This is a genomic window from Methylophilus sp. Leaf408 (assembly GCF_916856905.1).
In the GTDB taxonomy this organism is placed as follows: Bacteria; Pseudomonadota; Gammaproteobacteria; order Burkholderiales; family Methylophilaceae; genus Methylophilus.
Window position 1 is genome coordinate 863032 of sequence record NZ_CAKASK010000001.1, and the last position, 922746, is coordinate 1785777.

The 922746-nt window shown below is 48.2% G+C and carries 896 protein-coding genes, 14 tRNA genes, 1 other RNA gene, 2 pseudogenes and 2 riboswitches (1 of these 915 only partly in view); of the genes and pseudogenes, 359 read left to right on the forward strand and 554 right to left on the reverse strand.

Annotation, left to right across the window (positions count from 1 at the left end; genetic code table 11):
• The 4 genes in view from LPA26_RS03820 to LPA26_RS03835 are tightly spaced (at most 18 nt apart) and all read right to left on the reverse strand, a layout consistent with a single transcriptional unit that may run on beyond the window.
• Window positions 1-521, reverse strand: partial view of a hypothetical protein gene (locus tag LPA26_RS03820; RefSeq protein ID WP_229007399.1) — the 5' portion only. The gene continues 130 nt to the left of window position 1, outside the view; only the first 521 of its 651 coding nucleotides appear in the window; it begins with the start codon at window positions 519-521; the stop codon falls past the left edge of the window.
• Window positions 522-539: 18 nt separating this feature from the next.
• The gene (pabB, locus tag LPA26_RS03825) at window positions 540-1967 is read right to left on the reverse strand and encodes an aminodeoxychorismate synthase component I (RefSeq protein WP_229007400.1); all 1428 of its coding nucleotides are present in this window, start codon (window positions 1965-1967) and stop codon (window positions 540-542) included.
• Window positions 1958-3010 (reverse strand): hydantoinase/oxoprolinase family protein, encoded by a 1053-nt coding sequence (locus tag LPA26_RS03830; RefSeq protein ID WP_229007401.1) that lies wholly within the window; start codon window positions 3008-3010, stop codon window positions 1958-1960. Before LPA26_RS03830 ends, pabB begins: the two co-directional genes overlap by 10 nt.
• Complete coding sequence (locus tag LPA26_RS03835; RefSeq protein ID WP_229007402.1) at window positions 3007-4110, reverse strand: ATP-grasp domain-containing protein; 1104 nt, start codon at window positions 4108-4110, stop codon at window positions 3007-3009. The genes LPA26_RS03830 and LPA26_RS03835 overlap by 4 nt, the downstream gene beginning before the upstream one ends.
• Between LPA26_RS03835 and LPA26_RS03840 the strand changes: the two genes are divergently transcribed.
• Window positions 4105-4809 carry a HisA/HisF-related TIM barrel protein gene (locus LPA26_RS03840; RefSeq protein ID WP_229007403.1) on the forward strand — a complete coding sequence of 235 codons (705 nt, stop codon included), beginning with the start codon at window positions 4105-4107 and terminating at the stop codon, window positions 4807-4809. The two genes, LPA26_RS03835 and LPA26_RS03840, sit on opposite strands and share 6 nt — an antisense overlap.
• A gap of 41 nt (window positions 4810-4850) precedes the next feature.
• Here LPA26_RS03840 and hxlB read toward each other — a convergent pair whose 3' ends face one another.
• The 3 genes from hxlB to tal form a co-directional block, all read right to left on the reverse strand.
• Window positions 4851-5387, reverse strand: coding sequence for a 6-phospho-3-hexuloisomerase (hxlB, locus tag LPA26_RS03845; RefSeq protein WP_229007404.1), 537 nt, complete (start codon window positions 5385-5387; stop codon window positions 4851-4853).
• Between the two features lie 106 nt (window positions 5388-5493).
• The gene (gene hxlA, locus LPA26_RS03850) at window positions 5494-6126 is read right to left on the reverse strand and encodes a 3-hexulose-6-phosphate synthase (protein WP_055825124.1); all 633 of its coding nucleotides are present in this window, start codon (window positions 6124-6126) and stop codon (window positions 5494-5496) included.
• A gap of 179 nt (window positions 6127-6305) precedes the next feature.
• Window positions 6306-7259, reverse strand: a complete 954-nt coding sequence (tal, locus tag LPA26_RS03855) for a transaldolase (RefSeq protein ID WP_055825127.1) — start codon at window positions 7257-7259, stop codon at window positions 6306-6308.
• A 272-nt stretch (window positions 7260-7531) separates the two neighbouring features.
• On the opposite strand from tal, the gene LPA26_RS03860 reads away from it, so the two are divergent.
• Together LPA26_RS03860 and LPA26_RS03865 are read left to right on the forward strand one after the other, a co-directional pair.
• Window positions 7532-8683, forward strand: a complete 1152-nt coding sequence (locus LPA26_RS03860) for an aromatic ring-hydroxylating dioxygenase subunit alpha (RefSeq protein ID WP_229007405.1) — start codon at window positions 7532-7534, stop codon at window positions 8681-8683.
• A 9-nt stretch (window positions 8684-8692) separates the two neighbouring features.
• Window positions 8693-9592 carry a DMT family transporter gene (locus tag LPA26_RS03865; RefSeq protein WP_255658932.1) on the forward strand — a complete coding sequence of 300 codons (900 nt, stop codon included), beginning with the start codon at window positions 8693-8695 and terminating at the stop codon, window positions 9590-9592.
• On the opposite strand, the gene LPA26_RS03870 is transcribed toward LPA26_RS03865, so the two are convergent.
• From LPA26_RS03870 to typA, 4 genes are all read right to left on the reverse strand, one after another.
• Window positions 9589-10209 (reverse strand): response regulator transcription factor, encoded by a 621-nt coding sequence (locus tag LPA26_RS03870; RefSeq protein ID WP_055827174.1) that lies wholly within the window; start codon window positions 10207-10209, stop codon window positions 9589-9591. The two genes, LPA26_RS03865 and LPA26_RS03870, sit on opposite strands and share 4 nt — an antisense overlap.
• A gap of 32 nt (window positions 10210-10241) precedes the next feature.
• Entirely contained in the window at window positions 10242-11543 is a 1302-nt protein-coding gene (locus tag LPA26_RS03875; protein ID WP_055825136.1) for an ATP-binding protein, read from the reverse strand.
• A 114-nt stretch (window positions 11544-11657) separates the two neighbouring features.
• A complete protein-coding gene (locus LPA26_RS03880) occupies window positions 11658-12470 on the reverse strand; it encodes a polyphosphate kinase 2 family protein (protein ID WP_055825139.1) in 813 nt (270 codons plus the stop codon).
• A gap of 182 nt (window positions 12471-12652) precedes the next feature.
• Window positions 12653-14458 carry a translational GTPase TypA gene (typA, locus tag LPA26_RS03885; protein WP_055825142.1) on the reverse strand — a complete coding sequence of 602 codons (1806 nt, stop codon included), beginning with the start codon at window positions 14456-14458 and terminating at the stop codon, window positions 12653-12655.
• Window positions 14459-14858: 400 nt separating this feature from the next.
• Here typA and LPA26_RS03890 point away from each other — a divergent pair, with 400 nt between their 5' ends.
• Both LPA26_RS03890 and LPA26_RS03895 read left to right on the forward strand, forming a co-directional pair.
• Window positions 14859-16502, forward strand: coding sequence for a DEAD/DEAH box helicase (locus LPA26_RS03890; RefSeq protein WP_055866580.1), 1644 nt, complete (start codon window positions 14859-14861; stop codon window positions 16500-16502).
• An 8-nt stretch (window positions 16503-16510) separates the two neighbouring features.
• Complete coding sequence (locus LPA26_RS03895; protein WP_229007406.1) at window positions 16511-18052, forward strand: DEAD/DEAH box helicase; 1542 nt, start codon at window positions 16511-16513, stop codon at window positions 18050-18052.
• Between the two features lie 53 nt (window positions 18053-18105).
• On the opposite strand, the gene LPA26_RS03900 is transcribed toward LPA26_RS03895, so the two are convergent.
• The 7 genes from LPA26_RS03900 to dnaE form a co-directional block, all read right to left on the reverse strand.
• Entirely contained in the window at window positions 18106-18534 is a 429-nt protein-coding gene (locus LPA26_RS03900) for a group II truncated hemoglobin (protein WP_229007407.1), read from the reverse strand.
• Between the two features lie 5 nt (window positions 18535-18539).
• Window positions 18540-19736: a formate-dependent phosphoribosylglycinamide formyltransferase gene (gene purT / locus LPA26_RS03905; protein ID WP_055866589.1), complete on the reverse strand. Its 1197-nt coding sequence runs from the start codon at window positions 19734-19736 to the stop codon at window positions 18540-18542.
• A 192-nt stretch (window positions 19737-19928) separates the two neighbouring features.
• Window positions 19929-21344, reverse strand: coding sequence for a sigma-54 dependent transcriptional regulator (locus LPA26_RS03910; RefSeq protein ID WP_055825154.1), 1416 nt, complete (start codon window positions 21342-21344; stop codon window positions 19929-19931).
• Between the two features lie 23 nt (window positions 21345-21367).
• Window positions 21368-23842: a TonB-dependent receptor gene (locus LPA26_RS03915; protein WP_229007408.1), complete on the reverse strand. Its 2475-nt coding sequence runs from the start codon at window positions 23840-23842 to the stop codon at window positions 21368-21370.
• Window positions 23843-24045: 203 nt separating this feature from the next.
• On the reverse strand, window positions 24046-25512 hold the full coding sequence (tilS, locus tag LPA26_RS03920; RefSeq protein WP_229007409.1) for a tRNA lysidine(34) synthetase TilS: 1467 nt from the start codon (window positions 25510-25512) through the stop codon (window positions 24046-24048).
• Between the two features lie 2 nt (window positions 25513-25514).
• Window positions 25515-26510: an acetyl-CoA carboxylase carboxyltransferase subunit alpha gene (locus LPA26_RS03925; RefSeq protein ID WP_055825162.1), complete on the reverse strand. Its 996-nt coding sequence runs from the start codon at window positions 26508-26510 to the stop codon at window positions 25515-25517.
• A gap of 23 nt (window positions 26511-26533) precedes the next feature.
• On the reverse strand, window positions 26534-30013 hold the full coding sequence (dnaE, locus tag LPA26_RS03930) for a DNA polymerase III subunit alpha (protein WP_229007410.1): 3480 nt from the start codon (window positions 30011-30013) through the stop codon (window positions 26534-26536).
• A gap of 184 nt (window positions 30014-30197) precedes the next feature.
• Between dnaE and tpx (LPA26_RS03935) the strand changes: the two genes are divergently transcribed.
• Both tpx (LPA26_RS03935) and tpx (LPA26_RS03940) read left to right on the forward strand, forming a co-directional pair.
• The gene (tpx, locus tag LPA26_RS03935) at window positions 30198-30704 is read left to right on the forward strand and encodes a thiol peroxidase (RefSeq protein WP_229007411.1); all 507 of its coding nucleotides are present in this window, start codon (window positions 30198-30200) and stop codon (window positions 30702-30704) included.
• An 86-nt stretch (window positions 30705-30790) separates the two neighbouring features.
• Window positions 30791-31291 carry a thiol peroxidase gene (tpx, locus tag LPA26_RS03940; protein WP_055825171.1) on the forward strand — a complete coding sequence of 167 codons (501 nt, stop codon included), beginning with the start codon at window positions 30791-30793 and terminating at the stop codon, window positions 31289-31291.
• Between the two features lie 119 nt (window positions 31292-31410).
• Here tpx (LPA26_RS03940) and fabF read toward each other — a convergent pair whose 3' ends face one another.
• The 8 genes from fabF to LPA26_RS03980 all read right to left on the reverse strand — a co-directional run bounded on the left by fabF (window position 31411) and on the right by LPA26_RS03980 (window position 37950).
• The gene (gene fabF, locus LPA26_RS03945; protein WP_229007412.1) at window positions 31411-32643 is read right to left on the reverse strand and encodes a beta-ketoacyl-ACP synthase II; all 1233 of its coding nucleotides are present in this window, start codon (window positions 32641-32643) and stop codon (window positions 31411-31413) included.
• 51 nt (window positions 32644-32694) lie between these two features.
• Window positions 32695-32931 carry an acyl carrier protein gene (acpP, locus tag LPA26_RS03950; RefSeq protein WP_055825178.1) on the reverse strand — a complete coding sequence of 79 codons (237 nt, stop codon included), beginning with the start codon at window positions 32929-32931 and terminating at the stop codon, window positions 32695-32697.
• 118 nt (window positions 32932-33049) lie between these two features.
• Window positions 33050-33790, reverse strand: coding sequence for a 3-oxoacyl-ACP reductase FabG (fabG, locus tag LPA26_RS03955; protein WP_055825180.1), 741 nt, complete (start codon window positions 33788-33790; stop codon window positions 33050-33052).
• Between the two features lie 28 nt (window positions 33791-33818).
• Window positions 33819-34742 (reverse strand): ACP S-malonyltransferase, encoded by a 924-nt coding sequence (fabD, locus tag LPA26_RS03960; RefSeq protein ID WP_229007413.1) that lies wholly within the window; start codon window positions 34740-34742, stop codon window positions 33819-33821.
• Between the two features lie 82 nt (window positions 34743-34824).
• Window positions 34825-35766, reverse strand: coding sequence for a beta-ketoacyl-ACP synthase III (locus LPA26_RS03965; RefSeq protein WP_305080460.1), 942 nt, complete (start codon window positions 35764-35766; stop codon window positions 34825-34827).
• Between the two features lie 58 nt (window positions 35767-35824).
• Window positions 35825-36877 carry a phosphate acyltransferase PlsX gene (gene plsX, locus LPA26_RS03970; protein WP_229007414.1) on the reverse strand — a complete coding sequence of 351 codons (1053 nt, stop codon included), beginning with the start codon at window positions 36875-36877 and terminating at the stop codon, window positions 35825-35827.
• Between the two features lie 220 nt (window positions 36878-37097).
• A complete protein-coding gene (rpmF, locus tag LPA26_RS03975; RefSeq protein ID WP_018985326.1) occupies window positions 37098-37277 on the reverse strand; it encodes a 50S ribosomal protein L32 in 180 nt (59 codons plus the stop codon).
• 160 nt (window positions 37278-37437) lie between these two features.
• Window positions 37438-37950, reverse strand: coding sequence for a DUF177 domain-containing protein (locus LPA26_RS03980; RefSeq protein WP_229007415.1), 513 nt, complete (start codon window positions 37948-37950; stop codon window positions 37438-37440).
• Window positions 37951-38274: 324 nt separating this feature from the next.
• Here LPA26_RS03980 and LPA26_RS03985 point away from each other — a divergent pair, with 324 nt between their 5' ends.
• The 5 genes from LPA26_RS03985 to LPA26_RS04005 all read left to right on the forward strand — a co-directional run bounded on the left by LPA26_RS03985 (window position 38275) and on the right by LPA26_RS04005 (window position 44620).
• A complete protein-coding gene (locus tag LPA26_RS03985) occupies window positions 38275-39693 on the forward strand; it encodes an acetyl-CoA carboxylase biotin carboxylase subunit (RefSeq protein ID WP_055825188.1) in 1419 nt (472 codons plus the stop codon).
• Window positions 39694-39727: 34 nt separating this feature from the next.
• On the forward strand, window positions 39728-41578 hold the full coding sequence (gene oadA / locus LPA26_RS03990) for a sodium-extruding oxaloacetate decarboxylase subunit alpha (RefSeq protein ID WP_229007416.1): 1851 nt from the start codon (window positions 39728-39730) through the stop codon (window positions 41576-41578).
• A gap of 73 nt (window positions 41579-41651) precedes the next feature.
• Window positions 41652-42251: a Maf family nucleotide pyrophosphatase gene (locus LPA26_RS03995; RefSeq protein WP_229007417.1), complete on the forward strand. Its 600-nt coding sequence runs from the start codon at window positions 41652-41654 to the stop codon at window positions 42249-42251.
• Window positions 42252-42352: 101 nt separating this feature from the next.
• A complete protein-coding gene (locus LPA26_RS04000; protein ID WP_229007418.1) occupies window positions 42353-43780 on the forward strand; it encodes a DUF4139 domain-containing protein in 1428 nt (475 codons plus the stop codon).
• A 126-nt stretch (window positions 43781-43906) separates the two neighbouring features.
• On the forward strand, window positions 43907-44620 hold the full coding sequence (locus tag LPA26_RS04005) for an SAM-dependent methyltransferase (protein ID WP_229007419.1): 714 nt from the start codon (window positions 43907-43909) through the stop codon (window positions 44618-44620).
• Between the two features lie 4 nt (window positions 44621-44624).
• Here the strand turns inward: LPA26_RS04005 and LPA26_RS04010 are convergent, their stop codons facing one another.
• Entirely contained in the window at window positions 44625-45065 is a 441-nt protein-coding gene (locus LPA26_RS04010) for a helix-turn-helix domain-containing protein (RefSeq protein WP_229007420.1), read from the reverse strand.
• A 218-nt stretch (window positions 45066-45283) separates the two neighbouring features.
• Here LPA26_RS04010 and LPA26_RS04015 point away from each other — a divergent pair, with 218 nt between their 5' ends.
• Window positions 45284-45700 (forward strand): ester cyclase, encoded by a 417-nt coding sequence (locus tag LPA26_RS04015; protein WP_229007421.1) that lies wholly within the window; start codon window positions 45284-45286, stop codon window positions 45698-45700.
• Window positions 45701-45783: 83 nt separating this feature from the next.
• Here LPA26_RS04015 and LPA26_RS04020 read toward each other — a convergent pair whose 3' ends face one another.
• The 3 genes from LPA26_RS04020 to LPA26_RS04030 form a co-directional block, all read right to left on the reverse strand.
• Window positions 45784-46548, reverse strand: a complete 765-nt coding sequence (locus LPA26_RS04020) for a bifunctional 2-polyprenyl-6-hydroxyphenol methylase/3-demethylubiquinol 3-O-methyltransferase UbiG (protein ID WP_229007422.1) — start codon at window positions 46546-46548, stop codon at window positions 45784-45786.
• 237 nt (window positions 46549-46785) lie between these two features.
• Window positions 46786-47022, reverse strand: coding sequence for a PEP-CTERM sorting domain-containing protein (locus tag LPA26_RS04025; RefSeq protein WP_370634313.1), 237 nt, complete (start codon window positions 47020-47022; stop codon window positions 46786-46788).
• Window positions 46970-47347 (reverse strand): hypothetical protein, encoded by a 378-nt coding sequence (locus tag LPA26_RS04030; RefSeq protein ID WP_229007424.1) that lies wholly within the window; start codon window positions 47345-47347, stop codon window positions 46970-46972. The genes LPA26_RS04025 and LPA26_RS04030 overlap by 53 nt, the downstream gene beginning before the upstream one ends.
• 100 nt (window positions 47348-47447) lie before the next feature.
• Between LPA26_RS04030 and LPA26_RS04035 the strand changes: the two genes are divergently transcribed.
• The gene (locus LPA26_RS04035; RefSeq protein ID WP_229007425.1) at window positions 47448-47732 is read left to right on the forward strand and encodes a hypothetical protein; all 285 of its coding nucleotides are present in this window, start codon (window positions 47448-47450) and stop codon (window positions 47730-47732) included.
• Window positions 47690-47917 (forward strand): helix-turn-helix domain-containing protein, encoded by a 228-nt coding sequence (locus tag LPA26_RS14340; RefSeq protein WP_370634314.1) that lies wholly within the window; start codon window positions 47690-47692, stop codon window positions 47915-47917. The genes LPA26_RS04035 and LPA26_RS14340 overlap by 43 nt, the downstream gene beginning before the upstream one ends.
• Before the next feature lie 154 nt (window positions 47918-48071).
• Here the strand turns inward: LPA26_RS14340 and LPA26_RS04040 are convergent, their stop codons facing one another.
• The 4 genes from LPA26_RS04040 to mutL form a co-directional block, all read right to left on the reverse strand.
• Entirely contained in the window at window positions 48072-48500 is a 429-nt protein-coding gene (locus LPA26_RS04040; RefSeq protein WP_229007426.1) for a hypothetical protein, read from the reverse strand.
• Window positions 48490-49365: a hypothetical protein gene (locus tag LPA26_RS04045; RefSeq protein WP_229007427.1), complete on the reverse strand. Its 876-nt coding sequence runs from the start codon at window positions 49363-49365 to the stop codon at window positions 48490-48492. The genes LPA26_RS04040 and LPA26_RS04045 overlap by 11 nt, the downstream gene beginning before the upstream one ends.
• 173 nt (window positions 49366-49538) lie before the next feature.
• Window positions 49539-50474: a 5'-nucleotidase gene (locus LPA26_RS04050; protein WP_229007428.1), complete on the reverse strand. Its 936-nt coding sequence runs from the start codon at window positions 50472-50474 to the stop codon at window positions 49539-49541.
• Between the two features lie 37 nt (window positions 50475-50511).
• Window positions 50512-52395: a DNA mismatch repair endonuclease MutL gene (gene mutL / locus LPA26_RS04055; protein ID WP_229007429.1), complete on the reverse strand. Its 1884-nt coding sequence runs from the start codon at window positions 52393-52395 to the stop codon at window positions 50512-50514.
• 35 nt (window positions 52396-52430) lie between these two features.
• Between mutL and LPA26_RS04060 the strand changes: the two genes are divergently transcribed.
• The gene (locus tag LPA26_RS04060; RefSeq protein WP_229007430.1) at window positions 52431-53954 is read left to right on the forward strand and encodes a helicase-related protein; all 1524 of its coding nucleotides are present in this window, start codon (window positions 52431-52433) and stop codon (window positions 53952-53954) included.
• 160 nt (window positions 53955-54114) lie between these two features.
• On the opposite strand, the gene LPA26_RS04065 is transcribed toward LPA26_RS04060, so the two are convergent.
• Both LPA26_RS04065 and tsaE read right to left on the reverse strand, forming a co-directional pair.
• Window positions 54115-55452 (reverse strand): N-acetylmuramoyl-L-alanine amidase, encoded by a 1338-nt coding sequence (locus LPA26_RS04065; protein ID WP_229007431.1) that lies wholly within the window; start codon window positions 55450-55452, stop codon window positions 54115-54117.
• Window positions 55443-55901 (reverse strand): tRNA (adenosine(37)-N6)-threonylcarbamoyltransferase complex ATPase subunit type 1 TsaE, encoded by a 459-nt coding sequence (gene tsaE / locus LPA26_RS04070; protein ID WP_055825215.1) that lies wholly within the window; start codon window positions 55899-55901, stop codon window positions 55443-55445. Before tsaE ends, LPA26_RS04065 begins: the two co-directional genes overlap by 10 nt.
• Here tsaE and queG point away from each other — a divergent pair.
• A complete protein-coding gene (queG, locus tag LPA26_RS04075) occupies window positions 55900-57000 on the forward strand; it encodes a tRNA epoxyqueuosine(34) reductase QueG (RefSeq protein ID WP_229007432.1) in 1101 nt (366 codons plus the stop codon). The genes tsaE and queG overlap by 2 nt on opposite strands.
• A gap of 90 nt (window positions 57001-57090) precedes the next feature.
• On the opposite strand, the gene LPA26_RS04080 is transcribed toward queG, so the two are convergent.
• From LPA26_RS04080 to glgC, 4 genes are all read right to left on the reverse strand, one after another.
• Window positions 57091-58029 carry an ROK family protein gene (locus LPA26_RS04080; protein WP_229007433.1) on the reverse strand — a complete coding sequence of 313 codons (939 nt, stop codon included), beginning with the start codon at window positions 58027-58029 and terminating at the stop codon, window positions 57091-57093.
• Complete coding sequence (gene malQ, locus LPA26_RS04085; RefSeq protein ID WP_055866668.1) at window positions 58022-59479, reverse strand: 4-alpha-glucanotransferase; 1458 nt, start codon at window positions 59477-59479, stop codon at window positions 58022-58024. Before malQ ends, LPA26_RS04080 begins: the two co-directional genes overlap by 8 nt.
• Before the next feature lie 80 nt (window positions 59480-59559).
• A complete protein-coding gene (locus LPA26_RS04090; RefSeq protein WP_055825227.1) occupies window positions 59560-61269 on the reverse strand; it encodes a glycoside hydrolase family 57 protein in 1710 nt (569 codons plus the stop codon).
• Between the two features lie 39 nt (window positions 61270-61308).
• Complete coding sequence (gene glgC, locus LPA26_RS04095) at window positions 61309-62631, reverse strand: glucose-1-phosphate adenylyltransferase (protein ID WP_055825230.1); 1323 nt, start codon at window positions 62629-62631, stop codon at window positions 61309-61311.
• Window positions 62632-62842: 211 nt separating this feature from the next.
• Between glgC and glgB the strand changes: the two genes are divergently transcribed.
• Window positions 62843-65059, forward strand: coding sequence for a 1,4-alpha-glucan branching protein GlgB (gene glgB, locus LPA26_RS04100; RefSeq protein ID WP_229007434.1), 2217 nt, complete (start codon window positions 62843-62845; stop codon window positions 65057-65059).
• Window positions 65060-65182: 123 nt separating this feature from the next.
• Window positions 65183-66835: a glucose-6-phosphate isomerase gene (gene pgi / locus LPA26_RS04105; RefSeq protein WP_229007435.1), complete on the forward strand. Its 1653-nt coding sequence runs from the start codon at window positions 65183-65185 to the stop codon at window positions 66833-66835.
• Window positions 66836-66892: 57 nt separating this feature from the next.
• Here pgi and LPA26_RS04110 read toward each other — a convergent pair whose 3' ends face one another.
• From LPA26_RS04110 to LPA26_RS04120, 3 genes are all read right to left on the reverse strand, one after another.
• Complete coding sequence (locus LPA26_RS04110) at window positions 66893-67537, reverse strand: response regulator transcription factor (protein ID WP_229007436.1); 645 nt, start codon at window positions 67535-67537, stop codon at window positions 66893-66895.
• A 65-nt stretch (window positions 67538-67602) separates the two neighbouring features.
• Window positions 67603-68721, reverse strand: a complete 1119-nt coding sequence (locus LPA26_RS04115) for a sensor histidine kinase (protein ID WP_229007437.1) — start codon at window positions 68719-68721, stop codon at window positions 67603-67605.
• A 121-nt stretch (window positions 68722-68842) separates the two neighbouring features.
• Window positions 68843-70645 carry a GGDEF domain-containing protein gene (locus LPA26_RS04120; RefSeq protein WP_229007438.1) on the reverse strand — a complete coding sequence of 601 codons (1803 nt, stop codon included), beginning with the start codon at window positions 70643-70645 and terminating at the stop codon, window positions 68843-68845.
• 204 nt (window positions 70646-70849) lie between these two features.
• Between LPA26_RS04120 and ffs the strand changes: the two genes are divergently transcribed.
• From ffs to LPA26_RS04145, 5 genes are all read left to right on the forward strand, one after another.
• An RNA gene (gene ffs, locus LPA26_RS04125) (signal recognition particle sRNA small type) lies at window positions 70850-70946 on the forward strand.
• Between the two features lie 130 nt (window positions 70947-71076).
• The gene (dnaX, locus tag LPA26_RS04130) at window positions 71077-72831 is read left to right on the forward strand and encodes a DNA polymerase III subunit gamma/tau (RefSeq protein ID WP_229007439.1); all 1755 of its coding nucleotides are present in this window, start codon (window positions 71077-71079) and stop codon (window positions 72829-72831) included.
• A gap of 24 nt (window positions 72832-72855) precedes the next feature.
• A complete protein-coding gene (locus LPA26_RS04135; protein ID WP_055825253.1) occupies window positions 72856-73164 on the forward strand; it encodes a YbaB/EbfC family nucleoid-associated protein in 309 nt (102 codons plus the stop codon).
• Window positions 73165-73179: 15 nt separating this feature from the next.
• Window positions 73180-73779: a recombination mediator RecR gene (gene recR / locus LPA26_RS04140; RefSeq protein ID WP_229007440.1), complete on the forward strand. Its 600-nt coding sequence runs from the start codon at window positions 73180-73182 to the stop codon at window positions 73777-73779.
• Between the two features lie 201 nt (window positions 73780-73980).
• Entirely contained in the window at window positions 73981-74466 is a 486-nt protein-coding gene (locus tag LPA26_RS04145; RefSeq protein ID WP_229007441.1) for a hypothetical protein, read from the forward strand.
• 109 nt (window positions 74467-74575) lie between these two features.
• Here LPA26_RS04145 and LPA26_RS04150 read toward each other — a convergent pair whose 3' ends face one another.
• Window positions 74576-74773: a CsbD family protein gene (locus LPA26_RS04150; RefSeq protein WP_055866684.1), complete on the reverse strand. Its 198-nt coding sequence runs from the start codon at window positions 74771-74773 to the stop codon at window positions 74576-74578.
• Between the two features lie 378 nt (window positions 74774-75151).
• Between LPA26_RS04150 and LPA26_RS04155 the strand changes: the two genes are divergently transcribed.
• Entirely contained in the window at window positions 75152-77533 is a 2382-nt protein-coding gene (locus tag LPA26_RS04155; protein ID WP_055825262.1) for an EAL domain-containing protein, read from the forward strand.
• A gap of 30 nt (window positions 77534-77563) precedes the next feature.
• Here LPA26_RS04155 and LPA26_RS04160 read toward each other — a convergent pair whose 3' ends face one another.
• From LPA26_RS04160 to gltX, 16 genes are all read right to left on the reverse strand, one after another.
• A complete protein-coding gene (locus tag LPA26_RS04160; RefSeq protein ID WP_055825265.1) occupies window positions 77564-78208 on the reverse strand; it encodes an HAD family hydrolase in 645 nt (214 codons plus the stop codon).
• Window positions 78208-78906 carry a bifunctional 2-polyprenyl-6-hydroxyphenol methylase/3-demethylubiquinol 3-O-methyltransferase UbiG gene (gene ubiG, locus LPA26_RS04165; RefSeq protein ID WP_229007442.1) on the reverse strand — a complete coding sequence of 233 codons (699 nt, stop codon included), beginning with the start codon at window positions 78904-78906 and terminating at the stop codon, window positions 78208-78210. Before ubiG ends, LPA26_RS04160 begins: the two co-directional genes overlap by 1 nt.
• 21 nt (window positions 78907-78927) lie before the next feature.
• Window positions 78928-80265 carry a TRZ/ATZ family hydrolase gene (locus LPA26_RS04170; RefSeq protein WP_229007443.1) on the reverse strand — a complete coding sequence of 446 codons (1338 nt, stop codon included), beginning with the start codon at window positions 80263-80265 and terminating at the stop codon, window positions 78928-78930.
• A 102-nt stretch (window positions 80266-80367) separates the two neighbouring features.
• Window positions 80368-81465: an OmpA family protein gene (locus tag LPA26_RS04175; RefSeq protein ID WP_229007444.1), complete on the reverse strand. Its 1098-nt coding sequence runs from the start codon at window positions 81463-81465 to the stop codon at window positions 80368-80370.
• 117 nt (window positions 81466-81582) lie between these two features.
• Window positions 81583-82317: a (5-formylfuran-3-yl)methyl phosphate synthase gene (locus LPA26_RS04180; RefSeq protein WP_229007445.1), complete on the reverse strand. Its 735-nt coding sequence runs from the start codon at window positions 82315-82317 to the stop codon at window positions 81583-81585.
• Window positions 82317-82889: a DUF447 domain-containing protein gene (locus LPA26_RS04185; RefSeq protein WP_229007446.1), complete on the reverse strand. Its 573-nt coding sequence runs from the start codon at window positions 82887-82889 to the stop codon at window positions 82317-82319. Before LPA26_RS04185 ends, LPA26_RS04180 begins: the two co-directional genes overlap by 1 nt.
• A 3-nt stretch (window positions 82890-82892) precedes the next feature.
• On the reverse strand, window positions 82893-84329 hold the full coding sequence (locus LPA26_RS04190) for a DUF6513 domain-containing protein (protein ID WP_229007447.1): 1437 nt from the start codon (window positions 84327-84329) through the stop codon (window positions 82893-82895).
• Between the two features lie 5 nt (window positions 84330-84334).
• The gene (locus LPA26_RS04195) at window positions 84335-84922 is read right to left on the reverse strand and encodes a flavoprotein (RefSeq protein ID WP_229007448.1); all 588 of its coding nucleotides are present in this window, start codon (window positions 84920-84922) and stop codon (window positions 84335-84337) included.
• Window positions 84923-84938: 16 nt separating this feature from the next.
• Window positions 84939-86273 carry an adenylosuccinate synthase gene (locus LPA26_RS04200; RefSeq protein WP_055825285.1) on the reverse strand — a complete coding sequence of 445 codons (1335 nt, stop codon included), beginning with the start codon at window positions 86271-86273 and terminating at the stop codon, window positions 84939-84941.
• A gap of 54 nt (window positions 86274-86327) precedes the next feature.
• Window positions 86328-87482, reverse strand: a complete 1155-nt coding sequence (locus LPA26_RS04205; RefSeq protein ID WP_229007449.1) for an ATP phosphoribosyltransferase regulatory subunit — start codon at window positions 87480-87482, stop codon at window positions 86328-86330.
• Between the two features lie 129 nt (window positions 87483-87611).
• Entirely contained in the window at window positions 87612-87791 is a 180-nt protein-coding gene (locus LPA26_RS04210; protein WP_229007450.1) for a DUF2065 domain-containing protein, read from the reverse strand.
• Window positions 87792-87815: 24 nt separating this feature from the next.
• Window positions 87816-88685, reverse strand: a complete 870-nt coding sequence (gene hflC / locus LPA26_RS04215) for a protease modulator HflC (RefSeq protein WP_055866709.1) — start codon at window positions 88683-88685, stop codon at window positions 87816-87818.
• A gap of 22 nt (window positions 88686-88707) precedes the next feature.
• Entirely contained in the window at window positions 88708-89898 is a 1191-nt protein-coding gene (hflK, locus tag LPA26_RS04220) for an FtsH protease activity modulator HflK (RefSeq protein ID WP_229007451.1), read from the reverse strand.
• Between the two features lie 26 nt (window positions 89899-89924).
• Window positions 89925-91052 (reverse strand): GTPase HflX, encoded by a 1128-nt coding sequence (gene hflX, locus LPA26_RS04225; RefSeq protein ID WP_229007452.1) that lies wholly within the window; start codon window positions 91050-91052, stop codon window positions 89925-89927.
• A gap of 3 nt (window positions 91053-91055) precedes the next feature.
• Window positions 91056-91298 carry an RNA chaperone Hfq gene (hfq, locus tag LPA26_RS04230; protein ID WP_055825305.1) on the reverse strand — a complete coding sequence of 81 codons (243 nt, stop codon included), beginning with the start codon at window positions 91296-91298 and terminating at the stop codon, window positions 91056-91058.
• A 113-nt stretch (window positions 91299-91411) separates the two neighbouring features.
• Window positions 91412-92818, reverse strand: coding sequence for a glutamate--tRNA ligase (gltX, locus tag LPA26_RS04235; RefSeq protein WP_229007453.1), 1407 nt, complete (start codon window positions 92816-92818; stop codon window positions 91412-91414).
• Between the two features lie 116 nt (window positions 92819-92934).
• On the opposite strand from gltX, the gene LPA26_RS04240 reads away from it, so the two are divergent.
• Window positions 92935-93276 (forward strand): hypothetical protein, encoded by a 342-nt coding sequence (locus LPA26_RS04240; RefSeq protein WP_229007454.1) that lies wholly within the window; start codon window positions 92935-92937, stop codon window positions 93274-93276.
• 114 nt (window positions 93277-93390) lie between these two features.
• Here LPA26_RS04240 and rimO read toward each other — a convergent pair whose 3' ends face one another.
• The 6 genes from rimO to rluD form a co-directional block, all read right to left on the reverse strand.
• Entirely contained in the window at window positions 93391-94725 is a 1335-nt protein-coding gene (gene rimO, locus LPA26_RS04245) for a 30S ribosomal protein S12 methylthiotransferase RimO (RefSeq protein WP_229007455.1), read from the reverse strand.
• Between the two features lie 12 nt (window positions 94726-94737).
• Complete coding sequence (locus LPA26_RS04250) at window positions 94738-95670, reverse strand: ZIP family metal transporter (protein ID WP_055825314.1); 933 nt, start codon at window positions 95668-95670, stop codon at window positions 94738-94740.
• A gap of 91 nt (window positions 95671-95761) precedes the next feature.
• A complete protein-coding gene (locus tag LPA26_RS04255; protein ID WP_055866726.1) occupies window positions 95762-96181 on the reverse strand; it encodes a hypothetical protein in 420 nt (139 codons plus the stop codon).
• 4 nt (window positions 96182-96185) lie between these two features.
• Window positions 96186-96839, reverse strand: a complete 654-nt coding sequence (locus LPA26_RS04260) for an HAD family hydrolase (RefSeq protein WP_055825320.1) — start codon at window positions 96837-96839, stop codon at window positions 96186-96188.
• 75 nt (window positions 96840-96914) lie between these two features.
• A complete protein-coding gene (pgeF, locus tag LPA26_RS04265; RefSeq protein WP_229007456.1) occupies window positions 96915-97646 on the reverse strand; it encodes a peptidoglycan editing factor PgeF in 732 nt (243 codons plus the stop codon).
• Window positions 97636-98766: a 23S rRNA pseudouridine(1911/1915/1917) synthase RluD gene (gene rluD / locus LPA26_RS04270; protein WP_055866731.1), complete on the reverse strand. Its 1131-nt coding sequence runs from the start codon at window positions 98764-98766 to the stop codon at window positions 97636-97638. Before rluD ends, pgeF begins: the two co-directional genes overlap by 11 nt.
• A gap of 47 nt (window positions 98767-98813) precedes the next feature.
• Here rluD and LPA26_RS04275 point away from each other — a divergent pair, with 47 nt between their 5' ends.
• Window positions 98814-99650, forward strand: a complete 837-nt coding sequence (locus LPA26_RS04275) for an outer membrane protein assembly factor BamD (RefSeq protein ID WP_055825328.1) — start codon at window positions 98814-98816, stop codon at window positions 99648-99650.
• 69 nt (window positions 99651-99719) lie between these two features.
• On the opposite strand, the gene LPA26_RS04280 is transcribed toward LPA26_RS04275, so the two are convergent.
• The 12 genes and pseudogenes from LPA26_RS04280 to LPA26_RS04330 form a co-directional block, all read right to left on the reverse strand.
• Window positions 99720-100127 carry a hypothetical protein gene (locus LPA26_RS04280; RefSeq protein WP_229007457.1) on the reverse strand — a complete coding sequence of 136 codons (408 nt, stop codon included), beginning with the start codon at window positions 100125-100127 and terminating at the stop codon, window positions 99720-99722.
• 48 nt (window positions 100128-100175) lie between these two features.
• Window positions 100176-100502: a YnfA family protein gene (locus LPA26_RS04285; protein WP_229007458.1), complete on the reverse strand. Its 327-nt coding sequence runs from the start codon at window positions 100500-100502 to the stop codon at window positions 100176-100178.
• Between the two features lie 3 nt (window positions 100503-100505).
• Window positions 100506-100946, reverse strand: coding sequence for a thioesterase family protein (locus LPA26_RS04290; RefSeq protein WP_229007459.1), 441 nt, complete (start codon window positions 100944-100946; stop codon window positions 100506-100508).
• Window positions 100947-100951: 5 nt separating this feature from the next.
• Window positions 100952-102154, reverse strand: coding sequence for a PQQ-dependent sugar dehydrogenase (locus LPA26_RS04295; RefSeq protein ID WP_229007460.1), 1203 nt, complete (start codon window positions 102152-102154; stop codon window positions 100952-100954).
• 192 nt (window positions 102155-102346) lie between these two features.
• On the reverse strand, window positions 102347-102571 hold the full coding sequence (locus LPA26_RS04300; RefSeq protein ID WP_055866742.1) for a hypothetical protein: 225 nt from the start codon (window positions 102569-102571) through the stop codon (window positions 102347-102349).
• A 133-nt stretch (window positions 102572-102704) separates the two neighbouring features.
• Window positions 102705-103136: an EamA family transporter gene (locus LPA26_RS04305; protein WP_229007461.1), complete on the reverse strand. Its 432-nt coding sequence runs from the start codon at window positions 103134-103136 to the stop codon at window positions 102705-102707.
• Between the two features lie 14 nt (window positions 103137-103150).
• Entirely contained in the window at window positions 103151-103519 is a 369-nt protein-coding gene (locus LPA26_RS04310) for a VOC family protein (protein ID WP_229007462.1), read from the reverse strand.
• Window positions 103520-103573: 54 nt separating this feature from the next.
• Window positions 103574-103702 (reverse strand): hypothetical protein, encoded by a 129-nt coding sequence (locus LPA26_RS14280; protein ID WP_255658951.1) that lies wholly within the window; start codon window positions 103700-103702, stop codon window positions 103574-103576.
• A 14-nt stretch (window positions 103703-103716) separates the two neighbouring features.
• Window positions 103717-103935, reverse strand: coding sequence for a hypothetical protein (locus LPA26_RS04315; RefSeq protein ID WP_229007463.1), 219 nt, complete (start codon window positions 103933-103935; stop codon window positions 103717-103719).
• 18 nt (window positions 103936-103953) lie between these two features.
• Entirely contained in the window at window positions 103954-104376 is a 423-nt protein-coding gene (locus LPA26_RS04320) for a VOC family protein (RefSeq protein WP_229007464.1), read from the reverse strand.
• A gap of 7 nt (window positions 104377-104383) precedes the next feature.
• A complete protein-coding gene (locus LPA26_RS04325; RefSeq protein ID WP_229007465.1) occupies window positions 104384-104719 on the reverse strand; it encodes a hypothetical protein in 336 nt (111 codons plus the stop codon).
• Window positions 104720-104877: 158 nt separating this feature from the next.
• Window positions 104878-105355: pseudogene (locus tag LPA26_RS04330) on the reverse strand (VOC family protein).
• Window positions 105356-105562: 207 nt separating this feature from the next.
• Between LPA26_RS04330 and LPA26_RS04335 the strand changes: the two are divergent.
• Window positions 105563-106546 (forward strand): integron integrase, encoded by a 984-nt coding sequence (locus tag LPA26_RS04335; protein ID WP_229007466.1) that lies wholly within the window; start codon window positions 105563-105565, stop codon window positions 106544-106546.
• A gap of 38 nt (window positions 106547-106584) precedes the next feature.
• Here LPA26_RS04335 and LPA26_RS04340 read toward each other — a convergent pair whose 3' ends face one another.
• The 6 genes from LPA26_RS04340 to LPA26_RS04365 all read right to left on the reverse strand — a co-directional run bounded on the left by LPA26_RS04340 (window position 106585) and on the right by LPA26_RS04365 (window position 114450).
• Entirely contained in the window at window positions 106585-108771 is a 2187-nt protein-coding gene (locus LPA26_RS04340; protein ID WP_229007467.1) for a bifunctional diguanylate cyclase/phosphodiesterase, read from the reverse strand.
• Window positions 108772-108932: 161 nt separating this feature from the next.
• The gene (locus LPA26_RS04345; protein WP_055866765.1) at window positions 108933-109853 is read right to left on the reverse strand and encodes a rhodanese-related sulfurtransferase; all 921 of its coding nucleotides are present in this window, start codon (window positions 109851-109853) and stop codon (window positions 108933-108935) included.
• Window positions 109854-109980: 127 nt separating this feature from the next.
• Window positions 109981-110649, reverse strand: a complete 669-nt coding sequence (locus tag LPA26_RS04350; RefSeq protein WP_229007468.1) for a formylmethanofuran dehydrogenase subunit C — start codon at window positions 110647-110649, stop codon at window positions 109981-109983.
• Window positions 110646-111569 carry a formylmethanofuran--tetrahydromethanopterin N-formyltransferase gene (gene fhcD / locus LPA26_RS04355; protein WP_055825372.1) on the reverse strand — a complete coding sequence of 308 codons (924 nt, stop codon included), beginning with the start codon at window positions 111567-111569 and terminating at the stop codon, window positions 110646-110648. The genes LPA26_RS04350 and fhcD overlap by 4 nt, the downstream gene beginning before the upstream one ends.
• The gene (locus LPA26_RS04360; protein WP_229007469.1) at window positions 111569-113236 is read right to left on the reverse strand and encodes a formylmethanofuran dehydrogenase subunit A; all 1668 of its coding nucleotides are present in this window, start codon (window positions 113234-113236) and stop codon (window positions 111569-111571) included. The genes fhcD and LPA26_RS04360 overlap by 1 nt, the downstream gene beginning before the upstream one ends.
• Window positions 113233-114450 (reverse strand): formylmethanofuran dehydrogenase, encoded by a 1218-nt coding sequence (locus LPA26_RS04365; RefSeq protein ID WP_229007470.1) that lies wholly within the window; start codon window positions 114448-114450, stop codon window positions 113233-113235. The genes LPA26_RS04360 and LPA26_RS04365 overlap by 4 nt, the downstream gene beginning before the upstream one ends.
• Before the next feature lie 258 nt (window positions 114451-114708).
• Here LPA26_RS04365 and ndk point away from each other — a divergent pair, with 258 nt between their 5' ends.
• From ndk to der, 11 genes are all read left to right on the forward strand, one after another.
• The gene (ndk, locus tag LPA26_RS04370) at window positions 114709-115113 is read left to right on the forward strand and encodes a nucleoside-diphosphate kinase (RefSeq protein ID WP_055825381.1); all 405 of its coding nucleotides are present in this window, start codon (window positions 114709-114711) and stop codon (window positions 115111-115113) included.
• A 168-nt stretch (window positions 115114-115281) separates the two neighbouring features.
• Window positions 115282-116430 (forward strand): 23S rRNA (adenine(2503)-C(2))-methyltransferase RlmN, encoded by a 1149-nt coding sequence (rlmN, locus tag LPA26_RS04375; protein WP_055825384.1) that lies wholly within the window; start codon window positions 115282-115284, stop codon window positions 116428-116430.
• 3 nt (window positions 116431-116433) lie between these two features.
• Complete coding sequence (gene pilW / locus LPA26_RS04380; RefSeq protein WP_229007471.1) at window positions 116434-117231, forward strand: type IV pilus biogenesis/stability protein PilW; 798 nt, start codon at window positions 116434-116436, stop codon at window positions 117229-117231.
• Window positions 117232-118443 carry a RodZ domain-containing protein gene (locus tag LPA26_RS04385; protein ID WP_229007472.1) on the forward strand — a complete coding sequence of 404 codons (1212 nt, stop codon included), beginning with the start codon at window positions 117232-117234 and terminating at the stop codon, window positions 118441-118443.
• Between the two features lie 2 nt (window positions 118444-118445).
• Complete coding sequence (gene ispG / locus LPA26_RS04390) at window positions 118446-119732, forward strand: flavodoxin-dependent (E)-4-hydroxy-3-methylbut-2-enyl-diphosphate synthase (RefSeq protein ID WP_082487944.1); 1287 nt, start codon at window positions 118446-118448, stop codon at window positions 119730-119732.
• Between the two features lie 21 nt (window positions 119733-119753).
• Window positions 119754-121013, forward strand: a complete 1260-nt coding sequence (gene hisS, locus LPA26_RS04395) for a histidine--tRNA ligase (protein WP_229007473.1) — start codon at window positions 119754-119756, stop codon at window positions 121011-121013.
• A 106-nt stretch (window positions 121014-121119) separates the two neighbouring features.
• Window positions 121120-121944, forward strand: a complete 825-nt coding sequence (locus LPA26_RS04400; protein ID WP_229007474.1) for an ABC transporter ATP-binding protein — start codon at window positions 121120-121122, stop codon at window positions 121942-121944.
• A gap of 10 nt (window positions 121945-121954) precedes the next feature.
• On the forward strand, window positions 121955-122764 hold the full coding sequence (locus LPA26_RS04405; protein ID WP_229007475.1) for an ATP-binding cassette domain-containing protein: 810 nt from the start codon (window positions 121955-121957) through the stop codon (window positions 122762-122764).
• 33 nt (window positions 122765-122797) lie between these two features.
• Window positions 122798-123436: a tetratricopeptide repeat protein gene (locus LPA26_RS04410; RefSeq protein ID WP_229007476.1), complete on the forward strand. Its 639-nt coding sequence runs from the start codon at window positions 122798-122800 to the stop codon at window positions 123434-123436.
• Between the two features lie 34 nt (window positions 123437-123470).
• Entirely contained in the window at window positions 123471-124658 is a 1188-nt protein-coding gene (gene bamB / locus LPA26_RS04415) for an outer membrane protein assembly factor BamB (protein ID WP_229007477.1), read from the forward strand.
• Window positions 124658-126091 carry a ribosome biogenesis GTPase Der gene (gene der, locus LPA26_RS04420; protein WP_055825400.1) on the forward strand — a complete coding sequence of 478 codons (1434 nt, stop codon included), beginning with the start codon at window positions 124658-124660 and terminating at the stop codon, window positions 126089-126091. Before bamB ends, der begins: the two co-directional genes overlap by 1 nt.
• Window positions 126092-126169: 78 nt before the next feature.
• On the opposite strand, the gene LPA26_RS04425 is transcribed toward der, so the two are convergent.
• The 4 genes from LPA26_RS04425 to LPA26_RS04440 form a co-directional block, all read right to left on the reverse strand.
• Window positions 126170-127150 carry a S49 family peptidase gene (locus LPA26_RS04425; RefSeq protein WP_229007478.1) on the reverse strand — a complete coding sequence of 327 codons (981 nt, stop codon included), beginning with the start codon at window positions 127148-127150 and terminating at the stop codon, window positions 126170-126172.
• Between the two features lie 100 nt (window positions 127151-127250).
• Window positions 127251-127601, reverse strand: a complete 351-nt coding sequence (locus LPA26_RS04430) for a Rieske 2Fe-2S domain-containing protein (protein WP_229007479.1) — start codon at window positions 127599-127601, stop codon at window positions 127251-127253.
• Window positions 127598-128251: an HAD family hydrolase gene (locus LPA26_RS04435; protein WP_229007480.1), complete on the reverse strand. Its 654-nt coding sequence runs from the start codon at window positions 128249-128251 to the stop codon at window positions 127598-127600. The genes LPA26_RS04430 and LPA26_RS04435 overlap by 4 nt, the downstream gene beginning before the upstream one ends.
• A 32-nt stretch (window positions 128252-128283) precedes the next feature.
• Window positions 128284-129405, reverse strand: a complete 1122-nt coding sequence (locus tag LPA26_RS04440; RefSeq protein ID WP_229007481.1) for a pseudouridine synthase — start codon at window positions 129403-129405, stop codon at window positions 128284-128286.
• A gap of 587 nt (window positions 129406-129992) precedes the next feature.
• Here LPA26_RS04440 and LPA26_RS04445 point away from each other — a divergent pair.
• Complete coding sequence (locus tag LPA26_RS04445; RefSeq protein WP_229007482.1) at window positions 129993-132731, forward strand: Rne/Rng family ribonuclease; 2739 nt, start codon at window positions 129993-129995, stop codon at window positions 132729-132731.
• A gap of 95 nt (window positions 132732-132826) precedes the next feature.
• Here LPA26_RS04445 and crcB read toward each other — a convergent pair whose 3' ends face one another.
• Window positions 132827-133198: a fluoride efflux transporter CrcB gene (gene crcB / locus LPA26_RS04450; protein ID WP_055825417.1), complete on the reverse strand. Its 372-nt coding sequence runs from the start codon at window positions 133196-133198 to the stop codon at window positions 132827-132829.
• A 95-nt stretch (window positions 133199-133293) separates the two neighbouring features.
• Between crcB and glgA the strand changes: the two genes are divergently transcribed.
• Window positions 133294-134742, forward strand: a complete 1449-nt coding sequence (gene glgA / locus LPA26_RS04455) for a glycogen synthase GlgA (protein ID WP_229007483.1) — start codon at window positions 133294-133296, stop codon at window positions 134740-134742.
• A 134-nt stretch (window positions 134743-134876) separates the two neighbouring features.
• Here glgA and orn read toward each other — a convergent pair whose 3' ends face one another.
• Window positions 134877-135443 (reverse strand): oligoribonuclease, encoded by a 567-nt coding sequence (gene orn, locus LPA26_RS04460; protein ID WP_055825424.1) that lies wholly within the window; start codon window positions 135441-135443, stop codon window positions 134877-134879.
• A 117-nt stretch (window positions 135444-135560) separates the two neighbouring features.
• Here orn and LPA26_RS04465 point away from each other — a divergent pair, with 117 nt between their 5' ends.
• Genes LPA26_RS04465 through rsgA form a run of 3 tightly spaced genes read left to right on the forward strand, consistent with a single transcriptional unit; the run spans window position 135561 to window position 137981 of the window.
• On the forward strand, window positions 135561-136808 hold the full coding sequence (locus LPA26_RS04465) for a M48 family metallopeptidase (protein WP_229007484.1): 1248 nt from the start codon (window positions 135561-135563) through the stop codon (window positions 136806-136808).
• Window positions 136805-137104, forward strand: a complete 300-nt coding sequence (locus tag LPA26_RS04470) for a cytochrome c (protein ID WP_229007485.1) — start codon at window positions 136805-136807, stop codon at window positions 137102-137104. Before LPA26_RS04465 ends, LPA26_RS04470 begins: the two co-directional genes overlap by 4 nt.
• 1 nt (window position 137105) lies before the next feature.
• Window positions 137106-137981: a ribosome small subunit-dependent GTPase A gene (gene rsgA, locus LPA26_RS04475; protein ID WP_229007486.1), complete on the forward strand. Its 876-nt coding sequence runs from the start codon at window positions 137106-137108 to the stop codon at window positions 137979-137981.
• 167 nt (window positions 137982-138148) lie between these two features.
• Here rsgA and LPA26_RS04480 read toward each other — a convergent pair whose 3' ends face one another.
• Window positions 138149-140020, reverse strand: coding sequence for a PQQ-binding-like beta-propeller repeat protein (locus tag LPA26_RS04480; protein ID WP_229007487.1), 1872 nt, complete (start codon window positions 140018-140020; stop codon window positions 138149-138151).
• Window positions 140021-140382: 362 nt separating this feature from the next.
• Here LPA26_RS04480 and LPA26_RS04485 point away from each other — a divergent pair, with 362 nt between their 5' ends.
• Window positions 140383-141513, forward strand: a complete 1131-nt coding sequence (locus LPA26_RS04485) for a GntR family transcriptional regulator (RefSeq protein WP_229007488.1) — start codon at window positions 140383-140385, stop codon at window positions 141511-141513.
• Between the two features lie 307 nt (window positions 141514-141820).
• On the opposite strand, the gene LPA26_RS04490 is transcribed toward LPA26_RS04485, so the two are convergent.
• The 5 genes from LPA26_RS04490 to LPA26_RS04510 form a co-directional block, all read right to left on the reverse strand.
• On the reverse strand, window positions 141821-142345 hold the full coding sequence (locus LPA26_RS04490) for a PepSY domain-containing protein (protein ID WP_055825440.1): 525 nt from the start codon (window positions 142343-142345) through the stop codon (window positions 141821-141823).
• A gap of 175 nt (window positions 142346-142520) precedes the next feature.
• Window positions 142521-143315, reverse strand: coding sequence for a thymidylate synthase (locus tag LPA26_RS04495; protein WP_055866844.1), 795 nt, complete (start codon window positions 143313-143315; stop codon window positions 142521-142523).
• 26 nt (window positions 143316-143341) lie between these two features.
• Window positions 143342-144775 (reverse strand): threonine synthase, encoded by a 1434-nt coding sequence (gene thrC / locus LPA26_RS04500; RefSeq protein WP_229007489.1) that lies wholly within the window; start codon window positions 144773-144775, stop codon window positions 143342-143344.
• A 44-nt stretch (window positions 144776-144819) separates the two neighbouring features.
• Window positions 144820-146151 carry a homoserine dehydrogenase gene (locus tag LPA26_RS04505; protein WP_055866848.1) on the reverse strand — a complete coding sequence of 444 codons (1332 nt, stop codon included), beginning with the start codon at window positions 146149-146151 and terminating at the stop codon, window positions 144820-144822.
• Window positions 146152-146211: 60 nt separating this feature from the next.
• Window positions 146212-147438: a pyridoxal phosphate-dependent aminotransferase gene (locus LPA26_RS04510; RefSeq protein ID WP_229007490.1), complete on the reverse strand. Its 1227-nt coding sequence runs from the start codon at window positions 147436-147438 to the stop codon at window positions 146212-146214.
• A gap of 172 nt (window positions 147439-147610) precedes the next feature.
• Between LPA26_RS04510 and LPA26_RS04515 the strand changes: the two genes are divergently transcribed.
• Window positions 147611-148000 carry an Mth938-like domain-containing protein gene (locus tag LPA26_RS04515; protein WP_229007491.1) on the forward strand — a complete coding sequence of 130 codons (390 nt, stop codon included), beginning with the start codon at window positions 147611-147613 and terminating at the stop codon, window positions 147998-148000.
• On the opposite strand, the gene LPA26_RS04520 is transcribed toward LPA26_RS04515, so the two are convergent.
• A complete protein-coding gene (locus LPA26_RS04520; protein WP_229007492.1) occupies window positions 148001-148549 on the reverse strand; it encodes a DUF1439 domain-containing protein in 549 nt (182 codons plus the stop codon).
• A gap of 79 nt (window positions 148550-148628) precedes the next feature.
• Here LPA26_RS04520 and LPA26_RS04525 point away from each other — a divergent pair, with 79 nt between their 5' ends.
• Window positions 148629-149159 (forward strand): prepilin-type N-terminal cleavage/methylation domain-containing protein, encoded by a 531-nt coding sequence (locus tag LPA26_RS04525; protein ID WP_229007493.1) that lies wholly within the window; start codon window positions 148629-148631, stop codon window positions 149157-149159.
• Between the two features lie 121 nt (window positions 149160-149280).
• On the opposite strand, the gene fabB is transcribed toward LPA26_RS04525, so the two are convergent.
• Together fabB and fabA are read right to left on the reverse strand one after the other, a co-directional pair.
• The gene (gene fabB / locus LPA26_RS04530) at window positions 149281-150504 is read right to left on the reverse strand and encodes a beta-ketoacyl-ACP synthase I (protein WP_055866851.1); all 1224 of its coding nucleotides are present in this window, start codon (window positions 150502-150504) and stop codon (window positions 149281-149283) included.
• 172 nt (window positions 150505-150676) lie between these two features.
• Window positions 150677-151192 (reverse strand): 3-hydroxyacyl-[acyl-carrier-protein] dehydratase FabA, encoded by a 516-nt coding sequence (fabA, locus tag LPA26_RS04535; protein ID WP_055825461.1) that lies wholly within the window; start codon window positions 151190-151192, stop codon window positions 150677-150679.
• Between the two features lie 264 nt (window positions 151193-151456).
• On the opposite strand from fabA, the gene LPA26_RS04540 reads away from it, so the two are divergent.
• From LPA26_RS04540 to LPA26_RS04570, 7 genes are all read left to right on the forward strand, one after another.
• On the forward strand, window positions 151457-152473 hold the full coding sequence (locus LPA26_RS04540) for a MoxR family ATPase (RefSeq protein ID WP_055866856.1): 1017 nt from the start codon (window positions 151457-151459) through the stop codon (window positions 152471-152473).
• Window positions 152474-152494: 21 nt separating this feature from the next.
• Window positions 152495-153352 carry a DUF58 domain-containing protein gene (locus LPA26_RS04545; RefSeq protein ID WP_055825468.1) on the forward strand — a complete coding sequence of 286 codons (858 nt, stop codon included), beginning with the start codon at window positions 152495-152497 and terminating at the stop codon, window positions 153350-153352.
• Window positions 153353-153364: 12 nt separating this feature from the next.
• Window positions 153365-154366, forward strand: coding sequence for a hypothetical protein (locus tag LPA26_RS04550; protein ID WP_229007494.1), 1002 nt, complete (start codon window positions 153365-153367; stop codon window positions 154364-154366).
• Window positions 154367-154370: 4 nt separating this feature from the next.
• On the forward strand, window positions 154371-155357 hold the full coding sequence (locus tag LPA26_RS04555; RefSeq protein ID WP_055866863.1) for a VWA domain-containing protein: 987 nt from the start codon (window positions 154371-154373) through the stop codon (window positions 155355-155357).
• Window positions 155342-155881, forward strand: coding sequence for a hypothetical protein (locus LPA26_RS04560; RefSeq protein WP_055825477.1), 540 nt, complete (start codon window positions 155342-155344; stop codon window positions 155879-155881). Before LPA26_RS04555 ends, LPA26_RS04560 begins: the two co-directional genes overlap by 16 nt.
• A gap of 44 nt (window positions 155882-155925) precedes the next feature.
• Window positions 155926-156954: a vWA domain-containing protein gene (locus tag LPA26_RS04565; RefSeq protein WP_055825480.1), complete on the forward strand. Its 1029-nt coding sequence runs from the start codon at window positions 155926-155928 to the stop codon at window positions 156952-156954.
• A 69-nt stretch (window positions 156955-157023) separates the two neighbouring features.
• The gene (locus LPA26_RS04570; RefSeq protein ID WP_229007495.1) at window positions 157024-158058 is read left to right on the forward strand and encodes a VWA domain-containing protein; all 1035 of its coding nucleotides are present in this window, start codon (window positions 157024-157026) and stop codon (window positions 158056-158058) included.
• A gap of 1 nt (window position 158059) precedes the next feature.
• On the opposite strand, the gene LPA26_RS04575 is transcribed toward LPA26_RS04570, so the two are convergent.
• The gene (locus tag LPA26_RS04575) at window positions 158060-158566 is read right to left on the reverse strand and encodes a hypothetical protein (RefSeq protein WP_229007496.1); all 507 of its coding nucleotides are present in this window, start codon (window positions 158564-158566) and stop codon (window positions 158060-158062) included.
• 56 nt (window positions 158567-158622) lie between these two features.
• Here LPA26_RS04575 and LPA26_RS04580 point away from each other — a divergent pair, with 56 nt between their 5' ends.
• Complete coding sequence (locus tag LPA26_RS04580; RefSeq protein ID WP_229007497.1) at window positions 158623-159627, forward strand: folate-binding protein YgfZ; 1005 nt, start codon at window positions 158623-158625, stop codon at window positions 159625-159627.
• 62 nt (window positions 159628-159689) lie between these two features.
• On the opposite strand, the gene ftsB is transcribed toward LPA26_RS04580, so the two are convergent.
• The 4 genes from ftsB to LPA26_RS04600 form a co-directional block, all read right to left on the reverse strand.
• The gene (gene ftsB / locus LPA26_RS04585; protein WP_229007498.1) at window positions 159690-160070 is read right to left on the reverse strand and encodes a cell division protein FtsB; all 381 of its coding nucleotides are present in this window, start codon (window positions 160068-160070) and stop codon (window positions 159690-159692) included.
• A gap of 28 nt (window positions 160071-160098) precedes the next feature.
• Window positions 160099-161385, reverse strand: coding sequence for a phosphopyruvate hydratase (gene eno, locus LPA26_RS04590; protein WP_055825491.1), 1287 nt, complete (start codon window positions 161383-161385; stop codon window positions 160099-160101).
• An 81-nt stretch (window positions 161386-161466) separates the two neighbouring features.
• A complete protein-coding gene (gene kdsA / locus LPA26_RS04595; RefSeq protein WP_055825494.1) occupies window positions 161467-162306 on the reverse strand; it encodes a 3-deoxy-8-phosphooctulonate synthase in 840 nt (279 codons plus the stop codon).
• A 20-nt stretch (window positions 162307-162326) separates the two neighbouring features.
• Window positions 162327-163958, reverse strand: coding sequence for a CTP synthase (locus tag LPA26_RS04600; RefSeq protein ID WP_055825496.1), 1632 nt, complete (start codon window positions 163956-163958; stop codon window positions 162327-162329).
• 131 nt (window positions 163959-164089) lie between these two features.
• On the opposite strand from LPA26_RS04600, the gene LPA26_RS04605 reads away from it, so the two are divergent.
• Window positions 164090-164929 carry an NAD(P)H-hydrate dehydratase gene (locus LPA26_RS04605; RefSeq protein ID WP_229007499.1) on the forward strand — a complete coding sequence of 280 codons (840 nt, stop codon included), beginning with the start codon at window positions 164090-164092 and terminating at the stop codon, window positions 164927-164929.
• Window positions 164930-164957: 28 nt separating this feature from the next.
• Here LPA26_RS04605 and smpB read toward each other — a convergent pair whose 3' ends face one another.
• Window positions 164958-165449, reverse strand: a complete 492-nt coding sequence (smpB, locus tag LPA26_RS04610; RefSeq protein ID WP_255352312.1) for an SsrA-binding protein SmpB — start codon at window positions 165447-165449, stop codon at window positions 164958-164960.
• Window positions 165450-165496: 47 nt separating this feature from the next.
• Between smpB and LPA26_RS04615 the strand changes: the two genes are divergently transcribed.
• Both LPA26_RS04615 and LPA26_RS04620 read left to right on the forward strand, forming a co-directional pair.
• On the forward strand, window positions 165497-165931 hold the full coding sequence (locus LPA26_RS04615; RefSeq protein ID WP_055866876.1) for a type II toxin-antitoxin system RatA family toxin: 435 nt from the start codon (window positions 165497-165499) through the stop codon (window positions 165929-165931).
• Between the two features lie 6 nt (window positions 165932-165937).
• On the forward strand, window positions 165938-166312 hold the full coding sequence (locus LPA26_RS04620) for an RnfH family protein (RefSeq protein ID WP_229007500.1): 375 nt from the start codon (window positions 165938-165940) through the stop codon (window positions 166310-166312).
• Window positions 166313-166329: 17 nt separating this feature from the next.
• On the opposite strand, the gene LPA26_RS04625 is transcribed toward LPA26_RS04620, so the two are convergent.
• Window positions 166330-166806, reverse strand: coding sequence for a DUF4124 domain-containing protein (locus tag LPA26_RS04625; protein WP_229007501.1), 477 nt, complete (start codon window positions 166804-166806; stop codon window positions 166330-166332).
• 179 nt (window positions 166807-166985) lie between these two features.
• On the opposite strand from LPA26_RS04625, the gene guaB reads away from it, so the two are divergent.
• The 11 genes from guaB (at window position 166986) to LPA26_RS04680 (ending at window position 179206) form a co-directional block, all read left to right on the forward strand.
• A complete protein-coding gene (gene guaB / locus LPA26_RS04630) occupies window positions 166986-168446 on the forward strand; it encodes an IMP dehydrogenase (protein ID WP_229007502.1) in 1461 nt (486 codons plus the stop codon).
• 117 nt (window positions 168447-168563) lie between these two features.
• A complete protein-coding gene (gene guaA / locus LPA26_RS04635; protein WP_229007503.1) occupies window positions 168564-170171 on the forward strand; it encodes a glutamine-hydrolyzing GMP synthase in 1608 nt (535 codons plus the stop codon).
• Window positions 170172-170215: 44 nt separating this feature from the next.
• Window positions 170216-171235, forward strand: coding sequence for a tryptophan--tRNA ligase (gene trpS, locus LPA26_RS04640; RefSeq protein ID WP_229007504.1), 1020 nt, complete (start codon window positions 170216-170218; stop codon window positions 171233-171235).
• A gap of 25 nt (window positions 171236-171260) precedes the next feature.
• Complete coding sequence (locus LPA26_RS04645) at window positions 171261-171758, forward strand: GreA/GreB family elongation factor (RefSeq protein ID WP_229007505.1); 498 nt, start codon at window positions 171261-171263, stop codon at window positions 171756-171758.
• 7 nt (window positions 171759-171765) lie between these two features.
• Window positions 171766-172371 carry a nitroreductase family protein gene (locus LPA26_RS04650; protein WP_229007506.1) on the forward strand — a complete coding sequence of 202 codons (606 nt, stop codon included), beginning with the start codon at window positions 171766-171768 and terminating at the stop codon, window positions 172369-172371.
• A gap of 72 nt (window positions 172372-172443) precedes the next feature.
• Entirely contained in the window at window positions 172444-174039 is a 1596-nt protein-coding gene (locus tag LPA26_RS04655) for an ABC-F family ATPase (RefSeq protein WP_055825526.1), read from the forward strand.
• Between the two features lie 231 nt (window positions 174040-174270).
• On the forward strand, window positions 174271-174765 hold the full coding sequence (locus LPA26_RS04660) for a Spy/CpxP family protein refolding chaperone (protein ID WP_229007507.1): 495 nt from the start codon (window positions 174271-174273) through the stop codon (window positions 174763-174765).
• 81 nt (window positions 174766-174846) lie between these two features.
• Window positions 174847-175608, forward strand: a complete 762-nt coding sequence (locus LPA26_RS04665; RefSeq protein ID WP_229007508.1) for a response regulator — start codon at window positions 174847-174849, stop codon at window positions 175606-175608.
• Window positions 175609-175622: 14 nt separating this feature from the next.
• Window positions 175623-177005, forward strand: coding sequence for an ATP-binding protein (locus LPA26_RS04670; RefSeq protein WP_229007509.1), 1383 nt, complete (start codon window positions 175623-175625; stop codon window positions 177003-177005).
• A gap of 84 nt (window positions 177006-177089) precedes the next feature.
• Window positions 177090-177180: transfer RNA gene (locus tag LPA26_RS04675), tRNA-Ser, on the forward strand.
• Between the two features lie 568 nt (window positions 177181-177748).
• Entirely contained in the window at window positions 177749-179206 is a 1458-nt protein-coding gene (locus LPA26_RS04680) for an acetamidase/formamidase family protein (RefSeq protein WP_229007510.1), read from the forward strand.
• A 132-nt stretch (window positions 179207-179338) separates the two neighbouring features.
• Here the strand turns inward: LPA26_RS04680 and LPA26_RS04685 are convergent, their stop codons facing one another.
• From LPA26_RS04685 to uvrB, 4 genes are all read right to left on the reverse strand, one after another.
• On the reverse strand, window positions 179339-179884 hold the full coding sequence (locus tag LPA26_RS04685; RefSeq protein WP_055825535.1) for a hypoxanthine-guanine phosphoribosyltransferase: 546 nt from the start codon (window positions 179882-179884) through the stop codon (window positions 179339-179341).
• 13 nt (window positions 179885-179897) lie between these two features.
• Entirely contained in the window at window positions 179898-180767 is an 870-nt protein-coding gene (galU, locus tag LPA26_RS04690; protein ID WP_229007511.1) for a UTP--glucose-1-phosphate uridylyltransferase GalU, read from the reverse strand.
• An 80-nt stretch (window positions 180768-180847) separates the two neighbouring features.
• Complete coding sequence (locus tag LPA26_RS04695) at window positions 180848-181144, reverse strand: SemiSWEET transporter (protein WP_229007512.1); 297 nt, start codon at window positions 181142-181144, stop codon at window positions 180848-180850.
• Entirely contained in the window at window positions 181141-183174 is a 2034-nt protein-coding gene (uvrB, locus tag LPA26_RS04700) for an excinuclease ABC subunit UvrB (protein WP_055825542.1), read from the reverse strand. The genes LPA26_RS04695 and uvrB overlap by 4 nt, the downstream gene beginning before the upstream one ends.
• A 156-nt stretch (window positions 183175-183330) precedes the next feature.
• On the opposite strand from uvrB, the gene LPA26_RS04705 reads away from it, so the two are divergent.
• The gene (locus LPA26_RS04705; RefSeq protein WP_229007513.1) at window positions 183331-184350 is read left to right on the forward strand and encodes a trypsin-like peptidase domain-containing protein; all 1020 of its coding nucleotides are present in this window, start codon (window positions 183331-183333) and stop codon (window positions 184348-184350) included.
• Window positions 184351-184518: 168 nt separating this feature from the next.
• Entirely contained in the window at window positions 184519-185733 is a 1215-nt protein-coding gene (locus LPA26_RS04710) for a pyridoxal phosphate-dependent aminotransferase (protein ID WP_229007514.1), read from the forward strand.
• A gap of 63 nt (window positions 185734-185796) precedes the next feature.
• Here LPA26_RS04710 and LPA26_RS04715 read toward each other — a convergent pair whose 3' ends face one another.
• Complete coding sequence (locus LPA26_RS04715) at window positions 185797-186375, reverse strand: hypothetical protein (RefSeq protein ID WP_229007515.1); 579 nt, start codon at window positions 186373-186375, stop codon at window positions 185797-185799.
• Between the two features lie 229 nt (window positions 186376-186604).
• On the opposite strand from LPA26_RS04715, the gene LPA26_RS04720 reads away from it, so the two are divergent.
• Window positions 186605-186680 (forward strand) — tRNA-Asn (locus tag LPA26_RS04720).
• Window positions 186681-186748: 68 nt separating this feature from the next.
• Here LPA26_RS04720 and LPA26_RS04725 read toward each other — a convergent pair.
• The 3 genes from LPA26_RS04725 to LPA26_RS04735 all read right to left on the reverse strand — a co-directional run bounded on the left by LPA26_RS04725 (window position 186749) and on the right by LPA26_RS04735 (window position 190935).
• On the reverse strand, window positions 186749-188182 hold the full coding sequence (locus LPA26_RS04725) for a PLP-dependent aminotransferase family protein (protein ID WP_229007516.1): 1434 nt from the start codon (window positions 188180-188182) through the stop codon (window positions 186749-186751).
• Window positions 188183-188294: 112 nt separating this feature from the next.
• On the reverse strand, window positions 188295-188627 hold the full coding sequence (locus LPA26_RS04730; protein WP_229007517.1) for a hypothetical protein: 333 nt from the start codon (window positions 188625-188627) through the stop codon (window positions 188295-188297).
• Window positions 188617-190935, reverse strand: coding sequence for an FdhF/YdeP family oxidoreductase (locus LPA26_RS04735; protein ID WP_229007518.1), 2319 nt, complete (start codon window positions 190933-190935; stop codon window positions 188617-188619). Before LPA26_RS04735 ends, LPA26_RS04730 begins: the two co-directional genes overlap by 11 nt.
• 347 nt (window positions 190936-191282) lie before the next feature.
• On the opposite strand from LPA26_RS04735, the gene LPA26_RS04740 reads away from it, so the two are divergent.
• From LPA26_RS04740 to LPA26_RS04810, 15 genes are all read left to right on the forward strand, one after another.
• Window positions 191283-192746 carry a cytochrome ubiquinol oxidase subunit I gene (locus LPA26_RS04740; protein ID WP_229007519.1) on the forward strand — a complete coding sequence of 488 codons (1464 nt, stop codon included), beginning with the start codon at window positions 191283-191285 and terminating at the stop codon, window positions 192744-192746.
• On the forward strand, window positions 192747-193760 hold the full coding sequence (gene cydB / locus LPA26_RS04745) for a cytochrome d ubiquinol oxidase subunit II (protein WP_229007520.1): 1014 nt from the start codon (window positions 192747-192749) through the stop codon (window positions 193758-193760).
• A 12-nt stretch (window positions 193761-193772) separates the two neighbouring features.
• Window positions 193773-193913, forward strand: coding sequence for a DUF2474 family protein (locus LPA26_RS04750; RefSeq protein WP_229007521.1), 141 nt, complete (start codon window positions 193773-193775; stop codon window positions 193911-193913).
• A 190-nt stretch (window positions 193914-194103) separates the two neighbouring features.
• Complete coding sequence (locus LPA26_RS04755) at window positions 194104-195387, forward strand: PqiA/YebS family transporter subunit (RefSeq protein WP_229007522.1); 1284 nt, start codon at window positions 194104-194106, stop codon at window positions 195385-195387.
• Window positions 195371-197134 (forward strand): intermembrane transport protein PqiB, encoded by a 1764-nt coding sequence (pqiB, locus tag LPA26_RS04760; protein WP_082487953.1) that lies wholly within the window; start codon window positions 195371-195373, stop codon window positions 197132-197134. Before LPA26_RS04755 ends, pqiB begins: the two co-directional genes overlap by 17 nt.
• A gap of 13 nt (window positions 197135-197147) precedes the next feature.
• Complete coding sequence (locus LPA26_RS04765) at window positions 197148-197750, forward strand: membrane integrity-associated transporter subunit PqiC (RefSeq protein ID WP_229007523.1); 603 nt, start codon at window positions 197148-197150, stop codon at window positions 197748-197750.
• 107 nt (window positions 197751-197857) lie between these two features.
• The gene (locus LPA26_RS04770) at window positions 197858-198106 is read left to right on the forward strand and encodes a hypothetical protein (RefSeq protein WP_229007524.1); all 249 of its coding nucleotides are present in this window, start codon (window positions 197858-197860) and stop codon (window positions 198104-198106) included.
• Between the two features lie 262 nt (window positions 198107-198368).
• Entirely contained in the window at window positions 198369-199913 is a 1545-nt protein-coding gene (locus LPA26_RS04775; RefSeq protein ID WP_229007525.1) for a GGDEF domain-containing protein, read from the forward strand.
• A 214-nt stretch (window positions 199914-200127) separates the two neighbouring features.
• Entirely contained in the window at window positions 200128-201357 is a 1230-nt protein-coding gene (locus LPA26_RS04780; protein ID WP_055867124.1) for a cation:proton antiporter, read from the forward strand.
• A 250-nt stretch (window positions 201358-201607) separates the two neighbouring features.
• The gene (locus LPA26_RS04785) at window positions 201608-203092 is read left to right on the forward strand and encodes a diguanylate cyclase (protein ID WP_229007526.1); all 1485 of its coding nucleotides are present in this window, start codon (window positions 201608-201610) and stop codon (window positions 203090-203092) included.
• A 207-nt stretch (window positions 203093-203299) separates the two neighbouring features.
• A riboswitch (yybP-ykoY riboswitch) is annotated at window positions 203300-203407 on the forward strand.
• Window positions 203408-203471: 64 nt separating this feature from the next.
• Window positions 203472-204047 (forward strand): manganese efflux pump MntP, encoded by a 576-nt coding sequence (mntP, locus tag LPA26_RS04790; RefSeq protein WP_229007527.1) that lies wholly within the window; start codon window positions 203472-203474, stop codon window positions 204045-204047.
• 110 nt (window positions 204048-204157) lie between these two features.
• Complete coding sequence (locus LPA26_RS04795) at window positions 204158-205459, forward strand: SIR2 family protein (protein WP_229007528.1); 1302 nt, start codon at window positions 204158-204160, stop codon at window positions 205457-205459.
• Entirely contained in the window at window positions 205456-207216 is a 1761-nt protein-coding gene (locus LPA26_RS04800) for an ATP-binding protein (RefSeq protein WP_229007529.1), read from the forward strand. The genes LPA26_RS04795 and LPA26_RS04800 overlap by 4 nt, the downstream gene beginning before the upstream one ends.
• A gap of 159 nt (window positions 207217-207375) precedes the next feature.
• A complete protein-coding gene (locus tag LPA26_RS04805; RefSeq protein ID WP_229007530.1) occupies window positions 207376-208413 on the forward strand; it encodes a GTP-binding protein in 1038 nt (345 codons plus the stop codon).
• Between the two features lie 112 nt (window positions 208414-208525).
• Complete coding sequence (locus LPA26_RS04810; protein WP_055825577.1) at window positions 208526-209065, forward strand: TIGR00645 family protein; 540 nt, start codon at window positions 208526-208528, stop codon at window positions 209063-209065.
• Window positions 209066-209347: 282 nt separating this feature from the next.
• Here the strand turns inward: LPA26_RS04810 and LPA26_RS04815 are convergent, their stop codons facing one another.
• Entirely contained in the window at window positions 209348-210055 is a 708-nt protein-coding gene (locus LPA26_RS04815) for a PEP-CTERM sorting domain-containing protein (RefSeq protein ID WP_229007531.1), read from the reverse strand.
• Between the two features lie 249 nt (window positions 210056-210304).
• On the reverse strand, window positions 210305-210787 hold the full coding sequence (locus LPA26_RS04820; RefSeq protein WP_229007532.1) for an FxDxF family PEP-CTERM protein: 483 nt from the start codon (window positions 210785-210787) through the stop codon (window positions 210305-210307).
• Window positions 210788-211233: 446 nt separating this feature from the next.
• On the opposite strand from LPA26_RS04820, the gene LPA26_RS04825 reads away from it, so the two are divergent.
• Entirely contained in the window at window positions 211234-211623 is a 390-nt protein-coding gene (locus LPA26_RS04825; RefSeq protein WP_055825584.1) for a DUF6232 family protein, read from the forward strand.
• A gap of 58 nt (window positions 211624-211681) precedes the next feature.
• Here LPA26_RS04825 and ppk2 read toward each other — a convergent pair whose 3' ends face one another.
• A complete protein-coding gene (gene ppk2 / locus LPA26_RS04830) occupies window positions 211682-212632 on the reverse strand; it encodes a polyphosphate kinase 2 (protein WP_055867138.1) in 951 nt (316 codons plus the stop codon).
• 173 nt (window positions 212633-212805) lie between these two features.
• Here ppk2 and LPA26_RS04835 point away from each other — a divergent pair, with 173 nt between their 5' ends.
• Window positions 212806-214434 (forward strand): inorganic phosphate transporter, encoded by a 1629-nt coding sequence (locus tag LPA26_RS04835; RefSeq protein ID WP_229007533.1) that lies wholly within the window; start codon window positions 212806-212808, stop codon window positions 214432-214434.
• 105 nt (window positions 214435-214539) lie between these two features.
• Here the strand turns inward: LPA26_RS04835 and LPA26_RS04840 are convergent, their stop codons facing one another.
• The 3 genes from LPA26_RS04840 to LPA26_RS04850 all read right to left on the reverse strand — a co-directional run bounded on the left by LPA26_RS04840 (window position 214540) and on the right by LPA26_RS04850 (window position 216445).
• Complete coding sequence (locus tag LPA26_RS04840; RefSeq protein WP_229007534.1) at window positions 214540-215085, reverse strand: cysteine hydrolase family protein; 546 nt, start codon at window positions 215083-215085, stop codon at window positions 214540-214542.
• A 71-nt stretch (window positions 215086-215156) separates the two neighbouring features.
• Window positions 215157-215933, reverse strand: coding sequence for a hypothetical protein (locus LPA26_RS04845; RefSeq protein ID WP_229007535.1), 777 nt, complete (start codon window positions 215931-215933; stop codon window positions 215157-215159).
• A gap of 179 nt (window positions 215934-216112) precedes the next feature.
• The gene (locus LPA26_RS04850) at window positions 216113-216445 is read right to left on the reverse strand and encodes a hypothetical protein (protein WP_055825596.1); all 333 of its coding nucleotides are present in this window, start codon (window positions 216443-216445) and stop codon (window positions 216113-216115) included.
• Between the two features lie 418 nt (window positions 216446-216863).
• Between LPA26_RS04850 and LPA26_RS04855 the strand changes: the two genes are divergently transcribed.
• Both LPA26_RS04855 and LPA26_RS14315 read left to right on the forward strand, forming a co-directional pair.
• A complete protein-coding gene (locus LPA26_RS04855; protein ID WP_229007536.1) occupies window positions 216864-219422 on the forward strand; it encodes a methyl-accepting chemotaxis protein in 2559 nt (852 codons plus the stop codon).
• A gap of 379 nt (window positions 219423-219801) precedes the next feature.
• A complete protein-coding gene (locus tag LPA26_RS14315) occupies window positions 219802-222291 on the forward strand; it encodes a methyl-accepting chemotaxis protein (protein WP_305080466.1) in 2490 nt (829 codons plus the stop codon).
• Window positions 222292-222383: 92 nt separating this feature from the next.
• On the opposite strand, the gene LPA26_RS04870 is transcribed toward LPA26_RS14315, so the two are convergent.
• From LPA26_RS04870 to hemN, 9 genes are all read right to left on the reverse strand, one after another.
• Window positions 222384-224264: a potassium transporter Kup gene (locus LPA26_RS04870; protein ID WP_229007537.1), complete on the reverse strand. Its 1881-nt coding sequence runs from the start codon at window positions 224262-224264 to the stop codon at window positions 222384-222386.
• A 105-nt stretch (window positions 224265-224369) separates the two neighbouring features.
• Window positions 224370-225047: a winged helix-turn-helix domain-containing protein gene (locus LPA26_RS04875; protein ID WP_055825608.1), complete on the reverse strand. Its 678-nt coding sequence runs from the start codon at window positions 225045-225047 to the stop codon at window positions 224370-224372.
• Window positions 225044-226531 carry a DUF4118 domain-containing protein gene (locus LPA26_RS04880; protein ID WP_229007538.1) on the reverse strand — a complete coding sequence of 496 codons (1488 nt, stop codon included), beginning with the start codon at window positions 226529-226531 and terminating at the stop codon, window positions 225044-225046. Before LPA26_RS04880 ends, LPA26_RS04875 begins: the two co-directional genes overlap by 4 nt.
• An 83-nt stretch (window positions 226532-226614) precedes the next feature.
• Entirely contained in the window at window positions 226615-227532 is a 918-nt protein-coding gene (locus LPA26_RS04885) for a hypothetical protein (protein WP_229007539.1), read from the reverse strand.
• A gap of 40 nt (window positions 227533-227572) precedes the next feature.
• Window positions 227573-231565, reverse strand: a complete 3993-nt coding sequence (gene hrpA / locus LPA26_RS04890) for an ATP-dependent RNA helicase HrpA (protein ID WP_229008329.1) — start codon at window positions 231563-231565, stop codon at window positions 227573-227575.
• A 930-nt stretch (window positions 231566-232495) separates the two neighbouring features.
• Complete coding sequence (locus LPA26_RS04895; protein ID WP_229007540.1) at window positions 232496-232915, reverse strand: hypothetical protein; 420 nt, start codon at window positions 232913-232915, stop codon at window positions 232496-232498.
• Window positions 232916-232930: 15 nt separating this feature from the next.
• Window positions 232931-233767 carry a DNA ligase gene (locus LPA26_RS04900; RefSeq protein ID WP_255658971.1) on the reverse strand — a complete coding sequence of 279 codons (837 nt, stop codon included), beginning with the start codon at window positions 233765-233767 and terminating at the stop codon, window positions 232931-232933.
• Between the two features lie 116 nt (window positions 233768-233883).
• Window positions 233884-234588: a sulfite exporter TauE/SafE family protein gene (locus LPA26_RS04905; RefSeq protein ID WP_229007542.1), complete on the reverse strand. Its 705-nt coding sequence runs from the start codon at window positions 234586-234588 to the stop codon at window positions 233884-233886.
• Window positions 234589-234597: 9 nt separating this feature from the next.
• Window positions 234598-235983, reverse strand: a complete 1386-nt coding sequence (gene hemN, locus LPA26_RS04910; RefSeq protein WP_229007543.1) for an oxygen-independent coproporphyrinogen III oxidase — start codon at window positions 235981-235983, stop codon at window positions 234598-234600.
• Window positions 235984-236222: 239 nt separating this feature from the next.
• Here hemN and fnr point away from each other — a divergent pair, with 239 nt between their 5' ends.
• Complete coding sequence (gene fnr, locus LPA26_RS04915; protein ID WP_055825632.1) at window positions 236223-236987, forward strand: fumarate/nitrate reduction transcriptional regulator Fnr; 765 nt, start codon at window positions 236223-236225, stop codon at window positions 236985-236987.
• 163 nt (window positions 236988-237150) lie between these two features.
• On the opposite strand, the gene LPA26_RS04920 is transcribed toward fnr, so the two are convergent.
• The 10 genes from LPA26_RS04920 to LPA26_RS04965 form a co-directional block, all read right to left on the reverse strand.
• Complete coding sequence (locus LPA26_RS04920; RefSeq protein ID WP_055825635.1) at window positions 237151-237399, reverse strand: FixH family protein; 249 nt, start codon at window positions 237397-237399, stop codon at window positions 237151-237153.
• 69 nt (window positions 237400-237468) lie between these two features.
• Window positions 237469-238914, reverse strand: coding sequence for a cytochrome c oxidase accessory protein CcoG (gene ccoG, locus LPA26_RS04925; RefSeq protein WP_055825638.1), 1446 nt, complete (start codon window positions 238912-238914; stop codon window positions 237469-237471).
• Between the two features lie 15 nt (window positions 238915-238929).
• Window positions 238930-239826, reverse strand: a complete 897-nt coding sequence (gene ccoP, locus LPA26_RS04930; RefSeq protein WP_055825641.1) for a cytochrome-c oxidase, cbb3-type subunit III — start codon at window positions 239824-239826, stop codon at window positions 238930-238932.
• A 30-nt stretch (window positions 239827-239856) separates the two neighbouring features.
• A complete protein-coding gene (locus LPA26_RS04935; protein WP_055825643.1) occupies window positions 239857-239997 on the reverse strand; it encodes a CcoQ/FixQ family Cbb3-type cytochrome c oxidase assembly chaperone in 141 nt (46 codons plus the stop codon).
• Between the two features lie 11 nt (window positions 239998-240008).
• Window positions 240009-240635: a cytochrome-c oxidase, cbb3-type subunit II gene (gene ccoO, locus LPA26_RS04940; RefSeq protein ID WP_055825648.1), complete on the reverse strand. Its 627-nt coding sequence runs from the start codon at window positions 240633-240635 to the stop codon at window positions 240009-240011.
• A 10-nt stretch (window positions 240636-240645) separates the two neighbouring features.
• Complete coding sequence (gene ccoN, locus LPA26_RS04945) at window positions 240646-242082, reverse strand: cytochrome-c oxidase, cbb3-type subunit I (RefSeq protein WP_055825652.1); 1437 nt, start codon at window positions 242080-242082, stop codon at window positions 240646-240648.
• A gap of 103 nt (window positions 242083-242185) precedes the next feature.
• Window positions 242186-242323, reverse strand: coding sequence for a cbb3-type cytochrome oxidase assembly protein CcoS (gene ccoS, locus LPA26_RS04950; protein ID WP_055825655.1), 138 nt, complete (start codon window positions 242321-242323; stop codon window positions 242186-242188).
• A gap of 4 nt (window positions 242324-242327) precedes the next feature.
• Window positions 242328-244619: a cation-translocating P-type ATPase gene (locus tag LPA26_RS04955; RefSeq protein ID WP_229007544.1), complete on the reverse strand. Its 2292-nt coding sequence runs from the start codon at window positions 244617-244619 to the stop codon at window positions 242328-242330.
• Window positions 244620-244832: 213 nt separating this feature from the next.
• Window positions 244833-246893: a methionine--tRNA ligase gene (gene metG, locus LPA26_RS04960; RefSeq protein WP_229007545.1), complete on the reverse strand. Its 2061-nt coding sequence runs from the start codon at window positions 246891-246893 to the stop codon at window positions 244833-244835.
• A 232-nt stretch (window positions 246894-247125) separates the two neighbouring features.
• Complete coding sequence (locus LPA26_RS04965; protein WP_229007546.1) at window positions 247126-247584, reverse strand: fasciclin domain-containing protein; 459 nt, start codon at window positions 247582-247584, stop codon at window positions 247126-247128.
• A gap of 260 nt (window positions 247585-247844) precedes the next feature.
• Here LPA26_RS04965 and apbC point away from each other — a divergent pair, with 260 nt between their 5' ends.
• Both apbC and LPA26_RS04975 read left to right on the forward strand, forming a co-directional pair.
• Window positions 247845-248933, forward strand: coding sequence for an iron-sulfur cluster carrier protein ApbC (apbC, locus tag LPA26_RS04970; RefSeq protein WP_055825664.1), 1089 nt, complete (start codon window positions 247845-247847; stop codon window positions 248931-248933).
• A gap of 11 nt (window positions 248934-248944) precedes the next feature.
• Window positions 248945-249502, forward strand: coding sequence for a DUF1003 domain-containing protein (locus LPA26_RS04975; protein WP_055867195.1), 558 nt, complete (start codon window positions 248945-248947; stop codon window positions 249500-249502).
• Window positions 249503-249571: 69 nt separating this feature from the next.
• On the opposite strand, the gene pgl is transcribed toward LPA26_RS04975, so the two are convergent.
• The gene (gene pgl, locus LPA26_RS04980) at window positions 249572-250258 is read right to left on the reverse strand and encodes a 6-phosphogluconolactonase (RefSeq protein WP_229007547.1); all 687 of its coding nucleotides are present in this window, start codon (window positions 250256-250258) and stop codon (window positions 249572-249574) included.
• Between the two features lie 231 nt (window positions 250259-250489).
• On the opposite strand from pgl, the gene gnd reads away from it, so the two are divergent.
• From gnd to LPA26_RS05000, 4 genes are all read left to right on the forward strand, one after another.
• Entirely contained in the window at window positions 250490-251395 is a 906-nt protein-coding gene (gene gnd, locus LPA26_RS04985; protein ID WP_055825673.1) for a phosphogluconate dehydrogenase (NAD(+)-dependent, decarboxylating), read from the forward strand.
• Window positions 251396-251503: 108 nt separating this feature from the next.
• On the forward strand, window positions 251504-252979 hold the full coding sequence (gene zwf, locus LPA26_RS04990; RefSeq protein WP_055825676.1) for a glucose-6-phosphate dehydrogenase: 1476 nt from the start codon (window positions 251504-251506) through the stop codon (window positions 252977-252979).
• Between the two features lie 182 nt (window positions 252980-253161).
• Window positions 253162-253731: a dCTP deaminase gene (gene dcd, locus LPA26_RS04995; protein WP_055825679.1), complete on the forward strand. Its 570-nt coding sequence runs from the start codon at window positions 253162-253164 to the stop codon at window positions 253729-253731.
• Between the two features lie 110 nt (window positions 253732-253841).
• The gene (locus tag LPA26_RS05000; RefSeq protein WP_055825685.1) at window positions 253842-256088 is read left to right on the forward strand and encodes an arginine/lysine/ornithine decarboxylase; all 2247 of its coding nucleotides are present in this window, start codon (window positions 253842-253844) and stop codon (window positions 256086-256088) included.
• Between the two features lie 208 nt (window positions 256089-256296).
• Here the strand turns inward: LPA26_RS05000 and LPA26_RS05005 are convergent, their stop codons facing one another.
• Window positions 256297-256782 (reverse strand): dihydrofolate reductase, encoded by a 486-nt coding sequence (locus LPA26_RS05005; protein WP_229007548.1) that lies wholly within the window; start codon window positions 256780-256782, stop codon window positions 256297-256299.
• A gap of 10 nt (window positions 256783-256792) precedes the next feature.
• Window positions 256793-257332, reverse strand: a complete 540-nt coding sequence (locus LPA26_RS05010) for a peroxiredoxin (protein WP_229008330.1) — start codon at window positions 257330-257332, stop codon at window positions 256793-256795.
• A gap of 274 nt (window positions 257333-257606) precedes the next feature.
• On the opposite strand from LPA26_RS05010, the gene LPA26_RS05015 reads away from it, so the two are divergent.
• Window positions 257607-259442, forward strand: coding sequence for a tetratricopeptide repeat protein (locus LPA26_RS05015; protein WP_229007549.1), 1836 nt, complete (start codon window positions 257607-257609; stop codon window positions 259440-259442).
• Here LPA26_RS05015 and LPA26_RS05020 read toward each other — a convergent pair whose 3' ends face one another.
• Window positions 259443-260279 (reverse strand): HDOD domain-containing protein, encoded by an 837-nt coding sequence (locus tag LPA26_RS05020; RefSeq protein ID WP_229007550.1) that lies wholly within the window; start codon window positions 260277-260279, stop codon window positions 259443-259445.
• Between the two features lie 232 nt (window positions 260280-260511).
• Between LPA26_RS05020 and map the strand changes: the two genes are divergently transcribed.
• From map to LPA26_RS05040, 4 genes are all read left to right on the forward strand, one after another.
• A complete protein-coding gene (map, locus tag LPA26_RS05025) occupies window positions 260512-261306 on the forward strand; it encodes a type I methionyl aminopeptidase (protein WP_055825702.1) in 795 nt (264 codons plus the stop codon).
• A gap of 15 nt (window positions 261307-261321) precedes the next feature.
• Window positions 261322-263898 (forward strand): [protein-PII] uridylyltransferase, encoded by a 2577-nt coding sequence (locus LPA26_RS05030; RefSeq protein WP_229007551.1) that lies wholly within the window; start codon window positions 261322-261324, stop codon window positions 263896-263898.
• A gap of 287 nt (window positions 263899-264185) precedes the next feature.
• On the forward strand, window positions 264186-264668 hold the full coding sequence (locus LPA26_RS05035) for an acyloxyacyl hydrolase (protein ID WP_229007552.1): 483 nt from the start codon (window positions 264186-264188) through the stop codon (window positions 264666-264668).
• 110 nt (window positions 264669-264778) lie between these two features.
• Window positions 264779-265654, forward strand: a complete 876-nt coding sequence (locus tag LPA26_RS05040; RefSeq protein ID WP_229007553.1) for a hypothetical protein — start codon at window positions 264779-264781, stop codon at window positions 265652-265654.
• 27 nt (window positions 265655-265681) lie between these two features.
• Here LPA26_RS05040 and pnuC read toward each other — a convergent pair whose 3' ends face one another.
• The 7 genes from pnuC to LPA26_RS05075 form a co-directional block, all read right to left on the reverse strand.
• Window positions 265682-266290, reverse strand: coding sequence for a nicotinamide riboside transporter PnuC (pnuC, locus tag LPA26_RS05045; protein ID WP_229007554.1), 609 nt, complete (start codon window positions 266288-266290; stop codon window positions 265682-265684).
• A gap of 49 nt (window positions 266291-266339) precedes the next feature.
• Complete coding sequence (locus tag LPA26_RS05050) at window positions 266340-266600, reverse strand: YkoF family thiamine/hydroxymethylpyrimidine-binding protein (protein WP_229007555.1); 261 nt, start codon at window positions 266598-266600, stop codon at window positions 266340-266342.
• Window positions 266601-266649: 49 nt separating this feature from the next.
• On the reverse strand, window positions 266650-268764 hold the full coding sequence (locus LPA26_RS05055) for a TonB-dependent receptor (RefSeq protein ID WP_229007556.1): 2115 nt from the start codon (window positions 268762-268764) through the stop codon (window positions 266650-266652).
• Between the two features lie 96 nt (window positions 268765-268860).
• A riboswitch (TPP riboswitch) is annotated at window positions 268861-268964 on the reverse strand.
• A 174-nt stretch (window positions 268965-269138) separates the two neighbouring features.
• Window positions 269139-269414, reverse strand: a complete 276-nt coding sequence (locus LPA26_RS05060) for a cupin domain-containing protein (protein WP_055825723.1) — start codon at window positions 269412-269414, stop codon at window positions 269139-269141.
• Between the two features lie 76 nt (window positions 269415-269490).
• Window positions 269491-269580 (reverse strand) — tRNA-Ser (locus tag LPA26_RS05065).
• A 24-nt stretch (window positions 269581-269604) separates the two neighbouring features.
• Window positions 269605-270138: a peptide deformylase gene (def, locus tag LPA26_RS05070; RefSeq protein ID WP_229007557.1), complete on the reverse strand. Its 534-nt coding sequence runs from the start codon at window positions 270136-270138 to the stop codon at window positions 269605-269607.
• 33 nt (window positions 270139-270171) lie between these two features.
• A complete protein-coding gene (locus tag LPA26_RS05075) occupies window positions 270172-270927 on the reverse strand; it encodes an S-methyl-5'-thioinosine phosphorylase (protein WP_229007558.1) in 756 nt (251 codons plus the stop codon).
• A gap of 75 nt (window positions 270928-271002) precedes the next feature.
• On the opposite strand from LPA26_RS05075, the gene hpnC reads away from it, so the two are divergent.
• The 3 genes from hpnC to hpnE are packed head-to-tail and all read left to right on the forward strand — an operon-like array spanning window position 271003 to window position 274019.
• Complete coding sequence (gene hpnC, locus LPA26_RS05080; RefSeq protein WP_229007559.1) at window positions 271003-271872, forward strand: squalene synthase HpnC; 870 nt, start codon at window positions 271003-271005, stop codon at window positions 271870-271872.
• Window positions 271869-272705, forward strand: coding sequence for a presqualene diphosphate synthase HpnD (gene hpnD / locus LPA26_RS05085; protein ID WP_229007560.1), 837 nt, complete (start codon window positions 271869-271871; stop codon window positions 272703-272705). Before hpnC ends, hpnD begins: the two co-directional genes overlap by 4 nt.
• Before the next feature lie 9 nt (window positions 272706-272714).
• Window positions 272715-274019 carry a hydroxysqualene dehydroxylase HpnE gene (hpnE, locus tag LPA26_RS05090; RefSeq protein WP_229007561.1) on the forward strand — a complete coding sequence of 435 codons (1305 nt, stop codon included), beginning with the start codon at window positions 272715-272717 and terminating at the stop codon, window positions 274017-274019.
• A gap of 22 nt (window positions 274020-274041) precedes the next feature.
• Here the strand turns inward: hpnE and LPA26_RS05095 are convergent, their stop codons facing one another.
• The 9 genes from LPA26_RS05095 to LPA26_RS05135 form a co-directional block, all read right to left on the reverse strand.
• On the reverse strand, window positions 274042-274326 hold the full coding sequence (locus tag LPA26_RS05095) for a hypothetical protein (protein WP_229007562.1): 285 nt from the start codon (window positions 274324-274326) through the stop codon (window positions 274042-274044).
• A gap of 501 nt (window positions 274327-274827) precedes the next feature.
• Window positions 274828-276183: a DNA repair protein RadA gene (radA, locus tag LPA26_RS05100; RefSeq protein ID WP_229007563.1), complete on the reverse strand. Its 1356-nt coding sequence runs from the start codon at window positions 276181-276183 to the stop codon at window positions 274828-274830.
• A gap of 123 nt (window positions 276184-276306) precedes the next feature.
• Window positions 276307-277374 (reverse strand): alanine racemase, encoded by a 1068-nt coding sequence (gene alr / locus LPA26_RS05105; RefSeq protein ID WP_229007564.1) that lies wholly within the window; start codon window positions 277372-277374, stop codon window positions 276307-276309.
• A gap of 17 nt (window positions 277375-277391) precedes the next feature.
• The gene (dnaB, locus tag LPA26_RS05110) at window positions 277392-278774 is read right to left on the reverse strand and encodes a replicative DNA helicase (protein ID WP_055825751.1); all 1383 of its coding nucleotides are present in this window, start codon (window positions 278772-278774) and stop codon (window positions 277392-277394) included.
• A 159-nt stretch (window positions 278775-278933) separates the two neighbouring features.
• On the reverse strand, window positions 278934-279383 hold the full coding sequence (gene rplI, locus LPA26_RS05115; protein WP_229007565.1) for a 50S ribosomal protein L9: 450 nt from the start codon (window positions 279381-279383) through the stop codon (window positions 278934-278936).
• A gap of 21 nt (window positions 279384-279404) precedes the next feature.
• On the reverse strand, window positions 279405-279638 hold the full coding sequence (gene rpsR, locus LPA26_RS05120; RefSeq protein ID WP_055825757.1) for a 30S ribosomal protein S18: 234 nt from the start codon (window positions 279636-279638) through the stop codon (window positions 279405-279407).
• The gene (gene priB, locus LPA26_RS05125; RefSeq protein ID WP_055825761.1) at window positions 279639-279947 is read right to left on the reverse strand and encodes a primosomal replication protein N; all 309 of its coding nucleotides are present in this window, start codon (window positions 279945-279947) and stop codon (window positions 279639-279641) included.
• Between the two features lie 6 nt (window positions 279948-279953).
• Window positions 279954-280328 (reverse strand): 30S ribosomal protein S6, encoded by a 375-nt coding sequence (rpsF, locus tag LPA26_RS05130; protein WP_055825765.1) that lies wholly within the window; start codon window positions 280326-280328, stop codon window positions 279954-279956.
• Window positions 280329-280563: 235 nt separating this feature from the next.
• Window positions 280564-280896 (reverse strand): hypothetical protein, encoded by a 333-nt coding sequence (locus LPA26_RS05135; RefSeq protein WP_055825768.1) that lies wholly within the window; start codon window positions 280894-280896, stop codon window positions 280564-280566.
• 224 nt (window positions 280897-281120) lie between these two features.
• Here LPA26_RS05135 and epsA point away from each other — a divergent pair, with 224 nt between their 5' ends.
• Window positions 281121-281900: an XrtB/PEP-CTERM-associated transcriptional regulator EpsA gene (epsA, locus tag LPA26_RS05140; RefSeq protein WP_055825772.1), complete on the forward strand. Its 780-nt coding sequence runs from the start codon at window positions 281121-281123 to the stop codon at window positions 281898-281900.
• Window positions 281901-281916: 16 nt separating this feature from the next.
• On the opposite strand, the gene LPA26_RS05145 is transcribed toward epsA, so the two are convergent.
• From LPA26_RS05145 to LPA26_RS05180, 8 genes are all read right to left on the reverse strand, one after another.
• Window positions 281917-282354, reverse strand: coding sequence for an RNA-binding S4 domain-containing protein (locus LPA26_RS05145; protein WP_229007567.1), 438 nt, complete (start codon window positions 282352-282354; stop codon window positions 281917-281919).
• Between the two features lie 8 nt (window positions 282355-282362).
• Window positions 282363-284528 (reverse strand): Lon protease family protein, encoded by a 2166-nt coding sequence (locus LPA26_RS05150; RefSeq protein WP_229007568.1) that lies wholly within the window; start codon window positions 284526-284528, stop codon window positions 282363-282365.
• On the reverse strand, window positions 284525-285016 hold the full coding sequence (locus LPA26_RS05155; protein ID WP_229007569.1) for a molybdenum cofactor biosynthesis protein MoaE: 492 nt from the start codon (window positions 285014-285016) through the stop codon (window positions 284525-284527). The genes LPA26_RS05150 and LPA26_RS05155 overlap by 4 nt, the downstream gene beginning before the upstream one ends.
• Before the next feature lie 2 nt (window positions 285017-285018).
• A complete protein-coding gene (gene moaD / locus LPA26_RS05160; RefSeq protein ID WP_055867262.1) occupies window positions 285019-285276 on the reverse strand; it encodes a molybdopterin converting factor subunit 1 in 258 nt (85 codons plus the stop codon).
• Window positions 285273-286649 (reverse strand): DNA recombination protein RmuC, encoded by a 1377-nt coding sequence (locus LPA26_RS05165; protein WP_229008331.1) that lies wholly within the window; start codon window positions 286647-286649, stop codon window positions 285273-285275. Before LPA26_RS05165 ends, moaD begins: the two co-directional genes overlap by 4 nt.
• A gap of 127 nt (window positions 286650-286776) precedes the next feature.
• Window positions 286777-287523 (reverse strand): hypothetical protein, encoded by a 747-nt coding sequence (locus tag LPA26_RS05170; RefSeq protein ID WP_229007570.1) that lies wholly within the window; start codon window positions 287521-287523, stop codon window positions 286777-286779.
• A gap of 221 nt (window positions 287524-287744) precedes the next feature.
• Window positions 287745-289286 (reverse strand): alkaline phosphatase, encoded by a 1542-nt coding sequence (locus tag LPA26_RS05175; RefSeq protein ID WP_229007571.1) that lies wholly within the window; start codon window positions 289284-289286, stop codon window positions 287745-287747.
• Window positions 289287-289322: 36 nt separating this feature from the next.
• Window positions 289323-290069: a PEP-CTERM sorting domain-containing protein gene (locus LPA26_RS05180; protein ID WP_229007572.1), complete on the reverse strand. Its 747-nt coding sequence runs from the start codon at window positions 290067-290069 to the stop codon at window positions 289323-289325.
• Window positions 290070-290513: 444 nt separating this feature from the next.
• Between LPA26_RS05180 and LPA26_RS05185 the strand changes: the two genes are divergently transcribed.
• From LPA26_RS05185 to LPA26_RS05195, 3 genes are read left to right on the forward strand one after another with little or no spacing between them, the layout of a single operon-like run.
• Entirely contained in the window at window positions 290514-292220 is a 1707-nt protein-coding gene (locus tag LPA26_RS05185) for a CHASE2 domain-containing protein (RefSeq protein WP_229007573.1), read from the forward strand.
• Window positions 292221-292231: 11 nt separating this feature from the next.
• A complete protein-coding gene (locus LPA26_RS05190; RefSeq protein WP_229007574.1) occupies window positions 292232-292726 on the forward strand; it encodes an SH3 domain-containing protein in 495 nt (164 codons plus the stop codon).
• A complete protein-coding gene (locus LPA26_RS05195) occupies window positions 292723-293637 on the forward strand; it encodes a M48 family metalloprotease (protein ID WP_229007575.1) in 915 nt (304 codons plus the stop codon). Before LPA26_RS05190 ends, LPA26_RS05195 begins: the two co-directional genes overlap by 4 nt.
• A gap of 63 nt (window positions 293638-293700) precedes the next feature.
• On the opposite strand, the gene LPA26_RS05200 is transcribed toward LPA26_RS05195, so the two are convergent.
• From LPA26_RS05200 to LPA26_RS05225, 6 genes are all read right to left on the reverse strand, one after another.
• Window positions 293701-294705, reverse strand: a complete 1005-nt coding sequence (locus LPA26_RS05200; protein ID WP_055825798.1) for an AI-2E family transporter — start codon at window positions 294703-294705, stop codon at window positions 293701-293703.
• Window positions 294706-294734: 29 nt separating this feature from the next.
• A complete protein-coding gene (locus LPA26_RS05205) occupies window positions 294735-295292 on the reverse strand; it encodes a YigZ family protein (RefSeq protein WP_229007576.1) in 558 nt (185 codons plus the stop codon).
• Window positions 295293-295302: 10 nt separating this feature from the next.
• Window positions 295303-296952 carry a formate--tetrahydrofolate ligase gene (locus LPA26_RS05210; RefSeq protein ID WP_229007577.1) on the reverse strand — a complete coding sequence of 550 codons (1650 nt, stop codon included), beginning with the start codon at window positions 296950-296952 and terminating at the stop codon, window positions 295303-295305.
• Between the two features lie 39 nt (window positions 296953-296991).
• Window positions 296992-298488, reverse strand: a complete 1497-nt coding sequence (locus LPA26_RS05215; RefSeq protein ID WP_229007578.1) for a helicase HerA-like domain-containing protein — start codon at window positions 298486-298488, stop codon at window positions 296992-296994.
• 95 nt (window positions 298489-298583) lie between these two features.
• Window positions 298584-299048: a DUF302 domain-containing protein gene (locus LPA26_RS05220; RefSeq protein ID WP_229007579.1), complete on the reverse strand. Its 465-nt coding sequence runs from the start codon at window positions 299046-299048 to the stop codon at window positions 298584-298586.
• Window positions 299049-299228: 180 nt separating this feature from the next.
• Complete coding sequence (locus tag LPA26_RS05225; protein WP_055825815.1) at window positions 299229-300155, reverse strand: CysB family HTH-type transcriptional regulator; 927 nt, start codon at window positions 300153-300155, stop codon at window positions 299229-299231.
• Between the two features lie 106 nt (window positions 300156-300261).
• Here LPA26_RS05225 and LPA26_RS05230 point away from each other — a divergent pair, with 106 nt between their 5' ends.
• The 7 genes from LPA26_RS05230 (at window position 300262) to fdxA (ending at window position 306902) form a co-directional block, all read left to right on the forward strand.
• Window positions 300262-301032: a sulfite exporter TauE/SafE family protein gene (locus LPA26_RS05230; protein ID WP_229007580.1), complete on the forward strand. Its 771-nt coding sequence runs from the start codon at window positions 300262-300264 to the stop codon at window positions 301030-301032.
• Window positions 301033-301071: 39 nt separating this feature from the next.
• Window positions 301072-302748, forward strand: coding sequence for a nitrite/sulfite reductase (locus tag LPA26_RS05235; protein WP_229007581.1), 1677 nt, complete (start codon window positions 301072-301074; stop codon window positions 302746-302748).
• Window positions 302741-303358, forward strand: a complete 618-nt coding sequence (locus LPA26_RS05240; protein WP_229007582.1) for a DUF934 domain-containing protein — start codon at window positions 302741-302743, stop codon at window positions 303356-303358. The genes LPA26_RS05235 and LPA26_RS05240 overlap by 8 nt, the downstream gene beginning before the upstream one ends.
• On the forward strand, window positions 303355-304113 hold the full coding sequence (locus tag LPA26_RS05245; RefSeq protein ID WP_229007583.1) for a phosphoadenylyl-sulfate reductase: 759 nt from the start codon (window positions 303355-303357) through the stop codon (window positions 304111-304113). The genes LPA26_RS05240 and LPA26_RS05245 overlap by 4 nt, the downstream gene beginning before the upstream one ends.
• A gap of 76 nt (window positions 304114-304189) precedes the next feature.
• A complete protein-coding gene (gene cysD / locus LPA26_RS05250) occupies window positions 304190-305119 on the forward strand; it encodes a sulfate adenylyltransferase subunit CysD (RefSeq protein ID WP_229007584.1) in 930 nt (309 codons plus the stop codon).
• A 78-nt stretch (window positions 305120-305197) separates the two neighbouring features.
• A complete protein-coding gene (gene cysN, locus LPA26_RS05255) occupies window positions 305198-306472 on the forward strand; it encodes a sulfate adenylyltransferase subunit CysN (protein ID WP_229007585.1) in 1275 nt (424 codons plus the stop codon).
• 106 nt (window positions 306473-306578) lie between these two features.
• On the forward strand, window positions 306579-306902 hold the full coding sequence (gene fdxA, locus LPA26_RS05260; RefSeq protein WP_055825835.1) for a ferredoxin FdxA: 324 nt from the start codon (window positions 306579-306581) through the stop codon (window positions 306900-306902).
• 63 nt (window positions 306903-306965) lie between these two features.
• Here fdxA and rnhB read toward each other — a convergent pair whose 3' ends face one another.
• From rnhB to rpsB, 15 genes are all read right to left on the reverse strand, one after another.
• Window positions 306966-307583, reverse strand: a complete 618-nt coding sequence (rnhB, locus tag LPA26_RS05265; protein WP_229007586.1) for a ribonuclease HII — start codon at window positions 307581-307583, stop codon at window positions 306966-306968.
• The gene (gene lpxB, locus LPA26_RS05270; protein ID WP_229007587.1) at window positions 307580-308749 is read right to left on the reverse strand and encodes a lipid-A-disaccharide synthase; all 1170 of its coding nucleotides are present in this window, start codon (window positions 308747-308749) and stop codon (window positions 307580-307582) included. Before lpxB ends, rnhB begins: the two co-directional genes overlap by 4 nt.
• Window positions 308750-308761: 12 nt before the next feature.
• Window positions 308762-309541 (reverse strand): acyl-ACP--UDP-N-acetylglucosamine O-acyltransferase, encoded by a 780-nt coding sequence (gene lpxA, locus LPA26_RS05275; protein ID WP_055825844.1) that lies wholly within the window; start codon window positions 309539-309541, stop codon window positions 308762-308764.
• A 43-nt stretch (window positions 309542-309584) separates the two neighbouring features.
• Window positions 309585-310049, reverse strand: a complete 465-nt coding sequence (fabZ, locus tag LPA26_RS05280; protein ID WP_055825847.1) for a 3-hydroxyacyl-ACP dehydratase FabZ — start codon at window positions 310047-310049, stop codon at window positions 309585-309587.
• Window positions 310050-310057: 8 nt separating this feature from the next.
• A complete protein-coding gene (gene lpxD, locus LPA26_RS05285) occupies window positions 310058-311116 on the reverse strand; it encodes a UDP-3-O-(3-hydroxymyristoyl)glucosamine N-acyltransferase (RefSeq protein ID WP_055825849.1) in 1059 nt (352 codons plus the stop codon).
• A gap of 40 nt (window positions 311117-311156) precedes the next feature.
• A complete protein-coding gene (locus LPA26_RS05290) occupies window positions 311157-311654 on the reverse strand; it encodes an OmpH family outer membrane protein (protein ID WP_055825851.1) in 498 nt (165 codons plus the stop codon).
• 52 nt (window positions 311655-311706) lie between these two features.
• Window positions 311707-314028, reverse strand: a complete 2322-nt coding sequence (bamA, locus tag LPA26_RS05295; protein WP_055825852.1) for an outer membrane protein assembly factor BamA — start codon at window positions 314026-314028, stop codon at window positions 311707-311709.
• Between the two features lie 11 nt (window positions 314029-314039).
• Window positions 314040-315416 carry an RIP metalloprotease RseP gene (rseP, locus tag LPA26_RS05300; RefSeq protein ID WP_055867318.1) on the reverse strand — a complete coding sequence of 459 codons (1377 nt, stop codon included), beginning with the start codon at window positions 315414-315416 and terminating at the stop codon, window positions 314040-314042.
• Window positions 315413-316621 carry a 1-deoxy-D-xylulose-5-phosphate reductoisomerase gene (gene ispC, locus LPA26_RS05305; protein WP_229007588.1) on the reverse strand — a complete coding sequence of 403 codons (1209 nt, stop codon included), beginning with the start codon at window positions 316619-316621 and terminating at the stop codon, window positions 315413-315415. Before ispC ends, rseP begins: the two co-directional genes overlap by 4 nt.
• A 9-nt stretch (window positions 316622-316630) precedes the next feature.
• On the reverse strand, window positions 316631-317458 hold the full coding sequence (locus LPA26_RS05310; protein WP_229007589.1) for a phosphatidate cytidylyltransferase: 828 nt from the start codon (window positions 317456-317458) through the stop codon (window positions 316631-316633).
• A 13-nt stretch (window positions 317459-317471) separates the two neighbouring features.
• A complete protein-coding gene (gene uppS, locus LPA26_RS05315; protein WP_055867327.1) occupies window positions 317472-318236 on the reverse strand; it encodes a polyprenyl diphosphate synthase in 765 nt (254 codons plus the stop codon).
• Window positions 318237-318261: 25 nt separating this feature from the next.
• Window positions 318262-318819 carry a ribosome recycling factor gene (gene frr / locus LPA26_RS05320; RefSeq protein ID WP_229007590.1) on the reverse strand — a complete coding sequence of 186 codons (558 nt, stop codon included), beginning with the start codon at window positions 318817-318819 and terminating at the stop codon, window positions 318262-318264.
• Between the two features lie 42 nt (window positions 318820-318861).
• Complete coding sequence (gene pyrH / locus LPA26_RS05325; protein ID WP_229007591.1) at window positions 318862-319578, reverse strand: UMP kinase; 717 nt, start codon at window positions 319576-319578, stop codon at window positions 318862-318864.
• 132 nt (window positions 319579-319710) lie between these two features.
• Window positions 319711-320586: a translation elongation factor Ts gene (tsf, locus tag LPA26_RS05330; RefSeq protein ID WP_055825873.1), complete on the reverse strand. Its 876-nt coding sequence runs from the start codon at window positions 320584-320586 to the stop codon at window positions 319711-319713.
• 142 nt (window positions 320587-320728) lie between these two features.
• Window positions 320729-321484 (reverse strand): 30S ribosomal protein S2, encoded by a 756-nt coding sequence (gene rpsB, locus LPA26_RS05335; protein WP_055825876.1) that lies wholly within the window; start codon window positions 321482-321484, stop codon window positions 320729-320731.
• A 393-nt stretch (window positions 321485-321877) separates the two neighbouring features.
• On the opposite strand from rpsB, the gene dhaL reads away from it, so the two are divergent.
• Together dhaL and dhaK are read left to right on the forward strand one after the other, a co-directional pair.
• A complete protein-coding gene (gene dhaL, locus LPA26_RS05340) occupies window positions 321878-322507 on the forward strand; it encodes a dihydroxyacetone kinase subunit DhaL (RefSeq protein WP_229007592.1) in 630 nt (209 codons plus the stop codon).
• Window positions 322508-322589: 82 nt separating this feature from the next.
• On the forward strand, window positions 322590-323588 hold the full coding sequence (gene dhaK, locus LPA26_RS05345; RefSeq protein WP_229007593.1) for a dihydroxyacetone kinase subunit DhaK: 999 nt from the start codon (window positions 322590-322592) through the stop codon (window positions 323586-323588).
• Window positions 323589-323610: 22 nt separating this feature from the next.
• Here dhaK and glnE read toward each other — a convergent pair whose 3' ends face one another.
• Window positions 323611-326370 (reverse strand): bifunctional [glutamate--ammonia ligase]-adenylyl-L-tyrosine phosphorylase/[glutamate--ammonia-ligase] adenylyltransferase, encoded by a 2760-nt coding sequence (gene glnE / locus LPA26_RS05350; protein WP_229007594.1) that lies wholly within the window; start codon window positions 326368-326370, stop codon window positions 323611-323613.
• A 155-nt stretch (window positions 326371-326525) separates the two neighbouring features.
• Here glnE and acs point away from each other — a divergent pair, with 155 nt between their 5' ends.
• The 4 genes from acs (at window position 326526) to LPA26_RS05370 (ending at window position 331181) form a co-directional block, all read left to right on the forward strand.
• Window positions 326526-328502, forward strand: coding sequence for an acetate--CoA ligase (gene acs, locus LPA26_RS05355; RefSeq protein ID WP_229007595.1), 1977 nt, complete (start codon window positions 326526-326528; stop codon window positions 328500-328502).
• A 151-nt stretch (window positions 328503-328653) separates the two neighbouring features.
• Entirely contained in the window at window positions 328654-330228 is a 1575-nt protein-coding gene (locus LPA26_RS05360; RefSeq protein ID WP_055825887.1) for a peptide chain release factor 3, read from the forward strand.
• Between the two features lie 28 nt (window positions 330229-330256).
• Window positions 330257-330721 (forward strand): hypothetical protein, encoded by a 465-nt coding sequence (locus LPA26_RS05365; protein WP_229007596.1) that lies wholly within the window; start codon window positions 330257-330259, stop codon window positions 330719-330721.
• 79 nt (window positions 330722-330800) lie between these two features.
• On the forward strand, window positions 330801-331181 hold the full coding sequence (locus LPA26_RS05370) for a YchJ family protein (RefSeq protein ID WP_055825891.1): 381 nt from the start codon (window positions 330801-330803) through the stop codon (window positions 331179-331181).
• Window positions 331182-331242: 61 nt separating this feature from the next.
• Here LPA26_RS05370 and prfB read toward each other — a convergent pair.
• Window positions 331243-332347, reverse strand: a protein-coding gene (gene prfB / locus LPA26_RS05375) for a peptide chain release factor 2 (RefSeq protein ID WP_229007597.1) whose coding sequence is annotated in 2 segments (ribosomal slippage) — window positions 331243-332265 and window positions 332267-332347 — 1104 coding nt in all. Because the reading frame shifts where the segments join, the coding sequence is not laid out codon by codon here.
• 168 nt (window positions 332348-332515) lie between these two features.
• Between prfB and LPA26_RS05380 the strand changes: the two genes are divergently transcribed.
• The 6 genes from LPA26_RS05380 (at window position 332516) to pstB (ending at window position 338166) form a co-directional block, all read left to right on the forward strand.
• Window positions 332516-333172 (forward strand): DUF47 domain-containing protein, encoded by a 657-nt coding sequence (locus LPA26_RS05380; RefSeq protein ID WP_055825894.1) that lies wholly within the window; start codon window positions 332516-332518, stop codon window positions 333170-333172.
• A gap of 9 nt (window positions 333173-333181) precedes the next feature.
• A complete protein-coding gene (locus tag LPA26_RS05385) occupies window positions 333182-334183 on the forward strand; it encodes an inorganic phosphate transporter (RefSeq protein ID WP_055825896.1) in 1002 nt (333 codons plus the stop codon).
• Window positions 334184-334303: 120 nt separating this feature from the next.
• A complete protein-coding gene (locus LPA26_RS05390) occupies window positions 334304-335296 on the forward strand; it encodes a PstS family phosphate ABC transporter substrate-binding protein (RefSeq protein WP_229007598.1) in 993 nt (330 codons plus the stop codon).
• Between the two features lie 109 nt (window positions 335297-335405).
• Window positions 335406-336332: a phosphate ABC transporter permease subunit PstC gene (gene pstC / locus LPA26_RS05395; protein WP_229008332.1), complete on the forward strand. Its 927-nt coding sequence runs from the start codon at window positions 335406-335408 to the stop codon at window positions 336330-336332.
• Between the two features lie 90 nt (window positions 336333-336422).
• Window positions 336423-337361, forward strand: coding sequence for a phosphate ABC transporter permease PstA (pstA, locus tag LPA26_RS05400; RefSeq protein ID WP_055825901.1), 939 nt, complete (start codon window positions 336423-336425; stop codon window positions 337359-337361).
• A gap of 25 nt (window positions 337362-337386) precedes the next feature.
• Window positions 337387-338166 (forward strand): phosphate ABC transporter ATP-binding protein PstB, encoded by a 780-nt coding sequence (gene pstB, locus LPA26_RS05405; RefSeq protein WP_055825903.1) that lies wholly within the window; start codon window positions 337387-337389, stop codon window positions 338164-338166.
• A gap of 109 nt (window positions 338167-338275) precedes the next feature.
• Here the strand turns inward: pstB and LPA26_RS05410 are convergent, their stop codons facing one another.
• Window positions 338276-338599 (reverse strand): DUF1330 domain-containing protein, encoded by a 324-nt coding sequence (locus tag LPA26_RS05410; RefSeq protein ID WP_055825905.1) that lies wholly within the window; start codon window positions 338597-338599, stop codon window positions 338276-338278.
• A 291-nt stretch (window positions 338600-338890) separates the two neighbouring features.
• Window positions 338891-340090: a glycosyltransferase gene (locus LPA26_RS05415; protein ID WP_229007599.1), complete on the reverse strand. Its 1200-nt coding sequence runs from the start codon at window positions 340088-340090 to the stop codon at window positions 338891-338893.
• 144 nt (window positions 340091-340234) lie between these two features.
• Here LPA26_RS05415 and LPA26_RS05420 point away from each other — a divergent pair, with 144 nt between their 5' ends.
• Together LPA26_RS05420 and LPA26_RS05425 are read left to right on the forward strand one after the other, a co-directional pair.
• Window positions 340235-341098: a zinc dependent phospholipase C family protein gene (locus LPA26_RS05420; protein WP_229007600.1), complete on the forward strand. Its 864-nt coding sequence runs from the start codon at window positions 340235-340237 to the stop codon at window positions 341096-341098.
• Between the two features lie 129 nt (window positions 341099-341227).
• The gene (locus LPA26_RS05425; protein ID WP_229007601.1) at window positions 341228-342385 is read left to right on the forward strand and encodes a metallophosphoesterase; all 1158 of its coding nucleotides are present in this window, start codon (window positions 341228-341230) and stop codon (window positions 342383-342385) included.
• Between the two features lie 35 nt (window positions 342386-342420).
• Here LPA26_RS05425 and LPA26_RS05430 read toward each other — a convergent pair whose 3' ends face one another.
• Genes LPA26_RS05430 through LPA26_RS05455 form a run of 6 tightly spaced genes read right to left on the reverse strand, consistent with a single transcriptional unit; the run spans window position 342421 to window position 347684 of the window.
• A complete protein-coding gene (locus LPA26_RS05430; protein ID WP_229007602.1) occupies window positions 342421-343374 on the reverse strand; it encodes a VWA domain-containing protein in 954 nt (317 codons plus the stop codon).
• The gene (locus LPA26_RS05435; RefSeq protein ID WP_229007603.1) at window positions 343374-343910 is read right to left on the reverse strand and encodes a hypothetical protein; all 537 of its coding nucleotides are present in this window, start codon (window positions 343908-343910) and stop codon (window positions 343374-343376) included. The genes LPA26_RS05430 and LPA26_RS05435 overlap by 1 nt, the downstream gene beginning before the upstream one ends.
• A complete protein-coding gene (locus LPA26_RS05440; protein WP_229007604.1) occupies window positions 343910-344875 on the reverse strand; it encodes a VWA domain-containing protein in 966 nt (321 codons plus the stop codon). The genes LPA26_RS05435 and LPA26_RS05440 overlap by 1 nt, the downstream gene beginning before the upstream one ends.
• Entirely contained in the window at window positions 344875-345771 is an 897-nt protein-coding gene (locus tag LPA26_RS05445; protein ID WP_229007605.1) for a hypothetical protein, read from the reverse strand. Before LPA26_RS05445 ends, LPA26_RS05440 begins: the two co-directional genes overlap by 1 nt.
• A gap of 9 nt (window positions 345772-345780) precedes the next feature.
• Entirely contained in the window at window positions 345781-346641 is an 861-nt protein-coding gene (locus LPA26_RS05450) for a DUF58 domain-containing protein (protein WP_229007606.1), read from the reverse strand.
• The gene (locus tag LPA26_RS05455; protein ID WP_229007607.1) at window positions 346638-347684 is read right to left on the reverse strand and encodes a MoxR family ATPase; all 1047 of its coding nucleotides are present in this window, start codon (window positions 347682-347684) and stop codon (window positions 346638-346640) included. Before LPA26_RS05455 ends, LPA26_RS05450 begins: the two co-directional genes overlap by 4 nt.
• A gap of 202 nt (window positions 347685-347886) precedes the next feature.
• Here LPA26_RS05455 and LPA26_RS05460 point away from each other — a divergent pair, with 202 nt between their 5' ends.
• From LPA26_RS05460 to LPA26_RS05475, 4 genes are all read left to right on the forward strand, one after another.
• Window positions 347887-348630, forward strand: coding sequence for a hypothetical protein (locus LPA26_RS05460; RefSeq protein ID WP_229007608.1), 744 nt, complete (start codon window positions 347887-347889; stop codon window positions 348628-348630).
• A gap of 54 nt (window positions 348631-348684) precedes the next feature.
• Window positions 348685-349239 carry a TetR/AcrR family transcriptional regulator gene (locus LPA26_RS05465; protein WP_229008333.1) on the forward strand — a complete coding sequence of 185 codons (555 nt, stop codon included), beginning with the start codon at window positions 348685-348687 and terminating at the stop codon, window positions 349237-349239.
• A 349-nt stretch (window positions 349240-349588) separates the two neighbouring features.
• Window positions 349589-350332, forward strand: a complete 744-nt coding sequence (locus tag LPA26_RS05470) for an SDR family oxidoreductase (protein ID WP_229007609.1) — start codon at window positions 349589-349591, stop codon at window positions 350330-350332.
• Window positions 350326-350574, forward strand: coding sequence for a DUF2798 domain-containing protein (locus tag LPA26_RS05475; RefSeq protein WP_055825928.1), 249 nt, complete (start codon window positions 350326-350328; stop codon window positions 350572-350574). The genes LPA26_RS05470 and LPA26_RS05475 overlap by 7 nt, the downstream gene beginning before the upstream one ends.
• 92 nt (window positions 350575-350666) lie before the next feature.
• Here LPA26_RS05475 and infA read toward each other — a convergent pair whose 3' ends face one another.
• The 3 genes from infA to LPA26_RS05490 form a co-directional block, all read right to left on the reverse strand.
• On the reverse strand, window positions 350667-350903 hold the full coding sequence (gene infA / locus LPA26_RS05480; protein ID WP_055825931.1) for a translation initiation factor IF-1: 237 nt from the start codon (window positions 350901-350903) through the stop codon (window positions 350667-350669).
• Between the two features lie 88 nt (window positions 350904-350991).
• A complete protein-coding gene (locus tag LPA26_RS05485; protein ID WP_018985697.1) occupies window positions 350992-351198 on the reverse strand; it encodes a cold-shock protein in 207 nt (68 codons plus the stop codon).
• Between the two features lie 282 nt (window positions 351199-351480).
• A complete protein-coding gene (locus LPA26_RS05490) occupies window positions 351481-352881 on the reverse strand; it encodes a PLP-dependent aminotransferase family protein (protein ID WP_229007610.1) in 1401 nt (466 codons plus the stop codon).
• A 341-nt stretch (window positions 352882-353222) separates the two neighbouring features.
• Here LPA26_RS05490 and LPA26_RS05495 point away from each other — a divergent pair, with 341 nt between their 5' ends.
• Entirely contained in the window at window positions 353223-353864 is a 642-nt protein-coding gene (locus tag LPA26_RS05495) for an FMN-binding negative transcriptional regulator (RefSeq protein WP_229007611.1), read from the forward strand.
• Window positions 353865-353905: 41 nt separating this feature from the next.
• Here the strand turns inward: LPA26_RS05495 and LPA26_RS05500 are convergent, their stop codons facing one another.
• The 23 genes from LPA26_RS05500 to LPA26_RS05610 form a co-directional block, all read right to left on the reverse strand.
• Complete coding sequence (locus LPA26_RS05500) at window positions 353906-354439, reverse strand: phosphatase PAP2 family protein (protein WP_229007612.1); 534 nt, start codon at window positions 354437-354439, stop codon at window positions 353906-353908.
• A gap of 136 nt (window positions 354440-354575) precedes the next feature.
• The gene (locus LPA26_RS05505; protein WP_055825939.1) at window positions 354576-354857 is read right to left on the reverse strand and encodes a DUF2818 family protein; all 282 of its coding nucleotides are present in this window, start codon (window positions 354855-354857) and stop codon (window positions 354576-354578) included.
• A 7-nt stretch (window positions 354858-354864) separates the two neighbouring features.
• On the reverse strand, window positions 354865-356310 hold the full coding sequence (gene nuoN, locus LPA26_RS05510) for an NADH-quinone oxidoreductase subunit NuoN (RefSeq protein ID WP_229007613.1): 1446 nt from the start codon (window positions 356308-356310) through the stop codon (window positions 354865-354867).
• Window positions 356311-356326: 16 nt separating this feature from the next.
• Complete coding sequence (locus LPA26_RS05515) at window positions 356327-357835, reverse strand: NADH-quinone oxidoreductase subunit M (protein WP_055825946.1); 1509 nt, start codon at window positions 357833-357835, stop codon at window positions 356327-356329.
• Window positions 357835-359940 (reverse strand): NADH-quinone oxidoreductase subunit L, encoded by a 2106-nt coding sequence (gene nuoL, locus LPA26_RS05520; RefSeq protein ID WP_229007614.1) that lies wholly within the window; start codon window positions 359938-359940, stop codon window positions 357835-357837. Before nuoL ends, LPA26_RS05515 begins: the two co-directional genes overlap by 1 nt.
• Before the next feature lie 4 nt (window positions 359941-359944).
• On the reverse strand, window positions 359945-360250 hold the full coding sequence (nuoK, locus tag LPA26_RS05525; protein WP_055825950.1) for an NADH-quinone oxidoreductase subunit NuoK: 306 nt from the start codon (window positions 360248-360250) through the stop codon (window positions 359945-359947).
• 2 nt (window positions 360251-360252) lie between these two features.
• Window positions 360253-360882: an NADH-quinone oxidoreductase subunit J gene (locus LPA26_RS05530; RefSeq protein WP_055825952.1), complete on the reverse strand. Its 630-nt coding sequence runs from the start codon at window positions 360880-360882 to the stop codon at window positions 360253-360255.
• A 17-nt stretch (window positions 360883-360899) separates the two neighbouring features.
• Window positions 360900-361391 (reverse strand): NADH-quinone oxidoreductase subunit NuoI, encoded by a 492-nt coding sequence (nuoI, locus tag LPA26_RS05535; RefSeq protein ID WP_055867415.1) that lies wholly within the window; start codon window positions 361389-361391, stop codon window positions 360900-360902.
• Window positions 361392-361426: 35 nt separating this feature from the next.
• A complete protein-coding gene (nuoH, locus tag LPA26_RS05540; RefSeq protein ID WP_055825957.1) occupies window positions 361427-362455 on the reverse strand; it encodes an NADH-quinone oxidoreductase subunit NuoH in 1029 nt (342 codons plus the stop codon).
• A gap of 1 nt (window position 362456) precedes the next feature.
• On the reverse strand, window positions 362457-364889 hold the full coding sequence (gene nuoG, locus LPA26_RS05545; protein ID WP_055867420.1) for an NADH-quinone oxidoreductase subunit NuoG: 2433 nt from the start codon (window positions 364887-364889) through the stop codon (window positions 362457-362459).
• 50 nt (window positions 364890-364939) lie between these two features.
• On the reverse strand, window positions 364940-366274 hold the full coding sequence (gene nuoF, locus LPA26_RS05550) for an NADH-quinone oxidoreductase subunit NuoF (protein WP_229007615.1): 1335 nt from the start codon (window positions 366272-366274) through the stop codon (window positions 364940-364942).
• Between the two features lie 11 nt (window positions 366275-366285).
• Window positions 366286-366765, reverse strand: a complete 480-nt coding sequence (nuoE, locus tag LPA26_RS05555; RefSeq protein ID WP_229007616.1) for an NADH-quinone oxidoreductase subunit NuoE — start codon at window positions 366763-366765, stop codon at window positions 366286-366288.
• A 78-nt stretch (window positions 366766-366843) separates the two neighbouring features.
• Window positions 366844-368097, reverse strand: coding sequence for an NADH-quinone oxidoreductase subunit D (locus LPA26_RS05560; protein WP_229007617.1), 1254 nt, complete (start codon window positions 368095-368097; stop codon window positions 366844-366846).
• Window positions 368098-368123: 26 nt separating this feature from the next.
• Entirely contained in the window at window positions 368124-368720 is a 597-nt protein-coding gene (locus LPA26_RS05565; protein WP_055825967.1) for an NADH-quinone oxidoreductase subunit C, read from the reverse strand.
• Between the two features lie 43 nt (window positions 368721-368763).
• Window positions 368764-369243, reverse strand: coding sequence for an NADH-quinone oxidoreductase subunit B family protein (locus LPA26_RS05570; protein ID WP_055825969.1), 480 nt, complete (start codon window positions 369241-369243; stop codon window positions 368764-368766).
• A 15-nt stretch (window positions 369244-369258) separates the two neighbouring features.
• Entirely contained in the window at window positions 369259-369588 is a 330-nt protein-coding gene (locus LPA26_RS05575; protein WP_055827261.1) for an NADH-quinone oxidoreductase subunit A, read from the reverse strand.
• A 174-nt stretch (window positions 369589-369762) separates the two neighbouring features.
• Window positions 369763-369847 (reverse strand) — tRNA-Leu (locus LPA26_RS05580).
• Between the two features lie 6 nt (window positions 369848-369853).
• Window positions 369854-370198 (reverse strand): preprotein translocase subunit SecG, encoded by a 345-nt coding sequence (gene secG, locus LPA26_RS05585; protein ID WP_055825971.1) that lies wholly within the window; start codon window positions 370196-370198, stop codon window positions 369854-369856.
• A 65-nt stretch (window positions 370199-370263) separates the two neighbouring features.
• Window positions 370264-371046 (reverse strand): triose-phosphate isomerase, encoded by a 783-nt coding sequence (gene tpiA, locus LPA26_RS05590; RefSeq protein ID WP_229007618.1) that lies wholly within the window; start codon window positions 371044-371046, stop codon window positions 370264-370266.
• Window positions 371047-371180: 134 nt separating this feature from the next.
• On the reverse strand, window positions 371181-372260 hold the full coding sequence (locus LPA26_RS05595) for an alkene reductase (protein WP_229007619.1): 1080 nt from the start codon (window positions 372258-372260) through the stop codon (window positions 371181-371183).
• 91 nt (window positions 372261-372351) lie between these two features.
• A complete protein-coding gene (locus LPA26_RS05600) occupies window positions 372352-372924 on the reverse strand; it encodes a YceI family protein (RefSeq protein ID WP_055825977.1) in 573 nt (190 codons plus the stop codon).
• A gap of 25 nt (window positions 372925-372949) precedes the next feature.
• A complete protein-coding gene (locus tag LPA26_RS05605; protein WP_055825979.1) occupies window positions 372950-373522 on the reverse strand; it encodes a flavodoxin family protein in 573 nt (190 codons plus the stop codon).
• A 39-nt stretch (window positions 373523-373561) separates the two neighbouring features.
• A complete protein-coding gene (locus LPA26_RS05610; protein WP_055825981.1) occupies window positions 373562-374272 on the reverse strand; it encodes a pirin family protein in 711 nt (236 codons plus the stop codon).
• Between the two features lie 105 nt (window positions 374273-374377).
• Between LPA26_RS05610 and LPA26_RS05615 the strand changes: the two genes are divergently transcribed.
• From LPA26_RS05615 to tadA, 3 genes are read left to right on the forward strand one after another with little or no spacing between them, the layout of a single operon-like run.
• Window positions 374378-375295 carry a LysR family transcriptional regulator gene (locus tag LPA26_RS05615; RefSeq protein WP_229007620.1) on the forward strand — a complete coding sequence of 306 codons (918 nt, stop codon included), beginning with the start codon at window positions 374378-374380 and terminating at the stop codon, window positions 375293-375295.
• 36 nt (window positions 375296-375331) lie between these two features.
• Window positions 375332-375787, forward strand: a complete 456-nt coding sequence (locus LPA26_RS05620; protein ID WP_055825985.1) for a phosphate-starvation-inducible PsiE family protein — start codon at window positions 375332-375334, stop codon at window positions 375785-375787.
• A 5-nt stretch (window positions 375788-375792) separates the two neighbouring features.
• On the forward strand, window positions 375793-376257 hold the full coding sequence (gene tadA / locus LPA26_RS05625; RefSeq protein WP_229007621.1) for a tRNA adenosine(34) deaminase TadA: 465 nt from the start codon (window positions 375793-375795) through the stop codon (window positions 376255-376257).
• Between the two features lie 83 nt (window positions 376258-376340).
• Here the strand turns inward: tadA and LPA26_RS05630 are convergent, their stop codons facing one another.
• From LPA26_RS05630 to LPA26_RS05685, 12 genes and pseudogenes are all read right to left on the reverse strand, one after another.
• On the reverse strand, window positions 376341-377141 hold the full coding sequence (locus tag LPA26_RS05630) for a PEP-CTERM sorting domain-containing protein (protein ID WP_229007622.1): 801 nt from the start codon (window positions 377139-377141) through the stop codon (window positions 376341-376343).
• An 89-nt stretch (window positions 377142-377230) separates the two neighbouring features.
• Window positions 377231-378097, reverse strand: coding sequence for a PEP-CTERM sorting domain-containing protein (locus LPA26_RS05635; protein WP_229007623.1), 867 nt, complete (start codon window positions 378095-378097; stop codon window positions 377231-377233).
• 81 nt (window positions 378098-378178) lie between these two features.
• The gene (locus tag LPA26_RS05640) at window positions 378179-379606 is read right to left on the reverse strand and encodes a PEP-CTERM sorting domain-containing protein (RefSeq protein ID WP_229007624.1); all 1428 of its coding nucleotides are present in this window, start codon (window positions 379604-379606) and stop codon (window positions 378179-378181) included.
• Window positions 379607-379776: 170 nt separating this feature from the next.
• On the reverse strand, window positions 379777-382449 hold the full coding sequence (locus LPA26_RS05645) for a TonB-dependent receptor (RefSeq protein ID WP_229007625.1): 2673 nt from the start codon (window positions 382447-382449) through the stop codon (window positions 379777-379779).
• A 232-nt stretch (window positions 382450-382681) separates the two neighbouring features.
• Window positions 382682-383368 (reverse strand): Bax inhibitor-1 family protein, encoded by a 687-nt coding sequence (locus LPA26_RS05650; protein ID WP_055825994.1) that lies wholly within the window; start codon window positions 383366-383368, stop codon window positions 382682-382684.
• 125 nt (window positions 383369-383493) lie between these two features.
• On the reverse strand, window positions 383494-384393 hold the full coding sequence (gene lpxO, locus LPA26_RS05655) for a lipid A hydroxylase LpxO (protein ID WP_229007626.1): 900 nt from the start codon (window positions 384391-384393) through the stop codon (window positions 383494-383496).
• 83 nt (window positions 384394-384476) lie between these two features.
• The gene (gene nagZ / locus LPA26_RS05660) at window positions 384477-385523 is read right to left on the reverse strand and encodes a beta-N-acetylhexosaminidase (RefSeq protein ID WP_229007627.1); all 1047 of its coding nucleotides are present in this window, start codon (window positions 385521-385523) and stop codon (window positions 384477-384479) included.
• 48 nt (window positions 385524-385571) lie between these two features.
• Window positions 385572-386699 (reverse strand): class I SAM-dependent methyltransferase, encoded by a 1128-nt coding sequence (locus LPA26_RS05665; protein ID WP_229007628.1) that lies wholly within the window; start codon window positions 386697-386699, stop codon window positions 385572-385574.
• 47 nt (window positions 386700-386746) lie between these two features.
• A complete protein-coding gene (locus tag LPA26_RS05670; protein WP_055867468.1) occupies window positions 386747-387439 on the reverse strand; it encodes a queuosine precursor transporter in 693 nt (230 codons plus the stop codon).
• Window positions 387436-388233 carry an ABC transporter permease gene (locus LPA26_RS05675; protein WP_055867470.1) on the reverse strand — a complete coding sequence of 266 codons (798 nt, stop codon included), beginning with the start codon at window positions 388231-388233 and terminating at the stop codon, window positions 387436-387438. Before LPA26_RS05675 ends, LPA26_RS05670 begins: the two co-directional genes overlap by 4 nt.
• On the reverse strand, window positions 388230-389141 hold the full coding sequence (gene nikB, locus LPA26_RS05680) for a nickel ABC transporter permease (protein WP_229007629.1): 912 nt from the start codon (window positions 389139-389141) through the stop codon (window positions 388230-388232). Before nikB ends, LPA26_RS05675 begins: the two co-directional genes overlap by 4 nt.
• Window positions 389142-389238: 97 nt before the next feature.
• Window positions 389239-389715: pseudogene (locus LPA26_RS05685) on the reverse strand (L,D-transpeptidase family protein); the annotation flags it as partial.
• A 124-nt stretch (window positions 389716-389839) separates the two neighbouring features.
• On the opposite strand from LPA26_RS05685, the gene LPA26_RS05690 reads away from it, so the two are divergent.
• On the forward strand, window positions 389840-390529 hold the full coding sequence (locus tag LPA26_RS05690; protein WP_229007630.1) for a VIT family protein: 690 nt from the start codon (window positions 389840-389842) through the stop codon (window positions 390527-390529).
• Here the strand turns inward: LPA26_RS05690 and LPA26_RS05695 are convergent, their stop codons facing one another.
• Window positions 390530-391984: an ABC transporter substrate-binding protein gene (locus LPA26_RS05695; RefSeq protein ID WP_229007631.1), complete on the reverse strand. Its 1455-nt coding sequence runs from the start codon at window positions 391982-391984 to the stop codon at window positions 390530-390532. It abuts the gene before it with no gap.
• A 29-nt stretch (window positions 391985-392013) separates the two neighbouring features.
• Complete coding sequence (gene rlmD / locus LPA26_RS05700; RefSeq protein WP_055826010.1) at window positions 392014-393372, reverse strand: 23S rRNA (uracil(1939)-C(5))-methyltransferase RlmD; 1359 nt, start codon at window positions 393370-393372, stop codon at window positions 392014-392016.
• 65 nt (window positions 393373-393437) lie between these two features.
• Between rlmD and LPA26_RS05705 the strand changes: the two genes are divergently transcribed.
• Window positions 393438-393944, forward strand: a complete 507-nt coding sequence (locus tag LPA26_RS05705; protein WP_229007632.1) for a hypothetical protein — start codon at window positions 393438-393440, stop codon at window positions 393942-393944.
• 18 nt (window positions 393945-393962) lie between these two features.
• Here the strand turns inward: LPA26_RS05705 and LPA26_RS05710 are convergent, their stop codons facing one another.
• The 6 genes from LPA26_RS05710 to cysM all read right to left on the reverse strand — a co-directional run bounded on the left by LPA26_RS05710 (window position 393963) and on the right by cysM (window position 399307).
• Window positions 393963-394751: a 3'-5' exonuclease gene (locus LPA26_RS05710; RefSeq protein WP_229007633.1), complete on the reverse strand. Its 789-nt coding sequence runs from the start codon at window positions 394749-394751 to the stop codon at window positions 393963-393965.
• A gap of 182 nt (window positions 394752-394933) precedes the next feature.
• Window positions 394934-395413, reverse strand: coding sequence for a hypothetical protein (locus LPA26_RS05715; RefSeq protein WP_055827264.1), 480 nt, complete (start codon window positions 395411-395413; stop codon window positions 394934-394936).
• Between the two features lie 200 nt (window positions 395414-395613).
• Window positions 395614-396000 carry a YdbL family protein gene (locus LPA26_RS05720; RefSeq protein ID WP_055827267.1) on the reverse strand — a complete coding sequence of 129 codons (387 nt, stop codon included), beginning with the start codon at window positions 395998-396000 and terminating at the stop codon, window positions 395614-395616.
• Window positions 396001-396092: 92 nt separating this feature from the next.
• On the reverse strand, window positions 396093-396377 hold the full coding sequence (locus LPA26_RS05725) for a hypothetical protein (RefSeq protein ID WP_370634328.1): 285 nt from the start codon (window positions 396375-396377) through the stop codon (window positions 396093-396095).
• 48 nt (window positions 396378-396425) lie between these two features.
• Window positions 396426-398390 carry a hypothetical protein gene (locus tag LPA26_RS05730; protein ID WP_229007634.1) on the reverse strand — a complete coding sequence of 655 codons (1965 nt, stop codon included), beginning with the start codon at window positions 398388-398390 and terminating at the stop codon, window positions 396426-396428.
• A 23-nt stretch (window positions 398391-398413) separates the two neighbouring features.
• A complete protein-coding gene (cysM, locus tag LPA26_RS05735) occupies window positions 398414-399307 on the reverse strand; it encodes a cysteine synthase CysM (RefSeq protein ID WP_229007635.1) in 894 nt (297 codons plus the stop codon).
• A gap of 194 nt (window positions 399308-399501) precedes the next feature.
• Here cysM and LPA26_RS05740 point away from each other — a divergent pair, with 194 nt between their 5' ends.
• On the forward strand, window positions 399502-400662 hold the full coding sequence (locus LPA26_RS05740) for a diguanylate cyclase (RefSeq protein ID WP_055826019.1): 1161 nt from the start codon (window positions 399502-399504) through the stop codon (window positions 400660-400662).
• A gap of 48 nt (window positions 400663-400710) precedes the next feature.
• Window positions 400711-401718: a hypothetical protein gene (locus tag LPA26_RS05745; RefSeq protein WP_229007636.1), complete on the forward strand. Its 1008-nt coding sequence runs from the start codon at window positions 400711-400713 to the stop codon at window positions 401716-401718.
• A 50-nt stretch (window positions 401719-401768) separates the two neighbouring features.
• On the opposite strand, the gene LPA26_RS05750 is transcribed toward LPA26_RS05745, so the two are convergent.
• Window positions 401769-402272 carry a disulfide bond formation protein B gene (locus LPA26_RS05750; RefSeq protein WP_229007637.1) on the reverse strand — a complete coding sequence of 168 codons (504 nt, stop codon included), beginning with the start codon at window positions 402270-402272 and terminating at the stop codon, window positions 401769-401771.
• A 98-nt stretch (window positions 402273-402370) separates the two neighbouring features.
• Window positions 402371-403318 (reverse strand): lytic transglycosylase domain-containing protein, encoded by a 948-nt coding sequence (locus LPA26_RS05755; RefSeq protein WP_229007638.1) that lies wholly within the window; start codon window positions 403316-403318, stop codon window positions 402371-402373.
• A 330-nt stretch (window positions 403319-403648) separates the two neighbouring features.
• On the opposite strand from LPA26_RS05755, the gene xseA reads away from it, so the two are divergent.
• The 8 genes from xseA to prmB all read left to right on the forward strand — a co-directional run bounded on the left by xseA (window position 403649) and on the right by prmB (window position 413559).
• Window positions 403649-404875, forward strand: coding sequence for an exodeoxyribonuclease VII large subunit (gene xseA / locus LPA26_RS05760; protein WP_229007639.1), 1227 nt, complete (start codon window positions 403649-403651; stop codon window positions 404873-404875).
• A gap of 126 nt (window positions 404876-405001) precedes the next feature.
• Window positions 405002-406885 (forward strand): potassium transporter Kup, encoded by a 1884-nt coding sequence (locus tag LPA26_RS05765; protein WP_055826027.1) that lies wholly within the window; start codon window positions 405002-405004, stop codon window positions 406883-406885.
• A 94-nt stretch (window positions 406886-406979) separates the two neighbouring features.
• Entirely contained in the window at window positions 406980-407807 is an 828-nt protein-coding gene (locus LPA26_RS05770) for a M48 family metallopeptidase (protein WP_369814153.1), read from the forward strand.
• Between the two features lie 104 nt (window positions 407808-407911).
• Window positions 407912-408739 (forward strand): 2,3,4,5-tetrahydropyridine-2,6-dicarboxylate N-succinyltransferase, encoded by an 828-nt coding sequence (gene dapD / locus LPA26_RS05775; protein ID WP_055826029.1) that lies wholly within the window; start codon window positions 407912-407914, stop codon window positions 408737-408739.
• Between the two features lie 243 nt (window positions 408740-408982).
• The gene (locus LPA26_RS05780) at window positions 408983-411055 is read left to right on the forward strand and encodes an EAL domain-containing protein (RefSeq protein ID WP_229007640.1); all 2073 of its coding nucleotides are present in this window, start codon (window positions 408983-408985) and stop codon (window positions 411053-411055) included.
• Between the two features lie 89 nt (window positions 411056-411144).
• Window positions 411145-411498 (forward strand): ArsC family reductase, encoded by a 354-nt coding sequence (locus LPA26_RS05785; RefSeq protein ID WP_229007641.1) that lies wholly within the window; start codon window positions 411145-411147, stop codon window positions 411496-411498.
• Between the two features lie 5 nt (window positions 411499-411503).
• Entirely contained in the window at window positions 411504-412643 is a 1140-nt protein-coding gene (dapE, locus tag LPA26_RS05790; protein WP_229007642.1) for a succinyl-diaminopimelate desuccinylase, read from the forward strand.
• A gap of 13 nt (window positions 412644-412656) precedes the next feature.
• Entirely contained in the window at window positions 412657-413559 is a 903-nt protein-coding gene (gene prmB, locus LPA26_RS05795) for a 50S ribosomal protein L3 N(5)-glutamine methyltransferase (protein ID WP_229007643.1), read from the forward strand.
• Between the two features lie 107 nt (window positions 413560-413666).
• Here the strand turns inward: prmB and rluB are convergent, their stop codons facing one another.
• From rluB to LPA26_RS05810, 3 genes are all read right to left on the reverse strand, one after another.
• On the reverse strand, window positions 413667-414776 hold the full coding sequence (gene rluB, locus LPA26_RS05800) for a 23S rRNA pseudouridine(2605) synthase RluB (RefSeq protein ID WP_229007644.1): 1110 nt from the start codon (window positions 414774-414776) through the stop codon (window positions 413667-413669).
• Between the two features lie 157 nt (window positions 414777-414933).
• Entirely contained in the window at window positions 414934-416619 is a 1686-nt protein-coding gene (gene recJ / locus LPA26_RS05805) for a single-stranded-DNA-specific exonuclease RecJ (RefSeq protein ID WP_229007645.1), read from the reverse strand.
• A gap of 26 nt (window positions 416620-416645) precedes the next feature.
• Window positions 416646-417653 (reverse strand): hypothetical protein, encoded by a 1008-nt coding sequence (locus LPA26_RS05810; RefSeq protein ID WP_229007646.1) that lies wholly within the window; start codon window positions 417651-417653, stop codon window positions 416646-416648.
• A gap of 202 nt (window positions 417654-417855) precedes the next feature.
• Here LPA26_RS05810 and LPA26_RS05815 point away from each other — a divergent pair, with 202 nt between their 5' ends.
• Window positions 417856-419952, forward strand: coding sequence for a bifunctional diguanylate cyclase/phosphodiesterase (locus LPA26_RS05815; protein WP_229007647.1), 2097 nt, complete (start codon window positions 417856-417858; stop codon window positions 419950-419952).
• A 56-nt stretch (window positions 419953-420008) separates the two neighbouring features.
• On the opposite strand, the gene LPA26_RS05820 is transcribed toward LPA26_RS05815, so the two are convergent.
• The 10 genes from LPA26_RS05820 to LPA26_RS05865 form a co-directional block, all read right to left on the reverse strand.
• The gene (locus LPA26_RS05820) at window positions 420009-420191 is read right to left on the reverse strand and encodes a hypothetical protein (protein WP_229007648.1); all 183 of its coding nucleotides are present in this window, start codon (window positions 420189-420191) and stop codon (window positions 420009-420011) included.
• Window positions 420191-420403, reverse strand: coding sequence for a hypothetical protein (locus LPA26_RS05825; protein WP_229007649.1), 213 nt, complete (start codon window positions 420401-420403; stop codon window positions 420191-420193). The genes LPA26_RS05820 and LPA26_RS05825 overlap by 1 nt, the downstream gene beginning before the upstream one ends.
• 425 nt (window positions 420404-420828) lie before the next feature.
• Window positions 420829-421470, reverse strand: a complete 642-nt coding sequence (locus LPA26_RS05830; RefSeq protein WP_229007650.1) for a Crp/Fnr family transcriptional regulator — start codon at window positions 421468-421470, stop codon at window positions 420829-420831.
• Between the two features lie 272 nt (window positions 421471-421742).
• Window positions 421743-422492: a Crp/Fnr family transcriptional regulator gene (locus LPA26_RS05835; protein ID WP_055826050.1), complete on the reverse strand. Its 750-nt coding sequence runs from the start codon at window positions 422490-422492 to the stop codon at window positions 421743-421745.
• Window positions 422493-422775: 283 nt separating this feature from the next.
• A complete protein-coding gene (locus tag LPA26_RS05840; RefSeq protein WP_229007651.1) occupies window positions 422776-423429 on the reverse strand; it encodes a PEP-CTERM sorting domain-containing protein in 654 nt (217 codons plus the stop codon).
• Between the two features lie 537 nt (window positions 423430-423966).
• On the reverse strand, window positions 423967-425097 hold the full coding sequence (locus LPA26_RS05845; protein ID WP_229007652.1) for a beta-glucosidase: 1131 nt from the start codon (window positions 425095-425097) through the stop codon (window positions 423967-423969).
• A gap of 1 nt (window position 425098) precedes the next feature.
• Window positions 425099-426250, reverse strand: coding sequence for a UDP-galactopyranose mutase (glf, locus tag LPA26_RS05850; protein WP_229007653.1), 1152 nt, complete (start codon window positions 426248-426250; stop codon window positions 425099-425101).
• Complete coding sequence (locus LPA26_RS05855) at window positions 426250-427503, reverse strand: glycosyltransferase family 1 protein (protein WP_229007654.1); 1254 nt, start codon at window positions 427501-427503, stop codon at window positions 426250-426252. Before LPA26_RS05855 ends, glf begins: the two co-directional genes overlap by 1 nt.
• A gap of 415 nt (window positions 427504-427918) precedes the next feature.
• Window positions 427919-430315 carry a catalase gene (locus tag LPA26_RS05860; protein ID WP_229007655.1) on the reverse strand — a complete coding sequence of 799 codons (2397 nt, stop codon included), beginning with the start codon at window positions 430313-430315 and terminating at the stop codon, window positions 427919-427921.
• Window positions 430316-430472: 157 nt separating this feature from the next.
• Window positions 430473-430910, reverse strand: a complete 438-nt coding sequence (locus LPA26_RS05865; RefSeq protein ID WP_229007656.1) for a hypothetical protein — start codon at window positions 430908-430910, stop codon at window positions 430473-430475.
• A 310-nt stretch (window positions 430911-431220) separates the two neighbouring features.
• On the opposite strand from LPA26_RS05865, the gene LPA26_RS05870 reads away from it, so the two are divergent.
• The gene (locus LPA26_RS05870) at window positions 431221-431631 is read left to right on the forward strand and encodes a hypothetical protein (protein ID WP_229007657.1); all 411 of its coding nucleotides are present in this window, start codon (window positions 431221-431223) and stop codon (window positions 431629-431631) included.
• A 271-nt stretch (window positions 431632-431902) separates the two neighbouring features.
• Here LPA26_RS05870 and LPA26_RS05875 read toward each other — a convergent pair whose 3' ends face one another.
• The 18 genes from LPA26_RS05875 to LPA26_RS05955 form a co-directional block, all read right to left on the reverse strand.
• Window positions 431903-432193, reverse strand: coding sequence for a hypothetical protein (locus LPA26_RS05875; RefSeq protein ID WP_229007658.1), 291 nt, complete (start codon window positions 432191-432193; stop codon window positions 431903-431905).
• 69 nt (window positions 432194-432262) lie between these two features.
• Window positions 432263-432487 carry a DUF4224 domain-containing protein gene (locus tag LPA26_RS14345; protein WP_370634329.1) on the reverse strand — a complete coding sequence of 75 codons (225 nt, stop codon included), beginning with the start codon at window positions 432485-432487 and terminating at the stop codon, window positions 432263-432265.
• 78 nt (window positions 432488-432565) lie between these two features.
• On the reverse strand, window positions 432566-433669 hold the full coding sequence (locus tag LPA26_RS05880; protein WP_229007659.1) for a tyrosine-type recombinase/integrase: 1104 nt from the start codon (window positions 433667-433669) through the stop codon (window positions 432566-432568).
• Window positions 433666-433785 (reverse strand): Arm DNA-binding domain-containing protein, encoded by a 120-nt coding sequence (locus LPA26_RS05885; protein WP_229007660.1) that lies wholly within the window; start codon window positions 433783-433785, stop codon window positions 433666-433668. The genes LPA26_RS05880 and LPA26_RS05885 overlap by 4 nt, the downstream gene beginning before the upstream one ends.
• Before the next feature lie 165 nt (window positions 433786-433950).
• Window positions 433951-434027 (reverse strand) — tRNA-Pro (locus tag LPA26_RS05890).
• A gap of 105 nt (window positions 434028-434132) precedes the next feature.
• Window positions 434133-434555, reverse strand: coding sequence for a MerR family transcriptional regulator (locus LPA26_RS05895; RefSeq protein ID WP_229007661.1), 423 nt, complete (start codon window positions 434553-434555; stop codon window positions 434133-434135).
• Between the two features lie 14 nt (window positions 434556-434569).
• Entirely contained in the window at window positions 434570-434884 is a 315-nt protein-coding gene (locus tag LPA26_RS05900) for an integration host factor subunit alpha (RefSeq protein ID WP_229007662.1), read from the reverse strand.
• 90 nt (window positions 434885-434974) lie between these two features.
• Window positions 434975-437323: a phenylalanine--tRNA ligase subunit beta gene (gene pheT / locus LPA26_RS05905; protein ID WP_229007663.1), complete on the reverse strand. Its 2349-nt coding sequence runs from the start codon at window positions 437321-437323 to the stop codon at window positions 434975-434977.
• 45 nt (window positions 437324-437368) lie between these two features.
• Entirely contained in the window at window positions 437369-438370 is a 1002-nt protein-coding gene (gene pheS, locus LPA26_RS05910; protein ID WP_229007664.1) for a phenylalanine--tRNA ligase subunit alpha, read from the reverse strand.
• A gap of 82 nt (window positions 438371-438452) precedes the next feature.
• Window positions 438453-438812 carry a 50S ribosomal protein L20 gene (gene rplT / locus LPA26_RS05915; RefSeq protein WP_055826068.1) on the reverse strand — a complete coding sequence of 120 codons (360 nt, stop codon included), beginning with the start codon at window positions 438810-438812 and terminating at the stop codon, window positions 438453-438455.
• Window positions 438813-438822: 10 nt separating this feature from the next.
• On the reverse strand, window positions 438823-439020 hold the full coding sequence (rpmI, locus tag LPA26_RS05920; RefSeq protein WP_019881750.1) for a 50S ribosomal protein L35: 198 nt from the start codon (window positions 439018-439020) through the stop codon (window positions 438823-438825).
• Window positions 439021-439121: 101 nt separating this feature from the next.
• Window positions 439122-439700, reverse strand: coding sequence for a translation initiation factor IF-3 (gene infC / locus LPA26_RS05925; RefSeq protein WP_200936971.1), 579 nt, complete (start codon window positions 439698-439700; stop codon window positions 439122-439124).
• 47 nt (window positions 439701-439747) lie between these two features.
• Window positions 439748-441670, reverse strand: coding sequence for a threonine--tRNA ligase (thrS, locus tag LPA26_RS05930; protein WP_229007665.1), 1923 nt, complete (start codon window positions 441668-441670; stop codon window positions 439748-439750).
• A gap of 210 nt (window positions 441671-441880) precedes the next feature.
• Window positions 441881-441957: transfer RNA gene (locus LPA26_RS05935), tRNA-Val, on the reverse strand.
• 252 nt (window positions 441958-442209) lie between these two features.
• A complete protein-coding gene (locus tag LPA26_RS05940) occupies window positions 442210-443394 on the reverse strand; it encodes a lytic murein transglycosylase (RefSeq protein ID WP_229007666.1) in 1185 nt (394 codons plus the stop codon).
• A 40-nt stretch (window positions 443395-443434) separates the two neighbouring features.
• Window positions 443435-444265 carry an NAD-dependent epimerase/dehydratase family protein gene (locus LPA26_RS05945; RefSeq protein WP_229007667.1) on the reverse strand — a complete coding sequence of 277 codons (831 nt, stop codon included), beginning with the start codon at window positions 444263-444265 and terminating at the stop codon, window positions 443435-443437.
• Between the two features lie 11 nt (window positions 444266-444276).
• Window positions 444277-444894, reverse strand: a complete 618-nt coding sequence (locus LPA26_RS05950; protein WP_055868400.1) for an NUDIX domain-containing protein — start codon at window positions 444892-444894, stop codon at window positions 444277-444279.
• A 29-nt stretch (window positions 444895-444923) separates the two neighbouring features.
• A complete protein-coding gene (locus LPA26_RS05955; RefSeq protein WP_229007668.1) occupies window positions 444924-445769 on the reverse strand; it encodes a neutral zinc metallopeptidase in 846 nt (281 codons plus the stop codon).
• 92 nt (window positions 445770-445861) lie between these two features.
• Between LPA26_RS05955 and LPA26_RS05960 the strand changes: the two genes are divergently transcribed.
• The 7 genes from LPA26_RS05960 to LPA26_RS05990 are packed head-to-tail and all read left to right on the forward strand — an operon-like array spanning window position 445862 to window position 451488.
• Window positions 445862-446455, forward strand: a complete 594-nt coding sequence (locus LPA26_RS05960; protein ID WP_229007669.1) for a riboflavin synthase — start codon at window positions 445862-445864, stop codon at window positions 446453-446455.
• Entirely contained in the window at window positions 446455-447564 is a 1110-nt protein-coding gene (gene ribBA / locus LPA26_RS05965) for a bifunctional 3,4-dihydroxy-2-butanone-4-phosphate synthase/GTP cyclohydrolase II (protein ID WP_055826084.1), read from the forward strand. The genes LPA26_RS05960 and ribBA overlap by 1 nt, the downstream gene beginning before the upstream one ends.
• Entirely contained in the window at window positions 447561-448166 is a 606-nt protein-coding gene (locus tag LPA26_RS05970) for a YqgE/AlgH family protein (protein ID WP_229007670.1), read from the forward strand. The genes ribBA and LPA26_RS05970 overlap by 4 nt, the downstream gene beginning before the upstream one ends.
• Window positions 448159-448659, forward strand: coding sequence for a Holliday junction resolvase RuvX (gene ruvX / locus LPA26_RS05975; protein ID WP_055826087.1), 501 nt, complete (start codon window positions 448159-448161; stop codon window positions 448657-448659). Before LPA26_RS05970 ends, ruvX begins: the two co-directional genes overlap by 8 nt.
• A gap of 12 nt (window positions 448660-448671) precedes the next feature.
• Complete coding sequence (gene pyrR, locus LPA26_RS05980; RefSeq protein WP_055826089.1) at window positions 448672-449235, forward strand: bifunctional pyr operon transcriptional regulator/uracil phosphoribosyltransferase PyrR; 564 nt, start codon at window positions 448672-448674, stop codon at window positions 449233-449235.
• 1 nt (window position 449236) lies between these two features.
• Complete coding sequence (locus tag LPA26_RS05985; RefSeq protein ID WP_229007671.1) at window positions 449237-450193, forward strand: aspartate carbamoyltransferase catalytic subunit; 957 nt, start codon at window positions 449237-449239, stop codon at window positions 450191-450193.
• Window positions 450190-451488 (forward strand): dihydroorotase, encoded by a 1299-nt coding sequence (locus tag LPA26_RS05990; protein WP_229007672.1) that lies wholly within the window; start codon window positions 450190-450192, stop codon window positions 451486-451488. The genes LPA26_RS05985 and LPA26_RS05990 overlap by 4 nt, the downstream gene beginning before the upstream one ends.
• Before the next feature lie 100 nt (window positions 451489-451588).
• Here LPA26_RS05990 and LPA26_RS05995 read toward each other — a convergent pair whose 3' ends face one another.
• Together LPA26_RS05995 and LPA26_RS06000 are read right to left on the reverse strand one after the other, a co-directional pair.
• Complete coding sequence (locus tag LPA26_RS05995) at window positions 451589-452749, reverse strand: PilT/PilU family type 4a pilus ATPase (protein WP_055826095.1); 1161 nt, start codon at window positions 452747-452749, stop codon at window positions 451589-451591.
• An 8-nt stretch (window positions 452750-452757) separates the two neighbouring features.
• A complete protein-coding gene (locus tag LPA26_RS06000) occupies window positions 452758-453801 on the reverse strand; it encodes a type IV pilus twitching motility protein PilT (RefSeq protein ID WP_055826097.1) in 1044 nt (347 codons plus the stop codon).
• Between the two features lie 63 nt (window positions 453802-453864).
• On the opposite strand from LPA26_RS06000, the gene LPA26_RS06005 reads away from it, so the two are divergent.
• Genes LPA26_RS06005 through LPA26_RS06015 form a run of 3 tightly spaced genes read left to right on the forward strand, consistent with a single transcriptional unit; the run spans window position 453865 to window position 455983 of the window.
• Entirely contained in the window at window positions 453865-454599 is a 735-nt protein-coding gene (locus LPA26_RS06005) for a YggS family pyridoxal phosphate-dependent enzyme (protein WP_229007673.1), read from the forward strand.
• Between the two features lie 2 nt (window positions 454600-454601).
• A complete protein-coding gene (gene proC, locus LPA26_RS06010) occupies window positions 454602-455432 on the forward strand; it encodes a pyrroline-5-carboxylate reductase (RefSeq protein WP_229007674.1) in 831 nt (276 codons plus the stop codon).
• A 2-nt stretch (window positions 455433-455434) separates the two neighbouring features.
• The gene (locus LPA26_RS06015; protein WP_055867588.1) at window positions 455435-455983 is read left to right on the forward strand and encodes a YggT family protein; all 549 of its coding nucleotides are present in this window, start codon (window positions 455435-455437) and stop codon (window positions 455981-455983) included.
• A 49-nt stretch (window positions 455984-456032) separates the two neighbouring features.
• Here LPA26_RS06015 and rng read toward each other — a convergent pair whose 3' ends face one another.
• Both rng and LPA26_RS06025 read right to left on the reverse strand, forming a co-directional pair.
• On the reverse strand, window positions 456033-457499 hold the full coding sequence (rng, locus tag LPA26_RS06020) for a ribonuclease G (protein ID WP_229008335.1): 1467 nt from the start codon (window positions 457497-457499) through the stop codon (window positions 456033-456035).
• A 49-nt stretch (window positions 457500-457548) separates the two neighbouring features.
• Window positions 457549-458115 (reverse strand): nucleoside triphosphate pyrophosphatase, encoded by a 567-nt coding sequence (locus tag LPA26_RS06025; RefSeq protein ID WP_229007675.1) that lies wholly within the window; start codon window positions 458113-458115, stop codon window positions 457549-457551.
• 175 nt (window positions 458116-458290) lie between these two features.
• Between LPA26_RS06025 and LPA26_RS06030 the strand changes: the two genes are divergently transcribed.
• From LPA26_RS06030 to LPA26_RS06055, 6 genes are all read left to right on the forward strand, one after another.
• Window positions 458291-459151, forward strand: coding sequence for an ATP-binding protein (locus tag LPA26_RS06030; RefSeq protein ID WP_229007676.1), 861 nt, complete (start codon window positions 458291-458293; stop codon window positions 459149-459151).
• A 2-nt stretch (window positions 459152-459153) separates the two neighbouring features.
• Window positions 459154-460107, forward strand: coding sequence for a Nudix family hydrolase (locus tag LPA26_RS06035; RefSeq protein WP_229007677.1), 954 nt, complete (start codon window positions 459154-459156; stop codon window positions 460105-460107).
• 64 nt (window positions 460108-460171) lie between these two features.
• Window positions 460172-460549, forward strand: coding sequence for a septal ring lytic transglycosylase RlpA family protein (locus tag LPA26_RS06040; RefSeq protein WP_229007678.1), 378 nt, complete (start codon window positions 460172-460174; stop codon window positions 460547-460549).
• A 338-nt stretch (window positions 460550-460887) separates the two neighbouring features.
• Window positions 460888-461316 carry a hypothetical protein gene (locus LPA26_RS06045; protein WP_229007679.1) on the forward strand — a complete coding sequence of 143 codons (429 nt, stop codon included), beginning with the start codon at window positions 460888-460890 and terminating at the stop codon, window positions 461314-461316.
• Between the two features lie 178 nt (window positions 461317-461494).
• Window positions 461495-461845: a hypothetical protein gene (locus tag LPA26_RS06050; RefSeq protein ID WP_229007680.1), complete on the forward strand. Its 351-nt coding sequence runs from the start codon at window positions 461495-461497 to the stop codon at window positions 461843-461845.
• A gap of 39 nt (window positions 461846-461884) precedes the next feature.
• On the forward strand, window positions 461885-462109 hold the full coding sequence (locus tag LPA26_RS06055; RefSeq protein ID WP_055826119.1) for a VF530 family DNA-binding protein: 225 nt from the start codon (window positions 461885-461887) through the stop codon (window positions 462107-462109).
• 16 nt (window positions 462110-462125) lie between these two features.
• Here LPA26_RS06055 and LPA26_RS06060 read toward each other — a convergent pair whose 3' ends face one another.
• The 5 genes from LPA26_RS06060 to LPA26_RS06080 all read right to left on the reverse strand — a co-directional run bounded on the left by LPA26_RS06060 (window position 462126) and on the right by LPA26_RS06080 (window position 466112).
• Window positions 462126-462926 carry an alpha/beta hydrolase gene (locus LPA26_RS06060; RefSeq protein ID WP_229007681.1) on the reverse strand — a complete coding sequence of 267 codons (801 nt, stop codon included), beginning with the start codon at window positions 462924-462926 and terminating at the stop codon, window positions 462126-462128.
• 653 nt (window positions 462927-463579) lie between these two features.
• Window positions 463580-463768, reverse strand: a complete 189-nt coding sequence (locus tag LPA26_RS06065) for a DNA gyrase inhibitor YacG (protein ID WP_229007682.1) — start codon at window positions 463766-463768, stop codon at window positions 463580-463582.
• Window positions 463768-464541: a cell division protein ZapD gene (gene zapD, locus LPA26_RS06070; RefSeq protein WP_055826127.1), complete on the reverse strand. Its 774-nt coding sequence runs from the start codon at window positions 464539-464541 to the stop codon at window positions 463768-463770. Before zapD ends, LPA26_RS06065 begins: the two co-directional genes overlap by 1 nt.
• A gap of 69 nt (window positions 464542-464610) precedes the next feature.
• On the reverse strand, window positions 464611-465213 hold the full coding sequence (gene coaE, locus LPA26_RS06075) for a dephospho-CoA kinase (RefSeq protein WP_229007683.1): 603 nt from the start codon (window positions 465211-465213) through the stop codon (window positions 464611-464613).
• Between the two features lie 26 nt (window positions 465214-465239).
• Complete coding sequence (locus LPA26_RS06080) at window positions 465240-466112, reverse strand: A24 family peptidase (RefSeq protein WP_305080473.1); 873 nt, start codon at window positions 466110-466112, stop codon at window positions 465240-465242.
• Between the two features lie 211 nt (window positions 466113-466323).
• Here LPA26_RS06080 and LPA26_RS06085 point away from each other — a divergent pair, with 211 nt between their 5' ends.
• Window positions 466324-466722: a hypothetical protein gene (locus LPA26_RS06085; RefSeq protein WP_055867620.1), complete on the forward strand. Its 399-nt coding sequence runs from the start codon at window positions 466324-466326 to the stop codon at window positions 466720-466722.
• A gap of 44 nt (window positions 466723-466766) precedes the next feature.
• Here LPA26_RS06085 and LPA26_RS06090 read toward each other — a convergent pair whose 3' ends face one another.
• From LPA26_RS06090 to recA, 7 genes are all read right to left on the reverse strand, one after another.
• A complete protein-coding gene (locus LPA26_RS06090) occupies window positions 466767-467699 on the reverse strand; it encodes a polyprenyl synthetase family protein (RefSeq protein ID WP_229008337.1) in 933 nt (310 codons plus the stop codon).
• A 307-nt stretch (window positions 467700-468006) separates the two neighbouring features.
• Window positions 468007-468083: transfer RNA gene (locus LPA26_RS06095), tRNA-Arg, on the reverse strand.
• 58 nt (window positions 468084-468141) lie between these two features.
• Window positions 468142-468235: transfer RNA gene (locus tag LPA26_RS06100), tRNA-Ser, on the reverse strand.
• A gap of 118 nt (window positions 468236-468353) precedes the next feature.
• Complete coding sequence (locus LPA26_RS06105) at window positions 468354-469583, reverse strand: aspartate kinase (RefSeq protein WP_055826136.1); 1230 nt, start codon at window positions 469581-469583, stop codon at window positions 468354-468356.
• A gap of 25 nt (window positions 469584-469608) precedes the next feature.
• Window positions 469609-472260 (reverse strand): alanine--tRNA ligase, encoded by a 2652-nt coding sequence (gene alaS, locus LPA26_RS06110; protein WP_229007684.1) that lies wholly within the window; start codon window positions 472258-472260, stop codon window positions 469609-469611.
• A complete protein-coding gene (gene recX, locus LPA26_RS06115; RefSeq protein WP_229007685.1) occupies window positions 472235-472708 on the reverse strand; it encodes a recombination regulator RecX in 474 nt (157 codons plus the stop codon). Before recX ends, alaS begins: the two co-directional genes overlap by 26 nt.
• A 5-nt stretch (window positions 472709-472713) precedes the next feature.
• Window positions 472714-473742: a recombinase RecA gene (gene recA, locus LPA26_RS06120; protein WP_055826141.1), complete on the reverse strand. Its 1029-nt coding sequence runs from the start codon at window positions 473740-473742 to the stop codon at window positions 472714-472716.
• A 201-nt stretch (window positions 473743-473943) separates the two neighbouring features.
• Here recA and LPA26_RS06125 point away from each other — a divergent pair, with 201 nt between their 5' ends.
• Window positions 473944-474288, forward strand: coding sequence for a hypothetical protein (locus tag LPA26_RS06125; protein ID WP_055826143.1), 345 nt, complete (start codon window positions 473944-473946; stop codon window positions 474286-474288).
• A gap of 5 nt (window positions 474289-474293) precedes the next feature.
• Here the strand turns inward: LPA26_RS06125 and LPA26_RS06130 are convergent, their stop codons facing one another.
• Genes LPA26_RS06130 through mog form a run of 5 tightly spaced genes read right to left on the reverse strand, consistent with a single transcriptional unit; the run spans window position 474294 to window position 477206 of the window.
• Window positions 474294-474797, reverse strand: coding sequence for a CinA family protein (locus LPA26_RS06130; protein ID WP_229007686.1), 504 nt, complete (start codon window positions 474795-474797; stop codon window positions 474294-474296).
• Entirely contained in the window at window positions 474797-475303 is a 507-nt protein-coding gene (locus tag LPA26_RS06135) for a phosphatidylglycerophosphatase A (RefSeq protein WP_229008338.1), read from the reverse strand. The genes LPA26_RS06130 and LPA26_RS06135 overlap by 1 nt, the downstream gene beginning before the upstream one ends.
• Entirely contained in the window at window positions 475287-476246 is a 960-nt protein-coding gene (thiL, locus tag LPA26_RS06140; RefSeq protein ID WP_229007687.1) for a thiamine-phosphate kinase, read from the reverse strand. Before thiL ends, LPA26_RS06135 begins: the two co-directional genes overlap by 17 nt.
• Window positions 476239-476598 carry a hypothetical protein gene (locus LPA26_RS06145; RefSeq protein WP_229007688.1) on the reverse strand — a complete coding sequence of 120 codons (360 nt, stop codon included), beginning with the start codon at window positions 476596-476598 and terminating at the stop codon, window positions 476239-476241. The genes thiL and LPA26_RS06145 overlap by 8 nt, the downstream gene beginning before the upstream one ends.
• Window positions 476595-477206: a molybdopterin adenylyltransferase gene (gene mog / locus LPA26_RS06150; RefSeq protein WP_229007689.1), complete on the reverse strand. Its 612-nt coding sequence runs from the start codon at window positions 477204-477206 to the stop codon at window positions 476595-476597. Before mog ends, LPA26_RS06145 begins: the two co-directional genes overlap by 4 nt.
• 121 nt (window positions 477207-477327) lie before the next feature.
• On the opposite strand from mog, the gene LPA26_RS06155 reads away from it, so the two are divergent.
• Together LPA26_RS06155 and LPA26_RS06160 are read left to right on the forward strand one after the other, a co-directional pair.
• On the forward strand, window positions 477328-478128 hold the full coding sequence (locus LPA26_RS06155; RefSeq protein WP_229007690.1) for a PDZ domain-containing protein: 801 nt from the start codon (window positions 477328-477330) through the stop codon (window positions 478126-478128).
• Between the two features lie 48 nt (window positions 478129-478176).
• Window positions 478177-480177 carry a site-specific recombinase gene (locus LPA26_RS06160; protein ID WP_229007691.1) on the forward strand — a complete coding sequence of 667 codons (2001 nt, stop codon included), beginning with the start codon at window positions 478177-478179 and terminating at the stop codon, window positions 480175-480177.
• A 64-nt stretch (window positions 480178-480241) separates the two neighbouring features.
• Here LPA26_RS06160 and LPA26_RS06165 read toward each other — a convergent pair whose 3' ends face one another.
• Window positions 480242-480478: a sulfurtransferase TusA family protein gene (locus LPA26_RS06165; RefSeq protein WP_088178513.1), complete on the reverse strand. Its 237-nt coding sequence runs from the start codon at window positions 480476-480478 to the stop codon at window positions 480242-480244.
• Between the two features lie 158 nt (window positions 480479-480636).
• On the reverse strand, window positions 480637-481149 hold the full coding sequence (gene yjgA, locus LPA26_RS06170) for a ribosome biogenesis factor YjgA (protein WP_229007692.1): 513 nt from the start codon (window positions 481147-481149) through the stop codon (window positions 480637-480639).
• Between the two features lie 107 nt (window positions 481150-481256).
• Here yjgA and pmbA point away from each other — a divergent pair, with 107 nt between their 5' ends.
• Window positions 481257-482579, forward strand: a complete 1323-nt coding sequence (gene pmbA, locus LPA26_RS06175; RefSeq protein WP_229007693.1) for a metalloprotease PmbA — start codon at window positions 481257-481259, stop codon at window positions 482577-482579.
• A 94-nt stretch (window positions 482580-482673) separates the two neighbouring features.
• Here the strand turns inward: pmbA and LPA26_RS06180 are convergent, their stop codons facing one another.
• The 6 genes from LPA26_RS06180 to panC all read right to left on the reverse strand — a co-directional run bounded on the left by LPA26_RS06180 (window position 482674) and on the right by panC (window position 487750).
• Window positions 482674-483750: a VacJ family lipoprotein gene (locus LPA26_RS06180; RefSeq protein WP_229007694.1), complete on the reverse strand. Its 1077-nt coding sequence runs from the start codon at window positions 483748-483750 to the stop codon at window positions 482674-482676.
• Between the two features lie 221 nt (window positions 483751-483971).
• Window positions 483972-485402 carry a deoxyribodipyrimidine photo-lyase gene (locus LPA26_RS06185; RefSeq protein WP_229007695.1) on the reverse strand — a complete coding sequence of 477 codons (1431 nt, stop codon included), beginning with the start codon at window positions 485400-485402 and terminating at the stop codon, window positions 483972-483974.
• A gap of 2 nt (window positions 485403-485404) precedes the next feature.
• The gene (rlmH, locus tag LPA26_RS06190; RefSeq protein WP_229007696.1) at window positions 485405-485872 is read right to left on the reverse strand and encodes a 23S rRNA (pseudouridine(1915)-N(3))-methyltransferase RlmH; all 468 of its coding nucleotides are present in this window, start codon (window positions 485870-485872) and stop codon (window positions 485405-485407) included.
• Between the two features lie 151 nt (window positions 485873-486023).
• On the reverse strand, window positions 486024-486395 hold the full coding sequence (gene rsfS, locus LPA26_RS06195; RefSeq protein WP_229007697.1) for a ribosome silencing factor: 372 nt from the start codon (window positions 486393-486395) through the stop codon (window positions 486024-486026).
• A 17-nt stretch (window positions 486396-486412) separates the two neighbouring features.
• Complete coding sequence (gene panD / locus LPA26_RS06200; protein ID WP_229007698.1) at window positions 486413-486793, reverse strand: aspartate 1-decarboxylase; 381 nt, start codon at window positions 486791-486793, stop codon at window positions 486413-486415.
• 102 nt (window positions 486794-486895) lie between these two features.
• Window positions 486896-487750, reverse strand: a complete 855-nt coding sequence (gene panC, locus LPA26_RS06205) for a pantoate--beta-alanine ligase (RefSeq protein ID WP_229007699.1) — start codon at window positions 487748-487750, stop codon at window positions 486896-486898.
• Window positions 487751-487905: 155 nt separating this feature from the next.
• Here panC and mscL point away from each other — a divergent pair, with 155 nt between their 5' ends.
• Window positions 487906-488322 carry a large conductance mechanosensitive channel protein MscL gene (gene mscL, locus LPA26_RS06210; RefSeq protein WP_229007700.1) on the forward strand — a complete coding sequence of 139 codons (417 nt, stop codon included), beginning with the start codon at window positions 487906-487908 and terminating at the stop codon, window positions 488320-488322.
• A 63-nt stretch (window positions 488323-488385) separates the two neighbouring features.
• Here the strand turns inward: mscL and LPA26_RS06215 are convergent, their stop codons facing one another.
• Together LPA26_RS06215 and LPA26_RS06220 are read right to left on the reverse strand one after the other, a co-directional pair.
• On the reverse strand, window positions 488386-488769 hold the full coding sequence (locus LPA26_RS06215; RefSeq protein ID WP_229007701.1) for a hypothetical protein: 384 nt from the start codon (window positions 488767-488769) through the stop codon (window positions 488386-488388).
• Between the two features lie 77 nt (window positions 488770-488846).
• On the reverse strand, window positions 488847-489707 hold the full coding sequence (locus LPA26_RS06220) for an HlyC/CorC family transporter (protein WP_229007702.1): 861 nt from the start codon (window positions 489705-489707) through the stop codon (window positions 488847-488849).
• Window positions 489708-489866: 159 nt separating this feature from the next.
• Between LPA26_RS06220 and LPA26_RS06225 the strand changes: the two genes are divergently transcribed.
• On the forward strand, window positions 489867-493556 hold the full coding sequence (locus tag LPA26_RS06225) for a DUF748 domain-containing protein (RefSeq protein WP_229007703.1): 3690 nt from the start codon (window positions 489867-489869) through the stop codon (window positions 493554-493556).
• A 56-nt stretch (window positions 493557-493612) separates the two neighbouring features.
• On the opposite strand, the gene LPA26_RS06230 is transcribed toward LPA26_RS06225, so the two are convergent.
• The 3 genes from LPA26_RS06230 to LPA26_RS06240 are packed head-to-tail and all read right to left on the reverse strand — an operon-like array spanning window position 493613 to window position 495750.
• Window positions 493613-494251 carry a site-2 protease family protein gene (locus LPA26_RS06230; RefSeq protein WP_229007704.1) on the reverse strand — a complete coding sequence of 213 codons (639 nt, stop codon included), beginning with the start codon at window positions 494249-494251 and terminating at the stop codon, window positions 493613-493615.
• Between the two features lie 30 nt (window positions 494252-494281).
• Window positions 494282-494893, reverse strand: a complete 612-nt coding sequence (locus LPA26_RS06235) for an L-threonylcarbamoyladenylate synthase (protein WP_229007705.1) — start codon at window positions 494891-494893, stop codon at window positions 494282-494284.
• A 5-nt stretch (window positions 494894-494898) separates the two neighbouring features.
• Window positions 494899-495750, reverse strand: a complete 852-nt coding sequence (locus tag LPA26_RS06240) for a 3',5'-nucleoside bisphosphate phosphatase (RefSeq protein ID WP_229007706.1) — start codon at window positions 495748-495750, stop codon at window positions 494899-494901.
• A 143-nt stretch (window positions 495751-495893) separates the two neighbouring features.
• On the opposite strand from LPA26_RS06240, the gene LPA26_RS06245 reads away from it, so the two are divergent.
• The 13 genes from LPA26_RS06245 (at window position 495894) to LPA26_RS06305 (ending at window position 509371) form a co-directional block, all read left to right on the forward strand.
• The gene (locus LPA26_RS06245; RefSeq protein WP_055826184.1) at window positions 495894-496436 is read left to right on the forward strand and encodes a septation protein A; all 543 of its coding nucleotides are present in this window, start codon (window positions 495894-495896) and stop codon (window positions 496434-496436) included.
• A gap of 21 nt (window positions 496437-496457) precedes the next feature.
• Window positions 496458-496757 carry a YciI family protein gene (locus tag LPA26_RS06250; protein ID WP_229007707.1) on the forward strand — a complete coding sequence of 100 codons (300 nt, stop codon included), beginning with the start codon at window positions 496458-496460 and terminating at the stop codon, window positions 496755-496757.
• On the forward strand, window positions 496757-497020 hold the full coding sequence (locus tag LPA26_RS06255; protein WP_055826188.1) for a BolA family transcriptional regulator: 264 nt from the start codon (window positions 496757-496759) through the stop codon (window positions 497018-497020). The genes LPA26_RS06250 and LPA26_RS06255 overlap by 1 nt, the downstream gene beginning before the upstream one ends.
• Before the next feature lie 50 nt (window positions 497021-497070).
• Window positions 497071-497886 carry a peptidylprolyl isomerase gene (locus tag LPA26_RS06260; protein WP_229007708.1) on the forward strand — a complete coding sequence of 272 codons (816 nt, stop codon included), beginning with the start codon at window positions 497071-497073 and terminating at the stop codon, window positions 497884-497886.
• Between the two features lie 156 nt (window positions 497887-498042).
• Window positions 498043-498288 (forward strand): FeoA family protein, encoded by a 246-nt coding sequence (locus tag LPA26_RS06265; RefSeq protein ID WP_055826191.1) that lies wholly within the window; start codon window positions 498043-498045, stop codon window positions 498286-498288.
• Window positions 498285-500075 carry a ferrous iron transport protein B gene (gene feoB / locus LPA26_RS06270; protein WP_229007709.1) on the forward strand — a complete coding sequence of 597 codons (1791 nt, stop codon included), beginning with the start codon at window positions 498285-498287 and terminating at the stop codon, window positions 500073-500075. The genes LPA26_RS06265 and feoB overlap by 4 nt, the downstream gene beginning before the upstream one ends.
• Before the next feature lie 158 nt (window positions 500076-500233).
• Window positions 500234-504142 (forward strand): phosphoribosylformylglycinamidine synthase, encoded by a 3909-nt coding sequence (purL, locus tag LPA26_RS06275; protein WP_229007710.1) that lies wholly within the window; start codon window positions 500234-500236, stop codon window positions 504140-504142.
• 56 nt (window positions 504143-504198) lie between these two features.
• Window positions 504199-504684 carry an ankyrin repeat domain-containing protein gene (locus LPA26_RS06280; RefSeq protein ID WP_055827301.1) on the forward strand — a complete coding sequence of 162 codons (486 nt, stop codon included), beginning with the start codon at window positions 504199-504201 and terminating at the stop codon, window positions 504682-504684.
• Between the two features lie 197 nt (window positions 504685-504881).
• Window positions 504882-505259 (forward strand): c-type cytochrome, encoded by a 378-nt coding sequence (locus LPA26_RS06285; protein WP_229007711.1) that lies wholly within the window; start codon window positions 504882-504884, stop codon window positions 505257-505259.
• A gap of 5 nt (window positions 505260-505264) precedes the next feature.
• Window positions 505265-506554 (forward strand): FCSD flavin-binding domain-containing protein, encoded by a 1290-nt coding sequence (locus LPA26_RS06290; RefSeq protein ID WP_370634330.1) that lies wholly within the window; start codon window positions 505265-505267, stop codon window positions 506552-506554.
• A gap of 29 nt (window positions 506555-506583) precedes the next feature.
• Window positions 506584-507825, forward strand: a complete 1242-nt coding sequence (locus LPA26_RS06295) for a sorbosone dehydrogenase family protein (protein ID WP_229007713.1) — start codon at window positions 506584-506586, stop codon at window positions 507823-507825.
• A gap of 80 nt (window positions 507826-507905) precedes the next feature.
• Window positions 507906-508487: a hypothetical protein gene (locus tag LPA26_RS06300; RefSeq protein ID WP_229007714.1), complete on the forward strand. Its 582-nt coding sequence runs from the start codon at window positions 507906-507908 to the stop codon at window positions 508485-508487.
• Between the two features lie 8 nt (window positions 508488-508495).
• Entirely contained in the window at window positions 508496-509371 is an 876-nt protein-coding gene (locus LPA26_RS06305) for an SMP-30/gluconolactonase/LRE family protein (RefSeq protein WP_229007715.1), read from the forward strand.
• A gap of 124 nt (window positions 509372-509495) precedes the next feature.
• Here LPA26_RS06305 and LPA26_RS06310 read toward each other — a convergent pair whose 3' ends face one another.
• A complete protein-coding gene (locus tag LPA26_RS06310) occupies window positions 509496-509681 on the reverse strand; it encodes a hypothetical protein (RefSeq protein ID WP_055826208.1) in 186 nt (61 codons plus the stop codon).
• Window positions 509682-509856: 175 nt separating this feature from the next.
• Between LPA26_RS06310 and LPA26_RS06315 the strand changes: the two genes are divergently transcribed.
• The 4 genes from LPA26_RS06315 (at window position 509857) to LPA26_RS06330 (ending at window position 513761) form a co-directional block, all read left to right on the forward strand.
• Entirely contained in the window at window positions 509857-510534 is a 678-nt protein-coding gene (locus LPA26_RS06315; protein ID WP_055826210.1) for a response regulator transcription factor, read from the forward strand.
• Entirely contained in the window at window positions 510531-511976 is a 1446-nt protein-coding gene (locus tag LPA26_RS06320; protein ID WP_229007716.1) for a sensor histidine kinase, read from the forward strand. The genes LPA26_RS06315 and LPA26_RS06320 overlap by 4 nt, the downstream gene beginning before the upstream one ends.
• Window positions 511927-512733 carry a ferritin-like domain-containing protein gene (locus LPA26_RS06325; protein WP_370634331.1) on the forward strand — a complete coding sequence of 269 codons (807 nt, stop codon included), beginning with the start codon at window positions 511927-511929 and terminating at the stop codon, window positions 512731-512733. Before LPA26_RS06320 ends, LPA26_RS06325 begins: the two co-directional genes overlap by 50 nt.
• A gap of 284 nt (window positions 512734-513017) precedes the next feature.
• Window positions 513018-513761 (forward strand): EAL domain-containing protein, encoded by a 744-nt coding sequence (locus LPA26_RS06330; protein WP_229007718.1) that lies wholly within the window; start codon window positions 513018-513020, stop codon window positions 513759-513761.
• A 29-nt stretch (window positions 513762-513790) separates the two neighbouring features.
• On the opposite strand, the gene chrA is transcribed toward LPA26_RS06330, so the two are convergent.
• Together chrA and serB are read right to left on the reverse strand one after the other, a co-directional pair.
• The gene (gene chrA, locus LPA26_RS06335; RefSeq protein ID WP_229007719.1) at window positions 513791-515137 is read right to left on the reverse strand and encodes a chromate efflux transporter; all 1347 of its coding nucleotides are present in this window, start codon (window positions 515135-515137) and stop codon (window positions 513791-513793) included.
• 64 nt (window positions 515138-515201) lie between these two features.
• The gene (gene serB / locus LPA26_RS06340; protein ID WP_229007720.1) at window positions 515202-516041 is read right to left on the reverse strand and encodes a phosphoserine phosphatase SerB; all 840 of its coding nucleotides are present in this window, start codon (window positions 516039-516041) and stop codon (window positions 515202-515204) included.
• Window positions 516042-516204: 163 nt separating this feature from the next.
• On the opposite strand from serB, the gene LPA26_RS06345 reads away from it, so the two are divergent.
• The 8 genes from LPA26_RS06345 (at window position 516205) to LPA26_RS06380 (ending at window position 523322) form a co-directional block, all read left to right on the forward strand.
• A complete protein-coding gene (locus LPA26_RS06345; RefSeq protein ID WP_055826221.1) occupies window positions 516205-516975 on the forward strand; it encodes a hypothetical protein in 771 nt (256 codons plus the stop codon).
• 135 nt (window positions 516976-517110) lie between these two features.
• Window positions 517111-518280 (forward strand): ADP-forming succinate--CoA ligase subunit beta, encoded by a 1170-nt coding sequence (sucC, locus tag LPA26_RS06350; protein ID WP_229007721.1) that lies wholly within the window; start codon window positions 517111-517113, stop codon window positions 518278-518280.
• 2 nt (window positions 518281-518282) lie between these two features.
• On the forward strand, window positions 518283-519164 hold the full coding sequence (gene sucD / locus LPA26_RS06355; RefSeq protein WP_055826224.1) for a succinate--CoA ligase subunit alpha: 882 nt from the start codon (window positions 518283-518285) through the stop codon (window positions 519162-519164).
• A 165-nt stretch (window positions 519165-519329) separates the two neighbouring features.
• Window positions 519330-520235, forward strand: a complete 906-nt coding sequence (locus LPA26_RS06360) for an ankyrin repeat domain-containing protein (RefSeq protein ID WP_082504804.1) — start codon at window positions 519330-519332, stop codon at window positions 520233-520235.
• An 11-nt stretch (window positions 520236-520246) separates the two neighbouring features.
• Entirely contained in the window at window positions 520247-521848 is a 1602-nt protein-coding gene (locus LPA26_RS06365; RefSeq protein ID WP_229007723.1) for an NAD+ synthase, read from the forward strand.
• A 97-nt stretch (window positions 521849-521945) separates the two neighbouring features.
• A complete protein-coding gene (locus LPA26_RS06370) occupies window positions 521946-522284 on the forward strand; it encodes a P-II family nitrogen regulator (protein ID WP_055826229.1) in 339 nt (112 codons plus the stop codon).
• A gap of 69 nt (window positions 522285-522353) precedes the next feature.
• Entirely contained in the window at window positions 522354-522698 is a 345-nt protein-coding gene (locus tag LPA26_RS06375; protein WP_055826230.1) for a DMT family protein, read from the forward strand.
• A gap of 132 nt (window positions 522699-522830) precedes the next feature.
• Complete coding sequence (locus LPA26_RS06380; RefSeq protein ID WP_229007724.1) at window positions 522831-523322, forward strand: FxDxF family PEP-CTERM protein; 492 nt, start codon at window positions 522831-522833, stop codon at window positions 523320-523322.
• Window positions 523323-523406: 84 nt separating this feature from the next.
• Here the strand turns inward: LPA26_RS06380 and kdsB are convergent, their stop codons facing one another.
• From kdsB to LPA26_RS06425, 9 genes are all read right to left on the reverse strand, one after another.
• Window positions 523407-524150, reverse strand: coding sequence for a 3-deoxy-manno-octulosonate cytidylyltransferase (kdsB, locus tag LPA26_RS06385; RefSeq protein ID WP_229007725.1), 744 nt, complete (start codon window positions 524148-524150; stop codon window positions 523407-523409).
• A 9-nt stretch (window positions 524151-524159) separates the two neighbouring features.
• On the reverse strand, window positions 524160-524342 hold the full coding sequence (locus LPA26_RS06390) for a Trm112 family protein (protein ID WP_055826237.1): 183 nt from the start codon (window positions 524340-524342) through the stop codon (window positions 524160-524162).
• Window position 524343: 1 nt separating this feature from the next.
• Window positions 524344-525357 carry a tetraacyldisaccharide 4'-kinase gene (gene lpxK / locus LPA26_RS06395; RefSeq protein WP_229007726.1) on the reverse strand — a complete coding sequence of 338 codons (1014 nt, stop codon included), beginning with the start codon at window positions 525355-525357 and terminating at the stop codon, window positions 524344-524346.
• Window positions 525357-527111, reverse strand: a complete 1755-nt coding sequence (msbA, locus tag LPA26_RS06400) for a lipid A export permease/ATP-binding protein MsbA (RefSeq protein WP_229007727.1) — start codon at window positions 527109-527111, stop codon at window positions 525357-525359. Before msbA ends, lpxK begins: the two co-directional genes overlap by 1 nt.
• An 86-nt stretch (window positions 527112-527197) precedes the next feature.
• A complete protein-coding gene (locus LPA26_RS06405) occupies window positions 527198-527626 on the reverse strand; it encodes a biopolymer transporter ExbD (RefSeq protein ID WP_055826243.1) in 429 nt (142 codons plus the stop codon).
• 36 nt (window positions 527627-527662) lie between these two features.
• Window positions 527663-528268 (reverse strand): MotA/TolQ/ExbB proton channel family protein, encoded by a 606-nt coding sequence (locus LPA26_RS06410; protein ID WP_055867744.1) that lies wholly within the window; start codon window positions 528266-528268, stop codon window positions 527663-527665.
• An 84-nt stretch (window positions 528269-528352) separates the two neighbouring features.
• A complete protein-coding gene (locus LPA26_RS06415) occupies window positions 528353-530761 on the reverse strand; it encodes a DNA internalization-related competence protein ComEC/Rec2 (protein ID WP_229007728.1) in 2409 nt (802 codons plus the stop codon).
• Window positions 530762-530769: 8 nt separating this feature from the next.
• Window positions 530770-531477 carry an ABC transporter ATP-binding protein gene (locus LPA26_RS06420; RefSeq protein ID WP_229007729.1) on the reverse strand — a complete coding sequence of 236 codons (708 nt, stop codon included), beginning with the start codon at window positions 531475-531477 and terminating at the stop codon, window positions 530770-530772.
• Window positions 531470-532777 carry a lipoprotein-releasing ABC transporter permease subunit gene (locus tag LPA26_RS06425; protein ID WP_229007730.1) on the reverse strand — a complete coding sequence of 436 codons (1308 nt, stop codon included), beginning with the start codon at window positions 532775-532777 and terminating at the stop codon, window positions 531470-531472. The genes LPA26_RS06420 and LPA26_RS06425 overlap by 8 nt, the downstream gene beginning before the upstream one ends.
• 252 nt (window positions 532778-533029) lie before the next feature.
• Between LPA26_RS06425 and LPA26_RS06430 the strand changes: the two genes are divergently transcribed.
• Window positions 533030-533233: a CsbD family protein gene (locus tag LPA26_RS06430; protein WP_055826253.1), complete on the forward strand. Its 204-nt coding sequence runs from the start codon at window positions 533030-533032 to the stop codon at window positions 533231-533233.
• Between the two features lie 74 nt (window positions 533234-533307).
• Here LPA26_RS06430 and ppc read toward each other — a convergent pair whose 3' ends face one another.
• Entirely contained in the window at window positions 533308-536097 is a 2790-nt protein-coding gene (ppc, locus tag LPA26_RS06435; RefSeq protein WP_229007731.1) for a phosphoenolpyruvate carboxylase, read from the reverse strand.
• A 242-nt stretch (window positions 536098-536339) separates the two neighbouring features.
• Between ppc and LPA26_RS06440 the strand changes: the two genes are divergently transcribed.
• Window positions 536340-536564: a hypothetical protein gene (locus tag LPA26_RS06440; RefSeq protein WP_229007732.1), complete on the forward strand. Its 225-nt coding sequence runs from the start codon at window positions 536340-536342 to the stop codon at window positions 536562-536564.
• Between the two features lie 15 nt (window positions 536565-536579).
• Here LPA26_RS06440 and LPA26_RS06445 read toward each other — a convergent pair whose 3' ends face one another.
• From LPA26_RS06445 to rsmD, 5 genes are read right to left on the reverse strand one after another with little or no spacing between them, the layout of a single operon-like run.
• Complete coding sequence (locus LPA26_RS06445; protein ID WP_055867755.1) at window positions 536580-536840, reverse strand: hypothetical protein; 261 nt, start codon at window positions 536838-536840, stop codon at window positions 536580-536582.
• Window positions 536833-537240, reverse strand: coding sequence for a lactoylglutathione lyase (gene gloA / locus LPA26_RS06450; protein ID WP_055826258.1), 408 nt, complete (start codon window positions 537238-537240; stop codon window positions 536833-536835). The genes LPA26_RS06445 and gloA overlap by 8 nt, the downstream gene beginning before the upstream one ends.
• A gap of 39 nt (window positions 537241-537279) precedes the next feature.
• On the reverse strand, window positions 537280-537528 hold the full coding sequence (locus LPA26_RS06455) for a YfhL family 4Fe-4S dicluster ferredoxin (RefSeq protein WP_055826260.1): 249 nt from the start codon (window positions 537526-537528) through the stop codon (window positions 537280-537282).
• A 7-nt stretch (window positions 537529-537535) separates the two neighbouring features.
• Window positions 537536-538021 carry a pantetheine-phosphate adenylyltransferase gene (gene coaD, locus LPA26_RS06460; RefSeq protein WP_055826263.1) on the reverse strand — a complete coding sequence of 162 codons (486 nt, stop codon included), beginning with the start codon at window positions 538019-538021 and terminating at the stop codon, window positions 537536-537538.
• 31 nt (window positions 538022-538052) lie between these two features.
• Window positions 538053-538613, reverse strand: a complete 561-nt coding sequence (rsmD, locus tag LPA26_RS06465; RefSeq protein ID WP_055826264.1) for a 16S rRNA (guanine(966)-N(2))-methyltransferase RsmD — start codon at window positions 538611-538613, stop codon at window positions 538053-538055.
• Between the two features lie 123 nt (window positions 538614-538736).
• Between rsmD and LPA26_RS06470 the strand changes: the two genes are divergently transcribed.
• The gene (locus LPA26_RS06470; RefSeq protein WP_055827312.1) at window positions 538737-538943 is read left to right on the forward strand and encodes a PLDc N-terminal domain-containing protein; all 207 of its coding nucleotides are present in this window, start codon (window positions 538737-538739) and stop codon (window positions 538941-538943) included.
• A gap of 59 nt (window positions 538944-539002) precedes the next feature.
• Here the strand turns inward: LPA26_RS06470 and LPA26_RS06475 are convergent, their stop codons facing one another.
• Together LPA26_RS06475 and LPA26_RS06480 are read right to left on the reverse strand one after the other, a co-directional pair.
• Window positions 539003-540313 (reverse strand): pitrilysin family protein, encoded by a 1311-nt coding sequence (locus tag LPA26_RS06475; protein WP_229007733.1) that lies wholly within the window; start codon window positions 540311-540313, stop codon window positions 539003-539005.
• Window positions 540314-540375: 62 nt separating this feature from the next.
• On the reverse strand, window positions 540376-541767 hold the full coding sequence (locus tag LPA26_RS06480) for a M16 family metallopeptidase (protein ID WP_370634333.1): 1392 nt from the start codon (window positions 541765-541767) through the stop codon (window positions 540376-540378).
• Window positions 541768-541943: 176 nt separating this feature from the next.
• Here LPA26_RS06480 and ftsY point away from each other — a divergent pair, with 176 nt between their 5' ends.
• The 3 genes from ftsY (at window position 541944) to ftsX (ending at window position 544553) form a co-directional block, all read left to right on the forward strand.
• Window positions 541944-542927: a signal recognition particle-docking protein FtsY gene (ftsY, locus tag LPA26_RS06485; RefSeq protein ID WP_229007734.1), complete on the forward strand. Its 984-nt coding sequence runs from the start codon at window positions 541944-541946 to the stop codon at window positions 542925-542927.
• A 61-nt stretch (window positions 542928-542988) separates the two neighbouring features.
• Window positions 542989-543666 (forward strand): cell division ATP-binding protein FtsE, encoded by a 678-nt coding sequence (ftsE, locus tag LPA26_RS06490; protein WP_055826274.1) that lies wholly within the window; start codon window positions 542989-542991, stop codon window positions 543664-543666.
• Window positions 543663-544553, forward strand: coding sequence for a permease-like cell division protein FtsX (ftsX, locus tag LPA26_RS06495; protein WP_229007735.1), 891 nt, complete (start codon window positions 543663-543665; stop codon window positions 544551-544553). Before ftsE ends, ftsX begins: the two co-directional genes overlap by 4 nt.
• Before the next feature lie 999 nt (window positions 544554-545552).
• On the opposite strand, the gene LPA26_RS06500 is transcribed toward ftsX, so the two are convergent.
• Together LPA26_RS06500 and LPA26_RS06505 are read right to left on the reverse strand one after the other, a co-directional pair.
• Complete coding sequence (locus LPA26_RS06500) at window positions 545553-547199, reverse strand: electron transfer flavoprotein-ubiquinone oxidoreductase (RefSeq protein WP_229007736.1); 1647 nt, start codon at window positions 547197-547199, stop codon at window positions 545553-545555.
• Between the two features lie 28 nt (window positions 547200-547227).
• A complete protein-coding gene (locus tag LPA26_RS06505; protein ID WP_055826279.1) occupies window positions 547228-548166 on the reverse strand; it encodes a LysR family transcriptional regulator in 939 nt (312 codons plus the stop codon).
• A gap of 150 nt (window positions 548167-548316) precedes the next feature.
• On the opposite strand from LPA26_RS06505, the gene LPA26_RS06510 reads away from it, so the two are divergent.
• The 4 genes from LPA26_RS06510 to LPA26_RS06525 are packed head-to-tail and all read left to right on the forward strand — an operon-like array spanning window position 548317 to window position 551352.
• Window positions 548317-549069, forward strand: a complete 753-nt coding sequence (locus tag LPA26_RS06510) for an electron transfer flavoprotein subunit beta/FixA family protein (protein WP_229007737.1) — start codon at window positions 548317-548319, stop codon at window positions 549067-549069.
• Window positions 549066-549995 (forward strand): electron transfer flavoprotein subunit alpha/FixB family protein, encoded by a 930-nt coding sequence (locus LPA26_RS06515; RefSeq protein WP_229007738.1) that lies wholly within the window; start codon window positions 549066-549068, stop codon window positions 549993-549995. The genes LPA26_RS06510 and LPA26_RS06515 overlap by 4 nt, the downstream gene beginning before the upstream one ends.
• A 50-nt stretch (window positions 549996-550045) precedes the next feature.
• Entirely contained in the window at window positions 550046-550828 is a 783-nt protein-coding gene (locus LPA26_RS06520) for a ferredoxin--NADP reductase (RefSeq protein ID WP_055826285.1), read from the forward strand.
• 56 nt (window positions 550829-550884) lie between these two features.
• On the forward strand, window positions 550885-551352 hold the full coding sequence (locus LPA26_RS06525; RefSeq protein WP_229007739.1) for a GNAT family N-acetyltransferase: 468 nt from the start codon (window positions 550885-550887) through the stop codon (window positions 551350-551352).
• Between the two features lie 23 nt (window positions 551353-551375).
• Here LPA26_RS06525 and LPA26_RS06530 read toward each other — a convergent pair whose 3' ends face one another.
• Window positions 551376-552794 (reverse strand): MFS transporter, encoded by a 1419-nt coding sequence (locus LPA26_RS06530; protein WP_055826290.1) that lies wholly within the window; start codon window positions 552792-552794, stop codon window positions 551376-551378.
• Between the two features lie 177 nt (window positions 552795-552971).
• The gene (locus tag LPA26_RS06535) at window positions 552972-553763 is read right to left on the reverse strand and encodes an SDR family NAD(P)-dependent oxidoreductase (protein ID WP_229007740.1); all 792 of its coding nucleotides are present in this window, start codon (window positions 553761-553763) and stop codon (window positions 552972-552974) included.
• Between the two features lie 436 nt (window positions 553764-554199).
• On the opposite strand from LPA26_RS06535, the gene LPA26_RS06540 reads away from it, so the two are divergent.
• The 4 genes from LPA26_RS06540 to LPA26_RS06555 all read left to right on the forward strand — a co-directional run bounded on the left by LPA26_RS06540 (window position 554200) and on the right by LPA26_RS06555 (window position 559729).
• Window positions 554200-554616 (forward strand): DUF6152 family protein, encoded by a 417-nt coding sequence (locus LPA26_RS06540; RefSeq protein WP_229007741.1) that lies wholly within the window; start codon window positions 554200-554202, stop codon window positions 554614-554616.
• A 42-nt stretch (window positions 554617-554658) separates the two neighbouring features.
• Window positions 554659-555462, forward strand: coding sequence for a hypothetical protein (locus tag LPA26_RS06545; RefSeq protein ID WP_229007742.1), 804 nt, complete (start codon window positions 554659-554661; stop codon window positions 555460-555462).
• 56 nt (window positions 555463-555518) lie between these two features.
• Window positions 555519-556541 carry a hypothetical protein gene (locus LPA26_RS06550; RefSeq protein WP_229007743.1) on the forward strand — a complete coding sequence of 341 codons (1023 nt, stop codon included), beginning with the start codon at window positions 555519-555521 and terminating at the stop codon, window positions 556539-556541.
• A gap of 311 nt (window positions 556542-556852) precedes the next feature.
• Entirely contained in the window at window positions 556853-559729 is a 2877-nt protein-coding gene (locus LPA26_RS06555; RefSeq protein ID WP_229007744.1) for a TonB-dependent receptor, read from the forward strand.
• A 70-nt stretch (window positions 559730-559799) separates the two neighbouring features.
• Here the strand turns inward: LPA26_RS06555 and LPA26_RS06560 are convergent, their stop codons facing one another.
• From LPA26_RS06560 to LPA26_RS06660, 21 genes are all read right to left on the reverse strand, one after another.
• On the reverse strand, window positions 559800-560171 hold the full coding sequence (locus LPA26_RS06560) for a hypothetical protein (RefSeq protein WP_229007745.1): 372 nt from the start codon (window positions 560169-560171) through the stop codon (window positions 559800-559802).
• Window positions 560171-561625 (reverse strand): DUF1501 domain-containing protein, encoded by a 1455-nt coding sequence (locus LPA26_RS06565; protein WP_229007746.1) that lies wholly within the window; start codon window positions 561623-561625, stop codon window positions 560171-560173. Before LPA26_RS06565 ends, LPA26_RS06560 begins: the two co-directional genes overlap by 1 nt.
• Window positions 561626-561685: 60 nt before the next feature.
• Window positions 561686-564001, reverse strand: a complete 2316-nt coding sequence (locus LPA26_RS06570) for a DUF1549 and DUF1553 domain-containing protein (protein ID WP_229007747.1) — start codon at window positions 563999-564001, stop codon at window positions 561686-561688.
• Window positions 564002-564403: 402 nt separating this feature from the next.
• On the reverse strand, window positions 564404-565336 hold the full coding sequence (locus tag LPA26_RS06575; protein WP_055826302.1) for a response regulator: 933 nt from the start codon (window positions 565334-565336) through the stop codon (window positions 564404-564406).
• The gene (locus LPA26_RS06580) at window positions 565333-568767 is read right to left on the reverse strand and encodes an ATP-binding protein (RefSeq protein ID WP_229007748.1); all 3435 of its coding nucleotides are present in this window, start codon (window positions 568765-568767) and stop codon (window positions 565333-565335) included. The genes LPA26_RS06575 and LPA26_RS06580 overlap by 4 nt, the downstream gene beginning before the upstream one ends.
• 217 nt (window positions 568768-568984) lie before the next feature.
• Complete coding sequence (locus LPA26_RS06585; protein WP_229007749.1) at window positions 568985-569548, reverse strand: HupE/UreJ family protein; 564 nt, start codon at window positions 569546-569548, stop codon at window positions 568985-568987.
• Window positions 569549-569707: 159 nt separating this feature from the next.
• Window positions 569708-570361, reverse strand: coding sequence for an urease accessory protein UreG (gene ureG / locus LPA26_RS06590; protein WP_229007750.1), 654 nt, complete (start codon window positions 570359-570361; stop codon window positions 569708-569710).
• Complete coding sequence (locus tag LPA26_RS06595) at window positions 570358-571041, reverse strand: urease accessory protein UreF (RefSeq protein WP_055867815.1); 684 nt, start codon at window positions 571039-571041, stop codon at window positions 570358-570360. Before LPA26_RS06595 ends, ureG begins: the two co-directional genes overlap by 4 nt.
• Window positions 571034-571522, reverse strand: a complete 489-nt coding sequence (ureE, locus tag LPA26_RS06600) for an urease accessory protein UreE (protein ID WP_229007751.1) — start codon at window positions 571520-571522, stop codon at window positions 571034-571036. The genes LPA26_RS06595 and ureE overlap by 8 nt, the downstream gene beginning before the upstream one ends.
• A gap of 2 nt (window positions 571523-571524) precedes the next feature.
• Window positions 571525-573228 (reverse strand): urease subunit alpha, encoded by a 1704-nt coding sequence (gene ureC, locus LPA26_RS06605; RefSeq protein ID WP_229007752.1) that lies wholly within the window; start codon window positions 573226-573228, stop codon window positions 571525-571527.
• A 37-nt stretch (window positions 573229-573265) separates the two neighbouring features.
• Complete coding sequence (locus LPA26_RS06610; protein ID WP_055826316.1) at window positions 573266-573574, reverse strand: urease subunit beta; 309 nt, start codon at window positions 573572-573574, stop codon at window positions 573266-573268.
• A gap of 164 nt (window positions 573575-573738) precedes the next feature.
• On the reverse strand, window positions 573739-574041 hold the full coding sequence (ureA, locus tag LPA26_RS06615; RefSeq protein WP_055826318.1) for an urease subunit gamma: 303 nt from the start codon (window positions 574039-574041) through the stop codon (window positions 573739-573741).
• A 64-nt stretch (window positions 574042-574105) separates the two neighbouring features.
• Entirely contained in the window at window positions 574106-574975 is an 870-nt protein-coding gene (locus tag LPA26_RS06620; RefSeq protein WP_229007753.1) for an urease accessory protein UreD, read from the reverse strand.
• Between the two features lie 125 nt (window positions 574976-575100).
• The gene (gene urtE / locus LPA26_RS06625) at window positions 575101-575790 is read right to left on the reverse strand and encodes an urea ABC transporter ATP-binding subunit UrtE (RefSeq protein ID WP_055826322.1); all 690 of its coding nucleotides are present in this window, start codon (window positions 575788-575790) and stop codon (window positions 575101-575103) included.
• Window positions 575791-575816: 26 nt separating this feature from the next.
• Window positions 575817-576560 (reverse strand): urea ABC transporter ATP-binding protein UrtD, encoded by a 744-nt coding sequence (gene urtD / locus LPA26_RS06630; protein WP_055826325.1) that lies wholly within the window; start codon window positions 576558-576560, stop codon window positions 575817-575819.
• Complete coding sequence (urtC, locus tag LPA26_RS06635; protein ID WP_055867832.1) at window positions 576557-577840, reverse strand: urea ABC transporter permease subunit UrtC; 1284 nt, start codon at window positions 577838-577840, stop codon at window positions 576557-576559. Before urtC ends, urtD begins: the two co-directional genes overlap by 4 nt.
• Before the next feature lie 115 nt (window positions 577841-577955).
• Window positions 577956-578873 carry an urea ABC transporter permease subunit UrtB gene (gene urtB, locus LPA26_RS06640; RefSeq protein WP_229007754.1) on the reverse strand — a complete coding sequence of 306 codons (918 nt, stop codon included), beginning with the start codon at window positions 578871-578873 and terminating at the stop codon, window positions 577956-577958.
• Between the two features lie 108 nt (window positions 578874-578981).
• On the reverse strand, window positions 578982-580220 hold the full coding sequence (gene urtA / locus LPA26_RS06645) for an urea ABC transporter substrate-binding protein (RefSeq protein ID WP_229007755.1): 1239 nt from the start codon (window positions 580218-580220) through the stop codon (window positions 578982-578984).
• Window positions 580221-580361: 141 nt separating this feature from the next.
• Window positions 580362-580700, reverse strand: a complete 339-nt coding sequence (locus tag LPA26_RS06650) for an FmdB family zinc ribbon protein (protein WP_055826332.1) — start codon at window positions 580698-580700, stop codon at window positions 580362-580364.
• A 53-nt stretch (window positions 580701-580753) separates the two neighbouring features.
• Entirely contained in the window at window positions 580754-581977 is a 1224-nt protein-coding gene (gene fmdA, locus LPA26_RS06655; RefSeq protein WP_229007756.1) for a formamidase, read from the reverse strand.
• A gap of 40 nt (window positions 581978-582017) precedes the next feature.
• Window positions 582018-583208 carry a porin gene (locus LPA26_RS06660; protein ID WP_229007757.1) on the reverse strand — a complete coding sequence of 397 codons (1191 nt, stop codon included), beginning with the start codon at window positions 583206-583208 and terminating at the stop codon, window positions 582018-582020.
• Between the two features lie 162 nt (window positions 583209-583370).
• On the opposite strand from LPA26_RS06660, the gene LPA26_RS06665 reads away from it, so the two are divergent.
• The gene (locus LPA26_RS06665) at window positions 583371-584006 is read left to right on the forward strand and encodes a hypothetical protein (protein ID WP_229007758.1); all 636 of its coding nucleotides are present in this window, start codon (window positions 583371-583373) and stop codon (window positions 584004-584006) included.
• A 163-nt stretch (window positions 584007-584169) separates the two neighbouring features.
• Here LPA26_RS06665 and LPA26_RS06670 read toward each other — a convergent pair whose 3' ends face one another.
• Together LPA26_RS06670 and LPA26_RS06675 are read right to left on the reverse strand one after the other, a co-directional pair.
• Entirely contained in the window at window positions 584170-585078 is a 909-nt protein-coding gene (locus LPA26_RS06670) for a hypothetical protein (protein WP_229007759.1), read from the reverse strand.
• A 40-nt stretch (window positions 585079-585118) separates the two neighbouring features.
• Window positions 585119-585847 (reverse strand): hypothetical protein, encoded by a 729-nt coding sequence (locus LPA26_RS06675; protein WP_229007760.1) that lies wholly within the window; start codon window positions 585845-585847, stop codon window positions 585119-585121.
• Window positions 585848-586211: 364 nt separating this feature from the next.
• Here LPA26_RS06675 and LPA26_RS06680 point away from each other — a divergent pair, with 364 nt between their 5' ends.
• Entirely contained in the window at window positions 586212-586700 is a 489-nt protein-coding gene (locus LPA26_RS06680; RefSeq protein ID WP_229007761.1) for a hypothetical protein, read from the forward strand.
• Between the two features lie 164 nt (window positions 586701-586864).
• On the opposite strand, the gene LPA26_RS06685 is transcribed toward LPA26_RS06680, so the two are convergent.
• Window positions 586865-588349: an Atrophin-1 multi-domain protein gene (locus tag LPA26_RS06685; protein ID WP_200936961.1), complete on the reverse strand. Its 1485-nt coding sequence runs from the start codon at window positions 588347-588349 to the stop codon at window positions 586865-586867.
• A 1346-nt stretch (window positions 588350-589695) separates the two neighbouring features.
• On the opposite strand from LPA26_RS06685, the gene LPA26_RS06690 reads away from it, so the two are divergent.
• On the forward strand, window positions 589696-590034 hold the full coding sequence (locus LPA26_RS06690; protein ID WP_370634334.1) for a DUF2171 domain-containing protein: 339 nt from the start codon (window positions 589696-589698) through the stop codon (window positions 590032-590034).
• A 139-nt stretch (window positions 590035-590173) separates the two neighbouring features.
• On the opposite strand, the gene LPA26_RS06695 is transcribed toward LPA26_RS06690, so the two are convergent.
• The 5 genes from LPA26_RS06695 to LPA26_RS06715 form a co-directional block, all read right to left on the reverse strand.
• Window positions 590174-590761 (reverse strand): tetratricopeptide repeat protein, encoded by a 588-nt coding sequence (locus LPA26_RS06695; protein WP_370634336.1) that lies wholly within the window; start codon window positions 590759-590761, stop codon window positions 590174-590176.
• Between the two features lie 78 nt (window positions 590762-590839).
• Window positions 590840-591631 (reverse strand): SDR family oxidoreductase, encoded by a 792-nt coding sequence (locus LPA26_RS06700; RefSeq protein WP_229007763.1) that lies wholly within the window; start codon window positions 591629-591631, stop codon window positions 590840-590842.
• 1 nt (window position 591632) lies between these two features.
• Window positions 591633-592298: a TenA family transcriptional regulator gene (locus LPA26_RS06705; protein ID WP_229007764.1), complete on the reverse strand. Its 666-nt coding sequence runs from the start codon at window positions 592296-592298 to the stop codon at window positions 591633-591635.
• Window positions 592295-593788, reverse strand: a complete 1494-nt coding sequence (locus LPA26_RS06710; protein ID WP_255659048.1) for an AMP-binding protein — start codon at window positions 593786-593788, stop codon at window positions 592295-592297. Before LPA26_RS06710 ends, LPA26_RS06705 begins: the two co-directional genes overlap by 4 nt.
• Window positions 593789-593792: 4 nt before the next feature.
• Window positions 593793-594434: a thermostable hemolysin gene (locus tag LPA26_RS06715; RefSeq protein WP_055826347.1), complete on the reverse strand. Its 642-nt coding sequence runs from the start codon at window positions 594432-594434 to the stop codon at window positions 593793-593795.
• Window positions 594435-594967: 533 nt separating this feature from the next.
• Here LPA26_RS06715 and rpoH point away from each other — a divergent pair.
• Entirely contained in the window at window positions 594968-595822 is an 855-nt protein-coding gene (gene rpoH, locus LPA26_RS06720; RefSeq protein ID WP_200934437.1) for an RNA polymerase sigma factor RpoH, read from the forward strand.
• A gap of 69 nt (window positions 595823-595891) precedes the next feature.
• Here the strand turns inward: rpoH and LPA26_RS06725 are convergent, their stop codons facing one another.
• Window positions 595892-597847 (reverse strand): dynamin family protein, encoded by a 1956-nt coding sequence (locus tag LPA26_RS06725; RefSeq protein WP_229007767.1) that lies wholly within the window; start codon window positions 597845-597847, stop codon window positions 595892-595894.
• A 235-nt stretch (window positions 597848-598082) separates the two neighbouring features.
• Between LPA26_RS06725 and LPA26_RS06730 the strand changes: the two genes are divergently transcribed.
• The 6 genes from LPA26_RS06730 to LPA26_RS06755 all read left to right on the forward strand — a co-directional run bounded on the left by LPA26_RS06730 (window position 598083) and on the right by LPA26_RS06755 (window position 604609).
• Complete coding sequence (locus tag LPA26_RS06730) at window positions 598083-598460, forward strand: gamma-butyrobetaine hydroxylase-like domain-containing protein (protein WP_229007768.1); 378 nt, start codon at window positions 598083-598085, stop codon at window positions 598458-598460.
• Window position 598461: 1 nt separating this feature from the next.
• Window positions 598462-599229 carry a bifunctional demethylmenaquinone methyltransferase/2-methoxy-6-polyprenyl-1,4-benzoquinol methylase UbiE gene (gene ubiE / locus LPA26_RS06735; RefSeq protein WP_229007769.1) on the forward strand — a complete coding sequence of 256 codons (768 nt, stop codon included), beginning with the start codon at window positions 598462-598464 and terminating at the stop codon, window positions 599227-599229.
• Window positions 599230-599233: 4 nt separating this feature from the next.
• Entirely contained in the window at window positions 599234-599827 is a 594-nt protein-coding gene (locus LPA26_RS06740) for an SCP2 domain-containing protein (RefSeq protein WP_229007770.1), read from the forward strand.
• A gap of 2 nt (window positions 599828-599829) precedes the next feature.
• On the forward strand, window positions 599830-601377 hold the full coding sequence (ubiB, locus tag LPA26_RS06745) for a ubiquinone biosynthesis regulatory protein kinase UbiB (protein ID WP_229007771.1): 1548 nt from the start codon (window positions 599830-599832) through the stop codon (window positions 601375-601377).
• 135 nt (window positions 601378-601512) lie between these two features.
• Entirely contained in the window at window positions 601513-602982 is a 1470-nt protein-coding gene (locus LPA26_RS06750) for a sodium:solute symporter family protein (protein ID WP_229007772.1), read from the forward strand.
• A 163-nt stretch (window positions 602983-603145) separates the two neighbouring features.
• Window positions 603146-604609: a sensor domain-containing diguanylate cyclase gene (locus LPA26_RS06755; protein ID WP_229007773.1), complete on the forward strand. Its 1464-nt coding sequence runs from the start codon at window positions 603146-603148 to the stop codon at window positions 604607-604609.
• Between the two features lie 40 nt (window positions 604610-604649).
• Here the strand turns inward: LPA26_RS06755 and mutM are convergent, their stop codons facing one another.
• Genes mutM through LPA26_RS06780 form a run of 5 tightly spaced genes read right to left on the reverse strand, consistent with a single transcriptional unit; the run spans window position 604650 to window position 609620 of the window.
• A complete protein-coding gene (gene mutM, locus LPA26_RS06760) occupies window positions 604650-605504 on the reverse strand; it encodes a bifunctional DNA-formamidopyrimidine glycosylase/DNA-(apurinic or apyrimidinic site) lyase (protein WP_229007774.1) in 855 nt (284 codons plus the stop codon).
• A gap of 3 nt (window positions 605505-605507) precedes the next feature.
• Window positions 605508-606416, reverse strand: a complete 909-nt coding sequence (locus tag LPA26_RS06765) for a DUF4340 domain-containing protein (protein WP_229007775.1) — start codon at window positions 606414-606416, stop codon at window positions 605508-605510.
• Window positions 606417-606468: 52 nt separating this feature from the next.
• Window positions 606469-607854: a GldG family protein gene (locus tag LPA26_RS06770; RefSeq protein ID WP_055867898.1), complete on the reverse strand. Its 1386-nt coding sequence runs from the start codon at window positions 607852-607854 to the stop codon at window positions 606469-606471.
• Between the two features lie 30 nt (window positions 607855-607884).
• Window positions 607885-608628 (reverse strand): ABC transporter permease, encoded by a 744-nt coding sequence (locus LPA26_RS06775; RefSeq protein ID WP_055826367.1) that lies wholly within the window; start codon window positions 608626-608628, stop codon window positions 607885-607887.
• A gap of 38 nt (window positions 608629-608666) precedes the next feature.
• A complete protein-coding gene (locus tag LPA26_RS06780) occupies window positions 608667-609620 on the reverse strand; it encodes an ATP-binding cassette domain-containing protein (protein WP_055826368.1) in 954 nt (317 codons plus the stop codon).
• A gap of 293 nt (window positions 609621-609913) precedes the next feature.
• Between LPA26_RS06780 and LPA26_RS06785 the strand changes: the two genes are divergently transcribed.
• From LPA26_RS06785 to pth, 8 genes are all read left to right on the forward strand, one after another.
• Window positions 609914-611620, forward strand: coding sequence for a tetratricopeptide repeat protein (locus tag LPA26_RS06785; RefSeq protein WP_229007776.1), 1707 nt, complete (start codon window positions 609914-609916; stop codon window positions 611618-611620).
• A gap of 74 nt (window positions 611621-611694) precedes the next feature.
• Window positions 611695-612255: a lipoprotein insertase outer membrane protein LolB gene (gene lolB / locus LPA26_RS06790; RefSeq protein WP_229007777.1), complete on the forward strand. Its 561-nt coding sequence runs from the start codon at window positions 611695-611697 to the stop codon at window positions 612253-612255.
• Between the two features lie 93 nt (window positions 612256-612348).
• On the forward strand, window positions 612349-613788 hold the full coding sequence (locus tag LPA26_RS06795) for a carbonic anhydrase (protein ID WP_229007778.1): 1440 nt from the start codon (window positions 612349-612351) through the stop codon (window positions 613786-613788).
• Between the two features lie 81 nt (window positions 613789-613869).
• Window positions 613870-614745, forward strand: a complete 876-nt coding sequence (gene ispE / locus LPA26_RS06800; protein ID WP_229007779.1) for a 4-(cytidine 5'-diphospho)-2-C-methyl-D-erythritol kinase — start codon at window positions 613870-613872, stop codon at window positions 614743-614745.
• A 36-nt stretch (window positions 614746-614781) separates the two neighbouring features.
• Window positions 614782-614858: transfer RNA gene (locus tag LPA26_RS06805), tRNA-Gln, on the forward strand.
• Window positions 614859-614983: 125 nt separating this feature from the next.
• On the forward strand, window positions 614984-615919 hold the full coding sequence (locus LPA26_RS06810; protein WP_055867909.1) for a ribose-phosphate pyrophosphokinase: 936 nt from the start codon (window positions 614984-614986) through the stop codon (window positions 615917-615919).
• A gap of 118 nt (window positions 615920-616037) precedes the next feature.
• Complete coding sequence (locus tag LPA26_RS06815) at window positions 616038-616658, forward strand: 50S ribosomal protein L25/general stress protein Ctc (RefSeq protein WP_055826376.1); 621 nt, start codon at window positions 616038-616040, stop codon at window positions 616656-616658.
• Window positions 616659-616823: 165 nt separating this feature from the next.
• Window positions 616824-617396, forward strand: coding sequence for an aminoacyl-tRNA hydrolase (pth, locus tag LPA26_RS06820; protein WP_229007780.1), 573 nt, complete (start codon window positions 616824-616826; stop codon window positions 617394-617396).
• A 43-nt stretch (window positions 617397-617439) separates the two neighbouring features.
• On the opposite strand, the gene LPA26_RS06825 is transcribed toward pth, so the two are convergent.
• Window positions 617440-620202 (reverse strand): EAL domain-containing protein, encoded by a 2763-nt coding sequence (locus LPA26_RS06825; protein WP_229007781.1) that lies wholly within the window; start codon window positions 620200-620202, stop codon window positions 617440-617442.
• Between the two features lie 214 nt (window positions 620203-620416).
• Between LPA26_RS06825 and ychF the strand changes: the two genes are divergently transcribed.
• The 14 genes from ychF to LPA26_RS06895 all read left to right on the forward strand — a co-directional run bounded on the left by ychF (window position 620417) and on the right by LPA26_RS06895 (window position 630116).
• Window positions 620417-621502, forward strand: a complete 1086-nt coding sequence (gene ychF, locus LPA26_RS06830) for a redox-regulated ATPase YchF (RefSeq protein WP_055826381.1) — start codon at window positions 620417-620419, stop codon at window positions 621500-621502.
• A gap of 81 nt (window positions 621503-621583) precedes the next feature.
• Window positions 621584-621660: transfer RNA gene (locus LPA26_RS06835), tRNA-Met, on the forward strand.
• Between the two features lie 182 nt (window positions 621661-621842).
• Entirely contained in the window at window positions 621843-622127 is a 285-nt protein-coding gene (locus tag LPA26_RS06840) for a hypothetical protein (RefSeq protein WP_229007782.1), read from the forward strand.
• A 95-nt stretch (window positions 622128-622222) separates the two neighbouring features.
• A complete protein-coding gene (locus LPA26_RS06845) occupies window positions 622223-624472 on the forward strand; it encodes an ATP-dependent DNA helicase (protein WP_229007783.1) in 2250 nt (749 codons plus the stop codon).
• 94 nt (window positions 624473-624566) lie between these two features.
• On the forward strand, window positions 624567-624857 hold the full coding sequence (locus tag LPA26_RS06850) for a hypothetical protein (protein WP_055826407.1): 291 nt from the start codon (window positions 624567-624569) through the stop codon (window positions 624855-624857).
• Window positions 624858-625028: 171 nt separating this feature from the next.
• The gene (locus LPA26_RS06855; protein WP_055867959.1) at window positions 625029-625535 is read left to right on the forward strand and encodes a hypothetical protein; all 507 of its coding nucleotides are present in this window, start codon (window positions 625029-625031) and stop codon (window positions 625533-625535) included.
• Between the two features lie 178 nt (window positions 625536-625713).
• On the forward strand, window positions 625714-626052 hold the full coding sequence (locus tag LPA26_RS06860; RefSeq protein ID WP_229007784.1) for a helix-turn-helix transcriptional regulator: 339 nt from the start codon (window positions 625714-625716) through the stop codon (window positions 626050-626052).
• On the forward strand, window positions 626049-626516 hold the full coding sequence (locus LPA26_RS06865) for an ArsI/CadI family heavy metal resistance metalloenzyme (RefSeq protein WP_229007785.1): 468 nt from the start codon (window positions 626049-626051) through the stop codon (window positions 626514-626516). Before LPA26_RS06860 ends, LPA26_RS06865 begins: the two co-directional genes overlap by 4 nt.
• Window positions 626503-627546, forward strand: a complete 1044-nt coding sequence (gene arsB, locus LPA26_RS06870) for an ACR3 family arsenite efflux transporter (RefSeq protein ID WP_229007786.1) — start codon at window positions 626503-626505, stop codon at window positions 627544-627546. Before LPA26_RS06865 ends, arsB begins: the two co-directional genes overlap by 14 nt.
• A 16-nt stretch (window positions 627547-627562) precedes the next feature.
• A complete protein-coding gene (locus LPA26_RS06875) occupies window positions 627563-628039 on the forward strand; it encodes an arsenate reductase ArsC (protein ID WP_229007787.1) in 477 nt (158 codons plus the stop codon).
• Between the two features lie 90 nt (window positions 628040-628129).
• Complete coding sequence (locus tag LPA26_RS06880) at window positions 628130-628564, forward strand: heme-binding protein (protein ID WP_055826420.1); 435 nt, start codon at window positions 628130-628132, stop codon at window positions 628562-628564.
• A 16-nt stretch (window positions 628565-628580) separates the two neighbouring features.
• Window positions 628581-628653: transfer RNA gene (locus tag LPA26_RS06885), tRNA-Met, on the forward strand.
• Window positions 628654-628751: 98 nt separating this feature from the next.
• A complete protein-coding gene (locus tag LPA26_RS06890) occupies window positions 628752-629276 on the forward strand; it encodes a hypothetical protein (RefSeq protein ID WP_229007788.1) in 525 nt (174 codons plus the stop codon).
• Between the two features lie 246 nt (window positions 629277-629522).
• Window positions 629523-630116 carry a hypothetical protein gene (locus tag LPA26_RS06895; RefSeq protein ID WP_229007789.1) on the forward strand — a complete coding sequence of 198 codons (594 nt, stop codon included), beginning with the start codon at window positions 629523-629525 and terminating at the stop codon, window positions 630114-630116.
• An 87-nt stretch (window positions 630117-630203) separates the two neighbouring features.
• Here the strand turns inward: LPA26_RS06895 and LPA26_RS06900 are convergent, their stop codons facing one another.
• On the reverse strand, window positions 630204-631100 hold the full coding sequence (locus tag LPA26_RS06900; protein WP_229007790.1) for a LysR family transcriptional regulator: 897 nt from the start codon (window positions 631098-631100) through the stop codon (window positions 630204-630206).
• Between the two features lie 92 nt (window positions 631101-631192).
• Here LPA26_RS06900 and LPA26_RS06905 point away from each other — a divergent pair, with 92 nt between their 5' ends.
• Window positions 631193-632206 carry an MBL fold metallo-hydrolase gene (locus LPA26_RS06905; RefSeq protein WP_229007791.1) on the forward strand — a complete coding sequence of 338 codons (1014 nt, stop codon included), beginning with the start codon at window positions 631193-631195 and terminating at the stop codon, window positions 632204-632206.
• Window positions 632207-632352: 146 nt separating this feature from the next.
• Here LPA26_RS06905 and LPA26_RS06910 read toward each other — a convergent pair whose 3' ends face one another.
• The 3 genes from LPA26_RS06910 to LPA26_RS06920 all read right to left on the reverse strand — a co-directional run bounded on the left by LPA26_RS06910 (window position 632353) and on the right by LPA26_RS06920 (window position 634132).
• Window positions 632353-632661, reverse strand: coding sequence for a hypothetical protein (locus LPA26_RS06910; protein ID WP_229007792.1), 309 nt, complete (start codon window positions 632659-632661; stop codon window positions 632353-632355).
• A 32-nt stretch (window positions 632662-632693) separates the two neighbouring features.
• Window positions 632694-633221: an RNA polymerase sigma factor gene (locus tag LPA26_RS06915; RefSeq protein WP_229007793.1), complete on the reverse strand. Its 528-nt coding sequence runs from the start codon at window positions 633219-633221 to the stop codon at window positions 632694-632696.
• Window positions 633222-633322: 101 nt separating this feature from the next.
• The gene (locus LPA26_RS06920; RefSeq protein ID WP_229007794.1) at window positions 633323-634132 is read right to left on the reverse strand and encodes an AraC family transcriptional regulator; all 810 of its coding nucleotides are present in this window, start codon (window positions 634130-634132) and stop codon (window positions 633323-633325) included.
• A 103-nt stretch (window positions 634133-634235) separates the two neighbouring features.
• Between LPA26_RS06920 and LPA26_RS06925 the strand changes: the two genes are divergently transcribed.
• A complete protein-coding gene (locus tag LPA26_RS06925; protein ID WP_229007795.1) occupies window positions 634236-634769 on the forward strand; it encodes a carboxymuconolactone decarboxylase family protein in 534 nt (177 codons plus the stop codon).
• 76 nt (window positions 634770-634845) lie between these two features.
• On the opposite strand, the gene LPA26_RS06930 is transcribed toward LPA26_RS06925, so the two are convergent.
• From LPA26_RS06930 to LPA26_RS06940, 3 genes are read right to left on the reverse strand one after another with little or no spacing between them, the layout of a single operon-like run.
• A complete protein-coding gene (locus LPA26_RS06930) occupies window positions 634846-635595 on the reverse strand; it encodes an alpha/beta fold hydrolase (protein ID WP_229007796.1) in 750 nt (249 codons plus the stop codon).
• 37 nt (window positions 635596-635632) lie between these two features.
• Entirely contained in the window at window positions 635633-636568 is a 936-nt protein-coding gene (locus LPA26_RS06935) for a Kiwa anti-phage protein KwaB-like domain-containing protein (protein ID WP_229007797.1), read from the reverse strand.
• A complete protein-coding gene (locus LPA26_RS06940; protein ID WP_229007798.1) occupies window positions 636565-637137 on the reverse strand; it encodes a hypothetical protein in 573 nt (190 codons plus the stop codon). The genes LPA26_RS06935 and LPA26_RS06940 overlap by 4 nt, the downstream gene beginning before the upstream one ends.
• Before the next feature lie 186 nt (window positions 637138-637323).
• Here LPA26_RS06940 and LPA26_RS06945 point away from each other — a divergent pair, with 186 nt between their 5' ends.
• From LPA26_RS06945 to LPA26_RS06955, 3 genes are all read left to right on the forward strand, one after another.
• A complete protein-coding gene (locus LPA26_RS06945; RefSeq protein ID WP_055868003.1) occupies window positions 637324-637632 on the forward strand; it encodes a BON domain-containing protein in 309 nt (102 codons plus the stop codon).
• Between the two features lie 269 nt (window positions 637633-637901).
• Window positions 637902-638513 carry a DUF4255 domain-containing protein gene (locus LPA26_RS06950; RefSeq protein WP_229007799.1) on the forward strand — a complete coding sequence of 204 codons (612 nt, stop codon included), beginning with the start codon at window positions 637902-637904 and terminating at the stop codon, window positions 638511-638513.
• Between the two features lie 3 nt (window positions 638514-638516).
• The gene (locus LPA26_RS06955; RefSeq protein ID WP_229007800.1) at window positions 638517-640001 is read left to right on the forward strand and encodes a phage tail sheath C-terminal domain-containing protein; all 1485 of its coding nucleotides are present in this window, start codon (window positions 638517-638519) and stop codon (window positions 639999-640001) included.
• Between the two features lie 67 nt (window positions 640002-640068).
• Here the strand turns inward: LPA26_RS06955 and LPA26_RS06960 are convergent, their stop codons facing one another.
• From LPA26_RS06960 to LPA26_RS06990, 7 genes are all read right to left on the reverse strand, one after another.
• Entirely contained in the window at window positions 640069-640407 is a 339-nt protein-coding gene (locus tag LPA26_RS06960; protein WP_055868011.1) for a four-helix bundle copper-binding protein, read from the reverse strand.
• Between the two features lie 106 nt (window positions 640408-640513).
• Window positions 640514-640819, reverse strand: coding sequence for a hypothetical protein (locus LPA26_RS06965; protein ID WP_229007801.1), 306 nt, complete (start codon window positions 640817-640819; stop codon window positions 640514-640516).
• Between the two features lie 123 nt (window positions 640820-640942).
• Window positions 640943-641476, reverse strand: coding sequence for a cytochrome c (locus tag LPA26_RS06970; RefSeq protein ID WP_055868014.1), 534 nt, complete (start codon window positions 641474-641476; stop codon window positions 640943-640945).
• A gap of 256 nt (window positions 641477-641732) precedes the next feature.
• Window positions 641733-641900, reverse strand: coding sequence for a hypothetical protein (locus LPA26_RS06975; protein ID WP_156376450.1), 168 nt, complete (start codon window positions 641898-641900; stop codon window positions 641733-641735).
• A gap of 234 nt (window positions 641901-642134) precedes the next feature.
• The gene (locus LPA26_RS06980; RefSeq protein WP_229007802.1) at window positions 642135-642569 is read right to left on the reverse strand and encodes a hypothetical protein; all 435 of its coding nucleotides are present in this window, start codon (window positions 642567-642569) and stop codon (window positions 642135-642137) included.
• A gap of 205 nt (window positions 642570-642774) precedes the next feature.
• Entirely contained in the window at window positions 642775-643638 is an 864-nt protein-coding gene (locus LPA26_RS06985) for an SDR family oxidoreductase (protein ID WP_055868018.1), read from the reverse strand.
• A 137-nt stretch (window positions 643639-643775) separates the two neighbouring features.
• Complete coding sequence (locus LPA26_RS06990; protein ID WP_229007803.1) at window positions 643776-644099, reverse strand: hypothetical protein; 324 nt, start codon at window positions 644097-644099, stop codon at window positions 643776-643778.
• 444 nt (window positions 644100-644543) lie between these two features.
• Between LPA26_RS06990 and LPA26_RS06995 the strand changes: the two genes are divergently transcribed.
• The 5 genes from LPA26_RS06995 to LPA26_RS07015 all read left to right on the forward strand — a co-directional run bounded on the left by LPA26_RS06995 (window position 644544) and on the right by LPA26_RS07015 (window position 649372).
• Window positions 644544-644747, forward strand: coding sequence for a hypothetical protein (locus LPA26_RS06995; RefSeq protein WP_229007804.1), 204 nt, complete (start codon window positions 644544-644546; stop codon window positions 644745-644747).
• Between the two features lie 35 nt (window positions 644748-644782).
• A complete protein-coding gene (locus tag LPA26_RS07000; protein WP_229007805.1) occupies window positions 644783-646129 on the forward strand; it encodes a cyclopropane-fatty-acyl-phospholipid synthase family protein in 1347 nt (448 codons plus the stop codon).
• 38 nt (window positions 646130-646167) lie between these two features.
• Window positions 646168-647499 (forward strand): sorbosone dehydrogenase family protein, encoded by a 1332-nt coding sequence (locus LPA26_RS07005; protein WP_229007806.1) that lies wholly within the window; start codon window positions 646168-646170, stop codon window positions 647497-647499.
• Between the two features lie 72 nt (window positions 647500-647571).
• Window positions 647572-648675 carry a DNA topoisomerase IB gene (locus LPA26_RS07010; protein WP_229007807.1) on the forward strand — a complete coding sequence of 368 codons (1104 nt, stop codon included), beginning with the start codon at window positions 647572-647574 and terminating at the stop codon, window positions 648673-648675.
• A 79-nt stretch (window positions 648676-648754) separates the two neighbouring features.
• Window positions 648755-649372 (forward strand): response regulator transcription factor, encoded by a 618-nt coding sequence (locus tag LPA26_RS07015; protein ID WP_055826491.1) that lies wholly within the window; start codon window positions 648755-648757, stop codon window positions 649370-649372.
• 93 nt (window positions 649373-649465) lie between these two features.
• On the opposite strand, the gene LPA26_RS07020 is transcribed toward LPA26_RS07015, so the two are convergent.
• Window positions 649466-650068, reverse strand: a complete 603-nt coding sequence (locus tag LPA26_RS07020; protein WP_055868027.1) for a Yip1 family protein — start codon at window positions 650066-650068, stop codon at window positions 649466-649468.
• A gap of 403 nt (window positions 650069-650471) precedes the next feature.
• On the opposite strand from LPA26_RS07020, the gene LPA26_RS07025 reads away from it, so the two are divergent.
• On the forward strand, window positions 650472-650936 hold the full coding sequence (locus LPA26_RS07025; protein WP_229007808.1) for a PA2169 family four-helix-bundle protein: 465 nt from the start codon (window positions 650472-650474) through the stop codon (window positions 650934-650936).
• A gap of 65 nt (window positions 650937-651001) precedes the next feature.
• Here LPA26_RS07025 and LPA26_RS07030 read toward each other — a convergent pair whose 3' ends face one another.
• Window positions 651002-651244, reverse strand: a complete 243-nt coding sequence (locus LPA26_RS07030) for a DUF2171 domain-containing protein (protein WP_055826501.1) — start codon at window positions 651242-651244, stop codon at window positions 651002-651004.
• A 310-nt stretch (window positions 651245-651554) separates the two neighbouring features.
• Here LPA26_RS07030 and LPA26_RS07035 point away from each other — a divergent pair, with 310 nt between their 5' ends.
• Window positions 651555-651752, forward strand: a complete 198-nt coding sequence (locus tag LPA26_RS07035) for a hypothetical protein (RefSeq protein ID WP_055826504.1) — start codon at window positions 651555-651557, stop codon at window positions 651750-651752.
• A gap of 66 nt (window positions 651753-651818) precedes the next feature.
• Window positions 651819-652313: a pyridoxamine 5'-phosphate oxidase family protein gene (locus LPA26_RS07040; RefSeq protein WP_055826508.1), complete on the forward strand. Its 495-nt coding sequence runs from the start codon at window positions 651819-651821 to the stop codon at window positions 652311-652313.
• Between the two features lie 74 nt (window positions 652314-652387).
• On the opposite strand, the gene pqqA is transcribed toward LPA26_RS07040, so the two are convergent.
• From pqqA to LPA26_RS07065, 5 genes are all read right to left on the reverse strand, one after another.
• Window positions 652388-652459, reverse strand: coding sequence for a pyrroloquinoline quinone precursor peptide PqqA (gene pqqA, locus LPA26_RS14285; RefSeq protein WP_081624291.1), 72 nt, complete (start codon window positions 652457-652459; stop codon window positions 652388-652390).
• 114 nt (window positions 652460-652573) lie between these two features.
• Window positions 652574-653728: a Na+/H+ antiporter NhaA gene (gene nhaA, locus LPA26_RS07050; RefSeq protein ID WP_229007809.1), complete on the reverse strand. Its 1155-nt coding sequence runs from the start codon at window positions 653726-653728 to the stop codon at window positions 652574-652576.
• Window positions 653729-653785: 57 nt separating this feature from the next.
• Window positions 653786-654871 (reverse strand): phospholipase A, encoded by a 1086-nt coding sequence (locus tag LPA26_RS07055; protein ID WP_055826516.1) that lies wholly within the window; start codon window positions 654869-654871, stop codon window positions 653786-653788.
• A 67-nt stretch (window positions 654872-654938) separates the two neighbouring features.
• Window positions 654939-655997 carry an aldo/keto reductase gene (locus LPA26_RS07060; RefSeq protein ID WP_229007810.1) on the reverse strand — a complete coding sequence of 353 codons (1059 nt, stop codon included), beginning with the start codon at window positions 655995-655997 and terminating at the stop codon, window positions 654939-654941.
• Window positions 655997-656569, reverse strand: a complete 573-nt coding sequence (locus LPA26_RS07065) for a hypothetical protein (protein WP_229007811.1) — start codon at window positions 656567-656569, stop codon at window positions 655997-655999. Before LPA26_RS07065 ends, LPA26_RS07060 begins: the two co-directional genes overlap by 1 nt.
• Window positions 656570-656844: 275 nt before the next feature.
• On the opposite strand from LPA26_RS07065, the gene LPA26_RS07070 reads away from it, so the two are divergent.
• From LPA26_RS07070 to LPA26_RS07080, 3 genes are all read left to right on the forward strand, one after another.
• Window positions 656845-657309, forward strand: coding sequence for a hypothetical protein (locus LPA26_RS07070; RefSeq protein ID WP_229007812.1), 465 nt, complete (start codon window positions 656845-656847; stop codon window positions 657307-657309).
• Window positions 657310-657313: 4 nt separating this feature from the next.
• On the forward strand, window positions 657314-657871 hold the full coding sequence (locus LPA26_RS07075) for a YMGG-like glycine zipper-containing protein (RefSeq protein ID WP_229007813.1): 558 nt from the start codon (window positions 657314-657316) through the stop codon (window positions 657869-657871).
• A gap of 212 nt (window positions 657872-658083) precedes the next feature.
• Window positions 658084-658941 (forward strand): DUF6279 family lipoprotein, encoded by an 858-nt coding sequence (locus LPA26_RS07080; RefSeq protein WP_229007814.1) that lies wholly within the window; start codon window positions 658084-658086, stop codon window positions 658939-658941.
• A 65-nt stretch (window positions 658942-659006) separates the two neighbouring features.
• Here LPA26_RS07080 and LPA26_RS07085 read toward each other — a convergent pair whose 3' ends face one another.
• A complete protein-coding gene (locus LPA26_RS07085) occupies window positions 659007-659765 on the reverse strand; it encodes an SDR family NAD(P)-dependent oxidoreductase (protein ID WP_229007815.1) in 759 nt (252 codons plus the stop codon).
• A gap of 153 nt (window positions 659766-659918) precedes the next feature.
• Between LPA26_RS07085 and LPA26_RS07090 the strand changes: the two genes are divergently transcribed.
• Window positions 659919-660815 (forward strand): LysR family transcriptional regulator, encoded by an 897-nt coding sequence (locus LPA26_RS07090; protein ID WP_229007816.1) that lies wholly within the window; start codon window positions 659919-659921, stop codon window positions 660813-660815.
• Here the strand turns inward: LPA26_RS07090 and ada are convergent.
• On the reverse strand, window positions 660812-661882 hold the full coding sequence (ada, locus tag LPA26_RS07095; RefSeq protein ID WP_229007817.1) for a bifunctional DNA-binding transcriptional regulator/O6-methylguanine-DNA methyltransferase Ada: 1071 nt from the start codon (window positions 661880-661882) through the stop codon (window positions 660812-660814). The genes LPA26_RS07090 and ada overlap by 4 nt on opposite strands.
• 110 nt (window positions 661883-661992) lie before the next feature.
• On the reverse strand, window positions 661993-662916 hold the full coding sequence (locus LPA26_RS07100; RefSeq protein WP_229007818.1) for a LysR family transcriptional regulator: 924 nt from the start codon (window positions 662914-662916) through the stop codon (window positions 661993-661995).
• A 115-nt stretch (window positions 662917-663031) separates the two neighbouring features.
• Between LPA26_RS07100 and LPA26_RS07105 the strand changes: the two genes are divergently transcribed.
• Window positions 663032-663283, forward strand: coding sequence for a DUF2798 domain-containing protein (locus LPA26_RS07105; RefSeq protein ID WP_229007819.1), 252 nt, complete (start codon window positions 663032-663034; stop codon window positions 663281-663283).
• 63 nt (window positions 663284-663346) lie between these two features.
• Here LPA26_RS07105 and LPA26_RS07110 read toward each other — a convergent pair whose 3' ends face one another.
• Window positions 663347-664000 (reverse strand): nucleoside-diphosphate sugar epimerase, encoded by a 654-nt coding sequence (locus LPA26_RS07110; protein WP_229007820.1) that lies wholly within the window; start codon window positions 663998-664000, stop codon window positions 663347-663349.
• Between the two features lie 143 nt (window positions 664001-664143).
• Between LPA26_RS07110 and LPA26_RS07115 the strand changes: the two genes are divergently transcribed.
• Both LPA26_RS07115 and LPA26_RS07120 read left to right on the forward strand, forming a co-directional pair.
• Window positions 664144-665277 (forward strand): MFS transporter, encoded by a 1134-nt coding sequence (locus LPA26_RS07115; protein WP_255659053.1) that lies wholly within the window; start codon window positions 664144-664146, stop codon window positions 665275-665277.
• Window positions 665278-665581: 304 nt separating this feature from the next.
• Window positions 665582-666679 (forward strand): porin, encoded by a 1098-nt coding sequence (locus LPA26_RS07120; RefSeq protein WP_229007822.1) that lies wholly within the window; start codon window positions 665582-665584, stop codon window positions 666677-666679.
• A 1288-nt stretch (window positions 666680-667967) separates the two neighbouring features.
• On the opposite strand, the gene LPA26_RS07125 is transcribed toward LPA26_RS07120, so the two are convergent.
• The 8 genes from LPA26_RS07125 to msuE all read right to left on the reverse strand — a co-directional run bounded on the left by LPA26_RS07125 (window position 667968) and on the right by msuE (window position 676186).
• Window positions 667968-668741 (reverse strand): ABC transporter ATP-binding protein, encoded by a 774-nt coding sequence (locus LPA26_RS07125; protein ID WP_055826558.1) that lies wholly within the window; start codon window positions 668739-668741, stop codon window positions 667968-667970.
• Window positions 668742-669018: 277 nt separating this feature from the next.
• Window positions 669019-670365, reverse strand: a complete 1347-nt coding sequence (locus LPA26_RS07130; protein ID WP_229007823.1) for an ABC transporter substrate-binding protein — start codon at window positions 670363-670365, stop codon at window positions 669019-669021.
• A gap of 128 nt (window positions 670366-670493) precedes the next feature.
• Window positions 670494-671561 (reverse strand): branched-chain amino acid ABC transporter permease, encoded by a 1068-nt coding sequence (locus tag LPA26_RS07135; protein WP_229007824.1) that lies wholly within the window; start codon window positions 671559-671561, stop codon window positions 670494-670496.
• 11 nt (window positions 671562-671572) lie between these two features.
• On the reverse strand, window positions 671573-672454 hold the full coding sequence (locus LPA26_RS07140) for a branched-chain amino acid ABC transporter permease (protein ID WP_055826566.1): 882 nt from the start codon (window positions 672452-672454) through the stop codon (window positions 671573-671575).
• Window positions 672455-672487: 33 nt separating this feature from the next.
• Entirely contained in the window at window positions 672488-673264 is a 777-nt protein-coding gene (locus LPA26_RS07145) for an ABC transporter ATP-binding protein (RefSeq protein ID WP_229007825.1), read from the reverse strand.
• Window positions 673265-673277: 13 nt separating this feature from the next.
• Complete coding sequence (locus LPA26_RS07150) at window positions 673278-674441, reverse strand: AMP-binding protein (RefSeq protein ID WP_229007826.1); 1164 nt, start codon at window positions 674439-674441, stop codon at window positions 673278-673280.
• 24 nt (window positions 674442-674465) lie between these two features.
• Window positions 674466-675554: a dimethylsulfone monooxygenase SfnG gene (gene sfnG / locus LPA26_RS07155; RefSeq protein WP_229007827.1), complete on the reverse strand. Its 1089-nt coding sequence runs from the start codon at window positions 675552-675554 to the stop codon at window positions 674466-674468.
• A 59-nt stretch (window positions 675555-675613) separates the two neighbouring features.
• A complete protein-coding gene (msuE, locus tag LPA26_RS07160) occupies window positions 675614-676186 on the reverse strand; it encodes an FMN reductase (RefSeq protein ID WP_229007828.1) in 573 nt (190 codons plus the stop codon).
• Between the two features lie 453 nt (window positions 676187-676639).
• Here msuE and LPA26_RS07165 point away from each other — a divergent pair, with 453 nt between their 5' ends.
• Entirely contained in the window at window positions 676640-677893 is a 1254-nt protein-coding gene (locus LPA26_RS07165) for an SfnB family sulfur acquisition oxidoreductase (RefSeq protein ID WP_229007829.1), read from the forward strand.
• A 178-nt stretch (window positions 677894-678071) separates the two neighbouring features.
• Here the strand turns inward: LPA26_RS07165 and LPA26_RS07170 are convergent, their stop codons facing one another.
• The 8 genes from LPA26_RS07170 to ssuD form a co-directional block, all read right to left on the reverse strand.
• On the reverse strand, window positions 678072-678854 hold the full coding sequence (locus tag LPA26_RS07170; protein WP_229007830.1) for a hypothetical protein: 783 nt from the start codon (window positions 678852-678854) through the stop codon (window positions 678072-678074).
• Window positions 678855-678909: 55 nt separating this feature from the next.
• Window positions 678910-679476 (reverse strand): hypothetical protein, encoded by a 567-nt coding sequence (locus tag LPA26_RS07175; protein ID WP_229007831.1) that lies wholly within the window; start codon window positions 679474-679476, stop codon window positions 678910-678912.
• 78 nt (window positions 679477-679554) lie between these two features.
• Window positions 679555-679845, reverse strand: coding sequence for a hypothetical protein (locus LPA26_RS07180; protein ID WP_229007832.1), 291 nt, complete (start codon window positions 679843-679845; stop codon window positions 679555-679557).
• Between the two features lie 12 nt (window positions 679846-679857).
• Window positions 679858-680316: a hypothetical protein gene (locus LPA26_RS07185; protein WP_229007833.1), complete on the reverse strand. Its 459-nt coding sequence runs from the start codon at window positions 680314-680316 to the stop codon at window positions 679858-679860.
• A gap of 246 nt (window positions 680317-680562) precedes the next feature.
• Window positions 680563-681273, reverse strand: a complete 711-nt coding sequence (gene ribB, locus LPA26_RS07190; protein ID WP_229007834.1) for a 3,4-dihydroxy-2-butanone-4-phosphate synthase — start codon at window positions 681271-681273, stop codon at window positions 680563-680565.
• A gap of 13 nt (window positions 681274-681286) precedes the next feature.
• A complete protein-coding gene (locus LPA26_RS07195) occupies window positions 681287-682147 on the reverse strand; it encodes an amidohydrolase family protein (RefSeq protein ID WP_229007835.1) in 861 nt (286 codons plus the stop codon).
• Between the two features lie 21 nt (window positions 682148-682168).
• On the reverse strand, window positions 682169-683434 hold the full coding sequence (locus LPA26_RS07200; protein WP_229007836.1) for an acyl-CoA dehydrogenase family protein: 1266 nt from the start codon (window positions 683432-683434) through the stop codon (window positions 682169-682171).
• 9 nt (window positions 683435-683443) lie between these two features.
• Complete coding sequence (ssuD, locus tag LPA26_RS07205) at window positions 683444-684577, reverse strand: FMNH2-dependent alkanesulfonate monooxygenase (protein WP_229007837.1); 1134 nt, start codon at window positions 684575-684577, stop codon at window positions 683444-683446.
• Window positions 684578-684958: 381 nt separating this feature from the next.
• On the opposite strand from ssuD, the gene LPA26_RS07210 reads away from it, so the two are divergent.
• Genes LPA26_RS07210 through ribA form a run of 3 tightly spaced genes read left to right on the forward strand, consistent with a single transcriptional unit; the run spans window position 684959 to window position 687919 of the window.
• On the forward strand, window positions 684959-686167 hold the full coding sequence (locus LPA26_RS07210) for an acyl-CoA dehydrogenase family protein (RefSeq protein WP_229007838.1): 1209 nt from the start codon (window positions 684959-684961) through the stop codon (window positions 686165-686167).
• Window positions 686168-686172: 5 nt separating this feature from the next.
• Entirely contained in the window at window positions 686173-687285 is a 1113-nt protein-coding gene (locus LPA26_RS07215) for a sigma-54-dependent Fis family transcriptional regulator (protein WP_229007839.1), read from the forward strand.
• Window positions 687272-687919 (forward strand): GTP cyclohydrolase II, encoded by a 648-nt coding sequence (gene ribA / locus LPA26_RS07220; RefSeq protein WP_229007840.1) that lies wholly within the window; start codon window positions 687272-687274, stop codon window positions 687917-687919. The genes LPA26_RS07215 and ribA overlap by 14 nt, the downstream gene beginning before the upstream one ends.
• A 283-nt stretch (window positions 687920-688202) precedes the next feature.
• Here the strand turns inward: ribA and LPA26_RS07225 are convergent, their stop codons facing one another.
• From LPA26_RS07225 to paoA, 3 genes are read right to left on the reverse strand one after another with little or no spacing between them, the layout of a single operon-like run.
• Window positions 688203-690473, reverse strand: a complete 2271-nt coding sequence (locus LPA26_RS07225) for a xanthine dehydrogenase family protein molybdopterin-binding subunit (protein ID WP_229007841.1) — start codon at window positions 690471-690473, stop codon at window positions 688203-688205.
• A 2-nt stretch (window positions 690474-690475) separates the two neighbouring features.
• Entirely contained in the window at window positions 690476-691426 is a 951-nt protein-coding gene (locus LPA26_RS07230) for a xanthine dehydrogenase family protein subunit M (RefSeq protein ID WP_229007842.1), read from the reverse strand.
• Window positions 691423-692070: an aldehyde dehydrogenase iron-sulfur subunit PaoA gene (gene paoA / locus LPA26_RS07235; RefSeq protein ID WP_229007843.1), complete on the reverse strand. Its 648-nt coding sequence runs from the start codon at window positions 692068-692070 to the stop codon at window positions 691423-691425. Before paoA ends, LPA26_RS07230 begins: the two co-directional genes overlap by 4 nt.
• 410 nt (window positions 692071-692480) lie before the next feature.
• On the opposite strand from paoA, the gene LPA26_RS07240 reads away from it, so the two are divergent.
• The 3 genes from LPA26_RS07240 (at window position 692481) to LPA26_RS07250 (ending at window position 695364) form a co-directional block, all read left to right on the forward strand.
• Entirely contained in the window at window positions 692481-692768 is a 288-nt protein-coding gene (locus LPA26_RS07240; RefSeq protein ID WP_055826602.1) for a co-chaperone GroES, read from the forward strand.
• Between the two features lie 114 nt (window positions 692769-692882).
• Complete coding sequence (gene groL, locus LPA26_RS07245; protein ID WP_055826605.1) at window positions 692883-694520, forward strand: chaperonin GroEL; 1638 nt, start codon at window positions 692883-692885, stop codon at window positions 694518-694520.
• A 229-nt stretch (window positions 694521-694749) separates the two neighbouring features.
• Window positions 694750-695364 (forward strand): FKBP-type peptidyl-prolyl cis-trans isomerase, encoded by a 615-nt coding sequence (locus LPA26_RS07250; protein ID WP_055826609.1) that lies wholly within the window; start codon window positions 694750-694752, stop codon window positions 695362-695364.
• Window positions 695365-695457: 93 nt separating this feature from the next.
• Here the strand turns inward: LPA26_RS07250 and LPA26_RS07255 are convergent, their stop codons facing one another.
• The 5 genes from LPA26_RS07255 to LPA26_RS07275 form a co-directional block, all read right to left on the reverse strand.
• A complete protein-coding gene (locus LPA26_RS07255) occupies window positions 695458-696393 on the reverse strand; it encodes an SdiA-regulated domain-containing protein (RefSeq protein ID WP_229007844.1) in 936 nt (311 codons plus the stop codon).
• A 208-nt stretch (window positions 696394-696601) separates the two neighbouring features.
• Window positions 696602-697594, reverse strand: a complete 993-nt coding sequence (locus LPA26_RS07260) for an NAD(P)H-dependent glycerol-3-phosphate dehydrogenase (RefSeq protein WP_229007845.1) — start codon at window positions 697592-697594, stop codon at window positions 696602-696604.
• Between the two features lie 69 nt (window positions 697595-697663).
• Window positions 697664-698140, reverse strand: a complete 477-nt coding sequence (gene secB / locus LPA26_RS07265) for a protein-export chaperone SecB (protein ID WP_055826615.1) — start codon at window positions 698138-698140, stop codon at window positions 697664-697666.
• Between the two features lie 105 nt (window positions 698141-698245).
• Window positions 698246-698503, reverse strand: a complete 258-nt coding sequence (grxC, locus tag LPA26_RS07270) for a glutaredoxin 3 (RefSeq protein ID WP_055826622.1) — start codon at window positions 698501-698503, stop codon at window positions 698246-698248.
• A gap of 50 nt (window positions 698504-698553) precedes the next feature.
• Window positions 698554-698964: a rhodanese-like domain-containing protein gene (locus LPA26_RS07275; protein ID WP_055826624.1), complete on the reverse strand. Its 411-nt coding sequence runs from the start codon at window positions 698962-698964 to the stop codon at window positions 698554-698556.
• 135 nt (window positions 698965-699099) lie between these two features.
• Here LPA26_RS07275 and gpmI point away from each other — a divergent pair, with 135 nt between their 5' ends.
• Both gpmI and LPA26_RS07285 read left to right on the forward strand, forming a co-directional pair.
• The gene (gene gpmI / locus LPA26_RS07280; RefSeq protein ID WP_055826627.1) at window positions 699100-700650 is read left to right on the forward strand and encodes a 2,3-bisphosphoglycerate-independent phosphoglycerate mutase; all 1551 of its coding nucleotides are present in this window, start codon (window positions 699100-699102) and stop codon (window positions 700648-700650) included.
• Window positions 700651-700738: 88 nt separating this feature from the next.
• On the forward strand, window positions 700739-702052 hold the full coding sequence (locus tag LPA26_RS07285) for a murein hydrolase activator EnvC (RefSeq protein ID WP_229007846.1): 1314 nt from the start codon (window positions 700739-700741) through the stop codon (window positions 702050-702052).
• 275 nt (window positions 702053-702327) lie between these two features.
• On the opposite strand, the gene LPA26_RS07290 is transcribed toward LPA26_RS07285, so the two are convergent.
• The 5 genes from LPA26_RS07290 to LPA26_RS07310 all read right to left on the reverse strand — a co-directional run bounded on the left by LPA26_RS07290 (window position 702328) and on the right by LPA26_RS07310 (window position 707722).
• Window positions 702328-702627, reverse strand: coding sequence for a hypothetical protein (locus LPA26_RS07290; protein WP_055826632.1), 300 nt, complete (start codon window positions 702625-702627; stop codon window positions 702328-702330).
• A gap of 57 nt (window positions 702628-702684) precedes the next feature.
• Window positions 702685-703104 (reverse strand): secondary thiamine-phosphate synthase enzyme YjbQ, encoded by a 420-nt coding sequence (locus tag LPA26_RS07295; protein WP_229007847.1) that lies wholly within the window; start codon window positions 703102-703104, stop codon window positions 702685-702687.
• Window positions 703105-703202: 98 nt separating this feature from the next.
• On the reverse strand, window positions 703203-703733 hold the full coding sequence (locus LPA26_RS07300; RefSeq protein WP_229007848.1) for a hypothetical protein: 531 nt from the start codon (window positions 703731-703733) through the stop codon (window positions 703203-703205).
• Window positions 703734-703818: 85 nt separating this feature from the next.
• On the reverse strand, window positions 703819-706401 hold the full coding sequence (clpB, locus tag LPA26_RS07305) for an ATP-dependent chaperone ClpB (RefSeq protein ID WP_229008342.1): 2583 nt from the start codon (window positions 706399-706401) through the stop codon (window positions 703819-703821).
• Between the two features lie 130 nt (window positions 706402-706531).
• The gene (locus LPA26_RS07310) at window positions 706532-707722 is read right to left on the reverse strand and encodes a sialidase family protein (RefSeq protein WP_229007849.1); all 1191 of its coding nucleotides are present in this window, start codon (window positions 707720-707722) and stop codon (window positions 706532-706534) included.
• Window positions 707723-707860: 138 nt separating this feature from the next.
• Here LPA26_RS07310 and LPA26_RS07315 point away from each other — a divergent pair, with 138 nt between their 5' ends.
• Complete coding sequence (locus LPA26_RS07315) at window positions 707861-710806, forward strand: EAL domain-containing protein (protein ID WP_229007850.1); 2946 nt, start codon at window positions 707861-707863, stop codon at window positions 710804-710806.
• The gene (locus LPA26_RS07320) at window positions 710799-712079 is read left to right on the forward strand and encodes an HD domain-containing phosphohydrolase (protein WP_229007851.1); all 1281 of its coding nucleotides are present in this window, start codon (window positions 710799-710801) and stop codon (window positions 712077-712079) included. The genes LPA26_RS07315 and LPA26_RS07320 overlap by 8 nt, the downstream gene beginning before the upstream one ends.
• An 83-nt stretch (window positions 712080-712162) precedes the next feature.
• On the opposite strand, the gene LPA26_RS07325 is transcribed toward LPA26_RS07320, so the two are convergent.
• From LPA26_RS07325 to LPA26_RS07345, 5 genes are all read right to left on the reverse strand, one after another.
• Window positions 712163-712636 carry a copper chaperone PCu(A)C gene (locus LPA26_RS07325; protein WP_229007852.1) on the reverse strand — a complete coding sequence of 158 codons (474 nt, stop codon included), beginning with the start codon at window positions 712634-712636 and terminating at the stop codon, window positions 712163-712165.
• Window positions 712633-713979, reverse strand: a complete 1347-nt coding sequence (locus tag LPA26_RS07330) for a PepSY domain-containing protein (protein WP_229007853.1) — start codon at window positions 713977-713979, stop codon at window positions 712633-712635. The genes LPA26_RS07325 and LPA26_RS07330 overlap by 4 nt, the downstream gene beginning before the upstream one ends.
• Window positions 713980-714054: 75 nt before the next feature.
• On the reverse strand, window positions 714055-716121 hold the full coding sequence (locus LPA26_RS07335; RefSeq protein ID WP_229007854.1) for a TonB-dependent receptor: 2067 nt from the start codon (window positions 716119-716121) through the stop codon (window positions 714055-714057).
• A gap of 71 nt (window positions 716122-716192) precedes the next feature.
• Window positions 716193-716441: a helix-turn-helix transcriptional regulator gene (locus tag LPA26_RS07340; protein ID WP_055826655.1), complete on the reverse strand. Its 249-nt coding sequence runs from the start codon at window positions 716439-716441 to the stop codon at window positions 716193-716195.
• A 66-nt stretch (window positions 716442-716507) separates the two neighbouring features.
• Window positions 716508-716906: a DUF2946 family protein gene (locus tag LPA26_RS07345; protein WP_229007855.1), complete on the reverse strand. Its 399-nt coding sequence runs from the start codon at window positions 716904-716906 to the stop codon at window positions 716508-716510.
• Between the two features lie 98 nt (window positions 716907-717004).
• On the opposite strand from LPA26_RS07345, the gene LPA26_RS07350 reads away from it, so the two are divergent.
• Together LPA26_RS07350 and LPA26_RS07355 are read left to right on the forward strand one after the other, a co-directional pair.
• Complete coding sequence (locus LPA26_RS07350; protein WP_229007856.1) at window positions 717005-717895, forward strand: DUF808 domain-containing protein; 891 nt, start codon at window positions 717005-717007, stop codon at window positions 717893-717895.
• A gap of 46 nt (window positions 717896-717941) precedes the next feature.
• Window positions 717942-720248 carry a bifunctional diguanylate cyclase/phosphodiesterase gene (locus tag LPA26_RS07355; protein WP_229007857.1) on the forward strand — a complete coding sequence of 769 codons (2307 nt, stop codon included), beginning with the start codon at window positions 717942-717944 and terminating at the stop codon, window positions 720246-720248.
• 3 nt (window positions 720249-720251) lie between these two features.
• Here LPA26_RS07355 and LPA26_RS07360 read toward each other — a convergent pair whose 3' ends face one another.
• From LPA26_RS07360 to murJ, 5 genes are all read right to left on the reverse strand, one after another.
• Entirely contained in the window at window positions 720252-720566 is a 315-nt protein-coding gene (locus tag LPA26_RS07360; RefSeq protein WP_229007858.1) for a DUF1905 domain-containing protein, read from the reverse strand.
• Between the two features lie 44 nt (window positions 720567-720610).
• Window positions 720611-721084: a signal peptidase II gene (gene lspA / locus LPA26_RS07365; protein ID WP_229008343.1), complete on the reverse strand. Its 474-nt coding sequence runs from the start codon at window positions 721082-721084 to the stop codon at window positions 720611-720613.
• Window positions 721085-721091: 7 nt separating this feature from the next.
• Window positions 721092-723950, reverse strand: a complete 2859-nt coding sequence (gene ileS / locus LPA26_RS07370; RefSeq protein ID WP_229007859.1) for an isoleucine--tRNA ligase — start codon at window positions 723948-723950, stop codon at window positions 721092-721094.
• A gap of 63 nt (window positions 723951-724013) precedes the next feature.
• Window positions 724014-724916, reverse strand: coding sequence for a bifunctional riboflavin kinase/FAD synthetase (locus LPA26_RS07375; RefSeq protein WP_229007860.1), 903 nt, complete (start codon window positions 724914-724916; stop codon window positions 724014-724016).
• Complete coding sequence (gene murJ / locus LPA26_RS07380) at window positions 724916-726460, reverse strand: murein biosynthesis integral membrane protein MurJ (protein ID WP_229007861.1); 1545 nt, start codon at window positions 726458-726460, stop codon at window positions 724916-724918. Before murJ ends, LPA26_RS07375 begins: the two co-directional genes overlap by 1 nt.
• Window positions 726461-726701: 241 nt before the next feature.
• Here murJ and rpsT point away from each other — a divergent pair, with 241 nt between their 5' ends.
• On the forward strand, window positions 726702-727103 hold the full coding sequence (rpsT, locus tag LPA26_RS07385; protein ID WP_082487973.1) for a 30S ribosomal protein S20: 402 nt from the start codon (window positions 726702-726704) through the stop codon (window positions 727101-727103).
• A gap of 437 nt (window positions 727104-727540) precedes the next feature.
• Here rpsT and LPA26_RS07390 read toward each other — a convergent pair whose 3' ends face one another.
• The 7 genes from LPA26_RS07390 to LPA26_RS07420 form a co-directional block, all read right to left on the reverse strand.
• Entirely contained in the window at window positions 727541-728734 is a 1194-nt protein-coding gene (locus tag LPA26_RS07390) for a 5-(carboxyamino)imidazole ribonucleotide synthase (protein WP_229007862.1), read from the reverse strand.
• Between the two features lie 92 nt (window positions 728735-728826).
• Complete coding sequence (gene purE / locus LPA26_RS07395) at window positions 728827-729321, reverse strand: 5-(carboxyamino)imidazole ribonucleotide mutase (RefSeq protein ID WP_229007863.1); 495 nt, start codon at window positions 729319-729321, stop codon at window positions 728827-728829.
• 89 nt (window positions 729322-729410) lie between these two features.
• Complete coding sequence (proB, locus tag LPA26_RS07400; protein WP_229007864.1) at window positions 729411-730532, reverse strand: glutamate 5-kinase; 1122 nt, start codon at window positions 730530-730532, stop codon at window positions 729411-729413.
• A 23-nt stretch (window positions 730533-730555) separates the two neighbouring features.
• A complete protein-coding gene (gene obgE, locus LPA26_RS07405; RefSeq protein WP_229007865.1) occupies window positions 730556-731632 on the reverse strand; it encodes a GTPase ObgE in 1077 nt (358 codons plus the stop codon).
• Between the two features lie 218 nt (window positions 731633-731850).
• A complete protein-coding gene (gene rpmA, locus LPA26_RS07410) occupies window positions 731851-732108 on the reverse strand; it encodes a 50S ribosomal protein L27 (protein ID WP_055826688.1) in 258 nt (85 codons plus the stop codon).
• Window positions 732109-732138: 30 nt separating this feature from the next.
• The gene (gene rplU / locus LPA26_RS07415) at window positions 732139-732450 is read right to left on the reverse strand and encodes a 50S ribosomal protein L21 (protein ID WP_055826691.1); all 312 of its coding nucleotides are present in this window, start codon (window positions 732448-732450) and stop codon (window positions 732139-732141) included.
• Window positions 732451-732565: 115 nt separating this feature from the next.
• Entirely contained in the window at window positions 732566-732913 is a 348-nt protein-coding gene (locus LPA26_RS07420; protein WP_229007866.1) for a hypothetical protein, read from the reverse strand.
• A 121-nt stretch (window positions 732914-733034) separates the two neighbouring features.
• Here LPA26_RS07420 and LPA26_RS07425 point away from each other — a divergent pair, with 121 nt between their 5' ends.
• Window positions 733035-734459 carry a PLP-dependent aminotransferase family protein gene (locus tag LPA26_RS07425; protein WP_229008344.1) on the forward strand — a complete coding sequence of 475 codons (1425 nt, stop codon included), beginning with the start codon at window positions 733035-733037 and terminating at the stop codon, window positions 734457-734459.
• A gap of 88 nt (window positions 734460-734547) precedes the next feature.
• Window positions 734548-735960 (forward strand): cytochrome c oxidase accessory protein CcoG, encoded by a 1413-nt coding sequence (ccoG, locus tag LPA26_RS07430; protein WP_229007867.1) that lies wholly within the window; start codon window positions 734548-734550, stop codon window positions 735958-735960.
• A 38-nt stretch (window positions 735961-735998) separates the two neighbouring features.
• On the opposite strand, the gene LPA26_RS07435 is transcribed toward ccoG (LPA26_RS07430), so the two are convergent.
• Window positions 735999-737390, reverse strand: coding sequence for an exonuclease domain-containing protein (locus tag LPA26_RS07435; protein WP_229007868.1), 1392 nt, complete (start codon window positions 737388-737390; stop codon window positions 735999-736001).
• A gap of 273 nt (window positions 737391-737663) precedes the next feature.
• Here LPA26_RS07435 and LPA26_RS07440 point away from each other — a divergent pair, with 273 nt between their 5' ends.
• Window positions 737664-738101, forward strand: a complete 438-nt coding sequence (locus LPA26_RS07440) for a MarR family winged helix-turn-helix transcriptional regulator (protein WP_055826701.1) — start codon at window positions 737664-737666, stop codon at window positions 738099-738101.
• A 71-nt stretch (window positions 738102-738172) separates the two neighbouring features.
• Here LPA26_RS07440 and LPA26_RS07445 read toward each other — a convergent pair whose 3' ends face one another.
• From LPA26_RS07445 to LPA26_RS07465, 5 genes are all read right to left on the reverse strand, one after another.
• A complete protein-coding gene (locus LPA26_RS07445; protein ID WP_055826703.1) occupies window positions 738173-738412 on the reverse strand; it encodes a hypothetical protein in 240 nt (79 codons plus the stop codon).
• Between the two features lie 29 nt (window positions 738413-738441).
• A complete protein-coding gene (locus LPA26_RS07450) occupies window positions 738442-738726 on the reverse strand; it encodes a hypothetical protein (protein WP_229007869.1) in 285 nt (94 codons plus the stop codon).
• A 10-nt stretch (window positions 738727-738736) separates the two neighbouring features.
• The gene (locus tag LPA26_RS07455; RefSeq protein ID WP_055826707.1) at window positions 738737-738946 is read right to left on the reverse strand and encodes a hypothetical protein; all 210 of its coding nucleotides are present in this window, start codon (window positions 738944-738946) and stop codon (window positions 738737-738739) included.
• 169 nt (window positions 738947-739115) lie between these two features.
• On the reverse strand, window positions 739116-741368 hold the full coding sequence (locus tag LPA26_RS07460) for a bifunctional diguanylate cyclase/phosphodiesterase (protein ID WP_229007870.1): 2253 nt from the start codon (window positions 741366-741368) through the stop codon (window positions 739116-739118).
• Window positions 741369-741679: 311 nt separating this feature from the next.
• Entirely contained in the window at window positions 741680-742825 is a 1146-nt protein-coding gene (locus LPA26_RS07465; RefSeq protein ID WP_229007871.1) for a diguanylate cyclase, read from the reverse strand.
• 199 nt (window positions 742826-743024) lie between these two features.
• Between LPA26_RS07465 and LPA26_RS07470 the strand changes: the two genes are divergently transcribed.
• The 3 genes from LPA26_RS07470 to LPA26_RS07480 all read left to right on the forward strand — a co-directional run bounded on the left by LPA26_RS07470 (window position 743025) and on the right by LPA26_RS07480 (window position 746943).
• Window positions 743025-744053 carry an LLM class flavin-dependent oxidoreductase gene (locus LPA26_RS07470; RefSeq protein ID WP_229008345.1) on the forward strand — a complete coding sequence of 343 codons (1029 nt, stop codon included), beginning with the start codon at window positions 743025-743027 and terminating at the stop codon, window positions 744051-744053.
• A gap of 374 nt (window positions 744054-744427) precedes the next feature.
• Window positions 744428-746077, forward strand: a complete 1650-nt coding sequence (locus LPA26_RS07475; RefSeq protein WP_229007872.1) for a histidine kinase famiy protein — start codon at window positions 744428-744430, stop codon at window positions 746075-746077.
• A 347-nt stretch (window positions 746078-746424) separates the two neighbouring features.
• On the forward strand, window positions 746425-746943 hold the full coding sequence (locus tag LPA26_RS07480) for a hypothetical protein (RefSeq protein ID WP_200934427.1): 519 nt from the start codon (window positions 746425-746427) through the stop codon (window positions 746941-746943).
• Window positions 746944-747085: 142 nt separating this feature from the next.
• On the opposite strand, the gene LPA26_RS07485 is transcribed toward LPA26_RS07480, so the two are convergent.
• The 9 genes from LPA26_RS07485 to LPA26_RS07525 form a co-directional block, all read right to left on the reverse strand.
• Window positions 747086-747385 (reverse strand): hypothetical protein, encoded by a 300-nt coding sequence (locus LPA26_RS07485; protein WP_229007873.1) that lies wholly within the window; start codon window positions 747383-747385, stop codon window positions 747086-747088.
• Window positions 747386-747574: 189 nt separating this feature from the next.
• Window positions 747575-747916: a PilZ domain-containing protein gene (locus LPA26_RS07490; protein WP_229007874.1), complete on the reverse strand. Its 342-nt coding sequence runs from the start codon at window positions 747914-747916 to the stop codon at window positions 747575-747577.
• 219 nt (window positions 747917-748135) lie between these two features.
• Window positions 748136-748813, reverse strand: coding sequence for an alternative oxidase (locus LPA26_RS07495; protein WP_229007875.1), 678 nt, complete (start codon window positions 748811-748813; stop codon window positions 748136-748138).
• A gap of 210 nt (window positions 748814-749023) precedes the next feature.
• Window positions 749024-750121, reverse strand: coding sequence for a catalase family protein (locus tag LPA26_RS07500; RefSeq protein ID WP_229007876.1), 1098 nt, complete (start codon window positions 750119-750121; stop codon window positions 749024-749026).
• Between the two features lie 67 nt (window positions 750122-750188).
• A complete protein-coding gene (locus LPA26_RS07505; protein ID WP_229007877.1) occupies window positions 750189-750476 on the reverse strand; it encodes a hypothetical protein in 288 nt (95 codons plus the stop codon).
• Window positions 750477-750639: 163 nt separating this feature from the next.
• Window positions 750640-750876, reverse strand: a complete 237-nt coding sequence (locus tag LPA26_RS07510; protein WP_055826725.1) for a hypothetical protein — start codon at window positions 750874-750876, stop codon at window positions 750640-750642.
• 45 nt (window positions 750877-750921) lie between these two features.
• Window positions 750922-751161 carry a hypothetical protein gene (locus LPA26_RS07515; RefSeq protein WP_229007878.1) on the reverse strand — a complete coding sequence of 80 codons (240 nt, stop codon included), beginning with the start codon at window positions 751159-751161 and terminating at the stop codon, window positions 750922-750924.
• A 279-nt stretch (window positions 751162-751440) separates the two neighbouring features.
• A complete protein-coding gene (locus tag LPA26_RS07520) occupies window positions 751441-752601 on the reverse strand; it encodes a mechanosensitive ion channel protein MscS (RefSeq protein WP_229007879.1) in 1161 nt (386 codons plus the stop codon).
• A 204-nt stretch (window positions 752602-752805) separates the two neighbouring features.
• A complete protein-coding gene (locus tag LPA26_RS07525; RefSeq protein WP_229007880.1) occupies window positions 752806-754932 on the reverse strand; it encodes a molybdopterin-dependent oxidoreductase in 2127 nt (708 codons plus the stop codon).
• Between the two features lie 403 nt (window positions 754933-755335).
• Between LPA26_RS07525 and LPA26_RS07530 the strand changes: the two genes are divergently transcribed.
• Window positions 755336-755767: a lysozyme inhibitor LprI family protein gene (locus LPA26_RS07530; RefSeq protein ID WP_229007881.1), complete on the forward strand. Its 432-nt coding sequence runs from the start codon at window positions 755336-755338 to the stop codon at window positions 755765-755767.
• A gap of 184 nt (window positions 755768-755951) precedes the next feature.
• Here LPA26_RS07530 and LPA26_RS07535 read toward each other — a convergent pair whose 3' ends face one another.
• From LPA26_RS07535 to LPA26_RS07545, 3 genes are read right to left on the reverse strand one after another with little or no spacing between them, the layout of a single operon-like run.
• The gene (locus tag LPA26_RS07535) at window positions 755952-757001 is read right to left on the reverse strand and encodes an aldo/keto reductase (RefSeq protein ID WP_229007882.1); all 1050 of its coding nucleotides are present in this window, start codon (window positions 756999-757001) and stop codon (window positions 755952-755954) included.
• Between the two features lie 21 nt (window positions 757002-757022).
• Complete coding sequence (locus LPA26_RS07540; RefSeq protein WP_229007883.1) at window positions 757023-757595, reverse strand: TetR/AcrR family transcriptional regulator; 573 nt, start codon at window positions 757593-757595, stop codon at window positions 757023-757025.
• Between the two features lie 48 nt (window positions 757596-757643).
• The gene (locus LPA26_RS07545; RefSeq protein ID WP_229007884.1) at window positions 757644-758147 is read right to left on the reverse strand and encodes a heme-binding protein; all 504 of its coding nucleotides are present in this window, start codon (window positions 758145-758147) and stop codon (window positions 757644-757646) included.
• Window positions 758148-758532: 385 nt separating this feature from the next.
• Here LPA26_RS07545 and LPA26_RS07550 point away from each other — a divergent pair, with 385 nt between their 5' ends.
• The 3 genes from LPA26_RS07550 (at window position 758533) to xth (ending at window position 763658) form a co-directional block, all read left to right on the forward strand.
• A complete protein-coding gene (locus LPA26_RS07550; protein ID WP_055826744.1) occupies window positions 758533-760047 on the forward strand; it encodes an ATPase domain-containing protein in 1515 nt (504 codons plus the stop codon).
• A 4-nt stretch (window positions 760048-760051) separates the two neighbouring features.
• Entirely contained in the window at window positions 760052-762505 is a 2454-nt protein-coding gene (locus tag LPA26_RS07555; protein ID WP_229007885.1) for a PAS domain-containing sensor histidine kinase, read from the forward strand.
• A gap of 361 nt (window positions 762506-762866) precedes the next feature.
• Window positions 762867-763658, forward strand: coding sequence for an exodeoxyribonuclease III (gene xth / locus LPA26_RS07560; protein ID WP_229007886.1), 792 nt, complete (start codon window positions 762867-762869; stop codon window positions 763656-763658).
• Window positions 763659-763698: 40 nt separating this feature from the next.
• Here the strand turns inward: xth and cheY are convergent, their stop codons facing one another.
• The gene (cheY, locus tag LPA26_RS07565) at window positions 763699-764091 is read right to left on the reverse strand and encodes a chemotaxis response regulator CheY (RefSeq protein ID WP_055826752.1); all 393 of its coding nucleotides are present in this window, start codon (window positions 764089-764091) and stop codon (window positions 763699-763701) included.
• 612 nt (window positions 764092-764703) lie between these two features.
• On the opposite strand from cheY, the gene LPA26_RS07570 reads away from it, so the two are divergent.
• From LPA26_RS07570 to LPA26_RS14290, 5 genes are read left to right on the forward strand one after another with little or no spacing between them, the layout of a single operon-like run.
• Window positions 764704-766665: a TonB-dependent siderophore receptor gene (locus tag LPA26_RS07570; RefSeq protein ID WP_229007887.1), complete on the forward strand. Its 1962-nt coding sequence runs from the start codon at window positions 764704-764706 to the stop codon at window positions 766663-766665.
• On the forward strand, window positions 766656-767171 hold the full coding sequence (locus tag LPA26_RS07575) for a YfiR family protein (protein ID WP_055826760.1): 516 nt from the start codon (window positions 766656-766658) through the stop codon (window positions 767169-767171). Before LPA26_RS07570 ends, LPA26_RS07575 begins: the two co-directional genes overlap by 10 nt.
• Window positions 767171-769291, forward strand: coding sequence for a bifunctional diguanylate cyclase/phosphodiesterase (locus LPA26_RS07580; protein WP_229007888.1), 2121 nt, complete (start codon window positions 767171-767173; stop codon window positions 769289-769291). The genes LPA26_RS07575 and LPA26_RS07580 overlap by 1 nt, the downstream gene beginning before the upstream one ends.
• 56 nt (window positions 769292-769347) lie before the next feature.
• Complete coding sequence (locus LPA26_RS07585) at window positions 769348-769611, forward strand: GyrI-like domain-containing protein (protein WP_255659196.1); 264 nt, start codon at window positions 769348-769350, stop codon at window positions 769609-769611.
• Complete coding sequence (locus tag LPA26_RS14290) at window positions 769568-769720, forward strand: GyrI-like domain-containing protein (RefSeq protein WP_255659056.1); 153 nt, start codon at window positions 769568-769570, stop codon at window positions 769718-769720. The genes LPA26_RS07585 and LPA26_RS14290 overlap by 44 nt, the downstream gene beginning before the upstream one ends.
• 617 nt (window positions 769721-770337) lie before the next feature.
• Here the strand turns inward: LPA26_RS14290 and LPA26_RS07590 are convergent.
• From LPA26_RS07590 to LPA26_RS07600, 3 genes are all read right to left on the reverse strand, one after another.
• Window positions 770338-770814: a hypothetical protein gene (locus LPA26_RS07590; protein WP_229007889.1), complete on the reverse strand. Its 477-nt coding sequence runs from the start codon at window positions 770812-770814 to the stop codon at window positions 770338-770340.
• Between the two features lie 78 nt (window positions 770815-770892).
• Window positions 770893-771363: a hypothetical protein gene (locus LPA26_RS07595; protein WP_229007890.1), complete on the reverse strand. Its 471-nt coding sequence runs from the start codon at window positions 771361-771363 to the stop codon at window positions 770893-770895.
• Window positions 771364-771436: 73 nt separating this feature from the next.
• A complete protein-coding gene (locus LPA26_RS07600) occupies window positions 771437-772084 on the reverse strand; it encodes a hypothetical protein (RefSeq protein WP_229007891.1) in 648 nt (215 codons plus the stop codon).
• A 131-nt stretch (window positions 772085-772215) separates the two neighbouring features.
• On the opposite strand from LPA26_RS07600, the gene LPA26_RS07605 reads away from it, so the two are divergent.
• Window positions 772216-772518, forward strand: coding sequence for a helix-turn-helix domain-containing protein (locus LPA26_RS07605; RefSeq protein ID WP_229007892.1), 303 nt, complete (start codon window positions 772216-772218; stop codon window positions 772516-772518).
• 550 nt (window positions 772519-773068) lie between these two features.
• On the opposite strand, the gene LPA26_RS07610 is transcribed toward LPA26_RS07605, so the two are convergent.
• The 5 genes from LPA26_RS07610 to LPA26_RS07630 form a co-directional block, all read right to left on the reverse strand.
• A complete protein-coding gene (locus tag LPA26_RS07610) occupies window positions 773069-773977 on the reverse strand; it encodes a hypothetical protein (RefSeq protein WP_229007893.1) in 909 nt (302 codons plus the stop codon).
• A gap of 125 nt (window positions 773978-774102) precedes the next feature.
• A tRNA-Ile gene (locus tag LPA26_RS07615) sits at window positions 774103-774187 on the reverse strand.
• A gap of 98 nt (window positions 774188-774285) precedes the next feature.
• Complete coding sequence (locus LPA26_RS07620; protein ID WP_229007894.1) at window positions 774286-774528, reverse strand: (2Fe-2S) ferredoxin domain-containing protein; 243 nt, start codon at window positions 774526-774528, stop codon at window positions 774286-774288.
• A 33-nt stretch (window positions 774529-774561) separates the two neighbouring features.
• Entirely contained in the window at window positions 774562-775221 is a 660-nt protein-coding gene (locus LPA26_RS07625) for an HAD family phosphatase (protein WP_229007895.1), read from the reverse strand.
• Window positions 775222-775318: 97 nt separating this feature from the next.
• Complete coding sequence (locus LPA26_RS07630; protein WP_229007896.1) at window positions 775319-776332, reverse strand: NAD(P)-dependent alcohol dehydrogenase; 1014 nt, start codon at window positions 776330-776332, stop codon at window positions 775319-775321.
• A 104-nt stretch (window positions 776333-776436) separates the two neighbouring features.
• On the opposite strand from LPA26_RS07630, the gene LPA26_RS07635 reads away from it, so the two are divergent.
• The 3 genes from LPA26_RS07635 (at window position 776437) to LPA26_RS14350 (ending at window position 778369) form a co-directional block, all read left to right on the forward strand.
• Window positions 776437-777354: a LysR family transcriptional regulator gene (locus LPA26_RS07635; protein WP_229007897.1), complete on the forward strand. Its 918-nt coding sequence runs from the start codon at window positions 776437-776439 to the stop codon at window positions 777352-777354.
• Window positions 777355-777500: 146 nt separating this feature from the next.
• Window positions 777501-777908 carry a hypothetical protein gene (locus LPA26_RS07640; protein ID WP_229007898.1) on the forward strand — a complete coding sequence of 136 codons (408 nt, stop codon included), beginning with the start codon at window positions 777501-777503 and terminating at the stop codon, window positions 777906-777908.
• A gap of 89 nt (window positions 777909-777997) precedes the next feature.
• Window positions 777998-778369, forward strand: a complete 372-nt coding sequence (locus tag LPA26_RS14350) for a YbaN family protein (RefSeq protein WP_370634341.1) — start codon at window positions 777998-778000, stop codon at window positions 778367-778369.
• A gap of 1825 nt (window positions 778370-780194) precedes the next feature.
• On the opposite strand, the gene LPA26_RS07645 is transcribed toward LPA26_RS14350, so the two are convergent.
• Window positions 780195-780554 (reverse strand): hypothetical protein, encoded by a 360-nt coding sequence (locus LPA26_RS07645; protein ID WP_229007899.1) that lies wholly within the window; start codon window positions 780552-780554, stop codon window positions 780195-780197.
• A gap of 324 nt (window positions 780555-780878) precedes the next feature.
• Between LPA26_RS07645 and LPA26_RS07650 the strand changes: the two genes are divergently transcribed.
• Window positions 780879-781397 (forward strand): hypothetical protein, encoded by a 519-nt coding sequence (locus LPA26_RS07650; protein ID WP_229007900.1) that lies wholly within the window; start codon window positions 780879-780881, stop codon window positions 781395-781397.
• 107 nt (window positions 781398-781504) lie between these two features.
• Here the strand turns inward: LPA26_RS07650 and LPA26_RS07655 are convergent.
• Both LPA26_RS07655 and ffh read right to left on the reverse strand, forming a co-directional pair.
• A tRNA-Lys gene (locus tag LPA26_RS07655) sits at window positions 781505-781580 on the reverse strand.
• 138 nt (window positions 781581-781718) lie between these two features.
• Window positions 781719-783080 (reverse strand): signal recognition particle protein, encoded by a 1362-nt coding sequence (gene ffh, locus LPA26_RS07660; protein ID WP_229007901.1) that lies wholly within the window; start codon window positions 783078-783080, stop codon window positions 781719-781721.
• 81 nt (window positions 783081-783161) lie between these two features.
• Between ffh and LPA26_RS07665 the strand changes: the two genes are divergently transcribed.
• On the forward strand, window positions 783162-783995 hold the full coding sequence (locus LPA26_RS07665) for an inner membrane protein YpjD (protein WP_229007902.1): 834 nt from the start codon (window positions 783162-783164) through the stop codon (window positions 783993-783995).
• Window positions 783996-784180: 185 nt separating this feature from the next.
• On the forward strand, window positions 784181-785290 hold the full coding sequence (locus LPA26_RS07670) for a porin (RefSeq protein ID WP_229007903.1): 1110 nt from the start codon (window positions 784181-784183) through the stop codon (window positions 785288-785290).
• A gap of 52 nt (window positions 785291-785342) precedes the next feature.
• Here LPA26_RS07670 and LPA26_RS07675 read toward each other — a convergent pair whose 3' ends face one another.
• From LPA26_RS07675 to pssA, 4 genes are all read right to left on the reverse strand, one after another.
• Window positions 785343-786011, reverse strand: coding sequence for an HAD family phosphatase (locus tag LPA26_RS07675; RefSeq protein WP_055826773.1), 669 nt, complete (start codon window positions 786009-786011; stop codon window positions 785343-785345).
• Between the two features lie 24 nt (window positions 786012-786035).
• The gene (gene yedA / locus LPA26_RS07680; RefSeq protein ID WP_229007904.1) at window positions 786036-786929 is read right to left on the reverse strand and encodes a drug/metabolite exporter YedA; all 894 of its coding nucleotides are present in this window, start codon (window positions 786927-786929) and stop codon (window positions 786036-786038) included.
• 212 nt (window positions 786930-787141) lie between these two features.
• A complete protein-coding gene (locus LPA26_RS07685) occupies window positions 787142-788677 on the reverse strand; it encodes a 2-isopropylmalate synthase (protein ID WP_055872272.1) in 1536 nt (511 codons plus the stop codon).
• Between the two features lie 149 nt (window positions 788678-788826).
• Complete coding sequence (pssA, locus tag LPA26_RS07690) at window positions 788827-789615, reverse strand: CDP-diacylglycerol--serine O-phosphatidyltransferase (RefSeq protein WP_055826782.1); 789 nt, start codon at window positions 789613-789615, stop codon at window positions 788827-788829.
• A 155-nt stretch (window positions 789616-789770) separates the two neighbouring features.
• Between pssA and LPA26_RS07695 the strand changes: the two genes are divergently transcribed.
• On the forward strand, window positions 789771-790994 hold the full coding sequence (locus LPA26_RS07695) for a tRNA guanosine transglycosylase (RefSeq protein ID WP_229007905.1): 1224 nt from the start codon (window positions 789771-789773) through the stop codon (window positions 790992-790994).
• A gap of 276 nt (window positions 790995-791270) precedes the next feature.
• On the opposite strand, the gene LPA26_RS07700 is transcribed toward LPA26_RS07695, so the two are convergent.
• A complete protein-coding gene (locus LPA26_RS07700; RefSeq protein ID WP_229007906.1) occupies window positions 791271-791411 on the reverse strand; it encodes a hypothetical protein in 141 nt (46 codons plus the stop codon).
• A gap of 61 nt (window positions 791412-791472) precedes the next feature.
• Between LPA26_RS07700 and yajC the strand changes: the two genes are divergently transcribed.
• The 11 genes from yajC to LPA26_RS07755 all read left to right on the forward strand — a co-directional run bounded on the left by yajC (window position 791473) and on the right by LPA26_RS07755 (window position 805624).
• Window positions 791473-791787 carry a preprotein translocase subunit YajC gene (yajC, locus tag LPA26_RS07705; protein WP_229007907.1) on the forward strand — a complete coding sequence of 105 codons (315 nt, stop codon included), beginning with the start codon at window positions 791473-791475 and terminating at the stop codon, window positions 791785-791787.
• Window positions 791788-791833: 46 nt separating this feature from the next.
• On the forward strand, window positions 791834-793663 hold the full coding sequence (secD, locus tag LPA26_RS07710) for a protein translocase subunit SecD (protein ID WP_229007908.1): 1830 nt from the start codon (window positions 791834-791836) through the stop codon (window positions 793661-793663).
• Between the two features lie 47 nt (window positions 793664-793710).
• Entirely contained in the window at window positions 793711-794655 is a 945-nt protein-coding gene (gene secF / locus LPA26_RS07715; RefSeq protein ID WP_055826793.1) for a protein translocase subunit SecF, read from the forward strand.
• Between the two features lie 160 nt (window positions 794656-794815).
• Window positions 794816-796084, forward strand: a complete 1269-nt coding sequence (locus LPA26_RS07720) for an HlyC/CorC family transporter (protein ID WP_055826796.1) — start codon at window positions 794816-794818, stop codon at window positions 796082-796084.
• 99 nt (window positions 796085-796183) lie between these two features.
• Complete coding sequence (clpS, locus tag LPA26_RS07725; RefSeq protein ID WP_055826799.1) at window positions 796184-796495, forward strand: ATP-dependent Clp protease adapter ClpS; 312 nt, start codon at window positions 796184-796186, stop codon at window positions 796493-796495.
• Window positions 796496-796811: 316 nt separating this feature from the next.
• The gene (gene clpA / locus LPA26_RS07730) at window positions 796812-799067 is read left to right on the forward strand and encodes an ATP-dependent Clp protease ATP-binding subunit ClpA (protein WP_055826803.1); all 2256 of its coding nucleotides are present in this window, start codon (window positions 796812-796814) and stop codon (window positions 799065-799067) included.
• A gap of 231 nt (window positions 799068-799298) precedes the next feature.
• The gene (locus LPA26_RS07735) at window positions 799299-799634 is read left to right on the forward strand and encodes a hypothetical protein (protein WP_055872267.1); all 336 of its coding nucleotides are present in this window, start codon (window positions 799299-799301) and stop codon (window positions 799632-799634) included.
• 102 nt (window positions 799635-799736) lie between these two features.
• Window positions 799737-800987: a TolC family protein gene (locus LPA26_RS07740; protein ID WP_229007909.1), complete on the forward strand. Its 1251-nt coding sequence runs from the start codon at window positions 799737-799739 to the stop codon at window positions 800985-800987.
• A gap of 10 nt (window positions 800988-800997) precedes the next feature.
• Window positions 800998-802149 carry an efflux RND transporter periplasmic adaptor subunit gene (locus LPA26_RS07745; RefSeq protein ID WP_229007910.1) on the forward strand — a complete coding sequence of 384 codons (1152 nt, stop codon included), beginning with the start codon at window positions 800998-801000 and terminating at the stop codon, window positions 802147-802149.
• 3 nt (window positions 802150-802152) lie between these two features.
• Window positions 802153-805254 carry an efflux RND transporter permease subunit gene (locus LPA26_RS07750; RefSeq protein ID WP_055826812.1) on the forward strand — a complete coding sequence of 1034 codons (3102 nt, stop codon included), beginning with the start codon at window positions 802153-802155 and terminating at the stop codon, window positions 805252-805254.
• A 37-nt stretch (window positions 805255-805291) separates the two neighbouring features.
• The gene (locus LPA26_RS07755) at window positions 805292-805624 is read left to right on the forward strand and encodes a P-II family nitrogen regulator (RefSeq protein ID WP_055826814.1); all 333 of its coding nucleotides are present in this window, start codon (window positions 805292-805294) and stop codon (window positions 805622-805624) included.
• Window positions 805625-805689: 65 nt separating this feature from the next.
• On the opposite strand, the gene LPA26_RS07760 is transcribed toward LPA26_RS07755, so the two are convergent.
• The 3 genes from LPA26_RS07760 to dapA are packed head-to-tail and all read right to left on the reverse strand — an operon-like array spanning window position 805690 to window position 808619.
• Complete coding sequence (locus LPA26_RS07760; protein WP_229007911.1) at window positions 805690-806457, reverse strand: MBL fold metallo-hydrolase; 768 nt, start codon at window positions 806455-806457, stop codon at window positions 805690-805692.
• Window positions 806458-806468: 11 nt separating this feature from the next.
• Entirely contained in the window at window positions 806469-807725 is a 1257-nt protein-coding gene (gene bamC / locus LPA26_RS07765; RefSeq protein ID WP_229007912.1) for an outer membrane protein assembly factor BamC, read from the reverse strand.
• A gap of 18 nt (window positions 807726-807743) precedes the next feature.
• Entirely contained in the window at window positions 807744-808619 is an 876-nt protein-coding gene (gene dapA / locus LPA26_RS07770) for a 4-hydroxy-tetrahydrodipicolinate synthase (protein WP_229007913.1), read from the reverse strand.
• A 292-nt stretch (window positions 808620-808911) separates the two neighbouring features.
• Between dapA and rsxB the strand changes: the two genes are divergently transcribed.
• The 4 genes from rsxB to LPA26_RS07790 all read left to right on the forward strand — a co-directional run bounded on the left by rsxB (window position 808912) and on the right by LPA26_RS07790 (window position 811732).
• Entirely contained in the window at window positions 808912-809613 is a 702-nt protein-coding gene (gene rsxB / locus LPA26_RS07775) for an electron transport complex subunit RsxB (RefSeq protein ID WP_370634366.1), read from the forward strand.
• 41 nt (window positions 809614-809654) lie between these two features.
• The gene (gene nth / locus LPA26_RS07780; RefSeq protein ID WP_229007915.1) at window positions 809655-810314 is read left to right on the forward strand and encodes an endonuclease III; all 660 of its coding nucleotides are present in this window, start codon (window positions 809655-809657) and stop codon (window positions 810312-810314) included.
• 2 nt (window positions 810315-810316) lie between these two features.
• Window positions 810317-810766, forward strand: a complete 450-nt coding sequence (locus LPA26_RS07785) for a DUF1841 family protein (RefSeq protein WP_055826819.1) — start codon at window positions 810317-810319, stop codon at window positions 810764-810766.
• 498 nt (window positions 810767-811264) lie between these two features.
• A complete protein-coding gene (locus tag LPA26_RS07790) occupies window positions 811265-811732 on the forward strand; it encodes a MarR family winged helix-turn-helix transcriptional regulator (protein WP_055872261.1) in 468 nt (155 codons plus the stop codon).
• A gap of 87 nt (window positions 811733-811819) precedes the next feature.
• Here LPA26_RS07790 and LPA26_RS07795 read toward each other — a convergent pair whose 3' ends face one another.
• The 3 genes from LPA26_RS07795 to LPA26_RS07805 form a co-directional block, all read right to left on the reverse strand.
• Window positions 811820-812008: a DUF1289 domain-containing protein gene (locus tag LPA26_RS07795; protein ID WP_229007916.1), complete on the reverse strand. Its 189-nt coding sequence runs from the start codon at window positions 812006-812008 to the stop codon at window positions 811820-811822.
• 39 nt (window positions 812009-812047) lie between these two features.
• Window positions 812048-814786: a preprotein translocase subunit SecA gene (secA, locus tag LPA26_RS07800; RefSeq protein ID WP_229007917.1), complete on the reverse strand. Its 2739-nt coding sequence runs from the start codon at window positions 814784-814786 to the stop codon at window positions 812048-812050.
• 106 nt (window positions 814787-814892) lie between these two features.
• On the reverse strand, window positions 814893-815795 hold the full coding sequence (locus LPA26_RS07805; protein WP_055826827.1) for a M23 family metallopeptidase: 903 nt from the start codon (window positions 815793-815795) through the stop codon (window positions 814893-814895).
• Window positions 815796-815909: 114 nt separating this feature from the next.
• Between LPA26_RS07805 and LPA26_RS07810 the strand changes: the two genes are divergently transcribed.
• On the forward strand, window positions 815910-816356 hold the full coding sequence (locus tag LPA26_RS07810) for a DciA family protein (protein ID WP_229007918.1): 447 nt from the start codon (window positions 815910-815912) through the stop codon (window positions 816354-816356).
• Between the two features lie 237 nt (window positions 816357-816593).
• Complete coding sequence (locus tag LPA26_RS07815; protein ID WP_229007919.1) at window positions 816594-818624, forward strand: sodium-translocating pyrophosphatase; 2031 nt, start codon at window positions 816594-816596, stop codon at window positions 818622-818624.
• A gap of 71 nt (window positions 818625-818695) precedes the next feature.
• Here LPA26_RS07815 and ppa read toward each other — a convergent pair whose 3' ends face one another.
• The 4 genes from ppa to gap (LPA26_RS07835) form a co-directional block, all read right to left on the reverse strand.
• The gene (gene ppa / locus LPA26_RS07820) at window positions 818696-819244 is read right to left on the reverse strand and encodes an inorganic diphosphatase (RefSeq protein ID WP_055826835.1); all 549 of its coding nucleotides are present in this window, start codon (window positions 819242-819244) and stop codon (window positions 818696-818698) included.
• Between the two features lie 70 nt (window positions 819245-819314).
• Window positions 819315-819611, reverse strand: coding sequence for a YkvA family protein (locus LPA26_RS07825; RefSeq protein WP_229007920.1), 297 nt, complete (start codon window positions 819609-819611; stop codon window positions 819315-819317).
• Between the two features lie 12 nt (window positions 819612-819623).
• Entirely contained in the window at window positions 819624-820523 is a 900-nt protein-coding gene (locus tag LPA26_RS07830) for a phosphoribosylaminoimidazolesuccinocarboxamide synthase (RefSeq protein ID WP_229007921.1), read from the reverse strand.
• Window positions 820524-820626: 103 nt separating this feature from the next.
• On the reverse strand, window positions 820627-821685 hold the full coding sequence (gap, locus tag LPA26_RS07835; RefSeq protein WP_229007922.1) for a type I glyceraldehyde-3-phosphate dehydrogenase: 1059 nt from the start codon (window positions 821683-821685) through the stop codon (window positions 820627-820629).
• A gap of 151 nt (window positions 821686-821836) precedes the next feature.
• Between gap (LPA26_RS07835) and LPA26_RS07840 the strand changes: the two genes are divergently transcribed.
• Entirely contained in the window at window positions 821837-822826 is a 990-nt protein-coding gene (locus LPA26_RS07840) for a GGDEF domain-containing protein (RefSeq protein ID WP_229007923.1), read from the forward strand.
• Between the two features lie 32 nt (window positions 822827-822858).
• On the opposite strand, the gene LPA26_RS07845 is transcribed toward LPA26_RS07840, so the two are convergent.
• On the reverse strand, window positions 822859-824052 hold the full coding sequence (locus LPA26_RS07845) for a phosphoglycerate kinase (protein WP_055826851.1): 1194 nt from the start codon (window positions 824050-824052) through the stop codon (window positions 822859-822861).
• 94 nt (window positions 824053-824146) lie between these two features.
• Window positions 824147-825148: a type I glyceraldehyde-3-phosphate dehydrogenase gene (gene gap, locus LPA26_RS07850; protein WP_229007924.1), complete on the reverse strand. Its 1002-nt coding sequence runs from the start codon at window positions 825146-825148 to the stop codon at window positions 824147-824149.
• A gap of 206 nt (window positions 825149-825354) precedes the next feature.
• Between gap (LPA26_RS07850) and msrA the strand changes: the two genes are divergently transcribed.
• Complete coding sequence (gene msrA / locus LPA26_RS07855) at window positions 825355-825864, forward strand: peptide-methionine (S)-S-oxide reductase MsrA (protein WP_229007925.1); 510 nt, start codon at window positions 825355-825357, stop codon at window positions 825862-825864.
• 14 nt (window positions 825865-825878) lie between these two features.
• Here the strand turns inward: msrA and LPA26_RS07860 are convergent, their stop codons facing one another.
• Window positions 825879-826421, reverse strand: a complete 543-nt coding sequence (locus LPA26_RS07860; protein ID WP_229007926.1) for an RNA pyrophosphohydrolase — start codon at window positions 826419-826421, stop codon at window positions 825879-825881.
• Between the two features lie 141 nt (window positions 826422-826562).
• On the reverse strand, window positions 826563-827282 hold the full coding sequence (locus LPA26_RS07865; protein ID WP_229007927.1) for a hypothetical protein: 720 nt from the start codon (window positions 827280-827282) through the stop codon (window positions 826563-826565).
• 246 nt (window positions 827283-827528) lie between these two features.
• Between LPA26_RS07865 and LPA26_RS07870 the strand changes: the two genes are divergently transcribed.
• The 9 genes from LPA26_RS07870 to folE2 all read left to right on the forward strand — a co-directional run bounded on the left by LPA26_RS07870 (window position 827529) and on the right by folE2 (window position 835186).
• On the forward strand, window positions 827529-828500 hold the full coding sequence (locus LPA26_RS07870; protein WP_229007928.1) for a YncE family protein: 972 nt from the start codon (window positions 827529-827531) through the stop codon (window positions 828498-828500).
• Window positions 828501-828662: 162 nt separating this feature from the next.
• The gene (locus LPA26_RS07875; protein ID WP_055826870.1) at window positions 828663-829208 is read left to right on the forward strand and encodes an SRPBCC family protein; all 546 of its coding nucleotides are present in this window, start codon (window positions 828663-828665) and stop codon (window positions 829206-829208) included.
• A gap of 452 nt (window positions 829209-829660) precedes the next feature.
• The gene (locus LPA26_RS14320) at window positions 829661-830005 is read left to right on the forward strand and encodes a prepilin-type N-terminal cleavage/methylation domain-containing protein (protein WP_305080478.1); all 345 of its coding nucleotides are present in this window, start codon (window positions 829661-829663) and stop codon (window positions 830003-830005) included.
• Window positions 830006-830093: 88 nt separating this feature from the next.
• The gene (locus LPA26_RS14325) at window positions 830094-830468 is read left to right on the forward strand and encodes a prepilin-type N-terminal cleavage/methylation domain-containing protein (RefSeq protein ID WP_305080479.1); all 375 of its coding nucleotides are present in this window, start codon (window positions 830094-830096) and stop codon (window positions 830466-830468) included.
• 118 nt (window positions 830469-830586) lie between these two features.
• Window positions 830587-831240 carry an alpha/beta hydrolase gene (locus LPA26_RS07890; protein WP_229007929.1) on the forward strand — a complete coding sequence of 218 codons (654 nt, stop codon included), beginning with the start codon at window positions 830587-830589 and terminating at the stop codon, window positions 831238-831240.
• A gap of 82 nt (window positions 831241-831322) precedes the next feature.
• Window positions 831323-831568: an exodeoxyribonuclease VII small subunit gene (xseB, locus tag LPA26_RS07895; RefSeq protein WP_229007930.1), complete on the forward strand. Its 246-nt coding sequence runs from the start codon at window positions 831323-831325 to the stop codon at window positions 831566-831568.
• 24 nt (window positions 831569-831592) lie between these two features.
• Entirely contained in the window at window positions 831593-832483 is an 891-nt protein-coding gene (locus tag LPA26_RS07900) for a polyprenyl synthetase family protein (RefSeq protein ID WP_229007931.1), read from the forward strand.
• Window positions 832484-832485: 2 nt separating this feature from the next.
• Window positions 832486-834330, forward strand: a complete 1845-nt coding sequence (gene dxs, locus LPA26_RS07905; RefSeq protein WP_229007932.1) for a 1-deoxy-D-xylulose-5-phosphate synthase — start codon at window positions 832486-832488, stop codon at window positions 834328-834330.
• Between the two features lie 49 nt (window positions 834331-834379).
• Entirely contained in the window at window positions 834380-835186 is an 807-nt protein-coding gene (gene folE2 / locus LPA26_RS07910; RefSeq protein WP_055872241.1) for a GTP cyclohydrolase FolE2, read from the forward strand.
• 58 nt (window positions 835187-835244) lie between these two features.
• Here folE2 and LPA26_RS07915 read toward each other — a convergent pair whose 3' ends face one another.
• Both LPA26_RS07915 and aroC read right to left on the reverse strand, forming a co-directional pair.
• Complete coding sequence (locus LPA26_RS07915) at window positions 835245-836417, reverse strand: MFS transporter (protein ID WP_229007933.1); 1173 nt, start codon at window positions 836415-836417, stop codon at window positions 835245-835247.
• An 86-nt stretch (window positions 836418-836503) separates the two neighbouring features.
• On the reverse strand, window positions 836504-837595 hold the full coding sequence (aroC, locus tag LPA26_RS07920; RefSeq protein ID WP_229007934.1) for a chorismate synthase: 1092 nt from the start codon (window positions 837593-837595) through the stop codon (window positions 836504-836506).
• A 140-nt stretch (window positions 837596-837735) separates the two neighbouring features.
• On the opposite strand from aroC, the gene corA reads away from it, so the two are divergent.
• Entirely contained in the window at window positions 837736-838827 is a 1092-nt protein-coding gene (gene corA, locus LPA26_RS07925; protein WP_229007935.1) for a magnesium/cobalt transporter CorA, read from the forward strand.
• 9 nt (window positions 838828-838836) lie between these two features.
• On the opposite strand, the gene LPA26_RS07930 is transcribed toward corA, so the two are convergent.
• The 5 genes from LPA26_RS07930 to waaC form a co-directional block, all read right to left on the reverse strand.
• A complete protein-coding gene (locus LPA26_RS07930) occupies window positions 838837-839619 on the reverse strand; it encodes a ParA family protein (RefSeq protein ID WP_229007936.1) in 783 nt (260 codons plus the stop codon).
• Window positions 839620-840074: 455 nt separating this feature from the next.
• Entirely contained in the window at window positions 840075-841208 is a 1134-nt protein-coding gene (dnaJ, locus tag LPA26_RS07935; RefSeq protein WP_055826900.1) for a molecular chaperone DnaJ, read from the reverse strand.
• A gap of 126 nt (window positions 841209-841334) precedes the next feature.
• Window positions 841335-843257 carry a molecular chaperone DnaK gene (gene dnaK / locus LPA26_RS07940; protein ID WP_055826902.1) on the reverse strand — a complete coding sequence of 641 codons (1923 nt, stop codon included), beginning with the start codon at window positions 843255-843257 and terminating at the stop codon, window positions 841335-841337.
• Between the two features lie 126 nt (window positions 843258-843383).
• Window positions 843384-843914 (reverse strand): nucleotide exchange factor GrpE, encoded by a 531-nt coding sequence (grpE, locus tag LPA26_RS07945; RefSeq protein ID WP_055826905.1) that lies wholly within the window; start codon window positions 843912-843914, stop codon window positions 843384-843386.
• A 145-nt stretch (window positions 843915-844059) separates the two neighbouring features.
• Window positions 844060-845055, reverse strand: a complete 996-nt coding sequence (waaC, locus tag LPA26_RS07950; RefSeq protein ID WP_229007937.1) for a lipopolysaccharide heptosyltransferase I — start codon at window positions 845053-845055, stop codon at window positions 844060-844062.
• Between the two features lie 29 nt (window positions 845056-845084).
• On the opposite strand from waaC, the gene LPA26_RS07955 reads away from it, so the two are divergent.
• Together LPA26_RS07955 and rfaP are read left to right on the forward strand one after the other, a co-directional pair.
• Complete coding sequence (locus LPA26_RS07955) at window positions 845085-846233, forward strand: glycosyltransferase family 4 protein (protein WP_229007938.1); 1149 nt, start codon at window positions 845085-845087, stop codon at window positions 846231-846233.
• Window positions 846234-846318: 85 nt separating this feature from the next.
• Window positions 846319-847065: a lipopolysaccharide core heptose(I) kinase RfaP gene (rfaP, locus tag LPA26_RS07960; RefSeq protein ID WP_229007939.1), complete on the forward strand. Its 747-nt coding sequence runs from the start codon at window positions 846319-846321 to the stop codon at window positions 847063-847065.
• A gap of 65 nt (window positions 847066-847130) precedes the next feature.
• Here rfaP and LPA26_RS07965 read toward each other — a convergent pair whose 3' ends face one another.
• The 6 genes from LPA26_RS07965 to bioB are packed head-to-tail and all read right to left on the reverse strand — an operon-like array spanning window position 847131 to window position 852734.
• Window positions 847131-848180: a rhomboid family intramembrane serine protease gene (locus LPA26_RS07965; protein WP_370634367.1), complete on the reverse strand. Its 1050-nt coding sequence runs from the start codon at window positions 848178-848180 to the stop codon at window positions 847131-847133.
• 18 nt (window positions 848181-848198) lie between these two features.
• Entirely contained in the window at window positions 848199-848849 is a 651-nt protein-coding gene (bioD, locus tag LPA26_RS07970; protein WP_229007941.1) for a dethiobiotin synthase, read from the reverse strand.
• Window positions 848850-848852: 3 nt separating this feature from the next.
• Window positions 848853-849725: a malonyl-ACP O-methyltransferase BioC gene (bioC, locus tag LPA26_RS07975; RefSeq protein ID WP_229007942.1), complete on the reverse strand. Its 873-nt coding sequence runs from the start codon at window positions 849723-849725 to the stop codon at window positions 848853-848855.
• Window positions 849726-850520 (reverse strand): pimeloyl-ACP methyl ester esterase BioH, encoded by a 795-nt coding sequence (gene bioH / locus LPA26_RS07980; RefSeq protein ID WP_229007943.1) that lies wholly within the window; start codon window positions 850518-850520, stop codon window positions 849726-849728.
• Window positions 850517-851692 (reverse strand): 8-amino-7-oxononanoate synthase, encoded by a 1176-nt coding sequence (bioF, locus tag LPA26_RS07985; protein WP_055826925.1) that lies wholly within the window; start codon window positions 851690-851692, stop codon window positions 850517-850519. The genes bioH and bioF overlap by 4 nt, the downstream gene beginning before the upstream one ends.
• A gap of 7 nt (window positions 851693-851699) precedes the next feature.
• Complete coding sequence (gene bioB / locus LPA26_RS07990) at window positions 851700-852734, reverse strand: biotin synthase BioB (protein ID WP_229007944.1); 1035 nt, start codon at window positions 852732-852734, stop codon at window positions 851700-851702.
• Window positions 852735-852889: 155 nt separating this feature from the next.
• Here bioB and LPA26_RS07995 point away from each other — a divergent pair, with 155 nt between their 5' ends.
• Window positions 852890-853585: a ComF family protein gene (locus LPA26_RS07995; RefSeq protein WP_229007945.1), complete on the forward strand. Its 696-nt coding sequence runs from the start codon at window positions 852890-852892 to the stop codon at window positions 853583-853585.
• Window positions 853586-853627: 42 nt separating this feature from the next.
• On the opposite strand, the gene LPA26_RS08000 is transcribed toward LPA26_RS07995, so the two are convergent.
• The 15 genes from LPA26_RS08000 to LPA26_RS08070 form a co-directional block, all read right to left on the reverse strand.
• The gene (locus LPA26_RS08000; RefSeq protein WP_229007946.1) at window positions 853628-854884 is read right to left on the reverse strand and encodes a M48 family metallopeptidase; all 1257 of its coding nucleotides are present in this window, start codon (window positions 854882-854884) and stop codon (window positions 853628-853630) included.
• A 21-nt stretch (window positions 854885-854905) separates the two neighbouring features.
• Window positions 854906-855796 carry an ExeA family protein gene (locus tag LPA26_RS08005; protein ID WP_229007947.1) on the reverse strand — a complete coding sequence of 297 codons (891 nt, stop codon included), beginning with the start codon at window positions 855794-855796 and terminating at the stop codon, window positions 854906-854908.
• Between the two features lie 9 nt (window positions 855797-855805).
• Window positions 855806-857557, reverse strand: coding sequence for a secretin N-terminal domain-containing protein (locus tag LPA26_RS08010; protein ID WP_229007948.1), 1752 nt, complete (start codon window positions 857555-857557; stop codon window positions 855806-855808).
• Window positions 857558-857620: 63 nt separating this feature from the next.
• Window positions 857621-858010, reverse strand: coding sequence for a hypothetical protein (locus tag LPA26_RS08015; protein WP_229007949.1), 390 nt, complete (start codon window positions 858008-858010; stop codon window positions 857621-857623).
• A 1-nt stretch (window position 858011) separates the two neighbouring features.
• The gene (gene gspM / locus LPA26_RS08020) at window positions 858012-858731 is read right to left on the reverse strand and encodes a type II secretion system protein GspM (protein ID WP_229007950.1); all 720 of its coding nucleotides are present in this window, start codon (window positions 858729-858731) and stop codon (window positions 858012-858014) included.
• A gap of 14 nt (window positions 858732-858745) precedes the next feature.
• Window positions 858746-859615 carry a PilN domain-containing protein gene (locus LPA26_RS08025; protein WP_229007951.1) on the reverse strand — a complete coding sequence of 290 codons (870 nt, stop codon included), beginning with the start codon at window positions 859613-859615 and terminating at the stop codon, window positions 858746-858748.
• The gene (gene pilM, locus LPA26_RS08030) at window positions 859612-860550 is read right to left on the reverse strand and encodes a type IV pilus biogenesis protein PilM (RefSeq protein ID WP_055826946.1); all 939 of its coding nucleotides are present in this window, start codon (window positions 860548-860550) and stop codon (window positions 859612-859614) included. The genes LPA26_RS08025 and pilM overlap by 4 nt, the downstream gene beginning before the upstream one ends.
• Window positions 860551-860829: 279 nt before the next feature.
• The gene (locus tag LPA26_RS08035; protein ID WP_229007952.1) at window positions 860830-863880 is read right to left on the reverse strand and encodes a DUF6701 domain-containing protein; all 3051 of its coding nucleotides are present in this window, start codon (window positions 863878-863880) and stop codon (window positions 860830-860832) included.
• Window positions 863881-863893: 13 nt separating this feature from the next.
• A complete protein-coding gene (locus tag LPA26_RS08040; RefSeq protein ID WP_055826949.1) occupies window positions 863894-864337 on the reverse strand; it encodes a hypothetical protein in 444 nt (147 codons plus the stop codon).
• Window positions 864334-865113: a type II secretion system protein J gene (locus tag LPA26_RS08045; RefSeq protein WP_370634346.1), complete on the reverse strand. Its 780-nt coding sequence runs from the start codon at window positions 865111-865113 to the stop codon at window positions 864334-864336. The genes LPA26_RS08040 and LPA26_RS08045 overlap by 4 nt, the downstream gene beginning before the upstream one ends.
• Window positions 865097-865711, reverse strand: coding sequence for a prepilin-type N-terminal cleavage/methylation domain-containing protein (locus LPA26_RS08050; protein WP_055826955.1), 615 nt, complete (start codon window positions 865709-865711; stop codon window positions 865097-865099). The genes LPA26_RS08045 and LPA26_RS08050 overlap by 17 nt, the downstream gene beginning before the upstream one ends.
• A 24-nt stretch (window positions 865712-865735) precedes the next feature.
• Window positions 865736-866221 (reverse strand): Tfp pilus assembly protein FimT/FimU, encoded by a 486-nt coding sequence (locus tag LPA26_RS08055; RefSeq protein ID WP_055826959.1) that lies wholly within the window; start codon window positions 866219-866221, stop codon window positions 865736-865738.
• Window positions 866222-866228: 7 nt separating this feature from the next.
• Window positions 866229-866684, reverse strand: coding sequence for a prepilin-type N-terminal cleavage/methylation domain-containing protein (locus LPA26_RS14330; RefSeq protein WP_055826962.1), 456 nt, complete (start codon window positions 866682-866684; stop codon window positions 866229-866231).
• 196 nt (window positions 866685-866880) lie between these two features.
• A complete protein-coding gene (locus LPA26_RS08065) occupies window positions 866881-868095 on the reverse strand; it encodes a type II secretion system F family protein (RefSeq protein WP_229007955.1) in 1215 nt (404 codons plus the stop codon).
• A 5-nt stretch (window positions 868096-868100) separates the two neighbouring features.
• Complete coding sequence (locus tag LPA26_RS08070; protein ID WP_200937021.1) at window positions 868101-869807, reverse strand: GspE/PulE family protein; 1707 nt, start codon at window positions 869805-869807, stop codon at window positions 868101-868103.
• Between the two features lie 85 nt (window positions 869808-869892).
• Here LPA26_RS08070 and trmL point away from each other — a divergent pair, with 85 nt between their 5' ends.
• Together trmL and LPA26_RS08080 are read left to right on the forward strand one after the other, a co-directional pair.
• Window positions 869893-870357 carry a tRNA (uridine(34)/cytosine(34)/5-carboxymethylaminomethyluridine(34)-2'-O)-methyltransferase TrmL gene (gene trmL, locus LPA26_RS08075; RefSeq protein ID WP_229007956.1) on the forward strand — a complete coding sequence of 155 codons (465 nt, stop codon included), beginning with the start codon at window positions 869893-869895 and terminating at the stop codon, window positions 870355-870357.
• Between the two features lie 249 nt (window positions 870358-870606).
• The gene (locus LPA26_RS08080) at window positions 870607-872775 is read left to right on the forward strand and encodes a UvrD-helicase domain-containing protein (RefSeq protein WP_229007957.1); all 2169 of its coding nucleotides are present in this window, start codon (window positions 870607-870609) and stop codon (window positions 872773-872775) included.
• Between the two features lie 98 nt (window positions 872776-872873).
• On the opposite strand, the gene LPA26_RS08085 is transcribed toward LPA26_RS08080, so the two are convergent.
• The 4 genes from LPA26_RS08085 to LPA26_RS08100 all read right to left on the reverse strand — a co-directional run bounded on the left by LPA26_RS08085 (window position 872874) and on the right by LPA26_RS08100 (window position 875884).
• Window positions 872874-873665, reverse strand: a complete 792-nt coding sequence (locus LPA26_RS08085; protein ID WP_055826975.1) for a BPSS1780 family membrane protein — start codon at window positions 873663-873665, stop codon at window positions 872874-872876.
• A gap of 21 nt (window positions 873666-873686) precedes the next feature.
• On the reverse strand, window positions 873687-874613 hold the full coding sequence (locus LPA26_RS08090) for a homoserine kinase (RefSeq protein WP_055826979.1): 927 nt from the start codon (window positions 874611-874613) through the stop codon (window positions 873687-873689).
• A gap of 46 nt (window positions 874614-874659) precedes the next feature.
• On the reverse strand, window positions 874660-875001 hold the full coding sequence (locus LPA26_RS08095; RefSeq protein ID WP_055826982.1) for a DUF2782 domain-containing protein: 342 nt from the start codon (window positions 874999-875001) through the stop codon (window positions 874660-874662).
• A gap of 157 nt (window positions 875002-875158) precedes the next feature.
• On the reverse strand, window positions 875159-875884 hold the full coding sequence (locus LPA26_RS08100) for a TIGR00730 family Rossman fold protein (RefSeq protein WP_055826985.1): 726 nt from the start codon (window positions 875882-875884) through the stop codon (window positions 875159-875161).
• Between the two features lie 276 nt (window positions 875885-876160).
• Here LPA26_RS08100 and polA point away from each other — a divergent pair, with 276 nt between their 5' ends.
• The 5 genes from polA to LPA26_RS08125 all read left to right on the forward strand — a co-directional run bounded on the left by polA (window position 876161) and on the right by LPA26_RS08125 (window position 880812).
• Entirely contained in the window at window positions 876161-878920 is a 2760-nt protein-coding gene (polA, locus tag LPA26_RS08105; RefSeq protein WP_229007958.1) for a DNA polymerase I, read from the forward strand.
• 56 nt (window positions 878921-878976) lie between these two features.
• Window positions 878977-879195 carry a hypothetical protein gene (locus tag LPA26_RS08110; RefSeq protein WP_055826990.1) on the forward strand — a complete coding sequence of 73 codons (219 nt, stop codon included), beginning with the start codon at window positions 878977-878979 and terminating at the stop codon, window positions 879193-879195.
• A 189-nt stretch (window positions 879196-879384) separates the two neighbouring features.
• Window positions 879385-879624 carry a GlsB/YeaQ/YmgE family stress response membrane protein gene (locus LPA26_RS08115; RefSeq protein WP_055826995.1) on the forward strand — a complete coding sequence of 80 codons (240 nt, stop codon included), beginning with the start codon at window positions 879385-879387 and terminating at the stop codon, window positions 879622-879624.
• A gap of 167 nt (window positions 879625-879791) precedes the next feature.
• Window positions 879792-880532, forward strand: a complete 741-nt coding sequence (locus tag LPA26_RS08120) for a molybdopterin-binding protein (RefSeq protein WP_229007959.1) — start codon at window positions 879792-879794, stop codon at window positions 880530-880532.
• 4 nt (window positions 880533-880536) lie between these two features.
• Window positions 880537-880812, forward strand: a complete 276-nt coding sequence (locus LPA26_RS08125) for a YkgJ family cysteine cluster protein (RefSeq protein ID WP_229008346.1) — start codon at window positions 880537-880539, stop codon at window positions 880810-880812.
• Here the strand turns inward: LPA26_RS08125 and lgt are convergent.
• From lgt to LPA26_RS08150, 5 genes are all read right to left on the reverse strand, one after another.
• A complete protein-coding gene (lgt, locus tag LPA26_RS08130) occupies window positions 880809-881600 on the reverse strand; it encodes a prolipoprotein diacylglyceryl transferase (RefSeq protein WP_229007960.1) in 792 nt (263 codons plus the stop codon). The two genes, LPA26_RS08125 and lgt, sit on opposite strands and share 4 nt — an antisense overlap.
• A gap of 50 nt (window positions 881601-881650) precedes the next feature.
• The gene (locus tag LPA26_RS08135; RefSeq protein WP_229007961.1) at window positions 881651-882949 is read right to left on the reverse strand and encodes an MFS transporter; all 1299 of its coding nucleotides are present in this window, start codon (window positions 882947-882949) and stop codon (window positions 881651-881653) included.
• 104 nt (window positions 882950-883053) lie between these two features.
• The gene (locus LPA26_RS08140; protein WP_229007962.1) at window positions 883054-884517 is read right to left on the reverse strand and encodes an efflux transporter outer membrane subunit; all 1464 of its coding nucleotides are present in this window, start codon (window positions 884515-884517) and stop codon (window positions 883054-883056) included.
• Window positions 884514-887648 (reverse strand): efflux RND transporter permease subunit, encoded by a 3135-nt coding sequence (locus LPA26_RS08145; protein ID WP_055827008.1) that lies wholly within the window; start codon window positions 887646-887648, stop codon window positions 884514-884516. The genes LPA26_RS08140 and LPA26_RS08145 overlap by 4 nt, the downstream gene beginning before the upstream one ends.
• 93 nt (window positions 887649-887741) lie before the next feature.
• Window positions 887742-888929 carry an efflux RND transporter periplasmic adaptor subunit gene (locus LPA26_RS08150; protein WP_055872209.1) on the reverse strand — a complete coding sequence of 396 codons (1188 nt, stop codon included), beginning with the start codon at window positions 888927-888929 and terminating at the stop codon, window positions 887742-887744.
• A 187-nt stretch (window positions 888930-889116) separates the two neighbouring features.
• Between LPA26_RS08150 and LPA26_RS08155 the strand changes: the two genes are divergently transcribed.
• The 8 genes from LPA26_RS08155 to LPA26_RS08190 all read left to right on the forward strand — a co-directional run bounded on the left by LPA26_RS08155 (window position 889117) and on the right by LPA26_RS08190 (window position 897951).
• Complete coding sequence (locus LPA26_RS08155) at window positions 889117-889743, forward strand: TetR family transcriptional regulator (RefSeq protein ID WP_055827013.1); 627 nt, start codon at window positions 889117-889119, stop codon at window positions 889741-889743.
• Between the two features lie 90 nt (window positions 889744-889833).
• A complete protein-coding gene (gene dusB, locus LPA26_RS08160) occupies window positions 889834-890865 on the forward strand; it encodes a tRNA dihydrouridine synthase DusB (protein WP_055872208.1) in 1032 nt (343 codons plus the stop codon).
• Window positions 890865-891101 carry a helix-turn-helix domain-containing protein gene (locus LPA26_RS08165; RefSeq protein ID WP_055827018.1) on the forward strand — a complete coding sequence of 79 codons (237 nt, stop codon included), beginning with the start codon at window positions 890865-890867 and terminating at the stop codon, window positions 891099-891101. The genes dusB and LPA26_RS08165 overlap by 1 nt, the downstream gene beginning before the upstream one ends.
• 71 nt (window positions 891102-891172) lie before the next feature.
• Complete coding sequence (purH, locus tag LPA26_RS08170) at window positions 891173-892777, forward strand: bifunctional phosphoribosylaminoimidazolecarboxamide formyltransferase/IMP cyclohydrolase (protein WP_229007963.1); 1605 nt, start codon at window positions 891173-891175, stop codon at window positions 892775-892777.
• Between the two features lie 117 nt (window positions 892778-892894).
• Window positions 892895-894166 carry a phosphoribosylamine--glycine ligase gene (gene purD / locus LPA26_RS08175; protein ID WP_229007964.1) on the forward strand — a complete coding sequence of 424 codons (1272 nt, stop codon included), beginning with the start codon at window positions 892895-892897 and terminating at the stop codon, window positions 894164-894166.
• Between the two features lie 3 nt (window positions 894167-894169).
• Window positions 894170-895084, forward strand: a complete 915-nt coding sequence (gene hemF, locus LPA26_RS08180; protein WP_229007965.1) for an oxygen-dependent coproporphyrinogen oxidase — start codon at window positions 894170-894172, stop codon at window positions 895082-895084.
• Window positions 895085-895086: 2 nt separating this feature from the next.
• Window positions 895087-896391, forward strand: a complete 1305-nt coding sequence (locus LPA26_RS08185) for a M18 family aminopeptidase (RefSeq protein ID WP_229007966.1) — start codon at window positions 895087-895089, stop codon at window positions 896389-896391.
• Between the two features lie 162 nt (window positions 896392-896553).
• The gene (locus LPA26_RS08190; RefSeq protein ID WP_229007967.1) at window positions 896554-897951 is read left to right on the forward strand and encodes an amino acid permease; all 1398 of its coding nucleotides are present in this window, start codon (window positions 896554-896556) and stop codon (window positions 897949-897951) included.
• Window positions 897952-898029: 78 nt separating this feature from the next.
• Here LPA26_RS08190 and LPA26_RS08195 read toward each other — a convergent pair whose 3' ends face one another.
• From LPA26_RS08195 to LPA26_RS08215, 5 genes are all read right to left on the reverse strand, one after another.
• Entirely contained in the window at window positions 898030-898353 is a 324-nt protein-coding gene (locus LPA26_RS08195; protein ID WP_055827416.1) for a c-type cytochrome, read from the reverse strand.
• 206 nt (window positions 898354-898559) lie between these two features.
• The gene (locus tag LPA26_RS08200; RefSeq protein WP_055827035.1) at window positions 898560-899495 is read right to left on the reverse strand and encodes a D-hexose-6-phosphate mutarotase; all 936 of its coding nucleotides are present in this window, start codon (window positions 899493-899495) and stop codon (window positions 898560-898562) included.
• Complete coding sequence (gene ilvD, locus LPA26_RS08205) at window positions 899492-901351, reverse strand: dihydroxy-acid dehydratase (protein ID WP_229007968.1); 1860 nt, start codon at window positions 901349-901351, stop codon at window positions 899492-899494. Before ilvD ends, LPA26_RS08200 begins: the two co-directional genes overlap by 4 nt.
• Before the next feature lie 260 nt (window positions 901352-901611).
• Window positions 901612-901791, reverse strand: a complete 180-nt coding sequence (locus LPA26_RS08210; protein WP_055827041.1) for a YbdD/YjiX family protein — start codon at window positions 901789-901791, stop codon at window positions 901612-901614.
• Between the two features lie 27 nt (window positions 901792-901818).
• Window positions 901819-903882 carry a carbon starvation CstA family protein gene (locus LPA26_RS08215; protein WP_229007969.1) on the reverse strand — a complete coding sequence of 688 codons (2064 nt, stop codon included), beginning with the start codon at window positions 903880-903882 and terminating at the stop codon, window positions 901819-901821.
• Window positions 903883-904133: 251 nt separating this feature from the next.
• Between LPA26_RS08215 and LPA26_RS08220 the strand changes: the two genes are divergently transcribed.
• Both LPA26_RS08220 and LPA26_RS08225 read left to right on the forward strand, forming a co-directional pair.
• Window positions 904134-904367, forward strand: a complete 234-nt coding sequence (locus LPA26_RS08220) for an ANTAR domain-containing protein (protein ID WP_055827046.1) — start codon at window positions 904134-904136, stop codon at window positions 904365-904367.
• Between the two features lie 163 nt (window positions 904368-904530).
• Window positions 904531-904606, forward strand: a tRNA-Val gene (locus LPA26_RS08225).
• 28 nt (window positions 904607-904634) lie between these two features.
• Here LPA26_RS08225 and radC read toward each other — a convergent pair.
• Both radC and LPA26_RS08235 read right to left on the reverse strand, forming a co-directional pair.
• Entirely contained in the window at window positions 904635-905309 is a 675-nt protein-coding gene (gene radC, locus LPA26_RS08230) for a DNA repair protein RadC (RefSeq protein WP_229007970.1), read from the reverse strand.
• Between the two features lie 19 nt (window positions 905310-905328).
• Complete coding sequence (locus LPA26_RS08235; protein WP_229007971.1) at window positions 905329-906096, reverse strand: hypothetical protein; 768 nt, start codon at window positions 906094-906096, stop codon at window positions 905329-905331.
• A 97-nt stretch (window positions 906097-906193) separates the two neighbouring features.
• On the opposite strand from LPA26_RS08235, the gene coaBC reads away from it, so the two are divergent.
• The 5 genes from coaBC (at window position 906194) to rpmG (ending at window position 910747) form a co-directional block, all read left to right on the forward strand.
• On the forward strand, window positions 906194-907399 hold the full coding sequence (gene coaBC / locus LPA26_RS08240; RefSeq protein WP_229007972.1) for a bifunctional phosphopantothenoylcysteine decarboxylase/phosphopantothenate--cysteine ligase CoaBC: 1206 nt from the start codon (window positions 906194-906196) through the stop codon (window positions 907397-907399).
• A gap of 109 nt (window positions 907400-907508) precedes the next feature.
• Window positions 907509-909656: a TonB-dependent receptor gene (locus tag LPA26_RS08245; RefSeq protein WP_229007973.1), complete on the forward strand. Its 2148-nt coding sequence runs from the start codon at window positions 907509-907511 to the stop codon at window positions 909654-909656.
• Window positions 909657-909774: 118 nt separating this feature from the next.
• On the forward strand, window positions 909775-910227 hold the full coding sequence (dut, locus tag LPA26_RS08250; protein ID WP_229007974.1) for a dUTP diphosphatase: 453 nt from the start codon (window positions 909775-909777) through the stop codon (window positions 910225-910227).
• Between the two features lie 95 nt (window positions 910228-910322).
• Window positions 910323-910559 carry a 50S ribosomal protein L28 gene (gene rpmB, locus LPA26_RS08255; RefSeq protein WP_055827066.1) on the forward strand — a complete coding sequence of 79 codons (237 nt, stop codon included), beginning with the start codon at window positions 910323-910325 and terminating at the stop codon, window positions 910557-910559.
• A 32-nt stretch (window positions 910560-910591) separates the two neighbouring features.
• Window positions 910592-910747 carry a 50S ribosomal protein L33 gene (gene rpmG, locus LPA26_RS08260; RefSeq protein ID WP_011478679.1) on the forward strand — a complete coding sequence of 52 codons (156 nt, stop codon included), beginning with the start codon at window positions 910592-910594 and terminating at the stop codon, window positions 910745-910747.
• An 80-nt stretch (window positions 910748-910827) separates the two neighbouring features.
• On the opposite strand, the gene LPA26_RS08265 is transcribed toward rpmG, so the two are convergent.
• Together LPA26_RS08265 and mgtE are read right to left on the reverse strand one after the other, a co-directional pair.
• Window positions 910828-912129, reverse strand: a complete 1302-nt coding sequence (locus LPA26_RS08265; protein WP_229007975.1) for a mechanosensitive ion channel family protein — start codon at window positions 912127-912129, stop codon at window positions 910828-910830.
• Between the two features lie 10 nt (window positions 912130-912139).
• The gene (gene mgtE, locus LPA26_RS08270) at window positions 912140-913597 is read right to left on the reverse strand and encodes a magnesium transporter (protein ID WP_055827072.1); all 1458 of its coding nucleotides are present in this window, start codon (window positions 913595-913597) and stop codon (window positions 912140-912142) included.
• 78 nt (window positions 913598-913675) lie between these two features.
• Between mgtE and LPA26_RS08275 the strand changes: the two genes are divergently transcribed.
• Window positions 913676-913903, forward strand: a complete 228-nt coding sequence (locus LPA26_RS08275; RefSeq protein WP_055872195.1) for a glutaredoxin family protein — start codon at window positions 913676-913678, stop codon at window positions 913901-913903.
• A gap of 120 nt (window positions 913904-914023) precedes the next feature.
• On the opposite strand, the gene rplQ is transcribed toward LPA26_RS08275, so the two are convergent.
• The 17 genes from rplQ to rplN all read right to left on the reverse strand — a co-directional run bounded on the left by rplQ (window position 914024) and on the right by rplN (window position 922717).
• Window positions 914024-914413, reverse strand: coding sequence for a 50S ribosomal protein L17 (rplQ, locus tag LPA26_RS08280; protein ID WP_229007976.1), 390 nt, complete (start codon window positions 914411-914413; stop codon window positions 914024-914026).
• 32 nt (window positions 914414-914445) lie between these two features.
• Window positions 914446-915432, reverse strand: coding sequence for a DNA-directed RNA polymerase subunit alpha (gene rpoA, locus LPA26_RS08285; RefSeq protein WP_055827085.1), 987 nt, complete (start codon window positions 915430-915432; stop codon window positions 914446-914448).
• A 56-nt stretch (window positions 915433-915488) separates the two neighbouring features.
• Window positions 915489-916118, reverse strand: a complete 630-nt coding sequence (rpsD, locus tag LPA26_RS08290; RefSeq protein WP_055827088.1) for a 30S ribosomal protein S4 — start codon at window positions 916116-916118, stop codon at window positions 915489-915491.
• Between the two features lie 48 nt (window positions 916119-916166).
• Window positions 916167-916556, reverse strand: coding sequence for a 30S ribosomal protein S11 (gene rpsK / locus LPA26_RS08295; protein WP_018986256.1), 390 nt, complete (start codon window positions 916554-916556; stop codon window positions 916167-916169).
• A 39-nt stretch (window positions 916557-916595) separates the two neighbouring features.
• Window positions 916596-916958 carry a 30S ribosomal protein S13 gene (gene rpsM, locus LPA26_RS08300; protein WP_055872193.1) on the reverse strand — a complete coding sequence of 121 codons (363 nt, stop codon included), beginning with the start codon at window positions 916956-916958 and terminating at the stop codon, window positions 916596-916598.
• A gap of 110 nt (window positions 916959-917068) precedes the next feature.
• Entirely contained in the window at window positions 917069-917182 is a 114-nt protein-coding gene (gene rpmJ, locus LPA26_RS08305; protein ID WP_081620790.1) for a 50S ribosomal protein L36, read from the reverse strand.
• Between the two features lie 107 nt (window positions 917183-917289).
• Window positions 917290-918603 (reverse strand): preprotein translocase subunit SecY, encoded by a 1314-nt coding sequence (secY, locus tag LPA26_RS08310; RefSeq protein WP_055827094.1) that lies wholly within the window; start codon window positions 918601-918603, stop codon window positions 917290-917292.
• Between the two features lie 24 nt (window positions 918604-918627).
• On the reverse strand, window positions 918628-919065 hold the full coding sequence (gene rplO, locus LPA26_RS08315) for a 50S ribosomal protein L15 (RefSeq protein ID WP_055827096.1): 438 nt from the start codon (window positions 919063-919065) through the stop codon (window positions 918628-918630).
• The gene (gene rpmD / locus LPA26_RS08320) at window positions 919065-919262 is read right to left on the reverse strand and encodes a 50S ribosomal protein L30 (RefSeq protein ID WP_055827098.1); all 198 of its coding nucleotides are present in this window, start codon (window positions 919260-919262) and stop codon (window positions 919065-919067) included. Before rpmD ends, rplO begins: the two co-directional genes overlap by 1 nt.
• Window positions 919263-919264: 2 nt before the next feature.
• Window positions 919265-919771: a 30S ribosomal protein S5 gene (gene rpsE, locus LPA26_RS08325; protein WP_055827101.1), complete on the reverse strand. Its 507-nt coding sequence runs from the start codon at window positions 919769-919771 to the stop codon at window positions 919265-919267.
• Window positions 919772-919785: 14 nt separating this feature from the next.
• A complete protein-coding gene (rplR, locus tag LPA26_RS08330; protein ID WP_055827104.1) occupies window positions 919786-920139 on the reverse strand; it encodes a 50S ribosomal protein L18 in 354 nt (117 codons plus the stop codon).
• Window positions 920140-920200: 61 nt separating this feature from the next.
• Window positions 920201-920734, reverse strand: a complete 534-nt coding sequence (rplF, locus tag LPA26_RS08335) for a 50S ribosomal protein L6 (protein WP_055827109.1) — start codon at window positions 920732-920734, stop codon at window positions 920201-920203.
• Window positions 920735-920746: 12 nt separating this feature from the next.
• Window positions 920747-921142, reverse strand: coding sequence for a 30S ribosomal protein S8 (gene rpsH / locus LPA26_RS08340; RefSeq protein WP_055827112.1), 396 nt, complete (start codon window positions 921140-921142; stop codon window positions 920747-920749).
• Window positions 921143-921156: 14 nt separating this feature from the next.
• Window positions 921157-921462: a 30S ribosomal protein S14 gene (rpsN, locus tag LPA26_RS08345; RefSeq protein ID WP_055827115.1), complete on the reverse strand. Its 306-nt coding sequence runs from the start codon at window positions 921460-921462 to the stop codon at window positions 921157-921159.
• A gap of 3 nt (window positions 921463-921465) precedes the next feature.
• The gene (rplE, locus tag LPA26_RS08350) at window positions 921466-922005 is read right to left on the reverse strand and encodes a 50S ribosomal protein L5 (RefSeq protein ID WP_055827118.1); all 540 of its coding nucleotides are present in this window, start codon (window positions 922003-922005) and stop codon (window positions 921466-921468) included.
• 8 nt (window positions 922006-922013) lie between these two features.
• A complete protein-coding gene (gene rplX / locus LPA26_RS08355; protein WP_055827121.1) occupies window positions 922014-922331 on the reverse strand; it encodes a 50S ribosomal protein L24 in 318 nt (105 codons plus the stop codon).
• A gap of 17 nt (window positions 922332-922348) precedes the next feature.
• Window positions 922349-922717 carry a 50S ribosomal protein L14 gene (gene rplN, locus LPA26_RS08360; RefSeq protein WP_019881229.1) on the reverse strand — a complete coding sequence of 123 codons (369 nt, stop codon included), beginning with the start codon at window positions 922715-922717 and terminating at the stop codon, window positions 922349-922351.
• Window positions 922718-922746 lie beyond the last annotated feature (29 nt).

Sequence of the window (922746 nt, forward strand, 5' to 3'; positions counted from 1 at the left end):
ATGCCCATGGCTTGCAAATCAGCCAGCGCAAAAGAAGTTTCTGGCTGCTGCACCCTGTCATCGGATTTAACCAGCAGTAAATGGCTGGCTTCAAGCTGGCAGGCCAGCCAGGCAGCCAAGCTGTCAGAAGTCGTTTCCCAGTTTTCCGGTAACGCTGTGTCACCCCATAGTTCCGGATTCAATGCCATTTCGCTAGGCAACCAGACCAGTCCCCGATGCTGCCAGCCGCGCTCAGCAATTTCAAGTGGATTTCTAGCCAAAGCAAGTTTAGGCAGCATGGCCACCAGACTGCGGGCCATTTGGTCCATGGCATAAATAGCCAGCGCATGCGCATGCAAGTCACTGATATGGCCATCGGCCAGCTCGGCACGTATTTGCTGAAATTGACGCACCGCATCGGCATACACACCGCCGCCCGGCACAATAATGATTTTCCCATCGCCCCAACGGACAACCAGCTCCAGCCATTTGAGCAGACTGTCATGGTGTGTCACGCTTCCTCCAAGCTTGATCACCCACATGATGTTTTCCCGAAAAAATTAAGAATGCGTTTTAAATTGCGCCACCAGTTTAAGAAACTGCGAAGCTTTATCCAGTGTTTCCTGGTATTCCTTATCGCAATCAGAGTCAGCAACGACCCCACCACCGGCATAAAACGTCATGGTCTGGTTGCAGATAACCGCTGTGCGTATTGATATATTGGTGTCCATACTACCATCAAATCCAACATAACCGATGCTGCCACAATAAATGCCGCGCCGGTGCGGTTCCAGCTCTTCTATAATTTCCATCGCCCGCAATTTGGGGGCGCCGGTAATGGAACCACCAGGGAAACAGCCGCGTAGCAAATCCATTGCATGATAGCCACTGGCAAGCACACCGCGCACAATGCTGACTAGATGATGCACATTGGTAAAACGCTGCAAGCGAAACAGAGCATCCACCTTGACCGAGCCAATTTCGCATACCTTGCCGATATCATTGCGCAATAAATCGACAATCATCAGGTTCTCGGCTCTGTCCTTGATACTGCCAGCCAGCGACTCCGCTTCCTGCTTATCCATTGCTGCATCTGCATGCCGGGGCCGCGTGCCTTTAATCGGGCGTGTTTCCACTTTATTATCAGTCACTTGCAAAAAACGCTCCGGCGACATGGAAAGCACTTCAAACGGCATCCCCTGCCCGTCATCCACCTGCAAATAAGCCATAAACGGTGCTTTGCTCAATTGGCGGAACTGGTCATACGCTTGCCACGCATCGCCTTGCACTTTGACAGCTAGCCGTTGTGCCAGGTTAATCTGGTAGCAATCTCCCGCCAGAATATAGTCTTTTACTTTCCGGAAAGCTTTTGCATAAGCAGGCTTGTCCATATTATGCGCAATGTCGGCCACTACGCTGAATGCCTTTTTATCAGGCTGTTCTTTTGGCTGCAATAGGCTAAGCTGCAATGCATGGAGTGAGTCAGGCGTGTTATAGCGAGCATGTGAAACCAGCTGGCAACAGCGTTTATGATGATCCACTACAATCGCCCAGTCATATATGCCGACCAGCAACTCAGGCAATGGCATATCGTGTGCGGCCAGTTCAGGCATAGGTTCGATGCTGCGCCCCAGGTCATAAGAAAAATAACCTAGCGCGCCACCGGCAAAAGGTACATCGGTCACCCGGTCAACCTTGTGTGGTGCCAAGAAACGCTTGATGACTGCAAAGGGATCTTCTTCATACTGTTGTAGTGCATGTTTAACATGCACCTCTGTGAACGGGCGACGATGAATAATTTTGGCAACCGGTTCAGCAACCACGATATCAAATCTGGCGCCGAGGCTGATCTCTTCATCGACTGAAAACTGCTTTTCAACGGCATCAACACGCCCACTTTCCAGCAACATGGGCCACAGCAAATGTCTGACCTGTGTCAGCCAATAAGCACCTTCGTGATAAGGTAATTCCAGCTGAATCAATGCCATGCCTGCCATAACCTCGCAACGGCATACGCCGGAAAACACACTTCTGCGTCGTTCTTTAATTGAGGATCATCAGCCAATATTGATGCCGATGCCGGTTTGTAAATCATGCCTAAGCGATGCGCAATCTCAGGCAACAAGAAACTGCCTGCTCCTAGCCCTGTTAAGGTTTGCGGTTGCATGGCTGACTTTTTTGTACAAGATTGAATCGCATTGACCAGTATGTTCAATTGTTTATCCCTGAATGCTTGCGCCAGCGAGCGCCAATGGATTGTATCGCCATCTTCCAGGTCATGACCTACCATGCGTGCCAGGCGCCGCGTGCTAGCATCCAAAGAGCGATCCTGACCATCTGCTGTATCCGCCAGATCATGCTTAGAAGGTAATTCTTGCAGCACGCGGTAAACATCGGCAGTGGTAGCAAAATACTCGGCGGCAATATGACGCACCTGTTGCTGCCACTCGATATAAGGTCCTAATGCCATCAAAGGGGTACGGACCACACCAGTGTAGAGCAAACCCTGGCTGGCCATGCGTTCGGCGTCTGTCCAGCCATTAGTCAGCACCTGCTGTGCATTGCAAACCGTAATATCGCAGGTGGTACTACCGATATCTACAATCAGCATACTTAAATCTGCATATGTTTCTGCGAGGCATTGCGCTGAAGCATGCCAGTTCATAGAGGCGATACCAGATTCCTTGCCATCAACTAAAGCAACAAACGCAGATTTATCAGCTTGTGAAGCCATATAGAACATGGCTTGGGGCAAGTATTTTTTCACAGTGTCTGCAATAGCGCGTACGCCTTGCGCACGGTTCTCAAATAAATCCACCAGTTCGCCAGTCATGGTCACCACATGCATGGATTGATTTGGTTCCAAAGACCATAAATCCAGCACTTTTTGCAATGAATCTTCGAGCCGGTCCAGACCTTTCCATAAAGCACACGCCTGCTGAGATACCCGCAAGACGCGCCCTTGCGCATCCAGCATCACCGCTTTCACATGCGCGCCGCCTATATCCCAACCAATAACCACATTACTCATACAGTAAAACTTTCATTCGACACAGCCTTGGACTCTGTATCAAACTCCACTTCAACAGACGGAAGTTCCAGCGAAACCGACGATTGCGCTACACACTCTGACAGCCTGTTATGTAAAACCGCATCCAGTATGCATTTGGCTGGATTCTCAGTAACTAACTTGGAGAGTTCAATATAGGGAGTTGTCAATCGAGGATTAATCTCAACCAAGGTTAACGCATTGTTATCAGTCAATATCATGTCCGCACCCCAATAACCAATCAATCCCGGAATAGCTTTTTTAATGCGTTCAGCCAGCGCTTGCATCAAAGGTAAATACTGCGCTGCCTGATTCACACCCGCACCCTCAAAGCTGAATTTTCCCTGGTTAATAGTGATCCTTTGCTGATGACCTGCAATTACTTTTACCTGGTCCTTGGTTGATAAAACAGACATGCTTAAAGCTTGACCTGCGATATAAGGTTGTAAAAGTAATTTATCATAAGGTAATGAAGAATTATTTTTTATTTTGTTATTAAATTCAGTGACTTCTGAATCATTGTTAAAGTGAAAAGTATGTTCGCAACCAGCCCCATCATCGGGTTTAATTACCCAGCCAGCCATGGTATTTTCATACCAGGTCAGGGATTGTAATGGTATTGACTCTTTTAAGTAGCGACCAGGAATAACTGAAATCCCTGACTGATCGCAAATGTCGGTCATTAACGATTTGGAAGTTGTTTTCCGGATGGCATCTGCGCTACACCCAATCCAGCATTTTCCTGCCTCTTGCACCAACTGATACATGCGTTCAAGGATGCCATCCGTCTCTGGCGCGATTACCCAGCAGGCATCTACATCGTTGGTAGTCAATTGTTTACGCCAGAGTGCAAAAATATCATCTGCAGGCTGTATAGCCACGCTAGATACGCTGACTGGAGGCATCACCCTGACATCATGGCTGGTGATACAATTCACATCCAGCTCAGATAAGTCAGCCAGCAGAGAGTCGCGCATCAGCAGACCTTCCTGTAGCAGGCTGGCTGGCATTGATTCAGATGCCAGGCCACCGGCACTGACATACTCACAAACCCAGATGTTCAAACGAGATTTATTTTGCATATTATTCCCGTCATCGATTTGATGCATGGCCTGGTAGTACAAGCCATTCAGGGGCAACGCCAATCTTACCGTCCCATACAATCAAAATTGACAGACAGTCACGCCCTGCTCGATGTCGTGAATGCTATTTTACAAGTTTATCCATTTGACTGTGTGTATATTGCCGATTTAAATGCCATTACCGGTGATACCACATTGCCAAACCATAGAGACTACATTGCCGAAGCCATGCAGGTATTCCCACAGATTCATTGGTGGGTGGATGCCGGCTTTAAAAGCACTGCAAACCTTGTACCTTGGCTAAATAACGCTATCAGGCCGGTACTCGCTAGTGAATCTCTATCGGATATTCACACTTATGAAAAGCTGCGTGAAATGGCAGAAAACAGCGTGCTGTCACTGGATTACTTCCAGGATGGTTTTCATGGTCCGGAGATACTTGAAAAAGATCACTCATATTGGTCGCAACCGACTATTGTGATGAGCTTGCCAAAAGTCGGTGCCAATCAGGGCCCGGATCTGGAAAAACTAAACGCAATCAAACAGGCTACGCATACAGCGTTATATGCGGCAGGTGGTGTGAGAAATATGCACGATATCTACGCGCTGGAAAGCACTGGTGCGGAGGGAGTACTGATCGCCAGCGCCTTGCACCAGAAAAAAATCACGGCGGTAGACTTTAAAGGGTTAGGTCAATAAAAAACCGGCCAAGGCCGGTTTTTTTACTGCGGGAATAAGCTTTATTCCAGGTTTGCGTGCAATGAGCGCATACCTTCTTCAGTCAGGCCTTTAGCGTGAATCAACTCGGAGATTGCGCCTTCCAGGAATACCAGGGTAGACAATTCAAATTGACCGCCCATAGGCATACCTTTAACCAATGGGAAGCTGTCGTCCTGACCGATTTGAACAACCAGGTCAGCTACATCTGCCATGGCAGAAGATTTCTTCATGGAAATAACCACTAGTTTAGCGCCAACTTCTTTCGCTTTTTTCACGAATGGCAACAGGGTTGCAGTACCGCCAGAACCTGAAACCAGAATCAGCAGGTCGCCTTTTTTGATGGCAGGAGTCACTACTTCGCCAATCATGAAAACGCTGTAGCCAGAATGCACCAAACGCATTGCAAAGAAACGTGAGACCAACAGCGAGCGACCTGCGCCACCGATAAATGTTGAGCCTGCTTCTTCAACTAATTTGAGTAATTCAGCCGCTTTTGACTTGTCAGTCACGTCTAAAATACGTTTTAAATTGTCCAAAATAAACTGTTGATGATCCATGTTTTTGTCCTGTTGTAGTCAAAATATCAAATAAAAAAACCCGACACATTGCTGAGTCGGGTTTTTATAATCGCTGATCAATAATTACTTATTGATAGTTAAAAAATTAACCGTGAGCGATAGCAGTGATTTCAGCAGCAGAAGCAGCTGGATCAGCAGCGCCGTAGATAGCAGCACCAGCAACGATGATAGTCGCGCCAGCGTCACGTACTTGAGCAGCTGTAGCAGCTTTAACGCCACCAGCAACAGAGATGTCAACACCCAGGTTCAAACCTGCGATCGCTGCCAAATCAGCGAAAGGAGTTTGACCAGCAGCTTGTTGGTCCAAACCAGTGTGGATACCGATGATGTGAGCACCAGCAGCAACAACTTCTTTAGTTGTAGCAACTTTGTCTTCAACGCTGATCAGGTCAACTTGAGCTTTTTTGCCGTATTTGTTAGCAGCTTTGATTACGCCTTTGATTGTACCGATGTCAGATACGCCCAAAACTACGCAGATGTCAGCACCAGCTTTGTAGAATGGCTCAGATTCGTACTCACCAGCATCCATAGTTTTCAAGTCAACCAGGATTTTGTTGTTTGGGAATTTAGCGCGCAGAGTTTCCAGCAATTTGATACCGTTGTGCTTGATGCATGGTGTACCGATTTCCAGAATGTCAACGTGCGGAGCAACTTTTTCTGCCAAAGCGATAGTTGCGTCAAAATCCAATGAGTCTAATGCCATTTGAGTTAATGCCATGTTTTTCTCCAAATATTTAAAGTTTCTAAATGCTATTTCTAGCGTACTACCAATTCAAGCTGGTCGCTAATAGTAAGCCGGCAGCCAAAATAAGTCAATGTTACAGGCCAATTTATGCCTGAGTGTAAAAATCAAAAACGGGCAGGTCCTGCCCGTTTTCTTATGTTCTCACACAGATATTACAGTTTTGCGGCTAATGCTGTTTCCAGTTTGTTCTGGTCAGCTACGAAACCACGGATACCTTCAGCCAGCTTCTCGGTCGCCATTGGGTCCTGGTTCAGTTCAAAACGGAACTGTTCCTCTGTCAATTTTGCAGGAGCTTCTTTGGTTTTGCCGCCATCTTTCAGTACTTGTACCAATGTACCTTCAGTTGCTGCCAGATCTTGCAACAGGTTAGGGGAAACAGTCAGGCGGTCACAACCGGCCAATGCAATCAGCTCGCCGGTATTACGGAAAGAAGCACCCATTACTACTGTTTTGTAACCATGTTCTTTGTAGTACTGGTAGATAGCACGTACAGAAACCACACCTGGGTCAGTTTCCTGTGTGTACTCGGTACCTGGATTTTTCGCTTTGTACCAGTCAAGGATACGGCCAACGAATGGGGAAATCAGGAATACGCCAGCTTCAGCACAAGCACGTGCCTGGCCAAAACCGAACAACAATGTCAGGTTACACTGAATGCCTTCTTTTTCCAGTTGCTCACCGGCTTTGATGCCTTCCCAGGTAGAAGCCAGTTTGATCAGTACGCGATCTTTGGAAATGCCTGAATCTTCGTACAGTTTGATCAGTTTGCGGCCTTTGGCAATCATCGCATCAATGTTGAAAGACAAACGTGCATCTACTTCAGTAGAAATACGGCCTGGAACCACTTTAGTGATTTCAGCGCCAATCAACACAGCCAGTTTGTCAGCTGCATTTTCAATTTGTTGTTCCTTTGAACCACCTTGTGCTTTTGCATAGGCAATTGCTGTCTCGATCAGAGGTGCGTATTCAGGAATCTGACTCGCTTTCAATACCAGTGACGGGTTGGTAGTTGCGTCTACCGGTTTAACGCTTTTAATCGCTTCAACATCACCTGTGTCAGCCACAATAGTGGTGATTGCTTTCAACTGATCTAATAAATTTGCCATTCGCTTGCTCCTAAAATGCAATTATCGTTACGTATAGTTATACATAGAAACCTCTAATATTATAACTGAATTTAATTGAGATAGTTAAGGGCTGTTACAATAACTGCTTATGTACGGGTTGTTAAAAACAGGCACATTGATCACCGCTGCCATTCATTAATATCAATAAATGAATTCGGATAACCGTAGTCATTACTCCGGTCTCGGCTTTTCATCCAGCCCCTTTTCGGGCACAATTATTGTTTTTTGCAAGTGTTCATTCAGTTTGGAATATGGGTTCTGTCACCTCTTTAAATAAAGAACAAAACAAGACTCGCTTCGCACAATTACCTGTTGACTGGTATCTCAATCCGGAAATTTATGCATTAGAGCAAGCACACTTGTTCTCGCTACATCCTCAATACATCGGTCACGCATGCATGACACCAAAAGCGGGTGATTACCGTACGCTGGATTGGATGCATAATGCGATGGCGCTGGTAAATAACCAGGGCGAGCAGCAATTGGTTAGCAATATCTGCCGTCACCGCCAGGCAGTCATGCTGTCCGGCCAGGGAAACACCCAGCATATCGTATGCCCGCTCCATCGCTGGACTTATGACTTGAATGGCCAGCTAATTGGTGCCCCCCACTTCGAGAAAAATCCTTGTTTGCATCTGGAGAACCAACCACTGAGTGACTGGCAAGGTTTGTTATTTAAAGCCACCCAGCCCGCAACTAAAAGCAAATCATTACAGATTGCTGACACGCTTAAACAATTAGGCTGCAAGCAGGACTTTGATTTCACTGGCTACTACTTTGACCAGGCGGTCGTTGATCACTATGACTTCAACTGGAAAACCTTTATTGAAGTTTATCTTGAAGATTATCATGTAGGTCCGTTCCACCCCGGCCTGAATCAATTCGTTGATTGCGGTGAGCTGAACTGGGAGTTTGGCGAACACTACAGCGTACAAACCGTCGGTTACAAACCATTGCCGGATTATAGTTTGTCTCCGACTTACAAAGCCTGGCAACAAGCAGTTACCGATTACCAGTCAGGTAAAAATCCGAAATATGGTGCGATCTGGTTTGTACTTTATCCCTTCCTGATGATCGAGTGGTACCCCAATGTACTAGTAGTGTCGCATATCATCCCGACCGGCGTCGACTCATGTAAAAACGTAGTTGAATTTTATTATCCGGAAGATATTGCTTTCTTTGAGCGGGAATATATAAAAGCGCAACAAGCTGCCTATTTCGAAACTGCAATCGAAGACAACGAAATCTGCCAACGCATGCACGATGGCCGCAAAGCGCTTTACCTGACCGGAAAAGATGAGCGCGGTCCTTATCAACACCCGATGGAAACGGGCTTGGAACATTTTCATCACTGGTATCGCAAGCAAATAGAACCGCACCTACCTGCGCAAGCAGTACGCTAGATTCACATTTTGCCAACCTTTTCACACCCCAGACATTGGAAATTAGGCAGCCTCTGGATGCTGGTCGCCGGATTAGGCTTTGCCATCATGGGCGCATTTGTAAAAACCGGTGCCGAACGCTTCAGCAGTACAGAGTTAGTGTTTTACCGGTCTATATTTGGCTTTATTACGATTGCCTGCATGGTTTACTGGCAAGGTAAACCGCTGAAAAGTCCTATGCTGCGCAAGCAAATGAGCCGCGCTTTGATTGGCTTTACTGCCCTGCTGCTGTTTTTTTATGCGATCGCGCATTTGCCGCTGGCAACGGCCATTACCCTTAACTACACCTCTCCCATGTTTCTGGCATTATTTTCACCGTGGTTGCTTAACGCAGAGCAACCCTTGTCACGCTGGCAGCAAAACACGTTGAATTTTTGTGTGATTAGCGGATTTGTCGGTGTGACATTGTTGCTGCAACCAAGATGGGAACCTGACCTTTGGCTAACTGCTGGTGTAGGCTTGCTGTCCGGAATAGGTGCTGCCCTGGCATATGTGCACGTCAAACAATTGGGCGTCAGTGGTGAACCGGATTGGCGCACGGTGTTTTATTTCACGCTGGTGTGTAGTGTTGCCAGTGGTGCTCTGATGTTGAATACCGAGATCACGACTTTACACTGGCAGGATTTACCTTTGTTACTTGGGTTAGGCATCTCGGCAACTATCAGCCAGCTCGCACTAACACGGGCTTACCGTACAGGCCATACATTGACTGTGGCAAGCCTGGCCTACAGCACAGTGGTATTCGCGACCTTGATCGGCGTGTTCTGGTGGGGCGAGCATTTATCCTGGCTTGAATATGCCGGTATGCTGCTGATTATGCTGAGCGGGGTTATCAGCTCCCGCGCCAGTAGCCCCAGACCATCAGCTTAAGGCTCAAGCAGGCCACAGCGCATGGCAATCAGCGCAATTTCTGCCGAATTCTGTGCGTTCAGTTTCTGCTTGATGTTGTATAAATGCGTCCCCACCGTGCGCGGACTCAGAAATAATGTTTCCGCAATTTCATTAGTGGATTTACCGCGCGCCAGCGACATAAACACCTCAAACTCACGTTCACTCAATACATCGACCGGGTTCTGTTCACCTGACAATTGCTGAATTGCCATCTGTTGTGCCACGCTGGCTTCAATATACTTTTTACCATTAGCTACACTGCGGATCGCTTTAATCAACTCTTCCGCCGCACTGCGTTTGGTGACATAGCCCATCGCGCCTGCATTTAGCACGCGTTTGGGATGTACCGAATCCTCATGCGCTGACAACACCAGAATACGCGCATGATTGTCCTTGGCAAGAATACGCTCAATCGCTTCCATGCCGCCAATACCGGGCATTGTGATGTCCATCACCACCACTTGCGGATGATGTTCAACATAGGCACGAATGGCCGCTTCACCACTTTCGGCCTCGGCAATGACCTTGATATCCTGATCGGATTCAAGCAGCATTTTGAAACCCATCCTCACAACTGCATGGTCATCTACCAGCATCACGCTAATCATACTTAGTCTTCCCTTTTATTTTAGGCCGATTGTATAGGCAATCGGATTTCTAGTGCAGTTCCAGCACCGGCTTCTGTTTCGGAAACGATTTTAAACTGGCCATGCAAGGCTTGTACACGCTCACGCATGCCTAGCAGGCCAAAATGGCGGGTTTGGTCGATGGCTTCTAGCGGCATACCGACGCCATCATCATTAATCGTCAGTAGCAGGTCATCTTCACTGGAAACGATGTGCACATTGATCGACTGGGCGTGCGCATGCTTAATTGCATTGTTAACCGCTTCTTGTACTATCCGGTAAATATTGATATTCACATTTTCGCCCATAGGCTGGAATCGACCAGAAACATGTAACTGGATATTTAACCCCGCATGCTGCGCCTGGTAGCCAGCCACCATATCGCGCAAAGTTTCTATCAGCCCCATGTTATCCATCGCCGCAGGGCGCAACTGGCGGATGATATTGTGCATGCCGTCGTAGATGTGATTGGCGGCTGCTACTATGGTTTGCGCGCTGGCAGCGATATCCGGGGTTTTATCCTTGGTTTTGTTTACAATGGCCACCGCAAAGGTCTTAATTGCCGTTACGTACTGGCCCAATTCATCGTGCAGTTCACGGGCTAAACTGCGTCGCTCATCTTCAATATGCTGCTGAATCAGTTGTGTCAGTTGACGGTTCTGTTCCAATTGCCGCTCGGCATCCAGAGAAACCGCCATTTGATTCAGGCTGGCGCCTATACGATCAAACTCTGGCAGTGAAAAGCGTGGCAATCTGGTGGTCAAATCCCCCTGCTCTATCTGGTTGATGCCGCGCAAAATATGATGTACCGGGCGCAAAGCATGACTTAACAAACCGTAAACGAGCAAATTTAGCAGCACAAAAAAACCGGTACCCATGACAATCAGTTGCAGAAAACCTGACCAAGCTTCACGAATCGAACCTTCAGCACTTGAAGTGATAATCAGGATGCCATAGCGCACACGTCGTGTAACCGTTTCTACTTTGGGTGAAACCAGCTTCACAAACCATTGCGGCGGATCAATTTCGGTTTTAAAGGTAGAGTCAGGGGAAATATACAGCGGCGTATTTGAATAATCGTAGAGCTCGATCCGGCTGCTGCGCACATAGCCCAAAGACTTAAGAAAGTCCTGCAGCACGTAATGGGTGGGACCCAGGCTGGGGTTCATGGCAGAGCTGACAATGACGGTATCCAGTAATTGCACTGTTACACGCATGGCCGCTTCGACACGTTCGCGTATGCTGTCTCGCGTATCCCGCACCAATACCACACCGGCAGCCACCAAAAAGGCCAATGAGAGCATAGTTACCAAGAGATTTAATCGAAAACGTAAACTCATTTTTAAGCTAGCTAGTATTTGGCGCTATTTAACCGTGATTAGCTGATTTGGGACAGCGTAAAATCATTAAATCCGACCTCAGTCTTCAATCACTAACTTATTCCACTCCTTGGGTTTTTCAGGATAAGCCAGGGGCAAATCTTCCAGCGCCTGCAACAAAATCCGCGATATCAACAAATTGCGGTTGGTTTTTGAATCTGCCGGAATGACATACCATGGTGCATGTTCGGTAGATGTTTCCTGCAGCGCGATCTCATAGGCTTTCATATATTTATCCCATAACGCCCGCTCATTAAGATCGTTGGGATTAAATTTCCAGCCTTTGGTCGGATCATCCAGCCGCTCCTGCAAACGCTCTTTTTGCTCTTCTTTGGAAATATGAAGGAAACACTTAATGATGGTTGTGCCTGTTTCGGTCAACATGCGCTCGAAATCATTGATCTGCTGATAGCGACGTTTGGCTTCCGCGTCATTAATCCAGTCATGCACTTTGACGATCAACACATCTTCATAGTGGCTACGGTTAAAAATCACCAACTCGCCTTTACGTGGCACTTGCGCATGCACACGCCACAAATAGTCATGCGCCAGCTCGTCCTCACTAGGCCCTTTGAAACTGGCCAGTCGTATGCCTAACGGGTCGCAGGCACTAAATACCTGCTTGACTGTGCCATCCTTGCCACTGGTGTCCATGCCTTGAAGAATGAGTAACACCTTATGCTCACCTTGCGCATGCAGAATATCCTGCCGCTCGTTAATGGCTTCAGTCAGCTGCATTAATATCGCTGCATCTTCGGCTTTGTCGCCTGACCTGGCGGATTTATCGTCCGCTTTAATCTGTTTAAGGGAGAATTTTTTAGGGTTAACGCGATAGCTGCTTAATTTATCCATGCAATATATACCAACTCATTATCAGAAAAATAACAAAGAGTGTATCGCAGTTTATTCAGCCAGGCATGTCTTCAGGCAAAAGAACCCCTGTCTAGACAAAACTAAGGCTGACTATTAAATACTTCATCAGCTAGAACCAGCAATAAAAAAAGCCGGCATAGCCGGCAATTTTATTTAAAGTATTACTTGGAGGACCGTTTACGCTCATGCTCAAGCAAGAAGCGCTTGCGCAGGCGAATGGTTTTAGGTGTGATTTCGACCAACTCGTCGTCATCAATAAATTCCACAGCACTTTCCAGGCTGATAGAGATAGGCGGTACCAAACGCACAGCTTCATCAGTACCGGAGGCACGTACGTTGGTCAACTGCTTGCCTTTGATCGGGTTAACCACCAGGTCATTATCACGGCTATGGATACCGATAATCATGCCTTCGTATAATCTGTCGCCTGGGCTGGAGAACATTTTGCCGCGGTCTTGCAGTTTCCATAAAGCGTAAGCCACCGCTTCGCCTTGTTCAGCAGAGATCAGCACGCCATTACGGCGGCCTGGCATATCTGCTTTCAATGGCGCATATTCGTCAAAAATGTGTGCCATCAAACCGGTACCACGGGTCAGTGTTAAAAACTCACCCTGGAAGCCAATCAGGCCACGGGCTGGAATGCGGTATTCCAGGCGTGTACGGCCATTACCGTCAGACTCCATATTGCTCATTTCACCACGGCGACGACCCAATTCCTCCATCACCGCACCCTGGTGCTCGTCTTCCAGATCGACGGTAAGTATCTCGTATGGCTCACATTTTTCACCATTGATTTCCCGGAAAACTACGCGTGGTTTACCCACTGCAATTTCAAAACCTTCGCGGCGCATGTTTTCCAGCAAAATAGTCAGGTGCAACTCGCCACGACCAGATACGCGGAACACATCGGTGTCTTCAGTATCTTCAACACGCAAAGCCACGTTAACCAGCAATTCTTTGGTTAAACGGTCACGGATCTGGCGGGAAGTAATGAATTTACCTTCAGTACCTGCCAATGGTGAAGTGTTTACCATAAAGTCCATGGTCAGTGTTGGTTCATCTACGCCAAGATGCGGTAAACCTACTGGCTTGTCACGGTCACAGATGGTGAAGCCGATACCGATTTCTTCGATACCTGAAATAATCACGATGTCACCTGCCTCAGCTTCGTCAACCGGCACGCGCTCGAGGCCTTTAAAGCCAAGCACCTGGTTAATACGGCCTTGTGCTACTTGTTCATCTTCACGCATCACTGCTACAACCTGACCTGGTTTGATCCGGCCATTAGTCACACGGCCAACGCCCAAGCGACCAGTATATGTAGAGTAATCCAATGCTGAAATCTGCAACTGCAATGGCGCATTGCTATCACCTTTAGGGGCTTCAACATGGCTTAAAATCGTTTCAAACAAGGCACGCATATTGTCTGAAGGTACCTTCATGTCCAGCGTTGCAAAGCCGTTTAAAGCAGAAGCGTAAACCACCGGGAAATCCAGTTGCTCATCGGTAGCACCCAGGTTTGCAAACAAATCAAACGTATGGTTGATCACCCAGTCAGGGCGCGCGCTTGGGCGGTCAACTTTGTTGATGACTACAATTGGCTTTAATCCCAGCGCCAATGCTTTTTTTGTTACAAAACGTGTTTGCGGCATTGGGCCATCAACAGCATCCACTAATAATAAAACGCCATCCACCATACCCAATACACGCTCTACCTCACCACCAAAGTCAGCATGGCCCGGTGTGTCGACGATATTAATATGTGTGCCTTCATAAGTTAAGGCTGTATTTTTTGCCAGAATAGTAATGCCACGTTCTTTTTCCAGATCGTTACTATCCATCACACGTTCAGTCACTGCCTGGTGTGAGGCAAAAGTACCTGACTGTTGAAGTAACTTATCAACCATGGTGGTTTTACCGTGGTCAACGTGGGCGATAATTGCGATATTTCTAAGGTTGCGTGCCATGTGAACTGCCATCTGTTTTGGAAAGGGCGCGATTTTAGCATAAATCACGTTAAATATTTGACTTTTAAAATAAAATGGCTATACTGCGCTCAACTTAAAACGCACTGGGTTGAAATTAACGCCCGACTGTTTTAAATTCATCGCCCTGACCCATCGATAACTCGTGAAATTTTGAGGCTATCATCTTTAGAAGTTGTTTTCATGACAACCTCTTCTTTTATCGGTTAGTGGCTATGCCTAGCGCCGGTAAAAGCGATTCATCTCCATATTTGCTTTGGCTTACTTTAATGATTTAGCACACGACTTTTCTTTGTGCTGACATTGGTTAGCTTTGCTTTTTTGCTTTGCTTTAATTTGCTTTACTTGCGCCCTTTTTAATTGTTTATGAAAGGGACATTCCTTGTCTTTTGCAGATTTAAATCTAGACCCATCCATTTTGCGTGCATTGACCGATGCAGGCTATGAGAATCCAACACCTATCCAGGCTCAATCTATTCCTGAAGCCTTGCAAGGCCGTGACATTATGGCCTCCGCCCAAACCGGTACCGGTAAAACAGCAGCTTTTACATTGCCAGCATTAAATTTATTAGCAACCCAGCACCCGGTTCGCAGCCGTGGTCCACGCATTCTGGTATTAACTCCTACCCGCGAATTAGCTGCGCAAGTAAACGAAGCAGCCCGTAAATACGGTAAATTCCTGCGCGCACGTTGCGTCAGTATCGTCGGTGGCATGCCTTACCCATTGCAAAACAAATTGCTGTCACAACCATTAGATATTCTTGTGGCAACGCCTGGCCGTTTTATTGACCACCTTGAGCGTGGCCGTATTGACTTGAGCCGTTTGCAAATGCTGGTACTGGACGAAGCAGACCGTATGCTGGACATGGGTTTTATGCCTGATGTTGAGAAAATTTGTGCCGCTTTGCCAGCTGAGCGTCAAACTTTGCTGTTCTCTGCCACCCTAGATGGTATTAAGGATATAGGCAAACGCTTCCTGAACAATCCACTGACGATTCAAGTGGCTGGTCAAAGAGAACAACATGCCAATATCGAGCAGCGTCTGCATTTTGTAGATGACATGAACCACAAAAACAAACTGCTGGAGCATTTGCTGATTGCTCCAGATGTCAACCAGGCGATTATTTTCACCAGCACCAAACGTCATGCTGATTTACTGGCGGAAGACTTGTATGCAGCTGGTCACAGCACCGCGGCATTGCATGGTGATATGACACAAGGTGCACGTAACCGTACCCTCACTAAACTGCGTCATGGCGATGTCAAAGTACTGGTCGCCACCGACGTAGCAGCGCGTGGTATTGATGTGCATGGCATTACACACGTCATTAACTATGACCTGCCAAAATTCGCTGAAGATTACGTACACCGCATTGGTCGTACCGGCCGTGCCAACAACTCCGGCATTGCGATTTCTTTTGCTTCTAACACTGATCGTCACCTGTTGCGTAAAATTGAGCAATACACTGGTCATAAATTCCAGCCAGCAGTCATTGCCGGTTTCGAGCCTAAACGCGCTATCCGCATGGATGATGGTGGTGGTGAAAAACGCGGTAATGGCGGTAAACGTCCTGGTAGCAGCAATGGTCGACCGCAAAACAAAGGTGGCTTTCGTGGTAACAGCCGTGATGGCGGTGGACGCGAAAACCGCGAATTCCGTGGCAATCGTGAAAACAGCTCTTTTGGTGACCGTGTGATGCGTGATGGCCAGCCAAGCAAACCACGTGAGCCACGTGCAACTACCGGCGTAAGCGAACCACGTCATGCTGAACAAAGAACAGACCGCGAAGTAAATGGCAACAGCAAAAGCTATACCAAAGACACTGACTTTCAGTTCGCCCGTGCATTGACCGAAGAGTTTGGTCAACGCCGCCCACGTTCTACTTCGGGCAGCCCATCAGCAAAGCCGCAAGAGCGCTTCGGCAATCCTAACGGTGGCAATCGTGGTGCAAACAAACCACGCACTGGTGGTAGCAAGCCATTTGGTGAAGCTGGTGGTATCAAACGTCCTCGTTCATTTGCATAAGCAGACATATGTCAGAGCAAAATACTGTAGATTTGAGTGCACCTTCAGATGCTCCGCCATCCCTAGATTTTAGGTCTTTGGGTTTGGCCGAGCCGTTGTTAAAAGCCATTGAAGAATCAGGCTACACAACGCCAACGCCAATCCAGGCCCAGGCTATTCCTTTAGCGCTTGAGCGCAAAGACTTGATGGCAGGTGCACAAACTGGCACAGGGAAAACGGCAGCATTTTCGTTACCGATTTTGCATACATTGCTTCCTCATGCGAGTACCAGCACCTCCCCGGCAAAACATCCGATCCGGGCACTGGTGCTGGCACCTACGCGTGAGCTGGCAATCCAGGTGTATGACAACATTAAAACTTACGCCAAACATACCTCCTTGCGTAGCCTGGTGGTATACGGCGGTGTAGATATCAAGACACAGACACCGATACTCAAAACCGGTGTCGAAATTCTGGTCGCTACGCCTGGTCGCCTGCTTGACCACGTTGAGCAAAAAACACTGTCGTTAAGCCAGGTGCAATTTCTGGTGCTGGATGAAGCCGACCGTATGCTGGATATGGGCTTTATGCCTGACCTCAAGCGTATATTGGCGTTACTCCCAAAACAGCGCCAGAACCTGATGTTCTCAGCCACGTTTTCGGATGAGATTAAAAGATTGGCCGATGCCTTCTTGAACCAGCCAACATTGATCGAAGTGGCACGCAGCAATGCCACCAATGACAATGTGGAGCAAAAAGCCTTTCTGGTGAACACAGATAAAAAAGAACGTTTCCTGGTGCAGCTACTGAAACAATATGCCAGCCAGCAAGTGATTATTTTTACCAAGACCAAATTGTCTGCCAGCAAACTGGCTCGTGCTTTGGAACGCGCTGAAGTTCCTTGTAGCGCGATTCACGGTGATAAGTCGCAGAAAGAACGTATTGAAGCACTGGATGCATTCAAGGCAGGTAGTATTCATGCCCTGGTAGCCACCGATGTAGCTGCGCGTGGCCTGGATATCAGTGACTTACCATTGGTAATCAATTACGAAATTTCTACTTCACCTGAAGACTATGTGCACAGAATTGGCCGGACAGGCCGCGCTGGAGCCAAAGGTATCGCTATCTCGTTGATAGATGAGGAAGAAACCAAGTACTTTGATGACATTGAAAAGCTGATTAAAAAACAGATTCCGAAAGAGAAAGCGGTAACCAGCACGCCTGATTACAAGTCTAGTCAATCATCGAGTCCACGTACACCTGGTTCACGCGCAACTGGCCAACGATCATCTAAAGCCAAAACAGCTGATGACGCCTGGTTTTACCAGCCTTATGAATCGACTGGTTTTGTTGAATCTACCAAACCAACGGTGGCGCCAACTACCAAACCATCATCAGCCAAACGTAAAGTGGTTGCTGCGCTATTAGGTGGCTTTGGTTTCAAGGCAACGCCAAAAGCTAAAGCACGCCCTGCCGAAAATAAACGGCAGAATACAAGCAAAGCCCGCCAGAAAGAGGGCTTAGAGCAACTGGCATCCCCAGAAGTAGAAGTCGAAAGCTCGCAATCATAATAAAAAGCCCCGTTTCAACGGGGCTTTTTATGTATTTTTAAAACAGTTGGACTTTAACCTTCGCGATTCCGCATAAAGTCAGCCACTCCATATAACTGATTAGCCATATGCCGGATAAGGCTCTCCTCAAACTGGCATTGGTGCATGGCCTTTATCATGCAATACATCCATTGGTCACGTTCGGATTCACCAATCGTGAACGGCATATGACGGGCGCGCAAGCGCGGATGACCATATCGCTCAATATAAAGCTGGGGTCCCCCGGTCCAGCCCATAAAAAACATGAATAACTTTTCACGGGTTTCGGTCAGATCCTGCGGATGCAGGGAAAGTAAACCTGATGCTTTGGGATCGGCTTCCATGATGTCATAGAAAGTCTCGACCAGCAGCCGAATATTCTCTGTGCCCTTCTCCGCACCGCCCAGCCACTCATACAAAGATTGCTTTGCTGAATTTGACTCTTGAATCTCAGTGAATGCCATGTTTATTAGCCAGCTACTTTTGGTGTGACAAGTGCTGCTGCCTGTTTGGCATGTTCACGCGCTAATTCAGTATTCTCTGCGGTAGCCAATGCCACGCCCATGCGACGTCGGATAAAAGATTCTGGCTTGCCAAATAAACGAATTTCGCTATTAGCCACTGACATTGCTGCTTCCAGCCCATGAAACTCAAGAATGCTAGCATCTGCGCCACCATAAATCACGGCACTGGCGCCAGCTTCCCGTTGTGCGACATCGACCGGCAGGCCGAGGATTGCTCTTGCATGCAGCTCAAACTCATTCAAACGCTGGGTGCACATGGTGACCATGCCGGTATCATGCGGGCGCGGGCTAACTTCAGAAAACCATACCTGCTCGCCTTTGACAAATAGCTCAACCCCAAACAAACCCTGGCCACCCAAAGCATCGGTGACTTTCCTCGCAACTTCCTGCGCGTTTTCCAGCGCCTTAGGATGCATGGCTTGTGGTTGCCAGCTTTCGACGTAATCACCCTGCTTCTGCACATGCCCGATTGGGGCACAGAAATAGGTTTTAACCTGACCTGCTACATCTTTTGCACGCACAGTAAGCAAGGTAATTTCATAATCGAAATCAATCTGGCCTTCTACAATCACCACCCCTTGGTTGACACGGCCGCCGCTGGCAGCATATTCCCAAGCAGTTTTGACTTCACTGGCCTGGGTAATGCGCGATTGACCCTTACCAGAAGAAGACATGGTAGGTTTGATAAAACAAGGATAACCAATACCTGCATCAATAGCCGCCTGCAACTCTGCCTCGGAACGCGCGAACGCATACGGAGAAGTTGGCAAACCTAATTCTTCAGCGGCCAGGCGACGGATGCCTTCGCGGTTCATGGTCAGTTGTACTGCGCGTACTGTTGGTACGACGGTCACACCAGAAGCTTCAATTTCTGCCAGCGCGTCTGTATTCAATGCTTCAATCTCGGGCACGATAAAATGTGGTTTTACTTTATTGACAAGCGCTTTTAACGCGTCTGCATCTGTCATATCAATCGTATAAGCATGATGCGCCACCTGATGACCAGGCGCATGCTCATAACGATCTACAGCGATCACTTCTACCCCTAAACGCTGCAAGGCAATCACGACCTCTTTACCCAGCTCGCCGCTGCCTAACAGCATGACTTTGGTCGCGTTTGCGCTTAATGGGGTCCCGATCATTGTTGCACTCCGATATAAAAGTGCAATTCTACCATGTGCGATTTATATGAAAGCTTATCGGCATTGATTTAGCGCAAAAGCCACGTGGTATTTTAAAAGATGTTAAATAAAAAAAGACCTCGCTTTCGCAAGGTCTTAAAACTGTAGTGACTTTGGATAAAGTCTTAAAATTTAAGAAGGTCTAGCAATGCATCAAACAGAAATCCCGTGCTTATCCATACGGTAACGCATAGTCATACGGGTGATGCCCAATATACGGGCAGCTTTGGAGACATTATTGCGCGCTTGCTCCAGTGCATTTAACAACATGGCTTTTTCAGCATCGTCCAGCGTTAACTGTGCTTCATTGCTAGCTGATGGGCTCACTGATTGATGACCGATCTGGGGAAGTCCCAAATCATGCTCCGAAATTACCGGTTGCGTGCACATCAGAACTGCACGGCTGATCTGGTGGCGCATTTCACGTACATTCCCTGGCCAGCGGTATTGCTGAATGGCAATTAATGCGGTCGAACTAAACTCATGGTAAGGCAATGCATAGCGTTTTTCGGTCATTTGTCTGAAATAGTTGGCTAGCAGCATCACGTCCTGGCCCCGGTCTCGTAACGGCGGCATCTGCATGGTGATCACATTCAGCCGGTAGTAAAGGTCTGAACGGAAACGGCCTTCGTTAGACATCTGGTATAAATCGCGATTGGTCGCTGCGATAATACGTGCATGTACCGGCCGCTCTTTGTTTGAACCAAGACGGCGAACCATGCGCCTTTCAAGTACATTAAGCAGCTTGGCCTGTAAGCCTAGTGGCAACTCACCGATTTCATCCAGAAACAAGGTGCCATCTTCGGCAGATTCAATCAGGCCCGGGCGGGAAGTCACCGCATTGGTAAATGCGCCCTTTTCATTACCGAACAACTCGCTTTCAATCAGCTCTGCCGGTAATGAAGCGCAATCCACGTGCACGAAAGGTTTGTCATGGTTCACGCAACTCGCATGCAGATAACGCGCCACCACATCTTTACCAGTGCCGGTTTCACCAGTGATTAACACGGTCGGTTGCACGGCATCGCTTAGAGAGCTCAATTGGGCAATGCGTGTGATTTGCTGGCGCACGCTTTGCATAGCAGCACTCTCGCCAATCAGCTGCACTGATTCATTGGCAATCGTGTCACGTTGACGTGAATAATCAAGGCTGGTCTGCAAGTCAGTTGTTTTCTCATTCTTTTGAATGATTAATAGCAACTCTTCAAGATCAATTGGTTTTTTCAGGTAATCAATCGCGCCTAATTTAATGGCATTCACTGCATCCGTCACATCACCGAACGCAGTCATCACGATGGTATTGATATTTTTTGCTACGAAGTCAGACAATAAATCCAGGCCATTGCCATCTGGCAATCGCATATCAAGCAATACGATATCCGGCTCAAACTGCTTCACAAGCAACCTGGCATCATGCAGGGATTCTGCATGCTCACACTCAAACCCGGCTTTTTGCAAACGCTTAACGACCGCGCGTGCAAAAAGCACTTCATCTTCCACCAACAAAATTTTCTTTTTGAAAGGTAAAAGTATCGATTTATCCGTAGATGATGAAATTTGTGAAAGCACGCATCCTCCTTTTTATTTTATTTTTAGTCTTTATCGTAACTTGCCAAAGATTGCTTAGGTTTGAACTCATAGCGCAAACCAATCCAGCCAGCACGTGGTGCACCTGGTAACAGGCTCAACGTTTTGCTTTCAGCCCCAAAAGTACCGCTAGCGTCAAACAAGCTTTCAGCTAAGCGGCCGGCAAGGTTATATTCCTTGTCAAAAATATTGGTAGCTTTAGCGAATAATTTCCAGCCATTTCCAAAGTTATACTGGCTATCCAGATTTACAATAAAGTAACCGCCAATTTTGCCACGGCCTGTGGCGCAGTCATCACCATTACTACAAATCGCGGCATTTGATTGATGGCTATTATTCTCGTTACCATAAACATACTGGTTAGAGTATCCAATTACGTTGGTACCCACATTCCAGCTAGGTGTGACTGAGTATTGCCCACGTAACTTCAACTGATGCTGTGGAATGGCTGGAATTCTGTCGCCAGAACGCGCCGTGTAAATTCCGTCATTGGTTTCACCTGAAGAGTTAGAACCGTTCACAAATTCAACATCAGTATCGTAGGTTGCATGAACGAAGCTGTAAGACGCGCTCCATTTAAACTTCTCAATAAAACCGTTAACACCCATATCGATACCCTGGCGTTTTGTTCTGCCGATGTTTTTGAAGTAACCGGCACCTGTTTGAGTGTTTGCAGCGGTAAACTGAATGTCATCATGGTTGATGGCATGATAAATGCCGGCGTTCCAGAACATATTGTCTGTCAGTTGACCACGGCCACCAAACTCATAAGTCTTGGCAACTACCTGATTTAAAGGTGGGTCGTCCGCCAATGCCGCAGGCAGTAAGCAAGGTGCAGCCGGGTTAGAACAACCCAGTTCAATCGCTGTCGGTGCACGACTGGACTCGCTGTAAGACGTATAAACGGTCAGCGCTTTAGTAGGTGTGTAAGTTAAACCTACAGTTGGATTCAAACGTGTGTAGCTGTCTTTTGCCGTTAAGCTATTGAAGTTATTGGCAGCTGAAGCCGGGCCACGCAATGTGTCAGTGTTATCTACACGCGTGAAATTCCAGCTGGCACCTGCATTCAAATGCCAAAACTCGTTGAGTGACAAAGTATCAGTGGCGAATAAACGGGCTGTGTATTGCTTGCCTGTTAGGCCTACAGTCTGACGCTGACCCAATGCACCGTCGCCGGAGGTCACAGGTGCCCTGCTTGGATCAAATACTGTACCGCTACCTGGGGTACCAGTAATGTCACCATCATCTATCGACTCACTCAAAGAAGACAAATTTATTTCTTCGTTTTGTTTAAAACGAATCAAGCTGTAGTCATATCCTGCACCCACTACAAACTGATTTTCCTTACCCATGAAATCTTGATTGAAAGTAGCCTGTCCTGTCGCACCATAAGTATTTTGGCTGGTATGCGTTCTATTAAACACAGAACCAATCACTTCACAGTCATCCGCAGGATTGGCGCATGTAATTCCTGGATAGCCAGTAAGGAAACTGCCGCCCAAACCATCATCAGTAAATGAACCTTCGTAGCCGTCGCCATTTAAGGTGCTACGGTTGGATTTTTTGTAATAAATGTTTCCTGAAAGCAGAGTGTCATTACTTAACCAATGGCTACCATTCAGGGCCAAGAAGTGTGAGTAATTATTCGTCGCGTCAGGACGCGTATGGATCTGGTCGCGATCTCCACTCAAAAGAAATTCTGGCGTTAAACCATTACCAATTAATTTGTTATCTGCACCGATGTAAGTCAACTCAAGCTTGCTAGTTTCGCTTTGCCAACCTGTTTTAGCAAATAGCTGGTTTACATGTGACGGCGAGTATTTTCTCCAGCCATCTTCAGTAGTGTGCTGAAACCCTATCAAGAAATCGACTGAGCCATCTTTAGAAACGCCACCATATTCAGCTAAGGCGCGTTGACGTCCCCATGAGCCCGCTTCGTACTCAATAGCAGCGCCTTGGTTATCGCGTCCGTTTTTAGTTTGCACCGCAATCGCACCGCCTAATGTGTTCAAGCCATACAAAGGATTTGAACCCGGGACGAGTTGCATATCACCGATAGCGAAATTTGGAATCTTGTCCCATGAAGTCACATCACCAAACGGTTCATTGACGCGCACGCCATCGACATAAGTGGATAAGCCTTGTGGGTTGCCTAGCAATGAAGAAGCAGAATAACCCCTGAAATTAATTTCCGGCTGCCATGGGTTACCACCCAGCTCTGTCACCGTCACGCCTTGCATATTACTGTTCATGTAATCTGCAATCGATACACCAGTCTGGTTGTTTAAAGCAGTTGGATTTGCCATCTGGATATTGGCTGGCACTTTGTGCAGAGGCAAACCAATGCCTTTTAGCGGTGTGGCACTGAACACTTCAACTTTTTGAAGATTCAATGATTCATCCGCTTTCACGATGGCGGTTTGTGCTGCATATGCAGACACTATGGCAAGCAATAGCGGCTTGACAGTAGTTTTATTCATAAAGGTATCCTTTTCCCGAGAATATTAATTTTTAACTTTATAAAAAAGCATATTCCCAAATGCAATTACTGTTCCGCAATTGCAGTAAAGAAAAAGACGTTTAAAATCAATAGAGTTAAAATCAGATGGTGTATAACAACCATTAAATTGGCTGTAGATAACCAATTTTATGGTTGTTATTGGTTGCAAGCAACCATTTTTTATCAAGTAGGTAGTGGTTGCAGTGTGATTTCCAGGCCATAAGCATTACGGCCAGGTTGCCAGGCGGCATCTACTGCGAGCGAGGTGAGCGATACAAGGGTTGGGGTATCTGATTCTGACGAACTGACATGAACGACTGGATAAAACGCACGTTGCCATGGCGGAATTGCCAGCATTTGGAAAATAACTTTTAATTCCCTGCGTGGTCGTTTGGCGTCCGGCTGTAAAGTCTCACCACCAGATCTGGGCAGCAACATTAATTCAAGGTTTTCAAACTTAGGTAACACTTGCCCATAGCGCCGGTGCAACGTGATAGCTGCAGGATTTACGCCCAAACGTGCAAGGGCAATTCCCCGCCCTTTACTGACTTTGAAATGCACTTGCCAGTCACCCCAAATTTGACTTTTGCCGCCCTGCCACACCAATTGCGTTTTAGGTAATGCGCTAGGCTTGCCAACACAATAAAGGCGCTGCTGATAATGGTGCAAATAGGCCAGGCCTCTACCGGCTTGCCCGTGTAAAGGCAGATGCAGATACCGATGCGGTTTTACCGTAGATAGTTGTTGCCAGTAATCCTGCAATTGTTCGGTATTAGGCATGCGCAAATCAAACTGCTGAAACCAGTACCGCAACATGTTTTTTGCACGTACATCGCCCAATAACCGCAGGCGCTGGATATCTACAGACTGACCTAACCACTCCTCCCGCACATCGCATGCAGAAATATCCTGATTGGCTAACGTATCGAGCAAGATTTGCGCTTCAGCCATATGATAAGCACAACGTGACAAAGCGCTATCTAACTGCGGATAACGTTCGCGCAGAACAGGCATTGCCGTTTGACGCATAAAATTACGGTCATAACTTGTGTCTGTGTTACTTTCGTCCTCTACCCACTGGCACTGTAACTCATGAGCGAGCTGTAAGATATCTGCCTTTTTAACTTGTAATAATGGCCTTAACAGATGGCGATCCGCATCCCACTCACTCATGGCTGAAAGCCCCTTGACGCCGGCGCCACGCACAAGTTGTAAAAGTAAGGTTTCGCTTTGATCCTGCAAATGATGCGCAGTGACTATGGCATGCGCAGCAAGCTTTTGCCGCTGCTGCTCAAGCGCCTCATAACGCGCCTCGCGTGCGGTAGCTTCGACGCCTAGCCCGCTGCGAGAATCGACATGTACTTTCTCAGCATAAAACGCTACACCGATTTCTCTACACACGCGTTCACACAAGCTTAGCCAATCATCTGCATGTGGGCTCAACCCGTGATGAATATGCATGGCAGAAAGCGTAAATGGTAACTCCGCAGAGAGCTTTGCCAGCCTATGTAGTAAAACAATAGAGTCGACACCGCCACTTAGCGCAAGCAGCAGGTGCGAAGGTGATGTGAGGTTTTTTTGTGCAGCCAGAAAAGAGGCAATGCTCTTTTCCAGCTTTGCAGATACAACGGATGCAGCGTTATTTGTCACTGTTATTTGTCAGTGGCAGCTTTAAACTTACCGTAGCTCATCAAACGCTGGTAACGAGTTTCCAGCAGCTGCGGTATTTTTTTGGATTGCAAGGTTTTAAGTTGCTGGGCGATAGTCTGGCCAATACGCTCCATCACCTCTTCATAGTTGCGATGCGCGCCGCCTAATGGTTCACTCACTATGGTATCAATCAGGCCCAGCGATTTCAGGCGATCAGCGGTAATACCTAATGTTTCGGCTGCGTCTGAAGCTTTGCTGGCACTTTTCCAAAGAATAGAAGCACAACCTTCAGGTGAAATGACTGAGTAAGTTGAATACTGCAACATATTTAAGTGATCGACTACGCCTAAGGCTAGCGCACCACCAGAACCACCCTCGCCGATCACAATGCCAATAATTGGGGTTTTGAGTTCTGCCATCACATACAGGTTACGCGCAATCGCTTCGGATTGACCACGCTCTTCTGCGCCAATACCCGGGTAAGCCCCTGGAGTATCTATTAGCGTGATGATAGGCATATGAAATTTTTCGGCTAAGCGGAACAAGCGCAAGGCCTTACGGTAGCCTTCTGGACGCGGCATACCAAAATTACGGTATTGGCGCTCTTTAATATCGCGGCCTTTTTGATGACCGATCACCATCACCGGGATACCTTTAAAGCGGGCGATGCCACCAACGATTGCCGGGTCATCGGCAAAGGCGCGATCGCCATGTAACTCCTGGAAATCAGTGAACAGGGCGTTGATATAATCCATGGTATAAGGTCGCTGGGGATGGCGGGCGACCTGTGAAATTTGCCATGCAGTTAAATTCTGGTAGGTGTCCTGCAGCAGCTTATTATTTTTCTTTTGCAACAGATCCAGCTCTTTGGAAATATCCAGCGAATCATGCTCGTCATGAGATGACTGCAGCGCTTCAATGCGCTTTTCAAGTCCGGCAATGGGTTGCTCGAAATCAAGATAAGTCAGTTTACTAGGCGTCAAACGTTTGGCACTCATTATGAATTCTTTAGTTAAAAAGTTCAGGCATTATAAAGGATTTTGACATTTTCTTTTGACAACCAGCCTTGTAAATTCAGTAGCAGGTCATCGTGTAACACCACTTGCCAGTCATCGCCCAGCATCAGGCTAACCTGGGCTGACTGGTTATGGTAATCCACTTTGATCGGACAGCGCTTTTGCTCTTCATTGGCATAGCGATAAGGTGTCAGCACTGTCATCAATCGTTGCAGGTCGGATTGACCATTGCAACTTAGTGTAAGCATCTGCGCAAACCGGTTGCGGACGGCGGCCAGGTCATATAATTTTCTGGCACTGACGCGAATACCTCCGGAAAACTCGTCATTGGAAATGCGCCCCTCGACGATCAATAACTGATCTTCCTTGATCCACTGTGCGTGTTGCATCAGCAATTCAGAGCCCACCACCACATCTGCTCTACCGACCGCATCATCCAGGGTGACAATGGCCATTTTGCCACGCTGGGTCATGCGTACCCGCACGCCCATCACCACACCCGCGAGCAGCTTAGGCTCATTTTGCGGTGCGAGCTCTCCCAGGTTGCCTTTGATAAACGGCCCCAACTGTGATTTATAGCTCAGGTAAGGATGCCCGCTGAGGTAGAAACCCAGCGCTGCCTTTTCTTCCTGTAACGCCTGCTCAGGGCTCCAGGGCGTGACTTCAGGCAGTTGATGCTGTGTCTCGACCACACCGCCAAATAGGCAATCTTGCCCGGCATGCGCGGCTCTTTGCTCAGCCGCACTGATAGCCCCATCCAAGCCTGCCAGCAACGCAGCACGATTTGGCTCAAGCTTATCAAAAGCACCCGCCCTAATCAGTGATTCCATCACACGCCGGTTCACTTTGCGCAAATCCAGGCGCTGGCAAAAATCAAAGATATCCTTGAATGGTCCGTCGGCTTCGCGCGCAGCGACGATCAAATCAATCGCCGCACCGCCTGTACCCTTGATTGCACCCAAGCCATATAAAATCTGCTGGGTACTCATAGGCTTGAATTGATAAATGCTGGCGTTCACATCCGGTGGCAATACTTCCACATGGTTGCCGGCACAATCATCAAAAAACGTATGCACGTTATCGGTATTGTTCATGTCGGCAGACATGGTCGCGGCCAGAAATGCGGCCGGATAATGTGCTTTCAGGTAAGCGGTATGGTAAGCCACCAATGCGTAAGCAGCGGCGTGCGACTTGTTAAAGCCGTAGCCGGCAAATTTTTCCAGCAAGTCAAACAGGTCGTTAGATTGCTGCAAGGTCAATCCATTTTTAAGCGCGCCTTCATTAAAAATCTCACGCTGTATAACCATTTCTTCAGGTTTTTTCTTACCCATGGCGCGCCGCAGCAAGTCAGCACCACCGAGACTAAACCCGGCCACTACCTGCGCAATCTGCATCACCTGCTCCTGGTAGACAGCAATACCGTAGGTTTCTTTCAGGATAGACTCAGTGGATGCATGCGGATACTCGACACGTTGCGTACCGTGCTTGCGTCGGCAGAAATCGGGGATCAGGTCCATCGGACCTGGCCTGTACAGCGCCACCAGCGCGATAATATCTTCAAACAGGTCGGGCTTGGCTTGTTTGAGCATATCCTTCATGCCGCGCGATTCCAGCTGGAATACCGCAGTGGTATTCGCTGTTTTCAGCAGATGGTAACTACGCTTGTCGTCCAGCGGAATGGTTTCAAAGCTTAACGGTGGTAACTGCTCTTGCGCGCGCTGCGCATTGGCATTTTCTAACGCCATATTAAGGATCGTCAGTGTACGCAAGCCTAAAAAGTCGAACTTGACCAGACCGACTGCTTCGACGTCATCTTTATCGTACTGGCTAACCAGACTGTCGCCATTGGGCTGGCAATAAACCGGGGAGAAGTCTGAAATCTTGCCTGGCGCAATTAATACACCACCGGCGTGCATACCGATGTTTCTTACCAAACCTTCCAGCCGCAAAGCCAAAGAAAGTAATTCTGCGACCTCTTCTTCTTTTTCGCGGCGTTCCTGAAGTTGCGGCTCTTTCTCAAGCGCGGATTCAAGAGTAATGCCCAGCTCAAGCGGAATCAGTTTGGCGATGCCGTCTACAAAATTAAATGGCAGATCCAGAACGCGGCCAACGTCGCGGATCACCGCCTTGGCGGCCATGGTACCGAAGGTGGCGATTTGGGACACCGATGCCAGGCCATATTTGTTTTTAACGTAATCGATGACGCGATCACGCCCTTCCTGGCAGAAGTCAATGTCGAAGTCCGGCATCGAAACCCGCTCAGGATTGAGGAAACGCTCAAACAGCAGGTTATATTTCAGAGGATCAAGGTCAGTAATACCAAGGCTGTAGGCGACTAACGAGCCTGCACCGGAACCCCGGCCAGGCCCCACCGGCACGCCATTATTTTTAGACCAATTGATAAAATCGGCCACGATAAGGAAGTAGCCAGGGAAACCCATCTGGATAATAATGCCGCACTCAAACTGCAGGCGCTCTTCATATTCAGTGCGCTTCTGCTCGCGTTTTTCCTCATCGGGGTACAGGTACATCAGCCTCTTTTCCAATCCTTGTTTTGACTGGTCAATCAAGAAAGCTTCCAGACTTTCACCATTCGGTGTGGGGAAGTCAGGCAAATAACTTTTACCCAAAGTCAGTGCCAAGTTACAACGTTTGGCGATTTCCACTGCGTTTTGCAGAACAATCGGCATGTCTGCAAACAAGGCCTGCATCTCTGCCTGGGTTTTGACATATTGGGAAGCGACGAAGCGCTTAGGCCTGCGCTTGTCTGCCAGCACATACCCTTCAGCAATACAGGTACGCGCTTCGTGCGCCATAAAATCATCAGGTGTTTGAAACTGGATCGGATGTGTCGCCACCAAAGGTAAATCGAGTTGCTGGGCAATGAAGGCTGTTTGCTGTATTAATTGCTCCTGGGCACGCGACTCGGGGCTCCCGGCATCGTGCACACGTTGCACTTCCAGATAATACCGCCCCTGGAACACTTCTGCCCAATTCTGCGCGGATTGCAATGCCAGTGCCTGGTTACCAGCTTGCAAAAGCTGGCCGATATCCCCTGCATTAAAGCCTGACAACATTAACAGGCCGGCATTTTTTTCTTCCAGCCACTCTGGTTTTAATTCTGCCCGTTCACGGTATTGGTTTTCAAGATAAGCGCGGCTCAACAGCTCACATAAATTGCGATAACCCTGCTGGTTTTGCACCAGCAATAACATGCGGTGTGGCTGGTCGCGCTGTATGGTGTTTTCTACCCAAACATCGCAACCCAATATTGGTTTCAAGCCTTTGCCACGCGCAGAATTATAGAATTTGACCGCGCCAAAAAGGTTGGCAAGATCGGTCAAAGCAAGCGCCGGCATGCCATCCTGCTTGGCCGCTTTGACGTAATCGCCAATGCGCACGGTGCCGTCCACAATGGAATATTCACTGTGACAACGCAGGTGAATAAATGCGGGTGGTGACGGTGGAGTTTGTGGCGATTCCATAGGGTTATTTTACCCGCCATCGACTTTTTTGTACTCATCCGAAATATAAATAATCTGGTTGACAGCGCTGAATCGCCGCCCAATCAAGGCTTAATCTATGGTCTTAACATATGCAAAAAGGACTTAAGTCCATCATGAATATGCACTATGATGTCAGGCTTGTAGATAATTAGGCTTGTTTGATATGTCGCATGCTATTTCATTACTTGATGAGCCTATTCTGATAGAAGACAATTTGCCGAGTGTGGGTGATATTTTGCCGTTCTTCCAGCTCGTGAATCACTTACTGGAAGACATTACCCTGGAATCCTTTCAGGGCAAACGCAAGATCCTGCATTTCTTCCCTGGTATTGATATCCCAATCAGCGCGCACAGCGTGCGTACATTGGATAAGCTTGGGAAAAGCTTATCCAATACAGTGATCCTGAATATTTCACCAGATCTGCCATTTACCATGACACGCTTTGCCGAAGCCGAAAATTTAACGCATAGCATCAACCTGTCCACCCTGCGTGGACGCGATATGTTTAAAAACTATGGCGTACTGATTATGTCCAGCAAACTGGCGGGATTACCGGCGCGGGCACTGATGGTGGCGGATGAGAATGACAAGATCTTGCATGTGGAATTAGTGAATGACTTGACCACAGAGCCAGACTTTGGCGCTGCCCTTAACCTGCTTGCGCGTTGATTACCTTATTTTTTATAAGGTTGATTGCCACCGCATGAAGCGCTACAGTAGCTACTTTTAACACTTAACCCGTTTTGGAGAACACTATGGCAAGCGTAACGCTTAAAGGTAACCCGGTCGCTGTTGGCGGAAAATTTCTGGCAGTAGGTGATACCGCACCTGACTTTCAATTGGCGGATGCTAAGCGCAACCTGGTAGGCCTGGATGCCTATGCTGGTAAACGTAAAGTGCTGAATATTTTCCCTAGCATTGATACGCCGACTTGTGCTACTTCCGTGCGCACCTTCAACAAAGAGGCCAGCAAGGCCAGCAACACAGCAGTATTATGTATCTCTGCCGATTTGCCATTTGCACAAAGCCGTTTCTGCGGCGCAGAAGGTTTGGAAAATGTAGTGACTTTGTCGACTTTCCGTGACACAGAAAAATTTGCCACCGACTATGGTGTTTTTATCACTGATAGTAGTCTGGCTGGCTTAACAGCCCGTGCTGTGGTTGTGCTGGATGAAAACAATAAAGTACTTCATAGCGAGTTAGTAAGCGAAATCGCTAACGAGCCTAATTATGAAGCTGCCTTGGCAGTTCTGTAACTATTGCATCGTTTAGTAGGCAGGCTAAAAGCAGCCTACTAAATGCTAAAATTTGCTTAGTTCAGTAAATAAAAAAGCCAGCTCGCGCTGGCTTTTTTATTTGCAACAGTCAGATGTATTTAAACACGCTTAAACAACAGACTACCGTTAGTTCCACCAAAGCCAAAGTTGTTTTTCAAGGCATATTCAATCTTCAAATCACGTGCTGTGTTGGCACAATAATCCAGATCACATTCGGGATCCTGATTGAAAATGTTAATGGTTGGTGGCGATACCTGATGGTAGATTGATAACACCGTAAATACAGACTCCAAGCCACCTGCACCACCTAGTAAGTGACCAGTCATTGATTTAGTAGAGTTAACAACCAAATTATAAGCATGGTCGCCAAAAGTGGCCTTAATCGCATTGGTTTCGTTGGTATCACCCAAAGGTGTTGAAGTGCCATGCGCGTTCATAAACTGTACCTGGTCAGGGCTCACGCCTGCATTTTTCAGTGCATTGACCATGGAGCGGCGTGGGCCGTCCATATTGGGTGCAGTCATGTGATAAGCATCGGCACTCAAACCATAGCCTGACACTTCAGCATAAATTCTTGCGCCACGTGCTTTGGCATGCTCGTACTCTTCCAGCACCAATACTCCAGCGCCTTCCCCAATGACAAAGCCATCACGGTCTTTATCCCAGGGACGACTTGCCGTCGCCGGATCATCATTGCGTCCAGATAAGGCGCGCGCAGAGGCAAAGCCCCCAACGCTCAGCTCTGTAATGGCTGCTTCTGCACCGCCAGCAACCATGACATCCGCATCACCATATTCAATCATACGTGCTGCTTCACCAATGCTATGCGTGCCAGTGGTACAGGCAGTCACAATCGCAATATTTGGCCCTTTCAGGCCCAACATGATCGACAGATTACCGGAAATCATATTGATGATAGTGCCAGGAATGAAGAATGGCGAGATTTTGCGCGGGCCACCATCGTCGTAATTGTCGTTGGTTGACTCGATCAAACCCAAGCCACCGATACCTGAACCAATGGTGACACCGATGCGCTCGGCATTGGCTTCTGTCACTTCGAGACCGGAATCCTTGAAAGCTTCCAGGCCAGCTGCCAGGCCATACTGGATAAATGTATCCATGCGGCGGGCATCTTTGGCCGGGATAAAGTCTTCAGCATTAAAGCCTTTGACTTCACCGGCAATTTGCGATGCAAATGGCGTTGGATCAAATTTGGTTATACGGGCAATGCCTGATTGACCAGCGATAAGATTGTCCCAGGCGTTCTGGTAACCAATCCCTACTGGAGACACCACGCCTAAGCCAGTTACTACTACTCTGCGTTTGGTCATAATAGAAATCAGCCCTCTTGCGAGGGCTGATTAAAGAATTAAGTCAAAGAATTACTTAAGGTTGGCGCTGACGTAGTCAATCGCTTGCTGAACGGTTGTGATTTTTTCAGCTTCTTCGTCAGGAATTTCGCAATCGAACTCTTCTTCCAAAGCCATTACCAATTCTACCGTGTCCAGAGAATCTGCACCCAGATCATCCACGAAAGATGATGTGTTTTTAACGTCAGCTTCGTTTGCACCTAATTGTTCACAAACGATTTTCTTTACGCGTTGTTCGATGTCGGACATCTAAAATACCCCTTATTGATAAGTGTCGTGTTCAGTAAACCGGTATTCTAACAAATGTTGCCTAGAATACCAAAAAACTATTGTTAAAAAGATATGGCAATAGACTTACCATATCAAACTATGCGCAGTACATGCCGCCATTTACATGTATGGTTTCACCGGTAATGTAAGCAGCAGCTGGTGAAGCCAGAAAAGCCACGGTCGCAGCAATTTCATAAACCTGCCCCAGACGGCCAGCGGCGATACGCTCAAGCATTTTTGTCTTGATGTCATCTGACAACTCGGCGGTCATATCGGTTTCAATAAAACCAGGCGCCACACAGTTTACAGTAATGTTGCGGCTACCTACCTCTTGCGCCAATGACTTGGTAAAGCCGGTCATGCCTGCTTTAGCCGCAGCATAATTGGTTTGGCCCGCATTACCCATGTGCCCGACCACGCTTGAAATATTAATGATGCGGCCCTGACGTGCTTTCATCATCGGGCGCAACACTGCCTGACTCATGCGGAATACTGATTTCAGGTTGGTGTTCAGCACAGCATCCCAATCATCATCTTTCATGCGCATCAGCAATGTGTCTTTGGTGATGCCTGCATTGTTTACCAGGATAGTCACATCACCATAGAGCTCGGCAATTTTTTTCAGCACAGCATCGATCTGTTCCGGCTGCGTCACATCCAGCGCCATGCCTATACCATTTACGCCCGCAGCTTTGAGGGAGGTGGTAATCGCATCTGCGCCACTGGCGGATGTGGCCGTACCAACGACGATTGCACCCTGCTTACCTAACTCTTGCGCAATGGCAGCGCCAATGCCGCGACTAGCGCCGGTCACTAAAACTACTTGTTGATTCAGCATCATTTCTCCTTCACACAGCGTTTTTTTATTATTGGTTTATAAAGGTTTGTATGGACTCTTCGTTTACCAAAGCCACACAACTCATCTCAGCGACTATACGTTTTGCAAGACCGGTCAAAACTTTGCCGGGACCAGCTTCAGCACTGCTTAAAACTTGTTGCGCAGCCAGTTGCTGCACTGTCTCTACCCAACGTACCGGGCTATATAACTGGCGCACCAAAGCATCTTTTATCTGTGCTGCATCGCTGTAACCCGCGACATCCGCATTGTGCAAAACCGGCACTTGCGGTGACTGCACAGCGACATTCTGTAAATAATCATGTAATTTTTCAGCGGCAGGCTTCATTAGTTCGCAGTGTGACGGCACGCTGACTGGCAATGGCAGTGCACGTTTAGCACCCTTGGCTTTAGCCAGCTCCATTCCACGTTCAACCGCCGCTTTATCCCCTGCAATAACCACTTGCCCAGGAGAATTAAAGTTTACAGCCTGCACTACCTGGCCTTGCGCAGCTTCGCTACAGACCGCACGCACAGTCTCATCGTCCAAACCTAAGATAGCTGCCATGGCGCCCTGCCCTTCAGGCACGGCTTGCTGCATGACTTCTGCACGGAATTTAACCAAAGGCAATGCCTCTGCAAAGCTTAGCGCGCCAGCGGCGACTAAAGCTGTGTATTCGCCTAAACTGTGTCCAGCCATCGCTACCGGTTGCTTGCCACCAAGGCTTTGATAGACGCGCCAGGTTGCAATACCGGCAGTGAGCATGATTGGCTGCGTATTCTGGGTCAGGTTGATTTCATCATTGGCTTCAGTCGCCATTTTCCAGAAATCTACCCCTAATACCGAGGAAGCCTCTTCAAATGTTTGCTTAACAATAGCGTGAGACTCAAGCCCTTGCATCATGCCCACAGATTGTGAGCCCTGGCCTGGAAAGAAAAAAGCAAATGTAGACATAAGAGTAAGAATATTAAATTAATTATTTAAAAACAGATAGTTGGCTAAGAGTTAAGTTTTAGTGAACAACTTCCATCTTCACTTAAAATTTAACGAGTGCAGAGCCCCAGGTAAATCCACCACCAAATGCTTCCATTAACAGAATGTGCCCGCGCTGGATACGGCCATCCCGGACGGCGGTATCTAATGCGAGTGGGATGGAAGCTGCAGAAGTGTTGCCATGGCGATCAACCGTAACGATCACTTTGTCCATGGACATATCGAGTTTTTTGGCAGTGGCTTGCAGAATACGGATATTGGCCTGGTGCGGAACCAGCCAGTCAATATCGGATTTCTGCATGTCATTCGCTTTGAGCGTTTCGTCTACAATCTGGTCTAGTGTGTTGACCGCAATTTTGAATACCGCATTGCCTTCCATGACGACTGTATCTGGCCCATCTGGATTTCGTGGCACATGTAGCTGGTTTTCGTAACTGCCATCGGCGTGAATATGGGTAGACAACACGCCAGGCTGGTCACTGGCCTGCAGGATCACGGCGCCAGCGCCATCACCCCATAAAATACAGTTACTACGATCTGTGTAATCGCAAATACGGGTAAAGGTATCAGCCCCGATCACCAATACATTTTTATGCTGGCCTGAGCGCATGAAATGCGTGGCGGTGGCCAGTGCATAGATAAAACCGCTGCATACTGCCTGCACATCAAAGGCCGGACAGCCAGCAATCCCCAGCTTGCGCTGGACCATAGTGGCGACACTGGGGAAAATTTTATCTGGGGTAGTCGTCGCAACGATCATCAGGTCGATGTCCTGTGCCTGAATGCCTGCAGCCTCAATCGCATTCAGCGCAGCTTTGGTTGCCAGGTCACTGGTGAGCTCATCTGTGACACGGTGACGCTGTTTAATACCTGTCCGGGAAAATATCCACTCATCGGTGGTATCGACCAATTTTTCCAAATCCACATTGGTCAATATATTGGGTGGCAGATAGCTGCCGGTCCCTGCAATTCGTGCGTAAATCATGGGTGCGATTATGCCTTAAATGGGTAAAAACGCCTAACAGAACAATGGCATGAGCGCGCTACGGCTCTTCCGCCGTCGCCAGATGTTCGATTTCAAGCTGGGATTGAATGCGCTTCAGAACACCACTTTGCGCTTCTTCCATTGCCACGTGAATAGCATGGTAAAAACCAACCTTGTCTGCGCCGCCATGGCTCTTCACCACAATGCCACGCAAACCCAGAAAGCTGGCGCCATTATAAAGGCGAGGGTCCACACGCTTTTTAAATGCCTTTAATACCGGGAAAGCACCAAGCGCCATTAACTTAGTCAGCCAGTTGCGTTTGAATTCCTGGGTCAGGAATTTACCCATCATATGTGCCAAGCCTTCAGTGGTTTTGAGGGAGACGTTGCCGACAAAACCATCACAGACCACCACATCAGTAGTGCCCTTGAAAATATCGTCACCTTCAACGTTGCCATAGAAATTCAGATGGCTACCACGCAATAACTCTGCCGCTTGTTTGGCAACTTCATTACCTTTAATATCTTCCGAACCAATATTGAGCAAGCCGATGGTCGGGTTAGGTTTATTGTTCACACAACTGACCACCATGGCACCCATAATTGCAAACTGGTATAAATGCTCTGGCGTACAATCCGCATTTGCACCCAAATCCAGCATAAAGGTGCTGCCTTTTTCAGAAGGCAAAGTAGAAGCAATCGCCGGACGGTCAATCCCCGGCAGGGTTTTGAGGACAAAACGTGCCGTCGCCATCAAGGCACCGGTATTGCCTGCACTGACACAAGCCTGGGCCTCACCGGTTTTCACCATGTTGATAGCCACCCGCATTGAAGAATCTTTTTTATTCTTCATAGCGCTTTGTGGTGACTCATTCATCAATACCACTTCAGACGCATGATGCACGCGCAGGCGTGGGCCAGCGGAAAGATGCAGGACTTTGAGTTCTGCCTCGATGGCATTCTGCAGGCCGACCAGAATAATATTGAGATTAGGATTTTCGTTCAGGATACGAACTGCCGCAGGCACAGTCACATGTGGACCGTGATCTCCTCCCATTGCATCAATTGCAATCACAACTTCCTGAGATTGCCCGTGTTGACTTGTACTCATGTTATTTCCCAAGTTTACTAACACACGATTTAGTTTATGCGCTGTATTACCGGCACAATCATTATCTGTACACTAGTTCATTCATTCGCCAGCATCTGAGCACTCTTCAATCTACGCATGCCTTGCAGGGCACAGGAAAAGTAGTCGCTTGCGCCAGATACACAAACGCCGCGCATTTTGTGCGCGGCGCAGTTTAATACCTTAATGCTTTACCAGCGATTTACTCGCCTTTTGCAGGCATCACTTTACGGCCACGGTAAAAACCGTTAGGGCTTACGTGATGACGCAAATGTACTTCACCAGTCGTTGGCTCGATTGCCAAAGGTGGGTTTGTCAAGAAGTCGTGTGAACGATGCATACCACGCTTGGACGGTGTCTTTTTGTTTTGCTGAACTGCCATTTTAAATTACTCCAAAATTAACCGCCGCAATTTGCAAATGGGCAGTTTAAAAACCAGAATTGCTACCTAATCCAGCATTATAAAATATTCCAGAGACAACTGCAAACAAATAGTGCAAACGTCGCTTTTCATTGGATATTTTATCTTCAAGTTTAAATTTTTACTTATTCAACTTTAGATTTTTAAGCGCTGCGAAAGGATTAGGTTTTTCACCAGCGGTCTTTTGCAAAGGCGCGCACTCTTCTTCGTGCATCACTGCAATAGGCAAAGCCATTAGCAACTCATCTTCCACCAGCGATTCAAAAGTGGATTCAGCGTTCGATTCCAACCAGTCAACATCTTCATCTTCAAGCAACGCTTCAGGCGGCTCGTCACAAACCGCAAATTCAAAATGCACATCCAAGGCTTGCGGCATCGGCGCAAAACACCGTTGGCAAATAAGGGGCAGATTTGTTTGCAACATGAGAGAAAGCATGGGTAATTGCGTATCACCAAAATAGCGCGGTGGCAGGCCTTGTAGCTGATAGGCCACCGAAACTGCTGACAACGCTTTCGTATCATCCACACCGAGCTCCCGCAAGGCCTGCTCCAAACGGTTAAGCGATGCCATCTCCAGCACACCTTCGGTATGTTTTTGCTGTCTGGCTATTTCCAGATAACGCGCATTCGACAAAGAAAAACTCCTTTTATTTACAGGCTATTTAATATAGCAAACTATACAGTGATTGACGAATCCTTCCATACAGACACTCGCGCCCTGTTTACTTCATACTATTTAAGGCGCAGGTTTTTTGTTATAATGGCGTCGCTTCACGCAGTGCTCTTTATCAAGAGCGCAACTATGGTGCGGTGTGTATTATCAACCCTACTTCTGGTGGTCAAGATAGTACAAAACCACAACCTAACTAGCCCAAACAGTCTTGATACAAGGTTTAAAACCGCGTAAAAGCTGGTGCTACTAAAACTCTGTCCTTTTTTCTTGCTTTAAGGGTAATGTGTGTTTAAGAAAATTTTAGTCGCGAATCGCGGTGAAATTGCGGTGCGCATTGTGCGCGCGTGTTCGGAAATGGGCATTAAATCCGTGGCCATTTATTCCGACGCCGATCGCCATGCATTGCATGTCAAAAAAGCTGACGAGGCCTACAACATCGGCTCTGACCCGGTTGCGGGTTACCTGAATGCACATAATATAGTGAATATTGCCGTGGCTGCGGGCTGTGATGCCTTGCATCCAGGCTATGGTTTCCTTTCCGAAAACCCGGAACTTGCTGAAGTATGTGACCGCCGTGGCATCAAGTTTATTGGCCCGGAAGCGCATGTGATTCGCCAGATGGGTGATAAGATTCAAGCACGTAATGCCATGATCGATGCAGGCATTCCATGTGTACCAGGTAGCGATGGCAATCTGGAATCACTGGATGCAGCCGTCGCATTAGCAAAAAAAATTGGTTACCCAATCATGTTGAAAGCCACTAACGGTGGTGGTGGTCGCGGTATTCGCCGTTGCGACAGTGAAAAAGACTTACTAAGTAACTATGACCGCGTGATTTCTGAGGCCAGCAAGGCGTTTGGCAAGCCAGAAGTGTTCCTGGAAAAATGTGTCGTACATCCGCGTCATATTGAAGTACAGATTCTGGCTGACTCGCATGGCAATGTTATTCATTTGTTTGAGCGCGATTGCTCTATCCAGCGCCGCAACCAGAAGCTGATTGAAATTGCACCATCCCCTCAGCTTTCCCAAGCGCAGCGTGACTACATCGGTGGTTTAGGCGTAAAAGCAGCCAAAGCGGTTGGTTACGAAAATGCCGGTACCGTCGAATTCCTGCTGGATTCCGACAACAATTTCTACTTCATGGAAATGAACACCCGCTTGCAGGTGGAGCATACCGTGACTGAAACCATTACCGGTGTGGATATCGTACAGCAACAGATTCGCGTTGCTGCCGGTTTGCCACTGCAATACAAGCAAAGCGAGATTGCTTTCCGTGGTTTTGCCATGGAATACCGTGTCAATGCAGAAGATCCGCAAAAAGACTTTCTGCCCAGCTTTGGAAAAATCACCCGTTACTATGCACCTGGCGGTCCCGGCGTGCGTATGGATGCCGCGATTTATAGTGGCTATGTTATTCCGCCCTACTATGACTCCATGTGCGCCAAACTGACTGTTTGGGCTTTGGACTGGGAAGGCGTGATTGAGCGCGGTCGCCGGGCATTGAATGACATGGTGGTGTATGGCGTGAAAACCACGATTCCTTACTACCAGCAAATTATGTTGCACCCGGATTTTCGTGCCGCCAATTTCAACACCAGCTTTGTAGAGCAACACCCCGAGCTGACTGAATATGACGTCGGGTTACCAAAAGAGTTGATGGCCGCAGCGATCGCTGCCGCGATTGCCGCCCACGAAGGCATTTAATTAACGTATCGCAGATTATTAGATCGACAAGATTATGAGCAAAATACATATCACCGAACTCGTTTTAAGAGATGGTCACCAATCCCTGATTGCGACGCGCATGCGTACCGAAGATATGCTGCCTATCACCAGCAAACTGGATGATATTGGTTTCTGGTCTCTTGAAGCCTGGGGCGGGGCCACTTTTGATGCCTGCGTGCGCTTTCTGAAAGAAGATCCGTGGGAGCGCCTGAGCAAGCTGCGTAAGGCTTTGCCTAACACGCCTATCAATATGTTGCTACGTGGTCAGAACCTGCTTGGCTACCGCCATTATTCAGATGATGTGGTACATGCCTTTGTAAAACAGGCGGCTGATACCGGCGTCGATGTGTTCCGTATCTTTGATGCAATGAACGATATCCGCAACCTGAAAACTGCGATTGAAGCGGTCAAAAACGTTAAAAAACATGCGATTGGTACCTTGTCGTTCACCACCAGTCCGGTGCATGACGTGGCCTACTTCGTCAATATGGCCAAAGAGTTGGAAGCCTTAGGTTGCGACAGTATTGGCGTTAAAGATATGGCCGGTTTACTCACACCAACATTGGCTGGCGAACTGGTAAGGGAATTGAAAGCCGCAGTCAGCGTGCCAGTGCATATGCACAGCCACGCTACCTCTGGTTTAGCCAGCATGGTCATGCTGAAAAGTGTAGAAAACGGCGTAGACATTATCGACACCTGCAACTCTTCTTTCTCCGAAGGTGCCAGCCACCCGACGACCGAGAGCCTGGTCGCTGCTCTGCGCGGGACTGAATACGATACCGGCCTGGATCTGGGCAAATTACAGGAAATCACTGCCTACTTCAAAGACGTACGCAAAAAATACTGGCAGTTTGAAAGCGAATTCACTGGGGTAGATACCCGTGTACTGGTTAACCAGGTGCCGGGTGGCATGATCTCCAACCTGTCTAACCAGTTGAAAGAACAAGGCGCGCTCAACCGCATGGATGAAGTACTGGCTGAAATCCCGCGTGTACGTGAAGACTTGGGTTTCCCTCCATTAGTGACGCCTACTTCACAAATCGTAGGCACACAGGCAGTGTTGAACGTATTGACCGGTGGCCGTTACAAATCCATCACTAACGAAGTAAAGAACTACCTGCTAGGTCAATACGGTAAAGCGCCAGCGCCTGTGAATGCAGAAGTGCGCCAGAAAGCAGTTGGCGATGCAGAAGTGATTACCTGCCGCCCTGCTGACCTGTTGCAACCAGAAATGACCAAGTTGCAAGGTGAAGCCGAACGCTTTGCCAACAATGAAAAAGATGTGCTGACCTATGCCATGTTCCCTGATATCGGCCAGACTTTCCTGCAAGAGCGTAATGCCGGTTCACTGCAACCTGAGCAATTACTTAGCAAAGAAGCAGTGACGCAGCAAACCGCTGCTGCACGCTACGCACCGAATGAATTCAATATCACATTGCACGGTGAAACCTACCATATCAAACTGACTGGTAGCGGCCATGCTGGTGAAGAGCGCCGTCCTTACTACGTAAAAGTAGATGGTATCTCTGAAGAAGTCTTCGTTGAAACCCTGGACGAAATGGAAATCAGTGATGGTGGTAATTCCAACGGTGGCAAGAAAAAGGCAGCTGCCGTGACTTCCAGCGGTCGCCCTCGCCCTACCCATCCAGGCTGCGTGACTACTGCCATGCCAGGCACTATTGTGACCGTTAAAGTCAACGTTGGTGACAAAGTGAATGCCGGTGATGGCGTACTGGTGATCGAAGCCATGAAGATGGAAAACGAAATCCAGTCCAGTAAAGCAGGTACAGTGGTCGCAATACACGTAGCCAAAGGCGATAGCGTAACGCCAGACGAAACATTGATTGAAATTCAACCTGATTAATAACCAGAGTAATCTACCGGTTTCATCAAAATGCTAAAATCCCCGAATATCCTTCGGGGATTTTTTTATCCTAATGACTAAGCCAACCCTAATTCTTGCTTCTTCCTCCCGCTACCGTCGCGAAGTCCTGGAAAAACTGCACCTGCCATTTGAATGCGTGTCGCCTGGTATCGACGAAACGCCACTAGCGAGCGAAAGTCCGGAACACACTTCTTTAAGACTAGCTGAAAGCAAGGCGCTAAAAGTGGCAGAGAGTTACGCAAATGCCCTGATCATCGGCTGCGACCAGGTAGCCACGGTGGATGGTTTGCAAATAGGCAAACCAGGAAATCATAAAAACGCAGTCAAACAACTCACCATGCTCAGTGGCAGAGAAGTGGTTTTTCATAGTGCTTTATCTTTGTATGACAGCGCCAGCCAGCAGATGCAATCGACTATCGTGCCCTACTACGTTAAATTCAAAACGCTGACGCCCCTACAGATCGAAACCTATTTACGCTTGGAACAACCCTACGATTGCGCAGGCAGTGCCAAATCCGAAGGCATGGGCATCGCGCTGCTCGACTATATGCGTGGGGACGACCCCAATGCTTTAATTGGCCTGCCTTTAATTGCACTGGTCAACATGCTGAAGCAAGCTGGCATTGATGTCTTATCCCTGCCACGTACCTAGCTTATAGTTAAATATCAGAGCGAACGCTGTTAACTTTTGAACGGCAGCCGCGTTTACAAAGTCACAAGCATACAAGCACACACAACAACGAGAGGATATTCATGCGACTCAGCTCCCTGCTACTTTTATCACTGGGTAGTTTTTCACTCGCTCACGCGGAAACGGCCATCATCAGCCCGCAATCAGATCAAACCGGTGTCGCCGTCACGATCTACAACGAAGATCTGGCCCTGGTCAAAGATAGCCGCAAACTCAAATTGAATAATGGCTCATCCGCTTTGTCATTCCGTGATGTCAGCGCTCAGATCAAGCCGGAAACAGCCCTGCTACGCAGCCTGTTGCCGAATACCAGCCTGCAAGTGCTGGAACAAAACTTTGATTTTGACTTGCTCAGCCCGCAAACATTACTAGAGAAATTTGTTGGCCAGCAAGTCAGCGTCATTAAAACCAACCCAACCACCGGTGCCGAAACTGAAGAAACCGCCACCGTCCTCTCAGCACAAAACGGCATCGTGCTTAAAATCGGCAATCGTATCGAAACAGGCTTTCCAGGCCGCATCGCCTATCCGAATGTGCCTGGTCAGCTGAGAGATCGCCCAACCTTGACCACGCAGGTGCAATATAAGGGTGCTGAACAAGCCAGTGTGGAATTAAGCTACCTCACCGGCGGCCTGAACTGGAAAGCCGATTACGTCGCTGAACTCAGCAGTAAGGAAGACACTATAGACCTGTCAGGCTGGGTCACCCTGAACAACACCAGCGGTACTTCCTACCCGAATGCCAAAGTGCAATTAGTGGCCGGCGATGTCAATCGCGTGCGCGAAGCCATCCGCCCGAAAACCATGATGATGCGCTCGGAAGCCATGGCGGCGGATGCGCCAATGCCAACTGAGCAAGGCTTGCTGGAATACCATCTCTATACGTTGCCACGCACAACCAGTATTGCCGAAAATCAGACCAAGCAGGTGGCACTGCTCACCGCCCAGCAGATTCCTGCGCGTAAAGAGCTGGTGTTAACCGGCGCTGATTACTACTATCAAGGCCAATACCGTGACGTAGAGAAAAAGCAGAAGGTGCAGGTCTATGTCGAGTTTGAAAACAAGGAAAGCAGCAAACTAGGCATTCCATTACCCAAAGGCACCATGCGCGTTTACAAAAAGGATAGCGATGGCACTGCACAGTTTGTCGGTGAAGACCAGATTGATCACACCGCTAAAAACGATACCGTGCGCCTCAAATTGGGCAATGCGTTTGATGTCACCGCAGAACGCGTGCAAACCGATTTTAAAAACCTGAACAAAAGCAATAACCAGGTGCCGCTGTATGAAAGCGCCTATGCCATCACCCTGCACAATGCCAAAAAAGAAGCGGTCACGGTCAACGTGCAAGAGCCGATCAATGGCGACTGGAAGATCCTGAATGAATCGCAGCCGCACAAAAAAACCAGTGCGCATCAGGCCACCTGGAAAATCAACGTTCCCGCTGAAAGCGATGTGACGCTTAAATATCGCGTACAAGTGAAGTATTAAATGATTTGCCGTTTCCATCTAATGGAAAACGGTGATCTATCAAGCTAAAAAAGCATCCTTTCACAAGGATGCTTTTTTTATGTCCGTCGTGGGATAATTCAGCTTAATCAATCAAACACCATACCTATGACAACCGGCACGCTTTATTTCATTCCCGTTCCCCTGGCAGAAGATACTTCGCCGCAACAAGTCGTGCCGCCAGAAGTGATCAGCCGCATGCATAGCTTGCAGCACTTCATTGTCGAGAACGAAAAAACCGCCCGCCAGTTTCTGGCCGCCAGCGGCCATCCGACGCCGATTCGAGAGTTGACGTTTAGTCTGCTGAATAAAGATACTCAGCCAAAAGAATTACCTGCCCTATTACAGCCCCTGCAACAAGGGACTGATGTCGGCCTGATGAGTGAAGCAGGCTGTCCCGGTATCGCAGACCCCGGCGCTGCCCTGGCAGCCATGGCGCATCAAAAAGGCATACGCGTAACGCCGTTAATTGGCCCCAGCAGTTTGTTATTAGGCTTAATGGCAAGTGGGTTAAATGGCCAACGGTTTACGTTTCTGGGCTATTTGCCAAGTGACAAAGCTGAACGCATTAAAGCGATCAAAGGGATTGAGTTTGATTCCAAGAAACAGCAGGCAACGCAATTGTTTATAGAAACGCCCTACCGCAATCAGCATATGCTGGAAGACCTGGTTGCCAGCCTGCAACCGCAAACAAAGTTATGCGTAGCCTGTAACATCACGGCAAAGAATGAATTAATAGTGACAAAAACGGCAGCAGAATGGAAAAAAACCCCGTTACCAGATGTTCATAAACAACCAACGGTTTTTTTGCTGTTGGCATAAACATTCAAAAACGAACTTTTCTCACCCCATCTGTCTGCGGTTTGAGCGCTTCCTGCGCTATGTTGTCATAATTTTGCTGAGCCTCTAGCACTTCCTCAATATGTGTCTCTGACCAAACTCGCAATGCTGCCAGCAAACCAACAAGTGTTTTACCCAATGCAGTAATTGTATATTCCACCCGGGGTGGAACAGACGGGTAAATTGTTCTCGAAACTAATCCATCCCGCTCAAGGCCCCTCAGCGTTTGCGTTAGCATCTTTTGCGAGACTCCACCAATCTCACGGTGCAATGTATTAAAACGTTTGGTTTCACTCTCAAGCAAGCCAAGCACCAGTACTGTCCATTTATCCGCAATCCGGTTAAGCATCAGTCGCGTCGGGCATTCTGCCTGATATGCATTCCAGCTACTCGCGATCTGCAGAGGTTGCTCAGTGTCATCTAGCATCGTCTTTTCCTTTTGAATCCAAAACTTATTAAGTGGGTATTAAGTGCATAAGTTACTTTAAGGTGCCTACTTACTAAAAGTAACTTATGGAATTATGATGCGCAACTCCATCACAGACAAGTGTTATGCAATTGCTTAAAGGAGAACTGATGAATCTGTTCAAACGCATATTGAATGCATTGATTTTGACAACACTGATAACGAAAGGAACTACTCTCATGGCGCAAGACGTAACCCAACAAAACAAACAACTACTGGCAGATTTCGCCAATGCTGTTTTTGTGAAAAAAGACTTCACTCAACTGCCGAAGTTTATGCAGCAAGGCTATATTCAACATAACCCGCTGGTGCCACAAGGATTAAGCGGATTTCAAGCTTTTTTTGCGGATTGGTTTAAAGCAGCCCCGGACTGGCACTATCAGCTGGAAAAACTGGTCGCAGAGGGTGATACGGTTTGGGCGTATGGTATTTATTCAGGAACGCAGCAAGGTGACTGGTTAGGCATCCCTGCAACCGGCAAGCATTACAGCATCCATGCAGTGGATATTTTCAGAATCGAGAATGGCAAACTGGCAGAACATTGGGATGTGCTGGATACGTATGGGCTATTTAAACAACTAGGGGTTATTCAATAGTCACTATTTGACGCTAGATAGATGAAGCCTGTTAATAACAGGCTTCATCATTTTAGATCAGCGATAAAGCTTTATTACCATTATTAAGCTGTATTACGCTTATTTATCTTGCGGCATACAAGCAGCACCTCATCCACTCCTTTGGTGTCTATCATGCCAGTAACAAGGTCGAGTTTCTTCTGGAAACGTACACCCATCGGCATGAATACATTGTTATACCACCATAGCGCGCGTTTACGCCTATGGGTGAGAAACCACATGCCGAGATCAAGCAGGCGTGACGATTTCGGCTGCATACCGTAAATAGCACTTTGCTCGATTTCAAAATCATATTTGGCAAGCTTAGCGACTAGAGATTCTGGTTCGTAACGGCGACAGTGCCCGACAAAGTCGTCAAAAGCTGTCCACTGCGATGGATGCAGCGGCACCGAGAGCAGCAATGTCGCACCAGGTGCAGCCACACGCGAAAGCTCGGATAAAGCACCATCGTCGTCATCAACATGCTCGACAATATCGAAAGCGCATACCAGGCCGAATATGCCATCCTCAAACGGCAACGCCGAAACCAGGCCCTGCATCGCATTTGCTCCATGCGCCTGCAGCTTGGCAACTGCTGGTGCGCTGATATCCACGAAATGTGTGCCCTGAATAGGTAATCGCGGTCTTAAACCCGGAGCGATTTCAAGACGAGTTTTAGATTTGGAGATTAAAGATGAAACTAGCGGCCAGGTATTGAAGCGCTCAGGGCTAACTAGCCGCGCATCCGTCCATAGCGGGTCGTAGAATTGCCGGTTTGCTTCAATGAGTTCGAGGTCTTTACTGACATTGGATGGCGCTAGATTTATCATGCAGGCATACTAACAGCAGATTTGAAATAGCAGGAAAAAACATGCATCACGAATCGCTGCGAGTAGCCAAATGCTTGCTTCCAATCTTATTTAGTCTCAATCAGTGCATACTGGAAGACGTGATTGCTAACCTTCAATCACTAAAGTCACTTCTACAAGACGGACAAAAAAACTGACAATGTTCTTTCTGCTAGCTTAAGCAGAAAGTGTTTTTCTAGCTAATGCGAATAGGCTGAATCAAGCTAAACGACGACGTTTCACCATCCCGACAATGCACAACCCGGCTAACAATAGTGAATAGCTCTCAGGCTCAGGAATAGCGGATGGGGTAATGGTAGGTATTTGTATCTTCGGTGGTAGCTCAGGGGCAGTGAGAGGGCCACCACGCGGCGGTACAAGTGGCACACCATCAAGAAATACTTTACCGGAAAAATTCAGATTGTTTTCGGATATTAAAGGTAATCTCACTACCACTTACTAAAGTGATGACCCCTGAGAAACTGATGTCTCTCGCTTTAAGAGTAGTTTCAGATACGAACAGATTTAAATAGCCACCAATATTGATAAAGCTGTTTGCGATAATCGAGAAAGAAGCATTCTGTGTATTGCCATAGATATCAATGCCACCGCCAGGCATGATATTTAAAGATGACAAATCAAATATATCGCCATCATTGACATACAAAGTCTCGCGTTGGTCAACAATCAAAGACTCGCCAGAGGCAGGCATCACCAAAGCGTGGCTCAGATTGGCAAAAAAAACCAGATTAACCAGCAAAACCGTTTTTAATAAACTCATATTCACTCGCGATTTCTTTTAATTTTTATCAATCAAGAAAATATCAGAAATCGGTTGATTCAAAGATGACTGTTTAGTGAAAACAGGACCAGCTTAAGCTTTGCCTGGAGAATTATTATTTGGAGAGGTTACCACCTATGAATTAACCGTCTTGAAAGTATTCGCCAGCAGCTCAAAATCTTCATCAGTTAACTTGATATTGATCGCCTGCATATATGAGCTCGAAGCAAAATCTGACCGGGTGCAAATGGTGTTTTCCTATGTCAAAGAAAACCTGAAAGCAGATTTATCCGTTGAATCCTTGGCAGAAGTCGTCAACCTGAGCTCGCGCCAATTAGTAGTGTGTTCACCGAAGAAACAGGCTTGCCCCCGGCAAAAGTCGTAGAAAGGCTACGAGTAGAATCTGCAAGGCTAATGATGGAAACAGGCCACCATCGAATTGAAATCATTGCCCGAGAAACAGGCTTTGGTGACCGTGAACGTATGCGGCAGGCATTTCTCAGGGCTTATCGGCAGCAACCTCAATCCATACAGCGGATTTCGTCTGGGAGTGCTAGGCTGTCAGTGTAATTGAATATAACAGAAGCTAATCACTATGTGGATCAATTCTAAAAAGTTGCTATTTATACAAGCGCAAAGTTGCGACATTTACTCATAATGTCGTCAAGCTCACGCAATATTGCAAACAAATCCACTGACTCGCCACGAAATGTTAGAACTCCCGTCAGAGGATTATAGAACCGATGAATATTTGGGACGTTACTTCCCCAAACCGGCTTAAATGGATCAATATAAGAATCCATGTAAACTGCAGAATTGGTTTTTTGAACCAGTCTTCGATGCGCTCATCGTAGTGCTCAAAATGATTGCGGAGCTTGCGATCAGAAAGTAGGCTTTGATCATCAATACTCAGTAAAGCTCGCAACGCTTCTCCTCTTGGAATGGAGATTTTTCGAGAAGGCCAAAGTATTTTGGAAACATTCCCCGCAGCAACAAGGATAGATTGAATTGAACACCACACTTCTAACGCGTCAAAACTATCATTCATCGCACATAGGCGTTCAGAAGCTCGTTTCGCAATGTTTGCCTGCTTGACGACCTCGGAAATAAAGACCATCTCTGCAAGTGGTTTGATTCTATCGTTACTGAACATTTCGTATTCTCGAAAGATTGTCGCCAATTTCTTGAATAGCAGCTCGTAATACTTGCAGACAAATTTTTGCCGTATGCTCCCTTGGAGAGAAGCCAGAACTCATTTGCTCAAACGGATGTATGTAGTTTCGGAAGTCTCTTAAGGAATGGCTGAACTTGTATGTGTCATGCTGTATCAAGCCCAATTCCTTGGCAACATCGATAAAACCACTAAGATTCCACAAGTGAAATTGCTTAACTCTCAAATTGCTATCTTTTGGAGATGACTTGGCAGAATTGAATTGCTGTGGATGCTGAATAGCCAACCCAAGAAAAATACCTTCCAATGCGCTTCCTGCCAAAAGTATTACTGCCAGCGGTGAGCCAGAGTTAAAACACTTTTCAATTTCCTTAACTCTCTGCTGAAGGACATCAGTAATAGCATTTTCGAGTTTTAGCATTCTAAGGTCGATGTTCGTAAACTCTCGACTCAGAAAGTCATTCTCTGAATCTTTTTGCTCTCCGGATTGAATTTCCACTTTTTCAAGTTTCTGAAAATAGATCTCAGTTTCGCGTCGAACAACCTTCCATTTGTCGAAGGCAAAGTATTGGTTGAACTCTTTTATCAGGAGATCTAAGTCTTGAACTCTGCCGATAAAATTTACAGGAGCAAAGGTATTTTTGATGCACTGATCGATATTCGGCGTTCCATTGATTTTCGCCAAACGTTCATCGGTGAAGAACCAGCGGGAAGGAAAGCCCTGACCATATGAGTCGTTGAAACCCAGATCATTGAAAAACTGAACCAGTTTTGGGCCAGATCGATATTCTGACTTTTCATTGATCATTTCTCGAAGACATTCAAGTGTCTTTTTGCAGAGAATCATTTGTTAGTGGCTCTCAATAGGAAATGTTTAGCACAATATATAGATAGGAAAGCAATCTATAGCTTAAAAATTTATTAAACATCATTGCCCCCGCGTAGTATCTTAAATACATCATTCAAACTTATTTGAAACTAGTTTGGTATGCTTCTATTAAAGGTTCCACATCTTTGATTTTACTTAATTTTCTTATTCGCAACGCCAAACGGAATATGCACCATCGGAATATCTCCCGCTGAAGATTTCAAATGGCTACGCTGATCATCAAAGAACATATGCGGTTTTAACACCGATAGAATTCTCGCTTTTTCCATTCCGCCCAGGAAAAACGACTCATCCGCAGAAACGCCCCATTCTTTTAATGTTGTCACGACACGTTCGTGAGCAGGTGCACTCCTGGCTGTAATAATGGCAATTTTCAGTATTTTTTTATAATTGGGATTTTCGCTCAGGAGTTTGTCTTCCAGCTTTTGCATCAAAGACAGTTTTTTAAACAGATCCGCCAAAGGCCCTGCCTGATGTGGGATAGATTGCTTGGCAACCTCATGCGCTTCAAATTCGGTTAGATCATTATTCGTTTTAAAAACAGCTTCAGCTTCGTCATCCGCAATCACGCCATCAAAGTCAAAGGCGATTCTCAACTCCGTATCAGTCTCATCATCATAGACTTTTGAGGGTAAAACTACGCCTGCGGGATAATCTAAATCTATCGCACTTTGCACATCCGCTTCGTTGGCACTCAGAAATAGTGAGGTGTTGAATGCGGGAATATATTCATGCGGAGACCTGCCTGTCATAAAACTGGCGCGTGAGATATCCAGGCCGTAATGTTGGATTGATCTGAACACTCTCAACCCTGTTTCCGGTGAGTTTCTTGATAACAGCACAACTTCTACCGGTAACTCTTTGGGAAAGGCCTTGTTAATTGCCAGGAACCTGCGAATAAAGGGGAACGCAACGCCTTTTGCAAACGGAACATTAATGTTCTTTTCTTGATGCTGGCGATACTCCTCTACGCCGTGGGTTTTATAAACCTCATGAGATTCAGTTAGATCAAACAAAGCGCTTGAAGCAACACTAATGACTAACTTTTGTTCAATTGGATAAGTCATAACCTATTATTTTCATTGAGTTTTATACAGGCTAAATTTATTGCCCGCGCATAAACATCTTATCCAGATCATTCAAGCTAACCTGGAACCAGGTCGGTCGGCCGTGATTACACTGCCCGCTTCTTTCAGTCGCTTCCATATCCCTTAGCAAAGCGTTCATTTCAGTGAGTGTGAGCTGCCTGTTGGCTCTGACAGCGGCATGGCAAGCCATCGTACCTAGCACTTCATTCTGTCTTTCCTGCAATACCCGGCTGGCACCGTACTCATGTAGATCACGCAGCACCGCGCGGGCCAATGACACCACATCAGCATCTTGCAACATAGTCGGGACGGCACGGATGGCAATGGTGGTCGGCGACAAGGTAGCTAAATCAAATCCTAGCTGTTGTAAGGTATCGCTGCCTTGCAGAGATTGCAATGTCGCAACTTCTACTTTTTCTGCATAAAAGCTCATTGGGATCAGCAATGGCTGTGTGGCGATGGCTTGCTCACTTAAAGCACTTTTCAGGCGCTCGTACATAATGCGTTCGTGTGCCGCGTGCATATCGACGACGACCATACCTTGCGTATTTTGGGCTAGGATATAAATGCCGTGCAATTGGCCTAGCGCGAAACCGAGTGGATATTGTTGCGCTTGTGGCGCTGATTCTTGAGTGAGAACGGCTTCAGACAGTGATATCGGGTTTAAGTAATCTTCTGAAAGAGCGTTTTCTTGGATACTCCCCAATACACTCACGTTAGTAGGTTTCAGGTCACCATACATTTGCCCGTAAAATTGTTGGGCAATAGCTGCGCCATTACTGATGGTCGGCTGGTAATTGCCATCGAAAACCGAGCGGTTTTGCAGGGGTATTTCCACTTGCTGGGGCGGCATGGATAGCCCGGGCGTAAACGGGTTAAATGGCGCTTGCACCGGCTGGCTGGCTTGTATTTCGGCTGAAGTCTTGCCTAATGCTTTGTGCAGGCTATGGAAAATAAACCGGTGTACGGCTTGCGATTCGCGGAAGCGGACTTCGGTTTTGGCCGGGTGTACGTTGACATCAACTAATGACGGATCCAGTTCGAGGAACAACACGAAGGCCGGATGTTTATCGCCATGTAATACGTCCTGGTAAGCCTGTTTGATGGCATGCGCAATCAACTTATCGCGCACAAAACGGCCATTCACAAACACATATTGCGTATCGCGGCTATGGCGTTGATAGGTAGGCGATGCGGTCATGCCCCACAGGCGCAAACCACCGTTGCCTTCATCCAGCCAGACGCTTTGTGAGGCAAACTCGTTACCTAAGACATCGGTAATACGTTGCTGTGGCGTATTTGCTGCCAGCCGCATAATGGCTTTGCCGTTATGTTGCAGTAAAAAACCAATTTGCGAGCGCGACAAGGCGATGCGGGTAAATGCATCTTCGCAATGGCCGAACTCGGTGTTTTCAGTTTTCAGGAATTTGCGGCGGGCTGGAGTGTTGAAATACAAGTCATGTACCTCAACAATAGTACCCTCATCAAGCGCTGCCGGGCTGATTGGCTGACCTTGCGTGCCTTCAGCACTAATCTGCCAGGCATGGCTGGAAGCCTGCTGGCGGCTGGTAAGCACAGTGCGTGAAATTGAAGCGATACTCGCCAGCGCTTCACCACGGAAGCCGAGACTGCCAACCTGCTCCAGGTCTTCCAGGCTCTGGATTTTACTGGTGGCATGCCGCGTCAAGGCGAGTTCCAGCTCATCTTTGGCAATGCCGTGGCCATTGTCAGTGACTTTGAGTAGTTTAGTGCCACCTTGAATTAATGCCACTTGAATCTGGGTGCTACCGGCATCAACACTGTTTTCAAGGAGTTCTTTGAGTGCCGAGGCCGGGCGTTCCACCACCTCACCTGCAGCAATTTGACTGATGAGTTGATCGGGAAGTAGTTTAATTTGCATCTGCTTATTCTACCTGTTTTGCTAGAATGGAGGCCATGTCGCTTTCCGATTTCCAGGCCTACCTCAACCGTTTTGCCCTCGCCCGCCAGCTTAAACGCCAGCATCACTTTTATGTCGGCCCGACCAATTCAGGCAAGACCTACCAGGCCCTGGAAACCTTGCGTAAAGCGGAGTCTGGCGTTTACCTGGCGCCCCTACGTTTACTGGCGATGGAAGTGCGGGACCGGCTGATGCAGGCAGGCGTGGCGTGCAACCTGGTCACGGGTGAAGAACGAGTTATGGTTCCTGGGGCGAGACATACCGCTTCCACGATTGAAATGCTGCGGCCAGATATGGCGTTTGATGTCGCCGTGATTGATGAAATCCAGATGCTGATGGACCCGGATCGAGGCAGTGCATGGACTGCTGCTTTAGTTGGCGTGCCCGCCAGACAGGTGTTTATCTGTGGCGCCAATAGCGTCACTGAAAGCTGCACCCGCGTGCTGGATGCACTCAATGAGCCTTATACCCTCACCCACTTGCAGCGCATGACGCCTTTGGTGATTGAAGACGCCAGCATTTGCGGTGAACGGTACCATGCAGCCAAGTTGCGAAAAGTATTGCAGGCAGGCGATGCGATTATCGCTTTTAGCCGCAAAGATGTGCTGACGCTGGCAGCCAGGATTCGCCAGTGGGGATTTCAGGTTGCCACTATTTACGGTGCGCTTTCTCCTGAAGTACGTCGCGGCGAATCAGCCCGCTTTGCCAGTGGCGAAGCGCAAATACTAGTGGCCACCGATGCGATTGGCATGGGACTCAATCTGCCTATCCGCAGGGTGATTTTTGCCAATATCCATAAATTCGATGGTGTGGCACCACGCATGCTGAACGCCACCGAAATGCGGCAAATCGCCGGGCGTGCCGGACGGCATGGTTTGTATGACACCGGCTATGTCACTGTGCTGGAAGATGATGAGCAATGGCATTTGAATGAAATGCTGGGCTGCGATGATACCGTGGCACCCTTTGCCCTGCCCATTGCAATCAGCGGCGGCGATATTGAAGATTTAAGCCAGCGGATTCCCACCTGGCGGCTTGCGGAATGTGTGGAATATTTACATACGAAATATCAACGACAATCTGGTACGCAGACCATGCAATGGCAGATCACATCATTGCAGCACCAGCAGGCGCTGTTGATTGATGAAACTGCTCCGCAACTGTCCATGCGTGATAAATATCGCCTGATGTGCGCCCCTCTTGCGATACAGGTACCGATTGCACGTGATTACTTTGTGCAGTGCATACAGGCTATTTATCACCAACAACCGCGCGCATTGCCGATGCTGCCAGAGTGGTTGAAAGGCAAACAAGCGCAATATCTGGAACAGGCAGAACTGATTTGCCAGCATTTAAGTTTGTATAGTTGGCTGGGGTATCAGTATCCTAAAATTTTTACAGATAGCGAATTGGTGGATGAGGCGAGGAAGACTTTGAATGGATTTATCAGCCGGGCGTTGAAGGTGCAGGCGGGATATGGAAAGACGCAGAGAGAGACGGAATTGGCGCAACAGCGCTAGTGTCGTTTTTCGCCTGAGAAGCGAAAAGGAATCGTGCATATCCTAAGAAATAACCAAATACTTAAGTAATACAACGTACTTTTTCTATATTTAAACCAGGCCTGGATTCTGGCCTACGCCAGAATGACGTACAGAAGAACTCGCCTGAGATATCTGACTTTTATTTTTTTGAAAATGAAGGGTTCGTCGCTATATACGACTTCACCCCCGACAGAATCGCATTGACCAACTTATCCTGGTACCCATCATCATTCAACCTGGCTTCTTCTTCAGGGTTACTGATAAACGCAGTTTCTACCAGAATCGAAGGAATGTCCGGTGATTTTAATACCGCAAACGCCGCCTGTTCCACATACTTGGAATGCAAGGTATTAATTTTGGCAATACGCCCCAATACCGCTTTACCCATCCGAATACTGTCATGAATGGTAGCCGTTTGTGATAAATCCAATAAGGTACGTGCCAGGTCCATATCGCGAGTATCAATGGCCACGCCCCCAATCAAGTCCACCGCGTTTTCTTTCTTCGCCAGATAACGTGCGCCGGCACTGGTAGCGCCGCGTTCGGATAATGCAAACACCGAAGAACCACGCGCAGTGCTGTTGATAAACGAATCTGCATGGATAGAGATAAATAAGTCCGCTTTTGCAGCACGCGCTTTTTTAACGCGGTCACCTAATGGTACAAAATAATCACCATCTCGAATCAGGATGGCTTGCATATTATCTTCGGCATCAATCTGTTGTTTCAGTTTGCGTGCAATCGCCAGCGTAATATTCTTTTCGTGGCTACCCTTAGCACCTCTGGCGCCGGGATCCTCGCCACCGTGGCCCGCATCAATCGCGATGGTGATAATTTTCTGGCCTGGTTTTACTTGTTTAGGTTTTTCAACCGGCTTTTCAGCTGGCTTATCTGAAACTGGCTTCTCCACGGGCTTTTCTGCTGATGCACCAGGTGTTACTGGCTCAGCGACTGGCTCGGTGGCACTACCAGGTTTTTCTTCATTGCTACCAGCCTCAGATTCTTGCATTTTTTTTGTATGTGCCAAGGCCGGTGAACCTAGCGGTGGTTCAGTTGTGGCTGTAGCCGGGGCAATGCTGATAGCCAGGCGTTGCTGCGAGTTACCCGCATTCATATCAGTCACCAAAGGTTTGATATCAGATTTGATATCAAACACCAGTCGGGTGGTATTTTCGGTAAATGGCGCAATACGGATTTTAGAGAGATAAGGATGCTGCGGATCAAGCTGCGGTGGCAACGCTTTTAAGGTGGGGCTGATAGCGACTGTATCCATATCAATCACTACCCGAAACGGGTTATCGAGTGTGAATACCCGGTATTTCACCTGCTGGTCCAGCAACAACTCCAGATGCACCTGGCTACCCTGCTGCTGCAAATTGGCTAGAATCACTTCAGCGGCCTGTGACGCGATGCTGAATGCAAATAACAAAGCTGTCAGCAGCCAGACTTTAAAGCATTTAAAACGACTTACTGGCATAAACCTTCCAATGATAGCGGTTGCTGGCTGGTGATATGCAGCACGCGCCCATGTGGCAAAATATCAAACTGAATCTCAATATCGGCAATTGGTAACAAAGTACCTGCATTCTCAGGCCATTCGACCATGCAAATACTCGTGGCATTGAAATAATCCCTGAATCCGGCGGCTTCCCACTCCTCAGGGTCTTGAAAGCGGTACAAGTCAAAATGGTAACATGAACCGATAGACAGGTTATAAGGTTCTACGATGGTGTAAGTTGGGCTTTTGACTTTTCCGCTATGCCCCAGTGCATGCAGGATACCGCGCACCAGCGTGGTCTTCCCGGCACCGAGGTCACCATGCAGGTAAATCACCTGCCCTGGCTGTAACTGCTTTGCCAGCAAACCTGCCGCATGCGTAGTCGCTGCTTCGTCTTTTAAAATCTGTGTAGAATACGTTTCTGTCATGTCAGACCATTTACATCCCGCTCCCATTCAGTTACCTGATCATCATGCTGCCGAAAAAATGGCAACCACGATCAAGGGCTGGGCGCGCGAATTGGGCTTTGGCAATATCGGCATTACCGATACTGACCTGTCCGCCGCTGAGCCAGGATTTATGCGCTGGCTGGAAAAAAAATACCATGGCGACATGGATTATATGGCAAAACACGGCTCCAAGCGCAGCCGACCGGCAGAATTGGTGCCCGGTACTTTGCGCGTGATCTCTGTGAGCCTGGATTACATGCCGGACGATGCACAGGATGGCTGGAAAATTCTCGAAGATACGAACAAAGCTTATGTCGCGCGTTATGCGATGGGGCGGGATTACCATAAAGTCATGCGGCAAAAGCTCCAGCAGTTATGCACACGTATCACCGACACCTTTGGTAGTTTTGAATATCGGGTGTTCGCCGACAGCGCGCCCGTGCTGGAAGTCGCACTGGCAACCAAAGCCGGTGTAGGATGGCGCGGAAAACATACGCTATTACTTAATCGACAACAAGGTTCGTGGTTTTTCCTGGGCGAAATCTATACCAATCTGGCTTTGCCTATTGATCAACCAACGACTTCACATTGCGGCAATTGCAGTGCGTGTATCGATATCTGCCCTACCCAGGCCATCGTCGCACCCTACGAGCTTGATGCGCGGCGTTGTATTTCTTATTTAACTATCGAGCACAAAGGCAGCATTCCATTGGAGTTGCGGTCGTTAATCGGTAATCGCGTGTATGGCTGTGATGATTGCCAGCTTATTTGTCCGTGGAACAAGTTTGCTGTTGCCACTGAAGAAAGCGATTTCGCCGTGCGCAATGGCTTGGACAGCACAGATCTTATCACCTGTTTTGGCTGGACTGAGGGTGAATTTCAGCAACGGATGGCTGGAAGTGCGATTTATCGCATAGGTTATATTCAGTGGTTGCGCAATGTAGCGGTAGGATTAGGCAATGCACCGACTTCTCCCAAAGTAATTGCTGCATTGACAGCAAGACTGCAGGAAGAAAACGAGATGCTACGGGAGCATGTAATATGGGCTTTAGACCAACATAACAATAAAAATAATTAATAAATAACAAACACTTAAGTATTAATATTAAAGCTATTTATTAAAATTTAGTGAATACTTGCCGGAAATGTAACAAACAGACTACATGCATTAGACAGGTATATCTGCGAGCAAAGCTGCCCCTAGCATTCCCGCATTATCTCCAGAAGTTGACATACCCACTTTGACTTTATCGCGTAAAACACGAATCAAATCAGTCTGCAATCGATCTGTAAATGACTCTTTCATCAAGGCCCAGGAAGACACCACTCCACCGCCAATCACCACATTTTCTACATCGACAATGTTTAGCGTTAGCGCAACCGCCTGTGCTAGCTTTTCACCTGCAACTGCAAACACTGATTGCGCTTGTTTGTCACCTTGTGTGGCTAGCGTTGAAACTTCATGCGCTGATAATTGCTTGCCGGTTTGCCTGGCATAGTTTTTACCTATCGCTGTGGCTGATGCATACTGTTCTACACATCCACGATTGCCACAACCACATTCCGGGCCATCATGCTCAACAATCAAATGGCCTAACTCTAATGCGTAACCATGTACCCCTGCCCATACTTTGCCATTGGCAACCAATCCACCACCAATCCCGGTACCAAGACCTGCATATAGCAAACCACCAGCAGGTTGTTCGAGCGAGCAGTACTCACCATAGGCCGCTGCATTGCCATCGTTAACTACGAGTACTTTCCGTCCGAGTTGCTGTGATAAATCCCTGCCCAAATTGACATTAAGTAGCCCGGGGAGATTTGGTGATTGAGCAAGTACACCAGTTTCCGGATTGATAAAACCCGGGAAACCTATCCCTATGCTCTGTATCTCAGGATGCTTATCCAGCATGGTTTGGATTGCCGTGGCAGTCACTTGCAATATATTTTGCCACGCTTGCTCGGGTGAGTTTTGTTTGCAAATAGCGGAATAGTTGGCTTGAAAACGGGTTTCTTCTAACAATATGAGATTAGAGAACACACCTAGTCTTAAGTTAGTGCCACCGACATCCAGTCCCAGGCGCATGGCTGTGCTGGATTCAGGCATAGGCGCGGCCACTTTCCTTTACCAGTTGTTTAAATACGGACACCTTTTCATCGGTGAGTTGTTCCCAATGCATACGCCAGGCCCAGTTATTAATGCTGGTGCCGGGTGTGTTCATACGTGCGCTGCCATCCAGCCCTAAAATATCCTGCATAGGCACCACAGCGAGGAACGCGATGCTGTTTAAGGCCAACCGCATTAAGGCTAAAGGCATTTCTGGCGACTCCTGGCGCACATAGTCCTGTAAATGCAACCGTGCACTTTCGTCTGCCTCCTGATACCAGCCCAGTGTGGTGTCGTTGTCGTGTGTGCCGGTATAGATCACACTGTTTTCATCAATATTCTCCGGCAGATAGGGATTATCGTAACCACTACCAAACGCGAACTGCAGGATTTTCATGCCTGGCAGGTGGAATGCATGCCTTAGGGCATCGACATCCTCAGTAATAATGCCGAGATCTTCGGCCACCAAGCTGAGTTGCGGGAAAGTTTGTAAAATGGTTTGTAAAAGCGCATGGCCTGGAGCGGATTGCCAATAGCCATTGATGGCAGTCGGTTCACTGGCTGGGATCTCCCATGCGGCCTGTAAGCCGCGGAAGTGATCTATGCGCACAATATCGAATAGCTTGGACTGGGTTTCAATACGTCCCAGCCACCAGGAGAAGCCATTAGATTGCATGGCATCCCAGTTGTAGTGCGGATTCCCCCAGCGCTGTCCAGTGACTGAAAAGTAATCTGGCGGCACGCCGGCCACCACAGTCATGTTTGACTGCGCATCCAGTTTGAACAACTCTGGATGCGCCCATACATCAGAACTGTCATAGGCAACAAATATCGGAAGATCACCGAACAGCTTGATGCCGCGCTGGTTGGCATATATTTTTAGCTGGGCCCATTGCTGGAAAAATATATATTGCGTGAATTTGATCAGCGTCAGCCTTTCCTGATGCGTTTCCGCAAATGCCTGCAGCGCCAATATATCGTGCACACGGTAAGCTTCGGGCCATTCATTCCAGCTTTTGTAGCCATGATGCTCCCGCAGGCTCATGAACAGGGCAAAATCTTCAAGCCAGTATTGTTGCGCCTGGCAAAAACGTGCGAAACCTGACCAGCTCAAGCCATGGCCATCCACTTTGGAAATAGCACCATTCGACTGCACGCGCAGCATGACTTTGGAAAATAACTCAGGTTGAGACAGGTTTACTTCATCCGGCAGGCACCAGCCCTCGTTCAAAAGCTGTTTTACACTGATCATCCCGGTATGCCCGGCATGCGCAGAAACGCTTTGGTAGGGAGACTGATCTTCATGCGGCAGGCTGACTGGCAAGGTTTGCCAGATAGAAACTTCCATATCTACCAGATGATTTACAAAACGATACGCATCCGGACCAACATTACCTTCGGGTAATGAGGTGATATGCATTAATACACCAACTTGTCTGGCTTGCGTCATATTGTTTTTATTGAATTGAGGTCTTGTAAGGGTTAAGTGAAAGTAAAGGCGACTGGCTGATCAAGTTAATTGACACCCATTCAAGAAGTCCCTCGACGCATAGTGCCTGCATTTTCGGAATTGCCACCGCCCTGGCTGATAGATTGGGACAGGTTGTCAGGCGGGACTAACCCCAGCAAATGATAAAGATTGCTGAGGTTACGGCGGTAAAGCTTGTCAAAACTGGTGACGCTTTGCGCATTGTTATAATCGCCAAACCACCAGAACCAGTCTGAGCTTTCGCAGACAGACAGTTGCTGCTGGCATTTCTCCTTGGCGGAAACTGAAAGCTTGTGCACGTGCTGGTCATAGTCACGCTTAGCCTCACACAACAGGTCCCATGCGCGGTTTTTGGCTGGTTCGCCGATCCAGGTACTGAAAGTGCCATGCACCCAGCTACCGGCGCTAATATCTTTCAGGAGTTTGGGCTGTGGTAAAACTTGTGATTGCTGCAAAGCAAGAATATCGCTAAAGGTCGTCATCTGGATCAGCGGGTGATTCGCCAGAGTCTGGTATAGCTCCTGCAAAAAGTAATAGCCGTTGTAAGGGTAATATTCCCAGGCATTCTCACCATCGAGAATCACACTTACAACGGGCGTCGTATCTATATCGCTATTGGCGTGAATAGCTTCAAGCGACTGGATAAAATCTTTGACAGCCTCACTTGCGTATTGCTTGGAATATTCAAAGCCAATTTTGTCGGATAATTGGTCATCGCGGAAAAAACAGACGATATCCTGCTGGCCATTAGTGACACGATATGGCTGGTATAAATAGTCTTTCGCATGTTCGTGTTCCAGTCCCAGTTTTTTCAGGCTATTGGCAAGTACACCCTGCCCGGTCGCTGCCCAGGCAACGTCCTGCTCTGCCAATAGTGACAAGGCAGCATGAGAGACTGCTCCCTCTGCTGGCCACATGCCAATTGATTTCTGCCCAAACACTTTCTCATGAAAAACCTTGGCGGCTTCAACATGGGTAATGGCGCGCGCATAACCATCCGGGTAATTCGGCGATTTAGGTAAAGGCGCAACTGGCATTGCGTCTTGTGTGCTTTTGAGGTCAATCAGCAATGGCAGGATAGGATGATAGTAAGGCGTGGTAGTGAGCTCAATCTGCCCTTTGGCAGCCAGTGCCTTGTAGCGCGGTAAAATGCCTTGCATGGTTTCGCTAAGCACCTCCAGCAAAGCTACGCGGTCCTCCAGGGTAAACAGCAACCCTTTTGTCATCAGGCGCTGAATGACTTTACTCTTGCGACGTAAACCTTCGCCCGTCCACGCCAGGTGATACCAAACGAGAAGGTCAGACTTGTACTGGGCAGAGAGGTAATGAAATTGTCCTGTTTTCATCACTGGCTCGACCAACTCATAAAGATGCAACAATCGCTGGTAATGCGGGAACGGACTAAGCATTTTCTCGTGGTGCGCTTTAAAGCAGCTATCCACAATCAACTGGCAATCCGCATCGCTAATATGATCCAGGTCAGGACTGGCCAATAAGCGTAACAAAGGGTCACGCCATTGGCCGATACGTGATTGTTCGGCGTAATCCTGTAATTGCTCTACCAGAATAGGGACAAAATTGAAGGTAACTCTGGCCTTTGGATTCTGTTCAAGATGATAGGCCATGTCACTGTAATCTTTAAGCGCATGCAAATAGGTCCACGGCAGAACATACTCACCACTGACCTGATCCCGGTAATCGGGTTGATGCATGTGCCAATACAGATTCAATAACAATTTTTTATCGGACATACATCTCTCTTTCGTCTTCGACTTACATAGTTCTATAAATTACTTTACACGATACAAATCCTGACCCAGCATGTCTGGCGTGACAAGCACAATGCCTTTTTCGGACACGTAAAAGCGTTTGCTGTCTCGAACTAAATCCACGCCAATCTGCATGCCTGCCGGTATGTCACAACCGCGGTCAATCACAACATTTTTAAGGATGACACCCTGGTTGATCTTCACCTTAGGCAATATGACTGCGCCATCAAGATCGCAGTAATCAGCCACATGCACACCGGAGAATAATACCGAGTTGGAGACGCTTGAACCGCTAATCAGGCAGCCTCCGGATACCAGTGAATCTGTTGCCTTACCCGTTCGACCTTCGTCCTTGAAGACGAATTTTGCAGGCGGCAATTGTTCCTGGTAAGTCCATATAGGCCACTCACTGTCATACAAGTTCAATTCAGGAATGACTTTTGTGAGTTCCATATTGGCTTCCCAATAGGCATCTATGGTTCCGACATCACGCCAATAAAAGCTGTTTCCCAGTGCGCCCACACAGCTATCGGTAAAACGATGCGCCTGCACCCGGTATTTTTTAATAATGTAGGGAATAATGTCTTGGCCGAAATCATGGTTTGAATTGCGGTCGTAGGCATCGCGGATCAGTTGCTCGTACAAGAACTTGGCGTTAAAGATATAAATACCCATGCTTGCGAATGCCTGGGTCGGGTCATCCACCATCGGCTTGGGGTTAGGTGGTTTCTCGTCAAAAGCAACCACACGATCCGTGTTATCCACTTCAAGCACGCCAAAACCTTTTGCATCTTCGAGCGGTACATTGATGCAGGCTATGGTCATATCCGCATTACTGCGCGCATGCGTAGCCAGCATTTTGCCGTAATCCATTTTATAAATATGGTCGCCAGCCAGAATCAGAATGTACTCGCCGCCATTTTCGCGTAACAAGTCAATATTCTGGTAAACCGCATCTGCGGTACCTTTGTACCACTCTTCGCCCAAACGCTGCTGGGCAGGAATAATGTTCACGTATTCATTAAATTCACCACGTAAAAACCCCCAGCCGCGCTGGATGTGCTGAATCAGGCTTTGTGCCTTGTATTGGGTGGCGACATTGATACGACGGATACCGGAATTAATACAATTGGAAAGCGGGAAGTCGATAATGCGGAATTTACCGCCAAACTGTACTGCCGGTTTCGCACGCCAGTCAGTCAGATTTTTTAATCGGCTGCCGCGACCTCCAGCAAGGATAATGGCAACTGTATTTTTTGTAAGGGTACTGATAAACCGGTCAGAATGACGCTCCTGCCGTCGGTTGTATCTTCTGCGTTCTACGAATTCGACTGCTTGAGCCATGATGCCTTCCTGTTTTCCTGATCCTGAAAATCAGCCTGCAGCTATGCATAGCGATACAAACTAAAACACGACACAACGCTTGTAAACAGCAGGTCCGACACCCACAGTCTGCATGATAATTCAGGCAAAGACAACGATATTTCCGCGGGAAACGGCGTAAAACCTCACTTTTTTTGTTAGGATGAGGGTTAGTCAAACGGACCTTGCAAGCATGAAATTCAAATCAGCAGCATCGCATCACATTTATTCCCAACACCTGCAACGCATTCTCGATGCAACTCATCACAATCCATTCGAGTTTCTCGGGACTCATCAGGATGAGGTGAACGGGCCATGGTTTGTACGTGTATTCCAGCCCAATGCCGAAAAAATCTGGGTGCACGTAAATAAAACCTGGCAACCGCTCACGTTGGTTGATCGCCAGGGACTGTTTGAATTTGCATCGCCAGCGGCTTTAACCGCCCCGGTGCAATTACGGATTCAACCGCATGGTCAAGAAATCTATTACGAAACCACAGATACCTACAGTTTTAACAGCACCATTCCTCAAGAGGATATTTACCTGTTTGGCGAAGGCAGGCTGCTGGAAGCCTACAATACCCTGGGCGCTATACCGATGACTATCGATGGCGTGGAAGGCGTCAGGTTTGCAGTGTGGGCGCCAAGTGCAGAACGTGTCAGCGTGGTGGGTAACTTTAATCAGTGGGATGGCCGTGTACATGCTATGCGCGTGCTGGGTGGCAGCGGCGTATGGGAATTGTTTATCCCGCGCTTGACCGAACATGACTTATATAAATTTGAGATCCGCAACCGCGAACATGGCTTTGTGGTGGTTAAAGCTGACCCTTATGGCAAAGCGTTTGAACCTAGGCCAGGTTCGGCCAACCGTATCTGCCAGAGTCGTTACATCTGGCAGGATGATCAATGGCTGCAAGATCGCCAGCAACATGACTGGCTGCATGCGCCGTTTAATTGTTATGAAGTGCATCTGGGTAGTTGGCAACGAGATAAGAATGGTCATTTCATGACCTATCGTAACCTGGCTGACACCTTAATTCCGCATGTAAGCAGCATGGGCTACACCCATATTGAATTATTGCCAATTGCCGAGCATCCACTGAATGAGTCCTGGGGATACCAGGTGACGGGTTACTTTGCGCCTACCCAGCGTTTTGGCAGCCCGGATGACCTGAAGTACTTTATCGATCAATGCCATGCCGCGAACATCGGCGTGATCCTTGATTGGGTACCGGGACATTTTCCTAAAGATGACTGGGCGCTGGCACGCTTTGACGGAACGGCACTCTATGAACATGCCGACCCAAGATTAGGTGAACATACCGACTGGGGTACATATATCTTTAATTACGGCCGCAATGAAGTCCGTAACTTCTTGCTGAGCAATGCTTATTACTGGATAAAAGAATTCCACATCGATGGCTTGCGTGTCGATGCAGTCGCTTCGATGTTATACCTGGATTATTCACGCAATGCAGGTGAATGGGTGCCAAATATTTATGGTGGACGTGAAAACCTTGAAGTCATTGAATTCCTCAAGCAGTTGAATACCATGGTTGGCGAGCGCTTCCCCGGGGCACTTGTGATCGCAGAAGAATCTACTTCATGGCCAGCGGTTTCACGCCCTGTCTACACAGGTGGGCTTGGTTTCAATATGAAATGGAACATGGGCTGGATGAATGATGTACTCGCCTATATGGAGATCGATCCGCTCTATCGTCAATACCAACACAATCGGCTGACTTTTGGGCAAATGTATGCCTACTCAGAGAACTTTGTATTGCCGTTCTCGCATGATGAAGTGGTACATGGCAAAAAATCCGTACTAGGCAAAATGCCGGGGGATAACTGGCAGAAATTTGCCAATTTAAGGTTGCTACTGACCTTCCAGATGACCATTCCTGGAAAAAAACTGAATTTTATGGGTAACGAATTTGCACAGTGGCGCGAGTGGAATGTCAACCAGAGCCTGGACTGGCATTTGCTGGAAGATAGCTATCCCGAACACCATATGCACAGGGGCGTACAATCACTGGCTCGCGACCTGAATACGCTTTACAAGCAAAGCCCTGCCCTGCATGTGCATGACTTTGACCAGGAGGGTTTTCAATGGATAGATTGCCAGGATGCGGGTCAATCACTGTTGAGTTATATTCGCCGCGGCAATGACCATAGTTTTGTTATAATAGTACTTAATTTTACACCGGTACCGCGTCATCAATATCGCCTGGGCGTGCCACAATCAGGTGTATACAAAGAAGTGTTTAACAGTGATGCAGCGATTTATGGCGGTAGCGACGTATGCAATAGCCATGGCTGTCACACTGACCCTGTTCCGTGGATGGATCAGCCTGACTCAATCAGCATAAACTTACCTCCACTAGCGGGTGTCATACTTCGGTTACAATGAATTGATACACTATAACGATTAATAACGGCTCGCAAAAGGCGTTCAAGGATTGCCATTTGCGGGCCTGATGAATTTATCCGACTTGAAATTTAATTGACTTGAAAAATAAAGCAACAACATAACATGGCAAAATTAACGACGCATCCTAGCTGGCACGCGCTGAACCAGCATCAAAGTGATATCCGCAATGTTCAAATGCGCGATTTGTTTAAACAAAACCCAAAACGTTTCGAAGAATTCAGTTTAAATGTAGATGGCATCCTGCTGGACTATTCCAAACATCGCATCACTCAACAAACCTTATCGCTGCTGTTCCAACTGGCCCGTGACTCTAAAATAGAAACTTGGCGCGACCGCATGTTCAGTGGTGAAAAAATCAACATCACCGAAAATCGTGCCGTGCTTCACACTGCCCTGCGCAACCGTAGCAATACACCGATTGAAGTCGATGGAAAAGATGTAATGCCGGAAGTGAATGCTGTACTTGCGCATATGCGTACATTCACTGAACAAGTGCGCAGCGGTCAATGGACTGGCTACACCGGCAAACGTATTACTGATATCGTGAATATTGGTATTGGTGGCTCAGATCTTGGTCCGGTAATGGCTTGTGATGCATTGAAACCATATGCTAGCCCTGATTTAAAAGCACACTTTGTTTCAAATATCGATGGCGCACACTTGATTCGCGCCCTTGAGCAATGCAACCCCGAAACTACACTGTTTATTGTGGCTTCTAAAACTTTCACCACTCAGGAAACCATGACCAATGCGCACTCCTCACGTCGCTGGTTCCTTGAGGCTGCAAAAGATGAGCAACACATCGCCAAGCACTTTGTAGCGTTATCTACGAACGCCAAGGCTGTAGGAGCATTCGGTATTGACCCGGACAACATGTTTGCATTCTGGGACTGGGTTGGCGGCCGTTATTCGCTATGGTCTGCCATTGGCTTATCTATTGCCCTGTATGTAGGCATGGATAATTTTGAACAGTTGCTGGCCGGTGGTCACGCCATGGACCAGCATTTCAAAACTGCGCCGCTGGAACAAAATATGCCAGTGATTATGGCGTTGCTTGGTATCTGGTATAACAACTTCTTCCACGTCGATACGCATGCAATTTTGCCTTACGATCAGGGCATGTCGCGTTTTGCGGCTTACCTGCAACAGGCAGATATGGAAAGTAACGGCAAATTCATCTGCCGTGACGGTAGCCGCGTCAGCTATAAAACCGGCCCGGTCATCTGGGGCGAAGCTGGCACGAATGGCCAGCATGCGTTTTACCAGTTGATTCATCAGGGTACTCAAATGGTGCCGGCTGACTTTTTGATGCCGGTAAAAAGCCATTACAAAGTCGGCAGCCCGGATGACCAGCATCACAAGATTTTGCTGGCTAACTTCTTGGCGCAAACCCAGGCATTGATGTTGGGTAAAACCCGCGAAGAAGCCCGTGCAGAATTGGTCAAGCAAGACTTTAGCGGCAAAGCGTTAGAAGATTTGTTGCCGCATAAAGTGTTTGAAGGTAACCGCCCGACCACATCTATCATGTTTGAGCAATTAACACCATTCACATTGGGTAAATTGATCGCCATGTATGAGCACAAGATTTTTGTGCAAGGCATCATTTGGGACATTAACAGCTATGATCAATGGGGCGTGGAATATGGCAAACAGATTGCCAGCCAAATCCTGCCATTGCTGAACAATAATGATGCGATCACCTGCTTTGATAGCTCCACCAACGGACTCATCAATTACTCGAAGAAAAACGCGTAGTTAATTGTTATTAAAATAAAAAAGGCCTTTTAAAAGGCCTTTTTTATTACTTAAACTCTATTCAACCAGCTGGTTCTTGATAGCATAATGCGTAATATCTGCATTATGTTTCAGATTCATTTTCTCCAGTAAACGCGTGCGGTACATACTTACGGTTTTCACTGACAAAGCTAATTTATCCGCAATTTCACTGACGGATAAACCTGAAGCAATCATACGCATTACCTGAAACTCACGATCAGACAAAGACTCATGTAATGCAGCTGCATGTTCATTACCGACCTGTTCGGCCAGAATTTCCGCCACATTGGCGGTAATATATTTCCTGCCTTTAGCCAGAGTGTGGATGGCAGTAAGTAACTCCTCAGAAGCGGTATGTTTGCACAGGTAGCCGGAAGCACCTGAGCGTATAGATCGCACCGCATATTGGTCTTCCATATACATGGATAACATCAGGACATTCAATGCCGCATTTTCACGCTTAATCAGTTTTAGCGCTTCAATGCCAGTTTTATCTGGAAGCGAGATATCCAGCAACATCACATCCGCTTCAATTTCACGCACACATTTAAGGGCTTGCGCCACATTTTCCGCTTCACCAACGACGTCAATATCACCACTGGCCACCAATATCTGTGTAATGCCAGAGCGCAGAATGGCGTGGTCATCGACGATGATGACTCTGATTTTTTTAGTATCCAAACCGTTCCCTCATCATTTCCCTGGTTCTGTGCTAAATATCCAAGTAAAACATATTTAAGTCATATCTAAAGTGCAACAGTACGCACTGGTGCTTGTACGCGGATTAAAGTGCCTTTACCCTGCGCAGGGGATTCGATATAGCACTCTCCTCCAAAAGCGGCTGCGCGCTCCTGCATTCCCCTCAAGCCAAAAGAATTCGGCTTTATTTTATCAGCTGGTGCGATGCCAATGCCATTATCAGCTATGGTCATGAATAACTCTTCTTCAACCCTGTTCAATTCTACCCGTACTTCATCGGCTTGCGCGTATTTCGCTATATTAGATAAGGCTTCCTGACAGATACGGAATAAGGCCATCGATTTATCGTGGTCGCATTCCAGCTCTTCACAATTAGTAATGAACCTTGCCTTCAAGCCCAATTGTTTTTTGAATTGATTCACTTGCCATTCTAGTGCATCTACCAAGCCCAGATCGAGGATATTAGGTCGCAGGTTACCGGAAATACGGTGCACGGAATCGAATGTCTGGTTCACAATCGCTTGCAGCATGGTTGCCTGCTCAATATCTACCGGTGAGCCGTTTTGAATTTTCTGGATAATGGTTGAAAGACCGAGTTTCATCGCCGTCATATTGCCACCCAGGTCATCATGAATTTCGCGTGCGATGCTGACACGCTCCTGCTCTTTTACCTGGTTTAAATGGGCGGTAAGTGCCTGCAAATCTTTCCTGGCCTGCTCGATTTCCAGTTTTTCCTGCTTGCTCTGGCTAATATTAAGCATAATGCCATCCCATTGCACAGCGCCCTGCCCAAGGGCCTGTATGGTGGCGCGGATATTAACCCACTTCATGTCCTGCCAGTCGGCAATCCAGATTTTACCTTCCCAATCAAGTCGTTTATGTTGACGGGCAGATTGTTGCAGCTTGTGCTTTAGCTGGCTGGCGGACTTTTCGTCCATAGCATTGAAAAAAGCCTGCACATTTTTCAGCAGTGCGGCAGCGGGAATGCCCAATAACGCTTCACAGCCTTCGCTCAGATAGGTAAATACGATTTGCGCATCAGCAGTCATGTGCATTTGAAAGACCAAACCGGGGATGCTGGAAACAATGGCTGAAAATCTGCGCTCGCTTTCTTGCAAGGCATCTTTGACGCTATCGACAGGGAGATCAGTGGTAGGGCTGGTCACAGGGCACCTCATGTAAGATGCCAATTAGCATACCATGACACTTGCAAAAGTGGGTATGCTTTACAGAAAGGCTAGGCGTTAGGCCTTGATTGCGCTGGAGCTGAAATTAACTAAAAATATATCAGGCCTGATTTTGCTGTAAATCTATATCTGTCATGACCCGGTTTTTACCGCTTTTTTTCGCCAGGTACATGGCCTGGTCAGCACGTAATAAAATCGATGCCACGTCATCTTCTTCCTGAAATAGCGCCACTCCAGCACTGAATGTGATCAGCAACTTCTGGTTATTACCTAAAAAATACTCTTTGGTAAGGGCGCGTTGCAAACGGCTCATGGTGGTCACTGCCTCTTCCAGATTGGTATTCGGCAGAATGACCACGAACTCTTCGCCACCCATACGGGTGACGATATCCGTTGGCCGCACTGTACGTTTTACCACACTAGCCAGATGTTTCAATGCAGTATCGCCAGCTGCATGGCCGTGCTGATCATTCAAGAATTTGAAATTATCAATATCAAGCAGCGCGACGCTTAGCGGCTCGCCATTTCGGCGATAACGGGCTATTTCAGTGCTAAAAGCTTCATCCATACCTCGGCGATTCAGGACGCCGGTTAATTGGTCAATCCGCACGACTTCGCTGAGCTGGGTCAGTTCATCTTGCAGCTTTAAGATACGTTGCTGTGTGTCGCTGGCAACACGTTGCTGATTCAGCAGATCATCGCGAGAACGCATGATGTCGGTTTGCATAACCGAGGTGTCACGCATTAATAAATTTACTAACTCATTGATTTTAATCAGATCGTCAGTTTGTGAAAGTTGCTGCGCATAGCTTTCAATCTTGCCGCCATACAACTCGCTGGCGTCACCCATGTATTTCAGTTTATCTATAAATGAACTGATCAGGGTTTTAAAGGAATTTCTCGCTTCAATCAGGCTATGTTTCAACAAGCCCTGTTTGTAGATGACTTCTTTCAAGCTTTTTTCGGCCAGCTTAAGCTTGGCACGATCCAACGGACCACCAATGATCGATTGCACGGCATAGACCTGGCCGCTTAACCAGCTATCATCCGCCACCAGCTCGCCAATGTTGGAGAGCAGCAAATGCAGCAGGTCAATAATGTCGCCACGCACATCGTCTTCTTTAGCGCCTATTACCTCTACGCGTAGCAACAAAGCTTTAAGTGATTTAGCCAGAGCCTCCCACTCTTTGAGTTTTTTTGCGCGCTCTGTGCTTTCTTGCAAAGCAACTGCTTCGGATTGCAAATCCGGATAACCCTCAAGCCTGGGGATTAATCCAAGATGCAATGTCTGTTTCAATAAGGTTTGTAAAATAGTATAGGCACTATGGAATTGCTGCACCTCAACAGGTAATTCTTCTTTGGTCAAAGGCTCAATCGCTGCCGGGGCAGCCATTACAGCCGTATTGTCTTTTGATTCGGGAGCAGCAGTTACCCCTTCAACTCGGGCATCTGCGGGCAACCAGTTATTCGCCATGCCAAGCAATTTTTCAGACAAGGTGTCGTCATTACCAAAATTGATTAGCACACGCTCAAGCATTTCACGTTTTTTGCCTATGTCCATGCCTGTACGTTTGTCATCCCAGCCTTGCATCAAGGTGCGGATCGCTTTAGGCCATTTGGTGGAATGGCTAAGTTGTTGCAACATTGCCTCTTTTAGCAAGTCTGCCAGTCCTTGCCAGTTGTCCTGCTTTAATACTTTTTCCCAACGGTTAACCCAGTTGGTTTGCTCCATAGAATCATGTGGTAACTGCTTTAATGCTTTGCGCAAGGCTGATGCAGCATCCTCCTTGGCCGGTTTTCCAGAAATTTCCAGATAAATCTGTGCGTAATTATCAGGCGTTGGTTCCACGCGGCGAACCGCCATTTGCTTGATGGTTTCACGAGCAATTTCAGATGCAGTCATGGAGTATCCATTCGTTGCCATAATATTTGTTACCGCGTAAATTTATAGAAAATAAAGCACATTGTGAAGTGAAATCCGGTGAATCGATGTGACCATAAGAAGGCAGATTGCCTGTTATTTTTTAGCTATGCCGTTAATGCTTTTTAAGACATAACTTTTTAAAAACTCAGCCATGCTAACCGGCTTTTGCGATACAATAGCGCCGGCGGGCCTCCCCGCATTGTAAGATAGCCAACCTGGTCAGATGCGGAAGCAAGCAGCCACAACTGTCAAGCAAGTGCCGGGGGTCGGGCTCGCCCCTTTCTGTATTGTCATTCCGGCATTTTTCTTATGTGTCTCTCTGAAAGATTAGTTGAGAGATGTGCACATAATCAGGCAATTTAGGCTAAAGTATTGGTTCGCCTCATGACATTTAATCAATAGAGTACGCAATGTCTTACCAAGTGCTGGCGCGCAAATGGCGCCCAAAATCCTTTAGCAGTCTGGTCGGACAAGACCATGTGGTTCAAGCGCTAAGCAATGCGCTAAGCCAGCAAAGACTGCACCACGCCTATCTGTTTACCGGTACCCGTGGTGTTGGTAAAACTACCCTTTCGCGCATCCTGGCCAAATCATTAAACTGTGCTACCGGCATCACGGCGACGCCTTGTGGTGAATGTGATGCCTGCCGTGCGATTGATATTGGCCGCTATGTTGATTATGTGGAAATGGATGCCGCGTCCAACCGCGGCATTGCAGATATGGTCAGCCTGCTGGAGCAGGCCATTTATGCACCTTCTGCTGGCCGCTTCAAGGTCTACATGATTGATGAAGTACACATGCTGACCAAAGAAGCATTTAACGCCATGCTGAAAACGCTGGAAGAGCCTCCAGCACATGTCAAATTTATCCTGGCAACGACTGATCCGCAAAAAGTACCGGTCACGATTCTTTCACGCTGTTTGCAATTTAATTTGCGTCAAATGGCGAGCAGTACCATTACAGCCCATTTGCAGGATGTGCTTGGTCAGGAACAAATTACGTTTGAAGCCCCCGCTTTGCAACTGATTGCGCGCGCCGCCAATGGTAGTATGCGTGACGCCTTGTCGCTCACAGATCAAGCGATTGCCTATGGCAACCAGTCAGTGCGTGAAACCGATGTTCGCAGTATGCTGGGAGCGATTGACCAGAGCTATCTGTATGAATTATTACGTGCCCTGATTGCAAACGATGCACCAGCCTTGTTAGATATTGCGCAGCAAATGGATTCGCGCAGCATAGGTTTTGAAAGTGCGTTAAAAGACCTGGCAGCTTTATTACACCTGCTTGCGATTGCCCAGCATAACCCTCAGGCCATTGCGGATGACCATCCGGAACGTCAGACTCTGCTGGAGCTTTCATCGCAGCTCTCAGCAGAAATGCTGCAACTGTATTACCAGATCAGCATTTTGGGGCATAGGGATATCGGGCTTGCGCCAGATGCGTATGCTGGTTTTACCATGACACTATTACGGATGCTGGCTTTTAAAGCAGACGCCATGGCGCCCTCTTCAGCGGCTCCTGCCGGCAATGCCGGGTCAACCGAAAATAATGCTCGCGCCACATCTGCCAGTGGTGGCGCACGCGCCGCGCTGGCGCAAAGCCGTCAGGCAGCGGCTCCAAATGTTCGGCAAGAACCGGCGAGTACAACGCCTGTTGGCCTGATGGAAACGACTATTTCTGTCACTGAGGCTGCACTCATCAATCAGCCGGTGATCGAAAGTCCACAGACTGAAGAACCAGCGCCTGCACAGCCAGTCAGTACCAAGGAAGCAGCGACAGTAAACTGGGATGGCAACTGGAGATCCTTAGTAGAAAATCATTTAAGTAAACTAGGGCTGGTGCGGGCATTAGCACAAAACTGCGAACTGGTATCTTATGATGCAGATCAAATGACACTACGCATCGGTGACGCACACAAACATCTTGCCAGCACTAATTACCTGGATAAACTGAACAGTGCCTTGAACAACCATTTTGGCCGCCGGATTAAACTGACTATCCAGGTGGGACAAGAAGCCAACACACCGGCCAGACAGATGGCGGTAGAAAAAGCTGAATTACAGGATCAAGCCAAAGACGCCATACTGAGCGACCACTTTGTGCAGGGCCTGATACAGGAAATGGGTGCGACCATTGTGCCCAACTCGATTAAACCTCTACATTAACCACATCAAATTTAGGAGCATACGATGATGAAAGGTGGCATGGGCAATATGATGAAACAGGCCCAGATGATGCAAGCCAATATGCAAAAGGCACAAGCCGAACTGGCATTGACTGAAGTTGAAGGCATTGCCAGCAATGGTTTGGTCAAAGTGACTATGACCTGTAGCAACGATGTCAAACGCATCCAGATCGATGATTCAGTCATGGACGACAAGGAAACACTAGAAGACTTGATCCTGATCGCTTTAAAGGACGGCAAAGCAAAGGCCGAAGCCACTTCTTCTGCCAAAATGAGTGGCATGATGCCAGCTGGTTTTAAATTACCGTTTTAAACCGGAACCGCGCGCTTGAACTCACCCGCAGTCCTTGAACAACTGATTAATGCCCTGCGCTGCCTGCCTGGCGTGGGGCCTAAATCTTCTACCCGCATGGCTTACCATTTGTTGCAGCGTGACCGGGAAGGCGCCCAGCGTCTGGCCGCCAGCTTGCAACAGGCCCTGGATAAGCTGGCGCATTGCGACTATTGCAATAATTTCAGCGAGCATGCGGTATGCAGCCTTTGCCAGGATAGCCACAGAGACAAATCCTCGCTATGTGTGGTGGAGATGCCTACCGACCTGATGATGCTGGAAAATACACGTAGCTACCAGGGCCAATATTTTGTACTCATGGGTAAGCTCTCTCCCATGGATGGTATAGGCCCGAAAGATATTCATCTGGATAAACTGCTCAAGCGTGTGCAAGATAACCTGGTTGAAGAAGTCATTCTAGCTACCAACTTCACTTCTGAAGGTGAAGCTACTGCTCATTACATCGGCCAAATGCTAAAATCCAGAGGCATTAAAGTCAGCCGGATCGCACGCGGCCTGCCGATGGGTGGCGAAATTGAATATGTGGATAGCGGAACGCTTTCAACCGCCCTGGTAGAGCGAAAAATGGTAACTTGAGCCCACATGCACTTTCCAAAATTTTAATCCTCCTCCATCAAACCTTCTCCATCCCAGTCAACTAATTCCTACAGGAATTTAAGCTTAAACCTATTAAGCTACCAGACATGAATCCCTATAGTGGCGCATTGCGTTACTTTTCCAATAAGGAGTCATGAGATGAGAGTAGACAAATTACAAGTTTCTGTATTAAGCGTCATATTGACAGGGTTTTTACAATGTTCTTATAGTTGGGCAGCTGGGGCCGCCGCCGGAGGCGCAGCTGGGGCTGCTGGTGCAGGAACCGTAGGTGCAAGTCCTGCCGGTACAACAGGTGGAGCAACGAATGGTACTGTTGGCAATGGCGCAACAACAAATGGCGTATCCCCCAATGGTGCCACGCCAAATGCAACTGGAGCTGGATCAACAGGAACTGGCAATCCAGGCGTTATACCTCCGGCCAGACCGACTGTTAATCCGAATCAGCCGGCTTCCCCGACTGGTCAAGACCTAAATCCAACCACGAATCCGGGTAGAAAAGATATGAACCGTGTAGATCCTAATACACGTGATACCCGTGCCAGAAATAGTATGAATAATTCCACTACAACCGTGCCACCCGTTCCAAACAATGGCTGTTATTCTGTAGCTGGTCAGCCTACTTCCGGAGGTAGCGACTGTGTACCAACTGACGCTACATCCCGTTAAAATAGGCGCATCAAGATAGAGCCGTTAAATAATAAAGCCAAGAAGTGATTCTTGGCTTTATTATTTTATTAAAACAAGTGGCTGTCACGCTGTACCGAGACAATAAGTATCATTGATCATATCCGATATCTCGCAGATTCTCTTCCACCTGTTCTTTAGCCAGTCCATAACGTTCCTGCAACTTACCTATCAGATATTCGGTATTACCTTCTGCCTCCTGAATTTCATCATCAGTCAATCTGCCCCATTTGGCTTTAATCCTACCGGCTAATTGCTTCCAGTCACCTTTTACAATATCTTCGTTCATAATGTTCTCCTCATAACAGCACTAATAGAAAAGTTCCTGAAAACATTATTGTGTCAATTTAATAACGCTTTTATAGGAAGTTACTTATTCGTTTGTAGGATTTTCAATCTGAAAAATGTAATGTGGGCAAAATCACACCGGCACTCTGTAATGAGGATTAGCAACCTCGCAGGCACTATCTATTTACAATGCAAGAGGGGCGAATTTAAATTCAAACATGCTTAGCTGATATGCGAGCAACAGAAATTATGCAAACTAATCATCTCTGCACTTAATTAAAATCCGACATTGTCGTTATAACAGGTAGACGCCCAGGTTTTCAAAACAATCACGTCGTCACTTAAGCCTGTTACACTTTTAAAAGCAAGGTCGTATTAAATGGAATTATTTCTGCATACTTTTGACGCCAACAGTCACGCCAATTCAGAAAACCCACTTTTTTCAGGAATTAATACTTCGTCGTTCAGCTATGATTCAGAGCCTGAATTGTTGAAAATTCTTGACCAGGTGATTGCAACAGAAGCCGCGCTCACATTAAAAGATACCTGGGTGCTTGTGACAGAAGACAATCACTCCATGAACCCGATGGAGGCACTGCAGGCAACAATGCCCTTCAATACCTTTTATGCACGTCACAAATATCCATGGTTGCTTTCTGACCTCACGCCCCATATTCAAATGCATTATCAGCCGATTGTTGATTTTGGCCAAGGCGGTAAAGTATTTGGCTTTGAGGCTTTATGCCGACTGAAAACGCCAGAAGGCAAATGGCTTAACGGCATGGAGGCTTTTGCGCTTGCGGCAGAAGTGAAGCGCACTCACGAACTGGATCTCGCTTGCCAGCAACTGGCTTTGATAGGCAAGTCACAATCTATATCTGCGGATAAGCCAATCTTTATTAATGTGCTCCCGCAAACAATCATGAGCCCCGGCTGGCTCGACTTTATTTTAAAGATATTGAATCAGCAGCAGATTGATAAACGCGATGTGGTGATCGAAATTGTAGAAAGTGAAAAAACAGACCCGGAAGTACTGGCTCGTTATTGTGACGAAATTCGCATGCATGGCCTGCGTATCGCGCTGGATGACATGGGCTCCGGCTTTAATGGGCTGCGTATTCTGGCTGAAGTACGCGCAGATTTCATCAAAATAGATCGCGCGATTGTGCATGAGGCACAAGGTAGCCGGGTGCGGACAGTGCTACTCGAAGCCATTATTTCCATGGCGCAACGTCTGGGATGTACCATCATTGCGGAGGGGCTTGAACGCGTAGAAGATATCACCTATTGTCAGGATTTGGGCCTGCACTATGCGCAGGGCCATTATTTTGCCCACCCCAAAAGCGTGCCCAGTGACCAGGTGACCGCGCTGCCTGTACGTGATGAATCACATCGTTCACATGTGCCTGATGATTTTCATATCGGTGAATATATCAGTCATGGCCTGACGATTGATGTCAGCTGCTCGCTGGCCGAAGCAAGACGTTTATTTAATGCTCATGCCGATATTGCGAATGCGGTGGTACTAGATGGACAAAAACCTCTCGGCGTTTTAAGACGTGGCAAGGTCTTTTCCAAGAAACAAACGGGGCTCGGTGCTTGTTGTGACCCGCTGCCAAAGGTCATTAACCATATGTGGCCTTCTTCTGTACTTGCGCGCATTTTTTATCTGGAACGTGGCAACATCGACATCTGGATTACAGTCAATGATGAAGGCGCTTATATGGGCGTTTTGCAGCCCATGGAGATCATGGCTCAATTAATCAGCCGTAAAGCATCCAGCGGTAATTTGCATCCACTCAGCCATTTGACTACCGGGCCTACGCTTAGACAAACGCTGGATAATAGCCTGCGCAATAACGCCAATACACAACTGATCTATATAGATTTGGATCATTTTAAAGCTTATAACGACCGCTACGGCTTTATCCGTGGTGACGCCATGATCCGGTTGTTATCGGAAATTATCCGTCAGGAATACCAAGATAAATCCGGCGTCATGGTGGGGCACATCGGTGGCGATGACTTCGTGCTCATCTACGATCATAATGCCCCAACACTGAATGAAACATTGCTACATATTATTAGCCAGTTTCAGGCGTTGGCGGTGCATCTTTATGACGCGACAGATTTGGAGCGGGGATTCTTTACTACCGAAGACGGGAAAGATCATCCAGTGGCCAGCGTGTCTATCGCTGTCGTCAACGGTAAACAAGGTGAGCTGGAAAACAGTGTGGTCGCGGCGGAACGGGCCGCCCAACTTAAAAAAATCGGTAAAGCCAATATTGGCAGTATTGTGGTGGTCGAAGATACACCACCGCAAACCATTTTGCCGAAAAAAGAGTTTTATTCAGGATGGCAACAGAAAGCACTGTCGGCATTACAGTCACTGTTGAATACGCATCGCTCAACGGGTTCACACGATCTCGACAGCTGCTTTGCCGAATTTCCTTATTTTGAAGTGATTTTTGAACTTGAACCTAACGGTGTCCAGCGCTATGCCAACTGGATTAATCCGAATATGTATGGAAAAATCAAGGCAGGCGGTGCAGGCATAGACCGTAGTCAACAGGCCTATTATCAACGCGTGGCAGAAACAAATGCGCCCTATATATCCAGCATCTACTTATCTACCGCCACTGAAGATTTCTGCCTGACGGTATCTCTGCCTATCCTAGATGACAACGGCCAGCTCGTCAGTATTCTGGTTGCCGATATTAATATTGCAGCGATGGCAGTGCTTAGCAGTGCACGCAGTTAAATCAAGGTAGGTTTAGCTTATTGGAGGAACTTAAAGATAGGCAAGTAATTCTTGCGGTTGCAGAATATAGCCATCGGCGCACCATTCCTGAGGCTTATCTGTATCAGACAGGTAACCAAATAAAGCAACCAGTGTGGTCATACCGGCAGCTTTACCGGCCTGCACGTCGCGCTCAGCATCCCCTACATACAAGATACTGGCCGGATCCACCTGCATGTGTTCACAGGCTAATAATAATGTTTGTGGTGAAGGTTTGGGCAGCGGTGCATCATCACCACTCACAACTGCACTGGCACGGCTGCTCAACCCCATATGCTCAATCATAGGCAAAGTAAACCGCCTCGGTTTATTAGTCACTATCCCCCAACGTAAACCGCGCTGTTCTATATCTGCCAATGTTTCTGCCATACCCTCGAACAACACAGGCTGTCGAGTCATCACTTCAGTATATAAACTGAGATACTCATGTCGCATCGCATCAAAATCACTATCGGTGGGCTCTAAACCAAAACCAATGGCCAGCAAACCACGCGAACCATGAGATGCATGTGGGCGGATAATATCATCCGCTAAAAAAGGTAACCCATGTCGCGCACGCTGCAAATTCAAGGCATAACCCAGGTCTGGTGCGGTATCCACTAAAGTACCATCCAGATCAAACAAAACTGCCTGCATTAATGATCCTTTATTGCGTGCAACATATAATTGACGCTGGTATCTGCGGTCAGGCTGTATTGCTTGTTCAGTGGATTATAGGTGACGCCGGTCTGATGTTGCAGTTCCAAACCAGACTGGCGTAGCCAGGCTGCAAGCTCTGAGGGCCTGATGAATTTAGCATAGTCATGCGTGCCTTTTGGCAGCAGATTCAGTACATACTCTGCACCTATGACTGCCATCAAATAAGCTTTGGCATTGCGGTTAAGCGTAGAAAAAAACAGATGGCCGCCCGGCTTGACCAAAGCAGCACAAGCGCGTACGACACTGGCCGGGTCGGGCACATGCTCCAGCATTTCCATGCAAGTCACTATATCGAATGACGCTGGCTTTTCTTCAGCCAATGCCTCTACTGCAATGCAACGATATTCGATCTGTATTTCTGCCTCTAATGCATGCAGTTGTGCGACTTCCAGAGATCTTTCAGCCATATCAATGCCTAACACCCGTGCACCGCGACGTGCCATAGATTCACTTAAAATACCGCCGCCACAACCTACATCCAATACCTGTTTACCATTCACACTAGCGCGACTATCAATATAATCCAGACGTAGCGGATTTAATTGATGCAAAGGCTTGAATACGCCTTGTGCGTCCCACCACTGATGTGCCAGATCAGCAAATTTATTCACTTCAGCGGCTTCTACATTCGCCATGATGCATTCCTCTTCACTTATTCAAGACTGGGATGACTGTATTTTTAATTGCCATTGCAAAGCAATAGACCTTAATTCTTCGGTGTTTATGTCCGCAAAGACGGCTTGGCCTTCTTCTGTGCGTTGATAACGCAATTGGCCATCCACCCATGTGTGCGTAACCTGTTCCCTTCCGGCGACATATACCAGATGCGAAATCGGGTCATAACACGGTAAACTGTTTAAATCATCCAGCCTGACTGCAATCAGGTCAGCCTGTTTGCCTGGTTCGATGCTGCCTATCTTATCCTGTAAACCCAATGCCTGTGCACCGTTGATCGTCGCCATTTCCAGGGCTGTATAAGCAGGGACCGATTCAGCATTGTCATCAGCGACTTTAGCCAACAGCGCTGCAGTACGCATTTCCTGCCATAAATCCAGTCGGTTATTACTTGCCGCACCATCGGTGCCCAAGCCTACATTTAATCCTGCACGCAAGGCAGCGGCGACAGGTGCAATGCCGCTGGCCAATTTCAAATTGGAACAGGGACAATGTGCAATATGCGCGCCCTGTGTAGCAAGCATCTCCAACTCGGCTGGTTCGAGGTGAACGCCATGCGCGCATACGGTGCTGGGGCCAAGAATACCTAGCGCTTTTAATCTTTCTATAGGTCTCACCCCGAATTGATCCAGGCTTTGCTGGATTTCGGCACGGGTTTCGTGCAAATGGGTGTGGATACCCATGTTCAATTGCTCCGCAAGGGTACTGATTTGCTCGAAAGTTTGATCGCTTACGGTATAAGGTGCATGTGGCGCAAATGAAAAACTGATGCCTGCATCATATTTAAACTGATCCCGTACTTCAGTACCTAAACGAATATATTCATTCGCATTATTTGCATAATTGGTAGGAAACTCCAAAATGACCAATCCAATATGCGCACGCATACCCAGTCGTTTCACAGCCTCGATTGTGGCTTGGGGAAAGAAATACATATCATTGAAAGTAGTTATGCCACCGCTCAGCATTTCAGCACCTGCCAATAGACTGCCATCATGCACAAAAGGCTTTGAAACCCATTGCCGTTCGGCAGGCCAGATATGGTCATTTAACCATGGCATCAATGCATAATCATCGGCATAGCCTTTAAGCAGATTCATGCTGCTATGCGTGTGCAAATTAATCAGGCCAGGAAGCAGTGCATGCTGGGAGCAGTCAATCGTTTCCCAATCACTCGCCCATTCCGGAATCTCATTTTTAGGAACCACTGCTTGGATAACACCAGCATCGACAATCACTACATGCTGTTCCAGCGTGGTCTTTTTTCCATCTATGGGAATTATCCAGCGTGGTTTGATAATAAATTGAGAGTCACTCATGCTTGAATTATAACCGAGGCTAGTCTGCACTGTGCCCGCTCAAAACTACAGACGTAAAAAAAGCCACGCATTGCGTGGCTTTTTAGTAAAACTAGCTGCTAATTATTGGCAACCAAGTTGTTTCGTACCTTCAGCACGAATTTCAACACGACGGTTAGGTTGCAAGCAAGAAATCAATTTCTTGGATACTTTTTTACCTTCGCACTGTACTACTGGCTCAGATTTACCTTTACCTTCGGCAGTGATCATACCACCATCAATACCTTGAGCAATCAGGTAATCAGACACTTGCTTAGCACGACGCTCAGACAGTTTCTGGTTGTAAGCATCAGTACCGATACGATCAGTGTGACCTGTTACGATAACAGCAGTAATTTCTGGGTTAGCCTTGATTTTAGCTGCAGTTTCTTCAAGAACTTTACGGCCTTCTTCACGCAGGTTAGCTTTGTCGAAGCCGAACAGTTTTTCAGCACTTACAGTCACTACTTCGTTTTGCGGTTTGCACATCGGAGCAGGTGCTGGCGCTGGTGCCGGAGCAGGTGCTGGCTCAGCCGCTGCTACTGGTGCCGGTGCTGGCGCTGGTGTTGGCTCTTCAACAACTGGCTCTGGTGCGCCGAAACGGAAGATACCGCCAAGGTTTACCAATGTGTTGCCGATAGTGCCATCTGCATCCACTGTACGAGTAGCATTACGTGCATCAGCACGGCTCCACTGGTGACGTACATCTGCCTGGATACCAAATTTGTCGTTAAACAAATATTGTGCACCCAAACCAACGTTGGCCATCCATGAAGTGTTTGCTTTATCAGACAAACCTACATTACTGTAATCCACATCGTTACGCGCTGCGCCAATACCTGCTAACAGGAATGGGCGGAATTTTTCGCGGCTGAATACATATAAAGCATCAAGGCCCAAAGCTGTTTGCTTGTATTTACCACTTGCACCGGCAATACCAGTATCTTCGTCAGCACGGTTGTAGCCCAAACGACCCTGGATATCCCAGTGTTCGCTTACTTCTTTACCAATTGACAAGAAACCACCACGGCCATTGTCAGCTTCAAGATCGTTGTCAGTGTTCATATAAGTCGCACCTGGTACAACATACCATGCACCACGGTACATATCTTCAGCTTGTGCAACTTGCGATGCCAGTACAAATGCAGACGCAATTGCCAAGCTTAAAAAATTCTTTTTCATTCATCGACTCCTTTATTATTTGGCTTAACTCGCCACATCTTTAGAAAGACTTACAAGTCAGACTATACGCAAACCTACTTCCAGACGCAACCCTCAATAGCACTAGGACTCAAGTATTTATTGGGTTTGAGGCAATAAACAACAAATTTCAGACAATTTTGTTGTTAGCTGCTGTACTTTTTCCGTGATCAACGGCTGCCCCCTCTGCTGGTTCATGCACAAGCCACTTCTGAAGCCGAGATAATCCGGTGATAAATCTGCCAGCTGATCGAACTGTTCCAAGCTCAAACCACCAGCCAGCCCGACATATAAATTCAAAGATTTTGCCGAATACACGAAAGAATTCAACATATCCAGATTAATCAATGTCGTTAAAGAATTTGATTTTTGAATGGTGTCTACCATGACTCCCCAATATCCTGCTTTAGCAAGTTCTGACAAAGTATCTTTGATAGCGCTTTGGTCAAGAATAGTTGCCGGTGACAACACTGCAATCAACTTGATATGTTTGAATAAAAAAGTGTTGATAACATCGTGATAACTTGGATTAGCCCAGATAGCCTCAGGTAACTTGATCACATCGACACCTATAGTCAACCGAGACTGAATTAATTCCTGCAAGAGCGTAGCGGACGAGCAATCATCACCAACCGTCGCACTGACTGTGATGCCAGTGTCCGGCTTGCGCTTGCGGTGAACATTCACAATATCTACAATTGATTGAGATAACTTGAGATCGAGTGCAGCCAGCGCTCCGTGTGAGGTATCTTTGAGATCAATCAACCGGACATCTGCTGACAAAGCGGTTTGCGCTTCTGGCACTGAACTAACACTAACCAACACTTGCATCATCAAGCCTGCTGCAAGCCGCTCTGGCGCGCTATATGGTTATTAATCGTATCCACCAGCCACTGCCAGGCTTCAAGCTCACGCTCACCGGCAGTTTTATCGATAGCAATTTGCAGATATTGCATTTCCTGGTTAATTTTTTCGATAGGCAACATATGTAAACGGCTCACAAGTACCGCCAATTCAATCACCGCCGCCTGGGCACGGTTGAATCCCATAAATGGCCCATGCAAGGCGCTTTCCACAACAGTCATGGTCAATCTGGGGCGCACTTCATCTTCCTCCATCTCATCCAGCTTGAGGACGTGATGCGTCAGGCAATCCTGCAGACGCACACAGCCTGGCGCAATCTCCTGCGTGGCAAACGGTGACTTTTTTGCAATGGCAGCGGCAAATATGCGCACATCATCCGTCAGGTTTAATACGGCATGACGGGTATCAAGGATGTTTTGCAACGTCGCAGAAGGCTTATAGGGTGAGATAACTACTTTACCATTACTCCATTGCACACCGAATGGCGCAATATGCACTTCGCCATGGGCAGAACATGTGGTCACTATCGTTTCGTAAATCATTGGCTATTCCGGATCTGACGCTGATTTAGGTTCAGCGCGTGTGTTTTCCAATCGCTCTTTAATAGAGGCTTCGCGATGCGCAATTTTTGCCTGCTTGTTTTGCTGGAGGGAAGCCACGCCCCATTCCAGCATTTCATCCTGCACATAACGTTTTTTCAATTGCCATGCGATTTGCGCGCGGGCCAGCTCTACGCCCAGGTAATATGCATGGGATGCATCATTTTGCACATTCAGCCCAGCATAAAAGCTGAAAGGGTCGGTGCCATGCTGAATGCCGTCACGATTGTAAACATGTACGCCCTCTTCACTCACCATAATCCTGAAGCTAGGATCTTTGATCTGGCTAGCCAGATCCATGATTTCTTCAGTGGAATATGGAAATGGTTTGCGATCATGCAGCCCTAACAAGCCACTTGAATACCCGCGCGGCAAACGCTTATCCTGACTTGCCCGATACATGACACGCCTGGCGATATCCGCTTCTGCAATCGCTTCAGAAGCATGCGGGCTCACTGAAGTTGCCAGCACGGCATTAATATTTAATTCGCTGATTACACCAAACAAAAGTGCATTGACACCGGTGGTATCAGCATCAGTCAATTCGGTCAGGTTACCAACACCCATCATGATCTCGATATCCGGATAACGCTTGCGCAATTTATGGTAACGAACAATAGAGTCTGTCAGGCCAAAATGAATCGGGTCAAGAATCGGGTCGGCGATAAAACGCCGTCCACGCTTAAGGCAATGTTTAATTGCCCGGGTCAGGCTGGCAGTATTTGCCGGTCTGGTGGGGATCAGGACAGGCGTCGCAGCGACTTCATCGGCTATCCATAAATTCTTCTCATGCAGGCTAAGTAAGTAGTCGGCGCCTGCTTTGCCGGCAGCCAGTAAATCCTCATCGCGCATAGAATCAACGCTGACCTGGAACCCTTCAGCTTTCAGCGCGCTGATGGATGCCGGCATGTGTTCAAATGATTTCCCTGGCAAGCAACCAAGGTCAATCACATCCGCACCCTGTTGCCGGAAATGTTCAGCTTTGGCGACAATCTGCTCGATACTTAAATCAGGCGCATCGACAATTTCAGCAAAAATCGTCACGCTATGGCGAGTCAAGTCTGGCGCTTTGCCTTTTTGTCCAAAATATTGAGGTAAGTCTTTCAAGTCTTTAGGTCCGCGTTCCACCGGTACGCCCCATTGCACGACTAATGGTTCAAGGTCTCCCTGGCATAAGCCCGGCAAAATTACCTTGTCTATATTTTCCACTTTAGGCACCCGACGCGCAATCAATGATGGAGTCATCAGTGCGGCTACCGATACGCCTATATGTTTCACTTCATATTCAAATGGAGATTGTTTTTTATCCGCCAGGATAGACTCTATTACCTGGTGCAGACTATGTTCTGCCAGTTTTCCGGTGAGGAACAGCAGTTTAGCCATCAGGTCTACTCAGCCAGGTGATCAGCTACCTGTACACCTGCGTGCAAATGTAAATCATGGTGCGTTGCCAGGCGTTGCATGATGGTGGATTGCAAATCAGCCATATCTTCCACCACGGCAGTATCAGCGAATGTCTTCAGTTTAGCCACATTTTCCAGGTCTATCTGGCGTGGGTAGACTTTAACGACATTATCTCGTGGCGCTTCAGATTCGAGTTCCGGCGCCGTATCGCAGGCGAACACAATACTAGGCACTCTGGTCTTGCCTGCCTGGGCAAATAAGTTTGTGACCAGGCTATCTGAAAAGCCATAAGCCATTTTCGCGATGGTGTTGGAGGTCGCCGGAGAAATCACCAGCGTGTGATAAACGCCTTCATAAAAGCGCTCAACCGGGATACTGCTGGCGGTTTTATCCTGATACACCTTATGGCCAGCCGCATCCAGTTGCGCCTGGAAACCGTATTGCTTGATAATTTCAGCAGCAGCGCGACTCAGGTAGATATCCACATCCTGTAAGGTATGCAAAATATGCAAGGACTCCCGCAGGTAATGGCCGGAACCGGTAATTGCCCAAGCCAATCGTTGTGCGCGCATCGCTAAAATCCCTTAATCAGGCAAAAGGATGTTGCAAAACGATGGTTTCATCGCGCTCTGGGCCGGTTGAAACAATGGCGATAGGCACGCCGCATAACGCTTCAAGCCGTTTCAGGTAATGCTGGGCATTTTTCGGCAAGCCTTCCCAGGTTTTAACGCCAAAAGTAGTTTCAGTCCAGCCCGGTACTGTTTCGTAAATCGGCACACAACCTGCCACATCATCCGCGCCGACCGGCAACATATCAACCACTTTGCCATCCAGTGTGTATCCGGTACAAATATCCAGTGACTCAATCCCATCCAGTACGTCTAGTTTGGTGATGCATAAACCAGTCAAGCCATTGATACGGGCAGAACGACGCAGTGCTGCGGCATCAAACCAGCCACAACGACGTTTACGACGTGTCACCGTGCCAATCTCTTGGCCAACGGTAGACATCTGGTAACCGGGTACACCTTCGGTCTCGATATCCAGTTCGCTCGGGAAAGGACCTCCACCAACGCGGGTGGTATAAGCCTTGGTGATGCCCAATACATAATGCAACATATTGGCGCCAACGCCGGTACCGGCTGAAGCCTGACCAGCGATACAGTTGCTGGAGGTGACATACGGATAAGTACCATGATCGATATCCAGCAACGTGCCTTGCGCACCTTCAAATAACAGATGCTCGCCGCGTGCATTCGCTTCATACAAAGCGGCAGAAACATCAGCTACCATCGGTTTTAACACGGATGCATGCTGCATACTGGCATCGTATTGCTGCTGGAAATCCACGGCAGCTGCGCCCAGATACTTGGTTAACACAAAGTTATGGTAATCCATCACTTCCCGTAGCTTCTCTGCAAAGCGTTCAGGGTGGAACAAGTCATACACACGTAACGCACGGCGTGCGACTTTATCTTCATAGGCAGGGCCTATGCCTTTGCCTGTGGTACCGATTTTCTTATCGGCGCTGCGCTTGGCTTCGCGCGCAAGATCCACAGCTACGTGGTGGGACAAAATTAACGGGCAACCAGGGCTGACTTTCAGGCGGCTTTTAACATCTAACCCGCCCTGCTCCAACGTGGCAATCTCGTGCAATAAATGCGTAGTGTCCAGCACCACGCCATTACCGATATAACAATTAACACCCTCACGCACAATGCCTGAAGGTACCAGGTTTAGTTTGTAAACTTTTTGCGCATCACCCTGGCCGACGACCAAAGTATGACCCGCATTATGACCACCCTGGAAACGCACCACACCTTGTGCGTGATCGGTCAGCCAGTCAACAATTTTACCCTTACCTTCGTCGCCCCACTGGGTACCAATAACAACGACGTTTTTTGCTTGCCTTGATTGTGTCATGTTCAATAATTATCTTGTCAAAAACGAAAATGGGTTGCCAATTTAAAAACAGTTTTAAATCGCAACGACCTGCCAGCGACCATCTACTTTTTCCAAAGTACGGTCACATGCCAATTCAGAGTAATCCAGCAGCGCATCTGGCAAAGCCTCAACCACGATCTGGCCTTGCGCACGCAGGGTTTCAACGACTGTTGCCAGTTCGCCATCACTGGATGCAGGCGCAAGAATACCTTTGTTTAAAATAGCCGGACCCAATGCCTGCAAAGCTCCGCGCAAATCCAGGCTAAAGCCAGTTGCGGGACGCGCACGGCCAAAAGCAGCGCCGACTTCATCGTAGCGTCCACCCAGGGCAATCGGGCCGGCATATTCTTTAGCATAAGCAGCAAACACCATTCCATTGTGGTAGTGATAGCCACGCAATTCGCTCAGATCTATGGTGACTGTCACTTCAATATTGCTTAATGCAGCAGCGACGGTAGCCATTTCATGCAAGGCCTGTTCAATTTCAGGAGAATCCGGCAAGACATCCCTCGCCTGCTCAAGTACTTCTATACCGCCGCTTAACTGGGTCAAAGCCACAAAAGCTTTGCGTGACTTTTCGGATAGATTTGTAATTAATTCTTTTACGCGGGAGACGTCTTTGGCTTGTAATGCGATTTGCAATTCACGCTCTTGCTGAGTCCCCAGCTGCGCCATATGTGACAAGCTGGCAAAAATAGCCACGTGACTGAGATCAACAAACAGGGTACGCATGCCTAGCAACTGTAATGCTTTTACCATCAACCGCTGGACTTCGATATCGCTTTCAATACCAGCATGGCCGTAGATTTCCGCGCCCAGTTGCAATGGTTCACGCGTACGTGCAAGACCATCCGGCTTGGTACGCAAAACGGTACCGGCATAACACAGGCGGGAAACCCCTTGATGGTTCAGCATATGCGCATCAATGCGGGCAGCTTGTGGCGTGGTATCCGCGCGCAAACCCATTAAGCGACCGGTGAGTTGGTCCACTACCTTAAAAGTAGCGATATCAAGATCATGCCCTGTGCCAGTTAATAACGACTCCACATATTCCATCATCGGGGGCATCACATACTGATAGCCATGAACACGGAATAAATCCAAGACTTGACGACGGTAGGATTCAAGACGCGCAGCTTCAGCTGGTAACACGTCTTCAATATATTCTGGAAGTAACCAATTATGCATCCCATTATTATACCTGCAAACCCCTGCCTAAGACATGGCTTTAGTAATGGAAATGGCTTGTAATCACGAGAGGCGAATATAAAAAAGGCACGCTGATTAAGCGTGCCTTCATATATTTCAAGTCTGCGATCAGCGATTAAGCCATAAAATCAGTAGCCCAACTAACGCTGAAATAAATCCCATAAAACGAATCTGTCCGTCTCTCAGTTGCAGGAGTTTCTCAAAGGTTTGCCGCCATGCCTGGGTAAATATTAATGGCATTAAACCTTCAATCAACAATACGCCACCAATCAGCCACCACCACTTCATAAAATGATTTTGCAGATAGCCTGATTATTTTTTACCGGAATTACGCATGTATTTAAAGAAGTCTGAACTCTGGTCGATCACCATTACGTCAGATTTACTTTTGAAGCTGTTTTTGTAAGCTTCCTGGCTACGGTAAAACGCGTAGAACTCAGGGTTTTTGCCATATGCCTGCGCATAAACCTCAGCCGCTTTGGCATCGCCCTCGCCTTTTACTTTTTGTGCCTCACGGTAGGCTTCTGCAATAATGACTTCACGCTGCCTGTCTGCATCAGCACGGATTTTCTCGGCTGCCGCAGAACCTTGCGAACGCAATTCGTTAGCTACAGATTTACGTTCGGCTTCCATTCGCTGGTAGACAGACTCGCTGACTTCTTTAGTCAGGTCAACGCGGCGCAAACGCACATCCAGAATCTGAATGCCCATCTGGCGGCTTTCCTTGTCAGCGCGTTCACGCAGAATATTCATGATCGTGGCACGTTCGCCAGAAACTACGTCGTGGATATTACGTTTACCAATTTCCGCACGTAAACCATCGTTGACCATTTGCGAAATACGACGCTCAGCCTGTACTTCTTCACCTCGCACAGAAACATAGTATTTTGCCGGATCAATAATGCGCCACTTGATGAAAGAATCCACCAGCACGTTTTTCTTCTCGCTGGTAATAAAGCGGTCTGGCTCTTCCCAGTTCAGGGTGAGGATACGTTTATCGTAATAACGTATATTTTCCACCATCGGCATCTTGAAGTAGAGGCCAGGCTCCTTTTTGACCGATACGATTTCACCCAAACGGAACACCAAGGCAAACTCACGCTGATCTACGGTATACGCTGATGAAGTAATTACTACCAGCAATACAAATACCCCGATTAACACACTTCCAATATTTCTCATGTTCTTTTTCCTTCAGGGCAAACTAGCGATATTCACGATCACGGCTACGCATGGCATCGCGCGTGCGATCCAGAACACCGGCATCAGATGATTGTGAGGATTCTTGCGCCGGCTTTTCAGCTGCTGGTGCAGCGTTACTACCGCCCCCGGCCCCGCTTGCGCCCATCAATTTATCCAACGGCAAATAAAGCAGGCTGTTGCCGCCTTTTTGGTCCACCAAAACTTTGCTGGTATTGGCCAGGATATGTTCTTGCGCATCGATATACAAACGTTGACGCGTCACTTCCGGCGCCTTGTTGTACTGGGTCAAAATCTGCTCAAAGCGGTCGGCATTACCTTTGGCTTCATTTTCTACACGTAATTTATAACCAGAAGCTTCTTCAGACAAACGTGCTGCCGTTCCTCGCGCTTTAGGGATGACATCATTGGCGTAAGCCTGACCTTCATTCTTTTGGCGCTCAAGGTCTTGCTTGGCTTTCACTGCATCATCAAACGCAGCCTGTACCTGCTCGGGTGGCTGCGCATTTTGCATGGTGACATTCACCACGTGCACGCCGGATTTGTACCTATCCAGCATTTCCTGCATCAGCTTTTTCGCTTTGGCGGCAACTTCGTCACGGCCTTCATATAGGACGAAATCCATTTTGCTTTTACCGGCGATCTCGCGAATAGCTGTCTCGGCAATGCCGCGTACGCTTTCTTCAGTCGAACGATTGCTAAACTGGAAATCCTCTACAGATTTGAGGTTGTATTGAACGGCCACCTGCAGGTCAATAATGTTTTCATCATCGGTCAGCATCAAAGACTCGCGCGGCTCTTTACTACGGCCAGACTCACCTTCAAATGAACGATAGCCCAATTCGATGGTGCGCACTTGCTCGAGGTTTACATTTTCAACCGTTTCAATCGGGAAAGGCAGATGCCAGCGCGGCCCAGGCGTAGTCGTTTCTACATGTTTGCCAAAGCGCAACACTACACCACGTGAACCCTGATCCACTATGTAAAAGCCTGAACCCAGCCAAATCAATGCCACCAAACCTAAAATAGGTGCAATTGGCAAAGGCTGTGGCGCAGGTGAGTTACCCTTAGGGCCACCCTGCCCGCCCTTACCACCGAACATACGATTCAGCTTTTGATTCAAATCTTTGAAAACCTCGTCCAGATCGGGCGGGCCCTCGTTATTCTTATTCCAAAAGCCTGGAAACTTTCTCATTCTCTACTCCGTGTTTTATTTTCCGGTTAAACGTAAGCACGCTCTTCCGTGCTCAGTTTCTTCAGATGTTGCTGATGTTCCAGCAATGCCTGACGTAAATCCTCGATACCAGTACCATCCATGGCTGAGACGCGTACTGTCCTGATATTACCATACTCGTCGCGGTCGATTCCCGGTGACATACCCATGCGATCAATCTGGTTCAGCACTACAATTTGCGTCACTTGCGAGGCACCAATCTCGTTCAGGACGATATTCACTTGCTCGATTTGTGTGTCGCGATTAGGGCTGGCGACGTCCACAATATGCAGCAATAAATCTGCCTGTGAAGCTTCTTCAAGCGTGGCACCAAAGGCTTCGATCAGCGTGGTGGGTAAATGTTTGATGAAACCAACCGTGTCAGAAAGCACGACGGGATATCCTTCCGGCAAATGCATTTTGCGCGAAGTCGTGTCCAGTGTTGCAAATAGCTGGTCTGCTGCGTAAACACCAGAATGTGTCAGCCGATTGAACAAGGTGGATTTACCGGCGTTGGTGTAGCCAACCAGTGAAACCGTCATCAGGTTGGAACGCTTACGCGCACGACGCTGCATTCCACGCTGCTGTTTGAGTTTTTCTAGCCTTTCACGCAACTGTTTGACACGCACCCGCAACATGCGCCTGTCCAGCTCAAGCTGCGTTTCACCAGGGCCGCCGCGTACACCGATACCACCCTTTTGACGCTCAAGGTGGGTCCAGCCGCGTACAAGCCTGGTCGATAAATGCTCTAACTGCGCCAGTTCCACCTGTAACTTACCTTCATGCGATTGCGCACGCTGGGCGAAAATATCAAGAATCAGCCCGGTACGGTCAACCACACGGGCTTCCAGAAACTTTTCAAGGTTGCGTTGTTGCGATGGGCTGAGGTCGTGATTAAACGCAGCCACTTTACTTTCGTATGCGGCCATTAATGCTTTGAGTTCATCCGCTTTGCCCGACCCGATAAAAAACTTAGGGTCTGGCGACTGGCGTTTGCCTTCAAGCGTAGCAGAAATATTTAATCCGGCAGTACCGGCAAGGTGGCGGAGCTCTTGTAAACTTTCTTCGTAATCAGCATCACCAAAGTTGACACTGACCAGAACGACAGCATCTCCGCCGCTAGGTCTATCAAACATGCATTAAGATTCTTGTGCGGGCTCGTGTGACCCCAGGCTAACTGGACGGGCTGGTACGATGGTAGAGATAGCGTGCTTGTATACCATCTGGGTAACCGTGTTTTTCAGCAAAATAACATACTGATCAAACGAATCGACCTGGCCTTGTAATTTAATACCGTTTACGAGATAAATAGACACTTGTACGTGCTCTTTTCTTAAAGCATTCAGAAAAGGGTCCTGCAGCATTTGGCCTTTATTATTCATCGAGTTGCTCCTTCTTTGTTTTAATCATATATTGGAGTTTTTATTATGTAGAACACCAATCCCTATCAGTGACTATGATTGTACCAATTTGTTCCAATTTCAATGCTTCTGCTTTATTTTTTTGGGAATAAAGCGCGAATGCGTTGTAAACAGGTTTCTTTGCCTAGAATCGACATCACCTGATCAATACTAGGCGACTGTGCAATCCCGATTAAAGCCACCCGCAATGGCATGGCCAATTTGGGGAATTTAATCTGTTGCTCAGTGACGACCTGATTCAGGCCATCGTGTAATTTATCGGCAGTCCAGTCGGAATCTTTAACTTTTTCCAGAAAACTTTCAATGTAAGCAGCTGTTTCAGGCTGGATATGCTTGCTTGCATCCGCATCATTGATCGCTGGCATTTGGTAAAAGAAGAAGATCTCCTGTGCCAACTGATTCAGGTTATTCGTTCGTTCACGGTATAAACTGAGTACTGCCATTAAATCCGGCGATTGAGTCTCGCTGACACCCAACTTAGTCAACCGTGGCTTCACTTCAGCAGCAATCTGTTCCAAAGGTAAAGTTTTAATGTAATGCGCATTTAACCAGTTTAGTTTTTCGGTATTAAATTGCGCGGCTGACGCTGTGATATGGTCAAGATCAAACCACTGGCAAAACTGTGCCATATCAAATACTTCATCGTCGCCATGTGACCAGCCCAAACGCGCAAGGTAATTCAATACCGCTTCGCGCAAATAACCATCTTCATGGTATTGCATCACGCTGACGGCACCATGGCGTTTTGAGAGTTTTTGACCATCATCACCCAGAATCATGGACAAATGGGCATATTGTGGAACCTGCGCACCCAATGCCTGCAACATATTGATCTGGCGTGGAGTGTTATTCACGTGATCATCGCCACGGATTACCTGCGTCACGCCCATTTCCCAGTCATCGACTACCACACAAAAATTGTAAGTAGGCGTACCGTCGCCCCTGGCAATAATCAGGTCATCCAGTTCAGCATTAGCGATCTCTATGCGACCTTTGACCAAATCATCCCAGGCCACCACACCCTCTTGCGGGTTTTTAAAACGCACGACTGGCGGCACATCTTTTGGCGGCTCAGGCAATACTTTGCCTGGTTCAGGACGCCAGCGGCCATCGTAACGCGGCTTCAAGCCCTGCTGCATCTGGCTTTCACGCAGGGCATCCAGCTCCTCCTTGCTGCTGTAACAATAATAAGCATGGCCTGCATCCAGCATTTTCTGAATCATGGCCTTGTACGTATCCATGCGTTGCATCTGGTAGTAAGGGCCTTCATCATGATCCAGCTGCAGCCAGGCCATGCCATCCAGAATCGCCTGCACAGCTTCAGGTGTAGAGCGCGCAACATCCGTATCTTCGATCCGCAGGATAAACTGGCCGCCATGGCGTTTGGCATAGGCCCAGGAAAATAATGCGGTACGTGCACCACCAATATGCAGGTAGCCGGTTGGGCTGGGTGCGAAACGGGTTTTAACAGCTTGTTGCATGATGACTCTCTAAATACTTAAGCGGGCTATTTTATCATGCTGGCGCAGCTCATGCTGTGCCACAAACCTGGATTACTCAGATTGAAGCGCCGAAGCAAACGGGTTATCATGCGCTCATGATGCAGTCTATTTCTTCCAGCGGTGAGATTCATGTCGGCGAGCTTTATGGCAAACCCGCCATGTCTGGTCAAACCAGTGTGATTTATCATGTGATTGCCGTGCACAAGCAAGGCATCACCTTGCAAAATATGGATAACCCATTGAGCCAGTTTGAAACCACGGAACATAAGCTGCTGCAGTCAGGTTATGTCAGGCTAAGCCAGACGCCTTATGTGAACCTGGCACAAACGAATAAAAGTAAAAATATCCAATCCAAACTGAAACGCTGCCCTTTTACACTGGATATTTTTGCTGATCGGGCTGATTGCGAACGGCCTCAATTCAGCCAACCTGCATAATTTAAATAAAATTCTAACAAACTCCATCGCATTACTGGATTTAAGTCACGGCGCTAACCCGTACTCAAACAAAAAATGCCGCAATTTGCGGCATTTTTTATTCTATTCAATTCATTAAAACTCGGGTGGCGCACCTATCAGGTCATGCCCTTGTGCATCGACAATTTGCACATCGACAAAATCACCCGGGCTAATACCCTCAGCGTCCTGCAGGTAAACAATACCGTCAATTTCCGGCGCATCCGCTTTGGTGCGCGCAATGGCAATCACGTTGCCATCATCATCTTCAGTCAGTTCATCCACCAGCACAGTTTGCAGGCTACCCACTTTCGCTGCCACTTTGGCAGCACTGATACGTTCCTGCACTTCCATAAAGCGGCTCAGGCGTTCTTTTTTGATTTCTTCCGGCACCTGAAAATCCAGTGCATTGGCGGTTGCGCCATCCACTGCGGAATAGGCAAAGCAACCGACGCGGTCCAGTTGTGCTTCTTCCATAAAGTCGAGCAGCATTTTAAAGTCATCTTCAGTTTCGCCAGGGAAGCCAACAATAAACGTACTGCGAATAGCAATCTCAGGGCAGGTTTCGCGCCAGGCTTTGATACGGGCCAGATTGTTTTCGCTACTGGCGGGGCGCTTCATCGCTTTAAGAATACGAGGGCTTGCATGCTGTAACGGCACATCCAGGTAAGGCAGAATCGAGCCTTCTGCCATCAACGGAATCACTTCGTCCACATGCGGGTACGGGTACACATAATGCAAGCGTATCCACACACCCAACTCACCCAGTGCCTTGCTCAACGCCGTCATATGCGTTTTAACCGGCCTGCCGTTCCAGAAACCGCTACGGAATTTCATATCGACGCCGTACGCAGAAGTATCTTGCGAAATCACCAGGATTTCCGACACACCGGCATTGACCAGGTTTTCCGCTTCGTTCATCACATCGCCAATCGGGCGGCTGACCAGGTCACCACGCATGCTTGGAATAATGCAGAAGCTGCAACGATGGTTACAACCTTCAGAAATTTTCAGGTAAGCATAATGCTTGGGTGTCAGGCGCACGCCTTGTGGCGGCACAAGATCAGTGTAAGGATCATGCGGCTTGGGTAAATGGGTGTGCACATGCCCCATCACCTCTTCCAGCGCATGCGGACCGGTGACTGCGAGTACGCTCGGGTGCGCGCCGGTAACGACGTCTTTTTTTGCCCCCAGGCAACCGGTTACGATCACCTTGCCGTTTTTATTCAACGCTTCACCAATGGCATCCAGGGATTCCTGCACGGCGGAATCGATAAATCCGCATGTATTCACCACCACTAAATCGGATTGTTCATAACTGTTGCTAATCTGGTAACCCTCAGCGCGCAGCTGGGTCAATATACGCTCAGAGTCAGAGCCAGCCTTGGGGCAGCCCAGTGAAACAAAACCTACTTTAGGCATAGTCTGCATAAATTAAACCTTTTAACCTTCCACCAGGAACTTGGTAACCGCGACCGAAGCGACGCCTAATGTAATCAATAATAACTGTAATAACGTATCGCGCAAGGCGGTACGTTTGTGTAATCCGGGAATCAAATCTGCCACCGCCACGTACAACATGCTGGAAGCCGCCAGACTCAAAATGTAAGGCACCCAGTGCTCAACCATGGAAAGTCCAGCATAAGCGATTAAACCGCCAGCCAGTGTTGCCAGGCTGGAGCCGATATTAAACAGGAATGCTTTGCGCTTACTGTAGCCGGAATGCAGCAGAATCAGGAAATCCCCTACCTCTTGCGGAATCTCGTGCGCAATAATCGCAAGCGCAGTGACCAGACCCACCTGCATATCCACCATAAATGCAGCGCAGATCAATACGCCATCAACAAAGTTATGAAAGGTATCGCCTATCATAATCATCATGCCGCTACGGCCCTGATCGTGATGGTGGTGATGACCTAACACCTGTGACGATTCGGGTAGCACCGGCCTGAATTTGATAGCCCCTTGCGGAGGTTTTACTTTGTGTTCCTTGCCTGACCCTGAAGAGAGCTCCGGACAATGAGCTTCATCGTGCATGGCATGCATTTCGCAATGCTCGCCATGACAGTGGCGCCAAAGCACCAGTTTTTCCAGCGCAAAAAACAGCAAAATCCCAAACAGCATGGTGGCAGTCATCGCCTCTATATTCGGGCTGGTTTCAATCGCGTGAGGTAATATTTCCAGGAATACTGCCGCCAGCAAGGCACCGATAGCATAGCTGACCAGTAAAGGTACCCAATGTTTTCTGGCATTCAGTGCAAACACCGCCGCAATCGACACACTTAAAACGCCACCCGCCAGGCAAGCCAGAATCAGGCCAGTCAGTGGGGAAATGGTCGCTAGCACCGCGGTTAATGATGTCGGGAAATTAATCATGCATAGTTTGTGGAAATGAGGCGCGCATTATACGTGAGTTATGGCAAAAATGAGCATAAACAATTAGTTATCCTCTATGCAGGCTTTCAAATCAGATGAATTGCGCAATCACGTAACCAATCACAATCCCTAACATTAAGGCCACGGTTAAGCCGCGGTAAGTCAGCACATCTTTTGAATAGCCACGCCGGATAGCTATAAACGAAACCAGATAGCCTAGTGCATTCAACAACCAGATAAAACCAAAGCTTAATACTTTGACGATGATGGGACCAATCACCGGTAACAAACCGATTAATCCGACTATCCACACAAATGCGCCAGAAACAAAGCCTACCAGCAATGCCACGCCGGCCAGCATTTTGACATCCCACTGATGTTGCAGGCCCCAGTAAAGAAAACCAACCGTCAATATGGTGACTGGCAACATGACTTTCCAGTCTTGCCATCGCCATGAAGCTGCACTGTCTACAGGTTTGGCCGAAGGACGTCGAAGTCTGTTCTTGACCATGACCCTATCCTTTTAAGTCGGCAATGGTGGTTGCCAGTGCATCCACTTGCGAACAGCGGTGCCAATGCGGTTTTTTTTGTGAGGCATCTGCGGCATACCCCCAGGTCACAAGCACAAAATCCATATTGTGCGCATCTGCGGCCAGACCATCTTCCAGCCGGTCGCCGATATACAGGCATTCCTCAATCGGCAATGCCAGGTCCTGCACAATCCGGCCAACCATATCCGCTTTGCGACTAAGTGCAGGCTGAAAATAATCCAGGGCATACACTCCCTGGAAAAACTGATCCCACTGCAAATGCCTGACAATTTTTTCGGTTGGAAATAATCGCTTATTGGTGGCGATGTATAACTTGTAGCCAGCCTGATGCAGTTGCTGCAACATCTCTGCCACACCATCAAACACAACCGATTTCAGGTAGCCGCTTGAATCATAGTGTTCTTTAAACACCTTTGCCAGTGATTGCAATAATGCATCATCGTCTTGCCCGGAAAGCAATTGAAGGCTTTCAATCAGTGGCGGGCCAATCACATCATTGCTTAATGGCATTTTTAAAGGCGTCGCTGTGCTTTTGAATGCATGGGCATAGCCTTCCAGGATACTGGGGGCAGAATCGATCAAAGTGCCGTCCAGATCAAAAATCAGGTGTTTTTTCATGAGGTACTTTATCTAAAAAAGTCGCATTGCTACGATTTGTATTGCGAATAATGGCTATGTGGCAAAGCTGGGGGATTATTCCAGCCAGATGAAAGTCGCCATGCGTCCGGTATCTCCATCGCGCCTGAAGCTAAAGAAAGATTCAGGTTCAGTATAGGTGCATCTTCCGCCACCATAAATACGGGTAATTCCTGAACTCTGCAAGCGTTGCCTGGCGATGGTATACAAATCACCCAGCCATTTATTGCCATGAGGACGGAATGCAGCTTCTGCTTGCGCGTCATGCAATATAAACTGTTGCCGCACTTCACCGCCGACTTCAAAGGCTTCCGGACCAATTGCAGGGCCTAGCCATGCCATTAAATGACTTGCCTCACCTGGCATCACTTCAACGGCAGCTTCAATGACACCATCACAAAGACTGCGCCAGCCGGCATGAATGGCGGCAACGACAGTGCCAGCTTTATCACAAAGCAACACCGGCAGACAATCTGCGGTCATTGTCACGCAAACGACTTCTTTGCGCGTTGAAAAACTGGCATCAGCAGTTTCAAGGCAACTCGAAGTGCTGGCATCAATTACGCGTATGCCATGCACCTGCTGCAGCCAGACCGGTTCCGTCGGTAAAAACGGGCTTAATGACTGGCGGTTGTGCGCCACGTGTAATGGATTATCTTTAACATGATCACCCAGGTTCAGGCTGGCATAGCTGCCAGTGCTGATACCCCCTGCCCGCGTCGTTTGTAACGCTTTAACGTTCGCAGGCGCAGGCCAATCAGGAATGATAAATTCGGGTTTATGCATCATCCTCGTCCGCTATCAGCGCTTCATCATCCCACTCTTCACTATCTTCCAGGTCGTCCTCAAGATCTTCATCGCCCCAGTCTTCATCATCGTCACCAATAAACAATCCGTTTTCGTCAACATTGAGGTCAACTGGTGATAAGGGTTCATCTGGCACTTCGGTGGCACGCATGGCCTCGAGCAAAGCACGCATATCATCCGCCAGCTCAATTTGCCACTCCATGTGTTCATTGGTTACCGGATGCGTCAGGCCCAGTTTAATGGCATGCAGGGCCTGGCGTTTGAAATCACCAATCACCGCACGCAATTCTGTGGACATCATTTTATGCGGGATGATATTGCCGATGCCGTACAAGGGATCGCCCACCATGGGCGCTTTTAAATGCTGTAAATGCACGCGGATCTGGTGCGTGCGCCCGGTTTCTAGATTGCAGCGCAGATAGGTATTGGTCCCAAAACGTTCCAATACCTGGTAATGCGTCACAGCAGACTTACCGCGGCGTATCACCGCCATCTTGACGCGCTGGTGTGGATGGCGCCCGATGGGCTGATCTACCTTACCGTTGCGCCAGAGCTGGCCCCAGACAATCGCACGGTATTCACGCTTGACCGTATGCGCCTGTAACTGGCGCACCAGGCTGGTTTGCGCCTCTAGTGTTTTCGCCACTACCAGCAAGCCGCTGGTATCTTTATCCAGCCGGTGCACAATACCAGCACGTGGCACCTCTTTAAGTTGCGGCCGGTGGAACAGCAAAGCATTCAGTAAGGTGCCGCTCCAGTTCCCTGCAGCAGGATGCACCACCAGGCCGGCAGGCTTGTTGATCACGATCAGGGCATCATCTTCATAGACGATATCCAGCGGAATATCTTCGGGTTCAAATGCGTTGTCTTGCGCATTCACTGGTGGCGTGACGGTAATGTTCTCGCCACCCCATACTTTGGTTTTGGCGGTAGGCGCTTTGCCATCGAGCAATACCAGGCCCTCTTTGATCCAGCCTTGTAACCGGCTACGTGAATGGTCAGGCAGCATTTGCTGCAACACCAGATCCAGCCGCTGCCCACCAAGGTTGGTAGGCACGACCAGCTGTAAGGAAGCGCTTTCTTTCATATTTTCAAACGGCATCAGTTATAATGCCCTGAGTTTCCTTATATATAACGATATTGAACAACATGCTTCGCATTTTACCGCTTAACGCCCTGCTCACGCGTGCTTTTATTTTCATCGCCGCGCTTACCTTAAGCGCTTGCGCTATTTTTGGTGATCCCAATCCGCTTGATGAAACAAAAGGCTGGCCTGAGCAACGCCTGTACGCTGCCGGCCAAGAAAAAATGGTGGATAAAAACTACGATAAGGCGATCGAGTACTTCCAAAAGCTGGAAGCGCGTTATCCGCACGGTGCTTATGCCACCCAGGCGCAACTTGAAGTGGCCTATGCTTATTACAAGAAAAGCGAACCGGTGTTATGCCTTTCTGCCGTTGACCGCTTTATCAAACTGCACCCGAACCACCCTAACCTCGACTATGCCTATTACCTGAAAGGCCTGGCCACCTTTAACGAACGCGGCGTTATCGAAAAATACACCAAACAGGAAATCAATGATCGCGACCCGAAAACATTGCGCGTGTCATTCAATGCGTTTAAGGAACTGGTCGAACGCTTTCCCAATAGCCGCTATGTGAAAGATGCCACGCAGCGTATGATTTTCCTGGTCAATACACTGGCTATGCATGAGATGCACGTAGCCCGTTATTACATGCAACGTAAAGCGTATGTCGCAGCGGTGAACCGCACCAAATATGTATTGGAAACCTATCCTAACTCAAGTGCTGTTGAAGAAGCACTGGTAACGATGATCAGCGCTTACGACGCTATGGGCCTCGATGACCTTAAAGAGGACACCTTGCGTGTACTCAAAACAAACTATCCGGAAAATCCTATGATTACCGGAAAAATCAACGAAGACGAAAAAGTCTGGTGGAAATTCTGGGAAAGCCTGTACCAGTAATTTTGATTAAAGTCTCGCCGGATACCGAAAAGCGCCAATCTTATGGCGCTTTTTTTGTTTGGTAGTGACTCAAACCTTTTTATGGGTGTTGGTCTTTGCTACCAGTGCATCCATCGCGAAAGCTTCCAGCTCAAAAGGATTGTCATAATAAATATGCCGCCCTCTCAACCCCTGCCAAAGTCCCGCTAACAAATAAGCCGGGATAAACAGAATCCCCCAACGTTCAGCCTGCCGCACATGTACATGTTCATGCGGACGTAGTTGCTCAAGTCTTGCGGCTGAGAAACCCAATATTACATGCCCAAGCGTCATCGCCGCGAATCCGCGACGCATCATCCAGTATGCGAACCTGCCGCCATGCACCTCGACTACACCATGTGCAAGACGTGCTTTTGCGCCAAATAACATCCAGACTCCTGCAGCCAGCATCCCGATCAGCGTGGTGGGTAACGTCCATAAAAGAATAAGTAAGCGCAAAATTTATTATCTTAAATATAACTAGCAGCCTGGTAGAGAAAATTGACTTCAGAGTTGTCTTGGTGAAAACATAATGATAGCCATTCCCAACATTGCCACACCGGCGCCGACTATATCCCACCCGGTCGGACGTATACCTTCTACCAGCCACAGCCAGATGATTGCCACGCCAATATAAACACCACCATAAGCCGCGTAGATACGTCCAGCTGCCGCAGGATGCAATGTCAGCAGCCACGCAAACACAGCCAGGCTGATGGCTGCAGGCACCAGCAACCACATGCTTTTCCCTTCTTTCAACCAGAGATAAGGCAGATAGCATCCTACAATTTCAGCCACTGCGGTCAGTGCAAACAACAAAAACGTTTTAATCAACTTTTATGCCTTATTGGTTTGTTGCAGCAAAGCTTTCTTGGCTGCAACTTTCGCATCAAATTTGTCTTTGAGAACCACGAAACGCTCATGGGTGCCTGTAGCAATCAGGTCAATGTCATCGTGCGCTTCAACCTTGAATACTAATTTTCGATCATTTATTTCGATGAGCTCAACAGTAGCAGTGACGGTTAATCCAGGTGGCGTAGGCGACTGATGACTGACATTGATATGCGTGCCCACAGTTTGCTCATGTGGCTGATCAAGATAAGGCTGTATCGCCTTGATACATGCCCATTCCAGAAAGCCAACCATAAAACCTGTTGCAAACACTTCCGGCATCACCTGAAACTCTTCGGATTCCGGGTATAACGCCGGAACAGTTTTTGAAACAGGTACCAGGAACTGGTGCTGATATCTCAGGCCAGGTTGCAGCGCAGCATCCATAAAAATTACTCCTGCTCTGAAATAAGCAATTGATTATGGTCAGTTTTCAGGTAAAAAGTGCCATTAGCATCAATCTGGATGGCTCGTATTCGGTAATCACTTAATACCGGCTCTGCATATACTAGCGTCGTGCCTTCACGGCGAACGCGGTACAAAGTGGTATTCCCCATACCGGCGACAAAAAAATCGTTATCCCAGAAATCGTTGCGACCGGTTTTCGGATATTTTGCGAGTGGGCCGATCCCAATCGAAGGCACAAATGTCATCAGCGGCTTCTCATGTCCCTCGTGGCTATTAAATTTGTTGCCGTAGTAGCCACTCATGCCATCACGCTCATAAATCGTGCCATAGCTGACTATTGGCCAGCCGTAGTTTTTGCCACGCTTAATCAGGTTGATCTCATCCCCACCACGCGGACCGTGATCGGTTAACCACAACTCATTACTTTCCCTGTCGTAAAACAGGCCGCCTGAAGGTGAGCGGAAACCGGTGGCATATACTTCTGTATTCAAACGCTGCAAGTCAATACGCATGACTTTACCAAGAGAAGTAGTTTTGTCCTGCACGCGGTCAGGTTTGGAAAAATCACCTATGCTTAAGTACAAGGTACGTTCATTTTCCCCCAACACCAGCTTGCCCCCCACCTGGTGACCGAGAATCGGTTCTTTAATGGCTGGTCGGCTGATATAAATCTCGCGGTCAAAGCTAACCTCGCTATTTTCAACATCCACCGCAAACTCGCTCACTGCCAGGCGCACACCGTTGGTTACTTCATCCCAGGCCGTATAGGCGACATAGAGGGTTTTGCCAATCAGCAGTGAGTCTTTGACGCCAGAAAGCTCTTTGCAATAAACGAGTTGCTTGCTGCTGCTCTCATCTGCCGAAGTATCACCGCCAGGTATAAATTTTGCCAATTGCTTGCCGGGCTTAACCAGCTCCATGGTTTCATTCTGGCGAACAAAATATACATCACCACACTTGCTGATAAACAAAAATAAATGTTTATCCAGGCGCTCAAACGGTCCACTTGGATATTGGTCTTCAAAAGGGAGCTTATAAATTTTTAGGGGTTGTGTGCCAAACACCGAGCTGATTCTTGGCGGCTCAGGCTCTTTGTTAGCATCTTTATCCGCTTGCGCAGCTTCACTGCCGGATAGCAGTAATCTTGGCACCACATCATCAGCAGCCTGTACATTCGGTGCAAGCATATTCCAGCTGAGTATTAGCCAACAGAGGGTAAATAATGTGGATTTTAAAAGTGGTCGGATTAACAATCGATGAGGTTGATAAAGCAAAACAAGGTTCTCCATTCTTATACTTACATACGAGTCGCAAGTACAGAAAAAAGTTTATAAAACGATTATATAAATTTTAAATTTATTATATAAATCAATAATATATTATTTTTTATTCATCCAATTTGTAATCATTATTTTCAGTAATAATGCAGCAATCATCACTAACCATGCCACTAGTGTCAGTTTAATAAATGCTGCAAAAGTATCCTGCTGGCAAACTTCACCCAATAGGGGGTTAACAGTATCACAGCCAAAAGCCACTACCGCAAATGCAAAACCTGGCCCAAGGTGCAAAATGGCCAGGCCGTAAATCAATCCACGTAACATATGTATTCCATGACAACGTTACCATTAATTCCAGTTATCAATTTTGACATCGGCGCAAACTTTTGCTTGTGGGGCTGTGATGCCTACTCTATGAAAAATATCTGCAATACCGTCTACCAAGACACTCAACAGCTTAACGTTTAAACGCCAGCACCAGTACCCCCATAGCTACCAACGCGACACCTAGCCACTCTCGCGCAGAAAGGCGTTCGCCCAAGAACAGGAAGGCAAATAACGCGACCAGCACCAGGCTGAATTTATCGACTGGCGCCACTTTCGAAGCTTCGCCCAATTGCAGCGCGCGAAAGTAACATATCCAGGAGGCTCCTGTCGCGACAGCGGATAAGCCTATGAATAATAATGAGCGCGCCGGCATGGTGAACGGATTGCTCCATTTACCTGCAAACCAGACGAAGGGTGCAAGCACGGCGGTGATGACCAGCGTGCGGATCAAAGTAGCGAAATCAGAATCAACGCCGGTGATACCGATTTTAGCAAAAATAGCTGTGAGGGCCGCAAAGCAGGCTGAAAGTGCTGCCCAGAAAAACCAGTCATTGATCATCACACTGCCCTTGTTTGCTAATCAACATTCTGACCAATGCGCCACAGCACACCTGAAGGATCGGTGATACAAAAATCGCGCATTTTCCATGGCTGTAGTTCTATCGGCCAAAGTTTTACGCCGTATTTATTGACCACACCGCTTTTCTCTACTTTCTGCCACCATGCGTCAACGTCTTCCACCAGCAGATGCATCATGAAATTTTCGGCAAAACCCTCAGCACAAAAATTTTGCAGTAAAAAACTCGAATTCCCAAAGTGGAAATAAGCGATACCGCCACCTTCTGAGGCCATGGTGAACCCAATATCCTGATAAAACTGCCTGGATAATTCAAAGTCTTGGGCCGGAACGAATGCCTTGATTTCTGTAACTTTCAGGTTGGTCATGATGAGGTGAGCCTATCTAGTGAATTGCTTGTATGACTCAAGTATAAATCAAGCTCATCCCTTACGTGTACCTGCCTCATATTCACGGTACAAAGCCATGGCTACCTGCCCTATCAACTCCAGCGGCAATGGCTGATCGAGTGGAAAAGATAAATTGCCTTTTTTGCCACGGTAGGCTTGCAATACATTGATTAATGCTAAACCTTGGTGACAGGAGGATAGATGCCGATGTGTTGCTTGAATGCTGCGAAATAGAAAAATACATGTTTATTGGCGCGGAATGCAGGTATTTGATAGCTGATACAACGCATTGCTTCCGGTAGCAAGGTCTCGACTTTTTCCTGGATAGAAAGCATTAAAGCCTGAATCTCAGGACTCAGGCTTTTGATATATTCCCCATGTGCGCTAAATGCCAAAGATGGCTCCTGGGAAGTTTAAGCTTCAATCTGCCAATCAGGATTCCAGACCACTTCCCAAAGATGTCCATCCGGGTCTTGAAAGTAGCCTCCATAACCGCCCCAGAAAGTATCCTGTGCAGGCTTGGTGACGGATGCACCACTTTTGCTGGCTTGCGCCATGACTTCATCAACCTCTGCTTTTGAACCGACGTTGTGTGCAATCGCAAAGCTAGTCGGGCTTGAAGGTAAAACTGGCAGCTTTGTATCATGTGCAAGGCTGTCCCGCGGCCAGAGTGCCAGCTTCAAGCCACCTTTCAGTTCAAAAAACACCACGGCACCATGTTCAAACTCTGTTCCCATGATCCCCTCAGTCGCTAACCCCATGCCATCGCGATAAAACCTGAGCGAGGCTTCCAAGTTATCTACGCCTAGCGTAATCATAGCGATCGAAGGTTTCATCGTTTACTTATCTGGTCAGGATGTATATGCATGTTGAAACGGCAGCGATAGACAAGCCAAAAGAAACAAACAGCATGGTTTTATAAGCAGCTACTTGTTTGTTTGCCACTTGCGCAGCCGCTTCAATTTGCTGGATTGCCTGCTGCATTTTTTCGGCTAGCACATGTATTGATTCTGCATTCTGCACAGCCGCAGCCTGAAGCTCTTGAATTTGCTTGGCCAGCAAAGGGTCAACCTTGGCAGCCGCTTCAGATTTGGAAGTAAAGGCAGGCACAGCAGAAGTGGCTACTTGCGCGATATACGGCGCCAACGCCTTGATAATAGGTAAAAACTGAATTGCCATAATAACCTCGCCAACATTATTTAACTTTGTCTGCATAGTACGGGCTGAATGCCTATACGTCCACCCTTGATAGCGAAACAGGTAGGTTGCGGAGATTCAAATTGCTCCACCCTACTCGACAAAGTTATCTCTATCCTCATAGTAAGCTGAGAGTGATATCAACCGCGGCGAGCTGCTTCAATAGTGGCGATATCAATCTTTTGCATCTGCATCATCGCTTCGAAAGCACGTTTGGCCGCAGCACGGTCCGGATCGGTAATTGCAGCCACTAATGCGCGTGGCGTGATTTGCCACGAAATCCCCCACTTGTCCTTACACCAGCCACAGTCGCTTTCTTCGCCTCCATTATCCACAATCGAGCTCCATAAACGATCAGTTTCGGCCTGATCATCAGTAGCTACCTGAAAAGAGAAGGCTTCATTATGTTTAAAGACCGGGCCGCCATTTAATCCAAGGCAAGGAATGCCTATTACCGTAAACTCAACCGTCAATGCCACCTTGCTTGCCTGAAGGGTAATCGCCAGGCGCATAATGCACCGTACCCACCGTGCTATCAGGGAAAGTGGCGGCATAAAACGTTGCCGCTTCCAATGCATCGCCATCGAACCATAGACAAATTGTATTTTTTGCTGCCATATCTCCTCCGCGGTGACCTTTGATGGTACTCATATAGGATCATAAATTAGTCATTAATGATGACAAAAAAATTTCAAAACTGGTTCAATTGATGATCTTCATTGAATTTTATTTAAATCCATGTCTACAATTAATTTCATTAACCATATTGTTATATTTTTCAATATATATATAAAATTTAGTGCACCTAATAGTAGAGATTAAAAAATGGATAGCCCACCTATATCAACATCTCCGCCCAAGCTTTTCCCTAGCATTACTGAGCGTTTAACGACACTTCAATACAGCAAGCGCACCGAAGAATCTTATATTCAGTGGATTAAACGGTTTATTACTTTCCATGACAAACGTCACCCACGGGATATGGGTGGTGAAGAAATAGAGGCATATTTAAACCATCTGGCTGAAGAAAAGAAAGTTTCGGCCAGCACGCAAAACCAGGCCAAAAGCGCCCTGCGTTTTTTATATGAACAGGTGCTGGAACGTGAATTACCGGTGATGGAAAACCTGGTGAAAGTGAAAGCCCATAAAGCGCTGCCTATAACCCTGACCAAACACGAAGTACAGGCCATCCTTTCAAACCTGAATGGCTCGATATGGTTGATCGCCAGCTTGCTATACGGCAGCGGCCTGCGTGTAATGGAGTGTTTGCGGCTGCGCGTCACCGATATTGATTTTGCCAAACTTGAGATTTTTGTACGCGATACTGAAGGGTATAAAAACCGCATTACCCTGTTGCCTGCTAGCCTGATTGAACCGTTGAAAGCGCATTTACTGGAAGTACAGTCATTACATGAAGAAGACCTTGCTAAAGGATTTGGCGAAACCAGAATGCCAGCAAGCTTAGCCAGGAAATATCCTGAGGCGGGTAAAGATTGGGCATGGCAATATGCTTTCCCTTCGAGCAGGCTTTCAGTTACCCAACAAACAGGGGCTATTTATCGCCATCATGCTGATGAAAAAACTGTACAACGTGCAATTAAAAAGGTGGTGAAACAGGCTGGGATTAAAAAATTAGTGACCCCCAATACATTCCGCCACAGTTTTGCTACCCATCTATTGCAGGGCGGGCAGGATATTCGTACTGTGCAGGAGTTATTGGGTCATGCCGATATAAGCACCACCATGATTTACACGCAGGTGGTGAATATTGGCGGGCGCGGCGTGGCTAGTCCACTCGATGTTATTTAGTGCTGCATTGATTCAGATAATAGCGAATCGCACATAAGTTATGCAGCCGAAGATAGAATTTTAAGGCCGATTAAACGGGCAAACTGCATGGCTGGCATAGGATTGCCAAACAGGCTTCCCTGTCCTTCCTCACAGCTTTTCTCCCTTAAGTAGTTGTATTGGCTGCGGGTTTCAATGCCCTCTGCAATCGCTTGCAGATCAAAACCGTGCGCTATATCAAGCGTGGCACAAACCACTGAATCATCTTGCTTGTGCTCCAGCATGCCATGCACAAATGAGCGGTCAATTTTAATGCGCGTTAAAGGATAGGTCTTGAGCAAACTTAAAGAAGCATAGCCAGTACCAAAATCGTCAAAAGCAATACCTACGCCAGAACTTTTTAACTTGCGCAGCGTTTCAAGCACCACTTCATCGCTATCCAGTGCAATATTCTCAGTCACTTCCAGCTCAAGAGCCTCGGGAGGCAAGCCATGTTTGGCCAATGTTTGCATGACTTCTTCCAGCAAGTTGCCTACCCTGAACTGTGCTTCAAACAGGTTGACGCCGATACGTAAATGGCTCGCGCCATGGCGTCGCCAGTATGAAACTTGAGCACATGCTTCATCAAGCACCCACGAGCCGACGATTGCAGCCAGCGGCCCGCCTTCCAGCGCTTGCATGAATGCAGCCGGTGCCAGGATGCCACGTTTGGGGTGATGCCAACGAATTAAGGCTTCTGCACCGGTAATGGCACCAGTGGCTAAACTGACTTGCGGTTGGTAATAGAGCAGAAATTCGCCTTCATCAACCGCCCGGTGCAATTCCATGGCATATAGGCGACGTGTGACGGCTTCCATCCGTAGCGCTGAGGTAAACAGAAACGCCCGCCCGCGCCCACCTATGCTTTTGGCTTTAAACAAGGCAAGGTCTGCATTGCTGACCAGCTCTAATGCTTCATGCGCTTGCAGAGGTGCCAGTGCTACACCACAGCTTGCTGCAACGCGTATTTCGTGACCATTAATGATGATTGGCTGCGCAATTTGAGAAATCAATACATTCGCAAACGCCAGTGCCTCTTCAGCATTGGTAATATTCGGGACGATGATGGCAAACTCGTCACCGCCAATTCTGGCGACGAGGCCAGGTGCATTGACCACTGCAGACATGCGCATCGAGACGGCTTGCAGAACTTTGTCTCCAATCGTGTGGCCCAGTGTGTCGTTGACGTCTTTAAAGCCATCAAGGTCAATGATGAAGACAGCTGCCGGCTTGGGGATGAGCAATGTTTCTTCGACCACGCGATAAAACCTGCCGCGATTGGCCAAGCCGGTGAGTACATCAATATTGGCGCGCTGGCGAAGCTCAGTTTCTTCAATGCGCTGTGCAGTGATATCTTTCAAAATGGCTTCAAAACGCATTTTGCCGGCTTCTTTCCAGCTGAACAGTGATAAGCCCAACAGGAACTCGGTACCGTCTTTGCGCAAACCAAAAATTTCTGTTGGCGTTTCCAGGTAATCCAGCGAACCTGTTGCTACAGCACGATCTATAATATCTTTCAGAACAAAACGTTCACGCTCAGGGATAAGTATATCGATCGGCTGGCCTATCCCTTCTAACACCTCATAACCATGCGAGTCGGCTGCCGCCCGGTTCCAGGCAACAATCTGGCGATGCTCGTTAAACCAAACCACTGGTGAATCTGAGCTTCCGGCGTACTCTTCAAAACTGGGGCGGTTGCGGTTACTTGCAGTTTCAATACGCCTCAATTCCAGGCGGTCAGAAACCATTTGCGCTAACTCTTTGAGGCGGCGCTGATCTTCTTCTGAAAAATTAAAATGTGGCTGGTTATCCACCACGCAGAGTGCGCCCAGCGCCAAACCATTTGGGGATAATAGTGGTACACCTGCGTAAAATCTGAGGTTGGTTGCGCCGGTGACGAGGGGATTATCGTAAAACCTGTCATCAAGCGTTGCATCGGGCACCACCATGACTTGCGTCTGATTGATGGCATGCGCGCAGAATGAAACATCGCGGCTCATATCCGCTTCACCAATCCCCAAACTGGCAGCAAAGAACACTTGGTCGCTGCCTATGATGTTCACGGCGGCCACTGGCATGCCAAACATACGTGAAGCAATATGTACGACAGGATCTAAACTGGGTACCAGGCTTTCATTGTCGAGGCCATGCTCTGACAAAGCAGCTAATCGTTCTTGTTCAGTGACTAGTATTGCAGGACATTTCATCGCAGTCTCATGTTCCTCGAGCTTTGGATTAATGGGCTATGCCTAATAACTATTGGCTACTGACATATCATGCAAGTATCATGACATATATTTACATAAATACTAACCAGGAACTAGTCTGACTTTGCGGATTTACACTTTGGCAACTATATTTTGCCAGTTTAATTCTTTTGTTTGTCCCCGATATGACTTTGTCCGCGCACCTTGGCTAGCTTGACCTGTTTTTGACGCTCACGCAGCGATTCACGTTTGTCTTCTGTGAGTTTTTCATAGCAATAAGGGCAAGAGATGCCTGCTTCGTATTGCTCACTCAACTTTTCTTCACTGGTCAGCGGCATGCGACAAGCGTAGCACTGGTCATGATCACCAACTTCCAGGCCATGTTTGACTGCAACGCGCTGATCAAAGACGAAGCAATCGCCCTCCCATAAACTTTCTTCTTTCGGCACGGTTTCCAGGTATTTGAGGATGCCGCCCTGTAAGTGATACACCTCTTCGAACCCTTGCTGCTTCATAAAGGAGGATGCTTTTTCGCAACGGATCCCGCCGGTACAAAACATGGCTACTTTTTTGTGCTTGGTTTTATCCAGATTGTCTGCGACATACTTGGGGAATTCACGAAAGGTGGTAGTTTTCGGGTCAACCGCATTTTTAAAAGTACCGATATGCACTTCGTAATCGTTACGCGTATCCAGCAAAATAACATCCGGGTCTGAAATCAGCGCATTCCAGTCTTCCGGTTTCACATAGGTACCGACCACCTCGTTCGGGTCTACCCCCTGCACGCCCATGGTGACGATTTCTTTTTTCAGTTTGACCTTCATGCGATAGAAAGGATGCGTGTCAGCCCAGGATTCTTTATGCTCAAGGTCAGCCAGGCGCGGATCCTGACGCAGGTAATTCAAAATTGCTTTTATATCTTCCGGCTTACCGGCAATGGTGCCATTGATACCTTCATTCGCCAGCAGCAAAGTGCCTTTAATCCTGAGCATCAGGCATTGTTCCAGGATAGGTTGTTGCAGGTCTTTGTAATTATCCAGGGTAACGAATTTGTAGAGTGCGGCGGTAAGGTATTGACTCATTTGCGAAGTAGCTTTGTTTCAAAGAGTCGCATTTTACCACCCTAAGCCGCTGAATGAAAAAGGGAAATGTGCAAAAAAGAAAACGGGCTTAGCGCCCGTTTCATAATAATTGATCCAGATCAAAAATTTATTGAATCACTAAAATTTCTGCTTTGCCCAAACCGCCCATATCACCCATCCAGCGGTGTACACGCAAACTGCTAATCTCGGCAAACCGGCTATCCAGCAATTTGAATGATTTATAAAGGATATTCAGGAATGGTAATTTATGCGGCCCACAATCAATCCAGGTAGCTTGTGCCGCAGGTGTTTTTGCCAGCAAAAGCGTGCCGCGTTTCATGCCGTAACCTAGATAAGCACTGGTATTGCCAAGCACACCCAAGGTACCCGCCATCATGTCGGAAGCACAATAGTCTCCGACATTCCCTTCAATCAGCAACATGCCTCGGCGCATGCGATCACCAGCACGTGCGCCAGCATTTCCTTTGCAGATGAGCACTCCATTTTGGAGTTGTGCACCCAGAAAATCGCCGGCATCCCCTTCAACAATCACCTGGCCAGTAGTCATGCCAAAACCAATATAAGCATGCTGTGAATCGGTTTTTTTAAAGGTGACTTTCAATGTTTCAACACTGTTATCAACGCTTACCTCGAATACTTCACCCACCGTTAAATGTTTGGTCAGTTTGATAGCGGTAATTTCAGAGACTGTTTTACCTTGCAAAGCTTGCGGCGACAAGGCACGGCAATCAATCTGGCGCGAGACGGGTTTGGCGGTTAAGACGATATGGCTCATACGGCCTCCCCACTTAAAATTGGACGCAGCTTAAAGTGATGCGGGCCCAGTTTTCCACCATAGTTACCGGCAGAAATACGCAAAATGCCATTCTCTTTGCCCAAACCGCAAGCAGCTTCAATACCGGCTTTCATAGAAGCGGCAATATCTTCAAATGCCAGGCCATTCACCACAATCTCCATCACACTTTCTACACGCGGATCAAGCTCGCTTTTTACCGCGCCTTTTAATGTCGGACAGAAAGCATCATTGGTACTGGCAAACATTTTGGGATATTTGCTACCAACTTTGGAGCCTGAACGCACCACGCCACCCGGAAACGGCATGATCACATTCGGGAAAGTGCGCATGGCATCAATCGCTGCTTCACACGCAGTCAACACTTGCGCCTGGCTTGTGCCTAACACCAGAAAGTTACCGCCACCAATCGCGCGCACCATGCCGGTGGTTTCCTCAGTAAGAAACTCGCCATCCATAACCGGAATACGCCAGTAGCGCTTGAGCTTGCCTTCGGCATTGGGAATCTGTTTGGAGATTTGATTACCATCACCAAAAAAGCGCAAATGCTTGCCTAGGCTGATCATATCTTCGGACTCGATACCCGCAAAGGCGGCCGCAGTCGGGCAAGTCAGGATACATTGCCCCATACGGGTTTCGAGCTGCTGCATAAGCACTTTACTACCCATTGCAAACAACAGCACACTGACACCAGGACGGCCATCAGGCGTTTCGTTCTCAGTCAGTTCGCGCTCTATACCAGCCTCTACACCACAGCCGATCACGCTGGTAGCAAAACCGGTCATGGCATTGGCTGCGTTGTAAGCCCAGCGCAAATTTTGCGCAGTGATCAATACGCGCGTGGCGCGCATATTGAAGGCTTCAGCAAAAGTGTCGTCTATTTCTACGCCGTTAATAACCATCATGCCCCCTGCACATGGTTAATGACATGGTTGCGGCCATCTTCCGCAATATGGTCATTACTGATTTTGAAGTGTTGCATTTGCATGGTGTGATACCGATCAAAATACTGCTTGATGTCTTTTTCAACGCCCAGGTCAAATGCAGGCTTGGCAGTATGGGTAGCGCCCCATACTACTTTAATGACTTTTCCTTCTTTCACTACCAGTTCACCATCCTTAAACACCAGGTCAGGCTTGCTAAACATGGCTTCTTTGTCAGGCTGCTCGGTATAAACGGTAATATCGGCGGCGGCACCCACGCCCAAATGACCACGGTCTTGCAAGCCTATCAATTTGGCCGGCGCTGAACGTGTCATGGTGGCGATTTCGTAAAGCGTGTATTCGCGATCCAGCGCTTTCAGGTTACTCATCGCCTGCGCATCCAGGTTCAGTTTATCGAAAGCATCATTACGGAATGATTTGTCCATCAGCAAGCGGATCAAATGCGGATAGGTCGTAAACGGTGCACCGTTTGGATGGTCAGTCGTCAGGAACACACGCCATGGATCATCCACACTCAGGAACACCTCAAGGCCAATCGCCCACTGCAAGGCATTCACATAATTTTCGTCACGGTATTTGAAGGGCACTACACCGCAACCGGCATCGCACTCAATATCCATAATCACCGATTTTTTCGGGTTAGCCACTTTGGCGTTCAAATGCTGCATCATGTTGTCGCCAGAGGCGGTTACGGTCTGCCCGAACAGTATCTGGCCGACATCGGCAGTAATGTGTTTGTTTTTATTGATCGCTTCCGCAATATTGGCGGCGGCGGAAGAAAACTTCTTGTCGCCTTCAGTGCCGTAGCTATGGAATTGGATATGCGTTAAGTGCATGGGCAAACCATCACTGGCACCCATGGTATCCAGGGTAGTCTGGAAGTTGCCAGCTACACCCAGGTTGTTACAGTGCACATGTAATGGTTTGGCGATACCAAGGTCATTCACGGCACGGCTCAGCGCCTGCAAAATACGGCGCGGCGTGATGTGGTAATGGCTGTGCTGCTGGTCCAGATCCTGGCGACGCTCGTTGAACTTGAACGCGGAGATACCACCCGGGTTTACCACCTTGATGCCTATCGTTTGTGTAGCATGCAAAGTCCAGGCAACGTAATCATTAATCGTTTTCTGGTCGGCATTCTGGCTGAGCAGGCGTAACAGGTAATCATCGTTACCCAACATAGCGTATCCGCCTTTATCGATCATGGGCGTATCGCCCATTTCCATATGGGCCTGGCGTGCATTTACGGCCAGTATCGCCGGCTCAAATGCTGCGGTATAGCCCATCTCGATATAACGCATACCGGTATCGGTGGTATTCGGCGTTGCGTGGTGGCTGCAATTGGCACCGCAAATATGCGCTTCAGGTTCCTGCATGCGGCGCATATCCTGGTATTCAGGGAGCAGCATGCGCGCAATATTCACTTTGCCGCCACCAATATGGCTGTGCATATCGATCGCACCAGCCATCACAATTTTGCCGTTCAATTCATGCGCCTGGTCGATTTTCTCGGTCTCGGCGGGCTTAGCGATAATGCGGCCATCACGGATATAGATATCTTCCAGTACGCCATCTTTATGATGGGCAGGATCAATTACCCTGGCATTTTTTAGCAACGTAATCATGCCTGCTTCCCTTCATTGGCTATGGCTTGTTCAATCAAAGCAACTACTTTAGATAAAGTAGGGACATCAGAAGGTTTGGCGGCTGTCAGCGGCAAAGTCACCGAGCCATCGACGCGGAATTGCTGGCCGCCAGTATCCAGGCCTGGTGTGGCTACCGGGATAAACACCGCTGGCGGTGTGATAAATTTGCTATCGGCTGCGCCCAGCATAATCACTGGCGAAACTTCGGCAGGCGGCATGGCTTCCGGGCTAAAACTGTTAACCCAGACGACTGCATCATGGTCTTGCCAGTTAGGCGCATCAATAATCACGCCATTGAGCCAGGTATGTGCGTAATTCACGCTGGTATCACCATCGCTGCCTCCTAGTGACAAGCCCATGGCGCGCGATTTCTGGTTCAGGGCAACCACGGTTTCGGTAATATTTTCTATGGTTAATTCTGCATGCTCGAAATGCAAGTCTTTGGACACCCAGACCAGGGTAGCGTATTTTGCGGCTTTTAGTGTTTCAGCCAGCGCGGCAAGGGTGCTGACTGGCACACCCGCAATACTTTCGCCAGCCACAGGTTTGTTCATAACCAGTGCGCGCAAGGCAGAAACAACTTCTGGCAAATGCTCGGAAGCACAGGCTATCACTTGCGGTGCGCGGCCATCCGGCGAAACACCCGCCTGCGTTTTGAGCTTATCGCCACCCAGGTAAATAATCTGCCGGGCTGAGGGTTCGGTAAACATGGCTTCGTCTACCCATACTACGCGCTCAAAAAAACGCGCATTGTGTGTGACCACATCGGTGCCTATCATGAGGATCACATCCGCGCGGTTGCGCACTTCAGTCAATGTCGTCGTTTGCCAGCCTCTATGCTGCAACACTTTCATATTGCGCAAAGTACTATCTGCATTCAAGTGTGTCATATCTGCACCGCTCTGGTTAGCCAGGCTGACCAATGCACGCGCGCCATGCACATCAGTACTGCTACCGGCGATCAAAGGCGATTGTGCCTGCTGGAGCAATTCGGCCGCGGCTTTTACCGCTTGCGCCAAGGAAACAGCTTGTCCATTAACCTGAGGCTGCACATTCAAAGAGCTAGACCGGGCGTAGAATTTCGCCGCCTTGCCACAAGAAAACTGCTGTTTGGCAATTGTATCCGCCGAAATATCGTCGCATAACAAGCCACACGCCGGGCAAGCATGCATAGTCTGTTCTGTATTTACCATATGTGGAAAGATCTCTCGTCTACGCTGAAAAAACTAACGCCATCGTTGAAAACAATCACATCATACAAACATCTAAACTAGATGGATAGAAAAAATAAAGCGGGGAATGCGCGTTATTTAGGCTATTGAAAATAAAGCTACCGGGAATCAATGATTCACTCATACATAAACAATCCGTAATCAAGGTTTATCAATCACGTTAAAAATAGTAGAATAGCTGTTTGATTTTTCTTGTTAATTAACTATATTGGAGTTCTCATGGCTTTAGAGCGTACACTTAGCATTATCAAACCAGATGCCGTTGCAAAAAACGTGATTGGTCAAATTTACACACGTTTTGAAAACGCTGGCTTGAAAATCGTGGCTGCTAAATTCACGCAATTGACACAAGCTGAAGCTGAAGGCTTTTACGCTGTTCACAAAGAGCGCCCTTTCTTCAACGACCTGGTTAAATTCATGATTTCCGGTCCTGTGATGATCCAGGCTCTGGAAGGCGAAAATGCCGTCCTGAAACATCGTGAACTGATGGGTGCAACCAACCCTAAAGACGCTGCCCCTGGCACTATCCGCGCTGACTTCGCTGAAAGCATTGATGCGAACGCAGTGCATGGTTCTGATAGCCTGGAAAATGCGGCGATTGAAATCAAATACTTCTTTGGATAATCATTGAATCGACGCCGGAAACGGCGTTTCCTGCTAAAAAATGATTTCCTTATGGATTCATGTTTCAAAGCGTCATCATTTCTTTAGCACGCCTGCACTGATTTAGCAGCCTGATGATTAAAGGCGAATAATACAGAAGGCCAATGATTGAAATCGAGAAATGGAATTTTGGTTAATTTACTGAATTTGAACCAACCGCAACTCGCCGAGTACTTCACCAGTATCGGCGAGAAGCCTTTCCGCGCCAAGCAGCTCATGCGCTGGATGCATCACTTCGGGGTACTAGACCTCGACCAGATGACCGATATCGCTAAAGTACTGCGTGAAAAACTACGCCAGGAAGCCGAATTTAGATTGCCAGATGTACAGTTGGAACAAGTTTCCGACGACGGTACCCGCAAATGGCTTATCGGTACAAACAACCTGAAAGACGGCACTTCAAACAGTGTAGAAACCGTTTTTATCCCTGAAGATGACCGTGGCACCTTGTGCATTTCCAGCCAGGTTGGCTGCGCACTTGAATGTACCTTTTGCAGCACAGGTCGCCAGGGCTTCAACCGTAACCTGACAGTATCTGAAATTATTGGCCAGCTTTGGGTAGCCAATCACTCTTTACGCCAGGCTGAAGGCTATAACATGCTGCCCGCGAGTGACCGCATTATTTCCAATGTGGTCATGATGGGCATGGGCGAACCGCTCGCCAATTATGAAAATGTCGTGACTGCCATGCAGATCATGCTGGATGACAGTGCTTATGGCTTAAGCCGCCGTCGTGTGACTTTGTCGACTAGCGGCATGGTGCCGGCTATGGATAAACTGAAAGAAGATTGTCCGGTCGCGCTGGCGGTATCATTGCATGCGCCTAATGATGCCTTGCGTGATGAAATCGTGCCTATCAACAAAAAATACCCAATTAAAGAGCTGATGGCTGCATGTGAACGCTATCTGGTCAAAGCGCCTCGTGACTTTGTCACTTTTGAATATGTGATGCTGGATGGTGTGAATGACACACTTGAGCATGCCAGGCAATTGCTGGACGTAGTGCGCAATGTGCCATGCAAGTTCAACCTGATCCCGTTCAACCCTTTCCCGAATAGCGGTTACGGAACTTCCAAACCAATGCAGGTGCGGGCGTTTCGTGATATGTTAATGCAGGCTGGCTACGTAGTCACTGTACGCAAAACCCGTGGGGAGGATATTGATGCTGCTTGTGGTCAACTGGCCGGCAAAGTGCTCGACAAAACCCGCCGGACAGAAAGAATCATCGCCATACAATCTGGTGCTATCCAGCCTGATGCTTTGCAATCTGGCCAATAAGTCATGAAAAAGAATTTTTTTGCGCAACACTTACTGATATTGCTGGCTGCATGCGTGTGGCTGGCCGGTTGCGCGCAAAATCCTTCCACCGGCGCCAATACTGCGCCTTATGATCAGCAGCCCATCGGCCGTGAAACTGGCGATGTGGAATCCGCCCGCGTGCATACCGAACTTGGTGCAGAATATTTCCGCCTCAAACGCTACGATGTGGCACTGGAAGAATTCAATACAGCGATTGAACGTAGTGCCAGCTATGCGCTGGCTTATAACGGCCAAGGGCTGGTATATGCAGCCTTAGGCGATAAACCCCGTGCTGAAGCGGCGTTTCAGCGTGCGATTCAATTACAACCGGTTAACTCAGAATCTCATAACAACTATGGTCGCTTTTTGTGTGACCAGGGCCGTTACGAGGATTCGCAAAAAGAATTCATGCTGGCGGTTAAAAATCCACTGTACAAAACTCCGCAGGTGGCTTACTACAATGCAGCCGTCTGCGCCCTGCGCAGCAAACAGAAACCGCAAGCCGAGGCGTATTTCAGCAAAGCACTGCAAGTTGATCCCTTGGCGCATGCCAGCGCTTACCAATTAGCCAATTTACAATTTGGCCGAGGCGACGCCACCGCCGCGATGAATACTTTGCAGAATAGTGTCAGCGTTGCCCCTACCCCTGAATCACTGTTGTTAGCCGTCCGCATCTACCGTGCTTTACAAATGCCGGATGAAGCGCATCATTACAGTGTACAACTGCATAAATTGTTTCCAAATTCCAACGAAACCAAACAATTGTTGAAAATGGAGTAAATGCAAGTGACGTCAGAAGACAGAAATCACGTCAGCGCTCTACAGGCAGAGCAGGCAGATAAACCCAAACGTGGGCGCAAGCGCAAAGTTGAGACCGGGGCTACGCCTGATCTAAGCTCAGGCAACGGCGCTGAAACCCACACTTTTGATACGCTTTCACCGGCAATTACAGGCGATAATGACAGCATGCAACCTTCTTCACCAGATAACGAATCACCCATCACTGAAGAGTCCCCTGTGGTTTTAACTCCAGGCTCAGGCTGCGGGAATATTTTAAAAGCCGCTCGTGAATCACAAGGCCTCAGCATCCATGAAGTATGCAGCCATCTGCGCCTCGGTCCAAAGCAGATCCAGGCGATTGAACAGGATGATTTTGACAAACTACCGCAACCCAGCATCGTGCGCGGATTTATCCGCAACTACGCCAAGTTGTTGAACATTGATGTCGCGCCAGTGCTGGAAGCCTATCAGCGCATGGTCCCTAGCACTGCACCTTTGCCACTGAGCGTCAGATCTAACGCCAGCCCGTCTATTATTGACAAGCCTGCGCGCGCTATTCGCCCGCAACGTATATTAACGTTTTTTATTTTTCTGATCCTGGCTGCGATTCTGGCTTACTTTTACGTGAACCATATCAAACCGCAAGCGCTCAAGAATGCCTCTCTGGCGCTGGATGTAGATGAAATCAGTGAAACTACCGGCCAAGAAATTAATGTTCCGGCACCCATGACTGACCCTGCTGTTCAACCTGGCATAGCGGCTGATGCAACAACGGCGCCTGAAGCCACTGTTGTACCTTCAACATTGCCAGCGACAGAACCTGCGGCTGGCAATCCGGCTGAAGTTGCACCAGCCATCGCTGCTGAACCGGCAAGCACACCTTCATCAACCTCTGATAGCACGATTGTCAGCACCCCTACCCCTGCTGCCAACAATGTTATAGAGAGCACGACGCTTAAATCTGCTGATCCGCAAAAAGCCGTCCTGGTATTTAAAGTCACTGAAGATTCCTGGGTACGCATCGAAGATATGCAAGGTAAAAAAGTCTTGAGTGAAGTGCTGACAGCAGGTAGCGAGCACAATGTGACGGCTGAAAAACCAGTTAACGTCATTGTCGGCCACGCCCAGGGGACGCAACTGACGATTGATAATCAACCTTATGATTTGACGCAGGCGACACGTGGCCGTGTTGCGCGTATTCAACTGAAATAAACATGCTACCACGTCGAAATACACGCCAGGTGATGATAGGCCATGTCGCAGTCGGTGGTGGCCTCTATGGCACGACATCCTCACCGGTGGTTGTACAAAGTATGACCAATACCGACACGGCAGATGCTGAAGGCACCATCCGCCAGGTGTACGAGTTATGGCAGGCCGGTTCTGAGGTGGTGCGTATCACCGTGAACACCGCCGAAGCCGCCGCACAGGTCGCTACCATACGCAAAGGCCTGGATGCATTGGGTTGCAATGTGCCGTTGGTAGGTGATTTCCATTTCAATGGCCACAAGCTGCTGCAAGCTTACCCCGATTGCGCAGAAGCCTTGGCTAAATACCGCATTAACCCTGGTAATGTCGGTAAAGGCAGTAAACGTGATGAACAGTTTGCCGCCATGATTGAGGCAGCCATCCATTACAAAAAGGCTGTACGTATTGGTGTGAACTGGGGTAGCCTGGACCAAGCCAAGATGGCGCAAATGATGGATGACAATGGCAAATTGGCCGAGCCGTTATCTGCCGATGCTTTGATGCGTGAAGCACTTATTCAATCAGCGCTGGAAAGCGCGCAACAGGCCATCGATCTGGGCCTGAGCCCCGACCAGATTATCATTTCCTGCAAAGTCAGCAACGTACAGGACCTGGTGCAGGTATATACCGACCTTGGCCAGCGTTGCGATTATCCCTTACATTTGGGGCTCACCGAAGCAGGCATGGGCTCAAAAGGAATTGTCGCCTCAACCGCTGCGCTGGCGATTTTATTGCAATCAGGCATAGGCGATACCATACGCGTATCCCTGACACCGGAACCTAACGAATCACGCACTAAAGAGGTCGTTGTCGCGCAGGAAATCCTGCAAACCATGGGCATTCGTTCGTTCACCCCATTAGTCACTGCCTGCCCTGGTTGTGGACGTACCACCAGCACTTATTTCCAGGAACTGGCTTTGCAGATCCAGACCTGGTTACGTAACCAGATGCCGGTCTGGCGCAGCCAATACCCGGGCGTAGAATCATTGAATGTAGCCGTGATGGGCTGCGTGGTGAATGGCCCTGGTGAGTCCAAACTGGCCAACATCGGTATTAGCTTGCCCGGCACTGGCGAAACACCGGTCGCGCCAGTGTTTGTTGATGGGGAAAAAACGGTGACCCTCAAAGGTGACCATATAGCCGAGGAATTCCAATTGATCGTTGATGACTATGTGCGCGCACATTACGCAGAAGGCGGAAAATTGCGCGCAAGCAAACCCAGCGTGATTCCTATCGTCGCCATCTCCCAATAATTCAAGCAACAAGCGTTAGCAATGACCCAAAAATTCCAATCCATCAAAGGCTTCTATGACATTTTGCCGGAAGCCACCCCGCTCTGGTTCAAACTGGAAGATACCGCACGCAAAATCCTGAGCCAGTATGGCTACAACAATATTCGCATGCCGGTGGTTGAACCCACGGAATTATTTGTACGCAGTGTGGGTGAACATACCGATATTGTCGAAAAAGAAATGTATGCCTGGGAAGATGCGCTCAACGGCGACAAACTCACTCTGCGCCCGGAAGGCACTGCAGGCTGTGTCCGCGCCGTGGTCGAGCACAACCTGACTTACAACGGCCCGCAACGCCTGTGGTATATGGGCCCCATGTTCCGCCATGAAAACGTGCAGAAAGGCCGCCAGCGCCAGTTTCACCAGATCGGTGTTGAAGCATTTGGTTTTGAGGGCCCGGATGTAGATGCCGAGCAAATCGTGCTATTGGCTCGTTTGTGGCAGGCGCTAGGTATTCAAGACGTAGAATTACAGATTAATAGCATTGGTGATGCCGATGAGCGGGCGCAATACCGCGAAACACTGATCAGCTATTTTGAGCAACATGCAGAACTGTTGGATGAAGATGCAAAACGGCGTTTGCACCATAACCCCTTACGCATACTGGATAGCAAAAATCCGCGTATGCAAGCCATGTGTGAGGCAGCGCCTAAACTCATGGATGGTCTGGGTGAAACGTCTAAACAACATTTTGCACAGTTGTGCGCCCTGCTTACTCAGTCCGGCATTGCTTACACCATTAATCATCGCCTGGTACGCGGCCTGGATTACTACAACCGCACCGTTTTTGAATGGGTGACAACCAAACTGGGTGCACAAGGCACCATCGCTGGTGGCGGGCGCTACGATACCCTGGTAGAGCGTATTGGTGGCAACCCTACCCCTGCCTGTGGCTTTGGCATTGGCCTGGAGCGTGTATTTCTGCTAATGCAGGAATACGGCATCAACGCTCAGAACCAGCCAGATATTTACCTGGTTAACGTGGGTGAGCTGGCAGAACAAAAAGCCTTTACCATGGCGGAAACCCTGCGTAATATGGGGCTGAGTGTGGTCCTGCATGCTGGCGGGGGTAGCTTTAAATCACAGATGAAAAAAGCAGACCGTAGCGGTGCCCGCTTCGCTGCCATTTTCGGCGATGATGAAGCTGCTGCCGATGAAATCAGCTTGAAACCTATGCTGGGTCAGGGCGAACAAACCCGCGTCAGTATTGAGCAAGTGCCGCTAATCGTACAACCGGCTTGAGAAACACAAGGAAAACGGATGTCTAGATTTACATACTCTTTTACATCCTTTTCAACGAAGTTGTTGCCTGCATCCAGAAAAGTCGATTGCGTATTTTTATAGCTTCATGAACGAAATCTTACGTATTGATCAGTTAAGTATCTATCCTGCCCATGCGCCGGAACGAAAACTGGTGCATCACGTATCCCTGTCATTAGCGCGCGGAAAAACCACCTGTATTGTCGGCGAATCCGGTAGCGGAAAAAGCCTCACTGCACTGAGCGTGATGAAATTACTCTCTCCGCAATTACATATGCAGGGCCAGGTGTTGTTTCAGGGGCAAGACATTACAGCCCTGGGCGAAAAAGCCATGCAAAGCATACGCGGCCGACAAATAGGCATGATTTTTCAAGAACCCATGACCTCGTTAAATCCTGTGTTGACCGTAGGCTTTCAAATCGGTGAGCCATTGCAAACCCATTTAGGGCTCAAAGGCGTTGCACTCAAACAGAAAGTCGCCGATTTATTGCAGCAAGTAGGCATTGACCCGACCCGTGCCAATAGCTATCCAGATGAGCTTTCTGGCGGCCAGCGTCAACGGGTGATGATTGCCATGAGCATTGCTTGTGAACCGGCTTTACTGATCGCAGACGAGCCAACCACCGCACTCGATGTAACGGTTCAGGCACAGGTATTGGCTTTGTTGAAAGCTCTCAAAGACCGTATGCAGATGGCCATGCTGTTTATCACGCATGATTTCGGCGTAGTGGCGGATATTGCCGATGAAGTCATTGTCATGTTCAGGGGTGAAATTGTGGAAGTGGGCAGCGTAGAGCAGGTACTGCATAGCCCGCAACACCCGTATACCAAAGCCTTGTTAGCTTGTGTACCAGACGCTGAAGGTAAAAAAACACTGCAGCCTATGACCTATGATTGGTTAACCCCTGCCTGAGGGAGTGCATATGTCTGATTTCATCCTGCAAGCACATCACCTGGTAAAAACTTACACCCAGCGTACTGGCGCACTGGGGTTAGGCAATCATAGCATTCGCGCACTGGATGATGTCAGCCTGCAAGTGAAACGCGGTACCACACTCGCGATTGTCGGTGAATCCGGTAGTGGAAAATCCACCTTGGCCCGTGGAATATTGCGCTTGTTACCGCTGGATAGCGGCCAAGTGGTATTTGACGGGGTAGATTTCCTGGCACTGGACAAATCTGCCTTGCGTATTGCCCGCCGCGATATTCAAATGATCTTCCAGGATCCATTTGCCTCGCTCAACCCCAGAATGCGGATAGGCGACATTATCGGTGAAGGCCTGGTCATCCACCGTATCGGCAATGCCAGCCAGCAGCGAGACGAAGTCATCAACATGCTTGAGAAAGTAGGATTGAAAGCTGAAGATGCGCAAAAGTATCCACACCAGTTCTCCGGTGGTCAGCGGCAACGCATAGGCATCGCACGTGCCTTGATTTTGCAACCCAAGCTCGTGGTATGTGATGAGCCGGTTTCTGCACTTGACGTCTCTGTACAGGCACAAATCCTGTTGTTGTTAAAACAATTACAACAGGAAATGGGGCTGAGTTACCTGTTTATTACCCACGATTTAAGGGTGGTCAGACATATTGCAGATGAAGTGCTGGTCATGCAAAAAGGCAAAGTAATTGAGCAAGGAAGTGTAGAAAACATTTATAATGCACCCCAGCAAATTTATACACAACAATTACTTAGCGCAATTCCCGGTCAGGGCTTGCGTGCAGCAACCGCATAATCACTCATACTAAAAAATAAGCAGGAAAATATCATGGCGTACGATTTGGAAGAACAGGAACAACTCGACGAATTCAGAGTTTGGTGGAACAAAAACGGCAAGATGGCAATCCGCCTGGTATTGGTTGCTATCGTTGCCTATGCCAGCTGGCAAGGTTACCAATCCTGGATGAACAGTAAAGCCACAGCGGCCTCTACTGCCTATCAAACACTGGTCAGCACTTCATTGCTCGACGTAGATAGCAAAAAAGCCGAGCAAATCTCTAAAGATGCACAAGCATTACAAAATGATTTCAGCATGACACCTTATGCAGGCAGAGCGGCTTTGTTTGCAGCGCGCGCCTTGCATCAGGCGAAACAAAATGAAGCCGCCGAAAAACAATTGCACTGGGCGATGGCTGAAGCCAAAGAACCTGCTATCAAACAAATGGCTGCGATTGAAATTGCAGGTCTGCAAATCGAACGTAATGCACTGGATGATGCCAAAAAAACTCTTGAAGCTATCAACGACAAAGGATTTGATGGACTGAAAAACACCATGCTGGGTGATATCTACATTGCAAAGAAACAGGATAAAGAAGCGAAAGAAGCCTATCTGCAGGCGCTTAAAGGTCTGGATCCTGAAGGCAAACTGTTTTACCTGACTCAGCAAAAACTGGACGCATTGGGTTAACATGCAGCGCTTGCCCAGTCTCCCTGCCATGCGTATGAAAAAACCAATCTCGCTTAATGCTTTCACGCTGGCTGCCTTGTTATTGCTTGGCAGCAGCCTCACCGCGTGTACCGCGTTCAATGATGTGAAAACCAATTTAAGCGAAAGTATTTTCGGGGCTGAGCCTGCTAATCCGCCAGTTGAACTTGAAGATATCAAGAGTTCATACGAAACGCGCGTTGCATGGTCAACAGATGTGGGCGAAGCGGGTCGTTATACCTACGCGCCGGTGCTGGCTGATAACATGATTTATGCCGTCAATGCCGAGGGCAGCGTGATGCAACTCTCTGCTGACAATGGCAAAATATTATGGCGAACCGAGCTGGATGAAGCCATCAGCAGCAGTGCTGGCATTGGTGGCGGGCTGGTACTGGCTGGCACCAATAAGGGTCATTTATTTGCGCTGAACATGAATGGCAAAAAACTGTGGAGTGCCATTCTGAGCAGCGAGATTCAGGGACAACCGCGTTACTATGACGGTACCGTCATTGTCCGTACCAGTGATCATCATATTTATGGCATAGATGCTGCGGATGGCCGCCGAAAATGGGTATACGAACGTGCTACCCCATCACTGTCACTTAAAAACCAGGCCGGGATTGTCGTGGATGGCGGTGCTATCTACGCAGGTTTTCCAGGTGGCAAACTGGTTGCTATCCGCGCCGATAATGGCAAACTCCTATGGGAAGCCACCGTCGCCCAGCCTAAAGGCGTGACTGAAATCGAGCGTATCGCAGATATCACCAGCCTGCCGTTTGTGGATGGCGCTTTCGTTTATGTAGTTGCTTACCAAGGCAAGGTAGCTGGCGTTGATCGCCAGCGTGGGCAGATTGCCTGGAGCCGTGATATTTCCAGCTATGTTGGCCTGACGGTTGATAACAGCAAAATTTATTTAAGCCACACCATTGGTTCTGTTTACTCTTTGGATAACAGCAATGGTAAAACTTTCTGGCGCCAGGGTAACCTTGGCTACCGCCACCTGACCGTACCATTACCGTTAAGTAATGTGGTTGCAGTGGGCGATCTCGAAGGCTATATACATTTATTAAGTCAGGATGATGGCAGCTTTGTAGGCCGCATTCAGCTTGGCTCCAAACCAATCATGTCACTGGTTGCGGGAACGAATAACCAGTTTCTGGCGCAATCACGTGATGGGCACATTTATGCCGTCACATACAAGTAATGTTACCTACCATTGTTCTAGTTGGCCGACCAAACGTCGGCAAATCCACTTTATTTAATCGCCTGACCCGGTCAAGAGATGCGCTAGTCGCTGACCTGCCGGGGCTGACACGTGACCGCCACTACGGCCGCGGCATGGGTGCAAGCCAGCCGTACCTGGTAATTGATACCGGCGGCTTTGAGCCGACGGCTGATAGCGGCATTCTGAAAGAAATGGCGAAGCAGACGCTGCTAGCCATTGATGAAGCGGATGTGATTATTTTCTTGGTGGATGCCCGTGCTGGCCTTACGCCACAGGAATTCACAATTGCGCAGACTTTGCGTAGAGCCCAGCGCCCTGTATTACTAGCCGTCAACAAAACAGAAGGCATGCGCAAAGCCGTTGTCAGCGCAGACTTTCACGAGCTGGGCATCGGCGAGCCACTGTCGATTTCGTCTGCGCATGGCGAAGGCGTGCGTGACCTGATTGAAATCGCACTTGAAACCATTGCTGATAAGCTGGAAGAAGAGTCCGCCCCCGTCAACCCAGATACGCCAAGAATTGCGATTGTTGGTCGTCCAAACGTGGGTAAATCTACCCTGGTGAATGCCCTGCTTGGTGAAGACCGGGTCATTGCATTTGATGAGCCTGGTACTACCCGCGACTCAATTGAAATTGAACTGGAAAAAGACGGCAAAAATTACATCATTATTGATACCGCGGGTGTGCGCAAACGCGGCAAAGTGTTTGAAGCGGTCGAGAAATTTTCTGTCGTTAAAACCATGCAGGCGATTGAAGACGCCAACGTCGCCATTCTGGTAGTCGATGCCAAAGAAGGTATCACCGAACAAGATGCGCACGTGGCTGCGTATATCCTGGATTCTGGCCGTGCATTAGTGGTCGCCATTAACAAATGGGACGGTTTGCAAGACGATGAACGTGAGTGGATCAAACGCGAAATTGACCGTAAATTGCAATTCCTGGACTTTGCCAAATTCCACTATATTTCTGCCCTGCGTAAAAAGGGCCTGAACGAATTACTGGGTTCTGTTGATGTCGCCTTTAAAGCGGCAATGGCCAAGCTGGCAACGCCGCAATTAACGCGCGTATTGGGCGAAGCGACCACGCAGCATCAACCTCCAATTACACGTGGAATCCGCCCGAAATTGCGCTATGCACACCAAGGGGGTAGTAATCCGCCGATTGTGGTTGTGCACGGCAATCATATTGATGGCATCAAAGATAGCTATACCCGTTACCTCGAAGGCATTTTCCGCAAAGCTTTCCAATTGGTCGGTACGCCATTAAGAGTGCAATATCACAAAGGTGATAACCCGTTTGATAAAGAAGACGAGCGCAAACAAGGCGAAGGCCTGGTAACCATGCGTCGCCGCAAGAACGAACTCAGAGCAAAACTCAAGCAACGCAACGAAAAAAATAAAACCAAAAAATAATGCTCACTTGCATTCAAATAAAAAAGGGACATTGCTGTCCCTTTTTTATTGTTGTATTTCTATGATTCTAACGTGTGATTAACGTAATGTTGGCAACCATGATTTTGCTGTTGCACCTAACTCTTGCCCCATGCTGGCGCCCAGTTTTTTGGCAAAACGGTCAACCACTGTTTCCTGGTAAGTGAAATCTACAATATCAGATTGTTTGATGATTTCACGTGCTACATAATCCGCGCTGCCTTCAGCATCGGCCAAGCCAAGTTTGATGCTTTCTTCACCATTCCAGAACAAGCCACTGAACGTCTGTTCATTTTCTTTCAGACGGTTACCACGGCCTTCGCGCACCACTTTAATAAATTGTTGGTGAATCTGGTCCAGCATGCTTTGTGCAAATGCTTGTTGTTTTGGATTCACGGGTGAGAACGGATCCAGCATGCCTTTGTTTTCACCAGCAGTCATCAACCGACGTTCTACGCCGATTTTTTTCATTAACTCGGTGAACCCATAGCCATCCATCAGTACACCGATAGAACCAACGATACTGGCTTTATCGACAAAGATTTTATCAGCTGCCACGGCTATGTAGTATCCGCCCGAAGCGCAGATATCTTCAACGACCGCGTATACGGGCACTTCCGGGTGCAATTTACGCTGACGATGAATTTCATCATTAATAATGCCAGCTTGTACCGGGCTGCCGCCTGGGCTGTTGATACGCAGAATAATGCCTTTGGTACCTTTATGGTCATAGGCGTCTTTCAGGCTGCTGATGACAGCATCAGCATTCACCTGGCCACCAGCCTCAATCACACCATTGATGTCTATCAGTGCAGTATGTGCCAGTGAAGAGTTTTTGTTTGCCCCTACCCAGCCCAATAACATCAGTAGCAAGAAAAAAAGGTAGATAAAAGTTAACGACTTGAATAACACAGACCAGCGTCTTGATACTTTTTGCTCTTGCAAGCCGGCTAATGCTATTTTTTCCAGACTGGAAATCGCGGCCCCTTGTGAAGGCTGGTTATTATTCAGTTCTGGCGACTGCTGGTTTTCTTCTTGCATATCAACTTTCATTAATAAATTTTAGTCACACTAGTTTTGGTTACTTCAACAATTTTAATCAGTTTGCCACTAATTAGTCATTCTGCGCTAAAAGAAATGGCTAAAACTGATCCAGATGCACTGTCACAATTCCGTCCTGCTCACTCACTGGGATAGGCGACAATGATTTACCCTGGCATGGCCCCACGATACAACGTCCGCTCTGAGGAGAATACATGGCGCCATGAGTCGCGCAAATCAACCATTCCTGGGTCATATTGAAAAATTTCCCATGTTCCCAGTCCAGCTCTACCGGTACATGCGCGCAACGATTCACGTACGCATAGGGTTTACCCTGAAAACGCACGACAAAACCAGTGGCGTGTGGCCCCAATATAGGCATGGCAAAGCGCAGCCCATCGCCCTTCTCCAGCAGATCGTCGCTGTTAAATTTCAATATGCTTTCATTCATATGGATTCCAGCAACCATGCGCTCAATGTTGTCACATCATTAAACATATGATTCGGCGAATACTGCTGTAAATGTGTGGCAGTTTGCGAGCCGTATGTCACGGCAGCTGTGATTACACCGGCATTTTTGCCCATTTGCATGTCATATTGCGAGTCGCCTATCATCAAGGTGCGCTCAGGCATGACCACCAGTTCATCCATCAACTCATCCAGCATTTGCGGATGTGGCTTCGAAAAACATTCATCGACCGTTTTGGTAGCACTGAAATATTTAGCCAGGCCAGATTGCTGCAAAGCAGTGTTCAATCCTCGTCGTCCCTTACCGGTAGCAACAGCCTGCTTACAGCCTTTTCGGGCGATGCTGGCAATCGTCTCAGCAATACCGGAAAACAGCAGAATAGTATTTTCAGCTGCGTAATAATGCTGGTTGTAATGGGTGATCAGCGCCTGTGCCTGAAAATTGGGAATATCCCCAAAAAGTACCTCAATCGACTCACGCAAACCCAGACCGATGATGCTCCGCGCACGCACTTCAGTTAATGCGGGCAAACCTGCTTCGGCGGCCGCTTTAATCAGCGCCTGCGTAATCATGCCGGTGGAGTCCGCGATGGTGCCATCCCAATCCCAGACAATTAAATCAAACTGCTTCACATGTAACCTTCGTTTTTTAGATCAAGAAAACATTATTCAGCATTTAGTTGACGCTGATATTGCAGGAAATTTTCCAGTTCTTCCGGTAAAGGAGCCACTAAATGTAACGGCTCTCCGGTTAATGGATGCGCAATACGCGTTTCGCTGGAATGTAAATACATGCGCTTCAAGCGCTGTTTGCTTAGCTGCTTGTTTAACGCAAAATCACCATATTTATCGTCACCGAGAATAGGAAAACCCAAATAAGACAATTGCACGCGTAACTGATGCGTGCGTCCGGTAATCAATTTCGCCTGTAATAAACTATATTGCCCAAGTGGTTCTTGCAAATAAAACCAGGTTTCAGAAACTTGGGTTTCAACCTCAAACCTGCCTTTGGCTGCCTGCTGTTTTGCAATCACACCACTGGATTTGAGCGATTTCCGGCCGCCAGGTTCAGTGTTGAGTAAAGGTTGCTCAACTACATGTACTCGCCGCTCGCCACTTTCATTGACAAACTTTTGCAAATCCAGCGTGACTTTCTTTTTCGCATCCTGCCACTGCCCCCGCACCATCATGACATAGCGTTTATCCATCTTGTGCTGGCGCATGGCTTCATGCAAAGCTGTTAAGGCAGAGCGCTTCTTGGCAATCATCAGTACGCCTGAAGTTTCCCGGTCCAACCTGTGCACTAACTCAAGAAATTTCGCTTGTGGCCTTTCCAGGCGTAATTGCTCAATGACACCAAGGCTGATGCCGCTGCCACCATGCACCGCCATACCGGCAGGTTTATTCAAGGCTAGCATGGCGTCATCTTCATAAATGACCATCTCTGCAAGCTTGGCTTTCACTATTGGCAAACCAGGTTTAGGCGCAGCTTCCGCAATACGTATGGGTGGCACCCTGACCTCGTCACCGAGTTGCAAACGATATTCGGCAGTGACCCGCTTTTTATTGACACGCACTTCACCGCTACGCAAGATGCGATAGACATGGCTTTTAGGGACGCCTTTGAGCACCTTAGCCAGGTAGTTATCCACGCGTTGTGTTTCAGACGCTTCATCTACAAGCAATAGCGTTACCCGGTCACTGGCCGGTTTATCCTGATGGCTGAAAGGCTTTTCAGGGCTTGCGGAGGCCACCTGTAATGGTGATGATTGTGAATTCGAGGTCATATGCAGGTGTTGCTTTGCTTTATCAGGACTTATAGATATACTGTCGGCATTCTGGGTCTGCGTTTTTTCCGGTTTCGTCGACGATTTTTTATGATGCCGACATCGAAATAACCATTGTTACAGCCGCCATTTTACTGGCTCCGCGTGTAAATTCAGAATCAAAAAATTTTGGTGAATACCGCTCGCCATCAAGTAGCGATAATTAATAGAAATACGAAACGCGAAGCTCAAGCAGAATAATTAATGATATGAGCCCGGCGTTTGCCAAACCCGAATTTTAACGAATTTAGACTCTGCATAGGGTTTTATTTTAGTAGATAAATAGTGTTGGATCATACAGGTGGATAACAATCCAACACCTGCCAAACCTTTCATCAAGCTAGACTCTGTCAGATATATTGAGTATCAATATGATTGCCCTTGCGGTTCATTGACATACTTAAATATTGTGCATATTGATGCATGCATTGCTTTACTGCTTTGCAATTGCCATTGCACTTACCCCACGTTAGATTCAGGTGGTTGATTCACAACCCTGGCTCGCCCTGTACTCATTCGTATTCTGCAGCTTCGTTTAGGAGCACTGCATGAAAAGAATGTTATTTAACGCAACGCAATCAGAAGAATTGCGCGTTGCCATTGTCGATGGACAAAAACTGATTGACCTGGATATTGAACATGCTGGCAAAGAACAGCGTAAAAGCAATATCTACAAAGGGGTCATCACCCGTATTGAACCTTCCCTCGAAGCCGCCTTTGTCGACTATGGTACCGACAGACACGGCTTTTTGCCTTTCAAAGAAATCTCCCGCAGCTACTTCAATGATAAACCTGAAGGTCGCGCCCGCATCCAGGATGTCATCAAAGAAGGCCAGGAAGTCATCGTCCAGGTGGATAAAGATGAGCGCGGCAGCAAAGGCGCCGCCTTAACTACCTTTATCTCGCTGGCCGGCCGTTACCTGGTGCTGATGCCTAACAATCCACGCGGAGGTGGTGTTTCCCGCCGTATTGAAGGTGAAGACCGCAATGAATTGCGCGACACCATGGCACAACTTGAAGTGCCAAATGGCATGAGCATTATTGCGCGTACTGCCGGTATTGGCCGTACCGCTGAAGAGTTGCAATGGGACCTGAATTACCTGACTCAATTATGGCAGGCCATTGAAGATGCTTCCAACTTCCAGCCTGGCGCCTACCTGATTTACCAGGAAAGCAGCCTGGTCATCCGTGCGATCCGTGATTACTTCAGTGCTGATATCGGCGAGATCCTGATTGATACCGTTGACGTACATGAGCAAGCATTGCAGTTTATGAATCACGTGATGCCAGGCAATGTCACACGCGTCAAACTGTATCAGGATGAAATTCCGTTATTCTCGCGCTTCCAGATCGAACACCAGATTGAATCGGCATTCTCACGGGAAGTGCGCCTGCCTTCCGGCGGTGCGATTGTGATCGACCATACCGAAGCGCTGGTATCGATAGATGTCAACTCAGGCCGCTCAATTAAAGGCGCTGATATTGAACAAACTGCATTCAATACTAACCTGGAAGCAGCGGAAGAAGTGGCACGCCAGATGCGCCTGCGTGACCTGGGTGGCCTGGTCGTGATTGACTTTATCGATATGGAAAACCAGCGCAACCAGCGTGACGTGGAAAACGCACTGCGCGATGCATTGCACCATGACCGTGCACGTGTACAAATGGGCAAGATCTCACGTTTTGGTCTGTTAGAGCTTTCCCGCCAGCGCCTGCGTCCTAGCCTGGGTGAAACTAACCATATGACCTGTCCGCGTTGTAATGGTACCGGTCATATCCGTGGCATTGAATCAACTGCATTGCATATTCTGCGCATTACACAAGAAGAAGCGATGAAGGACAACAGCGCGATCATCCAGGTGCAACTGCCTGTTGAAGCCGCGACTTTCCTGCTTAATGAAAAACGTGCCGATATTCACAAAATTGAACAACGCACCGGGGTTGAAGTTATCCTCATCCCTAACATTCATATGGAAACGCCAAACTACAATATCGTGCGTATCCGCCTGGATGATGTAAACGAAGAAACCAATCAAGCCAGCTACAAAATGGTAGATCTGCCAACTGAGTCAGATTACCAGCACCGTTTAGAACAGGCAGCTGCCCCTGGCAAAGTTGAAGCATTGGTAAAAGGCATTACCCCGGCAACCTCTGCACCCATCGTGGAAGAGAAGCCTGTTTACGTAGCCGTAGAACCTAAAAAATCATTCTTCGGTGTGATTAAATCCTGGTTGGGCCTGGAAGAAAAAGAAACTGTGGTAGAAGTCACCAAGCCAGCCAGAGAAACCAAAGACAATGGTCGTGACCGTAATAAAAACCGTAATCGTCGTGACCGTGACCGCCAACGCGAACGTCCACAACAAGAACGCGGCGAACGCCAGGCTAAAGACCAAGATACGTCTAATAAACCTAGACAGGAGCGTCCACAACAAGAACGCCCGCTGCAGGAAAGAAATAATCAGCAAGAAAGAAACAATAAAGACAGGCAACCACGTCAACCCGCGCAAGAAGCAGTAAAAACGGATGCTAACCAGGCGGCATTAACTGCGCAGCCAGCTGAGAATAGAGAGCGTAGCGAGCGTGGTAATCGTCGTAACCGTCATGGTCGTCGTGATCGTCGCCCGCGTGATGAATCTGCTAACAGCGAAAATGCAGAAAATTTAAACAACAACCAGACGGTTGAAGCGCAATCAGTAACGCCTACGCAAGCGCCTGCTGTAACAGCGCCCGCGGCCAATACTGAAGCAAATGCACCAGTCGTTGAAACCAAGCCAGCGGCAAAAGCTAATGTTGCTGAAACTATTGAAACGGCTGCGCCAGCAAAAGCAATTGCTGAAGTGAAAGCGAATGAAAACGCTGGATCTGAAGCCGGTGCAGAAAAACCGGCCCGTAATCGCTCACGTGGCGGAAAAGCCGCTAACAAAACGCGTAGTAAAGCTGCAGATGAAGCGTCGGCTAACGCTGCGCCAGCCATTGAGTTAGTTGAAACCGCAGCATCTAGCAAAGTCAGCAATGATGCTGCTGCTGAAAAACCAGAAGCCCAGAAGAAACCGGCAGCTGCTCGCAAGCGCAAACCAGCCGCCGCCAAAGAAGCTAACGCTTCAACTGCAGACTCAGGTATTCAACTGGTAGAGACTAATTCTGGTGAAAGCAAAGCTCCAGAGACTAAAACTGATGCGCCAGCTAAACCTAAGAAACCACGTGCTACTGCCAAGTGGAAAAAAGATGAAGCTGCCACTGGCGAAGCGAATCAAATGGTGATGGTAGAAACGCAGAAGAAAGAGTAGATTTCACTTCTGGTGCTATACCTAACCAGCAAAAAAGAGAGCCAGTGATGGCTCTCTTTTTTTATGGGGTGTTTTAAAGATGCATTTCTACATGCTTACTGCCAGCGCAGCACACACCAATAACCAATCATGGTCAGTACAATCGATACAATCACATGGCTGCTAATGTGGAGTACCGCCCAACCATAATTTTGTTTCTGCATGAGGGTAAAAGCCTCTGCCGAAAAAGTGGAGAATGTTGTTAATCCGCCTAGGAAACCGGTAGTCATCAATAAACGCCACTCTGGTGATAAATTTGGCACACTTTGCAATATGCCAAGCGCAACGCCCATTAATAAACCGCCTATCGCGTTGGCTAGAAAAGTCCCCAGGGGTATGACCCCTACCCCATTCAAACTGACAGACAAGCCCCAGCGTATCCATGCACCAACACTCGCTCCTACCGCTACTGCTAGCCAAGATTTCATTTTATTGTCCTTCTAAAACCAATTCAGGCAATGTATCATAACTCGTTAACGATACTGCCTATCCACCTCATTCTGTTTGATTTAAAGAGATTCCCTTGCGTTTATTATTTGCCACCTCAGAAATTTTCCCACTTATCAAAACAGGAGGCTTAGCAGACGTCAGCGGCGCTTTACCAACAGCACTATTTGCCGCCGGTATGGATATACAGATTGTGTTACCCGCCTACCGTGGCATGCTGGCCACCTGCGAATCACCGCGATGGCTTGGATCATTGCAGGTATTTCATGATATCAACTGTGATATTTACCAGACCAAACTTCCAGGTACGCAGATTCCCCTACTCCTGATTGATTACCCCCAACTTTATGACCGAGAAGGTGGGCCTTACCACCATCCCGTGTATGGCGAATGGCAGGATAATGCTTTACGTTTTGGCGTACTTTCTAAAGTAACCGCCTTATTGGCGATTCCTAATGCATTACAAGCATGGCAACCGGAAGTGGTCCACTGTAATGACTGGCAAACCGGCCTTACCCCTTACTATCTACGCCAGATGAACAGTGAAGCCAAGTCTGTTTTCAGCATTCATAATTTAGCATTCCAGGGTAATTTTCATGCAGATTGGCGCTTCCGCCTCACCCTGGATGAACAGGATTTCAAAGTAGACGGCTATGAGTTTTATGGCCAGATCTCCTTCATGAAAGCAGGTATTTATTACGCTGATTCCCTATCTACAGTCAGCCCGACCTATGCCAGAGAAATTCAAACCGAGCAATTTGGTTTCGGCTTTCAAGGCTTGCTGAAACATCGCGCAGCAGACTTGACCGGCATTTTAAACGGCATTGACACGCAGGTATGGAATCCGGCGACGGATGCCTATCTGCCAGTACATTACCATATTGATAAATTGCGCTGCAAAAAAGAGGTTAAACATGCGCTGCAAACTGAACTGGGATTAGCGCAACAGGCAAATGTGCCGTTGCTAGGTGTTGTCAGCCGGCTGACGCACCAAAAAGGCCTGGATATGCTGGCTACGATTTCCCATCAACTGTTGGAAAGCGGCTGTCAATTAGCGGTACTGGGAAGCGGTGAACCTTTACTGGAGCAACAGTATCAAGCGCTCATGCAGCAATATCCTGGGCAAGTGTCTGTCACCATCGGTTATAACGAACCGCTATCTCATCGCATCATGGCAGGTACGGATATTTTTGTGATGCCTTCTCGCTTTGAACCCTGTGGCCTAAACCAAATGTACGGCTTGCGCTATGGCACAATTCCCCTGGTCGCCAAAACCGGCGGCTTAGCGGACTCAGTGCATGGTGGTGAAATTAAGGCAGAAGGTGTTCCTGCAAACATGACAGGATTTGTAATGCCGCAAAATAATCCGTGGACACTTTTGGTCACATTGCGTCAGGCAATAAAGGTATTTGCCAATCCTAGTCAGTGGCAACAGCTGCAAAAACAGGCCATGCTACAAGATGTCAGCTGGGAAACCAGGGCTGAAAACTATTCAAACCTTTATCAAACCGTTGTTTTAAAATAAAAAAATCAACTCTCACTTTTAAGCCATAAAAAAAGAGGAGAGCTGGCACAGAAGATGCTTATTACTAATCAAGCTTCTCCAAAGCTAACTTCTCCTCCCTCAGGACGCCCAAGTAGGCGTCCTTTTTTTATCTATTACTCAGTCTTGGCCGGTGGTGTCATGACCAGGAAATGTTCACGGTAATACTTCAGCTCATCAATTGATTCGTAAATATCAGCCAATGCTTCATGGCGACTGGCTTTTTTAAAGCCTGAATAGATGTCCGGGCGCCAGCGACGTGACAACTCTTTAAAAACGCTGACATCCAGATTGCGGTAATGAAAGAATTGCTCCAGACGCGGCATGTAACGCGCCATAAAACGTCTATCCTGACAGATAGAGTTGCCACACATAGGTGATTTGCTCGCAGGTACATGTTCTTTCAGGAAAGCCAGCATTGCATCAGTGGCCGCTTCTTCATCCAGCGTAGAGGCTTTTACTTTATCAATCAGGCCACTGCGGCCATGCGTACCTTTATTCCATGCATCCATGCCATCCAGCACAGCATCAGATTGATGAATGACCAAGACGGGAGACTCTGCAATCACGTTGAGTTGCGCATCTGTCACAACGGCTGCCAGTTCAAGAATACGATCTGTATCCGGTAGCAAGCCACTCATTTCCATATCCAGCCAGATTAAATTGTCCTGATTAGTCGCCAATTGTGTGCCTCATGTCATGATTTCCATTAAAATGAAACATTATATTCAGTTCAGTGAACAAGGTGGATATAAATCCATCAAAATAGCTACCAATTACTCTAAGAATCCGTAACCTTTATGACTGAACTCTTTACTCAAATTTTTGTTGCTGTCATTGTGATCAGCCTCAGCATCCGTGTCTGGCTTGGCTATCGTCATATCCGTCATATCCAGCAACATCGCCAGCAAGTCCCTGCCGCCTTTAGTGAAAGCATCAGTTTAGAAGCGCATCAGCGCGCAGCTGATTACACATCGGCAAAAGTGAAATTGCGCCTGAGTGAAACGGTAATGGAATCAGTCGTCCTGCTGGCCTTAACATTAGGCGGTGTTCTGCAAATGTTGGACCAGCTTTGGTTACAGTGGCTGCCAGAACATGAAGTTATCCGCGGCGCTTTAGTTATTTGCTCGGCCATGTTAATTTCAAGTGCCGCGACCTTGCCTTTCGACTATATCCAGACGTTCAACGTCGATGAAAAATTTGGTTTTAACAAAATGTCCCGCGCGATGTTTTTTGCAGACTTGATCAAACACTCAATCGTAGGCCTTTTGTTAGGTGGCCCGATATTATTCGTGGCGCTTTGGCTGATGCGAGGTGCTGGCGATTGGTGGTGGTTATACCTGTGGTTAATCTGGAGTGCCTTCAACCTGTTTATGCTGGCCGTATACCCTATCTGGATTGCGCCTTTGTTCAATAAATTCACACCGATGGAAGACCAAGGCCTGAAAGCACGTATTGAAGCATTGCTGAAAAAATGCGGTTTTGCCAGCCAGGGTTTGTTTGTGATGGATGGTTCTACCCGCTCTGGTCATGGCAATGCTTACTTCACTGGTTTCGGTAAAAACAAGCGCGTTGTGTTTTTCGATACTTTATTGGAAAAACTGAATGCGGATGAGATTGAAGCCGTGCTGGCGCATGAGCTAGGGCATTTCAAACATCAACATGTAATCAAGCGTATCGTCATGATGTTTGGCTTGAGCCTGTTGGGATTGGCTTTGCTAGGCTTTTTAATGAAGCAGGACTGGTTTTATAACGGGTTGGGCGTTGCCCAAGCAAGCAATCATATGGCCTTGCTGCTGTTTATGATTGTCAGCCCGGTATTCATGTTTATTCTGCGCCCATTGCTGGCAGCTTATTCACGTACCAATGAGTTTGAAGCCGATCACTATGCGTCACAACAATCTCGCCCTCAATACCTGATTGATGCACTAGTTAAGTTATATCGCGATAATGCTTCGACACTGACACCTGATCCACTGCATTCGGCGTTTTATGATTCGCACCCACCTGCAAGTTTGCGCATTGCGAAATTGCAGACCTACGCATGAAAACATTAGTCATCATCGCTTTATCAACATTCGTATTCAAAAACGTCTATGCTGCTGGCTCGCCCGACTTTCAAGCAGGTGAAAAGCTGGTTAAAACGCACTGCATTTCCTGCCATGCCAGCAGCTTCGGTGGCGATGGCAGCGGCATTTACACCAGGGAATACCGCAAAGTGCGCTCATTCAATGGCTTGAAAGCCCAGGTCACCAACTGTAATACCATGCTTAACCTCAAGTGGTTTGATGACGATGAGCAACAGGTAGTACAGTATCTTAATCACACCTACTATCATTTCTAATATGCTTGAAGAAGGATTGATAGTCTCTGCGTTTGGCAAGCGCTATAACGTTGAATTGGCTGATGGGCGCGTACTCAGTTGTGTTACGCGCGGCAAAAAAGTCGATAACGCTGCGGGTGACCGTGTGTCAGTCAAACTGACTTCACATAAAGAAGGCGTGATCGAGAAAACCCTGGCGCGCGATACCCTGCTCTACCGCAGCAACGCCTTTAAAAGCAAAATTCTTGCGGCCAATGTCACACAGATACTGATCATCCTGGCCACCCAGCCCAGTTTTTATGAAGACCTGCTAAACCGCTGCCTGATCGCGGCTGAAGCTGCCGGCATACGCGCAGTGATTATTCTGAACAAGAGTGATTTGCCTAACCCTGATGCGGTGGAAAAGCTTGCCCGATATGCACAGCTAGGCTACATCTCCTTACTACTCAACGCCAAAGAATCGGTAGATGCTTTACGGCCTATCCTCGCCGGACATACGAGCATACTGGTAGGGCAATCCGGGATGGGTAAATCAACCATTATTAACGGCTTATTGCCCGAGGTACGTAGTAAGACTCAGGAAATCAGTACTACCCTGGATAGTGGCAAGCATACCACTACGGCTACCCATCTTTATCATCTGGATAGTGACAGTGCCATCATAGACTCCCCGGGCCTGCAAGAATTTGGTTTATACCACATTGATAATATCGCGCTTGAATATGCTTTTGTGGAGTTTAGGCCGCATATTGGCCACTGCAAATTCAATAACTGCACGCATACACATGAGCCTGGATGCATGATCCTGGAAGCCGTTGCCAAAGGTGAAATCGCCCCAGCAAGACATCAGATTTTCCAGCAGATACGTGCTGAAAACGCTGTCCATATTTACGGTTAGGCGCTAACTACTTCTTCTTTAGTCCAATGATTTTTAAAGCAGATTAAACTGCTGCTCACTCTGCATTTTATTTCTATTGTCAGCACTCTATAAAGCAAAACACCCTGCCGAAGCAGGGTGTTTTTAAGTCTACGCTTTTCTACGCGTAATGTGAGACAAGTCTCAAATTACAGTGCAAAAACGTTTAGTGCACCGCCGCCAGGAGCAGCGTTGTACTTGGTCAACTCTTTGTAGCCACCAGCAGCACCCAGTGCGTCGGTGTCACTTGTCATACCCAGGTTCATCGCCACGCCAGCCCAACCACCGATACCTGAGAAGATACCAACGTATTGTTTACCTTTGTTACCGTAGGTGAATGCATTACCAATCGCACCTGAACCAACCTGGAATTTCCACAACTCTTTACCGGATTTGGCATCAACCGCTTTGAACCAACGATCCAAAGTACCGTAGAATACCAAATCAGTTGCCGTTGTCAGAGCGCCACTCCATGCAGAGAATTTCTCTTTGTTGTACCAGACTTTTTTGTTAGTCATTGGATCATAAGCAGCAAAGCCACCCATCACACCGTCAGGACCAGCAAACATCGTCAATGTCGCACCAACCCATGGTTGACCAGCAACGTATTTGGACTCAACTGGCTCGTATGTCATACATACGTGGTTCAGCGGAGAATACATCAAACCAGTTTTTGGTGAGTAAGCCGCTGGTTGTTGGTCTTTAGTACCCAACGCAGCCGGGCAAATGCCTTTAGCGTTGTAGTCCTGGTGAGTTGAATAACGGCCATCTTTACTTGGTACGCCTGTTTTCAGGTCTACGTCATTTGCCCAGTTAACGAATGGATGTACTTTTTCAGCAGCAATCAAAGAACCTGTGTTTGCATTCCATGTGTAAGCAAAACCGTTACGGTCATGGTGCCAAGCGTATGTTTTGCCACCTTTGTCGAACAGGATGACTTCGTTTACGCCATCGTAGTCCCACTCATCATGTGGTGTCATTTGCATCGCCCATTTGGCCACGCCAGTGTCCAGATCACGTGCAGTCACAGTCATAGACCATTTGTTGTCGCCTGGACGTACGTCCGGGTTCCAAACAGATGGGTTACCAGCACCGTAGTAAACCAAGTTTGTTTTTGGATCATACGGCCACCAGCCCCACACGGAACCACCACCATGTTGCCAGCCATCTTTGATCGCTTGTGGTTTCAACCAGGTACGTGTACCCAATTCTTTTTCGCCACCTTTGATTTGTTCAGCTGTCAAACGTTTGAAAGAACCACCTTCTCTGTTACCGCCGTTTACGTCTTGGTAAACTGACAGTGCGTTATACAGAGGATTGTCTTTGTTAGTGTTTGCGTCATGCAATGTTTCGCTGTCCGGGCCTGTTGAGTAGGCTTTCCATGCAGTGGAACCATCTTTGATGTTATAAGCCTGGATAAAGCAACGTACGCCGAATTCAGCACCTGAACAACCGGTCAATACTTTGTCTTTAATCACGTGTGGCGCGTTAGTGTTAGTCGCACCTACTTTTGGATCTGTGTTTTTAACTTCCCAGATTTTTTTGCCGTCTTTAGCATCTAAAGCAACCAGCATACCGTCATTCTGTTGCAGAAAGATTTTACCGTCGCCGAAACCCAGGCCACGTGTCACGTTATCACAGCACAGTACCGCTTGAACGCTAGGGTCTTGTTTAGGGAAATAGGACCAAACGATTTTTTGGTTATCATTCAGATCCAGAGCGTAAACGTTGTTTGGAAAAGCAGATACCAGGTACATCATATTGCCCACAACCACTGGTGAACCTTCGTGACCACGGTTTACACCGGTAGCGAATGTCCAGGCGGCTTTCAGGTTTTTGATGTTGCCCTTGTTAATTTGTGCCAAAGCGCTATAGCCCTGGTTATTGTGTTGGCCACGTGGATGTGCCCAGTTATTTGGGTCTTTCATCGCGGCTTCTTGGTCAGCAGCTGCAAACGCCATGACTGGCAAGGCAAGTGCTACGCTAGCAGCAACACCAAAAGCAGTTTTGATTTTCATCATAGTTATATCTCCGAAGATAAATCACATGTAGCAATATTGAAGAAACATTTAAACATTGCGGAATGCTTAAAGTTTGCAACCGGACTAGGCTTCCAGAGCTTTTTAACCATCTGGTAACAGATGTATCACTTTATTAAGCGGTTGTAACTGTAATATAGATAGCCAGGGATAACAGCCAGCCAGTTCAGGGTTTTATTCATGGGCCAGATAGGGAATTTTTCCGAAAACTTTGTTGAATTGATTTTTTTTTGTATCATTCTGTTATTGAGGGACATGTCCTAGTGTGACCTTCAGGTAATTGCGGCATCTTCTTTGCAAAGATGATGCTTTTTTACTTGATAAACTTAAGGTAAACACTGGCTGTGCTCAGACCCTGGCATTACTCTCTGGTATTAGACAAAGACTCCTCTTCGTCCATCCATCAACAACTCATAGGGCATTTCCGCACCATGATTGAAGGCGGAGCCTGGCTTGGCGGTAGCGCCCTGCCCAGCTCACGCGACATTGCACAACGCCTGGGGATTAACCGCAAAACAGTTTCCCGTGTGTACGAAGAGCTTTCAGCCTTAGGCCTCATCTATACGCAGCCTAAGCGCGGTACTTTTGTATCAAGCGCATTACCATCAGCTTCAAATGAATCAGAGACATACCCCCCTTTGCAGCGCCAGCAGGTTGACCCTTATTCGAACAGCATTCACCACCTGATCCAGAAAACCAGTTTGCACCACATCCGTCGAGCAGCTTTGCATATGCACAAGCTGCAAGCGCATGATTACGATGCCACCGGATTGTTTAACCTTAAACATATGCTGGCTAATCTATTGGCGCATGAAAGAAGGTTCCTGGTGTCTCCTGACCACATCGCCTGCGGAAGCTGGCTAGCGCTGCAATACGCTGTCATCCAAAGTATCAGGCCGGAAGAAGGATTGTTGCTGGCGGATCATCATACAAGCGCGGTGATGATCAAGAGCCTGCAAAAACAAGGTATTAGCGTTATTCAACTGCCGGAAAGTAATGGCAATCAGGCGATAAACTTTACCGAGCAGATCGAAAAGTATTGTATTAATTATCCCGTAGCGGCGGTCTGGTGTAATAGCTCGACACTCTTTAATCATGAGAGTGATGCAGCCGGCCAAACGCTGCTTATCCAAAAATTAGCTGACTACCACTTATTGTTGATTGATGACCAGCGTGGCAGTTTTCCATTGAGCCAGCAAAACCATCCACCGTTAGCCAGCAAGTACGCTAAAAGCATGATGCTGGGGAGCTTGTACGGCAACTTTTGCGACACTTTTAACTTGTGCTTTGTCGCCAGCAATGAGAACCTTTCCAGCGAGTTTCTGAGCGCCTTGAATGAGCAACATCAGCAATCCTCATTGCTCAATATGCTGGCTCAAAGTGAATTGATCAAACGCGGAGAATACAAAAAATTGCTGACTGGCATTTATCGCTTCATGCAAACTCCTGATGCCAAGTTATTGACACCCGCATGAGTTATGCATACAACCAAATGGTTGTAATCAACCACCTAAAATTCAGGAAAAACTCCCATTGACTGAAAAAAACGTTTTTTCAATCATCAGTTTAAATGCACACCTCAAACTGGCATACAAAATGCTGGTTACAAGTAGGGAGTGAACTATCACTAGGACCGATATGGGCAACTGCAAATTTGCCCATATCGGGGTAGACACTCCCTAACTTGCATATTGATCTCATGCAAAAAAGGCACCGCTGTCGCGGTGCCTTTTTGAACATCTTGAATGCCTGAGTAAACTTACAGGCTATTCAATTCACTTATTACTCTTGGCCAATTTGGTAAACTTCATAACTGGTTTCTACGATTTTGCCAGTCGTTGCGTCTACTTCAACTTTCACTTCTTCGTTGTCAGCTTCAAGAATATCAAACTCGTAGGAAGCTTTACCATCAGGCTCAAGTTCGTATTCTGTTTCTACGACCTTGCCTGGATGTGCTGCTAAAGCGGTGGCTTTTGCATCTTCTTCAGATACTTTTGCCAGAGCCTTGAATCTTTCATCATCAGCAGTCACTTCTTCTTCTACTTCAGTGATTTTGCCAGTTTTGGCATTGCACTCGATATCCCAGGCCTTACCATCGTTAGATTGTACGTCAAACTCATAAACCAGTTGCTTACGCTCAGACTTGGCTTCCAGTTTAACGATTTTGCCGTCATGCTTGGACAAAGCTGCTTTTACGCATTTACCCAGGCTGTCATAGGCTTTTGGCTTGATAGTTTCGTGGTCAGCAAACGCCTGACCAGACAATAGACCGCACAGGGCGGCAGTGATAATTGACACTTTTTGCATTTTTGATCTCCGTGTTTAAAGTCATGATGAGGGCGCGATGCGCAAGCTAGGTACTCTTACACCGCGATTCATAACGCGAAAAGGATATCAAAAACGTAATTAGTTGTTTTAAATATTACATTTTGTTAACAAAATGGCTAAAAATAGCCATTTGTGATGAATTTTACAAACTGGACTATACAGCGACTGGCGCCTTAATCGCCGGATGTGGATCATAACCTTCCAGCGTAAAGTCTTCAAAACGGAAAGCGAAGATGTCCTTTACTTCCGGGTTAATAAGCATCGTAGGCAACGCACGTTCTGAGCGTGATAATTGTTCCTTCACCTGTTCCATATGGTTATTATAAATATGCGCATCGCCAAGCGTATGGACGAAATCACCTAATTGCAGATCGCAGACTTGCGCGACCATCATGGTAAGTAAGGCATAAGAAGCAATATTGAATGGCACACCGAGGAAAATATCTGCGCTGCGCTGATACAGCTGGCAGCTCAATTTACCATCCGCCACATAAAACTGGAAAAATGCGTGACACGGCGGCAGCTTCATTTGGTCAACATCAGCCACATTCCAAGCAGACACGATCAAGCGACGTGAGTCTGGCGTCTTCTTGATCTGGTTTACGACCTGTGTGATCTGGTCTATGTGAGAACCGTCAGGCTTAGGCCAGTTGCGCCATTGGTAGCCATATACAGGGCCAAGATTGCCTTCAGCATCCGCCCACTCATCCCAGATTTTTACGCCGTTTTCTTTCAAGTAGGCAATGTTAGTGCTGCCTTTTAAAAACCACAGAAGCTCATGAATAATAGATTTTAAATGGACTTTTTTGGTCGTCAGTAACGGAAAGCCTTGCGCCAGGTTAAAACGCATCTGGTAACCAAATACAGAAATTGTACCGGTGCCGGTACGGTCAGTTTTCTGGTGCCCGTGTGCAAGCACGTGGTTTAGCAGGTCATGATATTGTTGCATACATGGACTCCGTCAGTTTGAGATGGTTAGGTATTAGCAACAATGAAGCTTTTGATTAAATCTACATTGGCATCCAGTACGGTAGACTTCTGTGGCAAGTCTTCCAGGCCTTCCAGGCTGGCCGGACGTTCAGGCACTTCACCCAGCGCTTCCACGATAGCATCTTCAAATTTGGCGGCCAACGCTGTTTCCAAGACTAGCATGGGCACATTCGGGTCGCGTTTTTCCAAGGCGACTTTTAAGCCATCTGCAGTATGCGTATCGATAGTCACACCGTATTTCTCTTTGGTAGTGCGTATGGTTTGCAGGCGATTTGCATGGTTGCTGCTGCCGGACACGAAACCGAAATCACCGACCTGGTCGAAATAGCCCTCGGTGTTCAAGTCAAACTTGCCACCGTGATCAACTGCCGTCCATAGCTCGCGCACCCTGGCGCTATCCCGCCCTACCAAGTCATAAACAAAACGCTCAAAATTGGAGGCTTTGCTGATATCCATGGACGGGCTGGAAGTCTGGTAAGTATTAGCAGCGCCACGTGGCGCATAAACACCGGTCTTGAAGAACTCATCAAGAACGTCATTCTCATTCGTCGCTACTATCAATTGCGCAATCGGCAAACCCATCATGCGGGCGATATGGCCAGCACAGACATTACCAAAGTTGCCACTAGGGACGCTGAAACTGACTTTCTGGTCATTACTGGTGGTGACTGCCAGGTAACCCTTAAAGTAATACACGATTTGTGCCGCAATACGGCCCCAGTTGATGGAGTTCACGGCACCGATTTTATATTGCGCTTTGAAAGTGTGGTCGTTGGATACGGCTTTAACGATATCCTGTGCATCATCAAACACACCTTTCACGGCAATATTGAAAATATTGTCATCTTGCAGGCTGAACATTTGCGCAGTCTGGAAGCGGCTCATTTTCTGGTAGGGCGAAAGCATAAATACGCGCACGCCCTTTTTACCACGCATGGCGTACTCAGCGGCTGAGCCGGTATCGCCTGAAGTGGCGCCCAGGATATTGGTCGTCTGACCGGTTCTGGTCAGCACGTATTCAAACAGGTTACCCAGCAACTGCATGGCCATATCTTTAAAAGCCAGGGTTGGGCCATTTGAAAGACTTAACAGGTACAGGTTATCTTCCAGCTTAATGGTCGGTGTGATATCTTCGGCAGATTGCCCCGCACGGGTATAACCATATACGTCAGCGCGATAGGTTTTGTCGATAATGGCTTGCAGGTCGGTATGCGGGATATCGTTGTTATCCACCAGGCGCGACAAAATCGCAAACGCCAGCTCACGGTAATTCATACTGCGCATGGCCGTCAAATCAGCGTCACTGAATTGCGGATATTGCTCAGGCAGGTATAAGCCGCCATCTGGCGCCAGACCACCCAGCAAAATTTCACTAAAACTCGAGGCGGGAGACTGTCCGCGGGTACTGATATATTTCATTACATTAAACCTAATAATTTATAGCCACATTATGCAAAACTAGCTTAGCGCGACAATGTTTCCAGACGGATTTTGGTCACTGCGCCGGCGATTGCAGGTAAGGCTTCAATCTTGGCGATACCGGCATCCATGGTTTTTTCTTGAGTGGTATGCGTAAGAATAATGATATCTGCCTCGGCTTCACCTTCTTGCGGTTCTTTTTGCAGCATGGCATCAATCGAGATCGCTAAGTCTGCCAGGATCTTGGTCACATCAGCCATCACACCTGGCTTGTCGGAAGCACGTAAGCGGAGGTAATAACCAGACTGAATTTCGGCAATCGGCAATACCGGCAACGCTTGCTGCTGATCCAGTTGGTAACCCAGGAAAGCCACTCGCTGCTCTGCAGTAGTGCCATGCAAACGCGCAATGTCGACCAGATCAGCCACTACCGCACTGGCCGTAGGTTCAGCGCCGGCACCAGCACCATAGTACAAGGTTGGCCCTACTGCATCACCTTTCACCACGACAGCGTTCATCGCGCCATCGACATTAGCAATCAGGCGTTTTTCAGGGATCAAGGTTGGATGCACGCGCAACTCAATGCCCGCTTCGGTTTTTTTGCTGATGCCCAGCAATTTAACGCGATAACCTAACTCTCCCGCATACTGGATATCCTGGGTGGTCAGTTTGGTGATGCCTTCAGTAAAGGCCTGTTCAAACTGCATCGGTGTACCAAATGCGATGCTGGCCATGATGGTGAGTTTGTGGGCAGCATCAATGCCTTCCACATCAAAGGTTGGATCAGCCTCTGCGTAACCCAGACGTTGTGCTTCTTTGAGCACATCCGCAAAGGCCAGGCCTTTGTCACGCATTTCAGTCAGAATAAAGTTGGTGGTGCCATTGATAATGCCGGCTACCCATTCAATTTTGTTCGCACTCAAGCCTTCACGCAATGCCTTGATGATAGGGATACCACCCGCCACTGCCGCTTCAAAGGCCACAATTACGCCCTGCTCAGCCGCGGCTTTAAAAATCTCGTTGCCGTGTACTGCCAGCAAAGCCTTGTTAGCGGTAACCACATGTTTGCCATTGGCAATGGCCTGCAACACCAGTTCTTTGGCGATGGTATAACCACCAATGAGCTCGACCACCACATCCACTTCAGGATTATTAACTACCGCAAATGCATCATCGGTTACGGCAACCTGGCCACCAGTTACTTGCCTTGCCAGTTCCAGGTTTCGGTCAGCCACTTGCACAATACGGATATTGCCGCCAATGCGGCGCGCGATATCAGACTGGTTGCGCGTCAGCACGGTATAGGTGCCGCCGCCGACTGTACCTATGCCCAATAAACCTACTTTTAATTCTTTACCGACTTTTAGTTCTTTCATATCCACATTCTATAAACTAAGCAAACCTTTAAATAAATCATTGGCACGTGCTTGCACGTGCTATTTGGTATGTTTCTTACGGTAACCATCCAGATAGCGGCCTATGCGCGTCATTGCTTCTGTCAGGTCATCGACATTGGGTAAAAACACCACCCTGAAATGGTCTGGCGACGGCCAGTTAAAGCCCGTGCCTTGTACCAGCAATACTTTTTCTTCCAGCAATAAATCCAGGATAAATTGCTGGTCATCATGGATCGGATAAACCTCAGGATCCAGTCTTGGAAAAAGATACATGGCTGCTTGCGGCTTGACACAGCTCACACCAGGCAAGGCGGTCAACATGTCATAAGCCAAATCGCGTTGCTTACACAGGCGTCCGCCGGGTGCCACAAGGTCATTGATACTTTGATAGCCGCCCAGCGCTGTCTGGATAGCCAACTGCCCAGGCACATTGGCACAAAGCCGCATGGAGGCCAGCATATTCAAGCCTTCGATGTAGTCCTTGGCAGGTTTTTTATCACCTGAAATGATCATCCATCCCGAACGGTAGCCACAGGCGCGGTAATTTTTTGACAAACCATTGAAGGTCACGAACAGGACATCATCTGCCAGCGAAGCAATTGAGGTATGCGTGTTACCGTCATACAACACTTTGTCATAGATTTCATCTGCAAAGATCACCAGGCCATGATGACGCGCAATCTCGATAATGCCTTGCAGAATTTCTGGCGGGTACAAGGCGCCGGTAGGGTTGTTTGGATTAATAATCACAATACCCTTGGTATTGGCAGTGATTTTATTTTCGATATCTTTCAGATCTGGCAACCAGCCAGACTGTTCATCACAGATATAGTGACGTGCACTACCACCAGCCAGATTCACCGCAGCGGTCCACAGTGGGTAATCCGGCATTGGAATCAACACCTGGTCGCCATTATTGAGCAAACCCTGCATGGCCATTACAATCAGTTCAGACACGCCATTACCGACAATAATGTCGTCTATGGTCACCCCTTCAATTTTCTTTTGCTGGGTGTAGTGCATGATGGCCTTGCGGGCTGAAAAAAGGCCTTTGGAATCAGTATAGCCGGAGGCCTGATCCATATTCAGGATGACATCCTGCACAATTTCTTCAGGCGCGTTAAAGCCGAAAGGCATCGGGTTACCGATATTCAGCTTGATAATCCGTTGACCGTCTTCTTCCATCTGGCGGGCACGCTGTAAAACCGGGCCGCGGATGTCGTAGCAGACATTACTTAATTTATTTGATTTATTGACTGGCTGCATACTCTGTTAACAAACACATTTGGCGTGTGTTAAGCTCTTAAAGTAAAACTTTCATTCTACCTGCAAAGCCTTTCTTCATCAATGAACGCCTGATGAACCAGACGATGAAGTGACGGTCATGCACGGTATAATTTCTGTTTTATTTTTGAATGTGAGAGATGAACACAAAAGCATGAAATTACACTTGCACAGCAGTGATCAGCAATACCAGATTAATGGGGTAGATAGCCAGTCAATTATCATCAATCACCAGCCATATACACAACCCCTGATTGTCAGTGATGATGCACTCACTACAGACTGGTTTAGCGGCGCATGGGAGTCTCTGGATGCAGAAAGACTAACCGCAATATTGGCGTTCACGCCTGAAGTGGTGCTACTGGGTACGGGTGATAAGCAACGCTTTATTCACCCCAAACATATCCAGGCCTTCCTGTCGCAAAATATCGGTGTCGAATGCATGACTACGGCGGCTGCCTGTCGCACCTTCAACATACTGACAGCAGAAGGTCGTAAAGTCGTCGCTGCCCTGCTACTGGAAAAACATCTGGTGACTGACTAATCATTGTGGCTTTAATGTCACCTGCACTTCGTCAGCGGTTACACGCAAATTAGTCGGCTGATATCGTGTCCCTCCATAAGTCAATTCTTCCGGCTTTACTTCATATAACAACAGCTGATTCAGCCATTTCCCGCCCATTTCTTTAGCCACCTGCTGCAACATGCCATTCCATTGGTTATTGGCGCCATCGAGTTGAATCGTGTCGATTGCTGGCTGATCCAAAACCACGGCATTTCGCGCAGCATCAAATTTCAACAAGCCTGACAGACTCGCCTTGCCGGTTGCCGTATTCGCCAATAAATCACTGGCAATGCTGGCGTCCATAGTGGTATGTACCCGGCCGGTCGCCGGATCAAGCTGCACCTGTGCATTAGACAATTGCACATGAAACGCGCGCATGACGGTAAATGGTTTTTCCAGCTTGTGATTCAGTTTCTGCTGAATCTGGCTCGCACTCATCCTGACAGTGCGTTCGCCCATCATGGTGGCACACCGGCTGAACAAAAGTATGACTAACAATCCTGAAAAAATAATTTTAAAAAGACGCATTTGTAAGCCTTCTTTAACACTTGCAACATTGGTCAAAAATTGACATTCACTTTTCCTAGCTATTATAAAATGCTTCGCAATGAAGAAAAATTCTTATTCTCAACTAGACTCGTTTAAACAGCCTGGTGTTGCACGCGGTTTTACATTAGTTGAACTAGTCATTGTCATGCTGATTTTATCAATCCTGGCGGCCACCGCTTACGCACGTATTTCGCAAACCGGCTCCCAGGCAAGACTGGCCTCCTTGCAATCATTTAAAGCAACGGTACTGTCGGTAGCCACCATGGCAAAAGGCGTATGCATGGCGGATCCCCAATGCGATATTGATCACAGCAATGTCACTTCATCCACCATGATTGAAGGTAATAACATTTTATTCACCGGCAGATACCCGGTAGGCTTGGCACCTAATAACGCCGCGGGCCTGGATCAATTGATACAGCCCGGTAGCAGATTCACCATCCAGCCTGAACTTTCGGATATCAATCGCGCCACTTATTTCCTGGCCGGCGCACATGACGAGCAACATTGCAAATTGGAATACAGCATCACTTCCGCCGCATCTACACCTTCAGCATTATCTGTCACTATTGATAGCAGTGGCTGTTAAAAACTTGGAAATGCAGCCTGAAGAAAAAACGCGAAAGTTAGAATCAGGCATTTAGAAACCGGAAATAAAAAAAGTGTGCTTCTGAAGCCAGAAGCACACTTTATTTATTTTAGAATTTATTTTAGAGATTTTTGGTTGATAAGGTCAAAGTAGCGTTAGTACCACCGAAACCAAAGCTGTTTGAGAGTGCAGTTTCAATCTTGGCCGATTTGATAGGCTCACGCACGATGTTGAGGCCTTCTGCAGCCGGGTCCAGATTATCAATATTGGCAGAGGCAGCGATAAAGCCGTGCTGCATCATCAACAAGGTGTAAATAGCTTCATTCACACCTGCAGCCCCCAATGCATGACCTGACAATGACTTGGTGGAAGCAATTGCAGTTTTGCTATCGCCAAATACCGTGCGGATAGCTTCCAACTCTTTAGTATCACCTACTGGTGTGCTGGTACCATGCGTATTGATGTAATCAATCTCGTTGATATCCAGCCCCTGCAAAGCTTGCTGCATACAGCGCACTGCGCCTTCCCCACTAGGCGCGACCATGTCGTAGCCATCTGAAGTTGCGCCGTAGCCAACAACCTCTGCGTAAATCTTGGCACCACGCGCTTTGGCATGCTCATACTCTTCAAGCACCACAATGCCGCCACCACCGGATATCACGAATCCATCGCGATCAGCATCATAAGTGCGCGAAGCTTTATCAGGTGTATCATTATATTTGCTGGATAGCGCACCCATGGCATCAAACAGGTAGCTCATGGTCCAGTGCTCTTCTTCGCCACCACCGGCAAACACTATATCCTGTTTACCGAGCTGGATTTGCTCAACACCAGCACCAATACAGTGTGCACTGGTTGAACAAGCTGAGCTGATACCGTAATTCACACCTTTGATTTTGGCGCCAGTGGCCAGGCAGGCAACAATACCGCTGCTCATGGTTTTGGTCACCATATAAGGGCCAACCCGGCGTATGCCTTTTTCTTGCAGCGTATTAGTACCTTCGAGCATACTTTCAGTCGATGTGCCACCCGCACCTACAATCAGGCCGGTGCGCACATTGGAAACCAGGTCTTCAGGCAGGTTGGCATCAGCAATTGCTTCTTGCATGGCTAGCCAGGCATAAGCATGTCCTTTCGCCATAAAACGCAATAACTTGCGGTCGATGAGCGCTTCGATATCCAGATTTTTGATAGACCCAGCCACATGCGAACGCAAACCGCGCTCAGCATACTCCGGTTGATAGGTAATCCCTGAACGGCCTGCTTTCAGGCTGTCCAGCACTTCCTGTTTGTTATTACCAAGACTTGATACGATACCAAATCCTGTAATCACTACGCGACGCATTGCGCCTCCTTAAGACTTCAAAACTGTAAGGACCTCCAGGTAAGCTACGATCAGCTCACCTTCGTTACCATACATTGTTACTTGTAAAAAATTTTACTGATATATCAACTATATAACGCGTCAAATTTTTTACTCACCAAGTCTGGCTTAAAGTAAACCTATAAAAGCTTCCCTAAAAATTATCGGTGGTGGTAAACAAACCAACACGTAAATCACTGGCATTATAAATCTCGCGGCCATCGACTTCCATACGTGCATCTGCAATACCCATCACTAGCTTACGCATGATCACCCGCTTTAAATCGATGTGATAGCGGATCAGTTTAGCCTTAGGCAACACCTGGCCCGTAAATTTAACTTCACCTGAACCAAGCGCGCGTCCACGACCCAGGCCACCTTTCCAGCCCAGGAAAAAACCAACCAGTTGCCACATAGCATCCAAGCCAAGACAGCCAGGCATTACCGGGTCACCAGTAAAGTGGCATTGAAAAAACCATAAGTCAGGAGTGATATCCAACTCAGCAATAATTTCACCCTGCCCGTATTTGCCGCCATCATCAGATATTTTTACAATCCGGTCAAACATTAGCATAGGAGGCAAAGGCAGTTGTGCATTGCCCTCACCAAACATCTCACCCCGGCCACAGGCCAACAACTCTTCTTTACTGAAACTACTTTTCCTAGACATGTAATTTTGATTTATTAGTATAAAACAATATTTTCGCCGGAAATTGAGTTTAGTCAAAGCTTTTTGTCATTTCAAAAATATACAGACCTGTATACTTTTAAATAAAACCTAGGTAAGATTCCCTTAATTGTTACGGAATTTTACAAATTCAAAACCAAGGTTTTATTAAGGCTTGAATAATAATTCGCAACAAACGGCTGTTTAGAAATTACAATTTAGTTACAATTACCTTTCAAAAAATTATCTTACGTCAGGAAATCAGCAATGCAAGATCAACAATTAGCCGATTGGCGAGCACACGCGTTAAAACTTGAATCAGAAGTCAATAAAGTGGTGGTGGGTCAGGAAAGCCCAGTGCGTCTGATCACTACAGCCGTATTTGCTCGCGGCCATGTATTGCTTGAAGGTGATGTGGGTGTTGGTAAAACGACTTTGTTACGTGCATTTACCCGTGGTATTGGTGGCGGCTACCAGCGTATCGAAGGTACGATAGACCTGATGCCGAATGACCTGGTCTATCACACTTATCTGGGTGAAGACGGCAAACCGCACGTTAGCCCAGGCCCGTTACTTATGTCCGGGCAAAACCTATCTATTTTCTTCTTTAACGAGATTAACCGTGCCCGTCCACAGGTACATTCGCTGATGCTGCGGGTGATGGCCGAGCGCACCTTGACTGCGTTTAATAAAGAACATTACTTCCCGCACATGCTGGTATTCGCTGACCGTAACCAGGTAGAGCGTGAGGAAACATTCGATATTCCGTCTGCGGCGCGTGACCGCTTTATGATGGAAATTCCGATTCTGGTGCCTCCTGCGCACGACATTATGGAATCGCTGATTTTTGATACGCGCTTCCATGATGTGGATCAACTGATCAGCAATGTTGAAGAAGACATCTTGAAGTTTGATCAACTCAACAGTTTTGCCAAAGTGATCCAAGACAATATCTCTGCCACGCCTGCCCTGCGTAAATATGCGTTGAACCTGTGGCTGGCAACTAAAGACCCACTGGCTTATGGCATTAAAGTATCTAACGTCGATATGAAACGCCTTGTGTTATCAGGTGCCAGCCCGCGCGGTATGGGTATGTTGTTACGTGCAGCACGTGTTAATGCCTGGTTAAACGAGCGCGATGCCGTCATTCCGGAAGATATTCATGCTGTGTTCCACGAAACGATTGCTCACCGCTTGGTATTCAGCCCTGTTTATGAAATGCGCCGTACTGAAATTGCGCGTGAAATGCTCTCCGGTATTGTTAACGCCGTTGCTGCGCCTTAACGTGGGTTTGAGTTCATAGCAATGGATTACATCAAGGAATTCAGTTATCACATCAGCTGGCGCTCCCGCTCCCGCCGTCCTGGCCGCCATAAAAGCAACCAGCGCGGCATGGGTATGGAATTTCGCGGGCACACAACTTTACTTGCCTACCCTGATCCGCGCCGGATTGATATACGCCAAACCATCCGCGACCCGATGGAACAGGTGTACGTGCGCATTTTCAACCAGAAAAGTGCCACGCCGGTATTTGTCATGTGTGACTTGTCCGGTTCAATGCAGTATGGCGTGCCACATACCAAACTGACCACCGCCGCAGAAATTACACGCTCAGTGGCACAGTCTGCCACTCGAAATGGTGACCCGGCAGCGTTCGTCGGCTTTGATGATGAATTACGCGATGAATGGCTGAGCACGCTTTCAGCAAGGCCGCACAGCATGCTGGAACTAGCAGACAGGCTGGAAAATCATTTGCCAAATGAAGTAGGTGCCGGGGCATTGCTGGATAGCGCCAGGGTATTACCGCGCGAACGCTCGCTGATTTTCCTGGTTTCTGACTTCCATATGCCGCTAGGGCAACTCGAAGAAGCGTTGCTGCTGATGTTGCGCCACCACATTGTGCCGGTTGTGTTATGGAACAGTACCGAATACAAAGACCTGCCGGAATTTGGCGTAACCAGCATTAATGACCCGGAAACCGGCGAGCGCCGTACGCTTTTTCTGCGTGCCTCTTACCGCCAGCGGATTCTGGATACCTTTGCCGCGCGTCGCCAGGCGATTGAAGATATGTTTATGAAATTTGATATGCAGCCATTTTTTGTGGAAGACCAGTTTGATGCAGACATGCTGACTGATTATTTCCATCAATATGTGACTGTCTGAGGAAAGCGATTGATGAAAGCGCAAAAAACCTTATTCGCCTGTTTGCTCATGGCAATGCTGACCGCAACCACGTTGCCAGCCATTGCCGATGTAACATTGCCGAATGTAGACAATAAATATGTGACGGTGAAGGAAATAAACCCTACGCGTGATGCAGGCTATGTGGTCGGTGACAAGCTGGAACGCACCATCATCCTGACCGTGAAGAAGCCTTATGAACTGATTAAAGAATCATTGCCGATTGTCGGTTATGAACATCGCTATCGTGGCCAGGTATCCGGCGTCGAGTTGGCAAACATCAGTGTTGAAGATGAAACATTCTCTGACCGCAGTGTGCATACTATCCACCTTGTTTATCAAGTGTTTAAATCTGGTCGTGTAGTGCGTCCGGCCATCCTGCGCGGTGAAATCGTCAAACTACGTCACAACGGTAAAACAGAATTACGTCAACTGCGCTTTCCATCGTTTAATTTCAGGACTTCCCCACTATCTGTATATGGTGAAGTCAACCTGAAAAACGAGATGAGCCCGTTCATTCCGCCCTTCACTATAGATACCAAAAAAGAAGAACAAGCCCTGAAGATCGCTGCCGGCGTACTTGCCCTTAGCCTGCTGGGATTATTATATATTTTGGGCGCCCGCACCTGGCTGCCGCGCATGGGGGGTGCCTTTGCCAAGGCTTATCGGAGTGTAGGCAAGTTACCCGATAACCAGCAAGGCTTGCAACAGGCAATTGAGGTTGTCCATCAGGCAATCCAGAAAGTCGCCGGGCATAGCGTATTTGGTAATAATGTAGACCAATTTTTGCAGGAAAAACCTGCCTACCAGCCCGCAAAACCAGAGATCGAACGTTTCTTCAATTTATCACGCCAAATCTTTTTTGACTCCAAAACACCGCTAGATCTTGGCATGCCTGCCAAGCAATGGTTACGTACTTTCTGCCGCCATATGCGTGATTGCGAACGCGGCCTGACACCTGACTTGAATTCAGTCTCGAAACCAGAGGCAAAATAGCATTATGGCATTCACTCACCCCTGGGTTTTGTGGGCGTTACCGCTGGCATTGCTGCCGCTGTTGCTTGAACGCTCACATAGCAAACATTATTCATGGATAGGCCTGTTACCTCCGGATCCATTATCAAGCATCATTGGCCTGCTGTTAAAAGCCCTGGCTGCATTAAGCATCTTATTTGTGATCTTAGGTTTGGCAGGCCCGCATACACTTGAGCAAAAAGCACTGCGCACCGGTATTGGCGCTCAAATCGGTCTGGTGCTAGACCGTAGTGCCAGTATGGATGATGCTTTTGTAGGCGACAAAGATGGCCATATCGGCGAAACCAAATCAGTCGCGGCTGCGCGTATCATCACCAATTTTATTAAAGGTCGCCGTAATGACATGATGGGCGTGATTACCTTTAGTAACTCGGCCATGTATGTATTGCCATTAACCGAGAATAAAGAGGCGGTGCTATCTGCGGTGCAGGCCACTGCCGGTAACTCTTTATTTCAAACTAATATCGGTGGCGGCCTCACCAGTGCGGTGGAACTGTTTAAAGATGTGCCCGACTCCGGTTCACGCGCGATTATCCTAATCTCGGATGGTGCCGGTCGCGTCAGTGATATGGTGCAACAAAAACTGCGTGACTGGCTGCAACGCTACAACATCGGCCTTTACTGGATTGTGTTGCGCCAGCCTGGCGGCATCACTATTTTTGACCCTAAATATACCGAAAGTGGTTACGACGGCCATATGCCAACAGAAGTATTGCTTTATCAATATTTCCAGACCTTGCGCACCCCTTTCAGTGCATATGAGGCATCAGACCCGCGCTCGCTGGAAGCAGCAATTGCCGACATTAACAGCAAAGAAAAAAAACCAATTCAATATATGGAAAAAATCCCCGGCCATGATTACACCAATGTGTGTTACTGGATTGCCATCGTCATGATTGCGATTCTGCTGGCGGTTAAATATCTGGAGATCAACACATGGCGCTCAGCGTAAAAAAACTGGTCATTGGCCTGATCGTAGTAGCGGTTGCCGCGACGGCGACCATCATATATAGCTGGCAACGGATTCAGCAAGCCAAGGATTTCAACCAAGCGATCACCACGGCCAAGACACCGCAAACGGATCAGCAAAGTTTTGAAGCTAAATATGCAGTGGCTTACTGGCTGGCAAAAAATGAGCGTTACAAAGAAGCTACCTTGCTGTTTGCCAAGCTGATAGATGGATCAACGCCTGTGCAACGCGCAGCCATTTTGCATAACATTGGCAATATGTTTTTCCTGAAAGCGATTCAGGTCACTGGTGGCAACGATAACAGCACGCGTGATGAAGTTGAATACCTGTTAACCCAGGCGATGACCTCTTATAAAAGTGCACTTAAGGCAGATAACAACCACTGGGGCACCCGCCGCAATTATGACCGCGTCATGAGCTTGTTGCCTGAGAAACCCACGCCAGGTGTAGGCGAATCTGATAATCCGGGTTTGATCATGGGCAATATCCCCAATGGTCTGCCTTAAATGCAGGCGCTTATGCTTGCTTACTCACTTGATCAGTTAAAAGTATGAATATCTGGCTCAGACGATTTGTTAAACACCGTGATTCTGCCCTGCTCGGATTAGCACTGCTATTCCTGCTGGCGGCAGTTTTACGCCCTAGTATTCCGTTCAAACATAATATCTACACCTACTTTCTGGTTGCAGATATTTCGCAGAGCATGAATACGTCAGATATGACTATCCGTGGCAAAAAAGTCACGCGTCTGGCTTATATGCAAAACATGATGCATGAAGTCGTTGGCTCGCTGCCGTGCGGCACTAAAATCAGCATTGGCCTTTTTGCAGGTAACTCAGTCGCGGCCATGTATTCGCCGATTGAAGTCTGCAAAAACTTTGCGGCCATCCAGGATACGATAGATCATCTGGATTGGCGTATGGCCTGGTCAGGCAACAGCCGCTTGCGTGAGAGCCTGCTAGTGACCGCAAAAGTGGTTCGCGGCATGTCTGAGGCTTCGCAGGTAGTCTATTTTACAGATGGCGAAGAAGCCCCGAGATTGCATGCTTTCAACACTAAAAATCTGGAAGAATTTCAAGGTGGTGACGACTGGATTTTTGTCGGCATAGGTTCAGAAGAAGGTGATGCTATCCCCAAACTCAGCGAAGATAACCAGGTGATCGGTTACTGGTCTAATGAAAGCTTCGCCATGCAACCAGGCATTGCGCAGATTTCTGAAAGCACCCTGGGTGTACGTGATGACAACGTTGCGGGTGAAAATGATCGCTATATATCCAAAATGGCCGCTGAATACATGCAAAGCCTGGCGCAGGAGATAGGTGCCAAGTTTATTAAAGGTGATAGCAGCTACACGGTGATCCAGGCCATGAAAGCCCAAAAACCTGCACGCCGTGATATTGCCCCATTACCCCTGGGTTGGTTATTCGCCACTTTAGGCGGTTTGTGTATTGTAGGCACTTATGCCAGCCGTCATCCATTACGCCAGATCAAGCAGAATCTTAAAATCTACCGCAATGAAATCAGAGCAAAATTGTTTGCACGTAGCGAGGCAGTTGCCCACGACAACCATTTTCAATAACTTTATAAACCAGCCTGATTTACCTCTGTCATCCTAGGCCAGTGATGCAGGCACTCATGAGAAGTCACCATGAAAAATCATTGGCTAAGAGTCTGGCTGCACCATCGCGACACCATTTTACTTACTACAGCGTTGCTCTGCCTGCTTGGCGCTGTGTTGGTGCCTAGCATCTCCATCAAACGCAATGTACATAGCTACTTCCTGATCGCAGATATTACCCAGAGCATGAACTCTGCGGATATGTCGATAAACCACCGGCCCGTCAGCCGCCTGGAATATACCAAGCGCATGATGCACGAAATAGTCGCTCAACTGCCCTGCCACACCCGCGTCAGCATAGGTTTATTCGCCGGGGATGCGGTTGCCGCGCTTTATACGCCTTTGCATGTTTGCCGCCATTTTTCTGCCTTGCACGAAACCATAGATCACCTGGATTGGCGGATGGCATGGACCGGCAACAGCCAATTGCGCGAAAGCTTAGCTATCACAGCCAAACTGCTACGGCAAATGCCAGAAGCGACTAAAGCGGTGTTTTTTACCGATGGCGATGAGGCGCCCTTGCTGCATGCATTCAATACCCGCAACCTCAGGGATTTTCAGGGCGGGGATGGCTGGTTTTTTGTTGGCATAGGCACTGAAAAAGGTACTGGCATCCCAAAACTGACAGAAGACAACCAGATGATTGGTTACTGGTCGAATGAAAGTTTTGCCGTGCAACCGAACATTGCACAAGTAACCGCCAGCAAAAGTAGTGGCCGCGATGACAGCGTCGCGCTCTCTGACTATGATCGCTTCATCTCCAAGCGCGACTCGACTTACCTGCAAAAACTGGCGCAGGAAATCGGCGCGCAATATATCAATGGCGATGATACCTACGATGTATTGCAAACCATCCAATCGCACAAATCACCGCGCTATGAAATTGTGCCCTTTTCGATTGGCTGGCTACTGGCTACGCTGGCGGGCATATGTTTGCTAGGCACCAGTCTGCATCATGAGACCCTGCGTCAACTTAAACAAAAGTTTGGCATTTATCGCAAACAGCTTAAATCTAAATTGTTCAACCGCAGTGAAGTTGTCGCGCACGACAACCATTTTCAATAGGTTATTCGCGCAGCCCCCACTTTAACCAGACACGCAATGCTTTTTGGGAAATGGTATCTGCTTGATCAAACAATATCAGCAAGCGCTTGGGTCGTAGCCATTGCCATAAAAGCGGCTTTTGATGATGGGCATTATTCATCTGCTCGGATGCATCAGTTTTTAATTCTGTATAGGCAATGTGTAGCACCATACATCCATGATGCACCATGCTATCGGACAATACTTCAATCCGCCATAACTGCCCCAGTGCATTCATAATTATCATTTCCCCGAACACATCTACACTCAACTGTTGCACACTAAATCGCCAATGAGTAGCGACAAGCTGTGTCCATTGCCAAAAGCAAGCTGTGGCATAGAAAAAAGTGCCTGCGAATGCCCACCGCGGCGACAAGCTTAACCAGAGAGAAAACAGCACAGCGATTGAAAATACCAGCCACCACCCCCATAAAAATTTAGAAGGGTGAAAGCGCAAGGTTATTTCACTTGGTAGAATAGGTTTTTTCATCACGTTTGTGTGAAGCTGTTGGTGACAACATCCACACTATCAACAGAAAGTCATTTATGTCCAGCGCAGCTTGGCAACAATTCTTAATTTCACAGGGTGCTCAATTTAACGAATCAGGCGAAGCTTCATTTGTCGCGCCTGATATTCCGGCTTCAGGCCAATTATTCGACCTCTCAGTGGATGGCCTGATCGCCGTCAGCGGCGCTGATGCCCAGACCTTCCTGCAAGGTCAATTCACTAACGATATTAAGCAGTTGGCTGAAGCCGCACAATTTACCGGCTACTGTACGGCAAAAGGCCGCCTGCTGGCACTATTTTATGCATTCAGTATCCACGAAGTGATTTATCTGCAATGCCCGCGCGCACTGATTCCAGATTTGGTAAAACGCTTGCGCATGTTTGTCATGCGCAGCAAAGTAGTGGTCGAAGATGTCAGTGAGCAATTTGTGTGTATCGGACTGGCCAGTGCTGACTCGGCAGCCCACATACAACACCTGCCATTACACCCGCATCAAACCAGCCATAGTGCATTAGGTACATTAATTCGTTTGACTGATAGCCATGGAAAGCAGCGCGCGCAACTGGTAGTGAATGCAGACCAGGCAGAACAAGTCTGGAAAACATTTTCGGCCACATTTAGCCCAACCAGTACCAATCAGTGGGATGCACTGGAAATCCAGGCTGGTATTCCACAGGTCTATGCAAGCACGCGCGAGCAATTCGTGCCGCAAATGATCAATCTCGATGCGCTGAATGGCATTAACTTCAAAAAAGGTTGTTATACCGGCCAGGAAATCGTTGCGCGTACCCATTACCTTGGCAAGGTAAAACGCCGCACATTACTTGCCACTTTACCCGCTACCGCAGTCACGCCAAATCCCGGTGATGCAGTGCATGATGCCCAGCAACAGGAAGTGGGCCAGATAGTGCGTGCCGCGCCAAATCCGCAAGGTGGGTGGTGGGTATTAGCAGAATGCAGGCTGGAAGCAAAAGCTGCCGGCAGCATTTTCTGGCAAGAATATGAGCTGGCTTTAGCTGAGCTGCCTTACGCATTGCCATAAGCAAACTCTATACATAAAAAAATGGCGCTTCAGGCGCCATTTTTTTCAACTATATCTAATTACTATTGCTCTGGTATTGCAGCTGGGACATCCGGCGTTCCAGGATTCACGATGGACTCCTTAGACGGCACATTGGTGACGACACCATTGGATGCCGGAGGATTAGCATTTTTGCGTTGCATCACCTGATAGAACACTTCGTCCTGCTTAATCATTCCCAATTCGCTACGGGCACGCTCTTCCACTGCCGATTGACCTTGTTTCAGGTCCCGCACTTCCGCGCGCAAGGTTTCATTCCGCTGGCGGTAATAGTCATTACGCTTTTCGTGTGCTTCAATCTGCTGCGAATATTGCCAGACACGTGACCAACTGCCCTTGCCCAACCACAATGGATATTGCAGCAGGGCAATCAGGACAATGAAGATCACAGTCAGTTTGCGCACATCGACCTAGATGCGTTATCAGACTTGATTATTTGAACAACTGGTAGAACGCTGACAAACCAGCGTAGCTAGTCGCGTCGCCCAACTCTTCTTCAATACGCAGCAACTGGTTGTATTTGGCTACGCGTTCTGAGCGGCACAGGGAACCGGTTTTGATTTGCAACGCGTTAGTAGCGACAGAAATATCGGCAATCGTCGTATCTTCCGTTTCACCTGAGCGATGTGAAACTACCGCTGTGTAGTTAGCACGTTTAGCCATTTCGATCGTCTGGAAAGTCTCAGTCAGGGTACCGATCTGGTTCACTTTGATCAGCACAGAGTTAGCTGCACCTTTCTGGATGCCTTCACGCAGGATTTTCGGGTTGGTGACGAACAAATCATCACCGACCAGTTGCGTGGTTTTACCCAGGCGTTTGGTCAACAGATCCCAGCCGTCCCAGTCGAACTCGCTCATACCATCTTCGATGGTAATGATTGGGTATTTACCAGTTAAAGTCGCCAGGTAATCACTGAACTCCGCAGAACTCAATGAAGCGCCTTCTGATTCCAGGTGATATTTACCATCCTTATAGAATTCAGTACTCGCGCAATCCAGGCCCAAATAGATATCTTTACCTGGCTCGTAACCAGCAGCTTCAATTGATTCCATAATCAATTGCAAAGCTGATTCGTTAGATGGCAAATTAGGTGCGAAACCGCCCTCATCACCTACTGTGGTTGCCAAACCTTTGTCATGCAGTGTTTTTTTCAACGCATGAAAAATTTCAGCACCAGCGCGCAACGCTTCACGGAAGGTTGGCAAGCCAGCCGGCACAATCATGAACTCTTGAATATCGACAGAGTTGTCAGCATGCGCACCACCGTTGATGATGTTCATCATTGGTGTTGGTAATTGCATGAAGGCTGAACCACCCAAGTAGCGATACAAAGGCAAGCCACTCTCTTCAGCGGCAGCACGGGCACAGGCCATCGAAACACCCAGAATTGCATTGGCACCCAAGCGGTCTTTGTTTTCAGTACCATCCAGCTCAATCAGGGTTCTGTCGATAAAGCTTTGTTCTTCCGCATCTAGGCCCAGAATCGCTTCGGTGATTTCGGTATTCACGTTTTCAACTGCAGTTAATACACCTTTGCCTAGATAGCGGCTTTTGTCACCATCACGCAACTCTACGGCCTCTTTGGTACCGGTAGACGCGCCTGAAGGCACGGCTGCACGGCCAATGACACCACTTTCCAACAATACATCCACTTCAACAGTTGGGTTGCCGCGTGAATCCATTATCTCGCGGGCGATAATATCTACAATTGCGCTCATTCTATTTTCCTTATGTTTTTAACTTAAACTTTACGAATACATGCGAAATCAATTTAAAGAGTTTGCTCCAGGCAAAATCCATTAAAGGGTATGTTCGGCGAAACCGGCTTTTTTAACCAGCTTGTCCATATCAACCAGCAGATGCAGCAAATCTTCCATTTTGCCTAATGGCCAGGCATTCGGGCCATCTGATAGCGCTTTACTTGGGTCAGGGTGAGTTTCCATAAAGATACCGGCAATGCCACTGGCAACTGCTGCACGCGATAATACGGGCACAAATTCACGCTGACCGCCGCTTTTCTCGCCCTGCCCGCCTGGCTGTTGTACCGAGTGGGTGGCATCGAATACCACCGGGCAATTGGTTTCACGCATAATTGCCAAGCCGCGCATATCCGAAATCAGCGTGTTGTAGCCGAATGAAGCACCACGTTCGCAGACCATAATGTTGTCTACGCCACCGTTAGCCTCTTTGGCTTTATTCACGACCTGTTTCATATCACCAGGCGCTAAAAACTGGCCTTTTTTGATGTTCACAGGTTTGCCGGACTGGGCACAGGCGACAATGAAATCGGTCTGGCGGCACAGAAAAGCCGGTGTTTGCAATACGTCTACCACTGCAGCCACATGCGGCACTTGTTGTTCGTTATGCACATCGGTCAGGATAGGTACGCCGATTTGCGCACGCACTTCGTCAAGTATCTTCAAGCCCTCTTCCATGCCAAAGCCGCGAAAGGTTTTGGTGGAACTGCGGTTGGCCTTGTCATAAGAAGATTTATAGATAAATGGCACACCGACACGCTCGGCAATCTCTTTTAACTGACCGGCAGTATCAATCGCCATTTGCCTGGATTCAATCACACACGGGCCTGCAATCAAAAATAGCGGATGCTCGATACCTACATCAAAACCACATAACTTCATGATAATCCCTTGCTTGAAAATTAAACTTTGCTTTTTTGCGCCAGTGCCGCTTGCACATAGGCTTTAAACAAAGGATGACCGTATCTTGGGTTGGAAGTGAATTCCGGGTGAAACTGGCACGCGACAAACCATGGATGCTCGGTCTGTGGCAATTCAATCATTTCACAGAGCTCTTCACGAGGGGTACGTGCAGAGACCACCAGGCCCGCAGCTTTCAACTGATCTACATAATGATTGTTCACTTCATAACGGTGACGGTGACGCTCGTTCACTTCGCTGCCATAAATACTGGCAGCCAGCGTATTAGGCTCGATCGGCGAGCTTTGTGCGCCCAAACGCATAGTGCCGCCCAGGTCAGAATGTTCATCACGCTTCTCAATTTTGCCGCTGGCATCTTGCCATTCGTCGATCAGGCCGATCAGTTTATGTTCGGTCGATGGATTGAATTCCGTGCTATTAGCATCCTTGAAACCGGCAACATTGCGGGCAAACTCGATCACCGCCAGTTGCATGCCCAGACAAATACCCAGGTAAGGCACTTTATTTTCACGGGCAAATTGAATTGCCTTGATTTTGCCTTCGGTACCGCGCACACCAAAGCCACCTGGAATCAGGATAGCATCCATACTGGTTAAAGCATCGGTACCGGACTTTTCGATATCTTCACTGTCGATATAGTGGATCTTAACCTTGGATTCAGTATGAATACCGGCGTGAATCAATGCTTCGGTCAAAGATTTATATGACTCGGTCAGATCAACATATTTGCCGACAAAGGCAATGTCCACCTGCGCTTTAGGGTTGGCCACTGCATAGCTGATTTTTTGCCAGGCAGATAAATCCGCCGCTTTAGCCAGAATATTCAGTTTATGACAGACAATTTCGTCCATCATTTGCTCATGCAGCAAGCCCGGGATTTTGTAAATGGAGTCACTGTCGATCGCGCTGATCACCGCTTCGAACGGTACGTTAGTGAACAAGGCAATTTTGCGCTTTTCATCTTCCGGGATTTCGCGTTCGGCGCGGCACAATAAAATGTCTGGCTGAATACCAATTTCACGCAGCTCTTTAACAGAGTGCTGGGTTGGTTTGGTTTTCAATTCGCCTGCAGTCGGAATCCACGGCAACAAAGTTAAATGCACATAACAGGCATTATTTTTACCTTCTTCAAAACCCATCTGGCGAATGGCTTCAAGGAAGGGTAATGATTCAATATCACCCACCGTACCGCCGACTTCCACAATCGCCACATCGGCACCTTCGGCACCACGTTTAATATGTGATTTAATTTCGTCAGTAATGTGCGGAATCACTTGTACAGTCTTGCCCAGATACTCACCACGACGCTCTTTTTTGATCACGGTTTCGTAAATCTGGCCGGTAGTGAAGTTATTGCGTTTGGACATTTTGCTGCTGATAAAGCGCTCGTAATGCCCGAGATCCAAATCAGTTTCTGCGCCGTCATCGGTGACGAATACTTCGCCATGCTGAAAAGGCGACATGGTGCCTGGGTCAACGTTGATATACGGGTCAAGCTTGAGCATGGTCACTTTAATGCCACGCGATTCGAGAATAGCGCCTAAACTAGCCGCTGCGATACCCTTTCCAAGAGAAGAAACTACACCGCCGGTTACGAATACATATTTGGTCATGGATGAGGTACTTTGAGATTGTTGCAGACGGGAGAACATTTTACCGCAAAGCCCCCTCGCCGACAATGAAGGTGAGGGATAAAATCTCGAACCAACTCGCCAACCAGCCACTTCAAGCATACAATTAAATCATGCCAGACTATCAATCGAACACTCCTGCCCTGTGGCAATCCTTATTACCGCAACCTGATGTCAACAGCCACAAATATAGCCGTGGTTATGTATTGATCCAGGGCGGATACCCTATGACAGGCGCAGCCAGGTTGGCTGCGCTAGCTGCTGCACGCAGTGGTGCGGGGATCACTGCCATTGCCGTGCCGGAAAACGCATTCGGCATTTACGCCAGCCAGTTGTTAAGCGTGATGGCGAAACCCTATTCAAACATCGCTGACTTGCATGCACTTATTCTGGATACAAGAGTCGGCGCTTTACTGATAGGGCCAGGCGCTGGCAATTCGACAGACACACGGCAGACAACGCTTACCATGTTGCAAAGCGGGAAACCGGTGGTGATTGATGCAGATGCACTCAGTACATTTGCGCGACAACTTGATAAGCTAAGCAAAACCATCACTGCCGCTTGTGTATTGACGCCGCATGCTGGCGAGTTTCAACGTTTATTTGGCATTAATCCTGCCAGCAACCTGGATGAAAGAATCAGCCAGGTACTTCAGGCAAGTCAGCAGACCAATGCAGTGATACTTCTTAAAGGCTCACACACTGTGATTGCAGCGCCAGATGGCAGAGTCATTGTGAACGAGGATGCGCCACCGACATTGGCTACGGCTGGCGCAGGTGATGTGCTGGCCGGAATGATCACCAGCTTATTGGCGCAAGGTATGCCCGCACTGGAAGCGGCAGCAGCGGCCGCCTGGATCCATAGCGAAGCTGCAAGATTATTTGGGATCGGGTTAATGGCAGAAGATTTGCCGGAATTGGTGCCACAGGTACTGGAACAGTTGCTTGCCTGAACTTAACACTCAGCAAGCATCAGAAATACTATTCCCGAGTTCGCTGTTTGTTTTTCATTAACTGGTTCTGTTCGCGCTTCCAGTCTTTTTCGCGCTCGACATCGCGTTTGTCGTGTTGCTTCTTGCCTTTAGCCAGGCCTATCTGCACCTTCACCCTACCACGCGTGAAGTGCATATCCAGAGGCACAATGGTGTAACCGGCACGCTCGACCTTACCAATCAACTTGGCAATTTCTTCATTATGCAATAACAGCTTACGCGAGCGTATAGCATCCGGACGTACATGCGTGGAAGCAGCGCCCAATGGCGTCACATGGCAGCCAATCAGGTAAATTTCGCCACGCATAATCACCACATAGGCTTCTTTAAGGTTAATGCGGTTATCGCGGATGGCTTTCACTTCCCAGCCCTCGAGCACGACGCCGGCCTCGTACTTATCTTCGATAAAGTAGTCAAAAAACGCTTTTTTATTTTGCGCGATGGTCATAACGCTGGTTTGCCGGCTTAAATCACTTAAAATAGCATTTTAACCCAAAACCAAACTCCGTTCCGGCGCTATATTCAATAATGGCTCAAGTAGAAAAAACCGTATTAGTGATGCACTCCTGCGAAACCATGTTTCAGCTGGTCGATGCTGTCGAAGATTACGCCAGCTTTTTACCATGGTGCGGCGGCAGTGACGTCATCGAACGCACCGAACAGGTGACGCAAGCCACTATCCATATCCGTTATCACGGTATCGTGCAGCATTTCACAACCCGCAACCACAAACAGTTTCCGCACCAGATGGATATCACCCTGGTCGATGGTCCTTTCAAGCAACTAACTGGCCACTGGCACTTTATTGCCCTGCGCGAAGATGCCTGCAAAATAGAATTCAAGCTGGAATATGTATTCGCCAACGGCCTGATTGAGCGTATTATTGCGCCAGTGTTCAGTCACATTGCCAACACCTTTGTCGATAGCTTTGTGAAGCAGGCAAACAAGCTTTACTCTAAATAACCCAGCATGACTGAAGAGATTTCTGATCTGATGACTGTGGAAGTTGCTTATGCGCTACCGCAGAATCAGGTGATTATTTCAATTGATGTTAAAACGGGCACGACGGCACTGGAAGCAATTCAACAGTCACAATTATTGCTGGCGTATCCGGAGCTATCATTAAAAAATTGCAAGATTGGTATATTTGGCAAAGTCGTTAGCTTCGATTCCGTATTAAAGCCTTTGGACAGGGTGGAGATTTATCGCCCATTGATTGCCGACGCTAAAGAAGCAAGACGCTTAAGAGTTGCAACAAAAAAAGGAAGTGCAACAAACAAAGAAGTTGCTGCGAATAGAGGCCGTGCTGCCAAAAGTAGTCAGCAAAAACGCCAAAAAGAATGATGCTTCAAGGGATTTCGCTATTCAACTGGACAATTTTCGTCAATTTCGAACTGCGCACGCGCCAGGTTTTCACGAATTTGCTCATCGCTTAAATACTCTTTTTCGCCCACCTCATTTACCGTCTGCATCCGACCGCCAACCGCATAGTTACGATAATTAGATCTGGCTGCGGCACAGTTTTGCGCTTTCATACGTGTTTCAGCAGCTTTGGCGACAGCCGCCGCTTCATCAGACATTTGTGTCTTTGGTTTGCCTTTTCCAGAAGCAGTTTCTTGGTCAGCGGGTGCTGCCGTCGCATCTTCTTTATAAGCATCTGCGCGGGTTAACGGGTATTCACTGGTGACGGTAGCCGCTTTAATCTTCTGCGTACCTTCCTTGCCTGCAGGTGGCGGCATATCCGAATAATTGACCACGCCTTTGGCATCACGCCATTTGTAAATCTCCGCGTGCGCGGTCACATGCATCAAGCAGGCTATCAATACTATATTCCGCATCACTTCCATAAATTTCACTTTTGATTTCCGCCTCACCAGTCGCTACTTCGTTACTACCATCCGAAATGACTATGCATAAACCATGCCAGACAGCCTCAATTTGACTGCAAAAAACGCAAAACGCTTTGTCAAGGCAAAACGAAATCGGTATAATTATATTTTGGAGATAAGGATTCCACATGCGTTTGTTGCAACAAGCTCTAACCTTTGACGACGTTTTACTCGTTCCAGCCCATTCTACTGTGATGCCCCGCGATGTAAGCCTGCGCACAAAACTTACAAAAAGCATCACACTTAACATTCCCCTACTCTCTGCCGCTATGGATACCGTGACGGAAGCCCGCATGGCGATTGCCCTGGCACAGCTAGGCGGCATGGGCATTATTCACAAGAATATGTCGATAGAGATGCAGGCTTCACGAGTCTCACGCGTTAAACGCTTTGAATCTGGTGTCGTGATTGATCCGGTGACCATACACCCGGCAATGACAGTGCGTGAAGTGATTGAGCTGACCAAGCACCATAAAATTTCAGGCTTACCCGTATTACAAGATGGCAAAGTGGTTGGCATTGTGACTAACCGTGACCTGCGTTTTGAGACTAATCTCGACCAGGCCATCAGCAACGTGATGACCTCGCAAGACCGCCTGGTGACAGTGCGTGAAGGTGCAAGCCGTGAAGAAATCATGGGCTTGCTGCACAAGTACCGTCTGGAGCGTTTGTTAGTGATTGGCGAGCAATTTGAGCTCAAAGGCCTGATTACGGTGAAAGATATTCAAAAATCCACCGACCATCCGCTAGCCTGTAAAGATGAAAAAGGCCGCTTGCTGGTCGGCGCTGCGGTTGGTGTAGGTGATGGTACCGATGAGCGTATTGCCGCTCTGGTAGAAGCTGGTGTTGATGCAATCGTTGTCGATACTGCACATGGCCACTCACAAGGTGTACTGGATCGCGTCAAATGGGCAAAAACCCGTTACCCCAACCTGCAAGTTATCGGTGGCAATATCGCCACAGCTGATGCCGCATTGGCCCTTGTAGATCATGGTGCCGATTGCGTAAAAGTAGGTATTGGCCCAGGCTCCATCTGTACCACGCGCATTGTAGCTGGTGTCGGCGTGCCGCAAATCACTGCCATCAGCAACGTCGCAAAAGCACTGGAAAAATCCGGCGTGCCGTTTATTGCCGATGGCGGTATCCGCTTCTCCGGTGATATCTCAAAAGCCGTTGCAGCTGGCGCAAACAGTGTGATGCTGGGCGGCATGTTCGCCGGTACTGAAGAAGCTCCTGGCGAAGTCGAGTTATACCAGGGCCGTTCGTACAAATCATACCGTGGCATGGGCTCGATTGGGGCCATGCAAAAAGGTTCTTCTGACCGTTACTTTCAGGACAACACGGCGAATGCTGACAAACTGGTTCCGGAAGGCATCGAAGGCCGTGTGCCTTATAAAGGCAGCGTATTGGCAGTTGTGCACCAATTAATGGGCGGCCTGCGTGCTTCCATGGGCTATGTTGGATGCTCTACTATTGAAGATATGCGTAGCAAGGCAGAATTTGTACAAATCACCAGTGCCGGCATGCACGAATCGCATGTGCACGATGTACAGATCACTAAAGAAGCACCGAACTACCGTATTGATTAAATCTTACTGTTTAAACTAAACCTGGCCACAGAGGACACCGAGCGCACAGAGATTTTACTCTGTAACCTCTGTGTCCTCTGTGTCCTCTGTGTCCTCTGTGCACTCTGTGGCTAAAAAATGTCTCACTCAAAAATCCTTATTCTTGATTTCGGTTCGCAAGTTACCCAGCTGATCGCCCGCCGTGTGCGCGAAGCACACGTCTACTGTGAAATCCATCCCTGCGATGTGTCTGACGAATTTGTCCGCAGCTTTGGTGCCGATGGCATCATCCTCAGCGGCAGTCATGCCAGCGTCTACGAGGAAGAAACCGACAAGGCGCCCCAAGCCACGTTTGAGCTTGGTGTGCCTGTATTGGGTATTTGCTATGGCATGCAAACCATGGCGCAACAGCTGGGCGGCAAGGTTGAAGCCGGCCATAAACGTGAATTTGGCTATGCGCAAGTGCGCGCCCGCGGCCACTCTGCCTTGTTCCGCGATATTCAGGATGCAACGAATGCTGAAGGTCATGGCCTGGTCGATGTCTGGATGAGCCATGGGGATAAAGTCACAGAGTTACCGACCGGCTTCAAAGTGATCGCCAGCAATGATACGACACCGATTGCAGCGATGGCGGACGAAGAGCGCAAATTTTATGCGGTGCAATTCCACCCGGAGGTCACCCACACCAAACAAGGTCAAGCCATGCTGGAGCGCTTTGTATTGGAGATTTGCGGCGCAAAACCTGACTGGATTATGGGCGACTACATTGCTGAAGCAGTAGCCAGTATCAAGGCGCAGGTAGGCGATGAAGAAGTCATTTTAGGTTTGTCCGGCGGGGTCGATTCCTCCGTGGCCGCCGCATTGATACATCGTGCCATTGGCGATCAGCTGACCTGTGTATTCGTAGACCATGGCCTGTTACGCCTCAATGAAGGCGATATGGTGATGGAAATGTTCGCTGGCCGTTTACATGCGAACGTAATCCGTGTCGATGCCAGTGAGCAGTTTATGGGCAAGCTGGCCGGTGTCAGCGACCCGGAAGCCAAACGCAAGATTATCGGCGGCGAATTTGTAGAAGTATTTAAGGCTGAAGCGGCCAAACTAAAAGCCAGCGGCGCGGGTCATAAAGGCGCCACTTTCCTGGCACAAGGCACTATTTACCCGGATGTGATTGAATCCGGCGGTGCTAAATCGAAAAAAGCAGTCACCATCAAGAGCCATCATAATGTAGGTGGTTTACCCGAACAACTAGGCCTGAAACTGCTTGAACCCCTGCGTGACCTGTTCAAGGATGAAGTGCGCGAACTCGGTGTAGCACTTGGCTTGCCGCGCGATATGGTCTATAGACACCCTTTCCCCGGCCCAGGTCTGGGCGTTCGCATTCTGGGTGAGGTGAAAGCCGAATTCGCCTTGCTGTTGCAACGTGCCGATGCCATTTTCATTGAAGAATTACGTAATACCGTAGACGAAAAATCCGGCAAAACCTGGTATGACCTGACCAGTCAGGCGTTTACCGTGTTCCTGCCGGTCAAATCCGTTGGTGTGATGGGCGATGGCCGTACTTATGATTACGTAGTAGCCTTGCGCGCGGTGGTTACCAGCGACTTTATGACCGCACACTGGGCAGAATTACCTTATAGCCTGCTTGGCAAAGTGTCTAACCGCATCATCAACGAAGTGCGCGGCATCAATCGTGTGGTTTACGACATTTCCGGCAAGCCACCCGCCACTATCGAGTGGGAATAACCCTTAACTTTGATTCGATCTCATATTAAACAGAGAACAAGACAATGAGCACAAAACCGATTATCCTCACTGGCGACCGCCCTACCGGACCTTTGCATCTGGGGCATTTTGTCGGCAGTTTGCGCAACCGCGTGAAATACCAGCATGAATACAAGCAATATGTGATGCTGGCTGACGCACAGGCGCTGACTGACAATATGGATGATATTGATAAAGTGCACCGCAATGTGGTCGAAGTGGCACTGGATTACCTGGCGGTAAGCATAGACCCCAAGTTATCGACCATCTTCATTCAGTCACAAGTGCCCGAGCTGACTGAACTGGCGTTTTACTACCTGAATCTGGTCACCGTCGCGCGTCTGGAAAGAAACCCGACCGTTAAAGAAGAGATCCGCCTGCGTGACTTTGAACGTGATATCCCGGCCGGTTTCCTCACCTACCCGGTTAGCCAGGCAGCAGATATCACAGCATTCAAGGCGACATTAGTACCGGTAGGTGAAGACCAGATCCCGATGATAGAACAAACCAACGAGATCGTACGCCGCTTTAACCGTACTTATAAAAACGCCAGCACCAAGCAGGAAATCCTGGTGGAAACCAAAGCCCTGGTGCCGGAATTGGGCCGCTTGCCGGGCATCGATGGCAAAGCGAAAATGAGTAAATCTCTGGGCAATGTGATTAACCTCGGTGCAACAGCTGACGAAGTCACCAAGGCAGTCAAACGCGTTTACACAGATCCATTACATTTAAAAATCGAAGACCCTGGTCATGTTGAAGGCAATATTGCGTTCACTTACCTGGATGCGTTTGATACCGACAAAGCCGCTGTTGCTGAACTGAAAGCGCATTACACGCGTGGCGGACTGGCGGACAGCATTGTAAAAAAACGCCTGGAAGCGGTTTTGCAGGAAATGCTGGAACCTATCCGCACCCGCCGTGCCGAACTGGCTGGCGACAAAGGTTATATCTTGCAGCTGCTACGTGAAGGCACTGAGCAGGCGCGTGAAGTGGCCGCGCAGACCATGAGTGAAGTACGCGCTGCACTGGGATTAACTTACTTCTGATTACCTGGGACCACCACACTACATAATGAGTCGCGGATTTGTAAAAGAAGATGATCTGGAACTGGCCGGTACCGACCTGCCTGAAAGACCGGTCAGCCTGCATACAAACTACGTGACTCCAGATGGCCTGCAACAATTGCAGCATTCTGTAAAAACACTGGAAAGCCAGCGTCCGCAATATGCCGCGCGCAAGGAAGACCCTAACGCGCAACAGAAACTGGCCGAGATAGACCGTGATTTACGCTATTTATTTGCCAGGCTGGAATCTGTACAACCGGTTGATCCTGCCCAGCAACCGCGACATACGGTATTGTTTGGCGCGACAGTGACTGTAGAAGATGAGGAAGGCCAGCAGTTGCAGTTCAAAATAGTCGGCGAAGATGAAGCCGATATTGCCCGGCATAAAGTCAGCTATGTATCTCCGCTGGCTAAAGCGTTACTGGGTCGCAAAGTCGGCGACAGCACTATCTGGCAACGCCCGGCAGGGCCGTTGCAATTAGACATTTTAAATATTGAATATTGAAGACTAAATGAAAGTATCACAAGCCATCAACGAACGGCGTTCTGTTAAGAGCTACGACCCTGACCACCGCATGACAGAAGCGGAAATTGAGCAACTGATGTCGCTGGCAATGCTCTCTCCGACCGCATTCAATATCCAGCACTGGCGCTTTGTGTTGGTGACTGACCCGGTGCTGCGTCACCAGATTCGTACTGTGAGCTGGAACCAGGCGCAAGTGACCGATGCTTCGTTGCTGATTATTTTGACTGCTGACCTTAAAGCCTGGGAGAAAGATCCTGCACGGTACTGGGTCAATGCGCCCAAGCAAGCCAGTGATTACCTGGTGAAGGCTATCCATGACTATTACACAGATCACGCCCAGGCCGAACGGGATGAAGGCATGCGTTCGGGTGGCATGGCAGCCATGACATTGATGCTGGCCGCCAAGGAAATGGGTTATGACACCTGCCCCATGGATGGCTTTGACTTCGACGCGGTTGGCAAACTGATTAACCTGCCGGCGGACCATGTCCCGGTGATGTTTGTAGTAGTAGGCAAACCACTGGAAGCTGCCAAGCCGCGTAGCGGGCAACTGCCACTAAATGAAGTCGTCATTTACAACCGTTTTGAATAATTTTGCGTGACTTTGAATAAAGCGCGCGACCTTGATTAGCGATTTAATTAACTATTTTTTGAGAGTTCTTGCATGTTAGTTGCAAACAATATCACCATGCAGTTTGGTTCCAAGCCACTGTTTGAAAACGTTTCCGTTAAATTCGGCGACGGTAACCGCTACGGTCTGATCGGCGCCAACGGTTGCGGTAAATCTACCTTTATGAAGATCCTGGCCGGCGTACTGGAACCTACCAGCGGCAATGTCAGCCTGGACCCCAACGAGCGTATGGCTTTCCTGAAACAGGACCAGTTCGCCTACGAAGACCAGCGTGTGCTGGATGTGGTCATGATGGGCCACGAGCAAATGTGGAAAGCCATGCAGGAGCGTGATGCGATTTACGCCAACCTGGAAGCCACTGAAGACGATTATATGCGCGCCGCCGAACTCGAAGGTGAATTCGCTGAATATGACGGCTACACCGCTGAAGCACGTGCTGGCGAGTTGCTGTTAGGCGTAGGTATTCCTATTGAGCAACATACGGGCCTGATGAGTGCGGTAGCTCCGGGCTGGAAATTGCGTGTATTGCTGGTGCAAGCTTTATTCGCTAATCCGGACGTATTGCTGCTCGATGAACCAACCAACAACCTGGACATCAACACCATCCGCTGGCTGGAAGATATCGTCAACAACCGCGACTGCACCATGGTCATCATTTCGCATGACCGTCACTTCCTGAACCAGGTCTGTACGCATACCTGTGATATGGATTACGGAAAAATTACCTCCTACCCGGGTAATTACGACGATTACATGGAAGCCAGTATTGCTGCCCGTAATCAGCAGGCCAAAGACAATGCCAAAGCCAAACAGCAGATTGCCGATCTGCAGGACTTTGTACGCCGCTTCTCTGCCAACGCGTCTAAAGCCAAACAGGCTACCAGCCGTGCCAAGCAGATTGATAAAATCAAAGTGGAAGAATTCAAGCCTTCCAGCCGCCAGTATCCATTCATCCGCTTTGAATTCGACGACAGGGAAAAACTGCACCGTAACGCGGTAGAGCTGAAAAAGCTCAGTCATGGCTTCGACAAACCATTATTCAACAATGTGGAAATGATGTTTGAAGCCGGTGAGAAAGTCGCGATTATTGGTGAAAACGGCATTGGCAAAACCACCTTCCTGCGTGCATTGGCGGGCGATTTACAGCCCAAGCATGGTGAAGTGAAATGGGCAGAAAAAGCCAAACTCGGCTATTTTGCGCAGGACCACGAATACGAGTTTGAAAAAGGTGAAGACCTGTTCGAATGGATGACCGCTCAGCGCCAGCAAGGCGATGACGACAACACTGTGCGCAGCATGCTGGGACGTTTGCTGTTCCCTACCGAAGCTACCAAGAAGTCAGTGAAAGTGCTTTCCGGTGGTGAAAAAGGCCGTATGCTGTACGGCAAGCTGATGCTGGCTAAAACCAATGTATTGCTGATGGATGAACCGACCAACCACATGGACATGGAATCCATTGAAGCGCTGAATACCGCGCTGGATAAATACAAAGGCACCCTGTTTTTTGTCAGCCATGATCGTGAATTTGTGAGTTCAATCGCCACGCGCATTATTGAAATCAAGGCTGATGGCATTGTTGATTTCACTGGCAATTATGAAGACTACCTAGCCAGCCAAGGCATTGAATAACACCATATTGACTACGTGAGCGAATACCGACGTTGCCTGTGAACTCGAAATCCCGTGTACTTTATATGCGTTGGTTGCTCTTCACCTAGCTCACTCATTGGCTGAATGCTTGGGAATGAATAAGTGATACATTCCGATACATAGCCCTCCGCTCCTGACAAACACCCGATACATTCGGGTGTTTTAATGTCAACATTGCAATTTCGCAATGATGATTGAAAAGGATACATCATGAAATTAAAACAATTGGCTATCGCAAGTACTTTGGCTTTGGTATCCATGACTGCCTTAGCAGATCATGGCGCTAACTGCGGTAAAGGCAAATTCGACAAAACAACCTGGCAAGAGCACCGCGCAGAACATTTTGAAAAGCACCAGGAAAGATTGCACACCGTGCTGCAACTGACTGCCGCTCAGGAAAGTGCCTGGAATACTTACCAGTCGCAAATCAAGCCTAAAGACAAAGCTGAACGCCCTGACGTCGCTGCTCTGGAAAAACTGAACACTGTACAGCGTCTTGATAAAATGGAAGCGCTGGACAAAGAACGCGATGCTGAACAAGCACAACGTGCTAAAGCAATCCGTACGTTCTATGCACAGCTGAACGACTCGCAGAAAAAAGTGTTTGATGAGAATGCTTTCCCGCATCCTCACCATGGCAGACGCGGTCATGATCATGGCGGCCCTCAGCATGACAAACCACACCACGATAAGCCACAATCATAATCACAGGTAATACATATAAACCGGCCTGAATGGCCGGTTTTGTGCTCAAATATTTACTTCAACTGATAGAGATACCCAGCGATGACAGAAACCAGCCACGATACCCATGTTCTGGTGGTAGATGATGATGACGCAATACGCGACCTGCTTTGTGATTTTCTGCAGGAAAATCAGCTGAGCACATATCAGGCCGCCAATCATGCGCAAATGTGGCAAGTACTGCAACAAAAAGTGCCAGATATCATCATCCTCGATATCAATATGCCGCAACGAAACGGTATAGAACTTTGTCGCGAGCTGCGTGAATCACCCAAGTACCACAGTATTCCCATTATCATGCTTACCGCACGTAGTAGCTCGCTGGATACCATCATGGGCCTGGAGACGGGTGCGGATGATTACGTAGCCAAACCGTTTGAGCCATTGGAACTACTCTCGCGTATACGCAGCGTGATACGCCGTAGCCGTATGGTGGCAGAAAATGCTGGCAAGCAAAGCGAAGAACTGGATAACGGCATTTTGCGCCAGATTGCGTTTAACGAATGGACGCTGGATATCCAGAACCGCACGCTGATTGATAAATTGAATACCAGCATCCCGCTCTCCAACGCAGAATTCAAGTTTTTGCGCTTTATGCTGTTACACGCCAACCGCCCGCTTAGCCGTGACCAGTTAATGGAAGAAATGCATGGCCGCGAGGCAGGACCTTTCGACAGATCCATCGATTTGCAAATCAGCAGGATCAGGCAAAAAATCGAAGTCGACAGCAAAAATCCCACCGTGATCAAGACCTTGCGTAATGAAGGTTACTTGCTCACCGCAGATGTGCGCTATGTCAAATAAAGGGACCTGACGATATGCTGAAAAATCTGTTAGGAGCCATGTCAGTCAGGATTTTCCTGATAGCCGTCATTGGCATCCTGCTCACCGCCACAGTCGTCAATGTGCTGGGCCAGCGTGATTCACGTGTCAACGAATCCCGTCTGCGCGACCAGTTTGCGTTTGACCGCATCGAAAGCATGATCCGCATCCTGGAAATCACCGTGCCCGAAAAGCGCTCTGAAATCCAGGATGTATTCAAGCGTATGGGCAGCAGTTTAAAGCTGGGCGCCGTGCCTCCTAAAAACGTAACTGCCTTACCGGCAGAACTGGAAAACCTGAATACCCTGCTGGTACCGGAAATTGCCGATGTGATCAGCATCACCACCCAGGGCCGCTGTAGTGCACGTAACCGTCCGCCTGAACACCCACGTGACTTTGGCCCGCCACCACCGCCTCAACCAGGCTATTGTTTGGCGGTATACACACATTTGCAGGACAACACACCCGTATTAATCCAGCTACGCTATGGCGGGCATCGGCCACCACCAGGCCACCCGCCTGAGCGTAATCCGCTTGCCTTCGTGCTGGCGTTACTGGGGCTGATCAGCATTATCTGGGTGGTTGCCTCCGTGGCAACGCAACCATTACGCAAACTGGCAAACGCCGCCCTGCAACTGGCGCACAACATAGAAAATCCGCCGTTGCCAGAGAATCAGGGGTCAACTGAAGTACGCCATGCTGCCAAAGCCTTCAATGAAATGCAGCGCAGTATCCTCAAGCATGTGCAGGAACGTGGCTTTATTCTCGGTGCGATTGCGCATGACCTACAAACCCCGCTGACCCGGCTACGCTTGCGCCTGGAGAAAGTCAAAGACGCAGAACTCAAGCAAAGCCTGGTCAACGACCTGACCGCAACGCAGGAAATGGTGCGTGAAGGCCTGGACTTTGCAAGACTATGCAGCGAGAACGTCGATAAAAACCGGGTAGACCTCACTGCCCTGGCGACTGCTGTCTGCGATGATTTTGAAGAAGCAGGACATGCTATCCATAAAACCCTGCCCGACGAAGCCATCACCATCATGGGCTCGGCACACCTGCTCACGCGCTGCCTAAACAACCTCTTGAATAACGCGATTCATTATGCACAATTGCCTACCCTCACCATTCAGGTTAAAGCGTCTCGCGTACTATGCACTATCTCGGACGAAGGCCCGGGCATTCCAGCACAAAAGCTTGATAATGTGCTGGAACCCTTCAGAAGGCTGGAAGATTCACGCTCCAGACATACTGGCGGTACTGGTCTAGGTTTATCCATTGCGCGCATGATTGTTGAAAAACACGGTGGTAGTATGACCTTGAGCAATAAACCGGCACCTGAATCAGGGCTAGTGGTTCAAATCGATTTGCCTTTGAACTGAATTTAGAGCTTAAGTATCTATTGAATCAGTGCGTTAGCTAGGTGTAGACTAGCGCCCTTTCAGTATTCTATTGCTGCGAAAAACGGAGAAGTGGCAGAGCTGGTTGAATGTACCTGACTCGAAATCAGGCATACGTGAAAGCGTATCGAGGGTTCGAATCCCTCCTTCTCCGCCAAAATTATTTGGCTAAAATTTAGCTGCAGGAAAGAGTCTTTCGGTAATTTCCGTTGATCAATTTTGAGTGGGCTCCATACACACTTAATCAACTCAGGAAGAACTCCCATGTACACAATTAATGATTCCCTGCATTCTAGCTAAGGGCTTTTTTGCCAACTAGGACGGATTGAAATGAGGTTGTTATTTGTTTCAAGCTGTGGTGAATCAGCCCCATCCCCGATTTAGCAGGTATTTCCGAGTTTATAAGGCATCTTTTACAGGATGCCTTTTTCTTTTGTGGGACTGGACGTTTAAGTCTCGCCCCATATCATGACCTTGTTAGAGTAAAAATATCTTTCCTCTCCAGCCCATCCAAAAGCTGCCTACGTAGTTTAACGTATTAATAAACAACAGCTTAGGTGGGAGCATAGTGCCATAAACTAACGCTTTAACAAGCTTGGCTGATGGTTAGCCTATGCAGTAATCACCTAGCATACAACCCGCCATCGCCCCACGACCATCCATTCAGAACCTGGCGGTTTTGATAAAAGTTTTTATGTATTTTTAACTCAGTGGAGTCTTTCAAAATGGCGGAACATACTTGCAGTCCCGGTTGTAATCATGGCATCACCCCGGAAAACGAGGGGTTGATCAAAGAAGAGTTTCACGAAGCTCGAAGATCATTTCTGAAAGATGCATTTGCTGTTGGCAGCAGCACGGCCGCCTTGGGAGCATTGGGAATTACCATGTCGCAAAGTGCGTTTGCACAAAGCCAAAAAGTAGGCGCCGGTGCAGGGCGTGCCAGCCATTATTATGTGCCGGCCAATGACAAAACCGTTCACTGGGGCTTTTTCAGTAAATCCCTCAAGCCATTGATCGAGGTTGAGTCCGGTGACTATGTCACGCTGGAAACCCTCACCCATCATGCCAATGACGACGCCGAACGTATGGTGCGCGGTGACCCTGGTGCAGAAAGCGTGTTTTACTGGGACAGCAAGCGCAAAGGCGTTGACCGCCGCGGCATTGGTGCGATGAATGCCAAAGTGGGTGCAGGTGGTGGTTTGGGCGTGCATGTTTGTACAGGGCCTGTTGCCATCAAGGGCGCTGAGCCAGGCGATATACTGGAAGTACGTATTGTGGATGTCACCCCAAGAGCCAGTGCCAATCCACTTTACAAAGGCAAGGCGTTTGGCAGTAATGCGGCAGCCTGGTGGGGGTTTCATTATGGCGACACGGTGGAAGAACCCAAGAAACGCGAGGTCATCACTATTTATGAAGTCGATGCCACGGGTGAAAGAAACTACGCCAGCGCGGTGTATAACTTCCGCTGGACACCGCAGACCGACCCTTTCGGCGTGGTGCACCCGATTATTGATTACCCTGGTGTACCGGTGGACCACAAAACCATCCAGGAAAACCACAATGTGCTTAAAAACGTGCGGGTGCCTATCCGTCCGCACTTTGGCACCATGGGCGTGGCGCCTGCCGAAGCGGATATGGTCAACTCCATTCCGCCAAGTTATACCGGCGGCAATATAGATAACTGGCGCATAGGCAAAGGCGCTACCTTGTACTACCCTGTCTCGGTTAGCGGTGGATTATTCTCTGTAGGCGACCCCCATGCTTCACAGGGCGATTCCGAACTGTGTGGAACCGCGATTGAATGTTCACTCACCGGCACATTCCAGCTGATTTTGCACAAAAAAGCCAGCCTGCCAGGCACCCCTCTGGAAAGCCTGAAATATCCATTGCTGGAAACGCAGGATGAATGGTTGCTGCATGGCTTTAGCTATCCTAATTATTTGGCAGACTTGGGCGCAGATGCGCAGAACAGTATTTTTGCCAAATCATCAGTAGATTTGGCTTTGCGTGATGCCTATCGAAAAATGCGTGACTTCCTGATGAGCACGCAGGGATTAACTGAGGATGAGGCCATTTCACTGATGTCGATTGCGGTAGATTTCGGGATTACACAGGTAGTCGATGGCAACTGGGGCGTGCATGCTTTGGTGAAAAAAAGTATTTTCCCGCCACGCAAAACCTGATTGAAGTGCTGGTAGCTAACAGGGACAAAACACCATCCCTGTTATCTCAGGTGTTAAATACAAACAAGCCGGTTGTTTTGCACATGGCTAAACAACCGGCTTCTTGATTCAGAAAATTGAATGTTCACTGCTTTACTTTAACGCACGAATCTCAGGCAAATTTCTCCACCAGCCATAAACATCCATGCCACAGCCAAACACATAACGGTTTGGCACCGTTAAGCCAACTACATCCGCTTGCAGCGGCTTGACACAACCATTATCTTTATCAGCCAGTACGGCAGTCAATACCTGTGTGGCACCTGCTTTCTGGCAATACTGCACGACTTCTGCCAGGGTAATACCTTCATCCAGAATATCATCGAGTACGACCACTGTTTGTGCAGTCATATCAAACTCAGGCTCCTTGGCCCATACGATTTCGCTGCCAGAAGTGCCATGGTAGCGATTGGCTTGCAGATAATCGAGGCGCGCTGGCAGTTGCAGCCTTTGCATCAGCTGCCCGGCCAGGTAAAGCCCGCCGCGCATCACACACAATAGTAATATTGACTGGCCAGCCAGTTTATCGTGCAATTCTTGCGCTATCTGATCCAGTGCCTTGGTGACATCAGCTTCTGTAAAGACGATGTCAGAATGTGCAAGCCAGTAGTCTGGCGACTGGTTATCGGGATCTTGCATGATCAAAAGCTGGTTAGATAGCCAGGGTTTTCAGGTATTCTCTGAAGCTGCCGGAAATTTCATCATGCTGCAATGCCAGTTCAACGTTGGCTTGCATAAAGCCCAGCTTGCTGCCGCAATCATAGCGTTTACCTTTGTAGCGGTAAGCTTTTACTTTTTCAAATTCCATCAAGGCAGCAATACCGTCAGTCAGTTGAATTTCACCACCCTTGCCTGGTTTAACTTTTTCCAGGCACTCAAAAATACGTGGCGATAATACATAACGGCCAACGACTGCCAGGTTAGAAGGCGCCTCTTCCGGTTTTGGTTTTTCAACCATGCCTTTGACCAATAACAGATCATCAGTTTCTGCAACCGCATTCACTATGCCATAGCTGCTGGTTTCCTCAGGCGCAACGGTTTCAATACCCAGGATAGAACATTGATTTTGCTCATAGACATCAACCATTTGTTTGGTAATCGATACATCACCGCAAAGTAAGTCATCGGCTAACAATACGGCAAACGGCTCATCACCCACGACTGGTTTGGCGCATAACACCGCATGACCTAAACCCAACGCTTGTGACTGGCGGATAAATACGCAGCTGACCCCTTTAGGCAAAATGCTATGCACGATATCCAGTAATTTTTGTTTACCTGCAGCTTCCAGCTCAGCTTCGAGCTCATAAGCTTTGTCAAAGTGATCGGCAATTGAGCGTTTATTACGCCCGGTGATGAAAATCAGCTCGGTGGCGCCCGCTGCAATAGCTTCTTCAGCAGCATATTGAATCAATGGCTTATCAACCACAGGCAACATTTCCTTAGGGCTGGCTTTGGTTGCCGGCAAGAAACGTGTGCCTAATCCGGCAACAGGAAATACTGCTTTTGTAATTTTTTTCATGGTCGTATCCTAAAAAATTTCTAGTTTTAAATAATAAATAATCAGTGAAAGTGATCAATCATCAAAAAAATAATCTGGTATTAAAGCTGTGTCATAGATTTCATTTTTGGAGATTTCATTTTGAGTGACTGCAATTTTAACAAAAGAACACCACCTGCAAGTAACGCTGTAATCGCATTGGCGATGATCACCGGCCAATCGCCAATTAAAAGCCCGTAAACCAGCCATAAAATAACGCCTAGCGTGAAAATCGTATACATAGGCAACGATATCCCGCTTAAATCACGCGTGCGCCAGGATTTGATGACTTGCGGCACAAATGCTACCGTAGTGCATATCGCCGCTATCGAGCCAATACAGGTGTTTAGTAAACTCATTTCAAATCATCTACTTCGGCACCAAATGCCTGCAACTTGAGTTTTTTCAGCTGATCACGTAACTGGGCGGCTTTTTCAAACTCCAGGTTTTTGGCTGCATCATGCATGGCTTTTTCTACCCGCTTGAGTTCTTTGGCCAGCGTTTTCTCACTCATGTTCTCGTAACTAGCCTGTTCTTGCGCAGCTTTACGTTCACGGTGTGCTTCATCTTTATCGTACACACCTTCAATCAGGTCTTTAATCCGCTTGGTCACGCCTTTAGGCGTAATGCCATGTTTTGCATTAAACGCTTCCTGGATAGTACGGCGGCGGTCAGACTCATCCATCGCCAGTTTCATGCTGCGTGTGATCTTGTTGGCGTAAAAAATCACTTTACCATTCAGGTTACGCGCCGCGCGGCCGGCTGTCTGGATCAACGACCGTTCAGAGCGCAAGAAGCCTTCCTTATCGGCATCGAGCACCGCTACCAATGAAACTTCGGGGATATCCAGACCTTCACGCAACAGGTTGATACCCACCAGCACATCAAACTCCCCCAGGCGCAAATCACGGATAATTTCTACCCGTTCTACCGTTTCAATATCACTATGGAGGTAGCGCACTTTAACGCCATGCTCGGACAAATAATCGGTAAGGTCTTCTGCCATGCGTTTGGTCAGCGTGGTAGTCAGCACGCGTTCGCCAATCGCTACGCGTTCTTTAATCTCGCCCAACAGGTCATCCACTTGCGTATCGGCGGGTTTAACAATGATTTTAGGGTCTATCAAGCCGGTCGGACGCGCAATCATTTCCACTACTTGCTGCTGATGGTTTTTTTCGTAATCCGCAGGCGTCGCAGATACAAACACGCATTGACGCATAATGCGCTCAAACTCTTCAAACTTGAGCGGGCGGTTATCCATCGCTGAGGGCAAACGCCAGCCGTAATCCACAAGGTTTGCTTTGCGTGATCGGTCACCCAGGTACATCCCGCCGATTTGCGGCACCGTGACGTGGCTTTCATCGATGATCATCAATGCATGCTCCGGCAGATAATCGATCAGTGTCGGCGGCGGGTCGCCAGGTTTACGGCCTGTCAAATGGCGACTGTAGTTCTCAATACCTTTGCAAAAGCCGATTTCATTGAGCATTTCCAGGTCGAACCGCGTGCGCTGTTCAATACGCTGCGCTTCAACCAGCTTGTTTTCACTCAGATAGACTTTAACGCGGTCGCGTAATTCGGCTTTGATGGTTTCCATCGCACGCACCGTCGCTTCCCGCGCAGTCACATAATGGCTGGATGGGAAAATACGGAAATTATGGATTTTATTGAATACCTGGCCGGTCAGTGGATCAAACAACTGGATGCTGTCGATTTCGTCATCGAACATGCTGATGCGCACCGCTGTTTCACTGTTTTCAGAGGGAAATACATCCACAATATCGCCACGGACACGGAAGCAACCACGGCCAAAATCAAAATCGTTACGGTCGTATTGCATCGCAATCAAGTGCGCCACAATATCTTTTTGCTCAATCTTCAGCCCCTGATGTACATGCAGCACCATGCCATGGTATTCACCCGGGTCTCCGATACCATAAATGGCTGACACAGTTGCCACGATTACCGCATCTTCACGCTCAAGCAACGCCTTGGTCGCTGCCAAACGTAATTGTTCGATGTGTTCGTTAATACTGGAGTCTTTTTCGATAAACAGGTCGCGTGAGGGCACATACGCTTCCGGCTGGTAATAGTCATAGTAACTGACGAAGTATTCCACCGCATTATTGGGGAAAAACTCTTTGAATTCGCTATATAGCTGGGCGGCCAGGGTTTTGTTTGGCGCCATGACGATGGCCGGTTTACCGGTCCGTGCAATTACATTGGCCATGGTGTAAGTTTTACCGGAGCCAGTCACGCCGAGCAGGGTTTGAAACTTCAAACCATCTTCAATGCCTTTAGTCAGTTTTTCTATGGCCTGAGGCTGATCCCCGGCCGGAGGAAAAGGCTGGTGTAACTCAAACTTGCTACCTGGAAAGGTGACGATCACGAAAACAATCTGATTAAATAAACAATAGTCTCATTTTAACTGCTTTTGGTTCAATGGGCGTGTGATTTACATTTGACAACGCAGCATTTAAGGAGAACTATTGGCTTTGAAAGTAGTCCTCTGTTGGATGTCTGAAAAATCACTCTGGAGATTGGCTTGAAGCTTTTACTATCGGTATTTATTGTAATATTTTCTGCCTCTTCGCATGCTTATAACCAGCAGGCATTGATGGAAGCTTATTTTGGCGTCGTCATGATCCGTGGCTACAATGAGGATGGCGGCATGGCCTACGGTTCAGGCGTGGTGGTCGCTGACCATACTGTGGTGACCAATTGCCATGTGCTACGCGCCACCAAACAACCATGGGTTTCGCGTGGTGAAGATGCTTACCCGATCACCAGCGTCCGCGCCGATGTATGGCACGACCTGTGCCTGGTCACATCGCCGACCCTGCCGCTTAAGCCGGTTGTACGCGGTAATAGCTATGCATTGACACGTGGGCAGGAAATAAGCGCCATCGGCCATTCCAATGGCGTGCCCGCACCCATCACCTCCATTGGTGAGATTCAAGGCCTTTACTCAACCCCTTCCGGCAATATGATACGCAGTAGCGCTAAATTCCTGATGGGCGCCAGCGGCAGCGGATTATTCGATATGGATGGCAAACTGGTTGGTATCAACACTTTTAAAACCGCGGGTTACGGCCGCAGCATCCATTTTGCTTTACCAGTGGAATGGCTGGACACTTTGGAGAAAATGCCCGCCAGTACCGAGTTCCCCGTGCGTGGCAAAGCCTTATGGGAAGAAGATGAAGATAAGAAACCCTACTACATGCAAGCAGCGGTGCCAGAGTCACGCCAGGATTGGGCTAACATGGAGAAAATAAGTGCCATATGGACCCAGAATGAAACCAGCAACGCAGATGCCTGGTTTAGTCTGGGACTGGCTGAACAATCACTGAAACAATTTGATGCAGCAGCCACTGCCTATCAAAAAGCAGTCAGCCTGGATGGCCAGTTTGTAGAAGCGTGGTTCAGGCGCGGCGAAGTCGCACAGCGCTTGGGCGACGACAAAACCGTGAAAGACATTGAATTGCAACTGCAGAAAATTGACCCGTTACTGGTGTCGGTTTACCAGAACTATCTTAGTTGTGAGCAAAACTGCCAGAAACAGTAAGTTAAACGATCTATGAAACACGTTTGATTGCGCCAAAAATCTGTTTAAAACTGGTGTCATTCACTTCCACCGCACGTGGTTTTTGCGTAAAATGTTGCGTTTTTCATTTTTTTGCAGGCACGAAAGTCTAGCCTGCTTGTGCACATACCGATCAACAAGGACGCCATTTTGAGCAAACCTGCCGCCAACGTGCTATCTGCGCGAGTTTTATCCATTAAAGAATCCCCTACTTTGGCTATCACCGCCAAAGCCGCCAAATATAAATCCGAAGGCCGTCCGATTATTGGCCTGGCAGCAGGTGAGCCAGATTTCGATACACCGCAACATATTAAAGATGCAGCCAAAGCAGCCATCGACGCAGGTTACACAAAATACACGCCCGTCAGTGGCATTCCAGCCCTGAAAAAAGCTATTGTTAACAAATTCAAGAATGAAAACGGTTTTGATTATGCCGTGAATGAAGTGATTGTTGGCGTAGGCGGCAAGCAAACCATTTTCAACCTGTGTCTGGCAGTATTGAACCCTGGCGATGAAGTGATCATCCCGGCGCCTTACTGGGTCAGTTATGCCGATATCGCCATGGTGGCTGAGGCCAAGCCCGTGATCCTGGAATGTGGTATTGAGCAAGGCTTCAAATTACTGCCTGGCCAGCTGGAAGCAGCGATTAACAGCAAAACCAAACTGGTGATGTTCAATTCGCCTTCTAACCCGACCGGCGCAGTCTATTCATTGGAAGAATTAAAAGCATTGGGCGAAGTGCTGCTCAAACATCCACACATATTGATCGCTACCGATGACATGTATGAACACGTCAACCTGACCGGTGATCAATTCCATAACATCCTTAATGCCGCGCCTGGCTTGAAAGACCGTTGTATCGTACTTAATGGCGTATCCAAAGCGTATTCCATGACCGGCTGGCGTATAGGTTATGCGGCTGGCCCGGCTTACATCATCAAGGCGATGGAAATCCTGCAAAGCCAGTCGACCAGCAACCCGACTTCTATTTCCCAGTATGCCGCTGAAGCCGCCCTGAGTGGCTCACAGGACTGTATCAAACCGATGGTCGCTGCCTTTAAAGAGCGCCATCAATATGTGGTTGACCGGTTCAATGCCATGCCGGGCTTAAGCTGTTTAATGGCTGGGGGTGCTTTCTATGCTTTCCCGGATGCGCGTCAGGCGATTGCAAATCTGCATCAGGCTGGCAAAATCAAAGAAACTTCAGACATGGCGCTGGCAGAATACCTGCTGGAAGAACACAATGTCGCGGTGGTGCCAGGCTCTGCATTTGGTGCTGAAGGGTATTTCCGTATCTCGTTTGCTACCAGCATGGATAACCTGCGCGAAGCATTGGACAGGATAGAACAAGCGCTTAAAGCCTAATCCTGCACTCAAAATAAAAAAGCGCCATCAGGCGCTTTTTTATTATTCCAGTACTAAGATTATCTAGTCATTCAGAAAGTCTTTTAGCGGGCTGTTCGGTAACCCGATATCTGCACCTGCCGTTTGTGTCATCAGGTCTGCCAGTTCCGTAATCGGCATCACGGCTGGAGACACTACCGCATGATGATCGCCGGAAATCAATACATCATGAATATTCAAAGCATCTGCAGGGCTTGTATCTTGCAGCGCCTGCTCGGTGATTGAAGTATGCGCGATTGAAACAAAAGCGCTTGCCTCTTCTTGCAGCATGGATGCCAGCGGCGGCGTTAAATCAGTCGCATCATTCAATTGCAAAGCAGCCAGCACATGTTGAATCACCGCCGGATTCACTGCATGCTCACTGATATCCATGGTATGCGGCGATGCAGATACTTCGTCAGACAATGTGACCGACTGTTGTTCGGCAAATTGAACCATCTCGCCACTGATCGCCTGCATGGCAACCTGTGCGCCAGCCACGGTCACTAACTGATCGCCGGCATGCAATGTATCACCCGCTTTCAGCTGAATATGGTGACCATACTGATCCACAATTTCCGCAGCACCGGTCAGACCAACCACTTTTCCTAAAACTGTACGCATAAGCATCTCCTGTTACCGCTATTATAAACGACCTTGCCCCAATAAAAAATTGACCCGTTTGGGTAACAAAAGTGCGATCTGACCATGCAAACCTCTTGACTTTTATGACTGCCTATCAAGCAAAACCGGCATTTAAACTGCGCATCGAAAAATATGGAGAAATTCGCAAAAAGTGGTTGACCAAGGGGCACGGTCTCAGTAATATAGCGCCTTCAAACGACGTACCGATTCCTCAATAGCTCAGTCGGTAGAGCGCCGGACTGTTAATCCGTAGGTCCCTGGTTCGAGCCCAGGTTGAGGAGCCAAATTAAAAAAGCCTTGTAGAAATACAAGGCTTTTTGCTTTTCCAGTCTCTACATTTTATACGCGTTTTCTATGCTTGCGGTTTTTCTGCTGCCAGCATCTCACAAGCCAGTGCACCTACATCACGGACTGCTTTTTCTATCACCAAAGTCCACAGATGGCTGAAGTTAAGCCTTATGTAGTGCGTCAGTTCTTTCCTAAGTGAAAAAATCGTACCTGGCGCAACCGTGATGCCATTATCGATGGCGGCACGATAGAGTTCCAGCGCATCCAGCGCTTGAGGCAGCTTTACCCAGATGACGTAACCGCCCTTGGGCACAGAAAGCTCCGTACCTACCGGAAAGCTCTGTTCGATCACATTACGCATCAGCACATAGTTTGAACGCAAGGTATGACGTAATTGTTTGAGATGCTGCTCGAAACTATCGCGCTGCATGAATTTGGCAATTGCGATTTGCGGGGCTGAAGTCAGCGACAGGCTGTTCAGGAACATCAACCGCTCAACTTCTTGCCGGTAACGGCCAGCAGCCATCCAGCCAACGCGATAGCCTGGGGCCAGCGATTTGGAGAACGATGAGCAATGCAGCACCATACCGGTACGGTCAAAAGCCTTGGCGGGCAAAGGCGCTTGCTCGCTGAAATACAGTTCCCCATACACATCATCTTCAATCAGAGGAATCTGCTGTTCTGCAAGAAATTCCACTAAGGCCTGTTTCTTGGCATCGGGCATCACAAAACCGAGCGGATTCTGGAAGTTGCTGGTGAGGATAACGGCAGCGACACGCACATTGTCGGTAACGGCACGTAACGCGTCCAGATCAATACCGGAGTCTGGATGAGTGCGGACTTCAGCCACTCTCATGCCCAGGCGCTCTACGGTGTGCGCCAGCGCGTAGTAGCCTGGGGATTCCAGCGCGATGGTATCCCCTGCTTTGGCCACGGCTTGCAGGCAAAGGGTGATGGCTTCGGTAGCCCCGTGCGTGATGACGATATCGTCAGGCGATACATCCATGCCATTAGTAAGGTAACGCCTGGCAATCTGCTGGCGTAGCATCTCATTGCCTGGTGGCAGGTCGCTGAGAACGCCCCACTCACCCTGGTCATCGGTCAGGGCTTTTTCATACTGGTGGATTTTCTTGAGCGGAAACAGTTGCGGATCAGGGAATGGCGAGCCTAACGGGACCGTACCGAATTCGCGAATGGATTTGAGTGTGGTGAGGACCAGTTTGCTGGCATCGACTTCGGATAGATTGATATCTTTTGCCAGCGCTGAAGTTTGTTTCTGTTGCAGGCGTTTGCGTGGAGTGACGTAATAGCCCGATTGCGGATGGCTGCTGATCACGCCTTCCTGTTCCAGCAGTAAGTAACCACGTAAAACCGTACTGATGCTGAGACTATATTTTTCGCTGGCCTGGCGGACTGAAGGGACTCTGTCTCCCGGTCGCAAAACGCCTTCATCTATCATTGCGCGTATGCGGGCGGCAAACGAGACATAAAGCTTCATGGTGGTAAGACTGGGGAGAAACGCAGATGCGGACCATTATACGCCAGCGATATGCGGCGTAGCGGCGATATTGATGAAATATAAAGCGGCTTAAATTTAAGATGAACTCAATTTAAGCCGACTGCAGCGCGAGCGTGATTTCCTCTCCTGCGGGTGTCAGGGCCGCAACCAGGCGCTCTTTTTCCATCATGACATCGACCAGTTGCTGCTCGCTGAGTGCAGTCATCAGGCGTTGCAGTGTACTCATGCGTAATTCCAGACGCTTGCAGATAGCCGCCAGCGGAACCTGTGCCCGTCCCTGCCCATGTTCTGCATGTAGCAAAGCCAGGATGCCCAGCATACGCACAGCACTGGTATCTAGCGGGGAAGGATCAATCCGGTCAGGATGATCAACACTGATACTTTCTTCTATGGAAGCGTCATACTGGTCGTAATCAAGCAGCATTGGCAACCTCAGAAGCTTTCTCGATGATCACCGGAATCGATTTTGAAGTCGGTGTACGTGAATGATCGGCAACACTTTCTAACGGCACCAGGTTATTGGTCTCCGGGTAATAGCCACTCAGGCAACCTTGCGGAATGTCGTATGAAACGACCATGAAGTTATCTGCGCGCCGTGTAATGCCGTCCTGCCAGACACTGACCAGGTTTATCCAGTCACCGGCTTGCAAACCCTGGCGCTCAATATCGGCAGGATTCATGAAAATGACCCGACGCTGGCCGAAGACGCCGCGGTAACGGTCATCCATGCCATAGATGGTGGTGTTGTACTGGTCATGCGAACGGGTAGTCATCAACACAAACAACTGGTCGCCATATTGCTCGCGTGCCTGGTGGATAGGCGAATTTTGCGGGATAGCCTGTAACGTGAATTCAGCCTTACCAGAAGGCGTATTCCAGATCCGCTGGCTGGAAGGGACCGGCATGCGGAAACCGCCCGGAGTCTTGATGCGCTCGTTGTAATCCCTGAACGCCACCGGCATCGTCTGCTCAATGATGTCGCGGATCTTGCTGTAATCCTTGATATATTCCAGCCATGGCGTTTTGCTGCTTTTCAGCGTGGCATGTGCCAGACGGGCGACAATGGCAGGCTCGGACAGCAGTTGTGGTGAAGCTGGCTTGTTCATACCGTAGGAGATATGCACCATGCTCATGGAATCTTCAACAGTGACGCCCTGCGGACCGGTTTCCTGCGTGTCGATCTCGGTACGGCCCAGGCATGGCAGTATCAGCGCTTCTTTACCATGCACCAGGTGGCTGCGGTTGAGCTTGGTGGTTACATGCGCGGTCAGTTCGCAATTGCGCATGCCTTGCCAGGTGCGATCGGTATCGGGTGTGGAAATCGAAAAATTACCGCCCAGGCCGAAGAAGAATTTCACCTTGCCGTCTATCATCGCTTCAATTGAGGCGACTGCATCATAACCTGGCGTTTTCGGTACATTCAGATCAAATACACGATCCAGGCTTTGCAGGAATTCCAGCGGCATTTTTTCGTAAATGCCAACAGTACGGTTACCTTGCACATTGCTGTGGCCGCGCACCGGGCACAGGCCAGCGCCTTCCTTGCCGACATTACCGCGCAGCAACATTAAATTCACTAACGTCTTGATCGTCGCCACACCATGTTTGTGCTGGGTGATACCCATGCCCCAGGTGGAAATCACACGGTCGCCGGTGGCATAGATACGGGCGATTTCTTCAATCTGCGCTAATGATACGCCAGACTCTTCAACAATCACGTCCCAGCTTTCCTGGCGGGCGTCAGCAGCAATCGCTTCAAAGTTATTGGTGTGCTGGGCAATGAAATCCACATCTACCACACGCTCAGTACCTTTGACTATCGCGACATCATCCCACTGGATTACAAACTTGATCATGCCCTTGATTAGCGCCAGGTCCCCTCCCAGTTTCGGCTGGATAAACAGGCTGCTGATCTGGCTGCCTTTGAAAGACAGCATGTCGAACGGACTTTGCGGGTCGGCAAAACGCTCAAGGCCGCGCTCTTTTAATGGGTTAATAGCCACAATCCGCGCACCACGTTTCGCAGCTTCACGCAGTTCACCCAACATACGCGGGTGATTGGTCGCCGGGTTCTGGCCGAAAATCAGTAAGGTGTCGGCATGCTCAAAATCCTGCAGGGTCACCGAGCCTTTACCTACACCAACGGTTGCCGGCAAAGCAATACTGGTGGATTCATGGCAAAGATTAGAACAATCCGGGAAATTATTAGTACCGAATTCACGTACGAACAGCTGATACAGGAAAGCGGCTTCATTGCTGGCGCGTCCAGAGGTATAAAACACAGCTTCATTCGGGTCTGCCAGGGCATTCAAATGCTCAGCCATCAAGGTAAAAGCATCGTCCCATAAAACAACTTCGTATTTATCTGTCACCGGGTTGTAGCGCATCGGGTGGGTTAAACGGCCTTCATTTTCAAGGTCGAAATCGCTCCACTGCATTAACTCGGTCACCGTGTGCTTGGCAAAAAATTCGGGAGGAACCCGTTTGTTGGTGGCCTCAGCAGCTACCGCTTTCACACCGTTTTCGCAGAACTCAAAAGTCGAGGTATGCTCTTTATCCGGCCAGGCACAACCAGGGCAATCAAAGCCATCCGGCTGGTTTTGCGCCAGCAGGGTCAATACCCCTTTCACAGGAATCTTCTGCAAGGCAAGTTGCGCGGCGACTTGCTTGAGTGCTCCCCAGCCTGCGGCAGGGTGATGGTATGGCTTGATTGTGGCTTTTGGTTGAGACATAGTTCCTGCTATTCGGCAAATTTTTCTGGTGAAAAACCTTAATAACGGCTAAATCTGGGATGGATGTAGTGGGTGATAACCAGAAATCGCAAACGGATGAATGATGAGTCCCATCGTAAGCCAGCCAATGCAAGGAAAACAGATACAGAAATGCTAAATTTTTAGAGCACAGTTATCTATTACCCAGCCTTAAAAGCTTTAAGCAGCAAACTTTTAGTATGCATGCAACTATCCCCAGTCAAACCTGCTCAATGTAATAACCTTGGGCACTCTGATAATATTCATGAAGCATGATTAGCCTGCCCTGTGGATAGCCGTTAGCATCAAACGCGTTACAAAGGATAAGAATGTCTGATTTGGCATTAACGTTAGCAAGAATCCAGTTTGGATTCACCATCTCGTTCCATATTGTATTCCCGGCAATCACCATCGGCCTGGCAAGCTATCTCGCGGTGATTGAAGCCAGTTGGCTAAAAACCAAAAATACTGTCTATCTCGACCTGTACCACTTCTGGATCAAAATATTTTCACTGTGTTTCGGTATGGGCGTAGTGTCCGGCCTGGTGATGGCCTACCAGTTTGGCACGAACTGGGCTGGTTTTTCCTCTGTGGCTGGCAGCATCACAGGGCCACTGCTTGCTTATGAAGTATTGACCGCTTTCTTTCTTGAGGCTGGTTTTTTAGGCGTGATGCTGTTCGGCTGGAACAAAGTCGGGCCCGGCTTGCACTTTACTTCTACCGTAATGGTGGCGATTGGCACCCTGGTTTCAGCGACCTGGATATTAGCCTCCAACAGCTGGATGCATACCCCGCAAGGTTTTGAGCTGGTCGCTGGTAAAGTCATCCCGGTGGACTGGTTCAAGATTATTTTCAACCCATCTTTTCCATACCGCCTGGTGCATATGGTAGTCGGCGCCTATTTGGCAACCGCACTATTCGTCGTATCTGCGGGCGCCTGGCAATTGCTGCGAGGCAAAAACAATCCTGGCGTGCGCAAAATGATGTCTATGGGCTTATGGCTGATATTATTGCTCGCGCCTATGCAGGCCGTGATCGGTGACCTGCATGGCCTGAATACCCTCAAGCACCAACCCGCTAAAATCGCTGCGATTGAAGGCCACTGGGAAAATCCGCCAGGTCAGGCAACGCCATTGGTCTTATTTGGCTGGCCGGATATGGCACAAGAAAAAACGCATTTTGCGGTTGAAATCCCAGTGCTGGGCAGCCTGATCTTACGCCATTCACTGACTGAGCAAATTCCTGCTCTAAAAGACTTTCCGGCACAAGACAGACCCAATGCCACCATTGTATTCTGGACCTTCCGCCTGATGGTAGGCCTGGGGATGCTGATGATATTGCTGGCAGTGACTTCGTTATGGTTGCGTGTCAAAGACCGGTTGTACCAGAGCACCCCATTCCAGAAATTCGCCATTGCCATGGGACCAGCCGGAGTGATTGCCATATTAGCGGGCTGGTATACCACCGAAATAGGCCGTCAGCCATGGGTAGTCTACGGCGTGTTACGCACCGCAGATGCGGTAACGCCACATACGACAACCGAAGTTGCACTCACCCTGGGCTTATTCGTGGTGATCTATCTGGCGTTATTCGGCATGGGCACCTTATACGTGTTGCGACTGATTAATATAGGCCCGAAAACCGGAGAAGCATTGCAAGGGGATGCGATTTCCATCAACCCGACCGATGTAGACGAGTTTGCACTGGCACCAGAATTTCATCCTGATAACAAGGTGCCGGCAGCACCGGCTAATACAGACAAAACAGACAAAACAGACAAAAAGGATCAATAAATGGGCTTATCACTGGACTTATCATTGGTATGGGCCATCATCATCCTGTTTGGCATCATGATGTATATCATCATGGATGGTTTTGATCTGGGCATCGGCATCCTCTACCCGTTCTTTCAGGAGAAGCATGACCGCGACCTGATGATGAATACCGTCGCACCGGTATGGGATGGCAACGAAACCTGGCTGGTATTGGGCGGGGCCGGCTTGCTGGCAGCGTTCCCACTCGCCTACTCGGTGATTTTGAGCGCACTTTCGCTGCCACTGTTATTTATGCTGATGGCGCTGATTTTTCGCGGGGTGGCATTTGAATTCCGGTTCAGGGCAACTGATGAAGAGCGGCATTTCTGGGACAAAGCTTTTCTATGTGGCTCGATTGCCGCGACTTTCTTCCAGGGCATGACGCTAGGGGCTTATCTGCAAGGCATCAAAGTTGTCAACGACGCCTATGCCGGTGGACCGTTAGACTGGATCTCGCCTTTTTCGATTTTCACCGGCCTGAGCTTGCTGGTGACTTACGCCTTGCTGGGTTGCACCTGGCTAATCATGAAAACATCGGGCGATTTGCAGAAAACCTGCTACAAGCTGTCACGCCAGATTTCAGTATTCCTGTTTGCCACTATCGTCATCATTAGTATCTGGACGCCACTGATGGATCACGGCATCGCTGACAGATGGTTCACGATGCCTAACTTGTTATTTCTGTCGCCAGTACCATTATTGGTGGCATTTTTCTTTTACCGGCTGCAGAAATCACTCAGCGATAAATCCGAAACCACACCTTTTATTTACACCCTTTGCCTGATCCTGCTTGGCTACATGGGCCTGGGCATCAGTATCTGGCCTAACATTATTCCGCCACATATTTCCATTCACGCCGCGGCTGCACCGCCACAAAGCCAGATGTTTGCCCTTGTTGGGGCATTGGTTATTATCCCGATTATCCTGATTTATACAGGCTGGGCATATTACGTATTCCGCGGCAAAGTGAACCCGGACGATGCTTATCACTGATAGAGGCATGCGATGACTGGCAGAACACAGAAAAGCAGTTTTGCTAAAAGATTAGGCTGGTTGCTACTGATCTGGCTAGGCAGTATCGCCGCTCTCACGTTTGTGAGTTTTATGATTAAGTTACTCATGAAAGCAGCAGGCTTTAATAGCTAAACAGCCAACACTACATAACAGACAGGCACGATGAATCAACAGCCGCGAATCTTTTTCATTTTTTCCGGTCACCATAAAGATGGCCTTTTAAATCAGATTTATATTTATAAACATCTTGCCTGTTCAAAGATGGCCCGTTTAACATGCAAGTCAAAGTCAACTAACCTATAAACCACTCCATTCAACCGCGATGACAGAGCAGCAAAAAATAAAATGGCGGCGTTTGCGTGCCTGCAGTGCCTGCGATCTGGTCAGTGCTATTCCAGTGTTGCGGCCGGGTGAGCACGCCAACTGCCCGCGCTGTGGTCACGTGCTGGCAAGGCGACATCTGCACCCGGTGCAGCGTAGTATTGCATTGGCTGTCACTGCCCTGTTGAGCTTGATGATCGCGGTCGCCTTCCCGTTTATCAGCATGGATACCAATGGCCTGGATAGCCAGATTGCCTTGCCGGAAACCGCGGCGACACTGGTGAATGTGAACCAGCCACTGGTGGCGCTGATTGTGAGTGCGACCGCGATCATCCTGCCCGGGTTGTACCTGATCGGTGTCATCCTGATGCAGGCAAACGTATTGCGTAGAGTGCCGCGCGCCTACAGTGACGTGATTGCCCGGTTATTCTCGCAACTGCATCCGTGGATGATGGCCGATGTATTTATCATCGCGGCGCTGGTGAGCCTGGTAAAGCTGACTGACATTGGCGAAGTGCATCTGGGCGCTTCATTCTGGGCATATTGCGTATTTGCCATATTATTATTGATGACCACGCGCTCAGTGGATATTGATTTGTTATGGTTAAAACTGGCTGGCGAACCCTCGCCGGACCCATCCATCCTTTGCGGCATTAACGCGAGAGACCAGCATGTGATCGGATGCTCCACCTGTGGCCTGGTCAACGCGATACCCGAAACCAAAACTCCATCCGCATTTATCTGCATCCGTTGCGGCAGTACCTTGCACAAGCGCAAACCCAACAGCCTGCAATTTACCTGGGCCTTGTTGCTGACAGCGGCCGTGTTATATATTCCGGCCAACGCCTACCCGATGATGATTACGACCTCGCTAGGCCAAAGTCATTCTTCGACCATTATTGGTGGCATGATAGAACTCTGGCAGCACGGCTCGGAGCCCGTGGCGGTGATCATCTTTGTCGCCAGTGTCATGGTACCGATTATCAAAATGCTGATAATGGCACTCTTGCTATGGCTGGCGCGACATCCCGGCCCGTTGAATGCGCATCAGAAATCTGCGTTGTACCGGATCACCGAGTTAATTGGCCGCTGGTCTATGGTGGATGTTTTTGTCGTCGCCATCATGGTGGCGCTGATACAATCCGGCAACCTGATGTCGGTATTACCCGGCCCTGCGGCGCTAGCTTTCAGCGCAGTGGTGATTACGACCATGCTTGCCGCCATGGCATTTGATCCCCGTTTATTGTGGGATACACAAGGAAAACCTAATGACAGAGCACTCTAATAATCAGCCGCCCAATGATGCGCTGCCGCCTAATGATCAGAGCAAAAACGATCAGCAAGCTGATAATCAAAATACTGGTGACCTGCCACAAAAGGATCACCAGCTGGCAAACGTCAACACAGCCAGAATCTCGCCTATCTGGATTGTGCCTGTGGTTGCCCTGCTGATAGGCTTATGGCTGGCTTATGACAATTACACCAAGGTTGGCAAACAGATCACACTCTCCATGACCAATGCCGAAGGCATTGAAGCCGGTAAAACAAAAATCAAGGTACATAGCGTCGATATCGGCCAGATCGAGCAAGTGACCTTGTCGGATGACCTTACCCATATTGAAGTCATCGCCCGCATTACGCCTAAAGCCCAGCCCATGCTGGTCAAAGATACCCAACTGTGGGTAGTTAAACCACGTATCGGGCTGGAAGGGATTAGTGGATTAAATACCGTGATTTCGGGTTCTTATATTCAACTGCAACCGGGCAAAAGCCTGGAAGAAACTGACCAGTTTACGGTACTTGATCAACCGCCTATTTCCCTGAATGGCGCCAAGGGTGTGCATGTAAACCTCGAAGGTAAAGTGGGCAACGCCTTACGCGTCGGTGATCCGGTCACTTACCAGGGTTTGCGTGTAGGCCGTGTCGTCAGTGCCACCTTTGACCCGAAACAGCGCAAGATGCAGCACGAGCTGTTTATCGAACACCCTTACGATGTATTAGTCACCAAGAATTCGCGTTTCTGGACCGCTGTCGGCATAGACGTAAAACTGGATGCGCAAGGCTTCAGGGCGAATATCCCTACGGTGGAGTCATTGATTGCCGGTGGCGTCAGCTTCGGTCATCCGGATGATATCCCGATGGGGCAACCGGTACGCTCGGAGACCACCTTTGAACTGTTTGCCAATGAAGAAGCCGCACGCCAGCAAACCTACGACCAGTACATTGAATATGTGCTGCTGGTGGATGACACCGTGCGCGGCCTGAACAAGGGCGCGCCTGTGGAATTCCGCGGCCTGCGCATAGGTACCGTCATGAGTGTGCCATGGAAATTCAATTCACCGGAACGTAAAAAAGAATTCCGTTACGCAATTCCGGTGCTGATTCACCTTGAACCCGGGCGGTTGGCCGATAACGGCCAGGCAAACCTGGAAGAGTGGAAAACCCGCATTGGTCATATGCTGCAGCGCGGGCTACATGCCACCCTTAAATCCGGCAACCTGCTTACCGGTTCGGTTTATGTCGATTTGAATATGGATCAAAAATCACACAAACCCTACAAGCGCGAGCGCTTTGAAGGTTTGCCGGTATTGCCGACCAGTGCCACCAGCCTGGCCCAGATCGAACAGAAACTGTCTGACCTGCTGGATAAACTGAATCAGCTCAAGGTGGAGCCTGTGCTTTCCGGCCTGGATAAAAACCTGCAGCAATCAGAAGTAACGATGAAAGAGATTCGTGCGCTCAGTGAGCAAGTGAACAAGTTTATCAGCCAGCCTGAACTGCAGCAGATGCCTGCCAACCTGAATAAGACCATGCAGGAACTGCAAGCGACGCTCAAAGGGTTGTCACCGGATTCGCCTGCTTATCAGGAGCTGACAACTACCTTGCAACGCCTGGATAAAGCCCTGCGTGATATACAACCGTTGGCGCGCACTTTAAATGAAGAGCCAAGCGCGGTGCTGTTTGGTCGCAAGCCTGGCAATGACCCGGTGCCGCAAGCACCGGCTAATATACAAGCACCGGCCAACCCGTAAGGAATTCGCAATCATGATCACTACAAACTACTTACGTAACGGCCTGATGTTAGTTCTGGCATGCAGCCTGGGCGCTTGCCTGAAATCCAACCCACCGGTAAAAAGCGAACGTTACAGCCTGCCTGAAGTGCAGGCATCAGCCAGCGCGGCACGGGATAAATCGGCGACCAGAACACTGGTACTCAATAAAATCCAGCTGGCTGATTACCTGGATAGTGACAGGATCGTAGTCCAACTGGACGATATTACATTACATCCGGCACGTGACCATTTATGGGTTGATAATCTGTCACAAGAATTAAGCCGCGGCTTGCGTACCCGCCTTTCCAGCCGTCTTGCTGATACCGCAGTGGTTGACCCGCTGCCTGGCGCACCGTTAAAAACCAACAGCCTGCAACTCACCATAGACCAGTTCCACGGCCAGATGCAGGGCTATGCGGTGCTTAGCGGCCATTGGCAATTACTTTCAGCCGACCGTGCGCCGTTGCAAAACCAGTCATTCAAATTTACAACGCCATTGAGCGAGAGTGGCTATCCTGCACTGGTACGCGCATTGGGCAACAATCTTGACTTGCTCAGCGAGCAGATTGCTGCGCAAATACAACAGTTGCAATAGACATTCGCATTGATAACGCTGATAGTAACTAAAGGATTGATTTAAGCGGACTGTAAGGTTGGAATGATTTAATTAAGTTAAAGTTAATTAATTTAGGAGCCTCTGACATGTACTCATTTTTTCGTTTATTAAGCATTGCTGGTTTGAGCATGAGTTTGCTGGTTGCCTGTAGCGACAATGAAGCTTCCATTGAAAAAGCTTATGAGTCTGCTCACGAAGAGACAAAGGAGGCCGCTGGAGAAATTAAAGCGGCGACATCAGAGGCTGTCGAGGCCGCTAAAGAGGCAGCGGCAGTAGCCAAAGAGCACATTAAAGAAACCACCGAGGCTACTGAAAAAGCAGTATCCGCTCACTAGGATTGATAGCCGTTTGATTCATAAAGCACCCGCATTTCATATGCGGGTTTTTCATGTCATGCAGCAACGTTAGTTAGTAAACCTTTGCTTTTCTTAATCAACTGGCCCAGCTATAACCCAGGAATTTTTCATGTACACTGCCCCGTGATTTGCAGCGTTTACTGGAAAATTTAAATTGCCACGTTATCGGTTTTGGACGCTCATAACGCTTTGGATCAGCCTTATTCCACTAGGATTCGGCCTGATATCTTCAGGGTTTAGCATGATGCCGCCGGCATCAACGGCTCCGGCATTGCTCGGCACAACCTGCATTAATCAGCAAGGTGTGCTGGTCGCCAGCATTCCATTACAGGGCGGCAAGTTTGTCTGCCAGAGCGTGCTGAAAATTGCACAAGCCAACCAGTACGTCATCGATTTCAAAAACACCTCGACCATCGCCCGTTTCCAGCACGAAATTTTCGAGGAAAATATTGCTGAAAATAAAGTGATTGAAAAGCCGGCCATGCTGGCAATGATGAAAGGCGGCTTAAGCAGTTCTGAACGTAACCCTTTCGTGTTGCGGCATGGCCGCATCGTCAGCCTCAATCCCGGCACATACCGTCTGATCACCTGGCTGCAATCACCCTACTATCTGGCGCCGCCCGTGCTGATGCTTTCCGACCTCGCCAGTTATCAGCAACAAACCAATATCAGTGCGGCAATCAGCCTGTTATTACTAGGTATTTTATTGGGATTATTTACCTATTATGCGACGATAGGCATGTTAGCCGGCCGTATTACCGAGCGCCTTTACGCGTCTTTCCTGTTTGGACACCTGGTATTTCATGCAGCGGCGCTTGGCATTTTTAACCAGTTTTTTGAGTGGCACTGGTTTTACCTCACCGGCCTGCCCCTGCTGATTGCCAACCTGGCATATGTCAATTTCGTTTGCCACCTGCTAGGAATCAATCCATTTCACCGCCCGCGTCTCTACCGGCTTTCGCTGATCATCAGCGGCCTGCTGATCGCGTTGATCATCCTAGGGATGATTTTTCCTCACTGGATGCTGGATATGGCACGTGTAGGCATCCTGCTGTTGCTTGGCTTTGGCCTGGCCTGCGGTTTGCGCCTGAGCCTGCAACGCCAAATCATCGCGCAACTTTACCTGCTTGCCACTATCAGCTTCGGCCTGCTCGCGATGATGGCCGCAAACAACACGCAACCCACTTTCACCATAGAACAACTCGGGCTCTTTGCGGTTACTGTGCACGCCATATTGGTCTCATTGCTGGTGGCCTACAAAATCACCCGCCTGCATCAAGAGAAAGAGCTGATGCTGGTCGAACTGCAAAATACGCGTTCGCTGGCACTGACCGACAGACTGACCGGCATTCCCAACCGTCACGCGCTGGAAAACAAGCTGTTACAAATGCCGCAGCATAGCTGCCTGATGTTTCTGGATATGGATAACCTGAAACAGTTGAACGACCATTTCGGCCATGAAACGGGTGACCATCTGCTCACACTTTTTACCAAGATTTTATCCAGTAAACTCAGCGAGCATGGCAAGCTTTACCGCTTGGGAGGTGATGAATTCGCCATCCTTTGCCATGAAGATGATGTGGAGTGGTGCCAGCACCAGCTTGAATATACCCACCTGCAATTACACAAAGAAGGCTTTGGCGGTGCAGGTGCCAGTATGGGCGTTGTATTTGCGCATGAGGCCAACAGCACAGAAGCGCTATTACGCATCGCCGACAAGCGTATGTATGAAAACAAGCGTTCGCGCAAAAACCGCAAAGAAATGCTGCACGTCATGCGCCCTTAGTGTCGTCCAGAAAGTGCATCTGTGTACCCCACGCGCCGGAATGATTTATACTCAAGCAAAATCCATTATTTATTCAATACTCTCGCATTTCATCTCATGTGAAATTTTCAATCGGGCATTTTTAATCAAGCGCCAGTCATATACAGACACGCTGCGCTAGTAAAATCCTCATGTCACATACAGGTGATTGCAAAAAGTATTAAAGAAAGAAGTAATGCCGTTACTCACCACCCTGCTTGTACTGATTGTCTGCGCCCGCCTGCTCGGGCAACTTTTCAGCCGCTTTAATCAGCCCGCCATCATTGGCCAAATGGTTGCCGGTGTCATTCTAGGCCCCAGCATTCTCAGCCTGATCACCCCTACACCTGCCTTGTCAGGCATTTCCGAGTTGGCGGTATTCCTGATTGTGTTATCAGCAGGCCTGGAAATGAATTTCAAGGAGGTCATCGACTCCATGCGCGGTAAAGGCATCGTGATTGCCTTACTTGGGTTTATCCTGCCGCTCACCGGCGGCATCCTGATCGGCGTTAGCTTCGGGCTGGATGTCAGCCGTACTATTTTCCTGGGCTTATGCGTTTCCATTACCGCGCTGCCAGTCACCGTCAGCATCCTGCAAAGCTTCAAGCTACTCGATTCAGACATTGCCCGTTACTCGGTCGCTACCGCCATCTTTAACGACATTGCCGCCCTGCTGGTACTAGGCGTCATCCTGAATCTGCCCGAACAAAAATCCTACCACGCGGTCAGCATCGCCATCTTTAATGCCAGCTCAAAATTGATCCTGCTGATACTGATGATTCTCGGTGTCAGTCTGCTGATCAAAAAAGTGGTGGATACTGGCGTCAACCTGCATTTATGGTCAGAAAAACTGGTTGCGCTGATCGGTAATGAAGCCCTGTTCGGCATCCTGCTGTTATTTGTGCTGGTATTCGGCTCGGTCAGTGCAGCGCTCGGCTTCCACTTTGTGATTGGCGCTTTCTTTGGTGCACTGCTGATAGACCGTAACTTCTTCCTGCCCTCCCGCTACAAAGAATTAGAGTTAACGCTAGGTTCTATCACTGGCGGTTTTCTGGCGCCGGTGTTCTTTGCCTACCTGGGGCTGGAGTTCAAGGTGCAGATCATCGAATCATTCTGGTTTGTGACAGTCGTGCTCATCGTATCTATTGCGACCAAGATACTGGCTGGCTGGCTGGGCGGGCGTTTGATCGGGTTGCCCAAGAGCGATGCACTGGGCATAGGCTTTATCCTAAATGGCCGCGGCGTGATGGAACTCGTGATCGCCAGCATCGCCTATGAGCGCGGGTTTATTGGCCAGGAACTGTTCTCGGTGCTGATATTAATGGGGGTAATTACCACCATGATCACGCCGTTGATGTTCAGAAAATGGATCATGCCGCAGCTAGAAGCCAGAGCCAGCGAGGCATCTTCACGGCGCCAGCAATAAAAAATCGGGTTCAGCAATAAGGTTAGCCAAGGTTGTGCGCTTTTATTAAAGCATTCTGACACTTGAAAATTCTTTGCGGGTTCAAAATAACCAGCTAAGATTCATACATAATAGCGAATTCCTAGTCGCTAATGCCTAAGGCTAACTTTTGTTGCTTTCCCGACTTTTTCATTATTGTTTAATACTGTTCACAAGCCTGCTGCTTGCTAACTCAGTATTTGCCCACCCGGTGCTAGGCTTAACAGGGTGTGTGAATGAACATGGGCAGTCGGTAGAAAGCATTCCGCTACACGGTGGAAAATTTTCCTGCCACACCACACTCACGATTACGCAAGCTGACAGCTATGTCATTGATTTTAAAAACACCACCGTCATAGCCAACTTCAGCCATCGCCTCACCGCGGCTGATGGCAAAACCTATGAGGCACATGGTGGTTTAAGCAGCCGTGAAACGAACACTTACCTGTTACGTCACGGGCGCAGGTTTGACCTGACGCCAGGTACCTACCTGCTGACCACCGAGCTCAATTCCCCCTATTACCTGGCGCAACCTGAATTGTTTATCGCCAGCGAGCCAGATTACCTGAACCAGATATTGAAGAGTTCGGCTGGCGCCATCCTGATGCTGGGTGTGCTGATGGGCATCTTCTTTTATTACATCTCTATCGGCATCGCACCCGGCCATACCACCGAGCGCATGTATGCCCTGTTCATCCTGGGCAACCTGATATTCCAGGGCACAGCCCTGGGTGCCTTTGCGCAACTGGCTAATACACACTGGTTTTACCTCAGCAGCGCCCCTATCCTGCTTTCCAATATGGCTTATGTCAGTTTTGTCTGCAACCTGCTGGGGATCAACCGTACGCAAACGCCCAAGCTGCATAAACTTGCATTGCTGGTCTATGCGGTGTTGCTCGCGCTCTTGATCAACGGGTTTGCCAACCCGAACTGGATGCTCGAAATGGCACGTACCGGCGTTGCAATCTTCCTGACCTTTGGTTTTATTTGCGGCAGCTACTTTAGCTGGCGTAACGATCGTACTGCACAGTTCTATCTGATCGCCATCACAGTGTTTGGTGTGTTGGGCGGCATGTCTATCAGCGCGCAGAAACTCAGCACCAATATCTGGACCATAGAGCAAATGGGCTTAATTGCCGTGACTGTAGAAGCCGTCCTACTGGCGCTGGTGCTGGCCTACCAGATCAATCACCTGCACAAAGACAAAGACCGCATGCTGGTTGAATTGCAGAATACGCGTTCACTTGCCATGACCGATAGATTAACCAACATCCCCAACCGCCATGCGCTGGAAAGCAAAATGGTGAATTTTCCTGAACATGGCTGCCTGATCTTTCTGGATATGGATAATCTCAAACACTTCAATGACCATTTCGGCCATGACGTAGGCGATAACCTGTTGAAAAACTTTAGCCTGTTCCTCAACCAGCGCCTGGAGGGCGATGCCCAGTTATACCGGCTGGGCGGTGACGAGTTCGCGATTTTATGCCATCAGGATCAAGTTGAATGGTGCGAACACCAGATCGAAGCCACCAACAAGCAGTTGCAAAACACCGGTTTTATTGGCGCAGGCGCCAGCCAGGGCGTGGTATTCGCCAATGAGGCCAGCACACCGGAAGAGCTGATGCGCATCGCCGACAAACGCATGTACGCCAACAAACGCGCACGCAAAGACCGCAAGGAAATGTTGCAGGTTTTTCAAAACGAGCGCGCTTAAAAGCCATCACCACTACACTCCCTCAAACTTAAACCTTCTTTCAACGCAATGATGGGTGCAGCTCTCTTACTGGGGGCGTTCCGGCTGAAAAAGCGATCAACAGCTTGATAATCATGTTTGTGCCCAGCCTCCCTTGCGGAGGCTTTTTTATTTCTGCACTTCACACAAAATTCATTATTGGGACCCGCCACATCCGTTATAATGCCGCCACCTTTGGGGAGTAGCCTGCTTCATATCATTTGAAGTGCCTGTGTCAACATAATCGACTTACGTCGTGGTGCAGGCGGCCGTTTTCGGTTGGCGAGACTAATGGATATCAGTGCGACAAACGTCGGGAGTGCTGCTATCTGTTAATTTCGTCCCGACTAGAGAACCCAACATGAACTTCACCTCCATCGCGCTGATCGCGCTTGCCATGTCCACCGACGCGTTTGCCGCAGCGATCAGCAAAGGCGCAGCGCTCAAACATCCTAAACTGTCAGAAGCACTACGCACCGGATTGATTTTTGGTGTCATCGAAGCTATCACGCCATTGATCGGCTGGGCCATCGCCACCTTCACCATCAAAACTTTTGCGTCACATTACATTACCGATTGGGATCACTGGATTGCCTTCACCCTCCTGCTCGCCCTTGGCCTGCACATGATTTACGAAGGCTTTCAACCAGCAGAACCCGAAGAAGAAAAACCCACTAAGCACTCCTTCTACATACTCGCCATCACCGCGTTTGCCACCAGCATAGATGCCATGGCCGTTGGCGTCAGTCTGGCGTTTATGGATGTGAATATATTCATCACTGCCGCAGCGATAGGCTTTGCTACTTTTACCATGGTAACCATCGGCGTAATGCTTGGGCGTGTATTAGGCTTAATGTTTGGGAAACGTTCGGAGATTGTTGGCGGCTTGGTGCTGATTGCAATTGGCTCATATATTCTCTATGAGCATATTTCTTAGGAAATTTTGTGAAGCCTTAGGTTATATTTAGACTAATATTCTTTTTATACTTTAAACCGTGTAGAACCACATTAATGATGCATAAGATTAATAATTAACGAGACTTCATCATGACCGATAAAATAACACCTCCTGCACCTCCTGCACCTCCTGCACCTCCTGCACCTTTATCAACTTCTGGGAAACCAATGTTCTTTGGTCCAGAATCAACCAGTTGGAAAGAATTAAAACCAGAAATTCCTGCAGATATTTCGCCGGAAGATGAGCAAAAAATTTTGGCAAGAGCAAAAGAGGTAAAAGAAGAGCTTAAAAATTTCTTGTTATCTTCTCTACAAATGCAACATGTAGTTGTACTTGCAGGTAGCGGGACATCTCTTGGGCCAATAACTAAAGGCCCCTCAATGTGGACGTTATGGGACTTTTGTGTAAACACAAATCCAGGCACAGGTGAGACACCTCGTATAACAGCCCCATTGGCTACAACTGTAATATCCGAAATCGGATACGATATCAATTTAGAGAAAGAGAATATTGAAGCGCTATTGTCTCGTTGTGAAGCATATCTTCAAGTAAAAGCAAGCGCGGATGTTTCAACTTTAATAACAAACTCAAAAAGAGTTATTTTGGAAAAATGCTCTGAGTTCATTGATAAAACCGACGTGAACCAGTTGACAGCTCATAGAACCTTTCTTCATCGTCTATCACGTCGCCGTGTGCGCGACTCTCGACTAAAACTTTTTACAACGAACTATGACCTTTGTTTTGAAACTGCGGCAGGTAGGCAAGGATTAGTGGTACTTGATGGATTTTCTTTCACACAACCCCGGCATTTTGACCCTAGATTCTTTTTATATGACATTGTACGTAGACCTACAACTGGAGATGAGATTGGAACACCGCTTGAAGGAGTTTTTCATATTTACAAACTACATGGCTCAGTCAATTGGTCGCGGAAATCTGAAAATGAAATTGAAGTTGAGCCACAACCAACACCAGATTCAGCATGTTTAATTTATCCGGCAAAAGGAAAATACCAACAATCCTATGTTCAGCCTCATCTTGAATTAGTTTCTCAGTATTTCTCAGCATTACGCGAACCAAACACATGCCTAATTGTTACAGGATTTGGCTTCAATGATGACCACTTATCCGAACCAATCTTAGCGGCAGTTCGAACAAACCCACATTTACGTTTGATTATTGTGAACCCTTCATCTGATGACTTAACTTCTCGCCCCAAAGAAAAAAACAAGTATTGGGAAACCATATTCAATCTAGCAAAGCAAGGTGAAGATGTTTGGTTAATCAATGCTACTTTTGGTGACTTTGCGGAAATGATTCCAGACCTTAAGTCTTTAACACCTGCTCAACGCCTTACTCGAGATATTAAGCAAATGGCAGGTACACAGTGAGTAAAATATTTAATATTGAGGAAGCATTTCCAAGAGGGCTTTTAAGGCCTGAACTATTCATCGGAGTTTTATCGTCAGTCTCTGCGCAAGCCGTGCAATTCAACTTAAAAGATGCTGGCTCACCAAGTGGAGCACATTTTCTTGGAGGCAGATATGGAAAAGGCGAAGTCGGAGAATTTGTACTCATTGAAGGACAGATCAATCTTTTACTTGGACGTGTTGTAGAAATTCACCTTCCAGAAGCTGAGCGTCGTGCTGTTGATGTCTCTCACTCGAAAATCGTAAACCTTGATGCTGTGGGCACTATCCAACTTCTTGGATCTGTTGCAATGGATACCCTACGAGTTACTGCTGGTGTTGAATCCTATCCTCGCCTAGGTGATCGTATTTATGCTGCACCACACAATTATGTCGCTTACTTACCTCATCTAATGGAGGCAAATAACGATGCGAGCGAAAAGGTCTTTCTGAATTTAGGTGCGATTGATGTAGCTCAAGAAAGCACAGTCTCAATTCGACCAGAAAAACTCTTTGGCAGACATTGTGCAGTTCTTGGAGCAACTGGTGGAGGAAAAAGTTGGACCACTGCACGTATCATTGAAGAGTGTCTAAAACATAAATCGAAACTAATACTCCTTGATGCTACAAGTGAGTATCGTGGGCTTGTAAATGCCGATGTAATCCACTGCCATTTGGGAAGTCCAGTTAATGTGGCAGAAAACTCAACTTCATGCTCTCTACCTCCAACAGCATTTACCGAATCCGACTTTGTCGCCTTATTCGAACCAGCTGGAAAAGTCCAAGGCCCCAAGATGCGAGCGGCAATCCGAAGTCTGCGATTAGTGAAATTGAAGCCAGAGTTAGCTACAAACGGAGTTTTGAAACGCAAAGGCCAACCAAAAGCACCTGTTTATGAAGCTCTTCGAGATGAGGAAACATATCGAAAATTAGATGATCCTTCTCAAGAGTTCAATGTCTCTAAGCTAGCAAAACAAATTGAAGAAGAATGCATTTACCCCGATGGAAAAAGACGAGACCCAGAAACTAGACAAATGGTTACAGACCCAAGTATTTGGGGTGATGAGTCAGGGGACTTTTCTTACTGTCTTTCTTTAGTTTCACGGATTACAGCAGTAATTGGATCACCTGCATTTGAGTGTGTTTTTAGATCAAACAACCCCTCTTTAGCAAATAAAATCAAAGAGTTTATTGAGGGACCAGCAAAACTTCTTAGAATTTGCCTCAGTGGTGTTGCTTATGAGTTTAATGCAAGGGAAATTATTGCAAACGTTATTGGGCGTCACCTTTTGAGTTTAGCCAGAAATGGTGAATTTAAAGAACGTCCGATCGTAGCAATTGTCGATGAAGCGCATAACTTCCTAGGAAGAAAAGTGGGGTTAGATGACTATGCTACAAGACTCGACTCATTTGAAATAATTGCAAAAGAAGGTAGAAAGTACGGATTAAATATTTGCCTTACTACTCAAAGACCTAGAGATATAACTGAAGGTGTACTAAGCCAAATTGGAACACTTATTGTTCACAGGCTGACCAATGATCGTGATCGTGAGGTGGTGGAGCGTGCATGTGGTGAAATTGATAGATCAGCCTCTGCCTTTCTGCCAAATCTTAAACCAGGTGAAGCAGCAATTATTGGTGCCGATTTCCCTATACCACTTACAATTCAGATTTTCCCTCCTACGGCTCGGCCCAAATCAGATGGCCCAAGCTATCAAAAATTTTGGGCTTCAGAATAAAATTTTGAATATTTGATACTAAAAGCCTGTGCTTAAAGGCTTTTAGTATCTTTGTACCTTGTGATTCACAGCATTGAACACAATATAAGTCGAAACACTTAGCAACCCAGACAATCATCCGCGTTAAAATACCCCCACACTCGTTTTATTAGAATTTATATGGATAAACGTATCCCCGTCACGCTTCTCACTGGTTTTTTGGGTAGCGGTAAAACCACTCTGCTCAATAAGCTGCTGCATAACCCTTCGATGAAAGATACTGCCGTGATCATTAATGAGCTCGGCGAAGCAGGTTTGGACCAGATTTTTGCCAATAGCCAGATTTCGCAAACCATAGAGAGCGAGCATATTGCCGATAACACGGTGTTGTTGAGTTCTGGCTGTTTGTGCTGTTCGCTCAAAAACGAGCTGGCCGATACGATGCGCGATTTGTTCTTTAAACGCAGTTTGCAGGCGGTGCCGGCATTTAACCGACTGGTGATTGAAACCACAGGCATGGCAGACCCTGGCCCGATATTAGCCAACCTGATGAATGAGCCGGTGATTGAATCGGTTTACAGATTAGACGCCGTGGTAGTGACGATTGACGCGGCTTATGGTTTGCAGCAGATTGAAACGCAGAAAGAAGCGCTGAAACAGGCGGCGGTGGCGGATGTGCTGCTGATTACCAAGAAAGACACGGCTACACCTGAGCAGATTAGCGCTTTGCAGGCAAAGCTGGGCGCGATTAACCCGAATGCGACGCAGCAATTTGTGTTGCATGGTGAAATCGACCCGATGCAGATTATTGATGTGGGGCTGTTTGATTTTGCCAATAAGCAGGCTAACCCGCAGCGCTGGTTAAAAGCGCCTGCTAGCGGCTTTAGCACAGCTAAAAAAGGCACGATTCCACAAGCACCGGCGCATGATGATGTGACGACATTTACCGTCTATTTACCCAAGCCGATGGCATGGTCAGATTTTAAAGGCGTGATTCTCAAACTATGCCAGGTGCATGGTGAGCATCTACTGAGATTAAAAGGTATTCTGCACGTAGAAGACGCGCCAGCACCATTAGCGATACACGCGGTGCATTTTACGCCCTACCCGCCTACGCTGCTGGAAGGCTGGGATGAAGATGAGCCGATCAGCCGGATTGTGATTATTGGCAAAGGTATCGACGAAGCAGCAATCCGCGAGATGTTGATGCAATTTTGATCTGGGAACAATTTAAGAAAAACAGCGTCATCTGAATGGATTAATCATTTGTCATTGAAGTGACGCTGTAGAAGTTTAATGTGCAAAAGCACAGGATTTTTTGGAGTAAGTAATGGGACGTTATTTAGAAAAAATATTAGAAGGCTGGATTTTCCAGAGCCGCTGGTTGATGGCACCAATGTATTTGGGGCTGGTTGGCGGTTTGTTTATTTTGTTGGTGAAATTTGGTCAGGAGTTCTTCCACATTGTTTCGCACCTCGCCTCTTTCTCGGAACAGGAAACCGTGCTGTCACTGCTGGCGCTGGTGGATATCACGCTGGTCGGCAATCTGCTGATCATGGTGATTTTCAGTGGGTATGAAAACTTTGTGTCGCGTATTGATACGGCGAATAGTGAAGACAGACCTGAGTGGATGGGTAAAGTCGATTACTCCGGCCTGAAGATCAAGCTGATTGGTTCTATCGTCGCGATTTCAGCCATCGACCTATTGAAAGCGTTTGTGCACCAGAGCTCAGGCACTGCCAGCTTCACTACCGAGCAAATGGCGTGGCTGGTGGGCATACACCTGACCTTTATCATCACCGGCGTGCTGTTTGCCTGGATGGATAAAATTGCCGGTCACAGTCATGGCAAAGGTAAGTCAGATCATTAAGTAATTTTTCAGCGCAGAAGTTATACTGATTCAAACAGCGAAGACTGTACCCGGAAATGTTCGTGAGAACTATTTCAAAAATTAATCAGATAACCTTGGGAAAACCAGTATGATCAAAAAAATTATTTTATTAGCTTTAGTTAGTATGTTGCTTTCAAGCTGTGTAGTCTTGCGTGACCGGGATCATTGCCCGCCGGGCCAGGCTAAAAAAGGTAATTGCTAAATTACTTGATTGAAAAAAAAAAGCCTCACATCTGTGAGGCTTTTGTTTTGCTGGATTTGTTAATTAAGCACTTTTTTGCGACGTGCGATGAAACCAGCGATACCGAGACCCACCATCATCAAGCTCAGGCTTTCTGGCTCAGGCACTGCCGAAGCTACAGATGTCACAGCAGTGTATTGCAGGCTCAGGAAGCCGTTGAAAGGCAACTGCCAGCCTTGGCCCGGAATCGTGCTGTTATAGGCATTGCCAAGACCAAAACCGGATGCATCTGCTGCAGTTTGGGTACGTGACAGCTGAATGCCAGTCACACTTGCGTCACTGCTGGTGAGGTAGGCAATATACTTGGTGCCAGCATTCAGGTTCAGGCCCAGGTTTTCAAATGACAAGGCTGTGTAACCGCCTGCAGCATTGTATGTATCCACCGCGTTGAACGTAGAGGTTAACAAGTTGCTGCCAACAGTATTTTCAGCCTGATTCTGTGCGTTAGTACCTGGGTTCCACTGCGCGACATTTAACTGGAAAGAGGCTGAAGTATTACCAACTGCGTAGAAGCTGAACGATGACAGCAGGCTGTCGGATGTCAGTGAGAACACTTGACCGACTTTAGGTGAATCGCCACTTGGGTTGGCTGCATTGCCGAAAGAGGCAAATGGCAAGCCTGTGTTGGCGCCAGCTGGCACGTTGGTGTAAACCGCCGCTGATGCGCTACCGGCGAAAGCCAGCAACAGGCCGGCAACTACTTTCATTTTTAATGCTGATGAGGTCATGATTTTTTCCTTAAGGTTGGCGATGGCGCGATGTTAGAACCGCTATCTAACACAGCCAAATTACCCTTGGAATATTTCAGCTATTTGAAAAAATCTGCCCCACCCTAGTCCGCAGAATGGAAGCTATCCATACACAATAAGGGTGCAAACCATGCTTGTAAATTTATATAAAACTATAAGCCTCATCTTTATCCGCCTATAAAAAAAGCCTCACGACTGTGAGGCTTTTTTTCTTACTTGACAGGTGAATCAAGCAGTTTTTCTGCGACGTGCCATGAAACCGGCGATACCAATACCAAACATCATCAAACTGATGCTTTCTGGTTCAGGTACCGGAGTAATGGCAGTGATGGTTGAGGTAAACGTGTAGGCTCTGTTAGCCTCATTACCATTGATATTGAATCGAAAACTATAGTCACCAGCAGCAAGATTCAGGAATTCGAATTGATAAACATTGCCAGCTAAAGCTTGAAAACTTGATATATCTTTTAATAACACATCATCAAGGTACAGGCCAAAAGTTGTTCCTGGAGATTGGTTAGTAATCAGACTTCCTACTGCATCCAGACTGCCGATAAAATTAAATGCTGTGCTTTGTGTTGGCAGATCAATAATCGTGGTTTTATCTATAGCTGTACCGCTTGGATCTGTGCCTGTTTGATTTAATGGAGTTGTTGCATTTGCGCCAGTTGAAACCAGCAATCCTGCTAATAAAAATGCTTTCCCGAGCATAGTATTTCTCCTTGAATTATTATTCATTAATATTTACTGCGATAACGATTTTAAGATAACCATATACGCTAGACAATAGCTCGTATGGATTAAGTTAGGTAGTTCACATTACTTTGCATCTCGGCTTTGTAATATGCTCAGGGTGTATTGAATGATTACAGTTGAATACAGAACCATAACCCATCCTAACCCTGCCATTACGCTACCAACGCAATAGAACGTAGGACGTAGATAACGCATATCTAGCCGAACAATACACCTTTCAGTAGAAGGTTTTTTTGAAAATTAATTAAGAGTCAGCCCACTTCTTATGATGCTTCTCCCGGAACGGGAACGTCCTAAATTCTTGCCAATGGTTTCTTCAATAATATGCCGACGAATGTTGAATGAATTTTAAACGGCAACAAAGGTCAGTATTGATAATGATGTTTGGTAAGGCTGCAATTATGGAAGAAAAAGTATTTTTCAATTTTGACGGCGTCACTGTCAGCAATAGCAGGTTTATCGTCCGTAGTCAGACGTATGCCATGCAAAGCGTGACTTCGGTGAAGCCGGGTATCGTTGAGCCGAAACATGGACTGGCTATCCTGTTTCTATTTATAGGCTTTTTGCTGTTGATCGGCGAAATGCTGGAGTTATATGACGCGGGCGTGTTGCTGATTGCAGGCGCTGTTGCCATCGTGATAGGCCTGGTCGCATGGTTTATCGAAAAACCCAGGTACTCGGTGATTCTAAACACATCAGCCGGTGAGCACCATGCATTAATCAGCGAGAAAAAGCAGGATATCGAGCATGTGCTGCAAGCGCTGAACCAGGCGATTGTCAGCAGAGGCTAGTCTTAAACCTTAGGGATGGCTGAATACTACCCCTTGCATATACAACCTGCTGTCAGGATCAATATTTGGCTGGAACAAACATCTCTTTAGGTACCGGCCCGCGTATGTAATCGGCGTTATGCACGCGTTTCGGCAATACCACCGGCTTATGCTCCACGTTGCCATATTCAATCTGGCTGAGCAAATGGCTGATACAGTTGAGGCGCGCTTTCTTTTTATCCACCGCTTCAACCACCCACCACGGCGCTTCAGGAATATGCGTGCGCTCGAGCATCACTTCTTTCGCTTTGGTGTATTGCTCCCACAGGCGGCGTGATTCCAGGTCCATGGGGCTCAGCTTCCATTGTTTTAACGGGTCGTGAATACGCGTCATAAAGCGCAAGTGCTGTTCGTCGTCTGTGATTGAAAACCAGTACTTGATCAGGATGATGCCGGAACGCACCAGCATCTTTTCGAACTCGGGCACCGAACGGAAAAACTCTTCGTATTCATCGTCGTTGCAAAAGCCCATCACTTTTTCTACCCCGGCGCGGTTATACCAGCTGCGGTCAAACAGCACGATTTCGCCACCGGCTGGCAAGTGTGAAATATAACGCTGGAAATACCATTGTGTGCGTTCACGCTCGCTCGGTGCCGGCAATGCGGCTACCCTGCACACACGTGGATTCAGGCGCTGGGTTAAGCGTTTAATCACCCCACCCTTGCCTGCGGCATCGCGGCCCTCAAACAGCACCACGACTTTCAGCTTGTTTTGCACTACCCAGTCTTGCAGCTTGACCAGCTCGCCTTGCAGCCGGAATAGCTCTTTAAAATAAGTCTGGCGCTGAGATACCGAGGTTTGCGATTTTTCTGTGTGCAGACCATAGATTTCAGAGGCGTCCGCAAACTCATTCAGGATCTGGTCCATGCGCTCGTCATCGAGCTCCATCTCGAGTTCTTCATCAAAACTATCCATCATTTCATTGTTGAATCGCTCATCAGCATTGGGGATTTCGTCAGAGATGGTCATGTGGTTTTCCCAAAGTCTATTTAATTGAATAATCAAAAAATGCTAGATTTTTTTTATGACAGTTTGATGACTATTTCATTTTCAGGCATTTCTAAACAGTCAGGCGTTGTCATCAAACTGTCATCTTCAAAAACAATACTGCTGATATCTCGATAAAAATCAGGCGAATATTTATGGATACTTCAGCGGCTAGCTCTTCGTCACGCTTTCAGAGCGTGTCACCTTCCAGGCCAAATCTGGACAAAAAACCCAGCACACTGACCACAGTTATTTTCATAGGCCTGATGCTGATAGGTTTGATCTACACCGGCTTAAGCCTGATGAGCGACGTGAATGACACCGGTGCACCAACCACCACCTGGCTACCGTTTATATTATTAGGCGTGGCACTGGTGATTGCGCTTGGGTTCGAATTCGTCAATGGTTTCCATGACACTGCGAATGCAGTGGCGACGGTGATTTATACGCACTCATTACCTGCCAACTTCGCAGTGATCTGGTCGGGCATGTTCAACTTTCTCGGGGTATTGGTTTCCAGTGGTGCGGTAGCTTTCGGCATTATTTCACTGCTGCCGGTCGAGTTGATATTACAGGTAGGCTCCGGCGCCGGATTTGCCATGGTTTTTGCCTTGCTGATCGCCGCAATCATATGGAACCTGGGTACCTGGTTGCTAGGGTTGCCTGCCTCTTCATCACACACCCTGATTGGCTCTATCATTGGCGTGGGCGTTGCCAATGCATTGATGCATGGCCGTGATGGCACCAGTGGCGTAGATTGGGCACAAGCGACTAAAATTGGCTATTCGTTACTGCTCTCCCCTATTATTGGTTTCTTCTTTGCTGCGCTGTTATTACTTGCACTCAAAGCATTCGTCAAAAGCAAAGAGCTTTACCAGGAGCCTAAAGGCAACAAACCGCCACCTCTGTGGATTCGTGGCTTGCTGATTTTGACCTGTACCGGCGTGTCGTTTGCGCATGGCTCCAACGATGGCCAAAAAGGCTTGGGCTTAATCATGCTAATCCTGGTGGGTACGGTGCCTATGGCTTATGCCTTGAACCGTGCCATGCCGGTCGATCAAATGACCAGGTTCGTGGCGGTAGCCCATGTCACGCAAGAATCGTTAGCGCAAAACACCAATATTTCACCACCTGCAAACGACCAGGCTGCGCGCCACGACCTGACTGCATATGTGCGTACAAAAACAGTGACTCCGCAATTGATTCCTGCTTTGGCAGCCATGACCGGCAGCATAGGTGCACAGGTAAAAGCCTACGGCACATTTGCTGCCGTGCCGGCTGAGCAAGTGGGTAACGTGCGTAATGATATGTACCTGGTTTCTGAAGCGATCCGCTTACTGGATAAAGATAAAGGCGTGACTTTTGACGCCGATACCAAAGCCAACGTGGCTGCCTTTAAAAAGGAAATCGATGGCGCGACTAAATTCATTCCTTTATGGGTAAAAGTAGCGGTCGCGATTGCGCTGGGTTTAGGCACCATGGTCGGCTGGAAACGTATTGTTGTGACTGTAGGTGAGAAGATCGGCAAGACCCATCTGACTTACGGTCAGGGCGCTTCTGCTGAACTGGTGGCCATGACAATGATTGGTGCGGCAGATATGTACGGTTTACCGGTATCAACGACTCACGTACTGTCGTCTGGTGTGGCGGGTACCATGGCGGCGAATAAATCAGGCTTGCAAATGTCGACTATCCGCAACCTGCTGATGGCCTGGGTACTGACATTGCCAATGGCGATGATCTTGTCCGGCAGTTTGTACTGGCTGTTCACCCAATTGATTTAAGGCTGTTTTGTTTTAATAAAAAGACTCAATGGTGTTTGCACACCTTGAGTCTTTTTTATTGCAGGGATGCCTGGTGTTACAAGTGTCTATTGAGTGCTCAAACCATCAGGCAAGATATTTGTACGTGGAAATCACCGAACCATAACCAAACGCAAGTGCAGCCATCGCTGCGGCATGGGCTTGTGCCGCAGGCACGGTCACTCCATCAAACTCGAGATCAAGCGTGGCACATGCATCGTGCAATATGGTGGCGACATAGCCCATATCCACCGCCGCTCGCACCGCCGCATCAATACACATATGGCTCATCGCGCCGACGACAATGACTTCTTCCACCCCTTGCGCATCCAAGTTTTGTTTTAGATCAGTATCACGAAAGGCATTGATGTGATTCTTCACGATCACAGGCTCGCCTCCAACTGGCGCCACGGTTGGCTGGATATTGACGCCATCTGTACCGGGCACAAACACCGGTGCTTCACCATTGGCAAATTCGTGCCGGATATGAAACACCGGAACCCCATTTTTCCGCGCATGGGCAATGACCTTGGCTGCATTGGCAGCAGCGGCTTCAATACCAGATAAGGGCAGCTTGCCGGTAGGCAGGTATTCGTTTTGCAAATCAACAACAATCAGACCGCTTTTTTTCATATTGCTCTCCTGATGCGGGTTTTAAGCATGGCGATTAAACATAAGCGATTTAAAACTGGCGGCTTTGGGCCTTAATACTCTTCTATCGCTATGTTCAATCGATTGTATTCACTCGTGTTTTCCGAGGCATAACATTCCAGAACTTTGGAATCGCCATCCTTGAATTTAATCTTCTCGATAGAATTAATATTCTTTTCAAATTCCGGATTCAACTCTCCGCATTTTTTTGCCCTGCTGCTCACAAAGTGTAAATACTCTTTTTTGTTCGCCTCGGCACTGGCTGAGCCATTATTCAGCAGGTTGGTATATGCCCTTCTCAACCTGAGCTCAGAAACACTCCACAGGCTGAAAGTGATTTGGGTTGTCGACACGTTCCTGAGCGGTCGCAAATCCTCTACCGGTGCAGGCTCAGTTTTTGGTGGCGTTGGCACTTCGGCCACAGATTGCGGCGGCTGCACGACGTCTGCCTGTTCAATCGCAGGGGCAGGTTTTTCAGGGACTGCAGGAATCACCGTTGGCGCCACTCGCGGTGGTTGGGCAGGACTTTCGGACTCTTCCTCTACTTCCGGTAGATTAATCTGCTGCTCTGCTTTGGTTAAAGAATCAGCCACATCACTTAAAGGTTCAACCGCTGGCGGTGGCTCGGACTGATTCAAGCTGAATATCACCAAACCTAAAACGATCACTCCCACTAAATAGAATAAGACAGTGGCGATAAAATTGAATTTTTCATTGGTGGTATTTTCGCTACCGCAATTCGGACAGCTGGACGATACAGCCTCGTCTTTTGGATACCATATAAACCCGCACTCATTGCAGACCTTGTGTAGTCGAAGAATAATGCTCATCAGATTTCTCTTATTTTTGTTTGAAACGCGTTGGTTGAGGGGAAAATAGATTGGCAGTTTAAGTGACAGCATTGATCACTGAAATGACTCTTAATTTAGGTTTGGACATTGCAGATTAGTTCATCCGGCATTCAAACAAAAGGACTCAAAGTCATTCCCCAGGCGTTTTATATGCTTGCTTATTCCCGCTCCAACAGGATAGTAATCAATAGTGTGGTGTCAGCAAGCGCTTTCACTGTATGCGCTGCACCGGCACTCAAATACACCAGGTTATGCGCTTGCAATATCCGCTTATCCCCTGCCAGATCCAGCTCTACTTTGCCTTCTATGCACTGCATAGTCATGGCACCTGCGGCGGTATGTTCTGGCGTGGTTTTACCCGCCTTTAATATAAACCTGAACACCTCAATGTGACTTTCACGGATCAGGGTCTCAGAGGTGGCTTCCTCAAAATTGTCGCCATACGGGCGGATATTAATCACTTCTCCTGGTGCAAAATGTTGAATACTCATCAGCGTACGCCTTTATTTTGGTAAGGATGTGGGTTGATTCTAGCGCGATTGGAATCGCTTTCCAATCTGGTGAAGAACACAAGACTCGCGATTGCGAAATGCAAAGACTATGAAGATGACTATTGAATCGAGCCTGATCAAGTATGTCTGCGACCAAATCATTATAAGGGTTTTACCTTATGGCGATTTAATCATTTAACTCATATAAAACAGTATTTTCTTATTTCTTTCATAATCGTTTACTTATATAAATAATATTTAATAAACGTAGAACAAAGCCCGAAAAGCACTTTAATGAGCGAAATGGAACATAAATCCATTCCTTATCGCGCAATCCTTTTGCGCACCTTTAATATTTAATATCCAGTATCAAAAACCAACAATCGTTTGAAAGCAACTCCCATTGAGGCTACCACTTATGAGTATCGATTTTCTGAATAAACTGACAGGCAAAACCAGTAAATCTGACGCGGCCAAACAGCGCGATGACAATGGCCAGATCCAGGCCATTCACCAGGTCATGGGCGTGATTGAATTTGACCTGCAAGGCAATATCCTGGCGGTCAATGACAACTTTGCCGCAGTGACCGGTTACAGCAAGCAGGAAATCGTCGGCCAGCACCACAGCATGTTTGTAGACGCCACCTACAAGAAAAGCGCGGAATACAAACAGTTCTGGGAAAATCTTGGCCGTGGCCAGGCCGATAATGGCCAATTCAGGAGATTAGGCAAAGCTGGCAGGGAAATCTGGCTGGAAGCCAGTTATGTGCCGCTGGCCGATGAAACCGGCAAACCATTCAAAGTCATTAAATATGCATTCGATATCACCGCTGAAAAACAACGTGATGCCGAATCGCAAGGCCAGATTGCTGCGATCAATAAAATCATGGGCGTCATTGAATTTGACCTTAAGGGCAATATCCTGGCGGTCAACGACAACTTTGCCGCGGTCACCGGTTACAGCCGCGAAGAGATCGTCGGCCAGCACCATAGCCTGTTTGTCGATTCCGCTGACAAATCCAGCCAGGAATACAAACGGTTCTGGGAAGAGTTAGGCGATGGCAAAGCCAACGAAGGACAGTTCAAACGCGTAGGCAAAGGTGGCCGTGAAATCTGGCTGCAAGCAAGTTACAACCCGATTTTTGATGCGGCCGGCAAGCCTTTCAAGATTGTGAAATATGCGACTGATATCACAGGCGCGCAACTGAAAAATGCAGATTACGCCGGCCAGATCAGTGCCATCGGCAAAGTCATGGGGGTAATTACCTTTGACCTGAAAGGCAATATTATTGACGTGAACGACAACTTTGCCGCCGTCACCGGTTATAGCAAACAGGAAATCATTGGCCAGCATCACAGCATGTTTGTAGACGCCGCTTACAAAAACAGCCCCGAATACAAGCAGTTCTGGGACAAGCTGGGTAATGGCAAAGCTGATGAAGGCCAGTACAAACGTGTTGGTAAAGGTGGTAAAGAGGTCTGGTTGCAGGCAAGCTACAACCCGATTTTTGATGCGGCTGGCAAACCTTTTAAAGTGGTGAAATATGCTACCGACATTACGGCAGAGAAACTGAAAAACGCCGATTTCTCCGGCCAGATTGATGCGATTGGCAAAGTCATGGGCGTGATTACCTTTGACCTGACAGGCAAGATTACTGACGTTAATCCTAATTTTGCCGCGGTAACCGGTTATACAACACAGGAGATCATTGGCCAGCACCATAGTATGTTTGTCGAAGTGGCTTATAAAAACAGTCCGGAATACAAGCAATTCTGGGAAAACCTGGGCAAAGGCAAAGCGGATGAAGGCCAGTACAAGCGCATAGGGAAAGGCGGCAAGGAAGTCTGGTTACAGGCCAGCTACAACCCGATTCTTGACATGAATGGAAAGCCATTCAAAGTCGTTAAATATGCGACCGATGTGACGAGCAAGGTGGCAGAAACCAATGCCATGAAACAGGCAGTGCAAGAAACTGCCGAAGTAGTCGCGGCCACCAAGAGCGGTGACCTGACACAGAGAATAGATACAGATGACAAGCAAGGCGAAATCAAAACGCTTTGCGAGGGCGTGAACACTATTGTTGACGAAATGACAGACATTTTGTCTGCCGTCAAAATCGCCGGTGAAGCGATCAATTCTGCTGCAAGTGAAATTTCGCAAGGCAATAATGATTTGTCTCAACGCACCGAAGAACAAGCCAGTTCATTGGAAGAAACCGCTTCCAGCATGGAAGAAATTGCCTCTAATGTGAAAAATAACGCTGAAAACGCAAAAGAAGCCAATACGATGACCGACCAGGCCAGCAGCATTGCTGCCAAGGGCGGTGAGGTATTTGGCAAAGTGGTTTCGACCATGTCAGAAATTACTGAAAGCTCGTCACGCATCGAAGAAATCATCTCCGTGATTGATAGCATTGCTTTCCAGACCAATATCCTGGCGCTGAACGCTGCGGTTGAAGCCGCTCGTGCCGGTGAACAGGGTCGTGGTTTTGCAGTGGTGGCCAGCGAAGTACGCAATCTGGCACAACGCTCAGCCAGCGCCGCTAAGGAAATTAAATTACTGATTAATGATTCTGCCACCAAAGTCGCCAACGGCTCTTTATATGTAGAACAGGCCAGCGGCACCATGGAACAGCTAGTGACTGTGATTGACCGCTTCTCACAACTGATTAGCGAAATCACTGCCGCTTCGGTAGAGCAAAGTAGCGGCATAGACCAGATCAATATTGCCGTTAACCAGATGGATGAAGTGACCCAGCAAAATGCTGCCCTGGTTGAAGAAGCCGCGGCCGCAGCAATGTCGCTAGTCAACCAGGCAGAAAAACTGCAAGAGACTGTCAGCCATTACAGATTTGTTAATCAGGATAGCAACGGTTCATCCGCAAGAGCTTCAAAACCGCAATTACAGGCCAGAAGCCAGAGTTATGCAAAGAAAGTCAGAACTGGTACCGATAACGCTGGCTGGGACGCGTTTTAATTACACTGCCCATACCCAATACAGAATTACATTCAAACCCGCCTGCTGGCGGGTTTTTTATTGCCTGAAACCTTGCTGGATTTATATGTGGAATTAATGAGGTCACTGACTGGGCTGACGATAAATAAGCTTGATTGCGGTCTGCTACTCAATCATCAATATTTCCTTCTATTATTTGCATTTTTTATGGTGATTCTTTATTAGATTGTCCAAAAAATCTCTTTTATTTTTGTTGGGTAAGCATACGAAATAAAGCATATATATTTACTTCAATTAAATAACGGATAAATACCTTTCTTTTCCACCACTTAATATCTGAGCACCTAAATTAATATAATTTAAACTTCATTCATCTTAATTTATTACCAAGGGATTTGACATGCTCAATATCTTTAAAAGTAGTGCAAATTCGGCCAGCAAAGCGCTTTTACACAAGCAGATGGATCTGAGCGGTCAAATAAACGCTATTCATAAAGTCATGGGCGTGATCGAATTCGATCTTAAAGGCAACATAGTGGCGGTCAATGACAGCTTTGCTGCGGTGACCGGCTATAGCGTCCAGGAAATCCTGGGTAATCACCACAGCATGTTTGTGGATCCTGAATATAAAACGAGTGCTGAATATAAACAGTTCTGGGAAAGACTTGCTCAGGGCCAGGCTTATGATGGCCAATATAAACGACTGGGTAAAAACGGCAGGGAAATCTGGCTGCAAGCCAGTTATAACCCGATTCTGGATACGGAGGGCACGCCATTCAAAGTGGTCAAATATGCCACCGATATCACCCACGAAAAATTTGAGCATGCAGACTTTTCAGGTCAGATTGCGGCGATCGGTAAAGTGATGGGCGTGATCGAATTTGACCTCAAAGGCAACATTCTGGCGGTCAATGACAATTTTGTGGCAGTCACCGGTTACCGCGCAGACGAAATCGTAGGCAAACACCACAGTATGTTCGTGGCGGAAGATTACAAAGATAGCACCGAATACAAACAGTTCTGGGAAAGCCTGGCATTAGGCGAATCCAATAACGGTCAATACAAACGCTTTGGCAAGGACGGCAGGGAAATCTGGCTGCAAGCCAGTTACAACCCTATTTTTGATGGCGATGGCAGTCCATTTAAAGTGGTGAAATATGCGACCGATATCACGCGTGAAAAGCTCAAGCACGCAGACTTTTCAGGCCAGATTGCGGCGATCGGTAAAGTGATGGGCGTGATCGAATTTGACCTCAAAGGCAATATCCTGTCAGTCAACGACAATTTTGCCGCAGTGACTGGCTACAGCGCCAAGGAAATCGTAGGCAACCATCACAGCATGTTTGTGGCACCGGAGTATAAAGGCAGCGCAGAATACAAGCAGCTCTGGCAAGAGCTTGCCAGCGGCGTAGCTAATGACGGGCAATATAAGCGTATTGGCAAAGGCGGCCGTGAACTATGGTTACAAGCCAGTTATAACCCGATTCTAGATATGGATGGCAAGCCATTCAAGGTAGTGAAATACGCAACCGATATCACCCGCGAAAAACTGCAATACGCTGACTTTTCCGGACAGATTGCTGCAATTAGTAAAGTGATGGGCGTGATTGAGTTTGATCTTAAAGGCAATATCCTGGCGGTCAATGATAACTTTGCTGCAGTGAGCGGTTACAGTGCTGAGGAGATCATAGGCAATCATCACAGTATGTTTGTGGAAGGTGCTTATAAATCCAGCCAGGAATACAGGCAATTCTGGGAAAATTTAGGTCGTGGCCAACCTGATAGCGGCCAGTACCAGCGTGTTGGCAAACGCGGTAAGGAGATCTGGTTGCAGGCCACGTATAACCCGATCTTTGATATGGATGGTAAACCATTCAAGGTGGTGAAATACGCAACAGATATCTCCGCCAAAGTCAAAGAAACCCACGCCATGAAACAGGCAGTGGATGATGTAGTGAGTTATACCCAAACCGGCGACTTGACGCACAGAATCCCTACATCGGACAAATCCGGCGAAATCAAGCAGTTATGTGAAGGTATTAATATCATCATTGATGCCATGACCGATATCCTGAGCATGGTGAAAACTTCCGGTGAGACCATTAACCTGTCTGCCCATGAAATCTCCATGGGTAATAACGACCTCTCTCAGCGCACCGAAGAACAGGCCAGCTCACTGGAAGAAACGGCAGCCAGCCTGGAAGAGATTGCCGCTACCGTCAGGAATAATGCCGAGAGCGCCAAACAGGCCAACATCATGACCAATAAAGCCAGTGCAGTAGCCAATAAAGGCGGCGAAACGTTTGCCAAAGTGGTGCAGACCATGTCGGAGATTACCGAAAGCTCCTCACGTATTGAAGAAATCATTACCGTAATCGACAGCATCGCGTTCCAGACCAACATTCTGGCATTAAACGCTGCGGTAGAAGCAGCACGGGCGGGCGAACAGGGTCGCGGCTTTGCAGTGGTGGCCAATGAAGTGCGCAACCTCGCACAACGCTCTGCCACAGCTGCCAAGGAAATCAAGCAGTTGATTTCTGATTCAACCAATATCGTTGCCAGTGGTTCCCAGTATGTGGATCAGGCCAGTGGCACCATAGAAGAAATGATGACTGCCATCAAAAATGTGACAGACATCATTGCCGAAATCACTGCCGCCTCTGCTGAGCAAACTACCGGGCTGGACCAGATCAACTCGGCGATGAACCAGATTGATGAAGTGACGCAACAAAATGCGGCATTGGTGGAAGAAGCTGCTGCAGTGGCCATGTCACTGGTTGAACAGGCAGACAAACTAAATGAGGCGGTCAGCCAGTACAAACTGCCGGAATCAAAAACGGCACATCCGGCCAAGGTGGAAAAAGTTGTCAGATATGCCGCTGCCGCATAGACTTGGGGTGATTAACCTCGTTGCCTGCCTGTCACATAGCTAAATGGGAAAGTTGTTCTGGCACCTTGTATGGTCCTGCAAGGTGCTTTTTTTTATATCTGCACCCGGCTGCCCAGCTCAATCACGCTATTGGCCGGAATATTAAAATATTCCACGGCGCTGCTGGCATTACGCGACATAACTGCAAACAACTGGTCACGCCAGCGTGGCATACCGCCCCCGACATCCGGCACAATGATATCGCGGCTTAAAAAGTAAGAGTTACTGAACGGGTCCAGGGATTCGCCATCCAACGTCAAACCCAGCAATGCCTGAGGCACATCGGCATGCTGCATAAAGCCATAACGTAACTCCACCTGCCAGAAACCTTCTGCCAGTTTTTGCACATGAATGCGTGACTGCGTATTCAGCAATGGCACATCCTCAAACACCACATTGACCAACAGATTACGCTGATGCAATACCTGGTTATGCTTGAGGTTATGCAACAGCGCCTGCGGTACCGTTTCCAGATTGGAGACCATGTATACCGCGGTTCTCTGTACGCGTGGATGTTTGCTTTCTGCAATGCTGGCAATCAATGCTGAGAGTTTGGGATCGGTCTGCACCAATCCGGTCAATAACAGATGGCGGCCTTTTTTCCAGGTAGTCATCAATACAATCAACACCAAGCTCAATGCTATCGGAAACCAGCCACCCTGCATAAACTTCATCGAAGCCGAGCCAAACAATACGCCATCTACCAAGCCCAACAGTCCTACCAATGACCAACTCAGCCACATCGGGAATTTCCAGCGGTGACGCATCACGAAATAAATCAATACTGTGGTGATAAGCATGGTGCCGGTAACGGCAATGCCGTAAGCAGACGCGAGCGCCGATGAGCTCTGGAACGCCAGACAGACAATAATTACCGCCAGCAATAACGCCCAGTTCACCGCCGGCATGTAGATCTGCCCGGATTCACTGGCAGACGTATGGATAATGCGCATACGTGGCAAAAAGCCTAACTGGATCGCCTGGCGCGTCATGGAAAAAGCACCGGAAATGACCGCTTGCGACGCAATAATGGTGGCTAGTGTTGCCAGAATCACGGCTGGGATCAACAATGGTTGCGGAAAAGAAAGGTAAAACGGATTGCTGACAGCTTCAGGGTGCTGCAACAGCAAGGCACCCTGCCCCAGGTAATTTAACGCCAGACAGGGGAATACCAGTCCGAGCCAGGCCATCTGGATGGCCGGCCTTCCAAAATGGCCCATATCAGCATACAACGCCTCAGCGCCGGTCACCGCCAGCAGAATAGCGCCTATCGCAATAAACATGGCACCACCACGGGATTGCAGAAACTGCCAGGCATATTGCGGCTGTATGGCCTGCAACACTTCTGGTACTTGCGCAATCTGCCACACGCCTATGCTTGCCAGGGCCAAAAACCAGACAATCACAATCGGGCCAAAAAACCGCCCGACTGCATGGGTACCATGACGCTGAAACCAGAACAGCCCAATCAAAATCCCGATGGAGATAGGCAATACTTGCGCGGCCAATGCTGGCGACACGACCTGCAAACCTTCTACTGCGGACAGCACCGAGATCGCTGGCGTCAGCACACTATCCCCGTAAAAGAGGGCAGCGCCTAGCACGCCCAGCAATAACAAGCTGCTTGCGCGTTTATCCTGCGGTTTTAAAGTAGACAGTGCTAACGACAGCAAAGCCATCACGCCGCCCTCGCCTTTGTTATGTGCACGCAAAACCAGCAGCACATATTTAAAAGTCACCACAAATGTCAGCAGCCAGAAAATGGCCGACACGGCGCCCAGGATATTGGTCTGGTTAAGCGGCACACCGGTACTTTCGCTGAAAATAACCTGCATGGTATAGAGCGGGCTGGTGCCGATATCACCATACACCACGCCGATGGCACCCAGTGCCAGTGCCGCCAATCCGCTCTTCTTGATTGATAAATTGTCCATCTCATCCTCTTGTTAGTGATTGATGGGTATCAATATGCGCGTGGGCGCATATCAAACGCATAAACAACTAACGCAAAGACCAGAGACAGAAAATAAACAAAAGGATCAAGCCAGGCGATAGCCAATGCCCAGTTCAGTCAGCAGGTAGCGAGGCTCGGCAGGCGTCGTTTCCAGCTTACTGCGTAAACGACCAATATGAATACGCAGGTAATGCGTGTCATCTACATATTCAGCGCCCCACACGCTGGTCAATAACTGACTATGTGTAAAAATAGTGCCGGGCTTACTGGCCAGTAACATCAACAATGCATGCTCAATCGGGCTGAGATGCAGTTGCACGCCTTCTTTGGTGACTATGCCGCTGGCGCGGTTAATCAGTAATCCTTCGTGCTGATACGCGTGGTCTCGCATTTGCATCATGGCAGTGCGGCGTAAAGCCACCTGGATACGTGCCAGCAATTCCGGCAGGCCAAACGGTTTCATCAGGTAATCATCGGCGCCCAGATTCAGGCAGTGCACTTTATCTGCCTCATCCTGGCGGGCTGACAATACTAGAATCGGTACATCAGAATAGGCGCGCAATAGGGAAATAAATTGCTCACCGCCGCCATCCGGCAAGCCTAAATCCAGAATGACCATCGCAAAATCGCTGGCTTGCCGGGCTTGCGCGAGGTCACGCGCATGCAGCACCCGATAGCCATGGGCAGATAAGGCTGGGACCAGAAACTGGTAAACCCCTGCGTCATCTTCGACCAGTAATAGAGTTGGCTGTTTATCGCTCATGGTGCAATTAACTCACTCGCGCGTACAAACGGGAACATTAACTGCACGCAAGTCTGCTGATTGGGCCCTGAACTGATCTCCAGTGTGCCCTGATGTAATTGCATCACGGTATTGACGATAGAAAGGCCAAGCCCAAAACCACGGGTGCCGGCAGGTCGTTGCGTGTGCGGCGCAAACGCCGAAATGGCAAATCCTTCAGGGAAGCCTGGCCCTTTATTCAGCACTGAAATTTGTAACCATAAGTCATTTATGGAAAGTGTGATTTCAATCGCCGACCCTGCGCTTCGCCAGCAAATAGCATTGTCGATCAGGTTAGCCAGTGCATGTGCAACCAGCACTGCATCCATCCTCACCAGCACTTCCTCATCGCTGATATTCACCTGCAATGCTTCCGGCGGCGAGCGGCGCTGGTACCTGCTGACTACGTGCTGAATCACATCCTGCGGCGACTGCCAGTCCAGTTGCAGGCTGCTGGCACCAGCATCGAGTTTGACCAGGGTCAGGATATTTTCAGTGGCCTGGCTAAGGTAAGTGGTTTCGGCCTGTATGCTTTGCAATAATTGTTCGGACTGGGTTTCGGTGAGCGGGATCTGGCGGTCTGTCAGCACATTTGCTGCGCCTAGAATGACCGTTAATGGTGTACGCATATCATGCGACAAGGCGGTCAGCAGTGTTTTCTTGAAATTCGCTTCGCTAGCGGCGAGCTCGGCTTGTGCAAGTGCAATCTGCTGGCTGAGCTTGATATAAGCCTGCGCGCATTGATGCGTCAACAATTGCAGGAAATGCAAGTCTGGCATGGTATCCGTCGCATCCAGTACCATGACTTCTCGCTGCGGAAACCCGAATGGCAGCAGGCAATATCCCAGCGATGGCCAGTCATTAGTCCCCGTCCCCACCGGCCGGTTAAAATCCAGCGCCCATTCAACACTGGCAGCCTGAACCGGAATGAATGTTGTATCTTGTACATCCGATCCTGCCAGCCTAATCAATTCACCCGCTACAGTCAGTCTCATCACGCGTGCCTGCAAGGCAAAGACTTCGGCTATATGCTGGCAAGCGGCTTGCATTAATGTTTCGGTGCCTGATTGTGCAGCGAGTAGCTCAGCCAGTGATTGGAAAAAACGGGATTGTTGTGCCGCCTGGCGGGATTGCAGCATTTGCTGCTTTAAGCGCTGCATCACGCTGCTGACCGTCAAGGCGACGATGGCGAATACCAGCAGAATGACCCAGGACTGGGTGCTGGCGACGCCTAAACTGAAACGAGGTTCGATAAAACAGTAATTGATCAGCAGGAAAGCAGTGATGGCCGTCAGTAACGCGGCAGAAAAGCGCAGGAAATAGGCCGCCCACAATACTCCCAGCAGATAGAACATTGTGATTACTGTGACCCCTAGCTCCGCAAAATAGGAGAGACCCAGCCAGGTCACCACTGCCAGCCAGCTGATCAGAAGTAATAAATTCAGAGTAGAAAACGAAAATGTCACCAGTGCTGACCCCTTACGCCATCTATTCTGTTTCGGCAATCGGGTATCAGCAGGTGAATGTGGCATGGCTGGTTTATTAAACGTTAGTGCCCGTATAAATCCTGGCTCTTATAGTTTGGGCCAAAGAATTCTTTCATCAGGAAATCTTCCAGCCCGGCACTGTCAGCTGGCCTTGCGGACAAGGTCACTGTGCGACCCAACCGGTTAGAAATCCAGTCAAAGTCACCGTTGTAATGCTCACGGATGATCGCAATCATTCGGCGCACCATCACCAGGCGGATATCTTCGCCACTACCCGCTTCGACCTGGTAAAACTGGGTATTGGCCGAGGTGTAATCATTGACCCAGCCTTTAAAGCTGAAACTGGCGTTATACGGGTCCATACGCTTGATCATAAACAAACCATTGGTACCGAACTTGAGGTTGTTCATGATGTTTTTGGTGCGGCGCTCATCTTCCGAAGGGCCACGTTCCGCTGCTGCGGCTGCATCATTAATTTCCTTAGCGGCTATCTCCTCCGAATAGCGGTCAGTCTGCTTACGTTTGATCATGCTGGAAAAATCTTCCACCGGTGGAGGGGATTGTTGCGGCGTTGGCTGAGGTTTAGGCTGCAGCTTGGGTTCAGGCAACTTGAATGCGCTGTCAGGCTTCTGCGACTGGATAATTTTCTTAGGCAGCTTGGGTACTTCTTTAGGTTGTGGCTTGGGTTTTGGCTGCGGTTTCGGTGGTTCCGGCGGCATTTCAGGAGGCGGCTCTACCGGTTTCGGCTGACTTTTAACAGGTAATCCGAGATCCAGTACTACATTGATAGGCTCCTGAGAAGGCTCTTTCATGGGTTTCAGCAGGTCCAGCAAAAAACCCCAGAACAGTATCGCGTGAAAAATCAGCGATAGCAAAAAACCCCACATCAACCTGGCGGGGATGCGCAACACACGGTCCCGCTGCTTTGGTCTTAGCCAGTTGGGCGTGCTGAAAGGTTCAAATGGGGAAGGCTTTTGCATGAACAGGATTAATCACAGAGGTTGCTGATGTCATTCATGACTATTGTATTTCTTGCCAAAGTTTTTCGAGTCTTTTGATTGAGACAGGATAAGGCGTCCTTAATTCCTGTGCAAATAATGATACACGTAACTCCTGCAACTGCCACGCAAAGTCTTGTAACCCGCTTGTTACAGACAGGTTGGCTTTACGCAATTGTTCAATTTTCTGTTGCCATCGCTGCTCCAGTTGCACAATCGCCTGCGCATGCTTTCCATCCCGCTCTATGCTGGTCGGGTATTTATCGATACGCATGCGTATCGCTTTTAAATAACGGGGGACATGCGGCAATTGCTCCCACGGCGTGCGACTGAAACAACCGAGATAGACCAGCGCATTCAGTTGTTGTTCACATTCACGTTTGATTTTCTGCGTCACCGGTGTCATTTTCTGCAATTGCGCGGTTAATGCCTGGTATTCGCTGGCAATGAGTTGCACTTGCCGCGTTAACGCTTCTGCCACCGCCGGTAAACGCGTGCGTGCGCGGGCTTTAAGCTGCATAAATTCGGCATTAGTACGCGGCAAGGCATCTTCGGCGATAAATGCGCGGTCGGCAATTGCTTGCAGCATGTCTTCGCGTAACTGCTCAGGGTTCATGACGGCGCGTAACAACAAAGCGTATTGGTTGAATCCGGGCAGGCCTTTTTCCAGCTGCTTCATCTGCTCCTTGAGCTCAAAGCGCATCAAGCGGCACACGCCTTTGCGATGCGCAAGCGCAGCCTCCTCAACGGTATCAAACAGCTTGACGGCGACACTGTCCTGGTTATCTTCAATCGCAGGGTAACCGGTCAACTGGCGGCCATCCTTGCTGAAGGTCAGCGTTTTCGGCAAATCACCAAAGTCCCATTGCTTGAGATCAGTCTTTTCAATATCCGGTGAGCCACTTCTAAAGGTTAATTGCGCCGCAGAACCCAGTTGTTTCTTGAGTGCACTCCAGTCACGGCCCATGCCCAGCTCGCGGCCTTTTTCATCCACTACGCGGAAGTTCATCAGGTGATGCGCATCCAGCCCGGCCAGGTCAAATTCTTCCGGCTTCAGCTTGAGCGACGTTTTGTGCTGGATAAATTGTGACAATGCCGGTAATAAAGCGCCCTCTGTCTTGTGCGCCTGCAAAAAGCCGGTCACGAAATCAGGCACGGGTACGCACACGCGTCGCAAGGTCTTGGGCAGTGCTTTAATCAGGGCAGTCAGCTTGTCACGTATCATGCCGGGCACCAGCCATTCGGTCACGCTGGCATCCAGCTGGTTTAGTAGCGCTAACGGGATAGTCGCCGTTACGCCATCCAGTACATGCCCAGGCTCAAACCGGTACTTCAATGGCACCGTTTCGCCATCGATGGTCATCTGTTCGGGGAACTGCACCTCGGTAATCGCATTGGCGCCATGTCGCATCAGCGATTCACGCGTCAGGTATAACACTTTCGGGTTAATCTTTTCTGCATCCTGCCGCCACTTCTCGAACGAAATGCCATTGAAAACCCGGTACTGCTCGCTGATTTCCGGCACCACCTTGTCATAAAAAGCAAACAACTGATGCTCATCAATCAGCACATCCTGGCGGCGCGCCTTGTGTTCCAGCGCTTCCACCTCTGAAATCAGGCGGCGGTTAGCTTCCTGGAAAGGTGCGCGGGTATCAAACTCCATATTAGCCAGCGCTTCGCGTATAAAAATCTCGCGCGACTGCGCCGGGTCAACCGGACCATAATGCACACGTCGTTTCGGTACGATGGTCAGGCCATACAGGCTGACGCGTTCCCACGCGACCACTTGCGCGGTTTTGCGGTCCCAGCGCGGGTCACTGTAATGGCTTTGCGTTAAATCACGTGCCCCGCCTTCATGGGCGACAGGTTCAATCCAGTCCGGGTCTATTTTGGCGACGATGCGTGCATACAGCTTGGTCGTATCCACCAGTTCTGCAGCAATCACCCATTTCGGCCGCGCCTTTTTCAATGCTGAACCTGGTGCAATGGTAAAACGGATGCCACGCGCACCGGCGTAGGTTTCGCCGTCACCATCCTTAAAGCCTATATTACCCAGCAGACCGGACAGCAAGGCTTTATGCACTTGCTCATAACTGGCTTCCTTATCGCCCAGCTTGAAGTCCATTTCCTCAACCATTTCCCGCAATTGCGCATGCAACTCACGCCATTCTTTCAGGCGCAGAAAAGACAGGAAAGACTGGTGACACTGGTTCAACAACTCTTTATTGGATTTTTTGTTTTTCAGGGCCTGGTCGTACCAGTCCCACAATTTGAGATAACTCATGAAATCGGAGTCATCGGCCTTGAATTTAGCGTGCGCCTGATCAGCCGCTTCGCGTTTATCCATAGGCCGTTCACGCGGGTCCTGCATGCTTAGCACGCTGGCGATGATCAATATTTCGCGCAGGCAGCTTTCTTTTTTCGCCGCCAGTATCATGCGTGCCACGCGCGGATCCAATGGCAAACGGGCCATCTGCCGGCCGATCTCGGTAATCTCACGCCGCTCGGTTACGGCGCCCAACTCCTGCAGCAACTGGTAACCATCGCTGATTAAACGCGATGAAGGCGCTTCAATAAACGGGAATTCGGCGACATCCCCCAGGCGCAAATCGGCCATACGCAGAATGACGCTGGCCAGCGAACTGCGTAAAATCTCAGGTTCAGTAAACTCGGGGCGCTGGTTGAAATCGTCTTCCGAGTACAGGCGCACACAAATACCACTGGAAACCCGGCCGCAACGCCCTGCCCGTTGTTTGGCCGCTGCTTGCGAGATTTTCTCAATCTGTAATTGTTCAACCTTTGCGCGCGGGCTGTAACGGTTAACCCGTGCCAAACCGGCATCAATCACATATTTAATGCCAGGCACAGTCAGCGAGGTTTCTGCAACGTTGGTCGCCAGCACAATCCGGCGCTGTCCGCCGGGACGGAAAATCTTCTGCTGGTCCTCTATGCTAAGGCGCGCAAATAAAGGCAGAATTTCGGCCGACTTCAGCTTGAGTGAACTGCCCTGGTTTTTACGCAAATGGTCGGCGGTATCGCGGATTTCGCGCTCACCAGGCAAGAACACCAGAATATCGCCATCACCCTGCCGTAACAGGTCTTCAGCGGTATCGAGGATGGCGTCTTCCATCACCTCTTCTTCGTCATCTTCTTCCAGCCAGCGTGTTTCCGTGCGTGGCGGCTTGCGCTTGATGCCCATCAGGTCCTGCGCAAAACGGTCTATATCATCCAGTCCGTCATCAATCGGCACTTCGACTGCCACCATGGTGGTTTTATTGCCCAGCGGCCGGTAACGGATCTCCACCGGATAAGTTCGCCCCGACACTTCAATCACAGGTGCACCATTAAAATGGTTGGAGAAGCGATCCGCATCAATCGTCGCCGAAGTGACGATGATTTTCAGGTCTGGCCGTTTTGGTAATAACTGCTTGAGGTAGCCCAGCAGAAAATCGATGTTCAGGCTGCGCTCATGTGCCTCATCGATGATGATGGTGTCATAGCCATTGAGGAATTTATCACTCTGCGTTTCCGCCAGCAAAATACCGTCGGTCATCAGCTTGACATAACTACGCTCGGACAATTTGTCGTTAAAACGAACCTTGTAACCGACCACCTCGCCTAGTGGGCTGTGCAGTTCCTGTGCAATGCGGGAAGCGACAGAGCGCGCCGCGATGCGGCGTGGCTGCGTATGCCCGATCAGGCCGCTGACGCCACGCCCGAGTTCCAGGCAGATTTTAGGCAATTGTGTGGTTTTACCTGAACCGGTTTCACCGCAGACAATCACGACCTGATGTTTCTGGATCGCCGCTGCGATTTCGTCTTTCCTGCCGCTGACCGGTAATTCTTGCGGGTATTCTGGTTTTGGTAACGCGGCTAATCGCGCCTGCAACCGTTGTTGTGATGCCTGTACTTTATGTGCGATATCTACCAGGGGTTTATCGACGGGTTTGTTTTGTTTAAGTGCATCACGTAGCTGGTTTAATCGGCGCTTCAGGAGGAAGCGGTCAGCCAGCATGCATTGCGGGAGTTGTTTTTCGAGTTGGCTGATGAGTTGTGCGGGGGAGACGGCAGTCATAGGGGTGGGATTTTAACATGACGGCGTATATGGCCATTCATTCTCTGGAGTAAGAAAAGCGGATAATTTATTGAAACAGGTAGCGTTCCATTTCGCCTCTAGGCGAGTTACTTTTCTTTGCTTGCACAAAGAAAAGCTAACCAAAAGAAATGCACCCTAGCATCCGCTTTTTTCCTGCGTTGCTCGTCAAAACAAGCGGTCGCGAAACTCGACCTGGCAGCACACACAAATCGTGAGCTGCTGCGGGACTCGAACAAACGCTCCCTTCATCTTGTTTTGCCTGCGCTACTCGGCGCGTCAGATAGGGGCCCGGTTAAAACCATCACGATGGAACATACCTTGGACATGTAAGGTTAAAGGGCGCTAAGTGCGTTTTGAGCCTTGAAGACAAAACTCAAATTTTAATAAATCTAATTCTTTTGTTTCTTTTTCCCAGAGTGGTCGAGCGTGGTGCAAAGCAAAGAATTACACTCAAGGGAAAGCGTGTGCTTTTCATGGGCCCCTATCTGACGCGCCGAGTAGCGCAGTCAGCGTGGGAGTCGTCGGCCAGCGTCTGTTTGAGTTCCGCGGTGGCTTGTGTTTTGTGCAAGCCGCTAGGGCGAGTTTCGCTGGCCGCCCACGCTGATGAGCAACACAGGAAGCAAGCGGAAGCTAGGGTGCCCTTTCTTTTGGTTACTTGTTCTTTGGGCAAGCAAAGAAAAGTAACTCGCCTAGAGGCGAAATAGAATGGTGAATATTCTTAAAGATTAATCTAGCCTGGATTCTCCCTTGCAGGGCGCACTGGCTTTTACATAAGCCAGTCGTTCCGCAGGCATAGAGTATGATCTATGAACCCCTGCTACACCCTACGCCAGAATGACAAACTAAGAATTACCTTCTAACACACTCCTCAACTCCCGTATTGCCACCCTTAAACGCCGGTTCAAAATAAAACTTCCTGAACTGCAATCTGCCATTGGCACCCTTCTTAAACTCCGCAATCCCGGTACCAAAATCCTGCGTCTTACCCCCATACTCGCCATTCTCCACCGGCAAGGCAAAGTGCATCGCCGCATGCATGCCATGTGCCGCCGCGTGGCCTTTATAGAGTCCATAATCAGGCACTTCCAACTGAAAGTCATAACTGGTGTCTGACCCTTTGCTATGCTCCTTGCGCAACTTCATCGTCACTATGCCGGTATATTCACCTTCATGTGCATCCTCTCCACGGCAATCATAGATACCGCTCAGATCAAACGCATAAGCATTGGTGACCAGTAATCCCATCATTAGCGCTGCAAAAAATTTCATATTCTTTTCCTAACATTATTCAGGTGGACGCACCCGTACAAAGCTGGCAAATTTTGGTTTGCCCTTTTTAGTGATATCCCTGTAAGTATAAGTGACCTGGCTGCCGATTGGTGGCGGATTCGCACGCTCTGCATCACTAAAACCTGTACCTAACTTGAATTGCAATCCATCCGGCATTTCTACAAGTAAGGCACCCATTTTACCAACGTATTTGCCTTTGCCGGGCACATGCGCAATCACTATGGCTTCGGCATCCAGTTGTGGCTTAAGTTTAAGTAAAGCATGATTGCGGCCGGTGAGATATGGCGCATCAGCACGATGCAACATCAGCCCTTCCCCGTGTTTTGCAACGACGTTATCGAGCGTGCGTTTCAGGGATTGTTCATCTTGCACATGAAATTGTTTAATGACTTTCAGGTAGGGGCTGTTTACTTTTCGTGCGAGTTGCTCCAGGCGCCGGGCGCGATCTGCAAACGAGCCTTCTGCATTCGGTAGCTCGAATACGTAATAAATCACTTTTCGCCACGCCGCATCTTCCGGCACTGTTTGCCTGACGGTAGCCGACAGTAATTCAAATTGGCCGCGCGCTATCCACAACTCGCCATCGAGTGCCTGAGAGGGGAATTGTTTGGTGAACCAGGCTGGTGCGTGAATCGGGTGTCCCTGACGGCTGACTAATTGCTTGCCATCCCAGACTGCGCGAATGCCATCCAGTTTTTCGCTAATCAGGTATTCGCGGACATCTAAACCTTGCTGGTAGATATGTGCCAACAGGATATCCGGCGCTGTAGCATAGGCTGGAAAAACCCACATAGTGAATACCAAAATGATGCAGGCTTTAATAAGACACATAGAATTACCCCTGAGTAATTAATTTAAATTAACAAGAGTAAACTACATCAGTCTGGTGATTTCGGCAATATTTCTTATTTATAAAGCAAAAAATTACAGTAATTTATATTTAATAATCAAAGTACTTGGCACCATAACTTATCGTGATGAATGAGGTCCATCCATAAGGCGATCAAGCTCAATATAACCAGCATCATGCCGCTGATACGCATGCCGGTGGTTTCTTTAAACCACGTAGGTAATGCTTGTTGGCCTGATTGCCACAGCACAGGCGCGATCGCCATCACGGTGGCAGAACCGATAGCGAATGCCATCATCACCAATGCGCCTTGTAACCATTGCGATTGCAGCGAGGCCAGCATCACGGCCGAATAAAGCAAGCCGCACGGTAATAGGGCCCAGACCATGCCGGTAAACAGAAAATTAAATCTGGCGTGCCGGGTGTGTTGTTTAATCCAGGCCCAGACCTTTTGTGCACCCTGCACTGCCCATTGCGGTTGTTGACCGGTGACCAGCAACAAAAAACCCCAGGCGAAAATCAGGGTATGCGAAAACGTCCACAAGGGCTGGAATACCTGGCTTTGATTGGATAACCAGGCGAGACCACGCAGGCTTTGCGCGGCTAATGCGCCTAGCATGCCATAACCAAGCATGCGCCCAAGGTAAAAGCTCCAGGGGACAGTCTTTACAAGGCGTATCGGGATGGATTTAACGTGGGAGGGAGTTTGCATGGCGCCGCAAGCTGCACCACACATGGCTATGCAGTGAGGCCCGCCTGCCAGCCCCATGACGAAGGCGGTCAGGAGTAAACTGGCTAACATGCCGGCAGTTTAAAGGATTTTGGAGAACCTTGCACGGTTGGCATCGTGCTGTAAATAACGGTCAAATACCAGGGCGATGGCGCGGATAAAGAACCAGCCTATCTCAGTCACCTTAATCCCATCTTCTTCTATTATGATCAAGCCATTTTTTTCTTTTTCTACAAGTTCTTGAAGCTCTGACTTAAAGTATTCTCTAAAGTTTATCATGTAGGATAATTCTATGGACTCATAGCTTAACTCGCCATGACACATGATGGCCATAATCACCGCACGGCGGATCAGGTCATCACGGCTGAGGGCCAGGCCACGGACAATCGGCAATTGTTGCTGATCCAGAAAGTCATAATACTCTTCCAGCGTTTTGGCATTCTGGCTGTAAGTCGCCCCCATTTTACCAATCGCTGACACACCTAAAGCCAAGATATCCTGGTCAGCCATGGTGCTGTAACCCTGGAAGTTGCGATGTAACCTGCCCTGCTGCTTGGCAATGGCCAACGAATCTTCAGGCAAGGCAAAATGATCCATGCCTATGTAGACATAACCTGCCTGCATTAACTGCTGAATGGCTTCTGACAGCATCTGGATTTTATCAACCGCATGAGGTAAATCTTCCTGCAATATACGGCGTTGCGGTTTGAAGCGTGAAGGTAAATGCGCGTAGCCATATAGTGCAATTCGATCTGGCTTTAAGGTAATTATCTGTGAAATGGTTTGCCTGAAAGTAACAGGTGTTTGTTTGGGCAAACCGTAAATCAGGTCAGTGTTCAATGACTGAAAACCTATCTCGCGCGCTTGACGCATCAGGGTGGCGACTTGTTTGTAAGTCTGGATGCGATGCACAGCTTCCTGCACATCAGCATCAAAATCCTGCACCCCAAAACTCAGGCGATTAAATCCAAGGTTTCGCAAATGTTGCAAACGTGCCTGGTCTACCGTGCGTGGATCTATTTCAACCGAATATTCACCTTCTGCGCTGAACGTAAATGCCTTTTTCAACATGCGCACCAGACTGGATAATTCTTCATCACTAAAGAATGTAGGTGTGCCACCTCCCAGATGTAACTGGTTGACCTTTTGCTGCTGACCTAATGATTGCAGATGCAAATCCAGCTCGCGTTGCAGGTAGTCCAGGTAAATTGCACTTTGCTCATAGCGCTTGGTGACGATCTTGTTGCAGGCGCAGTAAAAACACAATGATGCACAAAACGGTATATGTACATATACCGACAACGGTTGCGTCCAGCTGTTAATATTGCGCTGCTCAATCGCCTTGCAATAGGTCGTCGCATCAAACGCCTCAACAAACCTGTCTGCCGTCGGGTAAGAGGTATAACGGGGTCCCGAGACGTCATAACGCTCGATATGCTCCTGCGTAATCATCAACGGTTGTTTCATAGCTAGCAAACTGTTTCCTGTCCGGGTGGGTTGACTGTAATGCCTGTCATGCAATGGGATTCACTTTGCCACAAAGTAATTGACGGCTACTTGATGCACATCAAATGGATAGCGGTCGTGCGAGCGCACAATAGGGCCACCTAAAAAATGGGAAGAGAGCGCACAACATGTTCAATGAAACATCAGGCCAGGACGCGTATAATTTGGCAGATACTCAACACCAGTCCAGGATTGTCTCTATGCATACTGAGCCAAGGCCAATTGAACACCAGCAAGCCGATGCCAAACAACTGGAATCCAGTTTCAAAGTCGCCTGTTCTAACTGCAACCTGCGCGAACTTTGCCTGCCTATAGGCCTGAGCTCAAATGAAATGCAGCAGCTGGATGGTATGGTCGCCACCCGCAAAAAAATCAAGCAAGGTGGGCATCTGTATAGCAGTGGTGATGCATTCACCATGCTGTACGCGATTCGTACCGGCTTTTTTAAGACTTGCGTGGTTTCTGAAGATGGTCGAGAACAAGTCACCGGTTTTCAGATGGCTGGTGAAATTATGGGCCTGGATGGCATTGTTAGCGATAAACATAACTGCAATGCGATTGCGCTGGAAGACGCCGAAGTATGTGTGATGCCGTTTAACCATGTAGAAGATCTGTCACGGCAAATCCCTATGCTGCAACGCCATGTGCATAAAATCATGAGCCGCGAAATCGTGCGTGAAAATGGCGTCATGATGCTGTTAGCCAATATGCGCGCTGAAGAGCGCCTGGCTGCTTTCCTGCTGAATTTACTGCAACGCCTGCACGCGAGGGGCTACTCAAAAAGCGAACTGATCTTGCGTATGACGCGCGAGGAAATCGGCAGCTATCTGGGTATGAAACTGGAAACGGTCAGCCGCACATTTTCCAAGTTCAGCGAAGAAGGTATTATCGAAGTCAAACAGAAGAATATCCGCATCCTGGATCACGACAAGCTGAAAGCGATCTTTAACGCCAGCACCTGCTAACGCAAATATAAGTGCAAGCCATTCTGGATCCAAGCTCAAGCGCTATTCAATAAGCTTAAAACCTACTGCGGACAATGTGATACAGGATTATGCGGGGGAGACTGCGCGCACAGGAGCTTCACGTGCGCGCATTTTTAGTTACAAATAAGTAGTGAGTCAATATTTAGTCATCAGCCGGTTTCATACCGGTTTGCGCGTGGTTGCGTGCGGCAATGGCGGGTGCCATACCATCTCTCTCAGCATCCAGTGTCTTATTGATTTCAATCCCTTTACGGTAATAGTCGTCAATCGGTGGATCAGGATGGGTAATCGCCAGATATAGCGTGATAAAGGAAGCCACTATCACTAATGCCGGGCCACCAATAATCAGCCAGACATAGGGGTTTTGGTACCATTTTTGTCGATCAGCCATCTGTGCTCCTTTGTGCATAATGCTGTGTGCCACGCTGCTCTACTCCTTTTGTTCGTACCTGGTTACCCATTAATTACTGGGCACGATAAATACAGATTTTTCCTTGATGGTTTCTTTGCTTTGAATATCTGTCATTTCAAACAAAATCTTGTGCGATCCGGCACGTATTTCACCATCCGGCAACTGTATCTCTACAATGACATTGCGCTTCTCAAAAGGTTTGAGCGCTTTGATTTGCTGGACATTGTTATCTGAGAAATGAACGGCCAAGTCAGGTATACCGGTGACTTTCAGATCGTAATTCCGCATCTCTTCAGTCTCGTTTTCCAGCTTGAGGTTGTAGACGTTTTCAATCTTGCCATCATTGGTATAACGCGCCATCACTGCGCGGTCACGCAATACATCCAGCCTGAAATCAGCTTTGTAGTAGATGCTGACTACCATGCCGACAACCAGGGTCATGAGAATAGCTGAGTAAATCAGCACACGTGGCCTTAACAAACGCGCCAGCATCTGCTGGCGGCTCCAGCGGTTATCCATGCCGTTTTGCGTGGTGTATTTAATCAGGCCTCTGGCATAGCCCATTTTATCCATGACATCATCACAGGCATCAATACAGGCACCACACCCGATACACTCATATTGCAAACCGTTACGGATATCAATGCCGGTCGGGCATACCTGCACACAAATATTGCAATCGATGCAACTGCCCAGGCCGTTGGCGTTTTCGCCGGCTTTTTTAGAACGTGCACCGCGTGGTTCGCCGCGCGCTTCGTCGTAGGTCACGTTCATGGTATCGCCATCAAACATGGCGCTCTGGAATCGCGCATACGGGCACATGTATTTGCAGACCTGCTCGCGCATATAGCCTGCGTTGCCATAGGTGGCAAAGCCGTAAAAACACACCCAGAAGGTTTCCCAGCCACCAGCCTGTAACTGTAGCAAGCTCGGCACCAGCTCGCGCATGGGCGTGAAGTAACCAACAAAGGTGACGCCAGTCCATAACCCAAATGCTATCCAGGCGAATTGCTTCAGGGATTTACGTGTCACCTTGTTAAGATTCCATTTACTGTCATCAAGGCGCATACGCGCAATACGGTCACCCTCGATTTTCTGCTCCATCCACATGTAAATCTCGGTGTATACCGTTTGCGGACAGGTGTAGCCACACCATAACCGCCCGGCAATGGCGGTGAACAGGAACAGCGAAAGCGCTGAGACAATCAGCAGGAAGGCCAGGTAAATCAAATCCTGCGGGTGAAAGATCAGGCCAAACACATAAAAGCGCATGCCTTCCAGGTCAAACAGCATGGCCTGGCGGCCATCCCATTGCAGCCATGGCACACCGTAGAAAAACAGCTGCGTGACCCACACCATGACCCAGCGCCAGTTGTTGTAAAAACCTGAAACGCTACGTGCGTATACCTTGTCTTCAGATTTATAAAGCGAAAAAACCACCTCCTGCTCAGGAATGGTGGTTATTTTCACAGCGTTCTTTCCAATGTCACCCATGGATTTCTGCATGCCTTACTTGTTTGAAAGACCCCAAACATAAGCAGTCAGCAGATGGATTTGCTCAGGACTGAATTTCTCTTCCCAGGCTGGCATCTGGTTGGTTTTACCTTCATGGATACGTTTGATAATGGCCGCTTCACCCTGGCCATGCAACCAGGTGTTGTCTGTCAGGTTAGGGGCACCTATCATCTGGTTACCTTTGCCTTCAGCGCCGTGACAGGCAGCACACACCACGAATTTATCCTTACCGGCATTGGCACGACCTGAGTCATGGATACTGCCAGACAGGCTTAATACATAGTTAGCCACGTTTTTAACGTCTTCTTCGCTACCGACAGCGGCTGCCATTGGCGGCATCATGCCAATACGGCCTCCGGTAATGGTTTCCTTGATTCTTTCCGGGCTGCCACCGTACAACCAGTCAGTGTCAGTCAGGTTAGGGAAACCACGGCTGCCTTTGGCATCAGAACCATGACAGGCTGCGCAGTTATTCAGGAAAATACGCTTACCGATATCACGCGCTTCTGGGATCTTGGCAACATCTTCCACTGGCATCGCCGCATATTTGGCATACAGCGGTGCAATTTTTTCGTTGTTTTTGGCTTTTTCGGCTTCGTACTGTTTAACGGCAGTCCAGCCAAATTTACCCTGGTATTCACCCAAACCCGGGAACAGGAACAGGTAAGCCAGACCAAAGATGACGGTGATGATAAACAGGCCTACCCACCACATTGGCAGCGGGTTGTTCATCTCTTTAATACCGTCCCACTCGTGACCATTGGTATTGTCACTGTCCAGCGTCACTTTTACGCGGCTGGCGAAAATCAGCAAGCCAACACAAAACGCAATGCCACCCAGGGTAATGGTCGAAATCCAGATCGGCCAAAATCCACTTACAAAATCATTCATGATGTTTTCCTTAACCTTTTTGCAGAGGTTTTAGTCTTGATCGAACGGCAGGTTCTGCGCGTCCTTGAAATTTTTGGAATTGCGGTTGCGCCATGCCCACACTGCGATCACTACAAACAATACAAAGGTCAGTAACGTAAACAGTATGCGTAATATGCTGATGATGTCCATGGCGCGACTCCTTATTTAAGATGGGTACCGAGTACCTGCAGGAATGCCACCAGCGCATCCATTTCGGTTTTGCCTTTAATGGCAGCACTACCCTCTTTGATCTGTTCATCGGTGTATGGCACGCCTACTTTACGCAGCGCAGCCATGTGGTCACCAATCGTTGCATCATCCACCAGGTTCTCATTCAACCAGGGGTACGCAGGCATGATGGATTCAGGCACGACGTCGCGAGGCTGGTTAAGGTGTACACGGTGCCAGTCATCGCTGTATTTACCGCCTACACGATGCAGGTCTGGACCCGTACGCTTGCTGCCCCACTGGAACGGATGGTCATACACATATTCACCCGCGACAGAGTAATGGCCATAACGCAGTGTTTCAGCGTGGAACGGGCGGATCATCTGTGAGTGACAGTTGTAGCAACCTTCACGCAGGTAGATGTCACGTCCAGCCAGCTGCAAAGCGGTGTAAGGTTGCAAGCCACGGATAGGCTCTGTCAGTGTCTTCTGGAAAAACAAAGGCACGATTTCTGCCAAACCACCGAAAGAGATGGTGATTAAAGTCAGCACGATCAGCAAAAAGTTATTGGTTTCGATTTTCTCGTGCAGATTGCCACTATTTTGTTCATGAGATGCCATGATGAATTCCTTAAGCGTGTGCAACCACAGCAGGTATTTCTACCGTCGCTGGTTTGCCGCTAGTTGCTGTTTTATAGGTGTTCCACAACATGATGACTAAACCGCTCATGTACAGGAAACCACCTATCGCACGTGTGAGGTAGTACGGGAATTTTGCTTTTACGCTTTCTACAAAGGTATAAGCCAAAGTACCGTCAGCGTTCATCGCACGCCACATCAACCCTTCCATCACACCGGAAATCCACAATGCTGAGATGTATAACACCACACCAATGGTCGCCATCCAGAAATGCACTTCAATCGCTTTTACGCTATACATCTGTTTCTGGCCGAACAGGCGTGGAATCAGGAAGTACAGGGAACCGATGGAGATGAAACCCACCCAGCCCAATGCACCAGAGTGCACGTGACCTACGGTCCAGTCGGTGTAGTGAGATAACGCGTTCACTGTTTTGATCGCCATCATCGGGCCTTCAAAGGTACTCATACCGTAGAAAGACAATGAAACGATCAGGAAGCGCAAGATAGGGTCTGTGCGCAGTTTATGCCAGGCGCCGGACAAGGTCATGATACCGTTGATCATACCGCCCCAGCTTGGTGCAAACAGGATCAGGGATAACACCATACCTAAAGACTGGGTCCAGTCAGGCAATGCGGTGTAATGCAGGTGGTGAGGACCCGCCCACATATAAGTAAAGATCAGCGCCCAGAAGTGGACGATAGACAAGCTGTAAGAATACACAGGACGCTCGGCTTGCTTAGGCACGAAGTAGTACATCATGCCCAGGAAGCCCGCTGTCAGGAAGAAACCAACCGCGTTGTGACCATACCACCACTGCACCATCGCGTCCTGTACACCTGCGTAAGCAGAGTAAGACTTGAACCAGCCAGCAGGGATCGCCGCACTCTCAACGATGTGCAACAAAGCCACCGCCAGGATAAACGCCCCGTAGAACCAGTTGGCAACGTAAATATGCTTGACCTTGCGGATACCGATGGTACCGAAGAACACAATCGCGTATGAAATCCATACGATTGCAATCAGGATATCAATTGGCCATTCCAGTTCGCCGTACTCTTTACCCTGGGTGTAACCCAAAGGCAAGGAGATGGCTGCAGCAACAATCACTGCTTGCCAGCCCCAGAAAGTGAAACTCGCCAACTTATCGCTAAACAAGCGGGTCTGGCAGGTACGCTGTACGACATAGTATGAAGTCGCGAACAAAGCACAGCCACCAAATGCAAAAATCACGGCATTGGTATGCAGTGGTCTCAAGCGGCCGAAAGAGGTATATGACAAGCCCAGGTTTAAATCAGGCCACACCAGCTGGGACGCAATAATCACGCCCATCAATGTGCCAAACACACCCCAAACCACTGCCATGATTGCGAATTGGCGAACTACTTTGTCATTGTAGGTCGCAGCCTTCACGGTTGCATCTTGCATGGATTTCTCCCAATCATTAAAACAAACACCCAACATGAAAAAACTACTTTTTTTGATGTATGCCCAATGTCGCACACATTAAGTGGCGACGATTTGACACATATCAATCCTGCTCTAATATTCGGGATCCTTCTTCTTCCAGATCCTCAAATTGTCCTGTATGGATGGCCCACCAAAAACCACCCAGTATTACAAACACCAGCAACACCGCCAGCGGTATCAATAAAAACGCTATTTCCATGGAGCTATGCCTGACCTTTCTGCCAGCCGGACTTATTCCAGTCCGTCAGCCGCAATGCATTAAGCAACACCAACAGCGAACTGGCCGCCATCCCTAAACCTGCCAACCAGGCAGGTAGCAGCCCCATGATCGCCAGAGGCACTCCGGCAGCGTTATAAAGCGCTGCCCATAACAAATTTTGTTTTACGATGAGGATAGTTTTCTTACAGTGCGAAATGAGCGAAACCAGCACACCGATATCATTACCCAATACCACCATATCGGCTTGTGCCTGCGTCAAAGGGACGCCGGTACCCATTGCAATAGAAGTATGCGCTGCTGCAATGACAGGGCCGTCATTCAAACCATCACCAACCATTAAAACTTTCCGCCCCTGTTTTTGCAGCAACATCACGTGTTGCAGCTTATCTTCTGCTTTTTGCAGACCTGACGCACTCTGAATACCGAGTTGTAATGCCAGATTTTTTACCGGCGCTATTCTATCACCAGATAACAGTTGAATATCAAGCCCTTGTGAAATTAATTGTGAAATTGCCGCCTTGGCATGTGGCTTCACCTGCTCCGTCAACGTGAATCGCGCCACCATCACGTTGCCAGCCATTAAATACACCTGGCGCTCTGCCCCAATATCCGATTCCATCACGCCACTGAACTGCGCATTGCCCAGTTTCACGGCTACAGCAGCTTTGGCTTGCGTATCCAGGGTCGCCGAAATACCGCCACCAACGACTTCCTGCCAGTCATGCATGACCAGGTCAGTGAGGGCATCTTGTTCTACAGCATAAGTATGCAGCGCCTTTGCCACCGGGTGGAGGGAATCGCGGGTGATCGAAGCCAGCATATCCAGAATCAGGGTATTGCCCCAATCAGGATGTGTTTCAGCCAATTGTACCTGTTGCAAGTTCTCGGTCAGCGTGCCGGTTTTATCAAACACGATGGTATCGATTTCACTCATGGCCTGAATCGCGTGCAAGCGGCGGATCAGCACGCCGCCTTTGGCAAACGTGCCCGCACTGGCCAGCATCGCCGCCGGTGTCGCCAGAGACAACGCGCATGGGCAAGTCACCACCAACACCGCGACCGCCGACATCACGGCTTTGGCCGGGTCTATAGACCACCAGTAACCAACCGCCACCAATGCGGCAAGCAACACGCCCCACAGGAAAGGTTGCGCGACTTTGTCAGCCAGCAAAGCAATGCCAGGCTTTTCAGTTGATGCGGATGCCATTAAATTCACCAGTGCATGGTATTGCGTGCCCTCGCCCACCTGCTCGACCTGCATCTCAATCACCGAAGTCAGGTTGCCGGAACCGGCAATGACCTGGGCTCCGGTTGGTTTCATCACCGGATCAGATTCGCCGGTAAGCATGGATTCATCGGCACTGGTATTGCCGACAATGACCTTACCATCCGCCGCAAATATTTCGCCTGGGCGAACATACAGAATATCGCCGACATTGATATTGCTGGCCGCAATTTGCACCCACTCGCCTGTTTCACTTTTTTTCAGCACTGCATGCGGCAAGCGGCGCATCATGTTTTCCAGTGCACCGGCGGTACGGTTGCGCAGTTTCACATCCAACCAGCGCCCGATCAGCAGGAAACTGACGAACATGGTGAGTGAGTCGTAATACACCACATCACCCCACCACCCGCCAGGCGCAAAGGTTGCCAGGGTGCTCATGACAAAGGCAGTGATAATGCCAAGTGACACCGGCACATCCATACCGAGCTGGCGCTGCTTGAGACTAATCCAGGCTTGGGACAAAAACGGCGTTGCCGAGAACAGCATCACCGGCAACGTCAGCACCCATGATGCCCACTTCATCAATTGCACCATATCCGGTGCCATGTCATTGCTATCGGCGGTATAGGTAGGGTAAGCGTACATCATGACCTGCATCATGCAGAAAACCGCGACTACCAGCCGCCAGAGCATCTTGCGCTGCTGGACGGTTCTATCGGTAATGGCGTTGTATTCGTTGACCGGCATGGCGGTATAGCCAATCTCATCCAGATTGGCAAACCATTGCGAAGGGGAAATTTTTTGTGCATCCCAAACCACGCGTACGCGTTTCGAAGCTGCGCTGGCATACACAGCAAGTACACCGGGAAGTTGCTTGATGGTCTGCTCAATGCGCCCGCTGCAAGCGGCGCAGTGCATAGAATCGACCCAGACGTGCGAGGTCCACACATGCGAAGAACTGGTATCACGCTGGCTAAAACGTTCCCATTCGGACTGGATATCCAGCCCTTGCCAGGGATTTGCACCGCTCAGTGCTTGGGACGCTGCCATTGCAATATGGACCATTCGTGAAACATTATACAACTTTATATTATATGATTGAATATAATATAAAACAATGATTTAGCCGGGATTTGAAATGTTTATTAACACCGAAAACGGCTGTATTTTCTTTGATTTAGCGCAAGGAATTGCTAAATAAGACAACCCAGTTATGACAAATGTCGGCGCATTCCGTTCCGGCACATCATCATTCAGTGTGCATTATTTGACACGCATACCAGGTTGCGCTCCACTGTCTGGTGAAAGAATATACGGTCCGCCACGCTCATCACTGGCTGCCAGTACCATGCCTTCACTCATGCCGAACTTCATCTTGCGTGGCGCCAGGTTTGCCACCATCACGGTCAGGCGACCGACCAGGGTGGCCGGGTCATAGGCAGACTTAATCCCAGCAAAAATCTGGCGCGGCTGTGCTTCGCCAATATCCAGCATTAATTTCAGCAGTTTTTCTGCGCCTTCCACATGCTCGGCACTGACGATTTTTGCAATGCGTAAATCCACCTTAGCAAAATCATCAATCGAAATATAAGCGCCCTCTTCTGTTGCCGTGGTCGTTTCCACTTTCTTGTCTGCTTTCGCTTCAGCCTTTACCGGTACCGCCGCACTTGCCTGCAAGTTTTCTTTGTTGGCTTCCACCATGGCTTCGATTTGCTTGCCTTCCAGACGCGTCACCATATGTGAATATGGCTGTATAGTTTGCGAACCCAACCCAAATGCCGCATCGGCCCACTGTAAAGGTTCCACATCGAAGAAAGCCTCTACCGCCGCTGCAATATTTGGCAGCACCGGCTTCAGGTAAATCGTCAGCAGGCGGAACATTTCCAGCGCGTTACTGCAAATCGCATGCAATTCTGGCGATTTACTTTCATCTTTCGCCACCACCCATGGTGCCGCCTCCGCCACATAGGCATTGGCTGCATCGGTCAGTTTCATAACTTCGCGCAAGGCACGCGCAAAATCACGCGCTGTAAAAGCTTCAGCAATCGCCGGTGCAGCAGCACGCATATCATCGATCACCGTATGCTGGGCAGGAATGATTTTGTTGTCGAATTTCTTGGCAATGAATCCGGCAGTACGGCTGGCGATATTGATGTATTTACCCACCAGGTCGCTGTTGACACGTGCGACAAAATCTTCCAGGTTCAGGTCGATATCTTCCATACTGCCATTCAGCTTGGCGGCATAGTAATAGCGTAAATACTCAGGATTCTTGACGTGATCCAGGTAACTTCGTGCCGTGATAAACGTGCCACGTGACTTGGACATTTTCTCGCCATTCACGGTCAGGAAACCATGTGCAAATACCTGTGTCGGCGTGCGGTGACCGGAATAATCCAATGTCGCTGGCCAGAACAAGGCATGGAAGTAGAGAATGTCTTTACCGATAAAATGATACAGCTCGGTGGTGGAATCCTTTTTCCAGTATTCGTCAAAGTCTAAACCAGCTTTTGAACACAAATTCTTGAAACTGGCCATGTAGCCAATCGGCGCATCCAGCCAGACATAAAAATACTTACCCGGCGCATCAGGAATCTCAAAACCGAAATAAGGCGCATCCCGCGAAATATCCCAGTCAGATAATTTGTTCTCACCCGCTTCGCCCAGCCACTCATTCATTTTATTGGCAGCTTCGGCTTGCAAAGTGCCGGAGCGGGTCCAGTCACGCAAGAAATCCACGCATTCGCTTAATTTAAAGAAGTAGTGCTCAGTCTCTTTACGTACCGGTGTCGCTCCAGACACTGCAGAATAAGGATTGATTAATTCTGTCGGGCTGTAAGTGGTGCCGCAGACTTCACAGTTATCACCATATTGATCCTTGGAGTGGCATTTGGGGCACTCGCCTTTGATAAAGCGGTCCGGTAAAAACATGCTTTTGACCGGGTCAAAATACTGTTCAATCGTCTTATTGGCGATCTTGCCATTAGCCTTGAGCGCACGGTAGATATTACCGGACAACTGGCGGTTCTCTTCCGAGTTGGTGGAATAGTAGTTATCAAACTGCACCAGGAAATCGGCAAAATCCTGGCTATGCTCAACATGCACCTTTTCGATCAGCGCTTCTGGCGTGATGCCTTCTTTTTCCGCACGGAGCATGATCGGTGTGCCATGCGTGTCATCCGCGCAAACGTAATGCACAGTATGGCCCTGCATTTTCTGAAAACGCACCCAGATATCGGTTTGAATATATTCAACCAGATGCCCCAAATGGATACTGCCATTGGCATAAGGAAGTGCAGAAGTGACCAATATTTTGCGTGTCATGACACCGTAACCAAAACTTAAAACGACTATTTTAGCAAACCCGTTGCAGTTTCAACGAATCTTTATGCCATTCGACACTACATAATCACTCGCCGTAAATTATATTGCCCGCGATTAGCAGGCAATATAATGAGTAGCAATGCCACAACCATTTATTGCAGCAACATTGGCGAAATCAATAATGCTTGATTGGCCTTAAGCTTTGGCAAAGACTGATTACGCTCACAATTCACTAACTTTTAGGAATCAGCACAGCACTCACAGTATGAATCACACCATTATCGGCATTGAGTTCATTGCCTTCCACTGCAACATTATTTACTTTTACGCCTTCGGTAACAGATAGCTTCAAATTTGCGCCTTCAAGTGATTTTATTTGACCGGCACTCACATCAGCCTGTGTAATTTTTCCAGGATATATATGATAGCTGAGCACTTTTTTCAACTCGGTTGGGTTAGCTAATAATGCATTTAATTTGGCTTTGGAAAGTTTGGCAAAGGCAGCATCATCGGGTGCAAACAAGGTAATCGGCCCATCGCCATTCAAGGTGCTTTCAAGGCCTGCCACTTTTACCGCTTTTAAAAAAGTTTTAAAGCTGCCATCTTGCTGAGCTGTTTGTAACAAGGTATCTGCATAAACAACACTGGAAAGGCTCATGGCCAGGGCAGTGAGTGCGAGTATTTTTTTCATATTATTTTCTCCTGATAAATGGGTAACTTAAATGTTCGGGCAAAATCTCTGTTACCGATGTATCCACATTATCCGTGGAGCCTTACGATTAACTTACCAGAGCATACTTATAGCTTACAGCCACCTTACTGGTCTGACGGAGAACGTGCCTTGGTACCTAATTTAATGGCTAAATCGCATAGAGTCTGCATGACTAGGAGTGCTCAATGGAGTAAGATACCCGCTCTCTTTAGTCAGGCATTACCTCAGGAATCCCAGGCATGGCCATCAGCGAATTATTGATTCAAAGCACCTTAAAACTTTGCATAGACCCAAATACTGGTAAAGATTTTATCAGTGCCAAATCCATCAAAAATATCCAGATTAACGGTAATGATGTCAGCCTGGATGTGGTGTTAGGCTACCCGGCACAAACGCAGTTTGATGTGATTCGCCAGCAAGTGGCGGATGCACTAAGAACTATGGATGGCATAGGCAACATCACAGTCAATGTCGGTTCGCGTATCGTGGCACACAGCGTACAGCGTGGTGTTAACTTGCTACCCAATGTGAAAAACGTGATTGCCGTGGCATCAGGCAAAGGTGGCGTTGGCAAATCCACCACCTCAGTGAATCTGGCCTTGGCCTTGGCGGCTGAAGGTGCAACTGTAGGCTTGCTGGATGCAGATATCTACGGGCCTAGCCAACCGCAAATGCTGGGTATCAGCGGTCGCCCGGATAGTGCCGATGGTAAAAGCATAGAGCCTATGCGCGCGCATGGCATTCAGGCCATGAGTATCGGTTTTCTGGTGGATACCGATACGCCTATGGTCTGGCGCGGGCCTATGGTGACTGGTGCGCTGGAGCAGTTATTAAGAGATACCCGCTGGCAAGACCTGGATTACCTGGTGATTGACCTGCCGCCCGGCACCGGCGATATCCAACTGACCCTGGCTCAGAAAATCCCGGTCACTGGTGCGATTATCGTGACTACGCCACAGGACATTGCCCTGCTAGATGCGCGCAAAGGTCTCAAAATGTTTGAGAAAGTCGGCATCCCTATCCTGGGTATTGTCGAAAACATGAGCACGCATATTTGCACCAACTGCGGTCATGAAGAGCATATTTTTGGCGCGGGTGGCGGCGAATTGATGGCCAAGGATTACAACGTGGATCTGCTGGGAAGCTTGCCGCTGGATATTAATATCCGCATGCAGGCGGATAGCGGCCAACCGACTGTGGTTGCTACCCCGGATAGCAAAATTTCAAGCACGTATAAACAGATCGCGCGCAAGGCGGCCAGCAAGATTGCGATTGCCAATTTGGACCATAGTGCCAAGTTTCCCAACATTGTGATTCAAAAAACCTAGAAAGAAATCGCATGACCATCCGTGAGCACCATATCGCAGAAGACCTGATTGGCGCGCAGTACGAGGCCATGGATGAGCGTACACAAAAGGTGGCGAGACAGCTGACCGAGCGCCGCCATATTTCACGTAACCCATCACAAAAATCCGGCCAACCCTCCGATCTCGGCCAGCGTGCTGCGGATGCCGTGGCGCGTTTTGGTGGGTCATGGACATTTATTTTTGCGTTTATTTTTGTTCTCGTTGCGTGGGTTATATTGAACTCTGTCATCTTGCTTCACTATGACCGTGCGTTTGACCCCTACCCTTACATCCTGCTCAATTTGTTTTTATCCATGCTGGCATCGATACAGGCGCCGATTATATTGATGTCACAAAACCGCGAAGCCGAAATTGACCGTAGGCAGGCCGAACATGATTACGAAGTGAATCTCAAAGCAGAATTAGAGATTCTGCTTTTACACGAGAAATTGGATGATTTACGCGAGCACCAGTGGCAGGAGCTTATTCAGTTTCAGCAACAGCAAATTCAATTACTGGAAAAGTTACTCACTGAAAAGAGTAGTAAATAAAGCATCTAAATTAAGGTATAAAAAAAGCGCCTGTGGGCGCTTTTTTTATTTTTCGCTATAACTACAGTTCTATTTCAGCTCAACACCGAAACAGTACACATCCACTCCGTTTGGTGACTGAATCAACGTTGCCGGGATCGCAACACCTTTACGCCAGTTATCAACCGCCTCTTGTTTGCCGGCACCAGTCACCAGAAACATGACTTCATTGGTATTGCTCAAACGGTCCTGACTAATGGTAATCCGGTCGGCAGGTGGTTTTGGCGAGTTGTAGACTGGCACCACGTCAGCAGTGTTATCAACCAGCTGGCCCGGGAACAGGCTCGCAGTATGGCCATCTTCGCCCAAACCTAGAATGACCAGGTCAAATGTACGCACACCTTTTAAAGTCTGTGCATACGCCTTGGCACCTTCAACATTGCCCAACTCAGCAGGGATATCATGAATCTGGTTTTGTGGAATCGCTACGTGGTTTAGCCACGCTTCACGCGCCATTTTGCTATTGCGCTCGGCATGATCGGCTGGCAGGCATCTGTCATCGTTATGATATATATGCCATTTTGACCAGTCTGCATCGGCTTTCGCCAGTAACTGATAGACAGCTTTAGGCGTACTGCCCCCAGCTAACACCACCAGGAAATTACCATGCTTGGCGATGGCTTCATCAGCTGCGGCTAAAATGCGCTGTAAAGCTGCCTGGTTAATTTCATCTTGTGATTGAAAAGTGTGCCAACGTGTTTGAGAGTTCAAAGACATAAAAAACCTGTAAGAAAACGATACGAAACAACTTTAAGTCATTCACAAAAACACTTTGTGACATTTTTGTTAAATAACAAAATGCAGCCTTTCAGTCGCTGGCTGCATTTGTTATAATTATAACCGACTCGACATGATAATTCTGCAAAATTATCAAATAACCCGCTCGGGTTCATGCCATCCAAAAGATGGGTGTTTCAATAACTGTCCTTACACCATAGGAAAATCCTGATGAAATTAGCAATGATTGGCTTGGGCAAAATGGGCGGCAATATGGCTGCACGTTTGCTTCGTCACAAAATCAACGTGGTTGGTTTTGACTTTAATACCGAATTCGTAAACAAATTAGTAAAAGACGAAGGCCTGGAAGCAGCAACCTCAGTTGCTGATGCAGTTAGCAAACTGGAAGGCCAAAAAATCGTCTGGTTGATGTTACCAGCTGGTGAAATCACTGAAAACCAAATCAAAGACCTGATTCCACTGCTGAACAAAGGCGATATTATCGTTGATGGTGGTAACTCTAACTACAAACACAGCCAACGTCGTGGCGCTTTATTAGCTGAACATGGTATCGGCTTTATCGACTGTGGTACTTCCGGTGGTATCTGGGGCCTGGATAATGGCTATTGCCTGATGTACGGTGGCGAAAAACAATACGCTGACGTATTGGCACCTTATGCACAAGCATTAACACACGCTGACCGCGGTTGGGCACACGTTGGTCCAGTCGGTTCCGGCCACTTCACCAAAATGATCCATAACGGTATCGAATACGGCATGATGCAAGCATTTGCTGAAGGTTTGGACCTGATCAAAGGCAAGGAAGATTTCCATCTTGACTTGGCGCAAATCACTGAATTGTGGCGTCATGGTTCTGTAGTACGCAGCTGGTTGCTTGACCTGACTGCAGAAGCCCTGAAAGACGACCAGAAACTGGAAGCCATTGCACCATACGTTGCTGACTCAGGTGAAGGCCGCTGGACAGTGGTTGAAGCGGTTGAGCAAGGCGTTGCCGCCCCAGTATTGACAGTGGCATTGCAAGCACGTTTCCGCAGCCAGGACTCAAAAGGTTACAGTTATAAACTGCTTTCCCTGATGCGTAATGCATTTGGCGGTCACGCAGTAAAAACCAAGTAATAAAACAGGCCTCTCTTGATGAGAGGCTTTTTTGCTTATTACTAGTGATGTTTAAAATATGGGAAAGGCTTGCCCTTTCCCGTTTACATTTTTATCTTAAGGTTAGAAATGACGAATAAAATTGATCCATGCACACTGGTGCTGTTTGGCGCTAGTGGTAACCTGGCCCGCGTAAAACTTTATCCTGGCTTATTCAGGCTGGACTCACTGGGCCGCTTGCCAGCAGAACTGAAAATTGTCGGCGTTGGCCGCCAAGTGGTTGATCTTGAAGCCTGGCGTGCAGACATCAAAAGCATGCTGGATGCAAAATTTAAAAAAGGTTACGACCAGGCCGTGTTTGAGCGCTTTATTGCGCGTAACTTTTATCATGCCAATCCGCCCACCGACCCTGATGCATTCAGCAAGCTGAAAGCAACGCTGAGCGATGAGTCTGTATTCCCGCAGAATCTGGCCTACTTCCTGTCAGTACGTCCGGTGGATTTCGCTCCGGTAGTGGAATCACTGGCGAATGTCGGCCTGACACAAGAAGACAAATACTGGCGCCGTGTGGTGATCGAGAAACCATTTGGTACCGATCTGCCATCTGCGAAAGAACTGCAAGCAGCAATTACCAAGCACCTGAAAGAAAGCCAGATCTACCGTATCGATCATTACCTGGGTAAATCTGCACTGCAAAATATCTTGCTGCAACGCTTTACCAATACTGTGCTTGAGCCGATCTGGAACAACCAGTATGTGGACCACGTACAAATCACCAACACCGAAATGCTGGGTGTAGGCGACCGCACCCAATTCTACGACAGCACCGGTGCATTGCGTGACATGTTGCAAAGCCACATTCTGCAAACCCTGGCACTGACCGCGATGGAATTGCCTAAGGACTTATCTCCTGAAGGTGTGCGTGACGCAAAGATTGCATTGCTGGAGCAAATTCGCCCGATTCCGGTTGATGAACTGGAAAAACACGCATTCCGTGCGCAATATAGCGCTGGCGAAATCAATGGCGAAAAAGTACCAGGTTATCTGGAAGAGCTGGGCAACAATGACAGCGTGGTTGAGACTTATGCCGCACTGAAACTGTTTATCGACAATCCACGCTGGAAAGGCGTGCCATTTTACATCCGCACCGCTAAACGCCTGCACGAAGCCGATACACGTATTGCTATCCGCTTTAAAAAAGCGCCGCTGCAAATCAATGACCAGGACCAGAACTGGCTCATCATTGGTATTCAGCCACGCGAATGCATCAAACTGGAAATCCAATCCAAGATCCCTGGCCTGGATATTCAAACGCGCACCATCCAGCTGGATGCCGCCAACCGTTGGGATAGTGATGACTCTGTAGACGCATACGAAGCTTTATTGCTGAACCTGATGCAAGGTGACAACTCGAACTACCTGCATATTTCTGAAGCTGAAGCGCAATGGCGTCTGGTTGACCCGGTCGTTAAAGCATGGGCTGAAGACAAGCGTCCGGTATATCAATACCCTGCCGGTAGCCGTGACCCGGCAGCGTCTAAAGTGATCTTCGAAAGTGAAGATCAGTTCTGGCGTTACAGCATTGAATTGGGCGGTGACAAATAAGCACTTGCGGTAGAAATACCGCAGGCTTAAATAATCGCCAAAAATTCATAAAAAGTTTGCAAAACTGACAGCATTTATTGTTATTATTTGCACCTACTAAAAGCGGAGTTTGAAACTCCGCTTTTTTCTCTTTATTTGCAAGTACACAAGCGCCACAAACCGCGCAAAGACTGGATATCGGAATGAGCATTAAGTCGGACAAATGGATACGCAGAATGGCTGAACAACACGGCATGATTGAGCCGTTTTCGCCGACACTGATACGCGAAGAGAATGGCGGGAAAATCGTTTCATACGGTACGTCATCCTATGGTTACGATATCCGCTGTGCTGACGAATTCCGCGTGTTTACCAATATCAACAGCACCATTGTCGACCCGAAACAGTTTGACCCGCAATCATTTGTCGAAGTATCTGGCAAAGGCTATTGCGTGATTCCGCCCAATTCGTTTGCATTGGCCCGCACGGTTGAATATTTCCGCATCCCGCGTTCGGTATTGACTATTTGCCTTGGAAAATCCACGTATGCGCGTTGCGGCATCATTGTAAATGTCACACCATTTGAACCAGAGTGGGAAGGCTATGTCACACTGGAGTTCAGCAATACAACCCCGCTGCCTGCCAAAATTTACGCAGGCGAAGGTTGCGCCCAAGTATTGTTTTTTGAATCTGATGAAGTGTGCGAAACCAGCTATAAAGATCGCGGTGGCAAATATCAGGGCCAGGTCGGCGTTACATTGCCAAAAATATAGCTTTTGAAAAAACTAACAACTACCACAGAGGCACGGAGTAAAAGCATGGCTTTCTCAGTGCCTTTGTATTTTGAGCTACACGTTTCAGTGATAAGTTAAGGACTCATTGAATGAAATTTAGATTTCCCGTCGTCATTATTGATGAAGACTTCCGCTCCGAGAACTCTTCCGGTCTCGGCATCCGCGTATTGGCTAAAGCGATTGAAGAGGAAGGAACTGAAGTACTGGGCGTCACCAGTTACGGCGACCTCACATCATTCGCACAACAACAAAGCCGTGCCTCTGCGTTTATCCTGTCAATTGATGATGAAGAAATCGTCGAAGAAAAGCCGGAAGCGATCGAACAATTACGTAATTTTGTGCAGGAAATACGTTATCGCAATGAGGAAATCCCGATTTTCCTGCACGGCGAAACGCGTACCAGCCGCCATATCCCTAATGATGTACTGCGCGAGCTGCATGGTTTCATTCACATGAATGAAGACACGCCCGAGTTCGTGGCGCGCCTGATTATCCGCGAAGCAAAAGCTTACCTGGATAGTCTGCCGCCGCCATTCTTCAAAGCACTGACGCATTACGCAGCCGATGGCTCTTATTCCTGGCACTGCCCTGGTCACTCTGGTGGCGTGGCATTCCTGAAATCACCAGTAGGCCAGATGTTCCACCAGTTTTTTGGTGAAAACATGCTACGTGCAGACGTCTGTAACGCGGTGGATGAATTGGGTCAATTACTGGACCATACCGGCCCGGTGGCAGCTTCAGAGCGCAATGCAGCACGCATCTATAACTGCGACCATTTGTACTTTGTAACCAACGGCACATCGACTTCGAACAAAATCGTCTGGAACTCGACTGTTGCCCCGGGTGACATTGTGGTGGTTGACCGTAACTGCCATAAATCCGTGTTGCACTCGATCATTATGACCGGCGCGATTCCGGTGTTCCTGATGCCGACCCGTAACCATTTCGGTATTATCGGCCCCATCCCGAAAAGTGAATTTGCCTGGGAAAATATCCAGAAGAAAATCGCCCGCAATCCGTTTGCCAGCGATAAAAATGCCAAACCACGTGTATTGACCATTACACAATCTACTTACGATGGCGTGTTATACAACGTGGAAGAAATCAAGGAAATGCTGGATGGCAAGATCGACACCCTGCACTTTGATGAAGCCTGGTTGCCACATGCGACTTTCCATGATTTCTATGGTGATTACCATGCCATTGGCGCTGACCGCCCGCGTTGTAAAGAGTCTATGGTGTTCTCTACCCAATCCACCCACAAACTGCTGGCCGGCTTAAGCCAGGCTTCGCAGATTCTGGTGCAAGATGCACAGGACAATCATCTGGACAGGGACTTATTCAACGAAGCCTACCTGATGCACACCTCGACCAGTCCGCAATATTCGATTATTGCCAGCTGTGACGTCGCTGCTGCCATGATGGAAGCGCCTGGCGGTACTGCTTTAGTGGAAGAGTCGCTGAAAGAAGCGCTGGACTTCCGTCGCGCCATGCGCAAGGTGGACGAAGAATGGGGCACCGACTGGTGGTTTAAAGTCTGGGGACCAACAGATTTGTCCGAAGATGGCCTGGAAGAGCGCGATGCCTGGATGCTGAAAGCCAACGAGCGCTGGCATGGTTTCGGCAACCTGGCCGAAGGCTTTAACATGCTGGATCCGATTAAAGCGACTATCATTACTCCCGGCTTGGACGTGGATGGTGATTTCTCTGAAGAATTTGGTATCCCCGCAGCCATTGTGACCAAATACCTTGCTGAACACGGTGTAATTGTAGAAAAAACCGGCCTCTATTCTTTCTTTATCATGTTCACCATCGGCATCACCAAAGGCCGCTGGAACACCATGGTGGCTGCGTTGCAGCAGTTTAAAGACGACTACGACAAGAACCAGCCATTATGGAAGGTATTGCCGGAATTCGTACAGAAACATCCGCGTTATGAGCGCATAGGCCTGAAAGATTTATCTACACAAATCCATGAAGTCTACAAAGCCAATGACGTCGCACGCCTGACAACGGAAATGTATTTGTCGGATATGGTGCCTGCCATGAAACCTACTGATGCCTTCTCAAAAATGGCACACCGCAAGATTGAGCGTGTGGCGATTGATGATTTGGAAGAGCGTGTCACGGCAGTATTGCTGACGCCCTACCCGCCTGGCATTCCATTGCTGATTCCTGGCGAGCGTTTTAATAAGGTAATTGTGAATTACCTGAAATTTGCACGCGAGTTTAACGAGAAGTTCCCTGGTTTTGAGACGGATAACCATGGATTGGTGAAGCAGTTGGTGAATGGTAAAGCAGAGTATTTTGTTGATTGTGTTAAGCAGGAAGATTAGGAATTAGCTAAATTGTCATAGAGTTAGCGCAATGAAAAGTTAACTGTATATGCTTTATGCTCCGCTACATTTCACCACCCGGCGAGTTACGTTTCTTGTTTACCCAAAGAATCAGTAACTCGCCGCGCCGTGGGGCAGAAAACATTGGTTAGGGCTAAAACTAGATATGTATGTAAACAAGGTAGCTCAAGCCAACAGTTAATGTGAGCTAGACATGCCTCTGATATACTAAATCACTATAGTGCAAGCCATTTTCCGAAATATTAGCCTTTTCAGAAACCAGCTCCCAATCAGCCATCTCTATTTCTGGAAAAAATGCATCCCCTCGCACTTGTGCAAACACACGTGTGAGATACAAGCGTGTCACGTCTGGTAAGCCCTGCAGATACAGCTCTGCCCCACCAATCAGAAATGGCTCGCTATCTCCCGCACACGCCGCCAGCGCCTCGGGAATCGAATGAACCACCTTCGCCCCTTCAACCTTGTAATCCGGATCGCGGGTAACAATGACAGTCGTCCGCCCCGGCAACAATCGCCCCAGTGACTCATACGTTTTGCGGCCCATAATAATATGATGCCCCATCGTGAGTTTCTTGAAACGTTTCAAATCTTCCGGCAGGTGCCAGGGCAGCTGGTTATTGTGACCAATCACACGGTTATCCGCGTGCGCTACGATCAGGGAAAGTGCTTGCATCGTATTCTTCTTAAAAAGCTGAAAGGCGTTTCAGGTCATTGATAATCACCTGGCTATGCCCGTCAGGATTCACATTACTGTAAATCTCCGCAATGGTGCCTTGCGGATCAATCACAAAGGTTGTGCGTTTGGCTATCTGGATCACCACCAGGTTAAATAATGCACCATAGGCATCTGCAACGTGGCCATTGGTGTCGGCAAGCAAGGGGAACGGTAAACGATGTTTGTGCGCAAACCCGGCATGGCTGGCAACAGTATCGACGCTGATGCCTACTACCTCGGCGCCCAAAGAATGAATTTGCTGGATATCGTCACGAAACTGACAGGCTTCTTTGGTGCAGCCGGGCGTATCGTCTTTAGGGTAGAAATAAAGCACCACCCATTTGCCTTGCCAATCAGCCAAGCGACGCGTACCGCCCTGAGCATCCGATAGTTTAAAGTCTGGTGCTTTCATGCCTACACTGAGTCTTGCTGAAGGCTGGCTATACTGACGATAGCCCCATACGGCCAACCACAAGATCAGCCCATACATAACCAGTTTGACAAGCATTCGCATTTTTCCTCTCTAAATCAGGCCCCAAGGCGGATGGGCCGTTGACGCAATAAGCTGCTTATTGTACCTTAAGGAAGCTATGGTTAAGAGCAGCTTCCAAGCCAAACTTGGTGCAAATATAAAATTTTTACACGGTATATATCTGATATATAAGGAGAAATTTTTTAGAGCAACATGTTTAGCTTTAAAGAGTGTTCAAGCTATGCATACTTAAATCCGCCATTTACTTTTAAGGCACACTACAAACGCGTGAAGTATCGCAGTCATCCACATGAATAATGAAGCCATCGCAAAACTGCTGAAACTGATCGCCGCCGACCCGCTGAGGTGGGAGGCATATCAGAAACTGGCGGGGCTGATGCTGCAAAATGATGAGTTTCATGCTGCCGAGCAATATCTGTTGCAGGCAATCAACTTGCAGCCGAAGGCACTGCAATTGCGGCTGCAACTTGCCAACTTGCAGATGCGCACCCAGCAGTTTTCAGCGGCGCATGACTCATACAAGGTGGCGATTAAACTGGATGCCAGGCAGGCACAGAGCTATTACCTGGATGCTCGCGCACTGAAAAACCTTGGTCGCGCACAAGAGGCAATATTGCGTTTGCGCACGGTGACCAAGCTGGATCCACAGCACATCCAGGCATTTACCGAATGCGTCGATTTGATGCTACAAACTCAGCAGTTTGAACAGGCGGTGACTGTACTTAAACAGGCAGTCAGCGCACATCCTGAACACGTACATTTTCACTATCGGCTCGGCGTGTTACACCAGCAATTGCATGCGCCTGCTGAAGCGCTGGCCTGCATGGATACCGCCATCAAAATTCAACCTGACTTTGCCGAAGCACACCATCAGCGTGCATTGATTTTGCAAATGCAATTGCAACATGCAGAGGCCTTGAAAGCGTTTCATCATGCTATCGCCTATCAACCCAACTTGCCGGTGCCATACAATAATCGCGGTGTCGTGCTTTGCCAGCTTGGTAAATACCCGGAAGCCATTGCTGACTTCCGGCAGGCATTACAGCTGAATCCCGGTTATGCGTCTGCTTATTGCAACCTTGGCCTGGCACTTTACGAAAACGGCGATACCGATGAGGCTTATGAGTGCCTGGAAACGGCATTAAAGCACGCACCCGCGCATGCACAGGCACGCTACGTCCTCAGCATGTTAAAACTGGCACGTGGTGAATACGAAGATGGCTGGCCAATGTACGAATCACGCTGGCAGGTTTTACCAGCTGGTGCATTGCCTAATCGACAATTGTTATGGGAAGGTGACACGTCCCTGGTTGGCAAAACAATTCTAATTCTTGCAGAACAAACGCTGAGCGACACTCTGCAATTTTGCCGTTATATCCAGTTAGTGAAGGCTTTCAAACCAAACCAGATAATAGTCGCCGTGCCAGATGCATTGTTCAACTTGCTCAATGAATTATGGGGTCATGCCGAGGTGATTCAGGTCATCCGGCAAGATGGCCGTGCCCTGCCACATTTTGATTTGTATTGCCCCATGCTGAGTTTGCCGCTGGCGTTCAAGACTGTTACTGAGGCAATTCCTGCTGCGCTACCCTATCTGCAGATTGCAGAGCGGCATGTGCAGCCATGGCAAGATCTCCTTGGCCCGGCAAGACGATTGCGTATCGGTGTGAACTGGTGCGGTGATGCGCATAACAAATATGACCGTCAGCGCAGTATTCCGCTACATTTGATGGCGCCATTATTGAAAATGGAAGTTGAATGGCACAGCTTGCAAAAAGAGTTCAGGCGTGAAGATCACATCATGCTAAAACGATTCCCCATGCTGGAATGCCATCATCCTTTACTGGCTGATTTTACCAATACTGCCGGGTTGATCATGCAAATGGATTTTATTATTTCGGTAGATACGGCTGTCGCGCACCTGGCTGCGGCACTGGGCAAAAAAGTATGGCTCCTACTGCCTGAACAAGCCCATTTCCGCTGGTTACAACAGTCGGAAACCTGCGCGTGGTACCCTGGCATGCGATTATTCAGGCAGGCACCTGACACCTCATGGGAAGCTTTGATTGATAAGGTGCATCAGGCGATTACCGATGTACTTAGCCAAAGTTACCGAGCGGAATAACTATTGCGCGTTAGGCACGCCAACAATGTGCATGACACGTGGCACATCCACATGCAGCAATTGCGCAATGTCTTTGTAATCGTCCGGCAACGCCGCGTTATCCCATCCATCAGCAGAATGTCTGGCCAGGTTGACGGCAAATTGCACATTCCGCACCCGCGGCAGGTGCGCACGTTGCTCATCCATCAGGTCATTCAGCAATGAAGGCAAGTTAAAGGTGCGCACCAACTCAGCCTGCAAATCAATGACCTTGAACCCCAACACTTCTTGCTGAACAGCGCGGCTGCGTAACGTTTTATCAGCTAACTGGCGCTTATGCACTTCACTCATGGCATCCGGGTTAAAACACCACATCAGCATTTCGGCAAAGTCATGCAATGAGGCTGCCACACGTAATTCTTCAGCATGCAAATCCATTAAATGGGATGCAAATTCCGCAGCAAAATAGCCAGCGCGATGGGCACGCACAACGAGTTTGATTAAATCGACCAGCGCAGCCACATGTTTGCTTAGTATCTCTTCCACATGCGGCACGGTAGGAATCTGCTCAAAGAAAGTACTGGTGCCCATCATGATAATTGCCTGCTCTACCTGCACCAGGTCTTGCAATTGGTGGCGGCTACGATGGTTATTGGCAAAGGTCAGCACCTTAAAAGTCATCAGCGGGTCATTAATCACAACGCGTGTAATATCACGTGCGCCGGTTTCATCTTCGTGCTCATGCAGCTGTGCGAGCTCCCTGGCGGTTTGCCGCAATACAGGAATATCAGCATTTTCAAAAAATGCCACCCAATCGGAAATGTTCCGGTTGGCTCTTGCCTCGGTAAGTGTCACCATCTAAACGCTCCTGCTTTAGTTTTGTCCGCCTGAGTATAAAACAATGCCAAGCTTCCGAATGTGTCGATGAGTCACTGAATTCACTGCCAGTTTTAATCATGAGCTGACTGTTTCAGGGCTATAAAAGGCTTGTTTCTTTAGGCATGAGACCCAATCTGCTATGTTAGAATGCAATCTTTGTGACTAGCTTCAGAGTCAGGTGATATGCCGCGACTCCCCTGTGACCAAATTTATGGCAATTATTCTGCATACACCCGAAGATATTGAAAAAATGCGCGTGGCTGGCCGGCTGGCTTCAGAGGTGCTGGATTACATCACGCCTTTTGTCGTCGCGGGTGTCACCACCAATAAACTGGATCAGCTATGCCATGACTATATCGTCAATGTGCAACAGGCGATTCCTGCGCCTCTCAATTATGCACCGGATGGTCACACACCTTACCCAAAATCAATATGCACTTCGATTAACCAGCAGATTTGCCACGGTGTGCCTAGTGAAAAAGAACTGAAAAATGGTGACATCGTTAACCTCGATATTACAGTGATTAAAGATGGTTACCATGGCGATACATCGCGCATGTTCCTCATTGGCGCCGTCTCACCACAGGCCAAGCGTTTATGCGAAATTACCTATCAGGCGATGTGGCGTGGTATCGAGAAAGTAAAACCTGGCAATACCCTGGGCGATGTCGGCTATGCGATTCAATCTTTCGCAGAAAAAAATGGCTACAGTGTGGTACGTGAGTTTTGTGGCCACGGCATCGGCAAAAAATTTCATTGCGAACCACAGGTGCTGCATTACGGGAAACCTGGCAGCGGCGTCACCCTTAAACCTGGAATGATTTTCACCATTGAGCCTATGATTAATGCCGGGCGGCGCGAGATCAAATTCATGTCTGATGGCTGGACAGTAGTGACTAAAGACCGCAGCCTGTCTGCACAATGGGAGCACACAATCGTCGTCACCGATGATGGTTTTGAAATCATGACCGTTTCCGACGGGTCTCCCCCACGTCCAACCCTGTAATATCCATTCCAGACCATGCCAGTGATAGCCAAAGAACAACTCAAGCAGTGGCGTGAGTCGTTCCAGCGATCACAGCAACAGCTTGCTGCCGCTTATCTGGCAAAACCTAATGCCAAAGTCCTGTTACAGCAAAATACCCGCCAGCTGGACCAGTTATTACGTGACATCTGCGCCGTATTTAGATTACCCGCGACAGTCAGCCTGATTGCTGTCGGCGGCTATGGCCGTGGCGACATGTTCCCGCATTCAGATATCGACCTGCTGATTTTAATGCCGGAAGAGTGCCCTGCAGCTTTGCAAACCGAGATTGAATCGCTGATTGGCGCCTTGTGGGATATCGGCCTTAATATTGGTCACAGCGTACGTTCGCTGAGCGAGTGTCTGGCTGAAGCGCAACTTGACGTGACGATTATGACCAACCTGCTGGAAGCACGCTGGCTCACAGGCCATAAGCCTGCTTTCAAAACCTTGATGCAATCATTGCATACACAATTAGATAAACCTCGTTTCTTTGCGGAAAAGTTACGTGAGCAGCAAATCCGTTACTCAAAATTTCACGACACTGCCTACAATCTTGAACCAAACATCAAGGAAAGCCCGGGTGGCTTGCGTGATTTGCATATGATTTTATGGATAGCGCAGAGTCAAGAACTAGGCCACGACTGGCAAGACCTGGTGCATACGGGTTTGCTCAGCCATGCACAGGCAAGACAACTCAAAAGCCACGAACGTTTACTGCAAAACTTGCGTATCCGCCTGCATTTGTTAGCCAAGCGACGCGAAGACCGGTTGGTATTCGACTTCCAGAATACCCTGGCTGAACAAATGGGTTACCAGACCACTACGCAAAAACGCGCCAGCGAACAACTGATGCAAGGCTTTTACCGAAGCGCCAAAGCCATCATTATCGAAAACGAAGTCTTGCTGAAGCTGATGCATGCGCGTGTCACTCCCCAGAATGAGCCTGCGACCGTCATTGATCAAGACTTTGTCCTGTCGCACAGCCTGCTAAGCGCACAAGCGCCTGACTTGTTTCAACGCAAGCCCGAGGCTATTTTGCGTTGTTTTCAGCTGCTACAGCAACACCCTGCCATCGCAGGATTCAGCGCGCCATTAGTCAGGGCGTTACAGGCTGCGCAACCGTTGATTGACAACACGTTCCGTCAGCAATCGGTAAACAAGGGGTTATTCCTGCAAATTCTACAAGCCAAAGAAGGTGTCCACCGTAGCCTGCGGCGCATGAATCGCTACGGCATCCTGGGACGCTACATCCCTGTGTTTGGCCGTGTCATCGCGCAGATGCAGCATGACTTGTTCCATGTGTATACCGTGGATGAACACACCATGAATGTGTTGCGCAACCTGCGCCGCTTTGCAAAACCTGAGTTACGGCATGAGTTTCCATTGTGCAGCCAGTTATTTGCAGAATTTAGTCAGCCGCATTTGCTTTACCTGGCAGCTATTTTCCATGACATAGCCAAAGGTCGTGGTGGCGACCATTCTGTGCTTGGAACCATCGATGCCAAACGCTTCTGCCAGAAACATGGCTTACCCAAAGCAGACACTGACCTGGTCGCCTGGCTGGTTGAAGCGCATCTCAAACTCTCCAGCACCGCGCAGAAAAGCGATTTATCTGACCCTGATGTGATTGAAGCTTTCGCAAGACTGGTAGGCTCGGAGTATCGCCTGACGGCTTTGTATTTACTCACAGTAGCCGATATTCGGGGCACCAGCCCGAATGTGTGGAATGCATGGAAAGCCAAATTGCTGGAAAGCCTGTTTTTACAAACACGCCGCGTATTGCAGCAGTCATTGAATACCGACGCACAACTAAGCCTGCGCAAGCAGGAAGTCCTGCAAAAACTCAGCAGCTTTAACATGAAAGAAGATTCAGTACAGCCTTTGTGGCAAGCGTTCGGCGAAAGCTATTTCAATCGATTTGACAGTGATGAAATCGCCTGGCAAAGCCGCTTACTCATCCCGCATATGCTGACTGAAACCGCCATCGTGCGTGCCAGACTTAGCCCCAAAGGCGACGGCATCCAGGTCATGATTTATAGCCGGGACCAGAAAGAGATTTTTGCCCGTATTTGCCATTTTTTCGACAGCATGCAATACAACATCGTACAGGCCAGAATCTACACCACCGCTCATGGCTATGCGCTGGATAACTTCATTGTGCTGGAGCCTGACACGCATCAAATCAGCTACAACGGCTTGTTAAAGCATATTGAGCAAGGCCTGACTGAACAGCTTTCCGGCACCATAGCGATTCCAACGCCTATCCGGGGCCGCGTCAGCCGGCAGGTGAAACACATGCCATTAACCACGCAAATTTTCATTCGCCCTGCCAGTACGTACAACGACCAACAACAACAGTTTCAACAGCTGGATGTGATTGCCAATGACCGGCCTGGGTTACTTGCCTGTATGGCGCTGGCATTGCTACACAATGATGTCGCTTTGCACAATGCCAAAATTAACACCTTGGGCAATCGGGTGGAAGATAGCTTTCTAATCTCAACCAGTGATGGAAAACCACTTGATGATACTCAAATTGACGCATTGAAAGCGGCTTTTAGCGAGCTTTGATACTGTATACGGGATCACAGCAACTCCACATACTCACCACATTCAACTGCATCCTACCCCTGTCAATTTAGCCATTAAAAAAACTACAAATTTTCATAAAGTTAAAAAATTATCGTATAAATTATTTGGCTAAACATTTCTACATTACACATCAATATGAATGTGGCAAAAATACAAAAAGATGAAATTCATTGCTGCTGAAGACAGATCGGTCTAGCTTTATTTTTGCATTGCTTGCTATATTTTCAACCACTATAACTTATTATTTCTCGTGGTTAATGACAACAATGAAAACAGCCCATCTCATCGTATCCCTTGTTATCGCAGCATCTTCAATATCACTCTCACAAGCTGGCACGTTAGGAATCGCGGCCGGTAGTTATGATTTCGACGGTTCGCATTCTGCCGCTGACTTTCGCCTGGAATATGAGGCTGATTCCAATATCTGGCTGGACAATCTGAAACCTTGGGCGGCTGTGCAAGCCACCACCGACGGCACTATTTGGCTGGGAGGTGGATTGTTGTACGACTGGCAGTTTACTGAAACCTGGCATTTAAAACCGAGCCTGGGCGCCGGTTACTATAGCCGCGGCAGCAGCGATCTGGATCTGGGCCATCCGCTAGAGTTTCGTTCGCAATTGGAAATTGCCAAGGACATCAACGATCAACAAAGTCTTGGATTGGCAGTCAGTCACTTATCAAACGCCGATCTAGGTAATGAAAACCCTGGCGTTGAAATATTAAGTGTTTATTGGCACTATAAATTCTAGCCTTAATATATCGATAACACCGATTCATCAGCTTTATCCCCATACTCACGCCAGCGACTTGTGACGAGCGGATGATTTAAACCCGATGATGGCTTAAAATATAGCCTCACATGTTTACTTATCCGCAACTCACTCCACTAGAACAAGCCAGTTTACCGAAACTGATTGCCCAACCAAGTGCTATCCCGAATAAATTTGAGGATAGTACGCATCAGCTGTTTTATTGCCAAACGGCGGATGGTGAAATGGTGTTGAAAGTTTGCAATCAGACGAATATAGGAAAATCTCACTTCTGGCTAGGCGCAAACCGTTTATTTGCCGCTGACTTTCCAAAGAGTTTGGGCAATATTCACTTAACGCACAATTTTTTGGAAAAAAACGGTGCGCTCACCGTACCTGATTTTTTCTCAGCAAGTAGCAATCGATTTGTAATCAGCCGTTTTTTAACCGGGGAAGATGTAAAACCGGAGCTTATCGGAGAGTTGTGGGTAATACAGTTAGCCGAACATATCGCAAAACTGCATCAATGCACATACGCCAGCTGGGGCAAGCTACATGCGCCGGAACTGTCTGCAACAGACTGGGCCAGTCGTTTACAAGAAACCCTGGTTGTCTTGGCTAACCAGCATGATGCGTCCATTGCTGAACCGTTACTGGCTGAAGTATTAGCGCAAGCAAAAAATATCCAGGAAATCGAATTCGTCCCCGTGATGTTAGATTTGCGTTGGGATCAATTCCGTTGTTTAAGCAACAATGATCTGGCGCTGATTGATCTTGATGCGTTCGTGATCGCACCACGTGCACTGGACCTGGTGTTGATTGAATATGTATTAACACCCGCGCAATTGGCTTTATTTAAGCAACATTATACTCAAACGCATAGCTGGCCTGACCACACTGCCAATACACCCTGCTACCAGCTACTGTTATTTTTGATGAATATACTGGGTGAAACTGATTTGGCACAGTGGATGCAGCGTATATAAATCAATCACTTTTATCGCCTTTAGCATTCAAGCTTGTTGCCGGTAAAGCTTCACCCAACTGATAAAGCCTACAATCGCCAGGATAGTGTTCAGCACAAATAAAGCCGCTGTGGCGTAATAACCTGTTTGAATATACAAAAGCGTGGCAGCGCCATCAATTACCGCCCAATATAACCAGTTCTCCAACACCTTCCTGGCGATCAGCCAGGTATTCATTACAGAAAAAACCGTCGTATATGCATCTAAGACAGGGCTTTGCGATTGTCCGCTTTTTTGCAGATAGGCACTTACCATAGCACTCACGACCACGCCGACAGCAATAAAACCAACATGCCAAAGCCAGGGCCAGCGGCTGATCGATAACGTGTCAGTTTGTTTGCCATGTTTATGCCATAGCCAAAAGCCATAAATCGCCATGCCCATATAATAAAAATTCAGCAGCGCCTGCATAGGAAGCTGACCTTCCCAAAACAGCGCGGTGTAAACCAGCGTGCTCAAGAAAGCAAACAGCCAGCACCACTGCGACTCTTTAGCTGCAAGTAAAATATAGGCAACACCCATCAAGGCTGCGGCAATTTCCCAATTGGACATCTGTTGAAATGCAGTCAGGACAGGCTGAAGATTATCTTGATTCATGGCTAGTTATAAGGTTACGAGTAAAGAAGTGAATATGGAAGCCACAGGCTTACACATCGACGACATCAGCCCTGTCTGTACCTATAAACTTCATCACGAACACACTGTGGGGTAATGCATCAAACACCGCTTCCATTTCTGCATCTAGGCAAGCCATCACATCGCGGTACTCGCCAAACACTTGTGTCGCTAGGCTATTCCGTTTCACTATCAGATTTTTATTGGCTTCTAGCTTGTTGATGAACTCCAGAATCGGCTCAACATAGCCTTCGGTTAGCGGATATAAACTGATATCGACTGAAATACGCATATAAACTCCAACAAGTAAAATAGTTTAAAAGCCAGGGCGGCCTTTTGATTTAATAATCGTAAGTGACCGTGACACCAGCAACGCGTGGCTCGGCAAACTGAACGTATTTTTCATCTATAAAGTTTTTGGCCGGGTTGTTACCAAAGTAAAATCCGCGCGTGGCATAGTCTTTGTCCAATATGTTTCTCGCCCACACGTTGACTTTCCAGTGCTTATCGTACTTATACTCAGCACTGGCATTTAATAAGGCATAGCCGTTGGATTTTGCCTTGTGACTGTCTGAAAAGTAGAAGTCTGACTTACCCTCTACATTTGCGCGTAACGTCCATGCTGCATTGGCATAAAACTCCGAACCGAGATTCAAGGTATATCTAGGTGCATGGGCTACTTGGCGGCCATCGTAGTTGATCGTTGTTGGTACACTGGCTACATTCTTAATAAAACTATAATTATCGAATGTTGCATCTAAGTATCCTATTGAACCCAGCATGCGAAATTTATCAGTGACAAACCAGTCCACACTGGCTTCCAAGCCCTGATGTGTAGCTTTGGAAGCATTCTCATAAAACTCTACAAAACTGCCTGATCCAGGTATTTGTGCTGAGCTTTGTGTTTGCGCATCTAAACGCTTTGCATAAAACGCAGCCAGATTGGTAATCAAGGCCCCATCCAACCAACTGGATTTAAGTCCTGTTTCAAAATTCCACATATACTCAGTGTTAAACTGTCTTTGACTTTGAGGCAAACCAGCCTTGTTATTAATGCCCCCGGGCTTATAACCGCGCGTCAAAGAGGTATAAAGGAGTTGATCCGCGTTAGCCTGGTAATTCAAGCCTAACTTGGCGCCCAATAGTGTTTCATTCACTTTTTTATGCAAACTGCTTGGTGCTAACTCTACGATGCCAGCATCAGAATATTTCGCCTTGAAATCCTCAACTCTCAAACCGGAAACCAAGGTTAATTTGTCTGTCAAATGACTATCAAATTGTCCGAATATCGCGGTATTTTCAGTTTTATAATCACCCGCCAATTGATTCAAGTAGGTAGGCCCATAGGTACTTCTGTAATCTGAAAGAGACTTAAAATTCTCATCTTGCACAAAGCGATAAATACCAACCGTCCAATCGGTTGTGCCGTTGAAAATACGACCAGCCTTGTCAGATAACGCACGCAACTCAAACGAATAATTATCTCGGTCACGATTATACTTTTCACCATCAGTTGCTGTGCTCCAGTCACCATCAAAACTATAAGTCGATGAGGAGTTTAAATAAGTGGCTTCAGACTGAATAATCACCGCATCTGAGGCCTGCCAATTAGCCTTTACTCCAAAAGCATTGGTATTCTGTGTATCTGCACCTGGTTGATTAGATTTACTGCGCCTTGAGTTGTCTAAGGTAAATGCGTCATAACCGTTATTCACATTCACATGCATCAAGGTGAAATCTAAGGTTAAATCCTCGGTCGCAAATAACTTGAATTTACTGCGGAACGTTAATTCATCCTGTTTTTGCGTATCATCACGGCCTAAAGTGTCGTTCTGCATATAGCCATCAGATTTGTGAGTATAGATGGAAGCACGCCCGAGTAACTGATCCTCAACAATAGTGCCGCCAACTGCTACGCCAAAATTACGCGTGTTATATTCACCCACGCCAGCCTGTGCACGCATTTTAAATTCTTTGGTAGGTTCTGCACTACGCATGGTAATCGCGCCAGCGATTGCATTGGGGCCAAACTTTGTACCTTGAGGTCCTTGCAGCACTTCTACAGAATCGATATCAAACAAGGTCGCGGCACCGCCAAGTCGGCTAAAGTCGATGCCATCAATGATCAGACCAACGGATGGATTCACAGGATTATCATATTGACTGAGTATCCCCATCCCGCGAATCTGGAAAAATCGCCCTCGCGATGCACCTGCTGACACATTAACATTCGGTGCCAGATTCAAAACCTCTTCCAGATGCTGCGCGCTGCGCGCCTCTATGGTTTCTTTATCAATTTCAGTCAGGCTAACAGCGGTTTTCTGAGCGGTGCTGGGGCGGAAATCCGCACTCACCACAATGTCCTGGAGCTTCACTGCCTTATCATCTTCGGCGGCCAGCACTGGCGTGCTAATTAAAAGCCCAATCAGGGACAATGGTTTTGTAATCGGTTTCATGAAAATCCTTTCTATAAGACACATAAAAAGGACAGGGGGAGAGTGACAATGACGTGAGTAGGTTTGTTGAGGGACAACAAACCAAAAACATTTGCGTTGTAGATGCTCTGCCTGTCCCTACGCCAGCATTATCTGGGTCAGGTTCATTGGGTTTCTCACTTGCGCGAGATCTCAGGTGTTAGCCACCCCAAGGCGATTTGATTTTTCAATCAGGATGAGATTGTAGGTTGATATCGATTACTTTGCTAGAGAGTGATGCTGTATTGCGTTTAAATACTCTGCATACTTTGCAAAATTTAATGATAAAGCTTGATCCAAAACAAAAAGCCCTGCGATGCAGGGCTTTTTTATTGAATACTTGCGACTACAATCTATTAGAAATGTTTGTAGTGTTTTTTCAATTGCTTCACAACTTCCCACTGGGATTTCAGGCCTTTTGGAAACTCAACGTAATCACCAGCTTTGATCGTTACAGTGTCGCCACCTTGTGGAGTTACTTTGAATTCGCCTTCCAATACGTAAGCTTTTTCAGTCGCAGTGAAATCCAGAGGGAATTTTGAAGGTGCGCAATCCCAGGTATTCCAGCTTTTTACGCCCAGGTCTTTCAATTTTTCTTCAGATGGATTGTGGTCGATGATAATTTGAGTCATGACAAATTCCTTAATAAATTAAAGTGATTATAAAACTTTAAATAGAAATGCCGCATTTATGCGGCATCTTGGTAACTGGCGGAAGAGGTGAGATTCGAACTCACGGAGGGCGTGAACCCTCGACAGTTTTCAAGACTGTAGCATTAAACCGCTCTGCCACTCTTCCGGAAGGCAGAATTATAGCAAACAATCAGTCGTCTGGAAGTGTTATTCCAGGAAAAAGTACATCATTAAAGCCAAATTTTGTTAGATCGCGGATACGCATGGGGTAAAGTATGCCAAAAAGATGATCACATTCGTGCTGCACTACCCTTGCATGGAAACCGCTGACAGTGCGATCTATCACGTTACCTTGCGGGTCAAAACCTTTATAGCGTAAATGCAGAAACCTTGGAACAATCCCTCGCATCCCAGGTACCGACAAGCACCCTTCCCAGCCATCTTCCTCTTCGTTTCCAACAGGTATGAGCTCAGGATTAATCAAGATAGTGAATGGCACCTCCTCAGCATCAGGGTAACGCGGGTTTTTGCCTACACCAAACATGACCACCTGCAAACTCACACCAATTTGAGGCGCGGCAATACCGGCACCATTCATCTCGGTCATGGTGTCATGCATGTCTTGTATCAATGCATGCAAGTCTGGTGTATCAAACTCGGTGACTTTTTCAGCCACTTGATACAACACCGGGTCGCCCATTCTGAGCACTGGTTTAATAGCCATGATCAGGCTCCATTACATATATCGAAAAATAGATCATGCGGTTGCGCAGTTGTGGTCAGATAAATATTGCGCAATCACACACTTCACTTTTTCCATGGTTTGCTGCAATAAAGGCATCACCTGCTCAAAATGAATGGCTTGCGCGCTATCGCCGCGACCGGCAGCAAAATTAGCTACCGGGCAAAGCGCGGCATAGGAAACACCCAGCTCGCGTGCTAGCGCCGCTTCCGGCATACCGGTCATACCTACAACGGTTGCGCCATCGCGTTCATATCGGTCAATTTCAGCGGCGGTTTCCAGTCGGGGCCCTTGTACGCAGGCATAAACGCCCCCTTCCACCAATCCACAGCCTGCATCAAGAGCTGCTTTCTGGCAGCGCTCACGCATGGTTTGCGAATAAGGCTGGGTGAAATCAATGTGTCTTACCGGCAACTCAACACCGTCATGGTAGGTGTTATCTCGGCCATAGGTGTAATCCAGAATCTGGTTAGGCAAAACAATATCGCCTGGAATAAGGTTTTGTGAAATACCCCCTACTGTCGCTACTGCCAGCAAGTCTCTCACACCTACCGAATGCAACGCCCAGATATTAGCGCGGTAATTGACTGCATGTGGTGGAATGGTATGTCCGCCGCCGTGTCGCGCCAGGAAAACCACTTCCTTACCGTTTATTTCACCAAAAACCAGTGGCTGTGAAGGTTTGCCATATGGCGTGCGCACAATCAGGCGTTTTGAAATATTCAGATTGGTGAGCTCTGTCAGCCCGGTGCCCCCAATAATGCCTAACATCCTATGATCTCTTTCTATTAACGCTAGTTATATCCAAGGTGTAAGCGTATCACGGATTTATGGCATACTTAAGCCATGCAAGCCTTTTCCAAGCCAGTGAAGACACCGGCCAGCCTGCCACTGGCACAGACACATTATGAGAATTTCCCGGTAGCTTCATTGTTGCTCCCCGCGCATTTACGCTATGCGGTCAGTGTGATTTACCAGTTTGCGCGAGAAGCCGATGATATTGCCGATGAAGGCGACGCCAGTGAATCGGAGCGTTTGCAGTCACTAGAGTCCTACGAAGATGAGTTATTACTGATCCAGGCCTATATTCAGGCTGAACGCCCGCTGTTTAAAACGCTGCAGCATGTAATCAGAACACACAAGCTTGAGGTGCAATCCCTGCTGGATTTAATCAGCGCGTTTAAACAGGATGTCGTCAAAACCCGCTATGCCGATTTTGCTGAACTGCTGGATTACTGCCGCCGCTCCGCCAATCCGGTTGGCAGGTTGATGCTGCAATTATATGGCGCGGATACAGCGCAAAACCGCCAATGGTCAGATCAGATTTGCACGGCTTTGCAGCTGATTAATTTTTACCAGGACATTGCCATTGACCTGCAAAAGCATGGCCTCAATGGACGCATATATCTCTGCCAGGACGAAATGCTCGCTGCCGGTATCAGCGAACAGGATTTACGCCAGCAACGATTAGATGCTATCTGGCAGGCATTCTTTTTGTACAATGTAGCCCGCGCCGAGCAATTATTGCAGGCCGGTAAACCGCTGGGCAGACATTTGACTGGCCGTATCGGGTTCGAGCTACGCATGATAGTCGCCGGTGGCGAACGTATTATTTATAAATTGAAGCTTTGCCGTGGCGATATTTACCACCACCGTCCAACACTGAATGCTTTTGATTGGCCGATTATTTTGCTGAAAGCCCTGTTTAAACAATGACCCCGCAACAATACTGCCAGCAAAAAACAAAACAAAGCGGCTCCAGCTTTACACTGAGCTTTGTGTTTTTGCCCAAGCAAAAACGTGAAGCAATGACTGCGCTATATGCGTTTTGCCGCGAAGTAGATGATGTCGTCGATGAATGTACGGATTACCAGATCGCACAAACCAAGCTGCAATGGTGGAAACAGGAAATACATCGTTTATTTCATGAAACCCCGCAGCACCCGGTCACCAAGGCATTGAAGCCAGTAGTGGAAGAATTTGGCTTGCAAGAAGCGCATTTCATAGAAATTATCGATGGCATGCAAATGGATACGCAGTACAACCGCTATGCCGATTTTGAGCAACTGGCATTATATTGCTACCGCGTCGCCAGCGTCGTCGGCCTGCTCTCGGCGCAAATTTTTGGCTACAGTGATAAATCCACGCTGGGCTATGCGCATGACCTGGGAATGGCTTTCCAACTGACCAACATTATTCGCGATATTGGCGAAGACGCCAGACGCGGCAGGATTTATATCCCGATTGATGAACTGGAAAAAGCGGGCGTAACTGAACAGCAGTTACTGCAAAGCCAGCCCTCTGTGCAGACACAGGCTTTATTGCTCAAGCAGATTGAACGTGCAGAAATGTTTTATGACAAAGCCATTAACCAGTTGCCTGAAGCTGATATCAAAACCCAGCTACCTGGACTGATGATGGCAGCCATTTACCGCGCACTACTGCGGGAAATCAAGCAAGACCCTAACTTGGTGCTTAACCACAAAGTCATGCTGCCCCCTTTCAGGAAACTGAAACTGGCCCTGGGCGTATGGTTTAAACGCCGCTGATGCATTGGAATGCTTAACCACACGCCTACTCCCCGCAATATTGCGGTTGTCGGTGCCGGGCTGGCCGGGCTGGCGGCCGCCTACACCTTACTGAGATCAGGACACAAGGTATCGCTATTTGAAGCTGCTCCGCAAGCCGGTGGCCGTGCACGTGGTGTGCAACATGCTGAAGCCATGTTAGATAATGGCCAGCATTTATGTATAGGGGCTTATCAGGCCACACGGGCATTATTAGGCGAAGCTGGCCTGAATCCCGAGCATCTCTTTACCCGTGTGCCATTGGCATTACATATGCATCATCGCGCGGATCGCATGTCACTTGTTACACCAACCTGGTTACCTGCTCCCTTGCATTTATTATGGGGATTGCTCACCGCGCATGGATTGACTGTTAACAGCAAATGGCAAGCCATCCGCTGGATGTTGTGGTTAAAACAATCTGCATTTACCCTAATGCAAGATACCACTGTTGAAAACCTGTTAAAGCAAGGCCACCAAACAGAAACTGCCATCAAGACCTTATGGGAGCCTTTGTGCCTGGCCGCATTGAATACCCCTATCCAGATTGCCAGTGCGCAGGTATTTCTGAATGTATTGCGTGACAGCTTTCAACAAAAGCGTTCAGACAGTGACTTTCTGATTCTGAAGTCGGATTTATCCAGCAGCCTGATTGAGCCTTTGCTGGGGAAAATTAGCATCTCAGGTGGCAAAGTATCATTGCGCACGCCTGTGATTTCTGTCAAAAACGAACACTCTCATTGCGTGCTGGAAACCTCAGAAGGCACACAGTTATTCGATGATGTGATTCTGGCTTTAGGCCCGCATCAATTGAAAACCGTGGTTAGTGACATTGCGGTGCCAGCATTTGAATACCAGCCGATCACCACGGTGTACCTGCAATATTCGACTCATTTCAGGCTACCCTACCGGGTCATGGGATTGTATGGCGGTCTGGCACAATGGGTATTTGACAGAGGGCAATGCTGTGACCAGGCAGGTTTGCTGGCGGTAGTGATCAGTGCACATGGGCCATTAAATGGTGATAAGGCAGCATTGATACAGCAATGTATCAATGAGTTGAATCAGGCATTGTCATCGCATGACATCCAACTTGAAACAGCACTCTTGTGGACGCAAGTCATTACCGAAAAGCGCGCCACTTTCAGTTGCACGCCGGATCTACATCGCCCACAAAACAAGACTTCCCAGCCGCATATTTACCTTGCGGGCGATTATACTGCCGGACCGTATCCAGCCACCATTGAAGGCGCTGTCAGAAGTGGAGTCGCGGTTGCCAATCTGATATTAGGCTAGACCGAACTCCGCTCTTCCAACTTTAAGCTTGCGGATCTTTGCAACCTACTACCAAATGATTTCTGGCCGGAACATAGATACCGTCACCTGCATCCGGATAAGTCTCACGATAGGAAAGATGCGGATCAACTTCAAAATCATGTGAGCAGTTTTCACTGGCTTTTTCCTTGCATTGCTCCAGCGTGGTATTAAATTCGCTACAGGTAAGTTTGTAACCCGGCCTGCCATCGCTGGTAGCGTGTGGCGTTGGCTGGTTACTTGCGCAAGCAGATAGCAGCAGGGAAATCAGTATTAGCGTTTTTTTCATTGTTTCTCTCCATTTCCACCTTTATTACATCCCGTCATATTATTGTCATATTGGTGTGTTAAGGACACACACAGGATAAGGCAAGAAACGAACCATATAGTTTCATGAAGATTTTGTGAAAATAACCGCGCCAATTCAACGCCAAGCCTTACCCAGACTTGTATCCAGACGGCTACAAACTGCTACAAAACCGGGCGCTTTGTAACTGACCTGCCAGTTCAAACTTCTTATACTGCACTCACTGGAATCAATACGCAGTCATGAATCAATATGAAGTCTTTAAAAATGCTCTGTTAAGAATAAAACAGGATTTTATGCATAGCGGGCAGTTGCCCTGGAAATGCCTGTTGGCACAGTGAATAAAATTGAAAAAACTAAAGGCAGATAAATAGCGAAGCTAGATTATCAATATCAAACCCACTTCCCTGTGACTGTTCAACCTCTTCTGAACAACCACCACTCAAGGCAACGATGCCACTCCCTGACATCGTAGCCATTTTTTTATCCCCGCAACAGATCGATGGCTTGTTCCAGCCTGTCAATCGCATCAATATGCAACCCAGGCACGCCGCCTTTAGGCGCATTGGCTTTGGGGATAATGGCATGGGTGAATCCCAGCTTGGCAGCTTCTTTAAGACGCTCCTGACCGCGTTGTACTGGCCGAACTTCTCCCGCCAGCCCTACTTCGCCAAACACAATTAATTTGTTTAGCAATGGCTTATTTTTAAAGGATGAAACAATCGACAACAGTACTGCCAAATCCACGGCGGGCTCACTGATTTTCACGCCGCCCACTGCATTGATAAATACATCCTGATCGAAACACGCGACGCCGGCATGTCGATGCAATACCGCCAGCAGCATTGCCAAGCGGTTCTGCTCTAAGCCAACACACAATCGCTTGGGGTTCGGAGCATGGGAGGTATCAACCAATGCCTGTATTTCAACCAATAAGGGACGGGTACCCTCTTGCGTTACCGTGATGCATGACCCTGGAACAGGGGTATCGTGATGAGACAAAAACAGGGCAGAGGGATTGCTGACCTCGCGCAAGCCCTTTTCAGTCATGGCAAACACGCCCAGCTCGTTCACGGCGCCAAAACGATTCTTGAAGGCACGGATCAGCCGAAAACTCGAATTCTGGTCACCCTCGAAATACAGCACGCTATCCACAATATGCTCAAGCACACGCGGGCCTGCCAACGAACCCTCCTTGGTGACATGGCCGACCAGTATCATGCTGATGCCCAATTGCTTGGCGATACGTGTCAGCTGCGCACTGCATTCACGCACTTGTGCCACCGAACCTGGCGCTGATTGCAACGCTTCGGAATACACTGTTTGGATTGAATCAATAATCACCAGATCAGGCTGATGCTGCTGCAATACCTGGCTGATTTTTTCCAGATTGATTTCAGCCAGCACATCAACCTGACTGGCATCTAGCCCCAGCCGCTTTGCCCGCATGGCGATCTGCTGCGCAGACTCTTCGCCGCTGATATAAAACGATTTCAGGTTCTGTGACACCTTGCAGACTGTTTGCAGCAACAGTGTAGATTTGCCGATGCCGGGATCCCCACCAATCAGTACCACTCCACCCGCTACCAGGCCACCGCCTAATACGCGATCAAATTCGGCAATACCAGTCTGCTGACGCGAAACATCCTGCGCTTCAACATCCGCCAGCTTCTGCAACTGTGCCGTGGGTGCCAAACTGGCAAAGCGGCTTTGGGTAACAGTTTCCGGCACTGTTTCCACCAAGGTATTCCAGGCGTGGCAACTAGGGCACTGCCCTTGCCATTTAGGCTCGCTAGCACCACATTCGGTACAGGTATATTGTGTTTTTGCTTTAGCCATGAAGACCTTGATTTTGCTTATTGTGTGACCATGAATGACAGAGACTGCGTTTGGAACCTACCCATGGTTAAAGATCACCCGCAAATCTCAACTGATTTTTCTTCACAAGCCGAGCGGTTGCGACTAATCAATCACGTGCATAGGCACGCGTGCTGTCACTGCACAAAGCAGCTCATAGCCTATGGTTCCGCTGGCTTGTGCCACTGCATCGACAGGGACCAAACTGCCCCATAATTCAACCCTACTGCCAATATTGGCATCCGGAATATCCGTGATATCAACCGCCAGCATATCCATAGACACTCGGCCCAATGTCCGTGTCAGCACGCCGTTGACAGCGGCAGGCGTTCCGGTAGGTGCGTGGCGAGGATAGCCATCTGCATAGCCGCAAGCGACGATGCCTACTCTGATGGGTTTATCGGCAGTGAACAAGCTGCCATAACCTACACTCTCGCCCGCCTGAATTTCCTGTACGCCGATCAACCCGGATTGCAATGTCATCACCGGCTGCAACTCCAATGAAACGGCCGTTTTATCTGCAATCGGTGTAGCACCATACAGCATAATGCCCGGGCGTACCCAATCAGCATGGGTGTGTGGCTGCTGGACAATCGCTGCTGAATTAGCCAGTGAGCGTTTGTAAGGCTGGATTGACATGACTTGCCCCACGATAGTCATGGCCTGAGTGACACCGTCTGCAATATCTGAATTGGCAAAGTGGGTCATCAGCACGATTTCACTGACATTTCCGCTGGCGGCCAATTGATCTAAAGCTGCTTGATAAGCAGAAGGCTGGAAACCCAGTCTATGCATCCCGCTGTCCAGCTTCAGGTAGACGCGAACTGGTAAATTCACTTGGTATTCGAGTAGCCATTGCAGCTGACCCTGGTGAGAAATAACCATATCCAGCCGGTAACGATCCACCTGTGCTATTTCTTCAGCTGAGAAAACACCTTCCAGCAACAGGATGGGATGCTGATATCCGGCATCCCGCAAAGTGACGGCTTCGCTGATATTCAAGACCGCAAACGCATCGGTTTCTTTTAGCCCACGCGCAGCATTCAGCAAACCATGACCATAGGCATTTGCCTTTACTACGGAAATGACTTTGGACTCTGGCGCATACTGCCTGACTCGTGCCAGGTTGTGTGCCAATGCTTTTTCTGAAATATAAGCAACGATAGGACGCATATTGAAAACCCGGCGCGTTAATATTCGTCTTGCATGTATGCCGCATTGGCATAATTTTCAAAGCGTGTATGCGCGCCCATAAAGGTCAGGCGAACACGGCCAATCGGCCCGTTACGCTGCTTGGCGATAATAATCTCGGCAGAGCCTTTTTCAGCACTGTCAGGGTTGTAGTACTCATCGCGGTACACGAACATGATCAAGTCAGCATCCTGCTCAATCGCGCCCGATTCACGCAAGTCACTCATGACCGGACGCTTGTCCGGACGCTGGTCCACACTGCGGTTTAACTGGGAAATGGCAATCAACGGCACATTCAACTCTTTTGCCAGCGATTTGAGAGAACGTGAAATTTCGGAAATTTCCGTGGCGCGATTTTCACCTGAGCGGCCAGAAGGTGCTGACATCAACTGTAAATAATCGATCACGATCAGTCCCAGTTCACCCGTTTGCCTGTGCAATCGCCGCGCACGTGCACGCACATCAAAACTGCTTAAGCCTGCCCCTTCATCGATAAAAATCGGCGCTTCGTTGAGCTTACCCAGCGCAGTGGTCAGTTTTTCCCAATCTTCATCCTCGAGGTTACCGTTACGCATTTTGTGCTGATCCAACCGGCCAATGGAGCCGATCATACGCGTCGTTAATTGTGTGGCACCCATCTCCATCGAGAAAATGGCCACTGCCTTGTTGGTTTCCAAAGCGACATTCTCGGCAATGTTGATCGCAAAGGCAGTTTTACCCATGGAAGGACGGCCGGCAACAATCACAAGATCGCCACCCTGCAAGCCTGAAGTCATGGAATCCAGATCACTAAAACCGGTAGGTGTACCCGTCACATCCGAATGGTTTTCACGCGAATACAGGTAATCAATCCGGTCAGCAACTTGTGGCAGCAATACCTGCATCCCCAAAAAGCCCTGGCTTTTGCGGTTGCCGCCTTCAGCAATCTGGAAAATCTTGGCCTCAGCCTCATCCAGCAATTGCTGCGCATTACGCCCATTTGGCAGATAAGCGCTTTCGGCGATATCGGTACCTACAGTCACCAACTGGCGCATCACGAATCGCTCATGCACGATTTCGGCATAGCGGCGAATATTCGCAGCAGTTGGTGTGTTTTGTGCCAGCGCACCCAGATAGGCAACACCACCAATGGTAGTCAGCTCAGCCGTGCTTTCGAGCGATTCGGCGACAGTCACAATATCCGCCGGCTGATTGCGTTCAATCAATCTGGCAATATGTTCATAAATCAGCTTATGGTCGTGCTGGTAAAAGTCTTGTCCCGATAAAATATCAGCGATTTTGTCCAGCGCTTCATTGTCCAGCAACAGGCCGCCCAAGACGGATTGTTCGGCTTCGATAGAATGCGGGGGAAGTTTGAGAAATTCGAGTTGTTCATCAGCCATCTGGCGATTATACCGAAAAGCGAATCAGCGTTTTCGAGTTTTGAAATTAACTGTGGGCCAAGGCAGTTAAAGTGAGTAGATTATTAGTTGAGGATGTATCTTTTACAAAATAAAAAAGGCTACCGAAGTAGCCTTTTCATGTGTTACTAAACGCTTGAATTAAGCTTCAGCAACCACTGTGACATTGATATCAACAACAACATCATGATGCAGTGCAACGCTCACAACAAACTCACCCACATTTTTCAACGGGCCGTTAGGCAAACGTACATCTGATTTTTTCACTTCATGACCTTGTGCTTGCAGACCAGTTGCGATGTCCAGATTGGTGACAGAACCAAACAAACGACCATCAACACCTGCTTTTTGTGCAATTTTCAAAGCAAAACCAGCCAATTTTTCGCCGCGTGCTTGCGCAACAGTCAGCAAATCAGCTTGTTGTTTTTCCAGATCTGCACGACGCGCAGCAAACTCAGCCTGGTTAGCTTCAGTTGCACGCTTTGCTTTACCTTGAGGAATCAGGAAGTTACGGCCGTAACCGTCTTTCACACGAACCACGTCACCCAAAGTGCCCAGGTTTGCTACTTTTTCTAATAAAATTACTTGCATGTTATTCTCCTAAGCCGCCAATTAACCTGGGTGTTTGTCTGTGTAAGGCATCAACGCTAAGAAACGTGCGAGTTTAACCGCAGTTGTCAGTTGACGTTGGTATTTAGCCTTAGTACCAGTCATACGGGCTGGAATGATTTTAAAGTTTTCAGAAACGAAATCTTTCAACAGATCTACGTCTTTGTAATCTACGTGTTTGATGCCTTCTGCACTGAAACGGCAGTAACGGCGACGTTTGTACATATCTCTTGCCATTTAAAACTCCTTCAATTCTTTATGCTGTATTAGCTGTATTTCTTGTATATGCATGACCACTTGTGTGCTTTTTGCACTGCGCTGCGCCAGGAAACCTTTAACTTTGATCTGATCTCCGCTTTGCAATGTCAGGTTGGCTTTTTCACCAATCAACACTGCCGCTAACTGGCACTGGACTTTGCGATTCAAACCTGCTTCCTGCTGCTCTGAATCATGTTGCAACTGCAAACGCAACAAGGGTAACCCGGCCGGTGTATAGCGTAACGGTTCAATTGCTTGCACCGTCGCTGCAATTACCAGCGTATTCACAATGACTTAGGCGGCTGCCTCAGTAGTGGCTGCAGGTGCGTCACCAACGATGGTTTTGGATTTTTCCTCTTTCATCATTGGGCTAGGTGCAGTTACTGCTGTTTTCGTCGAAATAGTCAGGTGACGTAATACAGCATCGTTAAATTTGAAGCCGTGTTCCAACTCTTCCAGCAACTCTTGGCTCACTTCAATATTCATCAGAACATAGTGTGCTTTGTGTACTTTTTGAATTGGGTAGGCAAGTTGACGACGGCCCCAGTCTTCCAGACGATGGATGTTGCCGCCATTGCCGGTGATTTGCGTACGGTAACGCTCAATCATCGCAGGCACTTGTTCACTCTGGTCAGGGTGGACAATAAATACGATTTCATAATGTCGCATGAGATCTCCTTACGGTTAAAGCCACCCTAAATGCGAATCAGGTGTGGCAAGGTTGGAAAAGAGCGGGATTATAGACTATAAGTCCAGTTTGAATCAAGGACTTATCTTGAATGCCTCAAAGGGAGCTGAGTTTCGCCAGGGAAAAAATACCTGGCATCAGGAATTTCAAAGAAAACCGGAAAAGTTTGCCTTCCAGAATTAAATTTACCAATGCTTTAAAGCACTTTTTCTTAAATCACTTTTGAATTTTATTCTCAAGCTCTTTATCTTCTTTGGGCAGGTAATAAGGGTCAGCCACATAGCCTGGCCCCTTCATGATAATAATCACCACCAGGCCTATGATCATGGCACCGATAAAAAACCAGAACGTGAATAGCAACCCCAAAAACATGGAGGTGCGCTCAAGGTTCTGCGTCAGCAATTCGCCTTGCTGCCACCAGGTATAGACTAGCGGGCTGGCAAATACCAGCGTTCCCAGTAACCACCACTTTGGCAGTTTTTTCAATAACTGCCATTCTTTATGGCTTGGGTAACGCACACCATTCGGAAGCTTGTTCAACAATCCCATCTCATTACTCACTTAAGCTACTTAACTTGGTAGACACTAAAAATAGTGATTGTTTCATTCTAATCCAGTGTCATTCAGATCTTCTTAAATGATTGTTTCATTCGATGAGCTTGGCTCTTCATAAAATCTCATATTAAAGAAACCCAGAATTCAGCCGTAAAAAACTCAGACCATGAATATTCACGGGCAAAGTTTGCCCTGAGCATAACAACTGAGGTGGCTTCATGCAGGCACAAAAAAAACAAACTCATTGGGAAGGCGTCTTGCATGCCATACAGACTTCCTATGCCATTAAACGCCATGTTGACCTGTTTAACTGGCTGAAACAGGACATTCATCCACTGATGCGTCACGATGTACTGCTTGCCGCATGGGGCAATTTCAGCACAGGTGACCTGCATTTTGATGTGTGCTCATCATTACCAGATGTGACAACGCAGTGCCTGTTACAAGACTCCGCCATCGTAAATTACTTGATGTGCAACCTTTACAAACGCTGGATTGAAAACGAAGAAAAGTGGTATGTCGTTAATCAATTCGATGCCAATGGCATTTATACACAATCGCCCAACCCGTTTACCCAGCAATTGAAAAAGATGCACTCACTGATGGTGTATGGGGTTCGCGATACCCGCCGCCAGGCTGATTGCATTTATGTATTTTTTGACCGCAGCAAAGAATTTCATGTGCCGGACCAGTTATTAGGCATGATCATGCCGCACCTGGACGCAGCCACTCGCCGCGTTGAACACCTGAAGCCAATTGTGAAGGATGAAGACCTGCTCGATACTATGGCGCAAGGTGGATTATCAGATCGCGAGCAGGAAATTCTGCATTGGGTACGCAGCGGTAAAACCAATCTGGAAATCGGCATGATCCTGGAGATCAGTGCCAATACAGTGAAAAATCACCTGAAACGTATTTTCCAGAAACTGGATGTTTCGTGTCGTGCCCAGGCGGTGGCCAAAACAGGTACTGTGACGGCCTACTCCAAGCCTAACTAGGCTAGCTGCTCCATATTTAATCCCGACCAGTAAAGCGCTGAATATCACGCATTTGCCGTTTGGTGGGGCGGCCAACACCCCGATCCCGTTCGGCAAAGTTATCAGCGCCGCTTTCCTGGGCCTGTTGCCGCACACGCAGACTTTCTTCAGTTTCGCGGTAAAGCAAGGCTGCTTCTGGCGCTCCACGACGCACATTACTAAGCGCTAGCACTTCAACTTCTATTTGCATGTCTTTGTTTTTGATGCTGACGCGCATACCCGGCTTCATCTCCCTGGCATTTTTGGCGCGGTCACCATCTACCCGCACCTTACCGCCATCCACCGCATCTGCTGCCAGGCTACGCGTTTTAAAAAAGCGTGCCGCCCACAACCATTTATCCAGGCGGCAACTGTCGTTTTGGTCATTCTCTGACGTGGCTTTTTTATCTGCTTTTTGGTTGTGTGCTCTGGCCATTATCTTTATTAAGGCTTGCTTGTGTCAGCCTGCTGTTGAATGTAAGCCATGTGCGCCTGATTGCGTTCCAGCGTGGCTCTGAAGCTAGCGAGCACCGTTTGTGCGCGCGCCATCAGCGTATTACCGGTGTAAGTACCATCCGCCTCTTGCGTGCCTGCTTCACTATTGGTGAGGTAGGCAATGCCTTCCAGCACATGATCGATGGTGATAATTTTGAACATGCCATTATTAACTGCCGTCACTACGCTTTCATCCAGAATCAAATGACGCTGATTACGTTTCGGGATAATGACGCCCTGCTCGCCATTCAAGCCCAATGCCTGGCAAACTCGGAAATAACCTTCAATTTTTTCGTTGACGCCACCAATTGGCATCACTTCACCAAACTGGTTGAGGGCACCTGTGACCGCGATGCCCTGCTTGATAGGCAAACCGGTCAATGCCGACAATAATGCAAACAATTCCGCGCATGAGGCGGAGTCGCCTTCAACGCCGTTGTATTCCTGCTCAAACACTAATGAAGCACTCAGGCTTAATGGTGCCAATGCCCAAAAGCTGGCGCTTAACCAGTTTTGCAGAATATAGATGCCTTTATCGTGACTGGGACCACTCATCTCGACTTCGCGGTCAATATTAATCACTCCGCTACGGCCAGGGTAACAGCGCGCAGTAATCCGAATTGGCGAGCCAAAACTGGCATCGCCCAATTCAATATGGGTCAAGCCATTCACTTGGCCGACCACGTCGCCATGGACCTGAATTAATAGTTCATTATCAATAATCGAATCACGGATCTGTGCTTCAAAAAACTGTTGGCGCAAGAGGCGTGCAGATAATGCCTGATTCACATGCGTATCTGTCACCAGACGTTCATCGCCCGCTGCGGCTGCACTTTCATGCATGAGTTGATCCAGGTGTGCAAAGCGGATACTGAAGCGGCTTTGATCTTCTTCCAGCCTGTGCATGAACTGCAGCAACACATTAACGGCTGCACCACTAAAATGCGGCAGCGCTTGCTGCTGGCATTTTTGTGCGATATAGCCTGCCACCCAGGCATAATTTTCCAGCGTCGCCGACACCCGGTCCTCAAACTCGACCTTGACCGGGAAAAAATCAAAGAAATCCGGCTGGGCTTCCAGGCAATCATAATAATCTTCACGGCTGGCAATCATGATCAGCTTCACATTGACAGGCAACGCACTTTGACGATTACCGCCTGTGCCTTGTTGCGCATGGTTGGCCCAGTCTTCGATCTGAATCTCATGATTACGCATCAAACGGTACAACTTCTCCAGCATGGCACCGCCGTTACTTTCATCCTGCATCAGGTCACGCAAATGCAACATCAGCATGCCGCCGTCGGCGTGGTGCAAGCTACCTGCACGCAAGCGTAAAAACTCAGGCCATTGCGCTGCTTCACCGGCAGCGCTCTCCAGCGTGCCGAACAAGGCAGCAAAGCCAGGGTCTTTTTCTTCCACAATAGGCTGCTTAACCCCTGCAGTCAGGTTGGCGCGCTGATCCACCAGCAGATTGACTCTAAAGCGCGACAAAAAGCCTTCATTCACCAGGCCATCCGCGTTATTTTCGGGTTCATTGCCTAATTGTTGCCAAGCCTGCAAATAGGCCAAAATTTCAGGCTTGATCACATTGAAAAGTGGAGATAATTTGGCGCTGCTCAACTGCGCGCGCATGCTATCGATACGCTCTTCCAGCCAAACTTCAGCCAGCGAAAGATTGGCTTGCCCATTGCTATCCAGCCACTGCGGCATTTCTGCCATCAGCGTCTTGATAAATATATCCATTACCGTACGCAGCTGTGAACCCAACCCGGCGGGAAGCTTGATGTAATTAACACCGGATTGCTGGCTAAAATCGTATAAGGCGACCAGGTCTGTGAGTGAAGTATCAATACCGGTCACTGCTGCCGCTTTCATGGCGGCCATGGTCAGCCCGGCACGGCCGGAGCCTGGTGTACCCTGCACCAGCACATTGCAACCGGACTGCTGCATCGACAACCCCATCATCAGCGTTTTCTGTGCCTCGGGCTGGAGCTTCCAGCCATAATCGGTAAGGCTTAAGTCGCTGGCTTCCAGCAGCGTTTCGGTTGATTCAAACGACATCGGCGACAGTTTGTAAGAAACGGTCAGTTCATTAGGGTTTAATACTTGCATCATGTAGGTGACTTTCCATTATTCTTTTGCCACTGTTGTTTGGCATGTTCATCGGTCGCACGGGCTTCTACCCAGCGCTCACCAAAATCGCCTATTTCTTTTTTCCAGAATGGTGCTTCTGTTTTTAAATAATCCATCATGAAAGCACAGGCTTCGAATGCCGCCTGCCTGTGCAGGCTGGTAGTCGCCACCAGCACGATCTGTGCTTGTGCCGCCAATGATCCCACACGGTGGATCAAGCGTATACCCAGCAATGGCCAGCGCTGGCAAGCCTGTTCGGCAATGCGCTGCAAAGCGGCTTCCGTCATGCCCGGATAGTGTTCAATGACCATTTCATCCAGTTTGCCATCCGCCGATAAATCTCGCACCATGCCGATAAAGTTGACCAATGCGCCCGCCTGCGGCGTGGCCGCTTTTAGCTGCTGCAACTCAGCCCCGGTATCAAAATCCTCCGGCTGTACAGAAATCTTGAGATACACAGGCGCGCTCAAGCTTAGCCTCCTGTCACCGGCGGGAAAAATGCCACTTCATCGCCTTCGTCCATGGTCGCCATATCATCAACCAGTTCATGGTTAATTGCAGCACGTACCACGCCACTGCCGTTAAACAGTTTCTGCCAGGTTTCACCGCGTTTAGACAGCCATGACTTCAAGGCGATAATAGTCTCTATACCCTCAGGCAACACCACATCTTCGGACGAGTAATTCACAACTTCCTTGATGCGTGCAAAATACAAAATGGTGATCTTCATGACGGGTTACTCTTCTCAATTTCTTCTAGTTCATCCAGCAGTTCCAGCGTACCCAATCCTTCTTCCTGGGCCAGCTCCACTTTTTCAATCTGGGCAAAGCGCCGGGTGATCTTCTGGCTGCTGATATGCACATCCTGGGCATTTTCATGCGCCTGGCGGATATTATCAGCCAGTTTTTTCATGCGCGTATCAAAGCGGTTAAAGTCTTTGCTAAGCTTGCCGAGTTCATCTTTAATGATATGCACCTGCTTACGCATTTCCACATCTTTCAACACGGCGCGGGCAGTATTCAGCACGGCCATCAGGGTGGTTGGTGATACCAGCCACACACGTTTCTGCATGGCATAATCCACAACTTCGCTATGGTAGGCGTGAATCTCGGCAAACACCGCCTCAGCCGGGATAAACATCACCGCACCATCCGAGGTTTCATTGGCAATAATGTATTTATGACTGATATCGTCGATATGCTTCCTGATATCCGCCTTAAACTGTTTCCCTGCTTGCGCCTGCAATACTTCGCCCAGGCTGCTTTCATACATGCGATGGTAATTTTCGAGCGGGAATTTGCTATCCACCGCAACAGTTCCGGTTGGCTCAGGCAGGAACAACGCGCAATCCACGCGTGCGCCATTACTGAAAGTATGCTGCATGGCAAAACTGTTGCTGGGCAGCACATTGCGCACCAGCCCCTCCAGTTGCACTTCACCAAAGGCACCACGGCTGCGTTTGTCGCCCAATAATTCCTGCAAGCTGACCATGTTGACGCTAAGACCATCAATTTTCTTTTGTGCTTCATCAATGGTCGCCAGGCGTGCCATCACACTGACAAAAGTCTCGTTGGTTTTCTTGAATCCGGCTTCCAGCCGCTCGGAAACCTTGCCGCTCATTTCCTCAAGGCGCGAATCTACAATCTTGGTCAGCGCTTCAACGCTTTGCGACAATGTTTGTGTGGTCGTTTGCAATGCAGTCTTCAGCATGTTTTGCTGCGATATGCCTTGTTCGGCCAGGCCATTCCGCAAACTCAGGCTGAGCTGCTCTGTGCTTTGGGTTAAATGATCACGCTGGGCAACCTGTAGCTCCTGCATGGCGACGCGCAATGTCTGCATGGATTCCCGCGTGGCGGTCAATTCTTGTGACAGTTGCGCACGCAAACGGTCCTGCTGGTCAGCGTTCAGGCTTTGCAATCTATCTGCCAGCAGATTGAGAGATTGATGCATTTCCCCCATCATCAGGCGATGCTTTTCTTCAAGTTGCTGTGAAAGCAATAGCGCCAGGGCTTGCTGTGAGGTCTGTTGCTGCTTGCGTGAATGCCAGAGCAGAATGCCGACAATCAGCAGCAATAACAGTAATTGAATAATTTGAAGGGCCATGCCGGCATTATAGCCGATGACAATAGCAGCCACATGGACTCAGGAAAATAACGGCTAACGGGGTTGCGTCTACCGGCACGGGAGACTCTTAAAGGTTAAGTATGAATACTTTTAAGCCAGGCACTTACTAATGATTGTGCTCCTGCAAGCCTGGAGCGCCGTGCGCGCGAGCCAGCCACTGCATTTCTGAAGGGTTATGTTCCATATCACCGAGGTCGGCATAATCTACATGCTGGTAATTGCTTAATGTGGCCAGTGTTGCCTTCGGCGGCTTGGCAGCATCGGTGGCAGCAAGCACTCCCGTTTGCAAAGCTTGCATCTGGATGGTGACTGTATGCTCCGGATAGTGGTATTGCACTGTAAATGGCAATTTCAGCGCAGGCATCCACAATACTTCTGTACGCACGCCGTTACCTAGTTCACCAACATACTTTTCCACATCCTGGCCATATTGCTGTTGCTTGTCTGCCGGTACTTTTTTCAGTTTTGCCAACTCTTCATCAGCAATCAGTTGTGACTTCACCTGCCAGATTTGCGCATCGGTTTTAATCGCCAGCAGTTTCAAGTCTACATCTGAATAATCAATTGCGCGGCCATCTTCATGCATCAGGTAACTGTAGTTAAATTGCCCGGCGGGCTTTTTCATCCACAGGCTACTGTTGTGTGCTGGCTGGCCATTCTGATGCAGGTGGCGGATCTCGACCTGGTCGTCTTCACGCATTAACCACCACTGCAAGCGTTTAGCTGAAGCATCTGTGCAAGGTGTCGTGCACTGTGTCGTTTCAAAACGTGCATTGACGATTTCTTCTGCAATACTTGCTTTGGCAGCCATCATCAACACTGTCGCAAATCCTAGCGTTTGAATTATTTTCATACTTTTTTCCATCATGTGGCACAGGGCGACAAATTGTCGCCCTGTATTGCAAAACACCTAAACTAGGTACGGAGACTTTCTTAGAGAACCCGTAATAAGTGAGCGAGCGGGATAAAGTACAAGGCGCACGGCACGCAAAAACCGGAGTGTACATGAGTACATGAGGATTTTGAGTACCGCGCAACGCAGTAATTTGCCCGCGCAGCCACTTGGTTCCTCAATTAATAACCAAAAGCGTCTTTCATCACTTGATAAATATAGCTTTGCTCTTGCACGCCATGTACCAGGTAAGATTTAGGCCCCACCGCGTAAATTGCCACCTCTTCACCGGCGTGGGTTTCAGAGCTCAATGGCACCAAAGCTTCCTGGTGGAAATCAGGATCTTCAGTATCCACACCCGACATATCCACTACACGACCGGCAGCAATCGCTTCGTTATACACAGCGTCGCCTGGTGAGTTGGTGTGGAAGCCAGGGCCGTTGGCAAAGCTCACAGTGGTGTAAGGCTTGCCGTCAGCCGCCAGGGTTGGCGCTGTTTTACCAGGCTCAACCACCTTACCCAAAATCGGGTTGCCACGTTTCGGGTAACCACCGATAGTCAGTGTGTGGCTATGGTCAGCCGTCACAATGATCAGCGTGTCGTTCAAGTTCACCTTGCTTGCGGCTTCGCGTACTGCGTCGGACAATGCCACTGCATCTTTAAATGTACGGTAAGCGTTACCTGCGTGTGATGCGTGGTCGATACGGCCACCTTCCACCATCAGGAAATAACCATTCTGGTTTTTCTTCAGGATATCAATCGCCTTGCCGGTCAATTCAGATAATGAAGGCTCGCCAGCGATATCGTTCGGACGGTCTTGCTCGTATTCCATATGTGATGGATTGAACAAACCGATCACCTTGTTGGTAGTCACTGGGTTCAATGCATCAAACCCGTTCTTGTCCTGAATATATACACCACCAAATTTGCTGACATATTCTTGCGTAAGGTTACGACCATCGGTACGACGACCTTTGCTACCTTCAATATCAGTCACTGTATTTGGCAGGAAGTAGCTGCGGCCTCCACCAAACACCACATCAATACCATCACCAATCTTGCCGCTACCAAAGTTGTCTATCAGTTGCGCAGCTATGTCTTTCACGCCGTTAGTCGCAGCAGCAGATGACAGGTTGGAGTTCGCTTCCCAGTCGCGGTTTGAAATGTGGGCATAAGTTGCCGCTGGAGTTGCATGCGTAATACGCGCAGTAGACACTACGCCTGTAGATTTACCGGCAGCTTCAGCTTGTTCCAGGATAGTGGTTACCTTGCCAGCGTTGATCACAGATGGATTGGCTTCGTTTCTTGCCACAGACTGGTTCAGCGAAATAATGCCGTCATTGGTTTTCACACCAGAGACGATTGCCGTCATGGTCGGGGCAGAATCAGAAGTCTGCTGGTTAGTAGAGTAAGTCTTGGATAAGGCTACGTAAGGAAACTCTTCAAATGACAAGCGGTTGCGTTCGCCATCTATGCCTTTTAACTGGCCCTCAAAAATACGGGCACCAGTCACGGTGGAGATACCCATACCATCCCCCACAAACAGGATGATGTTTTTAGCTTTTTTAGCATTTGGCACCAGTTTTTTGCTGTCATTCAGGCTGGCAGCGCCATCATTCAGCCAGAACTGTGCATCTTCAGCCAGGGCAACGTTAGAAAGTGCGAGTTGTGAGCCCAGCAGCATGGCAACCACGGCAGTGCGTTTCAAGTTTAAAAAGTCCATGATGATTCCTTTATTTAGAGTTTATAGTATTTTTAATTAATCTTTGCGACGGCGCATCACACCTGCCATCAGGCCCAGGCCTGCCAGCAGCATGGCAACTGAATCGGCTTCGGGGACAGCAGATACTGTATTCAGGCTGATGTTATCGACACCCAGCTGTAATGAATTCTGGTTTGCCACAGTGGCAAAGCGCAGGATATAACTTCCGCCTGAAGCCAGGCTAGCACTCAGGTCAAAGCTGTAATTCACATAGTTGTTCGCTGCTAGCACACCATTGGCGCCGCCGATATAAAGGCTTTGTACAACATCCGCGCTATCGATAGAGAAAGGATCGGCACCTGCCTTCAAAACATCTACACGCACGTGCTGGTTAGGATTGTCTGTCGCATCTACGCTGTAATCCAAGCCTGCAGCATCGATATTAGTGGTGCTGTTCTGATTATTTACAAACATCTGGAAGCTTAAAGTAGCTGATGAAACCGCGCCGGTGTTGAAGGTCTGGAACAATGCATTGCTGGCATTACCGTAGTTATCCAGAATGCCATAGTAGCTACCCTGATAAGCGCCAACGGTATTGTTTGCGGTGACCTCAGTAGAAGTGCCGGTTTGCGCCAGCACACTGCCAAAAAAGCCCTGCTCCGCCACTTGCCAGCCGGTGATATCGTAAACATCCGCGCCGTGTGATTCGAAACCGCCGTTTTGTATGAGTTCGGCCGCCTGTGTTGCAGGTGACAGTGCTGCCATTACCAGCATGCCAGTCATCGCCCAAGAGTTAAGCTTCATGTGAATATTCTCCCTGATTGTCTGTGATTAACTTGTACGCGGGTGTTTAGGCCTGCGTACTTACCTGAGTATTGTTAAAAACATCTGTTGCAGAAAGGTTTCACTCGCGTGAAGCTTATGTGACTAGTAAGACTACTGGCTAGTTGGACTAGGTACTAGAAAAGAAAAAACCCCGAATAAACGGGGTTATAAATGACTTTAACTTGAAAACACGACACAATCACACGAAGGCATCCATCATGCTGATGATCATGAGTAGCATAAATCCAAAAAACAGAATTTTCAGATTTAAACTCATAAACGGCCCTGTGCATTTGTGATGTTGCTAGAATAGGACTATCGCATTTGTCTCTCAATGGCCCGTTTGGGTCAATCCAGGCATGGCGTACGACAATAATACTAACCATCCCACCTTGGCGTCACACGTCATTACAAGGGAGCGATATGCTAAAACTAAAACTCATGCTGGGGTTCTGGCTGGCCAGCCTGACCCGCAGGCTGAAAAATAATTTTTACCTGTATCTGGCATTGCTGTTCAGCGCTTTTATTTTGCTGGATGCAGGTGTGTTCCATGTCGGCCAGAACATGCGCGACAAGGCGTTTGACATGATGGTGAAAAACCGCATTTTCAAGCCGGATCCTGATCCTGCCATCGTCATTATCGATATCAATGAAGCCAGCCTGGAAGCGATGTCCAAGGAATATGGCCGCTGGCCGTGGCCGCGCCAGGTCATAGGCGAGCTGGTCGAGAATATCCAGCGCCAGCAACCGAAAGCGATCATCTTCGATATCGTGTTTTCGGATGCTGATGTTTACAACCCTGACAGCGACAGCTACTTCAATGATGTCATCACCGCTTGTGAAAACTGCTTTTTCCCGCTGTTGCGGCTGGACGCCAGCCAGGACAGTAAAAGCCAGCTGACTTACGCGCAAATCCCCGGCTTGACCCATAGCACTGATGCAGACCAGCAAGCGACGTTTGCGGCTATCCCCCCGTATTTCAAAGGGGCCTGGAAACAGCAGCGCATGGGTACCCATAATGTATACCCGGATAGTGATGGCGTGGTGCGCCAATACCGCATGCGCCATCACGACAGAGGCTGGACCTTACCCGCCCTGGCCTTGCTGGTGGCAGATGCCATGCAGTTCGAGACCAGCAACACACCGGATGACATGCTGCTGAACTGGCGCGGCAAACCGTTTACCTACCAGTATGTTTCATTCAGTGATGTTTACACCGATAGCTCCAGCTCACAGCCGAAACGTGCTGGTGATGAATTCAAGGACAAGATTGTCATCATAGGTTCCACCGCACCGGCACTGTTTGATATCAAGCCAACTGCGATGGATAAGCAATTTCCCGGCGTGGAGATTCTGGCAACGGCGCTGGATAACACCTTGCACCAGGATTACCTGAAAGTCTGGCGCGGAAAACTGCCTTATATTTTGCTGAGCCTGTTATTGGTGTGGCTGACCACACTGGCGTTTTATTTCAAGGTAGACCGAGACCGTTTCAATGGCATCTTTACCGGTAGCCAGATCGGCCTGCTGGTATTGTCATACCTGGCGATCAACTTTATTCATACTTATCTCGACCTGGCCGCGCCTATTGTCTGGGCAGTCGCTTATTTCGGTATCGCCAAAATTTACGCACTGGCGACTGACCGTGCCCTGCAGCGCTGGCTGGCGTTTGGGCTCACATCTAACAGTGAAGAACTGGAAGTCTTGCTAATGCCGATAGCGATTGAAAGCCCGGAAACCTTGGGTGACGCAGTGATGAAACTGGTCCGCAAAGAAATCGAATTTGCCTGCCGTGCACCCAACCAGACTGATATTCTGGTTGGCACCCAAAGCGGCATCTGGGGCTTGTTTGGCGACATGGTCATTGTTAGCTGGCAATATAAACCTGAAGACGCTTATCGTGAGGCTGCAGCGCAGGATGCGCAGCAACTGGCGGCACAATTACCGGCACTGCTGAATAAGCTGAGTCTGCCACATCACCCTACGCTGCGTTATGGCATGCACCAGGGCAATATCGTCAACCGCGCGGACCAACTGGCGGCACAATGGCGGCTCTTGTTTGCGCAGGCGATGATAGAACTGGAAAAAGACTATTTATCAACCACGGAGAAAGTTGAGACACCTAGATGATAAAAAGAAGCATGATAAAGAACAGTCTACTGGGACTGTTGACCGCACTCGCTTGCAGCAGCGCGATGGCAGCCGAGACTGGCGTTGTATTAAAACCTGATCAATTACGCGCCGATGCTTTTAGCGATGCCAAAGTAGTCGGTAATGTGAATAAAAACGAGGCGGTAGATATCCTGAATAAAAAAGGCGCCTGGCTGCAAATCAAATCCGCAGGCAAAACCGGCTGGGTGCGTTTGCTGACGGTTAAACGTAACAGTGCTGGCGGTAATAACGTCGCCGGCGTAGTTGGTGTGGCTACCGGCCGTAGTGGCACGGGCAAAGTGGTTTCCACGACCGGTATCCGCGGACTGAGTGCCGAGGATCTGAAAACAGCACAATTCAATGAAGCTGAAACCAAAAAACTGGAGAGTTACACCGTCAGTGCGGATGAGGCAAAACAATTTGCCGCCAGCGGTGGCTTAAGCAGCCGTCAATACACATATTTTCAGGGAGCCAGCCAGCCATGAATTGCAGATTATTGAACAAAAGTCTATTCAAACAAACGCTTATGCTGGCCCTGTGTAGCGGCATGATGGCTGGCACCGCCGTCGCCCTGGACCTGAAAGGGGTGCTTAAAGATGGGGTGAATGAGCAACTTGGTGGCAAGACTGAACAGCCTGCACAAGCCACTGAGGGCCAGAATACTTCTGCGCAGGATAAATTAGCCAATATCAACTGGAAAAATCCCAGCCAGGAAGACGAAATTGCAGTGGGCCGTAACGTGACCGGCACGATACTTGGCGCCGCGCCACTGGTCAACGATGCTAAGCTGCAAGCATACGTCAACAAAGTCGGGCGCTGGGTCGCCAGCCAGTCCGAGCGTACCAGCCTGCCCTGGCATTTTGGCGTGATTGATAGTACAGATGTCAACGCATTTGCAGCGCCTGGTGGGTATGTACTGATCACCAAAGGCCTGTATCAACGCTTAACCAGCGAAGCACAACTGGCTGGTGTACTGGGTCATGAAATCGCCCACGTCGTGCAAAGGCATCATTTAAAAGTGATGCAAAAACAGGCGCTGATGGATGCTGGCACATCCTTCCTGAAAGAGAAAATCAGCAAAAATAAAATCACGCAGCGTGCCGTGACTACCGGTGCCGAAATCAGTGCCCGCAACCTGGATAAAAGTGCTGAATACGAAGCTGACAGCATGGGCACAGTATTAGCCGCAAGGGCCGGTTATGACGCGTATGGCCTGGCAGAAGTATTACAGGAGATGGAACTGCTAGGCAATAATGATGGGAGCGTAGCGCTGCTTTTCCAGACCCACCCTCACCCGGATGACCGTGTGGCGCAACTGAGCATGGTCAGCGGTGACCAGATAGATAAAATCAGTGGTGGTAAAACCCTGGAAAACCGCCTTTACAAGCTGAAGTAAACTTTACAGCCGAAAACAAATAAGGCTCGCCGTGGCGAGCCTTGTTTATCTAACAACCTGCACCTATACCCAACCGCGCTCGCGGCACTCATTTTTAATATAAGCGTAATAGACAGGTGCAGCTACTATGCCCGCTAAACCGAAAGTGGCTTCCATTAGCAGCATCGCGACCAGCAATTCCCAGGCGTGTGCGCGTATCTGGCTGCCTACTATCCGCGCATTGAGGAAGTACTCCAGTTTATGAATCACAATTAAAAATAACAGTGACCCGATGGCGACAATAAAGGAGTGACTGATACTCACAATCACAATCACGGTATTAGAGATCAGGTTACCGACCACCGGCAGCAAACCAACCAGGAAAGTCAGCAAAATCATGGTTTTGGTGAATGGCAAATGGATGCCGCAAAGCGGCAGGATAATCGCCAGGTAAATAGCAGTCAGGCTGGCGTTCACCGCAGAAATCTTAACTTGCGCAAATACGATATTCTTAAACGCCTGCGCAAATAACCCCACTCGCTGCAACAGGCTTTGTGCAAACGGACGCTGGTTAGTTTTGGTTTGCACGTCATGCAAAGCCACCATCGCGCCAATCACCATACCAATGAGGATATGTGCAAAATGGTGCCCGGCTTCTTTACCCAGCAGCTGCCAATCTGCCGAATGCGCACGTAACCATTCGATCACCGTTTGCTGTAGTGTAATGGCATCATCGGGCAGGCGGTCATTCAGCCAGACTGGCAGCACTGCACGCGAATCTTCAATAATACGGGCAAGCTGGTCGAACAGCATGGTCAGGCCGCCAGTATCACTGCGGATCAGGGTCACGATACTCATACCCATCGCCACCAGTAAACCAATCACAAAGGTCGCGAGCAGAACCACCGCCAGCCACTTGGCATATTTGCCAGGCACCCTGCGCGCAATAATCGGTGAAATCACATGAATCAGCTCGAATACCAGCAGGCCTACCAGTAAAGCGGGCAGTAGCTGTACTTTTAATACCAGCCACATCAAAACGGCCATCAGCACATAAGTGGCGGTATCAAATTTTTGGGTTTGGGTCACAGCAGACTCCGGACTTTCGTCATGAATGGCTAATATTTGGCTTGCAACTGCCGGGCAGCATCGACCGGTAATTTAAGCAGGAAGTGGACAGCTTCATCAAACTGCTTGTCCAGCACTTCCCCGTTTAATCTTTGTACTTCCCGCGTCAGCTCATCAACGCGTTTGTAAGAAGTGGAAATTTTCAGGTGTACCATTTCAATAAACGGGATTGTCCCAGCGTGATCCATGGCCTGCCTGGCAGTGCCGCCATAAGCACGCACCAGGCCACCAGTGCCCAGATTAATTCCGCCGTAATAGCGGATCACGGCGACGCAGCAATTGACATAATTTTGACCGTCCAGCATTTGCTGAATCGGTTTGCCCGCAGTGCCTGCAGGCTCGCCTGCGTCAGAAAAGCGAGCGACTATGCCTTCAGCGGTTTTCATGCGGAAAGCATATGCCAGGTGACCTGCGCTTTGATGCTCACTGGCAAACTGGCGCAAAAACAATGCGAGCTCGCGTTCGTTTTCACACCGCGCAGCGCGGGCAATAAAGCGTGACTTGTTGATGGTTTGGTCGGCCTGGCCGAGTTGACTAAACGTCTGCATGACTAAGATTTCAGGAAAGGCCGATTATTCTACCACTGGGATCCACGGTGATACGCTGGCTGGCGGGCTGTTTCGGCAAGCCCGGCATGGTCATAATGTCGCCACATACAGCGACAACGAAACCGGCACCACGCGATAATCGCAACTCTCGCACATGCAAGGTATGCCCTACCGGTACGTTGCGCAGCTTGGCATCAGAGGATAATGAATATTGTGTTTTTGCTACGCATACCGGCAAACCGCGACTTGCTTCGGCCATGGCCTCTAACTGTTGTTCTGCCTGCGCGCTGAATGTCACATCTTTAGCACCATACAGCGATCGTGCAATGGCATGCAGTTTATCAGTCAGTGACAAATCATCCTGGTATAGCAATGTTGGATTGGCTGTTTGTTGCGCTAGGTTGGCAACCGCATGTGCTAGGTCGAGTGCACCCTTACCACCCTGCGCCCAATGCCGGCATACATGTAGACTGCTTTCCCAGGATTCAACGGCTGACTGTAACAACGCAACTTCAGCCTCAGTATCATGCGTAAAGTGGTTAAGTGCGACCAATACCGGCAAACCGAAATGCTGGCGCATGTTATCTACATGTTTTTTCAGGTTAGCCATACCGACTGAGAGCGCTTGAAGATTCTCTGTATTAAGATCAGCCACTTCCACCCCACCGTGATATTTGAGTGCGCGGATAGTCGCCACCACTACTGCCATATCCGGCCTTAACCCGGATTGGCGGCATTTGATATCCATAAATTTCTCGGCACCGAGATCGGCACCAAAGCCCGCTTCAGTCACTACGTAATCTGCCAGCCGCAAAGCGGTTTGCGTGGCGACCAGGCTATTACAACCGTGAGCGATATTGGCGAATGGGCCACCATGTAACAACGCTGGCGACCCTTGCAGGGTTTGCACCAGATTAGGCTGAAAGGCATCTTTTAATAAGGCGGTCATTGCGCTTTCCGCTTGCAAATCACTGGCAAAAATAGGCTCGCCTTTTGTTGACTGTCCCACTTGCATACGGCCCAGACGACGGGTTAAATCTGCCAGATCAGTCGCCAGGCAAAAAATCGCCATCACTTCACTGGCTACCGTAATATCAAAACCGGTGTCATAGGCATACGGCTGGTTAATGGTAATCCTGCGCAAGGCGCGGTCATTCATATCCATACAGCGCCGCCAGCTTACATGATCAAACTGCAAGGCATTGCCATGGTAAATATGGTTATCCACTAAAGCAGCCAGCAGGTTATTGGCAGCACTGATGGCATGAAAATCGCCGGTGAAATGCAGGTTGATATTTTCCATGGGCACGACCTGCGCGTAACCACCACCGGTGGCGCCGCCCTTCATGCCAAATACGGGGCCTAAAGAGGGTTCGCGCAAACAGGCCAATGCCTTGTAGCCAGCCAGGTTCAAGGCATCGGTCAAACCCACCGTCGTGGTGGTCTTGCCTTCGCCTGCTGGCGTCGGATTGATGGCTGTCATCAAAATCAGTTTGGCACGCACCGGTTGTGTGCGCAGTTGATTCACGGTGGATTGCGTAAGCTTGGCCATATGCTGGCCATGAAGATGCAAATCTGAAGCAGAAAGCCCTAATCGCCGGGCAATATCAGTGATAGGGCTTAATGTGGCCGCTTGCGCAATTTCGATATCACTTAACATGCGTATCCCTGGTTCAGGTTTCAAGGTCAAGTTTGATGATTAACGTTTGGATTTACTGCCTCCGAGGATAGATCCTAGCACGCCCCTGATAATGGCACGGCCCAGTTGAGAGCCAATCGCCCGTGCTGCAGATTTCGCTGCAGACTCTAATACCGAGTCGGAGCGGCTTGTTTTACCACTGAGAATTCCGCCCAGATCAAATCCGGAAGAGGACTCTTGCTCTTGCGGGGCTTTTTCCTGAGTGGCCGCAGCGGCTTGCTCAGCCCGTTGCTTGAGAGTCTCATAGGCAGATTCCCTGTCCACTAACTTGTCATACACTCCCGCGACCAGTGATTGCGTCATTACCTGGTTACGTTCAGCATCGGTTGCGGGACCCACCCTGCTTTCCGGCGGACAGATAAATGTGCGCTCTACCGGCGTCGGGGCACCCTTCTCATCCAGGAATGAAACCAGCGCTTCACCTACCCCTAGCTCGGTAATGGCAGTAGCCACATCCAATTTTGGATTAGCGCGGAAGGTTTGCGCTGCGACCTGGACTGCTTTCTGGTCACGCGGCGTAAAAGCGCGCAAAGCATGCTGGACACGGTTACCCAATTGCCCTAGCACCACATCCGGAATATCCAGCGGATTTTGCGACACGAAATAGATCCCTACCCCTTTTGAACGCACCAAGCGCACCACTTGTTCGATTTTCTGCATCAACATTGCGGGTGCATCGTTAAACAGCAAATGCGCTTCATCAAAAAAGAATACGAGCTTTGGTTTTTCCAGGTCACCCACTTCCGGCAGTTTTTCGAATAGCTCGGATAACAGCCACAATAGTAAAGTGGCATAAACACGTGGTGAATTCAGTAATTTATCTGCCGCAAGGATATTGATATAGCCCAAACCTTTGGCATCGGTTTGCATCATATCTTCCAGGTTTAGCGCTGGCTCTCCAAACAAAGCATCACCGCCTTCAGTTTCCAGCTGCAATAATGATCGTTGAATCGCGCCCACACTGGCGGTTGAAATATTGCCGTATTGCGTCTGGTAGGTCGCGGCATTTTCGGCACAGTGCTGCGCCATGGCACGTAAATCTTTCAAATCCAAGAGCAGCATGCCATTGTCATCGGCCACCTTGAAAATCGCGTTCATTACACCGCTTTGCACTTCGTTAAGGTTAAGCATGCGGGAAAGTAGTAAAGGGCCCATTTCGCTAAGTGTGGTGCGAACCGGATGCCCTTTAGCACCAAACATATCCCAGAACATGACCGGGTAAGCTTTATTGCTGTAACCCGTTAGCGCCAGCTGCTGCACGCGTGCCTCGACTTTGGCATTGCCACCGCCAACCTGGCTCATGCCGGATAAATCCCCTTTGACGTCAGCCATAAATACCGGCACACCAATACGTGAAAACTGTTCGGCCAGACTTTGCAAGGTCACGGTTTTACCTGTACCGGTGGCACCTGCAATCAGGCCATGGCGGTTGGCCATTTTTGGCAACATCACGCTGTCGGTTTCATTATTTTTGGCGATGAGCATCGGTTCTATCATGGGAAGCACTCGTTTAAGTAATTGTTTGGTTGAGTATAGGTGATGACCCTGAAAAGTGGAAGGTAGTTGGCGGCAAACGATAGATCAAGAATCGCTTAAAAATCACCGCGACGTGCTTTTTCCATCAAACCAATCAAGGCATCTTCCAGTTGCTGCGCAGAAGCCTGCGCTCTGGGAGTAGGATTTTTGATATTTTTCAGATCATGCGTAGGCCTATCTAGCCCTAGGTATAAATGCAGCTTGCCTTGCGCATCCGGTTTTTCATATACAGCCACCCGGCAAGGCGCAAATACCAGAAACTCGGGATGATCGAGGATAATTTCCGTGCCCATGCTGAGGTTACAAAAGGTGCGGACCTCCTTGATCCCTTGTGGGTCTTGCCCGCGCAATTTCATATGTTCGCCAATCGGGAAATTGGCCGGACTGACAAAATTCATGCCTTCAGAAATAGACTTTAAGCTATCCACCAGATCCTGGTAGCTGACATTTGGCTGAACCGGTACTTCATAAATCGCGTTATCCAGATCTACATCCGGCATGCCATGGCCGATTGTACGCATGTGCGGCCCTTTATCAACAGCCTGTGCGCACCCCGTTATCGGCATACATAGCCATAGCAAACAACATAAGCCCGAGATGCAGCGATGCATGGTCAACATTCCTTTTTTAATTGAAGTTCATTACAGCACAGCGCCCTAAGCAGTCATGTGACTAAAATCACGGCAAATCACCAGCAGGGTTTATAAGTCTTGATGAAAAGCGCGCTGCACCGTACGTTTGTCGTATTGCGGCGACAGCATGGTAATAAAATTCAACATGTAGTCACGCAAAAAAGCATCACGACGCACACCCAGATAAGTCGTGCTATTCGGGAATAAATGACTGCAATCCAGGCTTTTAAGGGGCGCATCTCGTACTTCGTCATAGGCCATATTCGCAATAAGACCTATCCCAAGACCAAGGTTGACGTAAGTTTTAATCACGTCGGCATCAATCGCGGTAAACACTACGTTCGGCTGTAAATCGGCGTCATGAAATACTTTAGAAACCAAAGTACCACCGGTAAATGCAAAGTCATAGGTAATCAGCGGGTAATCCGCCAGGTCTTTTAATGTCAGTTTGCCTTTTTGCAGCAAGGGATGTTGCGGCGGCACTACAAGGCAGCGGTTCCACTCGTAACATGAGAGGCACGACAAACGCTCGTCATCACTGATATTTTCGGTTGCGATGCCGATATCGGCCTCACCGGAAGCCACATGCTCGGTGACCTGTGCCGGGTTACCCTGGTGGATCGCCAGTTTGACGTTAGGATATTGCGCGATGAACTGTTTAACCGCAGACGGCAAACGGTACCGTGCCTGCGTATGTGTCGTAGCAATGGTGAGTTCACCACTATCTTCCTGGCTATATTCATCGCCCACGCGTTTGATATTCTGCATATCCAGGATCACGCGTGCTGCCAGATCTACAATCTTACGGCCGGGTTCGGTGACGCCAATCAGGCGTTTGCCATTACGCTGGAATATTTGCAGGCCCAACTCTTCCTCAAGCAACTGAATCTGTTTGCTCACACCCGGCTGTGAAGTGTGCAGCACTTCTGACGCAGAAGAGATATTCAGCTGTTGACGGACGACCTCATGTATATAGCGTAATTGGTGAAATTTCATTGCCTGCTCAATATAACCAAAAGCTATATCATAGAACAACTGGTTATTAAATCAATAATTAAAAATCTGGTACATTTCGCGCACTAAAGTTAAGAAGATACTCCTCATGGAATTCGGATACATACTGGCAGGCTTTGTTGTCGGCTTTTTGGTGGGTTTAACAGGCGTTGGCGGTGGTTCGTTAATGACACCCATTTTGTTGCTGGTTTACAACGTGAAACCAGCGGTAGCAGTCGGCACAGACTTACTTTATGCATCCATCACCAAATCTGTCGGTATTTTTGCGCATGGCAAACTGGGGAACATTGACTGGCGCATTGTGAAGCGCCTGGCTATCGGTAGCATACCTGCCTCTATGGTCACATTGTGGGCGCTGCAAAGTATGGACTTGCAATCTAGCAGTGCCGTCTCCACCATTAAGTTCTGGTTAGGCATTGCACTGATTATCACTTCTATCGCTGTGTTGCTGCGAAACAAACTGATCTCCCTGGTTGCCAGTGAAGAATGGATTACCGTCCGCTATGTGCCCGCAGCGACGGTCATTCTCGGCATCATACTTGGCGGATTAGTGACCCTCACTTCAGTCGGTGCCGGCGCTTTGGGCGTAACTGCGCTCATCATGCTCTACCCTAAAGAAAAGATCACCACTATTGTCGGCAGTGATATCGCGCATGCGGTGCCATTGACGCTGGTGGCTGGTGTAGGTCATGCCTCTTTGGGCACAATAGACTACACCTTGCTAGGCACATTATTGATAGGTTCAATCCCCGGCATCTATCTCGGTAGCCACCTGAGTTCGCGGGTTGCCGAGCACTGGGTGCGTATTGTGCTGGCTATGATATTGATTTATGTAGGCTTTAAGCTGGTTTTCCATTAAAATACTGCCTCTTCGCAATGGCGAAAAAGTGATTTAAGCATGTACAAATACGACCCTATAGACCAACAAATTGTCAACGAACGTGTCGCCCAATACCGCGACCAGACCCGCCGCTACATCGCTGGCGAGTTATCCGATGAAGAATACCGCCCGTTAAGGTTACAGAACGGTCTGTATATCCAGCGCCATGCGCCTATGCTGCGTATTGCGATCCCTTATGGTTTGCTTGCAAGCAAACAGTTGCGCAAACTGGCAGATATTACAAAAAAATATGACCGCGGATACGGCCATTTCAGCACCCGCCAAAACCTGCAATTGAACTGGCCAAAACTGGAAGATACGCCGGATATCCTGGCGGAGCTTGCCACTGTCGAGATGCATGCCATCCAGACCTCCGGCAATTGCATCCGCAATATCACGACTGATCAGTTTGCAGGCATTGCACCGGATGAAATTATTGACCCGCGTGCAATTGCAGAAATCATGCGTCAATGGAGTACATTCCACCCGGAATTTGCGCTGTTACCTCGTAAATTCAAGATTGCAGTTTCCGGTACAACGCAAGACCGCGCCATTGTGCAAGCGCATGATATCGGCCTGGAATTTTACAAAGACAGCAATGACCAGATGGCAATTAAGGTCTGGGTTGGTGGTGGCCTGGGCCGTACACCTATCCTGGGCACGGTAATTCGCGAGCATCTTGAATGGCAGCACATCCTGTCTTACTGCGAAGCCGTCATTCGTGTGTACAACGTGCATGGCCGCCGCGATAACGCTTACAAAGCGCGCATCAAGATTCTGGTGAAAGCCCTGGGCATTGAAGAATTCAAACGCCAGGTAGAAGAAGAATGGGCGCATTTGAAAGACGGCCCGCTCACGATTACCAATGCCGAACTGGACCGCGTGGCCCAATATTTTGAGCCTATGCCTTATGAAACCTTGCCAGCGCATGATGCATCGTTTGATGCTGCGATTGCCTGCAACCCGGCATTTGCGACCTGGGTGAAACGTTCAGTACAACCACATCGTGTACCTGGTTACCGTGCCGTGACCTTGTCATTGAAACCACATGGCAAAGCGCCAGGTGACGTCACTAGCGAACAAATGCATGTAGTTGCTGATCTTGCAGATGCTTACAGCTTTGGCGAACTGCGTTCTTCACATGAGCAAAACCTGATTTTGGCAGATGTGAAACTATCTGATTTGTTTGCCGTTTGGGAAAAAGCACGCGCAGCCGGTTTGGCAACGCCTAATATTGGCCTGCTAACTGACATTATTTGCTGCCCTGGCGGTGATTTCTGCAGCCTTGCCAATGCTAAATCCATCCCGATTGCAGAAGCGATTCAAAACCAGTTTGATGACCTGGATTACCTGCATGAAATTGGTGACATCGAACTGAATATTTCCGGTTGCATGAACGCTTGCGGCCATCACCATGTAGGCCATATTGGTGTGCTAGGCGTGGATAAAGACGGCTCTGAATGGTATCAGGTGACTATTGGTGGCAAGCAAGGCAATGACGCCAGTATCGGCAGCGTGATCGGTCCTTCTTTCTCGGCTGAAGAAATGCCTGGCGTAGTTCAAAAACTGATAGAAGTGTATATCCGTGAACGTCATGAAGATGAGCGTTTTATCGATACTGTCCGCCGGTTAGGCATCGCGCCATTCAAAGCGCATGTTTATGCAGACCAGAAAAAGGAGCCACGGCATGAGTAACCTGATTCGTCTGAATGCCGAAGGTGTAGCTGAAATCGTGCAGGATGAATGGATACGTGTGATCCCCCCAGCCCTCGGTGAAGAGTCTGTACGCAAGCAAGCGGGTAAAGTCGTATTGTTCAAGTTGACTGGCGAAACCACTTTTACACCTGAACAAATTGCCGACACACAAATCCCTGCAACTGGCAAAGTGCTTGTGCCGCTGACGGTGTGGCAGGCTCGCAAGGCTGAATTGCAAGCTCGTTTGGACGCTGGTGATGTTGGCATTGTGCTGGCAACCCATGAAACAGCAGAAGCCTTGCAGGAAGAATTTTCAGATATTAATAGCCTGCCGCTAGTTGCTGTATTCGTTGAGCGCTTTGCTGATGGCCGCATTTTCACCCTCGGCAACTGGTTGCGCACCCGCTTCGGTTACAAAAATGAATTGCGCGCTATTGGTGACGTATTGCGTGATCAGTTGTTTTTCCATAAACGTTCCGGCTTTAACAGCTTCCTTATCCGCGCTGACCGCTCTGCACAAGAGGCCGTCGCCAGTCTGAATGACTTTAGCCAGCCTTACCAGGGTGCTGTGGATGACGTGCCTGTCTGGCGGAGAGTAAATCGCTCATGAGTGGTGCTGTCAGCATGCTTAAGCCGACCGCTAAAAATCCGGCTACCAGTCCTGAACTGATTGATGCATTGGTCAGCAGTGTGCAGGCCAAGCGTGCGCAAGCGTTAGAATTGCTGAAAGCAGCCGTTGCCGAATTTCCGGCAATCACCTTCGCCAACAGTTATGGCGCTGAAGATATGGTGCTCACAGACCTGATCGCAAAAGAGCAACTGCCTATCGAGATTTTCTCACTGGATACCGGTCGCCTGCCTGCCGAAACTTACACACTGATGGCTGATGTGGAAAATACCTATACCATTAAACCAATGGTGTTTTTCCCCAGGCACGAAGCGGTTGAAAATTATGTGCGCACGCAAGGTATCAATGCTTTTTACGAAAGCATTGAGCTGCGTAAAGCCTGCTGCCATATGCGTAAAGTCGAGCCATTACAGCGCGCCCTTTCCGGCAAACAGGCATGGATCACAGGTATGCGTGCTGAACAGGCGACTACCCGCAGCAATCTGCCGACCCGGGAATACGATGCTGGCAACAAGCTGGAAAAATTCAATCCTTTAAGTGATTGGACTGAAAAAGAAGTATGGGCCTATATCCGCATGTTTAGCGTGCCCTACAATGATTTGCACGACCAGTTTTACCCAAGTATAGGCTGCGCGCCATGTACACGTGCAGTCGCCATGGGCGAAGATATCCGTGCTGGCCGCTGGTGGTGGGAAGACCCGACGAATAAAGAATGCGGACTGCATGTTAAAAAGTAACGACAAATGAATACGGTTCAATACATATGCTGTGTTGAACCTGAAAGCATTTGTGGCTGATTGATAGAAGATTGAAATGACAACTAAACAACCTTTGTCTCACCTCGACTGGCTGGAAGCTGAAGCCATACATATTTTGCGCGAAGTCGCTGGCCAATGCTCAAACCCGGTATTGCTGTTTTCGGGTGGTAAAGACTCATTATGCATTTTACGCCTGGCAGAAAAAGCATTCCGCCCTGGCCGTTTTCCGTTTCCGCTTTTGCATATCGACACCGGTCATAACTACCTAGAAGTGGTGAACTTCCGTGACCAGCGTGCGGCTGAATTGGGTGAGCGCCTGATTGTGCGCTCAGTGGAAGATTCGATCAAACGCGGCACGGTGGTATTGAAATCGGCCGATGAACCGCGTAACAAGCATCAATCTGTGACCTTGCTGGAAGCCATTGAAGAATTCGGCTTCGACTGCTGCATTGGCGGTGCCCGCAGGGACGAAGAAAAAGCGCGTGCCAAAGAACGCATCATGAGTTTTCGTGATGAGTTCGGTCAGTGGGACCCTAAAAACCAGCGTCCTGAATTGTGGAACCTGTACAACGCCCGCGTGCACAAGGGTGAAAACATCCGTGCTTTCCCGATTTCAAACTGGACCGAAATGGATGTCTGGCAATATATCGAGCGCGAAAAACTGGAACTGCCTAGCATCTACTTTGCGCATCAGCGCGATATTGTCATGCGTAATGGCTCGATTTTCCCGGTGAACGTGCCCCTGTCTGATGGTAGCCTGATTAATCAGCCAAAAGCGGCCGAAGAAGTCATCAACATGCAGGTGCGTTTCCGTACTGTAGGAGATATCACTTGCACGGCGCCAGTCATTTCGGATGCTGATGATGTCAGCAAAATCGTGATTGAGACAGCTACAACGACTATCACCGAGCGCGGTGCGACCCGTCTGGATGACCAGACCTCCGAGGCTTCGATGGAGCAGCGTAAAAAAGAAGGTTATTTCTAAAAATGCAGATAAATCCATGGGTAGCATTCCATAGGGCGTTTCCCAAGAGTTCTTCAGCATTTTAATTAAGTGAACATTATGACAACACAACACAATGATTCTTTGCTACGCTTTATGACTTGCGGCAGCGTGGATGATGGCAAAAGCACTTTAATTGGCCGCCTGTTATACGATACTAAAACCATTCTGACCGATACGCTAAGTAATATTGAGCGTACCTCGAGTAAACGCGGTATGGATGCCGTGGACCTGTCATTACTGACTGATGGCCTGCAAGCTGAACGTGAACAAGGTATTACCATTGACGTGGCTTACCGTTATTTCAGCACCGGCACGCGTAAATACATCATCGCTGATGCGCCTGGTCATGAGCAATACACGCGTAATATGGTGACTGCCGCTTCTACAGCGAATCTGGCAATCATTTTGATCGACGCCCGCCGTGGTGTGCTGACACAAACGCGCAGACACAGCTACCTGGCGCATCTGGTAGGCCTGCAGCATATTGTGGTAGCAGTAAATAAAATGGACCTGGTTGATTATGACCAGGCCACATATGAAAAAATTAAAGCGGATTACCTGGCATTTGCTACCGAAATTGGCTTGGCGCAAGCACGTGATATCAAGTTCATCCCGATGTCTGCCCTTAACGGCGACATGCTGGTAGACCGCCTGGACAACCTGGATTGGTATCAAGGCGAGACGCTGCTGGAAATCCTGGAGCAGGTGCCTGCAGCGCACAGCGACCCGGCAGAACAATTCCGCTTCCCGGTGCAATTTGTTTGCCGCCCACATGATTCTGCCAATCCTGAACTGCACGACTTCCGCGGCTTTATGGGCAGGGTCGAGTCTGGCGAGATTGCTGTAGGCGATGCTGTTACCGTATTACCTAACGGCTACCAATCCAAAGTCAAAGCCATTCAGATTGGCAATGATCAATTGCAAAGCGCGCAAACAGAACAAAGTATTACCCTGTTGCTTGAAGACGAAATCGACACCTCGCGTGGTGATATGATTGTGAAAACTGCTGAAGTGATAGAGCCGGTGAAACAGATTGAAGCTCACGTTTGCTGGCTGTCTGAAACACCGCTGTCTCCAGCCCGTACGTATGTTGTGCGCCACACTTCTCGTGAATCCAAGGCCAAAATTGGTACGATTCAATACAAAGTAGATGTGAATACGCTGGAACAACAATCGACCGCTGACTTGAAAATGAATGACATTGCGCGTGTCAGCTTTAAACTGGCCCAGCCGTTGATGGTCGATAGTTATGATAAAAACCGTGCCACTGGTGCGTTTATCGTCATCGACGAAAGTACCAACAATACCGTTGGCGCGGGTATGATTGTTTGATCAATCGCAACGCAACTCATCGTCAATTAGACTAATTTGCAATAAAATATCGTTCTGGCTGACCCTAATATTTTGGCTGAAACCAAGCCGCTAAGGATTTGAAAAAATGACCTATGTAGTAACCGAAAATTGTATTCAGTGCAAATATACCGATTGCGTAGATGTGTGCCCGGTCGACTGCTTTGTTGAAGGCCCTAACTTTCTCGCCATTAACCCGGATGAGTGTATTGACTGCACCCTGTGTGTCGCGGAATGCCCTGCTGAAGCCATTTTCTCGGAAGATGATGTGCCAGCCGACCAGCAGCACTTTATCGAACTGAATGCGCGTCTTTCAACGGTATGGCCTACCATCACCTCGAGAAAAGATCCTCTGCCGGAAGCAGACGATATGAACGGTAAACCAGGTAAAACTGCATTGCTGGTCGAATAGCCAACCTGCTCCAAATAAAAAACCGCTCAAGTGAGCGGTTTTTTATTTGTTCACGCTTGGGTTTTAACCACCTGCCGTGACGGACTGATGGCTTAAACCCACAACAAGCAGTTTTTTCACAGGCGCATAACTGCGACGGTGCTCAGTCGTTACACCGTATTCCGCCAGGCGCTCAAGGTGCAACGCAGTCGGGTAGCCTTTATGCTGGGCAAAGCCATACTGGGGATATTGTGTATCCAGTTCCAGCAAAGAAGCGTCCCTGGCTGTTTTTGCGAGGATAGAAGCCGCAGAAATTTCAGCGACTTTACTATCGCCTTTAACAATGGCTTCACATGGCAAGTCAAACTTTGGCCGGCGATTACCATCTACTTGAATCAAGGTCGCATGCATATCAAAATCGTTCACCATTGCCAGATACGCGCGCTGCATCGCCAGCATACTGGCTTGCAAGATATTGATCTCGTCTATTTCCTGCGCGCTGACACTGGCAATGCCCCAAGCAAGGGCATGTGCTTTAATTTCAATAGTCAGTGAATTACGTTTGGCTTCAGATATTTTTTTGGAATCCGCCAACCCTGGGATGGGGCGTTCTGGATTAAGAATCACAGCCGCTGCATATACCGCGCCGGCCAATGGCCCCCTGCCCGCCTCATCAATGCCACAGAGCCGCTGAATAGTCATGATGCGGTCGGCAAGAACTGCCTGATGACAGCCGCCGCCTTTTGCGCACTGTTCTGTTTTAATTGCGTATGGATAGCGCGATATTTTTCGCGCAGCACCGCCAGGCCGGTTTTATCTGCCAGTAAGTTATACAGCGTCTGTGCAATTTGTTCGGGATTGGCGTCCTTCTGTAATAACTCAGGCACAATAAATTCACCCGCCAGGATATTTGGTAAACCTACATATGGTTGTAGACGCATGCGTTTCAGCAGTTGCCAGCTCATATTAGACATTTTGTAAGTGATCACCATCGGTTTTTTAAGCAAGGCCGCCTCAAGCGTTGCCGTGCCTGAAGCAACCACAATAGCATCAGCGGCTATCATGGCCTCATGGGCATGGCCGAACATGATCTGCATATCGATGTCGATATCAGGCTTTTGTGTCAGCAACTGATGCCAGGCATTCTGGAATATATCGCGTGTTTCACGCGTCACCAGTGGCACCAGGAATTGCACGGTATTGCCATTCTCGCGCATCAAACGCTCGAATGAAATAGCCGTTTCCAGCATCAGCTCAGCATGAAAAATCACTTCTGACTGACGGCTGCCTGGTAATAGTGCAATCACTACACTATTCTTCTTCAATTTGAGCTTTTCACGCATTTGCGGCACATCTGGTTCCATAGGCAAAGCATCTGCCAGCGGGTGACCGATATAGGTCACAGGAACGCCTATCTGCTGATACAGGGGGGGCTCAAACGGGAACAGTGCCAAGATATGCGAAACCGCACGTTTAATATTGTGAATACGGTTTTTGCGCCATGCCCAGATGGAAGGGCTTACATAGTGAATAGTCGCAATGCCTTTGGCTTTCAGTTTCTTTTCTAACCAGAAATTAAAATCAGGCGCATCGATGCCAATAAACACATCAGGTTTCTGTATCAGGATTTGTTTGAGTAACTCTTTGCGTAGCTTGAGCAAGCCCCAAAGATGCCGGAGTACTTCCAGGTAACCACGTACCGAAAGGCGTTCAATCGGGTAAAGAGATTTAGCCCCTAAACTCATCATTTTAGGTCCGGCAATGCCAAAAATCTGAATATCTGGATGCAGTGACTTGAGCTCTTGGATCAGGTGGTAACCCAGCAAATCACCGGAGGCCTCGCCCGCCACCATTGCAATTTTAGCCATAGTGTTTTTGAACTAACGCACAATGCCGCGCGTAGTTTGCGCGAGAAAACGGGTCATCAGGCCGATTTCAGGGCATGATTTTTCCATTTCAGCCAAAGCCAGTTTTGCTTCTTCAAATGACAAACCCTGACGGTAAAGCACTTTGTAAGCACGCTTGATCTGCTGAATCGCTTCCGGAGTATATCCGCGTCGCTTCAGGCCTTCCGCGTTAATACCATGCGGTTGCGCATCATAGCCGGCAGCTGTGACGTAAGGTGGAATATCCTTGAATACAACTGAACCAACCGCAGTAATAATATGTTCGCCAATCTGGCAGAACTGATGCACCAGGGTAAACCCGCCGAGGATAGCGTGATCGTAAATGGTGACGTGACCCGCCAGGGATGAGTTATTGGCCATAATCGTATGGTTACCGACGATACAATCATGCGCAATATGCACATAGGCCATAATCCAGTTATGGTCGCCAATTTTAGTCGTGCCTTTATCCTGGATGGTGCCGCGGTTGAAAGTACAAAATTCGCGTATGGTGTTATGGTCACCGATTTCCAGTGTCGTCGGTTCATCCTTGAACTTCTTGTCCTGGGGTTTTGCACCCAGGGAAGAAAATTGGAATATCTCATTCTGTTTGCCGATAGTGGTCGGCCCTTCTATGACCACATGAGAGCCAACTTTGGTACCCGCATCAATACGTACACCAGCGCCTATGGTGGTGAATGCACCCACTTCAACCGAACTATCCAGTTCAGCTTTGGGGTCAATAATGGCAGTAGGATGAATCAGGCTTTGCATCTTTTAATGTGTGCTGCATACCGCAGCAATACGGAGATAAGGGTTATTTTTCAATCGCTTTGAGAATACACATCATGCTGGCTTCAGCCACCACTTCGTCAGCCACTTTGGCGACCGCATTGTATTTCCAGATACCTTTTAAGATACGATCAATTTTGACATTCAGAATAATCTGGTCACCTGGGGAAACCGGCTTTTTAAAACGCACATTATCGATTCCGGCAAAATAATACACAGAGTCATTCGTCGGTTTAATGTTCATGGTTTTGAATGACAAGATGGCAGCTGCTTGCGCCATTGCCTCCACAATCAATACACCTGGCATCACAGGATGATAAGGGAAATGACCTGGGAAGAAGGGCTCGTTCACTGAGACATTTTTCACTGCTACAATTTCTTTGCCTAGTTCCATCGATAAAACGCGATCCACTAATACGAACGGGTAACGATGCGGCAAGTGTTCCAAAATCTCATGAATATCCATGCTATTCACTGCATTCTCAGCCATAAATTCTCTCAATCTTCTGTATGTTTTTTTATACTGCTTACTGCTTGCTCAAGCTGCTTGAGCTTGAGATTGGTTTGTTCTAAATGCCGGATATTCGCAGCTGTCCGTAACCAATCTTCATGTTTCTGGAACGGCATCAACGCAGTGTAAGTACCCGGTTGCTGGATTGAACGCATGATCATGGAGCCTGGTGAGATCGTTACGCCATCAGCAATCTGCAGATGACCTAATATCATTGCGGCGCCTCCAATTTTACAATGCTGTCCTATCACAGCGCTGCCAGCAATGCCGGTACAGCCTGCAATCACTGTATGCGCGCCAATGCGGACATTATGGGCGACCTGTATCAAATTGTCCAACTTCACACCATCTTCGATGACAGTATCATCCAGGGCACCCCGATCTATGGTGGTATTAGCACCTATATCTACATGATCACCAATAACGACGCGGCCTATTTGCGGTATTTTAACCCATTGACCCTGCTCTTCGGCATAGCCAAAGCCATCATTTCCAATAATACTGCCAGAAAACAGATGACAGTCATGACCGATGACAGTGCCATGCTTGACGACTACGCGCGGCTCGAGAACCGTATGTTCGCCGATAATGACATCATCCTCAATTACGCAGCCTGCGCCAATACGTACGCCCTTACCTAATGTCACCCGATCACCAATCGTGACCATCGCATCTATGGTTAGCTCATGAGGGAGTTTAGTCTCATAGCCAATCACAGCACTATCATGAATATGATTGCTATATTGCTTGGGCGGATTTAGCAGAGCCGATAGCTTGGCGAAATAGGCATAGGGATTTTCTGTCAGGATGCACGGTAATTCAGTCAGATGCCTGTGCTCAGCACGCAAAATAACCGCTGAGGCTTGCGTCGCTCGCAACGACTGCGTGTATTTGGTGTCATTGAAAAAAGCGATGGATCCAGCCTGCGCTTGCGCCAGGGAAGACATGCGAGAGACTTTAACGGATGTTTCTTCAGGCGATGACCCTGTACTGACTTCGCCTCCCAATGACGCCGCAATATCTTGCAATGAAAAAAGTTGCGTCATGGATACCAGACCTTAGAATGCTTTCTGACTATATCGCAGGCTATTTTTTGCCAAGCAACTTGAGTACTTTATCGGTGATATCGATACGTTTGCTAGCGTAGGCAATGCCACTATAGGCAACCAGATCGTAGCCTTCATTTTCGGCAACGGTTTGTACTGCTTTGTTAATACGTTCCTGCAACACGGCCAATTCTTCATTCTTGCGTAAGTTGATATCTTCACGCAGCTCACGCTGCTTGCTTTGGAACTCCAGGCGCATATTATTCAGTTGGCGTTCTTTCACACGACGATCAGACTCATTAATGCTCGTGCGATCATGATCAAGCTGTGCCTCCAGATCGCGAATCTGCTTTTGCAGTTTTTCCAGATCCAGAGAGCGTGGACTAAACTCTCTCTCCAGCTTTTTGCCCGTTTCAACCGTTTGCGGTGCTTCTTGCAGCAGTTTATCGACCTGCACGTAGCCTACCTTGAAATCGGCAGACCAGGCTTGTCCGCACCACAGCATAAGGCTCAGCCACACCACCAGAAGACTTCTCATGCAGCTACCCCTTTCTGCGTTTGCATTATCCTAAACTTAAGCAAGGATGCCATTAAAATTGCTGACCAAACTGGAATTGCAATGTTTGTGTATCATCATTTTCTTTTTCTTTAAGTGGCTTGGCAAGAACAAGCTTCAATGGGCCGAATGGTGACACCCATGTCACACCGACACCAGTTGAAAATCTCAAATAATCGGAATTGATAGAATCGTTCTCACCAAAAACACCACCGCCATCCACGAATGCACTCAATCTGAACTGGTTAGACTGCGAGACAAATGGGACTGGCATAAACAATTCGATATTTCCAACCAACCGTTTAGTACCGCCGACCGCAAAATCGGAACCTGAAATCGGGTTTACATCACGCGGACCTAATGATGAGTTCAGGAAACCACGTACACTGTTCACACCACCGGCATAGAAGTTCTTGAAGAACGGGTAATTTTTGCCGCCATAACTTTTCGCATAACCTGCTTCACCATTCAACATCAAGGTGAAATCTTTGCCCATGTCTTTAAACCAGCTATGTTGGTAACTCATTTTGTAATATTGCAAATCCAGACCTGGCAATGACACATCGCCAGACAAACGTTGCAACACACCACGGCGTGGGAAAAGAATGTTATCCCTGGAGTCGAAAGTCCAACCCGCATTCAGCACCACAGAGTTACTGCTACAACCATTGCTGTTTTCACAGAATCTCAGATATTGAATCGGACTGTCAGCGGACAAATCAACACTGGTAAAATCAAGCGTCACACCGGCACTGAGGAAATCCATTTCAGATAGAGGCATACCGAAACGCATACCTACACCGTAAGACTGGCTGTTATAGTTACCCACGTTTAAAGTAGAGGAATTTCTTCTGCTGGTATCCACGTCACGGCGGTATATATCGAAGCCACGGCTGATGCCATCCGGCGTGAAATAAGGGTCTGTGTAAGACAATGAATACACAGTGTTATAGCTACTGGTGTTCACTTGCAATGCCACACGGTTACCAGTTCCCAGGAAGTTAGGCTGGTTGACGTTGAAGCCCAATACCACACCATCACTACTGGATAAACCGGCACCAAACTGGACGCTGCCAGTGGCTTTTTCAGCCACCGTCACCGTCATATCGACCTGGTCGTTAATACCTGGGACGGATGGTGTCTCTAACTCAACACTATCGAAGAAGTTCAGGCGCTGGATACGCTCTTTAGAGCGCTTGATCTTATCACCGGCATACCAGGCGGATTCCAGCTGGCGCATCTCGCGACGGACTACGGCGTCACGTGTTCTGGTGTTGCCTTGCACATTGATACGGCGAACGTACACTTTGCGGCCAGGATCAACAAAGAAGGTAAAAGCAACGGTGTGTTCCAGTTTATTGATTTCCGGCACTGCATTCACGTTAGCGAACGCGTAGCCTTCTTCACCCAGCTTGTCATTGATATTTTTGCTGGCATCAGTGACTTTTTGACGGTTAAATACATCGCCATCCTGGATATTGATCAGCTTACGCAGGTCCTCTTCCGGCAATAACATTTCGCCAGCCAGTTTGGTCTTGCTGATGTTATATTTTTCGCCTTCGGTGATATTGACGTTGATGTACACATCACGTTTATCAGGAGAAATCGATACCTGTGTTGAATCAATGGAGAATTCCAGGTAACCCTGATTCATATAAAACGAACGCAAAGCTTCAAGGTCAGCGGTCAGTTTTTGTTTGGAATACTGGTCATCCTTATTCCACCAGCTCATCCAGTTTGGTGTCGTCAGCAAAAAGTTAGCGCGTAAATCCTCTGTTTTGAATAGATGATTACCTACGATATTGATATCGCGAATTTTAGCAGCCGGGCCTTCAGTGATTTCAAAGCGGATAGATACGCGATTGCGCTCAAGCGGACTGGAAGTTGCTTTTACTTCGGCACTGTACTTGCCTTGCGAAAGGTACTGGCGCTTGATTTCCTGCTCGGCACGATCCAGTAAGGATTTATCAAAAATCTGTCCTTCGGCAATACCGATTTGTTTGAGGCCTTCCTTTACTTTGTCAGTTGGGAAAGATTTGTTACCGCTAAAGTCAATCTGGGAAATGGAAGGACGTTCCTGGACAGTCACCACTAATACGTCACCATCATTTTCAATACGTACATCCTTGAAAAAACCGGTGGAATACAGCGATTTAATCGCCTGTGCGGCCTTTTCATCGCTCATCACATCGCCTACCTGCATCGGCAGGTAATTAAACACCGTACCGGCTTCGGTACGTTGCAAGCCCTCTACACGAATGTCAGAGATGACAAAAGGCTCTGTCGCGTAGGCTTTCAGATGGATAATTGCTGTTAACAGGCACAACAATAACTTGGAACTAGACTTTATTCTCATTAACTATGCTCTCAACCTACCAGGTAACGATTAATGTCATTGAAAAAAGCGATGAACATTAAAGCACCCAGCAACCCCAAACCAAGACGCTGGCCAATCTCCAGCACCTTGTCAGGCAAAGGTTCTCCTCGAATCAATTCCGCCATATGATACAACAAATGCCCGCCATCCAATACTGGTATCGGTAGCAGATTCATGACTGCAATGCTGATACTTAACAATGCGATAAAGCCGATATAAGGCTTAAGTCCTAGCCCAGCGGTTTCCCCAGCTGCATCCGCAATGCTGACAGGGCCACTGATCGCTTTTAAAGAGGCTTGCCCGGTCAGCATTTTACCAATCATTTTTAAGGTAAATACGATGGTTTCCTGTACACGGTGCACTGCGCGTATGGCTGCCTCGGCTACGGTGTAATGGCGTTCAACGCGGTAGGGTGCCAGGTCAACAGCCTCCATATTGACCGCTGCACCAAGGCGCCCGATTTTTTGTCCGGCTTCTACCACCGTTTCCGGCAGCAATTTCACCTTTAATATTTCGCTGCCCCGCTGATATTCAACTTTCAATGGTTTCGATGGGTTGGCCCTCACCCACTTCACAAACTGCTGCCAGTCTTCGACCGGTTTATTATTAACGCTAAGAATATGATCGCCTACCTGCAAGCCACTGGTTTCCGCGACCGAGCCCGGCAGAACCTCACCGACCACTGCAGGAATGACAGGCATCTGCATGGAAATGCCGACTTTCTGCAAGACATCGCCTTCTGGCTCGCCAGGTAAGGCCGCCATTGGCAGGATATGCGTATGCGCTTCGCCCTGCACTGTGCGGGTGACCACTTTGATTGACTGATGCGCCACCCAGGCTTCAAGCAACTGCCATTGGGCGTCTTGCCAGGTAGTGACCGGTTTGTTATCGAGGGAAACCACCAGGTCGCCTGAGCGCAGTTTAGCCTCGGCTGCCAGTGAACCTGATTCTACCGGGCCAATATATGGTTTCAGGCCTACCTCGCCCTGCGCAATCAAGCCCCAGTAACAGACAAAGGCCAGTAATAAATTAGCCAGAGGCCCTGCAAATACAATCCACATTTTAGCGGCAACATGTTGGCGGTCAAAAGCGCGCGACCAGTCGGTGGTGGTGGCTTGATATACTGGCGTTTCGAGGGATTCGGACTCACGGCTATCAAGCATTTTGACATAGCCGCCCAGTGGAATCCAGGATAGTACCCACTGAGTGGATTCTGGCGAGTGCTGGTATTTAAAAATAGGCTTGCCAAAACCAATCGAAAATTTAAGCACCCTGACGCCACAACTTCTTGCAGCCAGGTAGTGACCAAACTCGTGGATGGTGACCAGCACACCGATGGCGATAATGAATGCCAATACAGATGTCATAGCGCTACCGCTTTAAAAACAGAGGTGACTGTTGTTTTCGCAATCGCATTCTGGACACAGGTACGCGCCTTTGCATCAATTTCCAGTAATTGCTCTATGGAATTCACTTTTTCGACCGGCAGTTTTTGCAGCGCTTCATTCAGCAACCGCGGAATATCTAAATAATGAATTTTATCCTTGAGGAAAGCCGCCACCGCAACTTCGTTGGCAGCATTGAGGACAGCAGGCGCGGTTCCCCCTGCGGCCAGCGCATCATAGGCCAGTTGCAGGCAAGGGAAACGATCAGTATCAGGGTTTTCAAATTCGAGCTTAGCTATATCGACCAGGCTCAGCGGTTTGACACCTGAAGTGATCCGTTGCGGGTAACCAAGACCATAGGCAATCGGCGTGCGCATATCGGGGTTACCCAATTGTGCCAGGATACTGCCATCCACATAAGACACCATGGAATGAATGACACTTTGAGGATGCACCACCACTTCAATCTGGTCAGGACGTGCATTAAACAACCAGTGCGCTTCAATGACTTCCAGGCCTTTATTCATCAGGGTAGAAGAGTCAACGGTAATTTTTGCGCCCATCACCCAGTTGGGATGCTTAAGCGCCAACGCGGGCGTCACTTCAGCCAGCTGCGCGTGCGTAAAACTGCGGAACGGACCACCGGAAGCGGTCAGGATTATCTTATTGACGCCAACATCCGCGATGTCCTCATACGCCTGGCCCGGCATGGCCTGGAAGATGGCGTTATGCTCGCTATCAATCGGCAGAAGTGTCGCTTGCCCTTGCTTGACCGCATCCATAAATAATTGGCCGGCCATCACCAGCGTTTCTTTATTGGCGAGCAATATCTTTTTGCCAGCGTTGGCAGCTGCCAGCGCAGGCAATAATCCAGCGGCGCCTACAATCGCGGCCATGACAACATTCACGGTTTCATGCGCTGAAACTTCGATCAACCCCTCAATTCCAGAGAGCACTTCACTCTTAAGATTTTCAGACTGTAACCGTTGGTGTAAACGCTGCGCTGCATCTGTATCCTGCATCACGGCATATTGCGGTTTGTAACGCGCGCATTGTTGCAACATGGCATCCACATTCTGGTGTGCGCTCAAGGCAAACACGGCGTAGCGGTCCGGATGTTGTGAAATCACATCCAGCGTCTGCTGACCAATGGTGCCGGTACTGCCCAGTATAGTGACGTATTGCAAAATGGCCTTTTAAAATGAGTAAGACTGTTGCCAGTAATGAAACCAGAATACCAGGCATAAACCTACCGGCAGTGCCGGGATCACCCCATCGACACGGTCCAAAAACCCACCATGCCCTGGTAAAAACTGTCCACTATCCTTCAGGTTGGCGCGACGCTTGAAAAACGATTCGAATAAATCGCCATATACACCGACAATGGTGATAATCCACAGGCCTGGCAGTACCCACCAGGTTGTCACGGCCCCGGTAGCTTTCAAAGTAACAGCATACACCCCAACCACCAGCAATGCACCCAGCACGCCTTCCCAAGTTTTGCCCGGGCTGATGGCTGGTGCCAGTTTATGCTGCCCAAATTTTTTACCGAAAAAGTAGGCCGCGGTGTCAGCCAGCCAGATAGTAGAAATGATAACCAGCAATACGTAAGGATTGACCTCTTGCGCAGTCACCAGCGCCATCCACAATGACAACATAAGGCAGCAGCCGAGGAAAAGATTAATTGCCTGCTGCTTGAAAAAGGTATTAAAAAACATCGCCACTGGCACAACAATTAACCAGAAAAATGTCATCCCTATAAACACTTGCAAGGCATGATAGAAAAACCAATGGAAACCCCATCGCTGCAACAAAACCAGCATAGCCACGCCAGTGAGTGTAGAAAATGTTAAATAGATCCGGGTCTGCGTCGGGCTTAGCTGCAAAAAACCGGCCCATTCATGCAAGCAGACCAGCGTTAGCAGTAACATGGCAGACGCCCACCACATCATGGGCAGGTAAAACAACGCTGGGAGAAATAGCCCTAGCAATATTACTGCCGTGATCACTCTGGTTTTCAACATAGATATAAATAAATTAAGTCGCGCTATTATCGCTGCTGAATTGTTCACTGGTACGCCCGAAACGACGTTCACGTTGACGGTAAGAAACTAACGAAGCTTCAAAGGCGGCTTCATCAAAATCAGGCCACAAAGTATCTGTGAAATAGAGCTCTGTATAGGCAAGCTGCCACAACAAGAAATTACTAATGCGTGTTTCACCGCCGGTGCGGATAAACAAATCCGGTTCCGGTGCATAAGGCATTGAGAGATATGGCGTCAGGTCAGATTCATTGATTTCAGTGACCTTGCCGTCCTTGGCTTGCAATAGAGCATTTACTGCATTGATCACGTCCCAGCGTCCGCCATAGTTAACGGCAATGGAAAGGGTCAGTCCGCTATTACCAGCTGTCTTCTGCTCGGCTTCGAGCATTTTTTGTTGCAACACTTCATTAAACAGGCTACGGTCGCCTATTAATTTGAGAATGATGTTGGCTTCGTGCAGCTTGCTGACTTCCCGCTCCAACGCTTCCAGGAACAAACCCATCAGGAAGGTCACTTCTTCAGAAGGACGGCGCCAGTTTTCGCTGCTAAACGCAAACAAGGTCAGAAATTTGATATCCAACCGCACGCAGGCTTTCACCAACTGCCTGACAGACTCAAGGCCGCGCTGGTGTCCTGCTACCCTGGGTAAAAAACGTTTTTTTGCCCAGCGGCCATTGCCATCCATAATCACCGCCACATGTTGCGGCAGCTCGTTGGTGTCGGGGACTTGCTTGGTAGAACTGGAAAAGAAACCCAAAATATACGCTCAACTAGATAGCAGCTTACACCGCCATCAAATCCGTTTCTTTCTGTTGCAGCAGTTTATCCACCTCAACCACCGCTTTATCGGTCATTTTTTGTATTTCTTCTTCAGCACGACGCTCATCATCTTCTGAAATCGCTTTGTCTTTTTCCAGTTTTTTCAATGCATCGTTGGCATCGCGGCGTATATTACGAATCGCCACTTTGGCGCTTTCACCTTCTGTGCGTACAATTTTAGTCAAGTCGCGACGACGCTCTTCAGTCAGCATAGGCATAGGTACACGGATCAGATCGCCGTTGGTTGCCGGATTCAATCCCAGATCACTGTCGCGAATAGCTTTTTCTACTTTTGCAATCATGTTTTTTTCGTAAGGCTGCACATTAATCGTACGTGCGTCTCCCAGGTTAACGTTAGCGACCTGGTTAACCGCCACCATAGAGCCATAGTACTCAACCATGACATGGTCCAGCAAACCGGCATGCGCGCGACCTGTACGTACTTTCGCCAAATCTGTTTTTAATGCGTCCAGAGACTTTTGCATCTTCTGCTCGGCAGATTTTTTAATGTCTTCAATCATGATTTTTCTCCAATCTTACTTTACTTCCGCAACCGTCAAGCATTAAGCCTTAACGCGCGTGCCTTCATTCTGACCCAGGATAATATTCTTAAGCGCGCCTTGTTTGAAAATACTGAAAACGGCAATCGGCATTTTCTGGTCACGGCATAGAGTAAACGCTGTAGCGTCCATTACTTTCAGGTTTTTATTAATCGCTTCATCAAATGAAACGGTATCGTAGCGGGTTGCTGTCGGATCTTTTTTCGGATCAGCGGTATAAATGCCATCGACCTTGGTCGCTTTTAAAACGATTTCCGCATCAATCTCTACGCCACGCAATGCAGCAGCCGTATCGGTGGTAAAGAACGGGTTACCGGTACCGGCACCAAAAATCACCACTTTACCTTCTTCAAGGTAACGAATTGCTTTGCCACGAATATAAGGTTCAGCCACTGCTTCGATATTCAATGCACTTTGTACACGCGCAGCGACACCCGCATGCTTCATGGCATCCTGCAACGCCATGGCATTCATGACCGTAGCGAGCATACCCATATAATCAGCCGTTGCGCGGTCCATGCCTTCGGCTGCGGGTGCGATGCCACGGAAAATATTACCACCACCAATCACGATGCCGACCTGCACACCCATATCAACGATTTCTTTGACTTGCAAAACAATCGCATTCACTGTCTCACGATTAATGCCGTAAGCATCATCGCCCATCAGCGCCTCACCGGATAATTTAAGGAGAACACGCTTGAAAACAGGTTGTGCCATTGCTATTTTTCCCAAACTCAAAATGTGCCTATTTAATCACAAAACACGGTTTATTGGGCCAGAAACCGACCCGTTAAGCATAAAAAAAGTGGAATCCGCAGATTCCACTTTTTAGGGATTGCTTGAAAGCAATTAAACTTTTGCCGCAGCAGCTACTTCAGCTGCGTAATCCACCACTACTTTTTCAATGCCTTCACCAACAACATACATCGTAAATGAAGCAACGCTTGCATTGTTATTTTTCAGCAATTGCTCAATCGACAGTTTGTCATCTTTCACAAAAGTCTGGCTCAGCAAAGTCACTTCTTTCAAGAATTTTTGCACAGTACCGTCAGCGATTTTTTCCAGCATGGCGTCTGGTTTGCCAGCTTCTTTAGCTTTCTCAATCGCTACGCGACGCTCTGCTTCGATCAAAGCCGCATCCACGCCACTGGCATCCAGTGATTTCGGTTTCGCAGCAGCTATGTGCATCGCCAGGTCTTTACCCAGATTCTCGTCACCACCAACCAAGTCAACCAGCACACCGATTTTGCTACCGTGTACATAGCTATACAACTGGCCTTTGGCTTCAGTACGTACAAAACGACGTGGCGTGATGTTTTCACCGATTTTACCAACCAGTTGCGCACGCACAGCTTCAGCAGTCTCACCACGCATAGGCAAACCAGCAACCGCTTCGATATCGGCAGGGTTATTTTCATTAACCACTTGTGCCAATTCAGACACAAATTTCAGAAACTCTTCGTTTTTGGCACAGAAGTCTGTTTCAGAGTTTACTTCGATCAAAGTACCAACTTTACCACCAGCGGCGATATTGATACCTACGGTACCTTCAGCTGCCACACGGCCAGCAGCTTTGCTTGCCTTGTTACCAAAACGCACACGCAGAATTTCTTCGGCACGTGTCATATCGCCTTCAGCTTCAGTCAATGCTTTTTTACAGTCCATCATAGGTGCATCGGTGCGCTCACGTAACTCTTTCACCATGCCTGCGGTAATTTCAGCCATTTACTACTCCTTTTGTTAGGATTCCTGCTTGAGGATTTACTAAATATTCTTTTAATCAACAATACACTGACGATGTGTCAGCCATATTGCATGCGATGCAATAGAAAAAGGGGCGCATAGCCCCTTTTTTCGCTGCGAGTAATTACTCGGCAACAGCCTCTGTAGTCGCGGCTGCTGGCGCGGCTTCTTCTTGCGCTGCTTTAACGATTTCAGTAATCGCGTTAGCACGGCCTTCCAGCACTGCATCTGCCATACCACGAGCGTACAGACGAATCGCACGTGATGAGTCATCGTTACCAGGAATTACATAAGTAATACCATCTGGTGAGTTGTTGGTATCAACGATACCAATCACTGGAATACCCAGTTTGCGTGCTTCAGTAATCGCGCCACTTTCATGACCAACGTCGATCACGAAAATCGCATCTGGCAAGCCGCCCATCTCTTTAATACCACCGATGGAACGCTCCAGTTTTTCGATTTCGCGCTTGATGCCCAAAGCTTCTTTTTTACCGAACTTTTCGATGCTGCCGTCTTGCATCATGTTTTCGAAGTCAGTTAAACGCTTGATAGATTGTTTAACAGTTTTGAAGTTAGTCAACATACCACCCAACCAGCGATGGTTAACGTATGCGCAGCTGGCACGTTGCGCTTCTTCTTTAACGATGTCGCGGGCTTGACGCTTGGTGCCTACGAACAGAATACGGCCCTTGTTGGCTGCCAGAGTACGCACATATTTTTGTGCATCTTCAAATAGTGGCAGGGTTTTTTCAAGGTTAACGATATGGATTTTGTTACGATCGCCAAAAATGAACTCAGCCATTTTCGGGTTCCAGTAACGAGTTTGGTGGCCAAAGTGAACACCAGCCTCCAACATTTGACGCATAGTCACTGACATAATAAGTCTTTCTATTTCAAAGGGTTATTCATTCACATGCATTCAATAACACCCTTGCGGGCACCCTATGTGAATACATGCCAAGTTAATTGACAAAAAAGCCAATCCGCAATTATATGGCAGAAAACGCTTGTTTTCAAGCACTTACCACGATTACTCATACGGAATGGGTGTCCCCGTCAGGACTCGAACCTGAAACTAGCCCTTAGGAGGGGCTGGTGATATCCTGTTTCACCACGAGGACAGCGGCAGCATTTTAAACGCTAGTGATCAAAACGCCTAATCCAGCAGAAGAAAAAACAAGCTTGCCATCCACAATTGCTTATCAGTAGCATAATGTTTGCATACTTAAAAGCTTGCCTGAAAACACATAGATGATGACATTAACCCAAGATGAATAGCGACACAATTAACCTTAAGGCTGCTGCCATTCGCGCTGCCATTCTGCAACATGAAGCGGATATCGAAGGCCTGGACCGCGAAATCGGCGATGGCGACCACTACATTAATATGAAGCGCGGCTGTGAGGCGATTGTCGGCATTGCCCCGGAACTCGAGGCTTTGTCAGCCGCTGATGCGCTTAATAAAATCGGCATGAAACTGCTGAGCACGATAGGCGGTGCCTCCGGCCCTTTGTTCGCCAGCTTCTTCATGAGCATGGGTAAAACACTCAAGGCCTGCGACAACATAACCATTAAGGAAATCGCGCTGGCTTTTGACGCTGGCGTGCAGGCCATCATGCAGCGCGGCAAAGCGCAGGCAGGTGAAAAAACCATGCTTGATGTACTGATTCCAGTATCGACTACATTTAAACAATTAGCCGAACAAGATAAATCTGCAAAAGAAATCGCATCAGCATTAAAAGCGGTTGCAAGTGAAGGCCTGGAATCTACGCGTAATATGTTAGCCACCAAAGGTCGCGCTTCCGGTTTGGGCGAGCGTGCTATCGGCCATCTGGATGCCGGTGCTAAAAGCTGCCAGGTGATGATACATAGCGTTTGTGATCTGGTCTTAAGCAATTAAATCATCTGCAAACTGATACGCGATGCAAAACCAAACAATTAAAAACGATTAGCGGCTTACTATGTCGGGCACAGGAGTAAATATGAAAAAATTTCTAAACAATGTAGATCATATGCTGGTCGAAAGCCTGAGTGGCTTTGCCACTGCGCATGCCGATCTGGTTGAAGTACACTTCGAGCCTACCTTAGTCACCCGCAAGCACAAAGCAAAAAATAAAGTCGCGATTATATCCGGCGGCGGCTCTGGCCATGAACCTTTACATGCAGGCTATGTAGGCAAAGGCATGCTTGATGCTGCCTGCCCAGGACAAGTCTTTACCTCGCCAACACCGGACCAGATGCTGGCGGCAGCAGAAGCGGTGCATGCCGATAAAGGTGTGCTATTTATCGTGAAAAACTATGCCGGTGATGTGATGAACTTTGAAATGGCCGCTGAAATGCTGTCATTTGAGCATGCAACGGTATACACCTCAGATGATTGCGCTGTAGTTAACAGCACTTACACGACTGGCCGCCGGGGTGTGGCCGGTACCGTGATTGTAGAAAAATGTGTAGGCAGCCTGGCAGAAACCGGCGCCGATCTGGAAGCATGCAAAACACTGGGTGAAAAAATCAACCGGCGCACATCCAGCATAGGCGCAGCGTTGACCAGCTGTACGGTGCCAGCTGCTGGCCGCCCTACTTTTGATATATCCGACAGCGAAATTGAAATGGGCGTTGGCATTCATGGAGAACCTGGCCGCCGACGTGAAAAAATGCGTGAGGCAGATGCCATTGTCAGTGACATGGTGGCTGCGATTTTGCACGATATTGAAACTAAACAATTACCGCTCAATGGCGAAGTACTATTGCTGGTCAATGGCCTGGGAGCGACACCATTGATGGAGCTTTATTTGATCTACAATACCGCTGCCAAACTGCTGAAAGAAAAAGGCTTTACTGTCGCCCGCAGCCTGGTTGGTAATTACATCACGGCTATTGATATGGCAGGTGCATCAATGACCGTTTGCTTGCTGGACGAAGAAATTAAGCAACATTGGGAAAGCCCGGTGCATACTGCGGGCCTGCGCTGGGGCGTATAAGAGTCTGGGGGCTTCCTCTTTGTCAGCCTTTGGATTCAAATACCGACTGCCAAAGTGCAATCACTGGCTGTTGCAATGGTTCTGCCAATGATTTTTCGACCTTGGCCGGCTCACCCTGTAATTTACTTGCGTGTATCCAGGCACGGTACTGACGGTATGACTGCCGCACCAGCTCGGCAAGTGGCGCATTGATCAACCCACTTTCTGCCAATACTCCCAGCAAGGCAATATTACCAATGTTCTCGGTTAATTTTTGGTAATCTGCCGCATGCAATAACACCAGATATTGCACTAAGAACTCAACATCTATAATGCCGCCAGCTTCATGCTTAAGGTCAAACATGGCAGGGTCAAAACGATGGGAAGCACGCATCTTCTGCCGCATATCCAGTATCTGTTGCTTGATATCTGACTGATTGCGCCTAGATTTCAATATCTCCATACGGATACGCTCAAACTGCTGCCCCACTTTGGCTTCACCGGCGACAAAACGCGCACGTGTAATGGCCTGGTGCTCCCATACCCAGGCTTTATTTTTCTGGTACTCCTCAAAAGCACCCACACTACTCACCAGTAAGCCGCTGTTACCATCCGGCCGTAATTGCAGATCGGTGTCATACAGCAAACCGGCATTGGTGATGGTATTGAACCAGGTATTCAGCCGTTGCGCATAACGGGCATAGACTTCCTGCGCGTTATCGGCGGCATCGTCATACAGGAAAATAATGTCCAGGTCGGATAAATAGCCAAGTTCCTTGCCACCCAGCTTGCCATAGCCAATCACTGCAAATTGTGGCGTTTCTCTATGTTTGAACGAAATATTCTGCCAGACAGTTTGCAGGCTGACCTGTAGCACCACTTCAGCCAGCGCGCTCAGGTCATCTGAGATCGCTTCCAGCGGCAATGCAGTCATCAAATCCTGTGCGGCTATTTTCAGTACATTGGCATGCTTGAAGTGGCGCATGGCATCCATTTGCGCTTCCACATCACCCGCCAGATGCGCCATATGCTGGATCAATTCGGCTTTTAATTGCGCGGCATCCAGCCGTTTAAACAGGGTTTGTTTATTCAGTAATTCATCAAGTAATACCGGGTGTGCGGACACATATTGTGCAATCCACGGGCTGGCGGCACACAATTTCACGATCAAAGCCAACGCATCGGGGAATTCAGTCAGCAAGGCTAAATAGCTGGCGCGGCGGCAAATGCTTTCCAGTAAATCCAGCGTACGAATCAATGCCGTGTCCGGCACTATGCTTTGCTGCTGTATCGCCTCACGCAGCAGTAGTGGCATTAATTGATCGAGGCGGCGTTTGCTTTGTTCGGGTAATTGCTGAATTCTCTGGCTGGCACGCGTGTTTTGCAGCAGCTGTACAATATCGGCAGCTCGGGTATAGCCTTGCTCCTGCAACCATTTCTCAGCCTCACTTGCGGCAATCGTGCCTTGCCAAATGGCTATTTCCTGTTCTAAATCATTTGCTTGCTGATCATTAGTTCTCTGATCCTTGAAAGTATCATCAAAGAATCGCTGCACTCGGTCCCTGTGCTGATTCAGCTCGGCGATAAAACTGTCCCAGCTCTGATGTTTAAGCATGCGTAACAGGTAGTCACGATAGGTCTCTGAATCCGGTAGACCCTGTGTCTGCTGGTCATCGATATACATCAATCTATGCTCCAGGTTACGCAGGTAGATATAACTCTCTGTTAGGGCCGCGACATCTTCCGCAGGCAGCATGCCGCGTTCCGCCAGACGCGCCAGCACAGCCAATGTTGGCTTGATCTGTAAGTCGGGCAACTGCCCGCCACGGATCAACTGGAACACCTGTGCAATAAACTCAACTTCGCGTATGCCACCGCGACCCAGCTTGATATTGTTCGACATGCCGCGTTGCACCACATCGCGCTGGATTTGGGTTTTCAGGTCACGCATAGACGCATACGCGTTAAAATCCAGGTATTTACGGAAGACGAATGGCCGGATTAGCTTATTCAAAGCTCCCGCTGGCCCATAGACCACCCTTCCCTTAATCCAGGCATATCGCTCCCATTCGCGTCCGTAGTTCTGGTAATAATCTTCCAGTGCATCCAGGTTACAAACCAGTGCGCCTTCAGAACCATACGGGCGCAAACGCATATCCACGCGGAACACAAAGCCATCGGCAGTCACATCATCCAGCGCCACAATCAATTTTTTACCCAGCCTAGTAAAGAAATCCTGATTGCTGATGGATTTTTCACCATCAGTGTCGCCTTCGTGCTCATAGGCAAAAATCAGGTCTATATCAGATGACACATTCAGTTCACGCCCGCCCAGCTTGCCCATGCCGACTACGATTAATTGCTGAGGATGGCCTTGCGCATTACGCGGCGTGCCATAAGTCTTGACCAGTTCGGCGTGATAGAAATCTGCCGCGGCAGCAATCGCCGCTTCCGCCAGCGCACTGGTGGTCTCTACAACTTCTTCAAAATTAGCCAGACCATTCAGGTCGCGAACTATCATGTGTGCCATCAAGCGTTGACGAATCTGCCTTATTTGTTGCAAAAAAACCGCTTCTGAGTGATTTTTTTCAGTTGAATCCAGATTTTTTTCGACTGAAAATAGCTTGGCGACATCTGCAGTCTTATAGGTCTTGTATAAGTTATCTAACAGATCAGTCAGGAAATCTGTATTTTTTGTAGCGAATCTGGCAAAAAACGGGCTACATGCCGCCGCATGCAGCAAATAGGCCGCTTCTGTAGACGGCACCTGCTTTTCTGTTAGAATTTCGGCAAGCTGTTGCATGAGATATCGCTCTTAATGAGGGTGTTTTGTGTGCTCGGAGAGTTGGTCAATCAGAACCAGAACAATAATACCTGAGGTTCACCAAACCTGCATTTTGGTTTGATTTTTTAAGATTGATTTTTGGCATTTTTTGACATTGATTTTTGGGGGACGCTATGTCTATCGAATCTGTACTTCATGAGCACCGCGTGTTTGCACCGGGCGCAGCTTTTTCCAGCCAGGCAGCCGTGGGCAGCATGGAGGAATACAACCGTTTGTGCAAAGAGGTTGCACAGGATTACGAAGGATTCTGGGCCAACCTGGCACGGGAATTATTGATCTGGCACAAACCGTTCACTAAAACCCTGAATGAAGAGCAAGCTCCGTTTTACAAGTGGTTTGAAGATGGTGAATTAAACGTTTCAGCCAACTGCCTGGACAAGCATTTAAAAACCATCCCGAACAAGACAGCCATTATCTTTGAAGCCGATAACGGCGACATTAAAAATGTCACTTACAAAGAGCTTTATCATCAGGTTTGCCAGTTTGCCAATGGCCTCAAATCACTCGATCTGATCAAAGGCGACCGCGTCATTATTTACCTGCCTATGGGCATTGAGGCCATTGTCGCCATGCAGGCCTGTGCACGCCTCGGCCTTATCCACTCTGTGGTATTTGGCGGTTTTTCTGCCAAAAGCCTGAATGAGCGCATCATTGATGCCGGTGCTGTCGCAGTCATTACCTCTGACGGCCAATACCGTGGTGGCAAAACACTGCCATTGAAACAAGCAGTGGATGAAGGTATCGCGATGGGGGGCTGTGACAGCATCCGCAATATCGTGGTGTTCAAGAAAACCGGACAGGATGTGGCCTGGGACAGCAAATGTACCTGGTGGCATGACCTGATTGCAGGAAAACCCGACGAGTGCGAGCCGGTGATGGTCGAGGCCGAACATCCTTTATTTCTGTTGTATACCTCAGGTTCCACCGGTAAACCTAAAGGTGTACAACACAGCTCGGCGGGTTATTTGCTCCATGCCATGAACACTATGCGCTGGACTTTTGATATCAAACCGGATGACATTTACTGGTGTACCGCCGATGTGGGATGGATTACCGGCCATAGTTATGTGACCTACGGCCCGTTGGCCATGGGCGCAACGCAAATCGTGTTTGAAGGCATCCCTACTTTTCCTAACGCGGGCCGTTTCTGGGAAATGATACAGCGCCATCAGGTCAGCGTGTTCTACACTGCGCCGACCGCAATCCGTTCATTGATTAAAGCTGGCGAATCTGATGCTGCTACGCACCCTGGAAAATATGATTTATCCAGCCTGCGCTTGCTGGGCACGGTAGGTGAACCGATCAATCCTGAAGCGTGGATGTGGTACTACGAGCAAGTAGGCGGCAGCCGCTGCCCTATCGTGGATACGTTCTGGCAAACAGAAACCGGCGGTCATGTCATTACACCGCTACCGGGCGCTACTAAGCTAGTTCCGGGTTCATGTACCCTGCCCTTCCCCGGCATTGATATAGATGTGGTGGATGAAACCGGCAAAGATATTCCCTGGGGCAATGGCGGTCTGCTGGTAATCAAGAAACCCTGGCCGTCCATGATCCGCACTATTTACAATGATCCAGAACGTTTCAAAGCCAGTTACTACCCGGCTGAACTGGGTGGCAATATTTACCTGGCGGGGGATGGCGCCGTGCGCGATGCCACCACTGGTAACTTCACCATCATGGGACGGATTGACGATGTGCTCAATGTCTCCGGTCACCGTCTGGGCACCATGGAGATTGAATCGGCACTGGTTGCTAACCCATTGGTCGCTGAGTCAGCTGTCGTGGGGAAACCGCATCCGATTAAAGGCGAATCCGTGGTGGCATATGTAGTGTTGAAAGGCAAACGTCCGGAAGGCGAACAAGCCAAGAAAATCGTCGCTGAATTGCGTGAATGGGTAGGCAAGGAAATCGGCCCGATTGCCAAGCCGGATGAAATTCGTTTTGGTGATAATTTACCAAAAACGCGTTCAGGGAAAATCATGCGCCGCTTGCTGCGCAGTTTGGCCAAAGGGGAAGAAATCACCTCTGATATTTCCACTTTGGATAACCCGGCGATTCTGGAGCAGTTGAAACAACCAGTGAGTTAAGACAGAGCAGTATGGAAGGCCTGATTATCCTGGCGGTATTTATCGCGATTGCTGTTTTCCTGATGCGAAAATAGCAATCAGCTTACTCACAGCCATCCCCATCAGGCAAATAGGTTAAAATAGCGGCTTTTAAACGAGCCGCTATTTTTTCATGTCCAGTTTGCAGCAAGAAGTCCAACGCCGTCGCACCTTTGCCATTATTTCTCACCCGGATGCGGGTAAAACCACGCTTACTGAAAAGCTGCTGTGGTTCGGCGGCGCTATCCAGGTCGCTGGTGAAGTTCGTGGCCGCAAGGCTGCGCGCCATGCCACGTCTGACTGGATGGAACTGGAAAAGCAACGTGGTATTTCAGTCACCTCTTCCGTGATGCAGTTTCCCTACCGTGACCACATGGTCAACCTGCTGGATACACCAGGCCATGATGACTTCTCTGAAGATACCTATCGGACGCTGACAGCGGTTGACTCGGCCGTGATGGTGATTGACTCTGTCAATGGCGTGGAAGCGCAAACCATCAAGCTGCTCAACGTCTGCCGTATGCGCGACACGCCTATCATCACCTTCATCAATAAGCTTGACCGCGAAAGCCGTGCGCCAATTGAGTTGCTGGATGAAATCGAAACGACACTGGGCATGGAGTGTGCGCCCATGACCTGGCCAATTGGTATGGGTAAAACTTTCCGTGGTGTTTATAACCTGGTGACTGACAGTATTCTGTTTTTCGATCCACGTGCTGAAAAAGGCACTTCGGAAACTATCCAGGGTATCGACAACCCGCGCCTGGACGAGCTGATAGGATACCAGGCACAAGAGCTACGCGTGGACATTGAGCTGGTCCGTGGTGCATCGAATGAGTTTAATAAAGAGCGCTATTTAAGCGGCAAGCAGACGCCTGTATTCTTTGGTTCTGCAGTCAATAACTTTGGTGTGCAATCCTTACTGGATGCCGTAGTTGATCTGTCACCGCCACCACAAGCACGCAACACGGCCACGCGTTCTGTTGCCGCCAATGAAGAAAAATTCGCAGGCTTTGTATTCAAGATCCAGGCCAATATGGACCCAAAACACCGCGACCGCATTGCATTCCTGCGGGTGTGTTCCGGCCGTTTTGAACGTGGCATGAAAATCAAGCAAGTGGCTTCCGGCAAAATGCTTAACGTCAATAACGCCATTACGTTTATGGCGCAAGACCGTACTATTATGGATGAAGCATATTCCGGCGACATTATCGGCATTCCTAACCATGGCACCATTAAGCTTGGCGATACATTTACCGAAAACGAAGCACTGAAATTCACCGGCATCCCTTCATTTGCACCGGAATTTTTCCGCCGTGCACGCATTAAAAATCCGATGAAAATGAAGCAGTTACAAATAGGCCTCAAGCAACTCTCCGAAGAAGGCGCAGCGCAGTTGTTCCGTCCGCTACTTTCCAACGATCTGATCCTTGGTGCCGTAGGTATGCTGCAGTTTGACGTAGTGTCGCATCGCCTGGAACATGAATATGGCGTCGATATGATTTTCGAGCCATATGACTGTTACACGGCGCGTTGGCTGAAAGGCTCAGATGCAGATCTGAAGGCCATCGCTGACAAGTACGGTTTCAACGTAGGTTTGGATAGTGCAGATGACTATGTCTATCTGGCACCTAACCGCGTCAACCTGCAGATGGCGCAAGAGCGCTACCCGGATATCCAGTTTATGGAAACACGGGAAATCGCTTAAATCCATACATTCGATGTCAGCAGGACTTATGTCTATTTCAATGCCGTCAGGCGTGATCAAGGCTTTATCTTTCAAGCAACCGTTTGCCTGGCTGATCGCAAACGGCTACTTGCTGGTCGATGACCGCACCTGGGGCACGCAATATCGCGGCCCCATGCTCATTCATGCCAGCAAAGGGTTGTACGAGCAGTATTATCAGCACATTAAATTCAACACCGACGTTCCCATCCCTGATGTGGATAAACTGGAATATGGCGGTGTGGTTGGCATTGCCAAACTTGTGCTGTGCTGCAAACCTGGGGAATTACCAACAGGAGTTAGTCGCGATCAGCGCGCGCATTTCGGCGGTGTGCATCATGACTATTTTGGTTTTTTATTTGAACAGGCAAGACCGCTACCGTTAATGCCATGTGCGGGCAAACTTGGTATCTTCGAGCTTGATATCGATCAGTTATTGGCGGCCCCGCCGGCAGCACAAACAGAGTTGTTTTGATGCAGACTCGACCTTGGAACAGATTATCGACAATCACTTGATCGCTAAACGACTTGCATACTGAGATTCGGAATACCCAATGAAAAATGCCTGCCCATGTTACAGCGGTAAAGCTTATACAGACTGCTGCCAGCCTTTGCATAACGGCACACCCGCACCAGATGCTGAACGTTTGATGCGTTCGCGTTACAGCGCCTATGCATTAAAATTGCCAGAATATATTTTGCATACCTGGCATCAAGACACACAACCTAAAAGCCTTACTCAAGAAGATTTAGGAGGTATCAAATGGTTAAAACTGCAGGTGCTTTCACATGAGCAGCCGGATGCGGATACGGCGTTTGTAAAGTTTGTGGCGACTTTTCAGAGTGGTAAACAGAAGAAAGAACAACTGACCGAATATAGCCGATTTAGCCGAGAAAGTGGGCAATGGCTTTATATTGATGGGCAAGCTGACTAGGTGATTATTCAATATAAAAAGGCAGCGACTCCGCTGCCTTTTTAATTACCTGAATATTAACTTAAAGCCCCTGCTTGAGGCTTTCCATAATAAACGGATCCAGGTCGCCATCCAGCACGCCCTGCGTATTGCCAATCTCGACATTGGTACGCAGGTCTTTGATACGTCCCTGGTCCAGCACATAACTTCGGATCTGGTGACCCCAGCCGATATCGGTTTTGGCATCTTCCAGCGCCTGCTTTTCCTCGTTTCGCTTGCTCAGCTCTAGGTTATACAAAGCACCCTTCAGCATATTCATCGCTTCCTCTCGGTTACGATGTTGTGAACGGTCATTCTGGCACTGCACCACCACATTGGTCGGCAAGTGGGTGATACGCACCGCTGAGTCGGTTTTGTTAATGTGCTGACCACCGGCACCGCTGGCGCGGTAGGTATCAATGCGCAAATCGGCCGAGTTGATGTCAATTTCAATCGAATCATCTACCTCTGGGAATATCTGCACGCTGGCAAAGCTGGTATGACGCTTGGAGTTGGCGTCAAACGGCGATTTACGCACTAGGCGATGGACGCCGCTTTCAGTACGCAATGTGCCGAACGCATAATCACCGCTGACTTTGATCGATGCGCCCTTAATCCCGGCAATATCACCTTCTGACTCCTCCAGCACCTCGACTTTGAAACCTTTGCGCTCGACGTAACGTAAATACATGCGCAATAACATGCCCGCCCAGTCCTGCGCTTCAGTACCGCCACTACCAGACTGGAATTCGATAAAGCAGTTGTTGGCATCCAAAGGCTGCGAGAACATGCGTTTGAATTCCATCGCAGCGATGATTTCCTCAATCTTTTTTGTATCTGCTTCTACACTCAATAAGGTGTCATCATCATTCTCTTCACGCGCCATCTCAAACAACTCACGGCTATCAGACAATGACTGATGCACATCGTCCAGCGTCATGACCACGGTTTCCAGCATGCGTTTTTCCTTGCCCAGGTTTTGTGCCTTTTCTGCATTGTCCCAAATCTTGGGATCTTCGAGCAGACCGTTGACCTCGGCTAAACGTTGCTGTTTGTTTTCGTAGTCAAAGATACCCCCGAAGGGCCTGGTGACGTTGCGTCAAATCGCTGAGTGCGTTGGCGATACTATTGAGGTGTTCGGCTTCCATTTTTGATTGGTCAGAGAGTAAAAGCCAGCATTATACCGCAGCCTTGCATGTGATTCAGGGTCATAGATGGGCATCAATTTAGTAAAGAATTCATATTTTTGTCACATTCACTGTCACAAAATAGTAAAATCACGGTCACAAAACTTTGTAACCGTCCGGGAGTCCTCAATGGCGCATGCCACCTTTGGCCGCATTATGGCTGCAATCAGCCCTAGAAACGATAACTATTTTGTGCTGTTTAACCGTCTGGCCGACTGTGCTGTGCGTGGTTCCAAAGTATTGGCGTTAATGGCAGCAGAGGTAGATCAGGCCGGGTTTCACACACATTTTGCCGAAATCCGCAAAATTGAATCCGAAGCGGACGAATATACCAAAGAGATCCTGCTTTCCCTGCACAAGACCTTTATTACCCCGTTTGACCGCCGAGAAATCCGCGAACTGGCGATGGCGCTGGATGACATCATTGATTATATGGAAGCGATTCCGCAGAGTGCGGAAATCTACGGCCATACCAAATTCACCCCTGAAATGGTAGCGCTTGCGCAGATCCTGCTAAGAGCGGCCGAAAAAGTACGCGATGCCGTGCATATGCTGTCAGATATGAAAGATGCCGAACGCATTTTGCGCACTTGTGAGGAAATCAGCACCATCGAAGGTGAGGCCGACCACATTATGCGCTCTGGCATGCACAGGCTGTTTTCTGAAGACCATGATGCCCGCACCCTGATCCGTTCCAAGCAACTATATGATTTGTTCGAAGAGGCTGTCGACAGCTGTGAGGATGTCGCGGATGTGATTCACGGCGTCGTGTTGGAACGCATTTAAGGAATCGTCATGGATCACGTGATAATCGTCATGGCGGTGCTTGTTTTCGTCGCCCTGATCTTTGATTTTATGAACGGCTTTCATGATGCCGCCAACTCCATAGCGCTGATGGTTTCAACCCGTTTGCTAACCCCTCAGGCAGCCGTTATCTGGGCTGCTTTCTTTAACTTTGTCGCTTTCCTGTTTTTTGGTTTGCATGTGGCAGACACGGTAGGTAAAGGGATCATAGACCCGAATATCGTCAACAACACCATTATCTTCGGCGCCCTGTTTGGCGCAATTGCCTGGAACGTCATCACCTGGTGGTTCGGCATCCCCTCCTCCTCGTCACACGCGCTGATTGGCGGCCTGATCGGCGCAGGCATGGCGCACTCAGGCACTAAGGGCGTGATCATAGGCAGCAAACTGATCAGCACCGGTATTGCCATTATCTTGTCGCCATTGTTTGGCATGTTGCTGGCGCTGTTGTTGTCCATCGGTATCATGTGGGCATTTCAGCGCTCATCACCCTACAAAATCGAAAGCCGCTTTAACAAGATGCAATTTATTTCATCTTCGTTATTCAGCCTTGGGCATGGCGCTAATGACGCGCAAAAAACCATGGGCATTATTACGGTATTGCTGTTTGCCAATGGCTACCTGCAAGGTGACTTTCATGTGCCATTCTGGGTGGTGATTGCCTGCCAGCTGGCAATGGGCCTCGGCACCCTGTTTGGCGGCTGGCGTATCGTGCGTACCATGGGCATGGGCATTACCAAGATTCGCCCGACCGGTGGCTTTGCAGCACAAACCTCCGGCTCGATTGCGTTATTCCTGGCCACTAGCCTGGGGATACCCGTTTCAACTACCCACACTATTACCGGCGCCATTGTCGGCGTAGGACTATCACGCCGGATGACCGCTGTACGTTGGGGATTAGCTTCGCGTATTGTCTGGGCATGGGTACTGACTATCCCCTGCGCAGCGATTATGGCAGCAATTGCGTACCATATCGGTGAAAGTGTGTTGTAAGAAAAATGTCATGCAAAATAGGCGCCTGGTGCGCCTTTTTTATTTTTTGTCACATTTTTGTCATATAAAGTTTCTAAGATTCACGCATTGCAAGATAACACCACACACAGGAGTGTATAAATGAATACCACGTTGTTCCGCACTACTTTAATCGCTTCATTGATTGTACAAACATTCAGCTTTTCAGCAGCTAATGCAGCGGACAAGATTATCAAAATTGACGGTTCGAGCACTGTATACCCGATTACCGAAGCCGTCGCTGAGGAGTTTCAGCGTACCAAAGGTATCAAGGTGACTGTAGGTGAATCTGGTACTGGCGGTGGTTTCAAAAAATTCTGCCGTGGCGAAACTGACATTTCAGATGCTTCACGCCCAATCACACAAAAAGAAATAGACCTGTGTAAAGAAGGCGGCGTACAGTTTATCGAGCTACCAATCGCCTACGATGCGTTGACTGTAGTGGTGAACAGTAAAAATGACTGGGTAAAACAACTGACAGTCGCAGAACTGAAAAAAATCTGGGAGCCAAACTCTTCTGTTAAAAACTGGAAGCAAGTGAATGCAACCTTCCCGGACAAAGCGATGAACCTGTATGGTCCTGGTACTTCTTCCGGTACATTTGATTACTTTACTGAAGCGGTGAATGGCAAAGCCAAAGCCAGCCGTAAAGATTACACGCCATCAGAAGATGACAACGTCCTGGTACAAGGCGTTTCAGGTAACCAAGGTGGTTTGGCTTACTTTGGCCTGGCTTACTACCTGGAAAACACAGACAAGCTGAGAGCCATTCCTATTGTAGCTAAAGAAGGCGGTAAACCTGTATTGCCTTCTGAAGCAACGGTAATGGACGGTACTTACCAACCACTGGCACGTCCATTGTTTATCTATGTGAACGCAACTTCAGCTGCATTCAAACCAGAAATCAAGGCATTTGTGAATTTCTACCTGGAAAATGCACCGGAACTGGTAAAAGAAGTGAAATACGTACCATTGCCAAAAGAAGATTACGATGCAGTAAAAACACATTTCAAAGCGATGAAACCAGGCACTGGTTTTAACGGTACTTCAGAAGTCGGCATCAAGATTACTGACCTGTTATCCCGTATCAAGTAATGATGAAAGGGGCTGAGCAAGCCCCTTTTTTCTTCACTAATCGGCCTGTAGCGCGGATTATCCGCTAAAATTCTTACCCTGACAGATCATCACTATGGCGACTCAAGCAATGCAAGCACCCGTGGAACTGCCCATCAGCCCCAGACTGGCTAAAAACATCCGTAGAAATGTCAAAGAACGCATCATTGAGTTGATACTGATGATGGCGGCACTGGTAGCGGTAGCCACTACCTTCGCGATTGTAGGCGTGTTGTTATATGAGTCTTTAAGTTTTTTCAAAACCGTGTCTGTGGTTGAGTTTTTCACCGATACCGAATGGACCCCCCTATTTGAAGATGCGCACTACGGCATCTTGCCACTGGTTTCCGGTACATTAACGACTTCTGCCATCGCCCTGGCAGTGGCCGTGCCTATCGGTACCATATCGGCGATTTTCCTGTCTGAATTTGCCACACACAAAACACGCGAGATTGTGAAGCCTATCCTGGAATTGCTGGTGGGTGTACCAACCGTAGTGTTCGGCTATTTTGCCTTGTTCTTTGTCACGCCATTACTGCAGACCATCTATCCGGATCTGCCTAGCTTCAACATGCTGGGTGCCGGTATTGTGATGGGCATCATGATTATTCCTTACATTGCCTCACTGTCTGAAGATGCCATGCGCGCGGTGCCTATGAGCATGCGTGAAGGTTCTTATGCGATGGGTGCAACCCGTTTCCAGACTGCGGTTAAAGTGATCACGCCAGCGGCTATCTCCGGTATTGTGGCTGCCTATATCCTGGCGATCTCCCGCGCGGTGGGTGAAACTATGGTGGTAGCGATTGCTGCGGGCCAGCAACCTAACCTGACATTCAATCCACTAGAAAGCGCTGCGACGATTACCGCTTACATTGTGCAGGTTGCCATGGGCGATTTGCCACATGGCAGCATTGGTTACCAAAGTATCTTTGCCGCCGGCCTGGTGTTAATGGCAATGACGTTAACTTTTAACATCATCGGTCACTGGGTACGCAAACGCTATCGCGAGAGTTACTAACTCTTAAGATATACCCTGACGCAAAACTGACATATAACAACGATACACTGCCGGTAACCGACTACCGGACGATGCGGGAATAATACCAACATGGAACATAAAGCTTCTGTACTTGAAAATCTGGCCGAAGTGCGCGCCATGATTAAACGCCACAAGCGTAACGACACATTGTTTGCAACGCTGGGCCTACTCTGTCTGATGCTAGGCCTGATGACACTGATGTTGCTGTTCTGGCAGTTGATTGCTGATGGCTATCCTAAATTCAACCTTGAATTCCTGACTGAATTCCCTTCGCGTCGTGCAGCGCGTGCCGGCTTGCTTTCCGCATGGGTAGGTTCATTGCTGGTGATGATTGTGACATTCCTTTCTGCGGTGCCTATAGGCGTCGCCGCCGGTTTGTACCTCGAAGAATATGCGCCGAAAAATTTCTTTACTGACCTGATTGAAATCAACGTCTCCAATCTGGCTGGCGTACCCTCCATTATTTACGGTTTGCTGGCGCTAGGTTTATTTGTGTACATCCTGGGTTTGGGTCAAAGTATCCTGACGGCCGGTTTAACCTTGGGTCTGCTGATTCTACCAATTGTGATTGTGTCTACCCGCGAAGCCATACGTGCTATCCCGGTTTCTATCCGCGAAGCCGCATACGGCGTTGGCGCGACCAAATGGCAAGTGGTGTATGACCATGTATTCAAATACTCTTATGGCGGCATTTTGACCGGTGTGATTATCGGTATGTCCCGCGCTTTAGGTGAAACTGCACCGATTATCACCATTGGTGCGCTGACATTCATCGCCTTTCTGCCACCCTCACCAATCACTACAGAGGCACCATTCATTAACTTTGAATGGTTATCCTCCGGCTTTACTGTGATGCCGATCCAGATGTTTAACTGGTTGTCCCGCCCTGACCATGCATTTCATGTCAATGCGGCCGCCACTGGGGCACTCATTATTGTTGTCACCTTGTTGATGAACGGTGGCGCAATCTGGTTACGCTACAAAATTCGTAAAAATATTAAATGGTAATGCCACACAGGATTTAGAAAATATCATGGCCACAATAACGACCCCGATTAAAGCCGAAGCACGCGATTTAAACTTTTTTTATAGCAACGGTGCCCGCGCACTCAAAGGTATTTCCATGCCTTTGTACGAGAACAAAATCACTGCGCTGATTGGTCCTTCAGGCTGTGGTAAATCCACATTCCTGCGCTGTTTCAACCGCATGCACGACCTGTATCCTGGTAATAAATATCAGGGCCAGATTGTAATGCACCCGGATAACACCAATGTGCTCGATAGCGGCGTGGACCCGATTGAAGTACGCATGCGTATCAGCATGGTGTTCCAGAAACCTAACCCGTTTCCGAAATCGATCTATGAGAACGTGGCTTACGGTCTGCGCGTGCGTGGTGAAAACAACAAACGCATCATGGATGACAAAGTAGAAGAAGCGCTGAAAGGCGCAGCATTGTGGAATGAAGTCAAAGACCGTTTGCACGATCTGGCATTCAACCTGTCCGGTGGTCAGCAACAACGCTTGTGTATTGCCCGCGCGCTGGCCACGGATCCGGAAATCATGTTGTTCGATGAACCGACTTCAGCACTGGACCCGATTGCAACGGCAAACATTGAAGAGTTAATGGTTGAGCTGCGTAGTAAATTAACGATTCTGGTCGTGACACACAATATGCAACAGGCAGCACGTGTGTCCGATTACACGGCGTATATGTACCTGGGTGAACTGATCGAGTACGATGATACCGACAAAATCTTTACTAACCCTGGCCGTAAGGAAACTGAAGATTACATTACCGGTAAATTTGGTTAACTCCACTTTTCCAATAAAAAACGCCGCAAATTGCGGCGTTTTTTATTGGACACTTACAACATGCTCAAGCGTTTAATCTTCGATAACTTGCTCAGATGAAACTGATCCGTTATTTAGGAAGGTAAGGGATGGCACCTGCAACATCAGTGTCATCTATCAACTGGAAACGGCTTTCAGTACCCTCTTGCCTGGCTTTTGAGAATGGCGCATATTCAGGGTCATTCGCAAATGCTAATGCTGCTTCTTTATTAGGAAACTGAATTAAAGCAATCAATGTGTTTTCTAATGGCTTACCCTCAAGCACATCAATATTAGCACTACGACTCAAATATCTTCCACCATGTTTTTCCGCAATCAGGTGAACATGCTTTGCATATTCAGGAACCCATTCATCATTTTTAAGTAGTACATCTGCAATTAAATATGCTGCCATTTTCACTCCTTGGATGTGTAGAAATAATCAATTAATTCGAGTTTTAAACTCTATTGTTTAAATCAATGAGAAATTTAAAGACTGCCAAATTCTGGCTGGCACTCAAAAAAGGCAACCAGCGTGCGGCAGGTGTTGAGTTAACATATTAGATTATCCTGAGATTGTGCTGCTTGCTCGAGTGCAAGGCTGCCGGTATCTTGGCGCGCCAGCTGGCAAGCGTCAAGTGGTCCAGGAAAAATTCCGGAAAATCAGCAGGGATGGCAGCATCACAGTAAGTGTGTGCTGCCTGAATTATGCGGCTGCAGAAGCTGACAGCGGAAAATTGGCCAGCATCAAACGCTCGTAGCACTCCAGCAACTTCTTGGCCTGTGCTTCGCTTGACCATACCTGTTCCACATAGCGTTTGCCATTTTTACCAACACGCTCACGCAACTGGTGGTCAATCAGCAAGGTTTGTACTTGTTCGGCAAAGTGCAACTCGTCATCTTGTGCAATCAGCGCGCCCTGCTCATGGCGCAAGATGGAGGCAGTGCCCAGTTCAGCGATGGCAACCACCGGTGTTTCCTGCGCCATGGCTTCCAGCAATACCAGCCCTTGTGTTTCACTCTTGGAAGCAAACACAAAGATATCCGCAGCACGGTAAGCGGCATTCAGGCCGACAGCACGGTCCAGGTAACCCAGGAACATCACGTTCTGTTGCAAGCCGTTATCCTTTGTCATTTTTTTCAACATCGCTTCGGCCGGGCCTTCACCCGTGATCACCAGTAAAACCTCGGGGTGATCCTGGATGACCAGCGACAACATTTCCAGCAAGAACTGGATATTCTTTTCATGTGCAACCCGGCCAACAAACATCAGCAAAGGCCTTTGTGCGGGGATGCCATATTTCTCCCTGAAAGCTGCGCCATCACCAGGTACAAAACGTGAGGCATCCAGGCCGGTAGGAATCACGGTAATTGGCGTGGTGACCCCGTATTGTTGCAAGACATCACGCATTTGCGCTGAAGGTGACACCACGGTATCCACCTGCTGGCATTGCTTACGAGATACCCATTGCGCAATATTCACCGCAAACTTACGTGGTACCCACGGCAAGTAATGGTGCATATAGTCTTCAAAGAAGGTGTGGTAGGTTTCCAGCACCGGCACTTGCAGTTTCTTGGCGATTTTAAGCCCGGCATAGTGCGCGATAAAGGGAGTATGGATATGAACCATGTCGTAATCACCAGGATGCAGGCTTTCAATATAGGCCACCAGTGCCGACCACTTCATTAAGTAATCTTCAGGATCAAACACAATCTTGCGCGCATCTATGCGCGTGATCCAGGCTTCATCACCAATCAGTGCATGATCAAGGGGCTGCGCGTATTGAGGCGCAATCAGGTGCACGCTATGCCCATCTGCACGCAGGCTTTCTGCAAAGGTGCGAATGCTGGTTGAAACGCCATTTACGCGTGGGAAATACACATCTGAAATCATCAATATTTTCATGCAAAGTTCCGTTTAAGCGGTTCCATGTAAACAATTCTCACATACTTTAACAAGGGTTCGTGATGCTTTTATGACTAAATCCCTTTCATATCAATGTCATACAATCATCATGCATCTGTCATCTACCAGGCGCAGAGTGCGCACATGCAAAAAAGTATCTTCAGATGTTTAGCCGTACTGCTATTAATGATTGCGATGCCCAGCGAAGCACATGCCTGGGGGTTGTATTCCCATGTGGCTTATACCCATAGCTGGTTACAGACATTACCTTTATTGCCATTGCCCTGGTTAGGCGTGATGCGGCGTTACCCGACACTGGTGCTGGCTGGCGCCTGCCTGCCGGATCTGGCAGTAGTTTCCCGTACCTTTAATCACAGCCATGGCTGGGGCATAGGCCAGCAATTACTGCATACCAAAAATGAGAGACAACTGGCGCTGGGTATAGGTTATAACGTCCACCTGCTGACCGATGTCGTTGCCCACCAGCATTTTGTACCTACTTTTGAAGCCAAGTGGCAGCATGACAGTCTGCTCACGCATGCGGCTGCTGAATGGGCAATGGATGCTTACCTGCAAACGACAGACATTCCTTCGCCTTCCAAACTATTGCGTATACACCGCAAAACCATTGTAGAAACGTTAACGCAAGCGATGCAGTGTGATTCCGGCATCGTAGAAAAAGCTGTTTCCAGGTTAGCTACTGCCGACCAGGCATTGCGCCTGTCGCGTATTCCCCAATATTTGTTGCGCCGTTACGGCAGGCTGGATAACGAGTTTGAACACAAACTGGCCTATTACCGCGACCAGGTGAGTTTGGCATTGCAAGACCTGCCTCAGTTACTCAACGGGTCGTTTCCCTCATTGCATGCCGAGCATGTCAATTTAGGCATGGAACAACTGGATGACTGGCGCCAAAAATGCCTGCAGGATGCCAGGCTGCGCCCTACCCGTGCCATTCAAGCGTTTGAGCATTACCATCATCAGTGGTTTAACCAGCCAGACTGCTAGCGCACAAAGCCAAGCTGCCGCTGTTGCTTTAACAGCTAGCGGTTATGCTTTAATTACCAGGCTGACTTGAATCTATTGGCGCTGGCTCCATCTAACGAGTACCCATCCTCCAGCCAACAAAAACAATACATGCCGCCTCTACGCTTCCTGCTCACATTCACCACCATGGTCAGTGTCTTGCATTACTACATCGGTTCACGCCTTCTAAACTCGGTTGCCTGGGCTGATTGGGTGCTGTGGGCCGGTTGGATATTCCTGGTCATTTCAACGCTGCTGCAGCCAGTCGCTTTCCTGGCACGCGGGCTGCGTAACCATGCTTTGCGTGATACCACCAGCTGGGTCGCAATGACGCTGATGGGCGTGTTTTCTTCATTGCTGGTACTGACACTAATACGAGATATTTTCTTGCTGGTGGTCGCTGGGATGGATGCTTCGCACTTTTTCCAGGCGAACTTTTTAACGCTGGAGAAGAACACTGCTTTATTGGCAATCACAGGCGCAGTAGCAATCAGTGTGATCGGCTTTTTCAATGCCCGTCGATTAGCCAGGGTGATTAAAATCAAAGTGCCTTTACGCAATTTGCCTGCCACGCTGAATGGCTTCCGTATTGTGCAGATCAGCGATATCCACGTCGGGCCTACCATTAAAAAAGGCTATCTTTCGCGCATTGTTAACCGCGTCAACACCCTAGACGCCGACCTGATTGCCATTACCGGCGACCTGGTGGATGGTCGCGTCAGTGAACTCTCAACGCATACCCAACCGCTGGCGCAATTGAATGCGCGCCACGGCAGTTTTTTTGTTACCGGGAATCATGAATATTATTCTGGCGCACTGGACTGGATTCAGGAAATAAAGCGCTTAGGGATACAGGTATTGCTCAATGAGCACGTGCAGCTGACGCATGATGGCGCAACCTTAGTATTGGCTGGTGTGACAGACATTACCGCTGGCGGGTTCTATGACCATCACCAGAGTGACCCACATGCAGCGATTGCCGGTGCGCCGCAGCATGCACCAAAAATCCTGCTCGCGCACCAGCCGCTGAGTTCCAAAGAAGCCGAGTTGGCAGGTTTTGATTTACAGTTATCCGGACATACGCATGGCGGCCAGTTTTGGCCATGGAAATACTTGGTGCCACTGCAACAGCCTTATGTAGCTGGCCTGCACCGTTTGAAAAATTTGTGGGTATATGTGAATCGGGGGACCGGTTATTGGGGCCCACCCAACCGCTTTGGCTCGCCGTCGGAGATCACCTGCCTGACACTAGTACCGGCAAATGATTAGAGCGTCATTGACGCTCTAATCAATACCTGGCGCTGTTAACCCTCAACGCGCCTGCGGTAAAGCACATCTGGCACATAGCTAGCCAACACTAGCAGTATTGCCAGCACCAGATACACGACGCGTAACGGGTAGTCTGTGACAAAGCTGGCGGTAGCTTTTTTTGCGGCAATAGACTGGTAAAACGCTTCCTGGTCCTGCCCTTTAATGTAACTGCCTTTGAATTCCGCTGACAGCTCTTTCAAATACTCTTCTTCCAGTTGCGACAGCATGCGGTCATATTCTGCATAAGCGACTGGCGGGTCCGGTTCATCACTGCTGGGGTCGGCGTAGGTCACCCCTACAGCACCTGCATTATTATTCTCGCTGACCGGCCAATAGCCTACAGGTTTGTTAGCCGTGTTATATCGTGTAATCGCCACCTTTTCTGGACCGCCTACCCCGACAAACGTGAAAAACTCACCAATCTGCACACCGCTTAAATCCTGCTTGATGGTCACGTTTACGCGTGGCGCTTCATCGCCATCGGTGAAAAACAGCATTTGTGCCGGTTGATTCAGCGCATCATAAATATGGGTCGCTGCATGTACGGAAAAGCTCAGGCGGCTATTGCCTTTCCAGGCCATGCGCCATTCCAAGTGATCAATGCCATCGGTAATCACATCCAGGTTTTTGCATACTTCCAGCGGTGTTTGCAGCATGGCCACGTTATCAGAAGCAAAAATGCCTAAACTGAAATACGTGCCGCATGGCGCTTTATGCACGATCTGTTTCATCAAATGTTGTGCGAAGGCAATGCGGCTGATTTTTTTCTGGTTCAGCATTTCATCTTCAGCATTCATACTTTGTGACACATCGGTGATCAGCAAATAATGCTGCACCTGCTGCCTGAGCTGTATGCTGGGCTTCACCAGTGCCAATACCAGCAAACTCAAAGCGAGTGCGTAGAGCACAGGCTCATAGTACTGTTTCAGCCATGCTATCGCTTTCATTATGGCAACCCGATCGGCAGATTACTGAGTTCCATATGCGACTGGTCTTTAGTGCCCGCCTGCATGCCGCGCGCCATCACCGAGTGCAATAGACTCAAATTGAATTTGGCCGCTTTATCTGCAGGCTGCAGGCGTAATGACTGCTCATAAGCGATTTTTGCCTGTGTAAATGCATAGCGCGCCTCATCCTGAAACGAACCATCTTCATTCACGGTGCGCACCAAGCCGGACAAAAACAGGTTATTCCCGATATTGAAATGGATATGCGGCAGCTCGGCTTCTGGCGGACCGACTTCCAGCAACTGGCCATAGGTTTGCACCGCATGTTTATAATCGCCGTGTTTGCCCTGGTCATAGGCCGCAGTAAAGCGCTGTAAGTAGGGATATTCTTTTTCTTTAATCAGGCTGCCATTCTGGATTTTTTGATTCAGCGCCTGTAATGACTGTAACTGCCAGCCAAAATACATCGCACCAATGATTCCTGCCACGGTAATGCTACCCCACAGCCAATTGGCTTTTTTTGCATGTGTTGCCATTAGTACATCCTTATATGTTTAACCAGCACCAACCCAAATCCCAGTACCAATGCCAGCAAGATTAAATCTTTGGCATAGTCATGCCCGGGAATCATGATGGCGTATTGAATGACGTTTTTTTCCTTGGCATCGATTTCACGCAGGGCAGATTCCAGCGCCGTGGCGTTATCTGCCTCAAATGCCTTGTATTTGATCTTTAAGGAACGGAAAAATCTATCCAGCGCTATGGCTTCCGGTACACGCTCTTCTTCATAGACGTTGTCACTGAAAATACTGATGTCATCAGGTTCACGTAGCACAATCCAGTACAAATTGAGTTTTTTACCTGTCAACTGTTTCTGGATCTGGTATTTCACGCGCGGGCTTAATTTACCAGCCCCATCCGACAGCAAAACGATAGCGCGCGAGCCGGTGCTGGCGATGTTTTCAAACAATGTCACTGCATTGGTGATGCCGGCACCGATATTGGTCTGGTTCAAGGCCGGGCCAGTCGCGGCCTGAATCGCCGAGTGGATGCCATCGCGATTGGTGGTGATTTTCATGCCATACAGGGCAGAGTTGGTAAAGCCAACCACGCCCATCATGTCATCCGGTCGGGAATCGATAAATGCAGTAATTAATCGCCTTGCCGCCATAGACTTGATTTCTGCCGCATGCCCACCGGTACTTTGCCCGGCAAACGGGTGATCCATACTCACGCTGCGGTCAATCACAAATACACTTTGCGCCCCTTTGCCGACTTTTTGCTCTTGGTGGCTATCGCCCTGTGGACCAGCCAAAGCTAACACCAGGCATAGCAGCATCAGTGAAGTAGCGGCTTTAACCAGCCGGTTGGCGGTATCTGAAAACGGGTCTGCAGGCACCATTTGCAACCATGAGTAAGTTTGCGCATGCCGGCTTTTCAATAGGAAAGGGACAGCGACTACTGGCAACAGCAGCAAGAACCACGGGTGTAACCAATGCATCAGACGCCCCGTTCACAATCGCGCAGCTGGCGCGTAAATGTTTTACATTGCTTTAAATAACCGGCAGCGTCGATGGCTTGCCCGCTATACAGCACCGCATTGGACTCGGCAAAAAAAGCATGAAGCGCTTGTTCTAGTGGTTTAAAACCAGGTTGTTGCGCGACAAACTGCGGCACATGTGACGCCAGCATTTGCTGGCCGAAGCGCTGATTCAATGCATCTTGCACAATCAGGGCTGCCTGCTTCTGGCCTTCAGCGTTTGCTGGCAGTTTTTTTAGTTTGCGGTAAGCACGGGCAAAGTGCCCGTTCACCATAGGCAATAAAGTCCAGTCGGAATTCCGGTAAAGCAATACCAGGCCACCAATCACAACCAGTAACAGGCTGATAACCAGTCCTCGTTGTGGCGTTTTCGTATCCAGTAATGCCGGGCGGTGTTGTGCAACCACACTTTGCTTGGCTTTTTGTAACTGGTCTGGCAGTTGCGCCATCAACCAGAAGCGCCATGAAGGTAATTCAACCTTGGCACCGCTTTTAAATGTCACTTGTTCGGCCGGCAGTTGCAACTGCACAGGTTTGCCACTGCTGGCGAATACCTGGTAATCGTATACCAACTTGTAAACTTGTTGATTTCCCTGCTTGCGGCTATCGACTTGCAACTGCCGCAGTTCAACACCGTTACGTTGCAAGCCTTTCAGTGGCAGGTAATTGTCATTGAGCTGATCATTTGCAGCCACCGAAACCTCGATGGAGCGTTGCAATACATCACCGATCTGTATCCCGGCATAAGAAGCCGGGTTTTGCACGCTAAGTACTTGCACTTTGGCCGCTGGTGTTTCGGCCAAGGCAAGGCTTGGGCATACAGCAGCCATCAACCACCATAAAAAAATCTGTTTCATCAGCACACTCTAATGGATAAGTTGTTCAAAATAATCCGACAGCAAGGCCGAATCGAAGCGTCCATCTACATACAGCGGACGAATATCAAAGCGCGCAAATAGCTGGTCCAGCGCCTGTTTACGTTGCTCAAACATCTCGACAAACTGCGCGCGGATGGCCTGGCGGAAGAAAATGGTTTTTTGCTGGCCGGTTTCGGGGTCTTGCAAGTTACCGAAACCAAAGCGCGGCAAACGCTGATATTCCAGCGGATCCCATAATACGATGGGAATCATTTGGTGATTGGCCATCAGGTTCAAGCCATGCTCAATCAGTGACAGCGGCAAATGAAAATCGGAAATCCAGAACACCAGGCCTTTTTGCTGGCCCAGTAATCCGGCCGCCTCGACGATGCCACTGCCATCTCGTCGCGTACTGCGAAAATCACCGATTTCGGCGATGGTGGCAAACGACTGGTGCGAATGGTGCCCGGCTGACAGGCTCAAATGCGGAATCACGCTATGGTCATAAGAAACCATGCCAAACAGGTCACTGTTCTCATGGGCCGAGCAGGCAATCGATGCTGCCACCGCTTTCACCGTATCCAGCTTGCTCACTTGCCCCTGAAACTGCATGGAACTGGATAGATCACAGACGGCATAGAGCGGAGACGATGCCTCCTGCTTGAATACACGCACCTGAATCTGCTCATAAGGATCGCGCAGCGTTTGCCGCAAATCCACGCGCCTGGCATCCGGATAATCAACTAGCGAAACATGCTTGCTGAATTCATCGCCTGGGCCACGCTGTATGCCCAGGTGTTCGCCAGTATGCACGCTGGCGGAACGCCAGGGCACCTGGTAGAAAAAGGGCTGGGCGTAGTCGGGAATCATGCCGCTTTAGCCTTGGATGGCACGCTGACGGACGCCAGTATCTGGTTGGTTAACTCACGCGACAACTCGGTACGGCGGCTTTCGAACATCGGGTTAAGCACCAGTCTGTGCGCGATGAGTTCATGGAACACCGCATGAATATCTTCAGGGAATAAACTGTCACGATTCATTAGCCAGGCATGCACACGGGCTGCTTTTAATAACATACCCATACCACGCGGACTGGCCCCGGTATGTATCAAGCGGTTAACATCCACGCTATCAAGCTGAATGCCGTAAGCAGATGGTTTTTGGGTAGATTCCCACAAATCCAGCGCATAATCTTCAAGCACATCGCTGGCGCGGATATGGCTTTGCAATACGTCAGAAAAAGCATTTAGCTGGTCATAAGCCAGTACGCCGGCATCCACTTGCTGGGTCAGGCGCTCGGCATGCTGGAACTTCACATCGAACATCAAGGCCTTGCGTAATGCACGATCCTCAGGAATTTCAATCGGGATTTCCATCATAAAACGGTCGCGCGCTGCGGATGGAATCTCAAAGGTTTCATTTTTTTCTACCTGGTTACGGTCGGCAAATACCAGCATATGCGGCAAGCGATATTCTTTTTTAAACGCGCCGATATGTCGCTCAGCCATCACACGCAACATCAATGCATGTACCTGCGGCCTGGCGCGGTTGATCTCGTTAAAAAAGAACACAGACAACTGCTCGCCAGCACGTAGCAATGGGCCTTCTTCCACTTTTGGACGGCCATCTTCACCAAGGAATGTGTGGTAGATCAGATCGTTAGGCATCAGGTCAACAGTGCCTTCAATACGCTCATAAGCACCACCCAAACCACGGGCGATCGACTGCAGCAACGTCGTTTTACCCACGCCTACACCGCCTTCGAGTAACACATGGCCACGGGCAAAAATGGCAATATTAATGGCACGGATTGCCTTGTCCTGGCCGACCACTACTTTTTTCACTTCGTTTTCGAGCTTAAGCGCATGGTCGCGCCACTCGGTCAATTGTGTTTCGATTGATACGGATGTCATGGTTATCCCTTGTTTACAAATTCAGCCGGGGCTATGATGCCAAAGTAGCTTCTGGAAAAGGTGCGGAAGAACTGGTTGCAATTTGTGGTTTGCCACGTTAATATGCAGACAGGTCTGTTCACTTATTTCTAGTCTACTGCAGCCATCGAAAAAAAAGCAAGAAGATTTTTATGGGGTTACCAGCGTGAACGTACTAGCGATAATGAAGAAGACAGGACAGCGTGGCGCACGCAGCGTGAAAACCTACGCGCTCTATGGCCTTTGGAAATTGGGATTTAAGCAATGGTGTCGACATGCGCCGTTATACATGTTGCGCCAACAGCTGGTAGCCTGGAACTCGCAGCGCATGCATGTGCATGGTGCCAGTGCTGCTTTAAATACGCAGGACATCCTGCATATTCGGCAGCTGATAGAACGGGCTCAACATACAGCGGATGTGGCACTGTCGCCAACCCTGCTGGACCAATGGTTTTTCCAGGCCATAGGCGCCATCCGTGTGCAATCGCAAACAGGTGTCGATACTGCCTGGCATTTGTTTGAGCAGTCCGTGCATGAACAACTAGGGAGCCAGTCATTTAGCCGTTCATTGTCCTTTGGCTTGGTGGTGACGCTCAGTGTGGTCTGGATGACTATGGTAACGCCAATGCATCAGCCGACGCATACTGAATGGTCACCATTGGAAGAAACACAATTTGAGTCAGGTGCGACCGCTGATCCAGTCACGCTCAGCTTGCTAAACCTGGCTTACCAGAAAATGCAAAACGGCAGTTGCCAACTACCACAGGCAGCAATGTTGCCAGATGCGCAGCGACAGGCATTTATTATGTTTGTCACCAATGGCAAGGTAGATGTTGACCATGTGGAACAGTTGCGGCAAGCACTTGGATACGTGAGTTGCCTGTACCCACAAGAACTCATGCGCCCGCAAGGACGTGAACGTTTTTAAACCAGCATAAGCAGAAAAATCGGGATCTCCCATCGAATGGGAAAAGGATAAATGATGAACATGCGTGAGAAAATTTTAACCATTGCCAGCAGCCTGTTTGATACCAGAGGTATTCAGGCTTCTGGCGTTGATACCATTATCATGGAGGCAGGCGTAGCTAAAGCAACCCTGTATAAGCACTTCCCCAGCAAAAACCAGTTGATTACGGCTTATTTGCGTGAAAAATCCGACAAATTTTATGGCTGGCTGAATGCCCAGCTGGCTACAGGTAAAAGTGAATCGATTGAGTTGCTGATTCAATTGTGTGAGTTACTGGAGCAATGGATTACCCAGCCAGAATTCCATGGCTTGCCATTTCATATCGCTGCAGTAGAGTTTCCGGACCCTGAGCATCCGATTAACCAGTATTCAGCCGTTCTTTCGGCAGAGTTGCAAACCTATCTATGTAAAATTGCCCGCAATGCCGGCGCGAAGGATCCGGAAGCATTGGGTCAGCAATTAACCATTCTTTTTGAAGGGGCGGCATTAGTAGAACGACTTGCCCCGAACACCGGTGCCGCTACTCGTGCAAAACTAGCAGCGATTACCCTGGTGCATCACGCTACCTGATCACGTGAAAACACCAATGTGCTAACCTGGTGGCACATTGGTGTTTTTACAGTTTCTTTAGCCATCTCTGCTAACACTTCTGAGCTCGTTTTTTATTCATACCTGCCTGATCTCACTTAAAATTAATCTCTAACCAATGAGATTTGGCTACGCATTTGAGCTTTTAAAAAGAGTGGGATTCGCTTTTCAAAAGAAATGCCTTTTCAAGCCTCACACCTGTAATTTCAAATAAAATATTAAATTATTTACCGATTGGTAATAAATATATTGACAAGCATAAACACCTTCTTTACTATTTATATACCGAATGGTAATTAAATAGTAAATCAAATTTTATAAGGAATTCAAGATGAGCACACCACAGCAACGCATTGCATTTATTACTGGCGCTAATCGCGGTATCGGTTTTGAAACTGCCAAGCACTTAGGCGGACAAGGCATCAAAATTATTCTTGGGGCACGTGATGAAGCCAAAGGCTTGGAATCAGTAGCGCAATTAAAAGCCGCAGGCATTGATGCGGAATATTTGCACTACGATGCGGCATCAACAGACGCCCCTCAAACAGTAGCTGAAGCATTGCAATCACGCTTTGGGAAACTGGATATCCTGATTAACAATGCCGGGATATTGAAAGAAGAATTGATCGGCCAGAACAATACGTTAACTGTTGACCAAGACACACTTAAAGCTACTTTTGATGCCAACTTTTTTGCAGTAGTGGCACTGACTCAAGCTCTGCTGCCCTTGCTTCAAAAATCTCCAGCGGGCAGAATTGTTAACCTGTCCAGCATTCTGGCTTCACAAACATTACACAGTTCGCCAGACTCGCCTATAGAGGTCGCAAAAGGACTGGCGTATAACGCCTCGAAAACAGCATTGAACATGTTTACCATACATCTGGCGCATGCGCTAAAAAACACCCACATTAAAGTCAATTCTGCGCACCCTGGCTGGGTGAAGACTGAACTGGGCGGGCCTAATGCGCCAATGGAAATCAGTGACAGCTGGAAGACTTCAGTCAGGTTAGCTACACTGGACGATAATGGCCCTACCGGTGGTTACTTTCATGAGGACCAGGCTTTGCCATGGTAAATAGCACAAACAAACGCGTGGCCTTCAAACGTAAACTGCTATTCGCAGCACTGATGTCACTGGTGACTGTGAATATCGTGAGCATTTCCATCCTGCTGATTAATCACGTACCTAGGGCGCTATTGCTTGAAAAGTGGCTAACCAGCATCACAGTGGCCTGGCCGATCGTGTTTGTGAGTATTTTGATGGTTGCGCCGTGGTTGTTACGGCTGACGGAATGGCTGGTAAAAGACCATAAGTAACCTTGTTTCCTCTGCTATTGTGAGGAAGCATTGGAGAGCGAGTCTGGCTGCCCTGAATAGGCAGACCTGCTCGCTTAAACTGACGGGGCAGGTTAGAAAGGCTTGCGCGGTTCCAGGTGACGGAAAATGATACGACCTTTATCCATATCATAAGGAGACATCTCAATAGTAATCTTGTCGCCCGCCAGAATACGGATTTTATGTTTACGCATTTTGCCACCTGTGTAAGCGATCAACTCATGACCGTTTTCCAGTTTCACACGATAGCGCGCATCCGGCAAAATCTCGGTGACTGCGCCCTGCATTTCAATTAACTCTTCTTTTGCCATTCAGCATCCTCTAAAAATAAAAAAAGCCCGGAGATTCCGGGCCCCTTTTCCGGTAGGCCGTTAACCAGCCTTGCGGACGTGCAATTAATTATTCAATGATTTGAATATTTGCAGCTTGTTTGCCTTTAGGGCCAGTAGCTACTTCAAAGCTAACGCGTTGGTTTTCTTTCAAAGTTTTGAAACCTGCAGATTGAATTGCAGAAAAGTGTGCGAATAAATCTTCGCCGCCGTTGTCAGGAGTGATGAAACCAAAACCTTTTGAATCGTTAAACCATTTAACTGAACCTGTTACCATGATAAATCCTTGAATGAAAATTAAAAATTTGGGCTAATGCCCATAACGAGGATCAAGATGGCGGGAAGTAACGATACACCAAAAGATAGAACCATAGAACAACGACACTACTTGAACTTCGTGAGGGCACACTATGCACGTAATCTTGAATATTGGCAACTAGTATTTGATAAACCGCTAAAAAATCAAAAAAATCATTAGATATCATGGTGTACACGCTGATAAAACAACGATTTAGCTTTTTAAAAAACATAGGGAAAATGATTATTCCAGATGACTTTTTTATTTAAAAGTACTTAGTATTTCAAAAATCCTTTCATCATCACAATGCGCTACATTGAAACGCAACCATGAAGAAGGTGCTTGATGGGGGCTAAATAAATTGCCGGGCGCCAGCATGATGTTTTGTTTTGCTGCGATCGTCGCAATTTCAGCTGCATTACCTTCGTTTGCAAGCTGCGCCCATACAAACATACCACCTGCAGGCTCTGCATATACACTCAAGCCACAAGCCTCTAGCTTGCTGATTACCCGCCCTCTTTCGACTTCAAGCCGGGAACGAATTTTCTCCATATGCTTACGGTAGCGCCCTTCGACAAGTATCTGGTACATCACACGTTGATTAATTTCTGAACTGGTTAGCCCGGTGAGTAATTTCAGGTCCAGCAATCGCATGGCCAGTTCGCTATGGCAAGCCACAAAACCTACACGCAGGCTGGCCGAAATGGTTTTGGAATAGCTACTGACATAAATGACCCGATTCAACTGATCCAGCGTGGCCAAACGTGGCGCATGATTTGAGTGGAAGTCGCCGTAAATATCATCCTCAACAATATACAAACCAGACTTTTCAGCCAGCTGCAATATCTGGTGGGCAATCGCCATGCTGGTGCTGGTACCGGTTGGGTTATGCAACACTGTATTGGTGAAAAAAAGTTTGGGGCGATAGGTTTCAAGATGCTGCTTTAGCACAGCAACATCTGGCCCGTTCATCCCGCGTGGTACAGCTATCAGCTTGGCGCCCAGAGATTTCAGGTATCCAAACAAAGTGTAATAACCAGGGTCATCCACCAGTACCACATCCCCTGGCTGGATAAATAGCCTCGCCACCAAATCCAGCCCGTGCGAGGCACCATTAGTCATGATGATCTGTTGCGGCTCCAGGCTGATGCCTATATCCGCCAGGTTCTTTTGTGCCAGTTGTTGACGCAAGGGCAAATAGCCACGGATATCGCCATAGCCCGTTAAAAATGCACCGGGCTTGCGCGAAAGCTCGTGCAGGCTCTTTTGAATGACCTTTTCATCCAGCCAGTCACTTGGCAACCAGCCACAGCCTGGACGGATGATATTTGGAACATCACGAAAAGTGTTATGCAACAACCACAATACATCGTCGGCGCGTTCCAAAAAAGTGGTTTGCGGAATCGCCTCTTCGGTTTGGGTGAGGGAAGCCACATAAAATCCTGATCCGCGACGTGATAACAAATAGCCAAGCGCTACCAAGCGATCATAAGCGTCCACAACGGTAAAACGGCTAATGCCATGCTGGATTGCGAACTCCCGGATCGATGGTAAACGTGTGCCTGCGCGCAGCACACGTTGCTCAACCAGATTTTTGATACCGGTGACTACCTGCTCAACCAGAGGAACAGAATCTGAAGTATTCACTGTGATTATCGGCATTACTGGCATGGCAATATGACCTGTACAGTTCTATCAACTGAAATAAAGATTGTACATGTAGTGTACATGATGATAACGATATGATGCTTTTAAAATTTATAAAGCAAATATTATGAAATCGTTAATAGCACTCTTGATTGTTGCAGTCACATTTTCGCCATGGTTAGCCAAAACAGAGCATCTAAAAGCAACGCTCATGGCTCAAACTGCTAAATCTCAGCAGAAAGATCAGCTATCACCTTGCATTGTGCATTTAAGCGCTCCAGCTGATTGCAAGGACTTATCCCAACCAACACAAAAGTTCGTGCTGGTCAGAGGTCAACCGTTACCTATTTAACATTATGTATGTCCCTCAACATTTCTCCGAGCCTAATATTGATGCATTGCATGCGCTGATGCGCTCTTATCCGCTGTCTACGCTGGTTTTAATGTCAGAAGACGGTTTAAATGCAAATCATATACCTTTATATCTTGACACTGCCAACGGTAAACATGGCACTCTGAGCGGACATATAGCCAGGGCTAACCCACTGTGGAAAGACCTTGCTGCCAATCATCAAGTGCTAGCCATCTTTCACGGCCCGGATGCTTATGTGACGCCTTCCTGGTATGCGAGCAAAGCGAAAATAGGCATGGTGGTACCCACCTGGAATTATGTTGCAGTGCATGCGCATGGCAGAGCAAAGGTGATTGAAAACAAGGAGTGGTTACGCGCACATCTTTCATTATTGACCACTGAACAGGAAGCCAAATTTGAACAGCCTTGGCTGATTGAAGATGCACCGGCAAGCTTTATCGATAAGTTGATACTTGCAGTGGTGGGAATTGAGATTGAGATCATTCAACTGAAGGGTAAGTGGAAGGCTAGCCAGAACCAGTCAGTGGAAAATCAGTTGGGTGTTATTCAAGGGCTACGTGAAGGCACCAGCCCTGAACAATGCGAGATGGCCGCGATTATTGAAAAATCAATAACCAGTCATTGAGTAAGAATGGCGCCAATAGCTGCCATTCTCCTGTCACTGTTTTAAAACAAGGGTGAATACACCGCTACCAGTAAATACCCTACCCCGGCACCTGCCAGCACATCACTTGGATAATGCAAACCAAGTACAACCCGTGATATACCTACCAGCACCACAAAAGGATAAACGATAGGAAACAGTTGCGGATAATGTTGCACAGCCACCATCCCGAAAGCCACTGCGTGCAAGGTATGTCCGGAAGGGAAACTGAAATAATCCAGCGGTGTACCGCTTAAGAGTACATCCTGTCGGACTTGAAACGGTCTTGGTCGGCTAGTGCGGTGTTTCAACCACTTATACACCAGGGTACCGCTGAGGCCAACGGTAAGCATTTGCAGGCATACGTATAAGCCACTTTGGCCCTGAGTGATTGCAATCACCAGCATCAATAGATACCAGAACATGCCATCGCCCATGCGCGAGATGGCGCGAAACAGGTTGCGGATCAATCGATATTGGCCGGTATGACTTACTTTGACACACACACGGCTATCAACCGACTGCACCCATCCCAAAGTTTGTTGTAATTTAAGCATCTCAGGTCCTTTCCGCGGTTTGCCCCGACTTTAACGGGGTGCGCCGACTACTTAGGTGAGCTTAGTATGACCAGGATGCTTGAAACTATAGTGAAGAATTCGTGAAATTAATGTGACTTGCTTATAGTGCCAGGAACTATTTCCAGAGTACGCGGTAAACAAAACCCGGGAAGGAAAATACGAGGAACAGGCAGACAGTGATACTGTAAAATTCCCAGCCTTGTGGCCATACCTGACCCATGACCAGTTGTTCCACAAAGTAGGCAATCACCAGTGTGATCAGGTAAGCAGGCACCAAGGCAGCGAAGCGTTGCCATAATTGATTGACGCGACCAGCGATACCCAACCACTTGTCTGAAATCCAGCCCAGGTTGGCCATGAAAAGTATTAATACCAGGTACAGCAGTTTAGTTAGCATAATGTGATTACTGCAGACTCATTAACAGGCTGCGGCCACAGACGCTCAGCAGAATTTCCGGGAATAAGCCCAACCCTAATAATGCCAGTGAATGTACGCTTAATACAAAACGCATATCGATCGGCGCAGTCAGTGGGGAATTATCAACCGGTGCATCAAAGTACATTTTGCGCACGATATTCAGGTAGTAGAAAGCGCCAATCACTGCCATTAATACTGCCAAGACCACTTGCCAGGTAAATCCGGCCTGCCATGCAGCTTGTAATACAGTAAATTTGGCATAGAAACCGATGGTAGGCGGAATGCCCGCCATGCTGAACATGATAATCAGCATCATGAAAGCAAACCAAGGATGGCGTTGATTGAGACCTTTAAGGTCGTCGATCTCTTCCGCTTCAAAGCCCTGACGGCTTAACAGTAAAATAATGCCGAAGCCGGCGATTGAGGTTAGGACATAGGTGCTGATATAAAAGAAGCTTGAGGCAAAGCCATTGGCATTGGCGCTCATCATGCCGAACATGATAAAACCGACATGCGAGATGGTGGAATATGCCAGCATACGCTTGAGGTTGGTTTGCACGATGGCACTGAAGTTACCAATGATTATAGACAGGATTGCCATCAGCATCAGCATATCCTGCCAGTCTTGCGCGAGCGGATGCAGACCTTGTACCAGCAACCGCACGGTCATCGCAAATGCTGCTAGTTTCGGCACAGAGCCGATCAACAGTGTCATTGGCGTTGGCGAGCCCTGATACACATCCGGCACCCACATCTGGAAAGGCACAGCCCCAAATTTGAAAGCAATCCCGGACACCAGGAATACCAGGCCCATAATCAGCACAGGGCTCTTGTTCTGCTGCATGATGCTGTTGGCGATGTCACTCACATCCAGGCTACCGGTCATACCGTAAATCATGCTCATGCCATACAGCAACATGCCGGAAGCCAGGGCTCCCAGCACAAAGTACTTCATGGCTGCTTCTGAGGCACGCGGATTATCGCGGTCAAACGCAACCAGCGAATACAGGCAGAGAGATAATAATTCAAGGCCGATATAGATAGTCAGCAAGTTATGGCCGGACACCATAATCATCATACCCAGCAGGCCAAACAGCACCATGGCATAAAACTCGCCACGGTACAAACTGCGGTCCTGCAGGTATTTGCGGCTGTAGACAAAAATTAGTGAAGTACCCAGGTACATCATCATTTTGATCACGTCCGACAGCGTGTCGTCTATGAACATGTGGGAGAACGCAAAGCCAACTGCAGGCGTATGGGTTTTAAATGTAAAGAATGCTGCGGCAAACAAGGTGAACTGGCTCAACCCATAAATGATGGAGCGGTTTTGCGGCAGGATAAATAAATCCAGCAACAAAATAAACATGGCCATGCCCAATAACACCAGTTCCGGCAACAGGGCGAGCAAATCGAATTGCATATTATCCATTTTCTAACATCCTGCCTTAATAGCCAGTGACCGGCAATTTGGAAATCGCCATATGTTTCAGGAATTCACTAGTGGTAGCCTGCATCACTTCAGTAATTGGCTGTGGATACACACCGAACCCAATGACAAGAATTGCCAGAATACCCAGAATCAGGAATTCGCGTTTATTGAGATCTGTCAGCTCAGCTACGTGGTGGTTTGCAACATCACCAAAAAATACGCGCTTGGTCATCCATAAGGTATAAGCAGCACCGAAAATTAAAGTTGTGGCTGCAAAGAAACCAACCCAGAAATTAAATTTGACTGCGGCCAAAATCACCATAAATTCGCCAACAAAGCCCGACGTGCCTGGCAAGCCACTGTTAGCCATGGCAAACAGCACGGCAAACCCGGCAAACACCGGCATTTTGTTGGCGACGCCACCGTATGCCGAAATTTCACGGCTGTGTACGCGGTCATACAATACGCCTACGCTCAGGAACATGGCAGAAGAAATAAAGCCGTGCGAGATCATCTGCACCAAAGCGCCTTCCAACGCCAGCTGGCCAAACATAAAGAAGCCTAAAGTGACAAAACCCATGTGTGAAATTGAAGAATAAGCAATCAGCTTCTTCATATCGGTCTGCACCAGGGCAACCAGGGCGATGTACACCACTGCGATCAGCGATAGCACGATCATGGCGGTACTGAAGTAGTGTGACGCGTCCGGCGCAATCGGCATCGCAAAACGCAGGAAGCTATAGCCGCCAAGTTTCAATGCAATTGCCGCCAGCACCACAGAACCACCTGTTGGCGCTTCCACATGGGCGTCCGGCAACCAGGTATGCACTGGCCACATGGGGATTTTCACAGCGAAGGCCATAAAGAAAGCAATAAAAATATAAATCTGCGCTTTCATGCTTAAAGGCAGCAAGTAGTAATCGGCCAGTTCAAAACTACCTGTCTGGTGATACAGGTAGATAAATGCCACCAGCATCAACAGGGAACCGAGCAAGGTATACAGAAAAAACTTGACGGTGGCATATACGCGGTTAGGACCGCCCCACACACCGATCACCAGGAACATCGGGATCAGCATTGCTTCCCAGAACACATAGTAGAGCATTGAATCCAGTGCCGTGAAGACACCTATCATAATCCCGCTCATGATCAGGAAGGCGGCCATATACTGGGCAACATGCTTGGTGATCACTTCCCATGCGGCCAGCACTACAATCACGGTAGTAAAGCTGGTCAACAGCACCAGCGGCATGGAGAATCCATCGATACCCAGGTGATAATGGATATTAAACGCCGGGATCCATGGCAGCAACTCTTCAAATTGGAAGAAGCCATCCTGCACATCAAACAGTGTGTACAGAGGTATGGTCACCAGAAAACTGACCAGGCTACCTGCCAATGCCAGCCAGCGGGTTAAAGTCGCTTTGTGGTCACCGCCCAGCAGCAATACCAGCACACCGGATAATATTGGCAGCCAGATGGCGAGACTTAACCATGAAATACTTGTGAGGTCGGCTTGCATCATCAATTAATTTTTACAAAGAAAGTCATAAGAAGAAACACGCCAATAATCATGGTAAAAGCGTAGTGATAAATAAGGCCTGATTGCACATTGCGTAATCTGGCAGCAATCTTACCCATGGTTTTGGCGGTGCCATTCACCATGGCACCATCAATTAAAGTGATATCGCCAAACTTCCACAGCAAACGGCCCAGGTAACGGGAACCGCCGGCAAAGAATTTCTCGTTAAAACTATCGAAACCATATTTGTTATCCAATATGCGGTAAATCACGTCGAATCGCTGTTTGATCGCCGCCGGAATATCCGGGCGCTTCATATAGAAGAACCAGGACAAAAACACGCCAGAAGCAGCCAGGATAAATGGCAGGCTGGCAAAGCCATGAATCGCCATACCAGCCGGACTGTGCATAAACTCATGGTAATGATGTGCCAGATGCTCCATCGCCGGATGCACTTCAGGATTCACGAAAATCACATTCTTGAAAAAATCGCCAAACACCATAGGCTCCACCGCAAAATAACCAATGACCAGTGATGGAATTGCCAATAATATCAATGGCAAGGTCACTACCCAGCCTGGCTCATGCGGATTGTCATTCGGGCCAAGGCCGTGATGATGCGCATCGTCATGTGCATGATCGTCATGATGGTCATCTGCATGCGCATCGTGCGTACCATGGGCATCGTTAGTATGCGCGACATGCTTATGGTCTGCGTGTCCGGCATCTCCATGCGCTACCTGGCGCCATTTTTCTTCACCGTGAAACACCAGGAAATACAGTCGGAAAGAATAGAATGCTGTCACAAATACGCCAACGATCACCGCAAAGTAGGCGAACCCGCTGCCTGGAATATGCGATAACTCTACTGCTTCAATGATGCTGTCTTTTGAATAGAAACCGGAGAAGAAAGGTGTACCGATCAAGGCCAGCGAACCTATCAGCGAAGTAATCCATGTGATCGGCAGGTATTTTTTCAGGTTACCCATGTTGCGGATATCCTGGTCATGGTGCATACCCATAATCACAGAACCGGCACCCAGGAATAACAAGGCTTTGAAGAATGCGTGTGTCATCAGGTGGAAAATTGCCACTGAGTATGCCGAAGCACCCAGCGCGACCGTCATATAACCGAGTTGTGACAGCGTGGAATATGCCACCACACGTTTGATATCGTTCTGGATAATCCCCAGGAAACCCATAAACAAGGCAGTAATCGCCCCAATCACCATCACCGTGGATAGCGCTGTTGTTGACAGTTCATATAGCGGCGACATACGTGCCACCATAAAAATACCTGCCGTTACCATGGTCGCGGCGTGAATCAATGCAGAAATTGGTGTCGGGCCTTCCATCGAGTCTGGCAACCAGACATGCAACGGCACTTGTGCCGATTTACCCATGGCCCCCACGAATAATAGCAGACAGGTGACTGTCATCAGAGACCATGAGCTGCTACCCAGGATGTTCACTTGTGCATCTGCCATAGATGGTGCGCGTTCAAACACGGTGGCGTAATCCACACTGCCAAAATAATACAGCACCATACCTATGCCCAGCAGGAAGCCAAAGTCCCCTACCCGGTTCACAAGGAAAGCTTTCAGGTTAGCGTAAATGGCTGTTGGACGCGTAAACCAGAAGCCAATCAGCAGGTAAGACACCAGGCCTACCGCTTCCCAGCCGAAAAACAGCTGCATGAAGTTGTTACTCATCACCAGCATCAGCATGGAGAAGGTAAACAGCGAGATATAGCTGAAGAAACGGCTATAGCCCGGATCCTCTTGCATATAGCCTATGGTATATACGTGCACCATCAAAGACACGAAAGTGACGACTACCATCATCATGGCACTCAGGTTATCAATCAGGAAACCGACTTCAAAATGGATATCACCTGAGTTTAGCCAGGTATATACGGATTCATTCAGGGTAAATCCATCCAGTGTCTGGTTGAGTATGGTGACGGATAGTACAAAAGCTGCACCGACACCGGCGATGGTAATGGCATGCGCAGTCCAGCGTGGCAGTTGATTGCGGAATAAACCAACGATGGCTGCCGAAAATAACGGCAGCAAAGGGATCAATATCAGGATTTGTTTTATTGTCATGCCACTAGCCTTTTAACTGATCCAGATCATCGACGTTGATAGTGTGAAGATTACGGAATAGCACCACCAGAATTGCCAGTCCAATCGCCGATTCAGCCGCTGCAACCGTCAGGATAAAAAATACAAACACCTGGCCGGCGATATCGTTGAGGTAATGTGAAAAAGCGATGAAATTGAGGTTTACCGCTAATAGCATCAACTCAATCGCCATCAGCAGGATGATGACATTTTTACGATTGAGGAAAATACCGATTACGCTGATTGCAAACATCAGCGCGCCCAAAATCAGGTAATGAGACAAGCCGACCATGGTTATTTTTTCTCCTCGGCAACAGGTGTTGGCGCTGGCGGTTCAACTTCGGCAGGCATGGAAACAATTCTCAGCCTGTCATTACGCTTCACTTTCACCTGCTCGGATGGGTTCATGGATTTGTTATCCTTGCGCTCACGCAGGGTCAGCACAATAGCAGCAATCATGGCGACCAGCAGTACCACGGCGGCTAACTCGAAAGGTAACAAATAGTCGGTATACAGCACCTTACCCAATGCCGCGGTATTGCTGTAATTAGCAGGTAACTCTACCGCCTGGCTTGGTTGCAGGTTTTTGTCAGCCAGCACCAGTGTCATTTCAACCACCATCAGCAAACCAATAAAACCTGCCATTGGCAGATATTCCCAAAAACCTTCACGTAATTTGTCGAGGTTGATATCCAGCATCATGACCACAAACAGGAACAACACCATCACCGCGCCGACATAAACAAGGATCAGCGCGATAGCGAGAAACTCTGCCTCAAGCAATAACCAGATACCGGCTGCGGTAAAAAACGACAATACCAGGAACAATGCCGCATGCACCGGGTTGCGGGTAGTAATCACGCGGATGCCGGAAAACAGCAGGATAGCTGCCAGCACATAAAAAACAATATCAGTAAATACCATAATTATCCTGTCCGCGCTTAGCGATAAGCCTTGTCCTGCGTGCGATCGGCAGCAATTTGCGCCTCATATTTATCGCCCACTTCCAGCAACATTTCTTTGGTGTAAATCAGGTCACCGCGCTGCTCACCGTGGTAATCAAAAATACGCGTTTCAACAATGCTGTCTACCGGGCAGGACTCTTCACAGAAACCGCAGAAAATACACTTGGTCAGATCAATGTCATAACGCGTCGTACGCCGGCTGCCATCGTCGCGCTGGTCAGATTCAATAGTGATCGCCATCGCCGGGCAAACTGCTTCGCATAATTTGCAGGCAATGCAGCGCTCTTCGCCATTCGGGTAGCGACGCAATGCATGCAACCCCCGGAAGCGGTTCGATTGCGGCGTGCGCTCTTCCGGGTACTGGATGGTGATTTTCTTGGCAAAGAAATAGCGTCCGGTCAGGGCCATGCCTTTCAGCATTTCCCATAACATCAAACTGCCTAATGTATTTTTAATCGCGTTCAACATGGTAAGGTTTCCAAATTCTTTGTCCGTACATCCTATTAATGGAACAGGTACGCCCACTGTGTCTGCATCATGGCGGCAACTACGACAATCCACACCAGCGTGATCGGAATAAATACTTTCCAGCCCAGACGCATGATCTGGTCATAGCGGTAGCGCGGGAAGGTCGCACGGAACCACAAGAATAAAAATAATAAAAATGCGACTTTGGCTAACAGCCACAAAACACTGTCTGGCAAGAATGGTACTGGTGACAACCAGCCGCCTAGGAACATCAGTGCGGCCAGCATGGACACCAAAATCATGTTGGCATATTCCGCCAGGAAGAAGACCGCGAAAGCCATACCGGAATATTCCACATGGAAGCCAGCCACAATCTCCGACTCACCTTCAGCGACGTCAAACGGTGCGCGGTTAGTCTCCGCGACGGCACTGATGAAATACACAATAAACAGCGGGAACAATGGAATAAAGTACCAGTGCCAGAAACCACCCTCCTGCCCCATGACAATCTTGCCCAGGTTGAGGGAGTTTGCACACATGAGCACACCGACAAGCGTAAAGCCCATGGCAATTTCATAAGAAACGATTTGCGCGGCAGAACGTAAAGATCCCAGGAATGCATATTTGGAGTTGGATGCCCAACCGGCAATAATCACACCATATACCGCAACTGAAGTCATGGCCAGGATATACAACAAACCAGCATCGATATTAGCTAATACCAGTGTCGCATCAAACGGTATCACAGCCCAGGCGGCAAAGGCAGGTGCAATTGTCAGGATAGGGCCAATAAAAAACAGCACTTTGTTCGAAGCGGTAGGCAGGATGATTTCTTTGAATAACAGTTTTAATGCATCTGCCACAGGTTGCAACAAACCGAATGGACCAACACGGTTAGGACCGATACGCACCTGCATATAGCCAATCACCTTGCGCTCGAAATAGGTCAGGTAAGCTACGCATACCATCAAAGGCAGCACGATGGCGACAATTTTCACCAGTGTCCATGACACCAGTTGCACTTCCGGCCAGTAGGATCCAAATAAGTCAGCGAAGAATTGCATGTTATGCCATCTCCGTCAGTTGTTTTTCGTAAATCGCCACTTGCTCGACTGCCGCTTTTTCAATCGTAATATCACCCATCAGATCACCCAAACCGACTGTCAGCGGATGTGCTGCGGCTACACGCACGCAACCTTTTGCCACATGATTATCTGCGCGCACTTTCAGCACCGCGCTGCCTTTGCTCTGGCGGACAACCACAATGTCGCCATCCTGCAAGCCTAATTCGGCCAGCTGGTCGCCGTGAATACGTGCCATCGGGCGGATGTTGTATTTGGTTTTTTGTAGCGGTGCAGAACGACGCACGATAGGGTCAAATTCGTACTGCGGCACTTCACCGATACGCTGCAAACCTGTCTTCTTGATATTCACCTGGATTTCAACCAGCTCTTTCAGGTTGTTGTTCAGACTACGCCACACTACTGCCGAAGGCTTCTCACCATTGAACAGTGCATTTTTAACTTCTTCGGAGCTGTTGTAATCAAACCCGGAAAGTCCCAGTGTATTCGCTAATACACGCAATACCTTCCAGCCAGGACGGCATTCGCCTAACGGACGTGTCGCAGCCTGGAAGCTTTGTACACGGCCTTCCATGCTCATAAAAGTACCGGAAGTTTCAGTAAATGGTGCAATCGGTAACAGGATATCGGCATTTTCAAGGGCAGAAGATTTGTACGCTGTTAATGCCACTACACACTCGGCTTTAGCCATCGCCTCGTTAGCCAATGCCGCATGCTGGCAATCCAGTTCTGGCTCGATATTCAATAACAGATAAGCTTTACGCGGTATTTCAATCATGGCGCGCGCATGCATACCGGTGGCTGAAGGCATGACGCCTATCATATGCATACCGGTACTATTGGCTGCCGGAGGCAAAATACCGCCCTTGGCACCACTGATACCGCCAATCGCTTCCGCCATACTATACATTTCGGTAAAACGCGGATCACTCAATGCCATATTGCCCAGGAAAATACCGACCTTAGGCGCAATCAGGATCAGGTCCTCACGGATACCGGCCAGGCTTTCCGCAATTTTTTGCGTATTTGGGCGTATCTTGATTTCTTCCAGCAACTCATTCAATGCCGGTGGCAAACATAGTGACAGTTTTTGCAGGCCGGACATGGCTTTCAGAATCTGGCCCAATACATTGACCATATCATTCGGGCGCACAATCACTTTGTGCGCAATATCCATCAATGGATCATTGTCCAGCGGGCTGACAATGCTGAGCTCGGCACCATTCGCCACCGCTTTACGGATACGCTGTGCCAGCAATGGGTGTTCATTGCGGATATTGGAGCCGATCAACAGGATACGGTCCAGCTCTTCAACTTCCTGGATATTACAGCCCATCCATGGCGTACCGGTACGCTTACCATCGAGACGGAAATCCGTCTGGCGCAATCGGTAATCGACGTTGCCGCAACCCAAGCCATCAGCCAGTTGCTTGATCAGGTAACCTTCTTCCATGGTGCTGTTTGGGGAAACCAGCACGCCGAGTGCCTCGCCACCATGTTGTTTGGTAATGTCTTTAAGTTGGCCTGCAGCAAATTCCAGCGCTGTTTTCCAATCTGTTTCCTGCCATTGCCCGTTGTGCTTGATCATCGGCACTTTCAGGCGATCCGGACTGTTCAGGCCTTCGTAAGAGAAACGGTCGCGGTCAGATAACCAGCATTCGTTGATTGACTCTTTTTCACGCGGCAGTATGCGCATGACTTTGTTATCTTTAACATGCACTTCAACATGAGAACCAAGGCCATCATGCGGGGCAATTGAAGGACGACGCACTAACTCCCAACTACGTGCAGAATAGCGGAACGGCTTACTGGTTAACGCGCCGACCGGGCATAAATCAATGATGTTGCCACTTAATTCTGAATTAACTGATTGATCAACGTAAGCAGTAATTTCTGCATGCTCACCACGGTTGACCAGGCCCAACTCCTGCATACCGCCAACTTCCTTGAGGAAGCGCACACAACGTGTACACTGAATGCAGCGTGTCATATCTGTACTAACAAGCGGGCCGATATTTTTGTTGAACACCACGCGTTTTTCTTCTGTGTAACGTGAACCGGAAGCGCCATAGGCGACTGCGATATCCTGCAAATCACACTCACCGCCCTGGTCACAGATCGGGCAATCCAGCGGATGATTGATCAGCAGAAATTCCATCACGCTTTTTTGTGCTTCAACGGAAGATTTGCTGCGTGTAAAAATCTTCATGCCATCGGCGACCGGTGTGGCACAGGCAGGCAAAGGTTTATTGAATTTCTCCACCTGTACCAGGCACATGCGGCAGTTGGCAGCTACAGACAGTTTCTTGTGATAGCAGAAACGCGGGATGGCAATGCCTACCGCATCCGCAGCATCAATAATGGTGCTGCCGTGTTCGACCTCTAGTGGTTTGCCATCAATTTCAATATTTAACATGTCTGCAATCTCTAAAATTTATTTGTTGAGCTGGTCTCAAAAATAGATTTTTATTTACCGTCGATCATGGATTTTCCATGCTGTATGTAGTACTCAAACTCGGGGCGGAAATGCTTGATAAAGCTCAACACCGGTGTTGCTGCCGCATCACCCAGCGCACAAATTGTGCGACCGGAAATGTTATTGCTTAAATCAGTCAGCAAATCCAGATCTTCCATTTTGCCTTTGCCATTCACGATGCGCTCGATAATGCGATATACCCAGCCGGTGCCTTCGCGGCATGGCGTACATTGGCCGCAGCTTTCTTCGTAGAAAAAATAGCTTAATCGCTTAAGCGTTTTAACCATGCAAGTGGTTTCATCCATCACAATCATGGACCCTGCACCCAGGCTGGAACCGGCTTTACTCAAGCCATCGTAATCCATGGTGGCATTTTCAATCGCACTGGCTGGCATAACCGCCGTAGAAGGTCCACCAGGAATAACCGCTTTTAGTTTTCGACCTTTCCAGATACCACCGGCCATTTCGAGCAAGTCCTTAAAAGGCGTGCCCATTCTGATTTCGTAGTTACCTGGCTTGTTGACATGGCCGGAGACTGAGAACAATTTACTGCCGCCGGAATTAGGCACACCCAGGTCTGCAAATGCCTGGCCGCCATTCTGCATAATCCAGGGGATCGAGGCGTAGCTCTCGGTATTATTTACATTGGTAGGCTTGCCAAATACCCCATAACTGGCCGGGAATGGCGGTTTAAAACGTGGCTGGCCTTTTTTACCTTCAATGGATTCGATCAGGGCGGTTTCTTCGCCACAGATGTAAGCACCGTAGCCATGCACTGCGTATAAATCGAAACTGAAATTGGTGCCGAACAGGTTTTCCCCTATATAGCCCGCTTCACGCGCTTCGGCCAATGCCGCTTCAAATATTTCGTAATCCTGCCAGATTTCACCGTGGATATAGTTATAACCTACGCGCGCGCCCAATGTGTAGGCGGCAATCGCCATACCTTCAATCAACTGGTGCGGGTTGTAGCGGATAATGTCACGGTCTTTGAAAGTGCCTGGTTCACCTTCATCGGTGTTACATACCAGATATTTGGTGCCATCGTAATAACGCGGCATAAAGCTCCACTTCAATCCGGTCGGGAAACCGGCACCGCCGCGACCGCGCAGGTTAGAGACTTTTATCTGGCTGATGATTTCCGGTGCTTTGATTCCCTCAGTAACTAATCGTTTGAGTTGAACATAACCACCCAATTTTTCATATGTCGCCAGTGCAGCAGGATTTTCTTCAGTCAGTGTGCGTAAGGTGACCAGGGTCTGCCCCGCCAGGTCTGTTTTGACCACAGGCGCTTTGTTTGCAGGGGTATTTGAAGTGCTTGCCATGACCCGTTCCTTCAGCCCTTGTTTAAATCATTGATGAGCGCATCCACTTTTTCAGTGGTGAGAAACTCATGCATTTGACTGTTGTTCACATGCAGCAACGGCGCACCGCCGCAACATCCCATGCACTCGCCTTCTTTCAAGCAGAATTTGCCATCAGCAGTGACTTCATTAAAACCAACCCCAAGCTTATGTTGCAGGTGTTCGACAATCTCATCCGACCCGCGCAACATACACGAGATATTGGTACAGATGGTGATCTTGTGCTCACCCACCGGCTCCAGCTCATACATATTGTAGAAAGTAGCCACTTCAAGTGCAGCAATTTCCGGAATACGCAAATACTTCGCTACTTCAGAAATACTCTCCTTGGACAGCCATCCGCGCTCCATTTGCACAATACGCAAGGCTGACATCACAGCTGCCTGTCGCCTGTCTTTGGGATACTTGCCCAGTTCGTATTCAATTTTCTCTATCGATTCTGCACTTAACATGCTTGTACCTTAAATATCTTTTCGACTTATCCAGTGTGAAATCCGGGCCATCTTATCGATCCGATTACCTATCGACTTTTATCTATCAATTTCGCCGAACACAATATCTTGTGTACCAATGATCGCCACCAAATCGGCAATCATATGCCCTTTGGTCATTTCATCCAGCGCTGCAAGATGCGCAAACCCTGGCGCACGAATTTTCAAGCGATAAGGCTTGTTGGCGCCATCGGAAACCATATAAATACCAAACTCACCTTTAGGATGTTCAATGGCGGCATAAGCCTCGCCTACAGGCACGTGAAAGCCTTCGGTAAACAACTTGAAGTGGTGAATCAAGTCTTCCATGTTGGTTTTCATGCCTTCGCGGTTAGGCGGCGCAATCTTATTGTCACTGGTGATCACCGGGCCAGGATTCACGCGCAACCAGGCTATACATTGCTTGATAATGCGGTTGGACTGGCGCATTTCTTCCACACGCACCAGGTAACGGTCATAACAGTCACCGTTCACACCCAGTGGAATATCAAAGTCCATTTTGTCATAGACTTCATACGGTTGTTTCTTACGCAAATCCCAGGCAATCCCTGAACCACGCAACATCGCGCCAGTCAGTCCCAACGCTAATGCACGTTCAGGTGTTACTACACCAATACCGACCGTACGCTGTTTCCAGATACGGTTATCGGTCAGCAACGTTTCGTACTCATCCACATACGTCGGGAAGCGGTTGGTAAAGTCTTCAATAAAATCAAGCATGGAACCCTGGCGGTTCTCATTGAGTTTCTTGATTTCTGCATCGCTGCGGAATTTAGTCGTTTCATGCTGCGGCATTTTTTCCGGCAGGTCACGGTATACACCGCCAGGGCGGTAATAGGCTGCATGCATACGCGCGCCGGAAACCGCTTCGTAAACGTCAAACAAATCTTCACGCTCACGGAACGCATACAGGAATACTGTCATCGCTCCCACGTCCAGCGCATGAGCACCCAGCCATAACAGATGGTTTAGGATACGGGTAATTTCGTCAAACATGACGCGGATATACTGCGCACGGACAGGCACTTCCAATCCGAGCATTTTTTCAATCGCCATCACATAAGCATGCTCATTGGCCATCATGGATACATAATCCAGACGATCCATGTAGGGCACGCTCTGCAGGTAAGTGCGGTTCTCGGCCAGTTTTTCCGTGGCCCTATGCAATAAACCAATGTGCGGATCTGCACGCTGAATCACTTCGCCATCCAGCTCAAGCACTAAACGCAACACACCATGCGCCGCAGGGTGCTGCGGGCCAAAGTTCATGGTGTAATTCTTAATTTCAGCCATACTAAAAATTCCCTAGCTTGCCAGATTTAGCCATGATGTTTTCCTTCATCACGAATCAGGCGCGGTACATTATTGCGTTGATCAATCGAAACGGGTTGATAAACCACACGTTGCTGTACCGGGTCATAACGCATTTCTACATTGCCGATCATGGGGAAATCTTTACGGAACGGATGGCCGACAAAACCATAATCCGTCAGCAGGCGACGTAGATCCGGGTGGTTTTCAAACATCATGCCGTAAAGGTCAAACGCTTCGCGTTCAAACCAGTTGGCAACCGGCCAGACATCAACCAATGTAGGAAATAACGGAAAGTCATCATCCGTCGCAAACGCGCGGATACGCACGCGCTGATTCAAACTTACAGATAACAAATGTAACACCACTGCAAAACGTGGGCCTTCCCAACGCCCGTCAGCATAGTCAGAATAATCCACACCACACAAGTCAATCAGCTGTTCGAATTTGAGTTCCGCGTGCGTTTTCAATTTATCCGCTACGGCCAGCAAATGTTTAACATGTACTTCTACCGTAATCTCGCCCAGCTTTTGTTCGAGCTTGATCACGCCATCACCCAGCGCTAACTTGAGCTGTGCGGATAAATGTTCGAGTTTTGCGGACATAGTTTGATTTCTTGGCTGAGTTTTTTAGATTCTGGTGAGCGTATCAGGTTCGGGCAATCGTATTGGTACGTTTGATTTTTTTCTGTAGCTGGATAATGCCGTACAGCAGAGCCTCTGCAGTTGGCGGACAACCTGGCACGTAAACATCGACCGGCACAATACGGTCACAGCCGCGCACTACCGCATATGAATAATGGTAATACCCACCACCATTGGCACAGCTACCCATAGAAATAACCCAGCGAGGTTCGGCCATCTGGTCATAAACCTTGCGCAACGCAGGAGCCATTTTGTTTACCAGCGTGCCAGCAACAATCATCACATCCGATTGCCGCGGGCTGGGGCGGAATACGATACCAAAGCGGTCCAGATCATAACGCGCCGCGCCGGCATGCATCATTTCTACCGCACAACACGCCAGGCCGAACGTCATCGGCCACAAAGAGCCGGTACGTGTGTAATTGATCACCGTATCCAGTGTGGTGGTGACAAAGCCTTTTTCCAGTACGCCTTCAATGCTCATAATGCACCAATCCTATTAGTCCCATTCCAAGGCGCCCTTCATCCATTCAAAGATGAAGCCGACCACCAGCACAAACAAGAAAACCATCATCGCCCAAAAACCAGCCTGGCCAATTTCCTGGATCACGATCGCCCAGGGGAAAAGAAAAGCAATTTCGAGATCAAATAGGATAAACAGAATGGCGACCAGGTAATAACGCACATCAAATTTCATGCGCGCATCTTCAAACGCTTCAAAGCCACATTCATAAGGAGAGTTTTTTTCCGCATCAGGGCGATGCGGAGAGACGAGTTTACCAATAATAAGCGGCCCCAGGCCAACGCCCAAGCCCACCAGGGTAAACATCAAAATCGGGAAATAATTTTCTAACACTGATTTGCCTTAATCGATCATGTTAACAAGTCATTTCACTGCAAACCCAAAGGTCTGGCAACTACACAACAAACACGCCCAAGCAAACACTTCCCAACCAGCCGACGTCGCGAAACCTTGAATTAATAGATCACGCATGAACATCGCTGGTGCCGTCGGCGAGACTCGAACTCGCACAACTTTCGTCACTACCCCCTCAAGATAGCGTGTCTACCAATTCCACCACGACGGCTAAAAATTAATTGGGAATATCTTTGGGTGTATTTTCAACCGGCTTGGCAGGTTCAACTGCCTCGCCTTTGGCCGGAGCCTGTTGTGTCAGCGGGGATTTAACCACGCTGCCAGAACCCGCTTTATTACTGGACAAAAATGCCAGCGTCAAACTGGTTGCAAAAAATACTGTAATAAAAATCGATGTCAGCTTGCTGAGCAAATTGGAAGAGCCGGAAACCCCGAACAAACTACCTGAGGCGCCACTTCCAAACGCTGCACCCATGTCAGCGCCTTTGCCGTGCTGTAATAAGACCAGGCCAATCACTGAAGCTGCTGCCAACACATGAATGACAAGAATGACGTTTTCCATATTCCTTAATCCGATAATGTAATAACAATGATGCTTTTGGCACGTTTGCTATTGAGTTAGAGGTGCTATTTTACAGGAACGGCCTGACATATCTTTATAAATTGCCCAACATCTAGCGAGCAACGGCCGATCAGCGCACCATCTATTTCCTTCTGATTTAATAATTGTACCGCATTTTGTGGACTTACGCTCCCTCCGTAGAGGATTTTTAAGCTGGCAGAGGCCGATTTATCGGCATTCGCTACTGACTCGCGAATAAACTGGTGCATGGCGACCGCCTGCTCTGCAGTCGCGGCCAAGCCAGTACCAATCGCCCAAATCGGTTCATAAGAAACAATGGTATCGGCAAATGCTTCGCCACCAAACAGGCGAATAATTGTTTCTAACTGCCGACCCACCACACGATCCATGACGCCGGCTTCGCGCTCAAGCAGAGTTTCACCGACGCACAAAATCGGCTTCAGGCCATGGCGTTTGGCTACCATCATTTTTTCAGCGATATTCTCATCCGACTCACAATACGCCGTACTGCGTTCGGAATGCCCGATAATCACATATTGCGCGCCAAAATCGCGCAGCATACTCGCACCGACTTCACCGGTATAAGCACCTTGCTCGAACTTGGCCAGATTCTGTGCACCCCAGCCTATCCGTGAATTGGACAGCAACGATTGTGCCTGCGCCAGATATGGATACGGTACGCAAACTACAACATCTGTTTGCGTAAGCGAAGTTAAGCCTTCCAGGTAGCCCTCAATCAATGCCTGGTTAAAAGCCAGGCTGCCATGCATTTTCCAGTTGGCAACAATTAACTTATGGGGCTTTGTGTTTGAATCAGGTTGAGACATGCAGAAATTAACTCACAATGTACGGAGCGTTAGCCCATTGAATTTGCTTTGCGCGAATTCTACGCCCGCACACCGTGAGCGACAAGTCTGGTGATAAAACTTATAAAGCCAGGCAATAAGACCCGGCAACATCATTAAGCGCTCAAGAACGGATAATCAGTATATCCCTTGTCAGTGCCACCATAGAATGAAGAAGGGTCGGCTTCATTCAGTGGAGCATCTTTCGCATAGCGCGTAACCAGGTCAGGGTTCGCGATAAATGGCACACCGAAAGCCACGGCATCCGCATGCCCACTGGCAATCACTGCATTGCCACGCGCTTTGTCATAGCCAAGATTGGCGATATAGCCATTGTTGAACAGTTTACGCAGTGCCTCAAAATCGAACGGCTCAGATTCACCGCCCCCATGAATGCCGCCTTCAACCGCATGCAAATATGCCAGATCAAACTGATTCAATGCCTGTGCAACATAATTGAAAGTCTTTTGTGGCTGGCTGTCTTTCATATCATTGAACGGATTCACCGGCGAAATACGCACACCCACTTTGTTCGCTCCAATAGTGTCCACTACCGCTTGCACCACTTCCAGCAATAATCGGGTGCGATTCTCTAGAGACCCGCCATAAGCATCCTCGCGCTGATTTGATCCATCTCTCAAAAACTGATCTAGCAGATAGCCATTTGCTGCATGCACTTCAACCCCATCGAAACCCGCCGCGATGGCGCAACGTGTCGCATGTACATAATCTTGTACTATGGTGGGCAGCTCATCCAGCTCGAGGGCGCGTGGAGTGACATAATCCTGCAAACCTTGATAAGTAAACGCCTGCCCTGCCGGTTTGATTGCTGAAGGAGCTACAGGCTGAGACTGGTTGGGTAATAAACTAGGATGTGAAATACGGCCTACATGCCACAACTGGATGACGATTTTGCCACCTTGTGCGTGGACGGCATCGGTCACTTTTTTCCAGCCGGCAATCTGTGCATCGGTATAAATACCTGGCAAGGCCGGGTAACCGTGTGCCATTGGTGAAATCGGCGTTGCTTCAGTAATAATCAGGCCAGCTGTGGCACGCTGCTCGTAATATGTCACATTCATCGCCTGCGGTACACCGCCCTCACCTGCTCGATTGCGCGTAAGCGGTGCCATCACTACGCGATTTTTTAATGCGATTTCGCCCAGTGTTAATGGGGAAAATAAATCTAATGCCATGCTTATCTCCAATACATTTTACGAATCTTAAAACGAATATACGGAAGCCTGACCAAACCAAGCTTCCGTATTCATATTTCTAATTACTGTGTTATTTAGCTTTAACGCCTTCAATCAACAAGGTCACTTCAATCTCATCGCCTACTGGTGAGTTGGCACCAGTCGCCCAGCCATAACCGTAATCCGAGGCTTTCAGAGTCACATGCCCTTCAAAACCTGCGCGTTGCCCACCCCATGGATCAGAACCGTATCCTAATACACGTACAGGGATATCCACTTGTTTGGTGACGCCATGCATGGTCAACTTGCCCTGTAAAATCGCCTGATTCTGGTTTGAAGCAGTAATCTTGGTGCTTTCGAACTGAATCTGTGTGTATTTGGCGGCATCCAGATACTTGTCGGCTTTGATATGCTCATCGCGCTTGGCTAAACCAGAGTTCACACTGGCAACATTAATTGTGGCGCGCACGGTAGCTGTATTCAAGTTGGCTGGATCAAGCGTAATCACCCCCGTCACATCATTAAAAGTGCCGGAAGTTTTGGCAACCACATGGCGGATGCTGAAATTGGCAAAACTATGTGCAGCATCAATATTGTAGGTTTCGGTTGCGGCCCAGGCTTGTGAAGCTGCCAACAGACTTACAGCTAAGAGTAACTTTTTCACTTTAATTTCTCCCTAATTTGGATTGTTATTTAGATTCAGAAAACCGTTTGGCAATCGTAGCAACGCGCTCACCCAAATGCTCGGCAGTTAATAGATCACTAGGAATCGGTCCAAACTCTGGCCCCTGATCGGCATTCGCCTGCGCCATCGCGCCCAGGAAGCCACCCAAACGATTTAAATCGTTGACCGACCCTTTACTGTTATTGTTCCCCGGCAATAAATCCTGTCCTACCCAGATCATGCCGTGTTGTGCTGCAAACACTGCTAACTGTATTAATGTACTAAGCTTGTCCCCGCTTTGGCTGGCAGAGGTGGTGAAGCCAGCTGCAATCTTGTCTTTCCACTCGCGGACATACCATTTCTCCGAACTGGCTTCCATAAAAGCTTTAAAAGCAGCTGACGCTGAACCCATATAAGTCGGGCTACCAAAAATAATCGCATCACTTGCTTTAAGTGCATCCCATTGCTGCTGGGCTTCTTCTGCAGTGAAAAGATGCAGTTTTACGCCTGCCACTTTCTCGACACCGCGCGCAACCGCTTTGGCTTGCTCTGCGGTATGGCCATAACCACTGTGATACACAATTGAAACTTGAGTCATGTTGTTACTCCCTTCATATTAAATAATGAATGTTAAAACCTATTTTTTATTGCCAGGTAAATCAAACCACAACACTTCACTTTCTTCGTGCGCGCGCATTTCCAGTTTAGTCGCATCTTCAATTTTCAGCGCATCGCCAGTGGCTAATCGCTCACCATTGATCTCAACTGCACCGCGGGCAACATGCATATAAGCGCTGCGGCCTTCGCTTACTTCCAGAGGCAGGCTATGTTCTGCCTCAAGCACAGTGGCGCACAAAGTCACATCCTGGTGAACTTTCAATGAACCATCCCAGGCATCAGGCGAGGCGATCAAAGCCCAGCGATTCAATTTATTCTCTACAGAAATCGTTTTTTCTTCATAGCCTGGCGCCAGATTCAAAGTCGCAGGCTCAATCCATATCTGCAATAAATGTGCGGTGGTTTTGTCAGAGGCATTCATCTCACTATGACGCACGCCAGTACCTGCCGTCATGCGCTGAACATCACCGGCACGAATGACTGACCCATTACCCATGCTGTCGGTATGGCGCAGCTCACCTGCCAGCATATACGTAATGATTTCCATATCCTGATGGCCGTGCATGCCAAAGCCGGTTGCCGGGGCGACTTTATCGTCGTTTATCACGCGTAATACTGAAAACCCCATATGGGCCGGGTCGTAATAACTGGAAAATGAAAAGCTGTGAAAGCTTTCCAGCCAGCCATGATTGGCGTAACCACGTGTGTTTGAAGGGCGAATGTTCAACATTTTATTCACTCCGTTTGAAAGATTAAATGTATGATAAAAAAACACTAACCCCATTGATAGCAAAACATTTTGCATCACTTGTTCAATTTTTTTGATTAAGCATTTATGAGCCTCAAACTCAGCATTGAAGCGCTGGAAGTAATTGACATGATCGCGCGCAAAGGCAGCTTTGCGGCAGCAGCAGAAGCTTTATACCGCGTGCCTTCTGCACTCACCTACACGGTACGCAAGCTTGAGGAAGATTTAGGCATAGAGTTATTTGACCGTAGCGGCCACCGCGCGACCCTGACAGCAGCGGGCGCAGAATTGCTTAAAGAAGGCCGTTATTTGCTGGACGCGGCCCAGACGCTGGAATGCCGGGTGCGCAGGATAGCCACTGGCGTTGAAACCGATATTGCGATTGCTATCAGCGACCTGTTCGATTTTCAGCCTATCCTGAATTTACTACAAACGTTCTACCAGCAGGGATTTGGCACCCGGGTTAAACTTCTGCGTGAGGTCTACGGTGGCAGTTGGGATGCTCTGCAAACCAACCGCGCAGATATTTCAATCGGTGCACCGGGTGATTCCCCACCCGGCAATGGTTTTGGCACTCATTTGCTAGGGCAATTGGAATTTGTATTTGCGATTGCGCCGCATCACCCATTGGCATTACTGCCTGAGCCATTAAGCGCCAATGATATTGTGCAGCACCGGGTAGTCGCTGCAGCGGATAGCTCACGCAACCTGCCTCCGCGCACCTCCGGCATACTTTCCGGCCAGGATACCCTAACCGTGCCGGACATGCAGACGAAGCTGCAAGCGCAAATCTCCGGTATTGCGATCGGCTATCTACCCAAACAAATGGCGCAAGCCGCAGCCGATAAAGGTCTGTTGCTGATCAAGCAAGTGGCTGAACCCAAACCAGTTGCGCCCACTTTTATTGCCTGGCGGCATCAACGTCCTGCCGATATGGGCAAAGCCATGCAATGGCTACTCAAGCAACTCTCAGAACTCACTTTGGAGCAATTACTCACCAAATGATTTATCATTTGAGCTGGATTGCCTAACGGAAAAAGCATGTCACAAGAACAACTGCCTGAAGAGTTCGAACCATTAAACCGCATTGCCATCAAGGCGATGCTTTGGCTCAACGGCCTGGCTCATATCATCATTGGCCTGGCACTCGCTATCTCGGTCATTATGTTCACCTGGCTGTTTTTTATCGATGTAAAAGAGGCTGCTTCAACCAACAATCTGGTACATGGTTTTTTACGTGCGCTGGGTACATTAATGTTGCTGTGGTCCATATCAGCATTAATCTCAGCAGAAATCCGCTACCTGCGCGGCCATAAATTACTGGTTGAAACCTTTGTCGAGGTGGTCCTTGTCATGTTTCTACGTAAACTGATCGTGCTACCCGTACAGGATGCCACCCCAACCTACCAGGAAATCGGCATCTGGCTGGCGGGCGCTTTTACCATGGGCTTGGTATATATCCTTATTCGATTGGCCGATAAACCCAGTAACACATAATATTTATGCAAGACCAAGATTACATGCGCATGGCAATTGCGCTCGCTGAAGAAGCGGCCAGCCTGGGTGAAGTGCCGGTAGGCGCAATAGTTGTAAAGAATGGAGAAGTGATCGGCCGTGGGAGAAATGCCCCGATCAGTCTGAATGACCCGACAGCACATGCCGAAATCCAGGCCATGCGTGAAGCCGCCAAGCACTTGGGTAATTACAGATTAGTGGATTGTACTTTGTATGTGACTTTAGAGCCTTGTGCCATGTGCAGCGGCGCTATCCAGCACTCACGTATCGCCCGCCTGGTCTATGGAGCCAGCGACCCCAAAACCGGCTGCTGCGGCAGTGTGATCGATTTAATGGCCGAACAAAAACTTAATCATCATTGTGAAGTCACGGCTGGCGTCAGTGCCGAAGAGTGTGGCACGCTGCTGAGCAGCTTTTTCAGACAACGGCGGCTGGAGAAAAGCAAAACTTAAAAGCCATGATTTAAAGCAGCACAGTGGATAAGAAAAAAATAAACCCGCCGATGGCGGGTTTATTGATCACTACTTAAACCGAATTAAGCAGATTTACGACGGCGAACGATAGTCCCGATCAAAGCCAGACCAGCCATCATCATGGCGTATGTTTCAGCTTCTGGCACTGCAGTCACCGCAGTTAAGGCAAAACCACCAAGAAACATATCTTGACGAATACGAGCGCCTTCTTGTGCAGATGCACCTTGAACGATATGAACTGCATTAGCAGTCCATTCATAAGTTAAACCAGTTGCATCAACCTTCAATAAATATAAGCCAGAGTTAGGATTATTTTCATTAAGAGCAACATCAGTGCGGATAGCTACTTTATCGGCATCAAAATTGGTGCTAGCACCTGCAACATAGGTAGCTTTATAGTCTGAGCGTGATGGGTCACGCAAACGATAACCAGTGGTACCAGAACCATAAGCAGTGAAACCAGAGGTCCAGGCTGCTGAAATAGTGCCAGTTTCTCCAATTTCTGAAAAACCGCTACGTACGATAGAGTTGATCTCGGTAATACCATTGGTATTGTTTAGCATCTTAAAATAAGAGCCAATAATATAAGAATTGCTAGAACTCTCAAACCATACAGTATCGATGAAAGAACCAACCACATTGCCATTTACAGGTGAAAAAACATCTGAAGTCGCCGTGGCTAATTGCGTCCAGGAAATAGGCAACGTACTGATGAAGAATGGATCTGTCGTTGTGCTATTTGTACTTCCTGGAGTACGGTCCCCATTATTCAGAATTGATACGAAATTGCCAGCGTAAGCGCTATTAGCTGCGAAAGAAATAGCCACGACTGCTAAAGATTGTTTCCAAATTGTTGTTTTCATATTAAAATTTCCTCACAAAAGTTGATTTTTTGAATGGCGGGGTAGCTTTGCTCCCCGCTCTTTTTTTTCATGGCGCTATAAAATGATTGCTATTTAGCAATCTTTGAATGACGGCGACGTGAAATCAATCCAGCCACACCTAACCCGGCCAAAAATAATGCGTAACTTTCCGGCTCAGGAACGGGGGTAGTGACGGCAGTCGGAATAAATCCTGTGATGAATCCTCCTGCTGGCGTTTGCCCCTCTTCTCCAGTTTGATAAAAACCGATCGCCTTACCTAATGTGTAAGTCGTAGCATCAGTTTTAACCAGATACAAGCCAGACCATGGGTTGTCTTCAGTAACACTGAAGTCGCCTTGCTGACGAACAACATCGCCGTCATAGGCAAAAGGACCTGACCCACCCTCTGTAGACTGTGTTTTCACTGCATTATATTGACGCAAATCAGAGTCAGTCAGAAAGGTCCAGGCAACTGAAGTACTGTATCCAGTAAAACCGTAACGATACAAAAAGTTAGCTTCATCCCCTGTACCCTGTGGATCCCGGTTTAAATAACGGGTACCGAATACCAGGCTGTTGTCTGCGCTATCTCTAAACACAAAATCATAGATGTCTGCTTGCGCGGAACCTGCTGCCAGATCTACACCTCTGGTAACGCTCCAATCTAAAAGCGTCAAGGTTCCGGTTGCAAGTTCAGTGTCTATGTCATAGGCCGGAAATGCCCGGTATGTTAGAGAGGTAGGAACAACATCCCCAGTACCTCCAGATGTGAATTGCGTGGTATCGCTGTAGCCAGCCTCGTAATTCACATTTGTAGCCAGAATAAACATGGAATCTACAAATGCATCGTTGTCACCATCAACAAAATTGTTAGTCAGCGATTGAAAGTTACCAGCACTCGCATGACTTGCTGCAAAAGCAAGCACTGTTGCTATCAAAATCTTTTTTAATTTCATTGCTATCTCCTCAAATTAATTTTTTGAAATATAAATTCATGGCAATCAACTGCATCATGCGATGCAGTTTTGCTTTCATTGTTATCTAATTTTTTTACGACGAGAGAACACAGAAATTACACCTAAGCCAAGTGCCAGCATGGCATAACTTTCTGGTTCCGGAACCGGAATCACGGTGAGCACGCCAGAAGCCCCATCATATGTATAACCAAATCCGTTACCGAGGGGGCTTAAAACTACAATTTGAGAAAAAGCACCACTAGAACTTGTAAAATCAAACAAGTCAAAGGTGTCGCCCGCATTACCGGTATATCCATCAATGAATGAAAGCTGCAGAGTTCCACCGAATGTCAGATTGCCATTAACGGTCAAGTGATCATATTGGGTTCCCTGGGCGAGACCGCCAATTTCGAACAAAGCAACGTTTGCATCACCGAATACAACGTCACCATTAACGGTTACAGAGCCAGGACTATTACCAGGTGAATATCCTCCGTTAAATACAAACGTACCACCTCCACCTAAACTGGCGCCAACTTGCTGATTGAATGATCCATTGAAAGTGGTAGTGGTCCCCACTTTGGTATTAATTTGAGAACCATTCAAGGCAGAGATCGAACCAGAATACTGAGCGTTACCATATTCATTGCTCAGGTTTCCACCTACATTCATGTTAGAAGTGTAAGAGCCTCCATAGGTTTTAACAGTCTCACCGCTTGTAATACCACTTTCCAATTTAGTCGGGGCATAGCCTGACAGAGAAACTGAGAGTGGCGTTTGACCCTCTTCGCCACCCTGGCGCACTTTAATAGCGTTGTTAATCACCTTAAATGCAGTAGCATCTGTTCTAATCAGATATAAGCCTGATTGCGGATTTCCCTCAGAAGCATTCACATCCGTCCTGAACCCTACGACATTAGCGTTGTAGACATCTGCACCTTGTTTCAAACCAGTTTCTGATCTGGCGATACTATAGGCCCTCAGATCGCTGCTGGATAAACGGGTCCAACCGGCTTCAACTTTAAAACCTTCATAACCATAACGAAAAATATCATTGGCTTCTGATAAGTTACGCAGGCCATTGATAGGCCCAAATAACAAACGCGAACCAATGACGACGGAATTGGTTGTTGTGTCCATAAAGACATAGTCGCTGAAAGTGCCAGCGAATTTTGAGTCCTGCGCACTGACAAAATTAGTGTCCACTTTACTGATCAAAGACAAACTTGAAGGCAGGTTATATACCCCCGCCTGGACATTCGCCGCGATGTAGGTTTTATCTGCTAAAACATTGGCAGCGCCTGCACAGCGAATGCTCGTTGCACTAGTTACCCCACAACCAGGCTGACCTGCTGCACCTGGCAACGTAACAAATGCGGCGTTCGCATTTGATACAACCAGCACCCCGCCGAGCAAAGCTGAAATCATGCTAGAAATGACTTTTAACTTCATAATATTTTCCTCGTATGAAATAGAATTATTGTTTTTTTCATACACTGCAAATCTCATACCAATCTCATAAAAAGAAAATATTTAAACAATTAACTATTTATTATCAATATGTTATAAAAATAAACCCAATAAAACCTAACAAAAAAATAACTTTGCTAACACCAAAAAATAGGTGAAGGTTCTAATAAACCATCATTAACAACCACATGGCTGCTAGCAACCACGGACTAATCCATCTTCAGTTTTCTTTGTTTCCAATCCAGGTCATAGCTGATTCCAAACCAGGCAGCTCTTGGTGCACCCGGGCCTATAAAGGTAGTATTTTTCCACTGGTCGGAATTGTAGTTAAAGCCTGAAGCATCACTAGCAGCTACACCGCTTGTAGGGGTGAATGGAGTCCTGCCTAAATTACCGGCAGTGGCATATTCCCTATCAAAAATATTATCAACGCGTGCAAATAAAGAGAATCCGTTATCAAATTTATAATTAGCGCGCAGATTGAAGACGGCATAACCAGGAATGCTGCCACTACCGATATAGTCATATAAGTCACCAAAAGTACCCCTTGCGTTACGAGGCTCATGCTCGTTATTTTCATTTCCTCTCACATACGAAGAGGAGTGCATGACCATATTTAATGTCATATCAAATTTTTTATTAACTGCATAATTCCAGCTAGCCTGCACAATATGATTAGGCATTCCTGGCAATTCATCACCAGGCCTGACATACACATTATTTTGGGCACCAACGACGGTATTACTGCTGTTATTAGGATTGATGATGGTGGATGGCGATTCGAATGTTGCCCGCATCCAGGTGTAATTCAAACTTAGTCGATGCGCTCCCCAGACGCCGGAAACACTTCCTTCGATACCCTGCCGCAAAGTTGCACCAAAGTTATCAAAGACTCCACGGTTTTTACGGCCTAACGGTACAAATAAAATATCATCCGTTAGCTCAGTTCTAAAAAAGCTTAAATTCCAATTTAAACTTTCACTACCAAAAATACTGCTTGAAATACCTCTAGTACCCGCTTCGTACGAAGTTGATCTAACCTGTTTAAGATAAGGATCTGCAGTGAGGGAAGTGGGAATCGCGCAGCCGAATTGATAATTCGTGCTACCTACAATTTGTGTACGATCGATTGCACAACCTAACTCAATCACAGAAGGTGTGCGTGCCCCGCGACTAATATTTCCGTAAGCGATCACACTGGGTTTAAATTCCCACGCGACACCTACTGAGGGATTAAAGCTGCGATAACTGTAGTCGCCTTTGGTACAAATGTATTTTCCATTGTCACTTGGGTCGTTTACATCAGCAACACAACGTTCTCTGGATGGATCAAAATAAGTTCCTGTTCCATCATCCTCAAACTGATAAAGACTAAGACCGCGTTCAGATTGCAAATCATTTTTTACCCGGGTATGGTTAAATCTAGCGCCAAAAGTGATATGCAGATCATCTTTTGGTGACCATGTATCGCTCACAAAAATACTTTTAGTATTGCTACTACCCGTCAGGTTATTTCGAACAATTGGAAACTGAGCAGCAACAAGTCCCAGCGTAGGAACACCATTTTCGCCATAGTAAGCAGGATTTTCAAACAACTGCCTATCTGCACCGATATCAGCAAACATCTCACTTTGCTTAAACCGAACATCATTAGCGTCATAAGTGACGCCAGCCGTGATCTGGTGCTTTTCCGTTAAAAAATTAAGTTGTAATGCAGACCCCTCTCCCCCTTGTTTTAAATCAGAAAAACTAGATACCCCATTAGGTAATTTTCCTGCACAACCACTGCCTGGGCTTCCTGAGAAAGCACCTCCATCCGGATAGCTGCCATCTGGACAAAGCACTTCGATACCTCGTCGATCAGACAGTCCTGGAAAGTCATCATAAAAGTCTGATCCTATAGCCTTTTGCTTTACATTTCGCTTGTACGTCAATCCAGAAATGGAAACATTGTCATTGATATCAAAACGCCCGGTCAGGTTATAGTGCTCAAGATTGTTTTTATTTTCATCAGGCGAGGTGAAAACGGCTTTTCTATCTTGCTCATACATTTCATAAGGCACCACACCATTTCCGGTTAAAGCGGTGTCTACATTCAAAGCTGTAAAATTCAACTCGCCATAATCACTACGCATCGTTGCACTGGTAAACAGCTGCCTGACATTGGAAGGAGAGTTAGTGCGCCAGCCATCTTCTTTAAAATGATTGTAGGCAACAAAAACACCTAAAGTGCCATTATTGAAACCATTTGAAAACTGGGCCTGCTCCCGCCCCCAGGAACCACTCATCAATTCGGCACGCATCTGGTTATGCGTAAACCCGTTCTTTGTAGTCAGGGCTAGAGCACCACCCAGTGTATTTAACCCAAACAAAGGATTTGAACCGGGTATCAGATCAAGGCTGGCAATGGCATTCATGGGCAGAAAATCCCAGTTGACTACTTCGCCAAACGCCTCGTTGACGCGGACACCATCCAGATAAACGGAAATACCTTGAGGCGTTCCGATCTGTGGTGAGGCTGTAAAACCACGGTAGTTTAGATCCTGTTGAAACGGATTGCCCGCATAGTCATTTATCGTAACGGATTGCAGGGAGTTATTCATAAGGTCCGTGATATTGATAGACTTGGAGTCCGCGATGTCCTTGTCACTAATGCTTTGCACATTAGTTGTCATCTTTTCTCGATCTATCACTAAGCCAGGTAAAGGCGTGATGACACTACGCCTTTTAGCTTTAACTACAATTTCATCCAGCTCAACTGCGCTTTTCGGATCTAAAGTTTTTTGGTTGTTTTCTTTAGAACTATCAACAGCATCTGCGGCAATTGACACGCAAGAATAAGCTGCCAGAAACAATACTGACTTTAATTTATTATTTAACACTACACTTCCCCCCGATTAGGGAGAGCTGTGCAAAAACCAAACCAAGTGCATTAAATTTTTTTATTTATTTAAATCATATACTTACGTGTTAATTTATCTTTACAGCCACTTTATTCTGGTTACAGTAAACCAGCATGGTTCTTAACAACCAATACTAGCCATAAAGAAGATAAAATCAGGCAATAAAAAACCCGCCGTAGCGGGTTTCTTTTTTATTGCTAGTTATTAGTGCTTAATCACGGTTACCTAGCAAAGCCAGCAAGATGTTCAACAGGTTAACAAACAGGTTATAAACATCAAGGTACAGATTCAATGTCGCCATTACATAGTTAGTCTGGCCACCACGTACAATCTGGTTTACGTCATACAAAATGTAAGCTGAGAAAATAAGTACTGATACACCAGAGATAGCCAATGATAATGCTGGAATCTGGAAGTATAAGTTTGCTAAACCGGCAACAATCACCAGAACCAAGCCAACCATCAGGAATTTACCAATGCCACTGAAGTCACGTGCCGGGGATGAGCCGATACCAGCCAGAGTTAAAAAGGTAATCCCTGTACCCGCTGCAGCCAAACCTACAATCTCGGCACCATTACGTAAATGCAACGCATACTGGAGAATTGGGCCCAGCATAATGCCGAATGCGAATGTCATTGCCAACAGCAACCACACACCAATACTGCTATTCTGGTTAACAGCAATCAGTTTGAACATACCAAACATCACAGCCAGGAAGCCGATTGCAAATATGAACGGATGCGCCGCCAAAAATCCAAAATTCATTTGCAGGCCTACATAGGCACCAATGACGGTTGGAATCATACTCAAGCCGAGTAGTGCATATGTGTTGCGCAACACGCGGTTCTGCGTATCGGATACATTACCCTCACGACCTAAAACTTGCATATCAGACATAATGTTTTCTTCCTCTCAAATAAAACGTTATTACTTTTAACTTCAAAACCTTTAACTTTCAAGAACTAAGATAAGGGCAAATGGACAAAGTTTCAAGTTTAATCATCACTTTTAGACTATTTATCCTAAATTTTCCAGATGGCATAAATCACTAGTGCGATTAGCATGATTCTGGTGATTTGATAAACTGTCCGGTTCCAGCGTTTGAAGCGGCGACGATATTGTCCAACTACCCAGGCGTAGTGAAACAGGCGGTTAATCACACCGGTCTGGTCACCATCTTCATTGGGGGAGCTGGCCGCTGTCACAATGGTATTAGCTAAAAAACGATTTACAGACTGTGCCCAGCGATAACGCATTGGACGCTCGATATCGCAAAACAGGATGATGCGGTTTTCATCGGTTTTGTTATACGCTTCGTGTATGTAAGTTTCATCAAACATCACCGCTTGCCCATCGCGCCAGCTGTAATTTTCGCCATCAACCTTGATATAGCACAAGTCATTATTCGGCGTTGCCAATCCCAGGTGATAGCGCAATGATCCAGCATAGGGGTCGCGGTGCGGATTCAAGTGCGCACCTGGTGGCAGTTCGGCAAACATGGCGGCTTTTACACTGGGGATACTTTGCAGCAAAGCTACGGTTTGCGGGCAATAAATGCTGGCAGAAGGATGCTCTGCGTCATACCACTTCAGGTAAAAACGTTTCCAGCCGGTTTTGAAAAATGAATTGAAACCGGCATCGTTATTGTTTTTAGCGGCGGCAATACGTTCCTGGTCGCGCACATGCAGGGCTTCCTTGAGGATGTCCTGCCAGCGGTCGCTGATCACTTTCAGTTCTGGGAACTCGCTGACTTGCACGTAAGGCGTCGTCGGTGCTTTTGAAAACAGGTATAAAAACACATTAAAGGGCGCCACAATGCCTGAGTGATCAAACAGTTGCCTGTAAAACTTATGCCGCACCTTGCCGCGAAAGTGCACGTAGCTGACAGAGGCCAAAAATATCCCTAAAACAATCCATTTCATAGCAATTACCGATGATTGAGCTTGAAAAATTACTTTTTAATTAAGTGCTTAGCTTACTTTATCCTGGCGTGATTAGAAAGGCTTCATGCAAACAAATCTGCTTCTTTTAAGCCCACCAGCGCAACCCGTTTTACGGCATCTACATAATCAGCTGATTCACGTAGCGCAACCATATCTGCCGGGTGATGCGCGCCGTGCATACGCGCCAAGCGCGCAATCGTTTGTGCAGAAATGCTCCATTCGAGGTTTTCCAGTAACTCATCCGTCAGATCTGGGCGGTTGCACAACAACACCATATCGCAACCGGCATTCAGCGCCGCCAGTGTGCGTGCTGTCACATCGCCCGCTACGGTGGCGCCTTCCATACTCAAATCATCGCTAAAAATCACGCCGTTAAACCCCAGGCGCTCACGCAATACTTTTTGCAACCAGCGCGGCGAGAAACCGGCAGGTTTTTCATCCACTTTAGGATAAATCACGTGTGCTGGCATAATCGCATGCAAACCCTCATCAATCATCTGGCGGAAAGGTTGCATGTCGTTTTGCGCAATCTGGTCAAACTCACGATCATCCACCGGAATACTGACATGTGAATCAGCTACCACAAAGCCGTGCCCGGGAAAGTGTTTGCCAACTGCCGCCATACCGCCTTTTTTAAGGCCCTGCATCAAATGAAAGGCTAATTCATTAATTGCCTGCGGATCGCGGTGAAAGGCACGGTCGCCAATGACCAGGCTATCGCCGTAATCCATATCCAGCACCGGGGTAAAACTGAAATCCACACCATGTGCACGCAACTCAGCTGCCAGGATATATCCGGCCTCTACTGCCAACTCTTTCGCTTTACGCGGATTTTTGTCCCAGATATGGCCAAACTCACGCATGGGTGGAATTTTTGTAAAGCCTTCGCGAAAGCGCTGCACGCGCCCGCCTTCATGATCGACCGCAATCAATAATGGCGGCTGGCGCACGGCATGAATACTGGCAGTCAGCGCTTTCAGTTGCTCGGTACTTTCAAAGTTACGTGCAAACAAAATCACGCCCCCCACCAGCGGGTGTTGCAAACGGCGGATGTCATCAGCAGTGAGTTCTGTGCCAACAACATCCAGCATGACGGGACCTAAAGACATAAAGTTTCCTGATGTTTTCTATGAATGATTTAACCTGTTTGGCCCAGGCTAGCTCAATTTTAAACGATAAAGGCTGGTTACTTCTTTTGATCTTGCGGCAAACAGCGGGTCCTGCTTATCCTGTGATTTACCATGTTTAGGCTGCGTGTCTAAACGCTCAATCACTTGCAAGCCAGCTTCAGCGATCCAGCCGGTTAAATCATCTGGTTTACGCAAGCCAATCAGCTCCGCCAGATTTGACATGACCAGCCAGGCCTCACCATCCGGGTTTAAATGCGCTTTAACGCCACTTAAAAACCCCTTCAGCATCTGGCTATCGGGATCATATACCGCTTGCTCGATCGGCGTGTTGGCCTTAGCTGGCAGCCACGGCGGATTACACACTATTAAATCGGCTTTGCCTTCCGGAAACAGGTCTGCTTCAACAATCTGAATATTGGTATGCATATTCAGGTGCTGTAGGTTGTCTGCAGCGCAGATTAAAGCGCGTGGACTGGTATCCGTAGCAATGACATTTTTTACGCCACGGGTCACCAACACGGCGGCGATGACACCGGTACCGGTGCCTATATCCCATGCAACCTGAGGATTATTGAGTGGGGCTTGGTCAATCAGTTCCAGATACTCACCACGTACGGGCGAATACACCCCGTAATGGGCGTGGATATTGGCATTCAGCGCGTGGATGGGGACGCCCTTTTTACGCCATTCATACGCGCCGACCATACCTAACAGCTCACGCAACGAAAGTACCAGGCGTGCGGGTAATTTGTCTTTTTTCTCATCAACAATCAATGCGCCCTGCACTGCCGCTTTCACATCCGGTGCACGCGGTAAATCACATTGCCCGTATTTAAGCTCAATCAACACTTTATTCGTGATGTTGGCACGGCCGATCTGGCGTGCACGGTGCTGGTGAAAAGTCTCCAGCATCGTAGCGGCGGGTTTGACCGGTTTGCGATCTACACGTCGCGTAATCGCCTGCAATAATTGTTTGGCATTTTGAAAATCGCCACGGTAAAGTAAAGCGGTGCCTTCGCACGCCAGACGATAGGCCTCGTCTGCTTTGGTCGTGTCATCTGCGATGACTACGGCTTTTGGCGGCAGATTGCCTGCTTCTGACTGCCAGTCAGCGGCTTGTGTTTTGTTTTTTTCGTACCAGTTAATTTGGTTCAATGGGGTTCCGATAGGTATATGGATAAAAATAGGACGGATGGCACACGTTAAAGTTTGAACGGGCTAAAGTCCGTATGCGTGTCGTAGTAATCTTCATTTTCTGCACGCTTCAGAAACGCAACGATTTTATAAGTAACTGGCGTAAAAGCAATTTCAACCAGCACTTTGGCGACAAATTGCGCCAACACGATTTGCGGCATCATAGCATCCGGAAACTCTCCAGAACCATAAAATGCCAGAGGAAAAAACAATATCGTATCTACCGCTTCACCAAATAGTGTCGAGCCTATGGTACGACTCCATAACCAGCGCCCCTTGGTGAGGATTTTCATTTTGGCCATGACAAATGAGTTCACAAACTCTCCTGCCACAAATGACACTAATGAGGCGATGGCAATACGTGCTGTCGAACCAAATACCGATTGATAGGCAGCCTGATCGTGCCATTCAGGCGCCGGTGGAAGTGCTACTATGACCCATGCCATCAGGCTGGCAAAAGCCAGGCAAATAAACCCGGTCCAAATCACCCGCCGGGAGGCGGCATAGCCATACACTTCAGTGAGGATATCTCCAAAAATAAAGCTGATCGGAAAAAACATAATGCCCGCACCAAACGTCAGCGCACCCATCAACGGCATATGAATCTCGGTGATCTTACCTGGGCCAATAATATTGGAGCAGACCAGCACCACGGCAAAAGCCGCCATGATCAGGTCGTAATAACGATATTGCTTTCTCATGATCTGGATTCGCTTCGAACATCCAGTTTGTCACGCAGCACATCGCCACCCAGGTTAATCGCGAGAATCAGGCTCATCATGCATACACCTACTGTCAACACATAATGCGGGGCTACCAGCATAAACCTGACTGCATCCCGCAGCATGGCACCCCACGAAGCATTCGGTGCTTGTATACCTAGCCCCAGAAAAGACAGTGACGCTTCTGCGATCATGACGCTGGCCATGCTGTAAGCGGCTTCAACCAATAAAATAGAAATCAGCAGCGGCAATATATGCAACAGCATCACCCGTAATGAACTGGCACCAAGTGACTCTGCCGCCAATACATGCAATCGTTCCCGCAATGCCAGCGTTTGCCCACGGGATAATCGCGCATAAGTCACCCAGCCTGTTAGGCATAAGGCGAGGATCAAATTATTAATACCCGCGCCTAATACCGCAGCAAATGCAATCGCCAGTAAGATACCGGGGAATGCCAGGAAAATATTGGTAAGCTGCATCAAGGCATGATCGAGTTTTCCGCCCTTGTAACCGGCGAGCAAACCAATACAGATGCCTATGGTCATGGTCACTGCGGTGACTATCACGGTGACCATAAAAGAAACTTCTACGCCGCGGATCACACGCGCCAGGATATCGCGACCGAGGTCATCTGTACCTAACCAGTGTTGCAGGCTGGGCCATTGCAGAATCGCTTCAAGATCGGTGTGATTGGGGTTTGTGCCAACGATATGAGCCATGATGACTGCAAACAGCCAGAAAGCCAGCGTAGACAATGAAAAAGTTTTCATCGTGCGCCTCTGGTGCGAGGGTCAAGCCAGCGATAAGCGAGATCCGTTGCCTGGTTGATCAGCACATAGCTCAATGCGATCACCAGCACACATGCCTGTGTCACCGGGTAATCGCGCTTCTCAATGCTATCCACCAGCAGGCGACCTATGCCGTTCCAGCTGAAAATGGTTTCGGTAATCACAGCACCCGCCAACAGACTACCCATTTGCAAACCGACAATGGTTACCAGGGGCAGCAAAGCTGCACGCAATGCATGTTTTAATAAAACCTGCCGTTCGCTCAGGCCTTTGGCACGAGCAGTGCGGATATAGTCTTCGTTCAACACTTCCAGCAGGCTGGTGCGTGTCATGCGTGTCAGAATGGCACTCAGGCCTAAGCCTAGGGTCACCGCTGGCAAGATAATGGAGGCAGGACTACCCATGCCGCTGACCGGCAACCAGCCTAACCACACCGCAAATACCAGCATCAAAACCGGCCCCAGCCAGAATGCGGGCATGGCGGCGAGACGGATACTCACCATGGTCACCATGACGTCCTGCCAATGTCCGGCTTTCAGAGCTGACCATATTCCCAGCGGAATACCTATCAATAAGCCTATGCTTAATGCAGTGAATGCGAGTATCAGTGTTGCGGGATAAGCCTGTGCCAGCAATTGCGTGATGGGTGTTTGGGTATGAATAGAGACGCCAAAATCCCCTTTAAAGATGTTCGAAACATATTGCCCAAACTGCAGATACAAAGGCTGATCCAGGCCAAGCTGGACTTTAAGCAACTCGCGATCTGCCGGGCTGGCGGATTCGCCCAGCATGACATCGACAGGGTCGCCGGGTACCATATGTAACAAGGCGAAGGTCAGACAGAGTACGCCAATGATCACTGGCAATAATGAGGTGAGGCGTTTAATCATTCACTCCATGGGGAATAGATTGACCTTCTACACCCCGAGCTTCTGTCTGTTGATCATTTTGCAATAGATTAGGCCGCTTTTGATCTTGTGGCGATTGATCTTGAATATTTACGGTAGTACCGACCGGCACCTGGTCAAATAACGCAATTAAATCAGCATTGCGCATGCGTACACAGCCATGCGAGCCAGGCGCACCAAACTCAGTCGCCTCCGGCGAGCCGTGTATGTAAATATAACGCTGCATGGTATCGACATTTCCCAGGCGATTTTTGCCAGGCTCTGTGCCACTTAACCAAAGAATGCGGGTTAATATCCAGTCACGCTCAGGGAATTGCTCCTTTAATTCAGGCGTAAATATTTCTCCAGTCGGCCGGCGACCTCTGAATACCGTATTCTCAGGCACATCAGCACCAATTTTGGCACGGATAATATGGCTGCCCAATGGCGTACAACCGCTATCTTTGACACACCCAACGCCATTAGCGGCAGTGGAAACTGCATAACGGCTAAGCTGCTTGCCGCTGTCGTCAAACAGCGTCAAAGTCTGTGCAGGGATGGATATTTCAATGTGCATATGCATTATTCTAAGCGATTTGCCGGGGATTTGCCTTGAGAATGGCCGCTGATTTAATGGCAGCTCTATTTCACGCGGTAAATTACATTACAATCTTTGCCATTACGTTTAATGAGTTTTGCTTATGCCGCATCACGAAATGCATTTTTTACAGCGCAGCGGCTGGTTAAGGGCTTCAGTGCTGGGCGCTAACGATGGCATTATTTCCACCGCCAGCCTGTTGATGGGTGTCGCGGCGGCAGGTGCTGGTAATCATGCATTGTTGATTACCGGTATTGCAGGACTGGTCGCTGGCGCTCTTTCGATGGCGACTGGTGAGTATGTATCCGTCAGTTCGCAAACGGATATCGAGCAAGCGGATCTTGCCCGCGAAGCCAGGGAATTGCGGGAAGACCCGGATAGTGAACTGCGCGAGCTGACCGGCATTTACGTCCAGCGCGGATTACCCCAGGAGCTTGCGATTCAAGTTGCGCAGGCACTTTCACATCATGATTCGCTGGCCGCGCATGCACGCGATGAACTGGGATTGCATGACTTTAACCAGGCGAACCCTTTGCAGGCAGCGATGGCTTCGGCGCTGGCATTCACCAGCGGCGCTGCCCTGCCCTTGCTCATCGCCTGGCTCGCCCCTCATGCGCAAGTGCAGCTATGGTTAATCTGCAGTACCTTGCCGTTTTTGGGATTACTGGGTGCAGTGGCTGCGAAGGCCGGTGGTGCCAGTGTGTGGAAAGGAATGAGCCGTGTTGTGATTTGGGGTGCACTGGCGATGGCCGCAACTGCCCTGATTGGCCATTGGTTCGGGGTAAACCCTTAACTATTCATGGGATGGCTGGAACACAACTTTGGCCAGCCCGTCCCAATTACCGTCTGGCATCGGCTGGTAGGCTTCGACACTGCTGCGATAAGCTGCGAACTGGCCTTCATACCAGAGCGGTATATACGGTAACTGTTCATGAATGCGGCGGGTGACTGCTGGCCAATCTTCATTTTTCAGCAAGGTATCCAGTTCAGCATCCCGGTAACCGCCACGGTTAAAGCCTTGGGGTGGCGCACTGCCTGAACCAAACACTTTGCTATAGATTTCCGGGGTTTTAATACCCACCCAGGTCAGCCCTGATAGCTGAAAATTACCTTTTTGCACATCGGCAAAGAAAGTGCCCCAATCCAGGCTTTTAATCTGTAAATCAATGCCTGCTGCCTGCATTTGTGCCTGCAAAATCGTGGCCAATCGCACGCGTTGCGGGTCGGTGCTGGTTTTGTATACCAGCGTTAGCGGTAGTTTGATGCCTGCTGATTGCAATAGCTGCCTGGCCAGTTCCGGCTGATAGCTGTACGGCTGTAATGCAGGATTTCCAGCATAATGTTCTGGCGGCAGGATGGCATTTGCCTGCCGGCTGTGGCTGACCATGACCTTGTGAATAATTGCCTGGGTATCAATGGCATAGGCTATGGCACGCCTGACCCTGACATCGCGCAGGAATTCAGCCTGCACATTCAAGCCGAGATACGAATAGTTGGCACCAGCCACGGTTTGCACTGTGATATCTGGCTGTTTTTGCAGGTATTTCACCAGTTCAGGCGGCAAATCTCCCTGAATGAGATCCGCTTCACCTCGCTTGAGTTTTAGCACACGAACATTTGGGTCCTTGACTTCATTGAAGCTGACTTTGAGACCGTCACTCAGCCTGACTAGCTCAAGCTCGCTATCCCAGCAATTAAGTTTGAATGGTCCACTGCCAACAGGTGCATGACCAAAATCATGCCCCGCTGTAATCAGTTCAGCGGGTAAGATACCGATAATCAGCCTGGCCGGGAAATGGGGATCCGGGCGGCTGAGCTCAAAATCAATGGTGTGTGAATCCGGCGTGCTGATCTGTTTGATATGCTTGAATTCAGCAGTATGTGGCGAGTTTTTGAGTTGCAACAAACTTTCATAAGTAGCTTTCACGTCGGCAGCGGTCAATGGTTTGCCATCATGAAAGACTGCCAATGGCCGCTGAAGCTGAAAGCGGTAATGCAATGCATCCTGCATTTGCCATGAAGCTAACCCTGGCACCTCATGCGAAGCCGAATCAAACTCAACCAGCCGCTGATAAAGCAGATGATTAACCCGCTCCGAAGCGGCATCTGTGGCATACCTTGGATCCAGGTTAACTGGCGCTTGTGCGATTGCAAACACCAGCGCGCGCGGCTCAGTGTCTGACTGGCAGCCTGACAACACCAGCGCAATCGCTAATAAGCTATAGCCTGCAACTCTTCTCAACAACATGTCAAATGCCTTCAAGCAACTTCGCTAAATCAAACGCGTTCAAACACAGCGATTGATTCCACATGTGCGGTGTGCGGGAACATATTCATGACACCTGCGGCTTTCAACTGATAGCCTTTAGACTGGGTCAAAATCGCTACATCACGTGCCAGCGTAGAAGGATTACAGGATACATAGACGATTAACTGAGGCGCGCCTTGGCCATCATCCGGCAATGACTTGATCAGCTCCATCGCGCCATCACGTGGCGGATCAATCAGCCATTTATCAAAATAACCCAGGCCTTGCAGCAGTTCCGGCGTCATATCAAACAGGTCAGACTCGGCAAACTCGACATTACTGATGCCATTTAAATGGGCATTTTCAATCGCGCGTTTAACCAATGCCTGTGCGCCTTCTACACCGTAGACTTGGGCACCACTGCGGGCGATTGGCAACGTGAAGTTTCCCAGGCCACAGAAAAAGTCGGCAATGCGCTCACCCGCTTTGGGTTGCAACAATTGCATGGCGCGACGGATCATCACCCGGTTGATACCCGGGTTTACCTGGGTAAATTCTATCGGGCTGAACGGGTATTCCAGGTTGTATTCAGGCAGGCTGTAATGCAGGCGGTCACTGTGGCCGAATAAGGGCTTGGCGGTGTCCGGGCCTTTGGTCTGCGTCCAGAATTGCACGCCATGCCGTTCCTCAAACGCTTGCAACAAAGGCAAGTCACGTTCTTCGAGCGCTTCCAGGATACGCAGAAGCAATACAGTGGCATCTTCGCCGACTGCCAGTTCAATCTGCGGCAGTGACTGCCTGACGCTTAACTGCCCTATCAATTCCTTTAGTGGCACAATCAGGTCAGAAATGGCTTTAGGCAGCACCTGGCAGCTATCCATAAACGTGACATAGCTGGTACCTTTTTCATTGAAGCCTACCAGTACGCCGCCTTTTTTCTCTACATACTTCACCCGCAGACGCGCTTTGTGACGGTATTGCCAGGGCGTACCCTGGATTGGTGGCAGTATTTTTTCAGGCTTGATACGGCCAATGTGCCATAAATCTGCTTCCAGCAACCTTTGCTTGGCAGCCACTTGTGCAGAAAACTCCAGATGCTGCATGGCACAGCCGCCGCACGTGCCGAAATAGACACAGCCTGGGGTAACGCGCTGGCTGGAAGGTTTAAGCACTTCCAGCGTGGCGGCAACTTCATAGGTAGCTTTTGAATAATGCGACGCAAAGCGCACTTTTTCAAACGGCAATGCGCCTTCGATGAAAACGACTTTGCCATCGACATGCGCGACCCCTCGACCTTCCTGGTCCAGGGATTCGATGACGGCGATGCGGGATGTTTGTTTCGCCATGGACGCTGGCGACAGGCGGGTTCTTTGACGGTTGCTTCTCATAGCTGTTATTTTACCTGAATTGGGCTTACAATCCTTCACGAAGCACTGCAAATAAGGGAGACCATATGTTAAAAAAATGGAGTCTATGTATTGCTCTGGTGATGGCAGTTTGCTCCGCAACTTGCCTCGCAGATGTCGCCATCCAGCAGGATGAACATGGTGTGGATTATGTGACTGGTGGAATCGGCTCGGAAGAAGTTGAGGCGCTGGAAGCGTTTAAAAAGCAATTCAACCTGTATTTCCTGTTTTCGGAAGGTAAGATCGGCCGGCTGGTAGATGGCGTCAGTATCACTATCATTGATGCCAAAAAACAGACCGTATTCAGCCTGGATCAAGCGGCCCCCAGATTACTGCTCAATCTACCTAAAGGCAAATATTCCATTATTGCCAGCTACCAGGGAAATACCCAGCGTTACACTTTCACCAGCAACGCAAAAAAACATCAGCGTGTGATTCTGAACTGGAAGAATGCCAATCTCGATGAAGATTCACGTGAAGACAACAGGGAAGAAGACGCGACACCTGATGAAATTAAAAACGATACCAGGGCCGCATTGCCTGGCACTAGCTGACTTTAAGCTGCTGATGCTTTAAGCTGAGCTAACTGGGGTCCAGGCCGCCAGAAATTGTTGCCAGTGCGTGCCGCCGTAACCAGTCAAGGTCTCACGCGTCACGCGGATTTCTTCTTCATATTCCGCTTCGCTTAAATGGCCGCGCATTTTCAGAAAACGCAAATAAACCAGATGCGTATTAGCAACATCTGTTTCACAGTAATCGCGTATCGCCTTGATTTCACCATTTAAGTACGCTTGCCACACCTTGCTGCCGTCCATGCCGAGTTTACCGGGGAAGCCACATAACTGTGCCACCTGATCCAGAGGCGCATTGGCACGGCCGCTATACATTGCCAGCACATCCATCAGATCCAGATGACGCATATGGTAGCGGCTGATGTAGTTATTCCATTTAAATTCTTTATCATCCTCACCCAGATCCCAGTAACGTGGCGCAGTAATGCCGTGCACCATGGCGCGATAGTGCAAAACCGGCAAATCAAAACCAGCACCATTCCAACTGACGATATTTGGCGTGTATTTTTCAATGCCGTCAAAAAATCGCTGGATGATTTCTGCTTCGGAGGCATCTTCGTCGCCCAAGGTCCAAACCTTGAACTGGTTGCCTTCACGCAAAGCACAGGAGACAGCGCACACACGTTGCAAATGATGCGGTAGAAAATCATTACCGGTTTGCTGTCGGCGTTGGTGAAAAGCGATATTGGCTACGTCAGCATCACTCAAACCGGAAGGAAGGTCGTGCAATTGACGTATGCCGTCAACATCGGGAATAGTTTCGATATCAAACACAAGGCTGCGAAGCATAAGAGCCACAATCCGGCAGGATTGCCTACAAAATAATATGGTCGTAACCATATCACAGGCAATGGCTACCTCACTAGCCGAAAATCCTCATCTTTAAGCAATTTAAAGACTTTGGGGAATTAATTCACCAGTCAATTGTTCACAGGCATTGGCCTTAAAACCAGCCAATCACCTGCTAAAAATCAGGCAATTTCCAGCTGTAAAATATCCTGATCATTATTTTCCTGCAGCCATTCCGCAGGCGCTTTGTGCAATCGGATCGGCGTTTTCATCTCGTCCCCTTCAAACGTCAGGATGGCGTAGCTAATATCCTCTGGCGCTTCAATGGGGGTGAATTTACCAAAACCAAAATCAGCGTTACGCATGACTTGCCAGGCACCTACCGGCTCGGTGTATTCAGGCTTGGAAAAATAATGTGCGATTTGCTTGTCAGTCGCAGTTTTGAGCACGCAATCATTTTCGCGTGACATTACCGACCAGCGATAATCCAGACCGTCGGCAATCGGCTGCAACTGCAAGATATACCAGTGCAAATTTTCACGCACCAACTGTATCAACGATCGCACGCGGCCAGTTTGCTGATTCAGGATATAGTAGATCCCGGAATCTTCCTGTCGGATAGGTTGGCCCAAACGAGGTAGAACGAAAAGATTATTTGCCACAACAAACTCCTTCCATTGCAATATGCACTTAGTTTGCATGCAATGACCATGCCTGAAATTTAAATAAAGTGCTTTTACCCCTTTGTTTTTTGATTTGTTGTAGCGGCAAAAATATTACTCAACTGCTTTTTAACGCATGGTCATTTCATAAAACTTGAATAATCTATTTTCTTTACAAGGCCTTAGCGCGATGCAGCCAATTACTTCCTGGCCCACTGTCCGTCGCGCTGTACCATCCAGCCTGCTTGCGCTCTATCAATCCAGCGCTGGGCGAATGTGCGTTGTATCTCACCTTCCCACTCCGGGTGACCATTTGCGGCAGCAATTCCCTGATATAGCTTTGCGCGGTCAGCATTTTCATCTTTCACCAGCGCGGTCAGCGCACTACGTTGGGACAATGGCACCAATCCGGCATCCTTCACGGCGACAAATCCATCAGCAGTCAATCCCACTGCGCCCGATAGATAATGCGGTGATAGCAATTGATGACGGTTTTGCATACTGGCTTTTACTGCAGCAACAGCGGGCGTGTTTACATCAAGGTCGGCTGCTGCATGTACCTGCATCGACAACAATCCAAATATCATGCCAAATATCAGATGCTTAAAGTTGTGATAGCAATCAAGCGTAAATAGTTGCAATTTCCCTAACCATGGTTTGCGTATTTTGATGATTGAACTCATGGTGCAGACTCCTGATTAACGGATGGTGTCACTGCTGGTGTGGCTGCAGGGACATTGCTTTCTTTAGGGGTTGGGTTGGGCGCCTTGTCCGGAGTATGCGCAGGAGCTTGGCCAGCAGGTGTTTGCCAGATTTCGTCGATCACTTTATCGGCTGCTTTTTCAGCCGCCGCGGCAGGAAAGTAGATATTGATCGTGACGCAAGCGGTCAATCCGCACGCGGCAACTGCCAGTAAAAATCCATTTACCCAATGCCGGTATGGTTTAGCAAAAGCGAGTTTCAATCTGGTTCCTTTCACAAAATTCCGCTTGTTTTAATCAGTTAACAAGTTCTAGTCGATAATGATTTTACTATTACTATCCGTTACCCGCTGCATGCGTGCCAGCACATCTTTCCAGCTGACATACCTGGTGTACCCGTTCACATTGACCGACGGCGCACCTTTGCCTTTGACAATCACAAAGCCATCGGGAATCGCTTCCACCCCACCCATTTTGCAGATATCACCACGCAATTCGCAGCGCAAGCCAATTTTCTCGTAGCCAAATTCTTTAAAGAACCGCAGGAAAGTGCGTTGCAAGGCTGCAGCCGTACCTTCACCACCCAGTGCGGTAATATTCTCCACGGCACGCTGCGATATCTTCTTCTCAAACGGTCCATCGGCAGTCTGGATGACAGCATCCATATATACCGGCTTCCAGTTTTGCAAGCGCAAGTGCCTGATATCGCCTTCCAGCTTGCCGGTAATCGAGCCAAAATTAAATGTACGCGTAATTTCACCCAGGTCTATATCGCGCATGGTGAAGTTGGCGTGCAGCTTTGGTACTGCACCTAAGGGGTCATCAATATCCAGGTCAGACATGCCAACCATGCCATTAAACAATTTAAACTGCATATCGCCTGTCATGCGCAACTCGTGGTTGGCATAGGTGATTAAGGGCACCGATCCGGTTATCTGGCCACGCATGGTCGGCCAGTCCAGCGACTGACTGAACTGTGACATGCTGATAGGCTGCATATCCATTCTCACATGCCAGACCATGCTTTGATTGATCCAGGCAGCGGAAAGATCCTGAAACTCCAGCGCACCATCCAGTATCGGCAACTTCAGGCTGGGTGAAGTGATCGAATAACGGTTCACCTCAGCCCACCAGCTGGTGGGGCCCAGCGGGACTTTTAAAACATGACCGGACTGGTAACCCATGGCTATCTGTGTTGGTTGCTCATAATCCCACGGGATACTGGCATTAAAATGGCTAAAGCCAAATTTGCCGAGCTGGTCTTCGAGGCTCGCATCGGTAATATTCAGGTGAAATTTTAAAGGCTGCAATCCTTTGGCTTCAAAAGACCAGTCAGCTTTGCCGGACACTTTCAGGTGACCAAATGCCGAATTGGGGATCAATGGCTGGATGAATGCCTGGTAAACGCCGTTAAAATCAACATCACTGGCATCGACCTTTAATAAATCAAATTCTTTGCTGACCAGGTTGACGCGGCTCTGGCTGTGCAATGTACCTACACCAGGTAAGTTAAGGGTCGCTTGCTCGACATCAAGATAAGGCTGTCGGTAAAACCCTTTGATTTCAAAGCGCTTGCTGCCATCGGCAAAATAAAACGGTTGCCAGAATAATTCACCCTGTTGCCAATCGAAAATACCCTGCCAGCGCCAGCCACCCGCTTGTTCATGCGCAGAAAGACTGACCTTACCGGTAAGTTTATCCGCCGCATGCAAGCCTTCTGCATCACTAAACTTTGCCTGGTTTACTGATAACTCCAGGTCTACGCCCCTTGCCATTTCACCGCTTTTACCGACCGATTTCCAGGTCGGGGTCACCAGCAACTCAAATGGGATGTGGGAACGGACATCTTGATACAAGCCATCTTCGCAACGCCAGGTTTGCGTAGCCGCTTGTGCTGGCACCAGACAATGAAGATGAAACTTGCCCCACACTGCGTCATGCAATGCTTTAACTTCAGCGTCCAGGGACAAAGTGGGTTGCAGGACCTTCTGACGGTAATCCAGGAAAATGCGTGAATGCCTGACCTGGTATGGCTCCATTTGCAGTTGATCGGAAGTAATCAGCAAGGTCGGGCGCTGGCTGATATCGAGTGAGATATTCGGTTTATCCAGTGTGGCATCACCCAGTGTCAGGCGTTGGGCATTGATTTTAACCTGTTGTTTGCTGCGTAAATCCAAGACGGCATTGGGTTTATCGAGTCGAAACAGGTCGCTGCTGATACTGTCTGCGCTTAAGCTAATTTGGCTGATGGCACAGGCCTGTGCTGACCATAACATCAGGCTCAGGCACCAGATGCGCATCAGTCTGGGAAAACTCCGGTCGACAGGTAACGGTCACCGCGGTCGCACACGATGGCGACAATCACGGCATTATTGACTTCTTTGGAAAGTTGTAGCGCGCAGTATAGAGCCCCGCCGCTGGAAATACCGGCAAAAATACCTTCTTTATGCGCGAGTTTGCGCGTGGTATCTTCCGCATGTTTCTGGCTGACGTAACGCAGCTCATCGACGCGTTTGGCATCAAAAATGGTAGGCATGTAGGCTTCCGGCCATTTGCGGATACCGGGAATCTGGGCGCCCTCTTCCGGTTGCACACCAATGATCTGGATGGCAGGATTCTGCTCTTTAAGAAATTGCGAGGTACCCATGATGGTACCCGTAGTACCCATGCTGGAAACAAAATGCGTGACTTTACACTCAGTATCACGCCAGATTTCCGGCCCGGTGCCTTCATAATGCGCGAGCGGATTATCCGAATTACCAAACTGGTCCAGCACAATGCCTTCGCCTTCAGCCTGCAGCTTCATCGCGACATCACGCGCCAGCTCCATGCTGCCGTCTTTGGGCGTCAGCACCAGCTCAGCACCATAGGCTTTCATGCTTTGGCGGCGTTCAACGGACTGGTTTTCCGGCATTACCAACACCATTTTATAACCACGCATGGCCGCCACCATCGCCAGCGCGATGCCGGTGTTGCCACTGGTCGCTTCAATCAGGGTGTCGCCAGGCTTGATATCGCCGCGTTGTTCGGCACGCAGAATCATGCTATAGGCAGGCCTGTCCTTCACCGATCCGGCCGGATTATTGCCTTCGAGCTTGAGCAAAATGGTATTGCTCTCATTCGGGTTCATGCGTTGCAAGGCGACCAACGGCGTATTACCGACAAAGTCATCTAAAGTTTTATATGGTTTCATCACAGACTGACAGAGATTGTGTTCCGGACCCGGAATCAACCGTCATCCAACATTTCAAATTTGAGGAATAATTTAATACACTCGCCAGCTTAATATATGTAAAATTCCCATATTGTTACTGAGTTAGCTGGTGAAGTACGCATTTTACATAAACTGACCGCATCACAAAAACAATAATTGCCGAGGAAAAAGGGATGTTGAAAAAGTGGCTTAGCCGAGTGCTTGTCGTCATGTTACTTCCGATCCAGCTTTTTCCGAAATTAACCGATACTGTTAACGTTCGTTACAAGGTTATTTTCCTCAATAATGTTTTCACCTTTGCCGGCCTTGTTTCCCTTGCAATGAGCGTGATCCGCTGGAATACCAATCCGTTTCTCGGCAAAGTCGACCTTTTATTCTCCTGTATCGCTTTTATCCTGCTATGGATACTGCACCGCCACCATAAACTGGTTGAATTAATTGCGAGCATTGCCCTTTGGCTATGTTTCGTACAATTTCTGATCGTGTTTTTTCTCGCCAACGGCAATCCAACTCGAAGCGGTCTGCTATTGCTGGTACTGGCTTCCGCTTTTTACCTCAAAGGTCGCAAAGCCGGGTATTCGATGCTGGCAATCATACTAGCTCTGGTGGTGGGCAATCATTTAACAGGAATGTTCCCTTCGGAATTCAATAACCTGGATATTCTCAGCCTGGGGTTTTACATGCTGGCCCAGTTTTTTATTATTCATAACTATGAAAGCCTGCGCGAAACACAAACCAACTACCTGAAAGCGTTAAATACGGATCTGGAAGCCCTGGTTAAGCAACGCACCGAACAGCTGGCGGCCGTGAATTCGGCGCTGGAGAAAGAAAAAGAAAACCTGACCAGACTTTCCAGCACGGATCATTTAACCGGCTTGAGCAATCGTCACCACTTCGAGACAGTATTTGCCGAATACTCTCCCGCTGCGCGTGGAAAAACGCCTGATGCGCTGATATTGATCGATATCGATAATTTTAAAAAAATCAACGACACCTATGGGCATGTGCTGGGTGATAAGGTGTTGAAGAACGTGGCAGCATGCATTAAACAACATAGCCGGATTTCGGATATTGTCGTGCGCTGGGGTGGTGATGAGCTGATTGTGTATGCGCCTCGCACGTCACTCAAGCAAGCCTCTCAACTGGCTGAAAAGATGCGCAAACAAATACATTTACTCAATATTAGCGAGATAGAGTCAATCACCATCAGCGCGGGGGTTGCCGCGATGCAAGCCGGTGATACACTCTCACACTTGCTGCACCGCGCTGACAATGCGCTGTATGAAGCCAAACAGGCCGGGCGTAACAATGTATATTCGGCTGAGTTAGGCTAATGCGCTGTTGGAAAAAAGTACCTGACAACTCCGGATTTAGTTTTATTTATGATGTTTAGATTCCCTGCCCTTGTTTTAGTCGTTTTCTTGCAGTTGATACTACTAAGCCCTGATTTATACGCGGAGCAATGGCAAGCGGTTCAGGGCCGCGAAAAATTCCTGACTGTGTCTGTGGACCTGGACTCTCTGCAAGTCGGCCAGCTCGACGATATGATCCGTTTCAAATTAAGGGCGGACGATCATGATGACACCATCACTACCAAATACGTGCAGGCATCGTGCAGCGAATTTTCGATAGAAGCAGAACGTGAAGTGGTGTTTCATAAATCCACTATGACTTCAGAAACACTGGACTGGAAAAACGATAACGCGTTAAAGAGCAGCGCTGAATCCTCCCAGGCCAGATTGTCATTTTGGGGATATACTCAGGCTTACGGGCAAGCGATTTCACTGGCATGCCGCAGGGTCGGCAATCGCGCGCCAGAGCGTTTGTTAAGCATGCCTGCTACCAGAGAACAGTGTGCAATGACGAACCCGTTACGCAAAGTAGCGTGTGCCAGTCATGGCAGCTGGCGTGCCAATTACAAGCTATATATGTCGCGCTCGCATGATGTGATCCATAACTGCAGTATTGCGGAAGACCGCATGACCAAACAGGCGGCATGGTTGTTGAAGAATGTCATGCGCTGCCAGAATGAAAGTTGCGGTAATGAGATTCTGGAGAACTGGATACATAAACGCGGCGAAGATATTGCCAGCGTGATTCATATGCCTAAGAATGCCAGTTACAGCTGGAGCAGCCAGCAAGGCCCAGTATGCAAATCGCTCAATCAGGCCGACCAGGCGATTGCAAGCATGCAAACTGAAGAGATTTACGCCAAGGCCAAATACCTGGGTTGCGTAAAACGCGAAAAAGCCAGACTACGCGCTGCCAGCATCCCAAATGACATGCTTCCGCAGTTGGCTGAGCAATCATGCGAAAGCCAGTTTCAGGAATGGCATGAAACGATATCCAGACAATCTGCCATGCTGGAAAAAACAACATCTCAGTATTAATGAAAAAGGCGCTGTTTAAAGCGCCCTTTTCTATGCCATCAGAATAATCATTAACGACTGCAACGTCTCGCACGGAACAGGAACACTGCATACGTGCCAAAAGCTAAAAAGCTGATCAGCCCCAGTTGCGGCAAAGTCAGACCAAGGAAAGTCCAGTCAATCGCGGCACAATCACCGGTACCACGAAACACCAGGGTCAAGGCCTTCTTCAGCGGGAAGTTTTCAAACATATAATCAAACCCTACGCCGCAGTCGGCAATGATTTCGTCTTTATGCACTTGCAACCACCAGTGACGAATCGCCACGCCCACGCCGCCCAAAGCAGTCAATACCTCAACCACTGCCAGACAGGAACTTAACCAGGATTTGGGCGGTAGAAATGCATGCAGTAAAAACAGCACGCCTAAACTCATAAAAATAATGCGCTGTGAAATACACAGTGGACAAGGTTCGAGGTTGTAATGCACCTGGATTGCCAACGCAAGCGCGACTATCCCGAAACAGGCCAGAAACCCTAACACGTAACCGCCTTTACCCTTAAACCATTGACACATTGCCTGCTCCTGCGCATTGAATAAAATTGAATTGTAATGGATTAAGCGCTAATGCGGCTGCTGATGGGCCTGACTTTGATGAATGTTTGAAGCTGGCATCAGGATGCGGCAGATATTGCATCACTCTCGCGCATGGCTGACTTTTGCCTGACCTCGTGATGTTTCTTTTTATAGTAGTGAGCAACCCGTTTCACATAATCACGTGTTTCAGGATATGGCGGAATACCTTTATGCCGTTGCACGGCATTTTCGCCCGCGTTGTAGGCTGCAGTCACCAACTCGACATCACCTTTAAAATGGCCGATGAGCCAGCGTAAATATGAAAGCCCGCCTTTGATATTCTGTTCAGGGTCATAAGCATCTTTAACATGGAACCTGGCCTGCGTGTCCGGCAATAATTGCATCAACCCCTGCGCCTTCTTGCGTGAAGTCGCTTTCGGGTTAAAGCCAGACTCCACTGCGATTACCGCCATCGCCAGGTCAACATCTACGCCATACTTGGGAGCATGCTTTTTCACTAACTGATAGACTGGGCCACGTTTGCGGTACAACACTTGAGCCGCAGAGTTTTCATGCGTATGCATACATGCTGGCAGTTTTGCCAGTTCGGCATTGCCCGGCTCTTTATCCAGCCATTCCCTGGCCTCCCTATGTCCTTGTATGGCCGCCAAACTAAAAAAGCGTGCCGCAATATCATGATTCACTTCCACACCTTTGCCAGTGCTGTATAACCAACCCATGGCAAATTGTGCATCCGGGTCGCGCGCCTCGCCCGCGAGCGCACAATAATGCGTGTAGGCTTGCTCATAACTGCCAAGTCCCAAGGCATTTTTAGTACCTGAAGCGAGGCTGATTTGCAGCTTGATAAATTGCTTGTAAGCATCATTCTGCATTTTTGACTGCTCACGGGTATAACTGGTGATTGGCTCAATGACTGCTGGCATATCAGCTACTTCAATCTCTTTCGCAGGTTGGGATGTAGCAGCTTCATCAATCGCAGGCTCACTTATACCAGGCTGGCTGACGACAGCCTCGTCATCCGCCATAGACGCCAACGACCATAGCGCAAAAAAAGCTATCACCAACCAGGTTGTAAACCAGGTCTTAGTCGAAAGCAAAATGAATTTATATAAAGAATAGGAATTTATGTTTTGGCTAGCTCGCATTGTTTGACACCATATTAAATATCGCAATGCCCCACTCTTTAAATGACCTCGGGGAGCTGACAAAGTGCCAACTACATTTGTTAAAGAGTGCGAAAAACATGATTAAAATTTGTTTTTATAATTTCTAAATGGCTGGTGGTGTACTGAAAACCTTGCCGGTTTTATAGAAAAATAGCCAAACTGCAATCAGCTGTTGGATAATGTAGGCCTATGGCTAGTTTGTTATCGACGTCTTCCAAGCAACTCTTGAGTGTCAGTGACCTGACGCGTTTAACTAAAGAATTACTCGAGACCAGTTTTCCGTTGTTCTGGGTCAGTGGCGAAATCTCCAATTTCACCCGTGCGGCCAGTGGTCACTGGTACTTTTCGCTCAAGGATGCCAAAGCACAAGTACGTTGCGTGATGTTTAAAGGGCGCAACAGCCTGGTCGAAAGCATGCCTCGCGAAGGTGATTCGATAGAAGCGCGCGCAACGGTGACACTGTATGAAGCGCGTGGTGATTTCCAGCTGACCATCGAGTTTATGCAACCGGCCGGTTTAGGGCGCTTGTACGAAGCTTATGAGAAACTAAAACAGCGCTTGCAGGCCGAGGGCTTATTTGACCAGTCTCGCAAGCAACTTATCCCCGGCGACCCGCATACCATCGGCGTCGTTACTTCTCCCGATGCAGCGGCGTTACGAGATGTGATCACGGCGATACGCCGACGCCACCCCGGCATTGCGGTAATCGTTTACCAGACGCCAGTGCAAGGCAAAGGCGCGGCCGAGCTGATTGCGAATGCCATCCGCCTGGCCGATCAGCGACAAGAAGTTGATACGCTACTGATTTGCCGTGGCGGCGGCAGTATTGAAGATTTATGGTGTTTTAACGAAGAAGTCGTGGCGCGAGCGATTGCCGATTGCCGCCTGCCGACCATCAGCGGCGTGGGCCATGAAACCGATTTCACCATTGCTGACTTTGTCGCTGATTTGCGTGCTGCCACGCCTACCGCGGCGGCAGAACTGGCCTGCCCGGACCAGTCGCAATTGCGTTTACAGGTTACCCAATTACAACAAAGACTGATGCGAGCCATGCAATCCCTGTTGCAAAAACAGGCACAAACGCTGGATTATTTATCGCGCAGGATGATTTCACCGGCGCAACAGTTACAGCAGCAAAAGCAATCCCTGGAGCAATGGCAGCACCGTTTGCAATTAGCTATGCAACATCTTTTGAATAAACAGTTTCGGCGGCTGGACCATTTTTCGACCAGCCTGCAACAGCTGAATCCGCATCAGGTACTGGCGCGTGGCTATGCCATTGTGCAAAAAACCGATGGTCATGCAGTCACAGATTCCCGGCAACTGACTTCGCAGGAACCCTTGCGTGTCACTTTATACAACGGATCGGCAGAAGTGGTGGTTACTGAGATCCACCAGCCAGATCAGCAATCCTGATTACCTTGCGGATAATTGAAAAATTTACAAACTCTTAACACAGGGCACACAGGCGCGGCTGCAAAAGTCATTGGTTAAGCTGTCAAATTGACAGATAATAAACGTTTGCTTTACGTAGTTCACACAATGGACAATACAAAAAGTCAGCCCGCGGCATTGCATACCATGGCACTTGCCGCCCTCGGGGTCGTATTTGGTGATATCGGAACCAGCCCCCTCTACACGATGAAAGAAGTATTTGCGGTAGGTCATCACCCATTACTACTCACTCAAGATAACGTTTACGGTATTTTATCGTTAATAACCTGGGCACTCCTGCTCATTGTTTCCTTCAAATATGTAGCCTTTATCATGCGGGCGGATAACCGAGGTGAAGGCGGGATCATGGCCTTGCTATCCCTTGCCAGCCGCTATGCAGGTGGCGAGCCGGAGCAAAGAAAACGCATCATGATGCTGGGCATTATCGGCGCCTGCATGTTTTATGCAGATGGCATGATTACCCCGGCGATTTCAGTATTATCCGCAGTCGAAGGCCTGGAAGTCGCCGCCCCACAGCTGGATAACTGGATAGTCCCCATCACCTTGCTGGTCCTGTTTTTACTGTTTTGGGCGCAGAGTAAAGGCACCGCGGTGATGGGCGCGTTTTTTGGCCCTATCATGCTGACATGGTTTGCGGTGCTGGGTATTTTAGGCGCAATTAACATTAGTCATCACCCCGAAATTCTCAAAGCACTAAGTCCTTATTACGCTTTCCTTTTTTTTAGTACCCAACCCAAGATTGCGTTTATTGCCTTAGGTGCGGTAGTACTGGCGGTCACAGGTGCCGAAGCACTATATGCCGATATGGGGCACTTTGGCCGCAAACCGATACGATTGGCCTGGTTCCTGTTCGTATTGCCTGCCTTAATCTGCAACTACTTTGGCCAGGGCGCATTGATTCTTTCCGAACCTGACTCTATCCAGAATCCGTTTTATCACCTTGCCCCCGACTGGGCTCTTTTCCCACTGATTATACTGGCGACCCTGGCCACAGTGATTGCCTCACAAGCCGTGATTACAGGCGCCTTCTCTGTCTCCCGCCAGGCCTTGCAGCTTGGCTTTATCCCGCGCATGCACGTTGCGCATACCTCTGAACAAACCGAAGGCCAGGTCTATATGCCCAGGGTAAACTGGGGCTTGATGATTGCGACCATGGGGCTGGTACTGATTTTTGGCAGTTCCGGTGACCTGGCCGCTGCTTATGGCATTGCCGTGACTGGCGACATGGTCATTACAACCTTGCTGGCAGCAGTGGTTTTCCATCATTTGTGGGGATGGAGCAAGTTCAAAACCGCCTGCCTGATTTCACTGTTCCTGGTCATTGATCTGTCTTTCTTTACCGCCAACATCCTGAAAATTCCTGATGGTGGCTGGGTGCCGCTGTTGATGGGTCTGATCATCTTCACCCTGATGCGCACCTGGAAAACAGGTCGCGCTTTGTTATACAGTACCCTCAAATCAGAATCGATGGAGCTGGTACCGTTTATTAAAGCGATAGGTGCGCACCCGCCTGCACGCGTCAACGGCGCCGGTGTCTTCATGACACCTAACCCGGACGGTGTGCCACATGCACTGTTACACAACCTGAAACACAACAAGGTATTGCATGACAGCGTCGTGATTTTGACAGTACGTTTTGAAGATTACCCTTACACCAACAGGGAAGAACGCGTATTGGTTGAGAATCTGGACTTTGGGTTTTATCGCGTCACCATCCGCTATGGCTACATGGATGAACCGGATTTACCTCGTGACCTGGCATTGACCGAAGCACAAGGTTTGATACTGGATGCCATGGACACCTCTTTCTTCGTTGGTAAAGAAAGTCTGATTGTGTCTGACAAGCCAGGCATGGCCTTCTGGCGCAAAAAGATATTTATTGGCTTGTTCAGAACCGCAGAAACCATTACCAACCAGTTCAAATTACCGCCTAACCGGGTGGTTGAATTGGGGTCACAAGTAAAAATTTAAGTTGGTCAACATGACTGTGTCACACTAGAATGTTATAAAAAATAACCCGTATCCAGTCTGGGTGTATTCCGGTACCGAGAAAGGAAAAACTTTAATGTCCATGATAACAACCACATCGATCAAAACAACTTCCATCGCCATTTTGTGTGCCATGCTTTCCGCTTGTGCCAGCACCACGAATAACAGCGTATCTGGCGTGCAGCGCAGCCAGCTGCTGCTGTTGCCGACAAGTACCGTGAACCAAATGTCCTCGCAGTCATACACAGAAACTTTGCAGGTAGCGAAGAAAAATAACACCCTCAATGCTGACAAGGCGCTATTGACGCGTGTCACCACTATCTCCAACCGGCTGATTGCGCAGGTAGGGGTGTTCCGTCCGGATGCTGCGCAGTGGAAATGGGAAGTGAACGTCGAAAAAAATGACCAGCTGAACGCCTACTGTATGCCTGGCGGCAAAATCATGGTGTTCTCTGGCCTGGCTGAAAAACTCAAAGCAACTGATGATGAATTAGCCGCAGTGATCGGCCACGAAATTGCCCACGCCCTGCGTGAACACGGTCGTGAACGTATGTCGCAAGCTTATATACAGCAATTTGGCTTGCAAGCGCTGGCTACCGTAGTGGGCGGTACAGCCGGGAATATGGCGGCACAGGGTGCCGGGCTTGGCAGCCAATTACTGTTCTCCATGCCAAATGGCAGGGAGCAGGAGCGCGAAGCTGACCGTATGGGACTGGAACTGGCAGCCCGAGCCGGCTATAACCCGGAAGCGGCGGTGAGTTTATGGAAAAAAATGATGGCGGCTAATAAAGAGGCGCCACCAGAATTTTTAAGTACCCACCCTTCCAGCGAAAACCGCATCAAGGATTTGCAGGCGCTGACTCCCAAAGTCATGCCACTCTACCTGGCGGCGAAGTCTAAATAACTTCCCCCGGCTTGGGATAAGCCTGACACATTCAATCAGCACTAAAAACCCGAAATTAGGTTAAAATTTCGGGTTTTACTCCTCCCTATAATTTAGAGAACATCATGGATCCACGTCTAAGTATTATCGAGGCGGCTTTTGAAGACCGCGCCAACATCAACCCTGCAAATGCATCTGCAGAAATCAAGCAAACTGTTGCTTCCATTCTTGATGACCTCGACGCTGGTAAATTGCGCGTGGCCAGCCGTATCGGCGACACCCAGCAATGGGAAACCCATCAATGGCTGAAAAAAGCCGTGCTGCTGTCTTTCCGCCTGAAAGATAACTACCTAATGGATGATGGCGTTACCCGTTACTTCGACAAAGTGGACCCGAAATTCGCGGACTATACCGAAGAAGATTTTAAAGCTGGCGGTTTCCGCGTTGTGCCAAATGCCATCGTGCGCAAAGGCTCATTTATCGCTAAAAATACTGTGTTGATGCCTTCATACGTCAACATCGGTGCCTATGTCGGCGAAGGCTCCATGGTGGACACCTGGGCGACTGTCGGTTCATGTGCGCAAATCGGTAAAAACGTACATTTGTCTGGCGGCGTTGGTATTGGCGGTGTGCTGGAACCAGTGCAAGCTGGCCCTACCATTATTGGCGACAACTGTTTCGTCGGTGCACGTTCTGAAGTGGTTGAAGGCGTAGTGGTTGAAGACAACTGTGTGATTTCAATGGGTGTTTATATTGGCCAATCAACCAAAATCTATGACCGCGAAACTGGCGAAGTGCATTATGGTCGCGTACCGGCCGGTTCAGTAGTCGTTTCCGGCAACCTGCCTTCCAGCGATGGCAAGTACAGCCTTTATTGCGCAGTGATCGTGAAAAAAGTTGATGCCAAAACATTAAGCAAAGTCGGTATCAACGAATTGCTACGCGGCATCTAAATTCTGCAGCGGGAATCACTTAAATAATAGTCTCAGGAATGATGCGCTGAGGCTTAAAAACTTAAGCTCAAGTTATCAGCGCAACCAGTCGTTATAACAGTGATTCTCGTTAATGCATAGGCGAAGACGAGATTTGAGGATGGAGAAATAGAATAGCAGTAAATTAATCAGGCTATAAAGCACAAGCAGTAAAGTAGTAGTGTCACAACACCAACAATCAAAATAATCGTGAATCACTCATTTATGACTACAACGCATCTTTTTGTCCCGATTCTTTTCACACTCAGTGTGATCGGGTGCTATTTTGCGTTTGAACTGGTAGATCGCCTGCGCAAGGTAGCTGCCAAAGACCATGACAGCCTGCTCAGGAAAAATGCGATTATTGTCGCCCTGGGCGTATTCCTGTTGCATTGCGGCTATCAAATGTCTGCTGACAATTTCCCCAGAATTGCCGAACATCCGGTTGACTTCGTCGGCAGCCTGTTATGTGCATACATGCTTTCACTGTCGTTACTCAGTACCGTCAATAAAAAGAAACTCCCATTGCGGGAACTGCTTTATGGTTCACTGGCCGCAGCACTAAGTGGCTACCTGCTTTCATATTTTTACCAGATCAGCGCTGGCGCAATCAATACGCGTATCGATACCTGGACTGCATTATTTGCGTTCTTCCTCTCATGCCTGACTTCTGCTCTCGCGATTGTCACCATGCTGTGGATCAAAAGTTACGAAGGCAAAGCATTGCAACGCCTCAAAGTCATGTTCTCGGTTGAAATCGCGCTAGGTTTCCTGGCCTCGCATGCGGCGATTAACCTGAGCATACTGCACAACAACATGTTTATCGGCCAGCCAACTGACCAGGCAGGCAATTACCTGGTGCTGCTATTAACGCTGGCGCCGGTTTTGCTATTTATCACCTCATTTATCCTGGTGATTTTTTACGAGCGGAATGTGGATCTGGCGCAAAGCAAGCTGACTTTCCGCAACACCCAAAGCGCCAACAAAAAATTCCTGGCTTATGACCCGCTGACACAATTGCCCAACCGCGATGCACTCAACCAACATCTGGCTATTAATGCCAAGCGCTGTGACCGCAACGGCGAATCATTGGCACTGGCATATATTGACCTGGACCACTTCAAGCCGGTTAATGACCAGTATGGCCACCATATCGGTGACCTGCTGTTAATCGAGGTTTCCAAACGCATTAGTAACGCTATCCGTAACTGTGATTACGTCGCCCGCGCCGGCGGTGACGAATTTATTGCTGTACTCAGCGAAATCGAAAATCACCAGAGCGTAGTCACTGTTATTCAGCGCATCATAGATTCCTTGCGTGAAACCTTTGTGATTGAAAATCACGTGATTGAGATTTCCTGCTCTATTGGCATTTCCATGTATCCGCAGGATGGCAATCTGCAAAAACTCAAATTGAATGCAGATGCGGCCATGTACAAAGCCAAGGAAAACGGTAAAAACCAGTACCGTTTCTTCGATGCTGAAATTGAGCAAGCTTCTGACGAAATGCAGCAGACGCGGGTGGAGTTGAAAAAAGCCATTACTGAACAAGAGTTCAGGTTGTTATTTCAACCCAAGGTAGATGCGGCAACGCGGCTGGTTCATGGTGCTGAAGCCTTATTGCGCTGGCAACACCCTACCCGCGGCCTGCTATCACCCACACACTTTATTGAGGCAGCCGAGCGGTTTGGCATGATTGAAGAAATCAATGCCTGGGTGATTTCGCAGACCTGCAACACCATCAGCCAGGCCAGGGAGCGTGGCATAGACTTGAGTATCTCAGTGAATTTGTCCAACCAGCAATTCAGGAACAAGCATCTTAGTGCACATATACAAGCTATCCTGGAAGAACATCAGGTTGAAGCGCGCAATCTCATTTTAGAGGTGTCCGAAACCACCGCTATCCATCATCAATCGCAGTTTAAAGAAACTTTGCGGCACTTTAAAAAGCAGGGATTGAAAATCTCGCTAGACGATTTTGGCTTGCACCCTTTCAGCCTGACCCACCTGCAGGATCTGGAGATCAGCGAAGTAAAACTGGACCGCTCACTGACTAAAGGTGTAGCTGCCTCAAAAATCTCGTTATCGATTGTGGAAGCGATTGTCAAACTGGCACATGCGCTGGACTTGAACGTGGTGGCTGAGGGTGTGGAAGATGAAGAACAGCGCCAGGCCTTGGTCAGCATCAACTGCGACCAGATGCAGGGTTACCTGTTCTCGAAACCGGTTGAGCAAAAATTCCTGTTTGATGTGTTCAGTGAACTCCAGTTGAAATCCATCACCAAAAGCCTGTTTTAGTTTTTTAGTACTCCCTTCTCCCGCCGAATTAATTACTCCACCTTTGCTGCTGGCTGGTAAAATGGTTTCTTTGACCAAGAATTATCGCCATGAAACTTTACGGCATCCCCAATTGCAGTACTGTCAAAAAAGCACGCGCATGGCTGGATCAGCATGCAGTCGCTTACGAATTTCACGATTTTAAAAAACTGGGGCTGGATGCTGCTACCGGGCAACAATGGCTAACCCAGCAACCCTGGGAAAAACTGGTCAACCGCAGTGGCATGACCTGGCGCAACCTGAGTGACACCGAGAAAAATGCCGTGGTAGATACAGCCAGTGCATTGCGGCTGATGCAGGAGAAAACCTCAGTGATTAAACGCCCGGTACTGGTCGATAACAATCAGATTCTCGCCCTTGGTTTTAACGAAGCCGATTACAACCAACTCTTTGCCAAAGAATAGTCATCATGTCAAAAACACTGGAACTCGCCATTGACTTGCTTAAACGCCGCTCCCTGACACCGGAAGATGCCGGCTGCCAGGAAACCATGATTGCGCGCCTGGAACCACTGGGTTTCAAGATTGAGCGCATGCGTTTTGGCGAAGTAGATAACTTTTATGCCCGCCGCGGCACTACCGGCCCATTGCTGGTATTTGCCGGCCATACCGATGTGGTGCCTACCGGCCCGTTGGATAAATGGCATACGCCACCTTTCGAACCGACCATTAAAGATGGCATGCTATATGCGCGCGGGGCGGCCGACATGAAAACCTCATTGGCGGCATTTATCACCAGTATTGAAGAATTTGTGGCGGAGAATCCGGATCATCCTGGTTCTATCGGTTTATTGATTACTTCTGATGAAGAAGCCATTGCCATTGAAGGCACGGTCAAAGTAGTAGAAGCATTGCAGGCACGCGGTGAGACTTTTGACTATTGTATCGTTGGCGAACCGACCAGTAACAAACTGGTGGGCGACATGATTAAAAATGGCCGTCGCGGCTCATTGTCCGGCACATTGATCGTTAAAGGTATTCAGGGCCATATCGCCTACCCGCACCTGGTGAAAAACCCGATTCACCTGGTGGCGCCTGCCATTAAAGACATGGTGGAAACGGTGTGGGATAACGGTAATGAATACTTTCCACCTACTTCGTGGCAGATTTCGAATATGAATGGCGGCACCGGAGCGACCAATGTGGTGCCTGGTGAAGTCGAAATCCTGTTTAATTTCCGTTATTGCCCTGAGGTCGATGGTCAAGGCAGTTCTGAGACCAGCTTGCGTTCACGTGTGCATGCCATCCTGGATAAACATGAACTGGAATATTCTCTGGACTGGGAACATAACCAGTCATACATCACGCCGCGTGGTGAGCTGGTTGCCGCCATCAGCCAGGCCATCGAGCAGAATTACGGCATCACTCCGGAACTGTCGACTACCGGCGGCACTTCTGATGGCCGCTTTATTGCGGATATCTGCAAGGAAGTCATTGAATTCGGCCCACTAAACGCTACTATCCACAAACTGAATGAATGTGTTGGCGTAGCGGATATCGAACCCTTGAAAGAGACCTACAAGCGGACCATGCAATTGCTGCTGAAATAAACCGAATAAACCTATGACAGACACTTTACAAACCATACGTGACTGGCTGCGCTACGCAGTCAGTCGTTTTGAAAACTCGGATATTTTTTATGGTCATGGCACCGATAACAGCTATGACGAAGCTGTCTGGCTGGTGATGAGCGCACTGCATCTGCCGCACGATACGCTGGATAATTTTCTTGATGCACGGCTGACGGCAGAAGAAAGCCAGCATCTCGCAACATTGATAGAAAAGCGTGTCACTGAACATACACCCACTGCTTACCTGGTCAATGAAGCCTGGTTACGCGGATATAAGTTCTATGTCGATGAACGCGTGATTGTACCGCGCTCATTTATTGCCGAACTGCTTGAAAACGGTTTGCAGCCATGGGTAGAGTTTCCGGAAATGGTGGAATCGGCTGCCGATATCTGCACCGGCTCAGGCTGTTTAGGTGTGTTGCTGGCGGAGGCTTTCCCGAATGCGCATATCGATGTGATCGACATTTCTCCGGATGCAATTGAGGTGAGTAATATCAATATAGGACGTTATGGCCTGGAGCATCAGGTACAAACCGTGCAGTCCGATATGTTTACTGCACTCAAAGGCAGGAAATACGACGTTATTATCAGCAATCCGCCTTATGTGGATGCACCAAGCATGGCCGAATTACCGGCAGAGTATCGCCAGGAGCCTCAATTGGCACTAGGCAGTGGTGATGCAGGCTTGGACCACACGCACACGCTGCTTACGCAAGCCAGTGAATATTTAAATGATGGTGGCGTGCTGGTAGTTGAAATCGGTCATAACCGTGATGCCTTGCATGCGGCTTATCCTGATCTGCCATTCACGTGGCTGGATACCAGCGGCGGAGACCAGTTTGTGTTTATTCTGACCAGGGAAGACTTGCTGGAAGCAGGTTTGCTTGCAGAGTAAAGCTGTTGTTTAAGCTTTACTGAATCGTTTAAATGCTAATTAGGCTTTTTAACTTGTCTGCCACGATTAACGCAGTATCAATTTAGCAAGCCTTGGCTTTATTCCAGTCATCCGCGACCACGATCCCTATCGCTACGCTTTTTAGCCCCCGAGTTCACACGCGCATTCTGGCGCGAAGCCTGTTTTAAATCTGAATCCTGGCGAATACGGCGTGTACCTGGTGGGGGTGCCGGACGCGCAGGTTTTTCAGTAGGTGCAGCGCCATTCGCTGTTTCCAGCAGGCTGCGGCGTTGTTTGCGCACTTTCGGTACAAATACACTGGTTGCACGGTCTTTTTCACGCGGGCTTAACTGCTTCAGCGGTTTGTTTGGCACCGGCAATCCCACCCATTCCAGAACACCAACCACCTGTTTTTGTTCCAGTTTAAGCATGGTACCGCGTTTAAGGCGTGGCGGTAGATTGATAGGCCCGAAGCGCACACGCATCAAGCGGCTGACCGGTAAATGGAAGGCTTCAAACAGGCGGCGTACTTCGCGGTTACGGCCTTCTTTGATCACCACCTGGTACCATTTGTTCACGCCTTCACCACCAGTCGCATAAATGCTCTCGAAATTGGCGGGGCCGTCTTCCAGTTCGATACCTTGTTTCAGTTGCGCCATCTGGTCTTCAGTCAGCTCGCCCAGAATACGTACCGCATATTCCCGTTCAACTTCATAGCGCGGGTGCATGAAGTGGTTAGCCAGTTCGCCCGAGTTGGTGAATATCAATAAGCCGCTGGTATTCATGTCCAGGCGGCCAATCGCGATCCATTTACCCTGTTTGATCTTGGGTAATTTATCAAATACGGTAGCACGCCCTTCCGGGTCGTCCTGGCTGACCAGTTCACCTTCTGGTTTATGGTAGAGCAATATTTGTGGCAATTCCGGTTCAAACGGCAAATGCAGGATGCGGCTATCAAGACGGATGACATCGTGCTCATCAACAGTAGCACCCACCACAGCGACTTGGCCATTGATGGTGATGCGGCCGCTACCTATCAGGGTTTCCATCTCACGGCGCGAACCAAAGCCTGCCAGAGCCAGCAGTTTATGCAAGCGATGTCCCGCACGTGCAGGGGTAGCCGAATCTTCGCCCTCCTCTTGCACGACTGGTGGCGGGGTAACGGCCGGACGTTTTGCGGGAGAACCTGGTTTAGGTGTTTTAAATGGACGCGCCATGCTTAACCTCTTGAATGAAGGCTCTATTTTAACGTATTTAAGAGGTTCGCCCTAAGGCTAAATCTTGGCCGATTTGAAAACTTAACCTGAAACCTGGCTTGGCGGCATTCAAGCAAGGCAACACACGGCAGGCAAATTTAATACGTGCGAGATTACGTCACATAGTCTCGGCATGCACCACCTGTAACTGCAGGTTTCTGGCGCCATTGAATTCGTTGATTTGCAATGCATAGGCCAACGTCACTTTTTCGGGCAACAAGGTAGCCTGCTGGAAATAAATAGCCTCAAACTGTGCGCCCTGTTTTTGCAAACGCAATTTAAGGTGTTTTTCGCCCAAAATTCGCTGTTGAACTACTTCAAAGTCGTCATAAAACAAAGGCGGCGGAAAGCCCTGACCCCACACCTGATGGCTGAGAATTTCTGCGTTTTGCAGGGTCATCTCCTCTATTTCCAGGGCACCGTCGGTTTCCAGCACTTGCTGCAGGATTTCCGCAGTAATCAACTGCTGCACTACCTGCTCAAAAACCTGCTGGAAACGGACAAAATCATCGGCGCGTATACTGAGACCTGCCGCCATTGCATGACCACCAAACTTGATGATTAAATCAGGGTGTAACTTGGTCACCAAGTCCAATGCATCACGTAGATGCAAGCCGGCAATCGAACGACCGGAACCTTTAATCAGGCCTTCTCCGGCATCTGCGAATGCAATCACCGGGCGGTGAAAGCGATCTTTGATACGTGAAGCAAGAATGCCAATCACGCCTTGATGCCAGTCTGGTTGGAAAACACTGATCGTATACTGGCTATCCTGAAAATCATGGTCGAGGTCTGCCATAGCATCCCATTGCATTTCGGCTTCGATTTGTTTGCGTTCGGCATTCAGCGCATGCAATTGCTGTGCGTATTGCATGGCTTCTTGCGGCGTGGCTGCCAGCAGGCAACGGATACCTATAGTCATGTCATCCAGTCTGCCGGCGGCATTCAGGCGGGGACCTACATAAAACCCCAAATCTTGCGCAGTGACTTGTTCCGGATGACGACCCGCCAGTTTCAATATTGCCAGAATCCCCGGGCAAGCCTGCCCCTGCCTGATACGTTTTAAGCCCTGCCGCACCAGGATGCGGTTATTGGCATCCAGTTTGACCAGGTCAGCTACTGTGCCAAGTGCCACCAGGTCGAGCAAACTGCCAAGATGCACGGCATCATCAGTCAGCAAACCGCGCTGCTTCAACTCTGCGCGCAGTCCTATCAGCACATAAAACATCACGCCCACTCCGGCCAAATGCTTGCTGGGAAAATCGCAACCACGCTGATTGGGGTTCACGATACAATCCGCCACCGGTGTTTGCTCTGCCGGCAAATGGTGATCGGTGATCAATACCTGCATCCCCAGCGCTTTCGCCGCGAGTACACCGTCAATACTGGCAATACCATTATCTACCGTTAAAATCACATCCGGCTGCTGCCTGGCGGCCAAAGCGACGATTTCCGGCGTTAAGCCATAGCCATATTCAAAACGGTTGGGTACTAAAAAGTCTACCTGCGCACCCATCATCGCTAAGCCACGCATGGCAACACAGGTGGCGGTGGCACCATCCGCATCATAGTCACCAATAATCAGGATATGCTTCTTTTCCTGTATTGCATCCGCCAGCATTATGGACATCTCGGTACAACCCGTGAGTGCCTGTGGTTTTAGCAGATGCGGCATGTCTTGCATTGTCCAGTCATCAACAGACACTGTCCTAGCAGCCAGTAACCGGGCTAATAAGTCCGGCAAGCCTTGCGCCTGCAAGGCCTCAAATGATGTTGTTGAATATGGTCTTTGCTGAATTTTCATAAATGGTTAAACGCGAGCGAAGGCGATTAAATGGCCTCGGGTAATTTGGAGGTTGGCAGTGAGGCTTCCAGATGCGCATACAAACTTTCCAGGGTGTAGGCTTTACGCCAGAAGTGCCAGCGATGGCTTTTTTTACAGCTGATCCGCACACTGCGCTCGGCCACCGGCAACACAATTTCAAGCTGAGACAACTGTCCTTTTTGCCATGCATTGCTAAGCGCATTCCAGTCAACCTGATCAGCGCGGTCAACCACCATCAATGCGTCCTGATTCGATTGGCCAAGTACTTCAGCCATTGACAGCTGCTTCACTCCCGGCAGCTGGCAGGCAGATAAGCCATCAAATACGTCACCAGAGCCATAAACCACTTGCGATGGATGTTGCCATTCCGGTAGCGCTGGCACACTCGCAAACCACAAACTGTTTAGCTGCGCCGGCCAGGCTGTTAAACCAGTTTCGCTGGATAGCTGATGCAACAGCATCTGAATTTCATTCGTCCACTGACGAACAAGTGAGGCATGCTTACCTTGCGGTTGCCACTGGAAAGCCTGCTGATATAAACAGTCTTGCGGCCAGGGCGATTGCACATCCAGTTTGCTCAGAGGTTGTATCCACCAGAATCGCTGACCCGGTGTTGGGCACACAATAAAATCTTCTTGAAAATGTTGCTGCAATCGCTGGGTTAAATACACATAAACTTCAGCAGGTAACTGGATAGTGCCCTGCAAGGAAAACGTATCCCGCTGTAAACCGAGATGCACAGGCAGCAGGCACATTACAGGCGTATCTTTCATCGCATCATTGCTTGCGCGCAGTACGGCTGACACAATTGATGTAGGTGCTGAAGCCTTATCCGTAAGAAGCTTATCCGTAACGTGCAAAGCTGAAAACAAAGCAGCGAGCGGTGTGGCGGAGCTTACTTGCCAGTCAGCCTTTAACAGCATGGAGCACTGTCCAGTCAGAGACTGCACCAGGCCAGCCGTTTCAGTGGCTGCATCGGAGAGATAATCTGTGATATAAATTTGCTGTATCATGAAAAAACAAATACACTCTTTTTACAAAAACGAGCCAACTATATGCAAGACTGGCTTAAGCGGGTCCGCAAAATTTACTGTTTGTATCTTGTGGACTTATACACGATTTAAGAGGGGATGTCATGACATTAGCAATACCCATATGCGATAATCATCATCGCACATCCATCACCGTGTTGAACCAACCGAATTACCCGTCACCATGCAATTTTTCCAGCAATTAAGTATCCAGTCCCGATTATTGTTATTAGTAATCGCGCCGATATTTACCTTATCCTGCTCCCTGCTGATGCTGGATTTCAAAGAGCAACTGCAACGTGATGAAGAAAAACTTAGCCAGCATGCGCTGACCACTGCAAAATTTCTCTCAGCCGTTGTGCATAACCAAACAGACCTGCATGGTCGTTCCTATATCGAACGCCTGCTTAAGGCTAGCCAGCTAGATCGCGAACCTTATCTTTCCCTGATGATTGCGGATGCAGATAAACGCCCGCTGGCACAACTGGGTGCTTCGTTTACCGTTGGTGATTCATTACCTCGCCAGGACGCTATCGTGATGCAGCAAGCCACGCATGACATCACTATGGTGAGAGTGTTTACTACTGAACCTAAGCATGCCCTGCTGGGATTTGTGTTTGTTGCCATCGATAAAGCGGCTTTAATTGAAGATCACCGCCAGGCGTTTATCAGGAATGTAGGTTACATCACATTAGGGCTGATGCTGTGCTCAATACTGGTATATTGGGTCAGCCGCTCCATTAGCCAGCCCATTCGCGAGATGACAGCCGCACTGAAGCGCTTCGTGATAGGTAACCAGCACATCAGCCAGGTGAAAAATACCCTGCCTGAAATTAATTCGCTGCAAACAACGATCAATGAAATCTCGAGAGAGATGCAGCACGTCGAAGCTGACATGCGTCATCGTATCCAGGATGCCCAGGCACAATTACGTTACCAGGCACGACATGATGCACTAACTGGCCTGGTGAATCGCCAGGAATTGGAAAGACGCTTGCAACAAGCATTAGAAGACGTTAAGCAGCACCGTGCCGATCATGTGTTTTGCTACATGGATCTCGACCAGTTCCGCGTCATTAATGACACCTGCGGCCATCCTGCTGGCGATGAAATGCTGAGACAGATCAGCATGATCCTGAGTCAACGCATACGCGCTGAAGACACATTTGCCAGACTTGGCGGTGATGAATTCGGCTTACTGCTCAGCTATTGCCAGGTCGAAAAAGCCATTGAAATCGCCGCGCAATTGCGCCAAATGGTGGAATCATTCCGGTTTATGCATGAAGGCAGGTTGTTTCATACCGGCATCAGCATAGGTATCGTTGAAGTCACGGCTGACCTGAAAGACGTAGGCCAGATTACCCGTCATGCCGATGCCGCCTGTTATGTGGCTAAAGATAACGGACGTAACCAGATACATTTATTCCATCCTGAAGATGATGTGTTACTCAAGCGACATGTGGAGATGGAATGGGTATTGCGCATCAATGAGGCAATAGAACACAATGATTTCGTGCTGTATTGCCAGGGGATTTTCCCCATGCAACAGAAAGAGTTGCCGCCGTTCTATGAAATTCTGATCCGCAAGCGTGATGAACATGGCGGCATTATCCCGCCTGCAGAATTTTTACCATCAGCTGAACGCTATCAACTGATGAACAAGATTGATCGCTGGGTTATTCAGCATGCGTTTATGGCTTTGCAGCCTTTATTCAAAACGCAATCCAGCAACAAACCATTTATCGTCAGCATCAATCTCTCAGGCATGTCTTTGGGCGACCCGACGCTGTTACCTTATATTAAAAACTGCTTCAGCAATTACGAAGTTTCTCCCAGTCATGTTTGTTTTGAAGTCACTGAAACTTCAGCCATCATTAATATCGACAACACCATCAAACTGATTAACGAATTGAAGCTGATGGGCACGCGCTTTATGCTGGACGACTTTGGCAGTGGCATGTCTTCCTTCAGCTACCTCAAACATTTGCCGGTCGATTTTCTGAAGATGGATGGCGCTTATGTGAAAGATATCACCACCAATAAAGTGGATCTGGCGATGGCAAAAGCGATTCAAAGTGTCGCTGAGTCCATGGAAATTGAAACAATAGCTGAATACGTTGAAGACCAGGCCACTCTAGACTGCCTGAACGAAATGGGCGTTGCCTATGCACAGGGTTTTTACCTCAACAGGCCGATTCCATTGAGTGAGGCACTTTCCCGCCATATCGCTACTTCGCAGCCAGCCAAAAAAACAGTCATCACAACTGATACCATTGCTTAGTCACTCGTCATCCGCAGGGTGCTTTAGAGCAATACGGACTTGGCTTCATGTCAGTTTCAAAGAAACAGTGTTGTTGCACTTTCTAACGATGCTTGCGTGCGAATATCATCAATTGTGAATATCGCTTCCTCGCCGATATTTGTCGGAATATCCAGTTCGTTACCCACACGGTTAATACGGATTGAATCAATCGAAATCCCGCTTTCACTGTAATGTACGCCCACAATAGTGGCCTTCATCACCTGCTGCTGACACTCAGGTAATACTTCATCCATATTGAGCAAAACCACGAGGCAGGTTTGGCATTTGCTATTGTCAAACCATTTTGAGAAATTGAAGAGATCACGTTGGCACTATCGGTAGCCGCCTGGGCGTAAATGGAATGATGCACAGGAAACAGAAAAACAAAAAATACCATGCAAACATCGATAGGGCTTTGAAATAATTTCATACATCAGGCTCCTTTCAGAAAAAGAATCAGCGACATGATTGCGACAGGTACAATGACCGCCATCGCACCGGCACCGGCTAGAAGAACCGCCTTAGAAATGTGCATGCGACTCACCTTTAGAGAATGACCCTCATGCATTGGTGGAATTTGAATCCGGTGAGTGTGCTGATCTGATAAATGCGATTTCGCCATGATCAATCTCCACAAATAGTATTACAGAGTGTTACATTGCTCACTAAAGAATTCAGTCTGATAACGTACACAATCGACACACATTCACAGCAACTCCCCAATCTCAACTCGATTGATTATTGTTTGGATAATCAACTTTCCCGATGCAAACTTTAAGACGATTTTTCAGAAAAAGTGCCGATGCCACTGGAAAATATTCAAGGCTGATTTACTGCTATTCTAAAACTGCTGTTTTAATGAGCAATCATTGTGGACTCATACGTTTGCTTATCCATCTCATAGCAATAACATGCTTTTTGCAGCAATGCCATCGGGTTCAATATCTCAATGTGACCCCGGCTGTAATGTACGATTTTAGCTTGCTGTAATTTACTGGCGATATTGTTAATGCCTGCCCGGCGCACTCCCAACAAGGTCGCCAGTAACTTCTGGGTGATGGTAAGCGTCGATGTCTGCAGCCGGTCACTATAGGCGAGCAGCAATCGAGCCAGCCGTTGCTGTACGTTATGCAGTCCATTACACGCAGCAGCCTGCGCATGTTGCGCATTCAATACTGCAATATACCGATCCAGACAGATACCGAAGTTTTTGTTGCTCAACTTGAGGGCATACAAATGCTCTACAGAAATGCGCAGTGCCGTCCCTTGCGCAAGCACGATGGCAGAATACGGTACAAACTGAACACCAAGTGCTGGCGCGATATCTAACATTCCCTCATTACCAATCAAGGCAATAGCTAATGGCTTATCCAGCGCGTGCTGCAGGATTAAAGCAATGACTCCGCAAGTTGGAAAATAGATGTATTCAATGGCAATGCCAGGTGCATTGAGTTGTTGTCCTAGCGTAAGCTCTACCCATACGCCATACTTTACCAATCGATTTTGGCAACGACGATCTAGTTGGTTTATTAGCCTGTTCCAAGTAAGCACGTGTTCCATTCAACAAAAATAACATCTATGCAATGTTACGTATGTTCGTTTACACACATGCGGAGCATCCCTTCCCGCTTTAGGCATGCTTATCTGCTAGACAGTCTCGGGATCTTTAAAGAAAGATGGCTTGGATGAAACCTTACCTAGCTTATGTTATGAGGCTTGTATCGGGCTATTACTGGCAAAAGCATAAGGAGATGGCAGCTTGAATCAAGCTAAATCGTATCGGCTTTTTGATGATGATTTCTTTGCATATCCGGGAGTAGTCGATCAAATTCTGTTTTAACTACCTGATAGCACTCGCATACTGCCTTTTCCAGCTTGGGTCGGTCCAGTACGCGTATGTGCCCACGTGAATACTCTATCATGCCGGCACGTTGCAGCCTGCCCGCTGCCTCAGTCACCCCTTCACGTCGTACACCCAGCATATTGGCCATTAACTCCTGTGTCATATGAAGATCATTTGCAGATAACCTGTCCAGGCTCAGTAATAACCAACGACACAATTGCTGTTCAATCGAATGATGGCGGTTACATACGGCAGTTTGGGTCATTTGAGTAATTAAGGCCTGTGTGTAGCGCAATAGTAAATGCATCATCGCGCCTCCACGGCTAAATTCAAGTTTTAACAGGCTGGCCCGCATTCTATAACCATGGCCTGAACTTTGTACCACAGCACGGCTGGGCGTCGTTTCACCACCCATGAACAATGAAATCCCTAACACTCCTTCATTACCTACGACTGCAATTTCCGCGGATGCCCCGCTTTCCAGGACATACAATAAAGACACGATAGAAGTAGTGGGAAAATACACATGCTGGAGCTGACCACCAGACTCGTACAGCGTATGCCCCAAGGGCATAGCGACATACTCAAGCATGGGTTCAATTCGGAGATAATCGGATTCTGGCAGCGCCTTCAACAAGTGGTTTTGTTGTGGTTGTGGAGTGGGTTTGCTAACCATATTCCGCCTTTAGCTGAAAGTTACATGATAGTACACCTTACTTATCTATTATGTGCGTATGTGCGATAGCGTACATTAGGATTCTTGCATGATGTACAGCGTTGACCTGCCCAAAGCTAACTACATAGATAGTGATGCCATGATCACACTTTGACCAAGTCTCTCCCAAGCAACATTCTGGTTTAACTCACGCGCAATCCACACGGAAAAGAGTATAAAAAAGCGCCATGCGAATGGCGCTTTTTTATTTATTATAACATCTCAATCCAATGTGATTTCCTTACTAACCTTTCCTGGTGCGACGTGCACCAATCAAGCCAATCAAGCCCAATCCTGAAAGAACCATCAGGCCGGTTGAAGCTTCCGGTACGGCAGCAGCTGAAGCAAATCCTTCAGCATTTGAACCGATCCCATTTGATATAACAAAGTTTCCTGGTTGATAGTTTGTGGCATTGGTACGGATAATCTGGATGTAACTGGTTGTCCCAGGTTGAATATCGCCCGTCACCACCGGTACAAAATTAAATCCGATGACACCGGCGTTTGAGCGGTCTGCGTTATCAGAAAACTCACTGCCATTTGCGAAGATCCCGAAACCAGTTCCAGTCTGATACACATCAACGACACTCGCGCCCAGGCTACTAAAATCAAATCCCGCAAAGCGGTGAACGCCATTCTGGGAGCTGTCTTCATTGGTGAACTGATAGTAAAAGTCAAAACCTGTGGCGGTTTGATATACGGCAGAACGGGCGGTACCGTTGTAACTGATATTACTGATGGCCGTGATAGCACTATCAATCAAAGTGCCACCAAAACCGCTGGCTACGATATCTACGCTAGTAGCCGAAGAATTCGACACGAGTACGGTGGCATGGGCACTACTCATTACACCTGCCATAGCAAGGGTAAGGACTAAAATTTTCATTTTCAAATGCATGTCGAGCTCCTTAAGGGGAAGGGATAGCGCAATAAATCAGGTGAACTCTTGCGCTGATATGCATCATTACTGATTGCAAACTTGAGTGCTGTACGCTAGAACACTTATCAAAAAAGAGTTCTGGCGTTGGTTGTTTTTCTGCCTAATCCAGTGCAAAAGCAATGAAGACCATCTGGATAAAATTGCCGCTTGAGCTTGGATAAACAGGGTTTATTTTGGTTGATGTTGAGTGATCTTATGCCTGCCCCTGTGTTCGATAGCGTACAGACACTAATTCAATAACATCTCAATATATGACTTATAAATGTGCTGCAGTTGCCAGAAGATAAAATCAATTGCAGATGACTTTTAGAAACGTAACTTGTGCTTGTTTAACAGGTGATGAGTCTGTACCACTTAACTCTTTCCCTATGGCTATCCCCTCCATAAGAAAAGGGAAATCCCGCTTTGGCGGGATTTTTTTGCTAGATACGCATTGAAAGATTACAAACCTGTAATGCGCGAAACCGCACACAGGAGAGAAGCCAGGCCAGGTTGTTAATTAACGGTAGTGGCAATGACTGGCTTGATTTGCCAATCATGCAAAATGTCTGCCAGTGGCGTATATACTGGTCTTTGACCCGTATTATCAGCATAGCCTAGCAACCCTGCCGGGCAATGCCGGTTATCATCCCAACCTGGATAATCCACCACAGGATAGAGACAGACGCCATCGATCGGAATTCCGGATATTTGCGCTTTAGCCACTTCATTAAAAATATAGCTTGCCCAGGCTGTGCGGTTTTCTCCTTCAGCACCCGTTTCCGCCACCAGCATGCGCCGTCCATAGCGCAAATAGACTTCAGCCAGCATGTCGTACAAAGGCCGGTAAGCCGGCGATGTGGGAGACACTTTTTCACCTCCGATATACCACTGGTTATTACTGTAATAATTCAGACCGACAATATCCAGATATTTAGGATCGCCGCCTAAGCCAGGCCATGCTTCACCAATCAGCATATCTAACGCTTCAAATTGCGCTTGTCGATAAGCTTCAGCCTGGCCTTTATCTCTTGGTCGGTCAATTCTGGGTAATACGTTAATCAACGGCTCAGCGGTGATGAAACGTGCACGAGGGTCTACCTCCCGTAAAGCCTCAATCGCAGCGATGGTAGCCCGCACGAGTTGATGTTTTAGCTCAAGCGCGCGTCCCTTGGCTAAAGGATTAAAAAAGGCGACTTCTCCACCGGCCCAGGCCCAAAACGACATTTCGTTGACTGGGCAAAATAGCGGGATAGTATCTGTCTCATTTTTAATCACGCGTGCCGCTTCAGCAGCAAACCGCGAAAACCGTTTCACAAATTCTGGACGCCAGATGTTCAATCCATCCGGGATGCCATAGTGACTCAGATCCCAGACAACCTGAACTTGAGCGTGATGGGCAGCCTTCACCAGTGGTAAAAAACTTGACCAATCATATTCACCTGGCCGGGTTTCAATCAAATGCCATCGCAGGCCATCACGTATGGTTTTAAGCCCATGCGCACTGAGTGCCATGTAATCCTCAAGTGCCCACCTGTCATGCCTGGTGGAAGCAATCAGGTCCAGACGTCGCCCATCTCTTCTACGATGTGTCGAACATTCAAACCCGCCCATGAAAAAACTGTTGAAACTTTCTGAAGGTTGCAACTTAGGTCTCTTTAAGCGCAGTAGCCATGACAAGCGCCGAATCAGCCTCCACCGTTACTAATCGCTGGTAAGTTGCCAATGCCTGACCCACCACCTGGTCCATGTTGTAATACTTGTAAGTGGCCAGACGCCCGACAAAAGTTACTTCCGGGGTTGCCTCTGCCAACGCTTGATATTCTTTATACAAAGCTGCATTTTGCAGTCGCGGGATAGGATAGTAAGGATCTCCCTCTGCCTGCGGAACTTCATAAGTCAATGCTGTTTTGTCATGTACTTGCCCGGTGAGGTATTTATATTCCGTGATACGCGTATGCTTGATCTGTTCATCCGGATAATTCACCACAGCCACGGACTGGAACTGGGGTTTATCAACTGTCACATGCCGGAATTCAAGCGAGCGGTATGGCAACTTACCAAAGCAATAATCAAAATATTCATCAATAGGCCCGGTAAAAATCAAATGCCCATACTTGATGGTATTTTTGACGACGCGGTAATCCACATTTAGGAGTGTTTTAATATTGGGATGGTCCACCATCTTTTTAAACATGGCGGTATAGCCGTGCAGTGGCATTTGCTGGAATTCATCCTGGAAATAGCGGTCATCATCATTCGTTCGTGTAGGCACACGCGAAGTCACCGATTTATCCAACTCAGAAGGATCAAGCCCCCATTGTTTTTTAGTGTAACCGCGGAAGAATTTTTCGTATAACTCTGTGCCAATCTGGTTGATGACTACATCTTCTGACGTTTTAATGTCCGTCACAGGTTCGGCGCGCGCTGCCAGGAATTTCTCGGCCTGTTTAGCATCCATGTTCAAACCATACAACTTGTTCAGTGTTGTTAAATTAATGGGGATGGGCAGCAACTGGCCATCCACATCTGCCAGCACGCGATGCTCATACGCGCGCCATTCTGTAAAGCGCGATAAATAGTCCAGGATACGTTGCGAGTTGGTATGAAAAATATGCGGGCCATACTGATGAATCAGGATGCCATCATGATTGAAATAATCATAAGCATTGCCGCCAATATGCGGGCGTCGATCAATCAGAAGCACACTTTTGTTAGAATCAGACGCCAACCGTTCCGCCAGCACGCTACCGGCAAAACCGGCTCCTACAATCAAGTAGTCGAACTCTAATTCAGCCATTAACTGCTCCCTAACAATACCGGACTTGTTTGCGATACTTTAGAGAGAAAAGCATTGGCTGGACTGATCTGCAGCTTATCTTCCATCTGCAAATACATTTTTTGCCAGGTTTTATCCCATGACATGCCACGCAAAATGCTGTCAGCTTTTGCAGAAATAACAGCAGGATTTTCCATCGCTTCGAGCGCCATCTCGATTGAATCAATGAATGCCTGGCTGTCTGCGGCAATGAGCACCAGCTCACTTTCACCATACATGCGAACCACATCATGAATAGGGGTGGAAACCACTGGCCGTCCGCCTGCCAGGTATTCCGGCGTTTTGGTAGGGCTAATGAACCGAGTGGATTGATTAATGGCAAATGGCATTAATGCCACCTTCCAACCACTTAAATATACCGGCAACTCATCATACGTTTTTGGCCCCAGGTAATGGATATTCGGCAGTCTTGGCAGCGTTTCCGGGTTTATCTTTACAATCGGCCCAATCATTACCAACTGCCAATCCGGGCGCGCGGTAGCAATCTCCCGAATGAGCGCAACATCAATCCGCTCATCAATCACGCCATAAAAACCGATTTTTGGTCCAGCTATATTGGCCTGATCGACAGGCTGTTCATTCACGAGTCTTGCCTTGCCAAAATGCACGGTATCAACGCTACTTGGAATGGGATGCACATTCTGGTGTTGCTTGCGTTTCGTGTCATAGAGGCTGTAGCCACCGGTAAACACGATGTCAGCTTTTTTGAATAAAGCCTTCTCATAACCGAGCAACTCAGGTGGTGCCCCAAGAAAAGCAGAAAGTTCATCCATGCAATCGTAAACAACCAGCGACGCATTAATATGATCAGTAAACGACAGGCTCATCGGCGTGTAATACCACAATATCGGATCAACGTCGGCAATCATCAGATAGTGATCGAGTAAACTCCTGAGTAAATCCGTGCCGCCAGTCGTACCTATCTCTCGGGCAGGAATATGCGGGATCAGTACGCGAACATCCTCATGTGCCATTTTCACTTCCAGCCAGGCAGTTTCGCCTTCACTGGCAATCGGTTCTTCAAAAAACAACACCTGGAACATCTTGGAGAAGCGGCTCATCAGATGCTGCGGTCTCTGGTACACAAAATCCCAGCGCAAATGTGATAAACATAACAATGCAGGTTTGGAATTACCTGGCAAAGCGAATAGTCCCTGACTGTTGTGTGCCGCATGCGGCTTGATATTTTTAACTTCAAAAGGCGACCGACTCATCAACTGCTCCTCATTAAATTTTTAGACCTTGCTTAACTCCTTTGTAGCTTAAGGGTTTGGCAGACCAAACAAAATCGGCCTTTGAATTATTCTCATGTAGGAGGATATTAAGGATTAAGACGGGTGCAGTTAAACAGGCTCTTTTATTTCACAGATATAACAACAACATGAAGTATTAAGCGGGTTAGCGTACAGTGAAGAGCTGGAAATTATGATCTGTTTTTAGATGTGAGGCCTACGTAAATTACTTTTATTGCACGCCATCATGGCTAAAAGATAGCCTTTGATATTCAAAAAAATCACCCGTGAAACACAAAAAATATAGCCAGCCCGTAAGGCTGGCTATATTCAGATTGAAGCAATTAACTAAGAAAAACTTTAAAGATTTTTGAGTATTTAAGCGTTTAAAAACAGATTAGACCAGCGGCGGGTCTGTTTCACGAGAGTGATCGCGCGGTTTACCCAGTGCAGTGATAAATGCTTCAATATTGTCATAAGCGTCATCATCCGCGATAAACAGGCTTGGATCAGGGTTACCATCTGATAAAACTTCCTCAATGCCTGCTTTTTGCAATAAGCTTCTTGCCGTATTAGGAACCAGAATAGGTTTGCAATGACGGTATTGATTTTGCAGGAATTCACAGGTGTGGGCATTGAGTGCCAAATTGGCCACCGACTGCTCACCCTCGGCGATTACCATCCCATCAAACAGCACGCCAGGCATGGTTTCCAAGGTCGCTTCAACATGAATAGTCTTTCCTTCTGCGGTTTCCAGCTTGCCTAGTTTAGTGCTCAATATACGCGGTACCCCGCCTTGGGCAAGGATGGCATCATACAAGGCATTGACGTTGGCTCCATTCACACCATGCGAAGCCAGGATGGCTACACGTTTGGTTTTAATAGTGCCATCACCTGGATAGAAGGTTTCTGACAAAGCTGGTGAGGCATCCAATACGGGAAACGAAATATCGCTGGCCAAAGGCGCGGCAGCAGGCAAATCAATGCCCAAGCCATCAGCCACTTCCTGAGCCAATGTCTCATCCACATTCACTAACAGGGATACGACCCGTTCGCGTATGGCAGGCACCTGTATGCGGGTGAGCTCGAACCTGAAGGCATTGATAATGTGCTGCTTTTCAATTTCCGACTGGCTAATCCAGAAAAGCGTTGCTTGAGAATAATGGTCAGCAAACTTTTCAGGCTTGCCGCGCACTTTATCCTCCGCGACAGGTTCCGGAAAGCTGGTGAATCCCTGCATACCCCCCTGGAATGGGCAACCACCGCCTAAGGAGTTTGGTTCATAAGCCACACGGCCGCGTGGAATATTCTGTCTATGCATGCCGTCGCGCTGATTGTTATGAACTTCTTCTAGCGGCGCATTGATAGGGATTTCATGGAAATTGACACCGCCTAGTCTGGAAATTTGCGTATCCAGATAAGAATGAATGCGGCCCTGTAACAATGGGTCATTAGTGAAATCTATACCTGGAATAATATGTGCAGTACAGAAAGCAACCTGTTCGGTTTCTGCGAAAAAATTATCCGGATTACGGTTCAGCACTAATTTTCCAACTGCAACCAGCGGCACCAACTCAACCGGAATCAGTTTGGTCGCATCCAGCACATCAAAGTCAAATTTATCGGCTTCTGCTTCAGTGAATATTTGCAGGCCAAGCTCCCACTCAGGATAAGCACCCGCTTCAATCGCTTCCCACAAATCACGGCGATGAAAGTCTGGATCTGCGCCACTGATCTTCACCGCTTCATCCCAGGCTAACGAATGCGTACCTGCCACTGGCGTCCAATGGAACTTGCAGAAAACCGATTCATTATTTTCGTTAATCAAACGGAAGGTGTGTACGCCAAAGCCTTGCATCGTGCGATAGCTACGAGGAATCGCCCTATCCGACATTTGCCAAAGCAGCATATGGGTTGATTCAGGCATCAGGGAAACAAAATCCCAATAAGTGTCATGTGCGGAAGAAGCTTGCGGCATGGCGTGGTGCGGTTCAGGTTTCACCGCGTGGACCAGATCAGGAAATTTCATCGCATCCTGAATAAAGAACACCGGAATATTATTCCCCACCAGATCCCAGTTGCCTGAGTCAGTATAAAACTTAACGGCAAACCCGCGTACGTCCCTGGCTGTATCACTTGAACCGCGCTCACCAGCCACTGTAGAGAATCTGACAAACACCGGCGTTTGTTTGCCCGCCTCATTAAAAGGCGAAGCTTTGGTATATTCGGATAAAGGCTGGTAATTCTCAAAATAACCGTGTGCTGCAGAACCACGCGCATGCACTACGCGCTCCGGGATACGCTCATGGTCAAAATGTGTAAGCTTTTCACGTAGGATAAAATCTTCCATCGCGGTCGGACCACGCAGTCCAATTTTAAGAGAGCTTTGATTATCACCAACAGCAACGCCTTGGTTGGTTGTGAGTGTCTGGCCAGCCGAATCAGAACGAACACGATCCAAATCGCCTTTTTGCAGATTCTCACCATCTGGCGGACCTTCACCAGTCTTTTCATTGGTATTCAGCTCACTGACGGTGCTGGCGCCGACTATTGCGTCTGGCGCTTCTGAAGTTGTACCTGAGAAAGGACAACGTGAAGCTTCACCGTATTCAGAGGATTTTGTGGCATTGTGGGGAAAAGATGTTGAAAGCTCATCCGACCCTACAAATTTATCTACTAATTTGGTAGGCACTGAATTATCCAAAGCTGAGTCCGGCGGCTCATGGGTAGAAGGTCCAGATACAGTTGATAAAACGGAACCTAATCCAATTTGAGTCTTCGGTGCTTTAGCCATGATATTTATTCCAATTTAATTGATAAGGAGCATGGATTATCGAAACTTAAATGGAATGCGGTTATAAGTGCCTCCTTATTTTGATGTAGGAAGATCGTTTCTTTTTGCTCACATAAAAAACCCGCGTAATGCGGGTTTGTTTTCATTGACCTAATAATTACTGAATATAGCCCTTGATCTCATCTTCTTTCCTTACAGGCCTGGTGAAATCCAGCTTCATCGCGGAAGGATTAGCTTGCCAGTTTGGCGTTGAGAAAGCACGTAAACAGGTTAGTGCATTTGGGATATTGCCACTACTGTCTTGCTTACAGATATCAATGGCAGCCACCATGCACCGCGCGCCATTCTCAAAACCCGATCTAATCTTGTCCACACACACCGACTCGCCTATCAACGGGCTTACTGAGGGGTCATCCATCTTAAGCTTGATTGAATCATAAGCATTTAACTTAGAAGTCACACATTCGTTAAAGCGTGGAATATTTCCTGCATTCCTAAAGTCATGGCAAGTATTCAATTCTTTGGATAACAGGAGCCTGGACGACTTATAGAACCAGGCGTTTTTTTCTGCATGGGCTGCAAGTACGCAAGTCATTAAAGTTATTGCCAATATAAGCGTTTTCATAGTTGAATTAAATGGTTGGCTTAAAGTGTGAACGTATTAAAGGCCATTCAGTTTACATCATGGATACAGCCAAAAATGACTCACTTCAGACTGCATATAGCTAGAATCTCTAACTTTGAACGATCAAGTGAATATCTCGAAGATCTAAATTTTAGATAATCACCGAATCTCCTGAGTCAAACAATACACTGATATATCTACACCCAAATACCCCCATCTATTAAATGTCACCATCCCAAACAAATCGTCATTACAATTAAGCAAGTAAAGAACGAGGTCTATGATGATAAGAGTATTGATTTCTCTGGTTGCTTTAGGAATAACATCATGCGCACACCAGCAATCTATCACCACAACAAATACTTACGAAAAGGCAATGCCGTTTTCTAAAGCTGAAATAAAAAAAGTTGAAGCGAATCAAGAGGGTATATGTGCTAAATATTCTGCCAAATCAAACATCCGGATAAAACGCATGAAAGCAATCAATGCCTCCATGGATGAGCAAGGCTTAACGCAAAAGCAGAAAAATGAAAGGTATGATTATTTAATGTCACACCTTAATGACGGCTTGGAAGACTCTGAACAATGGAAAGATAAGTGTGATGCTTTGAATAAAAAGCTTGATGAAATGTATAAAGCAAATCAAATAGCTGGTGATAAATACTTGGAACAACGAACACGTAAATACTAAAAGCGGTTACTGCTTTTAATAGGGGCGAGGAATTCTGATTATCAAACCTTACACACTCGGACGAACAACAAGTTTTCAGCCGCATTTGATTAGGGATTCAGAGCCGTTTTGAATAAAATGGAACACTTAATTTAATAAGTCTCGATTGGTCGGACGGAGGGATTAGAACTTAGCCTTCCAAGCCTTTATTTATAAAGATAGCTGGCATTGAATCTTTGAAGTTACCCCCAAAGTTACCCCACTTTAGTAAAAGTGACCATCTAAAGCATCGTTAATCAAACATTCTCACAAAAACCATCAATAAGGTTACTATCCATACAGATACAAAAACAAGAAAAAGAAACCGATGATCTTTATCAACAAATTTAGTTTTATTAATAAAAACCTTTGGACTCACAAAAAATCTCCCAAATACCCTTCTATTGAAGTCGAAAAAATACGCGCTAACTGCAACGCAATGAAGTAGTCCTAACACGGGCTCATATACTGCGCCGGCAATAGCAACAATGCCTAAAACACTAAAAGCTCCAAAAATAAGAACATTTGCTATAAGTCTTTCCATAACATCCTCTATAAATAACCCTTCCAGCCCTATTTTGCATCACGCCTATCAAACTTAATATCTACAGACTTACGCACGTACAGCATCCCAATTAATCTTGTCATCAACGGGCTTTATGCTTTGCGAGGTAGCCTTTAGCCCTAAAACCTTCTCCACATGAGCCCTTAGTACCACAACGCTACCGTCTGGGCGGCTTTTATGCTCAATGCCCATATGATTTAATGAGCGAGCCTGGGCATCTGATCGTTTATTACCTGTCAACGGCTGTGCTGGTGAAGTTGTCGAAGATTGCACCAGCGTGGCCGCTATGCCTGGTTAACCCTCAAGGCTGGGCTTATTACAAAAATCGTTTCTAGCTCCTTTCTGTGTGCCCTATGCTTGCTTAAACGGCAATACCTTTGCCCCAGCCTGTGCCATATCTAATTGATCGCTCCACCATTGCGCAATCTCTTCCCGCTCTTTAGCGTACAGTGCCTTGTTATAAGTCGCGCTGATTTCGTTGCTGTCTTTGTGTTGTAAAAACGCATCAATGGCCTCTTTACGGAATAACCCGCTTTCATTTGCCTGAGTACTGAAAAAGTGCCGGCAGCCATGAGGGACAATGTGATAGTCGGTGAATGTGGTACGCAGTGCTTGCCTGATTGTTGCTTCACTCAACGGCTTGTAGGTGCGTGTAGATAGAAATAAAAACTCACTGTGCCCGGTGTATTGTTTTAATTCATTGAGCCTTTGCATAACCTGCTTGGATAAAGGCACTACGTGGGCTTTGGTCATGTGCTTACGTGTTTTGGAGCGCTCTAATGGCAAGGTCCATAAAGCATTATCAAAATCAAACTCATCCCATCTGGCCATACGTAGTTCACTGGGCCTTTGCGCAATGTGCAAGGTGAGATACACACAGGCCTGCACTTCGAAGTTGCCACCATACTCGGTCAGGTTGCGTAACAGCTTGCCAGCATCAGCCATGTTCTGCAGGTGTGGCATGTTCTGCGCCATGTGCTCATGGAGCCTGTCGTCTTTCTGGGTGATCGGGTTTAAGTCGATAAGGCCATCATTCACGGCAAAGTCAAAGATGCTTTTAATCATGCGTCTGGTCTCATGCATGATGCGTAATGCCCCTCTGGCTTGCATGATAAACAAGCAGGCCTGGATATCTTTATATCGGAGGTCTTTTATGGAGTGCTTGCCAACGCGATTAAAGATATTGCCTTTTAATGCGCCCTCCATTTTTCTTAATGTGTTGGGTGCTAATGTACGCGCTTTGATTTGCAGCCAATCAGTGGCCACCTTCTCAAAAGTTAATTCAGCATCAGTAATGCTTTGCTGTTTTTCGCGCTGTCTCTCAAGGCTGGGATCTTGACCAGCTGCGAGAAGCTTTTTGGCTTCGTCACGCTTTTGTCTTGCTTGCTGGAGGGATGTCTCAGGATAGGTACCCAGTGAAAGTAACTTCTCTTTTTCACTCAGGCGATACTTCAAGCGCCACCATTTACCCCGTTAGGGTTCACGATCACAAACAAACCTTTTTCATCGTAAAGCTTGAATGGCTTATCGGCCGGCTTTGCATTGCGTAAAGCGGTATCTGTCAGTGCCATTTTGGGGTAACTCCCGCAGGGGTAAGTTGTGTTACCCCATAAGTTACCCCAATTAAGGATTAGATGTCAATCAACGTCTTGATACGTTAAAAGACAACTTAATGGCTTAAATACGTTATTTAAAAGGGATTTTGATACTGATTGATACGGTGTGAAATGTTTGATTGGTCGGGACGGAGTGATTCGAACACTCGACCCCTTGCACCCCATGCAAGTGCGCTACCAGGCTGCGCTACGCCCCGACATTTGAGTTCAAGCGGGAACCCGCCTGAAAAGAACGCTGAATTATAAAACAAAACAGCATATTCGCTAAGCAGAATATGCGGTTTTGTGTGTCTGGAAGCTAGTCAGGCAGCGACTTTGAGCAGCTTTATTACCTGCTGTAACTGCTCTTTTAAAGCCAAAATATCTACAGTCGGCAATTTTGAAGCTTCAGCTGAAATTGCAGTTGCATTCTGGTTTGCGGACTCTGTTGCCAAGCGTCCGGCCTTTTCTGCTTTTTCATCCACGCCATCTAACCGATTGCGGGCACCACTGATAGTAAAGCCTTGCTCGTAAAGCAGTTCACGAATCTTGCGGATAAGCAAAACTTCATGATGCTGGTAGTAGCGACGGTTGCCGCGACGTTTAACAGGTTTGAGCTGGGTGAATTCTTGTTCCCAGTAACGCAATACGTGTGGCTTTACACCGCACAATTCGCTGACTTCACCAATGGTAAAGTAGCGTTTGGCGGGGATAGGCGGTAGCGTGATTTTTTGCGTTTCGACCATGTGTAAATGCTAAATTAAGCTTGTGCTTGCAAAGGTTGTTCTGAGTAGTGTTCTTCTACCCGCAATTTTAATTTTTGACTGGCATGGAAAGTCACCACGCGACGTGCCGAAATTGGTATTTCTTCGCCTGTTTTCGGGTTACGGCCAGGACGTTCTGATTTAGTGCGCAACTCAAAATTACCGAAACCGGAGAGTTTTACGCTGTCTCCATTTTCCAGTGCATTACGAACTTCTTCAAAAAACGCTTCGACCATATCTTTGGCTTCACGCTTATTTAGTCCGACTTGTTCAAACAACAAATCAGCCAAGTCAGCTTTTGTGAGTGTCATTAACGATCCCCTGAACCTTCTTATTATGTGAGATTACGCTAGTATTGAATTAACTGATATTCCTCGACTCACCGAGGAATATCCGAATAATTATCTTAGTACTGCAGAAAAATTCGATGACCAATTTTTTAGGATTTGTGACAAGATTGTGTCCACTTCCTCATCGACCATAGTCTTGGCAGTATCTTGCATAAGTACAAGAAATGCAAGGCTTTTTTTGTTTTCTGGCACGCCTTTACCCTGATAAACATCAAACAATTTGACCGTTTGCAACTGCGGAATTTGCTCTGCAATTATGGCTTCTATCATTGCTTGCGCAGAGATATTTTGATCAACCACCATGGCTAAATCGCGACGCACCGGCAAGAATTTACTTACCTCTTGGTACACTGGAACTTGTTTGGTATGGATGGCAGCCACATCTATCTCAAACAGGAAACAAGCCTGGGTAAGTTGATATTGCTGTTGCCATTGCGGATGCAATTTTCCCAGCCAGCCTACGGCTTTATCACCCAGGTAAATACGTGCTGACTGACCAGGATGCAGTGCCGGATGTAATTCGGAAACGAAACGTACCGTGTTCGCGGATAATGCTTCAACATGTGCTTTGGCATCGTAAAAATCGAACTGGCGCGCTGTACTGCCCCATTGTTCTGGCAACACATTGCCATAACATACCCCTGATAACACAAGTGTCTCCGTATAGCCTTGAGCCTGGCGCACATAGCGACTGCCAAGCTCAAACAACATCGCACGCGATTGCTGACGGTTGAGGTTATAACTCAAGGTATCGAGCAAGCCGCCCCACAAACCAGAGCGCATCACGCTCAGATTGCTGGCGATAGGATTTTTCAAGGCAATAGGTTGGTGGTTAGCATATAAATCACGCTCCCAGGCGGCATCGACAAAACTATAGGTGATGACTTCCTGATAGCCTTGTTGCACCATCACGTCACGCAAACGGTCGTGACTACGCTTAGCTTCAGGCGCTGCCAGCATGCCTTGAGACGCGACTGGCGTTAATGCCGGGATATGCTCGTAACCATGCAACCGGGCAACTTCTTCAATCAGGTCTTCTTCACGCGCAATATCAAAGCGGAAACTAGGCGCGCTCACCTTGAACACCCCATTCGATTCGCTGAACACAAAGCCTAACTGGGTGAGCAATTGGCCGACCTGCGCTGCGCTGATCTTAATGCCAAGTACCGAAATCAAACGCTCGTAACGTAAAGTCACCTGTTTACGCTCTGGCAGTTGAGCAGTCGCAGAAGTGATAGGCCCAGCGCTGCCACCACAGATTTCCAGCACCAGTGCTGTCGCGCGTTCTAGCGCTTGTGAAGTATTGCCGAAATCCACGCCGCGCTCAAAACGGTAGGATGAGTCTGTGCTCAAGCCCAGACGGCGAGCTTTACCAGCCAAAGTATCCGGCGTAAAGAAGGCGCTTTCAAGGAATATGGAATGTGTCTTATCTGTCACTGAAGTAGGTTTGCCACCCATAATCCCTGCCAGTGCCACTGCACCATTACTATCGGCGATGACGAGGTCATCGGCTTTCAGGGTTACTTCAGTATCATTAAGTAGGGATAATTTTTCACCCGCTCGTGAAAAACGAACCTGGATATCGCCTTGCAGCAGATTCAGGTCAAACGCATGCAGTGGCTGGCCCAGCTCAAGCAATACGTAATTGGTGATATCAACCAAGGCGCTGATACTTCGGATACCGCTACGCTCCAGCCTGCGAATCATCCAGTCCGGCGTTGGAGCCTGTGCATTCACACCTTCAACCACCCTGCCGTAATACGCTGGGCAGGCTTCGCTGGCGGTGACATTAACAGCCTTGCTTTGGTTACTGTTGACGACAGCAGCCTGGATGGCAGGCACTTTAATCGGCGCGCCTGTCATGGCTACGACATCTCGTGCGATGCCGAGAATGCTGAGGCAGTCAGCACGGTTAGGCGTTAATTTCAATGTGTAAGTATGATCATTGAGGTCAAGATATTCACGGATATCCTGCCCGACTGGCGCATCGGTAGGCAGTTCGAGCAGGCCGCTGGCTTCGGCAGCAATGCCCAGCTCCTTGGCTGAACACATCATGCCGAATGACTCCATACCGCGCACTTTAGCCTGTTTAATACTGATACCAGGTAATTCTGCACCGACTAATGCACAAGGCGCTTTCAGGCCGGCACGTGCATTAGATGCGCCGCACACAATTTGCAGCACTTCTCCACCGACGTTGACTTTACAGACCTGCAAGCGGTCAGCATCCGGATGCTTAGCCGTTTCAAGGATTTCTGCCACCACTATGCGCTGAAAAGCAGGCGCAACCGCGGTTAACTCTTCGACTTCAAGGCCCGCCATCGTCAATGCATGACCAAGTTGCGCAGTATCCAGCGCTGGGTTGACCATGGAGCGTAACCATTGTTCTGAAAACTGCATATTCTTATTTATACCTATCTGATGAGGTTTAAAAGTGACGAGCGTTTATTTAATAAACTGCTGCAAAAAGCGAAGGTCATTATTAAAGAAATGACGCAAATCATTTACCCCGTAGCGCAACATAGCCAGGCGCTCTACGCCCAGGCCAAACGCGAAGCCACGGTATTTTTCACTATCGATATTGACGTGCTTGAGTACTTCCGGGTGCACCATGCCGCAACCACCGATTTCCAGCCAGCCGCCATTCCAGCTCATATCCATTTCGGCAGATGGCTCGGTGAACGGGAAGAATGAGGGACGGAAACGCACTGTGAGGTCATCGCGCTCAAAGAATTTCTGCAAGAAATCCTGTACCACGCCTTTGAGGTTTGCAAAACTGATCTGCTCATCTACCCACAGACCTTCCACCTGGTGGAACATAGGTGAATGGGTGGCATCGGAGTCGACACGATACACGCGACCAGGTGCAATAATCTTCAGCGGCGGCGTGTTGGTTTCCATGTAATGCACTTGCACTGGTGAGGTATGCGTACGCAACACGTGCTCCATACTGTCAGTGCCGTTATCTACGTAAAACGTATCGTGCATGGCACGCGCTGGATGATTATCAGGAATGTTCAGGGCGGTGAAATTATAAAAATCAGTTTCAATTTCAGGGCCGTTGGCAACACTGAAACCGATAGAATGAAACAGTTCTTCTACCCGGCGTAACGTCAGCGTAACGGGGTGCAAACCACCTGCAGACTGCGCTCTTGCCGGTAAGGTTACATCAATGCTCTCACTCGCCAGCTGCTTGGCTTGTTCTGCAGCCAGAATGCTGTCGCGGCGTGCATTGAGTGCCTGCTCAACCGCTTGTTTAACCACATTAATCGCGGCTCCAGCTGCCGGACGTTCTTCCGCAGAAAGTTTACCCAAGCCTTTGAGGGCTTCAGTCAACGCGCCAGACTTACCCAGATATTTGGCTTTGGCGTTTTCCAGGGCTGGCACATCATGACAGTTAGCAAAGTCTTGCTGCGCTTCTTCGATTAAGGGGGTGAGATCGGCCATAATTATGTTTTCTTGCGATTATTTTTGTTGCAGCAATTGAAATAAAAAAAGAGGCCGCAGCCTCTTTTTTCGTTAGGTCAGACTAGGCGCTTAAACCTGTTTTTGCCAATTCTACGAATTTAGCGAAAGCAGCTTTATCAAACACAGCCAGGTCAGCCAATACTTTACGGTCAACTTCAACCGCAGCTTTTTTCAAGCCATTCATGAAGCGACTGTATGTCAAACCAGCTTCACGGGCTGCAGCGTTGATACGTGCAATCCATAATGTACGGAATTGACGTTTTTTCTGACGACGGTCACGGTATGCATATTGACCGGCTTTCATCACCGCCTGTTTGGCAACGCGGTAAACGTTCTTACGACGACCACGGTAACCTTTTGCTGCTTTTAAAACTTTCTTGTGTCTTGCGCGGGCTATGACGCCACGTTTTACTCTAGGCATGTCGGTCTCCTTATTGTGTTGGCATCATTGCGCGAACGCGTTTGACATCAGTTGCAGAAATAATGGAAGTACCGCGCAGCTTACGTTTTTGCTTGGTTGTTTTCTTGGTCAGGATGTGGCGTAAGTGAGAGTGCGTACGCTTCACTTTACCGTTACCCAAGAACTTGAAGCGCTTTTTGGCGCTGCTCTTTGTTTTCATCTTTGGCATTTTGGTCTCCTTAGAGGTTGAATAGAGAGTAACTAGGCAGCCAATTTAGCCGTATTACTCCAAAAAAACTTTTTTATTGCTTTAGCTTGCTGGCGTGAAAATTATTCAACGCCTGGGGTTTCTTTATCAGCAGGTTTATCTGCTTTTTTGGCGACCGGAACGACTTTTTTAGCCGGTGCCAGTACCATGACCATTTGCCGGCCTTCCATTTTAGGATATTGCTCAACCAATGCATGTTCTGTTAAATCTGCTTCAAGGCGTTTTAACAACGCCAAACCAAATTCCTGGTGCGTAATCTCACGACCACGGAAGCGTAAAGTAATCTTCGCTTTATCACCATCACCTAAAAAGCGGATGATATTACGCAGCTTGATGTTGTAATCGCCATCATCGGTGCCGGGCCTGAACTTGACCTCTTTAATTTGCACCTGTTTTTGTTTTAGTTTTTGCTCATGCAGACGTTTGCTCTCGGCGTATTTGAATTTACCATAATCCATCAAACGGCACACTGGTGGTGCTGCATTTGGTGCAATTTCAACAATATCAATATCAGCTTCTTCCGCTTTGGCAAAGGCCTCTCTCAGAGTCATCACACCTAACGGCTCGCCATCTACACCAACTAAACGCACTTGTGGCGCAGTAATATCGCCATTGATGCGTGTATCTTTATCTTGAGCTATAACAATCCCCTAAACAAATAAACAAAGCCGCACAGCACCTGAGAAAATCAGACCTTGCTTTGGATGTCTTGTTGCACACGCGCTACAAACGCGTCTACCGTCATCACACCCAGATCTTCACCTTTTCTGGTACGTACGGCCACTTGACCATTTTGCATTTCCTTGTCGCCTACCACAATCAGGTATGGCAACTTCTGCAAACTATGTTCGCGTATTTTATAGGTAATCTTCTCATTTCTCAAGTCAAAATCGCATCGAATGCCATTTTTCTTCAAACTTTCAACCACTTGGCGCACATAATCGGCTTGACCATCAGAAATATTCAATACCATGACCTGCACCGGGGCCAACCATGTGGGCATGGCACCAGCAAAGTTCTCAATCAAAATACCCAGGAAACGCTCCATGGAACCGACAATCGCGCGATGCAACATAATCGGGCGCTGACGGGAATTATCTTCTGCCACATACTCTGCACCCAGGCGTTCCGGCAGGTTCGGGTCAAGCTGGATGGTGCCGCATTGCCACATCCTGCCCAATGAATCTTTAAGTGTGAACTCGATTTTAGGGCCATAAAATGCACCTTCGCCGGGCTGATATTCAAACTCAAGCCCATTAGCTTTAATCGCATTTGCCAATGCGGTTTCAGCCATATCCCACGCTTCTTCAGTACCCACGCGCTTTTCAGGACGGGTAGACAGCTTGACAATCACGTCATCAAAACCAAAGTCTTTATAGACTTCGTATAGCATCTTGATAAAGTCGGCCACTTCGGCCTCGACTTGCGATTCCATACAGAAAATGTGGGCATCATCCTGGGTAAAGCCGCGCACGCGCATCAAGCCATGCAAGGAACCGGAAGGTTCGTTACGATGACAGGAGCCAAATTCAGCCAGACGCAACGGCAAATCGCGATAACTATGCAGACTACTGTTGAAAATTTGAATATGACCAGGACAGTTCATCGGTTTCACTGCGTAATCGCGGCTTTCCGACTGGGTGATAAACATATTGTCACGGTAATTTTGCCAGTGACCGGATTTTTCCCACAGGGTCTTATCCAATACTGTCGGCGTGCGCACTTCCTGGTAATCATATTCTTTGAATTTGGCGCGCATATACTGCTCGACTTCTTGCCAAATCACCCAGCCACGAGGATGCCAGAACACCATACCAGGGGCATCTTCCTGCATATGGTAGAAATCAAGCTGTTTGCCTAACTTGCGGTGGTCTCGCTTCTCGGCTTCTTCCAGCATATGCAGATAAGCTTCCAGCTCATCCTTATTGCGCCAGGCAGTACCATAGACACGCTGCAACATCTCGTTGTTACTATCGCCACGCCAGTAAGCGCCAGCCAGCTTCATCAACTTGAATGCTTTTAATTTGCCGGTATTTGGTACGTGTGGTCCACGGCACAAGTCGGTAAACCCGCCTTCTGAATACAGTGAAACATCCTCATTACTGGGGATGCTGGCAATGATTTCTGCTTTGTAATGTTCGTTAATGCTTTTGAAATAAGCGACCGCTTCATCGCGCGGCAATACCGTGCGCTCGACTTTTTCGTCCTTTTTAGCCAGCTCAACCATTTTCTTTTCAATGGCTACCAAATCGTCCGGTGTGAACGGGCGCTTATAGCTAAAGTCATAGTAAAAGCCGTTTTCAATCACAGGACCTATGGTGACCTGCGCATCAGGAAATAATTCTTTGACGGCATAAGCCAATAAGTGAGCGGTGGAATGACGGATCACCTCCAGGCCCTCTTCATTTTTATCAGTGATAATTGCGAGATCCACGTCCTGCTCGATCAGGTAACTGGTATCTACCAGTTTAGCCTCTTGCCCTGGATGCGTGACTTTGCCTGCCAAAGCGGCTTTCGCCAGCCCAGCACCAATATTCATCGCAACATCAGCCACGGTCACCGAATTCTCAAAGCTTCTGGCGGACCCATCAGGCAAGCGTATTACAGGCATGTATTCTCTCTCGAAAGGTTAAAATCACTAATAAAACAAGCGCATGGCACTGCTTTGTGACCAAACGAACATTATCGCACAGCGCGTGAAAAGTCTGCAACGGAACTGCTCACCAAAGTTGAAGCAGTCAACCGTCATTAAGCTTGGTTGATCAGCGTCGAAAATGCGAAAAATAAAAAAGCCACCTCGCTTGAGGTGGCTTTTAATATCTGGTAGTCGCGAATGGACTCGAACCATCGACCCCCACCATGTCAAGGTGGTGCTCTAACCAGCTGAGCTACGCGACTATAAACTCACAGACATGCTGCGAATCAATAAGGTTGCGCATTCTATCCGAAAGCATTCAGCTAGGCAATGGCATGCATTTTAATTAATGGGCTACAAAACTCATTGCAATAAGCCGGCACTGGCTACACAAATATCAATTAATGGCTTAAATAGGTGCCTGAGCAATGTTATTCCTTCATTGCCGGTTGATTTTGCGCTGACTTCACAACATCTTTTGCGTCAACATCAGTTCACAAACTATCGATCACTCTTTAAGGGGGTGGCGCAGTCAGCCGGTTAAATATCTCAACACCCGGGTAACCATCCTGTGGCAGCTTCTGGGTTGCCTGATAGCGACGAATCGCGGCTTGCGTTTTGCCACCAGGAAAACCATCCGGCGTGCCACTATCAAACCCCTGCGCGTTCAGTGCTTCCTGTAATGCCCACATTTGCTGGTAACTAAGGGCCGGCGGTTCAGGGGGCATTGCCAGGGTGTACATATCCTGCCGTAACTGCTGGCTTAACAGACTCACACTGAGTGCATAATTCACCGAGCGATTCCATTGCATAATCACATCGAAATTCGGGAATATCATGTAGGCAGGCCCATCAAAGCCTTGTGGCAGGATAATCGCTGCTTGCGGCAGGCTAATTGCATTATCCGGCACGCCGATCACCCCCAGTTTTACCCATTCACTGACTGGTTTATACAGCTGCAACTGTGCCTGGCTGTAATCAAATCCTTGAGGCAATGCCACCATCATACTGATGGGTTTTCCGGCCTGCCAACCGGCCTGGGAAAGATAATTGGCCGCTGAGCTGAATATATCCGGGTATGAATTCCAGATATCAATTTTGCCGTCGGCATCGGCATCAACCCCATACTTGAGCAAAGTGCTTGGCATGAATTGCATATGTCCGGTGGCGCCCGCCCAAGAGCCTGTGACCACACTATCGTAGTGATGCTCACGCTCAACCACGCGCATCAGGTTAAACAGTTCACGCTTGAAAAACTCTGCCCGGCGGCCTTCATAAGATAAAGTTGCAAGGGCGGATGCCAGGGGGATATCGCCCATATAGCCGCCAAAGTTGGTTTCCAGCCCCCAAAAAGCGACCAGTACCTCCTTGGGCACCTGATACAGCTCTTCCACCACATACAAAACACCCTGGTAATCTTGCAGCATTTGCTTGCCTTTGATGACTACACGCTGGTTGATGCGTCGATTCACATAGGCTGAGAAACTGGTCACAAACTCTGGCTGCTTGCGATCCAGATCAATTAGCTTTGGCAGATAGGTCACATTGTTGAGCGTGAAATCCACTGCTTGTGGCGCAATGTGTAAAGCCAGCGCTTCCTGACGTATCGCCGAGACCCAGGATTGAAACGCTTCTTCATCATCTGCATTCGCCATCACACTATTGAGCAGCAGCGCTGCAATGCATAACACCTTCAACATAGCGTGTGATTTTCCCTGCATGATTGATAGAAGTTGGCCATTACTGTCTGGCTGCCAGTATGGCTTCGTAGCCTGCACGGTAATCGGCAAACTTCAATTTAAAGCCACTTTGTGGCAAAAACTGGTTAGTGATGCGCTTGCCGGTTTGGGGCTCTAAAGGAGGCGTATCCGGCAATGGCAACTGCATTTTGCCAGCCATCCACTGCAACACTTCGTGCTGTAGCGCCGGTACGCCATCGGTCACAATGCAATGTGCCGGCAAAACCATGCCGTTCGCAACCTGTTCATACAAATGCACCACAGCCCTCGCTACATCCAGTTCATGAATACGGTTGGTCCAATGGGCCACTTTTGGCCAGCGCGCTTGATCCTGCACCGCACGCAATAAATACAAACGTTGCGAGCCATAAATGCCTGACACGCGTAACGCAGAATGCGTGCATGGCAACTCATACAGCAATCGCTCAGCGTCTAGCATCACCTGTCCATCAGCATCTGCAGGCACAACGGCAGTACTATCATCCACAAATTCGCCTTGATGTTCGCCGTAAATACCGGTACTGGAGATAAAAAAGACATGGCGTAGTGCAGACTTGGAGACATGCGCCAGCACATTTTTCAAGCCTTGCACATAGGTTTGCTGGTAAGACTGGCCTTCCACTGGGGCCAGGCAATACAGCAGAATTTCAGGCTGCAACTCGGCAATCGGCGCTAACGCGTCTCCTTTTACCACATCCAGATGCAATACTTGCGCACCTTGCGGCACAGCCTGCCTGGAACGCCTGACGATAATCAGCTCATGTCCGTGTGCAAGGGTTTCTTGCGCAATTAATGTGCCCAAGCCACCACAGCCTATTTGTAATACTCTCATCAACTACTTTCTTAAAGACTTAATCCTGACACCGGATGTTTGAGCAAGTATCGCTCTGCCAGCAACATGGCACCCATCGTTTTACTGTCAGTGATTTCGCCGCTTTCAATTGCTTGCATCACGCGCGCAAACGGCCAGACAAACACATCCATCGCTTCGTCAATGTCCCTGGCATGTGCTCCCAGCGTCAGGCCAGTCGCCAGGTAAATATGAATCACCTCATTCGAATAGCCAATACAAGGATGCTGAACACCCAGCTTCACCCATTCGTTACCGCTGTAGCCGGTTTCTTCCAGCAACTCACGCTGCCCGGTTCGCAATACTGGTTCGCCCGGGTCAATTTTACCGGCGGGCAATTCTATAAATACCTGCTTGAGCGGATAGCGGAACTGTCTTTCAAGCACCACGCCACCGTCTTGCGTCAACGCGACCACCACCACAGCACCCGGATGCATCACATACTCGCGTCCGCTAATGGTGCCATTAGGTAAGCGCGCTTCGTCGTAACGCACGGTCAACATCTTGCCTTGCGCCATGATCTCGCTGGAAACGGTAGTTTCAATTAAGTGCTGATCGACTGATTGATCACTTGCAGACACAGCCTGAGAAGAATTACTTTGTTCGGTCATACCTTAAACATCCATACCACTTACTATGTTTACACTGCATTTTTAAATGTATTGCAATCATTGACACTCCCTGATTGCAGGCCCGCTTTAAACCATTGCACACGCTGTTCGGCACTGCCATGAGTGAAGCTGTCGGGCACTGCATAGCCGCGCGCTTGCTTTTGCAGGGTGTCATCACCAATCGCAGTCGCTGCGCGCAAAGCTTCTTCAATATCGCCAGTTTCCAGGATACGGAATTTCTCATCCGCATGATGGGCCCATACGCCGGCATAGCAATCTGCCTGCAATTCCAGCTTTACCGAATACACATTCGCCTCAGCTTCAGAACCTGCCTGTTGCCTGGCCTGCTGTACTTTTTGCGTGGTACCCAATAAATTCTGTACGTGGTGGCCAACTTCATGAGCAATTACATACGCCTGGGCAAAGTCACCGGGCGCTTTGAAACGCTCTTGCAGTTCTTTATAAAAACTCAGGTCAATATAGACTTTCTGGTCTGCCGGGCAATAAAACGGCCCCATCGCCGCCTGACCCTGTCCACAAGCCGTTTGTGTCGCGCCACCAAATATTTCAAGGTTAGGTGCACTGTATTGCTGCCCGGCGTTGGAGAATAATGATTGCCAGACCTGTTCGGTACTCCACAAGACGCGGGAGACAAATTTAACATTAGGATCATTGCTATCGGCTGCTGGCACCGAAGTTTGCGTGGCAGGCTGGCCCTGTTGCGCCAGATTCAATACCAGGTTTGGGTCGACACCAAAATACATCGCTACCAGCGCAATAGCAATCGTGCCTATGCCTATGCTGCGGCCACCGATCATGCCACTGCCGCGGCTATCTTCTACATGCTGGCTTTCTTCAAGATCATCTAAACGCATATGGTCACCAAGCCTGGTTGAAAATTGTTGGATTATGAAAAATGTTGCGTGAATGTGATTACTTTAGCATGCAGCACTGATAAAATCACACCATGTTCACTGGGATTATTCAAACCGTCGGCCACATTGCCGACGTAGTCACACACGGCGACGATTGCGCATTACGTATCGAAGCCTCCGATTTAGGCCTGCAAGATGTACAGCTGGGTGACAGCATTGCCGTGAATGGCGTGTGCCTCACTGTTACCAAACTGGAATCCACTTCCTTCGAAGTTATGGTGTCCAAAGTCACTTTAGATGTGACCAGTGGCCTCGGCCAACCTGGTGCTGTGAATCTTGAAAAAGCGTTGCGACTGGCAGACCGGCTGGGCGGCCACCTGGTGACCGGCCACGTTGATGGCGTCGGCACCATTAGCGTTTTGGAGCAGGTAGGCGAATGCTGGCTGCTGAAAGTACGCGCGCCACATGCCCTGAGTAAATACATCGCCCAAAAAGGATCGTTGTGCGTCAATGGCATCAGCCTGACAGTCAATGCCATCACGCAGGATGAAGTCAGCATCAACCTGATCCCCCATACCATGCAGCATACAATTATGCAGTATGCAAAACCCGGAGACGCAGTGAACCTGGAAATTGATTTGATTGCGCGTTATGTAGAGCGCATGCAAGCCTGGGAGCAGGAATAATGTCGGCGCAGATTAGTACTATTGAAGCGATTATCGCCGACATCCGCGCCGGAAAAATGGTCATTCTGGTCGATGACGAGCACCGCGAAAACGAAGGTGACTTTGTGATTGCGGCTGAATTTGTGACCGCAGAGCATATCAACTTTATGGCTAAATACGGCCGTGGCCTGATTTGCCTGACATTGACAGAGCAACGTTGCCGCCAGTTGAATCTACCGCCGATGACCCGCAAAAACGGTACGCGCCTGGGCACAAATTTTACCGTCTCTATCGAAGCGGCTGAAGGTGTCACTACCGGGATTTCAGCGGCTGATCGCGCAACCACAATCCGCGCAGCCATCGCCAAGAATGCCAAGGCCAGTGACATTGTCAGCCCGGGGCACATTTTCCCGATTGGTGCCATGAATGGCGGCGTGCTGGTGCGTGCCGGGCATACTGAAGCGGGTTGCGATCTGGCACAACTGGCCGGCTGCGAACCTGCCAGCGTGATCTGCGAGATACTCAAAGATGACGGCGAAATGGCGCGCCTGCCAGACCTGATGCAGGTCGCAGCAGAGCATGACATCCGCATCGGCACCATCGCCGACCTGATTCACTACCGCGCTGCGCATGAAACCCTGATTGAGCGCAGTGCCGAGCGCAAAATTGAAACGGCTTTTGGCCCCATGCAACTGATAGCCTATCGCGACAATATTGCGCAGGAAACGCATCTGGTGCTGGTGAAAGGTGATCCGTTAACCGCTACCGAAACCCTGGTACGGGTGCATGAACCTTTATCCATGATTGACCTGCTGGATAGCAGCCATCAATCGCATAGTTGGAATCTATTACAAGCCATGCGTACCATCAGCAATGCGCCGTGTGGTGTAATTGTGTTAATCAACCATGATGAAGATGGCCTGGGACTGACAGACAGGATTTTACGCGCAGACCAGAAAATCACACTCAACCAGGAATTACGAAACTACGGCATCGGCTCACAAATCCTGCTCGACCTGGGCGTAAAAAAAATGCGCCTGATGGCTGCACCGCGCAAAATGCCAAGCATGGATGGTTTCGGCCTGGAAATCACCGGCTACCTCAGCGAAGAAGAGGCGTCACCCTTATGAGTGAACAATTACCTTTGTCCGATATCAGCGAACGATTAAACCTGACTGGCCAGATTCTCATCGCCATGCCAGCCATGCAAGACCCCTATTTCAGCAAAAGCGTGATTCTGATTTGCAGCCACGACGATGATGGCGCCATGGGTATGATCCTCAACCATCCGTTACAACTCAATGTCGGCGACCTGTTTGAGCAACTGGATATGCCGTGCGACGCCCCACACCAACAGGACCGCCTGGTACATTTTGGTGGGCCGGTGCAGGTCGAGCGCGGCTTTGTGCTGCACACACCTGCTACTGAATTCAACACCACGCTGGGCTTGTCTGAAGGGCTGGCGATGACTTCTTCCAAGGATATCCTGGAAGCGGCAGCACGCGATGAAGCCCCACAGGATATGTTTATCGCTCTCGGTTATACCGGCTGGTCTTCAGGCCAACTGGAGGATGAGATCCAGGCCAATGCCTGGCTCACCCTGCCGCTGGATGACCGCGAGCATTTACACAAGCTCATCTTCAACCTGCCCAGTGATGACAAAGTGTTGTGGGCCATGCAGCAGTTAGGCGTGGATTACGCAACCCTGTCCGAGGTTGCAGGGCATGCCTGAGATAAAGCACAGCAAGCAACCCTTAACGCAAAGTCACCTGCCTATTACCGAACGCCTTTATCCTGATATTAGCGGCAGTGTGCTCGCGTTTGATTTCGGTGAAAAACGGATTGGCGTCGCAGTGGGTGAAACCCTGCTCGCACTGGCGCATCCGCTGCTCACCATTGAAGCGGAAGATAATGCCGGAAAATTTGACCGCATCGCGGCTATATTGCAGGAATGGCAACCGGTTCTACTCATCGTTGGACTACCGATGACCATGGACGGCGACGCCCATGCGATGACCGCCCTGGCACAGAAGTTTGCGCAGCGCCTTGAGGGCCGCTTCAACTTACCCGTGATGATGATAGATGAGCGCCTGACTTCAGCCGAAGCGTCACAATCACTGCGCGAAGCAGGGGTCCGGGGCCGTGCGCAAAAACAACATTTGGACCAGGTTGCCGCACAAACTATATTACAATCTTACTTTGACGCCTATCACTCACGTTCATAGCACAGGACTCTCATGATACTGCCTGACCCCGAACAGTTGCTGGATCAGCTTTACCAACAATTAAAACCCCGCGTCCATGAAAATACCGCTTTGGTCGGCATCTACACCGGTGGCGTGTGGCTGATGGAAAAATTGCTGCAACGCCTCCAAACCGAACTGGGGCGCGACATTGCCCATGGAAAACTGAATGCATCCATGTACCGCGATGACTACGCCAGACGCGGCATGAAAACCACCGCCCAACCCGGCCACATCCCTTTTGACGTGAATGACAGGCATATCATCCTGATCGACGATATTTTCTATACAGGCCGCACAGTGCGCGCTGTGATTAACGAGCTATTTGATTATGGTCGCCCTGGCTTGATAGAACTGGCCGCACTGATCAACCGTGGTGGTGCACAATTACCGATTCGTCCTGATATCGTTGGCGCCGATATCCCATTGCTCGCCCACCAGGCATTTGAACTTTCCATCAATACGCAGGGACGTTTGCACCTGACGGTGACAGATTCCAGCCAGTCTGCTACCCATTCCCCAGAAGCCAATCTGCCTAACGACAGTGGAGCCAATTAACATGTACAACCCGCAACTGAACGCGCAGGGGCAACTACAACACCTGCTCAGTATCGAGGGCCTGCCCAAACGTATCCTGACTGATATTCTGGACGCTGCTGAAAACTTCGTCGGGGTAGCTGAGCGCGAAATCAAGAAAGTGCCGCTATTACGTGGCAAAACGGTCTGCAACTTGTTTTTTGAAAACAGTACTCGTACGCGCACCACCTTTGAAATTGCTGCCAAACGTTTGTCTGCCGATGTGTTAAACCTGAATGTCAGCACCTCATCGCAATCCAAAGGCGAGACCATACTTGACACGGTCAACAACCTGATTGCCATGCATGCCGACATGTTTGTGGTGCGCCACCAGCAGAGCGGCGCCGCACACTTTATCGCACAGCATGTACCGCCGCATATCAGCGTGATTAATGCCGGTGATGGCCGCCACGCCCATCCTACCCAGGGCTTGCTGGATGTATTTACCATCCGCAAATACAAACCTGAAATGCATAATCTGCGCGTTGCAATTGTTGGAGACATATTGCATTCCCGCGTGGCGCGCAGCGAAATTCACGCACTCGCCACGCTAGGTGTACCTGAAATCCGTGTCATTGCACCCCGCACCTTATTGCCTGCGGAAGTTGAAAAACTGGGCGTACAGGTTTATCACAATATGGATCAAGGCTTGAAAGACGTTGATGTGATCATGATGCTGCGCCTGCAAAACGAACGCATGTCCGGCGCCCTGCTGCCAAGTACACATGAATTTTTCCAGACCTTTGGCCTGACGCCCGAGCGGCTGACACTGGCAAGGCCAGATGCGATTGTCATGCACCCGGGGCCAATGAACCGTGGGGTTGAAATCGACTCAAGCGTGGCGGATGGCAAACAATCGGTCATTCTTCCGCAAGTCACCTATGGCATCGCGGTACGCATGGCCGTGATGGCAATTCTTGGGGGAGGCAACGCGGCATGAATATAGTCATTAAGCAAGGCCGCGTGATCGATGCCAGCCAGCAACTGGACCAAGTCTGCGATATCTATATCAGTGGCGATAAAATTACCGCCATCGGCAATGCACCAGCCGGTTTCAAGGCAGACCAGACGCTGGATGCCAATGGCAAATGGGTACTGCCCGGCCTGGTGGATTTGTGTGCGCGCCTGCGTGAACCTGGTAGCGAATACAAAGCTACCCTATTGAGCGAATTACGTGCAGCCATGGCCGGTGGTGTCACCAGCCTGGCATGCCCACCGGATACCGATCCGGTACTGGATGAACCTGGGCTGGTTGAAATGCTCAAGCACAGGGCGAAGTCACATGCCCTGGCAAATGTCTATCCTTTAGGTGCCGTTACCCGCCAGTTAGAAGGCCATTTCCTCACCGAGATGTTTGCCCTGACGTCAGCCGGTTGCGTCGGTTTTTCACAGGCTGATACACCGATTGTCGATACGCAAGTGCTCTGGCGTGCCTTTGAATACTCTGCCACCTTTGGCTATACCCTGTTTATGCGTGCAGAAGATCCCTACTTGGCGAAGAACGGTGTTGCACATGATGGCGAAGTTGCTTCCAGGTTAGGCCTGAAAGGTATCCCGGTAGCAGCTGAAAGCATCGCCCTGCAAACCATGCTGCGCATTGCCCAAAACACTGGCGCTTCATTACATATTGCCCGTGTTTCCACGGCGGAGTCTGTGGAATTGATACGTCAGGCCAAACAATCGGGTGTACGCCTGACTGCTGATGTCAGCATCCAGCACCTGCACCTGACAGAAATGGATATAGGATTTTTTGACAGTATGGTGCACCTGAAGCCACCTGTGCGCACCCAACGTGACCGCGATGCCTTGCGCGCGGGATTACTGGATGGCACGCTGGATGCCATTTGCTCTGACCACACACCGGTTGACGATGACGATAAAGCCTTGCCTTTCGCCGAATCCCGCCCCGGCGCGTCAGCACTGGAATTATTGCTCCCATTGACTTTAAAATGGGCAGCGCAAGCCAAGCTTTCACCTGCACAAGCGCTACTGAAAATCACGCAAACGCCTGCCAATATTTTAGGCGTGCCGGCAGGCACCCTCAAAGTCGGGGCGATTGCCGATGTAGTGATTTACGACCCGGAAATCGAATGGCGTGTAGATAGCCGCGTATTGGTCAGCCAAGGAAAAAATACACCTTTCCTGAATCAGTCACTGGCAGGAAAAGTCTCGGCAACTTTCACCAGCGGTGAATTGGTATTCCAGCAGGAATCATTGCAGCAAACCAAGTCCTAAGCAGTTGCAGGTGCCAGAAATCAACAAGCCCCACTAACCAACGCTAGTGGGGCTTGCTATATTCAACTCTTATTCTTTACGACTGTTTCAAAGAATCACTTTATAAAATATCAAGGTTGGAAATCTTGTTTTGATCCTGATTTTCCGGGTTTGCCAGTTTGCTGTTCAGTTTAATTTTCAGTCGCAAATCATTCACCGAGTCGGCATTACGCAATGCATCGTCATAAGTGATTTTGCTGGCTTCATAAAGCTCAAACAAGGCCTGGTCAAAGGTTTGCATACCTAACTCACGCGATTTGGCCATGATCTCTTTAATCGCGTGCACATCGCCTTTGTAAATCAGGTCAGAAATCAATGGCGAATGTAGCAATACTTCAACCGCCGCCACACGACCACTGCCATCGACTTTGGGAATCAAGCGCTGCGAAGCGATACAACGCAGATTGAGTGATAAATCCATCAGTAATTGCTGACGTCGTTCTTCGGGGAAAAAGTTAATAATCCGGTCTAATGCCTGGTTGGTACTGTTGGCGTGCAAAGTCGCCAGGCACAGGTGGCCGGTCTCAGAGAAGGCAATCGCATAATCCATGGTCTCACGATCGCGGATTTCGCCAATCATAATCACGTCCGGCGCCTGGCGCAGGGTATTTTTCAGCGCCGCGTGCCAGTTCTCGGTATCTACACCTACTTCGCGCTGGGTAACGATACAGTTTTTGTGGCCGTGGATAAACTCTACCGGGTCTTCAATGGTAATAATATGGCCATAGCTGCTTTCATTACGATGGCCTAGCATCGCCGCCATCGAAGTAGATTTACCCGAACCGGTACCGCCGACAAAAATCACCAGTCCGCGCTTGGCCATCACTACGTCTTTAAGGACTGGCGGCAGTTTCAAATCATCAAATTTTGGAATATTGGTATTAATGACGCGGAATACCAGGCCCACCGCGCTACGTTGAATAAACGCATTGACGCGGAAGCGGCCAACGGACGACATGCTGATCGCAAAATTGCATTCCAGGGTTTCTTTAAATTCCTGGGCTTGCTTGTCATTCATGACTGCACGGGCAATTTCGGCAGTTTGCTGCGTATTCAGAGTTTGCGATGACACCGGTGTCAGTTTGCCATCAATCTTCATGGCGGGCGGAAAACCGGCTGTAATAAACAAGTCAGACGCTTTTTTGGTGACCATCAGCTTCAGCAGGTCGTTCACAAACTTTTCAGTTTGTGCTCGGTCTTCGCCTGTTTGTATAGTATCCATCCTGTTTCTTAGCCCATGATTGAGTCGCGGTTTGCTGCTTTGGTACGTGCTTCATCTGCACTGATCACATTGCGCTTTACCAGATCCTGCAAGTTCTGGTCTAACGTCTGCATGCCTACGTTTTGCCCTGTTTGAATCGCAGAGTACATCTGTGCGATCTTGTTTTCACGAATCAGGTTACGGATCGCCGGTGTGCCTATCATGATTTCATGCGCAGCCACACGGCCTTGCTCATCTTTGGTTTTACAGAGTGTTTGCGAGATCACCGCACGCAATGATTCGGAAAGCATGGAGCGCACCATTTCTTTTTCAGCGGCAGGGAACACATCGACCACCCGGTCTATGGTTTTTGCAGCAGAGCTGGTGTGCAAGGTTCCGAATACCAAATGACCGGTTTCCGCAGCTGTCAGCGCCAGGCGTATGGTTTCGAGGTCACGCATCTCACCAACCAGAATCACATCCGGGTCTTCACGCAGTGCCGAGCGCAAGGCATTATCGAACGACTGTGTATGTGGGCCGACTTCACGCTGGTTGATCAGGGATTTTTTCGAGGTATGCACAAATTCGATCGGGTCTTCCACGGTCAGGATATGCGACATTTGCGTCTCGTTGATGTAATCAACCATGGCTGCCAGGGTGGTGGATTTCCCGGAACCGGTAGGACCGGTCACCAGCACAATGCCACGTGGCGTATCTGCAAGGTCTTTAAATACCTTGGGTGCATTCAATTCTTCCAGCGTTAGCACTTTGCTCGGAATAGTACGGAATACGGCACCGGCACCACGTTGCTGGTTAAATGCATTGACCCGGAAACGTGCCAGGTCAGGGATTTCAAACGAGAAATCGCATTCAAGGTTTTCTTCATACACTTTGCGCTGGCTGTCATTCATGATGTCATACAGCATGCGATGCACTTCAGCGTGCTCCATGGCCGGCAAATTGATTTTACGCACATCGCCATGCACACGGATCATCGGTGGCAAACCGGAAGATAAATGTAAGTCTGACGCTTTATTTTTAACAGAAAATGTCAATAAATCTGAAATATCCACATTTGACTCCAGTGATTTTTATATAATGTTATTTTGTCTTTCAAACTGCATCCCGGCACACCCATGACTGCGCTTATCAACCTGGCCGATAATATTGCTGATATTCAGCAACATATTGCTAAAGCCAAAACGAGCTTTAAAGCGCCACAACAAGTAACGCTATGTGCAGTCAGCAAGTCGCAACCACCCGAGGCCATTCGCAGTGCTTTTGAAGCAGGTCAAACCATATTTGGCGAAAACTATCTGCAAGAAGCGCTGATGAAACAGCAGCAATTACAGGACTGTGCAATAGAATGGCATTTTATTGGGCCGATTCAAAGCAACAAAACACAGCAAATTGCCCGTCAATTCGATTGGGTACACTCAGTTGACCGCCTGAAAATCGCACAACGCCTGTCAGATGCACGCACTGCAGAACTCGCGCCGCTGAACATTTGCCTGCAGGTAAATATTAGCGAAGAGGCAAGCAAGAGTGGTGCCAGCGGCCAGGAACTGCTGGAACTTGCCTTAAATATCAAACAATTGCCGCATTTACGCTTGCGCGGACTGATGGCGATTCCGGCGCCCCAGCAGGATTTTGCTGCGCAACGTGACCAATTCCGGCAGGTGCGGGTATTGTTCGAGCAATTGAATACCCATGGACTCCAACTCGATACTTTGTCGATTGGCATGAGCGGTGATTACCAAGCTGCCATCGCCGAAGGCAGCACATTGGTACGTATAGGTACCGCAATCTTTGGTGCACGTTTGCCGAAAACTTCCCCAGATTCAAATTTAGCTACCAAAGGAGCTGTTTAAACATGTCCTCACTCGCATCGCCCCGTATCACTTTTATTGGCGGCGGCAATATGGCGCAAGCACTGATCACCGGCCTTAGACAGCGCGATTTTGCCATGCAACAGATTACCGTGATTGATCCGGATGCCAGCAAGCAAGATAGATTGCAGCAAGCCCTGGGAGTCCGCACCGCACAGGCGCTGTCGGCGGAAGCTTTGCAGGCGGATGTCATTGTACTGGCGGTAAAACCGCAGCAATTGAAAACAGTCGCTGAATCACTTGCACCCTACCTGCAGTCACAACTGGTTATTTCGGTGGCAGCGGGTATTCGTACCACAGATTTAAGCCGCTGGTTAAATGGCTACAGCACGTTGATACGCACCATGCCGAATACACCGGCACAAATCCAGGCGGGAGTGACCGGCGTTTACGCACTAGCGAGCGTCAGCGAAGGCCAGCGTCTACTGGCAGATAGTTTGCTGCAAGCGGCAGGTGACGTGGTGTGGCTGACCGATGAAGCACAACTGGATGCGGTCACCGCCATTTCCGGTAGTGGCCCGGCCTACGTATTCTTGCTGATTGAAGCACTCACCGATGCGGGAGTCGCGCTGGGGCTGGATAAAGACAAGGCATTACAACTAAGCGTGGCGACTTTTAAAGGCGCCAGCCTGCTCGCCGCCGCAAGCGAGACACCCATTGCCACATTGCGCGAGCAAGTGACTTCCAAAGGCGGCACCACCGAACAAGGTTTGCTGAGCCTTAATCAGCATAATATTCATGCCATCATGCAACACGCGGCACAACAAGCAGCCAACCGGGCAAAAACCCTGGGCGACGAACTGGGAGGACAATAACGATGTTAGGTGAAATGAGCATATTTTTGCTGAGGACAGTATTCGGGATTTTGACGTTTTTACTGGTGTTACGTTTTTTGATGCAATGGACCCGCACCTCGTTTCAAAACCAGCTCGGGCAAATGACTGTGGTGCTGACCGACTTTATGGTCAAACCTGCGCGCAAGCTGATACGCCCGGTCAGGCAATGGGATATGTCAACTTTATTGCTGGCCTTGCTCATGCAGGTGATTTTATTCGCGCTGCTTTCCACCCTGGCCGGATTGCCGCCTGCACCGCTGTTCTGGTTATGGCAGGCCGTGGTTGGCGTTTTGGCGCAAATCATTGACGTATTTTTCTATGCGATTCTGTTGATGGCAATCTTAAGCTGGGTTAACCCGTACAGCCCGATTTATGGCGTACTCAACCAGCTGAGTTCGCCTATCCTTGACCCGTTGCGCCGTGTATTGCCGCAGATTCAAGGCTTTGATTTTTCAGCATTGGTCGCGCTGATCTTATTGCAAATGATCAGCCGGGTGGTGATACCAGGGTTGGCAGTCGGCGTTATTTAATTGGATTAGCGGGCGGCTGAAAGGTCGCCCAGCTTACATCCAGACTATCTTACATCCATACGATATCGAACTCTTCGCGGCCGTATTGGGTATCCGGGTGCAGTGTCACCGGCTTTTTAATAAAGTCCGAAAGGCTGGCGAGGCTTTGTGACTCCTCATCGCCCAGCATATTGATCACTTCTGGCGACGCCAGGATTTTAAAGGCATTGGCACTCTTGAACTGCCTGGATTCACGCAGCAATTCACGCATGATTTCATAGCTGATGGTTTGTGCCGTTTTCAGTTCGCCACGACCCTGGCATACCTTGCAGGATTCACACAACAAATGCGCCAGGCTTTCACGCGTGCGTTTACGTGTCAGTTCCACCAGGCCTAAAGCAGAAAAGCCGTTGACGTTGATACGCGCCCTATCCAATGTGACCGCTTTGCGCAATTCCTCGAGTACTGCTTCCCGCTGTGCGTCTTCATCCATATCGATAAAATCGACAATGATAATGCCGCCCAGGTTGCGCAAACGGAGTTGGCGGGCGATGGTTTGTGCCGCCTCAAGATTGGTTTTAAAAATGGTATCGGACAGGTTTTTACCGCTGACAAAACTGCCGGTATTCACATCGACAGTGGTGAGCGCTTCCGTCTGGTCAAAGATCAGGTAGCCACCGGATTTAAGCTCTACTTTACGTGATAGAGCCTTCTCGATTTCATTTTCAATATCATAAAACTCGAACAGGGAGCGCTCACCCTTGTAATGTGTCAGCGGCTTTACTGCGTGCGAGACGTATAATTCGGCAAACTCTTTCAAGCGCTCAAACATTTCACGGGAATCCACACGGATATTGGTGGTTTCCTTGCACACTACATCGCGCAAGATACGGCGCGGCAAACTGAGGTCGTAAAAAATAAGTGAACGCTCACCGACGGTTTTGCTCTCAGTCTGGATCTTGCTCCACACCCGGCGCAGGTACTCAATATCAGCCAGCAACTCTTCATCAGTAGCAGCCTCTGACATAGTGCGGATAATGTAACCACCTTCGCGATCTTCAGGTAACAAACCCAGCAAACGATTACGCAAGAATTCGCGCTCTTCCTCAATATCAATCCGCTGTGAAACGCCGATATGTTTTTGATAAGGCAAATAAACCAGGAAACGGCCGGCAATACTGATTTCAGTGGTCAGGCGCGCACCCTTGGTGCCAATCGCTTCCTTGATCACTTGCACGATAATCGATTGGCCTTCGTGCAGTACTTCCTGAATCGGCCGGTCAGTTTTAACATCGCCTTCTTCAGCATGGCAATCCATGATATCCGCTGCATGTAGAAAAGCCGCGCGGGGCAAGCCTATTTCAACAAACGCAGATTGCATGCCTGGTAACACGCGCACGACCGTGCCGCGATAAATGTTGCCGACAATACCAAGTGAAGATGCACGTTCAATATGCAACTCCTGAACCACACCCTGTTCCAGAATCGCCACCCGAGTCTCCTGCGGCGTGACGTTAATTAGTACTTCCTGCGCCAATGACATTTTGCTTCACCCGATCCCAACTATTATCGTTTTTTTCCAGAGTTTACCACGCGTGCAACAACTGCGCCGTTTCATACAGCGGTAAGCCCATCACCCCGCTGTAACTGCCGTCAATGCGCGATATCCAGGCACCTGCGCGGCCCTGTATTCCATAGGCACCGGCTTTGTCCATCGGTTCACCGCTAGCCACATAATCTTGCAAAACATCCTTAGGCACTTGCATCATTTCCACTCGCGTTGTGTTCAATAAAGAGTGCACCTCCCCTGCCTGGTAAACCGCAACCGCGGTATGCACCAGATGCACGCTGCCACTCAGGCGGGACAACATCGCCATCGCCTCTTCAGCATTCTCTGGTTTGCCAAGAATGTCTTGTCCCAGCGCCACCGTGGTATCCGCAGCCAGAATGGGTATTCCGCTATCCGCATAAGTAGCAGCAATCGCCAGCGCCTTGGCTTTTGCCAGGCGTTGTACATATAGCGCCGGGTCTTCTCCTGTGAGGGTGGACTCATCAATATCTGCCGGCACGATTTCGCACTGCACACCAAGTTGCGCCAGTAGCTCGACACGGCGCGGGCTGCGCGATGCCAGAATAATCTTTTGTTGTTGCATAGTTAAGTAGCCTGTTGAAATTGAAAACGTGACTGGTATAAGCCCGACAAGTTAACACAAAGACGCCGATATTTTCCGTAAAGCCCTTTTGCCAAAGCAACACTGCCGCTGACAGCCCTTTCCGGCATTGTGTACAATAGCCGCTCACCTCACATCATGATTTAAGAAAACCTGCATGAATTCGATTGAACACCTGCTACAGCGCGCCGAACAACTAATCACGCGCCTGGAAACCCTGTTACCTGCACCACTGGCTGAACCTAACTGGCAAGTGACTGCCTGGCGCTGGGTCAAACATGGTGCGCAAGGCCAGTTGCAAGCAGTCGAACACCCACATACGGTTTCGCTGGAAGATATCCGGTTTATCGACAGGCAAAAAACTGAAGTAGTACGCAATACCAAACAATTCCTGCAAGGTCTGCCTGCCAACCACGTATTACTGACTGGTGCGCGCGGTACCGGAAAATCGTCATTGGTAAAAGCCTTGCTGAATGCTTATGCAGACACTGGTTTAAGGCTGATCGAAGTCGATAAACAGGATTTAACCGACCTGCCACAAATCACGCAATTGATCAGGAACCGCCCGGAAAAATTCATTATTTTCTGTGACGACCTCACGTTTGAAGCGAATGACACCGGCTACAAAGCCTTGAAAGTCATCCTCGACGGCTCGATTGAAAACGCCTCATCGAATTTGTTGGTATACGCAACATCCAATCGTAAAAACCTGATGCCTGAGTATATGGCGGATAACCAGCCGATACTGGAAAAAAGCGGCGAAATTCGCCCGAATGACACCATAGATGAAAAAACCTCATTAGCAGAACGCTTTGGCTTGTGGTTATCGTTTTACAGTTTTGACCAGGATGAATACCTGAGCATTGCAGAACACTGGCTGCAAACTTTTGGCGTCAGCATGGATGACACTGCCCGCCATGCTGCCTTGCAGTTTTACCATACCCGCGGTGCCCGCAGCGGACGCGTCGCTTACCAGTTTGCCAAGGATTATGCCGGCAAACTGCAACTGAAGTCTTAATGATGGCAAAACTAGTCCAAGTCGCGGTCGCCATCCTGATACGGCCAAACGGTGAATACCTGCTCGCCAGCCGGCCTGATGGCAAGGGCTGGGCAGGCTGGTGGGAATTCCCCGGTGGCAAGATCGAAGCTGGCGAAACTCCGGAACACGCATTGATCCGTGAATCCCAGGAAGAGCTTGGTATCACACCGACAAAGATTCAACCCTGGATAAAACGCCATTACGACTACCCTGCCACGCTTGATGCAGAAGCCAAAACCGTGCTGCTGCATTTCTTTTTTGTCAGTGAGTGGCAAGGTGAATTACAGGCACGTGAAGGCCAGCAGTTTGCCTGGCAGCATCCTCAAAAACTGAATGTCAGCCCGGTGCTTCCCGCAAATGCCCCTATCATGCAGGCGCTATCATTACCCTCTGTGTACGCCATCAGCAATGTGCAGGAAATGGGGGAACATGCTTTCTTGCAAGCATTGAGAAAACAACTGGATCAAGGCCTGCAACTGCTGCAAATCCGCGAACCGCAACTCGACAAAGACAACCTCACTCAGTTGAGCACAAAAGTATTGTCATTGTGTGCGCCTTACGACTGTCGCTGCCTGTTGAATGGCAGCCCGGAGCAAGCCATGCAACTCGGCTACCAAGGTGTGCATCTTAACAGCCAGCGCCTGATGACCATGATGACTAAGCCAGACAACCTGCTCATTGGCGCTTCCTGCCACGATGCTGGGCAACTGCAAAAAGCACAAGCCCTGCAACTCGATTTTGCGTTACTCTCGCCTGTATTACCGACACGCAGTCATCCGGAAGAGCCTGGATTAGGCTGGGAGAAATTTGGTGAAATGCTCAATGGTCTGGAAATACCGGTTTATGCGCTGGGCGGCATGCAACTGGAACACTTAGCCCATGCCCAAGCCTGTGGTGCGCGCGGCGTCGCTATGCAACGGGCGATCTGGATATAACCATGACTGGATCCACCTTGCATCGCATCTGTCTTCAAAACATAAACTCAAAGCAGGGATTAAATTGACAAGGTATCTTTTAATTTTTATCGCTTTCGTTATTAGTGGATGTAGCACCCTCAGCCCAAGGTCGAATGCAGACTGGGTTGGATACAAGGAAAGTGGAAAGGCGTCATATTACGCCAACAGCCACCAGTCAAAAAAGACGGCAAGCGGTGAGCTATATAAACAGGAACTTAAAACAGGTGCACATAAAGTATTGCCATTTGGTTCGCTGGTTAAAGTGACAAACGTCGATACTGCTAAATCGGTGATTGTCAAAATCAATGATCGTGGTCCCTATGTAAAGGGACGGGTAATTGATCTTTCAAAGTCTGCATTCAGTGAGATCGGCAGCATTTCAAACGGTGTTATTGATGTGCAAATCGAGGTTATCGAATAATATCTCACTCAAGCGTTTGATCTTACTATAACCCGAGGACTTTCAACTCTGCCTGGCGCTGAGAGTTTTAGTGCCAAAGTTTAGCGCGCAGCGACAATACATGGGGAAACCGAATTCCTTAAGGGCAAAGTCGCATATAAAATGGGCGAGTTGCAAATCGCGCAGGATAGTTTTCGAATTGCCAACGCGAAGTCAGACCGGGCATTTCACGTCGAGGACAAAAGTACAAAAAGCTGCTAACTGAGAAGATCAGCAGCTAACAAATCATTTCAGGCGTTCGGCTTCGCCAGCGCCTGCATTGCAACGCTAGCCATGAACACAAATTTTGGAAACTAAGAATGCGGTCAAAAAATACTGAAAAAATCCTACATCCAAAGCTTGGGTTTCCCAGAATTCTCGCGCTTGCTTTTGTTTTCTTATGGTTTTTTATTGGTGGAATTGCGCATTTTGCTTTTACTGAACTCGAGATGAAAATTATGCCTCCCTGGTTGCCGGCACACAGGGAGCTGGTGCTGATTAGTGGCTTCTTTGAGTTGGCAGGCGCTATCGGGATTTTATTTGCCCGCACTCGTCGTATTGCGGGTTGGGGACTGATTCTTTTAACTATTGCAGTAACACCTGCGAATGTTTTTATGTTGCAAAATGCGAGCCAGTTTCCCGAGGTGCCTTATTGGGCGCTAGTCGCTCGCTTACCTTTGCAGATACTGTTGTTGTTATGTATTTGGTGGGCAACCAAGCCTCCTAAACCTCATCTTAAGAGCACCTAAATAACTTATATGGGTCCCAACGCTGCAATTCATGTCGAGATAAAGCCTGATAATTTTAGAAGTATATTGAAACGCTCATTGGGCTGGGGACAGGAAGTTAATTTTTTGAAGGCCTAACCTACTACCAAAGCATGATTAGCTAACTTCCGCACCTTTGCTTTAGGCTACAATCGTTATCATGTACGAATCAAAAAATAAGCCACCTATTCCACATAGACTGTTCGCCAAGCGTGTAGCGCTCCATGCTGTAATAGCTATCGGTTTGCTGCTGCTTTCACTGGCTATAGGGATGGCGGGCTACATGCATTATGAGCAGCTCGCGTGGCGCGATGCCTTTTTAAACTCGGCAATGCTGATGGGCGGCATGGGGCCTGTGGATGCGCCAAAAACAGATGATGGAAAAATCTTTGCCGGCCTGTATGCACTATATGCGGGGCTTGTTTTTATAGTCACGGTTGGTTTGGTTCTTACGCCAATTGTGCATCGCATCATGCACAAATTTCACTGGCAGCAAGATAGCCAGGCTTAATCAAGAAAACAAAATATCAGTATTAACCTGCTCCAAAAAATGACTACCTCTAAACCTGCTCAGCCAAATAATCCCTTACATGGTGTCACCCTTGAAAGTATCGTGACGAGGCTTGTTGACCATTACGGCTGGGATAAACTTGGCGATAAAATCAATATCAATTGCTTCAAGAATGATCCATCGGTGAAATCCAGCCTCAAGTTTTTGCGAAAAACACCTTGGGCCAGGGAACAGGTGGAAAACCTTTATCTTTCCACTTTTTAAGTAGCTGGCAACGGCTTTAGTGCTGTTTTATAAACGCGGCAATCGTTTCTAACATATGTTTGTCGCGCAGGGGTTTTGCCAGTTTGGCCGCCATATCGACATGGCCATACCCAGCAAACTCGGCGACCTCTACCGGCCCGCCTGCAGCCTTGATTTTAGCGGCCAGGTTATACGTGTTTCTGGGCCAGACGGTGCCGTCTTTGGTACCTACCATTAGCAACATGGGTGGATTGTTGCCGGTGACAAAATTAATGGGTTGCGATTTCGCCCGTTGGTCTTCCGGGCCAAAAATTGTTTTCAATCGATTACTTTTGAGCGGCAGAAAATCATACGGGCCAGCCAATCCTATCATGCCGGCGAAATCTTTTGGTTTGCTGTTCTGCTCTGCAAGAAACTCAGTATCTAATGCCAGCATGGCGGCGATATGCGCACCGGCAGAATGGCCTGCCAGGAAAATGCGATCAGGGTCGCCTCCCAATTCGGCTGCGTGCAATTTCACCCATTTAGCAGCTTTGGCAGGGTCTTCCATAAAGCCTGGAAATAGCACCTCAGGGTAGACGCGATAATCGGGAATGATGGTGATAAAACCCTGCGATGTCATGGCTTCGCCTATAAACTTATAACTCCCGCGATTGCCGGAATCCCAGCTTCCGCCGTAAAAGAACAACACGACAGGCAGGCCTTTGTTCGTAGTGCCCGTGCCAGCGATATCCTTTGAGGTATCTGGCTGCGGATTATTAGCCAGCACATGATGCTTAGGGATATAGATATCTAATGCTTGCCGGGGTAAGTCACCATAAGCAACCCCCTCTCTCAATTGATATTCTTTATCCGAAATGACAGCATTAAGTATGTTGACCGGCGAGCACGCAGTGGCGAGAAAACCCATGATAATTAAAACAATATAGTAAAAACTGGTTGGGAAGATAGATGGACTGGCATGGCAATGAGGCATAACTTGTTATTAGTGTCGGCAATTTATTAGTGTCGGCAATAAGCATCAGTGAATGAATAAATAGCGTATAAATGAATTACACCGATATGAGCTTTAAACGCTGAAAAAATTCATTTCAAAGCCAGAGTAAGTGTGCGTAAAGTCCTGGCAGAATTTTCGAGTTAGCTATTTTGCTAACCATCATGATGCCTGCAAATGAAAATTGCAGTTTAAGCAATTACTTGTTGTAGAAATATTTCTTGAACAGGTAGTGTTTGGCCTTCCAGACATTCCAGCTCAAATGACAAGGCGGGGCGTAATAATACGCCGTGGATTTTTTCTTGCATCGCAATGATTGTCATTGCTTTATAACCCGTTTTACTAATCGTCTTAGATGATAATAGGCACTTGAATGCGTTGAGCTTTGTATTATTTAACGGTGCTATTACCTGGAGTGAATACTGCCAGCGAAAAAAGGCATGTTAATTATTTGTGCGAGAATTCAATAATTACACTCGCGTGTAACCATTAAAGTTTTATTCAGGCTCTTCAAGATCGGGTGGTGTGGTATCAGGAATCCTGAATTTTTCCGTAGCCCAGTCGCCTAAATCCATCAACTTGCAGCGTTCGCTGCAAAACGGCCTGTATGCATTGGCGGTCGAATACTCTGTCATTTCGCCACAGCCCGGGCAAGCAACCTTGCGTGGCTTTACTGCTGCTTGCATCAATTGTGTCCTGGCCCAGTAAAATTGCAGATAATCATCTTAAAAGGGATATCTTGCTCGCAAGCCTTAGGCCGTTGCACAAAATCCAGCTTCTGGAAACGGATATTGATGGCGTATTTATTGGCACTCACCTCGGGGAAACACTCATCATGGCTAATTTCAATCCGCAATAGTTGTGCAGGTTTGTGCCCTGAAAGTTGCTGTTGGTAAGCGCCTTTATGCGCCACCAAGGACATGACTTGACCGCTGCCGCGCAGCAATTGCAGGAGCATGCGTATCGCTTCGTACATTGGCATCAGGCGGCCCAGCCATTGCGCAAAGTCGGTTCTACGACGATCTACACTCAAATACAGCCAATGCCGGTAGGAAGGCAAGTCAAACTCGCAGACACCGCCTGGAATACCGGCACGCTGTTTCACGCTCATCAACCAGTCATTGTCACGTAACGATTGGCCCAGTTTCTGGTGATCTGATCTTAATAGCGTGGCACACCGGTCCAGGCTAGCCAGGGTTTCACCAAGGGCATTTTGATCAATATTCGGATTGCCCTGCAAGAATGAAAGCTGGACTTTATGCCTGTCCAGTTCCTGCAATAAATCGACTTTTAAATCGCCACGATCAATCAGGTCCAGGATTTGTAACAGCGTTAGCAGCGCCACATGGTGATTCACCTCATGGCCTACTTCAATGTGATGCAGCATCTTTACAAACAAATCTTCCAGGCGGAGATATGTTCTGATGCGCTCGTTAAATGGAAACTCGTAGCTAGACACGGCAGCCTTTTCTGTCAGCTGATACTTGAAAAGTATGCAATAAAAGCCTGATTATGAAACCCTTTTTACTCAGTGGCAAGTTTTTGAGAAAATTTGATGAAAGTTAAGCACTTTTTCACGTAAATTTTCCAGGGTCTTATTGTTTTCAATGACTGAATCTGCAATTTCCAAACGCGCTTCGCGACTGCTCTGCGCGGCGATAATAGCTTCTGCCATGGCTTCGGATAGCGCACTACGTTGCATCACTCGCGAGATTTGTATTTGCTCACTACAATCGATCACCAGGACATGGTCAATCATGCGCCAGTCATCACGGCTTTCGACCAATAGCGGAATCGCTAATACGACATAAGGCTGTGCAGCATAATGTGCAATCTGCTGTGCAGCCTCTTCACGGATGGCAGGATGCATAATGTTATTTAATTTATCCAGCGCATCTGGTTCTGAAAATACCAGCTCGCGCAATTTGGTACGGTCCAGCTGACCCGCAGCGTCAAACATCGTATCCCCGAAAGCCTGACGCACCGCCTGCATCGCTACGCTGTCGGGAGTGCTCATTGCACGGGCGATTTCATCCAGGTCTACCACTGGCACGCCCAGTTCAATAAAGGTTTTACACACCTCGCTTTTGCCACTGCCTATGCCGCCGGTAACGGCCACTACTTTAGTCATTGATATATATTCAGGTACTAATGAAATTAAGGGGCCAGGTAAAAAGAGGCCAAAGTTTGCCCATAAAACAGTGCGGCTATACCACCCAGAGCCAGAAAAGGACCGAACGGAATGGCAGTCTGGCGGGTTTTACCTTTGAATAAAATAAGCGCTATGCCAATCACACTACCGACCACTGAACTGAGCAATATGACCGCTGGCAGTAATTGCCAGCCAAACCAGGCGCCAATAGCAGCCAGCAGTTTAAAGTCACCATAGCCCATACCTTCTTTACCAGTCACCAGCTTGAACAACCAATACACAGCCCACAGCACCAGGTAACCTGCCATCGCACCTACAACTGCTGAAGTGATGTCGGTGAACCCGTTATTTAAATTCAGTAGCAAGCCCAGCCACAACAATGGCAAAGTGATGTCATCCGGCAATAACTGGGTATCAAAGTCTATAAAAGTTAATGCGATTAATGCAAAGACGAATATCAGGGCAAATAATGTCAGGTGGCTATAACCATATTGCACAGCCACTGCCAGAGACATTGCCCCGGACACAGCCTCTACCAGGGGATAACGCGCTGAAATAGAGGCTTTACAGGCTTTGCAACGCCCGCGTAAAAACAGGTAGCTGATGACAGGGATATTTTCCAGTGCACCTATCATGTGTCCGCAATGAGGGCAGGTAGAACGTGGAACTACCAGGTTATATTTAGGCTGATCGGGTACAGGTTGGCCTTGTAAATCCAGGCAGTTAGCGTGCCACTCACGCTCCATCATTTTGGGCAGGCGATGTATGACTACGTTAAGGAAACTGCCAACCAGCAAGCCCATCACCAAGCATACACCCTGCAGAAAATGTGGTTGCGTTCTCAACAAACTTAAAACAGGCTCAAGGATTTCTGTCATGATACCGATAACACTATTAAGGTTGCTGCATCATCTCATCGTTAATACAAGTAATCAAGGCTAAAAGCCTGTAACGCATGGTAAAGCCTGTTAGAAAGCGGAAATTACTGCCTTGAAAACAGGTTCAATGTCACCATTTATGTGTAAGATGAGAATTGCACTCCAGCCGAGTGACTTCGAATCCGAATCTTATTAGTGAAGGAAGTTGCCTATGTCTGATCAAATCAAATTCACGCCTCCCACCGAAGTCGAACTGGGCCAGGTAGAACATCCTGCCTGGGATGAACCGGTTATCTGCCGTGTTGAAGTCGACCTGCCAGGATGGTTGGCAAACCTGACCGGACAATCACACTGGGAAGTCTACAGTGAAGAGGAAGAGGAAAATTGCGTCAGCTTCGCCATGCGCGCATCACAAAAACATGGCCTGCATACCATTACCAGTCGTATCGACAATGCATTGCAAGCTGAAGTGACGCTTTATCATAATGGTTATGCAGTGGTAGATGTCAATGGCGAATCATTGTTTGATGGCGCGTTGACTAACGCAACCAATGAATGCGCAAGACTCAGTTATTACCATGCCAGTGGTGAACCGATAGCGCTAAACTGACCTAAGAGGTGTGGCATGCATTGAAAAATGCATGCTGCCAGTTCTTATTGTTGGCGGCTGACTGAAAACCTGGCTAAATCCAGCAATACTTGCTTAGCCGGGCTTGTTTCAAAAATATCTAATGCTTCACAGGCGAACTGTGCTTCTTTTTGTGCAACCGAACGCACATAATCAAATGCTTTTACTGCATGCAGGATTTCCAGTACTTGTTCGAGGTGCGTAACCTGCCCTTCCAGTAATGCCTGTTTTACCAGCTCTGATTGTGCGGTTGGCGCTTGCTGGATCGCATACAGCATCGGCAATGTAACCTTACCCTCAGCCAGATCATTGCCTAGCGTTTTACCAAATTTTTCACTATCTCCGGTCAGATCCAGTACATCATCAATCAACTGAAATGCCGTACCTAAATGCATGCCATAGGTTGCCAGCGCTTCTTCGCGTTCGGGGCTAGCCTGGCATTGCACGGCTCCCAGGCGGGTGGCCGCTTCAAATAACTTGGCTGTTTTAAAATGGATAACTTGCAGGTAATCCTGCTCACTGACGCCTATATTGCGCACATTCAACAATTGCAGGACTTCGCCTTCAGAAATAGTATTGGTAGCGTCAGCCAGAATTTCCATCACGCGCATGTTCTGCAGCTTGACCATCATCTGGAAAGCACGGGAATACAAGAAATCACCCACCAGTACGCTGGCGGGGTTGCCATACACATGATTGGCGGTGGATTTACCGCGGCGCAAGTCAGAAGCGTCTACTACGTCATCATGCAGCAAAGTCGCCGTGTGAATAAATTCAATGATGACTGCCAGCTGATGATGTGCAGGCGTGACTCGTGTGCCAGCCAAATCTCCCGACATTAACACCAATGCCGGACGCAGGCGTTTGCCGCCACTATGGATGATATATTCCGAGATTTGATTAATGAGCGGAACTTGCGATGACAAAGACTGGCGAATAACGACATCCACCTGCTGCATATCGTCTGCAATCCGCGCCAAACAGGCATTTAAAGACACTAACATACCAATAAAAAAACAAAGCTAGAGCATATCATATCTGACACTCCTCTCGCTATGCTGGAATGCTAGTGCAGGCAATACCGATACGCCGAATATTTAGCCCAGTTTATTGGAAAATTAACGATTAAGACTTTTCTCACGTTTGATGCGTTTAAAAATCCAGTACTACTTTTAAAAAGAATTTCTTTTTTAAAAAGAAAACATAATTGAGATGTAGTGGAAAAGAAAAAAGCCTTGTTTCGTGAGAAACAAGGCTTTTATTTTTTGGCGCGCCCGGAGCGATTCGAACGCCCGACCCTTTGGTTCGTAGCCAAATACTCTATCCAACTGAGCTACGGGCGCCAAGGTGTTACAACGCTGTTGCAACAAGGACAGCATTATAACACAAGTTTAAATTTTTTGGCGGTGAGCGAGGGATTCGAACCCTCGATACAGGTTTAAGCCCATATGCTTCCTTAGCAGGGAAGTGCCTTCGACCACTCGGCCAGCTCACCGTTTTAAACGAGTACTACATTACTGCTCAACACAGTATTGCTACTGCATCGAAGGGCGCCATAGTACGCGAAAACCCTTCGTAAATCAACGCAAAATTAAAGAATGTTTTTAGTCAGATTACGCATCATCCAAAGCAAAAGCTTTATGCAACACGCGCACTGCCAGTTCCATATATTTCTCTTCAATCACCACGGCAATTTTGATTTCACTGGTGGAAATCATCTGGATATTGATGCCTTCTTCCGCAAGAGTGCGGAACATCTGGCTGGCGATGCCCACATGTGAACGCATGCCAACACCCACTACAGATACCTTGGCAATTTTGTCGTCGCCACTGATTTCACGTGCCTGGATATGGCCCTGCACTTTGTCACGCAAAATACCCAGCGCTTTGTTCATTTCATTCTTGTGTACGGTAAACGTAAAGTCGGTGGTGCCATCTGCGCCGACGTTCTGGATGATCATGTCCACATCAATATTGGCATCGGCCACCGGGCCTAAAATCTGGTAAGCGATACCCGGTTTGTCAGGCACGCCTGCCACAGTCACTTTTGCTTCATCGCGGTTAAATGCAATGCCAGAGATGATTGGATCTTCCATGTTTTCCTCATTTTCTTCAAACGTAATCAATGTGCCATCGCCCTCTTCCTCAAAGCTGGAAAGCACACGCAGTTTCACTTTATATTTGCCGGCAAACTCCACTGAGCGAATTTGCAATACTTTGGAACCTTGAGATGCGAGTTCCAGCATCTCTTCAAAGGTAATTTTTTCAAGGCGGCGCGCTTCTGGCACCACGCGCGGGTCCGTGGTATATACGCCATCGACATCTGTGTAAATCTGACATTCGTCCGCACCCAGGGCCGCAGCCAAGGCGACGCCGGTGGTATCAGAACCACCGCGACCAAGAGTCGTAATATTGCCATTGGCATCCACACCCTGGAAACCGGCGACGACACAGACATAGCCATCATCAAGGTCTTTTTTCAGGTGATGTTGATCAATATCCAGAATACGGGCTTTGGTATGCGCATCATCGGTCAGAATCCTCACCTGTGAACCGGTATAGCTTTTAGCTTTAATACCCAGCTCCGACAAAGCCAGCGCCGTCATGCCTATCGTCACCTGTTCGCCGGTAGACAACATCACATCGAGTTCACGCGGATCCGGATCCGGCATGATTTCTTTAGCCAGTGCAATCAGACGGTTGGTTTCACCGGACATGGCCGACACCACCACTACGACCTGGTGACCCATGGCTTTGTAGCGCGCGACGCGCCTGGCCACATTGCGGATACGCTCAGGATTTGCCACTGAGGTACCACCATATTTTTGTACTATTAATGCCATTATTAAGCTCTAATTATCAAATAAATTAATGTAATTTTTGTTTTACCCACTCAGGTACACTACTTAATGCCTGTGGCAGTTTGCTGGCATCTGTACCGCCCGCCATTGCCATATCTGGCTTACCGCCACCCTTACCACCTACCTGGCCGGCAACATGGTTCACCAGCTCACCGGCTTTAAGCTTACCAATCAAATCCGCAGTCACACCTGCAGCCAAACTGACTTTGCCGTCAGACACACTTGCCAGCACAATCACGGCCGATTTGAGTTTGTCTTTCAGTTTATCCATGGTTTCTCGCAGTGCATTGGCATCAGCGCCTTCCAGAGTCGCTGCCAACAAGTTAACACCATCGACATTCTGCACCTGGTTCACCAGGTCATCGCCCTGCGCGCTGGCCAATTTCGATTTCAGACGCGCCAGTTCTTTTTCCAGTGACCTGACGTTATCCAGTATCTGAGAAACTTTGACCGGAAGCTCATTTGCTGGCGTTTTCAACTCGCCGGCCATTTTATTAATCAGCACTTGCTGCGCTTGCACCAGTTTGAGTGCACCCTCGCCAGTGGTCGCTTCAATACGGCGTACGCCCGCAGCAACACCGCTTTCAGATGTGATTTTGAACAGACCTATATCACCAGTGCGGCTCACGTGTGTCCCACCGCATAATTCTCTTGAAGTCCCGATATCCAGCACGCGTACTTCATCGCCATACTTTTCTCCAAACAGCATCATGGCACCGGTTTGCTGGGCGGCTTCAATATCCATTAGTTTTGCCAGTGTGTCGGTATTGGTCAGAATCTCGGCATTGACCAGCGCCTCCACTTTGGCTATTTGTGCATCAGTCACCGGTAAATTGTGTACAAAGTCAAAACGGGTTTTTTCAGTATCGACCAGGCTGCCTTTTTGCTGCACATGTTCACCCAGCACTTCACGCAGCGCTTTATGCATTAAATGTGTGGCTGAGTGGTTACGCATGGTCGCGTGGCGTGCTTGCAGGTTGACCTTGGCCGTTAAAGCATCACCCACAGACAGGGTCCCGGTTTTCAGCACCCCGTGGTGGCCGAATACTGCTGCCTGGATTTTCTGCGTATCTTCCACTTCAAAAATACCATTGGCAGATTTCAGCTCACCGCTATCGCCAATCTGGCCACCGGATTCAGCATAGAAAGGCGTGTCATCCAACACAACTACGCCGACGTCACCTTCATTCAATGATTTAATAGGGCTGCCGTCTTTATACAAGGCTAATACTTTGGCTGGTGTTTCCAGTTTTTCGTAGCCATGAAAACTGGTGGCCTGGCCTGCATATTCCAGGTTAAGTGCCATTTTGAATTTACCGGCCGCACGTGCCTGGTCTTTCTGGCGTGCCATGGCTGCATCAAAACCGGCCGTATCGACAGTAACACCGCGTTCACGGCAAATATCCGCAGTTAAATCCAGCGGGAACCCGAAAGTGTCATGTAGTTTAAACGCCAGATCACCATTGAACACCGCTGGCTTGGTCGCCAATTCTGTTTCCAGAATCTGCATGCCATTTTCAATCGTTTCAAAGAACCGGTCTTCTTCCTGTTTAAGCACTTGTGTAATACGCGCTTGATTGCTGATCAATTCAGGATAAGCCTCGCCCATTTCCAGCACCAGATCTGCCACCAGCTTATGGAAAAATGCAGCACGACAGCCTAACTTGTAGCCATGGCGAATCGCCCGGCGAATGATACGGCGCAGCACATAGCCACGACCTTCATTGCCTGCAATCACACCATCAGCGATCAGGAAAGAACAGGCGCGAATATGATCAGCCAGCACTTTCAGGCTGGGGCTTTCCAAATCGGCAGTTTTAGTTTCACGTGCCGCGGCTTTAATCAGTGCCTGAAATAAATCGATTTCGTAGTTGGCATGCACGCCTTGCAATACCGCAGAAATCCGCTCTAGGCCCATCCCGGTATCCACTGATGGCTTAGGTAGCGGGTGCATCACGCCCGCTTCATCGCGGTTGAACTGCATGAACACGTTATTCCAGATTTCGATAAAACGGTCACCATCTTCATCGGGGCTGCCTGGAGGGCCGCCAGGAATATGATCGCCGTGATCATAGAAAATCTCGGTACAGGGGCCGCATGGGCCGGTATCGCCCATCATCCAGAAGTTATCTGAGGCATAACGCGCACCCTTGTTGTCGCCAATGCGTACAATCTTGTCAGCAGGCACGCCGATTTCCTTGTTCCAGATGTCATAAGCTTCATCATCTTCAGCATAGACCGTCACCATCAGGCGCTCTTTAGGCAAGGCATATACTTGAGTCAGTAACTCCCAGGCGAACGTAATTGCGTCGCGCTTGAAATAATCGCCAAAACTAAAGTTACCCAGCATCTCGAAAAATGTATGGTGACGCGCGGTATAACCCACGTTTTCCAGGTCATTATGCTTGCCACCTGCACGCACACATTTTTGCGAAGAAGCGGCGCGGGTGTAAGCGCGTTTATCAAAACCGAGGAACACATCCTTGAACTGGTTCATACCCGCATTAGTGAACAACAAGGTGGGGTCGCCATGTGGCACCAGCGAGCTGGAAGCCACCACCTGATGGCCTTTAGAAGCAAAAAAATCCAGGAATGCCTGGCGGATTTGCTTGCTGGAAGGTTTACTTCCGTAACTAACTGTAGTCTTCTGGACTGTCATCTTCTGCGTGTCTATTCAAAATTTTCTTGATTACATCAAACGTAAAACCCCGGCTCTGTAAAAAACGGGCTTGTTTAGCCCATTCTTCACGCGTGGTCGGGGACGCTTTAAACTTTTTGCGCCAGACTTCACTGGCGCGTTCCACTTCATTGACCTGTAATACAGACACTGCCTCGGCTACCAGAGCATCGTCAACGCCCTTCTCTCTTAGCTCATTAGCAACACGTGCAGCGCCGAACTTCACCTGGCGGGCATGTATCATTTGCTCGGTGTAGCGGGCATCGCTTAACCAGCCGCGCGTCTTGAAATCAGCAATCAATGCAGGAATATCATCCTCTTCATTGGCGTAGGCTTTCAGTTTCTGCGCCAGTTCAGTTTCGGAATATTCCCTTTTACTTAGATATTCCAAGGCACGCTGACGCAGTGACTTTGCAGGCTGCTCACGCAAATGGTTTAATCATCCTCAGTTCTGGCAGCAGTCATGCCATCTGCCAGGATGTTGGAATTAGCACGAATCTGCGCTTCAATTTCAGCAGCAATGGCCGGGTTTTCGCGCAGGAATTCCTTGGCGTTTTCTTTACCCTGGCCGATTTTTTCACCTTTGTAGCTATACCATGCGCCAGACTTCTCAACCAGTTTGGCGTTAGAACCTAACTCAATCACTTCGCCCAAACGGGAGATACCTTCGCCATACATGATGTCGAATTCAGCCTGCTTGAATGGAGGCGCGACCTTGTTTTTGATCACTTTGACGCGTGTCTCGGAACCCGTGACTTCATCACCTTTTTTGATGGCACCTGTACGGCGGATATCCAGGCGAACAGAAGCGTAGAATTTAAGCGCGTTACCGCCGGTGGTCGTTTCAGGGTTACCGAACATGACACCGATTTTCATACGGATCTGGTTAATAAAGATCACCAGCGTATTGGTACGTTTGATATTGCCGGTCAATTTACGCAAAGCTTGCGACATCAGGCGTGCCTGCAGGCCCATGTGGCTATCGCCCATTTCGCCTTCAATTTCGGCACGTGGAGTCAATGCGGCAACAGAGTCGACCACCACGATATCCACTGAACCGGAACGCACCAGCATATCTGCAATTTCGAGCGCCTGCTCGCCCGTATCCGGCTGCGAGATCAACAAATCAGGCACATTCACACCCAGTTTGGCTGCATATTGTGGGTCCAGCGCATGCTCGGCATCAATAAATGCAGCAACGCCACCCAGTTTCTGCATTTCGGCAATCACTGACAAGGTCAATGTGGTTTTACCTGAAGATTCAGGACCGTAAATTTCGACAATACGGCCACGCGGCAAACCGCCGACGCCAAGGGCAATGTCCAGGCCTAAAGAGCCGGTTGATACTACCTGTAAATCTTCACCGATATCAGCATCGCCCATGCGCATAATGGAGCCTTTGCCAAATTGCTTTTCAATCTGGGAAAGTGCGGCGGCGAGTGCTTTGCTTTTGTTGTCATCCATGGTGTTGCCTTCTGTATGTAGGGGAAAATGCGTTTTTAATTTAAACGCTATATAATCAGATAAATAACTGCTAATTATTTCATAAATCGACCATCAGTGATATGGCATTCGAACGATTAGTGTAGTGAATTGTCAACCGTAATAAGGCATACACGTTTAATAGCCATCATGCTTTAATCGTTTTCCGTGAGAGGAGCCTTTATGAAGATCGTTAAATACATTTTAGGTGTTGCGTTAAGCAGCATAGCAGCATTATCTGCCCATGCTGATAACAACTGGTCAGTCGGTGTTGTAGTGGGTAACCCTTATGCAGCTCCACCCGTTTACTACGCGCCGCCACCGGTGTATTACGCACCACCGCCAGTGGTGATTTATCGTCACCCGCATAGTACTTACTACGGTGCACCAGCGGTTGGTTATGCGCCACCAGCACCCGGCTTTATCCAGTTTGGTTATGGTAACGGCGGGTACCGGAATTATGACCGAGGCCCCCGCGGCGGTTGGGGACGTGGTCATGACCATGGTCACCACCACCATCACCATTAGCGCGGTCAGGTTTCTTTAATCAGTGTTAGCAAGCCTGCCAGTGAATAACTGGCAGCTTGTTGACGAATGTCTGCTCTATCCCCATCAAAATAGCGTGTTGCTACCAGCAGTTTTTTCGGTTGCTTGTTGTTGAAGCTTATCGCCCAGCCGAAACAAACCATTCCCACTGGCTTTTGCACAGAACCTCCGCTTGGGCCAGCGATGCCGGTCACGGAAGCACAGATATTGGCGCGACTATGTTGTAATGCGCCTAAAGCCATCGCTTGAGCAACCGGTTCACTGACTGCACCATGCATATCAATCAGGGTTTCAGGCACGTCTAGCATTTCTGTTTTTGCTTCATTGCTATAAGTAATGAAGCCACGGTCAAACCAGCCTGAACTCCCTGCAATAGCGGTGATTGCCTGGGCAACCATGCCTCCGGTGCATGATTCAGCCAGCGCTAGTTGCAAACCCTTTGCTTGCAATGCCTTACCCAAAGTCTGGCTTAATGTTTCGAGGTCATTCATTAAAACCACCATTTAATCAGTTGCAAAACGATGATTGCCATCATTGCTGCCAGTGCATCATCCAGCATCACGCCCAAGCCACCTTTGACGTGCCTGTCTGCCCAGCTGATTGGAAACGGTTTCCAGATATCAAACAGGCGGAATGACACAAATGCGGCCAATCCCCAGCCCCAGGTCAATGGCACGGTGATAAGAATCGCTGCCATGGCGACAATTTCATCCCAGACAATGGCACCATGATCATTTACGCCTAACGCGCGACCGGTAAAAGCACTGCACCAGATACCAAATATAAACATCAACAGAATAGCCAGCCATTGTTGCGATTCCGGCAAGTGCATGATGACCCAGAATAACGGAAAACCTAACAGCGTGCCTGCTGTGCCTGGCGCTTTGGGAAACAGCCCAGTACCTAGTCCCAGGCTGAAGAAATGCAAAGGATGCGAGAAAAGCAGCGCCCAGTCAGGATCAGTGGCTGGATAACGGTGGTTAGCCAAAATGCAAATATCCTTTCTGCGATAACTCGATCTGAACTTCACCATCCGTGACGTTCAGGCCAGTTGCTTCGGTAATACTACCTATCCGCGTTAAAGGCAGATTAAGTTTGTCTGATAATGCCAATACTTCGTCACGTCGCTGCGCAGATACAGTAAAACATAATTCATAATCATCGCCTCCAGCCAGCACTGCCTGCTGAAGTACTGACTGCGCAACATTGTTGACCAATTTAGGTTTGGAGAATAACGCCCAATCAAGCTCGGCGCCTTTGCCGGAAGCCTGGAGGATATGGTTCAAATCCGCCAGCAAGCCATCTGAAATATCAAGTGCTGTATGCGCGATGTCACGCAATGCCAGCCCCAAGGCCACCCGAGGTTGTGGTTGATGCATGGCAGGCGCAAAATTCGCTACATCTTCCGCATGCAAATCGAGCTTACCCATTTTATTTTGCAGCCACAATGCCGCTTTACCTAGCGTCCCGCTGACCCAGATATCATCACCAACCTGTGCCCCACTACGCTTAATCGCTTTGCCCAGCGGCACTTCACCTAAAATATTAATCGCTATGTTTAATGGTCCGCGCGTGGTATCACCACCAATCAGTAAGACGCCATAGTTATCGGCACAGGCGAATAAGCCCTGGCTAAAACCTTGCAACCAGTCATGATTGATTTCCGGCAAAGCAATCGACAATGTTGCCCATTTAGGATTGGCACCCATGGCTGCCATATCACTGATATTGACCGCCAGGGCTTTCCACCCTATTGAGTAAGGATCAGCCTCAGCAAAAAAATGCGTCCCTGATACGGACATGTCGGCAGAGACAGCCAGTTGATAGCCTGGCATTACGCTGATCAATGCTGCATCATCACCAATACCCAAATCGGGATTACTCGCATCTTCTGTACGCAGACGGGTAAAGTATTGAGCGATAAGATCAAATTCAGCCATGCCGTTTTTTCCACCAGCGTTCTAGCAAAACTATCACTAGCCAGGCCAAGCTGATGCCGGCTAAATCTGCGAACCAATCATAGACGCTGGGCTGACGCGTGGTTGTCAGCACGCCTTGCAACACTTCCATTAATGCACCAAACACCGTCAATCCAATCGCGATAGACAGTCTGTGCGTTGGGAAAGCCATCAGGCCCCAGAACGTCACACCGCCAAAAGCAATAATGTGTTGTATTTTATCTTTGTAGATTGAGACATCATTAGATGGCGGCATTTCGATTAATAACAAATAGGTCAATATGCTGAAACAGGTGATAAAAATCAGGGTGGAAATCTTTTTGTAATTCATCATTCATTCATTTTTTGACGTTGGGCAGACTTGGGTCTAAAAGACTTAACAATACTTTCTGCAGTTTCAAGATACGGCATAGGCTGATTGACTGTCGCCAGTAAATCGAGGCAATATGGCACCGCTGCAAAAATCCCCGGCACCAATGTATTGCCCTCGGCATCTTTTAATCCTTCCAGCGTTTCCTGAATTGATTTTGGCTGCCCTGGCAAGTTTATTATCAGGCATTGCTTGCGAATCACTGCCACCTGCCGTGACAAAATGGCAGTGGGAACAAAGCGTAAACTGATTTGACGCATTTGCTCTCCAAAACCAGGCATTTCGCGATCTGCAATGGCCATGGTGGCTTCCGGGGTAACATCTCTAACCGAAGGTCCGGTGCCCCCGGTGGTGAGGATCAAATGACATTGTTCTTCATCGACTAATTGCTTGAGTGTGTCTGAAATGATGGTCTGCTCATCGGCAATCAAGCGGGTCACGATTTCAAAAGGTGAAGTCAGGGTTTTTTCAAGCCAGGAAGACAATGCTGGAATCCCCTTGTCTTCATAAACGCCTTGCGAAGCGCGATCACTGATGGAAACCAGCCCAATGCGCGTGAATTGTTGTTGCATAACTTGAGGTCTATGTTAAGTTGGTCTGTATTGAGGTGGTCTGTGTTAATGTACCAGCACATCATAACATTACCCGACACATCAGTAAGCTGAAATGGTGTCATTCGTCATGGAGAGTCAGATGAAAGTCTTATGCAAAGCAGCGCGTGTAACAGGCCGAGCCGCCTCGCCTCGCCAGTGGTTTATTCTGTTGCCTTCGCTGGCAATCATTACCTTGTTGATGTTCTCGAAAACAGTATTGGCAGATGAAAACCCTTATGCTGCCAATTACCAGGCACAAAACCAGGGTAATTTACATTCACTGCAAAACAATCCCGAGCCGCAATTACTTATTGGTACCCGTCGTGATGGCGACAATATCAAAATGCTGGAAAACGGCTATGACCTGATGGGCCTGAGTGAGTTTGAAGCAGGAGACATCGCACCCGAACTGGCGATTATTCACGGACGCAATATCCAGGCGGATACCATACTGGTGTATGTTAAAAAATCCGGTAACGCGACCCCGGCCTCCAAGATGGAAGTGATTAAAGAAGCCGTCAAAAAAGGCCAATCGCTGACTGAAAAAGATATGGCGATCGACCCAGGCAAATACCGCTATTACGCAACCTACTGGGCCAAATTACCGCCGCCAGTGTTAGGCGTGCATGTGATTAAACTGGTTGCCCGTAAATCTTCTCAACAGGATGAACAAGCACAGGCGACTGATGTCAATGAAGGCGTTAGAGTGATTGCTGTGATACATGGCTCCGCTGCAGAGCAAGGCGGGTTATTGCGCGGAGACCAGTTACTCAGCCTCAACCAGGAAAAAGTAAATGATGCTGCGACTTTATCCAGCCTGGTGAGACGCTTCAAAGGCAATACGGTCACCATAAAAATTCAACGGCAATCTGAAGCGCTTTCGTTAAAAGTCGCCCTTTAACTGCGAGCCATTCTGAATTGTCATCATATTAAATAGAAAGTGTTTCAAATGTTTCAAGTTACGTTCGAGCATCAGGCAGCCCGCATAGCGTCTGGTCATATCGACGACATCCAGTTTTTACGGGCGCTGCTTGATGATATTCGCCCTCGTCACTCAAGCGATACCGAAAGTGCAAGCAAGTCAATACAGGCGCTGTGTTTCTTGCTACAACAACAACCTTCATTTGCTCTGGAATTGCGAAACAGCATCCTGCGCCTTTTGAACGAAAAAAGTGTGATTTCACTGTATTCCGAGCATGGCATTCAGTCTGACTTAGGATTTTTTACTGAAATCTACCGACGGTTTTCCCATAAATTATTGCCTGAAGTCCCAGACCCTAGATACCTGAAAGATGTATTTGGCCAGGTTTTTCACCACACCCATGATGCCAACTGGGTAACCGGCGTGCCGAATACCGTATGGCGCGACTTTATACATACCCTGGCATTAGGTGAAGGGAATGATTTGCAGCAGGAGAGCTGCATTCAAGAATTGAAGGATGCATTACAGGTACTCTCTTACCGCTTATCCGCTTCTGGCCTGGACCCTGAGCTTATTTTGCAGCATGAAGACCTGGAAAATAACACTTCGCCATTCATCACCCAGAATATCGAAATCCAGAAATTTCTGTCGCTCACCACTACCACTGCAGACGACATACAGCATATTTATGACGTATTGAAACGCTGCCAGAACCTTAACGATGAAATCCGCAAAGCGAATGCAAAGACCGGTACCAGCATTTCGCTGACTGCCCTGATGCAAAGAATGCAGCAGCAAATTCATCGCATGCAATTATTAGTGGATATTCTGCACGGGCTTTTACTCAAGCATGATGTCAGTGATGCGATTACACGTTTGTTCAAGCAACTGGTATATGCAGAGTGTAAAAAGAATAACCTGTCCGAATATTGGCGCCATAACACCGAGTTACTGGCCCTGCGCGTGACTGAAAACGCCAGCCACACCGGTGAGCATTACATTGCACAGCATCGGCAGGAGTATTTCAAGCTGATGGGTTCAGCCATGGGCGCCGGGGTCATTATTGCCTTTATGGCCATGTTTAAAATCATCATCGCCAGCTATCACTTTGCCCCGCTTGCCGAAGCCATTTTCTTCAGCCTGAATTATGGCTTAGGGTTTGTCCTGATTCATCTGCTGCATTTCACAGTTGCCACCAAACAACCGGCGATGACGGCGGCAACAATTGCATCAGCGATTGATGATGACGGGCACGATAGCAAAAATATACACAGTCTGGTCAACATTGTTGCGCAGACGACCAGCAGCCAGACAATCGCCATTCTGGGTAATGTGATCGTTGTGATTCCGATGGCAATGTTTATCGACTGGCTGGTAGTGCAATATAGCGGCCATCATTTTATAGGTGAGGCCAAAGCCAATATCTTGCTGGATTCCAACAACCCATTGATCAGCCTCAGCGCCCTGTATGCTGCGGTGGCTGGTGTGTGCCTGTTCCTTTCCGGCCTGATTGCGGGCTATCATGACAATTTGGCGGCTTATAACCGCATTCCTGAACGTATTGCCCACCTGCCGCTTTTACAACGCCTGCTGGGGAAAGCGCGCCTGCAGCGTATTTCAGAATATATACGCCATAATCTGGGCGCACTGGCCGGTAACTTCTATTTTGGCTGCCTGCTTGGGTTTGCCTCCGGGTTGGGAGTGATGCTTGGCTTACCTCTGGATATCCGCCATGTGACTTTCGTAGCGGCATTCTCGGGGTATGCATTTTCTGCACTGGATTTCCAGATCACCTATTACATGCTTGGGACAGCCTTACTTGGGATTTTTGTGGTGGCGACCATTAACTTGCTGACCAGCTTTGGTTTAGCCATTTTTGTCGCCATGAAATCACGGCAGGTACGCTACCGGCATTGGAAAGCTTTTGCGCTGGAATTACTGACTTTGCTTTATCGCCAACCTTGGAAGTTCGTTTTGCCACCTAAAAAGATGGAGATGGAAACTAGACTTGAGAAAACTAGCCACTAAGCACAAGCAACTTAGTGGTTAATATTTAATAGATTTCTTTGTTTCCTATGTGGAGCTTTTGTTATCAGGAAGTTTTTTCTATTACAAAGTGAAATATGCCGTCTTCCTTTTTAAAGGAAAGCAAGGTCACCGGATGATTGGTAATCAAGTTACGGATATTTTGCTCGCTACCTAGTGCTGTTGTTTTAACCAGGATAATCTGGCCAATGGACAGTTTATCTATTGCTTCCTTGGTTTTTAACATCGGTTCAGGACTTTCCAGCCCTGTTAAATCCAACTCTAAATCAACGTTCTGTTTCACGATAACCCCTAGATAGACAGTACTTCGGCAAATGCCAGGTACTTTTTTTAATTGTAGTGCATTATTTGGAGCCGTAAAATTACCCACTTTACAGGCATCATATAAACTTGCATTAAACGACAAGCTAGCCGTCTAACTTTACGGCCCCAACTTAACCGCTATTCGGTATGTTCATCCGGCGCGTTTGTAGCACCTTCAGCCAGGTCCCGTATCATCTTGAATAACTCACGACTGCTCTTGGGCGGCTTATTGGCAGCCAGCTCTTTTTGCGCATTACGGATCAATGTACGCATATGCTGCACATCGGTATGCGGATATTCCACCAGAAATGCCTCAACCGCCTTTGCGTCTTCTATCAGGCGTGTACGCCAGCGTTCCATCTGGTGAAAGCGGGCATTTTCTTCCACATGCTTACCTTCCCATTTCTGCAGTTGCTCCACGATTGGCGCCAGGTCAATGTCACGCATTAAACGTCCAATATATTGCAATTGGCGGCGGATCGCCCCGTTAGCAGTCAAGCGCTTTGCTTCGGCAATCGCGTCACTCAAGGCTTCATCCAGTTGTAATTTTTTTAATCTCTCTTTTGGCAGTTCAAGCAATTGCCGCCCGATCTCCTGCGCGGCATCGGCTTCTGCTTTTAATTTGGTTTTACTGGGTTGGGAATCTTCCATGGGTTTAGCTATCATTCGCGGTTGTGCAGTTATGGTAAAAGCAATCTCTGCCAAATCACGGTATGATACCAGCTTTAATTGCCAAGCAAAAAACAAGCGCTCATAGCATGCAACTGGAACAACTCAAACAAATCTCTGAAGATATTATTCAACTGGCCAGGCAGGCAGGGGCCAGCAGTGCCGAGGCCGATGTCAGTTTCGGCACCGGCCAGAATGTTTCTGTCCGCCAGGGCGAGACTGAAAATATTGAGTACAACCGTGACAAAGGTTGTTCGGTGACGGTGTATTTCGGGCAGAGAAAAGGCTATGCCAGCACTTCTGACCTTAGTTTACAGGCGCTTAAAGATACCGTCGAAGCCGCCTGTAATATTGCGAAATATACTGCAGAAGATCCTTTTTGCGGCCTGGCCGATGCTGAATGCATGGCAAAAGAACTCCCGGACTTGTCGTTACACCATCCGTGGGCTATCGATGTCGATCAGGCGCTGGAATTAGCCAGGCGCTGTGAAGCAGCAGCACTTGCAGTAGACCCGCGCATCAGCAATAGTGAAGGCGGCAGCGTCTATAGCCAAAGTGGCGCATTTGTATACGCAAATAGTCACGGTTTTGTTGGCGGTTACCCTAGCTCACGCCATAGCATTAGCTGTTCAGTGATTGCCGAATCCAACAACCAGATGCAACGCGATTACTGGTATAGCAGTGCGCGTGATGCGCTGGACCTGGAGTCGCCAGAGCAAGTCGGCCAAATCGCAGGCTCACGCACGGTCAAAAGATTAGATGCCCGCCCACTCAAGACAGGCCAGTATCCAGTGTTACTTGAAGCACCGTTGGCAAGTGGACTTATCGGTACGCTGCTGAGTGCAATTTCAGGAGGTAATCTATATAGAAAATCTTCATTTTTACTTGATAGCCTGGGGCAAACAATTGCCAGCCCGTTATTGCATATCGATGAAGATCCTTTCATTCTCAAGGGTGCTGGCAGCAGCCCGTTTGATAATGAAGGCGTTGCCTGCCAGAAGCGTACCCTGGTTGAGAATGGCGTGCTGCAGGGTTATTTGCTTGGCAGCTACTCTGCACGCAAACTGGGCATGCAATCTACCGGCAATGCCGGTGGCGCCCATAATATCCTAGTGCGGTCTACCGGTCATAACCTCGAACAATTATTACAGACCATGGGCACCGGAATACTGGTGACAGAACTACTTGGTCATGGCATGAATATGATTACGGGTGATTACTCACGTGGTGCTGCTGGTTACTGGGTTGAAAACGGGGTCATTACTCACCCTGTGGAAGAGATCACGATTGCCAGCAATATGCAGGAAATGCTGAAAGGCATAGTTGCGATTGGCAACGATATTATTCCGAATAGCTCCAAGCTGACCGGCTCAATATTAATTGATCGCATGACCGTCGCCTCGGCTGACTAGCCCTAGAGAATGCGGTACAAATAAAAAAGGCTTTGCATCACTGCAAAGCCTTTTTTGTCGCACTAACCAATGATCGCTAAAAGGATCAAGCCCCTTATTTAGCTTCCAGTGTTATTAAAGTATCGTCGATACCTGCAACTACTTCTGTGGCAGTGCTTTCCATTACCACAGGCTCTACAGGAGTTGGTTGCTCGCTCACTTGATCAAGTAATGGTGGCAACGCCTCTTCTGGTGCAGATTCAATGGCTGGTGTTTCAGCCAGATCAGCAGAAATATCAGGTGTTGTTTGCTCAGTGGATACTGTCGACTCTTCAACAGCAGGCTGTTGAACTTCTACCGTTGCCGCATCTGTAGTCAGCATGCCTGCTTGCTCCTCAATCGGTACAGCTGATTGCAATACAACGGTTTCAGAAACAGCTGGCTCAGCTGCAGCACCATTTGCAGCTGGTTCATCTTCTGGCTCAAATTCATCCTGCAACAACTCTGCCGGCACAATGCCATCCTGAACCATGCTTGCTCGGCGTTGCAGGTAGGCATCACGCATGAAAGCATACGGGTCGATAGAGGCATCATCTACCAGGTCTTTGGCATCCAGCAATTGCGTACGTTTGTCTATAAACTGCACTAAACGCACCTGGTTATGCGCGCGGATCTGGCCGGTGTTATGCAGGTAGGTAATCGGGTCTGAAGTCACAGTATCAAATGCCAGACCACCCGCATCACGTACAGTGCTTGGTCCCAAAATAGGCAATACCAGGTAAGGGCCTGTGCCTACACCCCAGTGACCTAAAGTCTGACCGAAGTCTTCCTGATGTTTTGGGAAGTTGTCTTTACTGGCGACGTCGATCACGCCAGCGATTCCGAAGGTGGTATTGATCACAAAACGACCCGCATCGGTAAATGCCTGCGCAAATTTGAGTTGCAGCAAGTCGTTAACCACTGTGGTCAAAGTACCCAGGTTATTGAAAAAGTTGGTGATGCCAGTACGCACTGGTGATGGTGTAACTGCCTTATATGCCTTGGCAACCGGCTTCATGGCATATTTATCGACCACATCGTTGAATTTGTAAATCCCGCGGTTAACCCCTTCAAGCGGATCTTTATTGGTGGTTGCACACCCTGAAAGGCCAACAAGTACGGCAATCAATAAAACGGCTTTTAGTTTATTCATATTTGTCATTATATTTAGATCAAGCGCCTTGGTATCAATAGCATTAAAAAATCATCTTGGCGTGTAACAAGCGTAGACTTGAAACACCCTGCAATCACTTTTATCGGCGCCTTCTTCAATAATTGAAGGGCAACAACGCTATCGCGATCTACTACAGAATCCTTACTACTAGCTTAATAACTGCAAAGTAAAACGAGTTTATTCTACATCAAATGTCATTTTTACTTCACATTATTTTTGTATAGCGATAATGCCTCTTGCCTTTGTACAGCATGGTCTACAATAGCCATCGGATAGTCTATTTGAGGCATACTGACGAGCAAATCTTTATTGTTTGAAGTATCCGCATATGGGGCATGAATCTTCCTGTCATCTAACCCCGTTAACTCAGGTACATATTTGCGGATAAACTTGCCTTTTGCATCAAACTTTTCCGACTGTGCCTGCGGATTAAAAATCCTGAAATAAGGCTGCGCATCACATCCGGTGGAAGCCGCCCATTGCCAGCCGCCATTATTGGCAGCAAAGTCAAAATCAATTAATTTCTCGGCAAAATATTGCTCGCCCCAGCGCCAGTCGATCAGCAAATCCTTGACCAGAAAACTAGCCACCACCATACGCAAGCGGTTATGCATATAGCCGGTCTCATTCAACTGCCGCATCGCTGCATCCACAATTGGATAACCGGTACGCCCTTCACACCATGCCGCAAACCAGTCGCGGTTATTGGGAAAAGGTAACTGGTCATACTCCAGCCTGTATGCGCGCCGTTCCAGTTGCAAATCCGGCCGGTGATAACACACCTGGAAGTAAAAATCGCGCCAGATCAATTCACTCAGCCAGGTTGCAGCACCTTCATTACCTGCCAAAGACAATTGCCAGGCTGCATGGGCCAACTGGCGAATTGAGATAGTGCCAAATCGCAAATGCACCGACAAATAAGAGACACCTTTGATGGCAGGATAGTTGCGTGCATCATGATAATCTTCTATGCGCTGTAAAAAGTCATCAAACAACTGTTGCGCACCCTTGATGCCTGTCGGCAAGCGCATCGTTTTCAAGTTGGTGCGGGAGAAACCCATACTTTCCAAAGACGGCATACTTTCAGCCTTGCCACCGGCCAATGACTTAAGGTAACGTTGTACCGGATAGGCCTTTAAGTAAAACGGATTCAACTTGGCCAGATGCGCACGTTTATAAGGCGTGAATACGCCATAAGGCTTACCGGTCTGGGTCAGGATTTCGTCCTGTTCAAATAGCACCTGATCTTTAAACAAATGGAGCGTTTTGTCTACGCGCAACAAAGCCTGTGCCACCTTCTCATCTCGGGCAATGGCCAGCGGCTCGTAATCACGATTGGCGTACACTGCGGCGACTTCCAGCTGTTGTGCCAGCCTGGGTATTTCTTCTATGGCTTTGCCATGGTGTATTAAAAGATCGCCGCCCTTTTGCTGAAGTGCCAGTTTAAGTTCATTGAGACTTTCCCAGATAAATTCAACCCGCCGGTCGTATTTATCAGGCAAGGCATCCAGGATATCGGTATCAAACACAAACGCCACGTACACTTGCGCGTTAAGCTTCAAGGCGTGATACAAGGCAGCATGATCGTCAATGCGCAGGTCGCGACGCAACCAGACCAAGGCTTTAGACATAATTATTCCCGGTGATAAGGATGACCACTTAGGACCGTGTGGGCGCGATAGAGTTGCTCGGCGAGCATTACACGCACCATTCCATGTGGCATGGTGAGCTTGGAAAGACTGAATAACCACTGTGCCTGCGTCTTCAGTTGCGGGTGTAAGCCATCCGCGCCGCCTACCACCAGCGACACATCGCGGCCCATTTCCTGCCAGCCTTTTAACTTGTCTGCCAATTGCAAGGTAGTCACGGCTTGACCGCGCTCATCCAGCGCCACCAGATAATCCTTGCCGACGACTTCAAGAATGCGCCTGGCTTCCGCCTCTTGCACCACTTCGCTATTTTTTCCTGCTGCCCGTTTGTCAGGTTTGATTTCGATAATGCGGGTTTCAAGCTCGCGCGGCATGCGCTTTAAATACTCGGCACAAGCCGATTCAACCCAGTCGGGCATTTTATGTCCCACCGAGATGATATTCAGCTTCATACAGGGATGATGACGAAGATTTTGCTGGAGAAATTACTGTTTGCGTTCACACGCAAAACCTTGGTGCAAACAAAAACTCACTCCGGTGTTGGTGTCCGGTGCAATGTGCACGTTCTTATGCGCGTACATAGTGAGTAGGCAGATCGCTTAATTAAGCAGCGGAAGCAGCGCGGCGCGATTGCGACTCGCTCCACAATTGCTCAAGGTTGTAATAAGCGCGGGTGGCAGGCACCATCACATGAATAACGATCTCGCCCAGGTCAAGTAGCACCCATTCACCGTCTTTTTCACCTTCAATGCCACGCGTATCAACGCCTTTTTCTTTCAGTTTCTCGCGAACGTTATCCGCAATCGCCTTACATTGGCGGGTGGAATTACCGCTCGCTACAATCATGTAGCTGGTAACGGTGGTCATCTGACGCACATCCATTACCGTAATATCAAAGGCTTTAATATCTTCCAGCGCGTCTACAACGGCTGCTTTTATATCTTCAAGAGGGAGAGTTTTATCTATAGGTTGCATAGGCACATTCAATGGGTTCAGGCAGCTTGCGCCGGGATATGGTTTTTTTGTTCGACGACACGGTTGTGTGTATCGACATAGACCAGTTGTGGATGGTAGTTGGCCAATTCGGCTTCGGTGTATTGTGAATAACTTGCGATGATGATCAGGTCATCCGGATCTGCTTTGTGCGCTGCGGCCCCATTGACTGAAATGACACCAGAGTGACGCTCAGCGCGAATCGCGTAGGTTGTAAACCGCTCGCCATTGTTGATATTGTAAATCTGGATCTGCTCATATTCATGGATATTGGCAGCTTCCAGCAAGGCTTCATCGATGGCGCAACTACCTTCGTAGTGCAGCTCGCTGTGCGTCACACGCACCCGATGCAGCTTTGATTTCAACATGGTTCTTTGCATTGCATCCCTTCAGTTAATTTCCGCCAGCGCGGAAAAGGTCGTAATTATAAAGTTATCAATAGCTTAGCGCAAAATAATTTTCATAAAACCGTGACGATTTCTCTAAAGATTGACTTCACAATTATCAATCAAACGGGTATTACCCAATTTGGCCGCCGCCACTATCACTAGTTCAGTTTTATCTGGGGATGGCTCACTCAAATCCGTTTGGGAGCGGATATCTACATAATCTACCTGCCAGCCCTGCTTTTCCAGACTGGAAATGCTTTCCTGGCAAAGCGTAACATAATCACGCCTGCCATGTTTCAAGGCAGTTCGCATCTGCTGTAATTGTGCATATAACTGGGCCGCCTGATGCTTTTGTTCTGGTGCTAGATAGCCATTGCGGGAGCTCATCGCGAGGCCTGAAGGTTCGCGCATGGTATCCACACCCAATATTTCAATGCCAAAATTAAGCTGGCGCACCATTGTGCGTATCACCATCAGTTGCTGGTAATCTTTTTTACCAAACACCGCCAGGTCAGGTTTAACCATATTGAATAATTTGGTCACCACCGTGGCGACGCCGGCAAAGTGGCCTGGACGGCTGGCTCCGCACAATATATCGGCCAGAGGCGGTGGTTGCACAATCACCTGTTGCATTAAATCTTGCCCATTAAAGTCAGGGTACATTTCATCTACCGCAGGCGCAAACACGACATCTGCACCCACAGTACGTAACTGATCGCAATCGGCTTGCAACGTACGCGGATAGCTGCCGAAATCTTCATTGGCACCGAATTGCAGTGGATTGACGAAAATACTGACTACCACGATATCGGCTCGGCCTTTAGCCTGGGTTACCAGCTGGCAATGCCCGGCATGCAAGTTACCCATGGTTGGCACAAAGCCAATACGCTTGCCTGCACAACCATCGAGGAAAGCGCGCAACTCGCGCAAAGTATGAAACAACTGCATGCTAGTGCTTACCCTTTGAATGCTTAAGATCGCAGCAATATAACACAGCGCAGTTTGCGCATTCGACGCTGTCAGCCAATTGACAAGCGGGCGAACCAACGCCTATAGTCGGTTATGCAATCTTGTATAAATAACAATTAGAGGAGTGTGAAGTTATGAGTGTGGCATCCGAATTCAAACAATTTGCGCTAAAAGGCAACGTCATGGATCTGGCAGTCGGTGTGATCATCGGCGGTGCATTTGGTAAAATCGTGGACTCTCTGGTCAATGATATTATCATGCCAGTGATCGGCAAGATTTTCGGTGGCTTTGATTTCAGCAATATGTATTTCCCGCTGAACGGGCAATCTGGCGACCTTGCCTTGGTAGAAGCAAAAAAACTGGGGGCTGTACTTGCTTATGGTAACTTTATTACCATTGTGCTCAATTTCATTATCCTGGCTTTTATCATCTTCCAGATGGTGAAATTCATGAATAGCCTGAAACAAGCAGAACCACCACCAGCACCAGCTGCTACGCCGGAAGACATTGTATTGCTACGTGAAATTCGCGATAGCCTGAAGAAGAAATAAACGATTCAGTATCCATCAACAATAAAGGGTGCCCAGGCGCCCTTTAATTTTCAACCTAAAATCTTAAGGCGTAGGTTGTATTTCATAAGTCTGGCCCGATGTCGCATCTGAACCATCATTATTCAAAAATACAATCACGCTCACCTGGTCATCAATCAGGTCCAGCTCCGTGGTCGGGTAATAAGCGCCCTTCGGATCCTTATTGATATTATGATAATGCCAGATAGAAGCCACTACACGACCACTGTCCTTTAGCTTCACATCTTCGGCTCGTGCCGGCTCACCCAGCAACGCAATAATTTCAGAGCGCTTAAGCTTGCCAATGGCAGTGACAAAGCCCTGCTCGTCTTGAGGGAGTTTTTCAGTCGTATTGCCCGCCAACACGGAAGTGCTTAAAGTAACCAGCGCCAACGTTGCCAAGAGGGTAAACCAGGATTGTGTTTTCATTTTAACGCTCCTTTTCAGATACTCAGGCAATCAAAACAAAAATTGGTTCGCACCAGTGAGGCGCTCACACAATTTCTTTAAACAGATTCAATCGGGTAAACTTCTTCCGGCAACTGTTCGACCATCAATACATGTACCCGACGGCTATCTGCATGCACCACAGTAACACTGAGGTTACCTATGCGGATCTGCTCGCCTCGTTTAGGTAAATGGCCGAAATGATTAACCACCAGACCACCTACAGTAGAAAACTCTTCGTCGCTAAAGTCGGTGCCAATCGTCTCATTTAGCTCGCCAATTTCAGTCAGCGCCTTGACACGGTATTTGCCTACGTCTTGCAGAATAATGTTGCCTTCATCCTCGTCGTCGTCATATTCATCTTCAATATCGCCGACAATTTGCTCGAGTACATCTTCAATGGTGACCATACCTGCTACGCCACCATATTCATCCACCACGATGGCGATATGGTTGCGGTTGCTGCGAAACTCTTTCAACAGCACATTCAAGCGTTTGGATTCGGGAATAAACACTGCCGGACGCAGCATGTCCCGTAATTCAAAGGTTTGATTGGCGTAATAACGCAGCAAATCCTTGGCTAGAAGAATCCCTATCACATCGTTTTTATTATCTTCAATAACGGGGAAACGGGAGTGGGCTGTTTCAATGACAAATGGCAGAAAGGTCTCGGCGGGTTGCGCAATATCGATCACATCCATTTGTGAGCGTGGGATCATGACATCCCTGACTTGCATCTCGCTAACCTGTAGGACACCCTCAATCATGGCGAGGGAATCGCCATCCATCAGGTGGTTTTCATAAGCCCCGTGCAGCAACTCAACCAGCTGCTCGCGATCTTCTGGCTCGCGCAGAAGGAAATGACTTAATCGTTCTAATAAAGAGGGTTTATGGGACAACTTTTCCGGCTCAGAAGCCATATGTACTGCTGAAAACAGCATCCTGTATAAAGAGATGATTTAAGCATACATTAAAAACGATGAATATGTCACCTCCGGCCACTGGACTACTGTGGATTTATGCCAGATTTAAGATGGTTATTGGCACTTTTCGGCACAAATCTGCTAAATTATCTCGCTATGTTAAATCGCTTTTTTCTCCTGCTGGCTGCGCTGCGTGCATCGCTTATCTTTAAAATTGTTGCCGGAATACTTATTTTCTATTTCTTGTTCGCCTGGCTAGCCATTAATCCCCTGGCGAAATGGCTGCTACCTAAAATCGCCGAAACCCAATTGGCGAGTAAAGCCTCCGTTGAAAAAGTCATTTTTGATCCTTTCCGCCTGATAGCGACGATAGAGCACCTAGCGCTGGCTGAGAAAAGCGGCGCACCGTTAGCGTCTTTTGACAAATTGGTCGTAGATATGGAATTCAGCGGGCTGTTTAGCTGGGCCTGGAAAATGAAACATATCGAATTAACTGCACCCCAAGTGAACGTCCATATTTCCAAGCAAGGAAAACTCAACTGGTCAGACCTGATTGCCAAGCTTAACGAAGAGCCATCTCCGCCAGAAAAAGACCTGCCGCGTGTGATTATTGAAAATATTGATATTCGTAAAGGTGATATCGAATATCTGGATGACCAGCATTCAACACCGCTACAAGCCTCCTTAAAACCGCTGGACTTCGAACTGGATGGCTTCTCGACCTTGCCTGAAGACCGTGGTGATTACCTGATAGCCGCCAAACTGCCTTACCAGGGTGGGACGTTGAAGTGGAAAGGTAACTTTGGTGTTAATCCACTGGCATCGCAAGGCTCACTTGCCATAGAAGGGTTGAAAATTGCGAAACTCGTACAATGGGTGAACACTCAATCATGGCCATTTCAACCAGATGCAGGCACCTTTTCCAGTCAGTTAAACTATGATTTTTCACTACCAGACCAGCATCCTAAACTGTTAGTGGCTAATGCGACATTTGCGATTGATACCCTGGCGGGAAAACTGGCACAAGGTGATCGAGTAACATTCAACCAGATCAAGCTCCTGATCAGGCAATTTGCATTTACCCAGCCATCGCATACCACGATTACAACACAAGGCATTACCCTTAATCTTGATCAACTCAAGTTACAAAAACCGCAAGCAGAATTTACACTGGCCTCAGCCAATGCCACCTTACCCATGCTTGAATTCACCGATAAGGACCATGCGCAAGTCACTTTTGAAAATCTCAACTTGCAATTCGCGCAATTGCTATTGCAGCATCAGCAAAAAAGTCTTTTCCAACTCCCCGCATTATCTGTAGAGCAAGTCAGCCTGAATCTGGCCGAACGCCAGGCAGACGTCGGAAAAATATTGCTGGCGGATGGCAAATTTTCTGCAACCCATCACGCCAATGGCACGCTGGATTGGCAGCAGGCATTTGCCACTGCAACCGCATCAAACACAGAACAAAAAGTGTCTGCAAATAAGGAAAAATCAGAGGCTACGCAAAAACCGGATGCCCCTTTCCATTTAAATATAGGCGAAGTTGCGCTAGAACATTGGCAACTCGCTTACCTTGACCAGCAGTTTGCGAAACCCTTGGAAGCGAATATCGCCGACTTTAACCTGCATCTGGCGCTAGACCAGCAAACAGACATACAGATAAAACAAATCAAGGCCGAAGCCAAGCAGCTCAGCGTGCAATCGGACAAGAAACCAGTCGCGCAACTGGGCAGTCTGGCGCTTACTGATGGCTCATTGGGATTGGCTCAACAAAAAATCAATCTGGGCGCCCTTCAACTTACCGGTCTCAAAACCAGTGTGATCAGGCAAGCTGACCAGCAGTTAAACTGGCAGGCATTACTTGCCCCGGCGGCTAAAATGGCAGAACTCATGCCTACACAGGGAAACATTATTTCTGTGCCAAGCAAGCCAGAAGCGACTACTTCTGCAGCATCGGAAAAATCTGCCTGGGCATTTGGTTTAAAACGTTTTACCTTGCAGCAGGCCGATATTCATATTGAAGACAATACCACCGCTACACCGGTCATATTGGATGTCGCAGATGGTAGCATTGAGCTTGCTGACCTGAGCCAGCAGATGACACGTGCATTACCGGTGAAAGCCGCTTTCAAAGTAAAGCAGGGCGGGCAGTTCAGCGCCCATGGCAAATTATCTCCTTCACCCTTTAAGACTGACTTGCAATTATCGCTGGTCGATTTATCACTCAAACCATTCGCTCCCTATATCCAGCAAGTCGCCTTGCTCAACTTGCAAGATGGAAGCGCCAGTATTCAGGGGAAACTTCAGAAAATCAGCAATGGTGCGACCACCTTTGATGGTGGATTCAATGTCAAAAATTGGTCACTGCTGGAAGAAGCCAGCCAGCAACCTTTTCTGCGTTGGGAATCATTGCAGGGAGATGGACTTGCCCTTTCGCTAGCACCCAACCGCCTGCAAATAAACACGCTAACGCTAAATAGCGCGCAAACAAAATTCATCATTTACCCTGACCGTAGCCTGAACATTTCCAAGGTCATGCGAACCTTGCCGACTACAGCCAGCAAACAAGCTGCCACCAAACCAGCCGGCAATGAGCCGCCCGCGACAGCGGCTGACACTAAGCCAGCGAATACAAATAACCATTCACCGGACTTTCCTGTCAGCGTGGATACGGTGCGTATCAATGGCGCCAAACTCGAATTCGCGGATTTGTCGTTACCACAACCTTTTGGGACCAACATCCACTCGCTTGGCGGAGTCATCAACGGCATTTCAACCAATCCCGTTGCAATAGCCCAGGTAGAGCTTGATGGCAAGGTCGATGAATATGGGGCAGCGCGTATTCAAGGGTCGTTGCAACCATTCAAAGCAACTGAGTTCACCGATATCAAACTGGCGTTTAGCAATCTTGATATGAACCGGCTCACACCCTACTCCGGTAAATTCGCCGGGCGCAAAATTGAATCCGGCAAACTATCGGTGGATCTCGAGTACAAGATCAAACAGCGCCAGTTGACGGGTGAAAACAAATTTGTGCTCAAGAAACTGACGTTAGGTGAAAAAATAGATAGCAAAGATGCGCCTGACCTGCCACTCGACCTTGCCATCGCCATACTGGAAGACAGTGACGGTGTGATTGACCTGGATTTACCGATCAGCGGCAGTCTTGATGACCCTAAATTCAGCTACGGCGGTATTATGTGGAAAGCCTTTACCAACGTGCTGACTAAAATTGTGACCGCCCCATTCAGCGCATTAGGCAAACTGTTTGGCAGTAGCGAAAAACTCGAGGCTATTGTGTTTGAGGCAGGAAAATCTGCAATTTCGCCTCCGGAACTGGAAAAGCTGCATGCAGTCAGCAAAGCACTGGAAAAACGCCAGCAATTGAAATTAGGCATTATTCCTGGTTATGACTCGGCAGCGGATACCCGTGCCATCCAGGAAATGATACTGCGCAAACAAGTCGCGGAAGAGATGGGCATACGTCTTGAAGCGGGGCAATCGGCTGGGCCCATAGACCTGAATAACCCAAAAGTACAATCAGCGTTAAGAGCTTTGCACGATCGCCAGACTAATAAAGGCCTGCTCAAACGTCTGGCCGCCAAACTGGAAAAAGTACCCGAAGGTTTTTACCCACAGGCGCAGGAAGCATTAATCACCAGTATTCAAGTCACGGAAACCGACTTGCAGAACCTGGCCAAATCCCGTGCAGACTCTATTCAGAAAACATTGCAAGAGGCGGGAGTCAGTGCGCAAAGAGTGACGTCAGCGAATCCCGTCACAATCAAAGGGGATAAAAACCAGGTGCCAAGTAAATTGACACTGGATGTGATAAAAAATTAGCTGGAGCTACAGAATCAAGGTCATTAAGAGTGACCTTGATTAATTGATTGGAAAATCTACATTACCAGTACCGTCAGTAACTGCTGAAAAAACCTCAATGCCGGTGACAGGATCATACTTAATACGCCGGTAAATAACAGCGCAATCAAGATCAGCATACCGTAACGCTCTACCTTGGAAAATGCGATTGCTGCTCGCATCGGCAACAGACTCACAGCCATCCTGCCACCATCTAATGGGGGTAATGGCAATAAATTCAGCACTAACAAAACCAAGTTAATCTGAATGCCGGCAATACTCATTTGTGAGAGGAAATCCTGCGCTGACAGCGGAAACAGTTCAATTCTGGCAAGAATCAAACCCCAGCCTATCGCCATGACAAAGTTGGAGGCAGGCCCGGCCAATGCGACCCATAGCATATCTTTTTTAGGATGACGCAAATTAGCGAAATTCACCGGCACTGGCTTAGCCCAGCCAAACAACACGCCACCCAGCATCACGCTTAATGCAGGTAATAAAATAGTGCCGACAGGATCAATATGCTTAAACGGATTCAGCGTAATCCTGCCCATACGCTCAGCCGTCAAATCCCCAAAAAATTTCGCCGCATAGCCATGCGCGGCTTCATGCACGGTAATCGCGAACAAGATGGGTAATGCATAAGCTGCGATTTTTTGTATGACGGTTAATTCCATTTGATTTCAAATTCCTAAGTTCTGACCTAGTCAAGGCCAGGGAGCAACACCGGCACGTACCAGCTCAGGTGGGTCCTGGGTCAAGTCCAGCACTGTGGTTGCGCCAACATGCGCAATATCACTATCTATCACCGCATCCACCTGGTGTTCGAGTGTCTCGCGTATTTCCCAGCCGACCGACATCGGCACATCATCGCAAGGCAATTGCAAGGTCATGCTTATTAAAGGCATATTCAACGACTCAAGCAATGCTTGCGTGACGATATGCCTGGGTACGCGCAATCCTATGGTGCTACGTTTAGGGTGCTGCAGGCGGCGAGGCACTTCGCGACTGGCTTCCAGCAAAAAGGTATAAGCGCCGGGAGTCAAGGCTTTGAGTAAACGGAACTGGCTGTTATTGACTTTGGCATAGGTGCCAATCTCGGCCAGGTCGCGGCAGATTAAAGTAAACGGATGGTCATCATCCACGCCGCGCATGCGACGGATACGCGTTTGTGCGTCCTTAAACTCCATCGAGCAGACCAGTGCATAACTGGAATCTGTCGGGCACGCAATCACACCGCCCTGCTGTATCAACTGGGCTGCCTGCTGGATCAATCTGGTCTGCGGATTTTCCGCATGAATGATGAAATATTGTGCCATCGTAACTATTGCAGCAGGCTTGCTTCCGGCCAATCCTGCCAGACAGGCACGCAGCCGGCTGGCAAATCCGGCAAACGCCCCATTTCCATGTAGGACATACCAGGCCCATGGTAATCAGACCCTTGTGAAGCTTTCAGGTCAAAACGGTGCGCAAGTTTGGCAAATTGTGCATATTGTGGTGGCTGATGGCTCCCAGTGACCACTTCCAGCGCCACACCCCCTTGATCCCTGAACTCATTCAATAGCAAATGCATATTGACGAAGCCCAGGTCATATCTGCCCGGATGCGCCAGCACGGCTTGGCCACCGCTATCTTTAATCAGCGTCAACGCCTCTTCAAGGCTCATCCACTCATGATTCACATAGCCAGGCTTGCCTTTAACCATGTATTTTTTAAACACGGATTTAATGTTTTTTGCGTGCCCCTGTTTCACCAGGAACTGGGCAAAATGGCTACGCGTCATTACGCTATTGCCGGATATTTCCCGTGCACCCTCATAGGCATTGGCAATACCGGCCTTCGCCAGCCCCTCGGCTATCTGGCGGGCACGCGCATCGCGTCCTTCCCGCACTCTGGCAAAAGCCTCCAGCAGTGCAGGATGCTGAGGATTAACGCGCAATCCGACGATATGCAAAGTTCGCTTTTTCCAGGTGGCTGAAATCTCAACCCCATCAATCAAATGAATGCCATGCTGTTCGGCGGCCACACGTGCACGTGCCAGCCCACTCACTTCATCATGATCGGTCAATGCCAGCACGCGTACACCTTTACTGGCGGCGTGAGCCACAAGCTCCTCAGGTGAAAGCAAACCATCGGACATGGTTGAGTGGCAATGCAAATCGATGGGGACTGTCATGATTGATGATAATGCTGATTCGGTAATTGGGAGGAAACTTCGCCTGTTCTGACCTTCGTTAGGAAACGAACTTTGCAATTCGACAGAAATCATAGCAAAATAGTGCCCTCACAGATAGCAGGAATTCAGTCACCTGATCCCACATGCAAGTCATTATCGATTTATTGCCCGTCATCCTCTTTTTTATCGCCTATAAAAAAGCAGGTATTTTTGTAGCCACCTCTGTTGCTATTATCAGCACATTAGTACTCATGCTGGTCGTGTGGCTAAAACGCGGCAAAATTGACAAGATGCTGATGATTAATGGCGCGGTAATCACAGTGCTTGGTGGTATCACCTTATTGCTACACGATAAAACCTACATCATGTGGAAGCCAACCGTGATTTACTGGATAGGCGCACTGGCACTTTTATCCAGCCGCTACATTTTCCAGAACAACCTGATCGCCCGCATGCTGGGCAAAATCATCGCCCCGCCAAATAATGTATGGGATAAGCTAAACCTGTGCTGGGTACTCTTTTTAGTAGGTTTGGGCAGTTTAAACCTGTACGTGGCTTTTCATTATGATGAGAATGCCTGGGTAAATTTCAAATTATTCGGCACGACCAGCATCATGTTCATATTCATTATTTCGCAGGTGTTTGTGCTAAAAGATTATTGGATAGAGCACACACCGCCTGCCTGAGAAAACTGACGGATAGTCCTTATGTTATACATGATTTACGCCCAGGATAATGCCAACAGCCTGCCGTTGCGCCTGCAGCACAGGCCTGCCCACCTGGAGCGCCTGCAGCAGTTGCAAGCCGAAGGCCGCTTGGTACTGGCAGGCCCATTACCTGCCATTGATAATATAGACCCGGGCGAAGCCGGTTTTAGCGGCAGCCTGATCGTGGCAGAATTTGAGTCATTACAGGCCGCTACCGAATGGGCTGACAACGACCCTTTCAAGCAAGCAGGCGTCTATGGCAACATTGTAGTGAACCCTTTCCGCAAGACGTTGCCATAATGCTGCAAACTGAAATTACACAACGTCTGCAAGCACTTCAGCCCGAACAACTCGACATCGAAGACGACAGTGCTTTGCACAAAGGACACGCAGGAAACACGGGCGGCGGGCACTTTACCATCACGGTGAAAAGCTCGCTATTTTCAGGAAAATCACAGATAATGCGCCATCGCATGGTATATCAATGCTTGCAAGACTTGATGCCTCATCGCATACATGCGCTCAGTATCAACGCATTATCCACTGATGAGTCATCTGATTGAAACAATTCTGTTTTTTAATATTGCACCATTTCGTTTTTTAAGGATATTGCATGAAATTTTTGAAAATGATGTTGGCGATTGCATGCTTCAGCGCATTGCCACATGCTTACGCAGCTGATGCTGATGCCATTGCTACTGTTAACGGTAAACCAATCAAGAAAACCTGGGTTGAGTTTATCTTAAGAGATGCTGAAGCACGTACTGGCCAAAAAGCCAACGATGGCATGAAAGCCGCTGTCGTGAATGAACTGGTAGGTTCTGAACTGGCTTATCAGGAAGCGCAAAAAGCAGGCATTGATAAACAACCTGACTTTATCGCGAGTGAAGAACTGGCTCGTCGTAAACTGTTGGTAAATGCGTTCCTGGCTGATTTCATCAGAAAAAACCCAGTGACTGAAGCCGAGAAAAAAGAAGGTTACGAGCAGTACAAAAAAGAGCTGGGCGACAAGGAATACAACGCACGCCACATTTTGGTTAAAACCGATGCTGAAGCAAAAGCGATTATTGCAGACCTGAAAAAAGGGACTGACTTTGCCAAGATTGCCAAAGAGAAATCATTGGACCCAGGCTCTAAAGAAAAAGGCGGCGACTTGGGCTGGTTCTCACCGGCTGGTATGGTTAAACCATTTGCAGACGCATTGCTAGTCTTGAAAAAAGGCGAAACAACACCTGAGCCGGTTCAGTCTCAATTCGGCTGGCACGTAATCAAACTGGTTGATACACGTGCATTGCAAGTACCTCCTTTTGATAAAGTAAAAGAAGGCATTGAACGTACCATTCAGCAACGGAAGCTTGAAAAATACATGTTGAGCCTGAAAGACAAAGCGAAAATTGAAGTAACAGGCGTTGAGAAAAAAACACCTTAATCGCTTCAGTGTTGATTAGTTAAAAGCCAGCCCATGCTGGCTTTTACTTTTTAATGTGCCTGTAAATTGCAGCAATCGCCATTTAAGGTTTTACTCACCTCAGGGTTCTGCGATAAAATCAAGAATTGTTCTCATTTGCAGGCTTGCTTAGCCCCTATGCAACTCAACGCACTCAAACCCGGTGAATCCGCAATCATCAATGGCATCCAGGCCGAACAGGCACTGGTACAACGCCTGCATGCCTTAGGATTTCGCCCGGGAAAGCAGGTGCAAGTTGTCCGCCAGGCCGCCTTCAACGGACCTTTACATATCCGTATAGGCTCAACGGATGTAGTGATCCGCGTGCAAGATGCGCAGGCCATTCATTTAGCTAACCCTTCACCTGAATCCTTGTCCGCATGAAACGTGTTGCTCTACTCGGCATGCCCAACACGGGCAAATCCACCTTGTTTAATCGATTAAGCGGTGCCTCGGCACGCGTCGGTAACTGGCCGGGAATGACAGTAGACCTGTTGAGCGCCAAAATTTTACTTGGCGGCCATATTGCTGAACTGGTGGATTTGCCTGGCCTGTATGACCTGCACGGGTTTTCAGATGATGAAGAAGTCGTCAGGCATTTCCTTAGTAATCATCCGATCGACCTGGCGCTGATTATCCTCAACAGCGCGCAGATTGACCGGCAACTCTCTCTAGCTTTGCAGATCCGCGCATTGGGTTTACCAACCGTGTTGCTACTGAATATGGAAGACGAAGCGAAACGCGCTGGCATCACCATAGACACCAAGCAGATGAGCCAGGAACTTGGCATGCCGGTGCTGACTATCAGCGCCAAATACGGCAGCGGTTGCCCGGAAGCTTTGCAATTGGCAGCCAGAGTGCTTGAAAAACAAGCACCTGCCAGCGACCCCCAGCTGATTGCTACTCAGCTGCAAGCCGACAATGCCGTCGAACAGGAAATGCAACGCATTATTGACCGTTCGGTGCAAATGCCTTTGCAGCTGAATACATCGACGACTGATCGCATTGACCGTGTGCTCCTGCACCCGTGGTTTGGTTTACCGTTATTTTTTCTCGCTATTTTTCTGTTATTCCAGTTTATTTTCACCATAGGTGCTCCGTTACAGGATGCCACTGCCTGGATTTTTGACACTTTACGGGGTGAAATACTGGATCCGGCATTGTCAGGACTGCCAACATGGCTCAATGGATTATTACTGGACGGGCTTTATACTGGCCTGAGCACGGTCGCCGCTTTTGTGCCGATTATAGTGCTATTTTTCCTGGTGATGAGTATGGTGGAAGATAGCGGCTATCTCTCCCGAGCTGCTTTCCTCATGGATACATTGATGGCCAAAATGGGGCTGGATGGACGTGGATTCGTGATGGTACTGATGGGGTTTGGCTGTAACGTACCGGCGCTGATGGGCACCCGTGTCATGCGTAGCCGCCCTATGCGCCTGCTGACCATGCTGACGATACCCTTGTCCCTGTGTTCTGCACGATTGCAGGTATTCCTGTTTATGATCGCCATACTCTTCCCTCCTTCACAGGCAGCAATGGCGCTGTTCTCGCTATATATGGTGAGTTTTTTCACTATTTTTCTCACTGCCATCCTGTTCAAACAGAAATTTGTCAGCAGTGAACCTTTTGTGCTCGAATTACCTCCATATCGTTTCCCTACGCCAAATCAAATCTGGATACGTGGCTGGCAGGAAGTCAAACATTTCCTCTATCGCGCTACTAAATTTATCGTCATCGGGGTGTTGATGGTCTGGCTGTTAACGCATTTGCCTACTACGGCAGTCCCGGCAAGCTCAGAAACCTGGGCCGGCAGCATAGGTCGCTTTTTTGCGCCGGTGCTTGACCCGATCGGCATTGATAATCACCTTGCGATTGCGCTTATATTTGGTTTTGTCGCCAAAGAGATTGTCGTGGGTTCGCTGGCCGTGATTTATGGTTTACAGGGAGATGCACTTAGTCATCAGATCGCCGCCAATATTGATTGGGTGCAAGGCATGAGTTTTATGCTGTTTACACTGATTTATACGCCGTGCCTGTCAACCATTGCCACTTTGCGGTCAGAAAGCAAAAGCCGCGGATTTATGTGGCTTTCGCTTGGCTGGTCACTTGGCCTGGCGTGGCTCATCAGCCTGGTTTTCTATCAAGGCGTTCGCGCACTCGGCTATTAATCAGCCCAAAGCTGCATTTAAACTCAAATCGATCCAGACAATTTCACGGCAACTCGCGGGCTGCTGTTTTTAACCGGCGCTTGTTTTTGGCACTGCGGGACTGTTCACTTTCTGCTAAAATAGCGGTTTGAATTTTCACCGAAAAATCCACTCGCCTCATGTCTAATCAAGCGCAATTTTTAAGCCTGCGCGGCAGTGCCGCCCTCTCCCAGTTCCGTCTCGATAAACTCTATAGCACACTCAAAGTCAGCGCCCCGAATATTGCGCATATTGCTACGGAGTTTGTGCATTTTGCTTTTAGCGAAAATGCATTAAGCGCGGCAGAGCAAGATACCCTTCAGCAGATTTTGACCTACGGCCCACAAACCAAAGCCGAGACTGCCGCCGGCGAATTGTTACTGGTGATTCCACGCATAGGCACTATTTCACCATGGGCTTCCCGTGCCACCGATATCGCATACAACTGTGGTTTGCACTTATTGCGCCTTGAACGTGGTATTGCCTATTTTGTCACCACCCGCGATGGACAGCCACTGACGGACGCTGAAAAACAGACTTTACGTGCAGTGATACAAGACCGCATGACTGAAACGGTGATTTACAGCGTGGCAGATGCCGAAAAGCTGTATCACCATGCCGACCCGAAACCATTAGCAAGCATTGATATCCTGGCCGGTGGTAAGGCAGCCCTCGAAGCCGCCAATAATGAAATGGGCCTGGCACTGTCTCCGGACGAAGTGGATTACCTGCTTGAGAACTACCTTAAAATGGGCCGCAACCCGACCGATGTCGAGTTGATGATGTTTGCGCAGGCCAACTCCGAGCATTGCCGCCATAAAATCTTTAATGCCGACTGGGTGATCGACGGTGTACAACAAGAGCTGTCGCTATTTAATATGATCCGCAACACGCATAAGCTGAACCCGGGCACGACCGTGGTCGCTTATTCGGATAACAGCTCGATTGTGCAAGGCCAGAAAACCAAACGTTTTTATCCATCTGCCGACCGTAGCTACCAGTTCGTTGAAGATGACATGCACTACCTGATGAAGGTAGAAACCCATAACCACCCAACCGCCATTTCACCATTTGCCGGGGCTGCCACTGGCGCCGGCGGCGAAATTCGTGATGAAGGCGCTACCGGTATCGGTTCCAAACCCAAAGCAGGCCTGGCTGGATTCTCGGTTTCCAACCTCAACCTGCCTGACTTTGAGCAACCATGGGAGTCGAACTACGGTAAACCTGGCCGTATCGCCAGCCCGTTGCAAATCATGATCGACGGCCCATTAGGCGGTGCAGCGTACAACAACGAATTTGGCCGTCCTAATATTGCTGGTTACTTCCGTACATTTGAGCTGGAAACCACTGGTGTCGACGGCAATGCTGAAGTCCGCGGCTACCATAAACCGATTATGCTGGCCGGTGGTGTCGGTAACATTTCCGGCAGCCATAGCCATAAAAACACTATTCCTGCGGGTGCAGCGCTTATTCAGCTAGGTGGCCCTGCTATGCTGATTGGTCTTGGCGGTGGTGCGGCATCCAGCATGGATACGGGGGCCAACACTGAAAACCTGGACTTTGACTCAGTGCAACGCGGCAACCCTGAATTACAGCGTCGTGCCCAGGAAGTCATTGACCGTTGCTGGCAGTTGGGCGACAAAAATCCGATTGTAAGCATTCACGATGTCGGTGCCGGCGGTATCTCCAACGCTTTTCCTGAGTTGGTTAACGATGCCAAAGTCGGTGCGATATTCCAGTTGCGCGATGTGCATAATGAAGAACCGGGCATGGCTCCACGTGAATTGTGGAGTAACGAAGCGCAAGAACGTTATGTGCTGGCAGTGACCCAGGATCAGTTGCCATTATTTGAAGAAATTTGTGCCCGCGAACGCTGCCCATTTGCGGTGGTGGGCATTGCAACTGCTGAACGTCATTTGACGGTGGAAGATAGCCACTTTGCCAATAAACCTGTGGATATGGATTTATCCGTATTGCTGGGCAAACCACCAAAAATGTTGCGTGATGTAAAGTCTAGCCAAAAAGCTTTATCTGCATTCGATACCAGCAAGATTGATTTACAAGAGGCTGTTGCCCGGGTATTGCGCTTGCCTGGCGTGGCCGACAAAACTTTCCTGATCACCATTGGTGACCGTACGGTCACTGGCCTGATTGCGCGCGACCAGATGGTCGGCCCATGGCAAGTGCCTGTCAGCAATGTCGCTGTGACGTGTGCCGGTTACGAAACCAACGAAGGTGAAGCGTTTGCCATCGGCGAAAAAGCGCCTTTGGCATTGCTAGATGCGCCAGCTTCCGGCCGTATGGCGATTGGTGAAGCGATTACCAATATTGCCGCCGCTTCAATTAGCGACATCGGCAACCTGAAACTTTCCGCGAACTGGATGGCACCCGCGGGCCACCCGGGTGAAGATGCTGCCTTATACGAAACGGTAAAAACGGTGGGGATGGAGTTATGCCCTGCCCTTGGCATCAGTATCCCGGTGGGTAAAGATTCCATGAGCATGAAAACAGTGTGGAATGAAGATGGCCAGAACAAAGCTGTCACATCACCCATTTCACTGGTGATTTCAGCATTCGCCAATACTTCAGATGTGCGCAAAACACTGACGCCACAATTGCGTACCGATCTCGGCGACAGTGAATTAATCCTGATTGACCTGGGTAATGGCAAAAACCGCATGGGTGGCTCGTCACTGGCGCAAGTGTATAGCCAGCTAGGCGACACGGTGCCAGATGTAGATCAGCCTTCACAGTTGAAAGCATTTTTTACCGCCATCCAGCAATTGAATGCTGATGGCAAACTGCTGGCTTACCATGACCGTTCTGATGGCGGCCTGTATGTGACTTTGGCAGAGATGGCGTTTGCCGGTCATTGTGGCTTAACTGTGGACTTGAGCAAGCTGCCGGGCGACAGCATCAGCGTATTGTTTAATGAAGAACTGGGTGCCGTACTGCAAGTGCGCGCAGCTGAAGCTGCAGACATTAGCAGCCTGTTGCAACAAAATTTGGGCAGTAGCGTTCACCGCATAGGCAACGTTAACAATGGTCACGACATTGTGATCAAGCATGGCGCCACTCACTACCAGGCCGCTCGTATAGACCTGCATCGCATGTGGTCTGAAATCACTTACCGGATGCAAAGCCTGCGTGACAATCCAGCCTGTGCGCAGCAAGAATACGACCGTATCCTGAATGCAGGTGATGTAGGCCTGCATGCAAAGTTAACGTTTGATATCAACGACAATATTGCCGCGTCTTATATCAATACCGGCAAACGCCCGAATATGGCGATCTTGCGCGAGCAAGGCGTTAATGGCCAGACTGAAATGGCCGCTGCATTTGATCGTGCCGGGTTTAACAGCGTTGATGTGCATATGAGCGACGTCATCAGTGGCCGCGTGTCACTGAAGGACTTCGCTGGACTGGTGGCCTGTGGTGGCTTCTCGTATGGCGACGTGCTTGGTGCCGGTGAAGGCTGGGCAAAATCCATCCTGTTCAACAACCGTGCGCGCGATGAATTCAGCGGCTTCTTCAACCGTGGTGACACGTTTGCACTAGGCGTGTGTAACGGTTGCCAGATGATGAGCAACCTGCACAGCATTATTCCTGGCGCTGACCTCTGGCCGCATTTTGTGCGCAATAAATCAGAACAATTCGAGGCACGCTTTGCGCTGGTAGAGATTTTAAGCTCTCCATCCATCTTTTTTGATGGCATGGCAGGCAGCCGTATGCCGATTGCTGTGGCCCATGGTGAAGGATTTACGGAATTTACTGATGCCAACGCTGTCACAAATGTGCTAAAACAACAGCTGGCAAGTGTGCGTTTTGTGGATCATGCGTCAACGCCGACGGAAGTCTATCCGTTTAACCCTAACGGTTCCGCCCAGGGGTTGACCGGATTCACCACTCCGGATGGTCGTTTCAGTATCATGATGCCACATCCGGAACGCGTGTTCAGGACTGTGCAGAACTCATGGCATCCGGATGACTGGCAGGAAGATAGCCCGTGGATGCGTATGTTCCGCAACGCCCGCAAGTTTGTTGCTTAAGCAATAAAGCAAAGTTGTTAATTTTAAAAAATGAAAATCAGGTGTTTGGAGAAATTATGAAATCGATTAAATGTTTACTGGCCTTACTCGCCTTGTCCTTTTCACTGCAGGCTTTTGCGCTGTCAGATGAAGAATATATGGAGTTTACTGAAGCGCTTACCGGCGGCAATGTTAAAGTCGTCAAGAAATACGTAGAAACTGACCCAAGCCTGGTTAACCAGAAGTTTTTCGCTTGGGAACCCTTGCAAATGGCGGCTTCTAAAGGTCGGATGGACGTAGTGAAATACCTGATTTCAAAAGGTGCTGACAAAGATTACGTTCACCCGGCCAGCAACAATACGGCTTTTCATATGGCTGCCTTTATTGGCGACGAAAAATTAATGAGATATCTGGCCGCACAAGGGGCTGATGTGAATAAAAAACTGAAAGGTGATGTTTCATTGATTCGTTACTTCAGGGAAGAGCATAACGAAAAAATGGTTGCGTTACTCACAGAGCTCGGCACTAAAGATGACGGCTGTAAGGAAGAAAAATGCTTTTAATGTCTGGTAGATACCATCATTAAAAACAAAAAACGGTCATGTCTTGCATGGCCGTTTTTTTTGCATTCGGCCTTTGCAATTCAGCTATGTAATTTTTAGTTAGGTAATTCTGTAATGTAACCAGAGTCACGCACACCACCGCGATGACTTAGAATAATATAAAACAAGAATAACTAAACCAGACTCCTGGGGGAATGATGAAGAAATTGCACCTGAGTATTGCACTGGCTTGTTGCGGGATGTGGATGATGCCACTGTCCCTTTATGCTCAAGACAATGATGCACAAGAAAATATTTCTCATGCGATAACGACACTCGCCGCCTCTTGTGCCGCTTGCCATGGCCCTCAAGGAAATAGTTTGGGTGGTACGCCTACCTTGGCGGCGTTAAATAAAGACTATTTTATCCAACGCATGCAGGGTTTCAAAAAAGGCTCAATTTCATCTACCGTGATGCATCATCATGCCAAGGGCTTGAAGGATGAAGAAATCACCGCATTGGCAAATTACTTTGCTCTCCAGCAAAGACACACGCCCACAGTTGCACCACATCAGTCTTTTCAGGGGGCACAATAATGCGTATGAACAAACACCTCCCCTCAACTCTTGAAACGTCATCCCGCAGACAATTTGTTCGCTCAGTTATTTATGGAGGCCTGGCTTTTTATGGCATGCCTGCGTTTGCGCGTGCCAGTAAACCACCTCTTGGGCATGTAGTGATCGTAGGTGCCGGTTTTGCCGGGCTGACAGCCGCCAAATATCTTCGCGAATGGAGTCTGGGCAATATCAAGGTGACTATTGTTGAACCGAATCCACAGTTTATTTCCTGCCCGCAAAGTAACCTGGTATTAGGCGGCAGCCGCACGCTGGATGATTTAAGTTTTTCTTACGCGCTGGCACGCAAGCAGCATAACCTGCAATGGATTAAAGATTCGGTCACCGCGGTAGATATCGCAAACAAACAGGTGACCCTGTCACGCGGGAGTTTACGTTATGACCGCCTGGTACTGGCTCCAGGTGTAGATTTTGATTACAGCCGAATCCCTGGCATGCCTGCGCCGGTTGCTGATATTCCACATGCCTGGAAAGCGGGCAAACAAACATTGCAATTACGCCAGCAGCTGGAAAGCATGCCGGATGGCGGCGTATTCGTGATGACCATTCCGGCAGGCCCTTACCGTTGCCCGCCCGGGCCTTATGAGCGTGCCTGCCAGGTCGCGCATTATTTCAAACAATACAAGCCAGGTAGCAAGGTCATTATCCTGGATGCCAATGCCGATATCACTTCTAAAAAAGGCCTGTTTTTGCAGAGCTTTCAAGGCGCCTATCAGGGCATCATTGAATACCACAATAACAGCGGCATTTTGCAATTAGACACCGCCAGTAAAACCATCAAGACAGACTTTGAGACAGTGAAAGCGGATGTACTGAATGTGATTCCACCGCAACTGGCAGGCAAAGTGGCTCAAACTGCTGGGCTGGCCAATGTTGATCAGCGCTGGTGCGAAGTAGACTTTACAACCTATGCTTCAAATGTAAATTCGGATGTACATATCATTGGTGACAGTATTTCGGCGGGTTTGCCAAAATCTGCGCACATGGCGACTTCGCAAGCCAAAATCTGCGCTGCCGCCATTGTTGATATTCAGTCAGGCATCCCGCCGAATCCGCTGCCGGTATTTGCCAACACCTGCTACAGCTTTGTCGACGACAAACAGGCAATGCACGTGGCAAACGTCTACCGTTATGATCCTGCCAAAAAATCCATGGTGTCCGCTGAAGGCGGTGGTGTGTCTACAAAAGCCACGGACCAGGAAGGTGACTATGCCCAAGCCTGGGCGCAAAACATCTGGGCGGATACATTGACATAATGACTGTTCACTTGAATTCTGACGCTGCAATGAAATTATCAAAACGTCTGTTAACAGGCTTATTCGGCGTATGCAGTGTCGTCGCTGTAGTTTTCATTCAAACTATTGCTTTAGCGCAAACTGAAGTCCCGGCTCAAAAGCAAACCGCAGCCCCAGCTTCGCTGAAACAAGACCCAAAAGTGCAAACAGCGCTGTCCAGATTAAGAATTGCAGACGGTCTGAAAATCGAACTTTTCAGTGATGTAAGTCAATGGGGATCGCCACGCATGCTGGCCCTGGACAAACAGGGTCGCTTGCTGGTGAGCCTGACAGATCAAGGTCGCGTCATTCGATTGAATCAGCAGGGAGAGGTTGAGGTCATTGCCCAGGGATTGGATGCGCCGCATGGCATAACGCTCCTGGGTGAAGATTTGTTGATTGCCGAGCAGACAGGAGTAGTGAAACTGGTCAAACAAGGTGATCGCTGGGGATCACCCCAACCTTTTATCCGCAACCTGCCTGGCGGCGGACACAGTTCAAAAACGGTAAAAGTATCTCCCGATGGTTTTATCTATATCAATGTCGGTTCCAGCTGCAATGTATGCATTGAAGAGAATGCCATGCGTGCTACGTTGCTGAGATTCACTGCGGATGGTCGCCCGGCGGGTGCTTTGCAAACGGTTGGCCGGCATGCGCAAGGCGCCATCTGGGCCACAGGGCTGCGCAACACGCAAGGGTTTGCCTGGCACCCAGAAACCGGCGACCTGTTTGCCACCAATAACGGTGCTGATAACCGCAGTGGTGTTAAAAATGGTCCCGCAAATGATGACTTGCCTCCGGAGCACTTTAACCAGATTATACCCGCCAAAAATTACGGCTGGCCTTATTGCTGGGCAGACATCAAAAATCAGGGGCACATGTTTCAAGACCCAAACTTTACCGGCGAAGCCGATATATGCAAGCAAACACAAGCACCAGCCATCACCCTGCCGGCACATAGCACCCCCATAGGATTAACATTCTTGCAACGGAGCCGTTTGCCGGAAAACATGCAACAGGATGCGATTGTCGCCTTGCATGGTTCATGGAATCGCCGACAGCCAAGTGGATATGCTTTGTTCCGTATAAAATTCAGGAACCATCAACCGGTCGCCACCGTCCCATTCATTGAAGGCTGGTTGCAAGGCAACCAGTCGTGGGGAAGACCAGTAGATGTGATTGTTGGCGCTGATGGCTGGCTTTATGTCAGTGATGATCAAACTGGCTGGATTTATCGCGTACGTAATGACTAAGTCCAGTTGCAATCCTTATGTGTGATCCCCATTTGGGGTAGTGAATCAGCCATTTAATGCTGATATAACAGGAGCAAGGCATGAAGCAAATTTTAATGACTGTGGGCTTGATCTGTGCAAGCTGGATCGGCGTCGCTAACGCTGCAACTACGCCGGCATTAGTCATTCAGGTACCGGATACTTTTTACCAGCATCCGGTACGTTTATTACACCCTTATGCCAATTACTGGCATAACCGTGGAGAGTCGGCTGATAAAGTAAGTGCATCTGCTTTTCAGTCCCAGCATTACACCACCTCAAGTTGCACAGCAGATGCGAATGGCCAGGCGTTGATTGTTATTGAGCCGAATATGTTTTATAACCCGCAAATGGGCGTATTTCATAGCCAGATCACTGCACGCGTATATACCAAAGCAAGCGCAGACAGCGCCCTGGGTAAACCGCTATTGACAGCCAAAGGCGAAGGCCAGTCACGAGGCTGGATAACTTACAATGTTGAAAACTTTGCCCAGAAATCTTACCAACAGGCATTCGACCAGGTGATTCAGCAGTTACAGAAAGATCCTGTGTTCAAACAATCAGTTGAGCAAGCGTCTGTACAGAATTTTGAAGCTTTATGCGATAGTATCAACACTATTACCCAACCAAAATTATTCTTTTAGGAGCAATCATGTTGTCTGGCTATCGTCACCGCGTTATCTCAAGTTTATTCGCAGCAGCGTTTTTTTCTTTAAGCAGCTATAGCCATGCACACGGGCTGGATCCGGTTAACGGATTGTTTACCCCTGAATCGGTCATTCAGGCAGCAGATGGCAAACTGTATGTATCCGAAATTAACGAGTTTGGTAAAGATGGCGATGGCCAGATACGCGTCATTGATCACGGAAAATCCAGCGTGCTGGTTCAAGGCCTGGATGATCCCAAAGGATTGACCATCATCGGCACTGACCTGTTTGTGGCCGATAAAAGCAGAGTCTGGCGCGTGCAACTCAACCAAACCCCGGCTAAGGCCGAGGTGTATATCGCTGCTACTGAGTTCCCTCAAGTGCCGCAATTTTTGAATGACTTGGCTGCAGATGCAAACGGCAATCTGTATGTCAGCGACAGTGGCGACATTATGGGCACCGGCAAAGGCGGTGCAGTTTATAAAATTACGCCGCAACGCAAACTCAGCCTGGTGATTGATGGCAAAGCAGATCCGCGCGTACTGGCGCCTAACGGCTTACTGGCAGATGCCAAAGGCGAACACCTGTTAATCGTTGATTTTACCTCCGGTATTCTTTACAACTATGATCTGGCAGCCCGTAAGTTACAGGAAATTGCCAGTGGATTTGGCGGCGCTGATGGCATCGTTCGTCAGGCAAACGGTACGGTTTATGTGAGTGACTGGAAAAACGGCAAGGTTTACCGTGTCGATAACAACAAGGCCGTGCTGCTCAAAGATGGTTATCAGTCTGCCGCAGATATTGCGCTCAGCCAGGATGATCATCATCTGCTGGTACCGGATATGAAAGCAGGCGCGCTGGATGTCATCCGTCTGAAGTAACTGAACGAGATCGACAGACAAAAAAAACCACGCTTGCGCGTGGTTAAGTGAGAGGATACACACGAAACCGCTAATTGTCTCAGCTATACCGCAGGGAATACAGCTAGCTTTGGCAACATCACAGTTACTTGCTTTGCGCAGTTTTTTTGTCAACCTCCTTTCGGGGGTTAACCACTGGCTGCGCACCAGCGTGTTTGGCAGACCTGAGATGCTTGTTCATCTCGACTTGTTCTTGAGGAGTCGGGTTGGTTCTCGCAGTACAGGCAATCGAAATCAACAAGCCTAGCATTACGATAGAACGCTTCCTCATCATCGCTCCTTACATATGTTCCAATGGCGCTTTTTAAATTTTTTCATCGCACGTGATATGCATTCCGTGTCTTCACCATTGCACAATACGCCCCTCCCCTTACAGCCAACTTACAAACCAAAAAGACAGATAATTTGGAGTACACTGCACTCGTTCATATTGATTGGCAGACATAATGCGCTTATTAATTGTTGAAGATGATTTGGTCATTGCAAACGGGCTGGTGCGCGTACTGACGCAGGCAGAATATGCAGTGGACCATGTGGCAGATGGCAAACAGGCCATACGTGCCATTCAGGATGGTGTTTATGACCTGGTGATTTTAGACCTGGGATTGCCGACGATGGACGGCACGCAGGTATTGTCACACTTACGACAGCAGGCAAACCCGGTAGCGGTGTTGATACTTACAGCGCGAGAGGATGTCGCCACGCGCGTACAGGCGCTGGACCTGGGCGCTGATGACTTCCTTACCAAACCTTTCCACCTTGAAGAACTCGAGGCGCGCGTGCGGGCGCTCATACGCCGCAGTAAACTCGGTAATAACTTACCGTTGCAATGCGGCAATCTGAAGCTGGATGTTCCTAACAAATTGGCTAGCATTAACGAGCAGGCAATTACCTTGTCAGCCCGTGAACTGCATCTGCTGGAAACCCTGATGATGCGCATGGGTAAGATTATCGCTAAAGAACAGATTATGGAATCGCTGTGTAACTGGGACGAGTCCCTCGGTGATAATGCGATTGAAGTGTATATCCACCGCCTGCGCAAAAAGATCGAACCAAGTGGTGCACGCATCCGCACCGTTCGTGGCTTGGGTTACATGCTGGAAGCTGAACATATCAACCCATGATGGCACCACCCCGCTCGCTCAAAAACCAGTTACGTTTATGGTTGCTGCTCACCATGTTGTTTGTGCTGGGCATTTCTGCGGCTATCTCTTACTCGCGTGCATTGCATTATGCAACGCAGGCTTATGACCAGGCGTTGCTGCGTACGGTGCTGGCACTTTCCGACGAAGTGATCGTCGATGAGCATAACCAGGTCAAAATCGAATTGCCGGAAATCGCCAGCCATTTACTCAGCTACAACGAAGGCGATCATATTTACATCCGCATTACCGCCCCCGAAGGCAAGCTGGTATTTGGTGAAGCCCACCTGCCGTTACCCACACACCCGGTGATAGGCAATCAGGAGATATATTACAACAGCACCTACAAGGGCGAGCCTATTCGTGTGGTGACTTTCGCGTTACCGGTCAGCACCGAGCCGAATGCAGGGAATATCCTGATTAGCATGGCGGAAACCACCGCCAAACGGGACGCGATGGTGGCAGAGATGGTGGAGGAAATGTTGCTGCCGCAAGTACTGATGATGATACTGGCCGCCATCGTGATCGAGCTAGGTATTTTTTTCGCACTCAAACCGATGCAAGATTTAAAAAACGCTTTGCATGAACGTTCTTACCGCGATTTAAGTGCACTGGATACTGACTCCACGCCACACGAGCTTCAGCCTTTGGTACAAGCCATGAACGCCTTGCTGGAACGGGTCAAATCCGGACTACAACAACAGCAGCAATTTATTGCGGATGCCTCACATCAATTACGCACTCCCATTGCCGGCTTGCAAACGCAGGCTGAGCTGGCTCTGCGCAGTGAGCCGCCAGAGTCAGTGAAAGAACCGCTTAATTTCATATTGCGCAGTACTACGCGGCTATCGCACCTGATACAGCGGCTATTGAGTATGGCCAGAACAGATGCGGCAACCACTCAATTGAAATTCCAGGCAGTATCGCTGACCAGCATTATTTACGAAGAATGCGCGCGCTGGATAGGCCCGGCAACTGACAAAGGGCTTGAGCTCGAAGTGTTGATTGAAACCCAGCATGATCATGTCTGGGGCGATGCCTTGATGTTGTCCGAGATGCTTAACAACCTATTGGAAAACGCTATTCTGTATACGCCTGAACAAGGAATGATCAAAATCAGGCTATGGCAAACCGCTAGCGATGTGTTTTTGCAGGTAACAGATAACGGGGTGGGCATTCCCCCAGAACAGGCTGCTCGCATATTCGAGCGCTTTTACCGGCTAAACCCCAATCAGGGCAACGGTTGTGGTCTTGGCTTGGCGATTGTGGCCGAAGTAGCCGAGCATCATAACGCCACGATTAATGTCAGCCCTGGATTGGAGCATCCGGTGACACGCGACACCGGTAGCCAATTCACGGTAAAATTCGGCTGGTATGATGTCCTGCCTCAGAACACTCGCCCTGCAAATACTCACGCTCAGTGACCCGCAACTAAAATGCACAAGAATGCATTTGCTGTGGGATGACTTGAATACAGGTAAATTGCACCTAAATACCTCGCTTAAATTAGATAGTGCTGCGCCTATTCCAGGCCGGCCTGAGCGCCCAGCATTAGTCCCACCCAGGGAGCTTAAACGCCGCGCCATGAATACGGTTGAAGGACGTGCTGCCCTGATTCATGCACTCGCGCATATCGAATTCAATGCTATCAATCTTGCCTTAGATGCCGTCTGGCGGTTTGCAGACATGCCAGCAGAGTATTACAGAGACTGGTTGCAAGTGGCGAAAGAAGAGGCCTATCACTTCACCTTACTGCGGAAACACCTGCAAGATCTTGGGTTTGATTACGGTGATTTTGATGGTCACAACAGCTTGTGGGAAATGGTCGAAAAAACACAATCCGATGTGCTGGCCCGCATGGCATTGGTGCCGCGAACCCTGGAAGCACGTGGCCTGGATGCAAGCCCGCCGTTAAAACAAAAGCTGGCACAAGCCGGTGACCATGCGGCAGCGGCTATCCTCAATATTATTCTGCGTGATGAAATAGGCCATGTCGCCATTGGTAATCGCTGGTTCCACTTTTTGTGTGATCAACGTGGTCTTGACTCAATCGCAACGTTTGAAGAACTGTGTGCTCAATTTCAGGCACCAAAATTAAAACCGCCATTTAATATGCAAGCACGCAAACAGGCCGGATTTACCGATCAGGAATTAGCCTATTTAAACGGGGAATTTGTTTAAAAACTGGTATCCCCCTTTATTTATTTTGCCACCTGGCAACTATCTTAATATCTACAATTACACGGTCATTTGCAAACGCTAGTCTCAACAAAGTACCGTTTTCGGTAATATTTATATCCAAAACATACCTTTCTCTAAAACTATAAAGCTTAAATTGACGTAAGAACTATCTTTTATTTAAACAATCGCAATATGAGTGAAATCATTAAAATAGGCTTCTATTTAGCCTGCACAAGATTTCAGGTCTGTTTTAGTTACTTATAATGCAAAAGGAACCAATTGAAATGAATTGCGGCAAGTGTAATCCACAAGATCTGGGAATTGATTTCTCAATGGCTTTTCAGCCGATTGTGGCATTTCACGAAAAGAACGTGTGGGGTTACGAATCGCTGGTGCGTGGCCTCAACAATGAACCCGCTTCTTTCATCCTTGATCAGGTAAATGGATCAAAAGTACACAGCTTCGACCAGATCATCAGGTCACGATCCATCAGGCTCGCCAATAAACTCCAGTTTGATCAGATACTCTCTATCAACTTTTTGCCTAACGCAGTCTACAACCCTGAAAACTGTATTCAGGCGACCTTAAATGTGTGTGACGAATTGGGTTTTGATAAAAAACGTATTATGTTTGAAGTGACAGAAGCAGAAAAAATTACTGACCACGCACATTTGAAGAATATTTTTACTGAATACAAGAAACACCAGTTTCTGACAGCGATTGATGATTTTGGCGCAGGTTACTCAGGTCTCAACCTGTTAGCGGAGTGGCAACCGGACATTATCAAGCTGGATATGAATCTGATTCGCGATATTGATAAAAACAAAACCAAACAATTGATTGTGAAAAGTATTTTGGATGTATGTCATGGCCTGAATATCACCGTGATTTCAGAAGGTATAGAAACGGTCGGTGAATTGTCAGTCATGGTGGATTTTGGCGTCAATCTATACCAGGGCTATTATTTCGCCCGACCACTTTTCGAGAACTTGCCTGCGATTCCTGAGGAATGTTTTAATCTCGGTTGATAGGGCACACTTTGGACTGTTGACTCACATTAAATCAACCATTGCGCCACCGCACCCACCAACCCGCTCACTAAAATTACAATCGCTACATTTACGCGATATTTGAGCACCGCAATCAGCGCCACTAAGCTGAGCACAATTGAAAACCAATCGATACTGTTTGCCATACCCTGCGGCCAGAAGATATGCCATGCAAAAAATAAAGCCAGATTAAAAATAACGCCCACCACGGCGGCAGTCACGCCGCTCAAAGGTGCGGTAAACTTGAGGTTACCATGCGTGGTTTCAATCAAAGGTCCGCCTAGGAAAATAAAAAACAGGCTAGGTAAAAAAGTAAAAAAAGTCACAATGGTTGCCGCCACAATGCCTGATAAACCGGCATGTCCCGCACCCAGTATTTCGTTGTTCCAGCCACTGACATAAGCAACAAATGTCACGACCATAATCAGTGGGCCGGGCGTCGTTTCACCGAGTGCCAGTGCATCCATCATCTGGCCTGCCGTTAACCACTGGTAGTGCTCAACAGCCCCTTGATAAACATAAGGCAATACCGCATAAGCGCCACCAAACGTGAGCAGCGCTGCCTTGGTAAAAAACCAGCCCATCTGCGTAAAAGCGCCTTGCCAGCCATATAGACCAACCAGTATCAGCATCACTGTTACCCACAGAAAAATAGCACATAAGATCACGTGCCGGAAACGTTGCCAGCTGAATATAGCATGTAGCGGCGTTGGAGTAGCGTCATCAATCAATGCTGGATAATGGGCTTGATGGGTTACAGCATGCCCGCTTACCTGTTGGAAATAATGAGGAAAGTAATAACCACCGGCCACACCAGCCAGGGCGGCAAACAATACAATCAGCGGAAACGGCAGCTTAAAGAAAAAAATACCGATAAATGCCAGGATGGCAATGCTCCACAGCAATGGATTTTTGAGGGTTTTGCTACCTATGCGGTAAGCAGCAAATAAAACAATGGCGATCACCGCCGGTTTGATACCATGAAAAATACCTGCCACGGTGGGGATTGAGCCATAAGCCATATACACCCATGCTAAAGCGACTAGCATAAAAAATGATGGCAGAAAGAAAAGGATACCGGCAATCAGGCCACCTGCCGTACGGTGCATCAGCCAGCCGATATAAGTCGCCAGTTGCTGCGCTTCAGGGCCAGGCAATAGCATGCAGTAATTCAATGCATGTAAAAAGCGGCTTTCTGATATCCAGCGTTTCTGTTCAACCAGGTCATGGTGCATCAGTGCAATCTGCCCGGCTGGGCCGCCGAAGCTGATACATCCCAACTTAAACCAGTAGAGGCTGGCTTCTGTTAACGAGACCGCCTGTGGCGGAGAATCTGTTTCTGTGGACACGCTCATGACGCCTTCTCAACAGGGTTATGCTACCAACATACACGTCCGATATGACAATTACCGATGTGGACTACATCGTTAACAGGTTTGCCACACCATCCAGGCCGACAATATTTAATGCATACTTGGCCTGTTGCTGTACCACAGGCTTGGCATGATAGGCCACCCCAACTTCAGACACTGACATCATTTTCAGATCATTGGCCCCATCACCAATCGCAATTGTCTGTTGGGCGGTTAAGCCAAGCTGGTCACGCAGTTTGACCAGCTCGTCGGCTTTGCGCTGGGCATCGACAATATCGCCCAGCACTTGACCAGTCAGTTTGCCATCAACGATTTCGAGAGCGTTGGAAACGGCGTAATCCAGCCCTAGCGTTTGTTGCACATAATGCGCAAACACAGTAAAGCCACCCGATACCACCATGGTTTTAATGCCGTGCTGTTTACAGGTATCTATCCACTGCGGAACGCCTGGATTAAAACGTAATCGTTCATCTATTACTTGTTGCAGTGCTGTTTCCGGCAAACCTTTGAGGAGTGCAACACGCTTGCGCAAACTGGCGGAGAAATCGAGTTCACCACGCATGGCTGCTTCGGTGATCTCGGCCACTTGCGGTTTGATATTCATCATGTCTGCAATTTCATCTATGCATTCGATCGAAATCAGGGTGGAATCCATATCCATGACGCACAGACCAAATTTTGACAGACGATGCGCGTCTTCAACTAATGCACAATCAATTTGCTGGCTGGCACAAAATGCTTTCACCTCCACATAATCGCCTTCGGCAACCGGCAGGTAATATGCATGCTGAGCGACTTGTGCAAACTGGTTATAGCCACCAACCAGGCCATGGATGTGCGTGAGATGCGCCATGCTGATGGCAGGCCCTTGAACCACTAAACGCATGATGAAATCAACTCGAATTTAAAGGCTGAATTATACCAGTGGAAGCCACAATGCCTGATTTTGTATTGTTCAGGCATATTTCTGTTTTAGGATTCGCCCCGCCGATGGTATGCTTGCCAAAAAATTTGAAACTTAGTATTCAACATCTCACCTGGGGAAAGTAATGAAACAAGCGTCTCAAACATTACCGTGGCTTAACCTGCCTAACCTGCCATTGCCGCTCAAAGCTTTGTTCGTAGGCTATTTGCTGGTGGTTGGCGTGGGCTTGTGTATGGCCGGTTTGCAAATCATGCTCACACACGGCATGGCTGACGGTAAATTTGGTTTATCTGTAAACGACATTGTATACAGCTATTACGGTGACCGTAGCGGCACTAAGCTGGCAAGCAAACTGAATGGTTCAATGTCAGACAAAGCGCCGCTGGAAGTGCGTCAGGACATTATCAAGTGGGCGCAGCAAGGCGCACCACAAGACCAGTGGGAATCACACTATAAACAGATTTTTGCCCAGCACTGTGTCATGTGCCACAGCAATATTCCCGGCATTCCTGACTTTACCAAATATGAAGAAGTCAAAGCGCGCGCTGAAGTGAATGAAGGTGCGACTATTAGTGGCTTGACCCGCGTGTCGCATATCCACTTGTTTGGTATCAGCTTTATCTTCTTTTTCATTGGCCTTATTTTCAGCTTCGCTGTCAATGTGCCAAAAACCGCCAAAGTGATTGCTATCGGCTTTCCTTTCGCCTTTTTGATTGCCGATGTGATGTCATGGTGGCTGACCAAATGGTCGCCGCATTTCGCTTGGTTAACCATTATCGGCGGCATGGGCTATAGCCTGGCTTCCAGCTATATGTGGATTATCAGCATGTACCAGATGCTGATACTCTCGCGCAATGGAAAAGTTTACGGCAATGCCTGGGCTGAAGACCTCTAAGCAATAAGTTCGTATAGCCAATACCGCACTTTAGCCAGAAAACCGCACTTGGGTGCGGTTTTTTTGTTTGCAGCCTAGCTTTGAGTGGGTATTTGCGCGAAAATAACAGCTTAATCATAAAAACAGTTTATTTTCATGAATCTGCACGAATATCAGGCTAAACAATTACTGCAAAAGTATGGTTTGGTCACTCCCGCCGGCCTGGTTGTCCAATCCGAAGAAGCTGCTGCAGCCGCCACCAAAGAACTGGGTGGTGAAGCCTGGGTGGTGAAAGCCCAGGTACATGCCGGAGGCCGTGGTAAAGCTGGTGGCGTAAAGGTCGTGAAATCGGCCCTGGAAGCGCAAACAATGGCTGGTGGCCTGCTCGGCAAACACCTCGTCACCTACCAGAATGCACCTGATGGGCAGCCTGTACATCAGGTGCTGGTGGAGCAGACATTGCCGATTGCGCAAGAACTGTATCTCTCAATGCTGGTAGACCGCAGCCTGGAACGTGTGGTCATGGTCGCCTCCAGTGCAGGCGGTATGGATATTGAAGAAATCGCAGCTACCCAGCCAGACAAAATTCTGCAGGAAATCTGTGACCCGCTGAATGGCCTGGTCGATTACCAGGCGCGTAACCTCGCGTTTGGCCTAGGCTTAAGTGGTGACCAGATTGCGGCTTTCACCAAACTGGCCAAAGGCCTGTACAAATTATTCAAGGATAACGATCTATCCCTGCTGGAAATCAACCCGCTGGTGGTGACCACCGAAGGAAAACTGGTCGCGCTCGATTGCAAGATGACCGTTGATGATAACGCGCTCTATCGTCAGAAACCGTTTGCGGAAATTCGCGACTGGTCACAGGATGACGCCAAGGAAGCTGAAGCGCATCACAGCGGACTGAATTACATTGCACTGAATGGGAACATCGGCTGTATGGTGAATGGCGCCGGCTTGGCGATGGCAACCATGGACCTGATCAAGCTACATGGCGGCATGCCGGCTAACTTCCTGGATGTCGGCGGCGGTGCCACGGCGGAAACCGTGACCAAGGCATTCAAAATTATCCTGGCAGACCAGAACGTAAAAGCCATCCTGGTGAATATTTTCGGCGGCATTATGCGCTGCGACATCATTGCGACCGGCATTATCACTGCCGTGAAAGAAGTAGGCATGACTATTCCGGTCGTCGTTCGACTGGAAGGCACCAATGTGGAGCTGGGTAAACAAATGTTGCGCGAAAGCGGCCTGAATATTATTTCGGCAGAAGGCCTGACCGATGGGGCAAAACAAGCAGTTAAAGCAGTAAGTGAAGGTGTGTAGTCATGGCAATTTTAGTCGATAAAAATACCAAAGTATTGTGCCAGGGCTTTACCGGTAAACAGGGCACATTCCATTCTGAACAAGCCTTGGCTTACGGCACTCAAATGGTCGGTGGCGTGACACCGGGCAAAGGTGGCCAGCTTCATTTAAACCTCCCGGTGTTTAACACCATGCGCGAAGCGGTCAAAGAAACCCAGGCAAATGCCAGCGTGATTTATGTACCACCGCCATTTGCTGCTGACTCTATCCTTGAGGCTGCAGATGCCGGCATAGCACTGATTGTGTGTATCACTGAGGGTATTCCGGTGCTGGATATGCTGAATGTGAAAGCAGCCTTGCTTGCTAACGGCACCCGACTGATTGGCCCCAATTGCCCTGGCGTGATTACGCCGGATGAATGCAAAATCGGCATTATGCCGGGCAGCATCCATCAACGCGGCAAGGTTGGCGTGGTTTCCAGGTCTGGCACATTGACTTATGAAGCGGTACATCAAACCTCTGCGCTTGGATTAGGCCAGACGACCTGTGTCGGCATTGGTGGCGACCCGATCAAAGGCCTGAACTTTATTGATTGTCTGGCACTCTTCCAGAATGACCCGGAAACCGAAGCGATTATCATGGTGGGGGAAATTGGTGGTAGCGATGAAGAGGCCGCGGCTGACTTTATCAAACACCATGTGACCAAACCAGTGGCGGCTTATATTGCCGGGTTGACTGCCCCTAAAGGTAAACGCATGGGCCATGCAGGTGCCATTATCTCCGGCGGTTCTGGCCGTGCTGAAGACAAAATCACAGCGTTGGAAGCCGCAGGCTGTGTGGTAGCTGATTCACCTGCAGGCCTGGGTGAAGCGGTATTGGCGGCGATTCAACGTGCTGCAAAATAATTGTTTGGAGATAGCATGAAGCGTATTGCGCGGACGACTTATTGGACCAGTTTGTTGTTATGTGGCACCGTACTGTTGCTAGGTTTGTCCTTGACCGCTGAAGCTGCAAGCAAAAAAAAGAGTAAAGCCAGCCCCGACGAAGCGACCATAGTCGATAAATCAGCCATGGATGCGCCGCCGGTAGACGCCAGCGCAAACATTTCCTATCTGCTGATTGCATCCTCCAAAGGAGATGTCGCAACGGTAAAAGCGTTGCTCAAAAGCGGCGCTAATCCCAACGTCACCGATGCAGAAAAAATAACACCTATCATGTATGCCGCGCGTAAAAACCAGGCAGAAGTCATACGTGTCTTATTGGAAAGTGGTGCCAGTATCAATGCCAAAGACCAGGGTGGCTGGACTGCGCTGATGTTTGCCGCCAAGAAAAACAATATTGATGCCGTGAAAGTATTGCTGGATAAAGGCGCTGATGTAAAAGTCCGTGATCCGGATGGATGGAGTGCGCTTGGCCTGGCGGCGACTTCAGGCTACAGTGATCTGGTCGGCATGATCATCGCGAAAGGTTTTGATGCCAATGTGCGCGCCAGTGATGGCAAAACAGTGCTGATGTATGCAGCTAAAAGTGGCAGCGTGCCTACTATCACCGCGATTCTTAAAAACGGCGCTGATCCTAACCTGAAAGATAAGCTCGGCACTACTGCGTTAATGATCGCAGCCCGCGAAGGCTTTACGCCTGCGGTGATCTCCTTGCTCGAACAAGGTGCAAAAATTGATGAAGAAGATGAACACGAATGGACAGCGTTGACCTGGGCGGTTAAAAAAGACCAGAAGGATGTCGCCAAAGCTTTGCTGGAGCGCAAGGCGGATATTGATCATCAGGATAGCGAAGGCACACCGCTACTACATTTGGCCGTCAGCAATAATTCACCCGACATGGCGGACTTGCTCCTTAAACACGGTGCCAATGTCAAAACGCGCGACCAGTACGGCCTGACTGCTTATGTCTATGCTTTAAAAGCGCAAAACCCGGCCATGGTCGAACTGATTAAAGCCGCAGGTGGCAAATACTGAATGTCCGCTGCATGAAACTCGCCATAGCCCAAATGAACAGCATGGTTGGTGCCATGCAACAAAATGCTGAACATATACTGGAACGCGCCAACTTGGCCTATGCCGAAGGCGCGCGGCTGCTGCTGACCCCTGAACTCTCACTGTGCGGATATCCGCCGGAAGATTTACTATTCAGGCAGGATTTTTACGAGGCGAATCAACGTGCATTGCATTGGCTGGAACAGCAGTTGCCAAGCGATATGGCAGTGGTGATTGGTCACCCTCAGGAAATTGCTGGCAACCGCTACAACGCGGCTTCCGTGATCCATTCAAAACGTATTCAGGCTACTTACCATAAGCATCACCTGCCCAATTACAATGTGTTTGATGAAGAACGTTATTTTGAAGCGGGCGAGCTACCAGTGGTGTTTGAATGGCAAGGCACGCGTTATGGCATTTTAATCTGTGCAGATATCTGGGAACCGGCGCCCGCACTGCAATCCTTGCAGGCAGATGCGCAAGTCTTGCTGGTGATTAATGCATCCCCCTATCACATGTACAAGCAACTCACTCGCTACCAGGTTTTGCGAGACCGTATCCGCGAAACCGGCCTGCCGATCATTTACGCGAATATGGTGGGGGGACAGGATGAACTGGTGTTTGATGGTGGCTCATTCGCTATGAACAATCACGGCGAGCTCATGCAAGAATTACCGATGTTTGAAGATAAGCTGAGCTATGTGTTACTGGAAAACAACCAACCGGTTGCTACGACACTTGAGACGCATCCGCCATTAGAAGCGACGGTTTATCAAGCTTTGCAATTAGGCTTAAAAGATTACGTCAATAAAAACCGTTTCCCTGGTGTGGTGCTGGGTTTATCTGGTGGCATTGACTCTGCGCTGACACTGGCAATCGCGGTCGATGCATTGGGTAAGCAACGTGTGAAAGCAGTGATGATGCCTTCGGAATTCACTGCAGATATCAGCATTGACGATGCCGCAGAAATGGCCAGACTGCTGGATGTGGAATATAGTGTGTTGCCGATCAAACCTTTATTCAATGGCTTTTGTCAGACACTGGCTGAAGAGTTTACTGGCAAGGCATTTGATACCACTGAAGAAAACTTGCAGGCGCGTATCCGAGGCATGTTACTGATGGCGATCAGCAATAAATTCGGCAATATGGTGATTACCACCGGCAATAAATCAGAAACAGCAGTTGGCTACAGCACCCTGTATGGTGACATGGCGGGTGGTTTTGCGTTAATCAAGGATGTGCCTAAAACGCTAGTTTATAAACTCGCCCGCTACCGCAATAGTCTCGGCCAAGTCATTCCAGAGAGAATTATCACACGTCCCCCAAGTGCCGAATTACGTGCTGACCAAACCGACCAGGATAGTTTGCCGGCCTATGAAATACTGGATGCGATTATGGAAGCTTATGCCGAGAAAGACCTCAGCATTGAAGATATTATCCAACAAGGCTATGCAAGGGCAGACGTCGAGCGAGTGACCCGCCTGATAGACAGAAACGAATATAAACGCAGGCAGGCTGCAGTGGGGGTGCGTATCACTGAGCGTGGATTCGGCAAAGACCGACGTTACCCGATCACCTGCAACTTATCATTTTAGTTTTACAAATTAATTACTCAGTCATTCAGTAACCATGGCATTTGAATTAAAAGCAGCGGTTGCGTAGAATGTTTTAAAAATTAATCACGGAGCACTTATGAAAAAACTAGAAGCCGTCATCAAACCATTCAAACTAGACGAAGTGCGCGAGGCCTTATCAGAAATTGGTGTCAACGGACTAACCGTCACAGAAGTCAAAGGATTTGGACGTCAGAAAGGCCATACCGAGCTTTACCGTGGTGCGGAATATGTGGTGGACTTTCTGCCAAAAATCAAAGTAGAAGTTGTCCTGGCAGAAAACATGCTGGATAACGCGATCGAAGCGATTATCAAGGCTGCGCACACCGGCAAGATCGGTGATGGCAAGATTTTTGTAACTTCGGTAGAGCAAGTGATTCGTATCAGAACCGGTGAAACAGGCGAAGCCGCTATTTAAGCCAAATTACTTTATTGCCATGGCAACTTTGACCTGAAGTTGCCATTCTTACTTCCTACAGGAAAACCAATGAGTTTTACCCTCCTTAAAACCATTGTACTGCTTAGCATTTCCAACCTGTTTATGCTGTTTGCCTGGTATGGCCATCTCAAAAACCTGAATAGCAAACCCTGGATCATCGCCGCCCTGATTAGCTGGGGTATCGCCCTGATTGAGTACTTGTTCCAGGTACCGGCCAATCGCATAGGATTCACACAATTAAACCTGGCGCAACTTAAAATCCTGCAGGAAGTGATTACACTGGTGATCTTTGTACCGTTTGCCATTTTCTATATGCAACAGCCGCTGAAGTGGGATTATCTTTGGGCAGGCTTGTGCATCATGGGTGCGGTATACTTTATTTTCCGCCATTGACTTTCGCCAGCGGCTTACCAGCGTTCTACATGCTCATTGACCCTAACGGGCTATTTCATTTAATAGTCCGCATCCTTATGATTGCCACATTAACAAATCCAAATAACCAATCTTAATCAGGGAAAAAATATCATGAAAAAATTACTTGCCGCAGCGTTGTTGTTAGCCAGTACTTCCGTTTTTGCTACCACCACTACATTTAGTGGCTATGACCAGCCAGGTACAAGCAATTCAAAAACCACCAAAATCAGTATTTCTTATCTGGATGGTAGTTTTGACCTGTCAGGCGTATTGGATCCTAGCTTCAGATTGATTAATGAGCATAACTCAGGTTTCTATAACGGTTTAACTCTGATTAGCGATGCGGATGATACTTTTACATACTCTCCTATCATTTTCCCTTTGCACGATTTTGACCTGACAAGATACACATTCAGCTTCTCAAATCTGGCTGCTGGTACTTACACATTGCAATTCAACCTGATTGCAGGTGGTCACTACAATGGTAGCTACACTATTTCGCCAGTCACCATTCCAGTACCGGAGCCAGAAACTTATGGCATGATGCTAGTAGGCCTGGGCCTGATGGGTACCATTGCACTGCGCCGCCAGAAAAACCGCTAGTTTTTAGCTTTAGTCTTAAATAAAAAGCCTCAATTAATGAGGCTTTTTTTATTGCTCGCAAAACTGAATAACGTTTTAGCATGCCTATGATTGCATGGCAAAAATCTGTCGTACCGCTTCTAAATCGGCGGCGGTATCCACGCCACTGGCCGGTGCGTTCTCAGTCACTGTCACAGCCACCTGGTAACCATGGTATAACACGCGCAACTGTTCCAGACTCTCAATCTTTTCAAGGGCAGTGGCTGGTAAACTGGCATATTGCTTAAGAAAACCAACGCGATAGGCATAGATACCAATGTGCCTATGGGCGATTAACTGCTCGCGGAATTCTGCATCACGTGGATAAGGAATAGGCGCGCGACTGAAGTACAGCGCCTGGTTGTGAACATTTAACACCACTTTGACGATATTGGGATTCTCAAAAGCTGCGCCGTCATGAATGGGATGGCAAGCCGTTGCCATGACTGCTTGCGTATCTTTGGCCAAAGCCTGTGCGACCTCATTGATCAATATCGGATCTATTAGCGGCTCATCGCCTTGTACATTCACCACAATCGTCTCATCGGGCCAGCCCATTTTTTGGACGACCTCGGCAATCCGGTCAGTGCCTGAAAGATGATCTTCACGTGTCATCACTGAGGCAAATCCAAACTGTTCGGCCACCTGTGTAATGGGAGTGTGGTCAGTTGCAATCACCACTTCGCCTGCCTGGCTTTTATTAGCCTGGATAGCTACCTGGATTACCATAGGTTTGCCGGCAATATCCAGCAAAGGCTTACCCGGCAGGCGGCTACTGGCAAAACGGGCAGGAATAACCACTTTAAACATGCGTCTGCCCTACTCTGTGTATTCGTGTTCTTCCAAACGGCGGGCTTCGTCTTCCAGCATGACCGGAATGCCATCACGCACCGGATAGGCCAGGCGGGCCGACCTGGAGATTAATTCCTGTTTTTGTTTGTCGTATACCAGCGGCCCTTTGGTGACCGGACAGACCAGAATTTCCAGTAATTTGGGATTCATTTTAAATTTCCTTCGCGTTTTTTAGCAGGCCCAATACGCAGCCTGCCAAGGTTTGCTGATGTCCTATTGGTGTCAGTTCGGCAGTCACCGGTAGAAACCAGGCATTGTTTAAATCAAGATGTCGACATTTTACGGCATCTTTCTCGGTCATCAGTAGGGTTTTGCCTGCCGCATCCTGAAAATCTTGTCTGGTATATGCATAATGGTCGGCAAAAACTCTCGTCTCAAATACCAGCCCCATTGCAATCAGTGAGTCGAAAAACCTGTGCGGATGTCCTATTCCTGCTATAGCTAACAACGGTTTCTGTTTCAATGCCTGCGCTGGGATTCGACTTGAAAAATCAGAAACAGCCGTCCACTCACCGGCTTGCAAAGATTGTTGAAAACAAGGTTGTTCGAGGGGGACGATTGGTGATTGCCCGGTCTCAACGATCACATCAACTTTTTGCAGGCGGCTCAGGGATTCGCGCAATGGTCCAGCAGGTAATAAACGACCATTACCCAGGCCATGCGGACGCTGCACAACTGCAATTTCAATATCCCGCTGCAAAGCATAATGCTGAAGGCCATCATCACATATTAGGACATCTGTTTGCGGATACGCCTGTAATAAAGCCCGGCCACTTTCTGCACGTAGCGGGTGCACCCACACCGGGCACGCAGTCCGCTGCGCGATCAGCACCGGCTCATCACCATATTCAGCAGGCATACTGGTTGGGGTGACTTTGCCAGTGTGCTGCCCCCCATATCCGCGACTCAAAATACCCGGATGGTAGCCAGCCGCCCGTAAAGCATTGGCGAGATAAATGACCAGTGGAGTTTTGCCTACGCCACCTACTGAAATATTGCCCACCACAATAACGGGAACTGGCAGCTTGCTGCTGGAAAACAATCCAGCTCGATATAGCGCTCTGCGCAAGGCGGCCAGGCTTGCGAACAGCCAGGTTAATGGCAACAGCAGGCATTGCGCCCAGCCTTTATATTGCCACTGCTGTTCAAACCATCTGCGCCACATTAATCGTCTTTAAACTCTTTGTGATAGAGCTTGTTGTAGTATCCGTTCAGCGCCAGCAGCTCTTGATGTGAACCGGTTTCAATAATTTTTCCGTGATCCATTACGAAAATCCGGTCAGCATTTTCAACAGTGCTCAGCCGGTGCGCAATCACAATAGTCGTCCGGTTCTGCATCAATCTATCCAGCGCATTTTGCACATGCAATTCAGACTCGCTATCCAGTGCAGAGGTTGCCTCATCCAGCAATAGTATCGGCGCATTTTTAAGGATAGCTCGCGCAATGGCAATGCGTTGTCGTTGACCGCCAGATAAACGCACGCCTCTATCGCCTATTTCACTTTGCAAGCCAAGCGGCATGTGCTCGATAAATTCCCAGGCGTTGGCAGCTTTGGCTGCTGAGATCACTTCTTCTTCGCTGGCGTTACGCAACGCACCATAGGCGATGTTGTTGAAAATGGTGTCGTTAAATAATACGATATCCTGGCTCACCAGTGAAAACTGGGCACGCAGACTATTCAACTGGTAATCGCGCACATTCACACCATCAAGTGATACTGTTCCCTCTTGTACTTCGTAAAAACGCGGCAACAGGTTGACCAATGTTGTTTTGCCACTGCCGGAGCGGCCAACCAGCGCTACTTTTTCACCGGCGCGCACATCAAAACTAAGCTGGTTTAATGCACTTTTCTTAGCCTGGGGGTAACGCACAGTCACGTCCTTAAAGCTTAGCTCTCCCCGCGCATGCGCAATGCGGTAGTCGCCACTTTCACGCTCGTTATCCAGATCCATCAGCTCGAATACACTTTGCGCAGCTGCCAGGCCAACCTGTACATCTTCATTTGCGGCAGTAATATGTTTAATGGGAGCAATCAGCATCAGTAAGGCACCTACAAAAGCGGCAAATTCACCCACCGTGAACTGACCCAAGGCGTAGTAAACCACCAGGCCTAAAGCGACTGCGGATAAAATTTCAATCACAAAGCTATTCAGGCCGGAGATTCTGGCAGTGCGTAATTCCAGTGTGCGATTTTTTGCGACTACATTAGCAAATCGCTCATTCTCAAAGGCTTGCGCGCCAAAAATCTTGACGATACGCTGGGCTGAAATCGCTTCTTCAGCCGTTTTGGTGATTTCGCCCACCGCTTCCTGGACTTTTTTAGCATTGGCACGTAATTTTGGCGTTGAGCGCGCGAGATACATACCCATCAATGGCGCCACCGCAGCAAACACCAGCGTCAGCTTCCAGTCCAGGTAGAGCATGTAAGCGACCAGCCCGATGACCGTCAGCACGTCGCGTAAAACATTCAACGCTGAGCGGGTAACTACGTTGGAAAGACGTTCAATGTCGTAAGTGAGTTTTGAAACTAACAATCCGTTGGAATTGGCATCAAAGAAACTGACAGGCAGCATCAATAACTTGGAAAACACCTGGTTGCGTAATATCTCAACTACGCGCCGCGCAACAATACGCAAGCTATACGATGAAAAGAACCCTGCCAGGGCGCGAATAGCCATCAGGCCAAACAGCATTAATGGCAATAGCAGCATTTCCTGTGCAGACTCTTTTACAAACCCATCGTCAGTGATTTTTTTAATCAATGCCAGAAATGCGGTGTTACTGGTAGAGAGGACAGCGGTTGCCACCATAGAGACCAAGAAATGGAATTTAAATTGCCAGGCATAAGCAATCAACCGGCGGTATAACTGGCCGGGGTTAATGATTTTATTCTGCTCAGATTTCTGTCTACGGGACATGCAAATTCTCGGATACTATAAACAAATAGCCCGCCAAAGTTGACGGGCTTGTTTGCAGGCAATCACAGCAAGCTGCAACTCACACATTAATGCGAGTTTACCTGTGTTGCAAAGGTAATATGGGTGTAATTCGCCATGCGCGAGGCTTCCATAATATTAATAACCGACTGATGCGTGGCTTTTGCATCCGCGTTAATAATGATGGTTGGCTCTTTACCGGCCGGGCCACTGGCAGCTGCTTGGGTTAATGCGTTCGACAAATCCGCGACTACCGCACCATTAGCCTCTTTACCGTTTACCAGGTAACGGCCACTGGCATCGACTTCAACCGTAATCGTCAATGGTTTTTCCTGCGGCGAACTGGCATCCGCGGTAGGTAAATTGATTTGCAGTTCACTGGTACGTGAAAAGGTGGCACTGACGATCAGGAAGATAATAATCACCAGCAACACATCAATCAGTGGAATAAAGTTAATTTCCAACTCTTCATCGCGGACACCACGCTTGAAATTCATAAATTGCCTTAGCCTTGTATCTTGACTGTGATCAGCTTAATTGCGATCGCCATGAATAATTTCAACCAACTTGATGGCTTGCTGCTCCATATCCACCAGGAAACCGTCTATTTTACTGCGGAAATAGCGGTAGGCAATCATGGCTGGCACAGCGACCACAATACCAGCGGCCGTGTTGTACAGTGCCACTGAAATACCGCGTGCGAACTGGGCCACATCGTGACCGCTGTTGGTAAACGAACCAAACAGTTCTACCATACCAATCACAGTACCCAGCAAGCCGAGCAATGGGGCGACAGTAGCGATTGTGCCCAGGGTTGGCAAATACTGTTCCAGCTTGTGTGCGACGGCACGGCCGGTTTCTTCAATCGCTTCTTTTGTGATTTCACGGGAGTTACCGATATTGGCAAGTGCGCTGGCGAACACTTTTCCTAACAGGGAGTGGGCTTCCAGGCGGCTTAAGGTTTCACGGGTGATGCCACCTTGCTTAAGCCAGTTTTGTACTTCAGGCAATAATTGATCAGGAGTGACGACCGATGCGCGCAAGGCCCAGGAACGCTCCACAATAATCGCCAGTGCAATGACTGAAGCAATAACCAGAGGCCAGATTGGCCATCCGGCCGCTAAAATGATTTCCCACACAGCAAACACTCCAGTTGTTTTTAAACTTCCGCTACTTTAGCGTTAACCAGCCTTAAGGGCAAGTTTTGTCCAGTATCTGCGCCGTTACAATTCCCAGTAATGCGGTTCTATTTGCCGCCAGCGTTTGACTACTGGCGCCTGGCCTGATAAGAAATCAATCAAGATGGCGCCATCGTTGTCTGATCGCAATATTGTTGTCTCGATTGCTTGATAACGTGAAATCACCTCCGGTTTGGGATGACCGAAGCGGTTAAGGTAACCGACAGTGGCGATGGCAATCGCAGGTTTGGTCGCATTAACAAAGCCGATGGTGGAAGAAGTTTTACTGCCATGATGAGGCATGGTCATCACGGTTGTCGCTAACTGATCCGGTTCGGATGCCAGTAAGCGGCGTTCGGCTTCCTTCTCGATATCACCCGTCAGCAGCAAGCTACCATGAGGTGATTTGACTTGAAGCACGCAACTTTTATCATTATCTTTTAAATCTGTATCGGTGTTTTTTTCGGGTGACAGCATGCGGAAACTAATATTATCCCACTGCCATTGCTGACCCTGATAACACGGTTGCGGCCGCAAAACTGGCGGATTCGGTAAGGTTTGAATTTGTTTGAAAAAATCAGACGCCGGCGTTAGCGAGCTTAGAAAATTATCGACCGATACGCCTGCCAGCACTGAAGCCATACCGCCAGAATGATCATTATCATCGTGAGAAATGACTACTGCATCCAGATGACTCACCCCCAAATGGCGTAAATAAGGAAGTACGATGCGCTGACCGGCATCGCTTTCTTCATTATAAGCAGGCCCGGCGTCATACAGCATAGTATGGTGAGCGGTTTGCACCAGCACACTGAGTCCTTGCCCGACATCCAGCACCGTTACCCGCATTTGACCAGGCTGCAATGCGACTTGCGTAGGTAATAAGAGTGGAAGCCACAACAATAGCCCGGCCCAGCGCAACGGCCAGCCACGCGGCATTAACCAGACCAGCATGCCTGCCATCGCCAGCAGCCAGGCCCAGATCGGTGGCGTGGATAAATAGCAGACCGCGCCCGGCAGTTGGCGTAACCAGTGCAATCCATGTGCGCACCATTCCCACAGAGTAGCGGACAGGTGTAACAAAAAGTCGAGCGGCAGTATAGCGCCAGCGATGGCAAGCGGCACGATAGCCAGGCTCACAATGGGAATGGCCAAACCATTCGCCAGTGGTGAAATCAGCGAAAGCTGATTAAAAAGTAAAATAAGTACCGGCACAAATGCCAGCGTGATCACCCACTGGGTTTGCAATGCACTTTGCCACCAGCGCGCGGGCCGTAACCGGCCACTCATGGCAAAAGCCAGAATAGCCACCGCGCCAAATGATAGCCAAAATCCGGGTGCCATTACCGCCCAGGGATCCACCACTAACACCACCCACACCGCGGCACTCAATACCCATGAAAAAGGCAATCGCTGCTTGAGGCTAAGCATGACGATCATGGTCAGCAGCATCAATAATGTACGTTCGGTGGGGATTGAAAAGCCGGCCAGGGCAGAATAGGCAATCGCCACCAGCGCACCACCGACCCCTGCCGCCAGCCTTGACGGTATTCGCAATGCCAGGCGTGGGCGCAATCGCCAGGCCCAGCCGGTAAGCAGATATCCCATAGACGCCAGCATGGTGATATGTAGCCCTGAAATGCTGATGAGATGATTGATGCCAGTATCCACAAACAGCTGCCAGTCTGCCCGAGCAATCCGGCTATCATCGCCGATCACTAACGCCCGCAATACAGCGCTTTGCGGGGTCGTTCCCAACACTTTTTCAATGCGATTACCGACAGCAGCACGCCAATGAGCAATAAGTGCCGATGGTTTCCACACTAGTCTTTGCAATCGGAGCATAGGTGTTTTGCTCACAATGGCCCCACTAGCGCCGATGTTATTAGACAGGCACCACGCCGCATAATCAAAGCCATGCGGGTTTCTGGTGGCATGCGGGCGCTTTAGCCTGACACTCCATTGCCAGCGCTCTCCTGCCTGCAAGGTCGGTAACACGGACGATGGTTTGGCTGACTCGCCACGATAGGATTGATGATAGAGATGCAACCTTACCCGCTTAGGCATGGGGCAATCTGCCGTGAAACTGCGCTCAACAGCAAAATCCACATGTTGCCCGCGGGCATCACGTTCAGGCACACTGACAATCACGCCTTGTACAGCAATGACCTGTTGCTCGCAGTCTGAGGGTAGTTGCGTTTGCAGGCGGTCCCATGCACGCAGTTGCGCCCAGGCAAACCCGAGTGCAGCAATCAATACAATAATGAATAGTTTACGGAAGGTATGTTGATAAGGAATATGCCTGGCGGCTATCACCTGATTGCCATAGGCTAACCACCCGATGAGGATTAAGGCTGCCAGCCAGCCCAGCCATGCACTGAGTGACCACAGATGCGGTTGTTGCTGAAACAGCCACACACCAAACAACAACCCGACTGTGGCGCCCGGCAGCATGGTATGCGTTACACCGGGATAAGCGCTGGCTCGGAAATAGATTCAAGGGGTTGCAGTGTGCCGTCTTGCAACCGGTATTGCTTGTGCATGCGTGCAGCCAATGATAAATCATGTGTCACCACCACCAGCGCAGTGCCGCGCTCAACCTGGATGTTTAACAATAACTCAAACACGTGCTCGGCGGTTTGCCGGTCAAGGTTACCGGTTGGCTCATCTGCCAGCACGCAACGCGGCTCTGTCACCAGCGCACGTGCAAGTGCAGCCCGCTGCCGTTCACCGCCGGACAATTCGCCTGGGGTATGTTCCAGTCTATGGGCAAGACCGACCAACGTAAGGTAATACTCGGCTTGTGCCAATGCTTGCGCACGTGGAATGCGGCGGATAAACAAAGGCATGGCTACATTTTCCAGCGCACTGAATTCTGGCAACAAATGATGAAACTGGTACACAAAACCCAAGTACTGGTTACGCATGGCGCTTTTTTCCACTTCGGATAGCGTGGTCAACGGTTTACCCAGCCATTGCACTTCGCCGTGCGTAGGCGCATCCAGCCCGCCTAACAAATGCAACAGCGTACTTTTGCCGCTGCCAGAAGCACCGACAATCGCGATATGTTCACCTGCAGCCAGACTTAGATCCACTCCGGTTAACACCGAGGTATCCAGGCCCTGATAGGTTTTCGCCAGGCCCTGGCACTGCAAAATCAGATTACTCATAGCGCAAAGCCTCCGCCGGATTCATTTTGGAAGCGCGGCCACTTGGATACAGCGTCGCTACCAGGCTCAGGAAAATGGACAAGCCGATAATCGTTGTGACATCCGACCACATCAGTTTGGAAGGCAGATCACTGATGTAATACACGTCTTTGGATAAAAACTGCACATTAAAAGTACGCTCTATCCACGGCACCACCGTTTCAATATTCAGCGCCAGGATCACACCAAGCAATGCACCAGAGACAGTACCAATCACACCTATCATGGCACCTTGCACGACAAACATACGCCGTATCGCCTGCGGCGTGGCGCCCATGGTCCGCAAAATCGCGATATCGGCACGCTTGTCGGTCACAGCCATGACTAGCGTCGACACGATATTAAACGCAGCCACGGCCACAATCAGCGCCAGGATAATAAACATCACACGTTTTTCCAGCTGAATCGCCTTAAAGAAATTGGCATGCTGCTGGGTCCAGTCAGTAATGTAATAGTTCGGCCCCAGCGCTTGCATCAACTCACGGCTAACGCGGTCCGCAGCAAACAGGTCAGCCAGCTTCAAACGCAAGCCCGACACCTGGTCGCCCAAGCGATATAGTTTGGCAGCGTCATCCAGGTGTATCAATGCCAACCCGGCATCATATTCATACATACCCACCTGAAAAATACCGGTCACGGTAAATTGTTTGATACGTGGCACCAGCCCCGCTGGCGTTACCTGGCCTTGCGGTGCCATCAGCACCACCTTTTCGCCTATGCGCACGCCCAGTGCCTGCGCCAGGTCACCGCCGAGAACGATATTGAATTTCCCCGCCTGCAAATCCTCTAATTTACCGATTTTCATTTGCGTCGATAAATCCGACACTGCGCCTTCGGCCGAAGGCAGCACCCCACGAATTAACACGCCTTGCACTGCCTGGTCACGCGTCAGCATGCCTTGCGCCATCACATAGGGCGCCATGCCTTGTACCTGGCTGGAGAATGTTTTTGGTGGCAGGGATTGAATCTGGCTTTGCACATGCTGCCAGTCAGACAGGCCTGCATCAAAACTGCGTACTTCTATGTGTGAAGCCACACCCAGAATGCGTTTACGCAATTCGTCCTGGAAACCATTCATCACGGACAATACGACAATCAAAGCCATCACACCCAAAGCGATGCCTATCATGCTGGTCAGTGAAATAAATGAAATGAAATGATTGTTACGTTTGGCACGTGTGTAGCGCCAGCCTATCCACAATTCATAAGGTAGCCGTTGGGCCAACGCGTGTTTAAACGCGGCAAAAGAAGCTTTATTCATGCTCGCATGTTAACAGGTTTAAAGCCTAATTTGATCGCAAAAGCGCAAGGTTTAAACGAGTTGTGATACATCCATACCGGCTTCAAACTCATAAAACGGGTGATGTCCTAAATAGAGAGTGTGCGATTAATTGTCAGTCAAGTCTTACGCACAAATACTCGATTCACCGACTTATCTCCAAACTAATTCTGGATACTATGATTCCCAGGTCGTTGACCGATACTAATCCAAAAAACTAAGGAGACTTACATCATGAATAAAGACATTTTTGAGGGTAACTGGAAACAACTTAAAGGTAAGGTACAAGAGCAATGGGGCAAGTTGACCAATGACGACCTTGACGTGATTGAAGGTAAACGCGAACAAGTGGTTGGTAAAATCCAGGAGCGTTACGGCATCACTAAAGATGAAGCTGAAAAGCAAATAAACACATGGGAAAACGATCACCGCGGATAATCCGTGATTCATTCTCAAAAAAGGACAAGCTCAGCTTGTCCTTTTTTACTATCTAAAACAATAAAACTTCAACACTAACCGGTATTCCTCAATCCAGCCGCAATCCCGTTAATCGTTAGCGGGATTGCCAATTTGAGTTTTTCATCAGTCTCGCCGTTGCGGTAACGTTGAATCATTTCCACCTGCAAGTGATTGAGTGGATCCAGATAAGGCAAACGCTCACGTATCGATTTTGCCAATACCGGCTGGCTGGCAAGCCTTTGCGTGCTTCCAAGTAACAAATTCACTACCTCTATGGTCAATTTGTGTTCCTGCTCTATACGGCTAAAAATTTCTTCACGCAAAGTGCGGTCAGGCAGCAGATGTGCGTAATGCCTGGCGACGATGAGGTCGGTTTTGGCTAGCACCATATCCACGTTATTGATCAACGTTTTGAATATAGGCCAGCCAAGCAGCATCTCTCGTAGCAATGCCAAACGGGATTCTTTATCACTGCCTGGTTGGTGTAGGTATTGATGAATTGCACTACCCAATCCAAACCAGCCTGGCAACAATAAACGGCACTGCCCCCATGAAAAGCCCCAGGGGATGGCGCGCAAGTCTTCAATGCGCCGCGTAGATTTGCGTGAGGCCGGGCGGCTGCCTAGATTCAATCCGGCAATCTCCTCAATGGGCGTGGTGCTGAAAAAGTATTCGGCAAAGCCTGGTGTTTCATAAACCAGGCTCCGATAAGTGGTCATGGCAGTGGCGGAAAGGGTTTCCATCACACTCTCGAATGCACGCCGTTTAGCCGGCTCCAGCTGATCAGAGGGAAATAAGCTGGCATCCAGCGTCGCGGCAATAAGCGTTTCAAGATGCTGGCGCCCGACCACCGGGTCTGCATATTTATTGGCAATGATTTCGCCTTGCTCGGTTAACCTGATCTGGCCATCGACCGTGCCTTGCGGCTGCGCCATGATTGCCTGGTAAGTCGGCCCACCGCCACGCCCCACCGTACCGCCGCGCCCATGAAACAAGCGCAGCTTCACTTTAGCCTGCTGGAACAACTCCACGAGTGAAATTTCGGCTTTGTATAACTCCCAGTTAGAAGTCAGGAAACCACCATCTTTATTACTGTCCGAATAACCAAGCATGACTTCCTGCTCACTGCCCTGATTGCGGATCACGTGCCGAATGCCCAGCAAGCTCAACCATTTGCCCATAATCATAGGGGCATCGCGCAGGTCGGCAATGGTTTCAAACAGGGGAACGATATTTAAATCTACCTGGATATTCGCCGAACCCCATACGCCACGCAGCAAGCCCGCTTCGCGTTGCAGCAGGGCGACTTCCAGCAGGTCAGACAGTGTTTCAGTATGCGAAATAATATACTGGCGCACGGCGTGGCTGCCAAAGCGTTCCCGCATTTCCCGCACCGCTTCCAGCACGCCGATTTCTTTGTGCACCAGCTCGGAATATTGCTGGAAAGGCGAGAACAGCAGCCGTGGCTGTTTCAACTCTTCCAGTAAAATACCTATTTTTTCATCTTCATTGAATCCGGCATAATCAAATTCATAGCCCGCTTTTTGCAATAGCTCGGTTATTACGGCTTCATGTACATCTGAAGACTGGCGTACATCCACGGTCGCCAGATGAAAGCCAAAAGACTCAATCGCTTTCATCAACTTGCCCAGACGCGGATAGATCAGCGCCTCACCGTGATGTTTGCGTAAAGACTCCGCAATGGTCTGCAAAGGTCGCAGCAAGGCTTCGTAACCTTCATATGGTAAAAGATCGCTATCGCTGTCATCTGCCCAATTGCAAGCCGGCAACAAATTTTTTGCAGTCGCCAATAAACGGTCATGAATGCCATTCAGTGCCAAGCGATAAGGCTCATCCATGCGATGTGCAGACTGGTCACGCGACGCTTTGGCCAGCGCCAGCACGCCCTCTTCCACCGCGATCAGTCGGGTGGAGACACCTAGCTCACGCTTAAGTTGGGCTAGTTCCTGCAGATAAAAACGCAACACGGTCGCCGCCTGCAAACGCAACGCTTCACGTAAGGTAGTACCATCGACAAACGGATTACCATCCCGGTCGCCCCCGATCCAGCTACCCATGCGTAAAAAAGCTGGCAAGTGATAGTGGTTGCCTGCTGGCAGCAGTGCCTCCAGATCACGTTCCAGATCCTGCAACAGTTCAGGAATGGCATGCAAAAACGTGCTCTCGTAATAGGTCAGTGCGTTTTCTATCTCATTCACTACGGTCAATTTTGAAAAACGCAGCATACGGGTTTGCCACAAGGCAGCAACCGCGCCTTGCAGCAGCAAGGTATTACGTGTCAGCTGGCGTTCTGCCATTAAGTGGGCACGCTCTGCCAGCAACTCTACAATGCGGCGCTCAATATCAAGCACGCTTTTACGTTGTACTTCAGTAGGATGCGCTGTCAATACCGGCGACACCAATGCATCATCAAAAAACTGGTGCACAGTATCAAAAGGGACTGCCTGGTCGCGCAACAGTGCCAATGAATGTGCCAGCATTCCTGCCACTGCGATACCCTGGTTAGAATTGGCGATTTGCTGGCCATACAAATCTTCAGCCAGGTTTACCAGATGCTTGTAATAACTCAGCGCGCGGACGACACACACAGTTTGTGCTGGTGTCAGCGCTGCCAGCAATTGCTCCAGCTGTAATGAGGCATTCTGATCGTGCGTGAGGTGGAATTTGGTCGCCGCCTGGCGGATAGAGTCGATCTGTGCAAAAACGGCTGGCCCGTCTACCTCCTGAATGGCCTGGTCAAGCAAATGCCCCAATAGATGGATATTATCTGCCAGTCGCGCTTCTGCCGAAACCGTGCTGCTGGCCTCTGGTTTTTTTATCATGGTGTCTTCTCCCCTAGCTCAGTGATACACTAGCAACAAGCAGGCCACCTCTATATTGGGATTTTCCACTTAAAAATCATAAGCTTAAAAAAATCATGCTACGGATTTTTTTAACTGAATTTAAAAAGTGCACCGATTTGGCCCACATTAAATAGGCTCAGGGTTACAAGCAGGGATTGAGCACCTTTATTGCAATGAATGTGCAATACAATGAACTATATAACGCATCATGGTCATATTTGATGGATATAAAACAGATGGATGAAAATCGATTGATACAACAATTGCTGAGTATCTGGCAATCCATGGCCCCGCAAGGCGCGTGGGTTCAGGATGGTTTTTTGTTGTTCATGAGTGTGATTGCAGTTGTGATGCTGTTTTTTTCAGGCACAGTGATAGGTCTTTTTGTGCAATCGCTATGGGGAATTTTTGTGACCCATCGTCACGCTGTAGAATCTGAAACTTAGTTAACAATCCTGGTATTACTTCAGGTTAGAAGCCAATAACTGCCTGATGGCCTCCAGTTCACTTTGTACATCATCTGCATAATCCTCATACTTGCGGCCATCGGTTTTCGCATACCAGTATTTACTATTCCAGGTATCCCCTTCGACTTTATGCAACACCGCATGTATCCAGTTTGCCGTGGAGTCACTGTAATCCTGCGCAATCTTGTGCGCAGCATCCCAGTCACTGACCTGCGCCAGTTCCACGGCCTCAAGCAAATGCGCTTGGTTAGACATGCTGCGGATACTCGATAGTCCCCTTCTGGATAAATTCGATCTTATAGCCGTCCGGGTCTTCAATAAACGCAATTATAATCGTGCCGTGTTTCATCGGCCCGGCTTCACGTATCACCTTGCCACCCTGGGCTTTCACCTGTTCACAGGCCTGGTAGGCATCATCCACTTCAATCGCCATATGGCCATAGGCTGCACCCATATCGTAACTAGATTTGCCATAGTTGTAGGTCAATTCCAGCACCGTATTGTTGTATTCGTTGCCATAACCGACAAATGCCAGCGTGAATTCGCCATCCGGGTAATCCTGGGTACGAATTAATTTCATACCCAACACGCCGGTGTAAAAATCGATAGAACGTTGTAAATCGCCAACGCGCAACATGGTATGTAAAATTCGCATCATTACCCCTTATATTATTACTGCTCTCAATATTGATACTTACACACTGGTAATGCGCAAGTACTTTTCCATTAACTGTTCCTGTGTTTCCGGTCGGTCCGGGTCTAGCGGAATACAACTGATCGGGCATACCTGCTGGCATTGCGGCTCTTCAAAATGTCCTACGCATTGCGTGCACAGGTCGGGATTGATTTCATAAATCTCTTCGCCTTGCGATATGGCTTCATTAGGGCACACGGGCTCGCACACATCGCAATTAATGCATTCATCAGTAATAAATAAAGACATACGTAGATTAAGCCGCCAGCTTTTGTTTGATAGCCGCTTCAACGCCAGGAGAAACAAACTGGTTTACATCACCGCCCAGACGGGCAACTTCTCGCACAAGGCTGGATGAAATAAACATATACTCTTCTGCCGGCGTCATAAACAAGGTTTCCAGTTTTGGGTACAGCTTGCGGTTCATGCCTGCGAGCTGGAATTCGTATTCAAAATCGCTCGCTGCTCGCAAGCCACGAATCACCATTTGCGCGCCCTGTGATTGTACAAATTGCATTAACAGGCCATCAAAACCCACCACCTTGATGTTCTCGCCAGCAAATACCGATTGCGCCAATGCCACACGCTCTTGCAGGCTGAACAGGGTTTGTTTGCTGGTACTGCCAGCCACGGCCACGATGACATCGTCAAAGAGGTTGGCAGCACGGCGCACAATATCTTCATGCCCCATGGTAATCGGGTCAAAAGTACCCGGATAGACTGCAATTCTGGTTTTGCTCATTCACTGATATTCCCGAAAGTCATGCGCACGCTTAGACAGCTGTTGCTGTCGCTGGCGTGATTGCTGGCTGCAGCAGATGGTAATAGACTTGCCCTGCCTTGCCAGACTTGACCACTTGCCAGTCAGAATCAGATTTTAACGCATATTCGGCTTCTACATACAGCCAGCCGTCATTGGACAAATGGGCAGCTAAGTGTGGCAGCAATTTATCCAGCCATTGTTTATGATACGGCGGATCGCAAAAAATAACATCGTATCGTTGCGTGTTTTGCGCCAGGAACTTTAGCGCATCAGCCTGGCGGATATCGGCTTTTGTCGCATCCAGCAATTGCTGATTCTGCACCAAGGCCTGGAATGGCGCTTTGGCGAGTTCCAGCATGGTGACTTTGCTTGCATTGCGAGATAGCGCTTCAAACCCTAGCGCGCCGGTGCCGGCAAATAAATCCAGGCAGGTTTTTCCTGTCAACTCTTGCCCCAGCCAGTTAAACAAGGTTTGACGCACGCGATCAGAGGTAGGACGCAAGCCCTCAGCATCGGGAAATTTTAATACCCGACTACGCCAGACCCCTGCATTTAGACGAACTTGATTCATGAATACTACTCAATTCATTAGCGACCAGGTCAGCATTATAAAGGGGATGCATACAGAAGGCATCGCGTTTAACCCATAAAACGGATCGTGCTATTATTCACAGCAATTAATAAAGGAAATCACATGGAATTTTTATTTGGATTTGGTCTGCTAGGCAGCTTGATAGGGTTAGCGCTAACATTGTTTTGGGTATGGATGCTGGTTGATTGCCTTGCCGATCAGAAAGAAGACAAACTGGTCTGGTTCCTGGTGATTTTCTTCCTTAATCTGGTGGGCGCCGTTTTATATTACTTCCTGGCACGCAAAAAACGTAAGGGCTCAGTACTTTAAAACAATCAAACCATTATCAAAAAAGCCGACAATTTGTCGGCTTTCCTTTTTCACTCAGCTTACTCGGATCCAACAATCACGGTAGCAAAATTCTCCGGATGCAAGCGCCGTTTAAAGGCATCATTCACTTGCTGCACAGTCACTTGCGCAACGCGATCATTAAAACTGTCCAGATAGTCCAACGGCAATTTGTAGAAGCCAATAATATTCAAATACTCCAGAATCTTGCCATTGCTGTCGATACGTAACGGGAAACCACCGATCAGGTTATCCTTGGCTGCCTGCAGTTCTTTTTCGGTCACACCTTTATCAATAAACTGCTGTACGGTTTGCTTGACCAGCTGCAATCCTTCTTCCGCCTGCTCTTTCTTGGTTTGCAAGCCGATCTGGAACGGGCCTAACTCTGCCATCGGTAGAAAATAGCTATAAACGCTGTACGCCAGGCCGCGTTTTTCACGTACTTCTTCGGTCAGCCGTGAAACAAAACCGCCACCCCCTAAAATATAATTACCGACATATAGCGGGAAGAAATCTGCATCACCGCGCTTGTTACCGGGCTGGCCCAAAAGAATATGCGCCTGCAAGGCAGGATGCGGTAACTTTTTCACGCTGGCAGTTTTCAGCGGTGGTACTGGCGGCACCGCTGCCACCGCCGGGCCTTGCGGCAAGCCTGCACTCAGGCGCTCGGCAATCCGTTTGGCCTGTGCCGACGTTAAATCGCCTATCAGTGAAATTACTGCTGACTTGGCAGTGTAATGTGTCTCATAAAACTGGCGTAAATGCGAGACGGTTAAGGATTGTACGGTATCGATTTCACCGCTCTGGTCGAGACTGTAAGGATGTGTGCCATAAAGCGAGCGCATAAACGCTTTTTGCGCGATGCTGTCAGGCTCGGTTTCGGCTTCCTGCAAGCCAGCGACAATGCGCGCCTGTTCACGCTTCAATACCGCCTCGGGAAAATCGGGTTTGTGCAACACAAAACTAAAGGCTTCCAGCGCACCGGCTTGCTCACTGGTCAGTGTACGTAACTTGAATCCGGCACGGTCCGCATCAAAGTTACCACCAAGCACAGCGCCAATATCGGCAAAACGGTTGGTCAGGGTTTCTTCATCCAGCCCGCCAGCGACGAGTGCCATCAGGTGTTGCGTCACTCCCGCAGCGCCTGAAGTTTCCGGTGAATCGTGCGCGCTGCCTGCCGGGAAATTGACACTGATATCCATCATAGGCAAAGCATGGTTTTCAACAAAATAGACCTCACTGCCCTGTGCGGTGGTCCAGTGCTGAATGTTCAAACCAGCCAGCACATTGATGGCATGGCTTTGCAGCAACAATGCCAGCAGCGTGATTTTTAAATACTTAAAAGCTTTCATTCTGTGTCCTACACAACGTGTGTAACGCGATTTCCGTTACGGATTTAAATTTATTGCCAGCTTTAATGCTGGTGTGGTCGCCCGGCCGGTTTGGCATTCGGATCCATCGGTTGCGGATCCAGCGTAACCAGGGTCATCTGGTCCGGGACTAGGTATTTCCTGGCTACCGCCTGCACCTGTTCGGAAGTCACTGCCTGTACGCGTGCTGCGTTTTTTTCCAGCAGGCTCAATGGATAACCCATGGTTTCCAGTTGGCCGATCTGCATCGCCTGGTAAAACATCGAATCCCGTTTATAGACATCTGCGGCAATCACGGCGGCTTTTACCCTGTGCAACTCGGCAGCCGTAACACCCTTGTTTTTCACTTCTTCCACCAGCTCCCAAATGGCTTTTTGTAGTGCCTCCAGCGCGACGCCTTCACTGGGTGAAGCAGCAATCTCAAACATCGACTCCTGGCCACGGTTGGTACCGTCATAACCACTATCTACATCCAGCGCAATCGCCTGCTCACGGACCAGTTTCTGGTTGAGTCGCGATGCATCATTGCCACTTAAAATACTGGATAGCACTTCAAGCGCATACGGCTCCCAATCCTGCTCATTGTAAGCAGACCCGTTTTTCATGGCTGGCGCGTGAAAGCCCATCGTAAAATAAGGTAACTTGGCCGGTGCCTTGACAATCGCACGCCGCTCACCCAGCTGTGCGGGTTCCACCTGGGGTTTACGCACAGGCAACGGTTTGGCCGCCAGCTTGCCGAACGTGTCTTGCGCCAGCTTGAATACTTCTTTGGCATTGACATCCCCGACCACCACGACGGTGACATTGTTGGGTGTGTACCAGGTGTTGTACCAGTCACGAGCATCTTGTGCCGTCATGTTGTCGAGGTCGTTCATAAACCCCACCACCGGGCGGCCATAAGGATGCGCACGATAAGATGATGCTTCAAACTGTTCATTGACACGCGACTGAGGTTTATCTTCTGTACGCCAGCGACGCTCCTCCTTGACCACTTCAATTTCCTTGGCAAATTCGGCATCGGTAATCTGCAGATTGGCCATACGATCAGCTTCCAGCTTGAAGGATAATGGCAGTTTTGATTTTTCCAGCTGCTGGAAATAACAGGTGTAATCCTTGCTGGTAAACGCATTTTCCTTACCGCCTGCGGCTGCCACCTGTCGTGAAAACTGTCCGGCCGGGACTTTTTTCGTGCCCTTGAACATCATGTGTTCCAGCACATGGGCAACCCCTGTTTTGCCATTGACCTCGTCCAGCGAGCCGGCGCGGTACCATACTTGTGAAACCACCACCGGCGCCCGGTGGTCTTCCTGCACAATAACCTTGAGGCCATTTTTCAAGGTGGTTTGCACAATTTCGGCCGCTTGCAAGTGACTGGCACTTAATAACGTAGCCAGAATCAAGATTGCCTGGTGACGCATGGGAAAACTTTTTTTCATGGATGAAATCACTATAGAAACAGGTTTTAAAAGCAGAGGTGTGACCGAATGCTTGACTACTAAGTTCGCCAGACTATAACGTTATCTGTACAACACATATATTCCAGAACGCCTTTGCCGTGGCGGTAAAGCGCGATTCGGCATAAAATAACCATATTACCGAGTTTTAAGCTGCCATGTTCAATCCCTTTGCCAAAAAAACCGAGTCTTCCGCCCCTCCTCCTGAAGAAACTACCAGCCTGAGCTGGGCACAACGCCTCAAAAATGGCCTGGCGAAAACCCGCCAGCAGCTGGGCGGTCAACTAAGCGCCTTGTTCGGTGGCGGCAAGATAGATGAAGACATTTATGAGGAACTGGAAACTATCCTGTTGACCTCGGATGTCGGTATCAATGCCACACAGCATTTGCTAGAGCAGCTACGCGCCCGCGTCAAACGGCAAGAATTACAAGACACCATTGCATTAAAGCAGGCGCTGAAAGAAACGCTTTCTGACCTGCTCTCTCCGTTGCAAGTGCCGCTGGATGTCAGCGGCCACCAGCCTTATGTGATGATGATGGTCGGCGTCAATGGTGCCGGTAAAACCACCACCATAGGCAAACTGGCAAAATACCTGCAGGCACAAGGGCACAGCGTATTGATCGCCGCTGGTGATACTTTTCGTGCTGCAGCACGTGAACAATTGCAGGTATGGGGAGAGCGTAACGATGTACATGTGATTGCCTCGGAAAGTGGCGACCCTGCCGCAGTGATTTACGATGCAGTCAACTCGGCTATTGCCAGGAAAATAGATGTGGTGATTGCCGACACCGCCGGCCGTTTACCGACACAGTTGTACCTGATGGATGAGATCAAGAAAGTCCAGCGCGTGATTGACAAGGCATTACCAGGGGCACCGCATGAAATCCTGCTGGTGCTGGATGCCAACACAGGCCAGAACGCGGTTAACCAGTTGAAAGCTTTTAACGATGCGCTTGGCGTCACCGGTCTGGCACTAACCAAACTGGACGGCACTGCCAAAGGCGGTGTGATCGCAGCGATTGCGCATTTGAGCCAGCAATCTGCACATAGCACTCCCGTACGTTTTATCGGTGTCGGCGAAAGTATTGATGACTTGCGTCCCTTTGACGCCAATGACTTTATTGATGCCCTGATTGATTAGACGTGACACTCTTTAACTATCCATTGTTAAACCAGAATGTTAAAACCAGATTATCAAAAACATGATTGCATTTAACAACGTCAGCATGCGTTACCCGAATAGCGCGCACCTGTTCCGCCAGGTCAGTTTCAACATAGAAAAAGGTGACTTTGTGCTGATCACCGGCCAGTCCGGCGCCGGGAAAAGCACCCTGCTCAAACTGATGGCAGGCATAGAAGCGCCCTCCGGCGGCCATATCCTGATCAACGAACAGGATATCAGCCAGTTGCATCAAAACGCCATTCCCTACCTGCGCCGCCGTTTTGGGCTGGTGTTCCAGGATCACAAACTACTTTATGACCGTAACAGCTTTGAAAATGTCGCTCTGCCGCTGAGCATACAGGGCATTACCGGCGAAGAAGCTGCCCGCCGTGTGCGTGCTGCCTTGGACAAAGTAGGCTTGCTAAACAAAGAAAAAGCCATGCCTATCACCTTGTCTGGTGGCGAACAACAGCGGCTGGCCATTGCACGGGCGGTAGTGAGCCGTCCCTCAATCGTTATTGCCGATGAACCTACTGGCGGCCTGGATAGAGTGGCTTCGCTGGAAATCATGCAACTGCTGAAAGCCTTTAATGATGTAGGGGTCACCGTTGTCATCGCCATGCATGATGTGGCGCAAGTGAGCACCATCGCCTATAGAACCTTGCATATAGACCAGCAGACAATCACGGCGATGCCAGCCCAGGTGGGTATGCTATGAAAAACTGGCTCAATCAACATACGCTTGCGATTAAATTGGTTATGCAGAGGCTGAAGTCGCACTGGCTGAACACCCTGACCATTTGCCTGGTGATCGGTATTACTGTCACCTTGCCAGGCTTGTTGTTCGTCGGCGTGGACAATCTGCAAGACGCCTCGCGCTCCATCAAGCAGGACGCGCAGATGAGTGCATTCCTCAAACCTGCGCTGAACGGCAATGTCATACAGCGTTTAATTAATGATGTGCAGGAATTACCCCAGGTAAAAGAAGTACGCTTTGTCCCCAAGGAAGACGCGATAAAACAGCTGGGGGAACAATTCCTGCAAAAAGACCTGCTTGCAGATTTGCCGCAGAACCCGTTACCGGATGCTTTGTTTATCACCTTGGCCGACACAAATCCGATTACAGCCAAATCGGTGCAGGATATCCTGCAAACACGGGCAGAAGTGGAAGAACTAGTCATCGATAGCGTCTGGATGGAACGCCTGAATTCCATGCTGGTGCTTGGTAAACGCATTGCGCTGATCTTTGCCAGCCTGCTGGGGATCGCCATGATCACAGTCATCAGCAATACGGTACGTATGCAGGTGCTGACACATGAAGCCGAGATTGAAGTGAGCCGGTTAATTGGCGCGACACACAGTTTTATCCGCCGCCCGTTTTTATATATGGGTAGTGTGTATGGCTTGGGTGGTGGTCTGATTGCGGTTGGCTTGTTGTTTGCGATTGTCTGGAACCTCAAACAGCCAGTGCAACTACTGGCGAATAATTACCAGAGTAATTTTCAGTTGGTGTTTCATCTGGTGAATATTGGCGGGTTGATTTTATTGGCTTCGACGTTGATAGGCTGGATCGCGGCGTTTATTGCGTTGACACAGAAGCGGTAAGCCACCTGCATGCAAGAAGGCTGCCTGATGCTTGGTCCCGCGCGTGTTCAACAATAGTTAGTCATTCAGGCGTTGGCCGAAACCCAGTTAGTGTTGATATAGCTTTAATCTAATAAAGAGCGAATGCTTCGCTTTCTGTGAAGGTCTAATCGGTATTTCTTAAGATTAACACCATTTCCTTTTCGCTTCCCAGCGAGTTACTTTTCTTTGCTTGCCCAAAGAAAATGTAATCAAAAGAAATGCACCCTAGCTTCCGCTTTTTCCCTGCGTTGCTCGTCAACGTGGGCGTCCAACAAAACTCGCCCTAGCGGCTTGCAAAGAACGCAAGCCACCGCGGAACTCAAACAGCCGCTGGCCGACCTCTCCCACGCTGACTGCGCTACTCGGCGCGTGAGATAGGGGCCCGTTTAAAACCATCACGATGGAACGTTAGTTAAACGGGTTGGGATTGAGGGCGCTAAGCACCTGTGTAATTTAAGACTAACCCGCCAACTATCTTTCTGCTTTGCTTCTGATTTGTTTTCTTACGCTAGTCGAGCGGGATGCAATGTTAGGAAACTTACCCAAATAACTGCGTAGTGTCTTTCAGGGTTCCCTATCTGACGCGCCGAGTAGCGGAGTCAAAATAAGGAGTAAGGGAGCGACTGTCTGAGCTCCGCAACAAGCCACGAAGTGTGTGGCTTGTCAGGGCGAGTTTCGCGACCGCTTATACCTAAGTCCGGCAAAGCAACGGACGAAAGTCCTAGTTCGAGCAACGCAGGAAACAAGCCGAAGCTAGGGTGCCCTTCTTTTGGCACGCAAAGAAAAGGCACTCGCCTAGAGGCGAAAGAAAATGCCGAAACACAGCACCAACCATCCAAAGAGTTACTGATTAGAACGTCACAGCAGATGCAAGAAAGCTAAACATGAACACTGTCTAAATTCCAGCCTCCGCCGGAATGACGATTTTTGCAGGTACGCTGGCTTCTGCATAAGCCAACCGTTAAGCAAGTGATCTGATCACTGCGAAACGTAATTTGGCCCACTCCCCCCCTCCGGCGGTACCCAGGTAATATTCTGCGTCGGGTCCTTGATATCGCACGTCTTGCAATGAATGCAGTTTTGCGCATTAATCTGCAACACTTGCGCCCCTTCCTGCTCGATAAACTCATACACCCCAGCCGGGCAATACCGCTGTTCCGGGCCGGCATACTTCGGCAGATTAACCCGTTCTGGAATATCTTTCACCGTCAGTTTCAAATGGCATGGCTGCTGGTCATCATGCCCGATATTGCACAGGCTAACCGAGCTCAGCTTATCAAAAGTCAGTACGCCATCTGGCTTGGCATACTCTGGCTGCCGACTATTTTTGGCTTCATCCAGCGTGGAATGATCAGCAGTGGTGTGTTTCAAAGTCCAGGGCAAAGTAATACTAAAGTCGGACAACCACATTTCCGCACCACCTAGAACTGTGCCTATCCACGTGCCCCAACGCGACAAGTAAGGTTTCACGTTGCGCACAGCAGTTAAATCCTGCCATACCCACGATGCCCGCAGCTTTTGAGGATAACTGGTCAATATTTCCGGTGCTCCATGCTGAATGGCATCAAACACCGATTCTGCCGCCAGCATGCCGGATTTCATTGCGTAGTGGCTACCTTTGATCTTGGGCACATTTACCAAGCCAGCGCTGCATCCCAGCAATGCACCACCGGGAAATGCCAACTCTGGCAATGCCTGTATGCCGCCTTCTGAAATAGCACGTGCGCCGTAACTGATGCGTTGCCCGCCTTCCAGCAATGCTTTCAGTTTCGGGTGGGTTTTATAGGTCTGGAAAATATCAAATAAAGACAGGTACGGATTGCTGTAATCCAGGTGCACCACATAGCCGACTGACACCTGGTTTTCACCATGATGATAGATAAAGCCACCGCCACCGGTATTAGCATCCAGCGGCCAGCCTAACGTATGCTCAATCAGGCCTTTCTGATGCAGGTCCGGTTTGATGCGCCAGATTTCTTTGAAGCCCAAGCCGTATTTGGCCGGACTGGAAGCCGCGCGTAAACCATAACGTGCTTCAAGCTGTTTGGTCAGCGAGCCACGTGTGCCTTCGGCCACCAGGGTATATTGGGCACGGATCTCGATCCCAGGCGTGTAATTTCCAGTGGGATTGCCTTGTTTATCCAGGCCCATATCACCGGTAATCACGCCTACCATGCGGCCGGCGTCATCATAACTTGGCGTTTGTGCAGAAAAGCCTGTGTAGATTTCCACACCCAATTCTTCCGCTTGCGTAGCCAGCCAGCGGCAAACTTCACCCAGGCTGACAATATAGTTGCCGTGATTGCGCATCAGCGGCGGCAAAGTCCAATCGGGCAATGTCCAGTCTTTTTCCTTACCCAGCACGACAAAAGTATCTTTATCCACCGGCGTATTCAAAGGTGCGCCCAAAGCTTGCCAGTCTGGCAATAGCTCCTGCAAGGCCCTGGGGTCCAGCACTGCGCCGGAGAAGATATGACTGCCGACTTCGGCACCCTTTTCCAGAATACAAACACTCAGTTCCTGACCTTGCGTCTGGGCTAATTGCTTGAGACGGATGGCGGCTGATAATCCTGCCGGGCCAGCCCCGACAATCAGTACATCATATTCCATTACATCTCTTTCCATGCTTCCTCCAACATTCAGGTTCCCGCCATTAGGCAATTGCCGGGATATCAATTAAATCGCTACGCGTCGCCCCTTGGGTGAACGCCTGGCAAAAGGCCAGGAACTGGCGTATACCGCCAGTTTGATATTTTTGTCTATGCCATAAAAAATAAAAATTTCGGTGAAACTGCAAACTATGGTTTTCGATCGGCACCAGGCTGCCGCGCCGGAATGCATCTTTAAGTGCCAGCCTGGAAATACAGCCTATGCCCAGTCCAGACTCCACCGCACGCTTGATGGCCTCGGTATGTTCCAGCTCCAGCGTGATATTGAGCCTGGAATAATCCTGGCTGAATGCGCGGTCAAATGTCTCACGCGTACCAGAGCCTTTTTCACGCACTATCCACGGCTGCAACAGCAAGTCAGACTTATAGATGGTTTTACCTGTCTGCGCTAATAGGGCCAAAGGATGCGAAGGTGCGGCAAAAATGACCAGCTCATCGGCAATCCAGGGCGCTACAGCAATATCCGGATGATTACACTCGCCCTCTATCATACCCAAATCCAGTGTATGATTCGCAATTTGCTCAACGATGGTACGGGTATTTTGCACTTGTAGCTGGATGTGGCTTTGGGGATATTGCTGCAGGAATTTGGCAACCAGCAAGGTGACCAGGTAATTGCCGACGGTGAGTGTAGCGCCTATTTTCAAATGCCCATAGCCTTGCTGGCCATGCAGCATGCGTTCGATTTCGCGGGCGCGGTCCAGCAACTCGACGGCTTTAGGCAGTAATTGTTGCCCGGATTCATTGATACGCAGGCTTTTACCGACGCGGTCAAACAACTGGATTTCAAATTGTTTTTCCAGCTCGATCAAGGCGGTGCTGGCAGCGGATTGAGACAGGGCCAGTTGCTCACAGGCACGGGAAACGCTGCCAGCGCGGCTGATGGCGACGAAAATCTCTAATTGCCTGAGGGTGTATTTCATTAAGTAAAAGGATTATGCGAGATTTGCGTCGCATCAATATCAATCTATAAAATAGATATATATTATTATAATAATCAATTTAATAAATATTACAAGCTAGCTTAAAATGCTCGGCTACGAGCAAGAACATCTCAGAGAAAGCAACGTTTTATGAAAGCATTAGTAGCGATCAAAAGGGTCGTTGATTATAACATTCAAGTCCGCGTGAAAGCCGACGGTTCCAATGTGGATATTGATGGCGTCAAGATGGGCATCAACCCTTTCGATGAAAACGCGATTGAAGAAGCCATTCGCCTGAAAGAAAAAGGCATCGTCAGCGAGATCGTTGCAGTGACTATCGGTGGCGCTGCCAACCAGGATATATTGCGACACGCGCTGGCGATGGGTGCAGACCGCGCCATGCTGATTGAGACACAGGAAACCTTGCATTCCCTGGGTGTGGCTAAAGTATTGAAAGCGGTAGTAGAGCGCGAACAGCCAAACCTGATTTTACTTGGTAAACAGGCCATTGATGATGATGCTGGCCAAACTGGCCAGATGCTGGCAGCCTTGCTGAAATTGCCGCAAGCCACTTACGCTTCGCAAATCACGATTGAAGGTAGCCTGGCGACTGTAGTCCGTGAAATTGATGGCGGTACGCAAACACTGGCTGTCAGCCTGCCAGCCGTGATTACTGCTGACTTGCGCCTAAACGAACCACGCTATGTCAAACTGCCTAACCTGATGATGGCGAGAAAAAAACCACTGGAAAACGTACCATTGGACTCCCTGAATGTCTCCCTCAGCCACAATGTGCAGCAACTGAAAGTTGCCACACCACCTGCCCGCCCAGCTGGCGTGATGGTGAAAGATGTGAATGAATTACTGAGCAAATTGCGTACGCATGAGGGGATTTTGGGATGAGCACACTGATTATTGCCGAACACGACGGCCAGCATTTGAATGAACAGCTCGCGCGTGCCATCACTGCTGCGCAGCATTGGAAGCAATCGGTAGATGTGCTGATTGCCGGGGCCCAGCCAGATGCCTTGGCCTCACAGATTGCCGCCTTACAGGGTGTGAATAGCGTATTGGTCGCAAGTGATGCGGCCTTGCAACATCCGACTGCCGAACACCTGGCTGATATCATCGTGCCGCTGGCTGCTAATTACAACGTAGTGCTGGCTGCGCACAGTGCCTTTAGCAAAAATGTGCTGCCTCGCGTTGCTGCCTTGCTGGATGTGAATATGCTGTCCGACGTGCTGGAGATTCTGGATCGTAACACTTACGTGCGTGGCATTTATGCCGGTAACGTACTGGCAACCGTGCATAACCAGGATGCGACGCAAGTGTTAACCGTGCGCGGTAGCAAATTTGCCGCTGCACCGTCTGGCGCTACAGCAGAGATTAAAGCAATTGCAACGCCAGCCGCCCCGCAAGGCAGCCGCTGGGTATCTGAAGCATTTAACAAATCCGAACGCCCCGCCCTGACTGCTGCCAAAGTCGTGGTTTCCGGTGGCCGCGCCCTAGGTAGTGCAGATGCTTTCGCCCAGGTGATCGCGCCATTGGCGGATAAACTGCATGCAGCCATTGGCGCCAGCCGTGCAGCCGTAGATGCCGGTTATGCGCCCAACGATTTACAAGTGGGACAGACCGGCGTAGTGGTTGCCCCCGAACTGTATATCGCCGTCGGTATTTCCGGCGCCATCCAGCATGCGTACGGCATGAAGGACAGCAAAGTGGTTGTGGCTATTAACCAGGACCCGGAAGCACAAATCTTCAAGATTGCAGACTACGGCCTGGTGGCAGACTTGTTTGAAGTCGTGCCTCAGTTGACAGCTGCGTTATAATAATGCCTTTAAATTCAAACCCTTTGCCTAGTCGCGAGTAAAAATAAAACATGAGTAATAAAAAATATTCCACCGAAACGATCCTGAGCGTTCACCACTGGAACGACACCCTGTTTAGTTTTAAGTCCACGCGCGACCCAGGTTTGCGTTTTGAAAACGGCCAGTTTGTGATGATAGGCATGGAAGTTGACGGCCTGCCACTGACTCGCGCCTATAGTATTGCCAGCCCTAATTACGAAGAGCATCTGGAGTTTTTCAGTATTAAAGTGCCTAACGGCCCGCTGACTTCACGCCTGCAGCACCTTAAAGTGGGAGACCCATTACTGGTGAGCCGCAAGCCGACCGGTACACTGGTGACGCATGATTTGAAACCAGGTAAAAACCTGTATTTCTTCTCTACCGGAACCGGCCTGGCGCCTTTCATGAGCCTGATCCAGGATATCGAAGTATATGACCGCTTTGAAAAAGTCATCCTGATTCATGGCGTACGTTATGTAAATGAACTGGCCTATGAAGAATTCATCACCAAAGATTTGCCGAATAACGAATTCTTTGGTGAAGAAGTGAAGAACAAGCTGATTTACTATCCGACAGTAACACGCGAACCATTCAGAAACCAGGGCCGCCTGACTGACCTGGTGGAAAGCGGCAAGCTGTTTGAAGACATCGGCCTGCCACCGCTAAACCCGGAAACTGACCGCGCCATGATCTGTGGTAGCCCGGCCATGCTGGTAGACACTGCAGCCATGCTGGACAAACGCGGGTTCAAGGTTTCACCGCGTATCGGCGAGCTGGGTGACTATGTGATTGAGAAGGCTTTCGTAGAAAAATAAGCCTACTCACAAAAACTAACACAGCAATATGATCGCAGTGTCCAGATATCAATAGTATGAGCAAGATATCTGACACTGCGATTTCTTTTGAGCCAGCTGAGTTCTCTGATCTGCCGGCATTAAGCGCCCTGCTCACCCTGCTGTTTTCGCAGGAACAAGAATTCACACCTGACCCTGCCGCCCAGCAACTAGGCCTGGCTGCTATCCTTGAGCAACAGGACAGCGGCCGTATCCTAGTGGCACGATATCAGGGTGAGGTAATTGCCATGGTAAGTTTACTGTTTACAATCTCCACCGCATTGGGTGGCCGTGTTGCCTTGCTGGAAGATATGGTCGTAAACCCGACACATCGTGGCAAAGGTATAGGCTCGCAATTGCTGAGCTATGCCCTGTCTTTTGCCCGGACGGAGCAGATACTTAGAATTACCTTACTCACAGATCACGACAATCTAGCCGCCCAGCACTTCTATCAACAGCATAGTTTTCAGCAGTCCGGCATGCAGGCATGGCGCTTGATACTTTAAACTTCTGAGTTGAATCGGGCGAATTAACGTCGGGCATCTTTCATGCCGATGGCAACCACAATCGCCAGCACAAACACGACGGAAAGTAACAAAAAACCCTGCGCATATGCCTGGAAGGTTCCGGCAGAGGTTGCGCCGCACATTTCCTGCCGCCATTCGAGAAACACTGCCATCATAGTCACACCGACCACGCCACCCAATTGTCTGGCATAACTGACCACCACCGAAGACTGCCCTAAATCTTGCGGCTCCATCTCGTGCAAGGTAGCAAGATTGAGTGCGGGCAGGATCATACCGAGGCCGATACGGCCAACCACAGTGGCGGCGACAATTTCCCAGTATTGCACCGTATCGGCCGCGACGACAAACACCAAAAACGAGGCGCCAAATATAGACAATCCTGCCAGCGTGATGCGCCTGGGGGACAATTTATCCGCCATTTGCCCGGCAAACGGGATCGTCAGCACCAGCGCGATGCCGGAAGGGAGCAGCAACAACCCGGCGTCAGTGGCACTAAAAGACAAGGCTGTTTGTAAAAATACCGGTATCAAATAGGTCGAGGCAAATAAACCAAAGCCATAGGCAAACGCCACGAAAGTACCGCGGCTAAAAGTTGGTTTGGAGAACAGGTGCAATTGAATAATAGCGTGCGGCAACCTGCGCGCATGGCGTATGTAGCATGCCATGGAGACGACTAGCAATGTGGCATAACCCAAAGTCCAGAATGCTATCAAGCCGCTATGATGCAAACTGGATACAAACTCGATTAATCCTATGGAGGCGGCAGATAGCCAGCCCAGGCCTGACCAGTCAAATGGTTGCACCTCCCTTTTGCGTGGCGCCGGCAACCAGATGCGGGCGGCGATCAGCGCCAGGAATGCAAACGGCACACCTAACAGGAAAATAGCTTGCCAGCCAAATTGGTCAAGCATCCAGCCGCTGATGGAAGGTGCAATCGCAGGCGTAAAAGCAATGCCGACAATCAGGATGCCTGATGCGCGCCCCTGGATATTAGGTGGGAATAAGCGCATTAATGCCATGATGCCCAGCGGTTGCAACACGCCCGCTGCCAGGCCTTGCACCAGGCGTGCGATAACAACGTGGACAAAGGTATGCGAATAAAACCCTGCCACACTGGCGGCAATCAATAACCATAAGGCTGCCATAAATACTCGCCGCAGGCCAAAGCGCTCAAGTAGCCAGGCAGCAGGCAACATGGCAATGGTCATGGCAGCCAGGAAGGCCGTCATCGCCCACTGCACATGGTCTTGCCCCAAGTGGAACGTTCTCGTTAACGCTGGCACCGCCACATTGAAACTGGAGGTGCATAACACGCCGGCTATCGTGCCCAGGCCAATGATGCATAACACCATCCACTTATACTGCTCACCATAGTGCTGCGTTAAGGCATCATAAGAATGCACTCGTCTAAACAATCTCACAGATTTCGCCTGTTCTTTTTATTCAGCGGAAATAGCCATACAGCATTGTGACTTACATTTACCGAAGCCGGTTCACCATGAAACGAAATAGACTCGCCCCGCACTATATGGTTATCGTTAAACCACCAGGATGCTTAAGTGACAAGCCTTCGCGCCTAAGCTTGAAAACATACCCGGCTAAAACGCGCTTTTGATGACGCCGCCATCTACGCGTAAAGCAGCACCTGTCGTTGCGGAAGATAAGGGGCTGGCAATATAGACCACCAGATTGGCGACTTCTTCAGTGGTAGCAAATCGCTTGATCAGCGAGGTTGGCCTGACATGTTCAAAAAACTCCTGCTCGAATGCTTCCTGTGATTTGTTTTCTGCCTGAGCAAGTGCTTCAACGAAATCACCTACCCCACGGGATCGTGTAGGTCCGGGCAATATGCTGTTGACAGTAATCTGCGTCCCCGCCAAAGATTCGGCCAGGCCACGCGCAACCGCAATCTGTGCAGATTTTGTCATGCCGTAATGAATCATTTCCGGCGGAATCTGCACACCGCTTTCACTGGAGATAAATACGATACGGCCCCAGTCTTTTTGCTTCATGCCGGCCAGGTAAAGCCTGGCGAGACGAACACCACTTAATACATTCACATCAAAAAAACGCTGCCAGTCAGCGTCAGGAATATCTTCAAAATTCTTGGGCTCGAAGATCCCCAGATTATTCACCAGTACATCGATTTCCGGATAGGCCGCCACCAGCTTCTCGGCCACCTCTGCCTGCGTTAAATCTCCGGCAAAGCCCGAAACTTTTTTACCGGTCGCATGCTGAATATCCTCGATCGTTTGCTGGACCGAACGTTCAGAACGCCCGTTAATGACTACTTCTGCACCTTCCTTTGCTAATAAGGTAGCTATTGCCAAACCGATCCCCGCCGTGGAGCCGGAGACCAATGCCTTTTTACCTGCCAGTTGCAAGTCCATAACCGCGCCTTTCCATTTAGTTTAAAAATTGACAGTTATTCTATTGCGACTTGAGTATTTGCGCCATGCAAGAAAAGATGCTTCGGCGTTTCGGAATTTTCTTGAGAATAGCCTCTGCAATCGGCTCAAAATCTATAGAGATACCTCCCTTATCTATGTGCTGTCAAAGCACCAGCAGCTTTACCTTTGCTGTTTATACGGCAACATAAAAATTCAATCATTCTCACAATTCCTAATCCAATAAAAGAATAATCATTTAAATTAAATCAATCACTTAGCCGAAGTGAGCAAATGACGCAATCCGCTTTTCCAAGCTGGCATGCTAGATGCTAAAGAGATCAGCACCAGAAACGAATAAAGATTGACCTGCCATACGGGAATCATCATTCAAAAGATATGACCCGACTATCATTTTTTCAAAATCAAGGAGATACCTTTGAAAACCGCCCATCCATTAGGCATCGCAGCGCTTGCACTGACTACAGCCACTTCATTCATCGTACCTGCGAATGCACACCATGCCTTTTCAGCTGAGTTCGATGCCAATAACCCTGTTGAAGTTAAAGGGGTAGTTACCAAGCTGGAGCTTACCAATCCACACAGCTGGTTATACATAGACGTTAAAAACCCTGATGGAAGCGTGACGAACTGGGGTTTTGAATTCGGGGCGCCGTTCAGCCTGCGCGAAAAAGGAATTAATAAAACCGTTCTCAAAGCAGGGGTAGAAGTTTCAATCAAAGGCTACCGTTCTAAAAACGATAAAGAATATGGTTATGCAGTGACTACTACCCTTGCGGATGGCCGTAGCTTCAAAACAGGCGGCGCGCAGGATGCTCCTACAGTAAACCCATAAACATTTTAATAATCATCCATTTAAGGAAAACAAGGAGTCACTTTGAAAACGCTATCCTTACAGCTCGGCAAGCCATCCTGGCGCGTCGGCTTGCACGCTTTGATCCTGGTCGTGGCAAGCACCCTTACCAGCCAGGCTTATGCCGCTGAAAAACTGCCGCGCCTGGCTAATGGCAAGCCTGACTTTTCCGGCATCTGGCAAACCACCAGCGCAGCCGATTATGATCTTGAGCCACACTCTAATCGCAAAGACGCCCCGCCAAGTGCCGGCAACGTTGAGGGCAACCTGATTCCCTACCTGCCCAAAGCATTGGAGCAACGTAAGAAGAACTTTGAAGCACGTGCCACCGACGACCCCGCGTTAAAAGGTTATACCTTGGGTGCCGTACGCGGTGTGTACTATCCTGAGCCCTTCCAGATTTTCCAGCGCGCCAATGACTTGTTCGTTGTACACCAGTTCGGCCATTCGGTACGCACTATCTACACCAACGGCACAGACCATCCGCTGGAACCTAATGACTGGTGGCTGGGAGACTCCCGCGCAAAGTGGGAAGGCGACACGCTGGTAGTGGACGTCAAGCACTTCAATGGCAAGACCTGGCTGGACCGTTCCGGCAACTTCCACAGTGATGCACTGCATGTAGTTGAAAAATGGAAATACCTGGACGCCAATACCATCGAGTACAAAGCCACGCTGGAAGATGAAAACGTCTACAGCAAACCCTGGACACTGAGCGTAATCTTGTACCGCCACCGCGAAAAGAACTTCCAGTTGATCGAGGATTACCGTTTCACCCTTGATTACGATGAGTACTATCCACCTAAACGCCCGGCCAACGCCGAATAGCTCCTTTACGACATCGCGATCACTAAAGATAAGTAATCTATCAAGAGAGAATAAGTATGCAAACCAACTCATCTATCAAGCATCCGCTGGCCTCGTTGTCAAATGTGGTGGCGGGTTGCCTGTTACTCACCCCGCTGCTTGGTATTTCTGCCGATCAGCCAGCAAAAACGCCACCGGCTAAATCAGTTGCAGCGACAGCTGGCAGCACGCAAGGTACGCCCAACCCTGAAGTGGCCCGCTGGGAAAAAGAATTTCCGGCCATCGCTTCAGGCAGATGGACTGGCGCACGTACTGCGGACGGTCAACCGGATATTTCAGGCCACTGGTCCAACACCATTGCCAACCACAACAATTTCACTGACCCGCAAGGTGGCATTCCTCACGACCCTAACCCTAACCGCCTCGCCAAAGGCCCGCGTAATGAACGCGCGCCTAGCCGAGTCAGCGACCCGGCAGATGGCCAGTTGCCGTTACGGCCATGGGCTTTGGAAAAAGTGAAGGAGTTCCAGATCGGTTTCCACGACCCGAAAAAGCCTGAGTACATAGAACCATTGGCTCGTTGCGCGCCTGGCGGCGTTCCCAAGACCTTTACCTGGCATGGTTTTGAGATCAGCCAGTATCCCGGTTACGTGCTGTTCCAGTTCAACTCCGGCACGCGCATTATCCACCTGGATAACAAACCGCACCTGCCGGACAACATCAAGCTGTGGAACGGTGATTCGCGCGGCCACTGGGAAGGCAACACGCTGGTAGTGGATGTAAGCAACCATAACGGTAAAGCCTTATTTGGCCGTTCTGGCGAGTTCGTTAGCGAAAATGCAAAAATCCAGGAACGCTATATTTTTGATAAAGACAACAAACGCTTTAACTATGTCGCGACGTTCGATGACCCTGAGGTTTATACTCGGCCATTTACAGTGACCATACCCGCCAAACGCTGGACAGCTGCTGATAAGACCAATGGCTGGCAATTTGAAGCCACTATTGCCAATCACCCACAGGGCAAAGTGTTTCTGGATCGAGAAGAACGTATTTGTACCGAAAATAACGGTGGATTCGGTTTAGGCGCCCGTAGATAAGATAACTATTAGAGACTCAAAAGCCGGAAGCGAATGCTTCCGGCTTTTTTATAAATTATTTTGTATCTAAAATGATACAAATTGAATCTATCATTCATTATTAATCATTAAAATGACGTCAAAAACAAACATCTTGTTTCTGTATAAACAGTTTGCTTGAAATATGTTTTATCATCAACAAAATAACTCATCCCCCCACGTATTTACATAAAAAAACACAATACTGAATGTTTATTTTTCATTAAAAATCAATTACTTATTAAATCACATATAGATCACACCGATTAAAACTCCCTTACTCTGGATTTGGAATGCAAGTTGCTAAAACCATGGCACCTCAAACAAGTAAAGGGACTCTAAAAGTGAACTATATAAAAAAATATCCGGCCGATCAGATTATCCGGCCGCTCTTTCGACGAACATTGATTAGCATTGCCGTTGCCGGACTTTCGCTGACTGCAGTTAATCCAGTCTACGCGGCTGACGATCAGGAAGTGAACGAACTAAGACAAGAAGTCGAACGATTGAAACAAGCGCTTAGTCGTTCTGAAAAAGCCTTGGCGGAGGAAAAGTCTGCGAAACCTGGCAGCGAAAAAGTCGATACGGAGCCGACTACAATTCAGCAACCACAACAGGCACAGACAACGCCTCCGGAAGATGCCAACGAATTGGATTCATTAGTTGTTACGGCTCGTAAAAAGAACGTTCTGGAAAGAATCAAGGATAAGCCGGCCTCCATTTCGATTGTCAGCGGTGAAGAACTTGATCGCTTTCAGGCGACTAACATCACCGAAGTATTGAGACGCGTTGGCAATGTTAACTTTAACTATGGAAACCCAAGGACAGGGTCGCTTACTTTACGAGGCATCACCACAGGTTCTAGCGATCAGATCGCGCCAACTGTAGGTGTACTCATTGATGGCGTTGGCATTGCTTATACTCCGTTAGCAAATGGGTATATTTACACAGATATTGACACGGTTGATGTTACACGCGGACCACAAGGAACGGCGGGGGGCTTATCAAGCAACATCGGGCGTGTCACCTTTAAAACCAAAGAGCCTACTTTTAAACCCGTTGCCAGCGTTGCACAAACATTTGGTGAATGGCATACCTCCAAAACACAAGCTGTGATTGGCGGGCCGGTGATTGATGATTTGCTTGCCTGGCGTGGTAGCTTTGTGCGTGAACAGCAGGAGGGCCCATTTAAAGAACAGTTTCCGGACTTTGAAGGTCGTGGCAGTTATCAAAACACTGACCGTACATTCGGCCGTATCCAATTCTTGTTAACTCCTTCTGAAAACTTCAATGCCAAACTAAGTTATGAACTGCAACCAAAAGGCTCAGAATTCGTCAACGGCAACACTGTTAGACATCCCGAACCAAGGACCTTTAGTAATGGTGTAGCAAGACCAGGTAGTAATGTTGATACGGCTTATAACAAATATGTTAACCGCGCCTGGTTTAATCGTGATCCAACAGTTTGGAATCCTTCGACCGACTATTACAAATACATGACGAATACCGATAACAATGGCGCAATCATTACAAGTTCGGAAGGCTTAACGGCCAATTTGTATTTGAATGCCTTGGGGCATGAATTCAAATCTATCACCGGCTGGCGTAATCACTGGTTTAGTGCATCTAATGACGAGGGTACGCCATATGACATCACAAAAAGCGGTGGCTATATCACGGACTTCAAACAGCTGAGTCAGGAATTCAGGTTCAACTCCATTAAAGATGAAAATAGCTTAGTAGATTATCAAGGTGGTTTACTGTATTTGAAAACAGACAACCATTCACTGGGTAGCCGTACTCGTTATGGTAATGATGCGGGTGCTTTCCAAGCAAATGATGGCCTGTATACCAGTTTAAGTGCTTCTGCCGCTGGTCAAGCATTGCTCAGAGACTCGCTGAATCTAGCTTACAAATCTCAAAACACAATCGTCGAAAACAAAAGTATCGGGGCAAACGCACAAGCAGACTGGCACCTGAGCAAGCCCCTTACTTTGACCACGGGTTATGCCGTTTCATTTGAAGATAGAAGCACTACACAAGGAGTATTTTTGCTTGATCCTGGCGTCGGTGGCGATCTTACGACTGCATTTGGCAATAGCGCCACAACAACTACTGTTGGTGGATCAGCTGCGGCTCAAGCAGCGGCTGATCGTTTGGCTCAGCGCTATTTTGGAACAACATACAATGACCTAATAGACGACCCTCTAGATACCGCAAATATTGCAAGAGCGAATCAATTGAGAGATGCAGCTCGTGTTCGTAATGGCACCTTGCAACCTGGATCTCTATATAACTATAGAAAAGCTAAGCCATGGGATGGGGCCGTCCACTCTGCTGTCGTAACATTGACCGACAAGCTCAGTGACAACATCTCTGTATATGGCTCGCTTCAGTATGGCGAAAAAGCTGGCATTTCTCAAATGAGTGCAGCTGGTCTTGCCGCCCTTGTAGACAAAGAGAAGACCACTGGTGTGGAGTTTGGTTTGCGTAGTGCATTACTCAATAATGAGCTGTTACTTAATGCAAATGTTTACGTAAATGAGATTAGGGATTTCCAAACCACTATAGCGACTCCTGATGCTAACCTGACCCTTCAAAATGCATCAACAACTTCTTGTGTGGGCGCTGCTTGCCAGGGTTACTCCAGCCAAGTTGGCAATGTGCCCAAAGTTCGTGCAAAAGGGATTGAACTTGATGCCACCTATCTGGGCCTGGAGCATTTTAATTTCCGTTTAGCAGCAGCTTATAATGATGCGCGCTACGCAGATGACGCGTTCTTTGCATTCCCTAGCGAACGCAGCACTGTTGGATTACAGCCCAGCCAGCTGTTTTATAATGCTAAAGGCGACACTTTAGTACAATCGCCTAAATTCACCAGCAACTTATATGCGGGTTATAACTTGCCGGTATTTGGCAACTATGTATTCCATGCTGATGCAAATTACAAATACTTTAGCAGCTATAACATCAGCACTTCGTCATACGACAAGGTAGATGCATACGGTTTGCTAGATTTAGGCGTAGGAATAGGTCGCAGGGATGGCTTATTTGATGCAAACGTTCTAGTTAAGAATGCATTTGACAAAGAATATAACCCATATGGTTTCGCCAGCTATACACCGTCGCTACCGCGTTGGATTGGCGTTGTATTTAGCAGCAAACTTTAATGAAAGAGTAGGCAAAATAAAACCAGCGTGAAAACGCTGGTTTTTTTATTAGGGCATATCAAACAAAAACTTATAAATCATGGCAGGACTTGCAGGTACGCGATAGCACGGTCGCTTTTTGACCCGCATGCTCGAAATCACCGGCGTCGACCAGGAATTTAATCTCCTTGGTCAACTCATGGCTTTTTTGTGCCAAGCCTAACTGCTCATCAGAATCAGCTTTGAGCGTGTAATAGGACTCCACCTTGGAAAACATGCCTATTAATCGCTGCACGTCATCATTGCTGGCTGTCTTGTTATTCAACGCCAGGTGATTAGTCAGGCTTTTGCTGGTATCTTCAACGTCATGCATGAAGTCTTCATCGACTTCAAAATCTCCGGCCTCTACGCTCCACGTGGTGGCCAGCATGACCGCCAGCATCATGACTACCCGCAAACGCATTATGCCAGCAGTTCATCAATCACCCGGCCATATACCACAGTCGGTCTCTCAGAACGTCCATTATTCAGATAGGTTACTTTGAGGTGATCCAGGCCTAACAGATGCAGGACAGTTGCATGGAGGTCATAAGTGTCAACAGCATCATCTTTATTTGTTACCTTCAGGCCAATGGCATCGGTTTCACCATAGGAGGATCCTGCTTTCACACCACCGCCAGCAATCCATTGGGTGTAGCCAAAGGCATTATGGTCACGACCAGTGCCGCTTTCACTCCAGGGTGATCGGCCAAACTCTGAAGCCCATACCACCAGCGTACTATCCAGCAAACCACGTGATTCGAGGTCAGCCAGCAAACCGGCGACCGGTTTATCCACCATACGTGACATCAGGCCATGGTTGCCGTCCAGGTCATGGTGCGCATCCCAGTCATCGGCAGAACCTTCCGGCCTGTTATCTGGCGCGGCGGATACCACTTGCACAAACCGTACGCCTCGTTCCACCAGACGACGTGCACGCAACAACGTGGCGCCATACCCTTCACTGGTGTTGTCATTCAGGCCATAAAGGGCTTTGGTAGCAGCGGATTCTCCTTTAAGGTCTACGGCTTCAGGCGCTGTCAGTTGCATACGTTCAGCCAGTTCATATGACCGTAACCGCGCTTGCAACTCGGTATCATGGGTGTGTCCCAAACCACGCAACCGGTCTAACTGGTTAAGTAAGTCCAGCGAATTCCGCTGTTGTGAAACTGAGCGCAGTTCGGGGCGATCCAGATAAACAATAGGGGAATCACCAGGACGGAAAGCGGTACCCTGGTACACAGCCGGCAGGAAGCCGGAACTCCAGTTGACCGAACCGGCATCCGGTTCACGCATGCCGTTGTACAGCACCACATAAGAAGGCAGGTCGCGGTTGGCTGAGCCAAGTGCATAATTCACCCAGGCGCCCAGTGAAGGCCGGCCAGGGTTTAAATCCCCGGTATTCAGTTTGAGAATAGAAATATCATGCGTGGCACCCACGGTCACGCTGGAGCGAATAAATGCCATCTTGTCGGCCTGACTGGCCATGTTAGGCAGCAGATTTGAAAACCAGGCACCACTGTCACCATGCTGCTTCCAGTCACGGTTGTTAGCCGCATACAGTTTGCCTACGCCCCCTTGAGTAAAGGTTTTAAGCCCTTTGAGGAAAGAGGCTGGTACATCTTGCCCGGCCAGCCTAATCAGTTCCGGTTTATAGTCAAACAAATCGAGTGAGGAAGGCGCACCTTTCATATGCAGCCAGATCACCGACTTCACCTTGCCGGCAAAGTGCGTCGGTTTTGGTGCGAGCGGATCCACCAGATCGGACGCCATGGCCGTCCCAATAAAGCCAACGCCTGGAATAAATCCAGCCGCAGCGGCTGCGCCACCCAGGCCTAAACCGGCGTTGATCAAAAACTTCCTGCGGCTGTCATTCATTGTTTTCCCCAAAGCTTAAAAACGTTAATCCTAGAAACTCACATTTAAGGTAATACGGACTTAGAACCTGTATACAAACTCATTGGTATTCACCAGGCTTTGCACCATATCGACGAAAGCTGCGGTACGTACCGGGTTAAGGTGGCTGGTATCTGCCACACCTATGGGCACGGCGACAGCAAATCGGCCATCCTTGGCCTGCGTTTTAATGATGTTTTCCTGCTTATTCAGGAAATCCTGCAATGAGGCGCGCTCCTGGTTGCTAGGCAAGCGGGAGAAAATCACCTGATACAACCGGTCCAGCTGTGCTTTTTCATTGGTACCGGCTTCATTAATCACACGGCCAGCCAGCGACTGCGACCAGTTGACCACCAGCGGGCTGTTGAATAAGGTCAACGCCTGCAAGGGGGTAGTGGTGACATCACGTTTGTGATGGGCCTTGGAAGGATCCGCCGGATCAAAATTCTGCAACATCGGATAGGGCAAGCTGCGTTTACTATAGATATAGATCGAACGGCGGTTCCAGTCAGATGTGGTTTTTGAAACCGGCCACAGGCGATTACCATTCTCATCCACAGGCCCCTGATCGCCCGCCGTCACAGGCGGCAATACCGATGGGCCGCCTACGTCCTCGTTCAGCACGCCGGCTACATAGAGCAAGGAATCACGGATAACTTCAGCTTCCAGTCGTTTGCGCGGATAAGTTGCCAGCAATTTGTTTTCCGGATCGACTTTGGCCGCTTCCGGACGCTCTGCTGAAGATTGGCGATAGACGCTGGACAGCAGAATCTGGCGATGCAGTTTCTTGATGCTCCAACCCTGCTCGGTGAAGTTAGTCGCCAGCCAGTCAAGCAGTTCGGGATGCGTAGGTTTGTCGCCGGCACGCCCAAAATTCTCAGCCGTGGAGATAATGCCGCGGTCAAAGTATTGCGCCCACACGCGGTTGACATACACACGAGCAGTCAGTGGATTTTCCGGGCTGGCCAGCCAGTTAGCGAGCGCAGTCCTGCGGCCTGAAGAAGTGGCGGTCGGCTTGATGTCGAGTGTGGCATTGCCCCACAACTTTGGCAGGCCTGGCTGCACAGCTTCGGTTGGCCGCTCATGAATACCACCGAACCGTACAAAGGTCGGTGGGATATCAGTCGCGCTCAGCTCTGCCGCTGCAGTGTAATTTGAGGAACCACTGGCAGGTTTCAAATCATCAAACTTGCGCAATTCTTTCTGCAGGCGCTGGTATTCATCCCACGCAGCCACCTTATCCGGCGTATGCTCCGGATGCTCCTTGGTTTCAGCCACCAGTTTCAGGTAGCCGGTGCCGCCATTCACGCCAGACACAGACTGCCAGCGGAAATTAATCCATTTATCCAGCCCGTTCTGTTCCTTTTCCGGCTTTTGCAAGGCAGCCAGGGTGTCAGTTATATAGCGCGACTTCTGGTACTGAATGCTGGCATCCTTGTATGGATCCAGCACTTTGCGCTGAGCATCACGGATATGTTTGGTTGCGGCCTGGTATTTGACAAACTGCTCCACATATTGCTTGTCCCAGACACTTTCAGAACCTTTTGCCAGCTCTTTTTTGGTATCAAACACCGTGTTGGAGAACACCGATTGGAACTGGAAATACTCTTTCTGACTGATTTTGTCCTGCTTGTGGTTATGGCAACGCGCACATGCCATGGTGGTGGCCAGGAAAGTCTCGCTGACATTATCAGCAATATCGGTTTCAATCTGGTATTTGCGCTGTATCATGTCGCGCGAATTGCTGTTATCAGGATAGCCAGCAAGATAACCGGTGGCGATTTTTGCTTCCTGGCTGTCCGGCCATAATTCATCCCCGGCAATTTGCTCCTTGATAAACAGGTCAAACGGCTTGTCCTGGTTAAAGGCCGTAATCACATAATCGCGATAGCGCCAGTTATTTGGACGCCCGGCATCATTCTCAAATCCTGCACTATCGGCATACCGCGCCAGATCCAACCAGCGACGTGCCTGACGTTCTCCGAAGCGAGGAGATGCCAGCAGGCGATCTACCAGCTTTTCATAGGCGTCAGAAGACCTGTCAGCAGCAAAAGACTTTACCTCTTCGGGGGTAGGTGGCAAGCCCCAGGCATCCATGGTTGCCCGGCGGATAAAAGTTACCCGATCAACTTCTACAGCAGGCTTTAACTGTTTACTTTCCAGCTGCGCCAGAACAAAACTATCGATGGGCGTGCGTACCCATGCTTTTTGCGACACCACCGGCACAGCAGGTTTTTGCGCTGTCTCATAAGGTGACCAGCGTTTTTCTGTCGCTGAATTAGCCGGACTGCCCTCTTCAGCCATTAACGGACCAGCAAATAAGACTGACAGTAAAGCCAGGCACTGTATGTTCTTCATTGTTTTTATTTCCATCATCAGGTAAATGTTAGAAAACGCACCGTATCGGTTACGACACCATGACATCAACGGCTACAGGGGATATAGCAAACGCTATACCAGATGATAAAAATGCTTACATCACAAAACTTATTGCAATAGAAACAATGAGATAAGAATTAAAAAAGGCAGGCCGGGAGATAAGAAAAATAATTTAACAAAAGAAAATTTGTTTTAAATAAAACAGTAGGCTGTTGCAGCAACAACAGCTTAAAAATCCAGATCAGCAAAAAATACCAACAAAAAAACCATCACCAGGCCTGGTGATGGTTTTTCTGATGACATCAGCTTTGAACTGCTAACCGAATTAGCGATTACCGGATAAAAATTAAAATACTTATTAAACCCACTGTGGGTTAAAAACTAGAATTTAATTTTTGAAGCGACCAGCGAAGCGGCAGCTGTCCTGGTTTCCACCCCGAGTTTCTGGAACACGTGTTCAAGATGTTTATTGATAGTACGCGGGCTGGTACCCAGGATCTCACCAACGTCCTTATTGGTTTTGCCCTTGACTGTCCAGTAAAGCACTTCTGATTCACGTTTGGTGAGCTGGAATACCTTACCCAGTGATTCAATTTGCAGTTCGTCCGAGTGCTCGCGCAGCACGATTACCCATTGCTCTTCACTGGTATTGGCTACCGTGAGGCTGAGCCGCGCACTGCCTTGATTAACATTCAAGGTTTGCATCGTTTGCTTGGCGGAAAATTGCTGTACACAGTTTTCCAGCCATTGATAAATCATGGGTGGCAAAGTCTGCACTGCGCTATAAGCCTCTTTGGCTACCCATTCGGCGAAATACTGTTCCAGGTATTGCTTGGCTAACGGCGTTTGCCAGACCAGCCGTTTATCCGCAGGTAGAATGGCTATCGTGGCCTGGCCAAAGGCATCCAGGGCAGAAGTGGCCTGATGCATTTTTGTGGCATTCTGCACATGCGCTTTCACACGGGCCAACACTTCCGCCGGACGCACGGGCTTGGTCACATAATCCACGCCACCGGCGTCAAACGCCATGGTGACGTGTTCAATTTCAGTCAGGCCGGTCATGAAAATCACCGGGATATGCTGTGTTTCGGCGGTGGCCTTGATGCGCCTGCAGGTGGCAAATCCATCCAGGCCAGGCATCATCGCATCCATCAGGATCACATGCGGCTGCATCAGGTGGGCGACCTGCAAGGCCATTTCACCTGAATTGGCGACACAGACCTGATAGCCAGACTCATCCAGGGCATCATGCAGATAAGCCAGGTTTTCCGGCACATCATCTACAATCAACACAGTATAGTTTGGGTTGGTCATTTTGCATCCTCAATCAAGCGTTGCAGTGTAGCAAAATCAAAGCGGTCTATGGCCTGTTGCAGAGCGTTAATCAATGTTTGATGATGTGAATATTTTTGCGCCAATGTCGCAAGTACTTCTCGCGCACCTTTGACATAGCCGACCTTGGCATACTGCATCAGGTTTTCCATTAATTCTGCTGGAATAGCGGGGGCGTCTTTTGGAACTGGTATCGCCTGAGCGTCTGACAGCAGTAACTGGATCTCTTTGTTGCTATCTACATACCGCCAGACCAGGCCCAGGCGGTGCCCTACCCAATCCAGCACTTCGTCCAGATTCACTGGTTTAACAAAGAAATCCTGTGCAGGTATTTTTGCCTGGTTATCCAGGCTGCGGTCGTAGGCATTGGCAGACACAATCGCGATAGGAATCTGCGAGTGATGCACCTCGCGGATAATATAAGCGGCTTCCCAGCCATCCATCACCGGCATCGCCAGATCCATCAATATCAAATCAGCTTTCACTGTCCGATACTGATTTACACAAGCCTGGCCATTGGCCGCCTCGTGGATAATAAACCCAAGCGGCTGCAAGGTATCCCGCAACAACTCTCTATCGACCTCTTCATTATCCACCACCAGAATAGTGCGGGGCGAGCCTTCGTAGCCGGTACGTTGCCTGACCGCCTGTTTGGATAAATGCGCAGTCTCGCGGATTTGCGGTAAAAACAACCGGATATCAAAACGTGTGCCATACCCGACCACGCTGTCGAAATGAATTTCACCACCCATCAGTTGCGTTAACAGCTTGCTGATCGTCAAACCCAAGCCAGTGCCCCCAATGCCGACCACATTCGCTGCACTGCCCCGCTCAAATGGCTCAAAGATTTTCTCAACCTCATTCGGAGCAATACCGGGGCCGGTATCCTGAATTTCAATCTGTGCAATTTCACGTGCGTAGCTGATGCGGAAAGTCACACTACCCTTGGTGGTAAATTTCACCGCATTACCGAGGATATTCACCAATATCTGCATCAGGCGCTTGTGGTCTGCACGCACATATTCAGGTAAGGTGCCGCTCTGTTCAAACTTGAAAGTCAGGCCTTTATTTTGTGCCTGGATTTCAAACATACTCACCATATGGCTGATGAATTCAGGAAAATGCAGTGGCTTCACATCAAACGCCATTTTGCCACTTTCAATACGCGCGATATCCAGCGTACTCTCAATCAGTGACAGCAAATGCTCGCCGCCACGGCTGATGGTTTTGATTGCCTGTTTACGATGCGCAGGGATACTGTCATCGTTAGTCAATAATTGGGCATAGCCAAGAATACTATTGAGTGGCGTGCGCAATTCATGACTGATGCCGGTAATGTAACGGCTCTTGGCCTGGTTAGCCTCTTCAGCCAAGCGGCGGGCTTTTTGCAATTGGGTATCGGTTTTTTTATGAGATTCAATCTCTTCCAGCAACAAGCCCGTCTGCCGGTTGGATTCTTCCTGTGCGACGCGGCGGCTGGCTGAAGTCAGCACCAGCCACCAGGCCACAATGCCTCCCAAAAACAGCAATGCAACAAACACCTTGAGATAGCCAGAGCGGAAGCGTGCCATCAGTTCAGGATACTGCTGCCCTATGGTCAATGAATCATGCAGGTAAATCAAGCTGATGGTCGCGCCAAATAACAGCATGGCTATTACCATCAGCAACAAGAAGTGCGCCACACCACCGTTAAGATGCGGCCAAAAGCGCTTTGGCAGGATTTTTCTATTGACTGCTTCCCACTGCGCACTTAACCGTGCCTGCGGTTTACAAGCATCATGACATCTTGCGTCCAGGCAGCAGCATAAGGAGCAAATCGCGCCGCCATATGCCGGGCAATGCGCCATATCGCTGACTTCATATTCTCGTTCACAAATCACACATTGCTTGGTTGCTGAAGGTTGCAGATAGATCGGGCGCTGCCTGGCCAGGTAATACTTGCCTTTGGTATACCAGGCAATCAGCGGCGATAGAAGCATCGCGGTAAATAATGAAATAAAAGTAGAAAAGGATTGCGCTACTACGCCCATGACACCGGTGTAAGCCGCAATCGAAATCGCCGATGCAATAAACATAGCCCCCACGCCAACAGGGTTGATGTCATATAGATAAGCACGGCGGAATTCAATGCCTTTCGGGCTTAACCCGAGCGGTTTATTAATGACCAGATCAGCAACCACTGCAGCAATCCAGGCAATGGCAATATTGGCATACAGCCCGAGGATTTCTTCCAATGCCTGGAACACATTCAGCTCCATCAGCACAATAGCAATCATCACGTTGAAGGCTACCCAGACGATACGTCCGGGATGGCTATGGGTGAGCCGCGCAAAAAAATTAGACCATGCCAGTGAGCCGGCATAGGCATTGGTCATATTGACCTTGATTTGCGACACACAGACAAATAAGGCCGTGATTGCTAGGGCAATGTCGTGATTGCTGAATACATGCTCAAAACCAACCAGATACATGTGCGTCGGATTGACCGCAGAGCTAATTGGCATATTCCGAGTAAATACCAGGTAGGCTAACAAAGCTCCTGCCAGCATTTTGAGCATGCCGAGAATGACCCAACCGGGGCCAGCCATTAATACCCCAATATTCCAGCGCCAGTAATTTTCTTTAGTTCTCGCCGGCATAAAGCGTAAAAAGTCGACTTGCTCGCCAACCTGCGGAATCAACGCCACACCAACAGCGGTCGCCGCACCAAACATCAACCAGTTGAAATGCCCACCATTGGTGGATGTCCCGGCAAAACTACTTAGCCTGTGCAACACATCGGGATCCGCATGCAGAATCGCAAAAAATGGCAGGAACATCAGCGCGATCCAGATCGGCTGCGTGATCATCTGGATGCGGCTGATCAGCGTCACGCCATGTGTGACTAACGGAATGACAATCAGTGCGCTGACCAGGTAACCCAGGTATAGCGGCAAATGGAAATAGAGCTCAAGCGCATAGCCCATAATCGCCGCTTCCAGCGAAAACAGTATAAAGGTGAACGAGGCATAAATAAAAGACGATATCGTCGAGCCGATATAACCAAACCCGGCGCCGCGGGTCAGCAGATCCATATCCAGCCCGTATTTGGCCGCGTAATAGCTGATAGGCAGACCGGTCAGGAAGATAATCGCGCCGACAGCCAGAATCGCCCATAAGGCATTGGGGAAACCGTAATTAATGGTGATTGTGCCGCCAATCGCTTCCAGCACCAGGAAAGAGATGGCGCCCAACGCAGTATTGGATACCCGTAAAATGGACCATTTGCGAAAGGCACGCGGCGTGTAGCGCAGCGCATAATCTTCAATCGTCTCGTTCGCTACCCAATTGTTATAGTCGCGACGAATCTTGACGATACGCTGTATCGGTTCGGCAGTAATTTCGCTAGCTAATCCGGGAGACGGCGTAGACAATCAATAACCCTTTAATGATGACAGGCTTTAATAACAGGCCTGTGGCAATGCACCACAGACCAAAAACTTTCCCCACGCTATAGTAAGGTCTGCAGGTAAATCAATCATTACGTTAATTGACGTAGCGATGAAAGGCAAGCAACATCACAGGCCTTTACATTAAAAAAGCGGATCTCAATGATCCGCTTCCAGGTGATTCGTATTTATAAATTCGTGATCAGGCAATCAGCCAGTAAGCACCCAGGCCCATCATCATGCCGCCCAGCAATTGCGTAGTGGCTTTTAGCCATGGCTGTTGCTGGCGACCCAATATCCAGCCCAGACCATGCAGGGTGGCTGTTGCCAGCACCATTCCCGTTAATGAACTCCAGCTTTGGCCAAGCTCAACACCATGCACATAACCATGCGCAGCCGCGACTAAAGCAACTACACCAAACTGCGTCCACCTAGATAACTCAACCCGAGCGACCAGCAGCCCACCCATCACCAGCACAGTGGCCGCCACCATGACTTCCGCCAGTGACATCGGCAACCACACCATCGCCAGTGCCGCAAACACTGCCATCACACTGACAAACAACACTGGTAATTGCCAGCCCTGCTGCGCCTGGCGACGTGCTGCCCAGATACCTAAGGACAACATCACCAGCAGATGATCCCATCCGGTCAGGGGATGTAAAAAACCAGTTGCGAACCCCGCCTGTAAGTCATGTCCAGGATGCGCGTATGCCACACCCGATAACACACTAGCCCCGATACCTAAAAGAATACTTTTTTTCATAGAATCTTCTCCCACAGAATTGTAACTATTTATTTAGCTCGCCCATGACCATCTACTTAAAGCTGAACGCTGCTTGTTTGTGGCAAGGCGCATGGGCGAAGACAGTACAAATAGTACGGCAAGCCCTGCAACACCGCCACAGACAGGCAGCGTTCAGCTTTATTGCATGAGGCCTTGTTTTTCGATGAAGGTGACAATCTCCTCCAGCCCCTGCCCACTCTTCAGGTTACTGAAAATAAAAGGTTTTTCACCTCGCATGCGTTTTGCATCCTGATCCATCACTTCCAGCGAAGCGCCAACCATAGGCGCCAGGTCAATCTTGTTGATCACCAGCAAATCAGACTTGGTAATGCCCGGGCCGCCCTTACGCGGGATTTTCTCACCGGCGGCTACGTCGATCACATAAATCGTCAGATCAGATAGCTCAGGGCTGAATGTTGCCGCCAGATTATCGCCACCGCTTTCGACAAACACAATATCCAGCGTCTGGAAGCGTTTACTTAACTGATCCACCGCTTCCAGGTTCATGGAGGCATCTTCACGAATCGCCGTATGCGGACAACCGCCGGTTTCCACGCCGATGATACGCTCAGGCGATAACGCCTCGTTACGCGTCAGGAATTCGGCATCTTCCTTGGTATAGATATCGTTAGTCACCACGGCAATGTTGTAAAGCTCGCGCAACCGCTGGCAAAGCGCAAGTGTTAAAGCCGTTTTACCGGAACCGACCGGGCCACCGATGCCAATACGTAAAGGCTCTTTGTACTCGGTAACCGCGGGGGTGGGTGTCTCAAATTGGGTATGTATTTTCATGATCTGAATAATCTACTGTATTGCGTTTCGTGTTGGCAGCCGGCAATGCTGAGTAACGGGTTAAAGTTGCTCATGGCATCATCCGGTAATTGCATAGCGGCTTCTATCACTTGTGGCAAGCGCTCTCCCAAGCTAAGCAGGATGGTCTGCCCGGCCACCTGACCAAGCGGCACAGCCTTCATGGCAGCGCTGGCCTGATTTTCCAGCCAGCCCCAGATATAACCATGCAGCACCTGTTCAGCCGGAATTTGCCAATGCTGGGCAATGGCTGCATATAAAGTCGGGAAAGCTGGCGATTCCAGTGCGTTAATCTGTGCCACCAATGCGGGCGACATGGGCTTGAGGTCATTCAGCAAACGCCGCAGGGAATAGCCCATTTGCCGTGTTTCTGCCCATCCTTCAGCGGTGTCCCGCCCTGCCTGGTAAAACATGTCCCACTCTTGCACTGCGACTAAATCCTGCGCCTGCCAGGCCTGGTATAAACGGTATAGCACCGGCAATTCAAAACGGGCCTGATAAATCTGCAAACTGTCGCCTATCCAGGCTTGTGCGGTTGCAACACTGGTAACTTCACCCGACTCAATCGCCCATTCCAGTCCTTGCGAATAGCCATAAGCACCGACTGGCAACAGCGGGCTGGCCAATTGCAGCAAGCGACTGAGTGCGAGGGCATTAACCATGCGCACGTCCACTATTTTTTGGTCGTAACGAATGCAAGGCATCATCCCCATGGCGATGACCGCCACCGTAAGCGCCGGCTTCCGGCTCAAAAGGAGCGTTAACCTCGCTCACCTGCATGCCTAACCCCAACAGCATATCTCTCAGCACATAATCCTGCTCCAGGCGTAACCAGCCATCCCCAATTTGCAAAGGCACATGACGGTTACCTAAATGATAGGCTGCACACATCAGGTCGCGAGGTGTAGGCGCAATGACGTTATAGACCGGCTCTTGTGCTGCCACGATTTGCACCACCGTTCCATCTTCAGATTTTAATAAATCTCCACCACGCAGGATGATACCGCGGCTTAAAAACAACGCGGCTTCGTTGCCCGAGGCCAACTTCACGCGCAGGCGGCTTTTCTGCCGCAGGTCAAAAGGCAGTTCGAGTGTGTCGTCTATATGACCACTGACAGTGATACGTTCGGTTAAATGAATCATGTTTAGAATAAAAAGTAGCGTTGTGCCATAGGCAACACTTCCGCCGGTTCACAGACCAAGGGCATGCCATCAGCAAGCACTTCATAAGTTTCGGGATCGACGTCGATCTTGGGTAACCAGGTGTTATGCACCATGTCGGATTTTTTCACGTCACGTGTACCTTTGACAGCGACTAGTGGTTTTTGCAACCCCAGTGCCTTCACTTCAGGATTTTCCAGCCCTGCTTGCGAAACAAAGGTCACTGCTGTTTTGAGGCCACCGCCATACGCGCCAAACATGGGACGGTAATGTACGGGTTGCGGGGTTGGAATGGAAGCATTCGGGTCACCCATTGCAGCAGCCGCAATCATGCCACCTTTGATAATAGTAAAAGGCTTCACCCCAAAGAATGCCGGCTTCCAGACCACCAGGTCAGCCAGTTTGCCCACTTCAACAGAACCCACCACATGCGATACACCGTGCGTAATGGCAGGATTGATGGTGTATTTGGCTATATAGCGCTTGATACGGAAATTATCATTACCTGCTGCGTCTTCCGCCAGTGGTCCACGCTGAATTTTCATCTTATGCGCGGTTTGCCAGGTGCGGATAATTACTTCACCCACTCGTCCCATGGCCTGTGAATCAGACGACATCATCGAGAAAGCGCCAAGGTCATGGAATATATCTTCCGCAGCAATGGTTTCGCGGCGGATACGGCTTTCGGCAAATGCGATATCTTCTGCAATCGCAGGATCCAGGTGATGACAGACCATCAGCATATCCAGATGTTCGTCGATGGTATTGACGGTAAATGGTCTTGTTGGATTAGTAGAGGAAGGCAATACATTCGGATAGCCAGCCGCCTTGATAATATCCGGCGCATGGCCGCCACCCGCCCCTTCAGTATGGAACGTATGGATGGTGCGGCCTTTGAAAGCACCTATTGTAGTTTCGACAAACCCTGATTCATTCAGGGTGTCCGAGTGGATAGCAACCTGCACATCCATTTCGTCAGCGACGCTCAGGCAATTATCAATGGCTGCCGGTGTGGTTCCCCAGTCTTCGTGCAATTTAAGACCGATCACACCAGCCCGTACTTGTTCACGCAGTGGTTCAGGCAAACTCACGTTCCCCTTACCCAGAAAACCCAGGTTCATAGGGAAGGCATCTGCGGCCTGCAACATGCGATGGATATGCCATGGTCCTGGTGTACAGGTAGTGGCGAAAGTGCCAGTCGCCGGGCCGGTACCGCCACCAATCATGGTGGTGACGCCGGACATCAATGCTTCTTCGATCTGTTGCGGGCAAATAAAATGGATATGCGTATCAATACCGCCTGCAGTAATGATCATGCCTTCACCGGCAATGACTTCAGTACCTGCGCCCACTGCAATTGTGACACCGGGCTGGATATCAGGATTGCCTGCCTTGCCGATGGCAGAAATATAACCACCTTTGATACCAATATCGGCTTTAACAATACCCCAGTGATCAATAATCAATGCATTGGTAATCACGGTATCAGCAACTTCAGCTGCCAGGCCTTGCCCCTGGCCCATGCCATCACGGATCACTTTGCCGCCGCCAAACTTCACTTCCTCGCCATAGATGGTGAAGTCTTTTTCGACCTCCACCCACAACTCGGTATCCGCCAACCTTACCTTGTCACCGACAGTCGGGCCGAACATTTCAGCATAGGCGCGTTTATCCATTTTCACTGTCATTGTTTTTCCTTATTGCTCTGACTTTATTGCTCGCCTGCTATTTCAGGGCGCCCATGACTTTACCGGCAAAGCCGTAGACTTCACGCTTGCCCACCAGTTTGACCAATTGCACTGTACGCGTCTGGCCTGGCTCAAACCGCACCGCCGTCCCCGCCGCAATATTCAAGCGGGCACCGTAAGCTAAAGCCCGGTCAAAAGACAACGCTTCATTCGTCTCATAAAAATGATAGTGTGAGCCGACCTGGATCGGCCGGTCACCCGTGTTCGCCACATCCAGCGTCACCGTTTCGCGCCCTGTGTTTAATTCGATGTCGCCTGCTGCGACCTGCATTTCGCCGGGAATCATTTATATGCTCCTGTGAACCTAAAAACACGCATTCTTTTAATCGTTAATCTTAATTCGCAGGCTTGATGTTGCAAGCGTAGAGGGCAAGGCGCGCATCCGCAGACAGTACAATAAGTACGGCAAGGATAAGCAACACCGCCATCTGCGCTTGCAACATCGAGCCCTTATGGAATCGGGTGGTGGACGGTGACTAGCTTCGTCCCATCCGGGAATGTTGCCTCTATCTGGATATCCGGAATCATCTCCGGCACCCCTTCCATCACTTCATCACGTGCCAGCAAAGTCGTGCCATAACTCATCAGTTCCGCCACCGTTTTGCCGTCCCGCGCCCCTTCCATGATCGCCGCGGAAATAAAAGCGACGGACTCAGGATAATTCAGCTTTAAACCACGTGCCTTGCGCCGCTCGGCCAACAGAGCGGCGGTGAAAATCAATAATTTATCTTTTTCTCTTGGGGTTAATTCCATAAGCGGCTAATTCCATAAATGGTGAGCTACGTAGACAAATGCTCTTTGACTATTTCTATGGCGATCAGGTATTCCAGATACGTGGCCTGATGGCGTCTTTTTGATAATACCACGGCCTTAAAATCTGCCAGCAATGCTCAAAGTATTGCCTGGCCTGCTGCGATGCATTACCAATATAACGGATACAAAGCACATCAGGTAAGGCTGTGATACCTACTTTGGCATTTGATAACACTATCTCACGGCAGGCTTGTAACACTTCGGCAGGTACAGCGCCTGCACATACCAGAAAGGTGCCGAATACCGCTGCACCCCCCAAACCAACTCGACTGGTCTTGACCAGGTCATCCGCCTGCATGCGCGCACGCTCGTTCCAGATCAATCTACCATTTCGAGTGATACGCTGATTTAACTGGTAAAAACCACTTTGCCAGATTTCCTGTTGCGCCTGGCGGCCAAGGCAAACGATATCCCACACCGCCAAAGTGGCATCTGCTGCCAGCGCTATCTCTGCAGAAAAACCTACTTCTGCAGCATCAAATAAAATATTTTCCTGCGGTAACCATTCCAGGCCACTGCCTGCCGCCAATTGAAAGGTGAGCGTTTGTGTCGCTTTGGTACCATTGGCCTTGTACCACTTGCCTGCACCAGGCGTCGTCAACAAGGCTCTTGCACCTTCTCCAACTTGCACCTGTAAATGCAGTGCGTCGCCCCCTGCCACACCACCGGGAGGATGCACCACCACCGCATGACAAATATCCTCGCCTTCAGGATGCAGGCTTTTCTGAACGACCAATGGTCCATGATGCAGACGATGTGCCAGATAAGAGCGTGCATCACGCCTGGCGAAGCCAAGCTCAAGCCTTGCTTGCCAGTGTTTTGTGGCAGTGAGCTTTAAGGGTGGCGATACGATCGCAGGCTTTAAATCATCCATAACGGCATCATGCCACAGCTTAGAAAATTATTTTAATACTTGGCACAGAGAACACTGAGTTCACTGAGAAAAACTTAACTCAGCATTTGAAATCTGTGTTCTCTGTAGCTAAAACAATCCTAAAGCTAAACAGACAAATAGCTTTTCACCTTGGCAGCATCGACATTATCGCGGGTATCTTCATGAATAAAGCGGCCTTTATCAATCACGATAATACGGTCAGCCACTTCCATCGTGAAACTCAACACCTGCTCTGAGACAATGATGGTGATTTCACGCATTTTGCGGATTTCGTTCAATACCCTGGCAATATCCTTGATGATAGAAGGCTGGATGCCTTCGGTAGGCTCATCCAGCAATAACACTTTCGGGTTAGTTACCAGCGCACGGGCAATCGCCAGTTGCTGTTGCTGACCACCAGACAGGTTACCGCCCTTGCGCTTGCGCATTTCATGCAGCACGGGGAACAAGGCAAAAATATCATCGGGGATCTCGCGGCTGGAAGATTTCTCCAACCCGGTTTCGATATTCTCCTGCACCGTCATGTTAGGGAAAATCCAGCGGCCTTGCGGTACATAAGCCAGGCCCTTCATCACGCGATCATGCGTAGCGGCACCTTGCAGATCCACGCCATCCACAGTAGCTTTGCTGGATTTGCTAGGCAAAATACCCATCAATGACTTGAACAAGGTCGTTTTACCCATACCATTGCGGCCCATAATCGCCAGGGTTTCATTTTTATTGGCTTTGAAGTTCAGGCCATGAATCACCTGACTTTGGCCATAACTCACCTGCAAATTCTCAATTTCAAACATGCTGTGCTCCTCTAATGGCCCAGTAATTAATGACCCAAGTAAACTTCAATGACTTTTTCGTCAGCTTGCACTTTTTCCATCGGCCCTTCAGCCAGGATTTTGCCTTGGTGCAGTACAGTGACCTTATGTGCGATTTTCTTGACGAATTCCATGTCATGCTCGATCACAATCACTGACCTGTTCTGGCAAATGCGGTTAAGCAACTCAGCCGTCTGATCGCGTTCTTTTGCACTCATGCCAGCGACTGGCTCATCCAGCATCAGCAACTCCGGCTCCTGCATCAGCAGCATGCCAATCTCCAGCCATTGTTTCTGGCCGTGGCTGAGCAAGGCTGATTCCATATCCAGGAACTCAGTCAGCATGATGTCTTCTGCTACCTTGCGTACACGATCTTCGACTTCCTGTGTACGTTTGAAAGTCAGGCTGCCAAACACGCCACGGCCTTTCGGGTAAGAAACTTCCAGGTTCTGGTACACCGACAAATTTTCATAAATCGATGGATTCTGGAATTTACGGCCTACCCCCGAACGTACGATTTCGTGCTCAGAGAGCTTGGTCAATTCGGTATTGTTAAACTTGATAGACCCGGCGGTAGATTTGGTTTTACCGCAAATCAGGTCAAGCACCGTGGTTTTTCCGGCACCGTTAGGACCCACCAGTACACGCAGTTCATTTTTGTCGATATACATGGTCAAGCTATCCACTGCTTTAAAGCCATCGAAGGAGACGGTCAAATCTTCTACTGCCAAGACGAAGTCGGTGTTACTCATGCTTCTGCTCCTCTTAATTTATTACCCTCGATTGCAGATGTCGCATCTGCTTTCTTGCGCGGTGATCTCTTGGTGGCTACACCGGTAGAGTCTGTAGCCAGGGATGTTTCAATGCTTGTTTCGGTAAGTACTGCTTGTGCTTCTACCTTAGAAGTACTTACCTCAGGCTTTTTTGCAGGTGCCTTGTCTTTGAACCAGCCATATTTAGTCGCATACTTATCCCAGATACCAGCCAAACCGCTTGGGAAGAACATCACCACTGCGATAAACAGCCCGCCCATCAGGAACAGCCACATTTCAGGATAAGTTTCCGAAAACACGGTTTTTCCGTAATTTACCAGCAAGGTGCCATAGACAGCGCCAACCAGTGAAGCACGGCCACCCACAGCACAGAAGATCACCATTTCAATCGATGGCACGATACCGACGAAGGAAGGTGACATAAAGCCCACCTGCAGGGTAAACATGGCACCACCCACCGCAGACATCATCGCAGCCAGACAGAAGATAAAGATTTTGAAATTGGAGACGTCGTAACCTGAGAAACGTACGCGCTCTTCTTTGTCACGCATCGCCAGCAACAGCATACCGAACTTGCTGCTCATGATGTATTTGGACAGGAAGATCGCACCGAACAGCAACAGACCATTCACAAAGTACAGGATGTATTTGGCAGAATCACTACGGATATCCCAGCCCAGCATGGTACGCAAATCAGTCATCCCATTCACACCGCCGGTATACCCTTGCTGGCCAACAATCAGAATACTCAGGATCAGCGCCACGGCTTGCGTAATGATGGAGAAATACACACCGCCCACCCGACGTTTAAACATGGCGTAACCGATGATGTAGGCGAACAATGCAGGAATGGTCAGCACGGCAAAGATGGTGAACGGTAAACTCTTGAACGGCTCCCAGAACCATGGCAAGGCAGTCAGCTGGTTCCAGTCCATGAAGTCAGGAATACCAGGGGTAGACTGGATCTTGGTACTCAGCGGATCAGAAGCCTCCAATTTAAGGAACATGGCCATGGCATAACCGCCGAGGCCGAAAAAGATACCCTGGCCTAAACTCAGGATACCGCCGTGCCCCCACAGCATGACCAGGCCGACAGCGACAAACGCGTAAGTCAGGTATTTACCGATTAAATTGAGGCGGAAGATATCTAAGCCCAGTGGCAGTACAACGAAGATGATGGCAGCCAGCACAGCCAGGCTGATCACTCCCTCCTTACCACCCAGTACAGGGCTGGCTTTCATTTTTTCCCATAATGTCATCAAGATTTCTCCTCTGTTGATGCGTTGATTCTATTGCGGCAGGGCAAAACACTTAATACGTTCATTTACTTATGGCAACGCGTGGAAAACATCTTCACTCGTTGCCATCACCCTTTTATTTACGCAGTTTGGAGGCAAACAAGCCCTCTGGTTTCATCATCAGGATGGTGACGATGACGAGCAAGGTAGACACCTTACCCATAGAGCTGGTCATAAAGAATTGCAGGATAGATTGTGCCTGGGCGATACCGAAGGCAGAGGCAATCGTACCGACGATGCTCGCTGCGCCGCCAAACACCACCACCATAAAGCTGTCGACGATGTACAAGGTACCTGTGGTCGGGCCAGTGGAAGCAATGGTAGTAAACGCAGCACCAGCGATTCCGGCAATGCCGCAGCCGAGTGCAAATGTGACACGGTCAACTTTGGCAGTGTTGATACCTACTGCACCAGCCATGGTGCGGTTTTGCACGGTAGCGCGCACACGCAGGCCCCAGCGGGACTTGTACATAAACATATACACACCGAAAGTCACCAGCGCTGCCAGCACCATCACGAATACGCCATTAATAGGAATATCAATATCTGGTGTCGGTTTAAATGACCCGAGCATCCATTCAGGCAACTCGGCGCTGACTTCTTTGGCGCCAAAGGTCGAGCGGAAAATTTGCTGCATGACCAGACTCAAACCCCAGGTAGCCAGCAAGGTATCCAGCGGCCGCTTGTAGAGGTGCCGGATCATGATGAATTCAATAAAGTAACCAACGGCGAACGCCAGTACAAAAGCAATCGCTATGGCAAATATAAAGTAATAATTAGTGAATCCGTAAGTCGCAGCCACTTTGGAAAGCAGGACCGTGGTATACGCACCGATGGTCATAAACTCACCATGCGCCATGTTAATTACACCCATTTGCCCGAAAATAATTGCGAGACCAAGTGCCATCAGCAGCAACACTGTAAACATGCTCAGGCCCGAAAAACCCTGCATCACCACAATATTGCCTATATCTGCCATCGAATAACCAAACATACAGGTCTCCTTGAAACTTAAAAAACACACACTAATGGGATTTACTACTTGCGCTAAACGGTAGCCGGCAAAACCGGCTACCGCTCAGGCATTTAAGACCAGACTAGTTTATTGGTAGCCTTTTGGAAATGGATCAGGTTTGATGTAACCAGAGGTGTAAACCACTTTCGCCTGGCCATCTTTACCCCACTGACCAATACGCAGTTTGGTAGTCAGGTGATGGTTAGCTTCTACAGTCACAGGGCCTTCTGGTGCATCTTTAAACTCGTAGCCAGGCAATGCTGCTTGAACCTTGTCTACATCGAAGCTGCCAGCACGTTCAACCGCTGCTTTGTACAACCATGGGCCCAGGTAAGCCGCTTGCGTCACGTCGCCGATCACAGCATCTTTACCCCAGCGTTTTTTGAAGGCTTCAACAAATTTTTTGTTTGCATCGTTGTCTTGCGACTGGAAGTATTTCATGGCTGAGTAGAAGCCAGCCAGGTTCTCACCACCGATACCCAATACTTCATCTTCGGTCACGGAGATGGTCAACATGGTTTGCTTGCTTGAGTTCAGGCCAGCTGCGTTCAACTGTTTAAACCAGGCTACGTTACTGCCGCCAACAACCGCTGCATAAATCACGTCAGGTTTTTTCAGTTTGATTTTGTTGATCACAGAACCAAATTGCGTATCACCCAAAGCGATGTACTCTTCACCTACCACTTTACCGCCCAGATGTTGCTCGATGTGTTTACGGGCAATTTTCATGGAAGTACGTGGCCAGATGTAATCAGAACCGATCAGGTAGAAAGTTTTAGCTTTCTTCTCTTTAGCGATCCAGTCCAGACCTGCCAGAATTTGTTGTGTCGCTTCCTGACCTGTGTAGAACACGTTTTTAGATTGCTCTAAACCTTCGTAGAATGTTGGATAGAACAGCAAGCCGTTGTCTTTTTCAAACACTGGCAATGCAGCTTTACGTGAAGCGGATGTCCAGCAGCCCATCACAGAAGCCACTTTGTCTTTTTCCAGCAGTTTCTTCGCTTTTTCAGCAAAAGTCGGCCAGTCAGATGCGCCGTCTTCCTGCACGACTTCGATCTTGCGACCCAGGATACCGCCCATGGCGTTGATCTGCTCAATCGCCAGCTTTTCAGCCTGGATAGAACCTGTTTCACTGATCGCCATCGTGCCGGTTGCGGAGTGCAGGATACCGACTTTGACAGTTGTGTCAGTCACGGCCAGGCCGGTGGTGTTCACTTTTGCTGTTGGATAGTCTGCAGCAAATGCGTATCCGGTAACGAGACCCGCTGCCATCATGGCACCTAACATCGCGCCTTTGATAAAACCCCTTCTGTTCAAGGTACTCATTACAACTCTCCTTTAAAAATCAGTTAACTTCAAAATTAAACATTGCTCACTACATACTGTATTCAGGAACTGCTTTATTACGACGAGGGCTTTAGTCGGCTGATCAGACGAGGCCCGATGAGCTTTACTTGGTCGATCAGACTAGTGTCCGATCATCCAGGGCCTGGCCGTTTTCTTGGTTTGCATCTGCATCGCCGGTTTGCCGTTATCAGGGTTCACCTTGGTGGTGGTTTTGCAGGTATGTGAGCCTGTACAACCACAACTTGAGCGGCGACCACTGCGTGGCTCGTGGGCAGATTTCTCGTTACGTTCATGCGCAGACCGTTGTTGCTTGCCCATGATGGCCAGTTTAGGCACCGACAGGATGCGCGGACTTTCAGACCCACAGCAATCACAATCAGCTGGCAAACTGGATTCACTCATTTTGCGTAGCGCGGTAAACACGCCACAACTGTCACACTCATATTCGTAAAGAGGCATCTCGCTTTTCCTTATGCAAACTTTTAAAACGTAAACCTAAGTTTCCTTAAATCTTAAGTACTTGGCGCCACATTGATTCCAGGTGGGACTTCGATCTTCGGTCCATCAGCATTCGGACGGATATCAAATTCGAAGATTTCGGTCGGGACCCACAACGTTGCACACGCATTCGGGATATCTACAATGCCGCTGATATGACCTTCAACCGGTGCAGTACCAAGGATAGCCACCGCCTGTTCACCGCTGTAGCCGAATTTCTTCAGGTACTCAATCGCATTCAGGCAAGCCTGGCGGTAAGCCACATGTACATCCAGGTAGTGTTGTTTACCAGCTTCATCTACCGAGATACCTTCAAAAATCACATAATCACGATAAGTCGGAGTGATCGGGCTAGGCTGGAAAATCGGGTTCTTGATACCGTATTTCTTGACGCCATCCTTGATCAGGCTGACCTTGATGTCCAGGTAGCCGGCCATTTCAATCGCACCGCAGAAAGTAATTTCACCATCGCCTTGTGAGAAGTGCAGGTCACCCATAGAGAGACCACCGTCTTTCACATACACCGGGAAATATACTTTGGAGCCTTTGGTCAGGTTCTTGATGTCGCAGTTACCGCCGTGGTCACGTGGCGGAACGGTACGCGCACCTTCCGCCGCCGCTTTTTTGGCAGCATCACCTGACAAACGGCCCATTACCGCAGACTGTGGCTCGGGTGGCAGTGCCAGCGCCGGTATGCGGTCAGGGTCGGTGGCAATCAGCGCAGCTTCACGCTCATTCCAGGTTTCCAGTAACTCACGTGATGGCAGGCAACCGATCAAACCAGGATGCATGATGCCGGCATAACGCACCTTAGGTACATGGCGGGAAGTAGTGTAAACGCCGTGGAAATCCCAGATTGACTTGCTTGCCTTAGGGAAATGGTCAGTCAGGAAACCGCCGCCATTTTCCTTGGCAAACAGGCCGTTAAAGCCCCATTGCTGGTCTTCAAACGTACCCACGTCGAGGATATCCACCACCATCAGGTCGCCCGGTTCAGCACCTTCAACCCCGATAGGGCCACTCAGGTAATGCACCTGGGTCAGGTCCACATCACGGATATCGTTGGCGCTGTCGTTGTTACCGATCTGGCCGCCGGTCCAGTCCATGCACTCGACACGGAACTCGTCACCAGGCTTGACCATGGCAATCATCGGCAGGTCCGGGTGCCAACGGTTATGGATCTGACCGTCCTGCTCCCATGGCTTTTTATCCAAATCCAACTTCACTATTGTTTTCATTACACTCATCTCCTTTGTGAGAAAGGCTTATAAGGTTTGCTTAAAATTGCATCTGCAATGCAACACGGAAGAAATTGTCGCTAGAGGTTGTAGGTGTATCAGTCTTGCCATAAGTCGCTGTAATGACAGAGTTGTATGGCGCGATCACGTAGTTGGCACCGACTTCAAAGCGCTTCACATCGCCACCTGGGCGGGTATTTGTAAATGTGGCTGGTGTGGTAGCTGTGCTAAACGTGGTTGCACCATCTGCGTCAAATTTCTGGTAACGGACGATAGGCATGATCTTGCCCCAGCCGATTGGGTCATTGAACAGGTATCCCAAACCGGCAGAGTAAGCTTTACCTTGCTCGCCGAGCAAAACATTGTCTGTGTCATAGTAGTAATAAGCAGCTTCAGCAGAGAAAGTACCTGGGCCTACATCTTTTTTCTCAAGCAGGAAATCCACGCTGTAAGATGAATAATCACCCACTGTGCCTGTTGGGCTAACCACGCCATCTTTTTTCATACGGCCAGCGACACCAATAGCCAGGATGTCTTTCGCACCAAAATAATTACCTGTACCGTAGTAACCAGGCTCTGCATCCCAGAAGTCGACTTGCACACGCCCGGCGTACATCAATTTGTCTTTAGTACCATTGGCTTCAGATTGCGCACCCACACCGCTGAAACGGAAAATGTTGTCGCCTTCAAAGGCACCGAAAGAAACAGCTACGTGATCCTCCATAAAACTGGTCACCACAGCCACACCATCATCACGGCCAATCACGCCACCGTTCCAGCCGTAGCGGGAAGCGATGTTTGCCCAGTATCCACCACCCATAGAGTAGTAAGGGCCTGCCATGTTGGCACGGTCACTTGGAGACAGGAAACGACCTGCCCAGATGGACACTTCAGGGGTAACCTGAAACTGCACGTTGGCATCAATCACTTCAAAGTTACTGTTGGCAGAACCACCACCTGATTTCTCAGTGTTCAACATCCCCTTGATGTATTTATTGAATGAACCTGACAAATACAAACGTGCACTGTCCAGTGTGAAATCGTTAGACCGATCACTGCCGTTGGCAGCTGCGTCTTCAACAGAGTTGTAACTGGTGATAAAACCGAAGCCGGCACTGATATACTTGTCTTCACCAAAACTGATAGTGGCGCCCGCATTTGCCAATTGCGCACCCAAGCCACAAGCCATTGCTACAGCGGTATGCAAGGCACATTTTTTAATATTCATCATCTAAAACTCCCTTTCTCGTTAACTTCAAAACAATCACAGTCGATCAAAACTTGTGCCCAGATTAACGACAGGGAGGTGTAGGACAAATACGTCAATTTGCGTAGGATGCTAAATAGCAAACCCCGCTAGACTTCGCATAACAAATTGAGAACAGGACTCGCAATGCGTCTTTTAACTTACTTAATATTGGTAGCTTTATTGCCCGGTTGTGGCGAGGTTTCATATAAGCGCGGAGGTTCGCAACAGGATATAGACAGGGCGCACCAAGCCTGCCGTGGCAGCGGCGATCAACTGAGCGCCTGCCTGGCAGAACAAGGCTGGCAAAAACCAAAAGTTGACGCGCTGGATCCGCTGTTTGCGACCATAGAAACCCGTGACAACCACCAGGAAGTCATCAGTAAGCCGAGTCCGTTTATTGAGATCACTCCGGATAAAAAGGAAAAACCAGTCGCCCCTGCTGTTGCGAAAACACCACAGAATAGTGCTACAACTTTAACCAAGCCTACAGAGATGGCTGCACCTACCGCCGCTGCAACGACAACCAGCACGACCGCTGAAGAGAAAACAGACAAGGCCGCCAGCCACTCAACAGTAAATGACGGCCCCGATGTGGAATACGCGATTAACTCCTGGTGGAAAATGGGGGCATTTCCAGACAAGCTGAAACAGGATCAAGTCTCCTGCGAGAAGAAACTGGGGCCAGATTATTTACCCAACTACAAAACCCAGACGTTCAAACGCGCCTTTGTAGTATGTATGCATGATTTGGGATGGATGGCGATCAGGAATATTAAATAGCATGGATAGATGATTAATACTCGGTAATTCTTATGCAATGTCGCAAAAAACAGATTATTTTTTTGTATCCATTGCGAGATATTTCATGCTTGAATAGCGCAGTCAATCTGTGAGCGCAGGTTGCTAATCTTGCAGTGGCATAGTCCACTGCAAGTTAAGGTGCTTATGTTTTAAATTCTGTCATGGTCTCGCAACCATTTTCAACTGACTTCACTACTGGCGCAGAGATAAACATACCGCGTAAGTTTTTGATTAACATGCGTTCACAATCTTTGTGAATGACTTGAGCACGCTCTACTTTGTCAGATAATCCTTCTCTGTAACGCACAGTCTGGAAAGGCTTGTTTTCTGTCGACTTACCAGCCACGAAAGTTTGTAATGCAATATCGATTGACTGGGCATGGAGTTGTGATGATATACCTTTAATATTTTCTCCCTGATTACCAGTCCAAAATAATGAGGAGTCAGCGCTATTATCAGCATTAGAAATGACCCTGATCAGGCTTTTATAAGCCACTTCCGGCGTTTGGCCCGGCATGCGTATAACTATGCTGTCATTGATAATAACGGTTTTCTGATCTTGTGTAAGCATGAAGGTTGGTGCACTTTCAATGATCATCTTACGGTCAGAATAGCCTTGTGCTTTTACATGTTCTGCCGCATGTATTATCGATACCCTGTCAACCGTTCTTTGTATTAGCTCTCCATATTTAAAGTTATTAAGTGCCTCTTGATAGTTCGATAGCACTTGGTCAGCATTCAGTTGAAGCTGATTTTTCTGGTCGTTTTTAGCAGAGTTAATAATGAGCGCGTGCGTGACGATGGCGGCGACAAGTCCTGCCGCGCTGGGTGCGGGGTAAAGCATGCCTCCTTTACCCGTCCCGGCTTCGTCCAAACTATAAACGCCATGGTAAACAACCGGCCCATCGCTGGGTATCTCAAGCATCCATTGGCTATTGCTTTTAAAAGGCAATGATAATGTGGCTGTCTTACTGGCTGGTTCAGCCATTCCACTTGTATTGAAAAAGAGCGCATATATAGCCATGCTTCCCAATAATAAAATGCGTTTCATTGATCATCACCCTTTAAAAACTGATTAAGATTTGCTTACACTATTTGGTCACTGTAGGAGCAATAGTGGAAGTGATCACATTTCCCGAAAATGGGCTTAGAAACGAATCTTTACCGATTTCCATTGCTTGAAAATAGGCATTTGTCAGTCCAGGAAACGCAGTCGGCTCGTCCCAGTTTGATTCAGCACTTTTTGTGACTGAGACAGGCAAATACCAATCATAGGTATTGTCGGCTAAATTAACCATATAGCCCACGCCCTGCAAAGTGCCTTTTGGATCGCTGGTGGGGATGTATGACGCATACGTCCTGACAAAACCCAGGCTGTTGATCTCAATCACTAATAACTTATTAATATTGTATTTTTGTTTAAAAGATGAGAAATCCTTTATAGCGACTTTGTCCCCTTTAGTCCCCGAACTCTTTAAATCCTTTACATTTAAGGCTTCATCAATCACAAACACGTCGGCCCCTTTTTTCTTCAGCAACACTGCAAGCTGTTCTTTAACTGTAGGCAAAGTGTCGTATGTTAAGGTTTGAGTGTGTTTAGTGAGCGATGAGTTAGCAATTGAAGCAGCCGCTAAACATAACAAGCAGTCCGCACCTGGAAACTGTGTATCTATTTTCGGTAACGCAGTCATCGCTATTCCGATACGTTGATTGTTTGCAATCGCACTGTTTGAAAGTGCGACAGGCGTTTGCGGTGCAGTCGCACAACCGCTTATAAAAATTACTAATGCTACTGTTAAAACCGTTAGATGAGTTTTCATTAAAAATCCCTGATTAGTTTTTATAAATTATTACAGCCTAGGCTGAGTTGCTAAATTAAAAGCGCTTGCACTTTATCAAGATATGTAAAGCATGACAATAGTACTAATGTTAGGTAAATGCATCGCATAAAACTTTTGAATAGACCTTATCTGCAATAGTCCTTAAGTAAGGCTACAAAACCCTAATTTATCCATTCCAACTTACGAATCACTTTAGGATAAATTCCTATACAGCTGTCAGCGCATTCTGACGTAGCTATCAGATTTATGAGACTACTTTCCTGTTGTACAGATTTTTAAAATGCCCACCATGCATTTATTTCATGCTTAATCTAATAAGCATGTTTATCTGAGAGGAAATACCATGATTAAAAATGTAGCGATGGGTATAGTATTTTTAACAACTTCAGCGCTAGCCTATGCAGATGGCGTCGCTGTCAGTATCGGTCAACCGGGATTTTATGGTCAGATCGTTTTAGGTGACCCCTACCCGGCCCCACAAGTCGTCTATGCACAACCGGTGATTATCCAACCACCACCTGTAGCTGTTGTGCAACCCCCTATGTATTTGCGTGTCCCGCCTGGCCAGATGAAAAAATGGTCACGCTATTGTGGTCACTACGGCGCATGTGGCAGACAAGTATATTTTGTCCAGGACTCCTGGTACCAAAATGTATATGCGCCCCGCTATGTATCTTACTCACATGATCATGACGATTACAGGGGTGGCAGAGATGATCATCACCATGAGCACTATGACAAAAAAGGACGTGGCCCCAGGCATGATGATCGTGTGCCGGGAAATGGCAAAGGGCGTGGGAACGGCAATGGAAACGGTAAGGGCAGGGATTGATTTTAATTCAAAGTATTGCACGCACTTTCCGTGCAATACTTTGAAATGATAAGCTTCTTTTATGTATTTCTCTTCTTTTGCAGCAAATTGCTTACCCTTTCTTACGTTTACTTTCATCTTAATACGCTTGATAAAAGTGTCCGTTTTTTAGGGTAAGTCATGATTTACTTAACACGTAATAAAGTACCACTGACGCTTGAGCCCTGACCGACACCACTAGTCGCAAAAAGATTAAAGTTAAGAGTACCAGTCGGCCAAATGAAAGTCGTCGATTGCCCATTAGATAAATCATAGGTATCAATCCTCGTCTTCCCGCTCTGGTCGTAAATAACCAGTCTCAGTTTACCACCACCAGTAGTGACGGCAGTCAGTTTAAACTTGTCCCCAGGATTAGGTTTAGCCCATGTCACCTGGCTTACAAACCGGTTAGTTGGATTCGACTGCACAATAGGTGATTTTGTTGGGCCAAATTCCACCGCTTGTTTCCACGTATTAAATTGCCCGACGCTAGGGTCATTCTTGTACCAACCATTTCCTCTTTTAACACCCCATGGCCCACGCATAGATAAAATATTTAAATTTTTCTCTGGCGTAAATGGGGCTCCATTTGCATCCACCCAATACTTGGCAGCGGTGACTCTACGCAAAGACTGGCGAATTAAGTGCAACTCGTTACCGGCTCTGGAATTCCATCCATTTTTATGTACATTAAGCCCAGAGCCTATTTCAGCATAGATCACAAAAGGCGTGCCGTGATTAAGATCAACCACATAGGCACCATACACTTTTAATGTTTTCACAATTTTAATCAGTTCAGGCGTCTTAATCTTGGAAACATCAAAATCTGAGGGCAGCATGAGTAATGTACCTTCAGGGATCTGACCAGTATTTTTTGCACTTAAAGTGTCAGCTGATGTTGCAGGATAAACATATCCTGGTCCCATGCCAGTCTTATCAAGAGACATGGCTAGCGCATGAGGATAGATAGCATCGTTACTTAGAAACTCCTGTTTCCGGATGATACCTGGGCAGGCGCCTATCGCGACAGCCCTTGCACCTTGGTAATAATGTGCCGGATCAGCCCAGCCATCACCTTTCATTGACGACCATGCGTATAAGTAGGCCGTCCAGGCACCATTCACTTTTTTCAGCTGCCAAAAAGAATGTATCACGCCGGTTGAAACATCATAGATATCAGCATGACCATCGCCACTTGCAGAAGGCTCCAAGTCAGCGGGCCAATGCGGGACAACGACTTGAGGCAGATTTGTTTCGGAATCAGCATCATATATACCCTGTCGACCTGGAGTGGGTTTAACCGTCACAGCCCCACTTTTATCGTCAGCATAAAAACATCCTGACGAATATTTACCTGATTCAATTAAAGGATAATATATTGAAGGTGGGATCACATAATTAGAAAAAGTCGGGGAAATAGGCCTGCTATTCCAAAGAGAGTTTTTAGCAAAGGGCTTTGCATAATATTCAGCAAGCCGTAATTGACTACTGCTCGAATTAGTATTGTTACTTAATTGGGCTGCCGCAACATTTGGATCAACTGCACCAACAGCACTTATGGCTGTTAATAGGGACACTGAGGCTAGGCAATTCCGGATAATAAAAGACACGTTTGTGTATGCTTTCATCATTTACTCCTATAAGGAAAGGTTATGATTAAATGATCAGCATTCGTAAATCCAACGTAACCCATGCAAACTTGGGTGGCATTTATGAGTAGTTATACTGATGAACAAGCACAACATTCATGATATGCACTTTACATTTTTTACTGCACTGACATTCCAAGCAGTCGCTATACGGATTGTTTCCACGAGGTGACTGCCAACGACTAAAACGCTTTCCAATAACACTTCTAACTCATCTGCATCAAAAACCTAAAGGCTTTTGTTTTTTTCGATATGAGTATAATTACTGACAGTCAAAAAATAATTGCCAGTTTATTATCTCAATTTGTACTGTTAGCAAACCCATAACACTAAAGTTTAACGGTTTAGATAACATTCTTTCTTTTAAGTCGATCCACATTTTTAATCTAGACAGTGTCCGATTATTCGATATTTAAAGTGCTTTTACACTGCATTGCTGTTTTGATGATTACCCTTCTTGCAAATCAAGAATAGCCAAAATTTGTCACAAAATTTACAAGCTATTGTATAAAGTGACCAGGATGGGAAGTTGTTTAAACATCTCGGATTAAATTGCTAATGAATTTAGCTTCAATATCGATTTACAAGACTTATTAGCAAAAGATATACCACTTATGTAACTGGTCACTCAAAGTCTCCTGCAACTATGCTCCCAGTTTTTAAACCAAAAGTTTGTAAAGTCCATGTATATAACTGGATAAGTAAAATTACTTAAAATGAATTAATGGATTTGTGTGTCGCAAACTACTGCATTGGCCCTGCTTTTTAGCATTTTCCTCGCATTTTGCGCCAGCTTATCTATTGCAAACCATTGAAATATAAAGAGGAACTTTCAAGCCCTCGCAATATCTCACGAATCTTAAGTGATTCTGGGATTCAATGTATTTGCAGCGGAAACAGAAGAGGAGACAGTATTCGTGACCTCTCCGCACAACAGTTATTATCAATCTCCCCTGCAGCCGTCTCATCAAATTACTACCACTTGCAAATCTCTGGGATCAACTAGGTGTGCGAACGGGCTTTCATCAAGCATGGGATTATCATGTTCGGTGAGGCACCAGCCAGCAGGTTTGGGATGCCCTACTGACTCTCATTGCGAAAACCCGGGCAGATGAGCTGATGAACACGCATATTTTCAACCATGAGTCGCGCTTGAGATCCTTTGAAATCACTGCCGGCGTTTACAACATGCTAGTAATTGTAGCCTTGGGGGTTTTTAATAGCTTTCCGTAATTCTTACAGCGCAATCAGCCATCTCCTGATAAGCTTTTTCAAACCGTCTATTTATCATCGAATTTTCAAATGAAGAAGAACATCAAGGAGATGAAATGACGAACACTTCCCCAAAAAACTTTGTAGAAGAAATCATTGATAACGCGCTTACCCCTGACGCTGACACGGGCAATCAAAACGCACTTTCACAGGAAAACAACATGAATATCAACCAGATCCTTCCGGAAATGCCGGTGGTCTGTTCGCAAGGTGGTCAGTTTGCAACAGTGGATCACCTTGAAGGCACTGACTGCATCAAGTTGAATAAAGATAGCAACGGCCAGCATCACTATATTCCGACCAGTTGGGTAACCAGTACTGAAAATGGCAAAGTTGTCGTTGATCGCCCTGGCGATGAAGCAATGAAAAGTTGGTCGCTAACACCAATTCATTGATGCATTCTCTACTATTCAATGAGTATTATTTTAAACAGACTCAAGGTTAACTCCTTGAGTCTGTTTGATTATTAAGCGTCGATATCTTGCTGAAATTTTATTATCCATTCGATAAAACAATTAGGCTGGTCACTTTAAGTCAGACTTTACTCTTGGCTAACTTCAACCCTGCTTCAACTTCAGCTCTACGGCCGGCATCAGCATCTTCGCGTCCAATCCTTGGTGAGGCAACTAATGCTTTTTCATAGTACGGAATGGCTTGCTTATATTCACCTTGTTCACTCAGAAAATCCGCATAAAAAAAGTTGGGATCTATGCCTGCTGGATTTATTTGCAATGCCTTTTCAAGATAAGCTTTAGCTTTTTTCTTGTCGCCGAATCCGATTGGCCAACCTGGTACCTTGTAATATAGTGAACCTAAACTGGTATACGCTGATCCTTGGAGCGCATTTGGATTAGACTTTTCGGCTGCAAGCAGCAAGTCACGTGCCTTTTCGGCAAGTTTAAGTGCCCCAAGGCCACCTTTCGCTTTAGCATAACCAGCATTGGCAATGCCTTCCCAGATCAGGGCTTCCGGGGCATTAGCATTTCTCTCAGTGATCAGGTGCGCTTCTTCGGACAGATTTTTGAACGCAGACTCCTGTGCATCTTTAGGGGTACTGTAATTAGCCTTCGCCCATTCGTGCTGCAAACTGGCAATACTTCCATCAAGTTTTTCATCAGCCATGACTAAGCCGGAAAATAAACTGAGTAAGAGAACAGAAATACCTAACCGATAATGTTTCATGAGAATGCTCCTTCGAAGTTATAAAAAATGACGTGCAATGGCTGTATCTTTTTTAATACCACTGCTGACTAATTTTGGACACACGCCATTTAGCCAGGCAAAGAATGACTGTGGCTGCCCTATAAACACTTCTTGTTGATTTTTTTCAAGGCCGCGAACAATACGGTTGGCAACCACTACCGGCTCATCCATTTCACTGTTAGTCTTTTGCCACATGGCAACAGTATTGGCATCGTTCATCGCCGTGTTAATCCCTCTGGGTGCAATATAAGTGACGCCAATATTGGTACCTAATAGCTCACGGCGTAAGGATTGAGAAAATCCATGAATAGCGAACTTGCTGGCGCAGTAGGTTGCAAAATGAGGAAAACCCAACGAGCCAAATATTGAGCCGACAAATACTAAATGGCCAGTACCCCTCAGCAGGAATTCTGCAAGAATGGCGTTAGAAAGCTGAATCGGTATGGTTACATTTGTTTCTATCATTTGCTCGATGCGCTCTGGAGTCTGCTGTTCAAATTTAATGAAATCCATGACACCTGCGTTATTGATTAAAATATCGACCCCGCCCATATATCGCCTGGCAGCTTTTGAAACGTAAGAAATTGCTCCCGTTTCACTGAGATCAATCCCAATAGTGTGCGCACTTTTGCCAATCTGAAATAACGAATTTTTCAGTTGTAGCAATTTGGCCTCATCCCGGCCAACCAAGGTGAGCTCAGCGCCTTTCCTGGCAAGTGCGATTGCAAGTTCTTGGCCTAACCCGCCTGTTGCACCAGTCAGGAGAATTCGTTTTTCTTTGAGGTCCATATCAAGCCTTCCCAATGAACTGCTCACCCAAATCCCGAAAGATATCGGCATACAATTTGTAAAATACCTTTGCAGCATGCACCAATAATTGCTGATCTTCCTCATCAGAGATTTTGTTAACAATCTCCTCATAGAATTGCGTGTGCTCGACATCAAGAGCGCCATGAGAAGCCAGATAACTAAAGCAGTTGGCTGGTAGATTCAGGCTTTGAGAAATTGCTTTTGCTGCATGGCTCGCCACTGCTGTACTCGTCCCTTCAAGTACTAATACCATGCCAAAAAAGCCGATTGGATTGACACGGTTAACCATATCATATGCATATGAAACCATCAGTTCTGTGGCTAAACCTGGCTTGCCATGACGTACTTTTTCTTTATCAAATTCGCAGGCTTCAATATCGTTTAGCACCCATTCCTGGTGACCCATTTCTTCTTCGATGTATTCACCAGTCGCCACCCGTAACCACTCATATCGCTCCTCTAAACGCCCGCCTGTAGACATAAGCAATGGAATAGTATGTTTAACATGGTGGTAAGCCTGTGTGAGGAATGCCACATAGGCTTCCAGGCTCAATGTACCTGCAGCACCACGCGTTATTAGCGGTAGACTTAGAAGTGCTTTTCTGTCCGGTTCTGTTGCTTGCAAAAGCTGTTCGTAAAAGGTCATGCCAATTCCTTGTATAAATGATGAATAGCTGCCTGGTGTACTTGATAAATTGCCTGTCGTTTCAGTCTACCATTCAGGGTTAACTGTTGATTGGCACTCCTAAATGGGCTGACCGGCACCCAATGTTTGATACGGGCGTAATCTGGCAACTGTTGATTAATTTCCGCGATTGATTCGGAAATCAATTTCTCGGATATGCCTGGTTTACATACGACAAGTGCAATATTCCATGGCTGCGCTTCTCCATAAACACACGCTTGAGTAATGTATGGAGAATTCAATAATGCGCATTCAAGCCATTCGGGTGAAACGTTTCGACCAAACGATGTGATGAACATGTTTTTCTTACGACCTTTGATATATACATATCCCTGCGCATCCAGAGCACCTATGTCACCAGTGGCTAACCACTCATGGCGAGCAACTTCCGCTTGTCCGGTATACCCTAGGAAATGCGTACCTTTCACCAATATCTCACCATCATCGGCAAGCTTGATTTCCAGATGTTGCAAAGGTTTACCAACACTGCCGACTTGATTTTCGGACATGGTATTTAAAGCAACCACTGAGGCACATTCAGATAGCCCATAACCCTGAAAGACTGGCACTCCAAGCTTATTGGCTCTGGACAGCAATTGGCTCGCCACAGCTGCACCACCCACTGCAAGAAAGCGCAAATTGGGCAGAGGCAAGGCCCCGGACTCAATCACACTGACCAGTGCATTGAGTAGCTCTGGAATGAAAATAGCGGTGTTGGCTTGCGTGTCCGATAGTGCATAATGCAATTGCTGAGCATCCAATTGACTGCCATTTAATCCCACTTCCTGGCTGGAGAGTAAATGCACCTTTGCGCCTGCAAGCAGGGCTGCATAAACACCCGCTACATTCTCCAAAAGTGTAGCTAGTGGCAATACGCATAAATGATTCGCTTCACCAGTGATCCCAGTTGCGTGAATCACAGACCCGGCTACATTCAACATGCTTTCTACACTTAAGCACACGCCCTTCGGGGTTCCCGTGGTGCCAGAGGTATAGGTAATTTTTACAGTTCCTTTTGGTAAACGCTTTGGAGGAACACTTAACTCGATTTGCATGACGCGTTTACCTGCAATCAGCAAGGTCATTTTTCTCTTGATTAAGCTTGCAAAAATCCTGCTGAATCGTTCAGGCTGGTCTGTAATCAATGTCCCGACACCGGCATCCAAAACCGCATGGAAGATTTGCGTGTCAGTGAAGAAAAATGGAAGAGACACTGACGGAATTTCACAACCTAATACAGCGATGTCCAATACAACCCATGCCGGATGATTGGAAATTGCAAAAGCAATCGGCTGACAACTACTATCCAGCGCTAACTCGCGTCTCAGTTGATCAACTTCGAGCTGCAAATGCGCATAGGTAAGTGCTGTGCTGCTACCCTGCAATGCAACTGAGTGAGGGCTTAGTAAGGCATGTTTCGCTAAAGCTTGTTCAAAAGTAGCGTATTGCATTTTCTTACCTCACAGGCTGACGAACAACCACGACTTGTGGCTGGTTATCGTAGTAACGCCCCCAGTTGGCTAATTCACCAGGGGGTAAGCGCATGGGGTCCACTGGTGATAAAGGCAGTACATCGACGCCACCTTTAATCAATCCATTTTGTAATGTGTGATGAGCAGTCGCCACACAATACTGCACCCCTGCATTAATGCTATGTTGAATTACATGTGAGATAAGGATGCCGGCGTTTCTAGGATTGGCAACAGCAAGATTGCCGATCTCCGTGATATCTGAACGTTGAATTTTGCAATTGAGGTTTTGCGATATAACGTTTTCAATAGGTTCATCCAGATACTGTTCCAGGAATAAAGATGAATCGCTTGCATCGCGCATTCCAAACGCTGCCATCAATTGATGATTCTGATCTCGTAAAGCGATCAGTTTAGGCATGAAATTTTTTACATGCGCGCCGTATGCAAAATCGAAAACTGCTGCAATGAAGTTTTCGACCTCGATTCGATCCGAATGAGTTGCATTTATTTCAAACGCGTTAATCTCTTGCAGGGTATATCTTTTGGGTTTTGCAAAGACGCGTAAATCATAGGCTCTTTCAGCATAAAAGGCCTGAGGAAACACTGGGATCGATGCGCTGAACATATAGGCTTTCCGTAAGAATACGATCCTAACTGAGCAAGCGACATGCCAATAAAAAAATTACTTTAAAATCATTAAGTTAAGGAAATTAAAATGATAATTCATGCAATAAATGCATAGCTGCGAAAGAAAAGCCCTGCAAACTTTGCAGACAATTTATCTCCTAAACTCGCGAATTAATTCTTACTTAGATTGAGGGTCGATAACTTCTCTAATCGCATGTATATCCATTCTAGATAAATAAATTGGAACACCATGTTTTTGCATCTATAGAAAATTTAGATATTTTTTACCGGGCTCATATTTTTAAATTTAACTTTTCTTTCCAACTACTCTCTAAATGACGCTAAGCCGCGCATTATCGATTGCTCAGTATCAATGAAAATGGGCACATTACCTGTCTTAGATTAAATGCTATGGCAACCACCAACTTGCAAATCATCACAATTTGCCTGAACTTTTCTATCAGGCTAGCACTCTCACTCTTTGAGTGCTAAAATTAGTTTAAACCTCTTTATCAAACAAGGAGCTTTACCATTAACGCTTTAACTATACCTGTCGTTTCCTCAGCGGACAGCTTGGATAAATACCTGCAAACCATCAAGCAGTTTCCAATACTCACGCCTGAAGAAGAATACAGCTATGCCAAACGCTTGAAAGAAACCGGCGACCTTGAGTCTGCACGTGGGCTGATTGTTTCGCATCTTCGCCTGGTTGCCAGTATTGCGCGTGGTTACAGCGGTTATGGCTTACCGCAAGCTGACCTGATTCAGGAAGGTAACATTGGCTTGATGAAAGCAGTCAAACGCTTTGACCCTGAGCGCGGCGTGCGCCTGGTGTCTTTTGCCATGCACTGGATTAAAGCTGAAATTCATGAATACATTGTGCGCAACTGGCGCTTGGTGAAAACCGCGACCACTAAAGCACAACGTAAGCTATTCTTTAATCTGCGTAGCATGAAGCAAGGCTTTGAAACATTAAGCCCGGATGATGTAAATCGTATCGCTACCGAACTGAATGTAAAACCTGAAGAAGTCGTTGAAATGGAATATCGCCTGAATGGTCAGGAGATTCCACTGGACGCTCAGGTAGATGATGATGGTGAAGAAGCATACAGTCCGATTGCTTACTTGCAGGATGAAGGTCCTGAGCCGTCAGCTTTGCTTGAGACATTGCAAACAGAGCATATGCAGACTGAAGGCTTAAGTAATGCCATGCAACAGCTGGATGAGCGTAGCCGCCGTGTGTTGCAGGCGCGCTGGTTGACTGAGGGCGATGTATCTACCCTGCACGAACTGGCAGCTGAGTTCAATGTGTCTGCGGAACGTATCCGCCAGATTGAGCAAAAGGCGATGCAGAAAATCAAGACTTACATGCTGGAAAGCAAATAATAAAAACGGGTGCTTAGGCACCCGTTTTTATTTGTGTTATTCAACTATTATCAATCTCCAACTAATAATCTAAGCCGCCTGCACAATCACATCTTCGTGTTGCAGGGTATGTAAGGCTTTGCCATTTAGTTGCTCCAAGTCGGCAAGTTGCTGCCTGATGGTCAGTTCGACCTGCTCCAGGTCTGCAATACGCTCTTCCAATGTATCAGTCGCCTGGTAAATACGTTTAATACTTTCCACGCGGCGTTTCAATTGCACATGATGCTCACGCATCTGGCTTTCCATAGGCGCAATCACGGCTTTCAGCCAGCTTTCAGCGTCACGGTTGGCTGCTTCATACTCAAGAATCACATGACTGGCCAATGTTTCAAAAAACTTGCTGGTTAAGGTGAATTTTTCATGCGCAATCATATTGAATGTCGTATTGAACTGATCGCGATATATGGTTTCAAGCTTATTAAGCGCTTTGAGGTAGCGCGAAGTTGAAAATGGGGGTGGGCTTTTCTGCAACAGGCCGTGTTCTTTCGAGAATTTTTCGTACATGGCTTCCATCATTTTTTTGATTTCGAGCACATGAATGTCCGCTTCCATCATGCGGCGCTTCAAATCACTGAAAAAATCATCCATGGCCTGGCGCATGGTTTTCGTGAATGACGCTTTCATCATATTGTCGCGTGTTTCGCGCACTTTGTTTTTGAGTGCCGGCATGCCCAGGTGATGGAACAACTGGTTGGATTGCACCGAAAATACGCTACGTAGCGCTTGATAACGCTGCAAACCAATTTCAAAATTGACTTTATCCTGCTTGACCTTACGCATCATTTGCGCAATCACATCTTCGTTTTTGCCTTGCAGGCATCTGAGCTCATCGGTTTGATCGATAACGCTTTGCAAGCGCGTTTCCAAAATGCTGCGGGTTTGCAGCATCATATCTTCGAGTTCGCTATGTATGCTTTCACGCACAATTTCCTGCTTGGCAGGAATCAATTCATCAGAAAGATTTTTTTCCAGCTGTAACAAACGGCTTTTTGCCAGTAACTGATGATCTCCAGTCACTTTTGCCAGCAGGCCTTTCTGAGCGGAAGTTGGTAAAATCTGCTCACGAGAAAGGCCCAGGAGTTCGGCAGTTGTTTGCAACTGGCGAGACAGTTCGGCTTGTATTTCATCGTCAGTTTTTAGCGGATCCCACAGGCCATCTATCTTGTTGAGCACAGCCATGCGCCCTTTTTGCTTCCAGCGTGCACCACTGATGTAACGGCGCCATACTTCCATTTCGGACTTGGTGACGCCAGTATCGGCACCCAGTATAAACAGTACTGCATGCGCATTTGGCAGCATGCTCATGGTTAATTCCGGCTCGGCACCAATCGCGTTTAACCCTGGCGTATCCAGAATGACTAAACCTTGTTTGAGTAAGGCGTGCGGAAAATTAATCACTGCATAGCGCCAGCACGGGATTTCCATCAAGCCATCCTGGCCAATAAGCATTAAGTCATCGGGATGATCAGGATGGTATAAACCCAATGCTTGCGCTTCTTCACGCGTGACACGCCGGGTGCGGCTGACCTCTTTAAAGGCTTCAACCATGCTCTCGCGGGAATGGGCGTCGAATTCAATCACCGACCATGCCTGCGGCATGCGTCTGTATTCGCTGATGGATATTTGATTGGCGCCGCTCTCGATCGGCAATAATGACAGGCTGACTGGCTTGCCCAGATCATAACGAAGTTCGGTAGGACACATCGTGGTGCGGCCTGCACCGGAAGGTAATAAGCGATGACCATAATCTGAAAAGAAAATAGCGTTGATCAGTTCGGACTTGCCACGGGAAAACTCTGCCACAAATGCGACCGTCAGTTTATCTTCCCGCAAACGGTTAAGCTGCTGCTGAATACGTTCTTCAAGTTGCACATCGCTGAGTTGTTTATCAGCCAACCAGCGCCGATACTCCCCCAATACATCAGCAATCGTCTCACGCCAGCGCGTATACAAATCAAATTGTTGTGCCAGTCTGTTATTTTCCATAGGACCTGCTTATATAGTTATCCGGTAACCTACTTAGGATTGCCTGTTTTTTCATTAATCTATCATGATTTCGTAAAAGTTCAAATAAATCATGAAGGTATAGCCATTAATTCATAAATAAAATGAATTATCAACCATAAGATTAGACATATACGCACTTATGCGTAGGTGGTTGTCATCTGCTATCATTCACATAAGCTATATAACGGTCCAAAGTACGACATTCTTCAATGCCATGAGCGGTCTTCAAGCAAAAACTCCAACCCCTACCCTGATCCAGTTACATCAGGGATCGCGCTTGCTGGAAATTCATTTCGATAACCATACCGAATGTATGCTCTCATGCGAGTTTTTGCGTGTGTATTCGCCTTCGGCAGAAGTGCGCGGTCATGGTGCCGGGCAGGAAGTCCTGCAAACAGGTAAAGAACTTGTGAACATCAGCGGAATCGAACCGGTGGGCCGATATGCTATTAAACTGATTTTTGACGATGGTCATGATACCGGCCTGTATTCATGGGATTATCTGTACTACCTGGCCCAACACTATGAAAGCCTGTGGCAGGACTACATCACCAAGCTGACCATGGCAGGCCACACCCGTAAGGAAACCTAATATGCAAGACAACACTGAGCAGGATAAAACGACCCACTTTGGCTTTGAAACGGTCGCCGAGCAAGACAAGCAAAAGAAAGTCGGCGAGGTTTTCCATTCTGTGGCGCAAAAATACAACATCATGAATGATGTGATGTCGGCTGGATTGCACCGCTTATGGAAGCGCTTTGCAGTGGATGTCAGCGGCGTTGGCCAGGGTGACAAGGTGCTGGATATTGCTGGTGGCAGTGGCGACTTATCCAGCCTGTTTGCTAAAAAAGTAGGTACACAAGCAGCACATAACCCCGGTCAGGTAATTTTGACCGATATTAATGCCTCCATGCTGAGTGTGGGCCGTGACCGCATGATAGATGCAGGGTTGAATATTCCGGCTGCCCAATGCAATGCCGAAATACTGCCATTTGCAGATGAAACATTTAACTGTGTGATCGTGGCATTCGGCTTGCGCAATATGACACATAAAGATAATGCACTGAGTGAAATGCAACGTGTACTGAAACCGGGTGGCCGCCTGCTGGTACTTGAGTTCTCCAAAGTATGGCAACCGCTGGAAAAATTATACGATACCTATTCTTTCAAACTGCTGCCCAAACTTGGTAAATGGATTGCCAGTGATGAACCCAGTTACCGTTACCTGGCTGAAAGCATCCGCATGCACCCGGACCAGGAGACACTGAAACAGATGATGCATGACGCCGGTTTTGCCAAAGTGGATTATTACAACCTGACAGCAGGCGTTGTTGCCTTGCACAAAGGCATTAAACTTTAATTCTATGTTTAAACCATTGATTCAATTTGTGCTGCAACACCTGATGCAGCAAAACAGCTGGACTGCACCCCTGCTTCAGCCATATGCCAACCAGACCATCTGTATGGATTTCAAGGTGGCCCGGGTCGCCCTTACCATCCTGCAAAATGGTGAACTGGCCGTCGCTGCCGATTCGGCGACGGCGGACGCCACGATTCATTTACCCCCTAGCCTGGCTATGCGTTTGTTACGCAAAGACCCGCTCGCCTCCAGCTTGATTAAAATTGATGGTGATGTCGCTTTGGGTATTGAAATCGGCAAAATATTCTCTGCTATCCGTTGGGATGTAGAAGAGGACTTGAGCAAAATTGTCGGTGACGTCGCCGCCTACCAGGTAGTGCAACTGGGCCAGGAAAAATTCAAGCAACTGCAAGCCAATGCCAAAAATCTCGGGGAAATGCTGGTGGAATACTGGCAGGAAGAGCAACCCTTGATTGCCAAGAAATCCAGTATTGAACGCTTCAATCAGTCAGTAGACCAGCTGCGCGAAGATACTGACCGTCTGCAGTCGCGCGTCGACAGATTGCTGGCGGCCGCGCCCTCGAGAGAAAGCCGATAAACATGCACTGGTTTCGCCTCTTCCATATTATCGGCATTTTTATCTGGTATCGACTGGACATCTTTTTTGTACGCGAAGAGAAATCCAATACATTACCGCGCCTGCTTAACCTGCTGTTTTTCTGGCGCCAGGCACCCCATCAGCGCGCGATCAGGTTACGGCTGGCACTGGAAAGACTAGGGCCGATTTTTGTTAAGTTCGGCCAGATGCTGTCTACCCGCCGCGACCTGTTACCGCCTGATGTGGCCGATGAACTGACCAAACTGCAAGACCGGGTACCACCATTTGCATTCAGCATGGTAGAAACCATCCTGATGGAAGCTTTTAATGCACCACTTCAGAGTACTTATGCCGATTTCGACCCGGTGCCGGTCGCTAGCGCCTCTGTCGCGCAAGTGCATTTCGCCACCCTGCACAGTGGTGAACAGGTAGCAGTTAAAGTATTGCGCCCAGGTATTGCTGCGATTATCCATCGTGATATTGCGCTATTACGCACGCTGGCATGGTGGGTCAAAAAACTGTCAAATGAAGGCCGCCGCCTGAAGCCGGATGAAATGGTGGATGAATTTGCCCGCCATACAGAGCATGAACTAGACCTGACGCTTGAAGCTGCGCAATGCTCACAGCTGGGCCGCAACTTCAGTGACAAGCGCCTGCTAGTACCCGTTGTTTACTGGGACTATTCGCGCAAACAAGTCATGACCATGCAGCGCATGTTTGGCACACCTGTGCGTGATACCTACACATTAAAAGAAGCAGGAATCAACCTTACCCAACTCGCACACGAAGGTGTTGAAATATTCTTCACCCAAGTGTTTCGTGATGGCTTCTTCCACGCGGATATGCACCCCGGTAATATCCAGGTTGTGACCAAAGGCCCGGATAAGGGAAAATTTATTGCCCTGGATTTCGGGATTATGGGCAGCTTGTCCCCTACAGACCAATATTACCTGGCGCGGAATTTTCTGGCATTTTTCAACCGTGATTACCGCGATGTCGCGGTAGCGCATATTGAATCTGGCTGGGTGCCAGCGGATACCAACGTTGAAGCGCTGGAAACGGCGATCCGTGCCATCTGTGAGCCGATTTTTGAGAAACCGCTTAAGGATATTTCGTTTGGCCGTACCCTGCTCAGCCTGTTCCAGATGTCGCGCCGTTTTGGCGTCAACATTCAACCGCAGCTGATTATGCTGCAAAAAACCCTGCTCAACATTGAAGGCATGGGGCGTGAACTCGATCCCAATATCGACTTATGGCATAGCGCCAAACCATTCCTCAAACGCTGGATGAGCGAACAGATAGGCTGGCGCAGGTTAATCAAATCCGCCAAGCATGAATTACCTTACATGCTGGCACACGCGGCTGAAATTCCAAGGTTATTTGAGCAATATTTACGCAACCAGAGTGAGTTTGCCAAACAGCAAAGCCATATTGATGCCATGCTGGCAACGCAACACAAACAAGCGATCTGGCAGAAATGGTTTATCAGCGCCATTGGCGTACTGGTATTGTTACAACTCGCCAGTTTGTTCTTGTTATTCACAAATTAAGTTGCAACACGCACGCACAAGTAAAAAAGCCTGGGTTTCAGGCTTTTTTACTTTTCCAGACAAAACAAACCCTATCCTTAAACAGGTTTTGTTTTAAAATCTGCCTTTTGCAACGGCCTTAAAAGGATAGTGATAGTGCTGCTCTGGTTTGTGATAGCGTATTTGCTGGTCTCCATTGCAATCGGCCTGTTTGCAGCCAGAAATGTTCACAGCACCAAGGACTATGCGGTCGCTGGCCGCCATTTACCGCTACCCGTCGTCATGGCGACGGTATTTGCCACCTGGTTTGGCGCCGAAGCTGTGTTTGGCGTTTCCGCGACCTTCGTACGCGAGGGCCTGACCGGCGTGGCGGCAGACCCGTTTGGCTCCAGTATGTGCCTGATCATTGCCGGTATCTTCTTTTCCAGCCGCCTGTATAAACTCAATATCCTGACCCTAGGCGACTTTTATCGCATGCGTTATAACCGCACGGTAGAAATCCTCACAACTATTGCCATCGTCGTCTCCTACATGGGCTGGGTCGCGGCACAAATCAAAGCACTGGGACTGATTTTCAACCTGATCAGCGATGGCCATATTCCGGAACAGACCGGCATGATTCTAGGCACCGCAATTGTCCTCACTTACACGACATTAGGCGGCATGCTATCTGTCGCTATCCTGGACTTTGTGCAGATGATTGTAGTGATAGGCGGGCTGCTTTACATCGCCAGCATTGTTTCCGGCCAGACGGGTGGCGTGGGTCCGGTGATTGAGCATGCACGCAATGCCGGAAAACTGCATTTTTTCCCGCAATCCACCAACTGGAGCGTCTGGCTGACTTTCCTGGGCGGCTGGCTCACCATGATGCTGGGCTCGATTCCACAGCAAGATGTTTTCCAGCGTATCACCTCGGCAAAAACGGCCAATATTGCGCTATGGGGTTCTTTCCTGGGTGCCAGCATTTATTTCTGCTTTACGTTCGTGCCCATGTTCATTGCCTATGCGGCAACGTTGATAGACCCTGCAACCTTTGGTGCGCTAGTTGAATCGGACTCTCAGCGTGTGTTGCCAACCTTGGTGCTAACGCATACGCCATTAGTGGCCCAGGCAATCTTCTTTGGCGCAGTGCTGTCCGCCATTATGAGTTGCTCTTCTGCGACCTTGCTGGCGCCTTCTGTCACTTTTGCCGAAAATGTCATTAAAGGATTTGTCCCCACCATGACCGACCATGCATTCCTGCGCGTCATGCGCCTGTGCCTGGTCGGCTTTGCCGGTATGGTGCTGTTTTATGCGCTGAATTCCGAGCTCTCTATTTTCGGCATGGTAGAAAGTGCTTATAAAATCACCTTGGCTGGCGCATTTGTGCCACTGTTTTTTGGGGCATTCTGGAAACGTGCAAGCAGCCAGGGTGCGCTCGCTGCGATTATTTTTGGTATCGGCAGCTGGATACTGGTAGAAGTCATGATCGGTGACGAAAGCGTGATTCCGGCACAATTATTGGGATTGGTCATTAGTGCGATAGCGATGGTGGCAGGCTCGCTGCTACCACAAAAATTTGGCGGCTCACCGCAACCGCCGCATGGTTACCTGCACGAACATGCTTCGCGCAGGCATACAGAATAAACCTTCACAGGTAACGCTTAAAACTGTATTGATATAAAATGATCGGATCCGGAACGGTATATTATGGAACTGCAGTTTAAAGCCACGACTGTTCCCGCAAACAAAACAGGCGGGCATTCATGATAATGCCGGGGCGTTTCAGTAATTTGTAAGCAAGCATTTTATGGTAGTCAACAAACGGTTTTACATCATCATCCTCAGCGTCATTGTGTTGACAGGTTTTCTGGCGACCAGCCTGATTGGTTACTTTGTGGCCAAAGACTCGCTGACCGAGCGCCTGCAGCAGGAAATGCTGCCTCTTACCAGCGACAATATCTACTCGGAAATCCAGCGTGACTTGTTACAGCCACTGCTGATTTCTTCGCTGATGGCTAATGATGTATTTGTGTTTGACTGGGTAAATGGTGGCGAAAAGGATGCCAGCAAGATGACCAGTTACCTGGCCCAGATCCAGAAAAAATATAACACCATCACCGCATTTTTCATCTCCGAAAAATCCAAGCTTTACTATCACCCGTCGGGCGTATTAAAGAAAATTTCGGAAAAACATGAAGATGAAAGCTGGTATTTTGAGGCAAAAAATTCACGTAATCCCTATGTCATCAATATTGATCGCGACACCGCAGACGTACGTCGCTTAAGCATTTTTGTGAATTACCGCATCGAGGACAAATCAGGCAATTTTATCGGCATCATCGGTGTTGGCCTGGCCTTACAATCGGTGGTTGAACTGATAGAAAACTATCAAAAACGCTATGGCCGCGAGATTTACTTCGTGAACCGCCAGGGCGAAATCATGTTGCGAAGCAGCCAGTATCATGCCGAGCTGCATAACGAAAACAAAGCGGCATTGAGCAAGGCATTTGTCAAAATCCTGACTTCTCCAAGCGCGTCATCTTCATTTAAAACCAATAATGGCAGTACGCTTTACCTCAACAGCAGACTGGTGCCCGAGTTTGACTGGCATTTGATTGTCGAACAGGTCAACGATCCGAGCTCTGACCGCATTGAAACTGCCTTTATTATTAATATGGCAGTAGCGCTGGTTATTAGCGTGATTGTATTGTTACTCGCGCATGTGGCGGTGCGTGGTTACCATGAAAGACTGGAATCGATGGCGACACAAGATAAGCTAACCGGTGCCACCAGCCGCCAGGTATTTGAGTTTTACTTTGGTCAGGCTGTTGCGCGCTGCAAACGGCGTGACGAATCACTGTCATTAGTTTTGCTGGATATCGACCTGTTCAAGCTGATAAACGATAACTATGGCCACCAGGCAGGCGATTTAGTACTGACCAGAATTGCCCAGCTGATTAAATCCCATGTACGTGAAGAAGATATTGTTTGCCGCTGGGGTGGTGAAGAATTCCTGCTACTACTGACGAGCTGCAATCTTGAGCGCGCGCGGGGAATTACCGAAATCATCCGGTCAGCAGTCGCTGGTTTGGAATTTCACTTCAACAACCAGGTTGTCAGGGTGACGATTAGTGCCGGGCTGGCAGAAATGCAGCAAAGTGAAGCGTTCGCGCAAGTGGTTGAACGTGCTGACCATCACCTTTATGAAGCCAAACATGCCGGACGCAACTGCATTAAGCCTGATAGTGATACGGATAACGAGACGGCGTGATAAGGCTGGCTTGATGAAGCGTATTTGAAAATCTGGCAGTTTACACAAGTGCACGCGGCTGGCATGTCGCGCAATAAAAAGTAGAGCGCTGGCCCAGGCGTATATTAGCAATCAATTGCCCACACACACGGCAAGGCTGTCCTGTACGGCCGTAGACATAGTAGGTCTGCTGAAAATAGCCAGGGTTGCCATCTGCGCCAAAAAAGTCCCTCAAACTGCTCCCCCCTGCTTCCAGCGCCGCAAGCAATGTTGCCTTGATCTCTGCTGCCAGCAACTGGCATTGTGCTAGCGTCAGACTTCTGGATGGTGTCTCCGGATGAATACGCGCCCGGAACAAAGACTCACTGGCATAGATATTCCCGACGCCGACGACAATATGCGCATCCATAATCGTTGGTTTGATTGCCGCATTACGTGAGCGTAATTGCTGGAACAAATACTCGCCATCAAACGCGGCATCCAGAGGTTCCGGCCCAAGGCTACTGAGTAATGGATGCTCAGATGGTTCTTTATCTAGCCACAAGACGGCACCAAACCGTCTTGGGTCACGCAAGCGAATTACTCGCCCATCTTCAAAGGCAATATCGACGTGATCATGTTTCTCATGCGGGAAGTAGCGCTCCAGCAAACATAACCTGCCCGACATACCCAAATGCAGTAACAATACACCCTGGGAGACCGGCTCCCCAGCATCGCTGATTTCGCCGACTTCCATCAGGATATATTTGGCTCTACGGGTGAGCTGCAATACCCGTTTGCCGTGCAAATACTGTGGCAAATCAGCCGGAATAGGCCATCTCAGGCCATGATGGCGGACAGTGACTTCGCTGATGCGCGCACCCTGCACCGGCAACAAACCCAGGCGGGTGACCTCTACCTCAGGTAATTCTGGCATGCGCTATTTGCTTTTCGGGGCCTGGATATTCACCGGTGGATTGACCATAGTGAAACCAACATCGTTTGGGAAGTGATAAATAATGCCTTCATCGGGACGTGCCAGCAGGTATTCCGGGGATTCCTGGATTTTATCAAAGTGCACTTTTTTGCCATCGCGCAGCAGCACTTCGAAAGACGCGTAAGGTTGTCTGCGATCCGGCGTATACACTTCAACTGAAGTCGCCTGCGCCTGTTTCCAGCTAAAGTCCAGCCACTCATTCATTTCATTCTGGGTAGGCTTGGCCTTGGGGTCGTTCGCAGACCATTTGCCATCAGTTGCCAACTCAATCTTGAGGGCATTTTCTTCCCACTGTTCAAGATGCGCCAGGTCTAGGCCGGCCAGCTGTTTGCGCTCCGCAGGTGATAGCGGTGTTTTATCTATCATTTCAATAGGCTGCGTGGACGCCGCCTCGCTATATTGGCCGGATAGCATATACACATTGCCTGCGTAGCCAACATACTGCTCTTCAGTGACAGGATTATGCGTGCCGAAAATAAATACATGCTCGCCCTGTGCACCTGACAGAGTCACCTTTAACTCCGGCTGATCCAGTCCGTATTTCGCGGCATCCTGCAATGGCAACTTGGTACCGCTGGTCGCAGCAATAATAGACAAGGCCCGCTGGACAGACATCTGGTCAGCACGCGCGGCATATGGCTTGCGCATCATCCAGTAGCCGTCCTGGCGTTCAAAAATGGTTGGCGCCTTGGCAGGGAATTCGATTTTCAGTGACTCGGCATCCGCCATTTTGAGGCTAGACACATCATACTTGGCAGCCAGCGCTTTTTCTTCAGGTTTCAGGTGCAGGAAAACGGCAATGCCAACCACAACTGCCAGCAGCAACAGGTTCAAAATCCATCTTTTTTTCATTGCGACCAACTCCGTGCCGATACGACTTCAATAATTCACAAACTTTACTCAATTATGCTTTACGGCGTTTCCACCACAGGAAAAAGCCTGCGATCAGGATAATGACCGGCAACACATACTGGGTGCCATAGCCGACGACTAATGCCGCAATAGAACCTGAAGGGATATTAATATTGATATCTTTCAAGGGCATGGGTTGGATAGTAATCAAACGGTCATCACCTGCCAGCCAGTTGATGATATTAATACCCAGGTCAAGATTACCGCCATTGGTGATAAACGTATTAGCCAGGAAATTAGCATTGCCAATCACCACCACGCGTTGACCTTTTTTACCAAATTGACGCTCTAAAGCCACACCGATATTAATCGGGCCGGCTTTGTCCTTGCCCTGGTCAAAACGGACTTTAAGGTTTTGCGCACCGGCTGGTATTTTGTCCGATTCCAGCCAGCCGTTCTGGGCCACATCAATCAGGCGCCCTACTTTCCACCCCAGGTCATCAGATGCGTGACCATCGATCTCGTGTGCCTCAGGGAATACGGTGCGCAACATGAAATTACGGGTAATCGGATGATCACCATAGAGGCTGGCGAATGACATTTTAGGGTCCGCGCCATACTGTTCAGCCGTGCGGTCAACCACCATGCCTGCCGAAACCTTGATACCAAGATAATCGGCAACCTCTTGCAAACCATGCAGGTTATCATCATCCAACAACCAGAGCACATTGCCACCGGCTTCAATGTAAGCCTTGATTTTCTTGGCCTCTACCGCACTGACATCTACTTGCGGGGCTGCGATTACCAGCATGGAACCGTTAGCCGGTACATCTTGCGCAATGGTTAAATCAGGATTGGCGAACTTGAAGCCTTTGCTTTCCAGTTGCTTGCCAAACTCGCCCAGGTCATGGTTTTTCTCGCCTTGCAGCAAGCGCTCACCGTGTCCATCCAGGTACATTACCGGCTGGTTATTGGTACGTGACAGGCGTACCAGCAAATTGGTCATCTCCTGCTCGGCGAACGGCGGGTTAATGTGCTCGCTGCGTTTGTTGTATTCAACGATGGTTTCTCCATCCACCTTGACACCGGCTTCTTGCGCCAGTTTTGGCTCTTCGGATGGATTGACGAAATTGATGAACACATTTTTCTTTTCGCGCTGGTAACGGGCCACGAAATCCAGCATACCCTTGCGGAAAGTGTCGCCGTTACTGGCGTCATCCTTGGTCGCATAGACGGTAATATTGATATCACCATCCATCTGCTTGAGCACATTGATACTGCCCTGGGTGAGGATATTACGGTTGGCCTGTGTGATATCTTTTGCCCAACGGTACTGGTTAGATAGATAGCCCAACATGACTATCATGGTTAAAAACACCAGCACGAACATCCAGTTTTGTGCCAATAACTGCAATCTAAATTTACGGTTAATTTTCATAATGCTTTCAAACTTAAAAAACAGTTCCTGTTAACCACGCAGCCGATCAGCATCCAGGCGACGGATGGTCAAAGTTAAAAATGTGATGATGAATAAAATAAAGAAGGCCAGGTCAGCGGTATCGAGCAGCCCATTGGCAAATGACTGGAAATGGGTGGAGAAAGAAAACTGCCCTGCTACATTGGTAGGGTCGTTTGCGAAAAAACGCCCCAGGATCATCAGGATAAACGACACAATAAAACTCAAGATACCGGCAATAATAGGCTGGGAAGTCAGGCTGGAAAAGTAAATCCCCAGTGCACAGAAGCTTCCGGTCAATAATAGCAGTCCCAGGGTGTTCGCAATGATGTATCCAAAGTCTATGTCGGACCACAGATTGAGCGTAGATAGCATCAGGCCTATATACAGGATCAGGCTAGACAGGAATATCATCAGTCCTAGAAATTTACCCACGACGATATCGGTAATGGACAGTGGTGAGCTAAACAGAAACGGTAAAGTTTGGCTACGGCGTTCCTCGGCAATCAGGCGCATGGAAAGTAAAGGCACGGCGAACAGCATGATAAAAGAGGCCGAACCATAGACACTCTGCGATACAGATTGCGTAATACCAAACCGCTCGGCCGGGCGAATGGCGCCAGAGGCGACATCCAGGTAATCAGTCACGCCATTGGCGAAGTAGTTACCAAACATCGCGGCAATCACAGCCAGGATAATCCACCCCATAGGCGAGGCGAACATGCTTTGTAGTTCTTTTCTTGCTATATTCAACATACGTGGTCTTTCAATGTAGACAGTCTTGCAGAATCAGCTTAAGCCGCTTTTGGCAGGTCTGACGAAGTGGCAGAGTCATGATAGGTCAGCTGAACGAATACGTCTTCCAGGCTGGTCTGGTCAGGAGCGATATGATACAGCCCCCAGCCATTTTTAACTGCAGCCTGCACAATAGCTTCGTGCGGCTGGCTACCTTCATGAAAGCGGATGCGCCATAAACCGTCTGCGGCTTCAACCTCTGCGACACCTTCGATGGCAGCTAGCTGCGCAACATCTGGTGACTGACGCAGACCTACCAGCAATTTGTTACCGATACGCTGCTGTTTCAGCACATCAATGCCGCCATTAAACACCAGCTTGCCTTTATCGATAATCTGCACGTGGTCACACACCATTTCCACTTCCGGAAGAATATGCGTAGACACAATCACGCTATGCGCCTGGCCAATTTCTTTAATCAACGCACGGATATCGCGAATCTGGATAGGGTCCAGACCGACAGTCGGTTCGTCCAGAATCACCACCATAGGGTTATGAATAATCGCTTGAGCGATGCCAACGCGTTGTTGATAGCCGTTAGACAGGTTCTCAATCAGGCGCTTGCTCATGTGTGTTAACCCGCAACGCTCCTTGGCATGTTCAACCGCTTTTTTAATGTGTTTGCTGGAAACGTTATGTAGTCGTGCTGCAATAGTCAGGTATTCGTCTACCGTAAACTCTTTGTACAGCGGGCGCATCTCCGGCAAATAACCGATCAATGCCTTGGCTTCCTTGGGACTTTCTATCATATCAATGCCACAGATTTTCACGCTGCCGGCACTAGGTGCAAGGTTGCCGGTCAACATTTTCATCGTGGTGGATTTACCTGCGCCATTCGGGCCGAGAAATCCGAGTACTTGTCCTTGCTGCAAGGTAAAAGTCACGTCACTTACTGCGGCACGACCTCCATAAAGACGGGTCAATTCAATTGCTTCAACTGTCAAATTTGCCATAATTCTTCCACACACCTGCTTACTCAAGACTTTGCCTACTCCGGCACAATGATGCACCGGCAAGCAAATTCCTAGACAAAGTTTTCACCAAAAAGTTATAGTGTCTACATCACGTTTTATCAGTGGCTGAAGACTGATGATAAACGCCAATTACAATTCAGTTACAAATCGCACATTATGGATGAACTTGCAGCAACTGTCACGGACTAAACTAAAACTCAGCGATCACTATTGCCCGCTTCATGACCCTCATTGCAGCCTCCATTACAAGACTTATTAAACAGGAATCAAGTATGCCTCAAACCCGCCGCCCAAAGCTTAAACCAACCTTACTGCGCCGCCCGGCGTTGGCGTTGTGGCTTGCATTATTGGCACCCCCTGTCTGGTCTGCCAGCAGCTCTCCCACGATGACAACACCCACTGCCGAATTTGTATACAAATACCTGCTGGGAGAAGTGGCGGCTCAGCGCGGTGAGTTTGTACTAGCCAGCCAGTTGTTCCTCGATTTAGCGAAACAAACCCGCGACCCATTACTGGCAGAACGTGCCACCCAGGCGGCCACCATCGCACGTGCGCCGCAACTCGCTCTGCCTTCCGCAGAGCTTTGGTCTGAACTGGTGCCGGACTCCATCCCTGCCGCACAAGCCGCCAGCCAGTTATTAATCGCCAACGGTGAACTGAAAAAAGCGGTGCCTAATATCCAGAAAGTACTGGCGGATGAGCGCATACGCCCAAGTGCCTTTATGGAACTGAACAGCCTAATGATGCGCGTGACAGATAAGAACAGTGTGCTGGAAACCATCCAGTTGCTGGCTAAACCTTATCCTAAATTGCCTGAAGCGCATTTTGCCATCTCGCAGGCGGCTTACTTTGCGCGCAATGAAGCCTTGATGGAAAAAGAGCTGAAAGAAGCCTCGAAACTGCGCCCTGGCTGGGAAGCACCGGCACAGATCCGCGGCCAGATGCTGACTGAGAAAGACCCGCAAAAAGGCATCGCCTATTACAGGGAATTCCTGCAATCGCACCCGGAAGCTGACCAGATCAGGCTGGCGCTGGCACGCACGCTGCTTTTACAGAAAAACCCAACCGAAGCAAAAGTAGAGTTCACCAAACTGGTGGAAAGACACCAGAACAATCCGGAAATGAACGTGATTGTTGGCCTGCTGGCGCTGGACGCCAAAGAATATGAATTTGCTGACCGCTATCTGCAGCATGCACTGGAAGTCGGATTCAAGGAACCGAACAAGGTCTACTTCAATCTGGGCCGCTCGGCTGCTGAACAGCATGATGATACCCGCGCGCTACAGTGGTTTGACAAAATTACCGATGGTGAACAGTTCCTGGCCGGGAGATTAGCGGCAGCGGCGATTATTGCCCGTCGCGACGGCATCGATGCCGCGATTGCCATGCTGGATAATGTCAGCGGCCTCACGCCTGAACAACAAACCCTGGTTGTGCAAAACCAGGCTCTGCTACTCAACCAGGCCAAACGCACAGATGAAGCTTATGCCCTGCTGGAAAAGGCAGTGCAAAAATATCCGGATAGTCCTGAGCTTTTGTATGACTATGCGTTGAATGCCGAGCGTGTGGGTAATTTCAAGGTGATGGAAGACACCTTGAGTAAAGTGATCCAAATGAAACCGGATTTCGCGGCTGCTTACAATGCACTTGGATACTCATTTGCTGATCGCAACATCAAGCTGATCGAAGCCAAAGCGCTGATTGAAGCCGCCACCAAGTTGTCACCAGAAGATCATTACATCATGGATAGCCTGGGCTGGGTTTATTACAGATTAGGCGACATGGGTCATGCCGTTGAGCAATTACGCCGTGCTTATGCCATTCAGCAAGATCCTGAAATCGCTGCCCACCTGGCCGAGGTGTTATGGAAGCAAGGCCAGCGTGAAGAAGCCAAGCAAATCCTGGATAAGGCGCTTTCTGCCAATCCGGAAAACGAAGTGCTTGCCTCTACGGCGCAAAAACTTAAATCACCACTGTAATGCCGCTGCTTTTGAAACTGTCTACGCCCCTGGCCTGGGGCAGAATTGTTGCAAGCTGCTGTTTGGCGTTAGCCGTGGCAGCTTGCAGCATCCTGCCAAAACAGCCAGTGAGCCAGACTGCAAGCGCTGCTTCACAGCAACGCATACAAACGCTCGCAGCAGTAAAGCAGTTTTCTTTAGAAGCCAAGCTGGCTGTGCAATACAACGGCAAAGGCTATACCGCAAGGCTGGACTGGCAACATGATGGTCAGGAAGATCACATGCGGATTTTCAGCCCCTTAGGTCAGCAAGTCGCGCTGATTCATCGCACTGCAAATTCCGTCACCCTCACCGACCAGGCGGGCAAACAGCATCAGGCTGGTGATGTTGCCAGCCTGACTGAGCGCTTGCTAGGTTGGAGATTGCCACTGGCAGGCCTAAGCCAGTGGATATTAGGTATTCCGCATAATGCCAGCCCATACCAGGCCAGCTATCTTCCTGGTGGCGAACCTGCTACCTTAACCCAGGATGACTGGCGCATAGAATATGATGACTACCAGACAGCTTCAATAAATGGCGTCACTGCATCGTTGCCATACACCACCCGCTTGCAACAGCAGGATGTGCGGCTGAAACTGGTGATTCAGCATTGGTAATAAATCTGTATTAAAAACAGCCGACCATCACAACCTGCGGTAAAGGCTGCGTTTTTAACTAAAGATTCATCCCCAGCTGTCGATAATGGCACTATGAGCCGTTATCAGTTTTCAATCATTTACTATCGCTTTTGGCTAGCCTCCGGCCTGCTAATCCTCGCCTGCTTACCGTCTATGGATTGCCAGGCTGCGCAATGGCTGTCGATCAAGAAAACAGATCTCAACCAACTGATGGTTGACAAGCAATCATTGGTAGAAGAAAAAAATTACATCAAAGCCTGGGTAAAAGTGGATTACCGCCAGCCGCAAAAAAATGTGGAGTCGGTAGACCGTGTTTACAATCACGCCAAAGCACTATGGTATTTTGATTGTGCCAAGCGTAAAGCTGCCACTATCCAGGTATTTCAATATGACCAGGGTGAGCTGGTCTATTCAGCCGGTACTACACTCAAGCAAGCCGATTTTATTGAGCCACTGCCTGACTCCGAAGTGGAAATTACGCAGCAATATGCCTGCAAATGGCAAGCCAAGGAAAAGCAGCGCGCCGAAGCCATCGCCAATCGTGCGGCCAACCCTATCAAGCCAGCTGTTGCTAACGATAAAGATAAACCCGCTTCTCCAAATAGTGTAGCCGAGCCTGCGACACCAGCTGCAGAGGCCGCACCTGCGGAGAAAAACAGCGCTGCCCCTAAACCGGCAGCAGAAAAACCTGCGCCTGCCAAAGATGAGCCAGCCAAAAAAGCTGAGCAAGCGCCTGCAACAGAGCAAACCAAAGCATCGGAAAAAGACAAGAACAAAGCCGCCAAGCAAGACAAATCTGCCCAACAAGGCAAAGAGGAAAAACAGGATAAAGATAAAGAAGATAAGTCCTGGGCCTATAGTGGTCCGCACGGTCCTGATAAATGGGGCAGCTTAAACCCTGATTTTGCGGTATGTAATGCCGGTAGCCAGCAATCTCCGATTAACGTGGATAACACCATCACCGCAGCGTTGAAGCCGATCAAACGCTTGCAAAAGTTTCCGCTGAAGAATATTGCCCTAAAAGACCACAGCCTGATTCTGGATGCGGGTAGCGGTAATATGATGGTGCTGGATCAGAAGCCTTACCAGTTGAAATATATCAGCGTGCATGCGCCTTCCGAGCACCAGACTAAAGAAAAGTCTTATGCGGCAGAATTGCAAATGGTGCATGAAGATAAGGCCGGCCATCGCGTGATTATTGCCGTCATGCTGGAAGAAGGCACTGCGAATAGCACGCTGGAAACGTTGATCAGCAGCATTCCTAAGGAAAAAGGACAAAGCAAATCTCTGGCGATCAGGGTCACACCGGCAGAGTTGATGCCGACCAAACCGGCTTACTACCGCTACACCGGCTCATTGACCTCCCCGCCTTGTACCGAAGGTGTGCAATGGATCATCATGAAGGAAGCTTTAAAAATATCCAAAGCACAGCTGACCAGATTGCAACAGGCGATTGGCGAACCAAATTTGCGTCCTATCCAGGACAGCCAGGGCCGCATGATTCTGGAATAAGGCCAGGACTTCAAAGTTAGCCTCGTTCCAGAATCAATATGCATGTGCCTTTAATTGAGGCACATGCTTTACAATACGCGCATGGATTCTTCGTTATATTTCGCGCCGTGCAAGCTCAACCTGTTTCTACATATCACTGGTCGCCGTGCCGATGGCTACCATGCCCTGCAAAGCATTTTCCTGCTGCTAGACCATGGCGATGACTTACGCATTGGTGTACGGACTGACGGCCAAATCGTGCACCAAAACCCGCTCGCCGGCGTGCCGCCGGAAAAAGACCTCGCCGTTCGTGCTGCCCATGCTTTACAGACTGCCAGCGGTTGCCAGTTTGGCGCGGATATCCATTGCACTAAACGCATCCCTATGGGAGGTGGCCTTGGCGGCGGCAGCTCAGATGCCGCTACCACCCTGCTGGCCCTTAACCAATTATGGCAACTGAATTACTCGCGTGAGCAGCTGATGCAGATTGGCTTAAACCTGGGTGCCGATGTGCCGGTATTTATTTTTGGCCAAACTGCCTGGGCAGAAGGTGTTGGCGAACAACTTTCGGCAGTCACTTTAACCGCTGAAATGCAGGAAAAATACTATGTGGTGATTACCCCGCAAATTCAGGTTCCAACGGCTGAAATATTTGCGCATCAAGCATTGACAAGAGATTCAAAACCATTGAGAATAGCGGACTTTTCAAACGGCGCTAATTCCAGCGCGTTCTGGCAGCAAGCCAGAAACGATATGGAACCAGTTGTTTGTGCACTCTATCCTGAAGTTAACAATACGTTGGCCTGGTTAAAACAATACGGCGATGCTCGTATGAGTGGCTCCGGTGCTTCAGTATTTGTGGCGGTAGACAGTGCAAAAAAAGCAGATGAATTGATTGCAAACAGACCAGAAAACACTTCTGGTTTTTGGGCAAAAGGGTTAAAATACCATCCGCTTTTCAGCTCGGCAAAAGATTAAATTGCCGGCAGTAAAAGTGATAGTAGAAAAGTTTCTTGGGGAGTCGCCAAGCTGGTTAAGGCACCGGATTTTGATTCCGGCATGCGAAGGTTCGAATCCTTCCTCCTCAGCCAAATATAAAGCGTGTAGATTTAACAATTTACACGCTTATTTTTTTGCAGGTTTCTGCCTCCGGCAGGAATTCGGGTTTTAAGACATCGTTTTCGCTGAAAAGGGTACAACGTTGAGTAACGCCAACATGATGGTTTTTACCGGCAATGCCAATCCGGTACTGGCACAAGAAGTTGCCACGCATTTGGGCATTGAATTAGGGCGCGCTGATGTTGGCCGGTTTTCGGATGGCGAAATCATGCTGGAGCTGCTGGAAAACGTGCGCGGCCGTGATGTATTTGTGCTGCAATCCACCAGTTATCCAACCAATGACAGCCTGATGGAAGTCATGGTCATGGTAGATGCATTGCGTCGCTCGTCCGCTGGCCGTATTACCGCAGCGATTCCCTACCTTGGCTATTCTCGCCAGGACAGACGCCCGCGCTCTGCCCGTGTTGCGATTACGGCCAAAGTGGTGGCAAACATGCTGACCAGCGTCGGTGTAAACCGTTTGCTGACCATGGATTTGCACTCCGACCAGATTCAGGGTTTCTTTGATATTCCGGTCGACAATATTTATGCAACGCCGATTTTGCTGGATGACCTGGCCCTGCAAGGTTATGAAAACCTGGTGGTCGTTTCACCGGATGTTGGTGGTGTAGTGCGTGCACGCGCCGCTGCAAAACAATTGAATGCTGACCTGGCAATTATTGACAAGCGTCGCCCAAAAGCGAACGTTGCCAAGGTCATGAACATTATTGGTGAGGTTGAAGGCCGCACCTGCGTCATCATGGATGATATGGTGGATACCGCAAATACCCTGTGCGAAGCCGCAGCAGCGCTGAAAAATCAGGGTGCGGTGAAAGTGGTGGCTTATGCTACTCACCCGGTACTGTCAGGCGGCGCCGGCGAGCGCATACTGAATTCGGAGCTGGATGAGTTGGTCGTGACCAATACCATTGCGCTAAACGACAATGCTCGGGCCTGTAGAAAGATCCGCCAACTGAGTGCGGCAACCTTGCTGGCTGAAACCATCAAGCGCATCAGCCAGGAAGAATCCGTTTCTTCGCTGTTTATGGACTGAATGTCATAAACAGTTAAGGCTAGGATTAAAGAATAAGTTTTACACCACCAGCTGGTCGCGGCGGGTGGATTTTAGTGTAGTACCACCATTTTTCATGGTGTTTTTAGGAGTTTTCCACATGAGTATCGAAATTAAAGCCGTCAAACGTGACGTTAAAGGTACGGGTGCGAGCCGCCGTCTACGTCGCGCTGGCAATGTGCCAGGTGTAGTGTATGGTGGTGAAAAGCCAGCCATCTCTATCGAGTTTGATCATAAAGAACTGTTTATGCAGTTCCGCCACGAAGCTTTCCACGCTTCTATCCTGAGCCTGGTTCTGGATGGCAAAACAGAAAGCGTGTTACTGCGTGACTATCAACTGCACCCGGTGCGCAATACGATTCAGCACATCGACTTTCAACGTGTGTCTGCTTCAGAAAAAATCCACGTTAAAGTGCCTTTCCACTTCATCAATGAAGATGTAGCACCAGGCGTTAAACTGGGTGGCGGTAATATCTCGCACATCCAGACTGAAGCTGATATCAGTTGCCTGGCTAAAGACCTGCCAGAGTTTATTGAAATCGACCTGGGCAACCTGGAAACAGGCCATTCAGTACACTTGTCTGAAGTCAAACTGCCTAAAGGCGTTGAGTTCGTACAACTTGCCCATGGTGATGACGCAGCGATTGCAACGCTCTTGAAACCACGCGGTGGTGAAGAAGAAGTGGCTGCTGAAGAAGAGGCACCACCAGCAGCTGAATAATCATCGGCCACGCCGGCGATTTAACGCTAAAATAAACGCGCACAGTTTTGTGCGCGTTTTTTTATGGCGACAGGTTATTAGATTGAATTTCCACTTGAAATATATAGGCTAATTTTATTGCAGCCACTCTTAAAGCTGTGCGCTTTTAATCATTAAAGACAACTCATGAGCGGGATCAAATTAATTGTAGGCCTGGGTAACCCGGGTGAAAAGTACACCATGACCCGGCACAACGCCGGCTTCTGGCTGGTAGATCTTCTGGCGCAGCAATCTGGCAGCCGTTTATCGCCTGAAGCCAAACTGTTTGGCATCGCAGGAAAATGGTCGCCGCATGCTGACAAATGGCTTCTAAAACCCACAACGTTTATGAATGCCAGCGGGAAATCGGTCGCTGCACTCGCCAATTACTACAAAATATTACCTGCCGAAATCCTGGTGGTGCATGATGAGCTGGATTTACTACCCGGTCAGGCAAAACTGAAGTTCGGCGGCGGCCATGGCGGCCACAATGGCCTGCGGGATATTCATGCAGCATTAAACACGCCTGAGTATTGGCGCTTGCGCATAGGCATAGGTCACCCAGGCAACAAAGCCGAAGTGGTTAATTTTGTATTGAAAGCGGCCAGTAAAGACGAGCAGCAGGCCATCGATGACAGCATCATTAAAGCCACTACCGTGACTGATCTATTGGCACAAGGCCAGTTTGAAAAGGCCATGCTGCAACTGCATAGCAAATAGCAAAGCCACTATCAGCGGTGCGCTGAATGACTTCACAAACAACCTACTGCGAGACAGTATGCTGCTGCCACTGGTGAACCCAATTGACAAAATCATCTGGCCGCAGTGGTTGCGAGAAATAAAAGCCCTGACCGTGATCACAACCCATATCGCGTAATATTTCCAGCTGGCGCAGGCTTTCAATGCCTTCTGCAATCACCTGCATGCCCAGACTGTGAGCCATCATGATAATGGCACGGCACAAAGCTTCATCTTCACTGGAAGTCTCCAGTTCGCGCACAAACGAACGGTCTATTTTGACGTAATCAATCGGGAATTTTTTCAGGTAAGACAATGACGAATAGCCGGTACCAAAATCATCCAGCGCTACCTGCACGCCCGCCTGCTGGTATAACGCCAGGCGTTCACTCACCTGCGAATTGGCATCCATCAACAAGCGCTCAGTGATTTCCACCACCACCATATTGCGCTCGGTATTGCCGCTTAAAATCTCTTTTAGCCAGTCATGCTGCTTTTTATACTCGGACGCAAACTGCACAGGCGATTTATTAATCGCCACCTGAAAATCAGCATGTAAACTCTGCCGCCATGTGCGACATTGCTGGATTGCGGTTTTAAATACCCAGTCGCCAATCGGCACAATCAGCAAGGTATCTTCTGCAATACTGATAAACTCCATCGGCGGGATGATCCCTCTGATCGGATGCTGCCAGCGTATCAGTGCTTCTGCTTTTAACACGGCGTTGGTTTGCAGATTGACCACCGGCTGGTATTCGAGGAAAAACTGCTGGCCCTTAATCGCCATATGCAGGTCATGCGACAACAGCATGCGGTTTTCGGCATGCTCCTGCATGCGCGGCGTAAAGTAGGTGAAGCAGTTACCACCCTTCTGCTTGGATGCATACATGGCCTGATCCACCCGTTTCATCAGGTCATCTTTATTGCTGGCATCATCCGGGAAAATCGCAATCCCCAGGCTGGCGGCAACATATGCATGGCTGTTTTCCAGCTTGAATGGGGTAGACAGGCTATCAATCACCTTCTGTGCAATATTCTCCACATAAGCTGCATGCGCATCGGTGAGCATCAATACAAATTCGTCACCGCCCAGCCGTGCCACCAGGCCGTTTTCATCAATACATTGTGTCAGGCGCTGCCCAGCATGTTTCAATAACAGGTCACCCTGGTCGTGGCCTTGCGAATCATTCACCTCTTTAAAGCGGTCTAGGTCTAGAAAGATAATCGCCACTTTATGGTTATTGTTCTTAACCAGTCGCAATTGCTGATCCAGGCGTTCAAAGAACATGCGCCGGTTAGGCAAGCCGGTCAACGTGTCCACATTCGCGTATTGCCAGATCGCCTCTTCAGACTGCTTGATTTTGCTGATATCTGCCAACGTACCAAGTACCCTCAATGACTTGCCCTCGTCATCGCGCTTGAACACCATGCCGCGGTCATACACCCACTTCCAGCTACCATCCTTGCATGCCATGCGATACTCCATCGCATAGTGGTCACGCTCGCCATTCAGCACTTGTTGCAGCATGGCCATCGCTGCCGGGTAATCATCTTCATGGATACGCCTATGCCAGCTGCCAGGCTGGTGATCAAACTCATGCGGTAAAAACCCCAGCATGCCTTTCCAGCGGTCAGAATACACAATGCGGGATTCCGGTACATACCAATCCCACAAACCATCGCCGGTACTTTCCAGTGCCAGCATCCAGCGCTGCTCGCTGGTATTGAACTCCTGGTTAAATTTCTCCAGTGCCTGCTGAGTCTGGCTGCGCATCACTGCGAAGTAGGCAATGCCGCCCAGCAACATACTGAGGAAAATCCCCAGAATACCGATGCGGTTGGCCTGGCCATAATCAATTGTCGCTTCAAATGCAGGCGTGGAGCGGGCCCGCAAACTCCACTCCTGCCCATTGATGCCCAGCACATGAGACATGCCGTAAATCGCCTTCAGTGCATGCAGTTGCGATTCGTCATTGCTGTGGTACAACGGCGTCTGTCCCTTGCCTTTGACCTGATCAAACACATCAAAATGCACATGCCGCTGCTCTGTCTGGTGCAGCGCTTCACTTAAGAAAACCGCCACATCGAAACGCAAAAATACCCAGCCATTCAGCATGCGCCTGCGGCCATGTACAGGAATATCCGTCAGCTTGCCGCGATACACCGGCGCATGTAACACATAATGTTTTTGCAGCGGCAAGATATCATCTATCATCGAATGGGTAGCCATTACCAGCTGCCCACCATCCCCAGACGTTAGCAAATCAGCCCTTATCGCTGCATGACCAAAAGCATTCTTGAACAATACTTCACGGTTGGTATCGTTTCGAGGCTCCACATAGATGATAGGCGCGAACTCGTCGCCCTTGAATGTATTGCCACGCTCCTGCAACAGTTTCTGGATAGGCATTTCCAGGTCTTTAAAAGTATCAGGGTGTTGCAGGTTGATGTATTTGATAAATCCGATCGCGCTCAGGCTGGCATCACCGGGGCGCTCGATAAAGTCATTCACGTAGAGTTTGAATTCATCGGCAGAAACATGCTCTGAAGAAATATAAAGCTGTTCAACACCCTTTAATATCTGGCGGTAGGCCTCTATCCTGTGCTGAATATCTTCCGCGGCATTGACGACGGATTGCCTGAATTGTATTTCCTGCAATGCTTCCGCGTGGTGACGCTCGCTGACCCACAGCAAGAGTGTAGTCAGCACCGCTCCCGAAAATATCACCCCGGCAATCCAGCGCGACATTAGGAGTTGTCGCAACGGCGCCATTTCGAAAAGAAACATTTCTCATCCTTATCCAGGAAGATGCATGACAGGATGATTATGCCCCCGCTGTCATGCAATGTATATTGTCATCATCCTGCCCGCCTGCCTTTATAAAAGCAAGTCATTGCAAGATACTTTTGTTGTATTTCTTTACTAACGGTAAAATATCACTTTTATTCAATGCCAGCCGCAAAAATATTGTGCGGCAGCACACACTGAAAGCCATTCCATTATGAAATGCGGTATTGTCGGCCTGCCAAACGTAGGCAAATCCACCCTGTTTAATGCAATTACTAAAGCCGGCATCGCCGCAGAAAACTACCCCTTCTGTACCATCGAGCCTAACGTTGGCATTGTTGAAGTACCGGATAACCGCCTGCAACCGCTGATCGACCTGGTCAAGCCGCAAAAAGTCCAGCCTGCCATTGTGGAATTCGTAGATATTGCCGGCCTGGTTGCCGGTGCTTCCAAAGGTGAAGGCCTGGGTAACAAATTTCTCGCCAACATCCGCGAGACTGATGCCATTGCCCATGTCGTACGCTGTTTTGAAGATGGCAACGTGATTCACGTAGCTGGCAAAATCGATCCGCTGGCCGATATTGAAGTCATCAATACCGAGCTGGCACTTGCGGATATGGAAACCGTAGAAAAAACCATGCAGCGCGAAGGCAAAAAAGCCAAAAGTGGCGACAAAGACGCCATCGCACTCATAAAAGTATTAGACAAAGTATTACCGTGCCTGAACGAAGCCAAAGCCGTACGCACACTGAACCTGGACTCTGATGAACTCGCATTGCTGAAACCGCTGTGCCTGATCACCGTAAAACCAGTGATGTACATCACCAACGTGATTGAAGGTGGGTTTGAAAACAATCCACACCTGGACAAAGTATTAGCCCTGGCAAAAACCGAGAAAGCACCCGTCGTGACTATCTGCGCCAAAATCGAAGGTGAAATCTCCGAACTGGACGAAGAAGACAAACTGCTGTTCCTGGAAGAACTCGGCCAGGATGAACCAGGCCTCAACCGCGTCATCCGCGCCGCTTACGATTTGCTAGGCCTGCAAACCTACTTCACCGCCGGCGTACAGGAAGTCCGGGCCTGGACTGTGAAAAAAGGTGCCACCGCACCGCAAGCTGCTGGCGTCATCCACACCGACTTCGAACGCGGCTTTATCCGTGCCGAAGTGATCGCCTACAACGACTACGTGCAATACAAAGGTGAAAAAGGCTCGCAGGAAGCAGGCAAAATGCGTCTGGAAGGCAAGGAATACATCGTGCAAGACGGCGATGTCATGCACTTCCGCTTCAATGTTTAACTGACTTAAAAGACTGCGAAAACACTATAAACGATTGTTGTCGTCCCTAGACACAACTGCTATAATCGCGGTCTTTCAAATGGTGATGTAGCTCAGCTGGTTAGAGCACAGGATTCATAATCCTGGGGTCGAGGGTTCAAGTCCCTCTTTCACCACCAGATAAAAAAACGGCTTCCAGAGATGGAAGCCGTTTTTATTTGTGTCATTTACTTACCAGATATTTATTTTGATGCTAAAACTCAATGAATTCTGCTGCAATCTTAAAAGCTTCACTAGACCTAAAAAGCTTTAGAATAGTGGGATTGAATCCATCTAAATATATTTCAAAGTCAACGTTTGCATGGAAATCACCAATAGTTTTGAATTAGAGTTTATTGCCTGTTTTTCCATGCATCTGGAAAACATTTACAGCGAACACAACCATCCGAAAGACACCAGACAAAGGGATCGTTATTCTGAATTGATTGCATTCATTAAAGAATCACCTTTTGAAAGTGCGTTGGAAAAATACAGGCAAATATCACTCGCAGATACTGACATCAGCCTTTTCGACGAGTCCACGATCAGAATGGCGCAGAGACTGGCAAGAATGGAAATGGACCTGCCTCTTGTGCTTGATAATTAAAGTTCTAAATTCCCCAAAGTAGGCCAGCCATTAAGTTAGTCGCAAATTTAGCAATCTCAGAAGATCTTAAAGCCATCTTTAAGTATGTGATTTCTGTGCGCACGCTGTGTGAACTGACTGCCAAAACCGGTAGCCTGGATCAACGCTTCACGCCCGCCCCTACTGCGATAGAAGGCATGCTGGGTCATTTGGCAGTGGCCTACCGTCGCGAGCATTATTACCAGACTGAAATCACCCTCACCGGTGAATACCAGAATATCTTTGTGCGTGGCAGGGCGGATGGCTATGACCCGGAGCTCAACCAGCTGGAAGAGGTGAAAACCTATAAAGGGCACCTGGACCGCATGCCTGAGAACCACAGGTTACTGCACTGGGCGCAGGCCAAGGTGTATGCGCATCTGATGTGTCTAGAGAACGAGCTCCCCTCCATCAACGTGGCCCTGGTGTATTACAACGTGACTTCCAAAGAGGAAACGCTGCTTGTTGAAGAATATTCGGCAGCTACCTTGCAAGCATTCTTTGAGTCATTGTGTCGCAAATTGCTGGTTTGGGCGGAGCAGGAACTGGCACACAGAGCCAGCAGGAATCACGAGTTATCCGGGCTCAACTTCCCGTATCCTGAATTCAGGACTGGTCAGAGAGTGCTGGCAGAGTCCGTGTACAAATCAGCCATGAAGCAACGGCACCAGTTGATTCAGGCCACCACAGGCATAGGCAAAACACTGGGCACTATCTTTCCCCTATTAAAAGCCATGCCAGAAGCCAAACTGGACAAGGTCTTTTTCCTGACTGCCAAATCATCCGGCCGTGAGCTGGGATTGAATGCCATCAGGACGGTGCAGAAAGCCAATCCTGGCTTAACAATCAGGACACTGGAATTAACCTCCCGCGAGAAGTCTTGCGAGCATCCGGACAAATCCTGTCATGGCGAGTCATGCCCGTTGGCCAATGGTTTTTATGACCGCTTGCCCAACGCCAGAAATGAGGCGCTTAAACAAACTATGATGGATAAACCCACCATCCGAAAGGTTGCGCTTAAACACCATGTGTGCCCGTACTACCTGTCTCAGGATCTGGCTAACTGGAGCGATGTGGTGGTGGGTGATTACAACTACTATTTTGATCTGCACGCTTTGCTGTATGCGGGCACTGTGCTCAATGAATGGAAAGTCAGCGTGCTGGTTGACGAAGCGCACAACATGATCGAACGGTCACGCAAAATGTATAGTGCAGAATTGAATTATGGCGCTTTCAACGAAATGCTGGCGCATGTGCCCAAGTCATTGAGAGGTGTACTGGAAAAACTGAATGTCAGCTGGGCGGTATTGAACCGTAGCCAGACGGTGCGTTATGAAGTGTATCCCAATATTCCTGAAGAGTTTGAAGATGCATTACAACGCGTGATCTCAAAAATCACTGATTATCTTGCGGAGTACCCCACTTTCAATGATGCCAAAGTGCTCAATTTCTATTTTGATGCCTTGCAGTTTTCCACGCTGGCTGAATCATTTGGGGATCACTCCCTATTCGATATCACTAAAACCGAAACCAGTGTCGGCCTGTTTCAGCAAGACGCCACGTTATGCATCCGCAATGTGATTCCGGCAAAACATTTAACTCCCCGTTTCCAGGCAGCCAATTCAAACACTTTATTTTCAGCCACCCTAAGCCCCTCCTCATTTTTTAATGACATGCTGGGCCTGCCTGAAAATACCAGTTTTCTGGATGTGGAATCCCCGTTTGATGCCAGTCAATTAAAAGTGAAAGTAGCCAGGCATATTTCAACCAGGTTTAAAGAACGGCACTTTTCACATGAGCCGATTGTGCATCTGGTGGCAAAGCAGTTCATCGAACGGCCGGGCAATTACATATTGTTTTTGAGCAGTTTTGATTACCTGAACGATGTGCAATCCTTGTTCAATAGCTTATATCCTCACATTCCAACGCGCGCGCAATTGAGGGTAATGTCGGAAATGGATAAACAGCAATTTGTGAATGACTTCACCCTCACTTCAGAAGGCATCGCGTTTGCGGTATTGGGCGGCTCATTCGGTGAAGCGATTGACTTGACGGGTGACAGGTTAATCGGCGCCTTTATTGCCACCTTAGGCTTGCCACAACTCAATGATGTGAATGAGCAAATGCGCTTGAGAATGGAAAAGATATTTGGCTTGGGTTATGAATACACCTACCTCTATCCGGGATTGCAAAAAGTCGTCCAGGCAGCCGGCAGAGTGATTCGCACCACCAATGATAGTGGCGTGATTCATTTAATGGACGACCGCTACAATCAATCCAAAATTAAAAAACTGCTGCCTAAGTGGTGGCCATCCCCAGATCATTAACGTCTGCATTCAATCTAGAGCTTCAAAAAAATGAACATATTGAAGCGCATAAAATCATATAAGGTTAAACAAGTAATTTAACAAACCTCTGAGAATGAAGCTTTCGGCCAAAATAAAATCAAAACGCTTAGAAATTATCCAGATCGTTGAGAAAAATCACGCGTTATATCCTCGAATACTTTTCAACGATTTACATGGCTATGATCTTGATGAAACATTTCTAGAAATCGTGGTCGACCGCACCTATGAGTTTATGCCAGAAGATATTGGCAAAATTCAACATCAACTGGAACAGCTGTTAGACGTAGCTGTATACGCTTGTACACCCAACCAGCTACCAGACGCTGATCGCGAAAGGCTATTAGCGGTTGCAAAGGTGATCTGACTTCCTGGCGATGACGGCGTCAGTCATTGAATCAAAACATATGGCAATACTTGCTGGATGCTAATCTATTGAGGCGCCTTCCTACATTCGAATCAGAATAATCATACTCGTCACATCCCATACCAATACCTACACTGGTCGCTCTAATAAAAAACATTTTGGAGAGCAACTATGACGACAGTTACCGGTTTATTTAAAGATCAGGAAAGTGCAGAGCGTGCATATCTTTCTGCTACTGAAGCGGGTTACGGCGCGAATGACATCAACGTCATCATGTCCGAGGAAACGCGTGAGCGCTACTACGGTAAAAATGCCACACTAGAAACTGAAGTGGGCAGCAAAGCGGCTGAAGGCGCGGCTATCGGTGGTGCACTTGGTGCAACGGCAGGTGCGATTGCAGCTGCTATCGCCGCTGTGGGTACAGCCATTGTGGTACCTGGCTTGGGTCTGGTGATTGCCGGTCCACTGGCCGCAGGTATTGCAGGTGCAGGTGCTGGCGGGGTGACCGCCGGCCTGGTTGGTGCACTGATTGGCTGGGGTATTCCGGAAGATACCCTGAAACAATACGAAGCTGATGTTAAAGAGGGTGGCATCCTGATTGGCGTTAATTCAAAAAATGATGAAGACACCCGCCGTTTCCAAAGCGACTGGGGCAATCCAGAACTCAATCGCGTTTAAAAAGCCAAATTAAATAGCACTGCCATGAAAAACCACCTCCGGGTGGTTTTTTTATCACGCCCTTCTAAGAGAATGATTCATCGCTCACTAAAGCGCATCACAGTCTTTGAAGCAAGCACCTTACTTAACAATCTGCCAGTGCTTGCATTATTTCCATATTTATGGAAATATAGAATCTATGGAAACGACAACAGCAGTTACGCAACTCTCTGCCATTGCACAAGAGGCCAGGCTGGAGATATTCCGGTTACTGGTTCAGGCAGGTGCCGAAGGGCTGCCGGCGGGCTCAATTGGTGAACAGCTCAAAATTCCTGCGAGCACCTTGTCTTTCCACCTGAAAGAACTGACCCATGCCGGATTAACCAGCTCACGGCAGGTCAGCCGGTTTATTTATTACACAGCCAACTATGAAGCCATGAACACCCTGCTCGCTTACCTCACCGAGAACTGCTGCGCAGGCCAGGCTGTGTGTTGCCCTAACCTCAACTGCCACCCCGAAACGGAAGACAATCCATGAAACGTATGCACCTGCATGTCGCTGTCGACAATGTCACGCAAAGTGTCCGGTTCTACTCGGCGCTTTTTGGTGTCCCTCCGACAGTTGAGAAACCTGACTATGCCAGATGGATGCTGGAAAGCCCACACGTGAATTTCGCCATTAGCTCGCGCGGTGCTAAAGCGGGCCTGGACCATATCGGCATCCAGGTTGAAACAGAAGAAGAGCTGGATGAGATCAGGACACGACTGGAACAAGCCGAGATGTCACTCCTTACCCAGGAGAGTACCACCTGCTGTTACGCCAGGTCAGACAAGCATTGGGTGCAAGATCCCTCAGGCATTGTCTGGGAAAGTTACAGGACGCTGGACAGTGCGCCCACGTTCAACAATGCAGAAATGACTGAAGGTGCATGTTGCACACCGGTAATGCAAGCCATACAAATCACCCCGAGAAAGTCAAAACAACATCATGGCTGCTGCTAACCCAACCGCAATCTCAAGCTTTGAACGTAACCTGACCTGGTGGGTACTGGGCTGCATAGTGGTCGGGATAGCATTAGGCCAAGCCTTCCCCGCCTTCTTCCAGGCCATAGGTGGCTTAAAGGTTGCCGAAGTAAACCTGCCAGTGGCCGTACTGATCTGGCTGATGATTATCCCCATGTTGCTAAAAATCGACTTCAGCACCATGAAAGAAGTCCTCGCGCACAGCAAGGGCATAGGCGTAACCTTGTTCATTAACTGGGTAGTCAAGCCGTTCTCGATGGCCTTACTTGCCTGGGTCTTTATAAGGCACCTGTTCGCAGACCTGCTACCGGCAGACCAGCTCGACAGCTACATCGCAGGCTTGATTCTGTTAGCTGCTGCCCCCTGCACGGCCATGGTGTTCGTCTGGAGCCAGCTTTGCAATGGCGAGCCCAGGTTCACACTGTCACAAGTCGCACTCAATGACACCATCATGCTGTTTGCCTTTGCGCCCCTGGTAGCGCTTTTGCTTGGCCTTTCCAGCATCGCTGTGCCATGGGACACGCTCTTTATGTCCGTGGTTGTCTTTATCATTGTGCCTGTCTTGATCAGCCAGGCTCTGCGTAAGGTCATGCTGGCAAAAGGGCAAGGCGCACTTGAAAAGTTACTTAAGGGCATCCAGCCTGTTTCCCTGTCCGCCTTACTGGCAACGCTTGTTTTACTATTTGGCTTCCAAGGCCAGCAGATCCTGGAACAACCACTTATCATCGCCTTGCTTGCCGTGCCTATCATCATTCAGGTGTATTTCAATTCCATGCTGGCTTACTGGCTGAACAAAAAGCTCAAGGTCGCCCACTGCGTTGCTGCGCCCTCTGCACTCATCGGTGCTTCCAACTTCTTTGAGCTGGCTGTCGCCACCGCTATCGCACTGTTTGGCTTTCACTCAGGGGCAGCGCTGGCCACTGTCGTCGGCGTGCTGGTAGAAGTCCCTGTCATGCTATCCGTCGTTTCCATCGTCAACCGTAGCCGTACCTGGTACGAGACCCACTAATATTTGAAAGCAGTCTATGAATATCCTGTTTCTATGCACCGGCAACTCCTGCCGCTCCATCCTGGCAGAAGCCACGTTTAACGCACTAGCCCCGGCAGGCATGCAAGCCATGAGCGCCGGCAGCCAGCCTACAGGCGAAGTACATCCGCGTTCCCTGGCATTGCTTAAGCGTGAAGGCATCGCCACAGAAGCCTATTACAGCAAGTCGTGGGATAACCTGCCCGCAACGCCAGACATTGTGATCACAGTGTGCAGCAATGCAGCCGGAGAAACCTGCCCGGCTTATTTAGGGAATGTATTAAGGGCACATTGGGGCGTTGATGACCCTGCAAAAGCAACGGGAAGCGAAGCTGAAATAGAAGCCTCATTCTTCAAAGCTTACTCCACGCTGCGTAAACGCATAGAGGCACTCTTAACGCTGGATGCCGAGTTTCTGGCAGATAAAAATACACTGCAAAAAGAATTGCAGCGCATAGGCGAAAACATCACCTAGCGGCTAATTTGGGTTTCAAACAAACTTTCAATGAATTTAAATGGGCTGCGGTAGTCGTATTTGTTCCATTCATAAAAATAAGGAAAACAAATGCACGTAAGCTTTGAAGTCGCACAAGAAATCATAGATAAAGCAGTTGAAAAATCCAAAGAGATCGGCGTCAAGATGTGTATCGCCGTACTGGATTCTGGCGGCAACCTGAAAAGCTTCACAAGAATGGATGATGCGTGGGTCGGCAGTATCGATATTGCCATCAAAAAAGCAAAAACAGCCTGTTATTTCGCCATGCCATCTGGCGAAATCGGCAAACTTTCAGTGCCTGGCTCGCCTTTATACGGCATTGAGCATTCCAATGATGGCTTGATCACTTTCCCGGGTGGGTTACCGATTGTCGATGAAGAAGGCATGTTGATCGGTGCAATCGGAGTCAGTGGTGACACTGTAGAAAACGATCACTTGGTTGCGCAAGCCGGTGTGAATGTCGCTGGTGTTTGTGATGTACCTAAGCATCCTTGGCGTACCTAGTTAACATGAGAATTACAGCTTAATTAGCGGGTAAGAGCACAGAACTCATAATCCGCTGGCGCTGTGTTCGACTCACAGAGGGACCACCATTTATAGAGATACTCAAGGTTAACTCCTTGGGTCTTTTTTGTTTTGTGGTGAAGTAAAATAATAATTAATTGTTTAATAAAGTATCGCGAAGATTTATATGATTTCAACTCGCTCACTGATCACATACTTATCCTTGAGTTTACTAACACTAACTATGCTAAATGCCTGTGCATTAGCTCAAAGAAGATATGTGCCACCCACATCTGGGGATTTAGCTCAATTTCGCGCAATCTCAACTTCAGGATTGCCCTTTTCCGGCCCTATTGCAACGTTTTCTGATGCAAAAATCTGCAAGGGGCGATATTTTATCCAATCGCCAGCGGAAATAATTACGTCACCTACTAACATTGCTGCCGGAACACCTTTCTCAGTTGCCCTTCATCAACCCCTGGGTGGAAGCTTTTCATATGGTTTTAGCTATTGTATTCCTGTGATCACATTCACGCCTGTCGCGGGACGTCTCTACACTGCAACTGTGGGGATTGAAAAGGATAGTTGTAGCATCCAGTTGGACGTTGCCGACTCTCTAATCGATAAGAATAGAAGTCCTGAGCCATTTATCAAGAAGGAGTTCTCAAATGGCCTTGATGAAAATTCAAGTTTTTGCAACTCTATCGAATAACTTATGCACTACCTTTTAACCGAAAAGGAAAGCCAGCAGAATGCCCTAAGCCGCACGTAGTGAGCTGTGTTCGACTCACATAGGGGCCACCATTTATATAGAGACTCAAGGTTAACGCCTTGGATCTTCTTTGTTATATAGTGATGTAAACTTCAAAAAACTAAATTCTATTGATGAAATAGAAAAGTGGAGTTGTCAATAAATCCATCCAATACTCCAGATTATTTAACAAAGCCGGAGAAATGAATGCAAGCAAAAACCAGCTACCTCTTTATAGTTTTATGTCTTATTGTAGGTTCCGTGCAAGGAGGCGAGGTTAAGCATGTCCCACTCAGCCAAATTATGGCAGGAAGTGTCGATCCGGCGGCTCCAAAAGACAAATATGAGCCAGCAATCACTATTCCCGCGCACTATATTTCTAAGAAGATTGACGGAGCCGCCATGCCAGCAGTGGTGCTCGGTGTATTAGCCGATGTGGAGTCGGTTATTCCAGAGTGGAAATTTGATGAGATTAAAGAGGGCATATTCACTATTAATTTAAGTCCCTATCAAACCTACGATCAGGGTAATCGTAAATTTAGAGGTGAATCGCAGAATGCTGTTAAAGAATATGAGATGCACGGTTTTAAAAATGCAAAAATTCGTCGGGAAGATTCTGGTGGCGTACCTGTACTATCTATTACGTCAGAGAAAGATGGCCGTCCGAATTACTTGGCATTTATCGCAATAGGCTCCTCAGTTATGGCAATAAATTATGTCCCCCCAACTCCTGCAACGGCCGATGATAACAAGCGATGGGAAACCTTTATACATGGCGTGAGTCCTGAAAACCTTAAATGAGTATAGAGAATCTAGGGGGACAGGTCTTGCAAAATAACATTTTGATGGCATTGATCCCCCAACTATACGCATATCCCAATACTTCAGCTACACATTCACAAACTGCTGCCTCAACCATACCATCGCTTCATCCTCTTGAGACTTTATATGCCACGCCATGCCTAGCTCAAAAGGCGGGATTGCAAATGGCAGTTCAATCAAATCCAACGTGTCCTGATATTTTTCGAGTAGCTGCTTAGGTAAGGTGGCAACACAATCGCTATTGGTGAGGACCAAAGCAATCTGGTTGTAACTGGGCACTGACGCGACAATGTTCCGGGTTTGCGACTGCTCGGATAACAAGTGATCAATTGAGCTGGATAAGTCACCCTTGGCAGAGACGATGACATGGGACAACTGGCAATACTCATTAAGCGTCGGTTTCTTGGTGCCTCTCGCATGCCATTTTTTCTGCGCCATGATAAAGCTGTCTTTCATTAAATACCTGACCTTGAGGCTGTCTGGCATTTTGTTGATGTCACCTATGTATAAATCAATATGACCTTTCTCCAGGTCTTCTTTCACATTAACGCCAAACACTGACACGAATGAAATTTGCAGGCCTGGGTTATTAAAGGAAAGTACCTTTTTTAAAACTGGCAAGCCAAGAATCGTGAACACGCTATCGTTGGTTGCAATGGTGAATTTGCGACGGGAGGTGAGCGGATCAAAACTGGATTTGAAATTGACGGCAAATTTAAGCTCGTTAATGGATGCCCGTAATTTATGCTGAAGGTTTAAAGCTCGCTCAGTCAGCACCATACCTCGCCCTACTTCTGCAGGGACAAGCAATGGATCCTCAAACAGCACCCGCAGCCTGGCTAATTGCGTAGAGAGCGCTGGTTGGCTGATATTCAGCCTTTGCGCCGCCTTGGTGACGTTTTTTTCTTCCAGCAGGATATCCAGTGAAATCAATAAAGGCAGGTCCGCTCTTTTTATATCCATAATAGTTATACATCTAATACAAATATTCAATTTTAAATAATAATTAATTATACGTATTCTGGCAGCACTTTAAATAAAAAAGGAGAATATGGATGAGCAATGTGCAAGGCAGAAAAAGAGTGGCATTCCAGAAGACAGTTTTAGCTATTGGCTTATTTTTACAGTGCCTGGCTTATGCCAACAGTTCTGTTGCCGGAGCTGAATTACCAACGGCTTCAGTGGCTAAATACCATGCTGAAACTGGTTACTACACCTTCAAATTGGGTACGTATGAAATCACGGTGATTTCAGATGGCACGGTGCCGCAAGACTTACACGTATTGCTAAAAGGCGCGCCCCAAAAAACGGTCGATGGTTTGTTGAGCCAGGTGCATTTGCGTAACCCTATTGAGGCATCGATCAATGTGTTTTTAATCAACACCGGCAAGAAATTAATCCTGGTGGATACAGGTGCAGGCGATTTTTTTGGCAAGGGGTTTGGCGGCAAGTTTAGTGAGCGTTTAAACAAGTTAGGCGTTAAGCCGGAAGATATTTCTGACATATTGATCACTCATATCCATACCGACCATACGGGTGGCCTGGTGCATAAGGGCAAAGCGGTTTTCCCCAATGCGAATATTTATGTAGGTAAAGCCGATGTAGACTTTTTCTTGGATGCTAAAAACCAAAACGGGGTGAATGGCTATGACAAAGCCTATTTTCAGCAGGCGCAAACTGCGATGCAGCCATATGTGGCGTTGGGCCACGTAAAACCATTAAGTGGCGCACAAAAGATATTGGATGATTTTAATGCATACCCTACACCCGGCCATACGCCTGGGCATTACTGCTACAGATTGGAAAGCCAGGGCCAGTCCATCACGTTTATTGGCGACTCCGTGCATGTGGAAGCGGTGCAGTTTCCTCATCCTGACATCACCATTACTTACGATGTTGACCGGCCCAGCGCCGCAAAACAGCGCCAAGCTCAATTCGCACAATTAGCTAAAAGCGGCTCCATGATTGCGGCACCACACTTGCCGTATCCAGGGATTGGCTACATTAACGCTCAAAAAGATGGATTTACATTTATCCGTGCAGAATTTCATGACAGGGATGGACTGTGATTAAGCGTATGTATACGCTGAAAAGCCTTCTTGCAAAGGTGAGCAAAGTGAAAAGCATGGCGGTATAACGAATTAGTTTTATCAAATAAAAACGGCTTCTATTCACTGAAGCCGTTTTTGTTATCTATGACTGATTACCTGCGGAATTACTCAGCATCCTGTTTGGATTTAAAACGGCTGAACAGGCCACAACGGACTTTTTCTGCCTCATCTGCGGTCATGGCGCCATCGCAGCAATGCCGGTGGTGATGCCCATGACGGCCTCTGAACCCACCAAACAAAATCCTGCTCAAAATCAACAGACCGACTGCATGGCAGTAATCAATCACATGGATGCCATCAGCTAATGAAACAGCCACGTGGTTCCACAACAGCATGACGACATACGATAACGCTGCAATGCAGACTACGGCTAACGCTGCAAAGGCAGCACATTTACTTTTACAACTTTTCATTCATCTCTCCAATTATTCAGTCATTAATACGATTAGTCACTGGCATGCAGTTGCTCTCTGAGAAAAGTCACTGCGTACCTTTTTCTTGCTAACAAGGTGTTGATAGAAACACCGGTTTCTGCGGCAATTTGTTTGAAGCTTTTGCCATCTATCTCATGTGCGATAAACACTTGTCGTTGCTCAATTGGTAGCTGATTAAGCGTTGCAATCACGTGTTCAACCAGCATTTTTCTTTCGTAAATTGAGGCCGGAGTTTCGGTTTCAATCGAAAGTATCGATTCCAGCCATAGGGAGTCTTCATCCTCATCCTGGTCAAGTGTGACCTCCTGCTTTTGCTTTCTAAAACGGTCAATAATGCGATTTTTTGCCACACGATATAACCACGCACCGACCTGCTCCAGCGGCTCAGGCAAGCGATAAGCCGACACAAACTCGTAGAACACATCCTGCAAAATATCATCTGCGTCACCGGCATTCGGGACACTTTTTCTGATGAAATTGCGTAGCCTGGCTTTTTCTTTATTGAATGTTTCTGTGATCACAGAATCTTGTTGGGCCATGCGCAAGTTGTTTTCTAAATGTGTATCCATGCTGTGTAGACGTTTCAGCTTTGGAAATATTGTATGGAAGCTGAAATATGCTTAAAAAGATGATGGCGCAGCTAATGCCACTCCGTCGGTGTAGTGCCTAGCCGCTTTGCAAACACCCGGCTGAATGCCGCTGAACTTTGGTAACCCACTTGGCTGGCAATGCTTTTGAGTGGCTTGCCTTGCCGGAGCAGGTTTTGCGCAATGGAGAGCCGCCAATCGGTGAGATAGTCTAACGGCGTGGTGCCTACCGTCGCTTTAAAGTTAGCAGCGAACCTGGCGCGTGACATGCCGGATACATCGGCCAGGGTTTCCAGTGTCCACGGATGTGATGGTTTTTCGTGCATGGCTTTCACGGCCTGCGCCAGGCGAGTATCTGCCAATGCTGCAAAAATGCTTTGCTGCAACTGACCGTGCTGAATCACATGCCGTAATACCTGAATCAGGAAATACTCTGCCAATCGGTCTAAGGCAGCCTGCCTTCCCAATGCTTGCTCAAATGCCTCGCTAAACAATAATTGCAGGGTGGGCGCAATGAGCTGCACTTCATTCAGAGGCACGATCACAAATTCTGGCAATGCAGTCGCCAACGGGCTACGCACACTGGCACCTAAATCAATCGAGGCACACACCAGCTCACAGGGTGAGCCCGCCACAGGCGTGAGCACATGTATGCTGGGGCGCGGGAAAAACACTACGCTGGGCTGTTCTATCTGTGAAATAGGCTGGCCTTTCCACATGAGGTCTAGCTTGCCGGACCGTAGCAAGTGGATATGTCCCACCTGCCCTGATCCATCAAAGTTTGCAATTTCACATAGATCACCGGTAAAAAATACTTTGGCAGACAGTGGAATCTGATTCAAAAGGGGTAATAATGGGTCCAAACGATACTCCTGATCAACATAACGAGACCTTTGATAATCATTAGTATTGCATGATATCTCCAACGCACAAAGCGTCTTAATAAACCAAACAAGGAGATTTATCATGGCACGAATTCAAACTATCAACCGCGAAACTGCCAGTGCGGAGATCAATGCAACGCTAGACACAGTCAAAGCCAAACTGGGCAAAGTCCCTAATCTGATTGCCACTTTTGCACAGGCACCGGTTGCGTTAAATGCTTACCTCAGCTTGAGTGAAGGAGTCACCAAAGGCCGCTTGACCGCCAAACAAAGGGAGTCGCTTGCACTTGCCATTGGGCAGGCCAATAGTTGCCAGTATTGCCTGTCTGCGCATAGCCTGATTGCCAGGGGTGCTGGCCTTAACTCGGAGGCTATCCAGGCCGCGCGTCATGCCGGGGCAAACGATGAAGTGACTGATGGACTATTGAAACTGGCAGTGAAAATTGTGCAACAGCGTGGGGTATTGTCAGACCAGGACTTGAGTGAAGCGCATTTGGCAGGTGTCGATGACGGTTTAATTCTAGAAGTGATTGCCAATGTTGCTTTAAACACATTGACCAACTACACCAACCATATTGCGCAGACGGAGATTGATTTTCCGGTGGTGGCAGTGTAAGCACGAGATCAGGCCACAACGCTGTGGCCTGATGAATTCTGGTGGTGATAATTGCTGAGGTTAATTTACGAACTGACTAAGCAAGAAAATTTTCAACCGTTTGTATAAACAGCTGTGGCTGTTCGGCATGGACCCAATGATCCGTTGGCAGACTGATCAATTCGGCTTTAGGGAAATGCTGCTTAATCTCAGCAATATCACTTTCTTGCACATATTGACTGCGCTCGCCGCGAATAAACAGGCAAGGCTTTGCAAAGTGCGCTGAAAGTGCAGCCTGAAATTTTGGGTAGTTACTTTTGATTGCTGGCAGATTGATCCGCCACTGTAACTGCCCTTCGACTTTTACCAGGTTAGTCAGTAAAAAGTGGCGCACCATCAGGTTGCTGATCGGTGCCTTTAATTCGCGATCAACATCATTACGTGATTCCGCATGGCTTAAATCTACGGTCATCATGGCGTTGATCAAATGCGTGTGTTCATCCGCATAAGCCCGCATGGCCATATCGACCACAATCAACTTGCTGACGCGCTCAGGGTATTGCGTGGCAAATTGCATGGCGACTTTGCCGCCTAAAGAATGCCCGAGTAAATGAATCTGCTCTAAATCTAAGGCATCGCATAGCTCCAGCAGGTCATCTGCCATGTCAGCGTAGCTTTGCGACTCACTATGCGGCGAGCGGCCATGATTGCGCAGATCAATACTGATCACCTGGAAATGTTGAGCAAAATGTTTGGCGATATTGCCCCAGTTATCGGCTGAGCCGAACAGGCCGTGTATAAGGACTAACGGCAGCCCCTCGCCTAGCGTTTGATAATGTAGTTGCATATTTTAGCTATGCCGACATTCACCGGCAGTAATGATATTAAGTGACTTTTTTCTTGACGGCGGCATCAAACATTTCGTGGTTGATCGGCGATTCCAGTCGGCCATTATTCAGCAATGTGAGTACCAGGTCTATCGAAGCCTCATTGATGACAATCGCGCCGTTTTCGACTTGCAGCCCCCAGTTTTTCAGCTGGTTGACCTTAACCAGTTCTTCCATGAATGTGGCGTCTTTGTAGTAGCCACTTTTCTGGATCGAAGACACCTTGCGCAGGTAATTCAGGTTGGCGCCTATATGTTCTTTCAGCAAGCTGGCATCGTTGAATATGTTCAGGTCTACAAATTCCTTTAGCACCACATCTCGGTTTTTCTCCATGCCGGCGCGGAAATTCAAAGTCTTTTCAAACTCTTTTTTATTGGCGATGAAAGTCGTGCCGTCATAAGTGAAAAAATCCACCTGGGTATCGATAGTGAAGATCTCCTTTTCATCCAGGTCTTTCAGTTCTTGGTCTTTGAACTGGATAAAAGACACATGCGACAGGCGGGCTGCATGATTGAGTTTACTGATTTTGCGGTAGGCGTAGATGGCTTTGTCCTGGTGCTCCAGCTTGATCACCATCGCCCATGAATCAAGTAATTGCTCATATTGCTCAACTTTGGCGTTGGCGGTGCCTTTTTCAATCTCGGCCTGGATCAGCATGACATCAGTCTCAGACGAAGCAATGGTTAACAGGCTTTTGTCCTGGTCGGCGGTCAGGAAGTCGTAATCATCCAGCTGGTAGTCCTGATCAAGGATTTTTTCGGTGACTGCATTTTTAAGCTTTTGCTCCAGTTTGGCATCAGTATCTACTTTTAACACCGAATATTTTGCCTGCTGCTGGCTGAGCTTTCTTTTCACCAGCCAGAAAGTGGTCACCCAATGCTTGAAATCACTGGCACGCAGGGCCTGCAAGGTATGTTTCACATTAGTCGTCACTGAGATTCTCCTTCGCCTGCTTCCTTCGTGACTTCTACATGAGTGACAAAGTACATTAAATTGGAAAGCCGTTTGATTGCGCAATAATCACCGACCTGGAAATGCTGTTTTGACAACAGCAGCCCCTGCCTCTCTTGCGTGCCATCTTTGAACTGGCAGTCATACAGCCCGTAACCGGCCAGCGCCAGCACCGGGTTGACGAACACATTTTGCGTACGGTATGACAGCACAAACATCAGGCTCAAAAAGATAAACAGGCATAACAGCAATTTCCAGTCACCCAGGTCAAACTTGTAAAAAGACATCATGTAGGGGATGGTATACGTAAACATATCGCCGGATTTATTGGATACCTTGGAAATCTTCACCGGTACGCCCTGCCTAATATTGCGCGCTGCACTCAAGGCAAATAAAGCGCTTATAGCGAAGATCACAAAAATAGCGAGCGCACGCATCGGGTGCTCGAAATGGAGCGTGTCTTCATTCAAGTCCTTGATGATGAGAATCAGGCCCAGTGGCGCGTAGCCGCTGATAAAAATGGCTAGCGCCGATAAAAAATGCAGTTGCATAATGCAAGCTTAGATAAGTTGATCCACCCAAGAATACAGGCAGTTTGCATTGCAATCAAATGGCATGCAACGGTGGTTAAAGCAAGTCAGCCCATTCCTACGTTACTATCAGAATTTAGTGTATTCACGGCATGAGGCGATTTTTGAATAATGGAACCTCCTAAATCCACTCAAGAAGGAAACATTATGAAAAATACAATCAAATCATTATTGCTGGTAAGTGCTTTGGCTTTGCCTATGGCTGGTTTTGCTGCTGACGGTGACTCATTGGGTACCAAAGTAGAAGATTCAGTAATCACAACTAAAGTTAAAGCTGCTTTCGCTAAAGACAAAGTTGTTAGCGCAACTGACATCAGCGTCGAAACTGATAGCAATGGCCTGGTACAACTGTCAGGCAATGCAAAATCTAAAGCTGAAGCTCAAAAAGCAGAAAAAATTGCTAAGAGCATCAAAGGCGTAACTGCCGTTAAAAACGAAATCGTTGTTGCTAACTAAGCAGCAATCGATACTTAGATAGACAAGACTTACAACTCGCCACATCTAAGCGCAGGACTTGCCCATAGGAATTTCAAAATTCCTATGGGTATTTAATTTTAGGGCTCTTATTCTTGAGCTAACTACATCCTCACCATCTTCAGTTGCCACCCGGCTTTGCGTTTACCATTCATTGATTCGCAACATACAGCGTCACATTAGCGCAACGTTAAGGGTCGCGCGCGCGTGCTAACCGTCCTATAATGGCTTGAACAGTCTGGGGAGAAGCCATGATCGCGCATGCATTAACCATCATTGTGAATGAGTTAAATCATCAACTGGTAGAGGCGTACGGTATCAGTAGTAATGCCACGCCAGCCGGATTGCATGATCTTTCTTCTGCGAATGCTCAGCCCGCCACGCGTGAAGGTTTAAACCTGACGCTGGTGAATATTCAGGAAGATGCCGGGTTAAAAAATTCGCCGCCGGGCATGACCCCCTCCCATACTGTTTATCAATCGCCGTCGCTGCAGCTAAACCTGCTTGTGTTGCTGTCTGCGACTTATGCATCCTATACTGAAGCATTATTAATGCTTGGACGCGCCATGCAGTTTTTCCACGCACAGCCATTGTTTAGCGAGATGAATGTGAAGCACGAATCCATGACGCACAATGCGCCGACGCATGCGCTGGACAGATTGCGCGAATTCAAGCTTGCGATTGATTTATATTCGCCGACACTGGAAGAAACGCATGATGTGTGGTCGACATTGAAAGCAGTGCCAGTGCCTTCTGCACTATATAAATTACGTTTACTGACCGTAGTGACAGATGCGCCGGACACCAAGGTGTTACCTATGCTGGAAAGACGGCTGCCCACCCCTAACCGCGATAAAAATTAAATCATGGCCCAATACAAAACTCCAGGCGTATATGTAGAAGAAATCGTCAAGCTACCCCCGACAGTCACCGAGGTTGAAACCGCATTTCCGGTGTTTATCGGCTATACAGAAAAAGCTGAGCGCGATGGTGCCTCGTTATTGCAGGTGCCTACCAGAATCTCGTCCTTAGTTGAATATGAATCCTACTTTGGTGGTCCGCCTGCACAGGCTGTGACGCTATGGCTAGATGAGCAAAACCAGCTCACTGATACCAGGGTTGATCATGTTTTTTACCTGTATGACAGCTTGCGTTTGTATTTTTTTAATGGCGGCGGCCCATGCATGATAGTGTCAGTTGGCGGCTACAGCAGTGCTATTTCTGCAGCAGCGCTTGCTCAGGGATTAAGCAGTATTGAAAAGGTATCTGAGCCAACCATCATCGTGATGCCGGAAGCCGTTGCCACTGAAAAATATGGCGCGCCGCTATATATGGCTGCACTGGCGCAATGTGCAGAGGTGCACAACCGTATCGTTATTTGCGACTTGGGTTACCACTCAACCGATACTGATTTTAGCGAAGTCGTGGATACATTCAGAAACGAGATCGGTAATGAGAATCTTAAATACGGAGCAGTTTATGGACCATGGCTGATCAGTACTCTTCCCAGAGAAATCCGGTTTGCAAATTTGGCCCTCAAGCGCACAACAGATGGCACCGACATCCGGCCGGAGAGCCTGACCAGCGATGCCAGTATTCTTGAATTGATCGCACAGATCCGCCTGGCAGAAACCTCAGGAAACAGTGTTGAGATAGAAGCAACAGCAGTTAACACTCAAATTGGGCATAAATCTTTACAGCAGCTATACAATGAACTCTACTCCCAGTTTGAATTATTCAGAACTTGGGTGACTCAATCGACGGCAGCCCTGAATACCATCCCGCCAGGCGGCGTAATGGCGGGCATTTATGCACGCGTAGATGCTAATCGTGGCGTCTGGAAAGCCCCGGCTAATATGTCTATCAATGAGGTCGTAGAGCCTGTATTTGCAATCATAGATGACCTGCAAGATACGCTGAACGTGCATGCTACGGGTAAATCCATCAATGCTATTCGTCGTTTTAGCGGCAAAGGGACCCTGGTGTGGGGCGCGCGGACCTTGGCAGGCAATGACAATGAGTGGCGTTACATCAGTGTGCGCAGATACTTCAACTTTATCGAAGCATCCGTAAAACAAGCGATTCAGGCATTTATATTTGAACCCAACGATGCCAATACCTGGGTCAAAATTAAGGCCATGATTGAAAGTTTCCTAACATTACAGTGGCGTGCAGGCGCATTACAAGGCGCTAAACCTGAACATGCTTTTTACGTAGCTATTGGCTTGAACAAGACCATGACAGCCCTGGATATCTTAGAAGGGCGCATGCTGCTGGAGATCGGGTTGGCCAGTGTGAGACCAGCTGAATTTATCATTCTGAAATTTAGCCAGAAAATGGCTCAGAATTAATTATCAACGTTTAGATATAAAAAATGGAGAGGCCAGATAGCCTCTCCATTTTTACTATTGATCGTGCTTATGCATACTCGGCAACACCTACCTTGAGGCATTCTTCGGCACAACGTCTGCAAGCTTCCGCACAGAGACGGCAATGCTCAGATGCATGTTTTTCACATTCTTCCGCACAGGCAGTACAAATTTCAGCACAGTCCTGGCAGACCAAATCGACGAACTCACTACCACGGGCAATAAATGAAGCTGTCAAACGGCAAAAGTCGGCACAATCCATATCATGTTCAATGCAGGTTCGCATCATCGGGTTGGCTTCGCTTTCGCAAGCGATGGCACAGCTGTCACATGCATCTGCAGCCTTTTTACAGAGATCCATGCACAATTTTAAATTCTGTTCGTTCATCTTAATCTCCAAAATAATAAATCAGCTGTCAGGAACCACATTCGATAATAGTGACTTACGTTCTCACCCCCATTAAAAAGGAGTGAAAACGCAAATTTACAGAGGGCTATTTACCCTGTTGAACGTTAGTACCACCATCAGCAGGTTGCTCATGGAAGCGTTTGCTTTTTTCCATATTGCTGCCAGGCTTGGATTGTTTATTACCAGAGCCTTGGTTGGTACTGTTACCATTGTTGTTGTCTTGCTGTTCTTGCAGATAATCACCATTTTTGGTGGTGTTAGGCACTTCTTTTTTCTGCTGATGCGCAGGCGGTACATCACGACCCGCACCAGCATTAGTGTCCGCTGCAAAGGCAGCAGTCGTCGTACACATAAACAGACCTGCAAGTAAAACTGTGAATAATTTATTCATGGTATCTCCTCAAAAATTATTGGATTGCTTCTTATTTTAGAAGCGTGATAACCATGTTACTTACCCACGTTTTACTTGTATGTAAGCAGGCCTACGAATGTGATGTAGGATAATGACGAGCGCTTAACTATCCTCGTTACCGGTCAGGCTGCCATGGCTACGAATCCAGGCAATCACCTTCAATAATTCATCCGGTGAAATACCATTATTAGGGTCGGAAGGGTCCATCAGGCCTTTACCTTTTGCACCCATACCGCCGTTAGTACCGTGCCACACGGTTTCAAACATACCTTTGTTAGTGGCATCTTTGGCATAATTATAATTTGGACCAGTCAATGCCGGGCCTACCTGGCCACCGGCTTCAGGGCCATGACACTGTGTACATGAATACAGCTGGAAAATTTTCTTACCGGCTTTAATCGCATCATCCTTACCCACATATGGGTTTTTACCTGTGGCTAAAAACTCTTTCGCAGCAGGCGTATCAAATAACTCAGGTTTGATTTCCATTGGAGAACCATCCTGGGTGGTAACGAATTTGATGGCCGGTCCACTGGCACCTGCAGAAGCAGCCTCACCAGAGCCGGATTCATTTTTGTTACAGGCGGTAAGCCCTGTGATCAACACCAACATGCCAAGTCCGAGCTTAGTATTCATGCTTATTCTCCTTAGTATTAAATGTTCTCTTGAAAAATTATTGTAGTCACTGCTTATATAAGCATTGCTTGCAGACCGATTATGAATAAAACAGAAAGTGCCGCCCATGTAAGAATGGCGCAATCTCTTGTAGGACGATTCGGACAGAGGATCTTTTTCGCTATCAAATCAGGAAGGATTTCATCAGTCTCAGGCATTAAAAAAGCCCGGATTTCTCCAGGCTTTTCTATGTGCAGCTAGTTAGAACTTGCTTACTCTAGCCGTGCTGCTTGTTACTTTGCTGACGGGATTTATCTTGCTGGCTACCAGGCGATTGCTGTTTTCCACCTTGCGCATGTTGCTGCTGATCTTTGCTGGTAGAGCCAGATATTTTAGAACTGGATTTATCCTGCTGCTGATTTTTGTTATTTTGTACATTTGCCATTGTTAAATCTCCTTCGGAATATTATTTGGTCAAACCGTTACTTGAATGACCTAAATGTTTCTTGAGAAATATAGTAACGTGAGTTCATGATAAAAGTGTTTTAGCAATGACTTTATCGTGAAAGCGCCTAATCTGCTGTCAGAATATCCAACCTTTTCACCTATATATACCAATTGTCTGAAACAAAAAAACCTGGATTACTCCAGGTTTTTTTATGATCAAGCGTAGCAGGCATTAATTACCACTATCGCCTTCACCTTGCTTATTGCCACCTGATAAAGGCTGGCTACCAGGCGCCTCATCTTTACCAATATTGGACTGTTGTTTTTGGGCTGGGTCAAGATGCTCAGTACCTGCACCAATGCCTTGTTGCTGTTGATCTTGCTTAGGCTGATTCTGTCCTTGTTGGCTTGGATTCTGGCCTTGCTGATTATGCTGACCCTGGTTTTTCTGATCTTGGCTGGATTGACCCTGGTTCTGCTGACCTTGTCTTTGTTGATCCTGACCTGGTTGTACCTGATTCTTATGGTCCTGGTTTTGTTGACCTTGGCCTGCCTGATTTTGCCCTTGCTGGCCTTGACCCTGTTGGCCTTGACCTGGTTGGCTTTGATTCTGCTGACCTTGATTTTTCTGATCTTGGCCTACTTGATTATCTTGTGGATTTGACATATCGCTTCTCCTAATGTGTAGATGCAGCCAAAGGGTTAGTAGGCTGAATCCCTAATTTTAAATTTAACCCTAAGTTATATTAGGTGACCCCAACTGCCACGGTTATCATCCAATGACGTATTCTGTTGTCAGACAAACTAATGCTTAATGGTTAACTTAATAAACAGGTCGCTAATTAATCCACCCGGCAACATGTGGAAACTGGTTAGCCATTCACAACTTCACCACCGTTTGCATGTAAAACCTGGCCAGTCATATACGAAGAGTCCTGGCAGGCTAAAAACACATAGGCAGGCGCAATTTCACTTGGCTGCCCTGGGCGCTTCATTGGCACCTGATTACCAAACTCACTCACTTTCTTCTCATCGAAAGTGGAAGGGATCAAAGGCGTCCACACCGGTCCTGGAGCGACAGCGTTAACATAAATCTCTTCTTCGACCAACTGTTTTGCTAATGAACGGGTAAATGAAACCACCGCGCCTTTGGTCGATGAGTAATCCAGCAGTTCAGGGCTGCCACGATAAGCGGTAACGGAAGTGGTGTTGATAATGTGGCTCTTTTTCGGCAAGTGCGGCAACGCCGCCTTGACCAGGTAAAACATCGAGAAAATATTATTGCGGAAAGTATGTTCCAGTTGTCGCTGTGTAATATCGAGGATACTTTTTTGCGGAAATTGCTGGGCGGCGTTGTTAATCACAATATCCAGCTTGCCGAACTGCTTTAAAGTATTCAGCACGGATTGCTGACAAAATGCTTCATCTGAAATATCTCCCGGCAGTAACAAACATTTGCTACCGTAAGATTCGACCAGCGCTTTCGTCTTGTGCGCATCCTCGTGCTCATCAAGATAGACAATCGCCACATTGGCGCCTTCAGCTGCAAAGTGCACCGCCACTGCGCGTCCAATACCGCTATCACCGCCGGTAATGATGGCTACTTTATCTTTTAATTTAGCACCGGCACTATATGCAGCATCAATATAAACTGGTGCTGGCGTCATCTCTTCTTCCGAACCCGGTTGATCTTCCTGATGTTGTGGCGGGTTAAGTTTTTCTTTTGCTGCTTCCATACAAGTTCTCCTAACGGCTAGTTGGCAGGATAGCTAACTAGCAAAACTACTGTGCTTCATGTGTATATCTGTGTCATGTGTTCTAGGTGGAAAAACCAGGCTATCACCTGGCTTTTTCCAGAGTGGCTTTCTGTGACTTAATTCTGCAGATTGTTCTCAAACGAGGTAGGCTGCATAGGCTCTCGAGGAGTAGGAATATCTTTCTCGCGGTTTGGCAAACCTTCAGCAGGTACTTCGGGTGGCACAATCACGCCGCGCTCATGTGGCATTTTCGGTGGCACATTCACGCTATCCGAATCCATATCACAGGAAGGTTTTTTTGAGTTTGGGGAGTTATCACAGGGTGGCACTGCATTATTTACCGGAGGTTTGGTGAGGGGCTTTTTAACTGGTTTATCAGCACCCCAGGCCGTCCCTATCATTGGCATCATTACAAGTATCATCACAATTAATTTACGCATAACTACTGCTCCTTTATTTATTGTTAAGGGAAATACTACTGAACCAGAAATAAACGGTTTTATTGAATTTCCACGTTAGTTTAGGGGCACATTAATAACCATGTCATAGGCAAAAACTGATTTCACTGTAGGAATCGGTTTCATTTGTATTAATTGAGCGTTGCAACAAGAAAAAAACGTCAAATTCGAGAGGGGTAATTTAGCCTGATATTAGCCATGAATTAGGCACCTTAACAGGCGTAAAGACTTGTGTCAGACAGGTCTGACAATACAATCAGTAGCCGACCTATGTTGAAAAACATACTTCATTTTTACACTCAAGCCTTCGTTTGACAGTAATCATCATTTTCTGAAAGCTGGAAAATTGATCTCAGCCTGACTCATGCAAAATGCTGTGGGTTCATTAGAAGTTTTCAGTTAAATCATGTATTGGCAGGAGTCTTTATGCGTAATACCAATCAAGCTCTATCCATGTACGAAAACTCGCTGTATGAAAACTCGCTGGTTTCTGCAATGAGTGTTGAGAAAGCCAGGATGGAGATCGCCAAAGCGCGTGTACTTCTTGCCTGCCCTCGTCCGATGTTGGCGAATTCGTATGATTCAAACGATGCTGATTTTTCGACTAACCCTGATTCAGATAATGCCTAGCCATTGTTTTACAGATCAATTTGGAGACAGATAACATGTTAAGCAACACTCATCACCTGCTTCCATTTGATCAAGCATGGCAATTTGACGAAACCAGTTTAACTTTCTCATCCAGTTTACCTAGTGCATCCAACGAATTACCCTCCCCTGAGACTGCCGGTGCAGTCAATGAAACATCGAAAGCACGTTTTATCCTGAACCGTTTATTCCAGGACTATAGTGGATCGTTTGCGGTTCGCTTATGGAATGGCAGCATGCTTTATATCGGCAACGACACGCCTGCATTTACATGTTGCCTGGAACAAGCGTCAGTGTTGCGCGACATGGTGTTTTTCAGTGATCCGGCTCGTTTGGCAGAGGCTTACTTTGCCGGTGAAGTACAAATTTTAGGTGATTTCAATGCAGCTATGCAGCTGCGTTATTATTTTGAGTCGCTGTCATTGCCACTGCATGAAAAATTGGCACTGGTATTTAAAGCGCTGACACTTGCTGATAATCAGACTGATGTTGCCGAAACAGACCAGCATCTTGTCGCAACCAATCGATTGCAAAAAAATGAATCCCCAGTATTTACGCTTGATCACGCCCTACCCAGTGCTTTTTACCGTTTGTGGCTAGATGAAAGAATGCTGCATTCATGTGCGTTTTTTAGCAATGCTTCACAAGACCTTGCTCAAGCGCAGCATAACCAGCTCGATCTTATATGCCTGAAACTGCATCTGCAACATGGCGACAGGTTATTGGATGTAAGTGGTAGCTGGGGCGGACTGGCATACTGGGCGGCTAAAAACTATGGTGCATTTGTACACACTTTAGTCCAAAACCCTGAACAATATGCGCACGTATCTGCCGAGATCAAAAAACAAGGGCTGGAAAAACTGGTGACTGTGGAGCAAGGTCGATATGACAGTTTGTCAGATTTTGCGTGCTACGACAAAGCCGTGAATATTGATGTTTGCGGACAGGTTGGCGAACAAAACCTGCCAGCTTATCTCGCTAAAATCCACCAGGTGCTGAAACCCGGCGGATTGCTCCTTCATCATGCCATCACCACTGAAAGCCCTGGTCGCCAGCATGAGCTCTCCACCGAATTCATTAACCGCCAGATATTTGCTGATGGTCCCTTAACCTCCCTCTCCCACTTCCGCGAACAAATGCATGCGGCAAAGCTGGAAGTATTTAACGTGGAGGGTTTACGGCGGCACCAGGCACTGACATTACGCCGCTGGCTGGCAAAAATGGAACAATCTCACCAAGAAATTACACAGATCGTCGGTGAGCGTACATATCGCATCTGGCGCCTGTATATGACAGCTTGCGCCATTCATTTTGAACAAGGTGTCACCGGCACTCACCAGATTCTCGCCGTCCGCACAACATAATTAAATTGCCATCATAAAATAGCCTGAGGAGTTACAACATGCAAACCACACCCCCACAACACCTGCTAAAAGCTTCCTTATTAATGATCGCCCTGAGTGGCTGCTCGCAACCAGCCAAACTGCCCGAAGCAGCGGGCTTTGGTCCCGAACCCGATTTATCTTCCTATCAGACCGGTTTAATCCCTACCGTCAATGTCGCCAAGGCAGTGGGCTGGCCGGAAGGAAAAAAACCAACTTCAGCACCTGGCACTAATGTAGTCGCGTTTGCCACGGATTTACAACACCCCCGCTGGTTGTATGAGTTACCAAATGGGGACATTCTGGTGGCTGAAACCAACCATCATGAAAAAAGCGATGGCTTTAGCCTGAAAGGCTGGATTGCCGGTTTGTTTATGAAAGAAGGCGGTGCCGGTGCTGAGAGCTTTAACCGCATTACATTGCTGCGCGATATCGATGGCGATGGCGTCGCTGACCAAAAACACATTTTTTTGCAAAATCTTAACTCGCCTTTTGGCATGGCTTTGGTAGGTAATACATTTTATGTCGCCAATGCGGATGCACTGGTGAAGTTTCCTTATGAAGAAGGCCAGACTGAGATCACTGCGCCGGGCGTGAAAGTGACTGATTTACCTGCCGAACGTAATCATCACTGGACCAAAAATATTCTGCCAAACAAAGATGGCAGCAAGATTTATGTCACCGTGGGCTCCAACAGTAATGTTGGCGAAAACGGCATGGAGACTGAAAAAGAGCGCGCTGCCATCTGGGAGGTGGATGCAGCTTCCGGTCAGCATAATATTTTTGCCTCCGGATTACGCAACCCAAACGGCATGACCTGGGAACCAGACAGCGGAGCCTTATGGGTAGTAGTTAATGAACGCGATGAAATCGGCAGCGACCTGGTGCCTGATTATATGACCTCCGTGTCGCAAGGGGGCTTTTATGGCTGGCCTTACAGCTACTATGGCCAGCATGTGGATACCCGCATCAAGCCACAACAGCCGGAGTTGGTTGCCAAGGCCATTCCACCAGATTACGCCTTGGGCTCGCATACCGCTTCTTTGGGCCTCACTGCGGCAAAAGGCAACAACCTGCCTGACCAATTCAAGAATGGCATGTTTATTGGCCAACATGGTTCCTGGAACCGGATTCCATATAGCGGCTATAAAGTGATTTTTGTGCCGTTTGAAAGTGGCAAACCAGCAGGTAAACCGATTGATGTGCTGACTGAATTCCTCAATGTAGATGGCGAGGCACAAGGCCGTCCGGTCGGTGTCATTGTTGATAAACGTGGTCACCTGTTAGTGGCTGATGATGTTGGCAATGTTATCTGGAATGTTAAAGGCAATAATAAAACCGCGACAAAATAAGACCCGCATTTACGCTGTGCTCCTGATAGCGGGAGCGCAGCGTTTAATTATTGAAAGATATGTTTTTAACTGATGATGGACTCTGAACTGTCAAAAAATACCCGATCACTGGCTGAAGATACACATACTTCGATGGATATCGACGTTGCGCGTGAAGCCAGGTTAAACAAGCTGCATTACATCCAGGACAACACGCCTGGGTTTAGCAGGGAACGCTTTCGCGGAAAATTCAGGTATTTGGATCTGCAGGGTCAGTTGATCAAGGCAGCAAACGAAATCAGCCGAATTATTGCGTTAAGAATCCCCCCCGCCTGGGAAGCGGTATGGATTTGCGCCCGCGCCAACGGACATCTCCAGGCTACCGGCCGCGATGTGAAGGGCCGCAAACAATATCTCTACCACGCTGAATGGCGCCGGCTAAGGGAAGCGAAGAAATACGAGCACATGATAGAGTTTGGCCGGCAGTTACCTGCTATCCGCAAGCACATTGCACACGACCTGGCGTCATCAGGCCTGGGCAAAGAAAAAGTGCTGGCAATGATGATTTACCTGCTCGAAAACACCTTGATCCGAATAGGCAATGACGAATATGCCAAAACCAATAAATCATTTGGTCTCACTACCTTGCGCAATCGCCATGTCGAAATAGCGGGCAGTGAAGTCAAATTCCATTTCCGTGGCAAAAGCGGTGTAGAACATAGCGTCAGCTTGAAAGACCGCAGGCTGGCGCGCATGATACGCAATATGCGAGAGTTGCCGGGCCAGGCACTTTTTCAGTATGTTGATGCTGAAGGAGAACGCCACACCATAGGCTCATCTGATGTGAATGAGTATTTGCAGCAAATCACCGAAGGCGATTTTACTGCCAAGGATTTCCGCACCTGGTTTGGCAGCTTGCATACGCTGCTGGCTCTGAGCGAGCTGGAGCCATTTACCAGCGTCACCGAAGCCAAGAAAAATATAGTGGCAGCCATTCGTATTGCGGCTTCTAAACTGGGTAATACGCCGGCGATATGCCGCAATAGCTATGTGCATCCTTTTATTCTCGAACACTACCTGTCCGGCAGTGGATTTACACACGATGTGCAAGAAGCCGAATATAAGGATACCGAGCTGAATCCGGCCGAGCAATATATGTTGTGCTTATTAAAACAAAGGGTAAGTGCACAATCATGAATTTATTGATCACAAGTTTAGTTTGTAAAAAGTTATGTTTTTTGCTGACTCTTCTTCCCTTTGATCTGGAGACGAAGAAATGAAAAAAATATTATTACTCTATGGCCATGAGTTAAGTCATAACGCACTAAAAGCCTTGATAGACGCCGATGGCACCATGCATCTCGCTGAAGAAGTGAGTGATGTCGGTGAAGCCATCGAAAAAATCCGCACCCAGCAATTTGATGTAGTGGTACTGGACGTTTCCGCGCCCAATAAAAACGGCTTGGAAACTTTTTGTGACCTGAAACAGGCTTACCCGAATTTAGCCATATTGATTATTAATGGCAGTGACCAGGTAGACCGGATGGCGAATTTCACCCGCCTAGGCTGCAGAGGCTATCTGTCTTACACCGCCACCAGCGCACAAGTAGTGCCGGCGATTAAGGCCTTGGCACGTGGCCAGACCTATTATGCGTCGACGCATGAGAAGCTGGATGAAAGAGATCACCCTTTACTTCATGAGCGCTTGTCTATTCGAGAACTGCAGGTGTTTTTTAAACTGATTAAAGGACAGGCGGTAAATTCAGTGGCGGAAGAGCTTTCTATCGCACCCGGTTCGGTCAGTGTATTCAGGTCCAAGATACTGAAGAAAATGAATATGCATAATAATGCTTCGTTAATCCACTATGCGCTTGATCATCACCTGATTAATTAAGCGCTGAGTTGCTCGCCACCTTTAATTCACATATCAGATTAAAACAAAAAAACCTGCACTCAACCGAGCGCAGGTTTTTTTAATAATCAATATCTAGGACTTTTTGACCGCGAATTGCAATTGTTCAATCGCTTCCCATGAAATCAGGGATCCGATCATCACCACGGCAAATCCCAAGCCGGCAGTACAAACAATCGCTAGTGTCAGTGTTGCGATCGCACCACGCTCTTGTATCGTGAATATATATTTCACCCCACGATAAACCAGGCCGATTGAAATCAACACCGCCACCGCATGCACAATCACATTAAAGCTCAGGCTAGGCACTACATAAAAAATAGAAGTTAGCCATAATGGTGTAGTGGCGATCGCAATCATCAGTAACGAGTCACGAAACGATGGCTTCCTATTCACCATTTCTGCCAGGTTCTGCGTAATCCAGGCCATCGCTAAAATGACACTGATCTGTAACAAAAGCAGCTCGGCACTGATAACCATCAACCGGTTACCGGGTAAGGTATCCATAAACTGTTTCGGGTAATTATGGTACAAACGGAAATACATCATCGCGCATGGAATCAGCGACAGCGGCAGTACATAGAACAACATTAACTGCATGGCACTGGGTTTTTCAGCTTTAAAGCTTTTTTCCCTGCTTTTAGGCGTGACATAACTAAACAAGCGGATGAGATTCATAACGTACTCCTGACTACTATTAAAAATTGGTGATGGCTTAGATTCAAAAGCCCGTTAGTAGCCATTATCCAGCGTTGCAGAAAAGTCACTACAAGACTGCGTCTGATTTGGATGTAGGAAAAAGCACATTTCGCATGAAGTAGATTCCCACAATGTTAGCCTGACTAAAATCCTGACTAAAATCATTGATACCCGCCTTTCGCGCATGCTCCGTTATTTGCTTCCAAGGCAAGACTCAATGAAAATAACCACGCTGAAATATCGCATAGCAAAGTTTCGTGAGCGCCTATATTTTATTGTAAAGGCATTCCTACAGGTATTTACGACTCTCTCTGATTCAGATGGCGAGGTGCTGTTGGCATACTGACATTTCTACTCTTAAATTTTAACTTTGGAGAACGACATGGCAGATAACGACGAAATAATTTCTACACTCAATGATTTGATTGAAACTTCTAAAGATGGTGAAGAAGGATTCCGCAGTTCAGCAGAAAATGTGGACGACCCACAGTTGAAAGCATTCTTTTTACGCCGCTCTTTAGAGGTCGCTTCCAGCGTGAAAGAACTGCAAGGTCTGGTGCGTTCATTAGGTGGCGATCCTGCCGATTCAAGCACCTTGGGCGGCGCGTTGCATAGACGCTGGATTGATTTGAAAACAGCGTTGACCAGCAATGACACAGTCGCAGTGTTGAATGAAGCAGAACGCGGTGAAGACGTTGCACTGAAGGCTTATCGTAAAGCGGCTGAAAAAGACTTGCCAATCAACGTGCGCATGGTGGTTACTCGCCAACTTGAAGGCGCTAAACGTAACCATGACGAAGTGAAACATTTGCGTGACGCAGCACGTGCTGCAGCTGAAGTACACTAAGGTGTGAAGCAGAAAAAAGCCCTGTCATATGACAGGGCTTTTTTGTTTCTACAATGTGAAAAACGTTAAACGTTTTCCATTGATTTAGTGGTCCAGTCCTTTTTAACTTGCTCAAGCGTGCGGTTAATCTTTACCACACCGCCTTCAGTAGAAATGACCCAGCTAACCGGAATGTAATGGTGAGTGCCTGAATCATCCTTCTTCAGCTTGATCGAATCGGGCCCAGTGGTGTGATCAACTACCGCGAACTCTTCAGCTTGCGCAGTCACTACCGGCATATCTTCTTTAATTTCATGAGCTTCAATCATTTTAAACTTCCCTTCGTTGGCATTAGTTAATCCAGATGCATACTGAATTCGAACTTCTATTTTGCCTGCAAGCCGCCTCTAGCCTCTAGGGCACTATGACTGAATGTTTTGTAGGAATATTCAACTGGTTGTGACAATGCATGATTCCTTGTGACTGACATAAAAATAAATGTTATCTGACAGCCTTATCCTCGAATGTCCTACGGCAAGTTCAAGACTGAAAATTTATGATTACTACTAACAGTGTAGTCGTAAAGAAATATATAGAACCTATTTCTTGAGACTAGCTTTAAATACAGGAGATTATTCGATGGCTTTATTTTATGTAAGCGCTAGCAAACCCAAACAAGACGTTCCCTTTTGGACATCCAGCGTGATTGCGCAGGATATGGAAGAGAGTTACCGGATAGGCAAGGAGCGATTTGAAAGCGAAAACCCCGATTTAAATATAGAGGACTTTACCTTGGTTGCGACCGGGGAATCTGCTGAAAAATCGATTACGACTTAACTAAGAAAATACCTGGCTTAACCACCATTGAATTAATTTACATTGATCTATTTAAAAGGAAAAAGAATGAAAATTCACCCTCAAACGACAGAAGAACTAACCAAACTGGGCGAGCTGATTGAAGACTTCAGGATTTCAATGCTCACATTTATCGATGACAAAGGTGCTTTAATCAGCCAGCCTATGGGTCCGATAGAAATGGATAGTGATGGCAATATCTGGTTTTTTACTGACAGCACGTCAGAAAAAGCGCAGCACCTGGATGAATTAAACCTCGCCTTTAGCGGCGAGCCTGACGGCACTTATATTTCCCTGTCAGGTTACGGCGAGCTGGTGACAGATCAGGCGCGTAAAGAAGAGTTATGGTCGCCATTTGTAAAACCTTGGTTTCCTGATGGCCCTGATTCGCCTAATTTGGCGTTGCTTAAGTTTGTACCGCATACCGCTGAATATTGGGACGCACCGCATAGTTCCGTGGTCAGGTTGTTTGCAATGGCAGCTTCCATTGTTGCCGCAAGACCTATCGGCCTGGGCGACCATGGACATTTAAATCATCTATAACAACAGGCTTTAAGGCTTTACAAACAACAAACCCGACACTAGGTCGGGTTTGTTTATGCAAGTTAACGCTTGAATTACTTGTTCATGACGTACATAGTCACTTCAAAGCCAAAACGCATTTCAGTAGCTGCTGGTTTAGTCCACATAGTCATTCTCCTAGAAGGTTAAGAGCGCATCACATGATGCATCTCGTTAGGAATAACTATACGCAGATGCCGTGCTCAAGGCTTGCGTAGCATCCCTAAAAATCAGTCATGATTTTACGTAGTGAGCGTTTTCGGTGGCAGCACGATCTTAAGCCACCACCAGCCGATAACCCCGGAAAACAATGAACCCGCCAGAATCGCCATTTTAGAGATATGGATGATTTCTTCTTCACCAACATAGGCCAGGTTGGTGATAAAAATAGACATGGTAAAGCCTATGCCGCCAAGAATACCAGCGCCGATTATATGTCCCCATCGTAACGAAGAAGGCAGCTTACATAGGCCAGCTTTCACGGCAAGCCACGCTGCCAATGCAATACCAACCGGTTTGCCAATCAGTAAACCAGCGATAATACCTATGCTATTGCTGTGAGAGAACATGTCTTGCAAACTGCGCATATCAATCGCCAGCCCGGTATTGGCAAATGCGAAAATCGGCAAAATCAGGAAAGCCACAGGCAAATAAAGGGCATGTTCAAGTTTATGCGAAAGTGAATCCTGGTCTTCACTTGAAAAGGGGATGGTAAACGCCAGCGCAACGCCGGCGACAGTGGGATGTACACCGGATTGCAGCGTTAACCACCACACCATCACGCCACCCAGTATGTAAGGCACCATAAAGCGCACCTGCCACCTGTTCAACAACAATAAGCATGCGATGACTGCCAGTGCAGCGAGCAGGTAAGCCAGCGAGATGGAGGAGGTATAAAACACGGCGATCACGATAGCCGCACCAAGGTCATCAATCACCGCAAATGCCACCAGGAACACCTTCAAAGCGACGGGTACACGCGATCCCAATACCGATAGCACTCCAATAGCAAACGCGATATCCGTTGCCATCGGGATACCTATACCTGACTGGTACTCGGTGCCATGATTGAATGTCCAGAAGATCAGGGCCGGAGTTAACATACCGCCGATAGCGGCAACAGTCGGCAATAGGGCATCATTGAGATTGGATAGCTCGCCGACATATAGCTCGCGCTTCAACTCCAGGCCAATCAGCAAAAAGAAAATGGCCATTAGCCCATCATTTACCCACTCTTCCAAACTCAGATCCAACCAGTGGACATGCCAAAACGCATGGTATTCCCCGCCTAAACCGCTGTTGGCAATAACAAGTGCCAGTATGGTGAACAGCAATAGCAGTAAACTACTTGACTGATCGGACGCAAAAAGCCTGCGAAGTTGATTAAATAGCCACATAAGCCGTCATGTTACCTTGATACATACTTGCCAATACACTTTTACAGAAACTTGGGATTACTCCCCAATGGCAAAGCCAATTCCGAACATCGTTTGTGCCTGGTTGTAATCCAGCAGAGATACACCATAACCACTTGCCAGCATGGCGTAAAATTTAACGCTTTCGCTCTTGAGTGGTTTGTATTGCACATCAACCTTCACGTAGCCTTTGTTATCGCTGCGCAAATTGTTGCGCAATGTAAAACTGGCAGCCGTGTCATTGGCTTCATTATCCCAGCGCAAGCTTACGTCGCCATAACCCATGTACTTGCTGATGTCAGGGTTGTCATCTTCTGATTTACTTTCAGGAATACGCCACCATGGCTTGAACAACAGGCTGTAACGCTCGTTCAGTTGCCAGCCGCCTTGCAGGTAAATCCTGTTCCAGCTGCGTGACAGTGGCTGTGAACGCCCATTGGAGTCATGCACTATGCCCAGGTTCAACATGTCCGGCATGACTGCCCACTGTTTGGTTTCGCCAGGTTTATTAAGGCCTAATGACAAAATCAGTTCAGGGGAATAGTTGTGGTCACGCATGGGGCGCGATTGGTCTTTTTCGGTCACTTGCCAGAAAGATTGCTGGGTGTAAGCACCCCAAAGCCTCGCGCTATGTACCCAGTTATTCTCGGGCAACCAGTCAGACAAATTCATTAGTTGGGTTTTCAGGCTGATCTGGAAATGCAGGTCACTGTTACTCAAATCTCTATTCTGGGTGTTAGGCCTGGAAGGTGAGGTAGGTACATCGTTCGGGTTAGAAGAAATCGAACCGACCACGTAGTTCAGTTGATACGTTTCCAGATCGGTGAAATGCAACTCGTCATCAGGGTTCAAATGCCATTTACGTGCCAGGAAGCCGGTTTTGGCATCCACCGTTTTCACAAGATTTTCCTGCTTGGGCGTTAAGGCCACGGCAGCGACTTGCGTGGTTGCATATTGTGCTGCAACCTGGTCAAAACACACCAGCCGGCGACTGGCATCATCGATAAACTCGGTTTTGCAGGTACGCAGAGCATTTTGCATATCATTGGTGGTCGCTGCATGTGCGCCGCTGGAAAACATTAATGCCAGCATCATCAGGCCAGTCAGCCCATTACTTTTTAACATACGATTTTCCTTATCCAATTACTTTAAACAGCATAGTGGTTACTACGCTCTATATATCTTTGATTCATCAGGGCGCTGGATTCATCATGATTAAATGCAACTGCTCAATTTCTTGCAAAACCTCATCGCTTAAGTGAACCGTATAAGCAGCAACATTTTCTTGGAGCTGCGTCATGTTGGTCGCGCCAATAATGGTAGTCCCCATAAACCAGCGGTGATAGACAAAGCTCAAAGCGAGCTGAGTCGGCGTCAGTCCGTGCGCTTTTGCCAGCGCGGCATAGGCAGTGGAGGCGGCCAGCACACCCGGCTTTTTGTAACGCTGCGCATAACCAAGAAACATGGTGACCCGGCCCTGCGCGGCAGGATTTTTAACATATTTTCCGGTCAAATGGCCAAATGCCAGCGGTGAATACGCCGCCAGGCTGATACGTTCGCGGTATAGGATTTCTGCCATGCCAAACTCAAGACCGCGGTTCATCAGGTTATAACAGTTCTGCAATACAGAAATACGCGGCAATCCCTGTTCGCGCGCAATTCTTAAAAACTCCATCACTCCCCAGGGCTGCTCATTGCTAAGCCCGATTGTGCGCACCTTGCCTTCCTTGATCAGCTCAGCCAGCGTTTCCAGCTGGTGCTGAATAGGCACCCATGCCATCGGTTGGCCGCCGCTATCAAGTTCAGCTTCAGGATCAAACTGGTATTGGCCAAACATAGGCACGTTGCGCTCCGGCCAATGCAGGTAAAGCACATCCAGGTAATCGGTTTGTAGTCTCTGCAAGCTGTCATGCACGGCCTGGCGGATATTCGCCCTATCCATGGAGGTAGGACCTCCGCGGATCCAATGCATGCCGCGCCGCGGCCCGGCTATCTTGCTTGCCAGTACAAAGCGGTCGCGCGGTTGCTTCTTGATCCAGTGGCCAAGGATGGTTTCGGTGCGGGTGACTGTTTCGGCTTTGGGCGGCACCGGATACATTTCAGCGGTATCGATAAAGTTAATGCCTTGCGCCAGGGCAAAGTCCAGCTGGTTCTCTGCATCCTGTTGTGTGTTCTGGTCGCCATACGTCATGGTGCCCAAAGCAATTTTAGAAACGCGGATGCCGCTGTCTCCCAGATACGTCTCATCCATTAATGCAACACCTGCTTTTCTGTTGGTACCTGCATTACGATGCTCGAAACGGCTTGTGGTTCCTTCTCTGCCGGTAAAACCCAACCGGCGTCTTTACTGGCGATCATCAACATGCGGCTGATCGCCAGCACCAGCTCCTTGTTCAAGCCCATATTGACGTTCATACCGCCTGCACATACCAGCTGCATGCTGTTCAATTGATCATTAATAGACACAAACCTGGCCTCGATTGCCAATAACTCCTGCTCACTCACTGAAGATCCGCGTTGCTGATAAGCCGTATCAAAATCCAGCGCTTCCAAGTTTTGCACTGCTTCTGCTTCCTGTTCAAACTGGCGTGTCGCTTCTGCCGGGGATTGCATATTATCCAGCAAGGCAGCAGTCACTGAAGTCGAGGCCACCGGCAAATGCGCCTCACGGTTTAACACAATGAATATTTGCCGCGCGACACGGAAAGTAATCCATACGCGGACTTCCTGTTCATTATTAACAGCCGCTTTCAACAGCAGGCGATCCTGCTGGTTGTCATAAGCCAAATTGATTTGCTGCACGGATTGGGATTGAGGTTGCATCTTGTACTTCCTGGAATCAAGCAATTTGCTTGCGCACTCTGTACGCACTTTGACAAGTTACTAAAAGCAGCCTTAAAAAGATAGGCTATCAAGCGGCTTTTTATGGAAATGTTTCACTTTGGGCGTGTTGGCAACAAATGTGGCTACAGAGCCATACGCTTTCAAACACTATAGATACAAACCGATACAAAACAACAAGGGTATTTATGAATAGATTTCATTATTCTCCGGTCTTAATTGCTAAGCGTATTACCGAAGTTTTTTGGGAGTAAATGATGAAAATGAAATCAAGTATATTGGCGGGTGTGCTGGTTAGCCTGGCGCTGATCAGCAACATCGCACAAGCGCATCCACCCGGTCACCGCGGAGGCTGGCGTGGCAGTGTAGGCGTCTATGTCGGCAGCCCCTACCCGTTCTATGCGCCTCCGCCAGCGTTTGCATACTCTTATGGCTATCCTTATTACCCATACCCATATGCTTACAGCCAGCCGCAGGTGATTGTGACACAACCACCACAACCTCAGGTGTATATCGAACAGGGGGGGAGTATCACTTCAGTGCCTGATGCCAACGCCAACGCTCAGCCACCAGCACAGGCTGCGCCTTCTACCAGCGCAGGTAACAGTCAGGGTTACTGGTATTACTGTGAGCAGTCAGATACTTATTATCCATACGTGAAAGAATGCCCGGCCGGCTGGAAACAGGTGACACCAACACCTCCAGCGACTTCGGCGAAATAAGCATATGAGCAAGACAACAAATATTGCGCTTGTCAGTTTGACGCTGGCTTTAACGGCCTGCGCAACAACCCCGACCGGCCCTAGCAAGATGGCCTTACCCGGCACCGGCAAAGACTTCAACACATTCAGGAGTGCCGATTTATCCTGCCGGGATTTTGCCATGACGCAGATCGGTTCCAAATCGGTCAATCAGCAATATAACGAGAGTCTGGCCGCGACCACCGCAGTCGGCACTGTCATCGGTGCCGCGATAGGCGCTGCCGCTGGCGGTGGCCAGGGTGCTGCGATTGGTGCCGGTGTGGGCGCATTATCCGGCGGTGCGATTGGCGCAGATACCGCCGCGGCTAGTGGCGAGAATGCCCAGCAAAAATACGACAATGCGTATTTTCAATGTATGTATGCGGCAGGTCATAAAATCCCCGTGCCTGCCAGCATGGCTAAAACCTATACCCAGGGCACCAGCTCAACCCAAATCACCAGAACGCAAACTACGATAGGCACGCCTCCTGAGAGGTCAACCTACTACCCTCCTCCACCGCCACCCCCTGGCTATCAACGTTAATAAACCAAACAGGCAGCCATCTTGCGCTGCCTGATGGCGACTGCCTGTTCATTTTCTATTCCGGGCCGCGCATACGCAGGCACAGGTGCGCATGTGTAAAGATGGGTTCGGCAAAATAGCGCTGCTGGCGAGCCAGGTCAGTTTCACAATAAAACACTAGCTATAAATCACTGCATCGCAAACTTAAGTATTGCAGGCGTGGTCCTAGAGTCATGCAAATAATTAAAAACCTGTTTATCCTGGCGCTCGCTTTTTCAACCCTCAGTTGTAGTGTGGTAAAAACCGCTTATAACAACGCGCCTGCGCTGATCGCATGGCGGCTGGATGATTACTTTAATTTCAGCGATGCGCAAAAAGCCAAACTTAAACCAGCGCTGCAGGAGTTGCATGCATGGCACCGTAAAAACGAGCTGCCTCGTTATGTGGCGTTGCTGGATGAAATAAACAACGATCTAGGCCATGAGGTGACTGCAGAAACCGCCTGCCAGCGTATTGAATCCATCAAATCAAATGCGCAGGCGCTGCAAACGAAATTCATCCCTATCATTGTGGACATAGGCGCTACCCTGAGCGATAAACAATTGCAGCATTTCCAGCAAAAGCTGGAAAAACGCAATGCAGAATGGAAAGAGGAATGGTGGCAGGAAACCGCCGAAGAACAGCGCGAGGTGAGACTGGAGAAATCCAAAGAGTATGCTGAAAAAATATACGGGGATTTAAACGAAAAACAAATAAACATCTTAAAACAAAGCATTGCCAGGAATAATGTGGATCCGGCTACCATCTACTCTGAAATTCTACGGCGTGATGAAGATGCGTTGAATATTTTAAAAGCCCTACGAAACCCTTCCACGTCAAACGAAGAAAAATCACAACTGGTCCGGGCAGGTTTTGAGCGTATGCAAAACAGTCCCAATCTGGCTTACCAGGCGCACATAGATAAAATCACGCAACAAACCTGTGAAACCATCGCCAGCCTGCATGCAAGTACAAATGCGAAACAACGGTTGCATGCTCAACAGTGGGTGGAAGATTACAAGATGCAATTCACCCAACTGCAAAGCAAATAACCTGATGGATTTAAGGTGAGAAAAAAACAGGCATGAGAATGCCTGTTTTTTTATCCATGCGCTTATTAAATCAACATCCCGCCTGATGCCTCTATCCGTTGCGCATTCACCCAGCGGTTATCTTCAGACAGCAAACTGGTAATCATGGGGCCGATATCATCCGGCACCCCAACGCGGCCAAGCGCGGTTTCTGAGGCTATGAACGCATTCACATCCTTGTTGTCCCGTACTAGGCCCTGGCCAAAATCGGTTTCAATCGCACCCGGGGCCACAGTATTTACCGCAATCCCCCTTGCCCCCAACTCTTTAGCCATATAGCGCGTCAGCACCTCGATGCCACCTTTCATGGCCGCATAAGCGCTGTAGCCAGGTAAAGTAAATCGTGCAAGGCCACTGGAAATATTGATGATGCGACCACCATCATTGATCAATGGCAGCAATTTCTGCGTGACGAAGAAAGTAGATTTCAGGTGGATATTCACCATGTCATCAAAAATCTGCTCAGTGGTTTCCGCAAATGGTGCAGTGATACCAGTGCCCGCATTGTTAATCAGGAAATCAAATTTACCGGTTTGCCATTCTGTTTGTAACGCCTGTTTCAACGTATTGGTAAAAGCATCAAAACTGCTGACCTTTGCTACATCCAGTTGCAGCGCCACTGCTTTGCGGCCTAGCGCCACAATTTCATTCACCGTTTCCTGAGCAAGGTCCTGTTTGCTTTGGTAAGTCAGCACCACATCGATGCCTTGACGTGCCATTGCCAATGCGGTGTTTTTACCCAATCCACGGCTGCCGCCAGTGATTAATCCAATTTTTGTAGCCATTTGTTATCTCCTAAAATGATTAAACGTAATTCAAAGAAAGTATTTAAAGCAAGTTAAGTTTATTGGTATTAACATAGCAGATAAATATGCAAAATTTGACTATACTGTTCACATTAAATGAACAGTAATTTGTTAAATATGGTGGGGTAGAAGATGGACATCAATGAAAGCTTAAGACGTTTCGTTCGCGTGGCTGAACTGGGTAGTTTTACCAAAGCTGCAGAAAGCTTGGCATTGCCCAAAGCCAGCGTCTCGCAAGCCATACAGCAACTGGAAACCAGATTGCAAACCCAGCTGTTTCACCGCACCACACGTACTGTGCAACTGACACCGGATGGGCAACTGTTTTATGAGAAAAGCAAAGATGTGCTCAGTGAAATAGAAGAACTGGAAACCCTGTTTATAAGCGATGACAGTCAAATTTCCGGCGTCATCCGCGTCAATATGTCACACCCGATGGCACGGCATCTGGTGATTCCCGCATTACCGGCATTCCTGCAACGCTACCCTAACCTGTCCATAGACATCAGCAGCGAAGACCGCAAAGTAGACCTGATCAGCGAAGGTTATGACTGTGTGGTGAGGACTGGCGAGGTCGAAGAATCCGGCATGATCATGCGCAAAATAGGAGAGATGCAGCAAACCAACTTTGCCAGTCCCGCCTATATTGCCGAACATGGTGAACCACGCAGTATTGAAGATTTACAGAACCACTACCTGATTCATTACCAGACCAGTACCAACAAGCGATTCGATGCATTTGAATACAATTCAAATGGAAAATCACAAAGCTATAAAATGAAAAGCCGTATCTGCGTCAATAACACGGATGCCTATCGCGCAGCCTGCGCCGCCGGACTAGGCATCATGCAAGCGCCCAGGTTTGGCGCGCATGAACTTTTGGCTAGTGGTAACCTGGTTGAGATTTTGCGTAATAGCACAGCGCCAGCTATGCCAGTTTCACTTCTTTTCCCGCATAGACGCAATCTGTCCAAGCGGGTACGTATTTTTATGGACTGGCTAAGCGAAGTGATTAAAACGCAGCTTTAACGACTCTTCATTTTTTCTGATTCAATCAACATCTTTTTACGCTCCACACCCCAGCGATAACCGGAAAGTGAACCATCCAGCCTGACCACGCGATGGCAGGGGATCACCACCGCCAGTGTATTGGCTGCACAAGCGCTGGCCACTGCCCGTACCGCTTTTGGCATACCTAGTTTTTGGGCTAACTGACTGTAGCTAATGGTCTTTCCGCAAGGAATCTCACGCAAGGCTTGCCACACCCTTTGCTGGAAAGCCGTCCCTTGTATGTCCAATGGCAATTCCAATCCGAGCTTGGGTGCTTCGATAAAACCCACCACTTGTGCGACAAGCGACTCATATCCAGCATCACCACCAATGAGATTCGCCTGAGGAAACTTATCCTGCAATTCACGTAATAAAGTATCCGGAGCATCACCCATGGAAATTGCGCATATACCTTTGGCACTGCTGGCTACCAGGAGGCTACCTAGGGAACATTCAGCCAGGGCAAAACGGATCTCGGTATTAGCGCCGCCTCTCTTATATTGCGAAAGCTTCATGCCCAAGGTCTGGTTGGATTTTTCATAAAAGCGGCTATTCGATTCATAGCCTGCCTCATAAGTGGCATCGGTGATATTGATATTGGCTTGTAGATTTTGACGCACGTTGTGTGCTCTATGCGCCGACGCATAAGCTTTAGGGGTTAATCCAGTCATGGATTTGAACAGCCGGTGAAAGTGATATCTGCTTAATGCTACGTGAGCGGCCAACTGCGTCAGCGTAGGCGCTACTTCAGCACTTTCTATCAGGCGACAGGCTTCGGCAACCTTTTCTGCATGTGCAGCCGATAAAACGAGTTGATCTGGTTTGCAACGCTTGCAGGGCCGGAACCCGGCTTTCTCTGCCTCGCTGGCGGTCACGTGAAATTCAACATTTTCCGGCAAAGGTAGCCGTGCGCCACACGATGGGCGACAGTAAATGCCGGTGGTTTTTACTGAATAAAAGAATGCTCCGTCTGCGTCACGGTCTCGCGTGAGCACTTGCTGCCAGCGGGGATCCCTCCTGATATCTGGTTCACGGTCATTATGCATGATCACACTATCCTGCTTGAACTTGTTTGGATAATCTCAAAGATACCCGGAAATAAAAAATCAAGAACGCCGATTCTTGCTTTTGAATTACTGCGATGCGTTTTCCACATTTACCAGCTTTGCGGAATGGCACTCACCAGGTAGTCTACAAACGCCCGCACTTTGTTGGTGATGGCATGCCGGTCACGGAAACAGGCGTAGAACTCCAGTGGAACTGTATCCGATTGAACCTCGTCAGCGCTGGCAGGATCGGGCTGAAATAATGCGACTAGCGCTCCCCGGTTAATATCTTTATTGGCGATAAATGTCGCCAGGCGCGTAATCCCCGCGCCTTCAAGCACCAGGCGATGCAGTGAGTCAATGTCATTGCAAATGATGCTGGGCATGATTTCGGGCGCATAACGGATACCTTGACGGACAAATGTCCAGCTGAATAGACGACCATCCACAGGCACACGAAACATCAGGCAGTCATGCTGCGACAACGCTTCTGGATTGTTCGGGATGCCTTTTCGTTGCAAATAGTCTGGAGAAGCACAATAGACGACAGGTGCGGTTGCAATCTTCCTGGCGACCAGGCCAGGTTCCAGCTGTTCCTTGAAGCGGATACTGACATCAATATCTTCGGTGACGTGATCCAGGCTGCGGTCAGATAACACGACCTCAATCGACAGTTTAGGAAAATGGCGCGCAAATACCGGAATCAAAGGCATCAGGATATGCCGCCCGAAAGCCACGGAGGTGCCTACCCGTAAACGCCCTTGCGGCTGGCCATGAAACTCAGTCACTGCAGATTGCGCACGTGCGAGCCCCTCAATGAGATGCTCAACTTCTGCATAATACAGCTCGCCACTTTCCGTCATCGCCAGATTGCGCGTGGTACGAATCAGCAAGCGCGTGCCGAGTGACTTTTCAAGACGCTGTATATTCTGGCTGGCTGCTGCAGCAGTGATGCCTTGTAAGCGCGCACCGGCAGCAATGCTGCCTGCCTGTACCGCTTTGACGAAACTTTCAATACTTCTGAGCGTATCCATAACTATCGAATAATGAATGTATTCGATAGTTTATCTTTAAGATGAATAAATAATCAATCTTCTACCGGACCAATAAAAATACGAATAAAGTGTCGCTTCGAATATGGAGGAGAAAATGAAACAAGTAAGCAATACATACAGAATTCCAAAAAGGTTTACCCCTTATGTGTTTGCTTTCTTTATGGCAGGCATCATGGCTTTTTTAATGTCCATGGTGATTGTGGCGGCGAATAGTGGCATCCATAGCGGATATATTTGGCGTGTATTGCACGCCTACACGCTGGCAATGCCGGTGGCATTTTTTTGCGTGCTGATTGTCAGGCCGGTCGTGATGCACCTGGTATCAGTCGTGGTACACACTGATTAACAAGACTTCAACCGGCTATCTTTTGCGTTTCTGCAAAGATAGCCAACTGCACATCCACGCTGGTCATGTATTAAAACCTTGAATCTCACCCGATAGCAACACGCGTTTTCCTTGATAGCTGGGGACTTCAGAAACCAACGCCAGGGCAATTTTTTTTGCCTCAACCGCTTTGTAATTCATGGGCAGTAACGGATTCAAAAGCGTGCTGAGCCAGGTGCCTATTTTCTCGCCAACCCGTCTGGGCTGGTTCAGCTTTTCCCTGTCACCGATGATCAATGACGGCCGGGCGATAATGAGTGTTTCTAACGCCAGGCTGGATAATGCATCTTCCAATTCGCCTTTCACCCGATTATAAAAAATGGAAGCGTTGGCGTTGGCGCCCATGGCACTGACTAAGCCCAGACGCTTTGCACCTGCCGAAAATCCTGCATGCGCGACTGCCAGATTTGCCTCAAAATCCACCGCCCGGAATGCCTCCTGGCTGCCCGCCTGTTTGATCGTAGTGCCTAACGCGAGATAGATTTCATCCAGAGGAGGCAAAGCAGGAATGAACTTAAAATCCACTACATGGATAGTTAACTTCGGGTGTGAGATATTTAAAGGACGCCGGCCTAATACATGCACCTCTGCCACGGAACTATCCTGCAATAAATACGCCAATAGTGAGGAACCTACCAACCCTGATGCGCCAGCCAGAACAACTCGACGATTTGCCATTTGTGATACCTCCCTGGAGTAAATCTGTTTTACTGAAATCATTCAGACACCAATGATCTATATGATAAGTGACCGCAAAGGCGAGTGTAGGCCAAAAACATATCAACTCAAAAGAAGTACCTATAATTTTATACAGGAAATCAATGCCAGCTTTAAATAGTAACGCCGCGAGATTAGCCACCAGGCTCGCTTTTTTTGTGGGCGGATTTGGTCTTTCATGCTGGGCACCTTTGATTCCCTTTATGCGGGAGAAGCTGCATCTGGATCCCGGCGTGTTAGGTACATTATTGTTATGCCTGGGCCTAGGCTCCGTTTCTGCCATGGTGATGACCGGCGCCATCAGTGCGCGTTTTGGTAGCCGCTCCATCATTATCCTGAGTGGCTTCTCACTTGCCATGACCGTCATGCTACTCCCGGTTGCTGAAAGCACCCTGCAACTCGCCATTACCTTATTGTTTTTTGGCGCATCGCTAGGCTCACTGGATGTATCCATGAACCTGCATGCAGTCGAGGTAGAAAAAGCTTCCGAGTGTTCATTGATGTCGGGTTTTCATGCCATGTTCAGTGTGGGCGGCTTTGCTGGTTCGGCCATCATGACCTTGATGCTGAGTTTGCATATGACCACGTTCAGCAGTGCCTTGGGCTCTGCTATTTTATTAGCAGTATTAATGCTGGCAACCTGGCCTCGGCTATCGCAAACGCCTAAAGGTGAGCATGGACAACTTTTTTCCCTGCCCAGAGGTATTGTGCTGATCCTGGCTTTGTTGACCGGCATTGCCTTCCTGGTCGAAGGCGCCATGCTGGACTGGAGCGCCTTGCTGATTACCGATGCCGGTTTAGTACCCACCGCACAAGGCGGCCTGCCCTATATTATGTTCTCCATTGCCATGCTAAGCGGGCGTTTTATGGGAGATGGACTGAGTAACCGTTTAGGGGATCGCAGGGTTTTATTATGGGGAGGTATCGTCGCCGTGCTGGGGATGTTTATCGCCGTGCATGCAAGCTCAGCGCTCGCCATGTTGACAGGATTTCTCCTGATTGGCGCAGGTGCTTCCAATACGGCACCTATCTTATTCAGGCTGGCAGGTGCGCAAACCCAGATGCCGACCGGCCTGGCGGTGGCGGCTATTTCCACTGTTGGCTATTCCGGCGTCTTGCTCGGCCCCGCCTTGATCGGGTTTGTCGCGCAACAAATCGGCCTGCCCAATGCATTTATCATGCTGGCATTGCTGCTTGGTTTAGTGCCGGTTTTCTCATTCATGATTACCAAAAAATAAGCCGGAAAAATAATTCGTGTTGCTGCTTCGCTGACCATTTTATGCTTGTAAAGCAGCAACTTAGAAATGCCTGATTTACCTTATTTGACCGCCACATCATGGCCTGCTGACTCAACGGCATAGCACCAGCAACCGTGCCGATTACCCAGCATACCCCATTCATCAAAAAACACATTAAACCATTGTTTTAATTAAGTTTTTATAATGGCACACTTTCTGCAATAAGCAGATTGGTATCACTTCGTTTTGCGCCTGAAAACGCTCGAAAGTCTTATTCCAATCTTTCAAACAGCAGAGAGTTAAAATGACAACAAAATTAAAAATTCATCGTAAACAGTTAGCGGTTCTCACCGGGATGATCCTCAGCAGCCAGGCCTATGCAGATCCGACTATCCAACGGGATGAAAACCTTTTCCTTAATGTCGGCCTCGCTTCACGCGTGAGCTTCAGTTCGATCAGCGATGCCGCACCGAATGGCAGAAGCCGCTCAAAAGACTTTGAAGTGGAAGAGGCGCGTTTGTACACCAATGGTAAATTGCATAAAAACGTGACCTATGAATTCAACTTCGCGCGTAATGTCGCTGATGACAAAATCGAATTGCTGGATGGTCACCTGGGCCTGGAAGTCAACAACTACGTGAATATCTGGGCAGGCCGCTTCTTACCGGCCGCCAGCCGTGCATCCGCCTCGGCACCAATGTATTCCACCACCTTCGACTTCCCGATTGCGGAACAGGGTTCTTATGAGTTTGCCGGTCGTGACAATGGCGCGGTATTTTTTGGCTGGGACCAAAGCGCCGCATTTAAATACTATGTGTCTGCGACCAACGGACGCCAGGGCGGATCAAACCAGTCTGACAACTTGTCGTATGCCACCCGCTTGCAATACAACTTCTGGGATACCGAGCCGGGCTTTTACAACCTGGCCAGCTATGATGGTAAAAAGTCTATCCTTTCCATCGGCGGTTCCTACCGTTACCAGAAAGATGGCACCGGGACGATTTTTAACCAGGGCGATTCCAAATACTGGAACGTGGATGCGCGCCTGGAAAAACCATTGAGCAATGGCGCGGTGCTGGGCGCTGAAGCGTCTTACTACAATTATGATAACGACAATACCGGCGATACCGTGTTACCGGAAGCAAAAGGCTTTTTTGTGAATGGTAGTTACACCTTTGCGGATACGGTATGGATAGGTAAATTCCAGCCAAAAGTGATTTACCAGGAATTTAACAACGATACCACCGGCCTGGATCGCAAGCGCGTGGATGTAGGCGTGGGTTACCTGATTGATGGCGACAGCAACAAACGTATCGATGTGTTCTACTTCAGGGAGAATCGCAATAACCTGCCGGATATTGATGGCATTAAGGCCATTTTCCATGTGGCGCATTTTTTCTAACTCACCAGCATCAACATCTTAAAAAAACGGCTTTCTGAGCCGTTTTTTTATGGCGAACGCAAGTTTATTTACAACGAGATAAAGTCAACGCTATATTGCATGCTCATCATTCTAGCGTAGAGATTTCGCACAGCATGCTGTGCTGTCTGCAACAGCTGACTTCCGCGGAAGCCAGGCGCCCTGCAAAAATATCGTCATTCTGGCGGAGGCCAGAATCCAGGCAAGGTTGATGCTAACCTTTATTAAATCGAAGAGCAGGTTCTGCGCTTGCTGTATTTCCTAAATAGGTATTTCTTCAGAATATTCACTGTTCTTTTTCGCCTCTAGGCGAGTGTCTTTCCTTTGCTTGCCCAAAGCAAAGGCACCAAAGTAAAGGGCACCCTAGCCTCCGCTTTTTCCCTGTGTTGCTCATCAGCGCGGGCGGCCAACGAAACTCGCCCTGACAAGCCACACACTTCGCGGCTTGTTGCGGAACTCGAACAGACGCTGGACGACAACTCCCACGCTGACTGCGCTACTCGGCACGTCAGATAGGGGCCCGGGAAAACCACACGCCTTTGGTTACATTAGACAAGCCACAAATCATTCCCGCTCAACGATTGAAATAAAACAAAGCCAAAAGACAAAACAACATAATTGGTTTTTGAGTTTAGCCTTAGAAATTAAAAAGGTCACTTAGCGCGCTCTGTCCATTGCGTACCGCTAACGCTTCATCGTGGTGGTTTTAAATGGGCCCCTATCTGACGCGCCGAGTAGCGGAGCCAAAATAAGGAGGAAGGGAGCGACTGTTTGAGCTCCGCGGTGGCTTGCGCTCTGTGCAGGCCGCTAGGGCGAGTTTCGCGACCGCTTATTTTGATGAGCAACGCAGGAAACAAGCGGAAGCTAGGGTGCCCTTTACTTTGGTGCCTTTGCTTTGGGCAAGCAAAGGAAAGACACTCGCCTAGGGGCGAAATAAAACGGTGAATATTCTGAAGAAATATATATTTAGGATATATAGCAAGCGCAGGACTCGCTATTCGATTGACACTAAGTTAATCATCGCCTTGCCTGGATTCTGGCCTCCGCCAGAATGACGTCCTATTGCATGACGCGCTGGCTTTTGCGTAAGCCAACAGCTCCGCAGGCGCAGAGCATGCTCTGCGAAATCCCTGCTACACCCTTCGCCGGAATGACGACCTAGTTCAATTGTCAGATTGCGCTACTGAAATAAGCTCTGACTAAATGAAACCTCAGACCAGAGAAAGCCACCTCTCCAAAATGAAGTCTCTTAAAAATAAATCATCCCCAATCACTGCTTACCCAAATACGAGTCACTCAACGCCTGACTGCTTGCTATTGTCTGCGCATCGCCATGATGCGTGATATGCCCACTCTCCAGCACATAGGCATAATCAGCATATCTCAACGCCACCGTGGCATTCTGCTCAGCTAGCAGGAAACTCAAGCCTTGCGTCTGCTGCAACTGGTGCACAATCTCGAAAATTTCTTCCACGATCTGTGGCGCCAGCCCCATGGAAGGTTCATCCAGCAGGATCAGCTTGGGGTTTGCCATTAACGCACGCCCTATCGCCACCATCTGCTGCTCGCCACCAGACGTATAACCGGCGTGATTTTTACGTAATAACTTGAGCCGGGGGAAAAAGTTATACACTTTCTCCAGTTCCTGCGATAACACCTTGGCGGATGGGCGGCGTACAAATGCGCCGGTCAGCAGGTTTTCTTCTACCGTTAAATGGCCGAAACAATGTCGACCTTCCAGCACTTGCACCAGGCCTTGTGATACCAGCTGTGCAGGCGTGGCCTGGGTCACATCCAGGCCTTGGTAAAAAATCCGGCCCTGAACGATCTCGCCACGTTGCGCGGGAATCAGGCCAGAAATGGCTTTGAGTATGGTGCTTTTACCCGCCCCATTTGCGCCCAATAAGGCGACAATCGCTTGCGGCCCTACCTGTAGCGAAATATGTTTGATGGCAAAAATGACTTTTTCATAAATCACTTCAATATTATCCAGCTGCAAAATGGCATCGGCAGCCGGATTAAGTTTTTCACTGGTCTGGGACATATCTGTGCTCCTCAATTTGATCTCATGGATACTGTTGTGACATTGCCCAAGGCATCAAACTAAAGAAAACAAGGATTCAGTGGCTACGCGAACAAATTGCTGCGTTGCGCAAGCTTTTCTAATTACAGCATCGTAACCAAGCCGTACTTTTGTACTGTCTTGGTTCCTGCGTTCCGTGCGCCTTGCACTTTGTACCGCTCGCTCACTGACTCCATGTTTTCTTGAACATGCATACCGCCTCCGCGGTATGCATCTCCAATCAAGACAATGTTAAGAATTACTTGGCAGCGACAGTTTCCTTGCTGCAATCACGCGGGGTGATGCCTTTTTCCTTGGCATATTCATGGGAAGATTTTTCAATGATAGGACGCAGCAACTGGCGATTAGCCTGTACCCATTCTGAAATCACGTTCCACTTGCTGCCATCCCATTGCTGGAAGCGCACCGCACCGCCGCCTTCATGGTCAGCGCAACTTAATTTCAGCGGTTGCACCAGGCCCAGGGCGCCCAGTTCAGTCAGGCGTTTATCATCCAGCTTGATATTTTCAAAGCCCCAGCGCACTTCTTCCCCGGTCAACGGGCGTTTGCCGAATTTGGCCTGTGCCACACGCACTGCTTCAACGTTCAGAATGCCGTTCACCACACCCAGGTTGTAATACACATTACCGAATCGTTTCGGGTCTTGCAGGTTGCCTTTACCAGCTTTGATCACGTATTGATTGATACCTTGCAATACCGGGAAGCTGGTCCCAGAAGGATGCGTAGTAATCGAGATAAACCCTTTTGCGGCATTACCAGCTGGTGCTGCATCATCTTCAGAGTTACTCCAGATATTGCCGATGATATGGTTAGCCGGGAAACCGGTTTTTTGCGCTGTTTTCAACGCCACCGGATTCATCACGCCCCAACCGCGCAAGATCACCCAGTCAGGCTTGATGCGGCGGATAGTCAGCCATTGGGATTGTTGCTCATTGCCCGGATGCGGTACCTCCAGCAGGGTCAGCTCAAAGCCATATTTCTTTGCCAGCAGCTCCAGGATAGGGCTGGTTTCTTTGCCATATGGTGAACCGTGGTACAGCGTCACGATTTTCTTGCCTTTGAGTTTATCCAGGCCACCGGATTGGCTCGCAATATAGTTCACGATCGCAGACACTTCGCTGTAGGGGTTCAGCTGCAGCGGGAATGCATACGGGAACACGCTACCGTCAGTCGAATCGGTGCGGCCGTGGTTGATGGTGATCAGTGGCAATTTGTCAGCGGTGGAGCGTTCCAGCGTGGCATAAGCGATACCGACTGACAATGGATTGGTTGCTGCTGCTGGCGCACCGTTCAGGCCTTTTTTCAGGCGTTCGTAGCACTCGACGCCTTTTTCCACCACGTATTCGGTTTCGCACTCACTCCAGGTGAATTTCACGCCATTGACGCCGCCTTCTTTGGCATTGACGTATTGCAGGTAATCAATAAATCCACCAAAGAAGCCTGAACCACCCGCTGCATAAGGCCCGATCCGGTAGCTTTGTAACGGAAAATATTGTTCGTCCGCCGCTTGCACTGGTGCCGTGACGCTGGCGATGCCCAACCCTAATGCCAGCAGCAGCCAGCGATGTTTGCCTAAAAATTTCACTTTGAGACTCCTTGGTTTTAAAATAAATATTGAACTATAAAAACAGTTACTAATCGTTTTTGGTTATATAAGAAATTGTAATAAGCCTATTCAACACATGAAAAATCTCCCTTAATGCATTGGATAAACTAGAAACGTAGCGGCCAGACGCGCAGCCGTTGCTTGACGGTTTGCCAGACTTTGGCTAACCCGTTGGGCTCTTTGATCAGGAAAAATATGATCAATGCGCCGAAAATCATCTTCTGAAAATTCTCCAGCTGCCCGGGGTCAATCGCGCCGGCAAACAAGCCCGATGACAGGTTCGACAGTAATATCGGGAACAGCACAATAAAAGCCGCACCCAAAAAATTACCTAAAATGCTGCCCATGCCACCAATAATGATGATGAACAAAATCTGGAATGAGCGTGTCAAGTCAAAGCCGTGCGGCTCGACGGTACCCAGGTAAGTGAATGCCCAAAGTGCGCCAGCAATGCCCAGGTAGAATGAACTGATCGCAAAAGCCAGCAATTTGGTTTTGGGCACGGAGATGCCAATCACGGCCGCCGCAGTATCCATGTCCCGTACCGCCATCCACTTCCTGCCCAGCTCACCGCTGACAATCGTTTTGGCTAACAAGCCAAGCGCGACCACCACGGTTAAGGTCAGCAAGTAGCGTCCCACCGGCGAATTGAAATCAGAACCGAACACATGCAATGGCGGCGCTGTGATCACCCCGGAAGAAGAGTTATTGGAAAACCAGGTGAAATTGGTGAACACCCATTGCACAAAAAACTGGGCTGCAAGGGTAGAGACAATCAAATAAAAGCCTTTGATACGCAAACTGGGCAAACCGAAAACCAGGCCTACGCCACCGGCAGTGAGCCCGCCTAAAATCAGACTGATGATCAGGGGAAACCCTTCAATACGCAGATTGAAGTTATAGGTGGCAAACGCACCCACCGCCATAAACGCCGCTGAACCCAAAGATAATTGCCCGGCATAGCCTGTCAGTAAATTTAGCCCCAGCCCTGCCAGTGACAGCACCAGGAAAGGAATCAGGATCGCGCTAAACCAGTAATCATTGCCTATGGATGGCACCACCAGGAACGCAAAAGCCAGCAAAAGCGCAAATGCCAACCGCTCCTGCTTGAGCCGGAAAAATCGTTTATCAAAACGATATGTGGTTACAAACTGTCCAGATTCTTTATAAAGCATCTTGCATCCTGCTAAACGCGTTCAATCGCTTTGTCACCAAACAACCCGTATGGCCTGACCAGCAAAAACAGCATCGCCAGCACATACGGAAACCAGTTTTCGATGCCGCCACCGATCAGCGGGCCGATAAATACTTCCGCCAGTTTTTCAGAGGCGCCGACAATAAGCCCGCCGACAATCGCCCCTTCTATCGAAGTAAAGCCGCCAATAATCAGTACCGGCAATGCCTTCAGGACAATCAGAGATAAAGAGAATTGCACGCCGACCCGCGCACCCCAGAGGATGCCTGCGACCAGCCCGACAAAGCCGGCCACCGCCCATACAATCAGCCATAAACGCTGCAATTTGATCCCCACTGCCAGGGCAGCCAACTGATCGTCAGCCACCGCTCTCAGCGAGATACCAATGCGTGTTTTGTTAAACAAAAAGCCGAGCAAGGCGACTAAACCACCGGCAATGCCGGCAGCAAATAAATCAAACTGTGACAGCAGGATGCCGAATACCTCATAAGGCTCGTCATTGATACCGATGTCGAGCGCATGCACTTGTGCGCCCCATACAGCTTGCGCCAAGCCTTCAACGATATAGCTCAGGCCAAGCGTGGCCATAAACAGGGTGATAGGCGAACGATTCACCAGCTGCCGCAGCACCAGCACTTCTATCAACCAGGCCAGCACCGCCATGGTGATCAATGTAATTGCAAATGCACCCCAGAACGGAATACCGCGTTCAACCAGGCTGACGAAGGTCAATGCGGCAAACAGCACCATAGAGCCCTGCGCAAAATTAAACACGCCGGAGGCTTTGTAGATCAGCACAAAGCCAATGGCGACCAGCGAATACATCACCCCGGCCAGCAAACCGCCGGTAAACACTTCCAGAAAAAAATTCATTGTTTCGTCATCCTCTGCCAGCCTGGGCCAAATTTAGTGTTTAGTACCCAGGTAGGCGGCAAGCACTTCGGGGTTGACCCGCACTTCGTCCGGCGTGCCATCGCCAATTTTCTTGCCGTAATCCAGTACCACCACATGGTCGGAAAGTGACATCACGACGCCGATATCATGTTCGATCAACACGATGGTGGTGCCAAACTCCTGGCGGGTCTCTACGATAAAGCGGCTCATCTCTGCTTTCTCTTCGGCATTCATGCCGGCCATAGGCTCATCCAGCAATAGCAACTCGGGTTCTGCCGCCAGTGCACGCGCCAGTTCAACCCGTTTCTGCAAACCATAGGGTAAATTGCCGACGATGCTGTTTCGCCAGGGTTGCAGCTTGAGGAAAGCAATCACCTGCTCGGCCTTTTGCCGTTGCTGTTGGGCGTCAGCGGGTGCCCGCCCGACATTAAACACCTGCTCTATCCAGCTGCTTTTCACTTTGAGGTTAGTGCCGGTCAGCACGTTATCCAGCACTGACATGCCTTTGAACAAGGCAATATTCTGGAAAGTCCTCGCTACACCACGCCTGGCTGCCCATTGCGGATGCATGTTTTTCCTGGCATTACCCTTGTAAACAATTTGCCCTTCATCAGCCTGATAAACACCATTGATCACATTTAACAGTGAGCTTTTACCAGCGCCATTGGGGCCGATCAGGGCGCAGATTTCGCCTTTTTTGACTGAAAAACTGATGTTGGTGATGGCTTTCACCCCCTTAAAGGATAAGGAGATACCATCCAGGCGTAATAGCTGCGTTGCATCAGTCATATTGCTGCGCCTTTCATATTGCTGCTCTCAGATTTCTTAAACCGAAGTAATGTTCAGTGTGGCTGGGTGGGCGTGGAATCACTTGTAAAGGACTGGCCTGCCAGTCTGCTTCTTCCGGCCAGTCCCGTACCTGGATACCGATTGATTTAAAGAATTGCTCCGCTTCGGCTGATAAAGGCTCCCCAACCAATAGTGGCACGCGCGCATGCCGCAAACCCAGCACATCTTTTAAAGGCAGAATCACCAGCCAGTTTGCAATTGCCGCCAGCAGCGGCACGCGTTTCTGGTAGTGATGCAGCGCCCATTTAACTAATGTAAATTGCCAGCTGGCTGGAAGCGGCCAGCGTGATTGAACCAATGTATACAGCCTTTGATAGGTCGCTGCTGTGCCTGCGACCAGGGTCGGCCCCAGTTCGCGGCGATCAGTGTCCCGGGTGGACAGGTTCTCGGGGAAATTAAGCTTGAAACCGGCCAGCAACCAGGGTGAAAGCAGGTAGCGCGCATGGCCGCTGGCGGCAAAAGCACGCGCTGCCAGCGCTTCTTCTTTATCAGTCAGTAACTCATGAACCACCAGCTGACGGCCATTTTTCAACAACTCGGCGTGGCTGAGTTCACGGTATTCCAGTTGATAGGCATCGCCCAAACGGTAAAAACGGAAAGCAACACTTTCCGACGTCGCTACGGCGGCCAATGTGCCAGGCACAGCTTCACCCACCGAGATGATGTTCGTATAAGCATGAATGGCAGGATGGGTGTAAGCGGCCAGGCCGCGCGCATTCGCATAAATCAGCACTGAGACATCCGGCTTGGCGTCAAACACCTGGTCAACTTGCGCTTGCGCTTCAGCGAATACAAATTGTGGCCGCAAGGTATGCAACAGATCCAGCAACTGCGGTTGTGCATAGGCAGGGTCTAATGGTGCGGCGATACCTCCCAGCCAGTGTGCTGCCAGAGACAGCAACAAGGCTTCCGGCCTTGGCTCGCTGAGCAGGAACAGCGTATCGCCGCTGCCGAACCCTTGCTGCTTTAAAAATCGCGCTGCCAGCAGCACTTCGTTGTGTACTGCGTGCCAGGGTTGTTCATGCCAGATACCCAGTTTTTTATGGCGGATAGCGACCTGTGCAGGCCGCTTTTCAGCTTGCACAGCGAGCCAGTCGGGTAATGTATCAGCGGCCATCGTCTTTAGCTCTGTTAGTGTTGATCAGGCGGCCTTCGCCAGTTTCTTCGCTTCCAGATCACGCACCAGCGGCAATACTTTTTCACCAAAGTAAGCCACCTCTTCCTGAAAGTGCAGGAAGCCGGACAGGATCAGGTCAACGCCAACGGCTTTCAATTCAACAATACGTTCAGCAATCTGTTGCGGCGTACCGATCAGGTTGGTTTTAAAACCATCGTTGTATTGCACCAGATCTTCAAACGTCGATTTTGCCCAGTTGCCTTCTTTTTCCGGGCTGGCAGCACCAGCATTTTTCACTTCATGACCAAAGGCATTCACGGCCTCCGGGTTAGCCTTATCGATAATTTCTTTCAGCACAGCTCTGGCCTCTTCTTCAGTGTCGCGCGCAATCACGAAAGCATTCACGCCGACTTTGACGCTGTGATTATTGGCAGCAGCCTTGGCGCGGATATCATCCACCTGTGCCTTAATGCCTTCCACGGTATTGCCATTGGTGAAATACCAGTCAGACACGCTGGCGGCATTGTCACGCGCAGCACGCGAACTGCCACCCTGGAATATTTCCGGATGCGGCTGCTGCAATGGTTTTGGTTTTAATGTGTAGTTGCTAAAGCGGTAGAAGTCACCGCGGTAGGTAAAATTATCCTGGGTCCATATGCCTTTTAAGGCTTCGATAAATTCTTTTGAACGGCGATAGCGCTCATCATGGTCCAGCCAATGTTCACCAATCGCAGTAAACTCGCCGCGGAACCAGCCCGAAACGATATTGACTGCGACACGGCCTTCGGTGAGTAAATCAATTGTTGCCAGCTGCTTGGCAGCCAATACCGGATTCCAGGGACCTGGCAGAATCGCTGCAATCACTTTCAGTTTGGTGGTCGCCGCCAGCAAAGCATGTGAAAACGAGACTGACTCGTGCTGGAACTCAGCACCATAACCGGCAGTAAAGCGAATCTGGCTCAAGGCATATTCAAAACCCGCCTTTTCGGCAATTTGTGCCAGTTTACGGTTGTAATCGATATCCCAGCTGGTGCGCTGTTCGATATTACTGACCACCAGGCCACCACTAACGTTTGGTACCCAATATGCAAATTTAATGTTTTCTGTACTCATCACCCAATCTCCAAATCTGTTTTTCTCTAATACTGGTTTTCTCTAAATACTGGCCTGCGTCAAACCGCTTGCAGGCTGGCAGCCTTCACAAGTTCACGATGTGTTAATAGTGGCAATGCCCGCTCTATCGCCAGCTCAATCCGCGCTTTCACGGTTTCGCTTTTCACTTTGTAGTTTTCAAAGTCGCCCTCGGTGGCGTATACGCCAATAGGCAAGGTCAATGCCTGGAAAAAGCTGAATAGCGGCCTGAGCTCATGGTCGATAATCAGGGCATGGCGCTCACTGCCGCCGGTCGCTGCCAGCAATACCGGCACATCAATCAATGCTTCGTAATTGACCAGATCAAACAGGTGTTTGAACAAACCAGTGTAAGACGCGCGGTAAACCGGCGTCGCCACAATCAGCAGATCAGCGGTTTCAATCGCTTCAATATCTTTCTGCACTTTCGCAGGCAGCTGTTTAGGGTCAAATGAAGACACCAGGCTGCTGCCGATTTCGCTCAACTCAATAGAATGCAGTTCAATCGGGATATGCTGGCCCAGCTGCTGGGTCAAGGCTTCTACCAGGGCGGCAGTGCGTGAAGGTAATTTATAGCTGCCTGATACAGCAGTAACTTTTAATGGACGACTCATGTGTGGCTCCTAAACTTTGGTTGCCGGCGCCAATTTGATGTGTTCAATATCGGTGAGCCAGCTCCCTATAGATATAGCAGCAACCATGCCAGGAGTATTTTTTCATATATTTCAATGACTTATGAAAATTAAGCGCCATTTAACCATGTTGAAATTTAGCTATATATGCTGATGCACTGCTGATATAGCAGCAGCTAAAACAGAAATACAGCACCTGACTCACGCTTTACCAGCTAAAAACTGGCTATTAGGTGCTGATTAATCAGCACCCATTCAGCAGAAAGCTGTTTCTAAAGCGCTCAACGTAATCACGAAATTAAATAAAACATTTAAATTCAATTACTTATCTATTGGCATGCTAAATGCAATAGCTACACCGACGCGCAGCGCTATTTAACAACTAAATGACTGCGCTTTTAAATCTCCCTTATTTTTAGTTAGAAGGATTCAAATATGACTGCACATGCAAGCAACGTTGCGCATTTGCCCGAGAGCCTGAACCAGGCGCACGAACATCGCGGCAGGGATGCCGCCCATATTATTAAAAGTGATGCCGAAGCCATCGCGGTTGCACATCAGGTAGCCACTGAAATCGCCAAAGAGGCTTCAATCCGCGACAAGGAAAGACGCTTGCCGCGCAAAGAGCTGGATTTATTCTCCAGCAGCGGCTTGTGGGGCATTACCGTGCCTAAGGAATATGGCGGCGCAGGAGTTTCTAATAAAACCCTGGCAGAAGTGATTGCAATAGTGGCAGAAGCTGACCCCAGCATAGGCCAGATCCCGCAAAACCATTTGTATATGGTGGAAGGTTTGCGCCTGGATGGCACGGATTTCCAGAAGCGCTACTTTTTTGACCTGGTGCTGCAAGGCGTACGCTTTGGCAATGCCTTTTCTGAAGTCGGCACCAAAAGCGTCAATGATGTGAAAACCAGGCTGACACCCGCCAACAGCGGCTACTTCCTGAATGGCAAAAAATTCTATTCCTCAGGGGCATTGCTGGCGGATTGGGTACCGGTGGTGGCCAAAGACGAAAACGACAATACCGTGGTGGCGTTTGTCCCGGCTGGCGCTGAAGGCCTCACTATTATTGATGACTGGTCCAGCTTCGGCCAGCGCACTACTGCGAGCGGCACCACCATTCTGGACAATATTTTTGTGCCTAGCGAACACGTGGTACCACATCACCTGGCTTTTGACCGCCCTACCGCCATGGGCCCGGTGGCACAGATCATCCAGGCAGCGGTAGATACCGGCATCGCCCGTGCGGCATTTAAGGACACACTGCATTTCGTGCGTAATTACACCCGTCCATGGATAGACACCGAGCTGGAACACGGTTATGAAGATCCGCACACGATCAAGGATATCGGCGACCTGCAAATCCGTATCCATGCGACCGACGCTTTATTGGCCCGTGCCGGCGAGTATATTGATGAAGCGCAACGCAACCCGAACGAAGAAACCGTAGCGGAAGCTTCGATTGCAGTGGCTGAAGCCAAGGTGCTGAGTACTGAAACTGCCCTGCTGGCAGGTAGCAAGCTGTTCGAACTGGCAGGCACACGCTCTACCCTGGGCGAATACAATCTGGACAGGCACTGGCGCAATGCCCGCACGCATACGCTGCACGACCCTGTGCGCTGGAAATACCATGCGGTTGGCAATTACAGCCTGAACAAGGTGAAGCCACCACGTCACCCTTGGATTTAATCAAAGATACTAAAAAGCTGTATGAATAAACCCGCCAATTGGCGGGTTTATTCATAACTACATATACACTCGGATAAATAAACTACAAGCTCATACTTTAAGAAGTGATTAAATGCATAGCGTTTGAATTAAAGGACCTTCTTTAGCAGTTCCCGCTTGAACGATGGGCTAGAGGAAGTTACCAAAATTGCCACCACGGTTTAACGCGCTCTGATAGAACTTCAGTGTATTCGTTAACTGAAATTTTATTAGGGGTCTGTTTGACTTGAAGATTTTCAAGGGAGTCATCACCTAACTTACTTTCATCATGCTTAAAACCAGCATTTGCTTTTAATCTCTTCCGAACTGCACGAAGCACATTAGCTTTCGTGGTAGCTAGGGACCCATCGAAATCGAGAGCAAACTCCACAAACTTGATTGCTTCACGGTCTCCAATGCCACGAAGCGCTAAAAGTACGATTGCTCTTTTGATCTCAGTTTTTGCATGTGGATAAAGAGCGAACAAGAAATCTTGGATTGCCTTTGCTTGAGAATTTGTAACTGTTACAGGTTGTTTAAACGATAGCAGTGAATTAAATGCTTTTGCAACACGTAATGCTTCCACTTCGAACTTAGGTAAATCTGACAGGTACTTTTTAGAAAGCTCAAGTAGAAATGAAATTGACTCGTTAGTATGAATTTCTTCGATAAGTCCAATAATGTACGATATGTTTTCTTGCTCTTGCGCTAGTACGCGAAGACCTGAAAATTGCTCCTTTGCGTATGTACTCGCCACAGCCGCCCATTTAGCGAAGTGGTCAACTCTTGTACCATCTGGTTGTTGTGTAACCCAATTATGCGCAGGAGCTAATCGTGCAAGTTCCTGAGCCAGACCTGGCTGGTTCTCAACAGCGGCCTGTAATATATGCTCAACCTCAAGGGAGCCATTGCGTGCTTTTTTTCGGAGAGTTGTAATGTTCATGCGCTCTAACTTTTGAATTAAGGGACGCTGTTAGGCGTTCCGAATGTAAGATAGGTTAGACACCAATATGGGCCACATGCTCAATTGCATTTAGTGCTCCTTGTAAGAGCGCCTCTTCGCTTTGAAGTACCTTCCCCCACTCAGCCTCTAAGTCATGCGCTGCTTTATGAAGGTGAACAAAGTTGCGTACTTCATGCATTGCTTTCACATTTGCCCATATAGCGGCAACTTCGTTTCGAGGAGCTTTATTTACCTCCCAGGCACGAATAACATTGCCAAAAGTTCTACGGAGAGGGTTTTCATTGAGAGGGTAGCCTCGCGCTTCAGCAAGCGCTCTGAGGGCAGCTTCAACAATAGACGCAGCAATAAGTACTGCTGCTTTAACCGCACCAGCTCTAACAGACAGGCCCAACTCGTAAACGTAGGGCGGTTGAGAAATCTGACTAGCTTGAGTATGGCGAATATTGTTAAGCATAAACAAATGAAAGTTCAAATACTGCTCTTCTGCTGCGATAGCATATTGAACCTCTGGATTGCCAAGTCGTTGCCATTTGAAAACTGCGACCGGCTTCAACGATTGAATTGTAAAGGTCGGATTAATGAAGAAAAAGTCAGCGGCCATGAAGTTAGGGCCTATGTTGAAATTAACCGGCTCCGCACTTTTGCGGAGTATGGGTTTAATGTCTGGTTAGAGTCTATCTCAGAGTTGCGCAAAAACATAACTCATAGCCTTGTCATTACGCTTGTATTCTGGCCGGACGGAGAAGACGGTTTCGGTCAAGTAGAAAGAAAATGCTTCTCGAACTTTAAGAAATTTCCAGCCTACAATTTCTCCACTTTCGCTTCCACCAGCCGTTTGATAACAGCGAAGAATTTCATCGCCGTCTTTGTCGCGACCATAAGCGTGAGGTTCAACAAACCGCGAATAGCCGTGATAACGAAGTTCAAGAACTTTGGCTTGCTGTATCGCCTGCAACAATATTGAATTCATTATTTGTTCTACCTATGCAGGTTGTTCTGCTTTCGGGGGCTGAATGTTTCCAGCGAGGCGCCCTTCATATTTATGACCGCATGAGGTGCATACTCGAATTCTAAACTCCTTCGAGTCGTGCACAAGTTGCTTTTGTTTATGATCGTTTTCCCAGCAACGTAAGCAATAAGGCACTCCGGTAGGTACACCATTTTCATCGGTTGTGTAATACGCATCATATTGTCGGACAAGAGAATCCTTCTTGTGAAAGGCATCTTCAAGCTCGGCAATTTTCTTGTCCTTTTCTGCCAAAGTATCCTGTACTTCGATCAGTTCAATTTTCGCATCTGCAAGTGAACTCAAAAGGTCAGCAAGCTTAAGTTTCAGCTCTGCTCGCTCAAGCGATAAATCACTTTCACGCAAAAACTTAACAATATCCGTTGCTGTCTTTAAACTGCTCAGTGCTGCGCCAATTGTTGCGAGATCAGGCATTAAGGTACTCCTGTTGTTGGCTTTAACGTAAAGTAGTCATCCTAAATGACGCAAAACTTTCCGTCATAGATGCTTTTTTGTTTAACGAATATATCACTTTATTGTGCCTAACCAATCACTTGCTTATTTTTAGGGCATCCTAAATCAATTAATCATACTTAGTGTGTCACCAACACCGCAATGATGACACCATCATCAATAAAAAAAGCCTTCTCCAGGAAGGCTTGTGAGTATTAAAAGGTGATATTAATCAAGATGGTTCATCGCAGCATCAAGCAAGCTTGCCGCGTTTTGTGCAGTACTAGTTGCGCCATACTCTCTGAAATCAAAAGGAAGATTTTTTGCACGATAGGCTTTGAGGTCTGCAATGGTAATGGCTTTCAAGCCGTACTGTCTGGCAAACCGCAACGAGTCAGGGCGTCTTGCCATGCTGCCATCTTCATTGACAATCTCGCATAGCACACCCGCCGGACTGAGGCCTGCCATTGCCGCCAGATCATAAGCGGCTTCAGTGTGGCCGGGGCGTTCCAAAACACCTCCTAACCTGGCACGGAGGGGGAATATATGGCCGGGACGCAGAAAGTCACTGGCGCGTGTGCTGGGGTCAGCCAGTTTGCGCAAGGTTAATGCGCGCTCTGCTGCCGATATGCCGCTCGTCGTGCCATGTTTGTAATCCACACTGATTGTAAATGCAGTACGAAAGGGGTCGCTGTTTTGCGTCACCATTTGTGGGAGTTGCAGCTCACGCAGACGCTCTTCACCCATGGCGACGCAGACAATGCCGCTGGTGTGCCTGACCAGGAAGGACATCTGTTCAGTGGTGATTTTTTCAGCGGCGATGATCAAGTCTCCTTCATTCTCACGGTCAGTATCGTCGACCACAATCACGAATTCTCCATTAGCAATGGCCTCAATTGCCTCGCTGACAGCATCAAATTTTTCCAGATTATTTTGCATTTAAAACACTTCCTTATTCTTTTTCGCCCAGGTTCAATACTCTGGCTGCGTTGCGGTAAAACACTTTTTCCAATACTTCGTCTTTGAAACCCAGTTGGATGAAATCATCTATGGTTTGCTGCATAGGCCGGAAAGGATACGAGGTTCCAAACAACAGCTGGTCACCCAGAAACTTGTTTGCTGCCTGCACATATAGCTCGGCACCCGGCTGGAAGATATACATATCGGGTACCAGGTATAAGTTGGGGTAGCGGAAAGCCGCACCAACGATTTCGTTCACAAACGGGTAATAGCCGTGAAAGCAAATGATATTTAAATCCGGGTATTTCCTGGCTAGCCGCGCGACGGCATTCGGGTGCGCATAATCCAGGTCTGGCGTGGTTGGTCCGGACATCACGCACACCGGCACTTTGTGGCGCTGACACGCCTTATAGACTGGATCAAAGATGGGATCATCTGCAAAGCGCGCTGGCTTGCCGAAACCGGGTTCGATGTTGATGGCTTTGAACTGGTGTTGATGGATAGCCTGATCAATCGCCGCCAATGCACTCTCTACCCCGCGGGTTTCAATATCTACCGACCCAAGCCCTACCAGTTTCGGGCTTTGCCTGACCAGTTGTGCAACCTGGTTATCATCTATCGTCAGATCAGGTGTTTCGCGGCCGACTACCACAGCGTAATCAATCCCAGCCTCATCAATTTCCTGCAGGTACCCTTCAACCGTGTAAGAGCGCCGGAAATGTTCAGGCTCCAGCGAGCCTACCCGCTGGTTAAGCCATTTTGCGGTTTCGTATGAAGGCGTGTTGGGAGTTGCGCCAAAAAAGTCATGCAAAAATGCAGGACGGTTGCGCATATCAATTATTTTTTGTTTCATGAAATCAATTCAATCAAGAGTTTAAGCGTAGAAACTTGGGGTTGGATAATTGCCGTTCAGTGCCCAATCCCCCAGGTCTTTCAGTTTGTAATCCACCGGGTCGTGCAAGGTGTATACCCGCAAGTTGCGCCAGTACCTGTCCATGCGCAGTTTGGCGGTGGTGGCCCTGGCACCTGCAACCTCGAATATGCGCGTCGTCACATCCAGGCCGGATTTTGTCGCATTCACCTTGGCGGAAAATACCGCCAGCGCCAGTTCACCCCTGGTTTTTTCGTCCAGGGACAGGTCTTTTTCCCAGGCTTGATCAAGCAAAGTGGCTGCGTGGTCAGCAAGGATGGCCGAGGCATGCAGACCGGCCCAGAATTCGCCGTAATGCAGCAGCGTAAACGGGTCCTGATGTATGGTTTGCGCCAGCGAGCCAGACCAGACGCGGCTGTTGCTGCTGGTGTATTTGACGCCTTCTTCCAACGCGCCTTCGGCAATGCCAATGTAGATATTGGTGAATATCAATTGCGCGACCAGCGAGCGCAGGCTGGCAAAAGAAGAACTCAGCGGACCCGGATCAATCAGTAATTCGCCATCTTCAACCAATAGCTGCTCAAACTCTGCACTTCCGCTGTCGGTCTGGCGCTGGCCGATATTGTCCCAATCGCCTTTCAGGTGTATGCCCTTGCGCTGGGTAGGTACCGCCGCGACCAGGAACTTGCCGGTATTTTCCTCAATGGCGGAGACAATCATGTAATCCGAATCCATAGAGCCTGAGCAAAAACTTTTCTGGCCGGTGAATTCATAACCACCGGAAATCTTGCGTGCAATGGTGCGGTTATCCAGCGGGTTGAGCGCGTTGCCCCACCACAAATTATGGCTGGCGGTTAACCGGTAATAGTGCTGCCATTGCGTGTCATTGGCGTACAGGCGGATAGAAGTCAGCATCAGGAACTGGAAGGCAAATACCTGGGCGATGGAACTATCAACGCGGGCGATCTGGCGGATGATGGTATAGATTTCCTGCCAGTTGCCACCCAGGCCGCCATAGGTTTGCGGGATGAGTAACTTCAATAACCCGCTATCGCGAACCGCCTGCCTTTGCTCGTAAGGCGTGCCGCCTGCCGCATCGCGCTCTACCGCTGTTTTGGCTAAATAGGCAACCAGTTGCTGCGTAACCTGCTGCGGGTTGCCGCTAAACGCAATGCCATGCTGATTAAATGTGTCCTTCTTTAATGTACCGTCATTCAATACTTTTTCTTTGGTTTCATCTTTCTGGCGGGCGTTAACTGCAAGTGTCATTACTGTCCCCTACGCCGCATGTTTAACCGGTCTGGCCGCGCCAAAGGGCCCGGTCATGTTGGTGTTGATACTCACCTCGGCTTCTACCCTGGGCTGCACCGGCAATAGCGGGAACAACAACTCGGCGACGCGGTAAGACTCTTCCAGATGCGGATAGCCGGAGAAGATAAAGTAATCAATCCCAAGCGATTGATACTCTTTGATCCTGTCAGCCACTTCCTGTGGGTTACCCACCAGCGCTGTGCCTGCGCCGCCGCGCACCAAACCTACCCCTGCCCACAAATTGGGCGAGACTTCCAGCTTGTCACGCCGCCCCTGGTGTAATTCGGTCATTTTCTTTTGCGCGACTGAATCAAAATTCGCAACTGCTGCCTGTGCAGCAGCAATCGTTTCATCGGTGACGTGCGATATTAAATCTTCGGCGGCGGCCCAGGCTTGCTCACTGGTTTCGCGCACAATCACATGCAGGCGGATACCGAAACGAATACTGCGCCCCTGCTGTGCCGCCGCCTCGCGAATCACGCGGATTTTTTCCGCTACCGCTGCCAGTGGCTCGCCCCAGGTCAAATGCACATCCACATGCTTGCTGCTCAGTGCAATGGCTGCTTCAGAAGCACCACCGATAAACAATGGCGGATAAGGCTTTTGCAGGCTGCCGGTGGGCAGGCTGGCACCTTTCACGCGCAAGTAATCGCCTTCAAAATCAACCACTTCTTCTGCCAGTACTGCACGCCAGATAGATAAAAATTCTTCCGCTTCTGCATAGCGCTCGTCATGGGCGAGAAAGCTGCCTTCCGCCTGCTGCTCTGCCGGGTCGCCACCAGCCACCACATTGATCAGCAAACGGCCACCGGAAATGCGGTCCAGCGTGGAGGCCATCCTGGCGGACACCACTGGAGAGATAAATCCAGGACGCGTGGCGACTAAAAATTTGAGTTGTTTGGTTTCATTGATCAGGGCAGAAGAAATCACCCAGGCGTCTTCGCAGGAACGGCCGGACGGAACCAACACCCCACCAAACCCAAGCCTGTCGGCTGCCTGTGCAATTTGTTTTAGATAAGAGAATGTTGCCGGCCTGGCACCCTTACTGGTGCCTAGATAACGCTGGTCCCCATGTGTGGGTAAAAACCAGAAAATTTCCATAATAGTGCTTTCCTTCACTCGTGCTACAGATTGAGTGAACAACTGCAAAGAGCATGCCATAAATAAAAATCAATCAATTCAGTCACTTAAATGATAGAAATTCAATGTTGCTGGATAAGCAGCACAATTAACCGGGGTGCTGCTGTATCAGCAGCATAGTTGCTGATACAGCAGCAGATTTGGTTTTAATAAGAAAAAACAGAGTTATTTGATTGCCACAACCGCAACCTCTCTATAAATAAATAAGCTATTGTTTTATATATACTTATTGCCAATATCAAGACACTATTAAAGCTGAGGCATGCTGAAAATCAGCACTCAATTGAGTTGGCACAAATCCTGCTGAATATTCCAGCATAAGCAATAAGCTGGATATAACTTTTGAATATAAATCAATTTGCCCTCATACCCACAGTGCACCTGAGTGATGGGTTGGAACCTTTGGCGGTAGCTAGACTATTGGCTGATTCATTTGCACTGACCGCAGTTGAGCGTGATCATCGCGGTGGCACACCAAAATTTGAACGTGATGCGTTGCGCAACAGCGGCCTGCTGTCGTTAATCATTCCGCAGCAATATGGTGGCTATGGTGCCAACTGGCAGGAAACCTTGCTGGTAGTACGTGAGTTTGCCAAGGTGGATAGTTCGATTGCGCATGTATATGGCTTTCAACACCTGATGCTGGCAACTGTGCGCCTGTTTTCGCGGCCTGATCAATGGGAACGCTGGTTTGAGCAAACTGCACAACTGGACTGGTTCTGGGGCAATGCACTTAACCCTTTAGATGACAGGACGATTTCCAAATCGTACGCGCACTGGCATGAGTTTTCCGGCAAAAAAAGTTTTTGTTCCGGCGCGCTGGATTCGGAAATGCTGATTGCATCGGCTATCAAGAAAACTGATGGCGAATTGGTGATTGCAGCTATTCCCACGTTGCGGACGGGTATTACCATCATGGATGACTGGGACAATATCGGCCAGCGCCAAACTGATAGCGGGACCGTGAATTTCGAGAAAGTACGTGTTGAAGAAAACGAACTGCTGACCGAGCCGGGGCCACTCAGCAACCCTTTTGCATGTTTAAGGCCGCTGATTGCGCAATTGATCCTGACCAATATTTACCTGGGCATTGCAGAAGGCGCTTTTAATGATGCGCAAAACTACACCTTGCACGAAGCCAGGCCATGGAAGAATTCTAACGTGGCTTTGACTAGTGAAGATCCTTATATCCTCAGCCATTATGGCGAGTTTTGGGTAAGCCTGGAGGCCACACGTGCGCTGACCAACCTGGCGGCAGAAAAGCTGGATAACGCCTGGGCAAAAGAATTGGCATTAACTGAAGGAGAGCGTGGCCTGGTAGCGACCAGCATCAGTGCCGCCAAAGTGCTGGCTACCCGCACCGGCCTGGATATTACCAGCCGCATGTTCGAAGTCGCGGGTTCAAGGGCAACACATGCAGGCTTGAGACTGGATCGGCATTGGCGTAACCTGAGAACACATACCCTGCATGACCCCATAGATTACAAAATCAAGGAGCTGGGTGAATGGGCGCTGAATGGCAGCTTCCCTAACCCTACATTTTACTCATGAAAATTATGGACAAATTTATCGAGCAACTGGATTACGCGAATGATGTGACCACCCGCGAGAACGAAAAAAAGCTGCTGACGCTGCCAAATTCGCGTTCGCTGACGACCTCTATCCGTGCCACGGCGCAGGTGTTTGAAGACCCCAAATCTATTGCACTGCTGAGCCGCATCAACCAGATCGCGCCCAGTGATGCAAATGTGCTGATCATAGGGGAAACGGGTACCGGCAAGGAACTGATCGCCAGACATGTGCACGAGCTCAGCAACCGTAAAGGAAAGCCGTTTGTCGCTGTAAATTGCGGCGCGTTTTCTGAAACCCTGGTTGAAAGCGAACTATTCGGCCATGAGAAAGGTGCGTTTACCGGCGCCTTTGTCGCCAAAGCAGGCTGGTTTGAAGCGGCTAATGGCGGGACACTGTTCCTCGATGAAATTGGCGATTTACCGCTCAACATCCAGGTCAAATTGCTGCGTGTGTTGCAAGAGCGCGAAGTCGTCCGCCTTGGCGCCAGAAAATCCACACCGATTGATGTGCGTCTGGTGGCGGCTACTAATGTTCGGCTGGAGGAAGCAGTACAGGCAGGTAATTTCCGTGAAGATTTATTCTATCGCTTACGCGTCGCTCACCTGGAATTACCAACCTTAAGAAACCGCCCCGGCGATATACTGCCGCTGGCTGAGTACTTCGTCGGTGAATACACACGCCGCCTGGGTTATTCAGAAATCCGCCTGGATGACTCCGCCAGGCAGAAACTGCTACAGCACAGCTGGCCAGGCAACATCCGTGAACTGGAAAATGTCATCCACCACTCGCTGCTGATCTGCAAGAACAATCTGGTACGTAGCGAAGATCTGCACCTATCTTCCATCCAATTGCACCGCCAGAAATCCGAACAGCAAGTGCAACATCAGGCTGAAGCAGATGTTCTGAAAGAGGCCTTCGACCAGTTATTTGAGTCAGGCAAAGAGGATTTATATACCTATTTTGAAGACGCGTTTGTCAAAGCCGCCTATGACCATTGCCACCAGAACCAGGTGCAAACCGCCAAATTACTCGGCGTCAGCAGAAATGTAGTAAGGGCCAAGCTGATCAAAATGGGAGCGATTAATGCGCTTAGATGATTTGCAGCCAGCATTAGAGGCCGAGCGCATCACACTGAAAGCCACTTCAAAGTTAACCACGCAATACGGCGAATACCTGTTGCATGTGTTTGAAGACGCGCAAACCCATATTGAACATATCGCATTGGTGCTAGGTGATATTGCAGGCAAAAACAACGTCTTAACCCGCGTGCATTCAGAATGCCTGACGGGTGACGTGTTTTCATCGCAACGCTGCGATTGCGGGGACCAGTTCAAACTTGCGCAGACACTAATCCAGCAAGAAGAAAAAGGCGTCATCATCTACTTGCGCGGCCAGGAAGGCAGAGGCATAGGTATAACCAACAAGATACTGGCTTATGGTCTGCAAGACGGCGGGCTGGATACGGTGGATGCCAATCTGAAATTGAACCTGCCGGTGGATAGCAGACAATATGAAGCCGCTGCTGTCATTTTAAAAAAACTCAGTATCGCTTCCATCACCCTGCTCACTAATAATCCGGGAAAGGTCTCATCGTTACTTTCCCATAAAATCGTGATTGATAAAATCCGACCTTTGCAGACAGAAATGAACGCCTCGAATCAATCCTATTTGTATGCTAAAAAATTAAAATTGGGACATGTGCTATCCATACAAAACAATCAAACTCTATAACTTGATTGATTAATGCAGTCTGCAACGACATGATTCCAGAAGCGTAACCATGCCCTCCTACGCAGCCAACCCAAGAAAAGCCAAATTGGCCTTACTCATATAAATCCTTACTGAGTTCTTAAAAAACACCAGTCACAATTTGGCATTTGAGACAGGGATGGTAATAACTATCTGTTTAGAATCATGAAAAATTTAAGTCTTATAAAAAAATGACTCGAACACTTTTATATATTTTATCGATAACTTTAAGCGTTCTTATTGGATTTTAAGGGTTACTATGAATCTATCCCACCTTGATCGGCATTTTGCCAATAAGTTTGTCGAGGGTGACAGGATAGTCACGCACACGAACACCTGTGGCATTGTAAATGGCGTTCGATACTGCTGCAGCCACGCCACAGATACCCAACTCCCCGACGCCTTTGGCTTTCATAGGGGATGAGATAGGATCAGTTTCTTCAAGGAAAATCACTTCCTGGTGCGGAATGTCTGCATGTACTGGGACTTCATAGCCTGCCAGGTCATGATTCACAAAATAACCATAGCGCTGGTCGACCTCCAGTGACTCCATCAAAGCAGCCCCTACCCCCATGGTCATCGCGCCAATTACCTGGCTACGTGCCGTTTTTGGATTAAGGATGCGCCCGGCTGCGCAAACGGCTAACATACGGCGAATCCGGGTTTCGCCGGTGTAAGCATCCACAGCAACCTCTACAAAATGTGCACCAAAGGTGGACTGCTGATATTTTTTATCAAGATCACCGAATTCAATCGTATCTTCAGCGTTTATACCTTGGCTGCCCGCCAATTCCGCCAGAGTAAAGCTCTGTGAGCCATGAAGGATTTTCTCATCAGCAAAAACGGCACTGTCGATATTGAAATTTGCTTTTTGCGCGATGGCTTCCCGCAATTTGACACAGGCAGCATACACACCTGAAGTAGAACTGTTACCGCCCCACTGACCGCCTGAACCAGACGACACCGGAAAATTCGAGTCGCCAAGTCTGACATTGACCTTTGCTAAAGGAACGCCCATCATTTCCGCCGCCGTTTGGGCAATGATGGTGTAGCTCCCGGTACCGATGTCCGTCATGTCAGTTTCAACAGTCAAATAACCACGCCGATCCAGACGTACGCGTGCAGCTGATTTCGTGACGATGTTATCCCGATAAGCGGATGCTACTCCCAATCCAATCAACCAGCGGCCTTCACGCAATACCCCAGGCTTAGCTTTTCGTTTGCTCCATCCAAATTGTTTAGCGCCAATTTGGAAGCACTTCACCAGTTGACGTAAGGAAAATGGTGGATGAGGATTTGGTGGCTCTTTTTCTTCAGGTTTTTTGGATTGCGAATCTGTCGATGAAGGTTTAGCAGGAGAGTCCGGAACAGTTTGAGTGTCATTCCTGATGCGGAACTCAATGGGATCCATGCCTAATTTCTCTGCCATTTCATCCATGGCGATTTCCAGCGCCGCCAGCCCGGAAGCCTCGTTTGGCGCACGCATGGCGTTGGCTTCAGGTAGATCCAGCCTGGACACGCGATTCGAGGTCATCCGGTTTGCTCCCGCATACAGGGAGCGCGTCTGGAATGCGCCGGCCTCAGGCCCGCCCTCCGGCAAGTTGCCCGACCAGCTTTCATGGCCGATAGCGGTAATCAGTCCATCTTTATTAGCGCCAATGCGTATGCGCTGAATCGTTGCGGAACGGTGCGTTGTATTGTTAGGGATCAAAGCGCGCTGCAAACTCACTTTCACGGGGCGTTGTGCGGCCCTGGCTGCAAGGGCGGCCATTAAGGCATCAGAGCGCAAAAATAATTTGGCACCAAATCCACCACCGATATACGGGGATATCACCCGCACTTTTTCCTTGGCAATGCCGAGAGTCTTCGCCATATCCCCAACCGCCCAATCTATCATCTGATTAGAGGTCCATAGTGTTAACTGGCCGCCATCCCAGGCTGCAATCGTGGCATGCGGTTCCATCATCGAATGCGATTCATGGGAAGTGGAGTAAGTCGCATCCAACTTTAAAGATGATGATGCAAAAGCGGCGTCGAAATTACCTACGGCACTCTCACCCGCTGTACCCGTATCATCTGTGGGGACGCCTTTGGGCTTTTCTTTTTCCAGGTCATAATAGCCCTTGGATCGCTCATACTTAACCTGGATCAGGTGAGCGGCAGCTCGGGCTTGTTCAAAGGTTTCGGCCACCACAATGGCGATAGCCTGGTGATAGTGCTGAATTTCTGGGCCACCCAGCAACAGGGCTGTATTGAATTTACCTTTAGCGAGCTTTCCCGCATTTTGGTAAGTCACGATTGTGATTACGCCTGGATAAGCTTTGGCAGCTGATAAATTAAGTGAGGTAATGTGGCCTTTTGCAATACTCGATCCAAGTATGTAACCAAAGGCCTGGTTTGCGATAACGTCATTCCGGTCATAGGCATAAGGCGCGGTGCCAGTGGTTTTGAGCGGGCCATCAATGCGGGAAACGGGCTGACCCACCACTTTCAGTTGGTCTATAGGGTTATTGGTTGCCGGGGTATCGAATTTCATGGTTATGCCTTCGCTTCATTGATGACCGACGCTAGCGTACGTTCCAGCAGGGACACTTTAAATGCATTGTCATGTGTGGTACGCGCATTTGCCAACAACTTAGCCGACACTGCTTTGGCCCCTTTCGGCAAAGCCCGCTCAGCTTCCTCAACGCGCCAGGGCTTATGTGCCACGCCGCCTAGCGCCACTCTGCCTGATCCGTCTCGTTGAATAATGGCTGCAACAGATACAAGAGCAAAGGCATAAGATGCGCGGTCTCTTACTTTCCGGTAAATGTGCATGCCACCAACAGGCGGCGGAAGTGTCACCGCAGTGATCAACTCCCCCTTCTCCAGCGTATGTTCAATCTGGGGTGTATTCCCAGGTAACCTGTGCAACTCAGCAATAGGTATCGATCGGATTGCCCCGTTCGAACGAACAGTCTCAATCGTCGCATCCAATACCCGCATGGCAACAGCCATGTCGCTCGGATGAGTAGCAATACATTGATCACTCACGCCTACAATCGCATGATTGCGGCTATATCCGCCAAGTGCCGCACAGCCAGTCCCTGGCTCCCGTTTGTTACAGGGCAGATTGGTATCATAAAAATAAGGACAGCGGGTACGCTGTAATAAGTTACCAGCCGTGGTTGCCTGATTTCTCAGCTGACCGGAGGCGCCTGCAAGCAAGGCTCTTGAAAGGACGCCATATTTGCGCCGCACAATGTCATGCGCAGCAAGGTCCGTATTGCGCACCAGGGCACCGATTCGTAAACCACCATCGGTGGTAGGTTCAATTTTATCCAAGCCAAGGTCATTTATATCAATTAAATGCCCAGGGGTCTCTACCTGCAATTTCATTAAATCCAGGAGGTTAGTCCCGCCTGCTATGAATTTCGAATTACTGATACGTGCTGCTTTGACAGCTGCATCAACCGGTAAATTGACTCTCTCATAAGTAAATGCTTTCATCTGGATACCCCGGCAACTTCTGTGATGGCTTCCTGGATATTTGAATAAGCACCACAGCGGCATAAATTACCGCTCATGCGTTCTCTGAACTCAATAGTGCTCATCTCAATTGGGTGTGTCAGATCCTCCGTGACATGACTCGGTATCCCGGCTTTGATCTCATCAAGCATCGCAACTGCGGAGCAGATTTGTCCCGGAGTACAGAATCCGCATTGATAGCCATCGTGCTTGATGAAAGCAGCCTGCATCGGATGTAGATTATTCGGAGTACCCAAACCTTCAATCGTTGTGATGTCGTGGCCTTCTTGCATCACGGCAAGGGTAAGGCATGAAGCGATACGTCGTCCGTCTACAATGACGGTACAAGCGCCACACTGGCCTTGATCACAGCCCTTTTTCGTCCCGGTGAGATGCAGTCGCTCCCGCAGGGCGTCAAGTAGCGTAGTTCGTGAATCAACCAGCAACTGGTGCTCACTGCCATTCACTCTCAATAAGACATTCACCTTGGAAGGCTCGGTAGTCTGTGAAGGCTGGATAACTGATCTGGCTTCAGCTTCAGTCGCAATTTTGGCAACCGCTATCGCTCCACTTGAAGCCGCAGTATTTCTTATGAATTTACGTCTGTTTGGATCGAATTCAGCCATTCTTCACTTCCTTGAAAAAGAGATTGCCGGATTAATCAATACTATTCGCGACAACTAGAGTGATAGATAAGAGTGGATTAAGTTCCTGTTCGATACGGCGGAGACAGGAATGAGAAGAATGCAGCCCGGAAAATCTGATAAGAAGTAAATAACAATCTAAGGCATTCATTACTTTAAAGCCCCAGCAACAAAGATTCCTGAAGACTAGTTATTTACTTATGGGTATTTGAAAAGTAATTAATGTTTGCCTGCCCACAAATTTTTTTAATTTCCCCTCTTGAAATGTGGCTTTATACCCCAAATTAGCAATCAAGGTGCGCGAGTGCTAAAATGCGCACTGCAACTCAACGTTGGTTATTTTTTATTAAAACGCTTCCCAAATAATACTTTAGGAATACAAGGAGACTTTTATGAGTATTCGTCCATTGCATGATCGAGTGATTGTTAAACGCGCCGCTGAAGAGCGCACAACCGCTTCTGGTATTGTGATTCCAGACAGCGCAACTGAAAAACCTGATCAAGGCATTGTGCAAGCCGTTGGTAACGGTAAAAAAGATGACAACGGAAAATCTATTCCGTTGGACGTAAAAGTGGGCGACAAAGTGTTGTTCGGCAAATACTCCGGTCAAGCAGTTAAGGTCGATGGCGAAGAGCTGTTGGTTATGCGCGAAGAAGACATCATGGCGATTGTAGAGTAATTCTGACCGCTTTGAAGGCGATTCTGCTTGCAGCATCCCTTTTTCAGCGCTTCATGATTAGACACAATTTCTAGTAAAAACCAATTGAATATTAAGCAATTTAGGAGAATTTAAATGGCAGCTAAAGACGTAAGATTTGGTGATGACGTTCGCCAAAAAATGGTTAACGGTGTCAACGTATTGGCTAATGCAGTACGCGTGACTTTGGGCCCTAAAGGCCGCAACGTAGTGTTGGAGCGCTCTTTCGGCGCGCCTACCATCACTAAAGATGGTGTTTCTGTAGCCAAAGAAATCGAATTGAAAGACAAGTTCGAAAACATGGGCGCTCAGATGGTGAAAGAAGTGGCTTCTAAAACCAATGACATCGCCGGTGACGGTACAACGACTGCCACAGTGTTGGCACAAGCGATCATCCGCGAAGGCATGAAATCTGTAGCAGCTGGTATGAACCCGATGGACCTGAAGCGCGGTATCGATAAAGCAGTTGAAGCTGCTGTGGCTGACCTGGCTGCACAATCCAAGCCATGTACAACCAGCAAGGAAATCGCACAAGTAGGTGCTATTTCTGCGAACTCCGATAGCTCAGTTGGCCAGATCATTGCTGATGCAATGGACAAAGTGGGTAAAGAAGGCGTAATCACTGTTGAAGACGGTTCAGGCCTGACCAATGAATTAGATGTGGTTGAAGGTATGCAGTTTGACCGCGGTTACCTGTCCCCTTACTTCATCAACAATCCAGAGCGTCAAATTTCGTTACTGGACAATCCTTTCGTGTTATTGCACGACAAAAAAATCTCTAACATCCGTGACCTGTTGCCTACACTGGAGCAAGTCGCTAAAGCTGGCCGTCCACTGCTGATCATTTCAGAAGACGTAGATGGCGAAGCATTGGCAACCCTGGTGGTGAACAACATCCGCGGCATCCTGAAAACCACTGCTGTGAAAGCCCCTGGTTTTGGTGACCGTCGTAAAGCCATGTTGGAAGACATTGCTGTGTTGACCGGTGGTACCGTGATTTCTGAAGAAGTTGGCCTAAAACTGGAAAGTGTACAACTGACTGACCTGGGTCAAGCGAAACGCATCGAAGTGGGTAAAGAAAACACCATCATCATCGACGGCGCTGGCAACGAAGAAACCATCAAAGCCCGTATCGGCCAGATCAAAACTCAAATCGAAGAAGCGACTAGCGACTATGACCGTGAAAAACTGCAAGAGCGCGTAGCCAAACTGGCTGGTGGTGTTGCTGTGATCAAGGTTGGCGCGACAACAGAAATCGAAATGAAAGAGAAAAAAGCCCGCGTGGAAGATGCCTTGCATGCAACACGTGCTGCGGTTGAAGAAGGTATCGTAGCTGGTGGTGGCGTGGCGCTGATCCGTGCCCGTGATGCGATTGCTAAAGTGAAAGGTGAGAACCTGGACCAGGAAGCAGGCGTGAAAATTGTTCTGCGCGCGGTTGAAGAGCCATTGCGTCAGATCACGCAAAACGCTGGTGTTGAGCCATCTGTAGTCGTGAACAATGTAGCGGCTGGCAAAGGCAACTACGGTTACAACGCTGCTAACGAAACTTACGGCGACATGATTGAAATGGGTATTCTGGACCCAACTAAAGTGACCCGTTCTGCATTGCAGAATGCCGCTTCAGTGGCTGGCTTGATGCTGACGACTGATTGCATGGTTGCTGAGTTGCCTAAAGAAGATGCGCCAGCGATGCCGGATATGGGTGGTATGGGCGGCATGGGCGGTATGATGTAATTTTTGCTACGTCAAAGCGGCTATTGCTGCGTTGCTTATCCTTATCGTACTTTAATGTACTGCCTGCGGATAAGCGCCTTGCACTAACCGCTTTCACTTGCAAAAATGCCCTAAGTAATATTTTCAAAACAGAACCCGCTTTGGCGGGTTTTGTTTTATCGATTTTGTCGGACATAATCACATCTTATGTTGTCGAACAGGCAGCATCCTCAAATGACGAAAGAACCTAATGACTATTGAATTGAAAACTCTGACCCAACGCCTGAGCTACATCGTGGGTGAAAACCTGGCTCACCAGCTCAAGAATGATAATCTTGAGCTGGATGCAGACGTGGTTGCGCTTGCTGTCCGCGATGTAATGACAGACCAGCCATCCCGTTTATCGAATGAAGAAAAGCAAAGCGCGGTTGAGCAGGTACAGAAAGAAAGCCAGGCAAAACAAGTGGCTGCACAGGCAAAAAACAAGGCTGATGGCGTGGCTTACCTGGCTGAGAATGCTAAAAAAGAAGGCGTGACAACTACTGAGAGCGGCCTGCAATATAAAGTACTGGTGACTGGCAATGGTGCAAAACCTGTCCCTAGCGATCGCGTAAAAGTGCATTACAGAGGCACGCTGATCGATGGCACCGTATTTGATAGCTCTTATGACCGTGGTGAACCTATCGTTTTCCCGGTGACCGGTGTGATTTCTGGCTGGGTAGAAGGCTTGCAGTTAATGCAGGTTGGCAGCAAATTCGAGCTGACCATCCCTTCTGAACTGGCTTATGGTGCTAACGGTAGCGGCCCGGTGATTGGTCCGGATGCGACGCTAGTATTTGAAGTTGAGTTGTTGGGTATTGAATAACTGCTTTAAACGAGACAAATTAGTGCAGAAAAACCCGCCAAGGCGGGTTTTTTCATTATCTCAGTTTAAATCAGTCACTGCTAATAAGCTGACTCAAGTGCGACTGGATTTAGGCTTGAAAACGTAAAAAAGGTTAGGCTCGCTGACGATATATACATTGCCTTCATCATCGATGGAAACGCCCTCTGCTTGCGGGACATTTTCGTGCAAACCGTGAAAGCCTTTCCATAAGGCTAATGACCCCAGCGTTTGACCTTGTTCGTTAAACTGTTTGAGCAATTTGGACTCATCACTAAGCAAAAAGAAATGCCCAGTACGTTCATGATAGGTGACTGAGGATAAATCCCTTAGTGCCCATTTTAACGCCGGATCAAATTGTGTCATCCGCTGCACTTCTATCTGGCTCTGCTTGTCTTCATTCGGCTCATACAAACCCGTCACAGACATCACGTACTTGGGATCACGCTCTTTCACGACGATCAGCCGATGGTGCACGCTATCCCACGTTACTCCCTCAAAATTCTTGTTACCGCGCTCGTTCATGCCAAACTTCAGCAACCGTCCATCCTTGATTGAGAGTTCACGCGTCTCCGGTTTTATTTGCAGTAGCCAGAGTTTACTTTCGCGCTCATCGGCAACTACATAATAATCTTTCTCCAGGTGTGAGATGCCTTCGAGGTCGTCAGTGCCGTGGACTTTGATTTCGCGGATAGGTTTGCCATCACGGGTTAACTCTACAATCATGCTCATATCATTGAGCACGGTAAACAATGTGCCTGTTTCATTATTGAACGCCAGGCCAGAAGCATTTTTGTAATCAGCGAGCTGCTTGCCTTCGATGGCTACCTCATATTCGGATAGATCGAGGCCATGATGATCATGATGCGTGAATTGATGCCACACATGCCAGGCCAGCGCTTCGGCCTTCATGACATACAGGGTGGAGGCGATGGACGCAATAATCGCCAGAGTAAAGCCTGCTTTTAATAACTTTGTTTTACTAAACTGCAAAATAATCTTCTCATTCATTTGAGCTAACTACCAGACTGCGTTCGCTAAGTATAGTTCCTGGTTTTATAGAGCATTTACATGACAAGGATGCGATACGGCGCAATAGCCCGCGACAGGATTAGCTGGAAAAATTTTAAACAGGATCTAAGTGCCTGTGAAGCACTTAGATGAAATCATTAAGAATAAACAAATTCTAGAAAATGGACTGGAATGACTAGCAAAAGGATCAGGCAGATTCCTGGCGTTGACCACGGCCTAATAGAGCACTAACCGCGTCTTGAGCGGTTTTTTGATTAGTCAGCAACTGATTCACTTCAAAAGTAATTGGCATCTCGACATGAATAACCTCAGCGCGACGCATTACTTCCCGTGCTGTATTCACACCCTCAGCGACATGTCCGAGACCAGCCAGAATGCTTTCCAGTGATTTCCCTGAAGCCAGTTGCAACCCTACTTCACGGTTGCGGGAATATTGGCCGGTACACGTCAGGATCAGGTCACCTGCCCCGGCCAAGCCCATAAAGGTATCGGCTTTGGCCCCTAAGGCCATGCCAAAGCGAGTGATTTCCGCCAAGCCACGGGTAATCATGGCTGCGCGCGCATTATTACCAAAACCCATACCATCTGAGATGCCGGCGGCGATTGCCATCACGTTTTTCACTGCACCACCCACTGAGGCACCAATGACATCAGTACTGTTGTATACACGCAGACAGCTTCCATGGATTAACTGCGCGGCTTCTTGGGCGAGTTCTGTATGGTTGGCCGCTAGCGTGATCGCGGTTGGCAAGCCACGTACCAGTTCAGCAGCAAAACTGGGGCCGCTTAATACGCCCCAAGGGTAACCACTGCCCAGTTCTTCCTGCGCCACTTCAAAAGGCAGTTTTGCAGTTTGTGGCTCCAAGCCCTTATTGGCCCAGATCAAAGGCTGGCTTATTCCCAACGCTTTCAGCTGTTGCAAAATCGGACGGAAACCCGCAGTGGGCACCACAGATAAAATCAAATCTGATCCAGCAACGGCTGTTGCGAGGTCATCTTCAACGGTCAGTTTTTCAGGGAAGGGGAATTCACCAAGGTAGAGGGGATTGGCGCGCGCTTTACGCATACCGGAAACGTGACCACTATTACGCGCCCACAGCACCACTTCATGCCGTAATGCGATATGCATGGCAAGCGCGGTACCCCAGGCACCTGCACCCAAAACTGCGACTTTACTCATTTACATTTATCCAGAAAAAACAGGCCATCGCTGACCTATTTTTTTGCTTAAATAAAATAGTCTTAAAAATTAATTTGGCGCGCCAGCGGCTTGGGCAGCCTGCTGTTGCTGTTGCAGGTACAACGCTTCAAAATTGATAGGGTTCAGCAATACTGGCATGAAACCGGCACGTGTCACCATATCGGAAATTGCTTCGCGCGCGTATGGGAACAGGATGTTAGGGCAAGCTACTGACAGGATAGGCTCAAGATTTTCTTGCGGAACATTACGGATCGCGAAAATGCCGGATTGGTTAACTTCTACCAAGAATGCAGTTTTGTCTTCAATTTTAGCAGTCACCGTGACCTTGATAGACACATTGAAAATGCCATCCTGTACTTGCTCAACCGCATTGCCCAACTCTACGTTGATTTGCGGGGTAGTACGCTCGGTGAAAATAGCTGGTGCATTTGGCACTTCGATGGATGCATCATGCACATACAGTTTTTCAATACTAAAAACTGGACCTGCGTTTTGTTCTGCTTGGTTTTGTGGTTCCTGAGCCATGAATCGTCCTTATAATATCTACGCAAAGCCGCTATTCTAACTGGTCATCCACGGCCTGACTATGTGTTTTTTGTGAAGGTTTTGATCTGGATTTCAATCCAAGCATCAGGCCGCCAGCAATGGGTCCAACTCACCGCGTACATCCAGTGCATGCAAATCATCAAAACCACCTACATGTCGCTCATCAATGTAGATTTGCGGCACGGTGCGGCGACCGGTTTTCTCCATCATTTCTGCGCGCAGTTCAGGCTGTAAATCTATACGGATTTTTTCAATCTCGGTCACACCCTTGTTGCGCAGCAAACGTTCGGCATTGATGCAATAAGGGCAGACTGCCGAGGTATACATCATTACTTTTGCCATGATTCCCTTTCCAACTTCACTTTAATGATTGTTCAAAGATTACTCAGCTGTTATTTTCCCAGAGGCATCTTGGCTTCAATCCAGGCCTGCATACCGCCTTTTAACTGATGCAATGCCGAAAACTGCTTTTCACGGAGTACTTTCACCGCTGCGCGGGTGCGGTTGCCCCGCTCGCAGACCAGCAATACCGGTTTATCCTTGAACTTCTCCAGCTCCGCTACGCGGGTTGCCAATTGCGACAACGGGATATTGCGCGCGCCTTGCAAGTGCCCTTGCTTGAATTCATCAGGCTCGCGCACATCCAGAACCAAAACCTGCTTGCGGCTCATCAGCATCACTGCTTCAGTGACTGTTAGCAATGTGCTACCCGCCGCAGAGCGGTTTAACAGTGGAAATAGTAGAGCCACGCCTGAGCCGATTGCCAGCCCGATTAATAGTACATTTTCTTTAAAGAATTCCACTTGATCTTTTACCTAAGCTTGTTGTCGAACCTGTCGCCCGCATCACCGTTGTTAGGTATGCGCCGCCAGCGGTTGCGATTATAATAGAGTAATTCTTGAATCCGACTTTCAGTCACCACATTTAAACGGTAAGCCATGTCAATTAAACCTGTTATTTTACTGATTCTGGATGGCTTCGGTCATAGCGAAATCCCGGAGCACAATGCAGTACTGCAAGCCAACACACCTAATCTGGATCAACTCAAGGCCCATTATCCACATGGGCTGATTAACGCCTCTGAACATTACGTTGGCCTGCCCGCAGGGCAAATGGGTAACTCTGAAGTAGGCCACCTGAATATTGGGGCAGGACGTATCGTTTTTCAAGACTTTGAGCGCATAAACAATAGCATCAGCAGTGGCGAGTTTTATAAACTGCCAACACTGGTCAACACCATGCAAACCGTCAAAGCTAACGACAAAGCCCTGCATATCCTGGGATTGCTGTCCGACGGCGGCGTACATAGCTACCAGCCGCATATCCATGCATTAATCGAAATGGCTAAACAGCAAGGCCTGAACAAGGTTTACATCCATGCATTCCTCGATGGTCGAGACACACCGCCTAAAAGTGCTCAACCCAACCTTGAAGCGCTGGAAAAAGAGCTGAAACTGCAAGGCGTGGGCAAGGTTGCCACAGTAGGTGGCCGTTTTTATGGCATGGATAGAGACAAGCGCTGGGAACGCGTTTCAGTCGCTTATGAATTACTGGTGAATGGTGTAGCAGAGTATGTCGCACCGGACAGCCTGACTGCCTTGCAACAGGCTTATGCGCGCGATGAAAGTGACGAGTTTGTTAAATGTACGGCTATCAGAAACGCTGATGACGCGCCTGTGCGCATGGAAGATGGCGATGCGCTCGTGTTCATGAATTTCAGAAGTGACCGCGCGCGCCAACTCACTGATGCGTTGCTGAAACCAGACTTTGATGGCTTTGCGCGTAGCCGTGTGCCTGCATTTAGCCACTATTTGACACTTACGCAATATGATAAAAATCAGCGCTTGGCGCAGCCGATTTTTGCACCTTTCACTGTGCCGAACACATTTGGCGAATATGTCGCCAACCTCGGCCTCAAACAATTACGGATTGCCGAAACCGAAAAATATCCGCATGTGACCTTCTTTTTTAACGGTGGCGAAGAAACCGTATTTACGGGTGAAGACCGCATTCTGGTGCCCTCCCCCAAGGTGGCCACTTACGATTTGCAACCAGAAATGAGCGCCCCTGAGCTCACCGACAAACTGGTGGCTGCTATTGAGTCCAGGCAGTACCAGGCGGTGATTTGCAATTATGCCAATGGTGATATGGTCGGCCATACCGGCAACCTGCAAGCGGCGATTAAAGCCGTTGAAACGCTGGATACATGTGTGGGCAGAGTCGTCGCAGCCGCACAAAAAAGCGGGGCCGAAGTCATCATCACTGCCGACCACGGCAATGCCGAAAGCATGTTTGATCACGACAGTGCCCAAGCGCATACCCAACATACCACTAATCTCGTGCCGTTCATTTACATTGGCCGCTCGGGGAAAGTGAATGAAAGTGGCGCGCTGTCTGATATTGCACCGACGTTACTGAAATTAATGGGTTTGCCAAAACCGGCAGAAATGACTGGGGAAAGCCTGGTTACACTGAATGAAGCAGCCTAAGCAACTTTGATGGTGCATGCCTGATATCCTGTTAGTTCGCCCCCTTTTGCGCAGATTGTTTTCAGCATCGGCCCTCCTTGCCCTTTTCATGGCCGCGCCGATCATGGCTGTGGCTGCGAACAATGACAAGGCTGAGGCAGCCAAAGGTGATCTGGAACAGGTCAAAGAAAAAATCCAGCAACTGGCCAATGCCATCAAAGCTTCGCAACTGGCGAAACAGGATGCCAATGAAGCTTTAAAAGCCTCTGAGACCGCCATCAGTGCCTCACGTAAAAAGCTACGCGAAATCCAGGATGCGCAGCAGGAAAATCGTGGCAAGTTGCAAGACCTGCAAAAACAAATGTCTTTGCTACAAAGACAAGTGAACCAGCAACGCGAGCTGCTTAGTCAGCAGCTAAATCAGCAATATCGTCATGGCAATAATAGTCCGTTGCAGATGCTGTTACAGCAACAAGACCCGGCCAATACCACCCGTAATCTGAAATATCTCGGTTACTTAACAGCTGCACACCAGCAGCAGATACAATCCTTGCAGGACAACCGTGACGCCATTGAACGCGTGCGCGCCGCCACCACTGAACAGCTGCATGAAACTGACCGGCTGGCGAATCAATATACCGAAACCACGCATAAACTGGTGAATGAAAAATCAAAGCGTGCCGAGGCACTGACCCAACTTTCCAAACAGATCGAAACTCAGGAGCAGCAACTGGTGCGCCTGAAAAAAGATGAGGAAGCGTTATCCAGGCTATTCCAGCGACTGGCGGCAGAAGCAAAAAAACGTGAGCAGGAAGCAATCGCCCGCGCCAAACGTGAAAAGGAAGCGGCTGCCAAACGCTCAGCCGAACTGGCACGCAAGAAGAAAGCCAGTGGCCGCACGTTTGAACACTCTTCACAAGCCAAGGTAGATGCGCAGAAAGGCGATGATAGTGAATCGGAATCTCAGAGCAATACTGTAGTTGCAAAAAATGAGACCTTGCCTGAATACAACGCGTCTAAAGAAAATTTTGCTCAACTGCGTGGCCGGTTACGCTTGCCTGCACGCGGCGAAGTGATCAATCGTTTCGGCAGCGCACGAGCAGATACCGGTGTCAGCTGGAAAGGACTGTTTATACGCGCCAAAGAAGGCAGCGAGGTTAAATCTGTCGCCGGCGGGCAAGTGGTGTTTGCCGACTGGATGCGCGGGTTTGGTAACCTGATTGTCATTGACCACGGCAATGGCTATATGAGCCTGTATGGCAATAATGAAGCGCTGTATAAATCTTCAGGCCAGGCGGTCAAAAGTGGAGATACGATTGCTGCGGTCGGTAACAGTGGTGGCAATGCCGAGAATGGCGTGTATTACGAATTGCGCCGCAACAGCATTCCGTTTGATCCGCTGCAATGGAGCAGCGTCCGTTAACGCACAAGGCTAGACTTGGTTTGGCTAAACTGGGTGCGAATTTCATTCTCACAACCCGCATTCTTTGAATAAGCTATTGGAAATAATATTGATGGGTGATGAAGTGCTTAGGGCTAACAGTCCCGCACTAAAAAGAAATCTAAAAATAGAAGTTTAAGACTTTGGCAAGAACATCGAAGCCTTCACACATCGGATCAAACACTGTGCAACAGACTTCGAATGGTATATCTATTCATCAACTAGCAACTCATAGGGAGTTGCCAGGCTCAACAAGGTTATTCTGCTTTAGGTGCTTCATCAGCAGGAATTTCTGGCTGTGGTGTATTAGCGAGCGCAGCTTCTGACTGCTTTTCCAACTCTTCCTTAGAAATGGTAATACCAGGCACGCGTTCATTTTCTGCAGGCTCATAGCCACCGCCGCCGCTAGACTTTGCTGGGGCAGGTGTATCAGCCGCAGCGGCCGGGGTTGCCTCTGCTGCGGGGGCTGCTGTTTCAGGTGCGGGGGCTTCTTCTTTTCCACACGCCACCAGACCCAACGCCAAAATAAATGTCAGCAAGTAAGTATTCCATCTCATAAGTTTCTCCTTTTATTACTTCATTATAAAATTATAGGTACTGCAAAAAACGACTGGCTATTCGCCAATCACATGCATCAATACCCGCCTGCGGGCTGGCTGATGTCTATGTTCAAACAGGAAAATTCCCTGCCATTGCCCAAGTGCCACTCCGCCAGCAATCACAGGAATAGACAAACTGGTTTGGGTTAATGCGGTCCTCACATGGGCAGGCATATCATCTGGCCCTTCCACCGTGTGTATAAACAAATCGTCACCATCCGGGGCGATTCGGTTAAAAAATGCTTCCAGATCTACCAATACATCACTGTCATAATTTTCATTGACCAGCAAACTGGCGGAAGTATGCTGAATATATAAAGTCAGTAAGCCGCTTTGTATCCCTGACTGCTTTATCCATTGCACCACTTGCGGCGTAATGTCGTACAAACGTCTACCTTGTGCATTAATTGAAAGTGTTTCATGAAGCTGTTTCATGCCGGTTTCCGCTATCAAAAAACTTAATTATACTGGCTCAAGACTAAGCGACCCATCTCTGCAATCAGTACTACAGCGGCTTCCCATCTGTTCTTTACTTACCAATAGCGCCAACCCATACCACCGCCCCAGTAAGGTCTGTATCCCCAAGGGCCGCCATAATAACCGGGACCGTAAAACCATGGGTCCATGCTACGCAGTCTGGCAGAATCACGTTCTCGCTTAAGTCGAGTCTCTGCTTCCACACGCGCTTTTTCACGTTTGTTGATTTCATCGGCAATGGCATTTTGTTGCGCCAGGGCATTGGCCTGCTGCATATAGTCCAGCACGCCTTTTGAAATTCCTTTTTGATGCCAGCTAAGCACTTCAGATGCAGTCAGTGAATAACGCGACTGGGACTGTTTTATCGCCTCAATAATTTCAGCATCTGGCTTGCCTTTTTTGCTCATGCTGGCAATCTCCTCTAGACTCAAAGTTGATTGTGCAGGTGGCACCAGTGCTGCCAGTTGTTCTGGCGAGATTCTCTCAATCTGCACTGGCTGCTGCGGTTGCGTGGCGCAACCTGCCAGGCCGCCGAGTACAAAAATGGCAGAGATTAAACGCAAGAGTTTTAAGTGATTCATCATCATTTCAGTTTTTATCCCTATATTAAAAGAATAGGGTCACAATCATTGTGACCCTAAGTAATGGCGATGGTTCGCTTGCAGTATGCGATTAAGCTTTACTGAACTGCATTTTTCCTGCAGAAAAGTCCACTTTAATTGTATCCTTGGCTGCAAATTGCCCGGCCAGAATTTCTTTTGCCAGCGGATTTTCTATTTCGCCCTGAATCGCCCGTTTCAATGGCCGCGCCCCATACACCGGGTCAAACCCGGCATTGGCGATTTCCGCCAGCGCTGCATCCGTAACTTCCAGATGCATATCCATGGCAGCCACACGTTTTGCCAGCAACTGCAACTGAATGTTTGCAATGGATTTCACCTGCGCTTCGCCCAGTGAATGGAAGACAATGACTTCATCGATACGGTTGATAAACTCCGGACGGAAATGCGTTTTCACCTCCCCCATCACTGCCAGTTTGACCACCTGGTAATCCTGATCAGCCATACTTTGTATCATCTGGCTTCCGAGGTTTGAGGTCATGATAATCACGGTATTTTTAAAATCCACCGTGCGACCCTGGCCATCCGTCAGGCGGCCATCATCCAGTACCTGTAGCAACACATTGAATACATCCGGGTGTGCTTTCTCCACTTCATCCAGCAAAATCACTGAATAAGGCTTACGACGCACAGCCTCGGTCAGGGTGCCGCCCTCCTCATATCCGACATAGCCGGGGGGCGCACCGATCAGGCGCGAGACCGAGTGTTTTTCCATAAACTCACTCATATCTATGCGGATCAAATGCTCTTCACTGTCAAACAAAAAGCCTGCCAATGCTTTGCAAAGCTCGGTTTTACCAACACCAGTAGGCCCCAGGAACAGGAAGCTGCCATAAGGCCGGTTAGGGTCGCTTAAACCACTGCGCGAACGGCGAATAGCATCCGATACCAGGCGTACAGCCTCATCCTGGCCGACCACACGTTCATGCAGTTTGTTTTCCATACCCAGCAGTTTTTCGCGCTCACCGGTCATCATTTTGCTGACGGGAATCCCGGTTGCGCGGCTGACTACTTCGGCGATTTCGTCGGCACCGACTTCAGTACGCAGCATTTTATGTTTGACCTGATGCTGCACATCAGCCGTGTCATCATGTTTTAACTGTGCTTCGAGCTGGGGCAATTTTCCGTATTGCAACTCAGACACACGCTGCCAGTCACCCTTGCGGGTAGCAGCTTCCATATCCAGCTTGACCTTTTCAATCGCTTCCTTGACGCCTGCAGAGCCCTGGACTGCGGCTTTCTCAGCCTTCCAGATTTCTTCCAGATCGGCATATTCTTTTTCAAGCCGGTCTATTTCGTCTTCAATCAAGGTGAAACGTTTCTGGCTGGCTTCATCTTTCTCGCGCCGCACAGCTTCGCGCTCAATTTTGAGCTGGATCAAACGACGGTCAAGTTTGTCCATCACCTCCGGTTTGGAGTCAATTTCCATCTTGATACGGGACGCTGCCTCGTCAATCAGGTCGATGGCCTTATCCGGCAAAAAGCGGTCTGTAATGTAGCGATTGGATAATTCTGCGGCGGCGACAATGGCCGGGTCAGTGATCTCAACGCCATGATGCAGTTCATACTTTTCCTGCAAACCACGCAAAATTGCAATGGTCGCCTCGACTGTCGGTTCATCGACGAGCACTTTCTGGAAGCGGCGTTCCAGCGCAGCGTCTTTTTCAATATATTTACGGTATTCATCCAGCGTGGTCGCGCCGACACAGTGCAGTTCACCGCGTGCCAGGGCAGGTTTCAGCATATTGCCGGCATCCATGGCACCTTCTGATTTACCGGCGCCAACCATGGTATGGATTTCATCGATAAACACAATGGTCTGGCCTTCATCCTGAGCCAGCTCTTTCAGCACTGCTTTCAGGCGTTCTTCAAACTCACCGCGGTATTTAGCACCGGCCAGCAATGCAGCCATATCCAGGCTGAGGACTTTTTTGTTCTTGAGTGAATCAGGCACTTCGCCATTAACGATACGCTGCGCCAGCCCTTCGACAATGGCAGTTTTACCTACCCCTGGCTCACCGATCAATACCGGGTTATTTTTGGTCCGGCGTTGCAATACCTGAATGGCGCGGCGTATCTCATCGTCACGACCAATGACAGGGTCCAGCTTACCGGCACGGGCGCGCTCGGTCAGGTCCAGCGTAAATTTCTTCAACGCTTCGCGCTGCCCTTCAGCCTCCTGGCTATTTACGGTGTCATTGCCGCGCACGGCTTTAATGGCTTGTTCCAGCGTGGCCTTATTCAAGCCATGCTGTTTCAGCAATCTACCGGTTTCGCCCTTATCATCAGTCAAGGCCAGCAGGAACATTTCGCTGGCTATGTAGCTGTCGCCACTTTTCTGGGCGAGTTTGTCGGTGACATTGAGCAGGTTATTCAGGTCTCGTGAAATAGTGACTTCGCCACTGTTTTCACTGACCTTAGGCAAGGCATCTACAGCCTGTTGCAGGCTGGTTTTCAAGGCATGCACTTGAGCGCCTGCCCGTGAGAGCAAAGCGGCCACGCCGCTATCGTCCTGGTTCAGCATCGCCAGTAATAAATGTGGTGCTTCTATCGTTGGTTGGTCGGCACCGACTGCCATGCTTTGCGCATCGGCAAGTGCCTGCTGGAATTTGGTAGTGAGCTTATCAAAACGCACGTTAAACCCTTTCACACAAAAGTCATGCCACATGCTGCGGCGGGATAACCCTATAATGAGGCGGGTTTTTGTGTTTTCAATAGAGCCAGATCAAATTCGGGTCAGTTTTACAGGCTTGGGTATTACATTTCTATTGCGGATATGGCATTACAATCAGCCCTTTTTCAGCACTGTTCACCGCCAGCATTGACTGGCCGCGAACATTCAGCCATTGCGGATAATCAAGTTTGCCAGCACTGTGAATAGCCAAGGTCGGCAAACCCCATGTTTTACCGCCATCCAGTGAAGTCATCGTCATGATATCCATACCTTCATTGTTGCGTTCCTGCCATGCCAGCCAGACTTTGTCTCCCACGCTCAGCAGTGCCGGATGCCCGGCGTTCTTTTTTGGGTCTCCAATGGGTCTCGGCGGTGTCATCACCCACGCTTGCCCATCCATACGCACCAGGCGCAATCCCGGCTTGTTACCGGCACCATCAAAATACGCCAGGTGGTAACCAAAACCTTCACCCACTGCCAGGGCGGCACCGTGATGCGGGCATCCATCAATCTTCCAGCGGCCATAACTGGCACGCACGATAGCCGGCTTGCCAGCGTCTGCCTTATTTATTTCCGCCATGGCATGGTCGCGCTCGCTTCCTTCGAACACATGCCGCCACAGTACAGCCACTGTGCTATCAGGTTTACTGGTCATGGCAATCCGGCAACATTCGCAACTACTATCCGCGAGCTTTTGCTCCAGCATAAAGCTTTTGCCCTGGTCGGTGGATATAGCGTAATAAATCCCGGCGCCGTGATAGGTTTTTCCGGCAGCCTTTGCCGCCACCAGGTCTCGCATATCAACCCATGCAACGGTAATGGTGCCGTCAGCAGCTACCTGCAAGGCATCAAACGCATGCGTGATCTCTGCCCTGTCCTGATGCACAATATATGGGTCATCAAAGTGCTTACCACCATCGGTGGAGCGAGCAAACCAGACATAGCCTGCATAGGCTTTTCTAAGTGACTCAGTCCAACTGAGGTAGATATTGCCATTACTGGCAATCGCAATCTTAGGCCTCGCCTCGGCACCGGCGGACACTTTCATTGGCTTAGTGTTTACTGCCACTTCCGGACTGAAATGTTGCCCGGCGTCCTCACTGGAAGAAACCCATACTTGACCCTTGCTTGTACGTGCCTGCCACACTCTGCCATCACTGTCTGTTGTCAGGCTGATCGCCAGTCCGGATGCAGAATGATCGGCATGGCTGTCATGCGCATTCACCTGGCTAAAAAAACCAAAACCCAGGACCACCATCAATCCGTTCACCAGCCATTTCACCGCTAGATTTCCTTACTAAAATATATTAAAAAAAATAATTCTTTACAAATAACAAAGCTGCTAAAGTTAGGGGGGTCAAAAGCCGTTAACCCAAATAACTGGATGAATAACGACGACATGTCGAACAGCAATTAATTTATGACTATGCAAGCAACCTTTGATCATCATAGCACAGCGTGGCTACAGCCTTTGGCGGCCGCCATGCCGGATATGCCCATGCTGGCAATCAACCGCCGGGCACAGTGCTCGGCAGCCAACGAGATGGCAAAAACGTTGCTGGGAGAAAGCATAGGCAGCTTGCCCAAAGAGATGCAACAGGCATTGATAAGAGCCATACGCGAGAATAAAACCGAACTTATAGTGCAAACCCGCTTGAATGGTTTAAACCGCGAGTTTAAATGCCGCCTGTTTTATGCCCAGAATGGCCGGCGTGCAATTGGCTTGATGCTGGAAGAACAAGAAAATACATTAGCCCAGCAATTAGTGCATATGCAGTCCATTGTGCATTCATTGATTGAAATGAGCCCTGACCTGATCTGCATCAAAGACCATGACAATCGCTGGATGATGGCCAATCAGCGTATGTTGAACACCTTTCAGATCGACAATAACGATTACGAATTCCGTAATAATCTGCAAATTGCGGATAACTTGCATCCTGTATTCCGGAACAGTTTTGAACACCACGAGAAGTCTGACCAGACTGTATGGCAAACGCGCCAGCCTTACCACAATGAAGAACTGGTGCATTTGCCGCAAGGTGGTTACAAAACGCTGGAAGTGAATAAAACCGCTTATTACGACCAGGATGAACAGCCCAGCCACCTGATTAGCGTGGCGCGTGATGTCAGCGAACAAAAGTTTATTGAAGGCCAATTAGTCAATCGAAGCGCGGTGCTGGATACGTTAATTTCTTGCGACTGGATGCTGCATTCAGCAGAACGCTGGCAAACCGTTGCCGAAAATGTACTGCAGCAATGCTGCTTGTCTTTCCGCTTTAGCCGTGCGATTTTGCTGCAACATCACACAACAACGACTGCACGCAAAAAAACCGAAACACGTTCCAAAGCTTTATTCCACTGGGCGACCAACGGCTTCCACTCGACTTCCGAGCATTGGGAGAAAATTTCATTCCACTCCCCTGAACTGAAGCGCTGGCATGAGTTGCTCTCCAAAGGGCAGCCGGTCATGTGCGATGCGCATACCTTGCCGGAAGATGAGCGTTTCCTGCTCAAATCGCATGATACCGTCAACCTGGTGATTGTGCCGCTGATGATAGATCATGAGTGGTGGGGATCAATGGTGATTGAGCGTTGTTTCGATGCCGAGAGCACCAGCTCGCAAGAATTAGGCTCTTTGATGGCGATTGGTCGTACCTTGAGCGTGGCTATAGACCGCGAGCAAACCGGCAAAAGTCTGAAACTGGCCAAGATTGCCTTCGACAGTACCACCGAGGGCATCATGATTGTGAATCCCGCCGGGGAACTGGTAGGGATTAATGAAGGCTACACCCTGATCACTGGCTTTGATGAAGCTGAAGTACTGGGGACCAAACCGCAAATCTTCCGCCAACGCCCGCGTGGCCTGTTTGGTGCACTCAAGCGTCATGGCAAATGGTCAGGCGAGATTGAGACCGTACGTAAGAGTGGTGAAAGCTATACCGAATGGATGACGATTACCGCAGTGCGCAACCATGCCAACGTGATTACCAATTATGTGGGTGTGTTTGCGGACATCACCGAAATGAAGCGCTCACAAGTGCAACTCAATTCGCTGGTCAACCACGACCCGTTAACAGGCCTGCCTAACCGCAGATTGATTAACCATCTGTTTACACATGCCATTCAGCGGGCTAACCGCAATGAGCAGCAGGCAGCGGTATTGTTTATTGACCTGGACAGGTTCAAGAATATTAACGACAGCCTGGGTCATTACACAGGCGACCAGCTGCTGCTGGGCGTGACCGAGCGTATCCAGGCCTCATTGCGAGAGTCTGACATTGTCGGACGCCTTGGTGGTGATGAATTTATTGTGTTGCTGGAAAACCTGCACAACAAGGCAGATGCTGCGCAAAAAGCACAGGATATCCTGGATACGCTGAAACGCCAGTTCATGATTGATCATCATGAAATATTTATCGGCGCCAGTATTGGTATTTCCATGTATCCTCATGATGCCAAGGATGTTGAAGGCCTGATCAAGGCCGCTGACCTCGCGATGTACCAGGTCAAAAACAATGGTAAAAACCACGTGGCATTCTACGACGCTGCGTTGAGCCGTAATGCGGTGGAGCATTTCCAGCTGGAAACAGAGTTGCGCCAGGCGCTATCCAGAAAACAGCTCAAAATGTTCTACCAGGCACAAATTGACCTGACTACCGGCATGATTATCGGGGCAGAAGCGTTAATACGCTGGCAGCACCCGACCCAGGGCCTGATTCCACCCATGAAATTTATTCCGCTGGCGGAAGAAACCGGCTTGATCTTAAGCATAGGTGAATGGGCATTGCGTGAATCTGTGCGCCAGGCGCATGCGTGGCACAAACTGCATCCCGAATTCAAAAAAATTGCGATCAATGTGTCAGCCGTGCAAATCATGAAGAGCAAGTTTGCCGATACTGTATACGGCATCCTGATGGAAAGTGATTGTGACCCGGCCATCATAGAGCTTGAAATCACCGAAAGCACGCTGATGCAACATACGCAGCATGTGGTGGATACCTTCAACCAGTTAAAGAAACTGGGTATCAGCATTGCGATTGATGATTTTGGCACCGGCTATTCATCGCTGTCGCACTTAAAACGTTTGCCATTAGACCAGATTAAAATCGACCGCAGCTTTGTCAAAGATTTGCCAGATGACAAAGATGATGCGGCTATTACCAGTGCTATTTATGCGATGGCGACCCAGTTGGGATTCACTGTCGTTGCTGAAGGAGTAGAAACAGAAGAACAGGAAAAATTTTTACAGCGTTTGGGTTGCCAGACGGCGCAAGGCTATTTGTATGCCTACCCGGTCAATTCGGACGACTTTTTGCAGTTATTAGTGTTAAATAATCAAAGAAAAATAAAACGCCATGCCTAATCACGCCTCCGATACTTTTTACATCGACATAGAACAACTCCAGATCGGACTCTACATCCATCTGGATTTGGGATGGATGGATCACCCATTCTCCATCAGCAACTTCAAAGTCACTGAAGAATCCCAGATTGAAACCATTAAATCTTTGGGGCTTACGCAATTGCGTTACGACCCGAGACGCAGTTCCAGCACACCTTTAAGGTCTGGCAGCCACAACAATGTGGTTGAATTTCCTTTGAAGAAAGCGTTTTTACCAAGACTGGAAGTGATAGACGACAGCCCTGAATTAAGCACTGCACAAAAAAAACAATTGGCACTCAAGCACGCGATTACAGAAAGCGAGCAAAAATTCCTTAAGGCCAGCTCCGATGTGTGGAACATACAGAAAATGTCTGTTGAGCATCCAGACAAAGCTTTTGGCCTGGCATCCAGCGTGGTGCAAGACCTGGTAACCAGCACACTGACTGAGGGTGACGTGGCCATCCATGCCATGAATGGCCATCGTATTGGTGACCAGCATTACCAGCATGAGCTGAATATCCTGGTGCTTTCAATGCTGTTGGCAAAAAACCTGGATATTTCGGATGATGACGCCGTTATTCTAGGCATGGCCGCCATTTTGCACGACATTGGCAAAAGGCAGATCAGCGACAAGATTTTATTGAAAAAAGACCCGCTAAGTGTGCGCGAAACCGCCATTTACCAAACCCACGTAATGCTGGGCCTGAATATGCTGAAAGAGGTTTCAGTGCCCAGGAAAATACTCTCCATCATAGGCCAGCATCATGAGTTTGCCGATGGCAGTGGTTACCCGAAAGGCCTGCATTGCGATGATATTGATCCGTTATCGCATATCCTGATTATTACAAATATGTACGATAATCTGTGCAACCCTTCAAACCCGGCGTTGGCCAAAACCCCATATGAAGCCTTAAGCGTGATGTTTGCCCAGCAGCGCCACCAGTTTGACCAGACTATTCTGCGCCGCTTTATCAAGTGCCTTGGCATTTATCCTCCAGGCAGCGTGATCAGACTTTCTGACCAGAAACTGGCGACCGTATTATCGACCAATCCACAACAACCTTTGCGTCCGTTTATTCAAATGATCACGGATGACAATGACGAAGATGGTGAAATTATCGACTTGCGTGAAGTGTTGGATCTAAATATTATCCAATGCCTTAAACCTGAGCAGTTACCTACTATCCTGCAAAAAATGATGGGCCAGAAACAACGTACCAGCTACTTCCTGGATAAAGTCATCAGCGCTTAGTTAACGTTGAAAATGCCTCCTGTAAATACAAGAGGCATTAATCAGGCTGTCCTCTGACCAAGTCAGCCTCTTGGTTACAGCAATCAATGATGCATATGCATATGAGAATCTGAGTCAGATTCTGGAGGCGCAGTTGCAGTGGCTTTGATTGATACGGTTGCCTTGTTTCCGCCTTCATCCTGCGTCACTAAACTGATAGGCACTGTTTCACCTTCTTTGATTTGGTGTTTCAATTCCATCAGCATAATATGAAACCCGCCTGGCTTTAATTCCACCAGCTTTCCGGCTTTGAGCTGTAAACGGTCGACTCTTTTCATCCTCATGATATTGCCCGTCATCGACATTGAATGCAGCTCAGTTTTACCTGCAACTGGTGAGGATAACGCTACAATCTCAACATTTTTATCAGAGGTTAATTGCATATAGGCAGCGCCCACTGGCTGCCCCGTCACAGTCGGTTTTACCCATGCATTCGCTACCTTCAGTTCTGCATGGGCTGCGATGGTGAAACAGGCCATGCTGATAACGACCACTATTTTTTTTACATAAGACTTCATTGCTGCTCCTTTGTAATCACAAACTGCCAGAGGGTGTCGAAAATGAGTGCACATAGCATGGAAACACCAAGCAACGGAAATATAACACCCAGCGCCACGGTAATGATGGCGACATTACGCGTTATTTTTCCATCTTGCCGCTTGGGTGGGGCTGCCACGCGCTTGCCGGCCGGGCGACGCTTCCACCACATCGTTACCGAGGAAATGGTTAGCAGCAACAAGGCAATACAACCCGCCAGCATGATCAACTGGCTGATCAAGCCATATTGCTTGCCTTGGTGCACAGAGGTTCCCCATTCAGTCACTTTGGCGACAGGGCCATATTCTGCATAACCGGTATCGATGAGTGTCTTTCCTGAGTACTGGTCAATATGAATCACCCTCTCCTGCATTGCATCGGCGGGAAACTGCAAGGCGGTATATACGCCGTCAGGCCCCATGGGGAGGCGAATAGAATATCCCGGTTTCAAGCTGGCGGACTCAAACACATGCAGCGCGGCATCCAATCCGATAGATACAATAGCGCCATTCGATTGGTCATCAATTGAAGTCGGCAAAGTGGTTTTCTTCAGCGTCCACGGCACATCGCCTTGTGACTCAAGTGGTATATTGGATTGCGGAACCGCAGCCCAGAGATAGGTAGGGAAACCCCAGCCATAGGCAGTGCTGATTTTCCCCAGCTGTTGCCCCCAGAACGCAGACCATGGCATCCCCGTCAATGCAAGGAACAGAATAATGCCACCGCCTATCACGCCAGTGAGCGCATGCACATCGCGCCACCATACCCGCTTGTCAGGCGTTTCACGCACACGCATAATGTTCGTACTTTTACTACGCGGCCACCAAAGATACAGGCCGGTGATGACCAGCACCATCGTCCAGCCCGCCACAACCTCCACCAGCCAGTTTGCCCAAGTACCGACTAAGGTCAGAGAGTGCAGCTTTTTGACGATCAGCTCCCATTGCTGGCTCTCGGCATGTGCACCCAGGATTTGACCGGTAAAAGGATTCACCAGCACCTGCACGGTTTCACCATGTGGCTGTTTGATGAGTATGCCCATACTGCGATCAATGGTTGCTGGCGTTTGCACCAGTTTCACTTCGCCGGGATACTCGAGTAACACCTGTCGCGTCAGTCGCTGCAGTGAGATAGCCGTTTGCGAGGAAGGCGCAACGAAGCGCTCATTGTGATAAATCCAATCATTAATCTCATTTTTAAAAAGATATAAACTTCCGGTGATCGCGAGGTTAAGCAAGATTGGTAAACATAATAATCCGGCAAAAAAATGCCAGCGCCACACACGTGCATAGAGTGCGGAACCTGCTTTTGCTGGGGGGATCATCTTTGTATTGACTGATTGCATCTGTAGCACCGATTGTTATTTATCAAGCCAGGCATTATTTACCCGGGCTATTTATTAGTAAGTCCAGGTCACACCAAGGTAAGCGGTGCGGCCATCGCCAGGAAAAAATTGGGCTGGACTTGTAAAGGCGCGTCTTGCATCGGCGATGACACCAGTCGTCGCAGCATATTTCTGGTCAGCTAGGTTACGTCCCTCCACAAACCATGACCAATGCTGATTGATTTTCTGTCCGGCTTTGACTCCCCAAAGGAAATAGCTATCTGCATATAGCGTCTCAGCAAAGTCAACATTGTAGCGTTGTGGTGACCACTCGATGGTTGGGCCGATATAGAAGTTTTCGAGAAAGTCGCTGCCCCGGTACAACAGCTCGGCCCGCAACAAAGACCGTTGAATCCCGGGCAGGCGATTATTACCAAATGTAGGATCATCATCGAGTTTGAAATCATTGATTAACAGACTGGAACGCCATTGCAGGCTGTAAGGAAGTTTCCCCGTCAGTCCAAACTCCAGGCCACGATGGATGGTTTTCCCGGCATTGATGGTCTGGTTAGCGAAAGGTGAACCTACGGCCCCCACCTGAAGCAGCTCATCTTGCAAGCGCGCTTGATAAAGCGCGATATCCCAATCAATAAACTCACTATTACCACGTGAGCCAATTTCAAACGTAGTGCCTTTCTGTGCATTTAAGCTGCTGACGACCAGGCTATTTAACTCACCAAAACTTGGCGGCTCAAAACTGCGCGATGCATTGGCAAATAGTTGTACTTGCGGTTGCAATTGATATAGCACACCCAGTTTCGGGCTGGTCTGGCTATAAGTTTTATCCACGCTCTGGTTACCGCTGGCGGTGATCAGCTGATCCTGTGAATCGCGTTTGGATTTGGCATATTGCACACCGGTAATCACTGTCCATTGTTCGTCCAGGCTTAACCTGTCTTCGAGATAGGCTTCAAAGTTGGAAGCTTTCTGGTCAAAATTATTCAGTAACGCACCACGCTTGGCATTCACATTCACGAAGTTTTTTGCATCGGTACGTCCTCGAGTCGGAGAAAGTCCGGCAATAAACTCATTTTTAAGTCCGAACAACTCTCCCATGTGCGACCATCTTGCCGTCAGGCCCACATCGTTGGATGACTGGTCAATCACGCCGGTAGTATCGCCAAAATTGCCTATCGGGTGATATAAGCTTTTATGCGAGTAAAAAGCGCCTAGTTCCAGTTTGCTCTGGTCAAACAGGATGGTTGTTTTATTCGCCAGCCTGCTCACGTTAATATCCCGTTGATTAATCCCTTGCCCAGGAGTCACAGTTGCCTGCCTGGGGTCATCTTTCAATTGCGATTTGGTCAGGCTACTGGAAAGCTGCGAATCGTTGTTGACGTAACCAAAGTAAAAGCGGGTTTCAACCTGCTCATTTATTTTGATGCCCACATTACCGGTCAGGCGATCAGCACTTTGCTGCGCATTATCACGGAAGCTATCGGTGTGGTATTTACTGGCAGTGACGAAATAATCTATGTCATCTTTGACACCGCCGGTGCTGATGCCAAGGCGGGCATAGCCATAACTACCGCCTTCAGTTCGTATTTCCAGCGGAGACGCCGTGTAGCCGGTGCGGGAAATAAAATTGATGCTGCCGCCCAGATTGCTTGAACCATATTGCAGGGCATTTGCGCCACGATAGACTTCAATATAATCTGTCGACATCGGGTCGATGGCAGGAAAGTCAAAGCCGCCGTCAGCCAGGTTAATGGCGATGCCATCTTGCATTAATTTCAAACCACGCCCGTGAAATGTGCGCTGCAGGCCGGAGCCGCGAATCGATAACCGTGTTTCTTCAGCGCCAAAACGTGACTGTGCGAGCACGCCGGTCGCCATACCCAGCGTATCCTGCATATTACTGGTGCGCCCTTCACGTACGGTCACCATATCCACTAAGGTGGTACCCCCTGCTGTTTTCGCCAGCTCTTTTTTGGCCGCCTCAATGTCCGGCTGCGTCAGTGATGTTTTCTGTTTTTCTGAAACCACATGCACGGTATCCAGATGTTGTGTTCCCTCATGCTCAGCATGTGCGAGATAAGGTAAAGCTGACAAAATCGCCAGCCCGATGTTGGTATATTTCATTGCGAATTCTTTCTTTATTTTTAATAGGCATTCACTCTGCTGACTAACTATTAATCAGCAGAGTGAGTTATTCAGGCAGCAAATACTTGCCTGGCGGCCGAGTCGGGCTGCCAGCTGATCAATGCCGAAATATCGCAAGTGAAATAGGCACACAGCTTGTCGAGGTGCTCGGTACAAGCGTTGTAAGCAGGATTTTTGACCATGCGATGCAAGGTCATGCGGCTGATAGCCGTGGATTCGGCGATTTCTTTAAGGGTGATGTGGCGTTTCCACTCCACCTGTTTGGCAAAAATCATTGCCTGTAGGTTGATAACGATCATTGAGATGACTCCATTTATGCCTGCGAAGCAGGCATTACTCAGAATCCGGCCACCATGTGGACGGGCTTAGATTGAGTGTGGAGTCAGTGGCGGTGCGCGTGAGGGATGCGCAGTAGGGTAAAAACTGGAAACAACAGGTGGCTGATATTCGCTAAGGGCGATCTCAGCCTGAGCTTGCTGAAACAGAATGTAAGCTGGGCTAGGCGCAGGCAAAGTTATTTCATCCAACGCCATATGGCAAAACGGGCAATGATTAAGATGGTGGCTCAGTGACACTGGCTTTTGCGAAGGCTTAAAGTCTATCAGCGTGGATAATTGCTTGCCTTGCGTGGTAATCACCTGCACCAACAGTTTACTGCCCTGGGTAGAACAGATTTGTTGCATAAACGTGCCACCGTTTTGCATGGGGAAAGCCAGGCTTAAAGTCGGGATAAGCGAAGCCAGCATGATTGCCATCAATGCCATGCGCGCCATCCATTTTTGAAATTTGACCGTCACCATGGCGTCATTCTAACGGCAATCCTTTAGAATAAACAACTCTTTCATTGTTTCAGGATATTTTCATGGCCACCCCAAGCCTGCTTGCCTTACTAGACGACATCACCACCATGCTGGATGACGTTTCCGTCATGAGCCAAGTAGCCGCCAAAAAAACGGCTGGCGTATTAGGCGATGACTTGGCATTGAATGCACAACAGGTAACCGGTATAGCGGCAAAACGTGAATTGCCGGTGGTGTGGGCGGTAGCGCGCGGGTCTTTCCTGAATAAACTGGTACTGGTACCTGCGGCCCTGTTGATCAGCGCTTTTATTCCGTGGCTGATTACTCCGTTACTGATGCTGGGTGGTGCATTTTTATGTTACGAAGGCTTTGAAAAAATCTGGCATAAATTGCATGAAAAAAAAGGCGACACACACGAAAAAGTGCATGCATCCGTGCAAAACCCTGACACTGATCTGGTTGCGCTGGAAAAAGAAAAAATTAAAGGTGCGGTGCGCACTGACTTTATTTTGTCGGCCGAGATTATCGTAATCTCTTTGGGGGTGGTGGCTGAAGCCGCATTGACCCAGCGCATTGTGGTGCTTTCGATCATTGCCGTCCTGATGACAATTGGTGTTTACGGCCTGGTGGCGTTTATCGTCAAAATGGATGATATCGGCTTGTGGTTAATGCAGCGCCAGGGACAAAATGTTACTTCGCAATCGATACGTAAACTTGGCTGGGGCATGGTGCGCATAGTGCCTTACCTGATGCGTTTGCTGAGTGTGCTGGGAACCGCCGCCATGTTCCTGGTGGGTGGTGGCATTATTGCGCATGGTATCCCTCAATTACACGGTTTGACTGAACTTGCGCTACCGTGGTCTTTACTCGTCAATGCAGGCGTTGGCATACTCACTGGCGCATTATGTTTTGTGCTGATTAGTAGCGTGAAGTTATTTATCAATAAAGACTAGTTTTTTTCTAAGCCCTTGTTAGAATTGACTTAACAAGGGGGGCTGCATGACACTTTCTCGTAAAGTTATTGGTGTTGCTTTATCCATAACCATTATCTGCCTGCTAGCAACCATTCATGCCACCCCAGAAATGTCACTGTGGCTGGATAATATTCACTGGTTCACCACCAATGCAGCCTGCCTGATATTGGCCATGCTGGGATATCTGCGCGCGAATACTACCCATCGCCCCTGCAAAGGCTGGTTTGTGATTGGCACCCTGTTCTACTTTACGGGTGGCTTAATGTGGATCTTTGAAGTCCTCTCGCAGCAATCGCAATTCCCTGCCCAGTCCGATATCTTTTACCCGTTGATGGGCCCCTGTATTATCGTCGGCTTCATCATCGCGTTACGCACTCAGCTCTCCCACTCAAAAGCCTGGGCATTTACTGTAGATGCAACGGCATTTAGCATCGCCATCCTGGGCTATGTGCTGATTTCCTACTTACCAAAATCCGCAGGAATCAGCCTGTTTCAACTTGCCGTACTCACCGCCTACCCCGCGAGCATGCTCAGTGCATCCATGGTTTCGTTGCTGTTAATTCCCTACCTGAGACCGGTATGTATGCTGCCCTGGCTATTGCTTAGCGCAGGGCTTGCACTGTTAGGAATATGCTGGATGCAATGGAATTTGAATGCGCTAAATCACCTCCCGCAAACCAGCCTGTATGTTAATTACGGCTTCTCAGTGGCTGATTTACTGATAGGCAGCGGCCTCTATGGCTGGCAGGTACGCATCGCCAAAAAAACAAGCTATCATCGTCAATGCAGGCGGCTACGCGGCTGGATTCCGGTGATCGCTTTTATCTTCAGCATTTGCACATTGATACAGATCTGGTGGCAAAGTGGCCCACACCCATATGCTTATCACATTGCCATCGGCTCAGTTGTTTCTATCCTTATTTTTTCCGCGCTCAGGCAAAGCATATTGTTAAATGAAAGTGAGCGGCTGTTACGCGCCGAGAAAAAGCTGGCTGAAAAAGAACTGGAATATCAGCAACTGTCGCGGCTGGACGCGCTGACACAGTTACCTAACCGCATCACTATGTTGAGCCTGCTTGAACATAATATTATTAATGCCGCCAGCGAGAGCGGGATGGTGTCATTAATGATGATCGATTTAAGGCATTTTCAAAGCATTAACGACAGCTTTGGCCATCGCGCAGGCGATCTATTCTTGATCGAGATATCCCAACGTTTGCAATACATCGCGAATGAAAGTGGCGAGTTAGGCCGTGTGCATGGCGATAAATTTGCCTTGATTATCACCCAGCATAAATCAGACGCCGAGTTGTTAAGGCTGGCCAATAATCTATGTAAAATCGTCCATAAACCTGTGATGATTGAAGATCATGAATTGATACTTGATGCCTGCATTGGTATCAGCGTCTACCCGCGCGATGCAGAGGATGCAGACCAGCTGGCACGTAGTGCGAATACAGCGTTGGCCCATGCCAAATGCTCTACTGAACAGTCATTTCTGTTTTATTGCAAAGAACAAACCAAGCAGGCACAAAACCGGTTTAAGCTGGATGTGCAATTGCGCAAAGCGATTAAAAAGCAGGAGTTCTTTCTGGTTTTCCAGCCGATATTCAAACTAAATAAACAACAGCAACCTCAAGTCTCCAATATAGAAGCACTTATCCGCTGGAAAAACAGCAAAGGCGAGATTATCTCGCCGATCGAATTTATTCCATATGCCGAACAGTCCGGGCTGATCCTGCCGATTGGTGAATGGGTCATCGCTGAGGCCATCCGCCATTTATCTTTACTTACATATGCACATGATCAAGCGCCAGGGCTATCCATCAATATCTCCCCGCGCCAATTTCGCGACCATCACTTGCCTTCCCGAGTGGCACAGCACTTAAAACAATATGCCATTGCCCCTGGACGTATCACGCTGGAGATCACCGAAAGCGCAGTATTTGAGCATGAAGAACAGGCACTCGAAATGCTCAATCAGCTAAAAGCGATGGGCGTGCGTGTGTCACTGGACGATTTTGGCGTGGGTAATTCTTCGCTGTTTAAACTGAAACACCTGCCAATTGACGAACTCAAGATTGACCGTGCTTTTATGGTTGATGTACCGGATAGCAGTTCGGATAGTGAAATTGTCAGCACCATCGTTAAAACGGCAGGCATTTTAGGGATTTCAGTCGTAGTAGAAGGAATAGAAACCCAGGCGCAACTCGACTTTTTAGGGAAGATCGGCTGCGATTGTATTCAAGGTTTTTTACTTGGAAAGCCTATGCCCATTCAAGATATTCAGGCACTCCTGAAATCTGACAGGACAGATCAACAGCCGGCTTAATGCTTAAAACGTCAATTTCAACGTGACGGTGATTTCACTGCCAACAGTCACACCCAGCTTTTTACGAACATCCGCTTTTAAAAACAGCGCATAACGGCCACCTTCAAATACCGGAAAAATGGAGGTTTGCCATTGTTGATCCTGCACAGTGACTTCGACTTTGACTGCGCCCCAACCTCTACGCTTGGTTTGATGATATTGGCTTAGAGTGTGTATTTCGTCAGACATCTGTTCAGGCAAACTGATGTAATGCCAAATGCTTTTACTGCCCTGCCAGACTTTGATGACATCAGTAAAAGTGTAGTTCAACCCTTCCATACACACGCACTTTCATCAGCTGGTGACTGCAAACTATGTGGCTACTAGCCAGGATTCTTAAAACTATCCAGTACCAACATAGCTACGCCCACGCAAATGGCACTATCAGCCACATTAAACGCTGGCCATGCCCATTGTTCATAATAAAACAGCAGGAAATCAACCACATAGCCCAAGGTCAGGCGGTCATACAAATTACCAAGTGCACCGCCTAACACCAGTGCGATAGCGAAGCAGAACAATGTTTTCTGTGGATACTTGACCAGTAAATAGACCATGACTACAGATGCCAGCGTAGACACCGCGGTGAAAAATCCATGCTGCCAGCCACCGGCATTCGCGAGAAAGCTGAAGGCGGCGCCGGTATTGTGATAGCGAACCAGATCAAAAAAACCAGTTACTGGCACATGTTCACCATACACGAATGCCTGCTGGATGAGGTGCTTGGTATAGAGGTCGAGCACAATCACAATTGCGCTCAACACAAACCACGGCATTGCCGACCTTATATTGCGCATAGAGACATTAAGCATACTTGCGTGCTTCACCACTACCAAACAGGTTGCTGACGCAACGGCCACAAATGCTTGGGTGCGCGGCATCGCTGCCTACATCGGCACGGTAATGCCAGCAACGGTCGCATTTCTGATATACGCTTGGCTTCACCAGAATTTTCTGCGCCACCGCATCAGCTACTTTATAAGTAGTCGCCGCAGAAGTGATTGTAACAAAGCGTAAATCATCTTGCAGGCTGCTCAGCGCTTCAAATGCTTCACCCGCCACGTGAAATTCAAGCTCTGCTTGCAGCGACGAACCAACCTTGCCTTCACCACGCAAAAGCTCGATTTCCTTGGCAGCCTGGCTGCGCAAATCAATCATGATCTGCCAGTATTGTAATTGCGTTTCGCTCAAGCCATGCGCAGGCAAGCTATACCACTCTTCTTCAAACACGGTCGCTACTTCATCCAGCCTCAACGTCTGCCAGATTTCATCCGCAGTAAAGCTCAGGATAGGAGCCATCAAACGCATCAAAGCGTGAGTGATGTGATACAGCGCACTCTGCGCGGCACGGCGTGCATGCGAAGTTTCGCCACTGGTATATAGACGGTCTTTCAGGATATCCAGGTAGAAACCACCTAGATCCTCGGAGCAGAAACCAACGAACTTCTGTACCGCCAGGTGGAATTCGTATTTATCGTAATCCGCAAGGATACCTGCCTGCAATTGCTGTGTCAGGTGCAAGGCATAACGATCGATTTCCAGCCACTGCTCTACTGGCAACAAGTCTTTACTGGCATCAAAATCCGCCAGGTTAGAAAGCAGGAAGCGCAAGGTATTGCGGATACGGCGATAACCGTCAGCTACCCGTTTCAGGATTTCATCACTGATGGTCAGCTCACCGGAGTAATCGGTAGAAGCTACCCATAAGCGCAGGATATCCGCGCCGTAAGTGTCCATTACTTTTTGCGGTGCGACCACATTGCCTTTGGATTTGCTCATTTTATGACCGGCACCATCCACCACAAAACCGTGTGTAAGCAAGGCGTTATAAGGTGCATGGCCGTCAATCGCACAACCGGTCAACAAACTCGACTGAAACCAGCCTCTATGCTGGTCAGAGCCTTCCAGGTATAAATCTGCCACTGGCTTGCCTGCTGCTGCTCGCGCTTGTGCTTCAACCGCCAATGACGGATGTTGTGAAGAACGGATAACTGCGTAATGCGTAGCGCCGGAGTCAAACCAGACATCCAGGGTGTCGGTGACTTTTTTGTATTGCTCGGCATTTTGCGGCGCATACTGATTGAGGAAAGCATTACCATCCAGGCTAAACCAGGCTTCCACACCTTGTTGCTCAACCTGTTTGCAAACAGTCTCCAGCAAATTCAATGTGTCAGGGTGCGGTGCGCCGGTTTCTTTATGTACAAAGAAAGGCATAGGCACGCCCCAGTTACGCTGACGCGACACGCACCAATCCGGACGATTCTTAATCATCGCTTCCAGACGAGCACGGCCCCAGCTAGGGAAAAACTCGGTAGCGTCCACTGCAGTATTCGCTTGCTCACGCAAAGGTTTGCCATCTGTACCAACAGAGTTCATGCCGATAAACCATTGATGTGTCGCTAATTGCATCAATGGCGTTTTATGGCGCCAGCAATGCGGAAAGCTATGGTTCAGGCGTGCAGAGGCAAACAGCACACCGTTTTCTTGTAGCTTTGCCAGAATAATCTTGTTTGCTTCCTGACGGCTTAAGCCACGGATTTCGGCAAATTCAACCAGTTCGCTGGTAAAAAACTTGCCATCTCCACCAATCAGCACGCGCGGTTTTTCATTCGGGAAATTGGCGCGCATTACCAGCCAGTCATCGTTACCGTGTGCTGCAGCCGTATGCACCAGGCCGGTACCGGCTTCAGTCGTGACGTGGTCGCCGGTAATCACCGGCACCTGACGGTTATCGAACGGATGTTGCAATATTAATCCACGCAAGGCTTCGCCTTTGGCGCTGGCAAGCACAGCAGTGTTTTCTTCGGTATACCGCGCCAGCGTTTTTTCAGCCAGCTCGCGTGCAAGGATCAACAAGCCTTTGCTGGTTTGAATCAGGTCATAATCCAGCTCGGCATTCACGCTCACCGCCTGGTTAGCAGGCAGTGTCCATGGCGTCGTGGTCCAGATCACCGCGTAAGCATCACCAGTTACATTAGCCCCAAACGCTTTACCCAGCGCCGCGTTATCTGCGACTTTAAAACCGACATCGATCGCTGGGGAGTTCACATCCTCGTACTCAACTTCGGCTTCAGCCAAGGCTGAACCGCAGTCAACACACCAGTGCACCGGCTTGCTACCTTGATACAGGTAACCGTTTTTATAGATATCGCCCAAAGCACGCATGATGTCAGCTTCGGTATCAAAGGCCATGGTCAGGTAGGGATGATCCCAATCACCAAACACGCCCAGGCGTATAAAGTCTTTTTTCTGTTTCTCTACCTGTTCGGCAGCATAGGCGCGGCATAATTCACGGAATTTGGCCGGAGCTATATTTTTGCCGTGGGCTTTTTCAACCACCAGCTCAATCGGCAGACCGTGGCAATCCCATCCCGGCACATAAGGCGCGTCATAACCAGACATGGTTTTGGATTTGATAATGATATCTTTGAGGATTTTATTTACTGCATGACCAATGTGAATGTCACCGTTGGCATACGGCGGACCATCATGCAAAATGAATTTTTTAGCGCCCTGGCGTTTGGTGCGAATGCGCTCATACACTTTTCGCTGCTGCCAGCCAGCCAGCCAGGCCGGTTCACGCTTGGCTAAATCGCCACGCATGGGGAAGCTGGTCTCAGGTAAATTCAGTTTGTATTTAGAATCTTTATTTTGGTCAGTCATTTAAAAAATCTCAACATTGCATGCCCTGCATTTTCATAAGGCATGACACACTATTTCTTTTAACTATTTCACGGCACCGGACTGGAAGTATTGTTTAGCATGCACAACGTCGGCTGCAATCTGTGCTGTCAGTGCGTCCAAACCGGCAAATTTCATCTCATCACGCAATTTGTGCAAAAACTCCACATGCACATGCTGATCATATAAATCACCATTAAAATCAAACACATGCACTTCCAATTTGAGTTTAGGGATACCTTCAATGGTGGGTCGCACGCCCAGATTGGCAACTGCCGGTAAATTGTTCAATTTTACCGCATAAACCCCGGTGAGTGCAGGCCGTTCGTGGCGCATATGCACGTTGGCCGTGGGGAAGCCAAGCTGCCTGCCTAATTTTGCTCCATGCACCACCTTGCCGCTGATGCTGTAAGTGCGCCCTAGCAAAGTATGTGCTTTTGCAAAATCGCCTGCTGCCAGTGCGTTACGCACCAGGGTGCTGGACACCCGTTCACCGTCAAATTGCACTTCCGGCAAGGGAATAACGTTGAACCCATGTTCAATCAAGGTTTGTACAGTACCTGCCCGTTTGGCACCAAAACAGAAATCTTCACCCACCATGACCACATTGGCATTAAGCTGCTGCTGCAATGTCTGCATGAACGTGGCCGGGGTCTGGGCAGCAAAACCATGGCTAAAGCGTTGCACATAGACACGCTGCACACCAAACTCGGCAAAATACTCCAGCTTTTCCCGCATGGAGGCCAGCCGTGCAGGCGCATTTTGCGGCACAAAAAATTCGCGTGGATGAGGTTCAAACGTCATCACTGCCGGCACTATTTTATAGGTGTGGGCATAGGCAATTAACTGGCGCAGCAAGGCCTGATGGCCTAAATGAATGCCATCGAAATTGCCTATGGCAATAGCTTGTGGTGTAGAAGCAAGCGGAATATGGCGGAAAATCTGCATTATTTAGCCACCCTCTTCGTAAAGTCTCGGGGACGGAAGCCCAGTAATCCCAACATGGCAAAGTAAATCAACATGCCCATCACCACCACACCCGCCAGATGTAACAATCTATCCAGGGTTGGCATCGCCAGCCAGTCGCCAGCCCCGGTGGCTACCAGATGTAAAGCCACGGCCATGACCGTCACGGCCAGTAATAATTTAGCAAGAAACAAAACCCAGCCTTTATTCGGCACGAAAGCACCCGACTTTTGCAAATTCACCCAGAGTAAAGTTGCGTTTAAACAGGCGCCCAGCCCTACAGCCAATGCCAATCCGGCATGCCGCAATGGTGTGAAATACAGAAACAGGACATTAAAGATCTGTGTCATTACTAATGTAAAAATAGCAATTTTCACTGGCGTTTTAACATTTTGCCGTGCATAAAACCCAGGCGCTAACACTTTCACCATAATCAATCCCAGCAAACTCAAACTATAGGCAATTAAGGCACGCTCGGTTTGAGCAACGTCAACTGCAGTAAATTTACCGTAATAGAACAAGCTGGCGACCAGCGGCTTGGAAAGCACCGCCATGGCAACGGCGGCCGGAATCGCGAGCATAAATGTCAGGCGCAGGCCCCAATCCAGCAATTGTGAAAATTCCGCCGAAGACTTGTCCACATGCGCCTTGGATAAGCTGGGTAATAAAATAGTGCCCAGTGCAACGCCCAGCACACCGGTAGGAAACTCCATCAACCGATCCGCGTAATAGAGCCACGACACACTGCCGGTTGGCATAAATGAAGCAAATACGTTATTCAGCACAATCGAAATTTGCGCAACAGACACGCCAAAAATGGCTGGCCCCATTAACTTAAGAATACGCCGCACACCTTCATCCTGGATATTCAGCGCATAGCGCGGCAACATGCCGATTTTTTGCAAAGAAGGTAATTGGTAAAGTAACTGAATGATGCCGCCGACAAACACTGCCCAGGCCAGCACGTAAACTGAATTATTAAAATGTGGGGCCACAAATAAAGCCGCCGTTATAAAACTGAGGTTAAGCCACACCGGCGTAAAGGCAGGCACCTGGAATTTGCTGTGTGCATTGAGCACACCACCGGCCATAGATACCAGCGAAATAAACAGAATATAGGGAAAGGTAATGCGCAATAAATCGGTGGTTAGCGCAAACTTGGCCGGATCACCGACAAACCCTGGCGAAGTCAGTCGCACAATTAAAGGTGCCGCCAGCATACCAACGATAGTAATGCCGACCAGAAACAGTCCCAGCAAACTGGAGACATGGTTGATCAGAGCCTTGGTCGCTTCCGGCGTACGTTGTTTGCGGTACTCGGACAGAATAGGCACGAATGCCTGGCTAAAAGCGCCCTCGCCGGAAATGCGGCGTAACAGATTGGGGATTTTAAATGCCACAAAAAAAGCATCAGTCGCCATGCCTGCGCCAAAAATACGGGCAATCAGCGTATCGCGGACAAACCCCAGCAGGCGCGAGATAAACGTCATGCCACCGACAGTGGCCAAAGCTTTAAGCAAGTTCATATGGGGTATTCAGGTTTCCGGCAGTCTGGTAAAAAATGCTAGGTGCGGGCAGTATTTGCTTTATTATTCCGCCTGCAATTTTCAATCTTTTAGAACAATTGTTCTTGAGTCGGGCGATTTTACCACGCGACTATTTCGAATCCGCAGAAATATGATTTTCGCCTTGCAAAAACCGAGCAAAAACAGTATTATGCACGGTTTCGTATTACACCCCTTTTGAAAAGTTACAGGATAAACGAATATGGCAAATACCGCACAAGCACGCAAACGCGCGCGCCAATCCGTAAAAGTGAACGCGCACAACGCTGCGTTACGTTCAACTTTACGTACTGCGATCAAAAAAGTAATTAAAGCAATTCAAACTGGTGACAAAGCTGCTGCAGTTGCGTCTTACCAGGAAAACGTGAGCGTGATTGACCGTATCGCTGACAAAAAAATTATTCACAAAAACAAAGCTGCTCGTCACAAAAGCCGTTTGACAGCTGCGATCAAAGCATTGTCAGGTGACGCACCTGCAACTTTGACTTCTGTGAAAAAAGCAGTTGCTCCTAAAGCAGCTCCGAAAAAAGCTGCTGCTAAAGCCGAAGCCGCGCCAGCCAAAAAAGCTGCCGCCAAGCCTCGCGCGAAAAAAGCTGCTGAATAATTTCAGTAGGGGTGCTTACTTAAAAAGCCAGACATATGTCTGGCTTTTTTATTGCCTAAGGCTGGTTAACTCCTGAGGCTGATATGAATATGCTGAAGAATGCTTACTATCGAAGGATCAGCCCAGCCTCTTGGCAAGAAAACCAGGTTATCAAGCCGTTCAAATTCTAAAGCTGTGGATTTTATATATTCAAGAATATAAGTATAACGCTCATCACTGGCACTATTAAGTTCAATAGCAATTATTGAACTTCCTCCGACATAACCCAAGCCCGCGTATTCAGTACAATCAACTATATCCTCTTTGGCGTATATCGACTCGTGTCAGAACTTCAGAATTAAAGAGCTTCAACTTTAAAAGACTCCATCCCTGCTTGAACAAATACAAATAAAAAAATCTCGGCTTTTCAGCCGAGATTTATAAATAACTCTTAAGTACTACTCACCTATATGCAATTCACTGCGCGCCACCTTGGCTGTATTTAATACTGCCTGCGCATCATTGCCAATCACGGTGAAATGGCCCATCTTTCGGCTTTTGCGCGGCTCATGTTTGCCATATAAATGCATCTTGAGATTACCGTGTGCAAAAGCTTTGTCCCAGGCCGGCTCTTTCTGTTTCCCACTATACAGCCAGCTATCGCCAAGGATATTCACCATCACGGCATTGCTGTGCAAGCCTGGATTGCCTAACGCCTGGCCAGTAATGACACGCACCTGCTGTTCAAACTGGTTGGTAATACAGGCATCCAGCGTGTAATGGCCGGAATTATGTGGTCGCGGCGCAATTTCGTTAATCAGCAACTGGTTACCGACAACAAAAAACTCCACGCCTAGCACGCCGACATAATTGAGCCTGGCTGCCAGTTTTTTTGCCAGTTCCTGTGCATTGGCCTTGATCACCTCAGAACAACGCGCCGGGGCGATGCTGATATCCAGGATGCCATTCAAATGGCTGTTTTCGGCGGTTGGAAAAGCTGCAATATTGCCATGCACATCACGCGCCAACACTACTGACACTTCAAGGTCGAGCGCCAGCATTTTTTCCAGCACACAGACTTCCTGCTTGAAATTCTGGAATGCTGCTTTGGCTTCAGCCTGGTTAGCCACCCTCGCCTGGCCTTTGCCATCGTAGCCAAAACGCGCCACTTTAAGTACCGCTGGATACATGTCGCCATCTTCCGGCAGGTCGCTTTCACGAGTGACTGCGACAAATGGACCAATAGGCAAACCAGCTTCTTTGAAAAAAGTTTTTTCCTTAATTCTGTGCTGGGCAATCGCTACGGCGTCGGCGCTTGGATGAACGATGGTCGATGTTGCCAGCGTAGCCAGTGTTTCAGCTGGCACGTTTTCAAATTCGGTCGAAATCGCCGCGCAGGTTTCAGCCATGGTTTTCAGCGCTGCTGCGTCATCATAAGCTGCACATAAATGCACATCAGCAATCATGCCTGCCGGGCTATTTTTGTCCGGGTCGAGCACCGTGACTTTGTAGCCCATTTCGTGCGCTGCAATCACAAAAAAACGACCAAGCTGGCCGCCGCCTAACATGCCCAACATGGCGGCTGGCTGAATCACGCTGGATTCATTTGAAGGATGTAAACTTTGATTTTGAATATTTGCTCGCGAACTCATCAACAATCCCCATCACGCCCTGACAGAATTACCTTGTACGGTTATTCTAATGATGTGTAACGCTAAGCCAGGGTATGTTTATTGAATAAAAATTAAGGCTGCTCAGGCAAGGCCATGGCATGCACTTTTTCAGCCTGCTTCTGGCGAAACTCTGCCAGTTTTTGTGCCAAAGCTGCATCCTGGTTGGCCAATACCGAGACTGCAAACAGACCGGCATTCGCCGCGCCTGCATCGCCAATCGCGAATGTAGCCACCGGAATACCTTTAGGCATTTGCACGATAGATAGCAGTGAATCCTGACCTTGCAAATGTTTGGATGGGACCGGCACACCCAGTACCGGCAATGTGGTTTTCGCCGCCACCATGCCAGGCAGATGCGCAGCCCCGCCAGCACCTGCGATAATCACTTGAAAACCTTTTGTCGCCGCTGACTCGGCAAACTCGAACATCAGGTCCGGCGTCCGGTGTGCGGATACCACGCGGGCTTCATAAGCCACGCCAAAATCTGCCAGCATTTGCGCGGCATTTCTCATCACCGGCCAATCGCTGTCAGATCCCATAATGATGGCTACCAGAGGTTTACTCATATCACACAACCTTTTTAGTTAACTTTATTCAGTGCAAAACGTGTTTTGATAAAACTTAAATCACCATGCAAGTGCATGAGTGGCTTGTTTTATAACACCACAAGGTTATCCCTGTGTATCAGTTCTTTTTCTTCTACATAGCCAAGTATGTTTTTAATCTCGCTACTCGGTTTGCGCATGATGCGACGGACTTCGCTGGCATGGTAATTCACAATGCCGCGCGCCCATTCTTTACCTTCGGCATCGACACAGGCCACTACATCGCCACGCTCAAACTGGCCAATCACCTCGACTACCCCTATCGGCAGCAGGCTTTTGCCATCCTTGCATAATACATTTACTGCACCTGCATCAAGCACCAGTTTTCCACCCAGACGTAAATGATCTGCCAGCCATTGTTTCTTGGCGATGATTTTCATTTTGCCTGCTTGCAGGTGGGTACCGATCGCTTCGCCCTGGCTTAATCGTACCAGCACTTGCGGCTCACGGCCGGATGCAATCACCGTATGCGCGCCACTATTGGCGGCACGTTTGGCAGCCAGTATTTTAGTGAGCATACCGCCGGTGCCGACCGCGCTGCCAGCACCACCAGCCATGGTTTCCAAAGCCGGGTTACCTGCCATTTCGGAATGCACAAATACGGCATTGGGGTCTTTGCGGGGATCAGCAGAATAAAGACCTTGCTGGTCGGTGAGTATAATCAGTGCATCGGCTTCAATCAGGTTAGCGACCAGCGCACCCAGCGTGTCATTATCACCAAAACGGATTTCTTCAGTGACCACCGTATCATTTTCATTAATGATGGGAATCACGTTCAAATCAAGCAAGGTGCGCAAGGTAGTGCGCGCATTGAGATAGCGCTTGCGGTCGGCCAGATCGTCATGGGTCAGTAGTAATTGGGCAGTGTGCAAGCCGTGTTGTGCAAAGCATTGCTCGTACATTTGCACCAGCCCCATCTGCCCTACTGCCGCAGCAGCTTGCAACTCGTTGATTTCCACAGGACGTTTTTTCCAGCCCAGGCGCTGCATGCCTTCAGCCACGGCGCCACTGGATACCAGTACCACATGCTTGCCCTGCTTAACCAAGGCACTGATTTGCTCGGCCCAGGCAGCAATCGCAGCCCTGTCCAGGCCTTGGCCATTATTGGTGACCAGGCTGGACCCGACCTTCACAATCAGGGTTTTACTATCTTGAATAAGGGAGACACCCATACCGATTTTTTATTATCTGTTATTTATTCAATCACTTGTGGTGCTTGAGCCACCGGTGCTGCTTGCTGTTGGTCAGCTTCAGCATGACGCTGCACGCGCGCCTGGTCGATATGATCCATGATGGCATACGTCAGTTCTTTACAGCCAATACCACTGATCGCAGAAATAGCGAACACGGGACCATCCCAGCCATAAGCTTTGACAAAGTCTGCGACCTTCTCGGCGCTGTCAGGCAGCATGTCGATTTTATTCAACACCAGCCAGCGAGGTTTGTCATATAACTCTTGATCGTATTTCTTTAACTCGTTAACGATGGCTTTAGCTTCTTTCACTGGATCGACCATTTCATCAAACGGCGCGATGTCGACCAGATGTAGTAATAAAGAAGTACGTTGCAGATGGCGCAAGAATTGATGGCCCAAACCAGCACCTTCAGCGGCACCTTCAATCAGGCCTGGTACATCAGCGATGACGAAACTGCGATTGCTATCGACACGCACAACGCCAAGATTGGGGTGCAGCGTGGTAAACGGGTAATCGGCGACTTTTGGTTTAGCAGCTGATACCGAGCGTATAAATGTAGATTTGCCCGCATTTGGCATACCCAGCAAACCGACATCTGCCAGCACTTTCAACTCCAGATACAGCTCGAAAGCTTCACCCGGATCGCCTTTGGTACATTGGCGAGGTGCACGGTTGGTACTGGTTTTAAAGTGAATATTGCCCAGGCCACCTTTACCGCCACTGGCGATCATAACCTGCTGGCCGTCGACATTGAGGTCAACCATGGTATTGCCGGTCGCTTTGTCGCTGATAGTGGTTCCTACAGGCACACGCAGCACCATATCATCGCCACCCTTGCCGTAGCAATCTGATCCGCTACCGTTCTCACCGCGCTGGGCTTTGAAAGTTCGGGTATAGCGATAATCCACCAGAGTATTGATATTGCGGTCTGCGAGCACGAATACCGAACCGCCCTTGCCACCATCACCACCATTGGGGCCGCCCATAGGCTCGTATTTTTCACGGCGGAATGTGGCTACGCCATTACCGCCGTCACCGGCGTAAACTTTGATAGTAGCTTCGTCAATAAACTTCATGATCAATTTGCCTTTTAAGCGCATTGTTGCGTTACACGGTACTCAATATCCTTGTGTACTTTGTACATTCCGGTTTTTGCGTGCCGTGTGCCTTGCACTGCATCTTAAAATTTCAAATTGCCTGTGCTTGTTAACAGGCAATTATACAAGGCTACAATCTGATAACTATAAAGTAAAAAGCCCCGTCAAGCGACAGGGCTTTTTACATGAATCTGCGATTAAACCGCTTCGATGCTCACTGTATGACGCTTTAACGCGCCTTTGATAGCAAATTTAACTTTGCCTTCAACCAGTGCATACAGCGTGTGGTCTTTACCCATGCCAACGTTTTCGCCAGCATGCATTTTTGTACCACGTTGACGCACGATAATGCTACCGGCGTTAACTACTGTTTCACCAAAAGCTTTTACGCCCAGGCGTTTGGCTTGTGAGTCGCGGCCGTTACGTGAACTACCGCCTGCTTTTTTGTGTGCCATGTTTGATTCCTTACTCTAGCAATCTGCCGATTAAGCAGAAATAGTATCGATTTGAATTTCAGTATAGCTCTGACGATGACCTTGAGTCTTGCGATAGTGCTTACGACGACGCATTTTAAAGATCATCACTTTGTCACCACGGCCATGTGATACCACTGTGGCATTCACTGTAGCGCCGGCTATCAAAGGTGCACCAACCGTAGTCGTTTCGCCGTTTGCAATCAACAATACTTTGTCGATCACAACAGTAGAACCCACGTCGCCAACCAATTTTTCAACTTTTAATTTTTCACCAGCGGTAACTTTGTACTGTTTGCCACCTGTTTTAATCACTGCGTACATAAAAATGCCTTAAACGTCGCCTTTTAAAGAACCCGCAATTATACGCAATTAATTCAAGAATGCAAATACATTTGCGTATATTCAACAGCGAATGCGGGTGGTGAATGGATGAGTGTCAAGCCAGCAGCGATTTAATTGCCGGTGCCGCTCGCCAAGGCTTGATTATACCGTGTGTATAGAACGCGTACACACTTAATATGGCGTTGAGAAAACCATCAGCCAATAAAGCAAAAACACCTGCTGGCGCGCGATAGTCATTAATGCGATACAGCGGCGGCATTTCAATATTATTCAATGAGCTTAATGGCTGGAAATGCACAGAGGCAACCTCCTGATCGCCCAGCATGACTTTGACATTGAACATATCTGTAATCGATAACTGCAAGGATTGCCCGTCGCTAAGCCAGAGCAGGTAATGTCTTTTGTTCAAGCGTTCAATATGACTGATGATTAGCTGGGGCATGAGGAAATATCTCAATCTGCAAAAAGCAGCATCCTAAACATAATGACACTTGCCAAACAGCTTCAGTTTGGATTTAATTTACCATATCAGTTGCCCGGCAACGATGTCGCAAGGTCACTACGTGAAAAAATACGAAATCATTGCCGAAGAAATTGCCAGCACCATCCAGCAAGGGTTACTCAATCGTGGCGACAAATTGCCTTCGATACGCCAGATTCAGGCCCTGAAACAGGTGAATGCCTCCACCGTGTTCCAGGCATATTATTTACTGGAAGCGCGTGGCCTGCTGGTCACGCGGCCACGTTCGGGCTATTACGTGGCCGGGCCATTGCGTAGCGAACGGTCACTCGCACCAGCAAGCCCTGCGCAAACCGGCCTGCCGACCATTTTGCAAATCAGCGATCTGGTCTTTACTGTTCTGGATCGCATTAAAGACCCTCAGCACGTGCCGTTCGGCTCGGCGTTTCCCAGTCCATTGCATTTTCCCCTTTCAAAACTGGCTGACCATATGGTGGCCTCTGTTCGCCGCATGCAACCGTCTGATACGGTAAGTGATATCGGGCAAGGCGATTTTGAGTTGCGACGCCAGATTGCATTGCGTTACCAGTTGGATGGCACGCAAACTGATGCAACAGATATCGTCGTGACAAACGGCGCACTTGAAGCGCTCAATCTGAGCCTGGCCGCCGTAACCCAGCCTGGTGACAGCGTGATCATAGAGTCACCGAGCTTTTATGCTGCCTTGCAGGCAATTGAAAGAATGGGGCTAAAGGCGATTGAAGTACCTAGCCATCCCGAGCATGGTATTGATCTAGCTGCACTGGAACTGGCCATTACTCAACACCAGCCCAAAGCCTGCTGGCTGATGACCAATTTTCAAAACCCTACCGGTAGCCTGATGCCGGAAGATAAAAAGCAGGCACTCGTTGCTTTAGTGACACGACACCGATTGCCGCTGATCGAAGATGACGTCTATCGCGAATTGTATTTTGGCAAGCAGCGTCCGCTACCAGCCAAGGCTTGGGATACGGAGGGCTGGGTCATGCATTGCAGCTCTTTTTCCAAATCGCTGGCGCCGGGTTACCGCGTCGGCTGGGTCTCGGCGGGGCGGTTTACTGACAAGATCACGCGCTTGAAAATTTCTACAACCCTTGCCACGTCCATCCCGGCCCAGCATGCACTGGCAAGTTATCTGGCGAAAGGAGGTTATGATAAATACCTGCGCCAGCTCAGACACCAGCTCATGTTGCAGCAACTGCAGTTTTCACAGGCCATTCATCAGCACTTTCCCGAGCAGGTACGCTTTAACCAGCCACAAGGAGGCTATTTTTTCTGGATGCAACTGCCAGAACAGTGCGATAGCTTGCAGCTTTTTCAGCAGGCGATCACCCAAAATATCAGTCTTGCACCTGGGCATATGTTTTCGTCGCAACAACAATACGCCAACTTTATCCGCCTCAATTATGGGCATCCATTAAATCCAGCGGGCCTGCAAGCTATCCAGACACTGGGCAAGCTCATTTTAAAAACACTCACACCAAACTGATATGGTTTTTTAATTAAAAACTGAATCTGTTTTAGTTTTTGCAAACAGCCTATAGTGCGCTCGTCTCCAGTCGTTTTCGAGTGTCATCATGCAAGCCTCTCGTAGCAAAACCGTGATTCCCATTGTGGCCGCCCCGGTCACGGAAAAAACCATTTCCTTGTATCAGAAAACCGCGAAGATTTATCCGCGAACGGTCAACGGCTATTTCAAAAACTGGCGCTGGCTGATGATCTGGCTCACGCAAATCGTTTTTTATGGTTTGCCCTGGCTGCAATATGGCGAACGCCAGGCGTTTTTAATGGATATCAACGCGCAGCGGTTTTACCTGTTTGGGATGGTGATTTTTCCACAGGATCTGTTTTACCTGGCACTGCTATTAATCGTGTGCGCGCTAGGTTTGTTTTTGTTTACGGCTGTCGCCGGTCGTTTGTGGTGTGGTTTCTCCTGCCCGCAATCGGTGTATACAGAAATATTCTTATGGATGGAACGCCGCATCGAAGGTGACCGCATGGCGCGGCAGAAGCTGGATGCGCAGCCCTGGGGATTAAGAAAAACAGCTATTAAATTTAGCAAGCATGGTGTCTGGCTCGGTTTTGCGATGGTGACAGGGATATCGTTTGTCGGTTACTTCACGCCTATTCGCGAACTGACACCGGCATTGCTGAATTTTCAGCTGAGTGGCTGGGAATGGTTCTGGTTTGGTTTTTACAGTGTTGCAACTTATGGCAATGCCGGCTTTCTGCGCGAGCAGGTGTGCAAACATATGTGCCCCTATGCGCGCTTCCAGAGTGCCATGTTTGATAATCACACGCTGATTGTGGCTTACGACAGCGAACGTGGCGAACCACGTGGCGGCCGCAGCAAAGGGCAGGATTTCAAGGCCGAGGGCCTGGGCTCTTGCATAGATTGCAACATCTGCGTGCAGGTATGTCCGGTGGGGATTGATATCCGCCAGGGCTTGCAATATGAATGCATCAGCTGCGGCCTGTGCATTGATGCCTGCGATGAGGTGATGGATAAAATGCAATACCCGCGCGGCTTGATCCGATTTTCTGCAGGCGGCAATACCAGCGAACATGGTTTATTAAGCCATATGTTACGCCCGCGTGTGCTGATTTATAGCGCACTGTTTGCGCTGATATTTGGCTGGATGGCGTACAGCATGTTGCATAAACCAAACTTCAAGGTCGACATCATGCGGGACCGTAACATCATGTACCGGGAAACCAGCCAGGGTGTAGAAAACCTTTATCAGTTACACCTGATCAATGCCACCGAGCAAGCACAGCACTACCGTATTCGTGCCAAAGGGCTGCCTGAAATCAAGGTAGAAAGTGAACAGTCACTCACTGTTAACGCTACCAAGGAAGCATTAATACCGCTGAGCCTGGCCATCCCCCATTCAGAAAGAGCGGGAAGCCAGCGCATTACGATTGAAGTCACTGCGCAGCCTTCTGGCGAGACGGTATCGACCGACAGCACCTTTTATATACCACGTTAATTGACTACCCCTTCACCCGCGCAAGCCGGACTGCCGTGTTAAAGCGGCAGGTTCAGCACGCGGGTCTTTTTTTGCGCAAATACTTTATTCAGCAGTTTATAAGTATCCAGGTCGAATTTAAGCTTAGTGATTTGTGTGCTTAATCCTTGCAGGCTTTCATCGCTATCAGCCACTCCCAGGTATACCCAATGCTCGAACACATGAATCTGCCTTATATCGTTTTCCAGACTGTACTCCTCAATACCAATTTTGCCTGCGAAAGGCCAGGCCTTGAGTTTGTGGGCGATTAACGCCTGTTGCAGTCGCAAGCCGTGTATCTCGGTTGATTCATGACCGCAACAGGCGCCTTTGCAGTGTTTCAACTGATACGCCAGACAAGCGCCGCTGCTGTCGCTTTCCAGCCCTAATGTTTTCAGGCATAAGCGATTTTGCTGGGCAATTTTACGCAAGGCTTCAGTTGCCTGGTGACGGCTTTTAAACGTGCCGAACATGCGATTCAACTGGCTGGAGTCAATATCCTCCTCATCAACAAGCCTGATCATTGGTTGCGCAGACGAATCCAGTAACCAGCTGCAAAGTTGGCGCTCACGCCGCATCTGACGGTTGTAGACCGGTGCTCGCTCCCTGATCAGGCGTGACTCCAATATTACCGCACTCAATTCTCCGGCGGTGGGTATCCACTCCAAGCGTTTAACCTCCTGCACCAGGCACTTATCCTTACCGGTAGCTCGCTCATTGCTAAAATGAGAGAGTACGCGGGCACGCATATTCGTCCCTTTGCCTATATATAACAGCAAGTCGTTTTCACCATAAAACTGGTACACGCCTGGTGTTTCCGGTAATTCACCAATCAGGTTTGCATCAATATGCGGCGGCAATACAGGCGATGCCATCAGTTTTTGCGCAGCGCTCTGGATGACAGTCTCACCCAATTGCTGCCTCGCATCAGCCAGCATTCTCAGGATGGCTTCGACGTCGCCCATTGCGCGGTGGCGGGCCAGGCCTTCGATTTTATGGCGGGCCACAATCGCATCTATGCCGTGGCTGAAATGTTCCGGATATAACAGACGTGATAGCTTGACCGTGCACAACACTTTTTGCTGAAAGTTGATGCCCATACGCTTGAATTCGGTTTTGAGGAAACCATAATCAAACCTGACATTGTGAGCTGCCAGCACACTGCCTTCCAGAAAAGCCAGCAGCTGTCCTGCCACTTCGGAAAACTCGGGAGCATTTTCAACCATGGCATTGTTGATACCGGTCAATGACTGGATAAATGGGGGAATCGCCATTTGCGGATTGACCAATGTCTGCCAGCGGGCAGTTTCGACCCCATCATCAAAACGCACCAGCGCAATTTCGGTAATGCGGTCTTTTAGCGGGGTGGCGCCTGTGGTTTCGAGATCAAGAAAAGTGATGGACGGCAGCATAATTCCGAGGAGTCAATTCGTGGCACTAAAAGTAATGTGCGCCCATATATTTTATCTTATATATTTTATCTTAATTGATACGCTTATAAGGGGCTTTAAATCTATGACTCAGGCAACGCAGAGCGGTTCTTTGCCGAGATTGACAATAATTTAAGCATGCAACAGCCAATTATACTGAATTACCTTCATAACTACGTAAAACAACTCTAGACAGTGTCAGTAATTGATGCTGTAATATTCGGATTCCATTGATGACAATTTAAAGCTCCATTCATGCCGAATTTATACCTAGAAAATCAGCTATGTTTTTCACTTTACTCCGCAACGCATGCCCTACTTCGATCCTATAAGCCCGACCTTGATAAGCTGAATCTAACGTACCCTCAATATCTGGTACTGGTCGCACTTTGGCAATACAAGCAGCTTTCAATTAAAGAAATCGCCGAAAAATTGCTGTTGGAACCGGCTACGATTACGCCTGTGGTAAAACGGCTGGAAGTGAAGAAACTGACTAAACGTACGCGCCAGAAAGATGATGAGCGGGTAGTGATTGTCAGCCTGACTGAAGAGGGTTTGAACCTGCGCAGCAAGTTGTCTGAAGTGCAAAAACGCGTTGCCTGCGATACCGGCTTGTCTGATGCAGCCTTCCATACACTCAATAAAACCTTGAGTGAATTAACAAGAAACGTCAGCTCGAAATCTGTAGATTAAAATTTAATCTGAAAAACAAAAGGCAGTGACGGTTAAGTCACTGCCTTTTTTAATACCATTTTCTTCTGTTATCAGGCGTTTTTCAACTGACGCATAAACGCCTCAAATGAGCCTTTGGTGGCTTGCAATGCATGTAACTTGCTCACCGATTCAGTTAAAGATTCACTCATCATTTCCAGCGCATCTTCATCCAACCTCAAACTCATGGCTCCTATTTCCAGCTCAACCGTGCGGTGGGTTTCACAGTAATGTACGCGGAAACCCGCCTGGCCTGATAACAAAATTTTCTTACACATTGAATGTTCACTCATGATTAGTTTCATTGAATTAATGGATGGAATTAGCGGCACTCGCGCATGGGGCTAGTGTGTAGCGCTGATTGCTCGTACTCATTCACCAGCAACGTCCACTGCACACACATGCGACGCGACACCCTGCAGATAAGATCTGAATCTGCATATTCAGGCGCGGTCAGCGTTTCTGCCAAACGCAAGGCTTGCTTGGCCAGCTCGTAAGTGGGCTTTTTAATGTATAGCGTTGCGATGTAAAGCAATGACGCCATGACGGACTCTGCGTCCGGCAGTGACGGATCAAAGCGCATTGTCTCTTTTCCGATTGCCTGCATGATGATCCTTTCAAATACTCATTTCTATCTCGGTTTGCATCACAATTCTGGCGGCAGCTTTGCGCAGCATTTCGTTAATGACAATAAAACTGTCCGCTTCGAACTTGAGCGTTGTGCCGCCAACTTCAACTTCTACCGTATCGGAAGATTTGTGATAAAGCACTTTACAAGCCGTTTTACCTGCCAGCATGGTCTTGCCCACTACAGTTTGACGCTTCATTATCACTCTCCTCTTGGTTAACTTTCAAGTAAATGATAATTATTATCATTTAGGAAGTCAACTATTTTATTTTTGTGGTACTTGTTGAAGCAGGAGGGAAATCTAAGAAAAATGCACACATCAGCATGTGCTTTGAGGATGGTATCAACAGAATTGCCGAAATGTTTGACTATTGATTTTCCAATAAGAAAGATGTTGCATCTTCGCTACGCATAGGCCGGCTTAAATAATAGCCTTGCATCTCATCGCAGCCATGCGCCAGCAGGAATGCTTTCTGCTCGGCCGTTTCCACGCCTTCGGCGATAGTTTTTAATCCCAGGCTGCGCGCCAGCTGGATAATAGCGATCACAATCGCCTTGTCCTCATCATCGGTAGAAATATCGCGAACGAACGACTGGTCGATCTTTAACTTATAGACTTTAAACTTTTTAAGGTAACTCAGCGATGAGTACCCGGTACCGAAATCATCAATCGACAACCGGATACCCAACAGATCGAGCGCATCCATCATATTGACGGCCCCTTCAGGGTTTTCCAGCGCCACGCCTTCTGTCAACTCAAGTTCAAGCGCCTGCGGCATCACCTGGTAGCGATGCAATGTTCTCTGCACCAATGCCGGCAATTCGGGATCACGGAACTGGATGCTGGATAAATTTACCGATACACAAATATCATGAATACCCGCTTGTTGCCATTGCTGTATTTGTTGCACAGCCTGTTCAAGCACCCAGCTGCCTATCGAAATAATCAAACCACTGGTTTCTGCCAGAGGAATAAATTCGGCCGGCGATACTGCACCCAATTGCGGATGCTGCCAGCGTAATAAGGCCTCCACCCCAACCAGTTTTTTGGTAGTGAGATCCATTTGCGGTTGGTAATACACTTCCAATTGTCTCAAGGAGATTGCCTGGCGCAGGGCATTTGCCATTTGCAAATGCCGGGTGGTCTGGATTTGCATCTGGTTACTGAAAAAACGGTAGCCGTTACGGCTTTCCTTTTTGGTACGGTACATGGCGACATCGGCATTGCGTTGCAGAGTTTCAATATCCAGCCCATCGTCAGGATAAATGGCAATGCCAACCGAGGCGGTCACGGTTAGCTGGTATTGGTCTATCACCAAAGGTTGCTCGACCGCCGCGAGCAAACGCTCCACCACCTCTTTAGCAACATCATGCCCTGAACCCGCCAATAAAAACACAAATTCATCCCCGCCCAAACGGCAAATCGTATCTTCCGGGCGAACCAGGTTTTGAAAGCGCTTGGTCAGTTCAATCAGCAAGCTGTCGCCGTAGCGGTGTCCCAGACTGTCATTTACATCCTTGAAATGATCCAGGTCGAGGAACATCAAGGCAAACTGGCTATCATTCGCCCAGGCATTCTCGATTTCCTTGGTCACACGCTCATTCAACAGGTTACGATTGGGCAAGCTGGTCAGCGCATCATAATTAGCTAAAAATTTTATGCGCGCTTCATAGTCTTTGCGGCGGGTAATATCGCGCAGGAAAGCGCTGTAATAGCGCTCTCCACTGCTGACTATTTCTATAATGGTCAATTCCACCGGGAATTCAGCGCCATTACTACGCATCGCTGTAATTTCGATAGAACGGCCCAGCAGTTTGGATTCTCCAGAATGTTGCAGCCGTTGCAGACCTTTGTTGTGCGCCTCCCTGTAGCTTTCAGGGACAATCACTTCCGCCAGACTTCTACCCACGGCATCGCTACGTTTATAGCCAAAAATCCGCTCGGCCGCTTTATTCCACTCGATGATAAAACCGCCGGTATCCATATTGATAATCGCATCCAGCGCATTTTCCATCACCTGACGCGCACGCTGCTCGCTGGCCAGCAGGCTTTTTTGATATTGAGTGCGCTCCTGCTGCACTGCAAAACGGTCCAGTGCGAAGTCAATATTCGCCACCATGTCCATCAACAGCCGCTGGGTGTCAGGATCAAAAGCGTGTTCTTCAGAGGCATATAATGAAAGGCAAGCGACCACTTTACCTTCGGTATGTAGCGGCAAGAAGGCCGCGGCCTTCCAGGAAAACTCTGCTGCAGAAGCATGCCATAAAGACGCAACCGGGTTTGTTTGAAAATCCTTTAGCCAGTAAGGCTGGTCGGTGGAAATGGCTAGCCCACAAGGACCTCTTCCATTAGGCTGTTCCGGATCTGCAGAAATAGACACTTTATTGAGGTATTCAAGCCCGGTACCAAAAGCTGCCGCCACATTCACTTGTCTTGTTTCTGGATTGACTTCGCCAACCCAGGCCATTTTCGCGTGACCGAAATCGACGATGATGCGGCAAATTTTCTCAAATAGCGCCTGCCGATCGTGGCTTTGCACAATCGCCTGGCTGCATTGACTCAGTGCAAGATAAAGCTGCGTCAATTGCTGATGATGCTTTACAGTTTGCGACGTGCTCATCAACCACTCCGCTACAGATACATATAAACACATTCATGCGCTTGTAAAATCAAGCACATGCCTGAACCCGCTAATCACAAGTACTGGCCCTGCTATTTTATTTCTTGCTGTACATGATGATATACATTCACAGGAATAAATAAAAACTATTCCTGAAACTGTCATCTACTTGCGAAACTGCCTTTATTTCTCAAACTGTAAGTGAAAGGATAAAAATCAAAGCATAGAATATGCAGAGGAAAGACCTGCAGTTTAACTATCAACTGAAGAATTTGGATATGGGCCTAGAAGAGCTCTAGAACAGGCAACTGTTAAGATGCCCAGTGTACTTTTCCACAACCTAATAATTTGGCCTGATACATGGCTTTATCGGCCAGCGAAAGTAGCTGCTCTATCGTGTCGCCTTCTTTGCAAAGTGCTAGTCCTATGGATGCCCCTAGCTGCCGTTCAGATGCCTGAATCACGAACTCCTGCTCAAACACCATCAGGCATTTGCTGGCAACCATCTCTACCGAAGACTTGGCGTGTCCTTGCAGATCAGAAAGCACAATCACAAATTCGTCGCCCCCTACCCTTGCCAGCGTGTCGCTACCACGAATGACCTTACCCAACCGGCGTGACACTTCTATCAGTGCCAGATCGCCGGCCTCGTGTCCAAGCTGGTCATTAACCGCCTTGAATCCATTCAGGTCCAGGTACAAAATCGCGGTGCTGGTTTTTTTAACTTCTGCAATTTCGATCGCTTGCTGTATGCGCACAGCCAGCAATTTACGGTTGGGCAAGCCGGTTAAGTTATCGTGGTGGGCAACGTGGTTCAGCTCCAGGTTTTGCGCGGATATTTTTTGATAAGCCTCTTTGAGTGACCCGATTAAATCCTCATTCTCGAAGCTGATGCGTTGCGCCTGCCGTAACGAATGATTAAAACGATAAGTGACGCCTACCATCAGCAAATAGAAAATCACACTGAACACCGCCATTACAGCATTCGGCGTGCTGTTGCCGGTCGCAAAAATCACTACCGTAGGCAACATCGCAGGCAGGCTGAATGCAAAAAACGCAGGGATACAGGAAGCCATGGTCACCACGCCACCCATGACCATCGCCTGGATAGCCGTAATCACGATAATCACCGTCATCGGCGGCGCATCAGTGATCAGGAAACCTAGCGCCCCCCACACTATCCCAGATAAAGCCAGGGTCAGGCAATACTGATAAGCTAACTTGCGATCAAACCCCTGCCTGGCTAATTTGTTTTTGCAGCGCTGAGTTAACCACCAGCGTATCGCAATCACCACATATACAAGGAAAGCCCAGGCAAAAAACAAGTGGCGGTTATCAGAATCCAGCTGTGAAATAGAGATCAGCAAACCACCGAGGGCACTACCGATTAACGGAATATGGGCGCTCGACATCAGCCGATGAAACAGCGCTTCGTCAACACGGCCCTCTAAACTCATCAAACTTTCTCACTCTTAATGCTTGTTAAAGCTAAATAAATAGCCATCTTATTTAAACTCATGCTAATACAAGCCTGCAAAAATAACCAGTTTACAATCAGGGTTTTTCATTTCATTACAATCACGCATGATTGAATTAATGTGTCAAAAACTCACTGATTTGGTGAACGAATCACCATTAAGTAATCAAACCTATGACATGCTAAACATCGAACGCACCACCAGACCCAAGTTATCAGTCCTTGATCTTTCCCCTATTGCTGAAGGCAGTCATGCAGGACAATCGTTCAAGCATACGCTGGATCTTGCCCAGCATGCAGAAAAGTGGGGTTACCATCGTTATTGGTTGGCTGAGCATCATGGCATGCCTGGTATCGCCAGTGCCGCCACATCGATTCTAATAGGTCATGTCGCAGCGGGCACGAGCAGTATCCGTGTCGGCGCTGGCGGCATCATGCTGCCCAACCATTCACCATTAGTGATTGCTGAACAATTTGGCACTTTAGAATCTCTATTCCCCAAACGGATCGATCTCGGGGTTGGGCGTGCGCCAGGTTCGGATCAATCGACCGCGCGCGCCCTGCGAAGAAATCTTGATTCGGATGCTGATGCTTTTCCACAAGATGTAATGGAGTTACTGGATTATTTTTCTGCTGAACCCAAGCGTCCGGTAAAAGCGATTCCGGGAACGGGATTAGAAATACCGGTATGGATTCTGGGCTCCAGCTTATTTGGTGCACAGCTTGCCGCGGCTTTAGGCTTGCCTTTCGCATTCGCCTCGCACTTTGCGCCGGCCAATATGCTGCAAGCGATTGAAATTTACAGGGAAACTTTCAAGCCCTCACAGTATCTGGATAAACCTTATCTGATGCTTGGATTTAATGTTTTTGCCGCAGATACTGAGGAAGAAGCCATTTTCCTGGCTTCCTCAATGCAGCAGGCATTTGTCAATTTGCGTAGTGGAAATCCAACCAGATTACCGCCGCCAGTGTTTGATCTATGGAACCAACTGGGCGGTGCTGAGCGGGCGATTCTGAACCAGGTGTTATCTTGCTCTGCAATCGGTGACGGCAAAAAAGTTATCAGTGACATGCTGGCTTTTATCGCCAAAACCGGCGCTGATGAGTTGATGATTACTTCGCAGATCTTTGATCATACAGCGCGGCTCAGATCATATGAAATTACGGCGAATGTTTACAAAACCACTCTATTCGAAGCGAAGACCTGATTAGGCACGCTCATCTATGGTTCAACTTGGCATTTGTTTTAAAAATTACTTTTAAATTAAAACCAACCTGCAAGCATTATGATAATATTTATCACGGCAACCATAATATTTGGTGCTTATCTACATCTAGATTTATTTCCCTATCTACCCACTCTTCGGAGTGGTTTTTTTTGCCTGTTGATAGCAGATACAACCAATCCATGGAACTTAGCCCTTTTCAAGAGGACTTATTAAATATCTGACAGACAAAATACGGCTATAACGGTAATATCACGCGTTGATAAATATATTGCATAAATGTACGCAAGCATTTGGTTTTATTGAGTAAATATATTTATGCCCATTAATAACAAATACAAGCATTACAAAAATTTATGAGCAAACATCCCGAAAAGCCTTCCCATTCGCAAGGCTCCACAATTGAAGTCACCGAATACCACGATAACGCGATTGCAGAGCATAAAGACGATATCTTTTTTGCCGCGATTGAAAGTACACGCATGCCGATGCTGGTGACAGACCCGAGGCAACCGGATAATCCTATAGTGTTTGCCAACAGGGCATTTATTTCCATGAGTGGCTACAAAGCTGAAGAAATCATCGGTCATAACTGTCGTTTTTTACAGGGGCCAGATACGGATTCTCATACCGTGAATTCGATACGTGAAGCGATTGCTTCGCGCACCGAAATCACTACTGAAATTCTCAATTACCGCAAGGATGGCTCTTCGTTCTGGAATGCCCTCTACATCTCGCCGGTGTACAACAAGAAAAAAGAACTTGTGTATTATTTTGCTTCGCAACTGGATGTCAGCCGACGCCGCGATGCCGAAGATGCTTTAACGCAGGCGCAGAAAATGGAAGCGTTAGGCCAGCTTACCGGCGGTATTTCGCATGACTTTAATAATTTCCTGCAAGTGATGTCTGGCCATGTCGATATCCTCAAATTGAAGATAGACCGCCAACAAGCGGATGATGCCTCCATCTTGCGCGGGTTGGAAAGCATACGCAGTGCAGTGACCAGAGCGTCAGCACTGACACAGCAATTGCTGGCATTTGCCCGCAAGCAACGCCTGGATGGCCGTATCGTCAATCTTAACAACGTGGCGCAAGGCATTAGTGATCTTGTTCTAAAAACGCTGGGGCCTGAAATATCACTGCAACGCGAGCTTGACCCTAACCTGCACAATTGCCAGCTCGACCCGACCCAGCTTGAAGCCTGCCTGATTAACGTGCTGGTGAATGCCCGTGATGCGATGCCTAAAGGCGGCAAAGTTACCCTGGTTACCGAAAATGTAACCGTGTCCCCGGAAGACATCAGCGCCTATGCTGGATTGCCACCTGGCCGCTATGTGTCGATTGCGATCACCGATACCGGCACCGGGATCCCACCGGAAATCTTGAATCGCGTGATGGATCCTTTCTTCACCACCAAGGAAGAAGGCAAAGGCACTGGCCTTGGCCTTTCAATGGTGTATGGTTTTGCCAAACAATCTGGCGGTACTGCGACCATTTATTCAGAGTTGAATGTGGGTACCACCGTGCGTATCTACTTTAAAGCAACTGACCAGACCCGCCATGTTGACCTGGCTGGCGCTAAAACGCAGGCAGATCGTGGCGGCAAAGAAACAGTCCTGGTGGTGGATGACCGGCCTGAAGTGTCTGAATTAGCAATGGAAATGTTGCTGACGCTGGGCTACGAAGTGATTGTGTCCAATAGCGCGGTTGAAGCGATCAATACCACCAAGAAGCTGGTTGAAAAAAAACAGCCTCCTCAATTACTGTTTTCGGACATTATTATGCCTGGCGGTATCAATGGCATTATGCTGGCGCGGGAATTGCGTAAACTGATCCCTAACTTGCCGGTTCTCCTCACCACTGGCTATGCCGGGTCACCGGATAAAGAACAGGATCAGGGTGTAGAGTTTGAAGTCCTGACCAAGCCATACAAAATGGCAGATCTGGCTAAAAAAGTGAGGGCGGTATTGGAAGGCCCTACGGTATTACAGAATCGCAGAAAATAATCCCTGCAAGCGTTTGAATCTTAGCGTATCACTGGTGAAAATTGACGGAAGATCTTTCACAACTGATTCGCTGTCCGTTTTCTTGATTGGCTATTCCTTATCGCGTTTGATATGCGTGATCATGTCTTCACGCTTTATCACAACGCCATCATGCTGCCGACTTCACAATCCAAAAACCCGCTAGACTTTATTGTATTAGCTGGCAGACTCCGATATAAATTAAGATAAATATATTGTATGATTTATGCGGCTATTTCTTGCGCCGTGACTCCGGAGCAAGTTGAATCATTCATCATGTAATTCGTTAACGGATGAAGTAATCCTGATAAAAATAAAGGGAACATGCCATGCAAATATTCACTAAAAAAGCGAGCAAAACACTGTGCCAGATAGCTCTTTTTCCTTTGCTCCTGAACCCATTGTTTGGTCATACTTCAAGCGACGGTGCCAAAGTAATATGCACTTCACCACAAGCATCTTTAAATAAAGCAGGTGTTAAACAGGATGTAATTGCGCTGATGAGCATGGATGAGGTACTGCCGGACTGCACGCAGCATGTCACCCAGGCAAAGATTAAAAATGTTGCTTATAGCGAAAGCGGCATTTCATTACAAAGTATGAACTTCAAATGGCATGAAACTGATACTACCGTGCTTACCAATATCGGTGAAAATGCAGCATTAACCATTGATGAGATCCGAAGTGCAAGCCAATTTATCCAGGTTGGCAAAAGTTACCTTATGCACTTCCAATTGTGTCAGGGCGCATCGCCAAGCCTTATCAGCATGTATACACTCGGCAATGTAGGACTGAATACCAAAAAAAGTAAAGTTAAAGTAACCACCAAATCATTAAAATCGGTTTAGTTAGATGGCTGATTAATGACTTGATAATGATCGACTTCAGCGCATCAATAGACTGATTTCGTATGGCAATCCAGCTAATTGCAAGCGTTGAGATCCCGCAGCTGCATTTTTCAGAGTTGCGGTCATCCAAACCAGAATCAATTTAGTCAGGAATCCCCTCATCCGGACTAGGCAAATCAAAATCAGGTTCAATAGGATTACCCGCATCCTGATCAAGGTCAGGATCCACTTCTTCCTCTGTTAAATCATCATCCTCAGCGTCCAGCGAAGGTGCATTAATCAGTTCGGGGTCAATTGTGTCGGGATCCGCAGGATCAGCTTCATAATCTGCAGAATTTTCTGCAGGCTCCTCCTCAGGAGTTTCTACCACATTGGTAGTAGATGGGTCCAGACTGCTTTTAAGGGAATTATCGGCGCTGCCTACTTCTGACTTCAGGTCCATACTCAATCTCCAGTTTAAATGCTAAGCGGAAAGATTGGAGTTTAGTTGGGATTCTAAGTGTGGTAAGTCAGATAGCACTGATTATTCTGTAGGCAAGCTATTACTGAATTTGCCAACCGTCATCTTCTAAAACAAAAAAACTCAAGGTATCGACCTTGAGTCTAGCAGGCTTATTAAGCTTACCCCAGATTATTTTGCCATCACCGATTGGATCAAGGTTTTATTTTCTGGCGTTACTTCAAGAAACTCCAGGTTTGTTCTAAAACCTTTCATGCCACTGAGGGATGAGAAAACAACCCGGCAATTAAATTTGAAATGTCGAAGGGATGACCCGACAAATACAGGCACATTCACCTTGCACAATTGTCCAGCCTTATATTGCCTGTCAGCAAAAAGACTCATGCCCGTATGAGAAATATCGTGGGTGAATACTGTATATTCACCGCCCAACCCATCTACAAGTTGAGACTTCTTTTGCCAAGAACGACGGTTTGATTCTACGGAGATGCTGCGCAAACTACTGGGGGACATGGATTTCTGTTACTTTCTCTACTACTTTACATTATATGCCGGATAAGCTCTGATCTGAATAAATAAGTGCCCTGTTTGCAGGGGTTTACAGTTGCAGCCTTTCATTCATGATTATTCTGTACTGCTCCATTACTTTGAATAATCTAAGTCACTCATAGACATCATAGTGGTGTGTCATTTTACAAATGCCTGATAGAGGAAAGAAGCGCCAAAGAATACTCAGGCATTTTCGAGTTGGTTTGCGAACCCGTGATTAACATCCCTATGTTTGGCTTCGTCTTCTCTTACCACGACCACCACATCGCGCAAGCGGGCTTCTTTTGGCAGATCCCAATATTCAATAGCAATATCCGGCGCGGGTACGTTTTCACATTTTCCAGCGTCTATTTCTGCAAGGTACTCACCATAGCTGTAGATGGCCTCCTCTTCCAGATAGCCCACGATCCGATGAGCTACTTTTGAAGAGAATATATACAAGATGAAATATAAATTATAAAAAACGCCTTGAGCGATGATGACCAGCAACCGTTCGAATAAACTGGGCTTTGCAATTTGCACAAAGGTGAGCAGATGCATACGTTCATTCTCGGCTTCATCCAACAGGATATTGATCCAGCCATCATCATTTTCCATCCGCCTTAACGAACGTAGATGTTGTAAAGCACCACCCACCATGCCTGGTACAGCAGCAATCGTTTCAAGTACAACCGCACGATGCCCATAGCGGCCTGAAAAAAATGCATCCGCAAAAACCCGCATGAATTTAACTATGGCCAAGGCAATGCGGTCGGAGACACTGTTTGGTTGGTGATATGGCGCGGCAGTTTTATTTTTAATCATGTTGTACGTATACTTTTTAAGAAAGTCGGCGTTGGCTTTTTGACAATAATCTGACATGCAGGTGCCATGGCAAGATTCTCAAAAAAATTGAATAATTAATTTTGCCAGCTTTGACCATGCACAATTCGTACAGGAAAAGCATTGAGGTCGTTTCAGGCCTTATAAGTGCCGTATAGGCTCTTTATACGGCATTGCAAAAATACTGGAAGACCGTTACGACAGCTCCAACCAACCGCAGCCCCGTTGATGCTATCAAATGCGGTTTGCTCATACCTCTTCCAAAGCGTTTATTTCTGCCATTGGGCAACCGTTAAATTGCTTGCGGAAGTTGCTGGAACTTTGATAAACGTGGCGGCGTGCACGCATGACGGACCCCAACGGACGATGATCCTGAACTCCATTCCATGGACTGAAAGTCAGCCTGTCCTCAATTTGTGGAAAGGTGGCATCATCCCAGGACACCTGCGGGGTTGCCTCTAAGGTGGCGACAGCAATGTACGGACTTTCCACTTCAGGCCACACCACTGAAGCATCTTCAATCGGCATAGTTTCGATGTTTGTACATAATTGCGCACGCAGCTCCCATTTCGCTGTATGCGTTTTGAAGAACGCTGAAACCGCTTCCCTGATCCCATTTTCCTTACCAGCTTCCAATGGTGCATCTTTCAAGGCGGTCAATTCAGGTGCAATGGGCACTAAAGAAAACTTCGCCATGTATTTCCCATATAGCAAAGGCACTTGCGTGAAGAAAGTCTCACCTAGAATGTTGGTTTGCGGATGGCCTCCCAGACTTTTAATGGTCGGGCTTTCGCCACCTAATCTTTCTATCAATCTTTCCGTGCCACGCAAGACTGCGGAAAACACTCTTTTTAAACCCTCTGCCTTATCACTTGTTTTCGCAAGCAATTTCAGACCAGGCACAAAACTCTTGGCATCTGGTTTTAAAAAGGCCGGGCCATTTACCATCAGGAAATCCTGTGTTCTGCTTGTGGGTTCTCCGGTTAAGCGTTCACCTTCAACACCCATGAGTTTGATCGCAATACCTCGCGGAGTGGAAACACTGTCGTGCATGATATCGCCAGGGCTGGTGGAAAAACGCATAATCGCCGGATATATGCCTTCAGAAGCAAAAATGCCCTGTTTTAAAAAGTCCGGCAGATCTCTTTTAATGGTTAACTTACCGCGAATCAAACCATGTGACTTCGCATGAACGCTACGTACCGCGCGGCCATAATCCTTAGACGTAATGTCGGAAATTTCCTGGAGGGTTTCTACCAACTCCTGGATAGTGTCGCCCTCATCATCCTGAATCTTTTCATAATCAGGTCTATAAATGAGGGGGTTTAAGCTGATAGTGGCGTTCATAAAGTTCCATGATCATGATTGGGGGCTACGAATAAAAAAGAGATTGCTGCATGCAATCTCTTTTTTATTACTTGGTAGACGCTCCTGGTGCTGGTTCTGAATCGGTAGGCTGTAGTGGATTCTCTTCAGCGCCATTGGCTTTAGGATGATTGTGATTGGTTTTTTTCTGCGTATGGTTACGCTTTTTATTATGTTTGTTGGTAGTCGTCGATTTATTACTATTTTTGCTTTGATCCTGTGCTTGTGGGGTTTCCTGGGTACCCAGTTCGGCACCATCTGTCTGGTTATCAGTATCAGCAGCATTAGTTGTCATTGCAAATGCCGAGAATAATAATGCGATCAAAAGTTTGTTCATATCTATGTCCCTATAAAATTGAATCATTACTGGATTTAACTCTTTTCTAGACTACTAGCCATTAAATGACGTATCTGGTCTCAGGCCTATCCGTAGTGCTCTCATTTACATGTAGGACGTGACTGACTATGAATGAATTCCAGAGTCGGCTTTTGGGATTGAATTATTGTTGTGAGTCAGGCTTAACCGTCGGTTGAGCAAAATTTTGCGGCTCCCTATCATTAATTGGGAGTGGATTGGCGGCTTCAGAGTTTGTGATGGATTTTACTGTTTCACTCAGAGGTTCAGCAGCAGGAGGTGTATCGGATTCATTCCAACTGATAAACACTAAACCAACGGCTATTGCGCCGGCCAAATAAAAAACTACCGTTGCTATAAGATTAAATGTTTTATTCGTCATCTCTGTACTCCACATTGAGGAAGTGCGGAAGCTATATCAAGAAACTTAAATTCCGGCATCCGGATTGCTGATATCGTTCGGAAACTTCTTGTTTCGGTCATCAATATTCTGCTTATTCAAACTTCTATCCTGATTACCTGTGTTTGCCTCACCTTTCTCATATCCACGTGAGTCATCAGCCGGATCTGTATTGGCTGGATCAATCGAATTCGGGTTTGAAGGGTCGAGACGGCTTTCATCAATATGATTGACGCTGTGCGGGTTAGTGTCTTTGTTCAAGGCCATAGCAATCTCCATTTGAGTTTAGTTTTAACTCCTCAATAATGAACTCAATGAAAACTTTGCTATATACCTTTAAAGCTGAAATTTCTGTAGGAAAATGCGTACTTAAATCATTGAAAGTATCCGATTTAACACCTATCAGAAATTTCACGAATCACTTAGGTTTGACTAAAGAAAAGCGGCTTACATTCCTGCAAGCCGCTTTTTAATTTTGATTGGATAAGCTAATCAAACCTATGACAAGCGCATCATAGGTTTAGTGTTCTCCGCATAAAACACAACTCAATGACCTTGGCCACTCTTAAGAATATCGGTGTTAAAACCAAACACCTTACCCGCCAAAATAAACACCACCCATACCAGCACACCAAAGGGCAAATAACCTGCAAAACCCAGTAGTGGCATTTCAGCATGAATATGAATCACATTGACATAGGGGATATCGTAAAGCCAGTAATTCGGATTGGTGACAGGTAATGCTGGATGCGCACTTCCGTAGTTCCAAACCTCCCAAAAAAATCCATTAAACAAGGAGCTGAGAGCCATCAGAAGCACCGGGCTCCAATTTCCTTTAGCCATGTCCGTAAATGGGGTCCAGATACCGCAGATCATCAATATTCCAGCAATACCTATCAAAGGCGCGATCCACATTGCCCAGAACAATGGGTAAGGCCAGAACGGCACGGCAGCAAATAATAAAAAACTCAGATACAACATCGGCTTTGCTGGCAGTGCAAGCGCGGGGCCCTGGGCATAGCGCCCGGCAATTTTAGGAAAAGCATTCAACAAGGTATACCACTCAAAAACGGCAGGCCAAACGGTGCTGTAGGCAAAAATAAATATCCACACGATTGTGGCATGGCTTAACCCGGGGATCTCGGTATTTGGGTAATACCAGTTACCTAAGGCAAAGTAATCGAAATATTCAAAGAAATACCAGCCACCAATCGAGACAACCGCACTAATCAGAAAAGTTTTGGGGCGACTAGCGAACAGAGAGTAACCGCCAGAATAACGGAATGTCAGGCCATCAAGTACAAAGATAAAGCCCCACCACATCGGCGTAAACGCGTAATAAACCAAATCACCAAATGGGGTCGTGCGCGTCCACATCAACCACCAGAAAAACAGTGTCACAACCGCCCCCACCCAAAACCACCAGGGCAAGGCACGCAGTGCAGGCTGCGGGGATGGGGCGACCGGTTTAAAACCAAACCATTGCGGAAAAATCAAAAAAACAGCAAATGCTGCTTCAAGCAGGGCAACCCCAATAAAAACAATCAGATTAAACCCCGGAGGTTCTTCAACAAACTGTGGTGGAAAAACACCAAAACCGGGTGGTAGATGCGTAGACGGATAAGCAAACCAGGATGCCGTTAGCGGGATCAATAACATCGCTAAAACGGTTATCACCAGCACAGAACGTGTTGAAGTTGCAAACATAAACAATCCTCCCCTTGATTTACAAACGATTTATACTCAACGATGAGCTTTTATTAATATTGGAATAATTAATTTGCAGCAATCATTAATATACCCTGAAAAATAAAACAGACCCAGGGCGTGCACCTTGAGTCCGTTTATAAATGTAGCCCCTCTGTAAGTCGAACACAGCCCTGATAGCTTGAACCCTCAGCCTCTGTTTATTCAAACCAGCTCGACTTCAACCAGGTTATCGCTAAACGTATTTGAATGACCCATGTCGCCATACTCAGCGGAGCTGATACAGTTCACAGTACCATTATTGAGTTGGCGCCAATAGCCTAATGTTGCTACGACTATTCCAGGATTTACATCTGTAGTGACGCGTGCCAGACCCTCAAAAGCACCTCTGTCATTGAATACCTTTACCACCATTCCATCCTGAACGTCTCTTGCTAATGCATCGACCGGGTTGATCATCAGGTATTGCTCTCCCTGCACGCGGATTTTGGATTCCATATTCGCATATGAGGAATTGATGAAGCCATGGCTTTTAGGAGAAATGATGTTCAAAGGGAACCTGGCTGCCAGCACAGCATTGGTATCAGCTGATTCTCGACTTGCAACATATGCAGGTAATGGATCCAGATCTTCCCCGGGTTGAAAACCCTCGTACATCTGCCTGAAAGGCCCGGCAACGAAATTCTTCGCGCCTTCGACCATGAACATGCATTTACCAGTTGGGGTAGGGAAATTGCCCTGACGATGAGGTGCACGGTCGTCTTTGGTACCCACATTCAATCTGGCAAACCCATGCTCACGCATATAGTTGAGATGAATCCCCTTGCAAGCGGGTGAACTCCAGTCGACATAATTCTGCAGGCACTCGCCATCAGTCCATTTGAAATTGTCTTCTTCGAATCCCAACCGTTTGGCTAAGCGGCGGAATATCTCATTATTTGGTAATGCCTCTCCGGGAGGCTCGATACATTTGGTGTTATAGGTGAGATACAAATGGCCCCAGGATAAAATCATGTCTTCCTGCTCCGCCCCCATGGCTGCCGGCAAGATGATATCTGCATAAGAAGCCGTATCGGAAATGAAGTGATCGGCCACGATGGTGAACAGGTCTTCCCGCTTCAAGCCTTCGATTACCTTGTCGGTTTCAGGAGATTGTGTGACAGGATTCGTATTCCACACCATGATGGATTTAATTGGAGTTTCCAGAGGCGTTTCGCCAAGCAGGGCTCTGCCTAATTGCAAGATATTTACGACGGGCGTACCTTCGGGAATGAGATCCGGCCTGCAAATCACATCAAATTTGTAGGGATGCTCCCAGACCGGGAATTGTAGCGCCCCTCCTCCCACATGACGCCAGGCACCGATAAGTCCAGGCAAACAGGTGACTGCCCGTATCGCCTGGCTTCCACCATAATTACGTTCCAAAGCCACGCCTATGCGGATGGCTGCCGGGGGAGTTGAAGCATACTCACGCGCGAACAACCGAATCTCGTCTGCTGGTATACCGGTTATTTCGGCAGCCCATTCCGGAGTACAGGTTTTCGCCCTTTCCGCCAGATCTGCATACCCGACCGTATATCTTTCTACATAATCATGATCGACCAGGTTTTCTTCAATGATTACGTTCATCATCGCCATCGCCAAAGCGCCATCGGTGCCCGGCTTGGGTGCAATATGCCAATCCGCTTCTTTCGCCGTTTTCGAAGCGAAAGAATCCACCACCACGATCTTCGCGCCTCTTTTTTGCGCCTCTTTGATGATGTGCCAGTGATGTAGATTGGTGGAGACAGAGTTACATGCCCAGATCACAATGAAATTTGCATGTATGAAACTTTCGGGGTCTACCCCGGCGGTAGGCCCAACAGTTAGTAACCAGGCGGTACAGGAGCCTTCACCACAAAAGGTCCTTTCGCATACGGTAGCACCCAATCGATTAAAAAAGGCATCCCCGCCGTTGAGTCCATGTACCAATCCCTGATTTCCCAAATAACTGACTGGCAGTATAGAGCGGGGACCATCTTCTTGAATAAGCGTTTGCCATCGGTCAACGATAGTACCCAGCGCTTCATCCCAAGTGATTTGCTGAAATTGTTTGCTTCCTTTTGGCCCTACCCGCTTCATCGGGTATAGAAGACGGTTGGGATGATAATGCCGCTTTTCGTAATCCTTCAATTTTACGCACAACCCGCCCCGCGTCATCGGATGATTAGGATTACCTGTAACCGAGACCAGCTCCCCGTTCTTGACATGGAATTGCATGGAACAGGTATCGGGACAATCATGAGGACACCCACCATGAAAGGTTTCAATTACATCTGCAACATCATTCATCTTCCACTCCTTGATAAGCAATCAATTGATAACAGCTAAAACAAGCAGACTAAAAACAATACGCCAGGCAATCTATTAAACATACTAACTTGTACGGGCTTAAAAACAAAGACTCAAGGCATTAAGCTTGAATCCTTATATTAGTATTGCTTATTCTGTAAAATGCGAGCATGCGCTCTCCTGAACTAGAGGTATGCAAAATTGATCTTCATGAATAATCCAAGCCAACATAATGGCCAACGATTGTCACCGAGATTACAGTCGTATCATCCAATTCCTGATTTTCTGGCTATGGCTAAAGACGTGAGACTATGGGTAAGGTTTGAGGCTGTGGGCCTGAAGCTGAGTGATGTATTGGATAGTTGTGATCTTTAAATATTAGTCTCCTAATGTTATGGTGAATATGAATTTATTTAAGCCCTTATTTGTTACAGTATTTATCTTTCTATCAGCGATTGCGCACGCGGGCATTGACATCAAACCTATTCAACATCCAATTGATGCATGGTATGAAAACAAAATGGCTGAAGAGACAGTTTCAACAACTGCTGACATGCGTAACATTACTAATGAAGCCAGGGTTAAGTGGGATTCAGAAATGAATATAGTCTACAAGCGGCTCATGAAAAGATTGAATTCGACCCAGCAAGTGGCGCTTAGGAAAGCTCAACAACAATGGCTGAAGTACAGAGATACCGAAGGTAAAGCTATTAGTGAAATTATCTCATCACAGCAAGGCACTATTCACCAATTAACCGGCACAAACTTAGGCATGCAGCTAGTACGTTCCCGAGCATTGAACCTGCTCGCATATGAACAAGAGTTTTCGAAATAATATAATCAAGCTATTCCATCTCCCGCCTGGATAAGTCCTGACTTCCACACCAAGCCAACATAACGGCCAGCGATTTGCCCGGGGAAGCTGGATCAGTCAGCCCCTGATTGTTTGGCTATGACTCAAAACGTGTGACTATGAGCAGGCTTTACAGTTTGTGAATGATTTTTGAGTATTAAATGGTTTAAGCTGGTTTTATTAGCACCTGCAAATCATTGCCGCCGGACAGGCTTCTATAAGAAGAGTTTATTTGTTCATGCGGTACACCCAACGCTACTGCACTCGCTGCATCCAATCGCGCAACCATTTCAGGGGGCAAACTGATATCCAAAGCACCTAAGGTGGCATCTAATTGTTCTACTGTTCGAGGTCCTAATATTGGTATGATTGAAGTTGTCGATCTAGCGGCCCTGTCTAGCAACCAGGCAATAGCAATGTGGGTTGGACTAGCCCCCAACTCATCGGCAATGGACAAAATCGTATTGAGCAATTCAGTTTCTTTTTCTGACTTTTCAGTATGGACCAGCATACCTAGCTTAGTTAAGCGAGTGTCCACATGTTGATCCCGATACTTGCCTGTCAGAAAGCCTCCACCAAGCGGTGACCAGGTGGTAACTCCCAACCCTAAAGACTCTGACATTGGGATCAGCTCTCGATCTGGCGAACGTTCTGCCAAGCTGTATTCAATCTGAATGCCGATGATGGGAGACCACCCTTTCAAATCTGCCATCAAGTCCGCCCGTGCAATCCGCCATGCAGGAAAGTTGGAAAGGCCCGCATAAATTACTTTCCCGCTGCGCACCAAATCATCTAATCCACGCAGGATTTCTTCCATAGGCGTGACACCATCACTGATATGCACCCAGTAAAGGTCAATGCGATCCGTTTTCAGCCGCTTTAAGCTTTCCTCAACAGCGCGCACCATGTTCTTACGGCTGTTACCGGTTCTGGAAATCCCGGCATCGGGTGCAGTTGCATTGCTATATTTGGTTGCAACGACAAATTGATCCCTATCCGAGGCAATGAAATCACCTAATAATGACTCTGACTCACCGCGTTGATATGCGTTTGCAGTATCAAAGAAATTCCCACCCGCATTTACATACTGATCAAAAATCTTTTTAGCCTCTTCAGGCGCAGCGCCATGCCCCCACCCTGTACCGAAGTTACCCGTGCCCAACGCTAACTCAGACACTCTCAATCCAGAGTTCCTGCCAAATACTTTAAATTTCATATGCGTTCTTTATTCTTGATACTACTCATTCAAAGTCTTCTTTTTCGAGGTATCCAGAATTTCTTCTGATAGCTCACTCGTGCCTGCGGCTCTAGCCAATATCAATGCACCCACCCATTGAGAAAACATGGCGATAGAGTTCTCGCGCTTTTCTTGCTCAGATTCGCCAGGAACAATCTTTGATAGAAGCTTAACGACTGACTCAATACTACCTTCGAAAACTTTTTGAACTGCTATATCATGGCGTGACACTTCAGGCGCCAATGTTGAAAACACACATGTTGTAGCTAACTCGTCTCTATTTTTGGTTGAGAGATAAGAGCTGCCGATGCGAGCAAGAGGATTCTCAATTTCAGGATTGGCTATATGCTCTTCCCATCTTTTTAGAGTTTTATCGCAAGCTCGTTGGCAAGCTTGAGCGATCAAATCCTCTTTTGACTGGAAGGTTTTATAAAACCCGCCGACAGTCAATCCAGCACTTTTCATTAAATCAGCTACACCAATACCATCAAACCCATGCTCCTTAAATAGGGTTGACGCAGTGTCTAGCACCAGTTCACGATTCTCTACAGATTTAGCCCTACTTACTCTCATCAGTGTTCTTTCACATGAAATCCAACTATTTTGCTGTGACTTTCGATATTACTTATTTAAAAGTGATTGAATCGCATCGATACCCGCTTGAGCACAAGCAGCATCTTGATCAGGCATGCCACCACTGACACCTATAGCGCCTAAAAATTCTTTACCAACGCTAAAGGGAATACCCCCACCTAAAGTAACGAAACCAGACAAGTTAGCTAGACCTGGCGCTGGCCCACCTTTTTTATCCTTACCAAAAGAAAATTCCTCAAGCGCGCTTGTTGGTAGCTGCATGCCAGCAGAATTTAACGCTTTGAGCTTTGATAATTCAGCGGAAGCAATATAAGCGCCATTCATACGTTGAAAATAGATTGGATTAGCGCCTGCATCAACGATAGTAATGCTCATTTTCCAACCTTCCTTTGTAGCTTTGGCTTGGCAACCTGCAGCTATCTTCTGCGCTGTTTCAAGATTAAGTACAGGCTGGGTTTCAAATGCATGCGCTTGGAAACTGACACTCGCTGCGGCAAATGCCAGATTGATGAATAAATGTTGGGGATTCATGTCCATATCCTTTAGTAAATGGAAACAGCCATACGATTACGACCGTAATCTAATAATAAAGGGGCTTCTTGAATAAGTCAAATTTAGATTATGAATATAATCTATTTTGCATAATCCTATGAAATATTTGCGCAGCTGTAACCAAGACCCTAGACGTAAACCTAGAGTCTCTCATCTATAACTGCCTATCTCACAATCGAATCTAGCCCCAAAATTCCTCACGTCTGGATAATCCTTAACCCTTTTAAACCAACAACGTGTGGGATTATCCTGATAAGGTTGTAGGATAGTCTCATGTAATAAGTTATCTCGTTATCTCTGTGTTGACGAGGTGTTACAAGACATGTAGGTTGTGAACTATAAATTTAATTTTTACTAATATTTAATGAACACTATTTCAGAAAATATCAAAATTGCAAGAACAGGCATAGAAGGGTTAGATGCTGTGCTTAAAGGCGGATTGCCTGCCGGCCGTTTTTATCTATTAGAAGGTGCCCCTGGCTCTGGAAAAACGACAGTTGCTATACAGTTTTTGATGGAAGGTTTGTCCAATGGTGAAAAGGTACTTTATGTAACTTTGTCAGAAACTGCTGAAGAATTATATGCAGTCGGGCAATCACATGACTGGAATTTAGAAACAATGCCACTGTTCGAGTTAGCACAGGCAGATGTTGCACTAAGTTTTGATCGTGAACAAAGTATTTTGCATCCTTGGGAGGTTGAGCTTTCCGAGACTATTAAATTAATCACTGATAAAGTTGAAGAAATAAAACCGAGTAGAGTTGTTTTTGACAGCTTGTCAGAAATGCGATTGCTAGCACAGGACTCGCTGCGCTATAGACGACAGCTATTGATGCTTAAACAACACTTTGCCTCAAAAAAAATTACGGTTTTACTCGTTGATGATATGACGGGAAATGCTGGCGAACGTGATGTGCATCTACACAGCCTCTGTCATGGAGTGATTACGCTAGAACGAAAAACACTTGAGTTCGGTGGAGCAACTAGGAAATTACAAGTTCAAAAGCTAAGAGGTGTTGATTTCATAGCTGGCTTCCACGACTTCGCGATAAAAAAAGGTGGAGTAAATGTTTATGCAAGATTAATTGCCTCTAAATTTCATACTGAATTTTTAGAGGAGCCTGTTCAATCTGGGATAGATGAATTAGACAAATTGCTAGATGGAGGCATGCTAAAAGGCACTACTACACTGATTACTGGCCCTGCTGGCAGCGGTAAAACGAATATTGCCCTTCAGTATGTTGCCGAAACTTGCAAGCGTGGTGAGCGGGCCGTTATCTATGAGTTTGATGAGCGTATCGGCACATTACTTACCAGATCAAAACTTTTAGGATTTGATCTACAACAATATATAGCTTCAGGTCAATTAAACATCAGGCAGATGGATCCAGCCGAGATTACACCAGGTGAATTTGCGTGTTTAGTCAAAAAGGAGGTCGAGGAATTTGATGTGAAAATGATAGTAGTGGATAGCTTGGCAGGTTACATGTCCTCTATGCCACAAGAAAAGCAACTACTTCTTCAAATGCATGAAATGCTGTCTTATCTCAACCAACAAGGTATCGTTACCTTATTGATCAATCCGCAACAAAGCCTTGTAGGAACGATGTCGGTGACAGGTTTGAATGTTAGCTATATAGCCGATACGGTAATTTTATTACGCTTCTTTGAATTTGAAGGCAGGATCAGGAAAGCCATATCCATCATCAAAAACCGTGGTGGTTCTCATGAAGATACCATTCGTGAACTGAGGATCGACTCTAAAGGATTACGCGTTGGTGAAGTGTTAGATGGCTTCAAGGGCGTGTTAACCGGTGTACCAGATTACAAAGGCAGTTCAGATCAACTATTAGAACCACGCACAGATGATACCCAATAGTTTAATGGGTAAATGCACTGTATTAATTCTCGCTTCATTTGGTAAAGATGCCGAATATTGTCTGGCATTGTTAGAAACTGCGGGTATTGAAGCTGATGTAATTCATTCAGTCCATGAATTAGCGCTTGCGATAAACGATAATACAGGCTCAATTTTGTTAACCAGCGAGTCAATTGCTCGAATCAATCTCAATGAATTAGTTGAAGCGTTGAATGCGCAACCAACCTGGTCAGATATTCCCTTTATCTATTTAGCGCCGGCTAGGCAAGTATCTTCTTCTACAAACAGTGTTGCAGTACGTAATCTATTGCCCGAAAGAATCTCGAATGTCATGGTCCTTGAAAGACCGTTAAGTAGAGAGTCCTTAATTAGTGCCGTTAAGTGGGCATTATCTGCAAGACTCAGACAATACGTGATTCGTGATCAACTGGAACAGCTGAGGCAAACATCTGAACAATTACGCGTTTCAAATGAACGTATCGATTTAGCACTCAATTCTGGCACGGTGTTAGGGACATGGATTTGGGATGTCCAACATGATGTTTTGACAGGTGATGAACGCTTAGCTAAAAGCTTTGGATCCAGCCCGGACGTATTCATAGAGGGAGTCGCTGTTGATACGTTTGTGCAATTAGTACATCCTCAAGATCAAGCCTATCTAAATCAGATGATTGCCAAAACAGTCCAAAATGGTGGAGTCTACCGAGCTGAATATCGTGTTAAAAATGGAGACGGTAACTGGCGCTGGGTTGAAGCCAATGGATATTGCGAATTAAACGCGCAGGGAGTGGCTATACGGTTTCCTGGTGTCCTGATCGACATAGATGAGCGTAAAAATGCAGAGGAGTCTTTAAAACAGAGCGAAAGTGAGCTTCGATTAGTCACAGACTCTTTACCTGTATTAATTGCATTTATTGATATGGAACGCCGGATCAAGTTTGTGAACAATGCTTGCGAAACTTGGTTTTACAGACATGAGAGTGATCTCATTGGCAATCAGATCGATAATTTTTTAGTGGAAAGAACTAATCATGGTTCTTTAGAGCACATCGCTAACGCTCTAGCTGGCAAAATTGTTCACTGCGAACTTGTTTGGCCACATATAGACGGCAAAAGAAGAGAAGCCGAAGTAAGGTTTTTACCTCGATTGTCTGAAAGTGCTGTAGTTGATGGTTTCCACTTATTTGTAATGGAAATTACAGATCGGAAAATTGCAGAAGAGATTTACCACCAATCCCAGATCGTTTTAGAACAGCGCGTTGCTGAACGTACTTTAGCCTTACAAAAAGCTATGGATGAGCGATTGGCTGCAGAAGATGCATTGCGGCAGTCTCAAAAGATGGAATCTGTCGGCCAACTAACTGGTGGAATCGCACATGACTTTAATAACTTACTTCAAGGTATCACCGGTTCATTGAACGTCATTAAAAAAAGTCTGCAACTCGGAAAAACTGTAGATGTTGAACGTTATATTGATAATGCCTTGAGTGCATCTTTCAGAGCGGCTGGATTGACGCATCGGTTACTAGCTTTTTCACGTAGGCAGCCCTTAGACCCTAAGCCTGTTCAAGTCAATCCTCTCATTAGAACTATGGATGATCTTTTAATTCGAACGCTGGATGAAAAGATATCGTTTGTACTAGATCTGGAAGATAAGCTATGGGAAACACTTTGTGATATCAACCAATTAGAAAGTGCAATTCTCAATCTGGCCATTAATGCTCGTGATGCCATGCCTGATGGTGGTCAGTTAAAAATTTCTACACGCAATGTAGTTGAAAAGAAGTTTGCTAGCCAAGATGATGCCGAGTTTGTCAGAATCTCTGTCAGTGATACCGGTACTGGCATGTCACCTGATGTTATTGAACGTGCATTCGATCCGTTTTTCACTACCAAACCTCAAGGTCAAGGTACTGGGCTTGGTCTATCAATGATTTATGGTTTTACCAGACAGTCCGATGGATTCAGTAAAATAGAAAGTACGCTGGGTGCCGGAACTACATTGCATCTTTATCTACCTAGACACCAAAGCCAACACGAGGCCTTGCCAGCCACTGAAGTCTCAAACTTTCCCAATTCAATTACAGCTGATGGGCAAGTCATATTGGTAGTCGAAGACGATGAAATAATCAGAGCCCTTGTTGTAGACGCCCTTGAAGATGTAGGCTTTAAAACTCTTCAAGCCAGTGATGGCCCTTCTGGTTTGGATATCTTAAAAAGCAAAGCGTCAATTAATTTACTACTCACAGATATAGGTTTGCCCGGTTTAAATGGCAAACAAATTGCAGATGCTGCGCTAGTTGATAGGGCTGAACTAAAAGTTTTATTCATGACAGGTTATGCAGAGGCTGCAGTTGCATCCTCTGGATTTTTACGTGAGGGAATGGCATTAATCACTAAACCATTTGAAATGGAATCATTGATTACGAAAGTAACTGAGCTAGTTAAAATTATATAAGGATTGCGATTGACTCCTAACTCAGCTACTGATTCTGCTCCTAAATTAAGCGATCAACAATTTCCAGAACCTTAACCTTTAATTGTTCTTGGCCAGGACGAGGTGCTTCAGCAACAGCAAGCCGAATTAAATCCTCTCCAGACACTAAGGTCTCCTGAAATTTGATTTCGAATAATATCCAGTTTATCTCACTTCAAACAAATAAGACCCAAGCCGTTAACTTTGAGTCTTTATCATTGGTCACCCTCTGTGAGTCGAACACAGGACCAACTGATAACTTATTGAGCCGACCATTTGATTTTCTGTATATAAACTCATCAAATGATCGCTCAGCCGAAAGCCACTACAACATAATATCCATATGAAGATTGCCACTTACAACATTAATGGGATCAATAATCGGATTGAGCGATTATTGGAGTGGTTAGCCGAAACAGAGCCTGATGCAGTGTGTCTCCAGGAGCTTAAGTCAGAAACGAATAAGTTTCCAGTCAAGGCTATTGAGAAAGCGGGTTATGGTGCTTTATGGCAAGGTCAAAAAGCCTGGAACGGTGTCGCTATACTTAGTAGAGATAGTGAGCCACTTTTAATACGCCGCAGCTTACCCGGAGACCCCGCTGACAAACAAGCAAGGTATATTGAAGCGGCTGTAAATGGATTGATTCTGGCCAGTTTATATTTGCCTAACGGCAATCCCCAACCGGGCCCAAAATTTGACTATAAATTAGCCTGGTTTCAGCGGTTGAACGTTCATGCTAAAGAGCTTTTAGATACCGGTTTGCCTGTGGTTCTCGCTGGCGACTATAACGTTGTTCCAACCAATCTAGATATATACAAAACCACTTCATGGGACGACGATGCCCTTTTACAGCCTGAAAGTCGTACAGCATTCGCAGATCTGGTTAAGCAAGGCTGGACAGATGCATTGAGGTCATGTCATCCCAATGAAAGCATTTACACATACTGGGACTACAAACGAAATCGCTGGTCTCGAAATGCCGGATTGAGAATCGACCACTTGTTACTGAGCCCGGTATTGGCCGCAGGTCTCCGAAATGCAAATGTGGATAAGGATTATAGAGGCATAGAAGGTGCTAGTGACCACGCGCCAACATGGGTGGAGTTTGATTGGGAGCCTGTGATTACAAACTAATCATGAACTCCATTTGAGTTGAGATTCATGCAAATCAAGCTTAGCCTTTATCAATTTTCTCAAAAATTTTAGTTAATTTGTCTTCCAAAGTTGCTGAGGTGAATGGCTTCACTACATAACCACTGGCTTTGGCTTGGGCGGCGGCAATAATATTTTCTTTTTTTGCTTCCGCCGTCACCATAAGAACAGGCAAATTACACAATTTAGGGTCAGCACGAATGTTTTGAAGCATAGTAAGACCATCCATATTAGGCATATTCCAATCAGACACTACAAACTCGAAATTACCGTCGCGAAGCTTTTCTAGCGCTTCAACACCATCTTCAGCTTCCTCTACATTGTTATAGCCGAGTTCCTTCAGTAAATTACGTACAATTCTTCGCATTGTGGAGAAATCGTCTACCACCAGAAATTTAGTATTTGGGTTACCCACTGTTACTCCACTGTTCTAAAAAGGTTTGATACTGGTTGATTCAAAATTGAGTTATTGACAGCTTACTTGGGTGGAACTGTTGAAAAATAAATAGTGGGATTGTGCAGACTTTGAAAATAAGTCATGAAAAGTAGGTATGTATGCTAAATCAGTTTAAAAGCACAGGCATTGTAAAACATCCAATTTCATAATATGAGTGGTAATACAACTAAAGAGTTTTCCGACGGTGGGCACAAGAATGAATCGATGTAATCATTCATCGGTGCTGCAAGGTAAGGAACTCCGGTAGAGTGTTCAGGTTTGATAGGTTGTTATTAGATAACATCGTAATATAGGCACTAATGAAATGAGGACTACATCGGTGCGATTTTTGCTAATTTAGATGTTTCAATAGTGATATTATTTCCTACACTTTCTGCATGAAAGTATAGTTGTGACTGCATAATCGTGGGCCATCTTTTGATGGCTTTTTTTCATTCATTGATGAGCAACCACATATTTAATTGGGTTGGTACAAGAAGCATTTTTCACAGTCATTATTTCTCGATATTGAGAGTAACAGAATGGCTGATTTTTTACTGAAGATTTATTTAATAAAGCCGTTAAACGTGAATGAAGTTCAGATCTCAAAATCGAGTTATTTATGCCTACGTCGCAATAATTGTTATACAGGGATGCACCAGTGTTTTTGCCGCATCCACCGATGTCACTGACATCCCTTTTGAACACCTTATACAGACAGACATTATCACCGCATCGAGGATCGGCCAGCAGATTAGTAACGCGCCCTCTGCAGTCAGCACAGTCACTGCGGAAGATATTCGCAAATTTGGTTATCGAACTTTGGCTGACATTATCGGCAGCATGCGCGGGTTATATACCACCAATGACCGCACCTACACCTATATGGGGGGGCGCGGATTCGGCCGGACCGGCGATTATGCTGGCAGGGTGATGTTGTTAATCGATGGCTACCAGGCCAATGACAATCTCTACAACGCTGCCTACCTGGGCAATGACGGGCTACTGGATGCCGAGCTGATAGACAGGGTCGAATATGTTTCCGGCCCCGGTGGCGTCACTTATGGAAACGGCGCATTTTACGGCATCATTAATGTCATCACCAAAAAAGGCAGTGATATCAATGGAGTGCAAACTGCCCTGGATGCCGGCAGCTTTGGCAGCCAGAAGGAACGGGTGACCTATGGCAAGACGTTGGCCAATGGCTTAAATATATTACTGTCAGCCTCACGGTTCGCCAGTAATGGCCAGACACATTATTATCCTGAATTTGATTTCCCTGCCACCAATAATGGCCGAGCAGAAAACCTAGATGATGAGCGCAACCGACGTTTTTTTGGCAAGCTAATTTTTGATAAATGGACCTTAACAGGTGCATTTGTTAGCCGCCGTAAAAGTGATCCGACTGCACAGTTTGGTGCGGACTTTAATGTCAGCCCTAATTGGATCCAGGATAGCAACGGCTTTATCGATCTCAAATACGACGCTGATTTCAACGCGCAGCATAAGGCTTCTTACCGAACCTATTATGGCCAGTATCAGTACCGTAGCCGTGCAGTGTTCACCGGGGAATTTTATTCGGAAAAAAATATGGGTCGCTGGTGGGGGGCAGAAGCAAAATTCACCAATACCAGCATCGCCAATCACAAGCTGCTCTATGGTGTCGAATACCGAAATGATTACCAGCAGGACTTTTACTTGCCAGATGCTTCGCTGGAGCACAGCCAGTACCTGATAAGTGGTTATGCGCAAGATGAATATCAGTGGCTGCGTAACGTGCGCTTGAATATGGGTGCTCGTTATGACTACGGTGGGAAAAATGCCACTTTTGTCAGCCCGCGTGTGGCCGCTATTTATTCGGCAACCGAAGAAACGGATGTGAAGGTTTCGTATGCTTCGGCATTTAGGAGACCGAATGTCTATGAGAAATACTATTCCGACCCCAGTTTTCTACTACCAAACAGGAACCTGAGGAAAGAAACAGTGGATGCGACGGAATTGGTGATTGAAAGTCGTCCGGATAGCCAGACCAAAATACAGAATTCCTTTTTCTATTACACAACGCAAAACCTTATATCCGCCAGCGAAGTAGGGGGACCAGGCATCATTCAGTATGGCAACTGGGATAAGGCCATCACTAGGGGGGCGGATATCGAGCTGGACCATTTCTGGAAATCTGGTATGCATCTGAAAACCAGTTATGCCTGGCAACTGGTTGAAGATGGCAATGGACAGTGGATGGTCAATTCACCCAGACATTTGTTCAAGTCCAACTTTTCCATGCCATTACTCAGCAACCAGCTCTACCTCGGCGTTGAATTGCAATCGTTTGGCAAGCGTTTAAGCGAGCAGCGTAACGACATAGCTGGCTACAGCTTAGTCAATGTCAGTCTGTCTTCCACCCACCTGATTCCGCATGTGAATGTCAGTGCGACGGTGCGCAACCTGTTTGACCGCGATTATGCGATTGCCGCGTCGGGTTTCAATGCGCAGGAAACCATTCTTCAAGATGGCAGGAATATTTGGCTACAAATGGTGTATCAATGGCCATGAAGAAACCTCTGCTGTTGATGATGGGCCTGCTGTGCCATCATGGCCATGCTCTTGCAGCGGCAATCCCCGAATTGGATATGCGCTCTGCCTACCTATATAACTTTGCTCAATTTACAGACTGGCCAGTCAATGATCAGCCGACCTTCAATATCTGTACCTTGGAAAAAGTTAGCGATAGTATCAGCCCGGAAGTGCTGGCTAACAAAACGGTCCATGGAAAGAAAATCCGGCTTGCACGTTTTTCGGAATCGACGGATGCCACCGAGTGCCAGTTGGTTTACCTAAATTCCTCAGACGCCGCCTATGTCGCAAAAATTGCCAAGATGCTGAGCACCGAGCATGTGCTGACCGTAGGGGAAGAATTTAACGGCAGCGGTCCAGGGATAATCAACTTGTCGATCAAGAACAACCGTCTAGTGTTTGATCTTGACCTCGCACGTGCGCGCAAAGCCAATATTTCTCTGAGTTCAAAATTGATTCCGCTTGCCCAGAAAGTGCATGAATAATGTTTTCTGCCAGATTGAATAATCTGTCTATCCAGATTAAATTATTGTTGGCCCAGGGAGTAGTGACGATTTCTGCCCTATTTGTGTTGTTGTCCATCGTTCTCGGCTACGGCTACACCAGTTTCAGGAATGACTTGTACAATGACTTGGACACCCAGGCCACCATCATTGAACATAGCAGCACTGCCGCGCTGCTCTTTGATGACAAAAATGCAGCAAATGAAATATTGTCCACGTTAAATCTAATGGGCAGCATCAACCGCGCTTATCTCTTTCATGAGACTGGTCATTTGCTGGCCACCTATGACAAAAATCAACAAACCGTGCGCGCCTCCCAAATCCGCTTGCCCGCGTTACGCAAATTGAAATCCAGTTTCAAAACGCATATCCTGACCCGTGATATCGTGTTTGATCACCGTGTAATCGGCACTATTTTTATAGAAGCAAATCTGGATAAATTGAATACCCGGCTCGGCCTGCTGGTCCTGGCGGTCATGATTGCTGCCTTCATAGGACTGATCATCTCACTGTTAGTCTCAATTAGGATCAACAAATTTTTGACGCAACCCATTCTGGCCTTAACCAACCTGGTAGATAAAGTCTCCAGCAGTCATGACTACACCGTACGTAGCCACCTGTTAACTAAAGATGAGATAGGCAGCCTGTCAGTGGGGATCAACGCCATGCTGCGCAGCATTGAGCAAAGGGATGAGCTGCTGGAAGCTGAGCTGGCCAAACAGAAGCAGGCGGAGAAAGCCCTTGACCGGCTGGCCTATTTTGACACCGTTACCCAGCTGCCTAACCGACACTATTTCAACCAGCAATTGCAAAAGAAAATTATAGAGGCTGAGCGCCTCAACAAGGTCTGCTGCCTGATGTTCATTGATCTTGATGACTTCAAGGTCATCAATGATACCTATGGGCACCGGGTTGGCGACGAGTTGCTGGCGGATGTAGGGCATCGCCTTAAGGAAAACCTCAGGCCTGGCGATCAAGTATTCCGTATAGGCGGCGATGAGTTCGCTATCCTGATTTCTGATAATAACCAGTTTTCCCATGCGCGGGAATTAGCCGCTAAAGTCATCCACAACTGTGCTGAAAAATTCATCATCAATAATAATGACCTATATATCGGCGTCAGCATAGGCATTAGCGGTTCAACCCAGCCTGGCATACAGGCTAGCGATTTGCTGCGCTCAGCCGACAGCGCAATGTATAGGGCAAAAAATGAGGGCAAGAATAATTTCAAACTCTTTTCCAAGGAAATTGATGATGAATCTCATTTCAGGAACTATCTGGAAACCGCGCTTAGAAGTGCACTGGGACGCAATGAATTTGAAGTGTATTACCAACCCATCATCAACCTAAAGTCCGAGCAGATCGTCGGTTTTGAGGCTTTGCTAAGGTGGCATGAACCCATTTATGGAGATATCAGCCCCGGCATTTTCATTCCGTGCGCGGAGCGCATCGGTGTAATTATCCCGATAGGTGAATGGGTGTTACGTCAAGCCTGCCTGCAACAGAAAAAGTTGCGAGATGAGTTTGGTATCGATTTCATGATGAACGTGAATCTTTCAGGGAGACAGCTGAGAGAGTTTGATGTGGTGCATAAAATCCTGGATGTTGTGTCGGAAACCGGCATCAACCCGACCGCCTTGAATATTGAGCTGACTGAAAGCGTGCTGATGGATAACTCCCAGTCTACGATCAATAAATTCCATGTCTTGCGCGCTGCAGGCGTAAGCATTTCCATTGATGATTTTGGTACCGGCTATTCATCATTAAGCTACCTGAAGCGGTTCCCAATCAATACAATCAAGATTGATCGCAGTTTTATCATGGATATCTCGCACGATTCAGAGGACCAGGCCATTACGCTGGCAATCATTGCCCTGGCAAACACCCTCAAACTCACCGTTGTGGCTGAAGGTGTTGAGACGGCTGAACAAAAGAGGATTTTAAGGCAAAATAATTGCGAGAAGGCTCAAGGCTATTTATTTAGTAAACCATTACCATCGCCTGCACTAGAAAGTGTGGTTAGAGCTAATTTCTCACTAAATACTCTTGAAGAGCATAATCAAAACTTGATTAATTATGTGGACTCATCAAATTTGGATTAAAGAATATCCCGAAAAATGGGCCCGTTGAGAAGCTTAACAATACGGTAGGTCAATTCATCGCTTGGAGTAAAACAACGGGGCTGTCCCCCAAAAACAAAAGCAGAACTTTTGGCATCGCTTATAACAATCCAGATACAGCTGAACCTTCACAATTTCGCTTTGACATTGCTGGCGAAGTTAAAAGTGATGTCCCAGAAAATACGCATGGAATCGTTATGAAAACTATTCCTGATGGCCGTTGCGCAGTAGTAAGGCATTTGGGATCACATAACCCGCTTGGGAGAGTCAATCTATCCCTTATACTGGGAATGGCTGCCTAATAGTGGCGAAGAATTACGTGACTACCCACTTTACTTTCAATATTTGAATTTACTACCAGATATTGCTGAGGCAGATCTAGTGACAGATATCTATCTACCTCTGAAGTAATCAAACAAGACGTCGACTCGACGACCTAATGAAACCGACGCCAGACAGAACATCTAAAGGGGACAAGTCGTCGAGTAAGTGGGAATTTCCGATATTAATCAACTCATAGACCAGAACTTTTTTGTACAATTTTCAATCCTTCGTTTTCTGAAGGCGGTTCAAAAAAGTTAGTTACATGATAGAACACAGCCCATCCGGGATATCCCATGACAAAACTGTTTCTAGTGCTTCAAGGTAGTTTGGGTGGTTGATACACATTTAATTTTCTCCTTAATTTGAAATAGGCAATTACAAGAACCACAAGAAAAAGTGCGAGAAACACAAATGGATAAACAAGCGCGATCAGGGTTAACCCAATCACACCAATCATCCGGGTAGATTTGAAAACGAGACAAAACAGCCCAATTACGAGCAGCGTTAAAAGAGCCATCAGAAAACTCCAAAATTCACTGAGATTCAGCGGTGTAAGGTTGAACGGTGAGAATTTATTTCGACATAGTTTCGATATATGCCGGAGGATGAAACAGAAAAGAGTTTGAGCCTTGAATGGCTTAGTGCTATGCACGGGACAGATTATGGAGTTGCGTACTTATTCTCCGTAGTTGCTGTAATGCTGACTATTGACTGGATTTAGGGGAGCTTGATTTCTTGGTGAGCTCTGGTTTTGATGTGACTGTCTTGCGACCATCGGGGATGTGATCCACTTTAATATCTGTCCCTGATTTAATTAGAGCGTCTATCGTTTCAATGACTGGTTTAGGATCGCAACTAACGTAAACACGGGGATTGTCGATATCTCTTTCAACCAACCCAAGGCTATAAATTGCAGCCCATAAAAAGCCGATGGTATTTGAGGATTTGCCTTCTGTAATACCTTGCAAGGTGAATGATGTTAAAGGGGTTTTAGCACCGTCGAGTTTATCCAGGATCGTTTGTAATTTGACCCATTCTGGACTGAAGTAGCCTCCACCCTCGTTCTCGGCCACTCGGATGATAATGGCACCCTGCTCGTCGATTCCAATGTGAAACTTGATTTTGTACTTTGCAGATAAGTTAAGGCATTCACTTGCTTTGACGATACGCTTGGCTTTCATAGTTGTTCCTTTTGAATAAATTAAATGATCGAATGCATTGCACCCTTCATATAAGATGGTCTGATTACCGCGACTGAATTAACTTTGATTCATTGCCAGATGCTCCTCAACTCTTGCTGCGGACCACAACGACTCGGGAACGTAATAGGTCGAACCACCGGCATTGTTCCAAATGAAACAAAACACTGCCCATTCACTATCGAGTTTGTGGCATACATCAAAAATCATTGGTTGGTCAGTAACGTTTGGCCACTCTTCATGCTTATCAGCCCATGCCGGATCAAAACCTTTGATGCTTTTTAAGTCAGACTCGGATTCACAGATATATGCATCCCCACCAAGGTATTCATTGAATGAAAATTCTGCATATTGTTGGCCGGATAGCCATTTGAGATTTTCAGCATTGATGTCTGTATAAGAATGAACATTTGGTGGGTGGTCATCACATACATTCATGAGCAGGTAAGCAATATCCTGGACAACGGGGAAAGCAAGTTGGTTGGTTTGATAAAGCTGGAAGGCTTCTTTGAAATTACATATTTCGATCATATTGCTCCTTTGTATAGGCGTAAAAAAACCCGCCTTGTTAGGGCGGGTCATTGGTATTACTTAGTGTTCTGCTTCACTTCTGACTTACTATTTCACTGCTTTCCTTACGTTTCAAATAACGTGTAATCAAATAATTAATAGTCGCCAATACAATCAATATACAGACCAGCAACATAGGACCGCGCTCTGAAGTGATTATCGCTATACACAGGATTGCGCTTGCAATATGCGTATACAACAAGCTAAGAATCACCCTTTTTCCTGAATGCGGACTTAATACCCAAAGTAAAAGCACAAAGAATGGCATGACAGTTAGCGGATTCTCCTCATCAAAAACCATACCTAAAGCTATTGCAAACGGCAAGGTATAGAGAAAAATTAAGAATCGACCAATTTTGTTGTCTCTTCTTTTCGCCAGCCACTGGTTGAAATATTCGCCCAATCGAAAATTGATAGGGATTGAGCTATCTTCGATTTTTGATTGATCTGAATTCGCCTGAGTATGCTCAAGGAATTTAGGCTTTGAATTGGTTGCTATCAATATAATTCCGGCTAAAAACGCTATGCCTCCTAAAATTAGTAGATTTTGCTGCTGAGAAACCAAACCAATGTTATGAACTCGACCATAACGACTTGAAACACTTGTATCCATAAAAAAGGCAATTGCAACTAAGGCAATGCCTAAGAATATTAATAATTTTGATATTTTTTTTAAATCCATTCCCATATCCTTTTTGAGTTAAATATTTAGTTTCATTATGCTTGTACATGACCGTAAAAACTACCAAAACGGTAGTATATGGAAAAGTACAACTTAGGACAATTGAACGCTTCAGAACTTAGAAGACAACAATGTCCACGCTTTCAAAGAGATTGAAGGAAGCACGCCTGCAAGCAAAACTCTCGCAAGAGCAGTTGGGGTTGAAAATTGGACTTGAGCCTGAGTCGGCTAGTGCGAGGATGAATCGCTACGAGCTAAGTAAGCGAGTGCCTGCATTTGAATTAGTACAAAGAATTGCTGACGTGCTTGATTTACCTGTGACTTACTTTTATGCGGATAAAGATGATGAAGCGGAATTGTTAGCGAGATTCCATAGGCTTAAAGCAGCAGAACGCAAGGAAGTAATAAGCTTTATTGATGAGCTGTCTGCTTAAAATTGCAGATGCTTTAGATTTGAAGTTGAGTGATGTATTGAATAGTTGTGATCTGTGATTTAACTCCTTTCATTTGCTAACCCTAAAAATCAAAAGGCACCCCCGAAGAGATGCCTTTTAGCATTAGACCAATATGCAAATCAGTGTATGCGGGTAGGGATTGATTCACCCCGTTAAAAATAAGTTTCCTCACATCTAACAGTCCTAGTGGTAAAACAAGCCCTGATGTAAGAATGACGGGAAACACTCTACATTGATATGGGAATTATTCCCGACATTATCAAAAACATAGAGTTATCTTTGACTGGTAGTTTTAAAGAATTTATATTTTGAATCACATCAAACCTTTCCCGAGGATGCAGATGACTAAGCCCGACATTCTTACCCGAGTGTTGGGCTTTTTTACTATCTGCCATTACTCCGCCCGGATAAATCTAAACTCCCACGCCAAGCCAATATAACGGCCAACGATTTCCACCGGGATCACCGTCGTATCGGTCAGCCATTGATTACTTGCCTATGGCTCAGGGGTGTGACTATGGACAGGGTTCTAATCCGTTGCTTGCGTATTCAGTCGAACTACGCGTCTAACGCCTTCTTCAACCTGTTCCCAACACTGCATTAATTTGTAAGGTAGTTCATAGGTGACTAGATAGTTTGAATCCATTTTGAAATGACCAACACATCCAGTTATGCCTATCCGTCCAGCCGCATCACAGGCAAATCTAGGCAATCCATATGGGCTAGGATTAACGTTATCGATCGGTTCGTAGTAAAACAAACCATGTCTTTTGGAAATGAATTCCTTTAATCCAAACTGCTCATAATCGGAGACGTATTTGATTTCTCTATCTGGATTGGTACTTCTAATCAAAACTACATATCTCTCATACACTTTACGTGCCTGGTTGATTTCAGTTTGAGTTAAATCAGGTCGAAAATTATTCTTGAAGAATACAATTTCATGAGTAATGGGTAAGGTTTTCCAGTCCTTGACTTGCAGTACAGACAAGGGAATCAAACTTTCTGGAACCCCATGTCTATATTTACTTTCAACTCGAAATTTTTTAAAAAACTCTCTTTTTTCCTTGCGATAACTTGAGTCTTGAGTGCCTCGCAAGCTGGGAAAATAAAAGGGAATAGACAGCCTAGATATTTCCGAATTAGTCGGTGTGTTACCTCCAATTGTCATATCGGGTTTAAATTGAAGTACTCCTTTTTCAATGTATGGGTTGTATCCATCGAATTTTTTTAAATTCTTTGTATCCCATCGCACCTGTGTGTATTTCGCATCTTTGAATTCTTGATCAAGATTAGGCAACTCTGCTGAACAGGTGCTTTTAATCAGGTCATTGACGTCTTCCTTATTGAGTTTTTTAGGCTCGGCAGTACAGCTAAGCACTTTGAAAAGTATCAGCACAAATAAAAAACTAATAACCTGCTTTATAGAATGGATCATTTTTATATATTTTGCATCAATTAAAAATTTATCTGCTGCTGCTTAATCTTTATGAATCTTCTTCTAGTTTACCTCACCACAAAACAAAAAAGACCCAAGGCGTTAACCTTGAGTCTCTCTATAAATGGTGGCCCCTCTGTGAGTCGAACACAGCACCAACGGATTATGAGTCCACATTGTCGAGGCACTATGCTTACCACTACGCAACAATACATATACTTAGATTACGGTACGCAACTAAGTAGACTTGTCATCTAACTATAGCGTTGAACTTTTGTTGTACCTCTGGCACAACGACCAAACCTGGTTTATTTATTTGATATGCAGTATTCGATAATGTCTTCTAAGGCATTTTCCTTGACTTCTGACCACATTTTTCCTTTGGATGGAATTCTAACATTTGGGCCGTATTCGCAATATCCAAAGCATTTGATTTGCTCAACCTCAATGTTCTGATTAACTCCATTAAGCTTTGCTTTTAAAACATCAAATATCTTTTCACTTCCATGGTTGCCACAAGACTCAATGGCAGCGGCCTTTTCATCGTGCAAACTAACAATTTCATAAATCAAATAGCCTTAAGATTATGTTTTAGGTTTCGAATGAACGCCAGACGTGAAGAGTTGATCCATTTGATTAAAAGTGTTGTCTGCTCCGGCATTAAGTAATGCCTGTTCAGAGAATAATCCAGCATATCCGTAAACAGTCATACCAGCCGCTTTACCAGCACGAATGCCCGTGGGAGTGTCCTCAATTACGAAACAATTTTCTGTATTGATATTGAATGTATGCGCTGCTTTCAAATACAAATCAGGTGCTGGTTTAGGTTGTTTCACATGCGTGGCCGAGAATATTTTCCCCTCAAAATAATGAAGTAATTCTACTTTCTTCAACATCATTATTAGCTTGGTTTCTTGGCTATTAGAGGCCACACAGAATGGGACATCTAATCTCTCAATTAAATTACGTACTCCATTAATCTCTTGTAGATTTTGTTGCAGTTCAACATACGCTTTCTGATAATAATCAGAGATAAACGATTCGGGAAATGCTACCTTAAATTCTTCCGAGATTTGATTGATTACCTCTTCTAAAAGGGTCCCGACATATCGACTCACAAAGGCTTCGAGTTTGTACTCAATTCCATATTCTCTTAGTAAATTTACTAACAATTGATTTGTGATCTTTTCACTATCAACCAACACTCCATCACAATCAAATATAACAAGTTCAATATTCGCCAATTCAATTTCCAATACAGTAGTTATCAAAATCAAACATATGAATTTAATTCAGTGTGCCCCCCCAATTAACCACGTAACTGAGGGGTGAACCTTTCAATTAAAAATCAGCATCCAATACAACCCTGTAACGTGCTTTACCTGAAAGAAGATGATCAATTGCCTCATTCACCTTACTCATCGGAAAGTGCTCAACCAAAGGTGCAATTTTGTGTCTAGCCGCGAACTCCAGCATTCTTGAGGTGGCTGAAGGACTTGCATTCGCAGAACCTGCAATCAGTTTCTGACCAACGACTAAATCGACTACCGAAGTTTCGACTGGGTCTAATACAAGACCTACAAATGCCATTTTTCCGTTTTTCTTGAGCGTCTTCACATATGCAGACCAATCAAGCTTATTGTTCACTGTAATCAACAGAAAATCTAACTTGTTGGTCATGCTCAAAATGTCATCAGTACTACGACTATTAATCACATGATGAGCACCAAAGCCGATTGCTTCATCTTTCTTATCTGCGGTTGATGAGAATGCTGTCACTTCACAACCCCAGGCATTTGCAAATTGAAGTGCCAAGTGACCTAAGCCTCCGATACCCACAATCCCCACATGATGAGTTGGCTTGATACCGAAATTTTCGAATGGCGCAAATACTGTAGCTCCAGCGCACAACAAGGGGCCTGCGGAAGAAACATCCAGCGCTTTTGGTACTGGAATTGCCCAGATCCATTTGGTTCTAATTTTCTCGGCAAAGCCACCGTGGTTTCCAATAATGGTTGGGCGAACGTCATTGCAAAGATTATGGTTTCCTTCCAGGCATAGTTCGCAATGCATACAACTTCCTACATGCCAGCCCACACCTGCATAGTCACCCACTTTTACGTTCAATACATTCTTACCAATTGCAGTTACTTTCCCTATCGCCTCATGTCCCGGAATAACCGGGTACTGAGTTAATCCCCAATTGTTGTGGGCAATACTTACGTCTGAATGGCAAAGCCCACAATACTCGACCGCGATCTCGACTTCTTCATCCCCTAAGCTTTTTGGCTCATAGTTAAAAAGCTGTAATTTTCCAGTAGATTGTTTAGCAACCCATCCATTAATAGCACCCATATTCATTCCCCAACTTAGATTGACATTCAATGTGTTTAATACACGGTTGAATTATCTAGAAACAATCACTATTATTAAAATTGATTAAAAAAATAGTGACTATCATGGAAAGTGATTTTAGAAATTTAGATTTAAATTTGCTTGTGGTGTTTAATGCTTTGGTGCGGGAGAGAAGCGTGTCTAAAGCTGCAGCATCGCTTTATCTTGGTCAGCCAGCTGTGAGCAATAGCCTGGCCAGACTTCGATTGCTTTTAGAAGATGAATTATTCGTCAGAGCTAGTGGAGAGATGGTTCCTACGACTAAAGCGCTCGAGCTGCACAAAACGCTTTTACCTTCATTGCAGGCTATCCATGCTGCAATCTTTGAACCACAAGAATTCAATCCACTCACTGATCATCGAACGTTTACTCTGGGAATGCGAGATTGGGTCGAAGCCTGGTTAATGCCCAAATTATTAGAAAACCTTCAAATAATGGCGCCCAACATAAAAATTAGAGTGCAGGACGCGGATGATAATTTTGTTGAGTCACTTCTAGAAAATGATCAAATTGATTTTGCAATTACAAATGCTGTAGCTGGTCCAAAGTGGATGATTCACAACAAGTTGGCAAGCATGGAATATGTAGCTATCTATGATGGCAAAACAGTCAAGTCGAAAGAAAATCTTTCGCTGGAAGAGTTCATCTCGGTGCCTCATTTACTGACTTCAACTAAAGGTGAATTCGAAGGTGCCGTAGATGAAGTACTCAATGAGCTTCTCATTCGACGGGAAGTGATTTACACGACGACCAGATTCAATTCGCTTGCGCCAATTTTGAAACAAATTAAAGCAATTGCAACGCTGCCCGAACCTGTCGCTAGAAGTTGGGAAAACACTTACGGTCTAAACACCAGCCAGCTACCATTCAAATTGCGGCAATATGACCTCACGCTTACACATCATGAAAAAAACGATAACGATCAAGCATTCGTTTGGATGAAAGCATTGATAGCAAAGATCACTAGTAATCCTGCATCCTAAAAGTTCAACATTTTTGCCTAAATGGTATAAATGATTTTAATTGAAATATCTTTATCTATTTACAATACAGACAGGTCTGTCTACAATTAATTGCCAACTAGAATAAATATTCGGGCAAATTTAAATTCAAGGATTAGGAGCAGATCATGGAAGTATTACTCGTAGGGGCAGTTGCCTGTACTACCGCTTTAATTTTATCAGCTTGGTTAATGACTTTTGCACGTTGGTTTCCCATACAGGGAATCGATGGAGCATTTTTAGTCGATTATAAAACGATGATACGTGCCCACGTAGATTTTGCATTGATGGGTCTATTCAATTTAGGATTCTTTGGTGCAGCTAAAGCCGCGGGGGTTGAACTTGAATACTTTGCCTGTGTATGTATGGCGATTGGCGGATTTACAAATCCAACTGTATTTGTGATTGCTGCATTTGACACAGAATTTTGGAGCAAAATTAAATGGAAGGTATTTTCTGCCGTTAGTTTTGTTATCACTACGGTAGGGTTCATGACTATATGTTATCAAATGATTCGACACGCTTTAAATAGTTAGTTTAGCTACCTACATTACCTCTGAGCTCTGCCTGAGCTCCCTCAGTGCCCTGCTTCGGCAGGGCCTTTTTCCAAAACAGGAGTGGCATTATGGTTTTACCGACGTTCCCTCTTAAAAGCTTTTTGTTTGGTACGCTTGCCCTAACAAGTTTGTGCATAGGATTGATAGGTGTGATTTTTCCAGGTTTACCTAGTACAGAATTCATACTCCTCGCTGTATGGTCTGCTGACAGAAGCTCCCCCATGATGCATTCCTGGTTGCTGGAACAGCCTTATGTTGGGACGATGATGCGTAACTGGAAAGTTGGAAAAATGCCTCGTAAAGCGAAGGTAATAACTTCAATTACCATGACCGTGTCTGCATATTTTATTTTTGGTGTAATTAAACACCTACCAAGTGCAATTATCCTAGTGAGCATAATGGCTACAATACTCGTTTGGTTGTGGAGACGGCCAGAATAGACCATCGATTTATCAAAAAATGCAGCTTTCGTAGGCTCTTTGACCTAATTAAACTAGGCCTTAAAGTCGTATTCTTTAGCCTAAATCCTGAGAACCAGACTACAAAATCGGGATTTCATTTCCATCCTATCTTAAACTGCCCACCGAACAATCGAATCTTGTCCTAACGCTAAGCACTTCCGCCTGGACAAAGCCAAACTCCCACGCCAAGCCAGCATAACGGCCAACGATCTCAGTCGGGATCACCTCTTCGTATCAGCCAGCCCTAAATTGCTTGGCTATGGCTCAAGACGTGCGACTATGGGTAGGGTCTAAGGCTCCGAACGTGCGAAATTTGGGGGGTAAGCTGAAGTTGCGATTCGACGACCTGATGAATCCGACGTTGCCCACTCAGCCATGTAGTGCATCGTACTGAACTGTATGGATTAACTCCAGGCAAATAGCTTCCATTGTTTTCGATTGATACAGGCCAATCCGCTTCTGCCAGGATAAATCTAAACTCCCACGCCAAGCCAACATAACGGCCAACGATTGCCACTGGGATTACCGTCGTATCAGGCAGCTCCTGTTTGTTCGGCTATGGCTCAAGACGTGCGACTATGGCAAGTTTTCGGACCGAAAGTTACCACCTTTTATATTAAACAGAACGTGTATTTCAATTGATGGTGATTTGCCCCCACACGCAATTAAAAGTTTCTGAGTCTTTTCGACGACTTTAGTCAGTCCCGCTTGAATGACGAGTTAGGTCTAGTGAAAGATAGTCCATATGTAGAAGACACACAGTGCTCCCAATACGCAAATGCTAATAGCGGGATGAATTTTGTAACTTTTAGAACCGCTGTAGCGTACTTTTCTGAGATATAAATTTCGCTGCTCTTTTGGAATGCGATATAGCTTTAACAAAGTTAATGGATAAAATGAAGCTAACAACAACCAAATAATAAGAAACCAAACTTGTTCAGCTTTTCCTGAAATAAGCTCATTCAATCCTCGAATAAACATTGCACCACCTACGCAAAAGCAAAAAACAGCTTTCAAGTAAAGCGATGCTAGATCAGGATTAAACCTAAGTGTTGGCTTGTCCATAGTTTTACCTAACGTTTGAGTTAAGGAGTGTTGTTAAAGCACCAATTTTCCCATAGTTTTCCTCATCACAAAACAAAAAGACCCAAGGCGTTAACCTTGAGTCCCTCATCTTAAATTGCCCAGCCAACAATCAAATCTGAATATCAACCCTATTCACTTCCGCCTGAACAATTCCAAACTCCCACGCCAAGCCAACATAACGGCCAACGATCTTAGCCGGAATTACCGTCGTATCAGCCAGCCGCTGATTGCCAGCCTATGGCTCAAGACGTGCGTCTATGGGCCGACTTTCGACCTGCGGATGAGTGAATTTTGAAGTTACTTAGGTGCCAAGTGGCTAGAAAAACTGAAACCCGAACTACGATTTTTGAAATTAGCGAAATGCTGAAAAATTGAAATCTGGAACTCTAGGCTGCCTAAAAAATTGGAGGGAAATCTTAGAAATTCAAATTAAGTGAAGTACAAACACCACGTAACAGCGATACTTTTTTAACCAAAGCATCAGAGCCTACTCTTGATGTCGTGTGTAAATATAAAAAAATGATAGTTGAAGAGACATTTTATAAGCTGATGCAGCCTATGCATTTCTCTGTAAGAAATTAAGATCTTTCGCATAAAATCAATAAAATACATTTGCTCTGCGGTGAACTAACCCAGGACATACGGATTAAAATTACAGCGTACTCATCAGGCTGAATGCACAAAGACAAGTTAAAGGGGAAGCATTTGAGTAATAGCTTTATATAATTTCTATATTAGGGAAAGTAAAGAAAGTTAATGATTGCTGAATTGGATCAATCTGTAACTTCACTCTACATCTTTTCGTTGTATCTCCTACAAATGAGTTATCGCTTCTGTTAACGGAGGTGTAAGTAAAATCCAAATCCACCTCTATTTCATTAGCTGACAATTTTTTTATGGTAGTCACACCCCCGCTTTGCACTTCAAAGCGTCCACAGAAAGCGCCACCCAACCCAATTATCGTATCAAACTCCTCTTTGTGAGATAACTCTTTTTTAAGACAGTCAAAGAAATTATTATTATTTAGATTACTAACCGAATTTGGAAGGCTCGTTGCTATTAAAGGTGTCATCCACATAAATTGTCCTCGTCTGCAGTGTTAGGTGACTCCAAATTTAGCAGACCCTTTATTCCTCGTCTAGCAAACAAAATATAAAAAAGGGAGTTTAGGGGAAAGACTGATTGGTCAACTGGCTAAAAATCCTGAAATACCGGAATTCTGAAAATCTGCAAAAACTACTTGGGTGTGAAAACTGAATTTCTGAAATACTAAGCGCCGTCAGGCATTGAGAAAAGAAAAACGGCTCACATTTCTGCAAGCCGTCTTTTTTATTTGGTAGGATGTATGGGAATCTCTTCAAAAAGCATTCTATAAATTTGGCGAAATTAGAAAAATATAAAAATGAAATATATTCGAATTTCTTCAGCAATCATTTGTTTGCTCCTCTTCATCCTCATGTTAGGTGCGTCAAATGCTCATTTTTATCATCCACAAGAATATCGAAATTTGAAGGTTAGTACGGGCCAGTTACATTTTGGTATCCCCAAGCCAAGATATGCGGCAAGAATCTATCTAAATCAAGATAAAAAGCGCTTTGAGATGAGTTGTCAATTAACTGACAGCTATGGTTTTGGTTGCGGTCTGAAAGCTAAAGACAGAAAGTTTTTAGAAGGTAAATATGCCAGAGTGCGTTGGCAGGAGTTCCCAGGCTTTCATCTGACGTCGAAAGTCCTTTTGTATGAATTGGAAGTTGATGATGAGAAAGTTATTTCTTACCCAGAGCAATTAAGACAGTATGCATTGGTGAATGGATTTGCTTTCTATATTTGCTTAATTGGCTTTCTAGTAATGATTTTAGTTTGTGCCGGATTGTTTACTAGTCATTTAAATAAATGCAGCCTCAAAACCTCAAATAAATAGAACTCTGAAACTCAACTACGTTTTTTGAAATTAGCGGAATGCTGAAACACCGGTCGGCATCAAGAAAATAAAAACGGCCCACATTTCTGCGAGCCGTTTTTTTATTTTGGTAGGGTGTGCGGGGATCGAACCCACGACAAACGGATTAAAAGTCCGCTGCTCTACCAGCTGAGCTAACACCCCATTGTTTTCTAGCTTGCTGCGCTGTTTTGCGTCAAATTTGAAAGAACGCGATTATGGGGGATTTACGGGAATTGGTCAATGCTGTTTTTGCTTTTTTGTATAAAAAGTTTATTTTGACAGAATCCCGTTTTCATGACCTCACATGCCCGGGAATTTACCGCCCATCATGCCACCCATGCCGCGCATCATCTTGGCCATGCCGCCTTTGCTAAACATCTTCATCATTTTTTGCGTTTCTTCAAACTGGTTGAGCAAGCGGTTCACATCTTGCACTTGCACGCCGCTACCGGCCGCAATACGTTTTTTACGTGTGGCTTTGATCAACTCTGGTTTGCTGCGCTCATCCGGGGTCATGCTATTGATAATGCCTTCAATGCGGCGCAGAGATTTATCAACGTCGTCAGTATTGATTTTTTGCGCCATGCCGGCGATTTGCGAAGGCATTTTATCCATCAGCGATGCCATGCCGCCCATTTTGCGCATTTGAAGCATTTGTGACTTGAAATCGTTGAGATCAAACTTGGCGCCGGACTTGATTTTGTCGGCGACTTTTTTCGCCTCGTCGAGATCGACTTTTTTATGCGCTTCCTCAATCAGGCTCAGTACATCGCCCATGCCGAGGATACGGCCTGCCATACGGTCTGGATGGAAAGGTTCCAGGCCATCGACTTTTTCACTGACGCCGATAAACTTGATCGGCTGACCTGTGACATGTCGCACAGATAAGGCGGCACCGCCACGCGAGTCACCATCCAGCTTGGTGACAATCACGCCTGTCAGTGGCAAGGCTTCACCAAAGGCTTTGGCGGTATTGACGGCATCCTGGCCTTGCATGGCGTCGACTACAAACAGGGTTTCGGTCGGTTTGAGTAACGCGTGCAAGTCTTTGATTTCTGCCATCATGGCTTCATCAATTGCCAAACGGCCTGCGGTATCGAAAATCACAACATCGTAATAATTCTTTTTCGCCTGCTCCATCACCTGTGCAGCGATTTCAAGCGGCTTTTGCTGCGGATTGCTGTCGAAGCAATCAATGTCCAGTTGTTTCGCCAGCGTCTGCAACTGGGTAATCGCCGCCGGACGGTACACATCGGCACTGGCCAGCAATACTTTTTTCTTTTGTTCTTTGAGTAATTTAGCTAATTTGCCGGAAGTAGTGGTTTTACCGGCACCCTGCAAACCTGCCATCAGGATCACTACTGGAGGTACTGCTGCCAGGTTGAGGCCAACGTTGGCTTTACCCATCAACTCAGTCAATTCGTCATTGACGACTTCAATCACGGCTTGCCCTGGTGTCAGGCTTTGCAGCACTTCGCGGCCATTGGCGCGCTCTTTGACGCGAGCGATAAAGTCTTTGACTACCGGCAAGGCCACATCTGCTTCGAGCAGCGCCATCCGCACTTCACGCATGGCATCGGCAATGTTGTCTTCAGTTAAACGTGCTTGGCCGCGCAGGTTTTTAATCACGCCCTGCAAACGGCCGGTCAGGTTTTCCAGCATGGGTAAACTCTCTTTAAACAGGTCTTTGAATAAGCTAGGGATTTTACATCATGCTAGGCGAATACGCCGAGTTTTGCCATAATGTGGCGCATGATTCAACATCTTATTCCCTATCTGGTCGTCGCGTTTATCTATATGGCAGTGGCGATGGATTACTGGCGTATTGCCAGGCAAAACAAGCCTGCCAGTGAAACGCAGGCATCGTTCCAGCTTCATAGTGCCATGGTGGCATTAGGCGTGATTTTGCATGGCTGGCTGCTTTACCGCGACATGTTTGCAGTGGGTGGATTCAACCTTGGCGTCTACTTCGCCATTTCGGCTATCCTCTGGCTGACGGTGCTGATTTACTGGATAGCTGACCTGAAGCACGCACTTCACAGCCTGCAGGCTTTTGTATTACCACCAGCCGCCTTGTTTGTACTGATGCCAGCGTTTGCCATCAAAGATTACTACGTGAATACCGCAGGCCTGTCACTGTTTAGCCTGCATATTGTTATCGCCATCTTGGCCTACAGCCTGTTCACGTTTGCTGCGCTGCATGCCTGCCTGATGCGCATGGCCGAGCGCGCCTTGCACCAGAAAAACAGCTGGCTGGCGTTGCCCGGCTTCCCGCCGTTGATGGTGATGGATGCCTTGCTGTTCAGGGTGTTACATATCGGCTTTGTATTGCTGACGATTACACTGGTTAGTGGCATGCTGTTCAGTGAAGAAATTTTCGACCAGCCATTACAGTTCAACCATAAAACTATATTTTCGATAGCCTCCTGGCTTATTTATGCCTGGTTGCTGTTTGGCCGATTTAAATATGGCTGGCGCGGCAAAACCGCAACCCGCTGGACGCTGTTTGGTTTTGTGCTACTGCTGTTGGCTTATATAGGTAGCCGTTTTGTGTTGCATGTGGTGTTGAATCGCTAGAAATCAGAATCCAACATTAAACGCACCTTTTTTGGTGCGTTTTTTTATTGCTGGCATGATTGGAAATGCAGTTATTTTCTAATGCTCATCTAACCAATTAATTTAGTGAACATACTTTAATGTTTACGTAATTGATATATAGCTTATTACATACTGCCATTACCCAATCCGAGTGAATATTGCTGATGTCTATTTTACCGTTGCTGCTTGGCTTATTGATTAGTTATCCCGCTTTTGCGCATGAGCCAAGCACTTTCGCCGAGCCTGTGTCTAGAGATACCTCTAGCCCTGTACTTCAATTCAGTGGTTACCTGGAAACTTATTACATTCACGATTTCAACGACCCAGGCAACCATCGCCGTCCGGAGTTTGTTTACAGCCATCATGTGACTGATAGCCCAAGTGTTAATTTGGCCATGTTAAAAGCTGCTTTGAGCACAGAGCGACTCCGCGGCAATCTGGCTTTGGGATCAGGCACCTATATGCGGGCTAACTATGCGGCAGAACCGCATGGTTTGCGCAACATCTATGAAGCGAATATTGGCATTAAGCTTTCAGCAGAAAACAACTTGTGGCTGGATATGGGAGTGATGCCTTCGCATATCGGTTTTGAAAGCGCGGTGGGCCAGGATAACTGGACACTCACGCGTAGCCTGATGGCGGATAACTCGCCATACTTTGAGACCGGCGCCAAACTAAGTTACATCACCCAGGATAACAAATGGCAGATCAGCGGCTTATTACTCACTGGCTGGCAGCGCATAAATCGCCCTCACGGCAACACCACGCCTGCGATCGGGCACCAGCTGGTCTATAAACCAAACGACAGGCTTACTATTAATAGCAGCTCATTTATCAGCAACGATAAATCGGATGCCCAACGTCAGATGCGCTACTTTCACGATTTTTATCTGCAATGGCAGCTGGATGAACATTGGGGATTGATCACCGTGTTCGATATCGGCGCAGAGCAAGCTGCTCCCGGCAGTGAGCGCTATCATGTGTGGTACAGCCCAACCCTTGTATTGCGCTACAGCTATTCAGACCGCCTGCAATTTGCCGCGCGGCTGGAACACTATCACGACAAACACGGCGTGATTATCAATACGGGCACTGATAATTGTTTTCAAACCACCGGTTATTCAGTCAATATGGATTACCGCCTTAACCAGCGCATGGTATGGCGGAATGAATTACGCAAACTGACTAGCCGCGATGCCATTTTTGATAAAGATGGCACTCGCAGCGTAGACAATAACTTAATGGCAGTGACAGCGCTGACGCTGAGTTTTTAAAGCACTGTCCAATTTAAGCTTAACAATTACGGATTTGTTTAGCGCAAGACCCCTAGCGCAGGCTGATCATTGGCCACTGATGCGCATTGGCATAAGCCGTTAATGTAGGGTCAGCATCCACCGCAACAGGATTAGTCACCAGCTTCATCAACGGCAGATCGTTGTGCGAGTCACTGTAGAAATAACTGGTTTCAAAATCGGCCAGTGTTTGCCCTTTGGCGGCCAGCCACTCGTTCAACCGCGTCACTTTACCTTGCTGGAAGCTGGGGGTGCCGCTTACGCCACCTGTAAATTCGCCATTCACCATTTCAGGATCAGTACCAATCAGGTGTTCAATACCATAAGCGGTGGCAATCGGTTTGGTCACAAAACTGTTCGTAGCAGTAATCACCATGCACAGGTCGCCATTCGCCTTATGCTTGTTCACCAGCGCCTGTGCTTTTTGCGTCATCATCGGGCGGATCACGTTAGTCATATATTTTTTGTGCAGTTCATCCAGAAACGCTTTCGGGTGCTGCGCCAATGGCTGTAACTGAAACGCGAGAAAGGCAAAAATATCCAGATTGCCATTTTTGTAATCGAGATAGAACTGCTCGTTACGCGCTTTATGCGTTTTCTCGTCGAGCAAACCTTCCCCAATCAGGAAAATACTCCAGTTATAGTCACTATCACCCGCCAGCAGGGTGTTATCTAAGTCAAACAAGGCCAGATTTTGCTTCATAAAACAGCGTTCCAATCCAATTAATTAAACGATCTTTTCTTCCGGTATGGCTTCAGTTGTCGAAGTCAGCACCAGAAACACACCCACCAGAATCACAGCCAGCGCCATATATTCCATCGCATGAATCTGCTCATCGGCAAACCAGGCGCCGACGACAAATGCCACTACCGGATTCACGAAAGTATTACTGCTTGCCACCATGGGACGTACATTGTGCAGCAACCAATGGTAAGCAGAAAAAGCCACGATAGAGCCAAACACAATCATGAATACAATCGCAGCCCATGAGCGTGTGCTGATTTCTACCGGCCATTGCTCACCAAACGCAGCGCTGAAAACAAATGCAATCAGGCCACCGCACAACATCTGGCTGGCTGCACCTATCAGGCCTTGTGGCATCGCCATATGTTTACTCCACACAGAGCCCAGCGACCACGAGGCTGCAGCAAACATCAGCAGAAATGCACTCATCCAATCACCCTGCAAACTGCCGCGGGTATTCAGTAACAAAATCCCGACCAGCCCGATGGCAATACCCAGCCATTCACGACGGCTGATTCTGTGTCCCCACAGGCTGGAAAAAATCGCCATCCAGATTGGTGCAGTGGCAATCGCCAGCGCTGCGACACTGGATGAGACATGCAACTGCACATGCGAAACGGTGCCATTGCCCAACACTGGCAGTAACAAGCCCACTAACGCGGCACCACGCCATTGAATCAAACTGGGAGCGGCGTAACCCATGCCTCGCAGGATGGCGTAAAGCAGTGCCCCGGCAACTGTGAAACGAATACCGACCATGATAAATGGCGGAAAACTCTCAATCGCATATTTGATCGCGAGGTAGGTCGAGCCCCATATGAGGTAAGTGCAGGCCAGTGCACTGATGATTAACAGCCATTTTTGCCTAGATGACATTCAAATCCCTTACAACCTGGACTGCCACTGTATGGAACATTTCATTTATTGATGACTTAGGGTTGAGGGTCATTTAAAAAGTGAGGGGGTTTACTGAGTAAACCTTAAAGCGGTTAAAACATTCATTCAAACTTTATTTCATGAAATAACCATGATGAATGTTCAATCGTTAAAGCGCACCTATCAAATGCGCTTTAACTGATTGGATGCAATTAATCGACTTGAGGATTTAGCTTCTCAGCTTTGGCATATAGCTTGTTTAACGCATTCAGATAGGCTTTGGCTGATGCCACCACGATGTCAGTATCTGCGCCCTGCCCGTTAACCACGCGGCCACCTTTTGCCAAACGCACCGTCACTTCGCCTTGTGCATCGGTACCGCTAGTGATGTTATTCACTGAATACAGCAGCAATTCTGTCTCGCTATTGACCACGTTTTCAATGGCTTTAAAGGTGGCATCCACCGGACCGCCGCCAGTGGCTTCGGTCCGTTGCTCGGTGCCATCACGGTTGATGGTCAATACTGCATGCGGGATTTCGCCGGTTTGCGAAGCGACTTGCAGATAAGCCAGCTTGAATAATTCAGCAGTATCCTGCACTACTTCGTCATTCACCAGCGCGTGCAAATCTTCGTCAAAAATTTCCGATTTTTTATCAGCCAATTCTTTAAAGCGCGCAAATGCGGCATTCAAGGCATCGTCGCTTTCCAGCTCAATCCCCAGCTCTTTCAAACGCGTGCGGAAAGCATTACGGCCGGACAATTTGCCCAAGGTCAGTTTATTCGCACCCCAACCCACATCTTCGGCGCGCATGATTTCGTAGGTTTCGCGGTGTTTGAGCACGCCATCCTGGTGAATACCAGACTCATGCGCAAACGCATTGGCACCAACAATGGCTTTGTTGGGCTGTACCGGGTAACCGGTAATGGTGGAGACCAGTTTGGAGGCAGGCACGATTTGCGTAGTATCAATCCGCGTGGTGAGGTTAAAAATATCGCTGCGGGTTTTAATCGCCATCACGATTTCCTCCAGGCTGGCGTTACCCGCACGCTCACCGAGGCCGTTAATCGTGCATTCGACCTGGCGGGCACCATTCATCACGGCAGACAGGGAGTTTGCAACCGCCATGCCCAAATCATTATGGCAGTGGGTAGACCAAACCACTTTGTCCGCCCCTCTGACACGCTTGATCAGTTCAGCCATGCGCTCGCCCCACACCGAAGGAATACTGTAGCCGACGGTGTCCGGCACGTTGATGGTTTTGGCACCGGCATCAATCACGGCTTCAAATACACGCACCAGAAAATCAATCTCGGAACGTACGGCATCTTCGGCAGAGAATTCAACGTCTTCGGTATACTCGAGTGCCCACTTCACTGCCTGTACCGCACGCTCGACCACTTGGTCTTCGGTCATGCGCAGCTTGTTTTCCATATGGATTTTGCTGGTGGCAATAAAGGTATGGATACGGCCTTTGGCGGCATGTCTGATGGCTTCACCGGCACGGCGCACATCATTTTCACTGGCACGGGCCAGCGAGCACACGGTAGAAGTTTTAATCACCTTGGCGATTTCTGAAATCGCATCAAAGTCTCCGGGGCTGGCAGCTGCAAATCCGGCCTCAATCACATCCACACCCAGCTTTTCCAGCTGGCGCGCAATGCGGATTTTTTCTTCTTTGGTCATTGCAGCGCCGGGGCTTTGCTCCCCATCACGCAACGTGGTATCAAAAATAATAATTTGTTCCATGAATGTATCCTAACCTGGTAGCCGGAATTTTACCTGCTTGGCAATCAATTGACCATCAAAGTCCCGCAGGATTCGTGGACTTACATAAGTACTATCATCACGACCAACAAAAAACGCGCCAGGTTGGCGCGTCTCAGTTTCTACATGACTCAGGTTTTATTTTTTGCAGCCATTCTGTCGCGTGTCCATAAATAGTATCCGGATAATGCATACACAAACACCACACTGAATAACACTTCCGGAGGGCTATACGAAATCAGTACGAAGGCCAGCATCACTGCCAGAATCGCGACGAAAGGCACAGAGTGTCGCAGGTTGATATCCTTACCGCTGTAAAACTTGAGATCAGATACCATGGAACCGGCAGCAAAAATAGTCAGGCACCAGGCAATCCATTTCACCTGCACCGCACCAAAAAAGATTTCGCGACCATCAATATTATATTCGTATGAAACCCAGACAAACCCAGCCAGCAATGCTGCCGCAGCCGGGCTAGGCAATCCCTGGAAATAGCGTTTATCCTGGAACGGGTCATCAATCTTGGTATTGAAACGCGCCAGTCGCAAGGCAGCACAGGCACAATAAATAAATGCTGCGATCCAGCCCAGTTTATTCATTGGTTGCAACGCCCACACATACACAATCAGTGCCGGTGCTACGCCAAACGAAACCATATCCGCCAGGCTGTCATATTCGGCGCCGAAGGCACTCTGCGTATTCGTCATCCGCGCAACACGGCCATCCAGGCCATCCAGTACCATGGCGATAAAAATCGCTATCGCAGACTGTTCAAAATGCTGGTTCATCGCCTGCACAATGGCATAGAAACCGCCAAACAAAGAGGCAGAGGTGAACAGATTGGGCAGCAAATAAATGCCACGCTGACGCAAAGTGGTATGTTCTTCACGTCGGGACAGGCGGGTTTGTGGGTCAGCCATAGGAGAATTCAAGAATGCAGATATGCGCATTGTTGCGGGCAATCACAAAAAATGCAAGCTCAGCCAAGCGTTAAAACGGCCCTATCAAGCAAACGGGAAGCGCACCCTCGCTGTGATAAAATAGTCGTTTATTTCAGCTATTTAACGTCATTTTCATGCAGTTTTCTTTACACAACACCGATGGCCTTGCCAGACGCGGCACCGTACACCTACCCCACGGCGAAGTACAAACCCCCGCTTTTATGCCGGTTGGCACTTATGGTACGGTCAAAGCCATGTCACCACTGGAGCTGAACGAAATCCAGGCGCACATCGTTCTCGGCAATACTTTTCACCTATGGTTACGCCCCGGTTTGGAAGTAGTGGCTGCACATGAAGGCCTGCATAAATTCATGGGCTGGAATAAACCGATACTCACCGATTCCGGCGGCTTCCAGGTCTGGAGCCTGGGTGAGTTGCGCAAAATTTCTGAGGCTGGCGTCAAGTTTAAATCTCCCATTAACGGGGACAGCTGCTTTCTGACACCCGAAGAATCCATGCGCATCCAGCGTGTACTCAACAGCGACATCGTCATGATTTTTGACGAATGCACACCCTACCCAGCGACTCATCATGAAGCCAGACAGTCGATGGAACTCAGCCTGCGTTGGGCGCAACGCAGCCGGGATGCGTTTAATGTGTACCAGAATCAAACCATCCCCCAGGTAATGGCCTTGCAGGGTGGCGAAGACGAATTAAGGCAGCTAGTACAGCACAGCGAACAAGCCAATGACACAGGCAATGCAGTCACAACAAGCCAGGAGAAAAACGCCTTGTTCGGCATTATCCAGGGCGGTATGTTTGAAGACCTACGCGATATCTCCCGCCAGGGCCTGGAAAAGATAGGTTTTGATGGCTATGCAATTGGTGGCCTGTCAGTCGGCGAACCCAAAGAGGATATGCTGCGCACTTTGGCGCATACCGCACCACAAATGCCAAAAGACAAACCACGTTACCTGATGGGCGTCGGTACGCCGGAAGATTTGGTGGATGCAGTCAGCTATGGCATCGATATGTTTGATTGCGTCATGCCAACGCGGAATGCACGTAATGGCTGGCTGTTTACGCAATATGGTGACGTCAAAATCAAGAATGCTACTTATAAAACTGACACGCGTCCTCTGGATGAAGAATGTGAATGTTATACCTGCCGCAACTTTAGCCGTAGCTATTTGCATCATTTGTACCGGATTGGCGAGATTCTGGGGGCGCGTTTAAACACTATTCATAACTTGCATTACTATCAATTTTTGATGCAGGGCATGCGGGCGGCGATTGAGGAAAACAGGTTTGAAGCATTTAAAATTGAATTCGCCAGCAAGAGGGCGGAGAAGCGCTAGACACAGAATAGAAATACTCTTGGATAATTCATCTATCTATTTTTAATTAACATACGTCCCTTTTCGCCCCTTGGCTAGCAACGCAGGTACAAGGGGAAGCCAGCGTGTCCAGCTCTTTGCCCTCTTACTTATGGACAATCATCAGAAAGAGGGTCGACTAGGGGCGAATAGAAAGATTTAGGGTCCAAAGAAATACCTGTTAAAACTACGAGTAAGCGCGATACTAGCTTTTCTATTGCAGCCAAGCTTAAGCAAGCATCCTCTCAGAATTCATGCCTACGCCAGAATGACGAATTGAAAATCACGCTTCAAGTCTGACAAATAACAAGCGAAGCGCCCTATCACGAATATCTGCAAATCACCGCCCAAGCGTCCTTTTAACTTGCATACCCACCCCTCTTCTACCCGCTCGTTCATTCTTCACCTGCCTGTGCTAAAATCGCGTGTTATTTAGTAGATTGATTCAGGAAGAAAAAATATGTTGATTAGTAATGCCTATGCAGCCACTGCAACAACCAGCGATATCATGAGCTTCGTGCCAATGATTGTTATTTTCGTGTTGTTCTACTTCATGCTGATCCGTCCGCAAGTGAAGCAGGCAAAACAACACAAATCCATGCTGGAAACACTTAAAGCTGGTGACGAAGTCGCGACTACCGGTGGTATCGTCGGCAAAGTAACTAAAGTAGGTGAAAGCTTTATCAGCGTTGAGATCGCCGCAAACACTGTGGTCAATGTACAAAAGCACACCGTACAGACCTTGCTGCCACCTGGCACCTTAAAATCCATTTAATTCAAGTGGCCACTTTCCAGTCCTTTATTCCGTATAAGAGTTTTTTATGAACCGTTATCCATTATGGAAATACGTGCTGATTGGCACAGTCATCGTCATTGGCTTGCTATACACCATCCCCAACTTTTTTGGTGAATCGCCAGCGGTGCAAATCAGCCCGGCGAAAACCTCGCTCAAAGTAGACGAAAGCCTGTTGCAAAAAGTGGAAAGCGCTTTAAAACTGGCGAATATTCCATTTGACGGGGTGTTTCTGGATGCAAGTGGCGTGAAAGTCCGCTTTGCCAATACAGATACCCAGTTATTAGCCAAAGATAAGCTGGTATCCACTTTGGGCAAAGATTACACCGTGGCACTCAACTTGGTGCCGCAAACGCCAAACTGGCTGCAAAGCATAGGTGCCAAGCCTATGTATTTGGGACTGGATTTACGTGGTGGTGTGCATTTCCTGTTGCAGGTGGACATGAAAGCGGCTTTGGATAAAGCTGCGGAAAGCACTGTTGGCGATTTCCGCATGTCATTGCGTAAAGAAAAAATCAATTATTACGGGATTGAGCGCCAGGGCCAGGTGGTAGTGATTAAATTTGAATCTGAAGCGGAAGCGACTAAAGCGCGCAATCTGCTGGCAAAAGATTTTTCAGACCTGACCTATAAAGTCAGCGGTAGCGACAAAGACTTTAGCGTGACCGCCAGCATGAGCACCATGGCACAAAAACGCATTCAGGAGTTTGCACTGAAGCAGAACCTGCAAACTTTGCATAACCGGATCAATGAACTGGGTGTGGCCGAGCCGATTGTGCAGCAGCAAGGCATAGACCGGATTGTGGTGCAATTACCTGGCGTGCAGGATACCGCGAAAGCCAAAGAAATTCTGGGTCGTACAGCGACACTGGAAATTCGCATGGTTGACGAAGAGAAAGCCGATATGGCGACTTTGCAAAAAGCGCAAAACGGCCAGGTACCCTTTGGCGATGAGTTGTATTTTGACCGTGACAGCCGTCCGGTATTGGTCAAGAAAAGTGTTGTACTGACTGGTGACCGCATCACAGATGCGGGCCCTGGTGTAAACGGCCAGAATGGTTCTTCTGTTGTTAACGTCACACTGGATGGTCGTGGGGCTGGCATCTTCAAAAACGTTACCCGTGAAAATGTAGGCAAGCGCATGGCGATTTTGCTGATTGAGAAAGGTAGCACCGAAGTGGTAACAGCGCCTGTGATCAATGAAGAAATCGGTGGCGGCCGTGTGCAGATCTCCGGCATGGCGAATGCGCAGGAAGCGACTGACATTTCATTGCTGCTGCGTGCCGGTGCATTAGCTGCGCCTATGGAAATCATTGAAGAACGTACCGTTGGTCCAAGCATGGGTGAAGAAAACATCAAGCGAGGCGTGCACTCCACCCTGTGGGGTTTTGCAGCCATTGCAGTGATGATGATCATCTACTACATGGTGTTCGGTGGCGTTTCCGTCATGGCATTGGGTGTCAACCTGTTGCTGCTGGTGGCGATTCTTTCCATGCTGCAAGCAACGCTGACCTTGCCAGGCCTGGCTGCGATTGCGCTGGCGCTGGGGATGGCGATTGATGCCAACGTGCTGATCAACGAGCGTATCCGTGAAGAGTTGCGCAATGGCAATACGCCGCAAGCCAGCATTCACGCTGGTTATGACCGTGCGTTTGACACCATTCTCGACTCCAACGTGACTACCTTGATTGCCGGTCTGGCGCTGTTTATGTTTGGTACCGGCCCGATCAAAGGCTTTGCCGTTGTACACGTATTGGGGATTATGACTTCGATGTTCAGCGCTGTACTGGTATCCCGTGCGATGGTCAATCTGTTGTACGGCTATCGCCGCAAAATCGAGCGTCTGCCAATCGGCTAACCGATTCGGTGTAGTGATTGCTGTCACAACCTATTTGAGAACAGATTATGGAATTATTCAGAATTAAAAAAGATATCCCGTTTATGAGTTACGGGCGTCTGACCACTTCAATATCGCTGATTACTTTTATATTGGCGGTGTTTTTCCTGATGCATCGTGGCTTGCATTACGGTGTGGATTTTACAGGCGGCACAGTGATGGAAGTGCATTACCCGACCACTGCCAATATTGGCAAAATCCGTGAAGTGATCGATAACACCGGCCTCAAAGATGTGACGGTACAAAATTTTGGCTCCAGCCAGGACGTACTGATCCGGTTGCCAGTCAAAAAAGAATTATCGATTGCGCAATTGTCGGAAAAAATCTCCTCATCTCTGAAAGATGCTGATAGCGGCGCAGAAATTCGCCGGGTAGAGTCTGTCGGTTCGCAGGTCGGTGAAGAGCTTTATGAAAATGGCGCACTGGCCTTATTGCTGGTGTGTGCAGGGATTATGGGCTATCTGGCCTTACGTTTTGAGTGGCGTTTTGCGGTGGCCGCCATTATCGCTAACATGCATGACGTCATCATAATTCTCGGCTTTTTCGCTTTCTTCCAATGGGAGTTCAACCTCACGGTGCTCGCTGCCATTCTGGCGGTGCTTGGCTATTCAGTGAATGAATCAGTAGTAGTGTTTGACCGCGTACGTGAAAACTTCAAAAAAATGCGCAAGGCATCTGCAGTGCATGTGATTGATAATGCGATTACCCGCACGATGTCGCGCACTATCATCACCCACTTGATGACACAAACCATGGTTTGCTCCATGTTGTTTTTTGGCGGTGAAACCCTGCATAACTTCTCGCTGGCACTGACCATTGGTATTTTGTTCGGTATTTATTCTTCAGTATTGGTTGCCTGCCCAATCGCTATGTGGCTGGGTGTAAGCCGTGCCAATCTGATTGGCGACGCCGAGAAAAAACCAAAAGAAGACGAAGCCGCACTCGCACCTTAAATATTGATTAACGTATGGCACATTAATGATGCGCCATAAAACTCCCACAATATGTGAGCAAACGGTTTTGCTAGGGACATGCGTTGATTAGTCTGTGTTTTTCTTGATTTTTAGCCACTGGTGGGTACACTAGTGGCTTCTTGTTTTTTACCCCATTCCCTTGGACAATATTCCTTTAAGTTGGCAGATCGGCTTATTAATTCTGCTACTGTCATTCACGGCTTTTTTCTCGGTCGCTGAAACCAGCCTGATGTCCGTCAACCGCTACCGCATGCGGCATATGGCGAAACAGGGTCACCGCGGTGCAAAACTGGCCAGCCGGCTCATCGCTCAAACCGATAAAACCCTGGGTGCCATCTTATTGGGCAATACCTTTTGTATCGTCGGCTCATCTACGCTGGAAGTGATTATTGCAGAGCGCCTATTTGGTGAAGGCGATTATGTGCTGATGCTGGGCTCTTTAGCCATTACCTTTGCCATTCTGGTGTTCAGTGAAATTTCCCCAAAGGTGATTGCGGCGGCGCATGCGGAAAAACTGGCATTTGCCACCAGCTACCTGCTGTATCCGCTGATCTGGCTGTTTAACCCGATTGTCTGGTTTGTTAACCTGTTTGTTAAAGGCTTCGTCAAACTTTTAGGCGTAAAAGTCAATTTTGACCAGGCGCATTCTGTCACCACCGATGAATTACGCAGTATTGTCAGTGACGCCGGGCAATATATCCCTTCGCAAAGCCGCATGATTTTACTTAACCTGCTCGATCTGGAAGACATCATTGTCGACCATGTGATGACAGCGCACACACAGGTTGAGTTTGTTGATCTGGACCATCCGATTGAACAGATCATGGAACAGCTGGCGAATAGCCATCATTCCCGATTGCCGGTCAGGCAAGGCGATCATGAAGATATTGTCGGCATCGTGCATGTACGCAAAGTACTGCCATTATTGCGTGACTTCCATATCGGCAAAGCGCCGAGCAAAGGCTTGTTGCAGGCTGCGATTAGCCCTCCCTACTATATTCCGTCCGGTACACCTCTATATACCCAGTTGCAACAGTTCCAGAAACACCATGAGCGGATTGCCCTGGTGGTGGATGAGTATGGTGAGTTCAGGGGCCTGCTGACGCTGGAAGATATTCTGGAGGAAGTCGTAGGTGAATTTACCACTCAATCGCCAGAACGCACCAAGGATTTCCACCAAAATGAAGATGGTAGCTGGCTGGTGGATGGTAGCAGTCAGTTACGCGACATCAACCGTAAACTGAAACTCTTGCTGCCAATCGATGGTCCACGTACCTTGAACGGTCTGATTCTGGAACATTTCGAAGATATCCCGGAACCAGGCACCAGCTTTAAACTGGGCGAACATCGCCTGGAGATTGTTGACGTGCAGGACCGCATCGTCAAACTTGTCAAAATTTATCTTTAAAAGCCACAGTTATTATTTTTTAAACTGTAGTTACATAGCCAGCACTTGAATTTTTTCATACAAGGCGCACAATAAACTTAAGATCAGGTATGCAAAATTATGGTACGACCCAAGCGTGATGGCGATTTGGCACTGGATCCACAAACCGCCAAACCAAAACCTCCAGAGCTATATAAAGTGTTGTTATTAAACGACGATTACACTCCTATGGAGTTTGTTGTCGCCGTGATTGAGCAGTTTTTTTCTAAAACCCGCGAACAAGCCACGCAAATCATGCTCAAAGTGCATACTGAAGGCGCCGGAGTGTGCGGTGTCTACCCGCAGGATATCGCTGAAACCAAAATGCATCAGGTGATGGAATCAGCACAAGAAGCGCAGCATCCTTTGCAATGTGTGATTGAAGCAGCTTAAGTTCGATCATGCTTTCTCAAAATACCAAGGCATTCTGAGAATATCGAGGGAATATGGCGACATTCCCGCGCTTCAAGTTTACCTGGCAGGTGTTAGGATAAGAGTGTGATATTTCATTGCGTGACCCAGGACAATTTAATTTATAAGCAGCTTCACAAATTATTACTTAATAGCTCATACGAACCATTGAAATTTTCATCATCTAGCACGATATTAGTAAACATACAGAGGCTTGTAGGTGTACATTAATAGCGTGTGTGAACATTGCGTTTTTCCTAGTGTATTTTTGTAGTGTAGTGGATTAAGGAAAGTCATCATGATTGCTCAAGAACTTGAAGTTAGCCTGCACATGGCTTTTATGGACGCCAGACAAAAGCGTCACGAATTGATTACAGTTGAGCATCTGTTGCTGGCAATGTTGGATAACCCGACTGCCGCAGAAGTGTTACGCGCATGCGGAGCAAAATTCGATACCCTGCGTAGCGAGCTTACCCAATACATTGAAGAACACACTCCCACTGTCGCTGGTACTGATGAGGTTGATACGCAGCCTACACTTGGTTTTCAGCGCGTGATTCAGCGTGCCATGTTGCACGTGCAATCCTCCGGCAAAAAAGAAGTCACCGGCGCCAATGTACTGGTCGCCATTTATGGTGAGAAAGATTCTCATGCGGTGTTTTTCCTGCATCAGCAAGGCGTGACCCGCCTGGATGTAGTGAATTTCATCTCTCATGGCGTCGCCAAAATACAGGAAAGCGAGCCGAAAGCGAGCAATACCGAACAGGAAACTGAAGGTGAAAGTGTATCTACCGGTGCACTGGAAAGCTTTACGCTGAACCTGAATGCGCAAGTCATTGCAGGCAAAATTGATCCGCTGATTGGCCGTGGACTTGAACTGGAACGCGTGATTCAAACTTTATGCCGTCGCCGCAAGAACAACCCGCTATTAGTGGGTGAAGCTGGCGTGGGTAAAACGGCGATCGCAGAAGGGCTGGCTTCACGTATCGTGAACCAGGAAATCCCTGAGGTATTGCAAGATGCCACCGTCTATTCTTTAGATATGGGTGCGTTGCTGGCCGGTACAAAATACCGTGGTGACTTTGAGCAACGCTTGAAGGCCGTGATGAAACAGTTGGCTGAGAAACCTGAAGCCATCCTGTTCATTGACGAGATCCATACACTCATTGGCGCGGGCTCGGCCAGCGGTGGTACCTTGGATGCCAGCAATCTGCTGAAACCGGCTTTATCTAACGGTTCGCTCAAATGCATAGGTGCCACTACCTATCAGGAATACCGCGGTATTTTTGAGAAAGATCACGCACTGTCACGCCGCTTCCAGAAAATTGATGTGGCTGAACCTAGTGTGGCTGAAACGATTGAGATTCTTAAAGGACTGAAAACACGTTTTGAAGAACATCACAGCGTGAAATACAGCGCCAGTGCATTGACTGTGGCAGCTGAATTATCTGCGAAATATATCAATGACCGTCACTTGCCAGATAAAGCGATTGATGTGATTGATGAGGCTGGTGCTGCGCAACGCATTCTGCCGAAAAGCAAGCAGAAGAAAATCATTGGCAATAAAGAGATTGAAGAGATTATTGCCAAGATTGCACGCATTCCGCCAAAAAATATTTCTACCGATGACCGCAATGCATTGAAAACGCTGGAACGCGATTTGAAAGCAGTGGTATTCGGCCAGGATAAAGCGATTGATGTATTGGCTTCAGCCGTGAAAATGGCGCGTAGTGGCCTGGGGAATGGTAACAAACCTATTGGTAGCTTCCTGTTTGCCGGCCCTACAGGTGTCGGTAAAACGGAAGTCGCGAAACAGCTGGCATATGTCTTGGGCATTGAGTTACTGCGGTTTGATATGTCTGAGTATATGGAGCGCCACGCCGTATCGCGTCTGATTGGTGCGCCTCCGGGCTATGTTGGTTTTGACCAGGGTGGGTTATTGACTGAAGCCGTGACCAAACAGCCATATTGCGTCCTACTGTTAGACGAAATTGAAAAAGCACATCCGGATATTTTCAATATCCTGCTGCAAGTAATGGATCATGGTACGTTGACTGATAATAATGGCCGCAAAGCAGATTTCCGCAATGTGACCATTATCATGACCACTAATGCGGGTGCGGAAAACCTGTCCAAGGCCAGCATCGGCTTTACCAACAGTAAAGACGTCACTGACGAGGCGGCGGATCTGAAGCGCTTGTTCAGCCCTGAGTTCCGTAACCGCCTGGATGCAACAGTATCATTTGGAGCGCTGAACCAGGAAATCATTCTGCGTGTGGTCGATAAATTCCTCATGCAACTGGAAGATCAGTTGCACGAGAAAAAAGTAGATGTCACTTTCAGTGATGAGCTTAAAGCTTACCTGGGTAGAAAAGGCTTTGACCCACTGATGGGCGCGCGACCAATGGCTCGCCTGATTCAGGACACTATCCGTAAAGCATTGGCCGATGAGTTGTTATTCGGCAGGTTGAATGATGGTGGTCAGGTTCATATCGACATTGACGAAAACGACCAGATCAAGTTGATTTTCAAAGAAGAAACCATTTCGGCCTAAATCAGCCTTACTGGTCCGATTGTAACTAGGCACCCACAGCGACATCTACTATAATGTCGCTGTGGTTTTTGCACATTAACAGTGCATTCGCCATCCCGACTGAGGTTGACTCCAAAAATAAGTCATCTCAGATATGTATTAAATCAATAGGTTAAGCACGCATTCATCATTGGTACGGTACTTGCTCATTTCCATGAAAAGACGCGATACCTCCCAGTGCTGATTTTGTACATGCAAAAAATTTTTTATTTACTACATTTGTTGTGCCTAGTGTTCGCATTGCAGACAACTGCTGCTGAGCCGGTAGTCACAACCACGCTGCTACAAACAGGTACTTCTGCAATCGTTATGTCCAACGCGCTTGATGATACGTTGTCCGCGGACTTTGGCGATATAAGCAGTTGTATCGATATGCTTGAGGTGGCTGAGGTCGATGTAGATAAAATCACCCTGCCCGCTTTCAGCTACCCTCTGCACATAAGCTCCCATCAAGCACCCGAGCATCATTTACCTGATTACCATCCCCTCTTCGCTTTCTGGCTGGACCGGCCGCCCCAACTCGCTTAGCACTATCCTCCCTCTATCAACATTGTTGTTTTAGAGTGCAATATTAATTATTAATTAAGGTGACTATGTCATGATAGGCAAAGTCATCTGAGAAGGATTGTTATGTTAAGTCATACCCGCTGGCGGAAAGCGTGCAGACTCCTGTGGTTGTCTTGCCTGATCTCACCGATAGCCTTTGCTGAACCTACGTTTGACCTGAAAACCCTGCTGGATAAAGCCATCGCCGAAAACCCGACGATGGCGGTCAGCAAGGCCCAGATTGAAGCTGCTGCGGCAGGCATCACCGTTGCAAGATCTTTTTCTAACCCTGATCTCGAAATCATGGCAGGCCCGGCAAGATACCGTGGTGTCCCAACACCAGGCGCAAGCGAAAGAAACTATGGTGTCACCCTTTCGCAACCGCTTGAATTTCCTGGCACCCGTGCTTCACGCAGGGAGCTGGCTGAGCAGCAACTCACCTATGCTGAGAAGGGCATACAAACCACCGGTTTTGATCTGCGCAACCTGATCAAGCAAGCGTATTTAACAGTACAGCTTCGCCAGCAAGTACTTGAGATGTTTGGTGCCAATCTGAATGTATTGCGGGAGATTCAAAGCAAGATCAAACGCAAAGTAGATGTTGGCGAAGCGGCCAGATACGAACTGATCAAGGCAGATACTGAATTACTGGTCGCTGAAAGGGATTATGCCAGTGCACAAACACGCATCGATGAAGCGAAAGCCATCTTACGCGGCATGATAGGGAATATGCCGGATGACTTTGACATCAAACCTCAATCTCCCGTCATTGCCCCCTTGCCAGACATCGTAACTTTACGCCAGTCTGCAGAAAATAATCCTTATTTACAGCAACTGATCACCGCCAAGGATGGCGCTGAAGCCAGGTTAAAACTCGAGAAGGATTTACGCTTTCCCGGGCTGACATTAAAGTCTGACTTCACCCAGGATCCCGACCTGAATACGTTCAGGGTAGGTGTTGTGGTGCCATTGCCGGTATGGAACCGGCGTGAAGGCCAGATCGCGCAAGCTGCTGCCGGCATCGATGAAGCAGACGCCAATATCAAATTGCAAAAGCAAGTGCTACGCAAGGAAATCGACAGTGCTTACCAGCGCAATGTCATTGCCAGCAACCAGCTCAAAGTGTTTGAAAATGGCTTATTGCAGCAATCCGAAGCCACGCTCAGTCGTGCTGAAGCCGCCTATAAATTCGGAGAACGCGGCATCCTGGAATATCTAGATGCGCAACGCGTCAATCGTGATGTCAGACGTGACTATCTGATTGCCAAATTCGATTATTTTTTCAGTGTATTGCAAATCGAACGTTTCATCGGTTCTGATTTGGTCCAACCATAAGGGAATGGTCATGTCTCGTATTTTAATTTCAACTTTGTTCACCGCCGCACTGGCGGTGATGTCCACCGCGTGCTCAGAAAAACCGGCACCGGCTCCTGAAACCAAAGCAGTGGTAGACCCTAACCTGGTGACACTCACCCCTGAACTGGAAGCGAATATCAAGATTGGGGCCGTCGACGAAGTGCAGTTTATCGATACCTTACGCATCCCGGGCCGCATTCAGGTAGATGAGCAATATGAGTCCAGGGCTGGCGCTTCCATCACTGGCCGTATCAGTACACTTGATGTAAATCTCGGCGACGAGGTCAAAGCCGGTCAGCGTCTGGCCACTATAAAAAGTACTGAACTCGCCCAATATCAATTGAATTACATCAAAGCCAGCCAACAGGTGCAATTGCAGACCAAAGCGGTGGACCGTGCCAGACAGTTGCTAGAAGCCGATGTCATCAGCCAGGCAGAGCTGCAACGCCGTGAAGGTGAATTGCATGCGGCTAATGCCGAAGTGAATGCCGCACGCGACCAGTTAGTGGTGCTGGGAATGGCGCCTGGCAGCATTTCAAAACTGGGTTTGCAAAACAGCGGCATGTCTACCAGCCAGGTGAATTCGAAAATCAGCGGTACCGTAATTGCACGTAAAGCACGGCTGGGACAAGTCGTGGCCCCAGCTGAAGAGTTGTTCGTGATTGCTGACCTGTCGCACGTCTGGGCAGTAGCAGAAATTCCTGAGCAGCAGATTGCCAATATCAGGGAAGGCCAGTCCCTGAACATAGAAGTGCCTGCACTGGATGATGTTGAACTGACCGGCACACTGGCTTTTGTCGGCGATATCGTGAACCCTGCCACGCGCACGGTGATGGCACGTGCCAATATCAGCAATAACAAGATGCTGTTGAAACCTGACATGCTGATCACAATACTGCTGGAGGCCAAACCGGAAAAAGTCATTGCGATTCCTTCCACTGCAATCGTGCGTGAAAACAATGCTGACCATGTATTTTCACAAACTCTTAAATCCAAACAGTTCAAATTGTTACCTGTCACATTGGGTCGGACTTATGATGACAAAAGAGAAGTATTACAAGGACTGCAACCTGGTGATCAAATCGTGCTGGACGGCGCTTTTCACGTGAACAACGAGCGTAAGCGCAAGGAAATGGAGTAAAGCATGATTGAATCAATGATTAGGGGCGCTCTAAAACAGCGCCTGATTGTGCTGGTAATTGCCATCGCACTGATTGGAGCCGGCTTATTTGCCGTACAGAAACTGTCTGTGGATGCTTTTCCTGATGTGACCAATGTACAGGTGATGATTGCTACGCAAGCCACAGGAAAATCACCGGAAGAAGTTGAGCGTTTTATCACGGTACCGCTGGAAATCGCAATGACCGGCCTGCCCGGTCTGACAGAAATGCGTTCGGTCAACAAGAATGCCCTGTCACTGATTACCCTGGTATTCACGGATAGCACCGATGTGTATTTTGCCCGGCAACTGGTGATGGAACGCCTGATGGAAGTCATGGAACGCATGCCTGTCGGGGTCACACCTATTCTTGGGCCAGTCTCCACCGGCTTGGGTGAAGTTTACCAATTCACGCTGGACAAACCGAGTGATGGCAAAAAGGAGCTGACGCGGGAAGACCTGACCGAGAGGCGCGCCATCCAGGACTGGGTTGTGCGTCCATTGTTGCGCGGCATACCCGGCATTGCCGAAATCAACTCACAAGGCGGTTACGTCAAACAATACCAGGTGCTGGTCAACCCTGACCGGATGACGCACTTTTCTATTAAGCTCAAAGATGTCTACGAAGCATTGGCACGTAACAATGCCAATAGTGGTGGTGGCATTCTTCCTCACTATGCAGAGCAATACCTGATTCGTGGCGTTGGCCTGGTGCAAAACCTGGATGACATCCGCAATATGGTACTCAAGGAAGAGAACGGAACGCCGGTCTATATCCGCGATGTGGCAGAAGTGACCATAGGCCATGAAGTACGTGTCGGAGTGGTACTCAAAAATGGTGATACCGAATCGGTTGGCGGCATTGCGATCATGATGCGCGGCGGTAACGCCAAAGAAGTGGTGAGTCGTATCAAAGCCCGTGTAGAGGAAATCAACAGCAAGGGCATGTTACCGCATGGCCTGCAAATTGTGCCTTATTATGACCGTAGCGAACTGGTTGACGCCGCGCTGCACACTGTCACCAAAGTGCTGATTGAAGGCATTATCCTGGTAGTGGTTATCCTGTTCCTGTTCCTGGGCGACGTACGTTCCAGCCTGATCGTGGTGGGTACATTAATCCTCACTCCGCTGATCACTTTTATGGTGATGAATCATTACGGTATTTCTGCCAACCTGATGTCACTGGGTGGTCTGGCGATTGCGGTTGGTTTGATGGTCGATGGCTCAGTGGTGGTGGTTGAAAACGCCTTTCACCATCTTGGGCATCGCAAGGACGAGAGCAAAATCCGTGTCGTTCTGGAAGCTGCCAGTGAAGTGGCCACACCGGTATTATTTGGTGTAGGCATTATCATCCTGGTGTTCTTGCCGCTGATGACTCTCGAAGGCATGGAGGGCAAGATGTTTGCGCCACTGGCGTATACCATTGCTATCGCCCTGTTTGTCTCGCTGGTGTTATCACTGACGATGACGCCAGCGCTCTGCTCCTATTTTCTAAAAGGCGGTAGCGGCGAAGATACCAAGCTAATACAGACGATCAAGAAACCTTACTTGTCCGCCTTGACCTGGGTACTCCATAACGAGAAGAAAACAATTCTCTTCTCGGCCCTTCTGTTTGTCGGCACGATTGCACTGTTTCCGTTTTTGGGCACATCTTTCATCCCGGAAATGAAAGAAGGTTCTATCGTTCCAGGGATTAACCGGGTGCCCAACATTTCGCTGGAAGAATCCATGAAAATGGAAAATAAAGCGATGAAGCTGATTATGGAGCAAGTGCCAGGCGTTAAATCTGCCATTTCCGGGCTGGGACGTGGTGAAAGTCCGGCGGATGCACAGGCGCAAAACGAGTCCACCCCGATTATCAGCCTGAAACCGCGTGACGAATGGCCGGCAGGCTGGAATCAGGATGACATTGCCGAAAAAATGCGTGCTGTGCTCGAGAAAAATATTCCTGGCGTGCAAATTATCATGGCGCAACCGATTTCTGACCGTGTCGATGAATTGCTGACCGGCGTTCGTGCTGATGTGGCGGTCAAGATATTCGGCGAAGACCTGGATACGTTGAAACAGAAAGCGGATGAAATTGCCAAGATTGCCGGCACTGTTACTGGCGCAACCGAAATCAAGGTGGAAAAAGTATCAGGCCAACAATACCTGAATATCACGATTGACCGCCAGGCGATTGCCCGTCATGGTATTAATACTGCGGATGTCCACGATATCGTTGAAACGGCGATTGGTGGCAAAATCGCGACCGAAATTTTTGAAGGTCAACGCAGGTTCTCGGCGGCGGTGCGTTATCCGGAGTCTTTCCGTAATAACGAAGAAGCTATCCGCAATATTATGCTGACCTCGCCTAACGGTTCACGTGTGGCACTGGATGATGTGGCGGATATTGAGGTCAAGGATGGTCCGGCACAGATCAGCCGCGAACTGGCCAAGCGCCGTATTGTGATTGGTGTCAACGTGAAAGACCGGGACTTGGGTGGCTTTGTGGCAGAACTGCAGCAAGTTCTGGGACAAAGACTGCAACTACCAGATGGCTACTATCTGGAGTACGGTGGCCAGTTCCAGAACATGGAACGCGCCATGGGTCACCTGATGGTCATCATTCCGGTCACCATTGCGGCGATTTTCTTCCTGCTATTTCTGCTGTTCCAGTCGATGCGCTTTGCCACCATGATTATTCTGGTATTGCCGTTTGCTTCGATTGGCGGCGTGATTGCCTTATTTATCACGGGTGAGTATTTGTCCGTACCGGCATCAGTTGGCTTTATTGCCTTGTGGGGGATTGCCGTGCTGAATGCGGTCGTACTGGTATCGTATATCCGCACCTTGCGTGATGAGGGCAAGAGCCAGATGGATGCGATCCTGCAAGGTTGTGCCCAGCGTTTCCGGCCGGTGATGATGACTGCCACTGTAGCCATGCTGGGCCTGGTACCTTTCCTGTTTGCCACTGGGCCAGGGTCAGAGGTACAGCGCCCACTGGCAATTGTTGTGATCGGTGGCTTGATCACCTCCACCCTGCTGACCCTTATTGTGGTACCAACGCTGTATCGTAAGTTTGAAGAAAGCAAGATAGAGGCATAATGCCGGCCAGTGAGTCAGTGCTAAAAAGGATATTTTTATGAAAGAAATCAAAGCAGTCATACAGCCGGCCAGATTAGCAAAAATCCGCTCGGCACTGCGTAACATCAAAGGTTTCCCCGGCATGTCGGTTAACAAGGTTGAGGGCTGCGGGCACCATTTGCAAAAACCTAGCGTCGGCGTGCGGGAAGAACTGACGGATTACAGCCCTAAAGTGTATCTGTATATGGTGGTGCCAGATGAGCTGGTTGAAGGCGTGCTGCAAACTATCGTCGAGGTAGGGCACACCGGCAATATCGGTGACGGGATTGTATGGGTCACGCCAGTAGAGCGCATGATACGGTTATCTGAACAGATTCACGTGCTGGATTAAAAATCAGTGAGGTTAGCTTGATGTTAACCAATGCCATTTTCACCAGTGACAAGTTAACCTCGTATTTACAAGCCCCGCCAGTCCAGACCTTGCTCCTGGCTGGCGATTTGCACCCAGTCAGATTCACATTGTAATACTTCACTCAACGCCTGCTTAGCCAAAGCAGGCGTATTATTTTTCTCGCTTAAATGCGCAGCCACTAAATGTTTCAGCTTGCTGTTATCCAGTTGCGCTAACAATTGCGCACTGGTCTGATTATCCAAGTGACCCAGCCAGCCACCGACACGCTTTTTAAGAGAGTAGGCATAAGGCCCGGTACGCAGCATTTCCAGGTCGTGGTTACATTCCAGAAGCAGGCCGTCGCACCCTTGCAACATGGCGACAATATGCGGCGTCACGCTACCAACATCCGTCAATACACCAAACTTACGTACGCCATCGCCAAATACAAACTGGGCGGGTTCGCGCGCATCATGTGGCACCGGGTAAGGACTTACCTCAATCTCTTCCAAGGCAAACGCTGTGTGGGCGTCAATGATATGTACAGAGACACTTTGAGAGGGAAGATAACGCTGGCACATCATATAGGTGCCATGCGTTAACCATACCGGCACCTGATACCGCGCTGCAAGCTTAAAGGCACCGCGCGCATGGTCATCATGCTCATGCGTAATCAGGATACCTGTCAGCTGTTCCGGCTGCAGTCCCAGCCGACCTAACCGCTGCACCGTCTCCTTGACGCTAAACCCGCAGTCAAGCAAAAGCCGGGTTTCCCCGGCTTCCACTAGAGTCGCATTGCCTGCGCTGCCACTACCTAAAGAAGCAAACCGCACGCAGACCTTAATTACTTGAGTTGTTCATACAGCAAAGAAACAATCCGATTCGCCGTCGTGGACGTATTACGCTTGTTGTCAGCGGTCAATACATACACATCTGTAGTGTCATCGGCGTTTTCCAGCACTTGGATATGATACTGTTTGCTGGATTTATCACCTTCTGCAGTACCTTTCCAGAATTTGGTCTTATCACCTTGCTTAACCTCAGAAGGGGTAGCAGTTTTTTCATCCTCATCACTGCCCCAGAACTTCAGGCGTTCGAGCAAGCCTTTTTTCTCCTTGATCGGGTCTTCAGCATCGGTGTCGGCATAACGAACGTAATAGATACCTTCGTTGCGGTTTTTATCTTCGGTCACAAACCCGATACGGTCTAACGACAGACCTACACGACGCCAGGCGCGATCAAATGGTTCATTCAATTTCAGCGTCACGCTCTGGTCAGCTTCTTTAACCACATCTGCGCGTTTGTCTGAAGCTGCTTGCGTCATTACCTGGTCAGCTTTCTGTTCATCCAGGCCGAGCTTGACCATCATGCGACGCAGCAACTCTGCATCAAGATCCGCATCAAACTCCTGACCGGCCGTATTTTTATTTTCTGCGGCATTAATACGGTAGCCAGTATCAATCTTACCCAGCTGCGTGTTGACGTAATTCTTGCCATCATCCGGCGCACCTGCCACCGTACGATGCGTCATATAAATCTCGGTGGTGTCGTCTTTTTCACCACGCTCAAGCCGGGTGCGGAATTTTCTTCTATCGGCAAAACCGGACAGTTTATCCAGCCAGGCATCAAATTTATCGCCATAACCACGATTATCTTCTTTCGGTTTAATCGCATCAGGCTGTAACCACTCAGTTTCAATCACACCAATTTCAGGATTTTCCACACGTACGGCAAAGCCTTGGTCCAGCCAGAAATCGCGCACAATCGGCCACACTTTCTCCGGAGGCGCGTTGACTACCAGCCAGCGCTGGGTTCCGGCTTTCACCAAACGCACATTCTTCATATCACTCAGTACAGGTTGCGGCCCATTCTGCTCTTGCGCTTCCTGATTCTGGCTGTAGGTAGAATAGCTGGTCGCGCCTGGCACATTATAAGTACTACTTGTGCGCACTGAAGTCAGGTCAGGTGGCACTTCCAGTGATTTGGAACGTCCGGCACCCTTGTAATCAGAACTGTTATTTAAGAATGGTATCGAGTCGCAACCTGCCAACACGATGATTAAACACATCAGCAGCGTACGCTGTACAAACACATTACTCATGTAAGTCATTTTCCTCATTTAAGCGATTTCCGCCTGTTTCATCGCGTGACGTAGCACTTCATGATATTGGGTTGATAGATTCACCAGTGGTAAACGAATACCGGTAGCAATCAGACCCATTTGTTGTAATACCCATTTCACTGGAATAGGATTAGCCTCTACAAATAACTTTTGGTGCAAGCCAAACAGTTTGGCATTTGCTGCACGTGCACTCTCTAGATTACCTTTTAAAGCGGAATCACACATTTCATGCATCAATCCTGGCGCCACATTCGCCGTCACAGAAATGACGCCTTTGCCACCCAGCAACATCAACGCCAATGCACTCGCATCATCGCCGCTATACACAGCAAAATCTGCCGGCACGCGGAGCAATAAATCCGTACCGCGTTCTATGCCGCCTGTAGCATCTTTGATGCCTACAATGTTAGGTACACTGGCCAGGCGCAATACCGTTTCATTTGTCAGGTCGCAGCCTGTACGTCCTGGCACATTATAAAGAATTTGCGGGATATCAACGGCTTCAGCCACCGCTTTAAAATGCTGATACAAGCCTTCCTGTGACGGCTTATTGTAATAAGGCGCAACCAGCAGGCAAGCGTCTGCGCCAAGCGCTTTGGCTTTTGCAGTCAGTTCGATGGCTTCTGAAGTTGAGTTTGCTCCGGTACCTGCAATGACCGGGATACGCTTGGCTACGTATTCAACCGTGGTCTTAATCAACGCACAATGCTCATCGACATCGACGGTTGGCGACTCACCTGTTGTGCCGACAATCACGATGCCGTCTGTGCCCGCTTCGATATGGAAATCGATCAGTTTTTTGAGGGCATCCAGATCCAAACGACCATCTTCAAACATCGGGGTTACAATTGCCACCAAACTGCCCGTTAACATACTTCTGCCATTCAACAATAAAGCGGTTATTTTAACTGATTATGCAACCGAACGCCAAGGAAGCCGACCGCAATACCATCATCCCTCGATGCTACCTAAATAACTGCAAACAATACGATTTCTCAACCAATCTTAGAAATCAAAAAAAGATAGTAATCTTGCTGGTAAAGCTTTCTTCTAAGGCCTTCAATCAAATAGCGCAACTTAGATTCAGCTATAATATGCCGATTGATAATTGAAGGTGGAAGAACGCTGACGACGTGACCTCATGCAACCATTAAGCCATGACGCGATGGCGACTCATACAGACGCTACCGCCAACAACCAGCACAGTAATTTAGATGACATTCTGATTGAGTGTATTGATGCAATATTGCCACAAACCCAATGTCAGCAATGCGGCTATGCCGGATGCAAACCTTATGCAACTGCTATCGTCCAGGGTTCGGCTAACATTAATCAATGCCCACCAGGTGGTGAAGCGGGCATACATGCTTTGTCGGTGCTTTTAAATGTGCCTGACCTGCCGCTGAATACCGCGCACGGCTTTACCAAACCCAAAGCGGTTGCTGTGATTGATGAGCAGCGTTGTATTGGTTGCACATTGTGCATTAAAGCATGCCCGGTCGATGCCATCTTAGGAGCATCCAAACACATGCATACGGTGATCAGCCAGGAATGTACCGGCTGTGAATTATGTTTAGCACCCTGCCCGGTCGATTGCATAACAATGCAGCCCTTGACTAAGCAACATGCAGACACTGAGAAAGCTGCAGCCGCTCTGGCACGTCGACGTTATCAAAATCGACAAGCCCGACTCGAACGAGAAATAGAAACACGCGCACAGGGATTAGCTAAACGCAATCAGTCTATGGTTGTAGCTACGGACCCATCAGTGAATGAGTCAATGTCTGCTTCCACTAACCATGACGCCATCAAAAAATCTGCCATTGCTGCGGCGATGGCACGCGTTAAAGCGCTAAAGTCAATCTAATAAAAACTCGTGATATGTACTCTTTTGACTAAGCTATTTGTATGAATGCCGCAAAAAGACTCGCTATTTTCCAGAGGCTGGCGCAAGCCATTCCTAACCCGGCTACTGAACTGGAATACACCACTACGTTTGAATTATTGATAGCAGTCATTCTCTCGGCCCAAGCTACGGATAAAGGCGTCAATATTGCCACGCGCAAGTTATTTAAAGTGGCCAACACACCGCAAGCCATTGTTGACTTGGGCATAGATGGACTTGAAAGCTACATTAAAACTATAGGTCTATATCGCGCCAAGGCACAAAATGTATTGAAATGTTGCCTGCAACTAATTTCGCTGCATGAGGGTCAAGTACCGGATAAGCGGGAAGCATTGGAAGCGTTGGCAGGCGTGGGGCGCAAAACTGCCAATGTCATTTTGAATACGGCGTTTGGCCAGCCTACCATTGCGGTGGACACACATTTATTCCGCGTCGGAAACCGCACCAGACTGGCGCCAGGTAAGACGGTGCTTGAAGTCGAGCAGCGATTTTTAAGCACTACCCCAAAACAATTTTTACAGGATGCTCACCACTTGTTAATTTTGCACGGACGTTATACCTGCGTCGCGCGAAATCCCAAATGTGGCATCTGTTGCATAGTCGATTTATGCGAATACCGTGATAAACAAATACATCCGGTGTTGCCTCCAACAGGAAACTAAACATGGCTTTATTCAACCCTAGTCGAGACGAAGTCAGGCAATTTTTCTTTGATGCGTGGGCTAAATTCCAGCAGCAGAAAGTGCTGACCGGACTTGAGAAAATGGCAGTCGGCATTATGCACCTGCATCCTGAATACCAAGCCATTCTGGACGCGCCGGAACAACATTTGCAACAAGCCTATTATCCGGAAATGGGCGAAACCAACCCGTTTTTGCATATGAGCCTGCATCTATCCATTCAAGAGCAGATCAGCATCAACCAGCCGGCTGGCATTACACAAGCTTATGGCAAACTATGTACCCGTTATCAAGAAGAGCATGAGGCACAACATGCTTTACTCGAATGCCTGGCAGAAACCATCTGGCTAGCACAGCGCAACCAGACCAGCCTCGATGTCGCGCATTACCTGCAATTGATAGAACAACGTGCAGGCAACACCTCATCAACTTGAATTCGAGACCGCCTGAGTCGATCTTGCAAAGCCATCCGGCCCCTCACCTATCAAAGAAACGGCCGATCTTGCTACAACCATAACCTCTTTGCTGATTTCATTACTATGATTTTACGGTTGAATAACTCGCCCAATCTGCAAAACCCAATCACCTTTGTAAGCTACGCGTGAGTATGGATTAGTGACTTTGCATCAGCTTATTTATAGCACGTATCAATGATCTCTATAAACTAAATAATGGGCCTGTCTCTTTTTTACAACAGGTCATTCTTAGCAACAGTTAGCATCAATTAGCACATGTATATGGCAGGCCGCAAACTGAGGCCGTAATTGAAATCTATAGGAATTTTTCTAATTATTTTCAGTCCTAATTAAAACACATTGATTACCACAATAATAATTACCAGACAATTTTTTTGCATCTCCAGGCCTTGCTGAACGATCTCTCCTTTCAGAAAATGGTAGAATGTCAACAAAGATTTTAAAAATATATTGATTATGCAGAATTCACTAGCAAAAGAAGCACTTAAGCAGTTCCGTATCATTTTTGGAGCTGTTAGACAGCATTTTAGAGAAATTGAATCAACTTGCGGCATTTCAGGATCCCAGCTATGGCTGTTACATGAAATTTCAACGCACCCGGAATTAGGGGTTTCAAGACTCGCAGAAAATCTGTCTATTCATCAATCTACCTGCAGTTTGCTAGTTGAAAAACTGGTCAAAAAGCAATTGGTAAAAAAACAGCGTTTGACTGAAGACCAGCGTAAGGTGGGTTTGTTGGTTACCGCGGCAGGACATGCAGTGCTGGCAAAAGCACCCCAACCAGTGGATGGCATTTTGCCGCAAGTGCTGGCATCCATGGAACTGGATGCGCTCAAAAACCTGAAAACCTCTTTGGAGCTGGTGGTTTCCAAACTGGATACTAAATCAGGCACCATGGGCAATCATCCTCTCGCAGACCTGTAATCTGCTTGGGGTAAGAAATAAAAAGCCGGCAGTGCCGGCTTTTTTATGTAACTACGTCGTATACATGTATACCTAATACGAGATCAATTAATCACCGAACACTGCCGCTTCGCGTGCAGATGCTTTCTTGATGACCTCGGACTTGGTTGCGTTATCCATATCCCACCACTGCTGGATCTCTTCCAGCGTGCGGTAACATCCTTCACAAAAACCGCTGGTATCATCAATACTACAAACGCCTATACATGGCGACGCAATAATAGCCTGATCAGACATTTTGTCCCTTTCCTACTAGCTTGTACCTATTTGGTGCATTTAGCTCAAAGCACCATGGCAATTTTTGAAACGTTTGCCTGAACCGCATGGACATGGGTCGTTACGGCCAACACGTACTCCTTCAGGCAGGTTTAACGGCTGTTTTTCAGCAGTCTCATTGCCACTATTGCTCAGAGCATTGTCGTAATCAGTGTGTTGATATTGCACATTGCCGACATCGGTAGCACGCAATGCTTCTTCAGCGCGACGTTCTTCTGCTTCAAGTTCTTCGCGTGAACGCACTTGCACCTGCATGGTAATTTTGGTGACTTCAGTTTTTACAGTATTCAGCAAAGACTCAAATAACTCGAATGCTTCGCGCTTGTATTCCTGTTTTGGATTCTTTTGCGCATAAGAGCGCAGGTGTATGCCCTGGCGCAGATGATCTAGCGCGGCCAAATGCTCCCGCCAATGATTGTCCAAGCTTTGCAGCATGACCGCACGCTCAAAATTACGCATGTTATCGTTACCGGCTAACGCTTCTTTGGAGGCATAGCTTTCATTCGCAGCTTCAACAATGCGTTCACGCAAACTTTCTGCATGCAAATCAGGATTGCTTTCCAGCCACTCACTCACGGGTAAGGGCAAGCTGGCATCTTCACGCAATGCGACTTCCAGCGCAGGCACATCCCACTGCTCCTCTACGCTGCCAGGAGGAATATGGGTATTAAACAAGCTATTGACGACATCCTCACGCATCGCGCGGATAGTTTGACCAACATCGACTGATTCCAGCAATTCGTTACGTTGTTCGTAGATGACCTTGCGCTGGTCATTCGACACATCATCGTATTCCAGCAATTGCTTGCGGATATCGAAGTTGCGGCCTTCCACTTTACGTTGCGCATTTTCAATCGCGCGCGTGACCATGGCATGCTCTATCGCTTCACCTTCAGGCATATTCAGGCGTGTCATAATCGCTGCAACGCGCTCGCCTGAGAAAATACGCAGTAATTGATCTTCAAGCGACAGGTAGAAACGGCTGGAACCTGGGTCACCCTGACGGCCAGAACGGCCACGCAACTGGTTATCGACGCGACGGGACTCATGCCGTTCAGTACCAATAATATGCAAGCCACCTGCCGCAAGCACTGCATCGTGGCGTTGCTGCCACTCCGCCTTCAGCTGCGCGATTTTTGTCTCTTTATCCGCATCATTTAAATTAGTATCGTTGTGAATAGCGTGAATTTCGCCTTCAGAATTACCGCCCAGGACAATGTCGGTACCACGACCTGCCATGTTGGTTGCAATGGTAATCATGCCGGGACGTCCGGCTTCGGCAACAATAGTCGCTTCGCGCTCGTGCTGCTTAGCATTAAGCACTTGATGTTCGAGTTTGGCCTGCGTGAGCAGCTGCGAAATCAGCTCTGAGTTTTCAATTGATGTAGTCCCGACCAACACTGGCTGCCCTTTAGCCTGGCATTGTTTAATATCTTCAATCACAGCCTTGTACTTTTCCATACCGGTGCGGTACACCTTGTCCATCGCATCCGAACGTTGCACAGGTCTGTGAGTAGGAATTACCACCGTTTCCAGCGCATAAATCTGGTTAAACTCGTAGGCCTCTGTATCGGCTGTACCCGTCATACCGCTTAGTTTCTGATACATGCGGAAGTAATTCTGGAACGTGATAGAAGCCAGTGTCTGGTTCTCTTTTTGGATCGCCACACCTTCCTTGGCTTCCACCGCCTGATGCAAACCATCTGACCAGCGACGACCCGGCATCATGCGGCCTGAGAATTCATCAACGATGACGATTTCATCATTACGCACAACATAATGCTGATCTCGGTGGTAAAGATTTTGCGCACGCAATGAAGCATACAAATGATGCACTAACGTAATATTAGCCGGTTCATACAGGCTGGAACCCGCTGGCAACATGCCGGCTTGTTCAAGCAGTTGCTCGGCATGCTCATGCCCGGCTTCGCTCATAGTAACGCTTTGGGCTTTTTCATCCACCCAGAAATCACCTTCGCCCTCTTCTTCTTGTTGACGTACCAGTTGCTTGGCGACTTCATTGATTGCGCCGTACAGGTCCACACTGTGTTCAGCCTGGCCGGAGATGATGAGTGGCGTACGCGCCTCATCAATCAAAATGGAGTCAACTTCATCCACCAGCGCATAATGCAACGGACGTTGCACGCGTTCTTCTTTGCTGAACACCATGTTGTCGCGCAGGTAGTCAAAGCCGAACTCGTTATTAGTACCGTAAGTGATATCCGAGGCATAAGCTTGTTGCTTGGCATCATGCGGCATTTGCGAAAGATTAATACCGACGCTTAAACCAAGGAAGTTGTACAGTTTACCCATCCATTCGGCATCGCGTTTAGCCAGGTAATCATTGACAGTAACGACATGCACGCCTTTACCAGTCAATGCGTTAAGGTAAGTCGGCAAGGTCGCAACCAAAGTTTTACCTTCACCTGTACGCATCTCGGCGATTTTGCCAGCATGTAGTACCATGCCACCAATCAGTTGCACATCGAAATGACGCATGCCTAATGCACGCTTGCTGCCTTCACGAACTACGGCAAATGCTTCTGGCAACAATTTATCCAGTGTTTCACCTTGCGTATAGCGTTGCTTAAATTCCTCCGTTTTTGCCCGCAGCTGTTCATCACTTAGCGCCTGAATTTCAGGCTCCAAAGCGTTTACTTGTTTGACGGTTTGCTGATATTGCTTGACCAGGCGGTCGTTACGGCTACCAAAGAATTTTTTAAACAACGAGGCTAACATGAGTCACACCGATATCCGCCAGAGCGGGGTTAAAAGAATAAACTAGGATTGTATAAGATATAGAGGCGAATTGTCTTGATTATTGCACGCAAGCAATTGAATTCAGTCAGGAATGGTTCCTGAGATATTCACGGGGGTCGAGCGGGTTGCCGTTGAGGCGAATTTCATAATGCAAATGTGGGCCCGTAGAACGGCCAGTGCTACCAATCAATGCCACTTTCTGCCCCTTGGTTACGCGCTCACCTGCTTTAACGAGCAGTCTGGAATTGTGCGCATAACGGGTTTCCAGACCAGACCCATGATCGATCTTCAAAAGATTCCCGTAATCTGAAGTTTGTACAGCAGTAGTAACAATGCCGTCAGCTGCCGCATAAACCGGTGTGCCAGAAGCAGCCGGAAAATCTAAACCTTCATGAAAAGCACGATGGCCACTCATGGGGTCGATCCGCCACCCATAACTTGAAGAGCTAAATGCCGCGTCCACCGGACTGCTATTCGGCAACATTTCTCTTAACACACTTTTAAGCAGCAACTTTGCTTCTATCTTGCCTTGGTATTCATCACGGAAATCAAGGTCAGCCGACATTTGCTCAATGGTTGCTTTCAGGTCATCTTCGGTTAGGGGCGCATCCTTAACTAAAGGCCCGCCCTGGCCGAGCACTTCATTCACCGAGGTACGTTCGTTGATAGGCTCAGCGCTGGATTTAATCCCTGCCAGTTTGGATAAACGCTGGTTTTGCGCATCGAGGCGCAGAATACGCGCCTGTAATTCGCCAATTTGCTTGGCATAGGCATCGAGATGACTTTGTGTAGAAAGCATGGCACCTCTTAAATGGGGAGGCAGAATCGCTTTAACACCCTGACTTTTAATGACTTGTTGCGGTGTAATAAAAAACAAGGTCAGCACTACGGGCACAAGTATCAACGCCAGCACCAGACCTACGCTTTCAAACATGCCTAGCGTTTTAGGCTTGGCCATTTTTTCTGAAACAATAATGATATTAATCATGCCAGGAACTCTCGCTTTTAGCCGAATACTCAAGGGAATGGCCCGTGAGAATAATCGGTGTAGTACAATATTCAAGCACTCTGCGGACAACCACGTAATTTAAAATCCAAACGCATGTTAAAAATCAATCGGATTTTCACAAACCATCACGAATTAAAACCTCTTTTAGAAGAGGCTAATGATCGTCAACAATTACAGCGGTTATGGTCTACGGTTGCCCCGGAACTATCTAAACTTTCTCATGTGCTGGCTTTGGAAGATGGCACACTCACAATCGGTGCTTATTCAGGTGCCGTTGCCAGCAAAATCAGGTTATTAGAAACCGGATTGCTACGAAAAATCTGGGATTTTTGTCAAAATTCCCAGAAAAACAAAGGGTTAAACCTTAGCGCAATTAAAGTTAAAGTGCAAGTCAAATCTCGTCCCAAACCTAAACAGAAACGTATCCAGTCCCCGTCAGATCAAGCCCTGAGCACGCTGGAAGCATGCGCAGACAAGATTGAGAACCCAGCACTTGAAGCCGCTTTACGTCACTTTATTGACCGCCAGCGCGATACCTGACTCTTTTTTGCAAATCTTGCACCCTGTCGTCACCGAATCGTAGGTGCGTTTCACCGTTATGCTGCTTCTAATTGCACCTTACTTGTGCGCATTCTTTAAATAGTGCCATAATGCACCACGCCGTTACACTTCATTTACAACTCACATACCTAAGGAACGATTCAGCATTTACAGCTTAAGTAACAAATTTAAGTAGTCATTACGTTCAACGCAGTTTCAAAAGGAACAGGAGAACACATGTCAGTCGCATTAATGTTGGCCATAGGCGCAGCAGTTTTGGCGGTACTTTATGGCGTAGTAATGAGTAAGTGGATTTCGGGATTACCTGCAGGCAACGCCCGCATGCAAGAAATTGCAGGGGCGATTCAACAAGGCGCGGCCGCCTACCTGGCCAGACAATACAAAACGATTGCCCTCGTCGGCATCATCCTGGCTGTGCTGATCGGGATTTTCCTGGGCTTATACACCGCAATCGGGTTTGTGGTAGGCGCTGTGCTCTCCGGCGCTTGCGGGTTTATTGGAATGAATGTTTCCGTAAAAGCAAACGTGCGTACGGCACAAGCGGCCACCAATGGCATCGGGCCGGCGCTGGATGTCGCTTTTAAAGGCGGAGCAATTACAGGCATGCTGGTGGTAGGGCTGGGATTATTGGGTGTCGCCGGATTCTATATTTTTCTCGGTGCTGAACAGGCAACCGATTTGAATCCTTTAATCGGCCTCGCGTTTGGTTCATCACTGATTTCGATTTTTGCGCGTTTGGGCGGCGGGATTTTCACCAAAGGCGCTGACGTTGGTGCCGACCTGGTGGGCAAGGTTGAAGCAGGCATTCCAGAAGATGATCCACGCAACCCGGCAGTGATTGCTGACAATGTAGGCGATAACGTTGGCGACTGTGCTGGCATGGCCGCCGATTTGTTTGAGACTTACGCCGTGACCCTGATTGCTACCATGGTGCTCGGTGGGCTAATGGCAGCTGAAGCGGGTGCCAACGGCGTGATATATCCGCTACTGCTGGGTGCGGTATCTATCGTTGCCTCCATCATTGGCTGTTTCTTCGTAAAGGCATCGCCAGGTATGAAAAATGTAATGCCTGCGCTGTATAAGGGCTTGGCTGTAGCGGGTGTGCTGTCGCTTATTGCGTTTTACTTTGTCACGCAATATGCATTTCCGCAAGGTTACACTCATGGAGAAGTGACCGTATCCAACCTGGCGTTGTTTGGCGCTTGCGCAGTTGGGTTAGTACTCACTGCGGCACTGGTTTGGATCACAGAGTACTACACTGGTACTGACTACGCGCCGGTCAAGCACGTAGCACAAGCCTCCACCACTGGACATGCAACTAACATCATTGCGGGCATCGGCGTCTCCATGAAATCCACCGCCTTGCCAGTGCTTTCCGTTTGTGTAGCGATTTATGTGGCATTCCACCTGGCAGGGCTATATGGCGTTGCAATTGCTGCTATGGCCATGCTGAGTATGGCTGGCATCGTAGTGGCGCTGGATGCCTATGGCCCAATTACAGACAACGCAGGTGGCATCGCCGAAATGGCAGAATTGCCAAGTAGCGTGCGTGATGTAACTGACCCACTGGATGCGGTTGGCAATACCACCAAAGCCGTGACCAAAGGTTATGCGATTGGCTCTGCCGGACTGGCTTCGCTGGTTTTGTTTGCTGATTACACACATAAACTTGAAGGTGCCGGCATTACAGCCAGCTTTGATTTAAGCGATCCCAATGTGATTATTGGTTTGTTCCTCGGCGGCCTGATTCCCTTTCTGTTTGCGGCGATGGCGATGGAAGCCGTGGGTCGTGCTGCTGGCAGCGTGGTAGAAGAAGTGCGCCGCCAGTTCCGCGAAATCAAGGGCTTGATGGAAGGCACGGCCAAACCCGAATATGGCAAGGCGGTCGATCTGCTGACCACAGCGGCAATCAAGGAAATGATGATTCCTTCATTATTGCCAGTAGCTGCACCAATACTGGTCGGCCTGTTCCTCGGCCCGGTCGCTTTAGGTGGCTTGCTGATGGGCACGATAGTCACGGGTTTATTTGTAGCAATTTCAATGTGTACTGGTGGTGGCGCCTGGGATAATGCCAAGAAATACATTGAAGATGGCCATCACGGCGGCAAAGGCTCAGATGCACACAAAGCCGCAGTGACCGGGGATACTGTAGGGGATCCTTACAAAGATACCGCCGGACCCGCCGTCAACCCGCTGATTAAGATTATTAACATCGTTGCATTATTGATTGTCCCGCTTCTACATTAATTCAATCGCGCTAAAACAAAAAAGTCGGCGATTGCCGACTTTTTTGTTTTCATTCAATTAACCATGAATATTTAGAATGCAGGCTTCACTTCTAAAGCGTTATAACGCTCCACGCCCCCAAGAATTTCAGCATGTGCTTCTTCAATGCCGGCCCAACCCTCAATCTTCACCCATTTGCCTTTATCCAGATCTTTGTAGTGTTCAAAGAAATGCGCAATCATGTCCAGGCGCCAAGGCGAAACATCACTTAATGTTCTTTGGTAAGCGTACAAACCGCATACTTTTTCAATAGGCACTGCCAGCACTTTGGCATCACCGCCTGCTTCATCAGTCATTTTCAGCATGCCCAATGGACGGCAACGCACCACTACACCTGGCAGCAGTGGTACAGGTGTAATCACCAATACATCAACCGGGTCTCCATCATCACCCAAAGTGTGTGGAATGTAGCCATAGTTACATGGGTATTGCATGGAAGTACCCATAAAACGGTCAACAAACAATGCGCCGCTTTCTTTGTCTACTTCATATTTAACCGGGTCGCCATTGGCTGGAATTTCAATAATGACGTTAAAATCGTTCGGCAAGTCTTTGCCGCTTGCTACCAAATTCAATGACATCTTTTCAAACCTATTTCACGAAAAGCCGCCATTATAGGCGATTAACATAAACCTTTGTTTGCAAACCGCATTATTTTTGATTTTCAGCAGCGCTTGCCTGATCTCGGCAAAATTGACGCACCTCAACCGGCGTTAATTTAAGAGCGAAGTAGAGCAATGTCGGGATAATCACCAGCTCATCCAGCTGGCCGATAATCGGGATAAAGTCCGGAATCAGGTCAAAGGGTAAAACCAGGTAGCCCATCGCCAGCCATAACAATCCTTTTGCCAACCTTGGGGTTTGCGGATGCGCATGTAGCGCCCGGTAAAACGCTAATTCTTGTTTGAATCTGCTGGCCAAGGTAGCCAGCTGTGCGCGAAAACTCATCAGTGTATTGAATTAATCGACTTGCAAGGTACGGCCAGTCAGCTTGGCAAATGCTTCCATATACTTATCGGAGGTTCGCTTCGCAACATCTGCTGGCAACTCCGGGCCCGGCGCTGTTTTGTTCCAGTCACAAGTTTCCAGCCAGTCACGCACATATTGCTTGTCATAACTTGGGGGATTAGCACCTTCCTGGTATTGATCAGCTGGCCAAAAACGCGATGAATCCGGTGTCAGCACTTCATCCATGACGTGCAATACACCATCTGCATCCACGCCAAATTCAAACTTGGTATCGGCAATGATAATGCCTTTGGTAAGCGCGTATTCGGCAGCTTGGGTATACAGCGCAATCGCCGCTTTTTCGACTTGGGCAGTCATATCCTTGCCAATCAACGCTTCGACTTGAGGAATACTGATATTTTCATCATGCTCGCCAACCGCAGCTTTGCTGGAAGGCGTAAATAAAGGAGCGGGTAGTTGTTGTGCCAGTTGCAGCCCGGCAGGTAATGGAATGTCGCAAACGGTACCTTTGGCCTGATACTCTTTCCAGCCGCTACCGACCAGGTATCCACGCACAATCGCTTCCAGTGGCAAGGCTTTAAGCTTTTTGACAACCACTGCACGGCCTTTGACTTGTTCAATTTCATCTGGGGCTACGACGGATTCCGGTGCTATTCCGGTCAGGTGATTGGGCACTACATTTGCCAGTTGTTCAAACCAGAAATTAGCCATTTGTGTCAGCATGGCACCTTTGTGGGGAATACCGGTTGGCAGAATCACATCAAACGCGCTCAATCGATCAGTACTGACCAGCAACATGGTTTGCGCGTCGATATCATAAATGTCTCGCACCTTGCCTTGATGCAATTTCTTCAGGCTTTTAATCGAAGTTTCCAGCAAAGGCGCACGCATAATATCTATCGCAAAAGTAAAACCGATATTATAAATGCACTGTTAGATGACTGGCGAACAATTTACCGGGGGATGTTGGCTGAAGTAAAAAGCTCAAGACACGTTAAGCAGCTTCTGCCTCTACGGTTTGTTCTGGCAATTGCGTTATCGCCAATTTGGCTTGTGCCACATAACTGGTTAGACGTAAAAGGTTGCAGGTGTAGCCATATTCGTTGTCGTACCAGCCGATCACTTTCACAAAAGTGGAATCGAGCATGATGCCGGCGCTGGCATCAAATACACTGGCTGCCGGATACCCACGGAAATCACTTGAGACCACTTGCTCTTCTGTATAACCAAGCACGCCTTTTAAATCACGCTCGGAGGCAAATTTCATTGCCTCACAAATTTCTGCATATGAAGTTTCCTGCTCCAACTCCACAGTCAGGTCAACGACAGAGACATCTGCTGAAGGGATACGCATCGCCATGCCCGTCAGCTTCTTGTTTAATTCCGGAATCACTTTACCGACTGCCTTTGCCGCGCCGGTGCTTGAAGGAATAATGTTTTCAAACACTCCACGCCCGCCGCGCCAGTCTTTTTTCGAAGTACCATCAACCGTTTTCTGCGTAGCCGTTGCGGCATGAATCGTCGTCATCAACCCACGCTTGACCCCAAACTGGTCTTGCAATACTTTTACGATAGGCGCCAGACCGTTGGTTGTGCAAGAAGCCGCGGATACAATCTCTTCGCCTTGGTAATCCAGGTGATTCACGCCAAAAACAAACATCGGGGTATCATCTTTACCTGGCGCCGATTGCACCACAATACTTGCACCTGCGGCAATATGGGCTGCACAGGATTCTTTTGTCAGAAAAACACCGGTACACTCAACTACCACATCGACTTCAACAGCTGCCCAGTTGATGTCCGCAGGATCTTTTTCGGCAGTCAAGCGTATTCTTTTGCCATCCACCACCAGAAAATCGCCCTCTAAGTGTGCATCATATGCCAGTCGGCCATGCACTGAATCATATTTCAGCATGTAGAGCATATGGTCCGGCTCTTCGATGCCATTGATGGCAACTACTTCCAGTTCATTGAACTCTGCCTGATTTAATGCGGCTCGCAGCACCATGCGGCCTATCCTGCCAAATCCGTTAATACCTACCCGAGTAGTCATTATTGATTTCTTTCATTGTTGGTTAGTTATCACACAAGCAATTTTAATGCTAATTTACATCACGAAAGTTAGACAGGCGGTTCCCGCTTGAATAGAATAAGAGTGACACGCTATTCCCGTTGTAAGTTTCAGCAACCTTGTTGGATATTTTGTGGATATTGCAGAACAATTACTGAATGGTATTTTGGACACACTGCCACTGCAAATTGCAGTGATAGATGAGACGAGCAGCATTATTTATGTCAATCAGGCCTGGCGTTCATTCGGTTTGTTTTATGGTTTGGAGTTGGATACCGACTGGTTTGGTATTGCGTACCTGGACATCTGCCGTGCCAATGAAGATACTAATCTGCCACCATTGATTTCCGGCATTGAAAAAGTGTTAAGTGGCAAAGTCGGTCACTTCAGCATGGACTATCTGTGTCATACACCCACCAAACAACCCACCTGGCTCACTTTGAGCTTGCAGCCCATGCAAACATCGCTGGCTAATAACAATCTTTTTTTGCTATCACTGACCAACATCACGCATCATAAGCAGGTTGAGGATCGCATCTCCGCGCTCACCCACACTGACCCGCTCACCGGCCTGGCTAATCGTCGCCGGTTAGAGCAATTCATGCGGGATGAATGGTCACGTGCCATCCGCCATCAATCCAGCTTAAGCGTGATGATGATAGATGCCGACCACTTTAAACAGCTGAATGACAGCATGGGGCATGCGGCCGGAGATGAGTGTTTGCGTAAGCTGGCAGGCATTTTAAAACGCTACAGCAACCGCCCCGGCGACATGGCGGCGCGCTATGGCGGCGAAGAGTTCGTGCTGATTCTGGGCCAGACCAACCAGCAGGAAGCGATTAAAATTGCCGAACGTATCCGCCAGAAAGTGATGGAGCTGGATATCCGCTTTGCCGGGCATCGCCTGATGACGATCAGTATCGGTATTGCGTCACTGGGCGTGCAGCATTCCACCACTCACAAAGAACAACATGCACGCAATCAGGCGCTGAATTTCAGTGAAGATGGTGACTTATTGCTGGAACAAGCTGATAAGGCACTGTATGTGGCGAAAAAACAAGGCAGGAACCGTGTTGAAGTGTATGACAAACATCACCGGTTGACTGTCCCGCTAACGTTTTAAAACGTTAGCGGGAGAATGTATGTGGGTCAGGATCAGCTGGCGCGCTCTTCCAGGATAGCCACCGCCGGTAAGGTTTTACCTTCGAGGAACTCGAGGAAAGCGCCGCCTGCTGTAGAAATATACGAAACCTTGTCGTAAATATCATATTTCTGGATAGCGGCAATCGTGTCGCCACCACCCGCCAGCGTGAATGCCTTTGTTTCTGCAATGGCTTTGGCTATGGTTTTGGTGCCCTCGCCAAACTGGTCAAATTCAAATACGCCAACCGGGCCATTCCACACTACAGTCCCCGCATTCATGATGATATCCACCAGCTCAGCCGCCGATTTCTCGCCAATATCAAAAATCATGTCGTCGGCTGCCACTTCATCGGCAGATTTTTTGACTGCCGGCTCGTTGGCATCAAACTGCTTACCCACTACCACATCCTTTGCGATCGGTACACAGGCGCCACGGTCGGACATTTTGCTCATCAAACCTTTGGCAGTCTCCACCAGGTCATCTTCACACAGGGACTTGCCCACTTCATGACCATCAGCCTTGAGGAAAGTATTGGCAATGCCACCGCCTACCACTAATTGATCCACTTTATCAGACAGGCTTTCCAGCACGGTCAGCTTGGTGGACACTTTAGAACCGCCGACAATAGCCACGAATGGCCTGGCTGGCGCCAGTAATGCTTTACCTAATGCATCCAGCTCTTCCGTCAGCAGAATACCGGCACAGGCCACAGGCGCAAATTTGGCAATGCCGTGGGTCGAGGCTTCAGCGCGGTGCGCGGTGCCAAAGGCATCCATCACAAATATGTCGCACAAAGCAGCATACTTTTTGGCTAGTGCATCATCATTTTTCTTTTCGCCGACATTAAAACGGCAATTTTCCAGCAGGATAAGCTGGCCATCTTCTGTGCCCAAGCTATCAGCCGGTGCATTGGAAGCCAGCCAGTTTTTTACCAGGCGCACGGGTTGCCCAAGCAGTTTGCTCATGACATCAGCCACCGGCTTGAGGGAATTCTCTTCTGAATAAACGCCCTCTTCAGGACGACCCAAATGCGAAGTCACCATTACTTTGGCGCCTGCTTTTAAGGCAAACTCAATGGTCGGCATGCTGGCCACAATACGCGCATCGCTGGTGACCACGCCATCTTTTACCGGTACATTTAAGTCAGCACGGATAAACACACGCTTGCCGCGCAAATCAAGGTCGGTCATTTTGATGAATTTCATACATGCGCTCCGTAGCGATCAATATCAATTAATAATTAAATAGGCAAATGGATTATGACAGATGTGCAAACGGGGCAATAAGCCCCGTCATCATTTAAGCAATATGTTGAACCAGGCGCAAGAGATTGCAGGTATAACCGTATTCATTATCGTACCAGCCGATCACTTTTACAAAAGTAGGATCCAGCATCAAACCCGCATCCGCATCAAACACACTGGCGGCCGGGCTACTGCGGAAGTCTGTAGAGACTACTTTATCACTAGTGTAATCCAGCACACCTTTTAATGCACCTTTAGAAGCTTGCTGCATGGCTTCACAGATAGCTTCATAGGTGGTTTCTTTGCTCAGCTCTACAGTCAGGTCAACGACAGATACATCGGCAGACGGCACGCGCATGGACATACCAGTCAGCTTCTTATTTAGCGCAGGAATCACTTTACCCACTGCCTTAGCGGCACCGGTACTGGAAGGAATAATGTTTTCAAAAACACTACGGCCGCCGCGCCAGTCTTTCTTGGAAGTGCCATCAACAGTCAGTTGTGAGGCAGTTGCTGCATGAATGGTGGTCATCAGGCCGCGTTTGACACCAAAATTGTCATGCAGCACTTTGGCTAAAGGCGCCAGGCCATTGGTGGTACACGAAGCAGCAGAAATAATGGCTTCGCCCGCATACTCCTGGTGATTCACGCCATAGACAAACATCGGCGTGTTATCTTTACCCGGCGCAGATTGCACCACTTTTTTCGCACCACGATTAAGGTGAGGCTGACACGTGCCCTGCGTTAAAAACGCGCCGGTAGATTCCACGATCACTTCCGCGCCGCCTTTGGTCCAGTCAATATTATTGGGGTCACGTTCTGCAGTCAGGTGAATGCGCTTGCCATTCACGATCAAATTACCATGGTCAGCCTCTACGGTGCCTTGAAAACGGCCATGCACGGAATCATATTTCAGCATATACATCATGTATTCGATGTCATACGAGCTATTGATGGCAACCACCTCAATATCATTAAACTCGGATTCTTGAACAGCAGCACGCAAAACCATGCGCCCAATCCGTCCAAAGCCATTAATCCCCAACTTGACAGCCATATTTATCCCCAAAACATGCAATAGAACTAAAACTCAGCATTTTAACCTAAACCTCCTATACTGGACAGATTGTAAGTGGTTGATTCCATACGCGAGACCTTAACAAAGAGGTTGCGAAATATTTTTAGTTTCTCGTTAGCCTTTTTTAATTTTTTCTTGTCTTAAATTTTTGTTTTTTCACGCCTTGGAAAGTGAGTGTTTTTAATATGCCAGACAAAATAATCCTTGCCGGTGGTTGTTTCTGGGGAATGCAGGATTTATTCCGCCAGCTACCTGGCATTGTCAGCACACGCGTCGGCTATAGCGGCGGAGATGTGCCAAATGCGACCTATCGTCATCATGGTGATCATGCTGAAGCGATGGAAATTCTATACGATGCAGAGCGCATCAGTTTGCGACAGCTATTAGTTTTCTTCTTCAAGATCCATGACCCGACTACATTCAACCGCCAGGGCAATGACATGGGGCCGTCATATCGCTCAGCGATTTTTTACCTGACCGAGCAACAAAGACACACCGCTGAAGAATTAATTGATGAGATGAATCACTCAGGCATCTGGCCAGGAAAAGTGGTCACTGAAGTGACGCCAGCCAGTGATTTCTGGGAAGCCGAGCCAGAGCATCAGGATTATCTGGTCCGCTATCCACAAGGCTACACCTGCCACCGGATCCGACCAGAATGGATATTGCCGCGTGATTTAACGGAAGCAGTTTGAAATATTAAACAGCACTATTCATCACCCACTGTAGGTAAGGCATCGTTGGCCGGCTTGCGCGCCTTGCCGCCATATCGCTTGGCAGGGTTGCGCAAAAAAGCAGCTAACTCGTTCAGCGCCAATTGGTAAACATCGCGCTTGAACTCGATCACATCGGCCAGCGGCACCCAATACTCACTCCATCGCCACGCATCAAATTCCGGATGTTCAGTGGCACGTAGCGACACATCGGAATCCCGGCCTATCAATCGCAATAAAAACCAGATTTGCTTCTGACCCTTGTAACTACCGCGCCATTCGCGCTTGATCCAACTAGTCGGCACTTCATAGCGTAGCCAATCCCGGGTACGTCCCAGGATTTTGACATGGTCGGGCCTGAGGCCAACTTCTTCCATCAACTCGCGGTACATGGCCTGCTCAGGGGTTTCACCATACTTGATGCCTCCCTGGGGAAATTGCCATGCATGCTCTTTGATACGTTTGCCCCAAAACACCTGATTGTGGGAATTACATAGAATAATCCCCACATTAGGACGGTATCCATCACGATCTAACATAAAAACTGCCTTCAATATTTACTGCAATTTTTTCACACTTTACAGTTTAATGAAAGGACATCCATGGTGCCTTGGATGAAATGGCTGGCAGCTAACAAAAAAGCCCACCAAAGGTGAGCTTTTTCATGCTTAGATTGCTAATCAGAATCTACGGCGTAATGACAAAGCACCCATCAAAAGCAATCCTGTAAATAGCATGGCTGAAGTCTGCGCTTCAGGCACCGGGATGACGGTCGCACTTACAAAAGTGAAGTCTGACTGGTTGGTACAGTTATGGCAAGAATGTTTGGCCACACCAGGCGATGCACTAAACACGATGCTATCGACTGAGCGGAAGCCAAAAGGATTGTTCAATAGCCATGCGCCGGTGCCACCATCCACAGCGCCACTACCGAGGGATAATGGAGAACCTTCACCTGTCCAGCTCGCAGTATGTTTGCCAGTTGCCGTTAAATAAAAAGTATCACTGCCTCCGTCGGCAAAATTCACCAGGAATTTTGCAACCTCTTTCACATCACTGTATTCAGGGCCGTCAAACAGCAAACCGATTGTCAATGTTGAAAAGATGACTTCTTTAGAAAAAGTGCCGGTCAGTGTTTCATCAATATCAATCTCGCCGACAGTTCTGCCATCAGAAATACCTACACCGGTCATTCCATCCTGCGTCTTTTTCTGGAAGGATCTGCTACCGACAAAAGTGGCAGAAGTCCCGCCTGAGAAAGACGTGCTGTAACTAGATTGCCCATTTACAAAATCACTACCTAACACTGTGCCTGTAGTTAACGCATTCGCAGAATGTGCTGCAACCAGGAAAGATATTGCCAATATCAACCTGCTACCCAAAGAAAATGTGTTTTTCATTTCAAAACTCCTCTATATCATTGTTGAATAATCCCCATACTTATTGTAGGGTAATTAATGCATCAGGAGTTTTTCCTGCCCTGCAAAAAGGGATTAAAAACCCTTAATTTTCATACATTTACAAAATCCAATCTTAATTTGTTGCTTATAAATACAATTTTCTGCAATCTCTGCTGTCAACCCGATTTAAGTCAAAGCGTTTTCCAGCCATGAACCTTATTTCGAACTCATTACGTATCCAAACCAATGCATAGACGCAAACCGAATTTCCGGCATATCAGCCTGGGCATATTGCTAACATTGCTGTGGAGTTTGAATACGACTGCGGGCAACCTTGCTTACATCACCAATCAAGGCAGTGATTCCGTGTCTGTCCTCGATATTGAGAACAAAAAAGTCACGCACACCATAGACGTCGGCAAGGCGCCTGTCGGTGTGGCAATCGCCAGCAAACAACAGCGTGTGTATATCAGCAACGCCAATAGCCAAACGGTTTCTATTATCAATAGCCGTACACAGAAAACGATCCAGGAAGTGCCGGTGAATATCCAGGCAGTGGGTATTACGCTAAGCCGGGATGAGAAAACACTTTATGTGGCCGACTGGGGTGGTGCGCAGGTAATTGCCATCGATACTGCGCATTTAGAGAAACAAAAAACGTTTAAAGCAGGTAAGACACCTTCTGGCATGGTGGTGAGTGCAGATAACAAAAAACTGTTTATTGCCAATCGCGACAGTGATGATGTGACCGTGGTTGATACAAGAACGCTGCAAACCATTGCGCAAGTCAAAGTAGGCATTCATCCATTTGCACTCACCTTAAGCCCTGATGGCAAGACAATATTTGTCGTCAATGTAGTCAGCAACACGCTGACGTTGATGAATGTAGATTCGTTTCAGACCAGCACTATCAAAACCGGACAGCACCCTTATGGTGTCGCCATCAGTCCCGATGGGCGTCTGGCGTATGTCAGCAACAATCATGCAGAAAGCGTGTCTGTCATTGATATTGCCACTGCAAAAACGGTCAAGACCATTGAGGTCGGCGAGTTTCCTGAAGGCATTGAATATGACAAAGCGACACAGCAAGTTATCGTCGCCAACTGGGGGTCAGATACAGTGTCGATTATCGATGCAAGGACCAACACGGTGACGAACACCGTTGCCAGCCCAAAACTTTGCCGCTCGTTCGGGCAATTTATTCTGGAAGCAAAGTAATGAGTCATGCTTCACCATTTCCCTTTTTCAGTTTTTTCACAGGATTGCCCATGAACTAGTCGCAAAGAGTCGTTTTTTTAGGTAAAGTCACGGGTTATTTTAAAACTCAAAAGACTGATTACTTTTTAGCTTTAAAACATCTGTAAATATCAGGAGATTGAAATGAAAAAAATATTTGGCATCATTGCCGTTTCTTTATTGCCACTGATTCCATTGACGGCAGCCGCGCACGGCGCTGCGGCTTTGCGTTTTGAAAAAACCGTCACCATCAAAGCGCCTCCGGCGAAGGTATGGGCATTGCTGAAAGATTTCGGCAACGTGCAAGCCTGGCATTCTGGCGTGGAGTCAACCAAAGTTGAGCAGAAAAAAGATGAAAACGGTGATGACACCACTTACCGTACTGTCAAACTGAAAAATGGCGGCACCATGTATGAAAAACTGCGCTCTATCGATGACGCAGGCATGCGCCTGAAATATGAGTACATCCTGGACAAAAGCACATTACAACTTTCAAACTTTTATCCAACCGTTTCTGTGACTGCCAAAGGCAGCGAAACAGTGGTGACGGTAAAAGGCAGCTACACTCGTGCTGACTCTTCCAACATCCCGAAACCGGAACAAAACGATGATGCAGCGACTAAAGCCATCAACGAGTATTTTGATCCGGGTCTGGAGAGCCTGAAAAAGGTAGCCGAATCGGGAAAGTAATCAGCCAGGGTTCTGGAAAAAGTTCGCAAGGCAACAGTAAACCCTGGTGGAAATTCTGGTAAGTCTTACGCTGTAACTGTTTAAGTTTTTGCAAATGCAGAATCAGGCCAAAAGTCTGACACTGTTAAAAATAAAGGGATTGTGTACCACACAATCCCTTTATTGCATTCTGACCACCTTGATAAAACTGACAAAAAACATCACCCTTGATGCCAAATATGGACTCACCCTGTCACTTTTCGTCATTACACCTGTAGTGAATCTACCCCGTAGAAACGCATTTCAATTCAGTGAAATAAAGCATAAAAGTCATTTAATTCTTTTTTTTCAATCACTTATTACTTCAAATACAGACTGGCACAGCTGTTGCTTATAGATACCCGAACACTGTTGGAAAAGCAGTGGCTGAACTAGAAGATGTTCACTTTAAAACTTGACTTGAAGGAAATATGATGAAAAAACACGTACAACAAGGTTTTACCCTGATTGAATTGATGATCGTTGTCGCCATTATTGGTATTTTGGCTTCTGTAGCGATTCCGGCATATACGGATTACATAAGAGAGGCTCACGATGGAGCATGCTTATCTGAAGCAACTGCATACTCTAAACGTGCTTATTCACAACTATCGTTAGGTAGAGTTGTTACCGACTATGTTGCAAACAACTGTTCAGCCGTTACTGCGCCAACTACAATAACAGGAACAACATTATCATTTACACCAGTTAATGGCACTCCAAGTAGAACAGTTTCATGTAACTTGGAGAGTGCAGGTGCCTGTACTCTATCTCAATAAACCTTCCTAACACTTGAAAACTGCCATCAAGTTACTGTTTAAAAAGCCCTGCAAATATGCAGGGCTTTTTATCTGAATCATAAAACAGATGATTTACAATAGAGCCATCATTCTCTCATCAGGTTTCACCTTGATTGAATTAATAATCTGCGTAGCGATAATTGGCATTCTTGCTTCAGTTGCAATGCCAGCGTATCAAAGTTATATCCAAGACACCGCAAACCATGCATGTTTGGCAGAAGCTAGCAGCTACGCAAGAAGAGTCTATGTAGATATCCAACTTAGCAAACCAACCTCAGACATTCCTGCGCCTTTAGCTAGAGCATGCATCGCAATTAATAATGGGGCAAAAGTAATTACCATGACTAATTTTGCTTCTAGCGCAAAGGCGCCAGGCAATGCAACCATCACTTGCGATTTAAATGCTGGTACTCCATGTAGCATTACTGCTCTTTCGCCATAAAAATCAATTCACTTAGTAAAGAATTTAACTCCACCAGCTGTTAAATAACTGAAGGGATCCGTGCCACCATAGCTCACTGCTATACTAACTGTCTACTTACCCTTAAGCCAAGAATACCATGTTAGAAAATATTGTCGTTAACCGACAAGAAAATGCATCCGCAACAGTCATCTGGATGCATGGGCTGGGCGCCGACGGTCACGATTTTGAGCCTGTTGTACAGATGCTGAATCTGCCGCATATCCGCTTCATCCTTCCACATGCACCCTACCGCCCCGTCACCTTGAATAACGGCTATGAAATGCGCGCATGGTATGACATTTTTGGACTGCAACCAGACAGTCCACAAGATGAAGCTGGCATTAAAGAAATGCAGGTCACAATCAACGCTATGATAGAAAGTGAAATCTCAAAAGGCATTCCTTCCAGCCGGATTGTATTGGCCGGATTTTCCCAAGGCGGTGCAATGGCTTTGTATACCGCAACGCGACTCACACAGCCACTGGCGGGCGTATTGGCGCTGTCCACTTACTTACCGTTAAAAAATAGTCTGGTCAGCGAGCAGCACCCGGCTAACCGGCAAACACCTATCTGGATGGCACATGGTCGCGCTGACACGGTGATCACACTTGCTACCGCAGAAGCTTCCAAAGAGGTATTGAAAGCTGCTGGCTATTCACTGGAATGGCATGAATACGCTATGGCGCATAGCGTATGCGAACAGGAAATAAACGATATCCGCAGCTTTCTGCTGCGCGTATTACCTGCCTGATCTTGTTTAGTCGTCCGAGAATAATCCCGCAAGCCGAATGAGTTTTGTTAAAATGTCAGGCGTTTTAACAGGTTAACCTTCAATGAGCGTCCCAAAAAAATCTCCCGTTGCGGCCAGTGATACGCAAACTTTTGCACAGCGCATAACCGCGCTGGAAACTATCGTCCGGAACATGGAGTCTGGTGAGTTGCCACTAGAAGATGCCCTCACCGCATATGCGGATGGCATGCAACTACTGCAAGGCTGCCAGGCATCGCTACTGCAAGCTGAACAAACCGTATTGATTTTGAATCAGCAACAGCAATTAACCCCTTTCGACATTGAGTGATTGAAATAACATTCACTTATCGTCATGCGCATTTCATCATTTACATTTGAGCCTTGGGCAACCGTTCACCAGCAACGGGTCGAACAGGCGCTGGACCGCATATTACCTCTAGCAGACATCCCACCGGCGACCTTGCATGCCGCCATGCGTTACGCAGTGCTAGGAGGGGGGAAACGCGTGCGGGCATTGCTCAGTTACGCCTCTGCCGAACTCGTCGGGGCGCCAGCCAGTTCGGCGGATGCGGCCGCAGTGGCTGTAGAGTTGATTCATGCGTTTTCGCTGGTGCACGACGATATGCCTTGCATGGATGATGACGATTTGCGTCGAGGCAAACCCAGTTGCCATAAACAATATGGCGATGCCACTGCCCTTTTAGTCGGTGATGCGCTGCAATCCCTGGCATTTCAATCGATTGCGGAGACGAATGCCCCACAAGCTTTAAAACAAGTGCAGGTACTGGCGCAAGCCACCGGTTCACGCGGCATGTGTGGCGGGCAAAGCATTGACTTGCAGAGCACAGGGCAACTGTTAACTCGCAATGCGTTGGAAACCATGCATCAGTATAAAACTGGCGCACTTATCCGGGCAGCAACATTACTAGGTGCCTATGCAGCAGAGGACATCTCTGAGGCTGATCTTCATTTGCTTACCCACTACAGTGAAAACATGGGACTGGCATTCCAGGTGGTCGATGACATTCTCGATGCCACTGCCGATACCCAGACGCTTGGTAAAACTGCTGGAAAGGATGCCCTACAGGAAAAATCCACCTATGTGAGCCTGTTAGGCATTGATGAGGCGAATGCATTGGTAAAGCGATTGTACGAACAAACCTTGCAGCTACTGGCCGGGTTCGATAACCAGGCAGATCCACTCCGCGGGATTGCCCGTTTTATTTGTGAGCGTCCATTCTGATCATGACTTCCCTATTGTCCCGCATTGACTCTCCAGGCGACCTGCGCATGCTGGACCGGTCACAACTAAAAGCCCTGGCAGCAGAATTACGCGCATTCCTGATCCTCAGCGTCTCTCAAACAGGTGGTCACCTGGCGTCTAATCTGGGCGTGGTCGAACTGACGATCGCACTGCATTACGTTTACAACACCCCTGATGACCGCCTGGTGTGGGACGTAGGGCATCAAACTTACCCGCACAAGATCTTAACCGGCCGCCGCGAGGCCATGGCGCAATTGCGCAAGGCTGGGGGTATTGCAGGCTTTCCCAAACGTGACGAAAGTGCATACGATACTTTTGGGACTGGCCATTCAAGCACCTCGATTTCGGCCGCCCTCGGTATGGCGGTTGCAGCCAAAACGCTAGGCTCTGACCGTCGCAGCGTGGCGATTATCGGTGATGGCGCGATGACGGCAGGCATGGCATTTGAGGCGCTGAACAATGCCGGTGATATGGACACGAATATGCTGGTGATCCTGAATGACAACGACATGAGTATTTCCAACAATGTCGGCGCACTGAACAATTACCTAGCGCGGCTGATGTCCGGCAAACTGTATGACAGCGTGCGCCGTAGCGGGAAAAAAGTGCTGGATATCATTCCGCCGGTAAAAGAGTTTGCGCGTCGCGCCGAAGAGCATGCCAAAGGTATGGTCACCCCCGGCACCTTGTTTGAAGAATTCGGGTTTAATTACATTGGCCCGATCGATGGCCATGACATTGCCACGCTGGTGGATACCTTGAGCAATATCCGTCAGTTACAAGGACCGCAATTCCTGCATGTAGTCACGCAAAAAGGCAAAGGCTATACCCCGGCCGAAGACAACCCGAACAAATATCACGGCGTCAGTAAATTCGATCCACAAAACGGCCATTGCCTCACTGTGAGTGAATGCCCTACTTATACCCAGATTTTTGGCGACTGGCTGGTGGACATGGCGGCAGCTGATAGCCGGTTGGTCGGTATCACACCGGCCATGTGTGATGGCTCGGGCTTGAACCGTTTTGCTGAAACTTATCCGCAACGCTACTTTGATGTCGGCATTGCCGAACAGCATGCGCTGACCTTTGCTGCCGGGATGGCGTGTGATGGACTGAAGCCGGTGGTTGCCATTTATTCTACCTTCCTGCAACGCGCTTACGATCAGTTGATCCACGATATTGCGCTGCAAGACCTGGATGTGCTGCTGGCGATTGACCGCGCTGGTCTGGTCGGTGCCGATGGCCCTACGCATGCAGGTAGCTTCGACCTGAGCTTTTTGCGCTGCATTCCCAATATGGTCATTATGGCACCCAGTGATGAACAGGAATGCCGCCAGATGCTGAGCACCGGCTATCAATACAAAGGTCCGGCCGCCGTACGTTATCCACGCGGCAGTGGTATAGGTACCACCACTTCGCCCACACTTGATTCGTTAGAAATCGGTAAGGCAGCACTGGTGCGCCAGGGTAAAAAAGTTGCCATCCTGGCTTTTGGCAGTATGCTGCACCCTGCGCTGCAAGCGGCAGAGTCACTGGATGCTACCGTGGTGAATATGCGTTTCATCAAACCACTTGATACGGCGAAGGTACTTGAAATATCACGCACGCATGACTATATAGTGACTATAGAAGAGAACGCGATCATGGGTGGCGCTGGTGCTGCAGTGATGGAATGCATGCAAGCACATCAAATCGTGAAGCCTGTGCTATGTTTAGGTCTACCCGACCGTTTTATCGAACATGGCTCTCATGAAACTATGCTGGCCGATTGTGGTCTAGACAAATCCGGTATTTGCTCGGCTATTGAGAAATTAATAGCTGAGTAGTATATTCAACCATTTATCAAATCGCGGGCACTCCCGCTTTGGAACCCTGATGAATCAACCCGTAATTCCTGCAGTGATTGAAGACGTACAAAACACCCCTGACGTACGCCGGCTGGACATTAACAAAGTCGGTATCAAGTCTATCCGTCACCCGGTGATTGTCAAAGATAAAACCGGCGGTGAGCAACATACCGTAGCGGTGTTCGATATGTATGTGCATTTGCCGCACAACTTCAAAGGCACGCATATGTCGCGCTTTGTTGAGATTCTCAACATGAACGAAAGCGCCATTTCGATCGACTCGTTTGAGACGATTTTGCGTCAAATGGTGGAACGCCTGGAAGCGGAGTCCGGTTATGTAGAGATGCGTTTCCCGTATTTCATCAACAAGGCCGCGCCTATATCTGGCGTGAAAAGCCTGCTGGATTATGAAGTCACTTTCATCGGTGAAATCAAGAATGGCCAGTTTGAAATTACCGTTCAGGTCATGGTGCCAGTCACCAGCTTATGTCCATGCAGCAAACAGATTTCAAATTACGGCGCGCATAATCAGCGTTCGCATGTAACAGTGACTGCCTTGCTGAACGAATTCATATGGCTGGAAGATTTGATTTCACTAGTTGAAGAACAGGCTTCGTGCCAGTTGTATGGTTTACTCAAGCGCCCGGATGAAAAGTTTGTGACTGAGCGTGCGTATGACAATCCAAAATTTGTGGAAGACATGGTGCGTGATGTCGCAGCACAATTGAATGAAGAAAAACGCATTGTGAAATATGTGGTGGAATCAGAGAACTTTGAGAGCATCCACAACCATAGTGCTTATGCATTGATTGAGCGTGACAAACGTATCAATTAATTCTCTTTAGTGAAACAGGAACAGCCCGCATGCGGGCTGTTTTCACATCTGCACTTAGCTAATGGCTGAACATGCCGCTGCGGGCATAGGGTTGCGATAAATGCAGTCCGAACATGACAATCGCTGCGCCTAATAAAGGAAATAAAGCAGCCAGCGTAAAAGTGAGCTGCCCGCCTAGATACTGCAGTGAAAACCCGCCTAGCAAGCCACCAAGGGCACCGCCTATGCCATACGCGACACTGTTATAGATGGCCTGGCCTTTGGCCTGATGGCGGCCATTGAAATATTGCGTGACCACCTCCACTGCAGCCGCATGAAAACTGCCAAAGGTAAATGCGTGCATAGTCTGCGCCAGCAACAACAACCCCAAGTGATCCGGCACCAAACCCATCATGGAAAAACGAATGACGCCTATCAGCAAGCTGGCGACTAAAATCGTTTTCAGTTTGAAACGGGACATAATCCACGGCATTTTGATAAAAATACCAATTTCGCAAATGACGCCCAAGGCCCACAGCCAGCCTATCATGCCTTTACTGTAACCATGTTCGGCCAGGTAGATAGAGTAGAAGTTATACATCAACCCATGCGCGGTCACCATCATGGCACATCCAACCAGGAGGGAAATGACCGCAGGCTGCTTAAGGATTTTCCACACTGAAAAACTGTCATTTGCATGCGGTGGCACATGCGCTTCTGGCAGCTTCCAGGTTAATCCGAACAGCACGCATTGCACAACCAGGATAAACCAAAGCAGGCTTTTAATGCCGAACCAGTCGGTCAGGTAGCCCAACAGAATTGAGGCCACGATAAAGCCCCACGAGCCCCATAAACGTATTTTGCTGTAATGGCCGTTGGTGCTCGCGAGATGCGCCAATAAAAGGGATTCGGATAGCGGCAAGGTCGAACTGGTAAACATACTCAGGGCTGCCATGACCACAAACATGGTCATAAAATCATGTGCCCAGAAAATCGCGGCGAAACCAAATAAACCTAAAAATGCAGTGGTGCGGATCCAGCGCACTCTTTGCCTGGTGTGATCAGCCAGCCAACCCCATAAGTTAGGTGCGATGATGCGGCTGACCTGGAACAAAGACATCAGGATGCCAATATCAGCCGGGGAAAAGGATTCTGAGCTGAGGTATAAGCCCCAATAAGGGACAAACGCGCCAACAAAGAAATAATAGATAAAATAGAAACGCGAGAGATTAAAGTGTAAAGCGTGACTCATTAAATACTCGCGTTTAAAGGATAACCGTGATCAGCTTGTACCTGTCAATCGGTTAGAAAGTTGAAGGTTTGGTAATCTTTATGGATTTACAATGTGGGTACTGCAGATTGCACATCGGCATTCTGGCCACGATGACGCAGAGCATGATCCATCAGCACCAGCGCTAACATTGCTTCCACAATCGGCGTTGCGCGAATACCCACACACGGATCGTGACGACCTGTAGTTTGCATCATTACCGGTTCACCGGCATGATCGATAGAGCGTCGCTCTTGAGGGATACTCGAAGTTGGTTTAAACGCCACATTGACCACGATATCCTGGCCGCTTGAAATGCCGCCCAACACACCACCTGCATGATTCGTAGCGAAGCCTTGTGGCGTCAGCTCATCACTGTGCTCGCTGCCACGTTGAGCAATTGATGCAAATCCGGCGCCGATCTCAACCCCTTTTACGGCATTGATACTCATCATGGCATGCGCAATATCTGCATCCAGGCGGTCGAAAATCGGCTCGCCTAAACCCACCGGCATACGCTCAGCCACAACGGTGATTTGCGCGCCAACAGAGTCTCGCTCACTGCGGATTTCATCCATGTAGGCTTCAAGCTGCGGCAGAATCTCCAAATTTGGCGAGAAGAAAGGATTACCTTCTTGCGATATCGCATCCCAACTAACGAATGGCACTTTTATTTCGCCCAGTTGGCTCAGATAGCCACGAATCTGCACGCCGTATTTTTGTTTCAGCCATTTTTTGGCAATGGCGCCTGCGGCTACGCGCACCGCCGTTTCACGAGCACTGGAACGGCCACCGCCACGATAATCGCGAATGCCATATTTTTGGGTGTATGTGTAGTCTGCATGTCCGGGCCGGAACGTATTCATGATCTTGCTGTAGTCTTGCGAGCGCTGGTCGGTATTGCGGATTAATAACCCTATAGGCGCACCAGTGGTTTTGCCTTCAAATACACCAGACAAAATTTCAACTTCATCAGCCTCACTGCGCTGGGTCACATGACGGGAAGTCCCAGGTTTACGTCTGTCCAGGTCAACCTGCAAATCCGCTGCCGACAATTCCAAACCTGGCGGGCAACCATCAACCACCCCGCCGATGGCCGGGCCGTGCGACTCGCCAAACGAAGTCAGGGTAAACAGCGTACCAATGGTGTTGCCAGACATGCGATTCTTTCATTGAATAGTTTCGCTTATTTTATCATAGACTGGCTTGTGGCCTGCCTGTTGGCTTTGCCGCTTAGCTTTGGCTTGATTTCCGCATAATGAACGCTTATGCTAAACCCGCATTGTTGATTCCTATACTTATGGCCAAACGCAAACACTCTCACCGCAAGCATCGCTTACTTGGTACTTCCAGCTCGGGATTAACACCCGAAACTGCCACAGAAAATGAAGCAACGCCTGCCTGTATCCATAGCATCAGCTACAACGCCAATGATATGGAGTCCAGGCAACTGACTATGCACGACATCGTGGAATGGCAGGCACCGGCAGAACATACCTCGTGGATTAATGTACATGGCGTGCTGGACATTGCGTTGCTGCAAGCGGTTGCCCGTCGTTTTAAATTGCATCCGCTGGTTTTAGACGACATTTTAAATACCGAGCAACGGCCTAAACTGGATACTTACCCGGATTACCTTTTTCTTGAAACACGTTTGTTTTATTACGATGCGGAGTCCATGAGTGTCAGCTCAGAGCAAATCAGTATTGCATTGGGCCGTGAGTGGTTACTTAGCTTTCAGGAACGGCCATCCGGCAGTTTTGAACCGGTACGCGAGCGGTTGCGGCAAGGACAGGTATTGTTGCGCCAAAGTGGCCCGGATTACCTTTGTTATGCACTGCTGGACAGTTTGATGGAGCGCTATTTCCAGGTGCTGGAAGCGATCAACGAAGATGCCGAGTTGCTCGAAACGCATTTGCTTGACCAGCCCAGCCCGGAAGATCTGCAAAACATACACAGGCTCAAGCATGTCACCATTGAGTTGCGTCGTGCCGTGTGGCCGCTGCGCGAAGTGTTGAACAGCCTGATTCGTAATGAGCATGGCTTTTTTAGTCCGCAAACCTTGCCCTATTTACGCGACTTGTACGACCACACCGCACACTTTACAGAATCTCTTGAAGCTATCCGTGACATGCTGAGCGGCCTAATGGATATTTATATGACCAGTATCAGCCAGCGGGTGAACCTGGAAGTGCGCGCACTGACGGTAGTGGCCATGCTGTTTATGCCAGCTACATTAATCGCCGGTATTTTTGGTATGAATTTCGAAGAGATGCCATGGACGCATGATCCGTATGGTTTCTGGTGGGCGATCCTTATCATGCTTGGCATTGCATCAGTGATGCTGCTGATGTTCTGGCGCCGACAATGGCTGGGAAGCCGCCATCGCTAAATGCAGTGACTATGATGTCGAAAGTGGCAATTTCTTGATGATATCTTGCAGCTCAAAATACAGTGTCATGTAATCACGTGCCCCGGCACTCGCAGCATCATACTCAAACACATGCTGACCCATACGTGCGCACTCTGCCAGGGCCGCATGCTCTGAGATCTGGGTAATCAACACTTCGTTGCCAAACAGGCGACGCATTTCCTGCGCAACTTCAGCGGTCATTTCCTTACGTTTATCGGCACGCGTCAGTAGAAAGCGGCGCTGGATGCGCCGTTTTAACACCGGCTGTAACGCATTGAGCGCTTTATCAACTTTAACAGCGGAATGAATGGATAAATAATCAGCAGACACCGGCACCAGCACCAGATCACTGGCGAAAACGGCACTTAGAGAAATAACTCCGATTCCGGAGAAACAATCCATTAGCACTGCATATTCAGCATGCGTAGGCTGCAACTTTGCCAAGCCTTCAGCCAGCCTTTTCAAAGTTGCAGGCCCGCGGCCAAACTGCGAATCCAGATTCATCAGCTCTTTATTGGCTGTAATCAGCGGCAGCCCGTTACGCAAAGGCTGAATCAATTCTAGTAACGGCGTATCAGACTGATAAAACCTGAACAAATGCTTTTGCACATCGAGGCCGATGTGTTTGTAAGTCTCAGTCAGGCGCGCCTGCGGATCCATATCGATTAACAGAACCGGCTTATGCTGGCGTTGCCAGGCAGCGCCCAAATTAAGCGCAGTCGTTGTTGCCCCTACGTCTGCTTTAGCATTAAAAATAGCGATTTTTAACATGATGGATATGTGCAGAATCAACTTGAAGCTGATCCTGTAATGTAATTGCTAATCATCATAAACGATGTTGCGTTTACAGACTACACGCTGCTTACCATTAATTTCAGCAATCTCGGAATATATGCGTGACGATGTTGCGAAAGTAGCAGACAAAAAGAAACCCGCTAAGGCGGGTTAAAAGGGGGTTTGGATCAGGAGGAAATCAATGCTAGTCGTTGACAAATCAACCAAGCTAGCCATTAAACAAAACGTTTTGTGTTTCGTTTAAAGATGGCTCTAGTTTAGGAGAGAGTTATTGCAATTATTTGACCGAGCTGTAACTGAATTGTAAAAATCAAAATTTAATTGTTATTGAATTGTAACCAATGCAATTTAGTGCCTTATTCCCCTGATACAAAAAATGAAAACGGATAAAGCAAAAAATTGCGATATCCGTTAATCCATTCATTTAAAAATCAGCTAAAAAAGTCGCGCGCTTTATCTACCCAGCTTTTATTTTTCGGGCTGTGTTTGCCGGCATCTGCTTGGGTACTACTCTCAAATTCGCGCAACAAGTCTTTCTGCTTTTCAGTCAGGCGCACCGGTGTTTCTACCACCACGTGCACCATCAAATCGCCATGTTCACTGGAGCGCAATGGTTTGATGCCTTTGCCACGTAAACGGAATACACTGCCCGTTTGCGTTTCGGAGGGGATTTTCATTTTCGCAGCGCCATCCAGTGTCGGCACTTCGATTTCGCCACCCAGAGCAGCCGTACTAAAACTGATAGGCATTTCACAATGCAGGTTGGCGCCTTCACGCTGGAAGATCGCATGTTCTTTTAAGTGGACCACCACGTACAAATCACCTGTTGGCCCGCCATTTACCCCGGCTTCACCTTCACCACTCAAGCGGATACGGTCACCTTCATCAACCCCGGCCGGAATTTTGACATTCAGGGTTTTGTTCTGCTTGATGCGGCCGCCACCATGGCAGGTTGGGCATGGTTCTTTTACCATCTTGCCACTGCCATGACATTTCGGGCACGTTTGCTGCACGGAGAAAAAGCCCTGTTGCATACGCACCTGGCCATGGCCGTTACAGGTGGTACAAGTCACAGGCGAAGTGCCTGGACGGGCGCCTGAACCATGACATGTTTCACAATTAGTCTGCACCGGGATACGGATCTTAGTCTCAGTCCCTTTAGCCGCGTCTTCCAGCGAAATTTCCAGGTTGTAACGCAGGTCAGCACCACGATACACATTCGATCGCTGGTTACGACCACCGCCGCCGCCAAAAATATCACCGAAAATATCACCAAAAGCATCACTGAAATTACCGGAGTTAAATCCGCTGAAGCCACCACCGCCCATGCTCTGGTCGACACCAGCATGACCATACTGGTCATAAGCGGCACGTTTTTGCTCGTCGCTTAATATTTCGTAAGCTTCTTTGGCTTCCTTAAAGCTTTCTTCAGCTTTGGGGTTATCCGGGTTGCGGTCAGGATGAAACTTCATTGCCAGTTTCTTGAAGGATTTTTTAATCTCTTCATCCCCAGCATCGCGGTTTACACCCAACACTTCATAGTAATCTTTTTTTGCAGCTGCCATATTTATTCCGATTATGCATTTGCGCCATCATGCGCCTGCGCCATACAAACAAACACACTCGCTATCAACGAAGTGTGTTTGCCGGCATCATAAAGAAGGGCAAGTGTCACCACTCGCCCTTTAGGATTAGTCTTTTTTCACTTCTTCAAACTCGGCATCTACCACGTCGCCTTCCACTGTTTTTTCATCTTGTGGTTGTGCGCCGCCTTCGGTATTGGCCTGTGCTTGTTGCTCAGCATAGACCTTCTCACCCAGTTTTTGTGATGCTTCCATCAAGGCATTGGTTTTAGCTTCAATGACCTCTTTGTCATCACCATCTTTGGCGACAGCTTCCAGCTCTTTCACCGCATCTTCAATCTTGGCTTTTTCATCAGCTTCGATCTTGTCACCGTGTTCAGCCAGAGATTTCTTCACGCTGTGCAATACGCTGTCAGCCTGGTTACGGGCATCCACCAGTTCACGCAGTTTTTTGTCTTCGTCAGCATATTTAGCAGCATCTTCTTCCATGCGCTGAATTTCCTCTTCAGACAAACCTGAGTTAGCCTTGATGGTGATTTTGTTCTCTTTGCCAGTGGCTTTGTCTTTAGCAGACACATGCAAAATACCGTTGGCATCAATATCGAAAGTCACTTCAATTTGTGGCATGCCACGTGGTGAAGGTGGAATATCGCTCAGGTTAAACTGACCCAGGCTCTTGTTGCCAGCAGCCATTTCACGCTCACCTTGCAACACATGAATCGTTACTGCGTTCTGGTTATCTTCCGCTGTCGAGAACACTTGTGATGCCTTGGTAGGAATCGTGGTGTTTTTCTTGATCAGCTTGGTCATCACGCTGCCCAGGGTTTCAATACCCAGGGATAAAGGTGTTACATCCAGCAGCAATACATCTTTGACGTCACCTTTCAACACGCCACCCTGGATCGCAGCACCTACTGCCACTGCTTCATCCGGGTTTACGTCTTTACGTGGCTCCTTGCCAAAAATCTCTTTCACTTTCTCTTGCACTTTTGGCATGCGACTCTGACCACCCACCAAAATCACGTCAGAAATATCTGAAGGAGACACACCGGCATCTTTTAATGCTGTTTTACATGGACTGATAGTGCGCTCGATCAGGTCTTCCACCAATGACTCCAGTTTGGCACGCGTGATTTTCACCACCAAGTGTTTAGGACCAGTGGCATCTGCCGTGATATAAGGCAAGTTCACTTCAGTTTGTTGCGCACCAGATAACTCAATCTTGGCTTTTTCAGCAGCCTCTTTCAGGCGTTGCTTAGCGAGCAAGTCGTTACGCAAGTCCAGACCATTTTCCTTTTTGAACTCATCTGCCAAAAAGTCGATGATGCGGTTATCAAAGTCTTCACCACCCAGGAATGTGTCGCCGTTAGTCGACAATACTTCAAACTGGTGCTCGCCATCGATTTCCGTAATTTCAATGATAGACACGTCGAACGTACCACCACCCAGGTCATATACCGCGATCTTGCGGTCACCTTCTTGTTTATCCAGGCCAAATGCCAGAGCAGCAGCAGTTGGTTCGTTAATAATACGTTTAACGTCCAAACCAGCAATACGGCCCGCATCTTTGGTTGCCTGGCGCTGGCTATCGTTAAAGTAAGCTGGCACAGTAATCACTGCTTCAGTCACTTCTTCACCCAAATAGTCTTCGGCAGTTTTCTTCATTTTGCGCAAAACTTCAGCAGAAATCTGTGGCGGTGCTTGTTTCTTGTCGCGCACTTCAACCCAGGCATCACCGTTGTCTGCTTTGGAAATGGTGTAAGGCATCAAATCGATGTCTTTTTGCACTTCTTTTTCATCAAAGCGGCGACCAATCAAACGTTTCACCGCAAACAAGGTGTTTTTAGGGTTAGTCACTGCCTGGCGCTTGGCCGGTGCACCTACCAGAATTTCGCCGTCTTCCTGATACGCAATGATAGATGGCGTTGTACGCGCACCTTCAGCGTTTTCAATCACACGTGGTTTGCCACCTTCCATGACGGCTACACATGAGTTGGTGGTCCCCAGGTCAATACCAATTATTTTTCCCATTCTTCGCTTCCTTAAATTTTATTAATCACATTCATTGTTAATCAAAACCTCATGTTTCGATAATTGGGATGCCTGAACAGATTTCAAGTCCCCAATGGAAATGTGGTTAAAATGTGGTTGTATAAATTATTTTGCTTGGATGACAGTCACCAGCGCCGGGCGTAATACACGCTCATTCAGTGCATAGCCTTTTTGCAGTACGCTCAAGACTGTATTAGGCTCACCTTCCGCCTGCACCATGCTGATTGCCTGATGCTTGTTGGGGTCAAATTTTTCGCCCAATGGATTGATTTCTGCAATATTGAATTTTTCGAACACACCCAGTAATTGCTTGGCGGTCAATTCAACACCATTTTTGTAGCTAGTGACATCCGCGTTTTCGACGACCAATGCCGCATCCAGGCTGTCCTTCACTGCCAGCAGCTCATTACTGAATTTCTCCAGTGCAAACTTGCGTGCTTTATCAATATCATCCAGCGCACGGCGGCGGACGTTTTCGCCCTCGGCTTTTACATACAGCACTTGGGCTTTTGCCTCTTCCAGCGCAGCTTCCAGCTCCACAATACGTGCCTCATGGTTATCAGTTTGTTGTGGATTTATCTCGTTGACAGCTTGCTCGTTCGGCGCTGACTCTACGGATGTTTGTGGTTCTTGCATGATGATCCCCTATAGAATTCAAGACTTTTTCGTTTCACTAATTTCATACCATGTTCACAAACATGGGGATGCCCCTACTGATTTCAAGGGTAAGTGAACGATTTATGTGAAAATTGAATGGCACCGATCAAGCCAGTGCCAATGATCAGGTGATTACATGCTTGATTGCTGCCAGAACTGCAGGGATATCAGGGACTTGCTGTTTGCCACCTAAATTAATCGCTGCTGCTTTACGTCCACCTGCAACCCCGGTTAATCCTGGGTCGGTATCTGTGTACAAAGCCACTACCGGAATATCCAGTGCCGCAGCCAAATGCGACAATCCGGTGTCTACGCCCACCGCAAATGTTGCCAGTGGAATGACCTGCGCCAATTGCTGCAAACTTAATTTAGGCAATACCATCGCTTGCGACACTTTTGCTTGTTTAACTTGCGAAGCTATACGCTCTGCGCGTGCTTTCTCTTCAACTGAAGCCCATGGTAAACACATTGCCAACCCTAGTGCAGCATAGTGCTGCCCCAGTGCTATCCAATACGCTTCAGGCCATAATTTACTGTCCCGGCTAGTTGCATGCAAAGCGATCCAAAAACGATTGGGTAATGTCAATGCTACTTGCAAACCGGTCGCAACTGACTGCCCACCTTGCAAACCATAATCCGGTAAATCCTGCGGTACTTCATATCCTAAACTCAAAGCCACTAAAGTACGGATACGCGTTACGGCATGTTGCCGATAAGAAATAGCATATCGATACTGGTAAAAACGACTCGCCAGTGGCTCGCGAATAGAATCCTTATCGTAACCATATCGCGGCCCACGTGCCCAGCGCGCCATCCAGGCACTTTTAATCAGGCCTTGTACATCAATCACGGCATCATAAGTGTGGCTGGCGATTGCACGTTTAACTGCTCTCACTTCACGCCAGGATTCGCAGCTTAACAATTGCTCTCGCCAACGCCGGATCGCAACGGTAAACACCTGCTGAACGTGTGGATGCAAACGGGGAATATCAGCGAAACTTTCTTCTACCATCCAGTCAATCTGCGCATCCGGAAAATGCTGCAATATATCCTGCACGGCTGGCAGTGCATGGATCACATCGCCCATAGAGGTGGTTTTGACAATCAGAATCCGTTTCATGGGCGCTATTTTCGCATACAATCTCGGCCATGAAGTTTGCTTTTCTGATATTCAAATATTTCCCATATGGCGGTGTGCAGCGCGACATGCTGCGTATTGCAAAAGACTGTGTTGCACTGGGTCACCAAGTGACGATTTTCACTGGTGAATGGCAAGGGCAGCAGCCAGTAGAAATCCAGGTGAAGTTACGCGCAAGCAACGGCTGGCGTAACCATACCAGACATGCCAGCCTGATTAGCGCGATGCAGCAGGCGGTGCAGGCAGAACCTTTTGACCTAGTCGTAGGCTTTAACCGCATGCAGCCGATAGACGTCTATTTTGCTGCAGACTCCTGCTTTATTGCTAAAGCACATGAAGAGCGGCCGTGGTGGTATAGGCTGACCAGTCGTTATCGCTGGTTCCAGCAGGCAGAAGCATCAATCTTCTCACCAGGCAGCAACACCCACATTCTGACGCTGACGCCGCAGGAACAAACGACATTCCAGCATTGGTACCAGACACCAAGCGAGCGTTTTCACCTGATCCCGCCTATCCTGGATCCGCAGCGATTCCCTCGTTTTAACCGTGCACACAGAAAGCAATGGCTGGCAGACACATTCGGTATATTGCCTGAGCAGATTGCATTGCTACTGGTAGGCTCCGGCTTTAAAACCAAGGGGGCTGACCGCGCAGTCACGGCCATTGCCAGTTTGCCGGAAAGTATGAGAAAAAATGTCCGCATGCTGATCATAGGCCAGGATAATCCACGCTGGTTGCAGAAACATATTGAGGCACATCATTTAAGCGGCCAGATACAGGTGCTGGGCGGTCGCGATGATATTCCGCAGCTGATGCAAGCATGTGACTGGATGGTTCATCCGGCCAGACGCGAACTGGCTGGTCATGTATTGCTGGAAGCCATGGCTTGCGGTTTGCCGGTAGTCACTACAAATGTGTGCGGTTATGCCCCATATATAGAAAATGCAGGTGCAGGGATCGTACTTGGCAGTCCATTTACACAATCCGCACTTGATCAGGCGCTTGCTAAAGCACTGACCACTGAGCGTGCAACGTTTAGCAAGGCCGGGCTGGCTTGTGCCAACCAATTAATGCAAGACAACCCAGGAAAGGCTGAGGCAAAGCTACTCACGCAGTTAGCTTCGGAAAAGAACATTGGCTCAACAAACACAGCACCGTAATCCTGTGCCACCATCCTCTGATACCCATCTTTGGCTGTCGCCTAAACACGCGTCTCGCTTAACGGAATTTTCTTTTGAAGATTTTATGGCATTAGAAGGCCATACCGTACGCGCTGCGGCCAATCGTAAAACCATGCGTCTCACGATTGCCGGACAATCCTACTTCATCAAACAGCATGGCGTCACTGGCTGGCGAGAGATTGTCAAAAACTGGCTGACTTTTAAACGCCCGATTATTGGTGCCATGACTGAAGTGCGTGCAATTCAGTCACTTGAAAACATTGGCATTGCGACTACTCCGATAGCAGCTTATGGCATACAAGGTCACTGTGCTGCCAGCCAGCGCTCATTTTTGTTGACTGAAGATTTAGGTGATATTGAATCACTGGAAGATATTTGCAAAAGCTGGCAATCGCAACCTGCCTCAGCAGAACAGCGCCACGCGATGTTAATCGCAGTAGCGAAGCTGGCGAAAAAATTTCATGCCGCAGGCTTATGCCATAGAGACTTTTACCTTTGCCATATCGCCTTGCAGAAATCTGCATCCTTAACAGCGGACACTGAGTTTTACTTGCTGGACTTGCACCGTGTACTGCAAGGCGTTTCACCCAATGGCACTGCCGTGCGCAAAGATATTGCCGGACTGATTTTCTCGTGTATGGATTTTGGCTTTACGCGTGAAGACTGGCAGGTATTCAAGGCGCATTACTTGCCGCAATCTGACGATTTCTGGAAACGGGTTTTCACTCGGGCTCATCGTTTGCATGCCAAATTCCATAGCCCGAAACAACAAAAGAAATTCAAGCAACAGAGAGATGCGACGGATTTATAGCGCCATCGCTTTAAATTGCAGGGCTGGATTGAATACGTTTTACAGAAAACGTATGAATGCGCGTTTTACTGGGCTGCGCGACCAGGCGTAAATGGAATGTTACGTAACTTATCTGCAGCAGCTTTACTGTCTTCACTGCGTTTCAAGGCATAAGCCTTGGCTTGTTCCAGCAACGCCGCGGACGGCAGATTAGGGTCATCCGGTAGCGAGGAAAGTTTTTCAAAACTTTCCTCGTAGGTATTCGCCACTTCTTCATCAATTTGGGTAGCCATGTCGTCAAAGCTGACACTGCCCTCGCGCCCTTCCAGCATAATGGCGTTCCATTTGCGGTTGGCCTGCTGGTCTATCAGGGTAAACTTTTGCACCTGTTTGCGGATGGCGAGTTCTTCATGCCAGCGATATTTAGGTTCCGGCAAATGCGTCAGCAAAATCGCGATAGCAATCAGCCAGCTGATGCCGGAAAGAAAACGCCACTTTTGCAGATGCGGATGATGCGCTTTACTGGTCGGCAGCAATAATACTGCGCCAACAATCCCGGTCACAAAACCGCCAATATGCGCCGAGTTATCAATGCCAGGGATAATAAATCCCATGATAATCGTCAGCGCCGAGAATGCCAGCGCACCCCAGAATAGCCAGCGGAATTCGACTTGTTGCATGTGCTGCCTGGTATACCAGACATACACCAGCAGCGCACCGTAGATCCCAAAAATGGCGCCCGAAGCGCCACCGGAAACTGCTTCATTGCCCTGGATCACCAGTGACAACAAGTTACCTGCAATGCCGCTGACAATATAAATACTTAAGAATCGCACCGGGCCAAACATGCGTTCAACCAGCTTGCCGCCATCCCATAAAGCCAGCATATTCATGCCTAGATGCAATGCGCCAAAATGCAGGAACATGGCAGAACCGAGTCGCCACCATTGTCCATCTGCCGTAGCAGGCGCAAAGTTAGCGCCCCAGGTCAGTTGCACATTGTTAGGCGAATGCCAGAAGCCGGCACCACCCCAGAGCATGATCACAAACACCAATAGATTCATAGCAATCAATGCCTTTGTGACTGGCGGCACAGGTGCGTGCATGCCAATCTGGCTTAGGGGGGATTGGCCCATTTCTGACTGTTTTACCATCTAGGTTTCTTGTCCTTGATAAGGCAAATGCAAAACGGGCGGCTGCTGTACCCACTCAACCAGCGTCTGCAGGTTTTCTTGCTGCATGCTCATGTGAGGGTCAATCTGGTTAGCTACCCAACCGCAAAACGGAATTTTTTGCTGCTGCAAAACCTGCCTGGTCAGCAACGCGTGATTAATACAACCAAGTCGCATGCCTACCACCACCAGCGCAGGCAGTTCAAGCACTCGCAGCAGATCGCCCATGGTTTGGGTTTTATTGAGCGGAACCAGCAAACCGCCTGCACCTTCTACAATGACCACATCTGCCAGCTCAGTTAATGCAGTATAAGCAGCCTTGATGACATCCAGTTGAATTTCTGTACCCGCTTGCGCAGCAGCAATATGCGGGGCAATTGGCGGTTGAAAACAATAGGGATTGACCAGTTCAGTTGGTGCCTGCACATTTGAGGCGGCGGTTAATTGCCTCACATCTTCGTTTTGCCAGCGGCCATCTACCCAATCGCAACCGGACGCAAGAGGTTTCATCCCCACCACTTTCAGGCCTTGTGCGGCAAAGTGCTGCATCAGGTGCACCGTCACCGTAGTTTTCCCGACGCCGGTATCAGTCCCGGTGACGAAGAAATGGCGCGGCAACGAATCGATTGTCATCACTTATTCTGCTGTGACTTTGCGCGGCATCAGTTGTATCGGGCTGCTGCCGGGTTCGGTGTACGGCTGGCTACCTGTCCATGCGTGCACAAATACGACTTCATAGGTCGCTGGCAGCTTTCCCTGCTGGCGGAAACCTTCATAACCCTGGCGCAATTTCTGCAAAAACCCTTTTCCGGTCAATCCTTTAGGTCGCCCGGCAGTGGCATTATGCGCGCCAATCGCCTTGAGGTCGCGCATCACCGACTCAACGGTATCGTAAGTCAGGGTGTAATGCATGACATCCAGCACCGGTGCATTGAACCCGGCGCGGGTCATGGCATCGCCAATATCATGCATATCGATAAAACGGCTGACATGCGTATGATCGGCACCTGAAGCTGCCCGCAATTCTTTCAAGGTATCCGGGCCCAATGTAGCGAACATTAGCAAGCCATCAGGGCGTAGTACGCGACGGAATTCCTGCAAGGCGGCATCCAGGTCATTACACCATTGCATAGCCAGGTTGGACCACACCATATCCACACTGCCGGTCGCTAAAGGAATGGTTTCGATATCCGCACAGACAAAGCGAGGCTGTGATTGCCAGAATTTATATATTGGAAACAGTGTGCGAGTGCGTGCCAGCATACCCTCGGCGATATCCAGCGCGATGCCTTTTGCGGCTTTATATTGTTTGAGTAAGGCGTATAAGCCATGCCCGGTGCCGCATCCGGCATCGAGGATGACTTGCGGTTGCAGCTTGACCACATCCAGACGGCTCAGCATTTCTTCACGCACCTGGCGCTGCAAAATGGCGGCGGCATCATACTGTTTTGCCGCACGATGGAACGCCTGCCGCATGCGCGCCTTGTCTATTGAATATTCATCCTGCATTCAAGTCTCCGCAACAGCGCGCACCGAGGAGTCTTCGGCCATAAATGTGTCTACCGATTCGCAGAAAGCATCGGCATGCGAGAGAAACGGCGCATGCGCTGCCCCGGCAATCACACGCAGTTTTGCGCGTTGCAGGTGCATGGCCAACCAGTGTGCTGCACTGACTGGTGCCAGGGTGTCACGGTCACCGTGGATAATCAGGGTTGGGTGATACAGGCGGCTGACTTCTTCACGTATATCCGTTTGCAACAGGATATCCAGCGCCAGGTTAAGGCTTTCCTGTGTCGGCGTTGGCTTGGCAGCGAAAGCGATACGTAACTGACGCACGGTGCTACGGGCGTCTTTAGCGAGCATGCATTGCAAAGTCAGGAAATTGAGCAAAGTTGTTTGAAAGTCTTTTTCAAAACGCTCATTGAATTGCTGAAAGTGCCTGGCCTCAATGCCGTGCGGCCAATCCGGCTTGCTGACAAAGCACGGGTTATTACCTACCAGAATGAGTTTCTCAACCCGGTCCGGCTGGTTTAAGGCAATCCGTTGCGCGACTAACCCACCTAATGACCAGCCCAGGATACTTGAAACCCCAGGAATTTCCTCGGCGATAGTTTCAGCCATGCTATGCAAATGGTAGGGAGTAATCGGGCGGCTTTGGCCCATGCCGGGCAGATCCACCAGAAACAAGCGGTAGTTGGCCGACAGGCGTTTGGTGATGCGCTCCCAGACGGCACTATTCATGCCCCAACCGTGCAGCAGCACCAGCGGCTTGCCCTGACCTATCATTTCTATGAAACAACTCATGCCTGTTCCCTGACCGGAATGATGCGCTCGGCTTCATGTAATGCATCAATCAAGGCGCGCACTTCTTGCTCACCATGCGTGGCAGAAAGCGAAATACGTAAACGCGAGCTGTTGACCGGTACGGTAGGCGGACGAATAGCAGGTACCAGAATACCGCGCGTTTGCAGATATTGGCTCAGCGCAAGCGCTTCAAAATTATCGCCGACGATCAATGGCTGTATCGCAGTTTCTGATGGCAGTAAATGCCAGCGCGTGAGTGACAGCTCACTTTTCAGCAAATTGATCATGGCAAATAATTGTTGCCTGCGCGCATCTCCATGCTCAATTTCATGAACCGAAGCTAACAAAGCTGCCGATAATGGCGGTGGCGCCGGCGTGGTGTAGATATAGCTGTTGGCATACTGGATCAGGTAATCAATCACCACCTGCTCCCCGGCAACAAATGCGCCAGCAACTCCGGCAGCTTTCCCCAGCGTACCCATCATGATTAAACGTGGCGATTCCAGACCCAGATGTTTCAATGTACCGCGGCCTTGCGGGCCCAACACACCAAACCCATGCGCATCATCTACGTAGAGATAAGCATCGTAACGTTCGCAAAGCTCAAGATATGCGGCCAGGGGTGCGATATCGCCATCCATACTGAATACGGCGTCTGCAGTAATCAATTTGTGGCGGGCTGTACTGGCTTGCAACAGCTTTTCCAAAGCGGCGACATCATTGTGTGGAAAGCGGTGATGATTGGCGCGCGACAAAAAAGCGCCATCATTCAGGCAGGCATGGTTAAGCTTATCCGAAAACACTGCGTCGTCGCGTCCCATCAGGGCACTGATCACGCCGATATTTGCCATATAGCCGGTGGAGAATAATAACGCCGCCGGTTTGCCTACCAATGTCGCCAATGCATGCTCAAGTTGGTCGTGATAACGGTGATGGCCGGTAATTAAATTGGAGGCGCCGCTACCAACACCCGCCTCTGCCGCCGCTTGTTGCAAGGCAGTCACCAGCGCAGCATCGTTTGCCAGGCCAAGGTAATCGTTACTACAAAATGAGAGATATCGCTGACCATTGGCGGTGATATGCTCGGCTTGCGGCGAATCCAGTAATCGACGCTGACGCGTCAGTCCCAAGGTTTTGCGCTTTTCGAGATCGGCTTGTAAAAAGTCCAGCATATGATTACTAGATTTTCTTCAGGCCTAGTTTGGCAAATAACGCATTATCAGCATCAGCTTCCGGGTTGCCGGTTGTGAGCAACTTCTCACCATAGAAAATACTGTTGGCGCCGGCCAGGAAACATAGCGCCTGCACCGCGTCGCCCATGCTTTGGCGACCTGCAGACAAACGGACAAAACTGTTAGGCATCGTCACGCGTGCCGCCGCAATCGTGCGTACGAATTCCAGCGGGTCCAGCACTTCGGTACCATGCATAGGTGTACCTTCGACCTGCGTTAACAAGTTAATCGGTACGCTTTCAGGCGGTTGCTCCATATTTGCCAGTTGCGCCAGCAGGCCAGCACGCTGGGCACGGCTTTCGCCCATGCCGATAATACCGCCACAGCAGACGTTGATATCCACGCTACGCACGCGATCCAAGGTATCAAGGCGATCCTGGTAAGTGCGTGTGCTGATCACATCACCGTAATATTCCGGCGCAGTATCCAGGTTGTGGTTGTAATAATCCAGGCCAGCCTCTTTAAGCTGCTCGGCTTGGCCATCTTTCAACATGCCTAGCGTAGCGCAGGTTTCCAGGCCCATGGCTTTCACTTCAGCAATCATTTTCAACACCGGGTCGAGGTCACGTTGTTTAGGTCCGCGCCAGGCAGCACCCATACAGAAACGGCTGGCACCGCTGTCTTTGGCCGCTTTGGCCGCGGCTAACACGTCATCCAGCTTCATTAAAGGTTCGTTTTCTACCTCAGTGTGATATCGCGCCGCTTGTGGGCAATACCCGCAATCTTCTGAACAGCCACCGGTTTTAATCGACAGTAAGGTACTGACCTGTACCGCGTTCGGCTCATGGTGTTCTCTATGCACCAGTTGTGCCTTGTGTAGCAGGTCATTGAACGGCAGTTCAAACAATGCCATGATGTCATCGACAGACCAGCGTTCAACGGTAGTGTGTTCGCAGGCACTGGCGGCTTTGAGGCCATCGATATTAATGATGGAAGTTTGCAGTTCGCTGTTACAAGCGCTAGAAGAAGTTTGTTGTTCCATAGTAATCGCAGACAGTTTTAGGATGATTTTAATTGGGCTGAATTATAGGTTGTTTACTCTGAAACGTGAAAAATTTTTACAACAGCTTAAATATTAATCACATACACCTTTTACAATGGCTACAAGCCTGGTTAAAAGCCAGCCAGCCCTGCCCTATGTGTGCAACGCCTGCCCAGAAATATCAACCCGAATATTGGTCAGAAACCAAGACAGGTCATGCACCATTTTGCAATGATTGCGCGGCCGCAATACCCTGGTATACCTCATCGCGCTGCCCACAGTGCGCACTGCCTACATTAAATGGCGATTACTGTGGCATTTGCCTGCAACATCCACCTGCATTTGATCAGACGTTTGCACCTTTCCGCTATGCTTATCCGCTAGACCGCTTGTTGCAACAATTCAAGTACCATCAGCAATTACCCATAGGCAAATTAATCACGGAGGCTGTGCTGCCACATTTGCCGACATTGTTAGCCACTAATATCCCGGACGTGATGATTGCCATGCCCATGCATACACAAAGAGTGCGCCAGCGAGGTTTTAACCATGCCCTGGAACTGGCAAAGCACTTACAAAAAGCATTGAAGATTCCGCTGGATATTGATGGTTGCACGCGCGTGATGGACACGCCATCGCAAGCGGGCATGGACATGAAAACCAGAATCCGCAATTTACGCGGTGCGTTTGCTTCACCAAAAGATTGGCAGGGAAAACATGTGCTGGTTGTAGATGACGTCATGACTACCGGTGCGAGCATGCATGCGCTGGCAAAAGTACTCAAACAAGCGGGGGCTGGAAAAGTATCGGTACTGGTAGTTGCGCGGACACTAAAAAGTACCGAAGCGTAAAGCGCTATTTCAGGTGAGCAATAAACTTACCGCGCTAGCCACTTACTCGTCACGCGATTGCACTGAACCACCAAGCTGGCGAATGCGCTGGTTAACAAACTCGGATAACCGCTCACTTAATGGCATGGTCTGCGCTGACTGTAATTGTTGCAAGGCTTGCGCATTTTGACCGCTTGCCTGTAGAGAAATAGCATAAGCCACCACCCACTGCGCCTGACCCGGACGCAAAATAATTGCCCGCTCAAAGTAAGGCAAAGCTACCTGGTGCTGGCCCAGTTGCTGACAAGCGATTGCCTGCATCCATTGGCTTTCGGCGTCACGCGCCAACACAGTGGCAAATGGTTTTAAAGTCAGCAACACAGCCTCGGGCTGATTGTGTGCCAACTGCCATTTAGCCAGGGATTTGGATAACCCGACTTGCTCTGGATTACGCTTGATACCTGCCTGCAATACGGCTACAGCTTCAGCCTCCTGCTTGGTTTCAAACAGATAAGCGGCGAGCAATTGACGGGCATCTTCAGATTGCGGATACGTGACCAGTGCTTGGCGTAAAATGGTCAACGCTTCACTCAACCGCCCTTTTTGTTCATGATCAACTGCTTTTTGAATCAGCAAGTTAACTTCCTGTTCCGGCCGCACATGCTTGTTCACAGTGCCATTGGTTTCTGTGGATGTTTCGGCAGTGGCTTTGCTTTTACCAGCGTTACCTGATTCCAGCGGCGGTTCAACGACAGAAACCACCGTGCCTGATGAATTGCTTTCGGTCGGCTTGATGGAAAATTCGCCTTCAAACTGTGGTGCTTCACCTTTGGCTGAAGTTTGCTTAGAGACAACCGTTTGTTTAGACACAGGCGCAGGCGTCACTTTTTGACGAATGGGCGGTTTGGTCACAGACTCAGCAAGCTCGGCTTGCCATTCACTAAACAGAGATTTGGTTAATTGCGGATGCGCATCCATGACTGGATTGCCTTCACTTGGTGGCGGTTGTGCTGTTTTTACAACGGCTGCTTTTGCTGGCACTGATGTGGCTGTTAACTTGTTTTGTGACTTTTTCTCGCTACCCAATGGAATACTGGCTAAAGTTGACCGGTAAAACGCTGACAATTCGGTTCGGTTGAATATTATCCAAGCGACCAAGCCCGCAATCATCAATAGCCAAATCAGGCGTTTGGCCCATTGCCGGGAAGTAGAAGGTTGATGTGTCAAAACCGGTTTGACTTGTTGCCCGGCCCAGCCATCATTCATGGTCCCGCCCTGGCGCGCTTCAACATCTTTCAATACCTGATTAATTAAACTCACTGCTTATCCTCAAAGCCCTGATTAACGACCAACACCGGCAAGAGCAGAATGAAATGCCAGCCACCATTTTAAGCCATGGCTCCACCACCGGTGTTGCGCTTTTACACTGGCTTGTGTATCGAGGATAGCGGCTTTGACATCTTCTGCAGATACGCCCTGTTGGCCTCTGCCAAACGCTGACAGCAAGGATTTGTGCGCCAGGATATTCAGTAATCTGGGGATGCCATTGGCATAGCGGTAAAGTAGTCGCATGCTGGCCGGTGTGAAAACCATGCCGCCCTGGTATCCGGCCACATGCATACGATGATTGAGGTAGAACCCCAATTCAGACCATTGCAAGCCTTTAAGCTGATACTCAAAACTGATGCGCTGGCGCAACTGGCGGATAGACGGATGGTTGATGCGTTCTTCCAGCTCTGGCTGCCCAAAAATCACTACCTGTATCAATTTACGTTTTTCGGTTTCCAGGTTACTTAACAGGCGTAATGCTTCCAGCGTTTCCAACGGCATCGCCTGCACTTCATCCAGGCAGACAATGACATGCTTGCCTTCTTCGGCATAGGTCAGCAACTTGCGGTGCAGCGCATCTATCATGTCATGGTGGGTAAAATCCGGTTTGAAAGCCACGCCAAACTCGGTGGCCAAAGTCATCAGCAAGGCATGCGGATCAAGATACGGGTTAGGGATAAACGCCACTTTGCAGGTGGGTTCGAGTGCTTTAAGCAGGCGGCGGCACAACAGCGTCTTGCCCGTGCCAACTTCACCTGTAATTTTGACAAACCCTTCCCCGGACTGAATCGCGACCAGCAAGGTATTCAAAGCCTCTTGCAGGCTGCGCGTCGCATAATAAAAACTGGTATCCGGGGTAATGGTAAATGGATACTCTTTTAAACCAAAGTGTTGCAGGTACATAACCCGCTCCTAGAAGCTCTCACCCTTCAGTTTATCAATACGGCCCTGAGTTTCAAGCATATCTTCAGCCCAATTGTCGCCACCACGTACTACAGTGGATTTCAGAAGGATCACCAACTCGGTTTTTCTGGTGATTTCGCTCTTCTGGCGGAACAGGTTACCCAGGTATTTGATATCACCCAACCCCGGCACTTTAGTCCGTGTATTATCTATAGACTCGGACATCAACCCGCCGATTGCAATCACGTTGCCGTCCCGGGTGCGTACGATACTGTCGGTTTCGTTAATGTTGGAAGACGCAGTCGGGATAGTATATACACCACCGTTAGCACTGGACAATGTCACGGTCCTGTTGACCTGTGTCACATCGCTGACGAACGGGTGTACGTGCAGGATGATATTGTCGTTTTTATCGATCTGTGGTGTCACGTCCAGCGAGATACCGGAAAAATACGGTTGCAGCTGGATATCCGGTGTCACAATCGCACCACCAGTGGTGGTGGTCACGTTGGTTCTGACGTTAGTCACAAAAAACGCATCGTTACCGACTTTCAATACCGCTTTCTGGTTATTAATGGTGGCGATACGCGGGCTGGAAAGTACTTCCACATTACCCTGTGTTTCCAGAAAAGTAAGCAATGCAGAGAAGCCCTTGCCCTGTACAGCGAGTGCAAATACCGAGCCACCCAGTCCAATCGCAGAATTGTTATCCAGGAAACCTGGATTCGCTGCCGGTGAAGTAGTGACATTGCCATCCGTGATATTGCCAGTGTCACCATTCACAGTGCTGTTACCGCTTACATTACCGAAGGTCACATCACGGCCACGCATAAACCTGGCTGCCGACCAGTTAATGCCTTGTTGGGAATCTTTGTTCAACTGAACTTTGAGAATTTTTGCTTCCAGGATCACCTGGCGGTCGACAGTCACTTGCATCAGGCTTAAAAATTTCTCAACCTGACGGATTTCCTTAGGCATAGCTTTGACCATGATCAGGCCAGACTGGGAATTGATCACCACCTTGCGGCCACCCTCTTCACCGATCATGCTGTTCAGCGAGTTAGCCATCTCGCCCCAGAAATCATTATTGGTACCCATGCTGACATCAGAGGCATACACCTGCAGATTGGCAGCGCCACCACCCGATGCTGCCGGTGTTCCTACTGCTGTACCGCCGGAAGCTGCCGCAGCCTGACCGCCACCACCACTTGAATTGCTCACGGTGCCTGAAGTGACTTTCGTGGCTGAAGTACCTTTACGTGCTCCGCTGATGTAGTTCACCTGGAACACCCTTGTCTGGATATTTTGTGGCTCGACAAAAATCTGTTTGCCACTCATTTTGTACTCGTAGCCGTACAAATCACGCAAGGCGTTCAGCGCTTCAAACAGCGTCACATCGCGCAAGTTAATCGAGATATCTCCCTTAAGATCAGGGCTCAATGCGATGCTGTAAGGGCTACCGGAGACGATGCCCATCAGCACCTGAGTGGCCGGCGCTTTGTTAACAACCAGGTCGAATCTCGGCTCAACGCGTTTGGCAAGAGATTTGGGCGGTTCAATTTTAAGAGGCTCAAACAGTTCGTCGGTCACCTCTTTTGGCAACGGAGCTGTATGCCCTTTTGCCTGAGCAGCAGATTTGCTCAGCTCACTCTGAATTTTAGGGTTGATGGATGCATTGCTTGGCGCAAACGGATTGCTGTTGCACCCTGCCAGTCCGGCACCGATAATCACCACACCCAAGGTATTCACAAAAGTTTTCATAGCAGTCTCTCAATGTGTTTTAACCTGAATGCTGAACATTTCAACACGCAGGTACTTATTACTTTATTTCTTTGCTTTTTTAGTCTGTTTGGCTGTTTTAGCTTTAATTTTTGCCGGTGGCTGGGCAGGCACGATATAGCTGGTCAAACCTAACCCGATCACTTTTTTCTCGCCGGTTTTACTGACGAATACCGCCTGCTGGTTTTTCACCGATGCCAGCTTAAAACCACTATAGCTCTCGCCCACTTGCACCATCTGGCCATTAACCACAGCAAATCCGCTCTTACCGTTATGCTGCAAAGCGGTCAGCTCCCATGGCTTTTCTGCCTGCATTTCTGCATTTGGCAAATACTCCATGACAGATGGCGGCGGCTTGGTGGGGTCCACCATTTCCGCAAAGGCAACACCTTGCATCAGCATTAACATCCACATTGCTTTTACCAATACGCGCATGCTAAATCCCCAACCATGCATTTTCGCCACTCAGGGTATATACCTGAACGGTCAATTCACTTTCCGGATAATCGGCTTTCAGCTCGGCGTTTTCCCATGCCACTCTCTGGCCAATCGCTTTCAGTGATTGTGCATAAGACATCAGCGCGAAGTATTTGCCTTTCAACCTGACTTTCACTGCATGCTGGTAAACATGCGGTACGTTTTTCCAGATATCTTCAGCCGTCGCATCCTGTGGATTGCTGGTGGCAGGCGCTTTTTGGTCCTGTATCAGTTTTCTTTGCTTCTCAATAAAGTCGACCACCGGCAGTGACTGCATTTCAATCACCTGCACATCGGTGTGCTTTTGCAAAAGCTTCTTCAGTAACAGCACCATTTCCTGCGGCGGCACCATATAGGCAGAAATTTTCACCAGATCTGAGGACTGACTGGCGATTTTTGCATTCACGGCATCAATATCACGCTTAAAGCCATTGCTCTCAGGCTGTGGTGCAGCCTGGCTGGCAATAGTGGTCATCTGCTCGGTCAATGTTGTCGTGTCATTCTGTATTTTTAGAATCTCTTGTTGCGTGCTGGCTAACTGGACGCGTTGTGGCTCCAGCAAAAAGGTATCCATTAATCCAACCACGGCAAACAGGCCCGCGCCAAAAATCATCCAGCGCTCCCGCTTGGATAGCGCCAGCCATTTAGTGTTGAGTGTGTGTAACTGTTCAAATCGCATCAGGGTGCACTTTCCTATGGCTGCTTCGCTTGCGGCTTAGTCTGGATGCCGGTCTGGCTGACAAAGTCATCCCAGCTCAAAGCAGTGACAGGTTTGCTTTTATCGCGTAGATCCTGGCCTTTAACATCGAATGCATAAATTTTCAGCTTGCTTGCTTCTTCAGGAACCGTTGCGTTTGCTGGTGCTGTGCTTGCAGGTGGCGTGACAGGATTATTCGTGGTGCTTGAAGTGGCAGAAGCACTTTTGCCCGAAGTGTCAGGGGTAGTCGCTGGCGCAGCTGCAGGTGCAGTGGCTGGTGTGGCCACAGCAGTTGCTTGTGGCGCAAGCTGCTTTTGCAATTCAACCTGTTTGAACTGCAAACCGGAAAACTGGGTACCTTCAAATACTTTTTGTGCAGATAACAAATCCAGGTACAAAGGAATTTCTTCCGTTTGCAATGCCTGGCCAGACAGTGATACATGTTGTGCAGCAGGCTCAATCTTAAAACCAGTCAACCACACGCCTGAAAGCTGCTGTGAGGCTAACCCACGCATATAATCAATCAGATGGTAAGCATTCTCGGAAATAGATTGCTGGAAAATGGCCAGCATCTGCGATTGCATTTCAAATCGGCTATTCAGGTTTTTGAGTTCAGCTTCCAGCTGACTGTTATCCACCGGCACTGTTTTCTTGGCAAACTCCTCCACCTTTTTTTGCATACTTTCGTGCTGGGTCACAGTTTGGTTTCGCTGAGCCAACAACTGGGCATTTTCAGATTCAATACCGGTATAGAAATACACCATGACGATGGCAGCCAGAATATAGATCGCAGCTACGAAAGATAACGTGAACCAGTCTTTGGACTTGACAAGCCCGCTTTCAAACAAGTTGATTTGCTGACTCACGCGACTGCCTCCTCGCGTAAAGCTGCGCCCAGGGCGGGCAGCAACATCGCCTGTTTCTCCAGGCTGGCAAAGTCCTGGTTAGGTGGCAAATCAACGATGTCTTCCAGGTTGAATACATTGACCGGCACATACAAGCTGGTACTCAGCCCGCTCACCAGGTAATCACGATTGGCTACTGGTGACACCACCAACCGGTTAAGGCTTAAATATGGGAACTGGCGATCAAAGCTATCCAATGAACGTTGCAATTCGAGTACAAGTTTGTCGAAATTACTCTGGTATAAATCGCCCCTGTCATTCAGAAAATCTCTATCCAGCTCAATCAGGCGGGCATGATATAACTCGCCTTTGGCAGTGAATGTCAGCAAACATCCTCTGGGCAGCATGGTCAGCATCACCAGCGCACGGCCTTCGGTTTCCAGTAATTGCGCGATGTTACGCTGCACCAGCGCATGCACATCAATAGTTTTCAGGTTAAATCCCGCTTCTACAATCTGGTTACCGATCTGGGTAACCACAGATTTCTTGGCACAGATCGCCAGCATCGCCTGCTGGCGGTTTGAATACGAAGGATCAACAGGTATATCCACACCGTCTACTACGGCCTGTTCCACTGAATAGTCCAGCAGATCTTTCACCTTCCAGCGCAACGCCTGCTTAATCTCGGATTCAGGCATGGTGGGCTTTTCGATCTGCAACACATTGTATTGATCCACATTCAGCATGACATTACACGGCATGGCCTTTAAGTCATTTTTGGTCACAAAATGTCGCAATGTGGAAGCTGCCTGCAAGGGGACCTGCTGAATCGCAGCCAATGAGACAGTTGGTTTAGCGCCATCCAGCCCGGGCGCTAACGCCACGGTGCTAACATGCATATCAGTGAAGCTTACCCCCACTTGTTGCTTGTTCTTTTGTCGTTTAAACCAACTCATATACACCCATTAGTTTGAATAATGAAATTTATTATTTAGAATCAATGCACAACAAATCAATTTTAAAGTGGATCATAAAGCATTGTCATATGATTGACTACACAAGCAACTGCGGCTTTACATATCAGATAACTTAAAATCTGCAAACTGTGGTATTTCGTTACAAAAACTGTCAGTCGCCATGCTTTTTATAACAGGTAGCAACTTTAGTGCCTGCTCTGCCAGTTCAATCCACTGATTAAAATAATAAAACCACCTGTTTAGGTGGTTTTGAGTGGACTAGAAGTTTTCTCGCATATAGATGATGGGGGCTTTGTAGACCCCGAATGTGGCGCGCCCGATGGGGTCAGGGTTTCCAAACCAATTAATAGCGCCATTAGTGGCGGGAGATTCAACTGCATTAGTACAAGTTCTTTCAGTTGGAGCTGCAGCTCCAAGATTTACTTCCAAATCCACACTACCTGTATTCGGAGTAGTGCCTGTGACCCCAGGGGCACTTAAACGCAGACCAAGTTCACCTTCACTCATTGGTGAAACAATACTCAGCTGGGTTTCGCATGCATTTAAGTTACCTCTATAATTTCTCATCGTAATGCTAGTGACGGGTATCGCTGTACAATTGTCATCTCTGTTTCTGACAAAGCCAGTTCCGTTCCAGAATTGAGCTTGAATCGGCACTGATAGAGGAAGTAACTCTGAACCATGTGCAGAGGTCACGGCGAGACGCCCAAACCTAAACCTAGGCTGAGGGACATTGGGGTCTGTTGGCGTGAGGATTTCAGCTCTGGTTGAATTAACTAACTCTGTACCATCGTTCCCTCTTGGTTGCGCAGTAATTCTATATGATCGCGGCTCCACAGGATTTGTCGGGCGCGTGACTCTATGCCTGGCCTGCACATTTGCTACACCTGAATTCCAGGTCCCTACAGGATTGGTCGTGCTAGCCGTGATAGTGACTCCATCAGGAATGGTCTGATTTGGAGCCACGACCTGCAATTCAAAAAAATAATTAGCCCAGTTATTCAATCCGAATATGGCATAGTTTCCGGTGTAATACTGGGTGGTGACGTCAGCAGCATTTTTTGCCTCCAGAACAAATGGCGTGATCAAACCAGGGTCTTGATTATAGTAAGTGAAAACTCCACATCCATCCGTGTATGAAGTACTTGCCGTTATTTTGAAATGGTCCGGGATAAACCTTCCTATATAACTACTTGCAACAGTATTGCCGAACTTACACCCAAAGCGTTTTGGTGTACCGTTACCTGCAGTGTCAAACGTGTTGGTACAATCACCAGTTGCTATATCAACATCCGTGAAAGTGTCATCATAAACACCTTCGGCTTGGAATCTGAAATGCCCCACTTCGGAATATGTGAAATCTAAGCCACTGCTTACACCTGAAATTGCTTTTCCAAACAACCCATTCACCTGACCTAAAGAGGTCCCACCGGCATGTGTATCCAATTTGTTGCTATCCACTTTTGGCGTTCCGTTATAGTTAGCCTCATTTGTCGAGACAGTGACACTAAATTTATCTTGACCCGCTCTACGAAGAGGGCTCGATGTGTGATTAGGAGTCAATTGCTGTGGGGCAACATTTGTAATATTTAGCGCCAAGGGGCGAACAGAAAAATTATCCGAGGAGCAACCAGTTTTATTTAGATTAAGGTCTCGTACTCTGCACCTTAAATTCGGATAAGAACCAAGTACATCAGAATTTGTAAAAGTGACTTTTTTCCTTCCGCTATCGGCAGCGGAGAAATTAACAGTTTTGCTAGCAATTACTGTAGATCCACATGTGCCGCCATTATCATTTACCAAATCGACAACAACGCCAGTTGCCGTATACGCAGTTGATTGACTTCCACTCGTTAAGACTGCCACAGCATCCAGTTCAAAACCAGTACTCATCATTTTTGTATAAATAGGATTGCGGGCAGTTGGCGTAGTTGTACGATTGTTATACGTCAGTCCATTTTCCATGCACTCGAATTTGTCTATACAAGGTGTATTGGTAAACGTAAAACTGCAACTCTGGGCGTTAGTAGTAGTATTTACGCACTTCACACCATTCAATGGTGCTCTAGCAAGATCACTGGCTCCCAAAGTGTAAGTAGCTGCAGCACTACCTTGCAGACTCACAGTATCAATTTGCGCATTCCCACCCACCTCGAATGATGAATTGGGAGAATTCACGGTAGGTGTAGTTGGCGAGACTGTTAGGTTTCCGGTTAATGAGCCAGCACTTAGAATTTGTCCAGTCGGACAAGGTACTGTAGATGACAGACAAGCTAACACCTGAATATCGACTGGACATAAGGAATTGGTACCAGGATGGCGGATTTCGAGATGATCATAACTTGGTACATAGGTCGAACCGATCACAAAATCATAGCTAAAAGTATATGTACCAGGCGATGTAAAGTCATACTCGATGGCAGCACCAGTATCAATATTGGTGGTTGAAATGGTATTGCTTAATGCCCTGGTTTTACCGATAGCGCAAGAGGTTTCCGGAGTAGTATCGTAAGTCCAGAATGTGTCCCATCTACCAACACAATAATTGCTGAACTTTCCAGACCGTTCACGAAATGACTCCACAATATCCAGATTATTGGGCAACGTGGTGCTTGAAGGGCAACCACCATTTATGACGGGATACGTCCCCACTACCTGACGACCATTGGTGTCCACATAACGGATCCCGCATCCATTGTCACTACCGCCCAAAAAGGTGTCTACAGCATGATAGTATCTGACAGGATTGCTGCTGCTAACTGGATATAATAAAGGAATATTTAGTGTGACTTCAGCTGTAACAAAAGAAAGTGGATAAGTATATTTCCACACCACTGTTACTTCAGGATTCCCCGAAACTATGCTGGTATTTGGAAGCGTGAATTTTGAAGTTGTCTGTTGCGTTTGCCCGCTTGAAGCAGTAGCTGGTGTGACTGATAAATCACCGGTAGTTGTATAAGCATTTGGATTGGAAACACCGTTTCTTGCGAACACAAAGTGGCTAGGACCATACAAGCGATTATTAGCTCTTATATATATGCCATTATCTAATCTGTTTCTGTCAGCACTTGTTGTCGGTATGCGCGAATCCTCAAACAACTGGCCTCTCACTGCGCCATTACTGTTAGGTTTGATGATTTGGATTTGACTGCCACGGTGAATGTGAATACGCAAACCGTCTGAGGCATTAGTACCGCCTCCAGCATTCAAAGTAACATCATCTGGCGGAGCAGCCATGACAATTGAAAGGTCAAATACAAAAAAAATGACCGCCATAAATGGCAATATTTTTTTTAACAATTTACACATGACATTTTTCTATTTAGTTACATTCTTCACCAGAGATAACGTCAATACACCGGCTCAATGTCACTGTTATCCTTCTCTCTATGTAATCTTTTGCTCCTACTACGCCTATTGAAGCAGTTGAAACTATCGTGTAGATGCCAATATTTTGAGTGCCGCCTTTGTCTTGTACAACGTTTTGATTGCAATTAAGAACAACATCAAAACCGTTAATTGTAAAAGGTGCAGGCGCAGCAGGACATCCTTGCATATTTGCTGGCGTCAGAACCTGAAAAGCAGTCCACTCTACTCCGGCCCTGGCTGCAAGATAGGCTTGTGCTCCTTGTACATCCTGAATAGTGCCCAAGTTGGCAAGCATCGCCAGCCGCATGGCATAGCCTACCAATGCTGCCAGTACGACCAGTAGAAATATTGCCATAGGCAACATAAAACCTTTTACACGAAAAGCGATGGGTTTCATGGCGAATTCACCACATTGATCAGATTCAATAGTCTTGCTACCCCACCATTTTTTGAAAGCTCTAGCTGCACGGTCATGACGCCGGTATGTTGCATGACGCCTTGACTGTAAGTAAAACTGCAGCCTGTGACATCACCTACAACCACCCTGGCATTTGCTGCGTTAAAGTTGGCTGGGCGCACTGAAGGGATTGCGATATTGCTCACCATCAGTAAACGCTTGTTAGCCAAGTCACACACATAAGCGACAGCACCATTAACAATGTAAAAACGGCTGGCGGGAGAAGGTATCGGGAATGCAGCACCGGCAAATTGCAACTGATTGACATTAGCATTGGGCGCTGTAGTGATAGTGCGGATGTTATCCCCGTCGTAAGCATCAGAACCTGGTATGCCAAGGTTGTATATTACGAGCTGGTCATTTGCGGTAACAGGCACGTTTTCTACCATCACACGCATACTGTTAGCACCAAAGTCATCCTGATAATAACGGCCACCTGCTTTGATAGGTATGAACTCTACGAAATCGCCCCCTGGCGAGACCCATACACTATTGGGCAATGCATTTCTGATATCACGCGACATACGCCGCAATGAAATATCGGCGCGGTCTGCCAACTCGTAATAGGCTTCTGAATTCACATAAGCCATCACCGAGTGCCTGATAAAAGTTGATGAAATACCTCCGATAATGGCAGTGACAGTAATGACGATCACTAACTCTACCAAGGTAAAGCCGCTTACGTAGATACTATATCTCTTAAACTCTCGGCGCATAACGAACCTTGAAACCAGTAAGCATGACTCTGGTATTGGAAGGCCCAGTCACAGTCACGTCGACTCTTAGAACCGCATCAGCAGGTAGGCCCGCAAAAGGTGCCGCACCACCTGCCTGCACGATAGCGACAGATGCAGCATAAGCTGTCAAACCAGGGATAGAAACGTTGCTGCCAATACGACAAATGCTTGCACACCCACCGCCTGGCATGATAAATCCGCCATAATCGGCTACATTATCGAAAGGGTTAGTTGCACCATACCGGCTCTCGCCGGCGGGTGATGGGCCGTTAAGATTATTCTGCGGGGTAGCACAATTGCCGTAACCCACAGCGACTGATGCATTCGGGTCATCGGGATCACAAAATGTGAAGGGCATCTGCTGGATTTCCTGCATCAGCGATTCGGCAATCGCAATCGCCTGTTTACGCGCCAGAGGATCTGCTGAATGTCCGCTCATCCAGGCCAATGCGCCAACCACACCAGCAATAGCAGTGGTCACAATCACAATAAACACAACTAACTCCACTAGCGAAAATCCGCGATTAAATTTTCGTATGGAAGATACTATTTTATTTTTTCTTTTGAATTCAGGCATAAGACGCGGGGCTGCCAATCACGGTTACCGGATGTAGCCGGTTTCAGCTTCAACGTTCACTACTATTGATTGAGCTGGTCTATTCCTGTTAGCTACTGTATAAGTAGCTCCTGCATTAATTGCATTAATTAAAGGCTGCCCTAAACCCCTAAATTCCAAAACATTGCTGGATGGTTGTACACCAACATTTCTGGAAAAGGTCATCACATAAGGACCTTCGGTTTCAGGGTTAATGACCTCGCGTCCAGCTTGGCAGTTAACTCCGTTCACAAAACACAAAGTGACGGTATTGGGTATTGCCGCGTTGTTAGTGATTACATACACACTCGTGCGTTGCGCGATGGCAGTCTTCTGCGCATACCGTAATGTAGATGAAAGCAAACCCGCGTCACCGCGGGTTTCGAAAATATCACCATTTGCGAATCGTGGCGCGGCTATTGCTACCATGACACTCATCAGAGCAATCACAACCACTAGTTCAACAAGCGTGAATCCAGAGGAAGCCCTCATAGGTTCTTTAGTTACAATTCTGTGCAATGTTTGCTGCTGTGCCTATATTTCCAGTGTTTACGACACCAGTTTGTTCGGTATATACGAAAGAACAATTAGGAAAACCATTTAAGTTAAAGGTCATTATCCCTGCACCTGGTGTCGCAGTGAAAGTATTAGCATCAAGTTGTTGTAAAGCAGCTACTATCCCACCAGCATTCGCTTGTGGAAACCCAACGCCAGCAACTACGTTTACGTTATTGCCATCCATTAATACCTGGTTACCTTGTTGACCACCAGCAACCCATGCCGCTCTGGCCAAATTAGATGCTGAGCGCACTGAAGCTGCTAAGCCATTCATGCTAGCGCCACGAGCATTACCTTGCACGTTTACAAAACGCGGCAATGCTGTTGCTGCCAAAATACCTAGCACTGCGATAACCACAACCAATTCAACCAATGTAAAGCCAGCCTGTTTTTTCATTCCCTAGACTCCTAATCAAAATTTCCTGCCTTTATTGTCACAGTGACAGGTGCAAACTGCGTTAATTTAATGTCAGCAAAAAGCATGCCAGACAATTTTGGTCCATGTAACCGAATTTTCAAACCGTCCCCGAACCCTTACATTTACAACAGAAAGAAACTATTCCATTGTAAAAATACTTTTTATTGCTTAAAATTTAACCGCCTTTGAGCATGACTGAACTCATATCCCAGATTGGCAGGAACACCCCCAGCGCCAACACCAGGACCAGTGCGCCCAGAAACATAATCATAATGGGCTCGATTTGCGCACCTAGTGTTTTAACGTCATATTCAACGTCAGCTTGATACATATCGGCAATTTCCTGCATCAATTCATCCAGAGAGCCGGATTCCTCACCGATGGCGATCATCTGGAGCACTAAAGGGTTAAATACCCCGGTCTGTGTTGCTGTCCTTAAAATCGTCTCGCCGCGTTCAATCCCTGCAGACATGCTGAGGATTTTGATAGAAATATAGTCATTCTCTACAGTCTGGGATACCAGGCGTAAGGCGCCAAGGATAGGCAATCCGCTACGTGTCGAAAGCGCAAAGCTACGCGCAAACCTGGCCATGGTCCCCTTAAAGATAATCTTTCCTGCGATGGGAATGCGCATTTTTATGCGATCCCAGTTAGAGCGTCCGGAAGAAGTGCTGATATACGACTTAAACATATAGCCCGCACCCACTACCATTGCAATTAGCACATACCAGTAATTACGCATAAAACTGGAGAAAGCGATCAGAATTTTGGTGATGAACGGCAAATCGGCATGCATGCTGGCGAATACTTTTTCGAACTGGGGTATCACCATGATGTTAATCACAATAATAGCAATCGCCATCGCCGTCATCACGAACATAGGGTAACGCAAAGCTGACTTGATCTGCCCGCGCATGAAACGCTCGAATTCGATGTGTTCTGCCAGCCTCAGGAAAATATTATCGAGATTACCAGTGGTTTCACCGACCCGTATCATGCTGATATAAAAGTTATCAAACACTTTGGGATGCTCAGTCATTGCCATCGAAAGCTCACGCCCCGCATCCAGGCTGGTTTTTAGCTGCCCGACGACCTGAGCAAGCTTAGGGTTGCCTACCGAGCTCTGTATCCCGGTAAGCGCCCGCATAATAGGAATACCCGCCTTGAGTAAAGTAAACATCTGACGGCTGAATAACATGATATCCAGGCTAGTGACTTTTTGTTCAAACAGGTTGAAAGCGACGGCAACTGCTGCTCTTTGCTTAATTTCAATCGGCGTGATTTTTGAAAGCATAAGCGCGCTGCCTAATGCATCCATGTCAGCAGCTTCCTGCACGCCGGAAACCATCAAGCCCTCTTCACTCCGACCTTTATATTCAAATACAGGCATAGACTTTACCCTTCAAACTGGTTATCTACACGCATGATTTCGTCCAGTGTAGTTTTACCCTGCAGAGCAAGCTGTAAAGATTGATCTTTTAAGGTTTTACCTTTAAGTTTTTCACGGGCTTTCTGGATAAATATATTGGTATCCGGCATGTTGGCTGCCATCGCCAAATCATTCGTCATTTCCAGAAGCTCATACAAGCCGATACGACCAAGATAGCCAGTGCGATTACAGTGTTGGCAACCTTTGCCATGCTTGAACACAGATGGAATTTCTTCCTGGGGTAGCACCTGACGTAACCAGACGGCCTCATTTTCGGTCGGCGTATGATCTACGGCACAGTGCGGACAAATCAATCGCACTAAACGTTGAGCCATCACACCCAACAGTGACATTGCCACCATAAAGCGCGGCACGCCCATGTCGATTAAACGCACGGGCGCAGTGGAGGCATCATTGGTATGCAATGTGGATAACACCAGGTGACCTGTCATGGAGGCGCGCAAGCCGGTTTGGGCGGTTTCTTCATCCCGCATCTCACCCACCAGCACGATATCAGGGTCTTGCCGCAAAATGGCACGTAACAATTTGGGGAAGTCGAGCTCGATCTTTTCGCTCACCTGAGTCTGAATAATACCGGGTAAACGATATTCGACCGGGTCTTCGACAGTAATCACCTTGGTTTCAGGCGTATTGAGTTCACTCAGTGCCGAATAGAGGGTCGTTGTTTTACCACTACCGGTTGGACCTGTAACCAGCACCATGCCACTTGGCCGGTTGATCATTTTGCGGAAGCGCGCCAGCAATTCTGGTGGCATGCCCAACTTATCCAGCTGAAAGTGCGAAGTATTCTGGATCAGCAACCGCATCACTACCGTTTCGCCGTATTGTGTAGGCATGGTAGAAATACGCATATCTACCGCACGGCCTTTAACGGTAAAGCCAAAACGGCCATCTTGCGGCAGGCGTTTCTCGGAAATATCCAGGCCGGCCATGATTTTTAGCCGCATAATCAGGGCAGACACAATTTTCATATCTGCCTGGGTCTGGAAATGCATGACCCCATCGATACGGAAACGGATCAGTAACTTGTTTTCCTGCGGTTCGATGTGTACGTCAGAAGCCCGCACTTGCACCGCATCTTCAAAAATTGTCTGCAATAACTTAACGACCGGGGCGTCATCAATACCCAGGTCTACACCCATCAGGCTGGCGAGATCGACATTGCTGGCAGCCAAGTCTTCCTGTAGCTCCAGGGCCAGCGAAGAGATTTGTTCGGTTTGTCTGTAAGAGCGGTCGATGGTCTGCATCAGCAGACTTTCCTGCACCACGACAATATCAATGTCTCGTTTGAGTAGTCTGACTAACTCGTCATAAGCATAGACATCGGAAGGATCGACCATCGCAATCAGGAAACTGTTGGGGCGTTCCTCCAGCAGAATGGCGCGAAAGCGGCGCGATTGCACTTCGGGGAGCTTTTGTACCTGTTTGGCGTCCAGTTCGTACTGACCCAAATCCAGGAATGGGATATTCAGCTGATGTGCCACTGCCTCGGCAATCTGCCGCTCATTGGCAAAGCCTTTATCGGCGATGACACGGCCCAGGCGACGGCCAGTCTTGCGCTGCTCTTCCAGCGCTTGATCCAACTCTTCCTGGGTCATGAAATTCTGTCTGACCAGAATTTCACCTAATCTGATTTTTTCGGGACGTGCCATGGCGTTTTAATTATTTATCTAGCTACTTTTCGTTCTATCATATCACCAACATTCTAATCCTACGTTTCTAAACAAACCGCTAAAAATGTTTCATATCGTGCTTTTTGAGCCAGAAATTCCTCCCAATACAGGAAATATCATACGTTTATGTGCCAATGCCGGGGCAAAACTGCATTTGGTTAAGCCTTTGGGCTTTGAGTTATCAGACAAACACCTCAAACGGGCCGGGCTGGATTACCATGAATATGCCGACTTAACCGTGCATGAAGATTGGGCCTCCTGCGCGCAGGCATTACAAGGTAAGCGACTATTCGCACTGACCACCAAGGGCAGCACGCGGCACTCCGATTTGCAGTATCAGGACGAAGATGTTTTTGTATTTGGCCCTGAATCCCGCGGATTGCCGGAAGACATCCGCGCCCAATTCGCACCTGAGCATCGTGTCAGGCTACCGATGCTGCCGCATAGCAGAAGCTTAAATTTATCCAACTCTGCTGCCATCCTGTTATACGAGGCATGGCGTCAGGTGGGTTTTCCGGGTGGAACATAAAAGTATTAAGTAACTACACCCAAAAAAAGAATAAAAAAAGCCCCGATTAAGGGGTAAATCGGGGCAACAGGCCTCATCGTAAAGGCTTCCGCTCAGGGAGGAAAGAAGCGGAAAGATGATTCATCATCATCGTATCTGTATGAGTACGTCCTATTTAGAAAGTTCACAAGAATTTATTTATGCTCATGAATATCAATTTCAGCTTGCAGTGTTCTCTGCTGAATTGCATCAGCATGCGATAATAATGACATGCAATCTGAAATCGATTTATTACAGGGCCTGAATGACAAACAACTGCAAGCGGTCACCCTGCCGCATGTATCTGCATTGATTCTCGCCGGTGCCGGTAGTGGCAAGACGCGGGTGCTGACAACCCGCATTGCCTGGCTGATTCAAACAGGCCAGACCTCACCCATGGGTATTATGGCGGTGACTTTTACCAATAAGGCCGCAAAAGAAATGCTGACGCGCCTGACCAGCATGCTGCCGATTAACACGCGTGGCATGTGGGCAGGCACGTTTCATGGCTTGTGTAACCGCATGCTGCGCGCCCATTACCGTGAAGCCAGGTTACCCAGCACTTTCCAGATTCTGGATACCGCCGACCAGCTTTCTGCCATCAAACGCGTGATGAAAGTCATGAATGTGGATGACGAGAAATATCCACCAAAGCAAGTGATGGGCTACATCAATGGCTGCAAGGAAGAAGGTTTACGGGCAGACGCAGTGGAAGCCTATGATGGCCATAGCCAGAAACTGCGCGAGATTTATGCCGCTTACGACCAGCAGTGCAATCGTGATGGCGTGACCGACTTTGCAGAACTGCTGTTGCGTTGCTATGAGTTATTGCAGCGCGAACCGCACATCCGCGCACATTACCAGCAGCGCTTTCAATATATTCTGGTGGACGAGTTTCAGGATACCAACCGCTTGCAATATCTGTGGTTAAAACTACTGGGCGGCGCGCACAACAGTATTTTTGCCGTGGGTGATGATGACCAGAGTATCTACGCTTTCCGTGGCGCACGGGTTGGCAATATGTCCGACTTCCAGCGCGAGTTTCAAGTGGGAAACATCGTCAAACTTGAAGAAAACTACCGTTCGCATAGCAATATCCTTGATGCTGCGAACGCGATTATTACCAACAACAGTAATCGGCTAGGCAAGAATTTATGGACCTCCGCTGGCAAGGGCGAGCCTATCCGTATCTACGAAGCTTATAACGATACTGATGAATCCCAATTTATTGTGGATGAAGTGAATATGCTGCAAAACGAAGGCGTAGCATTGGGCGACATCGCCTTGCTATACCGCAGTAATGCGCAGTCACGTATCCTGGAGCATTCACTGTTCTCGGCAAATATTCCTTATCGCGTCTATGGTGGCTTGCGCTTTTTTGAGCGCGCTGAAGTCAAACATGCGCTGGCTTATATGCGCCTGATCGCCAATGCCAACGACGATACCGCTTTGTTACGCATAATCAATTTCCCACCGCGTGGCATTGGTGCCCGCGGTCTTGAGCAGCTACAAGAAGCCGCACGCCAGAACGAATGCAGCTTGTGGCAGGCAGCCACCAACAAAGTGGGCGAAGGCACATTAGGTGGCAAAGGGCTTGATGGTTTTGTGGCTTTGATCCGCCATATGATAGACCAGACCTACGGCCTCACTCTCGGTGAAACAGCAGAAATGGTCACCACCTTGAGTGGCCTGATGGCGCACTATCAAAATGACAAAGAGGATGAAGACCGCGTAGAAAACTTGCAGGAATTAGTCACCGCTGCGGTCGCATTCAGTAATCGGGATTTGGGCAATCACCATAATATGGAAGAAGATGCTGACCTGATGACTCAGTTTCTGAACCACGCCAGCCTTGAAGCTGGCGACCACCAGGCGGATGTTGGCCATGAAGCTTTGCAACTGATGACGGTACACGCGGCTAAAGGACTGGAGTTTCACAGCGTATTCATCTGCGGTGTTGAAGAAGGCCTGTTTCCGCATGAACAGTCTGCCTATGAAAATGGCGGCCTGGAAGAAGAGCGCCGCCTGATGTATGTCGCGGTCACCCGCGCCCGCCAGCGTCTATATTTAAGTCATGCGCAAAGCCGCATGCTGCATGGACAAGTGCGCTATGGCATTGCCTCACGTTTTATCGACGAGATCCCGGAAGAACTCACCAAACGGCTTAACAGCAAGCCGGCAGCCAAATCGTATGCCACGGGAGGCCAATACACGCCGGCAAAAAGCACGCAAGCGAGTTATCCTTTTAAAATCGGCCAAAGCGTGCGTCACAACAAGTTTGGCGAAGGTGTCGTGGTCAGCTATGAAGGAAATGCCAACGATCTGGCAGTAAAAGTCAATTTTGGCAGTGCAGGATTGAAAACGCTGATGCTGGAATACGCCAAGCTGGAAAAAATATAAATATCCATGTCATTAGCGAAGCATTGATTAAGGAAATATATGTGAGCAACAAATAAAAAACGCCTGTTAAAGACAGGCGTTTTTATTATTTAATTTTCTTATGCATGTATCACTGGCGCGGCTTTGAATACATCTTTATAACTGATATATTGAAATGCGAACATCAAGGCATTAATCACCAGCAAAGCGGCGAATACCAGTAATGGCATCAGCAATTCAGCAAGCATGGGTATCAATGCGCCTAAAATCCCTATCACCAGGCCTAATCCCAGCATCACCACCAGCATGCCTAATGTCATCACCAGCCAGGATACACCCATGGGCATGGTGTATTTCAGCATGCCAGCAATGCTGGATTTAATGGCTTTTGGCAAATCGTAGCCATTCAAGGCAATCAGCATCGGTGAAAACCAGGTAGCGATAAATAAAGGTAGCAATAAAAGAAGTACTTTCACCACAAATGAAAGGGTATTCTCCAAAAACTGTGTCATTTGCGATTCACTCATGCCTGCCTTGGTTGGCGCATGTGCTACCAGGTCAGCCAGCTCGCTGCTGAGCAAATAAGTCGCCAGCACCGCATAAATCAGGCAGCTGACGCCAAGTAATACCAGCGTTTTGAAATGCGTTTGCAGTTGTTGCCAGACAATGCGTGGCGCCATTTCCCCTTGCAGATCTACCTGACGATAGAGCAAGACAACAAATGCCATGCAAGCTGGCCAGATCACTACTGAGAGCAAGCCGAGAAAGCCAAGCAAAGGCAGTGACGGCAGCACCATGAAAATCACGATATAGGCGAGCGACCATAGCATCCAGACATGTGGCTGCGTTTTAAACAAGGCCAGACTTTCACGCACCCAGCGTAAGCCCTGTTGGGTTCCGGTTTCTGTCATGACTCTCCCTTTTTAATATTTTTAATTTAAAGCTTTACGGTTAAGTAACACGCGTTCAAAATGCGCCGGATCTTTGGCATGCGTCAGCTCACCGGCCACTGGATAGTGAAAATCATACAGGCGGGATAACCAGAAACGCAAGGCAGCACGTCGCAGCAATGCAGGCCAATATGTTTTTTCGGCAGGTGTAAATGCGCGCACTGATTGGTAGGCATTCATAAACACGGCCAGCTTTTCATCCACAAATGCGCCTGTCGCATCCACACACCATTCATTCACGGCAATAGCAACGTCATACGCCAGCACATCATGGCATGCATAGTAAAAATCGATAAAGCCGCCAAGGTTGTCACCATCAAATAGCACGTTATCGCGGAACAGGTCACCATGGATGACCCCATGCGGAAGCTCGGATAAATCCAGGCCATGCTGAAACTCTAGCTCTTCCTGCAATAAATGTTGCTGTACCGGTGCCAGTTTTGGCATGACCTGCTGTGCAGTCATCACGCGCCAGCCTTGCCCACGCTGGTTGTGTGATTGATCATTGAAATCCAGCCCGGCAAAATGCATGCGTGCCAAGGTGAGCGCCACTGCCTCGATCTGCACCAGATTAGGGTTACTGACATCACTGCCTTTGAGGCAACTCACCATTAAGGCAGGTTTGCCGTGAATACGGTGTAAGGCTACGCCATTGCTATCTGTGATCGGCCTCGGGCATAACACACCATGCCGTGACAGGTGCGCAAGCAAATGTACAAAATACGGCAGCTCATCGAAATCATTTTTTTCGAACACCGTCAGCACAAAGCGCGCATCGCTGGTCTCGACAAAATAATTGGTATTAGTGATACCAGCAGCGATGCCACGCAAAGTCTGCAATTCGCCAATATCAAAAGGCGCCAGCCACTCGCGCACTTCTTCCAAACTCAGGGTGGTAAAAACAGACATGTGATTTACAGGTCCGCCCATTTCGGGCAGACCTCAAAGATTATGATTAGAAACGGAACAGTGTCCACTTAGGTACTGAAAGAGGTCGGGTCGGGCCATCATTCACCCAGTCACCATTGCGGTCTTCACGGTGCAAATAATAAGGCTTACCACTCGGCGGCGTAACCTTTACCATATATACATCGCCATTAATGCTATATTCCTCGATCTCATTTTCGCCATCTTTACGTTTGTTTATAGTCGGTTGGTCAATCGGCTGACCTTCAATGATTTTAGGAGGTGACGGTACTTCATCCAGGAGTTCTGCATTCGCAGGCGCTGCCCAGGCCGGCATCGCAAAACCGGCAGCACAAACCACTGCTAGCAAGAAACGGGAAAAATCACGCATGGAAAACTCCTTAGTTATTGGTTGCTATTCTAGCAAAAAGCCGCTTGTCAGCGACCATTGCAAGCACAATAACCAAAATAAATATCCCAGAAAAATATATAGTTGGGACAAACAAGCAATAACCATGCATTCAACTGCATGTTTAAAACTCAATACCTTATAAATAAAGCTGCATTTTGCGTTCAGCCGGGGTCAGTTCAAAACCGGTAGTTTCATAATGTTTGAAGATAGCATCCACAATTTGCTGTGGTTCATCTATGAGCTGGATTAAATCCATATCCGCTTCAGACGCCATACCCTCAGCGACCAATGTGTTGCGTAGCCAATCGATCAGTCCCGACCAATACTGGCTACCCACCAGAATAATGGGCAGCTTGCGGGTCTTCCCGGTTTGCACCAGCGTAATCGCTTCCATCAACTCATCCAGCGTGCCAAAGCCACCCGGCATCACTACAAAAGCACTGGCATACTTCACGAACATCACTTTGCGCATAAAGAAATACTTGAAGCTGATGCCGATATCCTGGTAAGGGTTGCCATGTTGCTCAAACGGTAAGCGGATGTTCAAACCCACGCTGGCACCACGTCCGGGGAAGGCGCCTTTATTAGCCGCTTCCATTATGCCCGGGCCGCCTCCTGAGAGCACGCTAAAGCCGGAATCTGACAGTAATCTTGCGATTTCTTCAGTCTGTTGATAATAAGGATGATCCGGCTTAGTCCGCGCACTGCCGAAAATGGAAACAGCAGGCATGATTGCCTTGAGATTTTCGGTGGCCCCTACAAATTCAGCCATAATCTCAAAGGCATGCCAGGATTCATGACTAGCATCAGCGCCATTGAGCAATTCCGGTTCTACCATGCTCGGCAGCTTTTGGTTATTCATACTACTGTCCTTCAAAACTCAAACAAAAATTAGTGTACATGAAGTCGCTTTGAATTGCGTAAAATACGCCATTGAATTAAGGATTCAAGTAACCAATTTTTAAGCTGGAAGCCATACGCATAGATCGTTGTAACCGATATGGTGATAAAGCGAGATTGCCGGTACCGCGCAGAGGCCTGCTCCTTGAATCCTGAATCCTTTACTTGATACCTTTTAACAAGCTTTATTCAATCAACGACACTGCATGCAGATTGAACAAGACATGAGAATACAACAATGAAAACCCTGCTTTTGGTAGACGGCTCCAGTTATCTTTACCGTGCCTTTCACGCCATGCCCGATTTGCGCAATTCAGCTAACGAACCGGTAGGCGCCATCCAGGGCGTATTAAATATGCTGCGCCGCCTGCATAAAGATTACCCTTCTGAATATAGCGCCTGCGTGTTCGATGCCAAAGGCAAAACTTTCCGCGATGATTTGTATCCTGAATACAAAGCCAATAGGGTCAGCATGCCGGATGATTTGCGGGTGCAGATTGAGCCTTTATATGAAACCATACGTGCCATGGGCTGGCCGCTGATTATTGAAGATGGCGTAGAAGCGGATGACGTGATCGGCGCACTGGCAAAGCAGGCAGAAAAAGAAGGTATTAAAACTATTATCTCTACTGGCGATAAAGATATCACCCAGCTGGTGAATGAACACATTACGGTGGTCAACACCATGCGCGACGCCTTCCGCAAAACCGATGATGTGCTGGATGTAGCAGGCGTGGAAAACAAGTTTGGCATCCCGCCAAGCAAGATTATTGATTACCTGATTCTGGTGGGGGACACCTCGGATAACGTGCCTGGCGTTGAAAAAGTAGGCCCCAAAACCGCTGTGAAATGGCTGACAGAGTATGGCTCACTTGACAACATCGTCGCCAATGCTGACAACATCAAGGGCGTGGTCGGCGATAACCTGCGCAAAGCCCTGCCCTGGCTACCAACAGCGCGTGAATTAATTACTATCCGCTGTGACGTGGGCGTGTGCGAACATTTTGATGACCTGATTCAACAGGCACCTGATATAGAAAAACTTCATAGCCTGTTTGACCACTTTGAATTCCGCACATGGAAGCGCGAGCTGGACAAATTAGCTGACGGTTCGACCTCCGGCACTGCTCCTGCCACATCGCCACCCTATTTAGCACCAATTGCAGCAAAAAATGATTATGTGCCCGACACCCGCCGGCAGTACCAGGTGGTTTTAACAGAGGCTGAGCTGGATAGCTGGATAGCGCGTTTACAACAGGCAGAGCTGGTATGTTTTGATACCGAAACCACATCGCTAGACCCGCTACAGGCAAAAATTGTCGGTGTGTCATTCAGTGTCACGCCCGGCGAAGCGGCCTATGTGCCACTAACGCATGATTACTTTGATGCGCCTGCCCAACTGCCGTTGAATATCACTTTGGATAAATTGAAGCCTATTCTGGAAAGTCCGGCGATTAAAAAAGTCGGGCAGAATCTTAAATACGACATGCATGTACTGGCCAATCACGACATACAGCTGCAAGGCGTTGCTCACGATACGTTGTTGCAATCCTATGTGTTCGAAAGCCATAAAGGCCATGGCATGGATGAACTGAGTGAACGTCATCTGGGCATCACACCTATCCCGTTTGAGGCGGTAGCCGGCAAAGGTGCCAAGCAAGTGAGCTTTAACCAGGTGACGGTTGAACAAGCCACCGAGTATTCAGCAGAAGATGCTGATATCACGCTGCAACTGCACCGTGCGCTTTACCCGCAAGTGGCAGAGTCCACAAAACTGGACTTTATCTATACACAGATAGAAATGCCCAGCATGCTGGCCTTGCAACGCATGGAGCGCCACGGCGTATTGATCGACAGCCATATGCTGAACCGCCAAAGCAATGAAATCGGCCTGCGATTGATGGAACTGGAAAAACAAGCTTACGAACTGGCAGGACAGCCGTTCAACCTGGGCAGCCCCAAACAGTTACAGGAAATCCTGTTTGGCAAATTAGGCATCAAGCCCTTGAAAAAAACACCTTCCGGCGTGCCTTCCACCGATGAGGATGTATTGCAGGAGCTGGCGCTGGATTACCCCTTGCCTAAAGTGCTTCTGGAATACCGCGGCCTTGCAAAACTTAAGTCCACCTATACCGACAAATTGCCCAAAATGATCAATCCTCAAACCGGGCGCGTGCACACCAACTACAACCAGGCAGTGGCGATCACCGGCCGCCTGGCAAGTAGTGATCCTAATTTGCAGAACATTCCGGTACGCACTGCCGAAGGCCGCCGCATCCGTGAAGCGTTTATCGCATCACCCGGCAGCCATATCGTGTCGGCTGACTATTCGCAAATTGAGCTGCGTATCATGGCCCACCTTTCACGGGATGCCGGTATGTTGAGCGCCTTTGCCAACAACGAAGATATTCATCGTGCAACTGCAGCAGAAATTTTTGGCGTAGCCAAAGAAGCGGTGGATAACGAACAACGCCGTTATGCCAAAGTGATTAATTTCGGCCTGATTTATGGCATGAGCGCATTCGGCCTTGCGCAAAACCTTAATATCGAGCGTAGCGCGGCACAAAGCTATATTGAACGCTACTTTGCCCGTTACCCGGGCGTGCGTCAGTACATGAGCGAAACACGTGAATTGGCCAAACAGCAAGGTTATGTTGAAACTATTTTTGGCCGCAGATTATGGGTACCTGAAATCAACAGTGCCAATGGTAACCGTCGTGCCGGCGCTGAACGCGCGGCGATTAACGCGCCTATGCAAGGCACGGCCGCTGACCTAATTAAACTGGCGATGATTGCGGTGGATAAATGGCTGTTCGAAGAAAAACTGCAAACCAAACTGATTATGCAGGTACACGATGAGCTGGTGCTGGAAGTACCGGATACCGAACTCGAGCTGGTCAAACAGCAATTACCGTTACTCATGCAAAGTGTCGCCACGCTGGATGTGCCACTGCTGGCAGAGGTTGGCATCGGTTGCAATTGGGAAAGTGCACATTAGGCATTATGCATATGTTAAGGTAATGCTTCATTTAACTAAAAATAGGGGCATATCACATGAAATCATCTCTTGTTATCGGCATTATCTTGATTGCGCTGGGCGCAGCAGGCTTGTTTTACAAAGGTTTTAGCTATGAAAGCAAAGAGACTGTAGCCAAAATTGGTTCCCTGGAAGCCAGCGCTGATGTCACTAAAGATGTAGAAATTCCACAAGTGCTGAGCATTATTCTGATTGTTGCCGGTGCCGCGATTGTAGTAGTGGGCATGAAAAAATAATCTGTTCAGTACCTTTTCATAACAAAAGCCGTTTAGAACAAAGCATTAAAAGGTAATCTGGAAGAAGGTAAAAGCGGTATCAGTCTTTTCTGACAGGTTTTTCCTACAAATTCTGACAGATTGCAAAGCCTACACAGATTACTATGGCAATTCTTGACAACGTTTGATAACAACAATTAGGGAGCGGTTATGATTTGGACTATCGTGGTTGGCATTATTGCAGGTTGGTTGGCTGGTTTAATCATGAAAGGTGACGGCTATGGTTTGATCTGGGATTTGATCTTGGGTATTGCCGGTGCAGTTGTAGGTAGCTGGCTATTTGGTTTATTGGGTTTGAGTGCTAGCGGCGGCTTGATTGGCAGTATTATCGTAGCTACTATCGGTGCGGTATTCCTGATCTTCCTATCACGTGCATTGCGAAAAGCCTAGCATTTAACTTTTAGCTTTACACCAAAAAATGGCGGTGACTGAAAAGTCATCGCCATTTTCTATTCCTTCACAATATCCTGGATATTACCTATCACCATAATCATCAGTGATGTTCAAACACAGTCAACGGTATAATATTCACTTTCAACCTCACAACTTTGCCGATTATGCCGTCCTTTGGAATCTATATTATTGGCGATGAAATATTGTCAGGTAAGCGACAGGACGCTCATCTAAGCAAGGTCATTGCACTACTTTCAGCACGCGGGTTGCCATTAAGCTGGGCTTACTTTATCGCGGATATTCCCGAGCAAATTACCAGTCATTTAAAAGCCAGCATGGCTCGCGGGGATATCGTATTCAGTTTTGGCGGCATAGGCGCTACGCCGGATGACCATACCCGGCAATGTGCCGCGAAAGCAGCCGGCGTGATGATTGAGCGGCACCCAGGCGCTGTTGCCAACATTGAGGCGCGTTATGGTGCAAGTGCTTATCCTAAACGGGTGTTAATGGCTGACTTCCCTCAAGGATGCGAACTCATTCCCAACCCAATTAATCAAGTGGCCGGATTCAGCATCAACCAGCATTATTTTGTGCCCGGCTTTCCTGAAATGGCCCACCCGATGGTTGAGTGGGTGCTGGAGACTTACTACAGACATTTATTCCATACGCTTGATCATCTGGAACAGGCGATTGTAGTGACTGAGGCTGGTGAAAGTGATTTGATAGATTTGATGAATCACATGCTGGCGCAGTATCCCGCGCTCAAGCTATTCAGCTTGCCTCGCACTAATCAACGCAGGACCACCGAAGTTGGCATGAAAGGTGAAAGCTTGCTAGTTAAACAGGCCATGCTTGACCTCAAGGCGGGTGTTTCCGCGCTGGGATACCCTTGGGTGGATGTTTAGCAAAATGAACTGCCGTCCGCAATGTGGCGCATGTTGCATAGCACCTTCTATTCACAGCCCGATTCCTGGCATGCCGAATGGCAAACCAGCCGGCACCCCCTGCATTCAACTGGATGAAGATTTCCGCTGCAAATTATTTGGCAAGCCGGAACGCCCGGCTTTTTGTGGAGGGCTACAACCTGATGTTGAAATGTGTGGCGACGCGCAGCAAGCGCGTACGTATGCCATCAACTGGTTGAGTGCGCTTGAGCTGGCGACGAGGCCAGACTCAAAACATTAAGGCTTGCGATAAGCCCAGCGCAGCATAACCAGGCCAACCAGAATCATGGGGATGCATAGCCACTGACCCATGCTTAATCCTAGTGACAACAAACCTAAGAAGCTATCCGGCTCACGCGTGAATTCAACAAGGAAGCGGAAGCAGCCATAGCTGAGCAAAAACACCGCTGATACCGCACCTATGGGACGTTTTTTGCCGGCAAACCACCACAGGATCAAGAACATCGCTACGCCCTCCAGTGCAAACTCATAAAGTTGTGAAGGATGACGCGCAAGTGCATCCACTTGCGGGAACACCATACCCCAATCTGATTGTGTGGGTCTTCCCCAAAGCTCTCCATTGATAAAGTTACCCAAGCGGCCAGCACCTAAGCCAATCGGTACCAGTGGTGCGACAAAATCCATTAATTGCAGCCAGATCACACCACGCTTGCTCGCGAATAATGCCATTGCCACCATCACGCCAATAAAACCACCATGGAAAGACATGCCGCCTTGCCACAAGGCGAATATTTCCAGTGGGTGTTGCAGGAAATACAGCGGCTGGTAAAACAGCACATATCCTAAGCGGCCACCTAGCACGACACCCAGCGCAATATAAAACAACATATCGTCCGGGTCTTTATGCTGCCAGGGTGAATTAGGGTCAATCTTTTTCAGGCGTTTAACCTGGTATTGCCCCAGCCAAAGTCCACCAAAAAAGCCCACCAGGTACATGAGACCATACCAATGGATACCAAAACTGCCGATTTGCAACGCGATAGGGTTAAATCCGGGGTGGATAAACATACTCAAATAGGGCTGTGATTGAAAAAGTGCATTATACCTGCTGAATAGGTTCAGTCATGCCGGGTAAATCGTATGGGTTTCATTTGCCATACAGCCAGTATGCTGATGGCTGCCATAACGGACATATAAAACCCTACCCACGGTAATCCACCCTGCTGTACTAAAAACTGGGCCACTGCTGGCGCAAACGAAGCGCCAAGAATACCGCCCAGCTGGTAAGCCAAACCGGCGCCGCTGTAGCGAACGGCCACCGGGAATTGCTCTGGCAGGAATGCGCCCATAGGGGCGAATGTCACGCCCATTAAAAATAACGCTAAAAAAAGAAACAACACGATCAATACCAGATTGCCACTTGCGAAAGTGGGCGCTAGCGTGAAGCCTAATCCTAGCGCCATAAACTGGCCACTAATCAATACCGGGCGCCTGCCGACACGATCTGCCCACCAAGCGGCAAGGGGTGTCGCCACTGCCATGCCAATCACTGCGACGCATAACATGCCAAGGAATACGGGGCGTGCAATATGCAATGCCTGCGTGCCATAGCTCAAACAAAAAACAGTGGCCGTGTAAAACAGGTGATAGCACACTCCCATTGCCAGAGCTCCCAGCACAATCGCCTTGCCGTGTTGCAAGATCAATGTTTTAAGTGGCCAGCGATGGATATGCTGTTCTGACTTGGCTTGTGCAAAGGCTGGTGTTTCTGCCAATTTGAATCTGACATACAACCCTACCATCACCAGCGCTGCACTAATGATAAATGGCACCCGCCAACCCCAAGCTACAAACTGGGCTTCTTTCAGGCCCAGACTTAAACCCAGAAACGTCAGTGTTGCCAGTAAAAATCCAATTGAAGGGCCTAACTGTGGAAACATGCCATACCAGCCACGCTTACCTTCGGGCGCATATTCCGTTGCCAGCAAGGCTGCACCGGCCCATTCGCCGCCCAACCCTAACCCCTGGCCAAAACGCAACAAGCAAAGTAACACCGGCGCCCATAGGCCTAATGTGTCGTAACCCGGTAATAAACCTATTAAAAAAGTGGAAGCGCCCATCACCAGCAACGACGCTGCCAGTGTAGATTTACGCCCGATTCTGTCGCCGAAATGCCCGAACAATAATGCGCCCAAGGGACGCGCGATAAATGCCAGGCCGAAAGTTAGCAAAGCATTTAAAGATTGTATGGCCGGAGCACTGGCAGGAAAAAACACTTGCCCGATCACTAGGGCTGCCGCCATCGCATAGATATAAAAATCATAAAACTCTATGGCCGTGCCAATAAAACTGGCAAAGGCAATGCGTGCCATTGATGGGGAGTTGACGGATGGTAAAGTGGTGGATGGCGAATGCATGGCGCCATCTTAAGTGGGCTGCACGCTTTTGCAAAGCAGCAAACAAAAAACCGGGTAGCGATTTCCCGCTATCCCGGTCTTAACAGGCACAGAAAAGTGATCAATTATTTTTTGTAATACTCTTCCTGCTTTACGCTTTCTGGTTTCCAGCCACCACCTAATGCCTTGAATAAATCAACTGTGGCAATCAACGTATTTTGACGACTTTGCACCATAGCTTGCGTGGCTTCATTATGGTTACGTTGCGCATCCAGCACTTCCAGATAACTGGTGTAACCAGCTTGATAACGGTTTTGCGCCACTGTCAGGATATTAGCTGTGGTTTTTTCCTTGGATTGTGCAAGCGCCTCCTGCTCACGATACTGGCTGGTGTTCGACAGCGCATCGCTTACTTCGGTAAATGCAGTCTGCAAGGTATTCTGGTAACTTGCCAGGGTTTGTTTTTGCTGCGCTGTGGCCTGCTCTTCACGGGCTTTCAGACGCCCGCCGTTGAAGATTGGAAGATTGATATCCAGACCCAGTGACCAGACACGGGCCGGGGATTTCAGCAGGTTGTTAAGCGCAATACTTTCCGCGCCGTACGTACCCGTCAGCGAGATACTTGGGTAGAACGCTGCGCGTGCAACCCCGATATTCGCATTCGCGGCAATCATGGCTTGCTCCGCCTGGCGTACATCCGGACGGGCTTCCATCAATGCGGAAGGCAGGCCGGTTGGCGGCGTGAGTGGTTGTGGCATGGCCATCAAGTCACCTGCCGGAATCTTCAACCCTAGATCAGTGGTTAATAAGCCTAGCTGATGCTCGCTTAAAGCCCGCTGCCTTTTCAGTTCCAGTGCCTGCGTCCGTAACGTGGTCACTACCAGCTCTGCCTGATGGGCATCCAGAATGGTAGCCACGCCACCTTCAACGCGGCGGTTTGCCAGATCAAAACTGTCTTGCGCCGTTTTCAGGTTCTGCTCATTCACGCGTAACTGCGCGTCTATGCTGCGTATCATCAGGTAGTTATTGGTCACCAGGCTGGAAAGAGACCAGGTAACCGCCTCTTTTGCGTAGCGGGTTGCCAGTAATTGCGCGCGTGCAGCTTCATTGGCGCGGCGTAGCTTGCCCCAGAAATCCAGCTCATAACTACCGTTCAAACCGACTTTGTAGGTTTTACGCGGATTATCGCCAAACACCGGGAAAATACCCGATTCGGTCACCCGGTTACGTATCCCTGAACCTGTCGCAGTCACGGTAGGCAACAAGCTGGCACCACTTTCACGCGCAAATGCATCGGCTTCTTCAATACGCGCAACAGCGGATTGCAGGTTATTGTTTTTTGCCAGTGCGGTATCCACCAACTGGTTCAGCTTGCTGTCATTAAACAATGTCCACCATTGTTGCAAGGCCAGTTGCTGCTCCTGAGTCAATTGGCCAGCTTCACCGCTGGTATATTGCGCAGGCACTACTGGCTCTGGCCGTGAATAAAATGGTCCAATCACCTGGCAACCAGCCAGTGACATGGTGACCAACCCTAACAGCAGAGACTGTTGCAATGGTTTTAAACTCAATTTCATTGTCGGTTTCATACCGATTCCTCTTCTTCAATATGACCGTGGTGACGCACTTTTTTCTCATTGGTCAACCAGGTAAAGAACAACGGGATAAAGATGGTGGCAATAAAGGTCGCCAGCAACATACCGCCAAACACGCCGGTACCCATAGACTGACGCGCTGCCGCACCTGCACCGGTCGCGAACACCAGTGGCAGGATACCTAACATAAATGCCATGGAAGTCATCACAATCGGTCTGAAACGTAAACGGGCAGCTTCCAGTGCGGCTTCAGCCAACGGCATGCCTTCTTCCATTTTCTGCGAGGCGAATTCCACAATCAGGATCGCATTTTTTGCCGCCAGCCCGATCAGGGTAATCAAGCCGATCTGGAAGTAGATGTCGTTATTCATGCCGCGTGTCAGTACTGCAATCAGGGCACCTGTCATCGCAAACGGAATCGCCATGATCACAGCTAATGGCAAGGCCCAGGTTTCAAACTGTGCCGCCAGGATCAGGAACACCATAATGGTCGCAAAGCCGAACGCAACCAGCGCCGCAGAACCGGTACGGTTCTCCTGGTAAGCTTGGCCAGTCCAGGCAATCTGGTAACCATCCGGCAGGTTTTCCCTGGCAATTTTTTCTACCAGTTTAATCGCATCGCCCGAGCTCACGCCCGGAGCACCGCTACCGAATACTTTGGCAGACAGCAGACCGTTATAACGCTCAAGTTGTTCAGCACCGACGATATTGCTGACTTTAGCCAACGCAGACATAGGGACCATATTGCCGTTTGGGCTGTCTTCCGTTGGCTGGCTACGTACATACACCTTGCCCAAATCCTCAGGCTTCATGCGGTATTCAGCTTCAGCTTGCAACTGCACACGGTAAGTACGGCCACTACGGTTAAAGTCGTTAACATATAGCGAACCCATGGTGCTTTGCAAGGTAGCGTAAATATCCGCAATCTTCACATTTTGTGATAATGCCTTGGCTTCGTCCACCTCAATAAACAATTGAGGAACAGTCGGCCGGAAGAAACTGTTAATACCGGTCAATTGCGGATTAGCTCGCATCGCATCCATAAAGTTATTCATGACTTGCGAAAGCTTGATGGCATCAGTATCGCCATGGGCTTGTACATATACTTCAAAACCACCTGCAGAACCCAGGCCACGAATCGCTGGCGGGTTCACCGCAAAGCCCATGCCGTCCGGCTGGCTCATGCCTATGCCAATCAGCTTGCCTACCATCTGGTCAGCATTGGTAGTACGCGCATCCCAGTCTGTCATACGCACAAACATGGTTGCCGCATTGGTTTTATTCGCACCGGTCAGGAGCTCAAAACCGTTCACAGCAAACTCATGCGCAGTCGCAGGATCTTTGGCTACGGCAGCACGGATATTTTCCGTGGTCTGCGAAGTACGTTTTAAAGTCGCACCATCCGGCATCACCACGATACTGATCACATAACCCTGATCCTCAGGTGGCACAAAGCCGCCCGGTACTGCACGGAACAGGAATATCATGACGATCACCATCCCACCAAACACGATAGCACCGATTACCTTGTGATGCAGGGTCAGGTTCACTGTGCCGGTATACCAACTGGTTAAACGGCCAAAACCACGGTTAAACGTCCTGAAGAAACCGTTCTCATGATGGCTGTTTTTCAGGATCATGGCGCAAAGGGCTGGGGTCAGCGTCAACGCCACCACCCCCGAAATCACCACAGAAATCGCCACCGTCACCGCAAACTGGCGATACAGCTCACCGGCGATACCACCCTGGAAAGCCACCGGCACGAACACCGCACACAGCACCAGCACAATCGCCACCACCGCAGCCTGCACCTGGGCAATCGACTTTATCGCTGCCTGCAACGGATTGAGGTTTTCCTCTTTCATCAACCGTTCGGTGTTTTCCAGCACCACAATCGCGTCATCCACCACAATACCGATCGCCAGAATCATGGCAAACATGGTGAGCAGATTGATGGAGAACCCGAACAGGTATAACCCGGCAAATGTACCGACAATCGAAATCGGCACCGCAATCATCGGGATCAACGTCGCGCGCCAGCTTTGCAGGAACAGGAATACCACTAGCACTACCAAAATAAGCGCTTCACCAAAAGTGTGGAACACCTCTTCAATGGTCGCTTTTACGAAGTCACTGGTATCGTAAGGAATGTTGTAATCCATGCCCTCAGGGAACTTGGCTTTCAACTCATTGACTTTGGCCTTGATCGCTTCAGCAGTTTCCAGCGCATTGGCGCCACTTTGCAAGAAGATAGGCAACGCCACACCAGGCTGACCATTTAGAGCAGAAGCCACGTTATAGGTTTGTGCACCTAACTCAATACGTGCGACATCTTTCAGGCGCAACACACCATTCGGGCCTTGCGCGCGGATAATAATATTACCGAACTCTTCCGGCTCGATTAAGCGACCTTTAGCGGTCACTGTAAATGATAATTGCTGGCTGGAGATTGCTGGTTCAGCACCAATCTTACCCGCAGCATACTGTGCATTTTGTGCGTTAATCGCGGCTTGAATATCACTGGTAGAAACGCCTAGCTGCGCCATGCGGTCAGGACGCAACCAGATACGCATTGAGTAATCTTGGCCACCAAAAATGGTAACGTCACCCACGCCTTTAATACGTTTGAACTCATCCAGCACATTCAGCGTGGCGTAGTTACTCAGGAACAAACGGTCATGCTCTTTTTTACTGGAGATCAGCATCACCACCAGCAAAATGTCGTTAGACCGTTTTTGCACAACCACACCGGTACGACGCACATCTTCAGGCAGGCGAGGCAAGGCAATGTTCACGCGGTTACTGACGTTGAAGGTTGCCTGGTCTACATCGGTACCGATATCAAATGTGGCAGTAATGGTCAAAGTACCGCTACTGTCAGAGCTTGAGTTGAAGTAAAGCAGGTTTTCTACGCCGCTCAGCTGCTCCTCTATCGGTGCCGCCACTGTTTTAGACAGTGTCTCGGCACTTGCGCCAGGATAGCTGGCGGTAATCAGCACGGTTGGCGGCGCAATTTGCGGGTATTGCGCAATCGGCAATTTAAACGCCGCTGCCAACCCTGCCAACACGATGATGATAGACAGCACGCTGGCAAAGATCGGGCGTGTGATAAAAAATCGGGTCATATCGTTTTTCCTGAAATCGACCTGAATACCTTGTACTCAGGTCGTAAATAACATGATATTTGGTACAAAAAACGTAAGTAAAAACTTAAATACTTAGTGTTTCTCTGGCGCTGCCGGTTTTTCCTGGCCTGGTGCAGGCGCAGCTTCTGGCGCATGCGGTGCCACTGGTGCACCTGGGCGCACTTTAATCAGGTTATCGAGAATCACCTGATCGCCAGCCTTCAAGCCGCTCAATACACTCCAGCGCTCACCGAACCAGCCACCCACCGTAATTGGTCGCACTGCAGCGGCGGTTTTGCCTTCTTTATCTTTTTCAACCACAAACACAAACTTGCCTTGCTGACCGGTTAATACAGCAGTCTGCGGAATCAGGAATACGCCATCACGTTTACCCGTGGTCAAACGTACACGCACAAACTGGCCTGGCAATAAAGTGCTGTCAGGGTTCTGGAATTCTGCACGTAATTGCTGGGTGCCAAGCGCCGGGTCAATCTGGCTGGCTGAGAAGTTAATTTTTCCTGATAATGGATATTCCGTGTTGTCACCGAGGATCAAGCGCACATCTTGCACCTTACCCGGACGTAAATGCCCGCCCAGGCTCAGCAGATCAGACTCTGACAAACTGAAGCGTACCCAGATTGGCGACACTTGCACAATCGTGCTCAGCAAAGTGGTATTGGCACTTGCCAGCGCACCTTCAGAAAGTACAAAGCGACCAGCGATACCGTTTTCCGGTGCTTTCACATGGGTATAAGACAGATTCAGTTCAGCTTCACGCAGTTGTGCCTGATACTGCATCATGGTGGCAGTGGCGACTGAATTATCTGAAGTGGCATTATCGAACTCACGCTGGCTGATGGATTTTGTCTCCAGCAAGCCTTTCAGGCGTTGCGCTTCACGTGCCGTTTGTTCAATCCTGGCTTTTTGCTGGGCAATCATGGCTTTAGCCTGGTCGACTTGTAACTGGAACGGCATCGGGTCGATCAGGAACATATCCTGGCCAGCCTTGACTGACTGACCTTCCTGGTACAGACGCTTCAATATAATGCCGCCCACGCGAGGACGCACCTCAATTTCCTTGGCGCCTTCGGTTTGTGCCACTACTTCAGTCTGGATCGGAACCGTTTCTGTAGTCACCGATTGCACTGTCACCGGCATGGCTTGCATGGCGCCGGCAGCTGGTGCCTGTTGGTTGGAAGATTTTCCGCAAGCACTTAATACAACGCCCAAAGCCAGTAAAACAAACGCACGATGAGGTTGGATACTCTGTGAAATCAACATGTTATCCCTTAATAATTTTCAAAATAAACTTGATTACATACATTCTTGGATGTATATTATATACAAACACGAATGTATGTAAATGGCTTTTGTAAAAATTTTGCTAAAAGTCAGCCGACCCCTAGTCGGTAAAATACAGCACATTTAAGAAACTTTAATGATTAAAGTGAAAGAGCGATAAAAACTTATGGTACGTAAAACCAAGGAAGACGCCGCGATTACCCGTCAACGGATTATTGATGCTGCGCGCGAAACGTTTTTACTTAAAGGCGTCAGCCGCACCAGCCTTGAGCATATTGCCTCCCATGCTGGCGTCACCCGTGGTGCTGTCTACTGGCACTTTCAAAACAAGGCAGAATTATTTTACGCCATGCGAGAAGCCGTCTATCTGCCCTTGATTGACCGCATGGACGATACCTTATTAGGGAATGCCGATGAACGCAATCCCGACCCACTAGGCCGTATTCGCAAACATCTTGAAAACACCGTTCAAATGCTTGAAGAAGACCAGACCATGCGCGAAACCTATGAAGTCATGATGGCCAAGTGCGAATATGTCGACGAATTCGCCGATGTTCTCAAGTCCATTCTAAGCAATTGTAGCGGCCTTATCCACAAAATGGAGCAAGCTTACGCCAAAGCCCAAGAGCTCGGCCAAGTCAGCACGCAACTGACGGCAGCTGAACTGGCTTTGGATACCCATCTATTTTTCTCAGGCTTATTACATATGTGGGTAAAAGATACCGAAGGCACTTTATTTCGCGATACAGCCATGAAACTGATAGAAACACATATCAAACTGCGTAAAAAATAAGCAAAAATAGCCTTAAACAATTCCATCGCTTCCGATTTGCAGTTAAAATAGTCAGTCTTTTCACTGACTTATCAGAGCCTACTGATTCTCATGCAAATCGGATCCCACCTCTTAAAGAATAACCTGGTTGTCGCGCCTATGGCTGGCGTCACCGACCGGCCATTCCGCATGTTATGCAAAAAAATGGGCGCAGGATTGGCCGTGTCTGAAATGGTCACTTCCAATTCTTTACTATACGGCAGTGAAAAAACCAAACGCCGCGCCAACCATGAAGGCGAAGTCAGCCCGATCTCGGTGCAAATTGCCGGTGCCGAACCAGCGATGATGGCAGAAGCTGCCAAACACAACGTCGATAATGGTGCACAGATTATTGATATCAACATGGGCTGCCCGGCCAAGAAAATCTGTAACGTGATGGCGGGCTCTGCCCTGCTCAGAGACGAACCCCTGGTATCGCAAATCCTCAAAGCGGTAGTCAATGCCGTCGATGTACCAGTGACGCTTAAAATCCGTACCGGCTGGGACAGGCAAAATAAAAACGCCATCATGATTGCCAGAATGGCAGAAGATATTGGCGTGCAGGCGCTGACAATTCATGGCCGCACCCGCAACGACCTCTACCATGGTGATGCTGAGTACGACACCATTGCCGCTGTCAAACAGGCCATCAATATTCCATTGATCGCCAATGGCGATATCACAACGCCAGAAAAAGCCAAATTTGTTTTGGATTACACCAAAGCCGATGCCGTGATGATTGGCCGTGCTGCCCAGGGCCGCCCATGGATTTTCCGTGAGACAGAGCATTTCCTGAATACCGGCGAACATATGCTGCCGCCTACCGTGGATGAAATCCACAGCGTCATGCTAGAACACCTGAATGATTTATATGTTTTTTATGGTGAGTTAACCGGCATGCGGGTCGCCCGCAAGCATATCTCCTGGTACACCAAAGGCCTGGCAGGTTCCGCCGCTTTTCGCCATAACATGAATACCCTGCAAACCATTGATTTGCAACTTAACGCCATCAATGACTTTTTCGCTGAACTCAGAGCTAAAAATGACAGGCTGGTATATGCAGAAGACAACGAACAAGAAAGCGACCAGGAGCTGGCAGCATAATGCAAACCGATAGTAAATTAAGCCTCGCCGTACGCGAGTCCCTCGATGAATATTTCACCCACCTTGATGGCCAACCGCCTCATGCCATTTACAACATGGTATTGGGCTGTGTTGAAAAACCCATGCTGGAATATGTGTTGAACAAGGTAGGCGGCAACCAAAGCAAAGCCGCTGATATGCTGGATATCAACCGCAACACCCTAAGAAAAAAAATGGCCGCCTACGGCCTTGAGTGAAAACTCCCTTCCCGGCTTAACTGTTAAGCCAACCAAATTTTATAATCAAGCAACCTCTCACATTAAATACCATGACAATTAAACGCGCGCTTATCAGTGTCTCCGATAAAACCGGTGTGCTCGAACTGGCACAATCACTGCACCAACTGGGTGTAGAACTACTTTCAACCGGCGGCACCGCCAAACTTTTCCGTGACAACCAGATTCCGGTCAAAGAGGTCAGCGACTTCACCGGCTTTCCGGAAATGCTGGATGGCCGTGTGAAAACGTTGCATCCGAAAGTGCATGGCGGTTTGCTCGGCCGTCGCGACTTGCCGGAACATGTGGCCGCCATGCAAGAATATGGCATAGAGAACATCGATCTGCTGGTGGTGAACTTGTATCCGTTTGAAGCCACGGTTGCCAAGCCAAACTGTACGCTGGAAGATGCGATTGAGAATATCGATATTGGCGGTCCGGCTATGGTGCGCTCAGCAGCAAAGAACTGGAACGATGTAGCTGTGCTGACTGATGCTGCACAATATGCGGAAGTCACTGCCGAACTCAAAGCTAACAACGGTTCAGTTTCAAAAGCGACTCGCTTTAAATTATCCGTCGCCGCTTTTAACCGTATTGCCCAATACGATGCTGCAATCAGCAACTATCTGTCTGCGATTGATTTTGCTGAAACAGAATCTGCCGGCAAACCAGTGTTAAGCCAGTTCCCAGGCCAGATGAATAGCAACTTCATCAAAGTGCAGGACTTGCGCTATGGTGAAAACAGCCATCAGCAAGCCGCGTTCTACCGAGACCTCTACCCTGCTCCTGGCAGCCTGGCCACCGCCCAGCAATTACAGGGCAAAGAATTAAGTTATAACAACATCGCTGATGCAGATGCCGCCTGGGAAGCCGTGAAATCATTCAGTACACCAGCCTGCGTGATTGTGAAACATGCGAACCCATGTGGCGTGGCACTAGGTGCCAATGCATTTGAAGCTTACGGTAAAGCGTTTAAAACTGATCCGACTTCAGCATTTGGCGGCATTATTGCTTTCAATACCGTCCTGGATGGTGCAGCCGCCGAGGTAGTGAGCAAGCAGTTTGTTGAAGTACTGATTGCACCTGAATACACCCCAGAAGCACTGGCTATTTTCAGCGCCAAAGCCAATGTGCGAGTGCTGAAAATAGCATTGCCAAAAGGTGGTAACAACGCTTGGGAGCAAGGGCGTAATGCCGTAGATTCTAAGCGCGTAGGTTCAGGCATTCTGTTGCAGTCGGCAGATAACCATGAGCTGCAACTTCCGGATATTAAAGTCGTCACCAAGCTGCAACCTAGCCCTGAGCAATTGCAGGATCTGCTGTTCGCCTGGAATGTGGCGAAATACGTGAAATCCAATGCGATCGTGTTCTGCGGCAATGGCATGACCTTGGGCGTAGGCGCGGGCCAGATGAGCCGCGTAGATAGCACCAAAATTGCAGCAATCAAGGCGCAAAATGCCGGTTTAAGCCTGCAAAACTCTGTAGTCGCTTCAGATGCCTTCTTCCCGTTTAGAGATGGCGTAGACGTACTGGCTGATGCAGGTGCCAGCTGCGTGATTCACCCGGGTGGCAGCATGCGCGATGAAGAAGTGATTGCTGCAGCGGATGAACGTGGCCTGGCCATGGTCGTTACCGGCATTCGTCATTTTAGACATTAAATCAATTCGCCACAGAGGACACAGGCATCACTGAGAAAAGCAGAAAATGCTTTGCAAGATTGAAATTCTCAGTGTGCTCTTCGCCCTCCGTGGCCATAACTTTGTAGGTAGTGAATTATGAAAATTTTAGTGATTGGTTCTGGCGGCCGTGAGCATGCCCTGGCCTGGAAAGTATCACACAATAAAGAAGTCAGCCGCGTGTTTGTCGCGCCTGGCAATGCCGGTACAGCTACCAATCCAGCCATGACCAATGTGCCGATTACCAAGATTGATGAACTGGTGAAATTTGCGCAAGATGAACGGATTGCCCTGACCATTGTTGGCCCGGAAGCACCGCTGTCACAAGGCGTGGTCGATGCTTTCCGTGCCGCAAACCTGAAAATATTTGGCCCGACCAAAGCCGCTGCGCAACTGGAAAGCTCCAAGGACTTTGCCAAATCCTTTATGTATCGCCACAACATCCCGACCGCAAAATACCAAACCTTTAGCGATGTCACTAAAGCGCATGAATATATTGATGCTAACGGCGCACCTATCGTGATTAAAGCCGATGGGCTGGCTGCAGGCAAAGGCGTGGTGGTGGCGATGACACTGGAAGAAGCTCATGCTGCCGTAGATGCCATGCTGTCTGATAATAAACTGGGTGACGCCGGTGCCCGCGTCGTCATTGAAGAATTCCTGGAAGGCGAAGAAGCCAGCTTCATGGTGATGGTTGATGGTAAAAACATCCTGCCACTGGCCACCAGCCAGGATCACAAACGCCTGCTGGATGCTGATCAAGGCCCGAATACAGGTGGCATGGGTGCTTATTCTCCTGCACCTGTAGTCACTCCTGAAGTCCATGCAAAGGCCATGCGCGAAATTATTATCCCAACCGTAGAAGGCATGGCAAAAGATGGTATTCCTTACACCGGCTTTTTATATGCAGGGCTGATGATTTCACCCAAAGGTGAAGTAAAAACACTGGAATTCAACTGCCGCATGGGCGATCCGGAAACGCAGCCGATCATGATGCGTTTAAAATCTGATTTGGTGGCATTGGCTACGCATGCTGCAGAGGGTACGCTTGACCAGGCCAGCGCAGAATGGGATAGCCGTTTTGCGCTAGGTGTAGTGATGGCAAGTGCTAACTATCCGGAAACACCAAAACTGGGTGATGAAATCACCGGCTTGCCGACCGATGTACAGGACGGGCACGTATTCCATGCCGGCACTACTTTAAAAGACAGCAAAGTGCTAACCAGCGGTGGCCGCGTATTGTGTGTCACCGCATTGGGTGAGTCGGTTAAATCAGCGCAGGAATCAGCTTACAAAATCCTTGAATCCATCAAATTTGAAGGCGCGCAACACCGTAAAGATATTGGCTACCGCGCCATTAAAGCCAGCTAAACCATGACAGAACAGATCCAACCTCAAGCCGTTTATGCCTTCCTGCAAGGATTACAGGCACGTATTGTCGAAGCGGTAGAGTTGGTCGATGGCAAAAACTTTTTGCAGGATAGCTGGCAGCGTCCGGAAGGCGGCGGCGGTAATTCCTGCCTGCTGGAAAATGGCAATGTGTTTGAGCGTGCAGGTGTGGGTTTCTCTCATGTACTAGGCAACAAATTACCACCAGCGGCCAGTGTTGCCCACCCGGAAGCAGCGGGCAGGCCATGGGAAGCCATGGGTGTATCGCTGGTATTCCACCCGCATAACCCTTACATCCCGACCGTGCATATGAATGTGCGTTTTTTTGTTGCCAGAGCGCAACAGGAAGGCGAGCAGGATATCTGGTGGTTTGGTGGTGGCATGGACCTCACGCCTTATTACGGCGAAGAAGAAGACTGTATCCATTTTCACCGTGTGAACAAAGAAGCGCTGGCTCCATTCGGTGCTGATTATTACACCCGTTTCAAACAAGCCTGCGATGAATACTTTTTCCTCAAGCATCGCAAAGAACCACGCGGTGTAGGGGGTGTATTCTTTGATGATTTCAGCGAGCTGGGCTTTGAGCAAAGTTTTGCCTTGCAACGCGCGATTGGCGACGCATTTTTACAGGCTTACCTGCCTATCGTTCAAAGACGAAAAAATCAGCCTTATGGTGAGCGAGAGCGTGATTTCCAGGCCTACCGCCGTGGCCGTTATGTTGAATTCAACCTGATTTTTGACCGTGGTACCATATTCGGTTTGCAGTCCAATGGGCGTACTGAATCCATCCTGCTCTCGATGCCCCCTGTGGTGAAATGGCGCTACGACTGGAAGCCCGAAAACGGCAGTCCGGAAGCCAAACTTTATACCGATTTTTTGATTGAGAAAGACTGGGTTTAAGCATGCAAGTATCAATAGAAGCCAGACAACGCGCACAGGCTCTGCTGAATTTTATTGATGACAGCCCAAGTCCTTGGCATGCAGTAACCCGGGTAGAACAGGTTCTATCTGCACAGGGTTTTACCCAACTGAGTGAAAGTGATGCCTGGCAGTTTACTCAAGGCGGCAAATATTATGTCGTGCGTGATGGCGGGTCTATTATTGCGTTTGTACTTGGCCAAGCAGCCATCGCAGAACATGGGTTCCGCATCGTGGGGGCGCACACCGACTCTCCTGGCCTGCGCTTAAAACCCAAAGCTGCCTATAGTACTGAAGGCATCGCACAGCTTGGCGTAGAAGTATATGGCGGGCCCATTTTAGCGACGTTTACTGACCGCGACTTGGGCTTGGCTGGGCGAGTGATTGTTAAAACAGTGTCAGGCCTTAGCTCGCACCTGATCAAACTGGACCAGCCCATTGCCCGCCTGCCCAACCTTGCTATCCATATGAACCGCGAGGTCAATGAAAAAGGCCTGGCACTCAATAAGCAAACCGGCCTACCCTTGATTTTCGGCCATGCCGCCAACAGCGAAGCCGCCAAACAATTACTGTCTGACACTTTAGCGAGTAGCTTGCAAGTAAACGCCGCGGATATCTTGAGCTGGGATCTGGCGTTTTATGACACCCAACGCGGCAGTTTCTGGGGTATAGAGCAAGAATTTATCGCCAACAGCCAGCTGGATAATCTGGCTTCCTGCCATGCGGCAATGGAAGCAATGATTGGCACCGAAAAACCGCAGGCGACCAGTATTTGTGCATTATTTGACCATGAAGAGGTCGGCTCTGAAAGTGCAACCGGTGCAGGCGGCAGTTTTTTACTGGATGCGATGGAGAGAATCTGTCACTCGCACGACCTGAGCCACGAAGACAAGCTGCGTAGTTATTCACAAAGCTTTTTTATTAGTGCGGATATGGCACATGCCTTTCATCCAAACCATGCAGGCAGTTATGAACCTTGCCATCATGTACAGGTAAACCAGGGGCCGGTGATTAAAACCAATGCCAACCAGCGTTACAGCACCAACGCAGCTACCGCAGCACGCTTTATCCAGCTGTGTGAAAGGGCTGGCGTGCCTTACCAGCAATATGCGCACCGCACCGATTTGGGTTGTGGCAGCACCATTGGCCCCATCATGGCAGCACAACTCGGCATTGCCACGGTAGATGTCGGCAACCCGATGTGGGCCATGCACAGCATACGCGAGAGCGCCGGGGTGCTGGATCATGAATATATGATCGCGACATTAAAACAGCATTTCGCCAGTTAGCAATCAGCCAACTCATTATCCGTAAAACTGTTCTCAAGCGGCGGCCAAGTGACTTTAACAACCACTTCGGCTGCAGTCGTTGAATAATTCACCATGCCCTTCTCATCAGCATTGACGCTGGTATAACGATTGCTTTACCCTTGTAGCACAAGGGGATCAGCAATGTTCAAACAACTATTACGTAAAAAACCAATTCAACCGCATGCGCATACCGGCCTCAGAAAATGTCTGACCGCATTTGACCTGGCATTACTCGGTATCGGCGGCGCCATAGGGACCGGCATTTTTGTACTGACCGGCATCGCAGCAGCAACACAATCCGGCCCGGCGGTCGTTCTGTCTTTTATTATTGCAGGCGTGGCCGCAGGCTTTGCTGCACTGGCTTATGCTGAACTGTCTTCCTCCATTGGTGGCTCAGGCAGTGCCTATGGTTATAGTTATGTCGCCTTCGGTGAGTTTGCCGCCTGGATGATGGGCTGGATGCTATTACTGGAATATGGTGTCGGTGCAGCAGCCGTCGCCAATGGCTGGGCTGGCTATTTCGTCAACACCGCTACTAATCTCGGCTTCCATATACCTGAACACCTCACTAAAGCGCCCGTCCTTGGCGGCACGATCAATCTTCCGGCATTCGTAATTATCTGGATATTAACCTTGCTGTTAATGACAGGCGTGAAAGAAAGTGCGCGCGCCAACAACATCATGGTGATTATCAAGCTTTCCACCATCTTGACTTTTATTGTGCTTTCGGTGGGCCATATTAATACCGATAACTGGCAACCGTTTATGCCATATGGCTGGTTCGAAACGCTGGATAATGGCAAAAACATAGGCGTTTTTGCAGGCGCATCGCTGGTGTTTTTTGCCTATTTCGGGTTTGATGCCGTGTCTACTGCCGCAGAAGAATGTAAAAATCCGCAACGGGATTTGCCTATCGGCCTGATTGCTTCTCTATTGTTTTGCACCATTATCTATATCATAGTTTCGGGTACCCTCACCGGCGTTGTTCCTTATGCAGAATTAAATACCTCATCCCCGGTGGCTTATGCGCTGACCAAGCTGGGATATCACTGGTCTTCAACCTTAGTCGCCACTGGCGTCATTGCAGGATTAATTACGGTACTGCTGGTGCTGCTCTATGGCCTGACGCGGATTCTGTTTGCCATGAGCCGCGATGGACTGATTTCGCCGATCTTTTCAGAAGTGAATCCTGATCGCCAGACGCCGAGCAAAATTATCCTGATGTGCGGCTTTGTGGTCTCTATCGTGGCCGGATTTATTCCGTTGGGTGAACTGGCTGAAACCGTCAATATTGGCACATTAGCCAGTTTCATTATGGTGTGTATCGGGGTGATTCGTTTGCGCATGACTCACCCTGACTTGGCACGACCCTTTAAGAATCCTTTTAATCCTTTAATCCCGGTTGCCGGGGTGGTGGCGTGTGGTGCCTTAATGTCATTCCTGCCTGCGGAAACCTGGCATCGTTTTATCACCTGGGCGGTAGTAGGCGCTGTTTTCTACTTTGTTTACTCTATCCGTCATAGCAAACTGGCCCGCTAGATAAACAGTGAGGCAAAAGAAATTGGCGAAATAAAAAAGCCGACTGCAAAGTCGGCTTTTTTAACTACACAAGCAATCTTAAAGAGACAGAACCCATTGAACAATCGTCTTGATATCTTCGTCTTTAACCTGCGGGCTGTTGGCAGGCATAGGAATATTTCCCCAAACACCGCTACCGCCTTTTTTCACTTTTTCAATCAGCTTAGCTTCAGCTGTTTTGTCGCCTTTGTATTTTGCCGCAACATCTTTATATGCTGGACCCAATACTTTTGCATCCACACTGTGGCAAGCTAAACAGCCGCTTTTTTGTGCCAATGCTTTTGCGGCAGCTGCATCCGCCGCTTGAACCTGACCAGCCATGAGTAAGATGGCTGCTGTGATTGCAGAAAATAAAACTTTCATGCGCACTCCTTGAATATCTTTAAAATAATAAATCCCCAATGCAATTTTCATGCATGTGGCATCTTACCTGACCATCAAAATTCCACAAGTATGAAGCTGTAGAAATTTTCAGGCTAATCAAATATTTTCAATTGGATTGGTATTTTGCCAACAGGGGTAAAACGCACGTGCCGTGAATGCGTTGACACGCGCGTTTACAAGGAGATTTATAGCGTTTCGATGGAGTATTCGGCGCTTAAAATATGTTTGCGGCCAGGATTGATGACGACCATATTATCCAAGGCATTGGTGGTTTCTACACAAATGGTTTTGCGCCATTCGTCACCCACACCCATATCGCCCATGGAGCCAGCTTTTTCTGCACCCGGGTTCCATACCACAGTGGCATCACTGCCGGATTTTGCGATATGTACAATGCGGTTGAAGCCACTGTCATGGATAGCGCAATCAGAACTGTGATGCACATACACGCGATCATACTCACTACCATCAAAGGCTAATGCATTGTGCTCAACGTTACGTTCGTAATCCAGCAGCTTGTCCAGATAGACGCAATCCTGCATGCCGGTGATTTTGATATTGGATATATCGCTGACATTGAAATAGGTATGGAAAGCTTCACTGATGACAAATGGATGCTTAGCCAGATTGGTAGTCGCCAAATCAATACGCAAGCGGCGGCCAATTGTGATCGTCAGTGTCAATTCATACGGATAAGATAATTGGCGCTGCGCTTCTGGCGTTTGCTGCATTTCAAGGATGATGCGTGTGGCGCCGGTTGGCGTCGCATCAATATCCATCACGCGCCATGGAATCACGCGCGCAAAGCCATGCGGGCATAAGGTGCTGTCAGTCGGATGTGCACCAAACCATGGCCAGCAAATAGGGGTGCCACCACGGATAGAACGGCCTTTCACATAGCGCGCATTACTTGAAAGCCACAACACCGGGTCAGCTAAAAACTTAGGTTGCCACTGCATGACATGGGCGCCCTGCAAGGCAATTTTGCCGGTTGCTAACGGGTTATCAATTTCAAGGTATTGCAAACCATTTTCGTCTTGCAGCTGGTTGACGTGCGCATGCAGTTTCAAGCGCTTTGTCATATCGGGTTGACCATGCTCCAATGTTGCGTGTGCGGTCATCTACTGCCCCTTTCAATTTGTGACACATCTCTTACGGCACCTTTAGCGGCGCTGGTACTCATCGCGGCATATGCACGCAATGCAGGCGACACCACTCGCTCGCGGCTGACTGGTTTCCAGGCTTGATGCCCTTTGGCTTCCATCGTGGCACGGCGGTGCGCCATGTCTTCATCACTGATGACCAAATGGATGGTGCGATTAGGGATGTCGATCTCAATGGTATCGCCTTCCTCCACCAGACCAATTGCGCCACCTTCAGCGGCTTCTGGCGAAGCATGGCCAATACTTAAACCTGAGGTACCGCCTGAAAAACGGCCATCGGTCAGCAAGGCACATGCTTTTCCCAGGCCTTTGGATTTCAGGTAAGACGTCGGGTATAACATCTCCTGCATGCCCGGTCCGCCACGCGGGCCTTCATAACGAATCACAACTACATCACCAGCCACCACCTGGTCAGCCAGAATGCTTTCAACCGCATCGTCCTGACTTTCATACACGCGCGCACGGCCGGTAAATTTCAGGATACTGTCATCGACACCGGCGGTTTTCACAATGCAACCATCCAGAGCGATATTGCCATACAGCACGGCCAAACCACCATCTTGCGAATAAGCGTGTTCCTTACTGCGGATACAGCCGTTTTCACGGTCATCATCCAAATCTGGCCACAACATGCTTTGACTGAAGGCAATGGTGGTCGATATACCGCCAGGGGCTGCGCGGTAAAACTTTTTCACCTCTTCATCTTTCGTAGTGACAATATCCCATTTGGCTAACGCTTCACCCATGCTTGCACTATGAACGGTTGGTACATCCGTATGGATGACACCGGCACGATTAAGTTCGCCCAGGATGCCCATCACGCCACCGGCTCTATGCACATCTTCCATATGATATTTACTGGTCGCCGGTGCCACTTTAGACACACAAGGTACCTGACGCGAAATGCGGTCGATATCACGCATGGTGAAATCAATCCCTGCCTCGTGCGCTGCTGCCAGGAGATGCAGCACGGTATTGGTAGAGCCACCCATCGCAACATCCAGGCTCATTGCATTCTCAAATGCCTGCATGTTGGCAATATTGCGCGGCAAGACTGAATAGTCATCCTGCTCGTAGTGCCGCTTGGCCAGATCCACAATCAGGCGACCTGCCTGCAAGAATAATTGCTTACGCGCGCCATGCGTTGCCAGCGTTGATCCATTACCAGGCAAACTCAACCCCAATGCTTCGGTCAGGCAATTCATTGAGTTCGCGGTAAACATGCCGGAACAGGAACCACAAGTCGGGCAGGCAGAACGTTCAACCTCAGCCACCTCTTCATCACTGACGCGGCTATCTGCCGCTTCCACCATAGCATCGACCAGATCCAGTTTACGTACGTTACCTTGCCAGTTAACTTTACCGGCTTCCATCGGGCCGCCGGAGACAAATACCACCGGAATATTCAGGCGCAATGCCGCCATCAACATGCCAGGCGTAATCTTGTCGCAGTTTGAGATACACACCAGCGCATCTGCGCAATGTGCATTCACCATATATTCGACGCTATCTGCGATCAAATCGCGGCTAGGCAAACTGTAAAGCATGCCGCTGTGACCCATAGCAATACCGTCATCCACGGCAATGGTGTTGAACTCTTTGGCTACGCCACCCGCTTTTTCAATTTCACGTGCGACCAACTGCCCTAAATCTTTAAGATGGACATGCCCGGGCACAAACTGTGTAAACGAGTTTGAGATAGCGATAATCGGCTTGGAGAAGTCTTCATCTTTCATGCCGGTGGCACGCCAAAGTGCGCGAGCACCAGCCATGTTCCGACCTTGCGTAGTCGTGTGTGAGCGGTATTTAGGCATTTGAAATCTGGAATAATCAGTAAAGTCTTATTTTAACTGAATACGTACTGCGATGCGCGCCTGAAACAGGTTTGTTACATTCGCGTCCAAATAATTTCAGTATACAAACTTACAAATGATGTTGGGATACAAAGGGCTTAAGGAGATTTAGTTACGAAATATCAATGTAGCGTGAACTGCAAGGCTCGACCTTGAGTATCCTGATTACGTTAATTTTGATAACTTGAAAAAGTATTTAAAGACTAAAAGAATGTCTATCTTTAACAACACCTTTTAATGCCTTGCCACTTCTGATCCTGCCATTGCCTGAAAAATTCAGCACGTGATAATGGCGGAGTACTATCAGCCTCATCAGCATGATGCTCGGCATAATGCGCAAGATAACGTTCGTAAACGTCATCCCCTGACAATTGACGGATCCGCTGCCAAATATGTTTCATATGCTTCAAGGGATTATCTCCGTTAGCCTAGAACTTGCCCGCTACATACTTGGTTGGCACATAAGGCGTTTCCGTTGATGGCAACACCGGCTTGCCAGTAAAATAACGCAAGCTCATCACCATTACATCAATAAACACCACCCACAACACCGCTACAAAAAACAGAGTCAGCCAGGCATCTAGTTGTTGATTGAAGATTAATTGCGGCGCGACTTCTGCTTTATCAGGCGGCAATAACCCAGCAGCCAATTTGGCTGCCAAATCATTGGCTGCGGCAAAAAAACCTACCCGCGTATCACTGCTGAATATCTTCTCGTAAGCTGCGGTTGTGGTAATTGTAAGCAACCAGATCAAAGGCAAGCCGGTGATCCAGGCTTTGCCGGCTTTGCCCGACTTGATCAGAATACCCGTGCCCACTGACAATGCAATTGCGGCCAGCATCTGATTGGCAATGCCAAACAACGGCCATAGGATATTTACTCCGCCATTAGGGTCAATCACCCCGATATAGAGGAAATAACCCCAGCCAGCCACCACCAGCGCACTAGTGAAAATCACCGAAGGCGTATAAGAAGTTTCACCCAGTTTGGGGTGCAGATTGCCCAGCATGTCCTGCAACATGAAACGGCCAACGCGGGTGCCTGCATCCAGCGTAGTCAGGATAAAAATGGCTTCGAACATTATGGCAAAGTGATACCACAGCGCCAGTAAGTTTTCACCAAAAACCGTGCCTAAAATACTGGCCATACCCACAGCCAGGCTAGGCGCACCGCCTGTACGCGCAAACAACGTGCTTTCACCCATGGCACTGGCCAGGTCTTGCATCTGTTCCACCGAAACCTGATAACCCCAGCTGCTGATGGTATTTACAGCGTCGAGCGCTTCTTTACCAACCACGCCGGCAGGGCTGTTAATGGCGAAAAATACACCCGGTTCCAGAATAGTTGCAGCGATCATCGCCATCATCGCCACAAAACTTTCCAGCAACATGGCACCGTAACCTATCATGCGGATATCGCATTCACTAGTGATTAGCTTGGGTGTAGTGCCACTGGCTATTAAGGCGTGAAAACCGGAAATCGCCCCGCAAGCAATCGTAATAAACACAAACGGGAACAGCTTGCCGCCAAAGATAGGGCCTGTGCCATCAATAAAAGGCGTAATGGCAGGCATGCGGATATCCGGGCGCAACCATAAAATCGCAATTGCCAGCATCAGCACGGTACCCAGCTTCATAAAGGTGGATAAATAATCACGCGGCGCCAGCAGTAACCACACCGGCAACACTGCGGCGGCAAAACCATAAGCGATCACACTGAAAGCCAGCGGCAATCCTTCATGGTCAAACAGGGCAGCAAGCACAGGATGATGGTCTACCCAACCGCCCAATATCACAGAACCCAACAACAAAACCACACCAAGCAGCGAAGCTTCCAGCACACGCCCTGGCCGCAGGTATCGCATATAGATACCAACAATCATGGCGATAGGAATCGTTGCCGCCACAGTGGAGGTTCCCCATGGACTGTGTTTCATGGCATTGACCACCACCAGGCCTAACACCGCGATCAAAATAATCATGATCATAAAAGTGCCAAACATTGCTGCCACGCCACCAATGGCACCGATTTCATCCCTAGCCATCTGCCCAAGGCTGCGACCATTGCGGCGGGTAGAAAGAAACAGTGTCACCATATCCTGCACCGCGCCGCCTAGTACAGCACCAATGAGTATCCATAGCGTGCCGGGCAGGTAGCCAAATTGCGCCGCCAGTGTAGGCCCTACCAAAGGACCAGGGCCGGCAATCGCGGCAAAGTGATGTCCGAATACTACCCAGCGATTGGTCGGCACAAAATCGCGGCCATTATTCAGGCGCTCAGCCGGAGTCGCGCGGGTCGCATCCAGGCTCAGAATACTTGCGGCGATCCAGGCAGCATAAAAACGATAGGCAATGGCATACACGCAGACAGCCGCAGTGATTAGCCACAATACATTCAGCGCCTCTCCTCTCGACAAGGCCACTTGCGCGACGGCAAATACTCCCAGCAATGTCAGCAATGCCCAGCCAGCGCGCCCTAACAAACCCTTCATAGTGTTTACTTTCTTTCTATTTTAATAGTTTTTATTGGAACTAAACCTTTAAGTCACGATAGAAATAGTCACAATCCGCAGCCTGGTGCAGTCGCACTGCAATAGTGCGAACTTCATCTACAAGGCTTTTATATCTGATTACCAGCATCCGGGCAATATACCTTAACAATCATGCACTTACAAATAATCGTTTAACTGGCATACAGATTGCTAATTCCTTTGGGAATTAAATATATTTTACTTTTTAAAAAATGAGACCTAATACACCTAACCCTTCGACTGTAGCTGCCGCAGCGCAACATTCTTTGCTGAGCCAGGAAGACCAAAAGGTAGTGGATTCTGCGCGCGATATCCTGATGCGACAGCGCGCCTTGAACGAAGAGGAAGCTTATTCTTTGCTGTCTGAAATGGCGGACAAGCGAAAAACAGGAATGGCGGATATTTCATTGCAATTAATTAATATCACCAAACGATTAACCGTTTAAACTTCTGCGTACAAAAAGCTTCAAGCTTACCCATTGCTTTTACTGAAATTCCGACTTTCTGTTTGGTACCCACCAGCTCATCTATTCCGACCATTAAAAACTCGCTGGCCCCTCTTGCAAGAACAAAAGGGTTAGGTATAATGCGGCCTTCGTTACAAGGCACGGGTGCTTAGCTCAGTTGGTAGAGCGTCGCCCTTACAAGGCGAATGTCAGCGGTTCGACCCCGTTAGCACCCACCAATCCCCTGCCTTTTCAAATAGTTTAGATTCAAACCAATCCCCGCTCGCTGAACGAAAATGTGTCCTGACCGGCCACAATGACATGATCCAGCACCTTCACATCCACCAGGTTAAGCGACTCTTTTAAAGTCTGGGTAAGCTGCTGATCCGCGCGACTGGGCGAAGCTGAACCGCCGGGATGATTATGACTGAGAATAACAGCAGCCGCATTGAGCTCCAGCGCACGTTTCACAACCTCTCGCGGATACACACTGGTTTGCATGAGACTGCCTTCAAACAATGTTTCGTAAGCGATCAAACGGTTTTGCGCATCCAGAAACAGGATGCCGAATACTTCGCGCAACAGATGGGATAACTGTAATTGCAAATAGGCTTTTACTTGTGCGGGAGAGCTGAAGCTATCCACTTGCTGCAGTGTTTCACCGAGCGCACGCTTACTCATTTCCAGCACTGCCTGTAACTGACAATATTTGCTTTCACCCATACCATGCACTTGCTGCACTTCATCCATACTGGCGGAGAAAATCCCATTCAGACTTTTGAAATGCTGCAACAGATCACGCGCCAAATCGACGGCGGTTTTACCGACCACGCCTACCCGTAAAAAGATTGCTAATAGCTCGGCGTCTGAAAGTGCGACTGCACCTGCCCGCAATAATTTTTCGCGTGGTCGCTCTTGTTCAGGCCAGTCTGTGATTGCCATCGCTCATCCTCGTATAAGCTTATTTTGCCCAGCCTATCTCTCGCGAGGTTGGCCGACCAATTATTGTCTCGTCCAGATTCCTCGCCATACGCGCCCGGTCTGGTGAAAGCGGGATTTTCCCCGCCATTATTTCGGCTATCTTTTGTGGATAAAGCGGTTGCATATAAGGCTCGGCATAACCTTGCGGTAACAAAGGTGCATTGGTGTTCAAGTCATATTTATCTGTTGCACTTAAGGTGTGCAGCAACTCATGGGCGATCACCACCGTATTTCCCGCATGCTGATCACGGGCCGCGAACAAATTGACGCGACCAATCTGGCCTTTTTGTAGCGCGGTTGAGTGTAATAGACGCGTGTGATTTTTCGCATCGTGGTACAGCAGGTATAACTTGATATCAATGGGCACCCCTACGCCAGGCTTATGTTGCCAGGCAAACCAGCGAAATTTAAGACTCCAGAGAATAATCTCCAGCCGATTTGAATTGAGGGCTGGTGGCGCTGGCGGTATTTCCGTGATGCTGGGGCCGAGATGAAAAACAATAGGCCGCGGTAATGGCAACTGATACCGGCGTGCTTCGCGAGAAAAATACTGCTCTAAAACCTCAAAATCTTTTTCCTGCAAAGCTGCTATGTAGGTCTTAACTTCCGAAGATGCGTCTGCGTTGACCGGATATAAGGCCACATGCAGAGGCTTATGCCACTGTAATGCCTGATATTCATTCCAAACCTGCATAAGTGCAATCAACACCACTAAAACCCAGAAAAAAATCCGTATCTTTTTCAGCATCTACTTAACCTTTATGATTACCTTATCTTAACATGTTTAAAGATGCGTTTATCTGGCCTGATTTCAAATGTACACGCTTTACAGTTAAAATACTGCCATGAATAGCGCTCACCTACAGCACGATTATTTACAGTCACGTCATATACTGCTGGGCGTCACCGGAGGCATTGCGGCTTACAAAACAGCTGAACTCATCCGCCTGCTGATCAAGCAAGGTCATACTGTGCAAGTGGTGATGACAGAAGCTGCTACTCACTTCATTACGCCAACCACCTTGCAGGCGCTGTCCGGCAATCGGGTATTTATTGATAGCTGGGATTCCCGCATTGCAAATGCAATGCCGCATATTGAACTGAGTCGACAAGCAGACGCCATTCTGGTTGCGCCAGCCAGTGCCGATTTTATTGCCAAGCTTGTACATGGATTCGCTAACGATTTGCTGTCAACATTATGCCTGGCACGTGAGTGCCCACTCCTGGTTGCACCAGCCATGAATAGGCAAATGTGGGAAAATGCTAGCACTCAACGCAATATTGCGCAGTTACTCAAAGATCAGGTAACAGTATTGGGGCCAGATAGTGGCGAACAAGCATGTGGTGAAGTCGGTCAAGGTAGGATGCTGGAGCCTGAAATCTTACTCGAAGGTTTGCAAACACATTTCACGCCCAAGCTTCTGGCAGGCAAGAAAATACTCATTACAGCCGGCGCCACCATGGAAATGCTGGATCCGGTACGTGGCATTACCAATATCAGTAGCGGAAAAATGGGCTACGCAGTGGCGAAAGTTGCCACGCAAATGGGCGCTGAAGTGACACTAGTCTATGGGCATGCAACTGCTGCCAGGCCGCAAGTCAGCCATGCAAGTTATGCCGGCACCGCCAGCGAGATGTATCAAAGCGTAATGAGCCAGATCGTAAATCAGGATGTTTTTATCGCGGTCGCGGCAGTGGCTGATTACAGCCCACTGACTCCAGCAGACCAGAAAATTAAAAAAAGTGAGGATACACTCACAATTCAACTTAAGAAGAACAAGGATATTCTTGCCGACGTCGCATCACTACCAAACCCGCCCTACTGTGTTGGTTTTGCCGCCGAAACTGAGCATGTACTTGAGCATGCCACACAGAAACGGCTGGCGAAAAAGATACCGATGATCGTAGCAAACCAGGCCTGTCAGGCTTTAGGTAGTGACCATAACAGCGTTATCATCATCGATGAGACTGGTGAGTATTCACTGGATACAGCCGACAAAACTACCATTGCAACCAACATTCTCACTTACCTTAAGCATCAACTAAAATAATCTGCTTTAAAAGCATTACCTCTCAGTATTTTCATGAAAATACTGAGAGGTTCAACCTGACAAACAGCTTACAATCGCGCCATTTAATTCCCTTAGTTATTGAGTAATTATGCGTGCTTTTGTATTTCGTTTGACGCCGGTTTGCCTGGCAATCTCATCCGCCTTTGGTGGCTTATCTGTGGCGGAGGCTGAAGAAGAAAAAACTTTGACGCTTTCACCTGTTGTAGTGACTGCCACCCGTCAGGCGCAAAATAGCTTTGATCTACCAGTAGCTATTGATGTCGTAAGTGAGAAAGACATTAAAGACGGGCAATTGCAAATGCAATTATCCGAAAGTTTGATTCGCGTGCCCGGCATTACTGCGCAAAACCGGACACAGCAATCACAGGATCCACAAATCTCCAGCCGAGGTTTTGGCTCACGCTCATCATTTGGAGTACGTGGTGTACGTGTTTACGTTGATGGCATCCCACTCACCATGCCTGATGGTCAGGGTCAGCCCGGCGTGATTGATCTTTCAGCAATCAAAAGCATAGAAGTCATGCGCGGACCATTTTCATCACTTTATGGCAACTCCTCTGGCGGTGTCATTCAAATGTTTACAGCCGACGCACCAGCCACTCCGACAATTGGAGCCACTACCATGTTTGGTAGTTACGATACGAAACGCAATATACTTGAAGCAGCAGGCCAGTTAGAGGGCTTAGAGTACTCATTGAATGTATCAAATTTTGAATCCGATGGATATCGCACGAATAGTAGTAGCAACAAGCAAATGGCGACTTCTAAATTCCGATTTAATCTAAATGAAGATACAAGAGTCACAACACTGATCAACTGGTTTGATCAGGAAGCACAGGATCCGCTGGGATTAAATAGAGCAAGAGCTTTCGCCAGTGCAACAAGAGACAAAGTAGTACCAGCAGCATTATTTGCTAATACCAGTGTAAAACGTGACCATACACAAGTTGGTTTTAACATTGAGCATGCGCTGAATGAAAATAATAAAATCAGTTTTATTCCTTATGTCGGCACACGTCGAAATGCTCAAATATTAACGACTACAGCAACTGCCACAACTTTAGGGGCAACTAACGCCCGATTGAGTGAAATAGAACGTGAATTTTATGGCGCGGATTTGAGATGGGATAACTTTGGGAATCTGGGATCTTTACCTTACCAAATCACCTTGGGACTCACTTACGGAAAATCTACCGATGACCGTAGAGATACAAATGTTTTGGCTTCAGGGGCACCGGCCAACGTTCAAAATAGACTCGAACAAAACATATCATCCAACTTTGATCAATATATTCAGGGGAAACTTAGCATCACCCCAACTATTGATTTGCATGCGGGTGCGCGACACACGAAAGTTAAACTCGAAGTACAGGATGACTTCACTACTGGTGCTGGATCAAATGGTAACAACAGTGGCTCTGCTGAATATCAAAAAACTACTCCGGTTATCGGCCTAATTTGGAAAGCTACTGAAACATTAAATCTTTACGCAAACTTCGGCAAAGGCTTTGAAACACCCACCTTTATTGAAGCTGCCTTCGACAATGTTACCGGAGGCGTTGCTAGCAGACCCAATCTTGCGCTTAAAGCTGCTGAGAGCCGCAACTTTGAGCTGGGAGCAAAAGCTTTTATTACGGACAATATCAGAGCAAACCTAACCCTGTTCAAAGTTGATACTGATAACGAAATCGTTACCCGCCAGACCGTTTCCGGCCGCTCCAGCTATCAAAATGCAGGTCAAACAAAACGTACAGGTGTAGAAGCTTCGGTAGACGCAAACCTTGATAATAATTTTACTGTTTTCGCATCGTATACTTTGCTGAATGCAAAATTTGAAGATCCCTTTGTTACTGTCATAAATGCAGCCGGAGCTACTGGAACAGTTAACTCAGGCAACAGAATTCCTGGCACTTACAAATCACAAGTTTATGGTGAAGTCGCTTGGAGATATCCAGCGCTTGGTTTCTTCTCTGCTTTAGAAGCTAGACATAATAGTGAGGTTTATGTGAATGATATTAATATAGACAAAGCTCCGTCATATACTATTTACAATATCAGGGCAGGTCTCGAGCAGAATTTAACCAATTGGAGATTCAAAGAGTTTATCCGTTTGGAAAACATCACGGATAAAGACTATATAGGCTCAGTACGAGTGAATGATGGTAATAGTTTATTCTTTGAACCCGCAGCAGGCCGTAACTACTTGTTAGGATTAAGCGCTCAATATAAATTCTAGCCAGCAATACTAAAAAAGCCAGCACTCGCTGGCTTTTTTAGTGTGAGCTAGTTATCGCGCTTAGTGATTTTCATCGTTATTTGGTGTTTAATAGCGCAATCTTTTTGGAGCAAGCATTATGTCGATTACCGTAGACCTCAAAATTCTTGACCCTCGCTTGCATCACATGATGCCGACTTATGCTACGCCTGGCTCGGCAGGGCTGGATTTACGTGCCTGTATCGAGCATACACAGACCATACAGCCAGGTGAAACTATTATGATTCCAACTGGCATGGCGATTCATATTGACAATGCGTACTATGCGGCGCTGATTTTGCCACGCTCCGGCTTAGGTCATAAACACGGCATCGTACTCGGCAACTTGGTAGGATTGATTGATTCAGATTATCAGGGGCAGTTGCTGGTTTCTTGCTGGAACCGCGGTAAAGAAGCGTTTATTTTGAATCCTTTAGAACGTATTGCGCAGATGGTGATTGTGCCGGTGGTGCAGGCAGATTTTCATATTGTGGATGAATTTACATCAAGTGAACGTGGTGAAGGTGGCTTTGGCAGTACCGGAAAACATTAATCGCTAATTAAAGCATAACAATTGCTTGATTTAGGATTGCTTTTCATTCTATAATCTCGCTCTTTCTGAAAAAGATAAAGTATTTGGAGATAACCATGGCACGTGTATGTCAGGTAACAGGCAAAAAGCCTATGGTGGGTAACAATGTTTCTCACGCACAAAACAAAACAAAACGCCGCTTCTTGCCTAACTTGCAAAACCGTAAGTTTTGGGTTGAGAGCGAAAATCGTTGGGTAAAAATGCGCATTACTAACGCGGCTTTGCGTACTATCGACAAAAATGGTATCGACGCTGTGTTGGCTGATTTACGTGCAGCTGGCGAAAAAATCTAACTCGCGACATTTAGTCTGCAAAGGATATTATCATGCGTGAAAAAATCAAATTGGAATCAAGTGCTGGTACAGGTCATTTCTATACCACTACTAAAAACAAACGTACTATGCCTGAGAAAATGGAAATCAAAAAATTTGATCCAGTTGCTCGCAAGCATGTACTGTACAAAGAAACTAAATTGAAATAATTTATTTCTTACCGTCTTAAATAAAAAAGCCTGCAAATGCAGGCTTTTTTATTGGCTGAAATATGTATTTAATTCTCAGCTTAGGCATCAGCTTGAGACGTATTTAATGCAGCCTGGCCTGAAATAATGCGCACTTCCTGCTGAGGGTATGGGATGTGGATATTATTCTCTTTAAAGCGCTGCCAGATCTCATAGTAAATATCGCTTTGCAGTCTTGCAGTAGCCTCTTCAGGATTGAGCACCCATACAGCCAGCAATAAGTCTATGCCGTATTGTCCGAATGATTTTATAGTCACATCTACTGCATTGTCATCCAGGATTGTCCTCTCATGCGTCTTACCAACTTCTTTTAATAATTGCATGGCCAGGTCCAGATCACTTCCATAGGATATCTGGACCTGGACAGGCACTTTTGCCTTATGTGCAGCAGTCGTGTGGTTGATGACCACATCAGTAATCATCATTTCGTTCGGGACAATGATTTCAGTGCCATCCTGCTTGCGCAAGACCATATAGCGCGAGCGTAACTCCTTGACGATACCGTAATGACTGTTGATGGTGATGATATCCCCGAGATGCAGTGACTTGTCCATCAGGATGATAAAGCCGCTGACGTAATTGCTGGCAATTTTCTGCAAGCCAAAACCAAGGCCAACACCCAGGGCCCCACCAAATACCGATAGCATGGTGATATCTATGCCCACGGCTGCCATAGACATCAGCAATGCAATCACCACGGCCACCATACGCACCAGCTTGACCATGATCACGCGCCAGTTGCTATTAATATCTGTTGAAGCCATCAGGCGCAGCTCAATCATGCGGCTGAGCCACAAAGCCACCAGCATGGTGACTACTATAGTCAATGCGCCTTGAATCAATAACAGCAAGTTAAGCTTTTGTTTGCCGGCACTGAACTGCACATCTTCCAGCACTTGTAATGCTGGCGCCAGAAAGCCGCTAATGTGCAATGCAACGATTACCCATACAGTCCAGGTGATGACGCGCTCAAACGAATGCAACCATGCACTGGGAGAGAACACATAGCGAAGTATGTACACCACACTGCGAATAATCACCATCGCCAGCAGCATTCGCGCACCCAACTTCAGCAGGCCGACATGCATCCATTGCTGCAATACAAGACGTGAGGTCAACATTAACAGGAAGGCAACGAAAGGAAAAAATAATCGCTCTATGCCGCCTAGCAGCATTTTGTAGACTACATTGACCCTTCCTGCCTGGATCTGCTTGCTTAGATGCAGATTCAGCAAACCGCTCACGGTCAGAATGACGCCGATGACCAGCAATTGCCAGAGAGCCGAAACAGTACTTAAATCCTGAACAATTTCTTTCCAGAGAATATTAATATCGTTATCCATTGTTATCCACTTACAGCAAAAAGATGGTTGCCAGCCCCAGGAAGATCATAAAGCCGCCACTGTCCGTGATGGCCGTAATCAGCACGCTTGAACCCACTGCAGGATCCCGGTCCAGCTTATTCATCACCAAAGGAATCACTACGCCTATAACGGCTGCAAGCAGTAGATTCAATGTCATCGCTGACATCATCACCAGCCCCAATGCCGGACTCTTGTACAACCAATATGCAATCAGACCGAGGACACTCCCCCATACAAGCCCATTCAGCAATGCGACACCCACTTCCTTCTTCAGCAACGAACGCATGTGGTAGCCGGAAATCTGGCCAAGTGCCAGACCTCGTACAATCATGGTAGTGGTTTGGTTGCCGGAGTTACCACCAATACCGGCAACAATCGGCATCAACGCCGCCAGCGCGACGATTTTCTCAATACTGCCCTCGAATAAGCCAATCACCCTGGAAGCAACTAATGCTGTGACCAGGTTAATCGCCAGCCACGCCCAACGGTTTTGCACGGATTTCCAGATCGAGGCAAAGAAGTCTTCCTCTTCGCGCAAACCGGCCCAGGACAACATGTCCGCTTCCGCTTCTTCCCGGATAATATCCATCACCGTGTCGACCGTGATACGCCCTACCAGCTTGCGATTGTTATCCACTACCGGCGCCGTCACCAGGTCATAACGCTCAAATGCCATCGCTGCCTGGTCAGACATATCTTCCGGGTGAAACACTACAGCATCGGTAGACATAATGTCACCAACCTCAGTTTCAGGATCATTCAGGATAATGCGTTTTAGTGGCAGCACGCCTTGCAGAATATCGTCACGATTGATCACGAACAATTTATCGGTATGGTCGGGAAATTTTGGCAGGCGACGCAGGTAACGTAACACCACCTCTAAAGTGATATCGTCACGAATGGTGACAATATCAAAATCCATAATCGCACCCACCGTGTCTTCAGGATAGGAAAGTGCAGATTGCAAACGTTCGCGGTTCTGCGTATCCAGGCTGTACATCAAGTCCTGCAATACATCTTTTGGCAAGTCAGGCGCCAAATCCGCCAACTCATCGGTATTCAGTTGTTCTGCAGCGGCGAGGAGCTCTTCGCTGTCCATATCTGCAATCAGCGTCTGACGAACCGCATCTGAAGCTTCAAGCAGAATTTCACCATCACGTTCGGCTTTGACCAGATCCCATACCATGAGACGGTCATCTAGCGGCAATGACTCCAGAATATAGGCGACGTCAGCCGGATGTAACTGATCCAGCTTGTGTTGCAGGATATTCAGGTTTTGCTTGTGGACCAGGGATTCAACCAGATCATGTTTGGGCATATCCTGCTTGTGCACCACATGCTCTACCAGTTTGTGCTTGCCCAACAGAGTAATCACCTGCTGCAATGTCTCGCTCAGGCTCTCCTTGCTTTCAATCACCTTCTCATCATGTTCGCGAATATCAGTCATGCTTCTTCCAATGTTGAGCAGGGTTTATTTTTTACAGGTAATATTGTACAAAGCGTTGATGACACTACCTAGCGATTTATGCAGAAGCAATTGATTTTATACGGCACACTAGGCTGCCATTTATGTGAAGACGCAGAACGTGTTTTGCAGGCACTGGCACTTACTTACAAAACAATCGACATTATTGATGACAATCGGCTGCTGGAGAAGTTTGCGACTAGCATTCCGGTATTAGAAGGCGATGGCGAAACATATTTATATTGGCCATTCAACGAGACTCAAGTTACCTTCTGGCTAAAACAGTAAAGATGGCTTTTAAGAAATATAAGCCAGAAACTTTTTCTGTGAGAATCAGTAATGTTATTAATGACAAAAAGCAAAAAAGCCAGCATTGCTGGCTTTTTTGTTTGAATCACACAACACAGATTATTCTGCAGCTGCTGGCGCTTCTGTGATTTCTGGGCGGTCAACCAACTCAACAAACGCCATTGGCGCATTGTCACCGTTACGGAAACCACATTTCAGAATACGCAAGTAACCACCATTGCGTGCGTTGTAACGTGGGCCGAGTTCACCGAACAATTTGCCAACGATATCACGGTCACGCAAACGGCTGAATGCCAGGCGACGATTTGCCAATGTCGGTGTTTTGCCTAAAGTGATCAAAGGCTCTGCATATTTACGCAGTTCTTTTGCTTTTGGCAAAGTAGTCTTGATGACTTCGTGACGCAGCAAAGAGGTCACCATGTTGCGGAACATAGCAGCGCGGTGGCTACTTGTTCTGTTCAATTTACGATTGCTATTACCGTGACGCATAGTAATTCCTTAAGTATTTATCTTATTAGAAATTAAGCTTTTTCCAAGCCAACAGGTGGCCAGTTTTCAAGCTTCATTCCCAGTGTTAAGCCTTTGGAGGCCAACACATCTTTAATTTCATTTAATGATTTTCTGCCCAGGTTTGGAGCTTTCAACAGCTCGTTTTCTGTACGTTGAATCAAATCACCAATGTAAAAAATGTTTTCTGCTTTGAGGCAGTTTGCAGAACGTACTGTCAATTCCAGATCATCCACTGGACGCAACAGGATAGGATCAACCTGTGGTGCAGCTTTTACTTCTACATCTGCAGAAGCACCTTCCAGATTCGCAAATACTGACAACTGGCCAATCAAAATACGTGCTGCATCGCGAATGGCCTGCTCTGGCTCGATAATGCCGTTGGTTTCAACGTCCATAATCAATTTGTCCAGGTCGGTACGTTGCTCAACACGTGCGCTCTCAACATGGTAGCTGACCTTGTTGATCGGGCTGAAAGAAGCATCCACCATCATGAAACCTAATACACGGTCTTCATCGTTAGCTTTCTGGCGAGCTGGTACAGGTTGATAACCACGACCCATTTCAATCTTCACTTCCAGATTCAACTTACCACCTTTGGTGATATGTGCAATCACGTGATTCGGATTGACAATTTCAGCGTCATGTCCAACTTCGAAGTCACCAGCAGTGACAATTCCTTCACCAGACTTGCTTAATACCAAGATGGTTTCAGTCTTGTTGTGCAGTTTTAATGCAACACCTTTAAGGTTCAACAAGATATCAACCACGTCTTCCTGAACGCCTTCAATCGTAGAGTACTCATGTACTACACCATCGATTTTTACTTCTGTAATGGCAAAACCTGGGATAGAAGATAAAAGAACTCTTCTTAAAGCGTTACCCAATGTATAGCCGAAACCTCGCTCCATTGGTTCTAAAGTCACACGGGCGCGCAGAGGATTAATTACCTCAACATCAACTACACGTGGCTTCAAATATTCTGTAGGGCTATTTTGCATATATTTCCTTGGAGTAATTGGGTATAAACAAATAAACCTTAGTCTGAACTAAGTGATTACTTAGAATACAACTCAACGATCAATGACTCATTGATAGTAACTGGCAACTCATCACGCTGAGGCTTAGCCTTGTACATACCACTCAATGCCTTGATGTTGACGTCCAACCACTCAGGAAAGCCGCGTTGCTCAGCCGCTTCAACTGCAGCTTTAATACGCAATTGCGATTTAGCCTTTTCTGAAACACTGATCAAATCACCTGCTTTGACCTGGTAAGAAGGGATGTTCACACGTTTGCCATTTACCAGAATGCTGTTATGACGTACAACCTGACGAGCTTCAGAACGAGAACCTGCCAGCCCCATACGATAAGCGACATTGTCTAAACGTGATTCCAGCAATTGCAATAAGCTCTCGCCGGTAATGCCTTTTTGACCATCTGCTTTTGCGTAATAAGCACGGAATTGGCCTTCCAATACTCCGTAGATACGACGCACTTTTTGTTTCTCACGCAACTGCACACCATAGTCTGACATACGTGCGACGCGACGCTGGCCATGCTGACCAGGTGCGAAGTTACGCTTTTCAATTGCGCATTTATCTGTAAAGCATTTTTCAGCTTTCAGAAACAACTTCTCACCTTCTCGACGGCATTGGCGGCATTTAGGGTCTAGATTTCTAGCCAAAATATTCTCCGTTAATTAATTCGCTGATAATGAAATCAGTGAATTGAATTAAATTCTGCGTTTCTTTGGTGGGCGGCAACCGTTGTGCGGCACTGGTGTTACATCAGTAATGCTGGTGATTTTGAAACCAGCAGCATTCAATGCACGTACAGCAGATTCGCGACCTGGGCCTGGACCCTTGATGCGCACTTCTAGATTTTTGACACCAGACTCTTGTGCCGCTTTACCAGCCACTTCTGAAGCTACTTGAGCTGCAAAAGGAGTACTTTTACGTGAGCCTTTAAAGCCTTGGCCGCCTGATGTTGCCCATGACAAGGCATTACCTTGACGATCAGTAATCGTAATAATCGTATTGTTAAAAGAAGCGTGTACGTGGGCGATACCCTCGGCAATGTTCTTTTTAACTTTTTTTCTAACGCGTACATTAGCTTTTGCCATGTTGTACTGTCCTTAATATCTAACTAATGTTCAAAAAGATTATTTAGCTTGTTTAATAGCCTTAACAGGGCCTTTACGCGTACGTGCATTGGTCTTGGTACGCTGTCCACGGACAGGTAGACCACGACGATGACGGATACCGCGGTAGCAACCCAGATCCATCAAACGCTTGATGTTCATAGTCACTTCACGGCGCAAGTCACCTTCAACAGTGAACTTGGCAACTTCGTCACGCAGCTTTTCCACTTCTGAATCGCTCAGATCTTTAACTTTAGATGTCGTTTGTACACCTGCTGCTGCACAGATTTTTTGCGCAGTGTTACGGCCAATACCGTAAATAGAGGTCAAAGCGATTTCTGCATGTTTGTGGTTTGGGATATTCACCCCGGCAATACGAGCCATACTTAAACTCCAATAATCAATCGTTCATCACGATTAAACTTGTGCGTAGAAAAGAAAAGCCGCATATTATATCAGCCAATCCAGACCCTCACAAGGAATTGTTATACCAATTAACCTTGACGTTGTTTATGACGCGGGTCGGTACAAATAATACGAACAACACCGCGACGTCTAACGACTTTACAGTTACGGCACAATGTTTTAACTGATGCGCGAACTCTCATCTTATTTCCTTTAGTTAATTCACTTACTTTGTGCGGAATGTCATTCACACACGGGTTAAATCATTTAGCCTGATCTTGCTGCAACCCCGCCAACCGGCAAAGTGTATTTAGCGACCAGATCCTTTAAAGTTTGCTTTTTTGAGCAAGCCTTCATATTGCTGAGACATCAAATGTGATTGCACCTGTGTCATAAAGTCCATGGTGACCACTACAATAATCAGCAAAGATGTGCCGCCAAAATAGAATGGTGTATTAAATTTCAGCACCAGGAATTCTGGCAACAAACAAACCAGCGTAATGTACAGAGCACCAATCAAGGTTAAACGACCCATGATGCGATCAATATATTTAGCTGTTTGATCACCAGGGCGAATACCAGGTACAAATGCACCACTCTTCTTCAAGTTATCTGCCGTTTCTTTAGGGTTAAACACTAAAGCGGTATAGAAAAACGCAAAGAACAAAATCGCTGCTGCAAATAATAAAATATACAGTGGCTGACCAGGTGACAGTTTCGCACTGACATCTTTCAACCAATACATATGCTCACTACTTCCGAACCAACCAGCCAAGGTTGCCGGGAACAAAATAATACTTGAAGCGAAAATTGGCGGAATCACACCAGCCATATTCAGCTTCAAAGGCAGGTGGGTAGATTGACCGCCATAAATACGGTTACCAACCTGACGCTTAGCGTAATTCACTGTAATCTTGCGTTGTCCCCGCTCAACAAACACGACTAAAGCGGTCACTAAAATCACAGCAACAAACAGGAACATCACCAATGGTATAGAGAATGCACCGGTCTTCGCCAAATCCAGGGTACTGCCAATCGCATGCGGCAAACCAGCCACGATACCTGCAAAAATGATAATTGAAATACCATTACCAATGCCGCGTTCAGTAATCTGCTCACCTAACCACATCAAAAACATCGTGCCAGCTACCAGGGTTGTCACCGCAGTAATACGGAAACCTAAACCTGGATCAAGCACCAGCCCAGCCTGACCTTCAAGTGCAATGGCGATACCTAGTGCCTGGAATGTCGCCAGCAACACAGTGCCATAGCGCGTGTATTTGGTAATTTGCCGACGTCCGGCTTCACCTTCTTTTTTCAACTGTTCCAGCTGCGGTGAAACCACAGTCAGCAACTGCATGATAATAGAAGCTGAAATGTAAGGCATGATTCCGAGTGCAAACACGGTAAACCGTGACAATGCACCACCGGAGAACATGTTGAACATCCCAAGAATGCCATCCTTTTGTGTGTCAAACAGCTGCTTCAACACTGTTGGATCAATGCCTGGCACCGGAATATGAGCGCCTAGTCGATAAACAATCAACGCCCCCAACAAGAACCACAAACGGCTTTTTAATTCACCAAGTTTGCTAACGGAACTTAAAATATTATCCTGTGCCAAGCTGATACTCTCTTATGACAACAATTAAACTTCGAGTACTTTGCCGCCAGCGGATTCGATGGCTGCTTTAGCACCTTTGGTCAACAACAAACCTTGTACTTGTACTTTAGCAGTCACTTCACCTGACAGGTACACCTTCACTGCCTTGGCTGATGCTGGAACTAACTTAGCTGCTTTCAAAGACAAGATGTCAATGACTTCACCTTCAGCCAGAGACAATTCGCTCGTACGGATACGGGCTGTGTCATCACGGGTTAAAGAGTTGAAACCACGTTTAGGCAAACGGCGTTGCAAAGGCATTTGACCACCTTCGAAACCTACCTTGTGGAAACCACCGGCACGTGACTTTTGACCTTTGTGACCACGGCCACCAGTTTTACCTAAACCGGAACCAATGCCACGACCTAAACGACGACGTTCTTTCTTAGCGCCTTCTGCAGGCTTAATCGTGTTCAATTGCATTATGCTTCAACCTTTAAAAGATAGCTTACAGCATTGATCATGCCGCGGATTTCAGGCGTATCTTGCACTTCAACTGTGTGGTGCATGCGACGCAGACCTAAGCCACGTACTGTTGCTTTATGCGCTTCAATACGACCAATTAAACTTCTTACCAACGTCACTTTTAAAGTCACGTTCTCTTTTTTTGCTTTAGCCATGATTAACCTCTGATTTCTTCTAAGGTCTTGCCACGTTTAGCAGCAATTTCAGCTGGTGTGTTCATGGAAGCCAGACCGTTCAAGGTTGCACGTACCAGATTGTAAGGGTTGGTGGAACCAAGACTCTTAGCAATCACGTTAGTGATACCCATCACTTCAAAAATAGCGCGCATCGTACCACCAGCGATGATACCGGTACCTTCAGAGGCAGGCTGGATCAGTACTTTAGCTGCACCGTGCACACCGGTAACAGCGTGATACAAAGTACCATTTTTCAAATTCACTTTTACCATGCTGCGACGGGCTTCATCCATGGCTTTTTGTACAGCCACTGGCACTTCACGTGCCTTACCTTTACCCATACCAACAGTGCCATCGCCATCACCAACTACGGTCAATGCAGCGAAGCTCATGATACGACCACCCTTAACCGTCTTGCTTACACGGTTAACAGTAATCATTTTTTCACGCAAACCGTCAGTTTGCTGCTGTTCAAAATCTTTTGCCATTCTTATCTCACCTATTAGAATTTGAGACCATGTTCACGAGCCGCATCAGCCAAAGCTTTAATGCGACCGTGATACTTGTAACCTGAACGATCAAAAGCAACGTCAGTGATGCCGGCTTTTACAGCTTTTTCAGCAATACGTTTGCCAATCAAGGTTGCAGCTTCGATGTTGCCACCATTTTTCAGTTGTTGACGCACTTCAGCCTCAACGGTAGATGCACTCGCCAATACGCGATCACCAGTTTCAGTAATGATCTGAGCATAAATATTGGTATTGGTGCGATGTACACTCAAACGTGTAACTTTTAACTCGGCGATTTTGGCACGGGTTTTACGTGCTCTGCGCAAGCGGTTATTTACGTTTTTCATTGAATTTACCTTTAATATTGATTCACTGTTCAGGCTATTGTCTAACCTATAAGTGCTTTACTTATTTTTTCTTGGTCTCTTTAATGACGACCACTTCATCCGCATAACGAACACCCTTGCCTTTATATGGCTCTGGAGCACGGTAGCCACGGATCTGCGCTGCAACCTGGCCAAGCACTTGCTTGTTAGCCCCGGTCAACACAACCTCTGTTGGCGTAGGCGTTTGCACAGTCACACCTTCAGGCATCTTGTGGTTGATAGGATGTGAGTAACCTAATTCAAGATTCAAAGTTGAGCCTTGAGCATTAGCTTTGTAACCCACACCAATCAGTGTCAATTTACGGGTAAAACCAGCTGAAACACCTTGGACCATGTTCGCCAATAAAGCGCGCACAGTACCAGACATTGCTCGCGAATGCTGTGTTTCATTGTTGGCTTTTACCAGCAACTGTTCACCATCACGAGTCACAGTAATATCTGCTGACAACGCTTGGTTTAATTTACCCAGAGGACCGCTTACTGCGATCTCAGCAGGAGAGATAACGACTTCCACCTTGGCAGGAATCGTAACCGGATTTTTAGCAACACGTGACATATCAAACTCCTCTTAAGCCACGATGCACAGAACTTCACCACCGATACCGGCAGCTTGTGCTTTACGATCAGTCATTACGCCACGTGAAGTAGAGACGATAGTTACGCCTAAACCGTTCATCACGCGTGGGATGTTTTGACTACCTTTATAAATACGCAGACCTGGCTTGGATACGCGCTCAATTTTCTCAATCACTGGACGACCAGCGTAGTATTTGAGGCTGATGTTCAAAACAGGCTTACCTTCGTTGGCTTGAACATTGAAATCTTCAATGTAGCCTTCGTCTTTTAATACATTTGCAATGGCGCCTTTAACTTTAGACGCAGGCATTGATACTGTAGGCTTATTCGTACGTTGCGCGTTACGAATACGGGTCAACATATCGGCAATCGGATCACTCATACTCATGTTCTATTCCTCCGTTACCAGCTGGCCTTGGTGACACCTGGTACGTGACCAGCCATCATCAACTTACGCAACTCATTACGTGCGATACCAAATTTACTGAACACACCACGTGGACGACCAGTCAATGCACAACGATTACGTGTACGCACTGGGCTGGAATTACGTGGCAAACTTTGCAATTTTGAACGTGCAGCAAAACGATCTTCAACGCTTGCATTTTGGTTGTTGATAATTTCAACCAATTCAGCGCGTTTGGCTGCATATTTTTTTACGGTTTCGCGACGCTTTTGCTCGCGCTCTGTCATACATACTTTTGCCATGACTTAACCTCTAAATGGGAAACTAAATGCAGCCAACAGTGCTTTTGCTTCTTCGTCTGTTTGAGCTGTCGTTGTAATGGTGATATTCATCCCGCGCAATACATCGATTTTGTCGTATTCAATTTCCGGGAAAATAATTTGCTCTTTAACACCCATGTTGTAGTTACCACGGCCATCAAAAGATTTTGCAGAAATACCACGGAAGTCACGAATACGTGGGATAGCCACGGTAATCAGACGATCAAGGAATTCATACATACGCTCACGACGCAATGTGACTTTGCAACCAACAGGATAGTCATCACGGATTTTAAAAGCGGCAACAGACTTTTTAGCCTTAGTTACGATCGCTTTTTGACCAGCAATTTTTTCCATATCGGCAACTGCGTGCTCCATAACTTTTTTATCAGCTACAGCTTCGCCTACACCCATGTTCAGGGTAATTTTTTCGATACGTGGCACCTGCATTGAAGAGGTGTAACCAAATTGTTCAGTCAACTTGGGAACCACTGTATCGTTATAGAACTGTTTTAAACGTGCCATATGTATTCCTATGCGTCGATAGACTCGCCGCTAGATTTGTAAACACGAATCTTGCGACCATCTTCGAGTACCTTAAAACCAACACGATCAGCTTTTTTAGTTGCAGCGTTATAAATCGCCACATTAGAAATGTCCAAAGGCATTTCTTTGCTGATGATGCCACCAGTAACACCACGCATAGGGTTAGGACGAGTGTGTTTTTTTACCACATTCAGACCTTCCACCACTACATGGCCGGTTGGCAAGACGTTCAAAACAGCACCTGTTTTACCTGCGTCTTTACCTGTATTCAAAATGACTTGGTCACCTTTGCGAATTTTGCTCATTTATCGTCTCCAGCCTATTACAGCACTTCAGGCGCTAATGAAACGATCTTCATGAAGCGCTCACTGCGCAACTCACGTGTCACCGGGCCAAAAATACGTGTACCAATTGGCTCAAGCTTGTTGTTCAACAAGACTGCAGCATTGGCATCGAATTTAACTAAGGAACCATCCGGGCGACGTACACCTTTAGCAGTGCGTACAACCACAGCGTTGTAGATTTCACCTTTTTTGACGCGACCACGCGGAGCAGCATCTTTAATGCTAACTTTGATGATGTCGCCAATGCTGGCATAACGACGCTTGGAACCACCCAAGACCTTGATACACTGCACGGAACGCGCACCAGTGTTATCGGCCACTTCAAGCCGAGATTGCATTTGAATCATGAGAAATAATCTCCAACTTAATCCGTTAT

Coding starts and splice junctions, on each gene's coding strand:
- rpmJ (WP_081620790.1), bottom strand. CDS start 917,182: ATGAGAGTTCGCGCATCAGTTAAAACATTGTGCCGTAACTGTAAAGTC.
- LPA26_RS05195 (WP_229007575.1), top strand. CDS start 292,723: ATGAATTGCAGATTATTGAACAAAAGTCTATTCAAACAAACGCTTATG.
- urtE (WP_055826322.1), bottom strand. CDS start 575,790: ATGTTTGAAATTGAGAATTTGCAGGTGAGTTATGGCCAAAGTCAGGTG.
- typA (WP_055825142.1), bottom strand. CDS start 14,458: ATGGCACGCAACCTTAGAAATATCGCAATTATCGCCCACGTTGACCAC.
- LPA26_RS04805 (WP_229007530.1), top strand. CDS start 207,376: ATGGATAAACGTATCCCCGTCACGCTTCTCACTGGTTTTTTGGGTAGC.
- LPA26_RS07350 (WP_229007856.1), top strand. CDS start 717,005: ATGGCCACCCCAAGCCTGCTTGCCTTACTAGACGACATCACCACCATG.
- ileS (WP_229007859.1), bottom strand. CDS start 723,950: ATGACTGACCAAAATAAAGATTCTAAATACAAACTGAATTTACCTGAG.
- LPA26_RS05695 (WP_229007631.1), bottom strand. CDS start 391,984: ATGTTGTTGAGAAGAGTTGCAGGCTATAGCTTATTAGCGATTGCGCTG.
- LPA26_RS04650 (WP_229007506.1), top strand. CDS start 171,766: ATGAAAGTATCACAAGCCATCAACGAACGGCGTTCTGTTAAGAGCTAC.
- LPA26_RS06695 (WP_370634336.1), bottom strand. CDS start 590,761: ATGGCTGATGAAAAACTTGATGGAAGTATTGCCAGTTTGCAGCACGAA.
- LPA26_RS08015 (WP_229007949.1), bottom strand. CDS start 858,010: ATGCGCGTATTGGTAAAAGCAATGTGGATGTTAATGCTGATGCAAGGT.
- LPA26_RS05015 (WP_229007549.1), top strand. CDS start 257,607: ATGAATAATGAAGCCATCGCAAAACTGCTGAAACTGATCGCCGCCGAC.
- LPA26_RS04620 (WP_229007500.1), top strand. CDS start 165,938: ATGACTGAAGAGATTTCTGATCTGATGACTGTGGAAGTTGCTTATGCG.
- LPA26_RS06445 (WP_055867755.1), bottom strand. CDS start 536,840: ATGTCTAACCAAGCGCATTTGCTTGAGGCCGTGGAACTGGCGCAGGTC.
- lpxK (WP_229007726.1), bottom strand. CDS start 525,357: ATGTGGCGCAGATGGTTTGAACAGCAGTGGCAATATAAAGGCTGGGCG.
- LPA26_RS05135 (WP_055825768.1), bottom strand. CDS start 280,896: ATGGGATTGTTGAACAAGCTTCCGAATGGTGTGCGTTACCCAAGCCAT.
- LPA26_RS06880 (WP_055826420.1), top strand. CDS start 628,130: ATGCACGTAAGCTTTGAAGTCGCACAAGAAATCATAGATAAAGCAGTT.
- LPA26_RS06855 (WP_055867959.1), top strand. CDS start 625,029: ATGACGACAGTTACCGGTTTATTTAAAGATCAGGAAAGTGCAGAGCGT.
- pnuC (WP_229007554.1), bottom strand. CDS start 266,290: ATGAATCAAGATAATCTTCAGCCTGTCCTGACTGCATTTCAACAGATG.
- hpnD (WP_229007560.1), top strand. CDS start 271,869: ATGACCCCGCAACAATACTGCCAGCAAAAAACAAAACAAAGCGGCTCC.
- bioD (WP_229007941.1), bottom strand. CDS start 848,849: ATGACAATCGATTCGTTGCCGCGCCATTTCTTCGTCACCGGGACTGAT.
- secB (WP_055826615.1), bottom strand. CDS start 698,140: ATGGCTCAGGAACCACAAAACCAAGCAGAACAAAACGCAGGTCCAGTT.
- LPA26_RS04185 (WP_229007446.1), bottom strand. CDS start 82,889: ATGATTTACGAAACGATAGTGACCACATGTTCTGCCCATGGCGAAGTG.
- LPA26_RS06420 (WP_229007729.1), bottom strand. CDS start 531,477: ATGAGTAATCTGATTTTGCAGTGCCAGGGCCTGGCGAAAACCTATCAG.
- LPA26_RS04920 (WP_055825635.1), bottom strand. CDS start 237,399: ATGGCTGATCGACAAAAATGGTACCAAAACCCCTATGTCTGGCTGATT.
- dnaK (WP_055826902.1), bottom strand. CDS start 843,257: ATGGGAAAAATAATTGGTATTGACCTGGGGACCACCAACTCATGTGTA.
- LPA26_RS07005 (WP_229007806.1), top strand. CDS start 646,168: ATGCAAACCACACCCCCACAACACCTGCTAAAAGCTTCCTTATTAATG.
- LPA26_RS04350 (WP_229007468.1), bottom strand. CDS start 110,649: ATGAGCCATATCGTCTTAACCGCCAAACCCGTCTCGCGCCAGATTGAT.
- LPA26_RS08235 (WP_229007971.1), bottom strand. CDS start 906,096: ATGCTGAAAAAGATACGGATTTTTTTCTGGGTTTTAGTGGTGTTGATT.
- thrC (WP_229007489.1), bottom strand. CDS start 144,775: ATGAAATATATCAGTACCCGCGGACAGTCTCCCGCCTCGAGTTTTAGT.
- LPA26_RS06455 (WP_055826260.1), bottom strand. CDS start 537,528: ATGTCTTTATTTATTACTGATGAATGCATTAATTGCGATGTGTGCGAG.
- LPA26_RS04570 (WP_229007495.1), top strand. CDS start 157,024: ATGAAAAATCATTGGCTAAGAGTCTGGCTGCACCATCGCGACACCATT.
- nuoF (WP_229007615.1), bottom strand. CDS start 366,274: ATGGCAAGCACTTCAAATACCCCTGCAAACAAAGCGCCTGTGGTCAAA.
- LPA26_RS08155 (WP_055827013.1), top strand. CDS start 889,117: ATGGTACGTAAAACCAAGGAAGACGCCGCGATTACCCGTCAACGGATT.
- LPA26_RS08005 (WP_229007947.1), bottom strand. CDS start 855,796: ATGTACCTGCAACACTTTGGTTTAAAAGAGTATCCATTTACCATTACC.
- pqiB (WP_082487953.1), top strand. CDS start 195,371: ATGACAGAGCACTCTAATAATCAGCCGCCCAATGATGCGCTGCCGCCT.
- LPA26_RS04625 (WP_229007501.1), bottom strand. CDS start 166,806: ATGCGGAATATAGTATTGATAGCCTGCTTGATGCATGTGACCGCGCAC.
- LPA26_RS04470 (WP_229007485.1), top strand. CDS start 136,805: ATGAAAACATTAGTCATCATCGCTTTATCAACATTCGTATTCAAAAAC.
- LPA26_RS06125 (WP_055826143.1), top strand. CDS start 473,944: ATGAAGATCGTTAAATACATTTTAGGTGTTGCGTTAAGCAGCATAGCA.
- ureG (WP_229007750.1), bottom strand. CDS start 570,361: ATGAAAATACATACCCAATTTGAGACACCCACCCCCGCGGTTACCGAG.
- LPA26_RS08190 (WP_229007967.1), top strand. CDS start 896,554: ATGTTCAAACAACTATTACGTAAAAAACCAATTCAACCGCATGCGCAT.
- sfnG (WP_229007827.1), bottom strand. CDS start 675,554: ATGAGTACAGAAAACATTAAATTTGCATATTGGGTACCAAACGTTAGT.
- dapA (WP_229007913.1), bottom strand. CDS start 808,619: ATGTTAACGGGCAGTTTGGTGGCAATTGTAACCCCGATGTTTGAAGAT.
- ureE (WP_229007751.1), bottom strand. CDS start 571,522: ATGATTCATTTAACCGAACGTATCACTGTCAGTGGTCATATAGACGAC.
- LPA26_RS04135 (WP_055825253.1), top strand. CDS start 72,856: ATGATGAAAGGTGGCATGGGCAATATGATGAAACAGGCCCAGATGATG.
- LPA26_RS06285 (WP_229007711.1), top strand. CDS start 504,882: ATGAAGAAATTGCACCTGAGTATTGCACTGGCTTGTTGCGGGATGTGG.
- grpE (WP_055826905.1), bottom strand. CDS start 843,914: ATGCAAGAACCACAAACATCCGTAGAGTCAGCGCCGAACGAGCAAGCT.
- LPA26_RS05175 (WP_229007571.1), bottom strand. CDS start 289,286: ATGGACTTTTTAAACTTGAAACGCACTGCCGTGGTTGCCATGCTGCTG.
- LPA26_RS07915 (WP_229007933.1), bottom strand. CDS start 836,417: ATGAGTCACGCTTTACACTTTAATCTCTCGCGTTTCTATTTTATCTAT.
- LPA26_RS07240 (WP_055826602.1), top strand. CDS start 692,481: ATGAGTATTCGTCCATTGCATGATCGAGTGATTGTTAAACGCGCCGCT.
- gloA (WP_055826258.1), bottom strand. CDS start 537,240: ATGCGAATTTTACATACCATGTTGCGCGTTGGCGATTTACAACGTTCT.
- LPA26_RS06105 (WP_055826136.1), bottom strand. CDS start 469,583: ATGGCATTAATAGTACAAAAATATGGTGGTACCTCAGTGGCAAATCCT.
- LPA26_RS05870 (WP_229007657.1), top strand. CDS start 431,221: ATGATGATAAGAGTATTGATTTCTCTGGTTGCTTTAGGAATAACATCA.
- rluD (WP_055866731.1), bottom strand. CDS start 98,766: ATGCCGTTTGAAAATATGAAAGAAAGCGCTTCCTTACAGCTGGTCGTG.
- LPA26_RS07995 (WP_229007945.1), top strand. CDS start 852,890: ATGTGTGCAACGCCTGCCCAGAAATATCAACCCGAATATTGGTCAGAA.
- coaE (WP_229007683.1), bottom strand. CDS start 465,213: ATGACTAAAGTAGTGGCCGTTACCGGCGGCATAGGCAGTGGCAAAAGC.
- ruvX (WP_055826087.1), top strand. CDS start 448,159: ATGCCTGAGATAAAGCACAGCAAGCAACCCTTAACGCAAAGTCACCTG.
- oadA (WP_229007416.1), top strand. CDS start 39,728: ATGAGCAAAATACATATCACCGAACTCGTTTTAAGAGATGGTCACCAA.
- ribA (WP_229007840.1), top strand. CDS start 687,272: ATGCGCTTAGATGATTTGCAGCCAGCATTAGAGGCCGAGCGCATCACA.
- LPA26_RS06550 (WP_229007743.1), top strand. CDS start 555,519: ATGCAAACCAACTCATCTATCAAGCATCCGCTGGCCTCGTTGTCAAAT.
- LPA26_RS04875 (WP_055825608.1), bottom strand. CDS start 225,047: ATGAGCGATAAACAGCCAACTCTATTACTGGTCGAAGATGACGCAGGG.
- LPA26_RS07165 (WP_229007829.1), top strand. CDS start 676,640: ATGACTGCACATGCAAGCAACGTTGCGCATTTGCCCGAGAGCCTGAAC.
- folE2 (WP_055872241.1), top strand. CDS start 834,380: ATGAATCAACCCGTAATTCCTGCAGTGATTGAAGACGTACAAAACACC.
- LPA26_RS04520 (WP_229007492.1), bottom strand. CDS start 148,549: ATGCGTCTTTTTAAAATTATTTTTTCAGGATTGTTAGTCATACTTTTG.
- LPA26_RS07900 (WP_229007931.1), top strand. CDS start 831,593: ATGCGCATTTCATCATTTACATTTGAGCCTTGGGCAACCGTTCACCAG.
- hxlA (WP_055825124.1), bottom strand. CDS start 6,126: ATGGCATTAACTCAAATGGCATTAGACTCATTGGATTTTGACGCAACT.
- alr (WP_229007564.1), bottom strand. CDS start 277,374: ATGCGTCCTATCGTTGCTTATATTTCAGAAAAAGCATTGGCACACAAC.
- LPA26_RS06325 (WP_370634331.1), top strand. CDS start 511,927: ATGATGTCCTGCCTCAGAACACTCGCCCTGCAAATACTCACGCTCAGT.
- hrpA (WP_229008329.1), bottom strand. CDS start 231,565: ATGCTGGCTGACCGCTTCCTCCTGAAGCGCCGATTAAACCAGCTACGT.
- corA (WP_229007935.1), top strand. CDS start 837,736: ATGGCCAAACGCAAACACTCTCACCGCAAGCATCGCTTACTTGGTACT.
- LPA26_RS06295 (WP_229007713.1), top strand. CDS start 506,584: ATGAAATTATCAAAACGTCTGTTAACAGGCTTATTCGGCGTATGCAGT.
- LPA26_RS07345 (WP_229007855.1), bottom strand. CDS start 716,906: ATGGCATTGATGGCAATCATGCTGGCTTCGCTTATCCCGACTTTAAGC.
- LPA26_RS07785 (WP_055826819.1), top strand. CDS start 810,317: ATGGCTTTATTCAACCCTAGTCGAGACGAAGTCAGGCAATTTTTCTTT.
- LPA26_RS07475 (WP_229007872.1), top strand. CDS start 744,428: ATGAGCAAACATCCCGAAAAGCCTTCCCATTCGCAAGGCTCCACAATT.
- LPA26_RS05050 (WP_229007555.1), bottom strand. CDS start 266,600: ATGCGTATTTCAGTCGATATCAGTTTATATCCGCTAACCGAAGGCTAT.
- LPA26_RS05505 (WP_055825939.1), bottom strand. CDS start 354,857: ATGCTAACTAAACTGCTGTACCTGGTATTAATACTTTTCATGGCCAAC.
- LPA26_RS05710 (WP_229007633.1), bottom strand. CDS start 394,751: ATGCTTCGCAGCCTTGTGTTTGATATCGAAACTATTCCCGATGTTGAC.
- LPA26_RS06670 (WP_229007759.1), bottom strand. CDS start 585,078: ATGAAACGCATTTTATTATTGGGAAGCATGGCTATATATGCGCTCTTT.
- LPA26_RS06555 (WP_229007744.1), top strand. CDS start 556,853: ATGCAAGTTGCTAAAACCATGGCACCTCAAACAAGTAAAGGGACTCTA.
- LPA26_RS03965 (WP_305080460.1), bottom strand. CDS start 35,766: ATGATTTACGCACGAATTGCAGGGACCGGCAGCTATCTGCCACCCAAT.
- ubiE (WP_229007769.1), top strand. CDS start 598,462: ATGCAAGACAACACTGAGCAGGATAAAACGACCCACTTTGGCTTTGAA.
- LPA26_RS04740 (WP_229007519.1), top strand. CDS start 191,283: ATGTCTGATTTGGCATTAACGTTAGCAAGAATCCAGTTTGGATTCACC.
- LPA26_RS06050 (WP_229007680.1), top strand. CDS start 461,495: ATGTACGAATCAAAAAATAAGCCACCTATTCCACATAGACTGTTCGCC.
- secF (WP_055826793.1), top strand. CDS start 793,711: ATGGAATTATTCAGAATTAAAAAAGATATCCCGTTTATGAGTTACGGG.
- LPA26_RS04795 (WP_229007528.1), top strand. CDS start 204,158: ATGACCGATAAAATAACACCTCCTGCACCTCCTGCACCTCCTGCACCT.
- apbC (WP_055825664.1), top strand. CDS start 247,845: ATGGCCATCAGCGAATTATTGATTCAAAGCACCTTAAAACTTTGCATA.
- LPA26_RS07845 (WP_055826851.1), bottom strand. CDS start 824,052: ATGAAATTCATCAAAATGACCGACCTTGATTTGCGCGGCAAGCGTGTG.
- dnaE (WP_229007410.1), bottom strand. CDS start 30,013: ATGGAATCGCCACAAACTCCACCGTCACCACCCGCATTTATTCACCTG.
- bioH (WP_229007943.1), bottom strand. CDS start 850,520: ATGAGTTGTTTCATAGAAATGATAGGTCAGGGCAAGCCGCTGGTGCTG.
- LPA26_RS05740 (WP_055826019.1), top strand. CDS start 399,502: ATGTTGAAAAAGTGGCTTAGCCGAGTGCTTGTCGTCATGTTACTTCCG.
- paoA (WP_229007843.1), bottom strand. CDS start 692,070: ATGGCTGAATTCGATCCAAACAGACGTAAATTCATAAGAAATACTGCG.
- rpsR (WP_055825757.1), bottom strand. CDS start 279,638: ATGGCAAGAGATATGTACAAACGTCGCCGTTACTGCCGTTTCAGTGCA.
- LPA26_RS08110 (WP_055826990.1), top strand. CDS start 878,977: ATGAAATCATCTCTTGTTATCGGCATTATCTTGATTGCGCTGGGCGCA.
- LPA26_RS04425 (WP_229007478.1), bottom strand. CDS start 127,150: ATGCAAGAAGAAAACCAGCAGTCGCCAGAACTGAATAATAACCAGCCT.
- LPA26_RS07330 (WP_229007853.1), bottom strand. CDS start 713,979: ATGATCCCCCCAGCAAAAGCAGGTTCCGCACTCTATGCACGTGTGTGG.
- LPA26_RS08055 (WP_055826959.1), bottom strand. CDS start 866,221: ATGAGGGCTTCCTCTGGATTCACGCTTGTTGAACTAGTGGTTGTGATT.
- LPA26_RS05940 (WP_229007666.1), bottom strand. CDS start 443,394: ATGTTGAAGGTGTTATGCATTGCAGCGCTGCTGCTCAATAGTGTGATG.
- cysN (WP_229007585.1), top strand. CDS start 305,198: ATGACAACACAACACAATGATTCTTTGCTACGCTTTATGACTTGCGGC.
- LPA26_RS05615 (WP_229007620.1), top strand. CDS start 374,378: ATGAGCCTCAAACTCAGCATTGAAGCGCTGGAAGTAATTGACATGATC.
- LPA26_RS07300 (WP_229007848.1), bottom strand. CDS start 703,733: ATGATGATGAATCACTTAAAACTCTTGCGTTTAATCTCTGCCATTTTT.
- LPA26_RS08050 (WP_055826955.1), bottom strand. CDS start 865,711: ATGCCTGAATTCAAAAGAAAAAATAAAATAGTATCTTCCATACGAAAA.
- LPA26_RS06910 (WP_229007792.1), bottom strand. CDS start 632,661: ATGAAAAGTTGTAAAAGTAAATGTGCTGCCTTTGCAGCGTTAGCCGTA.
- LPA26_RS07110 (WP_229007820.1), bottom strand. CDS start 664,000: ATGGCAAATCGTCGAGTTGTTCTGGCTGGCGCATCAGGGTTGGTAGGT.
- LPA26_RS05245 (WP_229007583.1), top strand. CDS start 303,355: ATGAGTGGTGCTGTCAGCATGCTTAAGCCGACCGCTAAAAATCCGGCT.
- LPA26_RS05420 (WP_229007600.1), top strand. CDS start 340,235: ATGCAAAAAAGTATCTTCAGATGTTTAGCCGTACTGCTATTAATGATT.
- plsX (WP_229007414.1), bottom strand. CDS start 36,877: ATGAGTACAAGTCAACACGGGCAATCTCAGGAAGTTGTGATTGCAATT.
- LPA26_RS03860 (WP_229007405.1), top strand. CDS start 7,532: ATGGGTTCTGTCACCTCTTTAAATAAAGAACAAAACAAGACTCGCTTC.
- LPA26_RS07515 (WP_229007878.1), bottom strand. CDS start 751,161: ATGGCCTTGAACAAAGACACTAACCCGCACAGCGTCAATCATATTGAT.
- LPA26_RS07685 (WP_055872272.1), bottom strand. CDS start 788,677: ATGGAACAAATTATTATTTTTGATACCACGTTGCGTGATGGGGAGCAA.
- LPA26_RS06290 (WP_370634330.1), top strand. CDS start 505,265: ATGAACAAACACCTCCCCTCAACTCTTGAAACGTCATCCCGCAGACAA.
- dnaJ (WP_055826900.1), bottom strand. CDS start 841,208: ATGGCAGCTGCAAAAAAAGATTACTATGAAGTGTTGGGTGTAAACCGC.
- hflX (WP_229007452.1), bottom strand. CDS start 91,052: ATGTTTGATAGACCTAGCGGCGGAGATGCTGTCGTTCTGGTCAGTGTC.
- rpsB (WP_055825876.1), bottom strand. CDS start 321,484: ATGTCAGTGACTATGCGTCAAATGTTGGAGGCTGGTGTTCACTTTGGC.
- LPA26_RS04030 (WP_229007424.1), bottom strand. CDS start 47,347: ATGAGTTTATTAAAAACGGTTTTGCTGGTTAATCTGGTTTTTTTTGCC.
- LPA26_RS06815 (WP_055826376.1), top strand. CDS start 616,038: ATGAGTATCGAAATTAAAGCCGTCAAACGTGACGTTAAAGGTACGGGT.
- LPA26_RS07180 (WP_229007832.1), bottom strand. CDS start 679,845: ATGAATTCAATATTGTTGCAGGCGATACAGCAAGCCAAAGTTCTTGAA.
- LPA26_RS06925 (WP_229007795.1), top strand. CDS start 634,236: ATGGCACGAATTCAAACTATCAACCGCGAAACTGCCAGTGCGGAGATC.
- LPA26_RS03875 (WP_055825136.1), bottom strand. CDS start 11,543: ATGCTCTCATTGGCCTTTTTGGTGGCTGCCGGTGTGGTATTGGTGCGG.
- LPA26_RS08195 (WP_055827416.1), bottom strand. CDS start 898,353: ATGAAAGTTTTATTTTCTGCAATCACAGCAGCCATCTTACTCATGGCT.
- LPA26_RS05815 (WP_229007647.1), top strand. CDS start 417,856: ATGCAATTTTTCCAGCAATTAAGTATCCAGTCCCGATTATTGTTATTA.
- radA (WP_229007563.1), bottom strand. CDS start 276,183: ATGGCTAAAGCAAAAACACAATATACCTGTACCGAATGTGGTGCTAGC.
- trmL (WP_229007956.1), top strand. CDS start 869,893: ATGTTTCATATCGTGCTTTTTGAGCCAGAAATTCCTCCCAATACAGGA.
- LPA26_RS07250 (WP_055826609.1), top strand. CDS start 694,750: ATGACTATTGAATTGAAAACTCTGACCCAACGCCTGAGCTACATCGTG.
- LPA26_RS06065 (WP_229007682.1), bottom strand. CDS start 463,768: ATGCAAGCAGCAGTAAAGCCACGCAAGGTTGCTTGCCCGGGCTGTGGC.
- LPA26_RS04490 (WP_055825440.1), bottom strand. CDS start 142,345: ATGCAAAAAGTGTCAATTATCACTGCCGCCCTGTGCGGTCTATTGTCT.
- LPA26_RS04430 (WP_229007479.1), bottom strand. CDS start 127,601: ATGAATGAAAGCATATTGAAATTTAACAGCGACGATCTGCTGGAGAAG.
- LPA26_RS06280 (WP_055827301.1), top strand. CDS start 504,199: ATGAAATCGATTAAATGTTTACTGGCCTTACTCGCCTTGTCCTTTTCA.
- LPA26_RS05610 (WP_055825981.1), bottom strand. CDS start 374,272: ATGTTGAACATTCGCCCTTCAAACACACGTGGTTACGCCAATCATGGC.
- LPA26_RS06895 (WP_229007789.1), top strand. CDS start 629,523: ATGCAAGCAAAAACCAGCTACCTCTTTATAGTTTTATGTCTTATTGTA.
- LPA26_RS05650 (WP_055825994.1), bottom strand. CDS start 383,368: ATGTCTGATATGCAAGTTTTAGGTCGTGAGGGTAATGTATCCGATACG.
- LPA26_RS06240 (WP_229007706.1), bottom strand. CDS start 495,750: ATGACAGTCCCCATCGATTTGCATTGCCACTCAACCATGTCCGATGGT.
- LPA26_RS07125 (WP_055826558.1), bottom strand. CDS start 668,741: ATGTCCCAGACCAGTGAAAAACTTAATCCGGCTGCCGATGCCATTTTG.
- LPA26_RS04765 (WP_229007523.1), top strand. CDS start 197,148: ATGATCACTACAAACTACTTACGTAACGGCCTGATGTTAGTTCTGGCA.
- LPA26_RS07195 (WP_229007835.1), bottom strand. CDS start 682,147: ATGAAACAAAAAATAATTGATATGCGCAACCGTCCTGCATTTTTGCAT.
- LPA26_RS07570 (WP_229007887.1), top strand. CDS start 764,704: ATGAAGTTCAGATCTCAAAATCGAGTTATTTATGCCTACGTCGCAATA.
- LPA26_RS07070 (WP_229007812.1), top strand. CDS start 656,845: ATGAAAATGAAATCAAGTATATTGGCGGGTGTGCTGGTTAGCCTGGCG.
- LPA26_RS07645 (WP_229007899.1), bottom strand. CDS start 780,554: ATGTGGATGACACCTTTAATAGCAACGAGCCTTCCAAATTCGGTTAGT.
- LPA26_RS04170 (WP_229007443.1), bottom strand. CDS start 80,265: ATGAGTGACTCTCAATTTATTATCAAACCACGCTGGATAATTCCCATA.
- thrS (WP_229007665.1), bottom strand. CDS start 441,670: ATGCCTGTAATACGCTTGCCTGATGGGTCCGCCAGAAGCTTTGAGAAT.
- LPA26_RS06360 (WP_082504804.1), top strand. CDS start 519,330: ATGGATGCGCCGCCGGTAGACGCCAGCGCAAACATTTCCTATCTGCTG.
- LPA26_RS04660 (WP_229007507.1), top strand. CDS start 174,271: ATGAAATTAAAACAATTGGCTATCGCAAGTACTTTGGCTTTGGTATCC.
- LPA26_RS06375 (WP_055826230.1), top strand. CDS start 522,354: ATGAGTTTTACCCTCCTTAAAACCATTGTACTGCTTAGCATTTCCAAC.
- mog (WP_229007689.1), bottom strand. CDS start 477,206: ATGCAACAACAATTCACGCGCATTGGGCTGGTTTCCATCAGTGATCGC.
- hemN (WP_229007543.1), bottom strand. CDS start 235,983: ATGAAACAACCGTTGATGATTACGCAGGAGCATATCGAGCGTTATGAC.
- prmB (WP_229007643.1), top strand. CDS start 412,657: ATGACAGACACTTTACAAACCATACGTGACTGGCTGCGCTACGCAGTC.
- LPA26_RS14325 (WP_305080479.1), top strand. CDS start 830,094: ATGATTTACAATAGAGCCATCATTCTCTCATCAGGTTTCACCTTGATT.
- mutL (WP_229007429.1), bottom strand. CDS start 52,395: ATGCAAATTAAACTACTTCCCGATCAACTCATCAGTCAAATTGCTGCA.
- LPA26_RS04175 (WP_229007444.1), bottom strand. CDS start 81,465: ATGAAAAAGAATTTTTTAAGCTTGGCAATTGCGTCTGCATTTGTACTG.
- LPA26_RS04080 (WP_229007433.1), bottom strand. CDS start 58,029: ATGCCTGAATCCAGCACAGCCATGCGCCTGGGACTGGATGTCGGTGGC.
- LPA26_RS06255 (WP_055826188.1), top strand. CDS start 496,757: ATGCTGCAAACTGAAATTACACAACGTCTGCAAGCACTTCAGCCCGAA.
- LPA26_RS08035 (WP_229007952.1), bottom strand. CDS start 863,880: ATGTGTAAATTGTTAAAAAAAATATTGCCATTTATGGCGGTCATTTTT.
- LPA26_RS05000 (WP_055825685.1), top strand. CDS start 253,842: ATGAAATTTAGATTTCCCGTCGTCATTATTGATGAAGACTTCCGCTCC.
- LPA26_RS05465 (WP_229008333.1), top strand. CDS start 348,685: ATGAACATGCGTGAGAAAATTTTAACCATTGCCAGCAGCCTGTTTGAT.
- mgtE (WP_055827072.1), bottom strand. CDS start 913,597: ATGACTGATATTCGCGAACATGATGAGAAGGTGATTGAAAGCAAGGAG.
- LPA26_RS08165 (WP_055827018.1), top strand. CDS start 890,865: ATGCAAACCGATAGTAAATTAAGCCTCGCCGTACGCGAGTCCCTCGAT.
- LPA26_RS05425 (WP_229007601.1), top strand. CDS start 341,228: ATGCCGCCTCTACGCTTCCTGCTCACATTCACCACCATGGTCAGTGTC.
- LPA26_RS04545 (WP_055825468.1), top strand. CDS start 152,495: ATGGATTACATCAAGGAATTCAGTTATCACATCAGCTGGCGCTCCCGC.
- LPA26_RS06715 (WP_055826347.1), bottom strand. CDS start 594,434: ATGTTCAGCGCATCGATCCCAGTGTTTCCTCAGGCCTTTTATGCTGAA.
- waaC (WP_229007937.1), bottom strand. CDS start 845,055: ATGAAACGGATTCTGATTGTCAAAACCACCTCTATGGGCGATGTGATC.
- urtD (WP_055826325.1), bottom strand. CDS start 576,560: ATGAGTAACACCGACTTCGTCTTGGCAGTAGAAGATTTGACCGTCTCC.
- fhcD (WP_055825372.1), bottom strand. CDS start 111,569: ATGGTTATTAACGGCGTAGAAATAGACGACACTTTTGCTGAAGCCTTC.
- ccoP (WP_055825641.1), bottom strand. CDS start 239,826: ATGAATGATTTTGTAAGTGGATTTTGGCCGATCTGGATTTCGACCATT.
- LPA26_RS04260 (WP_055825320.1), bottom strand. CDS start 96,839: ATGAAAAAACACCTGATTTTTGATCTGGACGGCACTTTGATCGATTCT.
- msuE (WP_229007828.1), bottom strand. CDS start 676,186: ATGAGTCGTCCATTAAAAGTTACTGCTGTATCAGGCAGCTATAAATTA.
- rpsH (WP_055827112.1), bottom strand. CDS start 921,142: ATGAGTATGAGTGATCCGATTGCCGATATGTTGACCCGTATTCGTAAC.
- LPA26_RS04345 (WP_055866765.1), bottom strand. CDS start 109,853: ATGAGTCAATACCTTACCGCCGCACTCTACAAATTCGTTACCCTGGAT.
- LPA26_RS07580 (WP_229007888.1), top strand. CDS start 767,171: ATGTTTTCTGCCAGATTGAATAATCTGTCTATCCAGATTAAATTATTG.
- LPA26_RS06525 (WP_229007739.1), top strand. CDS start 550,885: ATGAGCAAGATATCTGACACTGCGATTTCTTTTGAGCCAGCTGAGTTC.
- LPA26_RS04845 (WP_229007535.1), bottom strand. CDS start 215,933: ATGAGCATTATTCTTCGACTACACAAGGTCTGCAATGAGTGCGGGTTT.
- dapD (WP_055826029.1), top strand. CDS start 407,912: ATGGATCCACGTCTAAGTATTATCGAGGCGGCTTTTGAAGACCGCGCC.
- coaBC (WP_229007972.1), top strand. CDS start 906,194: ATGAATAGCGCTCACCTACAGCACGATTATTTACAGTCACGTCATATA.
- LPA26_RS05450 (WP_229007606.1), bottom strand. CDS start 346,641: ATGATTCCCGACTACGCCCAGCCCTTTTTCTACCAGGTGCCCTGGCGT.
- LPA26_RS04465 (WP_229007484.1), top strand. CDS start 135,561: ATGACTGAACTCTTTACTCAAATTTTTGTTGCTGTCATTGTGATCAGC.
- rlmH (WP_229007696.1), bottom strand. CDS start 485,872: ATGAAGCTGAATATCATCTCGGTGGGACATAAAATGCCCGACTGGGTT.
- LPA26_RS06500 (WP_229007736.1), bottom strand. CDS start 547,199: ATGGAAAGAGATGTAATGGAATATGATGTACTGATTGTCGGGGCTGGC.
- gnd (WP_055825673.1), top strand. CDS start 250,490: ATGAAATTAGCAATGATTGGCTTGGGCAAAATGGGCGGCAATATGGCT.
- dhaL (WP_229007592.1), top strand. CDS start 321,878: ATGAATAGCGACACAATTAACCTTAAGGCTGCTGCCATTCGCGCTGCC.
- LPA26_RS05865 (WP_229007656.1), bottom strand. CDS start 430,910: ATGACTTGCGTACTTGCAGCCCATGCAGAAAAAAACGCCTGGTTCTAT.
- LPA26_RS04565 (WP_055825480.1), top strand. CDS start 155,926: ATGAATATCTGGCTCAGACGATTTGTTAAACACCGTGATTCTGCCCTG.
- LPA26_RS07065 (WP_229007811.1), bottom strand. CDS start 656,569: ATGCAACCTCAATCCCAATCCGTGCAGCAAATCAATTTGGCTTATGAC.
- LPA26_RS07480 (WP_200934427.1), top strand. CDS start 746,425: ATGCAAATATTCACTAAAAAAGCGAGCAAAACACTGTGCCAGATAGCT.
- LPA26_RS05145 (WP_229007567.1), bottom strand. CDS start 282,354: ATGGCCAGAGCACACAACCAAAAAGCAGATAAAAAAGCCACGTCAGAG.
- LPA26_RS07805 (WP_055826827.1), bottom strand. CDS start 815,795: ATGATTAATATCATTATTGTTTCAGAAAAAATGGCCAAGCCTAAAACG.
- nuoI (WP_055867415.1), bottom strand. CDS start 361,391: ATGTTGAACGCGATTAAAAATACATTAGGCAGTTTGATGTTATGGGAA.
- LPA26_RS07505 (WP_229007877.1), bottom strand. CDS start 750,476: ATGAACAAACTTTTGATCGCATTATTATTCTCGGCATTTGCAATGACA.
- LPA26_RS08215 (WP_229007969.1), bottom strand. CDS start 903,882: ATGAAGGGTTTGTTAGGGCGCGCTGGCTGGGCATTGCTGACATTGCTG.
- LPA26_RS07695 (WP_229007905.1), top strand. CDS start 789,771: ATGCAGTTTTCTTTACACAACACCGATGGCCTTGCCAGACGCGGCACC.
- rpmA (WP_055826688.1), bottom strand. CDS start 732,108: ATGGCACACAAAAAAGCAGGCGGTAGTTCACGTAACGGCCGCGACTCA.
- LPA26_RS05785 (WP_229007641.1), top strand. CDS start 411,145: ATGAAACTTTACGGCATCCCCAATTGCAGTACTGTCAAAAAAGCACGC.
- LPA26_RS07230 (WP_229007842.1), bottom strand. CDS start 691,426: ATGAAAGCATTTACTTATGAGAGAGTCAATTTACCGGTTGATGCAGCT.
- LPA26_RS08095 (WP_055826982.1), bottom strand. CDS start 875,001: ATGCGTGATTTTTCCCGTTTCTTGCTAGCAGTGGTTTGTGCTGCCGGT.
- nuoG (WP_055867420.1), bottom strand. CDS start 364,889: ATGTTAAATATTGAAATTGATGGCAAACCACTAGAGGTCGAACACGGC.
- LPA26_RS05220 (WP_229007579.1), bottom strand. CDS start 299,048: ATGCGTACAATCGGCCATGGCATGCCGGATGTAGATCTGGATAACGCG.
- LPA26_RS07740 (WP_229007909.1), top strand. CDS start 799,737: ATGTTAAGTCATACCCGCTGGCGGAAAGCGTGCAGACTCCTGTGGTTG.
- ppa (WP_055826835.1), bottom strand. CDS start 819,244: ATGTCATTGAATTTGGTAGCAAGCGGCAAAGACTTGCCGAACGATTTT.
- lpxO (WP_229007626.1), bottom strand. CDS start 384,393: ATGAAATGGATTGTTTTAGGGATATTTTTGGCCTCTGTCAGCTACGTG.
- LPA26_RS04840 (WP_229007534.1), bottom strand. CDS start 215,085: ATGAAAAAAAGCGGTCTGATTGTTGTTGATTTGCAAAACGAATACCTG.
- LPA26_RS07700 (WP_229007906.1), bottom strand. CDS start 791,411: ATGAACGAGCGGGTAGAAGAGGGGTGGGTATGCAAGTTAAAAGGACGC.
- LPA26_RS07750 (WP_055826812.1), top strand. CDS start 802,153: ATGATTGAATCAATGATTAGGGGCGCTCTAAAACAGCGCCTGATTGTG.
- LPA26_RS06620 (WP_229007753.1), bottom strand. CDS start 574,975: ATGGATGATTTAAAGCCTGCGATCGTATCGCCACCCTTAAAGCTCACT.
- LPA26_RS05820 (WP_229007648.1), bottom strand. CDS start 420,191: ATGAAGGCCACTATTGTGGGCGTACATTACAGTGAAAGCGGGATTTCG.
- rpoA (WP_055827085.1), bottom strand. CDS start 915,432: ATGCAAAATAGCCCTACAGAATATTTGAAGCCACGTGTAGTTGATGTT.
- ftsE (WP_055826274.1), top strand. CDS start 542,989: ATGATTGCATTTAACAACGTCAGCATGCGTTACCCGAATAGCGCGCAC.
- LPA26_RS07535 (WP_229007882.1), bottom strand. CDS start 757,001: ATGAAATTTAAAGTATTTGGCAGGAACTCTGGATTGAGAGTGTCTGAG.
- LPA26_RS04445 (WP_229007482.1), top strand. CDS start 129,993: ATGAAAAGAATGTTATTTAACGCAACGCAATCAGAAGAATTGCGCGTT.
- ubiB (WP_229007771.1), top strand. CDS start 599,830: ATGCACTGGTTTCGCCTCTTCCATATTATCGGCATTTTTATCTGGTAT.
- LPA26_RS07450 (WP_229007869.1), bottom strand. CDS start 738,726: ATGCAGGCAATCGGAAAAGAGACAATGCGCTTTGATCCGTCACTGCCG.
- LPA26_RS05235 (WP_229007581.1), top strand. CDS start 301,072: ATGTACAAATACGACCCTATAGACCAACAAATTGTCAACGAACGTGTC.
- LPA26_RS07060 (WP_229007810.1), bottom strand. CDS start 655,997: ATGGATGAGACGTATCTGGGAGACAGCGGCATCCGCGTTTCTAAAATT.
- LPA26_RS07460 (WP_229007870.1), bottom strand. CDS start 741,368: ATGAGCACGTCGCAAACTGTAAAGCATCATCAGCAATTGACGCAGCTT.
- tsaE (WP_055825215.1), bottom strand. CDS start 55,901: ATGACAGAAACGTATTCTACACAGATTTTAAAAGACGAAGCAGCGACT.
- LPA26_RS05575 (WP_055827261.1), bottom strand. CDS start 369,588: ATGTTTACCCTGGTGGGCTTGGGCGTTGGCCTGGGGCCGCTTATTATT.
- LPA26_RS08140 (WP_229007962.1), bottom strand. CDS start 884,517: ATGAAACCGACAATGAAATTGAGTTTAAAACCATTGCAACAGTCTCTG.
- LPA26_RS06930 (WP_229007796.1), bottom strand. CDS start 635,595: ATGCAACTACATTATCAAACGCTAGGCGAGGGGCTGCCGTTAGTCCTT.
- LPA26_RS07470 (WP_229008345.1), top strand. CDS start 743,025: ATGCTAAACATCGAACGCACCACCAGACCCAAGTTATCAGTCCTTGAT.
- sucC (WP_229007721.1), top strand. CDS start 517,111: ATGAATCTGCACGAATATCAGGCTAAACAATTACTGCAAAAGTATGGT.
- LPA26_RS05670 (WP_055867468.1), bottom strand. CDS start 387,439: ATGAGAAAGCAATATCGTTATTACGACCTGATCATGGCGGCTTTTGCC.
- LPA26_RS04010 (WP_229007420.1), bottom strand. CDS start 45,065: ATGCTAGATGACACTGAGCAACCTCTGCAGATCGCGAGTAGCTGGAAT.
- LPA26_RS05530 (WP_055825952.1), bottom strand. CDS start 360,882: ATGGTATTTACTGATATTGTTTTTTATGTGCTGGCAGCTATCCTGCTG.
- nuoH (WP_055825957.1), bottom strand. CDS start 362,455: ATGCAATTCTTCGCTGACTTATTTGGATCCTACTGGCCGGAAGTGCAA.
- LPA26_RS14315 (WP_305080466.1), top strand. CDS start 219,802: ATGCTCAATATCTTTAAAAGTAGTGCAAATTCGGCCAGCAAAGCGCTT.
- LPA26_RS06705 (WP_229007764.1), bottom strand. CDS start 592,298: ATGACCTTTTACGAACAGCTTTTGCAAGCAACAGAACCGGACAGAAAA.
- feoB (WP_229007709.1), top strand. CDS start 498,285: ATGAAACGTGTTGCTCTACTCGGCATGCCCAACACGGGCAAATCCACC.
- LPA26_RS07865 (WP_229007927.1), bottom strand. CDS start 827,282: ATGAAAAACACATTTTCTTTGGGTAGCAGGTTGATATTGGCAATATCT.
- hfq (WP_055825305.1), bottom strand. CDS start 91,298: ATGAATAATAAAGGCCAAATGCTGCAGGACCCTTTTCTGAATGCTTTA.
- gspM (WP_229007950.1), bottom strand. CDS start 858,731: ATGCGATTTGAACAGTTACACACACTCAACACTAAATGGCTGGCGCTA.
- nuoN (WP_229007613.1), bottom strand. CDS start 356,310: ATGGATAATATGCAATTCGATTTGCTCGCCCTGTTGCCGGAACTGGTG.
- LPA26_RS04255 (WP_055866726.1), bottom strand. CDS start 96,181: ATGGTCAAGAACAGACTTCGACGTCCTTCGGCCAAACCTGTAGACAGT.
- LPA26_RS06145 (WP_229007688.1), bottom strand. CDS start 476,598: ATGATGAATTACAAAAAGATTTCCACCCTGATTTTTATCACCTGTTTC.
- LPA26_RS07595 (WP_229007890.1), bottom strand. CDS start 771,363: ATGATCGAAATATGTAATTTCAAAGAAGCCTTCCAGCTTTATCAAACC.
- mutM (WP_229007774.1), bottom strand. CDS start 605,504: ATGCCAGAATTACCTGAGGTAGAGGTCACCCGCCTGGGTTTGTTGCCG.
- LPA26_RS05360 (WP_055825887.1), top strand. CDS start 328,654: ATGTCCAGTTTGCAGCAAGAAGTCCAACGCCGTCGCACCTTTGCCATT.
- LPA26_RS04615 (WP_055866876.1), top strand. CDS start 165,497: ATGGCTCAAGTAGAAAAAACCGTATTAGTGATGCACTCCTGCGAAACC.
- frr (WP_229007590.1), bottom strand. CDS start 318,819: ATGATTGAAGACATTAAAAAATCTGCCGAGCAGAAGATGCAAAAGTCT.
- ureA (WP_055826318.1), bottom strand. CDS start 574,041: ATGGAATTAACCCCAAGAGAAAAAGATAAATTATTGATTTTCACCGCC.
- panC (WP_229007699.1), bottom strand. CDS start 487,750: ATGCAGTTGTTTCATACTTTGCGCGAGTTGCGCGCTTTCCTCGATGGT.
- LPA26_RS03925 (WP_055825162.1), bottom strand. CDS start 26,510: ATGAGTGCCAAACGTTTGACGCCTAGTAAACTGACTTATCTTGATTTC.
- pgi (WP_229007435.1), top strand. CDS start 65,183: ATGGCAAAATTAACGACGCATCCTAGCTGGCACGCGCTGAACCAGCAT.
- dcd (WP_055825679.1), top strand. CDS start 253,162: ATGAGCATTAAGTCGGACAAATGGATACGCAGAATGGCTGAACAACAC.
- LPA26_RS05745 (WP_229007636.1), top strand. CDS start 400,711: ATGATGTTTAGATTCCCTGCCCTTGTTTTAGTCGTTTTCTTGCAGTTG.
- LPA26_RS03915 (WP_229007408.1), bottom strand. CDS start 23,842: ATGAATAAAACTACTGTCAAGCCGCTATTGCTTGCCATAGTGTCTGCA.
- rsgA (WP_229007486.1), top strand. CDS start 137,106: ATGCTTGAAGAAGGATTGATAGTCTCTGCGTTTGGCAAGCGCTATAAC.
- LPA26_RS04400 (WP_229007474.1), top strand. CDS start 121,120: ATGAACGAAATCTTACGTATTGATCAGTTAAGTATCTATCCTGCCCAT.
- chrA (WP_229007719.1), bottom strand. CDS start 515,137: ATGAGCGTGTCCACAGAAACAGATTCTCCGCCACAGGCGGTCTCGTTA.
- LPA26_RS08185 (WP_229007966.1), top strand. CDS start 895,087: ATGCAAGTATCAATAGAAGCCAGACAACGCGCACAGGCTCTGCTGAAT.
- LPA26_RS05885 (WP_229007660.1), bottom strand. CDS start 433,785: ATGGCACTGACAGATACCGCTTTACGCAATGCAAAGCCGGCCGATAAG.
- LPA26_RS05640 (WP_229007624.1), bottom strand. CDS start 379,606: ATGAGATTTGCAGTGTATGAAAAAAACAATAATTCTATTTCATACGAG.
- fnr (WP_055825632.1), top strand. CDS start 236,223: ATGCATACTGAGCCAAGGCCAATTGAACACCAGCAAGCCGATGCCAAA.
- LPA26_RS07600 (WP_229007891.1), bottom strand. CDS start 772,084: ATGGATTTAAAAAAAATATCAAAATTATTAATATTCTTAGGCATTGCC.
- LPA26_RS07965 (WP_370634367.1), bottom strand. CDS start 848,180: ATGGGCCAATCCCCCCTAAGCCAGATTGGCATGCACGCACCTGTGCCG.
- clpA (WP_055826803.1), top strand. CDS start 796,812: ATGATTGCTCAAGAACTTGAAGTTAGCCTGCACATGGCTTTTATGGAC.
- guaB (WP_229007502.1), top strand. CDS start 166,986: ATGCGTTTGTTGCAACAAGCTCTAACCTTTGACGACGTTTTACTCGTT.
- LPA26_RS03895 (WP_229007406.1), top strand. CDS start 16,511: ATGTCAGAGCAAAATACTGTAGATTTGAGTGCACCTTCAGATGCTCCG.
- rpsM (WP_055872193.1), bottom strand. CDS start 916,958: ATGGCTCGTATTGCCGGGGTGAATATCCCAAACCACAAACATGCAGAA.
- LPA26_RS08010 (WP_229007948.1), bottom strand. CDS start 857,557: ATGAAAACTTTTGTGAATACCTTGGGTGTGGTGATTATCGGTGCCGGA.
- lpxA (WP_055825844.1), bottom strand. CDS start 309,541: ATGCAAAGCCTGATTCATCCTACTGCCATTATTGACCCCAAAGCTGAA.
- LPA26_RS04820 (WP_229007532.1), bottom strand. CDS start 210,787: ATGCTCGGGAAAGCATTTTTATTAGCAGGATTGCTGGTTTCAACTGGC.
- LPA26_RS08045 (WP_370634346.1), bottom strand. CDS start 865,113: ATGCGCCGAGAGTTTAAGAGATATAGTATCTACGTAAGCGGCTTTACC.
- LPA26_RS05840 (WP_229007651.1), bottom strand. CDS start 423,429: ATGCATTTGAAAATGAAAATTTTAGTCCTTACCCTTGCTATGGCAGGT.
- glgB (WP_229007434.1), top strand. CDS start 62,843: ATGAAATTCAAATCAGCAGCATCGCATCACATTTATTCCCAACACCTG.
- LPA26_RS04815 (WP_229007531.1), bottom strand. CDS start 210,055: ATGACCTCATCAGCATTAAAAATGAAAGTAGTTGCCGGCCTGTTGCTG.
- xseA (WP_229007639.1), top strand. CDS start 403,649: ATGGCTAGTTTGTTATCGACGTCTTCCAAGCAACTCTTGAGTGTCAGT.
- LPA26_RS04480 (WP_229007487.1), bottom strand. CDS start 140,020: ATGATGAAAATCAAAACTGCTTTTGGTGTTGCTGCTAGCGTAGCACTT.
- LPA26_RS04895 (WP_229007540.1), bottom strand. CDS start 232,915: ATGAAATTTTTTGCAGCGCTAATGATGGGATTACTGGTCACCAATGCT.
- bioC (WP_229007942.1), bottom strand. CDS start 849,725: ATGCAGGATGAATATTCAATAGACAAGGCGCGCATGCGGCAGGCGTTC.
- LPA26_RS06595 (WP_055867815.1), bottom strand. CDS start 571,041: ATGGTTAATGCCCTCGCACTCAGTCGCTTGCTGCAATTGGCCAGCCCG.
- LPA26_RS06915 (WP_229007793.1), bottom strand. CDS start 633,221: ATGGCCCAACAAGATTCTGTGATCACAGAAACATTCAATAAAGAAAAA.
- LPA26_RS04825 (WP_055825584.1), top strand. CDS start 211,234: ATGGAAGAAAAAGTATTTTTCAATTTTGACGGCGTCACTGTCAGCAAT.
- LPA26_RS05020 (WP_229007550.1), bottom strand. CDS start 260,279: ATGGTGACACTTACCGAGGCAAGAGCCAACCGGAACATTTCCGATTGG.
- LPA26_RS05755 (WP_229007638.1), bottom strand. CDS start 403,318: ATGGCGGATGACGAGGCTGTCGTCAGCCAGCCTGGTATAAGTGAGCCT.
- rfaP (WP_229007939.1), top strand. CDS start 846,319: ATGGCATTAGAAGGCCATACCGTACGCGCTGCGGCCAATCGTAAAACC.
- LPA26_RS04955 (WP_229007544.1), bottom strand. CDS start 244,619: ATGGCAGCGTCCCAAGCACTGAGCGGTGCAAATCCCTGGCAAGGGCTG.
- LPA26_RS04020 (WP_229007422.1), bottom strand. CDS start 46,548: ATGATAAATCTAGCGCCATCCAATGTCAGTAAAGACCTCGAACTCATT.
- LPA26_RS07035 (WP_055826504.1), top strand. CDS start 651,555: ATGGCTTTATTTTATGTAAGCGCTAGCAAACCCAAACAAGACGTTCCC.
- secA (WP_229007917.1), bottom strand. CDS start 814,786: ATGTTAGCCTCGTTGTTTAAAAAATTCTTTGGTAGCCGTAACGACCGC.
- LPA26_RS07555 (WP_229007885.1), top strand. CDS start 760,052: ATGGGTAAATGCACTGTATTAATTCTCGCTTCATTTGGTAAAGATGCC.
- LPA26_RS04045 (WP_229007427.1), bottom strand. CDS start 49,365: ATGATTCTCTGCAAAAAGACACTTGAATGTCTTCGAGAAATGATCAAT.
- ppk2 (WP_055867138.1), bottom strand. CDS start 212,632: ATGACCATCTCTGACGAAATCCCCAATGCTGATGAGCGATTCAACAAT.
- LPA26_RS06975 (WP_156376450.1), bottom strand. CDS start 641,900: ATGGCAAATGTACAAAATAACAAAAATCAGCAGCAGGATAAATCCAGT.
- polA (WP_229007958.1), top strand. CDS start 876,161: ATGAAAACCCTGCTTTTGGTAGACGGCTCCAGTTATCTTTACCGTGCC.
- infA (WP_055825931.1), bottom strand. CDS start 350,903: ATGGCAAAAGAAGAGTTAATTGAAATGCAGGGCGCAGTCACCGAGATT.
- LPA26_RS04870 (WP_229007537.1), bottom strand. CDS start 224,264: ATGGACAATTTATCAATCAAGAAGAGCGGATTGGCGGCACTGGCACTG.
- rpsE (WP_055827101.1), bottom strand. CDS start 919,771: ATGGCAAAAGATTTTGAACAGCAGCAAACTGACGGTTTGCGTGAAAAA.
- proC (WP_229007674.1), top strand. CDS start 454,602: ATGTCCTCACTCGCATCGCCCCGTATCACTTTTATTGGCGGCGGCAAT.
- LPA26_RS07355 (WP_229007857.1), top strand. CDS start 717,942: ATGACACTTTCTCGTAAAGTTATTGGTGTTGCTTTATCCATAACCATT.
- LPA26_RS04735 (WP_229007518.1), bottom strand. CDS start 190,935: ATGTCTCAACCAAAAGCCACAATCAAGCCATACCATCACCCTGCCGCA.
- LPA26_RS05455 (WP_229007607.1), bottom strand. CDS start 347,684: ATGACATCCGTATCAATCGAAACACAATTGACCGAGTGGCGCGACCAT.
- lpxD (WP_055825849.1), bottom strand. CDS start 311,116: ATGACGCAACTTTTTTCATTGCAAGATATTGCGGCGTCATTGGGAGGC.
- LPA26_RS06610 (WP_055826316.1), bottom strand. CDS start 573,574: ATGATTCCCGGCGAAATGCAGGTCGCAGCAGGCGACATCGAATTAAAC.
- dnaB (WP_055825751.1), bottom strand. CDS start 278,774: ATGGCTGATGAACAACTCGAATTTCTCAAACTTCCCCCGCATTCTATC.
- LPA26_RS05895 (WP_229007661.1), bottom strand. CDS start 434,555: ATGGTCGAAACGCAAAAAATCACGCTACCGCCTATCCCCGCCAAACGC.
- map (WP_055825702.1), top strand. CDS start 260,512: ATGGCAATTATTCTGCATACACCCGAAGATATTGAAAAAATGCGCGTG.
- rplQ (WP_229007976.1), bottom strand. CDS start 914,413: ATGCGTCACGGTAATAGCAATCGTAAATTGAACAGAACAAGTAGCCAC.
- LPA26_RS03830 (WP_229007401.1), bottom strand. CDS start 3,010: ATGAGTAATGTGGTTATTGGTTGGGATATAGGCGGCGCGCATGTGAAA.
- LPA26_RS07545 (WP_229007884.1), bottom strand. CDS start 758,147: ATGAATCCCCAACATTTATTCATCAATCTGGCATTTGCCGCAGCGAGT.
- LPA26_RS07795 (WP_229007916.1), bottom strand. CDS start 812,008: ATGTCTGATCAGGCTATTATTGCGTCGCCATGTATAGGCGTTTGTAGT.
- LPA26_RS07745 (WP_229007910.1), top strand. CDS start 800,998: ATGTCTCGTATTTTAATTTCAACTTTGTTCACCGCCGCACTGGCGGTG.
- LPA26_RS05985 (WP_229007671.1), top strand. CDS start 449,237: ATGTACAACCCGCAACTGAACGCGCAGGGGCAACTACAACACCTGCTC.
- LPA26_RS06785 (WP_229007776.1), top strand. CDS start 609,914: ATGCCTCAAACCCGCCGCCCAAAGCTTAAACCAACCTTACTGCGCCGC.
- LPA26_RS07525 (WP_229007880.1), bottom strand. CDS start 754,932: ATGAATGATGTTGCAGATGTAATTGAAACCTTTCATGGTGGGTGTCCT.
- LPA26_RS06690 (WP_370634334.1), top strand. CDS start 589,696: ATGACGAACACTTCCCCAAAAAACTTTGTAGAAGAAATCATTGATAAC.
- pilM (WP_055826946.1), bottom strand. CDS start 860,550: ATGAGTTGGTTTAAACGACAAAAGAACAAGCAACAAGTGGGGGTAAGC.
- nagZ (WP_229007627.1), bottom strand. CDS start 385,523: ATGTCTTTAGGTCCCGTCATGCTGGATGTTGTTGGCACAGAACTCACT.
- LPA26_RS08150 (WP_055872209.1), bottom strand. CDS start 888,929: ATGTTGATTTCACAGAGTATCCAACCTCATCGTGCGTTTGTTTTACTG.
- LPA26_RS05560 (WP_229007617.1), bottom strand. CDS start 368,097: ATGGCTGAAATTAAGAATTACACCATGAACTTTGGCCCGCAGCACCCT.
- LPA26_RS06045 (WP_229007679.1), top strand. CDS start 460,888: ATGCGGTCAAAAAATACTGAAAAAATCCTACATCCAAAGCTTGGGTTT.
- rpsF (WP_055825765.1), bottom strand. CDS start 280,328: ATGCGACATTATGAAATCGTATTTATTGTCCACCCTGACCAGAGTGAA.
- LPA26_RS05765 (WP_055826027.1), top strand. CDS start 405,002: ATGGACAATACAAAAAGTCAGCCCGCGGCATTGCATACCATGGCACTT.
- LPA26_RS05215 (WP_229007578.1), bottom strand. CDS start 298,488: ATGATAGAACCGATGCTCATCGCCAAAAATAATGAAACCGACAGCGTG.
- LPA26_RS06475 (WP_229007733.1), bottom strand. CDS start 540,313: ATGAAAGCTTTTAAGTATTTAAAAATCACGCTGCTGGCATTGTTGCTG.
- LPA26_RS04155 (WP_055825262.1), top strand. CDS start 75,152: ATGGAATTATTTCTGCATACTTTTGACGCCAACAGTCACGCCAATTCA.
- rimO (WP_229007455.1), bottom strand. CDS start 94,725: ATGCAGACTATGCCTAAAGTAGGTTTTGTTTCACTGGGCTGCCCCAAG.
- LPA26_RS05690 (WP_229007630.1), top strand. CDS start 389,840: ATGCCGCATCACGAAATGCATTTTTTACAGCGCAGCGGCTGGTTAAGG.
- LPA26_RS05515 (WP_055825946.1), bottom strand. CDS start 357,835: ATGATGCAAGCCGACCTCACAAGTATTTCATGGTTAAGTCTCGCCATC.
- LPA26_RS04515 (WP_229007491.1), top strand. CDS start 147,611: ATGAAATTACACTTGCACAGCAGTGATCAGCAATACCAGATTAATGGG.
- LPA26_RS07815 (WP_229007919.1), top strand. CDS start 816,594: ATGTCAGTCGCATTAATGTTGGCCATAGGCGCAGCAGTTTTGGCGGTA.
- nuoK (WP_055825950.1), bottom strand. CDS start 360,250: ATGGTCGGCTTGTCTCATTACCTGATTTTGGGCGCGCTGATGTTTGCA.
- LPA26_RS06680 (WP_229007761.1), top strand. CDS start 586,212: ATGATTAAAAATGTAGCGATGGGTATAGTATTTTTAACAACTTCAGCG.
- LPA26_RS06755 (WP_229007773.1), top strand. CDS start 603,146: ATGGTAGTCAACAAACGGTTTTACATCATCATCCTCAGCGTCATTGTG.
- rplT (WP_055826068.1), bottom strand. CDS start 438,812: ATGCCTAGAGTAAAACGTGGCGTCATAGCCCGCGCAAGACACAAGAAA.
- yjgA (WP_229007692.1), bottom strand. CDS start 481,149: ATGGAAGATTCCCAACCCAGTAAAACCAAATTAAAAGCAGAAGCCGAT.
- LPA26_RS05430 (WP_229007602.1), bottom strand. CDS start 343,374: ATGAAAGCGATAGCATGGCTGAAACAGTACTATGAGCCTGTGCTCTAC.
- LPA26_RS06730 (WP_229007768.1), top strand. CDS start 598,083: ATGAGCGGTCTTCAAGCAAAAACTCCAACCCCTACCCTGATCCAGTTA.
- pheT (WP_229007663.1), bottom strand. CDS start 437,323: ATGCAGTTTTCAGAACAATGGTTACGCTCCATGGTCAACCCAGCGCTG.
- ccoN (WP_055825652.1), bottom strand. CDS start 242,082: ATGCAAGATGCAACCGTGAAGGCTGCGACCTACAATGACAAAGTAGTT.
- LPA26_RS06665 (WP_229007758.1), top strand. CDS start 583,371: ATGCGTCTTTTAACTTACTTAATATTGGTAGCTTTATTGCCCGGTTGT.
- LPA26_RS07650 (WP_229007900.1), top strand. CDS start 780,879: ATGAAATATATTCGAATTTCTTCAGCAATCATTTGTTTGCTCCTCTTC.
- LPA26_RS06950 (WP_229007799.1), top strand. CDS start 637,902: ATGATCGCGCATGCATTAACCATCATTGTGAATGAGTTAAATCATCAA.
- dusB (WP_055872208.1), top strand. CDS start 889,834: ATGCAAATCGGATCCCACCTCTTAAAGAATAACCTGGTTGTCGCGCCT.
- LPA26_RS06865 (WP_229007785.1), top strand. CDS start 626,049: ATGAAACGTATGCACCTGCATGTCGCTGTCGACAATGTCACGCAAAGT.
- LPA26_RS06080 (WP_305080473.1), bottom strand. CDS start 466,112: ATGACAGAAATCCTTGAGCCTGTTTTAAGTTTGTTGAGAACGCAACCA.
- ispG (WP_082487944.1), top strand. CDS start 118,446: ATGCTACCACGTCGAAATACACGCCAGGTGATGATAGGCCATGTCGCA.
- acpP (WP_055825178.1), bottom strand. CDS start 32,931: ATGTCCGACATCGAACAACGCGTAAAGAAAATCGTTTGTGAACAATTA.
- LPA26_RS05995 (WP_055826095.1), bottom strand. CDS start 452,749: ATGGATACTATACAAACAGGCGAAGACCGAGCACAAACTGAAAAGTTT.
- LPA26_RS06995 (WP_229007804.1), top strand. CDS start 644,544: ATGCGTAATACCAATCAAGCTCTATCCATGTACGAAAACTCGCTGTAT.
- LPA26_RS04300 (WP_055866742.1), bottom strand. CDS start 102,571: ATGTTACGTGGATTGATTTACGGCCTGGCCATTTTGCACCTTGGGCCA.
- LPA26_RS06860 (WP_229007784.1), top strand. CDS start 625,714: ATGGAAACGACAACAGCAGTTACGCAACTCTCTGCCATTGCACAAGAG.
- secD (WP_229007908.1), top strand. CDS start 791,834: ATGAACCGTTATCCATTATGGAAATACGTGCTGATTGGCACAGTCATC.
- LPA26_RS04340 (WP_229007467.1), bottom strand. CDS start 108,771: ATGAAATGTCCTGCAATACTAGTCACTGAACAAGAACGATTAGCTGCT.
- LPA26_RS05605 (WP_055825979.1), bottom strand. CDS start 373,522: ATGACTCAAGTTTCAATTGTGTATCACAGTGGTTATGGCCATACCGCA.
- LPA26_RS05445 (WP_229007605.1), bottom strand. CDS start 345,771: ATGAAACAGATTTTTTTATGGTGGTTGATGGCTGCTGTATGCCCAAGC.
- LPA26_RS07590 (WP_229007889.1), bottom strand. CDS start 770,814: ATGAAAGCCAAGCGTATCGTCAAAGCAAGTGAATGCCTTAACTTATCT.
- groL (WP_055826605.1), top strand. CDS start 692,883: ATGGCAGCTAAAGACGTAAGATTTGGTGATGACGTTCGCCAAAAAATG.
- LPA26_RS05310 (WP_229007589.1), bottom strand. CDS start 317,458: ATGTTGAAAACCAGAGTGATCACGGCAGTAATATTGCTAGGGCTATTT.
- LPA26_RS05010 (WP_229008330.1), bottom strand. CDS start 257,332: ATGCTTGTCAAACTGGTTATGTATGGGCTGATCTTGTGGTTGGCCGTA.
- LPA26_RS04885 (WP_229007539.1), bottom strand. CDS start 227,532: ATGCAAAAGCCTTCCCCATTTGAACCTTTCAGCACGCCCAACTGGCTA.
- LPA26_RS04195 (WP_229007448.1), bottom strand. CDS start 84,922: ATGCGCGCACAACGATTGGCTTGGGCAATTACCGGTTCCGGCCATTAC.
- LPA26_RS07755 (WP_055826814.1), top strand. CDS start 805,292: ATGAAAGAAATCAAAGCAGTCATACAGCCGGCCAGATTAGCAAAAATC.
- fabG (WP_055825180.1), bottom strand. CDS start 33,790: ATGCTGAATCAACAAGTAGTTTTAGTGACCGGCGCTAGTCGCGGCATT.
- bamB (WP_229007477.1), top strand. CDS start 123,471: ATGAAAAAACCAATCTCGCTTAATGCTTTCACGCTGGCTGCCTTGTTA.
- LPA26_RS07440 (WP_055826701.1), top strand. CDS start 737,664: ATGCCGAATTTATACCTAGAAAATCAGCTATGTTTTTCACTTTACTCC.
- LPA26_RS04755 (WP_229007522.1), top strand. CDS start 194,104: ATGACAGAGCAGCAAAAAATAAAATGGCGGCGTTTGCGTGCCTGCAGT.
- tpiA (WP_229007618.1), bottom strand. CDS start 371,046: ATGTCTCAACCTGATTCAAACACAAAGCCCCATAAGTTAATTGTTGCC.
- murJ (WP_229007861.1), bottom strand. CDS start 726,460: ATGAACTTGCTTAAAGCTTTGGCCACTGTCGGTGGCATGACGTTTATC.
- LPA26_RS05075 (WP_229007558.1), bottom strand. CDS start 270,927: ATGTTAGGCATTATTGGGGGCACCGGGCTGACAGAGCTCACCAATCTG.
- LPA26_RS06985 (WP_055868018.1), bottom strand. CDS start 643,638: ATGGAAGCAGCAAAAGAAAAACTTAACCCGCCACAACATCAGGAAGAT.
- LPA26_RS07170 (WP_229007830.1), bottom strand. CDS start 678,854: ATGAACATTACAACTCTCCGAAAAAAAGCACGCAATGGCTCCCTTGAG.
- proB (WP_229007864.1), bottom strand. CDS start 730,532: ATGGGTGTCTCCCTTATTCAAGATAGTAAAACCCTGATTGTGAAGGTC.
- LPA26_RS04605 (WP_229007499.1), top strand. CDS start 164,090: ATGCCAGACTATCAATCGAACACTCCTGCCCTGTGGCAATCCTTATTA.
- fdxA (WP_055825835.1), top strand. CDS start 306,579: ATGACCTATGTAGTAACCGAAAATTGTATTCAGTGCAAATATACCGAT.
- LPA26_RS05380 (WP_055825894.1), top strand. CDS start 332,516: ATGGCGCATGCCACCTTTGGCCGCATTATGGCTGCAATCAGCCCTAGA.
- LPA26_RS04210 (WP_229007450.1), bottom strand. CDS start 87,791: ATGAAGTGGTGGTGGCTGATTGGTGGCGTATTGTTGATTGAAGGTTTA.
- LPA26_RS08220 (WP_055827046.1), top strand. CDS start 904,134: ATGAGACCTAATACACCTAACCCTTCGACTGTAGCTGCCGCAGCGCAA.
- LPA26_RS06700 (WP_229007763.1), bottom strand. CDS start 591,631: ATGGACCTCAAAGAAAAACGAATTCTCCTGACTGGTGCAACAGGCGGG.
- LPA26_RS04360 (WP_229007469.1), bottom strand. CDS start 113,236: ATGATTACGTTGCTAAAAAATGCCAGGGTAATTGATCCTGCCCATCAT.
- LPA26_RS03870 (WP_055827174.1), bottom strand. CDS start 10,209: ATGCTGGTAGATGACCATGCAGTTGTGAGGATGGGTTTCAAAATGCTG.
- fabD (WP_229007413.1), bottom strand. CDS start 34,742: ATGTCTACATTTGCTTTTTTCTTTCCAGGCCAGGGCTCACAATCTGTG.
- LPA26_RS07495 (WP_229007875.1), bottom strand. CDS start 748,813: ATGTCAGATTATTGTCAAAAAGCCAACGCCGACTTTCTTAAAAAGTAT.
- xth (WP_229007886.1), top strand. CDS start 762,867: ATGAAGATTGCCACTTACAACATTAATGGGATCAATAATCGGATTGAG.
- urtA (WP_229007755.1), bottom strand. CDS start 580,220: ATGAGTACCTTGAACAGAAGGGGTTTTATCAAAGGCGCGATGTTAGGT.
- LPA26_RS04250 (WP_055825314.1), bottom strand. CDS start 95,670: ATGATTAATTTCCCGACATCATTAACCGCGGTGCTAGCGACCATTTCC.
- LPA26_RS06130 (WP_229007686.1), bottom strand. CDS start 474,797: ATGAATGACCTCGAAACATTAAGCCAGACTTTGGGTAAGGCATTGCAA.
- LPA26_RS05770 (WP_369814153.1), top strand. CDS start 406,980: ATGTCCATGATAACAACCACATCGATCAAAACAACTTCCATCGCCATT.
- LPA26_RS06030 (WP_229007676.1), top strand. CDS start 458,291: ATGAATTCGATTGAACACCTGCTACAGCGCGCCGAACAACTAATCACG.
- LPA26_RS06370 (WP_055826229.1), top strand. CDS start 521,946: ATGAAAAAACTAGAAGCCGTCATCAAACCATTCAAACTAGACGAAGTG.
- LPA26_RS06740 (WP_229007770.1), top strand. CDS start 599,234: ATGTTTAAACCATTGATTCAATTTGTGCTGCAACACCTGATGCAGCAA.
- LPA26_RS07420 (WP_229007866.1), bottom strand. CDS start 732,913: ATGCCCCAGCTAATCATCAGTCATATTGAACGCTTGAACAAAAGACAT.
- LPA26_RS04715 (WP_229007515.1), bottom strand. CDS start 186,375: ATGCGTACAGTTTTAGGAAAAGTGGTTGGTCTGACCGGTGCTGCGGAA.
- LPA26_RS08125 (WP_229008346.1), top strand. CDS start 880,537: ATGAACTGCCGTCCGCAATGTGGCGCATGTTGCATAGCACCTTCTATT.
- ribBA (WP_055826084.1), top strand. CDS start 446,455: ATGTCGGCGCAGATTAGTACTATTGAAGCGATTATCGCCGACATCCGC.
- LPA26_RS07530 (WP_229007881.1), top strand. CDS start 755,336: ATGAATTTATTTAAGCCCTTATTTGTTACAGTATTTATCTTTCTATCA.
- gap (WP_229007922.1), bottom strand. CDS start 821,685: ATGACTACTCGGGTAGGTATTAACGGATTTGGCAGGATAGGCCGCATG.
- ureC (WP_229007752.1), bottom strand. CDS start 573,228: ATGACAGTGAAAATGGATAAACGCGCCTATGCTGAAATGTTCGGCCCG.
- LPA26_RS04365 (WP_229007470.1), bottom strand. CDS start 114,450: ATGGTAAATACAGAACAGACTATGCATGCTTGCCCGGCGTGTGGCTTG.
- purT (WP_055866589.1), bottom strand. CDS start 19,736: ATGATCGGGACCCCATTAAGCGCAAACGCGACCAAAGTCATGCTGTTA.
- LPA26_RS08085 (WP_055826975.1), bottom strand. CDS start 873,665: ATGACAGAAACCGGAACCCAACAGGGCTTACGCTGGGTGCGTGAAAGT.
- malQ (WP_055866668.1), bottom strand. CDS start 59,479: ATGACGCAAGCCAGACAAGTTGGTGTATTAATGCATATCACCTCATTA.
- LPA26_RS04560 (WP_055825477.1), top strand. CDS start 155,342: ATGGCGCTCAGCGTAAAAAAACTGGTCATTGGCCTGATCGTAGTAGCG.
- LPA26_RS05365 (WP_229007596.1), top strand. CDS start 330,257: ATGTCTATTTCAATGCCGTCAGGCGTGATCAAGGCTTTATCTTTCAAG.
- LPA26_RS05385 (WP_055825896.1), top strand. CDS start 333,182: ATGGATCACGTGATAATCGTCATGGCGGTGCTTGTTTTCGTCGCCCTG.
- ribB (WP_229007834.1), bottom strand. CDS start 681,273: ATGCAAAATAATCTGGAAAAATTTGATGCTGTCAGCGAGGCAATTGAG.
- ndk (WP_055825381.1), top strand. CDS start 114,709: ATGGCTTTAGAGCGTACACTTAGCATTATCAAACCAGATGCCGTTGCA.
- LPA26_RS06440 (WP_229007732.1), top strand. CDS start 536,340: ATGGATATAAAACAGATGGATGAAAATCGATTGATACAACAATTGCTG.
- rsfS (WP_229007697.1), bottom strand. CDS start 486,395: ATGCAACCTATAGATAAAACTCTCCCTCTTGAAGATATAAAAGCAGCC.
- rpmI (WP_019881750.1), bottom strand. CDS start 439,020: ATGCCAAAGATGAAAACAAAGAGCAGCGCCAAAAAGCGCTTCAAGTTC.
- LPA26_RS04200 (WP_055825285.1), bottom strand. CDS start 86,273: ATGACACAATCAAGGCAAGCAAAAAACGTCGTTGTTATTGGTACCCAG.
- LPA26_RS07520 (WP_229007879.1), bottom strand. CDS start 752,601: ATGTTTGCAACTTCAACACGTTCTGTGCTGGTGATAACCGTTTTAGCG.
- LPA26_RS04905 (WP_229007542.1), bottom strand. CDS start 234,588: ATGTTAGCCAGTTTACTCCTGACCGCCTTCGTCATGGGGCTGGCAGGC.
- pmbA (WP_229007693.1), top strand. CDS start 481,257: ATGCAACTGGAACAACTCAAACAAATCTCTGAAGATATTATTCAACTG.
- LPA26_RS07500 (WP_229007876.1), bottom strand. CDS start 750,121: ATGAACGCCACTATCAGCTTAAACCCCCTCATTTATAGACCTGATTAT.
- bioB (WP_229007944.1), bottom strand. CDS start 852,734: ATGGAACAACAAACTTCTTCTAGCGCTTGTAACAGCGAACTGCAAACT.
- LPA26_RS04600 (WP_055825496.1), bottom strand. CDS start 163,958: ATGACCAAATATGTATTCGTAACCGGCGGTGTAGTTTCTTCTCTTGGA.
- LPA26_RS07790 (WP_055872261.1), top strand. CDS start 811,265: ATGCAGAATTCACTAGCAAAAGAAGCACTTAAGCAGTTCCGTATCATT.
- ychF (WP_055826381.1), top strand. CDS start 620,417: ATGAAATGCGGTATTGTCGGCCTGCCAAACGTAGGCAAATCCACCCTG.
- ccoO (WP_055825648.1), bottom strand. CDS start 240,635: ATGGCATCTCATGAACAAAATAGTGGCAATCTGCACGAGAAAATCGAA.
- LPA26_RS07540 (WP_229007883.1), bottom strand. CDS start 757,595: ATGAGAGTAAGTAGGGCTAAATCTGTAGAGAATCGTGAACTGGTGCTA.
- LPA26_RS04505 (WP_055866848.1), bottom strand. CDS start 146,151: ATGAAAGAACTAAAAGTCGGTAAAGAATTAAAAGTAGGTTTATTGGGC.
- glf (WP_229007653.1), bottom strand. CDS start 426,250: ATGGCTGAATTAGAGTTCGACTACTTGATTGTAGGAGCCGGTTTTGCC.
- coaD (WP_055826263.1), bottom strand. CDS start 538,021: ATGAGCAAAACCAGAATTGCAGTCTATCCGGGTACTTTTGACCCGATT.
- purD (WP_229007964.1), top strand. CDS start 892,895: ATGAAAATTTTAGTGATTGGTTCTGGCGGCCGTGAGCATGCCCTGGCC.
- LPA26_RS06940 (WP_229007798.1), bottom strand. CDS start 637,137: ATGCAACTGCATTTTTTATCGGCGCTAGCCATTTTTATCAGCGGCTAC.
- lspA (WP_229008343.1), bottom strand. CDS start 721,084: ATGCGCAATATAAGGTCGGCAATGCCGTGGTTTGTGTTGAGCGCAATT.
- ppc (WP_229007731.1), bottom strand. CDS start 536,097: ATGATAAAAAAACCAGAGGCCAGCAGCACGGTTTCGGCAGAAGCGCGA.
- LPA26_RS07335 (WP_229007854.1), bottom strand. CDS start 716,121: ATGAAATATACCAACATCGGGCTGGCGATTTTGTCAGCTTTACCTTAT.
- rpsN (WP_055827115.1), bottom strand. CDS start 921,462: ATGGCAAAAGTATGTATGACAGAGCGCGAGCAAAAGCGTCGCGAAACC.
- serB (WP_229007720.1), bottom strand. CDS start 516,041: ATGCGTTTAGTGGTTCAAGGGCCTGCCATCAGCATGGCGCATCTCACG.
- LPA26_RS06505 (WP_055826279.1), bottom strand. CDS start 548,166: ATGAAATACACCCTCAGGCAATTAGAGATTTTCGTCGCCATCAGCCGC.
- LPA26_RS07485 (WP_229007873.1), bottom strand. CDS start 747,385: ATGGACCTGAAGTCAGAAGTAGGCAGCGCCGATAATTCCCTTAAAAGC.
- LPA26_RS07375 (WP_229007860.1), bottom strand. CDS start 724,916: ATGCAGATTTTCCGCCATATTCCGCTTGCTTCTACACCACAAGCTATT.
- LPA26_RS14320 (WP_305080478.1), top strand. CDS start 829,661: ATGAAAAAACACGTACAACAAGGTTTTACCCTGATTGAATTGATGATC.
- LPA26_RS07120 (WP_229007822.1), top strand. CDS start 665,582: ATGACAACAAAATTAAAAATTCATCGTAAACAGTTAGCGGTTCTCACC.
- LPA26_RS04050 (WP_229007428.1), bottom strand. CDS start 50,474: ATGACTTATCCAATTGAACAAAAGTTAGTCATTAGTGTTGCTTCAAGC.
- LPA26_RS05855 (WP_229007654.1), bottom strand. CDS start 427,503: ATGAGTCGGTCGCCTTTTGAAGTTAAAAATATCAAGCCGCATGCGGCA.
- LPA26_RS06980 (WP_229007802.1), bottom strand. CDS start 642,569: ATGTCAAATCCACAAGATAATCAAGTAGGCCAAGATCAGAAAAATCAA.
- fmdA (WP_229007756.1), bottom strand. CDS start 581,977: ATGAAAACAATAGTGAAGTTGGATTTGGATAAAAAGCCATGGGAGCAG.
- LPA26_RS05230 (WP_229007580.1), top strand. CDS start 300,262: ATGGAATTCGGATACATACTGGCAGGCTTTGTTGTCGGCTTTTTGGTG.
- LPA26_RS04975 (WP_055867195.1), top strand. CDS start 248,945: ATGACCATCCGTGAGCACCATATCGCAGAAGACCTGATTGGCGCGCAG.
- mscL (WP_229007700.1), top strand. CDS start 487,906: ATGAGTGTGGCATCCGAATTCAAACAATTTGCGCTAAAAGGCAACGTC.
- pstB (WP_055825903.1), top strand. CDS start 337,387: ATGGCCACAATAACGACCCCGATTAAAGCCGAAGCACGCGATTTAAAC.
- pgeF (WP_229007456.1), bottom strand. CDS start 97,646: ATGATGCATAAACCCGAATTTATCATTCCTGATTGGCCTGCGCCTGCG.
- LPA26_RS06330 (WP_229007718.1), top strand. CDS start 513,018: ATGAATTGCGGCAAGTGTAATCCACAAGATCTGGGAATTGATTTCTCA.
- LPA26_RS05005 (WP_229007548.1), bottom strand. CDS start 256,782: ATGCAAGCACTTTCCCTGATCGTAGCGCACGCGGATAACCGTGTGATT.
- ilvD (WP_229007968.1), bottom strand. CDS start 901,351: ATGCCTAAATACCGCTCACACACGACTACGCAAGGTCGGAACATGGCT.
- LPA26_RS08080 (WP_229007957.1), top strand. CDS start 870,607: ATGCAATCTGAAATCGATTTATTACAGGGCCTGAATGACAAACAACTG.
- bioF (WP_055826925.1), bottom strand. CDS start 851,692: ATGCTGGACTTTTTACAAGCCGATCTCGAAAAGCGCAAAACCTTGGGA.
- pstA (WP_055825901.1), top strand. CDS start 336,423: ATGGAACATAAAGCTTCTGTACTTGAAAATCTGGCCGAAGTGCGCGCC.
- LPA26_RS05225 (WP_055825815.1), bottom strand. CDS start 300,155: ATGAAATTTCACCAATTACGCTATATACATGAGGTCGTCCGTCAACAG.
- LPA26_RS05500 (WP_229007612.1), bottom strand. CDS start 354,439: ATGCTTAAATTACAACAAACTTTGGGATGGGTGCAGTCGGTTGATAGC.
- LPA26_RS05390 (WP_229007598.1), top strand. CDS start 334,304: ATGAATACCACGTTGTTCCGCACTACTTTAATCGCTTCATTGATTGTA.
- LPA26_RS04240 (WP_229007454.1), top strand. CDS start 92,935: ATGATGCAGTCTATTTCTTCCAGCGGTGAGATTCATGTCGGCGAGCTT.
- hflC (WP_055866709.1), bottom strand. CDS start 88,685: ATGAGAAATATTGGAAGTGTGTTAATCGGGGTATTTGTATTGCTGGTA.
- LPA26_RS07255 (WP_229007844.1), bottom strand. CDS start 696,393: ATGAATGAGAAGATTATTTTGCAGTTTAGTAAAACAAAGTTATTAAAA.
- LPA26_RS07830 (WP_229007921.1), bottom strand. CDS start 820,523: ATGCGTGCGCCTTTGCTGGAAACTTCGATTAAAAGCCTGAAGAAATTG.
- LPA26_RS07315 (WP_229007850.1), top strand. CDS start 707,861: ATGACTATGCAAGCAACCTTTGATCATCATAGCACAGCGTGGCTACAG.
- msbA (WP_229007727.1), bottom strand. CDS start 527,111: ATGTCCCGTAGACAGAAATCTGAGCAGAATAAAATCATTAACCCCGGC.
- LPA26_RS06515 (WP_229007738.1), top strand. CDS start 549,066: ATGAGCACACTGATTATTGCCGAACACGACGGCCAGCATTTGAATGAA.
- queG (WP_229007432.1), top strand. CDS start 55,900: ATGTCAGACCATTTACATCCCGCTCCCATTCAGTTACCTGATCATCAT.
- fabA (WP_055825461.1), bottom strand. CDS start 151,192: ATGTCTAGGAAAAGTAGTTTCAGTAAAGAAGAGTTGTTGGCCTGTGGC.
- rplR (WP_055827104.1), bottom strand. CDS start 920,139: ATGAAAAACGTAAATAACCGCTTGCGCAGAGCACGTAAAACCCGTGCC.
- LPA26_RS07605 (WP_229007892.1), top strand. CDS start 772,216: ATGTCCACGCTTTCAAAGAGATTGAAGGAAGCACGCCTGCAAGCAAAA.
- LPA26_RS04190 (WP_229007447.1), bottom strand. CDS start 84,329: ATGGCTAAACTGCTGTTCCTCACCGGAAAACTGGCAGAACATAGTCTG.
- LPA26_RS08135 (WP_229007961.1), bottom strand. CDS start 882,949: ATGCATTCGCCATCCACCACTTTACCATCCGTCAACTCCCCATCAATG.
- LPA26_RS07200 (WP_229007836.1), bottom strand. CDS start 683,434: ATGACACTTGCAGTTAACGCCCGCCAGAAAGATGAAACCAAAGAAAAA.
- LPA26_RS06055 (WP_055826119.1), top strand. CDS start 461,885: ATGACTACCTCTAAACCTGCTCAGCCAAATAATCCCTTACATGGTGTC.
- LPA26_RS07490 (WP_229007874.1), bottom strand. CDS start 747,916: ATGTCCCCCAGTAGTTTGCGCAGCATCTCCGTAGAATCAAACCGTCGT.
- LPA26_RS06310 (WP_055826208.1), bottom strand. CDS start 509,681: ATGAGGAAGCGTTCTATCGTAATGCTAGGCTTGTTGATTTCGATTGCC.
- LPA26_RS05620 (WP_055825985.1), top strand. CDS start 375,332: ATGTCACAAGAACAACTGCCTGAAGAGTTCGAACCATTAAACCGCATT.
- LPA26_RS04665 (WP_229007508.1), top strand. CDS start 174,847: ATGACAGAAACCAGCCACGATACCCATGTTCTGGTGGTAGATGATGAT.
- pyrR (WP_055826089.1), top strand. CDS start 448,672: ATGATACTGCCTGACCCCGAACAGTTGCTGGATCAGCTTTACCAACAA.
- grxC (WP_055826622.1), bottom strand. CDS start 698,503: ATGGCAAAAGTAATGATGTATACCTCGGCAGTCTGCCCTTATTGCATC.
- mntP (WP_229007527.1), top strand. CDS start 203,472: ATGAACTTCACCTCCATCGCGCTGATCGCGCTTGCCATGTCCACCGAC.
- LPA26_RS06905 (WP_229007791.1), top strand. CDS start 631,193: ATGAGCAATGTGCAAGGCAGAAAAAGAGTGGCATTCCAGAAGACAGTT.
- LPA26_RS04335 (WP_229007466.1), top strand. CDS start 105,563: ATGGATAGCCCACCTATATCAACATCTCCGCCCAAGCTTTTCCCTAGC.
- LPA26_RS05835 (WP_055826050.1), bottom strand. CDS start 422,492: ATGGTTAGCAAACCCACTCCACAACCACAACAAAACCACTTGTTGAAG.
- LPA26_RS06510 (WP_229007737.1), top strand. CDS start 548,317: ATGAAAGCATTAGTAGCGATCAAAAGGGTCGTTGATTATAACATTCAA.
- LPA26_RS06265 (WP_055826191.1), top strand. CDS start 498,043: ATGCAACTCAACGCACTCAAACCCGGTGAATCCGCAATCATCAATGGC.
- LPA26_RS07635 (WP_229007897.1), top strand. CDS start 776,437: ATGGAAAGTGATTTTAGAAATTTAGATTTAAATTTGCTTGTGGTGTTT.
- LPA26_RS07090 (WP_229007816.1), top strand. CDS start 659,919: ATGGACATCAATGAAAGCTTAAGACGTTTCGTTCGCGTGGCTGAACTG.
- clpS (WP_055826799.1), top strand. CDS start 796,184: ATGGTACGACCCAAGCGTGATGGCGATTTGGCACTGGATCCACAAACC.
- kdsA (WP_055825494.1), bottom strand. CDS start 162,306: ATGAAGTTATGTGGTTTTGATGTAGGTATCGAGCATCCGCTATTTTTG.
- LPA26_RS07215 (WP_229007839.1), top strand. CDS start 686,173: ATGGACAAATTTATCGAGCAACTGGATTACGCGAATGATGTGACCACC.
- LPA26_RS04730 (WP_229007517.1), bottom strand. CDS start 188,627: ATGCTGCTTGATTACGACCAGTATGACGCTTCCATAGAAGAAAGTATC.
- LPA26_RS05780 (WP_229007640.1), top strand. CDS start 408,983: ATGACTACAACGCATCTTTTTGTCCCGATTCTTTTCACACTCAGTGTG.
- LPA26_RS05475 (WP_055825928.1), top strand. CDS start 350,326: ATGGTAAATAGCACAAACAAACGCGTGGCCTTCAAACGTAAACTGCTA.
- purH (WP_229007963.1), top strand. CDS start 891,173: ATGACAATTAAACGCGCGCTTATCAGTGTCTCCGATAAAACCGGTGTG.
- tadA (WP_229007621.1), top strand. CDS start 375,793: ATGCAAGACCAAGATTACATGCGCATGGCAATTGCGCTCGCTGAAGAA.
- LPA26_RS06945 (WP_055868003.1), top strand. CDS start 637,324: ATGAAAAATACAATCAAATCATTATTGCTGGTAAGTGCTTTGGCTTTG.
- fabB (WP_055866851.1), bottom strand. CDS start 150,504: ATGCGTCGCGTAGTGATTACAGGATTTGGTATCGTATCAAGTCTTGGT.
- LPA26_RS04775 (WP_229007525.1), top strand. CDS start 198,369: ATGATGCCGCCGGCATCAACGGCTCCGGCATTGCTCGGCACAACCTGC.
- LPA26_RS07445 (WP_055826703.1), bottom strand. CDS start 738,412: ATGAGTGAACATTCAATGTGTAAGAAAATTTTGTTATCAGGCCAGGCG.
- LPA26_RS07175 (WP_229007831.1), bottom strand. CDS start 679,476: ATGGCCGCTGACTTTTTCTTCATTAATCCGACCTTTACAATTCAATCG.
- LPA26_RS05055 (WP_229007556.1), bottom strand. CDS start 268,764: ATGAAACCGATTACAAAACCATTGTCCCTGATTGGGCTTTTAATTAGC.
- urtB (WP_229007754.1), bottom strand. CDS start 578,873: ATGTTTGGTTATTCGATGGCAGATATAGGCAATATTGTGGTGATGCAG.
- purL (WP_229007710.1), top strand. CDS start 500,234: ATGTCTAATCAAGCGCAATTTTTAAGCCTGCGCGGCAGTGCCGCCCTC.
- LPA26_RS05675 (WP_055867470.1), bottom strand. CDS start 388,233: ATGAAAACTTTTTCATTGTCTACGCTGGCTTTCTGGCTGTTTGCAGTC.
- LPA26_RS06900 (WP_229007790.1), bottom strand. CDS start 631,100: ATGGATATAAAAAGAGCGGACCTGCCTTTATTGATTTCACTGGATATC.
- rplO (WP_055827096.1), bottom strand. CDS start 919,065: ATGCAATTGAACACGATTAAGCCTGCAGAAGGCGCTAAGAAAGAACGT.
- LPA26_RS14350 (WP_370634341.1), top strand. CDS start 777,998: ATGGTTTTACCGACGTTCCCTCTTAAAAGCTTTTTGTTTGGTACGCTT.
- LPA26_RS06970 (WP_055868014.1), bottom strand. CDS start 641,476: ATGAATACTAAGCTCGGACTTGGCATGTTGGTGTTGATCACAGGGCTT.
- LPA26_RS04935 (WP_055825643.1), bottom strand. CDS start 239,997: ATGGACATCATCAGCATATTACGCATACTGTTTACGTTACTGACCTTT.
- LPA26_RS07640 (WP_229007898.1), top strand. CDS start 777,501: ATGGAAGTATTACTCGTAGGGGCAGTTGCCTGTACTACCGCTTTAATT.
- LPA26_RS05635 (WP_229007623.1), bottom strand. CDS start 378,097: ATGAAATTAAAAAAGATTTTGATAGCAACAGTGCTTGCTTTTGCAGCA.
- LPA26_RS04310 (WP_229007462.1), bottom strand. CDS start 103,519: ATGACCAACCTGAAAGTTACAGAAATCAAGGCATTCGTTCCGGCCCAA.
- LPA26_RS04290 (WP_229007459.1), bottom strand. CDS start 100,946: ATGGATGCTGCGCTGCAACCTGGCCTGAGATATCAGCACCAGTTCCTG.
- LPA26_RS06765 (WP_229007775.1), bottom strand. CDS start 606,416: ATGAAAAAAAGATGGATTTTGAACCTGTTGCTGCTGGCAGTTGTGGTT.
- LPA26_RS07225 (WP_229007841.1), bottom strand. CDS start 690,473: ATGAAATTCGATACCCCGGCAACCAATAACCCTATAGACCAACTGAAA.
- LPA26_RS06180 (WP_229007694.1), bottom strand. CDS start 483,750: ATGAATAAACTAAAAGCCGTTTTATTGATTGCCGTACTTGTTGGCCTT.
- LPA26_RS04725 (WP_229007516.1), bottom strand. CDS start 188,182: ATGAAGCTTTATGTCTCGTTTGCCGCCCGCATACGCGCAATGATAGAT.
- LPA26_RS05750 (WP_229007637.1), bottom strand. CDS start 402,272: ATGTGTCAATGGTTTAAGGGTAAAGGCGGTTACGTGTTAGGGTTTCTG.
- rpmB (WP_055827066.1), top strand. CDS start 910,323: ATGGCACGTGTATGTCAGGTAACAGGCAAAAAGCCTATGGTGGGTAAC.
- LPA26_RS04065 (WP_229007431.1), bottom strand. CDS start 55,452: ATGCCAGTAAGTCGTTTTAAATGCTTTAAAGTCTGGCTGCTGACAGCT.
- lpxB (WP_229007587.1), bottom strand. CDS start 308,749: ATGGCTAAAATTGCAATGGTGGCGGGCGAGGCCTCCGGTGATTTGCTG.
- LPA26_RS05205 (WP_229007576.1), bottom strand. CDS start 295,292: ATGCAGACGTTTAGTCAACTCGGCCAGGCCGACCAAACCATCAACAAG.
- hflK (WP_229007451.1), bottom strand. CDS start 89,898: ATGAGAAAGTTTCCAGGCTTTTGGAATAAGAATAACGAGGGCCCGCCC.
- LPA26_RS06795 (WP_229007778.1), top strand. CDS start 612,349: ATGAGCCGTTATCAGTTTTCAATCATTTACTATCGCTTTTGGCTAGCC.
- rpmD (WP_055827098.1), bottom strand. CDS start 919,262: ATGGCTAAAGCAAAAAAAGAGAACGTGACTTTAAAAGTGACGTTGGTA.
- LPA26_RS04015 (WP_229007421.1), top strand. CDS start 45,284: ATGGCGCAAGACGTAACCCAACAAAACAAACAACTACTGGCAGATTTC.
- rplI (WP_229007565.1), bottom strand. CDS start 279,383: ATGCAAGTAATTTTATTAGAAAAAGTAGCAAACCTGGGCACTTTGGGT.
- LPA26_RS06535 (WP_229007740.1), bottom strand. CDS start 553,763: ATGGACTTGCAACTGGCAGGTAAAAAGGCATTGGTCTCCGGCTCCACG.
- LPA26_RS07390 (WP_229007862.1), bottom strand. CDS start 728,734: ATGAGTTCGCGAGCAAATATTCAAAATCAAAGTTTACATCCTTCAAAT.
- LPA26_RS07025 (WP_229007808.1), top strand. CDS start 650,472: ATGGCAGATAACGACGAAATAATTTCTACACTCAATGATTTGATTGAA.
- LPA26_RS06770 (WP_055867898.1), bottom strand. CDS start 607,854: ATGAAAATTAACCGTAAATTTAGATTGCAGTTATTGGCACAAAACTGG.
- rpmG (WP_011478679.1), top strand. CDS start 910,592: ATGCGTGAAAAAATCAAATTGGAATCAAGTGCTGGTACAGGTCATTTC.
- LPA26_RS04440 (WP_229007481.1), bottom strand. CDS start 129,405: ATGACCTCGAATTCACAATCATCACCATTACAGGTGGCCTCCGCAAGC.
- sucD (WP_055826224.1), top strand. CDS start 518,283: ATGGCAATTTTAGTCGATAAAAATACCAAAGTATTGTGCCAGGGCTTT.
- LPA26_RS06315 (WP_055826210.1), top strand. CDS start 509,857: ATGCGCTTATTAATTGTTGAAGATGATTTGGTCATTGCAAACGGGCTG.
- LPA26_RS04120 (WP_229007438.1), bottom strand. CDS start 70,645: ATGACTGCATCTGAAATTGCTCGTGAAACCATCAAGCAAATGGCGGTT.
- LPA26_RS04320 (WP_229007464.1), bottom strand. CDS start 104,376: ATGAAACCTTCGATCGCTATGATTACGCTAGGCGTAGATAACTTGGAA.
- LPA26_RS05060 (WP_055825723.1), bottom strand. CDS start 269,414: ATGACTCAAATTATCATCGACCACAATCCATCTGAAGAAAAATTGAAA.
- rlmD (WP_055826010.1), bottom strand. CDS start 393,372: ATGAGAAGCAACCGTCAAAGAACCCGCCTGTCGCCAGCGTCCATGGCG.
- fabF (WP_229007412.1), bottom strand. CDS start 32,643: ATGACCAAACGCAGAGTAGTAGTAACTGGCTTAGGCGTGGTGTCTCCA.
- LPA26_RS05900 (WP_229007662.1), bottom strand. CDS start 434,884: ATGACACTCACAAAAGCTGACTTGGCTGATTTGTTGTTTGAACAAGTC.
- recA (WP_055826141.1), bottom strand. CDS start 473,742: ATGGATGACAACAAAAGCAAAGCACTCGCCGCCGCACTTTCCCAGATT.
- def (WP_229007557.1), bottom strand. CDS start 270,138: ATGGCTATTAAACCAGTGCTCAGAATGGGCGACCCGGTGTTGTATCAA.
- der (WP_055825400.1), top strand. CDS start 124,658: ATGTTACCTACCATTGTTCTAGTTGGCCGACCAAACGTCGGCAAATCC.
- LPA26_RS06685 (WP_200936961.1), bottom strand. CDS start 588,349: ATGATGAAAGCATACACAAACGTGTCTTTTATTATCCGGAATTGCCTA.
- LPA26_RS06220 (WP_229007702.1), bottom strand. CDS start 489,707: ATGGCTTCTGAGCCGGAAAAGTTGTCCCATAAACCCTCTTTATTAGAA.
- LPA26_RS06320 (WP_229007716.1), top strand. CDS start 510,531: ATGATGGCACCACCCCGCTCGCTCAAAAACCAGTTACGTTTATGGTTG.
- LPA26_RS04410 (WP_229007476.1), top strand. CDS start 122,798: ATGGCGTACGATTTGGAAGAACAGGAACAACTCGACGAATTCAGAGTT.
- LPA26_RS06650 (WP_055826332.1), bottom strand. CDS start 580,700: ATGCCTCTTTACGAATATGAGTGTGACAGTTGTGGCGTGTTTACCGCG.
- dut (WP_229007974.1), top strand. CDS start 909,775: ATGTCGATTACCGTAGACCTCAAAATTCTTGACCCTCGCTTGCATCAC.
- LPA26_RS06560 (WP_229007745.1), bottom strand. CDS start 560,171: ATGCGTTTGCGGGTAGTCATGATGCTGGCGGTCATGCTGGCCACCACG.
- LPA26_RS06575 (WP_055826302.1), bottom strand. CDS start 565,336: ATGACCAACCCAAACTATACTGTGTTGATTGTAGATGATGTGCCGGAA.
- LPA26_RS04160 (WP_055825265.1), bottom strand. CDS start 78,208: ATGCAGGCAGTTTTGTTTGATCTGGATGGTACTTTAGTGGATACCGCA.
- LPA26_RS05435 (WP_229007603.1), bottom strand. CDS start 343,910: ATGGCAACACATGCAAAAAAAGCCAATTGGCTGTGGGGTAGCATTACC.
- LPA26_RS06090 (WP_229008337.1), bottom strand. CDS start 467,699: ATGCAGCAGGTGGATGTCGTTATTCGCCAGTCTTTGTCATCGCAAGTT.
- LPA26_RS08200 (WP_055827035.1), bottom strand. CDS start 899,495: ATGACCGCACACGCAACATTGGAGCATGGTCAACCCGATATGACAAAG.
- LPA26_RS04005 (WP_229007419.1), top strand. CDS start 43,907: ATGACAACCGGCACGCTTTATTTCATTCCCGTTCCCCTGGCAGAAGAT.
- LPA26_RS07955 (WP_229007938.1), top strand. CDS start 845,085: ATGAAGTTTGCTTTTCTGATATTCAAATATTTCCCATATGGCGGTGTG.
- LPA26_RS07000 (WP_229007805.1), top strand. CDS start 644,783: ATGTTAAGCAACACTCATCACCTGCTTCCATTTGATCAAGCATGGCAA.
- acs (WP_229007595.1), top strand. CDS start 326,526: ATGTCTATCGAATCTGTACTTCATGAGCACCGCGTGTTTGCACCGGGC.
- LPA26_RS06660 (WP_229007757.1), bottom strand. CDS start 583,208: ATGATGAATATTAAAAAATGTGCCTTGCATACCGCTGTAGCAATGGCT.
- LPA26_RS05035 (WP_229007552.1), top strand. CDS start 264,186: ATGAAAACAGCCCATCTCATCGTATCCCTTGTTATCGCAGCATCTTCA.
- LPA26_RS07135 (WP_229007824.1), bottom strand. CDS start 671,561: ATGCTTTATAAAGAATCTGGACAGTTTGTAACCACATATCGTTTTGAT.
- guaA (WP_229007503.1), top strand. CDS start 168,564: ATGTCTCACTCAAAAATCCTTATTCTTGATTTCGGTTCGCAAGTTACC.
- trpS (WP_229007504.1), top strand. CDS start 170,216: ATGAGCACAAAACCGATTATCCTCACTGGCGACCGCCCTACCGGACCT.
- LPA26_RS04405 (WP_229007475.1), top strand. CDS start 121,955: ATGTCTGATTTCATCCTGCAAGCACATCACCTGGTAAAAACTTACACC.
- rplF (WP_055827109.1), bottom strand. CDS start 920,734: ATGTCACGTGTTGCTAAAAATCCGGTTACGATTCCTGCCAAGGTGGAA.
- nuoE (WP_229007616.1), bottom strand. CDS start 366,765: ATGTTAAGTGCAGAATCGATAGAGAAAATTGAATACGAACTGGGCAAG.
- LPA26_RS06225 (WP_229007703.1), top strand. CDS start 489,867: ATGTTAAATCGCTTTTTTCTCCTGCTGGCTGCGCTGCGTGCATCGCTT.
- cydB (WP_229007520.1), top strand. CDS start 192,747: ATGGGCTTATCACTGGACTTATCATTGGTATGGGCCATCATCATCCTG.
- LPA26_RS04780 (WP_055867124.1), top strand. CDS start 200,128: ATGCCGTTACTCACCACCCTGCTTGTACTGATTGTCTGCGCCCGCCTG.
- LPA26_RS04325 (WP_229007465.1), bottom strand. CDS start 104,719: ATGGCAATTCAGTTTTTACCTATTATCAAGGCGTTGGCGCCGTATATC.
- LPA26_RS06185 (WP_229007695.1), bottom strand. CDS start 485,402: ATGTCTAAAGCCTTGGTCTGGTTGCGTCGCGACCTGCGCATTGACGAT.
- LPA26_RS07870 (WP_229007928.1), top strand. CDS start 827,529: ATGCATAGACGCAAACCGAATTTCCGGCATATCAGCCTGGGCATATTG.
- LPA26_RS04510 (WP_229007490.1), bottom strand. CDS start 147,438: ATGCAGCCAGTCAATAAATCAAATAAATTAAGTAATGTCTGCTACGAC.
- alaS (WP_229007684.1), bottom strand. CDS start 472,260: ATGACAGTCCAGAAGACTACAGTTAGTTACGGAAGTAAACCTTCCAGC.
- ccoS (WP_055825655.1), bottom strand. CDS start 242,323: ATGGAAATAGCGTTTTTATTGATACCGCTGGCGGTGTTGCTGGTGTTT.
- gap (WP_229007924.1), bottom strand. CDS start 825,148: ATGGCTGTCAAGTTGGGGATTAATGGCTTTGGACGGATTGGGCGCATG.
- crcB (WP_055825417.1), bottom strand. CDS start 133,198: ATGAAATCTTGGCTAGCAGTAGCGGTAGGAGCGAGTGTTGGTGCATGG.
- LPA26_RS08120 (WP_229007959.1), top strand. CDS start 879,792: ATGCCGTCCTTTGGAATCTATATTATTGGCGATGAAATATTGTCAGGT.
- tsf (WP_055825873.1), bottom strand. CDS start 320,586: ATGGCTGAAATTACCGCAGGCATGGTGAAAGAGTTACGTGAGCGCACC.
- LPA26_RS07185 (WP_229007833.1), bottom strand. CDS start 680,316: ATGCCTGATCTCGCAACAATTGGCGCAGCACTGAGCAGTTTAAAGACA.
- LPA26_RS06585 (WP_229007749.1), bottom strand. CDS start 569,548: ATGAAAAAAAGTATTCTTTTAGGTATCGGGGCTAGTGTGTTATCGGGT.
- panD (WP_229007698.1), bottom strand. CDS start 486,793: ATGCAAAGAACCATGTTGAAATCAAAGCTGCATCGGGTGCGTGTGACG.
- aroC (WP_229007934.1), bottom strand. CDS start 837,595: ATGTCTGGCAACACCATTGGTACGCTGTTTACCCTGACTTCGTTTGGC.
- LPA26_RS07115 (WP_255659053.1), top strand. CDS start 664,144: ATGCCAGCTTTAAATAGTAACGCCGCGAGATTAGCCACCAGGCTCGCT.
- LPA26_RS05095 (WP_229007562.1), bottom strand. CDS start 274,326: ATGAAAAAAACGCTAATACTGATTTCCCTGCTGCTATCTGCTTGCGCA.
- arsB (WP_229007786.1), top strand. CDS start 626,503: ATGGCTGCTGCTAACCCAACCGCAATCTCAAGCTTTGAACGTAACCTG.
- obgE (WP_229007865.1), bottom strand. CDS start 731,632: ATGAAGTTTATTGACGAAGCTACTATCAAAGTTTACGCCGGTGACGGC.
- LPA26_RS08065 (WP_229007955.1), bottom strand. CDS start 868,095: ATGCCTGTATTTGAATATAAAGGTCGGAGTGAAGAGGGCTTGATGGTT.
- LPA26_RS03995 (WP_229007417.1), top strand. CDS start 41,652: ATGACTAAGCCAACCCTAATTCTTGCTTCTTCCTCCCGCTACCGTCGC.
- LPA26_RS03880 (WP_055825139.1), bottom strand. CDS start 12,470: ATGGATAAATTAAGCAGCTATCGCGTTAACCCTAAAAAATTCTCCCTT.
- LPA26_RS07360 (WP_229007858.1), bottom strand. CDS start 720,566: ATGGAAGGGTTGAACTACACTTTTACTGATGTCATCAAAGTCTGGCAG.
- rpmF (WP_018985326.1), bottom strand. CDS start 37,277: ATGGCAGTTCAGCAAAACAAAAAGACACCGTCCAAGCGTGGTATGCAT.
- LPA26_RS05410 (WP_055825905.1), bottom strand. CDS start 338,599: ATGGCAGCATATTTAATTGCAGATGTACTACTTAAAAATGATGAATGG.
- LPA26_RS04670 (WP_229007509.1), top strand. CDS start 175,623: ATGCTGAAAAATCTGTTAGGAGCCATGTCAGTCAGGATTTTCCTGATA.
- LPA26_RS07610 (WP_229007893.1), bottom strand. CDS start 773,977: ATGATCCATTCTATAAAGCAGGTTATTAGTTTTTTATTTGTGCTGATA.
- LPA26_RS07890 (WP_229007929.1), top strand. CDS start 830,587: ATGTTAGAAAATATTGTCGTTAACCGACAAGAAAATGCATCCGCAACA.
- pyrH (WP_229007591.1), bottom strand. CDS start 319,578: ATGGCACAACCTGTTTTCAAGCGTGTTCTCCTTAAATTATCCGGTGAG.
- ubiG (WP_229007442.1), bottom strand. CDS start 78,906: ATGGCGAATGTAGAAGCCGCTGAAGTGAATAAATTTGCTGATCTGGCA.
- metG (WP_229007545.1), bottom strand. CDS start 246,893: ATGACACGCAAAATATTGGTCACTTCTGCACTTCCTTATGCCAATGGC.
- LPA26_RS06215 (WP_229007701.1), bottom strand. CDS start 488,769: ATGAAAACACAATCCTGGTTTACCCTCTTGGCAACGTTGGCGCTGGTT.
- dxs (WP_229007932.1), top strand. CDS start 832,486: ATGACTTCCCTATTGTCCCGCATTGACTCTCCAGGCGACCTGCGCATG.
- LPA26_RS06345 (WP_055826221.1), top strand. CDS start 516,205: ATGAAACAAGCGTCTCAAACATTACCGTGGCTTAACCTGCCTAACCTG.
- LPA26_RS05495 (WP_229007611.1), top strand. CDS start 353,223: ATGTATGTCCCTCAACATTTCTCCGAGCCTAATATTGATGCATTGCAT.
- LPA26_RS06990 (WP_229007803.1), bottom strand. CDS start 644,099: ATGCGTAAATTAATTGTGATGATACTTGTAATGATGCCAATGATAGGG.
- LPA26_RS06415 (WP_229007728.1), bottom strand. CDS start 530,761: ATGCTGCCGGGCGCCACAGTCGGGTTGTTGTTTGGTGTGTGGCTGTTT.
- LPA26_RS04855 (WP_229007536.1), top strand. CDS start 216,864: ATGAGTATCGATTTTCTGAATAAACTGACAGGCAAAACCAGTAAATCT.
- LPA26_RS05705 (WP_229007632.1), top strand. CDS start 393,438: ATGTTAAAAAAATGGAGTCTATGTATTGCTCTGGTGATGGCAGTTTGC.
- ada (WP_229007817.1), bottom strand. CDS start 661,882: ATGCATAATGACCGTGAACCAGATATCAGGAGGGATCCCCGCTGGCAG.
- LPA26_RS08115 (WP_055826995.1), top strand. CDS start 879,385: ATGATTTGGACTATCGTGGTTGGCATTATTGCAGGTTGGTTGGCTGGT.
- LPA26_RS08040 (WP_055826949.1), bottom strand. CDS start 864,337: ATGAAACCCATCGCTTTTCGTGTAAAAGGTTTTATGTTGCCTATGGCA.
- LPA26_RS04900 (WP_255658971.1), bottom strand. CDS start 233,767: ATGTGTCTTATTAAAGCCTGCATCATTTTGGTATTCACTATGTGGGTT.
- LPA26_RS08210 (WP_055827041.1), bottom strand. CDS start 901,791: ATGAAACATATTTGGCAGCGGATCCGTCAATTGTCAGGGGATGACGTT.
- LPA26_RS06825 (WP_229007781.1), bottom strand. CDS start 620,202: ATGTTTCTTTTCGAAATGGCGCCGTTGCGACAACTCCTAATGTCGCGC.
- LPA26_RS04540 (WP_055866856.1), top strand. CDS start 151,457: ATGCAAGATCAACAATTAGCCGATTGGCGAGCACACGCGTTAAAACTT.
- rplN (WP_019881229.1), bottom strand. CDS start 922,717: ATGATTCAAATGCAATCTCGGCTTGAAGTGGCCGATAACACTGGTGCG.
- ccoG (WP_229007867.1), top strand. CDS start 734,548: ATGCAAGCCTCTCGTAGCAAAACCGTGATTCCCATTGTGGCCGCCCCG.
- LPA26_RS06160 (WP_229007691.1), top strand. CDS start 478,177: ATGTTTCAAGTTACGTTCGAGCATCAGGCAGCCCGCATAGCGTCTGGT.
- LPA26_RS06850 (WP_055826407.1), top strand. CDS start 624,567: ATGAAGCTTTCGGCCAAAATAAAATCAAAACGCTTAGAAATTATCCAG.
- hpnE (WP_229007561.1), top strand. CDS start 272,715: ATGCTTAACCACACGCCTACTCCCCGCAATATTGCGGTTGTCGGTGCC.
- LPA26_RS07675 (WP_055826773.1), bottom strand. CDS start 786,011: ATGAAGCAAAATCTGGCCTTGTTTGACTTAGATAACACCCTGCTGGCG.
- lgt (WP_229007960.1), bottom strand. CDS start 881,600: ATGTTTATCCACCCCGGATTTAACCCTATCGCGTTGCAAATCGGCAGT.
- LPA26_RS06570 (WP_229007747.1), bottom strand. CDS start 564,001: ATGAAGAACATACAGTGCCTGGCTTTACTGTCAGTCTTATTTGCTGGT.
- LPA26_RS06675 (WP_229007760.1), bottom strand. CDS start 585,847: ATGAAAACTCATCTAACGGTTTTAACAGTAGCATTAGTAATTTTTATA.
- LPA26_RS06430 (WP_055826253.1), top strand. CDS start 533,030: ATGAATAAAGACATTTTTGAGGGTAACTGGAAACAACTTAAAGGTAAG.
- LPA26_RS07875 (WP_055826870.1), top strand. CDS start 828,663: ATGAAAAAAATATTTGGCATCATTGCCGTTTCTTTATTGCCACTGATT.
- LPA26_RS06005 (WP_229007673.1), top strand. CDS start 453,865: ATGACTGCGCTTATCAACCTGGCCGATAATATTGCTGATATTCAGCAA.
- LPA26_RS05470 (WP_229007609.1), top strand. CDS start 349,589: ATGAGCACACCACAGCAACGCATTGCATTTATTACTGGCGCTAATCGC.
- LPA26_RS06380 (WP_229007724.1), top strand. CDS start 522,831: ATGAAAAAATTACTTGCCGCAGCGTTGTTGTTAGCCAGTACTTCCGTT.
- LPA26_RS06155 (WP_229007690.1), top strand. CDS start 477,328: ATGAAAGTCTTATGCAAAGCAGCGCGTGTAACAGGCCGAGCCGCCTCG.
- purE (WP_229007863.1), bottom strand. CDS start 729,321: ATGAGTAAACCTCTGGTAGCCATCATTATGGGATCTGACAGCGATTGG.
- bamC (WP_229007912.1), bottom strand. CDS start 807,725: ATGAGTAATGTGTTTGTACAGCGTACGCTGCTGATGTGTTTAATCATC.
- LPA26_RS07670 (WP_229007903.1), top strand. CDS start 784,181: ATGTCTATTTTACCGTTGCTGCTTGGCTTATTGATTAGTTATCCCGCT.
- LPA26_RS06250 (WP_229007707.1), top strand. CDS start 496,458: ATGTTATACATGATTTACGCCCAGGATAATGCCAACAGCCTGCCGTTG.
- LPA26_RS07040 (WP_055826508.1), top strand. CDS start 651,819: ATGAAAATTCACCCTCAAACGACAGAAGAACTAACCAAACTGGGCGAG.
- LPA26_RS08245 (WP_229007973.1), top strand. CDS start 907,509: ATGCGTGCTTTTGTATTTCGTTTGACGCCGGTTTGCCTGGCAATCTCA.
- fabZ (WP_055825847.1), bottom strand. CDS start 310,049: ATGGCTGAGAATGCAGTGAATAGCATGGATATTCATGAGATTTTGGAA.
- LPA26_RS05945 (WP_229007667.1), bottom strand. CDS start 444,265: ATGAGAGTATTACAAATAGGCTGTGGTGGCTTGGGCACATTAATTGCG.
- LPA26_RS06875 (WP_229007787.1), top strand. CDS start 627,563: ATGAATATCCTGTTTCTATGCACCGGCAACTCCTGCCGCTCCATCCTG.
- hxlB (WP_229007404.1), bottom strand. CDS start 5,387: ATGGATCATCAACAGTTTATTTTGGACAATTTAAAACGTATTTTAGAC.
- hisS (WP_229007473.1), top strand. CDS start 119,754: ATGACCCAAAAATTCCAATCCATCAAAGGCTTCTATGACATTTTGCCG.
- LPA26_RS04685 (WP_055825535.1), bottom strand. CDS start 179,884: ATGCAAGATCCCGATAACCAGTCGCCAGACTACTGGCTTGCACATTCT.
- LPA26_RS05595 (WP_229007619.1), bottom strand. CDS start 372,260: ATGGCATTAGATTTATTTTCCCCATTAACACTGGGCGAAATCGCATTA.
- zwf (WP_055825676.1), top strand. CDS start 251,504: ATGACGAATAAAATTGATCCATGCACACTGGTGCTGTTTGGCGCTAGT.
- pssA (WP_055826782.1), bottom strand. CDS start 789,615: ATGGCTGACCCACAAACCCGCCTGTCCCGACGTGAAGAACATACCACT.
- tpx (WP_229007411.1), top strand. CDS start 30,198: ATGTCGCATGCTATTTCATTACTTGATGAGCCTATTCTGATAGAAGAC.
- rplE (WP_055827118.1), bottom strand. CDS start 922,005: ATGGCACGTTTAAAACAGTTCTATAACGATACAGTGGTTCCCAAGTTG.
- LPA26_RS05185 (WP_229007573.1), top strand. CDS start 290,514: ATGCTAAAACTAAAACTCATGCTGGGGTTCTGGCTGGCCAGCCTGACC.
- LPA26_RS05440 (WP_229007604.1), bottom strand. CDS start 344,875: ATGCATTGGTTACACCCGTGGTTCTTGCTGCTGTTGCCAGTAGTCGCT.
- LPA26_RS05730 (WP_229007634.1), bottom strand. CDS start 398,390: ATGTTATGGTCAGCACAGGCCTGTGCCATCAGCCAAATTAGCTTAAGC.
- yedA (WP_229007904.1), bottom strand. CDS start 786,929: ATGTCATCTAGGCAAAAATGGCTGTTAATCATCAGTGCACTGGCCTGC.
- LPA26_RS04180 (WP_229007445.1), bottom strand. CDS start 82,317: ATGATGCAAGTGTTGGTTAGTGTTAGTTCAGTGCCAGAAGCGCAAACC.
- ftsX (WP_229007735.1), top strand. CDS start 543,663: ATGAAAAACTGGCTCAATCAACATACGCTTGCGATTAAATTGGTTATG.
- LPA26_RS06520 (WP_055826285.1), top strand. CDS start 550,046: ATGAGTAATAAAAAATATTCCACCGAAACGATCCTGAGCGTTCACCAC.
- LPA26_RS07810 (WP_229007918.1), top strand. CDS start 815,910: ATGTTAAAAATCAATCGGATTTTCACAAACCATCACGAATTAAAACCT.
- LPA26_RS04090 (WP_055825227.1), bottom strand. CDS start 61,269: ATGTCCGATAAAAAATTGTTATTGAATCTGTATTGGCACATGCATCAA.
- radC (WP_229007970.1), bottom strand. CDS start 905,309: ATGGCAATCACAGACTGGCCTGAACAAGAGCGACCACGCGAAAAATTA.
- LPA26_RS08265 (WP_229007975.1), bottom strand. CDS start 912,129: ATGGATAACGATATTAATATTCTCTGGAAAGAAATTGTTCAGGATTTA.
- LPA26_RS05040 (WP_229007553.1), top strand. CDS start 264,779: ATGTTTACTTATCCGCAACTCACTCCACTAGAACAAGCCAGTTTACCG.
- LPA26_RS04205 (WP_229007449.1), bottom strand. CDS start 87,482: ATGCATAATTGGTTACTTCCAGAATATATTGAAGACGTGTTACCAGCT.
- LPA26_RS07285 (WP_229007846.1), top strand. CDS start 700,739: ATGGCCGCGCCGATCATGGCTGTGGCTGCGAACAATGACAAGGCTGAG.
- kdsB (WP_229007725.1), bottom strand. CDS start 524,150: ATGTTTAAAGTGGTTATTCCTGCCCGTTTTGCCAGTAGCCGCCTGCCG.
- LPA26_RS07435 (WP_229007868.1), bottom strand. CDS start 737,390: ATGCTGCCGTCCATCACTTTTCTTGATCTCGAAACCACAGGCGCCACC.
- nikB (WP_229007629.1), bottom strand. CDS start 389,141: ATGATTAAACGCCTCACCTCATTATTGCCAGTGATCATTGGCGTACTC.
- LPA26_RS04575 (WP_229007496.1), bottom strand. CDS start 158,566: ATGAAAAAACCTATTCTACCAAGTGAAATAACCTTGCGCTTTCACCCT.
- LPA26_RS07735 (WP_055872267.1), top strand. CDS start 799,299: ATGCAAAAAATTTTTTATTTACTACATTTGTTGTGCCTAGTGTTCGCA.
- LPA26_RS07055 (WP_055826516.1), bottom strand. CDS start 654,871: ATGTTAAAAAGTAATGGGCTGACTGGCCTGATGATGCTGGCATTAATG.
- LPA26_RS06840 (WP_229007782.1), top strand. CDS start 621,843: ATGGAAATCACCAATAGTTTTGAATTAGAGTTTATTGCCTGTTTTTCC.
- gpmI (WP_055826627.1), top strand. CDS start 699,100: ATGTCAATTAAACCTGTTATTTTACTGATTCTGGATGGCTTCGGTCAT.
- LPA26_RS05720 (WP_055827267.1), bottom strand. CDS start 396,000: ATGATATTTGGATTGTTGTCGATGCAGGTACATGCAGCAGCCGACCTT.
- LPA26_RS06305 (WP_229007715.1), top strand. CDS start 508,496: ATGTTGTCTGGCTATCGTCACCGCGTTATCTCAAGTTTATTCGCAGCA.
- LPA26_RS04580 (WP_229007497.1), top strand. CDS start 158,623: ATGTCCAGCGCAGCTTGGCAACAATTCTTAATTTCACAGGGTGCTCAA.
- pgl (WP_229007547.1), bottom strand. CDS start 250,258: ATGTCTTTGAACTCTCAAACACGTTGGCACACTTTTCAATCACAAGAT.
- LPA26_RS06035 (WP_229007677.1), top strand. CDS start 459,154: ATGGCAAAACTAGTCCAAGTCGCGGTCGCCATCCTGATACGGCCAAAC.
- LPA26_RS07825 (WP_229007920.1), bottom strand. CDS start 819,611: ATGAGTTTTCGCGCACAGCTGGCTACCTTGGCCAGCAGATTCAAACAA.
- dhaK (WP_229007593.1), top strand. CDS start 322,590: ATGAAAAAATTTCTAAACAATGTAGATCATATGCTGGTCGAAAGCCTG.
- dnaX (WP_229007439.1), top strand. CDS start 71,077: ATGTCTTACCAAGTGCTGGCGCGCAAATGGCGCCCAAAATCCTTTAGC.
- LPA26_RS03835 (WP_229007402.1), bottom strand. CDS start 4,110: ATGCAAAATAAATCTCGTTTGAACATCTGGGTTTGTGAGTATGTCAGT.
- LPA26_RS04000 (WP_229007418.1), top strand. CDS start 42,353: ATGCGACTCAGCTCCCTGCTACTTTTATCACTGGGTAGTTTTTCACTC.
- LPA26_RS06965 (WP_229007801.1), bottom strand. CDS start 640,819: ATGAATAAATTATTCACAGTTTTACTTGCAGGTCTGTTTATGTGTACG.
- LPA26_RS06365 (WP_229007723.1), top strand. CDS start 520,247: ATGAAACTCGCCATAGCCCAAATGAACAGCATGGTTGGTGCCATGCAA.
- msrA (WP_229007925.1), top strand. CDS start 825,355: ATGCCAGACAAAATAATCCTTGCCGGTGGTTGTTTCTGGGGAATGCAG.
- LPA26_RS07290 (WP_055826632.1), bottom strand. CDS start 702,627: ATGAGATGGAATACTTACTTGCTGACATTTATTTTGGCGTTGGGTCTG.
- LPA26_RS04555 (WP_055866863.1), top strand. CDS start 154,371: ATGGCATTCACTCACCCCTGGGTTTTGTGGGCGTTACCGCTGGCATTG.
- LPA26_RS06725 (WP_229007767.1), bottom strand. CDS start 597,847: ATGGAAAATAACAGACTGGCACAACAATTTGATTTGTATACGCGCTGG.
- secG (WP_055825971.1), bottom strand. CDS start 370,198: ATGGAAAACGTCATTCTTGTCATTCATGTGTTGGCAGCAGCTTCAGTG.
- LPA26_RS05565 (WP_055825967.1), bottom strand. CDS start 368,720: ATGTCCGCAAAACTCGAACATTTATCCGCACAGCTCAAGTTAGCGCTG.
- LPA26_RS05875 (WP_229007658.1), bottom strand. CDS start 432,193: ATGGAAAGACTTATAGCAAATGTTCTTATTTTTGGAGCTTTTAGTGTT.
- rsxB (WP_370634366.1), top strand. CDS start 808,912: ATGGCGACTCATACAGACGCTACCGCCAACAACCAGCACAGTAATTTA.
- LPA26_RS05630 (WP_229007622.1), bottom strand. CDS start 377,141: ATGAAAACAACAATTTGGAAACAATCTTTAGCAGTCGTGGCTATTTCT.
- LPA26_RS05370 (WP_055825891.1), top strand. CDS start 330,801: ATGAAAAATGCCTGCCCATGTTACAGCGGTAAAGCTTATACAGACTGC.
- galU (WP_229007511.1), bottom strand. CDS start 180,767: ATGAAAAAAATTACAAAAGCAGTATTTCCTGTTGCCGGATTAGGCACA.
- LPA26_RS06245 (WP_055826184.1), top strand. CDS start 495,894: ATGCAAGTCATTATCGATTTATTGCCCGTCATCCTCTTTTTTATCGCC.
- LPA26_RS05990 (WP_229007672.1), top strand. CDS start 450,190: ATGAATATAGTCATTAAGCAAGGCCGCGTGATCGATGCCAGCCAGCAA.
- hpnC (WP_229007559.1), top strand. CDS start 271,003: ATGCAAGCCTTTTCCAAGCCAGTGAAGACACCGGCCAGCCTGCCACTG.
- LPA26_RS07105 (WP_229007819.1), top strand. CDS start 663,032: ATGAAACAAGTAAGCAATACATACAGAATTCCAAAAAGGTTTACCCCT.
- LPA26_RS05810 (WP_229007646.1), bottom strand. CDS start 417,653: ATGATACAGCAAATTTATATCACAGATTATCTCTCCGATGCAGCCACT.
- LPA26_RS07075 (WP_229007813.1), top strand. CDS start 657,314: ATGAGCAAGACAACAAATATTGCGCTTGTCAGTTTGACGCTGGCTTTA.
- ffh (WP_229007901.1), bottom strand. CDS start 783,080: ATGCTGGAAAACCTGACCGGCCGTTTGCAGGGCGTGATTAAAAACCTG.
- LPA26_RS07320 (WP_229007851.1), top strand. CDS start 710,799: ATGCCTAATCACGCCTCCGATACTTTTTACATCGACATAGAACAACTC.
- LPA26_RS07325 (WP_229007852.1), bottom strand. CDS start 712,636: ATGAAGTCTTATGTAAAAAAAATAGTGGTCGTTATCAGCATGGCCTGT.
- rpsT (WP_082487973.1), top strand. CDS start 726,702: ATGGCAAATACCGCACAAGCACGCAAACGCGCGCGCCAATCCGTAAAA.
- LPA26_RS04655 (WP_055825526.1), top strand. CDS start 172,444: ATGTTAGTTGCAAACAATATCACCATGCAGTTTGGTTCCAAGCCACTG.
- LPA26_RS04750 (WP_229007521.1), top strand. CDS start 193,773: ATGACTGGCAGAACACAGAAAAGCAGTTTTGCTAAAAGATTAGGCTGG.
- LPA26_RS08145 (WP_055827008.1), bottom strand. CDS start 887,648: ATGACCCGATTTTTTATCACACGCCCGATCTTTGCCAGCGTGCTGTCT.
- LPA26_RS04150 (WP_055866684.1), bottom strand. CDS start 74,773: ATGAACGAAGATATTGTAAAAGGTGACTGGAAGCAATTAGCCGGTAGG.
- epsA (WP_055825772.1), top strand. CDS start 281,121: ATGCAGGCACAAAAAAAACAAACTCATTGGGAAGGCGTCTTGCATGCC.
- tal (WP_055825127.1), bottom strand. CDS start 7,259: ATGGCAAATTTATTAGATCAGTTGAAAGCAATCACCACTATTGTGGCT.
- nhaA (WP_229007809.1), bottom strand. CDS start 653,728: ATGTGGCTATTTAATCAACTTCGCAGGCTTTTTGCGTCCGATCAGTCA.
- glnE (WP_229007594.1), bottom strand. CDS start 326,370: ATGCAACAGCTTGCCGAAATTCTAACAGAAAAGCAGGTGCCGTCTACA.
- LPA26_RS04495 (WP_055866844.1), bottom strand. CDS start 143,315: ATGCAACAATATCATGACCTGCTAAACCACGTGCTTGCACACGGGCAC.
- LPA26_RS07140 (WP_055826566.1), bottom strand. CDS start 672,454: ATGAATTTTTTTCTGGAAGTGTTTACCGGCGGTTTGCTGGCCGGGGTG.
- LPA26_RS06015 (WP_055867588.1), top strand. CDS start 455,435: ATGTTAGGTGAAATGAGCATATTTTTGCTGAGGACAGTATTCGGGATT.
- LPA26_RS05460 (WP_229007608.1), top strand. CDS start 347,887: ATGAAGAAGACAGGACAGCGTGGCGCACGCAGCGTGAAAACCTACGCG.
- LPA26_RS06405 (WP_055826243.1), bottom strand. CDS start 527,626: ATGAATTTCAAGCGTGGTGTCCGCGATGAAGAGTTGGAAATTAACTTT.
- LPA26_RS05170 (WP_229007570.1), bottom strand. CDS start 287,523: ATGAAAATAATTCAAACGCTAGGATTTGCGACAGTGTTGATGATGGCT.
- LPA26_RS06470 (WP_055827312.1), top strand. CDS start 538,737: ATGGAATTTTTATTTGGATTTGGTCTGCTAGGCAGCTTGATAGGGTTA.
- rplU (WP_055826691.1), bottom strand. CDS start 732,450: ATGTACGCAGTGATTAAAACAGGTGGCAAACAGTACAAAGTTACCGCT.
- LPA26_RS06955 (WP_229007800.1), top strand. CDS start 638,517: ATGGCCCAATACAAAACTCCAGGCGTATATGTAGAAGAAATCGTCAAG.
- rpsK (WP_018986256.1), bottom strand. CDS start 916,556: ATGGCAAAAGCTAATGTACGCGTTAGAAAAAAAGTTAAAAAGAACATT.
- LPA26_RS06775 (WP_055826367.1), bottom strand. CDS start 608,628: ATGTTGAATATAGCAAGAAAAGAACTACAAAGCATGTTCGCCTCGCCT.
- LPA26_RS06025 (WP_229007675.1), bottom strand. CDS start 458,115: ATGCAACAACAAAAGATTATTCTGGCATCGCGCAGCCCGCGCCGTGTC.
- LPA26_RS05190 (WP_229007574.1), top strand. CDS start 292,232: ATGATAAAGAACAGTCTACTGGGACTGTTGACCGCACTCGCTTGCAGC.
- LPA26_RS07030 (WP_055826501.1), bottom strand. CDS start 651,244: ATGATTGAAGCTCATGAAATTAAAGAAGATATGCCGGTAGTGACTGCG.
- LPA26_RS07455 (WP_055826707.1), bottom strand. CDS start 738,946: ATGAAGCGTCAAACTGTAGTGGGCAAGACCATGCTGGCAGGTAAAACG.
- LPA26_RS06300 (WP_229007714.1), top strand. CDS start 507,906: ATGAAGCAAATTTTAATGACTGTGGGCTTGATCTGTGCAAGCTGGATC.
- LPA26_RS08100 (WP_055826985.1), bottom strand. CDS start 875,884: ATGAATAACCAAAAGCTGCCGAGCATGGTAGAACCGGAATTGCTCAAT.
- LPA26_RS08090 (WP_055826979.1), bottom strand. CDS start 874,613: ATGTCTGTTTTTACCACCCTGAGTTTGGAAGAAGTGCGCGAGTGGCTG.
- LPA26_RS05960 (WP_229007669.1), top strand. CDS start 445,862: ATGTTCACTGGGATTATTCAAACCGTCGGCCACATTGCCGACGTAGTC.
- tpx (WP_055825171.1), top strand. CDS start 30,791: ATGGCAAGCGTAACGCTTAAAGGTAACCCGGTCGCTGTTGGCGGAAAA.
- LPA26_RS07575 (WP_055826760.1), top strand. CDS start 766,656: ATGGCCATGAAGAAACCTCTGCTGTTGATGATGGGCCTGCTGTGCCAT.
- LPA26_RS05860 (WP_229007655.1), bottom strand. CDS start 430,315: ATGGCTAAAGCACCGAAGACTCAAATTGGATTAGGTTCCGTTTTATCA.
- LPA26_RS07145 (WP_229007825.1), bottom strand. CDS start 673,264: ATGACTGATGCAACGCAGCTATTACGCCTGGATGGTATCTCCTTATCC.
- LPA26_RS04040 (WP_229007426.1), bottom strand. CDS start 48,500: ATGTTCAGTAACGATAGAATCAAACCACTTGCAGAGATGGTCTTTATT.
- gltX (WP_229007453.1), bottom strand. CDS start 92,818: ATGCAACAAGCTGTTAAAACCCGTTTCGCACCCAGCCCAACCGGCTAC.
- LPA26_RS07510 (WP_055826725.1), bottom strand. CDS start 750,876: ATGACGAATAAAACATTTAATCTTATAGCAACGGTAGTTTTTTATTTG.
- LPA26_RS08275 (WP_055872195.1), top strand. CDS start 913,676: ATGCAGAAGCAATTGATTTTATACGGCACACTAGGCTGCCATTTATGT.
- LPA26_RS07340 (WP_055826655.1), bottom strand. CDS start 716,441: ATGATCGTTATCAACCTACAGGCAATGATTTTTGCCAAACAGGTGGAG.
- LPA26_RS06260 (WP_229007708.1), top strand. CDS start 497,071: ATGAAATTTTTGAAAATGATGTTGGCGATTGCATGCTTCAGCGCATTG.
- recJ (WP_229007645.1), bottom strand. CDS start 416,619: ATGAAAATTCAGCAAAGACCATATTCAACAACATCATTTGAGGCCTTG.
- LPA26_RS04770 (WP_229007524.1), top strand. CDS start 197,858: ATGTACTCATTTTTTCGTTTATTAAGCATTGCTGGTTTGAGCATGAGT.
- LPA26_RS05210 (WP_229007577.1), bottom strand. CDS start 296,952: ATGTTAAGTGATATCGAAATTGCGCAAGCGGCCACATTAAGCCCTATC.
- LPA26_RS07860 (WP_229007926.1), bottom strand. CDS start 826,421: ATGTTAGATCGTGATGGATACCGTCCTAATGTGGGGATTATTCTATGT.
- LPA26_RS04695 (WP_229007512.1), bottom strand. CDS start 181,144: ATGAGTTTACTAAACACCTGTATTGGCTCGATAGCGGCGATATGCACT.
- pstC (WP_229008332.1), top strand. CDS start 335,406: ATGCAAGCACCCGTGGAACTGCCCATCAGCCCCAGACTGGCTAAAAAC.
- moaD (WP_055867262.1), bottom strand. CDS start 285,276: ATGAAGATCACCATTTTGTATTTTGCACGCATCAAGGAAGTTGTGAAT.
- LPA26_RS06780 (WP_055826368.1), bottom strand. CDS start 609,620: ATGGCAAATTTGACAGTTGAAGCAATTGAATTGACCCGTCTTTATGGA.
- LPA26_RS06710 (WP_255659048.1), bottom strand. CDS start 593,788: ATGCAATACGCTACTTTTGAACAAGCTTTAGCGAAACATGCCTTACTA.
- rluB (WP_229007644.1), bottom strand. CDS start 414,776: ATGGCGCGTCCATTTAAAACACCTAAACCAGGTTCTCCCGCAAAACGT.
- bamA (WP_055825852.1), bottom strand. CDS start 314,028: ATGAGAATAAAGTCTAGTTCCAAGTTATTGTTGTGCCTGTTAACAGCA.
- LPA26_RS08070 (WP_200937021.1), bottom strand. CDS start 869,807: ATGGCACGTCCCGAAAAAATCAGATTAGGTGAAATTCTGGTCAGACAG.
- LPA26_RS05485 (WP_018985697.1), bottom strand. CDS start 351,198: ATGGTAACAGGTTCAGTTAAATGGTTTAACGATTCAAAAGGTTTTGGT.
- LPA26_RS05970 (WP_229007670.1), top strand. CDS start 447,561: ATGAGTGAACAATTACCTTTGTCCGATATCAGCGAACGATTAAACCTG.
- LPA26_RS03900 (WP_229007407.1), bottom strand. CDS start 18,534: ATGGCATTCACTGAGATTCAAGAGTCAAATTCAGCAAAGCAATCTTTG.
- LPA26_RS04835 (WP_229007533.1), top strand. CDS start 212,806: ATGGATACTTCAGCGGCTAGCTCTTCGTCACGCTTTCAGAGCGTGTCA.
- LPA26_RS06425 (WP_229007730.1), bottom strand. CDS start 532,777: ATGAATAAAGCTTCTTTTGCCGCGTTTAAACACGCGTTGGCCCAACGG.
- LPA26_RS06390 (WP_055826237.1), bottom strand. CDS start 524,342: ATGAATCCCAAATTACTGGAAATTCTGGTCTGTCCGGTCACCAAAGGG.
- LPA26_RS07665 (WP_229007902.1), top strand. CDS start 783,162: ATGTGGCGCATGATTCAACATCTTATTCCCTATCTGGTCGTCGCGTTT.
- ssuD (WP_229007837.1), bottom strand. CDS start 684,577: ATGGAAATTTTCTGGTTTTTACCCACACATGGGGACCAGCGTTATCTA.
- rsmD (WP_055826264.1), bottom strand. CDS start 538,613: ATGAATCAAGTTCGTCTAAATGCAGGGGTCTGGCGTAGTCGGGTATTA.
- LPA26_RS04060 (WP_229007430.1), top strand. CDS start 52,431: ATGTCGCTTTCCGATTTCCAGGCCTACCTCAACCGTTTTGCCCTCGCC.
- LPA26_RS06565 (WP_229007746.1), bottom strand. CDS start 561,625: ATGAATGACAGCCGCAGGAAGTTTTTGATCAACGCCGGTTTAGGCCTG.
- ccoG (WP_055825638.1), bottom strand. CDS start 238,914: ATGGGTGACATTGGAAAGAACGCTGTGAAAATAACCACCATTCCTGAG.
- rseP (WP_055867318.1), bottom strand. CDS start 315,416: ATGACATCTGTATTGGCATTCATTATCGCCATCGGTGTGCTGGTCACC.
- LPA26_RS07930 (WP_229007936.1), bottom strand. CDS start 839,619: ATGTTAAAAATCGCTATTTTTAATGCTAAAGCAGACGTAGGGGCAACA.
- LPA26_RS04275 (WP_055825328.1), top strand. CDS start 98,814: ATGCTTCGCATTTTACCGCTTAACGCCCTGCTCACGCGTGCTTTTATT.
- pth (WP_229007780.1), top strand. CDS start 616,824: ATGAGCGGGATCAAATTAATTGTAGGCCTGGGTAACCCGGGTGAAAAG.
- LPA26_RS04525 (WP_229007493.1), top strand. CDS start 148,629: ATGAAGAAAAATTCTTATTCTCAACTAGACTCGTTTAAACAGCCTGGT.
- ftsY (WP_229007734.1), top strand. CDS start 541,944: ATGTTCAATCCCTTTGCCAAAAAAACCGAGTCTTCCGCCCCTCCTCCT.
- LPA26_RS05955 (WP_229007668.1), bottom strand. CDS start 445,769: ATGCGTTTAGATGATCTTGAAGAAAGCCAGCATGTAGAAGATAGCCGC.
- LPA26_RS05030 (WP_229007551.1), top strand. CDS start 261,322: ATGCCAGTGATAGCCAAAGAACAACTCAAGCAGTGGCGTGAGTCGTTC.
- cysD (WP_229007584.1), top strand. CDS start 304,190: ATGACAACTAAACAACCTTTGTCTCACCTCGACTGGCTGGAAGCTGAA.
- LPA26_RS07085 (WP_229007815.1), bottom strand. CDS start 659,765: ATGGCTACAAAAATTGGATTAATCACTGGCGGCAGCCGTGGATTGGGT.
- pilW (WP_229007471.1), top strand. CDS start 116,434: ATGAAAAAGAATTTTTTTGCGCAACACTTACTGATATTGCTGGCTGCA.
- pheS (WP_229007664.1), bottom strand. CDS start 438,370: ATGGCCGATCTCACCCCCTTAATCGAAGAAGCGCAGCAAGACTTTGCT.
- LPA26_RS06480 (WP_370634333.1), bottom strand. CDS start 541,767: ATGAAAAAAAGTTTTCCCATGCGTCACCAGGCAATCTTGATTCTGGCT.
- LPA26_RS04645 (WP_229007505.1), top strand. CDS start 171,261: ATGAGTCGCGGATTTGTAAAAGAAGATGATCTGGAACTGGCCGGTACC.
- LPA26_RS07465 (WP_229007871.1), bottom strand. CDS start 742,825: ATGAGTTTAGAGGGCCGTGTTGACGAAGCGCTGTTTCATCGGCTGATG.
- LPA26_RS07010 (WP_229007807.1), top strand. CDS start 647,572: ATGATGGACTCTGAACTGTCAAAAAATACCCGATCACTGGCTGAAGAT.
- LPA26_RS07150 (WP_229007826.1), bottom strand. CDS start 674,441: ATGGCCGCTGATACATTACCCGACTGGCTCGCTGTGCAAGCTGAAAAG.
- LPA26_RS05150 (WP_229007568.1), bottom strand. CDS start 284,528: ATGATGCAAGTATTAAACCCTAATGAACTGACCGTTTCTTACAAACTG.
- eno (WP_055825491.1), bottom strand. CDS start 161,385: ATGAGCGCAATTGTAGATATTATCGCCCGCGAGATAATGGATTCACGC.
- LPA26_RS06890 (WP_229007788.1), top strand. CDS start 628,752: ATGATTTCAACTCGCTCACTGATCACATACTTATCCTTGAGTTTACTA.
- LPA26_RS05570 (WP_055825969.1), bottom strand. CDS start 369,243: ATGAGCATTGAAGGCGTACTGGAAAAAGGCTTTGTCACCACCACACTG.
- nth (WP_229007915.1), top strand. CDS start 809,655: ATGAATGCCGCAAAAAGACTCGCTATTTTCCAGAGGCTGGCGCAAGCC.
- LPA26_RS05825 (WP_229007649.1), bottom strand. CDS start 420,403: ATGAAATTATTTCAAAGCCCTATCGATGTTTGCATGGTATTTTTTGTT.
- LPA26_RS05290 (WP_055825851.1), bottom strand. CDS start 311,654: ATGAGAAGTCTTCTGGTGGTGTGGCTGAGCCTTATGCTGTGGTGCGGA.
- LPA26_RS04385 (WP_229007472.1), top strand. CDS start 117,232: ATGCAAGTGACGTCAGAAGACAGAAATCACGTCAGCGCTCTACAGGCA.
- LPA26_RS06235 (WP_229007705.1), bottom strand. CDS start 494,893: ATGGCACAATATTTCATCATTCATGCGGAAAATCCGCAGACCAGATTG.
- LPA26_RS07550 (WP_055826744.1), top strand. CDS start 758,533: ATGAACACTATTTCAGAAAATATCAAAATTGCAAGAACAGGCATAGAA.
- rplX (WP_055827121.1), bottom strand. CDS start 922,331: ATGAGCAAAATTCGCAAAGGTGACCAAGTCATTTTGAATACAGGTAAA.
- LPA26_RS06810 (WP_055867909.1), top strand. CDS start 614,984: ATGATGGTTTTTACCGGCAATGCCAATCCGGTACTGGCACAAGAAGTT.
- dapE (WP_229007642.1), top strand. CDS start 411,504: ATGTCAAAAACACTGGAACTCGCCATTGACTTGCTTAAACGCCGCTCC.
- LPA26_RS07260 (WP_229007845.1), bottom strand. CDS start 697,594: ATGAGTAAAGTCGCAGTTTTGGGTGCAGGTGCCTGGGGTACCGCGCTT.
- hemF (WP_229007965.1), top strand. CDS start 894,170: ATGACAGAACAGATCCAACCTCAAGCCGTTTATGCCTTCCTGCAAGGA.
- LPA26_RS06960 (WP_055868011.1), bottom strand. CDS start 640,407: ATGAACGAACAGAATTTAAAATTGTGCATGGATCTCTGTAAAAAGGCT.
- xseB (WP_229007930.1), top strand. CDS start 831,323: ATGAGCGTCCCAAAAAAATCTCCCGTTGCGGCCAGTGATACGCAAACT.
- cysM (WP_229007635.1), bottom strand. CDS start 399,307: ATGAAACCATATAAAACTTTAGATGACTTTGTCGGTAATACGCCGTTG.
- LPA26_RS04680 (WP_229007510.1), top strand. CDS start 177,749: ATGGCGGAACATACTTGCAGTCCCGGTTGTAATCATGGCATCACCCCG.
- pabB (WP_229007400.1), bottom strand. CDS start 1,967: ATGGCATTGATTCAGCTGGAATTACCTTATCACGAAGGTGCTTATTGG.
- LPA26_RS07080 (WP_229007814.1), top strand. CDS start 658,084: ATGCAAATAATTAAAAACCTGTTTATCCTGGCGCTCGCTTTTTCAACC.
- LPA26_RS04550 (WP_229007494.1), top strand. CDS start 153,365: ATGAAAGCGCAAAAAACCTTATTCGCCTGTTTGCTCATGGCAATGCTG.
- LPA26_RS05180 (WP_229007572.1), bottom strand. CDS start 290,069: ATGAAGCTTAACTCTTGGGCGATGACTGGCATGCTGGTAATGGCAGCA.
- LPA26_RS07630 (WP_229007896.1), bottom strand. CDS start 776,332: ATGGGTGCTATTAATGGATGGGTTGCTAAACAATCTACTGGAAAATTA.
- nuoL (WP_229007614.1), bottom strand. CDS start 359,940: ATGACAATAAAACAAATCCTGATATTGATCCCTTTGCTGCCGTTATTT.
- LPA26_RS04810 (WP_055825577.1), top strand. CDS start 208,526: ATGGGACGTTATTTAGAAAAAATATTAGAAGGCTGGATTTTCCAGAGC.
- LPA26_RS04965 (WP_229007546.1), bottom strand. CDS start 247,584: ATGAAAAAAATACTCGCACTCACTGCCCTGGCCATGAGCCTTTCCAGT.
- LPA26_RS05490 (WP_229007610.1), bottom strand. CDS start 352,881: ATGCCGATAATCACAGTGAATACTTCAGATTCTGTTCCTCTGGTTGAG.
- LPA26_RS06085 (WP_055867620.1), top strand. CDS start 466,324: ATGTCTGATCAAATCAAATTCACGCCTCCCACCGAAGTCGAACTGGGC.
- LPA26_RS07015 (WP_055826491.1), top strand. CDS start 648,755: ATGAAAAAAATATTATTACTCTATGGCCATGAGTTAAGTCATAACGCA.
- thiL (WP_229007687.1), bottom strand. CDS start 476,246: ATGGCTGAATTTGATCTTATCGCTCAATACTTTACCCGTCTGCGTACA.
- LPA26_RS06230 (WP_229007704.1), bottom strand. CDS start 494,251: ATGGAATTAACCGTCATACAAAAAATCGCAGCTTATGCATTACCCATC.
- LPA26_RS04850 (WP_055825596.1), bottom strand. CDS start 216,445: ATGAGTATTCAACATTTTGCACCAGGAGAAGTGATTAATATCCGCCCG.
- rnhB (WP_229007586.1), bottom strand. CDS start 307,583: ATGACTATTCAGCGGCTCTGTGGCATTGATGAGGCGGGCAGGGGGCCA.
- glgC (WP_055825230.1), bottom strand. CDS start 62,631: ATGGCTCAAGCAGTCGAATTCGTAGAACGCAGAAGATACAACCGACGG.
- LPA26_RS07020 (WP_055868027.1), bottom strand. CDS start 650,068: ATGAATCTCATCCGCTTGTTTAGTTATGTCACGCCTAAAAGCAGGGAA.
- LPA26_RS04295 (WP_229007460.1), bottom strand. CDS start 102,154: ATGCTTGCACCGAATGTACAGGCTGCTGATGATGTGGTGCCAAGATTA.
- LPA26_RS07295 (WP_229007847.1), bottom strand. CDS start 703,104: ATGAAACAGCTTCATGAAACACTTTCAATTAATGCACAAGGTAGACGT.
- LPA26_RS05950 (WP_055868400.1), bottom strand. CDS start 444,894: ATGACCGAACAAAGTAATTCTTCTCAGGCTGTGTCTGCAAGTGATCAA.
- LPA26_RS05415 (WP_229007599.1), bottom strand. CDS start 340,090: ATGAAAATATTGATGATTTCAGATGTGTATTTCCCACGCGTAAATGGC.
- LPA26_RS07100 (WP_229007818.1), bottom strand. CDS start 662,916: ATGGATACGCTCAGAAGTATTGAAAGTTTCGTCAAAGCGGTACAGGCA.
- ispE (WP_229007779.1), top strand. CDS start 613,870: ATGGATTCTTCGTTATATTTCGCGCCGTGCAAGCTCAACCTGTTTCTA.
- LPA26_RS05240 (WP_229007582.1), top strand. CDS start 302,741: ATGAGTAACCTGATTCGTCTGAATGCCGAAGGTGTAGCTGAAATCGTG.
- urtC (WP_055867832.1), bottom strand. CDS start 577,840: ATGACATTATGGGAAAAAATGAAAGCCAGCCCTGTACTGGGTGGTAAG.
- LPA26_RS14330 (WP_055826962.1), bottom strand. CDS start 866,684: ATGAAAAAACAGGCTGGCTTTACATTGGTTGAATTGGTTGTGGTTATC.
- LPA26_RS05165 (WP_229008331.1), bottom strand. CDS start 286,649: ATGGCCCTTCAAATTATTCAATTACTGTTATTGCTGCTGATTGTCGGC.
- yajC (WP_229007907.1), top strand. CDS start 791,473: ATGTTGATTAGTAATGCCTATGCAGCCACTGCAACAACCAGCGATATC.